At 63.3% G+C, this 922,746-nt stretch carries 798 protein-coding genes and 32 pseudogenes (1 of these 830 cut by a window edge); 439 read left to right on the forward strand and 391 right to left on the reverse strand.

The genetic code is table 11. The annotated features are described in order from the left end of the window. Nucleotides 1–259: 259 nt before the first annotated feature. The 4 genes from OKW43_RS05375 to oxlT form a co-directional block, all read right to left on the reverse strand. Nucleotides 260–691, reverse strand: a complete 432-nt coding sequence (locus OKW43_RS05375; RefSeq protein ID WP_187637509.1) for a PAS domain-containing protein — start codon at nt 689–691, stop codon at nt 260–262. A gap of 100 nt (nt 692–791) precedes the next feature. Continuing rightward, the gene (gene frc, locus OKW43_RS05380; RefSeq protein ID WP_187637510.1) at nt 792–2,042 is read right to left on the reverse strand and encodes a formyl-CoA transferase; all 1,251 of its coding nucleotides are present in this window, start codon (nt 2,040–2,042) and stop codon (nt 792–794) included. A 25-nt stretch (nt 2,043–2,067) separates the two neighbouring features. Beyond that, the gene (gene oxc, locus OKW43_RS05385) at nt 2,068–3,810 is read right to left on the reverse strand and encodes an oxalyl-CoA decarboxylase (RefSeq protein WP_429445696.1); all 1,743 of its coding nucleotides are present in this window, start codon (nt 3,808–3,810) and stop codon (nt 2,068–2,070) included. Between the two features lie 63 nt (nt 3,811–3,873). Beyond that, nucleotides 3,874–5,205, reverse strand: coding sequence for an oxalate/formate MFS antiporter (gene oxlT, locus OKW43_RS05390; RefSeq protein WP_429445698.1), 1,332 nt, complete (start codon nt 5,203–5,205; stop codon nt 3,874–3,876). Between the two features lie 579 nt (nt 5,206–5,784). Here oxlT and OKW43_RS05395 point away from each other — a divergent pair. After that, complete coding sequence (locus OKW43_RS05395; protein WP_429445700.1) at nt 5,785–6,234, forward strand: hypothetical protein; 450 nt, start codon at nt 5,785–5,787, stop codon at nt 6,232–6,234. A gap of 163 nt (nt 6,235–6,397) precedes the next feature. Here the strand turns inward: OKW43_RS05395 and OKW43_RS05400 are convergent, their stop codons facing one another. After that, complete coding sequence (locus OKW43_RS05400) at nt 6,398–6,781, reverse strand: tautomerase family protein (RefSeq protein ID WP_429445702.1); 384 nt, start codon at nt 6,779–6,781, stop codon at nt 6,398–6,400. A gap of 98 nt (nt 6,782–6,879) precedes the next feature. Between OKW43_RS05400 and OKW43_RS05405 the strand changes: the two genes are divergently transcribed. Further along, nucleotides 6,880–7,731, forward strand: coding sequence for a LysR family transcriptional regulator (locus OKW43_RS05405; protein ID WP_429445705.1), 852 nt, complete (start codon nt 6,880–6,882; stop codon nt 7,729–7,731). Between the two features lie 39 nt (nt 7,732–7,770). Here OKW43_RS05405 and OKW43_RS05410 read toward each other — a convergent pair whose 3' ends face one another. Next, nucleotides 7,771–8,457 carry a hypothetical protein gene (locus OKW43_RS05410; RefSeq protein ID WP_429445707.1) on the reverse strand — a complete coding sequence of 229 codons (687 nt, stop codon included), beginning with the start codon at nt 8,455–8,457 and terminating at the stop codon, nt 7,771–7,773. Between the two features lie 112 nt (nt 8,458–8,569). Between OKW43_RS05410 and OKW43_RS05415 the strand changes: the two genes are divergently transcribed. Beyond that, nucleotides 8,570–9,007 carry an MbcA/ParS/Xre antitoxin family protein gene (locus OKW43_RS05415; protein ID WP_187637516.1) on the forward strand — a complete coding sequence of 146 codons (438 nt, stop codon included), beginning with the start codon at nt 8,570–8,572 and terminating at the stop codon, nt 9,005–9,007. Then, nucleotides 9,004–9,705 carry an RES family NAD+ phosphorylase gene (locus tag OKW43_RS05420; RefSeq protein ID WP_429445709.1) on the forward strand — a complete coding sequence of 234 codons (702 nt, stop codon included), beginning with the start codon at nt 9,004–9,006 and terminating at the stop codon, nt 9,703–9,705. The genes OKW43_RS05415 and OKW43_RS05420 overlap by 4 nt, the downstream gene beginning before the upstream one ends. Nucleotides 9,706–9,743: 38 nt before the next feature. On the opposite strand, the gene OKW43_RS05425 is transcribed toward OKW43_RS05420, so the two are convergent. The 4 genes from OKW43_RS05425 to OKW43_RS05440 form a co-directional block, all read right to left on the reverse strand. Next, nucleotides 9,744–10,481, reverse strand: coding sequence for a metallophosphoesterase (locus OKW43_RS05425; RefSeq protein ID WP_187637518.1), 738 nt, complete (start codon nt 10,479–10,481; stop codon nt 9,744–9,746). A 60-nt stretch (nt 10,482–10,541) separates the two neighbouring features. Beyond that, nucleotides 10,542–11,969: a cytochrome c gene (locus tag OKW43_RS05430; RefSeq protein ID WP_429445711.1), complete on the reverse strand. Its 1,428-nt coding sequence runs from the start codon at nt 11,967–11,969 to the stop codon at nt 10,542–10,544. Between the two features lie 20 nt (nt 11,970–11,989). Further along, nucleotides 11,990–13,591 carry a GMC family oxidoreductase gene (locus tag OKW43_RS05435; protein WP_429445713.1) on the reverse strand — a complete coding sequence of 534 codons (1,602 nt, stop codon included), beginning with the start codon at nt 13,589–13,591 and terminating at the stop codon, nt 11,990–11,992. Nucleotides 13,592–13,700: 109 nt separating this feature from the next. Further along, nucleotides 13,701–14,327 carry a sugar dehydrogenase complex small subunit gene (locus tag OKW43_RS05440; protein ID WP_429445715.1) on the reverse strand — a complete coding sequence of 209 codons (627 nt, stop codon included), beginning with the start codon at nt 14,325–14,327 and terminating at the stop codon, nt 13,701–13,703. A 315-nt stretch (nt 14,328–14,642) separates the two neighbouring features. Between OKW43_RS05440 and OKW43_RS05445 the strand changes: the two genes are divergently transcribed. From OKW43_RS05445 to treY, 8 genes are all read left to right on the forward strand, one after another. Beyond that, nucleotides 14,643–15,305 carry a DUF1345 domain-containing protein gene (locus OKW43_RS05445; protein WP_429445717.1) on the forward strand — a complete coding sequence of 221 codons (663 nt, stop codon included), beginning with the start codon at nt 14,643–14,645 and terminating at the stop codon, nt 15,303–15,305. Nucleotides 15,306–15,838: 533 nt separating this feature from the next. Beyond that, on the forward strand, nt 15,839–19,291 hold the full coding sequence (locus OKW43_RS05450; protein WP_429445719.1) for a maltotransferase domain-containing protein: 3,453 nt from the start codon (nt 15,839–15,841) through the stop codon (nt 19,289–19,291). After that, nucleotides 19,288–22,755, forward strand: a complete 3,468-nt coding sequence (gene treS / locus OKW43_RS05455) for a maltose alpha-D-glucosyltransferase (protein WP_429445721.1) — start codon at nt 19,288–19,290, stop codon at nt 22,753–22,755. The genes OKW43_RS05450 and treS overlap by 4 nt, the downstream gene beginning before the upstream one ends. After that, the gene (glgB, locus tag OKW43_RS05460) at nt 22,748–24,958 is read left to right on the forward strand and encodes a 1,4-alpha-glucan branching protein GlgB (protein ID WP_429445723.1); all 2,211 of its coding nucleotides are present in this window, start codon (nt 22,748–22,750) and stop codon (nt 24,956–24,958) included. The genes treS and glgB overlap by 8 nt, the downstream gene beginning before the upstream one ends. Nucleotides 24,959–25,073: 115 nt before the next feature. Next, on the forward strand, nt 25,074–27,287 hold the full coding sequence (glgX, locus tag OKW43_RS05465) for a glycogen debranching protein GlgX (RefSeq protein WP_429445725.1): 2,214 nt from the start codon (nt 25,074–25,076) through the stop codon (nt 27,285–27,287). Between the two features lie 145 nt (nt 27,288–27,432). Beyond that, the gene (treZ, locus tag OKW43_RS05470; RefSeq protein ID WP_187637527.1) at nt 27,433–29,337 is read left to right on the forward strand and encodes a malto-oligosyltrehalose trehalohydrolase; all 1,905 of its coding nucleotides are present in this window, start codon (nt 27,433–27,435) and stop codon (nt 29,335–29,337) included. Continuing rightward, complete coding sequence (gene malQ / locus OKW43_RS05475; protein ID WP_187637528.1) at nt 29,334–31,538, forward strand: 4-alpha-glucanotransferase; 2,205 nt, start codon at nt 29,334–29,336, stop codon at nt 31,536–31,538. Before treZ ends, malQ begins: the two co-directional genes overlap by 4 nt. Next, nucleotides 31,535–34,402, forward strand: coding sequence for a malto-oligosyltrehalose synthase (treY, locus tag OKW43_RS05480; RefSeq protein ID WP_429445728.1), 2,868 nt, complete (start codon nt 31,535–31,537; stop codon nt 34,400–34,402). The genes malQ and treY overlap by 4 nt, the downstream gene beginning before the upstream one ends. 40 nt (nt 34,403–34,442) lie before the next feature. Here the strand turns inward: treY and OKW43_RS05485 are convergent, their stop codons facing one another. Both OKW43_RS05485 and OKW43_RS05490 read right to left on the reverse strand, forming a co-directional pair. After that, nucleotides 34,443–35,786: a hemolysin family protein gene (locus tag OKW43_RS05485; protein WP_429445730.1), complete on the reverse strand. Its 1,344-nt coding sequence runs from the start codon at nt 35,784–35,786 to the stop codon at nt 34,443–34,445. Between the two features lie 91 nt (nt 35,787–35,877). Then, nucleotides 35,878–36,699, reverse strand: a complete 822-nt coding sequence (locus OKW43_RS05490; protein WP_429445732.1) for a sensor histidine kinase — start codon at nt 36,697–36,699, stop codon at nt 35,878–35,880. Between the two features lie 203 nt (nt 36,700–36,902). Here OKW43_RS05490 and OKW43_RS05495 point away from each other — a divergent pair, with 203 nt between their 5' ends. Next, on the forward strand, nt 36,903–37,244 hold the full coding sequence (locus tag OKW43_RS05495) for an FKBP-type peptidyl-prolyl cis-trans isomerase (RefSeq protein ID WP_187637532.1): 342 nt from the start codon (nt 36,903–36,905) through the stop codon (nt 37,242–37,244). Nucleotides 37,245–37,263: 19 nt separating this feature from the next. Continuing rightward, on the forward strand, nt 37,264–38,052 hold the full coding sequence (locus tag OKW43_RS05500) for a helix-turn-helix domain-containing protein (protein WP_429445734.1): 789 nt from the start codon (nt 37,264–37,266) through the stop codon (nt 38,050–38,052). Nucleotides 38,053–38,252: 200 nt separating this feature from the next. Here OKW43_RS05500 and purF read toward each other — a convergent pair whose 3' ends face one another. From purF to OKW43_RS05620, 24 genes are all read right to left on the reverse strand, one after another. Continuing rightward, complete coding sequence (purF, locus tag OKW43_RS05505; protein ID WP_187637534.1) at nt 38,253–39,803, reverse strand: amidophosphoribosyltransferase; 1,551 nt, start codon at nt 39,801–39,803, stop codon at nt 38,253–38,255. A gap of 89 nt (nt 39,804–39,892) precedes the next feature. Then, complete coding sequence (locus OKW43_RS05510; protein WP_187637535.1) at nt 39,893–40,444, reverse strand: CvpA family protein; 552 nt, start codon at nt 40,442–40,444, stop codon at nt 39,893–39,895. A 7-nt stretch (nt 40,445–40,451) separates the two neighbouring features. Then, nucleotides 40,452–41,405 carry an SPOR domain-containing protein gene (locus OKW43_RS05515; protein ID WP_429445737.1) on the reverse strand — a complete coding sequence of 318 codons (954 nt, stop codon included), beginning with the start codon at nt 41,403–41,405 and terminating at the stop codon, nt 40,452–40,454. A gap of 29 nt (nt 41,406–41,434) precedes the next feature. Beyond that, the gene (folC, locus tag OKW43_RS05520) at nt 41,435–42,745 is read right to left on the reverse strand and encodes a bifunctional tetrahydrofolate synthase/dihydrofolate synthase (protein ID WP_429445739.1); all 1,311 of its coding nucleotides are present in this window, start codon (nt 42,743–42,745) and stop codon (nt 41,435–41,437) included. A 320-nt stretch (nt 42,746–43,065) separates the two neighbouring features. Next, nucleotides 43,066–43,938: an acetyl-CoA carboxylase, carboxyltransferase subunit beta gene (gene accD / locus OKW43_RS05525; protein WP_187637538.1), complete on the reverse strand. Its 873-nt coding sequence runs from the start codon at nt 43,936–43,938 to the stop codon at nt 43,066–43,068. A 78-nt stretch (nt 43,939–44,016) separates the two neighbouring features. Beyond that, entirely contained in the window at nt 44,017–44,829 is an 813-nt protein-coding gene (gene trpA / locus OKW43_RS05530; protein WP_429445741.1) for a tryptophan synthase subunit alpha, read from the reverse strand. A gap of 79 nt (nt 44,830–44,908) precedes the next feature. After that, nucleotides 44,909–45,823 (reverse strand): DNA-methyltransferase, encoded by a 915-nt coding sequence (locus OKW43_RS05535; protein ID WP_187637540.1) that lies wholly within the window; start codon nt 45,821–45,823, stop codon nt 44,909–44,911. A gap of 9 nt (nt 45,824–45,832) precedes the next feature. Next, nucleotides 45,833–47,026: a tryptophan synthase subunit beta gene (gene trpB, locus OKW43_RS05540; protein ID WP_187637541.1), complete on the reverse strand. Its 1,194-nt coding sequence runs from the start codon at nt 47,024–47,026 to the stop codon at nt 45,833–45,835. Nucleotides 47,027–47,085: 59 nt separating this feature from the next. After that, nucleotides 47,086–47,796, reverse strand: coding sequence for a phosphoribosylanthranilate isomerase (locus OKW43_RS05545; protein WP_187637542.1), 711 nt, complete (start codon nt 47,794–47,796; stop codon nt 47,086–47,088). Then, entirely contained in the window at nt 47,793–48,605 is an 813-nt protein-coding gene (gene truA / locus OKW43_RS05550) for a tRNA pseudouridine(38-40) synthase TruA (protein ID WP_187637543.1), read from the reverse strand. The genes OKW43_RS05545 and truA overlap by 4 nt, the downstream gene beginning before the upstream one ends. Beyond that, nucleotides 48,602–51,103: a FimV/HubP family polar landmark protein gene (locus OKW43_RS05555; RefSeq protein WP_429445744.1), complete on the reverse strand. Its 2,502-nt coding sequence runs from the start codon at nt 51,101–51,103 to the stop codon at nt 48,602–48,604. The genes truA and OKW43_RS05555 overlap by 4 nt, the downstream gene beginning before the upstream one ends. A 138-nt stretch (nt 51,104–51,241) precedes the next feature. Beyond that, entirely contained in the window at nt 51,242–52,363 is a 1,122-nt protein-coding gene (gene asd / locus OKW43_RS05560; RefSeq protein WP_187637545.1) for an aspartate-semialdehyde dehydrogenase, read from the reverse strand. A gap of 84 nt (nt 52,364–52,447) precedes the next feature. Next, nucleotides 52,448–52,714, reverse strand: coding sequence for a hypothetical protein (locus OKW43_RS05565; RefSeq protein WP_187637558.1), 267 nt, complete (start codon nt 52,712–52,714; stop codon nt 52,448–52,450). Then, nucleotides 52,692–53,759, reverse strand: coding sequence for a 3-isopropylmalate dehydrogenase (leuB, locus tag OKW43_RS05570; RefSeq protein ID WP_187637546.1), 1,068 nt, complete (start codon nt 53,757–53,759; stop codon nt 52,692–52,694). The genes OKW43_RS05565 and leuB overlap by 23 nt, the downstream gene beginning before the upstream one ends. Nucleotides 53,760–53,848: 89 nt before the next feature. Further along, complete coding sequence (leuD, locus tag OKW43_RS05575; RefSeq protein ID WP_187637547.1) at nt 53,849–54,502, reverse strand: 3-isopropylmalate dehydratase small subunit; 654 nt, start codon at nt 54,500–54,502, stop codon at nt 53,849–53,851. An 85-nt stretch (nt 54,503–54,587) separates the two neighbouring features. Beyond that, nucleotides 54,588–54,746, reverse strand: a complete 159-nt coding sequence (locus OKW43_RS05580) for an entericidin A/B family lipoprotein (RefSeq protein WP_187637548.1) — start codon at nt 54,744–54,746, stop codon at nt 54,588–54,590. Between the two features lie 5 nt (nt 54,747–54,751). Continuing rightward, nucleotides 54,752–56,161 (reverse strand): 3-isopropylmalate dehydratase large subunit, encoded by a 1,410-nt coding sequence (leuC, locus tag OKW43_RS05585; protein ID WP_187637549.1) that lies wholly within the window; start codon nt 56,159–56,161, stop codon nt 54,752–54,754. A gap of 324 nt (nt 56,162–56,485) precedes the next feature. After that, nucleotides 56,486–57,787, reverse strand: a complete 1,302-nt coding sequence (gltA, locus tag OKW43_RS05590) for a citrate synthase (RefSeq protein WP_429445748.1) — start codon at nt 57,785–57,787, stop codon at nt 56,486–56,488. Nucleotides 57,788–57,860: 73 nt separating this feature from the next. Beyond that, on the reverse strand, nt 57,861–58,133 hold the full coding sequence (locus OKW43_RS05595; RefSeq protein ID WP_018424116.1) for a succinate dehydrogenase assembly factor 2: 273 nt from the start codon (nt 58,131–58,133) through the stop codon (nt 57,861–57,863). An 84-nt stretch (nt 58,134–58,217) separates the two neighbouring features. Further along, the gene (locus tag OKW43_RS05600) at nt 58,218–58,922 is read right to left on the reverse strand and encodes a succinate dehydrogenase iron-sulfur subunit (RefSeq protein ID WP_184004350.1); all 705 of its coding nucleotides are present in this window, start codon (nt 58,920–58,922) and stop codon (nt 58,218–58,220) included. A 26-nt stretch (nt 58,923–58,948) separates the two neighbouring features. After that, nucleotides 58,949–60,724, reverse strand: coding sequence for a succinate dehydrogenase flavoprotein subunit (gene sdhA, locus OKW43_RS05605; RefSeq protein ID WP_187637551.1), 1,776 nt, complete (start codon nt 60,722–60,724; stop codon nt 58,949–58,951). Nucleotides 60,725–60,728: 4 nt separating this feature from the next. Next, the gene (gene sdhD, locus OKW43_RS05610) at nt 60,729–61,097 is read right to left on the reverse strand and encodes a succinate dehydrogenase, hydrophobic membrane anchor protein (protein ID WP_187637552.1); all 369 of its coding nucleotides are present in this window, start codon (nt 61,095–61,097) and stop codon (nt 60,729–60,731) included. Nucleotides 61,098–61,100: 3 nt separating this feature from the next. After that, nucleotides 61,101–61,517, reverse strand: coding sequence for a succinate dehydrogenase, cytochrome b556 subunit (sdhC, locus tag OKW43_RS05615; protein WP_187637553.1), 417 nt, complete (start codon nt 61,515–61,517; stop codon nt 61,101–61,103). Between the two features lie 157 nt (nt 61,518–61,674). Beyond that, on the reverse strand, nt 61,675–62,475 hold the full coding sequence (locus tag OKW43_RS05620; protein ID WP_187637554.1) for a GntR family transcriptional regulator: 801 nt from the start codon (nt 62,473–62,475) through the stop codon (nt 61,675–61,677). Between the two features lie 540 nt (nt 62,476–63,015). On the opposite strand from OKW43_RS05620, the gene OKW43_RS05625 reads away from it, so the two are divergent. From OKW43_RS05625 to acnA, 6 genes are all read left to right on the forward strand, one after another. Continuing rightward, nucleotides 63,016–63,999, forward strand: a complete 984-nt coding sequence (locus tag OKW43_RS05625; protein WP_187637555.1) for a malate dehydrogenase — start codon at nt 63,016–63,018, stop codon at nt 63,997–63,999. 191 nt (nt 64,000–64,190) lie between these two features. Then, nucleotides 64,191–65,195, forward strand: coding sequence for an HpcH/HpaI aldolase/citrate lyase family protein (locus OKW43_RS05630; protein WP_429445753.1), 1,005 nt, complete (start codon nt 64,191–64,193; stop codon nt 65,193–65,195). 66 nt (nt 65,196–65,261) lie between these two features. Continuing rightward, the gene (gene prpC / locus OKW43_RS05635; protein WP_429445755.1) at nt 65,262–66,449 is read left to right on the forward strand and encodes a bifunctional 2-methylcitrate synthase/citrate synthase; all 1,188 of its coding nucleotides are present in this window, start codon (nt 65,262–65,264) and stop codon (nt 66,447–66,449) included. A gap of 102 nt (nt 66,450–66,551) precedes the next feature. After that, nucleotides 66,552–67,064: a hypothetical protein gene (locus tag OKW43_RS05640; protein WP_187635497.1), complete on the forward strand. Its 513-nt coding sequence runs from the start codon at nt 66,552–66,554 to the stop codon at nt 67,062–67,064. A gap of 24 nt (nt 67,065–67,088) precedes the next feature. Then, nucleotides 67,089–68,540, forward strand: coding sequence for a bifunctional 2-methylcitrate dehydratase/aconitate hydratase (locus OKW43_RS05645; RefSeq protein ID WP_429445757.1), 1,452 nt, complete (start codon nt 67,089–67,091; stop codon nt 68,538–68,540). Between the two features lie 42 nt (nt 68,541–68,582). After that, nucleotides 68,583–71,297: an aconitate hydratase AcnA gene (gene acnA, locus OKW43_RS05650; protein WP_429445759.1), complete on the forward strand. Its 2,715-nt coding sequence runs from the start codon at nt 68,583–68,585 to the stop codon at nt 71,295–71,297. Nucleotides 71,298–71,433: 136 nt separating this feature from the next. On the opposite strand, the gene OKW43_RS05655 is transcribed toward acnA, so the two are convergent. Then, entirely contained in the window at nt 71,434–75,168 is a 3,735-nt protein-coding gene (locus OKW43_RS05655; protein WP_429445761.1) for a DUF748 domain-containing protein, read from the reverse strand. Between the two features lie 214 nt (nt 75,169–75,382). Beyond that, nucleotides 75,383–76,801, reverse strand: a complete 1,419-nt coding sequence (locus OKW43_RS05660) for a DUF1254 domain-containing protein (protein WP_429445763.1) — start codon at nt 76,799–76,801, stop codon at nt 75,383–75,385. A gap of 240 nt (nt 76,802–77,041) precedes the next feature. Here OKW43_RS05660 and OKW43_RS05665 point away from each other — a divergent pair, with 240 nt between their 5' ends. Further along, a complete protein-coding gene (locus OKW43_RS05665) occupies nt 77,042–77,689 on the forward strand; it encodes an FMN-binding negative transcriptional regulator (protein ID WP_429445765.1) in 648 nt (215 codons plus the stop codon). A gap of 95 nt (nt 77,690–77,784) precedes the next feature. Next, nucleotides 77,785–80,445, forward strand: a complete 2,661-nt coding sequence (locus OKW43_RS05670; RefSeq protein WP_429445767.1) for a heavy metal translocating P-type ATPase — start codon at nt 77,785–77,787, stop codon at nt 80,443–80,445. Between the two features lie 48 nt (nt 80,446–80,493). On the opposite strand, the gene OKW43_RS05675 is transcribed toward OKW43_RS05670, so the two are convergent. Next, nucleotides 80,494–81,147, reverse strand: coding sequence for a glutathione S-transferase family protein (locus OKW43_RS05675; protein WP_429447334.1), 654 nt, complete (start codon nt 81,145–81,147; stop codon nt 80,494–80,496). A gap of 237 nt (nt 81,148–81,384) precedes the next feature. On the opposite strand from OKW43_RS05675, the gene OKW43_RS05680 reads away from it, so the two are divergent. Further along, nucleotides 81,385–82,836, forward strand: a complete 1,452-nt coding sequence (locus tag OKW43_RS05680; RefSeq protein ID WP_187635490.1) for a polyhydroxyalkanoate depolymerase — start codon at nt 81,385–81,387, stop codon at nt 82,834–82,836. 28 nt (nt 82,837–82,864) lie between these two features. Here OKW43_RS05680 and OKW43_RS05685 read toward each other — a convergent pair whose 3' ends face one another. From OKW43_RS05685 to OKW43_RS05705, 5 genes are all read right to left on the reverse strand, one after another. Next, on the reverse strand, nt 82,865–83,287 hold the full coding sequence (locus OKW43_RS05685; RefSeq protein WP_187635489.1) for a cupin domain-containing protein: 423 nt from the start codon (nt 83,285–83,287) through the stop codon (nt 82,865–82,867). 109 nt (nt 83,288–83,396) lie between these two features. Next, nucleotides 83,397–84,008, reverse strand: coding sequence for a flavin reductase family protein (locus OKW43_RS05690; RefSeq protein WP_187635488.1), 612 nt, complete (start codon nt 84,006–84,008; stop codon nt 83,397–83,399). Between the two features lie 153 nt (nt 84,009–84,161). Further along, nucleotides 84,162–84,476: a hypothetical protein gene (locus OKW43_RS05695; RefSeq protein ID WP_187635487.1), complete on the reverse strand. Its 315-nt coding sequence runs from the start codon at nt 84,474–84,476 to the stop codon at nt 84,162–84,164. Nucleotides 84,477–84,971: 495 nt separating this feature from the next. Next, a complete protein-coding gene (locus OKW43_RS05700) occupies nt 84,972–85,130 on the reverse strand; it encodes a hypothetical protein (protein WP_162842048.1) in 159 nt (52 codons plus the stop codon). A gap of 161 nt (nt 85,131–85,291) precedes the next feature. Continuing rightward, entirely contained in the window at nt 85,292–86,638 is a 1,347-nt protein-coding gene (locus tag OKW43_RS05705) for a hypothetical protein (protein WP_429445772.1), read from the reverse strand. A 410-nt stretch (nt 86,639–87,048) separates the two neighbouring features. On the opposite strand from OKW43_RS05705, the gene OKW43_RS05710 reads away from it, so the two are divergent. Beyond that, complete coding sequence (locus tag OKW43_RS05710) at nt 87,049–88,191, forward strand: AGE family epimerase/isomerase (RefSeq protein WP_429445774.1); 1,143 nt, start codon at nt 87,049–87,051, stop codon at nt 88,189–88,191. Between the two features lie 290 nt (nt 88,192–88,481). Further along, the gene (locus tag OKW43_RS05715) at nt 88,482–88,685 is read left to right on the forward strand and encodes a cold-shock protein (RefSeq protein WP_018424088.1); all 204 of its coding nucleotides are present in this window, start codon (nt 88,482–88,484) and stop codon (nt 88,683–88,685) included. Between the two features lie 132 nt (nt 88,686–88,817). Here the strand turns inward: OKW43_RS05715 and OKW43_RS05720 are convergent, their stop codons facing one another. After that, entirely contained in the window at nt 88,818–90,440 is a 1,623-nt protein-coding gene (locus tag OKW43_RS05720) for a methyl-accepting chemotaxis protein (RefSeq protein WP_429445777.1), read from the reverse strand. A 283-nt stretch (nt 90,441–90,723) separates the two neighbouring features. On the opposite strand from OKW43_RS05720, the gene OKW43_RS05725 reads away from it, so the two are divergent. Beyond that, on the forward strand, nt 90,724–91,158 hold the full coding sequence (locus OKW43_RS05725) for a PaaI family thioesterase (protein WP_187635483.1): 435 nt from the start codon (nt 90,724–90,726) through the stop codon (nt 91,156–91,158). Between the two features lie 56 nt (nt 91,159–91,214). Here the strand turns inward: OKW43_RS05725 and OKW43_RS05730 are convergent, their stop codons facing one another. The 6 genes from OKW43_RS05730 to OKW43_RS05755 form a co-directional block, all read right to left on the reverse strand. Further along, nucleotides 91,215–91,682: a hypothetical protein gene (locus OKW43_RS05730; protein WP_187635482.1), complete on the reverse strand. Its 468-nt coding sequence runs from the start codon at nt 91,680–91,682 to the stop codon at nt 91,215–91,217. A 23-nt stretch (nt 91,683–91,705) separates the two neighbouring features. Beyond that, nucleotides 91,706–92,506 carry a hypothetical protein gene (locus OKW43_RS05735; RefSeq protein WP_246530120.1) on the reverse strand — a complete coding sequence of 267 codons (801 nt, stop codon included), beginning with the start codon at nt 92,504–92,506 and terminating at the stop codon, nt 91,706–91,708. A 294-nt stretch (nt 92,507–92,800) separates the two neighbouring features. Next, the gene (locus OKW43_RS05740) at nt 92,801–93,649 is read right to left on the reverse strand and encodes an ureidoglycolate lyase (protein WP_187635480.1); all 849 of its coding nucleotides are present in this window, start codon (nt 93,647–93,649) and stop codon (nt 92,801–92,803) included. A gap of 52 nt (nt 93,650–93,701) precedes the next feature. Next, entirely contained in the window at nt 93,702–94,445 is a 744-nt protein-coding gene (locus tag OKW43_RS05745; RefSeq protein WP_187635479.1) for an SDR family oxidoreductase, read from the reverse strand. A 34-nt stretch (nt 94,446–94,479) separates the two neighbouring features. Further along, a complete protein-coding gene (locus tag OKW43_RS05750; RefSeq protein WP_429445781.1) occupies nt 94,480–95,310 on the reverse strand; it encodes an amidohydrolase family protein in 831 nt (276 codons plus the stop codon). A 6-nt stretch (nt 95,311–95,316) separates the two neighbouring features. Next, entirely contained in the window at nt 95,317–96,357 is a 1,041-nt protein-coding gene (locus tag OKW43_RS05755) for an aldo/keto reductase (RefSeq protein WP_429445783.1), read from the reverse strand. A gap of 257 nt (nt 96,358–96,614) precedes the next feature. Here OKW43_RS05755 and OKW43_RS05760 point away from each other — a divergent pair, with 257 nt between their 5' ends. After that, entirely contained in the window at nt 96,615–97,400 is a 786-nt protein-coding gene (locus OKW43_RS05760; RefSeq protein WP_187635476.1) for an IclR family transcriptional regulator, read from the forward strand. A 102-nt stretch (nt 97,401–97,502) separates the two neighbouring features. Further along, on the forward strand, nt 97,503–98,048 hold the full coding sequence (locus OKW43_RS05765; RefSeq protein WP_429445785.1) for a hypothetical protein: 546 nt from the start codon (nt 97,503–97,505) through the stop codon (nt 98,046–98,048). A gap of 42 nt (nt 98,049–98,090) precedes the next feature. On the opposite strand, the gene OKW43_RS05770 is transcribed toward OKW43_RS05765, so the two are convergent. The 7 genes from OKW43_RS05770 to OKW43_RS05800 form a co-directional block, all read right to left on the reverse strand. Then, the gene (locus OKW43_RS05770) at nt 98,091–100,526 is read right to left on the reverse strand and encodes a GNAT family N-acetyltransferase (RefSeq protein ID WP_429445787.1); all 2,436 of its coding nucleotides are present in this window, start codon (nt 100,524–100,526) and stop codon (nt 98,091–98,093) included. 171 nt (nt 100,527–100,697) lie between these two features. Further along, nucleotides 100,698–102,299 (reverse strand): peptide chain release factor 3, encoded by a 1,602-nt coding sequence (locus OKW43_RS05775; RefSeq protein ID WP_429445789.1) that lies wholly within the window; start codon nt 102,297–102,299, stop codon nt 100,698–100,700. Between the two features lie 759 nt (nt 102,300–103,058). Beyond that, on the reverse strand, nt 103,059–103,358 hold the full coding sequence (locus OKW43_RS05780) for an H-NS family nucleoid-associated regulatory protein (protein WP_429445791.1): 300 nt from the start codon (nt 103,356–103,358) through the stop codon (nt 103,059–103,061). Between the two features lie 125 nt (nt 103,359–103,483). After that, complete coding sequence (locus OKW43_RS05785; protein WP_187635471.1) at nt 103,484–104,683, reverse strand: serine hydrolase domain-containing protein; 1,200 nt, start codon at nt 104,681–104,683, stop codon at nt 103,484–103,486. 67 nt (nt 104,684–104,750) lie between these two features. Further along, nucleotides 104,751–104,954, reverse strand: a complete 204-nt coding sequence (locus OKW43_RS05790; RefSeq protein WP_187635470.1) for a hypothetical protein — start codon at nt 104,952–104,954, stop codon at nt 104,751–104,753. 532 nt (nt 104,955–105,486) lie between these two features. After that, a complete protein-coding gene (locus OKW43_RS05795) occupies nt 105,487–105,750 on the reverse strand; it encodes a hypothetical protein (protein ID WP_187635469.1) in 264 nt (87 codons plus the stop codon). A gap of 99 nt (nt 105,751–105,849) precedes the next feature. Continuing rightward, nucleotides 105,850–107,316 carry a sigma-54 interaction domain-containing protein gene (locus tag OKW43_RS05800; protein WP_429445794.1) on the reverse strand — a complete coding sequence of 489 codons (1,467 nt, stop codon included), beginning with the start codon at nt 107,314–107,316 and terminating at the stop codon, nt 105,850–105,852. 325 nt (nt 107,317–107,641) lie between these two features. On the opposite strand from OKW43_RS05800, the gene OKW43_RS05805 reads away from it, so the two are divergent. From OKW43_RS05805 to OKW43_RS05820, 4 genes are all read left to right on the forward strand, one after another. After that, nucleotides 107,642–109,042 carry a GntP family permease gene (locus OKW43_RS05805; protein ID WP_429445796.1) on the forward strand — a complete coding sequence of 467 codons (1,401 nt, stop codon included), beginning with the start codon at nt 107,642–107,644 and terminating at the stop codon, nt 109,040–109,042. Between the two features lie 498 nt (nt 109,043–109,540). Then, nucleotides 109,541–109,792, forward strand: a complete 252-nt coding sequence (locus OKW43_RS05810) for a hypothetical protein (protein ID WP_008921056.1) — start codon at nt 109,541–109,543, stop codon at nt 109,790–109,792. A 420-nt stretch (nt 109,793–110,212) separates the two neighbouring features. Beyond that, nucleotides 110,213–111,205, forward strand: coding sequence for a DedA family protein/thiosulfate sulfurtransferase GlpE (locus OKW43_RS05815; protein WP_187635466.1), 993 nt, complete (start codon nt 110,213–110,215; stop codon nt 111,203–111,205). A 118-nt stretch (nt 111,206–111,323) separates the two neighbouring features. Next, nucleotides 111,324–113,060: an FAD-dependent oxidoreductase gene (locus OKW43_RS05820; RefSeq protein ID WP_429445799.1), complete on the forward strand. Its 1,737-nt coding sequence runs from the start codon at nt 111,324–111,326 to the stop codon at nt 113,058–113,060. 76 nt (nt 113,061–113,136) lie between these two features. Here OKW43_RS05820 and OKW43_RS05825 read toward each other — a convergent pair whose 3' ends face one another. From OKW43_RS05825 to OKW43_RS05835, 3 genes are all read right to left on the reverse strand, one after another. After that, the gene (locus tag OKW43_RS05825; protein ID WP_429445801.1) at nt 113,137–113,394 is read right to left on the reverse strand and encodes a hypothetical protein; all 258 of its coding nucleotides are present in this window, start codon (nt 113,392–113,394) and stop codon (nt 113,137–113,139) included. 93 nt (nt 113,395–113,487) lie between these two features. Beyond that, on the reverse strand, nt 113,488–115,671 hold the full coding sequence (locus OKW43_RS05830) for a hypothetical protein (RefSeq protein WP_429445803.1): 2,184 nt from the start codon (nt 115,669–115,671) through the stop codon (nt 113,488–113,490). Between the two features lie 285 nt (nt 115,672–115,956). After that, entirely contained in the window at nt 115,957–116,859 is a 903-nt protein-coding gene (locus OKW43_RS05835; RefSeq protein WP_429445805.1) for a DMT family transporter, read from the reverse strand. Between the two features lie 249 nt (nt 116,860–117,108). Here OKW43_RS05835 and OKW43_RS05840 point away from each other — a divergent pair, with 249 nt between their 5' ends. Beyond that, nucleotides 117,109–117,984, forward strand: coding sequence for a helix-turn-helix domain-containing protein (locus OKW43_RS05840; protein ID WP_429445807.1), 876 nt, complete (start codon nt 117,109–117,111; stop codon nt 117,982–117,984). Nucleotides 117,985–118,009: 25 nt separating this feature from the next. Here OKW43_RS05840 and OKW43_RS05845 read toward each other — a convergent pair whose 3' ends face one another. From OKW43_RS05845 to OKW43_RS05860, 4 genes are all read right to left on the reverse strand, one after another. Continuing rightward, complete coding sequence (locus OKW43_RS05845; RefSeq protein WP_429445809.1) at nt 118,010–121,042, reverse strand: FAD-binding and (Fe-S)-binding domain-containing protein; 3,033 nt, start codon at nt 121,040–121,042, stop codon at nt 118,010–118,012. Continuing rightward, nucleotides 121,043–121,792, reverse strand: coding sequence for a 2-keto-4-pentenoate hydratase (locus tag OKW43_RS05850; protein ID WP_429445811.1), 750 nt, complete (start codon nt 121,790–121,792; stop codon nt 121,043–121,045). Nucleotides 121,793–121,795: 3 nt separating this feature from the next. Further along, nucleotides 121,796–123,082, reverse strand: coding sequence for an MFS transporter (locus OKW43_RS05855; protein WP_429445813.1), 1,287 nt, complete (start codon nt 123,080–123,082; stop codon nt 121,796–121,798). A gap of 282 nt (nt 123,083–123,364) precedes the next feature. Then, nucleotides 123,365–124,585, reverse strand: a complete 1,221-nt coding sequence (locus OKW43_RS05860) for a pyridoxal-phosphate-dependent aminotransferase family protein (RefSeq protein WP_187635457.1) — start codon at nt 124,583–124,585, stop codon at nt 123,365–123,367. Between the two features lie 169 nt (nt 124,586–124,754). Here OKW43_RS05860 and OKW43_RS05865 point away from each other — a divergent pair, with 169 nt between their 5' ends. Beyond that, on the forward strand, nt 124,755–125,486 hold the full coding sequence (locus OKW43_RS05865) for a GntR family transcriptional regulator (protein ID WP_187635456.1): 732 nt from the start codon (nt 124,755–124,757) through the stop codon (nt 125,484–125,486). Nucleotides 125,487–125,878: 392 nt separating this feature from the next. Here OKW43_RS05865 and OKW43_RS05870 read toward each other — a convergent pair whose 3' ends face one another. From OKW43_RS05870 to OKW43_RS05885, 4 genes are all read right to left on the reverse strand, one after another. Then, a complete protein-coding gene (locus OKW43_RS05870) occupies nt 125,879–127,210 on the reverse strand; it encodes an MFS transporter (RefSeq protein WP_429445816.1) in 1,332 nt (443 codons plus the stop codon). 76 nt (nt 127,211–127,286) lie between these two features. Beyond that, nucleotides 127,287–128,240, reverse strand: a complete 954-nt coding sequence (locus tag OKW43_RS05875; RefSeq protein WP_429445818.1) for a hydroxymethylglutaryl-CoA lyase — start codon at nt 128,238–128,240, stop codon at nt 127,287–127,289. Next, nucleotides 128,237–129,430 carry a CaiB/BaiF CoA transferase family protein gene (locus OKW43_RS05880; RefSeq protein ID WP_429445820.1) on the reverse strand — a complete coding sequence of 398 codons (1,194 nt, stop codon included), beginning with the start codon at nt 129,428–129,430 and terminating at the stop codon, nt 128,237–128,239. Before OKW43_RS05880 ends, OKW43_RS05875 begins: the two co-directional genes overlap by 4 nt. Nucleotides 129,431–129,537: 107 nt before the next feature. Next, nucleotides 129,538–130,524 (reverse strand): LysR family transcriptional regulator, encoded by a 987-nt coding sequence (locus tag OKW43_RS05885; RefSeq protein ID WP_187635452.1) that lies wholly within the window; start codon nt 130,522–130,524, stop codon nt 129,538–129,540. A 216-nt stretch (nt 130,525–130,740) separates the two neighbouring features. Between OKW43_RS05885 and OKW43_RS05890 the strand changes: the two are divergent. The 5 genes and pseudogenes from OKW43_RS05890 to OKW43_RS05910 all read left to right on the forward strand — a co-directional run. Next, nucleotides 130,741–131,409, forward strand: a pseudogene (locus tag OKW43_RS05890) (SDR family oxidoreductase); the annotation flags it as partial. 260 nt (nt 131,410–131,669) lie between these two features. Then, nucleotides 131,670–132,074: a hypothetical protein gene (locus OKW43_RS05895; protein WP_429445822.1), complete on the forward strand. Its 405-nt coding sequence runs from the start codon at nt 131,670–131,672 to the stop codon at nt 132,072–132,074. A gap of 203 nt (nt 132,075–132,277) precedes the next feature. Continuing rightward, entirely contained in the window at nt 132,278–132,658 is a 381-nt protein-coding gene (locus tag OKW43_RS05900) for a BON domain-containing protein (RefSeq protein WP_429445824.1), read from the forward strand. Between the two features lie 667 nt (nt 132,659–133,325). Further along, a complete protein-coding gene (locus tag OKW43_RS05905; protein ID WP_187635447.1) occupies nt 133,326–133,466 on the forward strand; it encodes a hypothetical protein in 141 nt (46 codons plus the stop codon). Nucleotides 133,467–133,512: 46 nt separating this feature from the next. Further along, nucleotides 133,513–135,159: an NRAMP family divalent metal transporter gene (locus tag OKW43_RS05910; RefSeq protein ID WP_429445826.1), complete on the forward strand. Its 1,647-nt coding sequence runs from the start codon at nt 133,513–133,515 to the stop codon at nt 135,157–135,159. Nucleotides 135,160–135,353: 194 nt separating this feature from the next. Here the strand turns inward: OKW43_RS05910 and OKW43_RS05915 are convergent, their stop codons facing one another. Genes OKW43_RS05915 through OKW43_RS05940 form a run of 6 tightly spaced genes read right to left on the reverse strand, consistent with a single transcriptional unit; the run spans nt 135,354 to nt 139,960 of the window. After that, nucleotides 135,354–136,097: an SDR family NAD(P)-dependent oxidoreductase gene (locus OKW43_RS05915; protein WP_429445828.1), complete on the reverse strand. Its 744-nt coding sequence runs from the start codon at nt 136,095–136,097 to the stop codon at nt 135,354–135,356. Between the two features lie 22 nt (nt 136,098–136,119). Continuing rightward, on the reverse strand, nt 136,120–137,262 hold the full coding sequence (locus OKW43_RS05920; protein WP_429445830.1) for an amidase: 1,143 nt from the start codon (nt 137,260–137,262) through the stop codon (nt 136,120–136,122). Next, on the reverse strand, nt 137,259–137,789 hold the full coding sequence (locus OKW43_RS05925; RefSeq protein WP_429445832.1) for a nuclear transport factor 2 family protein: 531 nt from the start codon (nt 137,787–137,789) through the stop codon (nt 137,259–137,261). Before OKW43_RS05925 ends, OKW43_RS05920 begins: the two co-directional genes overlap by 4 nt. Continuing rightward, nucleotides 137,782–138,159 (reverse strand): hypothetical protein, encoded by a 378-nt coding sequence (locus OKW43_RS05930; protein WP_429445834.1) that lies wholly within the window; start codon nt 138,157–138,159, stop codon nt 137,782–137,784. The genes OKW43_RS05925 and OKW43_RS05930 overlap by 8 nt, the downstream gene beginning before the upstream one ends. Before the next feature lie 20 nt (nt 138,160–138,179). After that, nucleotides 138,180–138,680: an aromatic-ring-hydroxylating dioxygenase subunit beta gene (locus tag OKW43_RS05935; RefSeq protein ID WP_187635442.1), complete on the reverse strand. Its 501-nt coding sequence runs from the start codon at nt 138,678–138,680 to the stop codon at nt 138,180–138,182. Next, nucleotides 138,677–139,960: an aromatic ring-hydroxylating oxygenase subunit alpha gene (locus OKW43_RS05940; RefSeq protein ID WP_429445836.1), complete on the reverse strand. Its 1,284-nt coding sequence runs from the start codon at nt 139,958–139,960 to the stop codon at nt 138,677–138,679. Before OKW43_RS05940 ends, OKW43_RS05935 begins: the two co-directional genes overlap by 4 nt. Before the next feature lie 176 nt (nt 139,961–140,136). On the opposite strand from OKW43_RS05940, the gene OKW43_RS05945 reads away from it, so the two are divergent. Continuing rightward, complete coding sequence (locus OKW43_RS05945) at nt 140,137–141,057, forward strand: LysR family transcriptional regulator (protein ID WP_187635440.1); 921 nt, start codon at nt 140,137–140,139, stop codon at nt 141,055–141,057. A 15-nt stretch (nt 141,058–141,072) separates the two neighbouring features. Here the strand turns inward: OKW43_RS05945 and OKW43_RS05950 are convergent, their stop codons facing one another. From OKW43_RS05950 to OKW43_RS06015, 14 genes are all read right to left on the reverse strand, one after another. Further along, a complete protein-coding gene (locus OKW43_RS05950) occupies nt 141,073–142,047 on the reverse strand; it encodes a PDR/VanB family oxidoreductase (RefSeq protein ID WP_187635439.1) in 975 nt (324 codons plus the stop codon). Between the two features lie 120 nt (nt 142,048–142,167). Next, the gene (locus OKW43_RS05955; protein ID WP_429445839.1) at nt 142,168–143,475 is read right to left on the reverse strand and encodes an MFS transporter; all 1,308 of its coding nucleotides are present in this window, start codon (nt 143,473–143,475) and stop codon (nt 142,168–142,170) included. A 68-nt stretch (nt 143,476–143,543) separates the two neighbouring features. Continuing rightward, nucleotides 143,544–144,320, reverse strand: coding sequence for an enoyl-CoA hydratase (locus tag OKW43_RS05960; protein ID WP_187635437.1), 777 nt, complete (start codon nt 144,318–144,320; stop codon nt 143,544–143,546). Beyond that, a complete protein-coding gene (locus OKW43_RS05965) occupies nt 144,317–145,525 on the reverse strand; it encodes a CaiB/BaiF CoA transferase family protein (protein WP_281393987.1) in 1,209 nt (402 codons plus the stop codon). Before OKW43_RS05965 ends, OKW43_RS05960 begins: the two co-directional genes overlap by 4 nt. A gap of 214 nt (nt 145,526–145,739) precedes the next feature. Beyond that, nucleotides 145,740–146,642 carry a LysR family transcriptional regulator gene (locus OKW43_RS05970; RefSeq protein WP_187635436.1) on the reverse strand — a complete coding sequence of 301 codons (903 nt, stop codon included), beginning with the start codon at nt 146,640–146,642 and terminating at the stop codon, nt 145,740–145,742. Between the two features lie 135 nt (nt 146,643–146,777). Next, nucleotides 146,778–148,085, reverse strand: a complete 1,308-nt coding sequence (locus tag OKW43_RS05975) for an MFS transporter (RefSeq protein ID WP_187635435.1) — start codon at nt 148,083–148,085, stop codon at nt 146,778–146,780. 160 nt (nt 148,086–148,245) lie between these two features. Beyond that, the gene (locus tag OKW43_RS05980) at nt 148,246–149,166 is read right to left on the reverse strand and encodes a LysR family transcriptional regulator (protein ID WP_187635434.1); all 921 of its coding nucleotides are present in this window, start codon (nt 149,164–149,166) and stop codon (nt 148,246–148,248) included. A gap of 49 nt (nt 149,167–149,215) precedes the next feature. Next, the gene (locus tag OKW43_RS05985; RefSeq protein ID WP_187635504.1) at nt 149,216–149,929 is read right to left on the reverse strand and encodes an ethyl tert-butyl ether degradation protein EthD; all 714 of its coding nucleotides are present in this window, start codon (nt 149,927–149,929) and stop codon (nt 149,216–149,218) included. 2 nt (nt 149,930–149,931) lie between these two features. After that, complete coding sequence (hpaC, locus tag OKW43_RS05990; protein WP_187635433.1) at nt 149,932–150,453, reverse strand: 4-hydroxyphenylacetate 3-monooxygenase, reductase component; 522 nt, start codon at nt 150,451–150,453, stop codon at nt 149,932–149,934. A gap of 20 nt (nt 150,454–150,473) precedes the next feature. Beyond that, nucleotides 150,474–151,691: an acyl-CoA dehydrogenase family protein gene (locus OKW43_RS05995; RefSeq protein ID WP_187635432.1), complete on the reverse strand. Its 1,218-nt coding sequence runs from the start codon at nt 151,689–151,691 to the stop codon at nt 150,474–150,476. A gap of 35 nt (nt 151,692–151,726) precedes the next feature. Beyond that, nucleotides 151,727–153,067: an MFS transporter gene (locus OKW43_RS06000; RefSeq protein ID WP_187635431.1), complete on the reverse strand. Its 1,341-nt coding sequence runs from the start codon at nt 153,065–153,067 to the stop codon at nt 151,727–151,729. A gap of 487 nt (nt 153,068–153,554) precedes the next feature. Next, entirely contained in the window at nt 153,555–154,073 is a 519-nt protein-coding gene (locus OKW43_RS06005; RefSeq protein ID WP_187635430.1) for a hypothetical protein, read from the reverse strand. A 249-nt stretch (nt 154,074–154,322) separates the two neighbouring features. Then, entirely contained in the window at nt 154,323–154,802 is a 480-nt protein-coding gene (locus OKW43_RS06010; RefSeq protein ID WP_429445844.1) for a DUF1348 family protein, read from the reverse strand. A 13-nt stretch (nt 154,803–154,815) separates the two neighbouring features. Beyond that, nucleotides 154,816–155,481 (reverse strand): TetR/AcrR family transcriptional regulator, encoded by a 666-nt coding sequence (locus OKW43_RS06015; RefSeq protein ID WP_429445846.1) that lies wholly within the window; start codon nt 155,479–155,481, stop codon nt 154,816–154,818. A 122-nt stretch (nt 155,482–155,603) separates the two neighbouring features. Here OKW43_RS06015 and OKW43_RS06020 point away from each other — a divergent pair, with 122 nt between their 5' ends. Beyond that, nucleotides 155,604–156,254, forward strand: a complete 651-nt coding sequence (locus OKW43_RS06020; RefSeq protein ID WP_187635427.1) for a YceI family protein — start codon at nt 155,604–155,606, stop codon at nt 156,252–156,254. A 42-nt stretch (nt 156,255–156,296) separates the two neighbouring features. Here the strand turns inward: OKW43_RS06020 and tdh are convergent, their stop codons facing one another. Next, nucleotides 156,297–157,328 carry an L-threonine 3-dehydrogenase gene (tdh, locus tag OKW43_RS06025; RefSeq protein WP_187635426.1) on the reverse strand — a complete coding sequence of 344 codons (1,032 nt, stop codon included), beginning with the start codon at nt 157,326–157,328 and terminating at the stop codon, nt 156,297–156,299. Between the two features lie 27 nt (nt 157,329–157,355). Next, the gene (locus tag OKW43_RS06030) at nt 157,356–158,561 is read right to left on the reverse strand and encodes a glycine C-acetyltransferase (protein WP_429445849.1); all 1,206 of its coding nucleotides are present in this window, start codon (nt 158,559–158,561) and stop codon (nt 157,356–157,358) included. Nucleotides 158,562–158,698: 137 nt separating this feature from the next. Here OKW43_RS06030 and OKW43_RS06035 point away from each other — a divergent pair, with 137 nt between their 5' ends. The 3 genes from OKW43_RS06035 to OKW43_RS06045 all read left to right on the forward strand — a co-directional run bounded on the left by OKW43_RS06035 (nt 158,699) and on the right by OKW43_RS06045 (nt 161,065). After that, nucleotides 158,699–159,346 (forward strand): helix-turn-helix domain-containing protein, encoded by a 648-nt coding sequence (locus OKW43_RS06035; RefSeq protein ID WP_429445851.1) that lies wholly within the window; start codon nt 158,699–158,701, stop codon nt 159,344–159,346. Nucleotides 159,347–159,468: 122 nt separating this feature from the next. Beyond that, nucleotides 159,469–159,867, forward strand: coding sequence for a DUF2471 family protein (locus OKW43_RS06040; RefSeq protein WP_429445853.1), 399 nt, complete (start codon nt 159,469–159,471; stop codon nt 159,865–159,867). Nucleotides 159,868–159,982: 115 nt separating this feature from the next. Continuing rightward, a complete protein-coding gene (locus OKW43_RS06045) occupies nt 159,983–161,065 on the forward strand; it encodes a tyrosine-type recombinase/integrase (protein ID WP_429445855.1) in 1,083 nt (360 codons plus the stop codon). A 70-nt stretch (nt 161,066–161,135) separates the two neighbouring features. On the opposite strand, the gene OKW43_RS06050 is transcribed toward OKW43_RS06045, so the two are convergent. After that, entirely contained in the window at nt 161,136–162,365 is a 1,230-nt protein-coding gene (locus OKW43_RS06050) for a DNA-binding protein (protein WP_187635421.1), read from the reverse strand. 2,069 nt (nt 162,366–164,434) lie between these two features. Here OKW43_RS06050 and OKW43_RS06055 point away from each other — a divergent pair. Then, on the forward strand, nt 164,435–165,784 hold the full coding sequence (locus OKW43_RS06055) for a replication initiation protein (RefSeq protein WP_187635420.1): 1,350 nt from the start codon (nt 164,435–164,437) through the stop codon (nt 165,782–165,784). A 61-nt stretch (nt 165,785–165,845) separates the two neighbouring features. Here the strand turns inward: OKW43_RS06055 and OKW43_RS06060 are convergent, their stop codons facing one another. From OKW43_RS06060 to OKW43_RS06070, 3 genes are all read right to left on the reverse strand, one after another. Further along, nucleotides 165,846–166,901 (reverse strand): ParB/RepB/Spo0J family partition protein, encoded by a 1,056-nt coding sequence (locus OKW43_RS06060; RefSeq protein WP_187635419.1) that lies wholly within the window; start codon nt 166,899–166,901, stop codon nt 165,846–165,848. A gap of 24 nt (nt 166,902–166,925) precedes the next feature. After that, entirely contained in the window at nt 166,926–167,588 is a 663-nt protein-coding gene (gene parA / locus OKW43_RS06065; RefSeq protein ID WP_187635418.1) for a ParA family partition ATPase, read from the reverse strand. 650 nt (nt 167,589–168,238) lie between these two features. Then, nucleotides 168,239–168,538: a hypothetical protein gene (locus OKW43_RS06070; RefSeq protein ID WP_429445858.1), complete on the reverse strand. Its 300-nt coding sequence runs from the start codon at nt 168,536–168,538 to the stop codon at nt 168,239–168,241. Between OKW43_RS06070 and arsC the strand changes: the two genes are divergently transcribed. Continuing rightward, nucleotides 168,528–168,887, forward strand: coding sequence for an arsenate reductase (glutaredoxin) (arsC, locus tag OKW43_RS06075; RefSeq protein ID WP_429445860.1), 360 nt, complete (start codon nt 168,528–168,530; stop codon nt 168,885–168,887). The two genes, OKW43_RS06070 and arsC, sit on opposite strands and share 11 nt — an antisense overlap. A gap of 52 nt (nt 168,888–168,939) precedes the next feature. On the opposite strand, the pseudogene OKW43_RS06080 reads toward arsC, so the two are convergent. Further along, a pseudogene (locus tag OKW43_RS06080) lies at nt 168,940–169,922 on the reverse strand (sulfonate ABC transporter substrate-binding protein). Nucleotides 169,923–170,217: 295 nt separating this feature from the next. Here OKW43_RS06080 and OKW43_RS06085 point away from each other — a divergent pair. From OKW43_RS06085 to OKW43_RS06110, 6 genes and pseudogenes are all read left to right on the forward strand, one after another. After that, nucleotides 170,218–170,430 (forward strand): annotated as a pseudogene (locus OKW43_RS06085) (gluconate transporter); the annotation flags it as partial. Then, nucleotides 170,429–170,566: a hypothetical protein gene (locus OKW43_RS06090; RefSeq protein WP_429445862.1), complete on the forward strand. Its 138-nt coding sequence runs from the start codon at nt 170,429–170,431 to the stop codon at nt 170,564–170,566. The pseudogene OKW43_RS06085 and the gene OKW43_RS06090, both read left to right, overlap by 2 nt. Nucleotides 170,567–170,639: 73 nt before the next feature. After that, nucleotides 170,640–170,840, forward strand: coding sequence for a hypothetical protein (locus OKW43_RS06095; protein WP_429445864.1), 201 nt, complete (start codon nt 170,640–170,642; stop codon nt 170,838–170,840). A gap of 55 nt (nt 170,841–170,895) precedes the next feature. Further along, nucleotides 170,896–171,144: a hypothetical protein gene (locus OKW43_RS06100; RefSeq protein WP_187635415.1), complete on the forward strand. Its 249-nt coding sequence runs from the start codon at nt 170,896–170,898 to the stop codon at nt 171,142–171,144. After that, nucleotides 171,135–171,341: a hypothetical protein gene (locus OKW43_RS06105; RefSeq protein ID WP_187635414.1), complete on the forward strand. Its 207-nt coding sequence runs from the start codon at nt 171,135–171,137 to the stop codon at nt 171,339–171,341. The genes OKW43_RS06100 and OKW43_RS06105 overlap by 10 nt, the downstream gene beginning before the upstream one ends. Then, nucleotides 171,338–171,649, forward strand: coding sequence for a hypothetical protein (locus OKW43_RS06110; RefSeq protein WP_429445867.1), 312 nt, complete (start codon nt 171,338–171,340; stop codon nt 171,647–171,649). The genes OKW43_RS06105 and OKW43_RS06110 overlap by 4 nt, the downstream gene beginning before the upstream one ends. Before the next feature lie 284 nt (nt 171,650–171,933). Here OKW43_RS06110 and OKW43_RS06115 read toward each other — a convergent pair whose 3' ends face one another. From OKW43_RS06115 to OKW43_RS06125, 3 genes are all read right to left on the reverse strand, one after another. After that, a complete protein-coding gene (locus tag OKW43_RS06115; RefSeq protein ID WP_187635412.1) occupies nt 171,934–172,140 on the reverse strand; it encodes a zf-HC2 domain-containing protein in 207 nt (68 codons plus the stop codon). Further along, a complete protein-coding gene (locus OKW43_RS06120) occupies nt 172,127–172,744 on the reverse strand; it encodes an RNA polymerase factor sigma-70 (protein ID WP_187635411.1) in 618 nt (205 codons plus the stop codon). Before OKW43_RS06120 ends, OKW43_RS06115 begins: the two co-directional genes overlap by 14 nt. Before the next feature lie 586 nt (nt 172,745–173,330). Then, nucleotides 173,331–173,546, reverse strand: coding sequence for a hypothetical protein (locus OKW43_RS06125; RefSeq protein WP_187635410.1), 216 nt, complete (start codon nt 173,544–173,546; stop codon nt 173,331–173,333). A gap of 291 nt (nt 173,547–173,837) precedes the next feature. Here OKW43_RS06125 and OKW43_RS06130 point away from each other — a divergent pair, with 291 nt between their 5' ends. Next, nucleotides 173,838–174,392 (forward strand): NADPH-dependent FMN reductase, encoded by a 555-nt coding sequence (locus OKW43_RS06130; RefSeq protein WP_187635409.1) that lies wholly within the window; start codon nt 173,838–173,840, stop codon nt 174,390–174,392. Nucleotides 174,393–174,576: 184 nt separating this feature from the next. On the opposite strand, the gene OKW43_RS06135 is transcribed toward OKW43_RS06130, so the two are convergent. Both OKW43_RS06135 and OKW43_RS06140 read right to left on the reverse strand, forming a co-directional pair. After that, the gene (locus tag OKW43_RS06135; protein WP_187635408.1) at nt 174,577–175,752 is read right to left on the reverse strand and encodes a hypothetical protein; all 1,176 of its coding nucleotides are present in this window, start codon (nt 175,750–175,752) and stop codon (nt 174,577–174,579) included. Between the two features lie 237 nt (nt 175,753–175,989). Continuing rightward, nucleotides 175,990–178,284 (reverse strand): ATP-binding protein, encoded by a 2,295-nt coding sequence (locus OKW43_RS06140; RefSeq protein ID WP_429445870.1) that lies wholly within the window; start codon nt 178,282–178,284, stop codon nt 175,990–175,992. Between the two features lie 603 nt (nt 178,285–178,887). Here OKW43_RS06140 and OKW43_RS06145 point away from each other — a divergent pair. From OKW43_RS06145 to OKW43_RS06175, 7 genes and pseudogenes are all read left to right on the forward strand, one after another. After that, a complete protein-coding gene (locus OKW43_RS06145; RefSeq protein WP_429445872.1) occupies nt 178,888–179,253 on the forward strand; it encodes a response regulator in 366 nt (121 codons plus the stop codon). After that, nucleotides 179,246–179,869, forward strand: a complete 624-nt coding sequence (locus tag OKW43_RS06150; protein ID WP_187635405.1) for a chemotaxis protein CheC — start codon at nt 179,246–179,248, stop codon at nt 179,867–179,869. Before OKW43_RS06145 ends, OKW43_RS06150 begins: the two co-directional genes overlap by 8 nt. After that, a complete protein-coding gene (locus OKW43_RS06155; RefSeq protein WP_187635404.1) occupies nt 179,866–180,816 on the forward strand; it encodes a sensor domain-containing diguanylate cyclase in 951 nt (316 codons plus the stop codon). The genes OKW43_RS06150 and OKW43_RS06155 overlap by 4 nt, the downstream gene beginning before the upstream one ends. A 231-nt stretch (nt 180,817–181,047) precedes the next feature. Further along, nucleotides 181,048–181,896: a presqualene diphosphate synthase HpnD gene (gene hpnD, locus OKW43_RS06160; protein ID WP_187635403.1), complete on the forward strand. Its 849-nt coding sequence runs from the start codon at nt 181,048–181,050 to the stop codon at nt 181,894–181,896. A gap of 4 nt (nt 181,897–181,900) precedes the next feature. After that, nucleotides 181,901–183,169, forward strand: coding sequence for a hydroxysqualene dehydroxylase HpnE (gene hpnE, locus OKW43_RS06165; RefSeq protein WP_187635402.1), 1,269 nt, complete (start codon nt 181,901–181,903; stop codon nt 183,167–183,169). Next, nucleotides 183,166–185,250 carry a squalene--hopene cyclase gene (shc, locus tag OKW43_RS06170; RefSeq protein ID WP_429445876.1) on the forward strand — a complete coding sequence of 695 codons (2,085 nt, stop codon included), beginning with the start codon at nt 183,166–183,168 and terminating at the stop codon, nt 185,248–185,250. Before hpnE ends, shc begins: the two co-directional genes overlap by 4 nt. 3 nt (nt 185,251–185,253) lie before the next feature. After that, nucleotides 185,254–186,016: pseudogene (locus tag OKW43_RS06175) on the forward strand (phosphorylase). Nucleotides 186,017–186,518: 502 nt separating this feature from the next. Here OKW43_RS06175 and OKW43_RS06180 read toward each other — a convergent pair. Further along, nucleotides 186,519–187,439 carry an MlaA family lipoprotein gene (locus OKW43_RS06180; protein ID WP_429445878.1) on the reverse strand — a complete coding sequence of 307 codons (921 nt, stop codon included), beginning with the start codon at nt 187,437–187,439 and terminating at the stop codon, nt 186,519–186,521. Nucleotides 187,440–187,441: 2 nt separating this feature from the next. Next, the gene (locus tag OKW43_RS06185) at nt 187,442–190,057 is read right to left on the reverse strand and encodes an MMPL family transporter (RefSeq protein WP_429445880.1); all 2,616 of its coding nucleotides are present in this window, start codon (nt 190,055–190,057) and stop codon (nt 187,442–187,444) included. A gap of 211 nt (nt 190,058–190,268) precedes the next feature. Here OKW43_RS06185 and OKW43_RS06190 point away from each other — a divergent pair, with 211 nt between their 5' ends. Then, nucleotides 190,269–190,871 (forward strand): MlaC/ttg2D family ABC transporter substrate-binding protein, encoded by a 603-nt coding sequence (locus OKW43_RS06190; RefSeq protein WP_187635397.1) that lies wholly within the window; start codon nt 190,269–190,271, stop codon nt 190,869–190,871. A gap of 137 nt (nt 190,872–191,008) precedes the next feature. Here the strand turns inward: OKW43_RS06190 and hpnH are convergent, their stop codons facing one another. Continuing rightward, nucleotides 191,009–192,163, reverse strand: a complete 1,155-nt coding sequence (gene hpnH, locus OKW43_RS06195; protein WP_429445882.1) for an adenosyl-hopene transferase HpnH — start codon at nt 192,161–192,163, stop codon at nt 191,009–191,011. A 10-nt stretch (nt 192,164–192,173) separates the two neighbouring features. Further along, nucleotides 192,174–193,118: a 4-hydroxy-3-methylbut-2-enyl diphosphate reductase gene (gene ispH, locus OKW43_RS06200; RefSeq protein ID WP_429445885.1), complete on the reverse strand. Its 945-nt coding sequence runs from the start codon at nt 193,116–193,118 to the stop codon at nt 192,174–192,176. A 607-nt stretch (nt 193,119–193,725) separates the two neighbouring features. Here ispH and OKW43_RS06205 point away from each other — a divergent pair. Then, nucleotides 193,726–194,898, forward strand: coding sequence for a glycosyltransferase (locus OKW43_RS06205; protein ID WP_429445887.1), 1,173 nt, complete (start codon nt 193,726–193,728; stop codon nt 194,896–194,898). Between the two features lie 84 nt (nt 194,899–194,982). On the opposite strand, the gene OKW43_RS06210 is transcribed toward OKW43_RS06205, so the two are convergent. Both OKW43_RS06210 and hpnA read right to left on the reverse strand, forming a co-directional pair. Beyond that, nucleotides 194,983–195,537: a hypothetical protein gene (locus OKW43_RS06210; protein ID WP_429445889.1), complete on the reverse strand. Its 555-nt coding sequence runs from the start codon at nt 195,535–195,537 to the stop codon at nt 194,983–194,985. Nucleotides 195,538–195,636: 99 nt separating this feature from the next. Continuing rightward, nucleotides 195,637–196,647 carry a hopanoid-associated sugar epimerase gene (gene hpnA, locus OKW43_RS06215; protein WP_429445891.1) on the reverse strand — a complete coding sequence of 337 codons (1,011 nt, stop codon included), beginning with the start codon at nt 196,645–196,647 and terminating at the stop codon, nt 195,637–195,639. A 136-nt stretch (nt 196,648–196,783) separates the two neighbouring features. On the opposite strand from hpnA, the gene OKW43_RS06220 reads away from it, so the two are divergent. Next, nucleotides 196,784–197,077: an acylphosphatase gene (locus tag OKW43_RS06220; RefSeq protein WP_187635391.1), complete on the forward strand. Its 294-nt coding sequence runs from the start codon at nt 196,784–196,786 to the stop codon at nt 197,075–197,077. Nucleotides 197,078–197,188: 111 nt separating this feature from the next. Here the strand turns inward: OKW43_RS06220 and egtD are convergent, their stop codons facing one another. Further along, entirely contained in the window at nt 197,189–198,172 is a 984-nt protein-coding gene (gene egtD, locus OKW43_RS06225; RefSeq protein WP_429445893.1) for an L-histidine N(alpha)-methyltransferase, read from the reverse strand. Nucleotides 198,173–198,731: 559 nt separating this feature from the next. Between egtD and rarD the strand changes: the two genes are divergently transcribed. Beyond that, nucleotides 198,732–199,628 (forward strand): EamA family transporter RarD, encoded by an 897-nt coding sequence (rarD, locus tag OKW43_RS06230; protein WP_187635389.1) that lies wholly within the window; start codon nt 198,732–198,734, stop codon nt 199,626–199,628. Between the two features lie 14 nt (nt 199,629–199,642). Here the strand turns inward: rarD and OKW43_RS06235 are convergent, their stop codons facing one another. From OKW43_RS06235 to OKW43_RS06315, 17 genes are all read right to left on the reverse strand, one after another. Continuing rightward, nucleotides 199,643–200,182 (reverse strand): DUF962 domain-containing protein, encoded by a 540-nt coding sequence (locus OKW43_RS06235; RefSeq protein ID WP_429445895.1) that lies wholly within the window; start codon nt 200,180–200,182, stop codon nt 199,643–199,645. Nucleotides 200,183–200,551: 369 nt separating this feature from the next. Continuing rightward, nucleotides 200,552–200,929 (reverse strand): hypothetical protein, encoded by a 378-nt coding sequence (locus tag OKW43_RS06240; RefSeq protein WP_429445897.1) that lies wholly within the window; start codon nt 200,927–200,929, stop codon nt 200,552–200,554. A 125-nt stretch (nt 200,930–201,054) separates the two neighbouring features. Continuing rightward, a complete protein-coding gene (locus OKW43_RS06245; RefSeq protein ID WP_429445899.1) occupies nt 201,055–203,148 on the reverse strand; it encodes a putative bifunctional diguanylate cyclase/phosphodiesterase in 2,094 nt (697 codons plus the stop codon). A gap of 61 nt (nt 203,149–203,209) precedes the next feature. After that, nucleotides 203,210–203,935, reverse strand: coding sequence for a GGDEF domain-containing protein (locus OKW43_RS06250; RefSeq protein WP_429445901.1), 726 nt, complete (start codon nt 203,933–203,935; stop codon nt 203,210–203,212). Between the two features lies 1 nt (nt 203,936). Continuing rightward, nucleotides 203,937–204,332, reverse strand: a complete 396-nt coding sequence (locus OKW43_RS06255) for a DUF1987 domain-containing protein (RefSeq protein WP_429445903.1) — start codon at nt 204,330–204,332, stop codon at nt 203,937–203,939. 18 nt (nt 204,333–204,350) lie between these two features. Further along, on the reverse strand, nt 204,351–204,914 hold the full coding sequence (locus OKW43_RS06260) for a SiaB family protein kinase (RefSeq protein ID WP_429445905.1): 564 nt from the start codon (nt 204,912–204,914) through the stop codon (nt 204,351–204,353). Nucleotides 204,915–204,926: 12 nt separating this feature from the next. Further along, nucleotides 204,927–206,042, reverse strand: a complete 1,116-nt coding sequence (locus tag OKW43_RS06265; protein ID WP_429447337.1) for a SpoIIE family protein phosphatase — start codon at nt 206,040–206,042, stop codon at nt 204,927–204,929. Between the two features lie 310 nt (nt 206,043–206,352). Further along, nucleotides 206,353–206,613, reverse strand: coding sequence for a hypothetical protein (locus OKW43_RS06270; protein WP_187635383.1), 261 nt, complete (start codon nt 206,611–206,613; stop codon nt 206,353–206,355). Then, entirely contained in the window at nt 206,606–207,355 is a 750-nt protein-coding gene (locus OKW43_RS06275; RefSeq protein ID WP_429445908.1) for a DNA/RNA non-specific endonuclease, read from the reverse strand. The genes OKW43_RS06270 and OKW43_RS06275 overlap by 8 nt, the downstream gene beginning before the upstream one ends. A 322-nt stretch (nt 207,356–207,677) precedes the next feature. Then, entirely contained in the window at nt 207,678–208,037 is a 360-nt protein-coding gene (locus tag OKW43_RS06280) for a DUF3564 domain-containing protein (protein ID WP_187635381.1), read from the reverse strand. Between the two features lie 216 nt (nt 208,038–208,253). After that, complete coding sequence (locus OKW43_RS06285; RefSeq protein WP_429445910.1) at nt 208,254–209,966, reverse strand: acid phosphatase; 1,713 nt, start codon at nt 209,964–209,966, stop codon at nt 208,254–208,256. A 303-nt stretch (nt 209,967–210,269) separates the two neighbouring features. Next, nucleotides 210,270–210,731: a GNAT family N-acetyltransferase gene (locus tag OKW43_RS06290; protein ID WP_187635379.1), complete on the reverse strand. Its 462-nt coding sequence runs from the start codon at nt 210,729–210,731 to the stop codon at nt 210,270–210,272. 142 nt (nt 210,732–210,873) lie between these two features. Beyond that, on the reverse strand, nt 210,874–211,077 hold the full coding sequence (locus OKW43_RS06295) for a DUF3562 domain-containing protein (RefSeq protein WP_187635378.1): 204 nt from the start codon (nt 211,075–211,077) through the stop codon (nt 210,874–210,876). 238 nt (nt 211,078–211,315) lie between these two features. Beyond that, entirely contained in the window at nt 211,316–212,614 is a 1,299-nt protein-coding gene (locus tag OKW43_RS06300) for a TAXI family TRAP transporter solute-binding subunit (RefSeq protein WP_429447339.1), read from the reverse strand. Between the two features lie 603 nt (nt 212,615–213,217). Then, nucleotides 213,218–213,580 carry an STY0301 family protein gene (locus OKW43_RS06305; RefSeq protein ID WP_429445913.1) on the reverse strand — a complete coding sequence of 121 codons (363 nt, stop codon included), beginning with the start codon at nt 213,578–213,580 and terminating at the stop codon, nt 213,218–213,220. Then, on the reverse strand, nt 213,549–213,758 hold the full coding sequence (locus OKW43_RS06310) for a BPSL0067 family protein (RefSeq protein WP_187635377.1): 210 nt from the start codon (nt 213,756–213,758) through the stop codon (nt 213,549–213,551). The genes OKW43_RS06305 and OKW43_RS06310 overlap by 32 nt, the downstream gene beginning before the upstream one ends. Nucleotides 213,759–213,981: 223 nt before the next feature. Beyond that, the gene (locus tag OKW43_RS06315; protein ID WP_187635376.1) at nt 213,982–214,908 is read right to left on the reverse strand and encodes a LysR substrate-binding domain-containing protein; all 927 of its coding nucleotides are present in this window, start codon (nt 214,906–214,908) and stop codon (nt 213,982–213,984) included. A gap of 124 nt (nt 214,909–215,032) precedes the next feature. On the opposite strand from OKW43_RS06315, the gene OKW43_RS06320 reads away from it, so the two are divergent. Together OKW43_RS06320 and OKW43_RS06325 are read left to right on the forward strand one after the other, a co-directional pair. Then, nucleotides 215,033–216,127 (forward strand): tartrate dehydrogenase, encoded by a 1,095-nt coding sequence (locus OKW43_RS06320; RefSeq protein WP_429445916.1) that lies wholly within the window; start codon nt 215,033–215,035, stop codon nt 216,125–216,127. 101 nt (nt 216,128–216,228) lie between these two features. Beyond that, nucleotides 216,229–217,539: an MFS transporter gene (locus OKW43_RS06325; protein ID WP_429445918.1), complete on the forward strand. Its 1,311-nt coding sequence runs from the start codon at nt 216,229–216,231 to the stop codon at nt 217,537–217,539. An 81-nt stretch (nt 217,540–217,620) separates the two neighbouring features. Here OKW43_RS06325 and OKW43_RS06330 read toward each other — a convergent pair whose 3' ends face one another. The 3 genes from OKW43_RS06330 to OKW43_RS06340 form a co-directional block, all read right to left on the reverse strand. Next, nucleotides 217,621–218,220, reverse strand: coding sequence for a hypothetical protein (locus OKW43_RS06330; RefSeq protein ID WP_429445919.1), 600 nt, complete (start codon nt 218,218–218,220; stop codon nt 217,621–217,623). 406 nt (nt 218,221–218,626) lie between these two features. Next, on the reverse strand, nt 218,627–219,241 hold the full coding sequence (locus OKW43_RS06335; RefSeq protein WP_429445921.1) for a hypothetical protein: 615 nt from the start codon (nt 219,239–219,241) through the stop codon (nt 218,627–218,629). Nucleotides 219,242–219,248: 7 nt separating this feature from the next. Then, nucleotides 219,249–220,268 (reverse strand): helix-turn-helix transcriptional regulator, encoded by a 1,020-nt coding sequence (locus OKW43_RS06340; protein ID WP_187635371.1) that lies wholly within the window; start codon nt 220,266–220,268, stop codon nt 219,249–219,251. A gap of 223 nt (nt 220,269–220,491) precedes the next feature. Here OKW43_RS06340 and OKW43_RS06345 point away from each other — a divergent pair, with 223 nt between their 5' ends. Then, complete coding sequence (locus OKW43_RS06345; protein ID WP_429445924.1) at nt 220,492–222,759, forward strand: beta-glucosidase; 2,268 nt, start codon at nt 220,492–220,494, stop codon at nt 222,757–222,759. A 68-nt stretch (nt 222,760–222,827) separates the two neighbouring features. On the opposite strand, the gene OKW43_RS06350 is transcribed toward OKW43_RS06345, so the two are convergent. Continuing rightward, nucleotides 222,828–223,232 (reverse strand): DUF3224 domain-containing protein, encoded by a 405-nt coding sequence (locus tag OKW43_RS06350; RefSeq protein WP_429445926.1) that lies wholly within the window; start codon nt 223,230–223,232, stop codon nt 222,828–222,830. Between the two features lie 307 nt (nt 223,233–223,539). Beyond that, nucleotides 223,540–223,779: pseudogene (locus OKW43_RS06355) on the reverse strand (LysR family transcriptional regulator); the annotation flags it as partial. Between OKW43_RS06355 and OKW43_RS06360 the strand changes: the two are divergent. Then, on the forward strand, nt 223,778–224,497 hold the full coding sequence (locus tag OKW43_RS06360) for an SDR family oxidoreductase (RefSeq protein WP_429445928.1): 720 nt from the start codon (nt 223,778–223,780) through the stop codon (nt 224,495–224,497). The pseudogene OKW43_RS06355 and the gene OKW43_RS06360 overlap by 2 nt on opposite strands. 4 nt (nt 224,498–224,501) lie before the next feature. On the opposite strand, the gene OKW43_RS06365 is transcribed toward OKW43_RS06360, so the two are convergent. Together OKW43_RS06365 and OKW43_RS06370 are read right to left on the reverse strand one after the other, a co-directional pair. Beyond that, nucleotides 224,502–225,761: a multidrug effflux MFS transporter gene (locus OKW43_RS06365; protein ID WP_429445930.1), complete on the reverse strand. Its 1,260-nt coding sequence runs from the start codon at nt 225,759–225,761 to the stop codon at nt 224,502–224,504. 201 nt (nt 225,762–225,962) lie between these two features. Then, nucleotides 225,963–226,187, reverse strand: coding sequence for a hypothetical protein (locus tag OKW43_RS06370; protein ID WP_429445932.1), 225 nt, complete (start codon nt 226,185–226,187; stop codon nt 225,963–225,965). Nucleotides 226,188–226,369: 182 nt separating this feature from the next. On the opposite strand from OKW43_RS06370, the gene OKW43_RS06375 reads away from it, so the two are divergent. From OKW43_RS06375 to OKW43_RS06400, 6 genes are all read left to right on the forward strand, one after another. After that, nucleotides 226,370–227,254, forward strand: coding sequence for a LysR family transcriptional regulator (locus OKW43_RS06375; RefSeq protein ID WP_429445934.1), 885 nt, complete (start codon nt 226,370–226,372; stop codon nt 227,252–227,254). A gap of 175 nt (nt 227,255–227,429) precedes the next feature. Beyond that, nucleotides 227,430–228,029, forward strand: coding sequence for a cytochrome b (locus OKW43_RS06380; RefSeq protein WP_429445936.1), 600 nt, complete (start codon nt 227,430–227,432; stop codon nt 228,027–228,029). 50 nt (nt 228,030–228,079) lie between these two features. Beyond that, nucleotides 228,080–229,531, forward strand: a complete 1,452-nt coding sequence (locus tag OKW43_RS06385) for a glycosyltransferase family 2 protein (protein ID WP_187635364.1) — start codon at nt 228,080–228,082, stop codon at nt 229,529–229,531. 214 nt (nt 229,532–229,745) lie between these two features. Beyond that, entirely contained in the window at nt 229,746–230,936 is a 1,191-nt protein-coding gene (locus tag OKW43_RS06390) for a Rieske 2Fe-2S domain-containing protein (protein ID WP_429445938.1), read from the forward strand. Between the two features lie 234 nt (nt 230,937–231,170). Continuing rightward, on the forward strand, nt 231,171–231,296 hold the full coding sequence (locus tag OKW43_RS06395; RefSeq protein ID WP_281393982.1) for a hypothetical protein: 126 nt from the start codon (nt 231,171–231,173) through the stop codon (nt 231,294–231,296). Between the two features lie 69 nt (nt 231,297–231,365). Beyond that, nucleotides 231,366–231,800 (forward strand): rubredoxin, encoded by a 435-nt coding sequence (locus OKW43_RS06400; RefSeq protein WP_429445940.1) that lies wholly within the window; start codon nt 231,366–231,368, stop codon nt 231,798–231,800. 31 nt (nt 231,801–231,831) lie between these two features. Here the strand turns inward: OKW43_RS06400 and OKW43_RS06405 are convergent, their stop codons facing one another. Next, nucleotides 231,832–232,686: an oxidoreductase gene (locus OKW43_RS06405; RefSeq protein WP_429445942.1), complete on the reverse strand. Its 855-nt coding sequence runs from the start codon at nt 232,684–232,686 to the stop codon at nt 231,832–231,834. Nucleotides 232,687–232,922: 236 nt separating this feature from the next. On the opposite strand from OKW43_RS06405, the gene OKW43_RS06410 reads away from it, so the two are divergent. Then, nucleotides 232,923–234,038, forward strand: a complete 1,116-nt coding sequence (locus OKW43_RS06410) for a succinylglutamate desuccinylase/aspartoacylase family protein (protein ID WP_429445944.1) — start codon at nt 232,923–232,925, stop codon at nt 234,036–234,038. 257 nt (nt 234,039–234,295) lie between these two features. Next, nucleotides 234,296–235,213: a dihydrodipicolinate synthase family protein gene (locus OKW43_RS06415; RefSeq protein WP_429445946.1), complete on the forward strand. Its 918-nt coding sequence runs from the start codon at nt 234,296–234,298 to the stop codon at nt 235,211–235,213. Between the two features lie 110 nt (nt 235,214–235,323). On the opposite strand, the gene OKW43_RS06420 is transcribed toward OKW43_RS06415, so the two are convergent. Together OKW43_RS06420 and OKW43_RS06425 are read right to left on the reverse strand one after the other, a co-directional pair. Further along, on the reverse strand, nt 235,324–237,480 hold the full coding sequence (locus OKW43_RS06420) for a phosphocholine-specific phospholipase C (RefSeq protein ID WP_429445948.1): 2,157 nt from the start codon (nt 237,478–237,480) through the stop codon (nt 235,324–235,326). 100 nt (nt 237,481–237,580) lie between these two features. Further along, a complete protein-coding gene (locus tag OKW43_RS06425; RefSeq protein WP_429445950.1) occupies nt 237,581–237,901 on the reverse strand; it encodes a hypothetical protein in 321 nt (106 codons plus the stop codon). Between the two features lie 199 nt (nt 237,902–238,100). Between OKW43_RS06425 and OKW43_RS06430 the strand changes: the two genes are divergently transcribed. The 5 genes from OKW43_RS06430 to OKW43_RS06450 all read left to right on the forward strand — a co-directional run bounded on the left by OKW43_RS06430 (nt 238,101) and on the right by OKW43_RS06450 (nt 246,246). Then, entirely contained in the window at nt 238,101–240,080 is a 1,980-nt protein-coding gene (locus OKW43_RS06430) for an amylo-alpha-1,6-glucosidase (protein WP_429445952.1), read from the forward strand. 51 nt (nt 240,081–240,131) lie between these two features. Further along, the gene (locus tag OKW43_RS06435) at nt 240,132–242,921 is read left to right on the forward strand and encodes an MGH1-like glycoside hydrolase domain-containing protein (RefSeq protein ID WP_429445954.1); all 2,790 of its coding nucleotides are present in this window, start codon (nt 240,132–240,134) and stop codon (nt 242,919–242,921) included. Between the two features lie 121 nt (nt 242,922–243,042). Beyond that, nucleotides 243,043–244,665: a glucose-6-phosphate dehydrogenase gene (gene zwf, locus OKW43_RS06440; protein ID WP_429445957.1), complete on the forward strand. Its 1,623-nt coding sequence runs from the start codon at nt 243,043–243,045 to the stop codon at nt 244,663–244,665. Nucleotides 244,666–244,779: 114 nt separating this feature from the next. Next, nucleotides 244,780–245,580 (forward strand): ROK family protein, encoded by an 801-nt coding sequence (locus tag OKW43_RS06445; RefSeq protein ID WP_429447341.1) that lies wholly within the window; start codon nt 244,780–244,782, stop codon nt 245,578–245,580. Nucleotides 245,581–245,679: 99 nt separating this feature from the next. After that, nucleotides 245,680–246,246: a YbhB/YbcL family Raf kinase inhibitor-like protein gene (locus OKW43_RS06450; protein ID WP_429445959.1), complete on the forward strand. Its 567-nt coding sequence runs from the start codon at nt 245,680–245,682 to the stop codon at nt 246,244–246,246. 47 nt (nt 246,247–246,293) lie between these two features. On the opposite strand, the gene OKW43_RS06455 is transcribed toward OKW43_RS06450, so the two are convergent. Next, nucleotides 246,294–247,289, reverse strand: a complete 996-nt coding sequence (locus OKW43_RS06455; RefSeq protein ID WP_429445961.1) for an aldo/keto reductase — start codon at nt 247,287–247,289, stop codon at nt 246,294–246,296. Between the two features lie 278 nt (nt 247,290–247,567). Between OKW43_RS06455 and OKW43_RS06460 the strand changes: the two genes are divergently transcribed. The 5 genes from OKW43_RS06460 (at nt 247,568) to OKW43_RS06480 (ending at nt 252,416) form a co-directional block, all read left to right on the forward strand. Further along, nucleotides 247,568–249,781, forward strand: coding sequence for a TonB-dependent receptor (locus OKW43_RS06460; protein WP_429445963.1), 2,214 nt, complete (start codon nt 247,568–247,570; stop codon nt 249,779–249,781). Between the two features lie 80 nt (nt 249,782–249,861). Further along, nucleotides 249,862–250,545, forward strand: a complete 684-nt coding sequence (locus tag OKW43_RS06465; RefSeq protein WP_187635351.1) for a Fe2+-dependent dioxygenase — start codon at nt 249,862–249,864, stop codon at nt 250,543–250,545. After that, entirely contained in the window at nt 250,542–251,264 is a 723-nt protein-coding gene (locus OKW43_RS06470) for a PepSY-associated TM helix domain-containing protein (RefSeq protein WP_429445965.1), read from the forward strand. Before OKW43_RS06465 ends, OKW43_RS06470 begins: the two co-directional genes overlap by 4 nt. A gap of 111 nt (nt 251,265–251,375) precedes the next feature. Further along, entirely contained in the window at nt 251,376–252,065 is a 690-nt protein-coding gene (locus tag OKW43_RS06475) for a nitroreductase (protein ID WP_429445967.1), read from the forward strand. A gap of 36 nt (nt 252,066–252,101) precedes the next feature. Then, the gene (locus tag OKW43_RS06480; RefSeq protein ID WP_429445969.1) at nt 252,102–252,416 is read left to right on the forward strand and encodes a high-potential iron-sulfur protein; all 315 of its coding nucleotides are present in this window, start codon (nt 252,102–252,104) and stop codon (nt 252,414–252,416) included. A gap of 28 nt (nt 252,417–252,444) precedes the next feature. On the opposite strand, the gene OKW43_RS06485 is transcribed toward OKW43_RS06480, so the two are convergent. Both OKW43_RS06485 and OKW43_RS06490 read right to left on the reverse strand, forming a co-directional pair. After that, on the reverse strand, nt 252,445–252,795 hold the full coding sequence (locus OKW43_RS06485) for a DOPA 4,5-dioxygenase family protein (protein ID WP_429447343.1): 351 nt from the start codon (nt 252,793–252,795) through the stop codon (nt 252,445–252,447). Between the two features lie 31 nt (nt 252,796–252,826). Continuing rightward, a complete protein-coding gene (locus OKW43_RS06490) occupies nt 252,827–253,330 on the reverse strand; it encodes an N-acetyltransferase family protein (RefSeq protein ID WP_429445971.1) in 504 nt (167 codons plus the stop codon). Between the two features lie 282 nt (nt 253,331–253,612). Between OKW43_RS06490 and OKW43_RS06495 the strand changes: the two genes are divergently transcribed. Beyond that, on the forward strand, nt 253,613–253,885 hold the full coding sequence (locus OKW43_RS06495; RefSeq protein ID WP_429445973.1) for a DUF1488 domain-containing protein: 273 nt from the start codon (nt 253,613–253,615) through the stop codon (nt 253,883–253,885). A 636-nt stretch (nt 253,886–254,521) separates the two neighbouring features. Here OKW43_RS06495 and OKW43_RS06500 read toward each other — a convergent pair. Further along, nucleotides 254,522–256,489: a hypothetical protein gene (locus tag OKW43_RS06500; protein ID WP_429445975.1), complete on the reverse strand. Its 1,968-nt coding sequence runs from the start codon at nt 256,487–256,489 to the stop codon at nt 254,522–254,524. A gap of 314 nt (nt 256,490–256,803) precedes the next feature. On the opposite strand from OKW43_RS06500, the gene OKW43_RS06505 reads away from it, so the two are divergent. The 3 genes from OKW43_RS06505 (at nt 256,804) to OKW43_RS06515 (ending at nt 259,103) form a co-directional block, all read left to right on the forward strand. Further along, nucleotides 256,804–257,157: a YciI family protein gene (locus tag OKW43_RS06505; protein ID WP_429445977.1), complete on the forward strand. Its 354-nt coding sequence runs from the start codon at nt 256,804–256,806 to the stop codon at nt 257,155–257,157. 180 nt (nt 257,158–257,337) lie between these two features. After that, nucleotides 257,338–257,751, forward strand: a complete 414-nt coding sequence (locus OKW43_RS06510) for a YciI family protein (protein WP_187635341.1) — start codon at nt 257,338–257,340, stop codon at nt 257,749–257,751. Between the two features lie 77 nt (nt 257,752–257,828). Next, nucleotides 257,829–259,103, forward strand: coding sequence for an RNA polymerase sigma factor (locus OKW43_RS06515; RefSeq protein WP_429445979.1), 1,275 nt, complete (start codon nt 257,829–257,831; stop codon nt 259,101–259,103). A 60-nt stretch (nt 259,104–259,163) separates the two neighbouring features. Here OKW43_RS06515 and OKW43_RS06520 read toward each other — a convergent pair whose 3' ends face one another. The 7 genes from OKW43_RS06520 to OKW43_RS06550 form a co-directional block, all read right to left on the reverse strand. After that, on the reverse strand, nt 259,164–259,751 hold the full coding sequence (locus OKW43_RS06520) for a DUF4337 domain-containing protein (protein WP_429445981.1): 588 nt from the start codon (nt 259,749–259,751) through the stop codon (nt 259,164–259,166). Nucleotides 259,752–259,874: 123 nt separating this feature from the next. Beyond that, nucleotides 259,875–260,843 (reverse strand): quinone oxidoreductase family protein, encoded by a 969-nt coding sequence (locus OKW43_RS06525; protein WP_429445983.1) that lies wholly within the window; start codon nt 260,841–260,843, stop codon nt 259,875–259,877. A 137-nt stretch (nt 260,844–260,980) separates the two neighbouring features. Then, nucleotides 260,981–264,049, reverse strand: a complete 3,069-nt coding sequence (locus OKW43_RS06530; protein WP_429445985.1) for an efflux RND transporter permease subunit — start codon at nt 264,047–264,049, stop codon at nt 260,981–260,983. A gap of 16 nt (nt 264,050–264,065) precedes the next feature. Then, nucleotides 264,066–265,217 (reverse strand): efflux RND transporter periplasmic adaptor subunit, encoded by a 1,152-nt coding sequence (locus OKW43_RS06535; RefSeq protein WP_187635337.1) that lies wholly within the window; start codon nt 265,215–265,217, stop codon nt 264,066–264,068. 50 nt (nt 265,218–265,267) lie between these two features. Further along, complete coding sequence (locus tag OKW43_RS06540; RefSeq protein WP_187635336.1) at nt 265,268–266,794, reverse strand: efflux transporter outer membrane subunit; 1,527 nt, start codon at nt 266,792–266,794, stop codon at nt 265,268–265,270. A gap of 51 nt (nt 266,795–266,845) precedes the next feature. After that, nucleotides 266,846–267,046 carry a hypothetical protein gene (locus OKW43_RS06545; RefSeq protein WP_187635335.1) on the reverse strand — a complete coding sequence of 67 codons (201 nt, stop codon included), beginning with the start codon at nt 267,044–267,046 and terminating at the stop codon, nt 266,846–266,848. Nucleotides 267,047–267,115: 69 nt separating this feature from the next. Continuing rightward, on the reverse strand, nt 267,116–267,850 hold the full coding sequence (locus OKW43_RS06550; RefSeq protein WP_429445988.1) for a GNAT family N-acetyltransferase: 735 nt from the start codon (nt 267,848–267,850) through the stop codon (nt 267,116–267,118). Between the two features lie 89 nt (nt 267,851–267,939). Between OKW43_RS06550 and OKW43_RS06555 the strand changes: the two genes are divergently transcribed. After that, nucleotides 267,940–269,523: a PLP-dependent aminotransferase family protein gene (locus OKW43_RS06555; RefSeq protein WP_429445990.1), complete on the forward strand. Its 1,584-nt coding sequence runs from the start codon at nt 267,940–267,942 to the stop codon at nt 269,521–269,523. A 193-nt stretch (nt 269,524–269,716) separates the two neighbouring features. After that, nucleotides 269,717–270,049 (forward strand): hypothetical protein, encoded by a 333-nt coding sequence (locus OKW43_RS06560; RefSeq protein ID WP_187634280.1) that lies wholly within the window; start codon nt 269,717–269,719, stop codon nt 270,047–270,049. Between the two features lie 110 nt (nt 270,050–270,159). Here OKW43_RS06560 and OKW43_RS06565 read toward each other — a convergent pair whose 3' ends face one another. Both OKW43_RS06565 and OKW43_RS06570 read right to left on the reverse strand, forming a co-directional pair. Beyond that, nucleotides 270,160–270,657, reverse strand: a complete 498-nt coding sequence (locus tag OKW43_RS06565; RefSeq protein WP_429445993.1) for an N-acetyltransferase family protein — start codon at nt 270,655–270,657, stop codon at nt 270,160–270,162. A 164-nt stretch (nt 270,658–270,821) separates the two neighbouring features. Beyond that, nucleotides 270,822–271,205: a hypothetical protein gene (locus tag OKW43_RS06570; protein WP_429445995.1), complete on the reverse strand. Its 384-nt coding sequence runs from the start codon at nt 271,203–271,205 to the stop codon at nt 270,822–270,824. A 147-nt stretch (nt 271,206–271,352) separates the two neighbouring features. Between OKW43_RS06570 and OKW43_RS06575 the strand changes: the two are divergent. Further along, nucleotides 271,353–271,931: pseudogene (locus OKW43_RS06575) on the forward strand (AraC family transcriptional regulator); the annotation flags it as partial. 241 nt (nt 271,932–272,172) lie between these two features. Next, nucleotides 272,173–273,537 carry an MFS transporter gene (locus OKW43_RS06580; protein ID WP_187634283.1) on the forward strand — a complete coding sequence of 455 codons (1,365 nt, stop codon included), beginning with the start codon at nt 272,173–272,175 and terminating at the stop codon, nt 273,535–273,537. Between the two features lie 48 nt (nt 273,538–273,585). On the opposite strand, the gene OKW43_RS06585 is transcribed toward OKW43_RS06580, so the two are convergent. Together OKW43_RS06585 and OKW43_RS06590 are read right to left on the reverse strand one after the other, a co-directional pair. After that, nucleotides 273,586–274,419: an AraC family transcriptional regulator gene (locus OKW43_RS06585; RefSeq protein WP_429445997.1), complete on the reverse strand. Its 834-nt coding sequence runs from the start codon at nt 274,417–274,419 to the stop codon at nt 273,586–273,588. A 45-nt stretch (nt 274,420–274,464) separates the two neighbouring features. Continuing rightward, a complete protein-coding gene (locus tag OKW43_RS06590; protein ID WP_429445999.1) occupies nt 274,465–275,958 on the reverse strand; it encodes a DHA2 family efflux MFS transporter permease subunit in 1,494 nt (497 codons plus the stop codon). A 316-nt stretch (nt 275,959–276,274) separates the two neighbouring features. On the opposite strand from OKW43_RS06590, the gene OKW43_RS06595 reads away from it, so the two are divergent. The 3 genes from OKW43_RS06595 to OKW43_RS06605 are packed head-to-tail and all read left to right on the forward strand — an operon-like array spanning nt 276,275 to nt 278,866. Next, complete coding sequence (locus OKW43_RS06595; protein WP_429446001.1) at nt 276,275–277,258, forward strand: hypothetical protein; 984 nt, start codon at nt 276,275–276,277, stop codon at nt 277,256–277,258. Between the two features lie 16 nt (nt 277,259–277,274). Further along, a complete protein-coding gene (locus tag OKW43_RS06600) occupies nt 277,275–278,492 on the forward strand; it encodes a DUF6402 family protein (protein ID WP_429446003.1) in 1,218 nt (405 codons plus the stop codon). Nucleotides 278,493–278,524: 32 nt separating this feature from the next. Beyond that, nucleotides 278,525–278,866: a hypothetical protein gene (locus OKW43_RS06605; RefSeq protein WP_429446005.1), complete on the forward strand. Its 342-nt coding sequence runs from the start codon at nt 278,525–278,527 to the stop codon at nt 278,864–278,866. A gap of 88 nt (nt 278,867–278,954) precedes the next feature. Here OKW43_RS06605 and OKW43_RS06610 read toward each other — a convergent pair whose 3' ends face one another. From OKW43_RS06610 to OKW43_RS06660, 11 genes are all read right to left on the reverse strand, one after another. After that, complete coding sequence (locus OKW43_RS06610; protein ID WP_429446007.1) at nt 278,955–280,178, reverse strand: dienelactone hydrolase family protein; 1,224 nt, start codon at nt 280,176–280,178, stop codon at nt 278,955–278,957. Nucleotides 280,179–280,211: 33 nt separating this feature from the next. Continuing rightward, nucleotides 280,212–281,852: an AMP-binding protein gene (locus tag OKW43_RS06615; protein WP_429446009.1), complete on the reverse strand. Its 1,641-nt coding sequence runs from the start codon at nt 281,850–281,852 to the stop codon at nt 280,212–280,214. Nucleotides 281,853–281,898: 46 nt separating this feature from the next. Beyond that, the gene (locus OKW43_RS06620; RefSeq protein ID WP_187634288.1) at nt 281,899–282,294 is read right to left on the reverse strand and encodes a RidA family protein; all 396 of its coding nucleotides are present in this window, start codon (nt 282,292–282,294) and stop codon (nt 281,899–281,901) included. Continuing rightward, nucleotides 282,294–282,731, reverse strand: coding sequence for an acyl-CoA thioesterase (locus tag OKW43_RS06625; RefSeq protein ID WP_187634289.1), 438 nt, complete (start codon nt 282,729–282,731; stop codon nt 282,294–282,296). The genes OKW43_RS06620 and OKW43_RS06625 overlap by 1 nt, the downstream gene beginning before the upstream one ends. Continuing rightward, on the reverse strand, nt 282,728–283,939 hold the full coding sequence (locus OKW43_RS06630; RefSeq protein WP_429446011.1) for an acyl-CoA dehydrogenase family protein: 1,212 nt from the start codon (nt 283,937–283,939) through the stop codon (nt 282,728–282,730). The genes OKW43_RS06625 and OKW43_RS06630 overlap by 4 nt, the downstream gene beginning before the upstream one ends. Before the next feature lies 1 nt (nt 283,940). Further along, nucleotides 283,941–284,792, reverse strand: a complete 852-nt coding sequence (locus OKW43_RS06635; protein WP_429446013.1) for an enoyl-CoA hydratase family protein — start codon at nt 284,790–284,792, stop codon at nt 283,941–283,943. Nucleotides 284,793–284,811: 19 nt separating this feature from the next. Continuing rightward, nucleotides 284,812–285,372, reverse strand: coding sequence for a MarR family winged helix-turn-helix transcriptional regulator (locus OKW43_RS06640; protein ID WP_187634292.1), 561 nt, complete (start codon nt 285,370–285,372; stop codon nt 284,812–284,814). Continuing rightward, nucleotides 285,369–286,136: an SDR family NAD(P)-dependent oxidoreductase gene (locus OKW43_RS06645; RefSeq protein WP_222945558.1), complete on the reverse strand. Its 768-nt coding sequence runs from the start codon at nt 286,134–286,136 to the stop codon at nt 285,369–285,371. The genes OKW43_RS06640 and OKW43_RS06645 overlap by 4 nt, the downstream gene beginning before the upstream one ends. A 2-nt stretch (nt 286,137–286,138) precedes the next feature. Next, nucleotides 286,139–288,523, reverse strand: a complete 2,385-nt coding sequence (locus OKW43_RS06650; protein ID WP_429446016.1) for a bifunctional salicylyl-CoA 5-hydroxylase/oxidoreductase — start codon at nt 288,521–288,523, stop codon at nt 286,139–286,141. A 268-nt stretch (nt 288,524–288,791) separates the two neighbouring features. Beyond that, nucleotides 288,792–289,499, reverse strand: a complete 708-nt coding sequence (gene phoU / locus OKW43_RS06655; RefSeq protein WP_187634294.1) for a phosphate signaling complex protein PhoU — start codon at nt 289,497–289,499, stop codon at nt 288,792–288,794. A 200-nt stretch (nt 289,500–289,699) separates the two neighbouring features. After that, entirely contained in the window at nt 289,700–290,152 is a 453-nt protein-coding gene (locus OKW43_RS06660; protein WP_187634295.1) for a hypothetical protein, read from the reverse strand. A 72-nt stretch (nt 290,153–290,224) separates the two neighbouring features. Between OKW43_RS06660 and OKW43_RS06665 the strand changes: the two genes are divergently transcribed. After that, nucleotides 290,225–290,692: a Fic family protein gene (locus OKW43_RS06665; RefSeq protein WP_429447345.1), complete on the forward strand. Its 468-nt coding sequence runs from the start codon at nt 290,225–290,227 to the stop codon at nt 290,690–290,692. Here the strand turns inward: OKW43_RS06665 and OKW43_RS06670 are convergent. Beyond that, entirely contained in the window at nt 290,657–292,633 is a 1,977-nt protein-coding gene (locus OKW43_RS06670; protein ID WP_429446019.1) for a phosphatase PAP2 family protein, read from the reverse strand. The genes OKW43_RS06665 and OKW43_RS06670 overlap by 36 nt on opposite strands. Nucleotides 292,634–293,278: 645 nt before the next feature. On the opposite strand from OKW43_RS06670, the gene OKW43_RS06675 reads away from it, so the two are divergent. From OKW43_RS06675 to OKW43_RS06685, 3 genes are all read left to right on the forward strand, one after another. Beyond that, complete coding sequence (locus tag OKW43_RS06675; RefSeq protein ID WP_187634296.1) at nt 293,279–293,935, forward strand: peroxiredoxin; 657 nt, start codon at nt 293,279–293,281, stop codon at nt 293,933–293,935. Between the two features lie 56 nt (nt 293,936–293,991). Continuing rightward, a complete protein-coding gene (locus OKW43_RS06680; protein ID WP_187634297.1) occupies nt 293,992–295,059 on the forward strand; it encodes a rhodanese-like domain-containing protein in 1,068 nt (355 codons plus the stop codon). Nucleotides 295,060–295,413: 354 nt separating this feature from the next. Beyond that, a complete protein-coding gene (locus OKW43_RS06685; RefSeq protein ID WP_429447347.1) occupies nt 295,414–296,031 on the forward strand; it encodes a dihydrofolate reductase family protein in 618 nt (205 codons plus the stop codon). A gap of 36 nt (nt 296,032–296,067) precedes the next feature. Here the strand turns inward: OKW43_RS06685 and OKW43_RS06690 are convergent, their stop codons facing one another. Continuing rightward, complete coding sequence (locus OKW43_RS06690) at nt 296,068–297,012, reverse strand: LysR family transcriptional regulator (protein WP_429446021.1); 945 nt, start codon at nt 297,010–297,012, stop codon at nt 296,068–296,070. Nucleotides 297,013–297,134: 122 nt separating this feature from the next. Between OKW43_RS06690 and OKW43_RS06695 the strand changes: the two genes are divergently transcribed. Beyond that, nucleotides 297,135–298,352, forward strand: a complete 1,218-nt coding sequence (locus tag OKW43_RS06695; RefSeq protein ID WP_429446023.1) for an FAD-dependent monooxygenase — start codon at nt 297,135–297,137, stop codon at nt 298,350–298,352. 486 nt (nt 298,353–298,838) lie between these two features. On the opposite strand, the gene OKW43_RS06700 is transcribed toward OKW43_RS06695, so the two are convergent. Further along, nucleotides 298,839–299,168 carry a hypothetical protein gene (locus tag OKW43_RS06700; protein ID WP_187634299.1) on the reverse strand — a complete coding sequence of 110 codons (330 nt, stop codon included), beginning with the start codon at nt 299,166–299,168 and terminating at the stop codon, nt 298,839–298,841. A gap of 394 nt (nt 299,169–299,562) precedes the next feature. Between OKW43_RS06700 and OKW43_RS06705 the strand changes: the two genes are divergently transcribed. The 10 genes from OKW43_RS06705 (at nt 299,563) to dapA (ending at nt 309,183) form a co-directional block, all read left to right on the forward strand. Further along, nucleotides 299,563–300,768: a TIGR03118 family protein gene (locus OKW43_RS06705; protein ID WP_429446025.1), complete on the forward strand. Its 1,206-nt coding sequence runs from the start codon at nt 299,563–299,565 to the stop codon at nt 300,766–300,768. Nucleotides 300,769–300,828: 60 nt separating this feature from the next. Beyond that, nucleotides 300,829–300,975, forward strand: a complete 147-nt coding sequence (locus tag OKW43_RS06710) for a Tn3 family transposase (protein ID WP_429447349.1) — start codon at nt 300,829–300,831, stop codon at nt 300,973–300,975. A gap of 467 nt (nt 300,976–301,442) precedes the next feature. Next, the gene (locus OKW43_RS06715; protein ID WP_429446027.1) at nt 301,443–302,714 is read left to right on the forward strand and encodes a phenylacetate--CoA ligase family protein; all 1,272 of its coding nucleotides are present in this window, start codon (nt 301,443–301,445) and stop codon (nt 302,712–302,714) included. Beyond that, a complete protein-coding gene (locus OKW43_RS06720; RefSeq protein WP_429446029.1) occupies nt 302,696–304,000 on the forward strand; it encodes a phenylacetate--CoA ligase family protein in 1,305 nt (434 codons plus the stop codon). Before OKW43_RS06715 ends, OKW43_RS06720 begins: the two co-directional genes overlap by 19 nt. After that, nucleotides 303,997–304,776, forward strand: coding sequence for an amidohydrolase family protein (locus tag OKW43_RS06725; protein WP_429446032.1), 780 nt, complete (start codon nt 303,997–303,999; stop codon nt 304,774–304,776). The genes OKW43_RS06720 and OKW43_RS06725 overlap by 4 nt, the downstream gene beginning before the upstream one ends. After that, nucleotides 304,763–305,110, forward strand: a complete 348-nt coding sequence (locus OKW43_RS06730; RefSeq protein ID WP_429446035.1) for a cupin domain-containing protein — start codon at nt 304,763–304,765, stop codon at nt 305,108–305,110. The genes OKW43_RS06725 and OKW43_RS06730 overlap by 14 nt, the downstream gene beginning before the upstream one ends. A 39-nt stretch (nt 305,111–305,149) precedes the next feature. Beyond that, nucleotides 305,150–305,980, forward strand: a complete 831-nt coding sequence (locus OKW43_RS06735) for a hypothetical protein (protein ID WP_429446037.1) — start codon at nt 305,150–305,152, stop codon at nt 305,978–305,980. A gap of 31 nt (nt 305,981–306,011) precedes the next feature. Then, nucleotides 306,012–307,001, forward strand: coding sequence for a hypothetical protein (locus tag OKW43_RS06740; protein WP_429446039.1), 990 nt, complete (start codon nt 306,012–306,014; stop codon nt 306,999–307,001). Between the two features lie 14 nt (nt 307,002–307,015). Beyond that, entirely contained in the window at nt 307,016–308,257 is a 1,242-nt protein-coding gene (locus tag OKW43_RS06745; protein ID WP_429446042.1) for an MFS transporter, read from the forward strand. Between the two features lie 41 nt (nt 308,258–308,298). Beyond that, entirely contained in the window at nt 308,299–309,183 is an 885-nt protein-coding gene (dapA, locus tag OKW43_RS06750; protein WP_429446045.1) for a 4-hydroxy-tetrahydrodipicolinate synthase, read from the forward strand. Nucleotides 309,184–310,774: 1,591 nt separating this feature from the next. On the opposite strand, the gene OKW43_RS06755 is transcribed toward dapA, so the two are convergent. Then, on the reverse strand, nt 310,775–312,016 hold the full coding sequence (locus OKW43_RS06755; protein WP_429446048.1) for a cystathionine gamma-synthase family protein: 1,242 nt from the start codon (nt 312,014–312,016) through the stop codon (nt 310,775–310,777). A gap of 241 nt (nt 312,017–312,257) precedes the next feature. Here OKW43_RS06755 and OKW43_RS06760 point away from each other — a divergent pair, with 241 nt between their 5' ends. Further along, nucleotides 312,258–313,910 carry an MFS transporter gene (locus OKW43_RS06760; protein ID WP_429446051.1) on the forward strand — a complete coding sequence of 551 codons (1,653 nt, stop codon included), beginning with the start codon at nt 312,258–312,260 and terminating at the stop codon, nt 313,908–313,910. Between the two features lie 10 nt (nt 313,911–313,920). On the opposite strand, the gene OKW43_RS06765 is transcribed toward OKW43_RS06760, so the two are convergent. The 4 genes from OKW43_RS06765 to OKW43_RS06780 all read right to left on the reverse strand — a co-directional run bounded on the left by OKW43_RS06765 (nt 313,921) and on the right by OKW43_RS06780 (nt 316,472). Then, nucleotides 313,921–314,319, reverse strand: coding sequence for a hypothetical protein (locus OKW43_RS06765; RefSeq protein ID WP_187634303.1), 399 nt, complete (start codon nt 314,317–314,319; stop codon nt 313,921–313,923). A gap of 230 nt (nt 314,320–314,549) precedes the next feature. After that, complete coding sequence (locus OKW43_RS06770) at nt 314,550–314,993, reverse strand: hypothetical protein (RefSeq protein ID WP_429446055.1); 444 nt, start codon at nt 314,991–314,993, stop codon at nt 314,550–314,552. After that, the gene (locus OKW43_RS06775; protein WP_429446058.1) at nt 314,993–315,475 is read right to left on the reverse strand and encodes a galactose oxidase early set domain-containing protein; all 483 of its coding nucleotides are present in this window, start codon (nt 315,473–315,475) and stop codon (nt 314,993–314,995) included. Before OKW43_RS06775 ends, OKW43_RS06770 begins: the two co-directional genes overlap by 1 nt. Before the next feature lie 205 nt (nt 315,476–315,680). Further along, nucleotides 315,681–316,472 (reverse strand): SDR family NAD(P)-dependent oxidoreductase, encoded by a 792-nt coding sequence (locus OKW43_RS06780; RefSeq protein WP_429446061.1) that lies wholly within the window; start codon nt 316,470–316,472, stop codon nt 315,681–315,683. Nucleotides 316,473–316,576: 104 nt separating this feature from the next. Between OKW43_RS06780 and OKW43_RS06785 the strand changes: the two are divergent. After that, nucleotides 316,577–316,945: pseudogene (locus OKW43_RS06785) on the forward strand (LysR substrate-binding domain-containing protein); the annotation flags it as partial. Nucleotides 316,946–317,041: 96 nt separating this feature from the next. On the opposite strand, the gene OKW43_RS06790 reads toward OKW43_RS06785, so the two are convergent. Continuing rightward, entirely contained in the window at nt 317,042–318,037 is a 996-nt protein-coding gene (locus OKW43_RS06790) for an aldo/keto reductase (protein WP_187634306.1), read from the reverse strand. A gap of 193 nt (nt 318,038–318,230) precedes the next feature. Here OKW43_RS06790 and OKW43_RS06795 point away from each other — a divergent pair, with 193 nt between their 5' ends. The 14 genes and pseudogenes from OKW43_RS06795 to OKW43_RS06860 all read left to right on the forward strand — a co-directional run bounded on the left by OKW43_RS06795 (nt 318,231) and on the right by OKW43_RS06860 (nt 333,464). Beyond that, nucleotides 318,231–318,863 (forward strand): isochorismatase family cysteine hydrolase, encoded by a 633-nt coding sequence (locus OKW43_RS06795; protein WP_187634307.1) that lies wholly within the window; start codon nt 318,231–318,233, stop codon nt 318,861–318,863. Nucleotides 318,864–318,966: 103 nt separating this feature from the next. Next, the gene (locus OKW43_RS06800) at nt 318,967–319,464 is read left to right on the forward strand and encodes a hypothetical protein (RefSeq protein ID WP_429446064.1); all 498 of its coding nucleotides are present in this window, start codon (nt 318,967–318,969) and stop codon (nt 319,462–319,464) included. A 62-nt stretch (nt 319,465–319,526) separates the two neighbouring features. Beyond that, a pseudogene (locus OKW43_RS06805) lies at nt 319,527–319,634 on the forward strand (DUF2000 family protein); the annotation flags it as partial. Between the two features lie 618 nt (nt 319,635–320,252). Continuing rightward, nucleotides 320,253–321,644 (forward strand): class I SAM-dependent methyltransferase, encoded by a 1,392-nt coding sequence (locus OKW43_RS06810; RefSeq protein WP_429446067.1) that lies wholly within the window; start codon nt 320,253–320,255, stop codon nt 321,642–321,644. A 22-nt stretch (nt 321,645–321,666) separates the two neighbouring features. Further along, on the forward strand, nt 321,667–323,022 hold the full coding sequence (locus tag OKW43_RS06815; protein ID WP_429446070.1) for a sensor histidine kinase: 1,356 nt from the start codon (nt 321,667–321,669) through the stop codon (nt 323,020–323,022). 8 nt (nt 323,023–323,030) lie between these two features. Beyond that, nucleotides 323,031–324,152, forward strand: coding sequence for a hybrid sensor histidine kinase/response regulator (locus tag OKW43_RS06820; RefSeq protein ID WP_187634312.1), 1,122 nt, complete (start codon nt 323,031–323,033; stop codon nt 324,150–324,152). Continuing rightward, on the forward strand, nt 324,152–325,153 hold the full coding sequence (locus tag OKW43_RS06825; RefSeq protein ID WP_429446074.1) for a response regulator: 1,002 nt from the start codon (nt 324,152–324,154) through the stop codon (nt 325,151–325,153). The genes OKW43_RS06820 and OKW43_RS06825 overlap by 1 nt, the downstream gene beginning before the upstream one ends. Nucleotides 325,154–325,609: 456 nt before the next feature. Beyond that, nucleotides 325,610–327,946, forward strand: a complete 2,337-nt coding sequence (locus OKW43_RS06830; RefSeq protein WP_429446077.1) for an alkaline phosphatase family protein — start codon at nt 325,610–325,612, stop codon at nt 327,944–327,946. A gap of 216 nt (nt 327,947–328,162) precedes the next feature. Beyond that, nucleotides 328,163–329,641 (forward strand): cytochrome-c peroxidase, encoded by a 1,479-nt coding sequence (locus OKW43_RS06835; RefSeq protein ID WP_429446080.1) that lies wholly within the window; start codon nt 328,163–328,165, stop codon nt 329,639–329,641. Between the two features lie 39 nt (nt 329,642–329,680). Next, nucleotides 329,681–330,352, forward strand: a complete 672-nt coding sequence (locus OKW43_RS06840; RefSeq protein ID WP_429446083.1) for a hypothetical protein — start codon at nt 329,681–329,683, stop codon at nt 330,350–330,352. Nucleotides 330,353–331,034: 682 nt separating this feature from the next. Continuing rightward, on the forward strand, nt 331,035–331,436 hold the full coding sequence (locus OKW43_RS06845) for a hypothetical protein (RefSeq protein ID WP_429446086.1): 402 nt from the start codon (nt 331,035–331,037) through the stop codon (nt 331,434–331,436). Nucleotides 331,437–331,900: 464 nt separating this feature from the next. Beyond that, nucleotides 331,901–332,365: a hypothetical protein gene (locus OKW43_RS06850; protein ID WP_429446089.1), complete on the forward strand. Its 465-nt coding sequence runs from the start codon at nt 331,901–331,903 to the stop codon at nt 332,363–332,365. A gap of 39 nt (nt 332,366–332,404) precedes the next feature. Continuing rightward, complete coding sequence (locus OKW43_RS06855; RefSeq protein ID WP_429446092.1) at nt 332,405–332,965, forward strand: lysozyme; 561 nt, start codon at nt 332,405–332,407, stop codon at nt 332,963–332,965. Beyond that, on the forward strand, nt 332,949–333,464 hold the full coding sequence (locus OKW43_RS06860) for a lysozyme inhibitor LprI family protein (RefSeq protein WP_429446095.1): 516 nt from the start codon (nt 332,949–332,951) through the stop codon (nt 333,462–333,464). Before OKW43_RS06855 ends, OKW43_RS06860 begins: the two co-directional genes overlap by 17 nt. A gap of 80 nt (nt 333,465–333,544) precedes the next feature. Here the strand turns inward: OKW43_RS06860 and OKW43_RS06865 are convergent, their stop codons facing one another. Both OKW43_RS06865 and OKW43_RS06870 read right to left on the reverse strand, forming a co-directional pair. Next, the gene (locus OKW43_RS06865; protein WP_429446098.1) at nt 333,545–333,847 is read right to left on the reverse strand and encodes a hypothetical protein; all 303 of its coding nucleotides are present in this window, start codon (nt 333,845–333,847) and stop codon (nt 333,545–333,547) included. Between the two features lie 529 nt (nt 333,848–334,376). Next, nucleotides 334,377–335,057 (reverse strand): helix-turn-helix domain-containing protein, encoded by a 681-nt coding sequence (locus tag OKW43_RS06870; protein WP_429446101.1) that lies wholly within the window; start codon nt 335,055–335,057, stop codon nt 334,377–334,379. Here OKW43_RS06870 and OKW43_RS06875 point away from each other — a divergent pair. After that, nucleotides 335,056–335,226, forward strand: a pseudogene (locus OKW43_RS06875) (IS256 family transposase); the annotation flags it as partial. The gene OKW43_RS06870 and the pseudogene OKW43_RS06875 overlap by 2 nt on opposite strands. A gap of 168 nt (nt 335,227–335,394) precedes the next feature. Here OKW43_RS06875 and OKW43_RS06880 read toward each other — a convergent pair. After that, entirely contained in the window at nt 335,395–336,285 is an 891-nt protein-coding gene (locus OKW43_RS06880; protein ID WP_429446103.1) for a 2OG-Fe(II) oxygenase, read from the reverse strand. 441 nt (nt 336,286–336,726) lie between these two features. On the opposite strand from OKW43_RS06880, the gene OKW43_RS06885 reads away from it, so the two are divergent. From OKW43_RS06885 to OKW43_RS06910, 6 genes are read left to right on the forward strand one after another with little or no spacing between them, the layout of a single operon-like run. After that, on the forward strand, nt 336,727–337,998 hold the full coding sequence (locus OKW43_RS06885) for an efflux RND transporter periplasmic adaptor subunit (protein WP_187634319.1): 1,272 nt from the start codon (nt 336,727–336,729) through the stop codon (nt 337,996–337,998). A gap of 15 nt (nt 337,999–338,013) precedes the next feature. After that, nucleotides 338,014–341,169 (forward strand): efflux RND transporter permease subunit, encoded by a 3,156-nt coding sequence (locus OKW43_RS06890; RefSeq protein ID WP_429446107.1) that lies wholly within the window; start codon nt 338,014–338,016, stop codon nt 341,167–341,169. After that, the gene (locus tag OKW43_RS06895) at nt 341,166–344,486 is read left to right on the forward strand and encodes an efflux RND transporter permease subunit (protein WP_429446109.1); all 3,321 of its coding nucleotides are present in this window, start codon (nt 341,166–341,168) and stop codon (nt 344,484–344,486) included. The genes OKW43_RS06890 and OKW43_RS06895 overlap by 4 nt, the downstream gene beginning before the upstream one ends. Continuing rightward, complete coding sequence (locus OKW43_RS06900) at nt 344,483–346,033, forward strand: efflux transporter outer membrane subunit (protein WP_429446112.1); 1,551 nt, start codon at nt 344,483–344,485, stop codon at nt 346,031–346,033. The genes OKW43_RS06895 and OKW43_RS06900 overlap by 4 nt, the downstream gene beginning before the upstream one ends. 9 nt (nt 346,034–346,042) lie before the next feature. After that, the gene (locus tag OKW43_RS06905) at nt 346,043–346,669 is read left to right on the forward strand and encodes a chromate transporter (RefSeq protein WP_429446115.1); all 627 of its coding nucleotides are present in this window, start codon (nt 346,043–346,045) and stop codon (nt 346,667–346,669) included. Nucleotides 346,670–346,713: 44 nt separating this feature from the next. Next, nucleotides 346,714–347,250, forward strand: a complete 537-nt coding sequence (locus tag OKW43_RS06910; protein WP_187634324.1) for a chromate transporter — start codon at nt 346,714–346,716, stop codon at nt 347,248–347,250. Nucleotides 347,251–347,269: 19 nt separating this feature from the next. On the opposite strand, the gene OKW43_RS06915 is transcribed toward OKW43_RS06910, so the two are convergent. After that, nucleotides 347,270–349,492, reverse strand: a complete 2,223-nt coding sequence (locus tag OKW43_RS06915) for an SLC26A/SulP transporter family protein (protein WP_187634325.1) — start codon at nt 349,490–349,492, stop codon at nt 347,270–347,272. Between the two features lie 268 nt (nt 349,493–349,760). On the opposite strand from OKW43_RS06915, the gene OKW43_RS06920 reads away from it, so the two are divergent. Further along, nucleotides 349,761–353,057 (forward strand): adenylate/guanylate cyclase domain-containing protein, encoded by a 3,297-nt coding sequence (locus tag OKW43_RS06920; RefSeq protein WP_429446119.1) that lies wholly within the window; start codon nt 349,761–349,763, stop codon nt 353,055–353,057. 142 nt (nt 353,058–353,199) lie between these two features. Here the strand turns inward: OKW43_RS06920 and OKW43_RS06925 are convergent, their stop codons facing one another. The 7 genes and pseudogenes from OKW43_RS06925 to OKW43_RS06955 all read right to left on the reverse strand — a co-directional run bounded on the left by OKW43_RS06925 (nt 353,200) and on the right by OKW43_RS06955 (nt 360,321). Continuing rightward, nucleotides 353,200–354,078 carry a DUF707 domain-containing protein gene (locus OKW43_RS06925; protein ID WP_187634327.1) on the reverse strand — a complete coding sequence of 293 codons (879 nt, stop codon included), beginning with the start codon at nt 354,076–354,078 and terminating at the stop codon, nt 353,200–353,202. Between the two features lie 216 nt (nt 354,079–354,294). After that, the gene (gene glf / locus OKW43_RS06930) at nt 354,295–355,392 is read right to left on the reverse strand and encodes a UDP-galactopyranose mutase (protein WP_187634328.1); all 1,098 of its coding nucleotides are present in this window, start codon (nt 355,390–355,392) and stop codon (nt 354,295–354,297) included. Beyond that, the gene (locus tag OKW43_RS06935) at nt 355,382–356,644 is read right to left on the reverse strand and encodes a flippase (protein WP_429446123.1); all 1,263 of its coding nucleotides are present in this window, start codon (nt 356,642–356,644) and stop codon (nt 355,382–355,384) included. Before OKW43_RS06935 ends, glf begins: the two co-directional genes overlap by 11 nt. Nucleotides 356,645–357,189: 545 nt before the next feature. Beyond that, nucleotides 357,190–358,172: pseudogene (locus OKW43_RS06940) on the reverse strand (glycosyltransferase family 2 protein). Nucleotides 358,173–358,553: 381 nt separating this feature from the next. Next, entirely contained in the window at nt 358,554–359,279 is a 726-nt protein-coding gene (locus OKW43_RS06945) for a hypothetical protein (protein ID WP_429446126.1), read from the reverse strand. Between the two features lie 6 nt (nt 359,280–359,285). Continuing rightward, complete coding sequence (locus OKW43_RS06950; protein WP_429446129.1) at nt 359,286–359,753, reverse strand: hypothetical protein; 468 nt, start codon at nt 359,751–359,753, stop codon at nt 359,286–359,288. 70 nt (nt 359,754–359,823) lie between these two features. After that, nucleotides 359,824–360,321, reverse strand: coding sequence for an SCO family protein (locus OKW43_RS06955; RefSeq protein WP_281393960.1), 498 nt, complete (start codon nt 360,319–360,321; stop codon nt 359,824–359,826). Nucleotides 360,322–360,910: 589 nt separating this feature from the next. On the opposite strand from OKW43_RS06955, the gene OKW43_RS06960 reads away from it, so the two are divergent. The 7 genes from OKW43_RS06960 (at nt 360,911) to OKW43_RS06990 (ending at nt 369,246) form a co-directional block, all read left to right on the forward strand. Further along, entirely contained in the window at nt 360,911–362,308 is a 1,398-nt protein-coding gene (locus OKW43_RS06960) for a PLP-dependent aminotransferase family protein (RefSeq protein ID WP_187634332.1), read from the forward strand. Nucleotides 362,309–362,490: 182 nt separating this feature from the next. After that, the gene (eutB, locus tag OKW43_RS06965; RefSeq protein ID WP_187634333.1) at nt 362,491–363,522 is read left to right on the forward strand and encodes a hydroxyectoine utilization dehydratase EutB; all 1,032 of its coding nucleotides are present in this window, start codon (nt 362,491–362,493) and stop codon (nt 363,520–363,522) included. Further along, on the forward strand, nt 363,519–364,523 hold the full coding sequence (locus OKW43_RS06970; protein ID WP_187634334.1) for a cyclodeaminase: 1,005 nt from the start codon (nt 363,519–363,521) through the stop codon (nt 364,521–364,523). The genes eutB and OKW43_RS06970 overlap by 4 nt, the downstream gene beginning before the upstream one ends. Nucleotides 364,524–364,577: 54 nt before the next feature. Beyond that, nucleotides 364,578–365,615 (forward strand): N(2)-acetyl-L-2,4-diaminobutanoate deacetylase DoeB, encoded by a 1,038-nt coding sequence (doeB, locus tag OKW43_RS06975; RefSeq protein WP_187634335.1) that lies wholly within the window; start codon nt 364,578–364,580, stop codon nt 365,613–365,615. A gap of 7 nt (nt 365,616–365,622) precedes the next feature. Further along, a complete protein-coding gene (locus OKW43_RS06980) occupies nt 365,623–366,114 on the forward strand; it encodes an Lrp/AsnC family transcriptional regulator (RefSeq protein WP_429446134.1) in 492 nt (163 codons plus the stop codon). A gap of 166 nt (nt 366,115–366,280) precedes the next feature. Beyond that, nucleotides 366,281–367,813, forward strand: coding sequence for an NAD-dependent succinate-semialdehyde dehydrogenase (locus tag OKW43_RS06985; protein ID WP_429446137.1), 1,533 nt, complete (start codon nt 366,281–366,283; stop codon nt 367,811–367,813). A gap of 35 nt (nt 367,814–367,848) precedes the next feature. Continuing rightward, nucleotides 367,849–369,246, forward strand: a complete 1,398-nt coding sequence (locus OKW43_RS06990) for an aspartate aminotransferase family protein (protein WP_187634338.1) — start codon at nt 367,849–367,851, stop codon at nt 369,244–369,246. Between the two features lie 57 nt (nt 369,247–369,303). Here OKW43_RS06990 and OKW43_RS06995 read toward each other — a convergent pair whose 3' ends face one another. The 6 genes from OKW43_RS06995 to doeA form a co-directional block, all read right to left on the reverse strand. Then, nucleotides 369,304–369,453, reverse strand: coding sequence for a hypothetical protein (locus tag OKW43_RS06995; RefSeq protein ID WP_429446140.1), 150 nt, complete (start codon nt 369,451–369,453; stop codon nt 369,304–369,306). A gap of 88 nt (nt 369,454–369,541) precedes the next feature. Then, the gene (locus OKW43_RS07000; protein ID WP_187634340.1) at nt 369,542–370,060 is read right to left on the reverse strand and encodes a DUF2778 domain-containing protein; all 519 of its coding nucleotides are present in this window, start codon (nt 370,058–370,060) and stop codon (nt 369,542–369,544) included. 12 nt (nt 370,061–370,072) lie between these two features. Then, the gene (locus OKW43_RS07005) at nt 370,073–370,558 is read right to left on the reverse strand and encodes an Hcp family type VI secretion system effector (protein ID WP_429446144.1); all 486 of its coding nucleotides are present in this window, start codon (nt 370,556–370,558) and stop codon (nt 370,073–370,075) included. Nucleotides 370,559–370,806: 248 nt separating this feature from the next. Next, entirely contained in the window at nt 370,807–371,073 is a 267-nt protein-coding gene (locus OKW43_RS07010; RefSeq protein WP_187634342.1) for a hypothetical protein, read from the reverse strand. Between the two features lie 567 nt (nt 371,074–371,640). Continuing rightward, nucleotides 371,641–372,732: an alcohol dehydrogenase family protein gene (locus OKW43_RS07015; protein ID WP_429446147.1), complete on the reverse strand. Its 1,092-nt coding sequence runs from the start codon at nt 372,730–372,732 to the stop codon at nt 371,641–371,643. 65 nt (nt 372,733–372,797) lie between these two features. Continuing rightward, nucleotides 372,798–374,018: an ectoine hydrolase DoeA gene (doeA, locus tag OKW43_RS07020; RefSeq protein WP_187634344.1), complete on the reverse strand. Its 1,221-nt coding sequence runs from the start codon at nt 374,016–374,018 to the stop codon at nt 372,798–372,800. Nucleotides 374,019–374,348: 330 nt separating this feature from the next. Here doeA and ehuA point away from each other — a divergent pair, with 330 nt between their 5' ends. The 6 genes from ehuA to OKW43_RS07050 all read left to right on the forward strand — a co-directional run bounded on the left by ehuA (nt 374,349) and on the right by OKW43_RS07050 (nt 379,905). Continuing rightward, entirely contained in the window at nt 374,349–375,251 is a 903-nt protein-coding gene (ehuA, locus tag OKW43_RS07025) for an ectoine/hydroxyectoine ABC transporter ATP-binding protein EhuA (RefSeq protein WP_281393955.1), read from the forward strand. Between the two features lie 79 nt (nt 375,252–375,330). Beyond that, on the forward strand, nt 375,331–376,173 hold the full coding sequence (ehuB, locus tag OKW43_RS07030) for an ectoine/hydroxyectoine ABC transporter substrate-binding protein EhuB (protein ID WP_429446151.1): 843 nt from the start codon (nt 375,331–375,333) through the stop codon (nt 376,171–376,173). Between the two features lie 74 nt (nt 376,174–376,247). Continuing rightward, nucleotides 376,248–376,907, forward strand: coding sequence for an ectoine/hydroxyectoine ABC transporter permease subunit EhuC (gene ehuC, locus OKW43_RS07035; protein ID WP_429446154.1), 660 nt, complete (start codon nt 376,248–376,250; stop codon nt 376,905–376,907). Nucleotides 376,908–376,911: 4 nt separating this feature from the next. Next, a complete protein-coding gene (gene ehuD, locus OKW43_RS07040) occupies nt 376,912–377,571 on the forward strand; it encodes an ectoine/hydroxyectoine ABC transporter permease subunit EhuD (protein WP_187634347.1) in 660 nt (219 codons plus the stop codon). 3 nt (nt 377,572–377,574) lie between these two features. Beyond that, on the forward strand, nt 377,575–378,348 hold the full coding sequence (eutA, locus tag OKW43_RS07045; protein WP_429446157.1) for an ectoine utilization protein EutA: 774 nt from the start codon (nt 377,575–377,577) through the stop codon (nt 378,346–378,348). A gap of 207 nt (nt 378,349–378,555) precedes the next feature. Next, the gene (locus OKW43_RS07050; RefSeq protein WP_429446160.1) at nt 378,556–379,905 is read left to right on the forward strand and encodes an MFS transporter; all 1,350 of its coding nucleotides are present in this window, start codon (nt 378,556–378,558) and stop codon (nt 379,903–379,905) included. 101 nt (nt 379,906–380,006) lie between these two features. On the opposite strand, the gene OKW43_RS07055 is transcribed toward OKW43_RS07050, so the two are convergent. The 6 genes from OKW43_RS07055 to coxB all read right to left on the reverse strand — a co-directional run bounded on the left by OKW43_RS07055 (nt 380,007) and on the right by coxB (nt 386,602). Continuing rightward, nucleotides 380,007–380,705, reverse strand: coding sequence for a hypothetical protein (locus OKW43_RS07055; RefSeq protein WP_429446163.1), 699 nt, complete (start codon nt 380,703–380,705; stop codon nt 380,007–380,009). Nucleotides 380,706–380,725: 20 nt separating this feature from the next. Next, nucleotides 380,726–381,496, reverse strand: a complete 771-nt coding sequence (locus OKW43_RS07060) for a tetratricopeptide repeat protein (protein WP_429446166.1) — start codon at nt 381,494–381,496, stop codon at nt 380,726–380,728. A gap of 176 nt (nt 381,497–381,672) precedes the next feature. Beyond that, nucleotides 381,673–382,998: a ferredoxin reductase family protein gene (locus OKW43_RS07065; RefSeq protein ID WP_429446168.1), complete on the reverse strand. Its 1,326-nt coding sequence runs from the start codon at nt 382,996–382,998 to the stop codon at nt 381,673–381,675. 51 nt (nt 382,999–383,049) lie between these two features. Beyond that, complete coding sequence (locus tag OKW43_RS07070; RefSeq protein ID WP_429446171.1) at nt 383,050–383,385, reverse strand: hypothetical protein; 336 nt, start codon at nt 383,383–383,385, stop codon at nt 383,050–383,052. Beyond that, the gene (ctaD, locus tag OKW43_RS07075) at nt 383,382–385,919 is read right to left on the reverse strand and encodes a cytochrome c oxidase subunit I (protein ID WP_429446174.1); all 2,538 of its coding nucleotides are present in this window, start codon (nt 385,917–385,919) and stop codon (nt 383,382–383,384) included. The genes OKW43_RS07070 and ctaD overlap by 4 nt, the downstream gene beginning before the upstream one ends. After that, on the reverse strand, nt 385,916–386,602 hold the full coding sequence (coxB, locus tag OKW43_RS07080) for a cytochrome c oxidase subunit II (protein ID WP_429446176.1): 687 nt from the start codon (nt 386,600–386,602) through the stop codon (nt 385,916–385,918). The genes ctaD and coxB overlap by 4 nt, the downstream gene beginning before the upstream one ends. Before the next feature lie 51 nt (nt 386,603–386,653). Between coxB and OKW43_RS07085 the strand changes: the two genes are divergently transcribed. Further along, on the forward strand, nt 386,654–387,166 hold the full coding sequence (locus OKW43_RS07085; protein ID WP_187634355.1) for a DUF2231 domain-containing protein: 513 nt from the start codon (nt 386,654–386,656) through the stop codon (nt 387,164–387,166). On the opposite strand, the gene OKW43_RS07090 is transcribed toward OKW43_RS07085, so the two are convergent. Both OKW43_RS07090 and OKW43_RS07095 read right to left on the reverse strand, forming a co-directional pair. Next, nucleotides 387,130–387,642, reverse strand: a complete 513-nt coding sequence (locus OKW43_RS07090; protein WP_187634356.1) for a CopD family protein — start codon at nt 387,640–387,642, stop codon at nt 387,130–387,132. The genes OKW43_RS07085 and OKW43_RS07090 overlap by 37 nt on opposite strands. Then, complete coding sequence (locus OKW43_RS07095) at nt 387,639–388,364, reverse strand: cytochrome c oxidase assembly protein (RefSeq protein ID WP_429446180.1); 726 nt, start codon at nt 388,362–388,364, stop codon at nt 387,639–387,641. Before OKW43_RS07095 ends, OKW43_RS07090 begins: the two co-directional genes overlap by 4 nt. A 320-nt stretch (nt 388,365–388,684) precedes the next feature. Between OKW43_RS07095 and OKW43_RS07100 the strand changes: the two genes are divergently transcribed. Then, nucleotides 388,685–388,843: a hypothetical protein gene (locus OKW43_RS07100; protein ID WP_429446183.1), complete on the forward strand. Its 159-nt coding sequence runs from the start codon at nt 388,685–388,687 to the stop codon at nt 388,841–388,843. Nucleotides 388,844–388,951: 108 nt separating this feature from the next. Here the strand turns inward: OKW43_RS07100 and yfcF are convergent, their stop codons facing one another. From yfcF to OKW43_RS07115, 3 genes are all read right to left on the reverse strand, one after another. Next, entirely contained in the window at nt 388,952–389,584 is a 633-nt protein-coding gene (gene yfcF, locus OKW43_RS07105; protein ID WP_429447351.1) for a glutathione transferase, read from the reverse strand. 240 nt (nt 389,585–389,824) lie between these two features. Next, complete coding sequence (locus OKW43_RS07110; RefSeq protein ID WP_429446186.1) at nt 389,825–391,021, reverse strand: aminotransferase class V-fold PLP-dependent enzyme; 1,197 nt, start codon at nt 391,019–391,021, stop codon at nt 389,825–389,827. A 320-nt stretch (nt 391,022–391,341) separates the two neighbouring features. Continuing rightward, nucleotides 391,342–392,637, reverse strand: coding sequence for an L-fuconate dehydratase (locus tag OKW43_RS07115; RefSeq protein WP_429446189.1), 1,296 nt, complete (start codon nt 392,635–392,637; stop codon nt 391,342–391,344). Nucleotides 392,638–392,826: 189 nt separating this feature from the next. Here OKW43_RS07115 and OKW43_RS07120 point away from each other — a divergent pair, with 189 nt between their 5' ends. The 9 genes from OKW43_RS07120 (at nt 392,827) to OKW43_RS07160 (ending at nt 402,856) form a co-directional block, all read left to right on the forward strand. Continuing rightward, entirely contained in the window at nt 392,827–393,588 is a 762-nt protein-coding gene (locus tag OKW43_RS07120; protein WP_429446192.1) for a GntR family transcriptional regulator, read from the forward strand. A gap of 91 nt (nt 393,589–393,679) precedes the next feature. Beyond that, complete coding sequence (locus tag OKW43_RS07125; RefSeq protein ID WP_429446195.1) at nt 393,680–395,197, forward strand: sugar ABC transporter ATP-binding protein; 1,518 nt, start codon at nt 393,680–393,682, stop codon at nt 395,195–395,197. 13 nt (nt 395,198–395,210) lie between these two features. Next, complete coding sequence (locus tag OKW43_RS07130) at nt 395,211–396,239, forward strand: ABC transporter permease (RefSeq protein ID WP_187634363.1); 1,029 nt, start codon at nt 395,211–395,213, stop codon at nt 396,237–396,239. A gap of 131 nt (nt 396,240–396,370) precedes the next feature. Next, nucleotides 396,371–397,312, forward strand: a complete 942-nt coding sequence (locus OKW43_RS07135) for an ABC transporter substrate-binding protein (protein WP_187634364.1) — start codon at nt 396,371–396,373, stop codon at nt 397,310–397,312. A 218-nt stretch (nt 397,313–397,530) separates the two neighbouring features. After that, a complete protein-coding gene (locus OKW43_RS07140) occupies nt 397,531–399,480 on the forward strand; it encodes a putative bifunctional diguanylate cyclase/phosphodiesterase (protein WP_429446199.1) in 1,950 nt (649 codons plus the stop codon). A 29-nt stretch (nt 399,481–399,509) separates the two neighbouring features. Beyond that, nucleotides 399,510–399,932, forward strand: a complete 423-nt coding sequence (locus tag OKW43_RS07145; protein WP_187634366.1) for a hypothetical protein — start codon at nt 399,510–399,512, stop codon at nt 399,930–399,932. A gap of 115 nt (nt 399,933–400,047) precedes the next feature. Beyond that, nucleotides 400,048–400,272 carry a hypothetical protein gene (locus OKW43_RS07150; RefSeq protein WP_187634367.1) on the forward strand — a complete coding sequence of 75 codons (225 nt, stop codon included), beginning with the start codon at nt 400,048–400,050 and terminating at the stop codon, nt 400,270–400,272. Nucleotides 400,273–400,505: 233 nt separating this feature from the next. Continuing rightward, complete coding sequence (locus tag OKW43_RS07155; protein WP_187634368.1) at nt 400,506–402,212, forward strand: fibronectin type III domain-containing protein; 1,707 nt, start codon at nt 400,506–400,508, stop codon at nt 402,210–402,212. A gap of 203 nt (nt 402,213–402,415) precedes the next feature. Further along, nucleotides 402,416–402,856: a hypothetical protein gene (locus OKW43_RS07160; protein ID WP_187634369.1), complete on the forward strand. Its 441-nt coding sequence runs from the start codon at nt 402,416–402,418 to the stop codon at nt 402,854–402,856. 91 nt (nt 402,857–402,947) lie between these two features. On the opposite strand, the gene OKW43_RS07165 is transcribed toward OKW43_RS07160, so the two are convergent. Next, nucleotides 402,948–404,099 (reverse strand): peptidyl-alpha-hydroxyglycine alpha-amidating lyase family protein, encoded by a 1,152-nt coding sequence (locus OKW43_RS07165; RefSeq protein ID WP_429446205.1) that lies wholly within the window; start codon nt 404,097–404,099, stop codon nt 402,948–402,950. Between the two features lie 166 nt (nt 404,100–404,265). Between OKW43_RS07165 and OKW43_RS07170 the strand changes: the two genes are divergently transcribed. Continuing rightward, nucleotides 404,266–404,559, forward strand: coding sequence for a DUF1330 domain-containing protein (locus tag OKW43_RS07170; protein WP_187634371.1), 294 nt, complete (start codon nt 404,266–404,268; stop codon nt 404,557–404,559). Between the two features lie 47 nt (nt 404,560–404,606). Here OKW43_RS07170 and OKW43_RS07175 read toward each other — a convergent pair whose 3' ends face one another. From OKW43_RS07175 to OKW43_RS07185, 3 genes are all read right to left on the reverse strand, one after another. Then, a complete protein-coding gene (locus OKW43_RS07175) occupies nt 404,607–405,458 on the reverse strand; it encodes a carbohydrate ABC transporter permease (protein ID WP_187634372.1) in 852 nt (283 codons plus the stop codon). Beyond that, nucleotides 405,455–406,345: a carbohydrate ABC transporter permease gene (locus OKW43_RS07180; RefSeq protein WP_187634373.1), complete on the reverse strand. Its 891-nt coding sequence runs from the start codon at nt 406,343–406,345 to the stop codon at nt 405,455–405,457. Before OKW43_RS07180 ends, OKW43_RS07175 begins: the two co-directional genes overlap by 4 nt. 174 nt (nt 406,346–406,519) lie before the next feature. After that, the gene (locus tag OKW43_RS07185; protein ID WP_187634374.1) at nt 406,520–407,752 is read right to left on the reverse strand and encodes an ABC transporter substrate-binding protein; all 1,233 of its coding nucleotides are present in this window, start codon (nt 407,750–407,752) and stop codon (nt 406,520–406,522) included. A 319-nt stretch (nt 407,753–408,071) separates the two neighbouring features. Here OKW43_RS07185 and OKW43_RS07190 point away from each other — a divergent pair, with 319 nt between their 5' ends. From OKW43_RS07190 to OKW43_RS07200, 3 genes are all read left to right on the forward strand, one after another. Continuing rightward, a complete protein-coding gene (locus OKW43_RS07190; RefSeq protein WP_429446210.1) occupies nt 408,072–408,845 on the forward strand; it encodes an SDR family oxidoreductase in 774 nt (257 codons plus the stop codon). A gap of 64 nt (nt 408,846–408,909) precedes the next feature. Beyond that, on the forward strand, nt 408,910–409,992 hold the full coding sequence (locus OKW43_RS07195; protein WP_187634376.1) for an ABC transporter ATP-binding protein: 1,083 nt from the start codon (nt 408,910–408,912) through the stop codon (nt 409,990–409,992). Nucleotides 409,993–410,087: 95 nt separating this feature from the next. Next, nucleotides 410,088–410,951: a MurR/RpiR family transcriptional regulator gene (locus OKW43_RS07200; RefSeq protein WP_429446213.1), complete on the forward strand. Its 864-nt coding sequence runs from the start codon at nt 410,088–410,090 to the stop codon at nt 410,949–410,951. Between the two features lie 133 nt (nt 410,952–411,084). On the opposite strand, the gene OKW43_RS07205 is transcribed toward OKW43_RS07200, so the two are convergent. The 5 genes from OKW43_RS07205 to OKW43_RS07225 all read right to left on the reverse strand — a co-directional run bounded on the left by OKW43_RS07205 (nt 411,085) and on the right by OKW43_RS07225 (nt 414,467). After that, a complete protein-coding gene (locus OKW43_RS07205) occupies nt 411,085–411,729 on the reverse strand; it encodes a trimeric intracellular cation channel family protein (RefSeq protein WP_187634378.1) in 645 nt (214 codons plus the stop codon). 84 nt (nt 411,730–411,813) lie between these two features. Beyond that, on the reverse strand, nt 411,814–412,269 hold the full coding sequence (locus OKW43_RS07210; protein ID WP_187634379.1) for a MarR family winged helix-turn-helix transcriptional regulator: 456 nt from the start codon (nt 412,267–412,269) through the stop codon (nt 411,814–411,816). A 97-nt stretch (nt 412,270–412,366) separates the two neighbouring features. Beyond that, on the reverse strand, nt 412,367–412,894 hold the full coding sequence (locus OKW43_RS07215; protein ID WP_429446218.1) for an N-acetyltransferase family protein: 528 nt from the start codon (nt 412,892–412,894) through the stop codon (nt 412,367–412,369). Beyond that, nucleotides 412,891–413,478, reverse strand: a complete 588-nt coding sequence (locus OKW43_RS07220; RefSeq protein ID WP_187634381.1) for a helix-turn-helix domain-containing protein — start codon at nt 413,476–413,478, stop codon at nt 412,891–412,893. Before OKW43_RS07220 ends, OKW43_RS07215 begins: the two co-directional genes overlap by 4 nt. A gap of 104 nt (nt 413,479–413,582) precedes the next feature. After that, nucleotides 413,583–414,467: a M23 family metallopeptidase gene (locus OKW43_RS07225; RefSeq protein WP_246530059.1), complete on the reverse strand. Its 885-nt coding sequence runs from the start codon at nt 414,465–414,467 to the stop codon at nt 413,583–413,585. Between OKW43_RS07225 and OKW43_RS07230 the strand changes: the two genes are divergently transcribed. Together OKW43_RS07230 and OKW43_RS07235 are read left to right on the forward strand one after the other, a co-directional pair. After that, the gene (locus tag OKW43_RS07230; RefSeq protein WP_429446222.1) at nt 414,466–414,696 is read left to right on the forward strand and encodes a hypothetical protein; all 231 of its coding nucleotides are present in this window, start codon (nt 414,466–414,468) and stop codon (nt 414,694–414,696) included. The two genes, OKW43_RS07225 and OKW43_RS07230, sit on opposite strands and share 2 nt — an antisense overlap. Before the next feature lie 723 nt (nt 414,697–415,419). Next, nucleotides 415,420–417,636 (forward strand): beta-glucosidase, encoded by a 2,217-nt coding sequence (locus OKW43_RS07235; RefSeq protein ID WP_429446224.1) that lies wholly within the window; start codon nt 415,420–415,422, stop codon nt 417,634–417,636. A 60-nt stretch (nt 417,637–417,696) separates the two neighbouring features. On the opposite strand, the gene OKW43_RS07240 is transcribed toward OKW43_RS07235, so the two are convergent. After that, complete coding sequence (locus tag OKW43_RS07240) at nt 417,697–419,019, reverse strand: amidohydrolase family protein (protein ID WP_429447353.1); 1,323 nt, start codon at nt 419,017–419,019, stop codon at nt 417,697–417,699. 645 nt (nt 419,020–419,664) lie between these two features. On the opposite strand from OKW43_RS07240, the gene OKW43_RS07245 reads away from it, so the two are divergent. Further along, entirely contained in the window at nt 419,665–420,531 is an 867-nt protein-coding gene (locus OKW43_RS07245) for a MipA/OmpV family protein (RefSeq protein ID WP_429446226.1), read from the forward strand. Nucleotides 420,532–420,559: 28 nt separating this feature from the next. On the opposite strand, the gene OKW43_RS07250 is transcribed toward OKW43_RS07245, so the two are convergent. The 3 genes from OKW43_RS07250 to OKW43_RS07260 all read right to left on the reverse strand — a co-directional run bounded on the left by OKW43_RS07250 (nt 420,560) and on the right by OKW43_RS07260 (nt 422,969). Then, nucleotides 420,560–421,099 carry a thioredoxin family protein gene (locus OKW43_RS07250; protein WP_429446228.1) on the reverse strand — a complete coding sequence of 180 codons (540 nt, stop codon included), beginning with the start codon at nt 421,097–421,099 and terminating at the stop codon, nt 420,560–420,562. 1 nt (nt 421,100) lies between these two features. Then, entirely contained in the window at nt 421,101–421,817 is a 717-nt protein-coding gene (locus tag OKW43_RS07255) for a cytochrome c biogenesis CcdA family protein (RefSeq protein ID WP_187634386.1), read from the reverse strand. Nucleotides 421,818–421,997: 180 nt separating this feature from the next. Next, nucleotides 421,998–422,969: a LysR family transcriptional regulator gene (locus tag OKW43_RS07260; RefSeq protein WP_429446230.1), complete on the reverse strand. Its 972-nt coding sequence runs from the start codon at nt 422,967–422,969 to the stop codon at nt 421,998–422,000. Nucleotides 422,970–423,183: 214 nt separating this feature from the next. Between OKW43_RS07260 and OKW43_RS07265 the strand changes: the two genes are divergently transcribed. Both OKW43_RS07265 and OKW43_RS07270 read left to right on the forward strand, forming a co-directional pair. Then, nucleotides 423,184–424,227 carry an alpha/beta fold hydrolase gene (locus tag OKW43_RS07265; protein WP_429446232.1) on the forward strand — a complete coding sequence of 348 codons (1,044 nt, stop codon included), beginning with the start codon at nt 423,184–423,186 and terminating at the stop codon, nt 424,225–424,227. 380 nt (nt 424,228–424,607) lie between these two features. Beyond that, the gene (locus OKW43_RS07270) at nt 424,608–424,955 is read left to right on the forward strand and encodes a DUF4148 domain-containing protein (RefSeq protein ID WP_429446234.1); all 348 of its coding nucleotides are present in this window, start codon (nt 424,608–424,610) and stop codon (nt 424,953–424,955) included. 223 nt (nt 424,956–425,178) lie between these two features. On the opposite strand, the gene OKW43_RS07275 is transcribed toward OKW43_RS07270, so the two are convergent. The 6 genes from OKW43_RS07275 to OKW43_RS07300 form a co-directional block, all read right to left on the reverse strand. Further along, nucleotides 425,179–425,979, reverse strand: a complete 801-nt coding sequence (locus OKW43_RS07275; RefSeq protein WP_429446236.1) for an SDR family oxidoreductase — start codon at nt 425,977–425,979, stop codon at nt 425,179–425,181. 105 nt (nt 425,980–426,084) lie between these two features. Continuing rightward, on the reverse strand, nt 426,085–426,240 hold the full coding sequence (locus tag OKW43_RS07280) for a DUF3309 family protein (RefSeq protein WP_018423731.1): 156 nt from the start codon (nt 426,238–426,240) through the stop codon (nt 426,085–426,087). 227 nt (nt 426,241–426,467) lie between these two features. Then, a complete protein-coding gene (locus OKW43_RS07285) occupies nt 426,468–426,674 on the reverse strand; it encodes a hypothetical protein (RefSeq protein ID WP_187634391.1) in 207 nt (68 codons plus the stop codon). Nucleotides 426,675–427,028: 354 nt separating this feature from the next. Further along, a complete protein-coding gene (locus OKW43_RS07290; RefSeq protein ID WP_187634392.1) occupies nt 427,029–427,247 on the reverse strand; it encodes a hypothetical protein in 219 nt (72 codons plus the stop codon). Between the two features lie 194 nt (nt 427,248–427,441). Next, on the reverse strand, nt 427,442–427,738 hold the full coding sequence (locus OKW43_RS07295; protein ID WP_429446238.1) for a hypothetical protein: 297 nt from the start codon (nt 427,736–427,738) through the stop codon (nt 427,442–427,444). A gap of 88 nt (nt 427,739–427,826) precedes the next feature. Then, complete coding sequence (locus OKW43_RS07300; RefSeq protein WP_187634394.1) at nt 427,827–428,093, reverse strand: hypothetical protein; 267 nt, start codon at nt 428,091–428,093, stop codon at nt 427,827–427,829. A gap of 433 nt (nt 428,094–428,526) precedes the next feature. Between OKW43_RS07300 and OKW43_RS07305 the strand changes: the two genes are divergently transcribed. Further along, nucleotides 428,527–430,593 (forward strand): serine/threonine-protein kinase, encoded by a 2,067-nt coding sequence (locus OKW43_RS07305; RefSeq protein ID WP_429446240.1) that lies wholly within the window; start codon nt 428,527–428,529, stop codon nt 430,591–430,593. A gap of 27 nt (nt 430,594–430,620) precedes the next feature. Here OKW43_RS07305 and OKW43_RS07310 read toward each other — a convergent pair. Next, a pseudogene (locus OKW43_RS07310) lies at nt 430,621–432,619 on the reverse strand (SUMF1/EgtB/PvdO family nonheme iron enzyme). A gap of 306 nt (nt 432,620–432,925) precedes the next feature. On the opposite strand from OKW43_RS07310, the gene OKW43_RS07315 reads away from it, so the two are divergent. From OKW43_RS07315 to OKW43_RS07355, 9 genes are all read left to right on the forward strand, one after another. After that, on the forward strand, nt 432,926–433,429 hold the full coding sequence (locus tag OKW43_RS07315; RefSeq protein WP_429446242.1) for a DUF4399 domain-containing protein: 504 nt from the start codon (nt 432,926–432,928) through the stop codon (nt 433,427–433,429). A gap of 46 nt (nt 433,430–433,475) precedes the next feature. Beyond that, nucleotides 433,476–433,913: a DUF4399 domain-containing protein gene (locus tag OKW43_RS07320; protein WP_187634398.1), complete on the forward strand. Its 438-nt coding sequence runs from the start codon at nt 433,476–433,478 to the stop codon at nt 433,911–433,913. Nucleotides 433,914–434,162: 249 nt separating this feature from the next. Beyond that, nucleotides 434,163–434,450 (forward strand): hypothetical protein, encoded by a 288-nt coding sequence (locus OKW43_RS07325; protein ID WP_429446244.1) that lies wholly within the window; start codon nt 434,163–434,165, stop codon nt 434,448–434,450. 350 nt (nt 434,451–434,800) lie between these two features. Further along, entirely contained in the window at nt 434,801–436,177 is a 1,377-nt protein-coding gene (locus OKW43_RS07330; RefSeq protein WP_429447355.1) for an efflux transporter outer membrane subunit, read from the forward strand. 243 nt (nt 436,178–436,420) lie between these two features. Further along, the gene (locus OKW43_RS07335; RefSeq protein WP_429446247.1) at nt 436,421–439,027 is read left to right on the forward strand and encodes an FHA domain-containing protein; all 2,607 of its coding nucleotides are present in this window, start codon (nt 436,421–436,423) and stop codon (nt 439,025–439,027) included. After that, entirely contained in the window at nt 439,005–440,378 is a 1,374-nt protein-coding gene (locus tag OKW43_RS07340; protein WP_429446249.1) for an HlyD family efflux transporter periplasmic adaptor subunit, read from the forward strand. The genes OKW43_RS07335 and OKW43_RS07340 overlap by 23 nt, the downstream gene beginning before the upstream one ends. A 37-nt stretch (nt 440,379–440,415) precedes the next feature. Then, a complete protein-coding gene (locus OKW43_RS07345) occupies nt 440,416–441,168 on the forward strand; it encodes a peptidylprolyl isomerase (protein WP_187634402.1) in 753 nt (250 codons plus the stop codon). Nucleotides 441,169–441,207: 39 nt separating this feature from the next. Then, the gene (locus OKW43_RS07350) at nt 441,208–444,276 is read left to right on the forward strand and encodes a peptidase domain-containing ABC transporter (RefSeq protein ID WP_429446251.1); all 3,069 of its coding nucleotides are present in this window, start codon (nt 441,208–441,210) and stop codon (nt 444,274–444,276) included. Continuing rightward, on the forward strand, nt 444,273–445,625 hold the full coding sequence (locus tag OKW43_RS07355; RefSeq protein WP_187634404.1) for a sigma-54 interaction domain-containing protein: 1,353 nt from the start codon (nt 444,273–444,275) through the stop codon (nt 445,623–445,625). Before OKW43_RS07350 ends, OKW43_RS07355 begins: the two co-directional genes overlap by 4 nt. Nucleotides 445,626–445,648: 23 nt before the next feature. Here the strand turns inward: OKW43_RS07355 and OKW43_RS07360 are convergent, their stop codons facing one another. Then, complete coding sequence (locus tag OKW43_RS07360; protein ID WP_187634405.1) at nt 445,649–446,419, reverse strand: PP2C family protein-serine/threonine phosphatase; 771 nt, start codon at nt 446,417–446,419, stop codon at nt 445,649–445,651. A gap of 5 nt (nt 446,420–446,424) precedes the next feature. Then, entirely contained in the window at nt 446,425–446,712 is a 288-nt protein-coding gene (locus OKW43_RS07365) for a hypothetical protein (protein WP_187634406.1), read from the reverse strand. 451 nt (nt 446,713–447,163) lie between these two features. On the opposite strand from OKW43_RS07365, the gene OKW43_RS07370 reads away from it, so the two are divergent. Continuing rightward, on the forward strand, nt 447,164–447,685 hold the full coding sequence (locus OKW43_RS07370) for a lecithin retinol acyltransferase family protein (RefSeq protein WP_187634407.1): 522 nt from the start codon (nt 447,164–447,166) through the stop codon (nt 447,683–447,685). Between the two features lie 41 nt (nt 447,686–447,726). Then, nucleotides 447,727–447,978: a hypothetical protein gene (locus OKW43_RS07375; protein WP_187634408.1), complete on the forward strand. Its 252-nt coding sequence runs from the start codon at nt 447,727–447,729 to the stop codon at nt 447,976–447,978. A 4-nt stretch (nt 447,979–447,982) separates the two neighbouring features. On the opposite strand, the gene OKW43_RS07380 is transcribed toward OKW43_RS07375, so the two are convergent. Next, complete coding sequence (locus tag OKW43_RS07380) at nt 447,983–448,861, reverse strand: LysR family transcriptional regulator (RefSeq protein WP_429446255.1); 879 nt, start codon at nt 448,859–448,861, stop codon at nt 447,983–447,985. A 340-nt stretch (nt 448,862–449,201) separates the two neighbouring features. Between OKW43_RS07380 and OKW43_RS07385 the strand changes: the two genes are divergently transcribed. Beyond that, complete coding sequence (locus OKW43_RS07385) at nt 449,202–449,693, forward strand: DUF4126 domain-containing protein (RefSeq protein WP_187634410.1); 492 nt, start codon at nt 449,202–449,204, stop codon at nt 449,691–449,693. 51 nt (nt 449,694–449,744) lie between these two features. On the opposite strand, the pseudogene OKW43_RS07390 reads toward OKW43_RS07385, so the two are convergent. Further along, nucleotides 449,745–450,399: pseudogene (locus tag OKW43_RS07390) on the reverse strand (hypothetical protein). A 316-nt stretch (nt 450,400–450,715) separates the two neighbouring features. Between OKW43_RS07390 and OKW43_RS07395 the strand changes: the two are divergent. Continuing rightward, the gene (locus OKW43_RS07395; RefSeq protein ID WP_187634411.1) at nt 450,716–451,762 is read left to right on the forward strand and encodes a phytoene/squalene synthase family protein; all 1,047 of its coding nucleotides are present in this window, start codon (nt 450,716–450,718) and stop codon (nt 451,760–451,762) included. A gap of 184 nt (nt 451,763–451,946) precedes the next feature. Then, nucleotides 451,947–452,195, forward strand: coding sequence for a hypothetical protein (locus OKW43_RS07400; protein ID WP_187634412.1), 249 nt, complete (start codon nt 451,947–451,949; stop codon nt 452,193–452,195). Nucleotides 452,196–452,476: 281 nt separating this feature from the next. On the opposite strand, the gene OKW43_RS07405 is transcribed toward OKW43_RS07400, so the two are convergent. The 8 genes from OKW43_RS07405 to OKW43_RS07440 form a co-directional block, all read right to left on the reverse strand. Next, nucleotides 452,477–452,791, reverse strand: a complete 315-nt coding sequence (locus tag OKW43_RS07405; RefSeq protein ID WP_429446258.1) for a DUF4148 domain-containing protein — start codon at nt 452,789–452,791, stop codon at nt 452,477–452,479. Between the two features lie 1,051 nt (nt 452,792–453,842). Then, nucleotides 453,843–455,387, reverse strand: coding sequence for an alkaline phosphatase family protein (locus tag OKW43_RS07410; protein WP_429446260.1), 1,545 nt, complete (start codon nt 455,385–455,387; stop codon nt 453,843–453,845). A gap of 150 nt (nt 455,388–455,537) precedes the next feature. Next, on the reverse strand, nt 455,538–456,230 hold the full coding sequence (locus OKW43_RS07415) for a hypothetical protein (RefSeq protein WP_187634415.1): 693 nt from the start codon (nt 456,228–456,230) through the stop codon (nt 455,538–455,540). After that, entirely contained in the window at nt 456,230–456,712 is a 483-nt protein-coding gene (locus OKW43_RS07420) for a glycoside hydrolase family 108 protein (protein ID WP_187634416.1), read from the reverse strand. The genes OKW43_RS07415 and OKW43_RS07420 overlap by 1 nt, the downstream gene beginning before the upstream one ends. Before the next feature lie 54 nt (nt 456,713–456,766). Continuing rightward, on the reverse strand, nt 456,767–458,242 hold the full coding sequence (locus OKW43_RS07425; protein WP_429446263.1) for a tetratricopeptide repeat protein: 1,476 nt from the start codon (nt 458,240–458,242) through the stop codon (nt 456,767–456,769). Between the two features lie 218 nt (nt 458,243–458,460). After that, on the reverse strand, nt 458,461–459,324 hold the full coding sequence (locus OKW43_RS07430) for an ABC transporter permease (protein WP_429446265.1): 864 nt from the start codon (nt 459,322–459,324) through the stop codon (nt 458,461–458,463). A gap of 16 nt (nt 459,325–459,340) precedes the next feature. After that, nucleotides 459,341–460,135 (reverse strand): ABC transporter ATP-binding protein, encoded by a 795-nt coding sequence (locus tag OKW43_RS07435; protein WP_187634419.1) that lies wholly within the window; start codon nt 460,133–460,135, stop codon nt 459,341–459,343. Between the two features lie 43 nt (nt 460,136–460,178). After that, nucleotides 460,179–461,198 (reverse strand): ABC transporter substrate-binding protein, encoded by a 1,020-nt coding sequence (locus OKW43_RS07440; protein WP_187634420.1) that lies wholly within the window; start codon nt 461,196–461,198, stop codon nt 460,179–460,181. Nucleotides 461,199–461,490: 292 nt separating this feature from the next. Between OKW43_RS07440 and OKW43_RS07445 the strand changes: the two genes are divergently transcribed. The 6 genes from OKW43_RS07445 (at nt 461,491) to OKW43_RS07470 (ending at nt 469,446) form a co-directional block, all read left to right on the forward strand. Next, nucleotides 461,491–462,168: a response regulator gene (locus tag OKW43_RS07445; RefSeq protein ID WP_187634421.1), complete on the forward strand. Its 678-nt coding sequence runs from the start codon at nt 461,491–461,493 to the stop codon at nt 462,166–462,168. Nucleotides 462,169–462,170: 2 nt separating this feature from the next. After that, entirely contained in the window at nt 462,171–463,556 is a 1,386-nt protein-coding gene (locus tag OKW43_RS07450; RefSeq protein WP_187634422.1) for a sensor histidine kinase, read from the forward strand. Between the two features lie 124 nt (nt 463,557–463,680). After that, nucleotides 463,681–464,721, forward strand: a complete 1,041-nt coding sequence (locus OKW43_RS07455) for an ABC transporter substrate-binding protein (RefSeq protein ID WP_187634423.1) — start codon at nt 463,681–463,683, stop codon at nt 464,719–464,721. A 50-nt stretch (nt 464,722–464,771) separates the two neighbouring features. Then, nucleotides 464,772–466,154, forward strand: a complete 1,383-nt coding sequence (locus tag OKW43_RS07460; RefSeq protein WP_187634424.1) for a sensor histidine kinase — start codon at nt 464,772–464,774, stop codon at nt 466,152–466,154. 31 nt (nt 466,155–466,185) lie between these two features. Continuing rightward, nucleotides 466,186–466,881, forward strand: coding sequence for a response regulator transcription factor (locus OKW43_RS07465; RefSeq protein ID WP_187634425.1), 696 nt, complete (start codon nt 466,186–466,188; stop codon nt 466,879–466,881). Nucleotides 466,882–467,217: 336 nt separating this feature from the next. Further along, on the forward strand, nt 467,218–469,446 hold the full coding sequence (locus OKW43_RS07470; RefSeq protein WP_187634426.1) for an NADP-dependent isocitrate dehydrogenase: 2,229 nt from the start codon (nt 467,218–467,220) through the stop codon (nt 469,444–469,446). A gap of 175 nt (nt 469,447–469,621) precedes the next feature. Here OKW43_RS07470 and OKW43_RS07475 read toward each other — a convergent pair whose 3' ends face one another. Beyond that, the gene (locus OKW43_RS07475) at nt 469,622–469,849 is read right to left on the reverse strand and encodes a hypothetical protein (RefSeq protein ID WP_187634427.1); all 228 of its coding nucleotides are present in this window, start codon (nt 469,847–469,849) and stop codon (nt 469,622–469,624) included. A gap of 361 nt (nt 469,850–470,210) precedes the next feature. Beyond that, nucleotides 470,211–471,107: a LysR family transcriptional regulator gene (locus OKW43_RS07480; protein ID WP_429446270.1), complete on the reverse strand. Its 897-nt coding sequence runs from the start codon at nt 471,105–471,107 to the stop codon at nt 470,211–470,213. A 98-nt stretch (nt 471,108–471,205) separates the two neighbouring features. On the opposite strand from OKW43_RS07480, the gene OKW43_RS07485 reads away from it, so the two are divergent. From OKW43_RS07485 to OKW43_RS07495, 3 genes are read left to right on the forward strand one after another with little or no spacing between them, the layout of a single operon-like run. Then, the gene (locus OKW43_RS07485) at nt 471,206–472,510 is read left to right on the forward strand and encodes a CitMHS family transporter (protein ID WP_187634429.1); all 1,305 of its coding nucleotides are present in this window, start codon (nt 471,206–471,208) and stop codon (nt 472,508–472,510) included. A 25-nt stretch (nt 472,511–472,535) separates the two neighbouring features. Continuing rightward, entirely contained in the window at nt 472,536–473,894 is a 1,359-nt protein-coding gene (locus OKW43_RS07490; protein WP_187634430.1) for an acyclic terpene utilization AtuA family protein, read from the forward strand. Between the two features lies 1 nt (nt 473,895). Beyond that, nucleotides 473,896–474,201, forward strand: a complete 306-nt coding sequence (locus OKW43_RS07495; protein ID WP_187634431.1) for an AtuA-related protein — start codon at nt 473,896–473,898, stop codon at nt 474,199–474,201. Between the two features lie 57 nt (nt 474,202–474,258). Here OKW43_RS07495 and OKW43_RS07500 read toward each other — a convergent pair whose 3' ends face one another. Beyond that, complete coding sequence (locus OKW43_RS07500; protein ID WP_187634432.1) at nt 474,259–474,969, reverse strand: FadR/GntR family transcriptional regulator; 711 nt, start codon at nt 474,967–474,969, stop codon at nt 474,259–474,261. A gap of 413 nt (nt 474,970–475,382) precedes the next feature. Between OKW43_RS07500 and OKW43_RS07505 the strand changes: the two genes are divergently transcribed. From OKW43_RS07505 to OKW43_RS07520, 4 genes are all read left to right on the forward strand, one after another. Further along, the gene (locus OKW43_RS07505) at nt 475,383–476,714 is read left to right on the forward strand and encodes an MFS transporter (protein ID WP_187634433.1); all 1,332 of its coding nucleotides are present in this window, start codon (nt 475,383–475,385) and stop codon (nt 476,712–476,714) included. A gap of 130 nt (nt 476,715–476,844) precedes the next feature. Continuing rightward, entirely contained in the window at nt 476,845–478,194 is a 1,350-nt protein-coding gene (gudD, locus tag OKW43_RS07510; RefSeq protein WP_429446273.1) for a glucarate dehydratase, read from the forward strand. A gap of 511 nt (nt 478,195–478,705) precedes the next feature. After that, complete coding sequence (locus tag OKW43_RS07515; protein WP_429446275.1) at nt 478,706–480,979, forward strand: beta-glucosidase; 2,274 nt, start codon at nt 478,706–478,708, stop codon at nt 480,977–480,979. A 138-nt stretch (nt 480,980–481,117) separates the two neighbouring features. Beyond that, nucleotides 481,118–481,915 carry a peptidylprolyl isomerase gene (locus OKW43_RS07520; protein WP_429446277.1) on the forward strand — a complete coding sequence of 266 codons (798 nt, stop codon included), beginning with the start codon at nt 481,118–481,120 and terminating at the stop codon, nt 481,913–481,915. Nucleotides 481,916–481,964: 49 nt separating this feature from the next. Here OKW43_RS07520 and OKW43_RS07525 read toward each other — a convergent pair whose 3' ends face one another. Then, nucleotides 481,965–483,473 (reverse strand): MFS transporter, encoded by a 1,509-nt coding sequence (locus OKW43_RS07525; protein ID WP_429447357.1) that lies wholly within the window; start codon nt 483,471–483,473, stop codon nt 481,965–481,967. Between the two features lie 776 nt (nt 483,474–484,249). Here OKW43_RS07525 and OKW43_RS07530 point away from each other — a divergent pair. Next, nucleotides 484,250–484,957, forward strand: coding sequence for a dienelactone hydrolase family protein (locus OKW43_RS07530; protein WP_429446279.1), 708 nt, complete (start codon nt 484,250–484,252; stop codon nt 484,955–484,957). A gap of 205 nt (nt 484,958–485,162) precedes the next feature. Beyond that, on the forward strand, nt 485,163–486,404 hold the full coding sequence (locus OKW43_RS07535) for a Zn-dependent hydrolase (protein WP_429446281.1): 1,242 nt from the start codon (nt 485,163–485,165) through the stop codon (nt 486,402–486,404). Between the two features lie 8 nt (nt 486,405–486,412). Here the strand turns inward: OKW43_RS07535 and OKW43_RS07540 are convergent, their stop codons facing one another. Together OKW43_RS07540 and OKW43_RS07545 are read right to left on the reverse strand one after the other, a co-directional pair. Further along, nucleotides 486,413–486,718: a panthothenate synthetase gene (locus tag OKW43_RS07540; protein ID WP_187614207.1), complete on the reverse strand. Its 306-nt coding sequence runs from the start codon at nt 486,716–486,718 to the stop codon at nt 486,413–486,415. A gap of 134 nt (nt 486,719–486,852) precedes the next feature. Then, nucleotides 486,853–487,476, reverse strand: a complete 624-nt coding sequence (locus OKW43_RS07545; protein WP_429446283.1) for a methylated-DNA--[protein]-cysteine S-methyltransferase — start codon at nt 487,474–487,476, stop codon at nt 486,853–486,855. Between the two features lie 301 nt (nt 487,477–487,777). Between OKW43_RS07545 and OKW43_RS07550 the strand changes: the two genes are divergently transcribed. Both OKW43_RS07550 and OKW43_RS07555 read left to right on the forward strand, forming a co-directional pair. Further along, nucleotides 487,778–489,175: a leucine-rich repeat-containing protein kinase family protein gene (locus OKW43_RS07550; RefSeq protein WP_187634440.1), complete on the forward strand. Its 1,398-nt coding sequence runs from the start codon at nt 487,778–487,780 to the stop codon at nt 489,173–489,175. Further along, nucleotides 489,172–490,152 carry a substrate-binding domain-containing protein gene (locus tag OKW43_RS07555; RefSeq protein ID WP_429446286.1) on the forward strand — a complete coding sequence of 327 codons (981 nt, stop codon included), beginning with the start codon at nt 489,172–489,174 and terminating at the stop codon, nt 490,150–490,152. The genes OKW43_RS07550 and OKW43_RS07555 overlap by 4 nt, the downstream gene beginning before the upstream one ends. Before the next feature lie 67 nt (nt 490,153–490,219). Here OKW43_RS07555 and OKW43_RS07560 read toward each other — a convergent pair whose 3' ends face one another. Then, nucleotides 490,220–491,611, reverse strand: coding sequence for a short-chain fatty acid transporter (locus OKW43_RS07560; RefSeq protein WP_187634442.1), 1,392 nt, complete (start codon nt 491,609–491,611; stop codon nt 490,220–490,222). A 330-nt stretch (nt 491,612–491,941) separates the two neighbouring features. On the opposite strand from OKW43_RS07560, the gene ilvD reads away from it, so the two are divergent. Then, nucleotides 491,942–493,804 (forward strand): dihydroxy-acid dehydratase, encoded by a 1,863-nt coding sequence (gene ilvD / locus OKW43_RS07565; RefSeq protein ID WP_429446288.1) that lies wholly within the window; start codon nt 491,942–491,944, stop codon nt 493,802–493,804. A gap of 440 nt (nt 493,805–494,244) precedes the next feature. Further along, complete coding sequence (locus OKW43_RS07570; protein WP_187634444.1) at nt 494,245–494,706, forward strand: CHRD domain-containing protein; 462 nt, start codon at nt 494,245–494,247, stop codon at nt 494,704–494,706. A gap of 44 nt (nt 494,707–494,750) precedes the next feature. On the opposite strand, the pseudogene OKW43_RS07575 reads toward OKW43_RS07570, so the two are convergent. From OKW43_RS07575 to OKW43_RS07585, 3 genes and pseudogenes are all read right to left on the reverse strand, one after another. After that, nucleotides 494,751–495,443 (reverse strand): annotated as a pseudogene (locus OKW43_RS07575) (cytochrome b/b6 domain-containing protein). 77 nt (nt 495,444–495,520) lie between these two features. Further along, entirely contained in the window at nt 495,521–496,720 is a 1,200-nt protein-coding gene (locus tag OKW43_RS07580; RefSeq protein ID WP_429446291.1) for a diguanylate cyclase domain-containing protein, read from the reverse strand. Nucleotides 496,721–496,891: 171 nt separating this feature from the next. Then, complete coding sequence (locus OKW43_RS07585; protein WP_429446293.1) at nt 496,892–497,482, reverse strand: dimethylsulfonioproprionate lyase family protein; 591 nt, start codon at nt 497,480–497,482, stop codon at nt 496,892–496,894. A 522-nt stretch (nt 497,483–498,004) separates the two neighbouring features. On the opposite strand from OKW43_RS07585, the gene OKW43_RS07590 reads away from it, so the two are divergent. The 8 genes from OKW43_RS07590 (at nt 498,005) to OKW43_RS07625 (ending at nt 507,582) form a co-directional block, all read left to right on the forward strand. After that, nucleotides 498,005–499,294 carry a quaternary amine ABC transporter ATP-binding protein gene (locus tag OKW43_RS07590; RefSeq protein WP_429446295.1) on the forward strand — a complete coding sequence of 430 codons (1,290 nt, stop codon included), beginning with the start codon at nt 498,005–498,007 and terminating at the stop codon, nt 499,292–499,294. Next, nucleotides 499,291–500,172, forward strand: a complete 882-nt coding sequence (locus tag OKW43_RS07595) for an ABC transporter permease (RefSeq protein ID WP_429446297.1) — start codon at nt 499,291–499,293, stop codon at nt 500,170–500,172. Before OKW43_RS07590 ends, OKW43_RS07595 begins: the two co-directional genes overlap by 4 nt. A gap of 78 nt (nt 500,173–500,250) precedes the next feature. Next, a complete protein-coding gene (locus tag OKW43_RS07600) occupies nt 500,251–501,132 on the forward strand; it encodes a glycine betaine ABC transporter substrate-binding protein (protein ID WP_429446300.1) in 882 nt (293 codons plus the stop codon). 101 nt (nt 501,133–501,233) lie between these two features. Then, the gene (gene glyA, locus OKW43_RS07605; RefSeq protein ID WP_429446303.1) at nt 501,234–502,529 is read left to right on the forward strand and encodes a serine hydroxymethyltransferase; all 1,296 of its coding nucleotides are present in this window, start codon (nt 501,234–501,236) and stop codon (nt 502,527–502,529) included. Nucleotides 502,530–502,602: 73 nt separating this feature from the next. Further along, complete coding sequence (locus OKW43_RS07610; RefSeq protein ID WP_429446305.1) at nt 502,603–503,490, forward strand: dihydrodipicolinate synthase family protein; 888 nt, start codon at nt 502,603–502,605, stop codon at nt 503,488–503,490. A gap of 8 nt (nt 503,491–503,498) precedes the next feature. Continuing rightward, nucleotides 503,499–504,830, forward strand: coding sequence for an NAD(P)/FAD-dependent oxidoreductase (locus OKW43_RS07615; RefSeq protein ID WP_429446308.1), 1,332 nt, complete (start codon nt 503,499–503,501; stop codon nt 504,828–504,830). A gap of 17 nt (nt 504,831–504,847) precedes the next feature. Next, complete coding sequence (locus OKW43_RS07620) at nt 504,848–506,341, forward strand: aldehyde dehydrogenase (protein ID WP_429446310.1); 1,494 nt, start codon at nt 504,848–504,850, stop codon at nt 506,339–506,341. A 239-nt stretch (nt 506,342–506,580) separates the two neighbouring features. Then, nucleotides 506,581–507,582 carry a LysR substrate-binding domain-containing protein gene (locus OKW43_RS07625; RefSeq protein ID WP_429447359.1) on the forward strand — a complete coding sequence of 334 codons (1,002 nt, stop codon included), beginning with the start codon at nt 506,581–506,583 and terminating at the stop codon, nt 507,580–507,582. Nucleotides 507,583–507,686: 104 nt separating this feature from the next. On the opposite strand, the gene OKW43_RS07630 is transcribed toward OKW43_RS07625, so the two are convergent. Further along, entirely contained in the window at nt 507,687–508,037 is a 351-nt protein-coding gene (locus OKW43_RS07630) for a helix-turn-helix domain-containing protein (RefSeq protein WP_429446312.1), read from the reverse strand. Between the two features lie 90 nt (nt 508,038–508,127). Between OKW43_RS07630 and OKW43_RS07635 the strand changes: the two are divergent. The 5 genes and pseudogenes from OKW43_RS07635 to OKW43_RS07655 all read left to right on the forward strand — a co-directional run. After that, a pseudogene (locus OKW43_RS07635) lies at nt 508,128–508,352 on the forward strand (DDE-type integrase/transposase/recombinase); the annotation flags it as partial. 58 nt (nt 508,353–508,410) lie between these two features. Beyond that, a complete protein-coding gene (locus tag OKW43_RS07640; protein WP_187636680.1) occupies nt 508,411–509,562 on the forward strand; it encodes an IS110 family transposase in 1,152 nt (383 codons plus the stop codon). A 264-nt stretch (nt 509,563–509,826) separates the two neighbouring features. Then, nucleotides 509,827–510,978, forward strand: a complete 1,152-nt coding sequence (locus tag OKW43_RS07645; protein WP_187639712.1) for an IS110 family transposase — start codon at nt 509,827–509,829, stop codon at nt 510,976–510,978. Nucleotides 510,979–511,758: 780 nt separating this feature from the next. Next, nucleotides 511,759–511,984, forward strand: a pseudogene (locus OKW43_RS07650) (IS6 family transposase); the annotation flags it as partial. 383 nt (nt 511,985–512,367) lie between these two features. Next, on the forward strand, nt 512,368–513,093 hold the full coding sequence (locus OKW43_RS07655; protein WP_429446315.1) for a GlcG/HbpS family heme-binding protein: 726 nt from the start codon (nt 512,368–512,370) through the stop codon (nt 513,091–513,093). 222 nt (nt 513,094–513,315) lie between these two features. Here the strand turns inward: OKW43_RS07655 and OKW43_RS07660 are convergent, their stop codons facing one another. Then, nucleotides 513,316–513,765 (reverse strand): hypothetical protein, encoded by a 450-nt coding sequence (locus OKW43_RS07660; RefSeq protein ID WP_187634454.1) that lies wholly within the window; start codon nt 513,763–513,765, stop codon nt 513,316–513,318. 874 nt (nt 513,766–514,639) lie between these two features. Here OKW43_RS07660 and OKW43_RS07665 point away from each other — a divergent pair. Together OKW43_RS07665 and OKW43_RS07670 are read left to right on the forward strand one after the other, a co-directional pair. Continuing rightward, nucleotides 514,640–515,878 (forward strand): ATP-grasp domain-containing protein, encoded by a 1,239-nt coding sequence (locus tag OKW43_RS07665; protein ID WP_187634456.1) that lies wholly within the window; start codon nt 514,640–514,642, stop codon nt 515,876–515,878. Between the two features lie 29 nt (nt 515,879–515,907). Next, nucleotides 515,908–517,002 (forward strand): phosphoserine transaminase, encoded by a 1,095-nt coding sequence (locus OKW43_RS07670; RefSeq protein ID WP_187634457.1) that lies wholly within the window; start codon nt 515,908–515,910, stop codon nt 517,000–517,002. A gap of 788 nt (nt 517,003–517,790) precedes the next feature. On the opposite strand, the gene OKW43_RS07675 is transcribed toward OKW43_RS07670, so the two are convergent. The 4 genes from OKW43_RS07675 to OKW43_RS07690 are packed head-to-tail and all read right to left on the reverse strand — an operon-like array spanning nt 517,791 to nt 522,474. Beyond that, nucleotides 517,791–520,457, reverse strand: a complete 2,667-nt coding sequence (locus OKW43_RS07675; RefSeq protein WP_429446320.1) for an FtsX-like permease family protein — start codon at nt 520,455–520,457, stop codon at nt 517,791–517,793. Beyond that, entirely contained in the window at nt 520,454–521,149 is a 696-nt protein-coding gene (locus tag OKW43_RS07680) for an ABC transporter ATP-binding protein (RefSeq protein ID WP_187634459.1), read from the reverse strand. The genes OKW43_RS07675 and OKW43_RS07680 overlap by 4 nt, the downstream gene beginning before the upstream one ends. Continuing rightward, a complete protein-coding gene (locus OKW43_RS07685; RefSeq protein WP_187634460.1) occupies nt 521,142–521,807 on the reverse strand; it encodes an ABC transporter ATP-binding protein in 666 nt (221 codons plus the stop codon). The genes OKW43_RS07680 and OKW43_RS07685 overlap by 8 nt, the downstream gene beginning before the upstream one ends. 1 nt (nt 521,808) lies before the next feature. Next, nucleotides 521,809–522,474 (reverse strand): hypothetical protein, encoded by a 666-nt coding sequence (locus OKW43_RS07690; protein WP_429446324.1) that lies wholly within the window; start codon nt 522,472–522,474, stop codon nt 521,809–521,811. A gap of 649 nt (nt 522,475–523,123) precedes the next feature. On the opposite strand from OKW43_RS07690, the gene OKW43_RS07695 reads away from it, so the two are divergent. Next, entirely contained in the window at nt 523,124–523,978 is an 855-nt protein-coding gene (locus tag OKW43_RS07695; RefSeq protein WP_187634461.1) for a PA4780 family RIO1-like protein kinase, read from the forward strand. Between the two features lie 234 nt (nt 523,979–524,212). After that, on the forward strand, nt 524,213–524,524 hold the full coding sequence (locus OKW43_RS07700) for a DUF4148 domain-containing protein (protein WP_187634462.1): 312 nt from the start codon (nt 524,213–524,215) through the stop codon (nt 524,522–524,524). A 154-nt stretch (nt 524,525–524,678) separates the two neighbouring features. On the opposite strand, the gene arsN2 is transcribed toward OKW43_RS07700, so the two are convergent. From arsN2 to OKW43_RS07745, 9 genes and pseudogenes are all read right to left on the reverse strand, one after another. After that, on the reverse strand, nt 524,679–525,116 hold the full coding sequence (arsN2, locus tag OKW43_RS07705; protein ID WP_429446329.1) for an arsenic resistance N-acetyltransferase ArsN2: 438 nt from the start codon (nt 525,114–525,116) through the stop codon (nt 524,679–524,681). Nucleotides 525,117–525,118: 2 nt separating this feature from the next. After that, nucleotides 525,119–525,339 (reverse strand): annotated as a pseudogene (locus OKW43_RS07710) (arsenate reductase (glutaredoxin)); the annotation flags it as partial. A 20-nt stretch (nt 525,340–525,359) separates the two neighbouring features. Continuing rightward, on the reverse strand, nt 525,360–526,430 hold the full coding sequence (gene arsB / locus OKW43_RS07715) for an ACR3 family arsenite efflux transporter (RefSeq protein WP_429446332.1): 1,071 nt from the start codon (nt 526,428–526,430) through the stop codon (nt 525,360–525,362). Between the two features lie 23 nt (nt 526,431–526,453). Beyond that, nucleotides 526,454–526,948, reverse strand: coding sequence for an arsenate reductase ArsC (locus tag OKW43_RS07720; protein WP_429446334.1), 495 nt, complete (start codon nt 526,946–526,948; stop codon nt 526,454–526,456). Between the two features lie 28 nt (nt 526,949–526,976). After that, nucleotides 526,977–527,459, reverse strand: a complete 483-nt coding sequence (locus OKW43_RS07725; RefSeq protein ID WP_429446337.1) for an ArsI/CadI family heavy metal resistance metalloenzyme — start codon at nt 527,457–527,459, stop codon at nt 526,977–526,979. Further along, nucleotides 527,456–527,791 (reverse strand): ArsR/SmtB family transcription factor, encoded by a 336-nt coding sequence (locus OKW43_RS07730; RefSeq protein ID WP_429446342.1) that lies wholly within the window; start codon nt 527,789–527,791, stop codon nt 527,456–527,458. Before OKW43_RS07730 ends, OKW43_RS07725 begins: the two co-directional genes overlap by 4 nt. A 107-nt stretch (nt 527,792–527,898) precedes the next feature. Continuing rightward, entirely contained in the window at nt 527,899–529,197 is a 1,299-nt protein-coding gene (locus tag OKW43_RS07735) for an SUMF1/EgtB/PvdO family nonheme iron enzyme (protein WP_429446344.1), read from the reverse strand. A 125-nt stretch (nt 529,198–529,322) separates the two neighbouring features. Continuing rightward, nucleotides 529,323–529,979 (reverse strand): helix-turn-helix domain-containing protein, encoded by a 657-nt coding sequence (locus OKW43_RS07740; RefSeq protein ID WP_187634469.1) that lies wholly within the window; start codon nt 529,977–529,979, stop codon nt 529,323–529,325. 324 nt (nt 529,980–530,303) lie between these two features. After that, nucleotides 530,304–530,771, reverse strand: coding sequence for a universal stress protein (locus OKW43_RS07745; RefSeq protein ID WP_187634470.1), 468 nt, complete (start codon nt 530,769–530,771; stop codon nt 530,304–530,306). A 57-nt stretch (nt 530,772–530,828) separates the two neighbouring features. Between OKW43_RS07745 and OKW43_RS07750 the strand changes: the two genes are divergently transcribed. Further along, the gene (locus OKW43_RS07750) at nt 530,829–531,029 is read left to right on the forward strand and encodes a hypothetical protein (protein WP_429446347.1); all 201 of its coding nucleotides are present in this window, start codon (nt 530,829–530,831) and stop codon (nt 531,027–531,029) included. Between the two features lie 19 nt (nt 531,030–531,048). Beyond that, on the forward strand, nt 531,049–531,738 hold the full coding sequence (locus tag OKW43_RS07755) for a FadR/GntR family transcriptional regulator (protein WP_187634472.1): 690 nt from the start codon (nt 531,049–531,051) through the stop codon (nt 531,736–531,738). A 54-nt stretch (nt 531,739–531,792) separates the two neighbouring features. On the opposite strand, the gene OKW43_RS07760 is transcribed toward OKW43_RS07755, so the two are convergent. Next, nucleotides 531,793–532,386, reverse strand: coding sequence for an acyl-homoserine-lactone synthase (locus tag OKW43_RS07760; protein WP_429446350.1), 594 nt, complete (start codon nt 532,384–532,386; stop codon nt 531,793–531,795). Nucleotides 532,387–532,540: 154 nt separating this feature from the next. On the opposite strand from OKW43_RS07760, the gene OKW43_RS07765 reads away from it, so the two are divergent. Then, entirely contained in the window at nt 532,541–532,858 is a 318-nt protein-coding gene (locus OKW43_RS07765) for an XRE family transcriptional regulator (RefSeq protein ID WP_187634474.1), read from the forward strand. Here OKW43_RS07765 and OKW43_RS07770 read toward each other — a convergent pair. Further along, nucleotides 532,842–533,546 (reverse strand): helix-turn-helix transcriptional regulator, encoded by a 705-nt coding sequence (locus OKW43_RS07770; RefSeq protein WP_429446352.1) that lies wholly within the window; start codon nt 533,544–533,546, stop codon nt 532,842–532,844. The two genes, OKW43_RS07765 and OKW43_RS07770, sit on opposite strands and share 17 nt — an antisense overlap. Before the next feature lie 550 nt (nt 533,547–534,096). On the opposite strand from OKW43_RS07770, the gene OKW43_RS07775 reads away from it, so the two are divergent. The 7 genes from OKW43_RS07775 (at nt 534,097) to araD (ending at nt 542,325) form a co-directional block, all read left to right on the forward strand. Continuing rightward, nucleotides 534,097–535,122, forward strand: coding sequence for a dihydrodipicolinate synthase family protein (locus tag OKW43_RS07775; RefSeq protein WP_429446354.1), 1,026 nt, complete (start codon nt 534,097–534,099; stop codon nt 535,120–535,122). Then, nucleotides 535,119–536,063 (forward strand): SMP-30/gluconolactonase/LRE family protein, encoded by a 945-nt coding sequence (locus OKW43_RS07780; protein WP_429446356.1) that lies wholly within the window; start codon nt 535,119–535,121, stop codon nt 536,061–536,063. The genes OKW43_RS07775 and OKW43_RS07780 overlap by 4 nt, the downstream gene beginning before the upstream one ends. A 248-nt stretch (nt 536,064–536,311) precedes the next feature. After that, the gene (locus tag OKW43_RS07785; protein WP_187634478.1) at nt 536,312–537,481 is read left to right on the forward strand and encodes an extracellular solute-binding protein; all 1,170 of its coding nucleotides are present in this window, start codon (nt 536,312–536,314) and stop codon (nt 537,479–537,481) included. Between the two features lie 171 nt (nt 537,482–537,652). Next, nucleotides 537,653–538,732 carry an ABC transporter ATP-binding protein gene (locus OKW43_RS07790; RefSeq protein WP_429446359.1) on the forward strand — a complete coding sequence of 360 codons (1,080 nt, stop codon included), beginning with the start codon at nt 537,653–537,655 and terminating at the stop codon, nt 538,730–538,732. Further along, the gene (locus OKW43_RS07795; protein ID WP_187634480.1) at nt 538,729–539,616 is read left to right on the forward strand and encodes an ABC transporter permease; all 888 of its coding nucleotides are present in this window, start codon (nt 538,729–538,731) and stop codon (nt 539,614–539,616) included. The genes OKW43_RS07790 and OKW43_RS07795 overlap by 4 nt, the downstream gene beginning before the upstream one ends. Then, a complete protein-coding gene (locus tag OKW43_RS07800) occupies nt 539,616–540,557 on the forward strand; it encodes an ABC transporter permease (protein WP_187634481.1) in 942 nt (313 codons plus the stop codon). The genes OKW43_RS07795 and OKW43_RS07800 overlap by 1 nt, the downstream gene beginning before the upstream one ends. 31 nt (nt 540,558–540,588) lie before the next feature. Further along, nucleotides 540,589–542,325: an L-arabinonate dehydratase gene (gene araD / locus OKW43_RS07805; RefSeq protein WP_429446362.1), complete on the forward strand. Its 1,737-nt coding sequence runs from the start codon at nt 540,589–540,591 to the stop codon at nt 542,323–542,325. Between the two features lie 79 nt (nt 542,326–542,404). Here the strand turns inward: araD and OKW43_RS07810 are convergent. Together OKW43_RS07810 and OKW43_RS07815 are read right to left on the reverse strand one after the other, a co-directional pair. Beyond that, nucleotides 542,405–542,471, reverse strand: a pseudogene (locus OKW43_RS07810) (short chain dehydrogenase); the annotation flags it as partial. 158 nt (nt 542,472–542,629) lie between these two features. Then, entirely contained in the window at nt 542,630–543,082 is a 453-nt protein-coding gene (locus OKW43_RS07815; protein ID WP_429446365.1) for a DUF3005 domain-containing protein, read from the reverse strand. A 332-nt stretch (nt 543,083–543,414) separates the two neighbouring features. On the opposite strand from OKW43_RS07815, the gene OKW43_RS07820 reads away from it, so the two are divergent. After that, the gene (locus OKW43_RS07820) at nt 543,415–543,648 is read left to right on the forward strand and encodes a hypothetical protein (protein ID WP_013092363.1); all 234 of its coding nucleotides are present in this window, start codon (nt 543,415–543,417) and stop codon (nt 543,646–543,648) included. 167 nt (nt 543,649–543,815) lie between these two features. Continuing rightward, the gene (gene epsC / locus OKW43_RS07825; protein WP_187634517.1) at nt 543,816–544,742 is read left to right on the forward strand and encodes a serine O-acetyltransferase EpsC; all 927 of its coding nucleotides are present in this window, start codon (nt 543,816–543,818) and stop codon (nt 544,740–544,742) included. A gap of 35 nt (nt 544,743–544,777) precedes the next feature. Here the strand turns inward: epsC and OKW43_RS07830 are convergent, their stop codons facing one another. Both OKW43_RS07830 and OKW43_RS07835 read right to left on the reverse strand, forming a co-directional pair. After that, the gene (locus OKW43_RS07830; protein WP_187634484.1) at nt 544,778–545,290 is read right to left on the reverse strand and encodes a metal-dependent hydrolase; all 513 of its coding nucleotides are present in this window, start codon (nt 545,288–545,290) and stop codon (nt 544,778–544,780) included. Between the two features lie 139 nt (nt 545,291–545,429). Then, nucleotides 545,430–545,783: a hypothetical protein gene (locus OKW43_RS07835; RefSeq protein ID WP_187634485.1), complete on the reverse strand. Its 354-nt coding sequence runs from the start codon at nt 545,781–545,783 to the stop codon at nt 545,430–545,432. A gap of 694 nt (nt 545,784–546,477) precedes the next feature. On the opposite strand from OKW43_RS07835, the gene OKW43_RS07840 reads away from it, so the two are divergent. Next, nucleotides 546,478–547,014, forward strand: coding sequence for a hypothetical protein (locus OKW43_RS07840; RefSeq protein WP_187634486.1), 537 nt, complete (start codon nt 546,478–546,480; stop codon nt 547,012–547,014). Nucleotides 547,015–547,020: 6 nt separating this feature from the next. Here the strand turns inward: OKW43_RS07840 and OKW43_RS07845 are convergent, their stop codons facing one another. Both OKW43_RS07845 and OKW43_RS07850 read right to left on the reverse strand, forming a co-directional pair. Then, nucleotides 547,021–547,452, reverse strand: a complete 432-nt coding sequence (locus OKW43_RS07845; RefSeq protein WP_187634487.1) for a hypothetical protein — start codon at nt 547,450–547,452, stop codon at nt 547,021–547,023. 262 nt (nt 547,453–547,714) lie between these two features. Next, nucleotides 547,715–547,894 (reverse strand): hypothetical protein, encoded by a 180-nt coding sequence (locus tag OKW43_RS07850; RefSeq protein WP_429447413.1) that lies wholly within the window; start codon nt 547,892–547,894, stop codon nt 547,715–547,717. Here OKW43_RS07850 and OKW43_RS07855 point away from each other — a divergent pair. Both OKW43_RS07855 and ggt read left to right on the forward strand, forming a co-directional pair. Continuing rightward, nucleotides 547,836–549,239: an MFS transporter gene (locus OKW43_RS07855; protein ID WP_429446369.1), complete on the forward strand. Its 1,404-nt coding sequence runs from the start codon at nt 547,836–547,838 to the stop codon at nt 549,237–549,239. The genes OKW43_RS07850 and OKW43_RS07855 overlap by 59 nt on opposite strands. A gap of 38 nt (nt 549,240–549,277) precedes the next feature. After that, the gene (gene ggt / locus OKW43_RS07860) at nt 549,278–551,023 is read left to right on the forward strand and encodes a gamma-glutamyltransferase (protein WP_429446371.1); all 1,746 of its coding nucleotides are present in this window, start codon (nt 549,278–549,280) and stop codon (nt 551,021–551,023) included. A gap of 49 nt (nt 551,024–551,072) precedes the next feature. Here the strand turns inward: ggt and OKW43_RS07865 are convergent, their stop codons facing one another. After that, entirely contained in the window at nt 551,073–552,122 is a 1,050-nt protein-coding gene (locus OKW43_RS07865) for a S1C family serine protease (protein WP_429446375.1), read from the reverse strand. Between the two features lie 132 nt (nt 552,123–552,254). On the opposite strand from OKW43_RS07865, the gene OKW43_RS07870 reads away from it, so the two are divergent. Both OKW43_RS07870 and ppk2 read left to right on the forward strand, forming a co-directional pair. Continuing rightward, the gene (locus OKW43_RS07870; protein WP_187634490.1) at nt 552,255–552,653 is read left to right on the forward strand and encodes a VOC family protein; all 399 of its coding nucleotides are present in this window, start codon (nt 552,255–552,257) and stop codon (nt 552,651–552,653) included. A 163-nt stretch (nt 552,654–552,816) separates the two neighbouring features. After that, a complete protein-coding gene (ppk2, locus tag OKW43_RS07875) occupies nt 552,817–553,743 on the forward strand; it encodes a polyphosphate kinase 2 (protein ID WP_187634491.1) in 927 nt (308 codons plus the stop codon). Nucleotides 553,744–553,841: 98 nt separating this feature from the next. Here ppk2 and OKW43_RS07880 read toward each other — a convergent pair whose 3' ends face one another. Together OKW43_RS07880 and OKW43_RS07885 are read right to left on the reverse strand one after the other, a co-directional pair. Next, nucleotides 553,842–555,428 (reverse strand): inorganic phosphate transporter, encoded by a 1,587-nt coding sequence (locus OKW43_RS07880; RefSeq protein ID WP_429446377.1) that lies wholly within the window; start codon nt 555,426–555,428, stop codon nt 553,842–553,844. A 238-nt stretch (nt 555,429–555,666) separates the two neighbouring features. Then, nucleotides 555,667–556,260: a short chain dehydrogenase gene (locus OKW43_RS07885; protein ID WP_187634493.1), complete on the reverse strand. Its 594-nt coding sequence runs from the start codon at nt 556,258–556,260 to the stop codon at nt 555,667–555,669. A gap of 225 nt (nt 556,261–556,485) precedes the next feature. On the opposite strand from OKW43_RS07885, the gene OKW43_RS07890 reads away from it, so the two are divergent. Then, nucleotides 556,486–557,331, forward strand: a complete 846-nt coding sequence (locus OKW43_RS07890) for a CHAD domain-containing protein (protein ID WP_429446380.1) — start codon at nt 556,486–556,488, stop codon at nt 557,329–557,331. Between the two features lie 106 nt (nt 557,332–557,437). On the opposite strand, the gene OKW43_RS07895 is transcribed toward OKW43_RS07890, so the two are convergent. From OKW43_RS07895 to OKW43_RS07905, 3 genes are all read right to left on the reverse strand, one after another. Further along, nucleotides 557,438–558,559, reverse strand: a complete 1,122-nt coding sequence (locus tag OKW43_RS07895) for a VTT domain-containing protein (protein WP_429446383.1) — start codon at nt 558,557–558,559, stop codon at nt 557,438–557,440. Nucleotides 558,560–558,811: 252 nt separating this feature from the next. After that, nucleotides 558,812–559,450: a GTP cyclohydrolase I FolE gene (gene folE / locus OKW43_RS07900; protein WP_187634496.1), complete on the reverse strand. Its 639-nt coding sequence runs from the start codon at nt 559,448–559,450 to the stop codon at nt 558,812–558,814. 138 nt (nt 559,451–559,588) lie between these two features. Beyond that, on the reverse strand, nt 559,589–560,518 hold the full coding sequence (locus OKW43_RS07905) for a LysR family transcriptional regulator (RefSeq protein ID WP_187634497.1): 930 nt from the start codon (nt 560,516–560,518) through the stop codon (nt 559,589–559,591). A 409-nt stretch (nt 560,519–560,927) separates the two neighbouring features. Between OKW43_RS07905 and OKW43_RS07910 the strand changes: the two genes are divergently transcribed. The 5 genes from OKW43_RS07910 to pcaC all read left to right on the forward strand — a co-directional run bounded on the left by OKW43_RS07910 (nt 560,928) and on the right by pcaC (nt 565,200). Beyond that, entirely contained in the window at nt 560,928–561,635 is a 708-nt protein-coding gene (locus OKW43_RS07910) for a 3-oxoacid CoA-transferase subunit A (RefSeq protein WP_187634498.1), read from the forward strand. A gap of 13 nt (nt 561,636–561,648) precedes the next feature. Then, a complete protein-coding gene (locus OKW43_RS07915; RefSeq protein ID WP_187634499.1) occupies nt 561,649–562,308 on the forward strand; it encodes a 3-oxoacid CoA-transferase subunit B in 660 nt (219 codons plus the stop codon). Between the two features lie 308 nt (nt 562,309–562,616). Beyond that, nucleotides 562,617–563,996, forward strand: coding sequence for a 3-carboxy-cis,cis-muconate cycloisomerase (locus OKW43_RS07920; protein WP_429446387.1), 1,380 nt, complete (start codon nt 562,617–562,619; stop codon nt 563,994–563,996). A 5-nt stretch (nt 563,997–564,001) separates the two neighbouring features. Continuing rightward, nucleotides 564,002–564,793, forward strand: coding sequence for a 3-oxoadipate enol-lactonase (gene pcaD / locus OKW43_RS07925; protein ID WP_187634501.1), 792 nt, complete (start codon nt 564,002–564,004; stop codon nt 564,791–564,793). Further along, complete coding sequence (gene pcaC, locus OKW43_RS07930; protein ID WP_187634502.1) at nt 564,790–565,200, forward strand: 4-carboxymuconolactone decarboxylase; 411 nt, start codon at nt 564,790–564,792, stop codon at nt 565,198–565,200. The genes pcaD and pcaC overlap by 4 nt, the downstream gene beginning before the upstream one ends. 242 nt (nt 565,201–565,442) lie before the next feature. On the opposite strand, the gene OKW43_RS07935 is transcribed toward pcaC, so the two are convergent. The 5 genes from OKW43_RS07935 to OKW43_RS07955 all read right to left on the reverse strand — a co-directional run bounded on the left by OKW43_RS07935 (nt 565,443) and on the right by OKW43_RS07955 (nt 568,432). Then, the gene (locus OKW43_RS07935) at nt 565,443–566,033 is read right to left on the reverse strand and encodes a hypothetical protein (RefSeq protein ID WP_429446390.1); all 591 of its coding nucleotides are present in this window, start codon (nt 566,031–566,033) and stop codon (nt 565,443–565,445) included. A gap of 17 nt (nt 566,034–566,050) precedes the next feature. Then, on the reverse strand, nt 566,051–566,461 hold the full coding sequence (locus tag OKW43_RS07940) for a hypothetical protein (RefSeq protein ID WP_429446393.1): 411 nt from the start codon (nt 566,459–566,461) through the stop codon (nt 566,051–566,053). Between the two features lie 75 nt (nt 566,462–566,536). After that, entirely contained in the window at nt 566,537–566,914 is a 378-nt protein-coding gene (locus tag OKW43_RS07945; protein WP_187639739.1) for a hypothetical protein, read from the reverse strand. A 2-nt stretch (nt 566,915–566,916) separates the two neighbouring features. Next, nucleotides 566,917–567,282, reverse strand: a complete 366-nt coding sequence (locus OKW43_RS07950) for a tlde1 domain-containing protein (protein WP_429446396.1) — start codon at nt 567,280–567,282, stop codon at nt 566,917–566,919. Between the two features lie 457 nt (nt 567,283–567,739). Beyond that, complete coding sequence (locus OKW43_RS07955; RefSeq protein ID WP_429446399.1) at nt 567,740–568,432, reverse strand: TetR family transcriptional regulator; 693 nt, start codon at nt 568,430–568,432, stop codon at nt 567,740–567,742. Nucleotides 568,433–568,650: 218 nt separating this feature from the next. Here OKW43_RS07955 and OKW43_RS07960 point away from each other — a divergent pair, with 218 nt between their 5' ends. The 11 genes from OKW43_RS07960 to OKW43_RS08010 all read left to right on the forward strand — a co-directional run bounded on the left by OKW43_RS07960 (nt 568,651) and on the right by OKW43_RS08010 (nt 582,791). After that, a complete protein-coding gene (locus tag OKW43_RS07960) occupies nt 568,651–570,249 on the forward strand; it encodes a 6-hydroxynicotinate reductase (protein ID WP_429446401.1) in 1,599 nt (532 codons plus the stop codon). Nucleotides 570,250–570,263: 14 nt separating this feature from the next. Further along, nucleotides 570,264–571,202, forward strand: a complete 939-nt coding sequence (locus OKW43_RS07965; RefSeq protein WP_429446403.1) for a UPF0280 family protein — start codon at nt 570,264–570,266, stop codon at nt 571,200–571,202. Further along, nucleotides 571,178–571,768, forward strand: a complete 591-nt coding sequence (locus OKW43_RS07970; RefSeq protein WP_429446406.1) for an amino acid synthesis family protein — start codon at nt 571,178–571,180, stop codon at nt 571,766–571,768. Before OKW43_RS07965 ends, OKW43_RS07970 begins: the two co-directional genes overlap by 25 nt. 58 nt (nt 571,769–571,826) lie before the next feature. Next, on the forward strand, nt 571,827–572,411 hold the full coding sequence (locus OKW43_RS07975) for an amino acid synthesis family protein (RefSeq protein ID WP_187637261.1): 585 nt from the start codon (nt 571,827–571,829) through the stop codon (nt 572,409–572,411). A 175-nt stretch (nt 572,412–572,586) separates the two neighbouring features. Continuing rightward, nucleotides 572,587–574,539: an ABC transporter permease gene (locus OKW43_RS07980; RefSeq protein ID WP_187637316.1), complete on the forward strand. Its 1,953-nt coding sequence runs from the start codon at nt 572,587–572,589 to the stop codon at nt 574,537–574,539. Further along, nucleotides 574,536–575,345, forward strand: a complete 810-nt coding sequence (locus OKW43_RS07985; RefSeq protein WP_429446409.1) for an ABC transporter ATP-binding protein — start codon at nt 574,536–574,538, stop codon at nt 575,343–575,345. Before OKW43_RS07980 ends, OKW43_RS07985 begins: the two co-directional genes overlap by 4 nt. After that, on the forward strand, nt 575,342–576,055 hold the full coding sequence (locus tag OKW43_RS07990) for an ABC transporter ATP-binding protein (protein ID WP_187637263.1): 714 nt from the start codon (nt 575,342–575,344) through the stop codon (nt 576,053–576,055). The genes OKW43_RS07985 and OKW43_RS07990 overlap by 4 nt, the downstream gene beginning before the upstream one ends. Nucleotides 576,056–576,089: 34 nt before the next feature. After that, nucleotides 576,090–577,289, forward strand: a complete 1,200-nt coding sequence (locus OKW43_RS07995; protein ID WP_429446413.1) for an amidohydrolase family protein — start codon at nt 576,090–576,092, stop codon at nt 577,287–577,289. A 31-nt stretch (nt 577,290–577,320) separates the two neighbouring features. Next, a complete protein-coding gene (locus tag OKW43_RS08000; protein WP_187637317.1) occupies nt 577,321–577,827 on the forward strand; it encodes a (2Fe-2S)-binding protein in 507 nt (168 codons plus the stop codon). Continuing rightward, nucleotides 577,824–581,480, forward strand: a complete 3,657-nt coding sequence (locus tag OKW43_RS08005) for a molybdopterin cofactor-binding domain-containing protein (protein WP_429446416.1) — start codon at nt 577,824–577,826, stop codon at nt 581,478–581,480. The genes OKW43_RS08000 and OKW43_RS08005 overlap by 4 nt, the downstream gene beginning before the upstream one ends. A gap of 102 nt (nt 581,481–581,582) precedes the next feature. Further along, a complete protein-coding gene (locus tag OKW43_RS08010) occupies nt 581,583–582,791 on the forward strand; it encodes an ABC transporter substrate-binding protein (RefSeq protein ID WP_187637266.1) in 1,209 nt (402 codons plus the stop codon). A gap of 44 nt (nt 582,792–582,835) precedes the next feature. Here OKW43_RS08010 and OKW43_RS08015 read toward each other — a convergent pair whose 3' ends face one another. Then, on the reverse strand, nt 582,836–583,087 hold the full coding sequence (locus OKW43_RS08015) for a hypothetical protein (protein WP_187637267.1): 252 nt from the start codon (nt 583,085–583,087) through the stop codon (nt 582,836–582,838). Nucleotides 583,088–583,285: 198 nt separating this feature from the next. On the opposite strand from OKW43_RS08015, the gene OKW43_RS08020 reads away from it, so the two are divergent. Then, a complete protein-coding gene (locus OKW43_RS08020) occupies nt 583,286–583,810 on the forward strand; it encodes a DUF6496 domain-containing protein (protein ID WP_187637268.1) in 525 nt (174 codons plus the stop codon). Nucleotides 583,811–583,835: 25 nt separating this feature from the next. Here the strand turns inward: OKW43_RS08020 and OKW43_RS08025 are convergent, their stop codons facing one another. Further along, nucleotides 583,836–585,164, reverse strand: coding sequence for an aspartate aminotransferase family protein (locus OKW43_RS08025; protein ID WP_429446421.1), 1,329 nt, complete (start codon nt 585,162–585,164; stop codon nt 583,836–583,838). A 183-nt stretch (nt 585,165–585,347) separates the two neighbouring features. On the opposite strand from OKW43_RS08025, the gene OKW43_RS08030 reads away from it, so the two are divergent. Beyond that, a complete protein-coding gene (locus tag OKW43_RS08030) occupies nt 585,348–586,763 on the forward strand; it encodes a PLP-dependent aminotransferase family protein (RefSeq protein WP_429446424.1) in 1,416 nt (471 codons plus the stop codon). Between the two features lie 736 nt (nt 586,764–587,499). Here OKW43_RS08030 and OKW43_RS08035 read toward each other — a convergent pair. After that, nucleotides 587,500–588,933 carry a UbiA family prenyltransferase gene (locus tag OKW43_RS08035; protein WP_429446427.1) on the reverse strand — a complete coding sequence of 478 codons (1,434 nt, stop codon included), beginning with the start codon at nt 588,931–588,933 and terminating at the stop codon, nt 587,500–587,502. Nucleotides 588,934–589,805: 872 nt separating this feature from the next. Here OKW43_RS08035 and OKW43_RS08040 point away from each other — a divergent pair. Genes OKW43_RS08040 through OKW43_RS08050 form a run of 3 tightly spaced genes read left to right on the forward strand, consistent with a single transcriptional unit; the run spans nt 589,806 to nt 592,513 of the window. Further along, a complete protein-coding gene (locus OKW43_RS08040) occupies nt 589,806–590,618 on the forward strand; it encodes a hypothetical protein (RefSeq protein ID WP_429446430.1) in 813 nt (270 codons plus the stop codon). Nucleotides 590,619–590,627: 9 nt separating this feature from the next. Beyond that, entirely contained in the window at nt 590,628–591,650 is a 1,023-nt protein-coding gene (locus tag OKW43_RS08045; protein WP_429445436.1) for an IS30 family transposase, read from the forward strand. 20 nt (nt 591,651–591,670) lie between these two features. Beyond that, nucleotides 591,671–592,513: a hypothetical protein gene (locus OKW43_RS08050; RefSeq protein WP_429446433.1), complete on the forward strand. Its 843-nt coding sequence runs from the start codon at nt 591,671–591,673 to the stop codon at nt 592,511–592,513. Nucleotides 592,514–592,565: 52 nt separating this feature from the next. On the opposite strand, the pseudogene OKW43_RS08055 reads toward OKW43_RS08050, so the two are convergent. Together OKW43_RS08055 and OKW43_RS08060 are read right to left on the reverse strand one after the other, a co-directional pair. Beyond that, a pseudogene (locus OKW43_RS08055) lies at nt 592,566–593,788 on the reverse strand (ISL3 family transposase). A gap of 344 nt (nt 593,789–594,132) precedes the next feature. Then, nucleotides 594,133–595,791 carry a hypothetical protein gene (locus OKW43_RS08060; protein ID WP_429446436.1) on the reverse strand — a complete coding sequence of 553 codons (1,659 nt, stop codon included), beginning with the start codon at nt 595,789–595,791 and terminating at the stop codon, nt 594,133–594,135. A 556-nt stretch (nt 595,792–596,347) separates the two neighbouring features. On the opposite strand from OKW43_RS08060, the pseudogene OKW43_RS08065 reads away from it, so the two are divergent. The 3 genes and pseudogenes from OKW43_RS08065 to OKW43_RS08075 all read left to right on the forward strand — a co-directional run. After that, a pseudogene (locus tag OKW43_RS08065) lies at nt 596,348–596,848 on the forward strand (IS6 family transposase); the annotation flags it as partial. Nucleotides 596,849–596,974: 126 nt separating this feature from the next. Beyond that, entirely contained in the window at nt 596,975–598,105 is a 1,131-nt protein-coding gene (locus OKW43_RS08070) for an IS110 family transposase (RefSeq protein WP_429446439.1), read from the forward strand. 270 nt (nt 598,106–598,375) lie between these two features. Beyond that, nucleotides 598,376–598,588, forward strand: a pseudogene (locus OKW43_RS08075) (DDE-type integrase/transposase/recombinase); the annotation flags it as partial. 223 nt (nt 598,589–598,811) lie between these two features. On the opposite strand, the gene OKW43_RS08080 reads toward OKW43_RS08075, so the two are convergent. After that, complete coding sequence (locus OKW43_RS08080; RefSeq protein ID WP_187637274.1) at nt 598,812–599,435, reverse strand: LysE family translocator; 624 nt, start codon at nt 599,433–599,435, stop codon at nt 598,812–598,814. Between the two features lie 258 nt (nt 599,436–599,693). On the opposite strand from OKW43_RS08080, the gene OKW43_RS08085 reads away from it, so the two are divergent. Beyond that, nucleotides 599,694–600,596 (forward strand): glutamate/aspartate ABC transporter substrate-binding protein, encoded by a 903-nt coding sequence (locus tag OKW43_RS08085; protein ID WP_429446442.1) that lies wholly within the window; start codon nt 599,694–599,696, stop codon nt 600,594–600,596. Between the two features lie 128 nt (nt 600,597–600,724). Continuing rightward, entirely contained in the window at nt 600,725–601,126 is a 402-nt protein-coding gene (locus OKW43_RS08090) for a hypothetical protein (RefSeq protein ID WP_187637276.1), read from the forward strand. A 67-nt stretch (nt 601,127–601,193) separates the two neighbouring features. Here OKW43_RS08090 and OKW43_RS08095 read toward each other — a convergent pair whose 3' ends face one another. From OKW43_RS08095 to OKW43_RS08105, 3 genes are all read right to left on the reverse strand, one after another. Continuing rightward, nucleotides 601,194–602,993, reverse strand: coding sequence for a chloride channel protein (locus OKW43_RS08095; RefSeq protein WP_429446444.1), 1,800 nt, complete (start codon nt 602,991–602,993; stop codon nt 601,194–601,196). Between the two features lie 2 nt (nt 602,994–602,995). Further along, nucleotides 602,996–603,412: a MarR family winged helix-turn-helix transcriptional regulator gene (locus OKW43_RS08100; RefSeq protein ID WP_027195810.1), complete on the reverse strand. Its 417-nt coding sequence runs from the start codon at nt 603,410–603,412 to the stop codon at nt 602,996–602,998. A gap of 117 nt (nt 603,413–603,529) precedes the next feature. Next, nucleotides 603,530–604,696 (reverse strand): HPP family protein, encoded by a 1,167-nt coding sequence (locus OKW43_RS08105; protein WP_429446447.1) that lies wholly within the window; start codon nt 604,694–604,696, stop codon nt 603,530–603,532. Between the two features lie 236 nt (nt 604,697–604,932). Here OKW43_RS08105 and OKW43_RS08110 point away from each other — a divergent pair, with 236 nt between their 5' ends. The 4 genes and pseudogenes from OKW43_RS08110 to OKW43_RS08125 all read left to right on the forward strand — a co-directional run bounded on the left by OKW43_RS08110 (nt 604,933) and on the right by OKW43_RS08125 (nt 607,211). Further along, nucleotides 604,933–605,250 carry a DUF1840 domain-containing protein gene (locus OKW43_RS08110; RefSeq protein ID WP_187637279.1) on the forward strand — a complete coding sequence of 106 codons (318 nt, stop codon included), beginning with the start codon at nt 604,933–604,935 and terminating at the stop codon, nt 605,248–605,250. Between the two features lie 18 nt (nt 605,251–605,268). After that, a complete protein-coding gene (locus tag OKW43_RS08115; protein WP_187637280.1) occupies nt 605,269–605,610 on the forward strand; it encodes a hypothetical protein in 342 nt (113 codons plus the stop codon). 120 nt (nt 605,611–605,730) lie between these two features. Then, nucleotides 605,731–606,514 (forward strand): annotated as a pseudogene (locus tag OKW43_RS08120) (chloride channel protein); the annotation flags it as partial. Between the two features lie 199 nt (nt 606,515–606,713). Then, nucleotides 606,714–607,211, forward strand: a complete 498-nt coding sequence (locus tag OKW43_RS08125; protein ID WP_187637281.1) for a universal stress protein — start codon at nt 606,714–606,716, stop codon at nt 607,209–607,211. Nucleotides 607,212–607,509: 298 nt separating this feature from the next. Here OKW43_RS08125 and OKW43_RS08130 read toward each other — a convergent pair. The 3 genes and pseudogenes from OKW43_RS08130 to OKW43_RS08140 form a co-directional block, all read right to left on the reverse strand. Then, nucleotides 607,510–607,713: pseudogene (locus OKW43_RS08130) on the reverse strand (hypothetical protein); the annotation flags it as partial. Nucleotides 607,714–607,730: 17 nt separating this feature from the next. Continuing rightward, nucleotides 607,731–608,522, reverse strand: a complete 792-nt coding sequence (locus OKW43_RS08135) for a DUF4410 domain-containing protein (RefSeq protein ID WP_429446450.1) — start codon at nt 608,520–608,522, stop codon at nt 607,731–607,733. A 588-nt stretch (nt 608,523–609,110) separates the two neighbouring features. Beyond that, the gene (locus tag OKW43_RS08140; protein ID WP_429446452.1) at nt 609,111–609,506 is read right to left on the reverse strand and encodes a hypothetical protein; all 396 of its coding nucleotides are present in this window, start codon (nt 609,504–609,506) and stop codon (nt 609,111–609,113) included. A gap of 350 nt (nt 609,507–609,856) precedes the next feature. On the opposite strand from OKW43_RS08140, the gene OKW43_RS08145 reads away from it, so the two are divergent. The 3 genes from OKW43_RS08145 to OKW43_RS08155 all read left to right on the forward strand — a co-directional run bounded on the left by OKW43_RS08145 (nt 609,857) and on the right by OKW43_RS08155 (nt 612,571). Beyond that, a complete protein-coding gene (locus tag OKW43_RS08145; protein WP_187637284.1) occupies nt 609,857–610,282 on the forward strand; it encodes a phasin family protein in 426 nt (141 codons plus the stop codon). Nucleotides 610,283–610,808: 526 nt separating this feature from the next. Beyond that, nucleotides 610,809–611,258 carry a DUF2844 domain-containing protein gene (locus tag OKW43_RS08150; RefSeq protein WP_429447363.1) on the forward strand — a complete coding sequence of 150 codons (450 nt, stop codon included), beginning with the start codon at nt 610,809–610,811 and terminating at the stop codon, nt 611,256–611,258. A gap of 11 nt (nt 611,259–611,269) precedes the next feature. After that, nucleotides 611,270–612,571: a DUF3443 domain-containing protein gene (locus tag OKW43_RS08155; RefSeq protein WP_429446454.1), complete on the forward strand. Its 1,302-nt coding sequence runs from the start codon at nt 611,270–611,272 to the stop codon at nt 612,569–612,571. A gap of 78 nt (nt 612,572–612,649) precedes the next feature. Here the strand turns inward: OKW43_RS08155 and OKW43_RS08160 are convergent, their stop codons facing one another. Continuing rightward, on the reverse strand, nt 612,650–613,720 hold the full coding sequence (locus tag OKW43_RS08160) for a zinc-binding metallopeptidase family protein (protein WP_429446456.1): 1,071 nt from the start codon (nt 613,718–613,720) through the stop codon (nt 612,650–612,652). A 290-nt stretch (nt 613,721–614,010) separates the two neighbouring features. Between OKW43_RS08160 and OKW43_RS08165 the strand changes: the two genes are divergently transcribed. From OKW43_RS08165 to OKW43_RS08180, 4 genes are all read left to right on the forward strand, one after another. Further along, nucleotides 614,011–617,499, forward strand: a complete 3,489-nt coding sequence (locus tag OKW43_RS08165; protein WP_429446458.1) for a DUF2126 domain-containing protein — start codon at nt 614,011–614,013, stop codon at nt 617,497–617,499. 68 nt (nt 617,500–617,567) lie between these two features. Beyond that, the gene (locus tag OKW43_RS08170) at nt 617,568–620,171 is read left to right on the forward strand and encodes a circularly permuted type 2 ATP-grasp protein (RefSeq protein ID WP_429446460.1); all 2,604 of its coding nucleotides are present in this window, start codon (nt 617,568–617,570) and stop codon (nt 620,169–620,171) included. Continuing rightward, on the forward strand, nt 620,168–621,058 hold the full coding sequence (locus OKW43_RS08175; RefSeq protein WP_429446462.1) for a transglutaminase family protein: 891 nt from the start codon (nt 620,168–620,170) through the stop codon (nt 621,056–621,058). The genes OKW43_RS08170 and OKW43_RS08175 overlap by 4 nt, the downstream gene beginning before the upstream one ends. Before the next feature lie 77 nt (nt 621,059–621,135). Continuing rightward, nucleotides 621,136–621,378: a hypothetical protein gene (locus OKW43_RS08180; protein ID WP_429446464.1), complete on the forward strand. Its 243-nt coding sequence runs from the start codon at nt 621,136–621,138 to the stop codon at nt 621,376–621,378. Here OKW43_RS08180 and OKW43_RS08185 read toward each other — a convergent pair. Next, on the reverse strand, nt 621,365–622,297 hold the full coding sequence (locus OKW43_RS08185; RefSeq protein ID WP_429446466.1) for a LysR family transcriptional regulator: 933 nt from the start codon (nt 622,295–622,297) through the stop codon (nt 621,365–621,367). The two genes, OKW43_RS08180 and OKW43_RS08185, sit on opposite strands and share 14 nt — an antisense overlap. Before the next feature lie 87 nt (nt 622,298–622,384). Here OKW43_RS08185 and OKW43_RS08190 point away from each other — a divergent pair, with 87 nt between their 5' ends. Then, entirely contained in the window at nt 622,385–622,918 is a 534-nt protein-coding gene (locus OKW43_RS08190; RefSeq protein WP_429446468.1) for a hypothetical protein, read from the forward strand. 272 nt (nt 622,919–623,190) lie between these two features. Then, nucleotides 623,191–624,003, forward strand: a complete 813-nt coding sequence (locus OKW43_RS08195) for a DUF4377 domain-containing protein (protein WP_187637293.1) — start codon at nt 623,191–623,193, stop codon at nt 624,001–624,003. A gap of 56 nt (nt 624,004–624,059) precedes the next feature. On the opposite strand, the gene OKW43_RS08200 is transcribed toward OKW43_RS08195, so the two are convergent. Then, on the reverse strand, nt 624,060–624,350 hold the full coding sequence (locus OKW43_RS08200; RefSeq protein ID WP_429446470.1) for a hypothetical protein: 291 nt from the start codon (nt 624,348–624,350) through the stop codon (nt 624,060–624,062). Nucleotides 624,351–624,460: 110 nt separating this feature from the next. Here OKW43_RS08200 and OKW43_RS08205 point away from each other — a divergent pair, with 110 nt between their 5' ends. Beyond that, nucleotides 624,461–625,426, forward strand: a complete 966-nt coding sequence (locus tag OKW43_RS08205) for a GlxA family transcriptional regulator (protein WP_187637295.1) — start codon at nt 624,461–624,463, stop codon at nt 625,424–625,426. A gap of 13 nt (nt 625,427–625,439) precedes the next feature. Further along, nucleotides 625,440–625,763 (forward strand): annotated as a pseudogene (locus OKW43_RS08210) (tannase/feruloyl esterase family alpha/beta hydrolase); the annotation flags it as partial. Between the two features lie 7 nt (nt 625,764–625,770). Here OKW43_RS08210 and OKW43_RS08215 read toward each other — a convergent pair. The 4 genes from OKW43_RS08215 to OKW43_RS08230 form a co-directional block, all read right to left on the reverse strand. Further along, complete coding sequence (locus OKW43_RS08215) at nt 625,771–626,091, reverse strand: energy transducer TonB (RefSeq protein ID WP_429446473.1); 321 nt, start codon at nt 626,089–626,091, stop codon at nt 625,771–625,773. Nucleotides 626,092–626,506: 415 nt separating this feature from the next. Then, nucleotides 626,507–626,905, reverse strand: coding sequence for an ExbD/TolR family protein (locus OKW43_RS08220; RefSeq protein ID WP_187637296.1), 399 nt, complete (start codon nt 626,903–626,905; stop codon nt 626,507–626,509). Continuing rightward, entirely contained in the window at nt 626,905–627,525 is a 621-nt protein-coding gene (locus OKW43_RS08225; protein WP_187637297.1) for a MotA/TolQ/ExbB proton channel family protein, read from the reverse strand. The genes OKW43_RS08220 and OKW43_RS08225 overlap by 1 nt, the downstream gene beginning before the upstream one ends. 21 nt (nt 627,526–627,546) lie before the next feature. Then, on the reverse strand, nt 627,547–629,892 hold the full coding sequence (locus OKW43_RS08230) for a TonB-dependent receptor (RefSeq protein WP_429446476.1): 2,346 nt from the start codon (nt 629,890–629,892) through the stop codon (nt 627,547–627,549). Nucleotides 629,893–630,144: 252 nt separating this feature from the next. Here OKW43_RS08230 and OKW43_RS08235 point away from each other — a divergent pair, with 252 nt between their 5' ends. From OKW43_RS08235 to OKW43_RS08295, 13 genes are all read left to right on the forward strand, one after another. Further along, the gene (locus tag OKW43_RS08235; RefSeq protein ID WP_187637299.1) at nt 630,145–630,567 is read left to right on the forward strand and encodes a MarR family winged helix-turn-helix transcriptional regulator; all 423 of its coding nucleotides are present in this window, start codon (nt 630,145–630,147) and stop codon (nt 630,565–630,567) included. Between the two features lie 82 nt (nt 630,568–630,649). Next, nucleotides 630,650–631,072: a MarR family winged helix-turn-helix transcriptional regulator gene (locus OKW43_RS08240; protein ID WP_187637300.1), complete on the forward strand. Its 423-nt coding sequence runs from the start codon at nt 630,650–630,652 to the stop codon at nt 631,070–631,072. 81 nt (nt 631,073–631,153) lie between these two features. Continuing rightward, nucleotides 631,154–632,254 carry an HlyD family secretion protein gene (locus OKW43_RS08245; RefSeq protein ID WP_429446478.1) on the forward strand — a complete coding sequence of 367 codons (1,101 nt, stop codon included), beginning with the start codon at nt 631,154–631,156 and terminating at the stop codon, nt 632,252–632,254. Nucleotides 632,255–632,261: 7 nt separating this feature from the next. Continuing rightward, the gene (locus OKW43_RS08250) at nt 632,262–633,833 is read left to right on the forward strand and encodes a DHA2 family efflux MFS transporter permease subunit (protein WP_187637302.1); all 1,572 of its coding nucleotides are present in this window, start codon (nt 632,262–632,264) and stop codon (nt 633,831–633,833) included. Nucleotides 633,834–633,842: 9 nt separating this feature from the next. After that, the gene (locus OKW43_RS08255) at nt 633,843–635,267 is read left to right on the forward strand and encodes an efflux transporter outer membrane subunit (protein ID WP_187637303.1); all 1,425 of its coding nucleotides are present in this window, start codon (nt 633,843–633,845) and stop codon (nt 635,265–635,267) included. Nucleotides 635,268–635,395: 128 nt separating this feature from the next. Next, on the forward strand, nt 635,396–636,331 hold the full coding sequence (panE, locus tag OKW43_RS08260) for a 2-dehydropantoate 2-reductase (RefSeq protein WP_187637304.1): 936 nt from the start codon (nt 635,396–635,398) through the stop codon (nt 636,329–636,331). Between the two features lie 87 nt (nt 636,332–636,418). Continuing rightward, the gene (locus OKW43_RS08265) at nt 636,419–636,718 is read left to right on the forward strand and encodes a hypothetical protein (RefSeq protein WP_187637305.1); all 300 of its coding nucleotides are present in this window, start codon (nt 636,419–636,421) and stop codon (nt 636,716–636,718) included. Between the two features lie 110 nt (nt 636,719–636,828). After that, nucleotides 636,829–638,316, forward strand: a complete 1,488-nt coding sequence (locus OKW43_RS08270) for a PLP-dependent aminotransferase family protein (RefSeq protein WP_187637306.1) — start codon at nt 636,829–636,831, stop codon at nt 638,314–638,316. Between the two features lie 376 nt (nt 638,317–638,692). After that, nucleotides 638,693–639,145 (forward strand): HU family DNA-binding protein, encoded by a 453-nt coding sequence (locus OKW43_RS08275; RefSeq protein WP_187637307.1) that lies wholly within the window; start codon nt 638,693–638,695, stop codon nt 639,143–639,145. Between the two features lie 410 nt (nt 639,146–639,555). Further along, complete coding sequence (locus OKW43_RS08280; RefSeq protein WP_187637308.1) at nt 639,556–640,965, forward strand: circularly permuted type 2 ATP-grasp protein; 1,410 nt, start codon at nt 639,556–639,558, stop codon at nt 640,963–640,965. A gap of 179 nt (nt 640,966–641,144) precedes the next feature. Next, nucleotides 641,145–642,095 carry an alpha-E domain-containing protein gene (locus OKW43_RS08285; protein WP_187637309.1) on the forward strand — a complete coding sequence of 317 codons (951 nt, stop codon included), beginning with the start codon at nt 641,145–641,147 and terminating at the stop codon, nt 642,093–642,095. Between the two features lie 12 nt (nt 642,096–642,107). Continuing rightward, entirely contained in the window at nt 642,108–642,908 is an 801-nt protein-coding gene (locus OKW43_RS08290; protein ID WP_429446482.1) for a transglutaminase family protein, read from the forward strand. Between the two features lie 82 nt (nt 642,909–642,990). After that, a complete protein-coding gene (locus tag OKW43_RS08295; RefSeq protein WP_187637311.1) occupies nt 642,991–643,863 on the forward strand; it encodes a proteasome-type protease in 873 nt (290 codons plus the stop codon). Nucleotides 643,864–644,017: 154 nt separating this feature from the next. On the opposite strand, the gene OKW43_RS08300 is transcribed toward OKW43_RS08295, so the two are convergent. Both OKW43_RS08300 and OKW43_RS08305 read right to left on the reverse strand, forming a co-directional pair. Then, a complete protein-coding gene (locus tag OKW43_RS08300; RefSeq protein WP_429446484.1) occupies nt 644,018–645,208 on the reverse strand; it encodes a porin in 1,191 nt (396 codons plus the stop codon). 339 nt (nt 645,209–645,547) lie between these two features. Beyond that, nucleotides 645,548–646,816 (reverse strand): YihY/virulence factor BrkB family protein, encoded by a 1,269-nt coding sequence (locus OKW43_RS08305; RefSeq protein ID WP_429446486.1) that lies wholly within the window; start codon nt 646,814–646,816, stop codon nt 645,548–645,550. Between the two features lie 155 nt (nt 646,817–646,971). Here OKW43_RS08305 and OKW43_RS08310 point away from each other — a divergent pair, with 155 nt between their 5' ends. Beyond that, nucleotides 646,972–647,511, forward strand: a complete 540-nt coding sequence (locus OKW43_RS08310) for a YbaK/EbsC family protein (RefSeq protein ID WP_429447365.1) — start codon at nt 646,972–646,974, stop codon at nt 647,509–647,511. Between the two features lie 32 nt (nt 647,512–647,543). Here the strand turns inward: OKW43_RS08310 and OKW43_RS08315 are convergent, their stop codons facing one another. From OKW43_RS08315 to OKW43_RS08335, 5 genes and pseudogenes are all read right to left on the reverse strand, one after another. Continuing rightward, nucleotides 647,544–648,134, reverse strand: coding sequence for a BPSL1445 family SYLF domain-containing lipoprotein (locus tag OKW43_RS08315; protein ID WP_429446488.1), 591 nt, complete (start codon nt 648,132–648,134; stop codon nt 647,544–647,546). A gap of 243 nt (nt 648,135–648,377) precedes the next feature. Next, nucleotides 648,378–649,766 (reverse strand): FAD-binding oxidoreductase, encoded by a 1,389-nt coding sequence (locus tag OKW43_RS08320; RefSeq protein WP_429446490.1) that lies wholly within the window; start codon nt 649,764–649,766, stop codon nt 648,378–648,380. Nucleotides 649,767–650,824: 1,058 nt separating this feature from the next. Further along, nucleotides 650,825–652,822, reverse strand: a complete 1,998-nt coding sequence (locus tag OKW43_RS08325; protein ID WP_429446492.1) for a hypothetical protein — start codon at nt 652,820–652,822, stop codon at nt 650,825–650,827. A gap of 180 nt (nt 652,823–653,002) precedes the next feature. Further along, a pseudogene (gene pdeM, locus OKW43_RS08330) lies at nt 653,003–653,664 on the reverse strand (ligase-associated DNA damage response endonuclease PdeM). Continuing rightward, nucleotides 653,661–655,725: pseudogene (locus OKW43_RS08335) on the reverse strand (DEAD/DEAH box helicase). Before OKW43_RS08335 ends, pdeM begins: the two co-directional pseudogenes overlap by 4 nt. A 250-nt stretch (nt 655,726–655,975) precedes the next feature. Between OKW43_RS08335 and OKW43_RS08340 the strand changes: the two are divergent. The 3 genes from OKW43_RS08340 (at nt 655,976) to OKW43_RS08350 (ending at nt 658,244) form a co-directional block, all read left to right on the forward strand. Beyond that, on the forward strand, nt 655,976–656,326 hold the full coding sequence (locus OKW43_RS08340; RefSeq protein ID WP_246530149.1) for an FKBP-type peptidyl-prolyl cis-trans isomerase: 351 nt from the start codon (nt 655,976–655,978) through the stop codon (nt 656,324–656,326). Nucleotides 656,327–656,431: 105 nt separating this feature from the next. Beyond that, nucleotides 656,432–656,893, forward strand: a complete 462-nt coding sequence (locus tag OKW43_RS08345) for a DUF488 family protein (RefSeq protein ID WP_187635838.1) — start codon at nt 656,432–656,434, stop codon at nt 656,891–656,893. A gap of 277 nt (nt 656,894–657,170) precedes the next feature. Continuing rightward, nucleotides 657,171–658,244 carry a DUF6765 family protein gene (locus tag OKW43_RS08350; RefSeq protein WP_187635690.1) on the forward strand — a complete coding sequence of 358 codons (1,074 nt, stop codon included), beginning with the start codon at nt 657,171–657,173 and terminating at the stop codon, nt 658,242–658,244. 64 nt (nt 658,245–658,308) lie between these two features. On the opposite strand, the gene OKW43_RS08355 is transcribed toward OKW43_RS08350, so the two are convergent. Further along, nucleotides 658,309–658,560: a hypothetical protein gene (locus OKW43_RS08355; RefSeq protein WP_187635691.1), complete on the reverse strand. Its 252-nt coding sequence runs from the start codon at nt 658,558–658,560 to the stop codon at nt 658,309–658,311. Nucleotides 658,561–658,971: 411 nt separating this feature from the next. Here OKW43_RS08355 and OKW43_RS08360 point away from each other — a divergent pair, with 411 nt between their 5' ends. From OKW43_RS08360 to cls, 4 genes are all read left to right on the forward strand, one after another. Beyond that, nucleotides 658,972–659,310 (forward strand): hypothetical protein, encoded by a 339-nt coding sequence (locus tag OKW43_RS08360; protein ID WP_429446494.1) that lies wholly within the window; start codon nt 658,972–658,974, stop codon nt 659,308–659,310. Nucleotides 659,311–659,518: 208 nt separating this feature from the next. Beyond that, complete coding sequence (locus tag OKW43_RS08365) at nt 659,519–660,364, forward strand: H-NS histone family protein (protein ID WP_187635692.1); 846 nt, start codon at nt 659,519–659,521, stop codon at nt 660,362–660,364. A 21-nt stretch (nt 660,365–660,385) separates the two neighbouring features. Continuing rightward, nucleotides 660,386–660,892: a hypothetical protein gene (locus OKW43_RS08370; RefSeq protein WP_429446496.1), complete on the forward strand. Its 507-nt coding sequence runs from the start codon at nt 660,386–660,388 to the stop codon at nt 660,890–660,892. Nucleotides 660,893–661,043: 151 nt separating this feature from the next. Then, entirely contained in the window at nt 661,044–662,318 is a 1,275-nt protein-coding gene (cls, locus tag OKW43_RS08375; RefSeq protein WP_429446498.1) for a cardiolipin synthase, read from the forward strand. A gap of 115 nt (nt 662,319–662,433) precedes the next feature. Here the strand turns inward: cls and OKW43_RS08380 are convergent, their stop codons facing one another. The 6 genes from OKW43_RS08380 to OKW43_RS08405 all read right to left on the reverse strand — a co-directional run bounded on the left by OKW43_RS08380 (nt 662,434) and on the right by OKW43_RS08405 (nt 669,120). Then, complete coding sequence (locus tag OKW43_RS08380) at nt 662,434–663,228, reverse strand: MetQ/NlpA family lipoprotein (protein ID WP_429446500.1); 795 nt, start codon at nt 663,226–663,228, stop codon at nt 662,434–662,436. After that, entirely contained in the window at nt 663,225–664,328 is a 1,104-nt protein-coding gene (locus OKW43_RS08385; RefSeq protein WP_429446502.1) for a formylglycine-generating enzyme family protein, read from the reverse strand. Before OKW43_RS08385 ends, OKW43_RS08380 begins: the two co-directional genes overlap by 4 nt. Nucleotides 664,329–664,335: 7 nt before the next feature. Next, nucleotides 664,336–666,318 carry an arylsulfatase gene (locus OKW43_RS08390; RefSeq protein ID WP_429446504.1) on the reverse strand — a complete coding sequence of 661 codons (1,983 nt, stop codon included), beginning with the start codon at nt 666,316–666,318 and terminating at the stop codon, nt 664,336–664,338. Nucleotides 666,319–666,461: 143 nt separating this feature from the next. Beyond that, nucleotides 666,462–667,004: a hypothetical protein gene (locus OKW43_RS08395; protein WP_187635698.1), complete on the reverse strand. Its 543-nt coding sequence runs from the start codon at nt 667,002–667,004 to the stop codon at nt 666,462–666,464. Nucleotides 667,005–667,054: 50 nt separating this feature from the next. Continuing rightward, nucleotides 667,055–667,708, reverse strand: coding sequence for a response regulator (locus OKW43_RS08400; RefSeq protein ID WP_187635699.1), 654 nt, complete (start codon nt 667,706–667,708; stop codon nt 667,055–667,057). Next, a complete protein-coding gene (locus OKW43_RS08405) occupies nt 667,705–669,120 on the reverse strand; it encodes a cache domain-containing protein (protein WP_187635700.1) in 1,416 nt (471 codons plus the stop codon). The genes OKW43_RS08400 and OKW43_RS08405 overlap by 4 nt, the downstream gene beginning before the upstream one ends. A gap of 240 nt (nt 669,121–669,360) precedes the next feature. On the opposite strand from OKW43_RS08405, the gene OKW43_RS08410 reads away from it, so the two are divergent. After that, entirely contained in the window at nt 669,361–669,558 is a 198-nt protein-coding gene (locus OKW43_RS08410) for a DUF3311 domain-containing protein (protein ID WP_027195870.1), read from the forward strand. Continuing rightward, a complete protein-coding gene (mctP, locus tag OKW43_RS08415; protein WP_187635701.1) occupies nt 669,555–671,036 on the forward strand; it encodes a monocarboxylate uptake permease MctP in 1,482 nt (493 codons plus the stop codon). Before OKW43_RS08410 ends, mctP begins: the two co-directional genes overlap by 4 nt. A gap of 82 nt (nt 671,037–671,118) precedes the next feature. Here the strand turns inward: mctP and OKW43_RS08420 are convergent, their stop codons facing one another. Further along, nucleotides 671,119–672,351, reverse strand: a complete 1,233-nt coding sequence (locus OKW43_RS08420; protein WP_429446508.1) for an NAD(P)/FAD-dependent oxidoreductase — start codon at nt 672,349–672,351, stop codon at nt 671,119–671,121. A gap of 253 nt (nt 672,352–672,604) precedes the next feature. Between OKW43_RS08420 and OKW43_RS08425 the strand changes: the two genes are divergently transcribed. From OKW43_RS08425 to OKW43_RS08445, 5 genes are read left to right on the forward strand one after another with little or no spacing between them, the layout of a single operon-like run. Then, nucleotides 672,605–673,471: a DUF3348 domain-containing protein gene (locus OKW43_RS08425; protein ID WP_187635703.1), complete on the forward strand. Its 867-nt coding sequence runs from the start codon at nt 672,605–672,607 to the stop codon at nt 673,469–673,471. A gap of 10 nt (nt 673,472–673,481) precedes the next feature. Further along, nucleotides 673,482–675,839: a DUF802 domain-containing protein gene (locus OKW43_RS08430; RefSeq protein ID WP_187635704.1), complete on the forward strand. Its 2,358-nt coding sequence runs from the start codon at nt 673,482–673,484 to the stop codon at nt 675,837–675,839. After that, nucleotides 675,836–676,489 (forward strand): OmpA family protein, encoded by a 654-nt coding sequence (locus tag OKW43_RS08435; protein WP_187635705.1) that lies wholly within the window; start codon nt 675,836–675,838, stop codon nt 676,487–676,489. Before OKW43_RS08430 ends, OKW43_RS08435 begins: the two co-directional genes overlap by 4 nt. A gap of 22 nt (nt 676,490–676,511) precedes the next feature. After that, nucleotides 676,512–677,144, forward strand: coding sequence for a DUF2894 domain-containing protein (locus tag OKW43_RS08440; RefSeq protein WP_187635840.1), 633 nt, complete (start codon nt 676,512–676,514; stop codon nt 677,142–677,144). Nucleotides 677,145–677,204: 60 nt separating this feature from the next. Further along, a complete protein-coding gene (locus OKW43_RS08445; protein WP_187635706.1) occupies nt 677,205–677,879 on the forward strand; it encodes an HAD family hydrolase in 675 nt (224 codons plus the stop codon). 13 nt (nt 677,880–677,892) lie between these two features. Here OKW43_RS08445 and OKW43_RS08450 read toward each other — a convergent pair whose 3' ends face one another. Then, nucleotides 677,893–678,702, reverse strand: a complete 810-nt coding sequence (locus OKW43_RS08450) for a hypothetical protein (protein ID WP_187635707.1) — start codon at nt 678,700–678,702, stop codon at nt 677,893–677,895. A 592-nt stretch (nt 678,703–679,294) separates the two neighbouring features. Between OKW43_RS08450 and OKW43_RS08455 the strand changes: the two genes are divergently transcribed. Then, nucleotides 679,295–680,257: a response regulator gene (locus OKW43_RS08455; RefSeq protein ID WP_429446512.1), complete on the forward strand. Its 963-nt coding sequence runs from the start codon at nt 679,295–679,297 to the stop codon at nt 680,255–680,257. 41 nt (nt 680,258–680,298) lie between these two features. Here OKW43_RS08455 and OKW43_RS08460 read toward each other — a convergent pair whose 3' ends face one another. After that, on the reverse strand, nt 680,299–681,264 hold the full coding sequence (locus tag OKW43_RS08460; protein ID WP_187635709.1) for an alpha/beta hydrolase: 966 nt from the start codon (nt 681,262–681,264) through the stop codon (nt 680,299–680,301). Next, nucleotides 681,257–681,793: a thioesterase family protein gene (locus OKW43_RS08465; protein ID WP_187635710.1), complete on the reverse strand. Its 537-nt coding sequence runs from the start codon at nt 681,791–681,793 to the stop codon at nt 681,257–681,259. Before OKW43_RS08465 ends, OKW43_RS08460 begins: the two co-directional genes overlap by 8 nt. Before the next feature lie 255 nt (nt 681,794–682,048). On the opposite strand from OKW43_RS08465, the gene OKW43_RS08470 reads away from it, so the two are divergent. After that, entirely contained in the window at nt 682,049–682,393 is a 345-nt protein-coding gene (locus tag OKW43_RS08470; protein ID WP_187635711.1) for a DUF4148 domain-containing protein, read from the forward strand. 86 nt (nt 682,394–682,479) lie between these two features. On the opposite strand, the gene OKW43_RS08475 is transcribed toward OKW43_RS08470, so the two are convergent. The 4 genes from OKW43_RS08475 to phnC form a co-directional block, all read right to left on the reverse strand. After that, nucleotides 682,480–683,316, reverse strand: coding sequence for a DMT family transporter (locus OKW43_RS08475; RefSeq protein ID WP_187635712.1), 837 nt, complete (start codon nt 683,314–683,316; stop codon nt 682,480–682,482). A 155-nt stretch (nt 683,317–683,471) separates the two neighbouring features. Beyond that, on the reverse strand, nt 683,472–684,311 hold the full coding sequence (gene phnE / locus OKW43_RS08480; RefSeq protein WP_187635713.1) for a phosphonate ABC transporter, permease protein PhnE: 840 nt from the start codon (nt 684,309–684,311) through the stop codon (nt 683,472–683,474). Then, nucleotides 684,308–685,285, reverse strand: a complete 978-nt coding sequence (phnD, locus tag OKW43_RS08485) for a phosphonate ABC transporter substrate-binding protein (protein ID WP_187635714.1) — start codon at nt 685,283–685,285, stop codon at nt 684,308–684,310. Before phnD ends, phnE begins: the two co-directional genes overlap by 4 nt. 60 nt (nt 685,286–685,345) lie before the next feature. Beyond that, a complete protein-coding gene (gene phnC, locus OKW43_RS08490; protein ID WP_187635715.1) occupies nt 685,346–686,263 on the reverse strand; it encodes a phosphonate ABC transporter ATP-binding protein in 918 nt (305 codons plus the stop codon). A 197-nt stretch (nt 686,264–686,460) separates the two neighbouring features. On the opposite strand from phnC, the gene OKW43_RS08495 reads away from it, so the two are divergent. From OKW43_RS08495 to OKW43_RS08540, 10 genes are all read left to right on the forward strand, one after another. Then, nucleotides 686,461–686,721, forward strand: a complete 261-nt coding sequence (locus OKW43_RS08495; RefSeq protein ID WP_429446516.1) for a hypothetical protein — start codon at nt 686,461–686,463, stop codon at nt 686,719–686,721. Nucleotides 686,722–686,849: 128 nt separating this feature from the next. Continuing rightward, nucleotides 686,850–687,260 carry a hypothetical protein gene (locus tag OKW43_RS08500; protein ID WP_429446518.1) on the forward strand — a complete coding sequence of 137 codons (411 nt, stop codon included), beginning with the start codon at nt 686,850–686,852 and terminating at the stop codon, nt 687,258–687,260. A 40-nt stretch (nt 687,261–687,300) separates the two neighbouring features. After that, the gene (locus tag OKW43_RS08505) at nt 687,301–688,020 is read left to right on the forward strand and encodes a M35 family metallo-endopeptidase (RefSeq protein WP_429446520.1); all 720 of its coding nucleotides are present in this window, start codon (nt 687,301–687,303) and stop codon (nt 688,018–688,020) included. Further along, nucleotides 688,017–688,547 (forward strand): hypothetical protein, encoded by a 531-nt coding sequence (locus OKW43_RS08510; RefSeq protein WP_429446522.1) that lies wholly within the window; start codon nt 688,017–688,019, stop codon nt 688,545–688,547. Before OKW43_RS08505 ends, OKW43_RS08510 begins: the two co-directional genes overlap by 4 nt. 182 nt (nt 688,548–688,729) lie before the next feature. Beyond that, nucleotides 688,730–689,764, forward strand: a complete 1,035-nt coding sequence (locus OKW43_RS08515) for a M14 family zinc carboxypeptidase (RefSeq protein WP_429446524.1) — start codon at nt 688,730–688,732, stop codon at nt 689,762–689,764. Then, on the forward strand, nt 689,761–690,639 hold the full coding sequence (locus tag OKW43_RS08520; RefSeq protein ID WP_429446526.1) for an alpha/beta fold hydrolase: 879 nt from the start codon (nt 689,761–689,763) through the stop codon (nt 690,637–690,639). Before OKW43_RS08515 ends, OKW43_RS08520 begins: the two co-directional genes overlap by 4 nt. 167 nt (nt 690,640–690,806) lie before the next feature. Continuing rightward, complete coding sequence (locus tag OKW43_RS08525) at nt 690,807–695,645, forward strand: NAD-glutamate dehydrogenase (RefSeq protein ID WP_429446528.1); 4,839 nt, start codon at nt 690,807–690,809, stop codon at nt 695,643–695,645. A 47-nt stretch (nt 695,646–695,692) separates the two neighbouring features. After that, a complete protein-coding gene (locus tag OKW43_RS08530) occupies nt 695,693–696,598 on the forward strand; it encodes a cation diffusion facilitator family transporter (RefSeq protein WP_429447368.1) in 906 nt (301 codons plus the stop codon). 187 nt (nt 696,599–696,785) lie between these two features. Continuing rightward, entirely contained in the window at nt 696,786–698,036 is a 1,251-nt protein-coding gene (locus tag OKW43_RS08535) for a glycosyl hydrolase family 28 protein (RefSeq protein WP_429446530.1), read from the forward strand. Nucleotides 698,037–698,130: 94 nt separating this feature from the next. Beyond that, nucleotides 698,131–699,069 (forward strand): hypothetical protein, encoded by a 939-nt coding sequence (locus OKW43_RS08540; protein ID WP_429446532.1) that lies wholly within the window; start codon nt 698,131–698,133, stop codon nt 699,067–699,069. A 136-nt stretch (nt 699,070–699,205) separates the two neighbouring features. Here OKW43_RS08540 and OKW43_RS08545 read toward each other — a convergent pair whose 3' ends face one another. Continuing rightward, nucleotides 699,206–700,117: a LysR substrate-binding domain-containing protein gene (locus tag OKW43_RS08545; protein ID WP_429446534.1), complete on the reverse strand. Its 912-nt coding sequence runs from the start codon at nt 700,115–700,117 to the stop codon at nt 699,206–699,208. Nucleotides 700,118–700,219: 102 nt separating this feature from the next. On the opposite strand from OKW43_RS08545, the gene OKW43_RS08550 reads away from it, so the two are divergent. The 6 genes and pseudogenes from OKW43_RS08550 to OKW43_RS08575 all read left to right on the forward strand — a co-directional run. Then, on the forward strand, nt 700,220–700,876 hold the full coding sequence (locus tag OKW43_RS08550; RefSeq protein WP_429446536.1) for a TIGR00730 family Rossman fold protein: 657 nt from the start codon (nt 700,220–700,222) through the stop codon (nt 700,874–700,876). Nucleotides 700,877–700,923: 47 nt separating this feature from the next. Continuing rightward, the gene (locus OKW43_RS08555; RefSeq protein ID WP_429446538.1) at nt 700,924–701,625 is read left to right on the forward strand and encodes a hypothetical protein; all 702 of its coding nucleotides are present in this window, start codon (nt 700,924–700,926) and stop codon (nt 701,623–701,625) included. 81 nt (nt 701,626–701,706) lie between these two features. Then, entirely contained in the window at nt 701,707–702,111 is a 405-nt protein-coding gene (locus tag OKW43_RS08560) for an NUDIX hydrolase (RefSeq protein WP_429446540.1), read from the forward strand. A gap of 55 nt (nt 702,112–702,166) precedes the next feature. Then, nucleotides 702,167–703,048: a DUF6024 family protein gene (locus tag OKW43_RS08565; RefSeq protein ID WP_429446542.1), complete on the forward strand. Its 882-nt coding sequence runs from the start codon at nt 702,167–702,169 to the stop codon at nt 703,046–703,048. 293 nt (nt 703,049–703,341) lie between these two features. Next, entirely contained in the window at nt 703,342–703,941 is a 600-nt protein-coding gene (locus OKW43_RS08570; RefSeq protein WP_429446544.1) for a hypothetical protein, read from the forward strand. A gap of 28 nt (nt 703,942–703,969) precedes the next feature. Next, a pseudogene (locus OKW43_RS08575) lies at nt 703,970–704,075 on the forward strand (IS5/IS1182 family transposase); the annotation flags it as partial. 28 nt (nt 704,076–704,103) lie between these two features. On the opposite strand, the gene OKW43_RS08580 reads toward OKW43_RS08575, so the two are convergent. The 3 genes from OKW43_RS08580 to OKW43_RS08590 form a co-directional block, all read right to left on the reverse strand. Further along, nucleotides 704,104–705,084 (reverse strand): aldo/keto reductase, encoded by a 981-nt coding sequence (locus OKW43_RS08580; RefSeq protein WP_187635730.1) that lies wholly within the window; start codon nt 705,082–705,084, stop codon nt 704,104–704,106. A 279-nt stretch (nt 705,085–705,363) separates the two neighbouring features. Then, nucleotides 705,364–705,669 (reverse strand): DUF4148 domain-containing protein, encoded by a 306-nt coding sequence (locus OKW43_RS08585; protein WP_187635731.1) that lies wholly within the window; start codon nt 705,667–705,669, stop codon nt 705,364–705,366. A gap of 209 nt (nt 705,670–705,878) precedes the next feature. Continuing rightward, complete coding sequence (locus tag OKW43_RS08590) at nt 705,879–706,883, reverse strand: LysR family transcriptional regulator (RefSeq protein WP_187635732.1); 1,005 nt, start codon at nt 706,881–706,883, stop codon at nt 705,879–705,881. A 175-nt stretch (nt 706,884–707,058) separates the two neighbouring features. Between OKW43_RS08590 and OKW43_RS08595 the strand changes: the two genes are divergently transcribed. The 4 genes from OKW43_RS08595 to OKW43_RS08610 are packed head-to-tail and all read left to right on the forward strand — an operon-like array spanning nt 707,059 to nt 714,090. Further along, a complete protein-coding gene (locus tag OKW43_RS08595; RefSeq protein WP_187635733.1) occupies nt 707,059–707,925 on the forward strand; it encodes an alpha/beta hydrolase in 867 nt (288 codons plus the stop codon). A gap of 34 nt (nt 707,926–707,959) precedes the next feature. Beyond that, on the forward strand, nt 707,960–709,180 hold the full coding sequence (locus tag OKW43_RS08600; RefSeq protein WP_429446547.1) for an efflux RND transporter periplasmic adaptor subunit: 1,221 nt from the start codon (nt 707,960–707,962) through the stop codon (nt 709,178–709,180). 43 nt (nt 709,181–709,223) lie between these two features. After that, on the forward strand, nt 709,224–712,409 hold the full coding sequence (locus OKW43_RS08605; RefSeq protein WP_429446549.1) for an efflux RND transporter permease subunit: 3,186 nt from the start codon (nt 709,224–709,226) through the stop codon (nt 712,407–712,409). A gap of 13 nt (nt 712,410–712,422) precedes the next feature. Continuing rightward, the gene (locus tag OKW43_RS08610; RefSeq protein WP_429446551.1) at nt 712,423–714,090 is read left to right on the forward strand and encodes an efflux transporter outer membrane subunit; all 1,668 of its coding nucleotides are present in this window, start codon (nt 712,423–712,425) and stop codon (nt 714,088–714,090) included. 239 nt (nt 714,091–714,329) lie between these two features. On the opposite strand, the gene flhC is transcribed toward OKW43_RS08610, so the two are convergent. The 3 genes from flhC to OKW43_RS08625 form a co-directional block, all read right to left on the reverse strand. Next, a complete protein-coding gene (gene flhC / locus OKW43_RS08615) occupies nt 714,330–714,899 on the reverse strand; it encodes a flagellar transcriptional regulator FlhC (protein ID WP_187635738.1) in 570 nt (189 codons plus the stop codon). A 14-nt stretch (nt 714,900–714,913) separates the two neighbouring features. After that, on the reverse strand, nt 714,914–715,234 hold the full coding sequence (flhD, locus tag OKW43_RS08620) for a flagellar transcriptional regulator FlhD (RefSeq protein ID WP_018434215.1): 321 nt from the start codon (nt 715,232–715,234) through the stop codon (nt 714,914–714,916). 595 nt (nt 715,235–715,829) lie between these two features. Next, complete coding sequence (locus OKW43_RS08625; protein ID WP_429446554.1) at nt 715,830–716,678, reverse strand: helix-turn-helix domain-containing protein; 849 nt, start codon at nt 716,676–716,678, stop codon at nt 715,830–715,832. A 213-nt stretch (nt 716,679–716,891) separates the two neighbouring features. On the opposite strand from OKW43_RS08625, the gene OKW43_RS08630 reads away from it, so the two are divergent. From OKW43_RS08630 to OKW43_RS08655, 6 genes are all read left to right on the forward strand, one after another. After that, complete coding sequence (locus tag OKW43_RS08630; RefSeq protein WP_187635762.1) at nt 716,892–717,260, forward strand: nuclear transport factor 2 family protein; 369 nt, start codon at nt 716,892–716,894, stop codon at nt 717,258–717,260. A gap of 22 nt (nt 717,261–717,282) precedes the next feature. After that, nucleotides 717,283–717,564 (forward strand): hypothetical protein, encoded by a 282-nt coding sequence (locus OKW43_RS08635; RefSeq protein WP_429446556.1) that lies wholly within the window; start codon nt 717,283–717,285, stop codon nt 717,562–717,564. A gap of 76 nt (nt 717,565–717,640) precedes the next feature. Next, nucleotides 717,641–718,105, forward strand: a complete 465-nt coding sequence (locus OKW43_RS08640; protein WP_429446558.1) for an RbsD/FucU family protein — start codon at nt 717,641–717,643, stop codon at nt 718,103–718,105. Nucleotides 718,106–718,140: 35 nt separating this feature from the next. Further along, complete coding sequence (locus tag OKW43_RS08645) at nt 718,141–718,548, forward strand: VOC family protein (RefSeq protein ID WP_187635765.1); 408 nt, start codon at nt 718,141–718,143, stop codon at nt 718,546–718,548. A gap of 104 nt (nt 718,549–718,652) precedes the next feature. Then, nucleotides 718,653–719,087, forward strand: coding sequence for a DoxX family protein (locus OKW43_RS08650; RefSeq protein ID WP_187635766.1), 435 nt, complete (start codon nt 718,653–718,655; stop codon nt 719,085–719,087). Nucleotides 719,088–719,168: 81 nt separating this feature from the next. Beyond that, the gene (locus OKW43_RS08655; RefSeq protein WP_187635846.1) at nt 719,169–719,441 is read left to right on the forward strand and encodes a hypothetical protein; all 273 of its coding nucleotides are present in this window, start codon (nt 719,169–719,171) and stop codon (nt 719,439–719,441) included. Nucleotides 719,442–719,463: 22 nt separating this feature from the next. Here OKW43_RS08655 and OKW43_RS08660 read toward each other — a convergent pair whose 3' ends face one another. Both OKW43_RS08660 and OKW43_RS08665 read right to left on the reverse strand, forming a co-directional pair. After that, nucleotides 719,464–720,924: an MFS transporter gene (locus OKW43_RS08660; protein ID WP_429446561.1), complete on the reverse strand. Its 1,461-nt coding sequence runs from the start codon at nt 720,922–720,924 to the stop codon at nt 719,464–719,466. A 150-nt stretch (nt 720,925–721,074) separates the two neighbouring features. Beyond that, on the reverse strand, nt 721,075–722,376 hold the full coding sequence (locus tag OKW43_RS08665) for an MFS transporter (protein WP_429446563.1): 1,302 nt from the start codon (nt 722,374–722,376) through the stop codon (nt 721,075–721,077). Nucleotides 722,377–722,668: 292 nt separating this feature from the next. On the opposite strand from OKW43_RS08665, the gene OKW43_RS08670 reads away from it, so the two are divergent. From OKW43_RS08670 to OKW43_RS08715, 10 genes are all read left to right on the forward strand, one after another. After that, a complete protein-coding gene (locus OKW43_RS08670; protein ID WP_429446565.1) occupies nt 722,669–723,403 on the forward strand; it encodes a response regulator transcription factor in 735 nt (244 codons plus the stop codon). Between the two features lie 252 nt (nt 723,404–723,655). Next, entirely contained in the window at nt 723,656–724,612 is a 957-nt protein-coding gene (locus tag OKW43_RS08675; protein ID WP_429446567.1) for a 4-hydroxyproline epimerase, read from the forward strand. Next, nucleotides 724,609–725,760, forward strand: a complete 1,152-nt coding sequence (locus tag OKW43_RS08680) for an NAD(P)/FAD-dependent oxidoreductase (protein WP_429446569.1) — start codon at nt 724,609–724,611, stop codon at nt 725,758–725,760. Before OKW43_RS08675 ends, OKW43_RS08680 begins: the two co-directional genes overlap by 4 nt. After that, nucleotides 725,753–726,028: a (2Fe-2S)-binding protein gene (locus OKW43_RS08685; RefSeq protein ID WP_429446571.1), complete on the forward strand. Its 276-nt coding sequence runs from the start codon at nt 725,753–725,755 to the stop codon at nt 726,026–726,028. The genes OKW43_RS08680 and OKW43_RS08685 overlap by 8 nt, the downstream gene beginning before the upstream one ends. Then, nucleotides 726,025–727,317, forward strand: a complete 1,293-nt coding sequence (locus OKW43_RS08690; protein WP_429446573.1) for an NAD(P)/FAD-dependent oxidoreductase — start codon at nt 726,025–726,027, stop codon at nt 727,315–727,317. The genes OKW43_RS08685 and OKW43_RS08690 overlap by 4 nt, the downstream gene beginning before the upstream one ends. Nucleotides 727,318–727,460: 143 nt before the next feature. After that, nucleotides 727,461–728,228, forward strand: a complete 768-nt coding sequence (locus OKW43_RS08695) for a helix-turn-helix domain-containing protein (protein ID WP_429446575.1) — start codon at nt 727,461–727,463, stop codon at nt 728,226–728,228. Nucleotides 728,229–728,245: 17 nt separating this feature from the next. Next, nucleotides 728,246–728,575: a hypothetical protein gene (locus OKW43_RS08700; RefSeq protein ID WP_187635774.1), complete on the forward strand. Its 330-nt coding sequence runs from the start codon at nt 728,246–728,248 to the stop codon at nt 728,573–728,575. A 313-nt stretch (nt 728,576–728,888) separates the two neighbouring features. Beyond that, on the forward strand, nt 728,889–729,305 hold the full coding sequence (locus tag OKW43_RS08705; RefSeq protein WP_187635775.1) for a hypothetical protein: 417 nt from the start codon (nt 728,889–728,891) through the stop codon (nt 729,303–729,305). Next, nucleotides 729,305–729,880 (forward strand): lysozyme, encoded by a 576-nt coding sequence (locus tag OKW43_RS08710; protein ID WP_187635776.1) that lies wholly within the window; start codon nt 729,305–729,307, stop codon nt 729,878–729,880. The genes OKW43_RS08705 and OKW43_RS08710 overlap by 1 nt, the downstream gene beginning before the upstream one ends. After that, on the forward strand, nt 729,867–730,277 hold the full coding sequence (locus tag OKW43_RS08715; protein WP_429446578.1) for a hypothetical protein: 411 nt from the start codon (nt 729,867–729,869) through the stop codon (nt 730,275–730,277). The genes OKW43_RS08710 and OKW43_RS08715 overlap by 14 nt, the downstream gene beginning before the upstream one ends. Before the next feature lie 17 nt (nt 730,278–730,294). Here the strand turns inward: OKW43_RS08715 and OKW43_RS08720 are convergent, their stop codons facing one another. From OKW43_RS08720 to OKW43_RS08735, 4 genes are all read right to left on the reverse strand, one after another. Then, nucleotides 730,295–730,579 carry a hypothetical protein gene (locus tag OKW43_RS08720; RefSeq protein WP_429446580.1) on the reverse strand — a complete coding sequence of 95 codons (285 nt, stop codon included), beginning with the start codon at nt 730,577–730,579 and terminating at the stop codon, nt 730,295–730,297. A 334-nt stretch (nt 730,580–730,913) separates the two neighbouring features. Next, on the reverse strand, nt 730,914–731,168 hold the full coding sequence (locus OKW43_RS08725; RefSeq protein WP_187635778.1) for a hypothetical protein: 255 nt from the start codon (nt 731,166–731,168) through the stop codon (nt 730,914–730,916). 153 nt (nt 731,169–731,321) lie between these two features. Next, complete coding sequence (locus tag OKW43_RS08730) at nt 731,322–731,654, reverse strand: hypothetical protein (protein ID WP_187635779.1); 333 nt, start codon at nt 731,652–731,654, stop codon at nt 731,322–731,324. A gap of 232 nt (nt 731,655–731,886) precedes the next feature. After that, a complete protein-coding gene (locus OKW43_RS08735; protein WP_429446582.1) occupies nt 731,887–733,779 on the reverse strand; it encodes a bifunctional sugar phosphate isomerase/epimerase/4-hydroxyphenylpyruvate dioxygenase family protein in 1,893 nt (630 codons plus the stop codon). 317 nt (nt 733,780–734,096) lie between these two features. On the opposite strand from OKW43_RS08735, the gene aroQ reads away from it, so the two are divergent. From aroQ to OKW43_RS08755, 4 genes are all read left to right on the forward strand, one after another. Further along, nucleotides 734,097–734,552 (forward strand): type II 3-dehydroquinate dehydratase, encoded by a 456-nt coding sequence (gene aroQ, locus OKW43_RS08740; protein WP_429446584.1) that lies wholly within the window; start codon nt 734,097–734,099, stop codon nt 734,550–734,552. Next, nucleotides 734,549–735,499, forward strand: coding sequence for a shikimate dehydrogenase (locus tag OKW43_RS08745; RefSeq protein WP_429446586.1), 951 nt, complete (start codon nt 734,549–734,551; stop codon nt 735,497–735,499). The genes aroQ and OKW43_RS08745 overlap by 4 nt, the downstream gene beginning before the upstream one ends. Nucleotides 735,500–735,549: 50 nt before the next feature. Then, nucleotides 735,550–736,917, forward strand: a complete 1,368-nt coding sequence (locus OKW43_RS08750) for an MFS transporter (RefSeq protein ID WP_429446588.1) — start codon at nt 735,550–735,552, stop codon at nt 736,915–736,917. A gap of 281 nt (nt 736,918–737,198) precedes the next feature. Beyond that, entirely contained in the window at nt 737,199–738,791 is a 1,593-nt protein-coding gene (locus tag OKW43_RS08755) for a glycoside hydrolase family 28 protein (protein ID WP_429446590.1), read from the forward strand. Nucleotides 738,792–738,889: 98 nt separating this feature from the next. Here OKW43_RS08755 and OKW43_RS08760 read toward each other — a convergent pair whose 3' ends face one another. The 3 genes from OKW43_RS08760 to OKW43_RS08770 form a co-directional block, all read right to left on the reverse strand. Next, nucleotides 738,890–739,600: a TetR/AcrR family transcriptional regulator gene (locus OKW43_RS08760; RefSeq protein WP_429446592.1), complete on the reverse strand. Its 711-nt coding sequence runs from the start codon at nt 739,598–739,600 to the stop codon at nt 738,890–738,892. A 105-nt stretch (nt 739,601–739,705) separates the two neighbouring features. Continuing rightward, complete coding sequence (locus OKW43_RS08765; RefSeq protein ID WP_429446594.1) at nt 739,706–740,995, reverse strand: NAD(P)/FAD-dependent oxidoreductase; 1,290 nt, start codon at nt 740,993–740,995, stop codon at nt 739,706–739,708. Between the two features lie 109 nt (nt 740,996–741,104). Continuing rightward, on the reverse strand, nt 741,105–742,037 hold the full coding sequence (locus OKW43_RS08770; protein WP_429446596.1) for a dihydrodipicolinate synthase family protein: 933 nt from the start codon (nt 742,035–742,037) through the stop codon (nt 741,105–741,107). Nucleotides 742,038–742,204: 167 nt separating this feature from the next. Between OKW43_RS08770 and OKW43_RS08775 the strand changes: the two genes are divergently transcribed. Together OKW43_RS08775 and OKW43_RS08780 are read left to right on the forward strand one after the other, a co-directional pair. Beyond that, entirely contained in the window at nt 742,205–743,158 is a 954-nt protein-coding gene (locus tag OKW43_RS08775) for a LysR family transcriptional regulator (RefSeq protein ID WP_429446598.1), read from the forward strand. Between the two features lie 308 nt (nt 743,159–743,466). Next, nucleotides 743,467–746,580, forward strand: a complete 3,114-nt coding sequence (locus OKW43_RS08780) for a transglycosylase domain-containing protein (protein WP_429446600.1) — start codon at nt 743,467–743,469, stop codon at nt 746,578–746,580. 42 nt (nt 746,581–746,622) lie between these two features. Here the strand turns inward: OKW43_RS08780 and OKW43_RS08785 are convergent, their stop codons facing one another. The 4 genes from OKW43_RS08785 to OKW43_RS08800 all read right to left on the reverse strand — a co-directional run bounded on the left by OKW43_RS08785 (nt 746,623) and on the right by OKW43_RS08800 (nt 750,825). Further along, the gene (locus tag OKW43_RS08785; protein ID WP_429446602.1) at nt 746,623–747,867 is read right to left on the reverse strand and encodes an ROK family transcriptional regulator; all 1,245 of its coding nucleotides are present in this window, start codon (nt 747,865–747,867) and stop codon (nt 746,623–746,625) included. A 42-nt stretch (nt 747,868–747,909) separates the two neighbouring features. Beyond that, nucleotides 747,910–748,713 (reverse strand): ATP-binding cassette domain-containing protein, encoded by an 804-nt coding sequence (locus tag OKW43_RS08790; RefSeq protein WP_187635791.1) that lies wholly within the window; start codon nt 748,711–748,713, stop codon nt 747,910–747,912. 20 nt (nt 748,714–748,733) lie between these two features. Continuing rightward, on the reverse strand, nt 748,734–749,723 hold the full coding sequence (locus tag OKW43_RS08795; protein ID WP_187635792.1) for an ABC transporter permease: 990 nt from the start codon (nt 749,721–749,723) through the stop codon (nt 748,734–748,736). A gap of 97 nt (nt 749,724–749,820) precedes the next feature. Next, nucleotides 749,821–750,825, reverse strand: a complete 1,005-nt coding sequence (locus OKW43_RS08800) for a sugar ABC transporter substrate-binding protein (protein WP_187635793.1) — start codon at nt 750,823–750,825, stop codon at nt 749,821–749,823. A 450-nt stretch (nt 750,826–751,275) separates the two neighbouring features. Here OKW43_RS08800 and OKW43_RS08805 point away from each other — a divergent pair, with 450 nt between their 5' ends. After that, nucleotides 751,276–752,484 (forward strand): MFS transporter, encoded by a 1,209-nt coding sequence (locus OKW43_RS08805; RefSeq protein WP_187635794.1) that lies wholly within the window; start codon nt 751,276–751,278, stop codon nt 752,482–752,484. A gap of 62 nt (nt 752,485–752,546) precedes the next feature. Here OKW43_RS08805 and OKW43_RS08810 read toward each other — a convergent pair whose 3' ends face one another. Further along, nucleotides 752,547–753,590: a LacI family DNA-binding transcriptional regulator gene (locus OKW43_RS08810; RefSeq protein ID WP_187635795.1), complete on the reverse strand. Its 1,044-nt coding sequence runs from the start codon at nt 753,588–753,590 to the stop codon at nt 752,547–752,549. Nucleotides 753,591–753,782: 192 nt separating this feature from the next. On the opposite strand from OKW43_RS08810, the gene OKW43_RS08815 reads away from it, so the two are divergent. From OKW43_RS08815 to OKW43_RS08860, 10 genes are all read left to right on the forward strand, one after another. Further along, on the forward strand, nt 753,783–754,949 hold the full coding sequence (locus tag OKW43_RS08815; protein ID WP_429446606.1) for an ABC transporter ATP-binding protein: 1,167 nt from the start codon (nt 753,783–753,785) through the stop codon (nt 754,947–754,949). A gap of 20 nt (nt 754,950–754,969) precedes the next feature. Beyond that, nucleotides 754,970–756,949 carry a beta-galactosidase gene (locus tag OKW43_RS08820; RefSeq protein ID WP_429446608.1) on the forward strand — a complete coding sequence of 660 codons (1,980 nt, stop codon included), beginning with the start codon at nt 754,970–754,972 and terminating at the stop codon, nt 756,947–756,949. Nucleotides 756,950–757,034: 85 nt separating this feature from the next. Beyond that, nucleotides 757,035–758,288, forward strand: coding sequence for an ABC transporter substrate-binding protein (locus tag OKW43_RS08825; RefSeq protein WP_429446610.1), 1,254 nt, complete (start codon nt 757,035–757,037; stop codon nt 758,286–758,288). A 52-nt stretch (nt 758,289–758,340) separates the two neighbouring features. After that, nucleotides 758,341–759,315, forward strand: coding sequence for a carbohydrate ABC transporter permease (locus OKW43_RS08830; RefSeq protein WP_429446612.1), 975 nt, complete (start codon nt 758,341–758,343; stop codon nt 759,313–759,315). Between the two features lie 10 nt (nt 759,316–759,325). Then, nucleotides 759,326–760,177: a carbohydrate ABC transporter permease gene (locus OKW43_RS08835; RefSeq protein ID WP_429446614.1), complete on the forward strand. Its 852-nt coding sequence runs from the start codon at nt 759,326–759,328 to the stop codon at nt 760,175–760,177. A gap of 108 nt (nt 760,178–760,285) precedes the next feature. Beyond that, nucleotides 760,286–760,618, forward strand: coding sequence for a DUF2322 family protein (locus tag OKW43_RS08840; RefSeq protein WP_429446616.1), 333 nt, complete (start codon nt 760,286–760,288; stop codon nt 760,616–760,618). Between the two features lie 259 nt (nt 760,619–760,877). Further along, entirely contained in the window at nt 760,878–761,165 is a 288-nt protein-coding gene (locus OKW43_RS08845) for a hypothetical protein (RefSeq protein ID WP_429446618.1), read from the forward strand. A gap of 58 nt (nt 761,166–761,223) precedes the next feature. Beyond that, the gene (locus tag OKW43_RS08850; RefSeq protein ID WP_429446620.1) at nt 761,224–761,367 is read left to right on the forward strand and encodes a hypothetical protein; all 144 of its coding nucleotides are present in this window, start codon (nt 761,224–761,226) and stop codon (nt 761,365–761,367) included. A 96-nt stretch (nt 761,368–761,463) separates the two neighbouring features. Further along, complete coding sequence (locus tag OKW43_RS08855) at nt 761,464–761,691, forward strand: hypothetical protein (RefSeq protein WP_187635804.1); 228 nt, start codon at nt 761,464–761,466, stop codon at nt 761,689–761,691. Between the two features lie 769 nt (nt 761,692–762,460). Beyond that, nucleotides 762,461–763,327, forward strand: a complete 867-nt coding sequence (locus OKW43_RS08860; protein ID WP_429446622.1) for a sterol desaturase family protein — start codon at nt 762,461–762,463, stop codon at nt 763,325–763,327. 6 nt (nt 763,328–763,333) lie between these two features. Here OKW43_RS08860 and OKW43_RS08865 read toward each other — a convergent pair whose 3' ends face one another. The 5 genes from OKW43_RS08865 to OKW43_RS08885 all read right to left on the reverse strand — a co-directional run bounded on the left by OKW43_RS08865 (nt 763,334) and on the right by OKW43_RS08885 (nt 769,839). Next, entirely contained in the window at nt 763,334–764,479 is a 1,146-nt protein-coding gene (locus OKW43_RS08865; protein ID WP_429446624.1) for an MFS transporter, read from the reverse strand. Beyond that, nucleotides 764,476–765,270, reverse strand: a complete 795-nt coding sequence (locus OKW43_RS08870) for a DeoR/GlpR family DNA-binding transcription regulator (protein ID WP_429446626.1) — start codon at nt 765,268–765,270, stop codon at nt 764,476–764,478. The genes OKW43_RS08865 and OKW43_RS08870 overlap by 4 nt, the downstream gene beginning before the upstream one ends. A 126-nt stretch (nt 765,271–765,396) precedes the next feature. Continuing rightward, nucleotides 765,397–766,875: a PepSY-associated TM helix domain-containing protein gene (locus tag OKW43_RS08875; RefSeq protein ID WP_429446628.1), complete on the reverse strand. Its 1,479-nt coding sequence runs from the start codon at nt 766,873–766,875 to the stop codon at nt 765,397–765,399. Between the two features lie 71 nt (nt 766,876–766,946). Then, complete coding sequence (locus tag OKW43_RS08880; RefSeq protein ID WP_429446630.1) at nt 766,947–769,346, reverse strand: TonB-dependent receptor; 2,400 nt, start codon at nt 769,344–769,346, stop codon at nt 766,947–766,949. Between the two features lie 82 nt (nt 769,347–769,428). Further along, nucleotides 769,429–769,839, reverse strand: coding sequence for a DUF2946 domain-containing protein (locus OKW43_RS08885; RefSeq protein ID WP_429446632.1), 411 nt, complete (start codon nt 769,837–769,839; stop codon nt 769,429–769,431). Nucleotides 769,840–770,076: 237 nt separating this feature from the next. Here OKW43_RS08885 and OKW43_RS08890 point away from each other — a divergent pair, with 237 nt between their 5' ends. Beyond that, nucleotides 770,077–772,110 carry a tetratricopeptide repeat protein gene (locus OKW43_RS08890; RefSeq protein WP_429446634.1) on the forward strand — a complete coding sequence of 678 codons (2,034 nt, stop codon included), beginning with the start codon at nt 770,077–770,079 and terminating at the stop codon, nt 772,108–772,110. Here OKW43_RS08890 and OKW43_RS08895 read toward each other — a convergent pair. The 3 genes from OKW43_RS08895 to OKW43_RS08905 all read right to left on the reverse strand — a co-directional run bounded on the left by OKW43_RS08895 (nt 772,105) and on the right by OKW43_RS08905 (nt 774,970). After that, complete coding sequence (locus OKW43_RS08895; RefSeq protein ID WP_187635812.1) at nt 772,105–772,701, reverse strand: molybdopterin-dependent oxidoreductase; 597 nt, start codon at nt 772,699–772,701, stop codon at nt 772,105–772,107. The two genes, OKW43_RS08890 and OKW43_RS08895, sit on opposite strands and share 6 nt — an antisense overlap. A 263-nt stretch (nt 772,702–772,964) precedes the next feature. Further along, complete coding sequence (locus OKW43_RS08900) at nt 772,965–774,272, reverse strand: LysR family transcriptional regulator (protein ID WP_429446636.1); 1,308 nt, start codon at nt 774,270–774,272, stop codon at nt 772,965–772,967. Beyond that, on the reverse strand, nt 774,269–774,970 hold the full coding sequence (locus OKW43_RS08905) for a GntR family transcriptional regulator (RefSeq protein WP_429446638.1): 702 nt from the start codon (nt 774,968–774,970) through the stop codon (nt 774,269–774,271). The genes OKW43_RS08900 and OKW43_RS08905 overlap by 4 nt, the downstream gene beginning before the upstream one ends. 392 nt (nt 774,971–775,362) lie before the next feature. Between OKW43_RS08905 and OKW43_RS08910 the strand changes: the two genes are divergently transcribed. Together OKW43_RS08910 and OKW43_RS08915 are read left to right on the forward strand one after the other, a co-directional pair. Then, the gene (locus OKW43_RS08910; RefSeq protein WP_187635815.1) at nt 775,363–776,208 is read left to right on the forward strand and encodes a gallate dioxygenase; all 846 of its coding nucleotides are present in this window, start codon (nt 775,363–775,365) and stop codon (nt 776,206–776,208) included. Then, complete coding sequence (locus tag OKW43_RS08915; protein ID WP_429446641.1) at nt 776,205–776,564, forward strand: protocatechuate 3,4-dioxygenase; 360 nt, start codon at nt 776,205–776,207, stop codon at nt 776,562–776,564. Before OKW43_RS08910 ends, OKW43_RS08915 begins: the two co-directional genes overlap by 4 nt. Nucleotides 776,565–776,687: 123 nt before the next feature. On the opposite strand, the gene OKW43_RS08920 is transcribed toward OKW43_RS08915, so the two are convergent. The 4 genes from OKW43_RS08920 to OKW43_RS08935 all read right to left on the reverse strand — a co-directional run bounded on the left by OKW43_RS08920 (nt 776,688) and on the right by OKW43_RS08935 (nt 781,161). Further along, a complete protein-coding gene (locus OKW43_RS08920; RefSeq protein WP_429446643.1) occupies nt 776,688–777,323 on the reverse strand; it encodes a PqiC family protein in 636 nt (211 codons plus the stop codon). Further along, a complete protein-coding gene (locus tag OKW43_RS08925; RefSeq protein ID WP_429446645.1) occupies nt 777,320–778,615 on the reverse strand; it encodes an MlaD family protein in 1,296 nt (431 codons plus the stop codon). The genes OKW43_RS08920 and OKW43_RS08925 overlap by 4 nt, the downstream gene beginning before the upstream one ends. Next, complete coding sequence (locus tag OKW43_RS08930) at nt 778,612–779,817, reverse strand: paraquat-inducible protein A (protein WP_187635819.1); 1,206 nt, start codon at nt 779,815–779,817, stop codon at nt 778,612–778,614. The genes OKW43_RS08925 and OKW43_RS08930 overlap by 4 nt, the downstream gene beginning before the upstream one ends. Nucleotides 779,818–780,033: 216 nt before the next feature. Then, a complete protein-coding gene (locus tag OKW43_RS08935; RefSeq protein ID WP_429446647.1) occupies nt 780,034–781,161 on the reverse strand; it encodes an L-dopachrome tautomerase-related protein in 1,128 nt (375 codons plus the stop codon). Nucleotides 781,162–781,563: 402 nt separating this feature from the next. Here OKW43_RS08935 and OKW43_RS08940 point away from each other — a divergent pair, with 402 nt between their 5' ends. Continuing rightward, nucleotides 781,564–782,349, forward strand: a complete 786-nt coding sequence (locus tag OKW43_RS08940; RefSeq protein ID WP_187635822.1) for a hypothetical protein — start codon at nt 781,564–781,566, stop codon at nt 782,347–782,349. Nucleotides 782,350–782,499: 150 nt separating this feature from the next. On the opposite strand, the gene OKW43_RS08945 is transcribed toward OKW43_RS08940, so the two are convergent. Then, entirely contained in the window at nt 782,500–782,886 is a 387-nt protein-coding gene (locus OKW43_RS08945; protein ID WP_187635823.1) for a BON domain-containing protein, read from the reverse strand. Between the two features lie 260 nt (nt 782,887–783,146). On the opposite strand from OKW43_RS08945, the gene OKW43_RS08950 reads away from it, so the two are divergent. After that, nucleotides 783,147–783,467: a pyrimidine/purine nucleoside phosphorylase gene (locus OKW43_RS08950; protein ID WP_187635824.1), complete on the forward strand. Its 321-nt coding sequence runs from the start codon at nt 783,147–783,149 to the stop codon at nt 783,465–783,467. A 687-nt stretch (nt 783,468–784,154) separates the two neighbouring features. Here the strand turns inward: OKW43_RS08950 and OKW43_RS08955 are convergent. Then, nucleotides 784,155–784,802 carry a DsbA family oxidoreductase gene (locus tag OKW43_RS08955; protein WP_429446650.1) on the reverse strand — a complete coding sequence of 216 codons (648 nt, stop codon included), beginning with the start codon at nt 784,800–784,802 and terminating at the stop codon, nt 784,155–784,157. A 207-nt stretch (nt 784,803–785,009) separates the two neighbouring features. On the opposite strand from OKW43_RS08955, the gene OKW43_RS08960 reads away from it, so the two are divergent. The 8 genes and pseudogenes from OKW43_RS08960 to OKW43_RS08995 all read left to right on the forward strand — a co-directional run bounded on the left by OKW43_RS08960 (nt 785,010) and on the right by OKW43_RS08995 (nt 793,676). Then, the gene (locus OKW43_RS08960) at nt 785,010–785,738 is read left to right on the forward strand and encodes a 2OG-Fe(II) oxygenase (protein WP_429446652.1); all 729 of its coding nucleotides are present in this window, start codon (nt 785,010–785,012) and stop codon (nt 785,736–785,738) included. A 104-nt stretch (nt 785,739–785,842) separates the two neighbouring features. After that, nucleotides 785,843–786,747, forward strand: a pseudogene (locus OKW43_RS08965) (LysR family transcriptional regulator). Nucleotides 786,748–786,882: 135 nt separating this feature from the next. After that, nucleotides 786,883–788,838 (forward strand): aconitase family protein, encoded by a 1,956-nt coding sequence (locus tag OKW43_RS08970; RefSeq protein ID WP_429446654.1) that lies wholly within the window; start codon nt 786,883–786,885, stop codon nt 788,836–788,838. A gap of 134 nt (nt 788,839–788,972) precedes the next feature. Beyond that, nucleotides 788,973–789,425: pseudogene (locus OKW43_RS08975) on the forward strand (MFS transporter); the annotation flags it as partial. Nucleotides 789,426–789,472: 47 nt separating this feature from the next. After that, nucleotides 789,473–790,402, forward strand: coding sequence for a recombinase family protein (locus OKW43_RS08980; RefSeq protein ID WP_429446656.1), 930 nt, complete (start codon nt 789,473–789,475; stop codon nt 790,400–790,402). A gap of 594 nt (nt 790,403–790,996) precedes the next feature. Then, on the forward strand, nt 790,997–791,572 hold the full coding sequence (locus OKW43_RS08985; RefSeq protein WP_187635830.1) for a hypothetical protein: 576 nt from the start codon (nt 790,997–790,999) through the stop codon (nt 791,570–791,572). Nucleotides 791,573–791,709: 137 nt separating this feature from the next. After that, on the forward strand, nt 791,710–792,975 hold the full coding sequence (locus OKW43_RS08990) for an IS256 family transposase (protein WP_429444807.1): 1,266 nt from the start codon (nt 791,710–791,712) through the stop codon (nt 792,973–792,975). Nucleotides 792,976–793,094: 119 nt separating this feature from the next. Then, the gene (locus tag OKW43_RS08995) at nt 793,095–793,676 is read left to right on the forward strand and encodes a hypothetical protein (RefSeq protein WP_187635831.1); all 582 of its coding nucleotides are present in this window, start codon (nt 793,095–793,097) and stop codon (nt 793,674–793,676) included. A gap of 1,201 nt (nt 793,677–794,877) precedes the next feature. On the opposite strand, the gene OKW43_RS09000 is transcribed toward OKW43_RS08995, so the two are convergent. Then, nucleotides 794,878–795,144 (reverse strand): hypothetical protein, encoded by a 267-nt coding sequence (locus tag OKW43_RS09000; protein ID WP_027196908.1) that lies wholly within the window; start codon nt 795,142–795,144, stop codon nt 794,878–794,880. Between the two features lie 100 nt (nt 795,145–795,244). Between OKW43_RS09000 and OKW43_RS09005 the strand changes: the two genes are divergently transcribed. From OKW43_RS09005 to OKW43_RS09025, 5 genes and pseudogenes are all read left to right on the forward strand, one after another. Next, nucleotides 795,245–795,625 carry a transposase gene (locus OKW43_RS09005; RefSeq protein WP_376776382.1) on the forward strand — a complete coding sequence of 127 codons (381 nt, stop codon included), beginning with the start codon at nt 795,245–795,247 and terminating at the stop codon, nt 795,623–795,625. Between the two features lie 99 nt (nt 795,626–795,724). After that, nucleotides 795,725–797,746, forward strand: coding sequence for a hypothetical protein (locus OKW43_RS09010; protein WP_429446659.1), 2,022 nt, complete (start codon nt 795,725–795,727; stop codon nt 797,744–797,746). A gap of 228 nt (nt 797,747–797,974) precedes the next feature. Further along, the gene (pqqA, locus tag OKW43_RS09015) at nt 797,975–798,049 is read left to right on the forward strand and encodes a pyrroloquinoline quinone precursor peptide PqqA (RefSeq protein WP_113062024.1); all 75 of its coding nucleotides are present in this window, start codon (nt 797,975–797,977) and stop codon (nt 798,047–798,049) included. Between the two features lie 60 nt (nt 798,050–798,109). Then, a pseudogene (locus tag OKW43_RS09020) lies at nt 798,110–798,187 on the forward strand (IS6 family transposase); the annotation flags it as partial. Between the two features lie 379 nt (nt 798,188–798,566). Further along, nucleotides 798,567–800,165 (forward strand): hypothetical protein, encoded by a 1,599-nt coding sequence (locus OKW43_RS09025; protein ID WP_429446661.1) that lies wholly within the window; start codon nt 798,567–798,569, stop codon nt 800,163–800,165. A gap of 651 nt (nt 800,166–800,816) precedes the next feature. Here OKW43_RS09025 and OKW43_RS09030 read toward each other — a convergent pair. Beyond that, nucleotides 800,817–800,894, reverse strand: coding sequence for a hypothetical protein (locus OKW43_RS09030; RefSeq protein WP_376776384.1), 78 nt, complete (start codon nt 800,892–800,894; stop codon nt 800,817–800,819). 417 nt (nt 800,895–801,311) lie between these two features. Continuing rightward, on the reverse strand, nt 801,312–803,579 hold the full coding sequence (locus tag OKW43_RS09035) for a filamentous hemagglutinin N-terminal domain-containing protein (protein WP_187635835.1): 2,268 nt from the start codon (nt 803,577–803,579) through the stop codon (nt 801,312–801,314). 385 nt (nt 803,580–803,964) lie between these two features. Here OKW43_RS09035 and OKW43_RS09040 point away from each other — a divergent pair. After that, nucleotides 803,965–804,126: pseudogene (locus tag OKW43_RS09040) on the forward strand (MFS transporter); the annotation flags it as partial. Between the two features lie 112 nt (nt 804,127–804,238). Here the strand turns inward: OKW43_RS09040 and OKW43_RS09045 are convergent. From OKW43_RS09045 to OKW43_RS09085, 9 genes are all read right to left on the reverse strand, one after another. After that, complete coding sequence (locus tag OKW43_RS09045; RefSeq protein ID WP_187635836.1) at nt 804,239–804,610, reverse strand: BON domain-containing protein; 372 nt, start codon at nt 804,608–804,610, stop codon at nt 804,239–804,241. 351 nt (nt 804,611–804,961) lie between these two features. Further along, the gene (locus OKW43_RS09050; protein WP_429446664.1) at nt 804,962–807,367 is read right to left on the reverse strand and encodes a DNA polymerase II; all 2,406 of its coding nucleotides are present in this window, start codon (nt 807,365–807,367) and stop codon (nt 804,962–804,964) included. Nucleotides 807,368–807,521: 154 nt separating this feature from the next. Then, nucleotides 807,522–808,532 carry a DUF2891 domain-containing protein gene (locus OKW43_RS09055; protein ID WP_429446666.1) on the reverse strand — a complete coding sequence of 337 codons (1,011 nt, stop codon included), beginning with the start codon at nt 808,530–808,532 and terminating at the stop codon, nt 807,522–807,524. Nucleotides 808,533–808,542: 10 nt separating this feature from the next. After that, entirely contained in the window at nt 808,543–809,496 is a 954-nt protein-coding gene (locus OKW43_RS09060; protein WP_429446668.1) for a DUF979 domain-containing protein, read from the reverse strand. Then, nucleotides 809,493–810,182 carry a DUF969 domain-containing protein gene (locus tag OKW43_RS09065; protein WP_187639446.1) on the reverse strand — a complete coding sequence of 230 codons (690 nt, stop codon included), beginning with the start codon at nt 810,180–810,182 and terminating at the stop codon, nt 809,493–809,495. Before OKW43_RS09065 ends, OKW43_RS09060 begins: the two co-directional genes overlap by 4 nt. A 259-nt stretch (nt 810,183–810,441) precedes the next feature. After that, the gene (locus OKW43_RS09070) at nt 810,442–811,173 is read right to left on the reverse strand and encodes a DUF2278 family protein (RefSeq protein ID WP_429446670.1); all 732 of its coding nucleotides are present in this window, start codon (nt 811,171–811,173) and stop codon (nt 810,442–810,444) included. Between the two features lie 130 nt (nt 811,174–811,303). Next, complete coding sequence (locus OKW43_RS09075) at nt 811,304–811,675, reverse strand: alpha/beta fold hydrolase (RefSeq protein WP_429446672.1); 372 nt, start codon at nt 811,673–811,675, stop codon at nt 811,304–811,306. Nucleotides 811,676–811,713: 38 nt separating this feature from the next. Then, a complete protein-coding gene (locus tag OKW43_RS09080; RefSeq protein WP_187639448.1) occupies nt 811,714–812,157 on the reverse strand; it encodes a hypothetical protein in 444 nt (147 codons plus the stop codon). 65 nt (nt 812,158–812,222) lie between these two features. Continuing rightward, nucleotides 812,223–812,639, reverse strand: coding sequence for a cupin domain-containing protein (locus OKW43_RS09085; RefSeq protein WP_429446675.1), 417 nt, complete (start codon nt 812,637–812,639; stop codon nt 812,223–812,225). Nucleotides 812,640–812,817: 178 nt separating this feature from the next. On the opposite strand from OKW43_RS09085, the gene OKW43_RS09090 reads away from it, so the two are divergent. Then, the gene (locus OKW43_RS09090) at nt 812,818–813,423 is read left to right on the forward strand and encodes a peroxidase-related enzyme (protein ID WP_429446677.1); all 606 of its coding nucleotides are present in this window, start codon (nt 812,818–812,820) and stop codon (nt 813,421–813,423) included. 24 nt (nt 813,424–813,447) lie between these two features. Here OKW43_RS09090 and OKW43_RS09095 read toward each other — a convergent pair. Continuing rightward, nucleotides 813,448–813,598 (reverse strand): annotated as a pseudogene (locus tag OKW43_RS09095) (MFS transporter); the annotation flags it as partial. A gap of 130 nt (nt 813,599–813,728) precedes the next feature. Here OKW43_RS09095 and OKW43_RS09100 point away from each other — a divergent pair. Continuing rightward, nucleotides 813,729–814,445: a DUF899 family protein gene (locus tag OKW43_RS09100; protein WP_429446678.1), complete on the forward strand. Its 717-nt coding sequence runs from the start codon at nt 813,729–813,731 to the stop codon at nt 814,443–814,445. 27 nt (nt 814,446–814,472) lie between these two features. Here the strand turns inward: OKW43_RS09100 and OKW43_RS09105 are convergent, their stop codons facing one another. Beyond that, the gene (locus OKW43_RS09105) at nt 814,473–816,446 is read right to left on the reverse strand and encodes a putative bifunctional diguanylate cyclase/phosphodiesterase (RefSeq protein ID WP_429446680.1); all 1,974 of its coding nucleotides are present in this window, start codon (nt 816,444–816,446) and stop codon (nt 814,473–814,475) included. Nucleotides 816,447–816,696: 250 nt separating this feature from the next. After that, nucleotides 816,697–817,080, reverse strand: a complete 384-nt coding sequence (locus OKW43_RS09110; RefSeq protein ID WP_187637916.1) for a hypothetical protein — start codon at nt 817,078–817,080, stop codon at nt 816,697–816,699. A gap of 351 nt (nt 817,081–817,431) precedes the next feature. Between OKW43_RS09110 and OKW43_RS09115 the strand changes: the two genes are divergently transcribed. Then, complete coding sequence (locus OKW43_RS09115; protein WP_013092091.1) at nt 817,432–817,710, forward strand: HU family DNA-binding protein; 279 nt, start codon at nt 817,432–817,434, stop codon at nt 817,708–817,710. 162 nt (nt 817,711–817,872) lie between these two features. Here the strand turns inward: OKW43_RS09115 and OKW43_RS09120 are convergent, their stop codons facing one another. The 3 genes from OKW43_RS09120 to OKW43_RS09130 form a co-directional block, all read right to left on the reverse strand. Beyond that, a complete protein-coding gene (locus tag OKW43_RS09120) occupies nt 817,873–818,991 on the reverse strand; it encodes a 3-deoxy-7-phosphoheptulonate synthase (RefSeq protein ID WP_281394060.1) in 1,119 nt (372 codons plus the stop codon). 246 nt (nt 818,992–819,237) lie between these two features. Continuing rightward, nucleotides 819,238–820,161 (reverse strand): DUF72 domain-containing protein, encoded by a 924-nt coding sequence (locus OKW43_RS09125; RefSeq protein ID WP_187637917.1) that lies wholly within the window; start codon nt 820,159–820,161, stop codon nt 819,238–819,240. Nucleotides 820,162–820,200: 39 nt separating this feature from the next. Next, entirely contained in the window at nt 820,201–820,983 is a 783-nt protein-coding gene (locus OKW43_RS09130; protein ID WP_187637918.1) for a TetR/AcrR family transcriptional regulator, read from the reverse strand. Here OKW43_RS09130 and OKW43_RS09135 point away from each other — a divergent pair, their 5' ends adjacent. The 5 genes from OKW43_RS09135 to OKW43_RS09155 all read left to right on the forward strand — a co-directional run bounded on the left by OKW43_RS09135 (nt 820,984) and on the right by OKW43_RS09155 (nt 827,007). Continuing rightward, nucleotides 820,984–821,157: a hypothetical protein gene (locus tag OKW43_RS09135; RefSeq protein WP_187637919.1), complete on the forward strand. Its 174-nt coding sequence runs from the start codon at nt 820,984–820,986 to the stop codon at nt 821,155–821,157. It begins immediately after the preceding gene. A gap of 75 nt (nt 821,158–821,232) precedes the next feature. After that, complete coding sequence (locus OKW43_RS09140) at nt 821,233–822,414, forward strand: isovaleryl-CoA dehydrogenase (RefSeq protein WP_187637920.1); 1,182 nt, start codon at nt 821,233–821,235, stop codon at nt 822,412–822,414. 28 nt (nt 822,415–822,442) lie between these two features. Further along, the gene (locus OKW43_RS09145) at nt 822,443–824,050 is read left to right on the forward strand and encodes a carboxyl transferase domain-containing protein (RefSeq protein ID WP_187637921.1); all 1,608 of its coding nucleotides are present in this window, start codon (nt 822,443–822,445) and stop codon (nt 824,048–824,050) included. Nucleotides 824,051–824,099: 49 nt separating this feature from the next. Beyond that, on the forward strand, nt 824,100–824,885 hold the full coding sequence (locus tag OKW43_RS09150) for an enoyl-CoA hydratase/isomerase family protein (protein WP_187637922.1): 786 nt from the start codon (nt 824,100–824,102) through the stop codon (nt 824,883–824,885). Nucleotides 824,886–824,937: 52 nt separating this feature from the next. Next, nucleotides 824,938–827,007 carry an acetyl/propionyl/methylcrotonyl-CoA carboxylase subunit alpha gene (locus OKW43_RS09155; protein WP_429446685.1) on the forward strand — a complete coding sequence of 690 codons (2,070 nt, stop codon included), beginning with the start codon at nt 824,938–824,940 and terminating at the stop codon, nt 827,005–827,007. An 11-nt stretch (nt 827,008–827,018) separates the two neighbouring features. On the opposite strand, the gene OKW43_RS09160 is transcribed toward OKW43_RS09155, so the two are convergent. The 9 genes from OKW43_RS09160 to tssK (OKW43_RS09200) all read right to left on the reverse strand — a co-directional run bounded on the left by OKW43_RS09160 (nt 827,019) and on the right by tssK (OKW43_RS09200) (nt 838,369). Next, entirely contained in the window at nt 827,019–827,810 is a 792-nt protein-coding gene (locus tag OKW43_RS09160) for a phosphate/phosphite/phosphonate ABC transporter substrate-binding protein (RefSeq protein WP_187637924.1), read from the reverse strand. A gap of 19 nt (nt 827,811–827,829) precedes the next feature. Beyond that, a complete protein-coding gene (locus OKW43_RS09165; RefSeq protein ID WP_187637925.1) occupies nt 827,830–828,108 on the reverse strand; it encodes a DUF1488 family protein in 279 nt (92 codons plus the stop codon). 381 nt (nt 828,109–828,489) lie between these two features. Beyond that, nucleotides 828,490–829,782 (reverse strand): cation:proton antiporter, encoded by a 1,293-nt coding sequence (locus tag OKW43_RS09170; RefSeq protein WP_187637926.1) that lies wholly within the window; start codon nt 829,780–829,782, stop codon nt 828,490–828,492. Between the two features lie 818 nt (nt 829,783–830,600). Further along, a complete protein-coding gene (gene tssE / locus OKW43_RS09175) occupies nt 830,601–831,026 on the reverse strand; it encodes a type VI secretion system baseplate subunit TssE (protein WP_187637927.1) in 426 nt (141 codons plus the stop codon). A gap of 14 nt (nt 831,027–831,040) precedes the next feature. Beyond that, nucleotides 831,041–833,752, reverse strand: a complete 2,712-nt coding sequence (tssH, locus tag OKW43_RS09180; RefSeq protein ID WP_429446688.1) for a type VI secretion system ATPase TssH — start codon at nt 833,750–833,752, stop codon at nt 831,041–831,043. A gap of 146 nt (nt 833,753–833,898) precedes the next feature. Continuing rightward, nucleotides 833,899–834,384, reverse strand: a complete 486-nt coding sequence (locus OKW43_RS09185; RefSeq protein WP_429446690.1) for an Hcp family type VI secretion system effector — start codon at nt 834,382–834,384, stop codon at nt 833,899–833,901. A gap of 111 nt (nt 834,385–834,495) precedes the next feature. Next, nucleotides 834,496–836,274, reverse strand: a complete 1,779-nt coding sequence (locus OKW43_RS09190; protein ID WP_429446692.1) for an OmpA family protein — start codon at nt 836,272–836,274, stop codon at nt 834,496–834,498. Nucleotides 836,275–836,288: 14 nt separating this feature from the next. Continuing rightward, nucleotides 836,289–837,020 (reverse strand): DotU family type IV/VI secretion system protein, encoded by a 732-nt coding sequence (locus OKW43_RS09195; RefSeq protein ID WP_429446694.1) that lies wholly within the window; start codon nt 837,018–837,020, stop codon nt 836,289–836,291. Then, nucleotides 837,017–838,369, reverse strand: a complete 1,353-nt coding sequence (tssK, locus tag OKW43_RS09200) for a type VI secretion system baseplate subunit TssK (RefSeq protein ID WP_429446696.1) — start codon at nt 838,367–838,369, stop codon at nt 837,017–837,019. Before tssK (OKW43_RS09200) ends, OKW43_RS09195 begins: the two co-directional genes overlap by 4 nt. 560 nt (nt 838,370–838,929) lie before the next feature. Here tssK (OKW43_RS09200) and tssB (OKW43_RS09205) point away from each other — a divergent pair. The 15 genes from tssB (OKW43_RS09205) (at nt 838,930) to tssJ (ending at nt 858,896) form a co-directional block, all read left to right on the forward strand. After that, entirely contained in the window at nt 838,930–839,442 is a 513-nt protein-coding gene (gene tssB / locus OKW43_RS09205) for a type VI secretion system contractile sheath small subunit (protein ID WP_429446698.1), read from the forward strand. A gap of 73 nt (nt 839,443–839,515) precedes the next feature. Continuing rightward, nucleotides 839,516–841,072, forward strand: a complete 1,557-nt coding sequence (tssC, locus tag OKW43_RS09210; RefSeq protein WP_429446700.1) for a type VI secretion system contractile sheath large subunit — start codon at nt 839,516–839,518, stop codon at nt 841,070–841,072. Nucleotides 841,073–841,171: 99 nt separating this feature from the next. Then, nucleotides 841,172–843,511 (forward strand): type VI secretion system Vgr family protein, encoded by a 2,340-nt coding sequence (locus OKW43_RS09215; RefSeq protein ID WP_429446702.1) that lies wholly within the window; start codon nt 841,172–841,174, stop codon nt 843,509–843,511. Nucleotides 843,512–843,530: 19 nt separating this feature from the next. Beyond that, nucleotides 843,531–845,948, forward strand: a complete 2,418-nt coding sequence (locus tag OKW43_RS09220) for a glycoside hydrolase family 108 protein (protein WP_429446704.1) — start codon at nt 843,531–843,533, stop codon at nt 845,946–845,948. A 3-nt stretch (nt 845,949–845,951) separates the two neighbouring features. Continuing rightward, nucleotides 845,952–846,626: a hypothetical protein gene (locus tag OKW43_RS09225; RefSeq protein WP_429446706.1), complete on the forward strand. Its 675-nt coding sequence runs from the start codon at nt 845,952–845,954 to the stop codon at nt 846,624–846,626. Continuing rightward, nucleotides 846,623–847,273, forward strand: a complete 651-nt coding sequence (locus OKW43_RS09230; protein WP_429446708.1) for a hypothetical protein — start codon at nt 846,623–846,625, stop codon at nt 847,271–847,273. Before OKW43_RS09225 ends, OKW43_RS09230 begins: the two co-directional genes overlap by 4 nt. A 133-nt stretch (nt 847,274–847,406) precedes the next feature. Next, nucleotides 847,407–847,613 (forward strand): hypothetical protein, encoded by a 207-nt coding sequence (locus OKW43_RS09235; RefSeq protein ID WP_429446710.1) that lies wholly within the window; start codon nt 847,407–847,409, stop codon nt 847,611–847,613. Continuing rightward, the gene (locus OKW43_RS09240; RefSeq protein ID WP_429446712.1) at nt 847,607–848,638 is read left to right on the forward strand and encodes a hypothetical protein; all 1,032 of its coding nucleotides are present in this window, start codon (nt 847,607–847,609) and stop codon (nt 848,636–848,638) included. Before OKW43_RS09235 ends, OKW43_RS09240 begins: the two co-directional genes overlap by 7 nt. Nucleotides 848,639–848,660: 22 nt before the next feature. Next, nucleotides 848,661–848,918: a PAAR domain-containing protein gene (locus tag OKW43_RS09245; RefSeq protein ID WP_429446714.1), complete on the forward strand. Its 258-nt coding sequence runs from the start codon at nt 848,661–848,663 to the stop codon at nt 848,916–848,918. Between the two features lie 3 nt (nt 848,919–848,921). Beyond that, on the forward strand, nt 848,922–850,160 hold the full coding sequence (locus OKW43_RS09250; protein ID WP_429446716.1) for a hypothetical protein: 1,239 nt from the start codon (nt 848,922–848,924) through the stop codon (nt 850,158–850,160). Next, nucleotides 850,157–853,786, forward strand: coding sequence for an ImcF-related family protein (locus OKW43_RS09255; protein WP_429446718.1), 3,630 nt, complete (start codon nt 850,157–850,159; stop codon nt 853,784–853,786). Before OKW43_RS09250 ends, OKW43_RS09255 begins: the two co-directional genes overlap by 4 nt. Continuing rightward, the gene (tssA, locus tag OKW43_RS09260; RefSeq protein WP_429446720.1) at nt 853,787–855,373 is read left to right on the forward strand and encodes a type VI secretion system protein TssA; all 1,587 of its coding nucleotides are present in this window, start codon (nt 853,787–853,789) and stop codon (nt 855,371–855,373) included. It begins immediately after the preceding gene. A gap of 15 nt (nt 855,374–855,388) precedes the next feature. After that, a complete protein-coding gene (tssF, locus tag OKW43_RS09265; RefSeq protein ID WP_429446722.1) occupies nt 855,389–857,203 on the forward strand; it encodes a type VI secretion system baseplate subunit TssF in 1,815 nt (604 codons plus the stop codon). Next, nucleotides 857,200–858,351: a type VI secretion system baseplate subunit TssG gene (gene tssG, locus OKW43_RS09270; RefSeq protein WP_429446724.1), complete on the forward strand. Its 1,152-nt coding sequence runs from the start codon at nt 857,200–857,202 to the stop codon at nt 858,349–858,351. The genes tssF (OKW43_RS09265) and tssG (OKW43_RS09270) overlap by 4 nt, the downstream gene beginning before the upstream one ends. Nucleotides 858,352–858,374: 23 nt before the next feature. Beyond that, entirely contained in the window at nt 858,375–858,896 is a 522-nt protein-coding gene (tssJ, locus tag OKW43_RS09275; RefSeq protein ID WP_429446726.1) for a type VI secretion system lipoprotein TssJ, read from the forward strand. A gap of 13 nt (nt 858,897–858,909) precedes the next feature. On the opposite strand, the gene OKW43_RS09280 is transcribed toward tssJ, so the two are convergent. Both OKW43_RS09280 and OKW43_RS09285 read right to left on the reverse strand, forming a co-directional pair. Beyond that, nucleotides 858,910–859,503 (reverse strand): ParB-like protein, encoded by a 594-nt coding sequence (locus OKW43_RS09280; RefSeq protein WP_187637235.1) that lies wholly within the window; start codon nt 859,501–859,503, stop codon nt 858,910–858,912. Between the two features lie 141 nt (nt 859,504–859,644). Further along, the gene (locus OKW43_RS09285) at nt 859,645–861,639 is read right to left on the reverse strand and encodes a protein kinase domain-containing protein (protein ID WP_429446728.1); all 1,995 of its coding nucleotides are present in this window, start codon (nt 861,637–861,639) and stop codon (nt 859,645–859,647) included. A gap of 277 nt (nt 861,640–861,916) precedes the next feature. On the opposite strand from OKW43_RS09285, the gene OKW43_RS09290 reads away from it, so the two are divergent. From OKW43_RS09290 to OKW43_RS09300, 3 genes are read left to right on the forward strand one after another with little or no spacing between them, the layout of a single operon-like run. Then, a complete protein-coding gene (locus OKW43_RS09290; RefSeq protein WP_429446730.1) occupies nt 861,917–864,181 on the forward strand; it encodes a CHAT domain-containing protein in 2,265 nt (754 codons plus the stop codon). Between the two features lie 12 nt (nt 864,182–864,193). Then, on the forward strand, nt 864,194–865,867 hold the full coding sequence (locus OKW43_RS09295; RefSeq protein ID WP_429446732.1) for a ShlB/FhaC/HecB family hemolysin secretion/activation protein: 1,674 nt from the start codon (nt 864,194–864,196) through the stop codon (nt 865,865–865,867). A 47-nt stretch (nt 865,868–865,914) separates the two neighbouring features. After that, nucleotides 865,915–870,426 (forward strand): beta strand repeat-containing protein, encoded by a 4,512-nt coding sequence (locus tag OKW43_RS09300; protein ID WP_429446734.1) that lies wholly within the window; start codon nt 865,915–865,917, stop codon nt 870,424–870,426. Here OKW43_RS09300 and OKW43_RS09305 read toward each other — a convergent pair. The 3 genes from OKW43_RS09305 to OKW43_RS09315 are packed head-to-tail and all read right to left on the reverse strand — an operon-like array spanning nt 870,423 to nt 872,863. Continuing rightward, the gene (locus OKW43_RS09305; RefSeq protein WP_429446736.1) at nt 870,423–871,223 is read right to left on the reverse strand and encodes a glycosyltransferase family 2 protein; all 801 of its coding nucleotides are present in this window, start codon (nt 871,221–871,223) and stop codon (nt 870,423–870,425) included. The two genes, OKW43_RS09300 and OKW43_RS09305, sit on opposite strands and share 4 nt — an antisense overlap. Before the next feature lie 34 nt (nt 871,224–871,257). Continuing rightward, nucleotides 871,258–872,052 carry a PP2C family protein-serine/threonine phosphatase gene (locus tag OKW43_RS09310; protein WP_429446738.1) on the reverse strand — a complete coding sequence of 265 codons (795 nt, stop codon included), beginning with the start codon at nt 872,050–872,052 and terminating at the stop codon, nt 871,258–871,260. 34 nt (nt 872,053–872,086) lie between these two features. Continuing rightward, the gene (locus OKW43_RS09315) at nt 872,087–872,863 is read right to left on the reverse strand and encodes a hypothetical protein (RefSeq protein WP_429446740.1); all 777 of its coding nucleotides are present in this window, start codon (nt 872,861–872,863) and stop codon (nt 872,087–872,089) included. A gap of 640 nt (nt 872,864–873,503) precedes the next feature. Here OKW43_RS09315 and tssA (OKW43_RS09320) point away from each other — a divergent pair. From tssA (OKW43_RS09320) to OKW43_RS09425, 22 genes are all read left to right on the forward strand, one after another. Further along, nucleotides 873,504–874,535 (forward strand): type VI secretion system protein TssA, encoded by a 1,032-nt coding sequence (gene tssA / locus OKW43_RS09320; RefSeq protein WP_429446742.1) that lies wholly within the window; start codon nt 873,504–873,506, stop codon nt 874,533–874,535. Between the two features lie 87 nt (nt 874,536–874,622). Beyond that, nucleotides 874,623–875,129 carry a type VI secretion system contractile sheath small subunit gene (gene tssB / locus OKW43_RS09325; protein WP_222945744.1) on the forward strand — a complete coding sequence of 169 codons (507 nt, stop codon included), beginning with the start codon at nt 874,623–874,625 and terminating at the stop codon, nt 875,127–875,129. 25 nt (nt 875,130–875,154) lie between these two features. Beyond that, nucleotides 875,155–876,651, forward strand: coding sequence for a type VI secretion system contractile sheath large subunit (gene tssC, locus OKW43_RS09330; protein ID WP_187637227.1), 1,497 nt, complete (start codon nt 875,155–875,157; stop codon nt 876,649–876,651). A gap of 45 nt (nt 876,652–876,696) precedes the next feature. Further along, a complete protein-coding gene (locus OKW43_RS09335) occupies nt 876,697–877,185 on the forward strand; it encodes an Hcp family type VI secretion system effector (RefSeq protein WP_187637226.1) in 489 nt (162 codons plus the stop codon). A gap of 95 nt (nt 877,186–877,280) precedes the next feature. Then, nucleotides 877,281–878,117, forward strand: a complete 837-nt coding sequence (locus OKW43_RS09340; protein ID WP_429446745.1) for a type VI secretion system accessory protein TagJ — start codon at nt 877,281–877,283, stop codon at nt 878,115–878,117. Then, complete coding sequence (gene tssE, locus OKW43_RS09345) at nt 878,110–878,622, forward strand: type VI secretion system baseplate subunit TssE (protein ID WP_187637224.1); 513 nt, start codon at nt 878,110–878,112, stop codon at nt 878,620–878,622. Before OKW43_RS09340 ends, tssE (OKW43_RS09345) begins: the two co-directional genes overlap by 8 nt. 4 nt (nt 878,623–878,626) lie before the next feature. Continuing rightward, a complete protein-coding gene (gene tssF, locus OKW43_RS09350) occupies nt 878,627–880,522 on the forward strand; it encodes a type VI secretion system baseplate subunit TssF (protein WP_429446747.1) in 1,896 nt (631 codons plus the stop codon). Further along, complete coding sequence (gene tssG / locus OKW43_RS09355) at nt 880,507–881,586, forward strand: type VI secretion system baseplate subunit TssG (protein WP_429446749.1); 1,080 nt, start codon at nt 880,507–880,509, stop codon at nt 881,584–881,586. Before tssF (OKW43_RS09350) ends, tssG (OKW43_RS09355) begins: the two co-directional genes overlap by 16 nt. Nucleotides 881,587–881,590: 4 nt before the next feature. Next, on the forward strand, nt 881,591–884,371 hold the full coding sequence (gene tssH / locus OKW43_RS09360; RefSeq protein WP_429446751.1) for a type VI secretion system ATPase TssH: 2,781 nt from the start codon (nt 881,591–881,593) through the stop codon (nt 884,369–884,371). Between the two features lie 26 nt (nt 884,372–884,397). Then, nucleotides 884,398–884,787, forward strand: a complete 390-nt coding sequence (locus tag OKW43_RS09365) for a DUF4280 domain-containing protein (protein ID WP_187637220.1) — start codon at nt 884,398–884,400, stop codon at nt 884,785–884,787. A 1-nt stretch (nt 884,788) separates the two neighbouring features. Beyond that, the gene (locus tag OKW43_RS09370; RefSeq protein ID WP_429446753.1) at nt 884,789–886,780 is read left to right on the forward strand and encodes a type VI secretion system Vgr family protein; all 1,992 of its coding nucleotides are present in this window, start codon (nt 884,789–884,791) and stop codon (nt 886,778–886,780) included. Between the two features lie 31 nt (nt 886,781–886,811). Then, a complete protein-coding gene (gene tagH, locus OKW43_RS09375) occupies nt 886,812–888,539 on the forward strand; it encodes a type VI secretion system-associated FHA domain protein TagH (RefSeq protein WP_429446755.1) in 1,728 nt (575 codons plus the stop codon). 20 nt (nt 888,540–888,559) lie between these two features. Continuing rightward, complete coding sequence (tssK, locus tag OKW43_RS09380) at nt 888,560–889,894, forward strand: type VI secretion system baseplate subunit TssK (RefSeq protein ID WP_429446757.1); 1,335 nt, start codon at nt 888,560–888,562, stop codon at nt 889,892–889,894. 22 nt (nt 889,895–889,916) lie between these two features. After that, a complete protein-coding gene (locus OKW43_RS09385; RefSeq protein WP_429446759.1) occupies nt 889,917–891,206 on the forward strand; it encodes a DotU family type VI secretion system protein in 1,290 nt (429 codons plus the stop codon). A 46-nt stretch (nt 891,207–891,252) separates the two neighbouring features. Further along, nucleotides 891,253–894,798, forward strand: coding sequence for a type VI secretion system membrane subunit TssM (gene tssM / locus OKW43_RS09390; RefSeq protein ID WP_429446761.1), 3,546 nt, complete (start codon nt 891,253–891,255; stop codon nt 894,796–894,798). Continuing rightward, nucleotides 894,795–895,496, forward strand: coding sequence for a type VI secretion system-associated protein TagF (tagF, locus tag OKW43_RS09395; RefSeq protein WP_429446763.1), 702 nt, complete (start codon nt 894,795–894,797; stop codon nt 895,494–895,496). Before tssM ends, tagF begins: the two co-directional genes overlap by 4 nt. A gap of 167 nt (nt 895,497–895,663) precedes the next feature. Then, on the forward strand, nt 895,664–896,260 hold the full coding sequence (locus tag OKW43_RS09400; RefSeq protein WP_429446765.1) for an OmpA family protein: 597 nt from the start codon (nt 895,664–895,666) through the stop codon (nt 896,258–896,260). Nucleotides 896,261–896,281: 21 nt separating this feature from the next. Next, a complete protein-coding gene (locus OKW43_RS09405) occupies nt 896,282–897,238 on the forward strand; it encodes a hypothetical protein (protein WP_429446767.1) in 957 nt (318 codons plus the stop codon). Between the two features lie 55 nt (nt 897,239–897,293). Next, nucleotides 897,294–897,845 (forward strand): hypothetical protein, encoded by a 552-nt coding sequence (locus OKW43_RS09410; protein WP_429446769.1) that lies wholly within the window; start codon nt 897,294–897,296, stop codon nt 897,843–897,845. Nucleotides 897,846–897,997: 152 nt separating this feature from the next. Further along, nucleotides 897,998–898,984, forward strand: a complete 987-nt coding sequence (locus tag OKW43_RS09415) for a hypothetical protein (protein ID WP_429446771.1) — start codon at nt 897,998–898,000, stop codon at nt 898,982–898,984. An 86-nt stretch (nt 898,985–899,070) separates the two neighbouring features. Beyond that, nucleotides 899,071–899,949, forward strand: a complete 879-nt coding sequence (locus OKW43_RS09420) for a c-type heme family protein (protein ID WP_187637210.1) — start codon at nt 899,071–899,073, stop codon at nt 899,947–899,949. A gap of 64 nt (nt 899,950–900,013) precedes the next feature. Next, nucleotides 900,014–901,447 (forward strand): serine/threonine-protein kinase, encoded by a 1,434-nt coding sequence (locus tag OKW43_RS09425; protein WP_429446773.1) that lies wholly within the window; start codon nt 900,014–900,016, stop codon nt 901,445–901,447. A 70-nt stretch (nt 901,448–901,517) separates the two neighbouring features. On the opposite strand, the gene OKW43_RS09430 is transcribed toward OKW43_RS09425, so the two are convergent. Next, a complete protein-coding gene (locus OKW43_RS09430; protein ID WP_429446775.1) occupies nt 901,518–902,699 on the reverse strand; it encodes a tannase/feruloyl esterase family alpha/beta hydrolase in 1,182 nt (393 codons plus the stop codon). 258 nt (nt 902,700–902,957) lie between these two features. Here OKW43_RS09430 and OKW43_RS09435 point away from each other — a divergent pair, with 258 nt between their 5' ends. Together OKW43_RS09435 and OKW43_RS09440 are read left to right on the forward strand one after the other, a co-directional pair. Next, complete coding sequence (locus tag OKW43_RS09435) at nt 902,958–903,713, forward strand: hypothetical protein (protein WP_429446777.1); 756 nt, start codon at nt 902,958–902,960, stop codon at nt 903,711–903,713. 151 nt (nt 903,714–903,864) lie between these two features. After that, entirely contained in the window at nt 903,865–904,185 is a 321-nt protein-coding gene (locus tag OKW43_RS09440) for a DUF4148 domain-containing protein (RefSeq protein ID WP_187637208.1), read from the forward strand. A gap of 102 nt (nt 904,186–904,287) precedes the next feature. Here the strand turns inward: OKW43_RS09440 and OKW43_RS09445 are convergent, their stop codons facing one another. From OKW43_RS09445 to OKW43_RS09460, 4 genes are all read right to left on the reverse strand, one after another. Continuing rightward, a complete protein-coding gene (locus OKW43_RS09445) occupies nt 904,288–906,684 on the reverse strand; it encodes a putative bifunctional diguanylate cyclase/phosphodiesterase (RefSeq protein WP_429446779.1) in 2,397 nt (798 codons plus the stop codon). A 150-nt stretch (nt 906,685–906,834) separates the two neighbouring features. Then, a complete protein-coding gene (locus tag OKW43_RS09450) occupies nt 906,835–908,196 on the reverse strand; it encodes a metallophosphoesterase family protein (protein ID WP_187637206.1) in 1,362 nt (453 codons plus the stop codon). A 211-nt stretch (nt 908,197–908,407) separates the two neighbouring features. Further along, nucleotides 908,408–909,700, reverse strand: coding sequence for an NRAMP family divalent metal transporter (locus OKW43_RS09455; protein ID WP_429446782.1), 1,293 nt, complete (start codon nt 909,698–909,700; stop codon nt 908,408–908,410). A 319-nt stretch (nt 909,701–910,019) separates the two neighbouring features. Next, nucleotides 910,020–910,853 (reverse strand): class II glutamine amidotransferase, encoded by an 834-nt coding sequence (locus OKW43_RS09460; RefSeq protein ID WP_429446784.1) that lies wholly within the window; start codon nt 910,851–910,853, stop codon nt 910,020–910,022. Between the two features lie 181 nt (nt 910,854–911,034). Between OKW43_RS09460 and OKW43_RS09465 the strand changes: the two are divergent. Then, nucleotides 911,035–911,792, forward strand: a pseudogene (locus OKW43_RS09465) (molybdopterin-dependent oxidoreductase); the annotation flags it as partial. 102 nt (nt 911,793–911,894) lie between these two features. Further along, nucleotides 911,895–912,566 (forward strand): SagB/ThcOx family dehydrogenase, encoded by a 672-nt coding sequence (locus OKW43_RS09470; protein WP_429446786.1) that lies wholly within the window; start codon nt 911,895–911,897, stop codon nt 912,564–912,566. 34 nt (nt 912,567–912,600) lie between these two features. Here the strand turns inward: OKW43_RS09470 and OKW43_RS09475 are convergent, their stop codons facing one another. Together OKW43_RS09475 and OKW43_RS09480 are read right to left on the reverse strand one after the other, a co-directional pair. After that, nucleotides 912,601–912,885, reverse strand: a complete 285-nt coding sequence (locus OKW43_RS09475; protein WP_429446788.1) for a hypothetical protein — start codon at nt 912,883–912,885, stop codon at nt 912,601–912,603. 25 nt (nt 912,886–912,910) lie between these two features. After that, on the reverse strand, nt 912,911–913,807 hold the full coding sequence (locus OKW43_RS09480; protein ID WP_429446790.1) for a cation diffusion facilitator family transporter: 897 nt from the start codon (nt 913,805–913,807) through the stop codon (nt 912,911–912,913). A gap of 247 nt (nt 913,808–914,054) precedes the next feature. Between OKW43_RS09480 and OKW43_RS09485 the strand changes: the two genes are divergently transcribed. After that, nucleotides 914,055–914,531, forward strand: a complete 477-nt coding sequence (locus OKW43_RS09485; RefSeq protein ID WP_429446792.1) for an SgcJ/EcaC family oxidoreductase — start codon at nt 914,055–914,057, stop codon at nt 914,529–914,531. Nucleotides 914,532–914,545: 14 nt separating this feature from the next. Beyond that, nucleotides 914,546–916,264, forward strand: coding sequence for an alpha/beta-hydrolase family protein (locus OKW43_RS09490; protein ID WP_429446794.1), 1,719 nt, complete (start codon nt 914,546–914,548; stop codon nt 916,262–916,264). 1,115 nt (nt 916,265–917,379) lie between these two features. Here the strand turns inward: OKW43_RS09490 and OKW43_RS09495 are convergent. Next, nucleotides 917,380–917,769: a hypothetical protein gene (locus OKW43_RS09495; RefSeq protein ID WP_429446796.1), complete on the reverse strand. Its 390-nt coding sequence runs from the start codon at nt 917,767–917,769 to the stop codon at nt 917,380–917,382. Next, nucleotides 917,766–918,104 (reverse strand): tlde1 domain-containing protein, encoded by a 339-nt coding sequence (locus OKW43_RS09500; RefSeq protein ID WP_429446798.1) that lies wholly within the window; start codon nt 918,102–918,104, stop codon nt 917,766–917,768. The genes OKW43_RS09495 and OKW43_RS09500 overlap by 4 nt, the downstream gene beginning before the upstream one ends. A 340-nt stretch (nt 918,105–918,444) precedes the next feature. Here OKW43_RS09500 and OKW43_RS09505 point away from each other — a divergent pair, with 340 nt between their 5' ends. The 4 genes from OKW43_RS09505 to OKW43_RS09520 all read left to right on the forward strand — a co-directional run. Continuing rightward, nucleotides 918,445–919,185, forward strand: a complete 741-nt coding sequence (locus OKW43_RS09505) for an ATP-binding cassette domain-containing protein (RefSeq protein WP_429446800.1) — start codon at nt 918,445–918,447, stop codon at nt 919,183–919,185. A 56-nt stretch (nt 919,186–919,241) separates the two neighbouring features. Continuing rightward, the gene (locus OKW43_RS09510) at nt 919,242–920,237 is read left to right on the forward strand and encodes an ABC transporter permease (protein WP_429446802.1); all 996 of its coding nucleotides are present in this window, start codon (nt 919,242–919,244) and stop codon (nt 920,235–920,237) included. A gap of 79 nt (nt 920,238–920,316) precedes the next feature. Next, nucleotides 920,317–921,309, forward strand: coding sequence for a sugar-binding protein (locus tag OKW43_RS09515; RefSeq protein ID WP_429446804.1), 993 nt, complete (start codon nt 920,317–920,319; stop codon nt 921,307–921,309). A gap of 371 nt (nt 921,310–921,680) precedes the next feature. Beyond that, nucleotides 921,681–922,746, forward strand: partial view of a methyl-accepting chemotaxis protein gene (locus OKW43_RS09520; protein WP_429446806.1) — the 5' portion only. 611 nt of this gene lie beyond the right edge of the window; only the first 1,066 of its 1,677 coding nucleotides appear in the window; the start codon lies at nt 921,681–921,683; its stop codon lies beyond the right edge, outside the window.

Raw genomic sequence — 922,746 nt, forward strand, 5'->3', positions numbered from 1 at the left:
CAGATCTACCCCGGCTCCGTTGCGTGCCGCACCTACGACGGCGTTCGTGCTGGCCGCGCGCACTGTGTCAGTGCATGCACGGGACGACCTCGATCTGGTCAGGCAACTATCCAATCCGATTGCGGCCCAGACTTTCTCTATGTCGACCAAGGCTCGCCGCGACATCCTCGACCGTGCTTACGCGCTTGCGCCGCTGGCTGCGGCAACGCCCGTCATCCCACGTAGACGCGGAACGGGAGTTGCTCATTCAGGCGGCGTCTCACGCGCCCTGGGACGCCTCCAGCTCCGCAAGACGTTTGCGTAGCACACGATCCTGCTGGAAGCGGGCGGTTTCGTCGCGGATCACTGCGACGATGCCGGTGAGTTCGTTTTGCTGCGAACGCAGCAACGCGACTGTAAAGGCGATCGACATTGACCGTCCGTCCTTGTGCACAGCGGGGACGCGCAGCACGTCATTGCCGTAACGGGTTTCGCCCGTTGCCATGGTCTTGTGATAGCCATCCCAATGGCGGCCGCGCAAGCGTTCCGGAATGATCAGGTCCAGCGACTTTCCGAGCGCCTCGCTCTGCGTAAATCCGAACATGCGTTCGGCCGCGGGGTTCCAGAAAGTGATGCTGCCGGCGGAATTGGAGATGATGATGGCGTCGCCGATTGCGGTGGCAAGTTGCTGGAAGTCGATGGCAGTTTGCACGGCGTTCCTCCAAAGTGAACGTAGACTTGAATCGGATGCGGCGCCCTCAGGGGTACCGCATTTGCACGTCGGAGCCTGACACTGCGCCTGTGTGACACCGTTAAACTGCTTTGACTTCGCGTAGATTGAAGATTTCCTGCTGGCTGTAGCCAAGGCCCGCCAGCACTTCGTCCGTATGTTCTCCGAGCAGCGGCGACGCGGTGACTTGCGGCTTCATATCCGAGAACTTGATCGGGCTGCCGACGGTCAGATACGAGCCGCGTTTCTTGTGCGGCACTTCGACAATCGTGCCGCTCGCGCGCAACGACGGATCGTTGGCCAGTTCTTTCATAGTCAGCACCGGCGCGCACGGAATGTCGAACCTGCGCAAGATGTCGACCGCTTCGAATTTCGTCTTGTCGGCAAGCCACGCTTCGATCGTCTTGAAGATTTCGAAGATATGGGGCTGACGCGCTTCAGCGGTATTGTAGGCGGGGTCATTGATCCACTCTGGCTTGCCGAGTGCTTTGCAGATCGGCTCCCATGCATGCCCCTGGATCGTGAAGTAGATGTAGGCGTTCGGGTCCGTCTCCCAGCCTTTGCACTTCAGCACCCAGCCCGGTTGACCGCCGCCACCCGCATTGCCGCCGCGTGGCACCACGTCGCTGAATTCGCCGTGCGGATATTGCGGATATTCCTCAAGATAGCCAACTCGCTCAAGCCGCTGCTGGTCACGCAATTTCACCCGGCACAGATTCAGCACGCTGTCCTGCATCGACACCGCGACCTTCTGACCCTTGCCGGTTTTGTCGCGGCCCAGCAGCGCGGTGAGAATGCCGATTGCCAGATGCATGCCGGTGTTGCTGTCGCCGAGCGCAGCGGCGCTAATTGTCGGCGGACCGTCCCAGAAGCCGGTGGTGGACGCCGCGCCGCCTGCGCATTGGGCGACGTTTTCGTAGACTTTCAGGTCATCGTAGTGATGGCCGTCGCTGAAGCCCTTCACCGAGGCGACGATCATCTTCGGATTGAGTTCATTCAGGCGCTCCCACGAAAAGCCCATCCGGTCCAACGCGCCCGGCCCAAAATTTTCGACCAGAACGTCGGACTCGCGGATCAGCTTTTCGAGCACCTCCTTGCCTTCGGCTTTTTTCGTGTCCAGCGTTAGCGACTTCTTATTGCTGTTGAGCATCGTGAAGTACAGCGCGTCGGCATCGGGAATGTCGCGCAGCTGGTTACGCGTCACATCGCCCGAGCCCGGTCTTTCCACCTTGATCACATCGGCGCCGAACCAGGCGAGCAACTGCGTGCACGCGGGACCGGCTTGAACGTGGGTGAAGTCGATGATCTTGATCCCTTCGAGAGGCTTGGTCATTTGGGTATCTCCTGAGTTATCCCGATTACTTTTTCATTGCCGCGCTTTGCGGATTCAGATTGGTCAGTCGGCCGCTTTCGGTTCCGGCCGCTTCGTCGATGACGACATTGATCAAGGTCGGTTTGCCTGATGCGATAGCCTCGAGCAGCGCCTTCGACAGTTCTTCCGGAGTGGTCGCGTTGTAGCCAACACCGCCGAATGCCTCGATCATCCTGTCGTAACGCGCCCCCTTCACGAATACGGTCGGCGCGACGTCCTTGCCGCCCGTCGGGTTCACGTCGGTGCCGCGATACACGCCGTTGTTGTTGAATACGACCGTGCAAACCGGCAGGTCGTAACGGCAGATCGTTTCGAGTTCCATACCGCTGAATCCGAACGCGCTATCGCCTTCGATCGCGACAACCGGTTTGCCTGTCGTTACCGCTGCGCCGATAGCGAAACCCATACCGATACCCATGATTCCCCACGTGCCCGAATCAAAGCGTTTGCGCGGCTCGTACATGTCGATAATGCTGCGCGCGTAGTCGAGCGTATTCGCGCCTTCGTTGACGACGTTGATTTCCGGGCGCGTCTTCAGCACATCGCGAATCGCGCGCAACGCGCTGTGGAAGTTCATCGGCGACGGGTTCTTGTCGAGCGTCGCGGCCATCTTGGCGAGATTCTTGTTTTTGCGCTCGGCGATCGCTCCGATCCACTCGGCGTCCGGTTTGCCCAAGCTCGCGTCGATGCCGGCGCGAAGCGCCGCCACGCACGAGCCGATATCGCCGATCACCGGCGCGGCAATCGCGACGTTGCTGTCGATTTCCGTCGGCGAGATATCGACCTGGATGAATCTCTTCGGCTGCGCTCCCCACGTCTTGCCTTTGCCGTGCGAGAGCAGCCAGTTCAGACGCGCGCCGATCAACACGACCACGTCGGCTTCCTGGAGCACGAACGAGCGCGCCGCTGACGCCGATTGCTCATGTGTATCGGGCAGCAGGCCCTTGGCCATCGACATCGGCAGATACGGAATGCCGCTTTGCTCGACGAAGCCGCGGATCTCGGCGTCAGCCTGCGCGTACGCCGCGCCCTTGCCCAGCAGGATCAACGGACGTTTGGCGCTCTTCAGCACCTCGATCGCACGTTCGACGGATGCCGGCGCCGGCAGCTGACGCGGTGCGGCGTCGACGACTTTCACCAGCGACTGCTGCGCCTTCACGGCGTCCAGCGTTTGCGAAAGCAGTTTGGCCGGTAAATCCAGATACACGCCACCCGGTCGGCCCGACACCGCCGCGCGGATCGCACGCGCTACGCCGATGCCAATATCCTCCGCATGCAGAACGCGATACGCAGCCTTCGCGTAAGGCTTGGCCGCGTTCAACTGATCCATTTCTTCGTAATCGCCTTGCTGTAGATCGACGATTTCGCGTTCGCTCGAGCCGCTGATCAGGATCATCGGGAAACAATTAGTGGTCGCATTGGCGAGGGCGGTCAGGCCGTTGAGAAAGCCCGGCGCCGACACGGTCAGGCAGATGCCCGGCTTTTGCGTGATGTAGCCGGATATGGCTGCCGCGTTGCCGGCGTGCTGCTCATGACGAAAGCCGATGAAACGCATTCCTTCGGCTTGTGCCAGTCGCGCCAGGTCGGTAATGGGGATGCCGACCAGTCCAAAAATGGTATTGATGTCGTTCAGTTTCAGCGCATCGATGACGAGATGGAATCCGTCGGTCGTTTCGGTCGTCCGTTGTTTCAACGTGCCGTCTGTTGTGAGCTGGTCGGCTTCTGCCATGACATGTCTCCTGGTGGTGGAGCGTTGTGTGGTTGGTCGTGAGCGGTGCACTCACGCTGTCGTTTATTCAGATGAGCCGCCTGGCCACTGCTGCAGCCGTGCTTCGGCAATGGCTACGCCTGCTGGCACGCCCGAGTTTTCGATCCAGCGCTTTCTCATGGGTGCAAGGATGAACTTCGCGGATATGGCGGCCGCGATCGATATCACTGCCGCCGAGATGAACACCGTGCTCCAGCCGCCATTCGCCGACAGAAGCGATGCGACCGGCACCAGCATCGAGGCCGTACCCTTCGCCGTGTAAAGCGTCCCCGCATTCGCAGCGGCGTATTTGCTGCCGAACGTGTCCGCGCAGGTCGCGGGGAAGATCGAGAAGATCTCGCCCCAGCAGAGGAAAACGGCGGCCGCGAAGAACATGAATGCATACGGGTTGTGGCCAAACTGCATCAGTCCCAGCAACGCGACGCCTTCGCCGAGGAAGATCATGAACATCGTGTTTTCGCGGCCAATGCGGTCCGACAGAAAACCGCATAAGGGACGGGTGAGTCCGTTGCACAGATTGTCGATCGACAGCGTCATCGTGAGGAGCGGCAGCGTGACGCCGATCAAACTCACAGGCAGCTTGGCAAAGCCGTATTCCTTCGCGATCGGCCCAAGCTGCGCGGTCGCAATGATGCCGCCGGCCGCAACGAACACGAACATCAGATACAGCACCCAGAAGAGCGGCGAGCGGACCATCTCGCCGGACGTGTAGTCGATCCTGCTTGCAACGATACGTTTAGTCGGGATCGCACTGGCGGGCGGCTTTGGCCGTACCAGCATGGTGGCGAGCAGCAGGATGCAGATACCCTGGAAAATGCCGAAGAACATGAACGCGTGCTCGTAGCCCGAACGCTGAATCATGTTGGCAATCGGTATCACTGTGACGGCCGCGCCGGCGCCGAAACCCGCCGCCGTCAAACCGGCTGCGAGACCGCGTTTGTCCGGAAACCATTTGAGCGCCATGCCGACGCAGGTGCCATACACACAGCCTGCGCCGATGCCGGCGATGACTGCTGCCACGTATAGCTCCGCGAGACTGGTCGCATGCGCGTTGATGATCCAGCCGAGCGCTGCGCACAGCGCACCGCCGGTCACAACCGGGCGTGGCCCGAACTTGTCGACGAGCCAGCCTTCGACAGGAACTAGCCAGGTTTCAGTGACGATGAAAATAGTGAATGCCGTCTGGATCGCTGCCTGACCCCAATGGTGGGCGTTATCCATTGGTACGACGAACAGCGTCCACGCATACTGCAGATTCGCGACGAGCCCCATGCACACGATGCCGATAGCGAGTTGCACCCACCGGTGATGCCAGAATCGTGCGCGGCCGCCATCCGATACGTTGGAATGTCCCATGTCTTCGTCTCCTGCATATTCCGTCGCGCTCAAGCGGCGCGTTGGACTTACGTGATCGAATCGCTTCGTCGCCGGTTCGCCTGCGGCAATGAAGCGCCAATGGTCGGCCAGAGGGTATTGCACTAACTTGCACTAACGAAACAACCTTGCTCGTTGAACGCACAACAGTGGAGTGCAAGCTATTGCACGAGCAGCGTGGGTGAGGGGATGCTGCGCGAGAACGGTGATAAACGAAAGTTAAAATGTTTTATCGTTTGCATTAGGTATCCGTAATATATGGGGCGTCCGCGTTGATGCGACACGCGGCTCCCAGCCAACGGAAAGTCTTCCAGGCATTGACTGGCATGTAATTTTTTCGCGTGCAGGCCTATGAAATTGGTTTCGCCCAGCGGGCGGTCGATTTGGAAATTGACCAGATCGGAGAGCACGCGCGACTGGGTTCTCTCGCTGCGCTGGATGTCGTCGGATTCGTGTGATGCGCGGTACGTATTGCACTGCTAGAAGCAGTGTTTTCCATCCGTTCCACGGCGATCACATGTATAAACAAATCGCTATAGATATTGGAGGAAACTTTAACTATTGTTTATTTATGTGGTCTCCTATGCTTTTGCTCAGGCCATTTGCCGGAAGGAGTCGACCATGAACCCCTCTCAATTCCATGTTCGCGACAGCGCGCATGACGCGGAAGTCCGGGCACAACTTTGTGCCTATAACGTCGCTTTCGACGAACTCGGCCTGCGTTTCCGTTGGGATGAGCGCACACTGATGTCGCTGGCCATGATTGAGGGCGAACAGCAGCAGATTGCCTCGTACATCGAAGCGCACCATGCACACCTGCTGAAAGCCTATAGCGCCGAGTTTCTGAGCCGAGCCATTCTCGAAAAGAAAAACGCCCGCTATCCATCGCGCTTACAGACGCGCGTCGAAAGCGCGCCGCATCCGAGCCAAGTAATGCATCAACCACCGATGAGCCGCTGGTCCGAACGCATTTCGTATGGCGTGGAGTTGCCAGCGCTGGCTGGCGTGTAGGCCGCGGTGGTTAGCCGCGTATCTTGAACGGCCGTTATTGGTAGAACTGAAAGGCTGCTCCGGGTCGATCTCAGCCGATCGCCTGTAAGCAACACCCTGCCCCCGTCCGCCCCTCCTCGGCTCGCTTGAGCATAACCATCCCCTGCCGACCGCATACGATTGCTCATGTTGCATACTGAGCAACCCCATTGCCGAACGACCAGTCCTCCTTCCCGACCTCGACGAGGTTGATGAACACATCCTCCGGCCGCACGCCCGGCGACTTCCCGAGTTCATCGACGATGTGCCGGTACAGCGCCTTCTTCTGCTCGACCGAGCGCGTATTGCTGACCGTCAGCTGGATCACGACCAGATCGTCGCCACGCTCGATATTCTGGTACTGCCGGTCGTAGATCATGTTGTCGGGCGCGTGCTCGGTGATCAGCATGAACATGTCGTCCTTCGGCACATTGAAGGTCTCCGCCAGCGAGCGCTGGATACCGGCGGTCAGCGCGTGGCGGTAGCCGGCCGGCTTGCCGGCGCGCAGTGAGATTCGGGTGAGCGGCATGACGAACTCCTCGTTGCGGTGTTGGGTTAAACACAGCTTAGGCGCGCTCGGTCATAATAAACAGATATCTCTGTCTATTTCGTCCATTTTCGTTTGAAATGAAAGTGCTCGATCTGGATGCAGTCCGGGCCTTCGTGCTGGTCGCCGATCTGCGCAGCTTCACGCGCGCCGCGGACGCGCTCGACACCACACAATCGGCCGTCAGCCTGAAGCTAAAGCGCCTGGAGGCGCACCTGGGCAAACAGTTGCTGGAGCGCACGCCGCGCGTCGTGCGTCTGTCCGCCGATGGCCACGCGTTTCTCGGCGCCGCGCGCGAGTTGTTGAACGCGCACGAGCGCGCGCTCGGCGCGCTGTCGGTGGAGCGCCGGCGGCTCGTGCTCGGGCTCAGCGAGCACGTCGCGGGACCGGATCTGCCGCAGCTGCTCGGCCGACTCAACGCGCATGATCCGGGTCTCGTGGTCGAGTTGCATATGGGCACGTCGGCGGCGCTGCTCGCGCAGTTCGACGAACGTCGGCTCGATGCGGCGATCGTCCGCTACGGCGCCGACGAACCGCCGCGCGACGGCGCGCAGACGCTGTTCAGCGAGCCGCTCGGTTGGCTCGCGACGCCGACGTGGCTGCCGCGAGTCGGCGAGCCGCTGGCGCTCGCGCTATTGAGCCCGCCGTGCAACGTGCGTGACGTCGCGCTGCGCACGCTAACGGCGGCGGGGGTCGCATGGCAGGAGGTATTTGTCGGCGGCGGCGTCGCGGCGGTCGGCGCCGCCGTGGCCGCTGGGCTCGCCGTGTCGCCGCTCGCGCGCCGGGTCGCGCCGCGCGGTCTGATCGACGCCGGCGCGCGGCTCGGCCTGCCGGCGCTGCCGGAATCGCGCGTGACGCTGCATTCGCGCGTGCGCGATCCGCGTTCGGCGGAAACGCTGCGGCTGCTGGCAAACGGCCTCGCCGCGGCGTGAAACCCCGACCGCTGCCGCACCACGCCGCGCGGCTCGGCCTCAGTGGATGATCGGCGGCAGCGAACCGCTGCTGGCGGTCGCCGGATTAGGCACGGAGCCCATCGGCGCGATGTCGCCAACGTTTGCGGACGCGTCCGGCGAAGTCTGCACGGCTGGTCTGATCGGATTCGCGCGGGAAACCGCCGGCTTCGCCGCGACCTTGTCCACATGCGGACGCGCGGTGTGAGCCGCCGCGAAACTGGCGCTCACCACCTTGCCTTGAGCCGGCTTCGCGCGCGCCAGTTGCACGCGCGGCGGTGCGTGCTTCGCGGCCTGCGCGGTAACGGTGGCGTGCGAGCGGTTCTGGCCCGAGGCCGCGACTTTCATACCGCCCTTCACGTCGCCCCTCACCTTCCCGCCCGCCGCGAGATGTTTCACGCCGTCGCCATGCACCGCGAGTTTGCCGCTGTGGCCGGCGCCGGCCGGCGCGACATGGGGCGCCGCGCGCCGGCCGCTCGCGCTCAGCTGCGCATGCGCGCCGGCTTTCGTCTTGATGCCGCCCTTGGCGCCCGGCTTCACCTTCACCGCCTCGGTCTTTTTCCGCGCGTGCGCCTGCCTGCTAACGTGTCCGCTCGCGACATGCCCGCTCGCCTCCGGCGGATTCCATACTTCCACGTAACCGGCAGCCAACGCCACTTCCGACACACACCACACGGCCAGCGCCGCTGCTACTGCTCGAACCCGCATTTGCTGCTTCTCCTGATCGACGACTGCCAAAACGAGCCGGGATTATATTCTCTTGCAAAAATCCATTTTTGGACTAATATCAATAAAAAGTACACATAGGGACTTACCCGCAATGGCTCACGCTGCCCGAATTTCCTCGCCCGAAGCGTCCGCGCGACGATCGCTGTCGGAGCCCACGCTCACGCAAATGTCCACGGCGGGTCTGCGTGCGTTCTTCAACATCGCGCATGACTGGGACCTGAACGCCGACGAGCAGATCGTGCTGCTCGGCAAGCCGGGCCGCTCGACGTTCTTCAAGTGGAGGGCGACGCCCGAGACCGCGCGCCTCAGCCGCGACACGCTGGAGCGACTGTCGCTGCTGCTTGGCATCTACAAGGCGCTGCAGATCCTGCTGCCGCAACCGAGCGCCGCCGACACCTGGGTCAAACGCCCCAACAGCGCGCCGCCGTTCGGTGGCCGCCGCGCGCTGGACCGCATGCTGGCGGGCAACATCAGCGACCTCGTGGCCGTGCGTCAGTATCTCGACGCAATGCGGGGCGGATGGGCGTGACACAACCGCAATGGCAGGACCGCTGGACCAGCACCGCGCTCGACTGGTCGCCCGCGTATCGCGTGATTCCGACGCGCTTTCCGGCCATCAATCTGTTCGACCGCGTTGCCTCGCCGGAAGACTTCGATGCGCTGTACGCGCTGGAAGCAATGACCAACGACCGTCTGCGCACCGAAATCGGCGAACTCGACCTGGTGCCGCGCGAGGAGCGCCGTTTCGGTCCCGGCTACGGGCCGATCATGGCCGCGCTTACGCATCTGAATCCGCTTGGCAGCCGCTTTTCCGACGGCACGTATGGCGTGTTCTACTGCGCTCGCTCACGCGCGACGGCGATCGCCGAAACGCGCTATCACACTGGCAAGTTCCTCGAAGCGACCGCCGAACCGCCGATGCGCCAGCAGATGCGTCTTTACACGGTGCTCGCGCAAGGCAGCGTGGTCGACCTGCGTCGCGACCGCGAGTTCGATCCCGCTGTGCTGTCGCCCGACGACTACGTTGCCGGGCAGGCGCTGGGGCGCGCGATGCGCGCGGCGGGCGCACCGGGCATCGTCTATCCGTCGGTGCGCGACAGCGCCGGGGAATGCCTCGCCGCGTTCCGCACGACACTGCTGCGCGACTGCCATCACGCGGCATACCTCGAATACAACTGGAACGGCACGAGCGTGGATATGGTGTTCGAGTTGAATCAGGTCGGGTGAGACAGCAGCGACGAAGCAGCGCGGCGAGCTTCGGCCGCTCACGGCAAGGCCAATGCCGCCGCCCCGTCCGCGCGCGCGGCCTCGACTGAGATCGACCAGCGACGCAGCGCCTGTGGCTGCACGATCGTCAGCGTGCCGCCCGGCCCGAACGCGCCGGTATCGATGAACACCTGCGAGCCGATCTGCGTGATGTCGCGCACCGGCGTATGGCCGCAATAGGTCAGCGACAGCCCGCGCTGCCGCAGCGGATCGCCGTCGCCCACCGCGAGCTCGCGCCCCCACAGCAATTGCTGGCGCGTTTCGTCCGAAAAATTGCCGGCGTCGAGCTCGGCATCCGAGCCGAAAAATTCGGCGTGTAGAACATTGAAGCGCGCCTTGCCGCTACCGATCACGCGCACGAGCGGCAGCATGCGCAGATGCTCGGCGTAGTAGCGCAGACGTTCGTCGGGTACGTCGGCCGCCCACGCGCCGCCGATGGCGTACCACCACTGCCGCCGCACGCGGCCGTCGGCGACCGCGCACAGCGCGTCCTCGTGATTGCCGAGCACCGCGTAGAACCACGGCTTCTCGAGCAGTGTGAGCGCCAGCTCGGACTGCTCGCCGCGATCGACCAGATCGCCGACCGAGAACAGCCGATCGCAGGTCGGATCGAAAGCGATCTGACGCAGCAGGTAACGCAGCGCATCGACGCAGCCGTGCAGATCGCCGACCACGAAATCGCGGCCGGCCTCATTGGCGGCGTGATGCTGAACGAGGTTGGCGGGGGTGGCATTCATCCCCTCATGATAATGCGACCGACGCCCGCGCGTATGCGGGGTGCCTATCGTATCCGCACGCTATTGCAGCGTGCGCAGCTTCGCCACCTGGCCGGTTGTGATCGTCGCTTGCGGATTGCCGAACTGCTTCGTCACGTAGTTCGTGATCGCCGCGATCTGCTCGTCGTCGAGATGGCCGCCGAACCCGGGCATCAGCACGTCCGCATGCGCGGTCGTGCGATTCACGCCGTGCAGGATGACCAACGCAAGATTGTTCGCGTCGTTCGCGCCGACCGTCGAGTTATGGATCAGCGACGGATAGGCGCCCGGCGCGCTCGCGCCAACCCCCTGCCCGGTCCAGCTGTGACAGGTCGCGCAATTGGCGACGAACAGCTGCGCGCCGTTCACGCCGGTGATCTTGGTGCCGCGCATCGCGCTGACGTCGTTGGCGGGACTGCCCCACTGATGACGGGGACGCGCGTCGCCGCCGCTCACGGCCGGCACCGAGCGCAGAAACGCGACGATCGAGCGCAGATCCACCGGCGTCAGATACTGCGTGCTGTTCGCGACCACTTCACCCATCGGCCCGGCCGCGTTCGCGCGGCCCGGCGCCGCACCGGTCGACAGATACGACGCGAATTCATCGTCGCGCCAGTCGCCGACACCGCTCAGCTTGTCCGGCGTGATATTAAACGCATGCCAGCCGGCCTGTACCGCGCCGGAGAAACGCGCACTCGACCTCAGTCCCTGCATGAAATTGCGCGGCGTATGGCACTCCTCGCAATGTGCCAGCCCTTCGACCAGATACGCGCCGCGGTTCCATTCGGCGCTCTGTTTCGGGTCCGGCACGAAGCGCCCTTCGGTGAAATTGAACAGGTTCCAGAACACCATCAGCCAGCGCTGGTTGAACGGGAACTTGAGGTCGTTCGCGGGCGGCGTGTAGTGAATCGGCTTGAGCGTGTTCAGATACGCGCGAATCGCAAGCACGTCCTGATCGGTCACGCGCGTGTAGGCGGTGTACGGGAACGCCGGGTACAGCCGCTCGCCGCTTTTGCCGATGCCTTCGTGCATCGCGCGCATGAAATCGGCTTCGCTCCATTGGCCGATGCCGGTATCGGGATCGGGCGTGATGTTCGGCGTCACGATCGTGCCGAATGGCGTGCTGATCGGCAGGCCTCCCGCGAACGGGCGCGACTTGTCCGCCGTATGGCAGGCCGCGCAATCGGCGGCACGGGTCAGGTATTGGCCGCGCTTGACGAGGTCGCCATCCGCGCTCGGGCCGGCGAGCGTGGCCGGGCCGTCCGACGCTTGCGCGGCGTCGTCGGCGTGCGCCCGGGTGATCGGCATCTCATCGGTCGAACGTGCGTCCGGGCCATGCGCCTCGTGCCATGCGATCGACAGCGCGAACAGCGAAAACGCGGCCGCGAGCGCCTTGCCGCCGAAACCGCGGCGCTGGGTGACGTGCATCTGCGCAGGATCCGACTGCACGCGAGAGGTGTTCTTCATCATTGTGGCTCTCCGGTCAGCGCTCAGATTTCGCGCTTCAGCTTGTCGGCCAGCTTCAGCGACAAGGCGGCGATCGTCAGCGTGCAGTTCACCGACGCGGCGGTCGGCATCACGCCGCTGCTTGCGATGAACAGGTTCAAATGATCGTGCGTGCGGCAGTCCGCATCGACGACCGAACTCGCCGCATCGCTGCCCATGATCGTCGTGCCCATGATGTGATTGTTGGGCGCGAAGCTGTCGTCGAACGAGACCTCGGTGCCGCCGAATAGCGTCGCGATCCGCGCATACAGTTCGTGCGTATTGGCAGCGCTCTTCTTCACGTAGTCGTTGATCGAGTAGTAGATCTCGGGCTGCGCAATGCCGAGCGCGTCCTTGTGATCGGCCGATGGCACGATGCGGTTCTGCGGCTCGGGCAAATGCTCGTGAAAGCTGTTGATGTTCAGCGTGCGCGCCGCGCGGTCGCGAATCTGCCGGTCGAGTTCGGCGCCGGTCAGGCCTTTTTTCAGCAGGTCGGCGGTGACGCCCATCGTCGGCACACCGTTCGACAGATGCAGTTTCTTCGCCGCGTAATCGGAGCGGAACGCGCCGTCGCGGAAGTTGACGATCGAGGTCATCTCCATCGGCCCGCGGCCGGGCCACAGCGGTTCGTTGGCGAGAAACGTGACGCCGGTGCCCGGATGGTCCATCAGGTTGCGGCCCACCTGATCGGAGCTGTTGCCGACGCCGTGCGGGAATTTATCGGAGCTCGACATCAGCATCAGCTTCGGTGTTTCGATGCCGTTCGCCGCGAGCACGAACAGCTTGCCGGTGACGCGTGTGCTATTGCCGTTCGGGTCCTTGTAGTGGACCGCGGTGATGAGCCCTTTGTCGTCCGCTTCGATGCGATACACGACCGCTTCGGCAATCAGTTTCGCCCCGGCCTGCTCGGCCTTCTCCGCGTGGATCACGCCGTTGTACATCGCGGCGATCGGGCAGATCGGCATGCAGTTGTTGTTGCCGCAGCAGGTCGGCCGCGCATCGTACGGACGGCTGTTGCGCGCGACCGGTTCGGGCACGACCTTGAAGCCCTGCGCGTTGAGCACGTCGCTGAAACGCTGATCCATGTACGACAGTGGCAGCTGCTGCATCGGATAGGGCTTCGAGCGCGGCGAACCGAGATCGATCGAATTATCCGGACCGGACACGCCGAGCTGCACTTCGGCGGCCACGTACCATGGCTCGAGCGTTTCGTACGGATAGGGCCAGTCGCGCCCGACGCCATACAGCTTGTGCAACTGGAAGTCCGACGGCAGCAGCCGCCACGCGGCCGCCGCCCAGTGCCAGGTGGTGCCGCCGACGAGCCGCACATATTGTGAGTTGTACGGATAATCGCCCTTCTGGATCAGATAGTCGTTCGCGGGCGCGTACTCGGGATGCGGCGCGTAAGACGTCGACGGATACGGCGTCGCGAAGTCGGATTTGACCGGCGAGTTGCGAAAGTTTTCGACGATCTGCCAGCGCGAAATGCGCGGCCCTGCCTCGAGCAGGATCACCGACGCGCCCGCCAGCGCCAGCTGATGCGCAACCAGACTGCCGGCGACCCCCGAGCCGACCACGACGATATCGGCGGATTGTGTGTTTGCCATCGTTTCTCTCTTAGGAGCCCTGCCTGATGCGGGCTGTGTTCGTGCGACGCTTGCGGGTTCGTTGGGATACTGGCGTTGCCCACGGGCGGGCTCGCGCGGCTCGAGCGGCTCAAGCGGGCGTCGGCTTCTGCGTCCAGAAGAACGGCACGTCGCGGCAATAGGAGGGAATCGTCAGCACGTCTTTCACGGGATCGAACATCAGCGCCTTCTCATACGCGATCACCTGGACGTGCGGCATGTCGTCGACGAGGCCCAGATACCACGCGCGCATGATCGCGCCGACCGTTTTCGCGAGCGCGGGCTGGTCGGTCCGCAGCGCCTCGGTGACCGTATCGGACGGCACACCGCCGTGACCTTGCAGCCACGCGTTCAGCGCGGTGACGTTCTGCGTGAATTGGCTATCGGAGTGCGACAGTGCATCGTAGACACGCTGGCCGAGCACGGCATCGAAACCGCTGCGACCGGTGAGATGTTGCGACAGCGCGAGGAAGGCATCGAGTCCGCCGCTGGCGGGCGGCGTATCGGCGAAGGCGGGTGCGATCCACGACAGCGAACGGCTCGCGCCGGCGAACGCGAGCGCCGCGGCCACCGCGCACGAGCCGAGTACCCAAGCCCTGCGCGAAGCGGAAAACGACGGGGACAAGCCGGTAAAACGCGTGGCACTACGATAGGACTTCGCTCCTTGCCGATGCGTCACGTTGGGGTGTGCATCGTTATCTTCAGGAACATCTGTCATGGGGGCTCCAGATGATGAGTCGTTCTCGACGAGCAGCGCGGCGAGGGCATGATGCCGTTCGCGTGCCGCTTCGTTCGCTGTTCCCCAAACCTGGTCTTACGCCGCTTCAGCGGTCTCGAATCCGTGCGCCCGATTCACGCGCACCGCAAGTGTGGTTGCTGCCGCTTTCTGCCAAATGCCTTTCAACTGAAAGCAGCGCGCAAGGCCGCTGCGAAAGACTATAGCCTGTGACCCACCATTCGACAATCGGTCCGCGTTGCGCGCGTGCAATCCGCGACACTGACTGCGATACACTCTCGTCGTTCATCGAGTCCCATGTCCATCAACTACTTTCCGCAGCTTCTTCGCAATCGGCCCCGCACGGTAATCGGCCTCGTGATCGGGATCGTCGTCGCGTTCCTCGTGCCCAGTCATGCGAGTCCGATGGCACGCACACTGATCGGCTGGGACGCGGCCGTCTGGAGCTACCTGCTGATGATCTGGGTGCACATGGCCTTGGCCGACGAGCATCGCGTGCGCGAATACGCGATACGCGACGACGAAAACGCGGGCGTCGTGCTAGTCGTCATCTGCATCGCGACGATCGCGAGCATCGCCGCGATCGTGGTCGAACTCGCGTCGGCCAAGGGCGCGGGCGGCGCATCGACCTTCTCGCACTACCTGCTGACCGGTCTGACGCTGATCGGCGCATGGTTCCTGATTCCGACGATCTTCACGCTGCACTACGCGCGCCTCTACTACGACACCGACGCGCAAGAAACCGCGTTGAAGTTCCCCGATCACCATTTGCTGCCGAACTACTGGGACTTCCTCTACTACTCGTTCACGATCGCGGTCGCGTCGCAGACCTCCGATGTGGTGCTGCGCTCGCGCGGAATTCGTCGCGCGACACTCGCCCAATCGGTGCTGTCGTTCTACTTCAACGTCGCGGTGCTCGGCTTGTGCGTGAACATCGCGGCCGGGCTGCTGGGTTCGTGACACGGCTGTTGTGCGGCGTTCGAATGAATTTCATCCGAATGCCACGCGCGTGCCACACGGCTGCCATGCGAGCGCTACCCCGGCTTCGCGCGTGCGCTTGAAGCGCATTCGGCGCAGCGCCGGTCCGCCCGTGTAAAACCGGCCCCGCGCCGCCCCGTTTTACATGCCGCGCCACCCGCGTCGTGCGTAACAATGCCCGCTTTATCGCGCGCGCTCCGTGCGCACGCGCACCTTCGCCGCCCGCCGTCTCGCCTTAACCTCGCCTTTTCTCCGCTAGCGCGCTGCCCGGCGGCCGGCCGCGTTGGCACACGGTTTGCTCCTTTCCGCGACGAGTGGCGGTGAGCCCCGCTGGACCGGCGTCTGGCGTCAAAGCACCCGCGACTGGCCAGCGGCATGACGATCTTTGCACTACATTGACCAGTACGTGCTTCCGCTGACGCATCGCGCGGTACCCGGCTCGGGAAGCCCAATGAGCGCTGTGATCGCATGCCGACTGCATCCACACCGCAGCAGGACAACTCTGGAAACGACCGATGGAACCTCCAAACGGGTACGCGCCGCGGATCTACTTTTTTCATTCTCTTCTCGTCGGGCCCCTCGATGCGTGGCCCGCGCAGTTCGCTCACGCGGCCGGGCTCGGCTTCGATCACGCGTTGATCGGCGGCCTGTTCGAGCCGGGCCAGGCCGGCCACGGCCAGGTGGTCGGCAATTACGCGCGGCTGCATCCGGTGTTCGAGGCACAGCATTCGGTGCACGACGCCGTGCGCATCCTCGCCGATGCCGCGCGCCGCAACAACCTGACGTTGCTGGTCGATCTCGTGATAGACCGCGTGGCCGCCGACGGCGTGCTGTACGCAGAGCATTCGGACTGGTTTCACGCGCGCGAGTCCGAGCTCGCGCGGCTCGATCCCCGCCACCTGCATCGCGAAGACAACGTCGTCTACGCGAATTTCGACGACCCCGCGACGAGCGCCTCGCTGACCGTCTGGTGGACCCAGCAACTGCTCGCACTCGCCGAGGCGGGCGTCGGCGGCTTCCGTTTCGATTCGCCGCATCGCGTGCCGGCCGCCGTATGGCGCCACCTCGGCGATGAAGTGCGCGCGAAGCATCCGCACGTGCGCTTTCTCGCGGCAACACCGGGCCTGTCGCGCGAGGATCTGCCCGGTCTCGAAGCAGCCGGCTTCGACAGCACGTTTTCGTCGGTGCGCTGGTGGGATTTCCGTTCGAGCTGGATGGCCGAGGAGCATGCGGCGCTCGCCCGCGTTGGCGCGCCGATCACCTTTCCGGAGGCGCCGCACGGCACGCGCCTCGCCGCCGAGCTGAGCGACGTGCATGATGCGGTGATCGTCGAGCGGGCTTATCGACGCATGCTGTTCACGTCGGTTGCATTGGGCAGCGGCTGGATGATGCCGATGGGCTTCGAATACGGCATCGCCGAACCGATGTCGCAAACGCGCGGCGACGCCGCGCAGTTCGCGCGCGCCGCGCAGTCGCGCCGCTTCGATCTGAGCGCCGCAGTCACCCAGGCCAACGACTTCGCACGCAACACGCTGACGCTGCACGCGAACGGTGAGTTGCGCCCATTGAGCGGACCCGGCGCATCGGCCGCGGTTCTGCTGCGCGCCGACGCGGCCGATCTGCGCGACGCAAGCGAAGCCGTTCTGATCGTCGTGAATCCCGAGCTCGGTGCGCCAGTGCGCGTCGATCCCGCGCGCTTCCTCGCGGGCGTGCCGGGCAGCTTTACACGCTTCGCGCCGCTCGATGCGCGCAGCCGAACCGAACCCGCGGCACTCGCGCCGTTCGCGCTCGCGCCCGGTGCGGTGCGGCTGTTGCGCGCGTTCAAGGAAAAACCGATCTGCCTCGCGCCGCCGATCGACAAGGCGAACAGCAAGCGTAGCGGCCGCAAGACCGTGCTCGACGCGATCGACGCGCCGCGCGTCGCAATCGAGAGCGTGTCGCCGTCGGTGGAAAACGGCCGCTTCGCGGCGAAACGCAGCGTCGGCGAGCGCGCGGAAATTCGCGCGGCGATCTTCGCCGAAGGTCATGACAAGATCGCCGCCGCTGTGCTTTGGCGCGCCGCCGACGAAACCGCGTGGCACGAAGAACTGATGTCGGCCGCGCCGCCGGCCGGGCTCGATTTGTGGAGCGCGCGCATTCCGCTCGAGAGGATCGGCCGCTACGAGTTCACCGTGATCGCGTGGCGCGACGACTTCGCGTCGCTCGTCGAGCACATCCAGAAGAAGCTGAAGGCGAACCAGACCGTCGAGATCGAACTCGACGAAGCCGCGCATCTGTTCGCGCTCGTGCTCGCGGAAGTCGAGACGAGCGAGGGCGCTCAGAAGGAGCCGCTCGAACACATCGTGCGCGACTTCCAGAAGGCCGACGCCGACCAGAAGCTCGCGCTGATTCTCGCGCCCGCCACCGCGAAGGCGATGACCGCCGCGCGCCATCGCCCGTTTCTGAGCCGCGACCCGGTGACCTACAAGATCGACGCGGAACGCACGGCCGCCCATTTCGCGAGCTGGTACGAGATCTTCCCGCGCTCGATGAGCGACGACGAATCGCGCCACGGCACGTTCGCGGACGTGAGCGCGAAGCTGCCGCGCATCCGCGACATGGGCTTCGACGTGCTGTACTTCCCGCCGATCCACCCGATCGGCCTTGCGAACCGCAAGGGCCGCAACAACACGCTGACCACGCAACCGGGCGATGTGGGCAGTCCCTATGCGATCGGCGCGGCCGAAGGCGGCCACACCGGCGTGCATCCGCAGCTCGGCACGCTCGACGATTTCAAGGCGATGCTCGCCGCCGCGCACGCACATGGCCTCGAGATCGCGCTCGACTTCGCGATCCAGTGCTCGCCCGATCACCCGTGGCTGAAGGAGCATCCGACATGGTTCGCGTGGCGCCCCGACGGCACGCTGCGCTACGCCGAGAATCCGCCGAAGAAGTATCAGGACATCGTCAATCCCGACTTCTATGCGCACGACGCAAAGCCCGACCTGTGGCTCGCGTTGCGCGACGTGATCCTGTTCTGGGTCGATGCGGGCGTGCGCATCTTCCGCGTCGACAACCCGCACACGAAGCCGCTGCCGTTCTGGGAATGGATGATCGCCGACGTGCGCGCGCGGCATCCCGACACGATCTTCCTCGCGGAAGCGTTCACGCGCCCGCGCATGATGAACCGGCTCGGCAAGATCGGCTTCTCGCAGTCGTACACGTACTTCACGTGGCGCGAGTCGAAGCGCGATTTCACCGAGTACATGGACGAACTCACCCAGACCGGCGCGCGCGACTTCTACCGGCCGAACTTCTTCGTCAATACGCCGGACATCAACCCGCGCCATCTGCAGTCGCAGGGGCGCACGGGCTTTCTGATCCGCGCGGCGCTGGCCTCAACGCTGGCCGGCCTGTGGGGCGTGTATAGCGGTTTCGAACTGTGCGAGGCCACCGCGCTGCCGAACAGCGAAGAGTATCTGGACTCCGAAAAATATCAGCTGCGCGCGTGGGACTGGCACCGCCCCGGCAACATCGTCGGCGAGATCACCGCACTGAACCGCATCCGTCGCGCGAATCCGGCGCTGCAGACGCATCTCGGTCTCACGTTCCTCACGGCGCACAACGATCGCATCCTGTTCTTCGAAAAAGCGACCGAGTCGCGCGACAACGTGATCGTCGTCGCGATCAATCTCGATCCGTTCAACGAACAGGGCGCGGACATCGAGTTGTCGTGGGACACGTTCCAGCGCTGGCATCTGCACGATCACGCCACGCTGGAAGTGATCGATCAGATGACCGGCGCCCGTTTCGAATGGAACGGACGCTGGCAGCACGTGCGGCTCGGCTCGGGCCAACCGTTCTCGATCTGGCGCATCGCGCCGCTAGGCGGCCTGCCCGCCGATCGTCCGGAGGACACCGACCACGCTCCCGACAGCGCTGATCAAGCAGACGCTGGCAACCCAACCTGGATGGAGGGTGGAACATGAAGCGCGACGATCCAGCCCAAACCGCGCACGAGGCGCAAACGGCCGCGGCCGTCGGCACCGCGGCGAAGGTACGCGCGCGCCGGCGCGGCAAACCCTCGGCTCTCAGCGACGATCCGCTGTGGTACAAGGACGCGATCATCTACCAGGTGCACATCAAGTCGTTCTTCGACGGAAATAACGACGGCGTCGGCGATTTCCCCGGCCTGATGGCCAAGCTCGACTACATCGCCGAGCTCGGCGTCAACGCGATCTGGCTGCTGCCGTTCTATCCGTCGCCACGCCGCGACGACGGCTACGACATCGCCGATTACCGCAACGTGCATCCCGACTACGGTCAGCTCGCGGACGTGCGGCGCTTCATCCACGAAGCGCACGCGCGCGACATCCGCGTGATTACCGAGCTCGTCATCAACCACACGTCGGATCAACACCCGTGGTTCCAGCGCGCGCGGCGCGCGAAGCCCGGCTCGAACTATCGCAACTACTACGTGTGGTCCGATACCGATCAGAAGTACCAGGAAACGCGCATCATCTTCATCGACGCCGAGCCGTCGAACTGGACGCACGATCCGGTCGCGGACGCGTACTACTGGCACCGTTTCTACTCGCACCAGCCCGATCTGAACTTCGACAATCCGGCGGTGATGAAAGAGGTGCTGCAGGTGATGCGCTTCTGGCTCGACATGGGCATCGACGGGCTGCGGCTCGATGCGGTGCCGTACCTCGTCGAGCGTGAGGGCACCAACAACGAGAACCTGCCGGAGACGCACGAGGTCCTGAAGAGGATTCGCGCGACCATCGACGCCGAGTATCCGAACCGGATGCTGCTCGCCGAGGCAAACCAGTGGCCCGAGGACGTGAAGGAGTACTTCGGCAACGAAGACGAATGCCATATGGCGTTCCACTTCCCGCTGATGCCGCGCATCTATATGTCGATCGCGAGCGAGGACCGCTTCCCGATCACCGACATCATGAAGCAGACGCCGGACCTCGCCGAATCGAACCAGTGGGCGATCTTCCTGCGCAATCACGACGAACTGACGCTCGAAATGGTCACCGATTCCGAGCGTGACTATTTGTGGAACACCTATGCGAGCGATCGCCGCGCACGTTTGAATCTCGGCATTCGCCGCCGCCTGGCGCCGCTGATGGAGCGCGACCGCCGGCGCATCGAGTTGATCAACTCGCTGCTGCTGTCGATGCCCGGCACGCCGGTCATCTACTACGGCGACGAACTCGGCATGGGCGATAACATCCACCTCGGCGACCGCGACGGTGTGCGCACGCCGATGCAGTGGTCGTCCGACCGCAACGGTGGCTTCTCGCGCGCCGACCCCGAGCAACTGGTGCTGCCCCCGGTGATGGGTTCGCTGTACGGCTTCGACGCGGTCAACGTCGAAGCGCAGAGCCGCGATCCGCACTCACTGCTGAACTGGACGCGCCGCATGCTGTCGACGCGGCGCGCGAAACAGACTTTCGGACGCGGCACTATCCGCTTTCTGAAGCCGGAAAACCGCAAGATTCTCGCGTATCTGCGCGAGATGCCCGGCGAGGCGCCGATCCTGTGCGTCGCGAATCTGTCGCGCGCGCCGCAGGCGGTCGAGCTCGAGCTGTCAGAATTCAACGGCTTCGTGCCGATCGAGATGACCGCCGATTCGGTGTTCCCCGCGATCGGTCAGCTGACCTATCTGCTGACGTTCCCGCCCTACGGCTTCCTGTGGTTCATGCTGTGCGAAGGCGGCGGGCGTCCGACATGGGCGCAGGCGCATTCCGTGCCGTTGCCCGAGTTCGTCACGATCGTGATCCGCGAAGGACAAACCGGGCCGACACCCGAAAACGTGCGGCTGCTGGAATCCGAGGTGCTGCCGTCGTGGCTGAGCCGGCGCCGCTGGTTCGCGTCGAAAGATCAGAAGATGCATGCGGTGCGGCTCGCCGCACTGACCACGATTCCGAACGGCGGCTTTGCCTTCACTGAAATCGAAGCGGACGTCGGCGACCATACCGAGCGCTACGTTGTGCCGATCGCGATCACATGGGGCGGCGAAACCACCACGCCGCTGTTTCTGCAACTGGCACTTGCACGCGTGCGGCGGGGCCGCAACGTCGGCCATCTTACCGACGCGTTCTCGCTGCCGATCTTCGCGCACAACGTGCTGCGCAAGCTGCGCGAGCGCGCGGTCGTGCCGACCGTGCAAAAGAGCGAGATCAGGTTCCTGCCGACCGAGCGCTTCGCCGAACTCGACGATCTCGGCGAGCGGCCCGAGATTCGCTGGCTCGCGGCCGAACAGAGCAACAGCTCGCTGATCGTCGCCGATGCCGCGGTGTTGAAGCTCGTGCGGCGGCTCGTCGCCGGCGTCCATCCAGAAGCGGAAATCAGCCGCTATCTGACGCAGCTCGGCTATGCGAATACCGCGCCGCTGTATGGCGAAGTGGTGCGCGTCGATCCCGAGGGCGTGCCACATACGCTCGCGATCCTGCAGGGCTTTATCGACAATCAGGGCGATGCGTGGAACTGGTCGCTCGACTATCTGCGCCGCTCGGTCGACGAACTCGCGATCGCGATCGACACCGAAACGCAGACCGCTCCCGATCGCACGAACGAGTCGATCTTGCTGGACGGTTACGGCGAACTCGCGGGCATCATCGGCCGACGGCTCGGCGAATTGCACGTGGCGCTCGCCACGCCGAGCGACGACCCCGCGTTCGCGCCGGAACCGGCCAATGCCAAACAGGTGAAAGCGTGGGTCGACGCGACGCAGAAGATGCTCGCCAGCGCGCTCGATCTGCTCGCGCCGCGCCTCGCGGAAATCAGCGACCCGGACACGAAAGGACTCGTACAAAGCCTGATCGATCGCCGCGCCGCGCTCGTCGAGGCAGTCCAAAAGCTGGTGCCGGGTGACGCGGGCGCGTTGCGCACCCGCATCCATGGCGACTTCCATCTTGGCCAGGTACTAGTCGCGCAAGGCGACGCGTATCTGATCGACTTCGAGGGCGAGCCCGCGCGCTCGCTCGACGAGCGTCGCCAGAAATCGAGCCCATTGCGTGACGTGGCTGGGCTGATGCGCTCGCTGTCGTATGCGAGCGCGGCCGCGCAATCGACCACTGAAAGCGCGCCGCAACAAACGGCGGACCGCAAGCGCGCGCTGTTCGAGCGCTTCCGCGCGCACGCGACCAGCGCGTTCCTCGTCGAGTACCGCGCGGCCGCCGCGCAGTCGCCGACACCGCTCGTCGCGCCCGAAGCCGAAGAGGCGCTGCTCGATCTGTTCCTGATCGAGAAGGCCGCTTACGAGATCCGCTACGAAGCGGCTAACCGGCCGACGTGGCTCGGCTTGCCGGTGCGCGGCCTCGCGGCGCTCACGAGCCGTCTGCTCGGCGACACCGGCGCGCCGCCGCACCACGATCCTTCAACCCAGGCGCCTGGCGCCGCCACGCCGCCTAACCCGGCCGAGGGCGACTATGAGTGAGCATGATCCGGCCGCGGGCCTTCAACCCGTCGATATCGACGCGCTCGTCGAAGCGCGTCACCCCGATCCGTTTTCGCAACTCGGCCTGCATCAGACCGATGGCGGGGCGATCGTGCGCGCGCTGCTGCCGAATGCCGCGCACGTCACCGTGATTTCGCGCGCCGACGGCGCGACGCTCGGCGAGCTCGAGCAGTTGCGGCCTGGCCTGTTCGTGGGACGTGTCACGTCGGCGATGCCGTACCGCTTGCGTATCGACTGGCATGGTGTCGTGCAGGAAGTGGAGGACACCTATTCGTTTGGTCCGGTGCTCGGCGACGAGCCGCTCGAACGTCTGGCGCGCGGCGATCCGTACGCGGTGCTCGAATGTCTCGGCGCGCGGCCGGTCGACGTCGACGGTGTGCCGGGTGTGCGCTTTGCGGTTTGGGCGCCGAATGCGCGGCGCGTGTCGGTGGTCGGCGACTTCAACGCGTGGGACGGCCGCCGTCATCCGATGCGGCTGCGTCACCAGGCGGGCGTCTGGGAGCTGTTCGTGCCGCGCGTCGGCGCGGGCACCCGTTACAAGTACGAGCTGCTGTCGCGCGACGGCCATCCGCTGCCGTTGAAGGCCGACCCGTGCGCGATGCAGACGGAGAAGCCGCCGGGCACCGCGTCGATCGTCGCGCACGTCGACGAGATCGAGCAGTTTCCGTGGAGAGATCACGAGTGGATCCAGACGCGCGCCGACAAGCAGACCGCGCGCACGCCGATCACGATCTACGAAGTGCACGCGGAGTCGTGGCTGCGCATCCCCGAGGAAGGTCAGCGTGGTCTCGACTGGGAAGAACTCGCCGAGCGGCTGATTCCCTACGCGAAGACCATGGGCTTCACGCACATCGAATTTCTGCCGATCGCCGAGCACCCGTTCGGCGGCTCGTGGGGCTATCAGCCGCTCGGGCAGTTCGCGCCGTCCGCGCGCTTCGGCAAGCCCGAGCAGTTCGCGCGCTTCGTCGATCGCGCGCACCAAGCGGGACTCGGCGTGATTCTCGACTGGGTACCCGCGCATTTCCCGAACGACGCGCACGGCCTGATCGATTTCGACGGCACGCCTCTCTATGAGCATGCCGATCCGCGCGAAGGCTATCACCAGGACTGGAACACGATGATCTACAACCTCGGCCGCAACGAGGTCAGCGCGTTCCTGATCGCGTCGGGGCTCGCGTGGCTGAAGCGCTTCCACGTCGATGGCTTGCGCGTGGATGCGGTCGCATCGATGCTGTATCGCGACTATTCGCGCGCGGCCGGCGAGTGGGTGCCGAACATCTACGGCGGCCGCGAGAATCTCGAATCGATCGCGTTCCTGAAGCGCCTGAATCACGAAGTCCGCTACGTGCCGGGCGCGCCCGGCGCGATCACGGTCGCCGAGGAATCGACCGCATGGCCGGGCGTGACCGCGCGCGTCGCGGACGGCGGCCTCGGCTTCGACTTCAAGTGGAACATGGGCTGGATGCACGACACGCTGCACTACATGCACGAAGACCCGGTGTATCGCCGGTACCACCACCACAACATGACGTTCGGCATGGTGTACGCGTATTCCGAGCGCTTCGTGCTGCCGCTCTCGCACGACGAGGTGGTGCACGGCAAGGGCTCGCTGCTCGGCAAGATGCCCGGCGACCGGTGGCAGCGTTTCGCGAATCTGCGCGCGTACTTCGGTTTCATGTGGACGCACCCCGGCAAGAAGCTGCTATTCATGGGCGGCGAATTCGGCCAGATCGCGGAGTTCGACCATGACACGTCGCCGCACTGGCATCTTCTCGACGATCCGAACCACCACGGCGTGCAATTGCTGGTGCGCGATCTGAACCATCTGTATCGCAACGAGCCCGCGCTGCATCTGCTCGACAGCGAACCGGGCGGCTTCGAATGGTTGATCGGCGACGACAGCGGCAACAGCGTGTTCGCCTATCGGCGCACCGACGGCGCGGGCCAGGAGTTCGTCGTGGCGTGCAACATGACGCCGATGCCGCGGCTCGGCTATCGGCTCGGCATGCCGCGCGGCGGACGTTGGGTGGAAGCGCTGAATACCGATGCGGCTGTGTACGGCGGCTCGAACATGGGCAACGGCGGGCTGATTCATACCGATCAGGTATCGAGCCACGGCAGGCCGCATTCCGCGGCGTTGACCCTGCCCCCGCTCGCGACGATCGTATTGCGGGCCGATTGAAGGATCGTGCGGTAACCCGGGCGCGCGGCGCGCAGGCAGGCGCCGCGCGCCCGTTGCATGAAGGCCCAGGCAGATCCGGGCTCTAGCTCGACAAACAGAACAGGAAAGGCAAATCATGTCGCATGCGTTGCCCGAGCGGTTGCTGCCTGGCTCGCCGTATCCGCTCGGCGCGAGCTGGGACGGGCTGGGCGTCAACTTCGCGGTGTTCTCGGCGAACGCACAGAAAATCGAGCTATGCCTGTTCGATTCCACCGGCCGTAAGGAAATCCGCCGCTTCGCCATGCCCGAATGCACCGACGAGATCTGGCACGGCTATCTGCCGAACGCGCATCCGGGCACCGCATACGGCTTTCGCGCGCACGGACCGTATCAGCCGCATTTCGGGCATCGCTTCAATCCGCACAAGCTGCTGCTCGATCCGTATGCACGCAAGCTCGTCGGACAATTTCGCTGGTCCGACGCGCTGTTCGGTTATCGCGTGCATTCGAATCGCGCGGACCTTTCGATCGACCGACGCGATTCCGCGCCCGCGATGCCCAAGTGCGTCGTGATCGACGAGGCGTTCGACTCGTCGCACGACAAGCGTCCTGACGTGCCGTGGGGCGAAACCGTGATCTACGAAACGCACGTGCGCGGCGCGTCGATGCTGCGTGCCGATCTGCGCCAGCACGAGCGCGGCACGTTCGCGGCCCTGGCGGCGCCGGAGTTCATCGAGCATCTACTGAAGCTCGGCGTGACCGCGGTCGAGCTGCTGCCCGTGCACGCGTTCGTGAATGACCGCTTCCTGGTGGAGCGCGGCCTGCGCAACTACTGGGGCTACAACACCGCCGCGTTCTTCGCGCCGGAGCCGACCTATCTGAGCACGCACCGGCTCGACGAACTGCGCATCGCCGTGCGCCAGCTGCACGCGGCCGGCATCGAAGTGATTCTCGACGTGGTCTACAACCACACCTGCGAAAGCAACGAGATGGGGCCGACCATTTCATGGCGCGGCCTCGATAACGCCAGCTACTACCGGCTGATTCCCGGCGACGAGCGTCACCATATCAACGACACGGGCTGTGGCAACACGGTCAATCTGCCGCATCCGCGCGTGATGCAGATGGTGATGGATTCGCTGCGCTACTGGTCGACCGCGTTCAATATCGACGGCTTCCGTTTCGATCTCGGCGTGACGCTCGGGCGCGAAAGCCATGGCTTCGACCCGGGCTCGGGCCTGTTCGACGCGTTGCGCCAGGACCCGGTGCTGTCCCAGCGCAAGCTGATTTCCGAGCCGTGGGACATCGGTCCCGGCGGCTATCAGCTCGGCAATCATCCACCGGGCTTCAGCGAATGGAACGACCGTTTCCGTGACACGGTGCGACGTTTCTGGCGCGGCGACGCCGGCCTGCGGCCCGACCTTGCCGCGCGCCTGACCGGCTCGGCGGATCTGTTCAACCGGCGGCATCGCAAGCCGTGGGCGTCGTTGAACTTCGTCACGTCACATGACGGCTTCACATTGGCCGATGTCACCGCGTACGAGCAAAAACACAACGAGGCCAACCAGGAGGACAACAACGACGGCCACAACGAGAATTGCAGCCGCAACTGGGGCGTCGAAGGCATCACCGACGACCCGGCGATCCTCGCGACCCGCCGTCGCGTGTCGCGCTCGCTGATCGCGACACTGATGATCGCGCTCGGCACGCCGATGCTGCTCGCCGGCGACGAAGCGCTGCGCACGCAGCGCGGCAACAACAATGCGTACTGTCAGGATAACGATATATCGTGGATCGACTGGGATCTCACGGATTCGCCGGAAGGCCAGCGCATGACCGAGTTCGTCGCGCGCGTGATCGCGTTGCGCAAGCGCCATCCGCTGCTGCGCGAAACGCGCTTTTTGTTCGGCGACCGCGAAGTGCTGCCCGGCCTGTTCGACGTCGGCTGGTTCGACGAACACGGTGATCCGCTGACGATCGAAGCGTGGCAGGACCCGGAGGGACGCGCGTTCACGTTGCGTCGCGCGGGTCCGGGCCTGAATGGCGAAACCGAAGTATTGTTACTGATGCTCAACGCTCACGAGGAGCCGCTGCAGTTCGCTCCACCGGCACCGCACCTGGAATGGCATGTGCTGTTAGACACGGCGGTTCCGGAACGCGCGCCGCAGCGGCTCGCAACGGCCGAACTCGAGGTGGCCGCGTACGGCCTCGTGATCCTCGCCGCGCAGCCGACCGGCGAAGCGGATTGGCAAGCCGGCTGGAAAGCTGGCGCGCAGCACGGGCCACGGCTGTTGACCGCGCTGCCGCCCGATCCGGGCACGCAGACACCGGACGGCGATGGTTCGCAATGAACGACGCGCCGCGGCGGCCCAGCTGGAGCGAGGACAACTCACAACGCAGCCGGGGTGGCAAGAATGTTGCGACGCGATGCTTGCCTGCGTCGCGTCGCAACACTCTTGCCATCCCGGCTCGATCGCAGATTCGAATGGTGAAGACATGTCTGAAAGTCCGATTGATCCTCACGCGCATCATCACGCGCATTGCCTGCCGTTCAGCGCGCAGTTGATCGGCGCGACCAGCATCCGACCGCGCACGCGGTTCCGTTTTTGGGCACCGTCGTGCAAAAGCGTGCAGGTGGTCATCGAAAACGGCCACGCGCAAGGCGCGCACGACATGACGCCGACCGGCAACGGCTGGTTCGAGACCACCGTGGAGTGTGGCGCGGGCACGATGTATCGCATCCAGCTCGATAGCGGGCAGCTGGTGCCAGATCCGGCCTCGCGGTTCCAGCCGCAGGACGTGCACGGCCCGAGCGAAGTCATCGATCCGCGCACCTATCATTGGCAATACACGGCCTGGCACGGCCGGCCTTGGGAAGAAACGGTGCTGTACGAACTGCACGTCGGTGCGATGGGCGGCTACGCGGGCGTGCAAAAGCGTTTGCCCCAATTCGCCGCGCTCGGCGTCACCGCCATCGAGCTGATGCCGTTGAATGACTTTTCCGGTCGTCACAACTGGGGCTACGACGGCGTGCTGCCGTACGCGCCCGACTCCGCGTACGGCCGCCCCGAAGAGCTGAAAGCGCTGATCGATGCCGCGCACGGTCTGGGCCTGATGGTATTTCTCGACGTCGTCTACAACCACTTCGGACCGGACGGCAATTATCTGCATACTTATGCGGAGCCGTTTTTCCGCGCAGGCGTGAACACGCCGTGGGGCCCCGCGATCGACTTCGAGCGCAGCGAAGTCAGCGACTTCTTCACCGACAACGCGGTCTACTGGATCAACGAATACCGCTTCGACGGCCTGCGCTTCGATGCGGTGCATGCGATCGACAATCCCGCGTGGCTGCGCGAGCTATCGGACCATATCCGCGCGCGCGTGCAGCATGGCCGCCACGTGCATCTGGTGCTCGAAAACGAGCACAACAGCGCGAGCCTGCTCGACGCGCATTTCGACGCGCAATGGAACGACGACGCGCACAACACGCTGCACGTGCTGCTGACCGGCGAAACGGAAGGCTATTACCACGCGTATGCAAACGAACCGATTCGCCGGCTCGCGCGGGTGTTGTCCGAAGGCTTCGCGTATCAGGGCGAGCCGTCGCCGCTGCACGACGGTGCGCCGCGCGGCGAAGCGAGCGCGCATCTGCCGCCCACGTCGTTTGTGATGTTTCTGCAGAACCACGATCAGGTAGGCAACCGTGCGTTCGGCGAACGTCTGCGCAAGCTGACCTCGGATGATGCGTTGCGCGCCGCGACGGCGTTACTGTTGCTGTCGCCGCAAATTCCGCTGCTGTTCATGGACGAAGAACATGGCTCGACGCAACCGTTCCTGTATTTCACCGATTACACCGGCGATCTCGCCGACGCCGTGCGCGAAGGACGGCGCCGCGAATTCGCGCGCTTCGTCGCGTTCAGCGACGAAAAGCGCCGCGCACAGATTCCCGATCCGAACGACGCCGAGACCTTCACCGCCTCGTCGCCACCCGCGCCCGATGCGACCCCGACCCCGGATCGGCTCGACTGGATGCATTTCTACAAGTCCGCGCTCGCGGTGCGCGCGAAGCTGATTACGCCGCGCCTGAAAGATACGAAGGCGTCCGGCGCGACCGTGCTGTGCGATGCCGGTGGCGGCGATGCGAACGCGCTGATCGCGCGCTGGAAACTCGGCGATGGCGAGACGCTGTCGATCGCGTTGAATCTGGCGCAACAGAGCGTCGCGTTCGACGACATCCCCGCCGGCAAAATCATTTTCGAAACCCCGCCACGTGCGCGCGAGCAAACCGACGCGCGGGTGTTGCCCGCTCATGCGTGCATCGCGTGGCTGACCGGCGACATCAACGAATTCGCGAGCCGCCACGATGCGCGCATCGCGTCGCACGAGGAGCAGCGCGCGTGACGACCCGACGCCCCAACGACAGGCTCGCCGCGCTCGCCACCCGCGCAGGCTTCGAGGTGGAGTGGCAGGACGCGCATCACAATACGCAGCGTGTGCCTGAAAAGACACTTGGCACGCTGCTCGAACGCCTGGGGCTGCCATGCGGCAACGCCACCGAGATCCGCCATAGCGCCGCTGCTTTGGAAGCCGAACTATCGGGCCGCAGGCTACCGCCGCTGATGACCGCGGTGATCGGCCGTGGCATCGCGCTGCCCGCGGCCGCGGTCAAGTCGGACAGCCATTACCGGATCGAGCTGGAGAGCGGCGCTATCATCGATGGCCGCTTCACCGCGCCGAAGGGCGAGGAAGCGCTGCTCGCGCCGATCGACGAAGCGGGCTATCACACGCTGGTGATCAACGATCAGCGCATGACGCTCGCGGTCGCGCCGCCGCGCTGCTACACCGTCGCCGACGCGTGGCGCACGCTGCATGGCGGCGAAGGCGCAGGCGAACCCGAAGCCGCGTCGCCCGCGCCGCCACTGTGGGGCATCGCCGCGCAGCTGTATGGCTTGCGCCGCATCGGTGACGGCGGCATCGGCGATTACACGGCGCTCGCGCAGCTTGCGCGGCACGGCGCGCAGCGCGGCGCGCACGCGCTCGCCGTCAGTCCGACGCACGCGATGTTCAGCGCGCAGCCTGAGCGCTTCAGCCCGTACGCGCCGTCGTCGCGTTTGTGGCTCAACGTCACGCATATCGATCCGACCGCGGTATTCGGCGCCGACGCCTCTGCGTGCGCATCGGCGCAGGCCCGCGACGCATGGTCGAAGTACGAGGAGCTGCCGCTGATCGATTGGCCCCACGCGACACCGCTGAAGCTCGCGGTATTGCGCGCGCTGTACGAGCAGTTCAATGCGAACGAGCGCCCACAGCACTCGCCCCGCGCGCTCGAATTTCACGGCTTCTGCGAACGCGCGGGGCGCGCGCTCGAAGATCACGCGCGCTTCGAAGCCCTGCAGGCCGCGCAGCTCGCGCAAGGCGGCGACGGCCATTGGCGCAACTGGCCCGATGCGTTGCGCGATCCACGCAGCCCCGAAGTCGAGGCGTTCGCCGCCGCGCATCGCGACGAGGTCGACTTCCATCTGTTCCTGCAGTGGCTGGCCTCGCGCGGCCTGTTGCACGCGCAGCACACCGCGCGCGAAGCGGGCATGGCGATCGGCCTGATCGCCGATCTCGCGGTGGGTTGCGACAGCGCCGGCAGTCACGCATGGTCCTATCCGAACGACATGCTGCGGGGCGTGTCGGTCGGCGCGCCGCCCGACCTCTTCAACCAGGCCGGCCAGTCGTGGGGGCTCACGACATTCTCGCCGCGCGCGATGCGCACGCAAGGCTTCGCCGCGTTCATCGACATGCTGCGCGCGGCGTTCGCCCATGCCGGCGGGATTCGCATCGATCACATTCTCGGCTTGCGGCGTTTGTGGCTCGTGCCCGAAGGCGAAAGCGCGCGCAATGGCGCGTATCTGCGCTATCCGCTCGAAGACCTGCTGCGGCTGATCGCGCTCGAATCGTGGCGGCATCGCGCGATCGTGATCGGCGAGGATCTCGGCACCGTGCCGCCCGGTTTTCGCGAGCGGCTCGACGAGCATGGCATCGACGGGATTCGCGTGCTGTGGTTCGAAGGCGCACCCGACGGCAACGGCTTCAAGGCGCCGACCGATTGGGACCGCTACGCGGTCGGCACGACGACCACGCACGATCTGCCGACCATCGCCGGCTGGTGGCGCGGCAGCGACATCATGTGGCGCAACCGCATCGGCCAGACGATGGCGCGCGCCGACGGGCGCGACCCCGAGGAAGCGGCGCTCGAAGAGCGCGCGCAACAGCGCGCCGACTTGTGGCGCGCGTTCCAGCAAGCGGGCGTGGCCGCACCCGACGTCGCGCCGCCGGACGCCGACAACGCGCCGGTCGACGAAGCGCTCGCGTTCGTCGCCGCGACGCCCGGGCCGCTCGTCACGTTCCCGCTCGAAGACTTGCTCGGGCTGGCCGAGCAGCCGAACGTGCCGGGCTCGATCGACGAACATCCGAACTGGCGCCGCCGCATGGCGCAGCCCGTCGACGCGATATTCGACGACCCCGTGTTCACCGACCGCCTGCTGGCCGTCGACGGCGCGCGCCGCGCCGCCGCGCCTTCATCCCACCCTTCCGCGGAGCCTGACACGCCATGACCGTTCCACGCTCCACGCTGCGCCTCCAGTTCCATCGAGGCTTCACGTTCGACGACGCCGCGCAGCACGTCGAATACTTCGCCGCGCTCGGCATCAGCCATCTGTACGCGTCGCCGATCACGACGGCCGAGCCCGGCTCGATGCACGGCTACGACACCGTCGACTACACCCAGGTCAACGACGAATACGGCGGCGAGGCGGGCCTGAAGCGCCTCGGCGACAAGCTGCGCGCGCACGACATGGGGCTCATCGTCGACATCGTGCCGAATCATATGGGCATCGGCGGTTCGAGCAATGCGTGGTGGCTCGACATCCTCGAATGGGGCCGCCACAGCGCGTATGCGCGTCATTTCGACGTCGACTGGCATTCGCCCGATCCCGCGCTGCGCGGCAAGGTGCTGCTGCCGACGCTCGGCGCGTCGTACGGCGAAGAACTGGCGGCCGCCCGCATCGGACTGCATTTCGCGGCCGACAGCGGACGCTTTTATATCGGTTACGGTCCGCACGTGTTCCCGGTCTGCCCGGTCGATTACGCGGCGATCCTGCAAGGCGCCGACCGCGCCGACCTGAGCGCGCTCGCCAATCGCTTTCAGGGACTCACGACACAGCCCGCCGATCAGCCGCGCGCCGCCGAGGCGCGCGACGCGCTGCGCGAGTTCGTCGAGCGCGAGGGCGAGTCGTCGATCGAGTTCGTGCTGGAGACTTACGCGCCCGAAGAGCCGGTCACGCGCGACCGGCTGCATCGGCTGATCGAGCGGCAGCATTTCCGGCTCGCGTGGTGGCGCACCGCCTCCGACGAAGTGAACTGGCGGCGCTTCTTCGACATCTCGACGCTCGCCGCGGTGCGCGTCGAGCGGCCCGAGGTGTTCGAGGCGGTGCATGCGCTGATCTTTCGCCTCTATCGCGAGGGGCTCGTCGACGGCTTGCGGATCGATCACATCGACGGGCTCGCCGAGCCGCGCGAATACTGCCAGCGTTTGCGCCAACGGCTCACCGAGTTGCGCGACACCGCGCCGTACATGGTGGTCGAAAAGATTCTCGGCCGCGGCGAGCCGTTGCGCGACGACTGGCCCGTCGACGGCACGACCGGCTACGACTTCATGAGCGACGTCGGCGCGCTGCTGCACGATCCGGCCGGCGCTGAACCGCTCGCGCACACGTGGGCCGAGCTCACCGGCCGCAGCGCGAACTTCGCCGATGAAGCGCACGCCGCGCGCCGCAAGATTCTGGCGGAAAACCTGTCCGCGGAACTGGACCGCGCGGCGCGCGCACTGCATCGCATCGCACGCGATTCGCTGAGCACGCGCGACTTCACGTACACGACGCTGCGCCGGGTGCTGGTCGAACTGGTCGTGCATTTCCCCGTGTACCGCATGTATCCGCAGGGCGGCCTGCGCAGCGCCGCCGACAACGTCTATTTCGAGCAGGCGCTCGACGGCGCGCGCGCTTCGCTGCCGCGCTCGGACCATGCGGCGCTCGAGCGCGTGAACGCGTGGCTCGGCGGCAGCGCCGAAGATGCGCCGCCCGCGCGGCCCGGCGCGCAGTCGCAGCAGCAGGCGCAAGGCGGTGCGCCGCCGTCGCATGCGGTTTCGTCGCGACGCAGCGCGCAAACGCTGTTTTCGCAGTTGAGCGCTCCGCTCGCCGCCAAGGCGATCGAGGACACCGCGTGCTATCGCTACGGCCGTCTACTGTCGCGCAACGAAGTCGGCTCCGACCCGGCCGAGTTCGCGCTGTCGGTCGAGCAGTTTCACGCGGGCAACCTCGAACGTGCGCAACGTTTTCCGCATGCCATGCTCGCGACGGCCACGCACGATCACAAGCGCGGCGAAGACGTGCGCGCACGGCTCGCGGTGCTCAGCGAGATCGCCGACGAGTGGGGTGCAACGTTGCGTGCATGGTCGACGCTGAACGCGCCGCAGCGTCGTGCGCTGGACGGCACGCCGATCAGCAGCGTGAGTCAGGACAAGAGCGACGCCTGGGCTCCCGGCCCCGCCGCCGAGGCGAGGCTGTATCAGACGCTGGTGGGCTGCTGGCCGCCGACGCTGAGCGTCGACGACGAAGCCGGCGTCAAGGAGCTGGCCGAGCGCGTCGCGCAATGGCAATTGAAGGCGCTGCGCGAGGCGAAGCTGCAAACCAGCTGGCTCACACCCGACGAAGTCTACGAATCCGGCTGCCGGGAGTTCCTGTTCGACATCCTCGCGCCGCAACGGCGCGACGGCTTTCTGAAGGAGCTATCGGCGTTCGTCGAGCGCATCGGGCGCGGGGGCGCGCTCAACAGTCTGCAGCAGACGCTGCTGCGTCTGGCGTCGCCTGGGATCCCCGATCTTTATCAAGGCACCGAGCTGTGGGACTTCAGCCTCGTCGATCCGGACAATCGGCGGCCCGTCGATTTCGCCACACGCGAGGCGTGGCTGCCGCAAACGCAAGCGCCGCCGTCGGAATTTCTCGCGGACTGGCGCAACGGCCGCGTGAAGCTCGCGGTGATCCAGCGGGTGCTGGCGTTGCGCGCACATCTGCCGGAGCTGCTGAGTCAGGGCACGTATCTGCCGCTCACGGTGCGCGGCGCGCATGCGTCGAGTGTGATCGCGTTTGCGCGGCGCCATGGCAATGCGTGGGCCGTGGTGATTGCGAGCCGGTTGGCGGCGGGGTTGCTTGGCCCTGACACCGATCTGCCGCTCGTCGAGCCGGCGCGATGGGCGGATACGGCCATCGAAATGCCGTCCGATCTGTCGGCGCGCGCGCTATTCGACTGGCTGAGCCCAGCCGCGCCGAAAGTCGACGATCATGGCCTGCTGTATCTGCGCGACGCGCTCGCCGCGATGCCGGTCGCGGTGCTGGTGGAGGATGGGGTGCCTCGAAGCTGAGGCGGTCAAAAAGTGTTGAGGCTTCGGGATGGCTCGGGCTTCAACCGCCCTCGTCGTCGAACACCTTCGGATACACGCGCACGAGCACGATGCGCGGCCCTTTCATCTTCTTGACCACAACGTCGAAGTCTTCGAACTCGACGCGCTGCCCTTCGGCCGGCAGATCGTTGAGCGCCTGGATGACGAGACCGCCGACCGATTCGGCCTTGCCTTCGTCGATGTCGATGCCCAGCGCGCGTTCGAGCGACACCACCGGCAAGCTGCCCTTGCCCATCAGCGTGCCGTCGTCCATGCGCGTCCAGTCGGCGTCGCCCTGACGGAACTCGTCGTGGATCTGTCCGACCAGCGCGCCGAGCAGGTTGTCGAGCGTCAGGAAACCGATCGGCTTCGCGTTCTTGCGGCCGACCAGCGCGAAGTGCGGCGCGCCCTTGCGAAAGCGCCGGAACAGTTCGAGCGCCGGCATGTCCGGCTTCACGTACTGCACGGGCCGCACGTAGCGCGACAGGTCATCGAGCGTGCTGCCCGCCTGGCGCGCGAGCAGCAGGTCCTTCAGGTGGATCATGCCGGCCACCCGCTCGCCCGATGCATCCTCGAACAGCGGATAGCGGCTGAAGCGATGGCGCGCGACCACCTGCATGTTGTCGCGCAGCGGCAGATCGCGCCGCAGCCCGACCATTTCATGCGACGGCCGCATCAAATCCGATACGGTCATGCGCGAGAAGTCGAGCGAGTGCGCGATCGTGTTCCATTCGTCCTGGCTGTACGCGCCGGTCGATGAACCGAGTTCGCTCGCGACGCTCGCGCGGCGGCCGCGCAGGATCAGCTTCAGTTCGTCGGTCGAGTAATGCGAATCGTGACCGTGCTCGCCATCGAGCCCCGCGGCCTTCAGCACCATGTTCGCACTGGTGTTGAGCAGCCAGATGGCCGGGTACATGGCCCAATAGAAACCGTACAGCGGCATCGCGGCCCACAGCGAAATCTTCTCCGCTTCGCGGATCGCGAGCGACTTCGGCGCGAGTTCGCCGACCACGATATGCAGGAACGAAATGCAGGAAAACGCGAAGAACAGCGAAATGCCGTGGATCAGGCTCTCGGACTCGACGCCGATCACGGTGAAAAGCGGCCTCAGCAGTTGCGCGAACGCCGGTTCGCCGATCCAGCCGAGCCCGAGCGACGCGAGCGTGATGCCGAGCTGACACGCCGACAGATAGGCGTCGAGCTGCCCGTGGACCTTCGCGAGCAGACGTCCGCGCATGCCATGCTGGGTGGCGAGGCTGTGCACGCGGGTCTGCCGCAGTTTGACCAGACCGAATTCGGCGGCGACGAAAAAGCCGTTGAGGGCAACCAGAAACAATGCACCGATAAGGGCGACAACCTGGATCAAAGCGACGGGCTCCGGCAACAAGAGTTGTCAGTATAGAGGCTGAAAGCTCGATGAAATATCGGTCGCGAGCTAACGCATTCGCTCGCAGCGCCTATTTCGGCGCCGCCGCGCTCAACGGCACGCGCAGCATGAGCGTGGCAGGGGTCGCGGTGACGCTGTCCGCTGCCTTCGCACCGCTTTGCTCGAAGCTGCCGCCATGCGCCTCCGCGACGCGTTTGCACAACGCGAACACCCACGCGATGCGCTTCGCCTCGCGCGGCTCGCAGGCCTGCTTGCGCGCGAACGCTTCGAGCAGGTGCGGCAGCGCGGCGTCGTTCAATGCCGCGTCGTTCGGCTCGTAAGTCACGCTCGCATGCCATGTGCCGTTGTCCACGCGCGTGGCCAGTGCAACCTCGGCGCCACGCGCGCTCGCCTCGGCGGCGAACGTCAGCATCAGCCACAGCGCGGCGGCGAGGCGAGCGCGGTCGCCGTTCAGTTGCTCGGTGGCGAGCTGGGAATCGAGCCGCACCTCGACGCCGCGCGCGCGGGCGAGGCCGGCGCGGACTTCCTCGACGGTTTCGTCCAGCAGCGGATGCAGCGCAAATGGTTCATACGTGAGCGCGAGCGATTTCGTTTCGGCGCGCGTCGCATCGACGATCGTTTCGAGCAGCTTCACCTGCTGCTCGACGCCGCTGCGAATGCCGGTGATCGCACGCTGCGAGTTGGGATCGTTCGCGTCGAGCTTGCGCTCGAGCACGTACGCCCAGCTATGAATTGCATTCAACGGCCCGCGCAGGTCGTGGGACACCAGCGACAGCACATGATCGCGCATGAACAACGCGGTTTCCGCTCGCAGGAACGCGCTGCGTTCGGAGATGACGAAGCCGGCCGACGCCGGCTGGGCGCCAGCAGTCCCGGTGGGTGACGTAGTCACGATCGAGTCCTCTCAGGCAATGCCGGTGATGGAAGCAAGCCTCATTATAGGCATCCCGTCCGGGCCGACCAGTCCGGCCGAACGGCGAGGCGCGCCGCAATCCGCATGCCATACGGCAAAACCGATGACACCGGGCAAGACTCGGCGATCGGCGTCAACGCGCCTACAATGTCGGTTTTAAGTTTTGATCTGAGGAGCAACGCATGTCGACTGTGACGACCGAATCCGGCCTGAAATACGAAGACCTCGTGGAAGGCACCGGCGCCGAAGCCGTGGCCGGTAAGAGCGTGACCGTGCACTACACGGGCTGGCTGACCGACGGCCAGAAGTTCGATTCGAGCAAGGACCGCAATGACCCGTTCGCGTTCGTGCTGGGCGGCGGCATGGTCATCAAGGGCTGGGACGAAGGCGTGCAAGGCATGAAGGTCGGCGGCAAGCGCAAGCTGACCATTCCGCCGCAACTCGGCTACGGCGTGCGCGGCGCGGGCGGCGTGATTCCGCCGAACGCCACGCTCGTGTTCGAAGTCGAACTGCTCGAAGTCTGAGTTACATCCTGCTGTTGTCATGAGCCACACCGCCGTCACCGCCCCTAACGTTTCGCTGCGCTGCTTTGGCGCGATCGAAGCGTCGGACGTACACGACTTCCACCAGGTCGTGCTCGGGCTCGACGGCGCGATGGTGATGGCGGTGGACGGCGTCGCGCAGCAGATCGACGCCGGCTCCGCATGGCTGATACCGGCCGGCGCGCGGCACGATTACGCGGGCGTCGGCGCGAACCGCCAGCTCGTGCTCGATTTGCCGGCGACGTCGCTGGCGGTGCCCGAGCGGCTGTTCGCACGCGCGCGGGCCGTGGCCGTCGATGCATCGCTCGCGCAGCTTGTGCACATGATTGCCGCGCATGCGGCGGACGGCGTGGGCGAAGCGCCTGGCCATGCCTCTGATAACCGCCGCTTCCATTGGGATGCCGCGGCACGCCTAGGCGCCGCACTTGTCGCCGATTCCGGCGCACTTGCCGGTGCGCAAGCCGACGGCGTTCGTCTCGATTTCGCGCGCATCGACCGCTGGCTGCGCGCGCATCTGTCCGAGCCGCTGAAGATTGCCGACCTCGCCGCGCACTGCGGCTTCGGCATGCGGCGCTTTCACCAACTGTTTATCGATGCGTTCGGCGAGACGCCGCATCGCTATTTGCAGCGGCTGCGGCTCGACACGTCGATCACGCTGCTTGCGGACCCGCGTCTTTCGTTGACCGATATCGCGCTCGACATCGGCTTCGGCGACCAGAGCGCTTACACGCACGCATTCACGCGACGTTTTGGGCTGGCGCCCGGGAAGTGGCGCGCGTTACGGCACTGAGGGCGCCGGAGGCTTCTGATCGAAGCGGCCCGGGTTCCGTGGCCACTTCGGTGGCTACATCACGCAGCAACGAAAAAGCCCGCTTTTGCGTCGGCATAAGCGGGCTTCATGTGCGCGGAGGCTGGAACCTGGGCGGACAAGCGTGGCTTTGCGCCCTTCGCTTTAGCTGTTTCGGGTTGCTCGCCGCGCGGTGTGTGCGCTCAACCCACCGACAATTGCAGATGCAGCTGCGAACGCGCCGGGCCGCCACCGTCGATCGCTTCGCTCGCGGCATCGCGATCCGATTGCGACGACGGCGCGAGACGCGCGCTTTCGATGCGGTCGAGGTACTCGGTCGTGATGTCACCGGTCACGTAGTTGCCGTCGAAGCACGACGCCTCGAACTCCTTCAGCGCCGGGTTGATATCGCGCACCGCCTGCTTCAGCGCATCGACGTCCTGATACACGAGGTGATCCGCGCCGATCATGCGCGCGACTTCCTCGTCCGAGCGGCCGTGCGCGACCAGTTCGCCGCGCGTCGGCATATCGATGCCGTAGACGTTCGGGAATTTCACCGGCGGCGCCGCCGACGCGAAAATCACCTTGTTCGCGCCCGCATCGCGCGCCATCTGCACGATTTCATGCGACGTCGTGCCGCGCACGATCGAGTCGTCGACGATCAGCACGTTCTTGCCCTTGAACTCGATGTTCATCGCGTTCAGCTTCTGGCGCACCGACTTCTTGCGCACCGCCTGACCCGGCATGATGAAGGTCCGGCCCACGTAGCGGTTCTTGAAGAAGCCCTCGCGATATTCGACGCCGAGCTTCTTCGCGACCTGCATCGCGGCCGGGCGCGACGAATCGGGAATCGGCATCACCACGTCGATCGCGACATCGGGCAGCTCGCGCCTGATCTTCTCGGCGAGGTAGTCGCCCATGCGCAGACGCACGTTGTAGACCGGCACGCCGTCGAGTACCGAATCCGGACGCGCCAGATACACGAGTTCGAAGATGCAGGGGTTCAGGCTCGTGGTTGTCGCGCACTGCTGCGAATGCAGTTGGCCTTCGGCGTCGATGAAAATCGCCTCGCCCGGCCGCACGTCGCGCACGAATTCGAAACCGATGCCTTCGATCGCCACTGATTCCGACGCCAGCATCCACTCGACGCCCACTGCCGTTTCGTGCTTGCCGAGACACAGCGGACGGATGCCGAACGGGTCGCGGAAACCGAGCAGGCCGTAGCCGGCGATCAACGAAACGATCGCGTACGAGCCGCGCACCCGCCGATGCACGCCCGACACCGCCTTGAACACCGCGGCCGGATCGAGCTGCAGACCCGAACTCGACAGTTGCAGCTCGTGCGCGAGCACGTTGAGCAGCACTTCGGTATCGGAATTGGTGTTCACGTGGCGGCGATCGATGCGGAACATCTCATCTTTCAACTGCTGCCAGTTGGTCAGGTTGCCGTTGTGCGCGAGGATGATGCCGAACGGCGCGTTCACGTAGAACGGCTGCGCTTCTTCTTCGCTGGACGCCGAACCGGCGGTGGGGTAACGGACCTGACCGATGCCCGTCGTGCCAGGCAGGCTGCGCATGTTGCGCGTGCGGAACACGTCGCGCACCATGCCGTTGGCCTTGTGCATGTGGAAATTGCTGCCGTTCGCCGTGGCGATGCCGGCGGCGTCCTGACCGCGATGCTGCAGCAGCAGCAGGCTGTCATAGATCAGCTGGTTGACCGGAGAGTGGGAAACTACGCCTACGATGCCGCACATGGCATGTCCTTCAAAGGTACGAAATTCGTGATGGCGACCGGTGCCTGCGACCGCGCCCGCGCTTTAATGCGACGGGACGCGCTGCGACGTCAAGGCAGCCGGTATGCGCCGGAGTCCTGTTGCGCATTGCTCGGGGCATGCGAATCGTCCACATGGACGTAAGCGGCGAGCGCCTCGGGGAGCAGCGGTTTCATTGCGCGGACGCCCGCAACCGCATACGGACGAAGCAGCGCGTTGCGCCAGAATTCCTCTTTGGGCAGTTCGGTCAAGCCTGCGAGGGCGACCAGAATCAGCACCAGAACGACCCCGCGCACGAGGCCGAACATCAAACCGAGCGAGCGGTCCGCACCGCCCAATCCCGTGACCTGCATAAGGCGGCTAAGCAGCGCGCTCACCACGCTCGTGACCAGCACCACGCCGATCACCACGAGCGAGAAAGCGAGCAGCCACTGCGTCAACGCACCGCCCGGCCACGTGGACGGGATATACGGGACCACGTAGCCCACGAACTCGCAAGCGATCAAAAACGCCGCGACCCAGCCGATCAAACCAAACACTTCCGACAGCAAACCGCGCCAGGCACCTCGCAGCGCCGACAAACCGATCACCGCCATTACAGCGTAGTCGAAGGCAGTGAACATCGCTCGCTTACTGTGCGTTGCCGCTGTTAGACCCCGACACGAGGCCTGCCTCGCGGACCTTTGCGACAGCGGCGGTGGCCGCGGCGCGGTCGGCGAACGGCCCGGCGCGCAGCAATGTCAGCGTCGAACCGTCGGCTTGCTTCCTATGCTCGATATATGTGGGTACGCCCGCCGCTTTCAACTTGGCGGCCCAATTGCGCGCGTTCGCTTCGTTGGCGAAGGCGCCGAGCTGCACCGCGAAACGGTTGCCCGGTGGCGAGGCCGGCGCGCCGGAATTCGCGTTGGCGCTGGTCGCGGCCGTATTCGTGTCGTCGTCGGTCGACGCCGACGGGGTCGCGGCGGCTGGCTTCGTCTGTTTGGTCGAGGCAGCGGGCGCGGTGTTGGCCGCGAGCGACTGGGTTGCCGGCTTCGTGGCGGATTTCGGCGTCGCGGCGCCAAGGGTGCCGTTTGCAGCGGACGGGGTCGTCGCCTGTTTCGCTGCGGTGGATTGAGTGGACTGCGTGGGCTTCGCGGCGGACGCCGAGGCCGCCGCCGTAGTCGCCGGGGTCGTTGCCGGCGCGAGGCTGGACGCTGCGACGCCCGTGCCGGCGGCCGACGGATTGTCCGGCGCGACGTCGGCTTGCAGGTCTTCGTTAGCAGTGGATTTGGCGAGTCTCGGCGCGGGCCGGCTCGGAATGTCGATGGAGATGTCGTCGGTGACAGGCTTGGGGTGCGAATCCAGCACCATCGGCAGGATGATCACCGCCGCGACGACCAGTGCGATCGCGCCGACGAGCCGGCGCCGCGCGCGCTGCTTTTCGGGCAGCGTGGGGTCGAGCAGCATTGCATCTGCATCGACGTTGCGCTCGGTGCGGCGGGTGCGCCGCTCGACGCGCTCACCCCGGGCGGGCCGATTGGAACTGGTGTTTGCGCCACGCCGGCTGGGCGCGTCGTCTTTCTTGCCGAACGAGAAAATTCCCATGAATCGCTTGGTTCGAGCCTGGCGCCCGCTCAGTGTTGCTGCGATTTCCGGTAGGCCATCACGCCCGCTACCGTATAGAAACTGCCGAAAACGACAATTCTATCATTCTCTGACGCACGTTTTAGCGCGTCCTGGAAAGCCTGTGCCGCGGTCGGGTAACGCGTGACGCTGCTGTCGGCGCTGTCTTCCACACCCAGCTCGCGCAAAACGGTTTCCAGCTCTTGCGCGGACGCGGCGCGCGGGGTCGGTAGATCGGTCACGCACCAGTGATCGATCTCGCCTTTCAGATGATTGAGCACGCCGGCGATGTCCTTGTCGCGCATCGCGCCGAACACCGCGTACGTGTATGGGAAAAAGCCCATATTGCCGAGATTCTGCCCGAGCACCGCGGCTGCATGCGGGTTGTGGCCGACGTCGAGCACGACGGACGGCTTGCCCGGCAGCACCTGGAAACGGCCCGGCAGATCCACGTTGGCGATGCCGAGCCGGATGTCCTGCGCCGACACCGGCAGACGATCGCGCAATGCTTCAAGCCCGGCCAGCGCCGCCGACGTGTTGATCAGCTGATTCGCGCCCCGCAGCGACGGATAGGCGAGCGCCGAGCGCCGCAGCGTCGGGCCGACATAGCTCCACTGCTGGCGCTCGCTGCCGGCCTGGCCTTCGTAACGGAAATCGCGGCCGAATAGCCACAATTGCGCGTCGATCTTTTCCGCATGATCGATCAGCGATTGCGGTGGCACGGGGTCCGCACAGATTGCAGGCTTGCCGGGGCGGAAAATGCCGGCTTTTTCAAACGCGATTTTTTCGCGCGTGTCGCCGAGATAGTCGGTGTGATCAATATCGATGCTCGTGATGATCGCGCAATCGGTATCGAGGATATTGACCGCGTCGAGACGGCCGCCGAGGCCGACTTCGAAAATCACCGCGTCGAGGCCGCGCGACGCGAACAGGCTCATGATCGCGAGCGTCGTGAATTCGAAGTAAGTCAGCGTAACCGGTTTCGCGAGGCTCAGGCGCGCGGCTTCGACGGCTTCGAAGTGCGGCAGCAGATCCGCGTCGCTTGCCATTGCGCCGTTGATGCGCGCGCGCTCGTTGAACGACAGCAGATGCGGCGACGTATGGCAGCCGACCGTGTAGCCCGCGCGCAGCAGGATCGCTTCGATAATCGCGCAGGTCGAGCCTTTGCCATTCGTACCGCCGACCGTGATGATCGGGCAGGCGAACGACAGCCGCATCGCATCGTGCACCTGGGAGATGCGGCCCAAACCCATGTCGATGCCGACCGGATGCGCGGATTCAAGGTGCGTGAGCCACGCGTCGAGGGTGGGGAATGTCGTCATCGGGTGAATCTTGAGTGAGTCGCGGTGGTTCGGTTCTGCCGTGCTGCACGTGGTGCCAGCCTGGCAAGCGGTTGCGGTTGCGGACCGTCCGACGGTTGGTCGGCAGCCGTTGCGCGGTTTATGCGCACAAACCCGCACCTTGAGCCGCGCCTGCTTCGGTTTCGACTGCCGCCGCATCGCAGGCGACCGTAATTATCCCGGAAATGACAGCGCGCCGCTTGATTGCTCACGCGGCGCGCTATTTTTTGATTGCTTGTTTGGCCGCCACCGCGCGTTCGACACGGCGGTGAAACAGCGGCAAAGGCGGTGCTGCCCGGCTTTTATGCGACCGCGTCCGCCGGCTGATGGCTCAGCAGTGCCAGCAATTGCGCGATCTCTTCGCGCAGCTTGCGACGATCGACGATCATGTCGATCGCGCCCTTCTGCAGCAGGAACTCGGCGCGCTGGAAGCCTTCCGGCAGCTTCTCGCGCACGGTCTGTTCGATCACGCGCGGACCGGCAAAGCCGATCAGCGCCTTCGGCTCGGCGATCACGACGTCACCGAGGAACGCGAAACTCGCGGACACGCCGCCCATCGTCGGGTCGGTCAGCACCGAGATGAACGGCAGCTTGGCTTCGGCCAGCTTCGTCAGCATCGCGGTGGTCTTCGCCATCTGCATCAGCGACAACAGGCTTTCCTGCATCCGCGCGCCGCCCGATGCGGTAAAGCAGATGAACGGCACTTTCTGTTCGAGCGCGTTCTGCGCGCCGCGCGCGAAACGCTCGCCGACCACCGAACCCATCGAACCGCCCATGAACGAGAACTCGAAGTTCGCGACGACGACCGGCAGCGTGTGAATCGCGCCGCCCATCACGACCATTGCGTCGGTCTCGTCGGTGTCGTCCATCGCCTCTTTCAGGCGCTCGGGATACTTGCGGCTGTCTTTGAACTTCAGCGCGTCGACCGGAACGATTTCCTGGCCGATTTCGTAGCGGCCTTCCGGATCGAGCAGGCCGTCGAGCCGCTCACGCGCGCCGATGCGCATGTGATGGTCGCACTTGGGGCAAACATGCAGATTGGCCTCGACGTCGTTGCGATACAGCACGGCTTCACACGACGGACACTTGATCCACAGGCCTTCCGGAATTCCCTTGCGGTTTTTCGGGTCGGTTTGTTTGATTTTTGGCGGCAGCAGCTTATCGAGCCAGCTCATATTGAATCCTTCTGGGTCAGCAGTCGCGCGAACGGCGGGACGAGCCCGCCGCTCACGTTACCGCGACAAAAATAACTGTTATCGGGCAGTCGCGACGCTATCGAGCGCCTCGCGCACTTCGGCAACGAAACGCGTGAGCGTCTCTGCAGCCGCGTCGGGCGCTGCCTGTTCGAGCAATTGAACGATACGGCTGCCGATCACGACGGCATCGGCCACCTCGCCCACCGCCCGCGCGGTTTGCGCGTCGCGAATGCCGAAACCGACGCCCACCGGCAGGGGGACGCGCGACTTGATCGCCGGGATTTTACTCGCGATGCTGGAAACGTCCAGATTTGCGGCGCCGGTGACCCCTTTCAGCGACACATAGTAGACGTAGCCGCTGGCGATCCTGCCGACTTCGGCGATACGTTCTTCGGTCGAAGTCGGTGCGAGCAGAAAGATCGGATCGATACCGGCAGATTGCATCTGTCCGGCGAAGTCAGCGCATTCCTCAGGCGGATAATCGACGACCAATACGCCATCGACACCGGCTTCCTTCGCGGCTTTAGCGAAGGCCTCGGCGCCCATCCTCTCGATCGGATTCGCATAGCCCATCAGGACGACCGCTGTAGTGTCGTCGGTTTCGCGGAAGCGTTTGACGTCGGCCAGCACATGGCGCAGCGACACGCCTTTCGCGAGCGCGCGCTCGGACGACTGCTGGATCACCGGACCGTCGGCCATCGGGTCCGAAAACGGCACGCCAAGTTCGATCACATCCGCGCCGCCGGCGGCGAGCGCATGCATGAATTCGACCGTACGAGCCGGGTCCGGGTCGCCAGCGGTCATGAACGGAATCAAGCCTTTCTTACCTTGGGCGGACAGCGCGGCAAACGTGTTCTTGATACGGGACATGGAAGTATTCTCGAATTAGGGCTGCTGCGCACTCATCTCAGCGCGCGTTTCAGCGAAATAGCTGCGCTTTTCGCGCTTTTCACTGCATTTCGGTCGACGACTGCACTTTCGGCTTAGCTCGGGTCCGACGCGGCGCAGCAGGCGTAGCGGCGGCGCTGACGCGCTCGCGCGCTATCGCGCAATAGCTCTCGTTGATCTCATAGCCGACGAATTCGCGCTGGTGACGGACGCAAGCGACTGCGGTGGTGCCGCTGCCCATGAACGGGTCGAGCACGCGGCCGCCCTTCGGACAGCTAGACAGCACCATCCGCTCGACGATTTCCAGAGGTTTCTGCGTCGGGTGCGCGACGCGCTCGGAATGTTGCCGATGCAGACGCGAGACCGACCAGACATCCTTCGGATTATAGCCAAGCTCCAACCACTTGCTTCCTTCAAACAACTTACGCGAACGCGCCTTCTTCGTGACTGCATCGTACGGGATGCGGACGGGGTCCAGATCGAAGAAATAGTCCTTCGACACCGCGAAAAAGCCGATGTTATCGTGCACCGACGTGAAGCGGCGCGTGGTGCCGCCCATACTCGGCACGCGCCGGTCCCAGATGATCTCGTTGACCATCGTAAGTTTCGTCTTCAGGAAACTGAAGATTTCCGGCGCGTACTGCCACGTGCAGAAAATATAGAGCGAACCGGTCGGCTTGAGCTTCGGTACAGCGAGCTCAAGCCAACCGCGCGTCCAGACGAGAAATTCCTCGCCGGTGCGCATGTCCGAGTCGTTGCCATAGTCCTTCCCCAGCCCATAAGGCGGATCACAGACGATCAGGTCGATCGACCCGTCGGGAATGTTCGCTATATCGGTCAGAAAATCGCGGTTCAATAGCTGGATATCGGCCGGCACCTGCGCCAGCAGCGGTGCAGATGCCGCGGCCGCCGGTACCTCGGCGGCCGGATTCGCGGTTTCAATCGCCGGCTGCGGCTCGTCGAACTCGTCGCGCATCGTCCCGGCTCAGAACTGAATACCCGATCGCTCGGCGACCGTGTGCATGTCCTTGTCGCCGCGGCCCGACAGGTTGACCAGCAGAATCTTGTCTTTCGACAAGCTCGGCGCGAGCTTCGTAGCGTAAGCGAGCGCGTGGCTCGACTCCAACGCAGGGATAATGCCCTCGATGTGGCAGCAATCGTGGAACGCCTTTAGCGCCTCTTCGTCAGTGATGCCGACATATTGCGCACGATTGCTCTCTTTTAGCCACGCGTGCTCGGGCCCGACACCCGGATAGTCCAGACCTGCCGACACCGAGTGCGTTTCGATGATCTGCCCGTCTTCATCCTGCAATAGATACGTACGGTTGCCGTGCAAGACACCGGGACTACCGCCGATCAGCGATGCCGCGTGACGACCGGTTTCGATGCCGTCGCCGGCGGCTTCCACGCCGATCAACTGCACCGAACTATCTTCGATGTACGGATAAAAGATACCCATCGCATTCGAACCACCGCCGACACATGCAATCACGGCATCCGGCTGGCGACCGGCGAGTTCGGGCATCTGCACGCGGCATTCGTCGCCGATCACACGCTGGAAGTCTCGCACCATCATCGGATACGGATGCGGACCCGCAACCGTGCCGATGATGTAGAAGGTGTTTTCAACGTTGGTGACCCAGTCGCGCATCGCTTCGTTCAGCGCGTCCTTCAGCGTGCGCGAACCCGATTCGACCGGCACGACCGTCGCGCCGAGCAGTTTCATGCGGTACACGTTGGCGGCCTGGCGGCGCACGTCCTCGACGCCCATGTAGACCACGCACTCCATACCGAAGCGCGCACAGATCGTCGCCGTGGCCACGCCGTGCTGACCGGCACCGGTTTCGGCGATCACGCGCGGCTTGCCCATGCGCCTGGCGAGCAACGCCTGGCCGATCACATTGTTGATCTTGTGCGCGCCGGTGTGATTCAAATCTTCACGCTTCAGATAGACCTGCGCGCCACCTAGCAATTCGCTCCAGCGCTTCGCGTGATAAATCGGGGACGGGCGACCGACGAAATACTTCAGTTCGCGCTCGTACTCGGCGATGAATTCCGGGTCTTTCTGAGATTTCTCGTACGCTTCACGCAGCTCGTCGAGCGCGGAAAACAGCGTTTCAGCGACGAAGACGCCGCCAAACTGGCCAAAGTGGCCTCTTTCGTCAGGCAAGTTGTACATGTGATCACTCTTCTCAGGATGGCTCGCGGCTTTCATCGGAAAGTGCCCGCGAGCCTGAATCATTCAGCGTCCGCGGCGCGCACCGCGCGTACGAACGCCGCCATCCGGGCGTGATCCTTCACGCCCCGGGCGCCCGGTACTTCGATGCCGCTCGAGACATCGACCGCGTACGGGCGCACGCAATGGATCGCATCACTGACGTTTTGCGCGTTCAACCCACCACTCAAAACGGCCCGATGCCCGAGCCCTGCTGGAATAAGTGACCAATCGAAAACCTTCCCGCCGCCGCCATAGCCTTCGACATGGGTGTCGAACAGAAGAGCACTGGCTGCCGCATAGTTGAGCGCCGATTTTACCAAATCGGCCGATCGAGTATCCGCCGCTACCCTCAATGCGCGCAACCAAGGCAAACCCGCAACGCCGGCGAGCGTCTCGCATTGCTCCGGCGTCTCGTCGCCGTGGAACTGCAACAGCGTCAGGTTCACGTTGCTCGCGACTTCGTGGACCCATTCCGGCGTCGCGTTGACGAACAGACCGACGACCGACACGAATGGCGGCACGTCGTGCACGAGCTCGACCGCTTGCGCGACGTTCACCGAGCGCGCGCTCGGCGGATAGAACACGAGGCCGATCGCGTCGGCCCCGAGGTCGATCGCGTGGGCGATGTCGGGGGGTCTCGAAAGTCCGCATAACTTGATACGCGTGCGGTGCGGCACGCTTTGCACGGCGGTGGTATCGGCCTGGTTGGCGGGGTTCTCTGCTGCTTTCATGTTTCTGGTTGCTCGGTCCATACGCTGCTCCACGGCACGCTGCCCGTTGCCGAGTCGGGCACGCCGAATTGCTCAGGATAGCCCACTTGCGCGAGATACAAGCCGTCGGGCATGAAGGTCGGCGCCGCGCAATCGCGGCTGCGGCTCGCGAGCACGTCGGCCATCCACGCGGCCGGGCGGCGGCCGCTGCCGATTTCGATCAGACAGCCCATCACATTGCGCACCATGTGATGCAGGAAGGCGTTCGCGCGAAAGCGGAAATGCACGAAGTTACCTTGCCGTTTGACGTCGATCTGGTACAGGTGTTTGAACGGCGTCTTCGACTGGCATTGCGACGAACGAAACGCCGAAAAGTCGTGCTCGCCGATCAGGTGCTTGGCCGCCGAGCGCATCGCGTCGACGTCGAGCGGCGTGTGCACCCAACCGGCGCGCGTCGTGAGCATCGGCGAGCGTACCGGATTTACGTACAGCACGTAGTAATAGGTCCGCTCGAACGCCGAAAACCGCGCGTGAAAATCATCGGGCATCGGCCTGGCCCATTGCACGCCGATCGTCTTCGGCAGGAACGCGTTCGGGCCGCGCACCCAGGAGATGTCGATGCGATCGAGTTCGGTGTCGAAATGCACGACCTGGCCCAAGCCGTGCACACCTCGGTCGGTGCGGCCGGCCACGATCGTCTGCACGGGCGTGCGCGTGAATTCGCGCAGCGCCCGTTCGAGTTCGTCCTGCACCGTGTTGCCGTGCGGCTGCGACTGCCATCCGGCGAACGCCGCACCGTCGTACTGGACGCCTAATGCAATGCGCCTCACGACAGCGGTGCGAGAGTCGAAAGCAACGCGCGGGCTTCGTTGCGCGTGGCTGGATCGTTCGCTTCGATCACTTCGTTGATGAGCGCGCGAGCGCCCGCCAGATCACCGAGCTCGATGTACTCGGAGGCCAACTCCAGCTTGTTGCGCGCGATGCGGCCGAGATCGGCCGCCGTGAAGGCCGGCAACGGCTGGGCTGGGCTCGGCGGCAACTCGAGGTCGAAGTCGAGCTTCAGCGCGCCGAAGCCAGCCGCGCCGAGGCCCGCGACGGCGCCGTGGCCTGCTGTGCCAGCGGCGATCTGGTCGGCAATGTGCGGGGCGTCGTCGTCCGCGCCGTGGACGCCGATGCTCTGCTGCGCGGTCGTGTCGGGCGATGCAACCGGTTGCGTCGACAGCGAGGTGGGACGCTCCGTCTCGCCGGCGGTGGGCGCTTCTATGCGTGGCGGCAGCGGCATGTTCAGGCTACCGAACGCGTCGACGGCGTCGCGCGGAAAATCAGTCGGAGTGGACGGCGCGGGTTGCGCCGGCACGGGGATGTCGCTGAACGGCTGAGCGAACGCCGTGGTGGTGCGCGGTTCGATCTGATGTTGCGTGAAATCGATCACTGGAGGTGGAACGTCTAACGGGGGCTGCGGTTCGGCCGTCGCAATGTGCGGTGCGACCGAGGGCGTTTCTGTCGGGCTTGGGGTCGGGGTTGCGGGGGCGCCTGTCGTTTTATCCGTCGGGCTTTCTGTGGATTCGTCGTCCCATTTCGGACGATGCGCGCCCTCGTCCTCGGTCCCGCCGATGACCGGTTCGAGCGGTCCCAGCGGCAACGCGTCGGCGCCGAGTTCTGCCGCGGCCGCGAGGTTCGCGGCTGTGGCCGCGGAGCGCAGGGTCTCGTCGTGAGCCGGTGCGACTGCCCGTGATTCGGCAGATGGCTCGCTACCGGTGGATAGCGGGATGCTGGCGAGTGGGGCCGTCGGTGCGGCGGGTTCAGGCGTACCTCCTTGCTGTGCCGCCAGTTCCGCAGCCGCGCGCTCGGCTGCGATGCGTTCCGCTGCAGCTTGCTCCGCTGCCGCGTGTTCTGCTGCCGCGTGTTCTGCTGCTGCCTGTTCCGCTCCCGCCTGTTCCGCTGCGGCTTGCTCGGCTGCTGCACGTTCCGCCGCCACGCGTTCCGCCGCAGCGCGCTCCGCTGCCTCTTCTGCCGCTGCCGCGCTTTCTGCCGCTGCCCGCTCGGCTGCCGCGCTTTCCGCAGCCGCACGCTCTGCCGCTGCCGCCGCAGCAGCCTGCCGTGCGACCTCCTGATCTCGCGCATCCGATCCTTCCGTGACCGGATGCCCCGCCACCGCGCTGCCATCGCGCGAATCGGCCTCACGCGCCGATCTCGTCCTTTCGGCATCAACTGCCTCGGCAGCTCGCGCGGCGGCCTCCTTTTCGCGCTTGCGTCGACTCATACGCAGAGCAGCGAGCAGAACGACCAGTGCCGCGCCCACCGCTGCCGCGATGCTCAGCTCGCGCTGAGACATGCCGCCCTCATCCGACGGCGACGTCGCCACATTCGCGTGCTCCGGCACCACGGTGGCGGCCGCCGCGGAGCCTGGCGCTGCCGGCTGCGCAGCGCTCGTCGGCGCGGGGCTCGAAGCGACCGGCGCCCCGCCGATACCGTGCTTCTGCAACTCCATCAGCACGCGATTTTTCAGCGCCAGCAATTGCTGCAGACTCGACACCTTCGGATGCGGCTGCGAAGCCGCCCGCGCGGCTGTGGTCGCCGGTGCAGTCGCGCTCGCCGCCGACGGCGCTTGTCCGGCAGGCGCGCTCGCCGCCGATTGAACCGATCCGGCCCGTTCTTGCGTGCCACTCGTCGCCACCGGCGCCGAGCCCGCCACTGGCGCGGATGAGAGCCCGCCACCCGCCGCCGCGCCGGAGACCGCGGGTGCGGCTGGCGTCGCCGCTGGAGCCGCGGCGCTGGCCGCACTCGCGGTGGCGGCGTTGACCTGTGCGACAGCACTCGCCGTGCTGGCGGCAGCCGCGGCCGGTGCGGCCATCGGCGCGGAAGCGGGCGCCGCCGCCGAGGACTCCGACGCCCCCGCCGCAGCCCCACCCGACGAAGCCGCCAAGGCGCCCGACGCATCGAGCGCCGGCACGATCAACACCGCCCCTACACGCATCCGGCTCGGATCGTGATTCATGAACGCGGCCGGATTCGTGTCGAACAATGCCCGCGTCGCGCGCGCGAGTACCGCCCGGTCATGCGACAGCGTGACAGCGATCGCGACGTCGTTCAGCGACTGCCCTGCGTGTACCGTGTATTGAGTGCCCGCGGCGACAGCCACGACAGCCGAAGCGGCATCCGGCGCGATCGTGGCGCCAGCGGGTGCGGCAACCGCATTACCCGCGCCAACGCCGAGCAGCGCGAGAGCGAAAGCGGCAGCCGCGGTTATCGCCGCCGGGCGGCTCCCGAATCGCACCTTATCGTGACGAATGGACATAGCCCGAAGAGAGGAGCGTCGAAAGTTCATCGGGACTCCTGGCGCGTCAGCGCGCAGCCTTTTTTGCGAGTGGAAAGAGACAAGATGATCGGAGCACAAAATGAAAAAAGCGCCGCGCAAGCGCGACGCTTCTTGAGTTGTCTACGCGTCGTGAGCGCGTAGTTTACTTTACTTGTCGAGGACAATGCGAAGCATACGACGCAGCGGTTCAGCCGCGCCCCAAAGCAGCTGATCGCCGACCGTGAAGGCCGACAGATATTCGCCGCCCATTGCGAGCTTGCGCACGCGGCCGACCGGCACCGTCAGCGTACCGGTGACGACCGCCGGGGACAGATCGCGCATCGACGCTTCGCGTTCGTTCGGCACGACCTTGACCCAGTCGTTGCCCGACGCGAGGATGCTGTTCACTTCGTCGAGCGGCACGTCCTTGTTCAGCTTGATCGTGAGCGCCTGCGAGTGGCAGCGCATAGCGCCGATCCGCACGCACAAACCGTCGACGGGAATCGAGCCCGGCGTGCCCATGGCCGGCTTGCCGAGAATCTTGTTGGTTTCCGCGCCGCCCTTCCACTCTTCCTTCGACATGCCGTTGCCGAGATCCTTGTCGATCCACGGAATCAGCGAACCAGCGAGCGGCACGCCAAAGTGGTCGGTCGGCATGCTATCGCTGTTCATCGCGTTCAGCACGCGGCGGTCGATGTCGAGAATCGCCGACGCCGGATTCGCGAGTTCGTCCTTCACCGCGCCGTGCAGCGTGCCCATTTGCGACAGCAGTTCGCGCATGTTCTGCGCGCCCGCGCCCGATGCGGCCTGATAAGTCATGGCCGTCATCCAGTCGACGAGGTTCTCGCGGAACAGGCCTCCCAACGCCATCAGCATCAGGCTGACCGTGCAGTTGCCGCCGATGAAGTTCTTCTGGCCTTTGACTAGCGCGTTCTTGATCACGTCGAGGTTGACCGGATCGAGGATGATGACCGCGTCGTCCTTCATGCGCAGCGACGATGCCGCGTCGATCCAGTAGCCGTTCCAGCCCGCCGCGCGCAGCTTCGGGAACACTTCGTTCGTGTAGTCACCGCCCTGGCAGGAAATGATCGCGTCGCACTTCTTCAGGTCTTCGATGCTTGTCGCATCTTTGAGCTTGGTCTCGTTTTTGGCGAACGACGGCGCGTTGCCGCCCGCGTTGCTGGTGCTGAAAAACACCGGTTCGATCAAGTCGAAATCGCCTTCCTGCTGCATGCGTTGCATCAGGACGCTGCCGACCATGCCGCGCCAACCTACGAGACCTACGTTCATGACTTCATACCCTTCGAATGGAAACTTCCCCGCATCTTTGCCCGCAGTGACCGCGCGGGGAAGATGGGCGGGCACGACGGACGATCAGCGCTTCGTGATCGTTTTCGGGGTAATGGTTTTGATGGTAATGGCGAACTCGATCACACGGGCCGTTGTGCCGTGCAGTTTGGAAATCGAGGAGATTTGGGGGATCTGAGCCATCACAACAATATACACGAAAACGGAAAACTGGCGGCGTTCTTCGCCGTATGACGCACGAATCGGCCTGTTTTTAAGGCCGATTCGCGTTTTAAATGCCAGTATCGATGACCTGACTACCGCATGCGTTTTACAGCGCGGCCACGACGGCATCGCCCATCGCGGCGGTGCCGACCTGCTTGCAACCCGGCGTGAGAATGTCGCCGGTACGATAGCCTTGCTCGAGCACCTTCTTCACCGCGGTTTCGATGCGATCGGCCTGCTCCGCCTTGTTCAGCGAATAGCGCAGCATCATCGCAGCCGAGAGGATCGTGGCGAGCGGATTCGCCACGCCCTTGCCGGCGATATCCGGAGCGGAACCGTGCGACGGCTCATACAAGCCCTTGTTGTTCTTGTCGAGCGATGCCGACGGCAGCATGCCGATCGAGCCGGTCAACATGGCCGCCTCGTCCGACAGGATATCGCCGAACATGTTGCCGGTCACGATCACGTCGAACGACTTCGGCGCCTTCACGAGCTGCATCGCGGCGTTGTCGACGTACATGTGCGACAGCTCGACGTCCGCGTATTCCTTCGACACGTCGATCATCACGTCCTTCCAGAACTGCGACGTTTCGAGCACGTTCGCTTTGTCGACCGAGGTCAGCTTCTTGCCGCGCTTTTGCGCCGCCTGAAACGCGACGTGCGCGATGCGGCGCACTTCGGGTTCCGAATAGCGCATCGTATCGAAGCCTTCCTTCGCGCCGGCGAACAGGCCGTCCGGCGACGTACGCACGCCGCGCGGCGCGCCGAAGTAGATGTCGCCGTTCAGTTCGCGCACGATCAGGATGTCGAGACCCGAAACGATCTCTTCCTTCAGCGACGACGCGCCCGTCAGTTGCGGGTAGCAGATCGCCGGACGGAAGTTCGCGAAGAGTTCGAGGTGCTTGCGCAGACCGAGAATCGCCTGCTCAGGGCGCAGCGCGCGTTCGAGCTTGTCGTACTTCCAGTCGCCGACCGCGCCGAACAGGATCGCGTCGGCGTCTTTCGCGAGCGCGAGCGTCGAGTCGGGCAGCGGGTGGCCCTTCGCTTCGTAGCCCGCGCCGCCGACCGGCGCTTCTTCGAGTTCGAACTTCTCGCCAAGCACGTTCAAGACCTTGACGGCCTCCTTGACGATTTCGGGACCGATGCCGTCGCCCGGCAACACTGCGATCTTCATGCGAATTCCTTGATGATTTTTGGAGTCTTTCTGGCGCAAACCGACGTGGGCGGCGCGGACTTCAGGCCCCTACGCCGCCACGGGTTCGCTTAACCGACGAGGCGATTGTTCAGCCACGGTTGCTTCGCGAGACGCTCCGCTTCGAACTGGCGGATCTTGTCCGCGTGACGCAGCGTGAGGCCGATGTCGTCGAAACCGTTCAGCAGACAGTACTTTCGGAACCCTGCGACATCGAACGGATATTCGGTGCCGCCGTCGGCCGTGCGCACGACTTGCGCTTCGAGGTCGATCGTCAGCTTGAAGCCGTTGAATGCATACGTTTCGTTGAACAGATGATCGACCTGCTGTTCGGTCAGCACGATCGGCAGCACGCCGTTCTTGAAGCAGTTGTTGTAAAAGATGTCCGCGAAGCTCGGCGCGATCAGCGCGCGAAAGCCGTACTGCTGCAACGCCCAAGGCGCGTGTTCGCGCGAACTGCCGCAGCCGAAATTCTTGCGCGCGAGCAGTACCGAGGCGCCTTGGTAGCGCGACTGGTTCAGTACGAAGTCCGGGTTCAACGGACGCTTCGAGTTGTCCTGCCCCGGCTCGCCGTGGTCGAGATAGCGCCATTCGTCGAACGCGTTCGGACCGAAGCCCGTGCGTTTGATCGATTTCAGGAACTGTTTCGGAATGATCGCGTCGGTGTCGACGTTCTCGCGATCGAGCGGCGCGACGACGCCGGTATGTACGGTGAATTTATCCATGACGTTTGCGCCTGTTCAGGACCGGGCGATGCGACTGGCGGCTGAAAATCCCCGCGCCGCATCGCCGGCAAAAATCAAAAACCGCTTATTTCTCAGCGTGATTGCTGATCGAATTGCCGAGGTGCGACATGTCCTCGCCGAATCCGTGCACCGTGTTGCAGCCGGCAAGACCGAGCAGGAGCCCGGCGAGCGTGCCGAGTGCGAAGCGGCGCAATACAGCGATGCGATTCATGTTCTTCATCATGCGATTTATCCAAGCTTGCGAATATCGACGAAATGCCCTTCGATGGCTGCAGCCGCAGCCATTGCGGGGCTCACCAGGTGCGTGCGGCCACCAGCGCCCTGACGGCCTTCGAAGTTCCGGTTCGACGTGGACGCGCAGCGCTCGCCCGGCTCGAGCCGGTCGGCGTTCATCGCGAGACACATCGAGCAGCCCGGCTCGCGCCATTCGAAACCGGCGTCGGTAAAGACCTTATCGAGACCTTCACGCTCCGCCTGCGCCTTCACGAGACCCGAACCCGGCACGACCATCGCCAGACGGATGTTCGGCGCGACGCGGCGGCCGAGCTTCTTCACGACGTAAGCCGCGGCGCGAATGTCTTCGATGCGCGCGTTGGTGCACGACCCGATGAAGATTTTATCCGGCTTGATCGATTCGATCGGCGCATTCGGCTCGAGCGCCATGTACTTGAGCGCGCGCTCCATCGCGTTGCGCTTGACCGGGTCCTTCTCGCGCTCCGGGTCCGGCACGCGGCCGTCGACCGGCGTGACCATTTCCGGCGACGTGCCCCACGTGACCTGGGGCACGATTTCGGCCGCGTTCAGCTCGACCACGCGGTCGAAATACGCGGCGTCGTCCGACTTGAACTGCTTCCAGTACTCGACCGCGTGATCCCACTCGACGCCTTGCGGCGAGAACGGACGACCCTTCAGGTATTCGACCGTGGTGTCGTCGACGGCGACCATGCCGGCGCGCGCGCCCGCTTCGATCGCCATGTTGCAAACCGTCATACGGCCTTCCATCGACAGCGAACGGATCGTCGAGCCGCCGAATTCGATCGCGTAGCCGGTGCCGCCCGCCGTGCCGATCTTGCCGATGATCGCGAGCACGATGTCCTTCGCGGTACAGCCGCGCGGCAGTTGGCCCTCGACCTTCACGAGCATGTTCTTGCTCTTCTTCTGCAGCAGCGTTTGCGTAGCCAGCACGTGCTCGACTTCCGACGTGCCGATGCCGTGCGCAAGCGCGCCGAACGCGCCGTGCGTGGACGTGTGCGAGTCGCCGCAGACGATCGTCATACCCGGCAGCGTAGCGCCCTGTTCCGGCCCGATGATGTGGACGATGCCCTGACGAAGGTCGTTCATCTTGAACTGCGTGATGCCGTAGGCGTCGCAGTTCGTGTCGAGCGTGTCGACCTGCAGCTTCGACACCGGGTCGGCGATGCCGTGGCTGCGGTCCGTGGTCGGCACGTTGTGGTCGGACACGGCCAGGTTCGCGCTGATGCGCCACACCGGACGCCCGGCCATCTTCAGGCCTTCGAACGCCTGCGGGCTGGTCACTTCATGCAGCAGGTGACGGTCGATGTAGAGAATCGTGGTGCCGTCGTCTTCCGTGTGGACCACGTGCGTGTTCCACAATTTGTCGTAGAGAGTCTGTGCCATGGTATGCGGGGTAGTAATGACTGGACTGCGGGCTGACTGTGTCAATTGATTATGCCACGCGACGCACTGCGATGGGCTGCTCAGACGGCGAAAAAACCGATAAAAAACATGGGGTTGGCTGGTAGTGGCCATACCTGTATCGACGTTACCCGGCAAGCGTGAACCGCAGCGACGTCAATGCGCCGCGTACGCGACCCACAGCGGCCGCAGAAACAAAAACGCCCCACCGGGTAGACCCGTTGAGGCGTTCCATTCGCTCCGATTTCGCGCTCCTGCGCCGCACAAATGCCGCGACGAAGCGCGCCTATCGACGCCGGTCAGCGATTAGCGCTGTGCGATCGGCTTCGCTTCACGCAGCGTATCGCCGATGAACAGCTGACGCGGACGGCCAATCTTCTGTTCGGGATCGGCGATCATTTCGTTCCACTGCGCAATCCAACCGACCGTACGTGCCATCGCGAAGATACACGTGAACATCGACGTCGGAATGCCCAGCGCGCGCTGCACGATACCCGAGTAGAAGTCGACGTTCGGGTACAGCTTGCGCGACACGAAGTATTCGTCTTCGAGCGCGATCTTTTCGAGTTCCATTGCCAGCTTGAACAGCGGGTCGTCGTGCAGACCCAGCTCCTCGAGCACTTCGTAGCAGGTTTCGCGCATCAGCTTCGCGCGCGGGTCGTAGTTCTTGTACACGCGGTGGCCGAAGCCCATCAGCTTCACGCCCGAGTTCTTGTCCTTCACCTGCTTGATGAACTCAGGAATGTTGTCGACGGAGCCGATTTCTTCCAACATGTTCAGCGCGGCTTCGTTCGCACCGCCGTGCGCCGGGCCCCACAGACACGCGATACCCGCTGCGATACACGCGAACGGATTCGCCCCCGACGAGCCGGCGAGACGCACGGTCGACGTCGACGCGTTCTGCTCGTGATCCGCGTGCAGGATCAGGATGCGGTCGAGCGCGCGCACCAGCACGTCGTTGACCGCGTACTCTTCGCACGGGTTCGAGAACATCATGCGCATGAAGTTCGCGCTGTACGACAGATCGTTCTTCGGGTACACGAACGGCTGGCCGATGCTGTACTTGTACGCCATCGCGACCAGCGTGGGCAGCTTCGCGATCATACGGATCGCCGACACTTCGCGGTGATGCGGGTTATTGATGTCGAGCGAGTCGTGATAGAACGCGGACAGCGCGCCGACTGCGGCGACCAGAATCGCCATCGGATGCGCATCGCGACGGAAGCCGCGGAAGAAGAACTGCATCTGCTCGTGCACCATCGTGTGCTTCGTGACGGTGCCGACGAATTCGGCCTTTTGCTTCTCGTTCGGCAACTCGCCGTTCAGCAGCAGGTAGCAGGTTTCGAGGAAGTCGGCGTTTTGCGCGAGGTTGTCGATCGCGTAGCCGCGGTAGAGCAGTTCGCCCTTGTCGCCGTCGATGTAGGTGATCGCCGAATTGCACGCCGCCGTCGACATGAAGCCCGGGTCGTACGTGAATTTGCCGGTCTGGCCGTACAGCTTGCGGATGTCGATGACATCCGGGCCAATCGTGCCCTTGTAAATCGGCATTTCGACGCTCGGCGAATTGTCGCTGAACGATAGCGTGGCTTTAACATCTGACGGGGTCATAGCACATCCTCAATCGAAGTATGGATACAGGGTTTCGATAATTGCACACCTGGGAACAACGGACTGGCGGCGCTCAAGCGTTGCGCAGCAACTCCAGAACCCGGACCACGTCCGGGTCGGCCAGATCGCCTTCTGGTTCCTTGCGCGCGAGCAGCAAGTCCATCAGGTCGTTATCGCTCAGCTCGAGCAGGCGCGTGAGCGCGCCCACGTCGGCATCGCTGAGGTCATGCTCATATCGGCTGAAAAAACGTTCGAAAATCAGGTCGTTTTCCAGCAGGCCCCGACGTGCGCGCCAGCGAAGACGCGCGCGGCGGAGAGGGTCGGACTGATGTGATGTTTCGGTCATGGCGGTACGCTCCGCGCCGCGTCCAGCCGCACTGACCGCCCTCTCGGGGGCAGCGCGCGCCAGCGAGCGCGGGGCTCATTGATACTAGACAGCGCGGCGAACCATCAATTCCTTGATCTTGCCGATTGCCTTGGTCGGGTTCAGGCCCTTCGGGCAAACGTCGACGCAGTTCATGATGGTGTGGCAACGGAACAGACGGTACGGGTCTTCCAGGTTGTCGAGACGCTCGCCGGTTGCCTGGTCGCGGCTGTCCGCGATGAAGCGGTAGGCCTGCAGCAAACCAGCCGGGCCGACGAACTTGTCCGGGTTCCACCAGAAGCTCGGGCACGACGTCGAACAGCTCGCGCACAGGATACATTCGTACAGGCCGTCGAGCTCGTCGCGTTCTTCCGGCGACTGCAGACGTTCCTTTTCGGGCGGCGGCGTGTCGTTGATCAGGTACGGCTTGATCGAGTGATACTGGTTGAAGAACTGCGTGAAGTCGCAGATCAGGTCACGCACGACGGGCAGGCCCGGCAGCGGACGCAGCACGATCTTCTGCGGCAGGTCGTTCAGGTTCGTCAGGCACGCGAGGCCGTTCTTGCCGTTGATGTTCATTGCGTCCGAACCGCACACGCCTTCGCGGCACGAGCGACGGAATGACAAGGTTTCGTCGAGCGCCTTCAACTTGATCAGCGCGTCGAGCAGCATGCGTTCGTGCGAGTCGATTTCGATCTCATACGTTTGCATGCGCGGTGCGGCGTCCTTGTCCGGATCGTAGCGGTAAATTTCAAATGTACGCTTGGCCATTTCTCTGAATTCCTTTGACTTGTGCCTTAGAAGGTACGCGCTTTCGGCGGAACCGATTCGACGGTCAGCGGCTTCATGTGAACCGGCTTGTAGTCGAGGCGATCGCCTTCGCTGAACCACAACGTATGGCGCAGCCAGTTTTCGTCGTCGCGATGTTCGAAGTCGTCTTGCGCGTGCGCGCCACGGCTTTCCTTGCGCGCTTCGGCCGAGACCATCGTGGCGCGCGCCACTTCGATCAGGTTCGCCACTTCAAGCGCTTCGATACGGGCCGTGTTGAAGACCTTCGACTTGTCCTTCAGATGGATGTTGTCGACGCGTGCGGCCACTTCGCGGATGGCTTCGACGCCTTCGGCCAGCAGAGCCGACGTACGGAACACGCCAGCGTGCTTCTGCATCGTGCCGCGGATGTCGTTGGCGACCGACTGCGCGTACTCGCCCGACGACGAATTATCGAGCTTCGCCAGACGCGACAGCGCGAAGTCGGCTGCATCGGCCGGCAGCGGCTTGTGCTCTTTCAGTTCCTTCACGTGCTTGACGATGTGGTTGCCGGCAGCGCGGCCGAACACCACGAGGTCGAGCAGTGAGTTCGTGCCGAGACGGTTCGCACCGTGCACCGATACGCACGAGCATTCGCCCACTGCGTAGAAACCGTTGACGACTTCTTCGGGGCCGCGCGGCGTACCGACGACCTGGCCGTTGATGTTCGTCGGGATACCGCCCATCTGGTAGTGGATGGTCGGCACGACCGGGATCGGCTCCTTGATACAGTCGACGTTCGCGAACTTCAGCGCGATTTCGCGGATCGACGGCAGACGCTTCATGATGGTCTCGGCGCCGATGTGCGACAGGTCGAGCAGCACGTGATCCTTGTTCGGACCCACGCCGCGGCCTTCCTTGATTTCCTGGTCCATCGAACGCGAAACGAAGTCGCGCGGCGCCAGGTCCTTCAGCGTCGGCGCGTAGCGTTCCATGAAGCGCTCGCCGTTCGAGTTACGCAGAATACCGCCTTCGCCGCGCACGCCTTCGGTGATCAGCACGCCCGCGCCGGCTACGCCGGTCGGGTGGAATTGCCAGAATTCCATGTCCTGCAGCGCGATGCCAGAACGGGCCGCCATGCCGAGGCCGTCACCGGTGTTGATGAACGCGTTGGTCGATGCCGCGAAGATCCGGCCCGCGCCGCCCGTGGCGAACAGCGTGGTCTTGCCTTCGAGGATGTAGACGTCGCCGGTTTCCATTTCCAGCGCGGTCACGCCGAGCACGTCGCCGTCGGCGTCGCGGATCAGGTCCAGCGCCATCCATTCGACGAAGAATTGCGTCTTGGCGGCAACGTTCTGCTGGTACAGCGTGTGCAGCAGCGCGTGACCCGTGCGGTCAGCCGCCGCGCAAGCGCGTTGCACCGGCTTTTCGCCGTAGTTCGCGGTGTGGCCGCCGAACGGGCGCTGATAGATCGTGCCGTCGGCGTTACGGTCGAACGGCATGCCGAAGTGTTCGAGTTCGTAGACGGCGTTCGGTGCTTCACGGCACATGAACTCGATTGCGTCCTGGTCGCCGAGCCAGTCGGAGCCCTTGATCGTGTCGTAGAAGTGGTAGTGCCAGTTGTCTTCGCTCATGTTGCCGAGCGAAGCGCCGATGCCGCCCTGGGCAGCGACCGTGTGCGAACGCGTCGGGAACACCTTGGACAGCACGCATACCGACAGACCGGCGCGCGCGAGTTGCAGCGACGCGCGCATCCCCGAGCCGCCCGCGCCGACGATGACCACGTCGAAGCGGCGACGCGGCAGAGAATTCTTGATTGCAACCATGCTTTTATACTCTCCAGAGAATCTGCGCAGCGTAGCCCGCACATGCGAGCAGCCAGAGGATCGTCAGCGCCTGCAGGACGAGACGCGTGCCAACGGGCTTCACGTAATCCATCCAGATGTCGCGCATACCCACCCACGCGTGGTAGAACAGCGAGAGAAGCGTGACGAACGTGGCGAGCTTCATCCACTGCGTCGCGAAGATCGACGCCCAGCCGTCGTACGAGAAGTCGCGCGCGAGGAAGAACCAGGCGAGCAGAATCACGGTGTAGACCGCCATCACGCAGGCGGTGATGCGTTGCGCGAGCCAGTCGCGCAGACCGTAATGCGCGCCGACGACGAGACGCTTGGAACCGATTCGGTTATTGGCTGCCATTTTTTAGAATGCTCCGAACAGTTTTGCGGCGAATGCGATGGTGAGCAGCGACGACACGACGATTACCACGATGGAGGTCGATTTACCCTTCTCTTTCGACACGGCATCATGATTCGTATCCATCACGAGATGACGGACACCGGCGCAGAAGTGGAACAGGAAAGCCCACGCGAGAACGAGCGTGATCAGCTTGACGATGATATTGGAGAGGAAGCCCTTGAAAACTTCGAAGCTCAGTTCGGAAGTCAGGCTCTGATCGAAGAGGAACAGCAGGAACGGAAGAAAGATAAACAACAAGCTACCGCTCACGCGGTGCAGAATCGACACGCGCCCCGCCAGCGGGAGACGGTATGCCGTCAGTATTTGCCCAATACCGATGTTCCGGAATTCCGGCCTCGGTTTTTTTACGGCTTCTGCCATGCTAGACCCCTACTATGTAGTCACACTAATCCGCAATTTTAGCGCCTTTTTATAACGCGCTGCAGCGAAAACCACGCTGGGTCCTTTGCCGCGCGCGCAATGAAAGCGCCTTCCGATAGGCACGCGTGTGGGACGCCGCGCCTCGTTTCAGCCCGATTCAGCTCAGCTCGTTCTGATAGTAATACCCGGTTGTGACATACCAACCTCGCCGGACTTCGACCGGCCGGTCCCCATAGGTATAGGACACGCGCTCGACCGAGAGCAACGGAAACCCCCCCGGCACATGCAGCAATTCCGCCACGGAAGGCTCCGCCGCGACCGCGCGGATTTTCTCCGTCGCGCGAATCATGCGGGTGCCGAATTCCGTCTCGAACATCGCGTAGAGAGGCCCCTGGTACTCCGACAGCCGCTCAAGCGTGAGCCCGCGGAACACCGCGCCGGGCAGCCAGATCTCGTCGAGCACGGTGACTTCGCCGTCGAACTGCAGCAAACGCTTGATCAGCACGACCGGATCGGCGGGCTTCAGATCGAGTTGCCGCGCGATTTCCGCCGACGCGCGCAGCCGTCGGCATTCGAGCAGACGGCTCACGTGCGGATGCTCGGCGCCGTCGTCGGCAAGCAGTCTCAGGAAGCGGAATTGCGCGCGCTCTTCGTTGTGCGTCGCAACGAACGTGCCTTTGCCCTGGCGGCGCACCAGCAGGTTGTCCGCGGCCAGTTCATCGATCGCCTTGCGCACGGTGCCCTGGCTTACCTTGAAACGCGCGGCCAGTTCGACTTCACTAGGAATGATCTCGCCCGGCTTCCATTCGCCGCTTTCGAGGCTCTGCGTAATCAAGCCCTTGATCTGTTGATATAGGGGGCTGAAGGTCGGCGACGCAGCAGGAGAAACAGCGGATACACCTTCGCCCGCGGCCCCTTGGCCATTCGGGTTCGCAGGATTCGCCGGGTTCGAATTCATGCGCGCATTTCATCATAAAGGGCTGGGGCACGTCTAGGGTTTTTCCCGGGATAGATATGTCTTATATAAGACATAAGATACTGTTGACTTTGTCAGTTTCGACTCCTACACTCCTTGTCGAGCAAGGGTTTGCGGGTTTTTGCGGCGGCTGTTTGATGCAACGCCGCAACGCTCCGGCAGCCACTCTGCACCATGCCCTCCCCTACGCAGTTCAGGTTTCGATTCGCCGCCATCCGTTGCAGTCGCGCGCCGTATCCGTGTTGCACCCGCTGGCCAGACGCTTGCCGAAACGCGCTGTTTGCAGGAGCCCGCACCGTGCAGTCGCGGCCCCGGCCGCGGCGTGTGCTTCGGCCATCCGGTCCCGCTCGGCAGTACAGGTTTCCGGCACGGCGGTCTTGCCGAAGCGCGCCGTCCGGTCTCGGCATATTCCGAGCCCGCGCGCGAACAGTGAATTCCGCCGTGTTTCACTACGCTTCGCTGAACGCGCATATAGAATGGCGTTTTCCCTAGCGTCTAACGCATCGTCCTGGAGATTTCTCAATGGCTAAGCCCGCAAAGCGCGTTGCCGTCACTGGCGCCGCAGGTCAAATCGCTTACTCCCTGCTATTCCGCATCGCCAATGGCGACCTGCTCGGCAAGGACCAGCCGGTGATCCTGCAACTGCTCGATCTGCCGCAAGCGCAAGCCGCCGTCAAAGGCGTCGTGATGGAACTGGATGATTGCGCATTCCCGCTGCTGTCGGGCGTCGTGATCACGGACGACCCGAAGGTCGCGTTCAAGGACGCCGACATTGCATTGCTCGTCGGCGCGCGTCCGCGCTCGAAGGGCATGGAGCGCAAAGATCTGCTGTCGGCCAACGCCGAAATCTTCACGGTTCAGGGCAAGGCGCTGAACGACGTCGCCAGCCGCGACGTGAAGGTGCTGGTGGTGGGCAACCCGGCCAACACGAACGCGTACATCGCGATGAAGTCGGCGCCGGATCTGCCGAAGAAGAACTTCACCGCGATGCTGCGTCTGGACCACAACCGCGCACTTTCGCAACTGGCCGCCAAGTCGGGCAAGCCGGTCGCGTCGATCGAAAAGCTCGCAGTGTGGGGCAATCACTCGCCGACCATGTACCCGGACTTCCGCGTCGCAACGGCTGAAGGTCAGGACCTGACCAAGCTGATCAACGACGACGAATGGAACCGCAACACGTTCATCCCGACCGTCGGCAAGCGCGGCGCGGCGATCATCGAAGCGCGCGGCCTGTCGTCGGCGGCATCGGCGGCTAACGCTGCAATCGACCACGTGCGCGACTGGGTGCTGGGCACCAACGGCAAGTGGGTCACGATGGGCATCCCGTCGGACGGCTCGTACGGCATCCCTGAAGACATCATCTACGGCGTGCCCGTGACCTGCGAAAACGGCGAGTACAAGCGCGTCGAAGGTCTGGCAATCGACGCGTTCTCGCGCGAAAAGATGGACGGCACGCTGCAGGAACTGCTGGAAGAGCGCGAAGGCGTTCAGCACCTGCTCGGCTAGGCACCTGATGCGGATGAACCGGAACTCCGAAGCGTCAGCGCGGCGGGTTCCGGTTTTTTTCGTGCGAATGGCTGTGCGATCATCGCCATTCGCGTCTGATTCGACCGTGCTTTGCCGTTGCCCGACCGCACGCTCGCAGAGCACGCCCGAATCCGACATCCCTAATCCTCATCACGCCCCACACGCCGAAGATGCGCGTTCTCACACCCGCCGAAGTGCTGTTTGAGGGCGAAGCGCCGCCCGCTGTGCTGCCTGCCTGCGATCACTACGCGGGCAGTGAAAAGCTGATGCTGAAGTCGCTCGCGTTGCAGCAGCAACTCGGCCCGGTGTTCGATATCACGCTCGATTGCGAAGACGGCGCGCAGGTCGGCCGCGAGGCCGAGCACGCGGAACTGGTCGCATCGCTGCCGGGCAGCGAGCATGACCGCTTCGGCCGCGTCGGCGTGCGCATTCACGACTTCGCTCACGCGCATTGGCGCGACGACGTACGCCTGATCCTGCGCGCCGCAAAGCGAGCACCCGCTTACATCACGCTGCCGAAAATCCGCAACGTCCACGATGCCGCCGAAATGATCGCGTTCATCGAGGCGACGCGGCGCGAGCTCGGCATCGCGCAGCCGGTGCCGGTGCAACTGCTGGTCGAAACCCACGGCGCGCTCACGCGCGTGTTCGAACTAGCCGCGCTGCCGGGCGTCGAGGCGCTGAGCTTCGGCCTGATGGACTTCGTCTCCGCGCACGACGGCGCGATCCCCGATACCGCGATGCGCTCGCCGGGCCAATTCGATCATCCGCTCGTGCGGCGCGCGAAGCTCGAGATTTCGGCGGCCTGTCACGCGTACGGCAAGGTGCCGTCGCACAACGTCAGCACCGAAGTGCGCGACATGCGCGTGGTCGCGAACGACGCGCAGCGTGCCCGCAATGAGTTCGGCTACACGCGCATGTGGAGCATCCACCCCGCGCAGATCGAGGCGATCGTCGCCGCGTTCGCGCCGCGCGACGAAGAAATCGCGACGGCCACCGAAATCCTGCTGGGCGCGCAAACCGCGCATTGGGGCCCGACGCGTCACGGCGACACGCTGCACGATCGGGCGAGCTACCGCTATTACTGGTCGGTGCTGCGCCGCGCGCAAACCACCGGCCGCGCTGTTCCGCAAGAAGCGGCGCCACTTTTTTCGAAAGTGGGCGCTAACGGATAGTCGGCGGCATAAGCGACGCGTTTTTCAAACGGCAGCAATGAGCCGGCACACAGGAGAAGGCGGAAGATGAGCGAGACGACGCAAGCCGCTGGCGCAACAGGCGGCAACGAAACGCAAAGCGGCTTCAAGCCGAAAAAATCCGTCGCGCTGTCCGGCGTGACCGCGGGCAACACCGCGCTGTGCACGGTCGGCAAGACCGGCAACGATCTGCACTATCGCGGCTACGACATTCTCGATATCGCCAGCGCATGCGAATTTGAAGAAGTCGCCTATCTGCTGGTCCACGGCAAGCTGCCGACGCCGGCCGAGCTGAGCGCGTACAAGACGAAGCTGAAGTCGATGCGCGGCCTGCCCGCCAACGTGAAGGCCGCGCTCGAATGGATTCCGGCCGCCGCGCATCCGATGGACGTGATGCGCACCGGCGTATCGGTGCTCGGCACCGTCCTGCCGGAGAAGGACGATCACAACCTGCCCGGCGCGCGCGATATCGCCGACAAGCTGATGGCCTCGCTCGGCTCGATGCTGCTGTACTGGTATCACTACTCGCACAACGGCAAGCGCATCGAGGTCGAAACCGACGACGATTCGATCGGCGGCCACTTCCTGCATCTGCTGCATGGCGTCGCGCCGTCGAAGGCGTGGGTCGACGCGATGCACGTGTCGCTGAACCTGTATGCGGAGCACGAGTTCAACGCGTCGACGTTCACGGGACGCGTGATCGCGGGCACGGGCTCGGACATCTACTCGGCGATCACCGGCGCGATCGGCGCGCTGCGCGGCCCGAAACACGGCGGCGCCAATGAAGCCGCGTTCGAAATCCAGTCGCGCTACCAGACGCCCGACGAAGCCGAAGCGGACATCCGCCGCCGTGTCGGCAACAAGGAAGTCGTGATCGGCTTCGGGCATCCGGTGTACACGATCTCGGACCCGCGCCACAAGGTCATCAAGGAAGTCGCGAAGAACCTGTCGAACAAGGCCGGCAACCTGAAGCTGTTCTCGATCGCCGATCGGCTCGAATCGGTAATGTGGGACGCGAAGAAGATGTTCCCGAACCTCGACTGGTTCAGCGCGGTGTCGTATCACATGATGGGCGTGCCGACCGCGATGTTCACGCCGCTGTTCGTGATCTCGCGCACGGCAGGATGGAGCGCGCACATCATCGAGCAGCGCGTCGACAACAAGATCATCCGGCCGAGCGCGAATTACACCGGACCCGAGAATTTGAAGTACGTGCCGCTAAATAGGAGAAAATAGCGGTCGCTGTGCGCTCCACAGCGCGTGCAGTTCAACCCGCGCGGCCGCCGGACCGGTCGTCCGCGCACTGTTTAACTGATTTCAGATAGAAAGGTTTTCTCCATGAAAAAGCTGATGATCGCCGCCATGATTGGCGCCCTGTCCACGACGATGCTGTCCGTCGCGACTGACGCCGCTGCTGCGGACACGGCCACCACCACGAAGAAGCCGGCCACCAAGGCTGTCGCCAAGCGACCGGAGCCGCGCCGGCTGATCAAGCGCAAGCCGAATCCGGAGAAGGAAGCGAAGCTCGATCCGATCCCGGAAGGCGCCGAAAAGTGGTCGTGCAAGGACGGCCTTGCTTTCGAAATGAAAGGCGACATGAAGCGTGACCAGATCGTCACGGTTCACTGGGCGAACAAGAACTACAGCCTGCCGCGCGAAACGACCACGACGGGCGCCGATCGCTTCCACGACGCGGCAACCGGTATGGACCTCGTCGTGATCCCGACAAAGGCCATGCTGTTCCAGGACAAGGACAGCTCGCGTCTCGCCGACGAGTGCAAGACGGTCGCCATGGAACAGGGCGCGCCGGCTCCAACGCAATCGAACGCGATCAACAAGACCGGCAACTGATTCTCGCCGCCAGGGAAGCCCCCGATGTCCGCCCCGATCTCCAACGTACGACCCGCCCCGGACGCCGTCCTGGTCGATATCGTCGACTACGTGCTGGACTACCGGATCGACAGCGCGCTCGCGCTGGAAACCGCGCGTCATTGCCTGATTGACACGCTCGGTTGCGGACTCGAGGCGCTTACCTACCCAGCCTGCACCAAGCTGATGGGACCGATCGTGGCAGGCACGATCGTCCCCAACGGCGCAAAGGTGCCGGGCACTTCGTTCCAGCTGGACCCGGTTCAGGCCGCCTTCAACATCGGCGCGATGATCCGCTGGCTCGATTTCAACGACACCTGGCTGGCCGCAGAATGGGGTCATCCGTCGGATAACCTCGGCGGCATTCTCGCGACGGCCGACTGGCTCTCGCGCACCGCCGTCGCAGCGGGCAAAGCGCCGCTGACGATGAAAAACGTCCTGATCGCAATGGTCAAGGCGCACGAAATTCAAGGCTGCATCGCGCTCCAGAACTCGTTCAACCAGGTCGGGCTCGATCATGTGCTGCTCGTCAAGCTTGCGTCGACCGCGGTGGTCGGCCAGCTGATCGGCCTCACGCGCGACGAGCTGATCAACGCGGTATCGCAGGCGCTCGTCGATGGGCAGGCGCTGCGCACCTATCGCCATGCGCCGAACACCGGGTCACGCAAATCGTGGGCCGCCGGCGACGCGACCTCGCGCGCCGTGCGCCTCGCGCTGATATCGAAGACCGGCGAGATGGGCTATCCGTCGGTGCTCAGCGCGAAAACGTGGGGCTTCTACGACGTGCTGTTCAACGGCAAGGCGTTCCGGTTCCAGCGTCCGTACGGCTCGTACGTGATGGAAAACGTCCTCTTCAAGATCTCGTTTCCAGCCGAGTTCCATGCGCAAACCGCCGTGGAAGCCGCGCTCGCGCTGCATGCGCAGCTCGCCGCGCAGGGCCGGCGCGTCGACGACATTCGCCGCATCACGATTCGCACGCACGAAGCCGCGATTCGCATCATCGATAAAAAGGGACCCCTGAACAATCCGGCCGACCGTGATCATTGCATCCAGTACATGATCGCGGTGCCGCTGATTTTCGGCCGTCTGACGGCTGCCGATTACGAAGATCGGGTTGCGCAAGATGCGCGTATCGATGCGTTGCGCGCGAAGATGGAATGCGTCGAAGACGCGCAGTTCACGAAGGATTATCACGACCCGGACAAGCGTTCGATCGCCAACGCACTGACGATCGAATTCAACGACGGGTCGAAGTTTGGTGAAGTCGTAGTCGAATACCCGATCGGTCACAAGCGCCGTCGTGAAAACGGTATTCCGTTGCTGGTCGAGAAGTTCAAGACCAACCTCGCGCGGCGCTTTCCGGTTAAGCAGCAACTGGCGATTCTCGACGTATCGCTCGACCAGGCCAAGCTCGAAGCGACGCCGGTCAATGAATACGTTGATCTGTACGTTATCTAGGTTGAGTACTGTAGTTCCGCGATCCAAACCAAGGAAAACACCATGGCCCACAACCTCCACAAAACGCTCAAGGAATTCGACAGCGGTTCCGGCAAAGGCAAGTTCTACTCCCTGCCGCAGCTCGGCAAGGCACTGAACCTCAAGATCGACCGCCTGCCGGTCTCGATCCGAATCGTGCTGGAATCGGTGCTGCGCAACTACGACGGCAAGAAGGTCGGCGAAGAACACATCAAGCAACTCGCGAACTGGAAGCCGACCGCCGCGCGGGTCGACGAAATTCCGTTCGTCGTGTCGCGCGTCGTGCTGCAGGACTTCACCGGCGTGCCGCTGCTCGCCGACATCGCCGCGATGCGCGGCGTCGCGAAGGCCGTCGGCAAAAACCCGAAATCGATCGAGCCGCTCGTGCCGGTCGATCTCGTCGTCGACCACTCGGTACAGGTCGACCACTTCCGCGAGAAGAACGCGCTCGACCTGAACATGAAGCTGGAATTCCAGCGCAACAATGAGCGCTACCAGTTCATGAAGTGGGGCATGCAGGCGTTCGACACGTTTAAGGTCGTGCCGCCGGGCGTCGGCATCGTTCACCAGGTGAACCTCGAATACCTCGCGCGCGGCGTGCACAAGAAGGCCGATGGCGCGGACACCGTGTACTACCCGGATTCGCTGGTCGGCACGGACAGCCACACGACGATGATCAACGGCATCGGCGTGGTCGGCTGGGGCGTGGGCGGGATCGAAGCCGAAGCAGGCATGCTCGGCCAGCCGGTGTACTTCCTGACGCCGGACGTCGTCGGTGTGCACCTGAAGGGCAAGCTGATCGAAGGCGTGACGGCGACCGACCTCGTGCTGACGATCACCGAACTGCTGCGCAAGGAGAAGGTCGTCGGCAAGTTCGTCGAGTTCTTCGGCAAAGGCACGCGCTCGCTGTCGGTGCCGGACCGTGCGACGATCGGCAACATGGCGCCGGAATACGGCGCAACAATGGGCTTCTTCCCGGTCGACGAAAAAACCATCGACTTCTTCCGCGGCACGGGCCGCACGGACGCGGAAATCTCCGCGTTTGAAAACTACTTCAAGGCGCAGCAGCTGTTCGGCATTCCGGGCGAAGGCGACATCGACTACACGAAGGTCGTCACGCTGGATCTCGCCACGGTCGCGCCGTCGCTGGCAGGCCCGAAGCGTCCGCAGGACCGCATCGAGATCGGCCACGTGAAGTCGACCTTCACGGACCTGTTCTCGAAGCCGGTCGCTGAAAACGGCTTTGCGAAGAAGGCCGCCGATCTCGACGCGCAATACACGACCAGCAACGGCGTCGACGTCAAGAACGGCGACGTGCTGATCGCCGCGATCACGTCGTGCACGAACACGTCGAACCCGAGCGTGCTGCTGGCCGCCGGTCTGCTCGCGAAGAAGGCTGTCGAGGCTGGCCTGACGGTCGCTCCGCACATCAAGACTTCGCTCGCTCCGGGCTCGCGCATCGTCACCGAGTACCTGACGAAAACCGACCTGCTGAAGTACCTCGACAAGCTCGGTTTCACGCTGGCCGCTTACGGCTGCACGACCTGTATCGGTAACTCGGGTGACCTGACGCCGGAACTGAACGAAGCGATCACGAAGAACGACATCGTCGCGGCAGCGGTGCTGTCGGGCAACCGTAACTTCGAAGCGCGCATTCACCCGAACATTCGCGCGAACTTCCTCGCGTCGCCGCCGCTCGTCGTCGCGTACGCGATCGCCGGCAACATCACGCGCGACCTGATGACCGAGCCGGTCGGCAAGGGCAAGAGCGGCAAGGACATCTACCTCGGTGACATCTGGCCGACCAGCGAAGAAGTCAACGCGCTGCTGAAGTACGCGCTGGATGCCGACGCGTTCCGCAAGAACTACTCCCAGCTCACGAAGAAGGGCGACCTGTGGAGCAAGATCGAGGGCGAAGTAGGTCAGGTCTACGACTGGCCGAAGTCGACCTACATCGCCGAGCCGCCGTTCTTCGGCAAGGACTTCTCGATGACGCCGGCTTCCAGCATCGCGCCGGTCAAGGGCGCACGCGCACTGGGCATCTTCGGTGACTCGGTCACGACCGACCACATCAGCCCGGCAGGCTCGATCAAGGAAGACTCGCCGGCAGGCCGCTGGCTGAAGGAAAACGGCGTGCAGAAGGCCGACTTCAACAGCTACGGCTCGCGCCGCGGCAACCACGACGTGATGATGCGCGGCACGTTCGCGAACGTGCGCATCAAGAACCTGATGATCCCGGCGAAAGCGGATGGCTCGCGCGTCGAAGGCGGCCTGACGATTCACCAGCCGAGCGGCGAACAGCTGTCGATTTACGACGCGGCAATGAAGTACATCGACGCCGACACGCCGACCATCGTGTTCGCGGGCGAAGAGTACGGCACGGGTTCGTCGCGCGACTGGGCGGCCAAGGGTACGCAACTGCTGGGCGTGAGGGCCGTGGTCGCACGCAGCTTCGAGCGGATCCACCGTTCGAACCTCGTCGGCATGGGCGTTTTGCCGCTGCAGTTCAAGGGCTCCGATAGTGTGCAGTCGCTCGGCATCACCGGCGAAGAAACTTACGACATCGAAGGCCTCGGCGACGACTTCAAGCCGCAACAGGAAGTCACACTCGTGATCCACGGCAAGGACGGCGACAAGCGGGTTCCGGTGCTGCTGCGTATCGACACGCCGATCGAAGTCGACTACTACAAGCACGGCGGGATTCTGCCGTTCGTGCTGCGCTCGCTGCTGGCTGCTTAAGCCCGGAGGCAACGCATACAGCCTGGCCGTTTTGCAGGGGCTGCGTCCTGTGGAGGGCGCAGCCGACTTTGAAGCCCGACCTCAGGTCGGGCTTTTTTTTCGGCTCACGTCACGGCTCGCGCAATGCAATCACCCCTCACTTCAAGCCGAAATCGACCCGCGTCGTCGCACCCTTGTCCTTGATGTCGTCGGCATTCATCTTCGGCGCGACGATAAACACACGGCTGCTGTCGACCTTGCCTTGCAGGTACTGTTGCACGCTCTGCGCGCGTTGCTGCGCGAGTTGCCGCAGGCTCGCGTCGTCGATCGGTGCGTTGGCCGCGAGCGCGCCCTTCATGTCGTCGTCGGGCAGCGTCTTCGTCATGCCGATGAAGTTGCGCGGCTTCTTGAAGTCGGAGGACTTGTAGGCCTTGGTCAGATATTTGTCGTACTCCTGCTGATCGACCGTGACCGTCGACAGATCGACGCTCTCGCCGTTGCCGACCGCGTCCTTGATCTTCTGCCGCTTGACCATCTGATCGACGTACCGCGTGCGCAGCGCCGGCTCATCGACCTTCGGATCGACGCGTCCGATCAAGTCCATGCGGATCGACGGCTTGTCGGCGAGCGCCTTCACGATCGTGTCGAGCTTCTGCTGGTCGGCGTCGGTGAGCGTGGCCGAGCCTGCCTCGAATTCGACGTAGCCGAGTTCCTCGCCATTGCCGCCGAACGCGTGCGCGATCAGCGAGAACGGCGCGGTCACCGCCTTTTCGAGCAGACTGAGCACCGCATGCCAGATCAGCCCGCCGATGCTGAACTCGGGGTTCGACAGCGAGCCCGACACCGGCAGGTTCACGTCGATCTCGCCCCGCGAGTTCTTCAGCAGCGAGATCGCGAAACGCACCGGCAGCTTGGTCGCTGTGTCGTTGTCGACGTGATCGCCGAACGTCAGCTGATCGATGAACAGGTGGTTGTTCGCGTTCAGTTGGTCGTTCTCGAGCTTGTAATGCAGATCGACGTTGAGCTTGCCCTTCGTGATCGGATAGCCGGCGTACTTCGCCGAATACGGCGTCAGGTTCGTCAGCTCGATATCGTGCGCGGTCGCGGTCAGATCGAGCGCCGGTTTCGCGATCAGCGGATTGACGGTGCCGCGGATCGTCAGGGGACCGTTGGCCGCGAGCTTCGCGGCGACGTCGACCGGCGCGGGCGTCGTTGATTCCGTACCGAACGCGCCGATCGTGCCCTGGATGGCGACCAGATTCGCCGTGTAGTTCGGCTTGACGAAGTTGTCGGTGTAGGTGACGCGGCCCTGTTGCAACACCAGTTGCCCGAAGTGCAGCTTGACCGGGCTGTGCGGCGGCGTCGCGGCCTTGGCCGTGGCCATAGGTGTGGCGGCAGCCTTGCCCGGCGTTGCAGCGGATGCCGCGACCGGCGCCGATGCCGCGACTGCTTCCGAGACCGCCGGCGGTGTCAGCGGAATCGGGGGCGTGCCGCCCTCGTGCGCGACCACATCCTTCAGGTTCAGCTTGCCTTGCGGGTCGAGCAGCACACGTCCATAGAACTTCGAGAACGTCACACGGCCCGTGTCGACCACGGTGCCGTGCTCGTCGTAGTCGGCCTTCAGGTTCGACAGCGCGAGCGAGCCCCAGCCCGCGAACGGGGCCGACGTCACCTTATCGATCAAGCGCACGGCGACGAGCGCCATGTCGCCGCGATAGTTCGCTTTCAGCGACTTCGCCTGGGTGACCGCAAGATCGCCGTTGGCATTCAGCAGCGCGCTCGCGAGCGTCGCGTTCAGGTTGCTGCCGAAGTACGGCTCGAACGCGGCCGCGTCGAGCTGGTTTGCGTTGATCTTGACCGCCAGCTTCAACGGCGTCGCGGTCACGTCGCCCTTCACGGCGAGCGTGCCCTTTTTGTTCAACGTCGCTTGCAGGTCGACCGGCAGCGGACGGCTCAGGTCGTCGCTGATCTGCCGCACCTTGAGCTGCACCGGCGTAAAGCTCAGTTTGACCGGTTGCGGCGTGGTGTTGTCGGTGAAATCGGCGGTCGCGTCTTTGAGCGTCAATTCGCCGATCTTGTAGCGCCATGCGGGGCCCTCTTCGTGCGCTTTCTTCGCCGCGTGAATCGCCGTTCGCTCTGTCGCCTGTTGATGCGCCTCCGCGAGCGCGCTCAGATTGATGCTGCCGTCCTTCAGGCGCTGCGCGTCGAGCGCGAGGCCGGTTACGTCGACGCTCGTCACGTCGGCCGTGCGCGCCGCGACGTCGACCTGCTTGACCACCACGTTGCCCTGCGCGAGCGCGACCACCGGCGTCTTATCGCCGCGCGCCGCGAGCTTCACCGCCTGCATGCCCAGTTGCGTGTCCGCGACCGTCAGCGCCATCGGCGACTTCGACCAGTTCGCGTCGATATTCGTCGTCGCGGACAGCGCGCCGTCGAGCACCTGTGCGGACATCGCGGTGTCGAGATACGGCTGCAACGGCGGCAGCTTCAGCGACTTCAGGTCGAGCTTCACGCTCGCCGTCTTCGTCGCGAGGCCGACCGTGCCGTCGGCCGCGAGCGAACCCGCGCCGTCCTTCAGGTTCGTGTTCAGCGTGTAGTGCGCGGGCGTCGACGCGAGCGTCGAGAAATCGGTCAGCGTGACGGCGAGGTTTTGCAGACCGGTTTCGACTGGATGCGACACGGCTTCGTCGTGCACGTTCACCGTGCCGTCGTCGAGTGTGAAACGTTTGATCGCGACGTCGAACGGCGGGACCGCTTTGGCGGCGGCTGTTTTGGCGTTGGCATTCGCATCCGCCGCTTCTTGTGCCGCCGTTTTTTTCGCCGCGGACGCGAACATATGCTCGACGCTCAATACGCCGTCCTTGTCGCGCGCGAGACTCGCGCTCGGCGCGTCGATGCGGATATCGTCGAAGTGATAGACGCTCTTCAACGGTTCGAGCGATGCCGCCGCCACATGCACGGCGCGCGCCGCGAAAAACGGCGCCTTGCCTTGATCCTGCACGTTGACGTCGTTCAGATCGACGGTGCCGGCGACGCGCAGCGACGGCGTGTCGTTCGACATCTCGAAGTTCAGCTTCAGGTCGGTGGACAGCTTGCCCGACTGCACGATCACCGGCAGCTTCGACGGCGCGTAGGACACCAGCTTCGGCACGTCGAGCTCGTCGAAGCGCAGCGACACTTCCGACTCGCGCGACGCCGCGAACGGCTTGGTCCTGCCGTCGATCGCGAGCTGACTGTCGCCGTCGATGCGCGCGCGCAGCAGCGGCTCGACGAAGATATCGGTCTTCGACGGCAGAGTCGCGATGAACGGGATGCCGAGCTTCCATTGATCGATCACGTGGCTCGTGCCGAGCAGGCGGTCGTCGAACCTGATCTGGCCGTTTTCGATGCGAATGTTGGAGACAGCGAACTGTGTCGGCTTGCTGTTCGGTTTTGCCGGCTGATTCGCGAACTTCTCGATCAGGTCGCTGAAATTGAAGTGCTGCGCATCGAGGCGAACGATATGAAGGCGCGGCGAATCGACCTGCACTTCGTCGACAATCGGCGCGCCGCGAAACAGCGAACTCCACGACGGCTTCACGATGAGCCGCGAAATATCGACGAAGTCCCCCGCGCCGCCGCGCTCGCCGATATGCACGTTATCGGCCTCGAAACGCAGTATGTACGGATTGAGCGCGATCCGGTCGATCGACGCGGGCCGGTCGAGCTGCTTGCTCAGTTGCTGGCTCGCGATGTGGCGAATCAGTGGCGGCGCCGCGAAAAAGCCGAGCAGGCCGAACACGACGACGAAGATCAGCAGACCCACGAGAATCCGTCGGGTACGGTGCGACTGCGCGACGGCTCGCACGGTCTGCATGGAGGAGACTAACGATGCTTTATTGAGGCTTGCCATGCTCGATCTGGAGGAATGCGGCGGCAAGCCCGCCGCGAAAAAACAGAAATCCCGCAAGCGGCAGTATAAGTCGTGAATCAATGGTTAGACAGGAATGTCAGGCCCTATCTGACGATTCGTGCTGCTGACCGATTCGCACTTCTGCGATGGAGATTTTCGCGAGCGTTAGATAACGACACCGGACGGCGCGCGGTTTGCCCGCGCGCCGTTCACATCATTGCCGCACGACCGGCGGCGGCTGCCAGCTGCCGTCGGTGGCTTGCGGCTTCGGCGCATACAGGCGCAGCACCAGCTGCATGTCCGCGCGCGGTGCCGGCAGCCAATTGCCGGTCCGGCTGCGCGTCGACGACACGACCACGTCGAGCGAACCATCGCGATTGCGGCGCGCGCCATTGCGATCGCCGACCGCGAGCCGCGCCGGCGCATTCGCGCTCAGCGCGCCATCCTTCGTGTATGCGGTGATCGTCCAGAAGCCGTGCACCGGCGGCAACCGGTTCGCCGCGAAGTGGATCACGTAGCGATTCGCGCCGTTCAGCGTGTTGCCGTCGCTGTCCTGCGTGACGACCGCTCGTACTTCGTCGTCCTTCGTACCGATGCCCAACTGCATGCTGGCCGCGTACGCGCGCAGCCCATAGTCGGGACCATAGTTGCCGACGGCGTCGCCGAACCAGCTCCAGCCGTTCGCGCTCAGCAGATTCGATGGCGGTGTCGCGACGCGATCGCGACCGTCGGCAAGACCGGCCGCGAGCGCATCGGAAGACTTCGGCAGCGTCACTGGATCGCCCGGAATGACGCCGAGGTCGGCGAGGAATTTGAGCGCGTGCGGATCGGCCGGTGCCGGCGGATTGTCGGGCAACTCGTCAGCAAGACGGCCGAAGAAGCCGCTCGCGTCGAGCGCGGCGACCTGCTGCGCCGGCGTGCCGCTCGCGCCCGCGACGCCGCTTGCGTAACCGCGCGTCGGCACCGCCGGCTGCACATCGCCGACGAACACGCTCAACGGCTGCAGACGGATCGCGTGTTGCAGCTTGCGCACCGCGTTCAGATCGCGCGCGCCGTTCGACTGGATGCGCACACTGATCCATGCGTTGCGGGTCGGCACTTCCACGCGCGTCGCGCCCTTCGGCAACTCGCCTTTCCAGCCTGGTGCGACGAACGCGATCGTCTGCGCGCGCAGACCTTTCGCGGCGCTCGTGCCCGTGGCGAACTGCGGCCCGGTCGACCACGCGACGTTGGTCCACATGTCGAGCACGCGCGCATCGACGTAACGGCCATGCGAGTCGGGTAGCGCCAGGATCACCGGCTCGGCGGCAAGGTCAAGCCAGCCGGTCGAGTCGAGCGTGTCGAGGCCAGGCTGCGGCGGGTTGGTCGCGCCGATCGGCGGCAGCGCCTGCGTGTGACGCAGCGTGTTGACAGGCGCCTGGCCCGGCTCGGTGCCGACCGCCGCATCGCGCGCGGCGCTCATCAGCACGAGCGGATAGCCGAAGACGTACGAGTCGGCGACTTCGTCCTTGATCCAGCCGGTGCTTTGTCGCGTCGCGGTGGGGGTCGACGTGCAGCTGGCCAGCAGTGCGAGACCCGCGAGCGATGCGCAGGTTCGTTGAAGTAAAAACAGTTCTCGGCGATTTTTTATCATTCGTTCAGAGTGCGGAACGTGCAGTCCTATGGGAAATGCCGGTGTGCAGCGCCAGGTGCATGCGCGGTTCTCCCGAAACACTGCGCAGCGATTCCGCGGATTGCGATTCCGACAACATCGCGTTGTATCGTATCCTTGCTAACCGGGCAAGCACAAGGCAGGAATTGTGGCTGGCAGCGCGATCCGCCAGCTTGCCGAATCGCCCCCACTGTTTCGTCGTCCTGCATTCGGAGCGCTTCAATGTACACGCCCGCCCATTTCGAAGAGAACCGTCCAGAGGTTCTTCACCGCCTGATCGCCGAGCAGCCGTTCGGCGCGCTGATCACGAACGGCCCCAATGGGCTCGACGCGAATCATGTGCCGTTCGAGGCGCAGGCGGACGCGGCGGATTCGTCACGTCTGGTGCTGCGTGCGCACGTCGCGCGGGCAAACCCGGTCTGGCAGGAAGCCGCGACCCATCCCGAAGCGCTCGTGATCTTCCAGGGGCCGACCGCCTATATTTCGCCGACCTGGTACCCGAGCAAACACGAAACGCACCAGCAGGTGCCGACCTACAACTATATGGTCGTGCATGCGCATGGCAGGATTGTGGTGCACGACGATGAATCGTTCGTGCGCGGCCTCGTCGCGCGACTCACGCGCAAGATGGAAGCCGGCGAGCCGGTGCCCTGGAAGATCGGCGACGCGCCGGCCGACTATATCGCGCAGATGCTCGGCGCGATCGTCGGTATCGAAATCGAGGTGACGCGGCTCGTCGGTAAATGGAAGCTAGGGCAAAACAAGGCGGCGGAAGACCGGCGCGGCGCGGCGCAAACGCTGCTCGCGCGCGACAGCGATCAACAGAAGGCGGTGGGACAGGCAATGCTCGATGCACCGCCGGCGTTTTGACGGCAGCCGCATCATCCGGCCTTGACCTTCCCGTCATGGGAAGGTCAATACTCGATTGACGATGCGGCCCAATGCCGCCACGAGCCTCGCCTGCCATGACCGAACTTGCCAACCCGCAGCACCCCGCCGACGCTGCCGCCTCCTCTTCGCCCACGTGCGTCGTCGAACTCGAGATCGACGGGATGACTTGTGCATCGTGCGCGAGCCGCGTCGAAAAAGCGCTGACCAGGCTGCCGGGAGTGGCGCGCGCGTCGGTGAATCTCGCGACCGAACGCGCCCGCGTCGAAAGCGACGCGACGCTCGGGCCTCAGCAACTGGCCGATGCCGTGCGCAAGGCCGGATACGAAGCGACGCCGATCGCGAAGGCCGATATGGCCGCGCAAACCGCGACGCAAACCGTGACGCAAACCGTGACGCAAGCCGCGACACCCGCCGCCACGCCACGAACCACTGAACTGGCGATCGGCGGCATGACCTGCGCCGCCTGCGCGTTGCGCGTCGAAAAAGCGCTCGCGAAGGTACCTGGCGTCGCGCGCGCGTCGGTCAATCTGGCGACCGAAACCGCCACCGTTCATCCGCAAAACACCGCATCCGCCGATGCCAGCGCGCTGATCGCCGCCGTCAGGAAAGCCGGCTACGAAGCGACGCTAAGCGCGCCGCCCGCTCCTGTCGCCCCTGCCGATGCGGCGGCAGCCACCGCCCCGACCGGCTACGTCGGCGGCATCCTCGACACGACGCACAGCCGCGCCGTCGACCGCAAGCAGACACAAACCCGCCGCGAGCTCGCGAGCGTCGTCGCGTCCGCGCTGCTGACGCTGCCGCTCGTCGCACCGATGTTCGGCGAATGGTTCGGCCTCCACGCGATGCTGCCGCCGTGGCCGCAGTTCGTACTCGCGTCGATCGTGCAGTTCGTGTTCGGCGCGCGCTTCTATCGCGCCGCCTGGCGCGCGGTGCGCGCTGGCGCGGGCAACATGGACCTGCTGGTCGCGCTCGGCACATCGGCGGCGTACGGCATTAGCGTCTACGAACTCGCGATGCATCCGGGCGATACGATGCATCTGTACTTCGAGGCATCGGCGGTCGTGATTACGCTGGTGCGCTTCGGCAAATGGCTCGAGGCGCGCGCGAAGCGCCAGACCACCGACGCGATCCGCGCGCTCAACGCGCTGCGCCCCGAGCGCGCGCGCATCCGCGACGGCGCCGGCGAACGCGAGGTGCCGCTCGCCCAAGTGCGGGTCGGCACCGTCGTGATCGTGCGGCCGGGCGAGCGCGTGCCGGTCGACGGCGCGGTGCTCGAAGGCCGCACGCATATCGACGAAGCGCTGATCACCGGCGAAAGCCTGCCGGTGCCGAAGCAGACCGGCGACGCCGTCACGGCCGGCTCGATCAACGGCGAAGGCGCGCTCGTCGTGACGACCACTGCGATCGGCGCGGAGACGACGCTCGCCCGCATCATCCGGCTCGTCGAAAGCGCGCAGGCCGAGAAGGCGCCGATCCAGCGGCTCGTCGACCGCGTCAGCGAAGTCTTCGTGCCGGCGATTCTCGCGCTCGCCGCAGTGACGCTGATCGGCTGGCTGCTTGCCGGCGCGAGCGGGGAAACCGCGATCCTGAACGCGGTCGCGGTGCTGGTGATCGCCTGCCCGTGCGCGCTCGGACTCGCGACGCCGGCCGCGATCATGGCCGGCACCGGCGTCGCCGCGCGCCACGGCGTGCTGATCAAGGACGCGCAAGCGCTGGAGATCGCGCATCGCGTGTCGATCGTCGCGTTCGACAAGACCGGCACGCTGACACTCGGCCAGCCATCCGTAACGGCGTTCGAGCCGGTCGGCGGCGTGAGCCGCGACGAAGCGCTCGCGCTCGCCGCGGCGGTGCAGCGGCATAGCGATCATCCGCTGGCGCGGGCGGTGGTGCGCGCATACGAAGCTCAACTCGGGCAAACGGCCGGCGCGGACAGTGGCGGGCTCAGCGCCAGCGCCGCTCGCGCTGTCGCCGGCCGGGGCGTCGAAGCCGACGTCGACGGCCGCACGCTCGCGCTCGGCAGCACGCGCTGGCTGCGCGAGCTCGACATCGCGCTGCCGACCGCGCTCACCGACCGCGCGCAGGAACTCGAAACGGCCGGCAACACGGTGTCGTGGCTGATGAAGCGCGCGCCTCACGCCCCCGAAGCGCTCGCGCTGATCGCGTTCGGCGACACGGTGAAGCCGAGCGCGCGCGCGGCCGTCGCGCGGCTCGCGCAGATGGGCATCCGCAGCGTGCTCGTCACCGGCGACAACCGCGGCAGTGCGGCGAGCGTCGCGCGAGCGCTCGGCATCGATGAATACCACGCCGAGGTGCTGCCCGACGACAAGGCCCGCGTGATGCGCGACCTGAAGATGCGCCACGCCGGTATCGTCGCGATGGCGGGCGACGGCATCAACGACGCGCCCGCGCTCGCCGCCGCCGACATCGGCATCGCGATGGCGAGCGGCACCGACGTCGCCATGCACGCCGCCGGCATCACGCTGATGCGCGGCGACCCGGCGCTCGTCGCCGACGCGATCGACATCTCGCGCAGAACCTGGCGCAAGATCCAGCAGAACCTGTTCTGGGCATTCGTGTACAACCTGATCGGCATTCCGCTGGCCGCGTTCGGCTTGCTGAATCCGATGCTCGCGGGCGCGGCGATGGCGTTTTCCAGCGTCAGCGTCGTCACGAATGCGCTGCTGCTGCGGACATGGCGAAACGCGCGCCGCCGAACCGTCGATCAGGTGCGCTGAGCAACGCAAGAAGACCCTTCCTGTTGCGCCCGCTTTCAGCCGCCGCGCTCAGAACTCGACGTCGAGTTCGTCGATCTCCTCCACCTCCTGACGCGCGAGCGCTATCCACTCACGCATCTCGGGCAGCGCCATGATCCGCTCCCCGTATTCGGCGATATCCGGATCGAGTTGCACGTCATAGGTCACGAAACGCGTGACCACCGGCGCGTACATCGCGTCCGCCGCGGTACGCTCGCCGAACAGGAACGGGCCGCCGTACTCCTTCAGGCATTCGCGCCAGATCGTCACGATTCGCTCGATATCGGATTGCGCGCGCGCCCAGACCTTGAAGCCCGGGAAGTGCGCCTTCAGATTCATCGGCAATGCCGAGCGCAACGACGCAAACCCCGAATGCATCTCGCCGCAGATCGAGCGGCAATGCGCACGAGCGCGGACCTCCTGCGGCAACAGCGCCGCTTTCGGCTTCACTTCGTTCAGATATTCGGCGATCGCCAGCGTGTCCCAGACCTTGACGTCGTCGTGCGCGAGGCACGGCACGAGAATCGACGGCGATAGCAGCAGCAGTTCGGCGCGCGTCGCGGGATCGTCGACCGGTACCACGATCTCTTCGAACGGCAAACCGCTGAATTTCGTCAGCAGCCAGCCGCGCAGCGACCACGACGAATAATTCCTGCTGCTGATGGTGAGCGTGGTATTCGCCATACGTGTGTCCTCCTGATCGGGCATCGCGCCGCGCCTGGCCGGTCCATGCACGCCGCCGTGCGTCAGGGCACCAAAGCGCGGCAAGGCCGGCCCGTTTCGCTTACCCATGCAAGGGATATGCCGATGCCCGCACATATGCTGCGAATGCAGTCACACGCGAAGCAACGCGCGCAAGGGCCTGGCGCATCACTTGCTTTTATTCGGGTTCCTTTCTTTCCGGTGCATTCGTGTGAAGTTATGAATCTGTTCGCCTATTCCGGCTATCAGGCCTGTGCCGACATGCTGCTGCCGATGCGGCATGGCGCGTCGCTGGCGAACCGTTCGCTCGATACGTGGTCCGCATTCGCGGATACGCCGCACGGACGCTCGCTGCGCGCGGCCTGCGAACTGCTTATGCTCGGCGCACTCACGCCGAAGCGGCCGCCGTTCGGCATCGACAGCATCGTCACGGAAGGCGAGCCGGTCGCGGTGGTCGAGGAAGTCGTCGCGCGCACGCCGTTCTGCTCGCTGCTGCATTTTCGCAAGGACACCGTGCTTTCGACGCCGCAGCCGCGCGTGCTGATGATCGCGCCGATGTCGGGCCACTTCGCGACGCTGCTGCGCGCGACCGTGCGCACGATGCTGGCCGAGCACGACGTCTACATCACCGACTGGCACAATCCGCGCGACGTACCGCTCGGCGAAGGCCGCTTCGGCTTCGACGAATTCGTGCGCCACGTGATCGACTTCACCGCGCGGATCGGGTCCGGCACGCATCTGCTGGCGGTTTGCCAGCCGACCGTCGCGGCGCTCGCCGCCGTCGCGCTGATGGCCGCCGACGATCATCCGGCGCAGCCGGCCAGCATGACGCTGATGGCCGGCCCGATCGACACGCGGATCAATCCGACGCGCGTCAACGAACTGGCCAAGAGCCGGCCGATCGAGTGGTTCGAGCGCAACCTGATCAGCGCGGTGCCGTTCGGCTTCGCCGGTGCGCAGCGTCGCGTCTATCCGGGCTTCGTGCAACTGGCCGCGTTCATGTCGATGAATCCGGGACGCCACGCCGATTCGTTCGAAACGATGTACTACGAGCGCGGCAAGGGCGATCCGCAGAAAGCCGATACGATTCGTACCTTCTACGAAGAATACTTCGCGACGATGGATCTGACGGCCGACTTCTATCTGGAAACCGTCGCCACGGTGTTCCAGCAGCATGCGCTGCCGTCGCGCACGCTCGAAGTGGAGGGGCATCTGGTGGATCCCTCGAACATACGTCGCACCGCTCTGCTGACCGTTGAGGGTGAAAGGGACGATATCTGCGCGGTCGGTCAGACGCTCGCCGCGCAGGACATGTGCGAGCGCCTGCGGCCGTATCTGAAGACGCATCATGTGCAAACGGGCGTCGGTCACTACGGCGTGTTCAGCGGACGTCGCTGGGAGCAGCACATTTATCCGCGCGTGCGGGCCGTGATTTACGACAACGAACCGCGCGCGGTGATCGTCAGTTCGCGCGCGCGTCCGATCCAGCCGGTGCCAGCGGCGACCGCGGCGGAAGTCACGCCGGCCGCGCCAGTTGCGGCCTCCGTTGTCGAGGTGGAAGTGGAAACTCGCGCAAGCGGGAGCGGGGGCGGAAGCGGCACCGGCAACAGGGGCGCCGCGGCAAAACCGCCCGCGCGGTCCTCGCGCAGACGGCCGCCCACGACGCGCTGAGCGCCCGCCGTCCCATCAAATCGTCGCGTCACGCCCAGGGCGCCGGAGCTGGCACCGCGCACGGCGGGTCGGCGTCGATCGATCTGAAATCGGCCGGCGACACGATCTCCAGGTACTCCATGTCTTCCGAATAGTCGAACAGATAATGGACGATGCCCGGCGCCTGATGCACGCAATCGCCGGCCGCGACGAGCGTCTCCTTGTGGCCGTACATGAAACGAGCCCAGCCCTTCAGCATGATCACAATGTGGAAATCGGCCTCATGACGGTGCCAGCCGGTGCCTTGCTCTGGTGCCTGATTCGCCTTGACGAGTTGCGCGAGCACCTTGCCGCCAGTCGCCTCGGCTATCCCCAGATCACGGTAAAGGAAAAAATCGCGCAGACCGTGACCCACGTACGACGTGTCGTGCGGACGGATATGGCTGAACTGCGTGGCGAATGGCGTGGACATGATCGCGCTCCAGGAAGGTGAGCCGGCATCGCAACCGGCGCGGTGGAGCGCCGGTTGCAAGCATCAAGCAGGCCAGTGGAGCGAATCAGCGAAGCTATTGAGGGCGAGTTCAGGCAGTCGGCCGGATCATTTGGAACATCTCGCCGATCTGCGCATAGTCGGCGCGATAACCCGCGCGCATGATCGGCTGCGCGGCGTGCGTGTCGAACAGGCCGTCCTTCAGATAGGCGTCGTCGATATGCACGCCGACCACCTGACCGAGCGACAGGTAGTTGTCCATCGGCTTGCCGTCGACGTCATGCAGACGCACGATCTGCAGCAGCTTGCATTCGAGCGCGGCCGGCGATTCGGCGACGTGCGGCACCGCGACGTTGCGGCCCGGCGCGGGCGTGAGCCCGGCCAGTGCGAACTCGTCGACGTGCGGCGCGACCGGCGCCGACGAGCGGTTCATCTGCTCGGCGAGCGGCCGGGTGGCGAGATTCCACACGAATTCGCCGGTCGCCTCGATGTTGGCGAGGCTGTCCTTGCGGCCCTCGCTGCAAAAACCGATGATCGGCGGAAAAGTCGCGAACGCGCCGAAAAAGCTGTAGGGCGCCAGATTGAGCGTGCCTTCGGCACTGCGCGACGAAATCCAGCCGATCAGCCGTGGCGCGACGATCGCCTTGAAAGGATCATGCGGCAGGCCGTGACCGGCGGCGGGGTCGTAGAAGTAGTGAGACATGACGTGGCTTGGGGTTCGGTTGGGTTTCGCTTGCGACTCGTGTGTCAATTAGCGCGAAAAGCGGCGGAGAAGCAGGCACTGTACCCAATGCGACGAAGCCGGCCTTCCCGTGAGGGCAGACCGGCTTCGTGGACTCACGCCGTCAGGCGCGCATTAGTAGCGCTGCGGCGGCGGCCGGTGATCGTCGCGATCGTCGCCGCGGTGGTGCGGATCGTAGTCGCGCGGATGATGGCGCATCCACTCGTCGTGCGCCCAGTAGCGGTGGCCGTCCCAGTAACGATCGCCGTGCCAGCCGGTGTTGATCGACACGCCCGCCGGCATCATGCGCGGTTGACCGTGTACGACCGGAGCCGGGCCGTTTTCGATGATCACGCGCTCTTGCGCGAATGCGCTACCGGCCGCGACGAGTGCGCCGCCCGCGAGCAGCGTTGCAATAAGCGAGCGCGATGCGTTGCCAAAAGTTTTCATGATGACCTCCCGTCAAAGTTTTATTCCAGGCCGGCGTCCGGGTTTTGCTGGGGTCACGCGATTTGCTTCGTTCGCTTCGCTTGTGAGCCGAACCAGACGCCGCACGCTTGAGACCAACCTTAGTGGCCGGAGTCGCCTGAAGACGTGAGCACTTGTAAGCGAGGATTTCATACATCGGGACGGATGATGGAGGCCCGGATTCGTTTTCGAGCCTCATTCAACAAGGCTTACGGGGCGACGCCTTCATTTGCTTCGCTGAATCAACGTGAACGCTGGTTACATTCATTTCTGGCCCGAAATATTTCGCAGGGAATCGGACGGACCAGGAGTGCCCAGCGCTGACATGCCCTTCTGATTGCGAAATGGTGCATCGCGATAACAGCGTCCAAAAAAACAAAGCCACGATTCGTATTTCGCGAATAGTGGCTCGGTGGAAAGCGCACCCGAGGTGCGCGCCCGGCGCGTTGTCTCGCGCTCGGGACGGTGCTGCTGGTGTTAGTCCGTCAGCTTGATGCCGAACAGCGTGGCCTGCGCGCGGCGCACCCGCTCGGCTTCACGCGCACGCGCTGCGTACGAATAGTCCGAATCCAGCGGCAGATGGGGCGACGCAAAGAGGTCGCTGACCTTTTGGAACAGTGCAAAGATGTAGCTCATGGCGACTCCCGGTTAGTGACTGCATTGCTAGGGTTTTCCCTTAGTTGTGATTATACGGGTTTCCCCTAGGCAAAAGCTAGTGCAATGCAGCAAATTTTCGTGCGACGGGCCGTCGCCATCTCGTTGAGCAGGCATTTGTTGCGTTGCAACAACGCCCCGATTCAGCGATTGGACGGACGGCCGTGCGGAGCGCGGGCGTGTCTCGCGTGCGTCGGCATCGCGCCGGGCTGTCGGGACGCGGTGGGAGTCGTCGCGGCGGGCGTCGAGGCGGCAGTCGCTGTCGCCGTCGCAACCATCGCCGTGTGCGCGTCGAGCAGACTCACCATCGCCGCCTGCTGGTTCTGCATCATCTGTTCGATGCGGTGTTGCTGAGCCGTCGTCTCGCGAGTGAGGCGCATCAGCAGCAGCGTCTGCGCAATGCCGATCGCCACTGTCGCCAGCAGCGCGCCGACCACGATCGACAGCATCCATTTCATGCGCCGCGAATGATCGGTCGCGGCACGACGTTGATCGGCGATCACGCCGTAGAGCGCATCGACGGTATCGGCGAACGCGGTGGCACGCGCAAGGTCGAGTTCCGGCTCCGAGCGAAGCGCAGCGTCGGCCGCATCGATGCGGCCCGCGTCACGCCACGAAGTGGCAAACCCGGCGTGGTTGTCTGCGGACGCGAACCGGGATGTCGTCAACGGCGCGGTCGTCGAGGGCTTGCCGTCCTGTTTCGCGGTTATAGGCTCTGTCGCGGCCGACGGGGTACGCGTCGCGGGCTCGTCGGTGGACCGGCTCCCGCCACTGCCGTCGGTCGCAGCGGACGTTGCAACCGGAGCCGCGGCCGCGTCGCGCGATGCCGTCGCCGCTTTCGCGAAGGTCGCGGCGAAACGCTGCTGTGGCTTGCCTGTGCCCGCCGTCGCTGCCGACTCCGCTTCAGCCGCCTGGCGCAGCGCGGTCACGCTGCGCGCGACGGTCGCCGCGGCCATCGCCGAACTGAGCGGCGCGGATGGCTCACGCGGCGTCGCCGTGGGTTTGGCGTCGGCGTTAGCTTCCGCGTTCGGCGCGGCATCGTCGGGGGTGCTGTTCACGCCTTCGTTTGTGCGCGCGCCAGCAGCCGCCATCACCGGCTCCCCACCAAACCCGCTCAACTGCTCGTTCACTGGCACCGGCGCATCCAGCTTCGCCGCACGCGGTGCGCGGCGCGCCGCCTTGTCGAGCGACGCGTGTTCTTCCAATGCGCCGACCGCCTGTAGCACCACGTCCGGCAATTCGAAGCCGTGCAGTGTGCCTTGGCGGACGTCGATGTTCATCGCCTCGAGCGTCGCGCGGGTCGGATCGTCAGGAAACAGGTCGAGCGTGCTGTGGTCGCGCGCGACGCTGCTCAGTTGCGCAAGGCGTTGCGCCGAGCGCGCGGCGCGCGCCAGCTTGTTTTCGGTTTCGGTGGAAACGGCACCCTCGCGCTGCTTCTTCGAAGCGACGCGCCGGGGTCTGTACTGCGGGGATGCTACGGAATCTGCCATAGAGAAATGAGCGGTCGTCGCCGGGAACCGGGCGCCGGATGCCGCTCGTCATTGCCATTGGAATATTTGGAGCCAGCATTGTCGCATGGCGCTTCGCCCGCGCCGAAGCCATTCCCCGACGATTTGCGCCCTTTCGAGCCTTTCCCGCGCACTCGCGCTTTTCACGACCTTGCGTCGTCGTCCCGGAACTTCGGCATGCGCGCAGATCGCTCAAGCACCTATCGCGTGATGCGACTGTCGGCCCTCATGGCGTCGACCATTTCGGATGCTTGGCCCAAGGTGCCAGCGCGAGGCGTTTGCTTTATGCTAGGCCGCACACCGTAGCGGCCTCGGCGAGCGGAATCCCGACCCGCAGCCCCTGAACCCTGCCTCGATACATTGCGCACGTTGCGCGCCCGAACCACCCGACCATGCCAAGTACGACCCCTCCCCCTGCTTCGACAACCACCGCCGCGACCGCGCTGCGCGAGCACTTCGCGAACGTGGTGCTGCCGATGTGGCGCGGGCCCGGTTTCAACCCAGCGTTGCAACTGCCCTACGAAGCGCTCGACGCCACAGGAGAACAGCCGCTGCCCGCGCAGCGCTATCGGGCGATGGCTTGCGCGCGACAGTTGTTCACGTATGCGCAAGCGGGCGACATGGAACACGCGCGCGCGCTGTTCGATTCGCTGACGCGTACATTTCGGGACGCCGACCACGGCGGCTGGTTCTACAGCGTCGACGCGCTCGGCGTGCCGCTCGACACGACCAAGGACCTCTACACGCACGCGTTCATCGTGTTCGCGTGCGCGGAATACGCACGGCGCTCCGACAACCCCGACGCGCTGAAGCTCGTGCACAGCACGACCGCGCTGATCCAGTCGAACTTCGCGGCCGACGGCGATCTGTTCAACGCGGCGCTCAACGTCGATTTTTCGAAGGTCACCGGCACGCCGCTGCAGAATCCGCTGATGCACCTGACCGAAGCGTGGCTCGCCGCCAGCGAAGCGACGCGCGACAACCTATTCGGTGCCGCGTTGCGGCGGCTCGCTGGCGCGGTCGCGCGACATTTCGTGCATGCGCCGAGCGGCTGCATCGCCGAATTGCCGATCGGCGCGAGCGGCAATCGTCTGGAGCCGGGACATCAGTTCGAGTGGTATTGGCTGGTCAGGCAGGCGGGCGCGCTGTTCGACGGTACCGGGCTCACCGAAGCGCTGGCGCGCGCCTTCAACTTCGCGCGGCAGCATGGCGTGGACCCGGACAGCGGCGGCGTGTGCGCATCGCTCGACGAAGCTGGCCAGGTCAGCGACGCGACCCAGCGGATCTGGGCGCAGACGGAATACCTGCGCGCGCTCGCGTGTCACGACGATCCGGCGGTGCGTGCGGCGCTGCCGCAACAGATCGCGCGTTTTCAGCAATGCTTTTTGCATGAACACGGCTGGTTCGAATGCAAGACGTCGAGCGGCCACGTCGCGCGCGCCGATATGCCGTCAACCACGCCGTACCACCTGGTCTCCGCCTATGCGGCGCTGCCTTGGCCGCCGAATCGCGCGCAGGAACTTAGCGAAATTTGAGCCAGCGATAGTTGAAGTTGAGCGCTCGATCGTCTCAATAAGAAGCGATACGCATGACGCATCATCGCTGCGCGGTCGCGAGTAAAATCTACATCGCTGGTAAACCCTGCCGCAAAAAAGTTCTCGTCAGACGTTCTTAAAGCGCGAAAAAACATCAAAACCGGGGAATACCCGGATGCAGGTTGATTGGCGTCCGTCATAAAGACGTGATACAACTCTTCCCTCGCGCTCGCTCTTGCACTGAGCAAGTGCGGTCGCGATGCAATACACAACATTTATTTGGATTAAAAATGGCAACAGGTACTGTTAAGTGGTTTAACGATGCAAAGGGCTTTGGCTTCATCACCCCGGACGACGGCGGCGAAGACCTGTTTGCACACTTCTCGGAAATCCAGTCTTCGGGCTTCAAGTCCTTGCAGGAAAACCAGAAAGTGTCGTTCGAAGTCAAGCAAGGCCCGAAGGGCAAGCAGGCCGCAAACATCCAGCCGGTCTAAGTTCCTTCGGGTACTTTGAGACAGACTTGGACGTTACGATAGGCGCCTCTACAGACCCTTGCGTCTAATGCAAAATGGCTCGCTTTACGCGGGCCATTTTCTATTTCTGCGCCGTTTTCAAGCATCGCCGCTTTAGAGCGCGGGCATTCCACTGAATGCGAATTCAGCATGTGCAGGCGACACTACACCGCGCTGTTGCGTGCGCAACACACTTTCAGAAATTTCGAACACGGAAACGGCCTGTTTCAATTGCTCGGTTTGCTGATGCAGCGAAGCCGCCGCAGCAGCAGCCTGCTCGACGAGCGCCGCGTTCTGCTGCGTCATCTCGTCCATCTGCACGACCGCCTGGTTCACCTGCTCGATGCCGGTGCTCTGTTCGAGCGACGACGCGCTGATTTCGGCCATCATCTGCGTGACGCGCGAGATCGACGCCGACACGTGGCTCATCGCTTCGCCAGCACGCTCGACGAGCGTTGAACCGCCTTGAATCTCCGCGACGGATTCGCTAATCAGCGTCTTGATTTCCTTCGCCGACTGCGCGCTGCGTTGCGCAAGGCCGCGCACTTCGCCGGCCACGACCGCGAAGCCTCGGCCCTGCTCGCCCGCGCGCGCGGCCTCGACGGCAGCATTCAGCGCAAGGATGTTGGTCTGGAACGCGATGCCGTCGATCACCGAGATGATCTCGGCGATCTTGTCCGAACTCTGCGCGATGCCGCGCATCTTGTCGACCACCTGGCTGACGACTTCGCTGCCGCGTGACGTCGCGTCGAGCGCGGTCTCGGCGAGCGCATTGGCTTCGCGCGCGTGATCGGCGTTCTGGCGCACGGTCGCCGTGAGTTCTTCCATGCTCGATGCGGTTTGTTCGAGCGATGCCGCCTGGTTTTCGGTGCGCGCCGACAGATCGGCGTTGCCGATCGCGATTTCGTTGGCGCCAAGATGGATCGAGTCGGCCGATTCGCGCACGCTGTTGACGGTGCGAGCGACGCTCGCCTGCATCGCGGCAAGGCCCGAGAACAGGCGGCCGATTTCGTTACTGCCGCGCGCGACGACCGGCTGGTCGAGACGACCTTGCGCGATACGCTCGAAGTGACGGCCCGCCTCCTCGAGCGGCGCCACGACACCACGGCGCAGCGCCGTGTAAACGGCGAGCATGCCGACGACGAGCACGAGCAGAATCGCCGCACTGACGATGCGAAACGCCGCCACGCGCGCATCGATCGAATCGATCGACGCGCGGCTCGCCGCGTCGCCGAATTGCACGAAGTTGCGCACTTCCGCCAGATAAGCGTCCTGAAACGACTGCGTCGGCTGATCGAGAAAAGCCTGGATGTTGTTCGAGTCGAGGTATTGCGCGAGCTCCGCGAGCGCGCCGTGCAGCGCCTTGTAGCGTTCGGCGAGCGCGGTGGCGCGCGCGCTGTTTTCGTCGCTGGTCTTCTGCGCGCTGATGAAGGCCGCGAACGACTGATCGGCAGCGATGAGCTGTTCGCGAGCGTGCTGCACGATGTCCGTGGGCTCGGTGCCGCCGCGCACCATCCGCGTGCCGGCGCGCGACAGGTTGATGCGCGCGTCCATCAGGCGCTGCGTCGTCTGGTTGACCGCGTCGACCTGCTTCAGCGCGATGTTTGATAGATCGCCGACGTCGTCATGCGTGCGCGTCAGCGACCAGAAACCCAGCCCTACGGTGACGAGCTGGAAGCCGCAGAACGCGGCCAGAACACATAGCAGGCCGGATGCGACCTTGATCTTGCTGAACATCGGGGACACCTTGGAACAAAGAATGACGGGGGCTATATCAGGGTTAACGGCAGGCCGATTAACCGCTTGAGGTCAATTCCCGCAAAAAGCGGTCTACGTGCAGGTTTCATCGGCGATCGTCGCGATTTCGGTTGGTTTGCGCAATAATGCGCCGCTCATCGCGAGGAATCACCTTGCGCAGCGCAGCGGCACTTCCTAGAGTGGGTAGGGACCGCATGGCACGCGCCGCGCGGATGCTTAGTTGCACCGATGCACTACACAGACCCTGCACGAAGGAACCACGATGACCGACCTACTCGACCGGGCGCGCGGCGCACTGCACGCCCAGCCGTTCAGCATGCTGCTAGGCGCGGAGTTGATGCACGCCGGCAGCGACGAGCTCACCCTCAGTCTGCCGATTCGCGATGAACTGCGGCAGCAGCATGGCTTCGTGCATGGCGGGGTCATCAGCTACCTCGCCGACAATGCGTTGACGTTCGCGGGCGCGCTGTCGCTTGGTCCGAGAGTCGTGACCAGTGAGTACAAGATCAACTATCTGCGCCCGGCGATGAAGGGCACGCTGATCGCGCGCGCGAGCGTCGTCTATGCGGGCAGGCATCAGGCGACGTGCCAGTGCAGCGTGTTCGTGATGGACGGGAACCGCGAGAAACTGGTGGCGGTTGCGCAGGGGACCGTGAGTCGGATTGGGGAGAATGGGGAGCAGGAGGCGGGGATGTAGGGTGCCGGTAGCGGTGTAGTTTTGATCGTCGTCGCAGTCGCACGCTTTTGCTTCGCTTACGTAACATCGCGCACGTAGGGGTGCATATCGGTGACTACCGCCTCCTTGCAGGTCAGTTGAACATCAAGACCCACGTTCGGCATGAGATCCAGCTTTAACAGGCCGTCAGGCAACTCCGACAACGTCATTTCCATAATCGTCGCCTCTTCGAGCATGGCATTAACGTCAATCTCCGATGTTCGAACGTCCCGAAACTCGAGTACGACTACATAATCCGATCGCCCCGCTGCGGAAGCTGGTCCATAACGGTTGTGAAGCACTTCGAGCTGCACGTCCACGAGTTCGCGGGTGCGCTCGTCCGGCAGGAGATGAGCGTCGACACTTTCGCGGGTTTGCCGCCCTCTGCGCATGGAAAAAGTACTGACGGCCGAATCGTGAAAAGATGGATATCCGCCCAAAACGATCGCCATCGATTCACCGTTTGTTGCCAGGTCCCATCCCCAAGTTTCCTCGGATTTCTGCATCGCTTCCTCGAAATTTTCAGGTGTTATCGACAGTCGATGCGCGACATCGGGAGATGAGCGTTATCTCTCTTTCCGTCGACAAAATTGTGTCCGTGGGGCTCACCGTGACTTCCATGGTATTGAGCGCAAAGATCACCGTCCGCATCAAAATAATCCACATCAAGCCCGTTAGGATTAGTGCGGAATCCTCCAGGCTCATTGCTCGTCATGCGGACACCGCGTGCTGTCAATTCCATCACGTCACCGTCCGCCGGGTCTGGCGCATACACGAACGGCTGGGCGTCACCAAGCGGCATTGCCGATGTTTCGCGCTCGAAATACATGTCCGCACCGCCCTGAGCCGCAATGACAGGCTCCATCTCAGCATCCACCGCCGAAGAGACCTGGACAGACTGAGCGCCGTTTGCAACGTCCGCCAGTTCGTCTCGCTGCGCCGGCCGATTCGTCGCCGCCCCCCTCCGCTGTTTCCGCGCCTCCTCGATATACCTCTGAACCTCTTCCCGCGGCGGCAGGAACAACAGTTTGCCCCGCGCGACCTCCTGATAGACGGCCCTTTTGACCTGCTGGTCGTTCATCTTGTGGACAACGTAGGAACCGCGATGGAGCCACGACAGCATACGTCTCAGGTCGTGCATATCCGGGTTCGAAGCGGCCCACGACTCCGGCTCCGCCCAGCGGAGGAAGTCATCGCGGGCGGCATTGAGAGCGTGCTGCACCTCATCGCTTTCGCCGCTCGTCAATTGCGCGCCCACCCCACGCCACCAGAAAGCCAGACGGAACGCCCACGCATCTTTTAGCGATCTGAAATCCCGACTGAACAGCATCAATACCCCGCCGCTATCACCGCATGCGAGCTGTCGACGTGGACACGCGCAGGGTGACGATCCGCGCGGCTGGATACCGCGAGTTGAGTAACTGGCCAATCAATCGGCCAGATCGATGCAAGGCGCGACCCGATTTGAAAACACGCTCACTGCCTGCCCCACCAAACTACCAAGGAGCGACGGTCGGCAATATGGGCGATGGATGAATCTGATGGCTCAAAATAAAAAAGCCGTTCCCGCATAAAACGGGAACGGCTTCTCAAACCGCGGCTTAACTCGCGAACCGCCCGCGCGTCACTCCGCCGCGTACGTCGTCTGCGTCTGCTCGCCCAGCCCTTCGATACCAAGGCGCACCGTCTGCCCCGGTTTCAGAAACACCGGGTTCGGCTTCACGCCCATGCCCACGCCCGGCGGCGTGCCCGTCGAGATTACGTCGCCCGGCTGCAGGCTCATGCACTGCGACACATACGACACCAGCTTCGCGACACTGAAGATCATCGTCTTCGTGCTGCCGTTCTGGTAGCGATGGCCGTCCACTTCGAGCCACAGGCTCAGGTTCTGCGGATCGGCGACTTCATCGCGCGTGACGACCCACGGGCCGATCGGCCCGAACGTGTCGAAGCCCTTGCCCTTGTCCCACGTGCCGCCGCGCTCGACCTGCCATTCGCGCTCCGACACGTCGTTGATGACGCAGTAGCCGGCCACGTGCTCGAGCGCGTTCGCTTCGTCGACATACTTCGCCGCCTTGCCGATCACGACGCCGAGTTCCACTTCCCAATCGGTCTTCTTCGAACCGCGCGGGATTTCGATGTCGTCGTTCGGGCCGCTGATCGCGCTCGTCCACTTGTTGAAGATGACCGGTTCGGCTGGCACCGGCAGATTCGATTCCGCCGCGTGATCCGCGTAGTTCAGGCCGATGCAGATGAATTTGCCGATCTTGCCGACGCACGGTCCCACGCGTGGATTGCCTTCGACGATCGGCAGCGTTGCCGGATCGAGCGCGCGCAGTTTCGCGAGGCTTTCATCGCTGAGCGCAGCGCCGTCGATATCGCCCACCACCTTCGACAGATCGCGAATCTTGCCTTGCGCGTCGACCAGGCCCGGCTTTTCCTGGCCTTTCGGCCCATAACGAAGCAGTTTCATCGTTGCACTTCCCTTTTCTTTCAGTAGTGTTCGGTTCGTCAATCAATCAGAATCAGTTCGACCAGCCGCCGTCGATCACATGGAGTTGGCCCGTCGTGAACGACGACTCGTCGGACGCGAGATACAGCGCGAGCGCGGCGATCTCCTCCGGCTTGCCGATGCGGCCCATCGGCTGGCGCGCGACGAATGCGGCCTGCACCGCATCGAGCGCCGCGCCCTGCTCCTGAGCCTGCACGGCGATTCGCTGTTCGAGCGACGGCGAAGACACCGTGCCCGGGCAAATCGCGTTACAGCGTACACCGCGCGTGACGAAGTCCGCGGCGACGGCCTTGGTGAGCCCGACCACCGCGGCCTTCGACGCGCCATACGCGAAGCGGTTGGGCACGCCCTTCACGCTCGACGCCGCCGACGACATGTTGATGATCGAGCCGCCGCCCTTCTCCAGCATGGCCGGCAAAAACGCGCGAATCATACGGTACATCGCCTTCGCGTTGAGGTCGAACGCGAAGTCCCAGTCCTCCTCGCTGCATTCGAGGATATTGCCCGCGTGCACGAAGCCCGCGCAGTTGAACAGCACGTCGATCGTGCCGACTTCGGCGGCGAGCGCCTTGATCGCCGCGCCGTCGAGCACGTCGAGCTTGCGCGCCTCGACCGGCTTGCCGGCGAGTCCGTCGATGCGGATATCGGTGGCGATCACGCGCGCGCCTTCGCGCGCGAACAGCTCGGCGGTCGCGAGACCGATACCTTGTCCCGCCGCGGTGATCAGGGCCGTTTTGCCGGCCAGTCTTTGTGTCATCTACGACTCCAGTTGAATGGGCTGCTAACGAAAATCAAAGCCGGTAAAACGCGGCGGCGTTGTCGCCGAACACCGCGTCGCGCTCGGCGTCGCTCAACGACGCGACGAGCGTGGTCGCCACCGAATGCCACAGCAGATAGTCGCCGTTCAGTTCGAGCACGGGCCAATCGCTACCCCACATCAGCCGCGCGGGGCCGAACGAGGTCAGTAGATGCTCGATGTAGGGCCGCAGCGTGTCCTCGGTCCAGCCGGGCGACGCCTCGGTCGCGAGACCCGACAGCTTGCAGTGCACCTGCGGCAATTCGGCGAGCCGCGTGATCGCCTCGCGCCACACCTGAAAGCCCGCGTGACCGTAGCGGATCGGCGGCTTCGCGCCGTGATCGACCACGATGCGCAGCGCCGGAAAACGCTGCGCGAAGATCTCGACGTATTGCACGTGGCGCGCGTAGATCAGCGCATCGAACGCGAGATCGTGCGCGATCAGCGCGTCGATTGCCGGCGCAAGGTCGGGGTTCGCGATCCAGCCGTCGTCGGGCAGGTCCTGCAGCATCGGCCGTACGCCCTTGAACTTCGGCTCGCGCGCGAGCGCCTCGATCATCTCGGGCGCGTTCGGTAGCAGCAGCGGCACCCAGCCGATCACGCCCGCGATCGACGACTCGCGCCGCGCGATGTCGAGCAGGTAGCGGGTTTCATCCAGCGTCGGCGCGGCCTGCACGACCACGGTCCGCTCGATGCCGGCCTGTTCGCGCAACGGCTTCAGATCGTCGGGGCCGAACGGCCGGTAGAGGATTTTCAGCTCCGGCGTCAGCCACTCGTAGTCACCCCGCGCGGGGTCCCAGTAGTGCTGGTGAGCGTCGATCGGCATGGTCGGTCAGTCCTCGGGCGCGGGCGCGCGGGGGTCGAGCAGGCCCGCGTCGCGCAATGCGGACCACAGGGCCGCGGGGATCGGCCGCTCGAACGACGCGACGTTCTCGCGCAATTCGTCGACACTGCGCGCGCCGGTCAGCACGGTGGCCACCGCCGGATGAGCATACGGAAACTGCAACGCGGCGGCGGCGAGCGGCACGTTATGCGCGCGGCACACTGCCTCCAGACGCGCGACGCGCTCGATCACCTCGGGCGGCGCAGCGCCGTAATTGAACTTCAGATCGCCTTCGACGCCGCGCGCCAGAATGCCCGAATTGAACGCGCCGCCGAGCAGGATGCTGACGCCGCGGGCTTCGCAGGCGGGCAGCAAGTCGTCGAGGGTGGTCTGCTCGAGCAGCGTATAACGGCCCGCGAGCAACGCGCAATCGATATCGAACTCGGCCATCGCGTCGAGGATCACCCCGCCTTCGTTGACGCCGAGGCCGACCGCCTTGATCGCGCCGGTCGAGCGCAGGAGCTCCAACGCGCGGAAGCCGCCACCTTCGGTCAGTTGCCGCCAGTAGTGCGGATGCTGGTCGCCGTGCGTGACGCGGCCGATGTCGTGCACGAGAAGAATGTCGATGTCGATGATGCCGAGGCGCTGCTGGCTGTCCTCGAACGAACGCAGAATGCCATCGTGCGTGTAGTCGTAGATCGCTTCGAACGGCAGCGGATTCTGCCAGCCTTCGCGGTCGTCGAGCGGCGACGTGCGCGGCACGAAGCGGCGGCCGACCTTGGTCGACAGCACGTACTCGCCGCGCGGGTAGTGGCGCAGCGCGGTGCCGAGCCGATGCTCGGCCTTCGTGTGGCCGTAATGTGGCGCGGTGTCGAAGTAGCGCACGCCCGCGTCCCAGGCGGCGGCGACGGTCGCGTGGGCATCCTCGTCGGACAGGTCGCGGTACAGGTCGCCGAGTGGCGCCGTGCCGAGCCCCAATCCGCCCACCTGCAACGAGCCGCGGCCGATACGGCGCCGCTGCCCGATCTTCGATTCGATCGATGCCGACATGAGCGTGTCTCCAGATGTGTGGTCTTTTTACCATGCGGCGGCAAGATGCGGCGGATACACTCGCGCACCGCTCAAGCGTGCATTCATTCACTAATGAACGTATTATTCATATTCGAATTTTCCCAAGTCAAGAAGACTACGCGTCGCGGATGCCCGGATTTTCCCTGGACCTGTGCCATCCAGTTCGCGAAATGTCACGCACTCGCCCGCGCGCACCAGATAATGGGAACCCCAAACGGAATTCCCCGACCCCGACGATGGAAGCCGAAGACAAAGACGACGACCGCTACCGCGCCCCCGCTCTGGACAAGGGCCTCGACATTCTCGAGCTGCTGTCCGAGCAGAAGGAGGGCCTGACGCGCGCCGAAATCACGCGACAGCTGGGCCGCAACGCGAGCGAGATGTACCGGATGCTCGAACGTCTGGTCGCGCGGCAATACGTGGTGCGCTCGGCGGCCGGCGACCGCTACTCGCTGGGTCTGAAGCTGTTCGCGCTCGCGCATCGTCATCCGCCGATGAACCGGCTGATCGCCGAAGCGCTGCCGCTGATGCAGCGTTTCGCCGACGCGGCCGAGCAGTCGTGCCACCTCGCCGTCTACGACCGCGGCAACCTGCTGGTGATCGCGCAGGTCGACGGGCCGGGCACATGGGGCATGTCGGTGCGGCTCGGCTCGCGGGTCGGCCTGATCGACACCGGCTCGGGACGCGTGATGCTCGCGTTCCAGAGCGTCGAGCAGCGTCAGCAGATGCTTGCCGAGCACACGAAGGTGAAGGGCGAAGTGACGCTCGATCGCGACGCGCTGGAGGAGGCCTGCGAGCGCATTCGCGCGGCGGGCTTCTGGCAGAAGGACAGCCAGCAGACGTTCGGCGTCACCGACGTGACGTTCCCGATACTCGCGCCGTCAGGACAGGCGATCGCGGTGCTGACCTGCCCGTATCTGCGGCGGATCGACGAATACGTCGCGCCGACGCTCGAAGCGGCCACCACGCTGCTGCGCGACACGGTGCAGGCGCTGTCGATGTTCCACGAGCAGGCCGCATGATCGGCAAGCTACCCAGCGGCGCGCTCGCGCACATGGTTTAGAATGGCGGCCCTTCCAAAACTACGCCGCATGACGGGCTCATGCGCGCGCATCGATTGAGCAATGGCCAAACTTCTGACCGATTCCGAATTCCAGCGTTTTTCCGAACTCCAGCAGAAGCAGTCGAGCTTCACGATCACGGCGGAAGAAGCCGACGAACTACGCGACATCGTCGCTCACGCGCAGAAGCGCCGCGACGACCGCGCCGCCGCGATGCAAAGCATCGAGACCTTCATCCGGCAATTCGACATCACGCCCGACGAGCTGTTTTCGGCCGAGCAGATCGGCGAAGCGGCGCGTACCTATGGCCTGATTCCGGCCGGGCGCAAGGAACGCGTGCTGCCGCCGTCGCTGACGTTCAACGGCAAGCCGTATCAATGGACCACACGTCCGCTGCCCGACGAAATCCGGGTACCGCTGTACGACGCGTTCAAGGGCGGGGAGTCGGTGAAATCGTTCATTTCGACGCTGAAGGACGCGAACCGCTGCGCGGCCACGATCGCGCGGCTCGAGCGCGAAACCGGCGCCACGTATGCGCAGGCATGGCTCGATGAGCTGTCTGTCACGCGCGCGCAGGTGGATGAGGCGGCGCTGAAGTTGGCAGCTTGAGAGGGTGATGCCGTGCGTTGAACGGGCTGCGATGTCAGCCATTCAACGCGGCGGCCGGTTCTGCGCGGAGGACTTCGGGTCCGCCCCCGCCGTTTCGTCGAGCGCCATCCGGAAACCGACCACACCGGGGTCATCGGTCCGCGTGATCGTGAAACCGCTGGCCCTCGCGAGCGCGATCATCGCGGTGTTCTCGCGCAACGCTTCACCGACCAGCCAGTGCGTGTCGCGCGCCCGCGCGTACGCGATGATCCGCTGCATCAGCAACTGGCCGAGGCGCCGCCCCTTCTGGTCCGAGCGCACGGCCACCGCGAATTCGGCCGTCTCGTTGTCGGGATCGGCCACCGCGCGCACCACGCCGAGCGTCTGCGCGACGCCGTCTTCGTTGTCGACTGTTGCGATCAGCGCCATTTCCCGGTCGTAGTCGATCTGCGTCATGCGCGCGAGTTGCGAGTGGTCGAACGCGCCGACCGCGCCGAAAAAGCGCAGGCGCAAATCTTCCGGCGTCATCGCCTGCGCGAAATCGCGATGCGCGTTTTCGTCTTCCGGGCGAATCGGTCGCACCGTCACGCGCATGCCCTGCCAGTCGATCGTTTCCTCGAAGCGCCGCGGATACGGCATGATCGCCAGACGGCTGCGCTGCGCGCCGACACGCAACAGCGGATCGACCACCGTCACGCGATCCCGGTAGACCCTGAGCTTCAACGACAGGCCGACGACCTCGCGCACGTCGCAAACCGCTTGCGACACCGCCGTCAACGCCGCGAGCGTCGGCTCCGGCGCGACCAGCCTCGCATAGTGCGAACGCGTGACGATGTCGCGCGCAAGCATCGGATTGAGCGGCGGCAGGCCATAGACGCGCAACCCGTTGGAAACGCCGTCGACCGGCGGCGCGGTGAAACGGAACACAGGGCCGAAGTTATCGTCATCGTGCAGTTCGATGGCGATGTCGACGATGGCTTTTGCCGCGCCGTCCGCATCGGCTCGCTGCGCGTCGGCGCCCGCCCCTTCGGCACCCTCCACCCGCAGCCCGAAGCGCGCCAGAAACCGCGCCGCCGCGTCCCCGACAAGCTCACTTTCGCCCGCCGCCAACGCTTCGCGAGCCTGCGCCTGGGCGGCATCGATCGCCTCGGGAATCTGCGCGGGCAGGCCCTCTGGCGTTTGCATCAGCAACTCGCGGCCCAGCCGGTAATCGACCAGACGCGCGAACGCGCGCGCGAGCCGCTGCGGCGTCGTGTGCACCGGGATGCCCTGCGCGTGCAGCGCGTCGCGCCTCGCCGCATCGACGCCGCCGAAGAAGCATGCGAGGAGCCCGCGATACGCAAAGCGCTGATGCTCGATCAGTGTCTGCGCGACGTCATCGACCGGCGCGCCATGCGTCGATGCGTGCACCACGAACGCGGTGCCGGTCTCGTGATACTCGCCGAGCAGCTTCAGCGCGGCGCCGAAGTGCTCAGGACGCGCGCCGTCGCCGAGCAGCAGCGGATTGCCGCCGACCGCCTGCGGCAGCGCCTCGCGCAGCGCGTCCGACGCCGCGGCCGGCCACGGCGCGAGCGGGCCGCCGGCGGCGGCGAACGCGTCGCGCGCGAGCGTCGCAAGACCGCTGTCGCTGGTGATCAGCGTCGCGGTGGCGCCCGCCGCCACCCGGCCGACGCCGAGGGTTTCGATTTCGTCGAGCAGATCGTCGAGTGCGTCGACGCGCACGAGGCCCGCGCGCCGGAACGCCGCTGTATAGAGACCGTCGGCGGGGTCGTCGCGCCCGGAGCGCAGCGCGAGCACCGGCTTGTTGCGCGCCGCCGCGCGCGCGGCCGACATGAACTTGCGCGCCGCCCGCACACTGTCGAGTTCCAGCAGGATCGCGCGGGTGCCGGCGTCGCTCGCGAGGTAATCGAGTACGTCGCCGGCATCGACGTCGGCCTCCGCGCCGAGCGCCACCGCGTGCGAAAAACCGAGCCCGCGCGCCCGCGCCCAGCCGAGCACCGCGTTGGTCAGCGCATTCGACTGCGACACCCAGGCGACGCCACCCGCCTTGACCGTGCACGACGGCGCGCCCAGATGCGCGCCGAATGCCGGCGACACCACGCCGAGACTGCCCGGTCCGACGATGCGTAGCAGATGCGGTCGCGCCGCCGACAGCGCGTGCCGCAGCTCGAGCCGGTCTTCATCGCTGCGCACCTCGCCGACGATGATCACGGCGCGCGTGCCCATGCCACCGAGCTTATGGATCAACGAGGGCCACGTCGCGGGCGGCGTGCAGATCACCGCGACGTTAGGCGGCTGCGGCAGATCGCCGACGCCGGAAATCACCGGGTGGACGCCGAGCGTCGCGTGCTTCGGATTGACCGGCCACAGCGGGCCGTCGAAGCCGCCTTCCAGCACACGCGCCCAGACCATCGCGCCGGTGCTGCCCGGCCGCTCGGACGCGCCGATCACGGCGACGGATTTCGGGCGAAACAAGGCGTCGAGGTTGCGAACGGTCACGGGTGCTCCATGCGGTTGGACAGGAATCGGAGCCGGCTTCGCGGCGGGGCAGGTAGTTCCGTCAGCATAGGCGAAGTCGCGTGCTGGCGCGGGACGTTGTCGCGACCGCAAAGCAAAAAGCCGCGTCGAACGACGCGGCTTTTTGCCTTCGGAACCAGCGAACTCGCGGCTTTACATCGCCTTCCTGAACGGCGCGCCGGAGTGCTCGCGCAACTCGTTGAACACGATCTTCGGCCACGCTTTCTGCGCGACTTCGATCTCGGATACATGCGAGGCCAGATAGGTCGGCGCATCGGACGCATCGAGCGCGATCCGCGCCGAGTACGAATCGGTAAAGCGGCGCAGTTCTGACGGATCGTCGCAGGTCACCCAGCGCGACAGGCGGTAACGTGCCGGCGCCATGCGCACGTCGACCTTGTATTCGGTCGACAGACGGTGCGACACCACTTCGAATTGGAGTTGCCCGACCGCGCCGAGAATAATCAGGCCGCCCGCTTCGGGACGGAACACCTGAATCGCGCCTTCCTCGCCGAGCTGCTTCAGCGCTTCGCCGAGCTGCTTCGCGCGCATCGGATCGACCACTTCGACGGTCTGAAAAATTTCCGGCGCGAAGAACGGCAGGCCGACGAACTGTAGCTGTTCGCCTTCGGTCAGCGTATCGCCGAGACTTAGCGTACCGTGATTCGGAATCCCGATGATGTCGCCCGGATACGCCTCGCTCACCGTCTCGCGACGCTGCGACAGGAACGTGACCACGTTGTTCGCGCGGAACGTCTTGTTCGAGCGCGTGACCTTCACGGCCATGCCGCGCTCGAAACGTCCCGAGCACACGCGGATGAACGCGACGCGGTCGCGGTGCGCGAGGTCCATGTTCGCCTGCACCTTGAATACGACGCCGGTGAATTTCGACTCTTCCGGCTGCACGGGACGCTGCACGGTCATGCGCATCGACGGCGGCGGCGCGAGGTCGACCAGCGCGTCGAGAATTTCCTTCACGCCGAAGTTGTTGATCGCCGAGCCGAACAGCACCGGCGACTGCTGGCCGGCGAGGAACTGCTCGCGGTCGAACTCGGGCGTCGCGCCGCTGATCAGGTCGATCTCTTCCTTCGCGCGCACCCAGGCATGGCCGAAACGGCGCTCGCCTTCCTCGTCGCTCAACGCCTGCAGCGTTTCGACCGCGCCGCCAGCGGTATCCTGGCCGGCGCGGAACACGCGCACCTGGTCGCGCTGGACGTCGTAGACGCCCTGGAAAACCTTGCCCATGCCAATCGGCCACGTGAACGGCACCGCCGACACACCGAGATGCTGCTCGATTTCGTCGAGCAGTTCGAGCGGCTCGCGCACTTCGCGGTCGAGCTTGTTGATGAACGTGACGATCGGCGTCTTGCGGCTGCGGCAGACTTCCAGCAGCTTCAGCGTCTGCGCTTCGACGCCGTTCGCGCCGTCGATCACCATCACGGCGGCATCGACCGCGGTCAGCACACGGTAGGTGTCCTCGGAGAAGTCCTCGTGGCCCGGCGTGTCGAGCAGGTTGATCACGCAATCGCCGTACTCGAACTGCATCACCGAGCTCGCGACGGAGATGCCGCGTTGCTTTTCGATTTCCATCCAGTCGGACGTCGCGTAGCGGTTGCTCTTGCGGCCCTTCACGGTACCGGCGATCTGGATCGCGCCCGAGAACAGCAGCAGCTTTTCGGTGAGTGTGGTTTTACCCGCGTCCGGGTGGGAAATGACCGCGAACGTGCGGCGGCGTTTGAGTTCGGAGACTGACATCGGGTCTGGCGGTCACGGAAAGGGGTTCGGGCGGTTCCCGGCGGCCCTGGGCGGCCGGTATGCCGCGCGTGGCGCGGCGGCGTCGAGCGGAGTCGGGCGCGGGCCGGGATCGGCCGGCGCTCGCGCCGCGTCCGACAACGGGTGGCGAACGGGTCACGCCCCAATGTTCGACGATACGGGAATCGCTGGCGCAAAAACGGCGCAAGGTGCGAATGATACACGTCCGGCGCGACGGCCGGGGAAAGGCGGCGCGGCGCCGGATGGGGAACCACGGGGAACGACGGGAGCGCCCGCGCGTCGCGAACGCAGGCGGCCAAAGGTGAGCGTTTTCGGGACTTGCGGTGGCGAATATCGATTCGCGGCCAAAGGTGAGGATCGCGAAGCGCATACGCGCACCTGCTACGACGCCAGCATCACAAACGCGATGCGCGGGAAAACCGCGACAAAGCTTCGCACCGCTACCGACAGGCTCTTGCGCGACGCCTGGAAACGCCCGCCAGCAAAGGCTGGCGCGGGTTTTCACCGAGCCGCGCGCAGCGCCGCGACACGATGGCAATTCGTAGATGCGGCGGTGCGTCGCGCGACAAAGCCTGGCTCACCGAAACATCCCGCGAGGTTCGAATGCTTTGATAAATCCCGCTGTACGCGGTCAGGCATCACGCAAAGGTGAGCGTTTTCGGGACCTTCGCAACGGTGCGGAACGAATCAAACTACGCATCACTTCAGAGAACACGGACGCCTCAGCATCCACGACGAAGCTCAACCTTCGATCAGAAACCGCTCGCGATTCTTCCCGACGAGCCAGGCTGGCGAGCGCCCGCGGCCGCTCCATGTTTCGCCGGTCTTCGGATTGCGGTACTTGGCGACCGACGTCGTTGACGACTTGCGGCGCGGCTTCGACGCGGCGCTCGTGAACCCGAGTTCTTCGGCGGTCAGGTCGTATTCGGCGACCTTCTGCTTGATATCGGCGATAGCTTGCGCGACTTCCTTGTCGCGCGCCGCTGCGACTTCCTTGTGGAGTTTTTCGAGTTGCGCGGTCAGTTGTTTGTAAGAGGCCATGCCGGTGTTTCCCCCTCGGTTGGACGCACTGCGATGAATTGCAATGAATGGTTGGCGCACACTATCAGACGAATAAATCACAGGATAGTGAATCGCGTGCCCGAGTGCATGCGCGGCGGACGCGCTCAATCGTCGATCGCATCGTAGACGCGGCGTTCGAAGTCGATGGCCATCGGAAAGGGGTCGATCGAGCGGCGCTGAATCAGCATCAGGCCGATCATGTTCTCGACCGGATCGGCGAACCAGCTCGTGCCGTACGCGCCGGGCCAGCCGAACGAACCGGGCGAGCGATAGCCGAGCGGCAATTGCTGCGCCGGATCGTCGACGATCGACAGACCGAGGCCGAAGCCCTGCCCCGCCCAGATCACGTGACCGAAGGCGGGCAGGCGGCGCTGGTCGCGGCTCAGGAAATTGCTGCGCATCAGATCGACCGAGCGATGCGACAGCAGCCGCGTGTCGCCGACGCGCCCACGCCCGAGCAGCAGCTGCGCGAATTGCAGATAGTCCTCGGCGGTCGAGACCAACCCGCCGCCGCCGCTCTGAAAGCGCCGCGGATTCGCCCAACGGCTGGCCGCCGCATGATCCTCGACCACGCGACGCCGCGTGCCGGGATCGATGTTGTATGCGGTAGCGAGGCGCGCAAGCTGCGCGTCGGGCACCCAGAACGCGGTGTCGCGCATGCCGAGCGGCTCGAAGATACGCGTGCGGAAAAACTCGCCGAGCGGCATGCCACTCACGCGTTCGATCAGCACGCCGAGCACGTCGGTCGCAACGCCGTAGTGCCAGCGCGAGCCGGGCTGGAACATCAGCGGCAACGCGGCGATGCGCGCCAGCCACGCGCTGTTGTCGCCGCTCGCTTCGAAGCCGTTGAACGCGGCCGCGTAGGCTTCGGCGAGCGGACCCGTAGCCGTGAAGTGATACGCGAAGCCCGCGCGATGCGTGAGCAGATCGAGCACCGTGAGCGGCGCGCGGATCGGATCGCTCCGGTCGAGCGGGCCGGTCGGATCGCGCAGCACGCGCGGCGCCGCAAGCTCGGGCAGCCACGGTGAAATGGGCGTATCGAGAGCGAGGCGGTCTTCCTCGATCAGCATCAGGATCGCGGCACTCGTCACCGGCTTCGTCATCGACGCGATGCGAAACAGCGTGTCGCGCTCCATCGGCAATTGCGCGGCTTCGTCGCGTAGGCCGACCGGTTCGAAGTAGCCGATTTCGCCATGCCGCCATACGAGCGACACCACCCCCGCCACTTCGCCCCGTTCCACGTAGCCCTGCATCTCATTGGTCAACGTCGTGAGCCGGGTCGCGGCAAGTCCCGCTATCTGCATGTTCGTCCTGTGTCGGTACAAGAAAACGGATTTCCTAAGTGCCGATTCCGATTGGTGGACACAGTGATTAGGCTTTCTGCCGTTTTTCCAGTGCGCAAAGCGCGGCATCGAGGCGTTTGACGCGTGTTGCCTGCGCCGGCACAAGAACCGCACCGGAAACGTGCTTGAGGCGGTTTCGCCAGTAAGACAACGGAATACGGTCTTGTACGGAAATATGGGAAATTATTTGCTCGAGATGCTCGATGTCTTTTTCGAGTTGCTGATGATTCATTGCTTTCCCCGAATTCTATTGGATTAGTGTTGGAGCAAGAAAATCGAAAGCATGAAGCCGCGTTGGCCTGCGCGGCCCGAAAATAAAGCCTGCCGGTGGCGGAAAAACCTTCCCGAACCTCTGCTGCGTCGGAAAAACCGGCGGTTTCTCCGCGCCGTTTTAAATCACCAACGGTTTAAAAAGAATACTGCTGTCAAAGTTCACGTTCCGTTAGCTTCCGCACCGACCCGGTTCGACGCCCCGAAGGGTAAAGACAAATTGTCGTCGGGCGAACAGCATAAGCGGTGCGCGGCGACTCAAGGTTGTAAAAATGCCGCGTGCGGACCTACTTAACCCAATTCGCATGCTAATCGCTTATCGACACACATTAGGCGCATGGATTTATGACGGCCATGTGCTAACCGGAATGACGCGAGGTGCTATTCGAGCGGATTGGGAATGGGCGGGGGTTCGCAGAAAAGAAACCAGACGGCGCCGACCGATTATCGGCCAGCCGAGCGCGCCGGCATTGCACCGGCGCGACACCAAGTGCTTACTTCGCGGTCGCGCGGCACGCGTAGATCAGGCTCAATGTGCCGCCCTCACTCGATTGGCGCACGACGTCGAACGCGCCATTGCAACTCGCGGCCGCCTGCTGCGAGCACGAGTCGGAACCCACCGGGCATTGCACCAGCGTGGTCGCGCGGCCGTCCGGCAGGAACAGCGGCGCGCTGCTGCTGCAACCGCCAAGCGCGACAATCGCGCCGACGGCCAGCACAACGCTGGAGCGGCGCGCGAAGAAGGAAAGGCGTTTCATGGAGACCCCGGTCACGTCTTGTTTTTCGATCTCGCGATTGTGCCACGCGGCCCTCGTGCTGCGTCAGTTCGCACGGCACGACCGGTTGGGCACGACGCGTCAAACGTCGATGCCGTGCGCGGCGATCTTCTTGTATAGCGTCGCGCGACCCATGCCGATCTGTTTGGCAGTGTCGATGACGCGGCCGCCGTTCGCGCGCAACGCGTCGCACAGAAAACGCTTTTCGAACGCGGCCATCGCGTCACTCCACGAGGACGGTTTGGCCGCGACGGTAGCGTCCACGCTGGCGTGCGCCAGAGGCGGGGTCTGCGTCGGTGCGAGCGTGCCGCCCTGCCCCGAGCCGATGAAAGGCGCGAGCACGCGCGCATCGATGCGTTCGCTGTCGGACAGCATCACGGCGCGCTCCAATGTGTTGCGCAGCTCGCGCACGTTGCCGGGCCAGCCGTATGCGCACAGCAGGCGCAACGCGTCGTCGTGCAATTCGAAGTGTCTGCCGCCGGGTGCCTGCGCAGCCAGATCCTCAAGCATCGCGTAGGCAAGCGCCTCGATGTCGGACGAACGCTCGCGCAGCGCGGGCGCATGGATCGTCAGCACGTTGAGCCGGTAGAACAGGTCCGCGCGAAAACGCCCGGCCGCGACGAGCGCGGGCAGGTCGGCCGACGTCGCCGCGATGATCCGCACATCCGCGCGCACGATGCGGTTCGAGCCGAGCGGCTCGAACTCCTTGTCCTGCAGCACGCGCAGCAGCTTGCCTTGCAATGACGGCGGCATGTCGCCGATCTCGTCGAGAAACAGCGTGCCGCCGTTCGCGAGCTCGAACTTGCCGACCCGCCCCTTGCGATCCGCGCCGGTGTACGCGCCGGGCGCGGCGCCAAAGAATTCGACTTCGAGCAGCGTGTCGGGAATCGCCGCGACATTCACACTGACGAGCGGCTGATGCGCGCGTGCCGAGCCGCCGTGAATCGCATGCGCGAGCAGCTCCTTGCCGGTGCCGGTTTCGCCGAGCAGCAGCACCGGCGATTCCAGTTGCGCCGCGCGCCGCGCCTGGCGCTTGACTTCGAGCGACGCGGCGCTCGTGCCGACGAAACTGCCGAACGTGTAGCGCGCGCGGCGCGCCTGCGCGAGCGACTGGCGCGTCGCGATCAGTTCCTGCTGCAGCCGCGAGTACTGCGAAAAAAGCGGCGACAGCGCTTTCAGCTCGTCGAACAGCGCGAAGCCGACCGCGCCGATCGTCGCGCCGGCATCGTCCTTCAGCGGCAGACGCGTGACGACGAGCGGTTCGCGATCGGTCTCCATGATGTCGAGCAGGATCGGCCGGCCGGTGTTGACGACCTCGCGCATCAGACTGTTCGGGATCACCGCTTCGCAATCCCGGCCAATCGCCTGCTGCGGGTCCGCAAAGCCGAAGCGCGCCGCATAACGCTTGTTGATCCAGACGACGCGCGCCTGCCCATCGACGATAAACGTGCCTTCGCTGAAGTTTTCGAACGTGCGAAAGAGCGAATCCATTGCCCGACGAAGCACGTCGTCATAGGTGGCGGGCAGGCCCGTCCAGTCGGTCATCATGCTGTCGCTGTCTCCACTTATCGTTGTGTCTGTGCCCGTCTCCACTGGTGGACGAATTTATCTCCAAATGGAGACAGGCGACAGACCTTATCCATCATGACTTACCCTGGTTTGAGGCTATCCCCAGCGGATTAGCGTCCCGTTTTGGAGACGCCCGGGTACAATCCGCCGGCGTTGCCCGGGCCGCGCTGCGCGGCCGCGCCTTGCGCCACGCCGCCTGGCCGGCAAAACGCCCGGCGTGGCATGGAAGCTGCGTTCCGACCGCGCCGCGCCGTCGCTCAATCAGCACGGCAACCCCTTAGAACAACCCGGCTATGGAGACTCAATGTCCTTTCTCATCGTTATCGCCGCGCTGGCGTTTCTGATGTTCGCCGCGTATCGCGGCTACAGCGTGATCCTGTTCGCGCCGATCGCGGCGCTCGCCGCCGTCCTCGCTACCGAGCCCGCCGCCGTCGCGCCCGTCTTCACGAGCATCTTCATGGACAAGATGGTCGGCTTCGTGAAGCTGTACTTCCCGGTGTTTCTGCTCGGCGCCGTGTTCGGCAAGGTAATCGAGCTGTCGGGCTTCTCGGAGGCGATCGTCGCGGCCGCGATCCGCTATATCGGCCGCTCGCGCGCGAATGCGGTGATCGTCGCGGTGTGCGCGCTGCTCACCTACGGCGGCGTGTCGCTGTTCGTCGTCGTGTTCGCGGTCTATCCGTTCGCGGCCGAGCTATATCGCCAGAGCAACATTCCGAAGCGCCTGATGCCCGGCGCGATCGCGCTCGGCGCGTTCTCGTTCACGATGGACTCGCTGCCCGGCACGCCGCAGATCCAGAACATCATCCCGACGACGTTCTTCAAGACCACCTCGTGGGCCGCGCCGACGCTCGGCGTGATCGGCTCGCTGTTCATCCTCGTGGTCGGTCTGTCGTATCTGGAATGGCGCCGCCGCGCCGCGATGGCGACCGGCGAGGGTTACGGCACCGAACTCGTCAACGAGCCGGAGCACGTCGAATCGAAGCACCTGCCGCATCCGCTGCTGGCTGTGGCGCCGCTCGTCGTGGTCGGCGTCGCGAACTTCCTGCTGACGCGCTGGATTCCGACCTGGTACGGTCCGACCTTCACGGTCACGCCTGACACCCTACCGGGTCTGCATGCGCCGGTCGAGACGAGCGTCAAGGCCGTGGTCGCGATCTGGGCCGTGCAGGGCGCGCTGCTGCTCGGCATCGTGATGGTCGTCGTGACGGCGTTCGGTCGCGTCAGCCAGCGCTTCGCGGTCGGCACGAAGGCGGCGGTGGCGGGCGCGCTGCTGGCGTCGCTCAATACTGCGTCGGAATATGGCTTCGGCGGCGTGATCGCGGCGCTGCCGGGCTTTGTCGTCGTCGGCAATGCGCTGAAAAGCATTCCGAATCCGCTGGTCAACGCGGCCGTGTCGGTCAGTACGCTGGCGGGAATCACGGGGTCGGCGTCCGGCGGGATGAGCATCGCGCTCGCCGCGATGTCGGAGATGTTCATCAAGGGTGCGCAAGCCGCGCAGATTCCGCTCGAGGTGCTGCATCGCGTGGTCGCGATGGCGAGCGGCGGCATGGATACGCTGCCGCACAACGGCGCGGTGATCACGCTGCTCGCGGTGACGGGCCTCACGCATCGGCAGTCGTATCGCGACATCTTCGCGGTCACCGTGATCAAGACGCTCGCGGTGTTCTTCGTGATCGCGGTGTATTACGCGACCGGCCTGGTGTGAGCGTCGAACCGGAAAACGGTACTTTGATCTGATAGATCCGCATTACTCCCACCTCGACAGTTCGGCAACGAAGCACGAGGATGGAGTCGTCAGCGCCCACTCGTTGCAAGGGCAGGCTGACCCGAGTAACAACGGCGTTTAACGGCCCGCCCCTATCCGGACGGGCTATTTTTTTGCAAGCGCGGCGACGCGTGCGGCCGCGCGGCGCATGCGCCGCCCAACGTCTCCTAGCCCGTGCTCGCGTCATCCGCATGACAAATCCGGAACGCGCATCGCACTGCAGCGGGGCATGAAAAATGCGTCCGTTGCGACGACGAGTCGCGTTAAACTGATTGCACGCTCCCCAACCGCGCATGCGCTAACGGCGGCGTCATACCCGACTAAAACCCCGGCGAGATAGAGACAGAGGCAGACGCAACACGGCACGACGACGCGGCAGACGGCACGCCATCCGCCCCGTACAATGGTTCCATCACCAACGCGACAAGGACAACTTCGATGCGCATCACCGGGTCCTCCGGGTCAATGGCCCTGCTCACCGAATACGACGACGCAACGGCGCGCGAACTTCGCTCGCTGCGCCTCGAATCGACCGAAGACGGCAAAGGCATCCTGCTGATCGAGGTCGATGAGCGCAAGCCGGGCATCCATCGCGAAGTGCGCTACGAAATCACGCCCGCGGAGCTGATCGCCGCAATCCGCGCGCATGGCGCCGAGTTGCCGGGCGAACAACACAATCATCGTCAGTGAAGCAGGCGCGCGGCGGGTGGGTCCGCCGCGTGACTCGTCAGCCTCTCGCGCCGGTTGCGTCGCACTTCGACGCGTACGCGCGGATTATTCGCATGGGGCGCGCCTGTGCGCGTCGCCGCGCTTCCGTTTGTTCCGCTTGCGCCGCCAATCCACGCCTTCCTACGGGTTTTAGCAAGCGCTTTCGCGCGTCTCACCGGGTTCGCTTACCCCTGCCTTCAGCACGTTGTCACAAGCGCCTGCCACGCTTGCGCGTCGGGGTATGCGGTCACACATGCCGGCCCGATCGCAGCCGCACAACTGGCCGATTCCCGGGCCGATTTCCGGGCCGTTTGCACGTCTCGAAAATACGTCCATAATCCTTGCATTCGCCTGTGGATTCCTTACCGCGCTGCGCCCGCAAGGGCCGCGGATGTTAAACCGATGCTACATGACCTCGTCGCGCAATATGGACCGGCGCTCGTCTTCATCAACGTGCTGGCCGCCGCGCTCGGGCTGCCGGTGCCGGCCATGCCGTCGCTCGTGCTGTTCGGCGCGATGGCCGCGATGCACCCTGGCTCGGTCGGCACGCAATTGCTGCCGGTCCTCGTGCTGTCGATCTTCGCGACACTGATCGGCGACAGCGCGTGGTACGTCGCGGGCCGCATCTACGGCGGCAATACGCTGAAGACGATCTGCCGGTTGTCGCTGTCGCGCGACACCTGCGTGAAAAAGACCGAGCGCTTCTTCGGCCGCTGGGGCGTGCGCGTGCTCGCGGTCGCGAAGTTCGTACCGGGGCTGTCGATCGTGTCGATCCCGATGGCGGGCGCGATGGGCACGCGCTATCGCACCTTCCTCACTTACGACGGCGTCGGCGCCGCGCTGTGGTCCGGCACCGGGCTGATCATCGGCGCGCTGTTCGCGCGGCAGATCGACATGCTGTTCGCGATCGCCGGGCGGCTCGGGCGCACGGCGGCACTCGTCGTCGTCGCGTTGCTGGTGCTGTACGCGGTGTACCGGTGGATCCGGCGCCGTCAGTTGATCGCGAAGCTCGCGTCCGCGCGCATCGAGGTCGACGAACTCGCGAAGCTGTTCGCGGCCGACCGGGCGCCGGTCGTGTTCGACATCCGTTCGCAGGAGAAGCGCAAGCTCGATCCGTTCGTGATACCAGGCGCGCTATTCGCCGACGAGCGGCAACTCGACGACATCGTCGCCACCTACGCGCACGATCAGAAGCTCGTGATCTACTGCTCGTGTCCGAACGAGATTTCCGCGGCATGGATGGCCAAGCAGCTCAACGAAGCCGGCTTCTCCGACGTGCTGCCGCTGCGCGGCGGCATGGAAGCCTGGCGCGACTCGGGCAAGCCGGTCGACTCGCTGCCCGCGATGCCGCCGCCGGAGGTCGCGGTCGACGACATCGCGCCCAAAGCCGTCTAGCTGGAATTGGCGGCGGCACTGTCCGCCTGAAGCGCGCGGCACGGCTCGCCCAGGGGTGCGAGCGCGCATCGCGTTGCCTGCCGTTCAATCGTGCAATGAACACCGAAGGAGCGGTTCAATGCTTTCGACTCAGGACGTTTCGACTCAGACTCAAGAAGTGGAAGGACAGCAGGGAGTCGTCGCCGACGCGCCGTTTTCGTCGCTGTCGACGCGCATGCACCAGATGTTTCCGGAGCTCAGTTGCGCCGAGATCGACCGGCTGCGCCGCTTCGGCGAGATCGGTCACTGGAAGTCCGGCGAGCTGCTGTTCGAGACCGGTCACACCGGCCCCGGCATGTTCGTGCTGCTCGAAGGGCGCGTGAAGGTCTATCAGCGTGACGGCATCGGCCGCGAGCACGTGATCAGCGAGCGCGGCGCTGGGCATTTCCTGGCCGAGGTCGGGCAGTTGTCGGGCAAGCCCTCGCTGGTTAACGGCCTCGCGATCGGCGCCGTCGAAGCGCTGCTGATTCCGCCCGAGCGCCTGCGCGCGCTGATCGTCGCCGAAGCGGAACTCGGCGAGCGCATCATGCGCGCGCTGATTCTGCGGCGCGTGTCGCTGATCGAAAAGGGCGCGGGCGGCCCGATCCTGATCGGCAATAGCAGTGACGCGCGGCTCGTGACGCTGCAAGGCTTCCTGTCGCGCAACGGCCATCCGCATTCCGTGATCGACGAACGCGACGAAGACGCGCTGCGTCTGATCGAGCAGTTCGCCGCGCAGCGCGAGGACCTGCCGCTCGTGATCAGCCCGGACGGCTCGGTGCTGCGTCATCCGAGCATGCCGGAGCTTGCCACTCGCTTAGGTATGCTGCCCGATCTCGACGACGCGTACGTGTACGACGTCGCGATCGTCGGCGCGGGGCCGGCGGGGCTCGCCGCCTCGGTGTACGCGGCCTCCGAAGGCCTGTCGGTGATCGTGCTCGACAGCCGCGCGCCAGGCGGCCAGGCGGGCGCGAGCTCGCGCATCGAAAACTACCTCGGCTTTCCGACCGGCATCTCGGGCCAGGCGCTCGCCGGCCGCGCGTTCGTGCAGGCGCAGAAGTTCGGCGCGCACGTCGCGATTCCGGTCAACGTGAAAGCGCTGCACTGCGGGCAGTCGCCGTATCGGTTGGAGCTGAAATGCGGCGGCCACATCAGCGCGCGGGCGATCGTGATCGCGAGCGGCGCCGTGTACCGGCGCCCGGCGCTCGACGGGCTCGAGCGCTTCGACGGACGCGGTGTCTACTACTGGGCGTCGCCGGTCGAGGCGAAGTTGTGCAAGCGCCAGGAGGTCGTGCTGGTGGGCGGCGGCAATTCGGCGGGCCAGGCGATCGTCTATCTGGCGACGCACGCCGCCAAGGTTCACGTGCTGATTCGCCGCAGCGGCTTCGAGGCGACGATGTCGCGCTATCTGATCGACCGCATCCGCTCGCTGCCGAACGTGTTCGTGCATCCGAATTCGGAAATCGGCCGGCTCGAAGGCGATGAGGACGGGCTCGTGTCGGTCGCCTTGAAAAGGCCGCTGCCCGATGGCGTCGATCGCTTCGCGACGCGGCATCTGTTTCTCTTCACCGGCGCGGACCCGAACACCGAATGGCTGCGCACCTGCGGCGTGCAGCTCGACGCGAAAGGCTTCGTGCTGACCGGCATCAGCGCGGACGGCTCGGCCACGGCGTGCGATCTCGGCACGACGGTCGAAGGCGTCTATGCGATCGGCGATGCGCGCGCCGGGTCGACCAAACGCGTGGCCGCGGCGGTCGGCGAGGGCGCGGCCGTGGTCGCGCAGATTCACCAGTTGCTGGCGCAGACGAGCGGAGAGGCGGTGGCGCTCGGCGCGTGAGCCTCACTGCGGTCTTGAGTGCATCGTCTTCAATGCAACGCGGACCGCGGCTTCAGCGCTCCACCCAGCGCACCGCTCAGCGGTCCAACTTCGCACGCAACTCGCGCGCGGCCTCCAGCAATCCTTCGTAACCCGAACGCGCGTGCTCCGGCAGATCGGGATCGCCGACCAGCGCGCCGAGCGTTTCGATCAGACTGTACACAATGCCTTTCGCCGCGCCCGACGCAATGCCGCCCGACGACATCTGCTGATCGACGTGACTGAGCGCCGCGTCGAGCTGCTCGATCTCGGGACGCTCGTCGGAGGGCGGCTTGGGAGAAACGTCTTGCGTCATGGTCGAACATCGCTCCATTGAATGACCGGTAAAGTTGTTATATACCGATCATGCGCCGCCGTCTATTCGTGTTCGGCGCGACAGCGATCCACGTCAAGGCGTCCAGCGATACATCAGGATCTTCGCGCGCGCGTCGTCTTCGACCAGCACCACGTACTCGCCGTTATCGCGCCGCACCGCGCTGATGCCGAGATACACGTCGACCCAGCCGCTCGTGCCGCCGACGCTCGCTCCGGGCGTCATGTAACCGACCGGCGTGCCGTTGCGCGCGTCGTAGACGTCGATGCGATCGGTGTACAGCTCGGCGACGAAGATGTAGTTGCCCGCCACCGCGACGCCGACCGTAGTGGTCTGCGGATCGCTTTGCGTGTTCCACGGCAGCGGGATCGTGTAGACCTGCGTCGGCGTGCCGGTGCTCCAGTTGTCGTAGCGGGCCAGCACCGGGCCCGCTTCCTTCCAGTGCGTTGAGTCCCACGGAATCGCGCTGGTGAAACCGGACAGATACATCGTGTCGGTCGACGCGACGTAGACGAGCCGCGCGAGCCGCGTAAACGGCGCGGGCATCGCGAACATCTTCGCGCTCGCGTACGTGTAGATCGGATTGCCGGCGGAGTCGAGACCTTGCAGCGGCATTTCGCGCACGCCACTCAAGGGCGTGGCGAGCCACACGTTGCCGGGTTCGTCGACCCACCAGAAGCCATCGCCGACCGTGCTGCCGGTCGACGGATTGCTGCTGATCTCGCTTGCGTCGACGGCGCCATTGCCATTGCTGTCGCGCCACAGCCATTCACCGTATGCCGGTTGCGCGGCGGGCCATGTGCCCGGCAGCGGATTCTGCGCGAGCATTCCCGACGGAATCGCGATCTCACCATGCGCGGCATCGAAGCGATAGACGTTCAGATAGTGCGCGCCCGAATCGAGCGTATAGAGAAAACGCTTACCGTCGAATCTGCGCACCATCGGTTCGCCGCGCACGCCGCGCGGCTCGTGAAACGCGGGGTCATCGGGGTAATCGAAGCGATCGAGCGTGAACGCCGCATATGACCATTCGTGACCGACCGGCTGCCTGTAATCGAGCGTGAAGCGCTTCGAGCCCGTGTAGATCGAAGCGGGCGTGGCCGGATCGAACGCGCCGCTATCAACGAAGGTCAGGCCGTAGAGCCGCCAGTTGAGCACGCGTGTGCCGTACACATAGCTCTCCAGCACCGCGCCTTGCCCGACCGACGCCGAGCCCGGCGCGCGTGGGCCCTCGCCGTTTTGCGCGACGTACAGATTGCCGGCCGCATCGACGCCGATGCCGGTGATGCCGCTGAAGCGCGTATCGCCCGGCACGCCGCGCACCGGGTGGAAGATGCCGTTGCGCGTGCCGATCGACGCACCGGCCTGCATCTGGCCGCCCGCGCCCTTTTTGAACACGAGAATCTGCTGCGAAACGCCGTTGTCGGCGACCAGCAGCTGGCCGGATGGCGTGACCGTGATGTCGGTCGGCACGGTGCTGGCGGGCAGCGCCAATGGACCGGCGAGCGCGGTGCCGTCGGCGCGGTAGTGCTGGATGCTCAGGTTGCCTGTCCCGAACCCGCTGACGATCCACAGCGTCGAGTCGGTGTCGATCGCGATGCGGGCCGGCGACGCGACGCTCCACGAGCGCAGCGGCTGCATCGATTGCGCGTCGTACACGACGATGCGGTTGCCGTAGGTGTCCGCCACGTAAAGTTCGCTGTCGGTCACGGCGAGGCCGCGAATGCTGGCGTCGGTGCCGGTCTTCACGGTTTGCACCGCGACGAAACTGTTCTTCGTCGCGTTCGCGCTATTGCCGATGCCGCCGGAAAACGGCGCGCCGGTCGCGAGATTCGCGAGCGTGCGTCGGGTGATGCCGTACCAGGTCTGATTGGCCGGCGGATAGTCGGCGCCGACCAGCGCATTGCTCTCGTTGCCGATCGACATCGCCGCATACAGGTACGTGTGATTGACAGCCACCGCGTCGCCACCGGCCGCGCCCCAGCCGTGCGTCGAACCGGCGACCGCGAGCTTGCCGCCGGCGCGATAGGCGGCGATTTCGCTGCCGCTTTCGTCCCATGGCGAATTCGTATAAACGGTCCCATCAGCGCCGACGCTAATGGCCTGAATATCCTGCTGCATCCATTTACCGTCGCCAAATCCGAAACTATTACCGATCCACGAGGTGGTGTAATTCAATTGGGATTGCGCGGAGGCATTCGGCGAAACGAGGCTGTGGATTAAAACCACGGCCACGCCAAGGCGGGAGAAAATCTTCACGGCGGTATTCCTTGCTAGGCACGAGGCACGCACGGTAAGGCTGACCGGCGCGCTTCGCCTGTGCACATCGGAGTGGGTCTTTTATCCTCTCATATAAAAAAAGCAAATTAATTGACGAAAAAATGGCTATTGAATGCCGGCCAATTCAAATCATTCCATTTGCATCGAATTACGTTTACAACGATATGGTCCGGTCACGAATCCGGTCAAGACCAGTTCCCGCAAAGACTCACCGGGCAGAGCTTTCCTGCTCCTGTAAATCCTCACCTCGAGCGACACGGCGCATCATGTTCGCGCCGGCCGGCGACGCACGAAAATCCGTCGCATCAGACCGAACGCCACCAGATTGCCAGCCACGACGAGCAGCAGACCGACCACCGCGAGCGCGGACCAACGGTAACCTTCGAACAGCGTCGACGCGGCCAGCGCGACGATCGGAAACAGCACCGTGCAGTAGGCAGCGCGCTCCGGACCCATGCGGCCGACCAGCATCAGATAGGCCGTAAACGCGATCACCGAGCCGAACACCGCGAGATACGCGAGCGCGCCGAGATAGCGCGCCGACGCTTCCAGCGCGAATGAATAGCCGGCGAGCAGACTACCCACCGTCAGGATGGCCGCGCCGATCAGCATCGCCCAACTATTCGTCGCGAACGGATGCAGGCCCATCGACTGCATGCGGCTCGACAGCAGGTTGCCGGCCGAGAAGCACAGCGTGCCGAGAAACGCGACGCCAAGTCCGAGCCACGCGGTGTGATCGCCGAGATGCCCGGCCATCTGCTGCACGAACAGACAGACGATGCCGACGAGCCCGAGCAGCGCGCCCGCAATCGCGCTCGGCTGCAGCGGCCGGCCCATGAATAGTCGCCCGTTGATCGAGTTCAGCAGCGGCGCCGTCGAGAACACCACCGCGACGAGCCCGCTCGGCACGATCTGTTCGGCGTAGTAGAAGCACAGGAAATTCAGGCAGAACAGCGCGAGACCCTGCGCGGCGAGGTAGCGCCACGCGTCGCGCGGCGGCCAGAGCGGCCGGCGCATGATGCGCAGCAGCGCGAACATCAGCAGCGCGGCGATCCAGAAACGCCACGCAATCGATACGGGCGGCGGCACCGCGCCGAGTTGCCATTTGATTGCGATCCAAGTGGTGCCCCAGATCAGCACGGTGACGGCATAAAGGAGGAGATTCATGGTCGGGCCTCAGACTGCAATAACGGGCTGCGATGGCGGACTGCAATGACACGCAGCATGGACGAAAGCCCGACTATGCGACTGCTCCGCCGCCGGCAATTGTCTAAAATTGCGCACTTTTTCCGACCGATGCGCAAGCTGACCGGACGCGCCGTATACTGGCCGCTCAACCCTCACCCTATACCCGGAAAACCTCCGCGCGCCGCCGTGAACCCCAGTCCGTCCGTCCCCGTGATATCCACCGCCGGCATGCCTTTTGGCTTGCAGTCGGTCTGTCACACGCTCGCTAGCGCAAACGCGAATCTGGACCGCTTCGCGTGGCTCGGCGACGGACTCGCGATCGCGCTATGGACGCGCGACACGAAGGAAGCCGAGACCGTCTACGAGCGGCCCGGCCATCACACGCTGTCGTGCTATCTGGACGGCGGTTATCGCACCGAGCGCCAGAAAATGCCGGGCCACTACGGCGCGCCGTCGCGGCTGTGCGCATTGCCCGGCGATCACGAATCGCGCTGGTGGGTGCGCGGCCACATGCACTTCATGCACCTGTACTTCCTGCCCGAGCACTTCACGCGACGCGCGGTGCAGGAGCTCGACCGCGAGCCGCGCGAACTGACGCTCGCCGATCGCACTTATTTCGAGGACCCGCGCATTGCCAGTCTGTGCCAGTCGCTCGTCAACGAAGAGTGGGCAAGTCCCGATGGTCTGCTGCGCACCAACGAGACGGCGCACGAAGTGCTGAGCCTGCTATTGCGCGGACAGGGCGTGCGGCGCGCGAACGTGGCGCTGAAGGGCGGGCTCTCGGCCGCGACGCGGCGCCGCCTGCGCGACTATATCAACAGCCATCTCGCGCAGCCGTTAACGCTCGGTGAGTTGTCGGGCGTCGCGGCGCTGTCGGAGTTTCATCTTGCACGCATGTTTCGCGAGTCGTTTGGGCTGCCGCCCGCCGCCTGGATCGCACGACAACGGCTCGATCACGCGCGCACGCTGCTACGCACGACGACGCTGCCGCTCGCGCAGATCGCCGGGCAATGCGGCTATGCGAACGCGAGTCACTTTAGTCACCGGTTTCGCGAGGCCGTTGGGGTGGCGCCGAGTGCATATCGGCAAGCGATCGGCGTTTGAGTTTCGCGCTTGCGTTAGCGCCGCGTCATTGCAGCGCCATCGCCAGCACGCGCGCGACGTGGATCGCGTCGACACCCGCGCCATCGTGAATCTGGTGGCGGCAGCTGGTGCCGTCGGCGATCATCACCGTGGCGGCATCGAGCTTGCGCACCGCGGGCAGCAACGACAGCTCGGCCATCGCCTGCGAGCTCGCGTAGTGCTCCGCTTCATAGCCGAAGCTGCCGGCCATGCCGCAGCACGATGATTCGACCGTCGATACCTTCAATTCGGGAATCCACTTCAGCACGGTCTGCACCGGCGTGAATGCGTCGAACGCCTTCTGATGGCAGTGGCCGTGCACGAGCGCCTGCCGCATCGGCAGCGGGTTCAATTTGAGCCGCAAACGTCCGGCCTGTTCTTCGCGCACGAGGAATTCCTCGAATAGAAACGCGTGCTGCGCGAGGCGCCGCGCTTCGTCGCCAAAACCGTACTGCAGGAATTCGTCGCGCAACGTCAGCAGGCAGGATGGCTCCAGACCCACCACCGGCACGCCGCGTTCGACAAACGGCCTGAACAGATCGAGCATGCGCCGCGCTTCGTGCTTCGCTTCATCGACGAGACCCGCCGCGAGAAACGTGCGGCCGCAACACACGGGGCGCTCGCCCGGGCGTGCGTTGAAGTGGACCGTGTAGCCCGCCGCTTCGAGTACCTGATGAGCGGCACGCGCGTTGTCGGGTTCCAGGTGATTGTTGAAAGTGTCGACGAACAGCACGACTTCTTTCAGAGTGGCGGCTTGTGTGGCGTTGCGCGCAGACTTCGCGGACACCGCATCGGCCAGAAACGCCTTCTTGAACCGCGGCAAACTCCGCTCCGTCGCGAACCCGACCGAACGCTTGAACCACGCCGACAGCACCGGCACATTGTCCGCGAGCGCCAGCAGTCCCGGCATGCGGCTCGCCGCGCCCGCATAGCGCGGCATGAACGCGACGAGCCTGTCGCGCAACCGCACGCCGTGCGTCTTTGCACGCGCCGCCCGCGCCTCGATCTTGAACTTCGCCATATCGACGCCGGTCGGGCAATCGCGCTTGCAGCCCTTGCACGACACGCACAGGTCGAGCGCTTCCTTCACGTCATCGCTCGCGAGCCCGCGTTCGCCTAGCTGCCCGGAAATCGCGAGCCGCAACGTGTTGGCCCGCCCGCGCGTCAGATGCTGTTCGTCCTTCGTCACGCGATAGCTCGGGCACATCGTGCCCGCGTCGAACTTGCGACAGTGGCCGTTGTTGTTGCACATCTCGACCGCTTTCGCGAGACCGCCGCTCAGATCGTCGCCACTGCCGGGCGCGCTTTCTTCGCCCGTCAGCGGATCGCGCTTCACGTTCCACGTCGACCAGTCGAGCACCGTTTCGATGCGCTGTTCGCGATAGCTCGGCGCAAAGCGGAAATTGCGCGCGTCGTCCATCTTCGGCGGACGCACGATCTTGTCGGGATTGAAGCGATTGTCCGGGTCGAACAGCGTCTTGATTTCGCTGAACGCCTCGTTGAGCCGCGGCCCGTATTGCCACGCGACCCATTCGCCGCGACACAGGCCATCGCCATGCTCGCCGGAATACGCGCCCTTGTACTCGCGCACGAGCGCGGCCGCTTCCTCGGCGATCGCGCGCATCTTCGTGGCGCCGTCGCGGCGCATGTCGAGAATCGGCCGCACGTGCAGCGTGCCGACGCTCGCGTGCGCGTACCACGTGCCTTCGGTGCCGTGGCGATGAAACACGTCGGTCAGACGACTCGTGTAGTCGGCCAGATGTTCGAGCGGCACCGCGCAATCTTCGATAAAGGACACCGGTTTGCCGTCGCCCTTCATGCTCATCATGATGTTGAGCCCGGCCTTGCGTACTTCCCACAGCGCTTTCTGCGCATTCGTGTCCGGCATTTCGACGACCGCGTCGGGCAAGCCCAGTTCGCCCATCAACTCGGTCAGTTGCTTCAGCGACGCGACCTGCGCGTCGCGATCCTCGCCCGCGAACTCGACGAGCAGAATCGCCTGCGGCTCGCCGACCAGCGCTTTCTCGATCACCGGACGAAACGCGGGATTGCTCAACGCCAGGTCGATCATCGTGCGATCGACGAGTTCGACCGCGACCGGCTTCAGCTTGACGATGTGCTGCGTCAGCGCCATCGACTGCCGGAAGGTCGGAAAGTTGACCACGCCAAGCGCCTTGTGCGCGGGCAGCGGCGCGAGCTTCAGCGTGATCTGCCGGCTGAACGCGAGCGTGCCTTCCGAGCCGACCAGCAGATGCGCGAGGTTCGCGCTGCCGTCGTCGGTATAGGCACGCGGATTCTGGCAGTCGAACAGATCGATGTTGTAGCCCGCGACACGGCGCAGCACCTTCGGCACGCGCGCGACGATTTCGTCACGCTCGCGCTGCGCGATCCGCGTGACGCCCGCGACGATCTGCTGCAAGCGCTCGCCTTGCGGCGGCTCGCGCAGCGACGCGAAGCGCGCTTCGCTGCCGTCAGCGAGAATCGCGTCGATCGCGTCGACGTTGTGGACCATGTTGCCGTATTCGATCGAGCGCGAGCCGCACGAATTATTGCCGGCCATGCCGCCGATCGTGCACTGGGCAGCCGTCGATACATCCACCGGAAACCACAGTCCATGCGGCTTCAGCCACGCGTTCAGATGATCTAGCACGACGCCGGGCTCGACCGTCACGGTGCGCGCGCCGGCATCGAACGCGACGATGTTGTTGAGCCACTTGCTGGTATCGACCACGAGCGCTTCGCCGATCGTCTGCCCGCACTGGCTCGTGCCCGCGCCGCGCGCGAGCAGCGGCACTTTCTCGCTGCGGGCGATCTCGAGCGCGATGCGCAGGTCGTCCTGATCGCGCGGCACCACGACGCCGATCGGCGTGATCTGATAGATCGACGCATCAGTCGCGTAGCGGCCCCGGCTGGCGAGATCGAACAGCACGTCGCCGCGCAGCGATTTGCGCAGATGCCGCGCGAGCGGGCTTATCGCGCGCGCGGCGGAGGGAACCAGATGGATCGGCTTGATGAGCAAGCCCGCAGTGGGATTCGTCATTTAGTACAACGCGCAATGAACCGGCGCGAGGCCTTCGATATGCCCGCTCATGGTACCCGCCTCTCGCGGGAAAAACATGCCGGTGTACGAACCCGCGGTGATCACCATCTCCGGCGTCACCTCGATGCCGCGCGCACTCGCATGATTGACGAGCCACGCCAACAGCCGCCGCGGATCGCCGGCAGGATTCGCGGGCGTCGTTTCGACGACATCGCGCCCGTTGAACTCGAAACGCAGCGATGGCGCGACGAACGGAAAATCCTCGCGATACCGCGTGAATTCGCCGACGATCAGCGCGCCGTGGTTTTGCAGGTCCGCGAGCTGCGCGAGCTTGTCGACGGCCGGCCACGCGGCATAGCGGCTCGCGACGATCTCGATGGTCGCGCCGATCGAGCCGATGCCCGCGAGCACTTCGTCTTCGTCGTAAGGCGTCGCGGACGGCTCGAAGCGTCGGCCGAAACGGAACGCGACTTCGAGTTCGACCCCGAGCGGCGCGAAGCCTTCGCGCGACAGACGCGCGCCGTCCGCGCGCAGATCGGTGTCGGGCAATGGCGCACCCTGGATCGGTCCGCTCGCCGATTTCGCGCCGATCTTCCAGCCACCGATTCGCGCGCCGCACGCGCTCAGGATCTCGTGCTGGATTGCGCAGGCTGCGTCGGCATCGGAAGGAAGCTGCTCGGGCGACAACGTATCGAGCGTAGTACGACGGCGACGCGCATCGGCAAGAAGCTGGCTCAGTGATGTGATCATGTTTTACGCGCCCATGCGGGTGGAAACGTGCGCCTTCTCCGACGCGCCGAGTTCGAAGCGGCTCTCCGGCTGCATGCGAAACGCGAGTACGACGCCGACGCCCATCAGCAACATGCTGCCGACGAACGGCAGATCCCAGTTGCCGAAGTAGTCGATCAGAAATCCGCCCATCACCGGCGAAATGATCGCGGCGAGCGCCGAGCCCGTGTTCATCATGCCGCTCGCGGTGCCGGAGAATTCCGGCGCGATGTCCATCGGGATCGCCCACATCGGGCCGATCGTCATCTCGGCGAAGAAGAAGCCCGACGCGAGACAGGCGATCGACAGCGTCAGATCATGCGTGAACATCAGCGGAATCAGCGACAGCAGGCAGAACAGCATGCACACCGACACCATCCAGCTGCGCGCGCGTTTGAGGCTGCCGGTGCGCTTGAAGATCGCATCGGTGACGATGCCGCCGAGCGTGTCGCCGATCACGCCGGCGAAGAACACGACCGACGCGAAGATCGCCGACTTCTGCAATTGCAGATGATTGTTGTGCAGGAAGTACAGCGGAATCCAGCTCAGGAACAGCCACAAGGTCCAGCCGTAGCAGAAGTAGACGATCGTGACCGGCGCCATACGGCGAAACAGCTTGCCCCACGGCAGGCCGGCGATTTTCGGCTTCGGCGCGGGCAGCACGGCAAGTTCTTCAGCCGTGATGCGCGGATGATCTTTCGGGTGCTCGGTGAAGGTGAGTGCCCACATGACAACCCACACCAGACTCAGCGCGCCGCAGATAAAGAACGATGCGCGCCAGCCCCAGGTAGTCATCACGAGCACGATGAGCGCCGGCGCGATCGCATTGCCGACTCGCGACGCCGCATGCGTGATTCCTTGCGCGAAGCCGCGCTTTTCTTTTGCGACCCAGCGCGACATCGCCGATGTTGCAGCCGGGAACGTCGCGCCTTCACCGAAACCGAGCACGAGACGCGCGGCGAGCAACGAGGCGAGTCCGCCCGCGAGGCCGGTGAGCACCGTCGCGAGACCCCAGATCGCGCCACAGAACAGCAGCGTGCGTCTCGCGCCGAAGCGATCGCTGACCCAGCCGCCGATCACCTGAAACAGCAGATACGGATACGCGAAGGCCGAGAACACGAGGCCGACCTGCGTATGCGTGAGATTGAATTCCTTGCCGAAACCCGCGGCCGCGGTGCTGACGTTCACGCGATCGAGGTACGTGATGAAGTACATGATGCAGAGCATCACTAGAACGATACTGGTCGCACTGGTCAAACGAAACCGCTTCATCGTCTCTCTCCATGGCATGTGTCGACGGCGCGTCTGAAGTGGCGCGCTGCATCGTCGCCCGTCGGCGGCGAGGGCCGCTTTGGACGCATTGCATGTTGTTCTGGCCGCGTTCTGTGCGCAGCTCGATGAGGGAAGCGCTCCCTGCTGTTGCGGATTGTTCTTTGTTGCTGACTGTTTGCCTGCCCGAGGCTCGCTGGGGCTCGCTGGCGTCCGATGCGTGTCGCACTGCGGCAAGCAAGCCCTTGCGCGCAGCGCGTCACGCCTACGAACAGCGCCCGACTCTCAGGCCGCCGCCTTCAACCCCGGCGTCTTCGGTGCCTGGCTCAGCCACTCCATCGCGGCCGGCATGCCGCTTTCCTTCACCGGCACGCCAGCAAGCCGCAGACCCATTTCGCAGCCGGCCAGTGTCGCGAGCAGCATCAGATCGTTGCAATCGCCGAGATGGCCGATGCGGAACATGCGGCCCTTCATCTTGCCGAGGCCCGTGCCGAGCGACATGTCGAAGCGTTCGTAGATCAGCTTGCGCACCACGTCGGCATCGACGCCGTCGGGCGTCATCACGCCGGTGAGGACCGGGCTATAGACAGCGGGATCGGCGCACTGGATTTCGAGCCCCCACGCGCGCACCGCGCGGCGCGTCGCTTCGGCGAGCCGCTCGTGGCGCGCGAACACGTTGTCGAGCCCTTCGCCGAGAATCATCTCGATCGCTTCGTGCAGCCCGTACAGCAGGTTCGTGTTCGGCGTGTACGGCCAGTAGCCGGCCTCGTTCATCTCGACGATTTCCGGCCAATCCCAGAAGCTGCGCGGCAGCTTCGCGTGCTGATTCGCGGCCATCGCCTTCGACGAGATCGCGTTGAAACTGATGCCTGGCGGCAGCATCAAGCCCTTTTGCGAACCCGACACGGTCACGTCGACACCCCATTCGTCGTGGCGATAATCAGCGCACGCGAGACCGGAGATCGTATCGACGAGCAGCAGCGCGGGATGGCCGGCGGCGTCGATCGCGCGGCGCACGGCGGCGATGTCGGACGTGACGCCCGTGGAGGTTTCGTTGTGCACGACGCAGACCGCCTTGATCGCATGCTGCGTGTCGGCGCGCAGACGCTCTTCGATCATCTGCGGCTGGACGCCGCGCCGCCAGCCCTCGATGCCTGGCAGCCCCAGGAATTCGGGCTTCAGGCCGAGCTTTTCCGCCATCTTTTTCCACAGCGTCGCGAAGTGGCCGGTCTCGAACATCAGCACGTGATCGCCCGGACTCAGCGTGTTCGACAGCGCCGCTTCCCACGCGCCCGTCCCGGACGCCGGATAGATCACGACCGGCTGTTGCGTCTTGAAGATCTTCTTGATGCCGTCGAGCACCTTGAGACCCAGTTCGCCGAACTCGGGGCCGCGGTGGTCGATGGTCGGATAGCTCATCGCGCGGAGGATGCGATCGGGGACCGGACTCGGCCCCGGAATCTGCAGGAAGTGACGGCCAGCGGGATGGAAATCTAGCTTCAACATCGGGTTCCTCCAATTGAATTTTGCATGCAAAAAACTATATCAGACGAACGGTGACGCCCCAAGTCAAAAATTGGCCAATGAGGCCGGTGTTTACCCTCGTTTGCACAGTGATTAACTAATCGTTAGCGTTCGGATAAAATCCTACATCATGTCAAGCTGAGGTTTTTGTATGCAAAATTCGGATGTCGACGCGGGTTTGACCGCCGCCCCGCTGATGCCGAAGGTCGAACGTCAGCGCCTGCACGACACGGTGGTGGAGCACATCCGCCGCTTTATCGTCGAGGGGGCGCTGGAGCCCGGCAAGAAACTGAACGAGCGCGAGTTGTGCGAAACGCTCGGCATTTCGCGCACGCCGCTGCGCGAGGCGCTGAAGGTGCTGGCTGCCGAAGGTCTGATCGAGATTTCGCCGAACCGGGGCGCGTCAGTATCGAAGATGTCGGAAGCGGAAGTGCGCGAAACGTTCGAATTGATGAGCGGCCTCGAAGCATTTTCCGGCGAACTCGCGGCGGAGCGCATCACCGCGGCCGAACTCGCCGACATCAAGGCGCTGCATTACGCGATGCTCGCGTGCCGCGCGCAGAACGATCTGCCGGGCTACTACAGCCGCAACCAGGCGATCCACGACAAGATCAACGAAGCGGCGAGAAATTCGGCGCTGCGGCAGACGTATGTGTCCGTCAACCGGCGGCTGCAGGCTCTGCGCTTTCGCTCGAACTATCAGACGCCGAAGTGGGACCGCGCGATTCACGATCACGATGAAATGCTGAAGGCGCTCGAGGCTCGCGACGGGAAGAAGCTCAGCGCGATTCTGCGGCAACATCTGCTTGATAAGCGGGATGCGGTTTTGCAGGTGCAGGTGCGGGAAGAGGTGGTGGCTTCGGCGCCTGTATTGAAGGCGTGATGCGGACAACTCCATGCCGAGTTCCGGTCCACGCGCCCCGCCGGCAAGCAAAACTTGTCCACCTAAAATGTTGGCAAGGCTGTGGACAACCTTCGCACAGCGAGCTTAAGTGCTTGAAGCGTGAGAACTATCTGCGCGCGGTTCACGCGTAGGCAGCGAGCGCGCTACGGAGTCCGTGATACTGGCAACCGTGCTTCGCAAGGACGCAGTATCACTCACGACGATCTCAAAGTGCAGTTGTCCACATAATTTGGGAACAAGCTTGTGGACAACCTGAGCACAGGCCCGCCAAGTGATTGATGCGGCAGGCCTATCATTCGCGGATGCACTAGCGGGCAGCGGCGCGGCACATCATGTGATGCAAGCCAACGGCCGCGCCCTTCACCTCGATTTCACTGCGCCGTTTCACGGCTGCGCAGGGAATCCGGCAACCCATACAGCACGATCAGCGCGCACACCACGCTCAGCGCGCCGATCACATACAGCGCTGGCGTCGTGCTGCCGGTCAGATCCATCACGCGTCCCACCATCACCGGGCTCACGATCCCGCCGAGTTGCCCGAGCGTGTTGATCAACGCGATGCCACCCGCGGCGCCCGCGCCCGTCAGCAGCTTTGGCGGCAGCGCCCAGAACGCCGGAATCGACGCGACCACGCCCGCGCCCATCACCGCGAGCGCGACCACCAGCAAGGTGGTCTGCTTGTCGAAGAAGCCCGCGGCGAAGAAGCCGAGCGCCGACATCAACAGCAGCCCGAACACGAACTTGCGCCGCTCGCCGCTCGCGTCAGACAGCCGCCCGACGACCACCATGCAGATCGCGCCGCACACATAAGGCACCGCCGTCAGCAGGCCGACCACGGTGGGATTCTTCGTGCCCGCCACGTGAATCAGATGCGGTGCCCAGAAGTTCAGACCGTACGACGCGATCTGAATCAGGAAGTACACGAGCCCGAGCGTCAGGAAGCCCGGCGTTTTCAGCGCGCCCATCAGCGAATGGCCGGCCTGTGCCGTGCGGCTTTGCTGCGCGATCTGCCCAGCGAGCAAGGTCTTTTCCGCTGGCGACAGCCAGTCCGCATCGTCGATGCGATCCTTCAGCAGCTTCAGCACCAGCAGACCGAGCACGATGCACGGCAAGCCGCCGAGCAGGAACAGCCAGTGCCAACCCGGCATGCCGAGCGCGCCATCCATATGGCCGATCACGAGCCCCGCGAGCGGCGCGCCGACCAGTCCCGAAAACGCCGACGCGAGAAACAGCATCGACGTGATGCGGCCGCGATACGCGGTCGGAAACCACAGCGTCAGGTAGTACAGCACGCCGGGCGCGAAGCCCGCTTCCATTGCGCCGATCACGAAGCGCAGCCCGTAGAACTGCCATTCGTTGTTGACGAATACCATCGCCGCGGTCGCGAGGCCCCAAGAAATCATGATCCGCGCGATCCAGCGTCGCGCGCCGACCTTGTACAGGAACAGGTTGCTTGGCACTTCGAACAGCACGTAGCCAATCACGAACAGACTCGCGCCGAGACCGTACGCCGTATCGGACAACCCCAGATCGCTTTGCAGCTGAAACTTCGCGAAGCTGATATTGATGCGGTCGAAGAACGCGAACAGATAGCAGATCATGATGAGCGGCATCAGCCGCCACGCGACTTTACGGATGATGGCCGCGAGATCGTCCGCGCCATGTTCGCGGGTACTGCCCGCCACTACGCCCAGGTCACTCATGCTTGTCTCCAATGCCGGATTCGGCGGTGCCGTCCGGTCGTTTGATCGGTTAAGGGAGTTGCTTGGTCGGTGCTGTTCAGATCTGCCGAACGTAGTCGGGCACCGGATGCAGGTCGCAATTGCGGCCCGCCTTGGCGAGTTGGCCCGGCATGTCGTGGCCGAGCAATGCAGGCAAACCGCGCGACAGCGCGAGCAGCTTTGGCAGATCGATCCCGGTCGGGATACCCATTTCGTCGCACAGGTTCACGAGGTCTTCGGTGCAGATGTTGCCCGACGCGCCCGGCGCGAACGGGCAGCCGCCGAGGCCGCCGAGCGCCGCGTCGAAGCGGCGCGCGCCGGCCTCATACGCGGCGAGCACGTTGGCGAGGCCGAGGCCACGCGTGTTATGAAAGTGCAGCGTCAGCGCCGCGGCCGGTAGCCGTTCGAGCACGCGGGCGACGAGCCGCGCGACCTGGCGCGGATTCGCCATGCCGGTCGTATCGGCGAGCGTGATGCCCTCGATGCCCATCTCGCGATAGGTATCGACGATGCCGATCACGCGATCTTCGTCGATGCGGCCTTCGAACGGACAGCCGAACGCGGTCGCCACCGTCGCGTTGAGCCGCGCGCCCGCGGCCATTGCGTGACGCACGATGTCGTCGAACGCCGCGAGCGACGACTCGCAGCTCATGCGCATGTTCGCGCGGTTGTGCGTCTGGCTCGCGGACATTACAAGGTTCAGTTCGTCAGCGCGCGCGGACAATGCGCGCTGCGCGCCTTTCAGGTTCGGCACCAGCGCGACGTAGATCACGCGAGCTCGCCGCTCGATCTGCTGGAACACGGCCTCGCCGTCGCGCAACGCCGGAATCGCTTTCGGCGAGACGAACGAGCCCGCTTCGATGCGCGTGAATCCGCACGTGGACAGCGCATTGATCAGCGCGATCTTGTCGGCGGTTTCGACCCACGTGGGCTCGATCTGCAAGCCGTCGCGCGGGGCGACTTCCTGCACGATCAGCGCGTCGAAACCGGATGAGTCGATGGTGGCGCTCATTGCACGGCTCCGCCGCGGCGCAGCCGCTCGATGTCGTCGTTCGCGAATCCAAGCTCGCTGAGCACGCTGACGGTATGCTCGCCGAGCGTCGGTCCTGGCCAGCGCACTTCGCCCGGCGTGTTCGACAGCTTGGGCACGATGCCCGGCATCTTCACCAACGCGCCGCCTGGCAACTGCGTCTGCAGCACCATGTCGCGCGCGTGGTAATGCGGATCGGCGACGATGTCGGCCACCGAATAGATGCGACCGGCCGGCACTTCTGCGCGTTCGAGCGCGGTCAGCACGTCTTCGGTCGCGTGATGCGAGGTCCACGCGGTGATCGCCTGGTCGAGCATCTCGGCCTGCTTCACGCGGCCGTCGTTGTGCGCGAGCGCGGGATCGTCGGCGAGGTCGGGGCGGTCGATCAGATGCATCAGGCGTTTGAAGATCGGATCGCCGTTGCCCGCGATGACGACAAACCCGTCGTCCTCGGTGCGATAGGTGTTCGACGGCGCGATGCCCGGCAGCGCACCGCCGCTGCGCTCGCGCACATGGCCGAGCAGATCGTACTCGGGCACGAGGCTTTCCATCAGATTGAACACGCTCTCGACCAGCGACACGTCGACCACCTGGCCTTCGCCCTGTCCCGTCTTCACGCGCAATAGCGACATCAGCGCGCCGATCACGCCATGCAACGACGCGAGCGAATCGCCGAGACTCACACCGACGCGCGCCGGCGCGCCGTCCACGTCGCCGGTCGTGTAGCGGATGCCGCCCATCGCCTCGCCGATCGCGCCGAAGCCGGGCCGGTCGCGATACGGACCGGACTGGCCATAGCCGGAGATGCGCACCATCGTCAGTTTCGGGTTGAGCGCGTGCAGCACGTCCCAGCCGAGGCCGAGCTTTTCGAGCGCACCGGGGCGCAGGTTTTCGATGACGACGTCGGCATCGGCGGCGAGGCGCCTGACGATCTCGACGCCATCGGCCGATTTCAGATTCACGCAAACGGACCTCTTGTTGCGCGACTGCAGATACCACCACAGCGACGTGCCTTCGTGCAGCTTGCGCCATTTGCGAAGGGGATCGCCAGTTTCGGGCGCTTCGATCTTGATCACGTCGGCGCCGAACTCGGCCATCAGGCGCGCAGCGAACGGCGCGGCGATGAGGGTGCCGATCTCGACGACGCGGATACCCTGCAGGGGTCCACTCATGTTGCTGTCTCCGAACTCGTTTCGTGTTGGGAGACAGCTTAGGAGCGGCGTGGTGGCGGCGTCCAACCGCAATTCGCCAACGACCGTTCGCCAACGGCGAACGCTCATCAGCGGCTACGGGCTCGACGCCGAGGTTGCGTGGTTGCGGGAGCGGGTTCGGTTCGAGCGTGCGCTGCGGCTTCCTGCGCTTCGACCGTGCGCAGATGATCGAACAGCAGTCGGCTCACCGGCGACAATGCATCGACCTCACGCACGACGAGGACGAGGCTGCGCTCGGCCCAGTCATCATCGAGCGGCGTGCCGACGAGACCGAGCGGGCCGCCCATCAGCTGATACACCTTCCGCGGCAGCACGCCGACACCCATGCCCGCCTGCACCATCCGGCAGACCGCATCGAAGCCCGGCACGTGGATGCGCAGCCGCAGCGGCTTGCCGGCCTGGCGCGCGGCGAGGTGCGTGCGCGCGTTGATCGAACTCGCCGAATGCAAGCCGACGTGATCGCCATCGAGCGTTTCGGCGAACGCGATGCTCGTGCGCGCCGCGAGCGGATGATCGTCACGCATCACGACCACGAGCGAATCGCGCCGGTAGTGCTCGACGTGCAGCTCGCGCGTATCCGCGTCGGCGGAACAGATGCCGAGATCGGCGAGGCTTTCGTCGATGGCCTTGACGACGCCGCCGCTCGGCCGCTCCTCGAGGTCGATCTTCACGCGCTCGTGCAACGACTGGAACGCGCGCAGATCTTCGGGCAGAAATTCGACGATCGCCGACAGATTCGCCACCATCCGCACGTAGCCAAGCACGCCGCTCGCATGGCCGGCCAGTTCGATGCCGATGTTCTCGATGTCGCGCAGCACCCGGCGCGCGTGATGCAGCAGCGTCTCGCCGGCAGGCGTCAGCGTCATGCCACGCGCGTTGCGCTGGAATAGCGACGCGCCGACTGCCTGTTCGAGTTCGAGCAGCCGCTTGCTGGCGGCGGACACGGCGATCGCCTCGCGCTCGGCGGCACGCGTGAGCGTGCCCTCTTCGAAGACGGCGAGAAACAGCTGCAACGTGGTGAGGTCGAGCTTGCGGAGAAGGTTTTTGATGACCATGGCGCGGCGACGGAAATTCGGTCAGTGATAATCATCCTCTAGCTGAGGACGCACCGCCAGCACCGTCACGGTTTTTGCTGTCGTCGATTCCGAACAGCGTGGCGATGCCATCGCGGATAGATTGCAACGCAGTATCGCGAGCGTTTTCGTCCGGCCTGAATGCGGCGTGAGAAAATCGTCGACTCTGCAAGCCCACGATCACAAGGTACGACATGCCTCACGGTGCTGGGTCTGTCGCGCTCGCGACATCCCGCGCTGAAGGCGCGCTTTGCCGCGCAGCTCGAAGAGATCGAGCTACCGTTGGCCGACCCCGCGCGCGTCGCGCAATGGATCGCTACCGACGCACTGAGCCACTTCGTACGCGGCGCGCAGACGGTGCTGCTGATCAACAACGCGGGCATGGTGCAGCCGGTTGGGCCCATCGAAGGACAGGACGCGACGAACGTCGCGGACGCGGTGAGCCTGAACGTCGCGACGCCGCTGATGCTCGCGAGCGCCCTTGCCGCCGCGGCCGTCGACGCCACCGACCGGCGCATCGTGCACATATCGAGCGGCGCGGCGCGCAATGCGTATGCGGGCTGGAGCATCTACTGCGCGACGAAGGCCGCGCTCGATCATCACGCGCGCGCCGTCGCGCTCGACGCGAATCGCGCGCTGCGCATCTGCAGCCTCGCACCGGGCGTGGTCGATACAGACATGCAGGCGCAGATTCGCGGCAGCGGCGAAGAGCAATTCCCGATGCGCGCGCGCTTTGACGACCTGAAGCGCAATGGCCAACTGTCGACGCCCGAGCAATGCGCGGCGCAGTTGATCGACTACGCGTTCAGCGATGCGTTCGGGCAGACACCGGTCGCGGACATTCGCGAGATCGCGAAATCGGCCTGAACGGGCTATTGCCGCCGGGTTTTTGCGCTCCCGAAAAGCCTCACCTCAGGCACGGAGCCGTGGCGAATCGGCGTCAAGTGCGGTCGCCATTGCTCCCGAAAAGCCTCACCTTTGCGGAGAAAACGAGGGTCAAGGGCATGTTTCGGTGCGCGCGTTGCTGCTCTCGCGCACCGCTCCCGAAAACACTCACCTTTGATCGAACGCGGCAGGTTCGCTTCGCTGATGCCGGCCGCTTATGCGGCAGATCGCCTGGACATTCAATGACTTACGTTACACAGTTGGCGAACAGTCAACGCGACGGATGCAATGATTCGCGGCTACATGAAGTGCGTCTTGCACGCCAACAAAGCGTGCAGCCGACCGGTTCGGCATCGACGGCTCCCGAATATCCTCACCTATGGCTAACAGGCAAAGATGCGCGCGTTCCCGCGAGGCTCTTGCCCGCGGCTTGTTCCATGCTTGGGCGTGGCCGGTTAGTTGCAAAAGAACCGCCCGCGCGCGGCCCCCGAAAAACCTCACCTTTCGCGCGACGCACCTGTCGCGACGTGGCGAACCTGACGAAAAAGGAACAAAACCTTGAGGATGCGATATCAGTTTCCAAGGAAACCATCCGCGACTTGCCGCACCGTCTGACGACTCCCGAATTTCCTCACCCTCAATTTTGAAGTGCGCGTACAGGTGCACATATTCTCACCTCGGCGGCTCCCGAATCCTCTCACCTATCGGCATCGACGCGTGCGCCGCAGAATATAATCGGAGCCGACGGTCGATTACTCGTCGCGAGGCGGCAGTGCGTTGCGCCGCCTCTTCCCCGCTGGCTTTACGCGGCTCGAACGGCAGTTCCTGACAAACCGGCAAAGGAGGAAGAATGAAAACAAACGGCGCGAGCAGAATCCTCGGCGCAATTGTCGCGGCGGCCATCGCGAGTTGCGCGACCTATGCGAACGCACAGACGGGCGGCATGCCGAACGACGCGTCGATGCAAAACGCGGCGGCCCCCGCGGCTTCGAACCGGAACAACAACCGGACCGACAGCGCGATTGTCCGCGACGTCCGCCGCGCATTCACGCGCACGACGAACCTCAATCCAGCGAACATTCGTGTCGAGGCGCGCCACGGCATCGTGACGCTGTCCGGCACGGTGCCGCAGCAATCGCAAATCGCGCGAGCCGGCAACGCCGCGCGTTCGGTTCGCGGCGTCAGAAGCGTGCATAACCGGCTGACCGTGCGTCGGCGCGCCAGCCAGTGAGCGCGCCGTGGCGGCAACGGTCGGATGGATCGATGCCGCCTGTTCGAGCTTCCTCTATATCGGCCTTGACCCGCACGTCATTCAGACGTGCGCAGTGTTGCGCGTAGCACATCATTTCTGCTCTGCTTAAGAAACAGGTTGACCTCGGCGGAAGGCGACCCCTAGAATTCAAAAATCATCACGAGTGGGGCTCACGCCTTGGACACCTGCAGTAGCCGACTTTCGAACAGATTCGCTGCCTGACCGGCAGGACGTCCGCGCTCTCTTCATCAGCCGCCGTCTTGCCAGCAGGCAGACGGTGCGCGCCGCAGTCTCTTCCCGTGCACCTAAGTAACGTCGTATCCGTATGACAGGAACGTCGCGTTAACGCGCGTCCGTCCGCCGGTACGACGTCGCATCGCGAGCCTCGCGCCCGCGGTCGCGTTTGCGCGCGCGTTGTCAGCAGTCAACGCAGTCAGTTCAACGCGATGCGCGCGAATGCGGTACCCGCTACATACACCGACAAGGAGCCGCCATGCCTGACAGTGACAGTTATCCCATATGCCGCTTCCCTCTTCTATCAACCGAGGAAAGCGAGTAGACCTCTACCGCCGCGCACGGACATACGCGGCCTCCGTGTCTGCTGGCTTTCCATCAGCGTGTCGAAACCGACGCACGGAGCTACCTCATGCAATTCGGCCTCCTTCTTTCGCAGTTCCCGCGCGTGCAGGAATCGCGCGCCCATTACGACGGCCTGCTCGTGCTGCACACTCGCGAACCGCATTCGTTCGTCGCCTTCTGGCGTCGCCTGATGTCGCGCGTGGCGTAGCGTTTCGCGATCCGTCCTTCGACAAATACAACCAGGAGAGAACGACATGTCTACTCCGACGAACATTTCCTCCGCGCGCAGCGCCGTGCTCGATTCGGCACACGTCGGTGATATCAAAGGCGCACTCGGCACCATCGCTCACCATGACACCGCGCCGCGCACGAGCTGGTGGGCGCGCCTGCGCACGCTGCTCGCGATTCTCGGCCCCGGTCTGATCGTGATGGTCGGCGACAACGACGCGGGCGCGTTCGGCACCTACACGCAGGCAGGCCAGAACTACGGCACGACGTTGCTGTGGACCATGCTTTTGCTGGTGCCGGTGCTGTTCGTCAACCAGGAGATGGTGCTGCGGCTCGGCGCAGTGACGGGAGTGGGCCACGCGCGGCTTATTTTCGAGCGCTTCGGCAAGTTCTGGGGCGCGTTCAGCGTCATCGATCTGTTCCTGCTGAACGCGCTGACCATCGTGACGGAATTCATCGGCATCACGTTTGTGCTCGACTTTTTCGGCGTCTCGAAGATCGCGGGCGTGTGCATCGCCGCGGCGCTGACGATGGCCGCCGTCAGCACCGGCGACTTCCGCCGCTTCGAGCGCTTCGCGGTCGCGCTGTGTGTGTTGAGCCTGCTGCTCGTGCCGGTGCTCGTGTCGATTCATCCGCCGGTCGGCCAGATCGCGCGTGACTTCTTCATTCCAAACTGGCCCGCGCATTCGAAGCTGTCCGACGTGATGCTGCTCGTGATCGGCATCGTCGGCACGACGGTTGCACCGTGGCAGTTGTTCTTTCAGCAGAGCTATGTGGTCGACAAGCGCATCACGCCGCGCTTTATGAACTACGAAAAAGCCGACCTATGGATCGGCATCGTGTTCGTGCTGATCGGCGCGGTCGCGATGATCTCGTTCAGCGCGGCGCTGTTCGACGGCCGTCCCGGATTCGGCAACTTCACGGACGCGGGCGGCGTGATCGCCGGTCTCGAGAAATACGCGGGACGCACCTCGGCGGTGCTGTTTGCGATCGCGCTGTTCGACGCGTGCGTGATCGGCGCGGCGGCCGTATCGCTATCGACCGCCTATGCGATCGGCGACGTGTTCAAGATCCGCCATTCGCTGCATCGTAGCGTGTCGGATGCGAAGGGCTTCTACGTCGTGTACTTCGCGATCGTCGCAGCGGCCGCCGCGTTGGTACTGATTCCGGGCAGCCCGCTCGGGCTGCTGACCGAAGCGGTGCAGACGCTCGCGGGCGTGCTGTTACCGAGCGCGACCGTGTTCCTGCTGCTGCTGTGCAACGACCGCGCGGTGCTGGGTCCGTGGGCCAATTCGAAGAAGCTCAACCTGTTTACCGGCGCGGTGATCTGGGTACTCGTGATGCTGTCGATCATCCTGACCGCGTCGGTGATCTATCCGGACATCGCGGCGGAAACGATAATCGAAGTACTTGCGGGCGGCACGTTTCTCGCGGTCGTCGGGTATGTCGCGACCATCGGGATTCGCAAGCTGCAACGCGAGTCCGCGGCCGAGCCGGCGCCCGTCTATGCGAAAGAGGCCCGCAACACATGGCGCATGCCGCCGCTCGACGAACTGCCGCCGCCGCGTCTGACGCTCGCCAAACGCCTGTGGATGGGCGTGCTGCGCGGCTATCTGCTGCTCGCGATCGCGCTCGTGATCGTCAAGGTCGTGCAGGTGGCGTTGCTGAAGTAGTGCGAATGGTGAGGAGTTCCAGGAGGTACGGGCAATGGTGAGGATTTACGGGAGCCATGTTCGCTGCAGCTGCGCGAGCGGATCAACTCGCTCACCTCGCGCGAGAGGGAAGTGCTGCACGGGTCGATCAAGGCCAAGCCGAGCGCCGCACGAGCGGCCGGAATGACACGGCCGCCGCGACCCATGTAGACGCATCAGCGCATGTACAGGCCGCCGTTGACGTCCCAGCACGCGCCATTGGCGAAATAGGCGTCGCCGGAAGCAAGCACCACCGCGACATCGGCGACATACGACGCCGCTCCGAGCTTGCCCACCGGTATCGTTTCGATCACCTTCGCCAGTTCGTCCGCCCTCAGGCTCTCGTGAACGATCGGCAAATCGAGCGGGCCCGGCGAGATCGCGTTGACCGTCACACCGCTCGCGGCGAGATCGCGCGCGAAGACCTTGGTCAGCGCCAGCACACCGCCCTTCGCGGCGGCATAGTGCGCGCCCGTTGCCGAGCCGCCGTTCTGCCCCGCCAGCGACGCGATGTTGACGATGCGGCCCGTGCCGCGCTGCGCGAAGTGCCCGCCGAATACCTGACTGCCGAACAGCACGCTGCGCAGATTCACGTTGACGACCTGATCGAATTGCTCGGCGGTGATGTCCATCACGGGCACGACCTTCGAAGCGCCCGCGTTGTTGACGAGCGCATCCACCGTGCCCCAACGTTCGAGCAGCGCATCGCGCGCCGCTTCGAAGTCCGCCTTGCGCGTAACGTCGAGGTGGATCGCGCAGGCGCTGGAACCGTCGCCGCTCAGTTCATGCGCGAGCGCTTGCGCGGGCTCGATCGCGATATCGGCCAGGGCGACCTTGTAGCCTGCCTCATGAAAACGACGCGCGAGAACTGCGCCAAGTCCGCGCGCGGCGCCCGTCACGAGCGCGATTCTGTTCGACACGTTGCTGACTCCTTGATTGCGTTCAGGCGGATTGCGCGAGGCGCGCCTCGATGTGAGCGGCGAGCGCGCATACCATTTCGTCGTCGTGCTTGCGACCGATGATCTGCAGACCCGCCTTCAGCGTCGAATGTTCGATCGGAACGGGCAGGCTCAATGCCGGATGCCCGCTCAGGTTGAACGGCCGGATCAGCGACGACATGCCGATCACCGACGTGCCGGCGCGCGCCGCTTCGAGCGTGATCGGCAATGAAGGCATCGTCGGTAGCACGAGCACGTCGACGCGATCGAGCGCGCGGTCCACTTCGTCGGTGAACGCGCGCCGCACACGTTCGGCCGCGTCGAGATCGGCGGCGCTCGTGGCCGCGGCTGCGCGCAGGCGCGCCTCGATATCGGCGCCGAGCTTGCCGCTTGCCACCAGATGGCCGAATGCGCGCGATGTCTCCGCGTTGATCACTGCGAGGCCGGCCGTGAATGCGTCCTTCAGCGACGCGAGTTCGATCGTTAGTGTGGCGAGTCCGGCCTTTCCAACGGCGTTGTCGATCGAATTGGCGATGTCTTCGTCGGCATCGACTGACACCACGCCAATGCGTAGCCGTGAAACGTCGCGACGCGCAGCGTCCGCGCGAAACGAAGGATCGATCGCCGTCATCACGCGAATCAGCATGCCCATCTCGCGCGTGAATGGACCGACGCAGTCGAGCGTCGTCACACGCGGCGCCACGCCGTGCCGCGACACGCGGCCGAATGTCGGCTTCAGGCCGATCACGCCGCAACAAGCGGCGGGGCCACGAACCGAGCCGCCTGTGTCGGTGCCGAGCGCGGCGTCCACGAGCTTCTGTCCGACCGCCGAGGCGGACCCGCTGGACGATCCGCCCGGAATGCGTGCCGCGTCCTGCGGATTGAGCGGCGTGCCGGAGAAGTCATTGATGCCGGTCATGCCGAACGCGAGTTCGTGCATGTTGGCTTTGCCAGTGATGCGCCAGCCGGCGTCGAGCAAACGCTGCACGACTTCGGCATGCTCCGATGCAAGCGGGGCGTCGGCGAGCGCGCGACTCGCCGCCGTCGTCGCATAGCCGGCTATGTCGATGCTGTCCTTGATCGCGATCGTCGGCGCATCGGCGCCGTCCGCCGCGCTCAGATTGAATGTCCGCAGAAATGCGCTCATGCCGAAACTCCCTCAACCGGGTTGACTTGCCACGGTGCATCGAAAAGACGCTCGGTACGGAAACGGCGGATCAGCCAAGTCGCGCCCGCGTCGTGAGCGGCGGGCACGAAGTCGACTTCGAGGCGCGCCGCGATCAGTTCGGCTTTCGCATCGACATAACCCGAAGCCTGCAACATGATCCAGCGACCCTTCGCCATGTCGCCGTTCACCTCGATGTGCTCCGCAGTCAGAAAGTGCACGTTGGTCGCGAAGTGCGGCGTAGGCGGCAGATAACGCTGCAGCATCGCGATGATCCGCGCGGGCCCTTCGAGACGCCCGAACTTGTTCGCGTACTGCGGGCCGATGCCTTCCCAGATCGCGTCGTCGGCGAATAGCGCGGCGAGCGCTTCGCCTTCCAGCGCGCGCGCCGGCACATCGCATAACGCCATGTAGCGCGCGATCGCATTGCGCACCGCGTTCTGTGCTTCGAGCGCTTTGACGCGCGCGAGCAGCGCGTCGATAGCCGGATCGGTCATCGCGTCACGCATGATTGGCGAGCACCGGCGGCACCGTCAGCGCACGGCCCACGCGCGCTTCGATCTTGCCGTAGCGCCACAGGTTGTAGTCGCCGACCGGCGTCGTTCGATACAGATTGCACACGGCCACCGCGGTATCGAAGTCGGCGACATCGGCCATGATGTAAAACGTCCACGGCGCGCCATCGGCATTGCCGACGACGAGCCGATCGTCGTCCATCACGCCCAGCACCCGCACGTTTTCCATCGCTTCGATCGCGTTCAGCATCTTGCCGTACGCTTGCCACACTTCGCCGATCTGTTCCCGCGGCAAGTCGAAGAAGTTCTGCGAGACGCCGCAGCAGAACAGCACACGCAAAGGCAGGTTTCGGTCGTCGTTCATGGGAACGTTCCCTGGTTCCGTCACAGCAGGAAGCCGATCGCGCTCAGTGCATCGGTCGAATCGATGAGGCGAATCACTTTCTCGACGAGACGCGGCTCGCCGCTCGCCATGCTGATCTTGTGCGTGAGATTGGCCGCGAAGATCGTCGACGCGCCGCGCTTGTACGCGATGATGATCTGCGACGACTTCACCTCGACCCCATCCGCGCTGTCGCTCGCGAGCGTGAAGCGCGACACCGTGCGCACCGTGCGCGCGGCATCCGACGCGGACGCCGAATAGCCGGACGTCATGCGCTGAACGCGCTTCTGGCGCAGATCCTGATCGTCGTAAGCGTAGTTCAGCGTCGCCGCGTAGTCCGTCGTATTCGGATCGATCGGCACGACGTAGTGGCCGGACGGGTCCCACAGGTCGAGCCACTCGCGGTAATCGCGTCGATCGAGCAATTCGGCTTCGCGCCAGATGAATTCGATCGCGCGTGCAAAGGTCTGGTGGGAAAGAAGTGCGTTCCTGTCGTCCATCATGCCTGCTCCATCATTGAGCGCCATTGCCTGTACGCTTCGCGCATGCCGGTTTCATCGGTTGCGTGGGCGGTTTTCTCGCCGTTCGCGGCGGTCGTTTCTCGATTCAGGCCGCGATTGACGAGGATCGGTACGTCTGGTCCGGCATGCGAGCCGCGCTGCACGCGCTCCCATGCTTCGGCGTCGTCGGGACTGCCGAAGCCGAACGGGCCCTGGAAGTGCTCGTGGATGCGCAGGCGCACCCGATTCGCTTCATCGGGACCGCCGTCCATCGCGAGCGCGACGTGGCGAATCTCCGTTTCCTCGGCGGAAATCGGCCGCAGCACGCGGAAGAACGCCATAGAAAGAGCAAGGTTCGGGAACAGGTTCAGGTTGAAGCCGACGCCCATCAGCGAGCGCACGATGCGGCGCACTGCTTCCGGCGTGTGTTTTTGCGCAAGTTGCGCGGCGAGTTCGCTGAAGCGCTCGGGCAGCGGCGCGCCGTCGTCGCGGTCCAGATCGACGATCTCGGGCATCAGCACCGCGAGACTGTGACCGTTGCCTAGCGAGCGGCAGAACGCCTGATCGCTCGTCATGAAGCTCGTGATCGCGGCGGCGGTCTCGTCGTCGATCGACTTCATCCACGACTTGTGCACGACCGGGAAGTGGTATAGGTCCGTCGTGTTCTCGAGCTGGATCTTCCAGTTGCCCTTGAACTTGAACTTGTGCTCGCCGTTCGCTTTGATCGGATAGCCCGCGCCCTGCTTCATGAACAGATCGATCCACGGCTTCGCGCCGCCGAGGAAGTCTTCGAGCGGTTCGATCGTTTCGTTGAAGCTCGCGAAGATCAGGCCTTGATAAACGCCCACGCGCAGCTTCTTCAGCGGCAGATCGCCCTTCTCGCATACGCCTTCGTAACCGTCGCCGTACGGCAGCGCGCGCAACGTGCCGTCAAGCGCATACGACCAGCTGTGATACGGACACGTGAAGCCCTTCACATTGCCCTTGTGCTCCTCGCACACGGTCGCGCCGCGATGACGGCAGCGGTTTTGCAGCACGTTGACCGCGCCGCTCTTGTCGCGCACGACGATGACCGGCTGCCGGCCCATCGTCGTCGTGATGAAATCGCCGGGCTTCGGCAACTCGCTGTCATGCGCGACCCAGATCCACGTCTTGTAGAAAATGCGCTCGAGTTCGACTTCGAACAGCTCGGGATCGTAGTAGAGCGAAGGGGCGATGCGATCGGCCTCGGCGCGCCTGGCTAAAGCGCGGGTGTCGATGGTTTGATAGGTCGGCGTACTCATCGTGTGCGGGGGACGGTTGCGTGGTTGAAATGAAGATGCACGTCGACGCGTGAAGCCACGTGCCACACATTGGCGCATCCTCTCGTTGACATCAGTCTCGCTTTGCGACGATCATGCGTCAAATCGATTAAAAACAGGTCGCCGGATAAATCCGGCTGATATCACAAGAGCCGGCCATGACTTCTATCGACCACGTCGATCTCAATCTGCTGAGGGTGTTTCAGGCGATCGTCGAGGAGCGCAGCCTGACGAGGGCGGGCGAACGCCTCGCGCTGTCGCAGCCCGCGGTCAGCTACTCGCTCGGCCGTCTGCGCTCGATGTTCGACGACCCACTGTTCATCCGCACGCGTGCGGGCATGCAGCCGACGCCCGTCGCGCTCGAACTCGCGGAGATCGTCGGCCACGCACTCGACACCGTGCGTCAGGCGCTGCGTTACGCGGAACGTTTCGATCCGACGACGAGCACGCGCACGTTTCGTCTGTCGCTATCGGATGCGGGCGAGATGGCGTATCTGCCCGCGCTGTGCGCGGCGCTGCAAAAGTCTGCGCCGCGCGTGAAGCTGGTTGTCGAGCCGTTGCCCGTAGAGGAGATCGAGGAGGCGCTACGTTCGAGCCGGCTCGACTTCGCGATCGGCAATCTGCCGTCGCTGCTGCCGCGCACGCGGCATAGCCTGCTGTTCGAAGAGTCGTATGTGTGCATGACGCGCAAGCGCCGCGACCTGCCGAGCGGTGACACGCTGAAGCTCGAACGGTTTCTCGCCGCTTCGCACATCCAGGTGCGCTCGCTCGAACATAGCCACCATGCGCTCGACGATGCGCTGCGCGCGCAAGGCGTCGGCCGCAATATCGCGTTCGCGTTGCCGCACTTCGTCGCGGTGCCCGGTGTGCTGGCCGCGACGGATCTGTTCGCGACGCTGCCTGAACGGCTCGCGCATATCCTCAATCGCGGCGACGCGTTCCGGATCTACGCACTGCCGGTGCCGCTGCCGAAGGCCGCCGTGACGATGCACTGGCACGAGCACTTCCATGAAGACGAAGGCATTGCGTGGATGCGCGGCCTCATCGCCGAGATCCTCGCCGGCTTCGAGAAGATGTGATTGCGCGTAAGTGAATCAGAGATCGAGCACGAGCACGGGGGTTCGCGAGCGCGACACGCAACAGCAGATCACGCTATTGCTCGCGCGCTCGGCCTTGCTCAGGCAGTGATCGCGATGTTCGGGCTCGCCGCTGATCACATCGACCATGCAGGTGCCGCACACGCCTTCGCCGCACGACGTGTCCACTTCGATGCCGATCGACGCGAGCGCAGCGACGATCGACGTGCTCGCATCGACCCGCACCGTCTGACCGCTACTCGCCAATTGCACGTCGAAGCTTTTGAGCGACGCGTCAGCCGCGGGCGCCGGCGCGGTCTCCGCCTTGAAGCGTTCGAGATGAATCGCGTCCGCGGGCAGGCGTTGCCGGGCACTCGCGACAACGAGATCCATGAACGGCGACGGACCGCACGTGTAGACATGCGCGTTCGCGCCTGCATCGCGCAGACACGCATCGAGCGCGGGTTTTAGCTCGTCGGGCTGCACACCGAAATGCAGCTTCACGTGCCGCGCGAACGGCTCGCGCGTGAGCAGCGTCATGAACGCCGCATGCGCTTCGCTGCGCGCAAAATGGTGCAGCGTGAAGCGCGCCTGCCGCGCGGCGAGCCGATAAGCCATCGACAGCAACGGCGTAATGCCGATGCCCGCGCCCATCAGAATGTGCTCGCCCGCGCCTTCTTCGAGGCGAAAAAGATTGCGCGGCGCGCCGACCGACAACTCGGTGCCGACGCTCACCTCTTCATGAAGCGAACGCGAGCCGCCGCGCGATTGCTCTTCCTTCTTCACCGCGAATATCTGCGAGTCGAGACGTTCCGGGTCGCCGCACAGCGAATATTGCCGCGTGACGCCGGAAGGACTCGTGACGTCGATATGGGCGCCGGGTTCGTAACGCTCGAACGGCAGCCCATCGAGCCGCGAAATGCTGAACGAGCGGACGCCGTGCGCTTCGTCGCGCAACGCGTCGACCCGAACCTTCAGGGATTGCGCCTGCATGATTGCCTTCCGATGTGTTCCTGGGGGGACGATATGCCGAGATTAGCGCCCCGCATCGAATAAGCAAAATAGGTTAAAAAGCTGCGATGACATCAATGCCGTTTATTTTGTTCCGATATGTCAAGCGCCCGACAGCGCATCCCCCTCCTTGCGTTGCGAGCCGCCGGACGGCTGCGCCGCGTCGTTCGAAAACGGCACGTTCGGCCTCATGAAGAAGCTCAGCATGATGCCGAAGATCATGACGCCGATCGACAGCACGAACGTCAGATCCCAGCTGTGCAAGCGATCAGCGACTAACCCGGCGATGACCGGGCTCACGATCGCGGCAGTGAAGCCGGTGCCGCTCATGATGCCGCTGGCCGTGCCCGAGCGGTCGTAGGCGACGTCCATCGGGATCGCCCACATCGGGCCGATGTTCATTTCGTTGAAGAACATCGCCGCGCCAAGGAAGATCAGGGAAATCATCGGATCGTGTAGCAGCACGACGGGAACCAGCGACAGCGCGGTCAGCGCCATGCACACGGCCACGAGATGACTGCGCGCGCGCTTGACGTTGCCGGTCCTGCGCAACAGGCGGTCGCTTACCATGCCGCCCACGAGATCGCCGATCACGCCCGCCACGAACACGCCCGATGTGAACACCACGGCCTTCTTGATGTTCAGGTGGAACGTATGCATGAAGTACAGCGGCATCCAGTCGAGCATCAGCCACAGGATCCAGTTGTAGCAGAAGTACACCGCCGAGATCGGTGCCATCCGTTTATAAAGGCGCATCCACGTGCCACGCGGATCGACCGGACGCGTCGTAGGAGGCGGCAGTTTATCCAGTTCCGCGCGCGTGATGCGCGGGTGATCGACGGGGCGCTCCGTATAGGTCAGATACCAGAGGACCAGCCAGACGGCGCTCATTGCACCGAGCAGATAGAACGATAAGCGCCAGTTGAGGGCGGTCATCAGCGCGACGACCAGCATCGGTGCGATAGCGTTGCCCAACCGCGCGGACGAGTGCGTGATGCCCTGTGCCATGCCGCGCTTGTCACGAGCGATCCACGAGGCCATAGCGCTCGTCGAGGCTGGAAACGTCGCGCCTTCGCCCAGACCGAGCAGCAGCCGCGCCGCGATCAGCGAAGCGAAACCGCCTGCCATGCCGGTCAGCGCGGTCGCCACGGCCCAGATTGCCGCACACGCGAGCAGCGTGCGGCGCGCTCCGAAGCGGTCGCTCACCCATCCGCCGATAAACTGGAAGATGACGTACGGATACGCGAATGCCGAAAAGATGATGCCGAGCTGCGTATTGCTCAGGCCGAGCTCGCTCTTGAACTGCCCGGCTGCCGTACTGATGTTGACGCGATCCACATAGGTGATGAAATACATCAGGCACAGCATCACCAGCACGGTGGTGGTGGCCTTCAGCGACAGGCGTTTCATGTGTCGTCCTCCAGATGTCATTTATTTTTTGGGTGAAGCGCTGCCATTACGCGTGCAGCGCAGGACGCTCAGCCCTTCGGCGCCCCCGAGCCGAATGCCGCGACGGCGTCGCGGAACCGCTGGCTGCCGTACACCGCCTCGATCAGATCCTCGTCTTCGAGGCTTTGGTCGATCACGATGCGCCGCAAGCTCTCCTTGACCGCATGCTGCGTGACGGGCGATAGCGCAACGAGCCGTTCGGCAAGCGCGCATGCCGCGCTGCCGACCTGTTCTTTCGCTGTCACCTCGTACACATAGCCGCACGCGTGCGCTTCGGCGGCGCCGACGAAATCGGAGAGCAGCAGCATCTTCTTCACGCGCGGCACGCCGAATGCCGCGACGAGCCGCGCGAGATTGCGCGACGACAGCGTGTTCGATAACGTCTTCGCGATCGGCGCGCCGAAGCGCGAACCGTCCGCACAGACTCGGAAGTCGCACGCGGTCGCGATAGCGAGTCCGCCGCCCACGGCCCAACCGTCGATCGCGGCGACGGTGGGCACCGGAATGCGCTCGACTGCGCCGATCACCCATTCGACGAGCGCTTCGTACTCGACACCTTGGCTGCCTGCCGTGAAGTCGCGGAAGTAATCGATGTCGGTGCCCGAAATGAAGGACTTGCCGCCCGCGCCGCGCAGAATGATGCAACGCACCGTTTCGTCCGCGCGGCACTGGTCGAACAGTGCCAGCAAGGTCTCGTACATCGGAATCGACATTGCGTTGTGCCGCTCGGGGCGGTCGATCACGATCTGCGCGACCGACTCCGTCAGACGTTCGAGCCTGACTTTCTCACTGGCCGCTTCGCTCATTTCGCGGCCCCGTTGATCTCTGCATAAAGCTCGTCGTTGTGCTCGCCCAGGCGCGGTGGATGGCGTCGCACGCGCTGCGGCGTTCCGAGCATCTTCACCGGAAACCCGATGTTCTTGACCTTGCCCTCAACCGGATGGTCGATCTCCATGCACATGCGGCGATACTGCGCATGTTCGCTGCCGAAGGCTTGCGGATAAGACAGGATCGGTCCGGCGGGAATGCCCGCGGCCAGCATCGTTTCGATCCATTCCTCGCAGTCGCGCTGGCCGAACGACGTCTCGAGCGATTCGATCAGCGCCTCACGGTTTTTCAGGCGCAGCGAAACGGTCTCGAACTCGGGATTCGCGAGCAGATCGGGCCGCTCCAGCAGGTCGCAAAGACGCGACCACAGCTTATGGTTGGTTGCGCCCATCACGAAGTAACCGTCGCGCGCCTTCACGGCCTGATACGGCGCGCTCATCTTGTTGCTGGTGCCGAGCGGCGTCGGCTCGACCCCCGTTCCCCAGTAATCCGACATGTCCCAGATCGAGAAGGCCATCGCCGAATCGAACAGCGAGGCGTCGATGTGTTGCCCCTGCCCGGTCTTCTGCGCGCCGATATAAGCGGAAAGCACGCCGTACACGGCGAACAGCGCGCAGCCGATGTCCGCCACCGGCACGCCGGCCTTCACGGGCTTGCCGCCTTTGTAGCCCGTCACGCTCATGACGCCGGACATGGCCTGCGCCATCAGGTCGAAGCCGGGGCGCTGCGACCACGGGCCGCTCTGTCCGAAGCCCGAGATGCTCGCGTAGACGATCTTCGGGTTGATTTCGCGCATCGTCTCGTAGTCGATCCGCAGCCGCTGAACCACGCCGGGCCGATAGTTCTCGACGATTACGTCGGCGGTCTTGGCCAACTGGTAGAAAAACTCGCGCCCTTCATCGGTCTTCAGGTCCAGCGCGACCGAGCGCTTGTTGCGGTTCATGTTGAGAAAGCCCATGCTGTCCGGGCCTTTCATCTTGAAGCCCATGGCGCCGCGCGTCTGGTCGCCTTCGAGGGGTTCGATCTTGATGACGTCCGCGCCGAGATCGGCGAGCATCATGCAGGCGAACGGGCCGGCCATCACCTGGCTGACGTCGAGCACACGGATGCCCTGCAGCGGCGATGGCCGGTTGTCCGTGTCCGCGTCGTCGCTGGATGGTGTTTGTGCGTGGCTTTGCGTCATGTCGTCTCCTGTTTTTTCGGCCGGGCCGCTGTCGCGCGAAGCGCGAAGCGCAAATCGCGGCCGGCCGTTGCGGCACCTGTTAGCGTGCGTCAACTGTGGCGCACGCGAGGGTGCCACCGCAAGAACGCGACGGTCATACCTGGTTTCGCAAAAGACGAAGGGGGTTTGCCTGGCGGTCGAGCGTGTCGACCGGCGGCACTGTGGCCGTCGCGCGTCAGCGCCCGGCCACGCGCCGTCCGGCGATGAGCGCGGCCTCGATGTGGCGCAGCGTCTGCGCCTGCGCATGTCCTTCCACGCAAGACAACACGTAGCTACGCTGATGCCAGTCGCCCGCGAGTTCGGCGACGCCGAGGCCGTCCTCGGGATGGAAGCTGAGCAGCACGTCGGGCGGCATCAGACCGACGCCGAGCCCATGGCGCACGATGGCGAGCATCGTGTCGAATCCGTTGACCAGATAGTCGCAATCGAAGCGGCGGCCGCGGCTGCGAAACGCGCGTTGCACGGCGGCAAGGATCGCCGAGCCCTTGCCGAGGCTGACGAGCGGGAGCTCGAGCAATGCGTCGAGCGCAACGGGCTGTGGATCAACGGCGAAATGTGCGCGACTATACACGAGCACCAGTTGGTCCTCGCGGTAGCGCATTTGCGGCAGGTCGAGAAAGCCGCTCTTTCTTTCGTAGATGCCGATGTCGATCATCTTGTCGCGCAGCATCTGCTGAACGATGCGGCTGTTCTCCTCGATGACCTTCAGCGAGATGCCCGGATAGGTATTCTGGATTGCGGCGATGTCCGCGGCGAGAAACTCAATGATCACGGCTTTCGGCGCGCCGATGACGATGCGTCCATCGAACCCGCTCACGAGCGCCTGCGCCTCGCTTGCGAGCCGGTCCACCAGTGTGTCGACCTGCTGCAGATAGCCGAGCAACTTGCTGCCGGATTCGGTCACTTCCACACCGTGTGGCACGCGCCTGAAGAGCTTCGTGCCGAGCTGCTCCTCGAGATCCGTCACGCGCCGCGATGCCGCCGCCACGGCGAGCCCCAGCCGGTTGGCCGCCCGCGAGATGCTGCCCTCCTCGACCATCGCGACGATCAGACGAACGGTGGTGGTGTCGACTTTCATGCGCTGACATGCGAACCGCGTCTGGGTGGGAGCGCCATGTTACCGCACTCCGTTAGCTCAGACTGCGCGGTCCGTGGCGAACCATCCGCGCGCGCCCTAATCGTTCGAAGGCTTCCACGACAGGCAGGCGAAGCATCACTGCTGACGCGTTTCGTGCGTGAACTTCAGCGTCACGACAGTGATCAGGCTGAGCACGATCAGGAACACGGCCACGGGCCAGTAGGCCTGATAGTGCGCGAGCAGCGCGGTGGCGATCAGCGGCGACAGGCCGCCCGCGAAGATCGACGCGACTTCGTGACCCAGCGCCACGCCGGAATAACGGACCTCGGTGCTGAACAGTTCGCCGACGAGTGCGGGCAGCGTGCCGATCATCGCCCCGTGGCAGACGGCCGTGCCCAGCACGAGCGCGAGCCAGATCAGCGGCGTGGACTGCGCGTTGAGCAGCCAGAAGAACGGGAACGCCATCACCGCGAGCGACACCGCGCCGATCATATACACCGGCTTGCGCCCGATGCGATCCGACAGTTTGCCCCACGCGAGCATCGCGCCCATTTCGACGACCATCGCGAGCATCACGCCTGTCAGCATCACCGAATTCGAAATGCCGACGAACTTGCCGTACACGAGCGAAAACGCGAGAAAGATATAAGCGCCGCCATTTTCGGCGACCCGCAGACCCATCGCCATCAGGATCTCTTTCGGATGACGCTTGATCGCTTCGAGCACCGGCATGTGCGTGGTCTTGCCGGCTTTTTCCGCATTCTCGAAGTCGCGGCTCTCCGGCAGGTTGTGGCGAATGTACACGCCGAGCGCAAAAATCAGAATGCTCGCGAGAAACGGCAGACGCCATCCCCACGCAATGAACTGATCGTGCGGCAACGCTTGCGCCGCGAGGAACGCGCCCGCCGACAGCACGAAGCCACCGCCCACGCCGAGTTGACTCCACGCCGCGAAATAACCGCGCTTTTCGGGCGGCGCATTTTCGCTGATCATCAGCACGCCGCCGCCCCATTCGCCGCCCGACGCGATGCCTTGCAGCAAGCGCAATCCGGCGAGCGCCGCGGGGGCGGCCAGACCGACGTGCTCATAGGTCGGCAACAGCCCGATGCCGAAGGTCGCAAAGCCCATGATCAGCAGCGTCCAGACGAGCGACGCGCGGCGTCCATAGCGGTCGCCGATATGCCCGAACACGATGCCGCCCAGCGGACGCGCGACGAAGCCGATCGCAAACGCGGCAAACGCCCCGATCGTGCCGATCAACGGGTCCGCGTGCGCGGGAAAGAACAGTTGCCCGAGCACGAGCGCAGCCGCGGTGCCGTACACGAAAAAGTCGTACCACTCCATCGCGTTGCCGGCCACCGACGCAATGATGATTTTCCTGAGTGCGCGATCCGACTCTGCCGTGGCGCGCGCGGCCGCGATCGGGGATTGAACGGAGGACATGTCAGCTCGCTTCTGAATTGAGGGGATTGCGGCCTGTCAAACAGGCTTCGCACGATATGCAGTGTCGAGGCGACAGATAGCCGCGTCAAATTAGCCGAAAAGCAGGGCGGGTATCAGTGCAGCTAATATGCCCGGCGTGGTCGGGCACCTGGGGGCAAGCTCAGCCTGCCGGCTGATGAAACATCGCATGGATGGTCTCGCGCAGCCACGCGATGCCGGGGTCCGCCGCGAACTGCGTGTGCGAATGCACCTGGATTTCGATCGGCGGCAGCGAAAACGGCAGCGGCAGAATCCGGAAAGCCTTGCCGCGGTTGAAGCGCTTCGCGATGCTCTTCGGAAAGATCACGGCAAGATCGGTATTCGTCACGATCTCGGGAGCGACGACGAAATGCGGCAGCCGCAGCACGACATCGCGCTTCAGGTTCAACTCGTCGAGCCATTGCTCTACCATCCGATGCCCGGTCGCATTCGTGCTCGCGTAGACGTAGCGCAGCGCGGTCAGATCTTCGCGGCTCGGCTTGGTCTTGCGCAACGGATGACCCGCGCGCACCACGCACACGTGCTCGTCGACGAACAGCGTCTGGCTCACGCAGCCCGCGTCGAGACCCGGCACGTAGCCGAGCGCGAGATCGATTTCGCCAGCGCGCATCGCCGCGCTGACAGACTCGACCGGCACGTTGGTGACCTCGATGCGGATGCCGCGCGCTTCGCGATCGAGCAGCGCGGCGAGCGGCGGCAAGAAATAGAACTCCGACATGTCCGACATCGACACGCGAAACACGCGCCGAGCGCTCGACGGTTCGAACTTCGCCAGCTGCTGCACGGCTTCGTTGATGATCGCGAACGCTTGCGCGAGCGGCGGATAGAGGCGGTACGCCGCATCGGTGGGGACCATGCCGCTGGGTGTGCGCGCGAACAGCGGGTCTTCGAACAGAGTGCGCAGACGGCGCAGCGCATGACTGACCGCGGGTTGCGTGAGGCCAAGCCGATCGCCGGCCGCCGTCAGACTGCGCAGGTCCCAGATCGCGAGGAAAACGCGCAGAAGATTCAGATCGGCGACGCCGAGATTCAGCTTGTTCATGCGCAGCTCTCGCAAACGAAGGCTTGTCGCTGGCCGCGCGACGCGCTGGTCAGCATGCCGCGAGGTTACCGTAGATGCTGCGCATTGCAAAATGGGGCGTCGCCCCGCTGTACGCCGGCAGCGCGTGGAAGTCGCGGCGCATCGCATCACGCACCGGCGAGCCGAGCGCATCGGTGAGCGCGGTCGCATCGTCGAACACGACCTTGTTGCGTTGCATCGCGCTCGCGTGCGCGAACGGCAAGCCGCTGCGACTGTCGATGCGCGTGTAGATCTCCAGCTCGCGCAGCGCGGGCAATTGCAGCATCAACGGCGGATGATGCGCGAGATAGTGCGTGAGCCATGCGTTGAAGTCTTGCGCGACGCCTTCGTACGCGACCAGATAGGTGCAGCGTTGCGCGCTCGGTTCAACCGACGCAGCATGCGGCGGAGCAAAGGTACGCACGGCCATCAGCTGCTGCGAAAATGTTTGCGCTTTAAGTTCGGCTCGCATCGTCGACTGCAACGCTTGCACGATCGTGCCGTCGGGCTCGAGTGCGGTTTCGAGCGGCGCGAGTTCGTCGAAGTACCATTGCAGCACGCAGGACGGCGCATCCGCCGCCGGCGCGAGACACGCATCGACCTCCCCCGCGATCGGCTCATGCACGATCAGCTTGCGCAGCCCCGCGACCTGCGTGGCGGCCCGCAGCAATGCGGGCGTGTCCGTCAGCGGCTGCCGCATGTCGCACGTGCCGCACGTGGCGGTGAGAAAGAGGCAGACCTGCATCGTCACGCTGCCTCGCAAGCAGCATCCCCGGAACGCGCAAGCCGGTGGAACTGCCTGCCGAAGTAGACGAGGCCGTCGCCGTCATCGTGTGTGGCGATGCGCTCGATCCGCACGAACATCACCGAGTGCGAGCCCACCGTTTTGCTGTCGACGATCCGTCCTTCGAGACTCGCGAGCGCGTCGCCAAGAACGGGAATGCCGAGCGCGCCCGGCTGCCATGCGCACTGATCGAAACGCGCGTCCATCGAGCAACCCGTGATGCCCGCGAACACGCGCGCCAGGTCCTGGCAGTTCGCGCCGACGATGTTGATGCACACGTTCGCGTTTTCGTGCAGCACGTCATGCACATAGCTCGATCGATTGATGCACACCAGCATGGTCGGCGGCGTATCGGTCACCGAACAGACCGCGCTCGCGGTGATGCCGCAGCGCCCGCGCGGACCATCGGTCGTGATGATGTTGACGGCCGCGCCGAGGCGAGCCATCGCGTTGCGGAAGTGCGTGCGCGTTTCGTCGTGCGTCATGGCAGTCGCTCCTTCGTCGCTCAGGGATAGGGTGTGACCGGCGCAATACCGACGAACAGCGCGCCCGACGCGTCGTACGTCCCCTCGCCGAGAAACGCGTGCTGCGTGACGACGATCGAATCGCGCACCATCCGCTGCATACGGCTCTCGCGATAGATCGCACCGATGCCCGCCAGCTTGTACGCCTGCATGACCACCTCGGCGCACGTGTGCGCGGCATGCGTGGCGGAGAGCCGTAGCAGATTGGCTTCGCTGGGCGACACGGGGTCGCCCGCCATGATCGTGCGCCACGACGTTTGCGCCGACTCGAAGAAGAACGCGCGCGCGCTGCGCAGATTCGCTTCGGCCTGCGCGAGGTCCGAGCGATAGTACGCGCGGTCGGCAAGACGCGGCGCGCCGGTCGTCGTTTTAGTCACGCCCGACATGCCGGCCAGCAGGTCGAGCGCCGCGCGCGCGAGCCCGAGGTTGACCGCCGCATGCACTTGCGCCTGATACGCGACAGCGGGGTACCGGTAGAGCGGCTCGTCGATCAGCGGCACACCGCCGCGCACGAAGGTCCACTGTTCGTCGACGAACTTGTTTTTCAAGCGCAGATCGTGGCTACCGGTGCCCTGCATGCCGACCACGTTCCAGTTATCGACGATCTCGACTTCGCTTGCGGGAAATACGGCCGTGAACGGCTTGCCCGCGTTCGCGTCGCCGAGCTTGCCGGGTGCGCCGCCGATACCGACGCCGATCCAGTCCGCGCCCTTGCAGCCGCTCGCGAAGCGCCATTGACCCGACACGAGGTAGCCGCCGGGCGCGCGCTCGGCCGGTTGTAGCGGATACAAGCCGCCCGCGAAAACCTGGTCCGGACCGGACGCGTAGAGACGAGCCTGGGTCTCGACCGGCAGCGACGCAAGGTACGTGTTCGCGGAGCCAAAGGCCGCGACCCATGCGGTCGAACCATCGACGATCGCGATGCGCTCGAGCATCGCCAGAAACTGCGGTGGCGGCAGCGCGTCGCCGCCGAAGCGTTTCGGCGTGCTCGCGCGGAAAATGCCCGCGCGCTTCATCTTCGCGATCATGTCGCGCGGGACGTGTGAAACCGCATCGAACTCGTCGCGGCGACGCTCGACTTCGATGATGAGTTCATCGAGCGACAACGGGCCCGTGTATTCGGGGTAGTCGTCCTGCGTATCGATGATGCGTGCGTCGGCGGTGCAAGCGCGGGCGCGGGCGGTATGAACGGCGTGCATGCGCGTTACCTCCTGATCCAATGATGTGAACGATGTCATTCGGCTTCCTGACACGCTTTGATGCGCATCGCTTTCGGATAGGTCTCCCGGGCGAGCAGTGTGGCGATCACGGTGATCAGGCCGAGCGCGCCGAGATACAGAGCGACCGGCGTCGCGCTGCGATAGTGCATGAGCAGCGCCGTGGCGATCATCGGCGACAGGCCGCCGCCGAGCACCGAGGCGATTTCGCGCCCGATGCCGAGCCCCGAGAAGCGCAGATGCACCGGCAACAGTTCGCTGATGAACGCGGGCTGCGCGCCTTCGAGGATGCCCAGCGTGACGCTGTTCGCCAGCACGAGGGCCGTGATCACTTTCCAGTATTCGCCGGAGCCGAGCAGCGCAAAGTACGGCCCCGCGACCAGCATCGTCGCGATCGCGCCCGCGAGATACACGGGCTTGCGTCCAACCCTGTCGGTCAGGTAGCCGAAGAACAGCGAGAACGGAATCATCAGCAGCATCGAAAGAGTCAGGCCGCCGAGGATCCAGCTCGACTTCACGCCGAGGAACTGGCCATATGCGATCGAGAACGCGAAGAAGATGTACGACGCACCGCCTTCGCCGAAGCGCAGACCGAAGATCGTCAGCACTTCGCGAGGACATTGCCGCAATGCTTCGATCACCGGCATGCGGCTCTCGTGACGCGCTGCCTTCGCTCGAGCGAACGCGGCACTTTCGCCCACCGAGCGGCGCATCCACAAGCCGAGTGCGACGAGAGCGGCGCTGCAGAGGAACGGAATGCGCCAGCCCCAACTCAGGAAATCAGAAGACGACAGGTTCTGCACCACCAGAAACGCGCCGGTCGACAGCACGAAGCCGAGCGCCGCCCCGCACGGGCTCCATGCGGCAAGCGCGCCGCGCTTCGATTGCGGCGCGTTCTCGTGAATGAGCAGGATGCTGCCGCTCCATTCGCCGCCCGCGGCAAGCCCCTGCACGATGCGCAGACACACGAGCAGCGCCGGCGCGGCGAGGCCGATCTGCTGATAGGTAGGCAGCACGCCCATCAACATCGTGGCCGTGCCCATCGCGAACAGCGTCAGCATCGTCACCAGCTTGCGTCCGTAGCGGTCACCGAGATGTCCGCACAGCACACCGCCGATCGGCCGCGCGATGAAGCCGACCGTGAAGCCGCCGAACGCAGCGATGGTGCCGGTGAGCGGATCGCTGCCGACGGGGAAGAACAGCTTGCCGAATACGAGCGCCGCGGCCGTTCCGTACAGAAAGAAGTCATACCATTCGAGGATTTGACCGAGCACGGCGGTCGTGACCGCGCGTCGTACGCCGCCCGCCACGGCGGCGGATCGGCGTGATCCGGGCGGAGCGCTCAGATCGGAATTCATGGCGTCAGAGTTCATGGCTCAGGGAGAACGAAGATTAAGTTCCCGCATGACGATGGCTTGCGCAGCGGGGCGAATCACATCCGGACGACATGACTGCACGATATGAGCGGCGATAAACGCGGTCAAATTCGAGCCAAAAATGGTCGATATGAATGGCGTGCATGGGCGACGCCCGGCTCGCGCGACGCGCCAATGGTGAGGAGTTCCAGGAGGTGGTGCTAGGGTGAGGATTTACGGGAGCGGCGCGCGGGACGAAATGGGGGGCTGGAAACCGAAGCGCGACCGTTGAGGTGAGGACTTCCAGATGGTGAGGATTTCCAGGAGTCGAGCGAATGACGCTGGCACGCAACAGTGAGGAGTTCCAGGAGATCAGCCTCGCATACGAGGCCTCGCGCCCACGACAATCGGTCGATGCTGGCGAAGCGGGAGCCGTCGGCTCCCGAAAAACCTCACCTGAGGGCGATCGCCCTCATTGCTGACAACTCTGTCAGAACTTTACCTTCAGCTGAAAACCGATCGTAAAGGGCAGGTGATCCGATGGGATCGGCGGAATGATGATGAAGTTCGCGCCGACGCGCTTGTAGTCAACCATCACGATCGGCGCGACCACGGGCCCGATCGTGTGATTGCTCCCAAGGCCCCAGTTGCCGTAGTTGTAGCCGGAGATGATCCCGCCGATCGCCGCGATCCGCACGATGCCCCAATGCGCGAACTCCGGCGCCCATATGCCGCCACCGTAGTAGGACGGCCGACGCAGCGAGTTGCGAAAGCCGCCGGCCGTCAGCGCCCACTGGTTGTTCAGCCAGCACTCGACGCCAAGCCCAGGATTGAACTGCTCGAAGTGCGTATCCGGATCGGGATTGATGTGATACGAGCCGAGCATCGCGTCAACCCATACACCGCCGTCACACCAGTTGCCCGCGTGCGCCGCGGAGACCGCCGCGAAGCTTGCGAAAAGCGCCACCGAGGCGCGTCGGATGTTCCTGTTCATCTGCCTGAAGTGCATTTCTTCTCCGTCACCGGTCGAGCGCCGGTGTCATGGTGTTCTGGTGATTCGCGTGCCGCCCGTCGCGCACTGTACCTGAAGCCGCGCGGTCGCTGTTGAGGACTGGCTCGGCCGACCGGGCAGGCGACGGGCCCCCGCAGCCGGAACCGCCACGATAACGGAGAACCTATGGCGACGTGATGAACAAGCGGTGAAGAAGTTCGCGGCGCGCATCGAGCGCGCCGTCGGCGATGAACGTGGCAGCAACGTCTACAGACCGAGATCGGACAGGCTGGGATGATCGTCGGGCCGCCGGCCGAGCGGCCAGCGATACAAGCGGTCGGCTTCACGGATCGGCAGATCGTTGATGCTCGCGTGGCGACGCGCCATCAGACCATGCTCGTTGAACTCCCAGTTCTCGTTGCCGTACGAGCGGAACCAGTTGTTCGAATCGTCGTGCCATTCGTATGCGAAGCGCACCGCGATGCGGTTGTCGGTAAACGCCCACAGCTCCTTGATCAGCCGATAGTCGAGCTCCTTCGCCCACTTGCGGCGCAAAAAGCCGACGATCTGCGCGCGGCCATGCACGAATTCGGCGCGATTGCGCCACACGCTATCCGTCGTATAGGCGAGCGAAACGCGCTCGGGTTCGCGCGTGTTCCATGCGTCTTCCGCGGCGCGCACTTTCTGGATCGCGGTGTCGCACGTAAACGGCGGCAGCGGCGGACGGGTTTCGATCGTATCGGTCATGACGGCTCCTCAGTCAGGTCGTGGTGCGCCGGGATGGCGGCCGTTTGGTGGCGGCGGGTCTCGCTGCCGCATCGAGCAAGGTTTTGCCTACCGTCCGCGCGTCGAGCGCCGCATCGGCTTCGCCGCTCACGAGCGCCACCGCGATCGCGCCGTCGAGCAGCACGAGCCATTGCCGCGCGAGCGGCGCCGCGCGACGCGCATCGATTTGCGCTTCCGCCACAAACGCATCGCATTCGGCGCGCACGAAATCGAGCAGCCGGGCCTTGTGTTTGCGCGCGACGACGCGGATCGGATCGTCGGCGGATTCGATTTCACCGGCCGCGCTCAGAAACGCGCAGCCATGAAAATCCGCCGATGCGAACCAGTCGCGCAGCACGTCGAACATGCCGAGCAGGCGTTTGCGCGCGCTGTTGCCGCGTCGTTGCGTGCCAGCGATAAACCAGTTCATCCAGCGCTCGTCGCGCCGTTCGAGCGCGGCTGCGACCAGCGCGTCTTTCGATTCGAAATGCGTGTAGAAGCTTTTGCGCGCGGTGCCGGACTGCCGCACGATTGCATCGACGCCGGTTGCATGGATGCCGCCGGCGTAAATGAGCGCCTCGGCGGCATCGAGCAGCCGCTCGCGCGCAGTGCCGGGCTGGGCCGGGTCGTTCGGATCGGTCGGGGTGGTCTCGCGTGTCATCGACGAAAGGTAGAACGATCATTCTCCTTCGTCAAGTTTTTCTTCGAGCTTCCGCGCGCTGAATACGCTTGCTGCTATCTTGGTGGGAATCGCTGGTCCACCGCTCAACCGGAATCGCTTCGATGAACCTATCCTCCGTTCGCACCACGTGGATACGCGCGCTGCTCGGCGCAACGCTGTTAAGCGCGATGGCCTGCACGCCGATCCAGGTGCTCACGCATTCGGTCAGTCAGAACGAAGCGCGCGTGCCGCCTGGGCGCTACGAGATCGATCCGGACCATACGAGCATCACGTTCGATATCGATCACTTCAAATACACGCGCTTCACGATGCGTTTCGATCGCAAGCAGGGGCAGCTCGACTGGAACGACGGCGGCCTTGAGCGCAGTACGGCGTCGGTCGTGATCGACGCCGCGAGCATCGACACGAACGTGCCGCTGCTCGACAAGATGGTGAAAGGCGACAGCATGCTCGACGTCGCGCGCTATCCGCAGATCCGCTTCGCGAGCACGCGTTTCGAGCGCACCGGCGAAGCGCGCGGCACGCTGAGCGGCGACCTGACGATCCGCGACGTCACGCAGCCGGTCACGCTCGACGTAACCTTCAACGGCTTTGCGCCCGATCCGCTGACGAAGAAAGACACGCTCGGCTTTTCCGCGGACGGTCATTTCAGCCGCGCGAAGTTCGGTCTCGCTACCTGGTATCCCGCCGTCGGCGACGATGTTCACGTGCGCATCCAGGCCGAGTTCGTGAAAACGCCCGCAGGCGCGTAAGCGCGATGCGGGCGTCGGCACATCGAACTACGCCGTCCTCGCTCAGGCAGCGGTCCAGTCGAGAATCACCTTGCCGCTCTCGCCGGAGAGCATCGTCGCGAAAGCCTGCTGATAATCGTCGACCTTGAAATGGTGCGTGAGGATCGGCGACAGATCGAGCCCGCTTTGCAGCATCGCGACCATCTTGTACCAGGTCTCGAACATCTCGCGCCCATAAATGCCCTTGATTTCAAGGCCTTTAAAAATCACCTGGGTCCAGTCGATCGCGGTTTGCGCGGGCGGAATGCCGAGCAATGCGATCTTGCCGCCGTGGTTCATCGCTTCGAGCATGCCCGTAAACGCGCTCGGCACGCCCGACATTTCAAGGCCGACGTCGAAGCCCTCGGCCATGTGCAGGTCGTGCATCACGTCGCGCAACGATTCGCGCGACACGTTCACGGCGCGCGTCGCGCCCATCCTGCGCGCAAGTTCGAGGCGATAGTCGTTGACGTCGGTGATCACGACGTTGCGCGCGCCGACGTGCTTCGCGATCGCGACCGCCATGATGCCGATCGGCCCCGCGCCGGTAATCAGCACGTCCTCGCCGACGAGGTTGAACGACAGCGCCGTATGCGTCGCGTTGCCGAACGGATCGAAGATCGCGGCGAGGTCGTCGGAGATTTCGGGCGGAATCTTGAACGCGTTGAAGGCCGGAATCACCAGGTATTCGGCGAACGCGCCCTCGCGATTCACGCCGACGCCTACCGTGTTGCGGCACAGATGCCGGCGGCCCGCGCGGCAGTTGCGGCAGAAGCCGCAGGTGATGTGGCCTTCGCCCGACACCCGATCGCCAATCGCAAAGCCGCGCACTTCCTGCCCCATCTCGACGATTTCGCCGACGTATTCATGGCCGACGTGCATCGGCACCGGAATCGTCTTTTGCGCCCAGTCGTCCCACTTCCAGATATGAATGTCGGTGCCGCAAATCGCGGTGCGCTTAATACGGATCATCACGTCGTTGTGACCGACTTCGGGCTTCTTCACGTCGGTCAGTGTGAGGCCCGGTCCGCGTTCGAGTTTTGCCAATGCTTTCATCTGCTTCTCCGTTTCAATCACGCGGGACTATGCCGGGATCACGCCGAGCTCGCGGCCGACCCGCGCGAACGCCTCGACCGCGCGATCGATCTGTTCGGGCGTGTGCGCGGCGCTCATTTGCGTGCGGATGCGCGCTCGGCCGCGCGGCACGACCGGAAACGAAAAACCGATCACGTAGACGCCCTGTTTCAGCAGCGCATCGGCCATCTGTCCCGCGAGTTGCGCGTCGCCGAGCATCACCGGAATGATCGGATGTTCGCCCGGCACGAGCGTGAAGCCGAGCGCGCTCATCGCGCGGCGAAAGTGCGCGCCGTTTTCACGCACGCGCGCGCGCAACTGCGCGCCTTCATCGCTAGCGAGCAATTCCAGTACCTTCAACGACGCCGCGGCAATGCTCGGCGTCAGCGTGTTCGAGAACAGATACGGACGCGAGCGCTGCCGCAACAGCTCGACGATCTCGTTGCGCGCCGCGACGTAGCCGCCCGATGCGCCGCCGAGCGCCTTGCCGAGCGTGCCGGTAATGATGTCGACGCGCGCCATCACTCCGCAATGCTCGGGCGTGCCGCGGCCGTGTTCGCCGATGAAGCCGACCGCATGCGAGTCGTCGACCATCACCAACGCGCCGTACCTGTCGGCCAGATCGCAGATGCCGGCGAGGTTCGCGATGATGCCGTCCATCGAGAACACGCCGTCGGTCGCGATCAGTTTGAAGCGCGCGCCAGCCGCATCGGCTTCCTGCAGACGCGCTTCGAGATCGGCGAGGTCGTTGTTCCTGTAGCGAAAGCGCTTCGCCTTCGACAGCCGCACACCGTCGATGATGCTCGCATGATTGAGCTCGTCGCTGATGATCGCGTCGTTTTCGTCGAGCAGCGTTTCGAACAGTCCGCCGTTCGCGTCGAAGCAGCTCGAGTACAGAATGCAGTCGTCGGTTTGCAGGAACGCGGCGAGCGCCGCTTCGAGTTGCTTGTGCACGGTTTGCGTGCCGCAGATGAAACGCACCGACGCCATGCCGAAGCCGTCGCTGTCGAGGCCTTGCCTGGCGGCTTCGATCAGCCGCGCGTCGTTGGCGAGGCCGAGATAGTTGTTCGCGCAGAAGTTCAGCACATCGCTGCCATCGGCAAGCCGCACGTCGGCCGACTGCGGACTCGCGATCACGCGCTCGCTCTTGTAGAAACCGTCGGCGCGAATCTGTTCGAGGGTACCGCGCAGATGGGCAAGGTATTGGTCACGCATGAACGGCACTCCTGAGGGTCATGGCGCCCGCGTTCGGATGGGCGCGGGAAAAGCGGCCTGTTATAGTCGACTATCAGCTTTATCGGATATTTTCGTTTTTTCGAACTAAAATCCGGTATATCGAACAACTCTAAACGATGGGTCAGGAAATGGCAAGTTCGGGTACACGCCGCACGGCGGCCAAAGCGGTGGTCACCTCCGCTACCGCGGCAGCACCGTTGACCACGGCGAGTCCGGCGCCGCCGCGCGTCGGCGAGCAGATTCAGCGGCTGCGCGCCGAACGGCGCATGACGCTCGACGATCTGTCGCGCGCGGCCGGGGTGTCCAAATCGACGTTGTCGGAAATCGAGCGCGACAAGGCCAATCCGACGATCGCGGTCGCGTGGCGGCTGACCAACGCGCTCGGCGTGAGCCTCGATTCGCTGTTTGCGCCGCCGAAGGCACCTGAAGCAATCGCCGTTTCCGGTCCGCACGATATCCCTACGCTAAGCGGTCATGACGCGAAATACCAGTTACGTGTGTGGGGCCCGATCGAGTTGGCCGGCAAGTTCGAGTGGTACGAGTTGACGCTTCAGCCGGGCGGGGCGCTGGTGTCGAACGCGCACGAGCCCGGCACGCGCGAGCATCTGACCGTGTTGCACGGCTCGATCGAAATCGAGGCGGCCGGCGCGACCAGGCGGCTCAAGGTCGCGGACACCGCGCGCTACGTCGCGGACGAACCGCACGCGATCCGCAACGTCGGCAAGAGCGAAGCGAAAGCGCTGCTGATCGTGATTCACGGCTAGCGCGCCGGCTGATGGGATTTCGGCGCGCTGTGGGTGCGAGCTTCGCCGCGCATAGGCCGTTCGGCCAGGTTGCGCCCGATACTGTATGTTTGTACAGTATCGGGTGTCGATTGGAGCCGAGAATGAACAACCTGAAAGCCGACCCTACCGATCAAACGCTCGCCGCGCTGCGCTACCAGACCGCCGCGCGCGATCTCGAACATATCGTGCGCAGCATCGCCGCGCGGTATATCGTCCAACAGGTGCCGCTCACGTGGCGTCTGCTACATGCCATCGAAGCCGAGGCGCTGGCCGATCTCGGCTTTGCAAGCCGGCACGACGCGCTGATGCTCGGGCTGTTCCAGCGCCCGTCCGATCTGCCGTATCCCGAAACCGATGACGGCGTGGATTTCGGGGCGTCCAATGCGCTGCCGGCCGTTTTCGCGTTTGCCGTCAATGCGTACGAGGAAGCGGCGCGCCGGGCGGCGTTGCCACTGATGGTCGATGCGCCTTTAAAGCGCGCCCGGGCTTGGGGCGGCTGATGACGGCATCACGTGCGGATGGATCGGATTCTGATCCGTTCGTTGAGCTCGGCTTACCAGCGGTCAGCGCCTGCACTACGCGGAACGAGCGGTGCAACTAACAGAAGGAATGCTCATGTCACCACCTCATCTCTCCGACCTCGTTCCACGTCCCGCCCCTGCTATCGATCTGTTCGACCAGCAACGCGAAGACTGGCGTCGCGACCCGCAGGTCGCATTCGATGCGTGGCTCGCGAAGCAGCATTTCCGCCGCTCTTCCGCGTTGGTCTATCAGGCGCAGTGGGGCCAGTTTCTGGACTGGCTTGGCGCGCGGCAACAAAGCCTTACGACGGTCGACACGCCCGCGATCGCCGAATTCGTCGCCAGCCTCGAGATTCGCAGAACGCAACGGATCCGTTATTTACGGCTCATCGAGCGCGTGCTCGATCACGTACGCGAGATCGAATCGGCGTCGACCAACCCGGCTCGTTTCATTGCTCAGGATGGGGAAGCCGCGTGGCGCAATGCGCGCGACAATGAGCCCACCGGTTTTCTCACCCATGCGGAACGCACCGCGTTGATCGCGCGGTTGTTCGCGCCATTGCCGGCGTTATCGACCGCGCAGCGCTGGAGAGAGCGACGCGATCGCGCGTTGATCGCCGTGTTTCTGGGTGGCGGACTGAAGACGGGTGAAGCGGGAGCGCTTACGGTTAGTTGCGCTAGAGAGGGCTCGCCGTGGGTCACGATCGAGTCCGCGAATCCGATGCTGACACGGCGCACGCGGCTCGCGCCGTTCGCCACGGCGATTCTCGACGCCTGGCTCGCCGAACGTCGGCAGACGGAGCTGGCCGGCAATCTGGTATTTCCCGCGTCGCCGTCCGGCCGTCCGATGCACAAGGCGACGATGCTACGTGCGGTGGACGCGCTCGTCGATGCAGCGGGGATTGCGGCATCGCGCCAATCGCGCGCGAGTCCGCAGACCTTGCGCAACACGTTTGCCGCGGATCTTTTCGAGAGCGGAGTGGAAGCCGAACAGGTCGGCCAATGGCTCGGCTTCGTGCAGGCAGTGTCCTCGAACCGGCTATATCGCGCGTGGCAAACGTGGATTGATCAACACGATTCGCCAGCTATAAACGACCCGGATCCGGCGGCTGCGCCATTGGCCGAGCCCCGACGCGACGGGCGTTTGACGAGGAAAACGGAAGCCGGTGAGCGCTGATGAGCCTCACCTTTGAGGTCCCGAATTTCCTCACCTTTGAGGTTTTTTCTGTTCGGTTGGCCGCCTGTCGTTAGCGCATCGTGTCGGCGGTGCGGGACGACGCCGCGGTGGATGCATCGTTTGACAGGAACTGGTTCACAGCCGCGAGCCTCGATTCGCCGAAGCCGGAAGAGTGCTCGCATTCCGGGCACACCAGTTCGAAACGGTGATCGACCTGCGACAGCTCCGGCTCACCTTCCTGACATCTCGGGCAGCGCGCGGGCAGCGTTACGTGGCCATCAGCCGCAGTGCCGATCATCCCCAATTCGTCGCTCGTGAGCCGTCCGTCACTAACCAGCGAGCACAGCAGCACGGCAATGGCCGGATCGATACCCTGCTGGGCACGCAGCGTGGCGACTTCCTTCGTCAGCGCATCGACTTCGTCCGACTGCTCGCGCAACTGCGCGTCGAGCCGGTCCCCGCGCGCCTTGGCGGCGGCAATCTGCTGGATGAACTCGAATTCCTTGCGGCTCGTATCGCGCACGCCGGACTGATAGGTCGCTGCCATGCTGCGTAGCGAATCGAGTTCAACCAGCATGGGCTTGACGCGCCGCTCCGCTTCAGCGACCGCATCCTTGATCTGCTGCGCATAGTGTTCGGTGCTTTGCCGCAATTCGACGTGCAACGCGTCGATCCGATCGCGTAACGCAGCATTGGTGGTCTGTTCGTTTTCGAGCCGTTGCCGCAGCGCATCATTTTCCTGGTCGAGCCGGCGCACGGTTGCCTGCATGCCTTCGAGATGCACGTTGCCGTGCGTCGTTGCGCTCGATAGCTGGGTTTCAAGTGTGCGAACCCGCTCCCAGGCGGCTTCGGCGCGCGCTTCGCTGCGCCTGATGGTGTCGTCGGCCGCATCGCGGCGGGTTTCCGCGTCGCGTACGCGCAGATCGGCGGCGCTGATCTGCGCACGGATCTCTGCACGCTCGACATCGAGCGCCGCTTTGGCTTGCACGAGCGCTTCTTCGAATAGCGCGCCCAACAGTTCCCCGGCGCGATCCTCGAGTGCCTTCGGAATCGCGCCTGCTCCGACTTTAATCCGCGACACGCTACGGATACGTTCCCAGAAATGATCGATGTCTTTCGGGATGTCGCTCGCGCTGCCGGTCTGCGTGAGATCGCGCACGGCCGCCATCGACGGCCGGATGCCGAGATCGAAAAAAAGCCGCTTGCATGCATGCAGCGATAGTTCCTGCCGGCGCACGCCTTGCGCGCGCATGGATTCAAGCTCTTCGCGAATGGCTTGCCGCTCCTGATCCAGATTCATATCTACCTCGATGTGGCTCGAATTGGAGGGATCATAACAATTTACGTAGTATTTGCTACCGATTTATCGGTGGCGCACGGATTGGCGTATACACACGAGCTTTAACCGGCAAATGGCGGCAATAAACGTCCGTGGCCTGGTTCTTTCCGTGAAACAAAACGAAGAATAGCTAATAAGCCATTGTATTAGAAGCGCTTTGCTCGACATGTGGACGATCGCGCACTGTTTCACGCGTGATCAACAATGGCTGCGGGTGTTTAGGACCCGTGTTCACGGGGCTCGCGGGGTGAAAAGGCTTGAGAGTAATAAAAGTAAACACCTTTGAACCCTAGTTAAAAACGTTAACGCTTCGGCAAACCTATGCCTGGCACGGCTTTCGGCCCGACAAGGTGAAGCCTTACGGGAGACTGGGTGAGAGTCTGCGGGAAACTCGAGTGATGGGGTTCGGGGGGCTCGGTGAGCGGGTCCGGGACGGAACGTGAGTGGGTTCAGGAAACGCTGTATACACAGCGTTTGGGCAAAGGTGAGGTTTTGCGGGACTTCAAAGCCGCGAAGCGCACGACAGCGCTCGAAAGTCCTTGCCCGGTATGGCCGGCACCAAGGTGAGCGCTTTCAGGAGGCTCGCGAGCGTGGTTTTTTGGGGGCGTTTTGGTGCGGTTAACTGCTTTGGTGAGCCGCCACGGGAGAAAACGTGAAACGAGGGTGAGATGTTACGGGTGTGTGGGCGAATTTTGCCTTTTTTTTGAGCATTCACAGCGCTGAGGTGAGATTTTACGGGAGCGCACGTGGGTCGCGACGCATCGATTGCATGAAAGAGGGGCCGGCTCGAACCGCTGGCGGCGGGAAAGGTGAGGGGATTCGGGAGGCGGGTAATGGACCGGTTCAGAAAGCTGATTTGGCCGGCGATTCCGTCAAAGGTGAGGCTTTTCGGGAGGCTTAGGACGGTGTTTTTTGCGTTGAGGTGAGGAAATTCGGGACCCAAATGGGAGCTGCGGGCTGGAGATCCCCGCGTGATGGCGAATTGCGAATGCAAGTAAACCTGGCGTCTGATCGCCAAGGTGAGATTTTCCGGGAGATTCGGGCCGAGGAAATAAAAAGTGCTGCGGTGCGAAAAACAGGCTCTAGGTGAGATTTTGCGGGAGTACCCGTCGTTCGAGCGTCGGCCTCGAACGTCGTAACTCCGTGAAATCATTGGAGTTTTTCCTGTATGGCGGCAAAGGTGAGGGTTTTCAGGAGGTCTCTGGACTGATGCGCTTGTGCCTCCTGAAACGCCGAAGGTGAGGACTTTTCAGAAGGTCGCATGAGGAAGTGCGGTACCGGCGCGACATCAGCGCATGTCATGTCGCGCTGCTCCGTGGTGCTACGGTGAGCTTTTTCGGGGGCGCTCGAGTGGTGAGCGCTTGCGTGTGGCTCGATCTCGCCATTGCAGCAGTTGCGGACCAAGTGCGAAGTCTCATTTTCCCGCCGTGCGAATGAGCCTCGGTTGGTAAAAGGAAGACCGATGGTTTGTGCGGGCAGGCTCTTGGCGCTGAGGACTCAATCGTCAGGATAGGCACCTGACGTAATCGCGCGGAGCCACCGACGATGGGGAAACCTGACGTACTGAAGACCGCTGACGAGGCGCTGGGCCGTGCGCCGGACCGTACCGGGAGTCGCGTGAATGGCCGGTTCCCGCTGATGAGACAGCGCGCTCAGTAACCGGGTTTGTCAATACTGCGCAGGCATTCCATCGACGCCAAGCCGCTCGACGAAGTCATCACCCGCCACGCACACCACCCGTCGACACCACATATCGAAAAAATCCGCGAAAATTTTGGAGGTGAGGAGATTCGGGATCGAATGCTCTCCGTTCCCGCATGCAGCGAAACTCGCCGGATTCGCAAACGCCGCGACCGGCAAGGAGAGGCCGATCCTGGCCGCACGCAGCCGAGGTGAGGGTTTTCGGGAACTGCTCGAGGTGAGTTGCGCTCCGTAAACTCGCTTCACCGGCAATGGTGAGGTGGGCGCTATAGACGCGTATCACCACAGCCGGTATGCTCTCGCGAAATCCCCCCTCCTCACCCCGACGCATGGCCACGAAGCGCGCGAAAAAGACCGATGTTGTCAGCCCGAGCTCGGCTGAGCTGCGCAAAGCCGTCGAGGCGATCGCGATCCAGCCCAAGAGCGGCAAGATCACGCTGCTCACGCGCAAGCTTTTTAACGTGCTGCTCGCGGTGGCCCAGCAAGCGGATGAGTCGGGCGACACATATCGAGCGCTGCTGTCCGACATCGTCGCCAATTCCGCGTTCGATTCCAATGACACCGCGCTCGTCAAGGAGCACCTGCGGCGCATGGTGTCGGTGCAGGTCGAGTGGAGCACCGGCACCTCGAGTCAGAAGCCCGGCCGCAAATGGGGTATTTCAACGCTGATCGCGGATGCGGAAATTCTCGAAGATCCGACCACGCGCCGCGTGTGGGTCGAATTTTCGTTTGCGCCGAAGATCAAGAAGAAGCTGCTCGATCCGGTTCAGTATGCGCGGCTGAGTCTGCAGTTCCAAAGCCAGCTGCGCAGTAGCGCGGGCCTTGCGCTCTACGAGATCTGCGTGCGCTACCTGACCAACCCGAGCCATCTGACGATGCGCGAGACCTGGGAATGGTGGCGGCCGATTCTATCGGGCACGCCGGATACCGAAGCCGGCGACGAAGCGAAGCGCGAGTACAAGTATTTCAAGCGCGATTATCTGCGCCCGGCGATTGCCGAGGTCAACGCGGTCACGAACATTTTTGTCGAGCTGATCGAGCATCGCGAGGGTCGGCGCGTTGCCGAGATCCAGTTCCGCGTGACCGAACGGAAGCAGCCGATGCTTGCGCTCGACGAACATCCGAACGTGTTCGACAGCACGCTCGTCGACCGGATGGTGAAGATCGGCATTCCGCTCAAAGAAGCGCAGACGCTTTACGCGGACAGCGAGGAGAACCGGATCCGCGCCGCGCTGCAGATGACCGAGCAGCGCATGCGCAGCACGTCGCTGCCGCCGGTGCGCAGCGCGCCGGCGCTGTTCAAGGATGCGTTGAAGAAAGGCTACGCGCCGCCGGTCGAGGCGCTGCCATCGGGCGGTGGCGCGGGCAAGGCCGCGGCGTCACCGCCCGACGATCTGAAGGCGCGTCTGCTCGGCGAATACTCCGCTTACCGTCGCAAGCAGGCCTACGAGTTATACAACGAGCAGGGCGAGTCGGAGCGCGATATCGCGCGGCAGTCGTTCGAGGAAGAGGAATTGCCGGGGCTCGGCACGCACATGCGTGACGATTGGCGGCGACGCGGGCTCGACTCGAAGATCGTCGAAACGGCGTTCTTCGACTGGCTCGCGCGCAGGACCTGGGGCGAACCGACCGATGGCGATCTGCTCGCCTTTACGCTGAATCAGTCGCGCGCGGCCTGATGGGTCAATAACGGCCTTTAAACTCGAGGCGGTGCGGTGGACGCGCACCGCCCCTCACGTCTTACTTCAGCATCTTCTCGATCTGCCGCAGGATGTCGTCGCGCTTTTCACGCGTGAGGCCTTTCAGGCGCAACTCGAGCCGGTCGTCCCCGTACGACTTCAGATCGCCCACCGACACACCGCCAAGCTTGATTTCCAGACGTTGCGCATAGCGCTGCCGGCCCGCCGGTTTGACGCTTTCCTGCGCGCTCGCTCGACCTTTGACGATGTCGGCGACCTGGCGTGTGCTCAGATCGTCGGAAACGATCCGGTTGATCAGTCGCAGCGTCGCGTCCGCGCCGCGAGCCGTGTGATAGCGGCCCACCTGATACGCCATGTTCGATCCGAAGCGGTCCGGGCGCGCGACCATCTCCTGCATCACGGTTTCCGGAAGCTTGGCGATGGACAGCGCGACTGCGACCGTCGATTCGTCGAGTCCGAGGTGTTCGGCCAGTTCCTTCTGACTCTGGAAATGCCGCTCGTCGAGAAAGCGTCGCCAGACGACCGCGTTGTCGAACACCGTCTGCGAGTCGCGCTGCACGTTGAGGTCGTAACCTAGCTTGTAGCTCTGGATGCCGATCGGCACATCGATGACGATCGCTTTCACCGACTCCTTGTTTGCTTCTTTCAGCGCGCGCACGCGTCGACCGCCGTCACTGACGAAGTAGGTGCCAGGGTTGTCGTAGTCGGGAATGACGTGAATCGCCTGCTGCTGCCCCTGCTTCGCCAGATTGACGGCGAGTTCCGCAATCGACGACTTCACATAGAAGTGCCGTGGATTGAACGGGCTCGGCTTGATGGTTTTGAGCGCCAGTTCGATGACCTGCCCGGGACGATAGCCGTGCTCGAGCCGCCATGCGCGGTAGGCCGCCGATTCGTTGTCTGGATCAGGGATCTCGGCGTCCTGCAGACGCGAGGGCACGATGGCCGGAATCGGACGCCCGGCGATGGCGGGAGCTTTCGACTCGTTTCCGACCAGGCCGTCGATCGCATTCAGACGGTCGAGCGCGGTGCGCTTCTCGCTGCTGGTCGTGTCAGGACGTGCTTGAAAGCCTTTGGCGAACTGGGACGGTTTCATTCAGGGTCCTTTATGCGCATAAATTCACGGGAGCAAGGCGGCGATCTCGTTCGCGCACGCCCGTACTTCGAGCGCAGCGAGCTTCGCGCCGCGGTCGTTCATCTGAAGCACCGTTTGCCCTAACGCCATTGCCTGCTTGTAGGCCTCGCGCGTGGGAATCTGGGTCTTGAGGAGAGGAAAGCCGAGTTCTTCCAAAGCGCGCTTCAGTTCGCGCGTCAGCATCCGTTTCTCTTCGGTCTTGTTGAGCAGGAACACGGCGCGTAGGTCTTCATTCATGACCTGCGCTTGCTGGACCAGCTTGACGAGGCCGATGCTCGACCAGTAATCGGCGGGAGACGACGACGTTGGAATCACCGCGACGCTCGCCGCCAGCAGAACGACGCCGGAGACTTTTTCGGTGATGGAGGGCGGGCAGTCGACGACGATGATGTCGTAATCAGCCACGAACTTCTTGATCTCGCGATGGATCTGGCTGCCTGCTTCGGACAGGTTGACCACCGCGAATGGAATGCCGGTGTCGCCGTCGGACGCAGCGCTGGCCCAGTGAATCAGGGTGTTTTGGCCATCCGCGTCGACGACGAGAACGCGTTTGCCTTTCTCGTGAAATGCGGCGCCGAGATGCATCGCGATGGTGCTCTTCCCGACCCCGCCTTTCTGCTGTGTTACCGCGATGATTTCTGCCGCCAAATTTCACCTCCTCTTTTTAGACGCAAATGGATTTTACCTGGTTGAATTGCTATTTCAAATGATTTAAGTAAGCGAAATTCGGAAATAGGCCATTCGGCAAAGGGTTTATGCGCATAAAGAGGCATCGGAGCCAGGCAGGGGTTCTTGCGTGATAGGCGACGAAGTGTGGACTGAGGTTCAGGCGTGGCTGATCGCTGTCTGGCGGCGGAGAAGGGAGAGAAATGAATGCTCGCGTACTGCGTGCTCAGTTGCCGCCGACTGTCCGTGATTCTCGGCTGACCCGTTGTGAAAAAGGAGCGCGCGCATCTGAGCGACCGAGGCGGTGCCAGACTTTATGCGCATAAAGCTCGGATGGCAAACGGCGCGCAGGGGAGCATTCGCCACGGACTCGCCCAACGCCGCTCTTCACCGGAGTTGGCGGTAACTGGAAGCCGTGTCGCCGACGCTTCACCGGCGCACGTTTTCATGTTGTCGTTTGTATTGCGCCTGCACGAGTGAATCGCAAGCGCCGCTAGATCTCCGGTTGCGAATGTTAGGCGGTTCCCACTCACCTCGAAAGCAGCCCCGATTTATGCGCATAAACCGCCACCCTGCAACGATCGTTCAAACAGCGCGCATGCCGAACAGTCATCAGGTGCGATGTCGTCAGGTCACCCGCTAAAATTGCGCAACCTCCTAACCGTCACAGCTACCTTCAACGCTACCTTCAACGCTACCTTCAACGCTACCTTCAACGCTACCTTCAACGCTACCTTCAACGCTACCTTCAACGCTACCTTCAACGCTACCTTCAACGCTACCTTCAACGCTACCTTCAACGCTACCTTCAACGCTACCTTCAACGCTACCTTCAACGCTACCTTCAACGCTACCTTCAACACGCTACCTTCAACGCTACCTTCAACGCTACCTTCAACGCCACAAGCCCAGAGCCAAGCCATGATCACCATCTATCACAACTCCCGCTGCTCCAAATCGCGCGCGGCTTATGAACTTGTCGCGAACAGCTACAACTCCGCAAACGAAGCGACGGAAATCGTTGAGTATCTGAAGGCGCCGCTCACCGTCGCGGAGCTCAAAAGTCTCAACGCTCAACTTGGCTGCCCCGTCCGCGAAATGATCCGCGACACCGAAGCTGAATATAAGGAGCTGAGTCTTGCCGATCCAGCGTTGACGGACCTCCAGCTCTACGAAGCATTGGCGAAGCATCCGATTCTGTTGCAACGCCCGATCGTCGTCAGGAACGGGCGGGCCGTCATCGGCCGCCCGCCGGAAAATGTCGCAGCGCTTTTCGCCTGACCGCGAGACCACCGAACGGAACGATACGCGCAAGCAGTCTCGACCTGCTTCGCTACGCTTTATCCGACAGCGCGGCATCCTTGGTGACGATCTTCGTCGGAATCAGGTGCAGTTCGGTGAACGTATTCGCGATGCGCTGCTGCTCGGCGAGCACGTTCGCGTCGACGGGCTTGTAGATGTGTGCGTAATGGCGCAAGCCCGATTCGATCACGCTCGCGTCGAGTCCTTGAATCGGCGCGAGTTGTGCGGCGGCCTCACTGTAATGGCTGCGCACCCACTGCCCTTCCTTGCCCACTTCATCGATCACGATCGCCAGGATCTCGCCGTTCTGTTGCGCGAATGGCCGCGCGCTCAGAAAGAACTGGTGGTGACTCACGATACCCTCAGCATCGGCGAGCAGCCGCGCGTTCGTCTGCCGTTTCGCGGCTTCGAGGAATGGATCCAGATCGCCCAGGCATCGACAGCACCGCGCTCGAAGGCCGCGCGCGCATCAGCGGGCGGCAAGTAAACGGGTTGAATCTCGCTGAACTTCACGCCGTTCTTCTGCAGCGCGGCGACGAGAAACCAGTGCACATCCGAGCCCTTGTTCAGCGCAATCTTCTTTCGCTTCAGATCGGCCAATGTCCTGATTGGCGCATCGGGATGCACGAGGATGCCTTCGGCGTGCGGTGTCGGAATTTCATACGCGGTATAGACGAAATTGGCGCCAGCGGCCTGCGCGAACACGGGCGGCGCTTCGCCCACATAGCCGAAGTCAATTGCACCGACGTTTAGCCCTTCCAGCAATTGCGGACCAGCCGGAAACTCGGTCCATTTGACTGCGATGCCGAGTGGAGCCAGCCGTTTTTCGAGCGTGCCGTGCGCCTTCAACAATACGAGGGTGCTCGCGGCTTTCTGGTACCCGATGCAAAGCTCTTTTGCATGTTCATCGGCGGCAAATGCGTCGGCGGAAAAGACAGGCACCGCGGCAGCGGCCAGCGTTGCACCTACGCCGGCAAGAAATGTACGGCGCGTCAGCAGCGGATCGCGGGGCATGAGAATACTCGTTGAAAAAGAATTTGACGAACGCCAAAAGATGGTCCGATTGGCTCAGACAATAATTCGTCTGCCGGCCTGGACGAACCGATAAATTCGCATAAGCAAATCATGCTGGCGTAGCAAAGCATTGCCCAACGCCCGATCTATCCCCTCCCGCCACAATCGACCGGCAAAAAAGCGCCCGCGCGACAACCTGCTCGTGACTGCATCGATCGACTGAAAACGAAGAGAGAAAAACGCTACCGTGCCTTTAACGACAACACTGACACCGTAGGCCGCCCATGACACCCAACTGATCCTGTCGTGCGCGCTTGGACTCGCACTGATCATCATCTTCATCAGCGTGCTGAAGCTCGCGCCGTTCCTCTCGATCCTGGTCGGCACGTTCGCCGCTGGCTTCGCGGCCGGCCTGCCGCTCGAAGCGGTCGCGAGCGCGTTCAGCAAAGGCGGCCGCGCGTTGCTCGGCGATGTCGGCATCATCATTGTGCTGGGCGCGATGCTCGGTGAACGAAAAGAAGGACCTCAAGAGTCGCCTGGTAATCGGCATGAAGCGCGATGGCCGGCGCGAGTACGATAAAGGCGCACTGGAAGAACTCGTCGAGCAGTGCCTGAAGTCGGGCGTGTCGATCGCTGGCAAATGAGGATGATGTTAATCCGAACCAGTTGCGCAAATGGATTGCACAGTACCAGCAGCGACAACAGGCTCGAGCCCTGATGCTTGTCGACGGTGCAGCGATCGACATGGTACCCAGCGGAATGCGAGCGATCGAGTCGTCGCAGTCGGCTTTTGTGCCGGTCGTTTCGACGCCGCCGTCGACATTGCCCACATCGTCCCCACAGTCGACGACGCTCGCGTTGCATGTGTGCCTGTCGAACGACGTCGAGTTCGATCTGTCGAACTGTCGATGCGATTGAACCCGATTGATCCTCGCTCAGTTGAACACGTGATCGGCATGCCTGTCCAACCAGCATGCCGATCAAGGTCGCCATCACGGTCGACAAACTCAATGCGTTTCTCGCGATACGCGAGGAGTACGGTTCGCTTCAACGCGAGCACGAAGAGGTCCGCAGCGCGCTGTGCCTCGTGACCGTGGAACGCGATTTCGCCGAAGAACGGCTCCTGTCTACCGACGCGAACTGTTCGGCGCAAAAAAGCGAGGCGGGCCTCCGGAACAGCCTGGCCTGTTCGACGAAGCCGAATTGCTCGGCATGGGACTGACCTACCTGCGCGCCCAGTGGCCGAAGCTGATCCGCTGCGTTGAGAACGACGACTGGCCCATCGAACAATCCCCGCAAAAGCGCGATTGGCCCGTTCCGCGTCGGGCGCCGCGCGTGGTTGTTCTCGGACAATGTCGACGGGGCCTGATGAGCATCGCTGATCTCGATCGTCACCACACCCACCGGAGGAAAATATGACCGAACCGAAACAGATCAAGGCGTATATCCAGGATGCGTCAGGTCAGTTGCTGCCTCTTACTGCGGATTCACTCATTCTCGAATTCCCGTCCGGCGAATCCTTGGAGGTCGCTTGGGACGCACCGCATCCTGACGACCCCCGCCCAGTTTGCGCGCAAGTATGGGGTGGGCGTCGCGTGCCTGACGTTCAGACAGACGCCGATTTCGATGCAGTGAAACGCCGAACAACTCCGGTCGCGATCTTACCGTCAGCAGGGAACCTTGTGCTGGTTCACCCTTACTCGTTCAGCAAACACGAGCACGATTAGAATTCCCTGTCCGTCGAGCACGGCGCCTCTCAAATGAATGCCCTCTGAGAGACGCCAAGGATGGATCGCATACGCAGGCTTTGCTGGTGTGATCGGTGTTGCAGACGCTCGTACTTTGGAGCGCGTTGACGTGACGACGGCGCGAACAACGGCGTCGCCCTTCTTCGCCTCGTGTTGACGACGCACGCAAGCAGGCAAGCCGCCCGGCGAGCGCTGAACTGCGGCGCGGTAAAGCCGCGAAGCGACCAAGCTTCAACAGCCGTGCGCTCCCCGGCCCCGCCGCCTCACTCGTCGCCGCTCACCGCTCCGTCCACTGCCGCCGCTCCGCCCGCCACATGCGCCGCGACCCGCAGCAGGCGGATCTGTTTGCGATAGTTCCGGCACCCGCTGCAGGTCGGCAGATGCAGCCGGATCGCGACCCATTCGCCAGTCGACAGCGAGCGGTCGAGCGCATCGGATAGCAGCCGTGTGATGTCCTTACACTTCCCCATTCGCGTCCTCGCTGGATAGGCCTTTTTCGCTCAGGCACGTGCGCAGTCGCAGCCGCGCGCGATAGATCAGCACGCTGCAATGATTCGCGTTGATCTGCAGTTCGGCGCAGATTGCCGCGATGTCGAGTTCGAGAAACTCACGCATCATGAACACGCGTCCGATGTGCTCGGGCAGATGCTCGAGGCACATCTCGAACAGCGTCCAGAACTGCTGCTGGCGCAATGCGGTTTCGGGGGTCGGCCACGGACGCGGTTTGGTCTCGCGCGACCAGTGGCCGTTGTCCTTGAAGAGTTCGCGATCGAGCAACGCCTCACCGTCGAGTTCGGCTTCGAGCGCCGACAGATTGACCGTGCGCTGGCGCGCGCGCAGCGTGTCGACGAGCTTGTGGCGCAGGATGCCGAACACCCAGGTCTTATGCTCGGACTGCGCGGCGAAACGCGCGGCCTGAGTCCACGCGGCGGTCAGCGCTTCCTGCACGGCGTCCTCGGCAGCCGCGGCATCGCGTAATTGCAGGCGGGCGAAGCGCACGAGGTCGCGCCGCAATTGCGCCAGATAGATCGGATCGTCGAGCGAGGGGCCCGGTTGCGTCACGGCGAGCCCCATCGATGCGCTGTCGGCCGCGCCATGTGCTGTGCGTGTTGCCCGGAAACGTCGTGATTCATGAGCGGATGGTCGTCCTTGCAGAGGCTGCGGATGCGTGCGCCATTCTGCCTCACGTTCATGCCCAAGCGAATCGGTATTGAACATATGCTCCCTGGCAATCGATAGCCCGAGGAGCTTGGTCGCGCGGCGCCGCCGCTTATGACACCGGAAATTAATTGTTGCGAGAAATGAAATGTCCAGCTTGCGTGCAACAAAGCTTTTGAATCGCTGTACGGACCGCCCGGAGCTTGCGGTCGAGCGCCGATTTGACGCGGTTACGCAATGAGGATTATTTCAATCTACAAAATGATGTCTTCTCGTCTTCGCGGTTTGTGGGAGCGCGGCCGCTCCGGCTTCGGCCTGCAACGGCCCGGCGTCGTACTGCAACGTATTTTTCGGCATCTGATCGGCACGTCGAAACAGGCCGCAACGCAGCACAAGGAAAGAGGGCGCCGGCAACGGCGCCCTTTTCGCGTTCAGCGCGGATGGGAAAGGGCGGCGCAAAGCAGCCCCTTCTATCCACGGCTGGTAGGCAAGCCGCAAACCCCTAACGGCTTGGCGCCTTGCCCCCGCCATCAAGTCCGGCGCCCGTGCGCCAAACCTGCTTGCCTTTCTCCGACAACTCGCCGCAGCCATGCGTGCCATCAGCTTCGACGCCGTCGACGGCCATCTCGCCGCCCGCGGGCTCCTGCGCGCGTTGCTTTACCTTCTTGCGCGCGGCGACGGCTTCGTCGTGTGATTTTCCTGCGTAGTCGAGACTCATGATCCGATCCTCCAGAGTGTCGGTCGTGTCCAATTGCCTCAGATCGGCTTGGCCCGAAGGCATGCTTGATTGACAAGGCAAAAGTCTCACTTATCCACAAGGTTATTCAGCGATTCTGTGGATAACTTTTCGGCTTGCGAGGTTATCCACCGGTGGCGGTGCAAGAACCCTTCCCGATCCGCTATCGCCTCGCCAAATCCGCCAACGCCTGGGCGTTTCGCGCCGCTTTTGCCTATGATGAACAGTTCGTACTCTCTGCGCGTCGAGCGCCTTACCCCGAGGAAGCGAACCATGGCCTATCACATTGCAGTTGTCGTCGGCAGCCTGCGGCGGGACTCGTTCAACCGCCAACTGGCTAAGGCGGTGATTTCCCTCGCTCCATCCGATTTCACCTTCGAATATATCGATATCGGCTCCTTGCCGCTGTACTCCCAGGAATACGACGCCGACTATCCCGAAGCCGGCAAAAAGCTCAAGGAGCGCGTGGAAGCTGCTGACGGCCTGCTGTTCGTGACGCCTGAATACAACCGCTCGATCCCAGGCGTGCTGAAGAACGCGCTCGACTGGGGCTCGCGGCCGTGGGGCACGAATTCGTGGGCCGACAAGCCCGGCGCGGTGATCGGCACTTCGGTCGGCGCGACCGGTACGGCGCTCGCGCAGCAGCATCTGCGCAACGTGCTTGCCTATCTCGACGTCCCAATGATGGGGCAGCCCGAGATCTTCATCAAGCACGATCCGTCGGTGATCAATGAGAAAGGCGAGATCGTCAACGACGGCACGCGCAAGTTCCTGCAAACTTTCATGGATCGCTACGTCGCGTGGGTCAAGCGGCATGGGGCGGTGTAGCTGAGCCTCGCGCGACTGACCGCCCCCTGATCCTCCGTCGAAGCACCGAGGACACGGCGCGCGCCGCGCGACGCGGCCGCGCTCGTTTCGCCCGGCTCGACGCCCGCGGTGCTTGCAACGCTTGCGAGCACCGCCGAGGCCGGCCGGACCGCCGGACCGCCGGACCGCCGGATCGCCGCATCGGCTACACGTGGTGATGCCCGGTCACCCGCTCCCACCCGTGACGCACCGCGAGCTTGAAGCGCTCCCACGTGCTGTCCGACGACGTGGCTTCCCAATGGCGGCGTGCTTCAGGCTCGATCTCTTCCCACGGACGACCGCGGAATTGCGCATCGCGACCGATCTCCGCGCCGTAGCGGTAGGCGGGCACATAGTCTTCGTAGCGCGCGTTCGCGGCCGCGTACTGCTCGTCGTAGTGCGAGCGGAAATCTTCTTCGTACTCCAGATATTCGTTCGGCATCTGAGCGCCGGGACCCGCACCCGGCTGTCCGCCTTCAGGGACGATGTCGGACGGCTGCATCACTGCGCCCGATCCCGGCACGGAGCCGGCGGCGATCGCGCTGCGTCCCGCATCGCCGGCGAGCGGGTGGGCGACGGGTTCGTTGAGCGGATCGCTGATCGGCCGTTCGCTGACCGGTGGCGGCGCGAACGGCTCGGCGCTGGTGCCGATGTCGGCCGGCGGCATGGGGGCCAGCGGATCGGCTCGTGGGGTGGCGCCGGGTTGCATGGTGTCGGCGGTCGTGCCGGTCGCCGAAGTGGCGCCCGTCGCGCCCGCGATTCCAGTCGATTCGGTCATACCCGCCGCACTCGCGGCACCCGCTGCGCCGCTAGTCGAACTCGCGCCCGTGGCCCCGGGTGTCGCCGTGGTATCCCGCATGCCCCGCGTCGCGCCCGCCTCGGTCGTCACGCTCGACGTGCGGGGCGTACCCGGCATCACCGCGCCGATGCCCAGCTCATCGAGCACCGAATGGTCGCGCGAGGTTCCGACCGGCGTGTCCGCTTCGGGCAGGCGGTCGCCGATATCGGTCGCGCCGAGCCGTACCAGCGTATTGCGCGCCAGCTCCGCATGAGACTGGCTCGCCGCGTGGACGCACACGAGCACCGCGCCGCGCCGCATTGCCTCGGCATAGCGCGCGGTGTCCGACTGACGCGGCCCGGTCGAGAACAGACTGGCGAGAAAGCGCTCGATGTTCGCGAGCACGCCCGCGTTGGCGACTTCGCTGGTGGCCGAACCGACGGAGGGTTCGGCGTTCGCCTGCAACTCGACCCTCTCGCGTGCAAAACCGGTTTGCACGAGCGTGTCGCGGGCGGTTTCAGCCTGCAAGTAGGTGTCGAATAAACCAATCACGGTATGTTGCATGGTCGTCTCCCGACATGTTCTGCTGGAACGGGCGGCACCCGAGGCGCCGTCACTTTGCCGTCTTGGGACACGCAACCTTCATGCCCCCACACCGTCGCGCGGCGGAGCCGCGCCCGATGCCCGGCCGCGATGCCCGCCGCGCTACGCATGACGCGGGCTCGCGATGCAAACCGGCGCGGAGTGCGATCGCCGTGCTTTTTACAAGCTTTGGTAAATGACGCCGGGATGACGCAGACGTCAGGTATCGGCCGGATGCGTGGCCGTCGCGGTGCCGGTTTGCACGGCGTCGTGCTGGATCGTGTCGAGCAGCTTCTCGAGCAGTCCGATATCGAACGGCTTGGACAGCACGTGCACGTTCACGTGCCGCGCGCGGTCGAGCTCTTCCGCGTAGCCGGTGACGAGAATGACCGGCAGCTGCGGGTCGAACGTGAGCACCGCTTCGGCCAGATCGATGCCGCTCATGGTGCCGGGCATGTGAATGTCCGACAGCACCAGATCGAACGGCAGCGGTTCGCCGGTGCCCGCGCGAGTCGCGCGAGCGTCGTCCAGCACGCGCAACGCCGTGTCGGCGTTGAACACGCAGGTGACCTGGTGACCCATCATCTGCAGCAGCGCTTCGGTGCCGGCGGCCACTTCTTCGTTGTCCTCGACCAGCAGCACGCGCAGACCCTGCGGCGCGCCGCTTTCGGGCGCGAGCGCTTCGGCCGGCCCAGCCGTCTGCGGCTCGGCCGACGCGCGCGGCAGATAGAGCCGCACCGAGGTGCCTGCTCCGATCGCGCTGTCAATCGCCGCGAGCCCGCCCGAGCCCTCGCAGAACGCGAATACCTGCGGCAGCCCGAGTCCCGTGCCCATGCCTTTGGGCTTGGTCGTGAAAAGCGGCTCGAACGCGCGCGCGAGCACGTCGGGCGCCATGCCGGCGCCGGTGTCTTCGAGCGACAGTTGCACGAACTCGCCGGTCAGCGGAAAGCCGTCCTCGCGGCGGAACACGACGTTGCTCGCGCGCACGGTGAAGCGCCCGCCGTTGGGCATCGCATCGCGCGCATTGACGGCGACGTTGATCAGCGCGAGCTCGAGCTCGGCGACGTCGACGCGCACCGGCCAGGTGTCGACGCCGCGATCGATGACGAGCGACACCTTCGCGCCGAGCGACGCGCGCAGCAGTTCGCGGCACGACGGCAGCCAGCGTTCGAGCGATAGCGTCTCGGTGCGCAGCGGCTGCTTGCGCGCAACGCCGAGCAGCTGCCGCGTCAGCGACTGACCGCTCTTCAACGCGCGCTCCATTGCCGACAGTTCGCGCTCGAGTCCGCCGACGCCGCGCCGTCGCACGATCTGCACGTTGGCCGACAGGATCATCAGCAGGTTATTGAAGTCGTGCGCGACGCTGCCGACCAGCGTGCCGAGCGCTTCCATCTTGCGCGACTGGCGATACGCGGATTCGACCGAGCGGCGCATCGATGCCTCGGCCTGCCAGCGCTGCCACGCGTCCTCTTCGGCGCCGAGGCGGCGCAGCGACAGCCAGATCACGCACCACAGCACGATCGACGGCGTGAACATCGACAGGATCAGCACGCTCAGGTGCGAGTACCAGGCGGCCCAGATCGCCGACGTGCGATAGCCGCACAGCACGTAGACCGGATACGAGCCGACGTGCCGGAACGCCACGATCAGATTGCCGTCGGCGAAGCTCGAGCGCATCCGCACGACGCCGAAGCGCTGCCCCTGCCTGACCGCTTCGGCGAACGGCGAATCGGACGCGATCGCGGTCGGCTCGCGCGGGCCGCGCGGGTAATGCGCGAGCACCGCGCCGTCGGTGCGCACGAGGCTCATGATGATCGGCGTGGCGTCGCTGCTGCCGAGCAGCTCGCGATAGAACGCGTCGAAATAGCTGGGCCGCAGCGCAATCGACACGACGCCCGCGAACGAGCCATTGGGCGCCTGACGCGCGACGCCCATGTGGAACACCTGCTCGCCGCTCACGTGCCCGGTCATCATTTTCGACACGTGTTCGAGCGGGTTGCCGTCGCGGATGCCGATGAAATCGTCGCGCCGGCCGATCGAAATTTCCGGCGATGGATACAGGCGGCTGCTCGCGAGCAGCGCGCCCTCGCGACCGAAGATCGACACCGAGGCCACCTGCGGATAGCCGCCGCCCATCGTGCGCAGCTTGCCGTGAATCGTGTGTTCGCGCGCGCGGATGCCGTCGTCGTCGAGGCCGTCGGTCAGATCGACGATGCGCGAGTTCAGCGTCTCGTTCATGTCGAACACCTTCAACGCGTGTTCTTCGGCGACGCGCACCGTACGCAGCGCCAGATCGGTCGCGTCGGCCTCGCGCGAGCGCAGATCGGCGATTGCCATCGCCGTGACGTAGACCAACGGCAGCACGATCGCCGCGACCAGCAGCGCGATCAGCGTGATGCGGCGCACCTGGAAGTTCTGTTCCGGCACGGCGGGAAACGACGCGTCGTCCCGCTCGCGGGCAGGACGATCCGAAAGGCGGCCCGCACGCGCAGAGTCGACCCGGTTTGATGTCATTGTCGTTGAGGCGAAAAGTCGTTCGAATCTGGCAGCCACGTCTCGGGCCGTTGCCGGCACCATGCCGCCTCCAGAACAAGCATAGACGCAGCGCGGAAAAATTTGCCGTAAAGCGTGGGGGACAGGCGTGTGCCGTGCCGGCAGTGCTTTAAGAGCGGCTTTAAAACAGCGACGAATCGGCAAGCGCAAACGTACACAAAAGTATAAACATAGGAAATTCCCGTCCCGACGATATAATAATTTCTGAAATTAGCCTAGTCTGGAAACAGATCGTTACCGTCAGCGATTCGGGCGAGTTGCTTTTGCGCGGCTTTGCTTCGACAATCCTCACACGATAAAAAGGCCATTGCCGCATCTGTGCGCGGGATCGTCAAAGTCCGCCAAACGCGTCCCGCTGCATTTCGCACCCCTCTCGCCAAAGGCAACTGCAAATTCGACAGGCGCCACTGTACCTGGTCGCGCGTCGGTCGGTGTCACGCCAAGGCGTGCCGCCCTCCCTGTCGGAATGAACGAAGAACGCGAACAACCAGGCGCGGAAAACGCGCAGACGAACGAGCCCATTCCTTTATCCGACCTGCCCAAACCGCCCGACCTGCCGTTGCCATGCTCCCCATTGTGATCGCCGACGATTCGCTGCTCGCCCGCAAGTTGCTCACGAAGGCACTGCCGCCGGACTGGGCCGTCGACGTGTCCTACGCGACGAACGGGCGCGAGGCGCTCTCGCTGTATCGAGAGGGCAAGGCGTCGGTGATGTTTCTCGATCTGACGATGCCGGACATGACCGGCTACCAGGTCCTCGAAGCGTTGCAGCACGAGGACCTCAATACCTTCGTGATCGTCGTTTCAGCCGACGTGCAGCCGCTCGCCCAGGCCCGCGTGCGCGAGCTCGGCGCGATCGCGTTCATCGCCAAACCGGTGACGCCGGAGGCGGTCCTGCCCATCCTCCAGGAGTACGGCTTGTATGTCTGAGCCCGCCTTCACCGAAGACCAGCGCGACGCGCTACAGGAAATCGCCAATCTCGCGATGGGCCGGGCCGCAACGCGGCTCGCGCGGCTGCTCGATTCGTTTATCGAGCTGTCGGTGCCGCGCGTGCGAATGGTCGCGGTGAGCGACGCGGCGCGCACGCTGCGCGAGATGACCCACATCGACGATACAGTCAGCGCGGTGCGCCAGGGCTTTCGTTCCGACATCAAGGGCGAGGTGCTGGTGATCTGCCGCAGCGACAGCATCGCGCAGTTGTGTTCGCTCGTGAGCGACCCGTACGCGCGCTCCAGCTACGAGGCGATCAGCGAGCGCGAACTGATGCTCGACGTCGCGAACCTGCTGTCCGGCGCGTGCGTGTCGTCGATACTCGACCAGCTCGGCCGCACGCCGGTGTTTTCCGCGCCGGGCATGCTCGGCGACACGCTGACGCTCGACGAAGTGTTCCAGCCCGGCATGCTGCAATGGCAGGTGGCGCTGCTCGTCGAAGTAAATTTCGCGCTGGAACATCAGAGTTTTCGCGCGCATCTGGTGATGCTGATGCCCGAAGACTCGATCCGCCACATGAATGAAGCGCTCGATGCGCTGCTGTCAAGCCTATGAATGTCTCCATGGAATCGTTGAGCGAGCTCGTGGTCGAGCGGGTCGGGTTTGGCATCTTCGTGCTCGACCGCGAACTGAACGTGCTGATGTGGAATCGCTTCATGCAGGACCATAGCGGCCTGTCGGCGGAGCAGGTGGTCGGCCGCTCGATCTACCTGAACTTTCCGGAGCTGCCGCACGTGTGGCTGTCGCGCAAGATCGAGAGCGTGTTTCAACTCGGCAGCTTCGCGTTCAGCTCGTGGGAGCAGCGCCCGTACCTGTTCAAGTTCGATCACGACCGGCCGATCACCGGCGGGGTCGACTTCATGCAGCAGGACTGCACGTTCATGCCGCTGATGCGCGGTCGCGAAGTGGTGGCCGTGTGCGTGACGATCTCCGACGTGACGCATGTGAGCATCGTGCAGCGTGAACGCGAGGATGCGGTCGCGAAGCTGCAGGAGTACGCGAATCGCGACGGGCTGACCGACATCGCGAACCGGCGGTTTTTCGAAGCGCGGCTGCGCGACGAGTTCACGCGCTGGCAGCGCTATGGCGGCGACATGTCGATGCTGCTGTTCGATCTCGATCACTTCAAGAAAATCAATGACCAGTTCGGTCACGGCGTCGGCGATACGGTGCTGCGCGTGATGGCGCAGCGCGTCGCCGGCATGGTGCGCGCGCAGGACACGTTCGGGCGCTTCGGCGGCGAGGAATTCGCGCTGCTGTTGCCGTGCACGCCGCTCGACGACGCCATGCTGGTGGCGGAAAAGATCCGGCGCGTGATCGAGGAAACGCCGGTCGAGCTGATCGGCACCAGCGTGCCGGTCACCGCGAGCCTCGGCGGCGCGTCGGCGCGCGACGGCGTGCTCACCTACGACGTGCTGATCAACGAGGCCGACGCGGCGCTGTACAGCGCGAAGCGCCAGGGCCGCAACTGCGCGGTCGCGTTCCGGCTCGCGGGCGCCTGATTCGCTAGCGAGGGCGGCGCGGTCGAACCCGCCGCGCCCGGCGGCCTTCATTCCCGCCCCATTGGCCGGCGAAACTGCGGTCACCGGCAAAGATTGCTATACTTTTCGCCGTTTCCGGCCGCCCAGCCGGATGTTTCGCGCGTGTCCGCGCGCGTGGGCGCACCGCCCTGCGGGTCGGCATAAAAAACCTCTTTGAACGCCTTTCAGCGGGCGCCTCCAGCGGAGATCGTCTTGGCTGTTTCCAATCTTGTCGTGGACGATACTGAAATCGACGCCGCTGCCGCCACATCCGGCAGCTCGTTTTATCTCGCCATGCGCATCCTGCCGCCGGCGCAGCGCGATGCGATGTACCAGGTCTACGCCTTCTGCCGCGCCGTCGACGACATCGCCGACAGCGACCGGCCGCGCGCCGAACGCGCGGCCGGTCTCGAGCAATGGCGCGCCGACATCGACGCGTGCTATGCGGGCAAGCCGCGCGCGTCGCTACGCGCGCTGACGCGGCACATTCACACGTTTCATCTGCAACGCGAGGATTTTCACGCGATGATCGACGGCATGGCGATGGACGCCGCCGCCGACATCTGCGCGCCCGACGACGCCACGCTCGACCTCTATTGCGACCGCGTCGCGAGCGCGGCCGGCCGTCTGTCGGTGAGGATATTCGGGATGCGCGACGAGCCGGGCCGGCTGCTCGCGCATCATCTCGGCCGCGCGCTGCAGCTCACCAACATCCTGCGCGACATCGACGAAGACGCCGACATCAACCGCTGCTATCTGCCGCGCGAGTTGCTCGCGCGCGAAGGCATCGCGGTGACGAGCCCGACGCAGATCGCCGACGATCCGACTCTGCCGCTCGTCTGCGCGACGCTCGCCGAGCGCGCGAAGCAGCACTTCGCCGAGTCCGACGCGATCATGGATCGCGAGCCGCGCGGCCACGTGCGCGCACCGCGCATCATGTCGGGCGTCTATCGCGTGCTGCTCGAGCGCACGCTGGAGCGCGGCTTCGACGTTCCGCGCAGCAAGGTCAGCAAGCCGAAGCTGCGCCTGCTGTGGATCGTCGCGCGCTACGCGCTTTTCTGAGCTGATGCCGAGGCTCGTCCACGTAGTCGGCGCGGGCGTGGCCGGGCTCGCCGCCGCTGTGCAGTTGCAACGGCGCGGCGCGCGGGTCGTGCTGCATGAAGCGCAGCATTACGCGGGCGGCCGCTGCCGTTCATACTATGACGCGAAGCTCGGTGCGACGCTCGACAGCGGCAATCACGTCGTGCTGTCGGCCAATGCGGCGACGCTGAACTACACGCGCGCGATCGGCGCCGCCGGCGAACTGGTCGGCCCCGCGCGGCCCGAGTATCCGTTCGTCGATCTGGCCACGCGTGCGCGCTGGACCGTGCGTCTGTCGCCGGGGCGCTTGCCGTGGTGGATTTTCGATGCACGCGCGCGCGTGCCCAACACGGGCCCGACCGATTACCTGTCGCTCGTGCCGCTGCTGTTCGCGAAGCCGGGCCGCAGCGTCGCGCAGACGATGCGCTGCCACGGACCGCTGTGGGACCGGCTGCTGCGGCCGCTACTGCGTGCGCTACTGAATCTGGAGCCGGGCGATGCGTCGGCCGGGTTGACCGGCGCGCTCGTGCGCGAAACGCTGCTTGCGGGCGGGCTCGCGTGCCGGCCGCTGGTCGCGCGTAACGGTCTTGGCAGCGCGTTCGTCGATCCGGCGCTGCGGCTGTTGCAACATGGCGGCGCGACGATCCGGCTCGGTTCGCGTCTGCGCGACATCACGTTCGCGGCCGACCCGGCCCGTGTGCAGGCGCTGCATTTCGACGATGAGAGCATCGCGCTCGGCGCGAACGAGGCGGTGATTCTCGCGCTGCCGCCCGACGCTGCGGCGTCGCTGGTGCCGGGTCTGCGCGCGCCGACCCGCTTCGCGGCCGCGCTCAACGTGCATTTCGCGGTCGAGCCGCCGTTCGGCCTGCCGCAGATCACCGCGCTGCTGAACGGAACGGCCGAATGGCTGTTTGCGTTCGACGAGCGCCTGTCGGTGACGCTCAATGGCGCCGAGCGGCTCTTCGACACGCCGCACGACGCGCTCGCGGCGACCGTCTGGGCCGAGGTCGCGCAGGCGGTGAATCTGCCGCTCGCGCCGCTGCCGCGGTGGCAGGTCGTGATGGAACCGCGCGCGACGTTTGCCGCGCTGCCCGCGCAGGAGACGCTGCGGCCCGGCACGCGCACTCGCTGGAACAACTTGCTGCTCGCGGGCGACTGGACGGCAACCGGCCTGCCCGCGATGCTCGAAGGCGCGATCCGCTCCGGCCAGAAGGCCGCGGACACGTTTCTGAATCAACCGATGGAACGCCGATGAACGACTTATCTCAAACCCCGCCGCTCGACGCGGTGCTGCCCGAAGCCGCCGATGCGGCGCTGAATCCGGCCGAAGCTGCCGTGGTTGCCAACGCGCCCGCCGTGGCGGACGCATTGGCAACCGCAACGCCGGCGCCTGAGCAAGGCGACGGCGCGAGCGCGCTCGACACATCGATCACGCGCGCGACCGATGCGATCCTGGCCGCGCAGCGTCCCGACGGCCATTGGCTCTACGAACTCGAAGCCGACGCGACGATTCCTGCCGAATACGTGCTGCTGGTTCACTATCTCGGCGAAACGCCGAACCTCGAACTCGAACAGAAGATTGCGCGTTATCTGCGCCGCATCCAGTTGCCGAACGGCGGCTGGCCGCTATTTGCCGACGGCGCGCTCGACGTCAGCGCGAGCGTGAAGGCGTACTTCGCGCTGAAGATGATCGGCGACCCGATCGACGCCGAGCACATGGTGCGCGCGCGCGACGCGATCCTCGCGCACGGCGGCGCGGAACACGTGAACGTGTTCACGCGAATCCTGCTTGCCCTGTTTGGCGTGGTGTCGTGGCGTGCGGTGCCGATGATGCCGGTCGAGATCATGCTGCTGCCGATGTGGTTCCCGTTCCATCTGTCGAAGGTGTCGTATTGGGCGCGTACCGTGATCGTGCCGCTGCTCGTGCTCAACGCGAAGCGGCCGCTCGCGCGCAATCCGCGTAAAGTGCGCATCGACGAACTGTTCCGCGGCGCGCCGGTGAACACCGGCATGAAGGAGCGCGCACCGCATCAGCACGCGGGCTGGTTCGGCTTTTTCCGTTGTGTCGATACGGTGCTGCGCGCGGTCGACGGCCTGTTGCCGAAGGCGAACCGCGAGCGCGCAATCCGCGCGGCTGTCGCGTTCGTCGACGAACGGCTGAACGGCGAGGACGGCCTCGGCGCGATTTTCCCGGCGATGGCCAACTCGGTGATCATGTACGACGTGCTCGGCTATCCGGCCGATCATCCGCATCGCGCGATCGCGCGCAAGTCGCTCGACAAGCTGCTCGTCATCAAGGACGACGAAGCCTATTGCCAGCCGTGTCTGTCGCCGGTGTGGGACACGTCGCTCGCCGCGCACGCGCTGCTCGAAACCGGCGAGGCGCGCGCCGAACAGGCGGCCGAACGCGGGCTCGAGTGGCTGCGGCCGCTGCAGATTCTCGATGTGCGCGGCGACTGGATTTCGCGCCGCGCGAACGTGCGGCCGGGCGGCTGGGCGTTCCAGTACAACAACGCGCATTACCCCGATGTCGATGATACGGCGGTGGTCGCGATGGCGATGCACCGCTCTGCGGCGCTCACGCAATCCGATGTGGATCACGAAGCGATCGCGCGCGCGCGCGAATGGGTGGTCGGCATGCAGAGCAGCGACGGCGGCTGGGGCGCGTTCGAACCGGAAAACACGCAGTACTACCTGAACAACATTCCGTTCTCGGACCACGGCGCGCTGCTCGATCCGCCGACCGCGGACGTGTCGGGCCGCTGTCTGTCGATGCTCGCGCAGATCGGCGAGCTGCCACCAAGCAGCGAGCCGGCGCGGCGCGCGTTTGACTACATGCTGCAGGAGCAGGAGTCGGACGGCAGCTGGTACGGCCGCTGGGGCCTGAACTACATCTACGGCACGTGGACCGCGCTGTGCTCTCTGAACGCGGCCGGTATGCCGCACGACGACCCGCGCATGCGGCGCGCGGTGCAATGGCTCGTGTCGATCCAGAACGAGGACGGCGGCTGGGGCGAGGGCGGCGAGAGCTACAAGCTCGACTATCGCGGCTACGAGCGCGCGCCGAGCACCGCGTCGCAAACCGCGTGGGCGTTGCTCGGGCTGATGGCGGCGGGCGAGGTCGATCACCAGGCGGTAGCGCGCGGTATCGACTATCTGCGGCGTGAGCAGCGCGAGCATGGGTTGTGGGACGAAACGCGCTTTACCGCGACCGGCTTTCCGCGCGTGTTTTATCTGCGCTACCACGGCTATCGCAAGTTCTTCCCGCTGTGGGCGCTCGCGCGCTTCCGTCATCTGAAGCGCAATGGGCTCACGCGCGTCGCGGTTGGGATGTGACGGATGTCTGTGTCGATGATCCCGTCCGTCGGGGCGGGCGATAGCAGCTTGCCGGTGATCGTCGTGGCGGGCATGGCGTTCGAGGCGCGCATTGCGCGTGGCGACGGCAGCGAGCGCGTCGAGGTCGTGTATGCCGCGCGCGCCGATCTGCTCGAGCGCGCGCTGAACGCGGCGGTCGCTCGCGGCGCGGCGGGGATCGTCAGTTGTCGGCACCGCGGGTGGACTCGCGCCGGATTTGGAGCCGGGCGCGCTGATCGTAGCGGATGTGGTGTATGGGCCGTTTGGGCGTATCGATACGGATCGGCAGTGGACCGAGCGGATCGCCGCCGCCGTGACGGCTGAAGGGCTCGCGGGACGTCTGCGCCGCGGCGCGATGGCGGCGGTCGCCGCGCCGTTGATCACCGCTGAAGACAAACGCGCGCTGCACGAATCGACCGGCGCGCTCGCGGTGGACATGGAATCGCATATCGCCGGCGCAACCGCTGCCGCGCACGGTGTGCCGTTCGCCGTGTGTCGCGCGGTCGTCGATCCTGCCTGGCGTACGCTGCCGCCCGCCGCGACGGCGGGCTTGCGCGACGACGGCACCACGGCGCTGGGGCTGATTCTGCGCCAACTGCTGCGGCAACCGTCGCAACTCGGCGCGCTGCTGCGCCTGGCCGCCGATGCGCGCGCCGCGCGGATGACGCTGGTAGAGACGCGACGGGCGCTAGGCAAGGGCGGTGCGCTGCGGACTACAAAATCTACCGTTCCGAATGACAATGAGTAAATTTCTTTTACGCGCTTTTGCGTCACTGGCTCTTGCGTCACTGGCTCTTGCGTTGGCACTCGTGCCGGGTGTCACCACCGCAGCGACTCCGGATACACCAGATGCCGCTGTGAAGGCGTTTCGACTATCGCCATAAACGCTTGCCGGGCGGTGCCGACTACTTCACGCGAGTGCAAGACCTCGATCCGCAAGCATGGCTCAAAACGATGACTTTGCATCCGGCGATCGCGCTTGGCGGAACGGCGGTAATACCAGTGACGTTCGGGTCGACGGAAAAACAGAATCTCGTCGTGTTCGTTGCAAGGAGAACGGAAACTGGCGGATAACCAAGGTAGAAGACACAACCGGTTATCAGGGATTCCACCAGTACGACCCGATGGATTAGTGAATGCGTTTAGCTCGGCGGTTTTGTCGGGCGACAGTTCGGCTGTACTTCCGAGCGCCTGATTGAAGCGCTATGGCATTGCCGGCGCGGCGGCCGGTTCCCCGGCCACCGCAATCGCTATTGCGGGGCCGATGCCGGCTCGGCTGGCACGGCCTTCCCGCCGGACTCACCCGGATCGTTGTAATTCGGCAGCGCGGCCGGCGCGCCCTTGGTCGCGCCGCCCGCTCCCGAGGCCCCATTCGGGCCGACGTCGCCCGGATCAGAGTAGTTCGGCAGGCCGCCCGCGGGCGCGCCGGCCGCGGGCGCGGCAGCCGGGCCCGTATCGCCGTGATCGTCGTAATTCGGCAGTGGCGCAGGGATATTGCTCGTGCCGCGCAGACGCGCGAGACGCTGCTGCGTGTAGGCATCACGGACGAACGAGTATTTGTCGAGCGCGGCCTGCTCCAGAAGGCTGGTCGCGCCGAGCAGATCCGAACGCGTGCTCACGAACTGCAGCACGTACAGCGGATTGCGGGTCGCGGGCTCGATATAGTTCAGCGGATTGAACTTCACATCGACGACGAGCCCCATGCTGTCGCGCACCGTGCTCGGCCCGAACAGCGGCAGCACCAGATACGGACCCGACGGAATGCCCCAATGCCCGAGCGTCAGACCGAAGTCCTGATGATGCTTGGGCAGACCGGCAGGTGTCGCCCAGTCGAGCAGGCCGCCAAGACCAAACACCGAGTTGAACGCGAAGCGCATGATGTCTTCGGTCGCATCGGTGATCTTCAGTTGCAGCAGCGCGTTGGCGGCGTTGGTGAGGTCGCCGAGGTTCGAGAAGAAATTGCTGACGGCCGTGCGCAGCGGCTGCGGCGTCACCTTCTGGTAGCCCTTCGCGACCGGCACGGCGATATAGCGATCGACGCCGTCGTTGAAAGTGAAGATCGCCCGGTTCACCGGCTCGAATGGATCGCCCGGCTTGCGGTCGGGGGCGGTCGCGCAGCCGGAAATGAGACCCGCGGCGGTGATCGCCAGCGCGGTGTTACGCAGCTTCATGCTTATATTCCCTTTTGCTTCGCGCGACGTTGACGCGGCTTGCCCATCAGCACCGGCTGGAAAACCACCGCGCCGATCAGCGTGCAGAACAACGAAAGCGCGAGCAGCTTGCCCATGCTGGACGTGCCCGGATGATGCGACAGCCACAGGCTACCAAACGCGGTGGCCGTTGTGGCAGCGCTGAACAGCACCGCATGCGTGAGGCTCGACTGCAACAGACCGGTCTGGCCGTGGCGCCACGCCATCACGAAGTAGATCTTGAACGCGACGCCGACCCCGAGCATCAACGGCAACGCGATGATGTTCGCGAAGTTCAGCGGCATGCCGAACACCACGCACAACTCAAGCGTGACGAGCGCGGAGACCAGCAGCGGCACCAGCGTGCGCAGCACGTCACCGACACGGCGCAACGCGATCCATAGCAGCACGGCGATCGACAGCAGCGCGTAGACGGCTGCTTGCAGGAACGCCTTGATGATCGTGTCGGCCGAATGCAGGATCGAGATCGGTCCGCCGATCGCGCCCGGTTCCGCCTTCTTAACTGCGTGCGCGAAACGGGCGAGCATCCGGTCGTCGTTCGGATCGACGCCGGGCGGCACCTTCGGCGCGATATCGACGAGCGCGCGACCGCCCTTGCCAATCCACATCGCGGTGATGCCCGGGGGCACGTTCTGCCGGGTGATTTCGGTCGGCTGCAGAAGGTTCTCCAGTTGCTTCAACGCGATGCGCAGCGTGTCGGACATTGCAACTTCGGCGCGCTCGCGCGTGGCGGCGTCGGCGGCGGCGAGCTTCTGCAAGGTCGCGGACAGGTGCTGCGCCTCCGCCGCGCCCGGTCCCGGATGGTCCTCGGCGGCGAGCGACAACTGATTCGCCGCGCGCTTCAATGCGGCGACGCGTACGTTGTCGGTGGCCTGCGGCGCGGGCTGTTGTTGCAGCGCCGGCAGCAGTTGCTGCGCGGCGCTCGCGATCAGCATCATCTTCTGCTGCTGGTCGGCCGGCACGAAGGTGCTCAGCGTGTTGACGCGGCCCACTTCCGGCAGCTTGCGCAGTCGCTCCGCGATAGCGTCGGCGTCGGCAAGCGATGGCGCCAGCGCCTGCACGTTGTTGACCGCGGCTTCGGGCGAATCCTTCAGCGACAGCAACGTCGCCAGCGATTCCGTATGCGGGTCCTTCAGATGCAGCGGGTTGAAGTCGAAACGCAGGTGCGTGAGCAGCGGCGTCGCGCCGAGCACGACCAGCAGCGTGCCGATCAGCACCGGCTTGCGATGACGGTCGAGGAAATCGTCGACGGGCTCGAGCTGCTTGAAACCGGGCGAGGCGACTTCGCCCGGCGGATTGAAAAGCTTCAGCAGCGCCGGCAGCAGCGTCATGTTGGTGAAGTATGCGACGAACATGCCGACGCCCGCGATCTGACCCAGCTCCGACACGCCGCGATACGCGGTCGGCAGGAACGAGAAGAAGCTCAGCGCGACCGCGACGGCCGCCAGAGTGAGCGGCACGCCGATGCTATGCGCGGTGTGCATCAGCGCGGCCGACAGCCGGTCGTCGCGGTTGCGCTCCTCGCGATACTTGACACCGAACTGCACGCCGAAATCGACGCCGAGCCCGACGAACAGCACCATGAACGCGACCGAAATCATGTTGAGCGCGCCGACCATCAACAGGCCGAGTGCGGCCGTGATCGCGAGGCCGACGAACAGCGTGATGAACACCGCCGCGATCATGCGGCCCGAGCGCAGCGCGAGCCACAGAATGATCAGCACGACGATGAAGCTGCCGATGACATTCAGCACTGCGCCGTCCTGGACGGACGCGAACTCCTCGTCGGCGAGCGGCTGCTCGCCGGTCAGGCGAACCGTCGCGCCGTAGCGCGATTCGAGATGCAGCGAAACCGCGGTTGCGCGAATCGCCCTCGATGCGCTCGCGCCCGGCTCCAGCGCATCGTAGTTGACGACCGGCCGCACGACGATGAACGAGCGCGCCGGATCGGTGGTGGCGCCTTTATCGACGAGCGCGCGCCACGAGAACGCAGCGGGCTGGCCGGCCAGCACGCGATCGAGCGTGTTCGCGCTTTGTGAAAGCAGCCGGCTCATGTCGGCGAGTTTGACCTGGCCGAGTTGCAGCGGCAGCAGCAGAGTCGTGGTCAGCGTGCCGGCGAGACCGGTCAGGCTCGGATCATGCGCAAGCGTGTTGACGAGCGGGCGCGACTGCACGAGTTGCGAAGTGGTGGACATCACCTCGTCGGTGGACAGAAACAGCAGGCCGTTGTGTTCGAAGAACGAGCCGCCGGCGGGCTGCGAGACTGACGTGAACTCCGTCGGATCGGCTCTGAGCGCGGCGGTCAGCGCGTTGGCGGCGGCGTCGGCGAACTCGGGCGCGCGCGCCTCGATGACCACCAGCACGCTGTCGCCGCGATCAGGGAAGGCTGCGTCGAGTGCGTTCTGGACAGCCGACCATTGCTTGTTGGTCTCGACGAGACGGCTGATGTCCGTGTTGATCTTGAAGTTATGCGCGACGTATATGCCGCTCAGGACTGCGAGCACGATCGACAGCGCGATGATCCTCAGCGGATGGCGCACCGAGTACGCGACGAGACGGACGATAGATGACTTCAGCATGTAGGCGGACGTGGCCTTATCACGGATGTTGTTTTTGACGAAGGTGCATAAGTATACAGAGCCCGGGCAAGCAAGCCCGACTTCGGTAGCAAGTACGGCTCCCGGCGGCTTGGCCGGGATGGGAACGCAATCCCCGCTATACTGGTCTACCCCTCTTTAGCCGCGGGGCTGTTGCCCGCCGGCGCTACTTCTTTCGAGTCATGACAAGCGTATGAAACGATATCTGACTGCTTTTGTGGCTGCGGCCGTGGTATCTACGGCGGCGTTCGCGCAGAGCGCACCCGACGCCGTGGTAAAAAGTGCGGTCCAGGGCACGGTGACTGCAATGAAGGCTGACCCGCAGGCGCGCGGCGGCGACATGGCGAAGATCACCCAGGTCGTCCAGACGCACTTCCTGCCCGCCACCGACTTCCAGCGCACCACGCGTATCGCGGTCGGCAAGCCGTGGTCGACCGCGACGCCGGAGCAGCAGAAGGAGCTGTACGAGCAGTTTACGCTGCTGCTCACGCGCACCTATGCCGCATCGCTATCGCAACTGCGCGACCAGGACGTGAAGTTCCAGTTTGCGCCGGTAAGCGTGCCCGGCGGCGCCTCCGACGTCGTCGTGCAATCGCACGTGATCAGCAACGGCGGCGACGATGCGATCGACTACCGGCTCACCAAGGGGGCGTCGGGCTGGAAGATCTACGACATCAACATGATGGGCGCCTGGCTGATCCAGGTGTACCAGACGCAGTTCGCCGACCAGATCGCCAAAGGCGGTATCGACGGGCTGATCAAATTCCTGACCGCGCACAATGCGCGCGGTGCGTAAGCGGGGCGACAGAAGTTTTGATCGATAAAGAAAAGCGCGGTGGCCTCGACTGGCCACCGCGCTTTTTTTCATGCTGCTTGCGCTAACAATCAGGCGCGATACAGGGGCGGCGCGCGGCCGCCATCCTGTCGAGCGCTTCAGTGCGCCGCCGTCGCGGTCTCCACCTTCTTGCCCTTGCCGGCGCGCGTGATTTCTTCGAGCTTGATCTCGACGTGACGCGAGAACATGTATTCGGCGGGACGCTGCTTGTCGAGCGGGATGTCCTGCGCGAACGCGCCCGTCGTCTTCGGACCGCGCATGCTGACCTTCAATGCCTTCAGCGGGTGCGCGACCGTGTCCATCACGGCCGTCGCTTCGAATCCGCAGTGGACCATGCAGTCCGCGCACTTTTCGTAGTTGCCGGTGCCGTACTTGTCCCAGTCCGTGGTTTCCATCAGTTCCTTGAAGGTCTTCACGTAGCCTTCGCCGACCAGATAGCACGGCTTTTGCCAGCCGAATACGGTACGCGCCGGGTTGCCCCACGGCGTGCATTCGTAGGTCTGGTTGCCCGCGAGGAAGTCGAGGAACATGGCCGACTGGCTGAACGACCAGTTCTTGCCGTTGTTGCCGCGCTTGAAGATCTCGCGGAACAGTTGCTTGGTCTTGTCGCGGTTCAGGAAGTGCTGCTGATCCGGCGCGCGCTCATACGCATAACCGGGCGACACCGTGATGCCGTCGACGCCCATCGGGCCCAGCGTGTCGAAGAACTTCGCCACGCGTTCCGGCTGCGCGTCGTTGAACAGCGTGCAGTTGATGTTCACGCGGAAGCCGCGGCGCTTCGCTTCGCGGATCGCGGCGACGGCCTTCTCATACACGCCTTCCTGCGACACCGAGTGATCGTGCACTTCCTTGTCGCCGTCGAGGTGAACCGACCACACGAAGTACGGATTCGGCTCGTAGTCGTCCATCTTCTTTTCCATCAACAGCGCGTTCGTGCACAGGTACACGAACTTCTTGCGCGCCATGATGCCCTTGACGATTTGCGGCATTTCCTTGTGCAGCAGCGGCTCGCCACCCGCGATCGACACGACCGGCGCGCCGCATTCGTCGACGGCCTGCAGGCATTCTTCCAGCGACAGACGCTGGTTCAGGATTGGATCCGGATAGTCGATCTTGCCGCAGCCATTGCAGGCGAGATTGCAGCGAAACAGCGGCTCCAGCATCAGGGCGAGCGGATAGCGTTTGTTGCCGGAGAGATGCTGGCGCATGATGTATGCGCCGACGCGGACCTTCTGTAGCAGCGGAATAGACAAGGCGTCCTCCTTAAACTTCGCGTGCAGCGAGTGGTTGCATCAGTTTCGATGGCAACTTGAATTCGACTTTTTCTTCATGGCCCGCCATCGTCGTGACATCGACGGGCCCCAATGCGCGCAGCGCATCGATCACGTTTTCGACCATTTCTTCGGGTGCCGACGCGCCGGCCGTGATGCCGACCGTCCGCACGCTGGCGAACCATTCCGCCTTCACTTCGGAGCCGTCGGCGACGAGGTAGCTCGCCACGCCACTTTCGCTGCCGATTTCGCGCAGCCGGTTCGAGTTCGAGCTGTTGGTCGCGCCGACCACCAGCAGCACGTCGACCTCTTTGCTCAACGCGCGCACTGCCGCCTGGCGGTTCTGCGTCGCATAGCAGATGTCGCGCGTGTCGGGACCGACGATGTCGGTGAAGCGGCGCATCAGCGCGTCGATGATGCCGCGCGTGTCGTCCACCGACAGCGTGGTTTGCGTCACGTAGGCGAGCGGCGTATCTTCCCGCAACTCGAGCTTCGCGACTTCTGCCTCGCTCTGCACGAGCAGCACCTTGCCGGGAATCTGGCCGATCGTGCCTTCAACTTCGGGATGGCCGGCGTGGCCGATCAGGATCAGCGTGCGGCCGGCGGCCACGTACTGACGACCCTGCACGTGCACCTTGGTCACGAGCGGGCAGGTCGCGTCGAGCACGTCGAGGCCGCGCGCTTCGGCATCACGTTCGACGGTTTTCGCCACGCCATGCGCGCTGAATATCGCGACGGCACCTTGCGGCACTTCATCGAGTTCCTCGACGAAACGTGCGCCCTTCTGGCGTAGATTGTCGACCACGTGACGATTGTGGACAATCTCGTGGCGGACATACACGGGCGCGCCGTGTTGCCGTAACGCACGATCGACGATTTCGATTGCGCGGACAACGCCCGCACAAAAGCCGCGGGGCTGAGCAAGGATGACTCGCATAAATTGGCGAACTCCAACTAACGCGGGTTTCGAAGAAGTCGTGACACTGACTTTATCGCCGCGCTCATCTTGATTAGTTGACGTCTTGAGCCCGGCGACGGGCCGGTACAGCAAAACCAAACGCGCATTCTAACGCTATCGGGGCCGCTTTGCTTTTTTGGCGCGGCCCGTGTGTTGGGCGCTTGCTGCAGCCGCTGGGCCTTGCAGAGGACCGCGGCTGCGAGCGTTACAACGATGTAAGGATCCAGCGCGAAAATGCCTCGCAACGCGCCCGGCCACGCCCCACACTGCACCGCCACGGCGGAACCCTTAAACTACCGTTCCTTGCTGCGCGCACGGCGCGCTGTATTACAGAATGGTTTCGAGGCTCGCGCGATGGACGCCGATCAACACGAAAACCTTCCGATCGCGACGGGGTGCTGCCGAAGGTGCTGCGCGCGCCCGTCGATATTATCTACCAGGTCGTGCGAGCGCGCGGGTTCCGATGTATTGCGCGAGCGTGCGGTGCTCGCCCTGTTCGACTGATGCGCGGTGGCGGCGCGCACCTGTCCATGGAACTATCGAGACGCGTCGGCATGGCGGCGCGCACAATCGAGGGTAATGCTTAATGGCGGTGGTCCTGTTCGTTCTTTCGTGTATTTCCCTGCTGATCTGGTGCGTGCTGCTGTTCGCGCGCGGCGGCTTCTGGCGCGCGAGTCCCGCAGCGCCGCTCAATATCGCTGCGCGCGACGCATGGCCGGCCGTCGCGGCCGTCGTGCCGGCACGCAATGAAGTCGACGTGATCGCCGAGGCGGTCACGTCGCTGCTGAAGCAGGACTATGCGGGCGCGTTCCACGTGATCGTCGTCGATGATCACAGCACCGACGGCACCGCCGACGCCGCGCGGGCCGCCGCGTTAAAGCTGCAATGCCCGGAGCGCCTCACCGTGCTGAGTGCGAAGCCGTTGCCGCCTGGCTGGTCCGGCAAGGTGTGGGCGCAATCGCAGGGCATCGAGGCGGTGCGCGCGCTCGATCTGCGCGCCGAATTCCTGCTGCTGACCGATGCCGACATTGGCCATCCTGCGGAGGCGTTGACACAGCTCGTCGCTCGCGCGGACGTCGAAAAGCGCGACCTCGTCTCGCTGATGGTCAGGCTGCGCTGCGATTCGTTCTGGGAAAAGGCGCTGATTCCAGCCTTCGTGTTCTTCTTCGCGAAGCTGTATCCGTTCGCGTGGGTCAACAATCCGCGCAACCGCACCGCGGCCGCGGCGGGCGGCTGCATGCTGGTGCGTCGCGCGGCGCTCGAGGAAGCGGGCGGCATCGATTCGATCCGCGCCGAGCTGATCGACGATTGCAGTCTCGCCGCGCGCATCAAGCATCGCGGCACCGGGCGCCATCCGATCCGGCTCGACGTGGCGGCGAAGAGCGTGTCGCTGCGTCCTTACGATAGTTGGCGCGACATCTGGAACATGATCGCGCGCACCGCGTTCACGCAGCTGCGCTACTCGCCGCTGCTGCTCGCCGGCACGCTTCTCGGCATGGCGATCATCTATCTGTTGCCGCCGATCGCGGCGTTGATCCTCGGGCCGCTCGGCTGGCCGGCCTGGATTGCGTGGGCGGCGATGTGCTGCGCGTATGCGCCGATGCTCGTCTACTACCGGCGCTCGCCGCTGTGGGCGCCGTTTCTGCCGCTCGTGGCGTTGTTCTATGTTGGCGCGACCTTCGCATCGGCGGTGCGTTACTGGCGTGGCAAGGGTGGGCAGTGGAAGGCGCGCGTGCAGGCGCCCGTGCAGGAGCGCTGAAGTCTGGCGATGGCCGATGCCATTGTCGGAGGCAGGCGTAAAAAAAGCGGCTCCTGGCCGCTTTTTTACATCATGCTTCTTTCTTCACGCGTTGGTCAGCATCATGTACATCTGGATCACGATGTCCGGCGAGAACGTGAACGGCACCCAGCCGTGGCCGGTGTGGCGCATCACGAGCAGGCGGTCACCGTTCGACTGCTTCTGCACGGCCATCATCGGATTCTTCGTCGAGACGAATTGCCAACCCGGCGGGATCTCCTGTGGCTGCTCCGGCGTCATCGACGCACGCGCGTTCGACAGCTCCTCGATCAGCCGGCTGATCTGATCCGGGCGCAGCGCGACGGTCTGGTTGCCGATTGTCATCGTGATTTCGTCGCGCGCGGGCCGGTTGATTTCGAGCGTCGGCTGGAGTTGCTGGGCGGCGGGCTCGGCGTTCGTTTCGGGGTTCGCCCCGGTGATCGCTTCGGTGATCGCGGGCTGTTCCGCCGCCGCGTCGTGCTCGGCATGCTCCGCCGCCGCGGGCAATGCCGCCGCGTCAGCGCTTGTCTCGGGAGTGTTCTCGGCCTGCGTGGCCACGACAGCCTGAATGAGCTGATCGACGCCCATTTCCAGCGCGCCGAGCTGTTCGTGAAGATTCATGCGAGGTTTCTCAGGTAGGACCCGCGATTTTACCTGCTGCGCACGAGGTTGGACCCGTCGCCGGCGCGGGACTTGTAACAAAATGCTCATGCCCGCCGCTCAGCGCTTCAGAAACCCCGCCTGCCGGAACCATTCGAGCGCATCGGCGAGACCCTCGCGATAAGGCCGCGCGCGATACCCCAGTTCGCGTTCCGCCTTCGCCGACGTGAAATACATTTTGTTCTTCGACATCTTCAGCCCGTCGACGGTGACGAACGGTTCGCGTCTCGTGAATTTGGCGACCGCTTCCGCGCCCATCGCGAGCGGATACAGAGGCCAGCGCGGCAGACTCAGCGTCGGCGCCTTGCGGCCGGTCAGCGCGGCGATATCGGCGAGCATCTGCTGCAGCGGCAGATTCTCGCCGCCGAGAATATAGCGTTCGCCGATCTTGCCGCGTTCGAGCGCGAGGAAATGGCCGGTGGCGACGTCGTCGACATGCACTAGGTTCAGCCCGGTATCGACGAATGCGGGAATCTTGCCGAGCGCCGCCTCGACGATGATGCGCCCGGTCGGCGTCGGCTTAACGTCGCGCGGGCCGATCGGGGTCGATGGATTGACGATCACCGCGGGCAGACCGTCCTCGGCGATCATGCGCTCGACCGCGCGCTCGGCGAGCACCTTGCTGCGCTTGTAGACGCCGATCGCCTGGTCGGCGCGAAGCGGCGAGGTTTCGTCGGCGGACTGGCCGGAGCTCGTTACCTTCAGCGTTGCGACGCTGCTCGTGTACACGATGCGCTCGACGCCTTCCTTCAACGCCGCGCGCATCGTCGCCTCGGTGCCTTCGAGATTCGCGCGCTCGATCTCGCCAGGGTCGGGCGCCCACAGCCGATAATCGGCGGCCACGTGCAGCAAATAGCGCACGCCGCGCAGCGCGTTGCGCATCGACGCTTCGTCGCGCATGTCGCCGACGACGATTTCCGCATCGAGCGATTCGAGGTTCTTGCGCGGACTGGTAGCGCGCACCAGCACGCGCACTCGAAAGCCTTTGCTCTGCGCGATGCGCGCCACCGACGAGCCGACGAAGCCGGACGCGCCGGTCACGAGCACGAGATCGCGATTGTGTTCGGTCATTCTGTTTCCATTTCCTGCGTGACGGTCGACGGATTGTACGTGGCGCGCGCAAGAGATGGCGTTGTCGACATGCTCGCCGCGACACGACTAGAATGCCCGCTTGAAAGACTGTCAGGCATTAAAAGGAGGTAGCGGCATGGCCCCGGATCTGGATCAGCGGATCGAAACGTATTACGCGCTGGTGCGCGGCACCGTGCAGGGCGTCGGCTTTCGCCAGGCGACGGTGCGCCAGGCGCACGCGCTCGGCATCAAGGGATGGGTCGCGAATCTCGACGACGGTTCGGTCGAGGCGATGTTGCAGGGACCGGCCAACCAGATCGACCGGATGCTGTCTTGGTTGCGTCACGGACCGCCGGCGGCGCGCGTGACCGAGGTGAGCGGCGAAGAGCGCGCGACGGACAAGCGTTACGAGCGCTTCGAGCAGCATTGAGCGAAAGCTGCACGAGAAAAAAAGCGGCGCGCCGTCCAGAGGAGGGCGCGCCGCTTTTTCGTTTGCTGCGTATCTGCTGCTGTCTGCCGCTGTCTGCCGTGTTGTCAGCGCTTAGCGCACCACCAGCAAACTCTCCGCAAATCCCCACTGATCCTCGATCCATTGATGGCTGCATACGAAGCCGGCGCCATCGGCGATCGCGGGCAATTCGTCCGCGCGATACTTGTGGCTGCTTTCGGTCCAGATCGTCTCGCCTTCCTTCAGCGACACCGTCAGCTGCGCGGCGCGCACATGCACCGTGAGATCGCGCTTCGCGCGCAGATGCATCTCGATGCTGCGCGCGTCCGGATTGAAGCGCGCCACGTGCTCGAACTCATCGAGCGGAAAGTCGCCGTCGAGTTCGCGGTTGATGCGCGCGAGCAGGTTCAGATTGAACGACGCGGTCACGCCGATCGCGTCGTCGTACGCGGCGACCAGCACCGGCGTCGGTTTGATCAGATCGGTGCCGAGCAGCAACGCGTCGCCGGGCGCGAGCATGTTGCGTATCTCGCGCAGAAAACGCGTCGCCGCAAGCCTGCCGAAATTGCCGATCGTGCTGCCGAGAAACAGCACGAGCAACCGGTCGCCGGGCGCGCGCTGCCGGCTGACTTCGGCGAGGCCGGCCAGATAGTCGCGCTCATAACCGACGATCGAAATCCGTTCGATGTCGCCGAGCTCGCGCCGGCACAACTGCAACGCACTGCGCGAAATTTCAATCGGGCAGTAGGAAGTAGGGCGTTTTTTACACAGTGCCTCGAGAATGCGCCGCGTTTTGCGGCCGCTGCCGCTGCCGAGTTCGGCGACCGTCACGTCGTGCGGCAAATGCTCGACGATATCGGCCGCGTGGTTCGTGAGCAGCCGTTCCTCGGCGCGCGTAACGCCGTATTCGGGCAATACGGTAATCACTTCAAAAAGTGCGGAGCCGACTTCGTCGTACAGATACTTCGACGGCAGCTCTCGCTGCGGCGTGTGGGTGAGGCCGGCGTACACGTCGGCGGCGAAGGCGCGACGCAGTTCGGAAGGCGAGTTGCTAAGCGATAGGGCTGGCTGGGTCATGCGGGCTCCAGTAGTCACATTCGATGAGCGGGATTGCTGCCGGGCGGTGGCATGCGCGATAAAACGCGGTTCAGGCATGCCGTGGGCGAGATGCGCGGGCGTCGATTCGTGGCGGCCCACAAGACTACGCTCGGAGCTGCATTCGCCGACCCGGCTCGTGGCTATTGCTCGTTTCGTGCCGCCGTGGCTGTCATTGTCGCGAGTGATGCCGCCACAGCGAGCGAAACTACGCAGCAAGATTCGCGCGAGGTGATGACGAACCGGAAATGGCGATTCGCCGGCCGCGGCGCATGAAGTTATGTTCTAGTGCATCGACGCGCGATGCGCACGACTAATTGCAGTCGATTGACGAAGAACCGCAGGCCCATTGGCAAATAACCCGTCTAGAATGCCCGTTTTCCTGCGATTCGCGCCACCGCTTCAGAACAACACCGCAGCGTGCGCCGCCTTGCCCGCGTGTCCGCCTGCTCACGAGACACACCTTCATGACGACAACGAACGCCGCGCGCCTGCGTCGCGCGCCGCAAGCCCACGCGTCGCACCGATCCCGGACCGCGCAATGAACCACCACGACTTCAGGCGCGGGCTTGCGCTGTCGGTCAGTGCGTCGGCGATGTTCGCATTACTGTCCGCTTACGCGACGCTGCTCAAACCGCTGTCGGGGCTCGACATCTTTGCGTGGCGCATCGTGTGGACCGTGCCCGGCGCGCTGCTGCTCGTCGCGGTGCGCAAGCGTCTACCGATTCTGCGCGCGCTCGTTGTCCGCATGATGACGCAGCCGAAGCTCTGCGCCGCGATGGTCGTGGCCGCGGGCTTGCTCGGCACGCAGCTGTGGCTGTTTCTGTGGGCACCGCTGCATGGGCGCATGCTGGAAGTGTCGCTCGGCTATTTCCTGCTGCCGCTCGTGATGGTGCTGGTCGGGCGCTTCCACTATCACGAGCGGCTCGACGCCTTGCAGTGGCTCGCGGTCGCGTGCGCGGCGCTTGGCGTGGCTCACGAGCTGTGGGTGACGGGCGCGTTCTCGTGGCCGACGCTCGTCGTTGCGCTCGGCTATCCGCCTTATCTGATGCTGCGCCGTCGGATCAATCAGGATTCGCTCGCGGTGTTCACGGTCGAAATGGCGTTGATGTTGCCGGTGGCGATCGTGTCCATCGTCAGCGGCGCTTCGCTGCAAGCGATCGCGGGACGTGCGGAAATGTGGTGTCTGCTGTTGCCGGGCCTCGGCGCGTTGAGCACGCTCGCGCTCGCGTCGTATCTGAAGGCGAGCCGTCTGTTGCCGGTCGCGTTGTTCGGCATTCTCGGCTACGTCGAGCCGGTGTTGCTCGTATTCGTGTCGATCACGCTGTTGCGCGAAACGCTGAGCGCCGCGCAACTCGCGACCTATGTGCCGATCTGGATCGCCGTCGCGCTGACCGCGCTGCATAGCGTGCGCTTCGTTCGGCTCGCGTCGAACTAACCTGCGGCGACCGCTCAGCGATGCGCTTCGGTCCGCTGCGGATTGATGCGCGTCGGACCCACTTGCGCGTCTATTGCATCGCGCAACTCGGGGCGCCAGCCGACCTTGAACAGCGCTTCGGCGAGCACGAATAGCGGACCGATCAACAGGCCGATCACGTCGTCGACGAATGCCGGCTTGCGATGTTCGTACGCGACGTGACCGACGAACTGGAACACCCAGCCGACCACGAACAGCCCAATGCCGGTCGCGAGCCACACGAGCGTCGCCTGTGCCGCGATCCACTCGCCGAACCCGACACATAGCGCCGACACGCAGGCCATCGTCACGCCGAGCGGCACGTCGAGCGCCAGGTAGTAGACGGTCGCCGCGACGAACAACAACCACGCTGGCGATAACGTGATCGGGAACACCCCCGCGCCAAACGACGGGCGGCTCAGCAATACCGCGAGCGCGAGCACGATCATCGGAATGCCGACGAAGTGGGTGGCGATATTGCGCCGGTCGCGATGGTAGGCCGCGTATTGCGTCAGTTGTTGCGTCAGCGTTCTCATCAGTGCCGCTCCTGTGTCAAAGTCAGCATAATCGCGGACAGCCGATTTTGAAACCATCGGATAGCCGACAATCAGCGGCGATCGCGCACGAATACCGTCCATGACGGAGCGTTTTTCATCGAATGAACTTGCCGCGCTGAAACTGCGCGATGCGGAGATCGAAATCGTCGATGCGGACAAGCTGCGTGATTACGCTCTGGTCGAGCGCGATTGATTACGTCGGCAGAAAGATACGACGGGGAATGACTTGCCGTATGGAAAAAAGGCGAGTCATAAGACTCGCCCTCCCTGAACGGCACAGTCCGGCTTCGATCAACTTCTATTTGAACAACACCTGCATGGCCGGTGAGCGCCGGAACCGATCACGTGTTATTGCGTTTTGGTCGTGTCGGCTTGTGCGCCGTCGGCTTTCGCCGGGGCAGTGCTGGCCTCTTTCGCGCTCTCCGTTTTAGTCTTCGCGGCGCTCGTTTCGACGGCGTTTTTGCCCGTGGACTTGTGGGCCTTCTTCGTATGGGCGGAAGTCTTTTTCAGGTGCTTTTGCGTAGCGGCTGCGGCAGGCGCTTTCGTCGCGGTCGCGCTGGCGTTCGTCACGCCGGCTTGTGCCGCGGTGCTCGCCTTCAGATTCGCCTGACCGGCGGCCGGCATCTGCGTGGCTTGTGCGGGTTGTGCGGCCGACGGTGCGGCCGTTTGAGCGAATGCGGTCGATACGAGCAGAGCGGAAGCAACAGCGGCGAAAAGCATCTTCATGATGTGACTCCTGGTTGAATCGGTGGATTCGTTTGTCGCGGCTGAATCATTTCAGCGCTGCCGGTTTAACGTTGGGGGGAATACAGGAGTTGACGCTGCGCTGGTGACAAAACGTAAGTAGTGCGTCAGCGCGGATACATGTCGCGCCTCGGAATGCGAGACCCCGGAAAGGCGCGACGCTCAAGGAAGTCCCCGACCGCGGTCTTGCCGAGCATTTGTGCTAAAGCCTCCGGCGAGACCGCTGGGCTAAACAGGAACCCTTGGGCCACTGTGCATCCATGGCGGACCAGAAATTCGCGCTGGACGTCGAGCTCGACCCCTTCGGCCACGACATCGAAGCTCAGCGTTTCAGCAATAGCGATGATGGCAAGCGACAGAGCTTCGAGTTCCTTGTCTCTGCCGATCTCGCAAACGAACGCGCGATCGATCTTGATGCGGTCGACACTAAAGCGTTTCAGATAGCTCAGGCTCGAATAACCGGTGCCGAAGTCGTCGATAGCGATGGACACGCCGAGCTCGCGCAGTTCGCGAAAAGCCCGTTGCGCTTCTTCCGCGTTGCGCATCAACGTGCCCTCGGTAACTTCGAGTTCCAGTAGTTCGGCGGGCCAGTGGGCATCCTCGAGTGCCGAGCGCACTACGCCTGGAAGGTCTGCTCGCTCGACCTGAAGGGGTGAAACATTGACCGATATGCGCACAGGCGGCAGACCTGAGCGTACCCATGCGTTCGCCTGCAGGCACGCGTGCCGCAGTACCCACGTGCCGATGCTCTGGATCAGACCGGTTTCTTCCGCAAGCGGGATGAATACGGCCGGCGAGACCTCACCGAGTTCCTCGTCGTGCCACCGTAAAAGCGCCTCGGCGCCGACGATGCAACCGGATTGCATGTCGATCTGCGGCTGATACGCCAGATACAACTCATTGGCTTTCGCAGCGCGCCGCAGCCGTGTCGTAAGCCGCAACTTCTCTGCCGCGGCCCGGCTCAGTTCCGGTTCGTAGAACTGGTAGCCGTTTCGCCCACGCGATTTCGCCCCGTACAACGCGGCGTCCGCATTTCGTGTCAGCAGATCCGGCTTGGCTCCATCTTGTGGAAAAGTACTGACGCCGATGCTTGCTTCAAGATAGAGCTCATGCTCGCCGATGCTATACGGCTCGCTCATCTCGTGAATGAGCGTGTCCAGCATTTCGGTGAGTTGCGTCGCGTCAGCTCGTTCGGCCACGATGACGAATTCATCACCCCCGTAGCGCGCGACGAAATCCGTCGCCCGCAGCAGACGCTGAAGCCTTCGCGCCACGGCCTTGAGCAGCAAATCGCCAATGCGGTGTCCGAGCGAATCGTTGACGTCCTTGAATCGATCGAGATCGAGGAAAAGGACGGAAACGTTTTGTCCTGTCGCTGCCGCGCGCACTAGCGACGCTGAAAGATGTTCGGCAAGCAGCATCCGGTTCGGCAGATCGGTCAGCGCATCGTATCTGGCTTGATGCTCGAGTCTTTTGAGCGAACGACGAAGGCGCGCTCCAATGCGCCCATTCCAGTGAATCAGCGAAACCAGCAACAAGGCCGCAACGACGCCGCAGCTCAACAGCATGCGCGTAAACCACTTCGCGTCCAGTGAGGATTTGCTGACGACTGAAGCGACCTTGGCGTCGGCCGCAAGTCGTACGTCGACGACCCGCTCCAGGACGCTATAGAAGTAGGCGTCGATTTCCTCGAGTCTGGGGTCGCCCACTGCCACGCTTCCGGGATGTTCCGCAATCTTGCGCGCAAGACCAAAGCTCAGTTCGCTCAGCCTGCCGATCATGTCGTCCAGATCCGACAGCCGCGCTACGCATTCCTGATTCTCGCTGCAACTCTCGCGCGCGTCGCGCGTCAAGGCGAGCAATTCCAGCATCGGAAAGCTGTAGGCGGCGCGGTGGTAGAGCGGCACCGTCGCTATCGAGGTGTAGAGCGTGGCATGCTCATCGAGCATGACGTGCTGGACCTGGTCGAGGTCGTGGCGCAGCCGCCCGGAAGCCTGGATCGTCCGAAGCGAACTGTCCTGGTCGCTGCTCTGGCGAATTGCGAGGAAGGTGCTCGTCGCAATGACAGCGAGAATGGCAAGCACGGCTATGACAGTACCGGCTTTGCGCGTTGCTTCCTGTCCCAAGGCACTTCCCTTTCCGTCAACGCGGCGCGAGCGAAAACCGGCCCGCCCGGATAGTGAATGTTCAGGTGGCTGCATGACTTGCGTTAAGGCGCTCCTGATCTACTCGTAACGGCGCGCTATATGTCTGCTCATCCGCCTATCGATCGGCAAATTCCACGCGGTTGCGCCCGCTTCGCTTGGCGCGGTACAAGGCAGCATCGGCGAGGCCATACGCGGTGTCGAAGCCGGTTCCGACTTCGTTGATGCTGACGCCAAAGCTGGCCGTGATGCGGCGCTCGACCGGTGCAACGACCAGCGAGTCACTGATGGCTTCTCGCATGCGCTCGGCAAGAATGGCGCCACTGGCCGGTTCATGACCGGGCAGCAGCACGGTGAACTCCTCACCGCCCACTCGCCCGATGAAGCCTTGTTCGCCCACGATTCTGCGCAGACAATCGACGACCCCCGAAATGACCGCGTCTCCAGTGGGGTGGCCGTATTCGTCGTTGATCCGTTTGAACTCGTCGATGTCCAGGATGATCATGACCGCGCTGCTGGTGCGCAAGACCTTGCTGGTCCGCTCGATGACCGCACTGCGGTTCAGTACGCCCGTCAACGCGTCGTGCGATGCGCGATACGCCAACTGCTGGGCCAGCGCCTGCATCTCGCGCTCAGCCCGGTCGCTGCGGCCGATCAGGCGCCGTGTTTCGCGCATCAGGCGCTGGAAGTGCTCGATCAGTTCGCCCAACGACTGGCGATACGCCTCGGCATCTGCGTCGATGACCGAATGCATGGCGAGAGCCTTCGCCAGCGCCGAGCTCTCGTTCTGGAATAGATCGGGCGCGCCGCCCGAGGACACTTCGCTGGAAGAGGTCGAACGCACTTTATCGTCCCTGCTGCGTGATGGGACGATCGGTGAACTCGATCGCGCGGAAATCGGACTTCAGTTCTTCGCCGAATTCGGCAATGGTCTCGTCTTCCTCGTCGCGATACCAGTTCATCAACACGCGGGTTCCCGATTCCGCCGCCTGATCCAGCGCGTCGAAGATGTTGAACAGCATTTTCGTGCTCGAGCTATTGAAGTACGTCAGCGCGACGTCGACGGTGATCTCGGCCCCGGCGTTCGCGGCGAGGTACTTGCGCATCTGCTCGATGATCGGCGCGAAAAAAGCGGCTGCGTTTTCAGGGTAGGACTCGCCCCTGATCGACAACGCGTGTTGGTCGAAGCGGAAATCGACTTCAGGCGACGTCGTCGTCGCGGGGATGTGTAGGTTTTCCATTGTCGTGTGCCTTTCTGCTCAGATGATGGCCGTGAGGCAAAACAGCGTGGTGCCGGGTTCGTCGGCACGCGGATGAAAAGCGAATTCAAGGGGCGCGCTCGCATCGCGCGCCATCGTCAGGAAGCCGAGGCCGGCGCCCTTGCTGTCTTTCGGAGCGTCGGTGCGCAATGACACCTTGTACGCCTGCTTGATTTCTTCAACGGACATGTTGCGCAGAGGCTCCAGCCTGCTGCGCAGGCCCTCGACCTCGGCAGTCGCGATGGGATTGACACACAACATCACGTGATGCTCGCCGTGCCTGGAGATGCACACGGCGCCCTCGCGTATCTCGCCCGCCTGCTGGCCGCCAGGCTCCAGAGCATTCGACGAGTAATGAACGATGTTCTGCGCCAGCTCGATAAAGGACGAGAAAATTCTGCGGCGGGTAGGACCGCTGACGCCAGCGACTTCCAGCTGCAGTTTCACGACCTCGCCCATCGCCGCGACAATGTTATGGGAGAAGTAGCCCTTGTGATAGAAGAGCACGTTGCGTCGCTGCGCAAGTTCGAAAAAGGCGCTGTCTTGTTCTGGTAGTTGGGACATTCGGGAAATTCACTAAATGCGGGCGCAGAAAAGCGTGACGTCGTCACGGCGTGGTTGGTTGCCTTGCCATTGCGCGAGCGCGAGCCGGACGCGCTCGCAAATCGTCGCCGGGGTTTCGGCGCGGCTTTCGAGGATCAGGTCGAGCGCACGGCGCCGGCCGAAAGAAATATTGCGGGGGCCGCCGATCTGATCGGCCAGGCCGTCGGTATAGATAAACAGCAGACTACCCGCCGTGACCGGAATCGAGCGCAAGCTCCATGCATAGTCGGCGCGGCTGTCCACATAACCGACGCCCATCCGGTCGGCTGCGATCGTTTCGAACTCCGCGGCGCCGGGCGACAGGATGTGCAGCGCGATCCTCGCGCCGGCAAAATGCAGCACGCTCTCCGCGGCATCGAACCAGAAGAGTGCCGTATCGAGGCCGTCGTTGGATTGGCTTCCTTCAGCGGCGCTGTTCACTTGCCCCAACAAGCCCTTGACGTTTCGATTGATGGCCGCCAGCAGTGCGGCCGGATCGCGTGGCCCGATGTGCTCGAGCGCCTTCGACAGTGACGCTGAAGCAAGCAAGGTCATGAAGGCGCCGGGAACGCCATGTCCGGTGCAATCGGCGACAGCGCCAAACCAGCCGTTCGGAAAGGCCGCGAAATGATAGAAATCGCCGCCGACGACGTCGCGAGGTTCCCAGACCATCGCCGCGTCGCGCAGTTTCGTCGACAGCGTCTCGCTCGAAGCACGCAACATCGCGCGCTGTATCACGCTGGCGTATTCGATGCTCTGCATGATCTGACGGTTCTTCTCCGCCTGCATTTCCGCAACCGCGCTGATAAGCTGCAGACCGCTGCCCAGGCCCGAGAAGCGTCCGTCGCGAGTCACGATGAAACCATCGACCAGCGCCTTTTCTCCAGCTTCGACAGTCCTGAACGTCAGCGCTTCGATGCTCACGTCGGCATCGACGATCAGCGGCTCCTTGTCCATGAACGCGATGCAGCTTTTCTTGTCGTAAAGCTCCCGATGGAACGGCCTGCTCATTTGCGACATGAAAATATCGCGGTTGATCAGGCCGATCGGACGGTGGTCATCGATGACAGCGAGGCTCTGCATGTCGCGGCGCGCCGAGAAGATCTCCATCACCACGGAGTTGGGATCTTCAACGTCGACGGACGGGACTTCCTGGCACAGATCTCCGGCAGTGCGCGGATTCCCCTGTGCGGAAGAACGGCGAAATCTCGAGAACGCTGCATGCATGGCGACGCCAGTCGGTGTATGAAGAACCTCGCACGCTAAGGTTTCTCCATGAACATTCTGTGACAGCGGGAAGTCTATCCGCTCTACTGGCGCGAGATTGGAAAACAGGCGGGCACGCAAAGGTTTGCGTGCCCGAGATCAGTAAAAACTGCGCATCTGCCAGGTTGCGTAAATGCAACGCCGGCGAATCCGATTATTGAAACGGATTCTGCACGACACCCGGTTTCGCATCCGGCTCGTCCTTCACCTTCGCCGGTAAATCCTGCTGCGCCTGCAGACTCGCGACGATTGCGTCAAGCGCTTCCTTCAGCGCGAGCGCCGCCTTCAATCCGCGCTGGTCGCGCGTCAATTCGAGCGTGCCGTTCAGCACGACACGCGTCGTGCCGTTGCTGAGCGTGAGTGCGTCGCCCTGAATATTGAGCACGTCGTCATCGTTCGAATAGGGCTTAAACACCTTTTAGTCCTCCTGGCCGCTGGTCCTTGAGGTTATCCGGAATGCCCGGAAAACGGATGCACGACATCGCTTCGAGTTCGTGAATCGTGCGCATGTCGTAGCGGTTGGTCGCTACATTATCAACCACGACTGCGAATGCCAGTTGACGCGACGGCACATACACGACCTTATACAACTGAGTGGGCACCAACACGCGCGTCGGTCCGATCGTCCGCAATTGCTGGCCGGCGAACAGCGGTCCGGTCACGACGTAAGTGTCGTCGTAGGCGAGCGTGATCTTGCGCACCGCGGTTTCGATGCGTGCCCACAATCGTTGGTTGTTCTGACGGTTTTGCGGCACGATGTTGGCGAGCGAGAACGATTGCGCCATCGCCTCATCGTTCCAGCGATTACCCGCCGGACTCATGTGACCGCGATCGAAGCCGCTGCGTTTGTAGTCGGCGAGTGTCGCGCCTTCGCCGTCAGGCAGACGCGATTCTTCGAAGAACTTGTTGGTGCGCACCCTATCTTTCGCTTCTTCGATGTGCTCGCGCGTCAGATGCTCGGCCGACCACAGCGGACCGTGAGTGATACCCGAATGCAGCACGGCGAAATCGCTATAACAAAGCAGGCGCGTTTTCGGCGCCATCTTCTGATTGGTGAGGACGGGCCATTGCGCATTCGGCGTGAACCCGGTGCAGGAAGGCGCCGCGCTCGCATGAGCGGCGACGGCGAAGAACAGACAGGCAAGCCACTTCTTCATGTGTCGGTGGTTCGATGGACGGGGGGCGCAAGTATAGCGTCGCGGCCCGCATCGAGCGACAGCACAATGCAAATCGAAGAAAGGGAACCTGGAAAGAAGGGAAGGCGGCGTGCGCCGGACAAAAAAATGGGCCGCTTTGCAGCGACCCGAATGCGTGGACTTCCGACTCTACGCACGCAAGCTTAAGAAGGTCTTAAGCGGGGCTATATCGCATGACCTTACGTTCGTTTGCGCACGTACAGATTGACACGTGCGAGCGGTGCTCGCGCAATGAGTCGGAAGTTTCGACCGGAAAGAAAAGCGCGACGAATCGCGACAGAACCTAATTACCGAACACGCTGTTTTCAGCGCAAACTTTTTGACGATCCACTGCCTGCAAGCGCCAGAAGCCGCTCGTCGCCTTGCGTGTTTGCAGCGCCGTCCATGCGGCGGCGCCTTGCGCGGCGCTCACTCGCTCCTTGCGATCGACGTGCAGACCTCGCAATGTACAGAGCGGCGCGTCGGCGCTTGGTGCGCACAGTGTGGTCACGCCGTTCTCGTCGCGCAACTCGCCCCACGGGGGCAGGTCGATCCCTTGATGCGCTTCTCTCGACCACCGATGTTCATCGGTATCGAGCCAGAGCACAGCGTAGTCATGGCTTACGGTGGGATCGGAACCGTTGATCAGGATGGTCAGTCGCATGGCAGTTCCGTTCATAAATTGCGAAGGGCTTTACCAGTCTAGGCCGTGCGGCGCTTTATGCAAGCCAAAGGCATCACGTGCGAATGGAAAAATATTCGTGAAATCGTGTGGCGAGATACAGTGCATGCTCAATGCGCCGCGGCATTCGCGAGATGCATGCTGTAACGACCACATGCACACCGCGAGCCGCGGCAAATCAACGCAGCCGCCAGGCGCTCAAGCAAGATCGAGCGAAGCGGTCAGATCGCCGAGCGGCGCCAGTCCGTTGCTGGCGAATGCCTTGTCGCGCACGACTACGCCATCGAGCGGTGCGAGTCCATGCACACGGTTAATGAAACGCAGAATCGAGTTCGTGTCGTACACCGTGTGATCGACATAGCCCTTCTTCGCGAGCGGCGAGATCACGAGCGCGGGTACGCGCGAACCCGGACCCCAGCGATCGCCGATCGGTGGCGCGACGTGATCCCACCAGCCGCCGTTCTCGTCGACGGTGACGATCACGACCGTGTTCTGCCATTGCGGGCCGCGCTGAATGTGCTCGATCAGCGTCGCGATGTGACGGTCGCCCGAGGCGACGTCCGCGTAGCCCGCGTGCATGTTCAGGTCGCCTTGCGGTTTGTAGAACGTGACGGTCGGCAAACGTCCCGCATCGATGTCGGCGATCAGGCGATTGGTCGACGCGTCATTGCCCATGCCGCCGTCGCGCAGGTAGCGGCGGCGCGCGGCGGTGCCCGGCGCGTAATTGGCGAAGTAGTTGAACGGCTGATGGTGGTACTGAAAGTCGGGCATCGACCCGGTATCACGATGATCGAGCGCGTATTGCCACGCGCCGCTGTACCACGCCCAGTCGATGCCCTTGCCGGTCAGCCGGTCGCCGATCGTCGCGTAATGCTGCGGCGGCATCACGCGCGGGTTCGACAGATCCGCGAAAGCCGGGTCGCCGCCTTCGGCCGGACGGACGCTGCTCGGCTGATACGGCGGCGCCATCGTGTTGACCGCGTAGCCGTCGGCCGTGAAAGCGCCGTCGTTGACGAACTTCGGCGGGCCGTCGAGCGCCGACGCGGGCGAATTGGGGGCGAGCTTCAAACGGGTGCCGGTCGGATCGTCGCCTTCGACGACCGACACCATCTTCCTCGCCGGACTGTTGTGGATGTCCGGATAGAAGGGCGCCTGCGCCGAGATCAGGAAGATGTGGTTCAACCACGAGCCGCCGAAAGCGGCCATGAAGAAGTTGTCGCACAGCGTGTACTGCTGCGCGAGATTCCATAGGCGCAGCGTGTCGGCGGAACTGCGGTAGTGCCCCATCACAAGGCCGCCGGAATCACCCCACGCGGCGAACTGATTGTTGCGCCCCGCGTTGATCTGCATCTGGTTCTGATAGAAGCGATGCACGAGGTCGCGCGTGATCACGCTGGTCGGCAGCGGCGCGCCGTGCGCATCTGCGATGCGGAACGGCCGGTTATGCAGATGATCGAGATCCTTTTCGCCGATCATGTAGCGCTTGCCGTCCACTTCCTGCGCTTGCGGCACGAGCCCGCCCCAGATCGCCGGCAGTCGTGGCAGCGGCGTCTTGCCATCGCGGTCGAACTGGACGTATTGCTCGGCGCTGACCGCGTCGAGCGGATGCTGGACGCCCGGGTAGTTGCCGTAGAGGTTCGCGAAGCTGCGGTTCTCGGCGTAAATCACCACGATGTTCTTCACCTGATCGTGCAGCGCAGCGTCGAGCCGCAAGTCGGCGGCGCTGCGCGGCGGACCGTTGCCCGCAAGTCCCTCGCCCGTTTTGCAGCCGGTCAGCGCGAGGCCGAGGCCGACCGCCGCGAGACCGGTCAGCACGCGCCGGCGTTCGGGGTCGTCGGGAGCGTCGTTGGCGTTATCGATTGAATCGGGGTTGTGCAGTTTCGGCGGCAGGTGAGGATCGTGGTCGGTCATCGGTGAGTTCCGAGGGAGACGTAACGGTCGCATCGGCGCTGCTCGAAGCGGCGCGCGCGACACCGGTTATGGATTCGCCGAGGCCGGCTGGCCTCGCGGTTTTACGGCAGCCGGCGCTTCACACGCCAGCTGTGATGCGTGGCATCGACGGCTAATAGTAGCCATTGCCGCGCGTCGGTCGGATGACATTTTTGCGTCGCATAACGGTCGACGGTCAATTCGAGTTCGTCATGTTTGCGCCGATGGCTACGCCTGGTCGGCCCGGAGCGCGCGGCTGCGAGGGCTTTGACGCAGCGCCGTGCGTTAAAGCGCCTTGCGATAAACCACGAACCCCGATTTGTCCGCGACCTTGTCGTAGAGCTGCATCGCGGTGCGATTCGTCTCGTGCGTCTGCCAGTACACGCGTTGCGCACCGTCGGCTTTTGCCCGCGCATAGACCGCCTCGATCAGCGCACGGCCGACGCCCTTGCCGCGCTCGCTATCGAGCGTGTACAGGTCCTGCAGATAGCAGATCGGTCCGGCCATCGTCGTGTGACGGTGATAGAGGAAATGCACGATGCCATGCAACTGCCCGGCGCGTTCCGCGACGAACGCATGCATCGGCTCGTAGCCATCGAAAAAGCGATTCCACGTGATTTGCGTGATCTCGCGCGGCAACGCGGTCTCGCCCGAGCGGCCATAAAACGCGTTGTAGGCGTCCCATAGCGGCAGCCATGCATCGAAATCGTCACGGTTGACGGCGCGGATCTGCAGCGGGGCGGACATGAGGGCGGCTCCTTTGGAAAGCTGTGGAACCGCCAGCATAGAAAATCTACGGCGCGATTGTTAGCTCCACCACATGCGCGAAGTCTGGAGCCACGGGCGCGTGCAAGATTGCGCTGAGCCGATGCATACCGCATACCGCGAGTCAGTGCTTTCGATGATGCTTGTCGCGCAGTTCGTTGCGAACCTTCTTCGCGGCGAACAGCGGCACGTAGTCGAACACGCGCGCTTCGTTGCGGATTTCGGCGAGCCTATCGGCGTACATGCGGGACACCGTTTCGGCCGGCGTGTCGGTTTCCTCGGCGATGCTTTTGACCACTTCGTCTACATTCGGCTCAGGCTGCGACATGGCTTGCTCCGGGTGGTGCGGCGGGCGGGATGGCGGTACGCGTACGACAGGGCAGAAGTTCATTACAGAATGCGAACCGCGAGCGCGCCAATTGAATCGCCCTATCGCGCGATCCATTTCACAGAGATTTTCTTCTTGCGCTGCGGCGAGCGCCCATACGGCGTAGCCGCGCGGAAAATCAACCGATTCGACGGTGGTGAATACCCGGGCAACGCGCATGGGTAAGCGAGCGCCGTCTCTACCTGTCCACCTTCTGCGCCACATGCGCGATCCGGTCGCGCACCACGCCGATCGCCTGCTTCAGTGCGTAAACATCCTGAAAGTAACGATACGGAATTCGAATCTGGCTCGCGTGCGCGTCGATGCTCTCGATCTCGTCGCTCCATTGCGCGACTTGCGCGCGAGACGGCTGGGCGTTCTTCCACACTTCGTCCTCGAGCGCCTTGATCGCGCGGTACCACACGAAGAGCCGTTTCTTCATCCGCGCTTCGAGCATGCTCGGCAGCGCCTGTGCGACGCCGATCAGCAGCGCGAGGAACGGCACCAGGATCAGCAGCCGTCGTTCGATCAGACTCGCGAGCCAGAACGGCAGGTAGCGATATAGGAACGGCCGGCCCGATCTGAAGTAGCGCACGCTTTCGTCGGAGATCGGGAATTCTTCGGTGTTCAGGTTCGGGAACGTGCCGAGCGGTGTGAAGTAGTCCTCGCCGCCGTGCACCGTGCGCGCCGCGTCGAGCAGCAGATAGACGAGCGCCGGATGCAACGTGTCCTTCGACACGAGCAGCGCCGTCGCCGCGAGCAGCGTGACGTCGCTGCGCGGCATATCGTCGGCGACGCTCGTCGATGCGCGCGGCATTACGATCTTCGACAGCGACGGGAATTTTTGCGCCAGTGCGTCGGCCTGCGCGAAGCTCATCAGCTTCAGGTTGCTGGTGAGCAGCGTATGCTGCATGTCGGCGTCGGGCCGGCCAATGAAGAACGCCGCGTCGACCTGACCGCTTTCGAGCCCCTGGTATGCGGCGTTTGCGTCCATCTGCAGCAGCGTCGAGTTCTGACTCGTGACGCCGCTATAGCCGAGCAGCACCTGCGAGACGTGGAGCAGCCCGCTGCCCGGCACGCCGATCGAGATGCGCTTGCCGCGCAGTTGCGACAGCCGGTCGATCGTCGCGTCGCCGCGATAGAACACCCAGATCGGTTCGTACGACACGGCGGCGATGGTTTGCAGATGGTCCGTGTCTTTCGGATTGGTCGTGCCCGACTGGATGAAGCCGACTTGATACGCGCTGTCCGGGTCTGCCAGCCGCTGATAATTTTCGACCGAGCCCGATGAACTGCGGATGTCGAGCTTGATGCCGTCGCGCTTCAAAAGCCGCGCGTAGCGATCGGCGAAACCGCGATAAATGCCGCCGTCCGCGCCGGAGGTGATGACGATCGTGCGCTGGAACGCGGGCTCGAGCACGAGCGCGAGCATCCAGCCGACCGCGGCGACGAGCACGATCGCGCCGACGATCAGAAGACGCCGCCGCCGGCGCGTCATCGGCGTTCTGTGGCTGCGGTACAGCGCGGGGTCTGGTCTCGGCATCGTTACCCGGTTTGGTCAGGTCCGGCCTTGGTGACTAATGGGATGGAGGCGGTCCCTATTTCCTCGATTTTACGATATCAGGGTTTTTATTCGATAGTGAGTGATGTGCGCATGGTGCACCTTAGTGTGGCACAGCATCGCCATACTTCCGAGCTTCGGTGCATCTTCGTCTGTAATTGGGGCATCGGAGTTTTCGGGCGCATCCGGGGGACCGGAATTGTAAGCGCGCGATCGATCGCAGATTGCACGTGCGCATGCTGAACAACGCAATATTTGATTTGCTGCGTTTGCTCGTCGTCATAGGAAATGAAGGCGGATTCGTGACTCACCAGAAAGCTCTGCAAGTCTGGTAGGCGGAGAACGCTTTTCGTTTGCACAGTAGGTACGTTCGGGAATCTCTGAATGTAGCGCCGATCATGTCGCACGCCATCATATCGTGCTCGTATTTCGCAATGCATTCGGCTTCATGCCCTTCACTCACTCCGCGCGCGCTGCAATGGTCTGCACGAACCGCGGCAGCTATAAGCCGGGTTGCCATTTTTGGTTATCCAAATCCATTTAACGAGAGGTACAGTGAACAGCAAAGGGTCTGCTCGTGGCTTCGCAGGTCCGAGCCCCAACAGCATGAATCACAACGGTGCTGTTAGTGCCGTGGTAGCGGCATACCAGATAGGGGTCAACGCCCGTTAAATCCCACTGGTCAGATGTTTTTCCTGACGCAGGAATAAGGTCTGCCTCGTGCTCTGGAGGGCCATCGAACAGGGATGCGTTATCCAGAACATGATGTTGCCCTTCTGTGGAAAGCACGTTTGGGCATTTGAATCGGACCTGTGTTGGCGACGCGCACGCGGCGCTTGTTGCCAGGAGGCAAACTGCCAGGAAAAGCACCTTATTCGACAACATAATATTGGCTGCCATCATTAACAGGCGAGCCCTTGCCGCGACGGAAATGGATAGTGCGCCGATGCGGAGGTTGTTTGGTATGTCCGTTCCACTGGTCAATCACAGTGATTCCAGCCAGTGTTTGCCCGAGATAAATAGCCGCGTGGCTTTCGTTGATCGGATCATCTGCCTTTTCCGTATCAGCGACATAGCGCATCTTTTCTGCTTCTCCTTTGCCAGTAAAAAGCGACCAGACTCAACGCACACACTAGCGAGCCCAGCCCATCAAAACAAGCAGTACTCGATTTTCAGATAGTGACCATCCGCTGATATGACCGTCCAGATTGCGATTCAGCTTCCCTCCAGCGAGAAACAGCCTTCTACTCAATGTGTCGCAATGTGTCGGGGTAGCTCCACCTCGAGTCAACCGCTGTGCTGCACTACGCCCCCGCTCCCACCTCACCCCCCAATTCCCGCGCAATAAACTCGACGAACGCGCGAATCCGATTCGACATCTGCTGCCGCGGCGAATACACCGCGAAGATATCCGCGTTCGGTGTGTCGTGATCGGGCAGCAACTGGACGAGCGAACCATCCGCGAGATATTGCCGGATGTCCCATTCCGCGCGCATCAGGATGCCGTGTCCTTCGAGCGCCCACTTGACGGCGATCTCGCCGTCGTTGGTGGTCAGCGTGCCTTTGATGCGCACCGCCTCGGTCTTGCGCGCGGCGCCGCGTCCCGACGTCAGCCGCCACACGCCGTACGCTTCGTCGCCTTGACGAATGCCGATGCAATCGTGGCGCGTCAGATCGTGCGCCGTGAGCGGCAGGCCGTGCGCCGCCAGATACGACGGCGCCGCACACAGCAGACGCCGATTCGCCGCAAGCCGGCGCGCGACCACGCGCGTATCGGGCGGCTCGCCGAAGCGGATGCAGACGTCGAAGCTGTCGTCGGTGAGCGGCGGGGGCGTGACCGAAAGCTGCAGTTGAACCGACACCTGCGGATACCGCGCGACGAAGCGCGAGATCGCCGGCCCGATATGGCTGCGCCCGAAGCCGAGCGTCGCGTTCACGCGCAGCAAGCCCTTCGGGGTCTTCTTCGCCGAGCCGAGCAGTTCGGCCAGTTCGTCGATCTCGTCGAGAATTCGCCGCGCGTGTTCTACATATAGCTCGCCTTCGGGCGTAAGCGTCATGCGGCGCGTCGTGCGGTTGACGAGCGCGACGCCCGCGCGCTGCTCCATCTGCGTGAGGCGCTTGCTGACGGCTGCCGCGGTCAGCCCCAGTTCGCGCGCGGCCGCGCTGAGGCTGCCGCTCGCGGCGAGCGTCGAGAAAAAGCTCAGATCCGCTGGCTGGACGGTGTCGTGCATCGTCTGTTCCGCGCCTTCGCATTTGTGAATGCAAGTTAAAGATGCTTTGAGTTTAGCACCGGTTTTTATCCCTGGGATCGCGCTAGAGTGCACGCACGCCATTCACCAAGCACAGGACGGAGACATGAAAAACTATCGCATCGCAACCATCCCCGGCGACGGCATCGGCAAGGAGGTCGTGCCGGCCGGCGCGCAGGTGCTCGACGCGCTCGCGAAGAGCACGCGCGCCTTCACGTTCGAGTTCGAGAACTTCGACTGGGGCGGCGACTACTACCGCCAGCACGGCGTGATGATGCCGGCGAACGGGCTCGACGCGATCCGTGACAAGGACGCGATCCTGTTCGGCTCGGCGGGCGACAAGGACATTCCCGATCACATCACGCTGTGGGGTTTGCGTCTGAAGATCTGTCAGGGCTTCGATCAATACGCGAACGTGCGCCCGACCCGCATCCTGCCCGGCATCGACGCGCCGCTGAAGTACTGCACGCCCGACGATCTGAACTGGGTTATCGTGCGCGAAAATTCGGAGGGTGAATATTCGGGCGTCGGCGGCCGCGTGCATCAGGGCCATCCGATCGAAGCCGCGACCGATGTGTCGATGATGACGCGCGCCGGCGTCGAGCGCATCATGCGCTTCGCGTTCCTGCTCGCGCAATCGCGTCCGCGCAAGCTGTTGACCGTGATCACGAAGAGCAACGCGCAGCGTCACGCGATGGTGATGTGGGACGAGATCGCGCTCGAAATCTCGAAGGAGTTTCCGGACGTCACGTGGGACAAGGAGCTCGTCGACGCGGCGACCGCGCGCATGGTCAATCGTCCCGCGACGCTCGACACGATCGTCGCCACCAATTTGCACGCCGATATTCTCAGCGACCTCGCGGCCGCGCTCGCGGGCAGCCTCGGCATCGCGCCGACCGGCAACATCGACCCGGAGCGCTGCTATCCGTCGATGTTCGAGCCGATCCACGGGTCCGCGTTCGACATCATGGGCAAGGGGCTCGCGAATCCGGTCGGCACGTTCTGGTCGGTCGTGATGCTGCTCGAACACCTCGGCGAATTCGACGCAGCCAGGCGCGTGATGCAGGCCGTCGAATCGGTCACCGCGAACAAGTCGCTTCACACGCGCGACCTCGGCGGCACCGCCACGACCGCGCAGGTGACAGCGGCCGTGTGCGCGTTCATCGAGCAGGCGGCGACGCCCGCGGCGAACGCGGCTTGAGCGTCGGCTTGGCGTGAACTGAACAGGAACCGGGTGGCATCCGGGCGGCAACCGGGCGCAAATCGCGCGCGGCCCACTGCCGCGCGCCGCAGGAGGAGACAATGACTTCAGAACTCGAAAGCCGGGTGTCCCGCAAGCTGATGCTGCGGATCATCCCGTTCGTCATGCTGCTGTACTTCGTGAGCTTTCTCGATCGCGTGAACGTGGGCTTCGCCGCGTTGTCGATGAACAAGGCGATCGGTCTTTCGCCGACCTCGTTCGGCCTCGGCGGCGGGCTCTTTTTTATCGGCTATTTTCTGTTCGAGGTGCCGTCGAACCTGATCCTGCACAAGGTCGGCGCACGGCGCTGGATTGCTCGCGTGATGGTGTCGTGGGGGCTCGTGTCGCTCGCATCCGCGTTCGTCGTCGGGCCGAACAGTTTCTACGCGCTGCGCTTCATTCTCGGCGTCGCGGAAGCGGGCTTCTTTCCAGGCATCATCCTGTATCTGAGCCTGTGGTTTCCGGCGCGTCAGCGCGCGGTCGCGGCGGCGTGGTTCATGGCCGCCGCGCCGATCTCGACCGCGATCGGCTCGCCGATTTCCGGCGCGATCATGAAGCTGCCGCCCATTGCCGGACTTGCCGACTGGCAGATGCTCTACGTGCTCGAAGCCTTGCCTGCGATCGTCCTCGGCTTTTTCGTGCTCAAGTATCTGACCGACAAGCCCGCGCAAGCCGACTGGTTGCAGCCCGAAGAGCGCGACTGGCTGATCGCGAAGCTGAAGCTCGAAGCCGACGCGCGCCACGCGCACGCGGGCCACACGGCCGGCGCGCTCAGCGCGTTGCGCGATCCACGCGTGCTCGCGCTCGCGCTGATCTACTTCGGCACCTCGGCGGGACTTTATACGCTCGGCTTGTGGGCGCCGCTGATCATCCGCCAATACGGTTTCGGCTCTTTCGAAACCGGGCTGCTCGCCGGTGTGCCGAGCGTGCTGGCGGTGATCGCGATGGTGCTATGGGCGAAGCACTCGGATCGCACCGACGAACGGACGTGGCACGTCGTGATTCCGTGCACGCTCGCGTGCGTCGGCTTCGTGTTCGCCGGCAATGCGGCCACTGCATTGATGATCGTGCTTGCGCTCGTCGTCGTGAACGTGGGCATCAGTGCCGCGAAGGCGCCGCTGTGGGCGATGCCGAGCATGTTCCTGTCGGGCGCCGGGGCGGCGGCGGGAATTGCGATGATCAACTCGATCGGCAACCTCGGCGGCTTCGTCGGGCCGTTTGCGATTGGCTGGCTCAAGAGCGTGACGGGCGGCTATACGGCGGGGCTTTACGTGGTCGGCGCGACGTTGGCGCTCTCCGCGGTTGTGACGCTGATGTTGAGCCGGCAGACGAAGCATGCGCTGGTCGCGGTGGGCGAACGGCCGGGGCACTGAGCGCAGCACCGATGAAGCGAGCGCGCCGCCGGTTGAAAAGCCGGCGGCAAGCGCGACTTCATCAGATACGTCAGTACCCCACTACCGGAAGCCGTAGACCAGAACCTTCTTCCCTTCGAACGCCTCCTGCACACCTTGCACGCAATCCATCGGGCAGCTGTAGCCGTCGGGGGCCGACGCGGCCGACGGGATGCTCGCCCGATAGACGACGGATTCGACCTGCGTCCCGTCCGAAGTGACCACGATGTTCAGGTCGGTCACGACGCCGGCTGGCACGGGTCCTCCGGCGGTGTACACAATCGACATGGTGCCGGTGCAATCGGATTTCACCGAATAAGTGCCTTTCTGCGCCGGATTGAAGGTTATCTGCCCACCTTTCGGCACGCCGTTGATGCTCCCGAAATCGGTGCGGGTAAATTTGCCGTTGCCGTCGAATGTCACGAGAGCGACGTCATCGAGGATCGACTGGGTGGCGAACGGATGCAGCACGTTGCTCGAATCCAGCAACCCAAGGATCACGCCGTGACCGATGAACCCAAAAGGTCCTTTTAGCGTTGCGTTCGAGCAAAGACCGCCGCCACGGCCACGGTCACCGTCATCGCCACCGGCCTGCGCGGCGCCACTCAGCGACAGAAGTGCAACGGCTACAGCCGACCAGATTCTCAATTGCCGGGTCTTCATCTTCATCTCCTTGTCAGCGAATCAGGCGCATGAAATCGCGGCGTGCAAAGGGCCTATCGGCAGCCGGATCAGGCGCCTGATTCAATCAAGCGAAAACAGTCGATTTGAAATGGCCGCAGCGATATCTGGTCGCCGTCGTTCGAGGGACCAGGGGGCAGGCCAAAGTGGTGAATGGCGAAACGCTTTCACCAGGCAGTCGTATTTCGCCCGGTGTCGGCGGATACGTGCGGAAGGGATGCACGAAAGTCCGCGCAATGGTGACTTCGTGGGTCAGCTACGCCTGAAAGTCGCATAGCGAAAATCAGTGTAATCGATGCGACTTGCGGCGACCTGATGAATATCGGACAAAAGGAAGGCGCATTCAGATCGCGCGCTGCCAATCGTCGCGCTGTCTTTCGGGAGCCTCTCACCGAACCTTGTGCCCGGAATACGCTCCCACCCGCCGGCGCCGCCCCACGATCAACAAACAAACGCTACTGGCCGCCACGATATTCACCGCCGGATAAAACGCCACCGCCACACTCCATTTCGGCAGCGCAAGAATCGCGAGCGCGTATTTAAAAACACAGAGCGCAAAGTACAAAAGACTCTCACTCCACGGATCACGAATAGTCTTGCGAACCGTCGGCCCCAGGCCGACGAGTTCGATCAGCGTCACAAGACAGATGGACAACGTCGGATCATGAGTGACTATCCAGAGCGGAATAGCGGACAACGCCGCAGCGAGGCAAAGCCAATCAAAAGCGGTCCGCTGACGTTCGCCCCGAAAAACGCTTGCCACCAGAACAAAGAAGCAGGTGGCCGCGATCGCCGCCGTACACCACGCCGAGGGACCCGCACCGGCGACGAACTGTCCCACGGCCGCGATCGCCGTGACGAGCGACCAGATCAACCAGGTAAAAAGATGAGGGCGTACCGTGCCGCGCCAGATCGCAAGTCCATAAGGCAGAAACGCGACCACGGATACGATCGATCCCATGACGCCGAACAGTCGAGTCATGTCCTGATCGATGCTCATCATAGGACGATCACACCCTGCACCGCCCCCGATACCGCGCCGGCGGCGCCCCACATGCACGCGTAAAAAACCGCGTAAACGCCGTCGTCGAGGCAAAGCCGACCCGTTCGCTAATCTCGCTGATCGACATCGGTGTATGCGCGAGCAGCATGCGTGCTTCCTCGATACGCATTTGCGTCAGCACTTCGCTGAAGGTTTTGCGCTCCGCCGCGAGCTTGCGTTGCAACGTCCAGCGCGTCAGCGACAGCCGCTCGCAGACGATCGTCTGCAGGCTCTTCGGTTCGATCGCTTCGGCGTGCTCGCGCAGCACGTCACGCAGACATCGCTCGACCGTCGGAGAGAAGCGGCCCTGCTCGCGAATCCGCTGCAAGATTCCATGGGCGGCATGCATGTGAATCTTCGCGAGCGGCGCGTTGTAAACCTCGAACGCGCGATCCAGCGCCGACGACTGCAACACCATCCGATTGCGAGCCTGATCCAGTTGGACGCGCACACCCAACGCCCCACCGAGCGCCGGGATCGCACCAAGCCGCGCATCGGTGATGCCCGCGTCGCGCACGCGCAGTCGCACGTCATAGAGCTTCGCGACACTCGCAATCAGCGCAAAATTGCCGAGCGCGCTCGTGGCGTTGCGCCCTTCGCCTTCCGTCACGTATTCGAATGCGACTTCGTCGCCATGCTCGTGCATGACGAGCCAGTCGACATTACCGATCAGGTCGCGGTACCCGACGTAATGGCGCAATGCGTCGCGCAGCGTCGGACTATTGCACAGCACGCCCGCCAACTCGGGAAAATACAGCAGACTGTCCAGCACGTCGCCCTCGGGCGCGCCGCGCGTGAGGCGGCCTTCCGCGAGTTGGAGCATGGCGACGTGCTTGTCACCGGGCACTCGCGCATCCGCCGCTGCGATGTCGGCCTCGTCGATGCCGATATCGTGGGCCACTTTCGCGCGATCGAGACCCTCCCGCTCCGCCGCGTCGAGCAATCCTCGATAGATGCGCGCTGATACGGACTTCTGACGCAAATCCACTGTGCCTCCTCCGGTCGAACCCTGTGTGCGGGTTTTCCTGACTCCGTATCGGTCAAGTGCTGCACCCATCGGTCAAGCGCGTTTCCCGTGCATCCCTAGAATTTCTTTCGTCGCATTACCGCAAGCACCAAGCGTAACAGCACGCGTGACGTGCCGGTAGCGCGTCGAGAAAACCTTATGTAAGCAAATCACATTGCCGACAACGGCAAGACGGAGCGAGATGATGACAAGGAAGCTGACGATACCCTTTGCCGCAAGCGCCATCGCTTGCGGTGTCGCGCTGGTACTCGCCGCGTGCGGCAATGGCAGCGGCGTCAGTGCCCCGCCGTTGCCGACCGATCCCGATGCGCGCGCCGATGCGCGTGCCGCCGCGCTGGTCGCGCAATTGACGACCGCCGAAAAGATCCAGCTCGTGCACGGCGTGGGCATCCCCAATGCGGGACTCGGCGGTCCGTATCCGGCCGGCGTCAACGGAGCCGGCTACATTCCCGGCATCGCGCGGCTCGGCATTCCGGGCGTCGCGATGGCCGATTCGGCCTGCGGCGTCAACGTCGTCAACTCGAACGCGACGGCGCTGCCCGCGCCGGTGGCGCTCGCGGCAAGCTGGGACCCCACGCTGGCGAACCAATACGGCGCGCGCATCGCGACCGAGCTGCGCGTGCTCGGTTACGGCGAAGGCCTCGGCGGCGGCGTCAATCTCGCACGCGAACCACGCAACGGTCGCACCTTCGAGTACATGGGCGAAGACCCGGTACTGACCGGCACGCTGAGCGCCGCACGCACGATCGGCACGCAGGCGCAGAACGTCATCGCGACCATCAAGCACTACGCGATGAACGATCAGGAAACGAACCGCATGACCAGCAACTCGGTCGTCGACGAACGCACGATGCACGAAACCGAACTGCTCGCGTTCGAACTCGGCGTCACGCAGGGCATGCCCGGCAACGTGATGTGTTCGTACAATCTCGTGAACGGCGTGTATGCGTGCGAAAACCCGTATCTGCTGACCACCGTGCTGAAGAACGAGTGGGGCTTCAAGGGCGTGGTGCAGTCGGACTGGACCGCCACGCATAGTACGGTCGCCTCGGCCCTGGCCGGCCTCGATGAAGAAGAACCCGGCGATCTCGGCGGCGGTCCGTCGATTCCCGGCTTTACGCTGACGTCGTATTTCAACGCCGCGCTGACGAGCGCGGTCAACGCCGGCAGCGTGCCGATGTCGCGACTCAACGACATGGTCCAGCGCAAGCTGCGCACGATGATCCGCTATGGCGTTTTCGATTCCCCGCCGACCACCGGCGGCAGCGTCGATCAAACCGCGGGCAATGCGCTCGCGTTGCAGGTCGCGCAGCAATCGTCGGTGTTGCTGAAGAACGCGGTGGCGAGCGGCGATTCGCAAGCCGTGCTGCCGTTGAACGCGGCCGGGCTGTCGTCGATCGTGGTGATCGGCGCTCACGCGGATGCGGGCGTGCTGTCGGGCGGCGGCTCGGGCGCGGTGCCGGCAGCCGCGGGCAACGCGGTGTCCGGTTGCGTGTCCTCGTCGCCGCTGTTGAGCACCTGCGCGACGTGGTACAAGTCCGCGCCGCTGGCCGCGATCCGGGCGAAGGCGCCGAACGCGAGCGTGACGTTCGTCGACGGCACCGACGCGACGGCCGCGGCGACCGCCGCCGCGAAAGCGGACGTGGCGATCGTGTTCGCGACGCAATGGGAAAGCGAGGGCACCGATCTGCCGAGCCTGAGCTTGCCGGGCAACACGACCGACAGCAATAACCAGAGCTACGATCAGAACGCGTTGATCACGGCGGTCGCGGCGCAAGCCCGGCGCGTGATCGTCGTGCTCGAGAACGGCAGCCCGGTCCTGATGCCGTGGCTCGCCAACGTGCACGGTGTGCTCGAAGCATGGTATCCAGGCGTGCAGGGCGGCCAGGCGATTGCGGATCTGCTGTTCGGCGACGTGAACCCGTCCGGCAAATTGCCGATCACGTTCCCGGTGCGGGACGCGGATCTTCCGCAGCCGACGATTTCTGCCACCGATACCACCGTCGCTTACAGCGAAGGACTGTTCATGGGTTATCGCTGGTATGACGGCAAGCAGATCGCGCCGCTGTTCCCGTTCGGTTATGGGCTGTCCTACACGAGCTACAGCTACTCGGGCCTCAATGCGCAAGTCGATGCGAGCGGCAACGAGACCGTGACCTTTACCGTCAAGAATACGGGCTCGCGCGCGGGCGCGGAAATCGCCGAGGTTTATGCGGCATTGCCGAGTGGTCTGGGCGAACCGCCGAAGCGTCTGGTCGGCTGGCAAAAGGTCGCGCTGCAGGCGGGGCAGTCGCAGCAGGTCAGCGTATCGATTGCGCCGAAGCTGCTGTCGACGTGGGACGCGACCAACCATGCATGGAAGCTCAACGGTGGCGTCTATCAGATGATCGCGGGGGCTTCTTCGCGCGATCCGAATGCGTTGACGGCATCGGTGACGATAGCGGGGCATTGAGCGCGCCCGTGCTGGACTGGAAAGCATCGCAGCGGGATACGGGGTCCAGCTCCGTATCCCGCTTGCTGTCAATCGCCGGGCAGACGATAAGCGAATTCGTACGAATGCGCGCCGTCGACGATGTCGATCCTGAACTCACCTTGAATGCCGCTCAGCTCGCCGGTGCCCGAATCCGGCACGACGCTCACCTTCAACGTCGCAGCGCCGCGATTCATCACGCCGATATGCTGCAGCACGAACGTGCCCCGCTTGCCCGCCAGCGTACCCGTGACCTGTTCGAGCGCGACATAGCCGGCCGAGCCTTTGACGTTCGTCATCGCGCTCAGCATTTGCCCCTGGGTGGTCGCGGCGAGATCGCCAGAGATCTGCTTGTCGATCGACATGCGGCCGAGCTTCGATTCGGCCTCCGCGTTTTCGAACGGCATCGGTTGAAGGGAGACGATGAAGGTGCCTTTTGCGATGTGATGAGTCATCGGGATTTCCTCCTGGCTTGAACGGGGCGACGGCGCGCGTCGAATCGGTGGATCGCGCGATCAGCTTCACGCCGGGCGCTATGTCGGCGAGGCGCGCCATGATGTCCGGCATCAACAGTAGTTCGAGCGAATCGCTGAGGCCGACGCGAAACACCCGCTGCGCGCGTGCCGGATCGAAGACGGCCGGCTGCGTGAGCGCCTGATGCAGTGATTGCAGGAACGGCTCGATCTGCCGCGCCAGTTCGAGCGCGCGCGGCGTCGGCGTCATGCCTTGCGGCGTGCGCACGAACAGCGCGTCGCCGAAGGTCTCGCGCAGGCGTTTGAGCGCGCCGCTGACGGCCGGCTGCCCAACAAACAGCCGCTGCGCGGCACGCGTGACGCTGCGCTCTTCCAGCAGCGCGCGGAAGCTCAGCAGCAGGTTCAGGTCGAAGCGCCGAAAATCATTTTCAATGATATTGGCCATGACATTAAACGATTTGAATGATGGGCACGCACCGCGCATTCTACTGCCACGGGGTCTCCCGTTCACTCTCAGGAGCAATGACATGGACTGGCAAAATCAGAAGGTCGCGGTGCTGGGTGGCTCGTCGGGTATCGGGCTCGCGACGGTGACACGGCTGGCTGCGGCCGGCGCGAGCGTCGTCGCGGTGGGGCGCGACCGCGCCAAACTGGACGATGCGTTGAGCGGCATCGGTGGACGGGTGACGGGCGAAGCGCTCGATTGCACCGATCGCGCGGCGCTGGAGCGCTTCTTCGGCGGGCTCGGCCCGATCGATCATCTGGTGATGACGCTGTCGGGCGGCGAAGGCGCGGGGCCGTTCGCCGAACTCGATCTGGCAGCGCTGCGGCGCGGCTTCGAGGCCAAGTTCTGGCCGCAGCTCGAAGCGGCGCAGACGGCGCTAGCCACGCTGCGTCGCGACGGCAGCCTGACGTTTCTGACCGCGATTTCGGCGCGCATCGCGAACCCGGGCACGGCGGGTTTGGGCGCGATCAACGGCGCGCTTGAAAGCATGGTCGGCACGCTCGCGCGCGAACTCGCGCCGCTGCGCGTGAACGCGGTGTCGCCGGGTGTGATCGATACGCCGTGGTGGGACAGATTTCCCGCGAGCGTGAAGAGCGAGCTGTTTCGTCAGCAAAGCGAGACGTTACCGGCGCGGCGCGTCGGCCAGGCCGACGATGTCGCGCACGCGCTGCAGTTTCTGCTGGAGAACACGTTTATGACGGGGGCGGTGATCGAGTGTGACGGGGGCTTGCGGCTACTCTGAAGCGTCAGGCGCGGGAAGGCGTCGTCAGGCGGTCGTCGCCCGATACCTGCGCCAGATGGCGCAGCAGCTTCGTCACCATCACGACGACGACGAACGCGATGGCCACGAAGAACAGCGCGAGCGGCGTGAGCACCTGCACCGACACGAAGCCGGCCAGGCCCATCATCGCCGACGACACCAGCAGCAGCGCGCAGCCGAGAATCGCGCTCGTCAGACCCGCGATGTGCGGGAACAGCGAGTTGCCCTTCGCCATCAGCGTCGGATACATCGCGCCGGCGCAGAAGCCCATCACGAGCACGGGCGTCGCGAGCGTCCAGACGCGCAGGCCGACCGTCAGCGCGAGCAGCAGCATCGCAATCGACGCGGCCGCCATCAGCCGCGCACCGAAGCGCAGCCGCTGCTCGGCGCTCGGCAGCCCAGGGCCATGCAGGCGGTTCGATAGACCGCCAAGGAAGTACATCATGCCGATGCCGAGCGCGAGGTAGCCGAAGAAGGTCGGCGGCTTGTGCAGCGTGGTCTGCACCATGAACGGCCCGATGATGTTGAACACGAGCAGGATGCTGTAGCACAGGCCCTGCGCGAGAAAGCAGCTCTGGAACACGGGGCTTGCGAGCACCTTGCGCGCGTTAGCGATCAACGTGCGCGGTTCGAGATGCACGGGCTTCGGCAAGGTCTCGCGATAGCGCCACAGCAGCGCCCACATCACCAGCGAATAGATCAGCAGGAACACGAGGCACGCGCGCCAGCCGAACGCGGTCTGCAGATGCGCGCCGATCACCGGCGCGACGATCGGCGCGAGCCCCCATGCGATTGCCATGTACGTGAACGCATGCAGCAACGCCTGACCCGCGAATGAATCGGTGATGATCGCCTTCGCGAGCAGGTTCGTGCTCGCGATGCCGAAGCCCTGCAGTGCGCGGGCGAGGATGAACGTCTCCAGATTCGGCGCCGCGAGCGACAGCAGGCAGCCGACCGTGTAGACGCTGAGGCCGAACGCGAGCACGCGCTTGCGGCCATAGGCATCGGCGATCGGGCCGAAGATCAGCTGGCCGAACGCGTAGGCGGCCATGTAGCCGGTAACGCTGGTCTGGATCGCTTGCGGCGAGGTGCCGAAGTAGCGCGCCATCGCGGGCAGTGCGGGCACGTAGATGTCGATGGCGAGCTGTCCGGCGGACGCGAACAGGCAGATCAGGAACAGCAGGAAGCGCGGCGAGTTCGGGGCGGAGACGGCGGAAGCGGGCTGGTCGGCGGTAGCGTGACTCATGGGTGCATCGAAAGGGAATACGGGCGGCGCGGGCGTTGGAGCGTTCGAATATCGAACCAAAAGACGCGGATGACCGGGCATTATCGCCGGGTATTGTGCCCGTGGTATGGCAGGAAGTGGGAGTGTCCCTGGCGCGGGTGTGGAATGGCGCGGCCGGCGAGGCGCGGCCGGCGAGCGCGCTAAGCCGCCGCAACCACACACTCATTTCGCGCAGTCCTGGATCGACCGCAGCAACGCACCCTGGTCTGCCGGATCCTGGAAAAACGCGACGAAGCTCGCATGTTCGTCGTTTGCGATGCGGCCGGAGCAGTCCTTGCCTTTGAGCGGGGAGCGAGATGTTGCCCAGATCATCGCCATCACGGCGAAGGCCAGCACGACGCCTGTCAACACGAGCCCGAGCAGTAACGACTTTGCGTCGTCCGACATTGCGTCTAGCCGATGCGAAGCCTCCTGCGACTCGCCACTCGTTGTTGAAGATGAGTTCATGCCGATGGCCCCCGATAGTCCGCGTTGAAAAAACCAGCGCCACCATCTTCCATCTGCGCGTAGGATTGGAAAAGTTGAGTTTACTGACCGCCTGATTCAGATTTTCTGACCATGCCATTCCGATGAGAGAAATCAGTCTCGACCGCCTGCGCACGCTCGTTGTAGTCGCCGACCTCGGCTCTTTCGCCGAGGCGGCTCGCGTTCTGCATCTCGCACCCCCCACGGTCAGTCTGCACATCGCGGATCTCGAGAGCCGCGTCGGTGCGCCTCTTCTGTCGCGCAAACGCGCTCAGGTGCGGGCCTCGCCGATCGGCGAGACGCTGGTGGCGTATGCGCGTCAGTTGCTGGCCGATGCCGAGCAGGCGTTGGAAGACGTGCGGCGACAGCTCGAAGGGCTCGGTGGACGCGTTCGGCTCGGCGCTTCCACCGCCGCCATCGCGAATCTGTTGCCGCAGGCGTTGGAAAGACTGGCCGGGGAGCATCCCGGCATCGATGTGCAAATCGCGGTGCTGACTTCGCAGGAAACGCTGACGCGACTCGCGGAGGAGTCGCTCGACGTGGGTATCGTGGCGCTGCCGCAAGCGCCGATACGCGGGCTATCGATCGAAAAATGGCGCCGCGATCCTGTCGTCGCGTTGATGCCGGCTGAATGGACGTGTCCGGCTCGCATCACGCCGCAATGGATCGCCGCGCATCCGCTGATCCTGAACGACGCTAGCACGCGGCTTTCGCGTTTGACGACGGAATGGTTCAGCGCGGCGGGGCAGCACCCCACGCCGCGCATCCAGCTCAACTACTCGGATGCGATCAGGAGCCTCGTGGCCGCGGGATACGGCGCCGCGCTGCTGCCGCAGGAAGCGAGCCGCGCATCGGCCGACGCACGCATCGTCACACGTCCGCTGCGTCCCGCGCTATGGCGGCAGCTGGGCCTGGCCTGTCGCGCGGGCACGGTGGAGCGCCCGACTCGGTATGTGCTCGATGTATTGCGAAGTTTGCGACTGGGCTAGCGGGCAAGCCTACGTCGCTGCGGCCCTGCGTCTGCTGAAGCCCGAAACAAACAGAAACACGCACGTTAAGCGCTTTGCGGAATAAAACGGCACACTTGGGCGTTAATCCGATACCGGCAGCGCCGATTTTCAAACAGCTTTCGCAGCATTCATCGCCTTCGCGAACGGAACACCCATGAACACCCGAGCGGACTCCCTGACCGATTCGACCGATGCAATGCGCCCGCCGCGCTACACGCGCACCGCGATGACGCTGCACTGGCTGATCGCGTTGCTGATGATCGTCAATGTCGCGTTGGGCCTGTCCGCCGATTCGTTGCCCGACGACTGGGTGCGTCCGGTGATCGACACGCACAAATCGATCGGCATCACGGTGCTCGGGCTCGTGCTGCTGCGCATCCTGTGGCGCCTGTCGCACGAGCCGCCGCCGTTGCCGCGCGAATTTCCGTCGTGGGAAAAGACCGCCGCGCGTCTCGCGCACTTCGCGCTGTATCTGCTGATGATTGCGTTGCCGCTATCCGGCTGGCTGCACGATTCCGCGTGGAAAGACGCGGCCACGCATCCGATGCAGTGGTTCGGTCTATTCCAATGGCCGCGCATCGGCTATGTGATGCACCTCAATCCGACACTGAAAGAGTCGTTGCACGATCGCTTCGGTGCGCTGCATACGTGGCTCGGCTATGCGCTCTATGCGTTGCTGGCGATGCATATCGGCGGCGCGCTCAAGCATGAGTGGCTCGATCGCAAATCGGTGTTGAAGCGCATGACGCCGTGAAGTCGGCTTCATCAACCAGACGCAGCCCCGCCAACCTGAAAACACTTGCCTTGAAGAAAACCCTCGAACAGGCGCTCGCTGTCGCTTCGCCGCGCATCCTGCCGCGTCGCGCGACGCTATCGAGCACGCTGATCCATGCCAGCGTCGTCATGCTATGGGCGCTGCTGTTCGCGCGCGCGTTTTTTCTGCGTGGCGCGCTCGCGTGGTCGACCGGTATCGCGTATGTCGTCTATGACACGTTGCTGCTCGCATTCGTCACGTGGAAATCGTTGCCGCTCACGCGCCGCGCGCCGCCTCTCGAAGCCGACTACGAACAGCGCGAGCTGCCGCGCATGGGTGTCATCGTCGCGTCGCATAACGAGGCGGCCGTGTTGCCGGTCACGCTCGCCGCGCTGCTGAGGCAAACGCACGGCCCGGCGCAGATCGTGATCGCCGACGACGGCTCCGCCGACGCCACCGCCGACCTGCTCACGCAACGCTTCGGCCTCACGCCCGCCGCCGAAGGCGTGCTGAGCGCGCCGAGTTCGCTGCATCCGAACCTGTTCTGGCTGCGCGTGCCGCACGGAGGCAAGGCGCGCGCGCTGAACGCCGCGATCACCGTGATGACGACCGACACCGTCATGACCGTCGACGCCGACACGCTGCTCGACGACGATGCCACCTACGCGATGCGCGCCGCGTTCGCGAGCCAGCCGAAGCTCGTCGCGGCGGCGGGCATTCTCGTGCCGGTCTGCGGCAAGTCGGTGTCGGGCCGCGTGTTTCAGTGGTTCCAGACCTACGAGTACATGCGCAACTTCATCGCGCGTTTCGCGTGGATGCGCGCGGACAGCCTGCTGCTGATTTCGGGCGCGTTCGCGTCGTTCCGGCGCGATGCGCTCGTCGCTGTCGGCGGCTTCGATCCGCAGTGTCTCGTCGAGGACTACGAGCTGATTCACCGGCTGCGTCGCTATTCGGTCGATCACGAACTCGGCTGGGACGTGCGCGTGGTCGGCCAAGCGCATGCGCGCACCGATGCGCCCGACACCCTCGCGAGCTTTCTGCGCCAGCGCCGCCGCTGGTTCGCGGGCTTCCTGCAGACGCAGTACTGGAACCGCGACATGACCGGCAATCGGCGCTACGGCACGCTCGGCATGCTGATGCTGCCGGTCAAGGCGGTCGACACGATGCAGCCGATCTACGGCCTCACCGCATTCGCATTGCTGCTCGGCTTTCTGTTTGGCGGACACGGTGCGATCGTCGTGTCGATCTTCAGCGTGATCGGCCTGAAAACGGCGATCGATGTCGCGTTCTACCTGTGGAGCATCCATCTGTACCGGCGCTGGACCGGCGAGCGCAGTGGCAACAGCCTCGGCATGGCGATGCTCGCGGCCGTTGTCGAGCCGTTCTCGTTCCAGCTCGCACGTCATCTGGGCGCCGCGCTCGGCTGGCTGCACTTCCTGCGCGGCGGCCGCGCGTGGGGCGTGCAACGGCGCTCCGGGCTCGTCGCGGTCGACGAGGATTGAGCAACTCGAAGAGCAGGTCAATGTTTCTGTAGGGTGGGTGTGGTAAAGGTAGCTCGTTCATCCTGATGCGCGCTGCTGCGCAACGTGCGCTGCGACGCATCGCGCATGTCGGCGAAAGTGCCATGCGGCGGCTGCATCAAGTAGACTGGTGAAGATGCCGCACTGCGATGCAGCGCGGCAACCTTCCATCCGCTGGTGCACGGAGGCTTGACCTATGCATGCAGTTCCCCCGCTAGAACAGGACCAGGAAATCGCCGGCGCAACGCTCGCTGCCGCGCCTGCTCAAGCCACTCACGACGCGCCGGTGCGCGATCTGCGCCGCGTCGCCATTCATCCGGATTACTGGTACCCGCTCGCGTGGTCGCATGAAGTGAAGCGCGGCAAGACGCTCGGCGTGACCTTCGCCGGCGATCCGATCGTGCTCGCGCGCACCGAGAGCGGCAAAGTGTTCGCGCTGGAAGATCGCTGCGCGCATCGGCAGGTGCCGCTGCACCAGGGCGTGGTCGACGGCGAATCGATTCGCTGCGGCTATCACGGCTGGACCTACGACTGCTCGGGCAAGTGCATCGATGTGCCGTACCTCGGTCGCGAGCGTCTACCGAACGGCGTGCGCTCGTATCCGTGTCAAGAAGTCGAGGGACTGATCTTCGTGTTTCCGGGCGACGCCGCGCTCGCGGCCGAGCGGCCGCTGCCGGGCTTTCGCTCGGTGTCGGACCCGAAGTACAAGACGCGTCGCTTCGGTCGTCCGGTCAAGTGTCATTATTCGTTCATGCACGAGAACCTGATGGACATGAATCACCAGTTCCTGCATCGGCGCCAGATGGGGAGTATGCGTGCGCGCTCCGTCGGCCGGCGGCGCGGCGAAGGCTGGGTCGAGGTCGACTACACGTTTGCGCGCGTGGAGGGCCAGCAGCCGTTCGGCGAGGCGATGGTGTTCGGCGAGAGGCGCAAGACCGGTGGCTTCAACCACAAAGACGTGATGACGATCCGCACCGAATACCCATATCAGACCCTGCAGATCCGCAACGACGAGCAGACGCTGGTGATGGACCTGTGGATCATTTATGTGCCGCTCGATCGCGAGCAGCGCACCAACCGAACGTTCGGCCTGCTGTCGATCCGCAAGCCCGGCATTCCGGGCGTGATGAACCTCGCATGGCCACTGCTGGTGTGGTTCACCGAACGCATTTTCAAAGAGGATCGTGAGATCGTCGAAGCGGAGCAGCGCGCCCACGATTCGCAGGGAGCCGACTGGAATCACGAGGTGTTTCCGGTCATCAACGATCTGCGCGCGCTGCTGCGCGAGTGCGGCGCGCCCGACCCGGTGGTCGGCGCGGGCACCGGCAATACGGCGGTGATCCGCTTCTGGGATTCGCGTCACGGCGACCCGCTCGCCAAGACCTGAGCGCGCGCGGCGCCGGTGTGCGCGGGTGTGTTTGCCGGCGCCGTGCACCCCATCCCGCCGCGCCTTTCCCGCTCGTCGGGAATCAATCCATCTCCCCACGGTAGACAATGCGCGGCGCGCGAGCGGCGATAATAGCGCCCGGTACTTTAATTGCGCGCGAGTTTGCGCCAATCGACATTCGTCGCGTCCGCACCCGTGTACCATTGCGCTTTTTCCGAACTTCAAGACACGCTTGTGACCACGCAACAAATCCCCACCAACTCCCGTAAATCCCTCACTCTGCTGCAACTGCTTGGCCTCATCGGCGCCGCTGGCCTGATCGCCTCGATCGCGCTGAATCTGCTGGTCCAGGCGCGCTGAAGCAGCGCCCGCGTTGCGCAGGGGCCATATGCCGGCGCGTCGCCGGCTTTCTCGAGATTTTTGATTGCCATGTACAAGAAGGGCGTAGCCGTAGAAATCCAGTTTTCCCCCGAGCGGCTCAACGATGGCGCCGGCGATCCGTACTGGATCGATCTGACCCACGACGAAGCGCAGCGCCTGCTCGACAGACTGCAGGCGCGGCTCGCGGGAACCGGTAGCGGCACGGTCGCACCGCTCGTCGTGAGCCTCGATGCGACGGGGCGCCCGCACGCGGCGGATGCCGCCGCGACCGATACGCTCGTTGCGCCGACGGCTGCGAACATCGCCGCGGCCGACGACTTCAAGCAATGGGTCTGCGTGATATGCGGCTGGGTCTACGACGAAGCCGCCGGCTTGCCGAAAGAAGGCATCGCGCCGGGCACGCGCTGGGCCGATGTACCGGCCGACTGGCGCTGCCCGCTGTGCGATGTGGGCAAGGAAGATTTTGCGCTGGTGGAGTTTTAAGCGGCGGGCCGAGACTGGCCGATAAGCCGCTCTACGCCGTTCCTTCCGGATAATCCGCGCCCTCGGTCTTCGCTCGCCAGGTGTCGAAATCGCCGCGCAGCAAATCGACCTTCCTGTACGCGAGATCGAGCGCAGTCTTGCCGAGCAGCAGACGCAGCGGCGGCGAATCCGACAACGCCGCATCGACGATTGCTTGCGCCGCGCGCACCGGGTCGCCGGCCTGCTTGCCGCTGCGCGCCTCGGTCTGCTTGCGGCGCTCGCCGGCGGTCGACGCATAGTCGTCGATCAACGTTGCCGACTGCTTGATCGACGGACCCGCCCAGTTGGTGCGGAACGGCCCCGGCTCGACGATCAGCACGCCGATGCCGAGCGGTTTCACCTCGAGCGCGAGCGATTCCGACAGCCCTTCGACAGCGTACTTCGTCGCATGGTAGTAGCCGGTCGCGGCGAAACTCGCAATCCCGCCGATCGACGACACGTTGACGATCAAACCGCTGCGCTGCTCACGCATGATCGGCAGCACGGCCTTCGTGATGTCGACGAGGCCGAACACGTTGGTCTCGAACATCGCGCGGACTTCGCTGTCCTCGCCTTCCTCGATCGCGGCCAGATAACCGTAGCCCGCGTTGTTGACGAGCGCGTCGATGCGGCCGAAATGGCGCTTCGCCTGCGCGACCACGGTTTCTATCTGCGCGCGATTGGTCACGTCGAGCGGCAGCACCAGCGCGCGCTCGCCGTGCCCCTCTGCGATGTCCTTCACTTTCGATGCATCGCGCGCGGTGACGACCGCGCGCCAGCCGCGTTCGAGCACGAGCTTCGCGAGCTCGCGGCCGAAGCCGGTGGAACAGCCTGTGATCAGCCAGACGGGATTGTCTCGATTCATCATTTGGAACACTCCTGTTGAGGGTCTTTCACGTGAAGACTGGAAAACAGCGCTAAAAGCGGCGCCCTGATGCGGCGCGGATATGCGGATGCTGCCACGCTCGGCGACCGCCGTGAACGCGCGTAACCAGGCAATCACTAATGCCACGTAAATGTGATCATGATAGGCCGAACGGGACTTCTTTAAAGCGCAGCGGCGACTTACGATGACGCTGTCCTCATCCGCTCGACTTCCCATTCATGAACAGGCAATCGATTCCACTTCTGTCACCAGCAATCGGCACCCACCGCGAACTGATGTCGTTTCATTTCGGCCCGGCCGATAGCGGGCAGAAGATCTATATCCAGGCGTCGCTGCACGCCGACGAAACGCCCGCTATGCTGACCGGGGTGCTGCTGAAGCGGCGTCTGGGGGAGTTCGAGGAAGCCGGCGCGCTGAACGCGCAAATCGTGCTCGTGCCGGTGGCGAATCCGGTCGGTCTCGGTCAATACGTGCTCGGTCAGTTCATCGGCCGCTTCGATCTCGGCAGCGGCAAGAACTTCAACCGGCATTTTGTGCAGTTCGCGAAACTCGTCGCGAATGCGAAAGAGGCCCTCGGCGCCGATGCGAACGAGAACCGCCGCATCGTGCGCGAGCTGCTCGCGGCCGAACTCGCGCAACAACAGCCGCTGACCGAATTCGAGTCGCTGCAACTGGCGCTCCTGAAGCTGTCGTGTGACGCGGACGTCGTGATCGATCTGCATTGCTCGCTCGAAGCGGCGATGCATGTGTACACGAGCGAGGCCGCGTGGGCCGAGTTCGAGCCGTTGTCGCGCTACCTCGGCGCCGAGGCCTCGTTGCTCGCGACGGATTCGGGCGGCGGCGCGTTCGACGAAACCCACAGCCTGCTGTGGTGGACCTTGCAGCAGCAGATGCCGGCGAGCAAGCCGGTGCCGACCGGCTCGATCGCGGTGACGGTCGAATGTCGCGGCCAGCGCGACGTGTCGTACGAAGTCGCGCAGCAGGATGCCGACGCGCTCGTCGACTATCTGGTGTGGCGCGGCGCGATCCGGGGCGAGGCCAGGCCGTTGCCGCCGCTGCTGGCGCCGGCGACGCCGCTCGCGGGCAGCGAGCAGTTCCATGCGCCGGTGAGCGGGATTCTGGTGCACCGCGCGAAGATCGGCGACACGATCCGGGTCGGCCAGCCGCTGTTCGATATCGTCGATCCGCTGACCGACGAGACGACCACGATCGCAAGCCAGACCGAAGGGGTGCTGTATATGCGGCGCGCGATCCGTTTCGTGACCGCCGGCGCGCCGCTCGGCCGCGTGACCGGCACGCGGCCGATCCGAACGGGCGTATTGCTGGGCGCCTGATCGCGTTACCGCTATGCCGGACTCGGCATTCAGGGGTCACTTCGAAGCGTCGTGCGACGGCGCTCACGTGCGCCGCAGCCGCCTTGCCGCGAAGTAGCTGGCACCGAACAACCGGCGATTCGGCGCCCCGCCGATTGTGCGGATTTAATCTCTTTCAGCTACGAAAAAGTCCAAGCCCGCGTCGGGGTAAAGGCCGATACTCGTTGTCATATTCAACGTGTGTCGGCGCGGCCGGCTTTTAGAAGGAGACGGACAAAATGAGCAAGGCTATCCAATGGAGCGGGGTGTTCCCCGCCGTCAGCACCCAGTTCAAGCCGGATTTTTCGCTCGACATCGACGCGACGCACCGCGTGGTCAGCAATCTCGTCAGGGACGGCGTGTCGGGTCTGGTGGTCTGCGGCACGGTCGGCGAAAACACCTCGCTGAGCACGTCGGAAAAGCTGCAGGTGATCGAGGCCGCGCGCGACGCGGCCGGCGGCAAGGTGCCGGTCGTCGCGGGCGTCGCCGAGTTCACGACCGAGTTCGCGCGGCAGACGGTGCGTGAAGCGGCGCGTGTCGGCGTCGACGGCGTGATGGTGATGCCGGCGCTCGTCTATTCCGCCAAGCCGCACGAAACCGCCGCGCATTTCCGCTCGGTCGCAACCAGCACCGACCTGCCGGTGATGATCTACAACAACCCGCCGATCTACAAGAACGACGTGACGCCGGACGTGCTGATCGCACTGCAGGACTGCGAGAACATCGTCTGCTTCAAGGATTCCTCGGGCGACACGCGGCGCTTCATCGATCTGCGCAACGCAGTGGGCGACCGCTTCGTGCTGTTCGCCGGCCTCGACGACGTGGTGGTCGAAAGCATCGCGGTCGGTGCGCAAGGCTGGGTGTCGGGCATGTCGAACGCGTTCCCGAAGGAAGGCGAGACGCTGTTCCGTCTCGCGACGCAGAAGCGCTTCGATGAGGCGCTGTCGCTGTACCGCTGGTTCATGCCGCTGTTGCACCTCGACGCGCGCCCCGACCTGGTTCAATGCATCAAGCTGTGCGAGGAACTGCTCGGCCGCGGCAGCGCCGTCACGCGTCCGCCGCGCCTCGCGCTGCAAGACGACACGCTCGCCGAAGTCAAAGGCATCGTCGCAAAGGCGCTCGCCACGCGTCCGACACTGCCGGACGTCGGTCTTTAAGCAGCGCGCTTCGATACGAGCCCAAAAAACATCGGCATCCTGTCCGACACGTAGCCGGAACAGGATGCCGAATCACACCGCAGTCACGACACCAACCGCAAGCGCCAGGCTCAGCTCGCCGTCAGCACCGGCGCAACCGCCGCCGGATCGCTGATACTCGGCCGGCCGTTCTCGACGTGACCGGCAAAGCGGCGCGAGAAGCTTGCATCGTCGCTGCTCGTCACCGTCAGGTCGTACCAGTGATGGCTCGACGCAAGCACCCAGCCTTCGTCGATACGCGCATGAGTCGGCACGAGCACCGTGCGCGCTCGCGCGCCGTACGCGTTGTCGATCACCGTCAGATGCGCAATGCCACCGCCGCTGTTGGTGGCCTTCAGGAACACGTTGCCATTGGCGACGTCGTATTGAGCGGTCACTTCAGGCTGCGCCGGCTGGTCGTTGTCACGACCGTTGCCATGCCCATTCTGCGTGTTTTGCGTGCTCGCCTGGGTGTTGCCCGCGAACTTGCGCACGAAGCCGTTCGGGCCGAACACGTCGAACGCGTAGACGCCGTTGGTCGTACTCAGGTCGAACGTATCGCTGAGCGACTTGCCCGCTTCGACCGTGTAGCGCCACGGACCGTCGGTGCGGTTCGTCGCGTACACGTAGAAGTGCGCACCCTGGTCGCCGGTGTTGCCGATCGTAATTTCGAACGTGTTATTGCCCGCGTTCGCCGCGCCGTTCACATGCAGTTCGTACGGCAATGCGCGCGCGAAACGGATGCCCGCTTCCTGTGCATCGACAGAAGTCGGCGTCGTCGGCACGGTCGGCTTCGGTTGTGTCTTGCACTGGTTGTCGGCCATGCTCATGTAGTTGCTGGTATCCGGCAGCGGCGGCATCTTCGAATCCGGCGTGCGGAAGTCGAACGCGGTGGTCAGGTCGCCGCACACCGCGCGACGCCACGCCGTGATGTTCGGCTCATGCACGCCGAAGCGGGACTCGATGAATCGGATCACCGAGGTGTGATCGAACACCTGCGAGCACACGAAGCCGCCCTTGGTCCACGGCGACACGATCGTCATCGGCACGCGCGGGCCGAGGCCATACGGATAGCCGTCGGCGGTGTAGCTGCCGCCGCGCTGCGGATTGACGACGTTGTGGATCTCGCCATCGGTCGTCACCGTCGACTTGCCCTGCGCGGACGTCGTCGGCGGTTGCGGCGGCACGAGGTGATCGAAGAAGCCGTCGTTCTCGTCATACATGATGAAGAGCACGGTCTTGCTCCACACCTCGGGGTTCGACGTCAGCGCATCGAGAATCTGCGACGTGTATTCCGCGCCGTACGCGGGCGTGTAGCTCGGATGCTCCGAGTACGCAGCCGGCGGGCACAGCCACGACACCTGCGGCAGCCGGTTCGCGAGGACGTCGGCTTTCAGGTCGTCGATCGTGCGCACGGTTTGCGCGCGCTCGTAGAGCGGCGAACCCGGCTGCGCGTTGATGAAGTTCGTGAAGTTCTGCAGGACGTTGGTGCCGTAGTTGCCGTTCAGCGGATCGACGCCCGACGTGCCCTGCTGATAGATCTGCCACGAGATTCCCGCGGCCTGCAGGCGCTCCGGATACGTGGTCCACGACAGCAGCTGATAGTTCGGCGGACCATCGCCGTCGACCCAGTCGTTGTTGTCGAGCAGCGGGCCGCCCATCGTGCCGGTCGGGTCGACCATGCCGGTCATCAGATAGGCGCGGTTCGGGTGCGTCGGTCCCGGCAGCGAGCAGAAGTACGCATCGCAGATCGTGAATGCGTCGGCGAGCGCGTAGTGGAAAGGGATGTCGCTACGCAGGTGGTAGCCCATCGTCATGTCGGTCTTGTTGGCGGGCCACTGGTCGTAGCGGCCGCCGTCGATCGCATAATGGGTCTTGTACCACGTGTGATCGAGATCGCCGACGCATTGCGCGCTCGTCGTCGCGGTGTTCAGATGGAACGGCAGCACCGGCTTGGTCGGGTCTTCCTTCGACGGCTGGTTCCACACCGGCAGGCCGCTCGGCAGCGGAATCGGGAAGCGGTCGTTGTAGCCGCGCACACCGCGCAGATGGCCGAAGTAGTGGTCGAACGAGCGGTTCTCCTGCATGAACACGACGATGTGCTCGACATCGCGAATCGTGCCCGTGCGCGAAAACGCGGGCACGGCGAGCGCGTTGCGGATCGACTCGGGCAATGCGGTCATCGCGGCGGCGGCGCCCGCGGATGAAGCCACGGTCTGCAGGAAACGGCGACGGCTAGTTGATGTCATCGAATATCACCTTCTGCGTAGGGGAAGAGTAGCGCGGGTGAACGCGCCGTTGGGGTGGTTCGTGGTCGGTTACGCGTTGCTGTGGCTGATCAGTTGCGGGCTAGTGGTTCGCGCTGTCGCCGGGCGCATAGCGCATGACCGGTGCAACCTGTTGGCTGTCGGCCGCGAGATTGGCCTGGATGTTTTGCATGACCGGGTCCGCGGTGCCGGCAGCGCCACTCGCTGCGTTGTCAGCGAATGACGCGGAGGCATTCGGCGTGGCCGCTGCCCCCGTCGCGGCTGCTTGTGCCGCGTCGTTCGGAGCAGCGGCCGTGGTCGTTGCGTTGCTCGCGGAAGGGGAGTCGTCCGCGCCGCAACCGTTCAACGCTATCGTGGCGAACACCAGCAATGCGGCGCTCGCGATGCACGTGGTTTTTCTCATGTCTGCATCCGGTTCGATGAAAGCGGGTGCAGTCTCCATTCCTTTCAAGAAATAATTGTGAAACGTTTGCGCGCGGCATAATTTTCGATAAATCGTCAGTTGATCGAAAGAAAGCTGGAAGTATCGGGAAGGTCAATGTTCATGGCGATGCCATCTGCGCTATGTTTGCTGCTTTATGTTCGCGCATGAGCACGATTCAATGACTCGCATCGAATCACCTATCGACATCTCCGAACTCGAAGACGAATGGCTCGAAGCCGACGGCTTCGGCGGCTTTGCTTCGGGCACGGTCGGCATGCTGCGCACGCGTCGCTACCACGCGCTGTTGCTCGCCGCGACGCGCGCGCCGGGCGGGCGCATGGTGTTCGTCAACGGCATCGAGGCGTGGGTCGAGGTCGGCGGTCAGCGCTTCCCGTTGAGCATGCAACGCTATGGGCCTGACTTGATCTATCCCGATCTGCGCGGACGCGTTGCCAGTTTCGATACCGCGCCGTGGCCGACATGGCGCGTTCAACTCGATGCCCATGCGGCGGTGATCGCCGACGTATTCGTCAGCAAGCCGACGTGCGAAACCGTGTTGCGCTGGCGGCTCGAAGGCGGCGAGCTCGATGCGCCAGTGCTGAAGGTCAGACCGTTGCTGTCGGGCCGCGACTATCATGCGCTGCATCACGAGAATTCGGCTTTCAACTTCGGCGCGCAGGTCAGCGCCGATCAATCGTGCGCGAGCTGGCAACCGTATGGCGGACTGCCGCTCGTGCGGGCGGCGACGAACGGCGCCTACGCGCATGCGCCCGACTGGTATCGCAACTTCTGCTACGTGCGCGAACAGGAGCGCGGCCTTAATTGCAGCGAAGACCTGGCGACGCCCGGCGTGTTCAGCTTCGATCTCGCCGATGGCGAAGCGGTGATGATTCTGAGCGCGTCGAACGCGTCGAGCACGGCAGCAACCGCGAGCACGAGCGACAAAACTCGAACCGCCGCTCGCGCCACCTACCTCGCCCACGCCGAGCAACAACGCCGCGCCGCGCTCGGCTCGCGCCTGCAACGCTCGGCCGACGCCTACGTCGTCACGCGCAACGAAGGCCGCACGATCCTCGCGGGCTTCCCGTGGTTCACCGACTGGGGCCGCGACACCTTCATCGCGATGCGCGGCCTGCTGATCGCATCGAACCGTCTCGACGACGCCGAAGCGATCCTGCTCGAATGGTCGGGCACGCTGTCCGATGGCATGCTGCCGAATCGCTTCCCCGACTACGGCGACGCGCCCGAATACAACTCGGTCGATGCGTCGCTGTGGTTCATCGTCGCCGTTCACGACTATCTGGCGACGCCGCATGCGAGCGCGCCAACCCGCGCGCATCTGCAGCAAGCCGCCGAAACGATCCTGACCGGCTATACCAACGGCACGCGCTTCAATATCGGCGCCTGCGCCGACGACGGCCTGCTGCGCGCCGGCATCCCCGGCGTGCAACTGACGTGGATGGACGCGAAAGTCGGCGACTGGGTCGTCACACCGCGCATCGGCAAACCGGTCGAAGTTCAGGCGCTGTGGATCAACGCGCTGCGGATCGCGTCGGCATGGAACCCGCAGTGGCGGCAGGCTGCGGAGCGCGCGACTGTCGCGTTTCGTCGGCGCTTCGTCGATCCTGTCACGCAGGCGCTGTTCGATAACGTCGACGTCGATGATCAGCCGGGCACGGTAGACCGCTCGATCCGGCCGAACCAGATCTTCGCGATCGGCGGCCTGCCGTTCGCACTGCTCGAAGGCGCGGCGGCGCGCGCGGTGGTGGGCCAGGTCGAGACGCAATTGCTGACGCCGCTCGGCCTGCGCTCGCTCGCGCCATCCGATCCGGCCTATCGCGGCCACTACGGCGGCGTGCCGCTCGAACGCGACGGCGCCTATCATCAGGGCGCCGTGTGGGTGTGGCTGGTCGGCCCGTTCGTCGAAGCGTGGCTGCGGGTCAATGGCGCTAGCGCTGAGAATCTCGCGCAGGCGAGGGCGCGCTTTCTCGCCCCGCTGTACGCGCAGCTCGATCGCGCTGGCCTCGACCACCTCTCTGAGATCGCCGATGGCGACGCGCCGCACGCGGCCGCCGGCACGCCGTTCCAGGCCTGGTCGCTCGGCGAATTGCTGCGCGTCGAAAGTCTGCTTGCCCGCTTCGAGCGCAACGGCGCGTAAACCGCGCTACGATGTGGGTCCCACCGCCAGGCCTGCTGTAAGGACGTTGCCATGCCACCGCTGCGCGCTGCCAATCTGTTTGCCACGATCGAAGGTTCCCGGCTGCATTCGGCCGAATGCGGCCACTGGCAGCGCTGGGGGCCGTATCTGAGCGAACGCCAGTGGGGCACGGTGCGCGAGGACTACAGCGCGAACGGCACCGCCTGGGACTCCTTTCCGCACGACCATGCGCGCAGCCGCGCCTACCGATGGGGCGAAGACGGCATCGCCGGTTTCGGCGATGACCGGCTTAGCTGGTGCGTATCGCTCGCGCTGTGGAATCGCAAGGATCCGATCATCAAGGAGCGCCTGTTCGGCCTGACGAACTCGCAAGGCAATCACGGCGAGGACGTGAAGGAGCTCTACTTCTATCTGGACGGCACACCCACGCATTCCTACATGCGCATGCTGTATAAATACCCGCATACGGCCTATCCATACCAGGACCTGATCGACGAAAACGCGCGCCGCGGCGGCGACATGCCGGAGTACGAAATACTCGATACCGGCGTATTCGACGATCTGCGCTATTTCGACGTGCAGGTCGAATACGCAAAGAACACGCCGGACGACATCGTGATGCGCGTGACGATCGAAAATCGCGCGGACGAGGCGGCGTCGCTCGATGTGCTGCCGCAGATCTGGGCGCGCAACTCGTGGTCGTGGAAGGAGAACAAGGACAAGCCGAAGCTTGTCGCCGGTACCGATCATAACGGCGCGGTGCGTTTGCTTGGCCATCACCATGTGCACGAGCCGATCGTCGTGACCGCGTGGTCGAAGGACGCGCCGCAACTCGCGTGGCTGTTCTGCGAGAACGACACGAACGTGAAGCGGCTGTTTGGCATGGACGGCGCGGGTCCTTTCAAGGACGGCTTCAACGATTACCTCGTGCACGCCGACGCGAACGCGATCCGTCACGACGCGGGCACCAGGGCCGCCGCGCATGCTGCGCTCGAACTCGGGCCGCATGGACGCGCGGTCGTGTATCTGCGCTGGCACCCGCAATCGGCGACCGATGAAGCGCCATTCGATGCCGACCCGTTGATCGCGCGCCGCCTCGCCGAGGCTGACGAATTCTACGGCGCGTTGCAGCACGAGATCACCGACCCGGATGCGCGCCTCGTGCAACGTCAGGCGCTCGCCGGCATGCTGTGGTCGAAGCAGTACTACCAGTACGACGTGCAGCGCTGGCTCGACGGCGACCCGCTGCAGCCGAGCCCGCCCGCCGCGCGCAAGCAGGGCCGCAACAGGGACTGGCGGCAATTGTGCAACGCGGACATCGTATCGATGCCGGACAAGTGGGAGTACCCGTGGTACGCGTCGTGGGACCTCGCTTTTCATGCGGCCGCGTTCGCGCTGATCGATCCGGCGTTCGCCAAGAAGCAGTTGCTGCTGCTCGTGAAGGACCGCTATCAGCACCCGAACGGCCAGTTACCCGCTTACGAATGGGCGTTGAGCGACGCGAACCCGCCCGTGCATGCATGGGCCGCGTGGCGCGTGTACGAGATCGATCGCGCGCTGACCGGCAAGGCGGACCGCGATTTTCTCGAACTCGTATTTCACAAGCTGCTGCTGAATTTCTCGTGGTGGGTGAACCGCAAGGACGCAGACGGCCGCAATATTTTTCAGGGCGGTTTTCTCGGGCTCGACAACATCGGCATCTTCGACCGCTCGTCGCCGCTGCCGACCGGCGGCCACATCGACCAGGCCGACGGCACTGCATGGATGGCCGCGTATGCACTCGACCTGATGCGTATCGCGCTCGAACTCGCCTACGCGAACCATGTGTTCGTCGATATCGGTGTGAAGTTCTTCGAGCACTTCCTGTACATCGCGGAAGCAGTCAGTTGCGACGACGGTTGCGATACGGGCCTGTGGGACAGCGCGGACGAATTCTTCTACGACAAGCTGCGCCTGCCAGACGGCAGCAGCATGCCGATGCGCGTTCGCTCGATCGTCGGACTGATACCGCTGTTCGCCGTGCACGTGCTCGAAGAGCGTCTGCACGGCGGCTTGCCGTGCTTGCGCGAGCGCCTCGTCTGGTTTCTCGAACATCGGCCCGATCTCGCGAAGCTCGTGTCGCGCTGGAACGAGCCCGGCAAGGGCAACGCGCTGCTACTGTCGCTGCTGCGCGGGCATCGGATGAAGGCGTTGTTACGGCGCACGCTCGACGAGAGCGAATTTCTTTCGGATCATGGCGTGCGGGCGTTGTCGCGGTTCCATCGCGATCATCCTTTCGTGTTCCAGCACAACGGCAACAGCTTCTGCGTGAAGTATCTGCCGGCCGAATCCGATACCCGCGTGTTCGGCGGCAATTCGAACTGGCGCGGGCCGGTGTGGATGCCGGTCAACTATCTGCTGATCGAATCGCTGTATGAGTTTCATCGCTATTACGGCGACGATTTTCGTGTCGAGTATCCGACCGGTTCGGGCCAGAAGTTCTCGTTAAGCGAAATCGCCGACGAACTCGCGCGCCGCGCGACCACGCTGTTTCTGAAGGACAGGAACGGCGAGCGGCCGGTGATGGGCGCGTATCCGCTACTGCAGGCGGACCCGCGTTCGCAGGATCTGATCCTGTTCCACGAGTATTTTCATGGCGACAACGGGCGCGGCGTCGGAGCTTCGCATCAGACCGGCTGGAGTGGGCTCGTCGCGTTGTTGTTGCAGCCGCGCGCGATGGCCGCGTCGGGCAACGTGCCGATTCCGGCGGAGGCGGCTGCCGCTGCTGCATCGTCAGCCGCGGTAGCGCCGGCGTCAACGGAAGAACTGGAGCCGTCGCTCGCAGCCACGACGACGAAGTAAGCGCGCCGAGCGCGCTCGCGCGCGAACGCGATTGAACTGTGCGGCCGCACCGGTGGTCTTTCACGTATCGCCACGTTCGCCAAGTTCGTTCTATCGGCTTCCCAAGGTCCAAGTGAATCCCATGTCAACTACACCGAACCCTTCCGCCTCTTCCGATCAACGCAACGCAACGCCCGCGATCAGCTGCAAGCTCAGCGCGAACCGACACGACGACGCGCTATCGTCGCCGGCCGGCAAGAAGCCCGCGCCGCCGTGCACGCTCGTGATCTTCGGCGCGGGCGGCGATCTGACCAAACGTCTGTTGATGCCGGCGCTCTACAACCTCGCGGTCGATGGCCTGCTCGACGACAGCATGAAGATCATCGGCGTCAATCACGGCGAGCGGGAAACGCGCGAATGGTGCGACGACCTGCATACGTCGCTGCAGCAGTTCGCCGCCGACAAGGCCAGCACCTTCCACGCCGGCAAGCTCGACGACAACGCGTGGAACTGGGTCGCGCAGCGCCTCGAATACATGGCGGGCGAATTCGAATCCGACGACACGTTCGCGAAGCTGAAGCAAAAGCTCGATCAGTCGAAAGGCGGCAACGCGATCTTCTACCTCGCGGTAGGCGCACGTTTTTTCGAACCGATCACCGACCGGCTCGGCAAAGCCGGCCTGCTGAAGGAAGGCGACGGCGCGAACGGCGGCTTCCGGCGTCTCGTGATCGAGAAACCGTTCGGCACCGATCTCGGATCGGCGCGCGATCTGAACGCGCACATCCTGTCGTATGCGCAAGAATCGCAGGTGTACCGCATCGATCATTTTCTCGGCAAGGACACCGTGCAGAGCATTCTCGCGGTGCGCTTCGCGAATGCGATGTTCGAGCCGGTCTGGCGGCGCGAGTACATCGACTGCGTGCAGATCACGGCGGCGGAAACGATCGGCGTCGAAGGGCGCGGCAGGTTCTACGAGCAGACCGGCGCGTTTCGCGACATGGTGCCGAACCATCTGTTCCAACTGCTCGGCATCGTGGCGATGGAGCCGCCGAATTCGTTCGACGCCGAAGCCGTGCGCGACAAGAAGGCCGAGCTGTTCGACGCGATCCAGCCGCTGACGCCCGACGACGTCGTATTCGGCCAGTACGAAAAAGGGCCGGCCGGTGTGGGTTACCGCGAGGAGCCCGACGTCGCGCCCGACAGCACGAAGGAAACCTACGCGGCGGCGCGCGTGTTCGTCGAGAACTGGCGCTGGGCCGGCGTGCCGTTCTATCTGCGTACCGGCAAGCGGCTCGCGGTACGCCGCACCGAGATTTCGGTGCAGCTGAAGCCGGTGCCGTTCCGCCTGTTCCGCGATACGCCGGTCGATGCATTGACGCCGAACGTGCTGACGTTGCGCATCGATCCCACGCACGGCTCGAGCTTCGATTTCAACGTGAAGGCGCCAGGGCCGGTGATGCAGATCGGTGCGGTGCAGTCGTCGTTCAACTACGACGACTTTTTCGCCGGGAGCGCCAACGTCGGCTACGAGACGCTGCTGTACGACTGCATGCTCGGCGACGCGACGTTATTCCAGCGCGCCGACAGCATCGAGACGAGCTGGTGCGCGGTCGACGACGTGCTGCATCCCAGGACTGGCGGCGCGATTGCCGTGCGAGGCTATGCGGCCGGCAGCGACGGCCCGGCCGAAGCCGACGCGCTGCTCGCGCGGGACGGCCAAGCGTGGCGGCCATTGCGGCAGAATACGCCCGGCGGCAAGCCGTAGCGCGCGTTTGAACAACACCTTTGAACCAACACGCAGACACGCATCACAACCGCCTCAACACAATCGGGGGACATCGTGGCGACACGCAAGAAGAACGCAGCGAAGCAGAACGCAGTGAAGCAGAACGCGCCGAAAAGCGGCAGCGAGCACATCCTCGCGATCGATGTCGGCGGCACCGGCCTGAAGGCCGCGATCATCGACGCCGATGGGCAGATGAAAACCGGGCGCGCGCGCGTTGCGACGCCGCATCCGTGCACGCCGGATCAGCTGGTGGACGCGCTCGCGCAACTGGCGGCGCCGCTGATCGAACAGGTGAAGCCTGTCTGCATCTCGATCGGTTTTCCGGGTGTCGTGCGCAACAACCGCATTTTGACCGCGCCGCACTTCGGTATCGAGGGCTGGCACGACATTGCGCTCGCGGATTCGCTCGCGCAACGCCTGGGCGGTCTGCCGGTGCGGATGATCAACGACGCCGAGATGCAAGGTTTCGCGGCGATCGAAGGTCACGGCCTCGAATTCGTGCTGACGCTCGGCACCGGCGCGGGCACCGCGATGTTTCGCGATGGCGAGCTGATGCCGCATCTGGAGCTCGCGCATCATCCGGTCAGCAAGAAGGGCGTCGCGTATGACGAATACATCGGCGAGGCCGCGCGCGAGCAGATCGGCAACAAGCGTTGGAACCGGCGTGTCGAGAAGGTGATCGGCATTCTCGATTCGCTGGTCAATTACGACAAGTTGTGGATCGGCGGCGGCAACGCGGCGCGCATCAAGTTCGCGCTGCCGGCGAACGTGGCGACCGTATCGAACGATGCGGGGATCGAGGGCGGCGCCAGGTTGTGGCATCCGCTGTCGGTGCGCGAAACGCGGCAGTATCCAGAGGCGACGCAGAAGACGGGGCGGTTCGAGCCGAAGTGATGGGGCGGGGCGGATGCATGGTCGGCGCTCGATGCGCTTGCGACCGCTGTCACGCTCCTTTCGATGCCCTCGGCTATCTTCCAAACCCGGAGACTCCCAATGACCAGCAACCACCTGACCCTCGTCCGACGTTTGCTCTCCGTCGGCGCGTGCGCGCTGTTCGCTTACGCGAGTGCGCATGCGTATGCGGCCCAGGCCTTCGCGGTATCGTCGCCGGGACTAACCGACGGCGGCACGCTCGACGCGCGTCACGCGGCGAGTGCGAACAACTGCGGCGGCGCCAACGTGTCGCCGGCCCTGCAATGGCATAACGCGCCGGCCGGCACGAAGAGTTTCGCGGTGACGATCTTCGATCCCGACGGCGCGAAAGGCCTCGGCATCGTGCACTGGATCGTGTACGGCATCGCGCCGGGCGCGACCGGACTTGCCGACGGCGAAGCCGCGCCGCCGGGCAGCGTCGCCGGCACGAATCGCACCGGTGGCCCCGGCTATTACGGCCCGTGTCCGCCAGTTGGCGAGGTGCCGCATCACTACGTCGCGCAGGTCTATGCGCTCGACCTGCCGCCCGACGCGCTGCCGGCCGGCTTGACGCGCGACGCGTTCCTCGCCGCGATCAAGGACCACGTGCTCGCCGCGACGAGCACCGTGCTGCGCTACGGACGGTGAAGACGCGCGGCCGAACCCCGGGCCGCGCTCGATCTGCCGGCGCGCGCCTAGCGCGCCGCATCCCCCCAGCGGTACTGCATGCTCGCTTCATCGAGTTGCGTTTTGATCGCGTCATCGAGCGTGAAGTCGGCCGCCGCTAGCGTATCGCTCAACTGTTCGGCGCGGCTCGCGCCAATGATCGCCGACGTGATCAGCGGATTCGCGAGCACCCACGCAATCGACACCTTCGCCAGCGACTCGCCGGTCGGCGCAGCGATCGCCTTCAGCTTCTCGATCGTATCGAACTCGCGCTCGTGCCAATAGCGCTGCTGGTACATCGCGCCAGCCTTGCCGACGCTTTCGGTGAAGCGCCCTTCGGCGGGCGTCGCGTCGAGCCGATGCTTGCCGGTCAGCAGTCCGCCCGCGAGCGGGTTATACGGCATCACGGCTAGTTGCTCCTCGGCGGCCAACGGCAGCAGCTCACGCTCGATCTGACGAAACAGCAAGTTGTAGCGCGGCTGAACCGACACGAAGCGCGCGACGCGCAGCACGTCCGCGCGTCCCAGTGCGCGCGCGAGCCGATACGCGAGAAAGTTCGACACGCCGATATAGCGCGCCTTGCCCGAGCGCACGATCGCATCGAGTGCTTCGAGCGTCTCGTCGAGCGGAGTTTTCGGGTCGTCGGAATGGAGCTGGTACAGGTCGACGTAATCGGTGCTGAGGCGCTGCAAGGACGCTTCGATCGCATCGAGCAGGTGTTTGCGCGACGCGCCCTGGTCCCACGCGGCGGGTCCCATTTTGCCAACTGCCTTGGTCGCGACAATGAAGCGCTCGCGCTTGCCCTTCAGCCAGCGTCCAACGATTTCCTCGGTGTGTCCGGCCAGATTTTCGCCGCCGCCGAGCGGGTAGACGTTCGCGGTATCGATGAAATTGACGCCGGCGTCCGCGGCGGTGTCGAGAATGCGATGCGATACGGCTTCGTCGGTTTGCAGCCCGAAGGTCATGGTGCCCAGGCACAGGCGCGAAACGGTCAGGCCGGTGCGGCCGAATTGGCGATATTGCATAAGGTCGACTCCAGAGGGGAAGGAAAGCGCTGCCGAATTGATGAAACCGCAGTGTTGTAAAAAGGATAAACCGAGTCGCGATTCGGTGTGCCTGACGCACGCCATGATTGCTGACTTCCCACAGTTGTGAAATGATAGCGATTCTCATTTAAACATAGCCAGCCATCCCGTCATCTCCATCTCACGCAACGGAGAGCGGCAGCCAGCCATTTGCGGCTTTGTCATGAATTCGACGTCGGTGATGCGAATTTGACAGTCGCATTTCTGACGGGATTTCCATGCTCAATCACACGCCGCTCGCGACAGCGCTAGCGCTCGCTTTTGCCATTCCTTTTGTGACCCCAGCGCTCGCGCAAAGCGCGCCGCAAAGCGCGTCGCAACCGGCCGCCTCCAGCGCGCCGGCGAACGCAGAGAACAACGCACAAAGCAACGCGGCCGACGCGCCGACGCTGCCGACCATCGGCGTGCAAGCTCAGGCCGTTCGGCAGGACTTCCAGGCCGATCGCGCGAGCGTCGGCGCGAAGACGCCGACCGCGCTGCGCGACATTCCGCAGACCGTCACCGTGATCAATCGCGACCTGCTCGCCTCGCAGGGCGCGACGTCGTTTACGGACGCACTGCGCAACGCGCCTGGCGTGACGATCGGCGCGGCCGAAGGCGGCCAGATCGGCAACAACATCAACCTGCGCGGTTTCACCGCGCAGAACGACATTTATCTGGACGGCTTTCGCGACCGCAACCAGTACTACCGCGACACGTTCGACCTCGAATCGCTCGAAGTGCTGTACGGTCCATCGTCGATGCTGTTCGGCCGCGGCTCGACCGGCGGCGTGATCAGCCAGGTCAGCAAAAAGGCGAACCTGACCGACTCGGCGGAAGTCTCGGGCATGATCGGCACCGACGACCGCTACCGCTCCACCGTCGACGTGAACCACAAGCTGACCGACACCTCGGCGATCCGCCTGAACGCATTCGGCCAGAGCCTCGGCTCGACGCGCGACGTGATGAAGAACAAGGACTTCGGCGTCGCGCCGGAACTGCGCCTGGGCATCGGCACGCCGACCGAGATTACGCTGTCCGCGCTGATCCAGCACAACCACGACATGCCCGACTACGGCATCCAGGCGCTGAACGGCCGTCCGGCGCCCGTGCCGAAGAACACGTTCTATGGTTTGACCAGCGACCGCACGATCCAGGACGTGCAGATCTTCACCGCGGCGATCAAGCACAAGTTCTCCGACGCCCTGACGCTGACGAACCAGACGCAGATCTCGCACTCGACCACCGACGCGCGCGAAACCGCGCCGCAAGCGGTGCTGACCGGGCCGTTGTCGTCCAGCACGGCGTTGACCAACGGCAACTTCACGACGCTGTCGCCGTCGCAGCTGTTCATCAAGCTGCAAAGTCACGACCGCGTGATCCAGAATCACGCGATCTACAACGACACGATGCTCGAATACAAATTCAACACCGGACCGATCAGGCACGACCTGATCGCCGGTGTCGAAGTGGGTCACGACAGCTATACGAACCAGGCGTACACGCGCAACAACCTGCCGATCGTGCCGATGCTCGATCCGCCGATCATGGGCACGCCGTCGAACGTGACGACGACGCTCGGCAACTACGCCGATTCGAGCGCGAACGAAATCGCCGCTTACCTGAACGACACGATTACGCTGACGCCGCACTGGAAGTTGATCGGCGGTGTGCGCTGGGATCGCTTCTCGGCGGGAATCCGCAATACGATTAGCGCGCCGGCTTACGCGAGCCAGACCAACTATTTCACGAGCGTGCGCGCCGGCGTCATCTATCAGCCGACCGACTGGCAGTCGTACTACGTGTCGTACGGCACGTCGTTCAACCCGTCACTCGAAAACCTGACGGTCACGAACCTCACGCAGAACCTCGCGCCGGAATCCACGAAGTCGTATGAAGTCGGCGGCAAGTGGGATCTGTTCGGCGGCAACATGTCGGTGAACTCGGCGATCTTCCGCGAGGAAAAGGACAACGCGCGCACGCAGGTGTCACCGACTGAGTACCAGCTGGCCGGCAACATTCGCGTCGACGGCTTCCAGGCGAGCGTGACGGGGCACATCACCGACAAGTGGCAGATTTTCGGCGGCTATACGTACATGAACGCGACGATCCTGAAAGCGGCCGACGGCACGCAAGGTCACACGCCGGCCAACACGCCGCGCAACACGCTGACCTTCTGGACCACGTATGCGATCACGCCGCACTGGGAAATCGGCGGCGGTCCGATCTATATGTCGCCGCGTTATGCGTCGAACACGAACTACGTGAAGGTGCCGGGCTACACGCGTTGGGATGCGACCGCGGCCTATCACGCGAAGAAGTACGACGTGCGCCTGAACCTGCTGAACCTGACCAACAAGTACTACTACGACGCGTTGATTCCGTCGGACGGCGGACGTTCGGTGCCGGGTATCGGCCGCACGCTGCTCGCGACGTTCAACTACCGCTTTTGATACGCGTTTTTGATGCGCACTGGGCGCATGCGTCCGGCTTGCCGCTGTTGCGAACGGCAAGCCGACGCAAAGGACACATCATGCTGCTGCACATTCCGAAGGTACTGGACGCCGGGCAATTGCGCTTCATGCGCGAGCGGCTCGATCGGGCCGGCGATGCGTGGGTCGATGGCCGCGCGACCGCCGGCTATCAGGGTGCACCCGTCAAGCGCAATCAGCAGATCGCCGAGCACTCGACGCTCGCGCGCGAACTCGGCGATGTGATTCTCGCGGCGATCGAGCGCAATCCACTGTTCATCAGCGCGGTGCTGCCCAATCAGGTCTATCCGCCGCTGTTCAATCGTTACGAGGGCGGCATGCAGTTCGGCAGCCACGTCGACGGCGCGGTGCGCGTGCTGCCGAACGGCGTGAAGCTGCGCACCGACGTGTCGGTGACGCTGTTTGTCAGCGCGCCCGACGAATACGACGGCGGCGAACTCGTGATCGAGGACACCTACGGCGTGCAGCAGGTCAAGCTGCCGGCCGGCGACATGATCGTTTATCCGGCGACGAGTCTGCACCAGGTGACGCCGGTCACGCGCGGCGCGAGGGTGGCGAGCTTCTTCTGGGTGCAGAGCCTCGTGCGCAGCGACACGCATCGCGCGCTGCTGTTCGACATGGACACCGCGATTCAACGGCTCAATGCCACTGATGCCGATGAGACTGCGCGGCGCAGTCTCGTCGGTTGTTATCACAATCTGTTGCGTACCTGGAGTGAAACGTGAGCGTCTTGGACACCCTCGACATTCAACCGCCCGCAGCCGGCGAACATGACGCGCAGGAGGCACGGCGGCTCGATGGCGATGAGCGGAAATCGCGCCGGCAGCGCTCGCGTCGCGCGAGCGTCATCAAGTGGCTGCGCAACGTGCATGGCTGGGTCGGACTGTGGGGCGCGGCGCTCGGTCTGCTGTTCGGCACGACGGGGTTCTTTCTGAACCATCGCGGCGGCCCGCTGCGCGTCTCGACCGGCGAGCCACAGGTGTCGGTGATGCAGGTGCCGCTGCCGCAACCGGCGCCGCAAACGCCACGCGAACTCGCGAAGTGGCTCGAGCAGGAGCTGAAGATCGGGGGCAGTCCGGGGCGCATGCAGAAGGAACCCGAGCATCCGGTGGCGTGGGGCGATCGCAGCGTCGTGCAGCCCGAGCACTGGCAGCTGAACTTCGCGTCGCCGAAGCAAAACACGTCGGTCGAATACTGGGTCGGCAATAACACTGTGACGGTCAAGCGCAGCGCGAATACCTTGCTTGCAATGCTGACGAACATGCACAAGGGTGTGGGCCTAAGCGTCGGTTGGGTGCTGCTGATCGACACCCTCGCGGGCAGTCTGATTCTGCTGTCGCTGACGGGCGTGCTGTTGTGGACCGAGTTGAACAGGCGCAAGACGGTGGGGCTCCTGCTCGTGGTGGGGTCGATCGCGGCGGCGGTCGTGTTGGGGACGATGTAAGGGGCGCAGCGCAACGCTTCGGGCGAATCCGGTGCGCTCGCGGGGAGCCTGTAACCGGTACGCGCTAGAATCATCGCAGACCCACTTCGCTGGCTCTGCCGCCATCCGCCGATGACCTCTCCCGCGAATCCCGTCGACACCGCGCTAACCACGCGGCGCTCGGTGCGCGCCTTTCTGCCGACACCGGTGCAGCGCGCCGACATCGAAGCCATTCTCGAAGCCGCCAGTCACGCGCCGTCGGGCACCAACACGCAGCCGTGGCAGGTGTACGTACTGACGGGCGAATCGCTCGCGCGTCTGTCCCGCGATCTGCTCACAGCCTACGACGATCCGCAGCGCGACGAGCTGTACCAGGAAGAGTACGCGTACTATCCGCGCCAATGGCAGTCGCCGTTTATCGACCGACGCCGCAAGATCGGCTGGGACATGTATGGCCTGCTCGGCATCGACAAGGGCGACAAGGCGCGCATGCACGAACAGCACTCGCGCAACTTCCGTTTCTTCGACGCACCCGTCGGCCTGCTGTTCACGATCGATCGCAGCCTCGAGCGCGGCAGCTGGCTCGATTACGGCATGTTCCTACAGGCGATCATGACGGCCGCGTGCGGACGCGGCCTCGACACCTGTCCACAGGCCGCGTTCATGCAGTTTCATCGACTGATTGCCCAACATCTCGGCTTGCCCGAGAACGAGCAGTTCGTGTGTGGCATGTCGCTCGGCTTCGCCGACCCGAGCGCGCCGGTCAATACGCTGCGCCCCGAGCGCGAACCGGTCGAGCGCTTCACGCGCTTTGTCGATTGAACGCAGCCTTCAGTCCCCACCCAGAGACAAATCACAATGAAAACATCGCGCCGCCATTTCCTGTTGTTGAGCGCGGGCGTCGGCTCGTCGCTCGCGCTGTCTCGCGTCGCGTTTGCCGCGAGCGTTCCCAACGCGCTGAGCGAGAGCGATCCGCAGGCACAGGCGGTCGGCTATACCGAAGATGCGTCGAAGGTCGACAAGGCCAGGTTCCCGAACTTCGCGGCCGGGCAAACGTGTGCGAACTGCTCGCTATTTCAGGGCAAGGCGTCGGATGCGTACGGCGGTTGCACGCTGTTCGGTGCCAAACAGGTCGCGTCGCGCGGCTGGTGCAGCGCGTACGCGAACATGTGAGTACGTCGCCGCATCGTTCGCATCGCTGCTAGAGCAGTGCCTTCAGCACGAGCTCGTGCGAGTGTCCGATCCATACGGCGGCGTCGCGATGATCGCGCAGCGCGTCGCCGGTATTCGGATGCAGAAAGACATCGAGCGCGCCGTGATTGAGCGTGAGCCACCCGACCACCTCGGCGAACTGCGCGTGCGCGAACGCGAGCTGATACGACCACATCGGGTGCGGGCCGACCGGCCGTTCGTGGAAGCGCCCGATCTGAAGCTTGTCGCCCCAATGCGCGTCGATCTGCTCGCGAAACGCCCAGGCGGCGTCGCGGCTCGCCGCGTCGAAATAGATGTGCGCGTGCCAGCTTTCTATCGCTGAAGCGTCGCGAAAGGTCATATCAGAGTTCATCGCCAGGCTCGTTCCCGTATCAGTCTTTATCCGACATTCGTTCTGCTTCGCTTTCCGCCAACGCGCGCGCTGCGAGGCGCATGTGAAACTGTGTCCGATCCTCGCCAACGATCTGGAAGCCGAGACGATCGTACAGCCGCTTGGCGGGATTGCCCTTGAGCACCTGCAAGCTGACCGGCAGTGCGTCGGCAGCGGCCGCGCGCAGGATCGTGCGCAGCGCCTGCTCGCCGATGCCGCGTCCCTGGAGCGCCGGCGCGATCTGCACTTGCACGACGAACCATTCGTCTTCGTTGCGGTGCGCCTTCAGCAGACCCGCGGGCGCGTCATCGATGCAGATCACCTGCGCTGCGTCGTAGCGATGCAGCAGGCGCGCGCGATGGGCGGCGTCGTCGGTCGGCTCGCCGGCGCGCGCCAGGTGTTCGGTCATCGTCGTCTTGCGCAGTTCGAGCAGGAAGGCTTCGTCGTCGGGTTGCGCGGGACGCAAGGTCAACCCGGATCGTTGGGCAGGCAGTTGGGCGGACATGTCGGCAAGGTTGTGGCGCGCGATCGGGCGCACCTCGATGATGCGAAGCGCGAGTAAGAATTGTCGTCGATTGTCGCGCCGGCTGCGCTTTTTTACCACGCGGCTATGCTGCAGTCTTCCCACTTTGCGAGGCAGTAGGAACGGTCGGGTCGGTTGATTGGCGAGGCGTCACATTCCGCGTTGTATGGCATGTGTTTTGCTAGAGCTTGCTTCGCGTTTCGAGGGCGCGGTCGTCAAGCCATCGCCTGCCGGAACAGGGTAATCAACGTTGCGAGGTGGGCTATGACGATGATCGAGGCGGTACCCAGCGTCTCGGCAGATGGACGCGCGGTGATTTTCCAGCTTTCGTCGCAGGGACGAGACCTTGAATGCGCGGTCACGCGCGAGGCGCTCGAAGAGCACTTCTGGCTGCAACGCGGCGCGGGTGAGGCGCGCATTCTGAAGACGTTCGCGGATGGGCGCAAACGTATTACCGCGATTGCCGAACGAAAAATGCTCGCGCGTCCCGGTGAGAAGGTGTTGCTGACAATCGACGATTTCTCCACGCGCGGTTGACTTGCGTGGTGCGGCGCGGGTCGTCGCGCCAAGCTATATCTGTCGAAATCCCGCTGTTACATCGATTCGCCAAATTAACCCGCCAAAGCCCCTCGCTTCGCGCAATTGCATTGGCGCGTGCGGGCCTACACTGTTTTCCATGGAGCGACAAATCACCGAACTCCATCGATGCGATTCCCCTCGTGTCGTGTTTGAACCGTACCGTTGATATGCAGTTCGCAGTTCGCAATAGACGCAGTAAAGCGCGCAATGCATCGAGCAACGAGCGCGAAGTAAAGGGGTAGCGGCCAGATGCACGAAATAACGAGGACCGGCCCACAAGCAGTCGCAATTGAAGTGGTGGTTTGAATCGGCAGCCTGAAGGTTGCTGTCGAGTGGTAGAAATTGCCGGTGCAGTACACGTAAGCAATAGCTTTGCAGGTTAGGTGGTTATAGGTCGGCAGGCATCCACGCGCTTGCTCGATTGTTCCATCCTGTCAGCCCTGTTCCTCGCGGAACAGGGCTTTTTTTCGTCGGAACGAAGCGGGCTTTCTCTTTCTGGCGGCTCCGAGCCGATATGCGGACAGAACAAAAAAACGCCCCACGGGGCGCTTTTCGCATCTAGCGACGCCGACTCGAAACCGCGCGCGGCAAACGCTAATCGTTGTACTGCGTGATATCCAGGGACTCGGTCCCGTCCCTTGCGCCGCTCAACTGAATGAGCCGCGAGCCTCCCGCCGTCAACGCGGGGAACGGGCAGTTCGTGCAGGTTTGCACGCCGGCCGAATTGACGCCCGCCCGCACCGTCGCCTGATATTGCCCACCGGTCGTGTTGTTGGCGGGACCGAGCGCGAACCCGTTCACTTGCTCGACCCCCGCCGACGTCTGCGCGGCGGCCGCGATCCCCGTCGACGAGACCGGATATGCCAGATTCAGGCCGTCGTTCATGAGACCCGACCAGGTGACGCTTAGCGCGTACTGCACATCGGCGAGCGCGGTGCCCGGCGTCAGGAACTGCGCGGTCGCGTCGTTCATCAGCAGCGTCGCCCACGGGATCGAACTGCCCGCCGCCGCATTGAGCGGACTGCCGGGATTGATGACCGACGACTGGCCGAGCTGCGCGCCGTTGATGTCGTAAAACGTGACCGTATAGGTCGAATAGAGCGGCACGCTGCCCGCATCGAGCGATTGCGCCGCATAAAAGCCCGTCGAGGCCGGCGGCGTGAAGCTCGCCGTCGACGACCGCGACTGCCAGGACCAGCGGTACTGCGAAGTATTGCTGCCCGTCGTCGCGGGCGTCACCGGCGGCGCGCTCAATGCGCTATCGGCCAGACCGAGCGAGCTGCTGCCCGATGCGCTGCGCGGCATCAGCCACACGGGTGCGGCAAGACCCGGCCCCGTCACCGACGCCGAATACACGTTCGGGTTCGACGCGGTCGGGATCTTGATGTCGAGCCCGGACTCGTAACGGTTCACGTCGCTCAGTCGCGTATCGAGGTAGGTGCGGCGCTGAATGTGCGACATGATCGCCACCGCGAACGACGACTGATCGCCGATCAGATTCCAGCCGAGCTGCATGCCGTTGGTGAGCGTGACCGGCGTCGCGAGCGGCTGCGCGATGCTATACAGCACAGCGGGCGTGCCGTTCGCGAGCGTGAGCGGCAGTTGCACGAGCGCGAGCTGCTTGCCGTTGCGCGTGAAAAACGCGAGGGTTTTCGGCGAACCGAACACCGCGCCGGTCATCGCTGAGTCGGTCAGGCCGTGCGCGGTCGCGAGATCGGTCGAGCCGCTTTCCTTGAATGCGGTGTCGATCGCGGGCGAGCACGACGTGTTGTTCAGTGCGCCGTTCGCCGCGCAGGCGCTCAGCAGCGGCGCGAGCGGCTCCAGATAGTTCGCGGCGACCGGCGGCGCGGCGAGCACGACGCCCTGCGCGGTCTTGTTGTTCAGCACGATGGTCGTGGTCGGCGCCGCGTTCGACACCAGCGCGCGACCGCCGTTGGCTCCCGTGACGAGCGACACCGAGTCGATCACCGCATCGGCGCCCGTGTGATTCGGCGTGAACGCGGTGCCGATCGGATCGAAGCCGGCCGTCTGGAGCCCATTCTGCTTGAGCAGGTTCGTGAGGATCGTGTCGAGCGTGATCGTCGCGAGCTGGACCGATTGCAGCGTGAGCTTCGCGAGCGTGCTGTTCGAAGTCAGCTCGATCGGATTGCCAGAAGCGGTCAGCATCGCGGCGAGCGCGGTGGTGAGCGTGGTCACGTTGGCGACGGCCGCCGCGGTGCCGGTGGGCAGCCTCGCGACCACGGACGACAGCGGTGCGGAAAGGCCGCCGGCGTCGGTCGCGATGATGAAGAACGGCAAGGTCATGCCCTTCACCGGGATGCTGTACGCGCCCTGCGCATTGGTTGTCGCGGTGGCTTGCGCGCCGGTCGCGTCGATCAGCGTGACGTTCGCGCCGACCAGTGCGCTGCCGGCCGCGACGGTGCCGCTCACCGACGTCGTGGTCGCCGGCGCCGTGCCCGACGAGCCCGTGCCGGAATCGCCGCCGTTGCCGCACCCGCCGAGTTGTAAAAAGACGCAGGCGACGGCGGCTGCGATGCCGGTGCGCACGATCGATCGATGCATGAATTTCCCCGTTGCTCGGATTATTTGAATGGCACCTTCGCGGACCGGCTGCGACGGCTGTTTCAGCGCGGATGTGAAGGGATTCCGGAGAATACTGGAAAGCGGCATCGACGTATCGCGGGCGGCCGGTTGATTCGCGTGGCGCGGCTTGTTACGAGTGTCCGTAGCGGGGCGCCCGGGCGCGTTTGCCGCTGCGATTGCCGCTTGCTAGACTGGCTGCGCCTGCTTGCCGCCTGCCTGCCGCCGAGGCCACACGTGGCGGTCGTCGTTGCCATACCGACTCGCGTACACCACCGAGCCCAATCGGAGACACCATGTCCTACATGCTGCTGATCGTCGAACCCACGGACCAACGCGAGGAGCGCGGCGAAGCCGCGGGCCGCGATCTCTACGACCAGATGGTGCGTTTCGCCGAGGACCTGAAGACGCGCGGCAAGCTGGTCGCGGTCGAGTCGCTGACGTCGCAGAAGGACGCCATCCGCGTGCAGGTCCGCAATGGCCAGTCGAAGCTCGTCGACGGGCCGTTCGCCGAAGCGAAGGAGATGATCGGCGGGTTCTTTCTGTTGAACTGCGACAGCCGCGAAGAGGCTGTGGCGATCGCGCAGTCCTGCCCGGCGGCGGCCTGGTGCACGGTCGAGGTGCGCAAGCTCGGGCCGTGCTTCATCTAGCCACGCGCCACGCCAACGCGCATCCGCTTCGGTGTTTTCCCTGGGATGCCGGAGCCGCCGCGCGTGTCGATCCGACCGTGCATCGCGCGTCGTGTGAGTGAGGGGCGAGCCGTCGTGGCGCCGCCACGCGATTCCGACGAATCCACTCACAACGAACCACTAACAACAAGGAGCAACGACATGCGATTCATGATCATCGTCAAAGCCACGGCCGCGAGCGAAGCCGGCGAGATGCCCGAACCGTCGCTGATCGCCGCGATGGGCGCGTACCACGAAGAGCTCGCGAAGGCCGGCGTGCTGCTCGACGCGACGGGTCTGCAGCCGAGCTCGAAAGGCTGGCGCGTGCGCTATAGCGGCGGCGAACGGGCCGTCATCGACGGGCCGTTCGCGGAGAGCAAGGAGCTGATCGCCGGCTACACGCTGATCCAGGTGCGCTCGCGCGACGAAGCGATGGAGTGGGCGCGGCGCTTCCCGGCGCCGTTCGGTGAGCATGCCGATGGCGAAATCGAAGTGCGGCAGCTGTTCGAAATCGACGACTTCGAGCCGGGGCCGGAAGTCGAGCGCTTTGGCAAGCTCGAAGCAGATCGCCGTTGATTTCATGGCCTACGTCTCGGAACTCGCGTACATGTCCCTGAACCCGCAACCGTCGGCAGCAGGTGAAGGCTAACGCCGTGACGATACAGGCCACCCATCGTGCGATCGACGCTGTCTGGCGGATCGAATCCGCGAAGGTCATCGCTCACGTCGCGCGGATCGTGCGCGACGTCGGGCTCGCCGAGGAACTCGCGCAGGACGCGCTGGTGGCCGCGCTCGAGCATTGGCCGGAGGCGGGCGTGCCCGACAACCCCGGAGCCTGGCTGATGACGACCGCGAAAAACCGCGCGCTCGATCGCCTGCGCCAGGAAGCGCTGCATGCGCGCAAGCGCGAGGAGCTCGGCCACGATCTCGACGCGATCGAAGCGCACGTGGTGCCCGATTTCGTCGATGCGCTCGATGCCGCGCGCGCCGATGACATCGGCGACGATCTGCTGCGTCTGATCTTTACCGCCTGCCATCCGGTGCTGTCGACCGATGCGCGCGTCGCGCTGACGCTGCGCCTGCTCGGCGGCCTCACCACCGACGAAATCGCGCGCGCCTTTCTCGTGCCCGAGCCGACCATCGCGCAGCGGATCGTGCGCGCGAAGCGCACGCTGTCGGCGGCGCGCGTGCCGTTCGAGGTGCCGCAGGCGGACGCGCGTGCGGCGCGGCTCGCGTCGGTGCTGCAAGTGATCTATCTGATTTTCAACGAAGGTTATTCGGCGACCGCCGGCGACGACTGGATGCGCCCTACGCTATGCGAGGAGGCGCTGCGACTCGGGCGCGTGTTGAGCGGTCTCGTGTCCGACGACAGTGAGGTTCACGGCCTGGTCGCGCTGATGGAAATTCAGGCGTCGCGCACGCACGCGCGCACCGATGCGCAGGGGCGCCCGGTGCTGTTGCTCGATCAGGATCGCAGTCGCTGGGACCCGCTGCTGATTCGCCGCGGTCTCGCTGCGTTGAATAACGCGCATGCGCTCGGCGGCGCAAGCGGGCCGTATGCGTTGCAGGCGGCGCTGGCCGCGTGTCATGCGCGGGCACGCCGCGCCGAGGACACCGACTGGGCGCGGATCGTCGCGCTTTACGACGCGTTGGCGCAGGTCGCGCCGTCGCCGGTGGTCGAGTTGAATCGCGCGGTCGCGGTGGGAATGGCGTTCGGACCGGCGGCCGGACTCGAGATCGTCGATGCGCTCGCCGCCGGGTCGGCGCTCGCGAATTATCACTGGCTGCCGAGCGTGCGCGGCGATCTGCTGGTCAAGCTTGGACGCGTCGATGAAGCGCGCGCGGAGTTCGAGCGCGCCGCGGCGATGACGCGCAATACGCGCGAGCGCGAGTTGTTGCTGGAGCGTGCGCGCGGGCTTGCGCATTGAGGCCGGCACGTTGGTGCTGGCACATTGGTGCTCGCGCGCACATCAGCGCCGCCTCCGCGCTCATAGCCCGAAAAACGCCGCGCCCGCGGTCAACACGCCCGCCCCCGCGACGAGGTACGACACATTGCGCAGCCAGTTCTTGCGCGTGAGCAGCGTGATCGCGCACAGCGCAATCGCGACCTGAATCAACAGCGTCGCCTGGGCCCAGCGATGATGGCCGTGCAGCAGCCCTTCGCTGCGCGTGTCGGCGGCGACCACCTGTTTTTCGATCGCTTCGGCGTTCGCGCGGATCGGCTCCTTCTGCTGCTTGTATTTGTCGACGTCGGCGAGGAATTTGGCGTGCGCGTCGCTATTGGGCGCCGACAGCGCCGCGCCGAGTTCGGCGAGGTTTTCCTTCTCGCCCTTCGCCTGATAGTAGTTCCACTGGTTCGACGCTTCGGTCTTCTTGATCGCGGCTTCGTTCTTGTAGAACAGCGCGAGGTTTTCGGCGTTGCCGCTTTGGTACGCGCACAGCGCGCCGATCGTCGCGAGGATCGCGGTCATTACGGCCATGCGGCTCGCGAACGGATCGGCGTCGTGATGCGCGGCGTGGCCGGCGTGTTCGACGGCATGGTCGTGCGGACCGTGTACTTCATATTCTTCAGACATCGGATTCTCCGGGGCAATGCTTTCGTCGTCATAGCCGGGCGGCGCGGCCCCCGGCGGCCTCAATCTTAGCGTGTTGCGTGGGGCCGGAGACCGCGCCTTCAATGCGGTGTGACAGAGGGACGGTTATTGCATGCGAATCACAATGCGTCCGCGTGTGCCGGCGGCGACCGCTTCGTAGGCTTCGCGCGCGCGGGCGAGCGGAAATTCCTGCGCGATCGCCGGGCCGCTCAGCTTGCCGCTATCGAAGCCCTCGACGAGCGCCGTCATCAACGGCGCCGATTGCGCGACGCCGAGCTTGGCACTGTCGACGCCGAGCAATTGCGTCTCATTGTGATAGAAATCGATCAGATCGAACTCGACGCGGCGCTTGCCGGTCCCGCTGATTTCGAGCACGCGTCCGCGCCGCCTCGCGAGACTCAGCGCGGTCTCGAACGCGACGCCGCCGACCGTGTCGTAGACGACTTCGGCACCCGCGCCGCCGGTCAGCTCGCGCACCCGTTCGGCCGCGTGTTCGTCGAACGGCACGTAGGCGTCGATCAGGCGCCCAGCGGGCGAGGCCGGATCGAGCGGCCGGCGGTCGACGGCGATCACGCGCGCGCCCCGTGCTTTCGCGATCTGCACGACCGCCCCGCCGACACCGCCGCCCGCGCCAAGCACGGCAATGGTCTCACCGGCCTGCAAGCTGGCATATTCGACGGCGCCGAGCCACGCGACCACGAAGTTCACGCCGATCGCCGCCGCCTCGGCGTGGTTCAGCGCGACCGGCTTGCGTGCCAGCGCGGCGACCGGAATGCTGAGGTACTCGGCGTGCGTGCCGTCGCGCGTGAAGCCGATGTCGCCGCCGGTGCCCCACACCTCGGCGTCGAGCCATGTGGCCGGCCCGTCCACCACTACGCCGCTGAAGTCGCGCCCCGGCGTGCGCGGCAGCACCGTGTGCTCGAAATGGCCAGACACGTTTTTCACGTCGCTCGGATTGACCGAGGCCGCCATGACCCGCACGACCGCATGGTCCGCATCGGCTCGAGGCATCGGTAGATCGACGTATTCGAGCACGTCGGGGCTGCCAAAGGATTTGAACTGGATCGCTTTCATCGTGCCTGGCTCCGGTTGGTCGTGCGCCGCGTTGCGCGGCGAATGCACCGTAGTCTAAAGGATGCGCGTCACGGCATCAGGACAACGGCTTTCGAATTGCGGACAACGTGCGCGCCGAATGCGCGAACCCACAGCCGCTAGCCCGCCCGACCCGCGTCGCCGGCTTTCGGCGACTGAGCATGCCGCTGATGATCGGTGGCCAGAAACATGTACATCGCCGGCACGACGAACAACGTGAACAGCGTGCCGATCGACATCCCCGTGAAGATCACGAGCCCCATCGCGTTGCGGCCCGCCGCGCCCGCGCCCGCCGCGATCACGAGCGGCACCACGCCGAGCACCATCGCCGCGGTCGTCATCAGGATCGGGCGCAGCCGCACGCCCGCCGCTTCCTCGACCGCTTCACGCTTCGCGCGGCCGGCGCGCTGCAGTTCGTTGGCGAACTGCACGATCAGGATGCCGTGCTTGCTGACGAGCCCCATCAGCGTGACGAGGCCGACCTGGGTGTAGATGTTGAGCGTCGTCAGACCGACGTTGATGAAGATCAGCGCGCCGAACAGCGCCATCGGCACCGAGATCAGGATCACAATCGGATCGCGGAAGCTCTCGAATTGCGCCGCAAGCGCGAGGAACACGATGATCGTCGCGAGCAGCAGCGTGATGACGAAGCCGCCCGACTCCTGCACGAACTGGCGCGACTCTCCCGAGTAATCGGCCGAATAGCCGGCCTGCGCGACCTGCGCGGTCGCCTTGCGCAGAAAGTCGAGCACCTGACCTTGCGACACGCCCGGCACGATCACGCCGGAGATCGTCGCCGAGTTCAACTGCTGGAAGTGGTTGATCGATTCGGGCACCACGCTATGCTGCAGATGCGCGACCGTCGACGCCGGAATCACACTGCCGTCCGGCGTGCGCAGATAGTAGTCGAGCACCTGCTGCGGATTGAGCCGGTCGGTCTGCAACACCTGCGGGATTACCTTGTACGAGCGTCCCGCAATCGAGAAATAGTTGACGTAGCCGCCGCCCAGCGCCGACCCGAGCGCCTGTCCGACGTCGCTCTGCGACAGCCCGAGTGAGGCCACCTTGTCGCGATCGACGACGAGCTTCGCTTCCGGCTTATCGATTTTCAGGTCGGTATCGACGAAGAAGAACATGCCGCTCTCACGCGCTTTTTCGAGCACCGCTTGCGACACCTCGTTAAGGTTTTCGAACGGCTCGGTCGTGCTGATCACGAACTGCACCGGCAAGCCCTGGGAGCCCGGCAGCGGCGGAAACTGGAACGCGGCGACGCGCGCCCCCGCGATCTGGTTCCACTTCTGCTGCAACTCCTGCTGTAGAACGGTCGCGTTCTTGCCGCGCTTATCCCAGGTCTTGAACAGCACGCCGCCGATACCATGGTTGATGGTCGGTGAGCCCGTGAGCTGGAACATCTGCGAGTATTCGGGCAGCCCCTTCGACGCATCGAACACCTGGTCCGCGTAGGTCTGCATCTGTTGGATCGTCGCGTTCGGCGGCCCGATGATCTGCGAGAGCACGATGCCCTGGTCTTCCTGCGGCGCGAGTTCCGACTTCGAGGTCATGAACAGATACACCGTGCCGCACAGCAGCAGCGCGCCCATGATCACGAACACGGGCCAGGTGTCGAGCGTCGCATGCAACAGGCGGCCGTAGCCGCGATGCACGCGCTCGAACTGGCGGTCGACGAAACGCGCGAAGCGCCCCGCGTCCTGCTCGGCGCGGAAAAAGCGCGAGCACATCATCGGCGACAACGTGAGTGCGATCACGCCCGATACCGTCACCGCCCCCGCGAGCGTGAACGCGAACTCGGTGAAGAGCGCGCCCGTCAGCCCGCCCTGGAAGCCGATCGGCGCATACACGGCGATCAACACGACGGTCATCGCGACGATCGGGCCGCCCAGTTCGCGCGCGGCGATCAGCGCGGCGTCGAACGGCGTCTTGCCTTCGTGCTTCATGTGCCGATCGACGTTCTCGACGACGATGATCGCGTCGTCCACGACGAGCCCGATCGCGAGCACCAGCGCGAGCAGCGTGAGCAGATTGATCGAATAGCCGAGCACCTGCATCACGAAGAACGTGCCGATCAGCGACAGCGGCATCGCGATCAGCGGCACGATCACCGCGCGGAAGCTGCCTAGAAACAGGAAGATCACGACGGTCACGATCACGAGCGCTTCGACGAGCGTCTTGATCACTTCCGCGATCGCGGTGTTGACGAAGTCGGTCGCGTCATAAACGATGTCGCCCGTCATGCCGGTCGGAAACTGCTTCTGCAGATCGGGGAACACGGCTTTCACGCGCTTGGCCACATCGAGAATGTTCGCGTCCGGCGCGACCTTGATGCCAATGAACACCGACCGCTTGCCGCTGAACGCGACGTTGAAGTCGTAGCTGTCGGCGCCGAGCACGACGTTCGCGACGTCCTCGAGACGCACGATCGAGCCGTTCTTCTGCTTGACGACGAGCTGCTTGAAGTCGTCGACGGTATGCAGGTCCGTGCCCGCTTCCAGGTCGACGCTGACCATCTGCCCCTTCGTCGTGCCGAGCGTGGCGAGATAGTTGTTGTTGCCGAGCGCGGTGTACACATCGCTCGCGCTTACGCCGTGCGCGGCGAGCCGCGCGGAATCGAGCCACGCGCGCATCGCGAACTGCCGGCCGCCGAGCACTTCGGCGGTCTGCACGCCCTGGATCGAATCGAGCTTCGGCTTGACCACGCGCAGCAGGTAGTCCGTGACGTTGTTGCTCGGCAGCACGTTGCTGTAGAAGCCCATGTACATCGCGTCGGTGGTCTGCCCGGTCTGCACCGTCAGCACCGGCTGCTGCGCCTGCGGCGGCAACTGGTTGCGCACCGAGCCGATCTGCGTGTTGATCTCGGTGAGCGCGCGGTTCGCATCGTAGTTCAGACGCAGCGTCGCGGTGATCGTCGACACGCCCGTGATGCTCGTCGACGACAGGTAGTCGATGCCCTGCGCCTGCGCGATCGCCGCTTCGAGCGGCTGCGTGATGAAGCCGGCGATGGTGTCCGAGTTCGCGCCATAGTAGGCCGTCATGATCGTGACGACCGCGTTCTGGGTCTGCGGATACTGGCTGACCTTCAGCACCGCGAGCGCGCGCAGCCCGAGCACGAGGATCAGCAGGCTCACGACCGAAGCCAGTACCGGCCGGCGGATGAAGGTGTCCGTGAACATGATCGGGCGGCCTCGCTTATTGTTCCTGCGGCGTCGGATTCGGACTGTCCGACGGCTGAACCCGGTTGTCGATGATCAGCGGCGTGCCGTTCTTCAGCTTGATCTGGCCGCTCGTCACGACCCGCGTGCCGTCGTCGATGCCCTTCAGAATCGCCACCTGGTCGCCGCGCGTCGGCCCCGGTGTCACGAACACCTGCTGCGCGACGGGCAGCGTCTTGCCCTGCGCATTGGGCTGCGTGCCGGGCTTCACGACGAACACGGTCGCGCCATACGGGTTGTAGGTGATCGCCGTTTGCGGCAGGGTCAGGTAGCGCTGTTCGGCGCCCGAGTCGATCCTGACGTTCGCGTACATGCCGGGCAGCAGCTTGCGCTCGCGATTGTCGACGCTCGCTTCGATCTGTACGTTGCGCGTCGCGCTATCGACTTTCGGACTCATCGACTGGATCTTGCCGGTGAAGGTTTTCCCGCTGTACGCGTTGGTATCGACGATAACGGTCGCGCCGATCGCGAGTTGGCCGAGCTGCTGTTGCGGCACCGAGAAGTCGGCGTAGATCGGATCGATCGCTTGCAGCGTGACGATCGCATCGCCGGGATTCAGGTATTGCCCCGGATTGATCGTCGTGATGCCGAGGCGCCCCGCGAACGGCGCGCGAATCGTCTTCTTGTCGACGAGCGCCTGCTGTTGCGCGACCTGCGCCTTCTTGCCCTTGAGGTCGGCCGCGTCGGCGTCGAGCTGCGCCTTCGCGATCGCCTTGATGTCGTACTGCGCACGGTCGCGCTCGTAGACCGTCTGCGCGAGTTGGGCCGCGGCCTGCAACGACTGCAGCAGCGCGACGTCGCTGTCGTCGTTGAGTCGCACGAGGATCTGTCCGGCTTTCGCTTCCTGCCCCGACACGAACGCCACCCCGCGCACGAGACCGGCGACTTCGGTCGTCACGTCGACGCCGCGCACCGCGCGCAGGCTGCCGACCGCCGCGAGCTGCGGCTGCCACGACTGATAGTGGACCACCACTGCGGAGACCGTCGCGGGCGGCGTGGTGTTGGCCGCCATGAACTTCGCGAACATGTGCGCGCGGAACAGGTTGAAGCCGATCAGCGCGGCGAGCAGCAGGCCGACGCAGATCAACATGATCACCATCCGCTTCGTCATCCGTTTTCTTTCGGCCATCGTGATGTCCTTGCTCGGCTTGGGGCGAGCTGGGTTGGGTCAGGGCACGGTCAGTGTGGCGTTGCGGCGGTTGCTGTTGCTGCGGGTGACGACGAGTCCGACGCGGCGGCATTCCACCAGCCGCCGCCGAGCGCCTGGAACAGCGCCGCTGTATCGGCGTAACGCGCTGCCTGCGCCTGCGTGAGACTCACGACCGTTTGCTGATACTGGCGTTGCGCGTCCAGCAGCGCGAGGTAGCTCACGCCGCCGACGCGATACTGCCCGCGCGTCAGTTCGAGCGAATCGCTCGCGGCGCGCGACGCGTCGGTCTGCGCCTTGAGACCGGTCGCGTCGTGTTCGAGCGCGCGCAGCGTGTCCGCGACGTTCTGGAACGCAAGCAGCACCGTCTCGCGATATTGCGCGCCGGCCTGCTCGTAGGCGGCTTCGGCCGCGCGCTTCTGCGCGCTCAGCTGGCCACCGTGAAAGACGGGTTGCAGCAGGCCCGCGCCGATGCTCCAGATCGTGCTGCCGGCCCTGAGAACCTGTGCCGGCGTCAACGCCTCGGCGCCGTAGCTCGCGGACAGCGTGATCTGCGGATACATCGCCGCGGTCGCGACGCCGACCTGCGCGCTCGCCTGATGCAGCGTGGCGTCGGCGGCGAGGATGTCGGGGCGCTGGCGCACCAGCGACGACGGCAGGCTCACGGGCAGCGTGTCGGGCAGCGAGAACATGTCGAGCGTGAAGTCGGGCACCGAGCTATCGCCTGGCAGTTTGCCGGCGAGTACCGCGATCTGATGGCGCGCCTGATCGAGTTGCTGATAGAGCGGCGGCAGCGTCGCGCGGGTCTGCGCGAGCAGCGTTTCCTGCGCGAGCACGGCCGCGCGGCTCACGCCGCCAAGTGCGAGCTGCTGGTTCAGCACGTTCAGTTGCTGTTCTTCCTCGGTGGCGATCCGCTCGGTCGCGTCGATCTGCGCGCGCACCGACGCTTGCTTGACGGCCGCCGTTACGAGGTTGGCCGATATCGCGAGATAGGCGGCTTGCAACTGGAAACGCTGATAGTCGATCTGCGCATGCAGCGCTTCGAGTTCGCGCCGCGCGCCGCCGAACACGTCGAGCTTGTACGAGACGTTGACCGACGCGTTGTAGAGATTGAATTCCTCGACGAGGCCGGGCTGGCCGAACGCGATGCCGTTGATTTTTTCGCGGGTGGCGCCAAGTTGCGCGTCGACGCTCGGCAGCAAGGTGCCGCCGGCTTGCGCCAGGAAATTCTCGCGGGCTTGTCGCAACGCGGCCTCTGCCGCGGCCATGTTCGGACTGTTGGCGATGGCCTCGCGGATCAGCGCGTCGAGTGGCTCGCAATGAAACAGCGTCCACCATGCGGCGGGAATATCCTCGGCCGGCGCGAAGCGCTGGGGCAGGCCGGCGGGGCCCGGCGCGGACGCGGTCTGGTCGGGCAGCGGCGTGGCGGTGAAGGTGTTGGTGGCCGGCGCGAGTGGCGAGTGGTAGTCGGGGCCGACCATGCAGCCGGCCAGTGCGGCGCAGGCGCACAGCGCAACGTAGATGCGCCGCCGGACAATACGCTGACTCACGTCGATCATCGATCTACCTTGTCTCGCCAGTGGCGGGTGGACCGGACGAAGATGTTCAGGTCACCCGAACGTTCCTGGAGTTGCCTTGCCGTCGCTGGAATTTACCATGCACGGCGCGAACCGCGCTTGGGCGTCGGCTTCGCTGGCTCGCGAAGGCGGATACGAGATCACGTAGGAGGGCACGCTGTCCAGTTCGCCGATGAATCCGCGGATCGCGGTGACGAGCGCCGACGGCGCCTCGAGCGGAGACAGGTGACCCATGCCGGGCGAAATCTGCAGTCGCGCGCCGGCGGGATTTCATCGGCGGCGCGCTGATTCGATCGTCTGGTTTTACCGGGCCTCGTCCGCCCCTCGCCGCTGCGCGATCAGATCGGCGAGCCGCTCGACCTGCTGCCCTTGCGCATCGAAGTTGTCCGCGTCGAGCCAGCGTTGATAGCACGAGCGCAACGCCGGCCACTCGCTGTCGATGATCGAAAACCACGCTGTGTCGCGATTGCGCTCGCGGTAGACGATCGCCTGCCGGAAGATTCCCTCGAACGTGAATCCATAGCGCAGCGCGGCCATCCGCGACGGCTCGTTCAGCGAATCGCATTTCCACTCGAAACGCCGGTAGCCGAGCTTGTCGAACACTTCGCCGAGCAGCACGAACATCGCTTCGGTCGCGATGCGCGTGCGCTTGAGCCGCGGCGAATACACGACGTGGCCGACTTCGATCACGCCGTTGGCGGGATCGATTCGCATCAGAGCGAGCGTGCCGACTGGCTTGCCGGTCGCGAGGTCGATCACCGCGTAGTGCAGCGGATCTTTCGATGCCGCCATCCGCGTCAGATGCTCGCGATAGGCCGCGAGGCTGTCGAACGGGCCGACCGCGAGATAGGTCCAGTCGCGCCCGTCGGTGGCCGAGCGGTACGCATCGAAGAGGTCGGCCGCGTGGCGCTCGACGTCGACGGGTTCGAGGCGGCAATAACGGCCGGTCAGCGGTTCGCGGCCCGGCGGCTGCGCGCCGTGCCAGCCGGGCACGGGCACGCCGATCGGCTGGCCGTAGACGTTACGTGTGGGTTCCATGTCTGTTCTCCTGTCGATGCAGGAACGATACGGCAAACGTGGTATGTTCAAAAGATCCACGACACCATCATTCGATAGGTCCAGCCACCATGATCGAAATCATCGGACCGCTCGTCCACGCGGACGACGCCGTCGCCGCGCGGCCCGCGCCGCTGCAAAAGCAACTGATCGACCGTCTGCAGCAGGCGATCCTCGCGGGTCGTCTGCCGGCCGGGTCGCTGCTGCCGTCGTCGCGACTGCTCGCCGCCGAGATGGGCGTGTCGCGCAACACGGTCGTGATCGCCTATGAGCATCTCGCCGCCGTCGGCTATGTGATCGCCGATCGCCAGGGTACGCGTGTGAGCCCGCTGTCGAGCCCCGCCGCGCGTGGCGAGCGGGCGGCGGCGTCGAGCGCGCCGGAGGTCGTGTACGCGGCGCGCGTCGAGCAGTTCGCGGCGTCGCACCATCACGCCGACAACGCCTACGCGCTGACACCTGGCACGCCCGCGCTCGACCGTTTCCCGCTTGCCGCATGGCGGCGCGCGCTCGAACGGGCGATGGAGCGCGCATTGCCGCGCGCGCTCGGCTACGGCACGCCGGCCGGCGAGCCCTCGTTGCGCGACGCGATCGCCGCGCATCTGCGGATGGCGCGCGGCGTGCGCTGCGATGGCTCGCAGGTCGTGATCACCGAGGGCGCGCAGGAGGCGCTGAATCTGTGCGTGCGACTGCTGACCAATCCCGGCCATCTCGGATGGATCGAGGACCCCGGCTATCGCGGCGCGAAGGCCGCCTTCACCGCGGGTGACTTGCGCATACTGCCGATTCCCGTCGACGCCGAAGGCATGGCCGTGCCGGCCGACGCGTGGCGCACGCATCCGCCGAAGCTGATCTACACGTCTCCCGCGCATCAATATCCGACGGGCGCGGTCCTTTCGGTGGCGCGGCGGCTTGCGTTGATCGCGCAGGCGCGGAGCTGCGGCGCGTGGCTGATCGAGGACGATTACGACGGCGAAGTGCGCCATACCGGCGAGCCGATCGCGAGCATGCAGGGTCTCGTCGACGAGGCGCCCGTGCTGTACGTCGGCTCGTTCAGCAAGACGATGTTTCCGGCGTTGCGCATCGGCTTCGTCGTGCTGCCTCGCGCGATCGCCGCGCGCGCCGCTGTTGCCCTGCGAGAGATGCTGCGCGGCGGGCACCGGCTGGAGCAGCTGGCGCTCGCGCATTTCATCGAAGGTGGCGAGTTCGGGCGGCATCTCGGGCGGATGCGGCGGCTGTACCGCGAGCGCCAGCAGGCGCTGCGCGACGCGCTGGCCGAGCATTTTCCGGCGGCGACGATTCTCGGCGGCGATTGCGGCATGCATCTGACGCTGCGGCTGCCCGCGTCGCTCGACGATCGCGTGCTCGCGGCGCGGGCGCAGGCGCGGGAGCTCAGCCCGCGCGCGTTGTCGGGGTTCGCGATCGAGGTGTCGGAGGAGACCAACGGGCTCGTGATCGGGTATGGCAATACGGAGGCGGAGCGGTTGGAGCCTGCGGTAAGCGTGCTGGCGGAGTTGGCGCGGCAGATGGACGGCGACGCGCGACCGGCTGCGAAGCGCGCGGCAAAACCCCTCGGAAAATCCGCCGGGAAACCCGCCCCGCGACCCCGCAAAAAGCCCGCCCCGCAACGCCGCCCGCCCGTCACCACGGCAACCTGAGTTTTACGTTTGTCCCCCCGGCCCATGTCGCGCTATCGTGTCGTATGCGTGGCGACTTCGCCGTTCCGACGTGCTGGTTTGCCCGCATGTGCCGTGCTTGTCCGGCCCGCCGCGTTGCAGGCGTTGCGCCGGCGATTGGCACGAACAATGCGTTGTATGGTTATCGATGACGATCTATCCGACCGGAGACGACATGAAGGAAATCGAACCCACCCCGTGGTTTGACCTTGCCATCCATACGCCGGTACGCAAAGGCTGGTACGAGGTGCAGTTGGCGAGCGGGGACACGGCGTTTGCGAAATTTGGCGATGGCGTGTGGACGGAAAAGCCGTTGCTCGTATTCACGCATTGGCGCGGCCTGTCCGCCGATCCGTCGAAAGCCGCCGATGGCGCGGCCGGGTCGGTCGGCGCTGAAGCCACTGCGGCGCAGGGCGTGCGCGCCGCCTGGAACGCGTTCTTCCCGGGACTCGGCGAAGAGCAGCACAAGCCGCTCAATGCGGTGCCAAACGGCAAGGCGCCGCATTGAGGGTTTGTTGAAATTCGCTTGAAGCCTGGTCGGGCGGCGGCTCGTGGGCTTCTTCGCGATGGGCGAAGCGTTCGAGGTGGCGCCGGTTGTGGCCTGCCCGCGGTGAAGGCTTAGGCGTTTCGTTCGGTTTCGCCTTCGGCGAATGCTTTGAGCGCATCGCCCGCGAGACGGTAACGCACCCATTCGCTTTGCGGATTCGCGCCGATCGACTTGTAGAAGCCGATGGCCGGCTCGTTCCAGTCGAGCACGCTCCACTCGAAGCGGCCGCAGCCCGTTTCGCAGGCGATTTGCGCGAGATGGCGCAGCATCTGTTTGCCCGCGCCGCTGCCACGCGATGTGGGCGATACGTACAGGTCTTCCAGATAAAGTCCCTGCTTGCCGAGCCACGTCGAATATGAAAAGAAGTACACGCAAAAACCGACGGGCTCGCCGTTCATTTCGCAGATCAGCGCTTTCGCGGGCGCGCCCGCGGAAAACAGGCTCTTTTCGATGTCTTTGACGCCGGCGACGACTTCGTGCTCGGCTTTCTCGTAGACCGCGAGTTCCGTGACGAAACGCAGGATCAGGGTGGCGTCGGAAGCGGTGGCGGGGCGGATGTGGATGGTCAAGGCTGAGTGCTCGGTGAGTTCGGTGAATCGTAGCCGGCTGGCGGGACGCGCCAGATGCGTCGGCGTTGGAACAGACTCACATCGTAGCAAAGAGCCACAGGCCCCGTGCTTCCCCAGATGGAGCCACGCGCTCTATATTCTTGCGGTTAGCGCGTCGCCCCTCCTCAACCCTCCGGCAACACAGACTTGCTCCGCCGCTTTCTCGGCTTAGGCTCCACCCCCACTCGCGGGTCCCGCTCCAGCACGAGCGCCGTCAACTGTTCGACAGTGTCTTCAAACGCCGGATGCTGCTGCGTCACGTAAAGCCATTTCCGAAGCACCGGGTGAGGCCCCAACGCAGGCAGATCGGCAATCAGAGCAGCATGGCGTTCGTGCGACGTACAGACGAGCAGTCCATTCCATGGCTTATCGCGGTCGGCGGCAACCAGACACAACAGCCCATCGATATACGCAGCGTCGCAACCGAACATCCGCCGACGCACATAAGTCGGATCGCGTTCGAACGCGTCGAAGATCCAGAGGAGCGAATTGCTGATCGAAGAGGGCATCGGCGGAAAGTCAGGAAGCGCGGCGGATGAATGAGTTTACGCAAATTCCGTGGGTTCGGCAGCGAGCCGATCGAAGATCGAGCAAGTCCTGCTAGGTAAGATGTGCCCAACCTCGGCGAGCATATCGGAACTCGCACACTCCAGACCATGCAAGCTTACCCATACGCCACCGCTGCCTACACGATGCGCTTCGAAGCCGTTCTCGCCTATATCGATGCAAACCTCGAGGGCGATCTGTCGGTCGACGCGCTAAGCCGCATCGCAAACTTCTCGATGTTCCATTTTCATCGACAGTTTGTCGCGTATGTCGGCGTGCCCGTCGCACGTTATGTGCAACTGATGCGCTTGCGTCGCGCGGCCCGCCGGCTCGCGTCGCAAGCGTCGTGCTCGGTGCTCGATGTTGCGCTCGACGCCGGCTTCGACAGTCCCGAAGCCTTCAGCCGCGCGTTCAAGCGGGCGTTCGGCGCGGCGCCGAGCGTATTCCGCCGGCATCCGACATGGCAATTCTGGAGTGCGAGTTTTATCGTTCCCTACCTTTCGAGGAAACTGGCCATGCAAGTGCAACTAGTCGATTTTGCTGAAACCCGCGTTGCAGCGCTCGAACATCGGGGTCCGCCTGGACTCCTCAACGAGAGTGTGCGCAAGTTCACCGATTGGCGTATTCAAAGCGGACAATCGCCGGTGGCGTCGAGCAGGACCTTTGGCATTCCGCACGGCAATCCGGACTGCGGGTGGGGTGCGGAATGCGTTTCGTGTCACTGCTGACCGCATCGGTATTCATTGCATTGAAACGATGAATGCCTTGTTGTGTATTCAGTAATAAATGCAATTCCGAAACGCAAATCGGCGTGAAAAACTCAAAGGCGATTTTCGCGGTCTGCACCTCGCTTGATCGCCGGAACCACCGAATACACCAACTGTCGAATGACAGGTATCACGTGTCCATTTCCATTTGGGGAGATTTCAAATGGCTGACGCGCAACCGGGGCCAATGTCCCTCTCCGATGATGAGGCCCGGCGTCAGTTGCGCCGAGCTGTCATCGCCAGCACGATTGGCACCACGATCGAATGGTATGACTTCTTCCTGTACAGCATAGTCACGGGTCTCGTCTTCGCGAAGCTGTACTTTCCGGAATCGGACCCGCTCGTCGGCACACTCCAGGCTTTTCTGATTTACGCGGTCGGCTTTATCGCGCGGCCGGTGGGCGCGGCGATTTTCGGTCATTACGGCGATCGCATCGGGCGTAAAGCCACGTTAATCGTGACGCTATTGCTGATGGGACTTGCGACGTTTGCCGTGGGCTTCGTTCCGACCTATGCGACGATCGGCATCTGGGGGGCAATCTTGCTCACGGTGCTGCGCTTCATTCAGGGCGTGGGCGTGGGCGGCGAGTGGGGCGGCTCGGTGCTGATGTCGATGGAATGGACACGCACGAACAAACATCGCGGTTTCGTCGCGTCCTGGCCGCAGTTCGGCGTACCGGCGGGATTGTGCATTGCGAACCTGGTGGTGCTGGCCACAAGCCAGATCTCCGGCAGCGCATTCATTACGTGGGGCTGGCGGGTGCCGTTTTTCCTCAGTATCGTGCTGGTCGCGATCGGCCTTTATATTCGCTTGAGTATTCTCGAGACGCCGGTCTTCGCGAAGCTCCTCGCTGAGCGCAGGATCGAAAAGGCGCCGATGCGCGAAGTATTGCGCCGGCAGCCGAAAGACATTCTTCTGTCGGCGCTTGCGCGCATGGCCGAACAGGCGCCTTTCTATATTTTCACGGCCTTTATATTCACCTATGGCGTGATGCGGCTGGGCGTCACACGCGACCTGTTGCTCACGGCGGTGCTGGCCGCAGCGGTGCTGGAATTATTTACGATTCCGTTCTTTGGTCACATGTCCGATCTGATCGGGCGGCGACGCATGTACGTGATCGGCGCCGCTGCTGCCGGGCTATTCGGTTTCCTCTACTTCTTCATGCTCGGCACCCGCAACCAGGCATTGATCTTTGTCGCCATCGTGCTTTCGCTGGTGCCGCATGCAATGATGTATGGTCCCCAAGCCGCGCTGATCGCCGAATCGTTCACGGGGCGCTTGCGCTACAGCGGTGCGTCGATGGGCTACCAGTTGGCTTCCGTCATTGCTGGCGGTCCCGCACCGTTGATTGCGACCGCGCTGTACGCTTACTTCCATTCGGGCTTTGCGGTGGCGTGGTACGTGTTCGCGTGCGGGGTGATTAGCGTGGCCGCCGCCATGCGCCTGGGCGATCGCACGAATAAGGACATTTCGCGCGAATACGACGACGCGCATGCGATGCCTGACGACAGGCATGCCACTCCGTGATCGATCAGGCGGATAGCCGGCCACAGCGGCCATCCGCCCAATCAACCATCAGCTCTTCAACGGCAACCAGACTTCGACTCCACCCATCCCCGTCACCGGATCGAACTGCTCGCCATACCGTTCGAAATGCGGTGCATCGGCAGGCACATGCCCTGATGCGGGCAACCACTGATTCCAGATCGTATTCATCGTGCGGCGAATGCCCGAGATGTGCTCGCGATGATTGAACACCGCATAGCGTTGTGCGGCGATGCGTACACGACTCAACTCTGGCGGCAATGCCGAAAAATCGCCGACTTCGACGCCGCACAGGTAGTCGAAGTTGCCCAGTTCATCGGCGTTGTAGTTAACGCCATAGGCCACACTGCCGACCTGTCCCGGCACCTTTCCGTACCAGGCGCCAAAGCGCTGCCACTGCGATGGTATCGCCTTGCTGGTCTCGCACGTATAGCGCTCGGTGAGTCCAGCGACTAAAAACGGCTTGCCGTCTTCGAAGCGCGGCGGTTCCAGATGGGTCAGAAGGGTTTCGTCCATTTTGATCGGCTCCACGATGCTCAGATTGTCGAGATGACCCCGCGCGCGCAGCGCGTCCGGCGTGAGCCCGAACTGCTCGCGAAACGCGCGCGTGAATGCTTCGTGAGAGCCGTACCCGGCATCGATGGCGAGCGCCAGAATGTCGGGCGCGCCGTCGGCGAGACGTTGCGCGGCAACGCTCAAGCGACGCGCGCGCACATAGCGCATCACCGAAAGCCCGGTCGCCGCTTCGAACGCGCGCGCTAGATGAAAGCGCGACACGCATGCGCAGCGGGCGATATCGTCGAGCGTCAAGTCGCCGGCGAAGTGGCTTTCGATAAACCAGAGCGCTTTTCCAACCGGATTCATCTCGGCTCTCATGTCAGCATGAAGCCAGCATAATCAGCGGCGAACTCACGCATTTGATCGCGCTTGCGGTTTTGCAGTCGCGGCGGTGGGCCGAGTCGAATCCGCCGCCTCGCCATCCACGCCCGCAGCACCACCCGCCTGCCCGGGCCTCAAACGCACCCCGCCCACCACGCCGGCCGTCGCCGCAAAAGCCGCCCCAAACAGAAACGCAACGTGATACCCGCTGTTCAGCGCAGCCGCCGCACTCGACGACGCCTGCATCGCCTCGCTACGCGCCGCGGCAAGGCTCGCCAGCACCGCGAGCCCGAGGGCCCCGCCCATCATGAACGACGTGTTGACGATGCCCGACGCGAGGCCCGAATCGGCGGGGTCGACGTCGCTCATTGCGGCCAGCAGCAGCGGGTTGAACGCGATGCCCGCGCCGAAGCCGAGCAGCATCATGCCGGGCAATACGTCGACCACGAAGCTGCCGTCGACGGGCGCGCGCGCGAATAGCGCAAGCCCGCATGCCGCCAGCAGCAGGCCCGCCGCGAGCGGCCGACGCAGCCCGAAGCGCATCACCACACGCGCCGACACGCCCAGCGAAAAGAGTCCCATGATCAGGTTCGCGGGCAGAAACGCAAGCCCCACCTGCAACGGCCGATAGCCGAGCACGCGCTGCAGATACAGCGCCGAAATAAAGAACCACGCGAACATCGCCGCCGCCCACAACACGCCCACTACGTTCGCGGTTGCGACATTGCGCAAACGCAGCAGACCGAGCGGCATCAACGGATGTTCGACTCTCGCCTCGATCGCGAGGAATGCGGCGAGCAGCGCCAGCGCGGCGAACAGCAGGCCGAGTGTCTGCGCTGAAGTCCAGCCCGCGTCGTTGCCGTTGACGACCGCGTAGACCGCCAGCATCAGCGATGCGGTCACGCTGAGCGCGCCGGCCACGTCGAGCCGTTCGCCGTGCGCGTGTCCGCGCGCGGCGGGCAGTAGCGCGACGCACAGCGCGTACACCGCAATGCCGATCGGCAGATTGACCAGAAAGATCCAATGCCAGCTCAGCAGGTTGGTGAGCAGTCCGCCGAGCAGCACGCCGATGCTGCCGCCGCCCGCGCAGACGAAACCATACACGCCCATCGCTTTCGCGCGCTCGCCGGATTCAGCGAACAGATTCATGATCAGCGACAAGGACACCGCGGAGACGATCGCCCCGCCCAGGCCCTGCACGGCACGCGCGGCGACGAGCAGAACTTGCGAATTGGCGAGGCCGCAGGCGAGCGAAGCGAGCGTGAAGAGCGTAATGCCGCAGAGAAACAGCTTGCGGTGTCCGTACAGATCGCCAAGCCGTCCACCGAGCAGCAGACAGCCGCCGAACGTCAGCATGTATGCATTGACGACCCACACGAGTGAGGTTTCGCTAAAGCCGAGATCGGCGGCGATGGACGGCAGGGCGACGTTCACGATGGTCGTGTCGAGCACGATCATCAGCACGCCGAGGCAGAGCACGATCAGTGCGAGCCAACGTTGTTTGCCGTGGAGGGAATGGGTCATGCGGGTGCCCTTTACGCGGATTCTGGCGATTACCGACAATGGGCTTTCGAGTCTAGCACCGGCGCATTTCGCGTCCAACTACGAAATAGTGGTGTGTCGAGGCGGGGGTTTAGTCGGTGCCTCTATACACGAAGAAGCGCCATCGATTTGCATCGCGTCAGGCAAAGAAACGCTTCGAAATCCCAAGTGACGGTGCAAGCCCGAATTCGGCAATTCGATCGCAGAAACAGAAAGCAACCCCCGCTTTTTATTATCGTATGGGACGTTGCAGCGCCGGGGTACGATTCGCGCCAACTTTGTTCCGAGAGCTTGTCAAATGAATAAACGAGTCAGTCTTTCGTTGGTGTCGTTGAGGTTGGCCTCGATGTTGGCGGGTTGCGGTGGCGGCGGAAGTGGCAGTAGGTCCGCTGCCGCTGCGCCAGACAGTTTTGTCGGCGTCCTCAAGGGCACGACGGCGGATTCATGCACGTTTGTGTCGATGGTGCTCAACGACGGTACGTTCTACGACTTCTATAGCGGCGTCCCGACCACGACCTCGGCCACTGCATCGTCCGCCGCCACGACCACCACGACGACGAATCCGGTTGGCGGTGTGATAGTTGGTAAGGGAAGCGGCTCGGGCGGCAGTTTCTCGTCGTCGAGTGTCTACGACTACCAGCTGACGACGACCGGTTTGAGTACCGGCGTAGCGGCCAGCACGCTTTCCGCGAGTTATTCGACTTTCGTGTCGATCTCGGGGACCTTCACCCATAACATCGGCGGCGCGGCGAATACATTTTCGTCGACGTATAACAGCACGTTGTCGACGGCTACCCCTTCGCTGACGACGGTCGCCGGCATCTATTCCGGCACGGCCGGGACGAACGCGGGCGGCACGGAAGGCCTGTCACTGATAATTCTGCCGGCCGGCACGGTGACGGGTGAAAGCGCGAGCGGTTGTTTCTTCTCGGGCACGATCACGACGCATGCGACGAACAACGCATATGGCCTCAGCATCACGTTCGCGCCAACGACGTGTACTTATAGCGGTATCACCATGACTGGAATGGCGTTTTACGATTCCACCGACTCGACAATTTATGGAGCAACGTCAAAGGTCGATCGAACCGCCGGGATTGTTTTTGGTGAAGAAGACGTCGACGTCTTGATCGTCAAGGACCTTTTGAACGAAATGTCCTTGACGGCTCGGCGGTTAGCCCGGAGCCGCTTTTCGGCATTCTCTGATTGCCATCAACTAACTGAGCGTCAAAAATATAAAGAGCGAGAGATAGCTCCAACCCGGAGAATCGCGCATTCATGAATAAGACGATCCAGTTATGAGCGACGAAGAGAAAATTCCCTATTTCAGGGTAAACAAGCTTTTGTGGAGATGGACGCGATACGAAGGGGCGGACGGTTGCACTGTTGTCCGGGAGGGGCAGCTTTCGATGGATAAAGCCCCGCCGCCGCTGCCAAAACAACAGGAACTGAAGATGACATCGATCAGGCTCGCGCCTGAGTTGCCCCGACCGGACCCATTGATCAAATTTGTCGATGACATCGAGAAAATATCCGACGCTTTTTCCCGTTTCAAGTCTTGGCTGAACACGCCGCGCTCGCCGAAAGAACACCAACCCGTACCGGATGCGGGGCGGAAACAAGAACAGATTGTCCCACCGTTCGACATTCAGGAGATTCCTGGCGCCATGCGCAAGGAACTTATGCCAGTGTCGGCAAAGTTAATGGAGCGTTGGTTTGCCGGCGAACTCAACTATGGGCCCACGGATAAAGACGTTGCGGCCGAAATGAATCAGAAAGGGATGCCTTATCCTGCGGATATGTATGACACAACGACGATCAAGCTCGATTGGGTATTGAAGCATCGACGAGCCAAAGACCAATACGACGAGTTGATAAAGACGCAAATTCACACATCACGCGCAAGAGAAGCGCTGAAGGAGATTCTCCTGCCATATGCCGGGAGACCATGTCTTGATGCGACGACCGAGTGCGGGGAAAATCTTTCGACGCTGTTGCACCGGCATTTCCAGTTCCAGTATGTGAAGGTTGGAAGTTCGCTGTCTCAGAAGCTCGGAGAGCTTCTCTATGCTGATTTCCACAATAACGGTGTCCCGGACGATCTGACGGGCGCGTTGGGATCGTTCGACATATACGCGGCCGTTGGATACGCCGACTTTCGCAGGGAAGGCACTACAAGGGTCGCGGAAATCTCTGCTATCTATGTATACATTAAGGATAGTTACGACTTCACCGACAAACATGGCGAAGTGTCGCAATATCTCGGCCACTGGAGCAGAAACGGAGTGATCGTTCTGGCGTACAACGGCGCGATGTCATATCTAAACAAACCGCAATTGTATTTTTCCTATCCCGTTGCGCTAGGGAACCCGAAAGTCAAGGGCAATGTGTACTACCCGATTCACAATAAGGACTTTAGGGAGTGGGCGATAAAGCACCAGCGAGGAGGTGACTTTGTGATCTACTCGGACCGGAGGCTTGTCCGAATCGATCCACCGATCAAGGTGTATTTATGAAACCGAGGCGATTGATCAGATGGTGCGCCGTAATGCTTCCTGTCGGGTTTGCCGTGTTTCTCGTCGTCGCGCACACCGACAGTCGGGATGCGAGCGAATGTATCAAAAGCACATCAAAAAACGGCCGCTACACTGCGGAGCGATGCCTGCTCCAATGGAGAGGTGGCAACAACCCGGACTATATCGGCCAAGTCTACGATGCCACGTCAGGCAAACTGCTGGTACGCAGGACCTTCAGCACAACGGTTCCTGAACTGATTTGGCTGGACGACGATGGCGTTTCATTTTCTCGCGGCGGCGACGACGCGTCGTTCGTGAAGCTGCCACCGTCACTCTATGACCGGATGATGGCCAGACTTTCATCGAGCGGTTAATGAGCTTTCGGTGTTGCATGCCGCCGTCAATACGCGCTGCCAGCGCGAGTCATTCAGATGACACACCGCGACGGCAGCACGCCTTCCCTTAAACCTTCGACTTGTCCCCCATCAACCCATTCGACGGCAACGTCTCATCCAGCAACTTCCTCGCACTTTCAATCCCCGCCACCGGCAAGCCCTCGGGATTGAGCAGCCCCACCTGCACGAGCACCGAAGCCTGATCCCAATAGATGTGTTCGTTATAAAGCTTGTCGCCGCGGAAGCACACCACGGCGAGCATCGGCACCTCGAAGTACTTGCCGGTCGGCGCGACGCCCGGCAGCAGCCAGTCGATCTCGCAGCTATGCGTGCAGCTAAAAATGAATTCATCGACGACGCGGTCAGAGCCGATCGTGCGCGAAATCGGAATCAGCTTCGTGTCGGGCGGATTCGAGTTGACGAAATGATGCGTGTAAAAGCGCTTCAGATTGTCGTGCCCGACACCGCCCGTCATCGTCGGCACGTGATTGACGTAGGGCTCGGCGACCATCGTCGGCATCACCGCGTCGACGTCGCGTGTTGCGAACTCGTGATAGCAATGCGCCTCCCAAAGCGCGTTCAGATCGTAGAGCGGACCGAGCACCTTGCGCAGTAATGCGAGCGTGCGCGAGTACGCCATCATCGCGGCGGGCTTGTCGTACTGCTTGCGCTGCGGCGCGGCGAACGCGTGATCGCAGCCGGGATACACGTATTGCTCGGTTTGCGGCCGCGTGCGCAGTGCGGCGCCAATGCGCTCGCGCGTTTCAGGCGGGCAGTGCGCGTCGTTTTCGGGGAAGTGAAAGACCATCGGGCAGCGGATTGCCGATACTTCATCGAGATGCGCTTCGAGGCCCACGCCGTAATAGCTGACCGCACAATCGACGTCGGTGCGCGCCGCGCTCAGAAACGCGAGCTTGCCGCCGAGGCAGTAGCCCACCACGCCCACCTTGCCGACCTGCTCGGGCAGATCGCGCAATGTGGCGAAGGTGGCGGCGATGTCCTCGACCGCGACATCGGCGTCGAACTGGCCCAGATAGCCGAGCGCCTGTTTCATGTCGGCGTCGCCGTAGCCAAGCGAGATACCGGGCTTGATACGCCAGAACAGATCGGGCACGAGCACGACGTAGCCTTCCTCGGCGTAGCGATCGGCGCTCGCCTTCAACGTGTCGTTGACGCCGAAGATTTCCTGCAGCAGCACGAGCCCCGGGCCCGAGCCCTGCGCGGGGCGCGCGACGTATGCGTTGAAACGGCCGCCATCGTGGGCGACGACTTCGATGAAAGAGCCGGCCATACAGTCTGCCTCCAGTCTCACGAAAGATAGGGGTTATGTCATCGTGCGCAACTCGAAACGTTTGAGCTTGCCGGTTTCGGTACGCGGCAGCGCGCCGACGAACGTGATGACGCGCGGATATTTATACGGCGCCACGTTATTTTTAACGAAATCCTGCAGTTGCGCGACCAGTTTGTCGTCGGCCGTGTAGCCGGGGTTCACCACGACGAAGGCCCGCACGATCTGTCCACGCGTTTCGTCGGGCACGCCGATCACGCCGCATTCGGCCACCGCCTCGTGCTGCATCAGCACGCTTTCCACTTCAGGACCGGAGATGTTGTAGCCGGCCGACACGATCATGTCGTCGGCGCGCGCCTGGTAGAACACGTAGCCGTCCGCGTCGAGATAGACGGAATCGCCCGGCAGGTTCCAGCCGTCGCGCACGAAGCGCAACTGCCGTTCGTCGGCCAGATAGCGGCATCCGGTCGGGCCGCGCACCGCGAGTTTGCCGATCGTGCCGGGTGGCACCGGTTGCATGTTGTCGTCGACGGCTTGCACGACGTAGCCCGGCACCGCGCGGCCGATCGCATTCGGGCGGATCTGCGCGCCTTGCGACGAAATGAAGATGTGGATCAGCTCGGTGCTGCCGATGCCGTCGATCATGTCGATGCCGGTCGCCTCGCGCCATAGACGTCGCGTCGAATCGGGCAGCGCCTCGCCGGCCGACACGGTCTTCTTCAGCGACGTTACGTCATGCTGCGCGACGAGCGGCGCCATCTGCCGATAGAACGTCGGCGCGGTGAACATCACCGTCGCATCAAAACGTTCGACCACGTCGAGCAAGGTTTGCGGCGAAAGCTTTTCGACGAGCACCGTCGACGCACCGACGCGCAGCGGAAAGCACAGCAGCCCACCGAAGCCGAACGTGAACGCGAGCGGCGGCGTGCCGCAGAAGATGTCGCTCGCGGACGGCTTCAGCACATGACGCGGGAACAGATCGCACATCGCGATCACGTCGCGATGGAAATGCATGCAGCCTTTCGGCGCGCCGGTCGTGCCGCTCGTGAACGCGATCAGGCACACGTCGTCGGCGGCGGTGTCGCATGCGGTGAAGTGTTCGGGCTTGTTGACGGCGAGCGTGTCGAGCGAATCGGCGGAGTCGTCGTGAAAGCGGCGCGTCTGCTTCAGCACCGCGCTGTAGCACTCGTCCCGCGGATTCGTGCAGCGCTCGAGTTCCACGGTCAGACGCGCGTCGCAAAGCGCGGCGCTGACTTGCGCTTTGTCGATGATCTGCTTGAGTTCCTTCGCGCGCAGCAGCGGCATGGTCGGCACGACGACGAGCCCGGCCTTCAGCGCCGCGAGCGCCGTAACGGCCATCTGCAAGGTGTTCGGTCCGCGCAGCAGCACGCGGTTGCCGGGCCGCAAGTCCATTTCATCGACGAGCACATGCGCGCTGCGGTTGACCAGCGTGAGCAGTTCGCCGTATGTGGTCGCCTGCGGCTTGCCGTCCACGTCCGACCAGATCGCCGGCCGCTCGCGATGCCCCGTGTCGATGGTCCGTTCGAGCAGTTCGGTCGCGCAGTTCAGCCGCGACGGATAAGCGACGTCCGGATTGTCGAGCAGCAAGACGGGCCATTGATCCTGCGGCGGAAGATTGTCGCGCGCGAAAGTATCGACGTGTGCTGACGGTTCCATCATGGTCTCCGAGGCGTTGCCTATGTGTTCGCTACCTGTACGAGGTTCAGTGCGGAATCACCGCGGTGGCTTCGATCTCGACCTTCGCGCGGTCTTCCATCAGCGCGACGACCTGCACCGCGCTCATCGCGATGTCGTAGTCGCCGATCAGCTCGCGAAAGGCGCGGCCGATGTCCTTCAGCGACGCAAGGTACTCGCGCTTGTCGGTCACGTACCACGTGAGGCGCACCAGGTGTTCGGGCTTGCCGCCCGCTTCGCGCAGCACGGCCAGCAGATTCTTCAACGCTTGCTCGGCTTGCCGCGCGAAGTCGTCGGTGTGGAACTGCGCCTGTTCGTCCCAGCCGATCTGGCCGGCGATGAACACCTGCGTGCCGGTCGCCGCGACGCCGTTCGCGTAGCCGCGCGGTTTGACCCAGCCGGCGGGGAGGAGAGCTTTCTTCATCAGCGGTGCGCCTCGATGGAGGACGATGGGGCGTACGCCGCGAGCGCGCTCGCGATGTCGCCGGGAATAGCGATCGATTTGCCGCTGTCGAACGACATGAACACGAGCACCTGTTTCGAGCGGAAACGCGTTTCGCCGTTGCAATGACCGTGAATCTCGATGCCGATCGAACTGCGGCCGATGGTAGTGACGCACAGCGTGAGCAGGATCGTCTGGCCCATCTGGCTCGGCCGCGAGAACTCGCAGTCGAGCTTGACGATCGGCAGGCCGATGCGGCGCTGCGCGATCATCTGCGCGTAGTCGATGCGCAGGCCCTCGTTGAACCAGTCTTCGACGAGCACGTTGGTCATCACGAGGTACTGCGGAAAGTACACGATGCCTGCGGGATCGCAGTGCGAGAAGCGAATGCGTACGGGCCGCTCGAACGACGTGCTCATTGCGCGTTCCCGTTCGCGGCGGCATGCGCCTTCAACAGATCGCGGCCGACGATCAGCTGTTGCACCTCGGTCGCGCCTTCGTAGATGCGCAGCGCGCGGATCTCGCGGTACAGCATTTCGACCGCGCTGCCGCTTTGCACACCCATGCCGCCGTGGAGCTGCACGGCTGCGTCGATGACCTGCTGCGCGCCCTCGCTCGCGTGCCACTTCGCCATCGCGGCTTCGCGCGTGACGCTTTCGCCCTGGTCGCGCAGCCACGCGGCGCGATAGACCAGCAGCGCACTGCTGTCGATCGTCAGCGCCATCTGCGCGAGCTTCGCTTGCGTCAACTGGAAGTCGCCGAGTGTCTGGCCGAACATCTTGCGCGACGCCGCGCGCGCGAGGCCTTCGGCCATCGCATGGCGGGCAAAGCCGAGCGATGCGGCCGCCACCGACGTGCGGAAGATATCGAGCGTGCGCATTGCGATCCTGAAGCCTTCGCCGGGCGCGCCGAGCATCTGGCTCTTGGGCACGCGCGCGTTCGCGAAGCGCAGGCGCGCGAGCGGATGCGGCGCGATCACGTCGATGCGCTCGGCGATGCCGAGGCCGGGCGTCTGTGCATCCACGATGAACGCGCTGATGCCGCGCGCGCCCGGCGCCTCGCCGGTGCGCGCGAACACCACGTAGAAGTCCGCGATGCCGCCGTTTGAAATCCACGTCTTCTCGCCGTCGAGCACGTAATGGTCGCCCTCTTCGCGCGCGGCGAGCGCCATCGCCGCGACGTCCGAGCCCGCTTGCGGCTCCGACACCGCGAACGCGGCAATCGCCGTACCGCTCGCGACGCGCGGCAGATAACGCGATTTCTGCTCATGCGTGCCGGCGAGCGAGATCGCGCCAGAGCCGAGGCCTTGCATCGCCAGCGCGAAATCGGCGAGCCCCGAATAGCGCGCAAGCGTTTCGCGCAGCAGGCACACGGCGCGCGTGTCGATCGTGTCGCCGTGGCCGCCGTACGCGAGGCCGCCGACGCCGTATTTCAGCCAGCCGGCCTGGCCGAGTTCGCGCACCAGCAGGCGGCAGGTGGCATCGGTGTCGCCATGTTCTTCATGCGTGAGATGCGTGCGGCACCACGCGTCGATGCCTGCCGCGAGTTCGCGATGACGCGGCTCGAAAAACGGCCACGCGAGCGGGCTATGCAAATCGATCGTGGTGTTCTGTTGGTCGGCGCTCAACTCAGTCTCCTTCGAACACGGGACGCGTCTTCGCCGCGAACGCGTTGTACGCGCGCTCGAAATCGCGGGTGCTCATGCAGATTGCCTGTGCCTGCGCTTCGGCTTCGATTGCTTCGTCGATGCTCATGCTCCATTCCTGGTGCAGCATCTTTTTCGTCATGCCGTGCGCGAAGGTCGGGCCAGCCGCGAGATCGGCGGCGAGCTTCTGCGCTGGTTCGAGCAGCGCGGCCGGGTCGCACAGGCGGTTGTAAAAGCCCCATGCATGAGCTTCGTCGCCGCTTGCCGAACGGCCGGTGAACAGCAGCTCGGCGGCGCGTCCCTGGCCGATGATGCGCGGCAGCATCGCGCATGCGCCCATGTCGCAACCGGCGAGGCCGACGCGCGTGAACAGGAACGCGAGTTTGCTGCGCGCGGTGCCGAGGCGCAGGTCGGAAGCCATCGCGAGGATCGCGCCGGCGCCCGCGCAGACGCCGTCGACGGCCGCGATGATCGGCTGCGGGCAATGGCGCATTGCCTTGACGAGCTCGCCGGTCATGCGCGTGAACAGCAACAGCTCGGGCATCGGCAAATCGATCAGCGGCGCGATGATGTCGTGCACGTCGCCGCCCGAGCAGAAGTTCTCGCCCGCGCCGTGCAGCACGACGGCTTTGACGTCGGTCGCATAGGCGAGGTCGCGAAACAGGTCGCGCAGCTCCGCATACGATTCGAAGGTCAGCGGGTTCTTGCGCTCGGGGCGGTTCAGCGTGATCGTCGCGACCTTGTCGGTCACCGACCAGCCGAAATGCTTCGCCTCATAGCCAGCCAGGGTCAGGCGGTTGCCGGCCAACAGTGCGTCGGCATTGGATCGTGTCATGGATTCCTCCAGTGCGAAGTCAGCCTTTCAGGCTGTCGAGCAGATGTTGTTTTAGCTTCCCGAGATCCTGATGCGTGTGCATCTTTTCGTCGAGGCTCAGGCCGCCGAACATTCCGACGACCCATTGCTCATGCGCGACGGCCATCCTGTCGAACGCCTTGCGGCCAGCGGGCGTCAGGCACACGCTGATCGAGCGGCGGTCGTTCGGGTCGGTATCGCGCGCGACGAGCCCTTCTTTTTCGAGCTGATCGGTGATGCCCGTGACGTTGCCCCCTGTCACCATCAAACGGCGCGACAACTCGGTCATCTTCAAACCTTCGGGATGTCGTTCGAGCTGCGCCATCAAATCGAAACGCGGCAACGTGGTGTCGAATTCGGTTCGCAGACGTTTGCGCAGTTCGGCCTGCACGAGATTGGTGGTGGTCAGCATACGCAGCCATAAACGCAGGCCCATGTGGCTGTCCGCACCGGTGCTCATTTCGAGGTCCACGACGTTCTCCGCGGGTTCGGCGATGCCTTTGCGCGACGGTTTAGCATCCGCTGCCGCCGCCGACTTTTTTGCTTGCGTTGATTTGCTCACATCACTTCTCCGCCCGAAATGGAAATGGATTGCCCCGTGATCGCATCCGAGCCGGGGCGGCACAGCCACGACACCGCGCTCGCGACCTGCTCCGGACTCACGAAGCGGCGCTGCGGGTTCGAGCGCAGCAGCGTTTCGCGCGCCTGTTCGTCGGTGCGCGACGTCTTGCTCGTGATCTGCTCGAGCGATGCATGCAGTAACCCGGTTTCGGTATAGCCGGGGCACACCGCATTGACCGTGATGCCGCGCGTCGCGGTTTCGAGCGCGAGCGAGCGCGTGAGACCGATCACGCCGTGCTTCGCGGCGCAATACGCGGCGACGTATGCATAACCGATTTGACCCGCGGTGCTCGCGACATTGACGATGCGGCCATAGTCACGCTCCAGCATGCCGGGCAGTACAGCGCGAGTGCCGAGGAACACGCCGGTCAGATTCACGTCGAGCATGCGTTGCCACAGCGCGATATCGGTGTGCGTGAACGGCGCGGCCTGCGCCTGCCCCGCGTTGTTGATGAGGATATCGACGGCGCCCGCCTGATCGAATGCGCGCGCCACCGACTCTTCTTGCGTGACGTCCACGCCGATACACGCGACCTCGCCCAGCGCCGCGCATTGTTCGCGCTGAGCGTCGAGGCGTTGCAGGTTGCGGCCCATCAGCGTGACGCGCGCGCCGGCGCGCAGCAGCGTCTGCGCGATGGCCGCACCGATGCCGCTGCCGCCGCCGGTGACGACCGCGTGTTGTCCGGCAAGAGGGGTATCTGACATGTTCACACGGTTCCTTCGGCGCGTTGCGCGCGTTGTTGCGCCGTGAGGCCGGCGTTGGCGATGGCCTGCGCGCGCTCACGTTCGAGGTTGCGTTCGAGCTGCATTTTCGCGGCGGTGTAGGTCTTCGGCCAAGCGACGTCGAGATAGCCGATCTTTGCCGCTTCGTTCAAGGTCCACGACGGATTCGCGAGATGCGCACGCGCGATTGCGCACAGATCGGCGCGGCCCGCGGCGATGATGCTGTTCACGTGGTCCGCTTCCGAGATCGCGCCGACCGCAATCGTCGCGATGCCGGCTTCGTTGCGCACGCGATCGGCGAACGGCGTCTGGAACATCCGGCCGAAGACGGGCTTTTCTTCCTTGCTGACCTGGCCCGACGACACGTCGATCATGTCCGCGCCCGCCGCCTTGAACGCTTGTGCGATCTTCACGGCGTCGTCGGGCGTGTTGCCGCCTTCGACCCAGTCGTGCGCGGAAATCCGCACCGAGATCGGCTTGTCTTGCGGCCACACCGCGCGGATCGCGTTGAATACGCGCAGCGGATAACGCAGACGGTTTTCGAGCGAGCCGCCGTATGCGTCGGTGCGGTGATTCGTGAGCGGCGACAGGAAGCTCGACAGCAAATAGCCGTGCGCGCAGTGCAGTTCGAGCCAGTCGAAACCCGCTTCGATCGACATGCGCGTCGCCTCGACGAACTGCTGCTCGATTGCGCGCAGCTCCTCATGCGTGGCTTCGCGCGAATGCTGGCTGATACCGCGCAGATACTGCTGCGGCGACGCCGAAATGAGCGGCCAGTTGCCTTCGTCGAGCGGCTGGTCGATGCCTTCCCACGCGACGCGCGTCGAGCCTTTCGCGCCCGAATGGCCGAGCTGGATGCCGATCTTCGCATCCGATTGCAGGTGCACCAGATCGACGATGCGCTTCCACGCGGCCCGATGCTCGGGCGCATACATACCGGGACATGCCGGCGTGATGCGCGCTTCGGGCGACACACAGGTCATCTCGGTCATCACGAGCGCGGCGCCGCCCATTGCACGCGCGCCGAGATGCATCAGGTGATAATCGCCGGCCACGCCGTCGACCGCCGAGTACTGCGCCATCGGCGACACCATCACGCGATTTTTCAGCGTGACGCCGCGCACCTTGAATGGCGTGAACATCGGCGGAATCGAATGCTTATCCGCTGTGCGCTCGACGCCCGCGCGCTTCGCGAGCCAGTCCTCGAAGCCGGACAGATACTGCGAATCGCGCTCGCGCAGGTTCTCGTGCGAGATGCGCTGCGAGCGCGTGAGCAGCGAGTAGGCGAATTGTTCCGGCTCGAACGACGTATAGCGGTCGACGTGCTCGAACCATTCGGTCGAATTGCGCGCGGCGTTCTGGATGCGCAGCACGTCGACGCTGCGCACTTCGGTGTAGTGCTTCAATGCGGCGGCAAGATCGTTCGGATGCGAACCCGGATGCGCGCTGATGCTGTTCGCGAGTTCGATCGCGTCTTCGAGCGCGAGCTTGGTGCCCGAGCCGATTGAGAAGTGCGCGGTGTGGGCGGCGTCACCCATCAGCACGATCGGCGTTTGCGTGCCGTTCGCGTTCGTACGCCAATGCACCCACTCCCTGTTGACGACGCGCGGAAAACGGATCCATTGCGACGACCCGCGCAGATGCGCCGCGTTCGACATCAGCGGGTTGCCGTCGAGGTACTTCGCGAACAGCTTCTCGCAGAACGCGATGCTGTCCTCCTTGCTCATTTCGTCGAGACCGGCGGCGCGCCATACGCGTTCCGGTGTTTCGACGATGAACGTCGACGTTTGATCGTCGAAGCGGTATGCGTGCGCCTGGAACCAGCCGAATTCGGTTTGCTCGAACGCGAACGTGAATGCGTCGAACAGCTTGTTCGTGCCGAGCCATACGAAGCGGCAGTCGCGCACGTCGATGTCCGGCTGATAGGTGTGCGCGTATTTCTGGCGCACGAGGCTGTTCAGGCCGTCGCTCGCGATGATCAGGTCAGCTTCGTACGTGCTGTCGTCCACGACCTGGGTTTCGAACACGAGTTTCACGCCGAGTTCTTCGCAACGCGCCTGCAGGATATTCAGCAGCCGTTTGCGGCCGATGCCGCAAAAGCCGTGGCCCGACGAACGCACGCTGCGGCCGCGAAAGTGAATCTCGATGTCGTCCCAGTGATTGAACGCGTCGAGAATGGCCTCGGCGCTCGGCGTGTCGGCGGCGCGCAAATTACCGAGCGTCTGGTCGGAGAACACGACGCCCCAGCCGAAGGTGTCGTAGGGGCGGTTGCGCTCGATCACCGTGACTTCATAGCCGGGGTTGCGCTTTCTCATCAACAGACCGAAGTACAAACCGGCCGGACCGCCGCCGATACAGACTATGCGCATGCTGATTCCCCAATAATGGACTCCGCTGTGAGATTAATTTAGGTTTTGATAGTTTAGATGTCAAGTAAATTTCGAAGCGAAGGGTCGCGAGGGGCAGGCGAGTTGGCTTTATATGTCAGAAGAAGTCTTCGATTGAAGAAGATGTAAAGACATATCTAGCGAATGGCTTTATGCGTGCGAGCGCACGCTTCAGGTTCGCGACTCGCGCAGTTGTCAGTCCGTCTTCGCGACCGGTGCGCTCCCGGCTTCGTCCTGCTTTCGCGCTCTGTCATTGACCGAAGGCTTCGCGTTCGAGTTGTTCACGGGAAACGTGGCGCACGTCCTTGCCCTTGACGACGTAGATGATGAATTCCGCTATGTTCGTCGCATGGTCGCCGATGCGTTCGATGGCCTTCGCGATGAAGAGGTAGTCCAGTGCGCTGGAGACGGTTCGCGGGTCATTCATCATGGACGTCACCAATTTCCGTACGACTGCACGAAACTGGTCATCGATAGCGTCGTCGTCGCGGACGATTTGTGCTGCGGCACCGGTGTCGAGGCGCGCAAATGCATCAAGCGCACGGCGGAGGATAGTCATGGCCATCTCACCGGATAATGCGATTTCCGTGATATTGATGGTCGGTGCATTGTGGTCTTCAGCAATTCGTCGGGTCCGCTTCGCGACCTTCCGCGCTTCATCCCCAGCACGCTCGAGGTTCGTGACGGTCTTCGAGATAGCCATCAGCAGACGCAGGTCGCGTGCAGCCGGCTGGTACCGCGCAATAATGTTGACGCACTCTTCATCAACTTCCGCTTCGATGGCATTGAGTCGACGCTCGTCGGCAAAGATTCTGTCGACCAGGTCCAAATCGAGGTGGTTAAGCGCCTGCATCGCATTGACGACTTGCGATTCAACGAAGCCGCCCATCTCGAACACCTTGGACAATACGTGGTTGATGTCAGCGTCGAATCGACTGGAAAGGTGCTCGTCTGGCATCGGAATCCCCTTCAACCGCCCCGGCTATTTGCCTAATCGCCATTCGGTTTCGTGACCGCGGGGTTTCGTGACCGCGGTATCAGTTTAGGGTCGAGTCGTAGGGAACGGTGGTCGAAGCTCCACGGAACATGCAGGAGCATCCAGCGAAGCACAGCGGCGAACCCCGGTCCGCACGGCAATCCGCTCGGACCGTGGTACAGCTATGATTTTGCTGGTCGACCAGTCTTGACGGTTTCGACCGCAGAAACAGCTGCCAGCAGACCCTCGATGGTGGGCGCCGAGTCCAGCAAGAGCAGACCAGCGCGCAGAAGCTCGCCTTTTTTCACCGAGACGCCGGCGTCGAGACACTTCTGTTTCAGTACCGCGATTTTCTCGTAGTCGGACTTCGGCATCGTGAAGCTGTCGCGCACCACCTTCTCTTTCTTCGCGCGTTTCGCTTTCACCTCTGCTGCTGGACTGACTTGCGCGGCCTCAACGGGTTTCGCGCGCTTCTGTTTGTCGGCCTTCGTCGGAGCCGGCTGGGCATCTGGCGCTGCGGCTGCGGCCATACTCTTCTCATCCGCTGGCTTCTCATCGACTTTCGCATGGCCGTTGGCATTCTTCGGGAAGTGAAAGGCCTTCTTGGTCGGCTTCCTCACGCTGGGTTCACTCATGACCATCTCCAGACTGATTAACGGTATAAACAGTATATACCGTTAATTTGCGATTACCAGACTGCATTGGAGATGCGCCCTCGGGCCAGGACCATCAAGTTGTCCGCACAATCACGTCCCGGCAACGCAGCTTTCGTGCCGCCGCCGCCCGACGAGGTGTTGGAGTGCATGAGCAAACTCGAACTGTTTCTGCACGACCAGCCCCAAACGACGCCCGCGTTGGTCAAGGCTGCTCTTTCACATGTTCAGTTCGAGACCATCCACCCGTACCTCGATGGCAATGGCCGACTGGGACGTTTGCTGATCACTTTATTGCTATGCGAGCAGCAGGTACTGCGCGAACCGATGCTGTATCTCAGCCTCTACTTCAAATCCCATCAGCTACAACAGTTACATCGAGATCATGAACCGGGGCACCGAGCTTCCCGGGGCATAAGAGCGCCAATCAACAAAAAGTCCGCGATCTGCCCCGACGGAAGACCACCTGACGACAGCGCAGCCGGATCAAGAATCGATGCGCACCGACACGCCGGTCGATGAATAGATGGGCGTCGCCTTGTGGCCGTCGACCGTGATCGTCGTGAACTGCTTCGTCGTGCCATTGCCGTCGATCAGATCGATGGTGTCGCCGACCTTGGGCGCATAACCGTTCACCAATTTCACGTGTAGCGTGCCGCCGGCGATGGTCAACTGATTGCCAACGCGCAGATGGCCGGCGCCGTTACCGTCGATGTCGAGTTCGAGCGTCGTGCCGGCGAGCTGCGTGTACTTGCCGGCGATGGACACGGGCGAAGACGCAGCAATGGTGACGCCGCCCGCTCCCACATACACGTCGCCCGTGCCGAACGCATTCGGGGAATCGGCCTCGAGCACACCGCCGCTGACCTGGGAACCGCCCGACCAGCTGTTGTTGCCGCCGAGCTTCAACGTACCGCTACCCTGAAGCGTCAACTTCCCAGCACCCGATATATCGTTGCGCCACAGATCCGACGAGTTGAATCCGCCTTGGGACGCATCCATCGAAACGATGACGCTGCCATCGAACGCACCGTATCCGTCCCCGGCTGCGAACATGTTCAGGCGGCCCCAACCTTCCGCATCATCCATGACGGGATAGCCGGAAGGCAGCTCGGTCGTTTTGAGCACCACGCGGCGCTGGGCAGCGCTCAGATACGGAAAGCGCGTCTCCAGTAACACTTCCGCACCCTTCGGCACGACGGGAGGCGCATTGGTGGATTCGATCGGAGCGAAGCCGAACGTCATACGGCGAGTGAAATCAGCTTTGTTCGTTGCATAGTCGGCGAAGCGGTCCGTCGCTGTCGTGCCGGAGTGGGCGAAAGCAGCGAAGGTCGTCGAATTGGTGTTCGTCGATTGCATCAGCGCTGCGTGCGCCTGGCTAAATGCGCCGCTCTTCAACGTGGCGTTGTTCGGATCGGAAAGATTCGCAGCAGTCGCTGCAAGCGCAAACATTCGACCAGAAATGACGTCGAGCGGCGAATGCATACCGGCGAAAATGCGATTTTCGCCAAGTTCGAGGCCGCGGCTTGCCATCTCCTGGAACCGCTCCGGCAGCACGTAGGCCATCGTCATCGCGTCGCGCATGGCCTCCGCCTCGTGACCGCTGATATATCCGCCATCGGTCGAGGGTGTGGTGCTCTCGGCAGGCACCAGAGTCGGATCTACCACGACACTCGTGCTCCAGCGGTATGGCCGCGCGTATTTGTAGAAGCGCTTGGCCGGCTCGGTGGACGCGTTGTTGCCCATGTTGTTGAGCAGGTCGACAACCTGGCCGAAATTGGTGTTGCCGCCACTGCTGCCGACGCCGATGTTGTTGCCGCTGTCGTTGTACAGAACCGTCGTTGCATTCGCCGGAATCGACGTAATCGTCGTGGTCTGCTGCGCCGCCGCGCGCCACGCACCGGTGAGCGGTCCCATGCCATCGGTCACGCTATAACCCTTGCCGCGCCGGTCGTCGTAGTAGGCTGCATCGGCCTGTGCCTGAGTTCGGTTGGTCGTTTCGGTGACCACGAATTGAATGTTTGCAGCATGGACGGCGCTGTTCACGACAGCCCCACCCGGCGTGCCGTCATTCGGTAGTCCAGTCCACGTGGACTGCACGACAGCCGGAAAGGAACCATTGGCGGTGGCGGACACGCCCGCGTCGACAATCTCGGTCAACGGTTGCCAGATGTCGAGGAATCGCGAGACGACACGCACACCCGCATTCGTGGCGAGCGTTGCATATCTCGCATCGCCGCGCTGGTTGGTCGCAATCGTGTCGACGAACGCGGGCACGTCGGGGATTGCTGCGTTGTCGACAAAACGGGGGTCGGCAGGGGGCGCCGGGATCGAGGCCGTCGCCGTCGAAGTATTCGAGGCCGTCGGCGTAGGAGAATCATTGCTACCACCGCACGCGGCGAGTACCGCAACGCTTGCGAGCACCGTGAGTCGCAGCGGGAAAGGAACGCGAAAATGACGCATGACGTGGCTTTGTTGTGGTTGTCAGTGGCGTCGGATTGTGCGGGTCAATTATGACGGCATTGTTGCGAGTTATTGCGCGATATCGGATATTGTGGCGCCTTTCGCAGTAGCGGACGACCGTATCGCGCGAGCTTAAAACCAACCTTTTACCGTCGCCACTCGCCACACGACAAACATGACGAGGCCTACCGACGCAGCGGTCAACAGAATGGGCTCAATGGAGCGCAACAGTTTCTTCATATCGATGTAGGCAAGTGTCGACGGCAGGCTACGCCCGCAACCTTAACAACCGCTTATCCCGTTTTCGAATAGCGGGGCGGACTGGACGACCGAACGGTCTGATCAAATCACGGCCCGGTAAATCTGTGCGCTATCGCACACACGGCGGCGCGTGCAATGTCCATGATTTACCGATAGGCGTCATTCCCTGAAACATGGTCCGGCTGTGGCCCGCCGGGACCGATTTCGACGGGTATCGACATGGGTTGGCGCGTAACGCGCTATATTTGAAGTCTCACTGCGCGATGCGGCGATGCACTGCTTGCCGCGCGAGCAATCCCCGAGATTATCCGGGCCCGTGTTGGACCGTTGCAGACAGGCCTCGCTCGGGTCTTCCGCTTAACCACGACTTCACAGGACGGCAATATGTCACTTCGTATCAATGACGTCGCGCCCAATTTCACCGCGCGCACCACACAAGGCACCATCGATTTCCACGACTGGATCGGCGACCAATATGCGATCCTGTTCTCTCACCCGAAAGACTTCACGCCGGTTTGCACGACCGAACTGGGCTACATGGCGAAGATCGAGCCGGAGTTCACCAAGCGCAACGCGAAGCTGATCGGGTTGTCGGTCGATCCGGTCGAAGACCACGAAAAATGGGTCGCGGACATCGAGGAAACCCAGGGCGCCACAGTTAAGTACCCGATGATCGGCGACACCGATCTCGCGATCGCCAAGCTGTACAACATGCTACCGGCCGACGCGGGCGACACTAGCGAGGGCCGCACCGCCGCGACCAACGCGACCGTGCGCTCGGTTTTCATCATCGATCCCGACAAGAGGATCAAGCTGACCCTGACCTACCCGATGAGCACCGGCCGGAACTTCGACGAAATCCTGCGCGCGCTCGATTCCATCCAGCTCACCGCGAAATACAAGGTCGCCACGCCGGCCAACTGGAAGCAGGGCGAAGACGTGATCATCACGTCGGCTGTCAGCAACGAAGAGGCGCAGCAGACGTTCCCTGGTTTCAAGACCATCAAGCCGTATCTGCGCACCACCAGGCAACCGGGTTGATAGGTGTGGCACGGCGGCCGTTTGCGGCCGCCTCGCCGATTTTCCGAGGGATACCGATGATTTTTCGTCAGCTGTTCGATCCTGTTTCGTCCACCTATACGTACCTGCTCGGCGACAGCGGCGAGGCGGTGCTGATCGACCCCGTCTACGAACAGGTGCCGCGCGATCAGGCGCTGCTGCGCGAACTGGGCCTATGGCTGCGCACGACGCTCGATACCCACGTGCACGCCGACCACGTAACCGGCGCATGGCGCATGCGTTTGCGTTGCGGCAGCGAGATCGCGCTTGCCGCGGTCGTCGAGGCGAAAGGCGTGACGCGACCGCTCGCGCATGGGGATCGGATCGACTTCGGCACGCGTCATCTGAGCGTGCGCGCAACGCCTGGCCATACGAACGGCTGCCTGACCTACGTGCTCGACGATCAGAGCATGGCCTTTACCGGCGATAGCCTGCTGATTCGCGGCTGCGGCCGCACCGATTTCCAGCAAGGCAGTCCGCAGCAGTTATTCGCGTCCGTGCGCGAGCAGATCCTGTCACTGCCGGACGACTGCCTGCTTTATCCCGCACACGATTATCGCGGCATCACGGTGACGAGCGTGAGCGAGGAGCGGCGCTTCAATCCGCGCCTGGGCGGCGATGTCGACGTCGGCGATTTCGCCGGGTATATGAACAACCTGAATTTGCCGCACCCGAAGCAGATGGCGGTCGCGGTGCCCGCAAACATGCGTTGCGGGCAGCCGGAAGGCAGCGCCGCAGTTGCGACCGAAACGCCGGACTGGGCACCGTTGACGCTGCGCTTTAGCGGCGTGTGGGAAATCGAGCCGATGGCGCTGCTCGAGCATGGCGCGGCGCTTCAGATCGTCGATGTGCGCGAGGCGCCGGAGTTCATCGATCGTTTGGGTCATTTGCCCGGCGCGAAGCTGGTGCCGCTGTCGCAATTGACAGGGCGGCTCGATGAACTGGATCGCGAGCGGCCGGTGGTCGCGGTGTGCCGCTCCGGCGTGCGCTCGGCTCAGGCGAGCGTGTTGCTGACGAAGGCCGGGTTCGGCAAGGTGGCGAATCTTGCCGGTGGGATGCTGCGGTGGAGGACGGAGGGGCTACCGGTTGCGTCGGATAGTGTTTGAAGGTCGTCGTCGAGTTCAGGATCGAACCGTGTACGCCGGTCGCATAGGCGAGACCATGTAATGTCAGGCGGCATTCGCTGACACCCATCGGCCATCGAACGACATGCCACGGGCGGCCGGACGTTACGCCGGCTGCTATGTCCGCATCACTGTGTCGGGCGATCTTCCGACCATGCGCTGGCGAGTGGTGCGCGCCTTCACACCTGCGGCGCAGGCACCCGTGGGTCCAATCATTCTGCGCCAATCGAGCCATACTCGCTCGCGCGGCTTTCGCCAGGACGTCGATTGTCGATCCGCACCCGATTCGTTCGTCGTATTGATGAACCGATTGGGTTCATTGACCGGGAGCACATCATGCGCAAGCACATCGTTTCCATGTTCGTCAGCCTGGATGGCGTCACTCAATCCCCCGGGGCGCCCGACGAAGATGCCAGTGGCGATTTTCGCCTGGGCGGCTGGACCGTGCCGTACGCCGACGAAGCGATCGGCGCAAGTGTGCGTGATTTGCTCGCGCAGCCGTTCGAGTTGCTGCTAGGGCGTTGCACGTACGACATATTCGCGTCTTATTGGCCACATGTGCCGGCCGAATCACGCAGCCGCGGCATTGCCGACCGGTTCAATCCGGTCCGCAAGCACGTGGCCACGCATCGATCCGATTCGCTCGATTGGCACAACAGTCATGCGCTGCAGGGCGATCTTGCCGATGCGATACGCGCGCTAAAACTTCAGGACGGTGCCGATCTGGTGACGTTCGGCAGTGGCGACATGGTGCGCCAACTACTGGCGGCGGGCCTCGTGGATGAACTCCGGCTTCTGATTTACCCCGTCATTCTCGGGCGCGGCAAACGTCTGTTCGGCCACGACGCACTAGCGTCCGCCTTCACGCTGGCACACGTGACGAGCACGCCCGGCGGCGTGCTCGTCACCCGCTACACGCGTGACGGCGAGGTGCGAACCGGAGCGTTCGAGTAAGCGCGAAGCTTCGGTTCGGCGTTTTCAAACAGAGTCCTACTTCTTCCTCACGTCCCGCGCTCGCCTGCCACTCGCCGCCGTATCCGCGAACAGATCGATCACGACCTCGCGCAGCCAGCGATTGCCCTCATCCTGGTGGACCCGCTCGTGCCACAACAAGTGGATCGGCGCGGCGGGCAGCGTCATCGGCAGCGCGCTCAGGCTCAGCGAGAACGGCGTGGCCAACTCCAGAGCGAGGCGCTCGGGCACCGTGGCGATCAGATCGGTCCGTTGCAGGATGTAGCCCACGCTCATGAAGTGCGGCACCGTCAGTCGCACCTGACGCCGCACGCCGCGTCGTTTCAGCCACTCGTCCACCTGACCGTGGCCGGTGCCGGCCGACACGACCACCAGATGCTCGGCTTCGCGCCATGCGGAAAGCGTCAGCGGGGCGTCCTCGAGTGGGTGGCCGCGTCTGAACAGACAGACGTAGCGCTGATCGAACAGGCGCCGCTGATAGAAACCCCCCTTCAACTGCGGCAACAGACCGATCGCCAGATCGACGCGGCCGTCGGCCATCTCGTTGCTCAGGTTGACGCTCGTATTGCGGACTGTATTCATGGCGACGCCTGGCGCGACGCGCGACAGTCGTTCGAGCAGTGCCGGCAAAAACACGACTTCGCCGATATCCGTCATACCGATCGTCATCGTTCGCATCGCGCGCAGCGGATCGAAGCCCGTCACCGGATTGAGCGCGACGTGCAAGGTGGCGAGCGCCTGCGAGACCGGCTCCGCGAGACGCTGCGCGAACGGGGTAGGAACCACACCGCCCGGCGCCCGGACGAACAGCGGATCGCCGAGCAGGCGGCGCAGCTTCGCGAGCGCGTTGCTGACGCCTGGCTGGCTCATGTTCATTTGCTCGGCGACGCTCGCCACGCGCCGCTCCTGCATCAGCCGCTGGAACAGCAACAGCAGATTGAGATCGAGATCGTTCAGTTCCATGAATCCGGCATGACCTAGGGTCATTCATTTCAGTGATGAAGGAGATTCATTTCATCTTATTGAGCAATGAAGGTCTAGTGCTGAAAATACCGACACGATAAACCCCATACGGAGACACAATCATGAGTGGAATGGATCTGAGCATCGCGATCGTCGGCGCGGGCATCGGCGGCCTTACGCTGGCGCTCGCGCTACGCGAACATGGCATCGATGCGCAACTCTACGAGCAGACCGACGAGTTGCGCGAGGTGGGCGCGGCAGTCGCACTGTCGGCCAACGCGACGCGTTTTTACGAGCGCATGGGGCTACGCTCGGCGTTTGCGAACGTGTGCGCTGAAGTACCCGGGCTCATCTATCGTGACGGCCGCAGCGGCAGCGTCATTGGCCATCATCGCGGCATGCCCAGCTATCGCGAACAGTTCGGCGGCTCGTACTGGGGCGTTCATCGCGCCGATCTGCAGGCTGTGCTGTCGGAGGCGGTCGGTCTCGGGCACATCCAGCTTAGCCATCGGCTGGTCGATCTCGTGCAGCATCCCGATCGCGTGAGTCTCGCGTTCGACAACGGTCGGCGCATCGACGCCGATCTCGTGATCGGCGCCGACGGCGCACGCTCGATCACGCGACGCTGGATGCTCGGCTACGACGACGTGCTGTATTCCGGTTGCTCGGGCTTTCGTGGCATCGTGCCGGCCGAGCGCATGGAGCTGTTGCCCGATCCGGACACGATCCAGTTCTGGGTCGGACCCGGCGGCCACCTGCTGCACTATCCGATCGGCGACAGGGGCGATCAGAACTTCCTGCTGGTCGAGCGCCATCCGTCGCCGTGGCCGTCGCGCGACTGGGTCATGCCGTCCACCGAAGGCGAGCAACTGCGCCTGTTCAAGGACTGGCATCCGGCCGTCGTGCAGATGATCACGGCGGTGCCGATCAGTCAGCGCTGGGGCCTGTTTCACCGTCCGCCGCTTGGCCGCTGGAGCAAAGGTCGCGTGACGCTGATCGGCGATGCCGCGCATGCGCTCGTGCCGCATCACGGTCAGGGCGCCAACCAGTCGATCGAAGATGCCGTGGTGCTGGCGGCGCAGCTGGCCACGGCGGGCCCTGGCAATTGGCGGGAAGCGCAGGAAGCCTACGAGCGTCTGCGCCGGGGCCGCACGCGCAAGGTGCAGTTCGCGTCGATCAGCACCGCGGACGTGCTGCATCTGCCGGACGGGCCCGCCGCGCAGGAACGCAACGCGCGGCTAGCGGCGCGCGACAGCATGCTGCATCACCTCGACTGGATTCACGATTTCGACGCGCTCGCGCAAGAGCCGAGCGAGCGGCAAGGGGGCACGTGGCTTTGAGCCTCTCCATGAGGCTTCGATAGGGAGGTGTTGGCCGCACGCTGATGCGAGGCACCGCTCTGCAGAACGACGCGCGCGTTAATGCGTCAATCGACGCGGTGCGGGCGGAATCGGGTTAGGCATCCGCAAGAACGAACGAGTATTTTTCACGAGCTGTCTCTCCTTGCAGTCAAACCCGCTTCGAAAGACTGGTTGGCGTGTGGCAGCCGCTAGCGCGACGCGCGTACACGGTCTATATCATCCATCCGCCGGTCCTCGTCGCCGTCGCGTTGACGTCGTGCTGCGATACTTTTCGCCGGAGACCCGGCGCGTCGTTCCCATTGGTGAAATGTCGAATACGACAGCATGGACCTTGTAGATCGGTCGGATCAACTTGCGCCTGCAATCCGGGGAACTGGGCGCCGGTCACAATTACACTGGCGGCCGCGCGATTTGAGCGCTCTATGCTTGCGCTGAGTCGCGGCTGATCGTCATTTTTACTGGCTGTTAATGGCCGGCCGGCGACACCACGCTCGGGGTCGCCAGCGTGTTGTTGGTCTTAGGAGCGGGGCCGTTGTAAGTCGCCGAGTTGCTGTCGTTGCTCGGCAGGCCCGAGTTCGGCGCCTTGGCGCCCATGCCCGCGTCCGAGTTCGTGGTGCTTGGCATGCCGTAGCCGCCCGTCGTCGAACCGTTCATCTGGTTCGACGGGCTAGCCGTGCTGCCAGCAGTGCCAGTCGAACCGCTGCCGCTTTGGCCCCCGGCCGCCTGCGCATATGCGCCGCCCGACATCGCGAGTGCGGCGATGGCCGCGACTAATGTGATGGTTGCCTTGCTCATGATCCGCCCCTCCTTGATTGGACTGGAAGATAGACGCAGACAGTGACCGCCTGCGCTACATGGAGGGCCGCAATCACCGTGCCGCGTGTCCTGATCCTGACAGAAACGACCTGCGTCGCAGTGAGCCGCTTTCGTTCGCGTCTGGCAGATCAAACGCAGTCGCTCGCCTCACGCAGGTCACGTCGTCAATGGCGCGCTTACACTTTTTGGGCCGCGCGTATGGAATAGTCATGCCTCGTGTTCGTTGCGTACCCATTGCTTTTATCCGAACGAGAGCAGCCATTGCCGCCGCACGAAATCTCCCGCGAAATAGGCCCCTCTGCACCGGAATAAACCCCGCATCGTCCTCGTTCACTGACCGTTATGTCTTCTGGGCAGCACAAGGAGTACGGTCATGAAGTCTCTACTCGCTGTATTCGGCGTCGTTGCATGCGGCGCGGCCATCGCGACTCTTACATCATGCGGCGGCGGTGGCTCGAGTTCGAGCAGCGCAAGCCCGCCCCCGCAGTCGTCGTTCACAGCGACGGCCCTCGTATCAGATGGCGCGGTGTCCGCTGCCCACACCGACGCAAATCTGAAAAACCCTTGGGGCGTCGCCTTCAATCCCAAAGGTTTCGCCTGGGTCGCGGACAACGGCACCAATGTCGCGACGCTGTATGACGGCAATGGCGTACCGCAATCGCTGGTCGTCACGATACCCAACGGCAAGAACGGTTCGGCGTCGCCCACGGGCATCGTTTTCAACGGAACACAAAGCTTCCGCGTCACCGAAAACGGCAAGTCTGGCGTCGCTGCATTCATCTTCACGGGCGAAGGCGGCACCATCACCGCGTGGGCGCCCGCTGTCGGGCCGACCAATGCGTTCGTCTTGTACGACGATGGTACGGGTGGCGCCGTCTATAAGGGTCTCGCGCTCGCCGCGATGAACAACGGCAACTTCCTTTACGCGACCGACTTCCATAACAACAAGATCGACGTCTTCGATAGCTCCTTCACCAAGGTGGCGATGCCCGGCGCCTTCACGGACCCGGAAATTCCAGCCGGCTTTGCGCCGTTCGGCATTCAGGCGATCGGTTCGAATCTGTTCGTCACCTACGCGATGCAAGACGCAGCTAAGCACGACAATGTCGCGGGCGCGGGACTCGGCATGGTCGATGTATACGACACCGCGGGCAACCTGAAGCAACGCTTCGCGACAGGCGGTCCGTTGAACGCGCCGTGGGGCATTGCTCAAGCGCCCGGGAACTTCGGCTCGATGAGCGGCGCAATACTGATCGGCAATTTCGGCGACGGCATGATCAACGCGTTCAATGCATCGAACGGCCAGTCGGTGGGGCAGATCAATGGGCCGAACAGCAGTCCGATCGTCGAACACGGCGTGTGGGGCATCGCGTTTGGCAACGATCTCGACAATCAGCCTTCCAACACGCTCTTTTTTGCAGCGGGCCCGAACGACGAAGCCGATGGCGTCTACGGAAGAATCGATCTGAATGCAACGTCGAGCTCAGGCACGGGCACGGGTACAGGCGCGGGCACAGGCGCGGGTACAGGCGCGGGTACAGGCGCGGGCACGGGCGGAGGGATGAGCATGGGTATGTAGCGCCGGGCCTTCCTGGCTCCTGGTCAGACCGGTGTCGGGAATCATATCTTCGTGGCGATCATGCTGTGGAACACCGTCTATCTCGAGCGCACCGACCCCGCGCTGCGAGCGCAGGGCGGCACCGTTGACGACGCCCTGCTCAAGCACGTCGCGCCCGTGCATTGGAACCACATCATCCTGACTGGCGACAGAACAAGCGCGTCGTGAAGGGCGGATTCCGGCCGCTACGCCCCTTTCCTTCGCCCGCCTAACGTACTTTGGCGCCCCTTTCGTCGAACGCCCCCAGCTTGGTGCGAAATACGAAGCGTCCTATCCGGGCAATATCACATTTTCATTTCAGGATAAACCTATCTGGAAGATAGGTTTATGAGATGAAATTATATGCTTAAATTGACCAAAGCTAATGTTAACGGATCTGTGACTCAAGCATTCGGAATAAGTGATCCTTAATAAAATCAATAGACCTCCATGATTTTTTACATAACAAGGATTGCGCATTACCAACTTCGGTACGCAACCAAGTAATATGTCAGGATGAAGAAGAACCGATCAGATAAAAAATAGTGCTATTTAATCAGGATTCGAAAATTTATCAAAACCCATCAAATTGACTAGATTTCATTGAGCACCCGCAAGTGTACCCTGTACACTCGTTATCCCAATCGAGGCATGGAATGCAATCTCAGCAGATTTCAGACACAGTGCTAAATGCATATCGCAAGACCGAGCTTTATGCTGCCAAGTTCAAGAAGATTATTGGTGAAGGAAAGTCATTCACTTTTGAGGATTTACCTTTTACGACAAAAGACGACTTGCAGAGATCCTTTCCCTACGGCGCGTTAGGCGTGTCCCTTGTAGATGTTGTCTCGTACCATGAGTCATCCGGAACGAGCGCCGGCAATCCCGATCGATCGTCGCGGTGCCCGTCCTTCTTTACAAGCAAGGACTGGAATGGTGATCTATCGAAGAGATTTCCAGATTGGATAAAACTAGGAAAGCAGGATTCCGTGCTGGTCTCGCTTCCTTATGCATTCACTTCGTCAGCTCACGCGTTCCATCAAGCTGCGCAAAAGGCAGGCGCTATGGCGATAGCAGTCGATTTGGGTAGTCACTATAGCAGCTTGAGGCGACAACTCGACCTGGCGATGAGACTCCAGCCGACGGTATTGGTTACGTCGAACCCGTTTCTTTTTTCGACGCTCGCGATGAAAATGCGAGTCGACGACACTGCGTTCGAAAAGATTCGTCATATCCAACTTTGCGGTAGCGCAGTCTCCCAGTCGGCAATGCGCAAAACCGCCGGTTTATATGGAGCAGACTCGGTTGCTCAAACTTATGGGATGTCCGAATTTGGCGCGATTACCTTTACGGCAACCTGCGGCGAATCACATGTCTACGACGACAGCTTCTATGTAGAGATCATCAACCCGAAAACTGGTAATCCGCTTGTTGGTGAGCCGGGTGAGATCGTGATTACGACGATCAGCCGGGAGGGTTCACCTCGTATTCGATACAGGACTGGGGACATTGGTCGTCTCGATACGTCAATCTGCGGTTGCGGCTGCCCTTCGCCCCGCTTGAAGGTGAGTGGGCGCTTGAGCCAGTTAGCGTTGCTTGGAGAAAGCCGGCTGCTACCGACGGATGTCGAGCAGATTATTTGCGGGTTTGAAGAGACAACCGGGATGTTCAAACTTGAACTGCTTGACGAGAACGCTCGTAAGGGAATGCTAAGCGTCGATGTCAGGAAAGGCGTGAACAGCGACGATCTACGCTCTAGGATCCAACAGAAATTTGCAATCCTCTTTGATGAATTGACGATAGAACTAAAGGAAGTCGGTGCCACATTTGAGGCAGTCTTTCGACGATCGGAAGGTATCTCGCTCAAGTCGCTGCAAGACTTTGCACGCCCGAACGGCGGAGAGGACGCATGGCTGGTAACCTATTAAATCCGGCGCGAGAGTCGGATTCGCTTAATAGACTGCGTCAGCTTGCTGAAAGCGCGGCGCGCTCTTTTACCTTCTACCGACGCCTTTACGAAGGAATCAACCTTCAGGGAATCAAGTCGTCTATCGAATTGCCGTCAATCAACAGGCAAGCAGTAGTGACAGATGGTTTCTTGCTCCACGACGTATGGCTAAAGCGACCACCCTTCTACTTCGAGACAAGTGGCTCAACGGGCGATGCCTTTCCGGTGCTCCCTGATCTCGGGCGCGATCGGGTGGAAGCTTTTGGGGACTTCATTGATTCGTGGATGAAGCTAAGGAACGACCAGATAAGAGTCGCAATGGTTGCTCTGCCCATGGAGATGAACCCGATGGGGCTCAAGTATGTGCTAGGCCTCCAGCACTTGGGGATATCGGTGATTCCTGCGGGGGTGCGAAACTTCCTTGCGCCACCGAGCAAGGTTGTAGACCTATTAATGCGTCGAGAAGTGCAACTGATAGTTGGCAGGCCACTGGAAATTATCAGATATGCCGAAGCGATTGAGGATGAGGGCGGAAATCCCGCGGGGTTGGCTGTCCGCAAGATCTTCGTCACTGGAGAGATTCTTTCGAGGCGAAAGTGGCAAAGAATTTCGGAACTCTACGGTGGCGCGGAGGTGTACTCGACGTACGGGCTAACCGAACTGGATGGTGGACTCGTTTCCTGTCCTGAAGGAAAATTCCATATTCCGAAGAATTCGCTCGGCATGTACGTTGAGCTCATCGATGACGAATCGCGAACTGTCGTGAGACCGTCTTCCCAAGGCGAAATTGTTCTGACCAATTTGAACCCGCAACCGATGCCGCTGATCCGCTATGAAACCGGCGACCTGGCGGTGCTTCACGAGGAATGTAGTTGTCACCTCGGCACGCCTAGTTTAGAGGTCCTCGGCCGTGTCCTTGATCGGGCTGACGTCGGGGGGAAATGCGTCCTCCCTATTCAGATAGAGGAAGCGGTGCTCGGCGATCGCCGGATCAGCGCCGAACTCATAGCCAACGTGTGGCAAGACAACTTGCACGTCTTTGTTGAGCAGCGTTCCAGTGAGCGTGTCGCTCGAGCAGAAGTGGAAAGTCAGATTTTCGAGCACGCCGGGGTGCACGCGAAGGTCACCGTTTGCGAACGTGGTCATCTCGCAGACAAACTGGGTATCGCGAAAGAAAAAGGTGGCCGCTTCAGATTCGTGGACACCCAGGAAGAGTTCACGAACCTACCTAAAGTCAATTTTGTTGACAGGAGTCTCACCGCATGATTATCGATGCACATGCTCATCTCGGTTCATCGCCCATGAGCAACATAGCGTTTTACCTGAGAAGCATGGAGCGTTCAGGTACCGACATGACGATCGTCGTACCTGGCGACAAGGTGCATGGCGACCGTCTCGCAGATTTCATGCGTGGAGACGAACCACTGATCAGCCTTGAGCCCGCTAATGAGCTTATCCTTGAGGCTGTCACCGCTCGACCCGACAAGTTCTATGGTTTTGTCGAACTGAACCCTGAATTCAACGACGTTGATAGCTTGGTTGAGGAGTATCTGTCGCATCCCAACATTGTCGGATTCAAGTTAAATCCCCTTATTGCTCGACTGTCATACAAGAACCCTGAGGTGCGGAAACTGTTTGCGTTCTGCGCGGACAACGAATTGCCGATATACACCCACCTTCTTATGGTGCCGCAAGCGTCACTGGATGCTTTAGCTGGAATTTATGACAGTTACCGTCCCCCATTGATCATTGGGCACATGGGATTCGCTTCGTCTGATCACGCCGCGGTCGAATTTGCGTCCGAATACGAGCAAGTCTATCTGGAGACGTCCACGGGCGCCTTGCCAGCTATACGGACTGCGCTACGTAAGCTCGGTCCGGAACGATTGCTTTTCGGCAGCGAAGGGCCGTCTCACAGTCAGAACGTTGAGCTTGCCAAGATCAGAGAACTCGATATTTCCGATCTGGAACGTGAAGGCATCATGGGCAGAAATGTCCAAAATCTGATCAGTGCCAAGGAGGCGGCCAGTGGAGGCGCTTAATGACATGCATTTGATTGTCAGAAATGTGCACGGTGAGCCGAAGGCTATCAAGATTTTGTATGAGACCTTGGATTGCATCGCCTTCCGGAACACCATGGACGTGGGTGAGCATCTGAAGGAGGAACGCCACGACGTGGACGAAATAATTTTTCGGGTGGCGGGCACTACTCAGCATCGCGTAGGTACGGACGATTTTATCGTCCGTCCGGGTGACCATGTGAAAATCCCTCGGGGAACGTTGCATTCGTGTGTCGTGGTCGGTAATGCGGCTGTCGATCAGGTGACGGTGCTGGTCCGCGGCGCAATCCCAGGTTCGTTTTTCACAGAGGGATAATCGTACATGGTGGGAAGATATGCGACTAACCACGATTCGTTGGCAGCGATCGTCGACGACATGTTGGTTCATGAGAACCTAGTCGATCGGGTAATAGAAGCTTTTTCGCGCTTTATCAAGCGCGTGGAATTCGATACCGCAAAAAATATCGTTGAAAATAAGCTGTTTTTCGAAGCAGCAGATCTGTGGGAAAAGTTTAGTCAAGGGGTTGGTGCGACTTGCATAGAGCAGGCCGAGATGTTGGAGTCGCTCCTGCGTAATGGAGGCATAGACTGCCAGATTGTCCACGCCGACGTTACCGACGTCAGACAGCAAGCGCTGAAATTTGCCTTCATTAGTTTGGTTCACGTGCCGGTGAACGAGGATCGATGGATGCTGTTGGACCCTGTTAGGAAGACCTACTACGACTGCAACTCTTCCGGTGGAGCGTGGACGGGAAACGGCGAGGTCCAATTCGTCACCTCGGCCGACAACGAGTACACCTTTGACCGGTACGTCCGTGGGGAGGTCGTGTGGCGCGTGCGGGTGGATAGAAATCTACCGCGCGGATTCAGACGTGAACGCCTGAGGCGGCTTGTTGAAGAGTTGAATGGGGTGTCCCCGTACGGATTCATCGCGCCGCTCTTTGCCGAGGAACATCACGAGCGCGCGATCTTTTTCGATCCTTATGCCGAAGAGGTGCTTTTGCGGCAGGGTGCAGAAACGTATAGGTTGGATGTTGCCGACTGGGAGCGCGATAGCAAATGCGCGTGGCTCGGATCTCGCGTGGAAAAAGTCTGGCCTGCGATTAAACAGATGCGTAGCGCCCCACCCCAAGCGTACGCGGATATGCAGACAAAAATGCAAGGCGAGTTTTTTCAGCGGCTTTGAGTGTCAGCAATCTCATACGAGGAGTTGGGCGATGCCACCTGTAGATTTAGTAAAGTACGATCGTGACGTGTTTGACCGACGCTTTATGAATTGTTGGCGTCGGCAGGCGATGGTGGGGCTGAAAGACAGAGACGTTCCAGTTGAATTGTTGTTTTTCAGATCGCTCGTTTCGACTGATCAAATCTTCGAGCAGATGGTCAAGGAGGGAAGACGTCGGTATGAGTTCACGTCTAGGTTCCTGGACAATTCGGACCTTAAGCAATTGGGAGTCAGCCAAGTCATGCTGGAACCCGAGAGGCCGACTGATATCGTCACGATCGCTGAAAGCGCGTGGAGCGTTGACAACGTAGTGCTTCTAGCGGGGGACGTCTTCTACTTGCCCCACTGCCCCGAATTCCGGCAGAAGCATACCGAACACATGGTAACCTTAGTCGGTCGTCGTGACGGCGATTGGAGTATCGTAGATGATGACGCGGACGGCATCTTGTGCGGCTACTCATATCCGGATCGAGTCGTTTTCGATTTCTTTGAAAACTGCACGATGAAGCGGATGAGACAGTTTTCGGTCGGAAAATCTCCAGCAAATGCACGCGGTGACTTCGCGAACACGTTCCTCAGTGTGGTCAGCGATTACACCGACTCGCTTTGGTTCATGAATCAATTCGAAGCATATCTGCAATACCCTTTCTCTTCGCGAATCGAAAAGTCGGAAAGGTTGCGAGATTTTTTTTCTATTTATTCGGGGTCGCGTAACAGCTTCGCTCAGTTCTGCAAGATTTTCCCAGAGCTTGGCCCGTTGGTGAACGTGATGGAAGACATAAGCCGGCAAGCTCACGCCACGCAAAAGCGAATTGCTGGCAAGGGTGGGGATTTCGAGGGCGACGACGCTACCGTCTCATTCGCGTCCGGATTATTCGATGAAATCGCACGCGTTGAGCGATACGTGAAGACGTTCTTGACGGAACTAGCGAGCTTAGACAGTCGCCCGGATCAGCAGGGCGTTCAGCAACAAGTTATATGAAACGTCGAAATTTCATGAAAGGCGTTCTTCAGTCGCCGTACGGCCTTCTCTTGAGGAAGCAGGAATTCTCTGTTTACTTTTTGGCACAGTTAGTTGGGACTGCCTGCGACGGATTGTTCGGGGCACTGGTAGTGTTCAGCGCCATCTCGCACCAAGCTGCGGCGACGGAGATCGGCTTTCTGACGTTTTGTAACGTGTTTCCGCGTGTAGTGATTCGGCCTGTCGCAGGCGTTTTCGCTGATCGTTGGGATAAAAAGAACATCCTGCTTCTCGCTGAGACAGGAAAGGCTATTGTGGTTGTCGCGCTTGCATTTTTCTTGCACCTAGGGCGGGACGGCACAGCGACGCTTGCTGTGGCGAGCTTGCTTATTTCGTCTCTCTTCTCGATCAGCTCTCCTGCTGGCAGGGCGTACGTCGGTGATGTGGTCGAGGCGCAGGACGCCCAGCCCGCAAACGGATTGTTACAAAGTAGCTTTTGGCCCGCCTACTTTATCGGTGCGGGAATTCAATCGGTGTTACTGGCGTACCTTGGCATTCAAGCGGCCTTTTACGTTGTAGGGTGTGCGTTGACCGTGAGTGGGACGTTGCTTACGCTATTGCCAGCGACAGGACGTGTGCCGCAGGGGAAAACATGGAGTTTTGCGTCTGACCTGCTGAATGGCTACCGTTCTCTGGCCGCCGATAAACTGCTCCACGATCGTGTCATCACTTACGCCATTTATACATTTTTCTGGCGAGGCGTGTTACAGGTATGCATACCCGTTGCACTACGTGACAAGTTTCCTTCGCATGCCGATGTGTATGGCGTACTCATGCTGACGAACGGTATCTTGGAGATGCTCATCACTTTATGGATCGGGCGCAGGTTGTCTTCCAACCCGCTAAGGCTCGCCCATCTCAGCGAGGGCATTCTGGGAATTGTTTTTGTTCTCCTTGCGGTTACCTACGTAGTCAGCGCTCCAATAGCAACGTTGTTCGGGATCGTAGCACTGGTCAGCTGGTCCGCCGCTTGCACCGATGTCCCAGTACTGACTGTGATTCAGCGTCAGGTAAGCCGGGAAAACCAGGGGAAAGTCATGAGTCTCTGGTTCTCGGTTGGATCTTTGGGAGGCGCGCTGGGTACACTCAGCGTTGGCGTAGCTATGCCTTATGTCAGAACAGATTTGGCCATGTGTGCGGTTGGTGCAACGCTTCTAACGTTTTGTGTCTGGTCGCAAGTGAAGATTGCCCGATTTTCGGCCCAGGACCCGGCATAGCGGTCGTTATGCGGCATTTTTACAATTAATGAGGTTATCGAATGTTTGACGGATCCGTGGTTGCGCTGGTTACTCCCATGTTTGCTGATGGTTCGATAGACTGGGATTCACTATCAGGACTGGTTGATTTTCATGCCTCGAACGGCACTGCCGGAATCGTAAGTGTCGGAACCACAGGGGAATCGCCGACTCTAGATGTCGATGAGCATCTGCGCGTGATAGAAAGGACAATTAAGGCTGCGAACGGGAGAGTTCCAGTCATCGCGGGGGCTGGAGCAAACTCGACTCGGGAAGCAGTTGTACTCACGGAGGCGGTTGCGGCGCTCGGTTGTCAAGGTATTCTTTCAGTGACTCCTTACTACAACAAACCGACGCAAAGAGGCTTGGTGGAACATTATGTGCAGGTAGCGAATTCAACCGATCTGCCGGTGATCCTTTATAACGTCCCGAGCAGAACTGGTACCGACATGTTGCCCGTAAGCGTTCAAGAAGCGGCCAATCGATGCAAGAATATCGTAGGCATAAAAGAGGCCAGCGGAACGGCGACTGCGAGTCGGACCGTCGAACTGTTGGAACGCTGCGGTAAAACGTTCAACGTGTTCAGCGGTGAAGACAAGTTTGCTTGCGACGCTATTCTGGCAGGTGCTAGGGGCGTTATATCAGTGACGGCAAACATAGCTCCCCGGTTAATGGCTGAGATGTGCAGATATGCGCTTGCTGGAGATCGGGGAGCAGCTCGAGATACGGACCGCTTGCTCGCCGGATTGCACAACCAACTTTTTGTTGAACCGAATCCTATACCGGTCAAGTGGGTTCTGCGTCGAATGGGCCTGATCGATTCGGGAATTAGGTTGCCGATGACGTGGCTATCAGATGAGCACGAACCGTCCCTGGCGTCTGTATTGGATGAGTTGGAAGGGACTTAGCGCCACGGTTTTGCATTGGAGTTGATTTGCCTTGCGTTTTCCATCCACGAACGGTATGGATCCAGATATCGAGTACCTCGTCGTCAGAATCACGCCGCACCTTGATACCAGGTCCGCTGTAGCGACTCGACAACCGGCGCAGACTCCATGCGCCGGACGCTCGCGTAGTAGGGCTCTCCAGTACGCCGGTGAACGCTTGTGCCAGCATGGCGCCAGCGTGGTAGTACTTCAGGATCTGATCGTCGGCCCGCTCGACTTGCCGATCAAGATGACTTCGCCGGTTGCCTACACTGAGACGCCATCATGAATCAGAGAACAAGCGGACTGTCATCCGACGATGGCCTCTTCAGGCTGGCTGGAACCGACTCATCCTGGATATGGGCGTATACGTGTCCGACGCTGCGATGCTCGTGCCGGAGCGCACTGTTGCTAGCGACGCACGAGGGGCGAGAAACGCTCGAAGCGCGAGGCGCGCCCGTCCGGCAGGCATGGATGGCCGAGCACGGACACTATCGCGAGGTGGCCAGGACATGAGCCGATCTCGTCGTCTTTGACCTAGATATCGACACTGCACAAGTGCTGCAGCCGTACGGCAACGAACCACTGGATCTGGCGCAGCATCCCGAGGTCGCCGCCATTGCGGCCCATATCGACGGTGAACTGCTCGATGCCATCGGACGCCTCTGGTATCGCGGCAAGGGCCTGTGCCCGCCCCTGTCGAGACAGCGCTCGGCCCCCACGGAAAGATTGACGGCTGGCAACGCGGAGAGCCACTCGCCTGGCACGAGGTATCCGAGGATGTCAAGCAAGACCGGTACGTGCTCGATGAGCATGTCTACGAAGTCTGGGACTTCCATTGCCCGATTCCCAGTTGCGACTGCGCGGAGGTGAACCTGCACTTCGAGCCGGTCCTTTCCGGGGAAACGTCCTCGCCGGGTCACGTCAATGTCCATCTGGGCGGCTACATCCGGGTCGAGCCTGAGACGATTCGCGACCGCGCGCGTCTCGAACGGCTTTGGGCCGCGTTCTGTCAGCGACATCCACGATACCTTGAGCGTCTCTCGCATCGCGACACGCTCATCAAGACGCTGGGCGAACGTCTCGTGGCGCCCGCCAAGGCTGAGCCGAAGGTGGGCAGAAACGATCAATGCCGATGTGGATCGGGAAAGAAGTACAGTGTTGCGGCTCATGACCAGGTGAACACAGCGAATCCCAGTCGCAGGATGCGTTGCCGCACGTCGTGTGAGGATCGGCGAGCGCTGGCCCGGTGTGGCGGTCTCGCGCGGGCGCGAGCATGTGCAAGACCGATGGGATTGGACGTCGTAACGGCAATCATCCGATGTAGTCACGTGGCCTGGCGCATAGGTGCTCCGTCCAACGTCCAGATGCGATCATCGACTGCTCCAAAGGGCTTCATCCTTACGTCAATCCACCGAAAACCATTGCCACGTAAGGCTCACTCCCTCGGAATGTGGCGCCGAATCGCAAACGTCTCGACTTTAATGGAAATTCGTACCGACTTTACTTCGTTTGACACCGGGCGGTCGAGGCCGGCGCACCGGCCTCGCCCGGACTTTCGAGGGCCCGGAAACTACGCCGCAAACTTCAGCGCTTGCGCGAAGTCCGCAAGCAGGTCGTCGATATCCTCGATGCCCACGGAGAGCCGCAGCATACCGTCGGAGATACCCATCGCCCTGCGCGTTTCCGGCCCGGCTTCGAAAAAGATCGTCGGCGCGACGGGAATGATCAGCGTGCGCGTGTCGCCGAGACCGGTCGCCTTGACGGGCAGCTTCAACGCGTTGACGACTTCGATCATGCGATCCACGTTGAGCAATTCGAACGACAACAGCCAGGATGCGCCCTTGAACAGCGTCTGTGCAACCTCGTATTGTGGGTGGCTCTTCAGGCCAGGATAGAACACGTTGCCGATCGCTTCGTGTCCTTCGAGAAACTGCGCGAGCGCGAGCGCATTGTCGCTGCTTTGCTTCACGCGCAAGGCGAGCGTTTCCGCGCCCATCGCGATCGAGTGCGCCTGCTCGGACGACAATGCCGCGCCCATGTCCCGCAGGCCTTTCTTGCGGATCTGCAGAAGCCCCTGATCCTTCGCCGCCGAACGCCGATAGTCGTCGGCGATATTCGGATATGCGCTCCAGTCGAACAGACCGGTATCCGTCACCGCGCCGCCGAGGGCCGCGCCATGACCCGCGATAGTCTTCGTCAGCGAGTTGATGACGAGGCTCGCGCCGACCGCCTTTGGCTTGAACAATGCGGGCGAGGTAATCGTGTTGTCGACGAAGTACACGATGCCGCGCTCACGGCACACGTCACCGATACCTTGCAGGTCGGGAATCTGCGTGCCCGGATTTGCGATGGTTTCGACGAACACCATGCGCGTATTCGGCCGGATTGCGTTCTTCACGTCGTCGACGTTGCCGGCATCGACGGTCGTGACTTCGACGCCGAGTGCCCGCAACGTGCCGAACAGACTGTTGGTGTTGCCGAACACGTAGCGGCTCGACACGAGATGATCGCCCGCGCGCAGCAGCGTGAGGAACGTCGCGGTGATGCCGGCCATGCCGGTGCTGAAGCAGATGGTGCCGACGCCTTCTTCGAGGCTGGTGATCTTGCGCTCGAGCGCGGCGGTCGTGGGGGTGCCCTGCCGCGCGTAATTGAAGCCGCCCTTCTTGGTGCCCTGGAACACGCCGATCAGGTCCTCGACGCGCTCGAAACCATATTGCACGGACGTATGAACTGGCTGACGCAACGCGCCGTGCTCGGTGCCCGCGATTCTGTCGCCGTGAACGATGCCAGTGGTGAAACCTTGCTTGTCCATTCTTTCTCCGCCTTTTCAGATCGATTGCTTCCGACCGATTATCGCCTGTAACCGTTCGGCGCGCGAAGTCGTTGGCGTCCCGCCCGGCGGCGCGGGCCTCGACTGACGGCCAGCGAGGTTGCCAGCTTGCCGGCGTCCGACTACCTTTGCGTGAGCGCGAGGTGTTTGCCAGCGATGAATACGCCGTCCCGGGGGTTGACTAGCCTCCTTGACCCGAACAGGCTAGACATCATCGCTCATCATGGGAGGCACGGTGGCCAACTCGGATCATCAGGTTAGCAGGCCGAAGACGGCGCGGGTCATCGCCGCGCAGGCGAGCCCGTGCGACGAACTCGTCATCCGCACGCAGTTCGCCGCGATCGACAGCCCGTGCCGGCGCAAGCGGCTCGCGCTCGCCGCGACGATCACGGGTTCGAGCATGGCGTTCATCGATGGCTCCGTCGTCAACGTCGCACTGCCGTCGATTCAGGGCGAACTCGGCGCGAGCGTCGCGGCGATGCAGTGGGTCGTCAATGCGTATCTGCTCTTTCTCGGCTCGCTGGTGCTGATCGGCGGAGCGATGGGCGACAAGCTCGGCCGGCGCACGGTGTTCGTCGCGGGCGTCGCGCTTTTCACGCTGGCGTCGGCCGCTTGCGGGCTTGCACCGAATTCGCTCGCGCTGATCGTCGCGCGCGCGGTTCAGGGCATCGGCGCGGCGTTGCTGGTGCCCAGCAGTCTCGCGATCATCGGCACGGTGTTCGACGACGAAGCGCGCGGACGGGCAATCGGCACCTGGGCGGGCGTCGGCGCGATCACGTCGGCAGTGGGGCCGGTGGCGGGCGGCTGGCTGGTCGATGCATGGTCGTGGCGCGCGATCTTCTTCCTGAACGTCCCGCTCGCGGCGCTAACTATCGCGCTCGCCCTATTGGCGGTGCCCAACAGCCACAAGCCCGATGCGCGTCAACAGCTGGACTGGCCCGGCGCACTGAGCGCGGCGGCGGGACTCGCCGCGCTCACGTTCGGCCTGACCGAGGCATCGGCGCGTGGCTTCGCGCATCCGCTCGTATTTTGTGCGATCGGGGCCGGCGTGCTCGTGCTCGCCGCATTCGTGATCATCGAAGCGCGCAGCCCTAATCCGATGGTGCCGCTCGACGTGTTTCACTCGCGCGACTTCACCGGTGCCAACCTCGTCACACTGTTGCTTTACTTCGGCCTTATTGGCTTGTTCTTCTTCCTGCCTTTCACGCTGATCCGCGCGCATGGCTACACCGCGACCGAAGCGGGCGCGGCGCTGTTGCCGGTGCCCGTCATTATCGGTTTGCTATCGCGCTTCACCGGCGGCTTGACGAGCCGCTTCGGTTCGCGCGCGCTGCTGACCGTTGGCCCGGGCGTCGCCGGAATCGGGTTCATGTTGCTGGCGCTGCCGTTCGTGCGCGGTAGCTATTGGCCGGGATTTTTTCCTGCGCTCGTCGTGCTCGGGCTGGGCATGACGATCACCGTCGCGCCGCTTACCACGACCGTGATGGGCGCGGTGGCGAGCGACCGCACAGGCGTGGCGTCCGGCATCAACAACGCCGTCGCGCGCGTGGCGGGCCTGCTGGCGATTGCGGTGCTCGGTGTCGTATTCGTGTGGTCGCACCACGCGGCGTTATCGGCGCGCCTCGACGAATTGCATGTGCCGCGGGACGCCCGCCCGACTGGGCAACTGCTGGCGCCGGTCGAACAAGCCGGAATGGCAGCGCCCGCCATTCATACGCCGCGCGACAGATCCGTGGCGCGCGCGCAAGCCGATGCCATGACCGACGCGCTACGCGCCGTCGCGCTCGTCTGCGCCGCGTGTGCGTTCGCTGGAGCGGGTATTGCGATGGTCACCATCCAGCCGCTGCAGCGCCCAACGATAGCGCGCCCGCAGTGAGATACGGAACTCAGTGGTGAACCGGCCGCGCCGGTGATTCCATCGGCCGAATCACGGCGGCCGCACGCGCCTGGATTCTTTCCGCGGTCGAAGTCGTCCCAGGTGGATTGGTTGCGCGATCGTACCCGTTCTTTTGTTCATCGATGATGAAGTCTGCGACTCTGATCGCGTCCATCGAGTTGCCGTCCACGTCGGACCACTGACGAGTCGTGCGATTGACTTTGGTCAGTGCGGTGACAGCAAGTAGGACGGCGTCGGTCTCGGTGATCTTGCCTTCAAGATCGTCCGCCAGGTAATCCGCAACACGTCGCGCCGCGTCGATTAGATCGCTGTCGTCGATCAAGTCGGTCAATACCGCGTGAACCACTGCGAGGCAAGCTTTTTTGCGTGCAAGTGCGATGTCTGTCATGAGGCTCTCCAGAGTCGGGGCAACTGGTTGACGAACTCTACCGACGAACGTGTACCGTAATTATCGACGATCCTTGCTACGATACGGGAAACATAACCCGAGATCGCAATAGCGGAGATCGCGACTGGCGCCTCGTTGCATTTTCACGGAGGAAAACGAAATGGCGGCGAGCGCGTCTGTGCCGCGCTTGACATCGCGGGTCAGGGCGACCTACCGGTACGGACGAAGCCCTATTGGGCCATGACGAAGCTCCAAAGCGCCGCGCATTCTGTATCGCTCAACGCGTATTGCGGCATCGCTTTTTTCAGGACGATTCCTGTCGGATCAACGCCGACATTCAAGACGCGGCAGAACGATCTCAGATCGTAACGACTCGGCGGCCCGCCGCGTCGGCGTATATCGCTGAGCAGATACTGGCTCGTCAACGGGGGGCCAAAAGACGCTGCGTTGTCCGCGTGGCCATGGCAATTGATACACCGGACGGCATTGTCATGCAGCATGCGATTGTCATCGCGTAAGTGCGCCGCCAGCGTGTGCTGCCCGCTAAAAATCTCACGTCCCAACTCCATGGATTGCGATGAATCCGCGCCAGGTGCCGCCGGTTTGACAGCAGCCAGAAATACGGCCGCCGTCGCGCATAGTGTAAAGGCGGCCCGATTCAAGGCGCGTGTCATCAGTGGATTTGAATCGTGGTTGAGACGCTCGGTACCCCGTTCGCGTCGACGGCGAATAACATGTAGTAGCCGGGCACCGCGACCCCAGAATCGCCCGGAATCTGCAGCACATACTGGTCTGCGCGGCTCGCGCTAAAGCTTAACGGAATGCGTCGCTGCTCGTTGTTGAGCGAATGGGTTGCCGACGATAGACGCATCAGCGCGAAGGCGCTAACCGCCCGGTCGGTGCTCACAGAGATCGACGAGCCGAGACCTGCGTTCGCGGGCGCCGACAGGATCGTGGGGCGTGATGCGGGTGAACCGTCCGCATTGAGAAGATACGGCGGCGTCAGTATCTCGACGTTCGCGTGGTATCGAAAAGCCAGGCATTGCGACTGACCCATGCGCGACGCCAATCGGAACAAAATGCCGTTGCGCGCACCCGATGAGAAAGGAGTGCAGCTTTTCACTCCGGGTGCGACGCAACTCGCTGGCTTTCTCATCGCAACCTCGCGTCTTATCCCATGCTCCTAAACCATAGCGAGGCTTTCTTTCAGATGGGCTTCGAAGATGTAGCCTGGCGAATAGTCGCGGATGACGCATGCCCGGCAGATGTAAGTAGGCGTGTTGCGAACGCTGTCTCGACGGTGAGCATGTCAGGCGGGATCGCAGTCTTCCAGGAAATCTTTCTGGGGCTATCAATCGAGTCTAGAACGCGCTCTTTATAACGCCCCCGTCGGCCCGCAACGCAGCTCCCGTCGTGGCTGACGAAAGCGGACTGGCGATATAGGCCACGAGCGACGCGATTTCCTGCGGTGAAGCAAATCGCTTGATGAGCGAGGTGGGACGGACCTGCTCGAAGAACTCCGTTTCGAACGCTTCAAACGATTTGCCGTCGGCCTTTGCAAGGGTCTCCACGAATTCACCCACTCCCCGCGATTTCGTCGGCCCCGGCAGCACGCTATTGACTGTAATGCCCGTGCCGGCAACGGCCTCGGCGAGCCCGCGCGAGACCGCCAGCTGCGCGGTTTTCGTCATGCCGTAGTGAATCATTTCGGCTGGAATCTGCACCGCGCTTTCGCTCGAAATGAAAATGATGCGCCCCCAGTCGGCCTGCCTCATCGCAGGCAAAAACAGGCGAGCGAGGCGTACCCCACTCAAGACATTCACGTCGAAGAACCGCTGCCAGTCCGCGTCGGGGATCTCTTCAAACGGCTTGGGCTCGAAGATGCCCAGGTTGTTGACCAGAATTTCCACGTCCGGATAACGTCGCGCGAGCTCTTCTGCTGAAGCGGCCGTACTGAGATCGCCCGCAAATCCCTGCACGTCGCTGCCGGTCTCCGCTTTCAGCTGCGCGACCACGTCATCCACAGATGACTGGGCGCGGCCATTCACGATCACACGAGCGCCCTCCTGCGCCAACCTGCTGGCGATAGCGAGACCGATGCCGGCTGTGCTGCCGCTCACCAGTGCGAGTTTGCCTGTCAGATTCAGGTCCATGAGTGGTTTCCTTTCAATGGATGAAGTAAAAATGGCGTTGCTTCAGCATTTCGGGCCTTGGCCCGTGAAAGCAATATAGGCTTCAGTCCTGATGGCGGAAAGGCACCTATGCGGCCACCGGCGATGACTGGCAACTGATCGACAGTGGCGGCAAGACTCACTCGGTGAAGGTCGACTGTCACATGCATACGAATAACGGCGATACGGCGCGCGCGGCAGCGCTCGCCGGGCAAGGCGTGATCTGGCAACCCACGTTCCTGATCGGCAACGATCTACGTGCCGGCACGCTCGTTCACGTGTTGCCTGAGTATCGCCTGCCTGAGATCGACATACTCGCCATGTATCCGAGCCGTCGACACCTGAGCGCCAGAGTGCGTGTCATGATCGATTTCCTGGTCGATGCGTTCGGCGGGGCGCCCCCATGGGATCGGGATGACGGAAAGTGGACAGGTGTCACGCCTGGGACGCGTTGAAGGCGTCCAGAGCATGGGTCCTACATGTCCGGACCATCAGGTTCAGAAGCGGATGATCCGTCTGCGCGTTGGGGCGTAGACAGCTTGCCCGGCCCTTTACCAGCGCTGGTGGACATGAGGCGCGATATCGCGCTGATAGATTTCCCGGACGCGTTCCATGACCTCGTCTGGCAGCGGCGCGAGGCTCGCGGCCGAGACGTTCGACGCCGCCTGGGCCGCGTTTTTACTGCCCGGGATGATGACAGAGACGGCATCCTCCATGAGGATCCAGCGCAGAGCCAGTTGTGCCATCGAGGCGTCCACGGGTACCAGGCCGCGCAGTTCGTCGACCGCCTTCAACGCGATGTCGTAAGGCACGCCTGAGAACGTTTCACCGACGTCGAACGCCTCGCCGTGCCGATTGAATGCACGATGGTCGTCTGACGCGAAGGTCGAATTCGCGGACAGCTTGCCAGTGAGCATGCCGCTGGCCAGAGGCACGCGCGCGATGACCGCCACGTCTTTCTTTTGCGCCTGGCTGAAGAACAGATCGGCAGGACGTTGACGAAACATGTTGTAGATAATCTGCACCGAAACCACATTCGGGTATTCCATCGCCTTCAACGCTTCTTCCACCTTTTCGACCGACACGCCGTAGTAGCGGATCTTGCCGTCGGCGACGAAGTCGTCCATTGCATCGAACACCTCGGGACGGTAGTAAACCTCCGTCGGCGGGCAATGCAGCTGCACCAGGTCGAGCGTGTCGACGCCCAGGTTCGAGCGACTCCGGTCGATGAAAGCTTCAAGTTCGCGCTTGTTCAGATAGCCGCTGGCCACATGCGGGTCGAGTCGGCGCCCGAGCTTGGTGGCGACGATGGGACGTTCGCCGCCTCGTTGCCGCAGTACGTCGCGGATAATCCGTTCCGAGCGACCGTCGCCGTAGACGTCGGCCGTGTCAATGAACGTGACGCCGCTATCGAGCGCGGCATTCAGCGCGGCCCTGGCGTCATCTTCGGCAACACTGCCCCACGAGCCGCCGATTGCCCATGCCCCAAAACCGATTTCGGACACATTCCAGCCGGTACGACCAAATTTTCTCGTCGAAAGCGTCATTTGGATGCTCATCCTCTTTGTTTGCGGAGTTACGTCGCGGGTGCTTCGTTACCACTGCGGGAGTGCCGGCGACCTTTGTACGTAGTGTAGCAAGTGAGCAGGGCCGCCCGCGCGATGCCGTGAAGTATGATTTCGATGGTATCGAAGCAGCCGCTCACACAACAGGACGTGGAATCCGGATAAAGGTGGCGTAATGACAACCAACGCAGTTTCTGACGACATCGCGAACGACGGGCTCAGCGAAGAGCGCACGAGTGCACGGATTGCCGCAATCGCGCCATCGCAAACCGCGCTTGTGGTCATGCACTACCAGACCGATATTCTCGGACTCTTTCCATCGGTCGCGCCGGCGTTGCTCACCAATACGCGCAGACTATGCGACGCGGCCCGGGCCAAAGGCGTCAGCGTCTATTTCGCCAATCTCCGGTTCAGTCCGGGCTATCCGGAAGTCAGCCCATTGAACAGGAATGGGCAGGGAATCAAACGTCTTGGTCTCTTTGTCGAAGACAGGATCTCGCCAGAGTTGGGCCAGCAGGCGAACGAACCGCTCGTCATCGCGCATCGTGCGAGCGTGTTCTTCGGCACCGATCTGGAGGCGCAACTATCCAGACAAGGTATCGACTCGCTGATTATGGTCGGCATCGCGTCGACCGGAGTCGTACTTTCCTCGGTCGCGTACGCGAGCGATGCGGACTTCCGCCTGTACACGGTCAAGGATTGCTGTTATGACCCTGACCCGGTGGTGCATGAACATCTGTTTTCTACCGCATTCGATTCACGCACGACGGTGCTGTCACTCGCGGACGCGTTACTGCTGCTCGCGTAGACCGATACCGACGATTCGGCGTCGCCGGTCGTATCGGCATATGATTTGCTGACTTATGCAGGAAGAGAAACCAGCAAGGCGACAAACCGTGGCGGCGAAATCAATGGCGATCACCCCGCTCCAGACGTTCGAAAGCGTCGTTATCCGCTTGTACGACGGCGGCGTGTTGTCGCCGGCCGTGCTCGAACGTGTGATCGGCGCGTTCGCGCAAGCGAACGTCGATTGGCGTGACACGGCGGAAGGCCGCTCCGTCGATGGCCGTTCACTGCACGAAATCGTCGCGCTGACGATGCTGCCGGGACAACCTGTCCGATCGGCATCGGCATCGTTCATGACCGTTATCGAACACATCGCGGGCGGCGCGTCGGATACGAGCGAGGAAGCCGCGCAGTCAAAACCCGCGCGACGCAAAAAAGCCGCGCCGCCGGTGGAAGAGAGGGAAGCGGAGTCGGAGCCCGAATCGCAAGAACTGCTTGCGCAATTGTCGGGCGACGCACGATCCAGCAAGCGCCGCCGCGCGACCGAACGGGATCGGCCGGCGAGTCCGCGCGGCTATAACCCGTTCGTCAATGCGCAGCCCCCGCGTTCGAAGAAGCCGTGAGACCGGTCTGCCTTCGTCGACGCGAGACATCGCACGGCCGATAACGGAGCAGGCTAGCAACAGTCTTTCGTGCCGAGGATGCGGCGAATCTCGACCTCGTCGGTCTCGCACTGCACGGACCGAAGAAAGCCGTCGATAAGGTCGTGAAAGGTTTGGCCCTGCACGAATGAGTCAACGAGTGCGCGAGCCGCTCAATAGTCGGCGGTACTCGCGCCACGCCTCAAAAAGTAAAACGTTTGCCGCGCCGGACTTCAATTGGGTTAAAACAAAAAAATGTTATTCGGCGAATGCACGGGGCATCAATTGCCGCATCGCTTCACTTCGTTGCGAGTCTAAAAGCGGTATCGCCTCAAAGCGACGGTCTATCCAACGGGCATAGCCTCGCCAGGCGCAAGTCACGCGTCCCCTCAATAGCGGATCGTGTCGTCATCGTGGCAATGCGATTGCAAGTCTTTGTCGACAAACGAATTGTCGGCGATTACACGCGCGCGCTCGTCAAGTCGCTTCAAATACTTCTTTGCAAAAACAGCCTCTTATAGCACGGACATGCTCGCAACAAAAACCTTGCGTATACATTTCATTGTGAATTTAACCTCAGTCAGAATTGAACCTGTTGATGTTACACTGCATGCCGCTGGAGCCATTCTGGCAAAAGGCTTTGGTGTTTCCAGCTCAACTGTGGTTTGAAACGCGTCCACGACTTGTCGCTGGTGTCGTGCGTGCGGCAGCCATTCACTGGACTTCTCCAACAGCCTGCTGCGTTCCCGGATTCCTCAGGTACTTATACCGTGTACTCTCAAACGCAAATCGACCCGGTGGTCAGCTTCCGCAACTCGCAGCGCGAGCACGTGCGTGGGACGATCATTAACCTCCAGAGAAAGTCTTTGGTCATGGAGGTCTATAACCCCTATTCCATCGTGCAGGTCAGCGAGGTGTTAAGCGAGCTGAGCGTGCGCATGGGCACCAAGAATGCCTATCTCGGCAAGGCGGTGGTAGTGAGTCTGGTGAACACCGGTCTCACCGCGGTGGTCTCTCTGGCGCTGATCGACGAATGGCGAGAGCTTAGCGTTCTGCCCAATGAAGCGAAGTCGGTCGGGCGGGAAGCGGAACTCTTTATTAGCGACTGGGATGCGCGCTTCAATATCCGGCGCGACTATCAGATTGTCGTGAACGAGATGCGCGCATTCCTGTCGGAAGTGTCGCGCTGGGTTGAGCAGGTCGACCTGACCGAGAGCTTGCCGAAGGCCGAAGGAGGCAGGCTGCGCGCGGACCTGTTTTACGAGCTCGCCACGCCGATCATGCTGAAGATCAAGTTCTTCCTCGACCGCCTCGAGGAAGAGGCCGAGCGCGTCGATGCGGAGACCGCACCCGTGCATCGCACGTATGCGCAATCGGCACTGCATCCGTTGCTGCTGCGCGCGCCGTTTGTCTACCGCACGTTCACGAAGCCGCTCGGCTACGCCGGCGACTACGAGATGGTCAACCAGATCCTCAGCGATCCGCAGCAGGGACCCACCACTTACTTCCAGATCGTCAATACCGCGTTCCTGCAGGCTGCCGTCGCGACCGCGCACCGTAACCGGATCGCGCTGCTGATCGATTTCCTGACGCGTCAGGCCGAGGCAGCGCGCGCGGCCGGCAGACCGTTCCGCATTCTCAACGTGGGTTGCGGGCCCGCATTCGAGATCCAGCGCTTCGTGCGCGAATATCCGCATCCGGAGCTACTGTCGTTCGAGCTGGTCGACTTCAGCGATGAGACGCTGGCGTTTACAAAGGACGCGATCGAAAGCTCGGCGAACGCCGCGGGCCATAAAACCTCGGTGCAGATGGTGCATCAGTCGGTGCACGACCTGCTCAAGCGTAAGATTTCAACAGACCCCGCCGCGCGCGAATTCGACGCGGTGTACTGCGCGGGTCTGTTCGACTATCTGTCCGACAAGGTCTGCGCGCGCCTGCTGAGTTACTTCGCCGCTCGCACGCGACCTGGCGGCCAGTTGCTGGTCACCAACGTCCATTCGGCGAATCCGGAGAAGTACGGGATGGAGCATCTGCTCGAGTGGTATCTGATCTATCGGAACGAGAGCGGCATGAGTTCGCTGCTTCCCGCCAACTCCACTGACCAGAAGCTCTACGTCGACGAGACCGGGGTGAATGTGTTCGCGGAAGCCACGATCCTCTGAAACCGTGTCGACATCCCTGTCCATGACTACCAGTCCCCTGCAGAGCGGCTATCAAACCGAGCTGGCCGACTTTCGCGTCACGTTCAGCCGGGGCGGCGCGTGCACCGCCATTGCGCTCGTGCTGCTCGGCGTGGGGCTGGATTACGCGCAGTATCCGCAGTATCAGACGTCTTTCGCGCTCGCGCGCCTGCTCGTGTCGTTGATGATCGGTGGTATCGTGGCCTTGCTCGACACCAGCATGGGGCGCCGCCTTACTCCGTGGCTGACGCTGTCCTGGCTGCTGCTGCCGCAGGCAATGATTTCATGGATGATCTGGCGCACCGATGGGGTTCTGTCGCCCTACTATATGGGCCTGAATCTCGCTATTTTCGCGTCCGGCATCGCGTTGCCATTTGGCTTGTGGCAAAACCTCGTGTTCGGCGTGTTGTCCTGCCTTCTGTATCTGCTGGCGTGTCTGCTGCCCCCGCATGACGGTATGCCGCTCGGCACGATGACGGTCAATGTTCTGCTGCTTCTGTTCGCCGCTGCCGCAAGTGCCGTCTATACGTTCTTCAATGAGCGCGTGCGCTTCATGCTGTTTCGCCTGAAGGCCGAGGTCTCCGCGAAAAACGCGGAAGTCTCCGCGAAGAACGCCGAGCTCGAAGTGATCAATCGCCAGTTGCTCGACATCAAGGGCCAACTGCTGCAGCAGGAAAAAATGGCCGCGATCGGTACGCTCGCGGCGGGCTTGCTACATGAAGTGAATAACCCGGTGAACTTCTGCCTGATGGCGATCGAGGTTGCGCTGGAAGAGCCGATCTCGAAGAAGGAGCCGACGCTGCTGGAATGTCTGGTCGACGCGCGGCAGGGCATGCAGCGAATCCAGCATATCGTGTCGGACCTGAAGACTTTCGCGTATCGCAAGCCCGGCGCCGAGGCGGAGTTGGGCACGCCGTTCCTGTTCGAAAAGGCGCTCGATTCGGCGATCCGGCTGGTCGGGCATGAATTGCGCGGCGTCACCGTGACGCGCGAACTGCCCGTGGATACGCTGGTGCAGGGCGACGAGGCGGCCATCATCGGTGTGCTGATCAACCTGTTGTCGAATGCGGTGCTGGCGATGCGTAAGGCGGCCACGCCCGCGCCGGCGATTCACATCAACGTGAGGTGGACGGAAGATCGCCTGCACGTGACGGTAAAAGACAATGGGCCGGGCATCGCGCCGGAGAATATCGCACGCGTGTTCGAGCCGTTCTTTACCACCCGCGAAGTGGGACAGGGCCTGGGCCTCGGGCTGTCGATCAGTTATGCGGTGATCGAGCGCCACGGTGGTCTGTTGTTTGCTGAAAGCGAACTGGGAAGTTGGGCGGCATTCAGTTTCGATCTGTCGCCCGCACCCTGACAAACACCATGAACGACATCCGACAGACACAGCCCACTCTTCTCTACGTCGATGACGAAGAGTTGGCGTGCAAATATTTCGCGCGCACCGTCGGTGCGGATTACGAGGTCCTGCTCGCGACGAGCAGCGACGAAGCCATCGCTATCCTCGAACAGGACAATGCCCGCATCGCGGTGCTGGTCACGGACTTCCGCATGCCGGGGCGCGACGGCGGCGACCTGCTGCGTCAGGTCGCGCTGGAATATCCGCACATCGTGCGGATTCTGGTCACCGCTTACGCAGACGTCGACATGCTATTGCGGACGGTCAACACCGGCGAGGTGTTCCGCATCCTCGAAAAACCGCTGAAGCCGGCGGCGGTACGCGATACGCTGCAACTGGCATTTGAGCGCTACCACGAACGCGCGATGCAGAATCAGCGTCTGATCGCCATCGACGAAACCCTCGCGTTCATCGCGCACGAACTGAATACGCCGCTCGCGGCGATCGCGTTGAACGCGCACAGCATCGAAGATCGCACCGACGCGGAGCGCGATGCGGAGGGCGAAATTCTCGGCGCCGCGAAATCGATGCGCGAGAGCGCGCAGTACTGCATGGCGGTGGTGTCGTCCTTCTGGCGCTCGGTCCACAACGGGCGCCGGCAGGTGGGGGGCGACGAGGCACGCATCGAGAGCACCGCGCATGGGCTGATCTCGGCGTTGCTCGATACGTATCCATTTACGACCGCGCAGCGCTCGTGGGTGCAGGTCGAGGTCGGCAGCGACTTTGCCGTGCTTACGCAACCGAATTGCGTCGCGCTCGTGCTGTCGTCGCTGTTGTCCAACGCGTTGCGCGCGCTCGCGGATGTGCCGTCGCCGTCGGTGCGCTTTACCGTGACGACGGAACCCCACCCGAGCATCGGCATCTGCGACAACGGGCCGGGGATTCCGCTAGAGATCAAAGACCGCCTGTTGACGGACCCCATTACAACGCACGCGAAATCCGGGGGGAACGGCTTGGGCCTGATTCTATGCAACCGTGTCATGCAGTCCTGTGGCGGCGGACTCAGGATCGAGTCCACGTCGGGCGGAGGCACCACCGTAGTGCTGGATTTCCCCCATCTCAAAGGTCAAACGCACAGGAGTTGTTGATGAACGAAGCAAAAGCCACAGAGGAGTTGGCGCCGGCGATCATCTTCGTCGATGACGAAGCTACCGCCGTAAAGTACTTCCAGCGTGCCATCGGCAGCCTGGCGCCGGTCCTGACTGGCGGCTCGGTGGAAGAGGGCAAGGCGCTGCTCGACGAGCATGGCGACAGGGTGGGAGTGCTGGTGTCCGACCAGCGCATGCCGGGCGAGTTCGGCAACGAGCTGCTGCGCTATGCGAGCGAGCGCTTTCCGCATGTCGTGCGGATTCTGACCACCGCGTATTCGGAGATCGACCAGACCGTCGCGGCCGTCAACCTTGGTCATATCCATCGCTACATCAAGAAGCCGTGGGACATCACGGCGTTGCGCATGGAGCTGAAGCAGGCGCTCGAACTGGCCGAACTGCGCAAGGAGCGCGACACGCTGGTGCGCGAGAAGCTGGGCGTGCTGCAAAAGCAGGTGGTCGCCACGCGCATCGGTCTGGTGCGCACGCTGTCGGCCACGCTGATCGGGCCCGAGCGCTTCCAGCCGGTCGAGACCTATCTTGCCGCTGCGGTACTCGCCGACGTGCCGAGCTCCGAGCCGGACTGGCTGCTGCAGGACTACTCCGATCTGATCGCGGCGGAGAGTGTCCGCAGCGGCGCGTTCGGGCATACGGTGGCGGCGCACCTCGCCGCGCTGCGCAACCGTCACGGCGGCGCAAGCGCAAGCGACGCGCCGACGGCGCTGGCCGGGGCGCTTGCCGAGGCAGGCATCAATGTGCGCCGCGAAGGCGATGGTCTCGTGTGGGACCAGCCGGCCACACTCGCGGAGTTTCTGTCGGAGCCGGCCAACAACGCGGTGTCGAGCGGCCACGCCGCATGGCTGGCGAGCCTTCTGTGGCTCGACGGCAATGACGTTGCCCTGCAGCCGGCACGCGAAGGCAATGCGATCGCGTTCCGGCCGACGCAGCGCGGTAGCGAGTTCGCCGCCGATCGCCTCGCCACGTGGATCGAGCAGTTCTGATTACTCTGCTTCAAGGGCGCGGCAACTGACGCGCCCCTACTTCTATCCGCTTCGCGCCGCAGCTCACCACGGCACGCCGCGCGTCGCCGACACCGGCTCGCGCGAGCCGTCCTGACTCCAGTCGATCCCCCTCCACGCTACATTCGTCGTAGCGATCCCGTTGACGGCAACCCGGCACCACCGGGTCTGTCGACTCCATCCCATCGCAACACCCACACCCTCACGCGACATACGCGCCGGCGACGCGCGTCATACACGCGCAAATAACAAACCGACATTTCAGTTCGATGAAACATGCGCTTTGCTATTCAACGGGACGAGGCGATAGAAAAGTTCAGTCAAAGTTCCATGTCATCAAAAGGGAACATTGCGGCCAGATAATCCTGCTGCGTAAAAAATTACGGATTTGTTTAATAGGGCGGAAAAGTCGTAATCCAAACCAACAGGGTTCCCACAATGTCGGTCAGTCCAACATCACGCACCACTCTGATTCTTACTTCAATCGCGGCAGCCTGCGTCCTCGCAGCCTGCGGCGGCTCCGACCATAACAACACGGCGAGCACCGGCACGACGCAACCGACGACCTATGCGGGCGTCGTGACCGCCGCCAACTTCGTGCCGGGCAACACGTCCGGTAACCCGACGATCAAAGCGGGCTATTACGCCGGCGCGACCGTCTGCCTCGATACGAACGGCAACGGCAAGTGCGATTCGGGTGAAGTAAGCACGACGACCGACAGCAAGGGCCACTTCTCGCTGCAATCGAGCGCGAGCGGTCAGCTGATCGCCGACGTCAGCACGAAGGCAACCAACACCGCAAGCGGCGCGGCTGTCGCGAGCCACGTGATCCTGCGCGCCTCGGCTGCGCAGATCGCCGACCAGGGCGCTGCCAACATCGTGATCAGCCCGATGTCGACGGAAGTGCAGCGTCTCGTCGAAGCGAACGGCACCAGCTACGCGACCGAGAAGGCCAACGTCGCGTCGCGCCTGACGGGTCCGGCACTCGGCGCATCGTCGGTGACGGTCACCGCCGCCGACGCGCTCGGCGACGTGAACAAGCTGTCGGGTGCCGAGCAGCAGGCCGTGCTGTTCGAAGACAACCAGCTCGCGAACCGCTACACGTACGCGACGACCAAGCTCGATCGCGGCGACCTGTATCCGGACAACCTCGCGGTGGCGGGCGGTGATCCGTCGATCGTCGGCGTAACCGGCGTGACCGCATTGACGGCCGTGAAGTCCACGCAGACGCAGGCACCGATCACGTACGCGCAGTCGCAGCAAGCCGCGTTCAACGTCGAAGGCATTCCGCGTTACGACAACGTGTTCGTGATCATGCTCGAGAACCACAGCGTGGGTCCGGTCACGGGCACGCCGGGTATTCTCGGTTCGACGAACGCGCCGTATATCAACACGTTCCTGAGCAGCAACGCGCAGTTCACGACCTACTACTCGACCGGCAACCCGAGCGAGCCGAACTACACGGCACTCGGCGGCGCGGACGACTGGGGTATCGTCGACGACAACTGGTGGGGCTGCGGCGCGGGCACGACCGGCGCCAACGCACCGACCGACGTGGCATTCGCAGGCGGTACCGCTTCGGACGGCCAGCCGCTTGTCGCGACCGGCGCACTGCCGCCGCAAGACACTTCGCACTTGACGGGTCTGACCGGCGCCGCCTGCACGACGGCCGGCTCTGCGGCGAACCACAACGTCTCGGCGCCGAGCCTCTTCTCGCTGCTGTCGCAAGCGGGCATGACGTGGCGTACCTATAGCGAGTCGATGAACCCGGGCCAGGACCCGCGCGCGGACAGTATTGCCGAGCCGACGATTTCGGACACCTACAAGGGTCCGGGCAGCAACGGCACCGCCTTCGCGATGCCGGGCGCGCTGTACAAGACCAAGCACCATCCGGGCATGGCCTATCAGCAGACGCGTAACCTGCCGGAGTTCCACGCCGACAACCGCACGATGTTCGGTACGCAGTACTCGGCCGCCGACCTGGCGAAGTCGCAGGCCTACCCGATCCCGGCGAACTACAACTATGACCAGTTCAGCACCGACCTCGCGACCGGCGACGTGGGTAACGTGAACTTCGTCATGCCCGATCAGTGCGACGACATGCACGGCACCGGCTCCGATCCGTCATGCACGGGCGGCAGCACCGCGATCGTGCAGCGCGGTGATGACTACGTGCGTCAGGTGGTCGCCAAGATCCAGGCTTCGCCGATCTGGACCAACCCGAATCGCAAGGTCGCGATCGTCGTGATGTTCGACGAAGGCGAAGGCAGCTCGACCGCTTGCTGCGGCTGGAATCCGGTTACGTCGAACGTGAACCAGCAACCGCTGTCGTTCGCGAACGGCAAGTACACGCCGACGACGACCGTGCTGTACAACCAGGGCAACCATGGTCACGGCAACTCGGTGTTCGGTGTGGCGACGAACCAGGCGAACCCGAACGTCGTGGATAGCGACGAGTACAGCCACTTCTCGTTCGTTCGCACGCTGCAGGACATGTTCCAGATCGCCGACCCGCAGCAGCCGGGCACGTACCTCGCTCGTGCGAAGTACACGGAGTCGTTCATCGCGGCGAACATCGCGAATCTGCCGGAACTCGCGGGCAGCGCCGATACGCACTTCGACTCGGTCCGTCCGATGAACCACGCGTACATCACGCCGGCGACCTACACGCAGAAGCTCAACACGGTTGACGTGACGAGCACGTCGCTGGCATCGCGTGGCCCTGGCCCCGACGCGACCCAGACCAACGTCTGGTCGCTGAAGTCGGCGAAGTAAGGAGCCAATCCGCATGCGATACGAGCCGGTTCGCCGTCTTGTATCGCGGCCAGATGCGACAAGCGCTTGCTGCCGGCCCACCTGTCGAGTGGTCCGGCAGTTTTCCATTCCGTTCGTCCCATTGCCGTGCGGCCTTAGCGGTACGCGCAGTTAGCCAGGCCCTGCACGAGGCCCAGCCAGGACCGCCCGGCAATCGGATTCACGTACCAGGACATCATGCGAACACCTGCTTTGAGCGTGCTGTGCGCGCTCTCCCTGATATTGACCGCATGCGGCGGCGGTGGCAGCGACGGCGGCGGCTCCAGCCAGACGTCGTCGTCGGGCAGCGGCGGCACGACGAGCGTCGCGCCTCCCGCGACGGTCACGCTGAGCGCCGCGGCGCAGGTCGGCCAGAAGCTGTTCTTCGATCAGAACCTGTCGGGCAACAAGAACATGGCCTGCGCGACCTGCCATAACCCGCAATATGCGTACGGGCCGCCCAACAGCCTCGCCGTGCAGCTCGGCTCCGATCCGTCGCTGGTGGGTCAGCGCGCGGTGCCCTCGCTGCGCTACAAGTCGATGACGCCGCCGTACAACGACGTCGCCGACAACCCCGACGGCATCACGCAGAATGCGCCCGGCGGCGGCTTCATGTGGGACGGACGCGCGACGACGCTTGCCACCCAGGCATCGATGCCGCTGCTTAATCCGCTCGAAATGAACAATGCGTCGGCGGTCGACGTCGTGAAGGCCGTGCAGGGCGCGTCGTATGCGTCGCTGTTTCAACAGGCGTTCGGCTCGGGCGTGTTCGCCAATACCGACACCGCGCTCACCGACATCGGTCTCGCGCTGCAGGCGTTTGAGACCGAAGACCCGAGCTTTGCGCCGTATTCGAGCAAGTTCGACCTGTTCGAATCCAACAAGCTGGGCGGCACGCTGACGGCGGCCGAACTGCGCGGCCTCGAACTCTTCAACGACACCGACAAGGGCGCCGGTTGCGTGGCCTGCCACTACGCGGGCGCGAACTTCAACGGCTCGGTGGGTTTGATGACCGACTTCACGTATCAGGCGATCGGTGTGCCGCGCAACGACACGTCGATACCGGACAATCCCGACCCTATCCCGAGCAATACCAACACCGCGTACTACGACCTGGGCCTGTGCGGTCCGCTGAACACGATCCACACGCCTGGTAGCGCGACGAGCGGCGCGGGTCCGGATTCGTTCACCGGCGTCAACGTGCCCGATCCCTATTGCGGCCGCTTCAAAGTGCCGACGCTGCGCAACGTCGCGACGCGAACCGCGTTCTTCCACAACGGCGTGTTCCATTCGCTCGTGCAGGTGCTCAACTTTTACAACACACGCGATACGAACCCCGAGTACTGGTATCCGAGCAGCGGCGGCGATAGCGGCAACATCGTGCAGAACCCGTCCTTTGCGCTGTTCCCGAGCGCCGCGTCCGGCGCGACGGCTACGCCGTTCAACGATCTGCCCACCGCGTACCAAGGCAACATCGACGAAGAACTGCCGATGGGCCAGGGCCAGACCGATGCGGGCGGCACGACCGCGGCCGACGGCGCGAAGGCGCGGCCGGTTCACTCGACGCCGCAGCTGACGCAGCAGAACATTGCGGATCTGGTCTGTTTCATGAACACGCTGACGGACGGCTATCAACCGCCCGCCACGACGCCGACGAGCGGCGCCTGCGTGAACTGACGACTTTCAATAAAGCAACTCAACCTGAGCAACGACGACATGATGCGACGCTCCACCGCCGCCCGCCTCGCAGGCGGCGCGCTTTCCCTGATGGCCCTGACGCTTTTCGCTGGCTGCCACGACAAGAGCCAGGACGCGAATCAGGCAAACTTCACGGCCACGATCAACGACTACCTGGCCGAGCGCGGCCATCTGTGCCTCGCCAAATACGACTGGCCGATCTACACGACGACTGAAGACCGCGCCAACGGCACGCGCGACGCGGTCCAGATGCCGGTGCTCGAAAAGCTCGGGCTGGTGGTGGGCAAGGACATGCTGGTCGAACGCGTGGATGCGGACGGCAAGAAGATCACCGCGTCGGCGCGGCAGTATCAGCTGACGCCGGAAGGCCAGAAGTACTATCTGCATATCCCGGAAGTGGTCGCGACCGCGACGTCGCGGGTCACGCACCCGGCCGATTTCTGCGCGGCTTCGCTGTCGCTGGATAAGGTGGTCGGCTGGGAACGGCCGATGCAGATGGATGGCAAGACGGTGACGTCGGTGATCTACACGTACAAGATCGACCCGGCGCCGTGGGCGAAGGACCAGGACGCGCAGCGTGTGTTTCCGATGGTCAAGCGCGTGATTGAAGGCGCGGGGACGATGCAGTTGCGGGAGGGGGTGCATCTGACCGATGCGGGTTGGGTGGCTGATGAGGTTTTTCGGCGGTGAGGGTTGGGGTGGGTTAGTGGGCACCCTTTGGCAGGGCGGGGGCTGTTTTTTCGTTGTTCTGGGTGCGTTGGCCTTTCCTTGTTTTGTTATCGGTCTATTGGCGTTGCCCCTGTGCGGGGCGGCACCTACTTTCTTTGCTGCTGCAAAGAAAGTAGGCAAAGAAGACAGCTTTACACCGCCAGCTCTTAAGCGGGTCCCCTGGCTTGGAAGGGGTAGTGGTGCATCTGGAATCCGTGCTCCCGCACATTCGGCGGTAGCGACCAGGCAGTCATTCTTCCGGCGGCGCTGCGCGCGCCGAAACCCCGTTCCGAAGGAAATGACAACACCGTGAGCGGCATTGAAGGTCATACGGGCACGGTGAAGGTCCCGTCAAGCCTTCGCGACAGCGCACAATCCCAATAATCGTCAATGCTGAGGCATCCGTTTATAATCGGGATTCCGTCAAAACATCGACGGATCGGGCTTGGCAGCCTGAAAAATTTGAAGACCGGCACGCCTGCCCCGCAGGCGATGCCTCTGCCTCTGCCTCTGCACGTCTGTTTTCTACGGGCGGGCCTTGGCAGGGAGGCGCTCGCGCCTGCCGGTCGTTGGTCTTCAAGTCCGGTCTGCCAACCCTGTCACTGTGCCCGCTCACCACCTCCCTATGTGTCCGGGCGGTCCTTCACGATAACCAGGACCGCGCATGACCAAACCCACCAGAAAGCAGCCATCTCCCTCCCGTCCCCCTGTAGACGCTCTACAGTATGAACGTCTCGCGCTTGCCGCCTTCCATCTTTGCGACCGGCAGGGGCAGCAACTCCGACATCTGATTGCACTTGCGACCTCGATGTGCAGGAGTCCTGCTGTGACTGTCGAGGAAAGACACGAACACCGCAACCTGCTGGAGCTGATGATCCAGATCGGCGAGAACTACCATGCGACCAACCGCTGCGATCAGGAACTGTTCACGGTGCTTGCGCTCGACGCTAAGGGACTTCCTAACCGCCAACTGACACCGGCGGACGCCGCAGCGATTCTCGCTGACGCTGCGCAGGGCGCGAACGGGAAACTGGCGGCTATGGACGCTTCGTGGACAAAGCACTAACTGGCGCCGATCGCTTTCGGAGAAGGCGGCTCAATGCCGCCTTTATTCGTTGGGCCGCGACAACGGAAAGATGCACCTGAAAATGAGATACCCGAAATCATTGTCAATGTTTGTCAAAACGGGTTTATCTCGAATTAAAGTCGTTGACCGTGTCGCGTTTTAGATGGTTAATTTGTCGGGTGTGTTCTGGAAAAACAGCAGAGGCCAAATGAGACGACAGCAAGAGGAAGGATCCGGAGGCAAGGAAGAGTGCCTGTTTTACCGTATCACCTATTCAGTCTACTCGAACTTCCCGCTAATCCCGTCCGCAGTGGCGCTGAACGCCGGAACCGGCGAATTCTTTCCATCGAATAGGCTTGGTTGTATTCGATCTGAACCATAACGCGGAGGATCACTGCTGATGCTCTTACGCGTTCTCAATGGTCTGATGGTCTGAGAGCGCGAATTAACCTATGGAGGGTCCAATGTACGAAAGGATGCGCTCCGCAAAGGAGATCATTGAAGAAATGAAGGCTCGCTTTGCGGATATGTTCGAAGGATCAGATAGCCGGGAATGTCTTGATTGTCGTATCACGTTCAAGATATACAAAGCGTGGCCTGATATGCCTCAGGCAATGACGATTAACCAAGAATCCGGGGAGCGGATTCCGATTAATGCGATCAGGGCTCTCCCATCCGGTTACGACATGAGGCAGGCTTTAGGACAAGGCGAGGGATGCCGCTGTCGCACTCGACCTGCGGGCCTGTTCGATGAAGAGTTCACGCTTCGCGATGCCAACGGATCGCCACTCGCCGACACGTATTACACGATTGAGTGGCGAGGTTTCCTAACGCGCGGCGTCACTGATTCCATCGGACGTACACAGCGGCACAAGACAGACGGCGCGCAAGCGGTGCGTATCTATTTTGGACACCGCGAGTCTGTCTAACAATTCTCGCATGGAAATAGCTCATACAACGGAGTAAATGTGACTGACCCGCTGCACGAATGCGTAACCAATATTGATCCTAATTCAAATGTCACAGTATATTCTTCGCGCTTGTGTAAGCCGTGGAAATTTTCCGCGCAGGGAACCAAGTTTCTTAAAGGTTGGGAACAGTTCAGCGCAACCATGTATGACAACGACGGCAGTAAAACCGGAAATGCAACGGTTGGATATGGGCACCTTGTTCATCTGGGAAAAATATCCGGCGCCGCATCGGAAAAGCCATTTCAGAAAGGAATAACCGAAGCACAGGCCGAAACACTACTTAAGGAGGATGTCAAGTGGGCGGAAAATGCGATCAATAGAAAAATTCGGCTCCCGCTGTTTCAATTTGAATACGATGCACTCGTGTGCTTTATGTACAACCTTCAGCATCATGGCGACAGTTTGCTCGATTTTGTTAATACTGGTGATTACAACAAGGTAGGTGATAAGATGAGGCAGTACGCCACGGTGAAGGGACACCCGCTTAAGGGGTTACTGCGGCGTCGGCACCGTGAAGCGGAAATGTTTGAGGCGGGGGTCTATGATTCATCGCACTAGTCTAATACTCGCACTCGCACTCGCACTCGCACTCGCACTCGCACTCGCGATCGCTCCGATCATTGCACCCGCTAAGACCGTGTATTCTGGCAAATTCGATTATCACTATTTTAAATCGCCGGATCAGTATTTTTCAGGTCATAGCGCCGCCGATGTAGTGCGTATGTGTGACACCGGGGAGCATGCGAGCAATGACGACTTGGCGCAGTGTTCGCACCGCAAATTCGATCATGCGGCCCGTGCACTGGATAAAATCCTGCGATCGGCGAAATCCAAGATTAGAGGCAATGACAAGTCACTTAAAGCAGAGGACGAACCGTTAGCCCTGCCTTACTTTTTGAAGTCGCAAGACGCTTGGACACAGTACCGCGATAACGAGTGTTACACCGAAACTTATATGATGGGTGAGGCCGCCGAGCGCTACATTTTCTTTTGGGAGTGTATGACAAATATCACGAAAGATAGAGTCAAGGAATTGCAGGAAGTCCTAAGAAACTAGACCATTTCTGCTACGTGTTGCGCCCCGCTTCAGCGGGGGCTCTTCCCCACGAAAAGGCCCGGCGAGCGGGCCTTTCGCGGTTACGCCTGATTCCAGAGAGTGGGCCTCAGGGACGATCCACCATGATGCCACTTGAGCCGTTCTGCTGGGATCTTCTCCAGCAGTTGCAACACCGCTTCGCGGTTGCCGGCTTTATCCGCCTGTTCCATGACGGCGCGGTATTGATCAGACGTCGGCTCGACGCCATCACAGCACCGGTTCACCACCACCGTCAGCGCATCCATCGGCGGGCCGGCATACCGGGCACGCAACGACGACAGCGCGTCAGGCAAGAGTCCCGTCAGTTCGTCGGTCTGCAACACGGCGGCGCTGATTCTCAGCACAGGTTCCATCCACGCGAGCAATTCTGACGAATGCTGCTTTCGCACTTCGAGCGAGCGAAGATTGTCGTAGCAGCGCTTCCTGTTGTTATGGTCGAACGTGGCGGGTGCGAAACGATACGTGAACTCGGTTCGCGTCCATCCGAGGTACGCACATGGGAGACAATTTGCACCAAGCCTCATTTCCCTACCTCCAAAAGGCAAAAAAAACCCGCACACGAAGGTGCGGGGCATTACCACACACGTCGCGGTCCGAGGATGGGACCGCGACGCGTTACAACGCGATGCTATCCATCCAGGGTGGCTGCGGACGTGCGCGGGCGCTGCGCACCGGTCAGCACATTTCTCACTTCCGTTCTGCACCGGTATGTGCAGGAACGAAGCGGTCTTATGCTTGTGCTGGCAACTGAATCTCGCCTTTCCATAAATTTTTCTCCGGCGCTATAGGTGCGCGCGAGGCGCGTTATCGTTACGGGCTGCACGGTGTTCTGTTCGATGCGCAGAAGCGCCGGGCCGTGATGAATTTTCGATTTCAAGACCTCGGGGGGCGCAGCAACTGCACAGGCTTGCAGGAAAGGACAAGCGCCAGTCTCTTTCGTGTCCGCTCGCGCAGCACGGGTAACGCTTCCATGCCCTTGAAGGTCCGGGCTGTACAGCCAAAGGCTTTGGCGCACTGGTCGATAGTCATGTGCCGGTACATTCGCCAGGCGGTAATCGGGGATTTGCCATCGATCAGGTGCGCCGTCACGGCGTGGGGATACTCGGTGTCGTCGGGTGCAAATTGGGCCACATGGACTTTTGGGGCAGGCCCGGACTGGTAGGGTTTGGTGCAGGAGCCAGGTTGCGGGGTCAACTGCCCGGTCGTGCAGTCGTACACGTCCGCGAAGCGCTTCAGTGTCTCGACGCTGGGCACGTTGTAGCCGCGTTCGTGCCAGAGAACCGTGTCGCGGGAGAGGCCCGCGAGTTCAGCCGCCTCAACGGGCGTAAGGTCCCCATAGAGTCTCCACGCCCGCAGGTTGTAGTTGCCTTGCTCGATTAGTCGCGCAACCTCATCGGGAATCGGCTCGACAAATACATGCGGAAAGAATACCTGCTGCTTCGCGGGGAGGCGGGGCGTCAGGGAGGCCGGTTCTTCCTGGCAGGACACCGCAGGAGCGCCTGAGGACCTATCCGTCATTTCATGGGCGAGGCATATCATGAGGTAAAAGATCATGGATATGCCGACGAAGAAGAAACGTACCGTGGCTTCTCAGGCAGCGGCCCGAGGGCCGCTGCCTGCCCTGCCGGAAGGTTTGCTTGACGAGCTGGTCAAGGGACCGATGACACACCCCGAGGTTCGGGACCTGATGCTGGCTTTCAGCAAGGCCGCGATCCAACAAGCAGGCGCAGGTCATCAACCAGCAAGGCGATGAAAGCTAACATCGCCGCGTCCCGTCTACAACCGGTTTGCGCCAAAAACAAAAATGCCGCTCAGCCGCTTAACAGAACGACGTTAGGCAGTTCATAAGCGGGCTCGCGGCAAGGACACACCTGGAATCCGTGTTGACACCTCACCCCTGATCCCGCGCCACAAACCGCCGCGTGCGAATCCACTTGGTCGCCACCCACTTGTCCCCCGCGCGTAGCGGCGTGCTCGCGTGCAGCGAACCCGGATCGCACAGCCCGAAGCGGTTCCCATATTCGAAATAGAGCGCATGCCCGCGCTGCGGCGCGACCGACCAGCCGAGCTGCGAAAACACCGTCTCGCCACCGCCTTCCACATCCTTCAGATACATCAGCAGCGTGCCCATGCGCTGGCCGCTGCGTGCGATCGACTCGCGATTCGCTTCATTGCCAGTGATCAGATAGTCCACATGCGGCGTGGACTCCGCGCCTTCCTCGTAATGCAGCATTTGCAGACCTTCGCCATTCTCGACCGGCGTGCCGGTCAGCAACGCGATGCGCGCTTCGATGCGCGCGATCAGCGGCGTCTCGCCAAGACGGAAAAACATCCCGTGACTGCTGCGATGACCAGCGACCACATTGCGCCCCGTCACCGGGTCGACGACGGTCGAGCGGTCGAGCCGCGGCTGCGCGAGCGCGATTAGCTGCTCGCATTCGTCGCCGCTCAGGAAATTGGCCAGATGCACCGCGGCCGGCCGCTGCAGCCGCGACAGCACGCGCACCCTGCGCTCGCCGAGCTGGATCAGCGGGCCGTCGGGTACACGCAGCGGCTCAGGCTCATAGCTGAGCGGCGCGCCGCCGACTTCGAGCTTGTCGCCGGGCAGCGGCGTGCCATACATAAACGCCGACGACACCGCATCGACCATCGCCGAGGCGAGTTCGGCCGCATTGTTGCGGGCGACCATCTCGTTGACGATCGCTTGCGGCGCGACGCCTCGCGTGAGATTGGCGGCGATCCAGTCGCGGACTTCGGCGGGGAAATTGACGGTGATGGACATCGGCGTGACGTTGTGAAGTGTCGTTGTGGTCGCGGCGCGCGCGACGCTGGCTTGGGATGATAGCGAGCGTTTGTGACGGTTCTGGACGCAGGGCCCGCTTTTCAATCGGCTGTCGTCTGTTACCGCATATTGCGATGTCCCGCCGCGCCCAAAGCTCGACTCCTACGGGTATCCGCCTCGCACGTGCCACCCCGGTCGGTGACCCAACCCTTCCATTGGCCAACATGTTGCACCGCTGTAACTCAAGCCCGGCGCAAGCCGGTTACATTCACGCATGCCCGAATTCGAGCCATCGCCCGTTTCCTTACGTCTTCATAACAACGCGTCCAGAGGACGTCGACTGATGACAACGCGCGCGAACCATGGCACTTTTGCGCAGTCCCGTCAGAGGACAAGCTTCCCACCGAATATCAACACCCCTATCCGTTCCCGGAGAGCAACATGAGCGAAACCGTGTCCCCGCCGCCGAAGCACTCACGACGCGGGCTCACCATCTTCGCGGTTATCGTGCTCGTCCTCGTCGCGCTCGTCGTCGTTCATCTGCTGACGCGCAAGAAGCCGGTGCGCGAGAACGCGGCGATCGTCGTCACGGTGTCGCAGGCAACCCTCGGTTCGATGCCGGTCACGCTGAGCGAGCTCGGCACTGTCACCCCCACCGCAACCGTGACCGTGCTGCCCCAGTTGAGCGGCTATCTGACCGAGGTCGGCTATCACGAAGGCCAGGAGGTGCAGAAAGGCCAGTTCCTCGCGCAGATCGATCCGCGCCAGTATCAGATCAGCAAGCAGCAGGCAGAGGCGACGCTCGCGAAAGACCGCGCGTCGCTCGCGCAGGCGCGCGCCGATCTCGAGCGCTATACGCAGTTGAATGAGCGCAAGTCGATCGCGCAGCAAACCTTCGCGGATCAGCAGTTCCTCGTGCAGCAGGACGAAGCGGCCGTGAAGGCCGACCTCGCCAACATCGCCCAGTTCGACCTCGACCTCGCCTATTGCCGCATCACCGCACCGATCGCGGGCAAGGTCGGCTTGCGGCTCGTCGATCCCGGCAACTACGTAACCGCGTCGTCGTCGACGGGCATCGTCGTCATCACGACCGTGAAGCCGACCACGGTGCAGTTCACGGTGCCGCAGGATTCGCTCGCATCGATCGTTCAGCGTGTGAACAGCGGCGCGAAGCTGCCGGTCACCGCGTCTTCGAGCGACAACTCGCACGAGATCGCGACCGGCACGCTGTACGCGCTCAGCAACCAGATGGCGACCGCGACCGGCACCGTCACCTTGCGCGCGATCTTCGCGAACGACGACGAGGCGCTATTTCCCAACGAGTTCGTCAACGTGAAGCTGCTCGTCGACACGATGCAGAACGCGGTGCTGGTGCCGACCGCCGCGGTGCAGTCCGGCGCGCCGGGCGACTTCGTCTATCTGGTCAATCCGGACAGCACGGTGTCCGTGCACAAGGTCAAGATCGGGCCGAGCGACGGCAGGAACACGGTAATCCTGTCGGGGCTCGCGGCCGGCAACCAGGTCGTGACGGACGGCACCGATCGTCTGAACGACGGCGCGAAGATCCAGCCGGTGCATCCGAAGTCTCCCGCGGCGGCGAGCGGCGCGGCCGCCACCGGCGCGAAGACGCCCGCTGCCGCGTCCGAGGCCGCGCCAGCGTCGGCTGCGGCGGCAACGCCTGCGCCGGCCGCGTCCGAAGCCGCTTCGTCGTAACGGACCGCCGCGCCGATGAATATTTCCCGCCTGTTCATTCTTCGCCCGGTCGCGACGCTGCTGTTGATGATCGCGCTCGTGCTGGTCGGTCTGATCGCGATGCGCGTGCTGCCGGTGTCGTCGCTGCCGAACGTCGACTATCCGACGATTCAGGTGCAGACCTTCTATCCGGGCGCGAGCCCGACCGTGATGGCGACCACCGTGACCGCGCCGCTCGAGGTGCAACTCGGCGAGATTCCGGGCCTGCAACAGATGACCTCGTACAGTTCGGACGGTGCGTCGGTGATCACGCTGCAGTTCGATCTGTCGCTGAACCTCGATATCGCCGAGCAGAATGTGCAGCAGGCGATCAACGCGGCGAACAGCTACCTGCCGTCGGGCCTGCCGGCTCCGCCGACCTATGCGAAGGTCAATCCCGCCGACCAGCCGATCCTGACGCTCGCGATCACGTCGAAGTCGATGTCGCTGACGCAACTCCAAGACGTCGCGAACAATCGTCTCGGCACGAAGATCTCGGAAGTGTCGGGCGTCGGCGTCGTGACGACGAGCGGCGGCAACGTGCCCGCAATCCGCGTCGAGGCCGATCCGCACAAGCTCGCCGCCTACGGCCTGAATATCGACGACCTGCGCACGCTGCTCAGTTACGTGAACGTGAGCCAGCCGAAGGGCAATTTCGACGGCCCCGACCTCGACTACACGATCAACGGCAACGATCAGATCACCGATCCGAAGGACTATCTGGACACGGTGGTCGCCTACCAGAACGGCTCGCCGGTGTTCATGCGCGATGTCGCGCGCGTGAGCCAGGCCGCCCAGGACGTCGAGCGCGGCGCGTGGTACAACGGCTCGCCCGCGATCGTGCTGAACGTGCAGCGCCAGCCGGGCGCGAACGTGATCCAGACGGTCAACCAGATCATGAAGGAGTTGCCGCAACTCGAATCGACGCTGCCGGCCGGCATGAAAGTGACCGTGGTGTCGGACAGCACCGGCGTGATCCGCGCGTCGGTCGCGGACGCCGCGTTCGAGCTGATTCTCGCGATCGTGCTCGTCGTCGCGGTGATCTTCGTGTTTCTGCGCAACGTGCCCGCCACGCTGATTCCGAGCATCTCGGTGCCGGTCTCGCTGATCGGCACGCTCGCGGTGATGTACCAGCTCAACTACTCGATCGACAACCTGTCGCTGATGGCGTTGATCATCGCGACCGGCTTCGTGGTCGACGACTCGATCGTGATGATCGAGAACATCGTGCGCTATCTGGAGGAGGGTATGTCGCCGCTCGAAGCCGCGCTCGAGGGCGCGGGGCAGATCGGCTTCACGATTCTGTCGCTGACCATTTCGCTGATCGCGGTGCTGATTCCGCTGCTGTTCATGGGCGGCGTGATCGGACGCCTGTTCAGCGAGTTCGCGGTGACGCTCTCGGTCACGATCGTGATTTCGGCGGTCGTGTCGCTGACGGTGGTGCCGATGCTGTGCGCGCGGATGCTGCGCGCTCAGGCCGAGCGCCATCCGAGCCGCTTCGAGCGCATCAGCGAGGGCCTGTTCGACAAGACGCTCGCCGCCTACGAGCGCGGCCTGCGGTGGGTGCTCGATCATCAGACGCTGACGCTGATGGTCGCGATCGCCACCGTCGTGCTGACCGGCATCCTGTATATGGTGATTCCCAAGGGTCTGTTTCCGGTGCAGGACGTCGGCGTGATCCAGGGCATCAGCGTCGCCGACAACTCGGTCTCCTATGCCGCGATGGTGCAGCGCCAAAGCGCGCTCGCCGAGGCAGTCCTGAAAGACCCGGACGTGGTGTCGTTGACGTCGTACGTCGGCATCGACGGCACCAACGCGACGCTGAACAACGGCCGCTTCCTGATCAATCTGCGCGAGCGCGACAAGCGCTCCGACACCGCGCAGGAAATCGCGCGACGGCTCGCGCAGGAAGTCGCGCACGTGCCGGGCGTGAAGCTGTTCATGCAGCCCGAGCAGGACCTGACGCTCGACACGACCGTGTCGCCGAACCAGTACAGCTTCGTGCTGCGCGGACCGAGCCAGCAGGCGTTCCAGAAGTACGTGCCGGAACTCGTCGCGCGCCTGAAGCAGATTCCGTCGCTGTCGGACGTGCAGAGCGATCTGAACAGCGACGGCCTCAGCGTGAACGTCGAAGTGAACCGGCAACTGGCCGCGCGCTTCGGCATCACGCCCGCGACGATCGACAACGCGTTGTACGACGCGCTCGGCCAGCGCATCGTGTCGACGATCTTCGAGCAGTCGGCCCAGTACCGCGTGATTCTGGTCGCGAAGCCTGAAACGATGCCGACCGTGCAGTCGATCGGCAATCTGTATCTGCCGAGCCAGACCAGCAGCACCGGTCAGGTGCCGCTCTCCGGCATCGCGAAGATCCAGATCGGGAAGGCGCCGCTCGTGATCAGCCATCTCGCGCAGTTTCCGTCGGTGACGGTGTCGTTCAATCTCGCGAAGGGCGCATCGCTGAGCACCGCGGTCAAGGAGATTCACCAGGCCGAGCAGGCGATCGACCTGCCGCCGTCGATCACGTCGTCGCTGCAAGGCGCGACCGCGGCGTTCGAGGATTCGCTGTCGAGCGAGGTTTATCTGCTGATCGCGGCGCTCGTTGCCGTGTATATCGTGCTAGGCGTGTTGTACGAGAGCTTCATCCATCCGGTCACGATCCTGTCCACGCTGCCGTCGGCCGGCATCGGCGCATTGCTGTCGCTGATGCTCGCGGGCATGGATCTCGACGTGATCGGCATCATCGGCATCGTGCTCTTGATCGGCATCGTCAAGAAGAACGCGATCATGATGGTCGACTTCGCGCTCGATGCCGAACGCAATCACGGCAAGGCGCCGCGCGATGCGATCTTCGAGGCCTCGCTGCTGCGTTTCCGGCCGATCCTGATGACGACGCTCGCCGCGATGCTCGGCGCGCTGCCGATGCTGCTCGGCACCGGCACCGGTTCGGAACTGCGCCGGCCGCTTGGTCTCGCGATCATTGGCGGTCTGACGCTGAGCCAGATGCTGACGCTGTTCACGACGCCGGTGATCTATCTGTTCTTCGACCGCATGGCCGGGCGCGTGAACCGCTGGCGCGCCGCACGCGCTGAGCGCAACGACGGCGACGAGCCGGGCGGGCGCCCGCCGGACGGCGGCGCGGAGGGCACGCGGTGAATATCCCGGCGATCTTCATCCGGCGGCCGGTCGCGACGACGCTGCTCGCAATCGCGATCCTGATCTCCGGCACGCTCGCGTATTTCCGCATGCCGGTCGCGCCGCTGCCGAACATCGCGTTTCCGGTGATCGTCGTGCAGGCGAACATGGCCGGCGCGAGCCCGAACATCATGGCGTCGACGGTCGCCGAGCCGCTGGAGCGGCGGCTCGCGACGATCGCCGACGTCGCGGAGCTGACCTCGATCAGCTACGTCGGCTCGTCGATGATCATCGTCGAGTTCGGCCTGAAGCGCGACATCAACGGCGCCGCGCGCGACGTCGAGGCGGCGATCCAGGCCGCGCGTGCCGATCTGCCCACCACCTTGCGCAGCAATCCGAGCTACCGCCAGTACAACCCGGCCGACGCGCCGATCGTGGTGCTGTCGCTGACATCCGACACGCTGACGAAGGCGCAGCTCTACGACTCCGCCGATTCGGTGATCCAGCAGCAGTTGTCGCAGGTGCAGGGCGTCGGTCAGATCACGCTCGGCGGCGGCGCGTTGCCGAGCGTGCGCGTCGAGTTGCAGCCGGGCAAGCTCAATAGCTACGGCGTCGGCATGGAGGACGTGCGCGCGGCGATCAGCGCGGCCAATGCCGACAGCGCGAAGGGTCACATCGATGTCGGCGATCAGCGCTACGTGGTCACGTCGAACGATCAGATCACGCACGCGGCGCCGTATCGCGATCTGGTGGTCGCGTATCGCGACGGCGCGCCGGTGCAGTTGCGCGACGTCGCCCAGGTGCGCGACTCGAACGAAAACATCCGCAATGCGGGGCTCTTCAACGGCAAGTCGGCGATTCTCGTGATCGTCTATCCGATGCCGGGTAGTAACGTGGTCAGTACCGTGCGGCAGATCCACAACGTGTTGCCGTCGATCCAAGCGACGTTGCCGAGCAGTGTGCATGTGGATGTCGCGATCGACCGTTCGCAGTCGGTCACGTCGTCGGTCAGCGATACCGAGCGCACGCTGTTCATCGCGGTGCTGCTGGTGGTCGGCGTCGTGTTCATCTTCCTGCAGTCGCCGCGCGCGACGCTCGTGCCGGCGGTCGCGTTGCCGCTGTCGATCGTCGGTACCTTCGGGCCGATGTATCTGCTCGGCTATAGCATCGATAATCTGTCGCTGATGGCGCTGACCATCGGCACCGGCTTCGTCGTCGACGATGCGGTCGTCGTGCTCGAAAACGTAGTGCGGTACATGGAGCAGGGGTTGAGTCCGAAAGAGGCCGCGCTGAAGGGCGCGGGCGAAGTCGGCTTCACGGTGATCTCGATGAGCCTGTCGCTGATCGCGGTATTTCTGCCGATCATCCTGTTTCCGGGCATCGTCGGACTGATGTTCCATGAGTTCGCGATCACGCTGTCGATCGCGATCCTGATTTCGCTGGTGATCTCGTTGACGGTCACGCCCGCAATGTGCGCGTACGTGCTGAGCCGCGACAACGCGGGTCATTCGAAAGCGCGTTGGGCGCGGTGGATCGAGCGCCAGTTCGATCGCTTCAAGGGCGTCTACGCGCGTTCGCTGACGGCCGTGCTCGATCATTCGCTGCTGGTGATTGTGCTGCTGTTCGCGCTGCTGGTCGGCAACGTGTTCCTGCTGAAGCTGGTGCCGGCCACCTTCTTCCCCGAGCAGGACACCGGCATCCTGATCGGCCAGATCATCGCCGACCAGAGCATTTCGTTTTCGGCGATGCAGAAGAAGCTCGCGCAGTTGCAGTCGATCGTGCAGAGAGATCCGGCGGTGCAGTCGGTCGCGGGATTTACCGGCGGACGCGCGCTCAATACCGCGAACGTGTTCATCGAGTTGAAGCCGCTGTCGCAGCGGCACGCCACAGCCACCCAGGTCGTGAACCGGCTGCGACCGAAGCTCGACGAGGTGTCGGGCGCCCGGCTCTTTCTGCAGGCGCAGCAGGATCTTCGTATCGGCGGGCGGCAGTCGGCGGCCGAGTACCAGTACACGCTGACGAGCGACGATTCCGCCGCGCTGTTCACGTGGACGCCGAAGCTCGTCGCGGCGTTGTCGAAGGAGCGCGGACGGCTGCTCGACGTGAACTCCGACTTGCAGCAGAACGGCCTGCAGACCTATGTGTCGATCAATCGCGCGACCGCCGCGCGCTACGGCTTCGCGCCGAATCAGATCGACAACGTGCTGTATGACGCGTTCGGCCAGCGCACCGTGTCGACGATCTATAACCCGCTGAACCAGTACTTCGTCGTGATGGAGGTCGCGCCCGAGTACTGGCAGTATCCGCAGACGCTGAACCAGATCTATCTGAGCACGTCCGCGGGCAATCCGAGCGGCACCGCCGCGACGCAGATGCCGCACGGCACGGTGTCGGCGACGAGCTCGACCCGCGCGAGCACCAGCAGTACGTCGTCGAACACGAACTCGCGCAACTCGGACGCGCAGTCGAACGCGACCAACAACAGCATCGCCAACAGCAAGGGCGGCAGCTCGACCGGCAGCGCGGACAGCACGGCCGCCGAAACGATGGTGCCGCTTTCGGTGTTGACGTCGTACAGGAACAGCCATACATCGACGCAGGTGAACCATCAGAGCGGCCTCGTCGCCGCGACGATCTCGTTCAACCTGCCGGCCGGCGGGTCGCTGAGTCAGGCGGGCACGGCGATCAACGACACGATCCGCGAGATCGGCATGCCCGCGAGCATCCACGGTTCGTTCGCGGGCGCGGCGGCGGCCTATTCGCAGTCGATGGGCGTGGTGCCGCTGCTGATTCTCGCGGCGCTCGGCGTCGTCTACATCGTGCTCGGCGTGCTGTACGAAAGCTCGATCCACCCGCTGACGATCCTGTCGACGCTGCCGTCGGCGGGCATCGGCGCGACGCTTGCGCTGCTGATTTTCGGCACGCCGTTCTCGGTGATCGCGATGATCGGCATCATCCTGCTGATCGGTATCGTCAAGAAGAACGGCATCATGATGGTCGACGTCGCGATCCAGTTGCAGCGCCAGCAACAGATGACCGCGCGCGACGCGATCCACACGGCCGCGCTGATCCGTCTGCGGCCGATCATGATGACGACGTTCGCGGCCGTGCTCGGCGCGGTGCCGCTAGCGATCGGCATCGGCCAGGGCGGCTCGCTACGCCAGCCGCTCGGTATCACCGTGATGGGCGGGCTGATCCTGAGCCAGATGTTTACGCTCTACACGACGCCGGTGATTTATCTGTACCTCGACCGCCTGCGTGCACGGCTGGTCAGATGGTCCGCGGGTCTGCGCTGGACCCGCGGCGCGAAGCCGGGACAACCGGATACGAAGGCATGACGATGAAGACTTCCACTGAACCAATGACAGGGCCGCGCTGCGGGTTGCCGAGTGTCGCGACGCTCGCCGTCGCGTTGCTGGCGCTGTTCAACGCCGGCTGCATGGTGGGCCCGGACTATCACCGGCCGCAGGTCAGCGTGCCCGCCACTTTCTCCGAGCTGCCGGGCTGGACCCAGGCCGAGCCGAACGCAACCGGCCCGAAGGGCACGTGGTGGACCGCATTCAACGATCCGTTGATCGACGAACTCGAACCGCTCGTCGCGGTGTCGAACCAGACCGTGCGCGCGGACTACGCGAACTACCAGCAAGCGCTCGCGGAAGTGCGCGCCGCGCACGCGGCGCTGTTTCCGACCATCGGCGCGACCGGTTCGGCGACGCGCGAACGCGCGTCGACAACGACGCTGAACGGCACCGCGGCGCGCATCGCCAACGCTGGTTCGCTGGAAGGCAATGTGAGCTGGGCGCCGGACCTGTGGGGCCAGGTGCGCCGCACGGTCGAGGAAAACGCCGCGAGCGCGCAGTCCACCGAAGCGACGCTTGCGAATGCGACGCTCTCCGAGCAGGTCGCGCTCGCGACCGCGATCATCGAGCTGCGCACCAGCGACGCCAACATCGACCTGCTGCAGGAAACGGTCGTCGCGTATCAGCACTATCTCGACGTCGTCAGCGAGCAGGATCGCGCGGGCACGATTCCGCCGAGCGACGTGATCACCGCGCGCAGCCAGTTGAATACCGCGAAGTCCGATCTGATCGCGCTCGGCGTCGCGCGCGCGCAGAACGCGCACGCGATTGCGGTGCTGGTCGGCAAGAACCCGGAGGAACTGTCGGTCACGCATAGCACCGCGATGCCGGCGCTGCCGTCTGTGCCGGTTGGCGTGCCGTCGACGCTGCTCGAGCGTCGCCCCGACATCGCCGCCGCCGAGCGCAAGATGGCCGCGCAGAATGCGGCGATCGGCGTCGAGGTGGCCGCGTATTACCCGGATATTTCGTTGTCGGCGGTGGCCGGTTTCACGCAGTCGCCACTGTCCGGGCTGCTGAAGGCCGCGAACTACGTGTGGTCGCTCGGCGGCAGCGCGACCGAGACGCTGTTCGACGGTGGTCTGCGCAGCGCCGACGTCGATGCGGCGAAGGCCGCCTACGACGCTACGGTCGCCAACTATCGCGGCACCGTGCTGGGCGCGTTCCAGAACGTCGAGGACGATCTGTCCGGCCTGCGCATTCTCGCCGATCAGGCGGTCGTGCTCGAAACGGCTGTGCGGGACGCGGACCGTGGCGCGGAAATCGCGTTCAACGAATACCAGGCGGGCACCGTCGATTACACGACGGTCGCGACCGCGCAAGCGACGCAGCTGACCACGCGGCAGACCGCGCTGAACGTGCAGGAATCGCGTCTGCTGCATGCGGCGTCGCTGTTCGGCGATCTGGGCGGCGGGTGGTCGACCGAAGACCTGCATGATCCACGGCATCCGGCGGCGGCTGCATCGTCGGCGACGTCTGCCGCTATCATGCCGGGCGCGCGGCAAGCGCGGCACGATCAAAACGACTAGGGACGAGCATTGGCCAAAGGCACCCACGGGCATGACGTCGGCGACCCGGTATCGACACCCGAACACGACGCGCGACGCCACGCACCACCGCCGCGCGACGTGACCTCGCTCGGCCTTTTTCTGATCTTCGCGCGCATCGGTCTGACGAGTTTCGGCGGCGGGTTGAGCGGCTGGTTCATGCGCGAGTTCGTGCACGACCGGCACTGGATCAGCGAAGACGAATATCTCAACGGCCTCGCGTTGTCGCAGGCGCTGCCGGGCGTCAACGTGAAGAATCTGGCGATCTGGATCGGCTACCGGCTGCTCGGCTGGCGCGGCGCTGTCGCGGGGTTCTGCGGCATCATTTTCCCGCCGGCCGTCGTGATCATTCTGCTTGGCGTGTTCTTCTCGGCGATCGCATCGTATCCGCTCACGCATATCGCGCTCGCCGGCGCCGCGGCCGGTGCGATCGGGCTGTCGCTGTCGATGGCGATTACCGCCGCGCGCCGGCTGCCGCGCCGCGTGTTTCCGTATCTGGTGCTGATCGCGACGTTCGCGGCTGCGGCGGTGTTTCGCGTGTCGCTGGTGTGGACCGTGCTGATCGCGGGTGCGTTGAGCGTCGGCTATGAATACGTGCGCGGGGCGCGCCAGCGCTGATCGCCTGGGATCGCCGTTAGTCAAATTCCGGAATAGCTTTCGTCGTGTCTCGAACTCTCATCACTCTGTTTTCCGTTTTCGCGCCGCTATCGATCGTGACCGTCGGCGGCGGCCAGGGGATCATCGCCGAAGTGCAGCGCCAGGTCGTCGATGTCCATCACTGGATGACCCATGCGCAATTCCTCAGCGACTTCGCGATCGCGCGGCTCGCGCCCGGTCCGGGCTCGCTGCTCGCGACACTGATCGGCTATCAGGTCGGTGGCCTCGGCGGCGCGCTCGTCGCGACCGTCGCGCTATTCGGGCCGACCGCGTTTCTGATGTACGGCGTCGTGCACGTGTGGAACCGGCACGAAGGCGCGCGGTGGCTGAACGCGTTGCAGGCGGGTTTGCGACCCGTCGCCGCCGGGCTGATTCTCGCGGCAGTTTATGTGTTGATCAAGGAACTCGAAGGTGGCTGGATGGCGTGGCTGACTGCGGCGGTTGCGACCGTGCTCCTGATGTGGACGCGTATCAATGCGTTGGTGCTGATCGCGGGCGGGGCGGTTGTGTTTGTGCTGGTGCATTTTGCGGGGTTGTTATAGGGCGCGGGGCGGGCAACGCTCACAACGCCGCACGCAGTGCCTCGTCGACGACGGCAAGTCGAGCCGCGATGATCTTGACGAGAAACCGATGAAACTGTTGCGCGGTCGCCGGATCCTGTTGTTCGAGTCGCATCAGAGCGGTTGTCGACAAGCGGCGAACCCGCGTCGGCGTCTCGGCGATCACGTCCGCGCTGCGCTGTTGCAGCGTGTAGACGGCCATTTCACCGACAACCGTCCCCGGGCCGAACGAGCGCAGCCGGACCGAGCGTCCATCGTCGAGCGGAAACGAGACCTCGACACGTCCGTGCTCGATGAAATACAACGCGTCAGCCTGCTCACCGCGAAGAAAGAGCACCTGTCCCGCGAGCAGGTCATGCACTTCGAGGCACGCCAGCAGCGTGCTCAACGCGCTGGCCGTGAAGTGCGGCGCGAGCATCGCGTGAAAGTCGTAGCCGTGTCCTGTCGTACGCGAGTTCGCCGTGAGCAACTGGTCTTCGACCCATTCCAGACCCGCGTCGAGCGAGTCGAACTCATGAATCCGGAGATTGAGGGTCCCGGTCTTCGTGAGCAGGTCGCGCGAGCGCGGCGGCAGCGCGGTCAGCACCAGGTCCGCGTTCTTCGCCGCGCATAGCTGCCTTAGCTTGACGAAGCTGATCGAAACCGACGCGTCCATGCCCTGAGTCGATGCGAAATCGAGCACGACGAAACGGACCGGCACCGGATGGCTCGCGGCGAGCCGCCCACGCAGGCTGTGCAGAATCGAATTGGCCGTGCCGAAGAACAGGAACCCCTGCAGGCACATACCGCAGACCTGCGCACCGAGTTCGCGCAAAGACTGGCTCTCGTCGATGCTGCGCTCCACATTGGACGTCCGTGTGCGCAGATCGAATTCCATGCGTATACAACTGACCCGGCCGTAGAGCAGCGTGAACGTCACACACGCCGCGACGACGCCTACGGCCACGCCGACTACTACGCCGTAGGCGATGATCGTGCCGAGAATGGCAGGCACGAGCAGGTACTCGTACCAGCTGAGCTTCGCATACGCGCCCACGAGCCAATGCACGATCAGGCGCAGGCCCATGAAGAGCTGAAGGCCGACGAGTACCGGCACGGGAAAGAGCGCCACGATACCGGGCGAGGCACCAACTATGACCAGGCAAGCGAGCGCCGCGAACACGCCGGCCACCCGGCTGGTGGCACCGACGCGCGCATTGAGCATCGAGCGATTGAACGACTGGTAGCCGACCATTCCACCCAGCAGCCCGCTCGCGAGATTGGCAAGGCCCGCGGCCCGCATCTCGCGATTGAGATCGACTTCCTCGCCCGTCACCGCGCCGATCGCCGTCGAATTCATCAGGATCGTGACAGCGGAAACCGTCGTGACCAGCAGGCTCTCCGGAAGATGCGCGGCGACGGCGGGCCAGTCGATGCCACCCTGTCTGAGTCGCGCAGCCATGTGCAGCTCCGGCAGCGCGGCAAGGTGCATCGTGACGCGCGGCAGAAGCAGCCCCATCCCACGCGCATCGGCAATCGACAGGCCGGCAATGTGCAGTAGAACGTAGAAAAGCACGATGCCGAAACCCAACGTGAGCGGCAGTGCGGCAATGTGCTGCCAGGCGCGCGTCAGGACCGTGGTCATCACACCCACGACGAGCGCGGGAATCCATGTGAGCCAGTGAACGTGCGCCAGCAACGCCAGCACGTGCCAGTGCAGTGCCTCGCCCGTCATCACGCGGAAGGCCCCGGCCAGCAGCAGATATCCCGTTCCGGCGAGGAATCCGCCAAGCACCGGATACGGGAGGAACTGCAACGAGCGGCTGTGTCTCGACGAGCCGATCGCGTAGAGGATGACGCCCGTCACGAGCGAACAGAGCGCGATCGCGATCAGCACGGTCAGGATGAGGGTCTGGGGGGAACCGCCGTCCGCGCGCACGCTGCTGGCGACCCCCGCGGCGACGCCCGCGAGAAACGCCGCGGCATTGCTGTCAGGGCCGCCGATGTTCCACCGCATCGAGCTCGTCAATGCAATCACGAGCGCGGTGACGACGCAACTGACTAGCGCAGTGGGCACGCCGAGCATCGCGTAGCGGGCGAGGTCGGCGCTGAAGATCATCGTGCCGAGGCTCATGGCGTAGCACAGCATCACGAGCGTCGAGACCGCGCCGGCCGCCACGTCGCCAGGCAGGCCCGCGAAGCGCGAGCGTAGCGGGATGTGGGAGACGGTGTTGCCCGGCTTCACGTGAATTCCCCGAAGAATGCGAGGGCGCGGTGGGACGCGCTGCCCAGTATCCGTCGTGACTCGAAAGGCTGTCAAACACCCTGCGCGCTGCGAGTTGTAGACCTACACTGAGTATTCATCGGCCAGCTTGAATGGCGACCTGGGGCCGATTGCATCGCCGAGTGCTGCGCCCGGGTTTCATCTGACCTATGCGTATCGTGCCGCGCCAGCGCCAAACTGGTGCGGCACAGTCGCGTGTGCCGGCTGGCATCGTATGCAGGCGACGAATATGGACATCGCGCAATGGCTGCAGCGTCTCGGACTCGAGCAGTACGCTCAAGCATTCGCGGCGAACGACATCGACGTATCACTGCTCGCGCAGTTGAGCGATGCTGATCTGAAGGAACTCGGGGTGCAGTCGCTCGGCCATCGCAAGCGCATCCTGGCGGCCGCGGCGGCCGCGCAACCGGTGACGAGCGCATCGGCGCCGCCGCAGACGGCCGCCGCCACCGCTGCGCCTGCTGACGAGCGCAGGCAGGTCACGATCCTGTTTGCCGATCTCTGCGGCTACACGGCGCTGTCGCGCTCGCTCGACCCCGAAGACCTGCGCGCGCTGATCGGCCGCTACACGGCGCTGGTCGACGGCGTCGTCCTCGCCTATGGCGGCACGATCGACAAGCACATCGGCGATGCTGTGATGGCGCTGTTCGGCGCGCCGCGCTCGCATGAGACCGACACGCTGCGCGCGGCCCGGGCGGCGCTGGATATCCACGACGGGCTGACGCAACTCGGCGCGCAGGCCGGGCGGCTTTTGCAGGCACACATCGGCATCGCGAGCGGCGAAGTGGTCGCCGGTGCGCTCGGCCGCGCCGACACCCAGGACTACACGGTGCACGGCGATCCGGTGAACCTCGCCGCGCGGCTGGTGGCCGCCGCACCCGCCGGCGAGACCTGGATCTCCGACGAGTCGGCGCGCCTGCTCGACGATGCCGTCGTGTGCGAGGCGATCGGCGAGCAGTTCTTCAAGGGCATCGACACGCCGGTACGGGCCTGGCGGCTCGTTGCCATCGCGAGCGAACCCGTGACGACGAACCGAAGCCGCTTCGTCGGCCGTGAAGCCGAACTCGAGCAATTTCACGGAATCGTCCACGCATGCATGGCGAGGCGCGCCGGCCATGTTCTCCATCTACGAGGTGAAGCCGGAATCGGCAAGACGCGGCTCGTCGACGAAATGCGCCGCTACGCGCAGACCCAGGGCTTCACGCTGCATAAAAGCCTCGTGCTCGATTTCGGTGTTGGCAAGGGGCAGGACCCGGTGCGCGCGATCGTCGCCAGCCTGCTCGGCCTGCCGGCCAGTGCATCGGCGGACGCCCGGCAAGCCGCCGTCGCGCGTGCCGCGGCCCGTGATGTCGTGAACGAAGAGCAGCTTGTGTTTCTTCAGGATTTCCTCGATCTGCCCAAAAGCGGCGAGTGGCAAGCGCTGTACGACGCAATGGATCACGGTGCGCGCCAGCGTGGCAAGCAGACGCTCGCCGCACGACTGGCCGAGGACGCCTGCGGGCGATCCGCGACGATGATCGTCGTCGAAGATCTGCATTGGGCCGACCGCGAAGCGCTCAGCTATCTTGCGGCTTTCGCGTCGGGCATCGTCGATGGAACGGGCTTACTCGTGACGACTTCGCGTGTGGAAGGCGATCCGATCGATGCAGCCTGGCGCGCACGCTGCCGCGACACCCCGTTTGCCACGATCGACCTCGGGCCGCTCCGCAAGGATGAGGCACTCAACCTCGCAAGCAATTTCATCGACGCAACACAGCGCGTCGCGCTCGCCTGCATCGAGCGGGCGGCAGGCAACCCGCTATTCCTCGAGCAACTGTTGCGCAATGCCGAGGAAGGCAGCAGCGGCAACGTTCCCGCGTCGATCCGAAGCCTCGTGCTCGCGCGGATGGACAGGTTGGCGCCACGTGACCGCCTGGCATTCCAGGCGGCTGCCGTCATCGGTCAGCGTTTCGACCTGGCGTTGTTGCGCCGGCTCATCGACGATCCTGACTACGTCTGCGACGGCCTGCTCGCCAATGCGCTGGTTCTACCCGAGGGCGAGGATTTCCTGTTCGCCCATGCGCTGATCCAGGAGAGCGCATGGGCGACGCTATTGCGGGCGCGCCGGCGCGAGCTTCATCGCTGCGCCGCCGAATGGTTCGCACATAGCGATCCGACGTTGCACGCGCAGCACCTCGACCGGGCGGAGGACGAGCGCGCGCCCGCCGCCTATCTCGCCGCGGCGCTCGCGCAGCGCGCCGCCCATCGTTTCGAGGCGGCGCTGCGGCTGGCCGACCGGGGCCTCGAGATCGCGCAGACGGACACCGACCGCCACGCGCTGAGCTGCGCCATCGGCGAGCTCCAGCGCGATCTGGGCGATATTGCGGGGTCGATCGCCACGTACCGCGCGGCGCTCGCGGCTGCCCCCGACGATGACGCCCGCTGCGACTGCCAGCTCGGGCTCGCGGAAGGGCTCCGGGTGAACGAAGGTCTCGACGAGGCGCTCGCCCTGCTTGCGGACGCGCAGACGATTGCCGAACGCGGCGGCCGGGTGGCCGACCTGGCAAGCCTTCACCACCTGCGCGGCAACATCCTTTTTCCGCTTGGCAAGATCGACGTCTGCTGCGCCGAGCATGAACGAGGTCTGACCTATGCACGGCGCCTTGGGATGCCGGAGGCGCAAGCTCGCGCGCTCGGCGGCCTGGCGGATGCGGCGTACGCACAAGGACGCATGCAAACCGCTTTTTGCCATTTCAGCGAATGCGTGGCGCTCAGCCGCAAGCACGGGCTCGGCCGAATCGAGGTGGCCAATCGTCCGATGCAAGGCTTCAGCAGGATCTATCTCAACGACGCACGGCAGGCACGCGAGGACGCGATTGCTGCGGCACGCGCGGCCGCGTTGATCGGGCAGCCGCGCGCGCAATTGCTGTGCGAGACGCTGGGCGTGTTCGCCTGCCAGGAACTGGGCGATGAGCAGGCCGCTCGCCTGCATCTGGAGCGGGAACTGCGGCTGATCAGACAACTCGGCGCCCGCCGCTTCGAGGCGCAAAATCTGGAGATGCAGGGGCGGCTGTTGCTGGACAGCGGATCCAGAAGCGAAGCGGTAAAGAAACTTCGCGAGGCGATCGCGATCTCGCGCGAGGTCGGCACGCAGTTTTGTGGACCCAAGACTCTGAGCGCGTTGAGCCGCGCAGTAGACGAGAACGTCGAGCGTGCGCGGTTGCTCGATGAAGGCGAAGCGCTGCTGCGGCTCGGCGCGGTCGGCCACAATCATCTGTGGTTTTACCGCGACGCCATCGAAGCGATGCTCGCCGCGGGCGACGCGGCTGGCATGTTGCGTTACGCGAAGGAACTCGAGAACTACACCCAGCGTGAACCGTTGCCTTGGGCCGAGCTTTTTACAGCGCGTGGCCGGGCGCTCGCACACGCGCTGCCGGACCCTGGTGGCGAACGCACGCTGCGCGAACTCGCGCGGGTGCGAATGGCGCTGCACGAGGCCGGTTTTCGGAATTACCTGAGCGCCGTCGATGTTGCGCTGGCGGCTTGAGAGGATGCTCGGCCCTTCACGCTTCTCCCGTGCTTTTTTTTCAGCGAATTGCTCCAGGACAATTTTTGGTTGCAGGTGTGCTTTGGCTAACGGTCAATGCACCGCAGCAGCGATACAGCATTCAACTCAATCACCCGCGTTATCACTTTAAAGGGCTTGAACGTCTATCCGGAGCCCGATAGTATGGCTGCGTTTTGCGCTTGGTATAGTGCAGCCACGGAAGATACTCTTTCAACAACCCCATATAAGCGATGACATTTTTCCGTCGCACAGGATGGCTGCCTTTTACTGCGTGGATGAACAACGTGGGATTGCCGAGTCGACCGCTCGCATATGTCTTGCCTGCATCGCGTGTTCTGCCCCGCCGGACCTTTATCGACGCGCGCATCCCGTATTGCCCGAGCGTCTGATTCAGTTCAGACCATGCCATGCTGTGGTCAGCCGAAGCGACCGGGCGTGTATGGAACACGGCAAAACGGTCAACAATGCCAACCTTCCCCAGTGAAGCGACCTGTTTGGGCCACAGGTAATCCAGACCCCAGCCGGTTTTGGTTCGTTCAAAGCTGTCTTTGATCGCATGCAAAGCATTCGACGAGAAACATGGCACCATCACCTCCACGAAATTGGTTTCGCGAAATTCGAACGCCCTGTTTTGCAACGTCGTTGAGTGACTGAAGTAGCTTCTCTCGTCGAGAGACGGTTGCGCGAGCGCGAAATTCTCTCGGTCCACGTACTCGAAGAACTCGTTCAGCGTTTGAACGTCCGTCAGGATATCGTCGTCCGGGAGCCAGATGTAGCGATATTGCGAGATCGATTGGGCGTTTCGCAACATGAAGTCGTGAAGACCTTCCCACTTCGTTCCTTTGAATCGATGTATGGTTTTAGCAAAGACGTCCGCATAATTTTCGTTGTTCCCGTAGTAACTCAGCATCAAATCAAAGCTCGGAGTCTTTCCGCCGCTGAACCATTGCGGATGCAAGGAGCGGTCTCCACACCTCAGCACGACCAGGTACTTTTTCATCTCTCAATCTCCCTATGCGTTGAGAGCAGACTACGGGACACGGAAAGACAGTCACCGCGAAGAATTGCATTTGACCGACGCCGATCGCGCGAAACCATGAAACAACTACTATGGCGCGCCCATGCGCAGGCGAAGGCAGACACGTTCAACCATATGCTCCGAATTGTTCCAGTCAATCCCAGGCAAGCTCTCGCTTGCCAGCTAGAACTCCCTTATTCACGCTCCCTGGATGAGTCCTTCTGCGGCCTTGAGCGCCGCACCAACGACCTGGTCCATGTTGTAATAGCGATACTGCGCCAGCCTGCCCACAAAAGTGATATCGGCAACTGTCTCAGCAAGCGCGCTGTAGCGCATGAACAATGCCTCGTTTTCCTTGCGTGGAATCGGGTAGTACGGATCGCCTTCGGCTCGCGGATACTCTCTTACAATCGAAGTCCCCGGATGCTGTTGCCCTGTGAGGTGCTTGAACTCCGTAATCCTTGTATATTCATGATCGTTCGGATAATTGATTGTGCCTGTCGGTTGAAAGCGCTCCACGTCGCTCAGATGCTGGTGTTGAAAGTGCAGGCTGCGGTACGGAAGCTTGCCGAAGCGATAGCCGAAATATGCGTCGATCCGTCCTGTGTACACAAGGTGGCCGCATTCGATACTCGCTTTCACCTCGTTATAGTCGGTCGACAGTCGTACGTCGATATCTGGACTGCCAAGCATCTTTTCGAACATCGCGGTGTAGCCTTGCGCCGGCATAAATTGAAAAGTATCGGTGAAGTACCGGTCGTCGTCGTTCGAACGGGTTGGGATTCGCGCAGCGACACCCGCAGACAGTTCAGACAGATCGAGTCCCCATTGCTTGCGCGTGTAGCCACGGAAAAATTTGTCGCATAGATCGCGGCCAACGCTGCCGAGCACGGCGTCCTCGCTGGTGGAGATGGTTTCTCGCGGTTCACGTACCGACTCCAGGAACGCCACGGTGGCCTGCTCGTTCAAATCGAGGCCGTATAACGTGTTGATCGTCGTGCGATTGATCGGTATTGGATAGAGATCCCCGTCTATACAAGCCTTTACGCGATGCTCGTAGAAGCGCCAATCGGTAAAACCCGACAAGTATTCGAATATCCGCTTGCTGTTCGTATGAAAGATATGTGGGCCATACGGATGGATCAGCACGCCGTTCTCATCTTCACGGTCATATGCGTTGCCGCCTATATGATTCCGTTTGTCTATGACGAGCACGCGCTTCCCGCTTGCCGCCAGGCGTTCGGCACAGACTGCGCCAGCAAAGCCGGCGCCTACGATAAGGAAGTCATATTTCATCTCTGTGCATCCTCGTCTGGAAAGCAGGAACTTCGCATTTGATCAGGTAGAGAGCCATTGAGGTCGTGACGACAAATTCGGTGGCGAGGGCAGACATTGCCGCGCCCTGAGCGCCGTAAAGCGATACAAGTGGAAAGAGAAGGGCAAGATTGAAAAAGCCGGAGACGATTAGTATCTCGCTGACTTTCTTCTTCATGCCGAGCGGCAGCATCACCTGAATACCGAATACATTGCTCAGACCGATGAGCAGCGGCATCAGGGACATCCACTTCAGGACGACGACGGCCGGTTCGTACCCGGGGCCCATTGCGATACGAACGATCAACTCGGCGCCGGCCCAAAGCGCGACCGAAGCAAGTAACATGGTCGAGCCCAGCAAGTAAAACAACTTGCGCACCAGCGCAAACGCCTTTGCGGAGTCTTCGGAAAAGAGTGCCCTCACACGCGGGTATATTGCGTTCGAGAGCGGTCCAAGCGGCGCTTGCGCGACGTTCCGAATCTTGTCGGCTACGCCAAAGTAGCCGACAGCGACGTCTCCGGCAAGAAATCCAAGCACGCTATTGGTGGTTGTGTACAGACTGATCGCGGCCGTGGAAATGAACGTGTGCCAGCCTTCACGAAGCGCCTCGATGATGTCGGCCTTGCTCGGCATCATCGCGATAATCATCCCGTTTTTTGCGATCAGGATCGATGCGACGAGTCCGGCAGCAACCATGCTCGTCGAACTGATAAGCGAGGCGATCCACGTGTCGGCCGGCGAGTGCACCAGGAAGAACGTTAGCGGAAGCAGTAGCAACCGCGCGCTCAAGATCGAGATCGTTGTAAACATCATCCGCTCCAGGCCCTGGAAAAGCCACTGTGGAAACAGCACCGTTCCAATAACGAGCGGATAGGTAGCCAGCAAAATCGGCAGCAATTCGCGCAGTCTTGCTACGAAGAAAGCCGCTAACAGCAGGATGGCGAGGTAGACCACAGCGATAAGCGCCTTTGCGCCTTGCGTTGCCCAAAAGATCTTCGATACCGCGTACCGATCATTTTGAACCCGTGCGACGTAGGCAGTCGATGACCAGTTAAAACCGTACTCCGTCAGCAGCACGAGATAGCCAACTATGGCTTGCGCGAAGACGTATGCTCCAAAGTGTCCCGGGCGCAGAACGCGCAACAGGTAGGGAAATGTTGCAAGCGGCAGCAGCATGTTGGCTATTTGCAGAATTGTCAGCGCGACGATGTTCTGTCGGAGTGGATTCGCCATGAGTTAGCCCGTTTTCAATACATCGATTGAGGACCGCCTGGAAACGTGTCTTTCATTCCACCTGGCGAGTGCGCGTAAGGCTTCCGCGGAAGCGGGTGCCCGATCAAGCCGACGCCAGTTAGTCCTGGCGCCCCGGCTTCCCGGCTTCGTCGGCCGAGGAAACCCCCGATAGTGCGTTGCGATTTTCATCCGAGACTACCAACAGTGATGCATCCCGTTCCTGGACAAGCGCGGCCTTAGTCCATCATATATGTCGTATGTGCGTAGTCACCGCCATGAACAAGCGCAGACGCACTCAATTCGATCGACAGCAGTCAATTGGCGTGACCCGACCTGTCATTAATAAGCACTTAAAATAGATTTCAAATTCCCGGGGGCCCCGGTATCAATCAGTTCCGCAGCAGTCGTTGCGCACGCTGCGGCTTCGTGCCCTCAATGCGCAGTACGACTGAGGGTGCAATCCATGTTCCCGGCGCTTGCCGTAGCGTTGTGCGTGCATTTCCAACGCGTTCAGCGTTATGTGCCAGATGGCCGATTCTGCTGAGTCAGCGGCGATTGAAGCGTCTCACGAAGCAATAGAAGATCCATGGATGGATCTTGAGCATGGTCATGACGACGGACAGCTTCGGCCGCCCGTCGGTATACATACCGAGCAGGTCCTTCACGCGCAGTTTCTTCGAAACGCTGTATAGAATTGGGCTCGCGAGGTGGTAGCTCGGCGCGGTGGTGGCCGCTTGAAACGCGATCGTGCGGTATCCGAAGACGTATTTGAGCCGGAAGAAGAGACGCTTGTAGTCGGGAATCGGGAGGGACGCGCGGTACGTTTTTCAACCCCGTCAATGATGACAAAGAGGTCGACGACGTGCGGGTTGAAGCGTCTCGAGATTGCCGATTCGCGGAACATGTATGAGTAAAGCTTGTCCGGAATGAGCCGCACGATTTTCGCGGTGGCGAGCGTCTGCACCGACACGCAAAGGTCCTCGTAGATAAGGCCGCATGGATGCTCGGCTGCGACGAAGATGGACCGGCGCACGAGTTTGTTCCAGCAAAAGGCTTGCAGCTTCAGTTCCATAATTTTCTGGACGGCTTCCACGCCGGTGATGATGCAGTCGCCGGAGTCGATGCGATCGTTGACGACGCCATCGGGGCTGACGTGTTCGGCGGCGAAAATGACGACATCAGCGTCGTACTGGTCGGCTTCGCGCAGCACGGTGCGAATGAGATCGCGATGGACGTGGTCGTCGCTGTCAACGCAGAGCACGTACTCGCCCCGCGCTTCCGATGCAGCGATCTTTCGCGTTTCGGCGAGCCCTTTATTGTCGGTGTTTCTGATCAACTTCCACGGAATGCGATCCTGTTGTGCGAGCAGGCGAGCGGCGATTTCACCTGAGCGATCGGGGCTGCTGTCGTCGACGGCGATGATTTCGAAATCGGTGCAGGTTTGTGACAGCAGGGAATCCAGACAGTCTTCGATATAGTCCTCGACCTTGTAGATCGGCAACAGAACGCTGATTCTCGGTGCGGACATGGACAAGCTCCTGGAAGTTTCGGTTTCACAGGGCAAAACGATGCCCTTTATTCTAATCGCCAGTTTGCTCTGACGAGTCGGCTCGGTGATCTCGAACTGGACCGGTCGTTGGGTCTTCTGCTGCATGACCATTGCCCGGGAGCCGACGTGGTTACGCCAAACCTCAATCTTCGTCGCTATCGTTGTCGTGAAGACCGTAACGACGTTTGTCCCGGCAATCCCAGCGGGGATGACCGGGGAGCCCATGCTGCAGAAGGCAAGGTCAGGATGATGGTCCGGACAGCCTGAAACAGCCACGCACGAACGGGACATTTCATCACGCACGTTGCGGGCGATCAGCCGGAAGGCAGAGTTGGAATATAGTCGTTGTCGCGACGTCATTCAGAGTACTGACCTGAAGCGCTGAAGGTCTGTCGCGTTTGTTTGAGGGTATCGCGATGAATCCATGCCATGTGCCGCCGGTTTGACGGCAACCAGAAATCGGGCCGCCGTCACGCAGAGCGTAAAGGCGGCCCGATTCAAGGCGCGTGTCATCAGTGGATTCGAATCGTGGTTGAGACGCTCGGTACCCCGTTCGCGTCGACGGCGAATAACATGTAGTAACCGGGCACGGCGACTCCAGAATCGCGCGATCGTGCGCGTGTTCGCCGCTCTGCTGCTGATATCGATCAATGTCGCGTTCGACGTCGCGTAGTCGTTTCCGTAGTCAGGCGCACCACCGACCGCGAGGATTTTGCGGACGTCATACATGACCGCGTTGCCGGTCATCGCGTCATTGTCAGCGCCGCGATTTACCGACGCCGATATGCTGCCGGTGCCGGCGGTGCCGATCCACTGCATGGCTCGACTCGGTCCAGCGTGGAAAACCGTGCCGTTGGAATCCGCGAACAACCACATATGGTTGTCCGCACGATATATTCCCTCCGCATCGTCTGTGACGTCAGGGTCGCCCCAGTTGGCAGTGACCGCGGTGTTCTGTCGCCAGCCCGATTTGCTCCAGGTTTCTCCGCTCTTGCCTCCCAGCCCACCGTTCCATGAGCCCCCCAACACAAACACATCACCGTTGCTCAATGTCACGCTGCCTTGATAGGCTCGGGGGATGTTCATCGGTTTCTAGGAGGTCCAGTGTCCTGAGGCGGGGTTAAAAGCACTGACCTTGGCGCTACTCGATCCACCCGTCACCAGGATATCACCGTCGGGAAGATTGGCGATTCCAGGACAAAACATGTCGTGGCCGATATTGGTGACCAATACCTGCGTGCTCGTTTGCGCCACCGGATCGAAGATCGCCGTATAGGTGCCCCCGTTGTTCTCGTGCCTGCTCAAAGTCACTTCGCCGCCGGTAAAATCCAGCGGACTATCAGCCGACCAGACGAGTACCTTTCCATTCGGCAGATTAGCCGCTGCCACCGGCACGAGTGGCAAAGCAATCGGTGCAGACCACTGCGACGGCGGCGTGGTCTGCGCTGTTACATCCCCGCTCGTCGCAATCAACATCGACCCGAGGACGATCAGGGCCAACGTCTTTTTGTCCGTTGCTGACGACTTTGGATAATTTGCTGGAAACAGATTCCGATTCATCGCGACGCCCCCTCTTCCGGGTTACATGACATGGCCGGTGTGATCGGCAACTTTGGTTAGGCAAATCACTTCAAACTCCCAGTACACCGAGAACATCACAAACTTCTTCGACTCGCGGAAGATCAGCGCTGCGCCAGCGCAACAACGCGTCGTGATCGAAGCAATAGACCTGGGTCGAATGATCGGCGACATTGCGTGGCAGCGATGCGCTCCCCGCCAACTCAGTTCGTGTCCGGTCGACGTCATCTGGCGCCAGCGCGACCGCATTCCATCGCGGACCGGCATTGAAACGCACGAGCCATGCGCGCAACGCGGACGGTACATCGCCGAATGGGTCGATTCCAATCGACAGCAAGCGGACGGGATAGCGTGTACGGGCTTGCAGCATCCGCTCCTGAACGGCGCCGAATAGCGTTCCCTGTAGGGGGCAAACCGAACTGCAACCGGTGTAAATCGTCTGCACCGCGGTGATGCCTTCACGCAACAACGCTTCGAGCGTTCGGGTCGTGCCAGTCTGGTCGACTACCGAAACATCCGTGAGGCGGACCGGCGGTCTGACTGGCCCCATGTTTCCATGCTGGGCATGAACTTACGCCGCTACCCCCGCCGCCGCGGCCAAAGCGGTTGCGCGCAATATGTCTCGGCGAGTCCACGCGGTCATGTCACCACCCTCGCAGTGCCGTCCCTGCGCCCGACAATAGTTGATCTGAACGTGTCGATGTATCGAAACGCCAGGCATTGCAACCGACCCATGCGCGACGCCAATCGGAACAAAATGCCGTTGCGCGCACTCGATGAGAAAGGAGTGCAGCTTTTCATTGCGGGTGCGACGCAACTCGCTGGCTCTCTGATCGCAACCTCGCGTCTTATCCCATACTCCTAAACGATAGCGAGGCTTTCTTTCATATGGGCCTCGAAGATTGCGAATAGTCGCGAATGGCAAATGCTCGGGGAGATATAAGTAGGCGTGTTGCGAACGCTGGCTCGACGGTGAGCATGTCAGGCGGGATCGACTCAAATCTTGGCCTACCCGCAATTTTTTCCGCGAATTGCTCTAGGACAATATTTTTCCGCCCCGTTCTGGCCTCACTATGGAGATCGGGCAAGACGACGCGACTCCATCTGGAGCCAGTGTCCGCCACAACGGAGGAGCAGCAGTGATCGAGCAATGGCGCGAGGCCGTGCGCGCGGTGCACGGCGTGGAATCGAAGTACAAGCGGCTGGTCAAGGCGATTGCGGGCGACATCGAAAGCGCGTCGCTACCGCCGGGCGCGCGCCTGCCGCCGCAGCGCGACGTCGCCGCCGACCTCGCGATCAGCGTGCAGACCGTGACCAACGCGTACAAGGAGCTGGAGCGTCAGGGACTGATCCGCTGCGAGGTCGGGCGCGGCAGCTTCGTCGCGGCGCGCGTCACCGAAACGATGTCGAGCTACATGCTCGATACGGCCGAGCGCTCGGTGGTCGACTTTTCGATCGCGCGCATCATTCATACGCCCGAGCACGATGCGATGTGGCGCAAGGTCTGCGCGACGCTGTCGACGCTCGACGATCAACCGTGGATCCGCGCGTTCCGGCCGATCGCTGGCTTCGAGCATCATCGCCAGGCGGGCGTCGCGTGGCTCGCGTCGCTCGGCATGCCGGCTTCGGCCGATACGCTGCTCGTCACCAACGGCGCCGCGCACGGCATCTTTCTCGCGCTCGCTTCGCTGGTGGGGCCGGGCGACACCGTGCTGTGCGAAAGCTTGACGGATCACGGCGTGATAGGTTCGGCCAACGTACTCGGCTTCACGCTAAAGGGCCTCGAAATCGACGAGTACGGCATTCACCCGGAGCACTTCGAGGAGATGTGCGACAGCGAGCGCATCTCGGCGCTCGTCTGCACGCCGACGCTGAACAATCCGACCGTCGCGTTGATGCCCGACTCGCGGCGTCGCGCGATTGCGAAAATCGCCGAACGTTATGGCGTCTACGTGATCGAGGACGACGTGTACGGCCCGTTGCCCGCCAAACATGCCACGCCGATTTCGAGCCTGATTCCCGAGCTTTCGTTTTACTGCACCAGTTTGACGAAGTCGGTGATGGCCGGCTTGCGCATCGGTTATATGACCACGCCGCGCCGGCTCGCGCTGCGCGCCGAAAGCGTGCTGCGCGTCAGCAGCTGGATGGCGACGCCGCCGATGGCCGAGGTTGCGACTCGCTGGATCGTCGATGGCACCGCCGCGCGGCTCGTCGAAATCCAGCGTGAACGGCTCGGTCGGCGTCAGGCGCAATTGCAGCAGACGCTCGGTAAATACGTGCTCGGCTCGCATCCGCAGGCGTTGTCGGCGTGGCTGCGGGTACCCGATCACTGGCGCACCGATCGGCTGGTGCGCGAACTGCGCAACCGCGACATCGCGGTAACGTCGCCCGATCCGTTCCTCGTGCGCGACGCGGATCGGCCCAACGCGGTGCGCGTTTGCGTCGGTGCGGAGGTCAGCGAGGACACCTATAAAGCCGCGCTCGAAACGATGTGCGAAGTGTTCGAGCAATACCCGCAAGTGCACGATTTCAACTGATTGCGCAGGTGCGCGGATTGCGTAACGCGCTGCTCGAAATGAACTAGGACAATAAAAATCCTTTTTTAGAACACTAGACTGGGCTGCATGGAAAGCGATGCGGCCGCGAATGTCTGGTTTGTCTGCGATAGCCGTGCCCGCATCGAATCTCGAATCGACCTCCTTGATGCAGGGCCTCGTGCATGTCCGTTCCACCGTCAGCCGATCTGTCGTTAGCCGACATCTACCGCGCGCGCAGCCGTATCGACGGCCGCGTATGCCGTACGCCGCTCGTCGAATCGCCGAGCCTGTCGGCGCACGCGGGCACGCCGGTCTATCTGAAGCTCGAAACCGTGCAGCCGACCGGCAGCTTCAAGCTGCGCGGCGCGACCAATGCGCTCGCGCAGTTGGCCGAACGGGGTTGCACTCGGGTCGTGACCGCATCGACCGGTAATCATGGCCGCGCGGTCGCACATGCGGCGCGCACGCTCGGTATCGAAGCGACCGTGTGTCTGTCGCGCCTCGTGCCCGCGAACAAGGTCGACGCGGTGCGCGCGCTTGGCGCGCACGTGCGGATTACCGGTCAAAGCCAGGACGAAGCCGAGCACGAAGCCTTGCGGCTCGCGCGTGACGAAGGCTATGCCTACGTGCCGCCATTCGACGATCCGCACGTGATCGCCGGACAGGGCACGATCGGGCTCGAAATCGTCGAGGCCTTGCCCGAGGTGGCGAACATCGTCGTGCCGTTGTCGGGCGGCGGCCTGTTCTCGGGCATCGCGCTCGCGGCGAAAACCACCAATCCCGCGATCGGTTTGACCGGCGTCACAATGGCGCGCGGCGCCGCGATGCATGCGAGTCTCGCCGCCGGTCAGCCGGTGCTGGTCGAGGAACTCGACACACTTGCCGATTCGCTCGGCGGCGGCATCGGACTCGAAAACCGCTACACGTTTGCGCTGACGCGCGATCTGATCGACGAGACCGTGCTGCTCGACGAGGCGTCGATCGCGCGTGGCATCGCGCATGCGTATCGGCAGGAGCGGCTCGTCGTCGAAGGCGCGGCGGCGGTGGGGATTGCCGCCGTGCTCGACCGCGCGCTGCCCGCTGAACGCATCGCGCGCGGGCCGCTCGTGCTCGTCGTGACGGGCGCGAACATCGATATGGATCTGCATCGGCGGATCGTCGGCAATGAAACATCGCAAGCCGCTACGCCATCGAACTCACACACCGCATCATGACCTCGATCACACTCCTTGGCGAAGCCGAGCTTCGCAAACTCGTGCCGCTCGATCTCGCCGCTATCGACCAGATCGAAGCCGCCTTTGTCGCGCTCGCGACCGAAGCGGTCGCGATGCCGCCAATCCTGCGGCTCGATCTGCCCGCGCACAACGGCGAAGTCGACGTGAAGACCGCATGGCTGCCTCGCCTCGACAGCTTCGCGATCAAGGTTAGTCCGGGCTTTTTCGACAATCCGTCACTCGGTTTGCCGAGCCTGAATGGCCTGATGCTGGTTCTGTCGGCGACGACTGGGCTAACCGAAGCGGTGCTGCTGGACAACGGCTATCTGACCGCGATACGCACGGCGGCCGCCGGCGCGGTCGCGGCGCGCTGGCTCGCGAAACCGCTCACGCCGCGAGTCGCGGTGATCGGCGCGGGCGAGCAGGCGCGTCTGCAATTGCGGGCCTTGATGCTGGTGCGCCGCGTCGAACACGTGCGCGTCTGGGCACGCGACGCGGCGAGCGCGCTACGTTTCTGCGCGGAAGTGAACAACACGCTGGGCGTGCGATGCGACGTCGCGGCCAGCGTTCACGATGCGCTCGTCGAAGCTGACGTGGCGATCACGACGACGCCGAGCCGCACGCCGCTGATCGAAGCCGCCGATCTGCATCCGGGCCTCCACATCACGGCGATGGGCTCCGACGCCGAGCACAAGAACGAAATCTCACCAGCCGCGCTGGCGGCGGCGCGCTACGTGTGCGACCGCGCGCAGCAAACGCGGGTGCTCGGCGAACTGCATCACGCGCTCGCCGCGGGCGCGATGCGTGACGATGCGCCCGTCGTCGAATTGGGTCAGGTGATCGCGAAACAGGCCACGGGCCGCGAGAGCGACGCCGACGTGACGATCTGCGATCTGACCGGGACGGGCGCACAGGACACCGCGATTGCCGCGCTCGCATTGCAGCGCGCGCGTGCCGCGAAGGCGGGAACGACATTTGGCAACGACGCGCCGGTGAAATGACGCGCGATGAACGGCAATACGCCGCGACCAGCGGCTCACGAAGGAGGAGCACAGATGCGGGCATCCCCGATTCAACCGACGGTCGATTTCAACGCCGACGGCGAACAGCACGGCTTCCTGAAGCTGCCACATTCACACGACGGCTCCGCATGGGGCGCGGAGATGATCCCCATCACCGTGATCCGCAATGGCGAGGGGCCGACCGCGCTGCTAACAGGCGGCAATCACGGTGATGAATACGAAGGCCCGATTGCGCTGTCGAAGCTCGCCGGCACATTGAAGGCCAACGACGTATGCGGGCGAGTCATCATCGTGCCGTTCATGAACTTCCCGGCGTTTCGCGCGGGCACGCGCACGTCGCCGATCGATCGCGGCAATCTGAATCGCAGCTTTCCGGGCAAGCCGGACGGCACCGTGACCGAGAAGATCGCCGATTATTTTCAGCGTTATCTGCTGCCGCTCGCCGACTATGTGCTCGATCTGCATGCGGGCGGGCGCACGCTCGACTTCGTGCCGTTCGCCGCCATTCACGTTCTGCCCGACGCGACGCAGCAGGCGCGCTGCGAAGCGGCGATGCGCGCATTCGGCGCCCCGTACTCGATGCGGATGCTGGAACTCGATAGCGTCGGTCTCTACGACACGGCCGTCGAAGAAGCGGGCAAGGTGTTCGTGTCGACCGAGCTTGGCGGTGGTGGCACGGCAACCATGCACAGCGTTGCGATTACGGAGCGCGGTGTGCGCGGCTTTCTGCAACATGCGGGAATCATCAGGCAAGACGAAGCAATGGGTCACTCAAGCGCGAGCGCGCCGCGCACGACGACGCTGCTCGATATGCCCGACAGCACCTGCTACACGACGAGCGAGCACGACGGCCTGCTCGAACTGTGCAAGGACCTCGGCGACATGGTCGACAGCGGCGAGGTGATCGCGCGGGTTTACGATGCGAAGCGCACCGGCGCCGCGCCGATCGAATATCGCGCGCGACGCGGCGGCATGCTGGCCGCGCGACATTTTCCCGGGCTCGTGCGGAGCGGCGACACGGTCGCGGTGGTCGCCGACGTGCTCGAACGCGGCATACCGGTAACGGTCTGAGCGCGCGATGAAACTGGACCGCTACGATCTCGCGATTCTTCGCATTCTCGCGCGCGACGGGCGCATCACGAAGTCGCGCCTCGCCGAAGAAATCAATCTGTCGATTTCGCCGGCGTGGGAGCGCGTGAAGCGGCTCGAAGAAGAGGGGGTGATTCGCGGATATCGCGCGGATATCGATTGGGCGCGCGCGTTCAAAGGCAGCCGCGTGGTGGTCGAGGTCACGCTCGCGCGTCATACCGCGCCCGATATGCGGCGCTTCGAAGAGCGCATCGCGGCCGCGCCCGAAGTCGTGCAATGCCTGGCGACGGGCGGCGGCGTGGACTATGTGATGCACGTGCTGTCGCGCGATATCGACCACTATCAGCGCTTCATCGATACGTTGCTCACCGACGAATTGGGCATCGAAAAGTACTTCACCTATATCGTCACGAAGGTGGTCAAAAGCGGAGCCGAAGGCTTGCCCGAATGGGCGGAGCAGTCGATTGGCGACAACGGTTGAGCGGCGCGATAAATGCGGTCGAAGTACGACGACAAGCCCCACCCGAAAAATCGCTAGCCATACGGCCAATTGCAGAAAAAACGCAGTCTTCGACAAGCGACAACAAAAAAAGCCGCAGTGCCTCCGGACCTACAGTGATAGCAGACATCGCACACAGGAGGTCGTCATGTTGCTGGGTCATCCCGTCCTATTCAAATCGCTGTGCTACGTTGATGGACGCTGGGTTCATAGCGCGAGCGCCGCCAGCGTCGCGGTGCAGAATCCCGCGAATCAGGAAGTGCTCGGCCATGTGCCGATGCTCGACGCGGCGCAGATCACCGCCGCGATCGATGCCGCGCAGCGCGCATTCGACACGTGGCGCTGGGTGCCCGTCGCCAAACGCTCGGCGCTGCTGTTGCGCTGGCACGAGCTGATCCTGCGTCATCAGCAGGATCTCGCCGCGATTCTGTCGCTCGAACAGGGCAAGCCGCTTGCCGAAGCGCGCGGCGAAATTGCGTACGGTGCGAGCTTCGTCGAATGGTTCGCGCATGAAGCGCGGCGCCTGAATGGGCGCACGATCCCGACGCATATCGATGGCGCGCATCTCGGCACGATCGTCGAGCCGGTCGGCGTGGCCGCCCTGATTACACCGTGGAATTTCCCCTGCGCGATGCTGACGCGCAAGGCCGCCGCCGCGCTGGCCGCTGGGTGCACGGTGGTCGCGAAGCCCGCGCACGAAACGCCGTTCTCGGCGCTCGCGCTCGCGCAACTCGCTGAGGAAGCAGGCTTTCCGGCGGGCGTGTTCAACGTCGTGCTCGGCGAGCCGCAAATGACGATGCAAACGCTGGTTTCAGATAGCCGCGTGCGCTCGGTCAGCTTCACCGGCTCCACGCGCGTCGGCGCGCTAGTGATGCAGACGGCCGCGCAAGCAGGCATCAAGAAGACCGCGCTCGAACTCGGCGGTAACGCGCCTTTCATCGTGACGGAAGATGCGGACCTCGAGCAGGCCGTGCGCGTCGCGGTCGCGGCGAAGTTTCAGACCTCGGGGCAGGACTGTTGCGCGGCGAACCGGATTTTCGTCGCGCGTCCGCTGTACGAAACGTTCGTCGCGCGATATAGCGATGCCGTGAAGGCGTTGAAGGTGGGCGGCGCATTCGACCCGAACGTGGACGTCGGCCCGCTGATGCACCAGGCGGCGTTCGACACGACCGTGCAGCGCATCGCCGACGCGCGCGAGAAAGGCGCGCGCATCACGGTAGGCGGCGCGGCGCACGAACGCGGCGGCTGGTTCTTCGAGCCGACCGTGATCGCCGACGCGGCGCCCGGCATGCGCATCTACGACGAAGAAAATTTCGCGCCGATCTCGGCGGTCACGCCGTTCGATTCGCTCGACGAAGTGGTCGAGCGCGCGAACGACACCGAGTACGGACTCGCTGCCTACGTGTGCGCGAAAGATCTGAACACCGTGTTTCAACTGATCCGCCGCCTCGACTTCGCGATGGTGTCCATCAACGGCGCGAAGTTCACCGGCGCGCCGATTCCGTTCGGTGGCATCAAGTCGTCGGGGCTTGGACGCGAAGGCGGCGTCGAAGGCTTCGAGCCGTTCGTCGAGACACGTTATTTCTGCCTTGGCCAACTCGGCTTGCCGGTCAGCGACAGCGCCCCCGCTCGTGTCGCGGCACACGCGATGGCGACCGACGCAACGGCCGGAACCTACTGATTCATTCATCCAGACATCACACGAAGGAGCGACCCATGACTCAATTCGATCAACTGCTGAACGCCGACCGCGCCCATTTCATGCATCCGTCGACGCACGCGCACGACCACGCGAGCGGCGCGCTGCCGGGCCGGATCGTGACCGGCGCGAAAGGCATCCGCATCGAGGACCATCAAGGCAAGACTTTCATCGATGCATTTGCCGGACTCTATTGCGTAAACATCGGCTACGGCCGCACCGAAGTGGCCGAAGCGATTTACGAGCAGGCGAAGAAGCTCGCGTATTACCACACGTATGTCGGTCACTCGACCGATACGATCATCGAGTTGTCGTCGCGCATCATCGACTGGTCGCCGCAGGGCATGAAGAAGGTGTACTACGGCATGTCCGGTTCGGATGCGAACGAAACCCAGATCAAGCTCGTCTGGTACTACAACAACGTGAAGGGCCGTCCGAACAAGAAGAAAATCATTTCGCGCGATCGCGGCTATCACGGCTCGGGCATCGTCACCGGTAGTCTGACGGGATTGCCGAGCTTCCATCAGTTCTTCGATCTGCCGATCGAGCGAGTCAAGCATACCGTGTGTCCGCACTGGTATCGTCGCGCGCCGGCCGGCATGAACGAAACGCAGTTCGTCGCGTACTGCGTCGACGAACTCGAAAAGCTGATCGCGCGCGAAGGCGCCGACACGATCGCGGCTTTCATCGGCGAGCCGGTGATGGGCACGGGCGGCATCGTACCGCCGCCGGCCGGTTACTGGCCCGCGATCCAGCAGGTGCTGAAGAAGCACGACATCCTGCTGATCTGCGATGAGGTGGTGTGTGGTTTTGGCCGGCTCGGCTCGAAGATGGGTGCGCAGCACTACGGCATTCAACCCGACCTGATCACCGTCGCGAAGGGTTTGACCAGTGCGTATGCGCCGCTGTCGGGCGTGATCGTCAGCGAAGGGGTATGGGACGTCATCGATAAGGCGTCGCAGGAATCGGGTGCTTTGGGGCATGGCTGGACCTATTCGGGCCATCCGATCTGCGCGGCCGCGGCGCTCGCGAATCTCGAGATTCTCGAACGCGAGAACCTCGCGCAAAATGCGGCGCAAACCGGCGCTTATTTGCTCGAGCAATTGCATGCGGCGTTCGACTCGCATCCGCTCGTCGGCGAAGTGCGCGGCGCGGGCATGCTGGCAGCGCTGGAGTTCATGGCCGACAAGGATCTCCGCACGCCGTTCGATGCGGCGCTGAAGGTCGGGCCGCGTGTGTCGGCTGCCGCGATGCAGCGCGGTCTGATCGCGCGTGCGATGCCGCACGGCGACATTCTCGGCTTTGCGCCGCCGCTGGTGACGTCGCGCAGTGATGTGGATGAAATCGTGAAGCTGACGCGCGAGGCGGTGGATGAGGTGGCGTCGCAGGTGTTTACGCCGGCTGCTTCGCTTTGATGGACTGAGGTGAAAGGGAGCCCCGGCCCGCTGTTATCTTGCGGTCGGGGTTTTCGTTTAGTTCGTGCGGTAGTGTCGCCATAGCCTCATGATCACCACATAGGCGAGTACTGCCACGATCAGTTCGATAGACATCCATACGCCGATATACAGGTTTTCTGGATCGCGGATACCTAGCACCTCCGAAGCGTGTATCCATGCGCGCATCTCGGACTCGGTCCACCCATCGTCGTAGGGGCGGACAAAACGGAATGACAGAAGAAACAGACCTATAAACAGCAGGACCTTAAGCACCCTACGGACAGGTGTTGCCATGCGTGATGACCTCAATTGTTCCGTATGCCTTGATCCCGGAATTTCTGGCCGGAACAGTGGTGGTGTGCAGTAGCGCGGTGCGGATTCTCACGAAATCGATACGGCTCGGCAAGGTGATGCAGCCAAGTGAGAGACCGCGACCGCCAGCCGGATGCAACCTGAAGTTTCCACGCCGCACGCCGTTGATCCATGTGTAATCGTCTATTTTTCCATCGTCGCGATACAGTGCAAACCATTCACTGTGATCGGTCGGGTGGGACGAGTAATGATTGAACTCATCATTTAGCCACGTTTCTACCGCAGAGCGCACGCCGCCAGTAGGGCGCGGGACGATCCAGTACTTGCCTGCGGGAAGCGGACCGTTTCCCAGCACCGCCGTGCAGCCGCCCCGATTGCGGTATTGAGCGTTTCCGGAATATGCGTTGAATGTGCCGACCCCGAAGATTGTCAGTGGTGCCAGCCATTGGTTATCAATAATGAACTTACCGGTAACAGCCATTGTCACTCCCGCTTATCCGCGCTCATTCCATGAATCGGTGTATTTGATATTGCCGTCGAGATAGTGCCACGTGATGCTCTCGTACATCATCGAGACGGATTCGACGTGATTGAGCGCGGATGCCTGATCCAGCTTGGTATTTGCCATGCCGGGATTAATGCAGCAGACCTTCACGCCTTCGAGTAGCATCAGGAAATAGACTTCCTCTTTGCCCGCATCGTTGATGCGATACCACTTGATTTCGGCGGATTGCAGCGTTTGACCCTTCGCCACGGCCTTATAAAGATAAGGCGTCGCAGCATCGAACTCCTTTTCGAACGAGACCGGCGAGTGTGCACGCGCGCCGGTGATCTTGCCATTAGCAGCATCAACCGGCAGATTCACCCCGTGTCCAAAACCGATAATTTCAATGCTTCCCTCGCGATCCTGAACGGTCGATGACCCTTTGATGTTTGCGCCGCCATCATCTTTCAGCCACATATGTGCGGGAATTGGCATTTCTATATTTTCCTTAAATGGTTAAATGAGCGCTGTATGATTGCGACCTCGCTTTTAATGAGATACGCGTTACGCGAACGAATAATTTTTTTACCCGAAAAACCGATGGTTAGCAATACGTAAGCTATGCACTATTAATAATTTGACGTTCTTTCACAAACGGAAGCCAGCAGTGAGAGTGCAATCTGATCGAGCGCAGCGTACAGGCAAAAAAGACCCGCGCGATGCGGGTCGGATGGTGCTGGTCATCATGCACGCGAGTCATTGCGTCGGTAGCGCCGCCATAGCCTCATGATCGCCACATAGGCGAGTACTGCCACGATCAGTTCGATAGTCAGCCACGCCACGAAATACAAATCGCTGGGATCTTCAATACCGAGCCAATCCGAAGCACGCCACCACGCACGTGCTTCGCTTGCTGTCCACTTGTTGGATAGCGGGATATAACGAACGGAAATAAGAAATAACCCGATAAACAGCGCAACCTTGCAAAGTCTACGGACAAGCGTTGCCATAGTTGATGACCTCTAGGCGTTGTTCGGGCGCTTGGTCCGGTAGTGTCGCCATAGCCTCATGATCGTCACATATGCTAAAGCGGCGACGATCAGATCAATCACTGACCAAACCGTGAAATATAAGTCCTGGGGATCACGGACACCGAGCGAGCGTGAAGCGCGCCACCACGTCACGGACTGACTTTCAGGCATCGGCCACGGGTATGTGTGGACATACGGCACAGCGAGACAAAAGAGGCCGATGAAGAGCACCACCTTTAAGAGCCTACGGGCAAGTGTTGCGATACGTGATGACCTCAATTGTTCCATAAGCGTGAAGCCCCGAACTGCGCGGGAATGGTGACGGTATGCAGAAGCGCGTTGCGAATTCTCATAAAATCGCTATAGCCACGCTGCTCCAATGATGCAGGACTGGACGGTGATTCAAGGCAAAGAAAATTGTAAATTGACAACAATTAACGATTGCTAGGCGCGAAAAAAAGCCCGCCTTGAAGGGCGGGCTCGCAGTGTGCCTGGTTCATCGTCGAGGATTGATTGCAGCGGCCGGCGGTTTTATTGCATCGAGCGTTAGCGCGCGACCGAGTCGCCATAATGCCGATCAGGAATCACGACGATATTCCCCACAAAGCGCTTTTCCATGAACCGCGTCTGCGCGTCATGAAACTTCGACAGCGGATAAGTTGCCGCCAGAACTGGCCGGATCGTCCCGTTCTGAATATAGTCGAGCACGCGTTTGAACGCGCCACGCGTGCCCTGCGACGATCCATTCAACTGCAACTGCTTCAGATACATCGTGCGCAGATCGAGCTGCACGACCGGACCTGCAATCGCGCCCGCAGTCGTATATCGCCCCTCGGGCCGCAGTACGTTCAGCACCTTGCCGAATAGCGCCCCGCCAACTAGATCCGCAACGACGTCGACGGGCCGGCCCTCGGTCATCCGTTCTACGTCCGCGACGAAATCGCCGCTGTCGCGCAGCATCACGCCTTGCGCGCCGAGCGCCAGCACCGCCTCTTCCTTGCCTTTGCTGACGACCGCATAAGGAATCGCGCCGCGCGCGCGGCATAGTTGGATGATCGCCGAGCCGACGCCGCCGGACGCGCCGGTAATCAGCACCGTTTCGCCACGCTTGACGGCCGCGCGTTCGATCATCTGCTCGCCAGTGTGATAAGCGCACCAGAACGTGGCGAGTTCGGCGTCGGAATAGGTGGAGTCGACTCGATGCGCGTTTTCTGCGCGCACGGCCGTGTATTCGGCGTAACCGCCGTCGCGGCCGTGGCCGATGTAGTCGATGTCGGCGAGGCTGTCGTCGTCGCGGTTGTAGATCGACGCGTCGACGATCACGCGCTCGCCGATACGCGCGTCGCTGACGCCCCGACCCACCGCGACCACGCGTCCGACGATATCCGCGCCCTGAATGCGCGGAAACGTCAGCGTCGAGCGGCCGCGTCGCCACGTCGACACCGCTTGCGGATCGTCGTCGGTGCCATAGGCGCCCTGGCGGACCCATACGTCGGTATTGTTGAGACCGCATGCGGTGACGTCGATCAGCACCTCGCCAGCCGCGCACGAGGGCACCGGCACGTCGTCGCGATAGACCAGTTTGTCGAGGCCGCCGTGCGCGTTCAGCACGACGGCCTTCATCGTTTTCGGAAGCATGTTTCCCCTCTCGTTGAAACGGGCGTCGTGCTTCGCGAGTTCTCGCGGGCACGACGCCCGCGCGATCACGGTTTAACGAACAGCTTGCGTGGCGTCCTGCAAAAGGTCTCGACGCCGGTCCGCGTAATCAGAATGCTCTCGGTGATTTCGAGGCCCCAGTCGTCGAGCCACAGGCCTGGCATGAAGTGGAACGTCATGCCGGGTTCGAGGACGGTCTTGTCCCCGGGGCGCAGGCTCATCGTGCGCTCGCCCCAATCCGGCGGATAGCTCGCGCCGATCGGATAGCCGCAGCGGCTGTTCTTCTCGATGCCGTATTTATGAAGCACCGCGAAAAATGCATTGGCGATGTCCTCGCAGGTATTGCCGGGTTTCGCCGCGGCGAGCCCTGCCTCGATCCCTTCGACCACCGCACGCTCGCCCTCGATGAAATGCTTCGGCGGCTTGCCGAGGTACACGGTGCGCGACTGCGGGCAGTGATAACGCTTGAAACAGCCGGCGATTTCGAAGAACGTGCCGGCGCCCTTCGCGAACGGCGTGTCGTCCCAGGTCAGATGCGGGGCGGCCGCGTCGGCGCCTGTCGGCAGCAACGGTACGATCGCCGGATAGTCGCCGCCATGACCCTCGATGCCGGTAATGCCTGCCGAGTAGATTTCCGCGACGAGATCATTCTTGCGCATGCCGGGCTCGATTCGCTCGACGATATGCGCGTGCATCTTCTCGACGATGCGCGCGGCCACTCGCATGTACTCGATCTCGCGCGGCGATTTGACCGCGCGTTGCCAGTTGACGAGGCCGGTCGCGTCCTGCCATTTCGCGTCCGGCAGATGCGCGACCAGCGAGCGATACGCGGCGGCGCTGAAATAGTAGTTGTCCATTTCGACGCCGATCTTCGCATGGGCCCAGCCGCGCGCGGCGATCACGTCGCGCGCGAGGTAGTCCATCGGATGTCGCGCGGTGGATTGCACGTAATGATCCGGATAGCCGACGATCTGATCGTGCTGCATGAAGACGGTGCGCTTCGCACCGTTCGCATCCTGACCTCGGCCGAACCAGACCGGCTCGCCATCGAGCGCGAGCAGCACGCACTGATGCACGTAAAACGACCAGCCGTCATAGCCGGTGAGCCAGGCCATGTTGGTCGGGTCCGACACGATCAATAGCTCGATGCCGGCCGCCTGCATGGCCTTGCGCGTCTTCGCGAGACGCGCGGCGTATTCGTCGCGTTCGAACGGCAGGCGCACGACGGGCGCCCCAATTCGCGATTCGTGTTGCGTCGTATCTGGCATCTTCCCCTCTCTCTGAGCGTGATGTCGTTGCGGAAAGTGGCGCCCGGCGCACCTGAATGGGGCGTCCACGGGTATCTCTCGCCGCAGTCTAATGCCGCGAAAAAACGCCGCTGAATGTGCTAGTTCAATGTCCATGATGTTATCGACGCACGCTTCGGATTCGTTGCAATGCACGCTGCGCCGCCCTTGCCCGCGCATAAAAAGAATTGTTCTAGAGCAATCTGGATCGCAAATATGGCTGCGTATTCTGGGTCGCATTACTGGCGTTTGTGGCGCCGCAGCCGCGTTCCATTCACTCAAGTCATGTACGACGAACGGGATCGAATCGATATGAACACCGCGCGAGTTACCGATTTGCTGAGCGCTTCAGGCATCGCCCCGGCGAGTCATTCATCCGGGCGCACGGCCGCGCCCGCGAGCACGCTGGCGCACCGAGACGAAAGCCCGGCGAACAAGCCATTGATCCGGCTCAACCGGATCACGAAACGATATGGCGCCCTGACCGTGCTCGACGAACTGTCGCTCGACGTGATGCCCGGCGAGAAGCTCGCGCTGATCGGTCCGTCGGGATCGGGCAAGACGACGATCCTGCGCATCCTGATGACGCTGGAGACGATCGACGGCGGCCATATCGAAGTGGACGGCGAACAGCTGTTCCATATGCCGCGCGGCGGCCAGATGGTGCCGGCGAACGAACGGCATCTGCAGAAGATGCGCGAGAAGATCGGCATGGTGTTCCAGCACTTCAATCTGTTTCCGCACAAGAGCGTGCTCGACAACGTGACGCTCGCGCCGATGCTGACGAAGGGCGAGAGCCGTGAGTCGGCCGAGAAGCGCGCGCTCGAGCTGCTCGACATGGTCGGCATGGCCGACAAGGCGAAAAGCCGTCCCGCGCAACTGTCGGGCGGGCAGAAGCAGCGCGTGGCGATCGCGCGGGCGCTCGCGCTTGCGCCGCGGATCATGCTGTTCGACGAAGTGACGTCCGCGCTCGACCCCGAACTCGTCGAGGAAGTACTGAACGTGATGCAGCGGCTCGCGCGTGAGACCGATATGACGATGCTGCTCGTCACGCACGAAATGGGCTTCGCGCACGACTTCGCCGACCGCGTGCTGTTCTTCGACCGCGGCAGGATCGTCGAGGAAGGCAAGCCCGAAGACATCTTCACGCATCCGACACACGAGCGGACCCAGAGCTTCCTGCGCAAGATTCTCGCCGCCGGGCATCGAATCTGAGCTGAGTCGGAACATATTGTTTTCCCACGCTGCACATCACTCACTACGCCATACCACTACGCCTTAGGAGCTAAAAATCATGAAGCTAAAGGGGATTCTGATTGCGGGAGGGCTGTCGCTGTTGACACTCGCGAGCCTCGCTTATGCCGCCGACGACAAGCTTACGCAACTGCGCCAGCAAGGTTTCGCGCGCATCGCGATTGCGAACGAACCGCCGTTCACCGCAGTCGGCGCCGACGGCAAGGTGACGGGCGCGGCGCCGGATGTCGCGCGCGCGGTGTTCAAGAAGCTCGGCGTCAACGACGTGGTCGCGTCGGTCTCCGAGTACGGCGCGATGATTCCGGGCCTCGCGGCCGGGCGGCATGACGCGATTGCGGCGGGGCTGTTCATGACGCCGCAGCGTTGCGCGGCCGTCGCCTATTCGCAGCTGGTGCTGTGCGCGGTCGAAGCGTTCGCGGTCAAGAAAGGCAACACGAAGAGCATCAAGACTTACGACGAAATCGCGAAAGATCCAAAGGCGGTGATCGGTGTGGAAGGCGGCACGACCGAGCAGAAGCTCGCGACCGCCGCGAATATTCCGACCGATCGCGTGATCATCGTGCCGGACGGGCAAAGCGGTCTGAAGATGCTGCAAGACGGCCGCATCGACGTATTCGCGTTGCCGCTGCTGTCGATCACCGATCTGCTTTCAAAGGCGAAAGACCCGAACCTCGAATCGATCGCACCCGTGCAGAACACGCCAGTGCAATGCGACGGCGTCGCGTTCCGCAAGCAGGACACCGCGCTGCGCGATGCATTCGACGTCGAGCTGAAGAAGATGAAGGATTCCGGCGAGTTCGCGAAGATCGTCGAACCCTATGGCTTCTCGGCGAAGGCGGCGATGTCGACGAGCCGCGAAAAACTGTGCGCGGCGAAGAACTGAGTCCGCGATAAGACACCATGCGCGCAACGCGGTAGCGCGCGTGGCCCACGACACATTGCGCGCGAGGTGCGTTGATGAACCACTGGTCCGGCTATTTGCAGCTGATTCTGCAGGGGGCGCAGACAACCGTCGAACTGACGCTGATGGGTGCGGTACTCGCGCTCGTGATGGCGTTCGTCGCGGGGCTCGGGCGCCTGTCGCGTTTCTTCGTGGTGCGCGCATTGGCTACGTCGTATATCGAGTTCTTTCGCGGCACCTCGATATTCGTGCAGCTATTTTGGGCGTACTTCGTGTTGCCGATGGCCGGCCTGACGCTGACGCCGCTGCAGGCCGGCGTGCTCGCGCTCGGTTTGAACGTCGGCGCGTACGGTGCCGAAGTGGTGCGCGGCGCGGTCGCCGCGATCGGCCACGAGCAGCGCAGCGCCTGCATCGCGCTGAATCTTTCCCGCTATCAGCGCATGCGGCATGTGATCCTTCCGCAAGCGTTGCCACTGATGCTGCCCACGTTCGGCAACAACGCGATCGAGCTGCTGAAGGGCACGGCCGTGGTGTCGCTGATCTCGCTCGGCGACATGACGTTTCAGGCACAGGTGGTGCGCTCGCAAACCGGCAATACGTTGATCCCGTTCGCGACGATTCTCGCGCTGTACTTCGCCATGGCATGTCTGATCTCGTTTGGTATGCGCAAGCTGGAAAACCGGATGAGCTTCGGTCTCGACCGCATCAGGAGATAGACGTATGGAATGGGACTGGAGCTTCGTGCGCGAGATTCTGCCGATCCTGCTGCAAGGATTGAAGATCACCGTGCTCGCTACGCTGCTCGGCGCGGTCGTGGCGGCCGTGGTCGGCATGGCGATCGCCATTTTGCGGCTGGCGCCGAATCGAGCGGTGTCGCGTGGCACGTCGGCGGTCGCGAGTTTTATTCGCGGCACGCCGCTGCTCGTGCAACTGTATTTCGTGTTCTACGTGCTGCCCGACATCGGCATACGGATGCCGGCGCTCGCGGCCGGCGTGCTCGCGATAGGCGTGCATTACGCGACGTATGCGGCCGAGGTCTATCGCGCCGGCATCGAAAGCATTCCGCGCGGGCAATGGGAAGCCGCGAAGGCCTGCAATCTGAGCCCCGCGCAAACGTGGCAGCACGTGATCCTGCCCGAAGCGGTGCCGCCGATGGTGCCCGCGCTCGCCAATTATCTGATCTCGATGTTCAAGGAAACGCCGTTGCTGTCGGCGATCACGGTCCTCGAATTGATGAATCAGGCGAAGATCATCGCGAATACGGATTATCGCTATCTGGAGCCAATGACGCTCGTCGGCGTGCTGTTCCTGATCATCAGCCTGATCGCGGTGGCCTGTGTGCGACTCCTTGAAAAGCGCTTTCCCGCTCCGGGGCATTGAACGATGCAAACAATCATTCGGCAGTTCGAGCGAGCGCCGCATCTGGTCGAACGCGCTTTCGATAAACGTATCGGCCTCGTGATTCTCGCAACCGATCACACCACCGAGCCGGACTTCGCGGCACTGGTTGCGAACGAGCGTATCGGCATCTACGTGAATCGCGTGCCATATGCGAACCCGGTCACGCCGGACAATCTGCGAGCGATGCAGCCATCGCTGAGCGCAGGCGCGGCGCTGATCCTGCCCGACGAAACGCTCGACGTCGTGATGTATTCGTGCACGTCGGCATCCGTGATGATCGGCGACGCGCAGATCGAGCGCGCGATTCATGCGGCGAAGCCGTCGGCCACGGTCGTTATCCCAACCGCGGCTGCGGTCACCGCACTCAACACGCTGGGCGCGCGGCGGATCAGCGTGCTGACGCCGTACACCGCCGAAACGAGTCGGCCGATGGCCGGGTACTTTGCCGCGCAAGGCTTCGTTATCGATCGCTTCTCATGCCTCGGTCTGACCGATGACCGGGAGATGGCACGGATTTCGCACGACGATATCGTCGCCTTCGCGCGCGACGCGATCGCGCCGGACTCCGATGCGCTGTTTATCTCGTGCACCGCGGTGAGAGCCGCGCCGATCATAGCGCGAATCGAAGCCGCCATCGGCAAACCGGTAGTGAGTAGCAACCTCGCGACCGCATGGATGTGTTTGCGCCTATGCGGCGAGAACGACGCGAGGCCACAGCAGGGTCGTTTGATGACGCTGCCGTTGTCGACGCGCTGAGTGAAGTGCTTCGCGCCGATCGTGTTGTTTTTCCCGAACGCGCACGACGCATCGTAGACGCACGCGTACGGATTACCGCATCGGTTACGGCTTTATGGAAAACCCCGATGCCTGCATCGTCCTAGAACATCGTTGCAGGCGCTGGTCGCCGGTATCTTGAATTCGGGCGACGTTGCCTGTGTCGCACAAAGACATCCTGGAGGAGACATGCATTACGCAGATTCATGGACCGCGCAGACCGCGCAACCGCAGCCGAACAGCTTGCTGCGACGCGCAATCGCCGCGTCGGCACTCGGCAACGCGACAGAATGGTTCGACTACGGAATTTACGCCTATGGCCTGAGCTATATTTCGGCGGCCTTGTTCCCCGGCAGCACCGCGCAGGCGACCTTATTCGCGCTCGCGACCTTCGCCATTTCGTTTCTCGTGCGTCCGCTAGGGGGCCTGTTCTGGGGACCGCTCGGCGATCGCCTCGGCCGCAAACACGTGCTCGCGTTGACGATCATCCTGATGTCGGTGGCAACGCTGCTGGTCGGACTCGTGCCGACTTACGCGAGCATCGGCTGGTGGGCGCCGGCGATACTCGTCGTGCTACGAATGATCCAGGGCTTTTCGACGGGTGGCGAATACGGCGGCGCGGCGACCTTCATGGCCGAATACGCCCCCGACAAGAAGCGCGGCTTTTGCGGCAGCTTCCTCGAATTCGCGACGCTGTCAGGCTTTTCGCTCGGCGCGTTTCTGATGCTCGGTTGCTCCGTCGTGCTCGGCAACACGGCGATGCATTCATGGGGATGGCGTTTGCCGTTTCTGATCGCGGCGCCGCTCGGCCTGATCGGTTTCTATCTGCGCTCGAAGCTCGAAGACACGCCGGTCTTTCGCGAACTCGAACAATCGATGCACAAGGAGCAGCATAGCTGCGTCACGCTGAAGGCACTGCTGCGCGACTATTGGCAACCGCTGATCCAGCTCGGCGGACTCGTGGTTGCGTTGAACGTCGTCAACTACGTGCTGCTCGCCTATATGCCGACTTTCATGCAGAAGCAGCTTGGCATGAGCGACAACATGTCCCTGCTCGTGCCGCTGATCGGCATGCTCGCGATGATGGTGTTTCTGCCGTTCGCCGGCACGTTCTCGGATCGCGTCGGACGCAAGAACGTCTGGTGGTTTTCGCTGATCGGCCTGTTCGTCGCGGCGATTCCGATGTTCCTGCTGATGAAGCTCGGCCTGGCAGGTGCGTTCATCGGCTTTGCGGTGCTCGGGCTGTTGTACGTGCCGCAACTCGCCAGCATCTCGGCGATGTTCCCCGCGATGTTTCCGACCCAGGTCCGTTACGCGGGGATGGCGATTGCGTATAACCTGTCGACGTCGATTTTCGGCGGCACGGCGCCTATGGCGAACCAATGGCTCGTCGCGCATACGGGCAATGCGCTGGTGCCCGCTTATTACATGATGGCCGCGTGCGTCGTTGGTGCGATTGCGTTGATCTTCGTGCCTGAAACGCGCGGGTGTTCGTTGCGCGGGCAGGGCATTCCGGGGAAGCAGGAAGTGGTTCTTTGAAGTAACGTGGCGTGGCCAGCCGCATAGCGATGCGGTTCGGCCACGCGGGTTCGATTGAGCGTCTACCGCGGACGGCTTGCGCCGATGTGCTTCAACGCAATTCAACCGCCGGACAGAACCGTGTCCTCGACTTCGTAGCGCTCATTGCCAACTGAAATCAGATTGATGCCGGCATGCTTGCGCGTCAGCGTGTCGCCGGGCATCGGCCGATCGCTCGCGGACGTCGCTGTGCCCATCACGCGACCGTCGACGCCAAAGAAAATCGCCCGCGTGGCGCCATCGGGCCAGTAGACCACGACCGTAGTCTGTCGATCGCTGTGATGCACGACGCCGAACTTGCACATCGTTTTGGTCTGTCCGTTGCCGCGCTCGCACGGCAACGTGCCGCTCGCGCTGATAGGCGATTCCTTGACGGGCACGTGGCGGGTCTGCGAGCCGGTCTGAGCGCTTTCAGTCGAAATCGAAATCAGCGTCACGCCATCCGCTTCTCCGACCACGCGCGCGTGCCGCTGACGCCCGACGATCGCGCGCACGGCGGCGCTGTCGCGCGAACCCGGACAGCCGACCAGCATTGCCATGTGGTCGAGATAGTTCACGGTCGCCGTCGACTCGCCGAGCCGCCGGCAGGCATCGCCCGAGTGCGGATAGCCGTCGCCGAGAACCACGAAAGTCGCGGGCCATTCGAACGGCTTGTCCGCGCCAGCGGCCTGCACGGAACTCGGGGCGCCACCCGCACCGAAAGCACTCGCCGCAATCGCGGCGCACAGCGCCGAAGCAACAGACCGGGTCGTGCGTCGCATCGATGTTCTCCTCGGCATGCTCAGGTGCGAGTCGCGCCCGCGGCCAACGCGGCCTGCGCGCGCTGCAGCCACTCGCGATTGTGCTCGCGCGCGTGACGCGGCCAATGTTTGGCATCCTGCACGATCTCGGCATAGAGCGCGCCCGCGCGCCGGCGGTCGGTATCTTCCGGTCGCGCGGCGAGCCAGTCGGCGAACAGGCAGCGCGGCGCGACGTCGCTCGCGCAGGTCAGCGCCTGTTCGAATGCCGCGCGAGCGCCCGGCGCGTTCAGCGCGGCCAGTGTGCGCGCGTACAGCAGCGCCGGCTCGCCCTGATTGCGCGCCTGCGGATTGACCGAGAACAGATTCGCTAACGTCGCATCGGCGGCCGTGTAGTCGCCGAGCGCGAACTGCGAGCGTGCGAGACCGAGCAGCAGCGCGGGATCGTTCGCAAATGGGCCGTTCGCCGCGGCCTGGAAATGTTCGAGCGCTTCGCGCGGATTGCCGGCCGCGAGCAAGGCCTCGCCGAGCCGCATCCGATGCTGCACGGTCGGTGCGCGGTCGAAATCCGCGCGCGCTTCACGCAGCGCGCGATTCGGATCGACGAATTGCGTGATCGCCTGCGTGGCCACGCGTGCGCCGCGCGAATGGCGCAGACCCGGCAGATAGATCGCGAACAGGTACACGACGCTGCCGAGCAGCGGAAAAGCAAACAGAATGAATAGCCAATAGATGCCCTGGTTATTGCGCATCGCGTGGACGGCGAAAAAGATCGCAATAAAAACGTGAAGACCGATTCCAAAGAAGTAGGGCATATTGATTCAACCTTCGAGCGTGAGGAAAAGCGCGCCGCGAGCCCGTCACCAGGCTAACCGGGCGCTAATGCAGCGAATCGACCCGCAGATACGCGAAAAGAAGCGACAGCGCCACGACGATCACGCCGGTCGCAACGACGAGACGATTGGCCAATAGTCGACGCATCGCAAGTCTCCTAGACGAAGCTGTAGCGTTCGGAATGGTAGCGCATGCGGGGCACCTTCATTTCGCCGAGCGCCGTTTCGATTGCATCCATCATCGGGTCCGGGCCGCAGATGAAGTACTCGTGGTCGGCGAACCCGGGCGGCAGATGACGCTGGAACATCGCCGCGTCGATGCGCCCGGTCTCGCCGCTCCAGCCTTCGGGCGGGGCCGACAGCACATAGACGATGCGCAGATCGAGCCGCGTTTTCAGCGCATCGAGCTCCTCGCGGAAAGTCAGCGAGTCCCAGGTCTTGCCGCCGTACAGTAGCACCAGCGGACGTTGGTCGCCGCGATCGGCGAGCGTGCGGATCATGCTCATCATCGGCGTAATGCCGATACCGCCCGCGATCAGCACGTGCATGTCAGTCGGATGGCCGATCGTGAACGCGCCATACGGTCCGTCCAGGTACACGCGCTGACCCGCCTCGATCGTCTTCACCGTGCTGGTGAAATCACCGAGATTGCGGATCGTCATTTCGACGCGGCCATTCGCGGCCTCGGCGCTCGACGAGAACGAAAAAGGATGCCCGGTGATCCTGAACGGACTGCCCCACACGTTGAGCCAGCCGAACTGGCCGGGCTTGAAGCGAAAACCAGCGTGGCCGTCGGGCTGCATCACGAGGGTCGTGGTGTCGCCGCGTTCGGCGCGCACGTCCGCGATCCGGTACGGACGCCTGAGCATGAACAGCGGCTTGAACAAACGCACATACAGCAGCAGCGCGATCCAGAATGCTGTCATGCAGACCCACAGTGTGCGCTTGAGCGGATCGGTCAGATAGAAGCTCCAGCCGATCATATGCAGCACGCCGCCGAAGATCGCCACGAGCGCGAGCCCGATATGCGATAGATGCCATAGTTCGTAGGGGATTTTCAGCTGCTTGCGCCACAGCGCGGTGATCACCAGCACGATCACCGCGCCGATCGACAGAAAGGCGAACCACGCACCCCACGGTACGTCGAGTAGCGAGTGGGGCATCGCGACCTTGTCCGAGCGGATCGCGAACAGAATCAGCGGATGCGCGACGACGAGGCTGACCGCGAGCAGCGACACGCGTCGATGGAAATGGTAGATGACGTCCTCGCCCCACGGCTCGGTCACGTGACGAAAGCGCGCGGTAAGGCCGAATTGCAGGCCCATCATCGCGAGGCCGGAGTAGCCGAGCGCCACCGAGAACTCGGTGCCGAAGTTGCGCGCGGGCGGCAGCGTGCCGGCCAGCAGCGCAAACAGCGGCGCGAGAATGAACAACAGATAGATGGCCGACCAGATGACCTTGCGCGCGAGATCCTGAGACTGCATCAGTGCTTCTCCATGCCGGGGGGCGCGGCCCCGCTGGCGCCCAGTCAGCGTTCAGACGCAGGTGGTGAGCAGCAGCGCGGGCCCGAACGTAATCACGGTCGCGGCCAGCGCCGCGATCAGGGTCCAGACGACGACGGTATGCATGAACGAGCTGATGCGCTCGGGCCCGGGGTCGCGCGTCGCGGCGCGATAGCGCCATAGCCAGCCGATCGCGATCAGATGCAGCAGCAGAATGATCGCGAGACTCGCGCGCAGCGGGCCGGTGGGCCACGCGAACGCGCAGCCGATCGCGTGCAGCGCATACAGGATCACGAACGCGAGACACCAGATCGTGAAGCCGACGGCGAGCCACCACAACCGCCGTGGCGAAAGCGGACGCGCATTCATGGTCTGGCTCCCAGCACGGCGACGAGGTTCGGCAGCGCGAGCACGAGTCCAAGCGCGATGATGCCCGTCGCCAGTGTGTAATCGACCCACACGCGGGTGAGGCGCAGATCGGTCAGGCGTCGAGCGGAAACGAAGCCCGCGCCGACGCGCAGCACGTTGCTGATGAGGAACAACAACCCGACGCCCGCGTGAACCGCGATGTACGTGAGCAGCGCAGCAGCCGTCGCGCCGAGCGCATGCTCGCGCGGATTCGGTGTCACGCCGTTGATCAGCATCACGCAGGCGACGAGCGCGACGATCAGCGCGATCGCGCTCAGTCCGATCGTGCCGTGCGGTTTGCGCTCGGCGGCGGCCGCGCGCAACGAGCCACGCGTGGCGGCTGCGGCCACCGCGAGCGCGACGGCCGCGACGAGCGCGAGCAGGCGGCTCGGATGCGGCGTCACGGCGGCCGGCCAGTTCGGCGCGGCAATCCACAGATAGAACGTGCCGAAGATCAGCGAGGTGAACAGCGTGCCGTTCGCGACCAGCGCGCAGATCATCGAAAGCCATGACGGCGAACCGGCCACCTCGGTATGCGGCGGAACGCTGACGCCTCGGCCGACAGGCAACGCGCCATAGTCGCGCGCGTGGCCCGCGCTCTGGCCCGCGAAGATGAAGAGGCCAAACGTGACGAACGCGAACGCGACCGACAGCAGATAGAACTTGAACAGCATCGCGAGCACCGCCGCGGCGGTCACGAGCGCGGTGACGAGCGGCAGATACGTCGAGTTCGGCAGCACGATCAGCTGTTCGGGCTCGCCCGAGGTCATATGCACGCCTAGCGTCTCCTGCCAGCCGTTGCGTGTAAAGCCGAGATAGCCTTCGCCGCGCGCAAGCGAGGTCGCGAGCTGGCCGGGCGGGACTTTTTCGGTTTCGGCGTCCATGTGTGGAATCGACGCGAAAGCATACGGCGCGGGCGGAATCGGCATGGCCCATTCGAGCGTGGTCGACTGCCAGGGATTGCGTCGCACGCGCTGGCCGAAGCGCAGCTGCGCGATGATGTCGATCACGACGAGCGCGAAGCCGATCGTCATCACGAAACTGCCCACCGACGACAGCAGATTGAGCCAGTTCCAGCCTTCGTCGCCGCTATAGGTAAAGACGCGCCGTGGCATGCCGAGCAGGCCGGTCAGGTGCATCATGAAGAACGTCATGTTGAAGCCGATGAACACGAGCCAGAACGCGGGCACGGAAAGTTTATGCACGGCGGTGCGGCCGGTCAGCAGCGGCAGCCAGTAATAGAACGCCGCGAGCATCGGAAACGCGAGCGCGCCGGCCACCACGTAGTGCAGATGCGCGACGACGAAGTAGGTGTCGTGTGCCTGCCAGTCGAACGGCACCATCGCAAGCATCACGCCGGTCAGGCCGCCGCACGTGAACACGAAAAAGAAGCCGAAGATGTACAGCATCGGCACGTCCCAACGCGGGCGGCCGTGCGACAGCGTGGCGAGCCACGCGAAGAACTGGATCGCGGTGGGCACCGCGACGATCGCCGAGCCTGCCGAGAAGAACGCGAGCGCCAGATGTGGAATACCCACCGTAAACATGTGGTGCACCCAGATGCCGAAGCTCAGGAACGCGAGCGCGATGATCGCGACGACGATCGTGCGATAGCCGACGAGCTTGCGTCGCGCGAACACGGGGATCATCGTCGACAGCACGCCGGCCATCGGCAGGAAGATGATGTACACGTCGGGGTGGCCGAACAGCCAGAACAGGTGCTGCCACAGCAGCGGATCGCCGCCGCGCGTCGGATCGAAGAACGGCAGGTTGAATGCGCGCTCCACCTCGAGCAGGATCGAGCCGAGAATCAGCGGCGGAAACGCGACGATCATCATCATCGCGGTGACGAGGATGTACCAAGCGAAGATCGGCATGCGATCCAGCGACATACCCGGCGCGCGCAACTTCAGGATCGACACGACAATTTCCATTGCGAGCGACAGCGCCGAAATCTCGACGAACGTGATGCCGAGCAGCCACACGTCGGCGTTCAACCCGGGCGTGTACACGTTGGAGCTGAGCGGGGTGTACATGAACCAGCCGCCGTCGGGCGCGCTGCGCAGAATCAGCGACACCGTCAGGATCGTGCCGCCGAACAGATAGCACCAGTAGCCGTAAGCGGTCAGGCGCGGAAACGCGAAGTCGCGCGCGCCGAGAAGCTTCGGCGTCAGATAGACCGCGAAGCTTTCCACCATCGGGATCGCGAACAGGAACAGCATCATCGACCCATGCATCGTGAAGACCTGGTTATAGGTCTCCACGTCCATGAAGGCCGCATGCGGTGTGGCGAGCTGCACGCGCGTGAGCATGCCGAGAATCCCGGCGATTGCGAAGAACACGAACGACGTGATCATCATGCGCATGCCGAGCACCGTATGGTTGACCGCGGCGAGCTTCTGCACGCCCGGCCCGGTGGCCCAGATCGCGGCAAGCTGGCGATGCAGCCGCAGCGCGTTGATGCGCTGCGATGGTGGCTCGACGGGCACACTCATTTCTTCACCTCCCCGCTGGCGGCGGCGCTTTTGACTGCGGCCGGAAAATCTTCCCGACGATCGACGATCACGGTGAAGTGCATCCCCGCGTGACCGATGCCGCAAAACTGGTTGCATTGTCCGGCGTACTCGCCGGGCTGATCGGCCTGGATACGCAGCAGATTGTGGTGGCCGGGGACCGCGTCGATCTTGCCCGCGAAGCGCGGAATCCAGAACGCGTGCACGACGTCGAGGCTGGTCACCGCGATGTCGACTGGTGTGCCAGCTGGCAGATGCAGCACGTTTGCGGTTTCGACGTTGCCGAGTTCCGGATAGCGGAAAGTCCAGCGCCATTGCTGCGCGATCGCCTCGATGCGCGCGGGCGCATGTGCGCGCAGCGGCAGCAGCAACTCGCCCGCGTACAGCGCGTAGCAGATCAGCGGAATCAGGATCACCGCGGGCAGCACCAGACCACCGAGCACGACCCAGCGCGCGGGCGACACGCGCGAGCCCCAGCCTGGCCGGAAGACCGTCAACAGAAACAGCACGAGCACCATGGCGAACAGGATCGCCGCGCCCGCCAGCATCACCCACCACAAGCCGGCGATCGATGCGGCGGCCGGGCCCGACGGTTCGAGCGTCGACAGTGGCCCGGTGCAGCCGGACAACGCCGCGAGCGATGCTGCTTGGACCGTCAGACGCAAGCAGCTATGATGGTTTGCACCACCAGGCATTCGACGCGAGGGCACACCACCATGGCAAACAAAGGCAAGTCTGGCACCGAGACGCGAAGCGAAGTGACGCTCGAACTGCTGCGGCTCGACAAGGGCTCGGCGGTGGCGCTCGTCGGCCATCCGATTCACGTGATGATGGTGCATTTCCCGATCGCGTTCGTCGTCGCGACGTTGGGCGTCGACGTGATCTACTGGTGGACGGGCGACCCGTTCTGGATCCGCGCCGGACTGTGGGCTGCCGGCTTCGCGTTCTGGAGCGGCGTTGCCGCAAGCGCGGTCGGCACGGCCGAGCTGCTGCTCGTGCGCGGCATTCGCCTGAAGGAGGCGAGCTGGTCGCATGCGGTCGCCGCGATGACGCTCGTTGCGCTCGCGGGCGCGAACTGGGGCCTGCGGCTTCTGTATCCGGATGAGATCCTGCCGCATGGTCTCGTGCTGTCGGTGCTCAGCTCGGTGATGACGGGCTTCGCCGGGTGGCATGGAGGCAAGCTCGTGTTCGATCATGGCGTGGGGATTCTGGTTTCGCCGAAGGAATGATGCAGCCACCGGCCAAGTGCGCCTGGCTCGAACAGATGCGGGGCCAGCATGTTCGAGTCGATGTGCGGCTTGGCCAGCACGATCCAGATGATCGCGACGATCACGATCAGATAAGCGATGGTTAGCGTGATCGCCGAGGCAGAGCTGAACCGGCCGCCGGGCAGATAAAGATCGTGCAGCAAGAGGCCGGCCAGCACGTGCAGCATCGCCATGATGCCGACGAACACCATCTTCGCGGTGAACCACTCGACGAAGGTGGCCTGCAAAAAAATCAGCACGGTGCCGCTCGCAATCGCGACGAAAGCGGCGGGCGAGGTCAGTTCCACGAACACGAGCCGCGTGATGCGGTGCAGCCGGTCGAGCTCGGTGCCCGCCGCAAGCCCACGGCGTTGCCAGAACAGATACGGCAGCACGATCAGACCGCCCGACCAGATCGAGATCGCGGCCAGATGAATGAACTTCAGAAGGGTCGTCACAGTGCGGGTTCTCCGACGCGCAGGCTCGACCAGACGAGCGAAAGTCCTGCCGCGAGATAGGGGATCATCGCTAGTACCCACATCAACAGTCCGGCGAGTTGCTGGTCGGCGAGCGGGGTGAGGCCCCACGCGGCGGTGGTCGCGAAGTGCACGACGTAGAGCGGCACCGGCGCGAACACGATCAACGCGCCGAGCAGGCCCATATGGCCGATCGTCGCAACGAGCGCCATCAGCGCGGGGCCGGTCGGCTGCAACGGCGAGAAGATGCTGCGCCACATCAGCCACGCACTGCCGAGCAACGTGAACTGCATCAGCCAGTAGCCGGGTACGGTGGACAGTCCCCACGCATAGGGCCCCGGCGCATGCCACAGCCAGAGGATCACCGCATGCGCGGCGACCACCGGCACGAGCGGCGGATGCGCGAGGCGCGGCAGCGGCAACGCGAGGGCGAGCAGGAGGGCGACGGCAGCGATCAGAATGATGTGATGAGCGACGCGCGCGGAGAACAATGCCGACGACAACGCGCACAGCGGTGACACGAACACGACGGCCATCAGCGCGACGGCGACCCATCCCGCCCGCGCATTCGCCGAGCGGCCACTAGCCACGACCCATGCGAGCGCCGCGAGCGCGACGAGCAACGGCGGATCTGTATTCCAGCGCAGCCACAGGCTTGCGGGGACAGCCGCGGGACCACAGTAGGCGACAGGGAAATATGGCATGGCGCGATGTCTTCAACGAGTCCAGGTGCTTCTTGAGTACACGCAACCAAACGCGTGGCAGAAAACACCTTTGAATTGTCGGGACGATTCACGATCCAAACTGATCGCTTCTGTACTCTAGCGCAAATAAACTGTTTAGGGACAGCTATCTGAATGCTGTAAGTTTCTGCGTGACAGAATGTTTGCAATTTGTCAGTCGCGGATTTATCCGGTTGGATAAAGCTGCTGTAATGGCGACGATAAGATTGCAATGGTGCAGCGCAATACTCGAGCGTTTGTTGCCCTGCGTACTATGATGGAAGCATGTACGGAGGCCCGTCATGTTTTATGATCCCATTCGAATTCCTGCAATGATCGAACTGACGTTGCTGGCAATCGTGCTGATTGCTGTCACCATCGTGCGCGTCAAACAGCAAAGGGAGCGGGCGCGAAATCGCGCAATGGCGGAGCAGCGAAAATCGGATAGAACGAGAACGTAATATTCGTGTTTGCCATATTTCTTTAATGCGCCCCGACTGAGATTTTTTGCGGTTCTTTGCCGCTTCTTTCGATGGCTTTTCGGCATGGGGCGGCCACACCCGTTAACTTCAGAGTGGTGGACGTTCCAATTGGACCCACTGTTGCACGCTGGCGCGCTGCCATTGTTGCGTGGCGTATTCATTGAGCTTGTGTGGAACGGAATCGCCATTCAGAACGAGCCGATTGAGCATCAATGCAAGGTCCATGTCCGCGATGCACCATTCACCGAACAGATTTGGCGAATGGGCTGGAAGCAGAGCATCGGCGGCGGCGAAAAGTTTTTGTGCCGCTTCTTGTGCGGTGCTGGAAAGCGGGCCGCGGCGTGATCCGTAGAAAATCACTTCGGTGGAACGCTCCTCGCGGATCGGCAGCAGATCGCTGCGCAACCAGGCCTGCACTTGGCGCGCTCGCGCGCGCAGACGTCGATCCAGCGGATAAACCGGCGTCTGCGGAAAAGCCTCGTCGAGGTACTCGGTAATTGCCGACGATTCCGACAACGCGAAGTCTTCGTATATCAGCGTCGGCACGCGCCGCGTCAATGAGCGGGCCGCATAGTCCGACGCGTGATTCGCTTTGCTCGCGAGATCGACGGTCGAAAGCTCGAACGGCAAGCGCTTCTCGTGAAGCGTGACAAAGACGGACATCGCGTAAGGGCTCGCGAACTGCGCGTCGGTGTAGAGCTGGAAGGGCTGTTGTGGCATAGAGGCTCCGTTTTTGTGCGGTCTTTCACCAGTGCGGATTGGCCATCTCGCAGGCAAGCAGGCAGCCTAGCGCCGACACGGAGCCGACCGCGCCCAGACCAACGCCTACGGCAATGGGGTGTGAGCTGATAAATCGAGGCGGTGCGATGACGCGGAGTTCATGGTCGTGTGCGGCCGATTGAGTTGAAAGAGGCGCTTCTATTCATTTGATTGACGCAATGTTCTCGATGACTCGAGTACTCAACGTATCAACGTCCGTATCCCAGCGAGTAATTTATCAACTTCGGCGTTGGTGGTCAGGTAGCTGACCGACGCGCGGGCGATCTGTGTCAGTCCTCGGCTCGTCATATCGAACGGCGTATAGGCGACGCCATTCGAACCGATCGCGATGCCCTGTGTCGCCAACGCGCGTCGCACTGACATCGCGTCGCGTCCGGCGACGTTGAACGACACCAGCCCGGATCGTTCGACACCCTGGTCGAGTACGGAAACGCCCGGCATCGCGGCCAGTTCCTCGCGCAAAGTTTGCGCGGTCCGATCGATCTGCGCGCGGATGTTGTCGATGCCGATTTCCAGCGCTTCCTCCAATGCATTCGCCAATCCGCAATGCAGCGCAAGCGACGCTTCCGATGATTCCAAACGCGCGGCATCGTCGCGCAGTACAGGGTCGCCATTGGCATCGAGCGGCGCGGAGTGCGTGTCGACGAAGGCCGGCATCAGGTGAGGCAGAAAGTCCTGTCGTACATATAACAATCCGGTGCCGCGCGGTCCGCGCAGCGCCTTGCGGCCCGCGCCCGCCAGCACATCGCAGCCGATCTCGGCGACGTCGACTGGAAGTTGTCCGACGGCCTGCGCCGCATCGATGAAATACGGAATGCCGTGATGGCGTGCTATCCGCCCAATCGCGGCGGCTGGATTGATCAGTCCGCCATTGGCCGGCAGCCACGTGAGCGCAATCAGTCGGACCCGGTCGTCGAGCATCGCTTCGAGCGCGCGAGGATCGACCCTGCCACTGGCATCGGAAGGAATCGTCTCGATCGATGCACCCGCGCGCTGCGCCACCAGACGCATCGTCGCGAGATTGCCGCCCCATTCGTGCCGCGCAACGAGGATGCGTTGTCCTGCGCGCCATGGACCCAATGCCGCGAAAGCTGCACCCCAGCCCGGCGAGTTGCCTGTCGTCAACGCGATCTCGACCGGCTGGGCGTTCAGCAGTCGCGCGGCGAGCGTGCGCGCCCGTTCGGTCTGCTCGCGGGCAGCCGCGCCCGCTTCCATGGGTCCCATTGACGCTTCGCGCAACAGATGCGCGTGAATCGCTTCGAGCGTGGCGGCCGACGGCAGCGACGCGCCGGCATGATTGAAGTGCGTGGTACTGCGAACGCCGGGTGTGCGGGCGCGCATTGCGTCGATGGCGGCGGGCGACAGCGGAGAAGACATTGACGGCTCCGAGGGGATGAATTGAATTCAGGCGTTCGCGACGCGAGCCAGCGGCTCGCGAATGAAGACAGCAGGCCGACACTCAGCGCTTTACATTCGGTGGAGAATGCGCGGACTTCGCTGGTGCCGAGTCGCAGCAGTTCGAAAGCCGCGTGGACTTTCGCATAGTACGCGGCCTTTGTCGGGGAGTTCAATGGCGCGCAGCGAAAGCAGAGAGGGTAAGGGGCGGGTGGCGCGCATCGAATCGAGCGATAACAGCGTGAGTGAAGTTTGCCGTTATACGCCTGAAACGACGCAAATAGAACCCTTACCGTCCAGCTTTATTCCTGCCACGCTTGTCCTTCGGGAAACCAGTACCGGTCCAACGACTCATCCAACATCTCGATGCTATACCCCGCCCTTTGCGGCGGCATGTAGCGCCCGTTGCGAATCACGACGGGATCCACGAAATGCTCGTGCAAATGATCGACATATTCGAGCACGCGATTCTCGAGCGAGGCCGACACGCAGATATAGTCGAATAGCGAAATATGCTGCACATACTCGCACAAACCGACGCCACCCGCATGCGGGCACACGGGCACACCGAACTTCGCGGCCATCAGCAGTACGACGATCACTTCATTGAGTCCGCCGAGCCGGCAACTGTCGATCTGGCAAAAGTCGATGGCTTGCGCTTGCAGCAGTTGCTTGAACATCACCCGATTGTGGCAATGCTCGCCAGTTGCGACGCCAATCGAACCGAGCCGCCGTCGAATCGCCGCATGACCGAGGATGTCGTCGGGACTCGTGGGCTCCTCGATCCACCACGGGTCGAACTCGGCGAGACGGCGCATGTTCGCGATCGCCTCATCGACGTCCCACACCTGGTTCGCGTCCATCATCAGCTTCCGGTTCTCGCCGATCTCTTCGCGCAGAATGCGCGCGCGCCGCACGTCTTCTTCCAGATCGCCGCCGACCTTCTGCTTGAAATGCGTCCATCCCTGCGCGACGCCTTCGCGCGCGAGACGGCGAATCTTGTCGTCGTCGTAACCGAGCCAGCCCGCGGAGGTGGTATAGGCGGGATAGCCGTGCGCGAGCATTTCCTTTTCGCGCTCGCCTTTGGTCCTGGCGTGCCGGTGCAGCATCGCGAGTGCTTCGTGCGGCGTGATCGCATCGGTCACGTAGCGAAAGTCGAGACAGCGCACGAGTTCTTCCGGGCTCATGTCGACCAGCAGCTTCCAGACCGGCTTGCCGACGGATTTCGCCCACAGGTCCCACACCGCGTTGACGACCGCCGCGGTGCCCAGATGAATCGCGCCTTTGTCCGGACCGATCCAGCGTAGTTGGCTATCCGAAGTGAATGCGCGCCAGAAAGCGCCCATATTTGCGGCGATGTCTTCGAGCTTTTTGCCGACGATCAGCGGCGTCAGTGCATTCACGGCCGACACGCAGATTTCGTTGCCGCGACCGATCGTGAACGTGAGGCCGTGGCCGGTGAGATTCGGTGTGTCGGTTTCGAGCGTGACGTAGGTGGCGGAGTAGTCCGGCGCGGCATTCATCGCGTCGGAGCCGTCCAGCGAACGTGAAGTTGGAAACCGGATGTCCCGAACGGACAGCCTGGTGATCGTGGTCATCTGCGCGCCCTCCGGGGCTATGGCTATCGGCTTGTCGTCTGCGGACGCAGACGGATCGCAATCGGCGCACGTCTATATGTGCGCGTTCCTGCCGCCCGTACGGGTAAGCCCGTAGTTCTCAGATACCAGGCATCCCTAGGCATCTCCAGGCATTTGTACGCGTTGACAACACGGCATTCACTTTCTAGCATGCTAGCATGTCTTCTCGAAATCAAGGCCTTCGTGAATTCCTCGACCGAACTTGAGAATGCCGCCGGTGATCCGTATGTCGCACTGCAAAAAGTCGGCGGCGGCGAGCGCGGCAGCCTGACCGACGCGGTCGAGGCGGCGTTGCGAGAAGCGATTGTTACGTTGGCGTTGGAACCCGGCATGATGATCGACAAGATTGCCGTCTGCGAACGAATGGGGGTGTCGCGCTTTCCGGTTTCGTCCGCGTTGGCGAGGCTTGCGCATGCGGGTCTCGTCGAGGTATTGCCGCAGCGCGGCACGCGCGTCAAACCGATTGCGCTCGACGACATCCGCCAGCATCTATTCATCCGCAGCGCGCTGGAAGTCGAGACGGTGCGTGGCGTGGCGCTGATGCGCGACCGGGCGACGCTCGACGCATTGGCCAGCAATCTCGATCAGCAGCGCAGTCTGGCCGGAAGTGGCGAACGTCTGGCGTTTCACGCGCTCGATCTGGCTTTCCATGAAATCCTGCTCGACGCGGTGAAGTTGCCGCGCGTGAAGGAAATCGTCTCGGTATCGCGCAATGCGCTGGATCGCGCGAGGCAATTGCTCTCGAGTCCCGAACGGGTCGTGCATACGCTCGAAGAGCATGAGACCATCTTCAAGGCTCTTTGCGCCGGCGACGGCGATGCGGCCGCGAAAGCGATGCACGATCATCTCGACCAGGTCGTCGCCGAATTGCACCGGTCCGCAAAAGAGCGGCCCGACCTGTTCGCGCCTTGAATGAAAGCTGGCATGAAAGCCGTTGTTCAAGCCGTAAAAAGCTCCACCGCAAAAGCGTTGGTGATATAGGTAGCCGTCGACAGATCAGCACATGAACCCACTCATTTCCGTCAACAAGCTTTGCAAGAGCTTTCCGGGCGTCAGAGCGCTTCATGACATCCGGTTCGAACTCGTGGCCGGCGAAGTCCATGCGCTGATGGGCGAGAATGGCGCGGGCAAGTCGACGCTGATGAAAATTCTCGCCGGCGTCTATACGCGCGATTCCGGCGAAATCATCTTCGACGGCAAACCCGTCGATTTTCAAAGTCCGCGCGACGCGCAGGCGGTCGGCATCGGCATCATTCATCAGGAACTGCAACTGATGAATCATCTGAGCATCGCGCAGAACATCTTTATCGGCCGCGAGCCGCGCAAAGGTCTCGGTCTGTTCCTCGACGAAGACAAACTGAATGCGCAGGCAAGCGAGATCCTCGCCCGCATGCACGTGAAACTCGATCCGCGCACGATGGTCGGCACGTTGACCGTGGCGAGTCAGCAGATGGTCGAGATCGCGAAAGCACTGTCTTTCGATTCGCGCGTGCTGATCATGGACGAGCCCACGTCCGCGCTCAACGATGCCGAGATCGCGGAACTGTTCCGGATCATCCGTCAATTGAAAGAGCGTGGCGTCGGCGTCGTCTATATCTCGCACAAGATGGACGAGTTGAAGCAGATCACCGATCGCGTCACCGTGATGCGCGACGGCGAGTATGTGGCCACCGTGCCGACCGAGGGTACCAGTGTCGAGACGATCATCGGCATGATGGTCGGACGCACGCTGAGCGACTTGATGCCGGTCGAGAGCGCGCCGGTGAAAGGCGAACTCGCGCTCGAAGTGAGAAATCTCGTTGCCGGCCCGCTGGTGCGCGACGTCAGTTTCGAATTGCGCAAGGGCGAAATACTCGGCTTCGCCGGCCTGATGGGAGCGGGCCGCACGGAGGTCGCGCGCGCGGTATTCGGCGCCGATCCGGTCGAATCGGGCGAGATTCTCGTGAAGGGCGCGAAGGCTTCGATTAAAAAGCCCAGTGATGCGGTCAGGCGCGGCATCGGCTACCTGTCCGAAGATCGCAAGCGCTTCGGTCTCGCCACGGGAATGGACGTCGAATCGAACATCGTAATGTCCGATCTCGGCAAGTTCCTGTCATTCAATATGTTCCTGCGCCGCGGGCAGATTCGCAAAAGAGCGCGGCACTTCATCAAGCTGCTTGCAATTCGCACGCCTTCAGCGACTCAGCAGGTGCGGCTCCTGTCCGGCGGCAATCAGCAGAAGATCGTAATTGCGAAATGGCTCGAGCGCGATTGCGACGTGCTGTTCTTCGACGAACCGACGCGCGGCATCGATGTCGGCGCGAAGAGCGAAATCTACAAGCTGCTGCGCTCGCTGGCGGCGCAAGGCAAGGCGATCGTGATGATCTCCTCCGAGCTGCCTGAGGTTCTGCGCATGAGCGACCGCATCGTCGTGATGTGCGAAGGCCGCATTACCGGCGAACTGTCCGCCAGCGAAGCGACGCAGGAGCGCATCATGCATCTCGCGACGCAACGCGAAACCCTGAAAACGGCACAAGCCTGAAGAGGTCTATGACATGACATTGCAAACGGATACAGCGACGCTGGACAACGAAAGACGCACTTCCGGCCTGAAAGCGCGCATTTTCGCGCCGACCGCGGTGCAAAAGATGCTCGCGTTCGCGAGCCTCATCCTGCTGCTGGTGTTCTTCAGCTTCGCGTCGCCGGCATTCATGCAGATGGACAACATCCTTGGTATTTTGCAGGCGACCGCGGTGAACGGCGTGCTGGCGATCGCCGCCACGTTCGTGATCATCACGGGCGGCATCGATCTGTCGGTCGGTACGTTGATGACGTTTACCGCCGTGATTTGCGGGGTGTTTCTCACTTACTGGCATCTGCCGATGTGGATGGGCGTACTCGCGGCACTCGCGACGGGCGCGGTATGCGGCACGGTATCCGGCACGCTGACCGCGAAAATGAAGATCCCGCCATTCATCGCGACGCTCGGCATGATGATGCTGCTCAAAGGGCTTTCGCTCGTCGTATCGGCGGACAAGCCGATCTATTTCACCGATACCGAGAACTTCTACCGTATTTCCCAGGACTCGCTGATCGGCTATTTCCTGCCGGGCGTGCCGATTCCGAATGCGGTACTGATCCTGTTCTTTCTTGCGATCGTCAGTTCTATTACGCTCAATCGCACCGCACTCGGCCGCTATACGTTCGCGCTCGGCAGCAACGAGGAAGCGGTGCGGCTCTCGGGCGTCAATGTCGATCGCTGGAAGATCGCGATTTACGGCGTGGGCGGCTCGATCTGCGGTATCGCGGGTCTGCTGATCGCGTCGCGGCTGAATTCGGCGCAACCGGCGCTCGGTCAGGGCTACGAGCTCGATGCGATCGCGGCGGTCGTGATCGGAGGCACCTCGTTGAGCGGCGGCTCGGGCACGATACTCGGCACCATCATCGGTGCTTTCATCATGAGCGTGCTGACCAACGGACTGCGCATCATGTCGGTCGCGCAGGAGTGGCAGATCGTCGTGACGGGTCTGATCATCATTCTGGCGGTGTATGCGGACATCCTGCGGCGCAGCCGGAGCAGTTGACGCGGGAACAACGAAGCAGCAAATAGGCGGCAAATAAGCAGCAAACCCAGAACCATGAGCGAGAGGGGCGCGCGAAGGCTCCCCCTGAAGCTCGATAGCGGCTTGATAGCCCAACCATTGGAGGAGGCCCCATGTTGAAGAGAAGACTAATCGGTGTCGCGGTCGGTGTCGGTGCGCTCGTCGGCGGAAGTTGTCTCGCGTATGCGGACGAGCCGTATATTCCGCTTATTTCGAAGGGCTTCCAGCACCAGTTCTGGCAGGCCGTCAAATCGGGCGCCGAGCAGTCCGCGAAAGCGAACAACGTCAGGATCACGTTCGAGGGACCGGAAACGGAAGCGATGGTCGACAAGCAGATCGACATGCTGTCGGCCGCGCTCGCGAAGAAACCGCAGGCGCTCGGTATCGCCGCGCTCGACAGCAAGGCGGCCATCCCCTTGCTCAAGCGCGCCCAGAACCAGAAGATTCCGGTGATCGCATTCGACTCGGGCGTCGACAGCGATATTCCTTTGACGACCTGCTCGACGGACAACGTCGCCGCCGCCGCGCTCGCCGCCGACAAGATGGCCGAGCTGATCGGCAATTCTGGCGAAGTCGGCGTGATCGTGCACGATCAGACGAGCCGCACCGGTGTCGATCGCCGCGACGGTTTCTTGAACCAGATGAAGTCGAAGCATCCGAACATCAAGATCGTGTCCGTGCAATACGGCGCCGGCGATCACCTGAAGTCCGCGGAAATCGCCAAGGCAATGATCCAGGCCAATCCGAACCTGAAGGGCATCTTCGGTGCGAACGAAGGTTCCGCGGAAGGCGCGGCGATCGGCGTCAAGGAATCGGGTAAGAAACTCGTGCTGATCGGCTTCGACTCCGGCAAGGAGCAGAAGGAGAACATTATGTCGGGCCTGATGGCCGGCGCGATTACGCAGAATCCGGTCGGTATCGGCAAATGCACGGTCGACTCGGCGGTCAAGGCGCTGCACGGGGAGAAGCTGCCGAAGAAGGTCGACACCGGCTTCTACTGGTACGACAAGACCAATATGAACGATCCGAAGATCGCAGCCGTGCTGTACGACTAGGCAAGGCCGGCAATCGCGACTCGGGAAGCCGAGGCTGCTGGAAATCATCAAAGAGGAAGAGCCGCGCTCTTCCTCTTTTTTATTGCCGTTCCGCAACGGCTGCGGGTCATTTCACGCCATTGCCTGCATTAATCTGATATTTTATGCTTATGTGATCGCTGCACGAGCCGTCCATTCGCATGCCGATTCGGACCCACCCACCGTCGAATGCGCAGGTCATGGCTTTTACCGAACCAAGGTCTCCATTTTTCAGGTGGGTCGTGTCCTCGGCCCAGAACCTGAGTCCGGATAACCGGCAGATTCTGCTTGCCAACCTGTTCACGCGGACCGCATCGATCGTTTTTGCGTCGATTTGCGAAATCAGCGTTTGCGCGACCGCGTATTATCTTTACCCGATTCCGCTGTATGCCGCGTGGGGCATTGCGGTCGTCGCGTTGCTGATCGCGCGGCTCCTGCTGATCTGGCTATGCCGCAAGCGCGCCGCGCAAGGGCTGCCCACCCCGACTTCCGCGTTTATTCTCGCGAGTCTGTTGTGGAGCGCGCTATTCGGCTTCGGCACATTGCTATGCAATATCAGCGCAAGTCCCACGCTATTTCTGCTTGGAAACGTTTGCGCGGTCGGTGTGATCGGCGGATTGGCCGGCCGCAATGCGAGCACGCCGCGGCTCGCGTTATTGCAGATCGTGTTTATTCTCAGCTTTCTGAGTATCGGCGCGGCGATGTCGCCGGGCAACGGCAAGCTCGTGCTGCTATTTCAGGCGCCGTTTTGCGCGGCCGGCTTTTTCACGGTCGCGCTGCGCAGTAATCGCGACACCGTCGCGTTGCTGCTCGCGCGCGAAAACAGTCATCGCCTCGCGCGCCAGGACAGCCTGACCGGTTTGCCGAATCGCGCGCGTATCAGCGAATTGCTGCTCGAACGCAGCGGCGAGCATTCGACGCGGCAGGGCGAGGCGTTCGCGGTGCTGCTGATCGACCTCGATGGTTTCAAGGCGATCAACGACAGTCTCGGCCATGCCGCCGGCGACCAGATTCTTCAGGAAGCGGCGACACGTTTGCGCGATCTGCTGCCGAGCGGCGATCAGGTTGGCCGTCTGTCCGGCGACGAGTTCGTCGCGATTTCGGACGACACCGGGCAGCTTCGCGATGTGCGCGTGCTGGCCGATCGCATCGTCAGAACGCTGGCGCGGCCGTTCGTGTTGAGTGAAGCGCTCGTCCATATCGGCGCGAGCGTCGGCATCGCGCTTTATCCCGAACATGCGAAAACGGGCCCGCAATTGCTGATCTGCGCCGACCGCGCGTTGTATGGCGTCAAGCGAAGCGGCAAAAGCGCGTTCGCGATTTTCGATGCCGAGCAGCACGTGTCCGACGAAAGCCTGAGCCTGTTGCGCAGCGACCTCGAAGGCGCGCTGAAGTCGTTCAACGGTTTGCGCATGGAATATCAGCCGATCGTCGATCTGAATACCGGCGCAGTAGCGGGCCGCGAGGCGCTGATTCGCTGGACCCATCCGACGCGCGGCGAGTTGTCGCCGTCCGCGTTCATTCCCACCGCCGAGCGCACCGGCCTGATCCTCGCATTGGGCGAATGGGTGCTGCTGCAATCGTGCATGGCTGCGGCGGCGTGGCGCGACAAGGTGATCGTCGCGGTCAACGTATCGCCGGTTCAGTTGCGCGAGGAATCGTTTGCATCGACGGTCACGGCAATACTTCGAAAAACGAAGCTTCCGCCGACGCGGCTCAATCTCGAAGTCACGGAAACGGCGCTATTGAACGACGACGAAGTGACTCGCCGCAATATCACCCGGTTGCGCGCATTGGGCATCGGGCTCGCGCTCGACGACTTCGGCACCGGCTTTTCGACGATGTCGACGCTCGTGCGCTTCTCGTTCGACAAACTGAAGATCGACAGCTCGTTCGTCCGCGAGTCCGTGCATGGGCGGGAATCGGCGGCCGTGGTGCGCGGCATCGTCGCGCTTGCGCGCGAAATCGGCATGCCGACCACGGCCGAGGGCATCGAAAACCAGGAGCAGCTCAATTTCGTGCGCGTATGCGGTTGCACGCATGCGCAGGGTTATCTGCTAGGCAAGCCGATGTGCAACGACGAAATCGAGCAGTGCGAAGCGGTGCTCGACGCGCGTGTTGCCGACAAGGCCGCGCCCGCTGACTTTTGATATCCGTTACCGACACGATCGAGGTCGAGATGTCGTCTCCCTGGCAATTCCAGTTGCGTATCACCGCATCGGCGGAACTCGCCGACTCGCTGCGCGCGGACCCGTCGTGCGCCGCGCATCCAGCGCTTCGTGCCGTCCTGCAAGCGCATCACGCCACGCTCAAATGCCAGTTCGATGCATTCGCCGACTATGTCAGCGAAGCCGAAAGAATCGGTACCGAGAATTACCCGCTTTATCAATGGACGCGGCAGACCATCGGGAATCCGGAAAAGAAAGCGAAGTACCTGCAATCGTTCACGCTCTATGTGAACGGCGACGAAGTGTATGGCAAGGAGGTGGCGGATGCCCTCGAGGCCGGCTTGTCAAAGCTGATCGACACGAACGGCATTCTTCGCGTTTCGAGGTACGACACGAATCCCGCGAACAATCCGCAGCCGCCCGCCCGGGTGTGACGCAGCCATTTAAATTTCACTCGGAAAGCTTCATCGTTAAGCGATGTAACATTTGACGACATGCCATAAAGTTCGTGAGAGGATGCAGTTTCATTTATTTTTGTGGGAGTGCGATATGGGACTGCTGGACGAAGTGGGCAAGATTGCCGGTGCGGTTGCCGCCGTGGAAGCTGCGGAGAAAGTCGATCCCGAAGCGGGTCTGTTGACCAAAGGCGTGGCCGCTATCGCCGGGTTCGAGGGTGCCGGCAAGCTGGAATCGCTGGTGGAAAAGAAAGAAGAAGAGAAGCAGGCCGACGCCGACAACGCTCAAGCCGCGGACGATTCAAGCTCGCAGACCTGAACGGACGTCAAACGGATTGCCGGTTGCATGCGCGTGATCGAATCACGCGCGGCACCGGCAATTTGTTTTTGTAAACCTTTCGATATCGAACCTCTCCTTCCGCTGCTCACCCGATGTTTTCATCGGGCTGTCATCGCCGTCCGGCTACGATCGTCCGTCACTTTCCGTCCGCGCTCGCCCCGCGGGGCGTTGTTGTGCGCTGGCATTCTTCCACCTGAACAACAATACCGGACATGTCGAACAGAAAAATCGTCAAGACAACGCCTGCCGATGAACACGGCGCATCGATCGTATCGCGTCGCGGCTTTCTGAAGTTCGCCGGCGTATCGAGTCTCGCGACGGCGGCGGGCGCGCTCGCGTCGACCGCGCGCGGCGCGAATAGCGGCGCACCCGATGGCACGCCCGAACAGATCCATCTGACCTGGGGCAGCGACCCGACGAGCGAAGTCACCGTGTCGTGGTCGTCGCTCGCGCCCGCAGTCAATCCGCAGGTTCGGGTGAGCGGCGTGAACAGCGGGGACCACGCGAAACATACGGTGCACGCGGTGCAAAGCACTTACACCGACGGCATCAACGGCGAGGTCGTATTCAATTATCACGCGCGCGTGCGTGAGCTCAAGGCCGACACGAGCTATCAGTACGAAGTGACGGCCGATAACGACAGCAACGCATCGCAACCCTTCACCGCGAGTTTTCGCACCGCGCCGCGCGGCCGCGCGCCATTTCGCTGGACGAGCTACGGCGATCTCGCGACGCCGAATACGAACTGGGTGCTGTCGTCGCCGCAAAGCCGCTTCGCGGTGGCGGCCGTCGAGCGCTTCCAGCCGCTGTTCCATCTGCTGAACGGTGACCTGTGCTACGCGAATCTGAGCCCGATGCACCAGCCCGAGGTGTGGCGCGACTTCGGCAACAACGCGCAGACGTCGGCGTCGAACCGGCCGTGGATGCCGTGTCCAGGCAATCACGAACTCGAATTCAACAATGGCGAGCAAGGCCTTGCGTCGTATCTGTCGCGCTACGCGCTGCCCGATAATCACACGCGTTTTCCGGGCCGCTGGTACAGCTTCCGCGTCGGCTCGGTGCTGTTCATTTCGCTCGATGCGGACGACGTCGTCTATCAGGATGCCGCCGCTTTCGTCGCCGGGCCGGCATCGCTGACGCCGGTGGCGAGTACCGGCAATCCGCCGATTCCGGCGGGCACGTCGCTGTACGTGCGCGGCTACAGCAATGGCGAGCAAACGCGCTGGCTCGAAAAGGTGCTACAGCATGCGTCGCACGATGACGGCGTGGACTGGATCATCGTGCAGATGCATCAGGACGCGCTCAGTTCGTCGAAGACCGGCAACGGTTCCGACAAGGGCATTCGCGAAGCGTGGCTGCCGCTGTTCGATCGCTATGGTGTGGACCTCGTGCTGTGCGGTCACGATCACGACTACGAGCGCAGCTATCCGGTGCGCGGTTGCAATCACAACAAGGGCAGCGACATCGCGACGGGGCGCCCGGTCGATACGTTGCAGCCCAAGCCGATCATGTCGGCGGTATCGGCGGGTGCATCGACGTTCGATACGAGCCACGGCACGATCCACCTGATTCTCGGCGGCGGCGGCACGAGCGCGCCGCTCGACGTGTACGGCGTCGATACCGGCACAGGCCTGCCGCAGGCGCGCATCTTCACGAAGCCGAATCGCCCGATGCCGTCGACGACCGCGGGCACGTTCGTGCGCGCGAGCGCCGATGCGGTCGAAGACGCGATATGGTCAGCGCAACGCGACACCGGCACCGGCTACGGCATCGCGGTGTTCGATTACGATCCCGGGCAGCCCGGCGGCGACACCACGATCACGATGAACTACTACCATGCGCCGGGCGCGGATCAGACGCCGACACCGGAGTATGAACTGTTCGAGACGATTGGATTGCGGAAGAAGCGGCGCGGGTAGAAAGATAGATTTGATTCACTGATCGGCATTCAAATTCCAGGGGCCGCTCATCACGAGCGGCCCTTGTTTTTCCATGGTCCCTGCAAAAAACAATGCCCCATTCATTTTGTTACACGTCTTACCGCCACGGACTGTCGTGGTTACAAAGCCCTTTCCGAAGCCCCGCTATACTCGGCGCCGTCTCACTAAAACAAAGACCCGATATGTCGAAGAAAATCATCCAGATGGTTGCCGTGGCTGCATTGAGCGCCGCGGCGTCGTTGCCGGCACTCGCCGGTGATATGAACAACATGCTCGGCGGCGCGCTCGGTGGCGTCGCTGGCGCGGCAGTCGGCGGCGCGGTGGGCGGTAGCACCGGCGCGGTGATCGGCGGCGCAGTGGGCGGCGGGGCGGGCGGCGCGGTCACGTCGAATCGCCGCGAACGCACCGGCGCGATCATCGGCGGCGCGCTTGGTGGCGGGGCGGGCACCGCGGCCGGCAACGCGATGGGCGGCCGCACCGGCGGGCTCGTCGGCGCGGCGCTCGGCGGCGGCGCGGGTTCGGCGCTCGGCGGCAACGTCTCGCGCTCGAACTCATATGCCAACGACTACTCCCGCGGCTACCAATCGGGCAAGCACCATCACAAGCATCGTCACTACGACTGAGACGGCTTGACATCGACGGGACCGGTCGGCGAAGAATAAGGGCCGCCCGTCGCGCATCGCGGCGGCCCTACGGCCCACGGCCCTACGACCGTTACGCACGCAGAACCAGTTTCTGAATACGCCAGTTCAGCAACTCCGCAACGAATAAAACGTTCGCCGCAGGACACGCCATCTGGTGAATCCAGCCGAACTGCTTCGGCTGTTTGCCCGCTTTGCCGAGTACGCCGAGCACTTTGCCGTCGAGCGTCATCTTGTAGATCCGGCCCGGAAACGCATCGGCGCTATAGAGCACCTGGTGCGGTCCCGGCGAAATGCAGATCGCCCACGGCGAGCCCGGCGCGAACGTGCCCGCCGCGATGTCCGCTTCGCTCGGCAGGTTGCCGATCGCGGGGCGCGCGTCCGGCGGCACCGGCACGTCGATCGTGAACTGGCGCAGGAACGTGCCCTCGGTATCGAACACCTGGATGCGCCTGTTGCTGCGATCGGCGACGTACACGTGGTCGTTCGCATCGACCGCGATGCTGTGCGGCGTATGAAACTGTCCCGGACCCGTGCCGCGATCACCCCATGACTTCAGCCAGTTGCCGTCGCGATCGACCTTCGCGACGCGCGAATTGATGTAGCCGTCGCTGATATAGGTGTTGCCCGCCTTGTCCCACGCGACGTCGGTCACCTGACGAAAGCGTCCGGGCTCGGACGGCAGCGGCGGATTCGGATGCTTGAGCGGCGCGGTGCCTTCATCGGACGCCTCCTGCTTGCGGCCGAACACCATCGCGACGCGTCCTTCCGGCGTGAACTTGATCACCATGTCGGAGCCTTTGTCGGTGATCCAGATGTTGTCGTGCCGGTCCACCTTCACCGTGTGCGCGAACGACCACGCATACAGGTTGTGGCCGATCTCGCGCACGAACCGTCCGTCGGGTGCGAACTCGAGCAATTGCGCGGCGGCCGCGCCATACGCGGGCCCGCTGGTGTTGCCGCGCGACAGCACGAAGATGTGGCCATGCGAATTGAGCGCGACGCCCGAGCATTCGCCGAAGTACATGTCGTTCGGCAAACGTACGGGATTGGGAATCGAGTCATAAGCTATCGTGGGCACGGTGGGCGTATCGGCCGCGAACGCGGATGGCATCGCGAGTCCGGCGGCACTGCCCGCAAGCAGGCTGATGAAAGTCCGTCGGCTCATCGCCCGGTGGTCGGAACCGCCACAGCAAGCACAAAACGACTCGTATCGCTCGCACATTCGCTGCCTCCTCGAATAGTCCGTCACCTGAAATGTGCACAAGCAATCCTAGTGCACAAAACGTTCAATAGCGAACCACGCGAAGAACGAATCTGCGCCTCTTTGCTACCATGTAAGCCCGCGACTGCTTTGGTCCCGCGTTAGTTAATCAAACAAGGAGATTGGAATGAGCAAAGGTTATTGGGTGTCGTCGTACCGCAAGACGAACGACCCGCAGAAACTGGCCGCGTACGCGCAACTGGCCCCGGCCGCGGTAGCGGCGGCGGGCGGCAAGTTCTTGGTACGCGGTGTGGCGGACGAGGCGCGCGAGCAGGGCCTGAAGGAGCGCACGGTCGTGATCGAATTCCCGACCTACGAGCAGGCCGTGGCCGCTTATGAAAGCGAGGAGTACAAGAAGGCGCTGGCCGCATTGGGCGATGGCGTCGAGCGCGATCTGCGGATCGTGCGCGGCGCCGACTGACGCGCGAGCCGCAAGCGAACACTGCGCGGCACGCGCCGCGCAGCAGCTTACTTCACCGCGCCGAGCGCGAGCCCCTTCACCATATAACGCTGCAACCACGCAAACACGATCGAAACCGGCAACGTCGCGCCCAACGTCGCGGCCATCACCAGATGCCATTCGACCACGTACTTGCCCGCCACCATATCGGTCACCTGCACGGTCAGCGTCTTATTCTCCGGCGAGCGGATCAGCGTATAGACGACCGCGAACTCGTTCCACGCATTGATGAACGTGAAGATCGCGGTCACGACGATCGCCGGCACCGCGAGCGGCAGAAACACCTTGAACACCGCGCGCATGCGGCTGCAGCCTTCGAGCCACGCGGATTCCTCGAGATCCTGCGGCACGGTCTGAAAGTACGACGACAGCATCCACACCGCGAAGGCGATGTTGAACGCGGCATACGACACGATCACGCCGATCCTCGAATCGACCAGGTTGCCGTCGCCCCACGGAATCATCGCGGCGAGCCGGAACAGGCCCACCACCAGCAGAATCGGCGAAAGCATCTGTGTGACGAGCAGGAACTGCCGGTACAGGCCGCGTCCGCGAAACGGGAAGCGCGCGAGCGCGTAAGCGGCGGGCAGGCTCACCGCGAGTGCGAGCGCGGTAGACAGGAAGCTGATGATCGCGCTGTTGCGCAGCGCGACACCGAAGTTGGCCGCGTCCCACATGTCGACGAAATTGCGCCACTGCCATTGCACCGGCAGCCAGCGCGCCGGATAGACGAAGATCTCCGACGCGGGCTTGACCGCGGTGAAGAACATCACCGCGAACGGAAACAGCACGACGACTACGAGCGGCGACAGCGCGAGCCAGCACCACAGCGAGCGTTTTGTCTTCGCGCTCAGACTCATGACTGCACTCCTTCTTTCGCGGGTTGCAGACGCAGATAAGCGATCGAGAACACGAACAGCATCACGAGCATGATCAGCGACACGGCGGCTGCTTCGCCGGGGCGTCCGAGCCGGAAGCCAAGTTCGTACAGATAGGTGACGAGGATGTGCGTGCTGTTGTCGGGGCCGCCTTGCGTCATCACCCAGATGATCGGAAACGAGTTGAACACGTAGATCACGTTCAGCAGGATCGCCATGTTGATGAAGGGGCGCAGCAACGGCATCGTCAATTGACGGAACTGCTGCCAGGCGCTCGCGCCGTCGATACGCGCGGCTTCGTAAATATCGCCCGGCACCGACGACAGGCCGCCGAGAAAGATCGTCACCGTGAACGGAATCGACACCAGAATGCCGACCGCGATTTCGACGGGGAACGCGAACTCGGGCGTCGCCAGCCAATGAATCGGGCCGCCGATCAGGCCGAGCCGCTGCAGCGTGACATTGACCATACCGTAGTCGTCGTTGAAGGCCCAGCGCCAGACGACGGCGGTCATCGTCAGCGAGACCGACCACGGCAGCATCACGATGGTGCGCGCCACGCCACGGCCGTGAAAGTCCTGATTCAGAATCAGCGCGACGGGTACCGAGATCAGCACCGTGCCGCCCACCACGCACACGGTCCAGATGATCGTGCGGCGTACGGAGGCGAGAAACACCGGGTCCTCGAACACGTTGATGAAATTCTGTACACCGGTGAAGTCGCGGATCGCGCCGAAGCGCGATACCTCATGCAGCGATTGCCACACGATGTTGAAAATCGGATAGCTGATGATGAACAGCGCGAGCACGAGGCTCGGCGCAATCAGCAACCAGGGCGCGCGCGCGCGCGGAGAAACGGAACGGCTCATGCGTGCTCGATCGTAAGACGCGCCCGCCTTCAGGCGGCGGGCGCGACGGAATGGGCCGGAGAGTGCATCGTGCCGCGTCGGCTCGATTGCGCAGGTGGCGCGGCGGAGCGCGCGACGTCGTCGTCACGGCGCCGCGCGTTCCCTGTTCGCCTCGCTATTGCCAAAAGCCGCGTATCAGTGGCCGAGCGACTTGTTCGCCTGCGCAGCCGCCGCATTCAACGCGTCAGCCGGTTGCGCCTTGTTCAGGTAGATCGACTGCATCGCGTCGGTCACGGCCTTCGCGGTGTCTTCCCAGCCGGTCACGGTCGGCGCGAAGTGAGCAGTGGGCAGCAACGCGATGAATGCCTTGAGGTCCGGATCGTTGAACGCCGGGTCCGTCGCTTCGGCCTTCGTGGTCGGCAGGAAGCCTTCGGTCGTCGTGAACTCGACGCGCGGTTCCTTCGTGAACAGATAGTCGAGGAACTTCCATGCGGACTTCTTCACCTTCGAGTTCTTGAACATCACGATCGAATCGGTGACCGCGTAAGTGGCGTGCGTCGTGCCCATCGGCACCGGATCGATGCCGTACTTCAGGTTCGGCGCTTCCTTCTTGATCTGCTTCGCGAGGAACGGCGCGGAGATCACCATCGCGACGCGGCCCTGCTTGAACAGGTTCTGCACGTCTTCGCGGCTATAGCCGGTGACGCCCGGTTGCGTGAGACCCTGGTCGATCATCTGCTTGTACATGGTCGCGGCCTTCACGCCTGCCGGCGAATTGAACGCGGCCTTGCCGTCCTTGCCGACCACGTCGCCGCCCATCGTCCACAGCGCGTAGTAATAGTAGACGTCGGTTTCGATTTCCTTGCCTTGCAGACCAAAGCCGGCGACGCCTTGCGCCTTCAGCTTCTTCGATGCGTCCATCACCTCGTTCCAGGTCTTCGGGCCGTTGGGGTAGCCGACTTTCGCGAGCAGATCCTTGTTGTAGTACAGCGCGCGCGCGGAAGCGGCGATCGGCAGCCCGTAGGTCTTGCCGTTGATCTGGCCAGGCGCCAGGAACGGACCGATGAAGCGGGCCTTGAAGTTCGCGTCCATGTAGCCGTCGAGCGGCTCGGCAACGTCGTCCTTCACGAAGTCGAGCAGCCAGCGCGTGCCGACGATCGCGAGGTCGGCGTTGGCGCCGCCGGAGATGTCCGTTTGCAGCTTCTGTTGCAGCGTGTCCCAGTTCACGTCTTCGATCTTGATGGTCGTGCCGGGATTGGCCTTCTCGAAGTTGCGGGCCATTTTCTCGAAGTACGGCGCGGTCGCGTCGCTGTAGTGAGCGACCGTCACGCGGACCGTGTCGGCGTGGGCCGACACGGCGATACCTGCAAACGCGAGCGCCACGGCGACTTTGCCTAGCGCGAGGGAAGCACGGGCATGCAACGACATTTTTCTCTCTCCTGTGGGTGGTTTGCTGCCGTCGCCGGCCGCCTTGGGTAAATTGTTTGAAAAAATCCTACATGACGCAAAATTGCTTGTCACGTAGGGTCTGCGATATTTTTTCCCGGACGGTTTTGTGCATAAGATGCTGTAAAGCATGGGCTATTCTGCATTGTGCGATGGTACGAAAGCCCACTCTTCGGGATAACCCGACAGCCGTTGGTGGTCGCTCATGTAGGAAATTTACAGTGTGGCGCGGGGCGCGAGCCGGGTGGCGGAAGGCGACGGCAAGGCGGTTGAAAGAGCCAGGAGAACGAGCGAGGATCACATGGAACGTGTCGTATTGGTAACGGGCGCATGCGGCGGTATCGGCAGCGTGTTGTGCGAGCGCTTCGTCGAGGCGGGCGACACCGTGCTCGCGCTCGACATCGACGCGGCCGCGCTGCAAGCGCTGAGCGCGCGGCTCGGCGCGGACAAGATCGCGCCGGTCGCGGTCGATCTCGGCGACGCCGCCGCGGTGCAGCAGGCGGTGGCCGTCGCGGTCGCGCAGCGCGGACCGGTCGACGTGCTGGTCGCGAACGCGGGCGCGGCGCTCGGCGCGTCGCTCGCGAGCACCGACGCCGCAAGCTGGCAGCACGACATCCATCTGAATCTGAACGGCACGTATCACACGGTCGAGGCGGTGCGCGCATCGATGATCGAACGACAGCGCGGCGCGCTCGTGCTGATCGGCTCGGTGAACGGGCTCGCCGCGCTCGGCCATCCCGCGTATAGCGCCGCGAAGGCCGGTTTGATCAGCTATACGAAGGCGCTCGCGATCGAACTGGGCCGCTACGGCATTCGCGCGAACATCGTGTGTCCGGGCACGGTGAAGACGCAGGCATGGCAGGCGCGCGTCGACAAGAACCCGCAGGTGTTCGAGGAACTGAAGAAGTGGTATCCGCTGCGCGACTTCGCGACGCCCGACGACATCGCCGACGCGGTGCTGTTTCTCGCGTCGCCGCAAGCGCGCGTGATCACCGGCGTCGCGCTGCCGGTCGATGGCGGCTTGATGGCGGGCAACCGCCTGATGGCGCAGGAGCTGACGCTCGAGTCGTTCTGAGCCGCGCGCGGCGTGCGCGATCCGACACCGGCAATACAACACGCAGCAAGACAATGAGGACAGCATGGCAGCAGTGCAACTGAGCGGCATCTTCAAACGCTATGGCGACACCCAGGTCGTGCACGGCATCGATCTCCACATCGACGACGGCGAGTTCGTCGTGCTGGTCGGTCCGTCGGGCTGCGGCAAGAGCACGCTGATGCGGATGGTCGCCGGGCTCGAGGAAATCAGCGGCGGCGATCTGATGATCGGCGGCACGCGCGCGAATACGCTCGCGCCGCAGCAGCGCAACATCTCGATGGTGTTTCAGAGTTACGCGCTGTATCCGCATCTGTCGGTGTATGAAAACATCGCGTTCGGTCCGAGAATTCGTAGGGAATCCCCGGAGAAATTCAAGCCGCGCATTGATGCGGCCGCGAAGATGCTCAACCTGAGCGGCTATCTTGACCGCTTGCCGCGCGCACTGTCGGGCGGTCAGCGGCAGCGCGTCGCGATGGGCCGCGCGGTCGTGCGCGAGCCGTCGCTGTTCCTGTTCGACGAACCGCTGTCGAATCTCGACGCGAAGCTGCGCGTGCAGATGCGAACCGAGATCAAGGCGCTGCATCAGCGCTTGAAGAACACAGTGATCTACGTCACGCACGATCAGATCGAAGCGATGACGATGGCCGATCGCATCGTCGTAATGAACGCGGGACGTATCGAGCAGATCGGCCGGCCGCTCGAACTCTATGACCGGCCGGCGAATCTGTTCGTCGCGAGCTTCCTCGGCTCACCGTCGATGAATTTCGCCGAGGGCGTGATCGTCAATCGCACGCAGGGTGCGGGCCTCGCGTTGAAGCTCGCGGACGGCAGCGAAGTCGCGCTCGAACGCACGCCCGCGTCGGCCGTGGTCGGCGCGAAGGTCACGCTCGGTGTGCGGCCCGAGCACATCGAGGTCACGACGCAGATCCCGGATGCCGCGCTCGATGTCGAAGTGATCGAGCCGACTGGCGCCGAGACACACCTGTACGGGAAAATCGGCGGCACCACGTGGTGCGTGACCACGCGCGAACGCTCGAAGATCGATCCCGGTCAGCGTGTCGCGCTGCGTCTGCCGGCCGAACACATTCATCTATTCGATACGGAGAGTGGACGCAGGCTGGTCTGAACCGCGCGCGGCCTGAACTCGAATCAGGCCGACCGAAGCCGAAGCAGCTGCGAGCGACGCGGATCCATATGTAAACAGACCCTAAGGAACACCGGGTGTCCGCACCGAACTTGATTCCCCATATCCGCAGCGCACTCGCGAGTCTGCGGCCCGCCGAGCGCAAGGTCGCCGACATGGTGCTCGCCGACGTCGACTTCGCGATGCGCGCGAGCATCACCGAACTCGCGCAGCGCGCCGAAGTGTCCGAGCCTTCCGTCACGCGTTTTTGCCGCGCGATCGGTGCGCACGGTCTGCGCGACTTCAAGATGCAGCTCGCGCAGAGCGTGGCGGGCGGGCTGCCGTATGCATCGACCGCGGTCGCGCGCGACGACCACGTGCAGACCTTGATGGACAAGGTCGGCGAAGCGGCGATCGACGGCATCACGCATGCGCGCGGCGCGCTCGATCCGGCCGTGGTCGAAAGCGCGATTGCGGCGCTTTCCAGCGCCCGGCGCGTGTTTTTCTTCGGCGTGGGTTCAGGCTCGGGGCTCGTCGCGCAGGACGCGGCGTTGCGCTTGTTGCGCATCGACATCGCGGCGGCCGCGTTTACCGACGGTCATTTGCAGCGTCTTTACGCCGGCCTGATGGAGCCCGGCGACGTCGCGTTTGCGATCTCGCATTCGGGGCGCAGCGTCGAGGTGAACGAGAGCATCCAGATCGCGAAGGAGCGCGGCGCGACGACGATCGCGCTGACCAACGTCGGCTCGCGGCTCGCATGGCTCGTCGATATTCCGCTGCTGCTGCGCGTGGCGAGCCCGATCGACCCGAACACGCCGGGCGTGTCGCGGCTCGTGCATCTGTGCATCATGGACGCGCTCGCGATCGGTGTCGCGCTGAAGGCCGGCCCCGAGACGCTGGAGAAGATGCGCCACGCGAAGGCGCGACTCGTGCCGCATCAGCCGGAAGGTGCGGGTGGGTAATCCAGAACCGGCTCGCAGCGTTGCCATTCATCCGCATCGCGCGCTGCAACTGCGACCACCGCCCAACGCCTGCCGACACTGCTGCCCGGCGCGTGTGATTCCGCAAAGCGCGAGCTGAAGCACGAAGCGCCCGTTATGGATTGTCGCGCGTCTCGGCCGTGCGTCGGCCCAGGAAGACCGGCAGCCGCCAGCCGTAGCGTAGCGACGCGAGCCGCACCAGCACGCACGCGAGCGTTGCGAACCACGGCGTCCACCAGTCGGTCCAGCCCGCATACGAAAAGCCCACCTGCACCGCCGCGCCGAACAACGCGGCCGATGCATAGATCTCGCGCTCGAGAATCGCGGGCACGCGCGAGAGCACGATGTCGCGCATCACACCGCCGCCCACCGCACTGACGACCCCGAGCAGAATCGCGAGTTCCGCATTGTGGCCGTACACGAGCGTCTTCTGCGCGCCCGACACCGCGAACAGGCCCAGCCCGATCGCATCGAAGAACAACACCGGCTGACGCAGCCGGCGCACCTGCGGATACGCGAGAATCGTCACCGCCGACGCGGCCAGCGCGGTAGCCAGATATCGCCAGTTCGACAGCCCCGCGGGTGGGATCGCGCCGATGCACACGTCGCGCACGATGCCGCCGCCGCACGCGACCATGAAGGCGATCACGACGATGCCAAACAGGTCGAGCCGTCGCTGACGCGCGGCCACGGCGCCGCTGATCGCGAATACGAAGGTACCGATCAGGTCGAGAATGGTATAGACGGCGTGTGAATTCACTGAGTGGTTTCGTGTTGGTCGAGCCAGCAGGGATTCTTGTTAGCGTGACCGCCAGGAAGAAAGCGGCGGAATGTGGATCGTCGATCAGGATCTCGCTGATCGCGCGCTTGCGCAGTCGCTTTCGAGCAGGCTGTGCGAAAGCTTGTCGAGCAGACGTTCGAGCATCTTGCGTTCGTTCCGGCTGAGTGCCTTCGCGAGCTCGACTTCGAGTTCAGTGCCCACCGCTTCCGACGCCTGCGCGACTTCGAGGCCGTGCGCGGTGGCGCGCAACGCGATGCTGCGGCGGTCCGACGCATGCATGTTGCGCTTGATCAGGCCGCGCGTTTCAAGTTCGGCGAGGACCTTGGAAAGCAGCGTTTTTTCGATCAGCGCGCGCTGCGAAACGGCCTTGGGCGTGATGTCGGGCTCCGCGCATACGAGGCGCAGCACGCGCAGCGCACGCACGTCGAGATCCCAGTGCTCGCGGTAGACCCTGTTCGCGCGGTTGATCAGCAACGCGCTGGTCAGATCGAGCCTGAAAGTCAGGAAGTCCGAGTACAAGAATTTGCTCCGCTGTCGACCGTCATACGCAGTGCAGGCATTATAGGCAAGTAGTTGAAACTTTCAAATACTTGCGCGGATCGGACTGCCTGCCCGGTCAAAGCTGTCTGCAATAGAACGTCGTGGCGCAGAACGCGCCATCGGGCATCAGCGCGTAATTCGGCACGCTCCCGACGCGTTGCCAGCCGGCGCGCTGATAGAGCCGCTCGGCATCGCCGCCGGTCACGGTGTCGAGCACGAGAACCGATTTTTTTTCTTCCCGCGCGATGCGATCGAGCTCGCTCATCAAGGCGTGAGCGACGCCGCGCCGGCGCGCTTTTGTGTGCACGAGCATCTTCGCGACGTCGGCGCGATGCGGCTGATTTTCGGGTTGCGCGGTGATCAACTGCACGGTGCCGATGATGCTGCCGTCCCGATCTTCAGCGATCACCAATGCGCGCTCGCCGCGCGCCACGCCGTCCGCGACGTTGCGCCAGAACCCGAGCGCCGTGTCACGCGAGATCGGCAGCATGAAGCTGACCGACGCCCCACCTTCCACGCAGTCGATGAGCACGTCGGCGAGTGCTTCGACGCAGGCCGCGGCTTCGTTCGCGCCGACGCGCCGTATGGTCACGTCATCGATCATCCGTTGCTCCGTTCATTGACTGGCGATGTGCTCAGCGCGACGAGATAGCGCGCGCGTTTGCGAGTGGGATTGCGGAACACGATCGGGCTATCGAGCCGCATCGCGAGACAGTCGCCTGTCTTGAGCCGCCAACTGGTGTCGCCGACTGTAATTTCCATCGACCCGTCGAGCATCCACACTTGTTGATGAATGTCGGCGGCGCGGGCGCCGGTTTCGTAACTGACGCGTTGTCCCGCAGGGAAGTTGACCTCGACCAACTGGATCGCCGAGCGCGCGGTCGGCGATAGATGACGCCGCGCGTAACCGGAGCTCGGGTCGGTCCACACCGCCTGCCCGTTCGCCCGACTGAGCGGCGACGGCTCGGCGGCCGGTGCGCCATCCTGCTCGAACAGCGACGCGAGCGGCACGTTCAACGCGGTCGCGAGCTTGTCGAGCACGGTCGCGGTGGGGCTGCTCTGCCCGCGCTCGATCAGCGAGATATTCGAGCGGCTGACCTTGCTGCGCTCGGCCAGTGCATCGAGCGACCAGTTTTGCGCGTCGCGCAGCTGTTTGACCCGGCGTGCGATCAGGGTGTTGATGTCCATGTGTTCCAGTTTACGAGACGGTGCTTCCAGCAAACTAGAGGTCGATTCTTTTGTTGTCAATATAGAGGCTGCGCGTGGGCCTCTCGTCTGGCTGGTTTCGCGCGTCAAACTAACGAGCCGTTCCTCTTTGCAGCGGGATTCGATGTGCCTTCGGCATTCAACGCCATCCTGAGCGCCGGCGTATCGACGGGCAACGCCGCGAGTTTTTCGCGCAGGGCGCCCGTCGTGCTGTCGAACGCGACCCGCTGACTTGTCGTGAGCGGCGAAGCGCCGGTTCGGCTTGTCAACGTGAGCGGATCGATCGGTTGATCATGCTCACGCACCTCGAAATGCAGATGGGGTCCCGTGGCCGTGCCGGTACTGCCTACCGCGCCGAGCGGTTGTCCCTCAGTCACCTGCGCGCCGACGCGCAAATCGCGCGCGAAGGCCGACAGATGCGCGTAATGCGTCGTATAGCCTCGCGGATGACTGAGCACGACGATCTTGCCGTAACCGCCTCTGAAGCCAACGAACCGCACGGTTCCCGAGCCGGCCGCGACGACAGACGCCCCCTTCGGGGCTGCAAAGTCCACACCTGTGTGCATTAGATGCTTGCCCTTGACCGGATGGATCCGGTAACCGAATGGCGAACTGACCCGAACGTGATCGACAGGCATCGTAAAGGGCTTGGCGGCAAGCCGCTGTCCGTCGAATGCATAGTAGTCTCCGTCGGTGTGCCCCGGCGCGACAAACCAAACGGCCTGGTAGACGTTACCGCGCGACCTGAGTTCCACCGCAGTCAGACGCTTGCGCTCTGTCGTCGTATCGGCGCGTGCGTATAGAAGCTGGTAGGTGTCGCCCTTCTGCGCGGGGGCGGCGAGGTCGAGCCGATGCGCAAAAATGCGCGAGATTTGCTCCTGTATATCCACCGGCACGCTGGCGCGCACCAGCGTGTCACGCAACGTGCCTTCGATGCGCCCCGCATATGACCCGCTGTCGGCCTCCGGCATGACCATCGGCGCAGCGTCAGCTAGCTCACCCGTTCTGGTTTTGCTGACAGGCCCGTCAACAGCCGGCACGGTCGCTTCCGAGGCCAGGGACGATCGCGTTGCGCTCGATGCTTTCACGCGACTCGCGATTTCCGATTCAGCAATCCAATCCGATGTGCCCAGCAGCGCAACGATGCCGCACAGCAATACGGCACGCGCTGAAGACATAAATCGGCAATTCATCGAATGACCCACTGCGGCGGAAATGGTGCGAGCGCGGCAGCAGGCATGACGTAGATAGGGGGCGCGCATCATTGCGAAACCTCGCAGTCGGAATTAAGGGCTGCAGGCCTGAATGACATGGCTTGGAACAGCAGAAACCCAATAGACAGAGAGGGTTAATCGTTCGCGCTACACAACCCGGTAAGAGGAGCTTTTAGTTTATGGACCATGGCTAGCAACGAATATGGGGAGAATCCGATTTTTGAGATAGGTTCGGCGTAGGCAAGGGTGATCGCGCCCGACACGCCGGCCACCCATCCCGCGCAAGCGAGTGGGTACATGGCATCAGGTATCGCAAGTATCACAAAACCGTCACGCAGTCGTTCGAATGCATCGAGGGGTTGGACGTACATTCTTCCGCATTCACGATAGGAATAAAAAATTCGGCATGAAATTGCCGATCCGTTGTGCGAATTGGATTAATCAACTTTCAATTGGCTTATGTAGGAAAAGACTTACACCTCATTACGCATAAAATTACGTGTATTAGTAAAAGTACTGATGCTGTAGTCAGACTACATTCTTACATTACTCAACACGGAGAGTCGCTACAGCCCATCCAGTTGCGCCGATTCTGCCTTCCAGCAGGCAAACGTTTGCAGTCATCGCTGCACGCCTGTTTTCGCGTCCGCTTTTCACCCATCCGACGCGCTCCGTTGCCCCCAAAAAACACAATTTCGGAGAGACATCCATGCAGAAGAAACTATGGCCGGCCGTCGCGATAGCGGCGGCCGTGAGCGCCGCTGCGCACGCGGAAATCCCCACTCCAGGTCTCGACTTCGCGCCCATGTCGGCGGTGCCGAACGCGTTCGTGTCGGCGGCGGCGCATCGGCGCGCGCAAACGCTCGTCAGCAAGATGACGGTCGACGAAAAGCTGCAGTTCATTCATTCGGAGTACGCGATGTCGGCCGTGCCGGGCGGCGGCGCGGGCTACATTCAGGGCGTGCCGCGTCTCGGCATTCCCGACCTGAACATGGTCGACTCTGCCACGGGTTCGGGCAGCACCATGCAAGCGTCGACGACTTTCCCTGCGACGCTCGCGGTGGCGGCTAGCTGGGACCGGGCGTTGTCGTGGAACTTCGGCAAGCAGATCGCGATCCAGTTGCGTCAGCAGGGCTTCGGCATGGGGCTCGGCGGCGGCACGAATCTCGCGCGTGAGCCGCGCGGTGGCCGGCTCTTCGAGTATCTCGGCGAAGATCCCGTGCTGGCCGGTGAAATGCTCGCGGAGCGCACCGACGGCACACAAAGCCAGAAGGTCATCGCGACGATCAAGCACTACATGGGCAACGAGCAGGAACATAACCGCGGTGGCGGCAACAGCCAGATCGACGAGCGCACGATGCGCGAACTCTATCTGCTGCCGTTTGAAATCGCCGCGCGCCGCGCGCAGCCCGGCAGCGTGATGTGCAGTTACAACGAGGTCAACGGCACTTATGCGTGCGAGAACTCGCACATTCTCAACGACGTACTGAAGAACGACTGGCACTTCCAAGGTCAGGTGCAGTCGGACTGGGGCGCGGCGCATAGCACGGCCCCCGCGATCAACGCCGGTCTCGACGAGGAAGAAGACGTCGGTTCGACCGTCTATCTGACGCCTGCGCTGGTCAAGCAGGCGATCGCGAACGGCTCGGTGTCGACCGCGCGCCTCGACGACATGGTCGAGCGCAAGCTTTACGTGATGATCCGCACTGGTGTGATGGACGATCCGCCGAAGGGTGGCGCGACCATCGACTTCTCGGCCGCGAGAGCGTTCACGCAGTCGGTCGAAGAGCAATCGATGGTATTGCTGAAGAACGCCAGCAATCAGTTGCCGCTCGCAGCCGGTTCGCTGTCGCGTATCGCAGTGATCGGCGGCCACGCCGACGCGGCGGTGCTGACGGGCGGCGGTTCGGGCAACACGCGCGATCCGGTGACGGGCGCATTCGCCGGTTGCGGCGGCTTGACGTTCGGCACGGAGACGGGCTGCAGCTGGTGGACCAATCCGTGGCTGAAATTGAATACGCCGATCGTGTCCGCGATTCAGGCGCTCGCGCCGCAGGCCACGGTGACCTTCGCGGGCAACAGCGATCAGCAGTCGCCGTTTGCCGCCTACACGCAGCAGCAGATCTCCCAGGCGGCGACGCTGGCGGCCAACTCAGACGTCGCGATCGTGGTGGTCACGCAGCCGGCCGGGGAGGACATCGGCGATTTGCCGAGCCTGGGCCTCGCGAATCCGACCAACCAGGACGCGCTCGTCGAAGCGGTCGCGGCGGCCAACCCGCACACGGTCGTCGTCGTCGAAAGCGGCAACCCGGTGTTGATGCCGTGGAAGGATAGCGTGTCGGCGATCGTCGAAGCATGGTATCCGGGCGAAGGCGGCGGCAACGCGATCGCGAACGTGCTGTTCGGCAAGGTCAATCCTTCCGGCAAGCTGCCCGTCACGTTCCCGGTGCACGACCAGGATACGCCGACGTGGGGCACGAATGGCGCGTTTGCGGCGAACCCGGTCTACGCAGAGAAGCTCGATATGGGCTATCGCTGGTACGACTCGCAGAACATCACGCCGATGTTCGAGTTCGGCTATGGCCTGTCGTACACGCACTTCGCGTACTCGGGGCTGTCGGTCCAGCATCTGCCGGGCGGGTTGATCGACGTGTCGTTCAACGTGCGTAACGATGGCCGCGTCGCTGGCGCGGAAGTGCCGCAGGTGTACCTCGGCGTGCCGTATCAGGGCGAACCGCCGCGGCGTCTCGTCGGTTGGGACAAGGTGGGTCTGAATCCCGGCGAATCGCGCCGTGTGCACGTGGTCGTGACGCAGCGCATGCAGAGCGTGTGGGATACGACGAACAACCGTTGGCTCTATGTGCCGGGCAGTTCGGTGTTCGTCGGCGCATCGTCGCGCGACATCCGTCTGCAGGGACACAGCTAAATAGTGTGACAGTGTAGCGAATGCGGGCGCGCGAAGTTGCGCGCCCGCATGTATTGCTGATTATGCTTTCAGCGTGTTCTTGTAGAACTTCCCATCCTTCATCACGATGCGCAGGGTCTGCTCCGGGTTCGCAATCAGGTCGAGATTTTCGAGCGGATTGCCGTCGACGAGAAGCAGGTCGGCGTAGGCACCTTCCTCCAGAACGCCGAGCTTGCGCGGATACGGATTACGGTGGCCGGACAACGCGAGCAGTTGGCCATTGGTGCTCGTTGCCATACCCAATGCTTCGGCTGCGCTATACCACCGCTTCATATGCGTGAGCATCGTTCCTTGCCGCGTGGCGATGACTTGCGAAAAGATCAGGTCCGTGCCGAACGCGACCTTGATGCCATGCTTGCGCGCGAGTTTGAAAACGTTGTCGGTGCCCGCAACCACTGCAAGAAATTTTTCGCGGCTCTGTGGGGCGAGCGGGCCCACGTCGTCTTCACTGACGAACGGCTGCGTGCTCAGCCACGTGCCGTTCTTCGCCATCAACGCCGCACTCTTGTCATCCATCAGATGACCGTGCTCGATGCACGGCACGCCCGCCGCGACGGAGCGTTGAATCGCTTCGGGCGTGTACGCATGCGAGAGGACATAGGTACCCCAGTCGGCCGCTGTTTCGACCGCCGCGCGCAGCTGCTTTTCCGTGAACGTGAGCATGTCGAGCGGACTGCGCGGCGTCGATACGCCACCGGATCCGACCAGCTTGATCTGCGTCGCGCCCTGAATGAACTGCTCGCGCACGCGCAGACGAACTTCGTCTTCGGTGTCGGCGATCGCGGTGCCGCCATCTCGTTCCGTTTGACTGACCTGACTGCTGGTGCGTGGCAGTTCCCATAGCGAACGAAAATCGCCGTGGCCGCCTGTCGTGGTGATCATCGCGCCGGATGGATAGATGCGCGGCCCGGAAATCAGGCCGCTATCGATCGCCTGCTTCAACGCGAACGAAGGGCCGCCCGCATCGCGTATCGTCGTGAAACCGCGCAATAGCGTGCGTTCTGCTTCAGCGCTCGCCGCAAGATGGACGAATGCAATGTCGGATTGAAGGATGACCTGAATTGGCACCGCCGCGAGCAGCGCATGCCAGTGCATGTCGATCATGCCCGGCATCATCACCTTGCCACCGCAATCGACGAGTGTCTTGCCTTCGGTCGAAGCGGGCTGCCCGCGACCCAACTGGCTGATGCTGTTGCCTTCGACAACCACATAGAGGCCATCGCGTAACGTCGACGATTTGCCGTCGAACAAACGGAAGTTCGTGAACAGTACCGGTTTGGCGGGCGGTGCTGGGGGTTGGGTGCTTTGTGCCTGGCTGAGTCCGGGCAGAACCAGACTCAGCATCGATGCCGCGAGACCGGTGACAAAGCCGCGCCGCGACAGGTCGGCACTGATACGGCGGTTTGCATACTGCGCTTGAGTCTTGTCACAAAGACATGAAAACGATGGACTGACCGTCTTATTGCCGATGTACTTTCCTGAAGACATAGCTCACCCATAACGTAGATCACCGTGCATCGAAAGCCGCCGTCTGACTACAGTTCACGATTGGCGACGCGAAAGTCAAGCCAGCACAGAGTATCCCGTGCGACCGGGGATGGCAAATTCGTGTGGCTGAATACAAGCATTAAACTTGCATCTACTAACCGATTACGCCATTGCAGCGCACAATAGAAAAATCTGCTTGCGACGGTCGAAAAGAACGGGCTATGCTCACGTCACTCATTCTGTCAGTGAAGCTCCCGGAATAACGCGCAATACTCAACCCTGCTGGCAATCGAGATGGGCCAAACAAGCGTCCCCGTAAAGCGGAAGCATCGGGTAATACAAGCACGTCTATTTATCACCGCCGTCGTCGCTCGCGGCGAGAATTCTTTTTGCACCGCTGAAAGCGATATTCAACTATTTCACAATTTCACCACTACCCAATAAATATCGAGAGCGCCAAAGTCGTGTTTAGCATTTTTACTTTTCCACGGAGAAACAGAAATGATTGATGTGTCAAAGACACGCATGATCAGGGGATTGGCGGGGTCCGCCTTGTCGCTGTTTGCCGTCGCCGCGATGGCGGACGATACGCTCGGTTTGTCGGAAAGCGTGTTCTCGATCGGCGCGCCGGAAATCACGCAGGCGCCTGCCGCGAACGCGAGCCCGTGGCGCTTTGCGGTCGGCGCGGGGGTCGTGAACATGCCGAAATTTCCGGGCGCGAGTGGCACGAAATGGGAAGTGGTGCCGTCGGTGAGTGTGAATTACGATCGCTTCTTTATCGGCGCGAATCCGGATGCGGCGTCGCTGCTATCGCTCGGCGCGTATTTGTATCGCGACAGTAACTGGCGTGTCGGCGCGGCGGTGACTTACGATTTCATCGAACCGCGCAGCGAGTCCGACGACTTGCGGTTGCACGGACTGGGTGACGTCAAACGCACCGCGCACGCGGAGCTGTTCGGAGTTTATACCTGGGAATTCATCACCGCGCGCGCGAGCGTGCTGACCGATATTGCCGGCAATGACCGCGGCACCGTCGCGACTTTCGATCTGCTTGGCCGCTATCAACCCACTGCGCAACTGACGCTTAGCGCGGGGCCGGGCCTGACGTGGGGAAGCGACAAGTACAACCAGACGTATTTCGGCGTGACGTCCGCGCAGAGCGGGCGCTCCGGATTGCCGACCTACTCGGCCAGTTCCGGTTTGAACCAGTTGCGCTTTTCGATCAATGGGGTGTACCGGATTGCGACGCGCTGGAATGTCGGCGCGAGCATGTCGTTCGCTTGGCTGCGCGGCGATGCGACCGACAGCCCGATCACCGAGAAGACAAGTCAGGTCTCGTACGGCCTTTTCGCCAATTACCTCTTTTAGTGGTCCGCCCGCACCGAAGGCCGAGTCGTCAATTCTTCTGCGCGAGTAGCGCCTGAATCTTCGCCTCGGTCTGCGCATAGTCGCCTTCTCCGAAGTGCGTGTAGACGACATGGCCTTGCTTGTCGATCAGATAGAACGCGGGCCAGTACTGGTTGTTATAGGCATTCCAGGTCGCATACTGGTTGTCCTGCGCAACCGGATAGCTGATGCCGAGCCGTTTGAGCGCGGTCTTGACGTTGCCGGTGTCGCGTTCGAAAGGATATTCGGGCGTATGCACACCGATCACCGTGAGCCCTTGATCCTTGTACTTCTGGTTCCAGCTTTTCACGTAGGGCAGCGTGTTGGCGCAATTGATGCAGCTATAGGTCCAGAAGTCGACGAGTACCACCTTGCCGCGCAATTGCTGCAACTTGAGCGGTTCGCTATTGAGCCATTGCGAAATGCCGGTGAACTCGGGCGCGGTCGGCCCGCTTTGTGGGGACGCGGCGATGGCGGCCGTACTCGTCGAGATCATCGCGCAGGCGGCAAACGCGGTGGACAGTGCGAAGCTTTTCAAGCGGGTAGTCATGTCAAAGTCCTTTGAGTGAAGGGAAAACGGCGGCGAGCCGCGCGTAGAGCAGCACGTCGTATTGCAGATAGATGGCAAGTGCGGTCAGCATCACCAGTACGCCGAATACCTGTTGCAGGCGCTCAGCGTGTCGTGCGACGACGCGTACATGACGCGTCACGTAATGCCCGCCGTAGATGATCGCGAGCATCGGAATCGCCGCTCCGATCGCATACAGCGTGAGCAGCAGTGCCGACCAGCCGAGATCCTGAGCCTTCACGACTAGCACGAGAATCGACGCGAGCACGGGGCCGGCGCAGGGCGTCCATACCGCGCCAAGCGACATGCCGAGCACGAAGCCACCCGCGTTGCCGCTGGCTGGTTGCGTGCCCGGCGCGATGACCGCGCCGATGCGATCGAGCGGCCCCTGCAGTTGCGCGACGAGCCAGTCGTAGGGGCGCGGCCAGATACGCAGAAGTCCGGACAGTGCGAGCAACGCAATGCCGGTATTGCGCAGTACCTGTTGCGCGACATGCACGGTGCTCGACACCGCGCCCAATAGCAGCGCGAAAGACGCGAAAGTCAGAATGAAGCCGGCGACGATGAACAGTGGCCGCGTGCGGCTCGGTTGTTCGACGGACGTGCCGAGCAGGATCGGCATCACCGGCAGCACGCAGGGAGAGGCAATCGTCAGCAGCCCGGCGAGCAGGGCGAGCGGAGTTTCGAGAGTACTGTGCATGGTGGGCGTTCCGTTGGCTGGGATGACCTTATTGGAACGCCCGCACGTATCGGGTTTGTGTCGGCGATCAGCCGTGCTTGCAATGTTGTGTGTCTGCGTACCGCGCAGATACATTGCGACACAAATCGGCTGAGCGGCCGATGCCCGTGGAGGCAGAGGCAGCGCTATCCGAACGCGGGATCAGCGCGCCCTGCGCTTGCGTGCCGCGGTTCCCGTTGCGCGTGCGACTCTGCTTACGCGGGACGTGGAGAACATCGGCATGCGTTCCTCGATCCAGCGCAGCAATTCGAGCGGTCCCGGCGCGAGCGGACGGCCGGTTTTCACGAGCACCCGCGCCTGCGCGCCGGAAAACAGCGGATGCGCGATCGATACCGTCGTCAATTCGCCACTCGCGATTTCGCGGTAGGCAGCGAATTCGCCGATCAGCGTCATAAAGTTGTCGACCGTGACGAAGCGCTTCAATGCACTCAGGGAGTTGGTGGTCAGCGTCGCGGGAATCGACATGTTTTCCGCAAGCTCCGTCATCTTGACGACATGACCGATGCCAAAGGTTGGCGGCATCAGTGCAAGCGGCCATGCACGCAGGTCGTCGAGCGTCGCGGGTCTTTTGCGCTTCGCGAGCGGATGGTCGCTTCTCAACAACAACACGACCGGCTGCGGAGAACTCGCGCGATACTCGAGACGCGTGTGAGGCGGCGGATTGTACGCCAGCCCGATATGCGCACGACTGTCGGCGACTTCTTCCTGGATTGCGTCGACCGCGAGCATATCCAGGCCGACTTCGAGTTCCGGGTATTGGACACAGAATGGCGCGAGCACATCGTCGACCAGCATGTCGACGAAGCCTTCGCTGACCGCTAGCCTGATCTGCCCTCGCTGCAGGCCTTTCAACGCATGCAACTGATCTTCGAGCTTCTCCTGCTGCGAACGGTAGCCGCGCCAGAATTCGAGCAGATGCGTGGCCGCTTCGGTCGGTTTGACTCCGCGCGCCTGCCGCTCGAACAGCACGGCGCCGAGTTCGTCCTCGAGCAGCTTGATCTGCCGCGTAGTCACGGACGGCGACGTATTGATGCTTTCGGCGGCGCCGCGTATGGTGCCGTGAGTGAGCACCTCGTTGAAATAGCGAAGGCGTTGATGATTGATCTCGCGCATGGTATTGGTCGGGTGCGGTTAATGCGTTGCCCAGAAGGCAACGATGTGTGAACTTAGTTGCTCTTGCTGATGACGGATTGCCTTGTCACTATTCGTCTCACCCGATTGGCATCGAAGTCCACTCTGCTTGCACGGTGCTCGCACGCGGCTGCGCGATATCGCGCGAGCGGACCCGATCAATTCCGTATCAAAGCCTGATAAAAGGAGAGTAACCATGTCGGACCAGATCAATAGTCGCCGTCGCCGCTTTCTCGGAACGACGGTCGCGGGCCTCAGCCTGCTCGAATTGGGACTGAGCGGGCTTGCGCATGCGCAATCGGCCGACACGGCCGGTAATGCGAAAGCGGGCGGGCGGATCGCGTCGTTCGAGAACATTCGCTCGATCAATGCGGGCACGCTGAACGTCAGTTACGCGGAAGCGGGTCCGCAGAACGGACCGGTGGTCATTTTGCTGCACGGCTGGCCTTATTCCATCGACAGCTTCGCCGAAGTGACGCCGTTTCTGACGGCGGCCGGTTATCGCGTGATCGTGCCTTATCTGCGCGGCTACGGCGGCACGCGTTTTCTGTCGGCGGATACCCCGCGCAACGGTCAACAGGCGGTGGTCGCGGTCGACATCATCAACCTGATGGACGCACTGAAAATCGACAAGGCCGTGCTCGGCGGCTTCGACTGGGGCGCGCGCACGGTGAACATCATCGCCGCGCTGTGGCCGCAACGCGTGAAGGCGATGGTGTCGGTGAGCGGCTATCTGATCGGCAGCCAGGACGCGAACCGCGCGCCGTTGCCGCCGAAGGCCGAGCTCGCGTGGTGGTATCAGTTCTATTTCGCCACCGAGCGTGGCCGCGCGGGTTATGAGGCGAACCGTCATGACTTCAACAAGCTGATCTGGCATACCGCCTCGCCGAAATGGAATTTCGACGACGCTACGTTCGAGCGCTCCGCCGAATCGTTCAATAACCCGGACCATGTTGCCGTGGTGATTCACAACTACCGCTGGCGTCTGGGGCTCGCGCAGGGCGAGCCGCAATACGACGAACTCGAAAAGCGCCTCGCCACCGGACCGACGATCGCGGTGTCGACCATCACGCTCGAAGGCGACGCGAACGGCGCCGCGCATCCCGAGCCCGCAGCATACGCGAAGAAGTTTACTGGCAAGTATCAGCACCGCAACATCAGCGGCGGTATCGGCCACAACCTGCCGCAGGAAGCGCCGAAAGCCTTTGCGGATGCGATTCTCGACGTCACGCGGCTTTGATCGAGCCGGCGCGCGCCGGCTCCTCTTCTGAACGGAACCCAGTAGTCGAACGTACGGCTGCTGGGGTTTTTTTATGGGCGGGCCATCTGCAACACACCTGCAACCCGTACGACGCGTGCAATGCCGGCCCTGCACGGCATGTCCGAAAGCAGGTTTTGTATCGCAATGTATCGACACCGTACGCAGACAAACAGGCTTGCACAAATGGGGGGTGACAAAAACATTGCAGATACGTTGGCCCGTTCTAATGTCTTCACGCAAGGGTGATTCACAACGTTGCGTGTGAATCAGGCGGGACATGACAGTGTATCTGCGTTGATGACTTCGCGTCCCGCTCAATCCTTTGATCCCCTGATGGTTTTTATACCCGGAGAAGACTGATGAAACTCATTCAATCGCTGATCGTCGCCGCACTCGTTGCCGCTCCCGTCGTTTCGTTCGCGCAATCGCAACCGCAACAGGCGCTCACGCGTGCTGAAGTGCGCGCGGAGCTGGTCCAGTTGGAAAAGGCGGGCTACAACCCGGCCAGCGACAACACGCAATACCCGCAGAACATCGAGGCGGCACAGGCGCGCATCAGCGCGGGCAATGACGCGGCGGCATACGGTGGCATCGCGAACGGCAGTTCGGTTGCGGGCTCGCACGTGCCGATGAAGCATGCGGCGGCGGATCGCGCGAACGACGGCGCCAATATCGTCGGCCTCGGTTCGATCTACGCGCATTCGTGATCGATGCAATCAAGCAGGCCGTCCGCGCGCATCGACGCGCGGACGCGTTTGCCTGTACCGTGCGATATCAATGAAAAATGAGGTACAGGATGATCAGTACGATCAACGGAACACCCAGCAGCCAGCCAAGTAGGTAAGGCATGATGTCGTCTCCTTTCGTATTGAAGTTCGACTACGCAGGAGTTTCAGCAGGCAGCATGCCCGGCTCGAACCGTATCGGGGTCTAGCCATTATTGGAAAAGCCCGGATACAACGTCATTCCACCATCGACGAATAGCGTCGTACCCACCACGTAATCGCTTTCATCGGACGCAAGCCATACCGCCGCCTTGCCGATATCTTCCACCGCGCCGACGCGTCCGTAGGGGATCAACTGCAGCAGCTTGTCGAGTGCTGCTTGTGAATCCCACGCGTCTTCATTGATCCGCGTACGGATTGCGCCCGGAGCGATCGAATTGACGCGAATGCGCTCGGGCGCGACTTCCTGCGCCAGCGATTTCATGAACATCTGAATGCCGCCTTTCGACGCGGCGTAATTGACGTGACCAGCCCACGGAATGACTTCGTGAACCGAACTCATGCAAATGATCTTGCCGAGCGCTTTCGATGCGGTCGTCGGACCGCGTCGGCGGAATTCCTTTACCGCAGCCTGGCAGGTCAGAAACTGGCCCGTCAGATTCGTCGACAGCACGAGCTGCCAATCGTCGAGCGTCATGTCGGCGAATGGGCCGTCCTTCTGCAGTCCTGCATTCGCAACCACGATGTCGACACCACCAAAACGCGCACGACTCATATCGAAGAGGTTTGCGACCTGAGCGGGATCCGACACGTCCGCCTGAATTGCGATCGCCGATCCACCGGCCTTTTCGATTTCGTCAGCGAGTTTTTCACCAGGTTCTGCGTGCGAATGATAATTGAGCACGACCGCCGCGCCAGCATCCGCGAGTGCTTTGGCGACACCATAGCCGATTCCCGAACTCGCGCCGGTAATCAGCGCGACCTGATTGGCCAGCAATTTTTCCATTGCGTGCTCCGGCAACGACGAAATCGCGAAACCGCCGCCCACCAGCGCGCGACATCGCCCGGGTAGACGGCGGCCCGCCTGGGGTTCCAGTCCACTACGCGTGGCCTATATCACGCCGGCAACCAGCAGAACGATCACGACGATCAGTACGATGCCGAGTCCACCGGTCGGACCATAGCCCCACGATCGGCTGTGCGGCCACGCCGGAAAAGCGCCGATCAGCAGCAGAATCAGCACGATGAGAAGAATAGTTCCTAGCATGTTGTGACCTCCGCCTGGTTTCGACACACCTGCTTGACCTACGTTGGCCACAAGGCCGCAGGGATTATCCCTCGGGAGCAAGGCATGTGCCCAAGGCTGATCGTTCGGTCGGATCGCCAGGGCGGCGCGCGCCGCGTGCGGAGATGCAGCAGTCGATTGAAACGGCACCCGGCGCGTGCAAAACGTCGGTAGGGTGCCGTTTTCCAATTGCGGACACATCGCGCGTCCTATAGGTAAGTTCCGCCGATGCGGCCTTCGAAGATCGCGGTGTTGATGTCCCAATCGTCGACGGTACCCGTGCCGCCACCGTTCACCCTGACGACTACCGAGCGGCCGCCGCGCAGCGTCTTCATCTGTTCGACGGTCAGCGTTTTCTCGCCGGGTGGGTCGCCCGCGCCAGGCGGTAGGTCTTTGATGATCACATTGGCTTTCATGGCATTTCTCCTTGACGTGGAAAGGCGGGCACAGTGCGGCGCCCGCTCCGGTTTCTGCAAGGCCTATGCCAATGTGGCGGAGCATGAGCCGAAAATGGAGCGGGGGCCGCAATGCAAAGCCTGGCAAGCATCCGTGCTATAGGCGCGTTGAATCGCAAGGGACACGATCGCGATTGCGAGTCGAAGTGTTCGTGCGCGTCCCACGAGTCGCGTGCGAGTGGTTGGGGCGCAGCGCAGCGCCGCGCATCGAGAAGTCACGCGTGCAACACTCAACGGGAAGCGCAAACAGAAACGGCACGCGCGATGTGCGCGTGCCGTGATGGTGATACGCCTCAGCCGGCGGTGTTAGCAGTGCTAGCGGCGTCGGCGCTTGCGCGGCGAGGCTGCTTCCGCGATACGCAGATGCGCGGCCGGAAAGCCCGGCGGGTACTCGACGACGCGCGTCGCGGCCGGCACCAGCGGCGCGGCGAGACTCGAGCGCGCGCCGACACGGGCGCCGCCGAGGATCGCGGCCATCGCCTCGCGGTCCAGTTCGACGCTTTCGGTCAGATCCTTGATGCACAGCTTCGCCATGACGGCTCCAGAAAAATGCGCCGGCGGCCAGACCCATTCGGGTTCCGGCCGCCGTGCTCGGAATGTGTTCGGTGTGTCGTTCGTTGCACTCAGGTCTCGACGCACTATTAGTATAGGAAATCCGTTCGCGGCGCGCATGGAGGCAATGTTGTCGTGGCAGTGAAGGAAACCCCGTCCCCCGCTGCTGCCTCGGCTTACACGGCGGAATAATTGCCGCCCCACAGCGTGGGGTCGACGTTCAGCTTCAGCGGCACGAAACCCGCGCCGATCACGCCGACGTTGTTGAGCGCTGCGACATCGACGTTTTGCTGCTGAACCAGGTTCTGATTGATTGTGACGTTGACATTGGCGATGCCGGCAAGGCTGCCGAGACCGCCATAGCCGTCCGAGGGCGTGGGCACGTGGCTGCCGGTGCCGCCGGCGATCCCGGACATGGTCCGGCGGTCGAGTTCGCGGGTGCCGGACAGATCGCGAATCATGAGGGATGACATGGCATTTCTCCAAACACGTAAGGAACGCGGATATGAATGGCACGCGGCGAAGCGGCCCGCTACAGCGGGCGGCTCGCCGCGCCACGCATTACGAGTTGTTGCTGTTGCTCGAATTGATATACGGCATGAACGTCGACGTGCTGCCGTCGGAGAACGCAACGTTGTTGCCGTTGGCGTTCTGGAAGTTCAGTTCGTTAGTGATCAGTTGCGTCGTGTCGGTGTTCTTGATTTTGGTCGGCGCATAGACCGGGCTGAAGTTGTAGTAGCTCGGCCCGAAGCCGCCGCGTACGGCGCGCATGGCCTTGCTGTCGAGTTGTTCGGTGACGGACAGGTCTTTGATCATCAGCGTTTTCATGGTGAGTCTCCTGAAGGAAGTGTTCGCAGTGTTGCGAGTGGTTTCGAGCAATCCGTTTGCTCGGACATCACTAACGCACAGGTTGTGCCAGTTTTATTCATGTCTGCTGAGAAAGTCGACGAATCCTTGTCGTATAAGGGATTTGCGGCCGCGTCGGCCACCGTGCCGGCGAACTCGACGTGCGTCGACGCGCTTCGAGCGGTGGCGGAGGCCCGACATCGCGGCGAGCCCTGTTGGATGGCACACGACATTGCGCGAGCCAGCACGCGGCGCGGCGCGCGGCTGATGCCTGTTTTGCCTGGTTTGCGAAAGCGCGGATCGGGAGCTAGTATCGAAACGGCACATGTAACCGGTTACGACAGGTTTTCTATCAACCCGCGTGGCTTCGGTCGCATGCGACACGGTCAAGCGGCAACGGCGGTGCTTCGCACAAATGGCTAGCCTTGCGCGTGTGATTCTCGACTTCCAGAGCGGCGAGCTGTCGCGGGACGAGTTCGTCGCGCAGCTCGACAGCGCGTTGGCGACCGAGCAACTCGGTCCGACGCGGCTGCTGGAGACGCTGTACGCCGCGCATCATCAGGCGCCGTTGCCCGAAGACCTCTATCTGGAAGTGCGGCGGCGCATCGAGCAGCTGCGCGTGTCGAACGTCGCGGCGGGCGGCGAGGAAACTGGCATACAGACCTCGATCGAAGTGCCGTCGCTGCGTTCGTCGAGCGCCGGCAGCGCGGGCAGCGCGGGCAGCGCGAACACGGCCGGAAGCGCCGCGCACGAGACCATCAAAGGCATCGGCGATACGCTGAACAATCGTTTCGTGCTCGAAGAGTGCCTTGGCGTGGGCGGCATGGGCACCGTGTACAAAGCGCTCGATCTGCGCAAGCTCGAAGCGTCGGATCGCAAGCCGTATCTTGCGATCAAGGTGCTGAACGTCCAGTTCCGCGGCAATCCGAATTCGCTGGTGGCGTTGCAGCGCGAGGCGCGCAAGGCGCAGGTACTCGCGCATCGCAACATCATCACCGTGTACGACTTCGACCGCGACGGGCCGATCGTCTATCTGACGATGGAGTACCTGAGCGGCAAACCGCTGAGCCAGCTGCTGCGCACGCCCGGCTATCAGGGCATGCCGGTGCGGGCCGCGTTGCCGATCGTCCGCGGCATGTGCGCGGCGCTCGCGTACGCGCACGAGCGCGGCTTCGTCCATTGCGACTTCAAACCCGCCAACGTGTTTCTGACCACGAATGCCGAAGTGAAAGTGATCGACTTCGGCATCGCGCGCGTATTCCAGCGGCCGGAAGAGGAGAGCGACGCGACGGTGTTCGATCCCGGCAGTCTCGGCGCGTTGACGCCCGCCTATGCGAGCCCGGAGATGATCGAGCATCGCGAGCCGGACCCGCGCGACGATATCTATGCGCTTGGCTGCATCACGTACGAACTGCTGACGGGACATCATCCGTTCGATCGGCTGTCGGCCACGCAGGCGCGCAATGCCGATTTCAAGCCGCAGCGTCCGCCGAATCTCGATGCCCGACAGTGGCGCGCGTTGCGTGCCGCATTGTCGTTCGATCGCGATACGCGGATGCCGAGCGTGGTGCGCTTTATCGCCGAGTTCGACAACGAAGCGCGCGCGGAGAAGTCCGGAACGCTCGCGTGGTTCGGGCTCGCTACGCTGGCCGTCGTGTGCGCGGTCACGGTGGGCGTGTTCGCTGTTCGCTCTGGACCCAACCGGCGGCAAGCCGCGCAAACCGTGGCGGCGGCAACCCAGGGTGATCAGGTCGATCGGGCGGGTGGGGCGTCCGCCGTCGCGCCCGCGCCGAAGCCCGCGTTGACGCTCGCCGCGATCATGCCCACGCTCGCCCAGGTGCCGTGTTCGGCGTTATCGGGTGCGGTGCAGGACCACGCATTGACGGTTCGCGGTTTCCTGTCGCAGCGCTATGGTGCCGCGCATCTGAAGGAGACGTTGGCGGCGCTGCCGGGCGTCGATACGGTTTCGCTCGACGTGCGGCCGCTCGCCGACGATAAATGCGACTTCGTCAAAACGCTCGCGCCGTTTGTGGTGCGCAACTGGCAGGCGGGGCGCGTAGCGTCGCTGCAGATGCGTCCGCCAAGCGGTTTGCTGACCGAGAATGACTCGCTGGTGGTCGACCTGAAAGCGCCCCCGTTCGATTCCTTTGCGACCGTCGACTACTACCAGCTCGACGGCCACGTCGTGCATATGGTGCCCAGTCATCTGTGGCCGGACAATCAGATGCAGCCGAACGGCGGTCCGTACACGATCGGCAGCAATGCTGGCGACTGGCTCGTAGCGAAGCCATTCGGCTCCGAGATGGTGGTACTGGTGATTACGCCGGTACCGCTGTTCGACAAGCTGCGCCCGCAAAGCGAAGCGCGCGACCATTATCTGCGCGCACTCGAAACGCGGCTGAAGCAAATCGGCGGTCAATACGGGCAGGATCGTGTATTGGCGGACTTCGCGCCGATTACGACCAGACCCGCCACGCGATGATCCGTCACAGAGCCCGTCGAAACGCCGTCAGTGCAGATCCTTGACGACGCGAAAACCGTCCTGCGATTGGCGCACGCCGGCGCTGTATTTGAAGCGCGTCGCGCTGAGCATGTAGTCGCCGCCTTCGCGCCATGAGCCGCCGCGAATTACCCGCATCTCGCAGCCGGGCGAGTCCCACGCTTGGCCATCGAGGGGCGCGCCCTGATAGGAGTTGTGCCAGCAGTCGGCGGTCCATTCCCAGACGCCGCCGTTCATGTCGTACAAGCCCAGCGGATTCGCGGCGAACGTGCCGACGTTTTCCGGTCCTTCCTTGTGCCACGGGTCGCCGCAGTCCTTGCAATTGGCGGTGCCCTTGCGCATCTGCTGGGCCCCACCAGTACGCGGTCGTGGTGCCGGCGCGGTCCGCGTATTCCCATTCAGCTTCGGTAGGCAGACGGTACGGTTTGCCGGTCGATTTGGCGAGCCATTTGACGTACTGCTGCGCGTCGTCCCAACTGAGATCGCGCGCGGGTGCGGCCTTGTTGCTGTTGCTCTCCGGCGTCAGCTTCTGGCATGCATTGGCGGCGACGCACGCATTCCATTGCTCGACCGTCACCGGGAATTTGCCGATCGCGAATGGCGCGCCGATGCTCACGTGATGCACAGGCTTTTCCGAGGGGTCGTCGGTATTGCTGCCCATTGCGAACGAGCCGGCGGGTACCGCGACCATGATCGGACAGGTCGCGCAGTCGCGGATCTCACCGGCGGTCGGCGGATGGGCGACGGTCTTTTGCGCGAGTGGCGCTGCGGCGGCCGTGGTCGGCGGCGTTGGCGCTGGCGCTGGCGCGGCCGCGGGGTGCGGCGGGGGCGGGGCGGCCGCGCTGGCTTGCGTCGCGGGGCGAGCGAGCTGGGCAGCCGGCGTGGCGCTCACCGCGGGAGTCGATGCCGCCGAGCGCAATCGATCGATACGCGCATGCGCGAGTGTAGCGAAGCGGCCATTCGGGTAGGACTTCAGGTAAGCGTCGTAATCGGCCGGGTAGTTGCTGTCCTTGATCGACTCCCAGAACGTGATTTCGTATTGTTCGCCGCTTTCTTTGGGCATGATGCCGCGACTACGCAGCGTGACGGCGCGATCGTCTGATGTATTCGACGACGCGATTGCGATTTCGTCACTCGTGGGAATAGAAGAACGCGCGACAGAGAGCCACGGTTGCTGCGTTCCGCGGGTGGCGGCGCGTACTTCGTCGGCGACGTGCCGGAACAGCACGGTCAGCGATTGGGACGATGCGTCGGCGTCATTGAGCGCTTGCAGCAACGCACCGGTATAGACGCCATGCCGTGGACCGTCCGCCGCGAAACCGCCCGGTGAGGTTGCATAAGCAATCACAGTGGCGGCCGGGATCCCCGGCTGCTCGATCGCGACGGCGGCGGGCGTAAATGGATTGTCGAGGCACGTATCGAGAATCACGAGATTGAGCCGGCCAGCGCGAGCGGACTGCATCGCATGCAAAACGGTCTTCAGATCGACGCCGTTATTCAGTAGCGACACCGGCGCGCGGGTATCGGCTCGCGCATCGAGTCTCGCCGCCGGCAACAGCAGCGTTTGCCGGCCTATCTGCATGCCGTGTCCGGCGAAATAGAACAGTGCGATATCGCCTGTTTGCAGACGTCGTTGAAATTCGTCGATGGCCGCGCGCATTTGCGGCGGTGTAGCGTTCGTTCGCGTGATGACTTCAAAACCCCGCGCACGGAGTGCATCGCTGATCGAGTCGGCGTCGCGCGGCGCATTCGCGCGGATCGGGCTAGTCGCGTCGCCGTACTCGCCATTTCCGATCACGAGCGCCACGCGCCGCGAATGGGTATGGTCACGCGACAAAGCAAATGGTGAGAGGAGCAAAGCGGTATCAGCCGGCCGACCCGGATGACTCGTCACCCAAGCCGCGCTCAGCTCGATGCTTTGACGTTGCGTCGCGGCACCAGCACCGTCCCACTGCGCCTGGATTGCCCCAACCACGCACACCAGCAGGAATCGTCGCCACATCTTCATATCCCGTTTGTACCGGACAGTATTCAGGCCATTCGTGCACCAGGTTCGCGCTGCCCACGCTGTTTCTTAACGATAGCACGCGCTTTGCGTCACAACTGTCCGGGAGTCCTTAACGCGTCATACGGTTAACGATCATTGCGTATCTTTTTGGCAAGTGACGTCCTAAGCTGATTCACAAAGTCACGTCCCACGGTCGTTTTAACTAGGTGGCTGTGCGTCGCTTTCAACGCGCGACATGCCGCTCGAACACCCGGAAGGTCATCGATAGCCGGGCCCAGCCATGACTCCTGTTCGGGAGAGTGCGCTATGCGAAGAACCCGTGTTCCCCTTCTTTTGATTAGGCGTCATCTGGCGCAAGCGCATTGCGGCGGATTACGCACGGCGGTATGTGCGACGCTCGTCGCGATCTGCTTCGGTATCGGAACTGGCGGCGTCGCGCGCGCCGAACAGACGCAGTCACCGCCGGGCGCCGAGGAGTACATCATCTGGCCGTCGGATGGCGCGGTGATACACGGCGGCAAGCTGTGGGTGCGCATGGGACTGCGCAATATGGGCGTGTGTCCGAAGGGTGTCGCGTTGCCCAATACCGGCCACCATCATCTGCTGATCGACACGGATTTGCCCGCCCTCGATCAGGAGATTCCGTCGGATCGCCAGCACCTGCATTTCGGCGCGGGCGAAACCGACGCACGCATCGAGTTGCCGCCCGGCAAGCACACGCTGCAGCTGATACTCGGCGACCATCATCATGTGCCGCACGTACCGCCCGTGTACTCGAAAAAGATCACCATCACCGTGCTAAAAGACTAACGCGATCCGTTCGTTCGAACTGGTCGATCCGGAACGGAGAGTCCTGATGAAAAAGATCATTGCGGCCGCCGCGTTCGTCGCAGCGGCACTGGCGGCATGGACCGCACCGCAACGCGCGTTTGCAGCGGAGCCGGCGCCCCCCGGCGCCTACGCGTACATCGGCTATCCGAACGATGGCCAGGTGGTGCCCGCCAATAAGCCCTTTCGCGTATGGTTCGGCCTGCGTTTCATGGGGGTCGCGCCAAAAGGCGTCAAGTACCCGAACACAGGCCACCATCATCTTCTGATCGATACCGACCTGCCGCCGATGGATCAGGAGATACCCTCGGATCGCCACCATCTGCATTTCGGCGCGGGCGAAACGGAAACGATGATTCAATTGCCGCCGGGCAAGCATACGTTGCAGCTGTTGATGGGCGACGACATGCATATGCCGCACAACCCGCCGGTGTATTCGAAGAAGATCACGGTGATCGCGCGCTGACTGTCATCATGCAGCCAACAATGTCGCGCGCGCTGTTGGCTGCCATCCACCATTCACGAGACTCGCTCTGCCGGTTGTTCATGACGGAGCAGCGGGCGCGGTCGTCCAAGCCCTTGCGACAAGGCTTTCGGAACGCGAACGACGACAGCGAGGCACTCCTGGCATAGCCCATGCGTCAGTGGCGCCCGAGCAGACAAGTTGCTCGAACCCGACGCACAACGATGCGCTTCCCCTTCCAGGAGATTTGCCATGAACACGCTGATGATCAAGGACCTGTCCAACACCGAACAACTCGACAGCAAGGCGATGAGCGCCGTGCGCGGCGGCAACGGCTACTACTGCCCGATGTCTCCGTCGTACTTCAGCTACACGCCCGCCTATGCGCCGACCAGCATCAAGAACGTCAGCACGACGCAGATGATCAACACGGAGATCAACATCCAAAGCGCGAACGGCAACAACACCGCGTTCAGCGGGGGTGCGACGACGACGATCGTACCGTGCGTGAACTCGAGCAACTACTCCGCCGTGTCCTGAGCGACGCGGCGCACGCGCGGCCCGAGCGGCCGCGCGTGCGCGCCCTGCAATAGGCTGGCCGCTCAAAAAGACCGCTCATTCGATCGTCCTTTCCACGCATCCTTCGCGTATCCACCGCTCCCCGCATCGACATTTCCGCCGCTTCATGCCGACGCCGCGCGAAAAACGGCCAGGCCTGAAGCCAGGCACTGGCGTGAAACGGGCGGATGCAATTGGAGATCATCGTGTCAGCATTGCCGGAATCATCGCCCGATTCGTCGCGTGATTCGCAGGACCTTCAGCGGGTTTCCGCCGCGATCGGGACGCCACGCCGTATCGGGCGTGTGCTGCGCGGCATCGGCGCGGCGACGATGTGCGCGGTTGCGTTGACAGCGTGCGTCGACGTGAGGATGCCGGCTTATCAACGCCCGGACACGCCGGCCAAGACATCGTGGTCGGATCGCAAGGGCGCGCCGGTATCGGCTGCGGAGACGATCGAGCGCGATTGGTGGAAGGGCTTCCAGGACCAGTATCTGAATACGCTGATCGACAAGGCGATCGACGGCAACTTCGATATCCGGGTGCTGGCCGCGCGTATCGAAGTCGCGCACACGCAGATCAGCGAGACGCAAGCGGGCGCATTGCCGACCGTGGACCTCGGTGCCGGGGCCAATATCCAGAAGTCGACCGGCCAGCCTTTGACGAGGACGTACAACCTCGCGTTGCAGGTGAACTGGGACATCGACATCTGGGGCAAGGTCGAAAAAGGCGTGCAGGCGCAAAAGGCCGAATTCCACGCGAGCGAGGCGGATTGGCGCGCGGGGTATCTCGAACTGGTCGCGAACGTGGCCAGTACTTATTTCCAGATCCTGCAATTCGACGATCAGATCGCACAGCAGCAAAAGACCATCGCCACGAACCAGCAAATCCTGACGATCTACGAAGGCCAGGCGCGCAACGGGCTCGTGCCGCAAACGCAGGTCTTGCGCCAGCAGGCGGAGATCAACCGGCTGACCAACGATCTGTTCGAACAGCGCCGCGCGCGCGCGGTCGCCAACAACGCGCTCTGTACGCTGCTCGGCGTGCCGGCCGGCGAGTTCCAGGTGCCACCGGGTCATTTGCAGGACCGCGTGAAGTTGCCGGGCGTGCCCGAAGGTCTGCCCGCGCAATTGCTGTCGCGCCGCCCCGACGTGGTGGCGGCCGAATTCAGGGTACTCGAGGCCTATGACCTCGTCGGACAGTCGAAGCTCGCCCAATTGCCGACCATCGGCCTCACCGCGCAGGGCGGCACGGCAAGCTACGCGCTCAACCAGTTGCTGAAGTCGTTCACGTTCGGCCTGATGCCGAGTATCGACATTCCGTTGTTCGATCCGGGCGTGCGCGCACATGTGAAGGTGACCGAAGCGCAATCGAAAGTCGCCGCGCAGCAATATCGCGTGGCCGTGATGGGCGCGTTCGAGGAAGTAGAGAATGCGCTCGTCAATCTGAGTGCCCATAAGGCGCAGCACGCGGAATTGCAGCAGCAGGTGGCGCGCCTGCAGATCGTCGCGGACCAGATCCAGTCGCAATTGCGCCTTGGCGTCGTGTCGCAACTCGAAGTTTTCGAAGACGAGCGAACCTTGCTGGAGGCGCAACAGGCGTTGCTGGAAAACCATCAATTGATTCTGTCCGACACGGTAACGCTTTATAAGGCGCTCGGCGGCGGCTGGCCAGGTGTCGACGTAGAAGCGCAAGTGAAAGAGAAGTAACGAAGCATTCAGCTAAACCAGGCGTTGGCGTACCAGGCGGGTATTTCGTCCGCTGACGACTTCCCCGCGGTCTTCTCAACCGGCGATATCCAAATTGACACTCTCGATGCGTGACTTACAATCCTCTAGGGGTCGGCGTTTGCGTGGCGCTCAACAACAACAAACAATGTTGCGCCGTTGTTCTTCGTCCCGTTCGCCCCGCGTCCTCGCCGCGGCAGGTAAACGCTTAGCGATCCAGACATAATGGCCACCGGCGAAGCTCCGATTGCTGAAAGACGCACGACAGTGGACGCTGCCTTCGACGTGGTGTTGTCGCCGGTTGCGTGCGCGCAGCGCGCCGCGCTCGACGCCATTCGCATCGTCGACAACCTGTTCGCGGTCGGCCGCAGCGAAGCGCCATTCAACGAATATTCCGCGCAATGTACCGCCGGCCTGTCGCGCCGGCATGCGCGCGTTTTCATCGAGCATGGCGCGATTTATGTTGCCGATCTGGGCAGCAAGAACGGCACGACGGTCAACGGCATCGCGGTGCGGCAAACTCCCGCGCGTATGCGCGCCGGCGATGAACTCTGCTTTGGCGGTGAGCTGTGCTATCGCGTCGGCATCGAGCCGCGCGTGCGTATCGTCGCGGGTGCAAGCGCTTCGCCCGTCACTCATCTATTACTGGTGCCGCAGCGCGATGAGCTGGGTCTGCAACCGGTCGACGTGTTGGCTTTTCCGTTTCTGATCAGCAAAACGGACGACGTTTTCTCACGCTATAAAAACCGTTACCCGCACCAGGTCAATTACATTTCGCGGCGCCATGCGCATCTGTTTCTGAAGGGCGGTGAGCTCTATGTCGAGGATCTCGGCAGCACCAACGGTACGTTCGTGAATGGACAGCGGATCGGCGAATCGGCGCTTGCACTAGTGGACGGCGATGTGGTTGCATTTGGCGGCGACCACTTCGTCTACAGGGTGTCGCTACAGAACTCCCCTGACGTCGAGCCCACCGTGACCCAGCTTTCTCTTCGTCCCGCTGCCGACAGCGCCGCCGATGCCGACAAGACGACCTTCGTCGGCGCGGCGCATTCGTTTCTCGACATCTTTTGCGTCGATCCGGCGCTGCAACGCGAAGACGAAGTGAACGAAGCGGCGCAACCGGGCTCTGCGCGCGCGAAGCGCGAAGCAATAGTGACGGCAAATGGCGTGCCGGGCGCAAAAGGCGCGCAAGGGGCGCATCCGGCGGACACGAAAGACGGCGCGAACGATAAAAGCGGCAAACGCGCCGCAAAGAGTCGGCAGCGTCGTTGGAAGATGGTCGCCGGCGAACTGCATAAGGCGCTCGCGGACGGCGAGCACACCAATGTGCGGCGCGCCGCGGCATGGGGCGGCGCCGGTGTCGCGATCGTGGTCGCGCTTGGCGTGGGCCTCTATTTGCACGGTTCATCGGAACGCGAGTTGAAGAGCCTGCTCGCAAGCGGTGATTATTCGAGCGCCGTCACGGTCGCGCGCGGCTATCTGGCCACGCATCCGACGGACACGAAAATCCGGGCGCTCGCGAGCGAGGCGATATTGAAAGCGCAATTGCCGGGCTGGCTCGAAGCATTGCAAAAAGCGCAGTTCGACCAGGCCGACGCGCTGCTGAACAACATGAAGGCGTTGAGCGTGAATAACGCCGATATGGCGTCGCTGGTCGGCGAATTGCAATGGGTCGGCGATCTCGAACGCTTCGTCGCGGCGCGCGGCGGCGTCGACGCCCCGATTCGCATGTATGTGGACGAAGCGACGATCAACGATCTGCTGCATCGCTGGGACGACGATGCGACGACTCATCAGCGCGCGCTCGACCGTATTGCGAGCTACGTGCCTGACTTCGCGGAGCCCTATGCGCACACGCTCAGTCATCTGCGCAAGCTCGAAAGCGACGATTCGGTGTACGTCGCCGCGATCGACCGGCTGAATGGCGTGATCCATACCGAACTCGCGCGCGACCAACCCGACGCGTTGCCGCCGGTACTCGACGATTACACGCAGCGTTATCCACGGCTCGCGGGTCTCGATCGCGTGCGTAACGATTTGCGCCAATACACGGCGTTGCTGAATGCCGCACTGAGCCGTCAATGGACGTCGTTGCTCGCGATGATGAAAACGGCGCGCTTCAGTACACCGCCTTTTCAGACGCAATTCCAGCAGCTGGCGGCTAGGCGTTTGCCGGCGGCGGAAATCGTTCAACGTCAGGACGCGGTCGATGCCGCGTGGCAGCGCGGCGACGCGCAGCAGGCGCTGAACGATTTGCAGTCGATGCCGGCGAGCCCGTGGTCCGACGTGATCGCGGCCGAAGCGGCGCACAAGAAGGCGTTGTCCGATCAATACGACGATCTGCGGAAACCGCATGGCGCAAAGGACTACGACCAGCGTCTGCTGTCGTTCTACGCGAGCCTCGATCCGCGGACCGACGCATGGTTCGTGCAGGCGATCCAGAAAGACGTCGCCGCATTGCATGACAAGGCACTCTCGCATGCGCAAGATCTGTTGCTGCGCGCGCAAAGCCTGTGGAAGGAATACCGCGCGAATGGCCCGATCGGCGGCACGCAGCGGCTCGAAGCCGGCATCTCGCCGGGCTTTCGCAACGAGGCGCGGCTGCTTACCGACGCGCAAACGGCGGCGCGGCAGGGCATGCGCATCTATACACAGCTGAAGGCCGACCATCCCGCCGATTTCGATCGCCTGCTCGCGGATATCGAAGCCGAGGCGAGTTTGCAGCGCCGTTCGTTGACGGAGTTGCGCATGGTGCTGGACCCTGGGCTCCTGAAAGCGAAGCTCGCGTTGATTGGAGGCGATCAGAGTGAAACGCGACCCTCACCCTAGACCGTTGTCGGAGGCGCTCGAGGATCATAGCGTCGAAGGCATCGCGATTCTGACGTCGGAGCCGGTGCGGATTGCGCGCGCATTGATCTGGGCGATGGTTGCGCTCGTCGTCTCGGGTTTGCTGTGGTCGTTCGTCGGCCGCGCGGATGTGATCGTCAGTGCGCCTGGCACGTTGTCGCCGGAATCGGAAGTGCGGCGCATCTATACGCCGATCGACGGCGAACTCGCGGATCTATATATCGCCGAGGGACAGCCGGTATCGAAAGGCGACGTGCTCGCGCGCCTGAACGCGCGCGGCGCGATCGAGGCGGCGAGCAATTCGTTACAGGCACAACTCAAACTCGAAGACGCCGAACGCGAATGGAAGCAGTTTCCTGAGAAGAAGGCGTTGATGGAACGTAAGGCCGCGTCGCTGAAGGCGCAACTCGACGTCGAAGAGCGCTTGAACGAGAATCGCGTTTCCGAAGGCACGACGAAACTGGCCGAAGGACAGAAGGCCGAACTCGACGAAGCGCGCAGTTCGCTCGACAACGCACGCCGCACGCGTGAAGCGGCGAATCAGGAGCTCGATCGCTATTCACGGCTGTTCGCGCAGCCGGGCGGCGGTGGCATTGCCGAATTGCAGGTCGAACAGAAACGCACGGCCGCACTCGAGGCGGATAACGCGTATCGTGTCGCGCAATCGAAGCTGGCCGAGCTCGACTTTCGGCTGAGCCATGAATATGCGCAGGCGAACGCACAACTCGCGACGAGCGGCCAGCAAAGCACCGATCTGCAACTGCGATACGATTCGGCGGTGCGCGATATCACCGATGCGGAAGACAAGCTGCGCGTGCAATTGCAAAGCGCGCGCCTCGAAGCCGATGCCGCGGCGCGCGTGCGTTTCGAGAACATCGATAAAGACAATTTTCTGCTGGTTCTCGCGCCGGTTTCGGGCGTGATTACCGACGTCACGTCGACGCAGCGCGGCGACAAGATTCAGGCGAATGCGCCGCTCGGCGGCATTGCGCCAAAAGACGCGCGGCCCGTGCTGAAGATCGAAATCGCCGAACACGACCGCGCCTTTCTGCACGAAGGGCTGCCGGTCAAATTGAAGTTCAACGCGTTTCCTTACCAGCGCTATGGCTTGATCAACGGCACGCTCGCGTATATCTCGCCGGCCACGAAGCCGTCCGCGCAGGACAAGCAGCCGGTCTACGAGGGCCGCGTCACGCTCGACAAGGATTACTACCAGGTCGCCGACACGCGTTATCCACTGCGTTACGGCATGACCGCCAATGCGGAAATCGTCGTGCGCGAGCGGCGCCTGATCGATCTCGGTCTCGATCCGTTCAGACAGGTGGCCGGTTGAGCGCGCGAATCAAACATCCACGAAAGGAGCGGAGAAAATGACCGCGATAGTGCGTATCGATGACGAGGTCGTGGACGTGGACGAGTTCATTCGTCTTCTGAAGCTGACCGGCCAGTTCGAAAGCCTGATCGAGCAGATCGTGCGCGACAAGCTTACCGTCCATGCGGCGAAGAAGCAGGGCGTCGCCGTCAGCGCGGACGAAATCCAGCAGCGCGCCGACCAGTTTCGCCGCGTGCGCGGGCTGCATCGCGCGGCGGACATGAATCATTATCTCGACGCGCTGCGCGTGAGCCTCGACGAATTCGAGGTGTTCATTACCGACGGCCTCTATCAGGAGAAGATGCTCGACGAGATCGGCAACGACGCGGCGATTCGCGATTACTTCGCATTGAATTCACCGAAGTTCGACGCGCTCGAAGTCAGTCACATCGTGCTCGATAGCGAAGGCAAGGCGAAGGAGATGATCTCGTACCTGCACGATGACCCCGACGCCTTCGCCGAGATGGCGCGCGAGCATTCGATTGCCGATACGCGCGAGTCGGGCGGCGTGATCGGCAAGGTGCTGCGTGGGTCGCTGAAGCCCGATATCGAGGCGAAGATCTTCAATGCCGCGGTCGGCGATCTGCTCGGGCCGTTTCCGTCGGCCGACCGTTCGTGTTTCGAGATTTTCGCGGTGACGGCCAAGTATCCGGCCGCGCTCGATGCCGAAGTGGCCACAGAAATCCGCCGATTGCTGCGCGAGAGCTGGCTGATAGCCCGCGCCCAGGAACACGTGATCGAAGCGCGCTAGTACCCGTCTAGCGCCCGATAAAGCGAGGCTCGCCGTTACATGGACGCCCCCCAGACCGCACCATCCGCGCCTTCCACCGCCGAATTTCTCGCTTCGGTGGAGATCCTGTCGCCATTCTCGCGCGACGAAATCGAGCGGCTTGCCGAATACGCGCAGGCAAAGTTCTATTCGTTTGGCGAAACGGTGTGCTCGGCGGGAGAAGTGGCCGACGGTCTCTATGTAATCCGCTCGGGCACGGTGCGTATCTTCACCGAGGAGCACGGCAAGGAAACCAGCATGGGCGTGCGCAAGTCGGGCGAGATCTTTGCCGACATCGCGATGCTGCGCACGTACGTTCACGAAGCGTCGGTACGGGCGTCGGCCAGGACCGAATTGCTGTTCATTCCGCGCGCCGCGATCGAACCCGTGATGGCGGCCAACGCTGCCGCGTTGGCGTTCGTCGCGAGCTATGTCGCGATCAATTCGGCCGGCGGCTTCGTCGCGCAACTGTTCGATCTGCGCGGCAAGCTGAACAAGGCGGAACTCGAGGAATACGTGCGCAGCGTCGGGGCGAAACGGGTGGCTGCCGGCAAGGAGATTCTCAAACAGGACGGCCGCGACGACAGGCGGCTTTATGTGGTGCGGCAAGGCCAGGTGCGCATCGTGCGGCACGATGAGGGCCACGACTATACGCTCGCGACGCTCGGCGAAGGCGAGATCTTCGGCGAGAAGGCGTGCCTGATGCGCCAGGAACAGATGGCATCGGTCGTCGCGAGCACCGACACGCGGCTACTGGTCATTCCCGAGCGCACCGTTCATTTCATTCTCGAACGCAATCCGAAACTGCGAGAAGTGCTCGACGAGCGAATCCGCTATGGCGACCGCGAACTGCAGCGGCAAAAGCGGCTCGAACAGCGGCGCAAGCTGCCGTTGCTGCTCGACTTGCACAGCAAGCCGGAACTGGGCGAGAAGATCATCCGGCGTTTCGCGCTCGTCGAGCAGGCCGAGGAGATGGATTGCGGCGCCGCGTGCCTCGCGATGATCTGCCGCCATTACGGCATTCCGATGACGCTCGGAAAACTGCGCGAACTCGCGAACGTGACGACGCAGGGCGCGACGCTCGACAGCCTCGCGCGCGCGGGCGAGTCGCTCGGCTTCACGACGCGCGGCGTGCAATGCACGTTCGATTCGCTGGCCGGCTTCGATCTGCCGTTCATCGTGCATTGGGAGGGCTATCACTATGTGATCGTGTACGGGCTGTCGAAAGAGTATGTGTGGGTGGCGGACCCGGCACTCGGTTTCAGAAAACTGAGCGTCGAGGACTTCGAACGTGGCTGGAGCGGTACCTGTCTGTTATTTACAGGCGGATCGCAACTGTTGCAGATGTCGGCGGCGCGCTCGCCGTGGATTCGTTTTGTCGGCTATCTGAAGCCGTACCGCAAGATACTCGGCTATCTGTTTCTCGCGACCTTCGTGATCCAGGTGCTCGGCGTGATTCCACCGCTGATCATTCAGAACATTCTCGACGGCGTGATCGTGCATCAGAACGTCAGTCTGCTCCATATGCTGATCGGCGGGCTCATCATCTCCAACGTCTTCACGCAGTTGACGTCAACGATTCGCGCATATCTGGCGAACTTCATGGTCCGCAACATGGACTTCGCGATGATGTCGCAGTTCTTCAAGCATACGTTGTCGCTGCCGTTCTCGTTCTTCGCGAAGCGCAAGACCGGCGATATCTTCGCGCGCTTTCAGGAAAACCAGACGATCCGCGCTTTCCTGACCGAATCCACCGTGACGACCGCGCTGAATCTGTTGATGATCTTCATCTACTTCACGATCATGTTCGTGTACAACGTGAAGATGACGCTGGTGCTGATCGGGTTCGTGATTCCGATCATGGGACTCACGGTGATCGCGACGCCGAAGATCAAGGGCTACGCACGAGAGGTGTTCACGGCGTCGACCGAGGCGAAGTCGTTCCTGATGGAGGCCCTCTCCGGTGTCGAGACCGTCAAGGGCATGGGTATCGAGCGGCCGGTGCGGTTGCGCTGGGAGAAGAAATACGCGAAGGCGCTCGAATTGCAGTATCGCGCGCACGCCTTCAATATTCTGGTCAGCTTTGGCAGTCAATTGCTGAATGCGGCCACGACGATTGCGATTCTGTGGGTCGGCGCGAATCTGGTACTCGCGCGTGAATTGACGATCGGCCAGCTGATCGCGTTCAATGCGTTCATGGGCAGCGTATTGAGTCCGCTGATGGGTCTCGTCGGTTTGTGGAGCATGCTCAACGATGCGGGCGTCGCGATGGAACGGCTCGGCGATGTGCTCGATATCGAGCCCGAACAGAAGCCGCAGGATTTGCCCTCGCGCGTGATGCTGCCGGAACTGCAGGGCGAAATCAGCCTGCAAGGCGTGTATTTCCGCTATGGCGAAGACGATTCCGCTTATGTGCTGGAGAACATCAGCTTCGATATCAAGCCCGGCGAACTGGTCGCGATCGTCGGGCGCAGCGGGTCGGGCAAGACCACGCTGGCGAAGCTGCTGGTCGGTTTTTATCAGCCAAGCGAAGGGAAAATGACGATCGACGGCTATGACTCCGGCGTGATCGACAAGGCTTATTTTCGCGCACAAATCGGCTACGTGATGCAAAGCAATCTGCTGTTCTCGGGCACTATCGCCGAGAACGTCGCGAGCGGCGACGATGCGCCGGAGCGCCGCCGCATCGAGGAAGTCGCGAAGATGGCCGACGCGCACGGCTTCATCAGCAAGATGCCGCTCGGCTATGAGCAGATCGTCGGCGAGCGCGGCATCGGTTTGTCGGGCGGTCAGATCCAGCGGCTGTGCATTGCGCGCGCGTTGTATCACGATCCGCGTCTGCTCGTGTTCGACGAGGCGACATCGGCGCTCGACTCGCAATCGGAAAGCAATATTCTCGGCAATATGCACGACATTCTGAAGGGCCGCACGGCGGTGATCATCGCGCATCGGCTCAGCACGATCATGCGCGCGGACAAGATTCTCGTGCTGTATGAAGGCGCGATCGTCGAACAGGGCCGTCACGAAGAGCTGATCCAGCGCGGCGGCATGTACTACCAGCTCGTGCAGAAACAGTTGAGTGCATCATGATGAAGATACTCGACCAGATTGAAGAGGCGAGCCCCGCGATATCGTACGCGGGACTGATCGAGCGCATCGAGATCCTGCGCTCCACGTTGCGCTGGTCGACGCGGCTCGAACGTGGCGATATCGACAAGCTGCTGAGGCAAGCCACGTCGCTGCGCGACGAAGTCATGCAGCTCTCGCACAAGGAGCGCTTCGTGCAGGCGGCCACGGCCGGCGAGCCGCAGACGAGCGCGGAGCAATCGCGCGGGGTCCGCCGCAAGGCGCTGCTCGAACGCAGCTTTATTTTCGAGGGAACGTTCGGCGACAATCCGCGTTTGCTCGAATCGCTCGAAATCGCGGAAAAAGCCGCGCCAACCGACCTGCCGGTGTTGATCGATGGCGAAAGCGGCACCGGCAAGGAGCTGATGGCGAAAGTGATTCACGCGAATGGCGCGCGTGCGGACAAGCCGTTCATTTCGGTGAACTGCGGCGCGATTCCGGACAATCTGCTCGAATCCGAACTATTCGGGCATCGCAAGGGCGCATTCACCGGCGCGTCGAACGACCGCAAGGGCAAATTCGAAAGCGCGCATACGGGTACGATCTTTCTCGACGAAATCGGCGAGTTGCCGCTCGCGGGCCAGGTCAAGCTGCTGCGTGTGCTCGAGGCGCACGAGATTCAACGCGTCGGCTCCGACGAAACGATCGCGGTCGATACGCGCATCGTCGCGGCGACCAATCGCAATCTGCGCAAGCTCAGCGAGGAAGGCCGGTTTCGCGAGGATCTGTTTTACCGCCTCAGCGTGATTCACGTGACGCTGCCACCGCTGCGCGAACGGCGCGACGAAATTCCGTTGCTGATTGCGTGGTTCGGCGACGAAGCGGCGGGCACGCTGAAACGCCGGCCGGTCAGATTGACGCCGCGTTTGCGAGACTTTCTGTTGAGCTACGCGTATCCGGGCAACATCCGCGAATTGCGCAACGTGATGTATCGCATTTCATGTCTGGCTGGAGAGATGGCCGACGTCGAGCATCTGCCGCTCGATATGCGACCCGCTGCACCGGGTTCAGCGGCGGCTCAGACGGATGGCGGGCTAGCGAGCGGCGAGCAGCCAATCAGTGTCGCGAACCTGATGTCGTTGAGCGACGCGAAGCGGGCCGCGAGCGACGACGCCGAAAAGGCGTTCCTCGAACGCGGACTGCGTGAAGTCAGCGGGACGGTCGCCGAGTTGGCACGGCGCATCGATATGAATCGCTCGCACTTGCAGATGCTGCTGAAAAAGCACGGCCTGCACTCGAAGGATTTCCGCAATCGCAATGCGCCGCCCGCGAAAAACGGCGCGAACGAACGCGACGAGGAAGACGAAGGTTGAGTGAAGCGCCCACCTGAAGACCATCAAGGCGCCGGATTCAGCAAGGTCTTGTCCGCCGCATTGGGGTCCTGCGCTTCGACGACCACCGCGGTAATGTTGTCGCGCCCGCCGCGCGCGAGCGCGAGGTCGACGAGTTCGCAACAGGCGTTTTCACGCTCCGCCGACGTCAGCACATCGGCGATCTCGTCGTCGCTCAGTTCATTGCTGAGACCGTCGCTGCACAACAGGAACACGTCGCCGTCGGCGACTTCGATCGCGTCGTCGTCGAGTTCGAGCAGATCCGTCGCACCGACCGCGCGCGTGATCATGTGCTGCGCGGGATGATGACGTGCCGCTTCGTCGGAGATGACGCCGAGCGAGCGCAACTCTTCGACCTGGCTGTGATCGCGCGTCAGTTGCCGCAACTGTCCCGCGCGGTACAGATAGATGCGGCTGTCGCCGGCCCACAGATAGCCGCAGAAGCGATCGCAGGCAAGCAGCACGACCACGGTGCTGCCGATGCGCTGCACCTGGCGGCGCGCGGCTTCGTCGCGTAATTGGCGATTCGCGGTTTGCAGCCGCGCGCGTACATCGGCGATCAGCGTTCTGAGGCCGTGCGGCGCCGCCAGTTGAGTCAATGCTTCGATCACGGTGCGGCTCGCAAAGTCGCCGACCGCGTGCCCGCCCATCCCATCGGCGACGGCCCAGCGTCCCGCTTCGGGCTCGTCGAGGCAGGCGTCTTCGTTGATTTCGCGCACCCGTCCCACGTCCGAACGCGCGGACGAGGTCCAGCGAAATTGGCTCGCGCAGGTCACAACGGCTACACCATGTCGTTTCTATTGCGTGCGTCCGGAGACACGTTGAGGTTCGCGTTCGCGCCGGTGTTGCGTACGTCGACCGACTGGAACTGGTTGATCATCTGGTTAGCATAGAAGTTGTTGGAGACCTCGTACAGATTGACCACGGGCCCGATGCTGGGGGTTTGCGGCACGAACGGCTGAATCCAGCCATAGATCCACGGCGCGCCGCCGCCACCGCGAATCGCCGCCATTGCTTTGCGATCGAGCGCGAGGTTCAAAGAGAGGTCGTTCAATTTGATGCAGGACATGTCGTTCTCCGGTTGGTCGCGTGCGCAATGCGCGCGGCTGAATGGACTCTGCACCTAATGGCGCAAAGACCATGCCAATCGGGGGCGGATTCCAGCCGAAGCTCGCGGCGCGTTGACTGGCGTGCGTTTGCGCAGCTTCACCTCGCCCGCGGTCAACGCAAGCGGTCGGCTCGCGGCCAACAAGCCCGCGTTCGAACAGGTGTGAGACCCAACACATTCAACGGGGTCCCACGCGCGCTCTATTGATGTGAAAGCACCGCGCGACACGGCTCGCAAATGAGCGTCGCTCGCCAACAGATCAGCGCGTTTTCTGTTGGTCTGGTACTGACATCTTCCTCTTCAGAAACTCGCTGGATTAGCCGCCAACCCTATAAACAGGGGCTTTTCGGCGCATGGCCCGGATGATGCGAAAGCTGACGCAACCATGTTGGAAATGCGAACGAGGCCAGCCATGAACATCCAGATGCCTGATACACGCGACCACGGCCCGCAATCCGCAGCGGCTTGCGACACCGCATCATCGACGATCGATCTGCCGATCGGCTCGCATCTGGTCACGCAACGCAACGGCTATGAGCATCACGGCATCTATGTCGGCAACGGCCGCGTCGTGCATTACTCGGGCTTTGCGGGCTCCGCGCATCGCGGGCCCGTCGAGGAAGTCGAACTGACGCGCTTCGCCGCCGGCCATTCGCTGTCGGTTCGCGCGACGCCGAGCGCGATCTACGCCGGCGCGGAAGCGGTGCGCCGCGCGCGCTCCCGCCTCGGCGAAAACCGCTATCGCCTGCTGACCAACAACTGCGAACACTTCTGCGCGTGGTGCCTGCTCGGCGAAAGCCGCAGCGAACAGGTGCATTGCTGCCTGTGCCATCCGCGCACGGGCGTGCGTGCGCTGCTGTGCCTCGTGAAGGCGTTTGTCGACAGCGGGACGAGGAATCAACACGGCGTGGCGCCACTCGCGCAACTCGCGTGAGCGCAGCGCGTCACGAACCGGACGATTGGAGGAGAAACATCATGGTTGCCGCAGAAAAGAGCTTGCATTGGGCCGTCGACAAATGGCTCGCGCCCACGCCGTCGATGCCCGCGCGCGTCGTGCGGTTCTGCCATCGCGCGTCGCAACAGCAGCGCTATGTGTGCGTGCAGACGTTGAAGCCGGAAGGACTGCTGTCGATTTTCTTCTTCCGCCACGGCGACGGTTCATGGAACGTGTTCCCGCCGCTAGCCGAGCGGCCCGCGATGAGCGGGTATTGCCGCACGGCCGCGTAGAAACTCATGCGCGGCCCGGCGTGGCCGCTTCCTTCGCGATCCACTGACTGAACAGCACCATTGCCGGCGTCATCGGCTTACCCTTCAGGCAGGTCAGCCAGTAACTGCCCGCCTCTACCTCGACGTCGAACGGGCGCACCAGACGCCCGGTCTTGAGTTCCCGTTCGAACATCGACGCAGGCGCGAGCGCGATGCCCGCACCCTGCATCGCCGCCTCCACCATCAGCCGGGAGGAATCGAACACCGGCCCGCGCACCGGCCGCGGAGCGATGCCCGCGGCCGCGAACCAGTTCATCCAGTCGTCCATGCGGTACGAGCGCAGCAGCGTCTCGTCGGCGAGATCGTCGGGCCGCGCGAGGCGCGCGGCGATCTCGGGCGTGCAGAGTAGCGCGAGCGGCGCGTCGAGCAGTCTGGTGGCGAGCGAGCCGGGCCATGTGCCGTCGCCGAAACGGATCGCGAAATCGAGGCCTTCGGTCGCGAGGTCGATGACGTTGTTGTGGGTCAGCAGCCGCAGTTCGACGAACGGATGCGCGTCCCGAAATGATGTCACGCGCGGCATCAGCCAGCCGACCGCGAACGTGCCGACCACACCGACCGTCAGCTCCTCGTGCAAATGGCCGCCGTCGAACTGCCTGAGCGCCGCCTCGATGCGATCGAACGCGTCGGACAGCACGGGGCGCAGCGCGAGCCCTTCGTCGGTCATCGCGAGGCCGCGCGGCAAACGCTTGAACAGCGCCGTGCCGAGCCGCTCCTCCAGCGAACGGACCTGCTGGCTGACCGCGGCCTGAGTCACGTTCAGCTCTTGCGCGGCGCGTGTGAAGCTCAGATGTCGCGCGGACGATTCGAACGCGCGCAGCGCGTTCAGCGGGAGATACGGTCTCATGGTGCAGATAATAGATTTTCTTGTGAGTGGGCTAACTTATCATCCTCGGCCCACTTCGCGGACTCCCCGTGTGTTATCCGTCTGTCGAATTGTGCGACACTAGGGCCACATCGACGGGGGCAACCGCCCTCCCGGCGCCGCGCGACGCGCGCGGCAGCGGGTTGGTGGCAAAGACCTGGCAATCGTGAGCAATCGTGAACGGCCACTGCGGATTGCCTCGATGTAGGTGGTGAGAAGTTGACTGTCCAGATGGAATGCTCGACATGTTCTGCCGACGTTCGTCCTGATAAGCCGTCGGCTTGTGCAACCTTGCATCATTGCCCTCGATCGGGAGTCCGCTATGTCCGTGTATGTTCTGGCCTTGTTCATTGGCGTCGTTGCCGGCCTGCGCGCGATGATCGCCCCCGCCGCCGTCAGTTGGGCCGCGCGTCTGGGATGGCTGCCGCTGCAAGGCACCCCGCTCGCATTCTTCGGCTTCACGGCCACGCCGTATATCTTCACCGTGCTGGCGGTCATCGAACTGGTCACGGATCAATTGCCCGAAACGCCGAGCCGCAAGGTGCCGCTGCAATTCGGCGCGCGCATCGTGCTCGGTGCGCTGAGCGGCGCGGCGATCAGCGGCGCGCATGGCGGCCTCGCGGGAGGCTCGATCGTCGGGGTGCTCGGCGCGGTGGTCGGCGCCGTCGGCGCGGTGATCGGCACGCTCGGCGGCGCGAAAGTGCGCAGCTCGCTTGCCAACATGTTCGGACGCGATGCGCCCGCCGCGTTGATCGAGGACGTGGTCGGGATCGTCGCCGCGGCGTTGATCGTCGTGTCGATGCATGGGTTCTGACACGACCGCAAACACGAACACAAACACGGACACAAGCGCAAACGCGGCCGCTTATTGAACCCGGGCGATTCGGGCGGCCGTCTTGACCGGCGCCGCAGCCGCCGTCGAACTCGCCGCTACGGGCGGGATCAGCTTGCCTTGCACCAGTAGCTGAAGCGTCTTCGCCACCAGCATCGCGATGATCGCATTCGCCGCCAGGAACAGAACCGGTGCCGCGAATTCGATCGGACCCGTCGCGCCACGTTCGACCAGACGCAGTGCCATCGTCGGCAATGCGGCCGCACCGAAGCTGAACGCCCAGTAGCCGGGCACGAACGCCTGCCGGCGAATCCACGGCAGCAAACGCAGTAACAGCAGCGCCTGATAGAGGCCGTAGCCGAGCAGCGCGTAGGTGAACAGATCGGGCGTGCCGGTGGTCAGGCTCATGTACGCGACGCCACCGACGACCGGCGGCGCGAGTTGCACGCCGAGGGTCGGGCGCAGCGCTTCGGGCAGCGGTTCATGCACGGCGGCGCGATGCAGGATCATCGATTCGAGCGCGAGCCACGATGACCCAGACGGCGAGTGCCGCGACCGTCACCACGCTGCCCGCGACGGCTGGCAGATGCCACAGGCGGATTGCCACACGCCACAGGTTGGCAAGCGCCAACGTGCCCACCGCGATCCCCAGGAAGCCAGCGGGAACCGCACCACGATTGCTGTTCATGACGACCTCCGAACGTTGCGACGCGCTCCCGGTGTGTTGGCTTGGCGCGATCGATGGCTTACCGTAAAAGGCCGCGGACAATCGCAGAACGCTGCAAACGCTCGATCAATGGCGCGAGCGTCTCAAGCTGTGTTTTCAGCGGGGAAACGGGCAGGAACGCGGCCGTCGAGCGCCCATGCGCACCCGCATCGCTGGATGTCGCGCAAGAGTCGCGGCAGTGTCCTGTTATCAGCCGCGGCTGGACGTATACAATTCGGCAGCGCCTGATCACCGCGGGCTTTTCCCCGCCTATTTGCCAACCAATCCAACCCAACCCATGCCGGAACCGACCCGGGCCTTCCTTCTCGGCCCGCTCCTGAAAGGCGTTTCACGCTCCTTCTATCTGACGCTGCGCGTGCTGCCCATCGGCATGCGCGATCCGATCGGCCTCGCGTATCTGCTCGCGCGTGCGGCCGATACGATTGCGGACACCTCGCTGATTGCTCCGGGTCAACGCCTCGAATTGCTGCTCGCGCTGCGCGATCAGGTCAATGGTGTGGCCGTCGACAGCGCGCCGTTCCAGCGCATCGCCACGGAACTCGCGGATCAACAGGCACAGTCGGATGAAAAGCTGCTGCTCGAATCGTTGAGCCCCGCACTCGACGCGCTCGCACAACTGAGCGAGTCCGACCGCCACGCGGTGCGCGCGATCGTCACCACACTGACCGAAGGCATGGAATTCGATTTGCGCACGTACCCCGACGAACGCTCCGGCCAGATCGCGGCGCTGCGCGAATACGACGAACTCGATCGCTATACGTATCTGGTCGCGGGGTGCGTCGGCGAGTTCTGGACCACGATGACTTACGCGCACATGCCGGGCACGCTGAAAGAACAGCCCGACACGATGAAGCAGCGTGGCGTGCGTTTCGGCAAGGCATTGCAAATGACCAACGTGCTGCGCGATTGCGGCAAAGACTTGCGCATCGGCCGCTGCTATCTGCCGCAGAGCATGCTCGAGCGCCACGGTCTGAACGCGCGCGATCTGCTGCAATCGGCCAATTCGTTGCGCGCGCGGCCGCTGCTCGCCGAGCTTCTGCGCAAGACCCTCGATCATTTCCGCGCGGCGCTCGACTATACGCTCGCGATTCCGGCGAGCGCGGTGCGCTTGCGGCTCGCCTGCCTGTGGCCGATCCTGATCGGCCTGGACACCTTGCTGCTGCTCGCGGACAACGACGCATGGCTCGATCCGGCGAAAGTGTCGAAGGTGACGCGCCATCGCGTGTATCGGATCATCGCGTCGTCGCTGCTGCTGGTGCCGTCGAATGTGCTCATGCGAAATGCGATCAATAGCCGCATCGCGCGAATCGCGGCGCGGCTGTAGGCGTAAACGCCTACGGTTGCACGCACGGCTACGCGCATCGAATAAAACCGAATCGCTTCAACGCACTACGAATCGCACGCAGCGCCCGCGGTTTGTGCTTGATCATTGAATAGTCAGCAATCGGGAAAGCCCTAGGCCACTGCATTCGCGCTTCGCGTTAGTCTCTTCGAAAAGGAGACGACCCATGCGACAGGCGTTCAATATTGCGTTGGTGCTTTTGCTTGGCTATTTGATGGCGGATCGGGCGTTGATGCGTGCGCAGGCGGGCGAGGTCGGCACGATGACGTGTCACCAGGGCGCGGCGCTCGTCAAATCCGATGCATTGAAAAAGGGCTTTGGTGACGCTGGCGCGAGCGCGCAGAGCGAGAGCTTCCTGTCGAGTTGCCTCGTGACCGGGCGCGGCCAGGTCGGCAATCTGATCGCGCGCGACTGAGCGCCGGCAGCTACAGATTCGTCGCGGCGCACGTGGAGCGCCGCGAAAAAGCGCCCAGACCGTGAAGGTCCGGGCGAAGTCATCGGGAGCCCGATGACGGAGGTAACCACATATGAACTGGCCCGCGCTCGGAGATACCCGAGCTGCGGGCCAGTTCATTTTGAATCGGGGGTGCGCGTCGCAAGGACGCGCCGTTCGGAAGCGCTGGCGGTTCGGGTCGCCGCCGTACGGCTTCGGGCGACACAACTGCTGAGCTTAACGAGCCGCTTGCTGCCTGCCGCTTAATGACCGAAGTAGACCGACTTCGGGCCAACACTCGGAACCGCATGGCTCGATTGCGACGTACCGCTCTCCACACCACCGAAGCCGGTAGCGGCCTGGCCGACGCCGTTTTGCGCGTCGACGCGGGCTTGCGCAGCCTGGATGTCAGCCGGGTAGTGCGGGTCGGCGTGACCAGGTTGATAGCCGGCCTGTTCGAGTTGGACCAGTTCGGCGCGTACCTGAGCGCGAGTCACGGGCTGGTTGGCTTGCGCAAACGCAGCGACCGGAGCGGCGATAGCGACGGCGATGACAACGGCTTGAATTAGCGATTTCATGATACTTACCTCCAGTTCAGGGTTTTTTGTTGCTGCGAACTTGCTTGTTCGTAGTCAGTGATTGCATTGTAGATTGGTGAACTGGACAGAGTAACTGGCGATATAAGTAATGTTTATTGCGATATTTGATATAAAAGCGCGGAACTTTGAGGGTTAACACCGACATCCCTTGCGGGAGCAAGGTGGTCCGCGATTCGCCTCAAATCGACCCGCAGCGGTCAGTCGGAATACCGAACCTCAACGATTCTTCGGAGAGTCAAGTCGCCGTTGGTTGCATGAAGTTCAAGGACGCTACAACTGAAACCCCTCCCTATTCAACCGCCGCCTTGGAAAGATTGAACGATCGAGACAGTCCGCTGAAGCCGCGAAGGTTCTGGGAGGCAATGGGATGCGAACGTTCGCAACCGTGTGGAAGGGCTGCCTTGGTAAGGTCGATTCAAAGTTGCCAAGGCGTTTGGGGGCCGTACTCGGTGCGCATAAACGCACTGCATGACCGGAGGCGCGGCGAACCCGTCCAATCGGGCCTTCCGAGACCAGACCAGCCGTTCGCCTCTGGCAAAGGCGGAAGCCGGCTGCAATCTGTTGCTCAGATTTTCAAAACCTCTCCCGCCCTAACAAGCAAGATAGGCGCTCGCGCTCTTTTACCCATTCGCGTCCCGGCCAGCAGACAATTACAACAACCGGAGTAATTATGCAAAGAAGAATCGACATACCCATCGAGAATGAAGAGTGGCATACAGAGAAGTGATCTCGGGAATTGCCGACACTGACCGGTCCTGTGCGGTCAAACAGCGGTTGGCAACGATCTGGACACTTGACGCGAACGACCGTAGCTGGCCCGTTGTCCGCCGATGAAGCTTGTCACCGGGAAAACAGCCGGCGGCGCTGCGCTGCGGCGGTCCCCACCCGAAATTTTCGGTTTCACCAATACCGTGACGGCCAACCGTGCACTGCGTCAGAGCTATTGAAATAGTCGAAGAAATCCAGAGTCCAGATTTCATGAACGCCGGCATCCAACAACGCTTTGCGCTGCCCGCGGCTTTGCCGAGTGCTATTTCTCCGACACCGGACTGACGGACGAGGCCGTTGCTTCCGCATCGTTTCTGGCGATGCCCGGCGTCGCGCCGCGAACCGATTGCCGCAAGCGTGTGAACGCCTGACTCGTGCGCGCATCGCGCTGGTCGCGTGCGTCGTAGAAGTCTTTGCTGAGCCACTGGCCGACACTCATCATCAGCGAGCCCAGCGCGCTCTTGAAGCGCACCCAAGCGTTGCCGGTGCGCGCCAGTTGCGCGGCCGCCTCGACCGACTCCGCGGCGAGCCGGTCCAGCTCCGCGTGCAGATAGTCGGCGAAATGATGCAGGCCATGCTGATTGCCGTTCGACGATTTGCGCTCCAGCTCGACGTGCTCCGCAATCAGCGATTGATTGGGCACGCGAATAAACGCCGGCGTATCGGTTCGCGCGCCGCCGCCACGGCGAATCGCCACACCGATGTTGGCGGACGCCTCGGTGCGCTTGCCGAGCGGCGGCATTTGCCACTTGTCGCACAGGTGCTTCAGCAAGCTGCAATGATCGAATCGTTCGTTGCACACGCCAGCTTCGCACCACGGCGACACCAGGATCGCGGGAACGCGTACGCCGAGTCGCTTGAAATCGAAGCTTGCAGTGTGCTCGTCGGGTGCGACGGCGTCGGCCGGAGGCGATACGTGATCGTAGAAACCGCCGTGCTCATCGTAGAGAATCACCAATAAGGTGCGCTCCCACAGCGCCTGATTCGAGCGCAGCGCGTTGTAGGTATCCGCGATCAGCTTCTCCGCCTTCATGATGTTATGCGGCGGATGATCGTCGTTCTGCGCTTCGCCGAAGTACTTCGGCTCGATCAGTACGAAGTGCGGAAATCGATCGGCGGGTCCCGCTGCGTCCTCGAAGAACCTGTCGAAAGAGCGGTAATTCGCGAGGTTTTCCGCGCTTCGCTGGTTTTTCAGCAGCAGCGAAGCGGGGAAGTCGTAGAAGTAGACGCTCCATGTTTTGTGCGCGACATTCAGCCGATCGAAGATGGTGTCCTGATCCTGCTCGGTGTACCAGCGCGGGTTGAGCCCGGCGAGTCCCGCGGGCATTTCTATCTCGCCTTTCGACGTACCTGTCAGCGCGAAGAAACGGTTCGGCCACGTCGGCCCCGGCAATGACGAGAACCACCGGTCGCACACGGTGAATTGCGAACCGAGCGTGTGCAGCGCGGGCAGAAAGCCGAGCGGGTAATAGCCCATCACGTCTTGCCGGGCGGCGAGGCTGCTCTTCGGATAGCCGTTCACGAACGAACGCACGAAGCCGCTGTTGTCCGCGGCGATCTGTTCCATCACGGCCTTGTGCTCGTGATTCGGATCGTGCTTCATCTGCCGCTCGCGCGTCTCACGCGGATAGAAGGCGTTGCCTTGACCGTCGGCGTTCAATTTGCCGGCCGCGTTGCGCACGCCGTCCAGCTTGTCGTGCACGGCGTCGAGGCAGCCGAGCATCTGGTCGAAGGAGTGATTCTCCATCAGCAGCAGTACGACGTGTTCGATCGCATCGTTCTGCGCGTTCTGCTCGACGCCACTCATTTTTATTGCTCCACTCGGGACGGGATGGACTTCGCGTTGCAAAGTTAGCGTAAAACGCGCGCTTGCGAAAGAGCCTCGCTTCCAGACGACCCTGCGCGCGACGCTCAGCGTATTTCGTCACGTGCTTGATTCGCTTAACGTAGGATCGACTCAACTGCCGCCCGAGAAGATCGGACCTTGAGCGCCCGGCGCGAACGACGGGAACGTGTCGCCGGACGGCGCTGCCGCCGCCGGTGCGGGCGAACCCGACTGCGACGCCGGTTCGCGCAGCGTCAACGCGCTATCGGCCGTGACCGGCACACTCGGCTTCGCGAGCAGCTCGGTCTTGCGCTTCGAGCCGACCGACGTGCCGAAGTAATAGCCGATGATGCTGATCCACGCGGTTCCCAACGCGCCGACGATCACATTGACGAGATCCTTGTTGGTGCCCGGCAGAGGCTGGAACGCCATCAGCAGCAGAATGCCGAAGAAGCCGGTGGTGACCGCCATCGCGAGTACCTTCGGCACCCAGTCGCGATTGGCAACAGCCATCGCGCGTGCGCTTGCGATGTCGCTCGTGGCGATGCGGGCCATGTCGCTTTCGTGCGCGAGGCTCGACTGCGCCGCCGTCACCATCAACTGCTGCAATTGCAGCGAGTTGGCGTTTTCGGCCTGGCGAATCTTTTCGAGCGCGCCGGGGTCGTTCAACGCGCGTTCCACATAGGTCGGATCACTCGGCGTGCCGAGTGCGTGCGAGATGATCGCGGCGGCAGCGGTCACGCCGAGGCCGACCGGACCACCCACGAGCCCGGCGAGAAGCGGGGCGGTGCTGTTGATGTTCGTCGCTACTTTAGACCAGTCCATCATGCTGCTCCCAGGAGAAGATCGGCTGCCATGCGTTCGGTCCAGCCGCGGCTGAAATTCGGCCACGAATGCAGGTTGCGCAGGTACCGCAGGCGATACGCGGCGAAGCGCATCACGAACTTCATCGGATCGACGTTCTTGACCGCATCGAGCGTGTCGGGGCCGAACTTGCCGTCTTCCCTCGCGCCGGAAGCTTTCTGCATCCACAGCACGACGAGGCCGCCGTTGTAGTTCGCATCGAAAATCTGGAAGGCCACGCGCGGATCGAGTTCGTCGAGATGCAACGGGTCCCAGTACCTGCGCTTGGCGATCTGATGGGCGGTATCGAGCGGCAGGTCTTTCAGCGCGCCGTTATAGCCCTCGCTGCGCGCGACGCGCGCCGTCACGCCCCACATCGTTTCGCCGCCCGGATCGGCCGGATTGAAGCCGTATCCGCCTTCGTTTCCGATCAAGGCTTTGAATGCGTCTTCGAAGCTGTCCATCGATCTGTCTCCTCTTCGGCTGTGCCGACAACTGAAATCGGCAATGCGCGCGGCTCAAGCCGCTTGCATCGCTTGCCCTCCGGCGTCGCGCACCGTATCGAGCGATGCCCGGAGCGGATACGGCGTCATCATTGGATTCGAAACGGGCTCGACGCGCAGGTCGGGCCTCGAGGTCTGCGTGTCGTCTGCGTCCGGCGATGCGCCCGCCGAGCGCGCGAGCTCGCGTTCGTGCGCCGACAGCGTGCTGGCGTCGAGCTGCAATGCCTGCGCGTATTTGCGCGCCGCCTCGGGCAGCGCGCCCTTGTGTTCCAGCGCGCGGCCCCATTCCACAAAGGACGGAGCGAGATCGGGACGCAACGCGACAGCGTGCGAGAGCTTGTCGATCGCATCGTCGTCGTGGCCGGTTTTGACCAGCGCCTCGGCCCAGTCGTGCAGCGTGTCGACGGAGTCGGGCTTCAGGTCGGCGGCCTTGCTGAATGCGTCGAGTGCTTCGCGATCGCGGTTCGCATGCAACAACACATCGCCGAGTAGCCGCAGGTTTTCGGCGGTGCGCGACTTTTCGTTCGCGCCGGCCCGCAGTTCCTTCAGTGCATCGTCGATGCGGTTCTGCTGTTCGAGCGCAATGCCCAGACTCGCGCGCAGCACCGCCGAGTGCTTGTGCTGGGTCAACGCTTCGCGGATCTGCTGCTCGGCTTCTTTCGACCGCCGCTGACTGTTAAGCAACCACGCCTTGCCCGCGAGCGCCCATTCGGCTTGCTCCGAGGCGGGCAGCGCGAGGACTTCGTCATAGATGCCGACGATCTCGCGATAGTCGCAATGCGCGACCGAGCATTTGGTCTTTTGCACCTGCGTGAAAAGATGACTGGCGAGGATGTTCGGTTCGGCGAGGCGCATCGCCATGACCGCAATGTCGCGCACGAACTTCTCGAGGTCGCGCCCTTCGAACGGCACCATGCTCTCGCGGGCGTTGAATGGGCCGCCTTCTATCTGCACGTGCGCAGCGTACGAATCCGCGCTGTTATTCGTCTTCGTAATGCCGACGTGTACGGCGACATCGTTGCGATTGAGGACACCTTTGAGGAAGCGCACGGTCGACGCGTACGACATCTCCTGCCCCGGAATCTGGATGTCCGGTTGCGCATCGTTGCCGGTCATCGTGTCGTGCGGAATCGATTCGGCGTCCTGCCCGATTTCCTTCATCGCCGACATGATCCGCTCGGCGAGAAAGTTCGACGTATAGCCACGTTCGCTGAGCGTTTGCGGGGATGCGACCGGCGGCACCAGCAATTGACGCGTAAACACGCCGCGCACGACGAGGCATAAGAAGCCGATCGTCAGGATGGCGAACACCCAGGGCAATACATACGGCCACAGCCGCTTCGGTCCGCGGCCGATCACACCGGCGGTGTGCAAGCCGAACAGCACGAATCCGCTCGAATGAGGACGATGGCGGCGATTCGCTGCGTTGGCGCGCATGAACGGGCGGCTGTACCCGTTCGTCGATCGGCGTTGACTGTGTACACTCGACATGACCCACCTCGCTTCGAGCCGCGATCGGTAGCCGCCTGTTGGCTTATGGTGCGGGGATTGGAAAGAAAGAAGTGTTGCGCGGCCGCAAACGTATTCGCGCAAAGCGTTTGTCGGCGGGAGACAGAATAAGCGGCTAGCGAATAAAAATGCCGCTCAGTCCGGCAGACTGAGCGGCATTCCTGAAAGAGAACTTTTTTGGCGACCCGCGTCGCCGCGACTCAAACCGAACTCGGTCGCCACTTCAACAATCGATTCTCCACCGAGGTCAGCAGATAGTCGGCGGCCAGGGCCACCACCGCCAGCACGATCATCGCCGCGAACACGCCGCTGGCATTGAACGCGCCCTGCGCGGTGGAGATCAGCAAACCGATGCCCTGCTTCGAGCCGAGAAACTCGCCGACCACCGCGCCGACCAACGCGAAGCCGAAGCTCACGTGCAGGCTCGCGAGAATCCAGCTCAGCGCCGACGGAATCACCACCGAGGTCGTCACCTGACGGCGCGACGCGCCGAGAATCTGCGCATTCGCGATCATGTAGCGATCCGCTTCGCGCACGCCCTGGAACGCGTTGGCGAACACGACGAAGAACACCATCACGACCGCGAGCGCGACTTTCGATGCCATGCCGAGCCCGAGTGCAATCACGAACACCGAGCCGAGCACGACGCGCGGAATCGAGTTGGCGATCTTGATGTAGAGGCTGAATACGTCGGAGAGCAGCTTGTTGCGGCCGAGCACGATGCCGCAGAAGATGCCCCCGATCGAACCGATGATGAAGCCGAGCCCCGTTTCCTCGAGCGTGACCCACACCTGCGTGAGCAGCGGCCCTTGCGACGTACCGTTCACGAACCAGTCGACGATCTGCGCGAAGATATCGGTCGGCATCGAGAAGAAGAACGGGTCGATCCACTTCAGGCGCGCGGACAGTTCCCAGCCGCCGAGCACGACCACGAGCAGGAGAATGCGCAGCGAAATCACCAGAACGTGGCGCTGGCGGATCTTCTTCTGCGCGATTCGCTCGACGTGAGCGAGGGAAGCGGCGTCGATGCCCGAGGGCATCATCTGTTGAGAGGGTGTAGACATGTTTGCCATTCCTTGATTAACCGATCTGCACTTCTTCGCGCAGGTCGTGCCAGATATCGCGCGAAATTTCGATGAAACGTGAGTCGTAGCGGACCTCCGACGTGACACGCGGTCGCGGCAGATCGATTTCGTAGACTTTCTTCAGCGTGGCCGGGCGCGCGGTCAGCACGAACACGCGGTCGGCGAGCGCAATCGCCTCTTCGAGGTCGTGCGTGACGAACACGACCGAGCCGGCGCCGCCCCACAATTGCAGCAACTCGTCCTGCATCAACGTGCGCGTCTGCATGTCGAGCGCCGAGAACGGCTCGTCCATCAGCAGGATTTCCGGCTTGTTGATGAAGGTCTGCGCAAGTGCGACGCGCTTGCGCATGCCGCCGGACAGTTGATGCGGATAGTGATTCCCGAACTTGTCGAGGCCCACGCGGCGCAGCCATTCGTTCGCTTCGTCGTAGGCGGCCGATTTCGAGCGGCCGCGATAGAGCGGACCCGCCGCGACGTTATCGATCACCGAGCGCCACGGAAACACCGCATCGGCCTGGAACACGAAACCGATGCGCGGATCGATGCCGTCCACCGGCGCGCCCATCACGCGCACTTCGCCGGTGGTCGGCTTCAGCAAGCCGGTGATCATGCTGAGCGTGGTGGACTTGCCGCAGCCGGTCGGGCCGACGACCGCGACGAACTCGCCGCGTGCCACCGACATGCTGAAGTCGCGCAGCGCGACCGTGGCCTTGCCGTCCGGGGAAATGAAACGGCACGACACGTTGCGCATTTCGATCGCAGGCGTCTCGCGTGACATAGGTTGATTCATCGGCGGGTGCCTCGTAGTGCTGTGAATATTAAGGAAGCGTTGGTTACTTCGACGCGGTCTTGACCGGCGCCGACACGTAGTCGTTGGTGTAGGTCTTGGCAAGATCGATATGCTTGCCCTTCACCGAAGGATTGAATGCGGAGAGCACCTTGAGCACCGTATCCGGGCCGTCGGCGGGCATCTTGCCGTCCTTCGTGAACATCGGCTGCGACGCCTTCAGCGCGTTCACGTACAGGTCCTTGTTGTTGCCGTAGTAGTCCTTCGGCATCTGCGCGGCGATGTCCTCGGCGCTATGCGTCGCGATGAAGTTCAGCGTCTTCGCGAACGCATGCGACAGCTTGGCGGCCTCGTCCTTGTGCGATTCGGCCCACGCGCGCTGCACGTAGAAGCTCGACGCGGGGTAAGTGCCGCCGAGCGCGGCGCGCGTGCCTTCCACGTTGCGCATGTCGACCAGCACCTTCGCGTCGCCGGTCTTCAGCAGTTGGGAGACGGTCGGCTCGGTGGTCATGCCGGCGTCGATGCGGTTTTGCTTGATGGCGGCGATAAAGCTGTTGTCCGCCCCGACCGGCAACATCGTGTATTGCGTCGACGGCACGCCCGCGCGCTGCGCGAGGTACTGTGTGAGGAAGCTCGTCGACGAACCGAGGCCGGTCACGCCGAGCGTCTTGCCTTTGACGTCGGCCATGCTCTTCAGCGAATCGGCCGCCTTCGTCGAGACCATTTCGACTTCGCCCGGCACCTGGCCGAAGACGACGAGCGCCTGCACTTCCTTGCCCTTGCTCTGCAGATCGATCGTATGATCGTAGAAGCCGACTACGCCTTGCACCGCGCCCGCGAGCAGTTCGTTCTCCGCATCGACACCGGCCGGCTGCGACAGGATCTCGACGTCGAGGCCTTCGTCCTTGAAGTAGCCGAGCTGCTCGGTGAGCTTGGCCGGCAGATAGATGATCTTGGTGGCGCCGCCGACCATGATCGTGATCTTCTCGGCGTGAGCGGCGGCCGAAGCGGCGGCAAGCGCGAACGCAACACCTGATACAGCGGCAATCTGGCGCAAGGTACGCATGAAGCAGTCTCCTTAGGTTGGTCGCCGCGACTGTGGCGCGCGGCGCTTTTCTGGGTCAATGGCACCGATTATAGAAACGCGAAACCTTCTGCCAGCTTTCGGGGTTTGGGGCAAACCATGGGTGTTAACCCGAGAATGCGCCGACCAATGCGCCGACCAATGCCCCGACAGTGCGCCGGAATCGCCGCCGCGCTCGCGGCAGGCGCTGTACATATGCGGCAAACCGCACAGCATGCGCGCAGACTCCTTGTTTTAAGGCACAATCGACGGCCTGACTTTTGCCGTTGCCGCCATGAAGCTGCTGTTGATCGAAGACAACCCCACACTTGCGCACTGGCTCGCGAAGATGCTGGAGCAGGAAGCTTTCGCGCTCGACGCCGTGCAGGACGGCGACGAAGCCGACCGCCTGCTGCGCACCAATCACTACGATGTGATCCTGCTCGACCTGAACCTGCCGAAGCTCTCGGGCAAGAACGTACTGCGCCGGCTGCGTCAGCGTGGCGACGCGACGCCGGTGCTGATCCTCACCGCCAGCGGCTCCATCGACGAGAAGGTGGAACTGCTCGGCGCTGGCGCTGACGACTATCTGGTGAAGCCGTTCGAAGTGCGCGAGCTGATTGCGCGCATCAAGGTGGCGATTCGCCGGCAGTCGCCGTCGAAAGCGAGCGAGGTGGTGTGCGGCGATTTGTCGTTCGACATCGACACGCGCCAGTTCACGCTGAAGGGCGCGCCCCTGAACGTGACGCCGCGCGAGCGTTCGGTGCTCGAAGCGCTGATCCTGCGCCTCGGCAAGACCGTGACGAAGCCCGCGCTCGTCGATGCGATCTTCACGCTCGCCGACGAGCCGAGCGAGGACGCCGTCGAGATCTACATTTCCCGTCTGCGTAAGAAGCTCGACGGCAGCTCGGCCGCGATCGTCACGCTGCGCGGGCTCGGCTATCTGCTGCGCAAGAAGGAAGACGACCAGTAACGATGGCCAATAGCCTGCGCATACGCCTGCTGTGGTGGCTGCTCGTGCCGCTCGCGCTCTATGTGTTCGTGACCGGCAAGACCGAGTACGACAACGCGCGCAGCACCGCGAATCTCGTGCAGGACAATCAGCTGGTCGCGTCGGCGCGGATGATCGCGGGCGAGATCGAATGGAGCGACGGCTTTCTGCGTGTCGATGTGCCGCCCGCCGCGCTGGAGATCTTCGCGTCGCCGTATCGCGACCAGGTGTTTTATGGCGTGCGGGTCGACGATGGACAACTGCTCGCGGGTACGCCTGATTTCCCGCGGCGTCCGCTGTTGGCGCCGGACGTGCCGGACTCGTACTACACGGAGTTGCACGGCCAACAGGTGCGCGCCGTCGACATCGTGCGGCTCATGTACGACAACGGCGCGGCGCGCCCCGTGCGCGTGACGGTCGGCAAGACGGTGCGCTCGCGCGACGCGATGACGCAACAGCTATGGCGGCCACAACTCGTGCGCCAGCTCGAAATGATCGCGCTGGCGGTCGCACTGGTTTGCATCGGGCTCACATTCGAGTTGCGGCCCTTGATGAAGGTGAAAGACGAGGTGGCCGACCGCGATCCGATGCAGCTCGAACCGATTCGCGTCGAGCGTCTGCATACGGAACTGCGGCCCATCGTCGATGCGATCAATCAGTGCATCGCGCGGCTCGGCGTGCAGGTGGCCGCGCAGCGGCGCTTTATTGCCGACGCCGCGCATCAGTTGCGCACGCCGCTCACGCTGCTAGGCACGCAATTGCAGTTCGCGCGGCAGCAGGAAGGCCTCAATCCGGCACTCGACGAGGCGCTTGCCGCGATGCATCGCAGCAATCGCTCGATGGTCGGTCTCACCAACAAGCTGCTGTTGCTCGCGCAGGCCGAGGCCGCCGACTACTCGCAACTGGCGTTGGAAAGCGTCGATCTGGTGCCGCTCGCGATGGAGGTCGTCGAAGATCTCGGGCTGCTCGCGCAGGCGCGTGAAATCGATCTGGGCGCGGAATTGCACGGCGCGGCGCCGGTGCTCGGACATCGCGGCCTGTTGTTGGCACTGGTTGCGAATCTCGCCGAGAACGCGATCCGCTATACGGGCTGCGGTGGTCACGTGACGGTTGCCGTGAGCGCAGATGCCGATGGCGATACGGTTACCGTGAGCGTGACCGACAACGGCCCCGGCATTCCGGCCGAATCGCGCAGCCGCGTGTTCGAGCCGTTTTTTCGGGCGTCGACGGATACCGAGGGCACCGGCCTCGGCCTTGCGATCGTGCGCGAAATCGCGGACGCGCATCACGGCGAGATCGCGCTGAAGTCGGGCGAGGGCGGCAAGGGCGTGCATATCGCCGTGACATTTCCACGCGCGGCACCGAAGTGATCGGGATAAACCCGAGGTTCGTGCAACATACACCGCGCTGAAAGCATCGAGAAGGGTTCGCCCCTTCAGAATCACGGGCAGGCGACCCGCGCGGCGCCCAGACAAGATGACGGAGACACCCGCAATGAAGCTTCCCCTGACGCGTTTCTCGCGCGCGGCGTATGCCGCCGTCGCGGCGTCGCTCGCGTTGGGCGCGCTCGCGCGACTCGCGACGCCTGCGCAAGCCGCCGCGCCAGAGAAACTCGCGATCATGGTGGGCGGCATCAACAAGCTGATTTACCTGCCGGCGCGGCTTGCCGAACAGCTCGGCTATTTCAAGGCGGAAGGGCTCGACGTCGAACTGCTGTCACAGCCGACCGGCATCGACGGCGAAAACGAAATGCTCGCCGGCGCGGTGCAGGGCGTGGTCGGCTTCTACGATCACACGATCGATCTGCAGACTCGCGGCAAGGAAGTGAAGACGATCGTCGTGTTCAGCCAGGTGCCCGGTGAAGTGCAACTGGTCGCGGCGAAATCGGCCGATTCGATCCGCAGCATGGCCGACGTGCGCGGCAAAACGCTCGGCGTAACCGGGCTCGGCTCGTCGACGAGTTTTCTGACGCAATACCTCGCGCAGCGCGCGGGCGTGCCGTCCACGCAATACAGGCTGCTGCCGGTCGGCGCGGACGGCAGTTTCATCGCGGCGATGCGGCAAGGACGCATTCACGCGGGTATGACGACCGAGCCGACCGTCACTCAACTATTGAAAGCGGGCGATGCGAAAGTACTGGTCGACATGCGCAATGTCGACGGCACGCGCGCCGCGCTCGGGGGAATGTATCCGGCGTCGAGCCTCTATGTGCAAAGCACGTGGCTCGACGCGCATCCCGACGAAGCCGCGAAACTCGCGCGTGCATTCGTCAAAACGTTGCGCTACATGCACACCCATAGCGCGGAACAGATCGCCGCGCAGATGCCAAACGAAGACATCGGCAATGACAGGGCGCTGTATATCAGCGCGTTGCAGGCCTCGCTGCCGATGTACACCGTCGACGGCAAGATGCCCGCCGACGGTCCGCAGACGGTGCTCAAGGTACTGTCGAGTTTCAATCCGGCGGTGATCGGGCGGCATATCGACCTGTCGCGCACGTTTACCAATCAGTTCGTCAATGACGTGAAGCCTTGAAAGCGGGCTGACCGCGCGGGTTGCTTCGAGCACAAAAGGATCGGCATATCGTGTTTTCAGGCAGTTTGCGCGGACGCTTGTTATGGTGGTTGCTATTGCCGCTGGCGGCATTCGTATCAATTTCCGTCGTCATCTCATACCGGTTCGCGCAGAACACCGCGGACCTGGTTCAGGACGATGCGCTGCTTTCGTCGATGCGGATCATCGGCGAGGATATCGACTGGGTCAACGGTTCGGTGTCGATCCAGATTCCGCCGGCCGCGCTCGAACTGTTCGAATCGCCGCAACAGGACACTGTGTTCTATCGCGTCGAGGCAAGCGACCATCGTCTGCTTGCGGGCATCCCCGACTTGCCGCTGCCGGCGCACGTGAGCGACAGTCCGACGCTTTATTCCACGCATTTCGCCGATGGCCGCGCGGCGCGCGCGGTCGCCTATGCGCGGCAGCTCTACGATTCGGGACATACCGAGGAAGTGATCGTCGCGGTCGCGAAGACCGAGGGCTCGCGCGATGCGATGGTGTGGCGTCTGCTGCGGCCGCAATTATCAGGCGAAGTCCTGACACTGATACTGGCGATGGTGTTCGTCTACCTGGGCCTGACCTTCGAACTGCTGCCGCTGATGAAGGTAAAGGACGATGTCGCCGATCGCAATGCGTCGCAACTCGAACCGATTCGCGTTGCGCGTCTGCACGTCGAACTGCGGCCTATCGTCGAGGCGATCAACCAGTGCATCGCGCGAATGGGCCAGCAGGCCGCGACGCAGCGACAATTCATCTCGGATGCCGCGCATCAGTTACGCACGCCGCTCGCGTTGCTGGCCGCGCAAATCCAGTTCGCGCGGCAGCGCGATAGCCGCGACGCCCCGCTTGACGAAGCGCTTGCGGGCATGCACAAGAGCAGCCGCAAGCTGACCACGCTGACCAACAAGCTGTTGCTGCTTGCGCAGGCCGAGTCGGCCGCGCCGGTGAACGTGCGCGAGCGGATCGATCTGAGCGGGTTGATCGCGGGCGTGCTCGAAGAACTGATCGCGTTTGCGCAGTCGCGAGAAATCGATTTGGGCGCGGAACTGGAAGACGGCTTGTACGTGACCGGCGACGAAGCGTTGACCGCGGCGCTCGTGACCAATCTGGTCGACAATGCGCTGCGCTATACACAGGCGGGCGGTCGCGTCACGGTGCACACACAGCGGCGCGACGGGATGGCGATCGTGCGCGTGATCGACAACGGACCCGGCATCAGGGCCGATGCACGCGAACGGGTGTTCGAGCGCTTCTATCGCGCGTCGAGCTATGCGGAAGGGACTGGACTCGGGCTGCCGATCGTGCGCGAGATTGCGCATCGCCAGGGCGGCAGCGTGACGCTCGAATCGAATCAAGGCGGCGCAGGCCTCGTCGCGACCGTCGAGATGCGCTTATGGACCGGCGCAATCTGACGTCGCGCGAGTCGCAAAGGAGAAGACAACGATGAAACTGCTGCTCGTGGAAGACGATGCGGACCTCGCGCGCTGGGTGATGAACCTGATGCAGGTCGAGCAATTCGCGATCGACTGGGCGCAAAACGGCGAATGCGCCGAGACGCTGCTCGGTCTGCAATGCTATGACGCGGTGCTGCTCGATCTGCGCCTGCCCGGCATGGGCGGCAAGGAGGTGCTCGCGAGGTTGCGGCGCAAGCGCGACAACGTGCCGGTGCTGATGCTGACGGCGAATGGCTCGACCGACGACAAGGTGGACTGTTTTTCGGCCGGTGCCGACGATTATGTCGTCAAGCCCTTCGATGCGCGCGAACTGGTGGCGCGCATCAAGGCGCTGATTCGCCGTCAGGCCTCGGGAGACAGAGGGCAGTCGATCGAATGCGGCAATCTGCGTTATCTATTCGATTCACGCGAATTCGCTCTGCAAGACGAACGCCTGCCGTTGCGCCGCCGCGAACACGCGATCCTCGAAGCGCTGATGCTGAAGCAGGGCAAGACCGTTTCGAAGGCGACGCTGATGGACAAGATCTTTACGCTCGACGAAGAGCCGAGCGCCGATGCGATCGATATCTATATTCACCGACTGCGCAAGCATCTCGCGACATCGACAGCGAAGATCATGACGCTGCGCGGACTCGGCTACATTCTGCGCGAAGAAGAACCGCGCGAGGCATTTGCGTCTGCCTGACTTGAAAGCGCGATAACAGCGCGGCTCATCAATGCGATCAATTCGCATTTAGCCAAAAATAATACGTCGCAGGTCATCTATAAGATATCTGTCTTAAGACCTGGGTAATCGGCCGCAAACCCTTGCCAGTCGTGGATCACCCCCTTTGCGCAGCGTCTCCCGACCTGTTTGTTTAGTCACATTTCGTGGAAAACGCGCATATACTCTCGGTCGTATCGCAACACGAAGGTCGCGGGATTGCGTCGCGCCGAACTGACGCCGTCGCCGTCGCGGCACGATTTGCGCTGGCTTCGACTGCCAACGCTCTGTCTATCACTTCCTAGCAAAGCATCAATCATGTCCACACCGCCGAAGATCATCTACACCCTGACCGACGAAGCGCCCGCACTGGCGACGTACTCGCTGCTGCCGATCGTCAAGGCGTTCACGCGCTCGTCCGACGTGCTCGTCGAAACGCGTGACATCTCGCTCGCCGGCCGGATCATTGCCGCATTTCCGGACTACCTGAGCGCGGAACAGAAGGCTTCCGACGATCTGGCGGAGCTCGGTGGACTCACCACGCGCCCGGAAGCGAACATCATCAAGCTGCCGAACATCAGCGCGTCGGTGCCGCAACTGAAGGCCGCGATCGCCGAGCTGCGCGACCAGGGCTACAAGCTGCCGTCGTACCCGGATGTCGCGACGACCGACGCCGAGAAGGACGTCAAGGCCCGCTACGACAAGATCAAGGGCAGCGCGGTGAACCCGGTGCTGCGCGAAGGCAACTCGGACCGCCGCGCGCCGCTGTCGGTGAAGAATTACGCACGCAAGCATCCGCACAAGATGGGCGCATGGAGCGCGGACTCGAAGTCGCACGTCGCGCATATGAGCGACGGCGATTTCTACGGCAGCGAAAAGTCGGCGCTGGTCGCTCAAGCCGGTAGCGTGAAGATCGAACTGGCCGCCGCCGACGGTACGACCACGGTCCTGAAGGCAAAGACGCCGGTGCAGGCGGGCGAAATCATCGACGCGTCGGTGCTGGGCAAGAACGCGCTGCGCAGCTTCATCGAAGCGCAGATCGCCGAGGCGAAGGCGAACGGCGTGCTGTTCTCGGTGCACCTGAAGGCCACGATGATGAAGGTCTCGGACCCGATCATCTTCGGTCACGTGGTGTCGGTGTTCTACAAGGACGTGCTCGACAAGCATGCAGACGCGCTGGCCAGGATCGGCTTCAACCCGAACAACGGTATCGGCGATCTGTACGCGCGTCTGAAGGATCTGCCCGCGGAAACGGCCGCGGCGATCGAAGCCGACATCAAGGCGCAATACGAACAGCGTCCGCCGCTCGCAATGGTCAACTCGGACAAGGGCATCACCAGCCTGCACGTGCCGAGCGACGTGATCGTCGACGCATCGATGCCGGCGATGATCCGCGAGTCGGGCAAGATGTGGGGCGCCGATGGCGCGCTGCACGACGCGAAGGCGGTGATTCCGGACCGTTGCTACGCCGGTGTCTACCAGGCGGTGATCGAAGATTGCAAGAAGCACGGCGCGTTCGACCCGGTCACGATGGGCACGGTGCCGAACGTCGGCCTGATGGCGCAAGCCGCCGAAGAATACGGTTCACACGACAAGACGTTCCAGATCCCGGCGAACGGCGTGGTCCGCGTGACCGACGAAGCCGGCGCGGTGCTGCTCGAGCAGCCGGTGGAACAGGGCGATATCTTCCGCATGTGCCAGGCCAAGGACGCGCCGATCCGCGACTGGGTCAAGCTCGCGGTGAACCGCGCCCGCGCTTCCAACACGCCGGCCGTGTTCTGGCTCGACGCGGCGCGCGCGCACGATGCGCAGATCATCAGGAAGGTCGAGCAGTACCTGAAGGATCACGACACCAACGGTCTCGACATCCGCGTGATGACGCTGGTCGAAGCGACGAAGTTCTCGGTCGAGCGCATCCGCGCCGGCAAGGACACGATCTCGGTCACCGGCAATGTGCTGCGCGACTACCTGACCGACCTGTTCCCGATCATGGAACTGGGCACCAGCGCGAAGATGCTGTCGATCGTTCCGCTGATGGCCGGTGGCGGCATGTTCGAAACCGGCGCGGGCGGTTCGGCGCCGAAGCACGTGCAGCAGCTGGTCGAGGAAGGCTTCCTGCGCTGGGATTCGCTCGGCGAATTCCTCGCGCTGGCGGCGTCGCTCGAGCATCTGAGCACCGCGTATCACAATCCGAAGGCGCAGATTCTCGCGAAGACGCTCGATCAGGCGACCGGCAAGTTCCTCGACAACGACAAGTCGCCGGCGCGCAAGGTCGGCGGCATCGACAATCGCGGCAGCCACTTCTACCTCGCGATGTACTGGGCCGAAGCACTGGCCGCGCAAACCGACGATGCGGCGCTGCAGGCGCAGTTCGCGGGCGTCGCGAAGGCAATGGCCGACAACGAGGCGAAGATCGTCGCGGAACTCGGCGCGGCGCAGGGTAAGCCGGTGGATATCGGCGGCTACTACCGCCCGGACGTCGAGCTGACCAGCAAGGCGATGCGCCCGAGCGCGACGCTGAACGCGATCGTCGATTCGGTGGCCTGAAGTCAGGCAGGCGCTGAGGCGGTAATCGCTGCCTCAGAGGCTGCGATGGCCTCGAAAGCCATACCGTAACCACGCATTGCGGCCGCGAGCAGGACCCCAAATACGACAATGGCGCCTTAGGGCGCCATTGTCGTTTCTGCTTTCACTGCTACGTCGCCGTCGCTCATACCCGTCCTTACACGTGAACGATTTCCCAATCGGCGAGCTTCTCCGGAATTTCGAGCGTCGACGTATCGAGCTCGGACAGATGCTCGCAGCTCAGGCCGCGCGCGAGGTCGTCAGCGGCCTGTTGCGCGCTTGAGAATTCTCCGAGTGTTTCGTTGCCGTAGGTGGCTTCCCAGCCGTCCTGACCCGGCAGAATGTAGAACGCTCCCTGCGTCGAACCAAAGCGAAAGCCTTTCATTTTTAGTCTCCCAGTTGCCAATAGAAAATGCCGCGATTCGTGACGGCTTCTTCGCAATCTGTGGGATTTGGGTGGCCCGTGTCGTGAGGCCCTCGAATCCGACTACGTGAAGCGCGTGCTCTTGTGAAAGAGTCTACGTCAGCGAATCGTCGTGCAAGCAGGCGTCAAATCGTTCCTTATATTAAAAATATTCGATTAAAAACAATGCCTTGTGCGTTTCATTTTACGATGTGCAACGGCGCCGGGCATCGTGAAACGCCCGGTTTGTGCTGCGCACCATGGTTTTTTACGACGCGCGGCATCGTTTCGTATCGTGAAAATTAGGGGCCGCGTGCCACGCGCGAAACGGCACTGTGCGGCCCTATGCCGGGCCGAGCCGTTCGATCAGCATCGCGACAAAAGTCTCCGTAACCGCTGGCAGGGTGCGGCCGCGCTTTCTGATCAGCGCGATGCGGCGTGTGAACGCCGGTTCGTCGATCGGTCGCGCGACCAGTTCGGGCTCCGCGCGCATCTCGCGCGCCGACGCCGGCAGGATCGTGATACCGAGCCCGGCGCGTGCCATCGCCACCGCGCTCATCATGTAAGTCGGCTCGCAGGCGATGCGCGGCACGCATTGCGCGTCGGCGAACGCGCTATCGACGACCGCGCGCACGCTCGTACCTTGCGCGGTCAGCACGAGCGGCTCGTTCGCGAGATCGGCGAGCGTGACGGGTCGGCGCCGCCGCGCGAGCGCATGCTGCTTCGGCAACACCGCGACGAGCCGGTCGATGCCCGCATGCAGCACCTCGAGCCCGCTGTCGTTCAACTCGCCGCCGGTGAGCCCGATATCGGCTTCCTCGTTGCGCACCAGCGTGTTGACCATGCTCGCGACGGCATCGCGCACCTCGAAGCCGACGCGCGGCACGGCTTGTCTCAGCGCCTGCACGAGCTCGGGCAGCAGGCTCGCCGCGAAGGTGGGCAAGCACGCGATGCGCACCGTGCCGCTCGCGCCTTCGCCGAGCGCGCGCGCATCGTGCAGCACGTGCTCCATGTCGTGCAGCGATTTCTGCAGCACGGGCAGTAACTCGCGGCCGGTCGGCGTCAGCGCGACGTTGCGGCTGTTGCGATCGAACAGGCGCAGGCCGAGCGTATCCTCCAGCCGGCGAATCTGCACCGTCAACGCCGGCTGCGACAGATGCAGCCGCGCGGCCGCGCGCGTGAAGCTGCCCGTTTGCGCGACCGCGATAAACGCGCGGATGTCCCGCAGATTCAGATCCATGATGATTTGTGATGGCTGCAATCAATTCATTTCAATTGCCTTATTGCTGCTCCGAACTTACGCTCGATGGCACTAAAAAACAACCTGGAGACAAGCTCATGCTGCCAATGCTGGGGCTGGCTACCATCGTCGTGCTGCTCGGCGCGATCCTGTCAAAACGCATGTCGCCGCTCGTCGCGCTGATCATCGTGCCGCTCGCGGCCTCGCTGCTCGGCGGGTTCGGCTTGCAGACGAGCAAGTTCGTCGTCGACGGTTTGAAGAGCCTCGCGCCCGTCGTCTGCATGTTCGTATTCGCGATCCTGTACTTCGGCACGATCACCGACGCCGGCACGCTCGACCCGATCATCGAGCGCATCCTGCGCGCGGTCGGCACGCGGCCGACGCGCATCGTGATGGGCACCACGCTGCTCGCGCTGCTGATCCACCTCGACGGCTCCGGCGCCGTCTGCTTCCTCGTCACGATTCCCGCGATGCTGCCGCTCTACGACCGCCTGAAGATGGACCGGCGTGTGCTCGCCGCCGCGGTATCGATGGCGGCCGGCATCAACTTCCTGCCGTGGACGGGGCCGATGATTCGCGCGTCCGCGTCGCTGCATCTGCCGATTTCGGCGCTGTTCAATCCGCTGATTCCGGTGCAGGCGATCGGCCTCGTGTTCGTGTTTTCGATGGCGTACTGGCTCGGGCGGCGCGAGGAGAAGCGCCTCGGCCTGAGTGCCGCGAGCGGCACGGTGCCGATGCCGCAACGCGAGCTGACGCCGGAAGAACAGGCGCTGCGCCGCCCGCAAAACTTCTGGTTCAACATCGTGTTGACGCTCGTCGTACTCGGCACGATGGTCGTGATGGGCGAGAAGATTCCGCCGGCAATCATGTTCATGGTGGGCCTGTGTGTCGCGTTGATGGTCAACTATCCGAACGTCGACATGCAACGCAAACGGATCGACGCGCATGCGCGCGCCGCGCTGATGATGGCCGGCATCCTGCTCGCCGCCGGCGTGTTCACCGGCGTGATGCAGGGCAGCGGCATGCTGAAGGCGATGGCGCAGGCGGCGGTCGGGTTCGTGCCGCCGGCGATGGCCAGCCATATTCCGATCGTGCTCGGCCTGCTGTCGATGCCGCTCAGCATGCTGTTCGATCCCGATTCGTTTTATTTCGGCGTACTACCGGTGATTGCGGAGGTGGCGGGCCAGCTCGGCGTGCCGGCGGTGCACGTCGGCCAGGCCGCGTTGCTTGGACAGATGACCACCGGCTTTCCGGTCAGCCCGCTCACGCCCGCGACGTTCCTCGTGGTCGGCCTGTGCGGGATCGATCTGGCCGATCATCAGAGATTCACGTTTCCCCTGCTGTTCGGCGCGTCGGTCGTGATGACGATCGCGTGCGTCGTGCTCGGGATCTTTCCACTGTGAGCTTCACTGAACGCACGGGAGCACCATGACTGCCACTGAACCTCAACGCATCGTGCGCATCGGCGCGGGCGCGGGCTATTCGGGCGACCGCATCGAACCCGCGCTCGAACTCGCGGAACACGGCCAGCTCGACTATCTCGTGTTCGAATGCCTCGCGGAGCGCACGATCGCAATCGCGCAGCAGGCGCGCAGCAAGGACCCGCAACTCGGCTACGACCCGCTGCTCGAAGCGCGCATGCGCGCGGTGCTGCCCGTCGCGGCGCGCAACGGCGTGCGTATCGTGTCGAACATGGGCGCGGCCAATCCGCTCGCGGCGGCGCGCAGAACCGCGCAGATCGCGCGCGAGCTGGGTCTCGGCGGCTTGAAGATTGCCGCGGTCACCGGCGACGACGTGCTCGACGTCGTGCGCGCGGGCGACTGCCATTTCGTCGAATCGGGCGAGGCGGTGGCCGCCTACAAAGACCGGCTGATTTCGGCCAACGCGTATCTCGGCGCGAGCGGGATCGTCGAGGCGCTCGCGGCCGGCGCGCAGATCGTATTGACCGGGCGCGTCGCCGATCCGTCGCTGTTCGTTGCGCCGCTGATCCACGAGTTCGGCTGGCGCACGGACGACTGGCCGATGCTCGGCCGGGCAACGGTGATCGGCCATCTGCTCGAGTGCGCGGGGCAGATCACCGGCGGCTATTTCGCGGACCCCGGCTTCAAGGACGTGCCGAATCTCGCGCGGCTGGGGTTTCCGATCGCCGAAGTTGCGCGGGACGGTTCGGTGGTGATCACGAAGCTCGCGCAAAGTGGCGGGCTCGTGACCGAGGCGACCTGCAAGGAACAGTTGCTGTACGAGATCCATGATCCGCGTCGTTATCTGCAGCCCGACGTGGTCGCCGATTTCTCGCAGGTGCGTGTCGAGCAGGAAGCCCCGGACCGCGTGCGTGTCACTGGCGGTAGCGGTGCGGAGCGCACCGCTACGCTGAAAGTGTCGGTTGCGTATTTCGATGGCTATATCGGCGAGGGGCAGATTTCGTACGGCGGGCCGGGCGCGCTCGCGCGGGCGCGGCTCGCGCTCGATATCGTGCGCGAACGGCTGGCGCTGACCGGCGTACAGACGCATGAACTGCGCTTCGATCTGATCGGCTTGAACGCGCTGCACGGCGACACGGTGGCTGTCGGTCATGGCGAGCCGTACGAGGTGCGCGCGCGCGTGGCGGGGCGCACGGCGTCGCTCGCGGAGGCGGTGCGCGTCGGCAACGAGGTCGAGACGCTGTACACGAACGGACCGGCGGGCGGCGGCGGCGTGACGAAGGCGGCGCGCGAGGTGGTCGCGGTGCAGTCGGTGCTGCTGCCGCGCGAGCATGCGACGCCGGCTTTCTCGCTGGTGGAGGCTTGAGATGAAACTACGTGAACTGGCCCACTCGCGCACTGGCGACAAGGGCAATACGCTCAATATCTCGGTGATCTGCTACGACGCGCGGCATTACGAGCGCCTGCGCGATGTGCTGACGCCCGAGCGCGTCAAGACGCATCTGCGCGATGTGGTGTGCGGCGACGTGGTACGTCATGAGTTGCCGGGCATCGCCGCATTCAACTTCGTGCTCGGCGACGCGCTCGGCGGCGGCGTTACGCGTTCGCTCGCGCTCGATGCGCATGGCAAATCGCTGAGCTCGGCGTTGCTGGATCTCGAAGTAGGAGAGTGAGCGGGCGATGCTGGTGGCGTTTCGTATTGCGGGGCAGCCGATCCGCCCCGCATGTCGTCACACGCCAGCCTTCGTCAACTCATGCGCGCGGCGCAGTCGCTCGCGGCTGTTGCTCAGATGCATGCGCATTGCGGCGCGCGCATCGTCGGCGTCCTGACGCTCGATCGCGCGATAGATCATCAGGTGTTCGCCGAGCACGCTACGCAACACCTCGATATGGTCGAGCTCCGCGATCTCGGCCGAACCAAGCCGCGTGCGCGGGCTGACCGAGCGGCCGAGCTGGCTGAGTACGTCGAAGAAATAGCGATTGCCGCTCGCGCGCGCGATCTGCAGATGAAACTCGATGTCGTGCGCGAGCGTGTCGGTGCTGCCGCGCTCCAGTTCCGACTCGAAGCGATCGAGCGCGGTGCGAATCTGCTTGAGGTTCTGCTCGGTGCGCCGCGATGCCGCGAGTGCGGCCGCGGCGGCTTCGACGTCGATCCGGAACTCGATGATCGCCATCACGTCGAGCATGCTCGTGAGGTCGGCGGCGGGTAACTGCATCGGCTTTTCGGCGGTGGGCGCGAGCACGAACGTGCCGATACCGTGACGCGTCTCGACGATCCTCGCCGCCTGCAGACGCGAAATCGCCTCGCGAACCACGGAGCGGCTCACGGATAGCTGCTTCATCATGGCGACTTCGGTGGGGATGCGGTCGCCTGGCCTCAGCGCGCCGCGGCGAATTTCATCGGAAAGGGTGGCCACCACCTTTTCAGTTAGGCTGCTCATTTTTGTGGCTGGTTGACTGATCCTGCAAAGTATCGCACAGGACTGTACTCGATTCTGCCGTGTTCGGCGGCATCGGCGCGGGCTATTTTTGCGTGCCGGCGCGCGGTGGGACGGGGACGCGGCGGACAGTTGCGCAAGCACATCGGCTGCCTTGTGCATCCTGAAAAATACGAGACATCAGACGTCTTATCTATCACCCGATCCAAGCTCGGGCAATAAAGTAGACGGCCGTGAAGCTGCTGCTCTTTCGGCGCGGGCTGGCCAGACATGCCGGGTAAACACCCAACTGGATTTGACGAAAATAACACGGTAGACTGTCGTCAGACAACGTGTCAGGCGTATCGCAGGGTCCTCCGCCTAGCTGCGCCGCGTTGCGTTCCAACAGGCCATGCGGCCGACAGGGGAGACAAATCTTGACATCAGTTTTGACCACCGCGCTCGACCCGCTGGAATCGGCGGTCTCGAAGGTGAAGCGCAACGTGTTACCGCTTTTCCTGATCATGTTCATCGCGAACTACATCGACCGTGTGAACATCGGCTTCGTCAACGCGCACATGAAGACCGATCTCGGCATCGGCGCGGCAGCGTACGGGCTCGGCAGCGGTCTGTTCTTCATCGGCTATGCGCTGTTCGAAGTGCCGTCGAACGTGCTGATGCAGAAGTTCGGCGCGCGCGTGTGGCTCACGCGCATCATGGGCACTTGGGGGCTGGTGGCGGGCTCGATGGCGTTCGTCTGGAACGACACGTCGTTTTACGTGCTGCGGTTCCTGCTCGGCGTTGCTGAGGCGGGCTTCTTTCCCGGCGTCGTCTATTACTTCACCCAGTGGCTGCCGCAAAAAGAGCGCGGTAAGGCGGTGGCGATCTTTCTGTCGGGCTCGGCGCTCGCGTCAGTGCTGTCCGGTCCGATCACCGGCTCGCTGCTGTCGATTCGCGGCCTCGGCCTGCAAGGCTGGCAGTGGATGTTTCTGATCGAAGGCGGGTTCTCGATCGTGCTGTGTGCCGTCAGCTGGATGATGCTGAAGTCGCACATCCGCGACGCGCATTGGCTCACCGCCGAAGAGCAGCGCGTGCTCGAACAGTCGATCGCGGCCGAACAGGCCGCGCGCGAAGCGCAGGGCGGCGCGCATCTGCCGACGTTCAAGCTGCTGAAGGACCCGCAGATCGCGCTGTTCTGCCTGCTGTACTTTGCGATCCAACTGACGATCTACGCGGCCACTTTCTGGCTGCCGACGATCATCCGCAAGATGGGCGGCCTGTCCGACTTCGAGGTCGGCATGTTCAACGCGATTCCGTGGCTGATCTCGATGGTCGCGATGTATGGCTTCGCGCTCGTGTCGGCGAAATGGCGTCATCAGCAGGGTTGGCTCGCGGTCGCGCTCGTCATTGCGGCGGTTGGCCTGTTCGCGTCGACGTCGGGCAACCCGGTGTTCTCGTTCGTCGCAATCTGCTTCTCGGCGATCGGCTTCAAGGCAGCGTCGTCGTTGTTCTGGCCGATCCCGCAGGGCTACCTCGATGCGCGCGTCGCCGCCGGCGTGCTCGCGCTGATCAATTCGCTCGGCAATCTCGGCGGCTTCTTCGCGCCGGCCACCTTCGGCTATCTGCAGCAGCACACGGGCTCGTTCACGGGCGGGCTGTACGGTCTCGGCGTCGCGTCGCTGCTCGCGGCGGCGGCGGGTTTCCTGACGCGCCGCCGGCCCGGCAATCGCGACCCGTTGCCTGATTCGGCGCACGGCAACGCGCATTGACTACACTGACGGCTCGCATGCGGCCGTCGATTTTTCTGGATTCGAGTTTTCATCCGGTCCGCTCGAACGCGCACGCGGCGCGCGGCGGCTTCCGCCGGCCGGCTTACTTCATCACACAGGTGCTTTTCCCATGTCCACGAAACCTACCGAATCGATCGCCACGCCGGTCGTCACCGAACTGCGCGTCGTGCCCGTCGCCGGCCGCGACAGCATGCTGATGAATCTGAGCGGCGCGCATGGTCCGTTCTTCACGCGCAACATCGTGATTCTGCGCGACAGCGCGGGCCATACCGGCGTCGGCGAAGTGCCGGGCGGCGAGAACATCCGCAAGACGATCGATGACGCGCGGCCGTTCGTGGTCGGTCAGTCGATCGGCAATCTGCAGGCGATCCTGAACAAGGTGCGCACGCAGTTCGCCGATCGCGACGCTGGGGGGCGTGGCCTGCAGACCTTCGATCTGCGCACGACGATTCACGCGGTGACCGCGCTCGAAGCGGCGTTGCTCGACCTGCTCGGACAGCATCTCGGCGTGCCGGTCGCGGCACTGCTCGGCGAAGGTCAGCAGCGCGACGAAGTGGAAATGCTGGGCTACCTGTTCTATATCGGCGATCGCAACAAGACCGATCTGCCGTACGCGAACAACGCCGGTGCGTGTGACGACTGGGAGCGCGTGCGCACCGAAGTCGCGTTGACGCCGGAAGCGGTCGTGCGGCTCGCGGAGGCGGCGCAGGCTCGCTACGGCTTCAACGACTTCAAGCTGAAAGGCGGTGTGCTCGCCGGCGACGCGGAAATCGAGGCCGTGACGGCACTCGCCGAGCGCTTCCCCGAAGCGCGCGTGACGCTCGACCCCAATGGCGCGTGGTCGCTCGCGGAAGCGGTACGCCTGTGCCGTGACCAGCACGACGTGCTCGCTTACGCGGAAGATCCGTGCGGCGCCGAGAACGGCTACTCGGGCCGCGAAGTGATGGCCGAGTTCCGTCGCGCGACCGGCCTGCCGACGGCGACCAACATGATCGCGACCGACTGGCGCCAGATGGGTCACGCCATCCAGCTGCAATCGGTCGACATTCCGCTCGCCGATCCGCATTTCTGGACCATGCAGGGCTCCGTGCGGGTCGCGCAGATGTGCAACGACTGGGGCCTCACGTGGGGTTCGCATTCGAACAACCACTTCGACATTTCGCTCGCGATGTTCACGCACGTCGCGGCTGCAGCGCCAGGCAAGATCACCGCGATCGACACGCACTGGATCTGGCAGGACGGTCAATTCCTGACGCAAGATCCGCTGCAGATCGTCGGCGGCAAGGTCAAGGTGCCGCAGAAGCCGGGCCTCGGCGTCGAACTCGATATGGACGCGCTCGAAAAGGCGCACGCGCTGTATCAGCAGCACGGCCTTGGCGCGCGCGATGACGGCGTGGCGATGCAGTATCTAATTCCGAACTGGAAGTTCGATAACAAGCGTCCGTGCCTCGTGCGTTAAAGACGCTTCAACCTGCATGCAGAGCCTGGCGGGCTGCACGAACAGTGCGGTCCGTCAGGCTTTTTTTGTTTGGTTTCAGAACCGCCGCGACTTGGCTCGATACGCGAATTGTGAATTCTAGAAGCTCATCAGACGTCCGTGCATTGCCGTAAGCCACTGTTTTTATTGATTCTACGTAAACCCTAGTCGTCTGATGACGAATTAAACATTACGATGTCTTCACTGGAAAGCAGAGCAGAGCAGGGCGGCAGAAACAGCGGACGGAACGCTGGCAATTAATGAGATAGCAGTCCTTCATATCAGAACGACCGATGCCCATCGCGCATTGGTGCGTATAACAAATCGAGGAAAGACAATGTCTGTGAGATTCATGCAGAGGAGAACGGCCGCCGCCGCAAGTATCGTGTTCATTCTGGCGGCGTGCGGAGGAAGTAATAGTCCCAACCCAACGACAGCGGCTTCTAACCCAGCCTCAAGCCCGACCTCGACGCCGACATCCGCGATGCCTTGGATGAATACGTCACTTTCTCCCGAAGCACGCGCTGCACTGCTCGTTCCTGCAATGGCGCTTGCCGACAAGGAAGAGCAATTGACCGGTTCGAATCCAGGCATCCTGCCTGAGTTGCCGCAGTGCTACGGTGCCCGGCACATTCTTGGGCTCGCGAAATACGCGATTCCGACGCTGCGGATTACGAATGGGCCTGTCGGTATCGGCCAGAATGACTGCGTTTCTCCTTCCGTATCGGGCTTCGCCGCTTATACGGATTCCAGTTCCGCCAAGGCGACCGCCCTTCCGTCAGCCATCGCCATGGCTGCTTCGTTCGATCCTTCCGTAGCGACCCAGTTTGGCAACGTGGTTGGCGTAGAGGGAGGAAATCTGGCTCTGCACGTATTCGAAGCGCCGGGTATGAACCTGGCAAGATTGCCCGTGGGGGGACGCAACTTCGAATACATGGGCGAGGACCCCTATCTCACCGGGACGATGGGGGTCGCCGAAATCCAGGCTGTGCAAGCGCACGGCATGATCGCAATGGCGAAGCACCTGGTGGCGAATGAGCAGGAAACGAACCGCATGACGATTCAGGAGAGTGTGGACGATCAAACGTTGCACGAACTCTATCTGCTGCCGTTCGAGATGGCGGTGAAAGCAGGAAACGTCGGCGCCGTCATGTGTTCGTACAACTCGGTGAACGGCTTTTCGATGTGCGAGCAAAAGCACATCCTGTCCGATGTCCTGCGCGGACAATGGGGCTTCAAAGGCTACGTGCAGTCGGACTTCTTTGCGGCGCATAGCACCGCGCCGACCATGCTGGCGGGCATGGACAACGAGATGCCGCTTCCGCAGAACTGGTCGCTGGCGAACCTGAATGCGGCCTTGGCCTCGGGGCAGATCCAGACCTCCGATATCGACAATGCGCTGCTGCGCCGATATACGCAGATGTTCCGCGCGGGTATCTTCGATCGGCCCATTGCGCAGAGCGCTATCAACGCAACGGCTGACGGTACGGTCGCGAAGCAGATCGGCGAGCAGTCGGCAGTACTGCTGCAGAACAACGGGACCTTGCCGCTGAACAAGACGGTTCGAAACGTACTCGTGGTCGGCAAAACGACGCAGGTCTATGCTCAGCAAGCTGTTGCTGGAGGCAGCTCTGTCGGTCATCCGATGGGTTCGGGAGGCGGCAGCTCCGACGTCGTCGCCTTGTACACCGTTACACCGGTGCAGGGCATCAAGGACACGCTTGCCAATCTCGGCAATACCGGCGTTCAGGTTCATCTGGCGCTCGTCGACGACAACAATTCGACCGGCACGATTGACGGCGCGGCCGCAACCATCGCCGACGTCAAGACGGCAGCCACCGGTGCCGACGCCGTCATCTTCATGGCTGGCTCCATGTCGGAGGAAGGGGCCGACCAGGCGAGCTTCACGGACTCGACGGGCCTGACGCTCGACACCGGCAAATACCTCAATACGCTCGACTGGTATGCGCCCAAGCCGAGTTCGATTACGACCTCGAGTTCCGCCAAAAACAGCAACACGCTCGCGTTGCTCCAGACCATCGTCGCGGCAAACAGCAACACCGTGCTCGTTCTGAAGGACAGTGCCGCCGAAGCGCTCGATCCTTCGATCCTCAGCGGAGGGACATCCGCGGCGAGCGCGATTCTCGAGACCTGGTTCCCTGGCGAGGAAGATGGGCACATCGTCGCGGATCTGCTGTGGGGCGTGGCGAATCCGTCCGGCAAACTGCCGGTGACGTTCCCACAGATCGGCCAGGGTTTTATGGATTCGATCACGCCTTTCCAATACCCTGGCGTGTCGATCAACGGAAGCCCGACGGTGACGTATTCGGAAGGGCTGAATGTCGGTTATCGCTGGTATGACGCGATGGGTAAGAGCCCGGCATTCCCGTTCGGCTTTGGTCTTTCTTACACGACCTTCACGATTAGCAACCCGACCGTTAGTACCGGAGCGAACGGCACATACACGGTTACCGCAGTCGTGAAGAACACGGGTTCCGTGGCGGGCGCCGAAGTTCCACAGGTGTATATCGCGCTGCCGTCCTCTGCGGCAGAGCCGCCCAGGCGTCTGGTGGGGTTCCAGAAGGTGAGCCTGAACGCTGGCGGGACGCAGACGGTGTCGATCTCGATCGATCCAGCCGCGCCGAATCATCCGCTCAGCACATGGAATAAAGATTCGCAGCAGTGGACGATCCCGACCGGTTCCTACTCTGTGTATATCGGGAACTCGTCACGCAGCCTGACTCTTGCGGGAACCATCACCCGATAGAGGCGCGTAGGGCACCAGCGTCTGATCAGGTCCGATTCCTGATCAGACCTGGCGCTACACACAGACCTTTGGCGATCGTTCGCTAAAGTGCTCGAACCAACGTAATCGGTCCGCTTAATGAAAGTACTATCACGACGAATGTTGGCACTTGTGCTCGGTGCAACGCTCTGCCTGGTTACGAGCGCAGCAGAGAAGCCTTTTGTCACGGTAAACGGCAAACCGGTCTCTCAGGCAGACGCCGATTTGTATATCGGACAGGCGCATGCCCAAGGCTTTTCCGATTCGCCTCAATTGACGGACCGTGTCCGGGATGAACTGATTCGCCGCGAAGTTCTCTTCCAGCAAGCGCACAAGGTCGGCTTCGACCGGAACCCGGAAGTCGCGGCACGTGCCGAGGCCGCCCGGCAAAAGATTCTCGTGCAGGCGCAGGCGACGTGGGAGATCGAAATCGTTAGAGCGTACATGCAGGACTTTCTAAAAAAGAACCCACTCAGTGACGCTCAACTGAAGGCGATGTACGACGACATGAAAGCGAAAGGCGGCAGCACCGAATATAAAGTCCGCCATATCCTCGTCAAGGATGAAGGCGAGGCAAAAGACTTCATTGCGAAGCTCAACAAGGGCGCGTCGTTTGGCGAGCTCGCAAAGGAATCGATCGATTCCGACACCAGATACAACGGCGGAGATCTGGGCTGGATAACTTCCAGCAAAGTGGTCAAGCCGTTCGCCGACGCGGTTTCGCATTTGCACAAGGGCGAATACACGCAGACCCCGGTCAAGACCGGATACGGCTTTCATGTTATCGAAGTCGATGACACTCGCCCTTTGCAGGTTCCGTCGTTCGCAGACATGAAGCCGATGCTGTACCAGCAGGCACAAGCGGAACGCGTCGACACAATGGTGAAGAATCTTAGAGCGAAAGCCACCATTCAGTAAGCGGCCGAATCACGTTCGAGTTTTTTATTCGCTCGATTGATCCGGGTGCTCAGCTCTTACGAAACACCACGTGCGAGATCCGCTGCACGAGAAGCGCGGCCGCCAGCGATGCCACCGCGGTCAGCCACACACCGATGTGAATCGACTGCACCAGCGCATCGCGTGCGCTATCGATCAGCGCGAGCGTATCGAGCCCCGATGTCTTCATATCCTTGATCAATTGCGTGCGCGACGCGTCGTCGATCAGGATGCGCAGATCGACGATACGCGGCCGCCATTGCGATGCGGCCGGTTCGCCGAGAACGCTCATCGTGCGCGTGACGACGTTGCGATAGTGATGCTGCACGACGGTCGCGACGATGCTGGTGCCGAGCATGCCGCCGACCATGCGCGTCGATTGCAGGAGCGCGGTCGTGATGCCGAAACGTTCGCGTCCGGCGATCTCCTGGCCGAACACGTTCAGGTTGTTCAGGATGAAGCCGAGGCCGATGCCGACCGCGCCCATCGGCAGCACGATGCGCACGTGCGGCGTATCCGGATTCGCGAACGCCAGCGCGATCGACGCGAACATCAGCAGCCCGAAGCCGATCGTCAGGATGCGCGTCGGCTTCTTCATGTGAATCACGATGCGGGTGTTCAGCAGACTGCCGAGCGCGATGCACGCGGCGATCGGCGTCGCGAGCAGGCCGGCCTGCTGCGGCGATAGACCGAAGCCGCCTTGCAGCAGCAAAGGCGCAAAGAAGATCAGCGAGAACATCACGAAGCCGGACAGCATGCCGAGCGTGAATAGCGTGACGAGCTGCGCGTCCTTGAACAGATCGAGCGGAATGATCGGATGCGTGGCGCGCTTTTCGCACCTGAACAGCGCGACCGCGCCGGCGATCACGCACGCGCCCAACACGAGGTTGCCCACAGTGAGGCCATTTTTCGGCACCGCTTCGATAAACGCCTGCAAGCCGCCGAGCACGCCCGCGACGAGCCCCGCGCCGAGCCAGTCGATCTTCACCTCGCCAACATGCGGCCGCCGGAAATTCGGCAGATGCATCCAGATGAAATAGAGTGCCGCCGCGCCGACCGGCAGGTTGACGAGAAACGTCGAGCGCCAGCCGAGGTGTTCGCTCATCCAGCCGCCGAGCGAGGGGCCGGCCGCGGTACCGATGCCGTAGGCCGCGGCCAGCACCACCTGCCAGCGCACGCGGGTGCGCGCGTCGGGGAACAGATCGGGAATCGACGCGAACGCGGTGCCCACCATCATGCCGCCGCCGACGCCTTGCAGCCCGCGCGCCATCGCGAGAAACAGCATGCTGTTGGCGAGGCCGCACAACACCGACGCGACCGTGAACGTGATCACCGCGGCGATCACGAAGCGCTTGCGGCCGAAGTAGTCGCCGAGCCGCCCGAACACCGGCACGGTGACGACCGAGGCGAGCAGGTACGCGCTCGCGATCCACGCGAAATATTCGAAGCCGTGGAGCTCGGCGACGATCGACGGCAGCGCGGTGCTGACGACGGTCTGGTCGAGCGCGACCAGCATGTTGACGAGCCCGATGCCGAGCATCGCGTAAAGCGCGTGGCGAAACGGCAGGGCGGGGGCGGCGGAACTGGCGGGGGCGGTGGAATTCACGGATCGGGCAGAAAGCGGTTCGGGGGTGGGCGCTGCACGGCGGATCGCGGTCAGGACCACCGCGATTCTAGGCAAGTTGTCTGACTTCTTATGGATTATACGGGGTTTTCCCTGGTCAAAACTATGGGTCGCCCGAAAAACAACGCGTCGCAATACGTCAAGTTTTCAGCCCACGTAACCCACTAATTGGATAAAGAGCGCTTAAATGTATGCGTGAAATTACGCGTCGCGCGGGCATGATTAATCGGTATACGCAATTTTGATGCGGCCGCGAATTGACAAGCTATTGCGTGAATCGGAATTGCAAAAGCGTCATGTATAAAAAAGAAGCCGACACAATGTGTCGGCTTAAAGATTCTGGCGTCCGAGGATGATTGCCAGAACCTGAGAGACATGAAGCCGCAAGGCCGAGTTGCTGCTTGACAGCAGCTTCCAACAGCAAACGACTGGGGACGTGTTTCGCCGATCGTTGATCGATCGGATGTTGATCCAGAAAGCATGGCGGCGAGTATAACGTCGTCAATCGACTTGTGGAACCGAGCGTCGGCGAATTAATTAATGAATTTTTCGTTAATGTTTGTCTCCATATTGTCGGATTCACATAACGCGCAGATTCAGCGAGAGCGCGCTCGCGCTGACACGATTCCGATAGAACAGAAGACGGGGTAGGGGCGCTATGCTAGCGGTTTTGTTCACTCGAGGAGCGACCGATGACCCAACCCGCAGGTTCGATGATCACGTTCAACCGTCCCGACGGCAAGCAGCTACAAGGCTATCTCGCGAAGCCTGAAAAAACCGCAGGCGCGCCCGCGGTCGTCGTGATCCAGGAATGGTGGGGCTTGAACGACCAGATTCGCGGCGTCGCCGACCGCCTCGCGAAAGCCGGCTACTTCGCGCTCGTGCCCGATCTGTATCGCGGCAAGTCGACGGTCGAAGAGGATGAGGCGCACCATCTGATGAGCGGCCTCGATTTCGGCGACGCCGCGACGCAGGATGTGCGCGGCGCGGTCCAGTATCTGCAGCAGCACGCGGCGAAGGTCGGCGTGACCGGCTATTGCATGGGCGGCGCGCTGACGTTACTTGCGCTGTGCAACGTGCCCGAACTGGCGGCCGGCGTCGTCTGGTATGGCTTTCCTCCGCTCGACTATATCGACGCATCGAAGATCAGGATGCCGGTGATGGGCCATTGGGCTCTGCAGGACGAGTTCTTCGCCGCCGAGACGGTCGACGCGCTCGAAAAGAAACTCACGGACGCGAAGGTCGACATCGAGTTTCATCGCTATCTGGCGCGTCATGCGTTCGCGAACGAAGCGGCGGTCGGGCCGGGGCGCATCGCGAAGACGCAATACGATCCGGTCTGGGCGCAACAGGCGTGGGATCGGACGCTGACATTCTTTGGCCGCACGCTGTGGAAATGAGCTGGTGAATGGCGCAAGCGGACGGCTCGTCCGCTCTGACGGTCGACAGCGTGCTGGCGGTGTCGCAACTGTCGCGGAACATCGCGTACGGCTGGGGATTCAATAGCGCGTCGGATTTTCAATCGGGCGTTCAGACGTGCATACGATATGACGCCGGGCGATTTTCGCGCGGCGGCATCGGCAATCAATTCATGGAGATGACAACGTGGTGAAGATCGATCCGGACCGGCTGATGGCCGACCTCAAAAAGCTGCGCGGTTTTGGCGCGACCGGTCCCGGCGTGGTCCGGCTCGCGCTGTCGCCGGTCGATCTGGCGGCGCGCGAATGGCTGGCCGGCCGGATGACGGAGGCGGGACTCGACGCGCGCATCGACGGAGTGGGCACCGTGTTCGGACGCTCGCGCAATAGCGGTCCCGCGCTCGTGATCGGCTCGCATACCGACACGCAGCCGACCGGCGGCTGGCTCGATGGCGCACTGGGTGTGATGTACGGGCTCGAAATCGCCCGCGCGCTAGCGGAGCACGACGCGACGCGGCACCTCGCCGTCGACGTCGCGTCGTGGATCGACGAGGAGGGTACGTTCTCGGGCCTGCTCGGCAGTCGCAGCTTCGTCGGCGAGGCGGTCGACGAATCGATTCGCGGCGCCACGAATCGGCAGGGCGAACGCTTGGCCGACGTACTCGAGGCCGCTGGACTGGCGGGTCGGCCGCGTGCCCGTTTCGAGGCCGGGCGCCAGGTCGCGTATCTGGAGCCGCATATCGAGCAGGGCGGACGACTGGAAGCGATCGGCAAAGCGATCGGCGTCGTCACGACGATCGTCGGGCTGCGCGAATCGCGGCTGCGCTTCACGGGTCAGCGCAACCACGCGGGCACGACGCCAATGTCGATCCGCCGCGACGCCGGCGCGGCGCTGGTCGCGTTCATCGCGCGGATGAACGACGCGTTCGGGCAGCTGGCGGACGCGTATACCGTCTGGACCGTGGGCCGCATCGATCTCGATCCGGGCTCGATGAGCGTCGTGCCCGGCGCGGCCGACATGTACCTGCAATTCCGCGATGCGAACCCGGCACGGCTTCAGGCCATGGAACGCGCGCTCGCGGAACTGGTGCGCGACTTCAACGCGCACGACGCGGTGAGCGTCGAATTGCAGACGCTCGACGAGCCGATCGAACCCGTCAGCATGGACGCCACGCTCGCGGAGCACATCGCGCGAGCCGCCGAAGCACTCGCGCCGGGCCAGTGGCTGCGCATGCCGAGCGGCGCCGCGCACGACGCGCAGGTGATCGCGCGTTGCATGCCGGCCTGCATGATGTTCGTGCCGAGCATCGGCGGCGTGAGTCACGACTTTATCGAGGACACGGCCGACGAGCATATCGTGCTCGGCTGCCAGATCGCGGCGATGGCCGCGGCTTCGATGCTGCTGGAGCTATCGGCTGGGCATTCCTGAGGGCCGCGCTACTTCCACTTGTCGCCGAGCGCGTCGAGCCCGGCTTTCATCAGATCCTCGGGCAGCATCGCGATGCGCAGCTCGCAGTCGGCGTCGAGCGTCAGGAACCACGGTTCGGCAAGCGCGGGGATCGCCGATGCATCGGCGACCTCGACGACCGCCACCGCGCCGCGTTTGCCCTGCTGCTCGGTGAAGTAGATGGCTTCTGGTTTCATGTCATCGAGGATCTTTCTCATCAGGTCGCCGATTCGGCCTTCGCGCACGAGTGTGCTGAACGGTTCGTTCGGTATTTGTATGTTGAGAAGCATGCGCATGTCATTCTCCTGTTCGATACTCCAAAGAGCATCTTAAGGATAGGTGTTGCATGCGCGGCCGATGGTGCTGATCGCGGACGAAGCATCGGCGATTACGGCCGATGGGTGGCGCGCCGTGCCGGGTGTGCGCTGCTTTAGCTACCGAACAGCGAACCCTGCGTTCCCCGGCTCGGCTGACGATGCGCCGGTTTCGCGGGCGCATCGTGCTTGACCGCTTGCGCCGCTCCCCGCTCAGACGCCTGCCTTTGCGCGTGGTCCGCCGCTGCATCGAGCGATGTCTGCCCCGCCTCCAGCGAAAGCAGCAGCATCTTGTTAGCGAGGCCGCCGGCAAATCCAGTCAGATCGCCCGACGCGCCGATCACGCGATGACACGGCGCGACGATCGAGATCGGATTCCGGCCGTTTGCCGCGCCCACCGCGCGCACCGCATTGACGTTGCCGATCTGCTGCGCGATCTCCGAGTAGCTGCGCGTCTGGCCGAACGGAATGGTCAGCAGCGCGCGCCAGACCTGCTTCTGGAACTCGGTGCCCTGAAAGTCGAGCGGCAGATCGAAGGCCTCGCGCGTGCCCGCGAAGTACTCGTGCAATTGCCGCGCGGTCTCGACGAGCACCGCTAGCTCGTTCGCTTCGCTCATCTCGCCGAGTCGCACGCGCTCAGGCTTGTCGTGCTCCCACAGAATCGCGGCGAGGCATTCGCCTTTCGCCACCAGCTTCAATTGACCGACCGGCGAATCGATCAACTTGTATGCATACGTCACTTTCTCAGGCTCCTGACAGGATGGAGGCGCAAGGACTTGCGAGGCCGCGGCGTTTCGACGACCGGACGCGCAAAACTGCATGAAGGCTGCGCCGTTATCCGATAGTGTGTCGCTTGCGTGGCCTGAACGCGCTCCAGATATTGCTGTCTCATTCGCATTCGACATGGCCGCGACGGCCGTGACCCCCGCAACGCTCGCATCACTGTACCGCAGAGAACCCCCAGATGACCTTCGACTCAGTAAAATCGACAGCTTCGGTACGACGCATTGCGGGCGCTACCTGATCTTCTTTCCCACGACTGTGACGACGACTTTAGAACAACTGCGGGCCGGGCAACTGGCGGGTGCGCGCGAACTCAAACTCGCGTGCGGCCTGAGCGAATTTCCGCGCGAGATTTTCGATCTCGCCGATACGCTCGAAGTGCTCGACCTGTCGAACAACGCACTGACGACGCTGCCCGACGATCTGCCGCGTCTGCGCAAACTGCGCATCCTGTTCGCATCCAACAACCCGTTCACCGAGCTGCCCGGCGTGCTCGGCGAATGCGTGCAACTGAGCATGATCGGCTTCAAGTCGAATCGCATCCGCGCGGTGCCGGCGCGTGCGCTGCCGCCGCTGCTGCGTTGGCTGATACTGACCGACAACGACATCGAACGCTTGCCCGCGGAGCTCGGCCGCTGCACGCAACTGCAGAAGCTGATGCTCGCCGGCAACCGGCTGCGCGCGCTGCCCGAGGAGCTGGCCGCCTGCACGCGGCTCGAACTGCTGCGGCTCGCGGCGAATCGTTTCGACGCATTGCCGCGTTGCCTGCTGCGTCTGCCGCGGCTTTCGTGGCTCGCGTATGCGGGCAATCCGTTCAACGCGGCGCTCGAACAGGCGGCACTCGTCGACGCGCCGATCAGCGGCATTCGCTGGGATGCATTGCGGCTCGAACAGCCGTTGGGCGAGGGCGCATCGGGCGTGATCCATCGCGCGACGCTGCACGCTCAAAGCGAGCCTGCGCCGCGTGCGGTCGCCGTCAAGCTGTTCAAGGGCGCGGTGACGAGCGACGGTTTGCCCGACTGCGAAATGGCTGCTTGCATTCGCGGCGGCGAACATGCGAACCTGATCCCGGTACTCGGCAAGGTGATCGCGCATCCGTCGGACTCGCATGGCCTCGTGATGGGATTGATCGATCCGCGCTTCTCCAACCTCGCTGGTCCGCCGAGCCTCGCATCGTGCACGCGCGACGTCTATCGCGACGACGCGCGCTTCGACCTTGCGACGGTGCTCGGCATCGCGAGCGGCATCGCGAACGTCGCGAGTCATCTGCATCGGCGTGGCGTGATGCATGGCGATCTATACGCGCACAATATCCTGCACGGCGGCGCGGGGCGCGCGCTGCTCGGCGACTTCGGCGCGGCGTCGTTTTTTGACGCCGGCGATCGCGAGCTCGGTATCGCGTTGCAGCGGCTCGAAGTGAGAGCGTATGGCTGTCTGCTCGAAGAACTGCTCGAGCGTTGCGCTGCGCCCGGTGGGCTCCACGGACAACCGGACATCGCCGCGCCACTCGCCGCATTGAAGACGCGTTGTCTGAGCGAAGACATCGACAGCCGGCCGCTCTTCGACGAAATCGCCGCCAGCGTCGCGTCGTTCGATCGGCACGTCCGCAACCGGCACGTCCGCAACCGGCACCTCCGCGAAGGAGTCAAGCCATGACGCAGAACATGCGCCGCCGCATGCTGCTCGCGGGCGCGCTGGCCGCGACCGGTCTTACCGGCGTCGCGCTGTTCGGGGACGACGCCCGCGCCGAACTGCTGCCCGGCACGAAGCCGAAGATCGCGCTCGTGCTCAAATCGATGACGGACCCGTTCACGGTCGCGATGGTCGACGCCGCGCGCAATTACCAAGACCACTTCTCGACGCAATTCAGCCTGACGATTCGCGGCACGGCCAAACAGACCGACACCGCCGCGCAGATCCGCATGGTCGACGAGATGATCAGGGCCAGGATGAACGCGATCGTGATCGCGCCGACCGACTCGAGCGCGCTGACCCCGGCGGTCGCCCGAGCGATCAAGGCCGGCATCATCACGATCGCGATCGACAACCCGCTCGACGACGCCGCGCAAGCCGCCGCTGGCATCTCGGTGCCGTTCGTCGGGCCGGACAATCGCAAGGGCGCGAAGCAGGTCGGCGATTATCTGGCGAGGTCGCTGAAGCCCGGCGATCAGGTCGGCATCATCGAAGGCGTCCCGACGAGCAGCAATGCGCAGCAGCGCACGGCCGGCAGCCGCGATGCGATGGATGCCGCGAGCGTGCAGGTCGTCGCGGTCGAGTCGGGTAACTGGGAGTACGGCAAGGCCCGCGACGTGGCCGCGAAAATGCTGGCCGAGCATCCGCAGCTTCGCGCGCTGTTATGCGGCAACGACAACATGGCGATGGGCGCGGTCGACGCGATTCGCGACGCGGGTCGCGGCGGCGGCGTCTATGTCACCGGCTACGACGCGATCGATGCGATCAAGCCGCTACTCGCCGACGGCCGCGTGCTCGCGACGATGAACCAGTTCGCCGGCCGCCAGACCGTGTTCGGCATCGACTTCGCGTTGAAGGCGGTCACCGAGCAGCGCAAGCAGCGCGAGCTGTCGACGGTGATCGAGACGCCGTTGCAACTGGTGACGGCCACGAAACGTTGAGGCGGCGCGCGCGCTATCGGCCCTTTGTTTTGATGGTAGCGAAATCGTTCGACTCAGGTCATCGCAGTTACGGCACGAGCCACAACGCCGCCGCGTAAATCACCAGCGACACCGCGAACGTCACCGCCGTATAGCCCATCACGCGCTGAATCCGGATACCCGCGATCGCGACGATCGGCACGGCCCAGAACGGCTGCAGCATGTTCGAAACGTTCTCGGCCATTGCGACGCCCATTGCGGTGCGCGGCACCGACGCATGCAGGCTGAGCGCCGCGGGCAGCACGAACGGACCCTGTACCGCCCAGTGGCCACCGGCGCTCGGCACCAGCAGCGTGATGATCAGCGAGCTCAGATAGCTCCACAGCGGCAGCGTGACTGGCGACGCGATCGTCACGAACGCCTTCGCGATCATCGATGCGAGACCCGTGCCCTTCATGATGCCCATGATCCCGCCGTACATCGGATATTGCAGCAGCATCGAGCCGGTCTGACGCGCGGCGCGGCGAATCGAATTCGCGTACGCGATCGGCGTGCGTTGCAGCGCGAGACCGATCATCAGGAAGATCAGGATCGTGTTGTTGATGTCGAGATCGAATCCTTCCTTGTGCCACGTCATCGCCAGATAGCCGATGCCGAGCGCGAGCATCAGCAGTGTGCCGAGCATCGACTGTTCGAGGCGCGCCGCGAGCGATGCCTCGCTGCTCGCGCGGGCATGCGGGTCGTCGCTCGGCGCGTCGGCGGCTGCTTCGCCGCTCTGACGAAACGCGACGACGTTCTCCGCCTTCGGATGCATCTTGATGAAGATCGCGGTCATCACGACGACGACCAGCACGGTCGGAATGAACACGAACGGCGCGAAGATGGTTTCGCTGAGCGGCACCACGTGGCCGGTCGCTTTCTCGACGAGATTCAGCGCATTGCCGTGCGATGCCTGTGATAGCGCGATTGAACTCGACAGCCCGCTGTTGCAGATCGACCAGGCCGAATAGCTGCCCGCGACGAGCCATGCGAAATCGACGTCGACGCGTCGCGCGATTTCCCGCGACAGCAACGCGCCGACGATGAGCCCGAGCCCCCAATTGAGCCACGCGGCAACCGCGACGACCGGAAATACGAGCAGCGCGGCACGCGTCGGCGAGTTCGCATGCGACGCGAGCGCGCGCAAACCGCGTTGCACGATCGGCGCTTCCGCGATCGCGTAGCCGGTCGCGAGGATCAGGATCATCTGCAGCGCAAAGCCCAGAATGCCGAACGTGCCGGTGTACCAGGAATCGAGCAGCGTCGGCAGTGTGCCGGTCGGGGCGATCAGCATCGCCAGCACGGCGACGAAGAACGTCAGGCAGATCGACAGTACGAACGGGTCGGGCATGACCTGCTCGAAAACATAAACCAGCCCTTCGACGATGCCGCGCGAAGTGGCCGGTCGGCCGGCGGCGTGAGGGGGAGTGTCTCGCTTCATGTGTGTGACTCTGTGTAGTGCCCGGCCATGTGCTGGGCGCGGAAGGGCGGGTTCGGCGCGCCGGCGCATGTTCTTAGTGTGAACATGGTTTCGTTAAACGAACGCTACATTATTCGGCGTGGGCGCGGGCGGTGTCAAGAAAACGTGAGATCGGCTGAGCGGTCGCGGCAGCGTTTAATACTTTTCCCGACCTAATCGCGCCGAAAAAATATATTGGACGTCTTAGTGGCGTTCTTGCACTATTCGTCCCCAGCGCAGAATCCGCGCTGCGATCCCCACGCCCGCGCGGGCGCTCATCAAAACCGAAAACAGCAATACCTGAGGATACAGATGCCTAACTATCGCTCACGCACTTCGACTCACGGCCGCAACATGGCCGGCGCCCGCGCGCTGTGGCGCGCGACCGGCATGACGGACGACGACTTCGGCAAGCCGATCATCGCGGTCGTGAACTCGTTCACGCAGTTCGTGCCGGGCCATGTGCATCTGCGCGACCTCGGCGCGCTGGTCGCGAAGCAGATCGAAGCGGCCGGCGGCGTGGCGAAGGAATTCAACACGATCGCCGTCGACGACGGCATCGCGATGGGCCACGGCGGCATGCTGTATTCGCTGCCGTCGCGCGAACTGATCGCGGACTCGGTCGAGTACATGGTCAACGCGCACTGCGCGGACGCGATGGTCTGCATCTCGAACTGCGACAAGATCACCCCCGGCATGTTGATGGCCGCGATGCGCCTGAACATTCCGGTCGTGTTCGTGTCGGGCGGTCCGATGGAAGCGGGCAAGGTCAAGTCGCCGAGCGATGGCCAGGTGATCGCGAAGATCGACCTGATCGACGCGATGATCAAGGCCGCCGATCCGAAGATCAGCGACGCCGAAGTGGCCGAAGTCGAACGCAGCGCGTGCCCGACTTGCGGTTCGTGCTCGGGCATGTTCACCGCGAACTCGATGAACTGCCTGACCGAAGCGATCGGCCTCGCACTGCCGGGCAACGGCACGATCGTCGCGACGCACGCATGGCGCAAGGGCCTGTTCGAGCAGGCTGGCCGCCTGGTCGTCGATCTGTGCCGCCGCTACTATCAGGAAGAGGACACCTCGGTCCTGCCGCGCAGCATCGCCACCAAGCAGGCGTTCGAGAACGCAATGACGCTCGATGTCGCGATGGGCGGCTCGACCAACACCGTGCTGCACCTGTTGGCCGCCGCCCAGGAAGCGGGCGTGGATTTCACGATGTCGGACATCGACCGCATCTCGCGCAACGTGCCGTGCCTGTGCAAGGCCGCGCCCATGACCGACAAGTACCACATCGAGGACGTGCACCGCGCGGGTGGCATCATCGGTATTCTCGGCGAGCTCGCGCGTGCCGAGCTGCTCGACCTGTCGTGCGGCAACGTGCATAGCGGCACGCTCGGCAACGCGATCGCGAAGTGGGACATCGCCGGCGACGCGGGTGATGAAGCGCAGAAGTTGTTCCGCGCGGCGCCGGGCGGCATCCCGACCACGGTCGCGTTCAGCCAGGAAGCGACCTTCGCGACGCTCGACACGGACCGCAAGAGCGGCTGTATCCGCAGCAAGGAGAACGCGTATTCGAAGGACGGCGGCCTCGCGGTGCTGTACGGCAATCTCGCGGAAAAGGGCTGCATCGTGAAGACCGCGGGCGTCGACGAATCGCAGTGGCTGTTTTCGGGCCGCGCGCGCGTGTTCGAAAGCCAGGACGACGCGGTCGACGCAATTCTCGGTGACAAGGTCGTGCCGGGCGACGTCGTGGTGATCCGCTACGAAGGTCCGAAGGGCGGTCCGGGCATGCAGGAAATGCTGTACCCGACTTCGTATCTGAAGTCGAAGGGCCTCGGCAAAAGCTGTGCATTGTTTACCGATGGCCGTTTCTCGGGCGGCTCGTCGGGCCTCGTGATCGGCCATGCGTCGCCGGAAGCGGCGGAAGGCGGCACGATCGGGCTGGTCGAAGACGGCGACGTGATCGAGATCGACATCCCGCAGCGCAAGATGCATCTCGCGGTGTCGAACGAAGAGCTCGCACGCCGTCGCGCGGCGATGGAAGCGCGCGGCGACAACGCATGGCAGCCGACGAATCGCGAGCGTGTGGTGTCGCAGGCATTGCAGGCGTATGCGGCGCTCGCGACCTCGGCCGATCGCGGCGCGGTACGCGACATTTCGCAATTGAAGCGCAAGTAAAGCGCGGATCAGCGTGGCGGTCCTATTCGCGGTGACGCGTGTGGGGCCCGCGTGTGCGACCCAATAGAGACCGGTATGCGGGCAACTGCATGCCGGTTTTTTTTTTGCGGCGGCAGCAGCGAATGGACGGTCGATCAGCCGTCTCGTGTCGCCGTGACGTACCGGAAGAATTTTCCGCGCCAGTGCAATCCGAAGGTCAAATTGTCAACCCCCTTCGCGCAACCGTTTCCTTTCGAATCGCTGTCCAACAGATCTTGCGTCGACGTCACGAGGCGTCCCCATGCATAGGCACGAGTTCGACCTTACGCAAACTTCGCTTTACGGGCGGCTTGCGTCTATCCTTGTCTCACGTCTTCGGCTGCCAACAGCGCCGACGAGGTCTTCCGCAGTGTTCAATAATCGCCTGCCCACCAAGGGCAAAACCAACAGGAGAAAACCAGATGTCACGATCGATCTCGCAGCGCGCATTCATGGTGTTCGGTGGTTTGGCCTTAGCGGGTACGCTGACCTTGGCGCAAGCGGCGCCGGTCTCATTCAACGTACCTTTGACGGGCGCCCAACAGGTTCCGCCGGTGCAGACTCCCGGCAGCGGCAGCGCCAAGCTCACGTACGACGCCAGCACGCGGGTCGTCACCTGGAACATCACGTTCAGCGGATTGACGAGTCCGACCACGATGGCGCATTTCCACGGACCCGCTCCGGCCGGTAAAAACGCGGACGTAAAGGTCTGGCTGTCGCAGAAGGGCAAGATGGAGGCGACCAGCCCGATCACCGGTCAGGCCACGCTATCTCCGGACGACGCCAAGATGTTCGAAGCCGGTGACATGTACATCAACGTTCACACCAAGAACAATCCGAACGGCGAGATTCGCGGCCAGGTGATGCCGCCGAAGGGCGACTGAAGCAGGTCCCATAGCGGCGCCACGAACTCAGGTTTGCGGCAAGCTCACAGATAAGCCGCCAGCAGCACCACCACGGCAGCCCCGACGCAGAGTGGAAGCAGCGCCAGCAGCGCTGGCGCCTGCCGAGGCGCGTCGACGGACGCGGGCAGCGGTTTGTGGCCGGTTAGCATCGGACGCAGCAGGTTGTGTCCCTTCGCTACTGCATAGAGGGCAATCACGAGCACGTGCAGCGCCACCGCGGCGAGCAGCACGTACCAGGCAAGCCCGTGCAGTGCCGAGATTGCGTTGGCAAGCCACACGGGCGTCAGTTCGCTCAACGGCCCTTCGTCGGCGATGTCGTTGTTGACGTAGAGCCCGCTCAGCGTCTAAGTCAGCAGCAAGGCGAGCAGCAACAGAACCATCCAGCCGCCGGCCGCATTGTGGCCGACCTGCACGTCCGGCTCGCGACGAAACAGGCGGCGCAAATGACGAAGCGCGGCCGCGGGCGATGCGACGAAACTGCGAAAGCGCGCGGTCTCACTGCCAAAGCAGCCCCACAGCAGCCGGGCAATCACCAGTGCAAGCAGCGTCTCGCCGACCCGCACGTGCCAGTCGATCCAGTTCAGCTTCAGGGTGACATAAGCGGCCGTGACCAGCACCACCACCAGCCAGTGAAACAGCCGCACCGGCGCGTCCCAGACCAGCACTGGGCGGGTGATGGGCTGGGTGGGTCGCGTGACGGGTTCGGGAGCATCCATGTGTCGTGCCTGCGTGCGCGATCGGCTGCGGCGAAATTCGCGTGGTTCCTTCGACCCACGCTCTATCTGCAAGGAGCTTAAATCGGATTTCCACTCGACGCGCAAGTGGCGAAGGGAGGCGCAGCCGTTGGCGTCTGTTCAAGCCGATTACCGCCTAGCGACTTGGCTCGGTATAACGCCTGATCGGCGGCTGAGAGCAGGTCGGTGACGCTAGCCGTTTCGCGACCTGACTCGGCGAGCCCAATGCTGACGGTGGCGCGAATCCGGTCGCCGTCGGCACCATGCGACATCGCGGCAAACCGGTTGGCAATGGTCTCGCCTAGCTCTTTTGCGCGTTGGCTGTCGTAGCCCGGCAGCAGCGCGGCGAATTCTTCACCGCCGATGCGCGCAACGATCGCGTCCGCATCCGTCACGGCTCGAACGGTTTGCGCGAATGACCTCAAAACCTCGTCGCCAGTCTTGTGCCCATGGCGATCGTTGATTCTCTTGAAGTGATCGAGGTCGAAGGCAAGGAGCGTGACAGGTCGCCGGTGTGTGCCGTGCTCGCTGATGACCCGCTCCCCCTCTTCAAAAAACAACTTTCGATTACCGAGGCGAGTCAGGTAATCCGTGCGCGACTCCTGCAAAAGCTCACCATGAATCTCTTCCCTGGTTAGGCGGAGCAGGGTCATCGGCAAAATGACTGAGTACAGCACCCCTTCGTACATCGTGATTTCGCTCGAAACAGCCAGAATGTGCGGCCCCAGGACCGGGACCAGCCATGGCAGCACGAAAGCTCTGGCGGCGTAAAACAGCGCGTGGATGCCCGTCACCGCCACGGCGACGCGTCGGGATTGGACCGCCGGCATTCCATCGCCTCGCATCAGTTCGAGCGATGTCATGGCGGAAGCCAGTGCGATCGGGATGGCGCTCACATAGATCCAGACCGCAGCCTGCCAACGCACGCCCGCGAGCGCCCACGTGAGCCCCATCAGCACGAGCAAGCCGACCGAGCTTGCGAGATACCGCCGGCCGTTAAACATCGCGATACCGTCCAGCACCAGCAGGTAGCCGCCGAGAATCACGAGATTACTGACGGCGGGTCCAGCGGCACCGAGCAGTTGAACCCGAAACGCAGCCGCCGCGCAACCGATTCCAAGGGTCGCATATCCAGCCGCCAGCATTCGCAATTCCTTGCCGCGCTTGGGATGGGACAGGTGTTCCCAATACATCATGGCGGAACTGGCCAATAGAGTTCCGATCACAAGAAGGTAAAGGGTGGCTAGATCGACTTTCATCGCTGACTTCGGAGCGGCCCCTTCACAACGGGGAAAAGGTTGAAGACACAACACCAGGTAACGGCAAATGCCGCGCATCCTTGCGAGATGATAACGGAAGGGGCAGCGCGGGGAGACTCGAAGCCTGGAGATTGCCGACGCAAATCGGCCGATACATTCGGCGTGGCGATTTCAAACCAGCAGACACCATATCGCGAAGAGCGGAGTGGTTCCCGAGCGCATTGCGTGCGGGCTATTTGGTGGGTTGTGGAGGCCTGCGCCGATACCCGGATCGAACCAGTGTCCGTTGCCTTGCCGGAATTCCCCAGCGCTCAGCAGTACATAGGCCTCTTCCGGCGGATGTCGATGATCGGGGTACCGGGTCAGCGGTGCAAGCAAAGAAAAGCCCAGTTGGACGTCGTAGCGGCTTTCCATACCACCGGGGCCGCAAATCATGCCGTGCACGTGCTTTGCGACATAATCATCGCTTCCATTCGATCCTGAAGTTCGAAGTTGCCAACCGATCGAGGCTTCGAGCGACTTGATCGCCCGCGCAGCGGCACCCAGATCAGATGGGTCATCCAGAAGCGGCGCCAACGCGGAGTCGAGAAGGTCGCAAGCAGGGTAACGCTGGCTGTTGCGGCGCCCATCGTCGGACGGCTGCTCGATACGCTCGAATACTTTCACAGCCAGTTGGCGAGCTGCGGCTGGCAGCGCTTGCGCTTGAAACAGTCTTTGGGCAATGCGGATGAAATTAGCGAGATCGTCATGTCGCGTATACATAGACCCTCCAGGAATCCGTTGGTAGCGTTGACGTCGTCAGAGATCAGCGCGGCGCTGCGTCTTCTCCCAGCCATTCAATCAGCTGCGTGATGACCGGTGTAATGGTTCCATACCTGTCCTAATAAACCCTGTCAGGACTTTCCCTTGGCTCGCCGCATTTCGATTAATCCATAAATGCTCGCCAGGCGGGACGCGTCGCGACCCGCAATTGCCCGCGAAGCCCCGTCTGCAGCGGAGCCGCGCGTCGCCCGCGAATTCGCCGAAGCTTGCGTCGCCCGACGCGGCCCTCGCATGCATTACCAAAGGTATGGAAAAGAGCCCAGAAAATGTAGCTGGAGGCCGCAATTTGAATTGATACGCTGCAATCACATCATCAACTGCCGCACAAAAACCGGATTCACCGGAGTATCGAATTCGGAGTCGAGTGAGCGCTGATGCTAGCTGAGCCGCCACGCACGAACTCACGGTCAAGCCGGAGTTTCGCCATCGGCAATTCTTTAACCAGCCAGCCGGGAAGACCGAATGAGCCCAAATCTGACGTTCGCGCCGGAAGACGTGATACCTCCAGGCGCAATCAACACGGCGTCCGTGCCATCGGCGACCCGGCCGGTCGCCATCTCGGGCACGGACATTCTGACGGTGAAAAACCTTTCGAAGATCTTTGGCCCGAAGCCCGAAGTAGCCGAGCAATTGGTCAAGCAGGGCCTCGGACGCGATGAAGTGTTCAAGCGCACGGGCAACATGCTGGCGGTCAACGACGTCAGCCTGAACGTCAGGGCCGGCGAGATTTTCGTCATCATGGGACTGTCGGGTTCCGGTAAATCGACGCTGGTGCGCCTGCTCAACCGCCTGATCGAACCGACGTCGGGCCAGGTCGTTCTCGAAGGCCGCGACATTGCGCCGATGTCCACGCCGGAACTGCGGGAAGTGCGCCGCAAGAAGATGGCGATGGTGTTCCAGTCGTTCGCGCTGCTGCCGAACCGCACGGTGATCGACAACATTTCGTACGGCCTCGAGGTCGCCGGCATGAAGAAGTCAGAGCGCTATGAGATCGCCCGGACCGCGCTCAAGCGTGTGGGTCTCGACTCGTACGAGAAGCTTCTACCCAGCGAACTGTCGGGTGGCATGCAGCAGCGGGTCGGTCTGGCGCGCGCCCTCGCGGTCAATCCCGCGGTGCTCCTGATGGACGAAGCGTTCTCCGCGCTCGATCCGCTGATCCGCTTCGAGATGCAGACCGAACTGCTGCGGCTTCAGAAGGAAGAGCAGCGCACCATCGTCTTCATTTCGCACGATATCGAAGAGGCCATCAAGATCGGCGGGCGTATCGGCATCATGAAGGATGGGAGCCTGATTCAGGTGGGCACGCCGGCCGAACTCATCCAGTCGCCGGCCGACGACTACGTACGGGACTTTTTCCGTCACGTCGATGTTTCGCGCTTTCTGAAAGCCGACAGCCTGCTGACCCCGGTCGAGCGCGGACTGATTTCCGGCGATGTCGGCGCACCGGCTGAGCGTTACCTCGATCAACTGATCGACAGCGGCGCTGAATGTGGCTACGTGTGTGATGAGTCCGGCCGCTACCAGGGCTGCGTCACCCCCGCGTCGCTGCACAGGACGGGAGGCCGACCCCTGCGCGAAGCATTGCTCGAGGATTTGAGCACAGTCTCGCTGGACACCGATCTGCACGAACTCTCGGCGATCGCGTTGAGCCAGCAGCACGACGTAGCGGTGACCGATGCGGCAGGCCAACTCGCGGGCGTCGTGTCGTGCCGAACGATACTCAAGCAGGTCATGGAGCGGAGGGCAGCATGAATTCCTCAGTCATCGGCAAGTTCGCGGAGAACGCCGTCAATTTCCTGTTCAATCATTTCCAGGGCGGCTTCAACGCTTTTTCCGCCGCGCTGGGCGCGGTCGTCAAACTGCTCGAGAACGGCCTTGCGGCCATTCCGTTCGTCGCGATGCTCGTCATCCTCGTGGCGCTCGCATTGTGGCGCCGTGGCATCGCGTTCTCGGTTTTCGTCGGTATCGCGTTGCTGCTGATTCATTACATGGGCCTGTGGCCGCAAACCGTCTCGACCCTCGCGCTTGTCGTTGCCGCGACGGTATTCAGCCTGATCGTCGGCGTTCCGCTGGGTATCTGGGGCGCCCGCAACAAGCGCGTCGAGATGATCCTGCGCTCGCTGCTCGATTTCATGCAGACGATGCCCGCGTTCGTTTATCTGATCCCCGCCGTGATTCTGTTCGGCTTGGGGCGCGTCCCAGCGGTGATCGCAACCGTGGTATTCGCGATGCCGCCTGTCGTGCGACTCACGACGCTGGGCATCCGCCAGGTTCGCGAGGAATTGCTGGAAGCGGGCCGCTCGTTCGGCAGCACTGACGCGCAACTGCTGTGGAAAATCCAGCTGCCGAACGCATTGCCGTCCATCATGGCCGGCGTGAACCAGACGATCATGATGTCGCTGTCGATGGTTGTGATTGCGTCGATGATCGGCGCGGGTGGCCTCGGCGAGTACGTACTGAGCGGCATCCAGCGTCTTGACATCGGCATCGGCTTCGAGGGTGGCCTGGGTGTCGTGCTGCTGGCGATCGTGCTGGATCGGCTGACGGAGACTTTTGGCGTGAAATCGAAGAAGAGGAGACCCGTCACGAAAGTCAGCAAGGCTGGCGCCGCCGAAGCGGCACGCAGTTGAGCACGCGAAGGCCAGCCTGAACGAGGCGTGGCATCCGTGACGGAATGGGTAGTGTCAATATAAATACGGAGTACTGACATGGTTAGCAATGGTCTCAAATCACTGGTGGCGAAGGTGGCGGTATCGACGGTCGTCGCGTTGGGCATCGGCGCCGGGTCTGCCTCGGCTGCCGAGCCGATCAAGCTGGCGATCACCGACTGGGCAGACGTTCTGGCGACGGCCAATGTCGCCAGATACGTGCTCGAAACCAAATTGAATCAGCCGGTCAAGTTCGTCAACGCGGACATCGGCATCCAGTTCCAGGGCGTCGCGCGCGGCGACCTCGACATCATGGTGGGCGGCTGGCTGCCGGTGACGCATGCCGTCTACTACGCAAAGTACAAGAACGATCTGGATGATGTCGGCGTCATCTACACAGGCGGTAGAAACGGCTGGGCCGTGCCCGCATACGTGCCGGAGTCCGAAGTTTCGTCGATTGCGGATCTGAGCAAGCCGGAGGTCAAGAGCAAGCTCGACAGCACGATTCAAGGGATCGGGCCGGGGTCGGGGCTGATGCAGGCATCGGCGAAATCCGTTCAGGCGTACGACCTGACCGGCTACAACCTGCAGTCGTCGAGCGAGGCCGGAATGCTCGCCGCGGTATCACGCGCGTATCAGACAAGGCAGTGGGTGGTTGCGACGGTCTGGAGCCCGCACTGGCTTTGGCAGAAGTGGCAGATGCGCTATCTGAAGGACCCGAAAGGAACGCTGGGCGGCGAGGAGCAGGTCCACGCGTTCGCGTCCAAACAGTTTGCCAGCAAGTTTCCTCGCGCCGATGTGTTCTTCAAGCATTTCAAACTGACCTTGGCTGACATCGAAGCGATCGAACTGGAAGGAAACAGTACGAACGACTATGCCACCGCCGCGAAGAAGTTCGTCGATGCGCACCCGGACAAACTGCAAGCCTGGCTGCAGCAGTAACCGGGAAGTTCGGATCCATGGGGGGCAGAAAGGTCCGCTGCCTCACGCGATTTCATGATTTTGCAGGGGCTGCTTGAGACCATTACTTCCTGGGGTGACTTGTGAGCGAAAACACGTGCTTCTTTTCTGAAACGCTTCAGAGCCGTGATCCGGTCATTGCATCGGAGATCGCGCTCGAATTGCGCCGGCAGCAAACGCAGATCGAATTGATTGCTTCCGAAAATATCGTTTCGGCCGCGGTGATGGAAGCGCAAGGTACGGTGCTGACCAACAAATATGCGGAGGGATATCCGTCGAAGCGCTATTACGGCGGCTGCGAGCACGTCGACCGGATCGAGGCGCTCGCCATCGACCGCGTGAAGGCGCTGTTCGACGCCGAGCATGCGAACGTCCAGCCGCATTCCGGCGCGCAGGCGAACGGCGCTGTGATGCTTGCGCTCGTCAAGCCTGGTGACACGGTCATGGGTATGTCGTTGGACGCGGGCGGCCACCTCACGCACGGCGCGCGTCCCGCACTCTCCGGCAAGTGGTTCAACGCGGTCCAATATGGCGTGAGCCCGCAAACCTGCCGGATCGACTACGACGCGGTCCGCCGGCTGGCGCACGAGCATCGGCCGAAGCTCATCATCGCCGGTTACTCCGCTTATCCGCGGGCGCTCGACTTCGCGGCTTTCCGTGAGATTGCGGACAGCGTTGGAGCCCTGCTGATGGTCGACATGGCGCATATCGCCGGCATCGTCGCGGCCGGGCGCCACGAGAACCCGATCAAGTACGCGGATGTGGTGACGTCGACCACGCACAAGACACTTCGGGGCCCGCGCGGCGGCTTCATCCTCACCAACAACGCCGACATCGCGAAGAAGATCAATTCGGCCGTGTTCCCCGGCTTGCAGGGCGGACCGCTGATGCATGTCATCGCGGGCAAGGCGGTAGCGTTCGGCGAGGCGTTGCGTCCGGAGTTCGCAGGCTACATCGACCGGGTGCTGCGTAACGCCGACGCGCTGGGCAATACGCTGCAATCCGGCGGGCTGTCGCTCGTCACGGGCGGCACCGACAACCATCTGTTGCTCGTCGATCTTCGTTCCAGACGGATCACGGGGACCCAGGCCGAGAAGGCTCTCGAGCGCGCGGGCATCACCTGCAACAAGAACGGCATCCCGTTCGACACCGAAAACCCGACCGTGACCTCCGGCATCCGGCTTGGCACGCCTGCCGGTACGACGCGCGGTTTCGGCGCCGCGCAGTTCGAGCAGATTGGCGAAATGATTCTTGAAGTTCTGGCGGGGCTGGAGCGCGAGTCCGGCGGCGACGATCAGATCGAACGCGCAGTGCGTAGCCGCGTGAGAGACCTGTGCAACCAGTTTCCGATTTACTCGCACGCCGACGCGTTGGCGTAAGCCGGGCGCCCAGGCCGCGAGTGTAGGGAAGACCTGATTATCAGTTTGAAGATCAATGAAGAGAGGAATCGAAATGAGCTTCGAGGGCGTACATACTCCGCTGGTCACTCCGTTCAGCGAAGACGGAGAAATCGACCATGTTTTGCTGGGCAAGCATGCAGCTAACCTCGCTGGCCGCGTTTCAGGGCTCGGGATTGGTGGCACTACGGGCGAATACTACGCGTTGAGCTTCGACGAACGCGTCAAGACGTTCGCCACCGTTGCCGACGCAGCGGGTGGAAAAACGTATCTGACCGCCGGCATCAATGCGACCACGACCAGGGAAGTGATTCGCCTGGGTCTCGAGGCGAAGCGGGCGGGTTTATCGTCGTTGCTGGTTGCCGCACCGTACTACACGCAGCCGACCCAGCAAGAACTGCTGACGCATCTGTTGAAGGTGGACGACGCGCTGGACATGCCGATCATGCTGTACAACTTCCCGGCCCGCACCGGAACGGAAATCAGCGACGGCGTGCTGGCAACGCTGCTCGAGCGTCCGAACTTTGTAGCGATGAAGGAGAGCACCGGCGATATTTCGCATCTGCACCATCTGATCACGCACTTCAAGGACCGGCTGGTGCTGAGCTGCGGGATGGACGACCAGGCACTCGAATTCTTCGCATGGGGCGCGAAGAGCTGGGTTGGCGGCGCATCGAACTTCCTGCCCGAAGCGCACACGGCGCTCTTCGATGCATGCGTGGAGCAGAACGATTTCGTTCTCGGCCGCAAGCTGATGGCGCAATTGCTGCCGGTGCTCGAACTGCTCGAGCGCAGCGGCAAATTCATTCAGTACGTCCGCTACGGTTGCGAACTCGCAGGACTGCCGGTGGGCGTTGCTCGCGCACCGCTCGGCTCGCTGAAGGATCAGGAGCGCGGCGCGTTTGCGCAGCTCGTGAAACCTCTGATTCGCAACGCGCAGTAACAGCAAAAATGGTCTCCAATCTGGAATTCGCGCGGTTTCCGGCGCCAGACGGCGTCAACGGATGGTGGGAGAGTCTGCCGCCCGCGGCGCCGGCCAACAGCGTGTCGTCCGCGCATCGATACGATTGGGTCGTTGTCGGCGGTGGTATCACGGGGCTTTGCGCTGCTCGCCGGCTTGCCGAGCTGGCGCCCGAAGCGTCGATCGCGCTCGTCGAGGCGGACCGTATCGGGCGCACGACGGCCGGACGCAATTCCGGATTCTTCGTCGATTTGCCCCACGATATCAGCAGTGAAACCTATTCCCGCACTGTGAGCGAGGACAAGGCCGACGTGCAGTTTCAGCGGCACGGGATCGATTATGTGCGCTCGATCGTACGCCAGCACGGCATCGACTGTGACTGGCGCGACGAAGGCAAATTCCACGCGTCGGTCAACAAGAAGGGCCTCGATGCGCTCTCACACTTTGCGGATGGATTGACGCGCATCGACGAAGCATTCGAGTGGCTCGATCAACCGGCGATTCGCGCGGTGACGGGAACGGACTTTTTTCAGGGCGCGCTGTTCACGCCGGGCTGCAGCACCGTGCAACCGGCCGCGCTGATGCGCGGTCTGGCGGCCACGCAGCCCGCCAACGTGACGGTTTTCGAGTCGAGCGCGGTGACGCAAATCGATCATCGCGGCGACGAGAAAATCCTGCATTTCGCCGGCGGAAAGATCGTGGCCAAACAGGTGATTCTCTGCACCAACGCCTACGCTGCGACGTTCGGTATCCATCCGAATGGCTTGCTGCCGGTCTACACGTTCGCATCGATGACTCGCGTGATGCATGCCGACGAGGTCGACCGACTGGCCGGGACACGATCGTGGTCGCTGATTCCGGCCGACCCGATGGGCACGACCGTGCGCCGGCTGGCTACGGACCGGATTTGCGTGCGTAATCATTTCGCGTTCCGGCCGGGGCTGCAGGTGTCCCATGCCGATCTCGCGAAGGCGAAAGCGCTGCATCAACGCTCGTTCGACCGGCGATTCCCGATGCTCGAAGGCGTCGAGCTCGAGTACACGTGGGGTGGTCCGCTGTGTCTGTCCGCGAACAACGGCGCGCTGTTCGGCCGTCGCGACGACGGGATCTTCGAAGCAGTAGGTTGCAATGGCCTCGGGCTGAGCAGAGGGTCTTCGTCAGGCAAGCTGATTGCCGAATACGCGCTGGGCCAGAGCAACGAACTGGTGCGCCAGCGGCTGAACCAGCCGCACCCGCGCTCGCTGCCGGTTCGACCGATCGTTGACGTGGCGGTATCTGCGACGATCTGGGCAAAGGAAATGTCGGCGGGGGCCGAACTTTAATCATCCAAGGACACGAGATGACAACGCATCAGCAGTGGAAGCAGAAAGCCGACGAACTGCCGCTCGACGGGCGGGCATTCATCGCCGGAGAGCGGTGTCGGGCGGCGTCGAGCGAGACGTTCGTCACGCTCAATCCCGCATCAGGCAAGGGGCTGGCGGAAGTAGCGAAGTGCGGTGACAAGGATGTGGATCGCGCGGTCGCGGCCGCTCGGGGCGCGTTCGAATCGGGCGTGTGGTCGAAGGCCGCGCCGGCTCACCGCAAGTCGATCCTGCTTCGCCTCGCGCAATTGATCGACGAGCATGCGGACGAGTTGGCGCTCCTCGAGGCACTGGAGGCGGGCAAGCCGATCAGCGAATGCCTCGGGCTGGATATTCCCGAGTCGGCGGCTTGCATCCGCTGGCACGCCGAAGTGACCGATAAGCGCTACGACGCGCTGTCGCCTTCGGGACCCGAGGTCGTCAGCATGATCACGCGCGAACCGATCGGTGTGGTTGCCGCCGTGCTGCCCTGGAATTTCCCCGCACTGATGCTTGCCTGGAAGATCGGACCGGCTTTGTCCGTCGGCAATAGCGTGATCGTGAAGCCCGCGGAACAGACGTCACTGTCGACGTTGCGCATCGCGGATCTCGCTTTCGAGGCTGGCGTGCCCGCGGGCGTGTTCAGCGTCGTGACGGGCTTTGGCGAAGACGCGGGACAGGCGCTGGGTCGCCATCCCGACGTCGACCTCGTCGCGTTCACCGGCTCGACTTCGACGGGCAAGCGCTTTCTGCATTATTCCGCGGACACCAACCTGAAGCGTGTGGTGCTCGAATGCGGCGGGAAGAATCCGCAGGTGATCCTTCCCGATGTGTCGAATCTCGATGCGGTGGCCGAACAGGCCGTTGCCGCCGCCTTCTGGAACATGGGAGAGAACTGCAGCGCTGGCTCGCGGATTCTCGTTCATTCGAGCAAGCGGGCGGAGCTGGTCGAGAAAGTCCAGTCCGTTCTTGCGGGCTGGAAAATGGGTGATCCGCTCGACCCGGACGTGAAGCTCGGCGCGCTGATCGAGGACACGCATTATGAGAAGGTGCTCGCGCACATCGAGAAGGCAAAGGAGCAGGGCGCGCGCGTGATTTGCGGCGGACGTGCCGCGCTGACCGAGACCGGCGGATGGTTCGTCGAGCCCACGATATTCGATCAGGTAAAGCCGGATATGGCCATCGCACGAGAAGAAGTGTTTGGGCCCGTCGTGTGTTTTATCGAATACGATGACGTGGAGGACGCCATCCGGATTGCGAACGACACGTGTTACGGACTGGCAGCTTCTTTGTGGACCGATAACGTGAACAGCGCTCATCAAGTCGCGGCGCGTATTCGTGCAGGTACGGTCACGGTCAACTGCTTTGGCGAGGGAGACCTTTCGACGCCATTCGGCGGCTTCAAGCAATCGGGGTTTGGCGGGCGCGACAAGTCTGTCTATGCGCACGATCAGTATTGCGAGCTGAAGACCACGTGGTTGAAGCTAGGTTGAGTTCGCAGCGGGAAGTGCGCGAACGGGCCGGTGGCGAGCTTTATTCCGCGCGGCACCGTGCCCAACAGGCGGCTTATGGTTCACATCACTTGTCAATAGGCAGGCGGACTTGCAAGCTATTCTGATCCGAATCCCTTCGGGGTCGGTGGCGTGAGCGTCGCTCGCCATTGGCGGCCGGACAGCCCGGGCGAGCGACACGACCATCCGCGATGCAAGCACCCATTCAGAGAGCGCAAGCCATGTTAAAGAAGCAGCCTTTCGCAGACAGACTTCTCGCCCAGATGCCGTCACTGCGGGCACTCAAATGCTTCGTGACGGCGGCGAGATACGAGAGCTTTACTCAGGCGGCGGAGGTCCTCTGCGTGACGCAGGCCGCAATTAGCAGACAAATCAAAGAACTCGAAGATTCGCTCGACGTCGCGCTGTTCGAGCGAACCGGCAGGCACATCGCACTGACCGACGCAGGGCGCATTCTGTACAACGCGTCGTATCTGTCGATCATGAATATCGCCGAAGCGGCGGAGGCGGTGCGTCGCACGGATAGGCACGCGTTAACCGTTTGCGTGTCGCATACGTTTGCGGCGTTATGGTTGTCGTCGCGGCTGCCGGCGTTTCGCGAGCGATTTCCAAGTATCCAGTTGCATGTGATGGTCACCGAGCACTTCATGGAACTGGACGAGCTGATGGAGCCGGACATCATCATCACGAAGAATCCGCCGCGCGAGCCGGAATACGATGTCGAGCCGTTGTTCCATGATGTCGTCTACCCGGTTTGCAGCCCAACATTTTACGAACGGCATTTTCGTGACAAGAAGCTCAAACCGCTCGATCTGCTATCGCAACCCACCTTGAATCTGTCGTTGCTGGGGCGTGCCCAGGTGTGTGAACACGTGGATTGGCGAGTGTGGCGCAACTGGTTCCAGCAAGGCGACGGCACCGACATACTGGCTGACAACAGGCGCCTGGAGAGCAACGACTATCGGCTCCTCGTCGCGCAAGCGGAAGCCGGCGAAGGGACGCTGCTTGGTTGGCACCATCTTGTCCATCTGCAGATCGAACATGGGCGCCTGATGCGGCCCGTTCCGGACGCGCTTGTCTTCAAAGACCGCTATCACTATTTGATTACGCACCGGAACGCACGGCCCCGAACCGAGTATCTGCAGTTTCGGGACTGGCTCAACGAGGAAGCCGGCGGAATGATGCGGGACTGGATCGACACCGGTGTTGCCACCACAGGGTAGCGTAACGGGTCTTGGCATATTGAAACGCGCGGTCAGCGCGCGTGCGAAGGGTGTCGAGGCCATTCTGAAATGTCGTTGAAGTCAGCCCTATCGCAATGGCGGCTTCACTTGCCCCTGGCGGCACGTTCCTGTCCGGGCGTGGCGTCAAAGAGCTTCCGATAACACCGCCCCAGATGCGAGGCGCTGGCAAACCCGCACTGCATCGCAATGTCGAAAATGGACGATGTCGATTCATGCAGGAGCTTTTGCGCCGCCATCAGGCGCACGCCGAGATAGAACTGCGAGGGTCCCATGCCGAAATGCTTGAGCCACATGCGCTCGAACTGGCGAGGCGAAATGCCGACTAGCGAAGCGAGCGTCTGCACGGGGACGGGGCGTTCAATGTTCTGCTCCATCAGCGTGATCGCGTTGACGATGCGCCGATCCTCTATCCCATGGCGCCACTGAATCGCCATCTTCTGGCTCTCCTGTGACGCACGAATACGCGTATGCAGAAACTGGTCGGCGACATCGGCCGCAAGCCGATGGTTATGCGCGCGAGCGATGACGTCCAGCATCAGATCGATCGCGGCCGTGCCGCCGCCAAACGTTTTTTCAAGCGTGTGTTGCGCTCGAACCCGGTGCCACGCAAGATTGTCACCGATCAGTTGCTCAGCTATCCCGCGGCGAACGTCGACGTCCCGGAGTTGGTCAACGTGAAGCATGTGTTCGTCAAGGCTGCGGTCCGTATCAACAACCGGACAGAGAACAGATCCTATGAAGCATCCAGGTCGTCGACTGGCTAACGCCTAAAATCGGCGTACCGAGGTTTGCTCACGGGAGAGCATCATGCGTACAGATCAGGGATACACGCGTACTGCGGAACCGGCGCTGGCGGTGTCACTCGAACTCGCTGCGGCGAAGTGGAAGGTAGCGTTGCACGACGGGCAGCGGGAGCAGCCGGCGGTGTACACCGTAGCGCAACCGCAAGCCCCCGCGCGCCTACAGGCCGTGCTGGAAGTGATCGAACAACAGAAGCTGAAGTGGTCGCTGCCCGCGGGCGTGCACCTTGTCGTGAGTTATGAAGCCGGCCAGGACGCGTTCTGGATCTATCGGGCGCTACGGGCACGCGGTATCGAGTGTCATGTGGTCGATCCAGCGAGCATTCCGGTCGAGCGCCACAAGCGGCGTGCCAAGACTGACCGGCTTGATGCAATCAGGCTGGTGATCAGCCTGCGCGCGTGGCTGCGCGGCGAGCGCGACCGCATGCACGTGGTGCACGTGCCGTCACCGCAGGACGAAGCGTCCCGCCATCTGATGCGCGACCGAGGGGAACTGCAGAAAGAGGTGCTACAGCATCGTGACCGGATGCGCAAACTGCTTGTCACGCTCGGCTGCTGGGATGAGGTTGACCACAAGGCCTTCGCCGCCCGCCTCGCCCGTGACCAGGTGCGGTGTCACGACGGTGCGCCACTGCCGCGCGAGCTGCGGGAGCGGCTGCTGCGCGAGTGCGAACGGCTGGCGCTGGCCGTGCAGCAACTCGCGGCACTCGAGAAAACGCAACACGCTGGCCTGCCCGCACCCGCACGCGAAAGGATCGATCTTCTGACGCAGCTAAATGGCATTGGCCCGGTGGGTGGCTCGCGTCTAGCGCTCGAGCTGTTCTGGCGGGACTTCCATAACCGGCGCGAAGTTGGGGCCTGCGTAGGGCTGGTTCCACAACCCTACGACAGTGGCGAGAGCCAGGTGGACCAGGGGATCAGCAGGCAGGGCAACCGTCGCGTGCGCGCACTGCTGATTGAGATGGCGTGGTGCTGGATCCGTTACCAGCCTGGCAGTGCACTGGCGCAGTGGTTCAACCAGCGCACGCAAGGCACGGGACCGAATCGCCGCGTGCGGCGCATTGCGATCGTCGCAGTAGCACGACGCCTCGCGATCGCGCTGTGGCGCTACTTGAAGGACGGCGTGATACCCGAAGGCGCACAACTGAAGTCAGTCTGAGCCCGAAAGGTATCGCGACAACGCAATCAAGGGTGGAACGATACCTGTCGATCGAGAGTTTGAAGTGAACATGCCCGTGTTGATGGCGGGTTGCTAACGCGACCGATTAAACAGATGGGGCATGCTCCCGGAACAGGTTCCGGCGTAACGCGCATAAAGGATGAGGCTGGCCATACGCCAGCGGATAGATGCTATGAAAGGGACGCGATAACGCGGAGCCCTACAATTCCCACATCGCATCGGTTCGCGTTAAAGGAGGGCATCATGCGAAATTCCGCTTACGCAGCTGGCAGAGAGGAACTCATACTGGCGGTATCACTTGAGCTTGCCACGGCGAGCTGGAAGATAGCGTGCCACGACGGTCGCCGTGACAAACCCGCGGTGCACACCCTCACCGATCCGCAGGCCGGGGCGCGCCTGCAGGCCGCACTGGATCTGATCGAGCGCCAGAAGCAGCAATGGTCGCTGCGCGCCGGCGTGCGCACCGTTGTCTGCTACGAAGCCGGACAGGACGCATTCTGGATCTGTCGTGCACTGCAGGCGCATGGCATTGAATGTTACGTCATCGATGCCGCCAGCATTCCGGTCGTACGCCACAGGCGGCGCGCGAAAACGGACCGGCTGGATGCCATCAAGCTCGTGCTCAACCTGCGCGCGTGGCTGCACGGCGAGCGCGACCGCATGCACGTCGTTCACGTACCCTCAGTACAGGACGAGGCGCTGCGTCACCTGACCCGCGATCGCGCAGAGCTCCAGAAGGAGGTCCTGCAGCACCGCAACCGGATCGGAAAGCTGTTGCGCACGCTCGGCTGCTGGGACGACCTCAAACATGGGTTCGCCAGCCGGCTTGCCCGGGGGGAGGTCAGGTGCTACGACGGTTCCCCACTGTCCCCCGAAATGCACGACCGGCTCCTGCGCGAATGCGAACGGGTCGCCCTCGCCAGGCAGCAGCTCGCTGCCCTGGAGAAGGCGCGTCACCAAGCCCTTCCCGCCACGGTGCGCGAAAGAATCGATCACCTCACACGCCTGAAGGGAGTGGGCCAGATTGGAGCGTCCCGGCTGGTGCTTGAACTCTTCTGGCGGCAGTTCGACAACCGCCGTCAGGTCGGTTCTTGTACCGGTCTCGTTCCGCAGCCGTACGACAGTGGCGACAGTCACACCGATCAGGGCATCAGCAAACAAGGCAACCGTCGCGTACGGTCACTGCTGGTCGAGATGGCCTGGTACTGGCTGCGCTACCAGCCTGGCAGTCCGCTTGCGCAGTGGTTCCGCCATCGCACTGAGGGCACCGGCGCCAACCGCCGCGCGCGACGCATCGCGATCGTCGCGGTGGCACGGCGGCTGGTGATCCTCCTGTGGCGCTACCTCGAGCACGGTGTGATCCCCCAGGGAGTACAGATGAAGCCGTCCACATAGCCAGACACACGTCGATAGCCGCAACCCTCACTAACGGTCATACTGGCTGACCATCAGGGTCATGAAGCGGAAGTACCCGTTCACCACCGTGGTTGTTCATGCAACCGATGCTGATAGATGGGGTACCTCCCCGGAACGCTTTCCGGCGCACTGCGCATACTGCATCAGGCTGGCTCCACGCCAGCGGATAGAAGAAGGTCGGGACGCCATGTCCCACGCGCGCGACAACCGGCTTCACGTTTGCCCAGGCAGTGCCAGGGAGGTGCGCAGAATCGGACGTGTCATGGCAAGCACGGCTACACGAATGCCGCCTGCATGGTGGCAGGCGCAATAACCCACGCGCCCGCCACCCCGTACCAGCGTATCGCGCTTCGCAGCGTCAAGGGGGCCGCTGACGCCAGGCTTCGCCTGCCCTTGACGCTTGCTACGCGCTTTCCTGACAAGGGACCTCGTAAACTTGATGACGTCTCAGGAGGGATCTGTGCAAACCGGGCCTTGACAATTACTTACCCTTCATAGAAGAAGTTGGTGAGACGTTGCTGTCTTACGCGCGCGATAAGCGGCTTCAGGCTAACGACGTTGACCGGACTGTAGCCATGGTTGAAGTTGAGGGCGGTGGGAATCCGCCGGACTATGCCGCGAAAATGCGACTTGTATGGCGGCGAGCGCCATCACTCGCGCTTGCCGCCATACGCCAGCATGTCACCACTTTGCAGCGAGGAGAAAGAGACTTGACCCATCCTTTGTAAGCCAGTTCGCAAATGGCCTTGACAACTTTCTGCTCATAGAAGCCATCAACCCACGCGGGAGCGCGAGCGGTGTATGCGAGGCTTTCGCGACCCAAAGCGCACAGACCTTCCTGTCCAGCTTCGGTCCAATTCGGCAGCATTTCGCACTGAAGCGGCATCTTCTGCGCGCTTCACTCTATCGCAGACAACTCACGGCCCGGTTCGCCGAATGGTGCGAATTTACCAACGTCACCCAAACTCCGTCGAATGCTTTCTGAGTCATAGTGGCCTTATGCATCTCATCGCCGAACTCCCGTAAGTCGACAACGCCTTTCTGACCTGCCCCGTGGCTGACGGGAACTCTGTTTTGGCCAATGACCTTTGAGTAATGGTCTTCACTATTTAAAGGCGTCCAATGGGGCGACATATGTTCGCTGTGGGGGTTCGCCGCCGGCATTCGACGGCGACGAGTTTTGACAATGCATGGAGTGTCGCTTTGAAACGTCTGTTCGTTGTCACCAGCGGTCTTGCGAACTCCGGGGAAACCTTCACACCTTGCCATAAGGGTGTTAGCAGATTTTGTGCATTCGGTATCCTATTGATAGGTCTAATTCCAGCCCGCAATGTGTTTGCTTTGAAATAGATCGTCAGGAGAAACGTCATGCGTAAGATGCTCATCGTCGCTGTCGCAGCCTTCTGCATTGCGTCCTTTTCGCATGAAAGTCGTGCGTCTGGTGATGATGACGTTCCACAAGGACGTTGCAAGTTGCCACAAGGTACGGTCGCATTGGTGGAAAAGCAGTTGAGTACGGTAGTCAATCTGGCCGATGGCAATGGGGGGATCTTCAAGCCCAATCGGATGTGGGCGGCCATTGTCGATCGGGAAGGGCACCTCTGCTCGGTGATCGTGACTGGGGATGCCTGGCCGGGTAGTCGGGCCATCGCAATTGCGAAGGCCTATACTGCGAACGGTTTCAGCAACGATGCACTCGCTCTATCGACGGCAAACCTCTATGCGGCCACCCAGCCGGGCGGGTCTCTGTACGGGCTGAATAATTCGAATCCTTTTGACGCGCGCTTCCTCGAACAGGGCAGCGGCATCGGACACACGCTTGGTGGCATCATTACCTTTGGCGGCGGTGTCGCACTTTATGCGGGTGGGAAAGTCATAGGAGGATTAGGGGTGAGCGGCGATAGCGCCTGCGCCGATCATGCGATCGCGTATCGCATGCGCAAGCTGGCGGGGCTCGGAACTGTACCCGCCGGCGAAGGCCCGAATAACACGGATAACATCATATATTCAACAAGCGGGTCTCTGATCGGCTTTGAGCACCCTCATTGCTTTCCGACCGACCTGAGCGCCGCTGCCATTGAGAACACACATTAGTCAACGTGTTGACCCGCAGCGGTTGGCCATCCCACGCTATGGCTAATTGCAAGGGCATCAGCAACGTATTGACTGGAGATGGAGATATTCAGACCGCGTGTGGCCAACGACTTGCGAAATCACGATTTTTTTGAGGCATGAAATGGTGCAGCGCTGCTGAATGTCCTCAGGTGACTCCAGGGGCCGTCGACCGTCGATGGCCTGTTCGATCGATGCAACTGGTCAGCTTCTCGCCGAGTGGTGTTGACATCTGGCTCGCATCCAGCCGGTGCTGATCGTTTCCGCCGGCTTGCCGCATAGCTCGCACAGCCGACCGCCCATCATCTCCGCCGGTTCGATCACGGCGCGTTGTCGCGCATCAGCGCCCGAAGCACTGAAGCGCAGCGTTCCGGACTTTTCCTTGACCTGCATCACAACCACCTGCGGAGCGCCGTGCTTTGTACAAAGCTGCAGCTTCGCGCACAATACATCGATCAGATCGAACCAGCCGTCTCCGCACTCGAATCCCCACACAGAGAATACCGTTGGCACGGCATCCGGATCGTCGGTGACTGCCGGGGTGACGGCGAATATGAGCGGGTATCTTTCCCGTAAGATGTTTGACGATTCCTCGCGCACCGCTTCTTTCTCCCATGTCAGTATTGCTGCCGCAGCTACAATTTTAGTTGTCACATAGTGTCCGGCTCGGCGAGAACCGGCTATCGAGCGCAACAGGGCGCCAGGTGAGGAGGCCAGAGCGTGATTGCCGCGGAACCTGGAGGATTGCCGGACAGGATCGAGTGCCGTCGTACACAGGTGGTGGAGCGAATCGGTCTGCTCATTGATGAGCGTCGCTGACCGGCCATCTGCGGACGATCGTTCGCGCTCCCGCGCGGACATTTGAATGTCGGCTTCGCCCTAGGTACCGGACTTTGCGTTTCGACGACGCCCAACGTGCCGTCGCCCTTCTCAATTGGTTGGACAGCATGGGAAGTCGCCCGGGAAGCCGCAGATCCACCCGTTTATTCCGGATTGCCGCTAACAGCGGTCAGCCCCGTGAGATTCACACTGCGGGTCGTGAACCATGCTTGAGTTTAAGGACGGAAAACGGTCACCGTTGACCTGTCGTCGCCTCAAAATCCTCTGAATAGGTGGTCAATCGCCCCTCTTTTCCCTCGTTTGGTTCAGCCCCAAGCTCGTATCATGGGCTGCACATTGGGGTTAATGCAGTATGTCGGACACGTTGTGGGTTACAAAATCCTGACGTTTCTATCGAAGGAAAAGATACATGTCAATTGCAAAGCGACGCGCGAGCTCGGCCAGATTGTTCCTCGTAGCCAACACATCGAGTGCTGTCGCGATTCCCGCGGACTGTAAAGCAACGACATCCGGGCCGACGCCAGAAGCATGGTTCGAGGAAGAAGTCGGCTACATCGGCGAAATGCCGGCGTGTACCCGCATCCCGACTGACACCCACCGTCAATGACCTGAGTGAACTTCACGTAAAAGTAATGCCGGCGAGCGCATTCTTTCGCCCCGGGTATCGCTCCACTGAAACGCGCCATTCATGAATACTGTTCGAACTGAATTAACGGGTGATGCCGGCCTGCCATCGATGCATCAGCCACTGGGACTGGCTGCGTTGCTCCGGGCGGCAACGGCTGGGAGCGATCTGACGCCGCTGGGGGAAAGCCTGCTCGAGCACGTAAAGCGCCATGACGACCCGTACGCTCTGCTTGATTTGTCGCTAGTGTTGCAATTGAAATACCAGAAGGCGGCCGCTCTCGCCGTCCAGCAGCAAGCGCTTCAAATGACCAGACATTATCGGTTAAAGAGCGCCCAGACGATCAAGACTCCCTTGAAGGTGCTGGTGCTCAAGGCTCCGGGCGATCTGATGGCGAACACGCCTTTTGAGTGCCTGCTTGAGAACGCCGACCTGCAGATAGAGGTCCTGTATGTCGACGCGCGGCCGCTGGGGAATGCCGAGTTGCCCGAGCACGACGTTATCTTCGTTGCGGCATGCGCGTCGGATGAAACCGTGGGCGTTCTTGCCCAAATCGCGTCGCTGACGAGCGGGACGGGTTGCCGCGTACTAAACCGGTCCGAACACATTGCGAAGACAATGCGTGACACCGCCTATGCTCTGCTGGGCGCTGCCCCCGGTATCTGTATGGCCCACACGGTGCGCCTATCCCGTGAGCGGGTCGACGAAGCGGCTTCGGGAGCGTTGCAGTTGTCCGAGGTACTCGGCGCAAACTATCCGCTCATCATACGGCCGATAGGATCGCACGCCGGACAAGGTCTGGCAAAAGTGTCTGACGCTCAGGAACTCGCGCGCTACATGGCTGAGTCTGACGCCGTGGAATATTACATGGCGCCTTTTATCGACTACAGCAGCGCCGACGGTCTGTTTCGCAAATACCGGATCGTGATGATTGAGGGAACGCCATTCGTGTGCCATATGGGCATCTCGAAGGAATGGATGGTTCACTACCCTTACGCGGAAATGTCGACGCATCCCGACCGGCGAGAGGAAGAATCGCACCTGATGGCGAGCTTTGACACCGATTTTGCTGTGCGTCACCGCGAGGCGTTTCGCAACGTCGCGGAATTGACCGGCCTCGATTACGTAGGATTCGATTGCGCTGAAACGAGCGATGGCCGGCTGCTCATATTCGAGATCGCGACGGGCATGGTTGTGCATGACTTGGACGACCAGAGCATCTTTCCTTATAAGGTTCCGCAAATTCGCCGGGTTGCTGACGCCTTTCATGAAATGCTGCGCCGCGCGGCTGCGAACGCATAGAAAATCCAACGGCTGGCCTCGGAGGCATAGTGAAGTCCAATGCATTGAATTTTTCCGGTGGTCCCGGAGCGCTCCCTGAAACGGTGCTGGAACAGACGCGCATAGCGATTACCGCGTTACCGGAAACCGGCATCTCCGTACTCGGCATGAGCCATCGCTCGGACTGGTTTCGCTCCATACTGGACGAAGCGGAACAGAATCTGCGCGTTCTGCTCGGTATATCCGACGACTACGCCATTACCTTTCAGCAGGGCGGCAGTAGTCTGCAGTTCGCGATGATCCCGATGAATTTTGCCGCGAAAGGATTCGCGCCGCCCGAATATGTGACGTCCGGCTACTGGAGCGGTCGGGCGACCTCGGAGGCGGCCAAGGTGACTGAGAGGAAAGTTGCGTGGGACGGCCACGCGACGGGCTACCGGCAGCTGCCCGCCCTCGATAAACTGGACATCTCCGGCTCTGCCGCCTATCTGCATTACGTGTCGAACGAGACCGTGGAAGGTTTGCAATTTCCGGTTTGGGAAGAGGCGACGCAGGTACCGCTGATTGCGGACATGTCGTCCGATTTTCTGTCGAAGCCCATTCGGCCAGACGCATACTCGATGATTTATGCCCACGCCCAGAAGAACCTAGGTCCGGCTGGGGTAACGGTAGCGGTAATCAAGCGTTCGCTGCTTGAACGGATCCCCGACGGCTTGCCGGCGATCCTCGATTTTCGCACCCACGTCTCGCACGGTTCCAACTACAACACGCCGCCGGTATTCGCGATCTATGTGCTGACGTTGATTACGCGCTGGCTGCGCTTCGATGTTGGCGGTCTGCACGCGATGCAAAGCATCAATGAGAGAAAGGCGCGGCGGCTGTATGACACGCTGGACGCTTTGGAGGGGGTCGTGACCGTCCACGCGGACCGTCGCTGGCGCTCACAAATGAACGTGGCTTTTAAATTCGGTGATTCTCGGCTCGGCGATGCGTTTATCGGGGCGGCTCGTGAACAGGGTATCGTTGGACTAGAGGGGCACCGTTCAATTGGCGGGTTGCGTGCGTCTCTATACAACGCCGTTACAGAGCAAGCCGTGGACATTCTGGCAGACGCACTAACGGAATTCAGTATGCAACGGGCCTGAACAGCAATGCCGGTTCTCACGTTGACGTGCCGTGCGACTCGAAGGAATAAATGACCGCTGCACCCCAAAAAGCTGCCGATTGAGGTGGCGTCTGGTTTAGAGTCCGGAGTGGGTCGCGTGCCGCCGATCGCCGTCAGGCAGAGGGCGGTTGCGCGGACATTTGAACGTCGGGTCCTCCCTGGCAGCAGTAATTCAGCTTCCGGTCATACATGTCGGTCTCGATCGGAGAGATTGGCCGCTGACGAGAAGATTGAACGCTCGTTCACGACCCGCGATCGCCATTCGCGACCTGCACATATACAGGTCGGGCGGTCTCCAGGTGTATTCCTTCGCACCTTGGGGAAACCTGCAACACGTTGCGCCTCGCACTGCGCGGGTTGGTTCGCGAAGATAGACGTCGGCGCGTTCGACACGGCGCCGGCTGACTGGCAGACGCGCTCTTCGCTTTCCACCGGGCGGTAAATGATGCCAGCTCACTTGGCGTGCTTCCGGAATAATGGCGATGCCTACTGCGATCGAGGTCGCGGTCGATGGCTCAACGAACTGCGTCGAAATCGTCTCCAGTTCGCCGTCACTTATCGGGCGTCGTAGAAGCCGCTACGTCTCGGCCGATAATAGAGGAAGTCGTAACGCGGGCGCTGCGAGCGCTTCGGATACCTCTTGCTGAGGCTACCAATTGTTTTGGGGGAGAACGTGCTTTCCCTCTGTCGTGTCAAACGCTACAAGGCAACGCGGATCGAGGCGGCGCCGTGCGGGCGTAAGCCGTCGAGCATGCATGCTCGCTGGTGTCACAGCTCACGCATGCGCTGGACAGCAGACTCGCGCGTCTCGCGAAAAGCCGCGATCACCGCAATCACCACCGACAGCGCCGCCACGCCGGCGAGGAAAGCCAGAAAGACCCAAGGCACGGTGAGGCGCTCGGGCGGAGGATCGAACACACCGGTCAGCAGCTTGACCAGCATCCACGCCAGTGCAAAACCCGTCAGCGTTCCGATGGCCGCCCCGCCCAACAGGAGCACGAGCGCCTCGCTCCACAAGAACGCACCAAGCTGACGCGGCTTGGCACCGAGCGCGGTCAGAATCGCAAACGTGCGCCGCCGATCGAAGAAACCCAGCGCAATGATGAGTCCGGTTGCGCCGGCGACCATCAACGCCGCGGCCCCGAGTTCGAGTTGCGTGAGCCCGCGCAAATCGACGGCTGTCAGGCTCGAATTGATCACGCGCTGCGCCTGCCCGATGTCGGTGATCTTGACTGCCCCAAACGGCGCAACCGTGCCGCGCGCGGCCAAGGCCACCTGCTCAGGCGGCGCCGTTGTCTTCAGCAACACGATTTCCGCCGCGCTCGTGCCGGTTTTCCGCGCGATGTAGTCGGCATTCGCGACGAGGAATGAGTCGCGCGGCGCGGTCGGAAATTCGCGCACGACGCCAACAAAACGAAACGGCACCACGCGATATTGATGGTCGCTTGCGCTCTGAAGGCGAAGGTTGATCTCGTCGCCCGGGTGCAGTTGATAGTCCTTCACGGTCTCTTCGGACACGAGGATGCCGTTCGGATATTGCGCGAGCAAGTTGAGCGACCTTTGCGCATTGCCGCCTTCGAAATAGGCGTCGGCCATGCGCGTCGCTTGTCCGATGTGGCGGGCGTCGATGCCATACAGGTCTTGCAGGTCCGTGCCCACGTAGGCGAAACGGTGCTGCATCTGCTGGGCGGCGCTGACTCCGGGCAATGCAGCAAGTTCGGCGAATCTGGCTGACGCGGGCGCCTGCGAAGTCCCGGTCGCCGTCACGTCTGCGCCGTTCGTGAGTTCCGCGTCCACGCGCGCCTGCGCGTTGTAGGTTGCGTTGAACACGGCCGTGGACGTCGCGAACGCGAACGCCAACGCGATAAGCGCGATGCCCTGCGTCATTCGATTGTGCTGTCGGCTCATCGCCGCGGCGGCCACGCCGGCAAGCGAATGCGCAAGCGGACGAAGCCAGATGGCGAGCGCGCCGCGCCCGCGCCGCAATCCCTCGAGACCGAGCCTGATGGTCAGGAGGCCGCATCCTGCCCAGGTCAGGACGGGCGCGAGAAAGGCGACGTAATCGATCGACGATGACGGCGTGCCTTCGGGAGCCAGCACGACCTGATACCCGGTGCTCCAGGTCCGCCAGAAGATGATGGCCGACAGTGCGAGCAGGACGAGATCGAAGTAGACCCGTTGCCAGAGGCGCGGACACTCGGAACCCGTCAGCCGGCGGGCGCTCGTGACCGGCGTCGTGCTTGCACTGATCCATGCTGCCACGAGAATCGCCGCATTCGCCAGCACGACGCCCGCTATGGCCGCGCAGGCGACCCAGCGCATCGACGAAGCCCCAAAATAGCCAGCGCCGAGAAACAGATGCGACAACAACGCGGCAAGGACCAACCCAACAAGCGTACCGCTGACGCCAACGCACATCGCTTCGACCGCCGCCAGCTTCATGATCTGGGCGCGCGATGCGCCACGGATTCGCAGGAGCGCCTGATCTCGGCGTCGCCGTCCGGAACCTGCCGCAACGACTCCGATCGTCAGGAACGCGCCGAGAAGCGCGCCGGGTGCGCCCAGAAACAGAAACAGCACCTTTGCGTAAAGCGCGTCGCTGCGCACACCGTCGAGCCGCGCGGCAAGGTTGTCGGCAACGAGCGCATTGCCCGCAATGCGCGTCTCGAGGTTCCTTGCAGCGCCCTGCACCTGAGCAAAGGCGGCTTCGGGATCGCCCGGCAAACCGTCATGCGCGAGTCCGACGTGAAGCTGGATGCGCGACCGACGCGATCCGGCTGACGCCTCTGCGCCGAACAGGCGTTGCCACGCGTCCATCGGAAGCAGAAGCACATTGTCCGGAGGCGCTTGCGGCGCTGCGACAGGCGCGACGCCGATCGCCTGAAACATCGCATCGGCGTTCGGCAAATCGACTATGCCGGCAATCCGCACATTGGCCGCAGCCACGCCTGGACCATGAATATTCACCGTATCGCCGATGGTCACATGCAGGTTCGCGGCGGTCTGCTGAGCAATCAGAGCGCCATCCAGATTACCCAGCAGCAGCCGGAACTGAGCCGGAAAGTCCTGGAAGTACGTGCTTTCAAGACCGAGCACTTTGCCCTGTCCGGTCGTCTGTACGGTTTCTCCTGTGGTCGCTTCGAAGCCATCGACATCGGCATAACCGACAGCTTGCTGTTTCGTGACCCGCGCGGCCTTTGCGACGGCTGCTGCCACTTCGTGGACCGAAAGCGCGCCCATCGTCGCCGGTCCTGGTTGCACCTGCCAATCGACGGGCAGGCTCGCGCTCGCACGCTGTGTCATCGAAGCGGTGCTTCGCGCGATGAAAGCGCCAAGCGATGCGACCAGCGCGACCGTCACCGCGACGCCAGCCGCCATGCCCGCGAGCCGGCCCCTGCGTTGCCTGACAAGTCCGATAAGCCAAAGGCCGATCATGGCTGTCCCGATGTCGGCCCGGCTTCGGTGAGCACGCCGCGCTCCATGCGCCAGACTGCGTTCATCCGTGCTGAAACGGCTGGATCATGAGTGGCGATGACGAGCGCCGTCGGCGTGTTGGCGAGATGCGCGATGAGTGCATCGAGCAAGGCCTGGCCGGTGGCCTGATCGAGCTGGCCCGTGGGCTCGTCGGCGAGAATGACGAGCGGTCGTCCGACCGTAGCGCGCGCCATCGCCACGCGCTGCATCTGTCCGCCCGAGAGTTCCTCTGGCAATTTCTGCGCAAGCGCCTCGAGACCGAACCTGGCAAGCGCAGCGGCCACAGCGCGTTCGGCACCGCTCGCGCGGTCGGCGGGATCGGCCGCATCGGCTATCAGGAGCGGCAACGCAACGTTTTCGCTCACCGTCAAAGGCTCCAGCAGGCTCGGCGTCTGGAACACGAGCGAGATCCTTGCGGGCAGCAGCGTCTCGCGCGCACCGAGCGCGGGCCAATCGATCACGCCGCTCGTCGGCGTATCGAGCGCTGCCATCAGGTGCAGCAAGGTCGTCTTGCCACTCCCCGAACGGCCCGCCAGCGCGATCCGGTCTCCTCGATTGAGGACGAAGCTGGCCGCGGCGAGCGCCACGACTTGCCTCTCGCCATGCCGATAGGTGCGGCTGAGCGATCGGGCTTCGATCAGCACGTCACGCATCGTCGAGCCTCCCATCGCGGATGACGAGCACGCGGTCAGCGCGCGCAGCCAGAGCCTCGCTGTGCGTCGCGACTAGCGCCATGTCGCCGTTGCCGTGACATCGCTCGACCAGATGACTCACGATCACGGTTTCGGTTGCGGCATCGACTTCGGCGGTGGGCTCGTCCGCTAGGAGCACCTTATGCTCGGCCGAGAGCGCCACCGCGAGCCCGGCGCGCGCCGCTTCGCCGCCGGACAACTGCGACGGATACGCGCGGCGTCGCGCGGCCAGGTCGGTCACATCAAGCAGTGCGTCGAGTTTGTCGCGATCGTTCTTGCCAGCGAGCGACATCTGCAGCGTCATGTTGCCCTCGACGGTAAGGTGCTCGAACAGGTTGGCCGACTGCATCAGCAAGCCGATGTGGCGCGCCCGTAAGGCCGCACGCACCGCTTCGGGCCGGCGCGACAGGCGTTGGCCCATCACATCGACATGGCCGCCGTCCGGTTCCTCCAGTCCAGCAAGACACGCGAGGAGCGTTGACTTGCCGCTGCCGGAGGGTCCCAGCAACGCGACGAATTCGCCTGCGCACAGTTGCAGTGAGACGCCCCTGAGCGCGGCGGTCTCGTCGTCTCCGCTGTGGTAAAAGCGGTAGAGTTCGAACGCTTCGAGCCGAGGCAAATCAGCGCCATTGGAACGAATTGGCCATGAGGTTCCATTGATCGGCATTGTCGGCTCCAAGCGGTGCGGAGAGCTCGAGCGTAGCAAGTGTGCCGCCGCGATAGATTAAATACCGATGATTCTCAAGACGAAGTTGCTTGTTCGTGACCGGGTTCGGTTCGGAATTCGACGTGTAGGTAATCAGCACGGCTGCCCCGCTGCGCAGCCGGGCGTTTTTGATGGCACCAATCCTGACTGCATGACCGGTCCTGGCGAGTTCGGCGGCTTCGCGCGCAGTAACGGACGATACCGTCGGCGCGCTCGCAGCAGGTGCAACACTGATCTCGACGACGTTGTACTTATCGGCAAAGCGCGTCCCGTCGCGGCGTTCCGTGCGCGCCCAACCTTCGGGCACTTTGAGGGAAAAGCCCGCCGGAGACTGGTAGGTTACGAAGACTTGCGTGTCCGGAATGTCGCCCGGCGGACTCTTTTCGGGCGTGGCAGCCTGCTCGGTTGTCGCCAGGACGTTTGCGGCGGCTTCCAGCGTGCAGGGCGAGGCGGCGAACGCCAGCACAATGGCCGAACTCCGCAGTAAGCGCTGACAGGTCAGATGCGGTATCACGATCCCTCCCTGCTTCACATCCGTGCAGGGCGACTCTTCCTGAAGGAACCACTGGTTCGCATGCACCGAACTACCTATACCATGCTCCGCGAACCTTAGGAAACGCTTAGCTGCTCCCTCCGCGTCCGTTGGACGTGGGGCGAGGTTCGGCTATCTGCGTACGTTCACACAGGCCTGAGAAGCCAAAGCCGCGTGTCGAACCGGTAACTCGATCTATAGCAACTTTCTCTTTGTGATGAAGAGCGTCGCATCGCTTTTCGTGTCGCTGCTCGCAAAACCAGCTGTCGAGACCGCATGCTTGAATGTCCGCGTGTCCGACTCCTGCTCCGCCTGACCGACAAGTGCTGTGCTAGTTGAATGACTGCGGAAGACTTGCCGCCTGACTCCAAAAGATGAATGACCGCTGGACCCGGAGAGCCGCCATTGAGGTGAAACGCGGTCGAGCGTCCGGAGCGGGTCGAGGGCGGTCCGTCGCGGCAAGCGGCGAGCGCCTTGGAGCTGCGCCGGCAATGCATCTGCGCCGGAGATTTGCGCCGCCTCGTCCTCGCCCTCCCTTATAATCCGGCATGACTCCATCCATTTCCCACGCAGCAAGCTTACGAACGGCGCCACTGGGCACTCGGTTCATCGGTTCGTTCATCGCACATACCTCAGCGGGCTATTCGTCATCCACGCACGTGGAGTACACGCCCCGCGAGCCGCACCTGGCGGTCGTATGAAAATGCCCAAACGGCTTGTGCCGCTTCTCGAAGAAGGCCTCATCGACGAAGTTATCGGCCAGTTGATGAGCGGCAAGGAGGCAACAGTCTACGTCGTGCGCAGCGGCAACTCGACGCGTTGTGCAAAGGTCTACAAGGACGCGAAGCAGCGCAGCTTTCGGCAGGCCGCGTCGTATCGGGACGGCCGCAAAGTCAAGAACAGCCGGCAGGCGCGTGCGATGGAAAAAGGGACGCGCTACGGCCGTCAGATGCAGGAAGCGTCATGGCAAAACGCCGAAGTCGACGCGCTGTTCCGGCTCGCCGACGCGGGCGTGCGCGTGCCGCAACCCTATATCTGTACCGATGGCGTGTTGCTGATGGAACTGGTGGTCGACGGGATGGGTGACGTCGCGCCACGCCTGAACGACGTCGATCTGACCGAAGCGCGCGCCCTGGAACTGCACGCGCTGCTGCTCAACCAGGTTGTCCGAATGCTCTGTGCGGGCGTGATTCACGGCGACCTGTCGGAATACAACATCCTGCTGGCAGCGGACGGGCCGGTGATTATTGATCTGCCTCAAGCCGTTGATGCAGCCGGCAACAACGACGCGGCTGCGATGCTCAAGCGTGACGTCGACAACCTGGCCGTGTACTTCGGACGGTTCGCACCGGAAATACTCACCACGAGCTATGGCGCGGAAATCTGGACGCTGTTCGAAGCAGGACGACTGCATGTCGATGTCGAATTGACAGGCCACATCGAAGTTGACACGCGAGTTGTCGACCTCGATGGTGTGCTGCAGGAGATCGAAGCGACACGTCTTGAGGAAGACGCGCGATTGCGGCGACAGCAGGAACTGAGCGCAGGCTAGTAACCGCGTTCGATGTCGCCGGAGATGGCACTGAAGAAGAACTTCGTAGTCTGAAGGGCACATACCGGGCGAGAAGGTTCAGACTTCTGGCATCTACAAGGTGGTGAGAGAAGGCGACGCCGGCTCCGGCTTCGAAGTGACATGCATCGAAGGCGAGCATTTTCCACCCGCACGCAGCGGCAAGCATGCGCACTACGAGTTGGTTCATGGCGCGCGCAGGGAAGGAGACGTACTATGAGAATTCGGCCTGGAACGCAGTCAATACTTCCCGCTCTGGTGATTTTGCTCGCCGGGTGTGTCGCTGGTGGCATGCCGTATACCGGGCCGCACCTCACTCCGACAGAGTGCCGCGACCTGGCGGCGCTCAAGACAAACGCGCCCCCTACGATGGCGCAGCACCAAAGCGAACTCGCTGCCTTGAGGAAAGCGGGCTACGACCCGTCACCGTGGTTTGATGATCCGTATTACCCGGATGATCTACAAGCGGCACAGCGCCTGGTCGACTATTGGTTCCAAACCGAGTGCCAGCACCTTCAACCCGGCTGAGATAGAGAGATCGAGGACCGACCCCGGATATCACCGCGCGGCCACTTGCACTCATTGATCATATTGTGTTCGATAGGCTCGTTTGAATCTATCAACAGACATTGTAAGGGTCGAAGAGCCGATCGTCACGCGCAATGGCGCGCGGTGTGATTGCTCATGCGATGTGCTTCCTCATGCACACGGCGGTAGACGGGCAGAGCCGCATGAATTGTGCCGTTTCGCGTACTTCATCCGGCACGTCGACCCGCTCGACTGCGCTGTAGCCGTGATGTTCGAAAAATTCTCGCGCGCTCGTTGTGAGCAACCACAAGCTGGCATAGGTGCACGCCTTGGCTTCCCGTTCAATAGCCAGGAGCAGAGACGTGCCGAGACCCGTTGCACGCAGATGCAAAGCGACAGCCAGCGATCTGAGCAACGCATCAGCGCCCAAAGGTTCCAGACCGACGCTTCCAACTATCGCTCCTCCTTCGTCGACGGCAACGAGAAACCCCGGTACCAGTACAGTTGTGACGTCCTCAGTCGGCAACGCACACGTTGCCAGCAGGCTTCTGATCCCGACGAGATCGTCATCTTCGGCAGCTCTTATTTTCATGACGGGTTGTCCAGAGGCAGTTCGGCGTAGGGAGTGCCCTTCTTACCCAGCACGTCGCGCACGCCCAGCCTCGACTGGCAGATGAGCTCGACCAGCCTTTCGCGGGACGGCGGACGATTCAGGTATTCGATGACGGTGGGTTTTATGCCCGCGTTGCGGATCGTCGCGATGGTGTTTCGCGAGTTCCGCAGTGCGGGTTGTGATAGATGATGACTTCGTTCATGTGATTGTTTTCCGTGACCTTCAGGCGCACTCGTACCAGTTCTTCGAGCGGTTGACGATGCATACAACAAGCAGCATGACCGGCACCTCGATCAGCACGCCCACGACAGTCGCGAGCGCGGCGCCGGAATTGAAACCGAACAAACCGATTGCAGTGGCGATGGCCAGCTCGAAGAAGTTCGATGCGCCGATCAGGGCAGACGGGCAGGCAATATTGTGCTTTTCGCCGACCGCACGATTAAGCCAGTACGCCAGCGCCGAGTTGAAGAGCACCTGGATCAGGATCGGCACGGCGACCAACACGATCACGAGCGGCTGCTTCAGGATGGCTTCGCCCTGGAAGGCGAACAGCAGCACCAGCGTAGCGAGCAGCGCCGTGATCGACCAGGGACCGATTTTCGCCATTGCTGCCTCATAAGCAGCCTCTCCACTGGCGAGCAGCACCTTGCGCAGGATCTGCGCGAGGATCACCGGAATGATGATGTAGAGCACGACCGACATGAGCAGCGTCGCCCACGGCACCGTAATTGCCGAGATACCGAGCAGCAGGCCGACGAGCGGCGCAAACGCGACCACCATGATGCTGTCGTTGAGTGCGACCTGCGAGAGCGTGAAGAGCGGATCGCCGCCCGTCAGACGGCTCCAGACGAACACCATCGCGGTGCAGGGCGCGGCGGCCAGCAGGATCAGCCCGGCCACATAGCTGTCGAGCTGCACGGCGGGCAGCATCGGCGCGAACAGGTGCTTGATGAAGAGCCACGCGAGGAACGCCATCGTGAACGGCTTGACGAGCCAGTTGACGACGAGCGTGACGCCAATGCCCTTGATGTGCTGACGCACTTCATGCAGCGAGCCGAAATCGACCTTGACCAGCATCGGGATGATCATCACCCAGATCAGCAGCCCGACCGGCAGGTTGACGTGGGCGTACTCCATGCGCCCGATCGCCTGAAAGACGCCAGGCAGCACCTGGCCGAGCAGGATGCCCGCGACAATGCACAGCGCGACCCACACGGTCAGGTATCGCTCGAAGAAGCTGATGGCCGGCTTAGACGCGCTTTTGCGCGCAGCGGCGATGTTGGGGGTATTCATGGGGCAAATCGATGGAAAAGGGTTCAGCTTTGCAGGATGTCGTCGAGTGCCTGCTGAAGCTCGGCATTGCCCAGACGGTCCAGGGGAAGTTCAAGCAGCTGTAGCATGCGATAGCCGATTGCCTGGCGTGTCAGTTCGAACGCCTGACGTTTGCCTTCGTCGCCGCCGGGTGCGTTCGACGGGTCGGCATAGCCCCAGTGCACCTTGACTGGAGCACCGGGCCAGAACGGACACTGCTCGGCAGCCGCGCTGTCGCACGTCGTAATGACGATGCGCATGGGCGGCGCGCCATCCTGCGCGAATTCATCCCAGCTCTTGCTGCGATAGCCTTCGGTATCGATGCCGGCGTTCGTCAGCGCTTCGAGCGCGAACGGATTGATGCGGCCGCTCGGGGTACTGCCAGCGCTGAACGCGCGCACGTCCTTGCCGAGCTTGCGTGCCCAGTGGTTGAGCATCCCTTCAGAGAGCACACTGCGCGCCGAGTTGTGCGTGCACAGGATCAAGACGTTGGTCGTCATACGCTCCTCATTGAATTGCGCGCCGGACTCAGCAACACGACGAAGACCCGACCGGGACACCGACCGATTTGCCCGACGACGGAGCGCAGCACGCTGCGACCTCAGAAGCAGGTGCACTGTTCTGCGCATTGCGTGACTCGCCGAATACCGGAATGTCGTTCAAAGTCTGATACGACTCCCATGCGATGCCCTGCGGATCGACGGTCCAGTACTTGTCCGAGTTCGCATAGCAGCAGGCCGTGCCGATTTGCGCGTCGACCGGTAACGCGGCGCCTTCGAGCCGGCAGTGCATCTCGTCCAGCTCGGCTTCGTTTTCGACCTGAACGCCCAGATGGTCGAGTCCCGGCGTGGCGCCGCGTTGCGAGATCGCGAAATTGACGCGCGGGTCGTCGAGCATCCATTTCGCGTAGTCGCTCTTGACGACGGTCGGTTCGGCCGCAAACAACGCTGAGTAGAAGCGGACGCTCGCATTGAGATCCGTGACGGCGATGTGAATGTGAAAGCGCTTCATGACCGCCTCTCCCTGGAGGGAAAACACGCTGATGCCGGCGAACAGGGGTTGCCGCCACAGCAGTTCTCGGTGAGATAGGCCAGCAGGCCGTTCATCGTTTCGAAGTTTGCGCAGTAGTAGACGAACCGGCCTTCCTGCCGACTGGTGACGAGCTGCGCATGAGACAGTTCCTTCAGGTGGAAGGAAAGGGACGACGGCGCGACATCCAGCAGCGTGGCGATCTGGCCGGCGGGCATGCCTTCGGGGCCGGCCCTCACCAGGGCGCGAAAGACGGCGAGCCGCGACTCGTGCGCGAGTGCCGCTAGAGCGGCGATGGTCTGGTTCGTTTCCATATTTCGATATTAGTCGAAATATGGAGGAGATGACAAGAAAGAATTACCCGCTTGACCTTCCTGACTAATAAAGCGGAAGACGAAGAAAGATCTCAGCTTCCGCTTTATTAGTCACAACCCCGCACACACCGAAACCCCGCGTACACATACTGATAGTGCGGCTGAAACCAGTTGCGAAACTCCGGCCGCAGCATGCACAGCGCGGTACGCGCCGAGCCGCCCTTCAGCACGTAATGCTGGCCATCGAAGAAGTTGGCCGAATAACCGGGATAGAACGGAAACGCTTCGAAGCCCGGCAGCGCTTCGAATAGCGTGGAGGTCCATTCCCAGCCGTTGCCGAACTGACCTTCCGCGCCGAACGCGCTGACGTTGTCCGGATGCGCGTCGACGGGCCGTGGATCCCAACTGCGGAAATCGAAATTCCCCGATGCCGCTTGCGGCGCACCGTGCGCCGCGCGTTGCCATTGCGCCTCCGTCGGCAGCGCTTTGCCGGCCCAGCGTGCATAGGCGCTCGCTTCGGCGTGGCTCACGTAGACCGGCCAGTCGAGCGGCAAGGGCACGTCGTCGAACATCGTGCGCAGCGTCCATGCGGCGCGACCGTCCTGCGCCGTGCGTTGCGACCAGCCGGCGGGATGCTCGATGTGTTCCGCTTCCTTCCACGCCCAGTCCTTCGGCGACCACCACTTCGACTCGCGATAACCGCCGTCTTCGAGGAACTCGAGGAACGCACCGTTCGTGACCATGTATCGATCGATCTCGAACGCGGGCACGTCCACGCCCAATTCGCCGAACTCATTGTCCCAGCCGAAGCGGCCGGCCTCGCGTGGCATGCCGAGCACTGTGGTGCCGGCCGGCACGCTGACCATCGACGACAACGCGTCGCGCCGCTCCGCGCGTGTCACCACCGGCTCGCGCAACGCGGTGTTCTTGTGCGCGAGCGGCAACTGATGGAGCATGTACGCGAGCGTTTCAGCATGCATCAACCGATGCTCGATCGCGACGTTCAGCAACTGCACGGCCGCCTCGTCGCGCGCCGGGTTGCCGGATTCGCCGAGCGCGGCGTCGATTTGCCGTCGCGCGCGCGTCGCATACTCGCGCACGCGGTCGAGCGACGGCCAATCGCCGGGTTGATCCGTGGGAAAGCCGCCGTCTACCGGATCGATGCCGAAGGCGAACAGCTGGTCGAGTTCCGGCGCGAAAGCCGGCAGATCGAACAGACGCTGGTCGAGCAGATTGCGATCGAACGCTTCGAGATGGCCGATGTAGAACACGACGCGGTGACGCTCGCGGATCGGCCGTTCATAGAGGTAGTCGGGTTTGACGATCGCAAACAGGTCGTCGGTGATTTGGCGCGCGTCGAGCAGGCGCTGCACGAGCGGATGATGCGGGACAGGGTCGCGATTCATTGGGCCGGGTCTCCATGCAACACGGTTTCCGTGGGGGGACGATCGGAAAACTGTACCCCCTCGCAGGCGGCGTGCCAAGACGAACGGCACAACCGCTCAGCCGGCCAGCCCGCCAGCCCGCTCGCTCAGACCTGCCGCAACCCTTCGAGATCGACGATGCGAATATGTTTGCCCTGCGTGTCGATCAGGCCGCGCTTTTGAAATCTTGACAGGGTGCGGCTGACGGTTTCAAGCGTCATGCCGAGATAGCTGCCCATGTCTTCGCGGGTCATGCGCAGATTGAATTCCGACCACGAGTAGCCGCGCTGCGCATTGCGCTGTGACACGTCCAGCAGGAAGGCTGCGACGCGTTCGTCGGCGGACAGCGAGCCGAGCACCATCATCTGCGCGGCCTCGCTGACGATCTGCGCGCCCAGCAGCTTGTGCATGCGCTCCTGGATCGAACCGATTTCGCGGCACAGCAGCTTCAGCGCGCTATACGGGACGATGCACACCGTGCTGTCTTCCAGCGCGACGGCGCTGCATGCATGGACGTCCGCGCTGATGCCGTCGAGCCCGAGCGGCTCGCCGGCGAGACGCAACCCGGTGACTTGTTCGCGGCCGTCGCGATGGATCATCACGGTCTTCATCGAACCCGAACGCACCGCGTAGATATTGTCGAAGCGCTCGCCGCTGCGATACAGCGCTTCGCCGCGCGGCACCGAGCGCGCCGAGCAGATCAGCGTTTCGAGCTTCGGCAGTTCCTCCGCCGACAGCCCCTGCGGCATGCAGATCTGACGCATCGAACAGCTCGAGCAGCGCGCGGCGGTGCGTGCGGTTGCGCGTGACGCCACGGCCTCGCGGCTGCCGCGCTCGGCGTTGCCGGCAGAGCGGGTCGAGGAACGGGTAACAGCAGTAGGAGTCAGCATGTTCTGCGCGCGCTTATCGTAGTAGTGAAATTGTCCCACCGGCTATGACACGCAGCTGGCGGCAAAGTGACGCTTGCGCTGCCCGGATGTCCCGAGCGACGGCACGTGCTCTTGCGAACGTGGGAAGGTGAGTCGCCGTGGGTGATGACGACGGCTCGCGTCGATGAGTGGCGCGCCGCCCTGCGCATGATGAAAGAGTCAGGCGGGTTCCTTGTCGGTGCCCGCGGCGGACGGTATCAGCAGAACCGGCAGCGTGGCCTGGCGCACGCAGCGTTCGGCGACGCTGCCGAGAATCAGCCGCTGAAAGCCACGTCGGCCGTGCGTGCCCATCACGAGCAGGTCGGCGTTGAATTCGGCCGCGGCCTGCAGCACGATGTCGGCGACATCGCCGAGCGACGAAGCCTCGGAGACCCCCGGGTCACCTTGCACACCTTGCTCGGCCATTGCTTTCGAAAACTCGGCGCGCAACTCCTGGCCTTCCTCGATCAGACGGTTGCGCAGGATCGACGGGTCGTAGCCGGGCGCCTCGAAATACATCGGCGTATTTTCGACGACATAATATGGCCGCAACACCGCGCCATTCGATTTGGCGAGATCGAGCGCCGCTGCGAACGCCCGGCGCGAGGTATTGCTGCCGTCGACCGCTACAAGGATGCGTGTGTACATATCGGCTCCGCGTCAAAAATGCGTCTGCCACATTGCTAGCCGCGGCAGGGATTATTGATGTCTTATACCAATGAAGCTTCGATGATGGCCGGAAAAGATGCACCGCACCAAGATGTAAATCAAACATTTGCCAAATATTCCGCGCCCGCCGCCAAACTGGCGGGCGCGGCGGCGCGCGCGAGCGGCCTCGTTTGCTTACAACCGCACAACTTTGCTGAAGCCGAAACGGGGTTGGCCTTACAATCAGGCCATATTTGACAAGTTGGCCAGTCCGCTGATGAACGATCGAAAAACCAAGGGCTTACCCGACCAGATCTACGGCGACATTCTCAACCGCATCCTCGAAGGCGAGTACAAGGAAGGCGAGCGATTGCCGACCGAGCACGCGCTGGCCGAGCGTTTCGCCACGTCCCGGCCGACGGTGCGCGAAGCGCTTGCGCGATTGCGAGCCGACGGCATTATTTCGACGCGGCACGGCTCGGGCACGACCGTCGAGCGGCGGCCCGATCCGGATGTGCGCCGCTTCGCGCCGCTGGAGACGCTGTCCGATATTCGCCGCTGCTATGAATTTCGCATCGTGACCGAGGCGGGCGCGGCCGCGCAGGCGGCGCTGAAGGCCGATGCCGACGACATCGCGGCAATCCAGCATGCGTGGGACGAGCTCGAGCGCATCATCGAGGCGCAGGGGATCGGCGCCAAGGACGACTTCCTGTTCCACCAGGCGGTCGCGCGCGCGTCGAAGAATCCATTTTTCATCACGGTGATGTCGTTCATCGAGGAGCAGATCCTGTTCAGCATGAACCTGTCGCGCAACCTGTCGCTCGTCAAAACAGTGGAGCGGCAGCGGCTGGTGCAGGCCGAGCATATGGCGGTGCTCGACGCGATCCGCCGCAAGGACGCGGCTGCCGCGGGTGCCGCGATGCGCGCGCATCTCGAGAACGCGCTGGAACGGATGTTCGGTTCCTGAGCCGCGCGCGGGTCAGCGCATCGCGACTTTCGTGAGGCCGCGCTCCGGCGCCGCTCAAGCCGCGACGGCGACCGGCCCGAACAGCGAGGTCAGTGTCTTGGCGCTCACCGCGACGTCGAGCGCGACGGCCCGCTCGACGCCGATCTGCAGCGGCGGCCCGAGCCGGCTGATGTCGAGGCCGGCTCGGCGCAGCATCCGCTCGATCGGCGTGGTGGTCACCGTGACGTAATGCGTGATGCCCGTGCGCTGCGCGAAGCGCATCACTTCCTGAATTGCACGGATCGTCATATCCGTGAAACCAAACGACTGTTCCTCACCGCCGGTTTCGATCGCCCAGCGGCTCAGCTCCCAGATGTGGCGCCCGACCGGCGCGGCCGCGCCATGCAGCAGTTGCGGGAAGGTGTCTTTCAGCATGTTCGGACCTTCGGTCGGCATCAGGCGCCAGCACCCGCGCAACCGTTGATCTTCGCCCTGAATCAGCATGTAGTACGGCCCGAGCGCGTCGTAGCCGTCTATCTCCATCCCCGCGATGGTCGGAATTTCCCAACCGAGCCGGCCGTGAAAGACCCGGGCTCGCAGGCGGTACATCTCATTGATCAGCTGATTGTCGAATTCCTGCCGGAGTCCAATTCGGATCGTGGTTTGCATGACGCTCTCCTGTACGCGTTGGGGGTGCCAGTTACGCAGGAAAACTTATGCATTCTGAATCTTTGTGCCACCTACCTACCTGGATAGGTGTGGATGCTTATCGGGTATCGCAAAATTCAAACACGTATCGGCCCCCAACCTACAAGGCTCCAAAATGGAATTCCTCGACAATCACTGGCAACCGCAAACCCACCTCCAGGCGCGTCCTTCGGAGGTCTCTTCGGCAGTGGATCGCGTTCTGATCATTGCCTACCGGAAGAAGAAAAAAGAGAGCCAGCGCCGATTCTGGGCTCGCTTCGGCGTCACGCAGTCGCGCGGCAGCCGCTTCGAGTCGGGCGCTGAGATCCCGGCGCCGGTGTCGATCCTGCTTGGCCTGTACTTCACCAAGACCGTGTCGGACGCCGATCTGGGCCGCGCTGAGCGCGTGATGTACAGCCGCGATGCGGCCGCGCTGCTCAACCCGGGTCAATAAGCCCTAGCTGCGCGGCGATCACGGCTGCCGCGCGCCGCGAATTCACGCCGAATTTCGCCCTGATGTTCTTCATGTGGAAGTTCACCACGGCTTCCGAGCAACTCAGAATGTGGGATATCTCCCAGGTGGATTTGCCGCGTGCGGTCCATTTCAGACATTCGCGCTCGCGCGGCGTGAGCTTCGGCATCAGGGTCTGTGCGTGCGAATTCAGATGCTGTTTGCTGGTGTCGATCACCAGGTCACGCAACAGCACGAGGTTCGGCAAGGCGGCGTTCACATGACGCCTGAACCCGTCAGACGGGTTGTCGTCATTGACGAAGCACATCATGCCGGCTTCCTGATTCGGCCCGTGAATCGGCAGCGTCACGCCCGCGCCCAGGCCAAACGAGCGAGCTTCCTCGTACAGGGATTGCTGTGCCGGGGTGGCGAAAATCTCTGGCGTCCAGATCAGCGGTGCGGAGCGTGACAGGCAGTGCGTGACCGTCGGGTCGATATGCACCATGCCTTGCTCGTCATACGCCTGGCGCCATGCCGGCGCGTAAGTGCTGCGCAGGTAAGCGTCCTCGAGACGCATGGTCGGCCGCGGCAGCATTGCGACCAGAATCCTGTCGAAGCCCCACGTTTCGGCGAGGCCCGAAATCGCGCCGAACCATTCCGCCTCGTCGGCGGCGTCCAGTAGCGGTGCCATCTGCTCGATAAAGTGTAGCGACAATTTTTTGGCTCTCTCGGGCTCGCAAACATCTCGTTCGCGGTTATTGGCGGGCTCTGCGGTCCGCTCTTTTGGTCCGCATAATCTATCACTAAAAACGGGGGCGCAATGCACCGGCGCTCTGCGGGGTAAACGATAGCCGCCGCGTGATTGAAATAATCTTTAGCCCGCCCGCGATTCCGGGTGAATAACGCGGCTAATCGGCGCCCCGCGATCGCATTTTAAGGTGTTCGATTGACAGCATTATTTCCGTCACACTCTTTGAATTAATCGCATTTACCCGATTATCTGGGAAAGCGGGTTATTGCTCGCCGCGCGTCCTGCTCGCGCAAAAAGAGGCTGCGGCGCCGATGCCACACGGCGTGCCGGCCGGCTCCATTGTTATACAAAAGGAAATTTGGTGATCTGCGCCGGGCAATTCGACGCCGGCCGCCACGACGGGCTATCGTTACGCGCAAGTTGTTTGACAACATTGTGATGCCGATGCTACCGTGAAACCTCCGCCTTGTACGTTTCCGCGTCGACCATCATGAACGAATCTCCGCTTCGCGACGCCGAGTTCGCCGCGTCGGTCATGGCCGTGCCGCCGCTCGCGCGGCGCGCCGACTACACGCTCGACCCTGCTCAGAATCTCGCGCTGATCCGCTACATCGAAGCGGGCGGCGTGCGCACGCTACTGTATGGCGGCAACGCGAACTTCTATCACGTCGCGCTCAGCGAATACCGCGAGCTGCTGGAGCTGCTCGCCGACGCAGCGGGCCCCGGGACTCGCGTGATTCCGGCGCTCGGTCCCGACTACGGCAAGATGCTCGATCAGGCGCGCATCCTCGCGCAGACGCGTTACCGCACCGCGATGGTGCTGCCGCTCGGCGGCTTTACCACGTTCGAGGGCGTCGAGACCGGCCTCACGCGGATCGCCGACACGGCCGGCATGCCGCTCACGGTGTATCTCAAAAGCGAAAACTACGTCGATGTCGATACGCTCGCGCGGCTCGTCGAGCGCGGTACGTTGAGCGCCGTCAAATATGCGATCCCGCGCGACAATCCCGCTGACGATCCGTATCTGCGCCGGCTGCTGCAACGCGTGCCGGCCACGAAGATCGTGTCGGGCATGGGCGAGCGGCCGGCGCTCGTGCATCTGCGCGAGTTTGGACTCGCCGCCTGGACGACCGGTAGCGGCTGCATCGCGCCGAGCATGGTGATGGCGCTGCTGCGCGCGGTGCAGAGCGGCCAGAGCGGCCAGAGCGGCCAGAGCGGCCAGAGCGGCCAGAGCGGCCAGAGCGCCGGTCGCGCTGACAACAACACCGCCGAACGTCTGTACGATGCGTTCATGCCGCTCGAAACCCTGCGCAACGACATCTCGCTAATCCGCGTGTTGCACGATGCGATCTCGTTCACGGGCCTCGCCGACATGGGGCCGCTGCTGCCGCTGCTCAGTTCGACACCGCGCGAGCATCATGCGAAGATCGCGCAGACCGCAGGCACGCTACTCGCGCTCGAGCGCGAGTTCGCGCGCACCCAATCGAACCGCTCCGACAGGCAGACCACCGCATGACCGACCACAGCCGACGTTATCCAGATCCCTCCATCCGCGTGTTCGATTCGCGCTTCAAGTCGCTGATCCTCGCGTCGGCGTCGGTCGAATGCTTGTATCAGGGCACGCGCTGGTCGGAGGGACCGGTGTGGTTCGGCGATGGACGCTATCTGCTGTGGAGCGACATCCCGAACGACCGCATCCTGCGCTGGGACGAAACGACGGGCGCGGTCAGCACGTTCCGTCAATCGTCGAACAATGCGAACGGCCATACGCGCGATCGCGAAGGGCGTCTCGTCAGTTGCGAGCACCTGACGCGGCGTGTGACGCGCACCGAGTACGACGGCTCGATCACCGTGCTCGCCGATCGCTATCAGGGCAAGCGCTTCAATTCGCCGAACGACGTGGTCGTGAAGTCGGACGGCTCGATCTGGTTCACCGACCCGAGCTTCGGCATCGACGGTTTCTACGAGGGCGAGCAGCAGCAGTCGGAGCTGAAAGCATGCGTGTATCGGATCGACGGCCAGTCGGGTGAGGTGTCGATGGTCATCGACGACGTGCTCGGTCCGAACGGTCTCGCGTTTTCACCGGACGAATCGCTGCTGTACGTCGTCGAGTCGCGCGGCGAGCCGCGCAAGATCCGTGCGTTCGATGTCGAGGCCAATGGCAAAGGCACGACGCTGTCGAACAACCGCGTGCTGATCGATGCGGGTCCGGGCACGCCCGACGGTTTTCGTGTCGACGTGCACGGCAACTTGTGGTGCGGCTGGGGCATGGGCACTGACGAGCTGGACGGCGTGCGCGTGTTCACCGCGCGGGGCGAACCGCTCGGCCATATCGCGCTGCAGGAGCGTTGCGCGAACGTGTGCTTCGGCGGACGGCATCGCAACCGTCTGTTCATGGCGGCAAGTCACGGCTTGTATTCGCTGTTTGTGAATACCCAGGGCGTGCGCGGCGGCTGAGCAGTTGTCCGCTTACCAAACAACCTGTATTGCAACCGTGGCGGGTGCTCGGGTTTGCCCTTAACGCGCGTTGCCAGGCGTTGAACAGCAAGGATTTCACGTAAAACAAGCCGTTTTCGCGCACCACCCGCACGCTCGACTATTTGCTTGACATCGGCTGTTGCGCTTCGCTATGTTCCATTGGTAGAAAGACACCGCCCGCACCGCATCGACCGGTGGGCTTCCATACCAAGAAGCGAGGAGACGCAATGACTGTTTCGCGCAGGTTGTCGTTCAAGCTGGTATCCGTTTGTATCGCCGCGAGCGCGGTGTACTCCGTTGCCGCGCACGCGGCCGATCCGGTCACGATCAATATCGTCGACGTAGCCGGCGATCTTCAACTCACGCAGAAGGGCTTCGAGGCGTTCAAGGCGAAGTATCCGAATCTCGTCGCGAACACCACGTTCACGAACGCGCCCGCGCCGCAATTGCCAGGCAAGATCAAGGCGATGCAGGCCGCGGGCCGCTCGGACATCGACCTCGTGCTGACCGGCACCGACGCGCTCGCGGCGGGCATCGAACAGAACCTGTGGATCAAGCTGCTGCCCGACAACGCGGCGCAGTTCCCGGGTGCGCTCGACAAGTACGCGCCGGGCCCCCGCAAGATGCAGGACCTCGCGCAAGGCTATGGGCTCGTGGTCGCATATATGCCGGCCGGTCCGCTGCTCGAATACAACCCGGCCAAGGTCAGCGATCCGCCGAAGACGCCCGAGCAACTGTTGCAATGGTGCAAGGCCCACCCCGACAAGCTGATCTACGCGCGCCCGGCCAATTCCGGTCCTGGCCGCACGTTCCTGATGGGCTTGCCCTACGTGCTCGGCGACAAGGACCCGCAGGACCCGGTGCATGGCTGGGACAAGACGTGGGCGTTCCTCAAGCAGTTGAACGACTGCATTCCGTACTATCCAGGCGGCACCTCGGCGGTGATGAAGGAACTGGGCGAAGGCACGCGCGACATGACCGTGACCGTGACCGGCTGGGACATCAATCCGCGCGCGCTCGGCATCGTGCCGGCCGAATTCCGCGTACAGCCGTTCGACAACATGACGTGGGTCAACGACGCGCACTACATGGTGGTCCCGAAGGGCGTGCCGAAGGAAAAGCTCGACGTGCTGTACAAGATGATGAACTTTATGCTGGAGCCCGCGCAGCAGGCGCTGACCTACGACGACGGCTACTTCTATCCGGGTCCGGCGATCAAGGGCGTCACCGTCGAGCAGGCGCCCGCGCATAGCCAGGAGGTACTGCAAAAGTATGGCCGGCCCGAATACGCGAAGATGTTGGCCGATCGTCCGCATGCTTTGCCGCTGAACGCAGCGGCGATGGTCGCCGCCTTCAGGAAGTGGGATAGCGACATCGGCGCGCAGAAGACCCGTTAGGCCTTCACCATTGCGACGGAAAACGAGGCGAAACGCAGCGCGGCGTGAGGTCCCGCCGCGCTGCGTGTTTTCAGCGATCACGCGCGCCTCGGCTTGACTGCCTGATGTGCCGCGCCTACCGCAAGCGCGGCACTCGCGACATCCGTCGCCCCACGCGAACCAGGAAACGCCATGAAGCATCACTTTGAGCAGTTGCGGCTCGATTCGGTGAGCCGCAGTTTCACGAACGCGCAAGGCCACGCGATCGCCGCGCTGCAGGGTCTGGATCTGACGATCCGGCGTGGCGAATTCATCGCGCTGCTGGGGCCGTCGGGTTGTGGCAAATCGACGGCGTTGAACTGCATCGCCGGATTGCAGCCGCTCACCGGCGGCGGCATCTGGCTCGACGCGCGGCGCATCGACGTGCTGCCGCCGGAAAAGCGCGGCTTCGGCATGGTGTTCCAGAACTACGCGCTGTTCCCGCACATGAGCGTGCTGGACAACGTCGGCTTCGGGCTCAAGATGCGCGGCGTGGGCAGAAGCGAGATCGCACGCCGTGCACGCGAGGCCCTGCAACTGGTGCAACTGACCGGTCATGAGCATAAGCTGCCCGGCCAATTGTCCGGTGGCCAGCAACAGCGAGTCGCGATCGCGCGTGCGATCGTGATCGAGCCGCCGCTGATCCTGATGGACGAGCCGCTGTCGAATCTCGATACGAAGCTGCGCATCGAAATGCGCGCGGAGATTCGCCGCATCCATACCCAACTCGAACGCGCGACGCTGTACGTGACGCATGATCAGGACGAAGCGCTGTCGATGGCCGATCGCATCGTCGTGATGAGGGAGGGCGTCGTGCAGCAGGTCGCGACGCCGAAGGAGGTCTATACGCGGCCGCGCAATCTGCACGTCGCGCGCTTCATGGGCTATCGCAATGTGGCCGAGTTCACGCTGGAGGGCACGCAAGGCGATGGTGTCGCGGTCAGTGCGGACGGCGTGCGGCTCATCGGCACGCCGATGGCGGGCTTCGACGGCAAACGCGTCAGTGTCGCGCTGCGTCCCGAAGACATGGAGCGCGCCGAGCCCGGCGCCGACAACGCGTTCGATGCGCTGATCGACGCGGTCGAATACGGCGGCCACGATTCGCTGCTGCGCGCGAAGACCGCGTTCGGCGACGTGTGGGCGCGCGTGACCGGCGAATGCGCGGAGGGCGAGCGCATCACGCTGCGCGTGCGGCCGTCGTGCGTGCTCGTCTACGACGCCGAGGCCGCATGAACACGCCGACGCTTGTCCCCCCGCTTAGGTCCCGCGCGCCGCGCGATGCCAAGGCCTGGCTCGTCGCGCCCGCGCTGCTCTTTATCGTCGCGCTGTTCATCTATCCGTTCGCGTATGGTCTCGCGCTGTCGTTCCGGCCGATGAACGGCGGCGGGGTATGGGCCAACTATCTGACGTTCTTCACCGACATGTCGATGTGGCCGACGATCCTCGTCACGCTGAAGCTGTCGGTACCGGCCACGCTGATCAACGTCGGCGTGTCGGTGCCGGTCGCGTTCGCGCTGCGCCGCTACTCGCGTTATCAGAAGATCGTCACGACGCTGCTGGTGATTCCGGTGACGCTCGGCACTGTGCTGATCGCCGACGGCATGCTCACGTACTTCGGTCCGCACGGCTGGTTGCCGCAGGCGTTGCAGGCGCTGCATCTGTACACGCGCGAAGTGCGGCTCACGCACAACTTCACGGGCGTGCTGCTGTCGCTGATCGTGTCGGGCTTTCCGTTCGCGTTTCTGCTGACCCTGTCGTACGTGACCGGCATCGATCCCACGCTCGCGAGCGCGGCCGCGACGCTCGGCGCGAGTCCGTGGCAGCAGTTTCGCCGCATCTATCTGCCGCTGCTCGTGCCGGGGCTCACGATGGCCGCGTGTCTGTCGTTCGTGCAGGCGTTCTCGGTGTTTCCGTCCGCGGTGCTGCTCGGCGCGCCCGCGGGTCCGACGCGCGTGATGTCGATTGCCGCGGCCGAAGCCGCGTTCGAGAGCTACGACTATTCGCTTGCGTCGGCGATCGCGATGGTGATGGGCTTCGTGCAACTGCTGGTGGTCGCCGCGCTGCTCGGCGCGCGTCGCTGGTTCTATCGTGGTCCCGCAACGGGAGGCAAAGGCTGATGACGACCGATCGCCGCGCGACGCAGCCCGACTGGTCCGCGTCAACCTCCGCTTCCGCCGCGCCTCAGCCGGGCGACGGCGCGCGCGAGCCCGCGCAACACGCGCGTCAGCGCGCGAACCTGCCGGGCCGTATCTGGCAGGCGCTGGTGTGGGCCGTGATGGCGTTCTTCCTGATCAACGTCGTGCTGCTGATCGCGACCGTCGCGGTGAATTCGATCGCGACGCGCTGGTTCGGCACCGCGTTGCCGCAAGGCTTCACGCTGCACTGGTATGCGCAGGCGTGGAGCGACTTTCAGCTCGCGAGCGTGCTGTGGGTGACCGTGCAGGTGGTCGGCGCGGTCGTGCTGCTGTCAGTGCTGCTCGGCGTGCCCGCCGCGTATGCGCTCGCGCGCGTGCAATTCACAGGCAAGCGCCTCGCGATGCTGATCTTTCTGCTGCCGTTGATGGTGCCGCCCGTCACCTACGGCATTCCGATGGCGACCGTGATGTACAAGGTCGGACTCGCCGGCACGTTATGGGGCGTGATTCTCGCGAATCTGGTACCGGCGCTGCCGTTCGTGATTCTCGTGATGACGCCGTTCATCGAGCAGATCGATCCGAATCTCGAGGCGGCCGCGCGCATTTTCGGCGCGAACACGTTCCGCTATTTCCGTTATGTGCTGCTGCCGCTGCTCGTGCCGGGTATGCTGGCTGCAGGCCTGCTCGTGCTGGTGCGCACGATCGGCATGTTCGAGCTGACGTTTTTTACGGCCGGTCCGGCGACGCAAACGCTGGTGGTCGCGTTGTATTACGCAGTGTTTTCCACCGGCGTGCGAGCGCCGCAATCGATCGATGCGATGGCGATGATCTATATGGCGATCACGTTGATCTGGGTGCTGATCGCACTACAATTCGTGAGCCCGACGCAGATCGTGTCCCGCGTGAAAGAACAGAGGCGCTGACCCATGGTCGGCGGCAATCGTGGAGTAGACGTTGACGAAGAGAAAGACCCCCGAGGAATTGCGCAGTCATCGCTGGTACGGCGCGAACGATCTGCGTTCGTTCGGCCACCGCTCGCGCACGGCGCAGATGGGCTACGACCGCGACGAATACGCGGGCAAGCCGGTCATCGCGATTCTGAACACGTGGAGCGAGATCAATCCGTGCCATACGCATTTCAAGCAGCGCGTCGAGGAAGTGAAGCGCGGCATCTGGCAGGCTGGCGGCTTCCCGATCGAACTGCCGGTGCAGACGCTGTCCGAGCCGTTCCAGAAGCCCACCACGATGCTGTACCGCAATTTCCTCGCGATGGAAGCCGAGGAGATGCTGCGCTCCTATCCCGCCGATGGAGTGGTGTTGATGGGCGGCTGCGACAAGACCACGCCCGCGTTGCTGATGGGTGCGATCTCGATGGATCTGCCGGCCATCTTTCTGCCCGCCGGACCGATGCTGCGCGGCAACTGGAACGGCGTGACGCTCGGCTCGGGTTCCGATTCATGGCGGTACTGGGCCGAACTGCGAGCGGGCACGCTGACGCCGGATGACTGGCAGGGCGTCGAGGGTGGCATCGCGCGTTCGCCGGGGCACTGCATGACGATGGGCACCGCGTCGACGATGACGAGCGCGGCCGAAGCGCTGGGCTTCACGCTGCCCGGCTTCGCGTCGATTCCCGCGCCCGATTCGCGTCATGCGCAGATGGCCGCGAAAACCGGCATGCGTATCGTCGAGATGGTGTGGGAGGATTTGAAGCCGTCGGACCTGATCACGGCGGCATCGGTCGATAACGCGGTGACGACTTGCGTCGCGCTGTCCGGATCGACCAATTCGGTCGTGCATATGATCGCGCTGGCGCGGCGCGCGGGCATCGAGTTGACGCTCGATCGCTTCGACGAGATCGCGCGCCGTACGCCCGTGCTCGCGAACATCCGGCCGACCGGCGCTTACCTGATGGAGGACTTTTTCTACGCGGGCGGTTTGCGTGGGCTGCTCGCGGAACTGGGCGAACTGATCGACGGCTCGCAGAAAACCGTGAACGGCAGCACGCTCGGCGAGAACCTTGCTGGCGCGCGCATTTTCAACGACGACGTGATTCGCCGCCGCGCGAATCCGGTGCTGCGTGACAGTAGCCTCGCGGTGCTGCGCGGCAATCTCGCGCCCGACGGCGCCGTGATCAAGCCCGGCGCGGCCGAGCCGCATCTGCTCGTGCATACGGGCCGCGCAGTCGTGTTCAACGACTACAACGATATGGCCGCGCGCATCGACGACGACTCGCTCGACATCGACGCAAGCTGCGTGCTCGTGCTGCGGCACGCGGGGCCGGTCGGCGCGGGCATGCCGGAGTGGGGCCAACTGCCGATTCCGCGCAAGCTGCTGCAAAAAGGCGTACGCGACATGGTGCGTATCTCCGATGCGCGGATGAGCGGCACGAGCTATGGCGCGTGCGTGCTGCACGTGGCGCCCGAGGCGTTCGTCGGCGGACCGCTCGCGTTGGTGGAAAGCGGCGATCTGATCGAACTCGATGTGCCGCGCCGCAGGCTGAACGTGCTGGTATCGGATGAAGAACTCGCGCGCCGCAAGGCCGCGTGGGTCAAACCCGCTGCGCGCTTCGAGCGCGGCTATGGCGCCCTGCACCAGGCGCACGTGATGCAGGCCGATCAAGGCTGCGATTTCGACTTCCTGCGGCGCGGCGGCGCGAGTCCCGATGGCTCGGGCGAGCCGGAGATTCACTGACGCTCAGTACCCCACGCGATACACGCGCCCCGTCTGCGCGCCTTCCACGCTGCGCAGATATGCACACCTCGATCACTTAATGACGCGCCTTCAGCTCCGCGCTGACGGCTTGGCCCAGCGTGCCCCGTGGCACCAATGACGACGATTCTTTCTTTTCATCCGCAACTCCGTTAAGCGAACCCACATTAAACAAAGCAAAGCACGCACCAGAATTAAACGGTGCGTGCGACGTCATTGCCTGATTAATCGGAATATGCAAGGTGATTCGAACGCGCGCGTATAAAGGGATGATACGCACGCCCGCCTATTTCACCCGATGTAATTCGATCACGCGCGCGGGCCGCAAATGATTGAGCGCGTAGTGAATGCGGCCACGCTCCTGGCGCTGTCCGACCGGACGCGGGTCGTTGTACTGATGGTCGGCCGAGTAGGCGCCAACCGGCTCGGCCATGCCCTTGTCGATTACCGCGTAGCCCGGCTCGAGCGCAAGCAGCAGATGATTGCCGCCGACCCGGCTGTCGAAACCGGCCATGCCGTCGAGCGACTCGGGCACGCTGTTCTCGAGCGTCGCATTGCTGGTCGTGATCGCGTCGGGCGAGATCGCGCCGTGGCCCGCGAGACGGGCCGCTTCGCGGTTCTTGCCGTCGGTGTCGACCGTGCTGTCGTGCGTACGGTCGTTGTGCACGTCCGTGCTTCGTGGGTCCTTCGGGTCCGGTTTCGTACCGGCGTTTTCCGGTTTGCTAATCGCGCTGTTCATCGTGCATTCTCCTGAGAGGACATGGTCGAAGAAGGGAGCAAAAGCCGTTCCGATTGGCACGGCGCCGCTATGCGCGGGCTTCGCGATGCGTTCTCCGCCATACTTCGATGCGAGTGGCGTTGCCTCGCGATTGAGTGGCGATGAACTCCGCGATTCACTTCGTTTTTTTTAATGGACGCGTATTTTCTACAGAGTATCATCTTACTCCTGCGAGCGATGCGCGGTTAAATTGGCGGCAATACTTCGGCTGTTTCAGCATGGTCGGAAAAAGCGAACAAACAAATGGTCGCGCGACTGAGAAAATGTTACGGGGCTTCAGGGGCGGGTGACTCATGCACTTCGATGCTGCATTCACACATCGCGGCTATCTTCTGAATTGCGAACCGGCGCGCTCGGGCGACGGCTCCTGGCAACCGTATGTGGTGATCTCGCGCTCGAGCGACGGCGAACTGGTCGCCAACCGTTTCTTCCCCACGGAACTGCGCTTCTCCGACGAAGCCGCCGCGATCGCGCACGCGCGCGATTGGGCCGTGCGCTGGATCGACGCGAGCAGTCTGACTATCTGAAATCAGGGAACGGTGCGTGCGTTCCGCCGCAAGCGAACGCGAGTCAAGGCAAGGCGACGCAGTCAATTCGAGCCGACCTCCGCGCTGCCGCGCGGGCGGCGTTAAAACGCGGTAATCTCTGCTGCATCCCCACTTTGAACCGCAAGCGCCGCATGGCGCCGTCCCTTATGCCCAACGTGCCTTCCCACAACTGGGGCCTTGAACAGATCGTCGCCGATCTGCGCGCCTCGCGCGAACAATTGCATCGCACGCGGCATCCGCTCGGCATTCGCGAGTTGCCATCGCGTGAAGCGGTGGTCAATATCGTGGCTGGCCTGCGCGCCGCGATGTTTCCGACGCATTACGGCGCACCCGATCTAACCGACGAGACGGTCGACTACTATGTCGGCCATACGCTCGAAAGCACCTTGCGCCTGCTCGCCGAACAGATTCGCCGCGCGCTGCGCTTTCTGCCCGAGTTCGGCGCGACGCCTGACGCCGAATTGCGGGAGCGCGCGTTCGCGGTGGCGCGCGAGTTCGCGACGCAACTGGCGGGCATCCGCGCGCTGCTCGTCAGCGACATCCAGGCGGCGTTCACCGGCGACCCCGCCGCGCAGCACATCACCGAAATCCTGCTGTGCTATCCGGGCGTGTGGGCGATGACGCATCACCGTCTCGCGCATGCGTTGCACCGGCTCGGCGTACCGCTGCTCGCGCGCTTCATCAACGAGATCGCGCACTCGGCGACCGGCATCGACATTCACCCGGGCGCGACGATCGGGCCGAGCTTCTTCATCGATCATGGCACCGGCGTGGTGATCGGCGAGACCGCGATCATCGGCGAGCGCGTGCGCGTATACCAGGCGGTCACGCTCGGCGCGAAGAGCTTCGCGGCCGACGAGGACGGCACGCTGATCAAGGGCAACGCGCGGCATCCGATCGTCGAGGACGACGTCGTGATCTACGCGGGCGCGACGATCCTCGGACGCGTGACGATCGGGCGCGGTTCGGTGATCGGCGGCAACGTGTGGCTCACGCATAGCGTGCCGCCTGGCAGCAGCGTATCGCAAGGCAAGGTCCGCGAAGGAGAGCGCACCGACAACGGGCGGCAGTGACACACAGCTAGCGGCGGCCGGATGCATCGCCGCGCCTAGCTGATCGGCCAATGGCGCAACCATGGCAACGCATGCATGCTGTGCAGCCACACATGCTCGCCGATCAACCATGCGGCCGCCCACGACGCCGCGACGACGATCAGATCGCAGTGCCCGCTATTCCATAGATTCAACGAATGCCGCCCGGCGATCCACGGCACGCCGAGCGGATTCGGCCAGTCGGCGAGCAGATGCATCAGGCCGCCGCACGCGAAGCCGAACGCGGGCGCGGCGTAGATCGAATGTCCGAGCGTGTGATACGACACCGCGAGCAGCGCGAGCCAGCCGATGCCCCAATGCGTCAACGTGCGATGGGTGATCCACAGCCGCCGCGCGCGCGACCACCATGCGACTTCGAGCCAGTCCGGCGCGGTGCTGCCGGCCACGCCGGCGATGAAGCTGAGCAACACGGCCGGATGAAACGGACCGCCGCCGCTGCGCGCGACGATCGCCGCCGCGATGATGCCGGCTGCGAAACCGGTCGCATGATGCGCTTTGCTGGATGCCATCGAAACTCGCGGCACGCGTGCCGCGCGAAAAACAAAGGGCGGCTATGTTCGCAGATGAGCGGATAAAAAAATAGCCGATGCGCGCGATAAAAATTCGCGCATCAGCCTTGGCACATCGCGTTCACGTGCGGCGTGCCGCTCAGGTCGCGCAGCGCGCGACATCGAAGCGCATCTCCTCTTCGGGTGGATCGTCGGGCGCATCGGCCGGACGCATGACCTTGATGACCGTGCTGCCGTTGAGCGGCGTCAGCGTGACGAAATACGAATTATGCGAATCGGAGCCGACCGCGAGTTCGGTCGCGGCACCGGCGTGCGACGTACGCACGCGCGGCAGACGTTCTTCAAGACAGGCGGCGATGGAGGCAGGCGTGCGTGACGACGAGACATACACGAGCGGCGCGGACGCATCGCGCGCGGGGCCGCCCGACGAACCGCAAGCGGTGAGGGTGGCAGTGAAGGCGACAGCGGTGGCAAGCAGCAGAGGTCTTTTCATGATCAGATCGTCGGCGGTCCCGTTCATGGGAAGGTGAGGCGCGGGCGAAGCGCTGGCGTACAGCGCGATGCTTCGCGACGAAGCCGCTGTGCGGGCGACGCGATTTCGCGGCGTCGCACGGCGGCCGGGGCAGTATACCGAGCATGCGTCGACGTCGTCACTGGCGCGGCCATGCGTTCATTCGATATTTAATTACGCGCTACAGCAATCCATTTTTCAAATTCCGGATTATGTGAATTAATCGCGTAAGTGAAGGTCTGGAAAAGGAAATTATTTTTAAGATGAATGGGTAGATGCGCTGTTAAATCCGATGAAGGCTTTCGGGACCCGTGCAAGGGGACGCGGATGGCGCCGTGTGCGCTGATTCCCTCTGTTTTGCGCAATGCAGTCTTCCAGAGAAAGCCTCAAATCGCGGTGAAATGCCACTTATAATTCCGATAGACCCCTTTGACCAAAGGGAGTCTTTTTCATTTTTACACGCGGCTTTCGGGCCGCGTTTTTTTTATGTGATTTTCGAAGCCGATTTACAGATCGTCGCATACGGGCAAGTCAAACTTTTCGCCCGCTGACCGTGCTTCGCCGTTCCGAACGCGCCTTGTCCGTTCGTCAGAGCGAGCAGGGCGAAGCGGGCAGGGCAGGTAGAATCGCAGGTTCAAAATCTGTTTGTGCGCCCCGCGAAGTGAGTGACCCTGTGATGAACGACATGCCCTTTTCCTCGTCCGACACCCCTGCCGAGTTCTTGACCGACGATTCTTCCGGACCGGAAGACAGCGTGCATGAAGCGCGTCTGTGGCGCGACAACGGCTGGACCGCGCGCATCGTCAAGAACGAAGACGACGAGGGCTGGGCCGTCGAAATGATCAAGGACGGCGAGGCGGAGCCGGCGCTCGTCGGACCGTGGACGATGGGCCGCAACAAGAAGGACCCAAAGCCGCTCGACGTAGCGGCGTTCAACACGCTCGTAAAAACGGCGGCGGAAGTGCTGCGTCGTCACGAGCAGCAGCTGCGCGCGCAGCTGCATAAGGCGGTGCGCGTGACGAGCGCGGACGGCAACGACGAACTCGACATCACTCTCGATATCATTCCCGACGAAGACGAGCCGTACGCACTGTTGAGCGCGCTCGATGTTTTCGGCGAGCAGATCGCGCAAGTACAGGTTGCGCCGACGTTCAAGCTCAGCAACGCGAGCGCCGCGGCGTGGGTGGCGAACGAATTTCGTCGACCGGGATGAACCGGGTTAGCTGCGCTTGCAAAAAATCGCGGTGATCAGCGGCGCGACGTGATGCACGATCGCCGTACTGCCGGCGTTCGCGAGCGCGCTTTTCACGTTGTCGTCGCTGCCGAACACGACGACCCCATACGCGGACTGCGCGACCGGTTCACCGTCGCCGACCCGGAATATCGGGTCGTCCTTTTCGAATCCCACCACCGCGAATACGCGGAAACCGAACGCGGTCAGATGCGCGTCAGGCATCGGCGAGAACGCGTTGATCGAGTTGCTTTCGACGTGCGTCGGCTTCGGGTTGATCAACTGCTGCTGCATCAGATCAGCAATGAACTGGTGGCCGCTCTCATTGCATACCAGTGGCGCGCCGAGCTCCACGGCGAACGAAGACAGCGGCAGCGCGGCGACTGCGGCAAACAGCAGTGGGGCAACAAGACGGTTCATGAGCGTAGGCGGGCGTCCACAATCGATGTCGTGGATTTAGCAACCACCGCGCCATCCCTCGGAGGGCGCGAGCGGTGCCGCACATCGAAAGATTCCGAGTGACTGGCGCAACTGGATTCGCACTGTACAGCGATTCAGCGAGTTGCGCTCTGTGACGGAAACGCGAACGGCATTTCAAGCTGCAAAAAGCCTGCGGTATGAAAGCAAGCTTTCAGAATCCCGTATATTTTGCGCCCTATGAGTTCGCAACCCGGACCTCCAATCAACGTGCCGTCGATGCACGGCGGCGCACGGCAAAATCCGCTCGCGCGACAACATTTGTTGCCGCCGCGATGCCATAATCGACGCTTTCCATTGATGGCTGGCCGCCCGTCGCCATGACAATGCTGCTTGCTCCAGGCGCTTTCATCGTTCCGCTGATCGTCGCGTGCGCGATGTTCATGGAAAACGTGGACGGCACGGTCATCGTGACGTCGCTGCCGGTTCTGGCACGCGACCTCGGTCACGATCCGATCACGCTGAAGCTAGCGGTCACCGCATATGTGATCGGCCTTGGCGTGTTCATCCCGATCTGCGGCAGGGTCGCCGACCGCTTTGGTTCTCGCACCGTGTTCCGCACGGCCATCGGCGTCTTCATGGCGGGCTCGCTGATGTGCGCGGCCTCCACTTCGCTCGGTACCTTCGTGCTCGCGCGCTTCGTGCAGGGCATCGGCGGTGCGCTGATGGTGCCGGTGGGCCGCATCATCATCTTCCGTTCGCTGCCGAAGTCGGAGTTCATTCGCGCGATGAACTATCTGACGGTGCCGGCGTTGCTCGGTCCGGTGGTCGGGCCGCCGCTCGGCGGCTTTATCACAACCTATCTGCACTGGCGTTTGATCTTCGTGATCAACGTGCCGATCGGCCTGCTCGGCATCTGGCTGACCAACAAGTACATCGCCAATACACGCGAGCCGCATCCGGGCCGGCTCGACTGGCTCGGTTTCGTGCTGTCGGCGAGCGGAGCTTCGCTGTTCATGCTCGGGCTCTCGCTGGTCGGCGGCGAACTCGTGTCGACGCGAGAATCGGTCGGCATGTGCGTGACCGGCATCGTGCTGCTGGTGGTTTATGTGCTGTATGCGAGCCGCGTCGCGCTGCCGGTGCTCGACCTGCGTCTGCTCCGTATTCCGAGTTTTCATGCGAGCGTCATCGGCGGTTCGCTGTTCCGTATCGGTCTAGGCGCCGTGCCGTTCCTGTTGCCGCTCGCGTTGCAGGAAGGGCTCGGCATGACCGCATTCAGAGCGGGCGCGATCACGTGCGCGTCCGCGTTCGGCTCGATATTCATGAAGACGATGGCGTCGCGCATTCTCGAGCGCTTCGGCTTTCGTACGGTGCTGATGGTCAACGCCGCGTGCGCGGGTCTCGCGATCGCTGTGTACGGACTGTTCTTTCCCGGTACGCCGCATTGGGTGATCTGGTGCATCGTGCTGGTGGGCGGCTTCTTTCCGTCTCTGCAATTCACGTCGCTCAATACGCTTGCCTATGCGGATATTCCGGGCAGCGACGTCGGTCGCGCGACGAGTGTCGCGAGCGTCATCCAGCAGATGTCGCTCGGCCTCGGCGTGACCATCTCGGGCATCGTGCTGCAGATTTCGCATCAGGTGCAAGGGCATCCGACCATCGTGTTCTCCGATTTCTGGCCGGCGTTTGTCGTCGTCGGTCTATTCTCGTGCCTGTCGATCCCGATTACGCGGCGCCTGCCACGAGACGCGGGTGATGAGATTGCGCGCGGCAGCCGCGGGAGAGCGTAAGCAATGGTACGGATGCAGGCGTCATCGATAAGGAGGACATGAACTTGTTCCGCAACGTCAAAGCTTCAGCCAGCGCTTCGATCAGCGGTTTCGCACTGATCGCGCTCGTCTGCATTTCGACCGCTTTTCTCGAACCGGTGCCTGCCGTCGCGAAAGCGCCCGCGAAGACGCAACCGGTCGTGCTTGCCGATTCGGCGATCGCGGTGCCCGACTCGTACAGCGCCGATGCCGCCGAGCAGATCTTCAACGAGGGCGGCAATGCCGTCGATGCGGCCACCGCGATCGCCTTCACGCTTGCGGTCACGCTCCCGGATGCGGGCAACATCGGCGGCGGCGGGTTCATGACGCTGTATGTCGGCGGCAAGCCGTATTTCCTCGACTATCGCGAGCGCGCGCCGCTCGCCGCGACGAAGAACATGTATCTCGACGACAAGGGCGAGGTCATCAAGGACATGAGCCTGATCGGCTATCGCGCGGTGGGCGTGCCGGGCACCGTCGACGGCATGTGGCAAGCGCAGCGCCGTTTCGGCAAACTGAAGTGGCAGCAGGTGCTCGCGCCGGCTATTCACTATGCGCGCGACGGCTTCGTGGTCGCCCCGCAACTGCAGAAGCTGCGCGACGATGCGGCAAGGGACTTCGCGGGCAAGACCAATTTCGACACCTACTTCGGCAATCTTAAGCAGGGCGTCACCTTCAAACAGCCTGACCTTGCCGCGGTATTGCAGCGCATTTCCGACCAGGGCGCGAAAGATTTCTACACGGGCAAGACCGCGGATCTGATCGCCGCTTCGATGCGCGGCCACGGCCTGATGACGAAGGCCGATCTCGCGCAGTACAAGGCCGTGTGGCGCGAACCGGTGCAGGCGGACTGGAACGGCTATCGCGTGATCACCGCGCCGCCGCCGAGTTCGGGTGGCGTCGGGCTCGTGCAACTGCTGAAGATGAAGGCCGATCTCGCGCCCGACTTCAAGGACGTGCCGCTCAATTCCGCGCAATACGTGCATCTGATCGCGGAGCTCGAAAAGCGCGTGTTCGCGGACCGCGCGCAGTATCTCGGCGACCCGGATTTCTACAAGGTGCCGGTCGCGCAACTGATCGACGACCCGTATCTGGCGAAGCGCGCGGCCGAAATCGATCTGAATGTGCCGTCGGACACACGGAGCATTCAACCGGGACTCGGAACATCGATGCCGGAGAAGGCGCAGACCACGCATTTTTCGGTGGTCGATAAATGGGGCAATGCGGTGTCGAACACGTACACACTGAACGGCGCGTTCGGCTCGGGCGTCGTCGTGGATCGGGCCGGCATCGCGCTGAACGACGAGATGGACGACTTCTCCGCGAAGCCGGGCGCCGCAAACATGTTCGGCGTGGTCGGCAGCGACGCGAACGCGATTGAGCCGAAGAAGCGCCCGTTGTCGTCGATGGCGCCGACGATTTTGACGAAAGACGGCAGGGTCGCGCTCGTGATCGGCACGCCGGGCGGGTCGCGCATCTTCACGTCGATCTTCCAGGTGATCAACAATATCTACGACTACGGCATGCCACTGCCGGATGCGCTCGCCGCGATGCGTTTCCATCACCAGCTATTGCCCCCGAATACGATCTATTCGGAGCCGTACAAGCCGATCGAGGGCGAACTCGCGCAGCAACTCGAGGCGAAGGGCTACAAGCTGGAAAGGCAGGATTTCACCGGTGATGTTCAGGTCATCAGGATCGACGGGGACACGCCGGAGCCGGCGGCCGATCCGCGTGGGCGAGGGACGACGCGGCTGGTTCGGTAGGGTTTCGCGTTGGGCCTCCACGCATGGCTATCCAACGCGACGTCCTCCATCACCCCGCCTGCTCCACCGGCGTCACCGTCAACTCCACCCGCTGCGCGCCGCGCAACACCGTCACGCTGACCGGCCTGTCGATACGTGAAGCGTCGAGCGTGCGTTGCAGACCATCCACATCCTGCACCGGCTGCGCGTCGATCGCGACGATCGTGTCGTCGGTGCGCAAGCCGCCGAGCGCGGCCGGACTGCCTTTGACGATCTCCATCACGTGCACGCCACTTTGCACGCTGAGCCCGAAGTAGCGCTGCACGCGCCGCGGCAGCGGCGCGGTCGTGCCGGCCACGCCGATATACGCGCGTCGCACGCGGCCGTGCGCGAAGATCTGCATGATGACCCACTTCGCGGTATCGATCGCGGTCGCGAAACAGATGGCCTGTGCGCCAGGAATGATCGCGGTATTCACGCCGATCACCTGACCCGCCGAATTGATCAGCGGCCCACCCGAGTTGCCCGGATTCAGAGCCGCGTCGGTCTGGATCACGTCGTAGATCATGCGGCCGGAGTTCGAGCGTAGTGAACGGCCGAGCGCCGAAACGACGCCGGTCGTCACGGTCTGCTGCAGCCCGAGCGGATTGCCGACCGCAATGGCGATCTGCCCGACGCGCAGCTTCGACGATTCGCCGAGTTCGACATGCGGCAGCGGCTCGGGCGAACCGATGCGCAGCACCGCGAGATCGCTGCCGGGATCGTCGCCGACCAGATCGGCGTCGAACTTCGCGCCGTCGGCTAGCGTCACCTGGACATGCGTCGCGCCATGTACGACGTGACTATTGGTCAGCAGGTAGCCGTCGGGCGTGAACAGGAAGCCCGAGCCGGTGCCGCCGCGCGCGCCGCGCCCATGCGCGGACGCTTCGCCGGGCAGCCGGCGTTCGACGGCAATAAACGCGACCGCCTGCTGCACCCGCTCCAGTGCGCCGATCACGGTGCGGGAGTAGGCGTCGAGCAGCGCGTCGTCGTCGAGAGTCAAAAGGTCGGTGGATTGGGGCCCGGGGGCGTCGGATGCGGCGCTCGACAGGTCATCGATGAAGCGTGGGCGGCTTCCCATAACGATGCTCCGGATAGACGGGCTGCGAGATGCGGGGCGCCGCGCTGGTTTTCAAGGCCAAACTGGTGGCGCCCGCGTGTGAGACACTTTCCCACGCGAGCCGTCGCTCGCTCGCGCCACGGAGACCCCTTCATGTCCGCATCGACAGCTTCAGCGCCGCAACCCCCGCGGCCGGATCCCCGCATCGAATCCCTCAGCGCGATCACGCTCGCCACCAGCGACATGCAGCGCGCCGTCGCGTTCTATCAAGCGCTCGGCTTCCCGCTGAAGTTCGGTGGTCCGCGCGAGGCCTTCACGTCATTCGAGTTCGGCGGCTCGTATCTGAACCTGATCGCCGATGCCCGCGCGCCGGTCAACTGGTGGGGGCGCGTGATCCTCTACGTCTCGGACGTCGATGCGATCTACGACAAGGCGCTGGCGGCGGGTCTGCAGCCGTCGTGCGCGCCGTCGGATGCGCCGTGGGGCGAGCGCTATTTCCATATCACCGATCCGGACGGCCACGAACTGAGCTTCGCGCGGCCGCTGCGCTAGCGGCGGACGACCGGACAAAACTCGCTATCATGGGGATTGCCATGCAAGTGCAGCGGCCGCCCGCGCGGTAACACGGGTGACACCTCGCGCTTTGATAATCGAACGCGACCGCGTCGCGCTAGCCGCCGCGCGCCATCCCATTCCAGTTGCGAGGAGAGCCGCAATGAAAGAGCCGGACCCGAGAACCGATACCGAACTGATGGCGGAGCGGCAACGCCGTTTCGAGGAAGACCTGATCGACGCCTATGACGAAGAGCTCGAAATGGAAGTCGATGACCGCATCATCGACGGCCCGACCGGCTTTACGCCCGAGCATCGCGAGGCGCGCAAGCAATACTTCCGCGAACTGTTCCGGCTGCAGGGAGAACTGGTCAAACTGCAGGACTGGATCGTCGCGACCGGGCACCGGCTCGTCGTGATCTTCGAGGGGCGCGACGCGGCCGGCAAGGGCGGCGCGATCAAGCGCATCACGCAGCGGCTGAATCCGCGCGTGTGCCGCGTGGCCGCGTTGCCCGCGCCGAACAATCGCGAGCGCACGCAATGGTATTTCCAACGCTATGTATCGCATCTGCCGGCGGGCGGCGAGATGGTGCTGTTCGATCGCAGCTGGTACAACCGCGCGGGCGTCGAGCGCGTGATGAACTTTTGCACTGACGACGAGTACGAAGAGTTTTTCCGCTCGGTGCCGGAATTCGAAAAGATGCTGGCGCGCAGTGGCGTGCAGATCCTCAAGTACTGGTTTTCGATCACCGACGAAGAGCAGGAAATCCGCTTCCAGAACCGCATTCACGATCCGCTCAAGCAGTGGAAGCTGAGTCCGATGGATCTGGAAAGCCGGCGCCGCTGGGAAGCGTATACGCTGGCAAAGGAAGTGATGCTGCAGCGCTCACATATCCCCGAGGCGCCCTGGTGGGTCGTGCAGGCCGTCGACAAGAAACGCGCGCGCCTGAACTGCATTCGCCATCTTCTGAGCCAGATGCCGTATCACGAGATCGAGCATCCGCATATCGAATTGCCGCCGCGTGTCTATCACGAGGACTATAGCCGCCAGCCAGTGCCTCAGTCAATGATCGTGCCTGAGGTCTATTAAAGAGCGGAGCGTAGGAAATAGCTGGCCAACGAATAAGCGCGGTACGTCTATGAACGTACCGCGCTTTTTTTATACTTCGCTCCGCCCGATCAGCGAACTCAGAATACTGAGCGGAATACCCAGTACAGGCCGCCGGCGAGCGCGATCGACGCGGGCAGCGTCAGCACCCATGCGAGGATCAGGCTGCGCACCGTGGCCCATTGCAGGCCCGAGCCGTTGGCCGCCATCGTGCCGGCCACGCCGGAAGAGAGCACGTGCGTCGTCGACACCGGCAGACCGTAGACGTCGGCGGCACCGATCGTGACCATCGCCACGAGTTCCGCCGCCGCGCCCTGGCCGTACGTCAGATGCTGCTTGCCGATCTTCTCGCCCACGGTAATGACGATGCGCTTCCAGCCGACCATCGTGCCGAGACCCAGCGCGATCGCGACCGCCACCTTGACCCACGGCGGGATGAACTTGGTCGCGTGATCGATCTGCGTTCTGAAGTTGGCGATGACCTTCGCGTCTTCGGGTGAGAACTGCGGCTGATTGGACTTCTGCATCAGACGGATCGCCTCGGACGTGACGTACATGTTGTTGCGCACGTTATCGACGATGCCTTGCGGCACCGCGGCCATCGAGCCCGATTCGCCGACCTGGCGACCGATCTGCTCGGCCAGTTGCTGCAGCGCCGGCAGCGTGGCGGGCGTCAGCTGACGGGAGCGCACGAATGCCTCGACGTCGGCGCGCGGATCCGCGGAGGGCGCCGCGCCCTGCGTGTAACGCGACAGCGTCGCCACGGTTTGATGCGCGACCGCGACGAAGTTCTGTGTTTGCGCCGGCGTGACCGCCTTGTTCAGCGCGTAGGCGGTGGGCACCGTACCGATCAGGATCAGCATGATCAGGCCCATGCCTTTCTGGCCGTCGTTCGAGCCATGCGCGAACGATACGCCCGTGCAGGTCAGAATCAGCAGGCAGCGAATCCAGAACGGCGGCGGCTCCTTGCCCTTCGGCTCGGCATACAGCGCGGGCACGCGCACGACGGCCTTCAGGATCAGCAGCAGCAAGCCTGCGAGCAAAAAGCCCACGATCGGCGAAAACAGCAGCGACTTGCCGACGCCGAGCGCCTGATTCCAGTCGACGCCGCTCGTGCCGTTCGAACCATGCATCATCTGATTCATCAGCCCTACGCCGATGATCGAGCCGATCAGCGTGTGCGAACTCGACGACGGCAGGCCCAAAGACCACGTGCCGAGATTCCAGATGATCGCGGCGATCAGCAGCGCGAACACCATCGCGAAGCCGGCGCGGCTGCCAACCTGGAGGATCAGCTCGACGGGCAGCAGTTGCAGCACCCCGAAGGCGACCGCTCCGGTCGACGTCAGCACGCCGAGAAAATTCCACGCGCCGGACCAAACCACAGCGATATTCGGCGTCAGCGAGTGGGTATAGATTACGGTGGCGACCGCGTTGGCGGTATCGTGAAAGCCGTTGACGAACTCGAAACCGAGCGCGATCAGCAGTGCGACGCCGAGCAACAGATAAGGCAGCACCGAGCTTTCGCGCACAGGCTGCAGATCGTCTATCAGGTGCACGCCGCAGTAAACGACGCCGGCGATGAGCAGGGCGACGAAAATGAACAGGCCGGCATTACGCCCTTTGCTGCTGGTAGCGCCTGGTTGCGGATACGAAAGTTCCGGCATGACGTGAGCCCCAAAAAAGTAGGTCGCAGAGTTTTCGATGCTGCTTTCGTCACGTGTCGCAATGATGACAACTGCGTGACGGCATTGGGGCGCATAAACAAGACGCGGCGCGGCCTATGCTAGGCCGCTCCAGCCGGTCAATACTACGCCGGCTGGCGGTCGGGGGCGGTAGGATGTCCGAAGCGGACTAGACAAGTCGATGACTAAAACGGGGTCGGCGACCGCGCAGCGGTTGCCCTCAGGATGCGCTGATCACTTCGCCGCTCGCGCTGCCGCCGAGGGAGCGTTTATAGGCTTGCGCGACGATCTCGGCCGGTACGCCTTGCGCCGGATCGCGGCCCATCGATTCGAGCGTTTCCGCGACCCATCCCGGACTAACCACATTGACGCGTGACTTGCCGCGCAACTCGAGCGCGGCCGAGCGCGCGAACGCTTCGACACCCGCATTGACGATGCTGACCGCGGCACTGCCTTCCATCGGCTGTTGCGCGAGCACGCCGCTCGTCAACGTGAACGAGCCACCTTGCGAAACATGCCCGGCGCCGCAGCGCACCAGATTGACCTGGCCCATCAGTTTGTTGGCAAGACTAAAAGAAAAGTCTTCGTCGCGAAGCGCCGCGAGCGGCGCGAATTTTGCCGCCCCCGCCGCGCAGATGATCGCGTCGAAGCTGCCGGCTTGCGCATACATCGCTTCGATGCTGCGTTTGTCCGACAGGTCGACGTGCAGTTCGGAGCCCTTGCGGCTCGCTCCGACCACGTCATGCTCGGTGGCGAGCAGCTTCACGATGTGCGAGCCGAGCAGGCCCGTCGCACCGACAACGAGTATTCGCATACATCCTCCTACGGTCTGTTGGTGGCATTTGCCGCGCTGCACATTGCATCGTCAATCCACAGCATTCGCCGCATCACGCGATACGCGGCCCTACGGTCGAGGATAGACGTTGCGGACGCGACGCGCCAACGCGTGACCAGACGGCGGGCTGGGATGCGCCGCGAATCGCCGTTGGGCATCATCTTTGCTGCGCTGGAACCAAGGTCACGTTTCGAGGGAGCGTCGATGAAGCAGGCGAGCGAGACAGTCAACGAGCCGGTAGGCGAAGCACCGGCGCAGCAGGCCTTCAAGTCGTACGCCGCGCCGCTGGTCGATCAGGCGATCGGACTAGCCAAAGGCGTTCACGACGACGCATCCCCCGAAGCGCTGCACAAACTGCGCGTGTCGCTGCGGCGCTTGCGGTCGTTGTGGTGGGCGTTCGCGCCGCTGGTCGACAAGGGCGAAAACACCCGCCAACGCGCGGTCTTCAAGTTTCTCGCCACCGCGGCGGGTAAAACGCGCGACTGGGACATCCTGATCGGGTTGCTCAGGCAAGACGACAGCGGCGCGCAAGCGTTGATGCCGAAGCTCGAGCAGGCGCGCCGCGACACACAGGCGACCAGCCGGGCGACGTTAGTGAATGCCGACGTCAAACATCTGCTGCGCGATGCGTTGGCCACGACTTCCGCGGAACTGCACGCCGCGCACGAATCCGATGTTGCGCTACGCAAATTTGCCGCTCGGCGCATCGGGGCATCGGAGCGGTCGTTGAAAAAGCGCATCAAACGCGCACGCCGTGCGAAACGGTCGAATTACGCAGCCTTTCACGATGTCAGAAAAGGAGGCAAGAAACTGCGCTATCTGTTCGAGTTTTTCGGGCCGGTGCTTCAAGGCGGCCATAAGCGCGCGCTCAAGCGGTTGAAAAAAATTCAGAAGCGCTTCGGCATGCTCAACGATGCCGTCGCCAGCGAAGCGCTGTTGCGCGACAATGCCGCGTCGCTTGCCGACGCGGATCACATCGAGGCCGCGCTGGATTGGCTCGACAGGAAACGCAAACGGCGCTTGCGCGCGGCGTCGCAGCTACTCGGCTGATCGTGCGCGTGCGATCCTTGCTAGCGTCGCGCAAGGGGGCGGCGCTTTGGCGCCAGATGTTCAGATGAGCGCTTTCGCGGCTCATAGTGTCGCGACGCGGCGCGATTCAGACGCGCTCCGCGCTGCGCGGCGCGAAACCGCGCAACGTCACCGCCGCTGATGTTTCGCCCTGCCACGCTGAGCGCGGCTGATCGGCAGCCGAACCGTCCGCCGAACCGTCCGCATAAGCCAGCAAGCCCACCGGAAAGCCGCGCCGCTGCCAGGCATCGAGCCCGCCGCGCAGTGCGCGAATCCGCGTGTAGCCGTTGTTGCGCATATGTAGCGAGACTTCGAGCGCGGTCGCGCTGTCCGGGCAGATGCAATAGATGACCATGTCGTGCGTGCGCAGCGCGCGGTCGATCTGCTCGGGCGAATGCGGATCGAGCGCGAGCGCGTCGGGAATCTGGCGTCGCAGATCGAGCAGCGGCGCGCCGGGCCGCGCATCGAGCACGCGGGACGGCGCCATGCGGCCCATGCGAGCCGAGCGTCGCCAGCGCCACGGCATTCTCGACGCGGCGCTCGTCGGTGAAGCGTGCGTCGGCGCGGCCGGCATCGGCGTGGCTGAGGCCGACGCGGCCCGCACGAACCGGCGCCGTTCGTGATATCGCAGAGACAGCCGGTAGAGCAGATAGACGAGCGCCACCGCAAGAAGCATGTCGGCGAGTGTGCCGCCGCGCTGCTCGACGAACGCGCGCAGCATGTGCAACTCGCGTTCCACCGCCGCCCCGCCGAGCAGCCAGAAGGCCGCCCACGCGATCACGCTGGCGAACTCCCACAGCGCGTAGATGCGGATGTCGACGGCAGTCGTGCCCATTAGCGGCGGCGTGATCAGGCCGAGTCCCGGCACGAACTTCGAAATCGACACGAGCGGCACGCCATAGCGTTCGAACAGCGAGCGCGCCGTTTCGAGCCTTGTATCGACGATGGGCGAAAGGCGGCCAAGCCACGCGAGCAGCTTGCGGCCATACAGCCGGCCGGCCGCGAACCAGGTGCCGTCGCCGATCAAGGCGCCTAGCACTGCCGCGCCGAGGATCGGCCAGAACGACAGCGTGCCCGCGGCGATCGCGGAGCCCGCGAACAGCAGCATCGGCACGGCCGGAATCGGTACGCCGAGTCGCGTCAGCAGGACGTTGACGAACACGATCGCGCTGCCCCAGGTTGAAACCGCCGACAACGGAAACTCGACCAATTGAGGCGCTCCTGTTGCTCCTGTTGCTGCTGTTGGGCCAGCATGCGTGCGCGGCCTTGCGTGGATGTGCGCCTGCGGCGGCGTTCGCCTAAATCTCTAATACGCAACTAACAGCCAACCCCGCGAGCCTACTGCAACGTTGCGGGCGACGTCGAAGAAATCGCGCGCGGGGGCCGCACGCCGGCTTCGCAGTGGCAGGGGCAGGGGCGCATCGCCACGGAACCGCAACCCGCCCCGGCTATATGTACCGCGTCAGCTATTGGGCACTGTCATCACGCCCGGATTCCCGACGATCGACAGAAACTCCCGCCGCGTCGACGGATCGGTGCGGAACGTGCCGAGCATGCGCGACGTGACCATCGTGACGCCCGCCTTATGCACGCCACGCGTCGACATGCACTGATGCGCGGCTTCGAGAATGACGCCGACGCCGGCCGGCTGCAGCACGTCGTTCAGCGTATCGGCGATCTGCACCGTCATCTTTTCCTGGATCTGCAGTCGTTTCGCGAATGCATCGACGAGACGCGCGAGCTTCGAAATGCCGACCACCCGATGATTCGGTAGATACGCGACGTGCGCGCGCCCGATGATCGGCACCATATGGTGCTCGCAATAGCTTTCGAAGCGGATGTCCTTCAGCACGATCAGTTCGTCGTAGCCGTCCACTTCGGAGAAGGTACGCGCGAGGATTTCACGCGGATCGACCTGGTAGCCGGCGAAGAACTCCTCGTAAGCGCGCGTCACGCGTGCCGGCGTGTCGATCAGGCCTTCGCGCTGCGGATCGTCGCCGGCCCAGCGCAGCAGCACGCGCACGGCCGCCTCAGCTTCTTCGCGGCTCGGGCGTTCGGCGGCCGCTCCGGGTTTGGTCTTCTTTGCCTTGCTGCTGGTCATGCGTCGCTCTCCTGGATCGCGCGTCGACGCTGCGCGGCGCGCGCGGGGTCAGTAACTGAGGTCATTGTTCCATGTTTTGCGCCGAAGATGCCGATGCCCCTTTCGCGGCCGGGGCAGTCGCGGGCGTGCTGCGCACGGCTACTTCGGCCATTCGTCCATCGCATCGTTGAATAGCTCGGCGACCACGCCGCGCAGCCAGCTGCCGCGCGGATCGTTATGAAACTTGCGGTGCCAGTGCTGGCGCAGGTCGAAGCGCGGCAGCGGCAGCGGCGGCTCGACGAGCATGATCGACGCATGCTCCGACACGTACGCAAAGCCGATCGCATGCGGCACGGTCGCGAGCAGATCGGTGCGCGCCAGGATGAACGGCAGGCTCATGAAGTGCGGCGTTTCAAGCACCGCGCGTCGCTTGATGCGCTTCTTTTCGAGGTACTGCTCGAGCACTTCCTGGCTGCGTCCCTCGGCGCGCACGACCGCATGCCCGGACGCCACGTATTGTTCGAGCGTGAGCGGCCCCTTCGACAGCGGATGTCCGCTGCGCATCAGGCAGATGAAGCGATGCGTGAAGAGCCGCTGCTGGAAGAAGTTGTTGCCCGCCAGGTCTGGAAAATAACCGACGGCGAGATCGACATCGCCCGATTCGAGCCCGCGTTCCACCTGCGACGGCGACAGCGTGACCGAGCGCAGATTCGCGGACGGCGCGCGCTCGGCGAACATCTGCAAAAGACGCGGCAGAAACACGATCTCGCCGACGTCGGACAGCGCGATCGAGAACGTGTGCGTGCTCGTCGCGGGATCGAAATCCTGTACGTCGAGCATGCCTTTCTCGATGCGCAGCAGCGCGTCGCGCGCGGCGGGCAGGATCGCGAGCGCGCGCGGTGTCGGCTCCATGCCTTTCGATGTGCGCACGAACAGCGGATCGTCGAAGTATTCGCGCAGGCGGCCAAGCGCGGTGCTCACGCGCGGCTGGCTCACGCCGAGCTGCTCGGCGGCGCGGCTCACGTTGCGCGTGTCTTCCATTGCGACCAGATAGGGGATCAGGTTCAGATCCAGTTGTGTGTCGGCCATGCTCGTTATGGGTTGCGGGTCGGGTGGGGCGATGCGGTGTCTATGCCGTATCGCTATAGAGCCTAGTTGAAAAATCGCCCATAAGCATAGTGGGATTTTGCGCGGCCGGCTTTTTCGCGCGCTGCGCGAACGCGACTCAGAGCTTCGCCGCCGCGCGCGGCGACCTATGATGAAGGGGGTTTCCCTGCCTTGACAATCCGCCCACCGGACAACCATAATCGCCGAAGCGTTCGCTAAACGAATCACTGTTCACGCAACGAACAATTTGAGCAGCGAAGCAATCGAAGGCGCCAGCCCGCTCTCCCCGTCGCGAGCCGTCGCCAGCATGCCCGGAGACTGTTTCCGCGCGAGCCTTGCCGGTTACGGCTGTCAGCCCAGCGGCACATAGCGCCCCCAAAGGAAATTCGACATGATCAACAAGATTTTCGAGACACTTCAATCGGCGGTCGCCGATGTCCACGACGGCGCGACCGTCATGATCGGCGGCTTCGGCACGGCCGGCATGCCGTCCGAGCTGATCGACGCGCTGATCGAGCAGGGCTCGCGCGAGCTGACCATCGTCAACAACAACGCAGGTAACGGCGACATCGGCCTCGCGGCGCTGCTGAAGGCCAAGCGCGTGCGCAAGATCATCTGCTCGTTCCCGCGCCAGACCGACTCCTATGTGTTCGACGCGCTCTATCGCGCCGGCGAAATCGAACTCGAACTGGTGCCGCAAGGCAATCTCGCCGAGCGCATCCGCGCGGCGGGCGCGGGCATCGGCGGCTTCTTCACGCCGACCGCGTACGGCACCAGGCTCGCCGAAGGCAAGGAAACGCGCCTGATCGACGGCCGTCACTACGTGCTCGAAGCGCCGCTGCATGCGGACTTCGCGCTGATCAAGGCGTACAAGGGCGACCGCTGGGGCAACCTGATCTATCGCAAGACCGCGCGTAACTTCGGGCCGATCATGGCGAGCGCCGCGAAGACCGCGATCGTGCAGGTGTCGGAAGTGGTGCCGCTCGGCGGCCTCGATCCGGAAGAGATCGTCACGCCCGGCATTTTCGTGCAACGCGTGATCGCGGTGCCGCAAGCGGCGCATGCCCCGACGCCCAATCCTCACGACGCTGCTGCCTGACCCGGAGACCGACATGAAGAAACTGACCCGCGATGAAATGGCCAAGCGCGTTGCCCAGGACATCCCTGAAGGCGCTTACGTGAACCTCGGCATCGGCGTGCCGACGCTGGTGGCGAACCACCTGGCCGCCGACAAGGAAATCTTCCTGCACAGCGAAAACGGTCTGCTCGGCATGGGCCCGGCACCGGCGAAGGGCCAGGAAGACGACGAACTGATCAACGCCGGCAAGCAGCATGTCACGCTGCTGACGGGTGGCGCCTACTTCCATCACGCGGATTCGTTCGCGATGATGCGCGGCGGCCATCTGGACTTCTGCGTGCTCGGCGCGTTCCAGGTGTCGGCGAAGGGCGACCTCGCGAACTGGCACACCGGCGCGCCCGACGCGATTCCGGCGGTCGGCGGCGCGATGGATCTCGCGATCGGCGCGAAGCAGGTCTACGTGATGATGGAGCACCTGACCAAGCACGGCGAAAGCAAGATCGCCGCCGAGTGCTCGTACCCGGTCACCGGTATCGGGTGCGTGGACCGCATCTATACGGACCTCGCGATGATCGACGTCACGCAGGAAGGCCTCGTCGTGCGCGAGATTTTCTCGGACATCGGCTTTGACGAACTGCTGAAGCTGACCGGTGTGCCGATGACCGACGGCACGCAGTCTGCGCGCACGGCCTGATGGTTGATTGAGGCGTCGCCGCGGCGGTCTGCGTTGCGGCCGCGCCGAAGGTCTCCCGTGTGAAGGCGGCATCACGCGAACGGGCCAGCGCCGACGCGGCAGACCCCTCGTCAGCGCTGGCCTGACAACTTCAGCGACGCTCGGGCCGCGTTTGGCGCAAAATACCCCGGCACCTACTGCGGCATAAACGAGGCACAAGCACGGCACAAGCACGGCACTGCGCCGCCGCGTCGCCGCGTCGCCTGCTTCGAGCCGCCGCGCGCCGCGCCGCTACTTCACTTCCGATTCCCTCGAACATCGACGTCACCATGCTCGACTCCAGCGCCCGCCTGACTGGCCTTCTTTGCGGCACGCAGCCGATGAACGACATCTGGGCGCCGCGTGCCACGCTGCAGCGGATGCTCGACGTCGAAGCCGCGCTCGCGCGCGCTTCGGCCGCGCACCATGTCATTCCTGAAACCGCCGTCCCCGCGATCGAAGCCGCCTGCCAGGCCAATCAGCTCGACGCCGACGCGCTCGCACGCGAGGCCGCGCTCGGCGGCAACCTCGCGATTCCGCTCGTCAAGCAACTGACTGCACGCGTCAAAGCCGCCGATGCCGAAGCGGCCAAATACGTGCATTGGGGCGCGACGAGCCAGGACATCATCGACACCGCGACGGTGCTGCAACTGCGCGACACGTTCGACCTGCTCGACAGCGGCCTGCAAGCCACCTGCGACGCGATCGCGAAACTCGCGACCACCCATCGCGCGACGCCGATGATCGGCCGCACGTGGCTGCAACAGGCGCTGCCGATCACGCTCGGTTTGAAGTTCGCGCAATGGCTCGACGCGCTGTTGCGTCATCGCGAGCGGCTCGATGCGTTGCGCGCGCGCGTGCTAGTGCTGCAATTCGGCGGCGCGGCCGGCACGCTCGCGAGTCTGCGTGAGGCGGCGCCGCAGGTCGCGCAGTCGCTCGCCAAGGAACTCGGCCTCGCGGTGCCGACCTTGCCGTGGCATACGCAGCGCGATCGCATCGCCGAAACGGCGTCGCTGTTCGGCATGCTGATCGGCACGCTCGGCAAGATCGCGCGCGATGTTTCGCTGCAGATGCAAACCGAAATCGACGAACTCGCCGAACCTGCCGCGGCCGGCAAGGGCGGTTCATCGACGATGCCGCACAAGCGCAACCCGGTCGGCTGCGCGGCGGTGCTGACGGCGGCGACCCGCGCGCCCGGGCTTGTCGCGACCGTGTTCGCCGGCATGGTGCAGGAGCACGAGCGCGCGCTCGGCGGCTGGCAGGCCGAATGGGACGCGCTGCCGGATCTCGCGCGCCTCGCGGGCGGCGCGCTCGCGAACATCGAACAGATCGCCGCGGGCCTGAACGTCAACGAAGCGGGCCTCGCCGCGAATCTCGACGTCACGCACGGCCTGATCCTCGGCGAAGCGGTGATGCTCGCGCTCGGCGACAGCATCGGCCGGCTCGACGCGCATCATCTGGTCGAGCGCGCGTCGAAGGCGGCGATCCGCGACGGCAAGACGCTGTACGACGTGCTCGCCGCCGACGCGGCCGTCACCGAACATGTTCCGCTCGAGCGACTGAAGCAACTGCTCGATCCCGCTCAATACGTCGGCCAGGCGCACGCATATGTCGACGCCGCGCTGGCGCTTCACACCACGCGCGCGCAGCGCGCCCATTCCAAGGAGTAACCGGCATGCCCTACGCCGCAGTCAACGGCACCGAGCTTCACTATCGCATCGACGGCGATCGTCACGGCCACGCGCCGTGGCTCGTGCTGTCGAATTCGCTCGGCTGCGATATGTCCATGTGGACGCCGCAGGTCGCGGCGTTGTCGAAGCACTTCCGCGTGCTGCGCTACGACACGCGCGGCCACGGTCATTCGGAAGCGCCGAAGGGTCCGTACACGATCGAGCAACTGAGCGGCGACGTGCTCGGCCTGATGGATACGCTGAAGATCGCGCGCGCGAATTTTTGCGGTATCTCGATGGGTGGGCTGACCGGCATCGCGCTCGCCGCGCGTCACGGCGACCGCTTCGAGCGCGTCGTGCTGTCCAACACGGCCGCGCGCATCGGCTCGCCGGAAGTGTGGGTGCCGCGTGCCGCGAAGGCGCGCAGCGAAGGCATGTTCGCGCTCGCCAACGCGGTGCTGCCGCGCTGGTTCACCGCGGACTTCATCGAGCGTGAGCCGGTCGTGCTGGCGATGATCCGCGACGTGTTCGTGCACACCGACAAGGAAGGCTACGCATCGAACTGCGACGCGATCGACGCCGCTGATCTGCGCCCCGAAGCGCCGGGCATCAAGCTGCCGACGCTGGTGATCAGCGGCACGCACGATCTGGCCGCCACGGCCGCGCAAGGCCGCGAACTCGCCCAGGCGATTCCGGGCGCGCGCTACGTCGAACTCGACGCCTCGCATATTTCCAACATCGAAAAGGTCGGCGAGTTCACGAAGACCGTGCTCGACTTCCTGACGGAGCAAAAATGAACGACGAAGATCGTTACGAAGCCGGCATGGGGGTGCGTCGCGCGGTGCTGGGCAACGCGCACGTCGACCGTTCGCTCGCGAACCGCACCGAGCTGACCGAGGAGTTCCAGAACCTGATCACGCGCTATGCGTGGGGCGAGATCTGGACGCGTGAAGGTTTGCCGCGTCATACGCGCAGCCTGCTGACGATCGCGATGATGGTTGCGCTCAATCGCAGCGAAGAACTTGCGCTGCACCTGCGCGCCGCCAAAAACAACGGCGTCACGCGCGAGCAGATTAAGGAAGTGCTGATGCAGACCGCGATTTACTGCGGCGTGCCGGCGGCTAACTCCGCGTTCCACCTGGCCGACAAGCTGTTCCGCGAGGATGATGCGGCGGCCGCGGCCGCGGCGGCGGCGAAGTCGTAAAGACCGGGCGCTGTAGTTTTCCGCTTCATTCAGCAAACGCGCGACGGACGTCTTCGTCGCGCTGAGGCCGTCGACGCGCATGGTGTCGCGCTCATCCTCAAGCGCGACCAACAGCAGTTCAAACTGCACCCGCGCGCCGTCCGCCAGCGAGAATCTGAACGGCACTTCCATCGGCGCGGCGAGCTTGATGTCCCCGAGCGAGGACGGCATCCAGTCGCGCACGGTTTTCAGGGTGGTGGTTTTCAGTTGCGGGTAGGTGGCGCGTGCAATGCCCAGCCGCCAGCTCGTATCCGACCGTGCGGGAGGCAGCCAGACACTTCCGCACCACGCAGCAGGCCGTACCAGACTCGTGCGAAGTCTGGGAGGGCGATGGTTACATGCGGCCCGCAACGCGCTTTCGCGCCGGAAGCGGTATCGGATCGATTGCCCGCCCTGGCGACTATCGCGTCGAAGCCTACAGATAGACCTGAACCCGACGTACAAGCCGCGCGGGCAAGGTGTGTAATGACTGAAGCAGAGCGAGGCAGGGGCTCTACGACGCGCCGCTCGCAGGCAACCACCTTGATCTTATTTCCGTTTCGCTCCTCAAAGGTAATCTGATAGACCCCGCGCCACATTGGTTCGCCGTCCTCATATTTGCCGATCTTCTCGAACGCGAGTCGCACCGCCCTGGTTTTCGTGGCGTCGAAATCCAGCGAGAGGATGTCAGTTTTTCTTAGCGCCATCTGGGCCACATAGGCCGGAAACTCGTCGCCGCATGGCGGGTATGATCCGGGTTCCGCCAGGCATAGTGCGGGAAGGGACAGCAGCAGGACTGCAAGAGCGTGTTTCATAGATTCAAAGGAGGACCTCACTCTATCTGCTTGAACATTCTGTCAGCCTCGACTCTCGACAGTAAATGCTTTGAAACGACAAAAACCTCTACGGCACCCATTGAGCATTCAAATTCGCCAGCGTCGTTCACAGCAATCACCTTGACCTTGTTTCCGTTTTTTTCGTGGAAGGTGATGTGATAAACCTCACGCCACAACTGTTCGCCATCTTCATCTTTTCCTATTTTCTCGGACGCCAGTTGCACGGCTTGGGTTTTCGTATAGTCGATATTGCCAACCATGCCAGCTTTTTTTAGTCTCCCTTCTGCTATGTTGGTCGGCCACCTGTCGCATTGGGGTTCTGGTTTAGGTTGCGCCATGCATAGCGCGGAAAGCGCTATGAGAATGGGTGCAAGAGTGCGTTTCGTGGCGCCCCCTTGATTGTTCATGGCGATGGGGTTCCACGTTTCATGGTCAGTCTCGCGCGCTGACCGGCGATGCTGGAAGAGCGCGCGCGTGAACAGTTACTCTATGTCCTTGAACAGTCTGTCAACTGGCGGTGAATGTCGCGAGACGACAAAAACCTCAACAGCACTCATTGAGCATTCTGACCAGGCGGCTTCACCCACGGTAATAACCTTGAACTCTTTTCCGCCTTTTTCGTGAAACGTAATGTGATAGACCTGGCGCCACAGTTGCTCGCCGTCCTCGTCCTTGCCGATCTTCTCGGATGCCAGTTGAACAGCCCGGGTTTTCGAATGATCGATCTTCGCTGGGTCAGTGAGGCCCTCGTTTGTCAGTGCGACCTCGGCGACGTTGGTGGGGTATCTGTCGCATGGCGGTGACTTCGCCAGGCATAACGCGGGAAGAGACAACAGCATGATGGCAAAAGCGCGTCTCATGGTTACTCTACCTCCAGCCATCTGTCACCACTGTCCCACATCTTTTTGCGTATTCTCTTGTCGATAACGATGCAGCCGTTTGACGCGTTGCCTGGGTCACTGAGGCTATCGCCGTGGATCATGAAGCCGTCACGCCCGCCCAAGCACGTTCTGCAAACAGGGTTAAGCCGCAGTGAATATTTTCCTGTGTGCGTATGGTCAAACGGTGCTGTGATTTCGTACCGGCCAACGGGAATAGGACCTTTGTCGCGCACATATTGCTTGCTGCGCTTATTCTTTCCTTCACCTTTGCCCGAATATCCCTTTTTTTCCATGAGAACGCCGTTGTGATACATCTCGCCGCTGGTCTGTTTGTAAATCCACGCCATTCTTTTTTTTCCTTCATTGGTTGTACGAACCAACGATTACACCAGATCATCTGGTTGCATGCAATCTTCGGGATAAGCGCCGGTGGTTCATCCGCGTCCCTGTATCGGGCCAGCGGAGGCAGCGCCAGCGAAGCCGCGTACTGAACTTAAGCGTATGGGGCATACGGCGAAAAAATGGCCCAGGTTGCGAGTACCACCCTATAGTGTGTGTGACGCCCCCACTGGCCTCCCGCAGTCAAATCCGGGGGGCCGCCGCGACGAACGTTAAAAACGCAGATGTGCAAAAGCCGGACGTTAAGAACGTCGGCGCAGTGAAGCCTCAAGCCACGAAAACCGCAGCAAACGAAAGCCGCAAAACGAAAACGCCCGTTACCGTTGTGGAGGAATGCGCGCCGTTCAGGATTGGTATCGAAGCAATCCGCACGGCATTCGGGAACTTGGCGCGCGCCGATTTTTGTTATGCGGCAGTCGTCGCCACAACGCTCGCCGGCACCCGCACGCACACGGCGCGCAACACCGTCTCCTTGATCACCTCGCGCCAATGCGCGAGTGCTGCCTTGTCCATCATCGGTTCGCCGAGAAACGCGCCGAGCGTGTGCTGATTGGCGTTATAGAAATAGCCGAGCGACGCAATCATCAGATACACGTCGCGTGCGGCGATATCGGCGCGAAACACCTTCTGCGCGCGACCCGCGTCCAATAGCTTCTGCACGACCGAGATCGCGTAACCCGAAATCTCCTTGAGCTTCAGCGATTTTTTCGCATGCTTGCCCTGGTGCAGATTTTCGCTCGACAGCAACGTGACGAACTCCGGGTGATCGAGGTAGTACTGCCAGACGAACTCGACCATCTGTTCGAGGCCGTGCACCGGATCGCGCAGATCGAGATCGAGTTTGCTTTCCGCTTCGTTGAACTGCGTGTAGATCGTTTCCAGCACTTCGATGAACAACTGCTCCTTACTGCCGAAGTAGTAGTAGATCATCCGGTCGTGCGAACGCGCGGCCTTCGAAATACTTTCGATGCGGCCGCTCGCATATCCCTGCTTCGCGAACACCTTGATGGCCGCCTTCAGGATCTTGGCGCGCGTGTCCTGCGCCTGTTTCGCACGGATACCGATGGCGCCCGGCTTGCGGGCGGCGATGGGACTCATGAAGGTCTAGACCCCGCGCGACGGAAAACACGTTGCATAGTCGATTTTGATCGAGTAGATTTCAATCGAGTTTGGTGTAGAAGATACTACATGAACGGTGAGTGGCCGCAACATGAAAATTGGCGGTCCACGCGAAATTGCCCTGAAACCGGGACGATTCGCGCACCGCGCAGCACCGCCAGCCATGTCGCGCCTGTTATGTCGTACGGAACCCCACGATGACAAAACATACGAAGGTCGATTTCGGTGCAGAGCGTGTCGATCGCGATACCGCGTCGACGCCCGGCCCGACCGTGCTCGAAAAGTCGGCGCCGCGCAGCGAGCGCATGGCGGCGGACAAGATCGAATGCAACGCGTGTCCGGTGCTGTGCCAGATCTCGGCAGGGCGCACGGGCGCGTGCGATCGTTATGCGAATGCGGATGGGCGGTTGATACGCGTCGATCCGGTGGTGTTTCTGTCGCGTGCAAACGAGGCCGGCGCCGATGGCGCAACTGCGGCGATCGAATTCGGCGCAACCCCCGGGGCAGACCAAAGCACCGCCGAACCCGCGCTATTCGTCACTGGCGTCGGCGCCTCGTCCACTTATCCCGACTACAAACCCGCGCCGTTCATCGTCGCGTCGAAGCTCGACGACGTCGACATGATCACTGTCGTCACCGAAGGCATCTTCAGCTACTGCAGCTTCAAGGTGAAGATCGACACCGACCGCTTTCTCGGCCCCGAACAGGCGAACGTGCGTTGTGACGGCGAGATCGTCGGTCACGTGAGCACGGCCGAATACGGCTCGCAGATGCTGAGCCTCGGCGGCGTCCATCACCTGACCGGCGGCAGCAAGAAGGAAGGCCGCGTGACCTGCGACACGATGCTCGCGCTCGGCAACAAGGAGCCGGTTGAGCTCAGGATCGACGGCGGCGCGAGTCTCGTGATCCGGGCGGGCGCCGCGCCGATCGTCGACGGTGTCGAAGAGCAACGCATGCGCGTCGGCTGCGGTTCCGCGACGATCGGCATTTTCGCGAAGCAATGGTTCGGCCACGTCGATGAAGTGGTGGTCGTCGACGATCACATCACCGGCGTGCTGACCGAGCATCAGGCGGGCCGCTGCCTCGGCATGACGCGCTCGGGAGTGAAAATACGCGGCCGCAAATCGACGCCCGGCCGCTATTTTCAGGTCGCCAATCCTGGCACCGGTTGGGGCGGCACCGACATTCAGGACCCGCTCGCGATCGTCGAAGGATTCGATCCGTCGATCGCGAAGCCGGGGATGCGTGTGCTGATGGTATCGACGACCGGCGAACACGCGCAATGGTACGAGCTCGACGCGCAGCTCGTGCCGCACGTCGCACCGATGCCCGACGCGGTGCGCCGCACGGTCGAGCGGATCGGCGAGAACTGCGAGCCGTCGCTCGCGACGGTGCTGTTTCTCGGCGGCGCGGGCGGCAGTCTGCGCGCGGGCGCGACCGAGAATCCGGTGCTGCTCACGCGCGCGATCAAGCGCAAGCTCGTCAACGTGACGTGCGGCGGCGCACCCGCTTATGTGTGGCCAGGCGGCGGCATCACCGTGATGGTCGACGTGATGCGCATGCCGGACCGCTCCTTCGGCACGGTGCCGACACCGGCGATCGTCGCGCCGATCGAATTCACGATGACCTACGACAGTTACCGCGATCTCGGCGGCCACGTCGATGCGGTGCGCTCGTTGCAGAGCGTGCTCGCGAGCGGGCCCACGCATACGGAAGGCGCGCCGCTCGCGCGGCGCACGCTGGCGCGCGATCCGGACAATCCGTGGCCGCCTGCAATGCCTGGTTCAGCTTCCTGACTAAACATCACCCGATGACTCCTACTCGCATCCGGCTCGACGAGCAGCGCTTCCATTGGCAGCATGGGCCGATCGACCTGGTCCTCGGGGCCGACGGCGAGCCCGACGCGGTGCGTGCCGCGTACGACGCGTGCTGGGAGCGTTTCAGTGGTGTGTTGGAGGAACTGGTCGGCGAATTGAACGTGCTTCGCCAGCCGGTGCAGGCACTAGCGGCGTTGCATGATTGCCCGCTTCAGGGGCCGGTCGCGCGACGCATGTGGCGGGCGTGCCATCCGCACCGTGCGCGCTTCATCACGCCGATGGCGGCGGTGGCGGGCAGCGTTGCCGACGAACTGATCGCCGTGTTCGCGCGCGACGGCATCGCGCGCGCGTTCGTCAACAACGGTGGCGACATCGCGCTGCACCTCGCCGCCGGGCAGCAGTATCGCGTGGGCGTGTTCGCGGACCTCGCGCAATTTTCGGGCACGCGTTTCGCGCACGACCAGGCGCTCGACGCGCACCTGACGCTTGACGCCCGACAGCCGATCCGGGGCATCGCGACGAGCGGCTGGCGCGGCCGCAGCTTCAGTCTCGGCATCGCCGACAGCGTGACGGTGCTCGCGCGCGATGCCGCGAGCGCCGACTCCGCCGCGACGATGATCGCGAACGCGGTCGATCTCGACCATGCGGGAATCGTGCGGCGTGCGGCATCGTCGCTGAAGGACGATAGCGATCTCGGCGATCTGCGGGTGACCGTCGACGTGCCGAGCCTGCCGCAGCCGCTGATCGATGTCGCGTTGGCGCGCGGCGTCGATGTCGCGGCGCGGCTGCGCGAGCAGGGTCTGATCGAAGGCGCCGCGCTGTTCCTGCAAGGACGGGCTCGGGTGACAGGCATCGCCGATTCACGCGCGCTGTCCACAACGCGCGCTTCACTGACAACGGAGGCTCCGTGTTCGAAATACGCCGCGTGCTGACGCACGTCGAGGACATCTTTCACGAGTTCGGCCCCGCGCCCGCGCAGCCGCTCAGACGCGGCGCGATTGCCGCGGTGATGACGAATCCGTTCGCGGGCCGCTACGAGCCGAACATCGAGCACGCGATGGATGCGCTGAAGCCGCTCGGCTTCGACATGGCGCAGCGGCTGCTGACGGCGATGGCGGTGCCGCATGCGTCGATCGAAAGCTATGGTAAGGGCGCGATCGTCGGCGCGGGCGGCGAGCTCGAGCACGGCGCGCTGTGGCACGTGCCTGGCGGCTACGCGATGCGCGAGCTGCTCGAAAAGCACGGCGTGCCGACCCACGCGATCGTGCCGTCGACGAAGAAAGTCGGTGCGCCGTCCACCGCGCTCGACGTGCCGCTCACGCATGTCAACGCGAGCTACGTGCGCAGCCACTTCGATGCGATCGAAGTGCGCGTGCCAGGCGCGCCCGCCGCCGACGAGATCGTCTATATCCTCGCGATGAGTACGGGGCAGCGCGTGCATGCGCGGGTCGGCGGTCTCGCGAAAGAGGCGATCGTCGGCAAGGACGGCTTGCGCTGAAGCGGCGCGCGGCAACTCTACAGCAAAACGGCAAGGCATCGAAACTCGGAGAGCGGAAATGGCAATCAGGCTTCGCAAGCTGGTCGTGCAGGTCGACGAAACACGCATCGAAATGGGCCAGGCCGTCGAGCCGCCCGCGCGCCGCGCGGTCGCGATCGCGGTGATCGATAATCCGTATGCGGGCCGCTACGAAACGAAGCTCGACGCGCTGATAGAAGCCGGCGAGGAACTCGGCGCGCTACTCGGCAAGCGCTGCGTCGAGGCGTTGGGCATCGCGCCCGGCGAGGCGCAAAGCTACGGCAAGGCGGCGATCGTCGGCGAGGCGGGCGAGCTCGAACATGCGGCCGCGATCCTGCATCCGAAGCTCGGCGCGCCGCTGCGCGCGGCGGTCGAAAAGGGCGCGGCGCTGGTGCCGTCGGCGAACAAGATCGGCACGCTCGGTACCGCGATCGACGTGCCGCTCGGCCACAAGGACGCCGCCTACGTGCGCAGCCATTTCGACGCGATCGAGGCGCGCGTGGCCGACGCGCCGCGCGCGAACGAAATCGTCGTGGCGGTTGCGGTGACCGCGTCGGGCCGGCCGCTGCCGCGCATCGGCGGCCTGCAGGCGAACGAGATCAAGGGCGAAGACGGCCTGCGTTGAGGGTTCGCTTTTTGTCAGACGCTTGTTTGCCTTCGCTTGTTGCGCGGGGTGTTTCGCTGGTAGTGTCCTGCCGTTGACGCGGGCGCGCATGGTGCCGCCCGCGCTGCAACGTCCGCCGATCGGGCCGCTCGCGCAGGTTGCGCGCGCGCTGTTCGGCGAGCTGCCGAGGGTCGCGATGCTTTCGAATCTGCTGGTACAACTGGTCAATGGACTCGCCGACGCATCGACGCTGTTTCTGGTCGCCGCCGGTTTGTCGTTGATCTTCGGCGTGACGCGCATCGTCAACTTTGCGCACGGCTCGTTCTATATGTTCGGCATTTACGTCGCGTATAGCATCGCGAGCCGCTTTGGCCACACCGCGGGCGGCTTCTGGCTGTCGGTGCTGGCCGCCGCGCTCGCGGTCGCGGTGCTCGGCGCGCTCGTCGAAATCGTCGTATTGCGGCGGATCTACCAGGCGCCCGAGCTGTTCCATCTGCTCGCCACTTTTGCGATCGTGCTCATTTTTCGCGACGCCGCGCTATGGGTTTGGGGCCCCGACGATCTGTTCGGCCCGCGCGCGCCGCATCTCGCGGGCGCGGTCGACTTTCTCGGCCATCCGCTGCCCACGTACGACATCGCGCTGATCGTGATCGGTCCGGTCGTCTTGCTGCTGCTGTGGTACGCGTTGACGCGCACCCGCTGGGGCACGCTGGTGCGCGCCGCGACGCAGGATCGCGAGATGCTCGGCGCGCTCGGCATCAATCAGGCGTGGCTGTTTACCGGCGTGTTCTTCGTCGGCGCGTTTCTCGCGGGACTCGGCGGCGCGCTGCAAGGACCGCGCATGTCGGCGAACCTGTCGCTCGATCTGGAGACGATCGGCAATGCGTTCGTGGTCGTCGTGGTCGGCGGCATGGGTTCGATTCCGGGCGCGTTCGTCGCGGCGTTGTTGATCGCCGAGATCAAGGCGCTGTGCATCGGCATCGGGCACGTGACGATCTTCGGCATCGGTTTGTCGCTGAGCCGCTTCACGCTGGTGGCCGAATTCGTCGTGATGGCGGTCGTGCTGGTGGTGCGGCCCTGGGGTCTGCTCGGCCGCGCGAGCGCCGCGGTGCGCGCGATGGGCGCGCCGGAAACGCCATTGCGTCCGGCGGGCAAGCGTCTGAAGGGGCTGGCCGCCTTCGTGTTGCTGGTGCTCGCGCTCGCGCCGCTCGCGGCCAACGCGTTTCCGTACATGCCGGTGCTGCTGGTTGAAATCCTGATCGCGGTGCTGTTCGCGACGAGCCTGCATTTCATCATGGGTCCGGGCGGCCTGCATTCGTTCGGCCATGCCGCGTACTTTGGACTTGGCGCTTACGGCGCGGCGCTGTTTGTCAAAGTGCTGAATCTGCCGATGGAAGCCGCGTTGCTGCTCGGGCCACTGCTAGCGGTGGTGGGCGCGCTCGTGTTCGGCTGGTTCTGCGTGCGCCTGTCCGGTGTCTATCTGGCGATGCTGACGCTCGCATTCGCGCAGATCGTTTGGTCGGTCGTGTTCCAGTGGGACGACGTGACGGGCGGCAGCAACGGCATTCTCGGTCTATGGCCGTCGAACTGGCTGTCGTCGCCGGTCGCGTTCTACTACCTGACGTTAGCGTGCGCGGTGCTCGGCGTGTGGCTGTTGCGCCGCATGCTGTTCTCGCCGCTCGGCTATGCGATGCGCGCGTCGCGCGATTCCGCGTTGCGCGCCGAGGCGATCGGCATCGACGTGAAGCGCGTGCAGTGGGCGTCGTTCGTGATCGCGGCGTTGTTCTGCGGACTCGCCGGATCGCTGTACGCGTTTTCGAAGGGCAATATCTCGCCCGAAGTGATCAGCGTGAGCCGCTCGGTCGATGGCCTCGTGATGGTGCTGCTCGGCGGCTTGCAGACGTTGAGCGGGCCGATCGTCGGCGCGGCTGTGTTCACGTGGCTGCAGGACACGGTCGCGCGACAGACCGACTACTGGCAGGCGCTGCTCGGCCTCGCGATCCTGCTGCTGGTGGTCGCGTTTCCGCAGGGCATCGTCGGCTTCGTTCGCGAGCGTTTCGGCGATGCGAACGGCGATCAGGCCGACAAGACCAACGGGAGCGCCGCGTCGGCTTCGCAACGCAGCGCCGCGGTCAAGGAGGGCCTATGAGCCTGCTGCGCGTAAGCGGTCTGTCGAGATCGTTCGGAGGACTGAAGGCGGTCGACGACGTTTCATTCGAACTCGAAGCCGGTCAACTGCTGGCGCTGCTCGGTCCCAACGGCGCGGGCAAATCGACGTGTTTCAACATGGTCAATGGACAGTTGCAGCCGTCGTCGGGTTCGATTCTGCTCGACGGTCATGAACTCGTCGGCATGCGGCCGCGCGATATCTGGCGGCGCGGCGTCGGCCGCACGTTCCAGATCGCCGCGACGTTCAACTCGATGACGGTGCTCGAAAACGTGCAAATGGCGCTGGTGTCGCGCGAGAAAAAGACCTTCGGCCTATGGAAGCCAGCGGGCTCGCACCATGCCGACGAAGCGTTCGCGCTGCTCGAACAGGTCGGCATGGGGGCGCACGCGAAGCGCGCGTGCGGCGTGCTCGCGTATGGCGACGTGAAGCGTGTCGAACTCGCGATCGCGCTCGCCAACCGGCCGAAGCTGCTGCTGATGGACGAACCGACCGCCGGCATGGCGCCGAAGGAGCGCAACGAATTGATGGCGTTGACCAAACGTCTGGTGACCGAACACGAGATCGGCGTGCTGTTCACCGAACACAGCATGGACGTCGTATTCGCGTACGCCGACCGGATGATCGTGCTCGCGCGCGGCAAGCTGATCGCCGAGGGCGACGCCGACACGATCCGCAACGACGCGCGCGTGCAGGAGGTCTATTTCGGCACCGGCAAGACGTTCCGACCGCACGCGCCGCTGCACGACGCGTCAGGCAGCGCGCGGGATCGTGGAGCATTGCAATGAACGAACCGATGCTGAAAGTCTCCGGCCTCAATGCGTTCTACGGCCGCGCCCACATCCTGTTCGACGTCGGCCTCGAAGTCGGCCGTGGTGAAGTGGTCGCGCTAATGGGCCGCAACGGCGCCGGCAAATCGACGACGATGAAAGCGGTGATGGGACTGCTGCCGCGCCGCCACGGCGAAGTGACGTTTCGCGGCCAGAACATCAGCGCGCTCGCGCCGTACCGGATCGCGCGCATGGGCGTCGGCTTCGTGCCCGAGGATCGCCGTGTGTTCGCGGACCTGACGGTGATGGAGAACCTCGACACCGGCCGCCAGCCGCCGCGCGAAGGCGCGCCGCAATGGACGCCCGACAAGCTGTTCCGCCTGTTTCCGAATCTCGGCGAAATGCCGAAGCGCCCCGGCGGCCAGATGAGCGGCGGCGAGCAGCAGATGCTGACCGTGTCGCGCACGCTGATGGGCAATCCGTATCTGGTACTGCTCGACGAACCGTCCGAAGGCGTCGCGCCGGTGATCGTCGAGCAGATGGCGAACATGATTCTCGAACTGAAGCGCGAAGGGCTATCCATTCTGTTATCCGAACAGAATCTGCACTTCGCCGAGCTAGTCAGCGACCGCGCGTATGTGCTCGAAAAAGGGCAGATCCGTTTCAGCGGCACGATCGGCGAACTCGCACGGAACGAAACAGTGAGGCGCGCTTATCTGAGCGTGTGAATTCATCCGGTAGTCTCGGCGAAAGGAGAGGCAGATGGCGGCAGAGACGTTGACAGGCTTATCGGGCAAGGTCGCGGTAACGAACATCGGGCTGCTGTTGTCGGGCGATATCGACCAGCCGATTCTCGACGCGGACACGCTGGTGATCGACGACGGCGTGATCGTCGCGCTCGGCCGCGAGAAAGACTGCGATCTCGAAGGCGCGCGCACGACGGTCGACTGTAAGGGCACGACGGTCGCGCCGGGCCTGATCGACTCGCACGTGCATCCGGTGTTCGGTGACTGGACGCCACGCCAGAATCAGCTCGGCTGGATCGAGTCGAATCTGAACGGCGGGGTGACCACGATGATCTCGGCCGGCGAAGTGCATTTGCCTGGCCGTCCGAAAGACGTGCTCGGCGTGAAGGCGCTCGCGATCACCGCGCAGCGCTCGTTCGACGGCATGCGCGCGGCCGGCGTCGGCGGCGGCGTCAAGGTGCTGGCGGGCGCGCCGGTGATCGAGAAGGGCATGGTCGAGCAGGACTTTAAGGAGCTGTCCGAAGCCGGTGTGAAGCTGCTTGGCGAAGTCGGCCTCGGCAGCGTGAAGGGCGGCGAGGAAGCGCGCCAGATGGTCGCGTGGGCCCGCAAGTACGGCATCCAGAGCACGATTCACACGGGCGGTCCGTCGATTCCGGGCTCGGGCCTGATCGATCGCGACGTGGTGCTCGCCGCCGATGCCGACGTGATCGGCCACGTCAACGGCGGCCATACCTCGCTGTCGTATCGGCACGTGTGCGATCTGTGCGAGCAGTCGAGCCGCGCGCTCGAAATCGTCCACAACGGCAACGAGCGGATCGCGTTGCTGACCGCGCGCCATGCGATCGAACTGAAATGCCCGCACCGGATCATTCTCGGCACCGATAGCCCGGCCGGCTCGGGCGTGCAACCGCTCGGCATTCTGCGCATGATCGCGCTGATCTCGAGCCTCGCCGACGTCCCCGCCGAAATCGCGTTCTGCTTTGCGACCGGCAATACCGCGCGGCAGCGCAACCTGCGCCAGGGGTTGATCGAGGTGGGCCGTCCCGCCGATCTCGTGTTCATGGACCGCGCGCAGCATACGGCCGCCGACACGCTGCTCGAAAGCGTGCAGCTCGGCGATATTCCGGGTGTGGGCATGGTGATGATCGATGGTCTGATCCGTTGCCGGCGCAGCCGCAATACGCCGCCCGCGACCGAAGTGCCGGTGGTGCTGTGAACGCGCGGCACGACAGGGTGCTCGCATCATGATGAACCGCGCCGCGCAGCTCGTGCTGAGAGTGAACGGCGCGACGCATGTGGTCAATGCGGTGGCGCAGACGCCGTTGCTCTATCTGCTGCGCAACGATCTCGCGCTGAACGGGCCAAAGTTCGGCTGCGGCCTCGGCGAATGCGGAGCCTGCACCGTGCTGCTCGACGGCGTGCCGACGCGCGCCTGCGTGACGACCGCCGAAGTCGCGCTGGGCCGCGAGATCACGACGCTCGAAGGGCTCGGCACGCGCACCGCGTTGCATCCGGTGCAGCAGGCGTTCATCGACGAACAGGCCGCGCAATGCGGCTACTGCCTGAACGGCATGATCATGACCGCGAAGGCGCTGCTCGATCGCGATCCGCATCCGGCCGTCGCGACGATCCAGCGCGAGCTGTCGCGCAATCTGTGCCGCTGCGGCACCCATGTCGAGATCGTGCGCGCGGTGCAGCGCGCGGCGCAATTGCTCGCCGCGCAGACCGACGTGCAGGACGGAGCGCGCGTATGACCGGGCCCGACTTCAGCATCGATCGTCGTGGCGCGCCGCCGTCGCGCAAGCAACTGTACGACGCGCAGAGCGTGCTGATCGTCGCGCGGCCGCCGCAGGCACCGGTCAAGGCCGCGGCTGGCCAGCCGGGTTCGCGTTCGTCGTTCGTGCCGACCGAGGCCGAGCTGTTTCTGGCCGTGCGCGACGATGGCAGCGTGGTCGCGTTCAACGGTCACGTGGACCTTGGCACCGGCATCGGCACCGCGCTCGCGCAGATCGTCGCCGAAGAACTCGATGTGCCGCTGACGCGTGTGTCGATCGTGCTCGGCCATACCGGCGAAGCGCCGAACCAGGGACCGACGATCGCCAGCGTGACGATCCAGATTTCAGCGGTGCCGCTGCGGCAGGCGGCAGCGCAAGCGCGTCAGTATCTGCTCGCGCAAGCGGCCGCGCGCCTCGATATTGACGCGAGCGATCTCGACGTGCAGGACGGCCGCGTGTTTGCGCGCGATGGCGACCCGGCGCAAGGCATTCACTATGGCGAGCTGATCCAGGGCCAGCGTGTCGAACTGCTGCTGTCGAACGATGCACCTTTGAAACCGCCACACTCGTACCGCGTCGTCGGTAAAAGCGCGGCGCGTGTCGACATTCCCGCGAAGGCGACCGGTGAGCTGAGCTTCGTGCACGACGTGCGCGTGCCCGGCATGCTGCATGGACGCGTGGTGCGCCCGCCTTATGCGGGTGTCGCGCAGGGTGAGTTCATCGGGCATAGCCTGTTGGAAGTGAACGAAGCGGCGATTCGCGACTTGCCGGGCATCGTCAAGGTGGTCGTGATTCGCGACTTCGTCGGTATCGTCGCCGAGCGTGAGGAGATCGCGCAGCAAGCGGCTCGGCGGCTCGACGTGCGCTGGAAAACGGTCGACGGCCTGCCGCCGCTCCACACGAGCGAGCAGGTCGAAGCGGCGTTGCGCGCGAATCCGGCGACGCGGCGCGATCTGGTGCTCGACGGCGACGTGGATGCGGCGCTCGCCCAGGACCCGGCCCGCACGCTGGAGCGCACCTATGTTTGGCCGTTCCAGATGCATGCGTCGATCGGCCCGTCGTGCGCGGTCGCGGACTATCGCAACAGGGACGGCGAAGGCGCGACGCTGAAAGTCTGGTCCGGCACACAGAACCCGCATTCGCTGCGCGCGGATCTCGCGTTGCTGCTGGCGCTCGACGAAGCACGCATCGACATCGTGCGGATGGATGCGGCGGGCTGCTATGGACGCAACTGCGCGGACGACGTTGCCGCCGACGCCGCGCTGCTGTCGCGCGCGGTCGGCGCGCCGGTGCGCGTGCAGCTATCGCGCGAGGACGAACATGCGTGGGAACCGAAGGGCGCCGCGCAGTTGATGGACGTACGCGGCGCGCTCACCGCCGAAGGCGAACTCGCCGCCTACGACTTCGCGACGCGCTATCCGTCGAACGACGCGCCCACGCTCGCGCTGCTGCTGACCGGCACGATCCCCGCGCAGCCGCAGGTGTTCGAGATGGGCGACCGCACGGCCGTGCCGCCGTACGACTATCGAAGCATGCGCATCGTCTGCGACGACACGCCGCCGATCGTGCGCGCCGCGTGGCTGCGCGGCGTGTCCGCGTTGCCGAACACGTTCGCACACGAGTCGTTCATCGATGAACTCGCCGAGCAGGCTGGCGTCGATCCGGTCGAATTCCGCCTCGCGCATTTGACCGACCCGCGCGCGATCGACCTCGTCAAGGCGGTCGCGGCGAAAGCCGGGTGGGAACCGCGCGAAGCCGCGTTCAAAACGCGCGGCGCACACGACCAGGACGGCGACATCGCGCGCGGCAGGGGCATTGCGTACGCCCGCTACGTGCACAGCAAATTTCCGGGTTTCGGCGCGGCATGGTCCGCGTGGGTCGCCGATGTCGAAGTCAATCGCAACAGCGGTGAGCTCGCGGTCACTCGCGTGGTGGTCGGCCAGGACACGGGCACGGTGGTCAATCCCGACGGCGTGCGTCATCAGATTCACGGCAACGTGATCCAGACGACGAGCCGCGCGCTGAAGGAGCAGGTCAGTTTCGGCGACAACGCGGTGACGAGCCTGGAGTGGGGCGCGTATCCGATCCTGACGTTCCGCGAAGTGCCCGTGATCGACGTCGTGATGATGCCGCGCCACGGCGAGCCGCCGATGGGCGCGGGCGAATCCGCGTCGCTGCCCGGCGCGGCCGCGATCGCCAACGCGCTGTACGATGCGACCGGCGTACGTTTCCGTCGTCCGCCCTTCACGCCGGAGAAGATTCGCGCCGCGCTCGCCGACGCGCACGCGCAAGACAAGGCGGCGGCGCGCCGCAAAAAGCGCTGGCGGCGCGGCTTGTTCGGCTTGTTGGCCGCAGGCGCGGCGGGCGCGCTCGGCTGGGTCGGCGCGCTGTCGTTCGCAGCGGTTTCCAGCGCGCCGCTGGCGCTGACCACGCCGCCACTCGCGAGCGCGTTCGCGCCGGAACTGGTCGCGCGCGGCAAGCTGCTCGCGTCGCTCGGCAATTGCGCGGTTTGCCACACCGCCCGCAACGGCGTGCCGAACGCCGGCGGCAAGCCGCTCGCGACACCGTTCGGCACCGTCTACAGCACCAACCTGACGCCCGACGGCCAGACCGGGATCGGCCACTGGTCGCTCGAAGCGTTCGTGCGCGCGATGCGGCACGGCATCAGCCGCGACGGTCATCGGCTGTATCCGGCGTTTCCGTACACGTCGTTCCAGAATATCTCCGACGACGATCTGCACGCGCTCTACGCGTACCTGATGTCGCAAACGCCGGTGCGCAACCGGCCGCCGGAAACGAAGCTCGCGTTTCCGTTCGGCGTTCGTCCGCTGATGGCTGCATGGAACGGCCTGTTTCTCGGCCGCACCGCGTTTGCCGCCGACCCCGCGCAAAGCGTCCAATGGAATCGCGGCGCGTATCTGGTGAATGGACTCGGCCATTGCAGCGCCTGCCACACGCCGCGCAACGCGTTCGGCGCCGAGAAGACCGGCGCGGCGTTCATGGGCGGCGGCAGCGCCGAGGGCTGGCAAGCGCCCGCGCTGTCGGCGTTGTCGACTGCGCCGGTGCCGTGGAGCGAGGACGAACTGTTCCGCTATCTGCGCGACGGTCACGCGCCGTTGCACGGCGTCGCGGCCGGGCCGATGGCGCCCGTGATCGGCGATCTCGCGGCGCTGCCCGACAGCGACATCCGCGCGATGGCCGTCTATCTCGCGTCGCTCAATCCGCTGGAGCCGAACGCCGATCCGGCCTCGAGCGCGCGCGACTACGAGCAGGCCAGCACGATGACAGGCGCGCCGGTCACGGCGGGCGCGCGGCTTTTCGACGGCGCGTGCGCCGCGTGCCATCACACCGGCAGCGGGCCGCAACTGTTCGGCGCGCATCCGTCGCTGGCGCTGAATACGAACCTGCATGGCGCGACACCGGACAACCTGATTCGCGTGATTCTCGACGGCATCGGCTCGCCTGCGCGGCCCGAACTCGGTACGATGCCGGCGTACCGCGACAGTTTCAACGACGCCCAGGTCGCCGAACTCGTGTCGTATCTACGCGCGCAGTTCGCGGGCGGCAAGCCGGCATGGCAGGACGTCGCCGCGAACGTGGCCAGAATCCGCGCGGAACCGCGCGAGCAATGAGCCGCCGGCCGTCGTCCAGAGGTGCGCATGTCGGCACGCTTGCAGGTCCGCACGTTCGCACGTCCGACCAAACCAGCAGTCCTTCTGATAACGGAGAAACGCATGACCACGCGCGCAGGATGGATCTCTCGCCTCATGGTGTCGACCGTGTGCTCGTTCGCCGCACTCGGCGCGAGCGCACAGCAGACCATCAAGATCGGTGAGATCAATAGCTACAAGGCCCAGCCCGCCTTTCTCGGGCCTTACAAGCAAGGCTGGAATCTCGCGCTCGAGCAGGTGAACGCGGCGGGCGGCGTGCTCGGCAAGCAGCTCGAAGTGGTTTCGCGCGACGACAACGGCAACCCCGGCGACGCGGTCCGCGTCGCTCAGGAACTGATCGCGCGCGAGCAGGTGCAACTGTTGTTCGGCGGCTTCCTGTCGAACACCGGTCTCGCGCTCGCCGACTTCGCGAAGCAGAAGAAGATCTTCTTCCTCGCCGCCGAACCGCTGACCGACAAGATCGTCTGGGCCGATGGCAATAAATACACGTACCGTCTGCGTCCTTCGACCTACATGCAGGTCGCGATGCTGGTGCCCGAGGCCGCGAAGCTGAAGAAGAAGCGCTGGGCGATCGTGTATCCGAACTACGAGTACGGGCAATCGGCGGTGGCGACGTTCAAGAAGCTGCTGACGGCCGCGCAGCCGGACGTGCAGTTCGTAGTCGAACAGGCGACGCCGCTCGGCAACGTCGACGCCGGCGCCGTAACCCAGGCAATCGCCGATGCGAAGCCCGACGCGATCTTCAACGTGCTGTTCGGCGCCGACCTCGGCAAGTTCGTGCGCGAGGGCAATACGCGCGGGCTCTTCAAGGACCGCGCGGTGGTGTCGCTGCTGACCGGCGAGCCCGACTACCTCGATCCGCTCGGCGCCGAAGCGCCGAGCGGCTGGATCGTGACCGGCTACCCGTGGTATTCGATCGATACGGCCGCGAACAAGCAATTCGTCGACGCGTATCGGGCGAAATATCACGACTATCCGCGGCTGGGCTCGGTGGTCGGCTATTCGGCGCTGATGTCGATCGCGGACGGGATCAAGAAGGCCGGCTCGACGGACCCGGACAAGCTTGCCGCCGCGTTCAAGGGGCTCAACGTGCAGACGCCGTTCGGGCCGATCATGTACCGCGCGCAGGACAATCAGTCGACGATGGGCGCGTATGTCGGCGTGACCGGCGTGAAGGATGGCAAGGGCGTGATGACGTCGTACCGCTATGTGGATGGCGCGAGCGTGCAGCCATCGGATGCCGAGGTGAAGAAGCTGCGGCCGGCTGATTGAGGACGGGGTGCGCGGCGCTGCGTCGTGACTGCCGCGGCCAAAAACTACTCTTCCGCGTCGTGCTCCGAGACGAAGCGCTTCAGATAAGCGAGCACGGCGGCTTCCATCGCGCGATGATCGGCGGTGTTTTTCGAGCCCGCGTTTTCCTCATCGCCGAATAGCGTGGACGGCGCGTTGTGCACATCCACTTCCTGCCCCTCGCGAAACAGGCGAATTTCGTGGACGTCTTCGACGTATTCGGCGATCCAGTGCACGCCCTCGATATGTGCGCCAGCGCGAACGGTAGCTGTCTTCATGGCTGTCTCCCATGCACCGCAGTCGACCCGGGGCAGCGCGTTTAGCGCCGATGCCGGGCTCATCTCCATACCATACGCCGTCCCGCGGACGCGCGCGAGTCCCGCCGCCCAACTGACGCCGAACCGTGACGCGGATGGCCGCTCCGGCACGCTCGTTGCTGAACGATATAACGTCAGATCCACAACCGGAGATCCGTCATGCCAGAGCAGAAAACCTTGAAGCGTGCCGCGGCCGATAAACGCGCCGGTAAGTCAGCGAGTACGCAAGCGGGAGAGTTCGTCAAGGAGCAGGTGGACAAGGTCCGCGCCGGCAAGCACGGCGTGCGCTCGCCGAAGCAGGCGATCGCGATCGGGCTGTCCGAGGCGCGTCGCGCGGGCGTCGACCTGAAGCCGCCGAAGAAGGGGGCGGCGAGCGAGGCGACCCGCAAGAAAGCGCAGAAGGACAGCGCGGCGGGCAAGCATGAAGGCGCCGCGAAGAAGAGCGCGAGCAAGGAGTCGAGCGCGAAGCGCGCGCGTGTGTCGGAGAGCGTGCTCAAACGCGAGAGCAAGGCCGGGGCGTCGTCGGCGGCGATGTCGAAGCAGGCGAAGTCGGCGGCGGCCAAGCGGCCTGCCGCGAGCCGCTCGGCCGCTGCCAAAAAGGCCGCGGCGACGAAGGGCGCGGCTGGACGCTCCGCTGCCGCGAAGAAGGCTGCGCATACGCGGGCGTCACGCTCGCATCACTGACGTTGCGTCGCGCGTTCGGGCCTACTTACCGGACGGTCTCCAGCACCTCACCCACCGTCCGGAAGAGCCGCGCGATCTGCTCTTCGTCGATGATCAGCGGCGGCGAGAACGCGAGGATGTCGCCAGTGAAGCGGATCAGCACGCCCGCCTCGAAGCATTTGACGAACGCCTCGTAAGCGCGCGCGCCCGGCGCGCCGTCGCGCGATTCGAGCTCGATGCCCGCGACAAGGCCGAGGTTGCGCACGTCCTTCACGTGCTTCGCGCCGCGCAGCGCATGCGCGGCGGCTTCAAACCTCGGTGCGAGGCTGGCCGCGCGCTCGAACAACTTGTCGCGGCGGTACAGATCCAGCGTCGCGATGGCGGCCGCCGCCGCGGCCGGATGCGCCGAGTACGTGTAGCCGTGGAACAGCTCGATCGCGCCCTGCGCGCCGCTGCCCACGACCGTGTCGTGGACCGTGCGGCTCGCGGCGACCGCGCCCATCGGAATCGACGCGTTGTTGATCGCCTTCGCCAGCGTAATGAGGTCGGGCGTGACGCCGAAGTATTCGCTCGCGGTCGCCTTGCCGATGCGGCCAAAGCCCGTGATCACCTCGTCGAAGATCAGCAGGATGCCGTGCTTCGTGCAGATCTCGCGCAGTTTCTGCAGATAGCCTTGCGGCGGAATCAGCACGCCGGTCGAGCCGGCCACCGGTTCGACGATCACCGCGGCGATCGTCGAAGCGTCGTGCAGTGCGACGATGCGCTCCAATTCCTCGGCCAGATGCGCGCCCCATGCGGGCTGGCCCTTCGAGAACGCGTTGTGGTCGAGGTTGTGCGTGTGCGGCAGATGATCGACGGCCGGCAACAGCGCCCCCGAAAACGTCTTGCGATTCGGCGCGATGCCGCCGACCGAAATCCCGCCGAAGCCGACGCCGTGATAGCCGCGCTCGCGTCCGATCAGGCGCGTGCGCTGAGCTTCGCCTCGCGCACGATGGTAGGCGAGTGCGATTTTCAGCGCGGTGTCGACCGATTCGGAGCCCGAGTTCGTGAAGAAGATGCGGTCGAGCCCAGCCGGCATCAGTTCGGCGACTTTCGTCGCCGCTTCGAACGCGAGCGGGTGGCCCATCTGGAAGGTCGGCGCGAAGTCGAGCGTCGATAGCTGCTGCGTGATCGCGGCGACGATTTCATCGCGGCTGTGGCCCGCGTTCACGCACCACAGCCCGGCGCAGCCGTCGAGAATCTCGCGCCCGTCGGTGCTTCGGTAGTACATGCCCTTCGCCGATTCCAGCAGGCGCGGCGCTGCCTTGAACTGGCGGTTGGCGGTGAAGGGCATCCAGAAGGACGACAGGTCGTCGATGACGGGGCGCGAAGTCATGGCATCTCCTCGAAGGGGCGCGGTTGGGGCTTTTAGCGTAGCCAAACTGTAGCGTCCGCGGTTTAATGGCGGCATAAACAGTTGACGAAGTGTGGTGCCAACTGTGCTGGCGGATTCGCGCGAACTGTCCCGGTGGGCGGGCCGTCCGGAGTCCGCCTTCTTCCCTGGCTTTTCACCCGGAACATGATCGAACTGGACCTTCAACGCGACCGGCGCGCGGCGCCGACGCTCGTCGAACAGGTCGTGCAAGGCTTCGCGCGCGCGATCGACGCGCAGTCGCTGCGCGCGGGCGCGCTGCTGCCATCGGTGCGGCAGCTTGCGCAAAGCCACGCGCTGAGCACCTTCACGGTGACCGAGGCGTACAACCGGCTCGTGTCGATGGGGCTCGTGGTGGCGCGGCGAGGCTCCGGCTATCGGGTGGCGGCGCGCTCGCCGTCGATACGAGCGGCCGTCGCCGACTGGCAGCCGCCGAGCCTGACCGCCACGTGGCTGCTGTCCGACGTGTTCGCCGATCATTCGGTGCCGATCAAGGCCGGCTGCGGCTGGCTGCCGAGCGAATGGATCAACGAGAGCGGGCTGCAGCATTCACTGCGGGCACTGAGCCGGGTGCCTGCCGCGCGTCTCGGCGACTATGGTCATCCGTATGGCTTCGCGCCGCTGCGCGAGCGCATCGCCGAGCAACTCGACCGGCGCGGGCTGCCCGTCGAACTCGCGAACGTGCTGCTCACGCAGGGCGCGACGCAGGGTCTCGATCTGATCGTGCGCACGTTGCTGCGCGCGGGCGATGCGGTGATCGTCGAGGATCCCGGCTACTGCAACCTGCTGCAGATCCTGAAGCTCGCCGGGCTGGTCGTGCATGGCGTACCGCGCACGCCGGCCGGCGTCGATACGGACGTGCTCGCGACGCTGGTCGCGCGGCACAAGCCGAAGGCGATCTTCGTCAATACCACGCTACAGAATCCGACCGGCTCGAGCTTCGGCATGTCGGCCGCGTTCCGCTTGCTGCAGATCGCCGAGCGCGAACGCATCTGGGTGATCGAGGACGACGTGAGCCGCGAACTCGCGCCGGCCGGCGCGCCGCTCCTCGCCGCGATGGAGGGCCTGCAGCGCGTGCTGTACGTCGGCGGCTTTTCGAAGACGGTGACGCCGGCGTTGCGCTGCGGTTACGTGGTCGCCGAGCAGGCGGTACTGCGTGAACTGGCGCGCACGAAGATGGCGGTGGGGCTGACGTCGTCGGAAACGATCGAGCGGATCGTCGACAAGGTGCTGGTGGAAGGGCGTTACGCGCGCCATGTCGAGACGGTCAACGAGCGGCTGAAGCTCGCGCACGCGGCGCTCGAAGAACGGCTCGACGCACTCGGGCTCGAAGCGTTTCACCGGCCGCGCGCGGGGCTCTTCATGCTGGTGCGTCTGCCGATCGAAGCGGAGCGCGCCGCCGAGGTCGCGACCGCCGCGCTCGCGCACGGCATCTGGCTCGCGCCGGGCTCCTACTTCCGTCCCGACGACGCGCCGAGCGCGTGGTTCCGCTTCAACGCGCCGTATTCGACCGACGACGCGTTGTGGCGCTTCATCGAGCGAGTCGGGCAGGGGACGTGGTAGACGTGTAGCGACACAATAAAGTCCGTACTTTCCTGAGCGGCCCTTCCTCAAACAATTAACTTTGTACCTTTGGTTATATCGCGAACTGGAAATGCGCGCTGAGCCTTCACTGACAACGGTCAGCCGAGTGGTGCGCGGGCATCCGCCCGGTGATCGCCGAAAGCTTCGAGCGCATCTATCGACGGAACTGCCACAATCTCGGCATATTCACCTCGACGGACTTCGGTCTAATCGATCGCATCCGGCGAGACGAGGACATTCCGCTCGAGGAGTTCACGCGCGGGGAAGATGTACTTACGGCGGAACTGATTCGACGCGGCGGACCGTTCCGGCTTACCGAGGCAAGACGAGCGGGCTGGCGGGCTCGACTGACGGCGGCGGGGCAACGCCCGATGACCTATGCTGAGAAAATCATCGCGAGAGCGAGCGGCTGCGCCGAGGTGACATCAGGACAAAGCGTTTTTGCGCGCACAGCCTGGCGCTATGCGCACGAATACGCGTCGCCGACGTCGATCAGTTTCCTGCGCCGAGAGTGCGGTGACAGGATCGAACTGCACGACCCCGGCAGAATCGTCCGGCCCGAGTCAGGTATGGCTCGCCAGTCCCTCCACCGTCGCGGCGAGTGCAATCGCCGGCAGGATCATGAGTTTCGAGCAATTGCGTGCGACGACTCACTGCAGCTGGGTTCATACAAGAGGCGATCGGTCGATGCAACGGATAAAGAGCTAGCGTTTGATCAAATCGCAAAAAGGACTGCGGCTACGCAAAGCATCATGATGACCAGGCTAGAACGGTTCCTGAACGCATACACGATCGGGTCGTCATGCATCTGCCCTCGGAAAGCTACCATCCAGACGCGGCTGATCCAGTACAGCACGAGAACAAAGAAGATCCAAAGCCTGTGGGGATGACGATACAACCCCGTGACGGCGGCAGAATTCATGTAGAGCGCAAGAACGAGCACCGCGACATAGCCCGCTGCGGGTCCAAACGAGCGCACGATGCTCATGTCCGCCGTGAGATAACCTCGGCCAGACGTGGAGTCCGTGCCCTGCCGCTGCATTTTGTCGAGTTCGGTATAGCGCTTCACCAACGCCAGACTGAGGAATATCATCACCGAGAACATGATTAGCCAGTCTGACGGCACGACATCGACCGCAGCGCCCCCAGCCACGATGCGGGTGGTATAGAGCGCAGCGAGCGTGAAGACATCTACCAGCATCACCCGCTTCAGGTGGAAGGAATAAGCGAGTGTCATCGCGACGTAACACGCTAGCACGAGCTGAAACGACGGCGGCAGGAAAACCGCGAGGCTCGCCGACGCCAGCAACAGGACGAACAACATGCCAATTCCGCTAACAAGCGGCAACTCGCCTGAGGCAAACGGACGTTTGCACTTGCGACTATGGCGCCTGTCCGCGTCGAGGTCGAGCATGTCATTCAATATATATACCGAAGACGCACAGAAGCAGAACGAAAGAAATGCGATCCCGGCAACCTTCAGTGCGTCGAAATTCGTGAAGCGATGCGACGCAAGAAGCGGCACGAAGATCAACAGGTTTTTCACCCACTGATAGACGCGCATTTCCCGTACGGCCAGCCTGAAGAGAGACCGTTTGTTATCGAAGATGACCGTGGTTTGATTCACCTTCCGCGCGGCCGCCTGGATGCTCTTTCCTCCAACGACGATCGCCGTGCGCGCCTGCTTCCACACCGGCAGATCGGCTCGCGCGTTTCCGCAATAGTCGAATCCTTGTACGCCAAACTCCGCCGTCAAAGCCGCCGCCTTGTTCGTGCCTGACAGATTGATCGACTCGTTGCTCGCCATCACGCCTTTGAATAATCCGAGGTGAGATGCGATCTCTTCGGCAAACCGTTGATTGCCTGCAGTGCAGAGATAAAGGTCGCGGCCGGCCGCGCTCTCTTTCTTCAGGAAGTCGATCAGGCGTCCGTTGTACGGCAGCAGTGACACGTCGATTGCGGCCCGCGCGGCTATCTGCGCTTTGAAATATCCCTTTCCACGCAGCAACCATTCCAAACAATAGAGCAGATAGAGCGGATTTCGCCTGACGAGAGCGAGGAACGACTCGATCAGAAGATCGCTGTGCGTCAGTGTCCCGTCCAGATCAACGCAAAGTGGAATGGCAGCCATGGTGACCTCGATGGACATAAATCGTCATCAACCTTCCAGACTTTAAGCAATGCAAAAGTCGCATTGACCGGCTGGATCAGCACGCGAGCGCAACGGGCCGCTGCCGCGACTCATTTCTGCGTCGTCGCCTCGGTCGGGCGCTCAACTTTCATGGCGTTGTCAAGGAGTCTGGCGAGCGCAATCGCCGGCTCTGCCAGCCACGAACATCTACTGATGCCAGTGAATTTCTGTACTTGAGAAGCGCAACTCCACGTGGAACGCGCCTTACCGCAGTGAAGGGTGGGCGCACGTTCCCTGCATGAAGATCGTGATCGTCATTCACTCGACCCTTGTCTGACCGCATCGACCTGTCGATAGGGTTAGCACGACAGATTCGTGGGCGGACAATGAAGCCAATCGCTGGCTATCGCTTATTCGCTGCGTTGCAGCGAACCGTTGGCGTCTGAAGCGAGCATAGACCTGCCGGGTCTGACCGTTGTGACAGCGGCTTGGAGTGTGGTGATATTGGCCGATAACGTCGAACACTCTCCGCGTCTGGGTCCACGCCTCGACTTTCCAAGCACCACCCATCGAGCTGCGCAATTTGTGCGGCGCTCCGACAGCAGAAAAGTGCCTCGGCGGTCCGCGCAATGCGAGCTTGCCCAGCGCCACACAGATGCCCATAATCGGCACTGTTCGATTCGCTGTCGTTCCTCTTCTACTTCGTTCATCCCAACCCCGGCGTTGCGTTGTGTCGTCGTGGGCATGCTTCGACGGTCAGAGTGATGACCTTGGTAGCGTGCGGGCATGCGTCGACCGACGAGGGTCTCCATCAACCGGAGAAGGCCCGTATGTCCACGATGACGAATCAAGCCATTCAGCGTGTGAGCTCCACGCGGAGATCGATGAGGATGCAAGCCGCCCTCGAGCGTGTGAACTGGACGCAGTTGTGCGACCAGATCCTCATCTTCGTATTCGGCTCGTCGCTATATGCAGCGATCCTCTACAACCTCGACATCAATAGCGGCGTGCTGGCAGGAATCTGGGCGTTCGCCATCGTTGTAGCCGTCGTCATCTATGGCTATGTTTCTCGTTCCGAATGGCGCACCACGATCGTTACGATATTATTCATCGCGGTGGTGTTGTTTGCGTTTGGATTCCTGCGAGAATTCAGTTTCGACGGCTTGAACTATCACGTCGCGACACCGCTATCGATAGACCACACCCTAAACGGCGTTGCCGATACCGACGCACTGGGCGGAAGCTTCTGGGCCGCACACTACCCCAAAGCATTTGAGTATTTTGCATACACGGCCAAGGTTCTGACTTCACGGTTCAACAGTGGAAAGTCATTTACGCTATTGCTCAGTGTCCCTGCCTGCGTTGCTCTGATGGGTTTGCTCCAGTCAGCGGGAATATCTGCCAGAGCTTCACTGATCGCTTCGGTTGCCAGCGTTTACAACCCGGTAGCGCTCGGCCAGGTGACGAGTTTTTATGTCGACGCTGCGCATTACTACTGCTGGGCCATCTTTTCTGTCAATTTGCTTTTCGCGCTCAAGCGTAGGCCTTATTCCGGAGTTCAACTAGGTATCGCACTCGTGCTTCTGATCGGCTCGAAGCTGACAGGACCCGCCTTTGCCGCCATCTCGATTGCTGTTTTCTTCACGGCGGAGTTTATTGGCGGGGCGCGATCAAATTTGAAGTGCAACACCTTGCTCGTGTAAGGTGTGCCAATGCAAAAAAGAAGTTACCAACAACTGCAGCCTGAAGAACGCATGACGATTGCAAGCATGAAGCAGCAGGGTTCGAGCGTTCAGGTCATCGCCCGAACACTCGGGCGCGCGGCGTCAACCGTGAGCCGCGAGCTGACCAGGAACACGTGTTCTGCCGTGGGCTATGCGTCTGCACCAGCGCAGGCGCTCAGCACGAGCCGACGCGAGGCTGCGCGCCCGTGTCCCAAGCTGCACCCTCAAAGCGTGTCGTGGCGCGTGGTACTCACCCTGCTGGAATGGAAGTGGTCGCCCCAGCAGATCTCAGGTACCCTCAAGCGCATGTGGCCCAACGATCCGACCCAGCATGTCTCGCACGAGACCATCTACACCGCCATCTATGCCCAGCCACGCGGCGAGCTGCGCCGCCAGCTTATCGCCTGTCTGCGCCACGGCCACAGCACGCGTATGTCACGCAAGCGGGGCACTGACCGGCGCGGCCAGATCCCCGACATGGTGAGCATCCATGTGCGCCCGCCTGAGGTCGATGACCGGGTGATGCCAGGCCATTGGGAAGGCGACTTTATCAAGGGTGCCGGCAACCAGTCTTCCGTCGGCGTGCTGGTTGAGCGCACCAGTCGCCTGGTGCTGCTGGCGAAGATGGACGACGCCACCGCCGCCTCGGCCCTGGCCGGCTTCACTGCGAAGCTGAATTCGATCGCTGCGCCCCTGCGCCAGAGCTTCACTTACGACCAGGGCAAGGAAATGACCCGCCATCAGGAGCTCAGCGCCGCCACCGGCGTGCGCGTGTACTTCTGCGATCCGCACAGCCCCTGGCAACGCGGCACCTGTGAGAACACCAACGGGCTGCTGCGTCAGTACTTGCCAAAAGGCACCGACCTCTCGATCTACAGCCAGGACGAACTCGATGCCATCGCCGACAGCCTCAACAGCCGACCGCGTGCTACGCATGCATTTCATTCGCCATTCGAGGTGTTCGAACGTATGCTCGCAACCGCTTCCATAACTTCAGCTTCCGTTCATTAACCCGCTGTTGCGCTTCACCTTTGAAACCGCCCGGCGAAAAGAGACGCTTTCTGACTCAGAACCGGAAAGTTATCGGAGAGTTGGTCATCTGGTCTTTTGTCGCTGTCGCAGTGATCGGCTATTCGCCGTACGTGCAGAACATGGTTGCTGGCAAACACATTTTCTACCCCGTGCTGGGCAGCGACAAGGTCGATATCATCGGTGGAAAAGTGTCAGCACACTTTCTTGCAATGAATCCTTTGCAGAGGGTTTTCTTATCGTATTTCTCGCTGCCGCTGGATTGTAGGCCGTGCGAGAACGCGGAGCCTACCTTTGTACCGTCATACGCCCACTTGCGCGACGCGTTTATCGCGCTGCATACGGCTGCTGCGCGTTTCGGCGCGTTCGGACCCTTCTTCGGGGTTATGTTTATCGCGTGCATCGCTTCTTTCTTCTGGAGAAGGAGAGGCGGCGGTGATATTGCGAAAATGTTTCTTTTCGCAACGTTAGCGAGCGTTCTGCTACATCCGCAATCGTGGTGGGCCCGCTACGTCCCGATGTTTTATATGGTCCCATTTCTGGTCATTGCGGGGTTTTCATCCAATCGGAAACTATTCCATGTAGTAGTCGCCTTCGCCGTCGCGAACTCGGTCCTCGCTGCGGCAAGCGTTACGGGCTATATCCTGCTGAAGGAGACGCACTACAAAAACGAGGTGGCTGCAGTGCGCACGATATGCGGTCAAGAACCAATATTGCTAGCATCTTCGGAGATGAATTGGGAAGCGGATTTGCGCGACGACAGTCTCGTTGTTGCGGCGGGAAAGCATCCAGCCAATTCAGGTTGTCTCGTGAACTTCGACGAGATGATGGTCATGAAGAAATAGGCGTCTAGCGCGTAATCTTTGGCTCTTTTAAGAGTGGAGTGGGTAATGCGGCTCACGAGGCATGCTGATTGATGGCCGAGAAGTCGAGCTTGCCGGCGATTAGGAACAACACGGTTCGCATGGTTTTGAAGCTGGCATATCCCCGCGCCTTGCGCTTGGCCGCTTGAAACAGGCCGTTGATCGCTTCAATGAAGCCATTGGTCTGGCGCGTCTGGGCCCACGCGACGATGCCGTCGAAATGACGAAGAATCATGCGTGCGACGTCCTTCATGGGTTCGACCTTGGAACGCATGACGCCGGTGCACCAGCGACGCAACATCTTGGAGACGACGTGGATCTGCTTGCGATCGAGAATCTCGCGCAACTGCTCGCGGTACATCCAGGCACGGGCGGTGCGGTTGGTGGTGTACTGGCTGATCAGCGCCTCGAGATCGGTCAGTTGCACGAGGTTCAGCTTGTCAGCATCCTTGAGCAACGACCAGCGCATGCCCTTCAGTGCGGGATCGGTCTTCTGCTGCTCGCGGCGCACGCCGTCGAGGGCTTTGGACGCGTGCGCAACCACATGAAACTTGTCGAACGTCACGCGTGCGTCGGGCAGATGCTCGTCCACGCCCTTGATGAAGGCGGGCGACATGTCGATGCTGACCGACTGGATCTGTGCAGGCGTTGCGTTGTGTTCCTCCAGGTGCCTGGCAAAGCGTTCGACGACGCCGGCATCCTTGCCTGGCGTGACGAAGACCACGCGCCGCTGATCCATGTCGGCGACCAGCGAGACATAGTCGTGGCCCCGTCGGCACGAGGTTTCGTCAATGGCCACGGCGCTCACGTCGGACAGGTCAGTCGCGGCCACGGCCAGATCGACATACGGTCGCAAATGGCCTTCACGCGATGCCACGACAGGTTCACCAGGCGGGCCACTGCCGCAAATGTCATCTCCCGGCACAGCGTCAGCACGAGCGCTTCAAACAGCAGCGTAAAGCCATCCAGCTTGCCCATCCAGTCAGGCTGTGCGAGCCGCACCGAGCCGTCCGGCAAGCGCACACGCGGCACGCGCACCTCCAGATAACAGTCGAACTGGAAGAAATTCAGATGGCGCAACCGTTTGATAACCGTGTCGTGCACTGGGTGTTCGCCAGGCACCCCGGGGTAGGCAAACCGACTGCCCGCGACAAAGTCCACGGCAATAGTCAGTTCCGTGCCGAAATCGACACCTTGCACATACCACGGCGCCTTGATTCCAAGGGCGGCTTCAAACAGCTGAGTTTGGTTCGTCATAGTTCGCTTGGTCTTGCAGGGCTGGTTGCCGCATTCTGCCGCAACCAGCCCTGCACCAGCTTATTTGCACCACGCGCGTCAAGCGGTCGCTTCGCCGGGCTTGCGCCCGCGCTTGACCCGGCAGTCCACCCACTCGAGATTCGAAAGAAGCTTCTCTCCTTACTGCGGACAGAACCGATCTGCGAACTGGCAAACAGCGGGGCGTCGTACAGCCTTGCTCCTTCGCCCGGCCAGACCGACTGGCCCATTGCACACATCGAATAACATGGGTTCGGTCAGGGTCGGCCGGCCACGGCAGGACGTGCCTCATCGCGACGAAAAGCCCCTGCTTGTGCGAACCGGAATCAAAATGAGCAGGCAACGTAGCGGCCAGGCTGGAACTTCGCCAGCAAAAGAGACCGCATTGAAGGATCAAGTGTCCCTCGCTGGTCGACTTGTAGACCATGCGGGAAGGAACGGAAGCTGAATCCGACAGGAAACGACCTGTCGACAAATCGCTCCAAGTCTTGTCTATTCCTGAACGGTGTGAAATCGAAAACGCAGGACTGCGTCCGTGCATTCTCGATCTTTTTCTTCAGGTTAGAGACGGTATCGGGTACCGAATAGGGCGCCGCCTCGACCCAGATAATCGACGCGCGTTTCGGATAATAAAGCTGATCAAACCCGTCCATGGTTGGGCCGACATCCGGGACACGTAACGAGACGATTACGTCCGCATTTGTGCCCGAATTGCGATAGCGCTCAAGTGCATCGGCAGGCGAGACGTATCGATGATGGACAATGTTTCCTGCCAACGTCGTAATAAATTCCGCCTGCGCAGTAAGCAGGCAAAAGGCCCCATAAATAATGACGGGTATCGCCGGATAATAGTTCGTTCTTGTACGGGTAACCAGCCCGACAAGCGCAGCGATCACAAAAACTAGACCGTAGCTCACAGTGCGCGGCGAATAGATATCGTATTGAGTCAAGGTGCGCAGATAGAACGCGAGCAAAAGGTAGCCTGCGCCACTTAGCGCCAGCAGGCGGCAAGGCTGTGCATCGACGCGTGCCCGGCTCCCCGACGCAGAAGCCCACCCTCGAGTTCGCTTCAAACCCCATAGCAATATCAGCAGCAACGCCCCCGTGATAATAAACTCTTTCCCGACCTGACGGATGAACCTAAACAACAGAAAAACGAAGGTTTCTGCCGCTGGGATACGCGGCATACCGGTAGGAAAACCCGTCGCGACCACATTGAATTTTTGATACCCGAGGAAAAAGATTGCGGCGGCCACGAATGCAGGCAATGCTCTAATGGCCGTCGTTCTGCCGTACGAGATCCATGCCGCAGCGAAAATTACCACGGAAAACGGCGCAAAGAAATATCTCGACGAACATCCGACAATGAGCGTGCACGCTAGCAATACCGCGTACCAGCGTGATGAACCGTTGTGCGCAATTCTGGAGATTGCATAGATAGACGCGCAAAATGCAAGCAAAAATAGATTTTCAGACAATGTGTACTGGTAAAGCTCGATGGTGAACGGATTGACGACGATTAGAACCGGAACCAGCACATTCCTGAAGGTCTTCATCAGGAAGAAAAAGCCGACGAACAGCAGGATAAGGTTAGTGACCTTGCTGCTTACGATCAAGGCGCCTAACTCGGTCGAAGGCGCAGTCAAGGCAATCACCAGCGGATAGCCACAAGGAAATGTTGCAAAGTAGGCGCCCTGCACCGAACAGCCCTGCCCATCTCTGATCGATTGAGCAAGATGCAGGTAATACCAGGAGTCGGGGGTCAGGTAACCAAACGTGCTCGCCCAACCGGCACTGATGCCCAACACCAGGAAAATCGCGGCAGCATAAGCCCACTTCGTCGAATACCAGCGTATGGCGACGGAATCCGTACCCGGTGGTAGCCGATCCTGAGTCCGGTACTCCGGACTGGAGGAACTCGCGCTCTGGCTGTATTGCGGCTGTAGTAAGTCAGCAAGCCGCTCAAGATAACTGACTATTCGCATCCCTATAGTTCCTCCAATGCCGCTCCCGTCGATTCAACCCCTATGCGGCCGCGCCGGTCCGCGGCGCACACGTTGCCGTGGCGAGAGCATCGACACGACCGACGTAACTGGAGCATAGGCAGATTGATCCGATTGTGTCGCTTGTCCACCAAATGGGGAGGCCTGCGTCGCGATCTTTTGAACGCGCACACTCGCCGGAACTCACCGAGCAGCCAGCCGAGGACAACACCGCGTCGAACGGCGCGAACGCCATTGGAAGACCGAAGGACAATCTTGTGCTCGAAGCACCGTCTTCTGTCGCAACGCAGATACGGCGGGGTTACATTGCAAACAAACCATCGCGCCTTTGCAAACGCGTTCAATGTTGCAATGAAGCAGCATAGAACCGTCGAGGACAATGCGCGCGGAACGGGCCGGAAACCACGCGGTAATGTCCGATATCGTTGACACTCGAGTGTTCGGCAGGCAGTCAGATGCGCGTGCACGTCAACAGGTTCTGTTGCAGTAAGGCCGGTCCGCTATGATGGGCGGAACGACACGAACGACTGAAAGCTCGATGAAGACGATGAATCCGGCGGTGGCCCGAGTGCTCAAACGCCTGCATTATCCGCTCGACGTGATTCTGACCTGCGTGCGCTGGTACGTGGCCTATCCGCTGAGCCTACGCCACCTTGAAGACACGATGGCTGAGCGCGGCGTTTCGGTCGATCATTCGACTGTGCACCGCTGGGCCATCAAGCTGTTGCCGGTGCTGGAGAAAGCGTTTCGCCGCCTCAAACGGCCGGTGGGTAAGAGCTGGCGGATGGACGAAACGTACATCCGCGTCAAGGGGGAATGGCGGTATCTTTACCGGGCCGTCGACAAGGACGGCAACACCATTGACTTTCTGCTACGCGCCCATCGGGACAAGACTGCGGCCCGGCGTTACTTTGAGAAATCGAGCGCCCAGAACGGTATACCCGAAACGGTAATCATCGACAAAAGCGGCGCCAATCTCGCCGCGCTCGAAGCGATCAATGCCGATCGTGAAGCGCCCATCAGGATCCGCCAGTCCAAGGCAGTATGACTTTCCGTGAGGCAGGGGCTGGCCAGCCGTGACGAATCAGACGCGGGTTAGCATTGCTGCCAGAGCCGCACGGTGTGGACAGCGCCACACCCGGCGATTTCCGGCACGGAGGCCAGCATGGAAAGCGATAGCACGGTGTACGTCGGTCTGGATGTTCACAAGGATTCGATCACGGTCGCCTACGCGATCGGCATGGGCGAGGTGGAACTGCTTGGCAAGATCGGTACGACGAAGGCAGATATCGACCGCCTGTGCAGGCGCCTGCAGTCAAAAGGGCGACACGTACGCATCGTCTACGAAGCGGGTCCGTGTGGTTATGGGCTTTACCGGCAGCTCGTCCAGAAGGGATTCGACTGCATCGTGTGTGCACCATCGCTGATTCCGAAGAAGCCCGGCGAGCGCGTGAAGACGGATCGGCGCGATGCGATCAAACTGGTGCGAGCGCTGCGCGCCGGTGACCTGTCAGCGGTCTATGTCCCGGGCGTCGAGGATGAGGCATTCCGGGATCTGGCGCGGGCATGGGCCGGTGCCAGAGACGATCTGAAGCAGGCGCGGCAGCGGCTGAAGTCGTTCCTGCTCTCGCATGGCGTGCACTATACCGGGAACGCGAACTGGGGCGCCGCCCATCGGCGCTGGCTCAGCGCATATTCATTCGGGCACCCGTGGCGGCAACTGGCGTTTGACGAACACCGGCGCACGATCGAGGACCGACTCGCGCAGTGTGATCGCCTCGAAGCAGCGCTACGCGAGGCAGTCGTCAACTGGCGGTTTTATCCAGCCCTGCTGGGACTGCAGGCGATGCGGGGCGTGCAGTTCGTCACGGCCGTCGGGATACTGTCGGAACTGGGCGACCTGTCACGCTTCGAACATCCACGTCAACTGATGGCATGGCTGGGGGTGACGCCGTCGGAACATTCCTCGGGCGACAAGCGACGTCGGGGTAGCATCACCAAGACCGGCAACAGCTACGCCAGAAAGCTGCTGGTCGAGGCGGCCTGGAGCTACCGGCATCCTGCGCGCGTGAGCCGCGACATCCAGCGTCGGCACGAAGGTATTCCGAAGGCCATTATCGATCGCGCCTGGGACGCGCAGGTCCGGTTGTGCCGGCGATACCGGAAGCTGGCAGTGCGCGGCAAACACGTCAATATCGCGACGGTCGCCGTCGCCCGTGAACTAGCGGGCTTCATCTGGGACATCAGCCGCCTGGCGATGTCGCTTGCCACGTCACGCAGCGCACAGACCGCGTAAGCCGCCCGCCACTCAACGCAAGACAACAAGTGGAGGAGTTTCCTGAAGGCGGCGTAGCCCGGCACTCGAGTAACCCGCGAAGATATTTCGCAACGGGCATCACCAATTTGCGGCCCAAGACAGCGGCAGGCTCATGAGGCGGACCTCTGTAATGCGGTAGCCAATCCGCGGATATCAGTGTGATCCACCGTCGACCTTACTGCTACGCCGCCCTCAGGGAATTCTCGCGCCTATGAAAAAGCGAAAAATCAACATCGCGATTGACATGGAAAGTCATATCAATATCTGAACAACATCGTCGAGCAGGATCATCGGGCGATCAAACGACGAACGCGGCCCATGCTGGGGTTCAAGAACTTTCGCTGTGCCCGGATCCTTCTGGCCGGCATTGAGATTATGCACATGATCGCCAAAGGACAGATGAAATGTGCTCGCGGAGCCCATCCGTCCGCCGCTGATCAATTCTACGAGCTCGCAATATAAGCAGTACTTCGCATATCGATCTCGCTCGCTCTTCGATCCTTACTGCGACGAAGCCCAAACTTGTGTTTTGAAATTCGGGCCACCTTGACCATCGCGAAGTCAAATGTGCAAACTTAAGGCATCTTGGTCGAGAACCGCGTTGCAGCTTAACCCTTATGAACACAGGATTTTAGGTACGAACTTTATTGCATGCGTACAAGACGCGGCGGCGCGCGTCGAAAGCTCAGTTGCCGTGCCCAAGCAGCTTCAGCGCGATCGGATACAGCGATGCCACGAGCAGCAGCGCCATCGCGATGTTGAAGACGCGCAGCCGCTTCGGGTTCGACAGCACCTCGCGCATCGCGGTGCCGAAACCAGCCCACACGCAGATGCACGGAAAGCCGATCACATAGAACACTGCGGCCATCGCAACCGCGTTCATACCGAAGCTGTTGCTCAGATGAATCGTCGTCGCGGCGGTCAGCACCATCATCCACGCCTTCGGATTGACCCACTGAAACGCGATCGCCTCATGAAAGCGCATCGGGCGACGCTCGCCGCTCCTGAGCTTCAACTCACCGGACGTGCCGATCTTCCATGCCAGATACAGCAGATAAGCGACGCTGACGACTTCGAGCACCGTATACAGCACGGGGAAATGCACGAACGCCTCACCGAGGCCGATACCGACCGACAACATCAACAGCACCACTCCGACGCTGATGCCGGACAGATGCGGCAGCGTACGGCGAAAGCCGAAATTGACGCCCGACGCGAGCAGCATCGTATTGTTCGGCCCCGGCGTGATCGAGGTGACGAGCGCGAACAGAATGCTGGCGGGCAGCGCGCTGAGAGTGACGAAAGACATGGGGGGCTCCGGTGTCGCCAACAGAAAACGGTGAGGCTCATTCTATCGATAGGGCCCGGTACAGTACCTGTACGGTTTAGAGAATGGTGTCCGGTACGGATCGATGACGACTGGTTGGCCGGAAAGCGCCGACACACGGCAATTCAACACTCGGTAGTTAACATATGTTGCAATTAATTTTTTAATGGCAACATATGTAGACGGCTGGCGCAGCAGCCCGCCATCTATCAGGAACCTGCCGCACGATTGGAGATACCTATGAAAGTGATGAATTGGTCCACTGTTGCCGTGCTCGTGGCGGTAACGTTGGCGAGTCCGGGCGCGTTCGCGCAGGACGCGACGTCTACGCTCGCGAAGATCCAGCAAAGCGGTGTGATCGCGATTGGCCATCGCGAGACGTCGGTGCCGTTCTCGTACGTCGACGCGAACAACGAGGTGGTCGGCTTTTCGCAGGACCTGTGCAACAAGGTCATCGATGCGGTCAAGGTGAAAACGAAGCGTCCGGACCTCAAGGTGCGCTTCATCCCCGTCACCTCGCAGAATCGCATTCCGCTCGTACAGAACGGCACGGTCGATCTCGAATGTGGCGTGACGACCAATCTCGCCGCGCGCCAGAGCCAAGTGACGTTCGGCGACACGTTCTTCGTCGCGACGACGCGTCTTTTGACGCGCAAGGACTCGGGCATCAAGGACTTTCCGGACCTCGCGGGCAAGACGGTCGTGACGAATCAGGGCACGACGTCCGAGCGCATCCTGCGCAAGATGAACGAGGACAAGAAGATGAACATGCAGATCATCAGCGCGAAGGACTACGGCGAAGGGCGCCTGACGCTCGAAAGCGGCCGTGCCGTCGCGTACATGATGGATGACGTGTTGCTTGCCGGCACGCGCACGCTGACCGCGAAGCCGTCGGACTGGATCATCACCGGCACGCCGCAATCGTCGGAAGCGTATGGCTTCATGTTGCGACGCGACGATCCCGAGTTCAGAAAGCTCGTCGACGACACGCTCGAACAGGTGATGAAAGGACCGGAAATCCACACGATGTACGACCGATGGTTCATCAAGCCGGTGCCGCCGAAAAACATCAGCTTCGATTTTCCGATGAGCGATTCGCTGAAACAGCTTTACGCGCAGCCGAATGACAAGGCGCTTGAATAACGGCTTTTTCCGCTATTGCGCGTAGGCGTTGGTATTTGTTTGGCGGTCCTTTGCTGTTTCCTCTATACCAGGTAGAGACGGCGCGTTTCGGTTGAGTGCGTCGCCTTTGGCGGGAATGGAGGTGCAAAGTGACGAAGCCGATGGAAACTTCGCGGTGCGGACGGATTTTCGTCAGTGGAATGCTTCGTGCTGCGCTGGCACTAGCGAGCGGCGTATGCATGGTGTCCGCGCACGCCGACGCGCAAATGCGCGCGATCACGATCGTATCGGGCACCTATGGCGAGAATTGCGGCGCACCGCGCGGCAATCTGACTCGCGAACTCGCGCGTCATTGCAACGGACGGGCGACTTGCGAGTACCCGCTGCCCGGCCTGCACAAAGGCGGCACGACGCTGGCATGCCCACGCGACTTCCACGCCGAATGGCATTGTGACGACGCCGACGTTCACAGCGCCGCGTTGGGCCCCGGCGCGAAATCGGGCGATACGCTGGTGCTCGGTTGCACGGAGTCGCGTGGCGCGGGCAAATAGCGCCGTGCGCAAATGAAAAGGCCGAGGCCCCAACGGGCCTCGGCCTTTGGTGTTTACCGCGGCCTTTTTAGCTGGTTTTACGAACCGCCGCGAAGCGCCGCTTGCCCAGCGACGGCCCGATACGACGGAAACGCTCCCGCTTGTGCTCCTCTTCGAAGTGAGCCAGCGACGGCTTGACGAGATCGCTGCGCGACACGATGCCGAGCAGACGCATGCTGTTGCCATCGGCGACCACCGGCAGGCGTTCGAGACCCAGCACCGCGAGCCGCGTCGCCACGAGCCGACAGGTTTCGGATGACAAAGCAAAAGCGGTGTTGTGCTGCGCGAACACGTCGGCGAGCGTCATCGCGCGCTTGCGCTGCGCGTCCTCGGCGCAGAAGCGTTCGAGCAACATGCGGTCGGCCACGCCGATCACCGCGCCGGCGCGCACCACCGGATACGCGCGGCGCAGCTGGGTCGCGCCGAACAGCGTCCGCAGCGTTTCGCCGACCGTCGTGGCGGCATCGACCGATTCGACCGAGGCGGTCATCACTTCGTCGACATAGTGGCGCTCGAGCGGATCGACGCCGTACTCGCGATAGATGTGATAACCGCGTCGCGCGATTTTCTCGGTCATGATCGAGCGCCGCATCACGACCGTGGAGAAGCCGTGCGCGATCAGCGTTGCCGTCAACAGGGGCAGCAGCGCGTTGGCGTCGTGCGTGAGGCCGAACGCGAACACGATGGCCGTCAGCGGCGCGCCGAGCGTGGCGCCGAGCGTCGCGGCCATGCAGACGAGCGGCCACAGCGCCGGCTCGCTGCCCGGCAGCCAGCGCGCGAGCACCGTGCCGAGTCCGGCGCCGAGCATCAGCAGCGGCGCGAGCACGCCGCCCGACGTGCCAGAGCCGAGCGCGAAGACCCACATCACCGCCTTCACGGCTAGCAGCAAAAGAGCGACCTGCACCGCGATATGCTGATGCAGCAGATCGCCGATCACGTCGTAACCGACGCCGAGCGCACGCGGTTCGAGCCAGCCGCCAATCCCGATGACGATGCCGCCGAGCGCGGGCCACCACATCCAGTGGACCGGCAGCTTGCCGAACAGGTCTTCCACTTTGTACAGCGCGGCGGACAGCCCCGAGGCCAGCACGCCCGACAACACGCCCGCGACCGCGCATGACAGCAGCGACCATCCATCGGGAGCGGCGGTCTGCAGCGCAAACAGCGGACCTGTCCCGAAGAAAATCGCCCGGGCGAAGCCGGCGACCGCGCAGGCCACCGCGACCGGCAGGAAGCTGCGCGGGCGCCATTCGAACAGCAACAGCTCGACCGCGAGCAGGACGGCCGCGACCGGGGTGCCGAACACCGCGGTCATGCCGGCCGCGGCGCCGGCCACGAGCAGCGTCTTGCGTTCCGCCGACGTGACCTTCACACACTGAGCGATCAGCGAGCCGAGCGCGCCGCCGGTCATGATGATCGGGCCTTCGGCGCCGAACGGCCCGCCGCTGCCGATCACGATGCCCGACGACAACGGCTTGAGCACCGCCACTTTCGGCGACATCTTGCTCTTGCCGAACAGGATCGCTTCAATCGCCTCGGGAATGCCGTGGCCACGAATTTTTTCGGAGCCGAAGCGCGCCATCAGGCCGACGATCAAACCGCCGACCACCGGCACGCCGATCACCCACAGGCCGAGCGTGTTGGTGGCGGGCGAGCGGTCGACGAACGACAGCGTGCCGAAGAAAAACAGATTGGTGAAGAGGCGAATCAGGTTCAGCAGAACAAAAGCGGCAATCGTGCTGACGAAGCCAATGCACGCGGCGAGCGCGAAAATGCCGGGCAGCCGGGCATTCGCCGCGAAGTCGCGTTTGTGGGAATCCATGCTCATGGTTAGTCGAGGTCGATCTGTGGAATCTGGAAGGAGCCTTCGAGCGATCTCAATTCGGCGCGATGCAATTCCGCAAGCCGCTCGAGTACCCGTTCTCCCGCTTTTTCAATGTGTACTTCAACCTGGCGGCGATCGATCTCGCTGACCTGGCGGCGCACCAGATTCAGTGCCTCGCAGCGCGATACCAGTGCGACGACGCCGTGATGCTGCGCCTGCAGACGCTCCGCGAGTTCGCCGACGGTTGCCCAGTCGCGCTCCGGATAGCCCTTGATATGCAGCAACAACAGGTATTGCAATGGCGTGATGCCCTCGTTCTGCGCCGCTTGCTCGGAGAAGCGCTCGAAGCGCCGCATCTGGTAGCGAAACTGCGACAGCTGCTCGAAATCCCTCTTAAGGAGCTTGCGAGTCCGTACTTTCATGGCATATCCGCCGATGTGAAGAAAACCCAAAATGTATCATTTCATGATGTATTTGTGCGAATTGCGGCCGTCGCGGCGGCATCGCGCGGCGGGTCTCCTCGGTCTTTCAATTGAAAATCAGGCCGCCTGGTGAGCCCGGGTGGCGGTTTGTCGATACAGGCCGGAGATCAGATCCACCTGCGTGATCATGCCGACCACGCGCCCCGCGCGATCGAGCACCGGTATGTGGTGATGGCCGAAGTTCGCGAACATCGGCACCAGTTCGGTGATCGGCGCGGTTGCGGCGACGGTGCAGACGTCGGTGGTCATCACGCTGCCGACGTCCGACGTGCGAAGCGCATCGCCGCGCAGCCAGCCGTCGAAGTAGTTCAGGATCGGACCGAGCGAGCCGAAGCTTCTTCTGTCGACGAAATCGGCGCGCGTGACGATGCCGAGCAGTTTCCGCGCCGCATCGACGACCGGCAGCGCCTTCACGTTGTGGCGCCTGAACAACTGCCATGCGGCGGCGGCGCGCGTGCCAGCGGAGACCGACACGACGTGGCGCGACATCACGTCTTCGCAGCGCAGTTCGTTGAAGCTGCGCGAGAAGGCCTGAAGCTGCGTTTCGCGCAGCAGCGAATAGAGGTCGTCGGTGTCGATGTCGAGCATTTCGTCACGGCGTCCGAGCACGGCTTTGACGTCGTCGCGCGTGAAGCCGACGCGCGCGGCTTCGTCGGCGGCCTGGCTCGGCGTCGCGCGGTCCTGGCGGCCCGCATGCGGGTATCGGTGGCCCGTCGCCGCATGGTAGACGAGCGCCGCGAACAGCAGCGCGGCCGACTGAATCGCGATCGGTTCGAGCACGAAGCGGTAGCCGAGCGCATGAACGACCGGGCCGCCCAGCACCGCGGTCAACGCGACCGCGCCCGATGGCGGGTGCACGCAGCGCAGCGCGAACATGCCGGAGATCGACAGCGCCACCGCGAGGGCGGCCGCGAGCGTCGGATCGCCGATCAGCATCGCGCAGGTCACGCCGACCGTCGCCGACACCAGGTTGCCGCCGATGATCGACCACGGCTGCGCGAGCGGGCTCGCGGGCACCGCGAACAACAGCACGGCGGAGGCGCCCATCGGCGCGACGAGCAGCGGAATGTTCGCGGCCGGCCCGAGCAGCAGGTACATCAGACCGCCAGTAAACGAAATACCGAGCAGCGCGCCGACGCAGGAACGCGCACGCTCGTGCCATTTCACGGTGACCGGGGCGGGGAGAAAGCTGGCTAGCCAGCCAAATGCAAGGGAGCGGGACAAGATAGGAGCGGAAAGTAGTCGATGATGCGGGTCCGAACATTACCGGGGAAACCCTGGCAACGCGAATACAGTCTGGTCATGATTATATTTCAATATGATATAAAAACGCATCCAGCGAGCCGGGCACCGGATCGACGTGTGTCCGTGCTTTTTTATCACGTCGTGATATAAAATGATCGACAGGGGTTGAGCGGATTGGTTGGCCCGTTGCCTGATATCTCGATGAGGGAGCCATCATGATGATTACATTTCAATCGACGGCGTCGCCGGATGTCGTCATGCTCAGGGATCTCGCGCAATATCTGCTCGGCCTGGTCGGCAAGCGGCTTGGCGAGCGCGGCGTCATCAGCCATGACGAGCTGCCCCGCGCGATCGATCGGCTCGAAGCCGCCATCACCGAAGATGCGGCCGCGGAAACGACGCTCGAAGCATTGCATCGCTCGACGAGCAATCAACGCGAGTCGCGCAACCGGTTGTCGCAGCGCGCGTGGCCGTTTCTCGACATGATGCGTGCGGCGCGCGAGTCGGATGCGGACATTATCTGGGGGCTGTAGTTCGTCGAAGGAGTCGCGATGAAACGACCTACATCGCGTCGACAATTCGCAATCCTGCTGATGTCGGTTTGCGCCGTTCCGCTGGCCTATGCGTTCTCGCCCGCGCTGGAGACCGGCCGATACCAGCAGCCGATGCGCGGCTCATGCCGCGCGTCGTGCGATGCCGGCGTGCGAAGCAGGGTGATCGGCGTGTATGGCGGCACCGTTGTCGATCAGTTGTCCAATGGAGCGGTGGTGCTCGTGAAATGGCCGAACGGTTCGCCGCACGAGGCATGGACCGCTCGGCCGCATGGTTATGGATTGCCCGTCGATCCCGCGGCAAACGCCGCTCATGTTTTCTTTCTGTGGCCGCAGTCGTAGCGCGGCGTTGCTGGCCGCCGCGCCGCGCAACGGCGTGCGCTCGGGTACGGCTGATGCATGCTCGATGCTGCCACGACGGCACACGAATCCCCCATCTTTATTCGACCATCAGGAGCGGCAGTGCAGACGCATGCGCCAAAAGGCGACTTCGCCACCGATACCCGGCTTCTGCGAATCACGGTGATTGCCGCCGTGGTCGGCCTGTTCAGCACGTTCGTCGCGGACTTCCTGCTGCACCTGATCAGCTTCTTCACTAACCTGTTCTTCTTTCAGACGCTGTCGACAGCGGGGCGCTCGCCCGCCAGTCATACGTTGGGGCTGTGGGTGATCGTGGTGCCGGTCGTCGGCGGTCTGATCGTCGGGCTGTTGGCGCGCTTCGGTTCGGAGCAGATTCGCGGGCACGGCATTCCCGAAGCGATCGAGGCGATTCTGTTCGGCAAGAGCACCATGTCGCCGAAGGTGGCCGTGCTGAAGCCGCTGGCGTCGGCGATCGCGATCGGCAGCGGCGGACCGTTCGGCGCCGAAGGGCTGATCATCATGACGGGGGGGCGCGCTCGGTTCGTTGATCGCGCAGTTCTTCCATCTGTCGAGCGGCGAACGCAAGACGCTGCTGGTGGCGGGCGCGGTCGCTGGCATGACCGCGGTGTTCGGCACGCCCGTCGCCGCCGTGTTGCTCGCGGTCGAACTGCTGCTATTCGAATTGCGGCCGCGCAGTTTGCTGCCCGCTGCGGTTTCGTGCGCGGTGGCGGGCTTTTCGCGGCCGCTATTGCTGGGCAGCGGCCCGCTATTTCCATTGCAGACCTTGCCGCTCGGCACGCTCGGGCTCGCGTCGTGCGCGCTCGCGGGGCTGATCGCCGGCGCGCTGTCGTGGGGATTGTCGACGTTGCTCTGCAAGGTCGAGGACGAGGAACGCGAGCGGGAACGATTCCGGCGCATTTCGCTATTTCAAGGCAGGAGTTCGGTGTCGGCCGAACCTCGTGAATAGTGCCTTGTTTATGGCGTCTCTGTAGGTGTTTGCATGCATGAGCGTCGCGCGGTATATGTCACGAATAGACATATAATTAAATGACGATGTGCCGCGCGCGCCGCGCAAGGAGGTTCTCATGTCGAGCTTCAAGCGCATTCTTCTCTGTTACGACGGAACCCGCGAAGGACAACACGCGTTGAAGGACGGGGCGGCTCTCGCGCAAGACCTGAAGGCGGAAGTGCACCTGCTTTCCGTGCTCAACAATACGGCGTGGATGCAGGGGGCGGACATCACGTCCGCGGTGCCAGTCGATTTCATCAACCAATCCGCCAAAGCGCTGCTCGACGAGGGCTTGCAGAAACTCGCCGCACGCGGAATTCGCGCGACAGGTCATCTCGCGATCGGCGAACCGCTCGATGAGATTCCGTTTTTCGCCAACGATCTGAAGGCCGATCTGGTCGTGGTCGGCCATCGTCGCAGTCACGGACTCGCGCGCTGGTGGGGCGGCCGCCACGACGGACTGCTGCTCGATCGCGTGACGTGCAGCGTGCTGGTGACGATGGGCGCGGCAGCCGATACGCCGGCCGCGGTCGCGGGCACAGGCGAGACCACGCGGTCCGCCGAACATTCATGAGCGTTGGGTTGGGTTGTTTGTGTTGGGTAGCGTTGGCACGGAGGCACAGCGGCTGAAGAAAAAACCCCAAGGCGAGCCGCCGGTCGAATGACCCGACGCGGCGCACGCCGTTCAGCTCGCGCGTAAAACAGAAACGCTGCCAGGCTCAGAAAGCCCGGCAGCGTTTTTGTATGCGAGTCGCCCGGCACAGGCGACCGACATCACGTCAGACCATCAGAAGTCGGTGCTGACCGACAGCAGGAACGTACGCGGCGCACCCTGGGTCAGGTACGTCGTCGCACCGTAGGCCGATACGGCCGGTGGTCATGCTGAACGGCATGTCGATGTCGCGCTGCTTGCCGAGCACGCCGTAGTCGGCGCCGCGTGCGACCTGGCCGCCCGCGTAAGTCGGCGACAGATCGCCGGGCAGCTCTTCGAAGGCGGCCGCCTAGACCTTGATGGCGGGTAGCGTGTCGTCGGCGGCGGGGGCGGTGTCGGTCGATTGGGCGAACGCGCTGGCCGCGGCGCCGCCGCCTCCGCTCAGCTCTTCTGCGCGGTCTGCATCCAGCCGGCTTCGACGCCGAACTGCGCGATCTCTTTCGCGACCGCATCGCCGAGGCGCTTTGCATCGTTTGACACGCCCGCGCGCTTCGTTTCGCTCACGCCGTGCAGGCCCGCGCCGGCCGCGGCTGCAGTCGCGACGGTGCCGGCCGCCGCGCCGACGCCGGCGGTTTCGACCATGCCCGGCATCTTGCCGCTGTCCGCGTTGGCCATGAAGCTTTGCACGACACGCGGCGCACCGACTGCAGGCTGGTACACGATGCGTACCGAGCTGCTCACCTCGCTCTTGCCCGCGCCGAGGCCGATCAGCGTGCGACGGCGTCGATTGCCGGCGTCGATCGTCTCGAAGCTGCCTTGCACGAGCAGCACGTTCTGGCCGGCGGGCACCGGCGCGTCGGTGCGCACCGCGTGCAGACCCATCGCCTGCAACTGATGGACGATTTCGTCGGCGACCTGCTCGCGCACCTGGGCGGCATCGGCAACCTGCTTCTGCGCGCCCGACGAACCCGACATCTGCGTCTTCAGTTTCTGCAGCACGCCGCCGTTGTCGAGCTTGACCTGCTGCGGATCGGCATCGAACGTATAGACGTAGATCGTGTCCGGATGCATCGTCGATTGCGCGCCTGCGTCGGCCGTCGCGGACGCGCTCGTCGCGCTCAGATTGGTGACGCTGGCGCCGGCGCAGCCGCTCAGAAGCGCGCTACCGCAGACGAGTGCGATGCAGGTGAAACGGGCGGCGTTCTTTTTGATGAAGTTCACTGAAGTCAACATGATGATCCTGTCGTCGGCACGCGGTGCCAGTCTGTTCGAGTCCATCGCCGATGATCGGGCAACCGTGGGATCGTCGATCATCGGCGAGGGGATTCGCACGTGAAGCCTTTCGATCTCATGCGTCTGTGATTCGTCACGCACCGGCAGCGAACGAAGTATGGGCGAGTGCCCCGCCGAACTCCATTCAACAATTATTTCGAGTGATGTCACGGCGAAATGAACGCGCGAAACGCGGCTGCGCGCGGCGGCATACGCGGTGAAGCGCGACGCGAAACGGCGGGGGAGCGCGTCGAAGGAGGGGCGTGGAAGTCGAGCCGCCGATCAGTTCAAAGCGAGCTTGACGATGCAGCACAGCACGAACACGAGCAGGGCGGCGGCAATGGCCATGTCCAGCGGATAGCGCATTCCTTCACCCTGTCCTTGCGTTGTGGAGCTCCTATCGTAATCACCTGACGGAAGATGGAAAGCGCCAGTGAAGCGCCAATGTGGGACAGCCCACGAAGTCCCCGAGCGCCGCGCGGGGTGGGGCTGGGGGAGCGCTTCCAGCGATCGTCGCGCGGCGCTGCGTTCGCAATCCGCGACGAAAACTTATTGCGCCGGCGACGGACCCGGTGGCGTGCCATGCGGCGCCTTGTTCGCCGCCGCGAGATCTTCGGCGAGACTCGTGCGCAGCGTCGCGATCGCCTGCTCGGGATTGACGGGCTTGAGCTGCTCGCGCGCCAGCGAGTCGTACACGTAGTGACGCAGCATCGGGTCCTGGGTCTTGTTCAGCACGTCGTGGTAGACCGCGACGATCTCGCCTTCATTGCCGTTCAGCGCATACAGACGGCGCAGCTGTTCGAGATCGTTGACCACGGCGAAGGCTGGGCTCGGATGACCCATCATCGGACCATGCCCCGGCGGCATGCCGTCGTCCGCGAGCGCGGTCGTCGCGATGATGCCAATAACCGCGGCCACGGCCGCGCTGAGGAATGCTTTTCTCATGATGTCGCCTCCATCGAAAACAGCGCCGGCGCCACGATGGACCGGCTCCTCGCAACGATAGTCGACACGCTGATCCGCCGGGTTACGAAAACCATGCAATAACTTTCCGAGCCTTTCGATGCGCGCGGCACGGCGCCTGAAGAGACGCACCGACCGCTTGCCCTTCGCGCCAGGGTGAGCCCGCTGGCGCAACGCAGCCGGATAGCGCATGATGGCTGCGATGTGCCGTGCGACCCCAAAACCACCTCGCCGTGGCCGCACGCGCGGCACACGCCGCCGCCCGCATCGGCGTCGCGCCTGGTGCGGGCGGCGCAGAGGCGATGAGTTTTCAACCGCAAGGAGGATTTCGCATGGACCGACCTGATGCAGCCAATCCGTTTGGCGATTTCACCAAAATGCTGGAGCAGTTCAAGCTCCCCGGCTTCGACGTGCCCGCCATCATGGAAGCGCGCCGCAAGGACATGGAGGCGCTGGTTCAGGCGAATCAGACAGCATTCCAGGGGATGCAGTCGCTCGCGCAGAAACAGGCCGACATGCTGCGCACCACGCTGGGCGAGCTACAGTCGCTGACGACGCAACTCACGGCGGCCGGCACCGCGCCGTCGAGCAAAACCGCGGAGCTGATCCAGCAGAGCCTGCACAAATCGCTCGCCGACATGCAGCAACTCGCGCAAGCCGCGTATCAGACGCAGGCAGAGTCGTATGCGGTAATCGCGAAACGCGTCGAAGAAAACGTGCAGGAATTGAAGTCGATGCTTGAGCAGCAGAAGAAGTAACGCGCGCTGCAACTTCCGAACGATCGAAACCGCGGAGGGCCACCATAGCCCTTCGCGGTTTTTTTTGGCCTTCGCGATTTGCGTTGCAAGTCGAACGTAGTCGGACGAATAGGCACCCGCTCACGCGTTATTCAGCAGACGCTTACATGAGCGAAAAAACGCAGCCCCCTATTCGCAGCTTTTACGCGGGACGGCCGCAATTTCAACCGGCTGTTCGTTCCAAATGTCATACGGAACCGGAAGAGGCGTCAAAGCATTGTCGCTAAAAGGCTTTGTCCGCGCCGATCAAACGGAATCGAACCGCGGCTTGGCTCGCAAAGCTTTGAATCGCGCCGCAAACGATTGGCGCGCGCCATTGCGCTGACTAAAGTTTCGTCCCGCCTTTCCGTAGACGCATTCACGCAGCCCAACCGGCGTGAAGGCAATCCGGCTTAGCCGGTTAGGTGTGCGCCCCCCTGTTTCGCGTTTGTGATCGGCTTCATCCAGGTCGCGGGCGTTTCACCTCGAAGGAAATCTCTTGAAATCGATGCTGATTACCCGCATTGCCTGCGCAATGCTCGGGGCATGCTGCGCGTTGCCGTTCGCCGCGCACGCGACGCTCGGCCAGAACGCCGCCACCGTCGACGGCGATCAGGCGCGCCTGCACGCGGTCGCTCGCGCGGCTAGCGCACAAGGCGCGTATGCGGTGCATACGCTCACGCTGCCGTCCGGCACCCAGGTGCGCGAGTACGTGGCAGCCAATGGCATCGTGTTCGGTATCGCATGGGATGGCCCGACGCTGCCCGATCTGAAGGCGATGCTCGGCGCGTCCTTCGACGCCTACGTCACCGCCAGCACGACGCGGCGCGGCGTGCCGCTCGCGGTCTCGAACAGCGATCTCGTGGTGTTCTCGAGCGGCCATCTGCGCGCGTTTACCAGCTATGCGTATCTACCGCGGGCGGTGCCGGCGGGTGTCGACGTCAGCGTCATTCAATAGCGGAGCGAATCATGCGATCCAGGTCTTCGTGGATGACTGTGCTGGGCGCGGCGCCCATCATGCTGTTGACTCTGCTGCTGAGCGCGTGCGGCGGCGGGGGCGGCGGGGGCGATGGTGCGAGCACCACGGCCAATTCGAGCACGTCCAGCAACTCGACCAGCTCGACCGGCTCGTCGGGTTCGACCGTGACCAACACGTCGCCGTCGCCGCAGGTGCTGGCCGCCAACGCGGTGCGCGTGACGGTCGACTCCGGCATCAGCAACGTGCCGAACATGCCGTTCGTCAGCATCACGATCTGCGCACCCGGCACCAGCAATTGCCAGACGATCGATCACGTGCTCGTCGATACCGGCTCGTGGGGCGTGCGCGTGTTCGCGTCGCAACTGCCCGCGTCGATGAGCCTGCCGCAGCAGAAGGACGGCGCGGGCAACCTCGTCGCCGAATGCATGCAGTTCTTCGACGGCTACACGTGGGGCGCGGTGAAGCTCGCCGATGTGCAGCTCGCCGGCGAGAAAGCCGCGTCGCTGCCGATCCAGGTGATCGACCCGAACTACGCGTCGCTGCCGGGCGATTGCGCGGCCGTCGGCGCGGCGCGCAACACCCCGGCCAGTTTGCAGGCGAACGGCATTCTCGGCATCGGCGTGTTCAAGCACGACTGCGGCGCGAACTGCGCGCAGCAGGCGATCCCCGCGACCTACTACGGGTGCAGCGGCACCAACTGCACGTCGATTCCGCTCGCGCAGACGTACCAGGTCGCCAATCCGGTGCCGTACTTCGCGACCGACAACAACGGCTCCATACTCAGTCTGCCGACCGTGTCGGGCGGCGCGCCATCGGTGTCGGGGCAGCTCGTGTTCGGCATCGGCACGCAGAGCAACAATGCGCTCGGCGGGGCGCAGGTGATCGGCGTGAGTCCATCGAGCGGCACGTTCACGACGGTGCAGAACGGCACCGCGTACACGCGCAGCATTCTCGACAGCGGCTCGACGGGACTCTTCTTCCAGACCACCTTGATGCCGGCTTGCGCGAGCCCGAACAGCGCGTATTACTGCCCGGGTTCGACGCAGCAGTTCGGCGCGATGATCGAAGGCGTGAATGGTACGACGAGCGCGGTGACGTTCGATGTCGGCAACGCGATGTCGATCGCGCAGACTTATGGCGGCGACTCGGCATTGCCGCTGCTCGCCGGACCGGCATTCGTCACCTCGACGGTGTTCGACTGGGGGCTGCCGTTCTTCTACGGCCGCAACGTATATGCGGCGATCGAGCAGCAGTCGACGCCGGGTGGGAAGGGGCCGTATGTGGCCTACTGAGGTCGCGTGGCTTGTCGCTCGCGGCTCGATGACGAGCGTGATGAATGCCCGCTGCCGGTTGGTCCGGCGGCGGCGTTTTTATGTGCTCCTGTCACCCGCCGCTGCGATCACGCGATGCACGAAGCGCAGCTTGTCGACCACCGGCGCGGCGAGCGCAAACGGATAGCCGTCGGGCATGCCGAGACTGCGGTTCAGACTGTTCAGCGCATAGGTGAGCGGAAACCAGCGCTTCATCAGATTGCCGAAGCTCGCATCCTCGATTGGCGTGCGGTCGGTCAGCGTCGGTTCGCTCGGATCGTCGGGCAGCAGCGCGAGTCCGTACGACGTCGCCGTATCGAGCACATCGACGATCAGCAGATAGTGCGCCCACGTCTCCGCCCAGTCTTCCCACGGATGCATCGTCGCGTAGGCGCTGATGTGCGACGCCTGCCAGCCGGCCGGCGCGCCGTCACGGTAGTACGCGTTCAGCGCCTGGCCGTAGTCGGCCTGCCCGTCGCCGAACAGCTCGCGAAACGGTTCGAGCCAGCGTGGTTCGTTTTCGATCAGCTGGCTGAAGAAATAGTGGCCGATCTCGTGGCGGAAGTGGCCGAGCAGCGTACGGTACGGTTCGCCCATCGCGGTGCGCACTTTCTCGCGATGCGCGTCGTCGGCCTCGGCGATGTTCAGCGTGATCAGCCCGTTGTCGTGACCGGTCATCACACGGTCGCAGTCGCCGCCGTCGGCGAGGAATTCGAACGCGAGGCCGTGCTCGGGGTCAGCGTCGCGCGCCTGCACGTCGAGGCCAAGCTCGCCCAGCGTGTACAGTAAACGCCGCTTCGCGACCTCGAGCCGGTACCAGTAGAGCCGGTTTTCGGGTTCGCTCAGATTGGGAATCGTGCGGGTCAGTTGGCACGCGCGGCACAGCGTATCGGGCGAATCGGCGGGGATCATCCAGTTGCAGACGTTTTCGACCGCGTAGTTGTGACATTGCCGGAACAGCACGCCTGTCGCGTCAGGATGCAGGCTGCGCCAGCGGCCGCCGCCGGCGTAGTCGAACGCGCTGATTTCTCGCAGTTCGGGTAGATAGCCAAGCAGCGACTCGCAGCGCTCGCAGCGGACGTTCTCGTAGAACACGAGGTGCGCGCAGCGATGGCAGTGGAAGGTTTTCATCGAGCGGGCCTCGTGATGCGTGCGATGTCGTGTGCGGTGGTGAGCGAAAGCCATCGCAATCTTCATGCCGCGATTGCCAGACGTCACCGGTTTAACGCACAGTATGGTCATGATCGTGCATCGGTGCTGCGCCGCTTTGGTGCACGGTCTGCCGCGGGCCGGCGGTAAGACAAGAGGTACGCAAAACGCCCACGCAATTCAGCCAACACCGGGCGGTTAACGCGAGTTTGTCCAGCAACGGCATAGAGCTTGCTTTTTTGGCGGCTGCCCTTTTCGTCGAGGAGTCCGGAGTGTCCATACGCGTCGCGTTGCATCACGTTACTCATTACCGCTATGACAGGCTCGTTACGCTGTCGCCCCAGGTCGTGCGGCTACGGCCCGCGCCGCATTGTCGGACGCCGATCCTGTCTTACTCGATGCGCGTCGAGCCCGCGAAGCACTTCATCAACTGGCAGCAGGACGCGTTCGCCAACTACCAGGCGCGGCTCGTGTTTCCCGAGCAGACGCGTGAGTTCAAGGTGAGCGTCGATCTGGTCGCCGAAATGGCCGTCTACAACCCGTTCGACTTCTTTCTGGAATCGTCGGCCGAGCAGTTTCCGTTCGACTACGCGCCGGAGCTCGCGGCCGAGCTCGCGCCCTACAGCGTGAAGCGGCCAATGACGCCGCGCTTCGCCGCATTCGTCGCGAGCATCGACCGCACGCCGGCCGCCACCGCGGACTTTCTCGTCGCGCTGAACCAGCGGCTGCAACACGAGATCCGCTACCTGATCCGGATGGAGCCGGGCGTGCAAACGCCCGAGGAGACGCTCACCAACGCATCGGGCTCGTGCCGCGATTCGGGCTGGCTGCTCGTCGAGACGTTGCGGCAGCTCGGTTTCGCGGCGCGCTTCGTGTCGGGCTATCTGCTGCAGCTCGCACCCGACGTCAGATCGATCGACGGCCCAAGCGGCACCGAAGTCGACTTCACCGACCTGCATGCGTGGTGCGAGGTCTATCTGCCCGGCGCTGGCTGGATCGGGCTCGACCCGACCTCGGGGCTGCTCGCGGGCGAAGGGCACATACCGGTCGCCTGCACACCGGAGCCGGGCAGCGCGGCGCCCATCGCGGGCGCGGTCGACGAATGCGAGGTGGAGTTCGGACACACGATGTCCATCGAACGCGTGCTGGAGTCGCCGCGCGTCACGAAGCCGTACAGCGAAGCCGCGTGGCACGGCGTGCTGCAAATGGGCGCGCGGGTCGACCACGAACTCGCCGACATGGACGTGCGACTGACGATGGGCGGAGAGCCGACCTTCGTGTCGGTGCGTGATCGCGATGCCGCCGAATGGAACACCGATGCGCTTGGACCCACCAAGCGGGGCTACGCGGTCGCGTTGATGGACCGGCTGCGCGAACGTTACGGCGCGAACGGCTTCCTGCATATCGGCCAGGGCAAGTGGTATCCGGGCGAGCAACTGCCGCGCTGGGCGATGTCGCTGTACTGGCGCGCCGACGGCGAGCCGTGCTGGCACAACCCCGCGCTGTTCGCCGACGAACGCGAGCCGGGCCGCTATACGGCCGGCGACGCGCAACGCTTCATCGCGCATCTGGCCGCGAAGCTGTCGCTCGACACGGACTGCATCCAGCCCGGCTACGAGGACACCTTGTACTACCTGTGGCGCGAGCGTCGCCTGCCGGTCAACGTCGATCCGTTCGACGCGCGCCTTGACGACGAGCTCGAACGCGTGCGGCTGCGCCGCGTATTCGACGCGGGGCTCGCAAGCCCGTCCGGCTACGTGCTGCCGATCGGCCGCGAGCGCGCCGCGCCGGGCCTCGCGCCGACGTGGATCACGGGCCGCTGGTTCTTCCGCGACGACCGCATGTACCTGATTCCCGGCGATTCGCCGATGGGCTACCGGCTGCCGCTCGATGCGCTGCCGTGGGTGTCGAAGACCGACTACCCGCATCAGCACGCGCACGACCCGTTCGCGCCGCCGCAGCCGCTGCGCACGGCCGCGCAGTTGCGCGTGCAATACGAAGAAGGCGGCCCTTACAGCCGGCAGGACACCGACGAAGCGGCGAGCGCCCGGCAGGCAGCGGCGCTGTCGCTGTCGGCGGCGGATCTGCTGAGCGGCACGCCGCACGGCGGCGTGCTCGCGTATGCGCCGCCGCGCCATGACGAATCGCTGCCGGCGCATGGCGAATCGTCGAAGGACACGCTCCGTACCGCGATCTGCATCGAGGCACGTGACCCGAAACGCGCGGCGGGCCCGAAAGCCGAAGCCGATTCGTTCGGGAGCGGCTGCACGCTGCTGCACGTGTTCATGCCGCCGCTGACCGATCTGGACGATTATCTCGACCTGCTCGCCGCGGTCGAAGCGACGGCCGACGCGCTGAAGATGCAGATCGTGCTCGAAGGCTATCCGCCGCCGCGCGACCCGCGCCTGAAAGTGCTGCAGGTCACACCGGACCCCGGCGTGATCGAAGTCAACATTCACCCGGCCGCGAACTGGGACGAGCTCGTCGATCACACCGAGTACCTGTATCAGTCGGCCGCGCACAGCTATCTGAGCAGTGAGAAGTTCATGCTCGACGGGCGCCACACCGGCACCGGCGGCGGCAATCACTTCGTGCTCGGCGGTGCGACGCCGGCCGACAGCCCGTTCCTGCGCCGGCCCGATCTGCTGGCGAGCCTGATCGCCTACTGGCACAACCATCCATCGCTGTCGTATCTGTTCTCCGGGCTGTTCATCGGGCCGACGAGCCAGGCGCCGCGTATCGACGAAGCGCGCAATGATCAGGTCTATGAACTCGAAATCGCGTTCGCCGAATTGCAACGGCAGGTCGATCTGCTCGGCGGCCGCGACAGCGACAACCTGCCGCCGTGGATGATCGACCGCGCGCTGCGCAACATTCTGATCGACGTGACCGGCAACACGCATCGCGCCGAATTCTGCATCGACAAGCTCTATTCACCCGACGGACCGACCGGCCGCCTCGGCCTGCTGGAGCTGCGCGGCTTCGAGATGCCGCCGCACGCGCGCATGAGTCTGGTGCAGCAACTGCTGCTGCGCGCACTGGTCGCGCGATTCTGGCGCACGCCATACACGCAGCGCCTGACGCGCTGGGGCACCGAGCTGCACGACCGCTTCCTGCTCGGCACCTTCGTGAAGATGGATTTCGACGACGTGCTCGCCGAGCTCGGCGAAGCGGGCTTCGCATTCGATAGCGCGTGGTTCGCGCCGCACTTCGAATTCCGCTTTCCGCTCGTCGGCGAGATGACGTTGAGCGGCATCGACCTGACGATCCGCAACGCGCTCGAACCGTGGCACGTAATGGGCGAGGAGGGCGCCTCCGGCGGCACGGTGCGCTATGTCGATTCGTCGGTCGAGCGGCTAGAGGTGCGCGCGCTGGGCTTGAACGGCAATCGTCACGTACTGAGCGTCAACGGCGTGCCGGTGCCGCTGCAGCCGACCGGCCGCGTCAGCGAGTGCGTCGCCGGCGTGCGCTTTCGCGCGTGGTCGCAGCCGTCGTCGCTTCATCCGACGATCGGCGCCCACGCGCCGCTGACGTTCGACCTCGTCGACACCTGGAGTGGCCGCTCGCTCGGCGGATGCCAGTATCATGTCGCTCATCCGGGCGGGCGCACCTATCAGACTTTCCCGGTCAACGCCTACGAGGCGGAAAGCCGGCGCCGCTCGCGTTTCTTCGCGTCCGGTCATACGCCCGGGCCGCTCGCCGTGGGCGGAGCGCAGCGCAGCCTCGAGTTTCCGTTCACACTCGATCTGCGCCACAGTTGAAAAACACGCATCACCGACACCACACGACCTTGGCCTTTCAATCGACTTTGCCCTTCGAAGCGTCCGCCATGCCGGCGGACGCTTCGTCCCTGTTGCGCTTGCTGCCGGGTCATGACGGACATTGGGACGAGCTGCGCGACGCGTCGGGCGCGTTGCGCGAGCCATGGCGGCAGTTCTTCGCGCTGCTCGACGAAGGCGGCGTGGCACGGCTCGCGGACCATCATGCGTCGATCGCGCAGCAGATCCGCGACAACGACATCAGCTACAACGTCTACGCGGACAACGGCAAGGCGCGGCCGTGGGCGCTCGACCTGCTGCCGTTCCTGATCAGCGAGGCCGAGTGGGCGCACCTCGAGCGCGGCGTCGCGCAGCGCGCGCATCTGCTCAACGCGATCGTTGCCGACATCTATGGACCGCGGACGCTGCTCGAACAGGGGCAACTGCCGCCCGCGCTGGTGTTCGGCCATCCGGGCTATCTGCGCTCGGTGAAGGGCTTCACGCCGCCCGGCGGTCAATATCTGCAGGTCGTCGCGCTCGATCTCGCGCGCACGCCGGGGGGCGAGTGGAGCGTGATCGCGCATCGCACCGAGGCGCCGTCCGGGCTCGGCTACGCGCTCGAAAACCGCCTGATCGTGTCGACGCTGCTCGCCGAGCCGTTCCGCTCGCTGCGCGTGAGCCGGCTCGCGCCGCTCTATTCGCAACTGATCGCGACGCTCGTGCAGGCCGCGCAAGCGACGCTGCGCAACGAGCCAAGCGCTGATGCATCGCCGCATATCGCGCTGCTGACGCCGGGGCCATACAGCGAAACCTATTTCGAGCACGTGTTTCTCGCGCGCTATCTCGGTGTCACGCTGGTCGAAGGCAAGGACCTGACCGTGCGTGGCGACCGGCTCTATCTGAAGACCCTGGCTGGGCTCGAACGCGTGCACGTCGTGCTGCGCCGTCTCGACGACGCGTTCTGCGACCCGGTCGAGTTGCGCGCCGATTCGACGATCGGCGTGCCGGGGCTATTGCAGGTGATGCGCGCGGGCAATGTGATCGTGTCGAACGTGCCGGGTTCGGGTTTCGCCGAATCGCCGGCGTTGCACGGTTTCATGCCGGGCATCGCCGAAGCGTTGCTGGGCGAAGCGCTGCTGCTGCCCGGCGTGCCGACCTGGTGGTGCGGCGAACAGGCCGCGCGCGAGCACGCGTTCACGCATCTCGACGACGCGTTGATCGTGCCGACATGGCCGCTCGCGGGACGCGACGCGCCGCCCGGCATCGAGCGGGGCAGGCAGCCGCTCGCGGCATGGCGCGAGCGCGTCGACGCGTTGCCCGACGCGTTCACGATCCAGCAGGAGCAGCGCTTTTCGTGCACGCCGCGTTATGAGGCGGGCACGATCGGCGGGCGGCCGTCGGTGCTGCGCGTCTATGCGATCGCCGACGTCAACGGCGGCTGGCACGTGATGCCGGGCGGTTTCACGCGCATGGCCGCCGAGCGTCAGACCACGGTATCGATGCAGCACGGCGGCAGCAGCGTCGATACCTGGGTGCTGTCGAGCCAGCCAAGCTCGACGTTCACGCTGCTGCCTTCGCCGATGCAGCCCGCCGACCTCACGCGCAAGCATCGCACGGTATCGAGCCGTGCCGCGGAGAACCTGTTCTGGGCGGGCCGCTACGGCGAGCGCGCGGAAAACAACGTGCGGCTGCTGCGGCTGATTCTCGGCTCGCTCGAAGGCAACGACGCCGACGCGATGTTCGCGACGCTGGTCGAACTCGCGACCTGGTGCGGCCTCGTGCAGCCAGGCGACCTCTCGTCGCCGCACGGGCCGGCATCGCCGCAGACGTTCGAGCGCGCGCTCATCGCGAATCTCGGCGACAGCGCGGGCAGTGTCAGCATCAGCCAGAACCTCGATTGCCAGGCCCGCGCGAACGGCGAGGTGCGGGGGCGTTTGTCGAATGATCATTGGCGCATGATCCTCGCGGCGCGCAACGACTTTCAGGACGCGTTGCAGGTCTTGCTGCCAGCCGTGGGCGCGGGCGTGGGCGAGGGCAACGGCGGCGCGGCTGCCGCTAGCGGCGGCAGTGCGTTCGATCGCTACGACCGCGTGACGCTCGCGAATGCGCTCGAGCATCTGTCGGTGCAGCTATCGGCGATCAGCGGCGCGCAGGGCGACCGCATGACACGCGATGAAGCGTGGCGGCTGCTATTTGTCGGGCGTCATATCGAACGCGTCGCGACAATGGCCGCATTCATGCGCGGCGTCGCCGCGAACGGCCAGCTCGCGACGCCCGCCGGCTTCGATCTGCTGCTGCAAATGTTCGACAGCACGCTCACGTATCGCTCGTTGTATCCGGGGCGGTTCGAGGTCCCCGCGCTGGTCGATCTGCTCGTGATCGAACCGCACAATCCACGCGGCATTTATGGCGTGTACGAGCGGCTGCGCAACAAGCTCGACGAGATCGCCATCGCGGCGGGCAGCCTGCGGCATCGGCCGTTCGCGGAGCTGCTGCCGGGCGTCGAGTTGCTGCCGTCGCTCGAAGCGCTGTGCGAGCTCGACGAACACGGATCGTATGGCAAGCTGATTGCGCTGTGCGATCAGATCGGCGGTTTCGCCAACGCGGCCGCGCATGAGATCAGCGCGCGCTATTTCAGTCACGCGACAACGGTCGCTTCGCAGGTGTGGGTATGAAGCACACACCGACGGTGTTGTCCGTTTCGCATCGCACTACCTACCATTATTCGACGTACGTCGAAACCGCGCAGCATCTGGCGACCATCCGGCCGCTCGCGTGTTCGTGGCAGCGTGTGATCTCGCGAAGCGAGCGGATCGAGCCGGAGCCGTCGTACCGGCACAGCCGCATCGACGCGTTCGGCAACGACGTGCTGTACTTCGCGCTCGATACCCCGCACGAACGTCTGCAACTCATCAGCGAAACCACGGTCGCGCTGACGCCGCGCTGGACCGACCTCGACGCCGAGGCCACCCCGGCCTGGGAGACGGTGGCCGAGGCGCTGCGGTTTCACATGGGCGGCGCGTTCCGTCCAGAGGCGGAGTACTGTTTCGCATCGCCGAATATCGCGCTGCGGCCGTCGCTGCGCGCGTATGCGTTGCCGAGCTTCACGCCCGGCCGCCCGCTCGTCGCGGGCGCGATCGATCTGATGCATCGCATTCACGAGGACTTCGTGTACAAGCCGTCGGCGACGCTGTTCGATACGCCGGCCGAACGCGCGTTTGAACTGAAGAGCGGCGTGTGTCAGGATTTCGCGCAGGTGATGATCGGCTGTTTGCGCTCGCTAGGTTTGCCCGCGCGCTACGTCAGCGGCTATCTGCGCAACGATCCGCCGCCGGGCCAGCCGCGCCTGATCGGCGCGGATGCATCGCATGCGTGGGTGTCGGTGCATTGTCCCGCCAGCGGCTGGATCGATCTCGATCCGACCAATGACATGCTTGCCGATCTCGATCATGTGACGCTCGCGATTGGGCGCGATTACAGCGATGTATCGTTGCTGCGTGGGACGATTCTTGGTGGCGGCGCGCATCGGATGGAAGTGGGGGTGACGGTGCTGGAGTTGTGATAGCCGGCGCGGTTCGTTGCCGGTATTCGACTGAGTTCGGCCATAATGGAGAAAACGCCGCCGGAGTTCACCCGTTCATGAAGTCCCTTTGCTTCGCAGCAGTTTTCGTCGTTTTCGCTGCCGGCTGCACGACGACTCCGGCGAAGAATCAGCCGGCGGTCGAGACGAACGCCTACATGCTGCACGCTCCTGACGGCGCACCACCCGCCGGCGCCGCTTCAAGACCACCGAGACTCACCGTCGGCACCAGCTATTCCGACACGCAACTGATTCTGCCGTGGTTTCTCAACGACATCATCAACTTCGTCAACTATCGCTAGGCAACGGGCGCGCCGTGCGGCTCTTCACATGATCGATGAACGCACGCAGCTTCGGCATGACCTGCCGGCGGCTCGGATAGTACAGAAACACGCCCGGCATCACCGGTGCGTACGCATCCAGAGCGCGCAGCAACTTTCCCGTTCGCAACCCCTCGGCGGCCATCGGCTCAGGTAACTGGGCAAGGCCGATGCCTTCGACCGCCGCGCCCAGCATGCCCGGAAAATCGCTGGCAATGAATGGACCGGAGACGGCGATCTCGACCGGCTGGCCGTTGTCGTTGAACGACCACAACGCGAGCGCGCCGCTGGAGCGCCGCCAGCGCAGGCAGGCATGCGCGCGCAGATCGTTCAGATTCTCGGGGCTGCCGCGCGCCGTGAAATAGCCAGGACTCCCCACCACGATCAGGCGGAATGGCGGCGTCAATGGCACCGCGATCATGTCGGCGGCAATGAACTGACCCAACCGGATGCCGGCGTCGAAGCCTTCCGCCGCGAGATCGATCAGCTCCTTGCTGGCCGCGACTTCCACCTCGACCTCGGGATTGGCCTTGCAGAACGACGCGATCAGCGGCTCCAGCAGGATCGGCACGACCGCGCGCGGCACCGAAAGTCGTAACAGGCCGGACGGTCGCTCGCCCAGTCCGCGCGCCACCTCGCTGGCGGCGACGAGTTCCTCGAAAGCCGGCTTGGCGCGAGCCAGAAAGCGCTCGCCGGCTTCGGTCAAGCCGACGCTGCGCGTGGTGCGGATGAACAGCGTTGCGCCGATGCGCGCTTCGAGCACGCGCACCGCCTGACTGACCGCCGACGGCGTCACGCCGAGTGCCGCCGCGGCCCCGCGAAAACTGCGATGCTCGGCCACGCTGAGGAAGACCTCGACGCCGTCGAGCGCGCCCTGCCTGACTGTGAAGTTCTGCTTCATAGCCTGTCAACATTGTGAGGAATAGTCGCTCGCGCGAGACGATGGTACACCTATCACCTGCGCATCCAACCTTCGACAGGAGGCACCATGTCATCGCAGATTCTCTTCCAGTTGCATCTCGTTCTGGGCTACGTTGCCTGGCTGTTGTGCTTCGGCACCTACGTCTGGCCGAAGCTCAGGTCAATGACCGCGTTCGACGCGCAACGCGCGATCGCCACCTTGCATAGCTTCCGCTTCTTCGGGCTCGCCTTCCTGCTGCCTGGCGTCGTCAGTGCGCAGTTGCCCGCGAGCTTCGCCGTGTTCGCTGCCTATGGGGATTTCGCCACCGGCGTGCTGGCGATGCTGGCGTTGCTGACGGCCCGGATACGTCCGCTTTTCTGGTCGCTCGTGGTCGCTTTCAACGTGGTCGGCACGGTCGATCTGATCCTCGACTACTACCACGCGACAGCGGCCGATCTGCCCGCGCATTCGGGCGAACTGGGCGCCCTGTACGCGATCCCGATCATCTATGTGCCGGTGCTGGCGATCACGCATGTTGCCGCTTTCTATCTGATGCTGCGTCCCCGGTTCAAACGGCTTCGCGCCGTTGCTGCCGTGAGCCATGACATTTCCAACGTGTAGCCCGCATCACGATCCGCAGTTCGGCGACCTAACGAACAACCCGATCAGGCATCGAGCGGCGACTTCGGCCATCCACCTGCGTTATGCTGTCGGTCGTCGAGTCGATGCTCGCGGCCTGAACGACGCAGGTGCGCAAACCCGGCGTAATGCGGCCGGGCGGTGCGCTTCACTGGCTTTTCCGGCTTTCGCGCATGCGACTGATTCTCGCGCCCCTTTGCCTGGCGGCGCGAGCAAACGCCCGGAACAACCACTGAACTCACCGAGGTGCCGACGTGAAATTCCGCCTCTTTTTGTTGCCGCTCGTTCTCGCCGCTTGCGCGCAGACACCCGAAGTGACAGCGCCGGCGCCGTCGGCGGCCACGACCGTCGCGAACCCGGCGTCGCAGACCGGTACCGAGCTGCTGACCCGGTACCACTGGCAACTTAGCAACGCGATCGACAGCAACGGCAACCGCATCGATGCGCTGTTCGCCCGCCCGGACAGGCCAGTGCAACTGGACTTCAGTCCGTACCGGATCACCGTCGTCAATAGCTGCAACAGCATGGGAGCAGGTTACACGGTGAGGAAAGGACATCTGCAGATCGGCCCGATGGTCAGCACGATGATGGCCTGCCACGATGCCGCGCTTGCCGCACTCGACGATGCGGTCTCGCAGCGTGTGCGTGGCAGCGTCAACGTGAACCTGCTCGCACGTGACAACGCGCCGAGCCTGCAACTTGTCACCGATAACGGCAATACGCTGAGCTTCACCGGCTTGCCCACGGCCGAAACGCGTTATGGCGGCCCCGGTCAGATAGCGTTCCTCGAAGTAGCGCCGCAGTCGGTGCCGTGCAACCATCCGTCGACGCCGGACGCGCAATGTCTGCTCGTGCGCGAGCGCTTCTTCGACGAGCAGGGCCTGGCGAGCGGCACGCCCGGTCCCTGGCAGCCGTTGAATCAGAGTATCGAAGGCTATACGCACACGCCGGGCATCCGTAACGTGGTGCGCGTGAAGCGTTTTACGATCACAAACCCGCCTGCCGGTGGGGCGTCGGTCGCTTATGTACTGGACCTCGTCGTTGAATCGGAGAAGGTGGGGCAGTGATGCTTTTCGGCGTGCCGCCGGCCACGCCGACGGCACGTCTGATCCCGCCAGCAACCTCATCCCTTCTGGATCAGCCGCGCGAGCGGCGCGAGCGGTCCCACCGGCAGGTACTCGTACTTGATCAGTCCGTCAGCCACGAGTGGCAACGCGTCGAGTATTGCCTTTGCCTCGTCCTCCGATTCGACGTTCATCAGGAAGATCGGCCCGGCCCTGTCGCGGAACCAGAACTGCTCGACCTTGCCGTCGAGATAAAGCTGGAGTGTGGCCGGCACCTCGTGCGGCATGTGCTGCTGAAGCTTGTCGGGGGTGAGGGTCGGTTGCGCGGATGCGATGGCGAAAACTTTCATGAGTGACCTCCTTGATCGACGTTCGTTGCGATTTGCAACTGGGTTCACTGTAGCCCTGCACCGGGAAAACCTGTATCGTCGCAAATGACAACTTTAGGGTCATTTACGCCATGCGCATCGCCGTGCTCGCGTTGCAGGGGCTGTTCGACACCGGCCTCACCGTCATGCTCGACGCGTTCTCGCTCGCCAACCGGTTCGCCGCCGCGAAGATGGGCGGGCGGCCGCACTTCGAACTGTCGATCGTCGGCGTGCGCAAGAAGGTCCGCTCGGCGCAGGGGCTGGCCATACCCGTGCAAGCGATCACCGCGGACCTGAAGCCGGACTGGGTGATCATTCCCGCGCTCAGTACCGGCACACCGGAGCAACTGCTGCCGGCTCTCGAACGGCCGGACGTGCGCGACGCCGCAGCGCAACTGCTGGCATGGCACGCCCAGGGCGCGCTGCTCGCCGCGTCGTGCATCGGCACGTTCCTCGTCGCGGAAACCGGACTCCTCGATCATCGCGAAGCGACGACGACCTGGTGGCTGGGTCCATTGTTCCGGCAACGCTATCCGGCGGTGTCGCTCGACGAGTCGCGCATGCTGGTGCCATCGGACGTCGGGGTGACGGCGGGCGCAGCGATGGGGCACCTCGATCTCGCGCTGTGGCTGATCCGCCGCGCGAGCCCCGAACTGGCCGCGCTCGTGTCGCGCTACTTGCTCGCCGATCTGCGCTCATCGCAGGCGCCGTACATCATCCCCAATCACCTCGCTCAGGCTGATCCACTGATTCAGCGTTTCGAGCGATGGGCGCGCGATCATCTGAAGGAAGGGTTCTCGCTGCAACATGCGGCGGCCGCGCTGGCGACGAGCGCGCGTACGCTGCAGCGCCGTTGCCAGGACGTACTCGGCAAATCGCCGTTGGCCTACTTTCAGGACCTGCGAGTCGAGCACGCGCAGTCGCTGCTGCATGGCAGCGGCCTCGGTATCGACGCGATCGCGGCCGAGGTCGGTTATGTCGACGGCGCCACGTTGCGGACGCTGTTGCGCCGACGGCTTGGCAAAGGCGTGCGCGGTCTGCGTGCGGATCTGCGTTGAAGGCGATTGCAAAGTCGTCAGCACGCGCTCGACCGAGCAGTACTATCAGCGACTGCAAGCGACAATGGGCGCGTCCGCCGTGGCGAACTTCGTGCGCTTCTACGAGATTCCCGGCTATGGCCATGCGGTCAGCACCGTGTTCAACGCCTCGTGGGATTCGCTGACGACGCTCGAAAACTGGGTCGAAAAAGGCGTGGCGCCGCCCGCGCAGATCGTCGCCGATACGGCGGGCGTGCCCGGACGCACGCGGCCGCTGTGTCAGTATCCGACGTTTCCGCGCTATAACGGCTCGGGCGACGTGAACGTCGCGGCGAATTTCACCTGCGCAAGCCAGTAAGCGCTGCTCAACTGACGTTGAAATGCACGCGGATGTCCCGCGTGCTGTCGACGGGCTGGCCATCGCGCAGCGCTGGAAAAAAGCGCCAGCGCCGCAACGTGTCGAGCAGCAGCTGATTGAGACGGGGGTTCGGCGTCGCGTGAATGAGCTCGACATTGACCGAGCCATCGGCGTGGATCGTGAAGCGCGCTGTCGCGATCGTCTGATAGGCCTGCTCGCGCAAGTCGTCGGGCAGTGTCGGTAGCGGTTGCGAAATGGAACGGGCGGCGGTGTTGGACGTTGCAGCGCCGCTCGGCGCAGCGGCGTGCTCCTCGGATGGTTGCGGCAAACCGGTGGCGGCCGGTTGTTCCGCCCGTTCATCTTGCGACGGGCGTTGAGCCGGACTCGCAACCGGTGCAGGCGGCGCTGCGGCGGCAGGCGTCGTTAGTGTTTGTGGCCTGGTCGGCGCAGGCGGCACCGCGCGATGCGCCGATGTGCGCGGTGGCGTCCGCGCGTGCGGGGGCGCCTGTTCCGGTGGAACCGCAGCCCGAGATTCCGGTGCACGAGACGCAGGCGACGCAGGTTCGTCGAGTACGACCACGCGCATATCCAGTGGGGCTGGCGTTGTGGCCGGCGGGTTCGACTTCAGCAATCCGGACGACAGCGCAATCAGCACCGACAGCCAGATTCCGAGCGCAATCAGACAAGCGATTGAGGTTCCCAACGTCCCCACACCGTGGCCCTCGACCAACTCGCGGCAATCTTTACTCACGATGCACGGCGATCAGAAAGTGTTCGGCGCCCGCGCGTCGTGCGGCGAGCATTGCCTGCACGACCGCGCCGTGACCCGCGTGATCGTCGGCTGCGATGACGACGTTGCCGTCTGCGCGCAGCAGACGCTTCACTTCGGGCTCGATCTGATCCGCGCGAACGACGTGGCGATTGACCGAAACCTCGCCGTTGTCGTTCACCGATATCGTCAGCGGCTCGCTCGTGCTGATCGGCTGCGCGCGTCCCGAAGGCAGGTTGATTCGCACCGCGTCGAGACGCTGCATCGCCAGCGAGGCGAGCATGAAGGTCGCGAGCAGAAAGAACATCACGTCGATCATCGGAATGATTTCGATGCGGCCGCGCCGCGAGGCGCGCGAGCGTTTGAGTTTCATCAGCGCTGTCCTTGCGCCTCGTGTTGCAGGCGCAGCGCGCTGAGTCGCGCGTTGGCGAACAGTTCGAGTTCATCCATCAGACGCTCGAGCCGCCGTGAAAAATAGTTGAACGCGAACAGCGCAAACACCGCGACGATCAGTCCGATCGCGGTCGCCACCAGCGACTGCGCCACGCCGCCCGTGACACCGCCCGGATCGACGAGGCCATTGCCGCCGAACAGCTGGAACGATTTCATCATTCCGACGATCGTGCCGAGCAAGCCGAGCAGCGGCGCCGCCGTGACGATCGTTTCGAGTAGCCACAGCCCGCGGCCCATGTCGCGCTCGATCTGCGACGCGATCGATTGCGCCGACGCCTCGCGCAGCCACAGCGGCGAGTCCGATTCGGGCAACCACGGCGTGGCCATGCGCCGGAACGCGTGGTGCGGGGCGAGATTGTCCAGACGGTCGTCATCGGCTGACGTAGGTTGCAAAAGGCGCGCCGGTGCGCGTGAGAAGCGGGCGAACACATACGCTCGCTCGATGATGATGGTCAACGCGAGCACGCCGAGCACGCTGAGCGGATACATGATCCATCCGCCTGTGCGCATCGCCGCGATAAAGCCTGTCCATTCCTGCATGATGATTCTCCCTGCCGTCGATCAGAAGTACTTGGTCACGCCCGCATAGACCGCGAAATGCGGACCGTACTGCGGTGCGCCGACGCCGATGCCCGAGCCGTCGCGCAACTGGTACACGCGGTTGAATGCGTTGATCACCACCAGACGCGCGTCCCACTTGCCGATCATCGGCTCGTTGAAGTGCTGGATCGCGCCGAGGTTGAACTGCGCATAGACGGGCAGGCGATCGGTGTTCGCAAAGCCGCTGCGCAGGCCGGAGCCGACGATTCCGTCGAACGTGAAGGTGGTTTGGTGGAAGTCGTATGCCGCGCCGAACGATGCGGTCACGCGCTGGTCGTGATCGAGGGACACCCAGTTGTTCGAGATGAACGCCAGTTCGTCCGCACCGAAATTGAACTGCGCGGAGTTGATGTTCTTGCCTTGCGCGCGGCTATACGCGAGGTTCAGATACCCGGAGAGATTGTCCTGTTTGTAGTTGGCGGTGAATTCGACGCCATACGTTCTGCCGTACTGGTAGTTGAACGGCACGTAGATCAGAGCGGAACCGAACTGTCCTTCGTCGAGCAGGTCGGTCGATTTCTTGTAGTACGCGTCGAGTCCGAGCGTGACGGCAGGGCCGAGTTTCTGCGTGATGCCGAGATCGAAATAGTGGCTGCGTTCCGGCTTCACGGGATCGTTCTGCGTTACCGAACTCTGATTCGTCGTGCCGTCGAACTTCGATATCGTCGAGCCGGACACGAGTTCGAACGGCGGCGGCGTGAAGTAGCGCGCGTAGCCGGCATGCAGCGTTGTCGACGGCGTGAGCGTGTAGACGAGACCGATGCGCGGGCTCAACTGGCTCGCGCTCGTGTACTCGTCCATGCGGTCGTAGCGCAAGCCATAGTTCAGCGTGAGCCGGTCGGTCAGCTTCCATTCGTCCTGGGCGTACAGGCTGTACAGATAGCCGGTCTTGCTGCTGCTGTCCTGGATGTTGAAGGGCACGTCGGAGAGCTGGTTGCCGTCCGCGTCGGCGGGGAACACAGACACGTTATTGTCGAATATCGCGTGTTCCTGCTGGAAGAAGACGCCCGCGCGAACCGTGTGACTGTCGTTGATGCGCCAGGTCGTATCGACCTGCACGCCGTTGGCCGTGTTGCTATGGAAGTCCTCCGATGCTACGCCGTTGAACATCAGGTCGCCGATCGGATCGGGGTTGAACTTCGTGCGCGTATAGCGCGTAAAGAAGGCGACCTGGTAATCGAGCGCGCCGCCGTTGGTCCCTTGAAGCGCGAGCGCCGCGAAATTGTTCAGCTCCGATTGCGTTTCGTTCAGTTGCGACGAATCGAATGTGCTGCGGCCGTTGAGCGCGAAGTTCGGCGTGAGCCCCGGCGTGTTCGGAATCTCGAACTGGTTGCTGGTCGCGCCGAACAACAGACTCACGCGCGTGAGCGGATTGATCAGATACGACAGATAGCCGAACGCATTGCCCTCGCGCGTGTGATCGTGAATCGCATTGGCGCTCGCCGTCGGATTCTCGATGCCGAGATTGTTCATGCCGAGCGAGCCGCTCAGGTAGTAGCTGAACGGTCCCTCGCTGCCGAACACGTCGGCACTTGTTTTGACGGTTTGATGGCTGCCGCCGAATACGTCGATCGAGCCGCCGCTGCCCATGTCGCCCGATTTGGTGCGGATGTCGACGATACCGGCCGTGCGGTAGCCGTACTGCGCGGGCAGGGCGCCCGTGAGCAGGTTCAATTGATCGATGATGCGCGTGTCAAACGACTGGCCGAAGCCGCTGATCGGCTCCGGAATGATGATGCCGTTGATCCGGTATTGCAGATTGGCGTGCTCACCGCGCACGTGCAGCTGGCCGTACGAGTCGTTGGCGACGCCGGGCGCTTGCAGCAGCACCTGATTGAGCGGCGTGTTCGCGCCTGCCGGCATCGTGTCGATATCCGCCTGCGTGAAGCGATAGACGCTGCTGCCCGTTTCGGGCAGCAAGCCGTTGCGGGCAGCGTTCAGGCGTTGCGCGTTGACCTGCACGTCGAGCGTGTCGCTCTTTTGCAGTTGCACGCTAACGTTCGCCGGGGCGCCGGACTGGGCGGTCGCGATACTGCTGCCGCTTGCAAAACCAGCCGCGGTGACGACGACCGCATACGTGCCGGGCGCCACGCCGTCGATCGAGAAGTGGCCCGACGTGTCCGTGTTCGACGCGCCGATGGAGGCGCCGCTCGCGTCCTGTACCTCCACTTTCGCGTGAGCGACGGGTTGGCCCGCGGGATCGGAGACCGTGCCCGTCAATATGGCGTTGCTTGGCGCGCCCCATGCGTTCGAGATGGCGGTACAGAACACGATCGCCGCCTGGGCGGTCAGTGTGCGGTTTTTCATTATTGTTGCTCGCTCTATGGACGATGCGTTGATGAACAAAAGCGTTCGGCAAAAGCTCGCCCACCTCGCCCCTGGCCGGCAGGGGAAGGACAGGCGAACTGAAAGTTGACGGTTCGGGCTGCGATCACGCCGGAACCGGGGCGTCGGCTTGAGCCAAATGTTATAACATAACATTTTCTGCTGGCAAGTCACAAACGCCGCCCAACCGCAAAAAACTTGACAGCGTGCATATGCACACATAGAGTTGGTTTTATGAACCGCCCTATCTCTTACGACGAATGCAACTGTTTCGCGCTGCGCCAGGCGGCGCGGTACGTCACGCAGATCTACGAGCGCCATCTCGGCAGCGTCGGGTTGACGGCTGCGCAGTTCACGATCCTCGCGAAGCTGGCGCGCACGCCTAACCTGCCGATGGCGGAGCTCGCGGACGCCATGGTCATGGAGCGCACCACGCTGGTCCGCGCGATGAAGCCGTTGCAGCGCGACGGCCTCGTGCTGGCTGAAGCGGCGGACCACGACAACCGCACGCTGCTGTTCAGTCTGACGGAACAGGGCGAAACCATGTTCGATCAGGCCTCCGTCGCGTGGCGCGCCGCGCAGGAAGAATTCGAAAAGAAGTTCGGTCGCGGACGCGCGAAGACGCTGCGCGCAGAGCTTTTCAGCATCACGGACTAGATCGGCAGAGGAACCCGCTTCGGCGGGTTCTATAACGTCATTTTGTGTGCATATGCACTGACAAGCAAAGGAAGTGCAGCGAATGGAAGCGCTTTTCGACGACGACTGTTTTGCGATCCGCCAGGCCGCACGCCACGTATCGCAGATCTACGACCGGCATCTGTCGAATGTCGGGCTGACCATCACGCAGTTTTCGCTGCTGGGGCGTCTGAATCGCACCGGTCCGATGACGATGAAGCAGATCGCCGAAGCCATGCGCATGCAGCGCACCACGCTGGTCCGTACGATCCAGCCGCTGCGGCGCGACGGCCTCGTGTCGAGCGAGGCGATGGGCGCAGATGCGCGCGCGCTGCTGATTTTGCTGACCGCCGCGGGCGAACAACGGCTAGACGCGGGCCGCGCGCACTGGTACGCCGCGCAGGCCGAATTCGAACACCGCTTCGGCGAGGCGCGCGCGGCCGCGCTACGCACCGAGCTATTTGCGATCACCAGAGATTCCCTTTGACGTCATCGCCGAAGGTAGCGGAGGCCGGCGCACTGCGCCGTTTTTTTCAACGTGAAGAGTGCATACGCACATATCGATATCATGTCCACAACTCCCTCGACCGTCGCGCCCCCGAGCGCCACACAACCCGCCAGAGCGGCGCGGCGTATCCCGTGGATGCTGCTCGCGATCCTGTCCGTTGTCGTCGTGCTGGCGCTCGCCACGTCGTACTGGTTCTTCGTCGGCCGGCTGGTCGAGACGACCGATGATGCCTACGTCGGCGGCGACGTTACGGTGATGGCGCCGAAGGTCAACGGCTTCGTCACCGACGTGCTGGTGCACGACAACGAGTTCGTGCATGCCAACCAGGTACTCGTGCGTCTGGACGCTCGTGATTACGACGCGCGCCTCGCGCAGGCCAACGCGGAAGTGGAGAGCGCGCGGGCGGCGGTCACCGAGCTCGAAGCGAAGAAATCGCTGCAACTCGCGACGATCAACGAGCAGGCCGCCGAGGTCCGCGCGTCGGGCGCCGAGCTGACGCGCAGCGCGGCCGACCAGACGCGCTACCGCGAGCTCGTGAAAGACGACGCGGTATCGAACCAGGTCGTCGAGAAAGCCGACGCCGATCTGACCAAAGCGCGCGCCGCGGTCGATCGCAGCAGCGCGGCGCTGCTCGCGGCGCAACGGCAGATCGCGGTACTCGACGCGCAGATCGGCGACGCGAAGGCGCGCATCGCGACCGCGCAAGCCGCGCAGCGCGTGGCCGCGCTGAACGTCGAGTACACGACGATTCGCTCGCCGATCGACGGCTATGTCGGCAATCGCACCGCGCGCGTCGGGCTGCTCGCGAACACCGGCGTGTCGCTGCTGACCGTGGTGCCCGCGAGCGGTCTGTGGATCGATGCGAACTTCAAGGAAGACCAGCTGCGCAAGATGCGCGCGGGCGACAGCGTGGAGGTCCAGCTCGACGCGTCGAGCACTTCGCTGCGCGGCGTGGTCGAAAGCCTTGCGCCGGCGACCGGTGCGACCTTCAGCGTATTGCCCGCGGAAAACGCGACCGGCAACTTCACGAAGATCGTGCAGCGCGTCCCGGTGCGCGTGCGCCTCGACGTGCCCAAGGACATGCAACGCGTGTTGCGTCCCGGCCTGTCCGCGACAGTGAAAGTGCACGTCGATGCGGGCCATCCGGCCGCGCAGGGATGAACCGATCATGACTGACGCTCTCGACAACCCCGCCGACCAGCCGACCCGCACCAAGGTTTTCGCATTTGCGCTGATGTGCTTGGGCTTTTTCATGGCGACGCTCGATATCCAGATCGTCGCGTCGTCGCTGCGCGATATCGGTGGCGGGCTGTCCGCGAGCCAGGATGAACTCTCGTGGGTGCAGACCTCATATCTGATCGCGGAGATCATCGTGATTCCGATGTCGGGGTGGCTCACGCGCGTGTTCTCGACACGGTGGCTCTTCACGTTCTCGGCGTTCGGATTCACCGTGACCAGCATGCTGTGCGGGCTCGCCTGGGACATCAACTCGATGATCCTGTTTCGCGGTCTGCAAGGCGCGCTCGGCGCCGCGATGATTCCGACCGTGTTCACGACCGCGTTCGTGCTGTTTCCCGGCAAGCAGCGCCTGATCGCATCGACGACGATCGGCGCGCTGGCGTCGCTTGCGCCGACGATCGGACCGGTGATCGGCGGCTGGATTACGTCGCAATGGTCATGGCACTGGCTGTTCTACCTGAACCTGGTGCCGGGCGTCGCCGTCACGCTGTTGGTGCCGAAATACGTGCATATCGACACGGTCGATCTGTCGCTGCTGAAAAAGGGCGACTACTTCGGCATCGTGCTGATGTCGGGTTTTCTCGGCTGCCTCGAATACGTGCTGGAAGAAGGGCCGCGCAAGAACTGGTTCGGCGACGACGTGATCGTGCTGTGCGCGTGGGTTGCGGCGATCTGCGGGTTTCTGTTCCTCGTGCATGCGTTCACCGCGAAGGAACCGATCGTCGACCTGCGCGCGCTGGCGTTGCGCAACTTCGGTATCGGCAGTCTGTTGTCGTTCATCACCGGAATCGGGATCTTCTGCACCGTGTTTCTGACACCGGTGTTTCTCGCCCGCGTGCGCGGCTTCGATTCGCTGCAGATCGGTCTGGCGTTGCTGTCCGTCGGCTGTTTCCAGTTGCTCGCGCTCGCCGCGTACTCGGCGCTCGCGCGCTTCGTCGACATGCGCATGCTGATGGTGTTCGGACTCGTGCTGTTTGGCGTCGGCTGCTATCTGTACGTGCCGTTGACGAACCAGTGGGGCTGGCAGCAGTTGCTGATTCCGCAAGCGCTGCGCGGCATTGGACAGCAGTTCTGTATTCCGCCGATCGTCACGATGGCGCTCGGCGCGTTGCCGCCGTCGCGGCTGCGCTCCGCGAGCGGCTTGTTCAATCTGATGCGCAATCTCGGCGGTGCGATCGGCATCGCGGTCAGCAGCACGATGTTGAACGACCGCCTGAACCTGCATTACGAACGGCTCGACGAACATCTGAACGCGGGCCGTCCGGTCGTCGAATCGATCCTGCGGAAACAGGCCGATTATCTGTCGGCAATCGGCGGGGATGTATTGAACGCTGCGAATGCGGGGCTGGCCGAATTGCACGCGGCATTGATGCGCGAAGCGCTGGTGCTCGCGTTCTCCGACGCCTTTCTGGCGGTTTCGCTGTGCTTCGTGGTCGGTCTGCTGAGCGTGCTGTTCTCGCGCCCGTTCGGCAACACCGCACCGCCACCCGATGCCCACTAGGACTCCAACATGAATCGGATCGTGATGAACTTGATGGCGAGCGCGGCATTCCTGACGCTCGCGGCCTGCGCGGTGCAACCGGCCACGCACGCGGATTTGCCGCATACGGTGCAGACGCTCGCGCCGGCCGCGTGGAGCGTCGCCGCGCCGCAGGACAGCGTGAACACCGACGCATGGTGGGCGCAATTCGGCGACCCGGTCATGCATCGACTGATCGAATCGGTGTTGATCGGCAACCTCGACGTGCAGGCCGCGGCCGAGCGCGTGAAGCAGGCGCAGGACCTGGTGACGCAAGATCGCGCGGCGCTCGTGCCGGAGCTCAATGCGAACGCGGGCGCGTCCATCGAGCGGCGCAACACGCCGCCGCCGCTCGGCTATGTGCGGCAGGCCGGTTTCGGCCTGGCCGCGAGCTGGACGCCGGACGTGTTCGGCGGCGAACGTCTCGCGGTGCTCGTGTCGCAGGCGCAGGTGTCGGGTAGCGTCGCGGCGCTGAACCAGTTGCGGCTCGCGCTCGCCGCGAACACGGCGGCCGCGTATATCGATCTGCGCTGGGCGCAGGCACAGTTGCAGATCCTCGACGACAACGAGCAGATTCGCAGCCGCGCGCTGAAGCTCACGCAGGAGCGTCTGCATTACGGACTGTCGACGCAGCTCGACGTCGCCCGCGCGCAGAACCAGTTGCAGGACTTGCAGGCACAGATTCCGCGCATGCAATCGACGGTGCAGCATCAACTGAGTCTGATCGCCGTGTATTCGGGGCGTACGCCGGAAAGCCTCGATACGCTGCTGCTTGCCGACGCGCGCGAGATTCCGGTGCCGGCGCAAAGCGCGCCGCAGGTGTTGCCGTCCGATGCGTTGCTGCATCGGCCCGACGTGCGCACCGCTTATGCGCTCGTCGAACAGCGCGCGGCGGAAGTGGGGGTCTCGAAAGCGCAGCGCTATCCACAGTTCAAGATCAATCTGACGAATGGGCTGCTTGCGTCGTCGTACCTCGGCTTGCCGACGCTGACCGATAACCTGTTCAGCGCCGCGTTGAACGCGACGAGCCCGATCTTCAACGCCGGGCGCATCACCGCGAACATCGACGCGAGCGAGAGCCGCATGCGCGAATCGCAGCTCGCTTTGCAGCAGGCGATGTTGCAAGCGCTGAAGGAGGTGGAGGACAACCGCAGCGATCTGGTCAGCGGCGCGGTGCAGGTGCAGCGTTTGGGTGGTGCGCTCGATGCGTCGAATCATGCGCTGCGTCTGTCGACCGAGTTATACAAAGGCGGTGCGTCGAGCTTCCTCGATGTGCTCGCCGCGCAGGAAGCGTATCTGCGCGACTCGGAGTCGCTGAATCAGGCCCGGCGCGAACACGCGCTTTCGGCGATCGCGCTGTACCGTTCGCTGGGTGGTGGGTGGGAGCAGGGGGACACGGTGGCGGCCGGGCAGTGAAGCCTCCCCGGAACCGATCCTCGATCTTTGCTACATTCGTGCACAAGAACCCCACACGCGGCACCATCGGGATGCGTGCACCAGCGACACGCATGATCGGCAAATCGAAACCTTTCAAGAGGCTCAAGATGCGAATTCTGGTAGTAGGAGCGGGCGCGGTAGGCGGCTATTTCGGCGGACGTCTGGCGGCGGCGGGGCAGGACGTGACCTTCCTCGTACGCGCCGGCCGCGCGGAAAAGCTACGGCAGGACGGCCTCGTCATCGACAGCCCGCGCGGCGATCTCAGGTTGCGCGACGTGAAGACGATACTCGCCGGTGTCGCCGCCGAGCCGTTCGACGTCGTGCTTCTCAGCTGCAAAGCCTACAGTCTCGACGACGCGATCGATTCGTTCACGCCATTCGTCGGCGAGCAGACGCTGATCCTGCCGATGCTCAACGGCATGCGCCATATCGAGGTGCTGAGCGCACGTTTTGGCAAAGAGCGCGTGCTCGGCGGCCAGTGCGTGATCGCCGCGACGCTCAATGCCGAGCAGCACGTCGTGCATCTGAACGACATGCATGCGATCACGTTCGGCGAACTGGTGGGCGGCACGTCAGAGCGCACCCAGGCGATTGCCGATGCGATGTCCGGCGCTAGCTTCGATGTCGCGGTCAGCGACAACATCCTGCTGCGCATGTGGGAAAAGTGGGTGTTCCTCGCCACATTGGCCGCGAGTACGTGCTTGATGCGCGGTTCGGTCGGCGATATTCTGACTGCGCCCGACGGCAAGCGCGCAATCGAAAATCTGCTCGGCGAATGCCGCGCGGTGGCCGAGCACAACGGCTTCACGATGGCCGCGGACTTCGACGCGCGCGCCACCCAGGTGCTGCTGACGCCGTCGCCGCTGACCGCGTCGATGCTGCGCGACGTCGAAAACCGCTCGCACACCGAGGCGGATCATATTCTCGGCGACCTGATCTCGCGCGGTGGCGACGCGCAGAAGAGCGAGCATGACCTGTCGCTGCTGCGCATCGCCTATAGTCATCTGAAGACGTACGAAGCGCGCCAGACCCGCACTTCGTGACGGCTCGCCGGCGCCGGCGCGAACGCGGGGCGGTGGATGGAACGCCGCGCGCGAGCGTCGCCGCAACCAGACGATCGGAGGTCAAGCATGCCGATACCCACTGGATCGGTGCCCGCGCTCAGCGCCGCTTCCGCGACCGTGTTCTCGATCGGCATCGTGTTTCTCGGCTACTGGGGCATGTACGAGCCGACCGCGTGGCACAAAGCCGACGTCGTGGTCTTTGTGTTCGCGCTGGCCGGCTTCGCGTGCCTCGGCCTCGTGCCGTGGATGGCGACGAGTCCCGTCGAGCCGGAGAACAGCGACTCACGCGTGCGCATCGCGCGGCATCTGTTTCTCGCGGGCGTGAGCGCGATCTGGCTCGCGGTGGCGGTTTCCGTCGTCTTCTGACGCCCGCCGAAGCCGCGCGCCGGCGACTCCGGCATCTTCCTGAACGACACCGCAATCCGGTTCCAGCCGCTGATCGCAACGTTTCGTGGTGATTCGAGGTAACCACCTGAATGGACATTCACATTGCGGTCGAAGGCCATCACGATCTGTCGGGACAGATTTATCGGCAGTTGCGCGCGGGCATTCTCGGAGGGCGCCTTGCTGGCGGTACGCGTCTGCCGTCCTCGCGCGATCTCGCGACGCAGCTCGGCGTGTCGCGCAAGACCACGCTCGACGTATTCGAGCGGCTCCTGTCCGAAGGCTATCTGACCGCCCGCGCCGGTTCGGGCACCTTCGTCGCCGACGGGCTCGAACGGCTACCTGCCGAGCGCTCCGCGCACGCGCGCGCGGCAGACCACTCGCGCGAGCGGGCTGCCGCGCAAGCGAAGGCCGCGGCGCGTGCGCAGCCGCTGTGGCAGCAGATGCCCGACAGCCTGCCGTTGCCGCGGCCGTCGGTGCCGTCGCCGCTCGACTTCGTCGGCGGCGCGACCGACAAGACGCTGTTTCCGTTCGACGTCTGGCGCCGCTGCGTGAATCACGCGCTACGCGGCCAGGCGCGCAGCCCCGGCACCTATCGCGACGCCGCCGGCGAGCAGCAGCTGCGGCTCGCGATCATGCGCTACCTCGCCTTCAACCGCGCAGTGGCGAGCAACTGGGAAGACGTGATCGTCACGCAGGGCGCGCAGCACGCACTCGATCTGATGGCGCGCGTCACGCTGGGGCCCGGCGAAGTCGCGGCCATCGAAGACCCCGGCTACCCACCCGCGCATGCATGCTTCACGGTGACGGGGGCGCGCGTGGTGCCGGTGCCGGTCGATCGCGAAGGTCTGATCGTCGGCCAGCTGCCGGACAAGGCGCGGCTCGTCTACGTGACGCCTTCGCATCAGTTTCCGCTCGGTATGCCGATGAGCCTGGAGCGTCGTGTCGAACTGCTCGAATGGGCGGAAAAGCGCGGCGCGGTCATCATCGAGGACGACTACGACTGCGAGTACCGTTTCGAAGGCCGGCCGATGGAGCCGCTGAAGAGTCTCGATCGCGCCGGCCTCGTCGCCTACGTCGGCACGTTTTCGAAGACGATCTTCCCTGAGCTGCGGATCGGCTACCTGGTGCCGCCGGCGTCGTTGCACGGCCCGCTGTTGAAGGCGCGGCAGATCGCCGATTGTCACGGCTGCACGCTGACCCAAACGGCGCTCGCCTCGTTCATGCTCAATGGCGACTTCGCACGCCATCTGCGGCGCATGCACAAGGCTTACGCGGCGCGCCGCGCGATGCTGCTCGAGCATCTGCAAGGCGCTCTCGCGCGCTGGTTCGAACCGATCGTGCCGACCGCCGGCATCCATCTGGCGGCGCGGCTGAAGGGACCGTTGGCGTCGCGCGGCGAAGAGGCGCTCGTCGCCGCCGCGCGTGAAGCGTCGATCGGCCTCTATGGACTCGCGCCATTTCACCATCGCGTGACCCCGCAGCCTGGACTGATCTTCGGCTATGGCAGCATCGCGGCCGAACATATCGACGCGGCGCTGACGACGCTCGCCGGCATCCTGCCGCGCATCGCACGCTGAAACGAAGCTCGCCGCGAGCGAGGCGTAGGCATCGTCGAAGCGTGGGGGCGTGGGTTGCTTGACGCGTCAAACGAAGAAAATGCCCTGATTCAAGGGGCGAAAACATCAGGTCGCCCCGCGGCAAGTGCCTCGAAATCGCAGCCGAAACGAACTGTAACGCGCGTTACTCCTCCATATCGAAGACCTCGCCGCGCACGTTTTAGCCGCTAAAACAGGTACTAAAACGTGTTGCACTGTCGGCGCCGCGCAAAAAACTTCATCGCAATACATAAAAGAGTCGCGCAAATCGCTTTAGCGCTTGTAGAATCCGGCGTTGAAGCGTGCATATACGGTGTGCGCTTCGAGCAATTCACTGACCACAACAGGTAGGAGAAACATGCCGACTTCCGCAAAAAAGGTGGCCAAGAAGGCTGCTGCCCCGGTACCGACCAAGAAGGTTGCTGCAAAGAAAGTTCCTGCGAAGAAAGCCGTCGCAGCCAAGAAGGTCGCCGTGAAGGCGTCTGGCGCACCGTCGCCGATCAAGGACACCTTCACGAAGGCCTCGTTGGCCGCTCACATCGCTGAACGTGCTGCAGTGGAACCGAAGACCGCCAAGGCTGTGCTGGCCGCGCTCGAAGACACGATCCTCGGCACGGTGCATAAGAAGGGCGCTGGCGAATTCACGCTGTCGGGTCTGCTGAAGATTGTCGTGCAGGCTGTGCCGGCGAAGAAGAAGCGCTTCGGCAAAGACCCGTTCACGGGTGAAGAGCGCTGGTTCCCGGCCAAGCCGGCAAGTGTGCGTATCAAGGCACGCCCGCTGAAGAAGCTGAAGGACGCAGCCGCTGCTTGAGCGCGTTGCTCGCATAATCCAGGCGTCGGCATGGCGCTGTTATGTTTAACCATGCCTGACGTTTGAGTGCTTGAATTAGCGCCTGCTCGCAGGTCATCGAAGGCCCCGTGGAGGAAAATCCACGGGGCCTTTTTTATGCGCACGCTTCGTATGCTCGCCGAATCCATTGGCGAAATCGCTATCGCGCCGCTCATAGTGTGCTCCCTGATGGCGCGCGCGCACCTGACTGGCGCATCATGAGCCACGACAGTACGATCAACACAATCCGATGTCCCGCGGATGCGCCGTTAGCGTGCACGTCAGCGCGCTCTACCACGACACATTCAATGGCATAGCGCTTGCTTGATCGAAGCTCGAATACCGAATGCGCAGCGCATTCGCCTTCTATTTGAAACAAGACTGAGGCTGAGATGCGATGCTATGACGAGATGCGCCATCACGACGATGGCGTACGGCCGCATTACGCGCGTTTTGAGCGCTGGTTGGACAGACAGGGCGATGAAGCGATCGTACGCAAGCGCGCGGAAGCGGACCTGCTGTTCCGGCGCGTCGGCATCACCTTCGCGGTGAACGGCGACCTGTCCGGCACCGAGCGGCTGATTCCCTTCGATCTGATTCCGCGCATCATTCCGCGCGGCGAATGGCAGACGCTCGAAGCGGGTTTGCGGCAGCGTGTGCAGGCACTCAATCTGTTTATCCACGACGTCTATCACGATCGCAACATCGTGCGCGCGGGTATCGTGCCGGCCGAGCAGGTCTATACCAATGCGCAGTATCGTCCGGAGATGCAGGGTGTCGACGTGCCGCTCGGTGTTTACGCGCATATCGCGGGCGTCGACGTGGTGCGCGCCGGTGACGAAGGCGAGTTCTACGTACTCGAAGACAATCTGCGTGTGCCGTCGGGCGTGTCGTACATGCTCGAAAACAGAAAGATGATGATGCGGCTCTTCCCCGAGCTGTTCGTGCAGAACCGCATCGCGCCGGTCGCGCATTATCCCGACCTGCTGCTCGATACGCTGCGTTCGGTCGCGCCCGCGGGCGTCGACGATCCGGTCGTCGTCGTGCTGACGCCGGGCATGTACAACTCCGCGTATTTCGAGCATACGTTCCTCGCGCAGCAGATGGGCGTCGAGCTCGTCGAGGGCAAGGACCTGTTCGTCGACGATAACTACGTGTTCATGCGCACCACGCAGGGACCGAAGCGCGTCGACGTGATCTACCGGCGCGTCGACGACGACTTTCTCGATCCGCTCGCGTTTCGCGCCGACTCCGCGCTCGGCGTACCGGGTTTGCTGACCGCGTATCGCGCCGGCCGCGTCGCACTCGCGAACGCGATGGGCACCGGCATTGCGGACGACAAATCGATCTATCCGTACGTGCCCGACATGATCGCGTTTTATCTCGGCGAAAAGCCGATTCTGAACAACGTGCCGACCTATCAGTGCCGCAAGCCCGAGGACCTTGCCTATACGCTCGCGCATCTGCCGGAACTGGTGGTCAAGGAAGTGCACGGCGCGGGCGGCTACGGGATGCTCGTCGGCCCCGCGTCGACCAAGGCCGAAGTCGAGGCCTTCCGCGAGCGGCTGATCGCGCGGCCGGCTGGTTATATCGCGCAGCCCACGCTGGCGTTATCCGCGTGTCCGACCTTCGTCGAATCGGGCGTCGCGCCGCGGCACATCGACCTGCGGCCGTTCGTGCTGTCGGGCAAAACCACCACGTTGGTCGCGGGCGGCCTCACGCGCGTCGCGTTGCAGGAGGGCTCGCTGGTCGTCAATTCATCGCAGGGAGGCGGGACCAAGGATACCTGGATGGTCGACTGACGCGGTTGCCGCCGCGCCCGCACCTCGCTGGCAAGCGAGCAGAGCAGGGCGCGACACCAGCAACCCGATGCGCTGCAAGCGGCACGCAATGCGCCGCTGGCGCTTAACGGATAACCAGCGCGGACTTTCGTCGCTGACGAAGGCCTCGCGCGTTCAGATCACAGACATGGAACGCCGTCATGCTTAGCCGAACCGCCGATCATCTCTTCTGGATGGCCCGCTACATGGAGCGCGCGGAGAACACCGCCCGCATGCTCGACATCAACCTGAAGGCCCAGTTGCTGCCGCAGACGCCCGAACAGGAGGCCCGCGCGCAGCGCTCGGTGCTGCGCATCTCCGAGCTCGAAAGCGCGTTCGCGCAGCGCTACGACGAACCGACGCACGATCACGTGCTCGACTTCATGGTGGCCGACGCGAGCAATCCGTCGAGCATTCATTCATGCCTGCAGGCGGCGCGTGAAAACGCCCGCGCGGTGCGCGGCACGCTGACGACCGAGTGGTGGGAAACCATCAACGACACATGGCTCGAATTCAACGAGCGGCTCGCGAGCGGCCAAGCCGCGAGCAATCCGGGCTCGTTGTTCGAGTGGGTCAAGTTCCGTTCGCATCTGTCGCGCGGCGTGACGATCGGCACCGCGCTGCAGGACGACGCGTTCCTGTTCACGCAGCTAGGCACGTATCTGGAGCGTGCCGACAACACCGCGCGGATTCTCGATGTGCGTTTTGCGAACGTCGAGCCGAATTCGCGCGACGCCGCGCGCCAGCTCGAGGACTTCTATTACTGGACCTCCATCCTGAGTTCGGTGTCGGCGCTCGAGATCTATCGCAAGGTGTATCGCGACGTCGTGACGCCCGCGCGCGTCGTCGAGCTGATGATCCTCAATCAGCAGATGCCGCGCTCGCTGCTCGCCTCGCTCGACGGCGTGTGCACCAATCTTGCGATGCTGCGTACGCCCGGCTCGAATCAGTGCGAGCGCTTCGCCGGCAAGCTGCGCGCCGAACTGCTGTATGCCGACATCCGGCAGATTTTCGAAACTGGGTTGCACGCCTATCTGACGCAGTTCCTCGCTCGCGTGTTCGAGCTGGGCAACCTGGTGGCGCGCACTTATCTGATGCTGCCAGTGGCCTGACGGAGTTTTCTCATGTACCTGACGATCCGCCACGACACCTCCTATCGCTACGAAGCGACGGTTCACTATTCGATCCAGCAGTTGCGCCTGACGCCCACGAGTGGCGCCGGGCAGACCGTGCGGCGCTGGAGCATCGACGCGCCGGGCAAGCTCGACGCGACGCTCGACGCATACGGCAACGTGCTGCATACGCTTGTCATCAACAAGCCGCACGACGAGATTCATCTGCGCGTGACGGGCGAGGTGGACACGATGCCGCTGATCGACGGCGTGCTGCGCGATCCGCCCGGCCCGATCCCGCTCGAGCATTTCACCTGCGCGACGCGCCTGACCGAAGTCGACGGCGCGATCCGCGAACTGGCCGAGTCGGTGCCGAATCTGGCGAACCCGGCATGCCTGATCGCGCTGTCCGAGCAGATCGTGCAGCGCGTGCAATACCGGCCCGGCGTGACTCTGGTCACGAGCACGGCCGCCGAGGCGCTCGCGCTCGGCAACGGCGTGTGCCAGGACCATGCGCATCTGATGCTCGCGTGCTGCCGCGCGCGCGGCGTGCCAGCGCGCTACGTGAGCGGCTATATCGAACCCGGCGACGTGCCGCATGGCGCGAGTCATGCGTGGGTCGATGTGTGGCTCGAAGGCACAGGCTGGATTTCGATCGACGTGACGCACGCCGGGTTTGCCAGCGAGATCTACTGCCGGCTCGCGGTCGCGCGCGACTATGAGGCGGCGGCGCCGGTGCGCGGACGGCGCATCGGCGGGCTCGAAGAGGAGCTCGACGTAGCGGTGACGGTCAGCACGCAAACGTCGCAGTAGCAGCGTGGCGGGGAACACGGATAAAAGGCGCCAGTGCGCCGCATTACAATAGCTCCGTTCTCTTGCCTTCCGCGGAATCCTTATGACTTACTGCGTAGCGATGGCCGTCGACGACGGCCTCGTCTTTCTGTCCGACACGCGCACCAACGCGGGCGTCGATCACATCAGTACCGCGCGCAAGATGTCGGTGTTCGAGCAACCCGGTGAACGCCTGCTGGTGCTGCTTGGCGCCGGCAATCTGTCGATCACGCAGGCGGTGCTGCACGAGCTTTCCGAGCCCGCCGATGCCAGCGAGCCCACGCTGTGGAGCGTGCCGACGATGGCCGACGCCGCGCGCGTAATCGGCAGCGCGGTGCGCCGCGTGCATGAGCGCGAGGCCGACGCGCTGCAGAAGTTCGGCGTCGACTTCAACTGCAGCTTCATTCTCGGCGGCCAGATCGCCGGCAACCGGATGCGCCTCTTCATGATCTACGCGGCGGGCAATTTCATCGAGGCGTCGGCCGTGAATCCGTATTTCCAGATCGGCGAGGCGAAGTATGGCAAGCCGATCATCGACCGGGTGCTGACGCCGTCCACGCCGCTCGACGAAGCCGCGAAGTCCGCGCTGATCTCGATGGACTCGACGCTGCGCTCGAACCTGTCGGTGGGCTTGCCGCTCGATCTGCTCGTGTACGAGAAGGATGCGCTGCGCGTCACGCGGTTCGTGTCGATCGATCGCGACAATGCGTACTTCGACATGATTCACCGCACGTGGGGCGAGCGTCTGCGCCAGGTGTTCGGCGAGATTCCCGACCCGGACTGGCAGCAGTCGGTGGATGCGCCGTCGCTGCAGCCGGAGCGGGCGCTGGTGCTATATCGCGCGCCGGTAGGCGCCGATGGCGTCGAGCATGAGCACGACGTGTGGCCCGCGCAGATACTCGCGCAGGCCGACAAGGACAAGGCGCAGCGGCGCTAGCTGCGTTGGGTTCGCAGCGCGCGTCAGGCTCGCCCGGGCCCGTACCAAAACCTCAGGACGAAAAAAAACCAGCCATCGGCATCGCCTCTGGCTGGTTTCTGGTCTCTGGCTACGCAGCGCGTCAGCTGTGTAGCAGGTCCGATTCGAAGTCCGATTAGAACTTGTGACGGATACCGAGGCTGACCATGACCTGGTTGCTGGTGCTCGACTGGTTGCCATACGAACCGATCGAAGCCGTAGCCGATACGAGGCCACCACCGGCGCCCGGCACACGCTGTTCGCCGCTTGCATGCTGCCATGCGCCGACCGCGTAGAAGTCCGTGCGCTTCGAGAGCGAGTAATCCCCGCCCAGCGACACCTGGTTATACGTTGCGGACGCGTCGCCGTGACCCTTCGTGTAGGCATAGCCAACACCCACCAGCGCTGCCGGCGTGAGCTGGTAGCCCAAATACGCGCGACCCACTTCGTACTTCTGCGTCGTCGCGAAGCCCGAATTCGCATCCGGCTTGTACTGCACGTTGCTGTACGACAGGTTACCCGTCCACGGGCCCGTCACATACTGAACCGCGACCGAAGCGATGCCGATCGACCTAGACGCAGCATAAGCCGCGTTGATGCCAGCGAAGGTCGGGAAATTCGAATCGAAGTTGGCGCCCGATGCCGTACCTGCCCAGCCGCCAGCAGCCGTACGCGTAGCCAGCGAGCTCGCGTTGCTTGCGTGCAGGTAGCCTGCAGCGACGCTGAACGGACCCGTTGCATACGTTGCCGCGCCCGACCACGTCTGGCCCGAACCCGTCGCGCCTGCGACGCCGCCCAGACCGTACAGACCTTCGAACTGGAAGCCCGACCAGACCGGTGACACGTACTTGACTGCGTTGTTCACGCGGAAGCTGTTGTCGTTGTTGTCGAGATCACCCGGCGTAGTGAACGTGCTGCCGAAGTAGTTGTCGGCCGTCAGCGGCTGGATCATGTCGACCAGCGGGTCGTACTGACGACCAGCCGTCAGCGTACCCCAGGAGTCGCCCGTCAGACCGACGTAAGCCTGACGACCGAACATCAGGCCGCCCTGACCGAGCTTGCCGGTGTTGACGTCAAAGCCGTTTTCCAACTGGAAAATCGCCTTCAGGCCGCCGCCGAGGTCTTCCGTGCCCTTCAGGCCGAAACGGTTGCCTTGCAGGTTGCCGGCAAACAGTTGTACGAGGCTGCCGCCGTGCGGCGTAGCGTTGTTCACGTACTGGATCGATTCATCGATTACGCCATACAGCGTCACGCTGCTTTGCGCGTGAGCGATACCGGCGACGCCGAAGAGCGCCAGCGAGAGGGTAGACAGTGTGATTCGTTTCATCCATTTCTCCACGCAAATGATTGTTCGTTGTTGCGGAAAGCAGAATAGCTCACCGGCTCCGCGGCATAGAAACGGAAAAAAAAGAGTGTCGCCAAAAACTGACAATCAATGCAAACCCTTGTATTTAAAGCCATCAATAATTATTTCAATTTGCGCAATATTTATTGGTCTAGTGCGCATTATTGTTGATTTGTTGATAGTGACGGGGAATGAACACACCATAAAAAACGCGGACGAAATGACTAGACAGGCTGGACAGAAGGGTCGCGTTGTGTCCAGGCGCAACCACGTGTATTCCTAATAGTATCGACGCGGGGAGCGCGGTGTGTGGCGGCCCTTTCAGCGCCTGTCGGCGCCCCAGCGCGCCACAGCCGCGGCGGCGAGCCCCGCGGCGGCCGCGAGCAGCACCGAGGTCCACGGGTTGCGCCGCACGTAGCGGTCGGCGGCCGTCGCCTGGCGGCGCGCTTCGACGAGGGCCGACGCCGCGAGACGGGTGGCTTGCGCTTCGGCATCGAGCACCTTGCGGGTGACGTCCACCGCGGTCTGATGCGCGGAGCGCTTTTGCGCCGCCGCGCTGATTCCCGCCGGCAGCGTCGTGGCCGCCCGGCAGGCAACGCCCGCAGCCGTAACAGCAGACGGCGCGGCGTTCGCCGCGACCGTCGATGCCGCCAGCACCGACGCGAGCTTCGCGCGACTGCCCGGCGGTGCGTCGCCCTGCATGCCCCAGCCGCCACGCGGATCGTGCAGGCGGCCGCGCGCCGCCGAGAACTCCGCGCCGAGCAGCAGCACCACAGCCGAGAAATACAGCCACATCAACAGCACCGCGAGCGAGCCGGCCGCGCCGAACGCGCTGGCCATTCCCGCGTGCGCCAGATAGAGCGCGAACAGTTTCTTGCCGGCCGTAAACAGCACGGCCGCGACGACGCCACCCACCAGCGCATCGCGCCACCGCACCCGCGCATCGGGCAGGAACTTGAGCAGTCCGGCGAACGCGAACATTAGTACGAGCAGCCCGACGCCGAGTTGCAGCAGATTGCCGATCACGACATACGGCGAGTCACCCCATAGCCAGTTGCCGATAAAGACGATGACCGTATCGAGCACCAGCGACACGATCAGCAAAAACGCGACGCCCAGCACGAGCCCGAACGAAATCAGCCGCACCCGCACCAGCGCGAGCACGCTGGACGTACGCGGCCCGCTGTAGGGCCACACTATATTGAGCGCGCTGTTCAGCGACGAGAACGTCGCCGACGCGCCGATCGCCAGCAGCGAAAACGAAATGATCGTCGCGATGCCGCCTTTGGCGCCCGCGTGGTGCGCGTTCTCGACGATCGTTTGCACGCCGGCCGCGGCCTGGTCGCCGATCAGGCCGTTGATGTGGCCGAACAGTTCGCCGCGCGCGGCCGCCGGGCCGAAGAACCAGCCGGCCACCGCGATCACCATCACGAGCGTCGGCGCGAGCGAGAACGCCGCATAGAACGCGATGCTCGCGGCCATCGCCGGACAGCGGTTGTCCGTGAACTGCCGCAGTGCGCCCATCGCCCAATTGGCCTGATGACGCGCGGCCTGCTGGAGGTGCTCGCGAGAAAGGGTGTCGATGTCCATGATCGTGTCTGAATCGTGACGGCGCCTTCACGATGTCTGCCTGGTTGCCTTCCGCAAAGCTCGTGCCCGTCACTATACAAGTTAAGCGGCGCGTTTCGCGGCCGCCCGCGCATACCGCTAGAATGCAGCGGGTCACTGTCACCTTTCCGCTCATCATGCATTCGCACGAACTCATACAGCAACTGGACGTCATCGAGCGCGGCCAGTGGAGCGCGCATCTGCCCGCGCATGTCATCGAACCATTGCCGGCGCACGGCATCACGGTGTTCGCCGTCACCGACGACGCCTCCGACACCGCCGCATTCAGCGAGCGTTACGGCTTCGGCCTCGAAGACTGCGCGAACACGATCGTGATCCGCTACAAGAAAGAGGGTGGCGAGCACTACGCGGCGGTGGTGTCGCTCGGCTCGCGGCGGCTCGACATCAACGGCGCGGTGAAGGCCGCGCTCGGCGCGCAGCGGCTGTCATTCGCGAAGCGCGACGCGGCGGTCGAGCATAGCCAGATGGAGTTCGGCGGCATCACCGCATTCGGTCTGCCGGCCGACTGGCGCATCCTCGTCGACGCCGCGGTGATGGAGCGCGCGCAGGTCGTGATGGGCGCGGGCGTGCGGGCGGCCAAGCTGCTGCTCGCGCCCGATGTGCTGCGGCAATGGCCGCGCTGCGAAGTGGCGGCGCTGACGCTGCCGGCGCAGTGATACCCGCAACCCCGCAACTGGGAAAGCCCCGCTCAGATGATCAGCCGCGACACCTTCGTGCCTTCGAGCGACACGCCGGCCATCAGTCCGCCGTTGGTCAGCACGAAAGCCTGCACCGGGCTCGTCGCGGTCGACGAATCGACCGCGCCGTTCGCGCCGACCTTCAGCACGGCGACGGTCGCGTCCGCGCCGACTGCCCAGCCCTGGCTGTGCATGAATTCGTCGAGCGCTTCCTGCGTCATGAACAGAAACACGAGCGCCTTCGACTGCGCGCCGATCTGCAATCCAAACGAGCCCGCGGCGGTGCTGTAGTAGCCGACCGTGCGGCCGCCGACGCGCAACGCCCCTTCCCCATACTGTGCGCCGATCCAGAAACCGGCCGAGATCACCGACGGAAACACCAGCACGCCGCGCGCTTTCGCAACCAGTTCGCGGGAACCGTCGACGTTTTCGTAGAGACGCGCGAGTGTCGAGTCGACGCCGGCGTTGATCGTGTCGCGCTTGCCGGCATTGGCCGACGGTGATGCGTTCGAGGACGGCGAAGTCGTCGTGCAACCGGTGAGGCTCAAGCCTGCGACGGCCAATGCAGCGCTGCCGGTCATGATGAATTGTCGTCTGCGCATGACGGTTTTCCTTTGCGTTTCTCACGCGTGTTGTACGTTATGAAAGAGTGCGGCGCATCGCCCGCTTTGCTTTGTTCTCATTTGCACGCGGGAGGTTCCGTGCGCGCGGTTATCGCAACCAGGCCGGCGTGCCGCGACGCGCGCATGACGGGGGTCCGTGGCGGGAGCAGCAGGTAACGTGCCCAACGGCCGCGCCGCCTTGCGCGGGGCGGCGCGGCCGTGTCAGTGGGGCGCTTTTCGCCGCTACACCGTCGGGCGAATGTTCTGGTTATGGCGGAACAGATTGCGCGGATCGTAGTTGTTCTTCACGGCGACGAGCCGTTCATAGTTGGGACCATAGGCATCGGCGATACGGCCGCCTTCTTCCTGCGTCATGAAGTTGACGTACACGCTGCCTAGCGCAAAGGGGCGCGACGCGTCGAAAAAGTCGCGCGCCCATGCGACGCAGCGCGCGTCGTCGCGCGCATCGTCCCAGCGGCCGTGCACGTTCATCGCGTATTGCGTCTCGCGAGCCGGGTAGGCGGTCGCGTCGACCGCCACGCGCTGCGTTTGCGCGCCGATCAGCCCGAAGAAAATTTCGCATTGCGCGGACGGCAGTGTGTCGATCGCGCGGATCAGCGCGTCGATCAGACCATCGTCGATGGTGGCTAGGTTGTGCGACTTCCAGTAATTGCGCGCGCCCGGCGTGAGCAGCGGATCGAAGGCCTGCTGCCACACTTCGTAGGGCATCGGACCAAGATGTTCGCCGAGCGGCTTGCCGTAGCCACGCACGGCTTCCACCGCCGCTGGGCCATTTTCGACCGGGCCGTTGTAGCACATCGCGAACACGAGCACCGGTTTGCCGTGCACGTCGGGCGGCAGGAACGGCAGCGGCGGCGCAAGCCGCGCGACCGCCCACACGGCCAGTTCGTCGGGCATCGCGGGCGTGGCATTGCGGTATTGGATCAGCGCGTCCCTGGCGTCGGCGAACGGCAACACGACCAGGCCGCCGTAGACGATCGGCCCGACCGCATGCAGCGCGAACTCGAATAGCGTGACGACGCCGAAATTGCCGCCGCCGCCGCGGATCGCCCAGAACAGATCGTCGTTTTCGGTGGCGCTCGCATGGCGCAACGCGCCGTCCGCGGTGACGATATCGGCCGCGACGAGGTTGTCGATCGTCATGCCGTAGCGGCGGCTCAGCCAGCCGAAGCCGGCGCCGAGCGTCAGACCCGCGACGCCGGTCGTCGAGTTGATGCCGAGCGGCGTCGCGAGTCCGAAGGCCTGCGCTTCGTGATCGAGATCGTGCAGCGTTGCGCCAGGCTCGACGTACGCGCGCTGCGCGTCGGGATCGATGCGCACCGATTTCATCGCGGAAAGATCGAGCACGAGCCCGTCGTCGCACAGCGCGCTGCCGCCGATGTTGTGGCCGCCGCCGCGCATTGCGAGCGGCAGGCCGTTGTCACGCGCGAAGGCGACGCCGCGGCGCACGTCGGCGACGCCCGCGCAGCGCAGGATCATCGCGGGAGAACGGTCGATCATCGCGTTCCAGATGCTGCGTGCCGTGTCGAAACCCGGCGTGTCGGGCAGCAGAAGCTGGCCGCGCAAGCCGGATTTGAATTCGTCGACCGCGCTGCTGGAGATAGTAACCATGATGTACCTCGTCGGACAGGGAAAGGCGCTCGCAGGACACACTCAGCAGACCAAACTAGACGCGGGCGGTGAATGAAAGCGGATTGAGAGGTTCGGCTGCGTGCAGTAAACGGGGCGGCGCGTCGAAGTCAAACACAGGTTTACCCGCGTCTGTGGGCAATCCCGCGCGGTGGCTCGCGGCACAGGCTTTTGGCGGGCACGGCAGCGACGATGCGCGGGCGTATCCGCCGAAGATGGTGGAAATGCTTCGGAAAAAGCGCGCGTGCTGATGTGTTGGTTATCTGACGCGCTGGTGGTTGTGCCGCGACACTTTGCGCCTGCCGTGGGGTCGGGCTCGCCTGCGCCTGACGCACGCGAGCGACGACTGTGCGAGGTAGCGCACATCGCGGCAGCAATTTCCCGATACATCGGCGCTGCGCAACGATGCGCAATGTTCCGCGCGTGCGTTTCGGTGATTTTCTTTGAGTTGTCTATCGGATTGCTCTCATTCGGCTTTTCCATTTCCGTTTTTATGTGCGAATGGCCACATGAATAAAAAACTCCCGGTGTGTAAATAGCCTTAATTCGTCCTATAAAATCACGGCTGCTTAATCGTTCTGTCGATTCGATTACACCGAGAGCGATAGTTTTCACTACCTGTATGAAGCATATGTATTAGCGGATTTGGCAGGCTCTTAGTCGATTAACGCCGCCTGGCAGGCCGTGTCGGCGATATCGCATTGGGTGGCCTAGCGCACGGTCGCGCGATTGCGCTGCGAATAACTTGAAGATCCATCAAACCTCGCTGTGCCGCTCTGACGATGATGTGCGCGCACGGTCAGCCAATCCTCTCGAATCACGTCAAATCGGACCGGGGATTTTCCGCGAGAGAAGCGTTTAGTGCGGGGCATTTTAATTCGCATAAAGCGAAGCTGCACAGAGGCTTTGAATTTTTCGTTTTCCTGGTGAGTGGAGATTCGCTCGCTAATTGGACCGGTCGCTCTGGGGAAATAATCAGGAGATTTGAAATGAAAAAGCAAAACGGGGACGCGTGGATATTAGGAACGCGACGGGCGGCTTTAGCAGTCGCGGTGAGTCTTTATGCGGCGATGGCGGGTGCGCAGACGAATTCGGGGAGCACCGCCGCGCCGGAAACGAATCGCGGAGTGATGGTGCTCGCCGATGTGGGCGCGTTCGGCGAATGTCCGTCGGGCGGTGGGCCGGGCTGCACGTCGCAGGGAGGCGGGCGGCTCGGGTCGGGTGGCTTCGGCGTCGCGGCGGCGGGGCTCGGCTCGACGTCGACCACTGGATCGCCAGCGGGCAACGGGACGTCGTCGACGGGCGCGGGCGCGAGCAGCAGTGGCGGAAATAGCTCGGCTAATGCCGGCCCGGGCGGGGTGGGCTCGGGAAATACCGGCGGCAACAACGGCAATGGCGGTTCCGGCGGCAACGGTAATGGCGGCGGTGGTAGCGGTGGCGGTGGTAGCGGTGGCGGTGGTAGCGGTGGCGGTGGTGGCGGTGACGGATCGGGGAATGGCGGTACTGGCAGTGATAGCGGCGGGGATGGTGGGGACGGTGGACATGGGCATGGACATGGCCATGGCCATGGGCACGGCGGTGATGGTGACGGTGACGGCGGTCATGGCCACGGCGGTGATGGTGACGGCGACGGCGGTCATGGTCATGGCCACGGCGGTGATGGTGACGGCGACGGCGGTCATGGTCATGGCCACGGCGGTGATGGTGACGGCGATGGCGGTCATGGTCATGGCCACGGCGGTGATGGTGACGGCGACGGCGGTCATGGTCATGGCCACGGTGGTGATGGTGACGGCGATGGCGGTCATGGTCATGGCCACGGCGGTGATGGTGACGGCGATGGCGGTCATGGTCATGGCCACGGCGGTGATGGTGACGGCGATGGCGGTCATGGTCATGGCCACGGCGGTGATGGTGACGGCGATGGCGGTCATGGTCACGGCGCCAGCGGTCACGGCGATGGCAGTCATGGGGACGGTGGTCACGGTGATGGCAGCGGCCACGGCGATGGCGGTCACGGTGACGGCGGCCACGGCGATGGCGGTCACGGCGCCAGCGGTCATGGCGATGGCGGCCACGGTGACGGCGGTCATGGTGACGGTGGTCACGGTGACGGCGGTCATGGTGACGGTGGTCGCGGTGACGGCGGCCATGGCGATGGCGGTCACGGCGCCAGCGGTCATGGCGATGGCGGCCACGGCGATAGCGGTCATGGGGACGGTGGTCACGGTGATGGCAGCGGCCACGGCGATGGCGGCCACGGCGATGGCGGTCATGGGGACGGTGGTCACGGTGATGGCAGCGGCCACGGCGATGGCGGTCATGGGGACGGTGGTCACGGTGATGGCAGCGGCCACGGCGATGGCGGTCACGGTGACGGCGGCCATGGCGATGGCGGTCACGGCGCCAGCGGTCATGGCGATGGCGGCCACGGTGACGGCGGTCATGGTGACGGTGGTCACGGTGACGGCAGCCATGGCGATGGCGGCCATGGCGATGGCGGCCACGGTGACGGTGGTCATGGTGACGGTGGCCGCGGTGACGGTGGCCGCGGTGACGGCGGCCATGGCGATGGCAGTCACGGCGCCAACGGTCATGGCGATGGCGGCCATGGCGATGGTGGTCACGGTGACGGCGGCCATGGCGATGGCGGTCACGGCGCCAGCGGTCATGGCGACGGTGGCCACGGTGACGGCAGCCATGGCGATGGCGGTCACGGCGCCAGCGGTCATGGCGACGGTGGCCACGGTGACGGCGGCCATGGCGATGGCGGTCATGGCGCCAGCGGTCATGGCGACGGCGGCCACGGTGACGGCGGTCATGGCGACGGTGGCCATGGCGATGGCGGTCATGGCGCCAGCGGTCATGGCGATGGCGGCCACGGTGACGGCGCTCATGGCGATGGCGGTCGAGGCAGCGACGGCGGCCAAGGCAGCGGCGGCCCGGGCAACGGAGGCCGCGGAGGCTTCGGCGGCCACGGAGGCTTCGGCGGCCACGGTGGCGGCTACGGTGGCGGTGGCTCCGGCAACGGCGGCCACGGCGGTGGCAACCACTAACTGTTGGCAGGAGTCCCGCGCGATCCGCGGGGCTCCCTCCGGACGCGGGGGGCCGCGGTATCGTCCGGCCTCCACACCGAACCTGATCAAGCGCCGCAGACGATCGGTAGCAAAACAAGCACACCCAACCAGACAACAAAGTGGACGGCCCCCACCGTCCACTCAACTCCTCAACTCGATCACCTGCTCCTGCACCACCAGAAAAATCCTCTCCCCAGAACGCGCCCCGTCTCACGCGCCCCTCCGGTAAAACTCCCGAACGCCGGCAGCACCCCACGATCGATCCCAAAGCGAAAACACGGCACGCGCGCCGAATCCGTCCGCGTCGCAATCCGGTAGACCGGATGCACATGCCCCGCGAGCACATAAGCGTGATCGACCGAATGCGGGTGATGGCACAGCGCCCACGCCCCGATATGCCACGGCTCGCGCACCGACTCGACTTCCAACGTGTGCGGCAACGCACCCGCATGCCGATCGTGATTGCTTTCGACGAGCACCACGCGCATCGACGCATGCCGCACGCGCCACGCATGCAACGCATCGAGCGTGAGCGTCGACAGCGACTCGCGCGCGTGCAGCAGATCGCCGAGAAACACCAACGTCGCCGGCTGGAACTCGTCGATCAGACGATCGATCCGAAGCAGATTCTCCGCGGTCGAACCAACCGGCACCGGGATGCCGCGCGCGCGAAACACCGCGTCCTTGCCGAAATGCGCATCGGCGATAAAAAGAGCACGCAACACCGGAACGAAACACGCGTGCAAGCTCGACAGCACGAGAGCTTGCCCGCCGACGTCGATCGCAAGCGAAGTCGGCTTCATCGTCGCGCCGCCTTTTCGAGTTCGGCGAGCAGTCGCTCGACGCGATCCGCGAGCTTCTCGGTGCTGACTTTTTCGCGCAGGCGTCCGACGATCAACGGAAACGCGAACGGCGTCGGCTTCTTCGGCTGCGTGAGCACGACGCGGCTCGCGTTCATTCGTTCGTGCGCAATACGAATGCGCCGTACGTCGAGTTCCTGCAGCAGTACTTCGGTATCGGCCTGACCGAGCAGAAGATTGCCGCGATCGTGCTGACGAAAGATCTCGTAGAAAAGCCCGCTCGACGCCTGCAATTGCCGCGCGCATTTCTGCTGCCCAGGATGCGCCAGGAAGACGAGTCCCGACACCCGCGCAATCTCGCGAAAACGTCGCAAAGAGAGCTCGGACGAATTGAGGCTCGCGAGAATGTCGTGATCGAGCTCTTCAGGTGAAAGCAGGCCATTCTGTAATTGCGCATCCCAATCGAATGGCGCGTCGGCCAGTTTGGAGGACAGCGGCATGCGGCTGCCAGCCCATTGCGGCATTGCGCCTCGGGATGAGCGCGCACGCCGCACCCACGCCGTCATGTCCTGCACGCGAATCAGTTCGAGCGCGCGGCCGCCGAACGTAAACACCTCGCCGGGCTTGAGCCGCGAAATGAACGATTCCTCGATCGCACCAATGCGTCCGCCCGATAGATACGCAACGTTCAACGTGCCGTTCGCGACGATCGTGCCGATGTTGTTGCGATGCCGGCGCGCCAGATCGTTGCGCGGGACGCGGTACAGTCCGTCGCTGTCGCGCGCGACGCGATGGTAGTCGGGATACGCGCGCAGCGTCGCGCCCCCACCTTCGACGAATCCCAGCGCCCAGTCGAACTCCTGCTGCGTCAGATCGCGATATGCATAGGTCTGCAGAGTTTCATCGTGCAGCTCGCGCGCGTCGAAGCCACCGCCGATCGCCACGGTGACCAGATGCTGCACCAGCACGTCGAGCGGCTTTTGCGGCGTATCGCGGCTCTCGATCTGCCGTTTGTCGACGGCATCACGCGCGGCCGCCGCTTCGATCAATTCGAGCGCATGCGTCGGCACGATCGTCACGCGCGACGGCAAACCAGGCGCATGTCCCGAGCGACCCGCGCGTTGGATCAAACGCGCGACGCCTTTCGGCGAGCCGATCTGGAACACGCGTTCCACCGGCAGAAAATCGACGCCGAGATCGAGACTCGACGTACACACGACAACCTTTAGCAAGCCGTTCTTCAACCCCCGTTCGACCCACTCGCGTACCTACCTCGGTCGCGAACGACAGATTGCCGAGCGTTGCCGACAGCCCCCACACCTGCAAGCCGGGCCGCCAATGCGTGAGACGCGCGAGCGCGAGTTGCGTCTGCGTGCCGCGTTTGTTGCCGAGCAGTTCATGCCATTCGTCGACGATCACGAGCCGCACCTGAGCCAGTACTTCGCGCGCATCGGCGCGCGTCAGGATCAGCGTCAGACTCTCGGGCGTCGTGACGAGTGCGGACGGCATGCGCCGGTTCTGTCGCTCGCGTTCGGCGGCCGACGTATCGCCGGTCCGCAGACCGACGCTCCACGGTACGGCGAGTTCGGCTGCGGAGCTTTGCAACGCGCGCGCGGTGTCGGCCGCGAGCGCGCGCATCGGCGTGATCCAAAGTACGGTCAGCGGTTCGGGATGCTGGCGCGGCGTTGACGATGCACTCGCGAACGCGGCGAGCGCGCCGAACCACACGGCCCAGGTTTTGCCGGCGCCGGTGCTTGCGTGCAGCACGCCACTCGCGCCGGCGGCGATGTTGCGCCACACTTCGCGTTGAAACTCGAACGGTTGCCAACGGCGCGCGGCGAACCATGCGTCGAGTTTGTCCGCGAACGGGCGGCGCGCGTCGTCGGGTGAGTACGAGGGAAACGGTAGCGGCTCGAAAGCGGGTTCGCGCGCATCGAGCCGCGCCCGTTGCGCCCGGCTGCGCGGAATCCGGCGCGGCCTCGGCGCGCGAACGCGCTCGTCGTCGGCCGCTGGCGCGACGGTGGAGTCGTGGGCGGGGTCGTCGGAGTGGGCCGGCTCGGTCATCGAAAGCGCTTTCGTCAACGGGTGTGGCGGATTCGCGTGCCGGCGACTTGCGCCGGATGTTGATGTGGACCGCGCGGTCGCGCGGCGGTTCAGCGACGTTCCCGATATGCGCGCAACGCCCTGGATCGGCAATGCCTCGGAGCCTCGGCCGACATCCGATCCGTTACAATCGATCGGACCACACCACTGGAGATTGGCTTTGAAATCACTCGTTGCTTTGCTGGCCGCAGCCGTTCTGTCCTCGACGGCGATGGCTGCCGCGCCGACCACGGAGACGCTGCCGTCCGGCGTCATCGTCCAACATCTGACGCAAGGCACGGGCCCGCAACCGTCCGCGACGGACGTGGTAAAGGTCAACTATCGCGGCACGCTGCCCAACGGCACCGAATTCGATAGTTCGGCCAAGCACGGCGGCCCGGCCACGTTCCCGCTCAATCGCGTGATTCCGTGCTGGACGCAAGGCGTGCAGAAGATGAAAGTTGGGGGCAAGGCGCGACTCACGTGCCCGGCGGCGACCGCATACGGCGATCGCGGCGTCGGCCCGATTCCGCCGAATACCGATCTGACCTTCGAAGTCGAACTGGTCGACATCGTCAAGTAAAAGCGCGCGAGCTGCGTTAAAGATGCTCTGAGACCCGAGCCTCGCTGCGCCAATCGCAGCGAGGCTCTTTTTATGGGCGCCGAATGGCCCGCGAGGGGATTCACCATGAAACGTGACAAAAGTGAGGTGCCGGTCGCGAGCATTGGCTTTACCGGCAAGAGCGCCCAGAAGTTCTTCGGTTTGTTGAAGGACGCCCATGTGCGCACGGTGCTCGACGTCCGCCTCAACAACACGTCGCAACTCGCTGGCTTTGCGAAAAAACAGGATTTGCCTTACTTTCTCGACCAGTTGTGCAATGCGGCGTACGTGGAAATACCGGAACTGGCTCCCGAGCCGGAACTGCTCAAACGCTACCAGGGCAAGCAATTGAGCTGGGAGAACTTTCGCGAAGAATATTTCGACCTCATCGCGCGCCGCCGCGTGGAAAGCAATCTGGATATCGCGCTATTCGAATCGGGGTGCCTGCTGTGCAGTGAACATTTACCACATCATTGTCACCGGCTGTTCGCGCTCGAGTATCTGAACCAGCACTGGAATAGTCGTCTGTCCGTTACCCATTTGACCTGAGCGGCGCCGATCAGGCCGGGTTAAGTTTTTTGCGCCTGATTGACCGGCGGCTTGCCGTGCCGACGGGTCGCATCTCACCGGCGCCGGCTGGGTTTCCTTCAGTAGCCCGAATAGTCGCGTGGCGCGAAACGTGCAAAAGCGCGCCCGGAACGCAGGTTTTTTCAAGGCGCGAGACGCTCGCTCGTCTACTATCTACTCACGCGCAGCTCCCTGTATCCGTCTCGCCCTATCGCCGGCCACGAACCGGCCGTGATTATGCGCGCCAGGAGCACTTGCCATGAACATCGACTTTCATTACGGCGTGGTCTACATTGCCGCGCGCGTCGGCGGCATGACGGCCGGCGATGCGCAAACCGTCGCGCATGCCTGCCAATACGTCGACGACGCTACGACGAGCGGAATACTGCGGTTCAAAGGCGGCGAGACTTTCGAGCGATTCGCGACCGCGCACAAGTTATTCGATTACGCCAATGCCGAAAACGACCTGAATCGGCTCGTGTGGACGCCGTTCCATTTTCTGCCGGCTGGCGTTGGAGAAAGTCTGGAGGAAAAGGCGATTTGCCGGCCCGATAGCGAAGTCGCGCGTGAAGTCGTGCGGCGCGCGATCCGACAGCGCGACTCGGGAACCGCGTTGCACCGGCTCGGCGTGACGCTTCATACGTATGTCGATACCTGGGCGCACCAGGGATTCGCGGGCATCGAAAGCCCGTGGAATCGCGTGCATCTTCTCGAAGCGCAGGATTGCACGCGCAAGGGCTGGCTCGCGAGCCTCGAACTGGCGGTCGCGCATCTGATCGAGCATGTCGAGCAGGACGTTCTGACGATCGCGTTGCCGGTCGGCCACGGCGCCGCACTCCATTATCCCGACCAGGCGTGGGCACGGTGGCATTACATCGACGGCCACAATCACTTCATCTCGCGACATAATTTGCCGGATTTCGTGCAGGCGGCGGATATGAGTTGTCGTGTCGTGCGAGCTTATCTGGCCGGACGTGAAGATTTCGAAAGCCAGCCCGGCATGCCGGACGACGCAAAAGACGCGCTGACCCGACTGCTCGATACGAACCGCGAACTCGACGACAACCTGCGTCTGAGAACCGTTTGCGAATGGGTGAATGCCGGCCGTATTCCGGGCTTGAAAGAACCCGTGCCCGGCTATATCGCCAAAGGACACGGTTCGTGGAAGTACCAGGCCACCGGTTTGTTGTGCGATGACGACACCGGGGACAGACCGGAGTGGACGACCGCCTTCGAGAAGAGCGACTACCGCCTCTTTCACGACGCGGTCAAACAGCACCGTTTCGTGACCACTCAGGAGATCTTGCCCGCGCGCGGATTGCGGATTGCCTGAGTGCCGCGAACACGGTTTCAAAACCCCCGTGCGAACGTTTGCGGCGACGCCCGCCTTTGCCCAGTTACTGCATTCTGGCTTGCTGATGCGGCGCAGCCTGAGCCGCCGCCTGCTGTTCTTCGGCGTGCTTTTTGGCCATATGCCGTCCGACGATACAGCCGCCGACCGCGCCGACCACCGCATGATGTCCCGCATAGTGCCCGGCGACGCCGCCCACTACGGCTCCTTTCATGCAACCGGCCGCGTTAGCGGTGCCGGCCATTGCCAAAGAGACTGCCATTGCCCCGAGGGCGGTCCTGATAAAGCCAGCTTTCATTGTAAGTACCATCGTGTTTGAGTGGATCCAAAATAGGGTGGCCTGGCGTCTTTTTCAATAGCCGCCGCGTGCATGGCGGCTGACAAACGATTCTCTATTGGCTATACCTCCACCGCCGGCACGAACAGGAAGTGTAAATGGACGGGGCTGGTGCAGGCGCAACAGGCGTTGCAAGATCGGTAACGGCACGTTACGGAAGCGGCGGCGGTGTGTTGCCAAGCATCGTCAGTGGTGTTTCGCACACGCTTGAATCTGTTCGCTATAGCCGACCGCGAAAAATGACCGTTTTTGAAATAAAAAATGGACCACGCTCCTTTGAATATTCAAATGCTTGCCTATAGTAGAAGCGACTAATGCCAGAAAGCGCGGCTGCGCCCTTGTGCCGCCGATGCGGATGACGGGGAAACACAAATGACACGATCGAATGCAGCGATCTATCAGACCAGGACGTGCACGCCGGAGTCGTTGCGCACGCTCGCGAGCTTTCTCGAATTGGCGCTCGACGAGGGAAAAAGCGTGGTCGTCATGCGGATCGGCAAGCAGGCGCGCAGCGTTTATGTCGGGAATCCGTCCGGTGCATTGGAGGATTTAACGGATTCCGGTGTCGTCGACGCTTTCCAGGCAGATGAAATGCTGGTACTGACCCGTCTGGGCCTGAACCGGATAACGGCGGACGGACAACACTACCGCTTTATGCGGAGTGTGAGGTACATTGCCGATCGCCAGGTCGTCGTTTTTACACCTATCTGAGTGGTGGAACCGAAATGAAAAAGAAGAATCACGAAGGAAGGGAAAGGAAGAAAGCTTCGACGACCCGGTAGAAAACCTGACAGCTTTGTCATTTGAACGCCGGATCAGCGGTCCTATCGATGTATTGAAGCTCAGGATAGGTCAATAGACTGCCTTTCTTCCGCTATTCATGGCATAGTTCGACGATTACCACATAAGGAGCAGTCAAATGCCTTCGTTAGAGCAAATCCAAGCAAAGCTTAAGAAGCTCCAGGCGCAAGCCGACGTTCTCATTGCCAAAAAAGCACAAGCCGCGGTCGACCAGATTCGCCAGTTGATGCTCAAGCACGGTCTCACGACTGCCGATATCGAAGCACAGGCAAAGGCACGACGCGCCACGCTGAATGGCAATGCCGGTACGGGTCGGGGAAGGCCCGCAGGCGCGAGCAAAGCCGCCGGGTCGGCAACGCCGCCGAAGTACCGCGACGATAAAACCGGCGCAACCTGGACAGGTCACGGCCGCGCGCCTGGCTGGATCGCCGGTGCGAAGGACCGCACGGTGTTCCTGATCGACGCTGCGAGCGAAAGCAAATCCGCGGCTGCGCCCGCCGCGAAGCTCGGGAAAGGTCAGCCGAAAGGCGCACAGCCGCCGAAGTACCTGGATCCGAAAAGCGGCGCGACATGGAGCGGCCGCGGTCCGGCGCCGGCATGGCTCGCGTCCGTCAAGGACCGCAGCAAATTCCTGATCGATGGCGCGACGGCGGCCGCCGCTCCGAAAGCGGCGAAAGCGGCGGCAAAGAGCGGTCAGGCGAAAGCGACCGCGAGTGCGGTAGGCAAGAAGAGCGCGGCGAAAAAAGCCGTGGCGAAAAAAGCGACTCGCAAGACGGCCGCGAAAAAGACCGCAGCCAGAAGCGCGACCCCGGCAAGCCGGAAAGCCGCGGTGAAGAAAACCACCGGCCGCAAAAGCGCTGTGAAGACGGCAAGAAAAGCACCGATGCGCAAAGCTGCTTCAAAGAGCACGGCCGCGCCCGTCGCTGGAACTCTCCAAACGTCAGAGGCGCAACAAAGCGCGTAATTGCCGCGGAGTCGTGAGTAGATGGTTATCACCTACGATGCATCCCAGCAGGAAGACAAGGTCTTCCTGCTGGACTCCGCTCCTCATCCGGCAGCCGATGCCGCCGAACCATTCATCGTCGCGAGCGATCGCCGCGTGATCCTCACTTATCCGATCGCGGAGTCGGACTTTGAACGGTTCGGGCCATTCGATCCCGACGACGATCCTTTTTGCGCGGTGTTGTTTGCCGACGCCGTCTTTCATCGTCTCGGGCCGCCGGGCGATGTCGATCTGGCCATTCATCCGCTCGCGGCGCAAGGTCTGAGCGGCTACGCGGTGCATGAAGTCGTCAATTCGTCGCTGTGCGCGGAGATTGCCACCGTGACGACAGACTCCCTCGCCGTTGGTCCTGAAGCACCGGCGCGGCGGCATTTCGTCATTACGTTTCAGGCCTCGATGTTCGAATGCGTGGCGTCGGACTATACGATCATCGGCGTATTCGGCGCGGCCGAAATAGCAAGTCGCGAGGCATTTGCATTGGTCAGATAACGCGTTTGAAGCGGGAAGCAAGGCGCGGTCCCGATCCGGGCACGCGCCGTGCATGACGTTGCGATAGTGAAAGCCAGGCACGAGTCCGGCACTCTCCCGTCGAACGCGGAACGCGCACGCCGTGTTCCGCCGCTTGCCATCGAGGCCACGGATGCTGACTATTGCTGTTACCGCGTTCGTCACGCTCGTGATCGTTCTCGCGATCGCCAATCTGTCGAGCGGCGAGAAGAAAATAGCACACAGGATCGAGCGGCTCTATAAGAGCGAAGATCCGCAATTTCTTCGCTCGATGGGTCTATTGCTCGGGCCGCCCGTGGTGCCGGGTAATCGCTTTGAGATGCTGCTCAACGGCGACCAGATCTTTCCGTCGATGCTCGAAGGCATTCGCTCGGCGCGCGAAACCATCACATTTGAAACGTTCATTTACTGGTCTGGCGAGATCGGCGAACAGATTGCGCGCGCGCTGGCCGATAAGGCGCGTGAAGGGGTCGCCGTGCATGTACTGCTCGACTGGGTCGGTTCATCGAAAATGGATCGACGCTATCTGCAACTGCTGCGCGAGGCCGGCGCCGAAGTGGTCAAGTATCACAAGCCGCACTGGACCGGACTCGGTCGTATGAACGATCGTACGCACCGCAAGCTATTGGTGATCGACGGCCGGATCGGCTTTACAGGCGGCGTCGGCATTGCGCCGGAGTGGACGGGCAATGCACAGGACGAAAAGCATTGGCGCGATACGCATTTTCGCGTGACGGGTCCCGTGGTCGGCCATATGCAGGCCGTGTTCATGGACAACTGGATCAAGACGACCGGCAGCGTATTGCACGGCCCCAGGTATTTTCCGCACGTCGACGTCGAGCCGAAAGGACCAGGCGAGGGTCTCGCGCATATGTTCAGCAGTTCGCCGTCGGGCGGCAGCGACGACATGCAGTTGATGTATCTGATGGCCATCACCGCCGCCACGCGCACTTTGCAGCTGGCGAGCGCGTACTTCGTGCCCGACAAGCTCACCATCAATGCGATCATCGAAGCCGCGAAACGCGGTGTCAAAGTACGGATCGTCACGCCGGGCAAACGCATCGACACGCACACGGTGCGCGAGGCCTCGCGTGCGTGCTGGGGCGATCTATTGAAAGCGGGCGTCGAGATCTACGAGTACCAGCCGACCATGTTCCATTGCAAAATGCTGGTAGTCGACGAATACCTGGTGTCGGTCGGCTCGACGAATTTCGATAGCCGCTCGTTCAAGCTGAACGACGAAGCGAACCTGAACATTTACGACCGCGATTTCGCCAGGCAGCAGACCGCCGCGTTCGCCGACGACATCGCGAAATCGAAGCGCATCACGCTCGACGCATGGACGGGGCGTTCACTCAGCGAGAAGCTCATTGAAACGGTTGTGCGGCTGCTGGACCCCCAGCTTTGAAAACGCTTCGATGTCGGGGCGCGTGGCCCGCTTGCCGGTGTCGTGTCCAACGGCAGCCGCATCGATGAGGCGCGCTTTCGGGTGCTGGTACGCATCGGCAAAACCGCGCAGTTGTTCACCACGGCCGGCGCACCGAATCCTGATAACGCATCAGAATGAAATGAGCGACGGCGTCCGAATGATAGGCGGCGACCAGTTGCGCGACCCATGCGCGCTGGCGATCGCTGTCGCGCACGCTCAGTACGTTTGCGTACGGCGAGCGCGCGTCTTCGAGACTGAGACCATCGCGAGCGGGGCGGAGACCCGAGCGCGCCGCCGTGTCGCTGTCGATCACCGCGAACGCGACGCTGTTCAACGTGTCGTACAGACGCGCGCGCGGCACCTGGCGAATCTTCAGATGCAGGCGGTTGCTCGTGATGTCGGCGAGTGTCGCGCGCAGGCCCGCGCTGTCGCGGAACGTCAGCAGCGTTTCGTTTTGCAGCAGGATCAGCGCGCGTGCCGTTCCGGCGGGGTCGTCGGGAATCGCGATCGTCGCGCCACGTTGCAATTGCACGAGGTTCGTCAGCTTGCGCGAATACAGAGCGACCGGAAATGTGACTGTCGTGGCCACGCTCGTCAGTGCATAGTCGTGCAGTTTGCGCTGCGCGTCGAGGGCCGCTTCGTCTTCGACGCTCGCGACGTCGATCTGCTTCGCGGCGAGCGCGGCATCGATCCGCGACGGTTGATCGAACACCACGACATCGAGCGCGAGGCCCTCGCTCGCGGCGACGCGGCGCACTTCGGTCATGATCTCCGCTTGAGCGCCCGAACTCACGCCGACTCTGATCGTCTGCGAGGCGGCGTGCGAAGGTTCAGGCAGCAAAGCGGGCAATATCGCGACCGCAAGCGCGGCGATGGCATATCGCTTCATGATGCATCCCTCCGCACCGTGCGAAAGCCGATATGTGAAGCCGGCAAATCGGCTTCCTGCTGCTCGCGCGACGCCGCGCGATACCTGACGCAGTAGTCGCGCGAGCACAGGAACGAGCCGCCCTTGATGACCATCGGCTTGTCGTGGCGTCGGTTGAGCGGCGCCACGGCCGCGGTATCGCCGTTCGTATGCGACTGGTGCGGTCCGGTGTACACGTCCTTGGTCCACTCCCACGCATTGCCGATCATGTCGTAAAGCCTGAAGTCGTTCGCCGGATAGCAGCCGACCGGCGACAGGCCGACGTGACCATCCTCGCCGGTGTCGAGCACCGGAAACACGCCCTGCCAGTAGTTCGCGCCCGGTTTGCCGTGCGCGTCGCGCGGCGCGGTGTCGAGATCCGCGCCTTGATGGCCGGCTTTGCCCGCGTATTCCCATTCGGCTTCGGTCGGCAGGTCGCGGCCGAGCCAGTGTGCGTACGCGAGCGCATCGGCCTGCGTGACCATCGTCACCGGTTGATTCATCCGGCCGTCGAGATTGCTGCCGGGGCCGCTCGGATGATTCCACGCGGCGCCTTTGACCCAGCTCCACCACGCGAGATCGCGCGCGTTCATCTCTTCGCGCGTCGGCGTGTGAAAAACGACCGCGCCGCCCTGGCGCTCCGCATCGCTGACGTGGCCGGTCGCGCGCACGAACGCGGCGAACTGCGCATTCGTGACGTCGGTCTGGTCGATCCAGAAACCGGCAACGTGCGTGTTGCCGTCGCCGGCCGGGCGCTCGTCTTCGTAGCCGAGCTTGCTGCCGAACACGAAGTCGCCGCCATGCAGATGCACCATGCCGGCCCGCGGGTCGTCGCGCCAACGCGCGGGCAAGCCCGAGTAACGCCCGCATTGCTGTTCGGAGCCGAGCGCGGCGAGTGCCCGCGAGCGGTTCAGGTTGTCGAACGCATTGGACGGGCCACCGCCGAATACCGCCGCGCTGGCCGCGCCGATGGATGGCGCGGCAAACACGGCGGCAAATGCGGCGGCAAACGCCACCGCCGCGATCGCGGCGTATGCGCCGTACAGCGCGACGCCGCCTTTGAGCTTGAATGAAAACGCCATCGTGTGCTCAGTAGTAACCGCGCGGACGCAACGGTTCGACGCCGCCGACGCTCGTCATATAGTCGTTCCATTGCTGCACGAGCCCATCGATGATCGACGGGTTCTGCGCCGACACGTCCTGCGTTTCGCCGCGATCGGCGCTGATGTCGTACAGCTGCCAATGACCGTCGACGGGGCCGAGCGGCGGTTCGGTCCACAGGGCTTTCCAGCGGCCGTCGGCGCTGCGCAGATAGCCGCGGCCGTAGGCTTCGTCGCCGAACGACGCGCTGTGTACCGGCGTCGTGCTCTGATCTTCGAGCAGCGGCAACAGCGATTGTCCGGTGATCGGATACACATAGCGGTTGTTGTAGACCACCTTGCCCTTGTTCTGATCGACGCCGGTCAGCGTGTTGATCAACGCGGGCGCGGGCGTGGTCGGCACCGCAATTTGCGCGACCGCGAGGAACGTCGCGGTGTTGTCCGTCACGTGCGTGAATTCGCGCAGCGTCGGCTTCTGCGAAGTCTGACCCGGCAGATGCACGATCAACGGTGTCGATACACCGCCTTCGCCCGAATAACCCTTGGTCAGGCGGAACGGCGTCGCGCTGACTTCGGCCCAACGCAAACCGTATTGCAGACGTTGCGCGTTTTGCTGACCGTTGTCGGTGCCGAGTTTCGAGTAGGCGGGATCGGTCGCGTTCGCGGTGTCCGTGGCGGTCGGGTCCGCACCGGAATCGATCGGCCAGCCTTCGGCGCCGTTATCCGACTGGAACATGATGAACGTGTTGTCGTATTCGCCGATGTCCTTCAGATGCTGGATCAGCAGGCCGATGTTGTGATCGAGGTTCTCGACCATGCCCGCGTAGATTTCCATGTAACGCGCCTGCGCCTTCTTCTCGGCCGGCGACAGGCTGTCCCACTTCTTGTTCACATGGCCGGGGCCGTAATCGGCGTAGCCCTGTGCGGCGTTGTGCACGGCGCTCACGTATTTCGCGCTCGCGGTGCCGTTGTTCGCCGTGGCCGGGCTCGCGGCCAGCGTCTCCGATGCGCCACCGTACGGCACGAAGTCCTGCGCAATGATGCCTAGCGCTTTCTGTCGGGCGATACGCGCATCGCGGATCGCATTGTAGCCAGCATCGTATTTGCCGACGTAGTTGTGCAAATAAGGATCGGGCACCTGCAGCGGCCAGTGCGGTGACGTATAGGCCGCGTACGCGAAGAACGGCTTGCCGTCGCCCTTGTTCGAATCGATGTACGAGATCAGGCGCTGCGTGTAGAAGTCGGTCGAATAGAACACGGCCGGGCTGCCGCCCACGCCGCCGGGCTGTCCCGGCTGGCCCGGCTGCACGTACTTGCCGTCTTCGGTGTAGTTCTGCGAGCCGGCCGGTTCGTGCGCGAAGTGATTGGTCGCGGCGCCGCCGAGCAACGCGTAGCTGTGCTCGAAGCCCCATTGGTCCGGCGTCTGCCCGCTGCCCGTCGCGCTGCCGACGATGCCCGAGCCGATGTGCCACTTGCCGGCCATGTATGTGTGATAGCCGCCGTCCTTCAGCAATTGCGCAACCGATAGCGCGCGATCGTTCAGATAGCCTTCGTAACCTGGCAATCCCTTGCGTTCGTCCGTCGGCACGCCCATCGTGCCCTCGCCGACCAGATGATGATCGGTGCCCGAGATCAGCATCGAACGCGTGATCGCGCAGACGGTGCCGGTGTGGTGATTGGTCAGGATGCGGCCGCTTTGCACGAGCGCATCGAGGTTGGGCGTGTTGATTTCGCCGCCGAACGCGTGAATGTCGGAGTAGCCGAGGTCGTCGGCCATGATGTAAAGGATGTTAGGCCGCTTCTGCGCGATGACTGGCGTGGACGCGGGCACGGCGCTCGACGCGGCGGACGCGGCCGGCAGATTGCCGTCGCCGCACGAGGCGAGCGTGACGAGGCTCGCGACCGCGGCGCCGATCAGGCGGAGACGAAATGAAGGGCGATGTTGGGTAAGGCGAAATCGAACGGTTGTCATTGTTATTGCGGACCGTAAGGTGGGGCCGCTGATGTTAGCAATGACGCCGCAAAGGCCAAAAGAACGATTTCTGGGTTGCTATCGACGTTTGTCGATATAGCCGGCAGTAGACGGCAGTGGCGCAAACATCGCCATTTGCCGCGCTAATTGCCCGGATCGAGCACCGGCTTGTCCGGGTCCGCTTGCGTGCGGTACGGCAGTCGCGCGGCATGCGGATCGGTGATCGTGTTGTCGATCACGCGCTCGACGTCCGCTGTTTTCGCGAGTTCGGTGAGGAAGGTCTTCTTGTCGAAGCCGGGCGCGACGCAACCTTCGACATAAATAAAGCGGCGTTGCAGCGTGAGCCATAGTGTCGACTGCTCGCGCCAGTGCGTCGCGACGTTCAGATTCGCAAGACGCCGTTGCACACTGTCCGCGATTTCCGCGTCGTACAGATACGCGTTCGGCAAACGGCAGCGGCCTTCGATCCAACAGCTATTGCCGCGTTCGATCCGGTAATGGCTATCGTCGAGCCATTCCTTTTCGGTTTCGAATGGGCCGAGCGGCGTCGGGCAGTCGGCGATGGCTTTGGAGATCTGCAGGAATGGATCGTGGCCGCGATTGACGCGCGCGGGTTCGCTATAAACGCGAGCCGTGGCCACGCAAAGTATCAGGCTGGCGAGACTCAGTTCGAACCCGCGTTTCATGCTGTAGTCGCTCCAGGTGTGGACCGCCCATTATCGCGCGGACGCGAACCTCAACGCTTGGTGCGTCGATTCTCGACCGCGAACTTGATCAACTCGGCCTGTCCTTCGATATCGAGTTTGCGCTTCAGATTCAGCCGATGCGTCTCGACGGTCCGCACCGACAGATCGTTGCGCTGCGCGATCTGCTTGCTCGACAGACCTTCGGCGAGCGCGTCGAGAATGTCGCGCTCGCGCGGCGTCAAACGTTCGACCGGCGATTGCGTCGCCGACGCCTGGATCAGCCGCGCGCTCAGCTCCGCGCTGAAGAACGTCTTGCCGTCGAGCACCGCGCCGATGGCCTGAATGATTTCAAGCGCCGGCGAATCCTTCAGCACGTAGCCGCTCGCGCCGGCGCGCACGGCCTGTGTCACGTATTCGAGGTTGTCGTGCATCGACAGCATCAGCACGCGAATCGCCGGAAAACGCTCGTGAAAAAGGCCGGCCAACGCAATGCCGTTGATGCCGCTTTTCATGCCGACATCCATCAGCGCCAGATGCGGCGACTGTCGTTCGGCCAGTGCGAGCGCTTGCTGCGCGTCGCCCGCTTCGCCGACCACTTCGAAATGGCGGACCGCTTCGAGGCGTGCACGCAGACCATCGCGCACGAGCGGATGATCGTCGACGAGCAGCAGACGCGCGATGGGAGAAGAGGGCGTGTCGTTCATGAAGAGAGTTCCTGCAGGGGCGGCACCGTCGCGTGAATCGTCGGCAGCGGCACGCGCGCGGCGACGACGGTATGGCCAGGCTGCGAGTTCAACGACAGCGTGCCGCCGAGTGCTTCGAGCCGTTCGCGCATGTTGCGCAGACCGACACCTCCGCGTCCGCCGACGAATGCGCCGGTTACGTCGAAGCCGCGGCCGTTGTCGGCGATCGTCAGCGTGACCGCGTCGCGCGAAACCTCGAGCGCGAGCGCGGCGCTCGACGCCTGCGCATGCCGCACGATGTTCGTCAGCGCTTCCTGGGCGATGCGAAACAGCACGGTGTTGACCACGTCGGGCAAGGTGGCCGCATGCGTGTGCGAAATCTGCGTAAAGCCGATCGCGATGCCGGACTCGTCGCCGAGTTCGCGCGTCAACTGTTCGAGCGCGGCCGCGACGCCGAGATCGTCGAGCATCGACGGACGCAGCGCATGAGAAATCCGCCGGACTTCGCGCAGCGTATCGCCGAGCCGCGTGAGTCCGGTGGACAACGCGGCCTCGGCGGCGGGTACGCGCGCGTCGCCACGTTCGAGCCGCGCGAGCGCCGATTCGAGCAGCAGCTTCACGGACACCATCATCTGGCTGATGCCGTCGTGCAATTCCCGCGACAGGCGCGCGCGCTCGTTTTCCTGCGACTCGACGACCTGCTGCGCGAGCCGCTTCAGCTTCGCGTCGGCGCTGCGATATTCGGTCACGTTCAGCACGAGCGCGCATAGCGCAATGACCGCGAGGCCGGCCACGGCGATTGCGTCGATCCACTTCATCGTGCGATCGATATTGGCCGCGGCCTCGGCGTCGATATGCGCGAGGGCCGCGTCGACGTCGTCGAGATAGATCCCGGTGCCGAGCATCCAGCCCCAGCGCTCGAGCGGCACCACGTAGCCGAGTTTCGACTCGACCTTGCCGGTCGACGGCCGATGCCACAGATAGCGCACGTAGCCGCCGCCGCGAGCGGCCGCGGCGAGCAGTTGCTGGATCGTCGGCGCGCCTTGGCTATCGCGCAACGACCACAGATCGCGGCCGACCAGATCGGGCTCGCGCGGATGCATCAGCGAGCGGCCGTGCATGTCGTAGACGAAGAAGTAGCCGTCCTCGCCGAAATCCATTTTTTCGAGCACCGCGAGCGCGCGCGTGCGCAGCAGCGCGTCGTCGCGCGCGTTGTCGCCGCCGGCTTCGTAGAGCGGCGCGATCGCAGTGGTCGCGAGTTCGACGTAGTGCTTGAGCTCGATCTCCTTGCTCGCCATGTACGCGGCCTGGGTGCTCGCGTGCTGTCGCTCGGCGAGCGCCGTCGCTTCGCGGCGCACGCCGGTCTCGATGCTCGCAATTGCCACCAGAAAGGGCACGATCGCAAGCAGCACAATCTTCGCTTTGAGCTTCATCGTTGAAAAAACCCGGTCAACGGGCTACGTATTATCACGTAGACGGCTTACGTAGTTGCGCGCTTGTGAGGAAGCGCGCGAAGGCGAATACTACATGCCCGTCGCATCCCGCGCTGCGCGAGGCCTGGCCGGCGCGTGTGCGGCGTTCCCCGATTTCCCGCCTGACCTCAGGCAACCGGGCAGCCGCGCGCCGGGCCACGAGCCATCGCGCGTGCTGTCGATAATACTCAGGAGACGTTCGTGGAGACCTCCCCCTCGGCCGGCCGTTCATGGCTCTGGCTCATTTTGCTGATCCCCTATGTCGCGCTGCTGTGGCTGCCGTTCTATAACGACACGCATCCGCCGCTCGCGGGCTTCCCGTTCTTCTACTGGTATCAGTTTCTGTGGGTGCCGTTGACCTCGCTGCTGATTTACATCGTGTATCGAGGTCTCAAATGAGCGATCTTAATCCTGTGAACCCGGTTGCGATGACGGTCTTCATCGCGTTCTTCGTGCTCGTCACGGTGATCGGTTTTTTTGCCGCGCGCTGGAAACGCGGCGACCTGACGCAGTTGCACGAGTGGGGTCTCGGCGGCCGGCAGTTCGGCACGGTCATTTCGTGGTTCCTCGTCGGCGGCGATTTCTACACCGCCTATACGGTGATCGCGGTGCCCGCGCTCGTCTATTCGGTGGGCGCGTATGGCTTCTTCGCGTTGCCGTACACGATCATCGTTTATCCGTTCGTGTTCGCGGTGATGCCGAAGCTGTGGAAGGTCGCGCACGCCAAGAACCACATCACCGCGGCCGACTACGTGCACGGCGAGTACGGCGGCAAGTGGTTCCCGGCGGCCATCGCGCTGACCGGCATCGTCGCGACGATGCCGTATATCGCGCTGCAACTCGTCGGCATGCAGGTCGTGATCAAGGGGCTCGGCGTCAGTGGCGAATTGCCGTTGATCGTCGCATTCGTGATCCTCGCGCTCTATACGTATGCGAGCGGCCTGCGCGCGCCGGCGATGATCGCGTTCGTCAAGGACATCATGATCTATATCGTCGTGATCGCGGCGATATGGCTGATTCCGGTGAAGCTCGGCGGCTATGGGCACGTGTTCGCCCTGGCCGATGCGCACTTCCAGGCGAAGGGCGGCGCGACCGGCATCCTGCTGAAGCCGAATCAGTACACCGCGTTCGCATCGCTCGCGCTGGGCTCGGCGCTCGCCGCGTTCATGTATCCGCATACGATGACGGCGGTGCTGTCGTCGGCGTCGGCAAAGACGGTGCGCAAGAACGCGATCTTCCTGCCCGCCTACACGGTGCTGCTCGGCCTGATCGCGTTGCTCGGCTATATGGCGATCGCCGCGGGCGTGAACGTGAAATCGGCAAGCGACGTGGTGCCGACCCTGTTCGGCACGCTGTTCCCGTCGTGGTTCGTCGGCTTCGCGGCCGCCGCGATTGCGATCAGCGCGCTCGTGCCGGCCGCGATCATGTCGATCGGCGCGGCGAATCTGTTCACGCGTAATCTGTGGCGTCCGCTGGTGTCGCCGAACATCTCACCCGCAGCCGAGGCGGCCAATGCCAAGATCGTCTCGCTGGTCGTCAAGTTCGGTGCGCTGCTGTTCATCGTGTTCCTGCCGACGCAGTACGCGATCGATCTGCAGTTACTCGGCGGCGTGTGGATTCTGCAGATTTTCCCTGCCATCGTGTTCACGCTGTACACGCGCCGTCTGAACACGCCGGGTCTGTTCCTCGGCTGGCTCGTCGGTATCGTGCTCGGCACGGGCCTCGCGATTTCGCAAGGGCTCAAGCCGGTGTATGGGCTGCATTTCGGCCACGAGAACTACCCGCTGTATATCGGCCTGATCGCGCTGGTCGCGAATATCGTCGTGAGCTTCGCGGTGTCGTCAGTGTCGCCGCGACGGGCTGCCGTTACGGCCTGATCGACCTTCGTCCGGCTCGATGAGGAACGCCGCGGGGCTGTCGGCCCGCGGCGTTTTTTATTGCGGTCTGGGTCCAGAAGAACTAGAACCGCTCGACCCGAAACGGCCGCGGATCGACCAGCGTTTGCTCGCCGGTCATCATTTCGGCGATCAGCCGTCCCGTCACCGGTCCGAGCGTCAAACCATGATGCGCATGGCCGAATGCGAACCACAGTCCCTGATGTTTATGCGCGGGCCCGATGATCGGCATCATGTCCGGCGTGCACGGACGGCGTCCCATCCACGGTTCGGCGTCCAGACGTTCGCCGAGTGGAAACAGGGTGCGCGCGATCGGCTCGACCGCATCGAGCTGTACCGGCGTCCTGGCCGCCTCGGCTCGCGCGATTTCGGCGCCCGTGGTCAAACGGATGCCACGCGCCATCGGCGCGAGCACATAGCCGTGCTCGACGTCGAGAATCGGATGATTGAGCCGTGCGCTGCGGCGCGGCGCGTAGTGCATGTGATAGCCGCGCTTGACCGCGAGCGGCAGCCGATACCCGAGCCGCGTGCTCGCGCGATCCGACCATGGTCCGAGCGCGATCACCGCCGACGCGGCCGTGATCGCCCCGTCCCGCGTCTCGACTTGCCAGCCTTCGCGCAGCGTATCGGCATCGCCGATGAAGAACCGTCCGCCGAGCGCTTCGAAGTACCGCGCGTAGGCGGTGACGAGCGCGTTGGGATCGCTGACCGAATCGGATTGCGGATAGTGCAGCCCACCTTGCAGGCGCTTGTCGAGATCGGGTTCGAGCTGTTGCAGCCGCGGTGGGTCGAGCGTTTCGAACTCGACACCGTACTCGCGATGCCATTGCTCGGCGAGCAGGGTTTCGGCGTCGCGCGCGGCGGCGTGGCGAAACACCTTGATCCAGCCGATCGGCCGCAGCAACTCGCTCGCACCGGCGTCCGCGGCAAGCGCGCGATGTTCGCTGACGCAATGCTCGATCAGCGTCGCGTACGATTTCGCGATTTCCGCGTGCTTCGCCGGATGCGAATTGCGCCAGTAGCGCCACAAAAACGGCGCGACCTGGAGTATCGCGTCGGCGTGATAGCGCACGTCGGGCGACTGGTTGCGAGCGTAGCGCAGCAGGGTGCCGAGCCCGCGCGGAAACGCGTACGGATAGACGCCTTCGCGCTGGATCAACCCGGCGTTGCCGAACGACGTCTCGTTGCCCGGCTGCTTGCGGTCGATCAGCGCAACGGCGCGCCCGCGTTTCTGCAGATGGACGGCGACGCACACCCCGACAATGCCGGCGCCGAGCACCACGGTATCGAATTTCATGCTGCCTGCCCGCCTTGCGTGTGTTCTATGCGGTGTCGACGCCGCGCCGTTTTCCAGTGGGCGGCGAGGCGCCCGTTTTCATCATATACAGGGATTGGCCCGCTTCGCTATTGGCAAAAAACCACGCTCGGGAAAACGCGCGAATGCCAGCTTCGATCCGGCGAAACCCTGTCTTTCGACGCTCGATCGAGCGGGGGACTTCGGACTCGCTGGCGTCAGCGTGTAAACTGCTGACTTTTTTGCGTCCGGTGGTATGTTGCAAGCCCCTCAACGCAGCGCCCTCAGCGGGCCCGCGCTCGTTCGCTTACTGGCCCGTCTCGCCGAGGCCGACGTCGCCGAATCGCAGCAATCGCTGGCGGATCGGCTGAGCCAGTGGCTCGGTTGGACCGACGCGATCGCGTTGTCGTCGGCGCTGGACGGCAAGCCGCCGGTCGTCGCCGGTGGCGCGCGCGCGTTCGGCCGCACGGAAGAGGACGAGTGCACGCGCGTGCGCCGCTCGCTGGTGAGCGCCATCGCCAGCGATGGCCTGCTCGCCGGCTCCCGCCGACGTGGACTGGCGCCGTCGTCCGCCCGCATGTCCGCTCCGCGCGCGGCCGTGGACACGCAGGCCGACTACGCGGTATTTCGGCACCGCTATCTCACGCTTCAGCAGTCGATGGAAACGGCGATCGGCGCGTTGCGCGGCCGCCTGCGCGCATTGCTGGCGACGCAAGCGCCGGCGCTCGCGCGGCTCGCGGTCGTCGATGCGGTGATGGAGCGTGCGCTAGGCGAGCGCGAGCGGACTTTGCTCGGCGCGGTGCCCGGGTTGCTCGGCGGGCATTTCGAGCGCTTGCGAGAGGGTGACCAACGGCGGGTGGCGGACGCGCAGGCTGAAGTTGCCGCCGACGCCGGTGCCACGCGGCAGCAGTCGGCCGAAGTCGAAGCCGGCGCTCGCGCCATTCAACCACCGCCAGCCTCGGCTCACGCCAACGCCGCCGCGCCCGCCGGCCATGCCGCGCCGCTCGCGTCCGACGCGTGGCTCGACACCTTCCGCAAGGACATGCAGAGCGTTCTGCTGGCCGAGCTGGAGGTTCGTTTTCAACCGGTCGAAGGGCTGCTCGCGGCTCTTCGCGCCTGCTAACTGGGACCCCATGTCCAGATATCGTATCGATCTCGTCGTATTTCTCGCGGGGCTCGCCGCGGCGTGCTGGATCGCCGTCGGTTACGCCGTGTCCAACCCGCTCGCGTTCGCCGTCACGCTGCTGATCGGCGTCTTCTACGTGCTGGGCGCGCTCGAATTGCGCCGCTATAGCCAGGCGAGCGCCACGCTGACAGGCGCGCTCGCCGCGCTGTCCGGACCGCCGCCAAGCCTCGCCGCGTTTCTCGAACCCGTGCATCCGAGCCTGCGCAATAGCGTGCGGCTGCGCGTCGAAGGCGAGCGCGTCGCGTTGCCAGGCCCCGCGCTGGCGCCGTATCTGGTCGGCCTGCTGGTGCTGCTCGGCATGCTCGGCACGCTGCTCGGCATGGTGATGACGCTGCGCGGCACCGGCCTTGCGTTGGAAAGCGCGAGCGATCTGCAAGCGATCCGCGCGTCGCTGGCCGCGCCGGTCAAGGGGCTGGGATTCGCATTCGGTACGTCGATCGCGGGTGTCGCGACGTCGGCGATGCTCGGGTTGCTGTCCGCGCTGTGCCGCCGCGAGCGACTCGAAGCGGCGCAACAGCTCGACGTGAAGATCGCGACGACGTTGCGCGTCTATTCGCAGAGCCATCAGCGCGAGGAAAGCCTCCGGCTGCTGCAGCGGCAGGCCGAAGCGACGCCGCTGCTGGTCGAACGTCTGCAGACGATGATGAGCGCGCTCGAACAGCAGAGCGCCGTGTCGAACCAGCGGCAGATCGCGAGCCTCGACGCGTTTTACGGCCGCACCGAAGCCGCTTATCTGCGCCTGGCCGGTGTAATCGAGCAGTCGCTGAAGGACAGCGTGGCCGGCAGCGCGCAGGCCGCGGGCAACGCTCTACAGCCGGTCGTCGAAGCAACGATGGCCGGCCTCTCGCGCGAAGCCGCCGCGTTGCACGACGCGGTGACGCAAGCCGTGCAGCGCCAGCTCGACGGCATGTCGAGCGGCTTCGCGGCGACCAGTGCGAACGTCGCCGAGATTTGCAGCCACGCGCTCGCCGGACATCGGCACGCGAGCGACGAGTTGGCCGCGCAGCAGCGCGCTTCGGTCGAACGCGTCGCCGAAGCGTTCGAACAGCGCTCGGCCGCGTTGCTCGACGCCGTGTCCGCGCGGCTCCAGGCGACCGCGAGCGGCATGTCGCAGGCCTGGGGCGACGCGTTGGCACAGCAGCAAAGCGCGGGCGACAAGCTCGCCGCCAACAACGAACAGGCGTTGGCGCGCGCCGCCGCGACGTTAGAGCAGCATGCCGCGGCGTTGCTGAGCGCGGTCGGTAGCTCGCATGCGAACTTGCAGACGGAACTGACCGCGCGCGATGAGCAGCGTTTGGCCGCATGGGCCGAGGCGCTCGACGCGATAGGCGCGAAGCTGAGCGAACAATGGCAGCAGACGGGTGCGCGAGCCGCCGGCCATCAGCAGCAAATCTGCGACGCGCTGGCGCAAACCGCACGCGATATTTCTGAGCAGACGCACACGCATGCCAGCGCGACGATCGCCGAAATCGATCGACTGGTGCATGCAGCGGCTGAAGCACCGAAGGCGGCGGCAAATCTGCAAGCCGAACTCGCCGCGCGCGACGAACAGCGCTTCGCCGCGTGGACCGACGCGCTCGGTGCGATGACCGCGAAGCTCAGCGAACAATGGCAGCAAACAGGCTCGCAAACCGCGACCCGACAGCAGCAAATCTGCGACGCGCTGGCGCAAACCGCGTGCGATATCTCCGCGCAGACGCAAACGCATGCCAGTGCGACGATCGCCGAGATCGAGCGCCTCGTGCTGGCGGCGTCGGAAGCGCCGAAGGCCGCTGCCGAAGTCGTCGCGGAGCTGCGCCAAAAGCTCTCCGATAGCATGGTCCGCGACACCGCGATGCTGGAGGAGCGCAGCCGTCTGCTCTCCACGCTGGAGACGCTGCTCGACGCGGTCAATCATGCGTCGACCGAACAGCGCACGGCTGTCGATGCGCTGGTCTGGACGTCGGCGGATCTGCTCGAACGCGTCGGCAATCGCTTCACCGAGCACCTCGAGCATGAGACCGGCAAGCTCGGCACGGTCGCCGCGCAGGTCACCGGCAGCGCGGTCGAGATCGCGAGCCTCGGCGAAGCGTTCGGCGCGGCCGTTGGCATGTTCGGCGAAGCGAACGACAAGCTCGTCGCGCATCTCGAACGCATCGAAGCGGCGCTCGATAAATCGCTTGCGCGCAGCGACGAACAGCTCGCCTACTACGTCGCGCAGGCGCGTGACGTGGTTGACCTCAGCGTGATGTCGCAGAAGCAGATCGTCGAAAATCTGCAGTTGCTGGCCGCGCAGCGCGCGACCGCCGGAGCCGACGCGGTATGAGCGAGGACATCGACGGCGGTGTGGAAACGGCTGCGCCGATCTGGGCCGCGTTCGGCGATCTGATGTCGGTGCTGCTCGGCGCTTTCGTGCTGATTCTGGTGAGCGTGATCGGCGTGCAGCTCGAACTGTCGAGCAAGCTCGAACAGGAGGTCAAGCAGCGCCAGGCCGAAACGCAGCGCCGCAAGACGCTCGAACAGGCGCTCGCAGGACCGCTCGCGGCGGGGCGCGTGACGCTCGTCAATGGCCGCATCGGCATTAGCGGCAATGTGCTGTTCGCGCTGAATTCCGCGCAGCTGCAGCCCGACGGCCGCGCGCTGCTGAAGAGTCTCGCCGGGCCGCTGTCCGCGTATCTGCGCGCGAGCGACCAGATCCTGATGGTCAGCGGCTTCACCGACGATCAACGCCTGCGCGAAGGCAACCGACGCTTCGCCGATAACTGGGAGCTGTCGGCGCAACGCGCATTGACGGTCACGCGCACGCTGATCGACGAGGGCGTGCCAGCGTCGTCGGTGTTCGCGGCGGCGTTCGGCTCCGGGCAGCCGGTCAGTTCGAATGCCGACGAACCGGGTCGCGCGAAAAACCGCCGCGTCGAAATCGCGCCGGTGCCGCGGCCGTCGAGCGCGGCGGTAGCGGAGAAGTCCGGTGCCTGATGACGCGCTCGACGGCAGCGTGATCACCGACGACGCGATCCACGCGACTCGCGCGACGCTCGATGCATGGCGCGCGAACGGCGCGGATCGGCTCGATCCGCTGCGCTTTCATCTGCTCGACGCGTTTGCACAGCGCGCGACGCGGCACAGCGGCGAGTCGCGGCGAGCGCTCGAGCAACGATTGTCAGAACTGCTGGCCGAATATGCGGCCGAGGTCGAGCGTGCGGCTGCGGACGAGAGCGCGTCGCAAGCCACCTCCGGTGAAGCCAACGAAGCCGACGACGCCACGCTCGCGGCGCTGATCGAACACCTCGGCCGCCACCACGCGCTCGCGGATGCACCGCACGCCGCGACCTATCCCGAACTTCCCGGGGTCGACTACTTCCGCGAAGTCTGGTCGAAAGTCCGCAGCGAAAAGCAGCTGCGCCAGTCGCTCGCGCAGGTGCCCGGCAACGCGGGGCCGCTCAATTCGAGCAGCCTCGTGCATCGCGCGTTGTCGTTGATGCGCGAGCTGTCACCGGGGTATCTGAAGCAGTTTCTGTCGTATGTCGATACGCTGTCGTGGCTCGAGCAGATGAACGGCGGCGCGCCGCTCGACAAGGAGGCGCCGCGCGCGGCGACGGCAGGCAAGGGCGCTCGCAGGAAGGCCCGCTAACCCGCGATGATTCATCGACCCATGGCATAGTGACTGAACCCATCATCACTGGAGGCCGGCATGCGTATTCAGACATCCTTTCTTTTCGATCTCGACGGCACGCTCGTCGACAGCGTCTATCAGCACGTGCTGGCATGGAAAGAGGCGCTCGACAGCGAGGGGATTGCGCTGTCCGTCTGGCGAATCCATCGCAAGATCGGCATGAGCGGTGGGCTGTTCACCGACCAGTTGCTGCGTGAGACCCACGGCGAGATCAGCGTCGAACGCGCCGAACGACTGCGGCACGCGCATGCGGCCGCCTATCAGCGCATGCGCGCGCAGGTGTGTCCGCTGCCGGGCGCGCGCGAACTGCTCGGCGCGCTGACGCAGGCCGGTACGCCGTGGGCCGTCGCGACGAGCGGGCGGATGGAAACCGCCGCGCTGAATCTGGCGGCGCTCGGCGTCGATCCGGCGAAGTCGGTTGTCGTCACGCGCGACGACGTCAAATATGCGAAGCCCGATCCCGACCTCTTCCTCGCCGCGGCCGCGCGGCTCGGCGTGCCGATCGAGCACACGGTCGTGGTGGGCGACAGCATCTGGGACATGCTCGCCGCGCGCCGCTGCCGCGCGCTCGGCGTCGGCCTGCTGTCGGGTGGCTATGGCACCGAGGAACTGGAGCGCGCGGGAGCGTTGCGTGTCTACGACGATCCGGCCGATCTGCTCGGGCATCTCGACGAAGTGGCGTCGCGGCCGTGAAGCAGGGCGCCGATCAGTGCTTGATTATCGGCGGCTCCGCCGCGGGCTGCGTCGGCGTCACTTTCGACGATTCACGGACGAGTTCATCGGTCATCGCGGACCCGACCGGATTCGTGCCGCGTCCGGTGCCAGGCCTGGGCCCAGCGCCGGCGCCAGTGTCATTTCCCGATGACATCGGCACGGTGATGCCCGAAGGCATCGGCAGCGACGGGTCCGGTTTTGCCGATTCCTTGACCAGTTGGTCCGTCAGCATTGCGGCGACGGGGTTGGCGCCATTCGGGTGCGTGTCGTCGCGCCGGCGGGCCTGGGTCTGGTCGAGGCGCGGTCCGTACTGCGGCCTCGGTTGGGCTTTTTGCTCTGCGTACGACTGCGGTTTCGAGCGCGCACGCGCGGCTGTGGCCGGATTGACCGCCGACGGCGCCGCGTTATCGATGCGGCCGCTGGAGGTCTGGGTCGAATCGGGCGTGACGCTCGGCGCGGGAGCGGGTGCCTGAGTGGCTGCCTGAGCGGGCGCCTGAGCGGGCACGGGCGCCGGAGCGGCCGACTCCGTCTGCGGAAGCGCCGATTGCGGCGCGATCACAGCGTTGTTCGCGATGTCCGAGCGCGGCGCGGGTGGGCTGACCGGTTGCGCCGGCATCACACTGGCGCCAGCGGCACGCGACGTGCCGGTCTGCGGTTGCGATTCGACCGCGCCGGTGACGCTGCGGGTCACCGCGCCGGTCACGGCCGGCGCCTGATCGTCCCTGGGGTAAAGCAGATAACCGGCGACGCCCGCATCGACCACGAGCAGCCCGACTATCATCATCTTGCCGGTATTCGTCATATCTAAGCAACTACCAATAGCAACTGCGATTGCCTGATGATAAACGACGTCTCCCATCGACGCTTCTCGCCGGCATTGCGCGACGCTTCGCGATGGGTGATGTCCGAATGAACCTGGCACCATGACAGCATACGCCTGCGGTTATCGCGACTCGCCTTCACGATGGAAAACGACGTTTTTCCAGGCGCCGCGATTCTCTTTTTGACTCAATGATGTTCGCCGCATTCACGCGACGGGTGCCTGCGGCAATGCGATTTAAGTGGTGCCGCCAATGCGCGGAGCCTGTACTATACGACCATTGCGGACGACCGGCAGCCACGGTTCGATTATCCGGCGTGAATAAGTGACTTGCAGCGACTGGCTCACAACGCACATGCCGGCGGCCCGCCAAACGGCGCCAACGAGACGCGCGAGCAGCGTCGATAGCGTCGACGGCGGGCGGTGACCGGAAGTAGCGACAAGAACCCATTGATCATGCGGACCGCGGGCGGGACCTCGCCCGGCATTCCTTGGGCAGTCGCGTTGCGAGACGCCAAGACCGACTGGTCGGTCCGGGGCGTTCGCAGCGGCGGCGTGGGAAACACGTGAAGATATGAACAACTTTATTCGACCTCCCGTTTTTTATCCGTCCACCGTGGTTTTCGTCGACGACAACGACAGCTACCTCGACGCGCTGCGCCGGTTCTTTCCGGGCACCTACACGAACCTGTTTTTCACGCGTCCGCAAGCAGCGCTCAACTATATCCGCCAGCATGCCCGCGAGAATTCGCTCGAGTTCGCGGCGGCCTCGGCGTGTCTGAGCGAGCCGGGCGTCGAGCGCTTCGTCGAGACGTCGGCGGAGCGCGACATCGTCGCGCGGCCGTCGCGCTTCGAGGAAGTGGCGGCGGTCGTCGTCGACTACGACATGCCGGGCATCGGTGGCGTCGAATTCCTGTCGTCGATCTCGCATCTGCGTTGCGCGAAGGTGTTGCTCACCGGCGTCGCCGACGAAACCGTCGCGGTGAAGGCGTTCAACGCCGGCATCGTCGATCTGTACTTGCGCAAGACCGACCCGGATTCGGCCAATCGCCTCACACATTTCCTGAAGGACGCGAAGATTCGCCATTGCGCGGAGTCGGGCTGGCTCGCGCTCGGCGAAAACGGCATGACCTACTGCGATCCGCGCACGCGCAAGGTGATTGACGAAGTGGTGGCTGCACAGGGCATCGTCGAGTATTACTGGCGGCCCGAGCAGAACGTGATCCTGATGTTCGACGCCGCGGGCAATCCGAGCGTGTTCGTCGCGTGGGCCGAGAACGACTGGATCTCGCAGGGCGAAATCGTCGCCGACGAGGCTGGCCCGTCCGACCTGCTGCGCCAGCTCGCCACGCGCGAGGTGATGCCGCTGTTCTGGCCGGACCTCGCGTATCGCTCCGGCATGAAGTTCCAGTCGCTGACGCCGCAAAGCATCCCCGGCTGGGACGACGCGTTCTTCGGCTGGACCCGCATCGAGCCGGTCGAGGTCGGTCTCGATCTCGTCACGTTTGCGCACTGGCGCGTCGACCGTAATCGCTGAGCGGCGATAACGGACCGGGCGCGGCGGTTCGTGTCGCCGCGCTAATGGCGTGCGTGTTCGCGGAGAAACTCGCATACAGCCCGGTGCATGGCCTGCACGCCGGGGCTCGTTTCAAGCGCGCGCCAGCATCCATGCACGAGCCCCGTGCCGATCAGTAGCCGGGCGTCTCCACCGGCCGCGCGAATCTGTTCGACGAACGCGCGCGCGTCGTCGCGTAGCGGGTCGTGCTCGGCGCCGATGGCAAGCATCGGCGGCAGCCCGTCGAAGCGGGTTGCGGCGAGCGGGATCGTCCACGCGGGGCCAGGCGTTGGGTTGCCTTCTTCACCTTTTCCCCAGTAAGCGTCGCGAAACTTATGCACGTCCGCGAGCGTCAGCATCGGCGCATCGGACTCGGTGTCGCGCGCGGGCAACTGCGGCTCGGTGCCGAGCATCGGATAGACGAGCACGATGCCGCGCACCGCGCTCTCGCCATCGTCGCGCAAGCGCAGCGCGACGCTTGCCGCCAGGGTGCCGCCGGCGCTATCGCCCGCGAGTTGCAATGCAGCGTGCTCGGGCAGGTCGAACGGCAGGCGGTGGTTCAATGCGGCCCGTGTGATCTCGAGACAGTCCTCGTGCGCGGCCGGCGCGCGATGCTCAGGCGCGAGCCGGTAGTCGACCGCGATCACGTCGAGGCCAGTGTCGGCGGCGAGACGCGCGGTCACCATCTGATGACTGTTCAGCGAGCCGAGCACGAAGCCGCCGCCATGAAAATACAGCACCGTGCCGCGGATCGTGCCATTTTCGCGTGCCTTCACTGGATGCCGGTAGAGCCGCAGCGGGACCGGGTGGCCCGCGCCGGTGCGAAAGCTCGCGTCCTGGGCGACGAGGTCGCTGGGCAGCGGCGGTGTCAGCATTGCGGCGTAGCGGTCGTATAGCTCGCGCTGATCGCGCGGCGTCGCCGCCGCGTGATGCGACGGATAGAGCGCACTGGCTCGTTCGATAAAAGCGGCGATTTCCGGCTCAAGCATGGCCACTTCGTTCGGGTCGTGTTTCCAGTTGCGCTGTGCGCGGCAAAGCGATCACACGTCCCGCGAAACGCGCCGGCGGCCATGCCGCATGGGCTTGCGCGAGTTCGTGCACGCGCGCATTGACGTCCGGATCGAAAGCGACGCCGCGCGGTCCGCTGGTATCGACGTGTAGCAGCATCTGCTCGCCCGCGGCGACGGGGCCGGTGCGTTGGTTTTGCGTCGTGTCCAGCGAAAACATTTCGAGGTACACATGAATACGTTTCGCGTCGTAGCCGAGCACGCGCATGTCGACACGCACCTGCGTGCCCTGTTTGATTTCATGCAGATAGTTGAGATGCGCTTCGAGCGTGTAGATCGACCGATGCCGCTCTTTGCGCACCGCATCGGGCAGGCCGATCAGATCGATCAGCGCGTCGGTCGCGAGACTGAAGATCAGCATATAGAACGCGTCGCGCAAGTGGCCGTTGTAATCGACCCATTCGGCGCGCACGCTGTCGCGGTAAGACGGCAGAACAACGGGATGCGACATGGGCGTCAATCTCCTCGATCGAATGCGATGGCTGCGGCGCATCGTTTGGGGTTATCAGTGTAGTGCATCGCGATGAGCCTGCGCCGGAACCCGGTGGGCCTCGAATTGTGGTCGTTATAGGAACAGTGAATTCATGGTTCAGGGCTTACTACGCGGCCTGAACGACTTCTAAACTGCCCTAACCGCTGCGTATGGCCGACGCTCACACGAGGCTTCGCGGCAATCGCATGAAGCTATCTCTGGAGATTGGAAATCATGAAGTCCATCAGGTCGCTGATCGAGGCAGGGGTTATCGCCGCTGTCATTGCCGCGCCGCTCGTGGCGTTTGCGCAGTCGAATCAGGCCAATGAGCCGATCTCGCGCGCGCAGGTGCGCGCCGAACTGAGCCAGCTCGAAAAGGCCGGTTACGATCCGTCCAACGCGAACGCGAGCGATTATCCGGCCAATATCCAGGCGGCCGAAGCAAAGGCCGCGGCGCGAAACCAGGTCGCGCGGAATAGCGGCTACGGGATGCCCGCGAATGGATCGTCGCAGCGCAGTGGTCACACCGATTCCGCGCCGAGTTCGTATTCTGTGCCGGTGGTGAATTACACGCGTTGACTATTGCTCACGTATTCGATGCCGATCGAAATGATGCCGCACAGCGTGTCGCCGCCGCATGCTTCAGCGCTCGTCGCTGCGCGCCATCAAATCCGTATCAGCACCGCCCCCAGCGTCACCAGTGCGCACGCCACGATGCGTCGCGTGGTGAGCTTCTCGCCCATGAAGATCCAGCCGATCAACACCGCGAAGATCGAACTCAACTCGCGCAACGCGGAGACCATCGCGATCGGCAGATAGCGATACGCCTCGATGATCAGGCAATACGCGCCGAGCGCGAGCACGCCCGACGCGATGCCCTTCACCACCAGCGCGCGGCCGATGAAGAGCCCCTTTGCGCCGCCGCGCCAGTGCCACGCAAGCATGAACTGCGGGATGTTCCAGATCAGATAGACCCACATGATGTAGCTAAGGCCATTGCCCGCGACGCGCGCGCCGACGCCGTCGACGACCGAGTAGGTCGCGATGAAAAGACCCGTCAGCAACGCGAACGGCACGCTCTCGCCGGAAAAGCGCATGCCGCGTCGAAAGGCGAGTGAGACGATGCCGCACGACACGAGCGCGACGCCCAGCGCGGCGAGCGGTTCAAGCACCTCTGCTGCGAACACGAGCGCGCCGACGAACACGAGCATCGGCGAAAGACCGCGCGCGATCGGATAGATCTGGCTGAAATCGCCGCTTCTGTACGCGCGAATCAGCGCGAGCAGATAGCCCCATTCGAGCACCGCCGACGCGACGATATACGGCCACGCGGCCGGCGCCGGTAGCGGCAGCACCAGCACGCCGATCGCGCTGACCACGAGGTACGGCATCGCCATCATGCCGAGCAGCCAGACCCGGTCTTCGGACAGATGCAAGAACGCGTTCCAGGTCGCGTGAAGCAGCGCGGAGAACAGCACCAGCAGGACGACAAAGGTTTCCATCGACAACCGGATCGGACGAACAGGGCAGGGGAAGACCGCAAGGCGGTCGCAAGCCCGTGATTATTCCAGCAGAACGCCGGAATGGCGGAGAGGATGACTAAAGCGAAGGGGTTTTATGTGGAGGAAAGCGGCGTTGTGGGGCGCGCGCGCCGTCCTCAGATCACCCGCTCACGCAACCATGCGGAGCCGAGATCGATCATCGTTACGACGACGATCACCATGATCATCACCGCGGCCGTCTGCGCATAGTTGAACGAGCGGATCGCCTCGTACAGCACCACGCCGATCCCGCCCGCGCCGACCATGCCGACCACCATCGCCGAGCGCACGTTCGATTCGAAGCGATACAACGCGTAGGAGATCCACAGCGGCAGCACTTGCGGCAGCACCGCATAGACGATTTCATCGAGGCGTGTCGCGCCGGTCGCGCGCACGCCTTCGGCCGGGCGCGGATCGATCGCCTCAACCGCTTCGGCGAACAGCTTCGCGAGCACGCCCGTCGTATGCACCCACAACGCGAGCACGCCGGCGAACGGACCGAGCCCGACCGCGACGATGAACAGCATCGCGAAGACCATTTCATTGATCGCGCGGCACGCGTCCATCAGGCGGCGCACCGGTTGCACGACCCACCGCGGCGCGAGATTGTGCGCGGACATCAGGCCGAACGGCACCGCGCAGACGAGCGACAGCGCGGTGCCCCAGATTGCGACCGCCAAGGTCACGTACATTTCGTGCGCGTAGCTGCGCCACTCGGTGAAGTCGGGCGGGAAGAAGTCCGCCGCGAACTGGCCCATGTTGGCCGAGTCGCTGAGCAGGTCGAGCGGACGCATGTCGGCGCCGTGCCACGCGCCGCCGAGCACGGCGAGTACCGCGATCCAGCCGAGCAGCGACCACCAGCCGCGCTTGCCGGCACGGTCTTTCGCTTGCGCCGCCTGTGCGGCGGCCGCTTCGCTCGAGCGCGCCGGCGACGCGATCGGATCGGCCGTGTTCATTGCTTCGATTGTGCGTTGCTGAGCGCGCTCAGCTTCGCGTCGAGCGCGGCCAACTGCGTCTTGCGATCGCTATCGGACAGATGTGTATCGCTCTCGATCTTCTGCTTCTGCTGGAACAGCACGATCTCGCGAATCGGCAGCAGCTGCTGATCCGACGATGCCTCGAAGCCGATGTACTCGGTGATGCCGGCCATCACCGCTTTTTCGTGCGGATCGGTCTTCGCGTAGTTCAGGAAGAACTTGCGCAGCTTGTCCTTCGTCGCTTGCGGCAGATCCTTGCGCCAGACGAGCGGGTCCGACGGAATCAGCGGCGAGGTCCACAGCACGCGCACCTGCGCAAACTTGTCCGGGTGCTCGCGCTTCAGCGTTTGCATCATCATGCTGTTGTTGGTTGCGATGTCGATCTTGTTGTTGACGACCGCGAGCAGATTCGCTTCGTGGCTCGACGGCAGCACGCTCTTGAACGACGTATTGACCGGCGCGTTGTGCTTCGCGAACAGATAGTAGCCCGGCACCAGCGTGCCCGACGTCGAGTTCGGATCGCCAAAGCCGAGCGTGACGTCCTTCGTGTTCCTGAACACGTCGTCGAGCGTCTTGAAGCGGCTGTTCACATTGGTGATCAGCAACGAGTAGTAGCCGCTATCGCCGTTCGCGTGCTGCGCTTTCGCAAACACTTCGCCATCCGAACGGTCGACGGCTTCGATCGCCGACGCGTTGCCGAAATAGCCGACCTGCACCTTGTTGAAGCGCATGCCTTCGATGATGCCGGCGTAATCGGTCGCGAAGAAAGCCTTCACGTTCAGGCCGGTCTGTTTCTTCATGTCGTCGATCAGCGGTTCCCAGCGTTGCTTGAGCACCGCCGACGAATCGGTCGAGATGATGCCGAGGTTGATGTCCTCGGCATGGGCCGCGGCGACACAGGCGAAAGCGGCAGCGCCGGCCGCGAGCGTGATCAGGGAGCGCAAGAGTTTCATCGGTTGAGATCCGGTTGGGTGGACGGAAGAAATCAGGAGCGCGCGACAGCGCGGGCGGGTTTAGTTCGACGGCGCGGCGTTGAGCGCGTACGCGTAGCGCGCGGCGGCGGGGCCTGGGTCCGTGCGCGCCGGCGCGGCGGCGAGAGCGGCGACGTCAGGCGCGTCGGGTGTTTCGTCGGCGTCGTGCGTCGCGTCGTCGAGCAGTTCGCGCGCATCGTCGCCGTAGAGTTTTTTCAGCAGCGCCGACGTCAGTGCATTGGAGGGACCGTCGTAGACCACCTTGCCGCGACGTAGCGCGACGGTGCGCGGGCAGTACTGCATCGCGATGTCGACCTGGTGCAGCGACACCAGCACCGTGATCCGGTGCTCGACGTTCAGCGCCTGAAGCATGCCCATCACGCGGCGCGACGATTCGGGATCGAGCGAGGCGATCGGCTCGTCGGCGAGCACGATTTGCGCACGCTGCACGAGCGCCCGTGCGAGCGCGGCGCGTTGCTGCTGACCGCCCGACAGGTTCGCGGCGCGCTCGCGCGCATGTTCACCGATACCGACCTCGTGCAGCGCGGCCAGCGACAGCGCGCGTTCCGCGTGCGGGAACCGGCCGCTCAGACGCCGCCACCACGGCAGGCGCGCGAGCGCGCCGATCAGCACGTTGGTTTCGACCGACAGCCGGTTCACCAGATTGAACTGCTGGAACACGAAGCCGATGTCGCGGCGAATGCTGCGCACCTCGCGCACGATGCGGCCGTTCTGCTGGATCGGCCGGCCGAGAATCTCGATTCGCGACGGCTGCGCGTCCGACGCGATAAAGCCCGCGATATGCCGCAGCAACGTCGATTTTCCCGAGCCCGACGCGCCGATCAGCGCGACCATTTCACCGGGCGCGACGCGCAGATCGATTTCGTCGAGCGCTTTGCGGCCGTTACCGAACGTCTTGCTCAAACGTTCGATTCGAATAGCTTCACGGATCGCTTCCATCTGTATTCCCTCTTGCATCCGGTCACTGCCGGCAGGTGTGGGCTCATTCTAGGAAGTGACTGTGACGGTTGAGTGAAGGCATCGCAACGTCTAGACGACTACATCTCTGTTTGCGACTTGGCAAAACAAAGTCAGTGGGGAGTCAGCGCGAACTCAGTGATGCGAACGGACAGTGACATACGCATGACAGGATTAGCGTGCAAACGTACGACGCGACCACTCGCAGCGATCAGGAACTGTTCACCGGGTTTGCGCTTGACGCCAAGGGGCTTCCCAACCGCCGGCTGACACGGACGGACGCGGCAGCGCTTCTCGCTGACGCTGCGCAAGGCGCGAACGACAAACTGACGGCCCATGAACGCTCCCTCAACGAAGCACTGACCGGCGTCGATCCCAGTCGGCAAAGGCGGCTCAATGCCGTTTTTTTGTTGAGCCGCGATACCGGAAAGATGCGCTGAAAATGCGTTGCCGAGAACCATTGTAAATATTTGTCAAAACGCTTTAATCTCAAATTAAAAGTGTTGACCGTAACTTCATTTAGATGATTAATTCGTCCGGTGTTTTCTGGAAAATCAGAGGAGGTCAAATGGGACAACAGAAACAGGATGGTGTCGTGGGTAACGAAGAATGCCAGCTTTGCCGTATCACCTATTCAATCTACTCAAACTTCCCGCCAATGCCGTCCGCAATGGCGCTGAACGCCGAAACCGGCGAATGGTTTCCGTTCGATAGGCTGAAGTCGTATTCAACCGGTTACGAGATGGCCGAAGCGCTGGGTTACGCATGGGCGTGCGATTGTCGCGGACGCGCTTTCAAACGGTTCAATGAGCAGTTCGAGATAAGAGACTCCACTGGCAAGCGACAGGCGGGGGTGCGTTACCGGATACGCGTCGGTTCGAAGGTTCTTGCGAAAGGTGTCACGGATGCCCAGGGGCGCACCCAGCGTCTTTCGACAGATAACGCAAAGCAGGTTTCTATCGAAGTTGCCGGGTCATAGGGGCGGAGAGCAGGTAAGTCTTTTTGTTAGGGAAAAACAGATGACAAATGAATTTTTGAACAAAAATAGCCACTACTTCAAGACCGACGAGAATGAAGAATGGACCGAGGTCGGCACAGCCATTACCAATACAACTCCCGGGTCAATATCCAATGTCGTAATCAATACGACGCCTATCTGTCCAAACATGAGCAACAAGGAATTCCGAAAGGAGGTCATGCGTGCCCGCGATATCGGTGTCGAGTTGGTCAAGCGACGCATTGAGGGCCTGGCACGTTGGGACGCGAAAGAGCAGGACCGTGTAAAAACCTTCTTCGCTCGCGCCGATGAATCTACGAGAAGGGTACTCAGTGATGGTTTGCCCCGATTGCTCACCGCAATGCAGGAACTGCTGCCGGAAAAAATCGTGCGATACGACAGCGAAACAAACAGAAAACTCTCGTGTGCGGTAAAGCAAGATTCGGGGAAAAATCATGCCGCGGTGTGCAAACCTGATTCGGAAAAGCGGGTCATCGCAATCTATTCGGCGTTTTGCAGCAGTCCGTTTGGTAAATTGTGGAACGCGTGCAAAATAAAAACAATAATCCACGAATGTCCACACTTCACGGACACGTTTGATTCGCGAGATGAGATCTATCTCGATACCGAATCCGGGGCGCGAATATGGGCGGAGAATCATCGAGAAGAGGCGATTAGAAACGCAGATAGCATAACCGGATATATAGCAACTTTCGATAAAGACGTCGAGGACAAGAAATGAACTTTCAGTACCGCACGCTTGTCGCTGTACTTAGCTTATGCGCTGGCCTTTGCAGACCAGCTTTCGCAGAGCAATCAATTGACGCCGTGGCGAAGCATAGGCCATCCAGCACTGGATGTCGCTTCGTGGAGCATGTGCAACTGCAATTGCCGTTCAACTCCACTGCGCTCTCGAAGGATAACCGGCTGTCAATCGAAAAGGCTGTGAGAGAGGCACAGAAATGGCGAGATGTGAGGATTCAGGCAATCGTAATCGCTGGCGCATATATCGGCGAACGCGATCTGGATATCTTGCAGGATCGCCGTGGCGAGGTGGTAAAAGGATATCTGAGGAAACTTGGAATCCCGAGTGCAGACATATATGTAGAGCCTAAAACTCTGACCGATGTGTTTGCGCAAAAACTTCCCGATGGTAGCACTCGCGTTAATCAAATCGAAATCGAATTAAGTCCGATTTGCAAGGGTAGCTGCGAATGGATGTGCGACGATCCAAGGCTATGGCCACCGATCACGCCTACCTACCGGTAAACAAACGAACTGGGCCCCGCTTCGGCGAGGACATTCAAAGACAGGTCACGCGGGCAAACGGCACCACTACGCCACCTAACGCTGCACCCGCGCAACTGTCACAGCAGACGGATATATTAGGGGCGGTGCGGCGCGCCGCGGTTCCGGACTCCGTCCCCCTCCAACGTTCCGATTGACGTTCCATGCCGGCTATAAGCTTCCTACCCGACAGCTTCGAAGAATACGAAGATCTCAAGTCGATACTTGACCAGGGCAGCGCGAGCTTCGAAATCCGCGCTATCTGCGAGACCGAGGTGCGCGGCCGGCGCTTTTCCGTCTACACCGCGAGCATCGGTTCATCCGATTCGCTCGCGCCCGCTATTGGTTTTATCGGCGGCATTCACGGGCTCGAGCGAATCGGCTCGCAACTCGTGCTCGACTATATGCGCGCGCTGCTCGCGCGGCTCGAATGGGACGAATTGCTGGTGCGGCAATTGCAATCCATCAGGATATATTTCTGCCCCATTGTCAATCCCGGCGGCATGTGGGCATCGACGCGCGCCAATCCGCACGGCGTCGATCTGATGCGCAACGCGCCGCAGAACGCCGACGCACGCGTGCCGCTGCTGGCGGGCGGCCAGCGCGTCGGCGCGTGGCTGCCCTGGTATCGCGGCCGCGCGGGCGAGCCGATGGAACCGGAGGCGGCCGCGCTACTGCAGGTGGTCGAAACGCAACTCGCCGCACGGCCGCTGAGCATCGCGCTCGATTGCCATTCCGGCTACGGCTGGAGCGACAGCATCTGGTTTCCGTACGCGCGAACCCGCCGGCACATGCCGCATCTGCCTGAAATGTACGTGTTGAAGAGCATGTTCGAGCACGCGCATCCGCATCACGGCTACACGTTCGAGCCGCAGAGCCACCAGTATCTGCTGCACGGCGATCTGTGGGACTGTGCGTACGACCGCACGCCGGAGCCGAACATCTTCCTGCCGATGACGCTCGAACTCGGCTCGTGGCTGTGGATCAAGAAGAACCCGCGCCAGTTGTTTTCGCGCCAGGGCATGTTCAATCCGGTCATGGAGCATCGCACCGCGCGCGTGCTGCGGCGCCATGCGAACCTGTTCGACTTCCTCGCGCGCGCGGCGTTTTCGGCGCAGCGCTGGCTGCCGCAAGGCAACCGTCGCGAGCAGTTGCTGCAAAGCGCGCTCGATCACTGGTACAGGTCGGATAGCGTATGAGCACGTGGATCCTGTTGCGCGGACTCACGCGCGAAACGCGTCATTGGGGGCGCTTACCGGCTGCGCTGCGCGAAACCTTGGGGCCGATCCCGGGCGATAGCTTGCGCGATGCGACGTCAACCTCGACCTCAGCCGCAACCAGCACGACCGGCGTGCGTTTGGTGCTGCTCGATCTGCCTGGCAACGGTGAATACGCGCGGCGGCGCGCGCCCGCGAGCGTCGCGGGCATGGTTGCATTCGTGCGGCAGGCGGCGCTCGAAACGGGCGTGCCGGGCCCGTACAACGTGCTCGCGATGTCGCTCGGCGGCATGGTCGCGACCGACTGGGCACAGCGTCATCCCGGCGAAATCGAACGGCTCGTGTTGATCAATACGAGCATGCGGCCATTCAGCCGCATGCACGAACGGCTGCGTCCATCGTCGTGGCCGGCCCTGCTCGGCGTGGCCGCCCATTGGGGCGATGCGGCCGATGCCGAGAGCGGCATCCATCGCCTCACATGCAATAACGTTGACACTTTGGGCGCGGATCTCGCGGCGTGGACCGCGATCCGCCGCAGCGCGCCGGTGAGCCGCGCGAATGCGCTGCGGCAATTGTGGGCGGCCGCGCGCTTTAGCGCGATAGCTGCCGCGCCGCGCTGCGCGCTGCTGATTCTGTCTTCGCGGGCCGACGGGCTCGTCAACCCGGTCTGTTCGGCCAGGCTCGCGGCGGCGTGGGGTGCGCCGCATCGCGAGCATCCTTGGGCGGGTCACGATCTTCCGCACGACGATCCGGCGTGGACCGCTGCGCAGATTCGCGCGTGGCTCACGCTGCGCGCCGAGGATGGAGGTGCGCCGGTGCCCGCGCCAGCACGGGCGCCCGCAAAGCCCGCGCATTGAGCCGCGCACGGCATTGCCGCGCCGCAGCGACTCGACGACCTGTCAGGCGGGTATTACCTGACTGCGCGAATCGGCCGTATCGCGCACAGCAGGCGCATAATTCCAAGTCAGACGTTGCCTGCGAATCACGCGATACTCACCATTGCCGCCAGCCAGGGGAGTCGATCATGCAAGCAAAGAACGAAGAAGCCGTCACGCACCTGCTGAACGATGTCGTCGAATTTGCGCGGGGGCGGTTGCCCGAGCCGACCTTCAATATCGTCGAACCCTTCCTGCGTCACTACTACGATTTCGTCGACGCGGGCGATCTGCAAAGCCGCTCGATCGCCGATCTGTACGGCGCGGCGCTCGCTCACTGGCAGACCGCGCAGCGCTTCGTGCCGGGCGAACAGCGGCTGCGGGTCTATAACCCGATCCTCGAACAGCACGGCTGGCATTCCGATCACACGGTGATCGAGATCGTCAACGACGACATGCCGTTCCTCGTCGATTCGGTCTCGATGACGGTCAACCGGCATCGGCTCGCACTGCATTCGGTCGTGCATCCGGTGTTTCGCATCTGGCGCGCGCCGGACGGCAGCATCGCGCGCGTCAGCCAGGGCGCGGAAGATGCCGGCGATACGCGCTCGCATCTGACCTCGTGCATCCATTTCGAGGTCGATCGTTGTGGCGATGCCGCAAAACTCGACGCCTTGCGCGACGACATCGCGCGCATGCTCGGCGACGTCCGCGCGGCGGTCGAAGACTGGCCGAAGATCGTTGAACGCGCGAAGCAGACGATTCAGGACCTGAAGGTGCGCGAGACCGGTCCCGAGGGCGTCGAGGCCCGCGCGTTCGTCGAATGGATGGTCGCCGATCATTTCACGTTCCTCGGCCAGCGTGATTACGAACTGGTGCAGCAGGACGGCGGCTACGGCTTGCGGGCGATCGCGGGCTCCGGTCTCGGTATTCTGCGCGATGCGCTGCGGCCCGTCGGCGCGCCGGAAGTCACCACGCTGCCGCCGGCGGCCGCGGAGATCGTCTCCGGGTCGTCGCCGATCTTTCTGACCAAGGCCAATTCGCGTGCCACCGTGCACCGGCCCGGCTATCTCGACTATGTCGGTATCAAGCTGACCGGGGCGGATGGCAAGGTGACGGGCGAACGGCGCTTCATCGGCCTGTATACGTCGACTGCTTATTTCGTCTCGGCCGCGGAGATTCCGATCGTACGTCGTAAATGCGCGAATATCGTGAGACGCGCCGCATTCCTGCCAAAGGGTCATCTGGCGAAATCGCTTGTGACGGTGCTCGAAACCTATCCGCGCGACGAATTGTTCCAGGCCGACGAGGACCAGCTTTACGACACCACGCTCGGCGTGCTGCGCTTGCAGGAGCATCAACGCACTCGGCTGTTCGTGCGGCGCGATCGTTTCGATCGCTTCGTGTCGTGCCTCGTATTCGTGTCGCGCGACAAGTACAACACCGATCTGCGGCAACGCATCGCGAACCTGCTCGCCGATGCGTTCAACGGCGAGAACGTCGAATTCACGCCGCTGCTGTCGGAGTCGACGCTCGCGCGGATTCATTTCGTCGTCCATGCCAAAGCGGGCGGCATGCCGAATGTCGACACGCGCGAGCTCGAAGCGCGCCTCGTGCAGGTCGCGCGACGCTGGCAGGACGATCTGGCCGACGCGTTGCTCGACGCGTACGGTGAAGAGCAAGGCAACCGTTTGTTGCAGCATTACAGCGATTCGTTTCCGGCCGGCTATCGCGACGACTATCCGGCGCGCACGGCGGTGCGCGATATCGAACTGATCGAGCGCGTACAGGGCACCGAGCGGCTCGCGATGAACCTTTACCGGCCGATCGAATCGGGACTGCGCGCGTTCCGCTTCAAGGTGTATCGCGCGGGCTTGCCGATCGCGCTGTCGCGCAGCTTGCCGATGCTCGAACATCTCGGCGTGCGTGTCGACGAAGAGCGGCCCTATCTGATCGAAGCGCCGGGCGCGACGCCCGCGTGGATCCACGACTTCGGCCTCGAACTCGCGGACGATACCGAGTTCGACATCGAGCGGGTGAAAGATCTGTTCGAACAGGCGTTCGAGCAGGTGTGGACCGGCACGATAGAAAGCGACGACTTCAACCGCCTCGTGCTGCGCGCACAGTTGAATGCGCGCGAGGTGACGATTCTGCGTGCGTACGCGAAGTACTTGCGGCAGGTCGGTTCGACCTTCAGCGACGCGTATATCGAACGCGCGGTGACCGGCAACCCGGCGATTGCGCGCATGCTCGTCGCGCTGTTCATTACGCGCTTCGATCCGGCGCTCGGCGACGTGCGCGAGGCCCGCGTGAACAGTTGTCTCCAGTCGATCGACAGCGCGCTCGACCAGGTGCCGAATCTCGACGAAGACCGCATCCTGCGGCAGTTCCTCGGCGTGATCAAGGCGACCAAGCGGACCAATTACTACCGCTATGACGCCACGGGGCAGCCGAAACCCTACCTGTCGTTCAAGTTCGATCCCGCCCAGGTGCCCGGCTTGCCCGAGCCGAAACCGATGTTCGAGATCTGGGTCTACTCGCCACGCGTCGAGGGCGTGCATCTGCGTGGCGGGCGCGTCGCGCGCGGCGGCTTGCGCTGGTCGGATCGGCGCGAGGATTTCCGCACGGAAGTGCTCGGCCTGATGAAGGCGCAGATGGTGAAGAACGTCGTGATCGTGCCCGTCGGCTCGAAGGGCGGCTTCGTCGTCAAGAATCCGCCGCCGCAGAGCGAGCGCGATGCGTGGATGCGCGAGGGCGTCGCATGCTATCAGACGTTCCTGCGCGGACTGCTCGACGTGACCGACAATCTTGCGGGCACCGACGTCGTGCCACCGCCTGACGTGGTGCGACACGATCCCGACGACCCGTATCTGGTCGTGGCCGCCGACAAGGGCACGGCCACCTTCTCCGACTACGCGAATGCGATCTCGCAGGAATACGGCTTCTGGCTCGACGACGCGTTCGCGTCGGGCGGCTCGGTCGGCTACGACCACAAGAAGATGGGCATCACCGCGCGCGGCGCATGGGAGTCGGTCAAGCGACACTTCCGCGAAATGGGCGTCGACACGCAGAGCGAGGACTTCACGGTGGTCGGTGTCGGCGACATGTCGGGCGACGTGTTCGGCAACGGCATGCTGTTGTCGCCGCATATCAAGCTGCTCGCCGCGTTCGATCACCGGCATATCTTTCTCGATCCGAATCCCGATCCCGCCGCGAGCATGGCGGAGCGCGCGCGCCTCTTCATGCTCGACCGCTCCAGCTGGGCCGATTACGATCCGTCGCTGATCTCGGCGGGCGGCGGCGTGTTCCCGCGCAGCGCGAAGACGATTCCGCTGTCGACGGCGGTGCAAGCGGTGCTCGGCATCAGCGCCGCGGCGCTGTCGCCGGCCGAGCTGATGCGCGTGATTTTGCAGGCACCCGTCGATCTGCTTTATAACGGCGGCATCGGCACCTACGTGAAGGCGAGCCGTGAAACGAACCAGCAGGCGGGCGATCGCGCGAACGACGCGATCCGCGTGAACGGCGCGGATCTGCGTTGCAAGGTCGTGGCCGAGGGCGGCAATCTCGGCTTGACGCAACTCGGGCGCATCGAGTTCGCGCAGCGCGGCGGCCGCATCAATACCGATGCGATCGATAATTCGGCCGGTGTCGATTGCTCGGATCACGAGGTCAACATCAAGATTTTGCTGGGCCTCGTTGTCACCGACGGCGAGATGACGGAGAAGCAGCGCAATGCGTTGCTAGCCGAGATGACCGATGAAGTCGGTCTGCTCGTGCTGACGGATAACTACTATCAGACGCAGGCTTTGTCGATCGCCGGCCGTTTTGGCGTGGAGCTGCTCGATGCCGAAGCACGCCTGATGCGCTATCTGGAGAAGGCCGGGCGGCTCAATCGCGTGATCGAATTTCTGCCCACCGACGAAGACCTCGCCGAGCGCGCCGCCGCGAAGCAGGGCCTGACGACACCGGAGCGCGCGGTACTGCTCGCGTACAGCAAGATGTGGCTCTATGACGCGCTGCTCGAATCGCCGATGCCGGAAGACCCGCTCGTCAGCGACATGTTGATCGAGTACTTTCCGAAACCTCTGCGGCAGCGTTTCCGCGAACCGATGCAGCGCCATCCGCTACGCCGCGAAATCCTCGCGACGCATCTGACCAACGCGCTCGTGAATCGCGTCGGCTGCGAGTTCGTGCATCGGCTGATGGAGGAGACCGATGCACGGCCCGGCGACATCGTGCGCGCGTGCATCATGGCGCGCGACGTGTTTGATCTCGATCAGATCTGGCGCAGCATCGACGCGCTCGACAACCGCGTCGCCGACGACATGCAGGCGCGCATGTTCGCGGAGGTCGCACGGCTCGTCGAACGTTCGGCGCTGTGGTTCCTGCGGCATCTGCAAACGGGCGCGGCCGGCGACGACGTGACCGGCCTGCTCGCGCGCTGTCGCGATGCCGCGCAGCGTCTCGCGCCGCAATGGCCGGCTCTGTTGCCAGGCGCGGATCTCGAAGCGTTGTCGGAGCGGCAAAGAGTGTTCGTCGATGCGGGTGTCGATAGCGATCTCGCGGTGCGGATCGCGAGCGGCGAGGTGTCCGCCGCGCTACTCGATATCGCCGAAGTCGCGTCGACGTGCGGGCGCAATCTCGAACAGGTCGCGGGCGTCTACTTCGCTCTCGGCACGCTGCTGAACTACGGCTGGATCAGCGAGCGCGCCGCCTCATTGCCGGCGCCGACGCATTGGGACATGCTCGCGCGGGCATCGGCGCTCGCCGAACTCGCAAGGCTCAAGCGCGCGCTGACCACGAGCGCATTGGCCGGCGCGACCGATGCATCGACGCCCGATTCGCTCGTGCAAACCTGGCGCGAGAAACGCGCAGCGCAACTCGAGCGCTATACGCGTTTGCTGACCGATCTGCGTGCGACGGGCGGCGCGAGCCTTTCCGTGCTGCTGGTCGTCGTGCGGGAGATGGCGGCGCTCGAAAGGGCGTGAGCCGCGTGAATGCGGTAAAAGACGATCTGGAAATTGGCGGCGCGACGATGAAAGAAGAATCACCGAAAGCCATTTTCTACGCACTCGCCGCCAACCTCGGCATCGCCGTCTGCAAGTTCGCCGCGGCGGCATTCACCGGCTCCGGCTCGATGTTCGCCGAGGCGATTCACTCCACCGCCGACTGCGGCAATCAACTGCTGCTGCTTTTCGGATTGCGCGAAGCGCGCAAGCCGGTGAGTCCTTTGCACCCGATGGGCAGTGGCCGCGAAATCAACTTCTATTCGCTGCTGGTTGCGTTGCTGCTGTTTTTCGTCGGCGGAGCGTTCTCGGTGTATGAAGGCGTGCATCGATTGATTGCGCGCGAGTCGTTGCAGTATGCGTTCGTCGCGTTGGCGGTGCTCGGTGTGTCGGTGGTGCTCGAATCGCTATCGTTGTGGGGTGCGGTCAAGGAGATTCGCAAGACGCATCCGGATAAAAATCTATGGCGCTGGTTTCGCGAGACGCGCGAATCGGATCTGCTGGTCGTGGCCGGTGAAGATGTCGCGGCGCTATTCGGTCTCGCGATCGCCTTCGTAGCGGTGCTATCGACGATGGTGACCGGCGACCCCGTGTATGACGCGCTCGGCTCGGTGGGGGTCGGTCTTCTGCTGATGACGATCGCGTGGCTAATCGCGCGTGAAGTGAAGTCGATGATCGTCGGCGAATCCGCGAGCCCGGAAGTGCGTAGCGCCATCGACGCGCATCTGCGCGCGCGTCCCGAGATTCGCGGCATCATCAACATGATCACGCTGCAGTGGGGGCGCCACGTGGTGGTGGCGGTGCAGGCGGAAATGATCGACTACGCGAGCGGCCGCGCGATGGTCGATGCGATCAACGTCATCGAGGCCGATCTGCAGGCCAAGTTTCCTCAGGTGCGCTGGGTATTTTTCGAACCGGATGTGCCGCGTAATTAAAGACATCTTCCATTCATAACGGGCACGCGCTCACGTCGCCCTGATCGACATCTCCTTGCTTGACAGGCCTGAATCCGGAACCTATATTCGTCGGGGCATTGGTCATACGACTTAACATTAGTCAGGCCACTTGCCCAAATTCCCGCTCAAGCTCCCATAAAAATCGTGCGTCACATCGGAGAGTTCGATGAAAAAAATCAGTCGCGCCTTTTCTTCCGTCGTCCTTACGTGTTCCTGTCTGGTTGCTTTTACCGCTCACGCGCAAACGTTGGCGACCGGCGATAGCCGGACGGTGACGCAGCCAGGTTATCCCACCGTTTGCACCACGCTTACCGCGCAGTTCACGAGTTCGCAACGCGCAGCGCCGCCGACCACCGACGACACGAGCCGTCTGCAAGCGGCGTTGAACGGCTGCGCGGGCACGGGCGGCAGTGTGGTGCTGGCCTCTTCAGGATCGAATAACGCGTTCTATACCGGCAGTCTGACGATCAGCGGCGCGGGCATCGTGGTCAACTCGGGCGTCACGTTGTATGGCAACGATAGCTACTCGGGCAATGCGAACCTGCTGTCGTTCTCGGGCACCAATGCATCGCTGATGGGGCCGGGCACCGTCGACGGTCGCGGCGACATCATCAGCGGCACACCGCGGCTCGTGCAGGCGAGCAATATCACGAACTTCATCGTCTATAACGTGACGCTGTCTCAGGCGGCCCATCCGAATCTCTACGTCGAAGGCGGCAGCGGCTTCACCGCGTGGAACGTGTCGATTCGCACGCCGGCCACGCGTAAGAACGCCGACGGTATCGACATCGACAGCCTGACCAATGCGACGGTGACCAACTCGGATATCGAAGCCGGCGACGATGGTGTCGCGGTCAAGACCAACTCGGGCAACATCTCGAACGTCACGGTGTCGAACACGAGGCTGCATGGCACGCATGGATTGTCGGTCGGCGGCATCGCGAAGAACACGGTGTCGAACATACTGTTCGAGAACAACTATGTGTATGGCAACGATCTGAGCGGCACGGCCTCGACCGACGCGAACGCGATCAACGTGAAGGCCGATCCGTGTTCGTTGACGGTGCAGCAGGTCAGCTACGTCAATACCTGCATCACCAACGCAAAGCATCTGATCGTGATGGACACGAACTACAGCAGTTGTAGTAGCGGTGGCAGCCCGACGTTGTCGAACATCATCGTGAACGGCGCGTACTCGACGGCGTCGCTGTCGGGAGCCTATACGAAGATCGATGGACGCAGCTCGAGCTATCCGGTGACAGCGTATCTGGCCAACGTCAGCCTCGATGCGACCGCGCAAAGCGGCGACCAGTACGCGACCGTCGGTCTATATAACTCGAACGTCACGCCGTCCGGCACTGGCGTCACCACGTCGAATTTCACGCTGAGCGGCAGCGTACCGAGCTGCTCGTTCTGACGGCGGCGCAGTGTAGCGGCTAGCGGTGCGGAGAGGCGCATCATCATCGGCCTTTCCGTATCGTTCTATCAAGCGATCGTCGTCAAGGATCAGCATGCCGGAAAAATGGCTGGGACCTCTTTGTGTGATCTGCGCGGCGGCGCTGGGCCTGTCGACCGGCGTGCTGTACTTGCGGCACACGGCGCCAGCAGCGCAGGTTGCGACGAGCGTCGTCGCGGATAGCGAAAGCAACGCGGCCGCGGCAGCCTCGGTGCACGGACCCGCGGCCGACACCGATGACTCGTTGCGCATCTGGCCCGGCGATTCGAGCCTCGCCAATGGCCTGGCGATGACGGACAGTCATCATCTGATCATCAACGACACGTTGCGCGAGCTGATCGACTTCTTTCTTCTCGAACAGGCGGACGACGACCGCGCGGATCAACTGAAGCTGTATCTGAGAACCCGGCTCCGTTCTCCGGCTTCGGAGGAAGCGGTGCAGATAGTCGAGCCTTACGTGGCCTATATGAAAGCGCACGACGAAATGCTCGCCGCACAGAACCTGAATGCGCAGAGCCTGAATGCATCGAACGTCGACATTAACCGGATCTCGACGTGGCGTCAGCAGCGTGACCAGTTGCGGCAACGGATGCTAGGCGGCCAGGTCGAGCAGGTCTGGTATCAGAACGACGATTCGCAATTGACGCAGGCAATCGACGAATGGCGGCAACGCGCGGCTGATCAGGAAGGGGTAGCCGCGTCCGCGCAGCAACCGCGTTATCCGGTTCCACATTGGCAAAACAGCCGCGACGAAGAACTGCACATCCAATACCTGCTTGGGCTATTGCAAAAAGCGGTGACGAGTTTCAGCGAACGGAGCCACGAAGGACAGCATTGGGCCGAGCGGTATTCGAGCTATCAGAACGACGCTCAAAAGATTACTCACGATGCGAGTCTCGACGCCGCGCAGCGCGACGCGCAGCTTCAGGCGTTGCGGGTCAAGCTATTTCCGACGCAAGGCGAACAGCAGCGCGCGCATGAACTGGGACCGTGAGTGTGGCGGGTAAAAGCAGGCGGGAGGAGGTGAAACGACATGCGAGAAGAGCGGGGGTGAAGGTCACGCACCTCAGCGGGTCTTCGAGCCGAAGCGCATACCGGGTTTCGACTTTGTTAGCCGTTGCGTCCCTGCTTTAAACTCCAGGCGGAAGATCCTTACGGCATTCTTCGAGTAACCAACTGCGAAAGCTCGCAATATCGTCTTCCTGCGAGTGGGACGCACGCACGTAAAGATAGGTAGACCGCTCCACACTCACAAACCCCACGGGTGCAATGAGCCGGCCATCGGCGAGATCGCGCCGGACCAATAACTCCGGAGCGATCGCGAGTCCCACCCCGCTTCTTGCCGCTTCGATGGTCAGTGACAAGCTGTCTAATACCTGAGCGCAACACGAATCGACCGCCACTCCGACAGTTCGGCTCCACTCGCTCCATGCATTCATGCGTGACCTTGCGTGCAGCAGGCGCATCCCGCCGATGTCGCGCGGCGACCTGGGCACGTTCGGCCAGTTGGGCGCGCAGACCGGCCCTATCATATCTGTCGTCAGGCAGGTCGCCGTGATGGCCGACGACGGAAATCGATCGGTGACTATCAAGGCATCGACTTCCCGCCTCAGCAATGCTGCAACATCGCCTCGCGCCTGAAAATTCACTATGACCTCCGGCACGCGTCTTGAGAACTCCTCAATTCTGGGAAGAAGCCAGTGAGCGAGAAAGCTGACGGAACAGCCAACCGTGAGCTTGCGCTCTGGCCTCTGATCACGAATACCAACGCATTCGTCTTCGAGCAGCGCAAGTGCGGCCGAGCATGCACTCTTCAGTCGCTCGCCGTCTTTGGTCAGTCGAACTCCACCGCTATGGCGAACGAAAATATCCTTTCCAAACCAGGTTTCGAGCGCACGGATCTGATGACTGATCGCACTATGCGTTATGCATAAATCACTTGCCGCTTGAGTGAAGCTCTCGTAATTGGCTACGGCTTCGAAGCCTTGAAGGGCCCTGAGAGGAGGCAAGATGCGCATGATTAAGGGTAGAAATAAATTCACACCGATTGTGCAACTATTTCGCTACTCCGTCCAGTTGCCAGCCGATAGACTGTCGATCTGAGTCGTTACGAAGTCCTATCTTTCTCACAAATAAGCAAGTCCATGCATGCAACCATCTTGCGAGAGCTTGAGAGTATCGAACAGCTTTCGGATCGCGTCGGCACCGCGGTAAGCATATTCGGCAGCGCGCGCATCAAACCTGGCCACGAAATATTCAGACTCACTCATCAAATTGCTTCCGGATTGTCGAGTGAGGGCTATACCGTAATTTCAGGTGGAGGCCCCGGCATTATGCGGGCTGCCAACGAAGGTGCGCGTACGGGAAAAACATGCACTATCGGATTCAATGTCGTGCTTCCTTTCGAGTCGGCCGATTTTCAGTTTCAAGATATCTCCCTTGTATTCGAAAATTTCTTCACTCGAAAAATCGCCTTCTGCAAGCATTCTCGCGCATTTATTGCGATGCCGGGTGGGATGGGCACACTCGATGAGCTATTTGAAATTTTGACACTAAAGCAAACAAGGAAACTTAAGCCCGTGCCAGTCGTGTTGGTCGGTTCGCAATTCTGGGGAGGACTTATCGATTGGATGAGAACAAATCTGGAATCGGCTGGCCTGATCAGCGCAGGGGAACTCGATGAAATCAGGATTTTTGACGATGTGGACAGCGTCGTCAATTACTTGAAACTACGTGTCCCGATTCCGGATACGTCAATCACACCACTCAGTCTCGTCCGGACCGGTCACGCGACAGTCTGATGGCAATCGTATCAACGCCTCACCGCACTTTAAAAGGAAGGAACGCGATGCGTAATACGTTTTCAACACAACTGGTTATGTTTACAGGCGGACGGGATAGCACTCTCGCAGCTTGTCACCTGATGTTGCAGGGTATCCCCGTGCGACTCTACTCGGCGAATAGTGGCTGCTCACTGCATCGCGGCATACTTGCCCACCGCGTCGATGAACTGCGGCGTCGCTTTGGGGATCTGGTGGTTGATCACACTGTGGAAGACATCAGCGGAGCGTTTCGCGCCATTGCCATCGAGAACATCGAGTCAGACATTATCAAATACCAAAAGAATCTTGTTCTGCTCGGTGAAAAGCTGGCTATTCACGCCCATATTGCGGATTTTTGCCGCCGAATCGGCGTTGAGATCATCAATGACGGGATCACCAACTATCAAAACGAATCTCCTGAACAGCGCCTCGTTGCGAAGGAATTTTTCGTCGACATGATGAAGAAGTTCGGCATCGTATACCGATCACCGATTTATAAGTTCGCCCAGTCAGCGGACGACGTAAAGTACAAGCTACTGCAGCTGGGAATATCAACCAAATCACTTGAGGGCATCAGCATCTTCGGCGATAGCTTCACTACGCCGTCGGACGAAGTCATTCTTGCCTATCTTCAGGAGAAGTTGCCGCTGGCTCTGAACATCGTTGACTTTTTGTCAGGCGGTGAACTGCGGTCTTTCCAGCCGGAACTTCTTGAGCAAGTGGCATAACATGTCGCTCGCCGGCAATGACTGTATCAAGGCGGCGTAGCCAATTGCCGGCAAAGCTATCCTATCGTTCGAAAGCCCAATATGAATAGCGCCAAAATCGTCAAATGCGCCGCGGCTATCATTCGCGAGAAGTCGCTGCTCCTGACTCGAAAGCAGGGAACGGATACCTTCATCTCTCCTGGCGGAAAACCACTGTCCGGCGAATCCTGTTTGGACTGCCTTTGTCGTGAAATTCGCGAAGAGCTCAATATCGAAGTCAGCAAGCAAAGCTATCTCGGCCAATTCAGCGGCACCTCGACATTTGAAGACTTGCCGATCGAAATGAACGTATATCTGGTTGAGATCGAAGGGGAACCGCGAGCCGGAATGGAAATCGATGAGTTCATGTGGTATCGCAGCGACCATGCAAGGCAGGATTTAAAGATTGGCTCTATCTTCCGCGATTCGATCATTCCTCTACTGACAAGTAAAAGGCTGATCGTCTGACTCTCTATCAAAGACGCACTGCCACAAGCACCGCACCCGCTTCCTGGACTCAGATATGGACAGCGCCTCAATCGCACCAATTCTTCATCCTGATCCGACCGTAAATGTGTTCCGTCACACAAAGCAGCTTCGTGACGAATTGCGCGTCCACCTGGCGGAAATCTATCACTTGCAGGCGTTCTCCGTACACCTTGTGCCTTCCGTCCGCTACGGCCTACTGGCACTCAAGCAATGGATCGAGTTGACTGGGAGACGAGTCGGTCTGCGAGCTGGCTCGCACTACGCGCCTATAGCACAGTTGTTCCGCGAGCCGATATCCTGGAAGCATAACGCGTGCGACGCCTGGATCACAACGCACGTAGCACCGTACGTTGGCACAGTGTCTCGATTGTATCGGTCAGGGTCGCCGCTGGAGATCGTAGATGCCTCGCATAGCTTTGCGACCAACCTGCACGCAGTTTTGCTTGAAACCGCCAATGTGTTTGTCGCTCCCTTGCACAAGCATGCGGGGCTCACGGTCGGTCTCGCCTTGATCGCCGTCCGCCGCGATCTCGCGATGATACCGGAACATGACTTGCTGGACGAACTCGAGAGGGCCACGGCTTCGCAAGCCCCCTTGATCGAAGCTCTGAACAATCTGGAACGCTCAGGCGCATGCTCGTTCAATAAGGCGACGCCTGGAAATGTGCAAGCGAGGCTTGTCGATGCTTCAATTGTCTGTGTTTCCGACCTCGACTTTCCGCTGCCGTTCGCGTGTTTTCGCCATCGGGCCTTTCCGCGTCTGAGCAAAGCCGCACTGCACGAAGCAGGGGCGACTTACTTTGCGGAATTCGATGTACTCAGGATCGCAAAATGGGCGCGCGGAACCATTGACGACGATCCTGTCGAGTTTACCGCCGACATCCATGCCACTCTCGTTCGACTCACCCGACAATGAAGTCAAGCAAACTATATGGAACCAGCCTCGGAATCGCTGGTGGCGTGCTGCTTAGCACCGACGCGCTCCTCATCAGGCTCATGCACCTCGAAGACGCGTGGGAGATCGTTGTCATGCGCGGCCTCCTGATGTGGACCGCCTTCGTGATGATCTACTACCTGGTGCCGCGTTGGCGGCCTTGGATCGGCAAACCGTGGGTGACACGCCAGAATGTATGGCCGACCTTCTTCTTTGCGATTGCGTCAACGACATTCGTCAATGCGATTGCGCACGGGGAAGTCGCGTCCGTACTCGTGATCATCTCATCGACGCCGTTCCTTTCCGCGCTTCTTGGTCGCGCCTTCTTTTCGGAACCTATCGATCGTGCGATGTTGGCCACCGCGACACTTGCCATGAGCGGGGTCGCGTTGGTGATCGACGTCGGGCCAAGAGGCGGCGCATTCGCTGCAAATTGCTTTGCTCTTGCCACTGCGGTGTCAATGGCACTAGCATTCCTGTGTTCATCTCGTGTGGAAGGCGGTAGTGTTGGTCTACCTTCGCTTGGCGCGCTTGTCGCATCGTTGCTGGTGATCGTCAGTCAGCCTGCGCTCGCAAGCAAAATTCCGGTTTTGCTGATTTCCGAGCGCGCAATCTGGATGTTGTTCGAGGGCGCATTCGTCATGCCGTTATCGCTCGGCTTGCTCACGCTCAGCGCGCGCTTCATTCCACCAGCCAATACGGGGCTGTTCTTGCTCCTCGAAACGGCACTCGCGCCGCTATGGATCTGGATTGCATTCAACGAAAGACCCGCCCTTCAAGTCGTCGCGGGCGGTGCCGTGACAGTGAGCGCGGTGTTGATTCATGTCGTGCAGGTGAGGCAGCGCTCGTATCTGCGTGTGGCAGGCGATTGCTAGGCTTCGTTCACATTCGCTGAAGTGTTAGCCTGCTTACCGGGCTGCATCTGGCAGTGGATGCAGTCCGCAGGCCGTTATCACTGATCGTGACGGAAGGTCACGTCCACGATATCTCGTTTGCGAAGGAGCTTGTTGACGCTCCGCGACAAGCCTGTCATTTGCCTATTTGAACCCCGTCACCGCATGCGGCACATACAGTTCTTCGAGCCGGTGAATTTCTTCATCACTGAGCTTTAAGGAAAGCGCCGCGACCGCGTCGTCGAGATGATGCAGTTTGGTAGCGCCGACAATCGGCGCGGTAATCGGCTTCTTCTGCAGCACCCATGCCAGCGCGACCTGCGCGCGCGGCACGCCGCGCTCCTTCGCGATGTCGCTGACCCGCTCGACGACGCGCCGATCCGCTTCCTGCGTGTGCGCGTACAGCGTGCGGCCGAATTCGTCGGTTTCCGAGCGCGCGCTCTCGGTGTCCCAGTCGCGCGTCAAACGTCCGCGTGCAAGCGGACTCCACGGAATTACGCCGATGCCCTCGCTTTCGCACAGCGGCAGCATTTCGCGCTCTTCTTCGCGGTACAGCAGATTCACGTAGTTCTGCATCGTCACGAAGCGCGTCCAGCCATTGCGCTCGGCCACTTGCAGCGCCTTGGCAAACTGCCATGCGTACATCGACGACGCGCCGAGATAGCGCGCCTTGCCGGCTTTCACGACATCGTGCAGCGCTTCCATCGTTTCCTCGATCGGCGTGCCGTAGTCCCAGCGGTGGATCTGATACAGGTCGACATAGTCGGTGCCGAGACGTCGCAGGCTATGATCGATCTCCGCCATGATCGCCTTGCGCGACAGACCTGCGCCGTTCGGCCCCGCATGCATGCGGCTATTCACCTTGGTGGCGAGCACGATCTCGTCGCGCTTCGCAAAGTCCTTCAGCGCACGGCCGACGATTTCCTCGCTGGTGCCGTCCGAATAGACGTTGGCGGTGTCGAAGAAGTTGATGCCGTGATCGAGTGCCTGCTTGATGAAAGGCCGTGCGGCTTCGTCGTCGAGCGACCACGGGTGCGTGCCGCGCGACGGCACGCCATAACTCATACAGCCAAGACAAAGACGCGATACATCGAGGCCGGTACGGCCGAGTTTCACATAGTCCATCGTCGTGCTCCGGTAGTGAAGCGCACAAACCCGCTGCGAGGAAAAGATTTTCGATTATAGGGAAACGACGCCAAGCGCGTCGTCACGGGCCGCACCCGCTTTCGATCGCTCCAATGACAATGCGCCCGCGAAGCCACTTCGCGGGCGCATGACGGCGAATGCCGTGAACGACTGCTAACGCTCAATGCTGCACCGGACGATACGGTGTCCACACGGGCGTGTCCGTACTCCAGTGATCGAGTTCCGATGGTGTCATGATGTGCTCCTTCTCTCAACTCGTTACCGGCCGTTCGCAACCCGTGTCACTTCGCCGTTCGTCCCTTCCTGCAACGCGATGCGCGCGGCTTGCGTCTGGCCGATCAGGCCTTTGTCCGGATACGAGGTGCGGTTCAGTGAGGGTAGCGAGCCGTCGCGATACGCGGCGACCAGTTCCGCCTTGACCTCGGCGCGTGTCTTCGCGCTTGCAGTCGGCGCCGGTTGCGTGTCATACGTTCCCGCGCGGCCGATACCGCCGCCGCCTTGCGCCAATGCCGGGGCACTGACGAGCAGTGAAAGAACGAGGCCAGCCAACAGATTGCGCTTCATGATTCACTCCTGTCGATTCATTGGCAGCGCGGTGGCGCTGCGACAGGATGAAATGTAGACGTCGACGTAGTGCGGATAAATCGCGGTTTTGCGAAATGAATTGTCGCGATTCAGGAACAATCGCGGGAAGGGCTGCAGCAGAGGTGCGATTGCACAGTTGCCGCGGCATTGGCGCCGCGGCTGGAATTCACTGTTTCACTTACCGGACTTCATGCGAGCCATTCGGTCATCACCGGCGTGTCGAGTGCCGGCGCGGACTCGCGCTGCTCGAACGTGCGCTTGGTGCAGGTGGCGTCGAGACTGCCGCGTCCGCTCAGCAATGGGCAACGATCAAACAGCTCCGCGATCCAGTCTACGAAAACACGGACTTTTGGCGACAGATGACGACTGTGCGGATAGACTGCCGAAATCGGCATCGGCAAGGGTTTCCATTCCGGAAGTACTTCGACGAGCTGACCCGAGCGCAGATGCGGCAGCACCATGAAGAGCGCCGGCTGAATCAGGCCGAAGCCTTCGAGTCCGCAGGTCACGTAGGCATCCGCGTCGTTGACCGACACGATGCTCTTCATCTTCACTTCCACTTCGTCGCCGTTCACCAGGAACGCCCAATCGAGCGTGCGTCCCGTGCGGCTCGAGAAGTAGTTGACGGCTTTGTGATTGTCGAGATCTTCGAGCGAAGCGGGCACGCCCGCACGCTTGATGTAGTCGGGCGACGCGCAGGTCACGCCCTCGAACAGACCGATGCGGCGCGCGACCAGCGACGAATCCTGCAGCGCGCCGACCCGCACCACGCAATCGACGCCCTCCTGCAACAGATCGACGGGCCGGTCGGTCAGGCCCAGTTGCAGATCGATGTCCGGATAGCGCGTGTGGAATTCGCACAGCGACGGAATCACGAGCAGGCGGCCAATCGAACCCGGCATGTCGATGCGTAGCTTGCCGTGCGGCTTCTTGTTGCCGCTCTGGAAACTCGCCTCGGTCTCTTCGACGTCCGCGAGGATGCGCACGCAGCGCTCGTAGTACGCGGCGCCATCGGGCGTTAGCGACAGACGCCGGGTGGTCCGGTGCATCAGCCGCGTGCCGAGAAACGCTTCGAGGTTCTGAATGATCGTAGTAACCGATGCACGCGGCAGATCGAGCGTTTCCGCTGCGCGGGTAAAGCTGTTGGTGTCGACGACACGCGTGAACACTTGCATGGCCTGAAGCCGGTCCATTGCAAACCTCCAGAAGGGGCAGGTGCGCAGGCGGGAATGGAGTCCGCGAAAACAATCGCAACGGGATTGTTCAAAGGCACCGAATTGTGTTGCCGGATTATAGGCATTTATTTGCGAGTCTGCCGAAGCCACAATTCGCACCATTGAAGTTCTATGCGCATTTGCGCGGCTCGACATGGATGCATTTAAATCGCCGCACCCGCCTTTTTCCACCGGCGTTGCCGCCGAAGACACAGGCGCTGAGGCCAATGACGCAACGCTTGAAGTCACCGACGTGGGTATCGATGGGCACGCTCAGCCCATTACATTGCGCCTGTATCGGCTGACGAAAAAAACCGCATTGCCGGTGCTGCTTTATTTTCACGGCGGCGGTTTTACGAAGGGTTCGATCGAGTGCGCGGACTTCGCCGCGCGATATTTCGCGGAACACTTACCGGCGCTGGTCGTGTCGGTCGGCTATTCGCTCGCGCCGCGGTTTCCGTTTCCAGCCGCGCCGGAAGACGCGCATCGCGCGGCGCTGTGGGTGCAAACGCGGGCGCGCGCGTTTGGAGGCAATAGCAGAAAGATCGGCGTGGCGGGCCACGACGCGGGCGGCCAACTCGCCAATTGTCTCGCGTTCATCGCGCGGGATCGTGGCGACGTGCAGATCAGCGCGCAGGCGCTGTTCGGCCCGATGCTCGATCCGAGCCTGACGCGGCTCGGCGACGAGCGGCGGCTCGGTTCGGACATCACCGCGCGCGAGTGCGCCGCGTGTTATCGCGCGTATCTGCCGCAAGCGTCGCAGCGCATGCATCCGTACGCGGCGCCGCTCGAATCGTCGCGGCTCGCCGGCTTGCCGGCCACGCTGATCGCGACCGCGCAGAACGACGTGCTGCACGTCGAAGCCGAGAAGTATGCAAGCAATCTGATCGACGCGGGCGTGCAGACCCAGGTGGTGCGCTTTCCGAGCGTGTCGCACGCGGCGCTCGCCGATCATCCGCCCGCTTTGCAGGAAGCGGTGCGTTTTTTCCAGTGGCGCTTCGACGCGCGCGCTCATCGATAAACAGAAATTCAATCAACGATACCGGGAGCTACACATGACTATCCTTCCTCTTTCCCGCCGCCGCGTGGCATTAGCCGCCGTGGTCGTCGTCGTGCTTGCCGGGCTTGGCACGTTCGGCGCGATTCGTGTCGATGCGAGCTCGCCGGCCGCGCCGACCATCGTGCCGGAAGTGGACGTGGCGACCGTCGTGCAGAAGACGATCACCGACTGGCAGTCCTATTCGGGCCGTCTCGAAGCCGTCCAGAAAGTGGACGTGCGTTCGCAGGTGCCGGGCACGATCGTGTCGGTCAACTTCAAGGACGGCGCGCTCGTGAAGCAGGGCGACACGCTGTTCGTGATCGATCCGCGTCCGTACGCGGCCGAAGTCGATCGCGCGGAAGCGCAGCTCGCGGCCGCGCAGGCACGCACCGGCTACACGCAAAGCGACTGGGAACGCGCGCAACGGCTGATCGTCGACAACGCGATCGCCAAACGCGACTACGACGAGAAGCAGAACGCCGCGCGCGAGGCGAGCGCGAACCTGAAGGCCGCGCAAGCCGCGCTGGAAACCGCGCGCATCAATCTCGGCTACACGAAGATCGTCGCGCCGGTGTCGGGCCGCGTGTCGCGCGCGGAGATCACGGTCGGCAACGTCGTGTCGGCTGGCGCGAGTGCAACGCCGCTGACGACACTGGTATCGGTGTCGCCGATCTACGCGTCGTTCGACGCGGACGAGCAGACGTACCTGCAATACCTGAGCCGCGCGAAGGACGGCGCCAAGGTGCCGGTCGAACTCGGTCTCGCCGATGAATCCGGCTACTCGCGCAGCGGCACGATCGAGTCGGTCGACAACCGGCTCGACACGTCGTCGGGCACGATTCGCGTGCGCGCGAAGTTCGACAACGCGGACGGTGCACTGATTCCGGGCCTCTACGCGCGCGTCAAGGTGGGCGGCAGCTCACCGCATCCGGCGCTATTGATCGACGACGCCGCGGTCGGCACCGACCAGGACAAGAAGTTCGTGCTGGTCGTCGATCAGGGCAACCACGTCGTTTATCGCGGGATCACGACGGGTTCGATGCAAGGCAGTCTGCGCGTCGTCAAGGACGGCTTGAAGCCGGGCGACCGCATCGTCGTCAACGGCGTCCAGCGCGTGCGTCCCGGCGACGCGGTGCGCGCGCACATGGTGCCGATGACGACCGACGACGACCCGAACAGCGCAGCGCTCGCGCAATCGCGTGCCAAGGCGGACGCCGGCGCGAAGGGCAATTCGTGAGCCGCATGTTCCAACGCGCATGCTCCAACGTTAAGAGCTTCCAATGAACATATCCAAATTCTTCATCGATCGCCCGATCTTTGCCGGCGTGCTATCGGTATTGATCCTGCTCGGGGGCATCATCTCGCTGTTCAAGCTGCCCATTTCCGAGTACCCGGAAGTCGTGCCGCCTTCGGTGGTGGTGCACGCGCAGTATCCGGGCGCGAATCCGAAGGTCATCGCCGAGGCGGTCGCCGCGCCGCTCGAAGAACAGATCAACGGTGTCGAGAACATGTTGTACATGCAGTCGCAGGCGAATAGCGACGGCAATCTGACGCTGACGGTCACGTTCAAGCTCGGCACCAATCCCGACCTCGCCACGCAGCTCGTGCAGAACCGCGTCAATCAGGCGCTGCCGCGTCTGCCGGAAGACGTGCAGCGGCTCGGCGTGACGACGATCAAGAGTTCGCCGACGCTGACGATGGTCGTGCACCTGATCTCGCCGAACGATCGCTACGACATGACGTATCTGCGCAATTACGCGCTGCTCAACGTGAAGGATCGGCTCGCGCGAATTCAGGGCGTCGGCGAAGTGCAGCTATGGGGCTCGGGCGACTACGCGATGCGTATCTGGCTCGATCCGCAGAAAGTCGCGCAGCGCGGTCTCACGGCGACTGAAGTCGTCAACGCGATCCGCGAGCAGAACATCCAGGTCGCGGCCGGTGTGATCGGTGCGTCGCCGTCGGTGCCGGGCACGCAGCTGCAGTTGTCGGTGAATGCGCGCGGCCGTTTGAAGACCGAGGGCGAATTCGGCGACATCGTCGTGAAGACCGCGCCCGACGGCGGCGTGACCTATCTGCGCGATATCGCGCGCATCGAGCTCGCGGCGTCGGAATATGGTCTGCGTTCGCTGCTCGACAATAAGCCCGCGGTTGCGCTTGCGATCAATCAGGCGCCGGGTGCGAACTCGCTCGCGATTTCCGAGCAGGTGCGCGCGGCGATGAAGGAACTCGCCGAAGACATGCCGGCCGGCGTCGAATACCGGATCGTCTATGACCCGACGCAGTTCGTGCGGTCGAGTATCGAGGCGGTGATCCATACGCTGCTCGAAGCGATCGCGCTGGTCGTGATCGTCGTGATCGTGTTCCTGCAGACGTGGCGCGCGTCGATCATTCCGTTGATCGCGGTGCCGGTGTCGATCGTCGGTACGTTCTCGCTGCTGCTTGCGTTCGGCTTTTCGATCAACGCGTTGTCGTTGTTCGGCATGGTGCTCGCGATCGGGATCGTGGTCGACGATGCGATCGTCGTGGTGGAGAACGTCGAGCGCAACATCGAAAGCGGGCTCAGTGCGCGCGATGCGACCTACAAGGCGATGCGCGAAGTGAGCGGGCCGATCATCGCGATTGCGCTGACGCTCGTCGCCGTGTTCGTGCCGCTTGCGTTCATGACGGGTCTCACGGGCCAGTTCTACAAGCAGTTCGCGATGACCATCGCGATCTCGACGGTGATCTCGGCGTTCAATTCGCTGACCCTGTCGCCGGCGTTGTCCGCGCTGCTGCTGCGCAGCCACGGCGAGAAGGAAGACTGGCTGACGCGTGTGATGAATCGTGTGCTCGGCGGCTTCTTCAAGCGTTTCAACAAGGTCTTTCATCGTGGTTCGGAAGCCTATGGCCGCGGCGTGACCGGCGTGCTGCGTCGCAAGGGCGCGATGCTCGCGGTGTACGCGATCCTCGTCGGTGCGACCGTGTTGGTGGCGCGGGTCGTGCCGGGCGGCTTCGTGCCCGCGCAGGACAAGGAATATCTGATCGCGTTCGCGCAGTTGCCGAACGGTGCGTCGCTCGATCGCACGGAGAAGGTGATCCGCGATATGAGCGCGATCGCGCTGAAGCAGCCGGGCGTCGAAAGCGCGGTGGCGTTCCCGGGTTTGTCGGTGAATGGCTTTACGAATAGTTCGAGCGCGGGCATCGTGTTCGTCACGCTGAAGCCGTTCAAGGAGCGCGGCAGCAAGAAGCTGTCGGCAGGCGCGATCGCCGGTGCGTTGAACCAGCAGTACGGCGCGATCAAGGACTCGTTCGTCGCAGTGTTCCCGCCGCCGCCGGTGCTCGGGCTCGGCACGCTCGGCGGCTTCAAGATGCAACTCGAAGATCACGGCGCACTCGGTTACGCGGAACTCAACAAGGCTGCCGAAGCATTCGTGAAGCGCGCGGCGCAAACGCCCGAACTTGGGCCGACCTTCTCCAGCTATCAGATCAACGTGCCGCAACTGAACGTCGATCTCGATCGCGTGAAGGCGAAGCAGCTCGGCGTGCCGGTCACGGACGTATTCGACACGATGCAGATCTATCTGGGCTCGCTGTACGTGAACGACTTCAACCGCTTCGGCCGTGTGTATCAGGTACGCGTGCAGGCGGATGCGCCGTTCCGTCAACGCGCCGACGACATCCTGCAACTGAAGACGCGCAACGCGGCGGGCGACATGGTGCCGTTGTCGTCGCTCGTCACGGTGACGCCGACGTACGGGCCGGAGATGGTGGTGCGCTACAACGGCTACACGGCGGCCGACATCAACGGCGGCCCGGCGCTAGGCTTTTCGTCGGGGCAGGCGCAAGCCGCGGCCGAACGCGTCGCTGCCGAGGTGCTGCCGCGCGGCGTGAAGCTCGAATGGACCGACCTCACGTATCAGCAGATCCTCGCCGGCAACGCGGGCATGTGGGTGTTCCCGATCAGCGTGCTGCTGGTGTTCCTCGTGCTTGCTGCGCTGTACGAAAGCCTGACGCTGCCGCTCGCGGTGATCCTGATCGTGCCGATGAGCGTGCTGTCCGCGCTGACCGGCGTGTGGCTCACCGGTGGCGACAACAACATCTTCACGCAGATCGGTTTGATGGTGCTGGTGGGCTTGTCGGCGAAGAACGCGATCCTGATCGTCGAGTTTGCGCGTGAACTCGAACACGATGGACGCAGCCCGCTCCAGGCGGCAATCGAGGCGAGCCGTCTGCGTTTGCGGCCGATTCTGATGACGTCGATCGCATTCATCATGGGCGTGGTGCCGCTGGTGTTGTCGAGCGGTGCGGGCTCGGAGATGCGTCACGCGATGGGCATCGCCGTGTTCTTCGGCATGCTCGGCGTCACGCTGTTCGGCCTGATGCTGACGCCTGTGTTCTATGTGGTGCTGCGTTCGCTCGCGGGCGGGACGATTCACGTCGCGCAGAAAGATTCGCCGCGCTATGGCGCGCCCGTTACGGACGCCTGAGGAGAAAACAACAATGAAACGCTTTGAATCTCGCTTTGTATCTTTGCGCGGATGGGGCCGCGCGGCCGCGAGCGGGTTGCTGATCGCGCTGCTGGCCGCTTGCTCGGTCGAGCCGACGTACCAGCGTCCCGACGTCGATACGCCGGCGGCGTTCAAGGAAGCGCCCGCGGTGGCGACGTCGGCTGCGGCGTCGTCGGGAGTGGCGGCTGGTTCGGCCGCGTCGGCACAAAACACCGGCACATGGAAGCCGGCCCAGCCCGCCGACGACGCGCTGCGTGGCGAATGGTGGAAGGTGTTCGGCGACCCTCAGCTCGACGCGCTCGAAGAACAGGCCGCCGCGGCGAATCAGGACCTGAAGGCCGCGGCCGCGCGCGTGCAGCAGGCACGCGCGGTTACGCAGGCGGCGAAGTCCGACTGGTTCCCGAAGTTCGACGCGGGCTTCGGCCCGACGCGCGAGCGTGCGTCGGCGGCGTCGCAATTCCAGCCGGACAGTGCGGGCGGCACGACGGGCACGATCTGGCGCGCGCAGGTCGGCGCGTCGTATGAAGCGGATCTGTTCGGGCGGGTCAGCTCGAACGTGAACGCGTCGCGCTCGGACGAGCAGCAGAGTGAAGCGCTGTTCCGTTCAGTGCAGTTGTCGTTGCAGGCCGATGTCGCGCAGAACTACTTCCAGTTGCGCGAGCTCGACACGGACCAGGACCTGTATCGCCGCACCGTCGCGTTGCGCGAGGACACGCTGAAGCTCGTCCAGCGGCGCTTCAGGGAAGGCGATATCAGCGAGCTGGATCTGTCGCGCTCGCGTAACGAGCTCGCGAGCGCGCGTGCCGATGCGGTCGGCGTGGCGCGGCAACGGGCCGCCTCGGAGCATAGCCTCGCGATTCTGCTCGGCAAGCCGCCCGCGGACTTCTCGTTTGCGGAAGAACCGCTCGCGCCGGTGGCGGTGCGCGTGCCGCCGGGTTTGCCGTCGGCGCTGCTCGAACGCAGACCGGACATCGCGGCAGCCGAACGCGCGATGCAGGCAGCGAATGCGCGCGTCGGGCTCGCGAAGTCGGCGTTCTTCCCGAAGCTCGACATCACCGGCGCGTTCGGCTTTGAATCGGCGACGCTCGGCGATCTGTTCATGTGGTCGAGCCGCGCGTTCATCCTCGGTCCGCTCGCGGGTACCGCGCTGACGGTGCCGATCTTCGATGGCGGCCGTCGTAAGGCCAATCTCGCGCAGGCCCGTTCGAAGTACGACGAGGACGTCGCGCAATATCGCCAGCAGGTGCTCGTGGCGTTCCGTGAAGTCGAGGACAATCTCGCCGATCTGCGCTTGCTCGACGATCAGATGCACGAGCAGAACGACGCGGTCGATGCCTCGCAGCGCGCCGCGCATCTGTCGCGCACGCAGTACACGGAGGGCGCGGTCAGTTACCTCGACGTGATCGATGGCGAGCGGCAGGTGCTGCAGTCGCAATTACAGGCGAGCCATCTGGCCGGTACTCAGGCGGTCGCGACCGTGAATCTGATTCGCGCGCTCGGCGGCGGTTGGGGCGATGTGGCGGCGGGCGGGACGGCAGTGGGGGCGGCTTCGACGCCAGCCGATGCGTCTGGCTCCGCGGCGGCTTCGCTGGCTGCGGCTTCCAACACCACGGCTGGGACCGCATCCGTTCCCGCGCAACAGCAGGTGGCCAGGCGCTGAGGTTCAAACCGTGTTAGCCAGCGCCTGATCAACCACGTCACCCACGCCGGGCCGCGCGCAAGCGCCGTCCGGCGTTTTTTCGTGCAAATCCTTTTTCGCGCTTGGCATTCGGCACGCTGGTTTGCGGCTTTGCGCGGCGCGAAGGCGAAAAAAAACCGCGCAGTTCAATCACTGCGCGGAATCATCTGAGCTTCGGTTTGAATCGGGCTGCCGCGTCTCGCGTCGGGAGAATCGGTCGATCAGGCGGCCTGCGCGACCTGCGCTGCGCCGAGCGCTTGCTGGCGGGCGGCAGCCGCCTTCTTCGTCTTGCCGGCGCGCGACGGCGGCTGGCACGCGCCGCATACGACGTTGTGCTGCAGGTCGTGCTTGTGCGCGACGAACTTGCCGGTACAGCGGCAGCATTTGGTCAGCTGCAGGATGTCCGCGTCGAAGAAACGCACGAGCGTCCACGCGCGCGTCAGATCCAGTACGGCTTCGGTTTCGCTGTGCCGACAGTGTTCGAGATACAGCCGATAGCCCTTGGTCAGCGCATCCAGATGCGAGCAACGCGCCTCGTTCTTCAGGAACAGATACGTGTTGTAGAACAGCGACGCGTGAATGTTCGCGAGCCACGTCATGTACCAGTCCGCCGAGAACGGCAGCATGCCTTTGGGCGGCGATACGCCCTTGACCTCGCGATACAGGCGAATCATACGGTCGCGCGACAACGTCAGCTCGCTCTCGAGCACCTGCATGCGGGCGCCGAGCTCGATCAGCGCGATCGCGCGAAATACTTCCTGTGCATCTTCGGTCAGGCTTCGCTTGAGCATTGCAGTCACCTCGATCAGGCAAATTGCTCGGCGGGCTGGCCTGCAAGCAGGATCGCCGTGTGGGTCGGTGCAACGGCGGCGTGCTTCGTCGTTTGCGTCAACGCCGACAACATCGCATGGTCGTTGAAGCGGAAGAAGCACAAAAGCTGGTCGGAAGAGGCCAGCTTGACGATCTGCGCGAGCGACAGCCCGGCAAGCAAGTCGGCCAGTTCCGACGACAGTCCCAGCCGGAACATTCCGACCGGTTTGTCCTCGCGCAACATGCGTTGCGCGAGCATGATGTAAGACAAGTTGATCTCGCGGATTGAATCCAGCGTCTCGCTGCTACGGTCCATTTTTTCTGTTTCCGAAGCCCCGAATTACTATGTCGGCTTTGCGCCGTTATGTCTTTTCTGCCTCGCCGGAAACGTTGCCTCCGGCTACGTGTTGCGATCTGCGACAGACAGCGAACATTTGATACAAGACGTTACATTTCGTAACAGCTCGGACGAATTGTATGAAGCGTAAAACCAGAAAGCAATCCCTTGTCGAAAAAATATCTCAAAAAAATGCATCAATTTTCGGTAAGTTTTTCACGCCATTGTAACGAATGATGCGAGGTGGATTTTCAGCCTTTCGAGACTCCCTTCTAATCCATGAAAACCCTTGCTGGGTGGGAATCTCGCGCAACGGTTCGAGCGCCGGGCCACCCTGTCAGGCAATCGGCAAATTGGCTCGAAATCAGAAAGGGAATAGAAAGCGATGGAATTGGCGGTAATAAATACTCGCACTGGACGGCGCGTGAGGGGCAGATCGAGGTTGTAACGCGGTGATGCACCCCCGGTTACAAACTCTGCAAGGCGGAGCCGGAAATTTGTAACGACGCAGTAAGGATCAGTAGCCGGTCTGGCGAATCGCTCGGTGAGTCGGGCGGACGGGGCGCGCGGGCGGCTAGCCGCGCTGATGTTCGGCAAACTCGCGCAGTGCCGCGGCGGTTTGCTGATCCGCCGGAAAGAACGCCTCGATAGCGAGTTCCGACAGGGTAACGTCCACCGGCGTGCCGAAGACTGTGGTGGTGCTGAAAAACGACAGCACGCCAAGCGGCGTGCGCAGCCGCAATGGCACGGCGATCTGGTTGAGAGCCGCATCGTCCGGCGTGGTGGCGTCGGCATCCGGCGGCGCGGGATAGGCGGCCAGTTCGTCGCGCAGTGCGCTCAGCGTGTCGTCGCCGCTGACGTCGATCTGCCGTTGCAGCCGGGCCAGCACATGCTCGCGCCACGCATGCCAGTTGACGATCGACGCCGCAATGCCTTGCGGATGCAGGCTCAGGCGCAGCGCGTTGACCGGCGGCTTCAGCAGTTCGGGACTCGCGCCGCTCAACAACGGCGCAATCGCATTGTTGGTCGCGACGATGGTCCAGTGCCGGTCGATCGCGAGTGCCGGGTAGGGCTCGTGTCCGTTGAGCACCAACTCGACGGCTTCACGCGCGGCGGCGAGCTGCGGGTCGGAGAGCGGGCGTTCGCGAAACAGCGGCGCGTAACCGGCCGCGACGAGCAGCGCATTGCGCGCGCGCAACGGCACGTCGAGGCGCTCGGCCAGATGCATGACCATTTCCCGGCTCGGCAGCGCGCGCCCTGATTCGACGAAGCTCAGATGGCGCGTCGAAATGTCGGCCTCCGTGGCGAGCAGCAACTGACTCATGCGCCGCCGCTGCCGCCATTCGCGAAGCAGATCGCCGACCGCGCGGGTGGCAGTCGGCGCGGATGACGGAGCCGTTTGTGCGATAGAGAGTGTGTTCATGCCACCGATCATAGTCGAAGCGCGCAAGCAATCGATTACCTGACAGGTAATGCTCCGCCAAATTTCAATGCGTGCAAGCGGCGCTGCATCCGCTTGATTACCTCCCACGTAATCGACGCAATGCACGCGAGCAGCCAATCTTCATTCCGAGCCCGCCGCATGCGATGCGTATGCCGCGCGAAGTGCTCAGTCCTGCCAATCAAGGAGTTTCAGATGAATGCGCATACCGATTTGATCGACCGTTATTTCGATAGCTGGAACGAGACCGATGGCGCGCGCCGTCGCGAGTTGATCGCGGCAACGTGGAGCGCCGATGCCGACTATCGCGACCCGCTGCTGGCCTGTACCGGCCACGATGGCATCGACGCGATGATCCGCGCGGTGCATGAGCGTTTTCCGCATCACACGTTTCGCCGTACGACCGACGTCGACGGCTTCGCGAATCGCCTGCGGTTCTCGTGGACACTGACGACGCCCGCGGGTGAGGCGATCGTAAAGGGCTCGGACTTCGGTGTGGTGGACGAACATGGGCGCTTGCAAGCGGTCACCGGTTTCCTCGACGAAGCCCCCGGCGGCGCCTAAGGCGCTTTACACGGAGACGATCATGCACGAGCCCGCCGCTGCGAAGCCTGCACACATCCATCTCGGGTTCCTGCGCGTCGCGGCCGCGCTCGACGCGTTATCGAGCGCGATCGCCGGTTTTGCACTGCTCGGCGGCGCGCGGGCGTTCATGTTCATCGCACTGCTCGGCTGGCGCGAGCCGGTGCTCGGTGGCGCGGGGCTCGTGCTGCTCGCGGTGGTCGGATGGCTGCGCTGGCAGTGTGGTGCAAGCGCAGCGCCGCAACCCGCGAGATGTGCTTGCTACAATCGATCGTCGTGCGGATGATCGTGTGACACGCATCATCTTGCGCAAAGCACACGACCCACCCCCGCGGCAAGTTCCCAACCGACCAGGAAACCCTGTGCTGAAAAATCTGGACCCGCTACTGAATGCCGATATCCTGCACGCACTGCGCTCGATGGGCCACGGCGACGAGCTCGTGATCTGCGACGCCAACTTCCCGGCCGACGCGGTCGCGCGCGATACCGTGCTCGGTAAGCCGCTGCGTCTCGACGGTGTCAGTTCGCCGCGTGCGATCCGCGCGGTGCTGTCGGTACTGCCGCTCGACACCTTCATCGAGCATCCCGCGTCGCGCATGGAAGTGGTTGGCGAGCCGCATTCGATTCCCGCCGTGCAGCGCGAGGCGCAAGCCGAGGTCAATGCGGCGGAGGGGCGCGAGGTGCCCTTCGTGTCGATCGAGCGATTCGCGTTTTACGAGCGTGCGCGCGAGGCGTACTGCGTGATCGCGACTGGCGAGGAGCGCGGCTACGGTTGCTTCGTGTTCACGAAAGGCGTGCTGCTCGCGCCGGACGCGCCACGCGCATAGTCGTTTCAACCTTTTTCGATTCGTCACGACAAACCATGAGCTTCCAGCTAGACAGTCTCGACCACCTGGTTCTGAACGTCGCCGACGTCGAAGTCAGCGCGGCGTGGTACGCACGGATGCTCGGCATGCGACGCACCGAGTTCGCGTCGCGCACCGGCACGCGCGTGGCGATGACCTACGGCAATCAGAAGATCAACCTGCGTCCCGCGTCGGCTGATACCGTCGCATGGTTCACTTCGCGCGAGGCGGTGCCGGGTACGGCGGACCTGTGCTTCGTGACCACCGCGAGCCCCGACGACGTCAAGGCGCACTGGCTCGCGCAACACGTCGCGATCGAGGCGGGACCGGTGGAGCGCGACGGCGCGCGCGGCAAGATGACGTCGGTGTATTGCCGCGATCCGGACGGCAACCTGATCGAGGTCGCCACGTATCCGCCCGCCTGAGCGAGCTTGGAAATCGCCGTCATTGCACATATGCTCAGGGGCGAGGCAGGGAACTGAGGCCGTCCGTTCGGGTCAGCAGCTTATTCAATTACAGGAGTCCCCCAATGTCGCGTCCCGTCGATTTCGGCATTATTTTCATCGCCCGTCTTGCGCTTTCGGTATTGTTCCTGTGGAGCGGGGTGATGAAGCTGCTGGGCTATGCGGGCTTCGTCGGCTACCTGCATTCGAAGGGCGTACCGTTCGTACAGATCGCCGCGCCGATCGCAACCGCGGTCGAAGTGCTCGGCGGCCTGCTGCTCGTGGTCGGCTTCAAGGTACGGCCGCTCGCGCTGATCATGGCCGTGTATACGGTCGCGACGGCGGTGCTCGGCCACGACTTCTGGAATATCACCGACCCGGCCTTGCAACACGACATGGTGATCCATTTCTGGAAAAACATCGGCATCGCGGGCGGTTTTCTGCTGCTATTCGTGACGGGCGCGGGGCGTCTGAGCATCGACGGCGCGCGCGCGCCGCGCGGCGGCCTCAGCGGGTTGTGAGGCGCGAGCGCGCGCACTCCACGCGGCCCGTATCCTGCTACGCAGCAGGGGTCCAATCCGTGGCAATCAAGGGAGTAGATGATGATTCAGAACTTCGAGCAAATGATCGGCGGCAAGCTCACGCAATTGTGCGCGAGTCTCGGCGAAGGGCCGACGCCGCATCGCGTGATCATCAGCCTCGCGGATTCCGCGAAGACGCTGGTGATTCTGGATGCGTCCGGATTCATCGGCGAGCTGAAGGCCGAGATCGAGGACCCGCAGAAACTGGTCGCCGATGCGATCGCCAAGGTGCGCAACGAAGGCCTGATCGAGCGCGCAATCGATACCGGCATCATTCAGGAGGCGTCGCTGTAGGCAAGCGCGTTACGCACACCGCTTACTGACTCGCGGCGCTCGCCCCGCGCGCAGAGGTTGCCGCGGCGTGCGGCTCCGGATGCACGAAACACGCGAGCACGAGGCCCAGCACCAGCAAGCCCACCGAGATAGCCGTCGCCGCCTGCATCCCCTGCACGATCTGCGTCGCGGCCGCGCCGCCCGCGAGTGCGCCGAACGCCGCCACGCCCACCGCGCCACCGGCCTGGCGCGCCGTGTTCAATACCGCCGACGCCGTGCCCGCGCGCCGCGCTTCGGTCGATGCGAGCACTGCCGTGGTCATCGCCGGCACCGCGAGTCCCATGCCCGACGGAATCAGCAAAAACGGCAGCAACAGGCCAATCAGCGGCGTACCGGCGTCGACGAGATGCAGCAGGCCGTAGCCGAGACCTGCCGTGATCGCCCCGAGGATCATCGGCACACGCACGCCGAAGCGGCCGATCACCCAGCCGCTCGCGACGTTCGAGATCAGGAAGCCGCCTGTCAGCGGCAGGAACGCGAGGCCCGCCTGCAACGGCGTGTAGCCGCGTACGCGCTGCAGGTAAAGGCTCAGCACGAACACCATGCCGTAATACGTCAGGTTCACGCAGATGCCGAACAGCACGGCGGCGCTGAACGTGCGCGTGCCGAACAGCGACAGCGGCAGCATCGGACGCGCGACGCGCGCTTCGACGAACACGAACGCACCCGCCGCCAGCAGCGCCAGCGCGAAGCCGCTCGCCACGAGCGGATGCGCGAGCCCGAGCGGCCGCCATTCGATCACCGCGGCGACGAACGCGGTCAGCGCGACGATCGCGAGGCACTGGCCGCCGAGATCGATGCCTCGCGGCTGCGCGTCAGTGTTGCCGCGAGCGGCGGCCGACGCGCCGCGCTGCGCGGTTTGCGCACGCGGGACCCACAGCAGCGTCGCCAGCAGGCCGGCCGCGCAAATCGGCAGATTGACGAGAAAGATGCTGCGCCAGCCGAACGCGGCGATCAGCAGACCGCCGGCCACCGGCCCGGCCGCAATCGAAATCGCGCCGGACGCAGTCCACAGGCCGACCGCGCGGGCCCGGAGCTTGGGTTCGTGGCCGAACGACTGATTAAGCAGCGCGAGCGAGTTCGGCAGCATCGCGGCCGCGCCGATGCCTTGCACCGCGCGCGCGGCGATCAACATCGGGGCGTCGAGCGCGAGCCCGCAGGCCAGCGACGCGAGCGCGAACAGCACGATCCCGCACGCGTACATGCGCCGCGCGCCGAAGCGGTCGCCGAGCGCGCCGGCGGACAGCATCAGCACCGCGAACGCGAGCGTGTACGCATCGACGACCCATTGCAGGCCCGCGACGTTCGCGTGCAAGTCAGCGCCGATTCGTGGCAGCGCGATGTTGACGATGGTCACATCGAGTTGCGTGACTACGAAGCCGACGCTGACGCTCGCGAGAACGCGGCCGAGCACGGGCGAAAAGGAGGGGGTGGAAGAGTTCATGACTGCATCGTAAGCCCGATGCAGCGCACCACGTTTCGGCGTGGCGTGAAGTATGGATGTCGCTTTGCGAGCGATCGCGCGTAAAAAAGTGCGCCGTCGCCGAGGGCTTCGTCGACGCGCTAGCTGTGAGTCAACGCGAGATCCGCCCGATCAGCGCGCCGGCGGCGCATCCTTGATGAACAGCGTGGTCAGCGCGCCAAGCACGCAGATCGCCGCGACATACAGCGGCGCGGCCAGCTGGTTCGACTTCATCATCAGCGACACGGCGATCGGCGTCAGACCGCCGAACACCGCATACGCGACGTTGTACGAGAACGAGATGCCCGAGAAGCGCACCATCGGCGGGAAGCCGCGAACCATCACGAGCGGAATCGCGCCGATTACGCCGACGAAAAGCCCGGCCAGTGCATACAGCGGCACGAGCAGGGACGTATCGACGGCCAACTGGCGGAACATCACATAGTACGTAAGCGCAAGCGCAAGCCCGCCGACGAAAATCGTGCGACCCGCGCCAATGCGTCCGGCGATCGAACCCGCCATCACGCAGCCGATGGTCAGACACAGCGTCGCGACACAGTTCGCGAGCAGCGCGGTGGCCGGCTCGATGTGGAATTGCTTTTGCAGCAGCGTCGGCGTCATCAGGATCACGACGACGATTGCCGCCGACAGCATCCACGTGAGCAGCATCGACACGACGACCGCGCGGCCGTGATCGCGCAGCACGGCCTTCAGCGGCACTTCGGCGGCGATCGCCTCGCGCTGCTTGAGCTCGGCGAACACCGGCGTCTCGTGCAGCCAGCGGCGCAGATAAACCGAGAACATGCCGAACACGCCACCGATGAGGAACGGAACACGCCACGCATACGCGGAAATATCAGCCGGCGTGAAATGGCGATTGACCGCCGACGCGATCAGCGAGCCGAGCAGAATGCCCGCCGTGAGGCCGGCCGTCAGCGTGCCGCACGCATAGCCGACGTGCCGCCCGGGCACATGCTCGGACACGAACACCCAGGCGCCCGGGACTTCGCCGCCGACCGCCGCGCCCTGCATCACGCGAAACAGGAGCAGCAGCACCGGCGCGAGTACGCCGATGCTCGCGTAGGTGGGCATCAGGCCCATCAGCAGCGTCGGCACCGACATCAGCAGCACGCTCAGCGTGAACATGCGCTTGCGGCCGAACAGGTCGCCGAAGTGCGCCATGATGATGCCGCCGAGCGGCCGCGCCAGATAACCGGCCGCGAAAATGCCGAAGGTCTGCACCTGACGCAGCCAGTCCGGCATCGCCACCGGGAAGAACAACTGGCCGATCGCCGGCGCGAAGAAAACGAAGATGATGAAGTCGTAGAACTCGAGCGCTCCGCCGAGCGCGGCGAGACCGAGTGTCTTGTAATCGCTGTGCCCAAGCGGGCGTGGGGTGACAGCCTGCGCTCCACCCAGATTTGTCGCTTGCATTGCTTTGTCGTTCGATGAATTGGGAGCCACGCGGCAGACGCGTGGACATACGGCGGTGGTCGGGCGAGAAGTGTGGCAGGCGCTGGGTAGAGCACGGGACACGGGCGCGCCGTTCGGATAAGGCGGGCGCGCTGACGACAGAAGCCGGCGCGGATTTTACAGGATGAAAGCGGGAGCCTTGCGGAAGCGCTCAGTTGGGCGACGAAAGCGGCTGAAATTAAGAATGCTCCGACGGGAGGGACCGGATGCGCCCCCGAGAATGACCTGCGTGTCCTTGTCGAGAGTTCATCCCATGCGCGTTGCTGTCCTTCAGCGTGACCCGGTCGTGCGCCAGTCGATTGAAACAATTCTGGTGAGAGCCGGCCATTTCTGCGCGACCCATGAAAACGCCCTCGCCATGTCGAGGACGCTGGCGCACTCCACGATGGATCTGCTGGTGCTCGACTGGCAGGATACGCGGCCAGCCGGCGCGGACCTGTTGCGCTCGGTGCGCCGCGTGGCGGGTGAGCGCGTGCCGATCATGGTCGTTTCGAGCGACGGGTCGGAACAAAGCATGGTGCGCGCGCTCGCCGGAGATGCCGACGATTACCTCGCGTTGCCACTGCGGCACGCCGAGTTCCGCGCGCGTGTCGCGGCACTGCTGCGGCGCGCGTATCCGGAGCGCTGCAGCGCCGCGAGCTGTTTCGAGATTGGTCCCTATCGCTTCGACACGATCCGCCGGGCGGTCACGCTGCGCGGTGAGCGGGTACGGCTGTCGCCCACGCAGTACCGGATCGCGGCGCTGCTGTTTTCCAACCTCGATCGCGTGATGTCGCGCGATCATATTTACGCGACGGTGTGGGGCCGCGAACTGCACGAATTCACGCGGACGATCGACAGTCATGTGTCGCGGCTGCGTCTGCTGCTCGCGCTCGAGCCGCATAATGGTGTCCGGCTGCAGCCCGTGTATAAGACCGGCTACCGGTTACTGTGGCTCGGCGAACCGGTGTCCGGGGGTGAAGATTTGCAGTCGGCGCGGACGGCATGAGGTCGCGGCGTTCAGGTATATGCTGAAATCCGCGTTGTAGCCCGTCGTGCCCGCCAGCGCTGTTCATTATCCTCGTGTTCAGGTATCGGTTGGCCCGGTTGCCGTGTTCGGAGATGATTGCCGGCGCACGCACCGAACAGCAGCACGTTTCGCGCGCCCCGCGCGCGGCGGGTCCCGCACCGCCCGGCTATGCGAAAATCGTCACAATCCGCGCGCACGCGCACCAAGACCCACCGCCCCGCGATTCCTACCATGGGCGACATGAAAACCCTCAACATTATCGACTCGCACACCGGCGGTGAGCCCACCCGCCTCGTGGTGTCGGGTGGCCCGGACCTGGGCGGCGGCACGCTCGCGCAACGGCTCGACGTTTTCCGCACGCGCTTCGACGACTGGCGCGCCGGCATCGTCACCGAACCGCGAGGCTCGGACGTGGTGGTCGGCGCGCTGCTCTGCGAACCCGACGATCCGACCTGCGCGGCCGGTGTGATCTTCTTCAATAACGTCGGCTATCTCGGCATGTGCGGGCACGGCACGATCGGGCTCGTCGTGTCGCTCGCGCACATGGGGCGGATCGGGCCCGGACGTCACCGCATCGAAACGCCGGTCGGCGTGGTCGAGGCGACGCTGAACGAAGATGGCGGCGTCGCGGTGCGCAACGTACCCGCGTATCGCTACCGCAAGGCGGTGCCGGTCGATGTACCGGGCTACGGCGTGCTGACCGGCGACATCGGCTGGGGCGGCAACTGGTTTTTCCTCGTCGCCGAGCATGGGCACGAGCTCGAAGCCGCGAACATCGCGAGCCTGAGCGCGTTCAGCTCGGCGATTCGCGACGCGCTGATCGCACAGAACATCACCGGCGCCAACGGCGCGCTGATCGACCATATCGAGCTGTTCGGACCGGGTTCGCGCGACGGCCTCGACAGCCGCAGCTTCGTGCTGTGTCCCGGCAATGCGTACGACCGCTCGCCGTGTGGCACCGGCACCAGCGCGAAGGTCGCGTGTCTCGCGGCCGACGGTAAGCTCGCCGAGGGAGCGGTGTGGCGCCAGCAGAGCATCATCGGCAGCGTGTTCGAGGCCAGTTATCGCGCGGCGGGCGATGGTATCCATGTGATTCCGACTATCACCGGTCACGCGCACATCATGGCCGAGGGCCGTCTGTGTTTCGACGAGCGCGATCCGTTCGCGTGGGGTATTCGTACCGCATGAGCCCGGACGCGCTGATCATCGGAGCGGGCATCGTCGGTGCCGCTTGCGCGGCGGAACTGGCCGCGCTCGGCATGCGCGTCGCCGTGCTCGACGCGCAGCGCATCGGCGGCGGCGCGACGGCGGCCGGCATGGGCCATATCGTCGTGATGAACGACTCGCCCGCCGAATTCGCGCTTAGCCGCTATTCCCGCGAGCTGTGGCTCGCGCTCGCGCCGCAGCTGCGCGAGCGCGACGGGTTCGCGCGCTGCGGCACGCTATGGGTCGCCGCCGACGACGAGGAATGGCAAGCCGCGCGCGCAATGCAAGTGGCGTTTGCGGCGCAAGGCGTCGCCGCGCAACTGCTCGACGCGACCGAACTGCGCGCCTGCGAACCGGCGCTTGCACCATCGATGGCGGGCGGCTTGCGCATCGAACACGACAGCATCGTGTACGCGCCGACTGTTGCCGAATGGCTACTGATGCAGTCGCCGCAGGCGGCGAATATCAACGTGCGGCTCGGTGCGCCGGTCGCATCGATCGATGCGGAGGGCGTCACGCTGGCGAGCGGCGAGCGCATCAGCGCGGCGCGCGTGGTCGTCGCGAACGGCCTCGGGGCAGCGCAGTTGCTGCCGTCGCTGCCACTGCAGCCGAAGAAGGGCCACCTGCTGATCACCGACCGCTACCCGGGGCTCATCCGTCATCAGTTGCTCGAACTTGGCTACATCAAGAGCGCGCATCACGCGACCGGCACGTCGGTCGCGTTCAATGCGCAGCCGCGTCCGACCGGGCAACTGCTGATCGGCTCGTCGCGCCAGTTCGAAACGATCGATCCCACCGTCGAGATGCCGGTGCTCGCGCAGATGCTGCAACGCGCCGCGCGATATCTGCCGGCGTTGCCGACGCTCAGCGGCATCCGCGCGTGGACGGGGTTTCGTGCCGCGTCGCCGGACGGCCTGCCGCTGATCGGACCGGCCGGCGAATTTGCGTCCGACGTTACACGTGGTTCAGCGTCCGGCGTGTGGCTCGCGGTCGGTCACGAAGGGCTCGGCGTGACGACCTCGCTCGCGACCGCGAAACTGCTCGCGGCGCAGATCGCGGGCCACGCCGCGCCGATTCCATTTGAACCGTATCTGCCGGTCCGTTTTGCAGAACAGGTGGCTCATGACTGACACTGACACGGCGCGCATCCGTTTGACGGTCGACGGCCGCAGCGTCGAAGTGACATCCGGCACGACCGTGGCCGCGGCGCTCGCGATCGCGGGGGTGAGCGGCTCGCGGCTGTCGGTCGAAGGCGAACCGCGCGAGGCATTGTGCGGGATGGGCGTATGCCAGGAGTGCCGCGTCACGATCGACGGCCGTGCGCACGTGCTCGCGTGCCAGACGCTGTGCCGCGACGGCCAGCGCGTGCAGACACGAAACGGGACAGTACACGCATGACTCAGCACTTCGACATCGTCGTGATCGGCGGCGGTCCGGCTGGGCTCCATGCCGCGCGGGCGGCGGCGCAGGCGGGCGCGACGGTTGCGCAGATCGACGACAATCCACGCGCTGGCGGTCAGATCTGGCGCCAGGGGCCTGCCTATCCGCCGCAAGCGCCGCTGCGTGCGTTGCTCGCGGTGTTGCAATCGCAGCAAAACTTCACTGACTGGCCATCGACCCGTGTGATCGCGCCGCTCGGCGCGCAAGGCTTGCTGCTCGAATCCGCCGAACACGGCGGCGTGTCGATCACCTATGACAGGCTGATTCTTGCGACCGGCGCGCGCGAGCGTCTTTTGCCATTCCCCGGCTGGACCCTGCCAGGCGTGACCGGCGCGGGCGCGTTGCAGGCGCTGATCAAAGGCGGCATGCCGGTGCGCGGCGAACGGATCGTGATCGCCGGCAGCGGCCCGCTGCTGATGGCCGCGCTCGCCACCGCCCGAGAAGCCGGCGCGCGCGTGATCGCGGTCGTCGAGCAGGCGTCGGCGGCCGATGTCGCGCGTTTCGGCGTGTCGTTGCTGCGCGAGCCTGCGAAGCTGCGTCAGGCGCTCAGTCTCACGCGCGGCTTCGGCGGACTGCGCTACTGGACCGGTAGCATCGTGCGCGAAGCGCGCGGCGCGCAGCGCGTGCAACAGGTGACGATCCGGCGCGGGGAGCGCAATGTGACGCTCGATTGCGACCGCGTCGCGTGCGGCTACGGACTGCTGCCGAACGTCACGCTTGCGCAGGCGCTCGGCTGCGCGATCAACGACGCGGGCGAGATCGTCGTCGACGATCAGCAGCGCACGTCGCTCGAGCGCGTTTATGCGGCGGGCGAGTGCACGGGCGTCGGCGGCGCGGAGCTTGCGTGCGCGGAAGGGGAAATCGCTGGTCTCGTCGCGAGCGGCGCGGCCGCTGCGCTACCCGCCGCGCTGCGGGCGCTCGTTTCGCAACGCGCGCGCTGGCGGGGCTTTGGCGCGCGCGTCGCGGCGTCGTTTGCATTGGGCGAGGCCGCACGCATGCCGCCCGCCGATGCAACGCTGCTGTGTCGCTGCGAGGATGTGAGCGTCGGCGAGGTGCGCCGCTGCGCCGACTGGCGCGACGCGAAACTGCAGACGCGCTGCGGTATGGGGCCTTGCCAGGGACGCATCTGCGGCGCGGCCGCGAACCTATACTTCGGCTGGCCGGCCGCCGCGCCGCATCCACCGTTCAGCCCGGCGCAAATCGGTACGCTGATGAGCGCCGCCGAACCGCCGACAGCGGCGCCATGACGGCTCCGCGCTTACCCGCGGCAGATATTGGCGGGCGCCGCGCGGCTCTATAATCGATCGAGGCTGCCCGGCCGCATTGGCGCAGCGATCCCGCGGACGCAATCCGACGCATTCAACCAGGCACGCACCAACGGAACCGCACGATGAACACGCTGGCTCATCCGCTCGAACCGGAAGATACGACGCTGTCCGGCATGCTGTCGCATTTCAGGTTGCTCGAGCCGGTATTCGACGCGATGCCGGACGTCGTATTCTTCGTGAAGGACGCCGACGCGCGTTATGCGCTCGTCAACCGCACGCTCGCTTCGCGTTGCGGCTTCAAGGAAAAAGCGGCGCTGCTCGGCAAGACCGCGGAAGACGTGTTTCCGCACCGCTTTGGGCGCATCTATACCGCGCAGGACAAGGCGATCATCGGCATCGGCAACCAGATGCTGGATCAGCTCGAATTGCATCTGTATCCGGGCCGTCAACCGGGCTGGTGCCTGACCTGCAAACAACCGTTGCGCGATGCCGCCGGCAAGGTGGTCGGCCTCGCCGGCATCTCCCGCGATCTGAAAGCCGACGAAAGCAGCCATCCGGCCTACAGCCGGCTTGCCGCGGTCGTGCAGTCGATTCAGCAGAATTACGTGCAGCCGCTGAACCTGAAGCAGCTGTCGGCGATGGCGGACATGTCGGTCGCGCAGCTGGAGCGCTACTTTCATAAGGTGTTTCATCTGACGCCGCGCCAGGTGCTGTTGAAAACGCGACTCGACGCGGCGACCGCGCTGCTGGTTTCGCACGACAAGGTCACCGATGTCGCCGCGCGTTGCGGCTACACCGATCACAGCGCGTTCACGCGTCAGTTCAAGGCGACCGTCGGCGTTACGCCGACCGAATACCGGATGTTGCTGCACGGTACGCTGCGCAACTGAGCGGCATCGCGCGTGTCATGGCTGGTCGCGCGCATCACTACTACGTGTACGTCGTCGCGCTCGACGACAAGGTGTGGAACGAGGCGCGCTTTCGTCGCGCGAATCCCGATTACCGTTTTGACAAGCCGTGCGTGTACGTCGGCATGACGGGGCTCGACCCGGACTTGCGTTTCGATCGGCACAAAGCCGGCATTCAGGCGAATCGCTTCGTGCGCGACTATGGCTTGCGTCTGATGCCCGAACTGTATGAAGTGTTCAACCCGATGCCTTATCGCGGCGCGCAGGATATGGAGGTGGAGCTGGCGATCGGGTTGCGCGAAGCGGGGTATGGGGTTTGGCAGGCTTGAGTGGCTTGAGCAATCTAGCTCACGTCCCCCTATAGATGCTCTCTGATATAAACGACTTGCGCTTGCCGTCTTCCACCTTTGGGAGCGGCAAAGTCAGCAACTTCGACACCTGATTACTCTTGCGACTTCGACGTTAAAGAGTCCTGCCGTCACCATCGAGGAAGGACACGACCAGCGGAACCTGCTGGAACTCATGATCCAGATCGGCGAGGACTATCAGCAAAACGGTTTTATCTCGAATTAAAGTCGTTGACCGTGACCCGTTTAAATGGTTTATTCGATGGGCGTTCTCCGGAAAATCAGAAGAGGTCTAATGGAACAACATAAACAGGACGGTGCCGAGGGTAAGGAAGAATGCCTGCTTTGCCGTATCACTTATTCAGTCTACTCAAATTTCCCGCCAATGCCGTCCGCAATGGCGCTGAACGCGGAAACCGGCGAATGGTTTCCGTTCGATAGGCTGAAGTCGTATCCAACCGGTTACCGGATGGCCGAAGCCCTGGGCACCGCATGGGCGTGCGATTGTCGCGAACGCCCGCGGAATTGTTTCGACCAGCGGTTCACGCTAACGGATACAGGAGGTAACGCGCTCCCTGATACGTATTACACTGCCCGACTTCCATCGGGCGCACTTGTTCACGGCATTACCGATTTGCAGGGGCGCACCAAGCGCTACCAGACAGAGGGCGCGCGATCCATTCACCTTTTTATTGGTCACAGGGAGGCGTAATGTCTGATGCACTGGGAGCAGCACTAACAGACACAAATCCGAATTCACTTGTAATTCTTCAGTCGGACAGGATCGGCAAGCCATGGCATGTTAGCCCGGACGGGTTGTCTTTTACTGCTGTATGGGAGTCAGGGGCATTAAATGGCGTGTACAGAGGTCATCAGGTAACAGAGGGGTTCATCTTGAAGGCCTATCGGGACAATGTTGGAATTCCTACTGTCGGATGTGGGCATCGCATTGTCCCTGCCGACCGCATCGAGGTTGGGCAGGTAATCAGCCTGGAACGCGCGCGTGCGTTCAGACGGCGGAACGTTACCGAGGTAGAAAGACGTCTAAATGCTGGCGTGAAGGTTCCGTTGTTTCAGTTCGAATACGATGCGCTTGTGAGTATCGTATATAACTGTGGCTCCGGGGACGGCGCCAGCGAAATTATTAGAAAAGTTAATACAGGTCATTATGACGATATGCATGGTTTCATACTGACGTATCGGGTGGGAACAAATCGGGGCGTTAAGAATCGTCGGATTGCCGAAGCCCGTTTATTTGTCTCAGGAGTCTACGATGCATCGCATTAGGAATTGGGTACTTATTCTGATCTCAGGCGTGTTATTTTTTAGTCTTGCGGTCGCTAAGTCGAACCCCGATTGCCTACAGCATTTGGGGGGCGGTTACGGTGACGCTGTATGCTATTCCGAGTTACAGAAAGACCTGATGGCCCAGAACAAAATTATCTATAACGAGTTGCGTGCGACCATGCCGAACGGCAACGTGCATGCGAAATTGCTGGACCAGTACATGGCAACGCAAGATGCATCCGTGAGGTACTGCGAATTGCCACGTAACGCCGGCGCAAAGTGGGAAACGGAGCACGATGGATCGATGTTTCCAGCTTTGCAACAGGAGTGCATCTACAATCTTCGCAAAGCACAAAATCAGTTTTTAAAGGATTTGCTTGATATGGCAAATTGGTAGAGTGTGAAATCCGGGATTCAGGCGAATCGCTTCGTGCGCGACCCGATGACGCTTACCGGCGCCACGATCGCGGCAGCGACGATAAATGCTGAAACGATCAGCACAAAGTTGCTCCAAGCTTCGACGTAAGCATCGGGCATCCAATCGGGATATAAATAACGTAATAGCCACCGAACGAAATCGGCGAACCATAACGGTATCTCGAACGATAATCGTTGGGTACCCCATGCGAGAGCAGTGCCCAATGCGAGCCAGATCCCGAGCGCATTGACGCACCGTCGAAAAAAACGGGCGTGCGTCATCGCACCTGTACTCGCCCATCAGCTCGCATATCACTTCCTGGAATTGGCAGCGTTGGCGGGAACTGACGGCAGCTTACAGTCATTGCTCTTTGCTCCAAAAGTCCCTGAGGTGGCGGAGCGATGACTATTGCCTGTATGTCTGTGCCGCACAATCGGAGCGTTCTTAAAGGTGCCTCGGATAATCTACGAAACTGTTTGCAGAAGCGCGGCCGTCTGAAGCACCGCCAAAAAACATTGGCCACGCTCGAATGCCTGCGCCTCAACCGAAAAGAAAAGGCCGCATCAACGCAAAGCGTTGACGCGGCCTCAGATGACCGAGTCGCGATTGAAGTCGTTACTTCACCCCAAGCCCCCGCAACACCGCATTACCCTCGGACGTCAGACGAATATGCGACGTGCCGGCATCGTTCGAAACGGTCTCGACGAGACCCGCTTCGTAAAGCTGCGGAATTTCGGGTTTTGCGGATGCATCGATCGGCGCGTGCAGCAACAGCAGCAGCGTCGCGAGTTCATGATGGCTCAGGAGACGGCGCAGGATAGTGGGCCGTCTGGCCGGTGTTTCGTTGGTATTCGGTTCGGGCTGGTTCATGGAGCGCACCTTGTGCGGGGACGTGTCCGGGGATCATGCGGACGAAGTCTTAAACGATTCTTAAGACTCCATTGTCCTGTAACACCGTGACATGAACGTTTCAATGGATCAGATTCCGGCGCCCGGAACTTCGCCTGTATGCGCCACAAAGCCTTATGGCGCGCAGGTTTTGCCTGCCGATTCGATCCACAGGTTGCTTACATGACGCTTGCCCGCATAGAAACGGTAAGTTGTCGCGCCGTTGTCGCTGCGTACCTTGACGATGTTCGAGTCGCCGAAGTCGAGCATCTGACCTTGCGGGATCCCGGTCGACTTGAAGGCGGCGTTGTGATGATTGGCCATTTGCGTCAGACAGGCGACCACGTCGTCGACGGAACGCTGGGTCGCCGTGTCCGTGACGGGCTCGCCGGAATCGGGGTCCTTCTGGAAATACGCGCACGCGCTGAGCAGTAGCGAAAGGGACAGGACTGCAGCGAACTTCTTCATATGTCTCCTGGCGTTGATTCGGCTTAGGGCCCATGCGCCGCATTGCACCGCATTGCGGCGCGCATGATGCAAGGCAAACGCGCGGGCTGGACCGCATAACAGGCGTCATTATATCGAGACGGCGAACCTGCCTCGATCGGAGACGCAGATCGCGTGCCTGAAAAGACGAAGTCAGTATCGACGCGGCGACTTCCAGTGAAGGCGCCGCCGTCGTGCCTCCGGCGCCTCGCCGTTACTTGCGCCGCTGCGCCTGCGCCGCGAGCCGCACCGCCGCATTGGCCGCGCCATAGCCGTCATAGCCGCCGCGCCGCTCGACGATCTCGAGGAAGAAGCGCTGGTCAAGTTGCTCGGTATAAGCGTGGAAAAACTCGCCGCCGCGTTCGTCGCGGTCGTACAGGATATGGTTCGCGCGCATCGCTTCGAGCAGCGTGTCGGACAGCGCGTAGCGGGCGGCGAGGTCGTCGTAGTAATTGCGCGGAATGCGCAGGAGCGGCACGCCATCGGCGACGAACTCAGGGATCGCGCTGAAGATGTCGCCGGTGCTGAAGGCGACGTGGTTCAGGCCCGAGCCGTGGTACGTATGCAGCGCCTCGGCGACCGCCGTATGGCGGTCCACCGACGCGTTCAGCGCGATCCGCACCGAGCCGTCGGGGCTGCGCAGCGCGCGGCTGCGCACGAGGCCGTAAGGATCGGGCACAAGCACACCCGGCTCGGCCAGGAAGCCGAGCGCCGTGCGCAGAAAGAGCACCCACGTATCGAGCGCATTCGCCGGCACCGACAGGCACACGTGATCGATGCGCTCGAGCGGTCCGACCTCGCTCGGCCCGTTGACGTCGGTGAGCACGAAATCGGCTTCGAATAGCGTGGGTTGATCCGGTGTTTCGTCGACGAAATAGTCGAGGCTGCCGTCCGGTGCCTGCACGGCCGGCAACACGCGCTCGTTCGGCCCGATCTGGCCGGAGAACGGCGCGTAGCCGAAGCCGGCCGCGCGCTCGAATGCCTGGCTCGCGTCATCGACACGAAACGCCGATGCGCACAGCGACAAACCGTGCTGCTGGAAAAACGCGTTCGCGAATGAATCGGGCTCGGCGTTCAGCACGATCGATGCCGCGCCGTGCCGATACAGCGTCACGTCCTTCGAGCGATGCTGGCCGGCCTGGCGAAAGCGCAGCTTGCCGAGCCAGTCGGCGAGCTGCGTGCGCGTCGTGTGATCGACCGCGAATTCGAGGAACTGATAGCCGACGTGCGCGGGCGCCGCGGGCGAGCGGTACAGGTCGCTCGTCGTCTTCTGCGGCTGCTGTTGCTCTTCCAGCAGCGCGCGGGTTTGCTCTTCCAGGAACAGCAGCGAGCGATGGCCATCCGCGGCCGTGCTCGTGGTGGGGGCGGCCCGAAAGCCATCGTTGAAGATTTCCAGCGAAAGCGGACCCTTGTAGCCAGCTTTGACGACCTGCGCGGTGAAGTTCGCCAGATCGAAGTCGCCCTGGCCGGGGAAGCAGCGGTAGTGGCGGCTCCACTCGAGCACGTCCATCGCGAGCTTCGGCGCGTCCGCGATCTGCACGAACGCGATGCGCTCGCCCGGAATGTCGGCGATAGCGTCCGGCGTGTCGTTCAGCGATAGCGTATGAAAGCTGTCGAGCACGAGCCCGAGGCTCGGATGGTTGACTGCATCGACAAGCTTCCACGCGTGGCGGTAGGTCTTCACGTGCGTGCCCCACGCCAGCGCCTCATAACCGGCGATCACGCCGGCCGCCTCGGCCGCGCGGGCCAGCGCGCCGAGCTGGTCGATCATCAGCGAGTCGTCGCAGATGGTGTCCGGCGACACGTTGCTGCACACGAGGATGCGGTCCGTGCCGAGCTCGTGCATCACGTCGAACTTGCGCTTTGCGCGGTCGAGATTGCGCTGGAGCCGCTCGGGACTGACGCCGTCGAAATCGCGAAACGGCTGGAACAGCATGATCTTCAGGCCGAGGTCGTCGGCGATGCGGCGCACGTCGGCGGGCGAGCCGTCGAAGTACAGCAAATCGTTCTCGAAGATTTCGACACCTTCGAAGCCCGCCGCGCGGATCGCGCTCAGCTTCTCGACGAGGGTGCCGCTAATCGACACGGTGGCAATCGAACGTTGCATGAACGGCTCCTGCGGAAACAGACAAACGAGGGAAAAGGAACAGGCAAACCACTGCGGCGCGCCTGCGGGCGCTGCCTGCCGGACTTGCTGCGATGCGCAAAATGAGCCACTTCGTTACGCACCGCAGCAAGACGCAGGCCGGAATCCCCCACGCTAGTCGGGAGTTTCGACAGTCTATACAAACTAACTAGATGGTACAAATTCGTAGAAACCCCGAATGACGGCGACGGCCGATGCGCGCACACTTCGCCATGCGTCGACGAACCGCCGCGGGTGCCGCGGTTCGAGTCGCGCCTTATTCTGCGGGAGTCGTTGTCATGAGCTTTGCCTCCGTACTGGTCCTGAACGGACCGAACCTCAACCTGCTCGGCACGCGCGAGCCGGCCATCTATGGCGCGGAAACGCTCGACGACGTCGCGAAGCTGTGCCGCGACGCGGGCGAGCGCCTCGACCTCGCGGTCGACTTTTGTCAGTCCAACGCCGAGCATCAGCTGATCGACTGGCTGCACGCGGCACGCACCAAGGTCGACGGCGTCGTAATCAATCCGGCCGCGTACACGCATACGTCGGTCGCGATCGCCGACGCGCTGACCGCGATCGAGAAGCCCGTCATCGAGGTGCATATCTCGAACGTGCATCGGCGCGAAGCGTTCCGGCATCACTCGTACGTGTCGGCTGTCGCGGACGCGATCATCATCGGCTGCGGCACGCAGGGCTATGTGCTCGCGCTGGAACGGATGGCGACGATTCTTAAGAATAGGGCGGCGAAATGAACACTCAAGCGAACACTCAAGCGAACCCGCGGGGAAATACCAGGAGCGACGCGCAAATTGCCGCGGTGGCCAATGCGCAGGCCTGCTTGCGGGCGACGCCCCACTCCTTTCTGGTCGGCCTGATCGGCTCCGGCATTAGCGGTTCGCTCACGCCCGCGATGCACGAGGAAGAGGGCAGCAAGCTCGGTCTGCACTATGTGTATCGACGTATCGATCTCGATGCGCTACAGCTCGATACCGCTGCGCTGCCGGAACTGCTGACGGCAGCCGAACGGATGGGCTACAACGGCCTGAACATCACGTATCCGTGCAAGCAGGCGGTGATCCCGCTGCTCGACGAACTGTCCGACGACGCCCGCGCGCTCGGCGCGGTCAACACCGTGCTGTTCCAGCACGGCAAGCGCATCGGTCACAACACCGACTGGTCCGGCTTCGCGCGCGCATTCCAGCGCGGCCTGCCTGACGTGTCGCTGGAGCGCGTCGTGCAACTCGGCGCCGGCGGCGCGGGCGCGGCGGTCGCGCACGCGGCGCTGAACCTTGGCGCGCTATCGCTGACGCTGTTCGACGTCGATGCCGCGCGTGCGCGGTCGCTGGCCGACGAGTTGCAGGCGCGTTTCCCTAAAGCCAAGGTCAGCGCGGGCACGTCGCTCGAACAGTCGCTCGCGGCCGCGCAAGGGCTGATTCACGCGACGCCGACCGGCATGGCCAAAATGCCAGGCCTGCCGCTGCCGGCCGAATTGCTGCACCGCGACCTGTGGGTTGCCGACATCGTTTATTTCCCGATCCGCACGGCGCTATTGCAGGCGGCCGAGGCGCTCGGCTGCCGCACGCTGAGCGGCGGCGGCATGGCGGTCTACCAGGCGGTCGATGCCATGCGCATTTTCACGGGCCTCGAGCCGGACGCCGAGCGCGTCTACGCCCACTTTCAATCGCTGTTGCAACGCTAACCGGCCGCGTAAAGACCGGCACCCAAGCTGATCGAGGAGACAAGCACGACATGCCGCAACCATTCCAATCCAGTTCCGCGGGCTCACCCGCGCAGAACAGGACGGCGAGCCCCGCGCGCCGTTCGAAAGCCCGTTATCAGATCCTCGCGCTGCTCGCGGTCGGCACGATGATCAACTATCTCGACCGCACCGTGCTCGGCATCGCGGCACCGCAGTTGACCAAGGAACTCGGCATCAACGCCGCGCTGATGGGCCTGCTGTTCTCGGTGTTTTCGTGGAGCTACGTGGCCTCGCAGATTCCGGGCGGCCTGTTTCTCGACCGGTTCGGCAGCAAGCTCACGTACTTCCTGTCGATGACGTTCTGGTCGCTGTGCACGCTCGCGCAGGGACTCGTGCAGGGCATCGGCGGCCTGTTCGCTTTCCGTCTGGGGCTGGGCGTTTCCGAGGCGCCGTGCTTTCCGACCAATAGCCGCGTGGTCGCCACCTGGTTCCCGCAAAGCGAACGCGCGATGGCGACCGGCACCTACACGGTCGGCGAATATATCGGTCTCGCGTTTTTCAGCCCGTTTCTGTTCATGCTGATGGGCGCGTTCGGCTGGCGCTCGCTGTTCCTCGTGGTCGGCGGCGTCGGTATCGCGTTTGGCGTGGTGTGGTGGCTGCTGTATCGCGAGCCGCGCGATCATCCGTCGGCGAATCAGGAAGAGCTCGACTATATCGAGGCAGGCGGCGGTCTTACGCATCGCAACAAGGATGTCGCGGCTACGGTCGATTCAGCCGCGTCGAAGAAGCCTGGCTTCGAATGGCGCACGATTGGTCGGCTGCTCAAGCATCGTCAGCTGACCGGCATCTGCCTCGGCCAGTTCGCGGGCAATTCGACGCTGGTGTTCTTCCTCACGTGGTTCCCGACGTATCTCGCCACCGAGCGTCATATGGCGTGGCTGAAGATCGGCTTCTTCGCGATCATGCCGTTCATTGCGGCGTCGATCGGCGTGATGTTCGGCGGCGTGTTGTCCGACTGGCTGCTGCGTCGTGGCAAATCGCCGAACGTCGCGCGCAAGCTGCCGATCATCGCGGGTCTGCTGCTCGCGTCGACGATCATTCTGGCCAACTATGTCGAGAGCAACGTCGTGGTGATCGCGATTCTGTCGGTGGCGTTCTTCGCGCAGGGGATGGCCGCGCTCGGCTGGACGCTCGTGTCGGATATCGCGCCCGAGGGCTTGCTTGGCGTGACCGGCGGCATCTTCAACTTCGCCGCGAATCTGGCCGGTATCGTGACGCCGCTCGTGGTGGGCCTGGTCGTCGCGGCCACCGGTTCGTTCGTGGGTGCGCTGGTATTTATCGGCGTCGTCGCGTTGATCGGTGCGCTGTCGTACATCTTCATCGTCGGCGATATCAAGCGGATCGTACTGGAGGATTAAGTCTTCCTGCTGAGCCTTGGTTTCATCTGACGGTCGCTGTTCCATTCGAATCCCCGGTTGTCGTCGCAGTGCGGCGGCAACCGGGGATTTTTTGCGTTTGGTGACCGGGTCGTCGCATCCCACGTTATACGATGTCTTATCGCATCTGCGCGACCCAGAAAGACTTTCTGGAGCGCAGGGTAAACCATCTTGTATGACATCCCATCAATGAAGAGAATGCCTACAACATAAATTCCGAGTCGTATCTTCAAACCGTGGGAGGGGACATGAGGACGGGATGGTTGGCGATTGCACTGGCATGCATGACGGTGGCGGGCTGCGGCGGTGGTGGGATATCGAACAGTGATTCGGACGCGACGGCCGCGCCCGCGACGCCTGCGTCTTCACCGAGCGTCAAGACGACGTTCAGCGTCGCGGAGTTCGGCGCAAAAGGCGACGGTTCGACGGACGACACCGCCGCGATCCAGAAAGCACTGAATGCCGCGAGCGCCGCGAAGGGGACGGTCGTATTTCCGCAGGGCACGTTCATGACCGGCGCGCTGTTCGTCGGTTCGAACACGACCTTGCAGATCGATGAAGGCGTGACGCTGAAGGCCATCCAGGCGCAGAGCTGGTGGAATATCGAAACCATCGCGTCCGGCGCAACGAACGGTTTCTATCCCGATGGTCTTTCGCTGTACCCGCAGGTGCCGACCCGCGTGCAGGGCATCGAGATGAACTGGGCATCCGCGATCATCAACGTTCGCGACGCCGACAACGTGACGATCACCGGCAAGGGAGTGATCGACGGCAACGGGCAATCGTGGTGGTCGCACTATTACGCCGATGGCACGACGTTCCATTCGTCGCTGGGTGTCACATGGGCGCTGAACTGGGACGAGCAGCGGCCGCGCGGTATCGAAACGTACAAGTCGACGAACGTCACGATCAAGGACGTGACCGTGCAGAATTCGCCGTTCTGGACCATCCACCTGTGCTACTCGGACCAACTGCATCTCGACGGCGTCCACGTCTACAACTTCCCGACGGCAGCGACCGGCATCATGCCGAGTACCGACGGCATCGACATGGACTCGTCGACGAACATTCTGGTCGAGAACGCGGACATTGTCGCGAACGACGATGGCTTCGTGATCAAGTCGGGCCGTGACGGCGACGGGCTGCGCGTGAACAAGCCGACAGCGAACGTCGTGATCCGCAACTCGACGGTGCGCGCCGGCGCGACTGCGTTTACGATCGGCAGCGAAACGTCGGGCGGCGCGAACAATATCGAGGTGTCGAACATTCAGGTCTCGCCGCTGACCGCGCAGATCAACAGCAACGTCGGCTACAAGACGGGCGGGCCGGCTGTCTACAGCGTGTTCGTGTTCAAATCCGCGCCGACGCGCGGCGGCGTGATGGAAAACGTCTATATCCACGACATCAACGTCGACGACGCGTACTACTTCATGCAAGGCAACGAAAACTGGCCGGCCGGCGGCACAGTGCCGGCCACGTTCGGCACGACGTATGTGGAACCGCCGTACTGGCCGTCGATTCTCGTGATGCCGGCCAACGCGTCGGACGGCTATCCGATCTTCCGCAACTTCAGGTTCGAGAACATCACGATGAAGCACGTCGAGAGCGCGGTGTTCGGCGTCGCGGGTTATACGATCGCGGGTGAAGCGGAAAAGGGCCGGTTTATCAATTTCACGTTCAATAACGTGAACATCACGGCCGTCAAATCGTCGGGCACCTCCGTGGGCGCCGGTTCGATCGCCAATGCGGGCAACTGGACCTTTACCAACAGCACGATCAAGAACGCCGCGGGGGCAAACCTCGTGCCGACGTTGGCGACCACGTCGACGGGCGTCACCGGTTTGCCGGGACAGTAAATTGTTGAACGCGCTTCGTTTCTCGAAGCGATAAAAAAAACGGGATGTGGCTTTCACCGCATCCCGTTTCCTTTTCAGTCGGGCGCTACGCAACCGCCTCAATCGTCCTTCTTCACGAACCGCAAGATCGCATCGACGATCATCGCCCGATGCCGCGCCCGCAGCCGCGGATGTGACGGATCGCGCCCAAACGCGGTGCCGAAGGTATGCCGGTTGCCCACGCGATGAAAGCACAGCGAACTGATCATCAGATGCAGATCGATCGGATCGATGTCGCTGCGGAACTGGCCGGCCGCGATGCCGCGCGCGAGCAGATCCTCGATCGTGTGAATCACGGTGACGTTGCGGCCTTTGAACGTCTTCACCTGCTCGACGTACTTCGCGCCATGAATATTTTCGATCGTCACGAGGCGCACGAAGTCGCGCTGGCGATCGTGGTAGTCGAACGTGAATTCGACCAGCGCGCGCATGCCCTCGATCGGATCGAGTTCGCTGACGTGCAGATCCTGTTCGAGCGCGCGAATGTCTCCATAGACCTTTTCCAGCACCGCCTGATACAACCCTTCCTTGCTGCCGAAGTAGTAGTACAGCATGCGCTTGGTGGTGTTCGTGCGTTCCGCGATCGCATCGACGCGTGCGCCCGTCAGTCCCATCGCGGAGAATTCCTGCGTCGCGACGTCGAGGATATTGCGCTTCGTCTGCTCGGGATCGTATTTGCGGCGGGCGTCGACACGTCGGCCTTCGGCGCGCGGCGCGTTGGACACGACGCCGTTGGTATCAGGCTCGGCGGCCTTGCTTCCCTTTTTCATTGTGATTTCGAGCGGCAGTGACGGCGCATTCTAGCATGGCGAAATGGGCCTCTGGCGCGGGTCTCGGGCATCGGCGGAGGCATTTCGACGGAGCTTGCGTGACGCTTACGCGACCGGGCGTGTGGGACGGCGGCGCGCGGCGAGCGCGTCGCGTGTTTGCATCGCGGTGTACGTGAGCTGCGCGGCGGCCAGACCGAGCGCGCCGTACGTGCGCGTGAGGCCGAAGGTCGCGAACGCGTCGGGTAGCGGGCGTTCACCGGCGATGGCCGCGGCCAGCAGTTCGCCCGACACAGTAGTCGGGGCCATGCCGTGTCCGCCGAAACCGATCGCGTACCAGACGCCATCCGGGCTGCGGCCGATCTGCGGCATCTTGTGCCGCGCATAGCTCATCAGGCCGCCCCATGCATGCTCGATGCGCACGTCGCGTAGCTGCGGATAGACCTTCAGCAGATCTTGTCGCAGCAGTCGCGCGATAGCTTCGGGCTCGCGGTCGCGCACCGAGATGCGGCCGCCCCACAGGATGCGCGTGTCGGGCAGCGGGCGGTAGTAGTCGAACGCGAAGCGGGTGTCGTAGATCGCGGCGCGCGTCGCAAGCGCGTCGTGCAAGCGTTCGCCGAGCGGCTCGGTCGCCATCACGTAGGTGGCGATCGGCAGCACCGCGCGCTCGACGCGCGCGTACACGTTGCGCGCATAGCCGCCGCCCGCCATCACGACGTGGCGCGCATCGAGCGCACCTTGCGGCGTCCCGACGACGAAGCCCGCGCCGTCGCGCCGCAAGCTCACGACCGGCGAGCGCTCGTGGATCGTCACGCCCGCTTGCGCGGCCGCCGCGGCGACGCCGACAACGTACTTGAGCGGATGAAAATGGAACGCGTTGCGCTCGAAAAGGCCGCCGTGATAGCGACTCGTTTTCAGTTGCGCGGCGAGTTCGCCGGCAGCGATCGGTTCCCAGTCGATGCCGAACGAATCGCGCATCAGACGCCGTTGCGCTTCGAGACGCGCGGGTTCGTCGAACCAGTTCGCGAGGATCACGCCGGCATCGGTCGCGTCGCAATCGATCCGGTAGCGCGCAATGCGTTTGCGCATCAGCTCGACCGCGTCGGTGGTCAACGCGTAGAGTTCGCGCGCGCGAGTCGGACCGAGCGTCTTCAGCAGGTCGGCGCAATCGAGGCTGTAGCCGCCGAACACGAAGCCGCCGTTGCGTCCCGATGCGCCGAAGCCGACCTGCTGCGCTTCGAGCACGACGACGTCTTCGACGCCGCGCTCCGCGAGTCCCAACGCGGTGGACAGTCCCGCGAGTCCGCCGCCGATGATGCAGACGTGCGCGCTGCGTCGGCCGGAGAGCGGCGCGTAAGCGGACGAACGGGTGACGGTGGCTTCGTAGAAACTTTGCATGGGGCGCGGGCGTATATATACAGACCCTAGCGTAGCGGCAATCGTACGCCGCCGTCCAGCCCGCGTCAGTCCGCCCGTCGGCAGGCGCCCCGCTGCGCTTCAATGTGCATTATCGACCCCAGCGCAACACGAGCGGGTCCAGCCGACGCGCGATCTTCAACAGCCCTTCGCGCGTCGCCGGGTGCATCTGCGGCAGTGGATGACGCACCGCGTCCGAACGGATCACGCCGCCTTCCTTCATCAGCACCTTGCACGATGCGAGGCCGCCCTGGCGATTCTCGTAGTTGATCAGCGGCAACCACTGCTGATAGTGCGCGGCGGCGGCTTCGATAGCGCCGGCCGCGTAGGTATCGACGATCAGGCGGATGCCGTCGGCGTACCCGCCGCCCGTCATCGAGCCGGTCGCGCCCGCATCGAGATCGGCCATCAGCGTGATCGCTTCCTCGCCGTCCCACGGACCGACGATCGCGTCGCCGCCCAGTTCGATCAGCTCGCGCAGCTTGTTAGCGGCCTGCGGCGTTTCAATCTTGAAGTACGACACGTTGTCGATCTCGCGCGCCATGCGGGCAAGGAACGGCGCGCACAACGGCGTGCCGCTGACCGGCGCATCCTGGATCATGATCGGAATCTGGATGGCATCGGACACCGTACGATAGAACTCGTAGATGCCGCGCTCGCCGATGCGGATCGTCGCGCCGTGATACGGCGGCATGACCATCACCATCGCGGCGCCCGCGGCCTGCGCGGCGCGGCTGCGCTCCGCGCACTGGTACGAGCTGAAATGCGTGGTCGTGACGATCACCGGCACGCGGCCCGCGACGTGTTCGAGCGCGACATGGATCAGTGTGTTGCGCTCGTCGTCGGACAGCGCGAACTGCTCGGCGAAGTTCGCGAGAACGCACAGGCCGTTCGAGCCGGCGTCGATCATGAAATCGAGGCAGCGCTTCTGGCCTTCGAGGTCGAGGCGGCCCGCGTCGTCGAAGATGGTCGGCACGACGGGGAAGACGCCGCGCAGGGCGGGGGAATGTGACGGTTGGCTCATGGCGATGTGGTCCGTGCTGGAATGGAAGGGTTGCGCGTGGGCTCGCGAACGAGCGAATGAGCGGCGCAATTCGATGCTTGTCTCCGTTGCTGACTATACGGCGCGAGGCCTCGCGGGTATATTGAATTGTTTCCATATCGTGATCGCTTTTGCGACTCACCCGACCGATGAAAGACACGCTCAACGTCCTGCTGTCGAAGCTGCGCATGAAGCAGCTGCATCTGCTGATCGCGCTCGACGATCACAAATCGCTGCACAAAGCGGCCGGCGTGATGGCCATGACGCAATCGGCGGCGAGCAAGGCGCTGCAGGAGCTCGAATCGATGCTCGACGCGCCGCTTTTCGAACGCTCGAAAAGCGGCATGATCCCCAACCAGCTCGGCCATTGCGTGATTCGCTATGCGCGCGTCGTGACGACGGATCTCACCGCGCTCTGCCAGGACGTCGCCGAAATACGCTCCGGGCGCGGCGGGCGGCTCGCGCTCGGTGCGATCATGGGCGCCATTCCCGATTGCGTGGTGCCCGCGCTGAATCAATTGCATGTGGCGCAACCTGATCTGTCGATCGAGGTGGTCGAGGACACCAGCGCGCGGATGCTCGCGCAACTCGACGACGGCCGGCTCGATCTGGTGGTGGGCCGCGCGGCGGTCGCGGCCGACCCGTCGAAGTATCAGTATCGTCCGCTCGGCGACGAGCCGTTGGCGGTGGTGGTCGGTTATCAGCATTCGCCGTTGCCGCGCCGCGAGATGACGCTGCACGATCTCGCCGGGCATCGCTGGGTCATGTATCCGTCGCACATGCCGCTGCACGCGCTGCTCGAACGCGAGTTGGATCTCGCCGGCCTCGACATGCCCGACAATCCGATTTCGACGGCGTCCACTTTCGTGACCGTCGCCATGCTGCAAAGCAGCGCCGAGCTAGTTTCGCTGCTGCCGAGCGCGATTGCGGGGCCGTTCGTGCGGCACAAGATGCTGCGCATCGTGCCGGTCAGGCTCAAATCGCCATCGCAGACTTTCGGCATCGTCACGCGCAAGGGCGGCGTGCTGTCGCCGCCGGCGGAACGGTTGATCGCGCTGCTGCGCGCGCAGACACAACGAGCACAACCGAAAGCGCGAACTTAGGCGCGGCCCGAACGGTTGTCGAGCCGTCCGCGCGGTTGCCGGTAAGAAACCCAGCAAAAAAGCGACTAGATTCCGGCAGTGCCCGCCAGAAACGGCAAAACCGCCCGAAAAGGCGGCTCCGTCTTCCTCTGAAAAGACCTTCAATATCTCATGCCAGTTCGCGTTTTGTCATCCGCCGCCGGCAGGTGTTGTAGTTGCGACACTGACGGAGAAATTGCAACCAGTGACGGTTTCACGATCCGAGCTACACTGATTTAAATGAAGTGAGCCAGGCGCCACGCCCTGGCCATCGCTCGGGGAGAGCAGCCATGAATCGGCCACCGCTTCGGTTTCCGCTCCGCGCGACCGGCACCGCGCCCGTCCGGAATTGGCGTTGGTTCAACTGGGGGCTGGCCGTTTTCTTGCTGCTCGCGGCGGCGCTGGTCGCGCGTCTCGTGCAGATCGAGATCGAGACCTCGCGGCTGCAGGCGCGATACCTTTCCGAGCTGACACGCGACGTCGGTTTTTCCATCGCCGAGGGGCCCAGCCATTCCATCCGCTTTCCGCAAGCCGACAAGGGGCCGTACGACGCGCGCCTCGGCTACGCGCTATTGCCGGACATCCAGCAGCGTCTGTTGCAACATGGCTTCGAAATCAGCTCGCAGGCGCGCGATTCCGAACGCATGCTGTCGCTAGCCGATGACGGCCTGTTCCCGCCTTACGACGAAAAAGACACGGCGGGCCTGCAATTGTTCGACGGCACCGGCGCGCCGCTCTACAGCGTGCAGTTTCCAGGCCGCGTGTACGACAGCTTCGACGCCATTCCGCCGCTGGTCGTGAACTCGCTACTGTTCATCGAGGACCGCTATCTGCTCGATCCGACTCAACCGAACCGCAATCCGGCGATCGACTGGGGGCGCTTCAGCCGCGCGCTCGTCGACCAGGGCGTGCGCGTTTTCGATCGTCATCAACAGACGCCTGGCGGCAGCACGCTCGCGACGCAGATCGAGAAATTCCGTCACTCGGCGGGCGGCCGCACCGCGACGCCGGCCGAAAAGCTGCGGCAAATCGCGTCCGCGTCGGTGCGCGCTTATCTGAACGGACCGCAAACGCTGCCCGCGCGCGAACAGATCGTGGTCCATTATCTGAACTCGGTGCCGCTTGCCGCGCAGCCTGGCGTCGGCGAAATCAACGGTATCGGCGATGGCCTCGCCGCCTGGTATGGGCGCGATTTCCGCGAGACCAACCGGCTGCTGAAAGCGCCGTCCACCGACGCGAATCTGCCCGACCAGGGCCTGGCGTTTCGCGAAGTGCTGTCGCTGATGATCGCGCAGCGCGCGCCCTCGTATTTCCTGCAGCGCGGCTATCCCGAACTCGAACGGCTGACCGACAGCTATTTGCGACTGCTCTCGAGTGGCGGTGTGATCACCGCGCAGTTGCGCGATGCGGCGTTGGCGGCGCACGTCGATCTGCACCGCGCGTCGCGCAGCACACCGGATATCGGCTCGTTCGTGTCGCGCAAGGCGGTCACGTCGATGCGCTCGCATCTGCTCGCCGCGCTCGGCGTGCGCAGCTTCTATGAACTGGACCGCCTCGATGCGCAGGCGACGGGCACGCTGGACAATGACGTGCAACAAGCCGTTGCCGAGCGCCTCGCCGCCGCCGCGACCAAAGACGGCGCGAAGGCCGCGGGTCTCGTCGGCTATGAAATGTTGCGCGCGTCCGACGATCCGTCGCATATCGCCTATAGCTTCACGCTGTTCGAGCGGCACGGCGACGCGAACTTCGTGCGTGTGCAGACCGACAGCGTGAACCAGCCGTTCGACATCAATTCGGGTGCGCGCCTCAATCTCGGCTCGACCGCGAAACTACGCACCGTCATCACGTATCTGCAGATCGTCACCGAATTGCACACCCGTTACGCGTCGCTGAGCACGGCCGAGCTGAAGGCGATCACACCCGATCCGAACGATCGGCTGACGCACTGGGCGATCGACTATCTGCTGCACACCCGCGATCATTCTCTGCAGCCTATGCTCGACGCGGCCGTCGAGCGTAAATACTCGGCGAGCCCGGGCGAGACGTTCTTTACCGGCGGCGGCGCGCAGACCTTCGCGAACTTCGAGTCCGACGACAACAGCCGCATCCTGACCGTGCATCGTGCGTTCCAGCATTCGGTGAACCTCGTGTTCGTGCGGCTGATGCGCGATATCGTGCACTATGAAATGGTGCAGACCACCGGGCCGTCGTCGCAATGGCTCGGCGATCCGGCGACCCGCAAGATGTACTTGACGCGCTTCGCCGATCAGGAAAGCCGCGTGTACATGAAGCGTTTCTACACCAAATACCACGGCAAGACGCCTGACCAGCAGATCACGCTGTTGCTGCTTGGCGTGCGCAAGTCGCCGCCGAAAGTGGCGACCGCGTTGCGCAGCGTCGCGCCGGATCAATCGAATGCGTGGTTCAACAAGATGATGTACGCGGCGCTGAAGAACACGCCGGCGGCTTCGATGCTCGACGACGAAGACCTCGCGAATCTCTACGACAAGTACGGCATCAATCGCTTCAATCTGAACGACCGCGGCTATATTTCGAGCGTGCATCCGCTCGAACTGTGGACGCTGAACTATCTGCGCTCGCATCCCGACGCGACGCTCGCGCAAGCCGAAAGCGCGAGCCAGGACGTGCGCCTGTCCACCTACTCGTGGCTCTTCAAGACACGCTATCACGTGACGCAGGATCACCGCATCAAGCGCATGGTCGAACTGCGCGCGTACGACGCGATCGGCAAATCGTGGCAGGCGCTCGGTTATCCGTTCGCGTCGCTGACGCCGTCGTATGCGGCGGCGATCGGCGCGTCGGGAGATCGTCCGGCGGCGCTCGCGGAACTGATCGGCGTGATCGCGAACGACGGCAACAAGGTGCCGACCGAAACGCTGACGCAAATCGACTTCGCGAAAGACACGCCGTACGAAACGCATTTCAGGCGCGCGGTGGTCGCGCCGCAGCAGCAGGTGTCGCCGGAGATCGCCGGCGAAGTGCAGATGCTGTTGCGCGACGTCGTGACGGGCGGTACCGCGAGGCGTCTTGCGCAAGGCATGACGTTCCCGAACGGCGAAACGCTCACCGTCTACGGCAAGACCGGCACCGGCGATCAGCGCTTGAACGTGTACGCGAAGGGCGCGCGGCTCATCGAGTCACGCAAGGTGAATCGCTGCGCGACCTTTGTGTTCGCGCTCGGCAACCGCTTCTACGGCACGCTGACCGCCTGGGTGCATGAGCCGTATGCCGCGCGCTACGACTTCACAAGTGCGCTGGCTGTGCAGTTGCTGAAGTCGATGGCACCGGCGTTGCAGCCGTTGCTCGATAAGCCGGTCGAGAAAACGGTGACGGCGCCGCAGGCGGAATCGACGCCGCCCGCGACGAAGCTTGCCTCGAAGTGAGTCGATTCATTTCGTCATGCGAGGCAAAAGCGGGATCGTGACTCACCGCTCGTCATAACCCGCCTCCGACGCCGCCGGCTTCAGAAACAGTTCATGCACCGGCGCGAAATGCGCATACAGCGGCAGAATTGCCCCACCCATCGCGCGGGCATCGGCGCCGATCGCGCCTTCGAGCAATTGCGGCCGCACCATGCCTTCCCATTCGAAACGATCGAGCACGCGCTCGGTGCGGCGAATGATCTCGCGCAGCAGTACCCGGTCGAACTCGCCGTCGATCACGACCGCTTCGAGATCGAGCAACGCGGCCGCATTGGTTAGCGCGTTCGCGATCGCCGGGCACGCGCCGTCGAGCCATTGCTCGGTATGCCGCCATAACTCGGGCGATAGCGCGCGATGATCGTGCGCCGCGGCGGCTGGCGCGCCCGCGTCGCTGAACAGTTGTTCGAGCACGAAGCCCGATGCCGCGTGCAGCAACTGCCGCGCGGGTTTGCGTGCGCCGCCGTCGCGCAGCGGGATCGAACCGACCGCACCCGCGTTGTCGTGCGGGCCCCCATGCAGACGGCCGTCGATCACCAGACCTCCGCCGATGAACGTGCCGACGAACAGATACAGGAAGTTGTGGATGCCGCGGCCCTGGCCCATCACGAGCTCGGCCGCGCACGCGGCCGTGGTGTCTTTCGCGAACTCGACGGGTAGGCCGGTCATCGTCGCGATGCGCGCGCGCAGATCGATGTCGTTCCAGGCGTCGAGCGCGTCGGGCGGCGCGCCGAGAAAATCGCGCCAGCCACCGAGCCACAACGGCGCCGCGACACCGACGCCGACCACCTTGCCCGCCTTCGCGCCGAGCGTCTGGTTCACGCGCGCGAGTTTGTTTTCGAGCGCGGGGAACAGCGCGCGCGGATCGGGATACGCATACTCGAATACGTCGCGGCATACGATGCGCCCGGCGAAGTCCATCGCGAGCACGTCGAGACTGCGGCGTCCGACCTTGACGCCGATCGTGTAGGCGCCGTCCCCGCGCAACGCGATCGGCACCGACGGCTGGCCGATGCGGCCGCGCACGCGCGCCAGTTTTTCGAGCAGGCCGTCGACGATCAGCCGGTCGACGATCATCGACACCGTCTGCATCGAAAGACGCGTGAGGCGGCCGACCTCGGCCTTCGGCAGTGGTCCATGCAGGCGGATCGTTTGCAGCACGATGCGCTCGTTGAATTGCCGCATGCCGACCTGATTCGAACCGACCGTGCGTTTGACCGGCGAACGCCTGCTGGTGCTGGGGGTGTCCATTGTCGTGTACCGGCCTCGTGGCTCAGCGGATTGAGCGGCGCGTCATGCGATCGCCTTCACGTCGGCTGTCTTCGCGCCGGTCATGATCGCGACCGCTTCCGACATGTGCACATCCTTCGTATTGACGAGCGCCGCGCGCCGGCCGAGCCGCTGGATATGGATGCGGTCCGCGATCTCGAACACGTGCGGCATGTTGTGGCTGATCAGAATTACCGGCAGGCCACGATCGCGCACGCGCCGGATCAGTTCGAGCACCATGTTGCCTTCCTTCACGCCGAGCGCGGCGGTGGGCTCGTCCAGAATCACCACGTGGCGCGCGAATGCCGCGCTGCGTGCAACGGCGACGCCCTGGCGCTGGCCGCCGGACAACGTTTCGACCGCCTGGCGCATCGAGCGGATGCCGATTTGCAGATCCTTCATGGCCGCGGTCGCTTCGTCGAGCATGCGGCGCTTGTCGATCATCTTGAACAGCGAGCCGCGCCAGCCGGGCTTCAGCAATTCGCGGGCGAGAAACAGGTTTTCGGCGATGCTCATCGCCGGCGCGACGGCGAGTTCCTGGTACACGGTCTCGATGCCTTGTGCGCGGGCGTCGAGCGGACTGCGGAACTTGACCGGTTTGCCGTCGAGCAGAATCTCGCCTTCGTCGGGCACCGTCGCGCCCGAAAGCGCCTTGATCAGCGACGATTTGCCCGCGCCGTTGTCGCCGATCACCGCGAGGATCTCGCCGGGCAGCACTTCGAAATCGCAACCGTCGAGCGCGGTCACGTTGCCGTAACGTTTGACGAGCCCGCGTGCCTGCAGAACCGGCATCGCAGCGGACGTGGAAGAGGAGGTGGAGGTCAACATGACAAGGCTCCTGTGCGGGATCAACGGCCGCGGTGCGAGAGTTTATCGGCGGCGACCGCGAGAATCACGAGGATGCCGGTGATCAATACCTGGTACACCGAGGAAACACCGATCAGCGTCAGGCCGTTACGGAATACGCCGACAATCAGCGCTCCAAGCAAGGTGCCGACGATCGAGCCGCGTCCACCGAACAGACTCGTGCCGCCGAGCACGACCGCGGTGATGCTGTCGAGGTTCTCGGTTTGCCCGGCCTGCGGATCGCCGACACCGGTGCGCGCTACCGACAGCAGCGCGGCGATGCCGTAGATCGCGCCGGCAAGCGTGTAGACGGACAGCAGAATCCGCTGCGACGACAGGCCCATCAGTCGCGCGGCCTCGGCGTTGTTGCCGAGCGCGTACAGATGCCGGCCGGGCACCGTGTCGCGCAGCACGAACCACGTGGCCAGATACATCAGCAGCGTCAGCACGGTGCCGTACGTGACTTCCGCCGGTCCGAGCCTGAACGTGCTGCCGAGGAACATGATCGCATCGGGCAGGTTCGACACGCTTTCCGCGTTCGAGTAGATCTGCGTGAGCGCAAACGCGATGTTCAGCGTACCCAGCGTGACGATGAACGCCGGCAACTTGATGCGCGTGATCAACAGACCGTTCAGTAAGCCGAACAAGGTGCTGGCGCCGATGCCGCACAGAATCGCGAGGATCGGCGGCACGCCGAGCACGACCGCGAACTTCGTCATGATGATCGAGCCAAAGGCCATTACCATGCCGCAGGACAGATCGATGCCACCGGTCAGCACGATCAGCGTCTGGCCGATCGCGATGACCGCGACGACCATCGTCTGTTGCAGGATCAGCGACAGGTTCTGGAACGATAGAAAGCGGCTGCTCTGCGAGATAAAGAATGCGCAGGCCAGTACCAGCGCGATCAGTGGTCCGATTTCGGAAAGCGACGGCAGGTGCTCGGTGAAAGACTGGCGCGGGCGGCCGGCGGGCGCGGAGGGAGTCGACATGATGGCAATCCTCGATACATGAGCGTGACACGAGGGTCACGCGGCAATTCAGATGGCGGCCCGGTACGACGCGCAACGGGCCGCTGTGCAATGCGTGTTACTTGTTGCCCCAGCAGTTGTCGAGGCCGAACTTCGTGTCTTTGCTGTCGATGCTGGACATCGGCTTGTCGGTGATCAGCGTGACGCCGGTGTCCTGATAGCCGGACACTTTCTTGCCGGTTTTCGCGTAGTCGACGCCGGCGGTGACGCCGAGCGCGGCCATCCTCAGCGGATACTGCTGGGAGGTCGCCGCGATCGCGCCGGCCTTCACGTTGCGTACGCCTTCGCAACCGCCGTCGATCGACACGATCATCACGCCCTTGTCCTTGCCCGCTGCCTTCAGCGCGCGATACGCGCCGGCCGCGGCCGGTTCGTTGATCGTGTAGACCACGTTGATGTCGGGCGCTTTCTGCAGGCAGTTTTCCATCGCCGTCTGGCCTTTCGCCTGATCGCCGCGCGTGTCCTGGCTGCAGACGATCGACGGATCGCCTTGCTTGACGCCGAAGCCTTCCAGGAAGCCGTTGTGACGCAGCACGCCGACCGACACGCCCGGCGCGAGATCGAGCGTCGCGATCTTCGCGGGCTTGCCGTTCAGCGCGGCCTTCGCGTATTTGCCGATCAGCACGCCAGCCTTGAAGTTGTCGGTGGCGAACAGGGCATCGGTGGCGTCCTGCGGATCGGTCGGCGTATCGAGCGCGACGACCATCACGCCGGCCGCGCGCGCCTTCTTGATGCTGGGCACGATCGCTCTGGTGTCGCTCGGCGTGATCAGGATCGCTTTCGCACCGGCCGTCATCATGTTTTCGATCGCGGTGACCTGACTGGCGTTGTCGCCGTCGAACTTGCCGGCGGCCGTGATCAGCTTCGCGCCGTCTTTCGACGCGGCCGCGTCCGCGCCCTGGCGCATCTTGACGAAGAACGGGTTCGTATCGGTCTTCGTGATCAGGCCGATGACGGGCTGGTCGGCGGCCTGGCTCGCGCTCGCGCACCACAGCGCCGCTGCCGCGGCGCACATCGATACGATTGTCCTGGCGACAGGACGCCTGCGGGAATTCAGATTCATGAGACGCTCCTCCGGTTATTGGCAACGACTTTTGGTACTGCAGATGGACCGAAGCCGCGAAGCCGTGGGCTCCACGTTCGGCGATGACGCTTCGACGCAATGTTCGTTCGAAGGGAATCGCCTAAATCACTTTGGTTGATTTAGTACAGCAGGTGCGCGACCGGTCGTCAAGGCAATGTGAACGCGGAAATTTGCCGCGCTGGCGACACCGTGCAGGCTGACAGCCTTGTATGGCAAGGCTTTGACGCCGTCTTGCGGTGCGCAATGGTGCGCCTCGGCTTCGGGAAAATCCCTGGCTCGATTGAAAGCTATTTGAATGCTTAGTAGTGGCTTTCCACGCAATTTGCGGCGCGTCCCGCGTTTTTTCGCTGACCGCTGAGTGCCGACGAGACGGCGCGGCGGAACAGCACTTGCTCGCATCGACAGAACGTCAACCTGTCGGAGAGACCGATGCATTTGCCCTGGTCGCAGCGACGGCTCGGCGCCCGCGCATCACTGATCGCCGCCGCCGCTGTGCTCGGCGTGCTGTACGCGGGCAGCACGATGGTCACGCCGCTTTATCCGCTCTACCAACGCCGCTTCGGCTTGTCCGAGCTGACGATCACGCTCGTGTACGCGACTTACGTGATCGGCAATCTCGGCGCGTTGTTTCTATTCGGTCGCGTGTCCGATCAAGCCGGGCGCCGATCGGTCAGCCTGGTCGTGCTCGCAGCGGCGATCGCGAGCACGCTGTGCTTCCTGTTCGCGACGCATGCGGCGTGGCTGTTCATCGCTCGTGCCGTGAGCGGTCTCGCGATCGGTGTCGGTGCGGCCACGGCGACTGCGTGGATCGCGGAATTGCACGCCGGCGCCGACAAGGCGCCCGCTAGCCGCCTTGCCGCGGCGGTCAATCTGGCTGGGCTCGCAGTGGGGTCGCTGCTGACCGGTCTGCTCGCGCAATTCGCGCCCTGGCCGTTGCGCACGGGGTTCGCCGTTTATCTGATGACGCTTGTGGCGACCGTGGTTTTGGCGGCGCTCGCGTGCGAAACGGTGCAGGCGCGCGCCCGGTCGTTTGCACAGGTGTCGTTCGCGCCTCGCATCGGCGTGCCCGCGCAATTGCGCATCGCATTCGTCGTGCCTGCTGTCACCGCATTCGCGACGTTCGCACTGCTCGGTTTTTTCGCGGCGCTGTTGCCCAATCTGATCGCGAACAGTATGCATCTGCACAGCCCCGCGCTGAGTGGGGCGCTCGTCGCCGAACTGTTCGCCGCGAGCGCGATCACGGTGATCGTCACATCGAAACTCGCCGCCCGCACCGCGATGTTCGCCGGACTGTGGCTGCTGCCACCGAGCCTCGCGTTGCTGCTGTCGGCGCAGGTCGTCGCGTCGATCATCGTGCTGATCGCGGCGACGGCGCTGTGTGGAATCGCCGCGGCGCTCGGGTTTCGCGGCAGTTTGCAGGAGATCAACCGGCTCGCGCCCGCGGACCAACGTGCCGAAATGCTATCGGCGTATCTGCTCTGCTGTTACACCGGCAACTCGCTGCCGGCGGTCGGCATTGCGCTGCTGTCGACCCGGGTCGGACATTTGTGGGCGAACGTCGCGTTCGCGGTGGTTTCCGCGGTATTGGCCGTCATTGCGTTGGCGGTCGGGGCGCGCGAGCCTCGTCACGCGAGTTGACGCACCGCAAGCTGACCGAACCCCGTCGATTGCAACGTCAGGTCGCGGTGGTGACAGCCACCTCAACGCGAACGCGGCGCGGCGGTCGATGCGCGAACGATCAATTTCGGCTCGGACGAAATCCGCATCGGCACGCGCGCCGGCACGCCTGTCGCGGCGCGTCCCGCCTGTCCGTACGACGTCTCGATCAACTCGCGCAGCAGTTCCACCGCAAGTCCGGCGACCTCGACCGTCGGCACGGCCACCGTCGTCAGAGCGGGGCGCGACTCGCGCGCGAGCTGGATGTCGGTGATGCCGATTACGGACAGATCGTGCGGCACCTGCAGGCCCAGATCCGCGGCCGCGTGCATCGCGCCGAGCGCGGGCAGGTCGTTGGTCGCGAAGATCGCACTCAGTTGCGGATCGGCTTCGAGCAGCGCGCGCGTCGCGAGGTAGCCGCCGTGGATCGTGTCGAGCGCGTGCCGCACGCGATTCTTCGTCACGCCGGCCGCGCGCAACGCGTCGACGAAACCTTCGTAGCGCGCCGCATGAATGCCCGACGCCTTGCTGCCGACGATCGCACCAACGCGCCGATGGCCGAGTTCGAGCAGGTGCTCGCCGGCGAGCCTGCCGGCAAGCCGGAAGTCGACCGCGACGCACGGCAGCCCGGGCGGCTCGGTGGGCCGTTCCCACATGCACAGGACGACCGGCGTGCCGCGCGCTTCGGTCTTGTGCAGATCGGCTAAATCGAGGTTCGCGTTCGTCACGAGCACGCCTTCGGACAAGGTGCCGGCGATCTGGTCGAGGTACGCGCGGCCGGTCAGCGGATCTTCGTTGGTATTGCAGATGATCACGAAGTGGCCGCTCGCGCGCGCGGCACGTTCGACCGCGAGCGCGAACTCCGGATAGAACGGATTCGCGATGCTCGACACCATCAGCGCAAGCGTCGGCGCGCGGCCCTCGGCGAGCGCGCGCGCTGCGAGATGCGGGCGGTAGCCGAGCGCCGCGACCGCGTCGAGCACGCGTTGCCGGGTCGTTTCGCCGACCCGGCCGCGATTGCGCAGCACGTTGGACACCGTGGCCGGCGTGACGCCGGCATGACGCGCAACTTCGCTGAGTGTGGGCATGATGTTGTCAATATCTGGGATGGCTGTCCGACATTTGCATCACGGCGCGAGGCGCGGCAACATCTGTCGTCACCAACATACAAAACGATATCGGAGACAGACCCAACGATCGCCTTGCGATCGATTTTTCGGTCTTGCTGATTAAGCGCTTAATCTCCGACTTCGCGCCGATTAAATCACGGAGTCGATGCAATGGCGAGCATTTCGTTACGAGGCGTGCAGAAGGCGTATGGCGACGGTGCGCCGGTGATTCGCAACGTCGATCTGGACATCGGCGAAAACGAGTTCTGCGTGTTTCTCGGCCCGTCGGGCTGCGGCAAGTCCACGCTGCTACGCATGATCGCCGGGCTCGAGGATGTGACCGACGGCGACCTGTCGATCGGCGGGCGCATCGTCAACGACGTGCCGGCCGCGCAGCGCGGCGTCGCGATGGTGTTCCAGAGCTACGCGCTGTTTCCGCACATGAGCGTGTTCGAGAACATGGCGTTCGGCCTGAAACTCGCGAAGACCCCGAAGGATGAGATCGAGCGCAAGGTGCGCGAAGCCGCGCGCATCCTGCAACTCGAGGCACTGCTCGAGCGCAAGCCGAAGGCGCTGTCGGGCGGGCAGCGGCAGCGCGTCGCGATCGGCCGCGCGATCGTTCGCGAGCCTGGCGTGTTTCTGTTCGACGAACCGCTGTCCAATCTCGATGCAACCTTGCGTGGGCAAACGCGCGTCGAAATCGCGCGCCTGCATAAGCAGTTTGCGAAGGCGAGCGTGGTCTATGTGACGCACGATCAGATCGAAGCGATGACGCTTGCCGACAAGATCGTGCTGCTGCATTCGGGCAAGGACACCGAGCGCTACGGCAGCATCGCGCAGATCGGCGCGCCGCTCGAGCTGTATCACCGGCCCAGCAGCCGCTTCGTGGCCGGCTTTATCGGCTCGCCGCGAATGAATTTCCTGCCGGGCAAGGTGACGTCACTCGATGCGCAAGGCGTGCTCGTCACGCTCGATCACACGGGCGAGAACGTGCGCGTTCCGGTGAGCAGCGCGGGCTTGCAGCCAGCGCAGCCGGTCACGTTCGGCGTGCGTCCCGAGCATCTCGAGTTCGTCGATGCATCGGCAGACGCACACGCGGCGACCCCGCAAGACGGCGTGCTCGCGCGCACCGTGTCGCTGGTCGAGCAGCTGGGCGAACACAGCTACGTCCACCTCGATCAGCCGGGCGGCGCCGTGCTGATCGCCAAGGCGCCCGGCAACACGCGCCTGGTTGCTGGCGATCGCGCGAGCCTGCGCGTGTCGCGCACGGCCTGTCATCTGTTCACCGAGGACGGCTTCGCGGCCGCGTCGCTCGAATCCGTCGAACACTACGCTTGAAGAACATTGGGGACATAGGGATGCGTATCGGAGTCTGTTATTACCCGGAGCACTGGCCCGAGTCGATGTGGGAAGACGACGCGCGGCGGATGAAAGCGCTCGGCATCGAGCAGGTGCGAATTGCGGAATTCGCGTGGAGCCGGATTGAGCCGACGCCCGGCGAATACGATTGGGGCTGGCTCGATCGCGCCGTCGACGTGCTCGGCGCGGCTGGCCTGAAGGTCGTCATGTGCACGCCGACCGCGACGCCGCCGAAGTGGCTGATCGATCGTCATCCGGAGATCCTGCCGGTCGGCGCCGATGGACGCCCGCGCGCGTTCGGCTCACGGCGTCATTACGATTTCTCGTCGCCCGCGTATTTCGAGGCGTCGCGTCGTATTTGCACGGCGGTGGCCGAGCGTTACGGCAAGCATCCGACGGTCGCGTACTGGCAGACCGATAACGAATTCGGCTGTCATCACACCGTCGTCAGCTATTCGCCGGCCGCGGTCGCGCGCTTTCGCGAGTGGCTGAAGGCGCGTTATCGCACGATTCAGGCGTTGAACGACGCGTGGGGCACGGTGTTCTGGAGCATGGAGTACCGCGGCTTCGAAGAAATCGACGCGCCTGTCGGCACCGTGACCGAGGCGCATCCGTCGCATCGGCTCGACTACCGGCGCTTCGCATCCGACGAAGTGGCGCGCTACAACCGCATGCAGGTCGAGATCATTCGCGCACATTCGCCAGGGCGGCCCGTCGCGCACAACTTCATGCAGCTCTTCACCGAGTTCGATCACTACAAGGTCGCGGCCGATCTCGACGTCGCGACGTGGGACAGCTATCCGCTCGGCGCGCTCGAAGAGCAGTGGTTCGCGCCAGACATCAAGGCGCGCTGGTTGCGCAGTGGTCATCCGGATTTCGCGTCGTTCAGTCACGACGTGTATCGCGGCATGTCGAAGCTGCCGTTCTGGGTGATGGAGCAGCAGCCGGGACCGGTGAACTGGGCGCAGTGGAACCCGGCGCCGCTGCCGGGCATGGTGCGGCTGTGGAGCTGGGAAGCGTTCGCCCACGGCGCGGGCTGCGTGTCGTATTTCCGCTGGCGTCAGGCGCCGTTCGCGCAGGAGCAGATGCACGCGGGGCTCAATACGCCCGACAACCGGCTCGACGTCGGCGGCAATGAAGCATCGCGGGTGGCGGCGGAAATTCACATGGTCCTCGCCGCGAATGCCGATGCCAATGCGTCGATCCGCTCGAAAGTCGCGCTCGTCTACGACTATGAAGCGAAGTGGTTGTTCGAGATTCATCCGCAGGGCGCGGACTTTCACTATCCGCGGTTCGCATTCGAGTACTACTCGGCTTTGCGCGCGCTCGGACTCGACGTCGACGTCGTGCCGGCCGATGCATCGTTCGATGGCTATCGTCTTGTCGTCGTGCCGCCACTGCCGGTCGTGCCTGACGATTTCGCCGAACGTCTCGCGCGCTCGGGCGCCCAAGTCGTGCTCGGTCCACGCACCGGTTCGAAGACCCGCGAGCTGCGGATTCCGGCGAATCTGCCGCCTGGCGCGTTGACGTCGGTGCTGCCGCTGCGCGTGTGGCGCGTCGAATCGATGCGGCCGAACGTGACCGAGGCGGTGGTGCTCGGACAGAAGGGCGGTACGGCCGATGGCTTCGCGCGACACTGGCGCGATTTCATCGACAGCGATGCATCGTCTTCATTCGACGTGCGCGCGCGTTTCGCGGACGATCATCCGGCGTACGTGCGAAGCGGCGCGTATCACTACTTCGCGAGCCTGTTCGACGACGCGTTGACCGTGCGCCTGTTCGCGCGGATCGCGCAGGAAGCGGGCCTCGAAACGCAGGCGCTCGGCGACAGCGTGCGCATCAGCCGTCGCGGCGCACTGACGTACGTGTTCAACTACGGCGATCAAGCCCACGCGCTCGACCACGTTGCCGACGACGCATTCGTGATAGGTTCGCGCGAGGTGGCGCCGCAAGGTGTAGCGGTGTACCGCTCGCAATAGAAGTCTGGCCGTAGCAATCCCACGCAGTCATTCGACCCACAAGCGACAACGACGTAAAAATCATCAAACAAAGGAGACAGTCAGAATGAAATTGAAACCACGCAAGGTTCTGCTGGCGCTCGCGCTGGCTGCGGTTGCCGCGGGCACCTCCGTCGTCAGCACCGCGCAGGCGAGCACGCTCGCATTGAACATCGCCTACAAGGGTGCGAGCCAGCGCGCGGTGTGGCAGCAGGTGGTCGATGAGTTCAAGAAAGCGCATCCCGGGATCGACATGAAGGTGTCGTTCATCGACGAGGAAGCCTATAAGGTTCAGTTGCCGGGTTGGCTTTCCACTGTCGCGCCCGATATCGTCAACTGGCACGACGGCGAACGGATGGCGTATTACGCGCAGCGCGGCCTGTTCGAGGATCTGACCGGCGACTGGAAGAAAAACGGCTGGAACGACATGTATGCGTCGACGAAGGAAGCATCGTCGTACAAGGGCAAGCAGTATGCCGCGCCAACCGTGTACTACTCGTGGGGAATGTTCTATCGCAAGGACCTGTTCGACAAGGCCGGCATCAAGGGCGAGCCGAAAACATGGGACGAGTTTCTCGACGCCGCGAAAAAGCTGAAGGCCGCCGGCATTACGCCGATTGCGGTGGCGGGCCGCGATGCGTGGACGCTTGCCGGCTGGTTCGACTATCTCGATCTGCGCCTGAACGGCAACGCGTTTCATCAGAAGCTGATGGCCGGCGAGATTCCGTACACCGATCCGCGCGTGAAGAAGGTCTATACGACGTGGAAGCAACTGATCGACGACGGCTACTTCATCAATAATTCACTGTCCTACGATCTCGACGCGGTGCAGCCGTTCCTGTTCCAGGGCAAGGCCGCCATGATGTTGATGGGTACGTTCGTCGCGGCGGGTTTCCCCGATAACGTGAAGCCGCAGATGGGATACTTCCAGTTCCCGATCATCGACGCCAAGGTGCCGACCGCCGAGGATGGGCCGGTCGAATCGCTGCATATTCCGTCGAAGGCGAAGAACAAGTCCGATGCGCACACGTTCCTTGCTTTCGTCGAGACGCCCGAGATCGGCGCGCAACTCGCGAAGGGACTCGGCTCGTTGTCCGCGAACAGCAAGTCGCCGGAGCCTGAAGATCCGATTTCGAAGATCGGCTTCCAGATTCTGTCGAATACGAAGGGCGGCATCGCGCAGTTCTATGATCGCGACATGACGAAGGAAATGGCAGACGAAGGGATGAAGGGGATGCAGCAGTTCGTCTCCGATCCGTCGAAACTCGACGACATCCTCGCGCAGCTCGAGCAGACGCGTCAGCGTATCTACAAGAAGTGAGCGGTGGCGGCCGCAGGGCCGCTGTTCGATGCATCGGATCGGGAGATTGATCGTGTCGCATTCCGTCAGCCGTCATAGCGTCGACGGTCCTGTTGAATCCGGCGCGCCGGGCTTGCCGGCGTCGGGCGGTGCGCTGGGCGGTGCGTCCGTCGCATCGCGCCGGCGCGGGCCGACGCCGACCGCGCGGCGGCAGCGCCGCGCCGCGTTCCTGTTTCTCGCGCCGGCCTGCTTCATGGTGGCCGTGTACGTGGTGTGGCCGATCCTCTCGACGATCCGCCTGAGCTTCTTCAACTGGGATGGGATGACCGAACCGACCTTCGTCGGCCTCGCGAACTACATCGAGTTGGTCCATACGCAGACGTTCTATACGGCGCTGAAGAACAACCTGATCTGGCTCGTGCTGTTCCTGCTCGCACCGCCAATGGGGCTCGCCGTTGCGCTGTATCTGAACCAGGCGGTGGCGGGTATCCGTATCGTCAAGTCGCTGTTTTTCGCGCCGTTCGTGTTGTCGGGCGTCGTGGTCGGGCTGATTTTTTCGTGGTTCTACGATCCAACCTTCGGCCTGCTCGCGATGATGCTCGGCCACGGCGTGCCGGTGCTCGGGGACCCGCGCTATGCGACGTTCGGCATCGTGTTCGCGGCGCTGTGGCCGCAAACCGCGTACTGCATGATTCTGTATCTGACCGGCTTGACCACGCTGAACGCCGAACAGATCGAAGCTGCGCGAATGGAAGGCGCGCAGGGGTGGTCGATGCTATGGCATGTGATTCTGCCGCAGTTGCGGCCCACGACGTTCATGGCGATCGTCGTGACGATCATCGGCGCGCTGCGCAGTTTCGACCTGATTTCGGTGATGACGGGCGGCGGTCCGTTCGAAAGCTCGACGGTGCTCGCCTATTTCATGTACGACCAGGCGATCAAGTACTACCGCATCGGCTATTCGGCGGCGATCGCGGTGGTGCTGTTCGGCATCATGCTCGTGTACATCGTCTACCACCTGCGGCGGATGCTGCGCGCCGAGCAATAAGGAGCCGCTGATGTTTCCGATTCCGATCGACAAATGGAAGCTGGCCACACGCCGCGCATACAAACTGACGTTGCCGATCGCACTCGTGATCTGGCTGCTGCCGATGATCGCGGTGCTGGTCACGTCCGTGCGTTCGACCGAAGAACTGAGCGAGGGCAACTACTGGGGATGGCCGAAGCACTTCGCGATGTTCGACAACTATCGCGAGGCACTGACGACGTCGCCGATGCTGCATTACTTCTGGAATAGCGTGCTGATTACGTTGCCTTCGGTAGTGGGCTCGATCGCACTCGCGGCGATGGCGGGCTTCGCATTGGCGATCTATCGCTTTCGCGGCAATTCGACGTTGTTCGCGACGTTCGTCGCGGGCAACTTCGTACCGGTTCAGGTGCTGATGATTCCGGTGCGCGATCTGTCGTTGCAACTCGGGCTGTTCAACACCGTCAGCGCGCTGATTCTGTTTCATGTGTCGTTCCAGACCGGCTTTTGCGCGCTGTTTCTGCGCAACTTCATCAAGCAGTTGCCGTTCGAACTGGTGGAGGCGGCGCGCATCGAAGGGGCGAACGAGTGGACCGTGTTCTTCAGGATCGTGCTGCCGCTGATTCGTCCCGCGCTCGCGGCGTTGGCGATCCTCGTGTTCACGTTCGTGTGGAATGACTATTTCTGGGCGTTATGTCTGACGCAAGGCGATGACGCCGCGCCGATCACCGTTGGCGTGGCCGCGCTGAAAGGACAGTGGACGACCGCGTGGAATCTCGTTTCGGCGGGCTCGATTCTGGCGGCGCTGCCGTCGGTCGCGATGTTCTTTGCGATGCAGAAGCATTTTGTCGCGGGCCTGACATTTGGCGCGACGAAGGGGTGAGGGGGCCTTCGGTCAACTGTTGCCGATCGACCCATTGTGACCCGCTCGATGTCTATCGGATAAGATACGGCCCGTCATGCATTATTTAGAACGGAAGGAGTGGTTTCAGTGATCGAACCGAGCAACGTTTTCAAGGAAAATCTCGCCAGAATGCCGGCGATCGACGGCATCGCCCGCATCGATCTGGTCAATGGCAGCGGCGCCGTGGTCGCTAGCATCGAGAACAAGCCGGGCAAGCAGGGCTCGCTCGCGGTGTACAACCAGCTGCGCCGCGCGTTCGGCACGCTCGATGCAAAGGCGGCCGACTACGGCCTCGCGCTGTTCGCCGAGCACACGGCCGACGCGCGCAACCGCCCGGGCGCGCATCCGAACGTCGACCACCTGCTGGCGATTGCCGCTGGCGGCGAGGCATTGCGCATCGACGTCGTTCCGGCAGCTTAAGGCCGCTCAAAGTCGTTTTCCGCTTTTTCCGCATCCCCAAGGTGGACGTTTTCCCCCGCTGCCGCGAACCAACGCCGCCCCCGGCGACTGGATTCGCGGCGCGCCAGCGGTGATTGCTCGGTAAAAACCCCTTGTTTTTCTCGAAGCTCCCGGATTGGCTTCACATTCGGCTTCTGTTCGCCGAATTGAAACGTGCGGGGGCGGCGCACACTGAATTCATCCCGTCGCGTATATCGCGATTTTCCGTCAGGAGCCCCGCATGTCTTCCCGTCACAACAAGCCCCGCCGGCTCGACGCCGACCTGCCGGAACTCGCCACCTCGGAATGGGATCAGCCGACGCCGGGTCCAGACGACGCGATGCGCGAACTGCAACGCGGTTCCGAAGCCATCCTGCGTCTCGCCACCCAGGCGCACGCGGCCGTCGCTCGCAGCGACGAAGCGGGCGCGCAAGCCGCGCGCCAATCGCTCGAGACGCAGCTGACGTTCACCACCGCCCTGATCGACGAACTGCTGTTCGGTGCGCCTGAGCGCTCCACGCTGCATTGACTGCCCACGCGGCAGCATCACCGTACTAACCCGTAGTTCCGACGTTCCGGAAGCTGACATGAGCGTTTTGACCGTAATTCTCTGCATCTGGGCGATGGTCGCGGTTTGCGCGATTCTGTTGATCCGTGGCGCGACTCCGCGCGTCGAGCGTGAGGCGAAACAGCCGCGTGCGCGTCCGTCGCGCTATTCGATCGCTGAGTAACCCGCACTGCCAACGACGCGGAACCAACGGGGTAACATGAGGAGCGCCGGCGCCACCGCCGGCCGCCATCGACGATGTTCCCCCGGAGGTTCTCGTATGGACGCCCATTCGATTCTCGGCATGTTGCATGCCGAAGAGGCTTTGCTGGTCTCTATCGTGCGGTCGCTGCCTGACGATATCAGGCGCAGAATCGCCAACGACTTTCACGAGCAGGCGCAACTCGCCGAAAGCTCGCATCTGAATCCCACCACGAACCGCGAAACGAGCGACGCGTTCAAGGCCCACGTGCGGCGCCTGTCCAACATGCTTGCTTCGTTGTCTTAGCTTGCCGCCGAGGAATTTCGGCAGTTCGAGTCGCGCGTCGTGCAATTGACCGCGCTGCTATGAGCCGTTTGCCGTCTCAGTTTTGCGACACGCCAGTCCGCAGGACGCAGGCACTGTTTCGTCGCATGACGCGCCGGCGGTTCCGCCGGTACGCGTCGCAAAACTTGCTCTGTCAATGCGCGTTCGGGTTTTCCCGCGCGCGTCGAACGACGTGTGCGAAGCCAGCAAGAAGGCGTCGGGGCATCCGCGCGGCGTCTCACTTCCGATGCATCGCGTGCGATCAGGCCCGCGGCGAAGTGCATCGGCACAGATCCGTCCATGTGTGGCAAGGCTTTGACCCAGCATGGCATAACCGTTGCTGTAAGGAAGGCACAAGAACTACAAATGTTGCAGCCGGGATTTCATGCAGGGAATAAATACCGACGGCAGCAAAAGTCTTCGTGATTCGCGCTCGGGGAGCTTGGCGCGACTTGCGAGGTGCGGCGGGGCCAACACTAAACGGATGTCGACAAACAACGACGACGCGAGCGGACGACGCGCAGCATCGACCGCTCGCTCGCGATCGTGACAGCGTGAAGCGATGACCCCGCTTTTTTTCCGTGCTTGCGGGCGAATCCGAAGTCGCGGTGGACCCCGCCAAAGGGCGCTTGCGCGCCGACCGGCGCACTGCGAAGATCATGCTAACGCTCCTGTCGTATCCGGCGCGGCGCGTCTGCTGTTTGCCACAGACAGCCCGACACGGTCCGCATCGGCGGCACCAGGGAATTCCATGTTAGCGTCGAGCCCATTTCCCGTATTGCTGCACCACGCGAGCCTGTGGCTGCAAGGCTATGCGCTCGCGCTGGTCATGATGGGCCTCGGCGCATTGCTCGAGCGTCGCTGGCCGGCCGCGTTGCTGCAATCGCGCGCGGGCCAGCGTCTGAACATGGCGTACGCGGGCCTGTATCTGGCGTTGGTGGAAGCCACCAAGCCGCTGACGGCGGCCGCGAGCGTCGCGATCGTGAATGCGCTCGGCGGCGGGATGGTGGTGCTGGTGTCGCGCGGGTGGGGCGCGCTCGCTTCGTTCGTGATCGTGCTGCTGACGATCGATTTCCTCGAATACGCGTTTCATCGCTTGCAACACACGTGGCCCATCCTGTGGAAGCTGCATTCGCTGCACCATAGCGCGGTGGATTTCAACGTGACGATCACGTTGCGGCATCATTGGATTGAGGTGCTGCTCAAGGGCTGCCTGCTTTATCCGCTCGTCGGCGTACTGTTCAAGGTCGAGCCGTGGATCGTCGGTGCGACGTCGATCGTGTTCATGTCCGGCAACTACTTCGAGCATCTGAATCTGCGCGTGGACCTCGGCCGCTACGTCACGTGGATCAACAATCCGCAGTATCACCGTCTGCATCACTCGATTCGCGCCGAGCATTTCAATCACAACTTCGCGCAGCTATTGCCGATGTGGGATCACGTATTCGGCACGCGCTGGGTGCCTGCGAAGCACGAATGGCCCGCCACCGGTCTCGACGACCGCAAGCAACCTCACTCATTGCTAGGCGCGTTCAGCTGGCCATTGGGGCAGCACGCGGGACGCGATGCGTTACCCGCTCGCAAGCCGGTTGCCGTGTTCGACAAGGAAGCGAAATAGCGCTGGCTACGCGGGTTGTGCGCCACGCACCGCCTTGCCGCCCAACAGCGACACGATCAGCGTGGCCATCACGAGCACGCACAACGCCGCACGCAAGCCGAGCACGCCAGCGCCGAAACCGATCAGCGGCGGCCCGACCAGAAAGCCCGCATAGCCGAACGTGGCCGCCATCGACACGCCGATCGCGGGCGTTGCGCTCGAGCGACCCGCCGCGCTAAAAATCACCGGAACGATATTCGCGAGGCCGATACCGACCATCGCGAAGCCGACGCACGCGGTCAGCACGGTCGGCAGGCTCAGCACGAGCGCGAGTCCGGCGAGCGCGATCAGTCCGCCGAGCGCGACGACCTTGCTCGAACCGAAGCGTCGCACCGACGCATCGCCGGCGATCCGGCAGGCAGCCATCGAAAACGCGAACGCGGAGTAGCCGATCGCAGCGACGCTCGCTTCCTGATTCAAGGCGGAGCGCAAGTAGACCGCGCTCCAGTCGGCCACCGCGCCTTCGACGAGCATGCACATGAACGCAAGAAGCGCGAGTTTCATCACGCTGCTGTCGGGCCATGCGAAGCCGCTCGACGCGGCGGCCGCGCGCGGGCCGATATCGCGCAACGCGAACGACGCAGCGAAAACGATCAGGGCTGCAATGAACAGATCGGGCGCGAGCAGTCCGCCCACGACGCCGATGCCGGCTTTCTGCAGCAGCGCGCCGCTCGCCGCGCCAAGCAGGCCGCCCGCGCTCCACGCGGCATGAAACGACGACATGATCGGTGCGCGCCAGCGGGTTTCGATCGCGCTCGCATGTCCGTTCATCGACACGTCGAGCGCGCCGTTCGACGCGCCGAGCGCAAGCAGCACCACGCACAGCGTCAGCATGCCGGGCGCGACTGCCGGCAACGGCAGCGCGATGGCGAACGTCGCGCCGAGCAGCGCGGTGGCGCGGCCGCTGCCGACGCGCGGCGCGAGCTGTCCCGCGAGCGGCATCGCAACGATGGCGCCGAGCGCGAAGCAGAACAGCGCGATGCCTAGCGAGGTGTCGCTGAGCGCCAGGCTTTCCTTGATACGCGGCACCTCGACCGCCCATGCACCGATGCCGAGACCGTTGGCGAGAAAGACGGCGAGCGTCGCGATGCGTTCCCTGGCGAGTGAGTTCATGGGCGTGCCACCATCACGTTATCGCAGACGGCCCGCAGGCTCGCGACACGAGCGCCCGGCACGTCCGCTTCGACGAACAGATGATCGACCGACGACACCGGCGCTACCGCGAACGGCGCCGCGGTGATCAACTTTTCCGAGGTCAGCGCGATGGCGATCTGGCCGCTCGCTTTGACCATCGCGCGTTTCAGTTCGGCATCCTCTGCGTCGAACGCGGCCACGCCTTCGTCGGGATCGAATGCGCAGGCGCCGAGAAAACAGAGGTCCGCGCGGATCTGCTGGATCTGCAGCAGCGCGGTCGCGCCGAGCGCGCCCGCCGCGCCGCCCGCGATGCGGCCGCCGACCAGGATCACGTCGAATCCCGGGCGGTTCAGCAGGCGCGCGCAGGCCTCGGGCGAATTGGTGACGACGGTCAAGCCGGCGTTGTCGGGTAGCGCAGCCGCGATCGCGACGTTGGTCGAGCCGGCGTCGAGCAGCACGATCTGCTTCGGACGAACGATCGATACGGCCGCCGTGGCAAGGCGTGCCTTGCGGTCGATGGCTTCGTGCATGCGCAGTGCCGCGGGTTTGTCGGCGGGCGACATCAGCAGCGCCCCGCCGTACACGCGTTTGCAGTGGCCTTGGTCCGCGAGATCGCGCAGATGGCGGCGCACCGTGTGCTCGGAGGTCTGCAGCTCGGCGGCAAGCTCGGCCGCGAGCACGCGACCATGCGTGCGCAAACGCTGCAGAATCAGCGCTTCGCGCTGCTCGGGCAGTAGCCCGTTGATCGCTTCTTCCCGGGTTCGCTGCATGGGGCTCGTCTCCGTTCTCGCATAAATCGATCATAAACGAGCAAAATGTATCGTAAACGATCAGGCGACGCAAGCGACGCGGTACGGCTCGTCCTGATCTCAGGCGACGTCGTTCAGTTTCGGTCGTTATCCGCGGGCGAAAGCCAGCCGGTCGAGCAGCCATACCGCGACGAGCGTCGCGCCCATCAGCGGGAACAAGATGCCGAGCAGCACGAGGCCGGTTTTCCAGCCGCGCATCGGCGGCGCGCCGCGCTCGCGCGACGGTGCGCCGAGCGAGCGTTGCGGCCGACGTTTCCACCACATCACGAAGCCGGTCACGGCAAGCGCGGCGAGGCCGAGCGAAATGGCCGCGCACAGTATCTGGTTCGCGACGCCGAAGAAGCGACCCATATGCAACGACGTACCGTACGACACGGCCTTCGCGATCGCGCCGTAATCGCCGTAGCGAATGTCCCGCAGGATCGCGCCGCTGTATTGGTCGACGTACAGCGTGCGTTCATGTTGCGGATTCGCAGGGAAATAGGAAAGCGTGTAGACGCCGGTTGCCGAGTTCGGCAACACGATGCTGTAGCCGTTCGTGAGGTCGAGCGACGCGGCGAGCGCGACGATATGGCCGAGCGACAGCGGCCGTGCCGCAGCGGTGGCCACGGAAGACGGCACACGCGCGTTGCCCGCGGCCCACGGCTTCAGCGGCAACGGCAGGTCGTCCATGACCATGCCGGGCATCGAGTCCATGTCGGCGTGCATGGCATGCGCGACCGTCGCGCTCGCATGGTCGGCGTGGTCCGCTTGCGCTCCCGGCACGCTGGAGCGCAACGGCAAACCGCCCCACGCGCCCGGCGGCGCGCCAAGCTTCGCCGCGGTCGCGAACGCCTTGAACTGCTTGCCCCACGAGCCGGTCCACGGCAGGCCCGTCAATACGAATGCAAGTGCGCCGAGCGCGAGCCAGATACCGATCACTGCGTGAAGGTTTTTCCACAGCGGACGTCCTCTCAGCGCCAAGCGCGGCAGCAGCACGGCGGGCGCGGTCGTTTTGCCGCGCGGCCACCATAGTGCGATGCCGGTGCCGATCATCACGAGGGTCCAGCATCCGGCCAGTTCCATCAGCAGTTCGCCGGGCTTGCCGAGCAGCAACTTGCGATGGAGCATGCGATCCACCTGCATCAAGCGACGCTCGACGCTCAGCGTGCCCAGCACATCGCCGTTGTACGGATTCAGATAGACGCTCTGCTGCGTGCGGTCCGCGAGACGAAACACGAATTCGGCGCTGCGTTGCGGATCGCGGTTGATCACTGCGGTCGTCGCGACCGAGTCGGGCGGCATCGCCGCGCGCGCTTTCGCGAGCAACGCGTTGTCGGGCAGCTTCGGCTCTGCTTGCGGTGCGACGACCATTTGCTGTCGATAAAGCAGCGGCTCGAGCTGCGGCTGAAAGCAGTACAGCGTGCCGGTGATCGCAAGCACGAGTAGAAATGGCATCACGAAGAGGCCCGCGTAAAAATGCCAGCGCCACAGTGTTCGATAGCCTCGATGTACCGGGCCGCTCGTCGCGGCAACTGTTGTACTGTTTTGCGGGCGCGCGCGTTCGGCGGTTTGAGTCGTGGACATGAAATCCTCGTGGGGCAAATGGGGCGATGCGTTTGTGTGCGACAAGCGGTTCGCGGCGCGTTGCGCCGCGCTCAGATACGCAGCTTCGCTTCGACATAAAACGTGCGGCCGGGATACGGGTGGTAGACGAAGTAGCGCGCATCGAACAGGTTGTCGACGCCGATGCCGATTTCGCTGAGCTTCGTCGGCTTGAACGTGAACTTCGCGTCGGCGACCGTATAGGTGCTGGTGCCGCCGAACACGTTGGGATTCGTGTCGGTATTCGTCAGCGTGTTGTACTGGCGACCCGAGTAACGTGCGGCAAGCGTCAGCGCGGCGCGCGCGTCGAAGTGCCAGGTCGCGGCGAGCGTCGCGCGCCACAGCGGAATGCGGTAAAAGTACTTGCCGACCGATGCCGGATTCTGCGCGTTCTCGAGGATCTTCGACTGCGTGTAGGCGACGCTCGCCAGCAGATCGAGGTTGTGCACGAACACGTCCTCGCCCGAATAGCTCGTTTCGACGCCGCGCGAGCGGACCTTGCCGATGTTCTGGAAGTTCGTCACGTTCGGAATCACGGTGGTGTCGGTCTGACTGAAGATCGTGTTCTTCACGTCGTCCTGAAACAGCGACAGGCGGAACACGCCATTCCAGTGCGCCCATTCGGCGCTCAGCTGTTTCGACAGATCGTCTTCGGGCTGCAGATGCGGATTGTTGTTGACGATCGCGGAGCCATTGATTTTCCCCTGGAACAGTTCGCTGGCTGTCGGGAAGCGATAAGCGCGACCGATCGATGCGCGTAAAGTCAGATCGTCGCTGACATCGAACGATAACGACGCCTTCGGCGAAAAACGACGCTGACTGGCATTGCCGTAGGCGATGGTCGTGCCCGGCAGCGACTGCGCGCCATCGTAGGCTTGCCAGTCTTCATAGCGCACGCCGTAGACGAGCTTCCAGCGCGGCACCAAGCGCCACACGTCCTGTGCATACAGGGCCTGCGTCTGCGTCTTGCCGGTGAACGCGTTGGCGAACGAGGTCGTGTCGCCGTCACGCCAGTCCAGCGTGTTGTAGGTCTGGCTGTCGACGAAGTAGTTGTCGTAGTGGTAGCCGAAGCTCAGTGTGTGATTGCGTGGTCCTGCCTGGTTGATCGCGGGCGTATAGGTCCCGCGCAGGTCCAGCGTTTTCCAACCGGTGCCGTCGCCGAACAGCACGGTGCCGGGGCCATTGCCGGGGCCGCCGGCATTCGCGGTGCGTGCGACGCTATTGCCGATGTCGTAATACGATGCGATCGCCTCGCCGTTCCAGCCGGTCGCGTTGCGCGTTTTCAGCGATACGCCGTAGAGCCAGTTCTCGCTGTGCCCGAGACCCGGCGCAAACGCGGCCGCCGGAATTGTGTAGTGATCACCGTTGATCGACACGTTGCCGCTATACACGGCGTTGCCGTCCGCGTCGCGCAGGAACGTCGATGTTTCGCTGCTGTATGTCTGATGCCAGTAGCCGAGCGTGAAGCCGGCCTGCAGTGTCGGCGTGAAGTCATACTGCATCTTCAGCTTGAACTGGTCCTGCACCGTGTGCTCGATGCCTTCGCCGTTCACGCCGAGCACGGCCGTCGGCGTATCGGTCTGGTTGCGGTAGAAATAGGCGCCGGTGACGGGCTTGTCGCCGGCCTTTGCGGGAGTGGTCGATTGCGCGAGCGTCGCGAATTGCAGCGGCTGACTCGTGTTCTCGAGATGATTGACGCCGAGCCGATAAGAGAACTTGCCGATCCTGTCGCCGATCGACGCGCTCGCTTCGCTTCCGTTGAAACTCCGGTTCACGCCGAACAGGCTGAAGTGCTGCGTGAATGCATTGATGTCGGCGTTCGCTTCGAACTGCTTCGGCATGCGCGTGCTGATCAGCACGGTCGCGCCCAGCGAATTGCCCGGATACAGCGCGGAAAACGGCCCGTAGATTACGTCGACCTGCTGGATTTCGTCGGGATTCACCATCGACCAGCGCGGCGGAAACGAATAGCTATTGCCGAGCAGGTTGCTCAGCAGCAAGCCGTCCGCATAGACGAGGCCGCGCGCGCTCTGCGTATTGCTCGTGCCGCGTACCGCGATGATCGAATTCAGGTCGCCGATAAAGCGCTTGCGCACCGCCAGGTTCGGCATGTACTTGAGCACGTCCTCGCTGTTGACGACGTTCCAGCTCGCGAACTGATCGCGCGTGACGGTTTCGACGGAGGCGGGGAGATTCGGGTCGACGGCACGCGGTGCGGCGCTCGTGCTTGCGCTCGCATTGACGCTGACGGCGGGCAGCATTGCTTCGGCGTTTGCGTCGGCGGCTTGCGCGGATGTTGCGACGAAAGCAGGCACGAAAGCCGGCACGAAAGCTGGCACGAAAGCTGGCACCAGCGCGGGCCAACGAATGGGACGACGAATCGAGCGATGAGCGCAATCGACAGCGTCACGACGGACGCAAGAAGACAGCCTTCGCAGCGCGAAGTTGAACATGAGCGTTTCCTCGATGCATTGAACAGGCGATCGCAGGCCTCGTCGACATCAGCGACGAATCCGCGATCAGGACCGGCAGCGATCAGGAAACGACAGGTGGGGCGCGTGGACGTCCCGACGGGAACGCGCCAAGCGGCGTGAAGCGGGTGGACAGCGTGGGCGGCGCGGTGCCGGCCAGCGGCAGCGCGGCCGTGGGGTCGACGACGGCAAGCGTCGGCATCGCGACGTGATGTTCGAGCAGATGACAGTAGCCGCACGCGCCGAATGCATCGTCGTGGCTCAGATGCACGGGCGCGGGGCTGGTTTGAGCGACGACGCTCGTATCGCTCGTATCGCTCGCGCCGGCCGGATGCAGGGCCGAACACAGCGCGGCAACCGGCTCGTGGGCGCGGGCCGATTCGAGCAACTGACTCACGAGCGGCGCGAACACGACGAGCCACATGGCGACGAGGCCAAGCCATGCGGTCAGGTGGTTGTGCGAGCGTCGAGTCATGATCGTCGAAGAAAAGGCGGGGGCGATTCTAGCATCACCGCGCGATCCTTTCATTCGTCATGACGGCTATAGCGGCGGATTAGACGGTAAAAATGCGCTTATTTCGAGGCGCTGACGCACAGGCGAGTCGCTTATGCTGTGAAATCGCGCGAGGTGCGCGTATCGGAACAACAGCGCAACCGCGCAACGGCGGCGCACCCGCTGCACAACCACGCCGCTGAAACATCGCCACGACACATGACACTCATGCAGACGCCTGCTTGTTCGATTGCCGACATCAACCAGCGGGCCGTGTCGTTATGTTCGGCCGGGCAGTTCGCCGACGCATTGCCGCTCGTCGCGCCGCTGCTCGAAGATTGCACGTTGCCGACCGATCAGCGCGCCGATGCGTTGAACATCGCCGGCACGTGCTCGTTCGCGCTGCTTCAGTGGACCGACGCGGAGAACTATTGGCGGCAGTGCCTGTATCTGAAGCCCGACTACGCGGACGTCTACGCGAGCCTCGGCTCGCTGTTCAGAACGCTCGGCCGCCTGTCGGCCGCGAAATCGACCTATCGGCAACTGGTGTCGCTGCGCCCGCTCGACGCGAACGCGCATCACCAGCTCGGCAACGTGCTGTACGGGCTCGGCTACCGCGCCGAAGCGGAGGCGGCGTATCGGCAGACGGTGACGATTTGCCCCGACCACGCCGAAGCGCACAACGACCACGGCAGCGTGCTGATGGAACTCGGGCGTCTCGCGGAAGCGGACGCCGCATTTCGCGAGGCGCTGACGCTGAAGCCGCAGTATCCGGAAGCACTCAATAACCTCGGCGGTGTGCTGAAGGCGACCCAGCGTCTCGCGGAAGCGGAGCTGGCTTGCCGGCTCGCGCTGGCTATCCGGTCCGAGTACCCGGAAGCGCATCTCAATCTTGGCGCGGTGCTAGTCGATCTCGATCGGGTGAGCGAAGCCGAAGCCGCGTACCGCGAAGCGCTCGTGCATCGAGCGGATTACGCCGAGGCGCATTACAACCTCGGCGTGGCACTGTTCAGGCAGGAGCGTTTCGAGGAAGCCGGGCAGGCTTACCGCGACGCGATTCGCTGTCAGCCTGCGCTTGCCCATGCGCACAACAATCTCGGTTGCGTGCTGCGCGTGCTCGAACGCTTTCCGGAAGCGCTCGACGCGTTCCGGCAAGCGCTCGCGGTGTCGCCGCAACTCGCCGAGGCGCACTCCAACATTGCCAACGCGCTGACGCAACTCGGGCGCTTTGCCGAAGCAGAAAGCGCGTATCGGAAGGCGATTGCTTTAAAACCCGATTATGGCGAGGCGCGTTTCAGCCTCGCCGTGTTGCTGCTCGGCCTCGGCCGCTTCGAGGAGGGCTGGCCCCTCTATGAATGCCGCTATGAGCAGCCGCATTTCATTCATCGAAAGACGAAGACGATGCTCACTTGTCCGCAATGGTCGGGCGAGCCACTCGCGGGCAAGTCCGTGCTGCTGTGGCAGGAAGACGGCCTCGGCGACATGCTGCAATTCAGCCGCTATGTTCCTTTATTGAAGGCATTGGGGGCTGCGCATATCGCGTTTGCGTGCGTGCCGGCATTGCATCGGCTGATCGCGAACGCGGACGGTGTCGATGCGATGCTCGACCACGACGGCGCGCTCGCGCGTGTCGCGACCTACGATTGCTGGACCAGTCTGCTGAGCGTGCCGCTGTATTTACGTACGACGCTGGAGACGATTCCGCGCCCCGTGCGATTGAGCGCCGATGCGGCGCTCGTCGAACGCTGGCGGCCCGCGCTCGATGCGCTGCCGCCCGGCCACAGAGTCGGCCTGGTCTGGAAGGGCAACGCCAGGCATCATAACGACGCGAATCGCTCGATTCCGTCGCTCGCCACGCTCGCGCCGCTGTGGAGCGTGCCGGGTCTGAACTTCGTGAGCTTGCAGAAGGGGCAGGGCGAGGACGAAGCGCGCAATCCGCCAGTCACGCAGCCACTGCTCGACCTCGGCGCGAGCGTGACGGACTTCGCGGACAGCGCGGCGATCGTCGCACAACTCGACCTGGTGATCTGCGTCGATACGTCGATCGCGCATCTGGCCGCGTCGCTCGGTAAGCTGTGCTGGGTGATGCTGCCCGAAAGAGATGTCGATTGGCGCTGGATGCACGAGCGCGACGATTCGCCGTGGTACCCGCATACGCTGCGTCTGTTCCGGCGTGGGCCGGGCGAGGATTGGTCGAACTCGGTCGAGCGCGTGCGGCAGGCCTGCGTCGAGCGCTTCGGTGGCGCGCTATGACGCCTCTGTGATCTGCATGTGATACAGGCCCCACGGCGACAATTCGAAGCGGTCCTTCAGCGGCTTGCCCGCGAGTTCGGGAATTCGGTCCGCGTCGTAGATCGCCCATAACGGCCCTACGCTACCGAGCGCCAGTGGCTTGCCGTCCATTTGCGTCGCGACGATGAAGCGATACGCGCGCACCGTATCGAGCGTCGTCATCACCGCGTAGCCGTCGACCGCGTGCATGACGATTTGTGTGTTGCCCGCGTCGGGCGCACCGGCATGTGCGAGCACGTCGCTGAGCAGCGGTCCGCTAAAAGTATGCAGACGCGAATCGTATTCAGTCGTCGGATGGATCATCACGGTCTTCATGCTGGCGAGCAACGGCAGATCGACGCCATAAGCTTGCGAAAACTTCACCTGATGTTTCGCCAGCAGTTGATCGAAAGCCGGATCGAGCGCGCCGCGATTGCTGTGCTTGATCGCGCCGGAGATCGTCAGGATCACGGGAGAGGGCGCGCATTGCGCGTGCTCGCGCTTCGCGCCGAATGCCGGCGCGGTTGCCGCGCCCAGCACCGCGGCGCTCGTCAGGAACTGGCGTTTGTTCATTACACTTGCTCCGGGTGTCGTTGAGGCGCGTCCTGGCGAGGCTCGCGCGCCCTCTATTGTCGGAGCATTGTCGTGACAGCGGATATCGCCATGCGTTATTTGCGCGTCATTCGCTATGCTATTTCCGCATGCGGTTCGCGCCGCAGCTGGCACGGTTCCTTGCGTGGCGATCCAATCGTTCGACTGGCGCGCGTTTTTCGACAACCTGCCGGACCCCGGCAGCGATAGTTGAGCAAACTGAGCGCTTGAAGCGCTCGAAGCGCTCAGCTCGCGCGGATACTGACCGTGCGCGTCACATCGACGACCGACAGCCGGATTGCGTCGATCAACGCGCGCGCGGCCGGCGACGGCGTGCCTGCCGCGCGCATCGTGAGGCCGATGTCGCGCCTCGTGTTGTGCAGCGGTACGTCGAGCACCACCAGTTGGCCGGACTGAATCTCGTGGTGCAACTGCTGCGCCGACAAGGCCGCCGCCATGTCGGTACCGAGCAGCAGACCGCGAATCACCGCGAGGTCGGCGGTCTCGACCGTCGGCAGCGGCGGTTTGACCTTCATCCGCCTGAATTGCGTTTCGAACAGCGCACGCGCCGGCGCGTTGATGCGCGGCAGAATCCATTGCGCGTCGCGCAGTCCCATGATGGTCAGATCGCGCGTGTGGGTCAGCGGATGATCGCGGCGCACCAGCACCACCATGTCTTCCGACATCAGTCGCTCGTTTCTCAGGCCGCTCGTCGCGTCGTTATCGCGCAGCGCGCCGAGAATGAAGTCGATGTCGCCCGCGCGCAGACCGGCCACGAGCGTCTCGTACGCGCTTTCGTCGGTGACCACGCGCACGCCCGGATTCTCGGAGGTCATCCGCGCGATCGCCTTCGGCAGGATCAGCGTGCGTCCGAGCGGCAACGCGCCGACCGTCACCGAGCCCTGAATCTTGCCGTGCAATGCGGCGATATCGTCGGGTACGTGTCGCAGCTCGTTCAGCGCGCGGCGTACGTGCAGCAGAAACGTTTCGCCCTCGGCGGTCAGCAGAATGCCGCGCGGGCTGCGATGGAACAGACTCAGTCCCGAGCCGCTTTCGAGCACGCGGATCGCCGTGCTCACCGCGGGCTGACTGATGCCGAAGGTTTTCGCCGCGCTCGGCATATGCCGATGCCGCGCGAGCGCCACGAAGAGTTGCAGCCGCCGCGTGTTGAGCAGATACGCCGGCAATGCGCCTTCCGCGACGGGCCGGCGGCGCGTCTGTCGCGCGGCGCACCATTGCGTGAGTTCTTCGAGTTCGGCGAAGATCCGCTCGCAGCGATGCAGCACCGCGCGGCCGACCGGGGTCGGCAGCATGCCCGAAGGACCGCGATCGAACAGCGGTACGCCGAGCGCTGACTCGAGTTCCTGCACGGAACGCGTGACCGCCGACTGCGCGCGAAACAGCGCGGCCGCCGCGCGCGTGGCGCTGCCCATCTCGGCGACGAGCCGGAAAGCGCGCAACTGCGCGAGATTGAGCAGGTCCTTGCCGCTGACCGACAGCGGCGCTTTGGCGACCGCCTGGCTGGTTGCGGCGCAAAGCGTGTCGTTGCTCATGCCGCGCCCGCGATCAGATGCAACGACGGCAGCGACAGATTCAGACTCTCCTTCGAGATATGCGTGCGCTCCTTCATCAACGCATCGACGCGCGCGCCTTCGCCTTTTTTCAGCGCGTCGACGATCGCATGATGCTGACGATGCGCGTATATCAGCATCATCAATTGACGATCGCGCGCGGATTCGTCGAATGCGATCGTGAACGGCGACACGAACGGCACCTTGTCGTTGAGACTGAGCGCGGCTGTGACCGCCTGGTTCTGCGCCGCTTCGACGATCAGCGCGTGAAAGCGGCCGTTCATCTGCGCGTAGCGCACGTCGTCGCCCGGCTGCAGATGCTTTTGCTCGAAGATCTCGTCGCCTTCACGCAGGCATTCGTCGAGCGCGGCGGCTAGCGCGGGGCTCATGCCGTTCTCGGCGACCGAGCGCGCGGCGAGTCCTTCGAGCACGCCGCGCACGTCGATCGCGTTGAGGACGTCACGCACGCTGAAGCGGCGCACGACGTAACCGCGCGAGCCCGAGCGATCGAGCAGGCCTTCCGAAGACAGCACGCTCAACGCATAACGGAGCGGCGTGCGCGACACGCCGAGCATTTGCGCAAGCTGCGCTTCGACGAGCCGCTGACCGGGCGACAGTTCGCCCGACAGGATCTTCTCGCGTAAGGTCTGCACAATCGCTTGCTGGGTCGTCTCGTTCATCGTTTTGTCGCTCTTCGGAAGCACCGCAGTATAGCCACGCGTGCAGCACCGCTCCAAGCCTTAAAACAGTGCGTTGCGAGTTGTTTTCCCGGCCATCTGTTTTATTTATCGCGTGCTGAGTTGCGGGAGCGCGGCGGAAGGCTTGCCGCACGTGCGTTGGGATACCGAGGAAGCCCTGCGCGGCGTGGGTCGCGGCGCGGCTCACCCGCTCGACGAGCGCCCGGATACCGGGTTTTCACCCATCAACCCGGTGCCGCTCGCGGTATACCCGCACTTCCGGAATCGCTGCACAATTTCTATGTTTGTATCCCAAGACGGTCGCGTTGGCTAGCGCATTGAACCCGGCGACCTATCCAATTGGCATCAGCACGAAGTGACGGAAGAGAACGAAAATGGCAAGGATCATTGGTGGTATCGGCACGTCTCATGTACCCACGATCGGGTTGGCGTACGACAAGGGCAAGCAGGACGAACCGGCATGGGCGCCCCTTTTCAAAGGCTACGAACCGGTGGCGCAGTGGCTGGCCGGGCAGAAGCCCGACGTGATGGTGATGTTCTACAACGACCACGCGAACAGCTTCTTCTTCGACTGCTATCCGACCTTCGCGCTCGGCGTGTCGGCCAACCACGAATTCGCCGATGAAGGCGCGGGCAAGCGTCCGCTGCCGGACATCGCCGGTCATCCGGATCTCGCGATCCATATCGCCGAGCAACTGGTCGCCGACGAATTCGATCTGACCGTCTTCCAGGACCGCGCGCTCGATCACGGCGTCAATTCGCCGCTGTCGCTGATGTTGCCGCATCAGGGCGGCTGGCCGGTGTCGCTGGTGCCGCTCGAAGTCAACGTGCTGCAGTATCCGCTGCCGACCGCGAATCGCTGCTACCGGCTCGGCCAGGCGCTGCGTCGCGCGATCGAATCGTTCGAGCAGGATCTGAAGGTCGTGGTGGTCGGCACGGGCGGGCTGTCGCATCAGGTGCATGGCGAGCGCAGTGGTTTCAACAACACCGAATGGGACATGGAGTTCCTCGACCTGATCGTCAACGATCCGGAGCGTCTTGCCGCGATGAAGCACGTCGACTACGTGCGCCTCGGCGGCGCCGAAAGCGTCGAGACGATCATGTGGCTCGCGATGCGCGGCGCGCTGGGCCGGAAGGTCCGCGAACTGCATCGCAACTACTATCTCGCGACCAGCACTGCGATGGCCGTGACGATCTACGAAGAAGAGGTGGCGTATTGAATCCGCAACTGGTTGGCGTCGAAGAACTGACCGGCACCTATCCTTTCGATATCCGCCAGAGCATGAAGGCGATGCGCCTGAACCGCTTTTTCTGGCAGATGCGCGAAGCGTCGGCGCGCGCACTGTGGCTCGAAAACCGCACGGCCTCTTACGATGCGGCCTGCCTGACGCCGGAAGAACGCGCGCTGGTCGACAACACGGACTGGCTTGGCCTGATCCGTTATGGGGTGTCTTTCTTCGTGCTCGAGAAGTTCGCACGCGTGGTGAAGATCACGAATCTCGGCATGTACGCGAGTATGCGCGGCGAAACGCTCGAAGCGTTTCTGAAGACCCGCCAGGTGTCCGACGCTGTTTAAAGGCCGGGCGTCGAAGGCGCGCATCCACGCAGCACGGTCCGCTGGGCAATCCATTTGAAGTTCGGCGGTAGCGTTGACTTTCCGACGCGCCGTTCGGGTTGTTCGGAAACTCGATGCGTTCGGTCAGCGCGCGCCAACGGAAGCCGCGATCCGGTCGGCCAACTCGCCGAGAACGTCGCTCAACGCGGCGGCTTGCGCGGGCGCATCGTGTCCGTTGATCGCGGTGTTGAGCGTCACCTGCTGCCGCTGCGTCGCCTGGTCCGAATGCCCGGCCAACAGGGTCCACTCGGCCTGCAGCGTCAGCGTGCCGCTCGCGTCGGCCGTGGCGTTCAGCACGGTGACGACCAGCCTGCGCGTGCCGGGCGGCGCGGGTGCATCCGGAACTACGAACGACCCGGCAGGCAGGCGCATGAGCAAGTCCTGGGCAAGCGTTCTGCGCATCATCTCAGCGAGCGGAGCGCCCCACCGGTCGCTCTCGTCGATCGTCAGGCGGTTCGGCGCAGCCAGCGTGACGACTTCGAGCCGATCGAGCACCGCGGGAATGTGCACGGCGGTCAGTTGAATCGGTGTCATCGGCGCCATGGCTGCGGGCGCGTCGGCGGGCATCGGGTTCAACGTCACATAGCGTGTCGGGATGCTGTGTCCGCATCCGGCGAGCGTCATCGCCGCGACGGATGCGACCAGCGCCGCCGTCCCGGCGCGCGTCGCGATCGACGCGGCGACGGCGCGTCTGACGGAAAACGTGACCTTCGTGATCATTGAGCCTCCTGCTGCCGGCCACGAACCAGCGCCTCGGGATGGCGGTCGAGATAGTCGGCCAGCGCCCGAATCGAGCGCGCGGTGTCGGTCAGTTCCTGCAACGCGGCAGGCAGGTCGTTCTGGCTCGACGCGTCGCCGCCGAGCGTTCGGTTCGCCGCGGCAACCGTGCGATCGGCCGCGTTCGCGGTCTCGTGCAGTTGCGTGACGAGCGGACCGATCTGCGGCGACACCTGCTGCAACGTGCGATCGATCTGCGCGACGGAGCGGTCGATGTGCGTCAGGCTGTCCTTGATCTGCGGCGACGAACTGAGCGTGTTGATACGCGCGGCGATACTGCGAACCTGTTCGCCGGTTTGCCTGATCGGAAGATCGTCGATTTTCTGGATCACCTCGTTGGCCTTGGCCATCGTCGTGTCGAGATTCGCGGGCGCGACGCTGGGAATCACCGGCAGGCCGTCCTCGCTGGCGAGCGTCGCGGCCGGCGCGCCCGCCACGAAGTCGAGGTTGATCTTGTCGGCGCCGACGACCGGCGGATCTTGCGACAAGCGCGCGCGCAATCCTGTGGCGACGAGGCGGGTGAGCATGCTGTCGACGAGCGGGCGCCAGTTGCCGTTGGCCGGCGGCGGCGCGCCGACGATGCCGAGCTGCGACGGATTCAGCGCGATCTGCACCGGAGTGCTCAGCGCGCCCGTGCGCGCGTCGTAGTTCAGGCGCACGCTAGTGACGGTGCCCACGTCGAAACCGCGCAATTGCACATCGGCACCATTCTTCAGTTCGCCGACGGCGCCGTCGAATCGCACCAGATAAGTGACGACCGGGCCGTGTCCCGGCGCGAGCGCCGGGCGGCGATCGACGCCGTCGAAATGCGACGCCGGTTCGCCGGCCCCCGGCTCCATCACGATCTCGGGGCCGGACAGCACGCCCTTGATCGACGCTGGATCGCTGAGGTCCACGTGCGCGCCGCGCAGGAAAAACTTCGTCTCGCTGCGCAGATACTTTTTTTCGGCGCGATCTATCTTGAGCTCGGCCTGCACATGCTGGCCATCGGGCGCGAGCGTAAGGTCCGATACGGCGCCGACCTTCACGCCGCGCAGCGTGACGATCGTGTCGCCGGCCCTCATGCCGTACGCGTTGTCGAACGTTACGGTGACAGTCTCGCCCTGATGCATCAACGCGCGAACACCGAGCCATCCGGCCATCGCGAAGGCCGCGATCGGCACCGCCCAGATCCAGCCGGGCCACGGGCTGCGGCGCACCTGAGCCTGCGAGCGACGGGGACGGGTGCCGCTCATCGCTTGCTCCGCCCTTGGACGTCCCACATCAGGCGCGGATCGAACGCGTGCGAAGCGGCCATGGTCAGCAACACGACCAGCGCGAACGCGGTTGCGCCGATGGCGGGTCGGGCCGACGCGATGCTGTCGAACTGGATCAGCGGCACGAACGCCGCGATCGTGAACACGTCGACGAACGACCATCGACCGAGCTCGTGGATCAGGCGATACAGATGCGTCTTGACCCGCAGATGCCGACGCGAATGGCGCCGAACGGAGACGACGAACCATGCCATGCCCAGAATCTTCGCCACCGGAATGACGATGCTCGTACAGATGATCAGAATGCCGAGCGGCCACAGGCCCACATGAAACAGCTGGTAGACGCCGTCGATGATCCGGTGCGACTGGGTCTGCCCGAATTGCATCGAACTGGTCATCGGAAAGACGTTGGCCGGGATCGTCAGCACCAGCGCGGCGAGCGACAGCGCAGACGCGCGCACGACGGCGTCGATTTTGCGAGCGCGCAACATCAATCCGCAGCGAGGGCAGGGACGCCCCTCCTGCGACATCGGCACGACCAGATCGCAGACCGTGCAGCACAACGACGCTTCGTGTTCCGGCAACGGGTTGTCCGCCGCGATCGCGCGCCACACGGTTCTTCGATCGAGCGAGGCGCGCGTGAGCATCGACAGCAGTGCCGCGGCGATGAAGCAGTAGCCGCCAGGGCCGATCGTGCCGGTCAGATTCTGCGTCACCCGCGCGTAACCGACGAAGCAGCCGACCAGGTAGACATCGGGCATGGCCCAGATATCGAGCGAGGTGGTCCAGCGAAATAGCGCGCCGATTCTCCTCGTACGCCAGCCGAGCCGTAGCGCGACGAGGACGACCACGAGGCCGCCAAAACGGATGAATGGCAGCACGATACCGAACGTGCCGAGCAGCAGCGCAAGAATGAACCAGCCGCCGTTCCACATTTCGACGATGCCCGACGACAGCAGTGACGAGCGCTCGGCGCCGAGCATGTGGACGTACATCAGTGGCGCGAGGTTGGCGGGAAACAGCAGTACGAAGGTCGACGTCGCGCAGGCGAGCGCCGCGCCCTGACTTCGACCGTTACGCCGCTCGAGCGGAAAGTGACAGGTGCGGCAACGCGCGTAGGAATGTGCGGCGAGCGGCGGGATGTCTTCCAGCGCGCCACATTCGGGGCAGCCGATCGTCATGCGACGTTCTCCATCGGCTGTCCGTTTTCAGGCGGGCAGTGTGTTGCGAAAGAGGCTTCGCCGATCATCCCCTCGACCCCCCAGCGCCGTTTGACGCGTGAATGCACGGCAGGCGCGCTGGCACGCGCCAGTTTCTTGTCCTCCATTAGCAAGGCGCGTTCCCGGGACGACATCGGCACGCCGGGAGACCGCGCGAATGCGCGTTCAGCCGCCTGTTCAAGCGCCCGTTGACGAAGTGGGCTCGGCAATGACCAGCAACCTGGAAGGCAGCGCGTCGGGATGGCCCGGCTTGAACCAGTTCATCTCGGGAATGCGTGAATCGGTCAGGTATATCGTGCCGTCCGGCCCCTCCGCGAACGTATCCGGCCATCGCAAGCCGGGCTCGTGCAGCAGTGTCGTCAATGTCGTGCCGTCCCACACCTTCACCGCGTGCTCTTCCACCGCGGTAATCAGCAGGCGTCCCGCCCGGTCGATATGCAGCCCGTCGGCGGGGCGATGCTCGAGCACTTTCTCGACGCGGCTGCCGACTTCGTCGGCCGCGAGCGCGGTATCGTGAAGCGCTTCGGTCGGCACGCGGTAAAGCGTTTTGCCCTTCATGGCCTGCCAGTACAGATACAGTCCATCCCGGGTCAGCGCGATGCCGTCGGCCGAAAATTCAACGCCGCGTCCATCGGGACGCCGCAACGGTGCGCCGGCTGCATGGACGGTGACGCCCGGATCGATTTGCGTCGATGGATGCCCGTCGAGCACGCGGCGCGCATGCCCGGTGCCGAGGTCGACCATCACGATCGCGCCGCGCGTACCGGAGTCCGTGATGTAGGCGAAACGTCCGTCGGGACTGACGCGCACATCGTTCAGGTAACTGCCCTGAGGCGCGATCTCGAGCGTGAACGCCATGCAGCCGACGACGCTATCCGTCGCAAGATCGATGCGGACCAGTTTAGGGGCGCCCGGTACGACGAACCCCTGGGCCGGCGCGCCAGGGTCGAGGACCCACAGGTTGTTTTGCGAATCGCACGACATCGCCTGCACGCAGACCCAGCGATCCCGCGGGTCCAACTCGTCGCGCCTGGCATTGCGCCAGCCATTCCATCGATCGTCGGGATAGGGACGGACGTCGCCATCGGGCGTGAGTACGCCGACGGAGATCGGCGCGTCTTCCGTCCAGCGCGGGAAGTTGACGAAAATCCGTCCGTCCGGGGCGACGGCGACGCCGGTCACCTGATGCCCGAACGACGCAATCTCGCGCAGATGTGGCCGCGAGCCCTCGTCACCGGCGCTCGATGCAGGCGCGGCGGTCAGCGGAACCCGGTCCGCGGCGCGTGGCATGGCGGTATCTTTCATGGGCTGTCTCCGACACAGAATTGAAATGTCCTTATTCAGCATAGCGAATGCCGCGTGCAAAGATAAAGCGGATCGTCATCCGCGAATTTTTCGGAAGGTATTCGAGGTGATTGCGAACCGCCCTTTATGCAAATTGTTTGACTTTCGCGCGAGCAGAGAACGGCTGGTTGCGCCGCCGTACCGACCGGCCCAATTCGGCAACTTTGACTCTCAGGGTTTCTCCCGCCTCGCATTGGACGCGCAGTGTCACTCGTGCGCTACAGCGCTCATTTGCAAAGAAAAAATAATGCCGACGTCAAAGGAATGTGCTAAAAAATAGCAATTGCACGCGCACAAGAAATAGCCACGCGTGCAAGTAAAAAATTCGACTTTCAATACTCTTAGTCGGCCGCGAGGTGGATCATGAGAACAAGGACGCTTTGGGGGCTCGGGGTGACGACGGTCGCTTCGGCGCTAACGCTGCAGTGTTATCCAGCGTGGGCCGACGGACCCGAAGCGGCGTATGCGTCCGACGACGAGGTGCCGGCCGGCTCGCTCAGTCCGAACGAGTACATGGTCAATGCGGATGGCATGAAGGAAGATCCGAATGCGAAGATGTCGGACGTGGCCCGCGCGTATCGCAATGGCTATGTCAATCGCGGCAAACAGGATCAGGCCGATTACCAGGCAATGATCGACGCGCACAATCACGGTCAGCGGCGACCCGCCAAGACCGATGTCGCGCGGGTCGACGTGCCGCCGCTGCCATCAGGCGTCCCCGAAGACGATAACTCGAAGTACACGAGCATTCCGCCGCAACCTCGGAAGCCGCAGCCGGCCCAGTACGCGCAACGTCAGGTGCCGCAACCGCCGCCGCAACAGCAATATCAGCAGGTGTACCAGCAGCCGCAATACGCGCCGCCGCCCATGCAGTACCAGCAGGCGCCGGCCTACGCGCAGATGCAACCGGTCTATGCCGACAACCAGCCGGTGTACGTACGGCAGGACTATCCTCAGCCGCCCGTGCCGCCCGTGCAATACGTGCCGATTTATCCGCAGCAGTACGATGAAATGTCGCCGGTCGTGGAAACGGTGGTTCAACCCGCCGCGCCTGTCACTTATCAGGTTTATCGTCCGCCGGTCTACTGGGCGCAGCCGCGCGTGTATGCGTATCGCGCACCGGTCTACAGCTATCGTATGTGGCGTTGAGGTATGACGCGTGTCGTGGCGGCTTTCCGCAAGAATGGAGCGCCGCGGCGCCGCGGCGACTACTCGCGCGCATCGATTGAATGCTCAATAGAAAGTACTCAGCCCGGCGCATTCGTGTCGGGCTGAGTACTTTCTATTATTCGCGTGGCGCTAATGACCGCTGGCACCTCTCGTGCGCACATTCAGACGGTTATTCACCTGTCTGACTCCGCGCACCGATCTGGCGACACTGCCGGCGCGCTGCACCTGAGCGCGCTGCGGCACCCAACCGGTCAGCGTCACGATGCCGTGGCGCGTCTGCACGTGAATCGCCGTTGAATGCAGGTTCGGTGTGCGTGCGAGCGCGCGCCGCACGTCGCGCGCGAGTTCGCTATCGGGTCTGTTGCGAGCCGTCGACGCCGCGATGGATTGGCTTGGCGCGGATGCATCGTTCGGCATCGCGCCATTGGTTTGCGCATTCGCACAGGTCGCTGTGCCGATTGCAATCACTGCTGCGGCAATCGCGCCGATTATGGTGCGCGCGCTGTCTTTTCTCACATGTCCTCCTGTACCGCCTGGGTTGAACCACGCGCGAGTCTTTCCATTAGCGCGTGATGCCGCGCATGCGATCGAGGCCGAGTGGATGTCGATGTGGTTCTGCCAGACTTTACCGTATTGGCGCCATCAATCGCCTGTATGATGGCGGGCTCGCGCCCGGACCAGAGCCCCGTGCGGGCGGCCTGCGCGGATCGCGCGCCGTCTGCCGCGCCCACCGGGCCGCAACGCATCCATTTACGATTAGCCAGAGGAAGACCGCGATGACGGCTGCAACGCAATTCGACCAGGTTTCTGTTGTCAAACGAGCCAACGTGTACTTCGATGGCAAGTGCGTGTCGCACACCGTGCTGTTCGCCGACGGCACGCGCAAGACGCTCGGCGTGATCCTGCCCGGCACGCTGAACTTCGGCACCGACGCGCCGGAACTGATGGAAGTGCAGGCGGGCACATGCCGCATCCGCCTCGACGGCAGCGACGAGTGGAAGACCTATGGCGCGGGCGAATCGTTTTCGGTGCCGGGCAAGAGCCGCTTCGATATCGATGTGGTTGAAACGCTGGACTACGTTTGCAGCTATCTGTAAGCGGTTTTTAACGCGCGTGCGATGGGATAACGCCTGTTGCACGCGTCGGGATGGTTTGGGGAATTTTGGTTGGCCTTTTCTTGATTTGTTATCGGTCTATTTGCGTTGCCCCTGTGCGGGGCGGCACTCACTTTCTTTGCTGCTGCAAAGAAAGTAAGCAAAGAAGACAGCTAAAACCGCAAACTCCTAAGTGGGTCCCTTGGCTTGGAGGGGGTAGTGGTGCATCTGGAATCTGTGCTCCCGCACATTCGGCGCTAGTGACAAAGCCGTCATCCTTCCCACTCCGCACTGCGTACGTCGCGGACGGGTCTGCCAGGGAAACCAACGGTTTTGCCCGCGCAGCAGGGGCCGTCGACTACGCCTCGGCGATGCGCCGAAACAACCGGTGGTTTTGGAACGGGGTTTCGGCGCGCGCAGCGCCGCCGGAAGAATGACTGCCTTGTCAGTAGCGCCAAATGTGCGGGAGCACAGATTCCAGATGCACCACTACCCCCTCCAAGCCAGGGGACCCGCTTAAGAGTTTGCGGTTTGAGCTGTCTTCTTTGCTTACTTTCTTTGCAGCAGCAAAGAAAGTGAGTGCCGCCCCGCACAGGGGCAACGCGAATAGACCGATAACAATTCAAGAAAAGGCCAACGCCTCAAAAACAGAGAAAAAAGAAGGGTAAAAACCATACAATTGGCAGGACCTTACGCCATCTCTTTCGCCACAATCTCCTCGATCACCTGCACGAATTGCTCGACCGGCTGGCCACCGGTCACCAGATAGCGACGGTTGAAAATGATCGACGGCACCGATTGAATGCCCATTTCCTGATTGTTCTTTTCCGCTTCGCGCACTTCGCCGGCATACGCGCCGCTCGTCAGCACGTCACGTGCTTCGCTGGCGTCGAGTCCGACCGACTCCGCCGCTTCGACCAGCACGTCATGATTTCCCGGATTCTTGCCGTCGGCGTGATACGCGCGCAATAGCGCGAGCTTCAGCGGCAACTGTTGGCCCTTCAGGCCGGCCCAATGCAGCAGGCGATGCGCGTCGAACGTGCTGTAGGTGCGTGTGCGCGGTCCGAAATCGAAGCCGACGCTCGCGCCGCGTTCACGGATCATCGCCTGCGTTTCGGCGATTTGCGCGGCCGTGCGGCCGTATTTCTTGCCGAGATACTCGACGATGTCTTCGCCGTCCGGTCCCATCTGTGGATTCAGTTCGAACGGATGCACGACGATACGCGCGTCGATCTTGTCCTGAAGCCGCGCGAGCGCGAGCTGCAGCGACGACAAGCCGATCGCGCACCACGGGCAGGCGATGTCCGAAACGAAATCGATGGTGAGCTGCTGTTTCATGGTTGTCCCTGGCGAAATGAACTGCGATGCAGCCTAAAAAATGCGGCCGTCACAATACCAACAGCGTAGCGTGAATCGTTCGCCCGCGCAGCGCGGCCGAATTCGACCGCAAGACCCGGAGTGTTTTCCCGCCACCACACTCGTACACTAATCTCATCGAGCCACTTTCACGGCGCGGGCAACGAGCCCGGCCGCCCCCGATCGACGATGAACGCAATCGCTCCGACCCAAACGATCCACCAACGCGTCGACGCACTCGACTGGCCGCGGATCGAACACGATCTCGATCAGTACGGTTGCGCGCCCGTGCCGCAACTGTTGACGTCGCGCGAATGCGACGCGCTGAGCGCGCTCTATGCACGCGACTCGCTGTATCGCAGCCGCATCGTGATGGCGCGCCATGGCTTCGGCCGCGGCGAATACAAGTACTTTGCGTATCCGCTGCCGCCGCTCGTCGGCGGCTTGCGCGGCGCACTGTATCCGCGCCTCGCGCCGATCGCGAACCGCTGGAACTTGGCGATGGGCATCGACGTGCGCTATCCGCCGAAGCACGCGGACTTCATTCGACGCTGCCACGACGCCGGCCAGGTGCGTCCGACGCCGCTGATCCTGCAATACGGCGAGGGCGATTACAACTGTCTGCATCAGGACCTGTACGGCGAACACGTGTTCCCGCTGCAGGTTGCGGTGCTGCTGTCGGAGCCGGGGCGCGACTTCACCGGCGGCGAGTTCGTGATGACCGAGCAGCGTCCGCGCATGCAGTCGCGCGCTGAAGTCGTGCCGCTCGCGAAGGGCGACGCGGTCGTGTTCACCGTGAACAGCCGGCCCGTGCAGGGCACGCGCGGACCGTATCGCGTGAATCTGCGGCATGGTGTGAGCCGCCTGCGCTCGGGGCATCGGCATACGATCGGCATCATCTTTCATGATGCGTTGTGAGGACCGCGGTCGGGGCAATGGCGCAACCCTGGCCGCCGTGAGACGATAACGGCCACGATTGCGGCGAGCCGCCGCCATTGTCGTCAGACCCGTCGCTTCGTCCCATGGAAAACCTGCTCAAGAAACTCGACCTCACTTCGCTGCGCCTGTTCGTCGCCGTATGCCAGGAGCGCAATATCGCGCGCGCGGCCGAGCGCGAGTTCATCGCGTCGTCGGCGGTGAGCCGGCGCATTGCCGAGCTCGAGGCGCTGATCGGCCTGCCGGTGATTCAGCGGCAGTCGCGCGGCATAACCGTGACGCCGGTCGGCGAAACCGTGCTGCGCTACGCGCTCGCGATCATCGGCAATATCGAGCAGATGAGCGCGGAGCTGTCGCGCTTTTCGGCGGGCGTCAAAGGGCGCGTGCGGGTGGTCGCGAATCTGTCGTCGATCGTGCAGTTTCTGCCTGAAGACGTGGCCGCGTTCGGCCGCGCGTTTCCGGATGTATCGATCGAACTCGAAGAAGAAAACAGCGCGGACGTGCTGCGTATCGTCGACGAACACGGCGCGGACTTCGGCATCTGCAATCCGGTCGCGGGCAGCGAGGCGTTCGAGCAGTTGCCGTACCGGCAGGACCGGCTCGCGGTGCTGGTGCCGGGCGGGCATCGGCTCGCCAGCGCGGCGCGCGTAGGTTTCGACGATCTGCTGCACGACAGCTTCGTCGGCCTGCGCAGCGAAAGCGCGCGCTCACGCGTCTGCTCGCCCAGCAGGCCGCGAGCGCGGGCCGGCAGCTCGACGTGCGAATGCGCGTGAGCAGTCTCGATACGCTGTGCCGGATGGTGCATGCGGGGCTCGGCATCGCGATCGTGCCCGAGCCGGTCGGACTGATGTACGTGAACACGCTCGACGTGCGGCTGCTGCCGCTTGCCGACCCGTGGGCGGAGCGCCATCTGATCATCATCTTCAAGGCACGCGAGCAGTTGAGCGCGAGCGCGGCCGCGCTGGTGTCGTTCCTCGGCAATCAGCCTTAGACGGTCGCACATACACACGGACGTCGCACCGCCGCGCAACCTCGAGCATTCGCGAAACGAGACGGCAGCGTTGTCACACCGGCACTTCGGCATCGGCCTTGCGCGCCGTATAGTGAGCGCAAGGAGAATGCAGTGATGAGCGATACGATTCGTTTGGACGGCCGCGTGCTGTACCTGTCGCAGGACCCGGCCGTGATCGATGCGCAACTGGCCGGCGAAAATTTCACGCGCGAGACGGCGGGGCCGTTGCGCGACAACGTGTCGACGGACGAGATCACGCCCGTCACCGTGATGCTCACCTACGACGAGCGTCTCGGCCAGTACCCGTACGTCGGCTTCAAGGCCGGCGAGCGTTTGCCGATCGGCCGCAATGCGGTGAAGGACGGCGGCTTTCGCGTGACTGTGGCGGGCAAGCGCTACGGCAAGGGCTCGTCGCGTGAATCGAGCCCGCTCGCGGAGTTGTCGGCGGGCATCCGGCTTATCGTTGCGGAGAGCTTCGAGCGTATCTATCAGCAAAACTGCGACAACATCGGCATTCTGACCACGACGGATTTTTCCGTGCTCGATCGACTGCTCGCAGGCGAAGCGGTGCCGATCGACGAATTCCTGAAGGGTCGCGACGCGCTCACGCAGCAGATCATCCGCAGCGGCGGGCTGCTCGCGTATAGCCGCTTCGCGGATTGGCCCGCGCCGGGCGAGCGCGCGAGCGATGCCGCAAACGACGCATCGGGCGCCGAGCCGAAAACGCTGGTCGAGAAAATCATCGACCGTCATCTGCGTCCGGGCACTGCAAGCGCGCAGCGCGGCGACGGCGTGTTCATCGCCGCCGACTGGCGCTTCAGCCACGACTATTTCACCGGCATGTGCGCGCATCTGATGCATCGCGCGTTCGGCATGCCCGCGCCGCTGCATGCGCCGGATCACATCATCGCGTTTCAGGACCATCTGGTGCTCGCGCCGCAGAGCATCCCGCACGTGCGCGACGGTCTGCTGCCCGGCGTCGCGAATCTGATGGCGGGTCACGCGTCGTTTTCGCGCGACTACCCGGTGCGCTCGCACGGCGCGCTCGATGGCGTGCCCGGCTCTGAGGGCATCTGTCATGCGTTGATGGCCGAGCAATACGCGCTGCCGGGGCAGGTCGCGTGCGGCACCGATTCGCACACGCCGCATGCGGGCGCGCTCGGCTGCCTCGCGTTCGGCGCGGGCGCGACCGACATCGCCAATAGCTGGGTCACGGGCTACGTGCGCTGCAAGGTGCCGCAGACGCTGCGCATCGAGATCGACGGCAAGTTGCGCGATGGCGTGACCGCGAAGGACGTCGTGCTGCATCTGTTGCGGATGGACGCAATCCGCTCGGGCGGCGCGATCGGCCTCGTGTTCGAATACGGCGGCGCGGCGGTGCGTGCGATGTCGATCGATGAACGCGCGACGCTGACCAACATGGTCGCGGAACTCGGCGGCTTCACCGGCATCGTCGAGCCGGACGAGCGCACGGTCGCGTTCCTGAAGGAGCGGCGCGGCGTCGATTTCGTGCTGGAAAGCTGGATGAAAAGCGACGCGGGCGCGACCTATCGCGACACGATCCATCTCGATGCGAACGCGATCGAACCGATGCTCGCGCGTCCGGGCGACCCCGGCAACGGCGTGCCGGCGCCTCAGCTTGACCAGGACGTCGCGATCGATATCGCGTATGGCGGCTCGTGCACGGCGGGCAAGCGCGAGGACTTCGATTTCTATCACGAGGTGCTGCGTTGGGGCGTCGAGCACGGGCTGCGTGTGCCAGAGCGCACGCGTCTGTTCCTGCAGTTCGGCACGATGGCGGTGCGCGCGTATTGCGAGGAGCAGGGCTATCTGCCGGTGTTCGAGCGCGCGGGCGTGACGCTCGTGATGCCCGGCTGCGGCTCGTGCGCGAACTGCGGGCCGGGACAATCGGCCAACGCCAGCGACGTGACGATCAGCGCGATCAATCGGAATTTCCCCGGCCGTTCGGGGCCGGGCGACGTGTGGCTCGCGAGTCCCTACACGGTTGCGGCGAGCGCGCTGGCCGGAAAAATCACCACGTTCGAGCAATTGCAGCGCGTGCACGGCTAGAATGCAGGCCGGATTCCGGCTGAGGCATCGTGGTGCGTGCGACGCGCGACAGTACGCAAGGCCGGCATCGAACCGGCCGCGGCGAGCGATCAGCGTTGCCGTAAAAGCAGTCGCAACAGAAGGAGACAGGCAATATGGCATCCCCCGATCACGCGGGGTCCGTCGCGCGCAGCGGCGGCAACACGGCGCATTTCACCGAGGTGGCCAGCAGCACCGCCAGCAGCACCGCCGACCAGGCGTCGGGTCACGCATCGCTCGACGCCGGCAGTATTTCGGCGCGCCTCGACCGGTTGCCCGCCACGCGCTCGATCTGGAAGCTCGTGGCGCTGCTGAGCCTCGGCTTCTTCTTCGAACTTTACGACCTGCTGTACTCCGGCTACATCGCGCCGGGCCTCGTGAAAAGCGGCATGCTGAGCGCGACCACGCATGGCCTGTTCGGCTCGACGGGCGTCGCGAGTTTCATCGCCGCGCTGTTCAGCGGCCTGTTTATCGGCACGATCGCGTGCGGTTTCCTCGCGGATCGCTTCGGCCGGCGCGCGGTGTTCACCTATTCGCTGCTTTGGTACACCGCGGCAAAGCTCGCGGTTATTGAATATATACTTAGGATTCCACCCGTTTTTTTGGTCGAATCCAGATGGCACCCGTACGTCAATCAGCGCGCAAACTCGCGCCTTCCCATCCCCCTGGCAGAGTCTACAGCTACACGCGGTTCAGTTCGCTGAAGCAGGCAGCCGGCACGAGCGCCGAGCGTCAGGCAGAGTACGCCGCGAAGTGGGCGGCCTCGCATAGCCTCGAGCTGGACGAGTCGCTCACGATGCGCGACGAAGGCCTGAGCGCCTACCACCAGAAGCACATCAAGAAGGGCGCTCTCGGCGCGTTCCTCAAAGCCGTTGAGGGAGGCCGCATCCCTTGGGGCTCGGTTCTGATCGTCGAAAACTTCGACCGCCTTTCGCGCGCGAGCGCGCTGGATGCTCAGGCGCAGCTTGCCAGCATCGTCAATGCCGGGATTACGGTCGTCACCGCGACCGACAATCGCGAGTACAACGCAGACAGCCTGCGCGCCGACCCGATGAGCCTCATCTATAGCGTACTGTCGATGATTCGCGCGCACGAAGAAAGCGACCGCAAAAGCCAGCTTGTCGGGGACGCGTTCCGCAAGCGTGCCGAGCAGTGGATCGAAGGCAAGTTTCGCGGGCTGGTCGGTAGTCCCACGCAAGCCCCTTCGTGGGTGCGCTACATCGATAACCCGGACAAGCTCGCACGGTTCGAATTGATCCCGGAGAAAGCGGCAGCATGGCGGCGCGCGATAGAACTCTACCGGGCCGGATATGGCGGGCTCGGTACGGCGCAGCGGCTCGAAGAAGAAGGCCTGTCGGTCAGCGAGCGTTACCCGGTCGCCGCGATCAATCGCACTATCACTTCCCGCGCGCTGGTAGGCGACAAGGTGTTCACTACCGGTGGGCACCCAATCGGCCATGAAGGGACATTGGGGAATGTCTGGATGTGGACGCTCGAACGTCTCCTTCGCATTCGACAGCAGACACGACGTCGACGCATACGCTGAGGAGCGGTCGTAATGTGCCATCCGTAACCGACCGGCAGCCGCACGTCCGCGACGCCGATGTGCCGCCGTAGACGGGCGTCTGGGGAATTGGGCTGCCACTGCCGCTACCACGCGAAGGCGCAATAGAAGGGCAGGCCCGCAAGCAGGCGTGGGAAAGGCATGGACAACCGTAACGGACAGTCCGATGCTGGATCGCATTGCCGCATAATCAGCGATCCTTATGTCAAGCGTTTGGCCTGCGCCAATTAGAAAATCGACAATACCCTGCCGAATATTCGCCGCCTCAAAGAGGCCACAAACGGCCTTGTCTTAGCTCGACTCAGCATCTATCTTTAACTATTCGATTAATCTCTTTGCTCGTCCGTCAGACCGCCGCACAGAAAGGTAGCGCCTTTCGACGGCGGCAGGAGCGAGGCATCGCATCGATCGCACCGGAAGCGGCGACCGCATTTCCCGTACCACTCTGCTCGCTGGCCCGCCCCGGATGAGCTTCGCGTCAATCAATGGCACGTGGAACCTCCCTTCCTTCGAGAACCCGAAGACCGCGGGTGCCAGGGGCCGTCTGACCACGTCACCGACAAAAGGAGATATCAAATGCGCAAATCGCTTGTGGCTGCTTTGCTCTGTTTGAGCGTAACGTCACTCTCTTACGGTGGCGATGGCGACCGCTCCGACGGCCGGGAAAATGGCGAACGTGGAGAGCATCGCGTCCTGAAGGTCTTCGACGCTCAAGGAAAGAGTGTCGGGCCACTGGTCTCGGTCTCGAGCCCTCCCCGGACGGCCGGCGTCGTTCTCAACATTAACGGAGCCACCATTCTGGTACCGATTCAGCGGGCGTCCAACAGCGGTGGTCAGATTTCTGCCTCCCAGTATGAATGGGCTGGCGACTTCAACCCTGCTAAATATCCAACTTCGGACTGCAGTGGGGTTCCTGTTATTGATGACATATTCGCGAAATTGAGACCCTCCTCAGTCGTTAGACAGGGTGCTGACGCGACGGTATACGTGGCACCCGACACTTACTCAATGGACGTCACCTTGAGGTCGTCATTGGTTAACGGCGATTGCGTTTCATCTTCGCCCTTTCCCTTTAATGTACCAGGCTGGCAGGCGGAAAGCACCTACTCGCTCACGCAGAACAATCCGGAGCCGCTGACAATTCATTATTGATCGCTGTTGATAAAATTTGGAGCTAAAGTCGGAAGTGGTGTACGGGGGAGTTGAGGCGGGAGATTGTAGGCGGTGGAGGTTTCAGCTGAGAATCTGATTGTCGAAGTCGGAAACCAGCAAACAACAAACCATCCACCATGAACAAGTTTACGGAAAAAGAAGTCGTTGGTCTATCGGGAGCCGGTCTGGGTCTGGACGAACTGGTGCGGCACGGAGCCCGGCAGGTGATCCAGCAGGCGATCGAAGCCGAGCTCGCGGCGCTGCTGGAGCGGTTCGAGAACGTCAAGACCTTGCACGGCCAGCGCGCCGTGGTGCGCAACGGCTATCTGCCTGAGCGCGAAGTGTTGACGGCGGCTGGGCCAATTGCCGTGAAGGTCCCGAAGGTTCGCGATCGATCAGGATCTGGTGTGAAGTTCAATTCGTCGATTGTGCCGCCGTATGTGAGGAAGTCGCCACGCGTGAGTGCTGCGCTGCCGTGGCTGTATCTGAAAGGCATCTCGACAGGCGACATGAGCGAGGCTCTGAGCGTCCTGCTAGGCGAAGATGCCAAGGGTCTGTCGGCCAATGTGGTGAGCCGCCTGAAGGCGCAGTGGGCCGACGAACATGCCAGCTGGAGCCAACGTGATCTGTCGAAATCGCACTACGTGTATTGGTGGGTCGACGGGATCCACACGGGGCTGCGAAGCGAGAATTCGGACGGCCAGTGCCTGCTGGTGATCATCGGCGTGAGGCCGGATGGGCGCAAGGAGCGCGTGGCGATCGGCGATGGGTACCGGGAGTCAAAGGCGTCCTGGCAGGAACTGCTGCTCGACCTGAAATCGAGAGGCCTGCAGGCTGGTCCGCTGCTGGCGATCGGCGACGGCGCGATGGGCTTCTGGGCCGCGCTGGAAGAAGTGTTTCCTGCGACGCGAGGCCAGCGCTGCTGGTTCCATAAGATGGGCAACGTGCTCAATGCGCTGCCGAAGTCGCAGCAAGGCAAAGCCAAAGCAGACCTGCAGGCGATCTGGATGGCCGCGACGCGCGCTGACGCATACGCCGCCTTCGATCGTTTCGTGACGGTCTACGCGGCGAAGTATCCGAAAGCCACCGAAACGTTGAAGAAGGACCGGGAAAGCCTGTTGGCCTTTTACGATTACCCGGCGGAACACTGGCAGCATCTGCGCACGACAAATGCGATCGAGTCGACGTTCGCGACCGTGCGCCACCGCACCACGCGTACGCGCAACTGCGTGTCGCGAGCGACCTTCCTGGGCCTGGCATTCAAGCTGATCGAGGAAGCCGAGAAAACCTGGCGCCGTATCAACGGCCCTGCACAGATCAAGCTGCTGCTGGAGGGCATTGCCTTCAAGGACGGCGAACAGGTGAAAGACGATCAACGGGTTCAGCAGAAACTCGCCGCCTGAAAGCGCCTGCCTTCAAGTTGCCCATACACCACTCTTGACGTTAGCTCTAAAATTTGTGTCGGCAAGACTGCAAGTTCCCCGGGGCCGTCTGATCGCGTCGCCGATATAGGAGATGTGAAATGCTCAAATCGCTTGTGGCTGGTTTGCTCGCTTTAAGTGTAACGTCACTGTCATACGGTCACGATGGCAGCCGCGCCGATGGCCGGGAAACGGGCGAACGAGGTGACCATCGTGCCCTGAAGGTCTTCGACGCTCAAGGAAAGAGTGTCGGGCCACTGGTCGCCGCGGGCTCGGCGGCAGGCGTCGTTCTCGATGTTAACGGAGCCACCATTCTTGTACCGATTCGACGGGTATCCGACAGCGGTAGCCAGATTACTGCGTCCCAATATAAGTGGTCGGGCAAATTCTCCGATGACATCAGTTTTTATTCGAGTACTGACTGCAGTGGGCCCCCGTTAATCATTGGCGATATAACGGAGACATTGAGGCCCTCAGTAGTCGTTAGACAGGGTGTTGACGCAACGGTGTACATCGCGCCCGACACCTACTCAGCGGATATCACTGCCCTGACGTATCGGGCAGGGTCCCCGGCCCAATGCTACCCCAGGGTGCCCCCCTCCATCAGTGATAAAGGTTGGATTCCCGAAAGCGCCTACTCGCTCACGCAGAATTACCCTGAGCCGCTGACAATTCATGATTGAGCGCCCGTTCATAAAGCGCCTTGTGTCAGCTTGACTCAGCACCTATCGCTAACCATCTGGCACAGCCACTCTTTCGACTCGTACATCGGACTGGCGCGCCGGAAGGTAGCACTACTCGACGGCGGCAAGGAGCACGGACCTTAGGGCCGCCTACCCCGTCACCGCCAAGGGAGATTTCAAATGCGCAAATCGCTTGTGGCTGTTTTGCTCGCTTCGGGTATAACGTCATTGTCGTACGGAGGTGATGGCAACCGCTCCGACGGCCCGGAAGCCGGCAAACAAGGGGAACATCGCGTCCTGAAGGTCTTCGACGCAACAGGAAAGAATGTCGGGCCAGTGGTCACACTCGGTTTTTTCCCGGGCGTCGTTCTGCATGTTAGCGGAGCGACCATTCTTGTACCGATTTCGCGGCCGTTTGACAGCGGGGGCCAGTATCCTGCATCCCAGTATCAATGGGGGTGGTTGGCATCATCCCTTGGATATCCGACTACGGACTGCAGTGGCCCTCCGGTCGTTCCTGCGGGCGGCGATGCATCGGACATATTAAGGCCTTCGATAGTCGTGAGAGAGGGTGCTGACGCGACGGCGTACGTGGCGCCCGATACCCACACAACGGATGTCACTCTTCGGTCGTACGTAGCACACGGCAAGTGCGCGCCTGACACCAGTCGTCCCGACCGACTCCACATGGTAAAAGGCTGGTATGCCGAAAGCACCTACTCGCTCACGCAGAACTACCCGGAGCCGCTGACAATTCATTATTGAGCGACCCATTGTTTCGTCCAAGCGGCCAGCCTGGGGCGCTCCCTTTGGTCCCCATCAAGATGTCGCGGAGCACTTCCTAATAGCGCGAGGTTCTCGTGAAGAACGCGTAATCATGCGAATCCCGAACGCACAACTGACACGGCCGCCGGGAATGCCCGGGTTTGCTGCGCGGGTAGTCAACCACGCGAATGTCTGTTGTACATTGGAAGCGGCATTTGTCGTCTCGATGAGACGACGGGCCGAAGTGGGTCGGGATTTGCCTTTTGCATGAGAGCTGCGCAGGAGGAAACCCCCGCGTTCATTCATCGGGCGCTGGTCGGCCAGAAGTGGACTCTGCCCGTTCGAATCAACCTGCCAGGAAGCGGACGCCCTGTCAGCGGCCACTACACTGGAGCGTCGCGGCGCTTCGGCGACACCGCTTGCGCCAGACCCGCTGCTACTGCTGCTGCAGGGCGATGACGCCGTCGACGGTCCACACATTGCCCAGATGAAACTGCCGTCCCGGTCCCTGAGGCGCGGGGTGCACGCCGTGCCCTTGAAGCAACTGCCACTTACCCCACCCGGAGGCGGTCTGGTCCTCAGAGAGACCTAACTGAAGCACGAACCGCAGCGTCTGGTTGACGTTCATCATGTAGTTCGGGTTCAGCCTGCCAGGCGCATAGATCAGCACCGACTGGAAAAATTCGCCTGGCTGCGGCGCCACTTCACGCCGCCTGAAAGCGACCAGTTCGCACCATGGCGCTGACCGTGCGCCTGGTCCGTCACGCAGTCACGTCGTATCCACCGGCAAAGTGCGCGTCGTGATGACCAATTTACTCGACAGCGCACGCTATCCGGCCTGCCAGTTTGGCGATCTCTACCATCAGCGCTGGCGAATAGAAGAAGCGTACAAGCGTCTCAAGCACCGCTTGAACCTCGAGCATGTTTCGGGACTATCACAACGGGCGGTGGTACAAGATCTCGCCGCCAAAGTGCTGTGCGACAACCTTGCAGCCAGTGACCACGGACGCAAGCGCGTGGCGCGCCTGATGCGCCTTGCCGGTCTGTGCGGCGTAAGGCGGCGGCGCTGGCCCGCACCACGCGGCAGCACCCGGGTGCGCGGCGCGCGCCCGAACCGGTGCGCCGGCAATTCAGCGCCGAAGCACCCAACGTACGGTGGATGGCGGACGCCACCTATGTCCTGACTGGCGCAGGATTGCTTACGAAATAAGTTTAATCAAACGCGAAGATTTTCGCGTCCAGCGAACTGCTACATAACTCCTTGGAAAGAAGGCAGGACTGTCATGAAAAACGCGAAGCTTAATCCTAACAACGAAGGATCCGGCGCAATTTCGGCGAGGCATTTTTCGTTCCTATCCTATCTGTTCGCCGCCGTCTTTTTAGGTGCCTGGATGTCCGTCGCGTCCGGGCAGTCAGTTGGACAGCCTTTATCTCCAGAAGTCACCGACTTAGCTCCTGCCGCGACGGCATCTCCGATCAATACGTTGGCGGCCACGTCCGCGAACGTGTTGACCTATCATGGCGACACGAATCGTACTGGTTGGAATTCGAGCGAGACGACCCTTACCCCTTCCAACGTCAGAGCCGGTTCGTTCGGCGTCGCGCATGCAATCAAGCTCGGCGACCCAGTGAACGACTGGGTCGACGCGCAGCCATTGGTTGTTTCAGCGTTGAGCGTAAACGGGACAACGCAGGATGTCGTATACGTCGCCACCGAAGCCAACAACATTTACGCCTACTCGGCTTCCACCGGCAAGCTGCTCCTCCAACGGAACCTCGGGACTCCGGTACCGCGATCGAGGCTTCCCGGCGGCTGTGGCAACAACGGCCCCACCGTGGGAATCAACTCCACGCCGGTGATCGATCTGGGCACCCACACGCTATATGTGGTCTCGTTCAAGCTGGTAAGCGGCACGCCGAGCTATTGGCTCCACGCTCTTGACATCACCACCTTGGCTGACAAAGCGGGTTCTCCGACCTCGGTCTCGGCTTCGCATACCCTGACGAACGGCACGACCCACCATTTCGCCGCACAGTTCAGCCGCCAGCGTGCCGGTCTTCTTCTGGCGAACGGAAACGTCTACGCCGCTTTCGGCAGCTTTTGCGACATACGCGCCGATGAGTCGAGAGGCTGGTTGTTGGGATGGAAGGCGAGCACGCTGTCACCGCTGCCTGCGAATCAGTTGATGGACAAGCTGTCGACTTCACCCAACACCTTTTTTCTGTCATCCATCTGGATGTCCGGGTATGGCATTGCCGCAGGTCCGTCGGGGGTGCTGTACGCTGTCACCGGGAACTCAGACCCGTCTGGTACGACCTACGCTCCTCCAAACAACATCCAGGAAAGCGTGGTGAGGCTCTCTGCCGACTTGACCACCTTGCAGGACTATTTCACCCCTTCAGGTACTAATGGTGTCGCATCGCTAGATTCGAGGGACGACGATTTCGGTGCCGGTGGGGCCATGGTTATACCGGACATCCCTGGACAATCGGCTTCTACGCTCGTTGCCGGCGGAAAGCGCGGCCGTCTGTACCTCATCGACCGGGCCGCGATGGGTCACAACGACTCCGGCAGAGCGCGTTCCATCGCCGATTTCGGTTCCTGCTGGTGCGGCCCATCGTATTTTATGGGATCGGACGGCGTCCGCCGCGTTGTCAGCAGCGGCGGCAGAAGCATCAAACTATGGAAGGTTCCGGCAACGGCGACGCTGCAACTGGAAAAATCGTTTTCTAGCATCCAATCCGGCCAGGATGGTGGCTTTTTCACGACGATTTCATCGAACGGCACAACATCCGGGTCCGCGATCATCTGGGCCGTCGGTCGCCCCACCTCCACTACTGCGCCGGCCAACGTGACGCTATACGCCTTCGACGCCTCAGGTGGCACAACACCGATCTTCTCGTCCGTCGCCGGCTCCTGGCCTCACGGCGCCAACGCCAACATCGTGCCCACTGTCGCCAACGGCAAGGTCTTTGTGGCCAGCTTCGCAGCCCTGAACATCTTCGCTCCGGGCGGGACGCTCGCTCCGGTCGTAGTCCCGCCCCCGGCTACTCCGCCAGGACCTCTGCCCAGCCAAATCTACGGAATTGTCACTTCGGTAGGCACGTTGCAAATAACCATCCAACCTCAGACTGGAGCCCCTGTGCTCGTTGACACTTCGGCTGCCGAGCAGGCTCACCTGAGCGTTCCGCTCGTGGTCGGAAAGGCCGTCCACGTCTTCGGCCCATTCAGCAGTGGAGCGTGGCACGCGGAAACAATTCTTCGTGCCAAGGACGACCCTGAATCTTGGGTGCCCACGAACTGACGCCTTTGCCAATTCCAGTTTGTGCCGAAACCGATTGGCGCTAATGGAAGAACTGCTGCAATCGGTTTCAATCTGAACGAGGCAAAGACTGGTGGTCACCATTTACATAAGGGCTAGCCCTAGCTTCGCATGTGATGCCGGCTGCTGTCGACACCGGGCATGAAATTTCGCCGGGCCGCCGGCGCAACGCTGTTCCAACCGCTGTTTCAACCGAAGGAGAAAGCACGTATGCAATGGACGACTCCGAGCTACACCGACGTACGCCTCGGTTTTGAAATCGTGATGTATGTCGCTACGCGTTAAGCCCGCAACCGGGCCGCACGCCGCGGCCCCTTGCGGTTTCGGTTTGTGTTTGACCTCTGCTTCGAAAAGACATTTCGCAAGCACAAGCGCCCGGTGGGCAGGAGTTGGCGCATGGATGAAAGTTATATCAAGGTCAAAAGCCCGGGTTGAGTCGTAATCGCTGTCGGCCTCAACCCGCTCGATAAAACTGAATCCGCCGACGTGTGCTCAAAGATTTGGCGAAAATCCCAGATTGATATTGTCTCGCCGCGTGGCTATAACACTCGAGCATCCCGTCCCAGCACCACTCATCGTTGCCCGGCACAGATAAACGATGGGCTTCTCCAATCCTTCTTTTCATTGAAGGACCTGCTCTCCGCGTGGCAAGAAACCGCATTTTGGCCGTGGTGTGGTTGCCTGTCGTCGAGGACATTAACTCGTTTTCCTACGGAGAGATTCACCGAATCGGCCAGGTGTTGATGGTGTTCATTATCTGGTGAAATCGAATCAACGTCGTTCTAATGATTAGGAAAACACAATGGATATCGAAATTGATGGAGTGCTTAAGGCGGCGAAGGTCAAGGCGTCTGCTTGCGCCATTGTATGTGTGCTCGGCTGGTCTACGTTAGGCCACGCGGCAACGTGGACAAAGCTGACGAATGCTGCACCCAGTGGAGTGGGGACCATGGTGCTGTTGACGGACGGCACAGTCATGGTGCAGGGAAATCCTTACGACACCTGGTTGCGCCTGAGCCCCTCCGCTACCGGAAGCTATGTGGACGGCACTTGGTCCGCTTTGGCGCCGATGAGCAAGGCGCGTCTGTATTTTGCGTTGAATGTGTTACCGAGCGGCAAGGTCTGGGTTCTTGGCGGCGAATATAGCGGCACCCCACTCCAGCAGAACATAACGAACACGGGCGAGTTGTACGATCCGCTGGCCAATACGTGGGCTCCCGTAACGGACTTTCCGGAGCAGTACTTTGGAGATGATCCTTCGATGTTGCTACCGAACGGGAAAATCCTCGCCGGGTCGATTTTCACAAACCAAACCTACCTTTACGATATCGCATCGAATTCGTGGTCGTTTGGGGGATCCAAGGTTTATCCAGATCGCAGCGACGAGGAGACCTGGGTCAAGATGGTCCGCGGTAAAGTACTTACCTACGACCTTTTCGAAAGCGTCGCGCAGAATGGTCAATATGCCGAGACCTACGATCCCACCACGCATACGTGGTCGAGCATCAGTCCGAGCGACGGCTCTGCACGCGGGACCATTCCAGCCCTGAGCAGCGCCGCAATCGGATACGAGCTTGGCCCGTTCCTGAAAATTCGTGGCAATGGAGTTCAGGGGCAGATCTTTGGTATCGGTGCGACCGGGCATACCGCTCTGTACTCACCCTCGACCAACACGTGGGCACCCGGCCCGGATGTCTTTGGTTCGCTTGCCGGCAAATCGGTTCTTTTTGGTTCTGACGATGCACCCGGCGCGGTGATACCGAGCGGCCATGTCGTCTTTGCTGCGGACGCCGGGCCCACAAGCGGTTTGTTCAGTCCTCCGACGCAACTGTTTGATTACGACCCAGTCGCAAATTCGATTACGCCTCTGTCGCCGAGCATTCCTGATTCTAACCTTGGCAGCATTGCGGCATTTATCACAAGGCTGCTGGTGTTGCCGAACGGCCAGGTACTCTTCTCTGACTCGTCGCGCCAACTCTGGGTATACAGCCCGGATGGCGCTCCACAGCGATCATGGGTGCCCGTTTTTTCGAACGTCAAGTACAGCGGCGCAGGGGTTTTCACGTTGCACGGCGTCCGCATGAATGGCCAATCCGCGGGATCAAGCTACGGCGACGATGTTGAATCGGATGAAAACTACCCCATCGTTCGCCTCCAGGACGCGGCGGGCCACGTGTATTACGGAAGGACCACGAATTGGGCCAAGACAGGCGTCGGTCAGGGTGCGAACGAGGAGACGGTCGATTTCACTCTGAAGACAGGCATGGTACCCGGAAACTATTCGATTATCGTGAGCGGCGCGGGAATCTCATCCACGCCGCGGTGCGTCACGATCACGAGCGATCAGATCAAGGGAGTCGGTGGGGCATCAAACGCCGCCATTACGTGCCACGGTAACTGAGGGTTACACCCGAATCCGGGACGCCTGCGGCCTTCGCCCGCTGACCGCAGGCCGCTCCGGGCACGCGAGCTCGCCGATAATGCCGGATTGGGCAGCAGGTTGCCGACCAACCTTGGGCGAGCCGCCAAAAGTGACGTCTCCTGGGGCATAGTAATGACCGCTCCAGAACAAAAGCCGTCCACTACACGTCAGTGGGTCGACCGACGGCTCAGGGTCGCGTCAGTCCGCTCTTCAAATTCATCGCCGGAAAGCGGCCAGTGGAATTCCGCTTCCCGGAAGCGGCCAGTCGGCACTGCCTACTCCTGCGACCCACTGCGGACGTTGAACCTGCACAACCTTGACGGCAGTTTTCGAGGTGCAACGGCCATTCGATCGGTCACAGCGGAGAGCGGATGCTGGGCGAAAACTGACGCACGCCTCGCTTGCTCGCCGGTTAGCTCCGTCACTCCATGTGATCAGAGCTTCTCTGCGCGTGAGAGACAGTCACAGCTTGCACTTACTAACACGGCGCAGCCCGGGGGCGGATGTCAGCCGGGCGTCTTGGTCGGCCGACTGCTCACGTCGCAGTTTGGGAGTTAGCGTTCCGGGCGAGCTCACCATCCTCGATGCATAGGCCAGCACGCCATTGCCGTCGTGATTGGTCTGCGCATGCTAGCGCTGCGCATCGTAGATCGCGAGCTTCGTCTGGGTGACGGCCAGTTCGTTGCCGCTGGGGCGCCGCAAGCGCATTTCATCGGCGACCGGGTGCGTGTCGAAGTGCGATCCCCGACCAGCACCACCGCCCTCGACGATCTCGCGTGAGGTGTGTCCTTCGCCCTGCGAAGGTCGTCGTTGCAGGGTTCGTGGACGGCCCCCCAGTCGCTTTGGTCGGCATCGTCGTGACCGGGAAGACCCTCGCGTCTGAACTCGCGGCGCCTTTCAGGGCGATTTCTCGCAAGGCCATAAACGATCGCGACCGTGCTGGAGCGGCTCGCATTGCAATTAGCCTAGCCGTTTTCATTGCGCATGCAGCTTGCCGGTGTCGCTTCCCAGCGCACTGATCCATCTCCTGTGGCACGAACGGGTCAAGCAGGATGGGGGCAATCGCTGGCTTGTCCCGGCACCCAGCGGGCGATCACTAGCAGCGGCTAGGGGGTCATGGGTCGGTTAATGGCCCGGTTGCCAGCGCAGGACCGGGTGAGTCGCGCCGACCGGCATGACCCACGCGCCGGTCGGCCCAAAGTCCCAGCCGACGAAGCTGGCCGGATCGCTCATCTGCGCGGTGGTCAAGCCGTTCGAAGCCGGCAGATTGCCGCCGCTTTTTGCTTGTCCCGTCGTTTCGGTATTCCAGTAGACGTCGCTGCCGAGTCCTGTGCAGTATTCGCAGACCCCACCCACTGTCACAAGGTTGAACGCGGAGACGTTGCCTGACGCGAACGACTCTGTGATCGTCCCGGTGCTGCTGTTGACGAGGCCGCCGGACGAGCCGCGTGACTCGTTAGCGGCAACGTTGCCTGTCGCGTAGGACTGAGTGATAGTGCCTAGATTGCTATAGACGAGGCCGCCGCCGCCGGAGTCGGCCGTGACGTTGGCGCTGCTGCCGGAGCGCGCGATCGTTCCATAGTTGGTGCCGACGAGACCACCAAGCGTCGCGCCGGCGGTATTGCTTGCCGGCGCGATGTAACCCGAGGTGAACGTATTGATGATCAGGCCGTGATTGCTCATGGCGAGAATGCCGTCGGACCTGTAAGACGGCGCATAGGTGCCCGACTGTGCGTTCAGGACGTTCACGTCCCTGACCGCGCCGTTCGCGGCAATATCGCTAAACACAGCGTCCGTGTCGGGCCTGATGTTGGACACGTTGTGCCACATGCCGTCAAATTGACCGGTGAACGACAGCTTGCTGGCGAATCCGAGCGTCTTGAACGCGTAGCCGTCCGCGTCAATGTCGCGGCCCAGTGCATAGTTGCCGCTCATATCGCTCTCGATGTTCTGCAGATCCTGCGCCGTATTGACGATCTTGTAGCCGGTGGTCTGCGTGAGCAGCCCGCTATATTCTGGCGCGGCCCACGCACCGTTCGCGAGCATGGTGCCTGGCGTGAAGCTGCCGGTCATGTCATAGAACGCGCTCACCGTGCCAGTGCTTTGCGACCAGTCGATCATGCCGTTATTCGTGACGCTGCCGCCGTTGTTCACGCCGGCCGCGTCCGCGCGAAGCGTCAGCGCGCCGCCGCCCTGGTTGCTGAAGGTGACGCCCGGGCCGACCGATACGCTATGCGCCGCGTTCAGCGCGAGCGATGCGCCGCCTGTCCACTGAACGCTTTGATCCGCGTTGATGTCGCCGCTCCGGCCTGCCGCACCGGTGGTCGTCATTGAGATCGACGTACCGTCGTTCATGCTGCGCGCGAATGAGCGTCCCGCGCCGTTATCGAACGTGTAGGCGGGCAGCGTGACGTTCCATTGACCCGCGACGACCTTCGCGAAGTCCCCCCAGAACGTGAAGAGCCCCGTGTCCATATCGACCGTGCCGCCTTTGCCGTCCGCGTTCTTCGCGGCGATGTTGCCGGCGAGAATCACCTGTCCAAGGGGGCCCGTGACGAGCCACACATGCCCGTCGCGCACGGCGGTGCCGGTCGCACGCAGGACGTCGGCGTTGCCAGCGAGAGCATAGATGTTGCCGTCAACGGCTTGCAGGCTGACCTGCGCCGCTTCGACCGCGCCCGTGTTGACGATCGCGCCGCTGCTCGCTGTCTGCACGAACATCTGCTGCGAGCTGGAGGAGTCCTGCAACAGCACCTTGTTACCGACACCGATTTCGGCCGTGCCATTCGGCGCGCTGACGTTGCCGTAGTTGTCCACTTCCTTCGCGGCTATCAGCAGTACGTCGCCGTTCGTCGACCCGATATTGCCGAGATTGACTACGCGATGATCCGACTGGCCGGAAAACGTCAGCGCGCAGCCGTTCATGAACGACGCGTTGTCGGTGTCGAGCGTGGAGGCGACGAAACGGCCGCCCGTCGTGACGACACCTTGCGGCCCGATCAGCACGCCTTGCGGATTGATCAGGTAGACGCTGCCCGTTGCGTTGAGCTTGCCGAGCAGCATCGACGGCGTGCCGCCTGTCACGCGGTTCAGCGTCGCGCCGTCGCCGTTGTTGAAGATGACCGTGTTGCCCTGGCCGATAGAGAAGCGATTCCAGTCGATCACGCCGCGCGTCGAGCCCGGTTGCGTGATCACAAGATCGTTGCCCTGGCCGGCCATCGTGCCCGCGCCGGCGACGTAACGGCCGCCTTGTGGAAGGAGGCCCGCCGCGAGCGCCACGGGTGTCAGGGACAGTCCAGTCAGCGAAATGCCGATGGCCAGCAGGGAGCCTGCGTTTGAATGTTGCCGACGCTGTGCGCGTCGCACATTCCGAGGTAGGTTCTGTCGTGACATACCCTCTCCCGCGTCCACGCGAAATGGCTGCCGACGACCCGCAGAGTCGAGCGCAAATACGTTGGTCGCAGCGTCTGAAGAATAGCTCCTGGCCCCGCGCATGCACATGCCGATATCTCTGCGTTTTGCGCCTTGTTGTGTGTGCAGTTGGGGCCGCTTGTTGTGTGGCGGCATCTCCTAATGTGTCTAGGAAATCAATGTGAAAGCGCTACATGACGCGACTTGGTCTTCGCAGTCGCCCTCGACTGGACCTGTGGACAGCCGATAGCGATAGACAACAGCGGTATCCGTGTCCAAAGGCCAAGGACCGGTTGCAATGCGGAGCAGACGTTTGAACGCCCGTCCAACGGGAGGGGCGAACGACGCTTGATGGCCGGGTTGAGGCAGTGCCACCGGCACGGCCTTTCTGATCGCGGCCGTGTTGCGCTACTTCGGGACGACCGGCGTGTTCGTGTTCATCGCGGGCGCGATGCTGATCGTGATGCTGTCGATTGGCTTGATGGGGCCGAAGACGAAAGGGCTCGAACTCGAGAAGATTTCTTCATAGCGACGGCCGGCCTTCGAGCCGGCGCGTCGCCATATGCCGCATTGGCATATGCGATCAATGGAATGCTCGGTCAGGGTGTCGAGCTTCCCGCAAACTGTGATCCGGGACCGCTTCAGGTCCCGACAGGACGGATCGACAGCGCGTTCTTGACCGAAACTACGCCAGGTACCCCTTTCGCCACCTCGGTTGCCCGGTCGCTTTGTGCCTGAAGCGGTACGCTGCCCTGCAGCGTGACAGCGCCATCGCGGGCGCGAACTGTGATATTGGCCGTCGAGATGTTCCTGTCTTTCACCAGCGCATTTCGAACCTGACGCTGTAGCGCCCGGTTCGCTGCTTTCATCGACTTGTAATGCGATCGGGCTTCGGGCGTCGTGGTCGGGGCAGACGCAGGGGCGTTGGCGTTGCTCGCCTGCGCATAGGCGTGAATCGAACCCGAAATCAGAAGGGCGGTACCGACCAGTCTGACGGCGTGGATTGCTTTCATGCATCTTCTCCTGTCGTTGCAGATCGTTGGGCTACAGATTCAGGGATATCACACACGCCCCCACAATGTTTCTGAGGCGGATCAAATGGCACTATAGGACAATAAAGGGTTTGGTCAAGCAACAATGCAAATCGGGCAATTGGACGGACAACCGACCATATTAGAGTATTTCAGATTACAATGGTGCTCTAATTCCGTTAATAGCATTGCAAATCAATACTACCGATTAGTTTTTTTCCGCCTTTTAACCTTCGCCATGCACAAAACGCCGTCTGATAAAGACGCTGTGGCACCGTCCGTGGTGAAGTAGGCAATTCGTCGATAGTGGCAGCCGCGCGTTGGCCGCCACGATCAGAACAACTGCTTCTGCCCCGACGTCAGCGTCGTGAAATCGTCGCGCAGCAAAGGCAGAATCGCGTCGGCCACCGGCTGCAATTGCCGCGTCAAATAATGCTCGTAGTCGATCGCCGAGCGCAGCGTTTCGAGCGGCTCGGGGCCGGCCACCGTCATCACGTAGCTGATCCAGCCGCCGTTCTGATATTGCAGCGGACGTCCCTGCTGGCGATTGAACTCATCGGCGACGCGTGCCGCGCGCACATGCGGTGGCACGTTGCGCTCGTAAGCGTCGATCGGTCTGCGCAACCGCTTGCGATAGACCAGCTGATCGTCGAGCCGGCCCGCGAGCGTATCGCGCACATAGTCGCGCACGTAATCCTGATACGGCTGCTGCTTGAAAATGCGCCGATACAGTTCCTGCTGAAACTGCTGCGCAAGCGGCGTCCAATCCGTGCGCACGGTTTCGAGCCCTTTGTAGACCACGTCCTCGCGGCCGTCCGGCAATACCGTAAGGCCTGCGTAGCGTTTCTTGCTGCCTTCCTCGGCACCCCGTACCGTCGGCATGAAAAAGCGCCGGTAGTGCCGCTCGAATTGCAGTTCCAACGCACTGTCGATATCGAAGCGCGCCTGCAGCTTCTGCCGCCATGCAGCGTTGATCTGTTCGACGAGCGCGCGGCCGATGCGCGCGGCGTCTTCCTCGTCATGCGCGTGCTTGAGCCAGACGAAGGTCGAGTCGGTGTCGCCGTAAATCACTTCGTAGCCTTGCGCCTCGATCAGCTCGCGCGTCGTGTGCATGATCTCGTGGCCGCGCATCGTGATCGACGACGCGAGTCGCGGATCGAAGAAGCGGCAGCCGGTCGAGCCGAGCACGCCATAGAACGCGTTCATGATGATCTTCAGCGCCTGCGACAGCGGCTTGTTGTGCTCGCGCTTGGCCGCTTCCCGTGCCTGCCACACCTGAGCGACGATCGACGGCAAGCAGTGACGCGTGCGCGAAAAACGTGCGCCGACGAAGCCGGGCACCGAGTGTGCGTCGTCGGGATGCAGCATGCCTTCGACGAGACCGAGCGGGTCGATCAGAAACGTGCGGATGATCGACGGATACAGGCTCTTGTAGTCGAGCACGAGCACCGAGTCGTAGAGGCCGGGCCGCGAATCCATCACGAAGCCGCCGGGGCTCGCGGCGCCGGCCACGTCGCCGAGATTCGGCGCGACATAGCCCTGCCGATGCATGCGCGGCATGTACAGATGCGTGAACGCCGCGACCGAGCCGCCGCTGCGATCGGCGGGCAGGCCGGTCACGGTCGCGCGTTCGAGTAGGAACGGCAGCAGTTCGGTCTTCGCGAAGATGCGCGTGACGAGCTCGCAGTCTTTCAGGTTATAGCGCGCGAGCGCGGGCTTGTCTTCGTCGAAGCGGCGCTGGATTTCGTCCATGCGCTGGTAGGGATTGTCGATCGCCTTGCCAACGCCCAGCACCGAGCGTGACACGTATTCGAGGCTGAACGACGGAAAGCTCCACGTCGCCGAACGCAATGCCTCGATGCCGTCGATGACCCAACGACCCGCGACGCCCGCAAAGAAGTGATTGCGCGTGACGCCGTGTTCGCGCCATTCCATCACCGCGCCGCCGCGGCCGATGCGCAGCGGCACGCGATACTGCTCGGCATGCTGTTGCAGAACCTTCAGATCGAACTGCACGAGGTTCCAGCCGATGATCGCATCGGGATCGTGCCGCTCCATCCACTCGATCAGCTTCTCGAGTAGCTGCGCGCGGGTTGCGCAGTATTCGAGCTTGAAGTCGAGGGCGCCTGCGTCGGTCAGGTTGCCATTGGGCGGCCCGAGCATATACACCTGGCGCTCGCCGCAGCCTTCGAGCGCGATCGAATACAGCTCGGCGTGCGCGCTCGTTTCGATGTCGAGCGACACGAGCTTCAACGGCGGACGATATTGGTTGGCCGGTTTGAGTTCGGCATCGAGCCACGGGCCGTCGAGCCCCGGGCCGTCGCGCCCCGGGCCATTCTGCCGCGGCTCGCCGCTGAACCACACCGGCGCGGTGATGAAGCGCTCCATCATGTAGCGCTCGGGCGGCTGGATATCGGCTTCGTAGACATCGACACCGCCTTCCCTAAGGCGCTTCTCGAAGCCCTTCAATTGCCGGTATTGCGCACAGTAAAGTCCGCTGACCGGCCGATGCTGGAAGTCGCGCAATTCGAGCGGCCGCAGATTGAGCGGCGCGTCGCGGCGCAGGATCGTTTCGGCGCGCTCGCGCTGTTCGGCCGGAATGAAGGCGACGGACGGCTGAGGGCGCAGACGGATGTGGCGCGGCCCGCTGTCCGTGGCCAGCCAGAACTCGATTTCCGTGCCGGCGGGCGTGTCCCGCCAATGTCGGGTCAAAATGAAACCCTGCTCGAACTCAGTCAAACTTCCACCTTTAAAGCGGCGCAATCGCCTTGCGCGATTTTACCGCCGCAGGCAGGGACTGTTGAACGGGCAATGAAAAGGCGCTTCGTACTGAAGCGCACCAAACAGCACGGCTTCATCTCTTCAAAGCCGGTTCAGTTCGTTCCCGGTTCGCTCAAGCTTCGAGCGCCAACGTCGCGAACGTGGCGAGCCAGTGCTCGCCCATGTAGTCGCCGGCCACGTGCGGCAATGCGCTGTGCAGATGAAGCTCGGCCGCATCGAACAGCACGGTGCGACGCACATCGCCAGCGGGCAGCGCGCGCGCGAGCGCACGCTGGCACCAGGCGCGGCTCAGATTGAGGCCGTCGAGATGCGCGATCTTGCCGTCGCTGCGATCGGTGACGGTGACGGGCTCGAACAGCGTCGCCGGCTTTTTCGCGCCGAGGTCCGGCAGAAAGCGTCCGAACCAGTCGGCGAACTGCGCGGACGGCAACACGCGCCGCATCAACTCGGCTTCCATCAGCGACGGCGAAAGAAACTCATCGCCGGCCGGCTCCCACGCCTGACAGGCGACGTCGTCCAGATACCAGCGCTCGGCGGTGCTGACGATCAGCCCCTCGAGCGATTCGCGCGAGGTTTGCCGGGCGAAATCGAGCGTCAACGCAAGCGCGAACGCCATGTTGAAGTGGGTGCCGACGCGCAGCGGGTAGGTCGCTTTCGGCAGGAACTCCTCGAAGCGGTCGACGAACGCCTCGATGAGCGGCGCGAACGTCTTCGCCCAGCGCGCGGCCTCCGAGATTTTCAGCGACTGCAACTGCGCGCCGAGCGCAAGCAGCCATGCCCAGCCATACGGTCGCTCGAAGCCGCGGTTGTGCGGCAGAGTCAGATACGCGAGTTCGCCGGCGACGTTCGCCTCGGTGAAATGCTGATCGACCACCGCGACGATGCGCGTGGCCTCGGGCAGATCGGGGAAGCGGTCGAGTAGATGCAGGATCAGCCAGTAGCCGTGCACGCACGAATGCCAGTCGTAGCTGCCGTAGAAGATCGGATGCAAGGCGCGCGGACCCTGTACGTCCTGCGGCCCGTCGAGCGAGTGCGTAAGCTTGTTCGGGTATTCGCGCGTGAGGTGGGCGAGCGCGACATTGGCGAATTTCGACGCGAATTCGCGGGTGAGCTGGGTGATCATCGGCGGCTCCTCAGAAGCGGAATACGAACACGTACAACAGTATGGTGTTGACGATCAGCAATAGTAAAGCGGTCGGCCACTGCGCCTTGATCACGCCGTTCTGGTCCTTCAGTTCGAGCAGCGCGGCGGGGACGATGTTGAAGTTCGCGGCCATCGGCGTCATCAACGTGCCGCAGAAACCGGACAGCATGCCGATCGCGCCGAGAATCGCGGGGTTGCCGTTGAACTGATGCACGATCAGCGGCAGGCCGATACCGGCCGTCATCACCGGAAACGCGGCAAACGCGTTGCCCATGATCATCGTAAAGATGGCCATGCCGAACGTGTAGGCCGTGACGACCGCGAACGCGGAATCGACCGGTATCCACGTTTTCACGAGGTCCGACACGACGTGACCGACGCCCGCGACCGCGAACAGCGCGCCGAGCGCGGCGAGCATCTGCGGGAGGATCGCGGCCCAGCCGACGGTATCCATCGTGTGGCGGGCGTCCTTCAAAGCATGCACGGGCGAGTCGCGCAGCATCAGAAGCGCCGCGCCGAACGCGACCAGGGTGCCGAGCACGAGCGAAATCAGCGTGACGTTCTTTGTTTCGACGAAGGGCGCGTACTTGAGTGTCAGCGTACCGACCAGCGTGATCACCGGAATCAGCAGCGCCGGAATGAACAGCCTGTTGCCGAAGCGTTGCGCGTTCGCTTCGCGGCGCGCGGCGGCCGCTTCGCCGTTGCTGTCGTTGCGGCCCTTGCCGAGCTTGCCGGAGCCCGCGATCAACGCGAGCGCGATGGCGAGGCAGCCCGTCACGAAGTGCGGCAGTTCTGCGCCGAACAGGAACGTGAGCGCATAGATGCCCCAGAACATAAAGTTGACGACGCGCCGCGGGTTCGTGCGGTCCCGCAGATTGAACAGCGCGAACGCGGCGAACATCAGCCCCGCGAGCACGTAGAGAGATTCGAGCCTGATCGTCATTGCGCCGCACTCCGTTTGAATGCGCTCATCTGGTGCGACAGATTGCGGTCGAGCAGGATCAGGCGGATCACGTGAATGACGAGCGCGGCGATCGCGGTCGGAATCGCCCATACCGACACGTGCAACGGTTCGACCACGACGCCGTTCTGTTCGAGAAAGCCCTTGATGAGCAGGATCGACTGGATCGCGATGAAGATGTCCTCGCCGAAGAACACGGCGATGTTGTCGACCGCCGATGCGTTCGCGCGAATCTGCTGACGCACCGCATCGGGCAAATCGCCGTGGCGGTTCGCGGCGGCCGCTTCGGCCATCGGCGCGATCAGCGGGCGCACCATCTGCGCATGGCCGCCGAGCGACGTGAGACCGAGCGCGGCCGTGATCTGGCGAATCACGAAGTAGAGCATCAGCACGCGGCCGGTGGTGGCGGCGTGCAGGCGCGAGATCAGATGCCGCGCCTGTTCCTTCAGACCGTTGCGTTCGAGCAGCGCGATCACCGGCAGTGTCAGCCAGATCAGGCCCATGTAGCGGTTATCCGCGAATGCCTTGCCGAAGGCGCTGACAATCTCCACCGTTTGCAAGCCACCGGCGATACCGGTCGCGACGCCCGCGATCGTCACCACCAGCAGCGCGTTGAAGCGCAATGCGAAGCCGAGCACCACGATCGGCACGCCAATCAAAACTCCCATCCGGATCTCCTTGTTTCGTTCCCGCGACGCATGGCGACGGAATCTAACATGAGACTTTATTGATAAATAGTCGATAAAATATATTTATAGGGTAAACGCCGAGATGCTCGGTATCGCGATGGCCACCGTGCTGGTCGCGCTGGCCGTGGTGCACCGGCATATTCCGCGTCGAGGCGCCGCGACCACGCGCTGATGTTTCAGCCACACTCCGTTCGAGTGTGGCTGAATTCAATTAGCCAAACACAGACAGGCGGCGCTATCAACCACCCCGAATGTAATCCGGCAACGCCACGGCGTTCGCGGTCGGATCGCCGGCCGCATTGGTCGGCAGATACTGCGTCTGAAACGCGGTGAACATCGCGGCGAATCCATCGGCGCGCTGCACGATCACCGCGCCGTCCTGGAACGCGCCGTTTTCGTTGTAATGCGGGCCGCGCGGATTGCCCTGATTCATGTGGGTCTCGTGAAGACCGTCCTTCTTCGGCAGAAACAGGAAGCCGAACCCATAGACCACGATGCCCGCTGTCGTCGGTGTCCAGAAATCACGGTTATGCAATTGACCGCTGCCGTTGTCGTAAGGCAGGCTTTGCGACGGCTGCGTTTCGTCGATGGTCAGAATTTCGTCGATGATGTCGTTGACGTCGGCGCGATTGCCGTTTTGATCCTCGTAGGGAATCGGCCGCATCCGGTGAATGTCGAGCAGGCTGCTGTCCTGGAAGTAATCGAGCCGCGGAAAGCCGCTGGTGTAGAGGCCGAGATTCAGTGGCTGAAGTTTGGCGGTTAGCGGATCGGCGAAGTTCAGATCGGCATAGAAGTACACGTCGTTGTTACCGCTTGCGCCCGGTTGCGTCGACGCCGAATTGACGACGATGTTGAATGGCGTATCGTCGTTGCCGGTAACCGTAATCACATAGTGTGGACTGCCGATGTATGAATCTTTAAAAGGCGCCGCGCGCAGCAGTTTTCCCTTGAACATGCAGTATTCGTTCATGACGGAAGGACCTTCTCAAAGTTGACGAACGGAAAGCGATTCGCGTTCAAGCATACGGTGCTGCTCGTCGATAAACAACCGGGTCGGCTGTCACACGGTTGCAATGTTGATGCGGACGATGGCCGCAGGATCAGCGAGCCGTTCCGAACCCGGCCGCCCACCGGGCCCATTGGACCAGCACGTCGGTCACATCGTCCGGCCGCTCCATCGTGCACATATGACCGCTTCGTTCGATCACGCGAAGCGCCGAGCCGCGAATCAGCGCGTGCATCTCCTGATGACGCGCGAGCGGACTCCATTGGTCGTCGCGGCCGCATACGATCATCGTCGGACACGCGATGCCGCGAAGCAGCGCCGTCGCACCGGGACGATCGAGCAACGCGCGGATCTGCGCCGCGAATTTGTCCGGCGTGCTTCGCTCGATCATGTCGAGCACCGCCTCGTAGACCGCGGAACCGTGGCGATCGGCGTTGACCATGCCGGGCGCCCACTCGTTGCCCATTGCGCGCATGCCTTTGGCGCGCGCGAGTTCGAGCAGTCTCAGTCGCTGCTCGCGCTCGCTTTCGCCGTGTCGATCGAGGACATGGACCGTGCCATCGCCGAGCGCGGGGCATCGGCGCGATGATCGGACTGGATACGAATGTGCTGGTTCGCTACTTCGCCCAGGACGACGGCGTGCAGTCGAAGAAGGCGACGGCGCTGCCTGATCGAGCGGTCGGGGTATGTGGCCGAGTGCGAGTACACAGCTACTTTCGACGTGACGGCTTCGAAGGTCGCAGGGATGCAGTTGATCAAGTAATCACGGCGCGAGCCGATAAGCGGAAAACGGAAAAAAGAGGAGCTGTTCTCGGGCTTGCCAGTGCTAAAGCTGGGGAGTTTGTCGATCAAAATATCTTGGACAATCTTCACTGCCACGACTGCGATCACACGTTTTATGAATGAGGTCGGAAAACAGGGCAATGGCGAAAGCTGAAAAGCGGCCATTGACGATAGATTGCGCGAACTGCCGTCGCTCGCCTGAAGGCCTCGCGCGTCGAAGGCCGGTCGCCTCACGCGTCCTCGGACGGGTCGTATGGCACGACCCGCTCATGTTCGTCCGCATGGTTGCGCGCGACGATCGCGCGTGCCGCGACGTTCGCGTCGAGATTGAACGGCTGATGCGGCACGCCCGGCGGAATGAACAGGAAGTCGCCAGCCTCGGTAATGACCGATTCGCGGAAGCCCGGGCCATAGCGCGTCTCGATCTTGCCTTCGAGCATATAGATCGCGGTCTCGTAGTCGGCGTGATAGTGCGGCTCCGCATGGCCGCCGGGCGGGACCACGACCATGTACATCGACAGGCCGGTGGCGCCCGCGGTGCCCGCCGAAATACCGACGAAATAGGGCAGCCGCTGGGTCGTCGCCATTTCCCGGTCCGGGCGCACCTTGATGACCCGGGCCCGCGCGTCGTGCGTAACGTTTGACATGATCGCTCCTTGGGTCGCCGCCGTGCCGGGCGGCTTCACGCCTGCCGAACTGAAAGTCTAGACGATACGGGCGACAATATCGGACGTGATCGAGTGGGCGTGATGCAGCGCGGGCGGCCGCGAAAACGCGTTGCTACAATGATCGGCATACCCTCGACAACGATCACGGAGACAGCGCATGGCCACGCTCGAGCCCATCAGCCGCTACCCGGTGCCCGAACCGGGCGAGTGGCCCGAAGACATCAGCGCTCGCATTCTCGAAGTGCAGCAGAAAGCGGGTTTCGTGCCGAACGTGTTTCTGACGCTCGCGCATCGGCCCGACGAATTCCGCGCGTTCTTCGCTTATCACGATGCGTTGATGCTGAAAGAGGGCGGTCTCACGAAAGGCGAGCGCGAGATGATCGTGGTCGCGACCAGCGCGATCAACGATTGTCTTTACTGCGTGGTCGCGCACGGCGCGATTCTGCGCATCTACGAAAAAGCGCCGCTGATCGCCGACCAGGTCGCGGTCAATCATCGCCAGGCCGACATCAGCGAGCGCCAGAAAGCGATGCTCGATTTCGCGCTGAAGGTGTGCCGCGCCTCGGGCACGGTCGACGAAGAAGATTTCCAGACACTGCGCGCTCACGGCTTTACCGACGAAGACATCTGGGACATCGCGGCCATCACCGCGTTTTTCGGACTGTCGAACCGGATGGCGAACGTGATCTCGATGCGTCCGAACGACGAGTTCTATCTGATGGGGCGTGTGCCGAAAGCGGCGGCCGATACGCCCACGAAGTAGCCGCAACGGGAATGGCTTCGGAATTCCGAGCCACGCGCCGAGAAACGAGCCGATCTGGTGGCTCAGAAAGCACAGGCCGAACAGGCTGCCGAGGTGACGCGTGCCGAACAGCTTGGGCCACGAGCCCGCTCGTCAGCGGTACGGTGCCGAGCCACGTGAGGCCCATCACGGCGGCACACAATTCACCCCCAGGCCTGTCGATCTTCCGTGGCCTCATTCGTCGTCGCTACAGGAGGGACGGCAAGCGCAGGCGCTAGCCCGTCTTCCGTCCGTTTTTCTGACGATTTCTGACAAGGAGATGGCTGATGAACGACGCAAACACCACCTCGACGCACACGCTGAAACCCGCCCGCGAACTGGCCGACCTGCCGTCGCGCTTTCCCGGCGAGAGCGCCGAATATCGACGCGCGCGCAACGCGTTGCTCGCCGAGGAAATCGAGCTGCGCCGCCAGATCGAGCGCGTCGCCGCGCAGCGTCGCGCGCTGCCGCCGGGCGGCATCGTGCCCGAGGATTATCGCTTCGACGGCGAAACCGGCCCGGCCACGCTGTCGCAGATGTTCGGCGCGCACGACACGCTCGTGACCTACAACTGGATGTTCGGTCCGCAGCGCGCGCGGCCCTGCCCGATGTGCACGTCGCTGCTGAGTGCGTGGGACGGCGAAATGCCCGATATCCTGCAGTGCGTCGCGTTCGCGGTGATCGGCCGCTCGCCGATCGACAGGCTCGTCGCGTTCAAGGAGGAACGCGGCTGGCGGCATCTGCGGCTCTATTCGTCGGGCGGCAACACGTTCAATCGCGATTACGCGGCCGAAGATCCCGCCGGCGACGACCTTCCCGCGCTCAACGTATTCACGCGCGCGGGCGGCGTCGTGCGGCACTTCTGGGCCGAGGAGATGGGGCCGTCGACGGCGGACCCCGGTCAGGATCCGCGCGGCGCGCCCGATCCGATGCCGCTATGGACGATCCTCGATATGACGCCGGGCGGTCGCGGCAGCGACTGGTATCCGAAGCTCGCGTATTGAACGGCGCGGCGGTGGAGCGCTCGAGCGCTACGAATGCGTCTCCGCCGCCTGGCTCTGTGCGAGCGCGGCCCACAGAAACGTGCCGATCGCGCTCGCGCGCATCGGCAGGCTGAACAGATAGCCTTGCACCGCGCGCGCGCCGAGCGCCTTCACGACCTCGGCCTGCAACTGCGTTTCGAGTCCTTCCACCACGCATTCGAGCCCGAGGTTGCGGCACAGGTCGATCACGGATTTGATGATCTTCTTCGATGCGCTGTTGGTATCGACGTCGGTTACGAAGCTGCGATCGATCTTGATCGCATCGAATGGCAGCCGATGCACGTAGCTGAGGCTCGAATAGCCGGTGCCGAAATCGTCGAGCGACATCCGGCAGCCGGCCTGTTTCAGCATCGTCATCGCGCTGTGCGCCTGCTCGAAATCGCGCGTCAACGCGGTTTCGGTGATCTCGAACGTCACGCGATGCGGCGACACGCCGCTCGCCGCGACGATGTCGATCAGCCGGCGCGCGCGCGCCGACGTCGAGATGTCGATCGCGGACAGGTTGAACGACAGATACAGATCGGCCGGCCAGTGCGCGACTTCGGCGAGCGCCTGGCGCAGCAGCACGTCGGTGATGCGGAGGATCAGCTCGGTACGCTCGGCGATCCGAATGAATTCCTCCGGCCTGACCAGGCCGAGCCGCCCGTTGTGCCAGCGGCCGAGCGCTTCGAGTCCGATCGGCCGGCGCGTGAGCAGATCGTAGATCGGCTGGAACTCGAGGAATAGCTCCGTTTCGAGGTCCGCATGGCGCAGCTCCTGCGTGACGAGGCTCAGACGCCGCATCTGCGTTTCGTGTTCGGTCGAGAAAATCACCGGCATGCCGCGGCGGTTTTCCTTGCCGACGTAGAGCGCGGCGTCGGCGCGCTCGAACACCTGCGCGACAGTCGAGCCCGCTCCGGGAAACGCGGCCCAGCCGATCGTGCCCGACAGCTCCGCGACGTTGTCGGCGACATGGTACGGCTGACTGAGCGCGTCGCAAATGCGCTGCCCCAACTCGACCAGCGCTTCGTTCGACAGCTTGTGACGCACGATCGCCCCGAATTCATCGCCGCCCAGACGCGCGAACATCAGGCCCGTTTCGCCGATCGACAGCAGCCGCGTGCCGACTTCCTGCAGCACGAAATCGCCGCTCGCGTGACCGTAGATGTCGTTGACCTGTTTGAAGCCGTCCAGATCGATGAGCCCGACGTTGAAGCCGCCGCCGGTTTCGAGCGCTTGCTCCGAGATCGCGCGCAGCGACGAGAAGAAACTGCGCCGGTTCGGCAGGCCGGTCAGACTGTCGAGATTCGCGAGCCGGTAGTTGTCGTCGCTGAGCCGTTGGGTGTTTTCCTGGCTCGCCCGCAGTTGGCGTTGCGCGTGCACCGCGTCCGCGAACGTGCGCCAGTAAAGCTGGATGACCACCGCGAGGGCGACGCCGACCAGCGTCATGTCGACGGCCATCGCGAGGAACACCGGCGAGCCGCTGGATACCAGCAACCCGGAGAAGCTTAGGATCACGATGCAGAGCAGCAGTAGCGCGGGCTTGCGCAGATGGATCAGGCAGAACATGCTGCCGACCAGCGTCGTCGCCATATAGAACGCGACCTGTGCCTGCTGGTACGCGGTGCCGTACGGAAACAGCAGCAGCGACCAGCCGCTGAACGCGACGCCGAACAGGCCGACCAGCCACGTCGCGCCGCGCAACTCGCTGACCGCCTGCGCGTCCGTCATCGCACGGTTGCGCCTGCGCCACCAGCGCGCGCAGCGAAACAGGCACAGCACGCCGAGCGCCCCGGGTATGTACATGGACAGCCAGGCCGGCGCGCTGCTCAGATGCGTCGCCGCGACCGCCGCCGTGTTGACGAGCAGGATGAAATAGAGCAGCGGTACCTGGCGGCTGAATGCATGCAACTGCGCACGCACGAGCTCCCGGTCGCCCTCGACGACCGATAGCATCTTTTTCAATCTCGCTAGCGAAACCATTGCCATCCCTTTAACGTTTGCGCGCTAAACGCAGCTATTTATAACGGCGTGATGCCGATTAACTTGAGCGCTCTGATGGGGCGAGGGAGCATCGAAGATAAAGGTTTGCGAATCGGTTTGCGAATCCGACCGCGCTGACCGATCAGAGGCGGTAAGTACTAGCTGGTGGCGTGCGTTCGAAGCGCCGGAACCCGGCGTGTGGTCGGATGCCGATGCGCAGACGCCGGCGAACAGCAGCGCTGGCACCCGCTCAAAGCACGGGGCACGACAGCACCCGCTGCGGCCGCATGACGGTGCCGGGCTGGCCGGCCGGCGCGGGCGTGCCCCGCGGCGCGGACGCGACGAGCCGCACCGCGTCGGCGCCCGCATTCGCGAGCACGTATTTTTCCGCGCTGTTGTCCGGCTGCCAGTACGCTCGAAACACGTCGCCGTCGGTGAACACGAGCAGCTTGCCGTGCACCGTTTTTTCGCCGCCGACGAAGTCGACCGGTTCGCCGTCGCGAAACGAAAAGCTCCGCGCGGCGCTGGAGTTCACCGCGCCGACGAGGGTCGCACATGCGTTGTCGTCGGCCGCGGCGGCCGCCGACGAGAGCGCGGCAAGCAGCGCGCATGTTGCAAAGTGGCGAATTCTCACTCTTTTATGTCTTGCCGAAAGTTAACTTGTGAGGTGCGATGCAAATACCGCGTCCATGCTTCGCGAAACGGGCTATCGTCATTGGCAAGGCGGCGCGGGCTGGCGGCCCTGCGCGCTAAAGCACTGAAATTGCAACGGATTGTGATGCCCGGCGAACCCTCGCCAAGCGGCGCGCGCGCATAAGCCCGCGTTTCTTATGGCAGTTTGGGGCGGAAAAACGTCAGATCGGCGCCCCTGCCTTGATACAAGCCTTACACCGGGGGTTTGCGCGAAGGTGCGCCTATGCGTTAGTGTGTCGGTCCCGGCGCCACAGAGTGGCGCCGGTTCCATGATTACCATACGGGAAGTGCTATGAACAAACAGGAACTGATTGATGCAGTCGCCGCAGCGACGGGCGAAAGCAAAGCGGCAACCGGCCAGACCATCGACGCGATCGTCGAGGCAGTGACCAAGGCCGTGGTGAGCGGCGATACGGTGCAACTGGTCGGTTTCGGTTCGTTCTCGACCGGCGCGCGCGCCGCACGCGTGGGCCGCAATCCGTCGACGGGCGAAGAGATCCAGATCGCCGCGGCCAAGACGGTGAAGTTCACCGCGGGCAAGGCGTTCAAGGAAGCCGTCAACGCGTCGTAAGCAACGCGCTTCACGCCGGAGCATTCGCGGTGCGCTCCGCAGCCCTGCTGTGAGGCGCGCGCGTGAGTGATGCGTCGGGCGTGAGGATCACGCGCTGCCCAACCCGGCCAGGCGGTCCGCCCGGCGGCTGGCGTGGCGCGTGTGCCTGGCTCTTTGGCGCTGTCAGCCCGCGCGACGCTTGCGGGTTGCCTCGGCGAGCGTGGCGAGCACCGGTTCGGTCTGCGCCCAGCTCACGCAGGCATCGGTGATCGACACGCCGTAACGCAACGGCACCCCGGCCTTCAGATCCTGACGGCCTTCCTCCAGGTGACTTTCAAGCATCACGCCGATGATGCGGCGCTCGCGCTCCGACAGTTGCCGCGCGATATCCTCCGCGACCTCGATTTGCCGCAAGTGCGACTTGTTCGAGTTCGCATGCGAGCAGTCGATCATCACCTGCTCGCGCAGACCCGCTGAACTCAGCGCTTCACAGGTCGCCTGCACCGACGCGCTGTCGTAGTTCGGCCCTTTCTTGCCGCCGCGCAGGATCACGTGCGCGTCGTCATTGCCGCGCGTCTCGAAGATTGCGGCCATACCCATCTTGGTCATGCCCATGAACGCGTGGCTCGCGCCCGCCGCGACGATCGCGTCGGCGGCGATCTGCACGCCGCCGTCGGTGCCGTTCTTGAAACCGATCGGGCAGCTCAGTCCGGACGCGAGCTGACGATGACTCTGGCTCTCGGTCGTGCGCGCGCCGATCGCACCCCACGCGATCAGATCGGCGATGTATTGCGGGCTCAGCAGGTCGAGAAACTCGGTCGCGGTGGGCAGGCCCAGACCGTTGATGTCGATCAGCAACTGCCGCGCGAGACGCAGCCCCTCGTTGATGCGGAAGCTGCCGTCCAGACGCGGATCGTTGATATAGCCTTTCCAGCCCACCGTCGTGCGCGGCTTCTCAAAGTACACGCGCATCACGATCAGCAGATCGTCCCGGTAGTGATCGGCGGCGGCCTTCAGCTTGCGCGCATATTCGATCGCCTGGTCGTGGTCGTGAATCGAACAGGGCCCGACGATCAGAACGAGCCGGTCGTCGCGGCCGTGCAGAATGTCGGCGATTTCGACGCGGGTCTTCTCGACCAGCGCCTGCACCGCGGGCGGCACCGGCAGTTGGTCCTGCAGCAGCGCGGGCGAAATCAGCGGACGGACTGCGCCGATGCGCACGTCGTCGATGCGCGTGGTGTCCTGGGTGGCGTCGGCCGAGCCGACTTCCTGATCGTGCAACGGGTTGTCGAGGGCGCTCAAGATGTTTCTCCGCAATCGGTGATGAGGCGGTCTTGCCGCCTGATTATGCGAGCGCCGCCGCGAAGAGGGCGTGCGGGCGCTGCGTGGGTTTGACGTGGACCGTGCGGTTTGGGTTGCTCCGGGCCTCGGGCGAGGCTTGACGCAAGGTCTTGCGTGGGTTCGATGCGAGGCCGACGCGACCGCGCACGGATGCGCTGGCGCGATTATGACACCGGCGCCGGCCTGCCGGCAGGCAGCGCGGGGTATTCAGAGCTTCTGGATCAACGCCATCGCGGCGGCCGGGTTGCGCTCCTTGAAGCCGCTGATTACATACAGATAGACGTCGCGCGTGGCGGCTTTCACGGGCGGCTCCGCGCAGGTCTCGAGATCGTCCGGCGTGATGCCCGCGGCGAGCTGGCGCGCGCGTTGCGCCCACGCGTCGAGCGCCTTCGTCGAGTAGCCCTTGGCTTGCCTGTCGCTCGTGCCCATGATGCGCGCGTAGACGAACGGCGCGGTGAGGTCGGCGATCTGCGGATACTCGCTGTCGGCCGCCAGCACGACGGCCACCTTGTACTTGCGCGCGAGCGCGATGAATTCCGCTGTCCTGAACGAGTCGTGACGAACCTCGACCGCATGCCGCAGCGTCTGTCCTTCGATGCTCGCGGGCAGCAGCTTCAGAAAGGCCTCGAAATCGTCGGCGTCGAATTTTTTGGTCGGCGCGAACTGCCAGTTGATGGGCCCGAGCTTCTGCTTGAGTAGCAGCACGCCGCTTGCGAAGAAGCGCTCAATCGTGTCGCCCGCTTCGGCTAGCACCTTGCGGTTGGTCGCGTAACGCGGCGCTTTCAGCGAGAACACGAAATCGTCGGGCGTTTCCTGATACCACTTCTGGTAACTGGCCGGCTTCTGCGAACCATAGAACGTGCCGTTGATTTCAATCGACGTCAGATGCCGGCTCGCATATTCGAGTTCGCGGCTTTGCGTGAGGTTGTCTGGATAAAACGGCCCGCGCCACGGCGCGTAGGTCCAGCCGCCGATACCGATGCGAATGCGTGCGGCGGACGTGGATTGAGACGGGGGCCTGGCTGAGGTCTTGGTCGGCGCTTTCTTCGCGGTTTCCGGTTTGTCGCCGAGTTCCTCGCCTGACTTCGCGGTTCGTTGGTCGCTTTGCTTCGCGCTTTTCGCTGCGGGCACTTGGGCTCTCCTTCGGGCTGCGGCGGGAAAGCTCGTAGATTAGCCGCTTTTGTCGCGGCGCGCGGTGCTTGCCGGGCCGGTGGCCTCGGCGTTGGCTTCGCTGGCCGCGGCGCTGGCCTCATCGTAACGACGGCTTGCCTCCGCGACTTCCACGCGAAAGCGCTGCAACGCGCCGAGCGCGATGCCGGCCGGCGTCAGCGCGGCCCATAGCACATCGATCAGCTGATCGGCGGTGGCTTCGATATCGATCTGCCGGTTCGCCAGCGTCGCGTCCCACAGCACGTGTTCCATCGGTCCGAACACCATCGAGCGCAACAGGCGCAGCGGCATGTCGGCGCGAATCGCGCCGCTTTGCTGGCCTTGCGCAAGCACGCGCATCAACGGTGCGGTGTAGCGGCGCTGCAGTTCGGTCAGCGCTTCACTCAGTTCGTGATGCCGCGCGCGGCCTTCGGACAGCACGAGCGCGCACAGGTCGGTGCCGTTCACGAGCATCAGCCGTAGATGCATGCGCACGATGAACGCGAACTGCTGGCGTACGTTGCCGTCGCGCGGCAGGCCCGCTTCGATCGCGTCGATGATCTCGTCGTACCAATCGCCGATGACACGGGCGCACAGCTCGCGCTTGCCGCGAAAGTAGCTGAACACCGTCGCCTCGGAAACGCCCAGGCGCTGCGCGATTTCCGCGGTCGTCGCGCGTTCGTAGCCCTTTTCGGAGAACACGTCGCGGCCCGCCTGAAGGATCTCCTTCACGCGCTGCTGCGACTTGGGCCCGGCCGGCTGGCGACGCGAGACAGGTAATCCGGCCTTCTCGGCAGCCGTCATATGAGTCAGATTCAGATTTTGATGCGGATTGAGGTTAAGCCGGCGTTCGAACACGCCACCTGCGTGCCCGATAAACGCGATCGTAGCACCGAATCCGGCCGGCTGGCGCGCGCTCGCGAGATTTCTGAGTATAGCTCAAAAATATCTATTGACGCATACGTCAATCTGGCGTGAAATGCGCGTTGACATGTTTTCGCGCGCCGCTTCGCGTTCCATGAGCGGCCGCCCACGAACTCAGGAGACACCGCAATGCCCAATCTGCCCGGTTTGCAATTCCCGCTCGGCGAAGAGATCGAGATGCTGCGCGACACCATTGCGTCGTTCGCCGCCAAAGAAATCGCGCCGCGCGCGGGAGAAATCGATCGCACCGATCAGTTTCCGATGGACCTGTGGCGTAAGTTCGGCGATCTCGGCGTGCTCGGCATGACGGTCTCCGAGGAATACGGCGGCGCGGACATGGGCTATACCGCGCACATGGTCGCGATGGAGGAAATCTCGCGCGCGTCGGCATCGGTTGGCCTGTCGTATGGCGCGCATTCGAACCTGTGCGTGAACCAGATTCATCGCAACGGCACCGATGCGCAGAAGCGCAAATATCTGCCCACGCTGGTGTCGGGCGAGCACGTCGGCGCGCTGGCGATGAGCGAGCCGAACGCGGGCTCGGACGTGGTCAGCATGAAGCTGCGCGCCGTCAGAAAGGGCGATCGCTACGTGCTGAACGGCACCAAGATGTGGATCACCAACGGCCCCGATTGCGACACGCTGGTCGTCTATGCGAAGACCGATCCCGAAGCGAATTCGCGCGGCATTACCGCGTTCATCGTCGAGAAAGGCATGAAGGGATTCTCGGTCGCGCAGAAGCTCGACAAGCTCGGCATGCGCGGCTCGCACACCGGCGAACTCGTGTTCCAGGACGTCGAAGTGCCGGAGGAAAATATCCTTGGGGCATTGAACGGCGGCGTCAACGTGCTGATGAGCGGTCTCGACTACGAGCGCGCGGTGCTCGCGGGCGGCCCGACCGGCATCATGGTCGCGGTGATGGACGCGGTCGTGCCGTACATCCACGACCGCAAGCAGTTCGGCCAGTCGATCGGCGAATTCCAGCTGATTCAGGGCAAGGTCGCCGATCTGTACACGACGTTGCAGGCGTGCCGCGCGTATCTGTACGCGGTGGGCCGTCAGCTCGACACGCTCGGTAGCGACCACGTTCGCCAGGTCCGCAAGGACTGCGCGGGCGTGATTCTGTACACGGCCGAAAAGGCGACCTGGATGGCCGGCGAGGCGATCCAGATTCTCGGCGGCAATGGCTATATCAACGAGTATCCGGTCGGGCGCCTATGGCGCGATGCGAAGCTCTATGAAATCGGCGCGGGCACGAGCGAGATTCGTCGCATGCTGATCGGCCGGGAGCTGTTTGCCGAAACGCTGTGATCGCGAGCAAGGATGAGGAGACACAGCGATGCCGATCATCGAATCAAAACTGAACCCGCGCTCGGATGACTTTCGCGCGAACGCGGCGGCGCTCGAAGCGCTCGTCGCCGATCTGCGCGCGAAGATCGAGCAGCTCGCGCAGGGCGGCGGCCAGACCGCGCGCGACAAGCACACGAGCCGCGGCAAATTGCTGCCGCGCGAGCGCATCGCGCAACTGCTCGATCCGGGCACGCCGTTTCTCGAACTGTCGCAACTCGCCGCGTACGGCATGTATAACGACGACGCGCCGGGCGCCGGCGTGATTACGGGCATCGGCCGCATCGCGGGACAGGAGTGCGTGATCGTCTGCAACGACGCGACCGTGAAGGGTGGCACCTACTATCCGGTCACCGTGAAGAAGCACGTGCGCGCGCAGGAAATCGCCAGCGAAAACCGTTTGCCGTGTGTGTACCTCGTCGACTCGGGCGGCGCGAATCTGCCGAATCAGGACGACGTGTTTCCCGATCGCGATCACTTCGGCCGCATCTTCTACAACCAGGCGAATCTGTCGGCCGCGGACATTCCGCAGATCGCGGTCGTGATGGGGTCGTGCACCGCGGGCGGCGCGTATGTGCCGGCGATGAGCGACGAGTCGATCATCGTCAAGAACCAGGGGACGATTTTTCTCGGCGGCCCGCCCCTCGTCAAAGCCGCGACCGGTGAAGTGGTCAGCGCCGAAGATCTCGGCGGCGGCGACGTGCATACGCGTCTGTCGGGCGTCGTCGACCATCTCGCGCAGAACGATGCGCATGCGCTCGGGATCGCGCGCAGCATCGTCGGTCATCTGAATCGCGTGAAGCCCACGCCGCTCGTATTGCAGGAGCCGAAGCCGCCGCGCTACGACACCCAGAGCATCTACGGCGTGATTCCGGTCGACACGCGCAAGCCGTTCGATATCCGCGAGGTGATCGCGCGCATCGTCGACGATTCCGCGTTCGACGAATTCAAGGCGCGCTACGGCACCACGCTCGTGACCGGTTTCGCGCATATCTGGGGGCATCCGGTCGGCGTCGTCGCGAACAACGGCATTCTGTTTTCGGAGTCGGCGCTGAAGGGTACGCACTTCATCGAGCTGTGCTGCCAGCGCAAGATCCCGCTCGTGTTTCTGCAGAACATCACCGGCTTCATGGTCGGCCGCAAGTACGAGAATGAAGGCATCGCGAGGAACGGCGCGAAGATGGTCACCGCGGTCGCGACCGCGAAGGTGCCGAAGTTCACGGTGATCATCGGCGGCTCGTTCGGCGCGGGCAACTATGGCATGTGCGGCCGCGCGTATTCGCCGCGCTTCCTGTGGATGTGGCCGAACGCGCGCATCTCGGTGATGGGTGGCGAGCAGGCCGCGTCGGTGCTCGCCACCGTCAAGCGCGACGGCATCGAAGCGAAGGGCGGCAGTTGGAGCGTGGAGCAAGAAGAGGCGTTCAAACAGCCGATTCGCGAGCAATACGAGCATCAGGGCCATCCGTACTACGCGAGCGCGCGACTGTGGGACGACGGCGTGATCGACCCCGCGCAAACCCGCGACGTGCTCGGGCTCGGCCTGTCGGCGGCGATGAACGCGCCGATCGAAGACACGCGCTTCGGCGTGTTCAGAATGTGATGGCCCACGGCGCCGCGAGGCGACCGCGTATGGAAAGGGAGTGCTACGCATGCAATACGAAACGCTGAAGGTCGAGTTTGCCGGCCAGATCGCGACGGTCACGCTCAATCGTCCGGATGTGCGCAACGCGTTCAACGAAACGATGATTGCCGAACTGACCGCCGCGTTCACCGCGCTCGATACGCGCGACGACGTGCGCGCGGTCGTGCTTGCCGCGAACGGCAAGGTGTTCTGCGCGGGCGCCGACCTGAACTGGATGAAAAAAATGGCCGGCTACTCGGACGACGAGAACCGCGCCGATGCGATGCGGCTCGCTGGCATGCTGTCGGCGGTGTATCGCTGCAACAAGCCGGTGATCGCGCGCGTGAACGGCGACGCATACGCGGGCGGCATGGGCCTGATTGCGGCATGCGACATCGTCGTCGCGGTCGACAGCGCGCACTTCTGCCTGTCCGAAGCGCGGCTCGGGCTGATCCCCGCAACGATCGCGCCGTACGTGATTCGCGCGCTCGGCGAGCAGGCGTCGCGGCGCTACTTCGTCACCGCCGAGGCGTTCGACTGCGCGAGCGCGTCGCGGCTGGGACTGGTCAGCGAAGCGGTGAGCGCGGAGCAGCTCGATGCGACGGTCGCGCAGCTCGCGCAGACGCTGTGCGCGAACGGCCCGCAAGCGGTGCGCGCTTGCAAGCGGCTCGTGCAGGACATCGCGGGCCGCGAGTTGAGCGACGCGCTGATCGAGGACACGGCCGCACGCATTGCGAAAACGCGGGCCGGCGCCGAGGGCCGCGAAGGCGTCGCGTCGTTCCTCGAAAAACGCCCGCCGGGCTGGCGCAACTGAGATGCCCCGCTGACAACCATCGCCCCGCACCGCCTATTTCATCGAGACACTCATGTTCAACAAGATCCTGATCGCCAACCGGGGTGAGATTGCGTGCCGCGTCGCGGCGACCTGCAAGCGGCTCGGCATCGCGAGCGTGGCCGTCTATTCCGACGCCGACGCCAACGCGAAACACGTCTCCGCCTGCGACGAAGCGGTGCATATCGGCGGCTCGACGGCGGCGCAAAGCTATCTGCGCATCGAGCGCATCATCGAAGCCGCGCGCGCGGCCGGCGCGCAGGCCGTGCATCCGGGCTACGGCTTTCTTTCGGAAAACGAAGACTTCGCGCATGCGTGCGACGCAGCCGGCATCGTTTTTATCGGACCGCCGGTCGAAGCGATTGCCGCGATGGGTTCCAAGGCCGCCGCGAAAGCGCTGATGCACGCGGCCGCGGTGCCGCTCGTGCCCGGCTATCACGGCGACGACCAGGACCCGCCGCTGTTGCAGCGCGAAGCGGACGCGATCGGTTATCCGGTGCTGCTGAAGGCGAGCGCGGGCGGCGGCGGCAAGGGCATGCGGGTGGTCGAGCGCAGCTCGGACTTCGCGGCCGCGCTGCTGTCGTGCAAGCGCGAGGCGGCGAGCAGCTTCGGCAACGATCGCGTGCTGATCGAGAAGTATCTGACGCGGCCGCGTCACGTCGAAGTCCAGGTGTTCGCCGATCGGCACGGCGGCGCGGTCTATCTGTTCGATCGCGACTGCTCGGTGCAGCGGCGTCATCAGAAAGTGCTGGAGGAAGCGCCGGCGCCGGGGCTTTCGGCCGAGGTCAAGCGCGCGATGGGTGAAGCGGCCGTGGCGGCCGCGCGCGCCGTCAACTATGTCGGCGCGGGTACGGTCGAGTTCATCATGACGCCGGCCGGCGAGTTCTATTTCATGGAGATGAACACGCGGCTGCAGGTCGAGCATCCGGTCACCGAGATGGTGACGGGGCAGGACCTCGTCGAATGGCAACTGCGCGTTGCCGCGGGCGACGCGCTGCCGCTCACGCAGCAGCAGTTGAAGCTCGACGGCCATGCGATCGAGGCGCGCATCTACGCCGAGCATCCGGCGCGCGGCTTCCTGCCGTCCACCGGCACGCTCAAGCATCTGCGCATGCCGGAAGGCGTCGAGTTCGCGATTGACGCGGCCGGACTCGGCGAGCCGGGACGCAAGGCGCCGGTGCGTATCGACAGCGGCGTGCGCGAAGGCGACACGATCACGCCGTTCTACGATCCGATGATCGCCAAGCTGATCGTGCACGGCGCGACGCGCGACGAGGCGTTGGCGCGCCTCGCGCGTGCGCTGCATGCCTGCGAGGTCGTCGGGCCGCATACGAACGTCGAGTTTCTGCGGCGCATCGTCGCGAGCGAACCGTTCGCGAGCGGCGATCTCGACACGGGTTTGATCGAACGCCATCACGACGCGCTGTTCGCGCCGGCACGCAAGCCGTTCAAGGAAGCGCTCGCGCTCGCATGCGCCGCATTGCTGACGCGCGAGGGCGGCACCGCGCACGGCGCGTCGCCGTGGGACGCGCTGTCGCACTGGCGGCTCAATAGCGGTTACACGCAAACGCTCGGCTGGCGCGTGATCGACGACGGCGCGAACGACGATCGAGACGACGCGTTCACGGTCGTCTTCGCGCGAAACGGTGCCGCGCACGCGCTCGTTCAAACGCTTGAACACGACGGCGTGCGCGAGGACTTCACATGGTCGCTCGGCGCGGGCGCGCACGAATTCGGCGCGACGATCGGCGACGCGCGGGTGACGGGGCGAGTGTTCGTCGACGGCGACAGGTTCCACGTGTTCTGCCACGGCGAGACGCTTGCATTCGAATGGCAGAACCTGCTCGCGCATGCCGCGGATGCCGAGCATGGCGAAGGCCGTCTGACCGCGCCGATGCCGGGTAAGGTGATCGCGGTGCTGGTCGAGCCGGGCGCGGTGGTCGACAAAGGCGCGCCGCTGATCGTGATGGAAGCGATGAAGATGGAGCATACGATCGGCGCGCCGGCGGCCGGCACGGTCGCCGAGGTGCTGTATGCGGTCGGTGATCAGGTCGCCGACGGCGCGCAGCTGCTGGTGCTGGACGTGCAGCAGGCGGGCCAATAAGCGGCAATCGATCAGCCGAGCCGCGCGTAGCCGGCCGCGCGCGCTTCGCTTTCGAGTTCGCCGATGCGCGCGTAGTCGGTCAGCGGCAGCGTCGAAAAACCCGTCAAACGCAGGCGTTTCGCCCGTTCGGGGCGGACGGTCAGCGTCTCGTTCAGCGCGTCGCGCAACGCGGCGATCGTGGCTGGCGGCACATTGGCCGCGGCGATCAGCGGCAAGCCCGGTGAGGCGGCGGTCATGCCGATCGCGCGCACGCGCCGCGCCAGTTCCGGCAGCACGTCGCAAACGAAGGCGAAGGTCACGCAGTCGATCGCGGCGACGTCCGCGCGATTGTCGGCGACCGCGTGCAGCGAGCCCAGATGCGAGCCCGTGCGCAGCACCGTGGCGAAGAACATGCCGGCGCGCGCGAGCGGCGCGACCGCGTGGCGAAACGCGTTCATGCCGCTGTTCGAATCGTCCTGGTTGTAGGCGGCGCGCGCGCCGCGGCACGACGCGAGTGAGTCGAAGCGCGCGTCGGCGCGCGTGATCAGGATGCTCGAGTAATGCGCGCCGTCGCAGCCGGGCGCATCGAAGCAGGGAGTCGCGATCAATTGCACCTGTGCGTGCAGCCCGTGCATCAGCGGATAACCGCAGGTCTGCGAGATCAACAGGTTCGGGCGCCGCCAGAAGCCGTGCAGTTCCTCGTCCGGATCGACGATGCGGCACGCGGGCCTGATCCGGCGCAGCACGTCGTCGAGCCACTCGCGCCATTCGAGGTCGAGCGCGGGCGTCACGTTGTACATCGGCAGGGCGGCGATCCAACTCATGAAGGCGTTTCTCGCACGCCTAATGTCTGACCAATTTGAAGTCGTCGAGACCAAGCCGCACCGGCTCGCTCGGCGTGAACTGCCATCGCTGCGCCGCTACAGAGAGGATCTCGTCCAGCGCATCCTCGAACGCGACCAGCAGGTCCTGCTTGCGACGGCTCACAGCGCCGCAGAACTCGACCAGCGCGTCGGCGCTGACTTCAAAAATCTGCGCGCGATCGTCGCAGCACACGCGGAACGCGACCGTCCCGCATTCCGTCACACAGGGCCGGAACCCTTCATCGACATAGACCGACATGGCGAACTCCTTCGGACGCCTGAATCGACAGGATGACAAACCGCGCCTGCCAGGTATGTGGGAGAACCGGCATTGACGGCCAAATGCCCGGCGCCGCGGCAGTCGCGACGATCCGGAAACCGGCGGAAAGTAAGCCAGAAACTGGCGACGGACTCCCAGGCCCGAGCCAGGGCCGCGGCGCGAACCGTGGCCGGCACTGCTCAGAAAACGCTTAAATCGGGCGCTCCAATCCGGCGTCGAAATCGACGCGCGAACTGCTCGCGCCCGTCTCGGACTATTTTTACGATTTTCCACCAACCTCGCGGCCGATGCATGGCCCCATGTCCGGTCAGTTTGCGTTCTCGATACAACTGCCGAGCGGCGCAGGTATCCACTTTACGATTAGCGCGCGTTTCTTGCAGACGATGAATCCGGCGACGCAGGCGGGGTTGCGTGAGCATTCGAGAAATTGAGCCGGCGGATCAGTGGACCCAAGGTCGTCGCCTGAATCAGCAGGCTGAATACGACGACCAGATACGTGACGCCGATGAACGTGTCACGTCCGTGAAACTCCGGTAGCGACAGCGCGAGCGCGATCGAAATGCCGCCGCGCAGCCCGCCCCACGTCAGCACGACGGCCGAATGCGGATTGAGACGCCGGAACTTCTGCAGCGTGAGCAACGGAATCGCGACGCTGACGCCGCGCGCGAGCAGCACGACCGGAATCGCGGCGAGCCCGAGCCACACGATCTCGACCCGTAGCGACAGCGCAATGATCTCGAGCCCGATCAGCCCGAACAGCACCAGATTGAGCAACTCGTCGAGCAGGTCCCAGAAGTTGAACAGATGCTCACGCGTCTTCTCCGACATCGACGTCGACGCGCCGTGGTTGCCGATAACGAGCCCCATGATCACGACCGCGAGAGGCGCCGACACGTGCAGCGCTTCGGCGAGACTATAGCCGCCGGTCGCGAGCGCGAGTGTGATCAGAATCTCGACCGGATAGCTGTCGATGCCTCGCAGCAGCAGCGACGCGCCGAAGCCGAGCGCCGCGCCGAGCACGAGCGCGCCGGCGACTTCGCGCAGCAGATCGAATGCGATCGCGCCCGCGGAAAACTCGTGCGCGCCCGTCGCGAGCCCGATTAGCGCGACGAACGCGACGACGGCCGTGCCGTCGTTGAACAGCGACTCGCCGGTGATCTTGGTTTCGAGGCTTTCGGGCGCCGCCGCGCGCTTGAGCACGCTCAGCACCGCGATCGGATCGGTCGGCGAGATCAGCGCGCCGAACACGAGACACCACAGCAGGCTGACCGGCTGGCCGAGCCAGAGTGCCGCGTAGTAAAACCCGAAGCCGACCACCGCGATGGAAATCAACACGCCGATCGTCGCGAGCATCAGCACTGCGCGCCGCTGCGTGCGCATCTTCGACAGATCGACATGCAGCGCGCCGGCGAACAGCAGCAGGCTTAGCAGGCCGTGAAACACGATGTCGGCAAAATCGATCTGCACGACGATCTTGCGCGCGGCGATCGCCATCGCCGGGTAGTAGAAGCCGAGCGCCGAAATACCGACACTGACGACGAGTCCGACCGCGGTGATGCCGAGCGTGTCGGGCAATCTGATGAACCGATAATTGATGATGCCGAATAGCGCGACGATGGCGAACAGCGCGCCGGCAATCTGGAAGACGCTCATCGTGCACGCTCCCCCGCTTCGGGGCCGCGCGAACGCGTCATCACGGTAGCACCGGGGTAACTCGCGCGACAAGGCATAAAACAGGCAGGCAGAGAAAGCCGCCGCGATTGCGACATTGAACCAGCGAGATATTTCACCAGCAATTCCTTATTCAAGCTCTTTCAATCTGACAAGCGATCTGCATTCTGTAAAGACACGATCGTTGCCACTGGCGATAGAGCGACGTACCGGTACGGACGCTTCATTCAAACGCGACAGACGATGCGATCAGACGCAGCGCACTTTTTATCGGACCATGAGCGGATGACAGCGAACCAGGTGGGACTCGGCTCGCCAGACGTTCGCCACGATGGGCAATGGCAGTGCTCGGACTAATGAAGCACCCGACGAGTTCCGGTCTTTATTTCGAGACATAGGTTTTTTTATTTCAAGATATGAGTTGCTCGATTTAATCCGAATTAGCGCTTATGAATTCGTCATCCGTCTTGCATTGCGATGACTGTGCATCGCATAAAGCCTGACGCGTAATTGTCCTCAAATTGCTTCTTTGCGCATGACGCTGGGGATTGATGTACAAAAGCGTGACCTGGGCCCTGACCTGGGCCCATCTTTTTTTAGATTTGACCGCCGGCTAACGGGGCAGCAAAGAAAGAAGCCTCGAACGCGGGGCGCGATCGAGGCTGCTGAAGGACAGACTCAATGCCTGTCTGGGAAGGTCGATCGGACCCGTAATCGACCGTCTCCACTATAGCGAGTTATCCACCGAGCAAGTGTGAACAAATGTCGCATCATATTGACGCGCACGCGCGTTGCGCTGATTACCCGCGCCCCTGCATCCGGCGTCTTAGATGCAGTCGCCCCGGCGGCTCGAAATACGTGCCGAAGCGCACGAGCCCGGCCTTCTTCAAATGACACGTCATTTCGAAGCTGACCAGCACGCCGGGGTCGTCGTCCTCGAAGATGTCGATGTCGATCGCGCGAATCCGGGGTTCATATTTCAGCAGCGTCGCCTCCATCTGCTGCTTCAGCGCGTGCGCCGACGAAGGCAATGCCTTGTAGATGTTCGTCATGTCCGGCAGGCCATAGTCGGGCAGGTGCTTCAATGCGCCCGCGCGCGCGTTCAGAATGCGCTGCACGTTCCGCTGCACGCTCAGGCATTCGAGCGTGCGGTCGTCATAGGCGTCGAGCGGCTCACCGCCAATCTGGCCGAGCAGCATGTCGTAGAGGGACGGTCCTGCCGGCATCGTGTGGCGCTCCGTCAGGCGATCGCCGCGTGTTCAGCGACGGCTGCTTCGCGATCGATGAAATCGATCGTCAGATTGCCTTCTGGCGAACTGCTCAGCAGGATTTTTGCGGGCGCGATTCCGCTCGCCATGCGCGCGAGCAGTTCGCGCGACACCGTCGGCAGAATGCGCTGATTGAGAAACGCATCGACGTTGCGCGCGCCCGATTCGCGCGCGAGACATAACTCGGCCATCGCAGCGATCAGCGATTCATCGCAGCTCAGTTCGACGCGATGCTGGCGGTGCAGACGCTGCGCGACTTTGGCGAGCTTCAGGCGCACGATCGAACCCAGCGCGCTTGCATCGAGCGGGCGGTACACGAGCGTCTGAAAGCGCGCGAGCAGCGCCGGTTGAAAGTGGCCGACGAGCTGCGGACGAATCGCCTCGAACAGTTCGTTCTGCGAGACGCCGGGATTTTCCGCGGTCGTTTCGTCGATCTGCGCGCTGCCGAGATTGGACGTCATCAGGATTACGCAGTTGCGAAAGTCGATCTCGCGCCCCTCGCCGTCGCGCATCATGCCGCGATCGAACACCTGATAGAACATGTCCAGCACGTCGCGATGCGCCTTTTCGACTTCGTCGAGCAGCACGACGCTGTACGGACGCTGCCGCACCGCTTCGGTCAGAATGCCGCCGCGTCCATAGCCGATGTAGCCGGGCGGCGAGCCCTTCAACTGCGAGACCGTGTGCGATTCCTGGTACTCGGACATATTGATCGTCGTGAGCGCGGCCTCGCCGCCGAACAGCAGGTCGGCGAGCGCGAGCGCCGTTTCGGTTTTGCCGACACCCGACGGACCGGCGAGCAGAAACACGCCAAGCGGCGCATCTTCATTCTTCAGCCCCGCCTTTGCGGTGCGCAGGCTCTCGGACAAGGCGGCGAGCGCGTCATCCTGAGCGACGACGCGCGCCGCGAGCTGCGTTTCCAGTGTCAGCAGGCTCTGCAGTTCGTTTTCGACGAGGCTGCCGACCGGCACGCCGGTCCACTCGGCAACGACGCGTGCGATCGCCTGGGCGTCGACGTCGGCGAAGATCAGCGGGGCCTTGCCCTGTGCAATCGCGAGCGCGTCACGTGCGTGAGCGAATGCGCTGGCGTCGCGCGAGGCGGTGTCGCTGTCGCGTCGGCGGTGCAGCGTTTGGACGAGCTCGAGTTCCTGTTCGTAACGTGTTTGCAACTGCGCGAGTTCGGTCGTCGCGTTCGCGAGCGCCGCGTCCAGCGCGTCGCCGCGTGCTTCGCTATTGTCGATGCCGGCGCGTTGGTCGTCTGCGAGCGTTGCGTGTTCGAGCGCGAGCGCGGCGAGCGCGGCACGCGCGCGTTGGAGTTCGGCCGGCGGTGCTTCGAGGCCCATGCGCACCCGCGCGGCGGCCGTGTCGATCAGATCGACCGCCTTGTCCGGCAACTGCCGCGCCGGGATATAGCGACGCGACAGCCTGACCGCGGCGACCAGCGCTTCGTCGCGAATGTGCACCCGATGGTATCCGGCGTAGCGGCTCTTCAGCCCACGCAGCATCAAACAGGCCGTGTCGTCGTCGGGTTCGTCGACCTTGATCATCTGGAAGCGGCGTTCCAGTGCGGCGTCACGCTCGAAGAATTCCTTGTACTCGGACCACGTGGTCGCCGCGATCGTGCGCAATTCGCCGCGCGCGAGCGCGGGCTTCAGCAGGTTCGCGGCGTCGGCGCCGCCCGCCGCGTTGCCGGCGCCGATCAGCGTGTGCGCTTCGTCGATGAAGAGCAGGATCGGCACGGGCGAAGCCTGCACCTCGTCGATCACGTTCTTCAGGCGTTGCTCGAATTCGCCTTTGACGCCCGCGCCGGCTTGCAGCAGGCCGAGATCGAGCGTGAGGATGCGCACGTCGCGGATCACGTTCGGCACGCTGCCTTCGGCGACGCGCAGCGCGAGCCCTTCGACGAGCGCGGTCTTGCCGACCCCCGGTTCGCCGACGAGGATCGGATTGTTCTTGCGGCGGCGCGCGAGCACGTCGACCATCTGCTGGATCTCGCGATCGCGCCCGAACACCGGATCGATGTCGCCGCGGCGCGCCTTGTCGGTCAGGTCGATCGCGAAGCGGGCGAGGGCGTCGGCGCTGGCAGGCATGATCTCTTTTGCGCGAGAAACGCCGTTCGCGCCGATTGCGCTTATGGAACGTTGCGGCGCTTCGGATTCTGGTTCCTCGGTTTCGCTTTCGATTTCACTTTCGCACGACCGATGCGCAATTCGCGGCAGCAGACGCTCGATCTGTGCGCTGCTGACGGCAAGCAGCGGCCACGCGTTCTGCGCGCGCAGCACATGCGGCGCATCGACGATGGCCTGCAGCAGATTGCCGGAGCGGATTCGCGCATCGTCGCGCTCCGACGACACGTGAAGCCAGGCATCGCCAAGCATCGCCGCCAACTGCGGCGACAGCGCGGGCTTGCCCCGCAGGTTGCGCGGCAGGTGATCGATTGCGTGGAGCAGCGCATCCCATACCGCGTCGATATCGATCGTGTAATGCCGCAGGATTGCGGGGATGTCGCCGCCGCCTGCTTCGATCAGCTTCAGTAACCAGTGCTCGACCGTGATCTCGTCGGCCAGCCGCGTCTGGCAAAGACTCGCGGCCGCTTCGAGCGCCTGCGCGGAGTGCGGGTTGAGTCGGCGCAGCAGATGAGTGGTGTCCCACAGGGCGTTCCTTCGGTCGTCGCGCAAAGTCATGTCGGCAGTTCGGTCACGGAGGGAAGCGGCAAGCGCGCTGTGCACTCGCCGATGAAAAAGGACCAGCCCGCCACGCAGACTGGTAAAGACGCGTCAACGCACGTCACGAGACCGGCGCTGCGCCGGTCCCACTTATCACATGCCGATCAGGAACGCTCGTTCCAGGTGTCCTTGTGGATGATGTTGCCGTCCTTGTACGACCACGTGATCGTCTCGTAGCGCAGTTCGACGTCTTCCATGTGGTTGTGCTTCTCGTAGTCGGGGTTCTTGATGTCGAACATTTTCGGCTTGACCGCGACGATCTTCACGTTGTCCAGCTTCGTGTTGAAGTACTCCTTTTCCTTGCCGGCGTCGTCGATCTTGTACCACTTGATCTCGACCGACTTCAGCGTCTGACCGCTCGTGACCGCCTTGTACAGATACGGCGTCGATGCATCGGTTTCCTTCGTCAGCGTGATCGGTTTGTGCACGCGGGTGCCGGTCAGCTTGCCGGTGTTGCCGTCGGTCGGGATATGCACGCCGTGATCGAACGCGACGAGCTCGACGCTGCCTTCGCGGCCTTGCACCGTCACCGAACCCTTGATATCGGCGCCGCCGTCGTCCTTGAGCCACATATAGGCCGGAATTGCCATGCTTTCTACTCCTTGATTTTTCTACTGCTGCGACAACCGCCCGGAGCAGCCCCCGGGCATCTGGATCCCGAAGCGCGATGCTTCGGGGGCGAAACACTGCGTTTTTTCGACTTATTGGTTTGAAGGAGCGTCCGGCACGAGCGTGATTTCGACTCGCCGGTTCTTCGCGCGTCCGTCGTCGGTAGCGTTGCTCGCGATCGGCCGCGTATCGCCATAGCCCTGAATCGCAAACTGCGTCGCCGCGAGGCCCGACGCGTCGATCAGCCAGTCGCGCACGGCTTCCGCGCGTGCCGTGGACAGCTTCAGATTGCTCTGCGGATTGCCGACGTCGTCGGTGTGCCCGGCGACCAGAATTCGCTTGTCTGGATTCGCCCTGATCATTTCGAGCGCAGCGACCATCGTGCGCGTCGAGCCGGGCTTCAACTGAGCGCGGCCGCTGTCGAACAGCGACATGCTGTCGAGCGTGACGACCGCCGGCGGCGGGGCAGGCGGCACGTACGATGCGATCGCGGTGTCGAGCGCGGGTAGCAGTTGCGCACCGCGATACATGCCGAGCGACAGTCGCAGCGGCACTCCGATGCGCGTGTAACGGTCGAGCTGATCGCGATCGGCGACGAGCGCTTGCAGCGCGTCGCGTTTGGCGTTGTCGTGCGCGGCCGGAATCGCCGAATAGCGGCCGAGGTCGGTGCCGATGCGCTCCAGCAGCGCTTCGTTGTTTCTCGCGGCGGACCACGACGCGACGGCGGCCGCGCAGGCGAGCAACGCGAGCGCGTGCGCGCAGGCAGTGCGGCGCGGCGACATCCAGTAGCGCCGCGGTGTTGCTTCGATCAGCGGTTGGGGTAGCGGCCACGGCAGCGGAGATGCGCCGACGGCGGCGCGGCTCACACAGGTTTGCATCTGCACGTCGCGTTCCCACGGATCGGCCGAACCGGTCGCCGAACCGGTCGCCGAACCGCTTGAACCGCTTGAACCGCTTGCTGGACCACAATCGATCCAACCCGCGCCGAACAACGCCCACGGCGTGGCAGGCTGCTGCGGGTCGGTCAATGTGCCGATCACGACACGCTGCGTCCAGCCGACGAGCGACGCGAGCGCGGCCGCGCGCGCGGCACCCGTGGTAGGCGTGATAGCCGTGGTACTGCCCGCGTCGCCAGGCACGCGCTGAGGCTCGGCTTCGGCCGCGCGGACCACGCGTTCGAAACGCTCGGCGTCGACGATCCGCGTCGCCGACGACACCCCGTACCACGCGGGCACCGACAGACCGAGCGGGCTCGTGGTCAGCCGCTGATAGACCGCGACATAGCCCGGCAGCCGCGTGCCGAGCGTGCGAGCGGCATCCGCGACGCAATGGCGCACGACATGCAGCTGCTGCGTGAGCATGTCGGCGCCGACATGCAGCGCGGGCGCCACCGACAACACGACGCCATCGGGCGCACGCCCGTCGCGCCACTGTCTGACCGCGACCGCGAGGCGCGGCAGCTCCTGCGGATGATCGACTCGCAACCAGATCGCGCCGTCGCCGACGTGCGCGAAGCGCTCCTCGTCGTTGCGATCGAAGAGCGCCGGCAGACCGTCGCCGGTGACGAGCACGAGCGGCATGCGGGTGCGCAGCCTCGGCGGAATGCCGGCGGTCGAGGCGCCGAGCGCGGCCAAGACCTGCGCGCTCTGTTCGCCCGCGCGGGACAGCCAGAGCGTGCGCCATACGACGAGTACGCCAACGAGCAAGCCGACGACCGCCGTCAGCGCCCATGCGATGCCGCGTCCACCCGGCAGCACGAACCAGATCACCGCGAGCGTCAGCACGGCCGCGAACACGAGCATCGCGCACAACGGGTAACCAAGCCTCTCGTACGCGCGCTCGGGCGTGCGCGTCGGCGTTGCGGAGAGCATGCGCAGATCGGACTTCACGGCTGCGTGAGCTTCGCGTGCACGAGTTGCGCTAGCTGGGTATCGAGCACGGCCGACCAGACCAGCCAGACGATGGCGGCGAGCACGCATGCGAGCCCTGCCGTCGCCCACGGCGAGAGCCGGTAGAACCAGTCCGACAAGCGGCGGCCGGGGCGATCGGCGATGAAGGTGCGTGCGGGCGCAGGGCGAAGTTTTTCCAGCTGCGCATGCAGCGCTGTCGTCAATGCCGTGCGTTTCGCTTCGCCATCGCGCGCGAAACGGCCGATGAAGCCGAGGCTCAGGATCGTCGCGTAGCATTCGAGCAAGTCGATGTGCGGCGACGCTTCACGCATGCGCGCTTCGAGCCGTTCGAACACGCGCTCGCCCGCGTCGTGCAGTTTGAACAACTCGACTTGCAGCGGTTTCAGTTCCCACCCAGCGCGGCTTTCAGGTGGCAGATGGCGCAGCGCGACTTCATCGAGCAGCCCGCATTGCGCGAGTAGCGCTTCGCGCCGTACGTCGTCGGGATAGCCGCGCCGCTCGAGTGCATTCGAGAAGTTGGCGATCAGCAGGGCGCAACGATTGCGGAAGTCGATTGCGTGACCCGCGTGGCCGCCGGGCGTGAGCGTCGTGACGAGCAGCGCGGTGTCGCGCAGCAGGTCGCGAATGCCTTCGCGCGACGCGCGCGTCGCGCCCGGCGCGCTGTCGAGCGGCGCCGCTTCGTTGGGTCTTCGGGGCAGGGCGTTCATGAGCGCAGTACCGCGTAAAGTTCGAGCGATGCGTCGGGCACCGATGCCGGCAGATAGATCTGGCAAGCGCGCGCGCCAAGCATCTTCGCGTGCGCGGCGTTCGCTGGATCGAGCGCGAAGTACTGGTTGTCGAGGCGCACCGGAATCGCGGCCGGCACGCGCGCTACCGCCTTGAGCGGAATGCCGAGCAGCGCCGAATTGATGATGTGCTCGACGTCGTCGGGCGCGCCGATCTTGCACAGGCGCGGGAACTGCTCTGCAAGCTCGAACGCCGACATCGGCGCGTTGACCGATAGATACCAGTCGGCCGCGCCTGCGACGATGCGCTCGTCGAGGAACTGACCCGCCCACGTGGTCGCGCTCTTGCGCGTGAGGCCGACCGACACGACGCGCGACGGAATGATTGCGTCGAGCAGTTCGCGGATCGTGGCCTCGAGCTTCGCAAATACCTCGTCGGCGCGCGCGTGGTCGTAGGCGGGAATGTCGGTGAGTTGCACGCGCGTCGAGAACGTGATCAACGCGCTGACCAGTTGCGCGAGGGTCGTGTAGAGCTGCTCCGGCGAGCGGCGCGGATGCGCCGCGTAGAGCCGCAACTGCGGCCACGCCGCGTGAATGCAGTGCAAAAGCCAGAACAGCTGCACGTCGGCGACGCCATATTCGGCGACCTGTTCGAGCCGTTCGCTACGACGCGCGCCGAGCGCGACGCTCTTCGCCTGCAGGATATCGGCGAGGCGATTGATGCGCTCGACATGCAGCGGGTGACTGCCGAGCGTCAGGCACGGCGGCACGAAACGGTGATCGACCTGGAACTGGCCGCTCGTGCTGCGCGTGAGCCGCGCGATGGCGCAGACCGTGTCGTCGGCATGCGATTCGAAATCGAACAGCAGACGCAGCGCGTGACGCTCGGACGCGATCTCGGTTTCGCTGCCGCCGTTCAGATCCACGACCTTGACGAATTCGCGATACGCGCGGCGTGGACGCGCAAGCGACGTTTCATCGAACCGGCAGTTGTCGCCGTTCGCATCGGGCAACGCGAGCGCCGCGAACACGACGACGCTTTGCCGATCGGCGGGCACGCCTTGCGCCAGATCGCGCGCGGCGGGCAGAGCGTCGGTGAGCGTCGTGTCGACCGGCGTTCCGTCTGAAAAGCGCAGCTTGAGCCGTGTGAGCTTCAGACGGCCGGTTGCCAACGCCTCTTCGTCGATCTCGACGCCGAGTGTGCCCCACGGCTGCGCGAGCGCGGACGTGGCGAGCTGCTGCAGGGCGAAGCCGGCCCATCGTTCTTGCTGCTGGAAGTGCTGCTGCGTGAGGATGAGGCCCTCATGCCACAGCGGTTTGTCGATCCGCATAGGTATTTTGGTCTGATGCCTGTTGCTGATTTAATCTGGATTACCCGGGATTCCGGATTCTATATGTCGTATTCGCCGATCGTATACCCATATTTCGACTGGCGTTGAAAATATGACAAAAATTGACAAATTCAAATTTGAGATGCAGTTGAGATTTTATTCTGAGAAAGGGAAATTCAATTTGAGATTGTGTCAAATAAATGCGCGGCGAATTAACGAGATATGATAAACGTTAAATTCCGTTAATTCCTCGGTTCCGGCTCTGGGTGGCGCGGCGGCTAGAATCTGCAAAAACACAATTGAGTTAACCATTGTTCACATTGTTTGATTCCCTGTCTCGGTCAATATGCTTTGACGCCATGCTGAAAAACCTGCTTTAATACCGTCTGAATTTAAACGAGGCGCACGATCGAAGTCGTGCAATGGGGTATCGTCGTCGTAATTCCCATTGCGAGTCGCGCATATCTCTTTAAGCGCGCGGACATGCGCGAATGGAGTCACCGCATCGTCATGGGCGAGATCTGCGGGTTGTGTCGAATCTGATTACACGAGGAGTATGAATGGACAGCTTTCAGCGCGAAATTCCGAAGAGTCGCGTCTCGATCACGTTGGACCTGCACACGGGCGGCGCGCAGAAGAAGGTCGAGCTGCCTCTCAAGCTGCTGGTCGCCGGCGATTTCAGTGCGGGCCGCGAGCAGGCGCCACTGGCGGAGCGCAAAAAGGTCAACATCGACAAAAACAATTTCGACGCGGTGCTCGCCGACTACGCGCCCGACCTGAAGATCGCGGCCGAGAACACGCTCGCCGACGACGGTTCGGAGCTACCGGTCAGGCTCGCGTTCCGGTCGATGAAAGACTTCGAGCCGGAGCAGGTGGCGCGTCAGATTCCCGAATTGCAGGCGCTGCTGGCGATGCGCAATCTGCTGCGCGATCTGAAGTCCAATCTGCTCGACAACAGTACGTTCCGCCGCGAGTTCGAAAAGGTCCTGAAGGACAGGCGCCTGTCGGACAAACTGCGTGGCGAACTCGCGCAGATCGCGACGGCCGCGACCCAGCCGGAAGGCCATGCCTGAGCGGGGACGGGCGAAGCAAGCCGTCACCGCCTTGCGCAAACACATTGCTGCAACAACGCAGACAGGAAGACAAATGGAACAGAACGAATCCCGTCAGGGCGCGACCGAGACCGTTGTGCTCGACGCCGCGCAGGACATGTCCTTCGCCGGCGACAGCGTCTATGCGTCGCTGTGCAACAAGATCAACCTGAAGCCCGTATCGGAGGCGCGTCCGCTCGAGGCATTCCGCGATAACGACATGCTGTCCGAGGCGTCGGCCGACGAGCGCATCGCGCGTGGCATCGGCGCGTTTCTCGAGCTGGTCGCGCAATCGAGCCAGCCGGTTGAGCGACTTGACAAGTCGCTGCTCGATTTTCATATCGGCCAGCTCGATCGGCAGATCAGCCGCCAGCTCGACGCGGTGCTGCATACGCCCGAGTTTCAGGCGCTCGAGGGCCGCTGGCGTGGTTTGAAGATGGTGGTGTCGCGCACGGATTTTCGCAAGAACGCGCGTATCGAAGTGCTGGACGTGTCGAAGGATGCGCTGCAACGCGACTTCGAAGACACGCCGGAGCTGATCCAGAGCGGCCTGTATCGCCTCACGTATATCGAGGAGTACGACACACCGGGCGGCCAGCCGATCAGCGCATTGATCAGCGACTTCGAGTTCGCCAATTCGCCGCAGGACGTGGCACTGCTGCGCAACATCTCGAAGGTCGCGGCGGCTGCGCACATGCCGTTCATCGGTGCGGTCGGCGCGGCATTCTTCGGCAAGAAGTCGATGGAAGAAGTCGCGGCGATCCAGGATATCGGCAACTACTTCGATCGCGCCGAGTACATCAAGTGGAAAAGCTTCCGCGATACGGACGACGCACGTTACGTGGGTCTCACGATGCCGCGCGTGCTCGGCCGACTGCCGTATGGCAAGGACACGACGCCGGTGCGCGCGTTCAACTACGAGGAAGCGGTGAAGGGCCCGGACCATGACCGGTACCTGTGGGCCAACGCGTCGTTCGCGTTCGCCGCCAACATGACGCGCAGCTTCGTGAACAACGGCTGGTGCGTACAGATCCGCGGCCCGCAGGCGGGCGGCAAGGTCGAAGATCTGCCCGTGCACCTGTACGACCTCGGCACGGGCGCGCAGCCGAAGATCCCGACCGAAGTGCTGATTCCGGAAACGCGCGAGTTCGAGTTCGCGAATCTCGGCTTCATTCCGCTGTCGTTCTACAAGAACCACGACTTCGCGTGCTTCTTCTCGGCGAATTCTGCACAGAAACCGGCGCTGTATGAGACCAAGGAAGCGACGGCCAATAGCCGTATCAATGCGCGGCTGCCGTACATCTTCCTGCTGTCGCGTATCGCGCACTACCTGAAGCTGATTCAGCGCGAAAACATCGGGACGACCAAGGATCGACGTCTGCTGGAGATCGAGCTCAACAACTGGATCAAGGGTCTCGTCACCGAGATGAAAGATCCGGGCGACGAGCTGCAGGCATCGCACCCGCTGCGTGAAGCGAAGGTGACCGTCGAAGACATCGACGACAACCCGGGCTTCTTCCGCATCAAGCTCTTCATCATTCCGCACTTCCAGGTCGAGGGGATGGACATCGGGCTGTCGCTGGTGTCGCAAATGCCCAAGGCGAAGAGCTGATCAGGTGTTTTCTGATTGAGTCTTCGCACGAGCTGCCGGGGCAACCGTTAGCAGTTGCCTCGGCAGCGCTCTGATATTGGCGTAGTCGAGAGGAATTCAATGTTGATGGTATTGCCGTTGCAGGCTTATGAATTGAAGCTGGCGCCGCACCCGGCGCCGTTCTCGATCCTGAAGTTCACGGGCGTAGATCGCATCAGTGAGCTGTATGGCTATGAGATCGAATTCACAAGCCCGATAGCGGGAATTCCGATGGATCAGGTGCTCGGGCGCCCGGGGCGGTTCACGATCGAGCCGGGCGACCCCGATATCGGTTATCTGCGCAAGATGTTCGGCGAGAACGCCGAAAAGTTCAGCACCAGACCGCCCGCGCATACGATTCACGGCATCGTGACGAAGTTCGACGAGTTCGAGACATCGGCCGATCAAACGCGCTACAAGGTCGTGTTGGAGCCGAAACTCGCCGATCTCGATCGCGGCGTGACGAGCCGGCTGTTTCAGAAGCAATCGGTCGAGGAGATCATTACCGATACATTGCGGCACTACGGATATCGCAGCGGAGTCGACTTCGTGTTCCAGCTGCGTGGACAGTACAAGCGGCATGAGTACATCACGCAGTATCACGAGACGACATTCAGGTTTATCCAGAGGCTCTGCGCGCAGGAAGGAATGTGGTTCCGGTGGGAGCAGAAGAAGGATCGCGCAGTGATCGTGTTCGGCGACGATCTCGATGCATACGCGCGCAAGCAGCGTAGGGTGCCCTACCGGCGTAATGCAGGAATGGAGAGTGCCGGTGCGGAGGCAATCACGGCGCTCGAGAAAAGGATGCAGCGCGTGCCGGAGGCCGTGCGCCTGCACGACTATAACCATCGCCAGGCGGGAGTTTCGTTGCTCGTGGAAGAGAACACCGCGCGCGACGACAGCACCACGAACGCGGTCGATTACCAATGGGGCGAGCATTACGAAACGCCCGACGAAGGTCAGCGTATTGCCCGGTTGCGGCATGAGGCGCATCTGGCCAGTCAGATTGCGTTTGTCGGCACGGGCAATCCGTTCTGGCTCGAAGCGGGCGAGGTCATGTCGATCGATCCGAATCCGGCCGATGCGAAGCACGGGATTTTCGTGACTTCAGTGAAGTCGCAGGGCGCGCGGGATCAGGCGTATCAGGTGACGTTCGAGGGGATACCGTCGGATCGTGTGTGGCGGACTTCGATGGAGTCGGTCCCGCGGCCTGCTATCGATGGGATTTTGCCCGCGCGGGTCACGTCGCCGGGGAATTATAAGTACGCGTATCTGACCGAGCAGGGCTGGTATGTGATCGTGCTGCCGTTTGACCTCGATGAGTGGAGTCCGGGCGGGACCAGCCGGCCGGTGCGGTTTGCGAAGCCGTATAGCGGGGATGACTATGGGCATCACTTTCCGCTGATCGATGGGGCGGAAGTGGCGATCGTGTTCACGGCTGGGGACCCGGATCGGCCTGTGATCATCGGGGCGACGCATGACAGCTTGCACCCGGATCTGGTTAATAACCTCAACAATACGCGCAATATCGTTCGCACCGCCGCTCGGAATGAGATGCGGATGGAGGATAAGGAAGGGGGTGAGCATATCCATCTCGCCACGCCGTTTCAGAGTAGTGAGCTCAATCTGGGGCATATGGTCGATGGCGATCGCCAGGACCGCGGACACGGCGCCGAATTGCGAACCGATGGGGCTGCGGCTTTTCGCGGCGCGAAGGGCGTGCTCGTCACCGCCGAAGAACAACCGGGCGCCGCGGGCCAGCAACTCGCCATGCAGGATGCCGACAAGACGCTCGAGCAGGCCGAACAGGTCCTGCGTGTGCTGAATGACTCGGCGAACGCTGCGAAGGCGCTGCAGGCTGACATCGATCAACAGCGCCTGCTGATCCAGCAAAAGCTCAAGGGTCTGCAGAAGCCGGTAATTTTGGCGACAGCTCCGGAAGGTGTCGGCCTCGCGAGCGGTGCACAGATGCAATTTGCGGCCCGCAACCAGATGTTCGTTACCGCAGGCGACGGTCTCGACATCGGCGTCATGAAGCGTATCGCGGTCGCCGCTGGCGAGGCGATTTCGTTTTTTGCGGCGCGGCTTGGAATCCGGATCTTCGCCGCGAAGGGCAAGGTCCAGGTGCAGGCGCAATCCGACACGATGGAACTGATGTCCATGCAGAACATGACAGCCAGTTCATCGGATGGCGAAGTCATCATCACTGGCCGCAAGGGCGTCACGATCGGCGACGGGTCCGGTGCCTACATCAAGCTCTCGGGCGGCAAGATCATTCTCGGCAGTCCGGCCGGAGAAATCGAGCTCAAGGGCAACCTGAAAGTCGACGGCGCGGACGGTAGCAGTTTCAAATTTCCCACCTGGTCCAGGGCGTCGCCCAACGACGTGAAGGACGCAACGAACTTCGGATTTTCTGAGTAAACACAGCCTAAGCACAGCCATGACGAGTCACCCTGCACCGAAGAATCCGCAAGCGCCCACGCCGGCCCCGGCCGGGCTGAAGCCGTTGCCGTTCGCCTTTCCGTTCCTGCGAAAGGGACGGGGCAAGTCCGGGGCTTCCGCGCAATTCACCGGTGAGCACGAGATCTACCGCCTGCTGGCCGAACGCGAGCCATCAGGCGCGTATCTCGTGAGTCGCAAGGGGATGTGGCACGGTGGCATCCACGTCACGGAGGCGGGCGCCGGGCAGTCGCTGGATCTCGACGCGGGACTGCGCTGCATCGCCGATGGCGTGCTGATTGCGTTTCGCGCCAATAAGACCTATCCGCTTAGCGAGATTGCTGCGGCCGGTGGCGGGACACCGGTTCAGGCGCCGTATAGCACGGGCTTCGCGCTGGTGCGGCACACGATGGAGTTCCCGCAGGGCACGAAGCTGACGTTCTACAGCCTGTACATGCACCTGATGTCCTGGGAGGACTATGCGAGCTTCCCGAAGCGTGACAAGCCGTCGTACTGGCCACGGCAATGGAAGGTCACCCCGCACGCGCAGGACAAGCCCTCGCCGGGCCGCAACGGGCAGGTGGCCGATCCGTCGCAGCAGGGGTTGCGGGTTCGCAAAAGCCATCCGCACGGCGAAATCATCGGCATTCTGCCGCAGGGGGCGAGTGTCAGCATCGGCAAGAAGGAGGGAGGCTGGGGCCAGGTGACGGCGCTGGACGGAGCATCGCTGTATCCACCGGAAGCCGGCGGATACGTCGAGCCGTCCCGTGCCATCGGCGGCTGGATTTGTCTGGGCCAGGAAAACGGCGGCCCGGTGGTCGAGGAGGTCATCCCGGACTCGATGTTCGACCATGTGGTTGTGACCGCGAATCAGAACGGAGGCGGTATCCAGATCAAGGCAGGCGACCTGATTGGTCACCTCGGCCGCTATGACTCGCTGAACCAGGGCACGTCGGGAACGCGGATGGCGCACATCGAGGTGTTCTGCGACGACTGCATCCAGCCGTTCCTCGAACAGGGCCGCGCATGGGTGAACCAGCACGGTCCGCACAAGGAGGACTGGGCGGCAGTGGGCCTGCCATCCGGGCCGACGATCCTGCGGATCGCACCGGGCACGGTGCTGTGTCAACGTACTGAGGACAACAGGTTTGTCCCTGGCGCTGACCCGCAGTCGAGAAAGACGGACACCGTTCAGGTGTACTCGCTCGCCGAACTGGCGCGCGATTCGAATCGACGGGTCCCCGAGCCGGATCCGCATCCCGATCCGGGTTGGCCGGTGAGCTGGTGGCATGTCGACGGCGTGAATGCACTGGGTCAACCAATCGACGGCTGGGTGTGCGACTTCAATCACCCGGGCGGCCGGGTGACGCCGGAATTCGCGCAGAAGTGGATCGACTTCGAGTGCCTGACGGATGCCCATGATCCGGCGCATACGATTTTTGCGACCACCCGGAAGTGGGTGGATTATGCGAGCGGCGCCAATGTTGCCGACCCCGCTTCGCGTTCGAACCTCAGTCCGTTGATGCTCAAGGTGTATGACACCCTGTTCAGGAAAGGCGATGGGAAGCAGGCAGCTGATGAACTATGCACGCTGTCACAGACCGAGCGTGGCGGGTATCCGTGGCTGATGAAGGCGGCGTCGAGGCTGATCGTCAGGCACGAGAGCGAGTGGGCGAACCCGGCAAAATGGAAGCAGCTGATTGCCGAGTTGGAGAAGCAGACGGGGCCCAGGCCGCAGCACGGGGAAGAGCAGAAGCGGATCGGGAAGCTCGCGTGGTGGGATGAAGTGAAGGCAGCAGTCCCGGGTTTCCCCGGGCCGGAGGTTTTTCATATTCATCCGGTTGGATTGGTGGCGAATTTCGCTAGAAATTGTGATTGCGCAGCGAGATTTAAGTTGATATCGGCCATTATTCTTCGGCACGAAGGCGGTTATGTGAATAGCCCAAGCGATAAAGGAGGTGCAACCAATCATGGTATCGCATGGAATACGTGGCAGTCTTACGCGAAAGAGGATCTCGGTGTCGAGCCAACTCTAGAAAATTTAAAGAATCTGGCAAACGGTCAGGCAGAAAAAATTTATCTAAAACGATATTGGGAACCAAAAGGGTTTTGCAAATTCGCCGATATGCGCGTAGCTCTGATGGTTTACGACTGGACGATTACGTCCGGGGGTGCTGCCAAACGGATACAGAACATGCTTAATAATAAGCACGGCGCTGGCATCAAAGCCGATGGCGCCATGGGTGAGGGTACTGTGGATGCGATAAATAAGATCAACGATCAAGGTGCGTTGCTTAACGAAATCGCAGAACTTCGACGGCAATACTATACGGATATCACGGTGAGAAACCCTTCTCAGATAGTTTTCTTGAAGGGATGGCTTAATCGTGTTGATGATTGCCTCAATGTGAGGATTTGAATGATGAGCGGAGCAAAATTCTTTAAAGCATTATTTTGTCTGGTCGTCTTTATTTCTGGTGCCGCGTTCTCTGCCGAGCCTTCTTTTTTTAATGGGAAATGGGAAAAAATTGAGAAAATCGGCGCCTCGGAGAAACCATATTCGGTTATAGATCTGTCCCTGACTGAAGATGACGCAGGCACATTAAAGGGATCGTATTGTTTTGCCACTGAATATGGCGATAAAATTGACTGCAGTCCGGATGGTGACATTAATATAACTGGTCGCGTGACGAAGAATAATCCGAAGCGCGCTATCGTAAATTTCAACACATTTTTTGAAGCGAGAAATGGCGTTGCCGAGCTCGTAGTCAATGACGATGGCTCGATTGTATGGAACGTGGTTACTCAACCTCAAGGTGGATATTTTTTCGGTCCGAACCACGCTGTCTTAGGAAAAATTACGTCTGAAGCACATAGTCATACCGGAGGCAAACTGGTCGTCACAGATAGAGCCTACTTATATGATGAGCCTTCGCATTTAGGTCGCCATAAGACATATTTGATAAAGGGTGATTATGTAAAGCTGATTGATGTCTCGGCAGACCTGAGATTTTGGCAGATAGAATTCTTAAAAAAAGATGGAAAGACAATTAAGAAGTGGATCGGTTGCGGCGATATAGATTTTTGTGCGAAATGAAGATGTGTGCGGCATATAAACAAACTTTGTTCGTATTAATGGTGACATGGTCAGCCATTGCGTATGCCAAAGACACGGCTGGCTCCGTTCAACTCTTGGGCAATTGTGACGAGCAAAATGAATGCGTGGTCAATTTGAATGCTTCGGGTTCGCAATGGGAAAAGCTGTGCGATTCGCCTGATTTTTCAGTACTCTGGACCAAAAGGGGCGAGCGGTATCTGGTTCAATGTAGAAGCAGAAGCACGTCGGAAGAAAACGTAGTGTGGATCATTGATGTAAAAACTGGATTTTTTGGAAAATTGTACTTCGGTCGATTCTTTAAAAAGAGCATTCTTGAAGCGGGGCCTAATATGAAAATTGAGGACAAATTCCAGTCGCGAGGTCTTTGTAGTGCTGCCGAGATTTTAAGGGTCAAGGCGAGCAATTTCGTGTTGCTCGATAAGAAATCGACGAACAATTCCGAAAATCCCTATTGCTATGATCCCATCTATCTGACACTTCAGGGTGGTCGCCTCACTATCGGGACCAACAACGGTCCTTTCAAAATTGGCGATACCGACCATGCAGTGCATGCGGTACTGAACCGAGACAAAGCACGTCTGAGCCATCTTTTGGATACTGTCCGCAGGTGGCATCCGGAACCATAAAACATTGATGGATGACAATGTCCACGCATGAGTCAGCGCGGCACCCGCAAGGTACGTTCAGATAACCTGGAAAAATAACTATCGGGCGATCGGGGAGAAGATCGGGATCGATCTCGTTCATGCACCTGATCGCATGCTCGAACCTGAAATCGTTGCGTGGGCGACCGTATACGGGATGGAAATGGGTATATTCACCGGCAAGAAACTGTCGGATTATGTCAGTGCTGATGGGCAGGATTACTTCAACGCTAGAAGGATTATTAATGGCCTTGATCAAGTCGACACAATTGCTTCTTTTGCAGATCGATTCAAGTCGATACTTGAGGCTGTGAAATGTTGAAATTTAAAGTATGCATGTTTATCGTCGTTGCTCTGCCAATAGATGCCTGCGCTGAAATTTTGAAGTTCGTTTCTGCGCGGGACGGTCACATATACGAGGCGTGGATAACTTCGACTAAGCACGCCAATTCTGTTTCTTTCTACCGAGATGACAGGCTACTTGGCACGTACGATAACCTTATTGTGAATGAGTCATCGCTATCATCCAGTTTAGTGCCTGTCATCATTGGAGCTGGAATTGCGCTAAAAATAGAATCGGATGGGTCGCGAAACAAATACCAAATTCTCGCGCCAATAGAGTTTGTTGGCGGAAATTTGTATGTCGAATGTTTGTACAAGAATCTCTATGGCGCCGTCGAAGACACCCGATCGGTTGGTGCAATTTGTCAAAGGCAAGAACTGCATCAATTTGATGTCTCTGCCTCCATTAATGCCGCCAACCTGAATCTTTATGCCGCGAACCAAAATTGGCTAAAGAGCTTGCCGCCCGGATCCTGCTCGAGCGCTGTGGGTATTGAGGTTGGCTCGTACAGGATTGCTAGATGTACCCCTGAAGGGGCGTCGGAGACAAGCAAACAGAAGATTAACGCGCTTGACCAAAAGAATAGACTACTCGTCTCGACCACAGGGTATGAACTGATTCCATTGGAAGGTAGCTCTGAGTTCTTTTTGGTGGCAAATATGAAAAATGACGCAGTGTTGTTTAAGGGTGACTTTTCGTGTTATGCGATCGGATCAAACGTGTCTGATACCGATGTCGGCACTGCTAGGATCGGCGCCAGTCTTGGCATTAACTATGCCATTGGAAAGACTGGAAAATGCCTAAAATGCAATTATAGCTATGCCTCGAAAAATCGGGAGATTTCATTAAGAGGAAATGTGGCGGGCGAAATTTACTACCTCTTGGAGATGGGTGCCGACCGAATCTCTAGTGGAGCATTTATGCTAAATCCAATTAGAAATGGAATCCAAGGAGTTTGGGTTGGAGTTCCACCAAAGGGACCATTCGTAGTTTACGGAAGATAATGAACAAGAGAGAAAACGCCAAATGAAAAACCTCGCATACGAAGGCGACGCAACGAGCCACGGCGGCAAGATCCTGACCGGCTCGGATCGCATCAAGGTAAAGGGACGCCGAGTGGCACGTATCGGCGACAAGGTCTCATGTCCGATCCACGGCGACAACCAAATCGTCGAAGGCAGCGACAGGATGAAGGATGGCACCACGCCGCTATCGCGCGACGGCGATCACACGCAGTGTGGGGCGGTACTCATTGCCTCGTCCGGCGGAGCGCAGGTCCGGTAAGCAATGCCTGTCGATTTCAATCGCGTGCCGCCGCGGGTGGACGTGCCGCCCCCACCTCGGGTCTCGATGATCGTCTGGACGGTCCTGCTGGCGCTCGTCATGGCAGCGGGCGCAGCGCTGACGCTCATGCTCTGGCCAACGAGCAGCCTAGCCAACACGCTGTGGTTCTGGTTCTGTGTCGCTGGTTATCCCTTTCTCGCCTGGGCATTTTTACTGTTCGCGTGGCTTGGATACGGTTACGTTCGTCGCAATCAAGCGATTGCGACGAACCGCGTCAGCGATGAAGCAGAGCAAGCGTGCCATGCACTAGCGAGCAGACCGCTGGCGATACTGGGCCATGCCTGGTGTTTCGCCACGGACGATTCGGAAAACTCGCTCGAAGGCGTACTGACGCGGGCTGAGCTGACGAAACTGCGACCGAGCGCCGCGATCGCGGATACGGAGGTCAATGCGCGATGGCTCGACATCCCCGATGTGCGTTTGCAGCCGGGTAACGAACTCACCGAACATGCCCGCCATCATGCCGTATGTTCATGGCTGCTCGAACGATTGATCGACCGCCTCGTGCCGCAGCTCAGGGTTCTTCCACCGCGAACGAAGCTCCAGGTCGAGCTTTATCATCAATCCAGGCTGAAATCGGAGGCAGTCGAAATCCGCATACGGGGATTGATTGCTGAACGGGTGCCTGCGTTGAAGTTGGGCATGGCGTCGGGCGAACATTCGGCCTCCTTCTTCCGGACGGACGCGTGGCTTGACAATCGCGACATCAACATGGCTCATCTGCTGGTCGCTATTGAGCTTCGCGATGCAATCAGTGCGGTCCTGTCCGACGGGGTTGCGGAGGCGGGCGTCGCTCTGCTCGTTGGGCACCCGCGTCTTGTGTCACCGGCCAATTCCAGTAGGGTGCTGCTGCATCGTCCTGCGAAAGCCACGCTTGATGCTGCCGCCCCGACGCTCGAGCTGGCCGCCCGTTGGGGGCAATCCTCGCGCGACCGTCTGCGCACGGTGTGGGCGCATGGCTTGACCGGTGACAGTGTGAGTGCGGTTCGGCAAGCCGCCTCGTTGGCGGACGAGACGCAATGGAACGCGCTCGAGACGTCCGTGGGTGACTGTTCGGGAGCGGGGTCCTGGTTGGCCGCCGCACTTGCCGCAGAAAGTGTCCGGACAACGGGCGACCCACAAATGGTGCTATGTGGCGAAGGTAAAGAACTGATCGCCCTCATGTGCAGAAAGCAGATATGAACGACAACAAGAATGAATACAAGACTCGACCGGCCGGCCTTTTCATTGGCATCGCGGCCGCTATCGTCTTCCTTGCGCTTGCTATCGCGGTATGGGTGGTGGGTCCTCGTCACGGATGGTCCCGCGATACGCGGATCATCATCGAGCTTTCCCTGGTTTCGGTCTTGCTGGTGGTAATTCTGCTGGTCAAGTACTTCGAAGCGGTGCTGCTTTGGATCGCGTCGTTGAGAGCTTTCTGCTGGTTTGCTCGATACGATGCCGGAAGGCGTGCGGCCTCTGTTGACCACGAGGATCAAGACCAACCGCCGGGACAAGCCGACCGGGCAACTGCGCTTCGCAATGCCCTGCGTGGTCGCCACGGTTGGCGCTGGCGCTATCGCGAACGATGGGTGCTCGTTGCCGGCGACGTACCGCTGGTGAAGCGCCTGGCGCCGGGACTCGTCGACGCGGGCTATCTGATCACCGGTGACACGGTCCTGCTGTACGCCCGGCAAACCCGCGATACGCTCGAGACCGAATGGCTCGACCAGATCCGTCGCCTTCGCCGCCGTCGCCCGGTCGACGCGATTGTGGCGGTGACACGAAACCGCGGTTTGGCCACCGCGCCATTCGGCACCGATGAACTCGCCCAGCGGCTCGCACGCCATTCCCGCGCGCTGCGCTGGGCCGCGCCCGCGTATCTGCTCGATGTCACCGATTTCGGCAGCGAAACATCGAGTCCCGACGAGGTAATCGGCTTCACGTGGTCCAACGTGCGCGTAACCGCGGACGAAATCGACGCGTCGCTGCAAGACCTCACCTACAACCTGGCGGATGCCGGCGTCGTGCGGATGACGAAGGATGCAGACGACCGTTATCCCGCCGAGCTGTCGCAGCATATCTCCAGCCTTCGGAGTGCGCTGTCGGGTCTGGTGCTGCAAACCGCCCATTCGCGTGTCTGGCGGCATGCGGTCCATGGCCTTCTTTTCGCACCGCTGTTCAAGGAACGGGAGCTGGCGCCGCCGGCGCCCGACGACGCGAAAGACGACGAGCCGCCGATCGGCCCGCAACATCGAACGATCCCCCAAGGGGACTTTCTTCGGGGCGTCTGGCAGACCGTCGCCGGGCACAGCCGCAAGATCCCCGGCCGCCGTGTCGGCTTCACGCTGTCGACGACAGCCGCATGGATCACGACGGGTCTGGTTGGCTGCTGGATCGGAGGCACGATGCTGTCGGGCTTCGTCAACCGCACCACGATCCGGAACGCGGCCGATACCGTCGCGCAGCTATCCACCGTCCAGGATCGCACGCAGGCCTTGCCAACCCTCGATGGGCTCGACCGGCAGATCGATACGCTGGAAATCCATCAGCGCGATGGTGCGCCGTGGCAAGCGCGGTTCGGCCTGAACCGTGACGGCGCACTGCTCGATGCGCTGTGGCCGGGCTACGTCAGTGCCGCGAGTCGCATCCTCGTTGCCCCGATCCGCCAGAAACTCGAGGAGCGTCTGCGCCAGCTTGCCTCCCTGTCGGATGCCGAGATCGCCAGTGGTGGCAATGCGCAGGTGCAGGCCGCCTACGACACACTGAAGGCTTACCTGATGCTCGCGAGGCCCGAACGCGGGGTCGCCGCCTTCCTGACCCCGCAACTGGTCGCGACTGCCGCGCCCGCCCGTCCCGCGAACTCGCCCCTGTCGTCTGGCACCTGGGAAGACCTGCGCCAGCACACGATCGCCTTCTTTGCGGACCACCTGGGCCGGCGCAGGCTGCCCGCCGTGTCGCCAGATCCCGGGCTCGTTGCCTCGACGCGCCAGACAGTCATCAGCGTGCGCGGCATCCAGAACTCCACTGACGCGGTCTACCAGCAGATCCTCGACGACGCGAAGGCCAAATATCCGCCCGTCTCGCTCGCGACGCTGCTTGGCGACACGACCAGCCGGGGTCTCTTCTACACGACGGCGACCGTGCCGGGCGTGTTCGCGCGTGCCGCGTGGGACGAGCGCATCTCGAAAGCAATCGACGACGCCAGCGAGCAGCAGAACGTCGCCGGCGACTGGGTGCTGCGCCCCGAAGGAAGTCCCCTTGGGGGACGCCCCGAAGGAAGTCCCCTCGGGGGGTCCGACGTCAAGGCGACCCAGACTGCGCCGTCGACGCTCAAGGCCCAGCTTCGCCAGCGCTACTTCGACGATTACGCGCGTGCATGGGCGCTGTTTCTCAACAGCCTGCGCTGGCAGAGTGCGCCGACACTGTCGGCTACGGCTGACCAGTTGACGCTGCTGGGTGACCCACAACGCTCGCCGCTTGTCGCGCTGATGAACGCGGTTGTCTACCAGGCAGGCGCGGGCGCGAACGCGCAGTCGCTCGCCGACAATCTGATCAGCAAGGCGCAACAACTCGTCGGTGGCGATGAGAAGGACCCGTCGAAGCAGACCCAGCCGCAGTTCGCGCCGCTTGCCACAGCTTTCGGCCCGATCCTGCGCCTGACGGGCAGTGACCTGGTGTCCGGTGCGCCAGCGAACAGCAAGGCGGCCGCGCAGTTCGCCTCGACCGGGGATCTGAGTCTCGCGCGATACCTCGAGCGGGTCACGGCCATGCGGCTGAAGGCCTCGCAGATCGTTTCCGGCGCCGATCCGGACGCGATGGCGCGCCTCGCCGCACAGTCGGTCCTGCAAGGCAAAACGTCCGACATGGGCGAAAGCCGCGACTACGCGAGCCGCCTGGCCGCGAGCCTGGGCGAGCAGTGGTCCGGGTTCGGTGAACTGTTCCGGGCGCCGTTCGACCAGACCTGGCAGGTCGTGGTGCAGCCAGCCGCATCGAGCCTCAACGAAATCTGGCGCACCGCGATCATCGCGGACTGGAACAGGACATTCGGCGGCCGCTATCCGTTCGCGGATTCCGACAACGATGCGTCGCTGCCCGAAATGGCGCGCTTCATGCGGCCCGACAACGGCGTAATCGCGCAGTTCGTGATCACGCAACTGGCGGGTGTGGTCGAGCGTCAGGGCGATCGCTGGGTCGCCGCGCAGGGCGCAAGCCACGGCGCGTTGACGCTCGATCCCGCGTTCCTCGACGGACTAAACAGAATGACGCGCGCATCGACGGTGCTGTTTCCATCGGGCGACGCGCACGTGCGCTACGAGTTGCGCGCGGTGCCGACGCCCGGCGTCACCGACATGCGCTTCGTGCTGTCGGGCCGCGAACTGCATTACTTCAATCAGAAGGAGGAGTGGACGCCTTTCCTGTGGCCCGGCGACTCGCTCGAAAACCTGTCGCATATCGAATGGCAGACCGAGCACGGCGGCCTGCGTTCTGCGCTCGACGCCCAGGGCCGCTTCGGCCTGATCCGGCTGCTCGAACGCGCGCAGGTGTCGCAGCAGGACGGCGCGCGTTACCTGTTGTCGTTGCAGCCCGATCAGAGCGAGGGCATTGCGCTGCGCGTGCAGCTGCGCGGTGAGGCGGGCTCAGGGCCGCTCGAAGTGCTCGCGCTGCGTCATTTCAAGCTGCCCGCGCGCATCTTCGTGACTGGCGCGGCAAAAGGCACACCGAAGCTATCCGAGGCCAATCCTCCGCCGTTGCCGCCGGCGGCGCTTGCCGCGGCGAACCGTGCCGCGGTGTCGCTGCCCAAAGGTTCGCTGCCGGAGGTCGAATAAATGCTGTCGAGTTTGTTGAAGACGCTGTTCCCGTCGCGTGACGACGAACAACGCGTGCGCGCGCGTGTCGATGCGTGGAGCGCATGGCTGCAACCGCTGCCGGGCGAACAGGGCTGCGGTCGCGACCCGGGCTACGAAGACCTGTTCTTCGAGTTGCGCGACGAAACGCAGAAGCTCTCCGGTATCGACGACGGTCTGATCGTCCGCTCGTGCGAGCAGTTGCTGAAGGAGACCGGCAAGGATCTGCGTCTGGCCGGTTACTACGCGTTCGCACGTCTGCGCATGGACGGCCCCGTCGGCTTCGCGGATGGTCTCGAACTCGCGGCATCGCTTGTCGAGCGTTTCGGCGAGAACGTGCTGCCTGCGCGTGCCGAAGCGAAGAAGGGCGCGCTCGACATGCTAGCCACCGCGCGCATCATCGAGCTGCTCGATAGTCGCGGCGAGTTCGCGCCGGCCGATCTTGAACGCGCGATTGCCGCGCTCGATCTGCTCGTCACGGGCACGGCCGCGTGGGCCGACGCGGCGCGGCCGAATCTCGGCGCGCTCATCGCGCGCTTCGAGCGGAACGACGCGTCGGTGCCCGGTAATGAGCCCGATACGGCAACGTCATCCGCGTCGGCCAGCGCGGTCTTTAGCAGTAGTTCAAACGTATCGATCGCTTCGACGCGTGATCTGCTCGATCAGACCCGCTCGATGGCGCTGTGGCTTCGCGATCAGGAGAGCGGCTATCTATCGTCGGTGCGGCTGGTGCGCACCGTTCGCTGGGACACGCTTCACGAAGTGCCGCCCGCCGATGCGGCGTCGCGCACCCGCCTGATGCCGCCGCGTGGCGAGCTGCGTCAGCAGATGAAGCGGCTCGTGCTGCAAAAGCAGTGGCATGAGCTGCTCGAACGCGTCGAGGGCGCGTTCATGGAGGGTGTCAATCACCTGTGGTTCGATCTGCAGTATTTCCAGCACGTCGCACTTGATCACGTCGGCGCTCCCTATGGCGGATGGCGCGAACAGTTGCGCGCGGATTTCGCGCTGTTCCTCGAACGCTTGCCCGGTATCGAACGTCTCGCGTTCAACGACGGCACGCCGTTCGCCGACGACGCGACACTCGAATGGATCGCGCGTCACGCGGTCGTGCGCAATCTCGACGCGGGCGACAGCATCGCGCCGCTGCCGGTATCGGCCGGCAACGACGATGAGGCGACCGGCGACTGGCCCGAGATCGAAGCGCAGGCGCGCGACCTCGCGGGGCAGCACGGTATCGAGGCTGCGTTCACATGGCTCGAAACGTTGCCGGGTCTGCGCACCGATCGTCATCGCTACCTGCAACGTCTGGTGATGGCGCGCCTCGCCGATCACGCAGGTCGCGCGGACACGGCGCTCGCGCTACTCGCCGAACTTGACGCGAGCGCTCGCTCGCTGCCGCTCACCCGCTGGGAGCCCGCGCTCGTCTTCGAGGTCAAGCAGCAACTGCTGCGCGCGCTGAAGGCGCTGAGCAATCGTAAGGATGCCGATAAATCCGCGCTGGCTCGCCGCGTCGGCGAACTGCAGGCGGAACTGACCGTGCTGGACCCGGCACGCGCGCTGACCCTCTGATAACCCTATCCAAGCATGGAAAACAACGACCCCATCCTGCGCTACTACGAAGCCGAAATGCGCTATCTGCGCGAGTCCGGCAAGGAATTCGCGAAGGCGCATCCCGACCGCGCGCGCATGCTCAACCTCGATCGGGTCGGCGATCGAGATCCCTACGTCGAGCGGCTGCACGAAGGTTTCGCGTTTCTGACCGGACGTCTGCAGCAAAAGCTCGACGACGAATTGCCGGAGCTGACCGAAGGCCTCGTGAGTCTGCTGTGGCCGCACTATCTGCGGATGATTCCGTCGCTGTCGATCGTCGAACTGTTGCCGCTCGCGGAGAAGCTGCAGCGAACCGAGCTCGTGCCGGCCGGCGTGCCAGTACGCTCCGCGCCGATCGCGGTGCCGAACGCGGCGGGTGCCGAGAGCGCGACGCCCAAGACCGTGCAGTGTTTGTACCGGACCACGCAACCGGTCACGCTGCAGCCGCTGTCGATCACGCACGCGGGCCCGGCCGTGCGCCAGGACGGCCGCTCGATCATCCGGCTCGGCTTCGAGCTCGATCAGTCCGCGCGTCGCAAGGAAACCGATCTGTCGCGGCTGCGGTTGTATCTGAGTGCCGATCTGCCGACCGCATTCGCGATGCATCTGGCGCTCACGCGCGAGGTCGACACGATCCTCTGGCGCGTTCCGGAAGTGCGCGACGGCGAAGCACTGCCGCTCGCCAACGTGGCGATCGAGCCCGCTGGCTTCTCGGCCGACGAGAGATTGTGGCCGAAGGCCGACGCGGCGTTTTCCGGGTATCAGTTGCTGCTCGAATACTTCACGTTTCGCGAGAAATTCCTCTTCGTCGACCTGTGCAGGCTCGACATCACGAAGCTGCCGGAGACGTCGACCCGCTTCGAACTCGAGATCGTGCTGAAGCACGCGTATCCGTCCGATCAGCGTTTCAGCGCGGAAAACCTGCGACTCTTCTGCACGCCGGTCATCAACCTGTTCGAACTCGATGCCGAGCCGATCGCGATCGACCATCACGAGACGGAATACCGCGTGTTGCCGGCCGGCCATCAAGGCGAGCACGTCGAGACCTATTCCGTCGATGCAATCGAGGCGTTCGACCACGACACCGCCGAACGATACGAATACGTGCCGTTCGCGACGTTCCGGCATCGCGGCGGCATGCTGCGCCACGAAGCGCCGGAGCGGTATTTCCATGCACGCGTACGCCCCGGCGTATCAGGCCTGCACGAGACGTGGGTTGTTCTCGGCGGCCATGCGTGGGAAACCATGGACACACTGCCCGAGGAAAGCCTGTCGCTGCGCGTAACCGGCACGAACGGCATGCTGCCGCGCAAGGGGCTGCGCGAAGCCAGCATCGCCGAACTGGCGACGAGCACGCCGAACGTCATCGGCGTGAAGAATCTCGTCGCGCCGACCCTGCCGCTCTATCCGCCGACCGGCGACCGCTTCCAGTGGCGCGTGCTGTCGCATCTCGCACCGAACTTCCTGTCGATGATGAGCGCGGAAGTGCTGCGCGGCGCGCTCGCGCTCTACGACTGGACCCGCGACGAACTGAACCGCCGGCGCCTCGCGGGCATTCTGTGGGTGTCGCAGGAATTGCTCGAGGAGGTGTCGGGCGGCTCGGTTGAGCGTGGCGTGCACATCGAGGTGACACTCGATTCGCACGCGTTCGCGGGCGACGGTGACGTGATGCTGTTCGGCGAGTTGCTGCAACGCTTTTTCGCGTTGTACGCGGAGATCAATCTGTTCACGAAGCTGTCGATCGTCAGCCTGCCGTCGCAGACCCGCACGGTCTGGCCGCGCAGCAAGGCGCAACGGGCTGCGCTATGAGCGCGCACGCTAACGCTTTCGAAGCGCGCAACGACCCGCCGAATCTGGAGCCGCTGGTCGCGGCGCTGCTGGTGCGCGCGCCGCGGATGAACTTCATGCAGTTGTGCCGACTGCTCGAGTTGCGGGTGCCGCGGCAGCCAGGCTTCGGCACGCGCGATACACCGGGGCATGAACCGGTGCGCTTCCGGCCGCGCGCGCGCACCGGCTTTCCGGCGGGCGAGATCGCCGCAGTCGAATTCGATGATGATCTGGAGTCCCTGGTCAATGCCGCGGCGCCGACCGTGCGCACGACGTTCATGGGTCTTTACGGCGTCGACGCGGCGATGCCGTCGCACCTGATCGACGAGATCGTGCTGCGCGAGGAAGGGCACGAAGTGGTCGAGGCTTTTCTCGATCAGTTCAACCATCGTTTCGTCACGCTGCTGTATCGGGCGTGGAAGAAGTACCGCTATCCGGAGAGCTTTCGCGCGGGCGGCAGCGACGCGCATTCGCGCAATCTGTTGTGCCTTGCCGGCTTTGGCTGGGGCGACAAGCCGCAGCCCGCCGGTTTGCCCGATTCGCGGATGCTCGCACTGCTCGGTCTGCTGATCCAGCGCACGCGCACGCCTGAAGGGCTCGCGGGCGTGATCGCGCTCGCGGTGCCCGGCGCGGACGTGCGCGTCGATGAGTTCTATCCCGCGCTCGCGCGTGCCGGCGAGCCGCAGCCGCTGATGTCGTCGGCCGCTCGTGTTGGCGCGGCGAGCGACGGCGCGCGCCGCGGCCTCGGCGGCGGCTATGTGCTCGGCAAGCGGCTTGCGTATCGCAGTCGCGCGGTGCGCGTGACGTTGCGGCCGTCCGATGCCGCCCAGGCGCACGATCTGTTGCCGGGTGCGCGGCTGCATCGCGAGTTGATGGCGTTCGTGCAGCTATATGTCGGGCTGAAGGCCGACGTGCATCTGCGTATGGCCATGTCGTCGCGCCTCGCGCCGTTGCCGGCGATCAACGCGCCTGGGCCGGTCGCTGCCGGATCGGCCGGACCCGCGCCGCGTCTCGGCTGGACGACCGTGCTGCCTGCCGTGAACGAACGCCTGATCAACGTCGCGCTCGGGGTCTATCAAGCGTTTCCGCAGCCCGCGGCCAATCCGTACCTGACTCATCGCGCGCAATGAACGACGCGCCGAAAGGACCATTCATGAACCTTCGTTTTACTGTTTCCGCCGTTGTGTCCGTCGCGCTGCTGTCGGCATGCGGCGCATGGCAATCCGTGTCGGACGCGTCGTCGAGCGCGTACCACTCTGTGTTCTTCAAGCAGGTCAAGGTGCTCGACGTCGACCTGTCGGCGCGCGAAGCGCTGAACCCCGACGACGCGGGCCGCGCGACATCGGTTGCGGTGCGCGTGTATCAGCTTAAGGACCGCAAGATGTTCGACGGCGCGTCGTACGACGATCTGCTGAAAAACGACCGCACGGTGCTCGCGCAGGATTTGCAGGCGAGCATGGCATCAGTGCTGAATCCGGGCGCGTCGGCGAGCCTGTCGCAGCCGATGTGGGCCGATACCAAATATGTGGCGGTCGTCGCGTTCTATCGCAATCCCGGTAGCGGAGATGGCTGGAAGCAAGTGATCGGGAAGAACAAGCTCGATGCGGACAAGCCGTTGAAGATCTCGTTGTTGGATCAGTTTCTCGTGACGGCGGACAGTGTGGCCCATGATTGAAGGGGCCGCCGACTCAATCCGTGCGACCGAGATAGCCTGGCAGTCCCAATGCCGAGTCGCTCTTTGCCAGCTTCAAGGCCTCTTTGAGCAACGCGGTGAACTTTTCGTCGCTATCGGGTCGCGGTAACGTCGCGCGAAAGAACTCGGTCCAGCGGAATTCTTCCAGCGGGACATTGGTTTTTTCGTAGCCGCCGGCATCGCGGACCGCTGCCGCGAGGCTTCGGTATTCGTCGTCTTTTATTTCCCATATGTGCTCCGCCAAGTCGGAGAACGGCCGGCGCATGCCTTGAAAGTCGTATGGATACGTCCAGCGTTCGTTTTCCATGCTGAGCCAGAACGACGCCCACGTGTACGACGAAAGATCCCGCACCAGCACGACCGGAACCGAGCGGACGCCAACCTGCCACAGCGCTGCCGCCACATGGTGATGATCGATCGCGAACGGTATGCCGCCGGGTCCGCAGACGACCGGTATCGGCTTTTCGGCGATGGCCATCTCCAGCTCATGGCCGCTCATTGACCTGTATTGGCGGGCCTTTTCGCGGACCTCCCGCGCGCCGTGGCTCAATTGCGTGGGACGGAGTTTTTCGATTTGCCGCGTGTCCATGTCGGTCTCCTTGTCTGGATGCGATCACGCGGCTTCCGCAAATTTCATGCCCCGCGTGAACTGGACATCGCCAACCGGCGAACGCAACCGGCGCCCATCCTCCGTCAGACGTCTCCCGCGCATCGTCCACACACAGCCGCGCTAGCCAGGCGGCTTGACGGCATCGATGGTAAATGTGGCGGCGCCGAAGTCGCCGGCGCAATTCGCTGTGCCTGGCGGGCAACGCGGCTTGCCCGCGAACGGCGAATAGCGCGGGCCGCGACGCGCGGCCGCTTGCTGCTGGGCATCAGCAGGGAATGACTGGAACGGCGCGGCGGCCTTCAGTCCACCGTCGGAAAAATCGCGTGGCGTCGTCGATATCAGCGTCAGGAAGTGGTTGGGGCCAGGCGGGTTGCCCGCCAGCATCGGCCAGCTGGCACGCGGCAACGACAGCGTCTGGCCGGCGGCGATCCGGTTGTTGCGATCGAGTCCATTCGGAAACAGCATCAGGTATTGACCGTCCGGATCGACCATGAACACGTAGACGTAGCCTGCGCGGTTGCTGTCGAGTTTGAACTGCAGATGATCCTTGCCGATCGTCGCGGTCATGCTGCGCGGTGTGGCGGTGACTTGGATCGACGGATCGGCCAGCGTCACGATTCGCTCGAGTTCGCTGGCGGGCGTGTAGGCGGCGAGGGTGTCGGCTGAGGTGGTAGGCGTGGAGGGCGTTGCAGCCGTGGCAGGCGGGGCGGGAGCAACCGGGGCAACGGGCGCAACGGCGGCAGGGCTTTGAGCGGCATGACCAGGCGTCGGCGCAGCCGTGTCGGCCGGCTTCGGCGACGCCGCGCTGCGGGCGTCCGTGCCTGCCGTGACAGTCGGACTCGCGGCCGGTGGCGCGCGCATGGCCAGCCACGTGCCGAGCGCCGCGAGCGCCACCACGCAAACGGCACCTGCTGCGATCATGCCTGTGCGTTTCCGTTGACTGCCGGGTCCGGCCGGAACGGCCGCTGACTCAGGCGGATTGCGCTTCGCCTCGACTGCCGCTGGCATCGCTGACGCCATCGCCGAAGCCGTTCGCGGCGCACTGGTAACCGCCGTCTCGACGCAAGCGCGGGGCATCTGTTCGCCCGCCTGTCCCGCGTCATGGGGCGCATCGATGGCAATGCCCAGTTCGTTCGCCAGCGCCTGAACGTTTTGCGGGCGCTGCTCGGGGCGCACCGCGAGCGCATGGTCGATCGCACGCAGGAACCGCTCGCTATAGCGGCCGGCCGCCGCCGTGGCGAGCGGCACATACGTGTCGCTCATCAGTCTGCCGACCGACGGCGGCGGTGTCTTGCCCTGAATCGCGAAATAGACGACCGCTGCGAGTGCGTACACATCGGTCCACGGCCCCTGTTTCAAGGCCGCCTCTTCGGCATATTGTTCGATTGGCGCATAACCGGGCTTCAGAATCACCGTCAACGCCTGGGTCATGTCGCCGATCACGCGCCGCGCCGCGCCGAAGTCCAGCAGCACGGGGCGGCCGCTGCCCTTGAGCAGCAGGATGTTGTCCGGCGCGATGTCGCGGTGGTAGCACTGTGCCGCATGCAACACCGCCAACGCTTCGAGCAGCGGCGTGAGCAGCGCGCGCAGCCATGCTTCATCGGGGGGGGCGCTCATGTGGCGCAAGCCGTCGCGCAGCGTGATGCCCTCGTAATATGGCATCACCATATACGCCGTACCGTTGGCCTCCCAGAACCGGTACACCTTGACGAGCGAATGATGATCGAAGCGGGCGAGCAGCCGCGCTTCGTTGATGAAGCTTTTCAGGCCGGCGCGAAAGGTATCTTCATGACGTTCCGAGCGGACCGACACTTCGGCCGCGCCGACGCGCGAAGCCAGCGCAGCGGGAATGTATTCCTTCAGCGCGACGTGACGTCCTAGCTGGGTGTCGTAGGCGAGATAGACGATGCCGAAGCCGCCTTCGCCAATCAGATCGACGATCTCGAACTCGCCGAGTCGTGTGCCGGCGGGGAGCGCATGTTGCGCGTTCGAACCCTGCGCGGCGGGGCGGGTGACGACGGTACGATCGGCGTGCGCCGCTTCGGCGGGGTTTTGCTGGCCGTCCGGTCCGGACGGTCGCTGCACGATCACGGTTTTGTCGTCGGGGCTGCTCATCGGCTTTGGCTCCCTGGATGGTACGACGGCAGAGCCCGGCACACGCGAGCGCCACCCTCACGCGCACGCGCGTCCGTCTTTAAGACGATCAGGCGGGCCAATTTTTGAAAACAGGCGGGCGTGCGCGCCTGAGCGGTGGTCTCTCGTTCATCCGCCGGGTTTCAAAATCGGTAGGCCGGATTCGTCTATACGGTGTTAGTCAACCGCTGCGTGCAGCTTGCGGGTTGTGCGCATTCCGTCGCAGCCGCTTCCTTTTGCCTGATTGCAGGAAGTCAAAGTGAACGAGCGCCAAGGCTTATCGAGCGGGATGGCACACAGCGTCGTGCAACGCCATTCGCGGCGCGCTGTCCTTGCATGGCCACGGCGCATCGATACCGCGTGGATCACAGGCGCGCTCGTCATTGGCTCGATGTTGTTGGGCGGAGCGGATGGTGTGCTGGCCGCCGGCGCGTCCGCTGCCGCGGCGCGGCCCGCCAGCGCGCCGGCACTTGCCCCCGAGTCGTTCGGCTTCCGTCAGGCCGAAGAACGCGAACGCGACGCCGAAACGATCAACACGTTGACGTCCGAAGGACGTCTGCTGCTGTCGCGCGACCGCGTCAAACTTCCCGCCTACGACTATTGCAGCATGGCCGTCGCGGCCGCCGAGCGCGGCGACTTCCGCGACAGCGTCGATGCCGCGGCGCGCGCGCTGGTGGTGGCCGGGCAGACCAGCAACGCGGATCTGGCGGCCCTGTCCAAACGCGACCTCGCAATCGCGTACAGCTATGCAGGCGACCTCGACAACGCCGAACGCTACGCCCGCGAAGCCCTGGCGTCGACGCCCAAGGCGCCCGAGCAGGTCTACGCACCGGCCAACAAGGTGCTCGGCGATGTCGCGTTGCGCCGGGGCAAACCGCAACAGGCGCTGGCCGCCTACGAAGATGCGCTCACGACCGCCTCGCCGCGTTACAAGCCGCTGGTGCTGATGTCGGTCGTCAACGCGCAACTCGCCAACGGCGATACGGGTGGCGCGCGCCAAAGCTTCGATGCACTCGGCGCACCGGCCACCGCGGAGCTTGCGCCCGCCTACCAGCGCATCGAGGGCAATCTGCTGCTGGCCGAAGGCAAGCCCGCGGACGCCCGACGCGCGTTCGAAACGTTGTTGAGCGAAAGCGGCAATTCCAGCGACGCCAACTATGACCGCCTATGGGCTCACGAAGGAATCGGCCGCGCCGACCTCGCACTCGGTGACAAGCCGCATGCGCGCGAAGCTTACCTGCTGGCGATCGACGAGTCCGAGAAAATCCGCGCGCGCTTTCGCAGCGACGAGTTCAAGACGGCGCTGTTCGGCGACACGCAAACGGTATTCGAAGAAGCGATCAAGCTGACGGTCGAAACCGGCGACTACGAGAGCGCCTGGCAGCTGTCCGAACGCAGCCGTGCGCGTGCGCTGCTCGACGTGGTGCGCAACCGCGTCGACGCCGGCGTCGACGACCGTCAATTGAACGGGCAGGTGCCGAGCCTTGCCGCGACGCGCAGCGCGCTCCGGCCCAACGAAGCGATCGTCGAGTTTCACAGCCTGCCCAGCGAGCTGATCGTCTGGGTGGTGCGCAACGACGGTCTCACCGGCCACACGTTGCCGATTGCGCGCGCGGACATGGACGCCGCCGTGACCGACCTGCGCAACGCGATCGTGCGCCGGCGAGCGGCCGCGCTGACCTACGGCGACAAGCTCGACGCGTTGCTGATCGCGCCGCTCGGCTTGCGCGCGAACGAGCGGCTGATCATCGTGTCGCACGGCGCGCTGCACTACCTGCCGTTTCAGGCACTGCACGATGCCGACGGCTTTCTGATCGAACGCCATGCGATTGCGCTCGAACCATCGGCGAGTGTCGCGATACAACTCGCGCAACGCCAGCAGAAGATCGCGAGCGATCTGGTCGCGTTCGGCAATCCGAGCATCACGCCCGCCTATGCGCTGCCGGGCGCCGAGGCGGAAGTGCAAGGCATCGCGCCGCTGTTCGCGCGCAACGAGGTGTTTCTGCATAGCGATGCCACGCGTCTGAGCTTTCGCGACAACGCGCCCGCCGGACGCGTGTTGCACGTGGCGACGCACGCCCAGGCCGACACGATCGATCCGTTGCATTCGAGCATCCTGCTCGCGCCCGCGACGCAGCCGGCCGACGGCCCGGACTCGCTGCTGGCGAAAGACATCTACAACCTCAAGCTCAACAACGTCTCGCTCGTCACGCTGTCGGCCTGTGAAACCGGGCTTGGCCGGATCGCGCGCGGCGACGAAATTCTCGGCTTCACGCGGGCGTTCTTCTATGCCGGCGCCACCAGCCTGATCGTGTCGATGTGGCCGGTCGCGGATGAATCGAGCGCGCTGACGATGCGCACCTTCTACGCGCAGCTCGCGCAAGGCCATGACGCGATCGACGCGATGCGCACCGCGCAACTGGCGGTGCTGCACACGCCGCGTTTCGCGCATCCGTTCTTCTGGGCGCCATTCGATCTGATGGGTGGCTGGCGTTTGACCATCGCGCGTCAGCAACAGGAATAAACACCTACACCGATGAACAGACTCCGACTGATCGCCGCGGCGGTGTCCTGCGGTAGTGCGCTCGCGTGGGGCCAGACGCTGCCGAACGCGGGCAGCATCCTGAACCAGACGGCGCCGCGTGAGACCCGTCCGGCACCGCCGAGCGGCAATCAGGCGTTGCCCGCCGTGCCGCCGCCGGCCGCGCCCGTGGCGACGCCCGGTCCGGCCTTCCTGCTGAAGAGCATCACGCTCAAGGGCAACGACACGATTTCCGGCGACGCGCTGCTTGCGCCCGTTCAGGACAAGCTCGGCAAGGAAACGAGTTTTGCCGGGCTCGAAGCGATTGCCGCGCGCATCACGCAGGTCTATCGCGATCACGGCTACCTGCTCGCGCAGGTGGTGATCCCGCCGCAGGATGTCACGTCCGGCAACGTCGAGTTGAGCGTGCTCGAAGGGCGCGTCGGCCATGTACGGCTCGACATCGCGGCCGGCACGCCGATCCGCGAAGACCTGCTGCGCGAGCGCGTCGCGCAGATTCCGACCGGCAAGCCGCTGCGGCAACACGAACTCGAACGGACCATGCTGCTGCTGTCCGATCTGCCGGGTATTCAGGTGTCGTCAGCCATCGAAGCGGGCGACGAGCCGGGCACGGTCGATCTGACCATCAACGTCGCGCCGGCCAAACGCTGGACCTTTGCGCTCGACGTCGACAACTACGGCACGCAGTCGAGCGGCACATGGCGGCTCGGTGCGCTCGCTCGCCTGAATTCGCCGTTCATGATCGGCGACAACCTGGACTTGCGGCTGCTCGGCAGCGAACGCGGCGACACCCTCTACGGGCGCGTCGGCTATGAAGCGCCGATCAATGCGCAAGGCACGCGCGTGGGGGTCGCGGTATCGCGGCTCAACTATGTGCTCGGCCGGGAATTCGCGTCGCTCGACGCGCAGGGCGAAGCGACCGTGGTGGACTTCACGCTCACGCATCCGCTCGTGCGCACACGCAACCAGAGCCTGTTGGGGCGCGTCAATTTCGAGTACCGCGACCTGATCGACAACGTCGGCATCGTCGATCAACACAATCCCAGATCACTCGTGGAGGGCAGCATCGGGCTGAGCTACGAAAGCCGCGACGCGCTGTTCGGCGGCGGTTTCAACAGCGCGGATGTCGAGCTGTTGATCGGCAGTCTGCATTTTCGCAACGCCGAGGCCGAGGCGCTCGATGCTTCGCCGCTCGGTCGCGACACGCAAGGCAACGAACTGCGCGCCACCTTCTTCGCCAACCGCCTGAACGCGGTCACCGAGCGGCTCAGCGTGTTCGCCGGCGTGTCCGGCCAGTGGGCCGCGACCACGCTCGACAGTTCGTCGCGCTTTCTGCTCGGCGGCCCGCGCGCGGTGCGCGCTTATTCGCCGTCCGAGGCACTGGTCGACGAGGGTTTCGTCGCCACGGTGGAAGGGCGCTTTGCCATCGATGCGCGGGCGACCGTGTTCACCTTCTTCGACTTCGGTACGGGCTGGTACAACGCCACGCCGCGTCCGGGCCAGGGGTCGAACGTGATCACGCGCAGCGGCGTGGGTCTGGGCGCGTTCTGGGCTGCACCGGGCGGCATTTCGCTGCAGGGTACGGTCGCATGGCGCACGACCGGGCCCGATACGACCGGCAACGACAAGCTGCCGCGCTTTTACGTGCAACTGACCAAGACGTTCTAGCAGGCAACCGCAACGACAAGCAGCAGGAATCTGTGCCGAGGTGTGCGATGAACAAGCCATGCAAGATGCGACCGGGGCCTGCGAGCACGATCGCCGGCGCGGTCGCCGCGTTGTTCGCGGCATCGTATCTGCCGCTCGCGCTCGCGAATCCGACCGGTGCCCAGGTGGTGGCCGGCACGGTCAGCATCAACTCGCCGGGCGCGGGGCGGCTGAACATCACGCAGGGCTCGTCCAACGCGATCGTCAACTGGAACACGTTTTCGATCGGCGGCAGCGAAGCGGTCAGGATCTCCCAGCCGTCGGCTTCGTCCGCGCTGCTCAACCGCGTGGTGGGCAACGACCCCAGCGTGATCGCCGGACGCTTGCAGGCCAACGGCAAGGTGTTTCTCGTCAATCCGGCCGGAGTGATCTTTGCGCCGGGGTCCTCGGTGAACGTGGGTTCGATGATCGCCTCGACGCTCAATCTCTCCAATGCCGACTTCCTCGCCGGCAACTTCCACTTCGTGGGCGCATCGGCGGCGGCGCTCAGCAATGCCGGTTCGCTGACGGCGGCCGCGGGCGGCACCATCGCATTGCTCGGCGGCTCCGTCAGCAATCGCGGCACGGTCAGCGCGAAACTCGGCACCGTCGCGCTGGGCGCGGGCAACGACATCACCGTCGACTTCGCCGGCGACGGTTTGACCACGCTGAAGATCAACGCGGGAGCGGCGCACGCGCTGATCGGCAATACCGGCGTGCTCGCCGCCGACGGCGGCAGCGTGGTCATGAGCGCCCAGACGGCCGACGCGCTGGCCGGCACGGTCATCAACCAGCAAGGCATCGTGCGCGCGCAAAGCCTGAGCGAGCACGACGGGCACATTCTGCTCGACGGCGGCGCCCACGGCGTGACGCAGGTGAGCGGTACGCTCGACGCAAGCGGCGGCGCGGGGCAAAGCGGCGGCAGGATCGATGTGACCGGCTACGACGTGGCGCTGCTGGCCGGAGCCTACGTCGATGCGAGCGGCGCCGCGGGCGGCGGTATCGTGCACTTCGGCGGCGGCCCGGCGGGCGCGGACCCCTCGGTGCGCAATGCCAATGCGATCTGGATGTCGCCGAGCGCCGGCATCCATGCGGATGCGCTCGCCGCCGGCAATGGCGGCAACGTGGTGGCTTACAGCGAAACGGCCAGCCGCATTTACGGCACATTGACGGCGAAGGGTGGACCGCAGGGCGGCAACGGCGGCTTGATCGAGACGTCCGGCCACTCGCTCGACACGACCGGCATGACCATCGACGCATCGGCGGCGAAGGGTCGGGGCGGCAGGTGGCTGCTCGATCCGTTCGAGGTCGACATCGTGACGCAGATACCGGATGTCTCCGCGGCGCCAGTCCAAACGCAAACCGCAACCGATTCCAACACGATGACGTTCGGGCCGATCACCGGCACTTCGTTCATCCTGAACACGGCGCTCACCGGTCCGCTGGGCCTCGGCACGTCGGTGACGGTCGTGACCGGGACCGATCCGAACAACGGCGCGGGCGACATCGTCGTCGACGCGCCGCTCAACGTCACGACCGTCGCGCAAGGCGCCACGCTGAAGCTCAGCGCGTCCGGATCGGTGCTGGTCAACAACAACATCACGTCGAGCGCGGGGCCGCTCAGCCTCGTATTCGATGCGAACGTGGGCGGCTCGAGCCCGCTCAGTCTGGTCTCGTTGCAGGGCGTCACGGTGAACACCAACGGCGGCAGTGTGACGTTGGGAAGCGGCGGCGCGAGCCCGGTGCTGATCCAGAGGTCGAGCATCGACACGGCGGGCGGCGATCTGACGGCCACCGGCACGTTCCCGATCAATGGTGTGGCGATTGGCTACCTGGTCACGTCGTCGTCGGGCATCTTCATCAACGCGTCGAATATTTCCACGGAGCGCGGCGCGTTCTCGCTGACGGGCGTCGCGCTGGGCCCGAACGCCAACGGCGTAGCGATCAGCGGGACCAGCGCGCTGGCGACGACGAGCGGCGCGCTGGGCATCACCGGCACGGCCACCGCCGGCGGCGGAGGCAACGACGGCGTATCCGTGGTCGGCGACAGCGTGATTCAAACCGGCAGCGGCGCGCTCGCCATCGATGGCAGCGGCAGTTCGAATCTCGAGGATCAGGGCATCGGCGTGCTGCTGTCCGGCAGTTCCGCCAACACGACGAGCGGCACGCTGAGCGTGAATGGCCGTGCCGTTGGCGGCGCCGGGATCGGCGTATTCCTGAGCGGCGCCGCCACGGTGGGCGAGGGTCCCGCGCTGCAACCCGGGCTCGGCAGTTCGGGCGGTGCGATCACGCTCGCCGGTAGCGTGTCGCAAAGCGCGCAAGGGGGCTTTGGCGTCGAGATCCAGAACACCACGATCGCCAACACGACCGGCTCGATCGGCGTGACAGGAAATGTCACCGGGGGCACCTTCGCGCACGGCGTCTATTTTTACGGCACGACGTTGAGCACCGGCAGCGGCGACATTTCCGCGGCGGGCAGCGTGGCGTCGAATATGAACGTCAGTATCGGGCTCGACATGCACGGATCGTCGGTCCAGTCGACGAGTGGCAACATCAAGTTCAGCGGACAAAGCGTGGGACCCGCGGTCAACGGCGACTCGGTGATCGGGCTGATGTTCGAGAACACGCTATGCGGGGAATGCATCCAGACCGCGCCCGTCTCGGTGAGGACCGGAACGGGCACGGTGAGTCTGTTCGGCAGCGGCACCGGTCCCTTCGTCCAGGGTGTGCTGATCGCCGACGGCACGACGATCACGTCGACCAGCGGTGGCACGATCGATATTCGGGGCGCGGTGAGCGGGCCCGCCGGCAGCAGTCCGAACCTGCAAAGCGACTATGGCGTGCTGATCGCCAACGGCACGATCAGCGCGACGGGGTCGCCCGCCACCACCATCGGCATCGCCGGTTCGACCACGACGTCCGATCCGGGCGTCGCGATCGGCGCGGCGGTGCCCGCGACCGAGCAGAGCGAGTTCGGGCTGACGAATGCGACCTTCAGTGTCGCGGGCAACAACGTGACGATCTCGACCGCGAATCCCGGTTCGATCGTGTTGCGCGCATTCAACGACGGCACGGCGAGCAGCCTCGCCATCACGCAAGCGGCGCTGTCGTCGCCGGGCGGCGTGCTGTCGATCATGCCGGCGTCGGTGGACCCGGCGAGCTTCGCGATTACCGCCCAGAACGCGACGCCGATCACGCTGCTCGGCACGGGCGGCGGCCTCGGCATCGACGCCCCGACTTTCTCGACCTTCGCGTCGATTCCCAGCATCGTGCTCGGTTCCAGCACGCAGACCGGGCTCATCACCGTCGGCGGGCAGTGCGCATCGGGCGGCTCGCCCTGCGTGCCGACGCGTCCGGGCTTCGCGAACAATCTGACGCTGTCCAACCCGGGCGCGGGCAGTCAAGGGATCGCGCTGACGTACGGCGTCTCGACCCCAGGCCAGACCTTGATGCTGCTTTCGGCCGGTCCCGTCACGGACCCTGGCGGCATCCAGAGCGCCGGGCTGATCCTCGCCGGCCCCGGTTCCTTCACGCTGACCGATCCGCAAAACGATGTCGCCGTGCTAGCGATGGCCAATGCGGGGACCGTCACCTTCTCGAACTCGCATGGCTTCGTGATCGGTCCGCTGACGAGCCGGACGTTCGACTCCGCCGCGAGCCAGTCGAGCCCGGTGTCCGTGACGAACTCCACGCTAAGCGGCAGCCTCGTCGCGACCGCTGCGACCGGCAATATCGGGCTGGGCGCGAGCACGCCGTCCGCGACGGCTCCGAATACGAATCTGAGCGCGGGCGGCTCAATCGATCTGGTGATGGAGAACGGTGTTTTCGTCGATGCCGGGTCCGGCACGCTCAGCGCCGGCAACGCATGGCGAATCTGGGGCAGCACCTGGAGGACCGAGACACGCGGCAGCGTGCAGCCGAACACCGCGCAGCCCAATTTCTACGGCTGCCTGTTCGGCTCGGGCTGTAGTTGGGGCGGCACGGTGCCTAGCGCCGGCAATCATTTCGTCTATGTCGCGCGGCCGACGGTCACGGTCACCGCGGACGGCGCGACGCGCTACGTCGGCGCGCCGAACCCGGCGTTCACCTACACGACCAGCGGCCTGATCAACGGCGATACCGCCGCCGGCACGTTGAGCGGCTCGGAGACGACCACGGCCAGTCTGATTTCACCGGCGGGCGGCTATCCGATCATCCCGAACTTCACGTCTAGCGTGGGCTATATCGTCAAGGACGTGCCAGGCACGCTGATGGTGGTCCCGTTTGCGGGCACGATTGCGAACCCGCAGGGCCCGATCCCCAATCCGGTCGCCCAAAGCGGTCTGCAGACGTTTTTCAGCAGCCAGCAGCAGACGTTCGTCTACGAAAACAATCTGCAGGGCACCAACATCTGTATTGGCTCGAACCAGCCGCTCTTCAGCACGACGCCGCCGGGCGAGAATCAGGACCTCCTCGCGGTCGAATGGAAGCGGGTGCGTTCGCAGCCGAATCTGAACAGCTGCATGCTGATCAACGCGCAGCACGGCTGCGGCGACTTCTAGCGGGGGCGAGGGGAAGCGGGCGGGACGGCCGGCGCGGCGCCGTCGGGCGAATGCAGCGCGCGCAGTTGCGCGATGGCGGCCTCGGCGCCCGCGACGAACTGTTGCGCGAGCCGCCATGCTTCGACGACCTCTTCATGGACGGGCTGCTCCATGCCGAGGTGAATCCTGAAGAATCTTTCCGCGTGGATGGCCGGGTGGTAATGCTGGCGCACCCGCTTCGCGTCGATCAGTCGCCGGTTGCCGAACAACCTGCTCAAGGCCCACGAAAACGCGCCGTCTTCGCCGCCGACGCGACGAAAGAACGCGTCGATCGGAAACCCGCCCAGCGCGCGGTAGACCGCGCGCCGGATCACCAGACTACTCGGCACGGTGTTGCTCAGGATCGCCGCGTATTTTTCGAAATCGGGATGCTCGACGATCGCCCGCGGAAAGCCGGCATACTCGACATCGAGCCGCACCGATGCCTCACCCGGGCAGCGCTGCAGATAGACACTCGCCGCAGCCAGCGCGCCGGGCAGGTACTCGTCGTCGGCGTCGATGAAACCGAGCAGGTCCTCGGTGGCGTGCATCGCGGCCCAATTGCGCGCGGCGGCGACGCCACCGTTCACGTGCATGCGCAGCACTTGCACGCGCGCGTCGAGGCGGCCGTAACGCTCGGCGACTTCGATCGAAGCATCGGTCGAGCCATCGTCGACGACGATGATTTGCGCGGCCTCAGGCTGGATCAGGCAGCTTTCCACTGCGCGCCCAAGCGTTGCCGCCATCTGCAGACAGGGAATGATGATCGAGATCGGCATGATGCAAGACCCGTTCTGATGCTGATCGGCGGCGTTACGCCGGTGCCGGGCCCGGCATCAATCGTGTCGCCTGCGCATCGTCACCGACCCACACCGCGAGCGCCGTAAAGTTATCGTGATGCGCGCTGGCGCTCGCACGCACCTGTTGCGCGAGCGCATCGAGCCAGGCGCCAGGTGTCGCGGCATGGGCCAACGCGTCGGCGATGCCGGCGTCGTCGGCGTACTCCCACAGGCCGTCCGTGCAGATCAGCAAAGCGTCGCCGTCACGTAGCGCGAAGGTGCCGTCCACCCACGCGATCGGCAGCGGCTCGCGGGTGCCCAGCGCCGCATACAGCACGTTGCGGCGCGGGTGATGGCGCATCTGCTCCTCGGCGAGCAGGTGCGCGTCGACCATCTGCTGAACCATGCTGTGGTCGCGTGTGCGCGCGCTGATTTCACCGTGGCGGAAACAGTACAGGCGGGTGTCGCCGCAATGGGCCCACGCGGCCGTCGCGCATTCGCGATCGATGGCGAGCACCACGGCAGTCGAGCGCATGTCTTTTTCGTTGCCCTTGCCGCGCGACTGTTCTTCGACGATGTTCTGATTGGCATGCGCGAGCGCGCTGCACAGCCGTTCGCCCGTCGGCGGCAATTCGGCAACGGTCAGGTAGCGCAAATCCGCCAGCACGGAATCGACGACGAGGCGCGAGGCGGTGTCGCCGCCGCCATGTCCGCCGGCGCCGTCGGCGACCACGCAATAGTAGAGCCGTTCGCTCGACCAGTCGCCGAACGAATCTTCATTGCGCGGGCGGCCGCCCCGGTCGGTCAGGCTTGCGGTGACAAGTTGCACCGTTGACCCCTCATAGGCTCGTGGTCTGTCGAGCTCATTCCTGTGCGTGCGACTGCGCGGACAGAATGCCCAGAACCAGCAGGATGACGATGCGATTGCCCGGCGCGATGTCGATGCCGAGGCCCTGCTCGATCCATTGACCGATTTCGGTGCGGGCGAAGTCGGCGGGTATCGAGCCTTTTTTCAGCGTGACGCCGAGCTTGCGCGCCCGGTAGTGATACGACGCGATGCCGTAGCGCGCGGCGACCTGCGACAGACCGCCTTTCTCGTTCGACAGCCAGCCGAGACTGCCGGCGAGCAGCATGCGGTTGGCGTCGCCGAGCGAGTCGATGAAGTGCGACGCGGATTCGCGTACTTCGGCTTCGTGCAAACCGTATTGCAGCAGGACCGAGCCGATCGGATCGGGGTCAAAGGCCGTTTGCCGGTCGATCTCGAGCATCACGCCGTCGTCATCGAGCGACACGTTGCGCTGATGGCTCGCGCTGCGCAGACAGTCGATCAGATAGCGGCGAAAGTAGGCGCAAACGGCGTGGCTGGTCGAAGGCGCGCTGTGTAGCGGGAAGGTGGGCAATGCAGTCGGTGCGGCATCGAGACGGAACACCTTGAAATAGAGGAACTGTGAGATGAGTTCCTCCTTGTCCTCGCCCAGCGCCTGCAGTTCCGACGGATGGTAGCCGGTCAGCGCGTGGCGCACGATCGTATAGATCGACTCCATCTCGTCGTGGCTCAGGCAGGTGCGGCGTTGCCACAGGTCGGGCAGTGCGCTTTCTGCAGCGTGGTCGGCCATTGCCGCGCTCTGGATATCTGCCACTTTTCGCCCCGAGGTGGTGAGCCCCGCCTGCTGGGGGCAGAGCCCGGCTTCAAACAACGCGTGCAATACCGCCAATTGCGCCGTGCAACCGGCGCAATGATTGGAAAACAAACTTAGTCTATTGGCCCGTTTTATTTATTACAAGACAAACCTTAATATGTTATTCACCGCTTCGGAGGGGTGTCGTACCGCTATCGGGACTAACCCTTAAACGCAACGTAGGCATTTACCGGGAGTCCGCGAGGTTCGCATTTTTTTAAAATCGAGCGCCTGATTCGTTTACATAGATGTGGGCCGATCCCGCCAATCGACTGTCCTGAAAGGATATGGTGCCGGAATGAAGGGTTAAACGTTTTATGCGTTTACGGAGTTAAATGCTATTACATATACCGTTTCGCTTAATTACTCAAAATTCGTTTCTATTGATTCCGGCTTTGATTTTCCGGGCTGCGTGCTATTCTCATATCGGGTTGCCGCCGAGAAAGTACAACGCTTGCTAAAAACATCGCAATAGCTGGCACAGACAATCTAATCAGAGTTAACACGTATTTCCGGAAACGCTGATTGCTGGCCGGCAAGGGCTACCCGTACCGCTCACTTACGGTGCGTCGAGACTACTCATCCGAGACCGATACCAGACATGGCCACGCTTCTCGCGGGCGAAATGCTTGCCGACCTATCAGCTGCCAGTCCGTGCGGGGACGACCTCGAGTACGACCCTGACTTCCTTGCGCTCGAGCAGGTCGTCCACGGCAAGCCGGAGGTGCAGTTCGGCGAAACCATGGTCGCCGCCACGCCGCCTGACTGGAAAGTAGCCGAAGCGTTATCGCTCGATCTGCTCGCGAAGGGCCGCGACTTGCGCGTCGCGGTGCACCTCGCGCGCGCGCTGCTGAATCGCCAGCGTTTCCCAGGATTCGCCGAGGGCCTCGCGCTCGTCGAAGGGCTGCTCGAACAGCGCTGGGACCACGTTTATCCGCAGCTCGATCCCGACGACGACAACGATCCGACCGCCCGCGTCAACGCGCTCGCCGCACTCGTCGAACCGTCCGGCATGCTGGTGGACGTGCGCGACGCACCGCTCGCATCGTCGCGCGCGCACGGTGTTGTCAGTTTGCGCGACATCGAATATGCGACCGGCGAAGTGCCCCTGGCAAAAGGCGTCGAGGCGCCGTCGCTGAGCTCGATCGACGCGGTGATCGCCGACGCCCATGAAGACGCCAGCGCCGCGCACGCGGCCTTGCTCGCGGCGCAGCATTGCGCGATGCGCATCGAGACGGTACTGACCGAGCGCGTCGGCGCGGCGCGTTCCATCGACCTGTCGCCGCTCACTAGGCTGCTGCGGCGCGCAGCCGACTTTCTCGGCGAACGTCTGGACGTCCCGGCCGGAGCGCCGGACGCCTTCTCAAACGGCGACGCGGCCACGGGCGAACGCGCCGGCGCGGCAGCGGCGGCCGCGCCTGGGTCGGGCGACATCACGGACCGTCAGGACGTGATCCGCATGATCGACAAAATCTGCGCGTACTACGAGCATCACGAACCCTCCAGCCCGGTGCCGCTGCTGCTGCAGCGCGCGCGCCGTCTGGTCGACAAGAATTTCATGGAAATTCTGCAGGACCTCGCGCCCGAAGGCGTGCGCCAGGCCAGGCAGGCCGGCGGTATCGAAAACGAGTAAACAGTCAGGCGGGGATGGGCTTTTTCGGTTCTAGCAACGCCAGTCATGCGCCACGCTGCTCGCGGCCGTGCGGCGTCAACCAGGGGAATGGTCGTGGCCAAGGAAAGCAGCCAGAAGTTCATCGCGCGCAATCGAGCGCCGCGGGTTCAGATCGAGTACGACGTCGAAGTCTACGGTTCCGAGAAAAAGGTCAATCTGCCCTTCGTCATGGGCGTGCTGGCCGATCTCTCCGGCCAGCCGGCGGACCCGCTTGCGCCGGTGGCGGATCGAAAGTTTCTCGAGATCGACGTCGACAATTTCGACGAGCGTCTGAAGTCGATGAAGCCACGCGTCGCCGTGCAGGTGCCGAACCTGTTGACCGGTCAAGGTAACCTCGCGGTCGACATGACCTTCGAGAGCATGGACGATTTTTCGCCCGCGGCGGTCGCGCGCAAGGTGGACGCGTTGTCGAAGCTGCTGGAGGCGCGCGGCCAGTTGCAGAACCTGCTGACCTATATGGACGGCAAGACCGGCGCCGAGGACCTGATCGCGAAACTGCTCAACGATCCTGCGTTGCTGCAGTCGTTGGCGTCCGCACCGAAGCCGCAGCAATGAGCGTGATTTACAGGGGAGTCTGACCATGGCTGAACCTAGCACCCAAGGGCAAGCGCAACCCGGCGAAGCGGGGCTTGAAACGAGCGATTTCGCGAATCTGCTGCAAAAGGAATTCAAGCCGAAGAGCGAGAAGGCGAAGGAAGCCGTCGAGACGGCGGTGCGCACGCTCGCCGAACAGGCGCTGCGCGATACCAACCTGATCTCGGGCGATGTGCTCGCGACGATCGAATCGCTGATCGCGCAGATCGACGAGAAGCTGACCGCGCAGATCAATCAGATCATCCACTCGGAAGAGTTCCAGAAAGTCGAGAGCGCGTGGCGCGGCTTGCACTATCTGGTCAACAACACCGAGACGGACGAGACGTTGAAGATCCGCGTGATGAACGTGTCGAAGGGCGATCTGTACAAGACGCTGAAGAAGTACAAGGGCACCGCGTGGGATCAAAGCCCGATCTTCAAGAAGCTCTACGAAGAGGAATACGGCCAGTTCGGCGGCGAGCCGTATGGCGCGCTGGTGGCCGATTATTACTTCGACAACAGCGGGCCCGACGTCGATCTGCTGACGCAGATATCCAAGATCTCGGCCGCCGCGCATGCGCCGTTCATCGCGGGCGCCGATCCCGCTGTCATGCTGATGGATTCATGGCAGGAGCTGGCCAATCCGCGCGACCTGACGAAAATCTTCCAGACTCCTGATCATGCCGCGTGGCGCTCGCTGCGTGAATCGGAGGATGCGCGCTACGTCGGTCTCGCGATGCCGCGCTTTCTCGCGCGCGCGCCGTATGGCGCCAAGACCAATCCGGTCGAGGAATTCGATTTCGAGGAAGACACGGCCGGCGCGGACAGCGGCAAATACGCATGGGCCAATGCCGCCTATGCGATGGCGACCAATATCAACCGCTCGTTCAAGATGTACGGCTGGTGTTCGCGGATTCGCGGCATCGAGTCGGGAGGCGCCGTCGAAAATCTGCCGGTGCACGCGTTCCCCACCGACGACGGCGGCATCGACATGAAATGCCCGACCGAAATCGCCATCAGCGACCGCCGCGAAGCCGAACTCGCGAAGAACGGCTTCATGCCGCTCGTGCATAAAAAGAACTCCGATTTCGCCGCCTTCATCGGCGCGCAGTCGCTGCACAAGCCCGCCGAGTTCGAAGACCCGGATGCCACCGCGAATGCGAACCTGGCGGCCCGTCTGCCTTACCTGTTCGCCTGCAGCCGCTTCGCTCACTACCTGAAGTGCATCGTGCGCGACAAGGTCGGCAGTTTCAAGGAGAGGGACGACATGCAGCGCTGGCTGCAGAACTGGATCCTTCAGTACGTCGACGGCGATCCGGCGCACTCGACGGAAGAGTCCAAGGCACGACGCCCGCTCGCGGCCGCCGAGGTGGTCGTCGAGGAAGTCGAAGGCAATCCCGGTTATTACACGTCGAAGTTTTTCCTGCGTCCGCATTACCAGTTGGAAGGCCTGACCGTATCGCTACGGTTGGTTTCGAAGCTTCCGTCCGCCAAGGCGGCATGACGGAAATCCCTATTTAGTCTCGAATTGCTTTGAGCGGAGAAGAAGATGGCCATCGACATGTTCATGAAGCTGGGCGATATCAAGGGCGAGTCGCAGGACAAGACCCACAAGGAAGAAATCGAAGTGCTCGCGTGGAGCTGGGGCATGAGCCAGAGCGGCACGATGCACATGGGCACGGGCGGCGGCGCCGGCAAGGTGTCGGTGCAGGACCTGTCATTTACCAAATACAGCGACAAGGCGAGTCCGCCGATCATGGCGGCATGCACCAAAGGCACGCACATCGACACGGCGTTGCTGACGGTGCGCAAGGCAGGTGGCGACAATCCGCTCGAGTACTACAAGATCACGTTGAACGGCGTGCTGGTCAGCTCGTATTCGACAGGCGGCTCGGGCGGCGAAGAACGCTTCACGGAGAACGTCACGCTCAACTTCGAAAAATTCCATATCGAGTACCAGCCGCAAAACGCGAAGGGCGAGAAGGAAGGCGGGGTGGTCGAAGTGAAATGGAACATCCCCGCCAACGCGACGACCTGATCGGCTGAGCGCGAAGGGCGAGTGCACCGCGGCGGCCGCGCCGTCGCGGGGCGGCGGCGGGTGGGACGACTTGAGCCAGACCGGAGCGAACCGGCATGAACGCAGAAGAATGCTTGCGCGAAGGCGATCTCGACGGATGTCTGCGCGAATTGCAAAACCAGGTTCGCAAGGATCCGTCGAAGGCCGCCTATCGCGTCTTTCTATTCCAGTTGCTCGCGGTGATGGGCGCCTGGGATCGCGCGCTGACGCAACTGAACGTCGTCGGCGAACTCGACGCGGCCGCGTTGCCGATGGTGCAAACCTATCGCGAAGCGTTGCAATGCGAGGCGCTGCGCGAAGCGGTTTTCAAAGGCGAGCGCGCGCCGCTGATCTTCGGCGAGCCGACCGGCTGGCTCGCGTTGCTGGTCGAGGCATTGCGGCTCGATGCCGCGGGCGATAGCGGCGCGGCCGTGGCCGCGCGCGCGCAGGCGCTCGACGAGGCGCCCGCCACCGCCGGCGCATTGAACGGCGAACCGTTCACATGGCTCGCCGACGCCGACAACCGGCTCGGTCCGACCCTCGAAGCCGTGCTCAACGGCCGCTATTACTGGATTCCTTTTGCGCGCATCAAACGCATCGAAATCGAGCCGCCGTCCGACCTGCGCGACCGGGTCTGGATGCCGGCCGTCTTCACGTGGGCCAACGACGGCCAGGCCGCCGGTCTGATTCCCGCCCGCTATCCGGGCACGCTCGCCGAAACCAGCCGCGCGCTGTGGCTGGCGCGCCTGACCGAATGGATCGGTGACGATCCCGCGCTCGCGCGGCCGGTGGGACAGCGCATGTTCGCCTCCGACTCGAACGACTACGCGCTCTTCGACGTGCGAACCATCGAACTGATGAGCGGCGACGCGCCTCCCGAACAGGACGGCGCGGCCGTGCCGGATCATGGCTGAGCTGACCGCCCGTGATCGGCTGCAACCGTCGCTGCTCGACCGCCTGACCGATCTCGAACCGGAGGTGAAAGTCGAAGCGCGCGAACGCCGCGTTCTGTCGATGCGCGCGCTGCGCGACAGCGTGCAGCGCGACCTCGGCTGGTTGCTGAACGCGAACGGCCTCGCGTCGGTGCAGGATCTGAGCGGCTATCCGTATGTCGCGACTTCCGTGATCAATTTCGGCTTGCCGGACATTGCCGGCAAGACCGCCTCCGGCATCGATCCGTTGCGGCTCGAGCGACTGGTGCGCGATGCGATCTGGGCGTTCGAGCCGCGCATCCTGCGCGATACCGTGCGGGTCAGCTCGATGCAAGTCGAAGAGACGACCGGGCGCCACAACACGGTGTCGTTTCTCGTGGAAGGCGATCTGTGGGCGCAGCCGTATCCGGAGCGGCTCTACTTCAGGACCGAACTCGATCTGGAAGTCGGCGAAATCCGGGTGATCGACCAGGGCGGACCACGCTGAAGCCATGAATCCGGACCTGATCAAATACTACAGCCAGGAACTGCAGCACCTTCGGGAGATGGGCGGCGAGTTCGCGCGCGAATTTCCGAAGATCGCCGGCCGCCTCGGACTGGAAAACCTCGAATGCGCGGACCCGTACGTGGAGCGTCTGCTCGAAGGCTTCAGTTTCCTCGCGGCCCGCGTGCAACTGAAGATCGACGACGAGTTTCCGCGCTTCACCCAGCACCTCGCGGAACTGGTGTACCCGCATTACCTCGCGCCCACGCCGTCGATGGCCGTGGTGCAGATCCAGCCCGACCTGAGCAGCTCGAATCTCGCGGACGGCGTGCGCATTCCACGCGGCAGCGCGCTGCGCAGCGTGCTCGACAAGAACGGCTCGACGCGCTGCGAATACCGCAGCGCGCACGAACTGACGCTTTGGCCGCTCGAAATCACGGAAGCGCGGTTTTTTACGCACGCGGGCTCGCTCGGTGGCATCGACAGCGCGCTGCCGGCGAGCATGGCGGCCGGCGCGGGTGTCAAGGCCGGCCTCAGACTGCGCCTGCGTGCCACCGGCGGTCTGAAAATCAACCAGCTGAAACTCGACCGGCTGACGCTGTATCTGCGCGGCACGGACGGGATGCCGACGCGCATTCACGAGCGTTTGCTGGCTTCGGTGAGCGGCATCCTCGTGATGCCGGCCAAACGTCCTGCGGCCTGGCATGTGCAGTTGCCGGCGAACGCGCTGCGCCCGCTCGGCTTTGCCGACGATCAGGCATTGCTGCCGGTCAGCCGGCAGTCGTTCCAGGGCTACCGGTTGTTGCAGGAGTATTTCGCCTTTCCGCAGCGCTTCATGTTTCTGGCCATCGACGGCTTGCAGGCGGCATTGCGTCGCTGCGCGGACACTGACATCGAAGTCATCGTGCTGCTCAAACGCGGTGATCCGCTGCTCGAACAATCGCTCGACGCGAATAATTTCGCGCTGCATTGCACGCCCGCTATCAATCTGTTCTCGCGGCGTACCGATCGCATCGCGCTGTCGGACGAACAGTTCGAATATCACGTGGTGGCCGATCGCACCCGACCGATGGACTTCGAGATCTATCAGATCGAGAGTGCGACCGGCTATAGCGCGGGCGCCGGCGGCGAGCAGCGCTTCGAGCCGTTCTATCACGCGCGCGATCTCGGCGCCACCTATCGCGCCGGCGCGTACTACCAGGTGCGCCGAGAAAAACGTCTGCCGTCGGCGCGTCAGCATGAACGCGGCCCCCGCACCAGCTACCTCGGCAGCGAGATGTTCATCGCGCTGGTGGACGCGAGCAATGCGCCGTTTCGCGCCGACCTGCGGCAACTCGGCTTGCAGGTGCTGTGCACGAACCGCGACTTGCCATTGACCATGCCCGTCGGCGTCGGCCCCGCCGATTTCACGCTCGATGTCGAAGCGCCGGTGCAGAGCGTGCGCTGCGTGAGCGGCCCGAGCCCGCCGCTGCCATCGTATGCGCACGGAGCCGTGGCGTGGCGGCTGCTGAGCCACCTGTCGCTGAACTATTCGTCGCTGCTCGATAACGACGCGCAGGAGGGCGCCCGCGCGCTGCGCGATCTGCTGAGCCTCTACTGTCCCGCCGACGAGATCGCGAGTCAGCGGCTGATCGAGGGCGTGCGCTCGATCGATTCGCGCTCGGTGACACGACGCTTGCCGTGCGCCGGTCCGATCGTATTCGGCCGTGGTCTCGAAGTGACGCTGACACTCGACGAAGCCGCGTTCGAAGGCGCCGGCGCGTTTCTGCTCGGCGCCGTGCTCGCGCATTATTTCGCGCAATACGTATCGATCAACTCGTTCACCGAGACCGTCGTGAAGACGCTTTCGCGCGGCGAGATCATGCGCTGGCCAGCGAGGGTCGGACAATGCCGGACGCTCTGACACTGTTGCGCCAGCTCGAAGACGACGCGCACCGCTTCGACTTCTTCCAGGTCGTGCGGCTGCTGGAGAACGCATATCCGGACAAGCCGCGCGTCGGCGAGTCGATGCAGCCGCGCGACGATGCGATCCGTTTCGTGCAGGAACCCGAACTGGTGTTTCATCCGACGACGCTCGGTGCCTTCACGCCGGCCGGCGAAGATCACGCCGCACGCCTGGCGGTCAAGTTCTTCGGTCTGCTCGGGCCGCACGGACCGCTGCCGACCCATCTGACGGAGTACGCGCGCGACCGCGCTCGCAATGCGAACGATCCGACCTTCGCGCGTTTTCTCGATGTCTTTCACCACCGGATGGTGTCGCTGTACTACCGCGCGTGGGCCAATGCGCAACCGGCGGTGAGCCTCGACCGCCCGGGGCGCGACCGGTTTTCCTTTTATGTCGGCAGCGTGTTCGGGCTGGGTGAGCCGACGCTGCGCGAGCGCGATGCGGTGCCCGATTTCGCCAAACTGCACTTCGCGGGTTTGCTGGGCGGGCCGACCCGTCCTGCTGCTGGCTTGAAACTCGTGCTGGCGCGCTTTTTCAACCTGCCGGTCGACATCGAACAGTGGGTCGGCCATTGGATGACGCTGCCCGCGAATTCGTTGTTGCGCTTGGGCGCACCGGACGGTTCGGCCGCGCTCGGCGTGTCGACGCTGCTCGGCGCGCGCGTCTGGGATTGCCAGCATAAATTCCGCATCGTCATCGGACCGTTGAGCCGCGCTGATTACGAGCGCTTCCTGCCGGGCGGCGAGAGTCTGAAGCGCCTCATCGACTGGGTGCGCAATTACGCGCGCGACGGGCTCGATTGGGATCTGCGGCTGGTGCTGAAGCAGCAGGACGTGCCACGCCTGAGGCTCGGGCGCCACACGCGACTCGGCTACACCACGTGGACGCTCGGCCACCCGGCGCGCGGCGATCAGCGCCAACTGGTGTTGCGGCCGATCGGTCCGGATGGCCGTTCACGGATTGCCGTGGCGGCCCGCGAGGCGTGCGCGGCGGCGCCGCCATCGACATCATCGAGGGAATAGAAAAATGGCCGAGATCAAACGGGCAGCGTTGTTCGGCAAGCTGAACAAGCTCGGATTCCGCGCAATCGAGAGCGCGAATGTGTTTTGCAAGTTGCGCGGCAATCCTTATATCGAACTGTCGCACTGGTTCCACCAGATCCTGCAATTGCAGGACTCCGACCTGCACCGCATCATCAAACACTACGGGCTCGAGCCTTCCGCGTTGGCGCGCGATCTGACCGAAGCGCTCGACCGTCTGCCGCGCGGTTCGAGTTCGGTGACCGACATCTCGTCGCAAGTCGAGGAGGCGGTCGAACGTGGCTGGGTGTTCGGCTCGCTGATGTTCGGCGAGTCGCAGGTGCGCACCGGTCATCTGGTGGTCGGGCTGTTGAAGACGCCGTCGCTGCGCAACGGGCTCTACGGCATCTCGCGTCAGTTCGAGCGCATCAAGCTCGATTCGCTCGTCGACGAGTTCCACAGCTTGCTGCGCGAGTCGCCGGAAGCGGCCATGAGCGCGAGCGATGGTTTTCGGGCGGCCGGTGCGCAGCGCGAAGGCGGCGATGCGGACGGCGCGGGCGGTCCGGTGCCGGCCGCAGCGCTGGGCAAGCAGGAAGCGCTGCGGCGCTTCACCACCGATCTGACCGAACAGGCGCGCAACGGCAAGCTCGATCCGATCGTCGGGCGCGATGAGGAAATTCGTCAAGTGGTCGACATCCTGATGCGCCGCCGCCAGAACAATCCGATCCTGACCGGCGAGGCGGGCGTCGGCAAAACCGCGGTGGTGGAAGGTTTCGCGCAGCGCATCGCGGCGGGCGACGTGCCGCCGTCGCTGCGCGACGTGCAGTTGCGCACGCTCGACGTTGGTCTGCTGCAGGCCGGCGCGAGCATGAAGGGCGAGTTCGAGAACCGCTTGCGGCAGGTGATCGAGGAAGTGCAGGCGTCGGAAAAGCCGATCATCCTGTTCATCGACGAAGCGCACACGCTGGTCGGCGCGGGCGGGGCGGCCGGCACCGGCGACGCGGCGAATCTGCTGAAGCCGGCGCTCGCGCGCGGCACGCTGCGCACGGTGGCCGCGACCACGTGGGCCGAATACAAGAAACACATCGAGAAAGACCCGGCGCTGACGCGGCGCTTCCAGGTCGTGCAGGTCAGCGAGCCGGACGAGACCCGCGCGATCCTGATGATGCGCGGCGTCACCTCGACGATGGAGCAGCACCACAAGGTGCAGGTGCTCGACGAAGCGCTCGAAGCGGCGGTACGGCTGTCGCATCGCTACATTCCGGCGCGCCAGTTGCCCGACAAGGCGGTCAGCCTGCTCGACACCGCCTGCGCGCGCGTCGCGGTCAGCCAGCATGCGACGCCCGCATCGGTCGACGACTCGCGCAAGCGGATCGCGGCGCTCGAAACCGAGCTGGCGATCATCGGCCGTGAAAGCGCAGTGGGCCTCGATACCGACGAACGTCGCGCCACGGCCGCGGAAAAGCTCGCCGCCGAACACGCGCGCCTCGCCACGCTGGAAGTCCGCTGGCAGACGGAAAAAGAACTGGTGACGCGGATTCTCGCGCTGCGCGCGCAACTGCGCGGCGAGACCGGCAAGGTGGAAGGCGCCGCGCAAGCGAACGGAGCGAACCAAGCGGTGAATCAAGCCGTGAACGAAACCGCGAACGGCAGAGCCGCAACCGGCACGATCGGGAACGCCGCCAGCGACACTGCGACGCGCGATGCGCGGCTCGCCGAACTGCGCGACCTGCAGGCGCAGCTCGCGCAGCATCAAGGCGAAGACCCCTTGATCCTGCCGACCGTCGATCAGCAGGCGGTCGCCTCTGTCGTGCAGGACTGGACCGGCATACCGGTGGGCCGGATGGTCCGCAACGAAATCGAAAACGTGCTGAAGCTCGCGGAGAACCTGAACCGGCGCATCATCGGCCAGGCGCATGCGACGGAGATGATCGCGCGGCGCATTCAGACCTCGCGCGCCGGTCTCGACAATCCGAACAAGCCGATCGGCGTGTTCATGCTCGCCGGCACCTCGGGGGTCGGTAAGACCGAGACCGCACTGGCGCTCGCCGAGGTGCTGTATGGCGGCGAGCAGAACGTCATCACGATCAACATGAGCGAGTATCAGGAAGCGCATACCGTGTCGTCGCTGAAGGGCGCACCGCCCGGCTACGTCGGCTACGGCGAGGGCGGGGTGCTGACCGAAGCGGTGCGCCGCCGTCCGTACAGTGTGGTGCTGCTCGACGAAGTCGAGAAAGCTCATCCCGACGTTCACGAGCTGTTCTTCCAGGTGTTCGACAAGGGCTGGATGGAAGACGGCGAGGGCCGCGTGATCGACTTCAAGAACACGCTGATCCTGTTGACCACCAATGTCGGCACCGATCTGATCACGAGCCTGTGCAAGGACCCGGAGCTGATGCCGGAGCCGGAGGGTATTGCGAAAGCGCTGCGCGAGCCGTTGCTGAAGGTGTTTCCGCCGGCCTTGCTGGGGCGCGTCGTGGTCATTCCGTACTTTCCGCTCTCCGACGAGATGCTCGGCGCGATCATCCGGCTGCAGCTAGGGCGGATCGAGAAACGCATCCGCGTGTCGCACAAGATTCCGTTCAGCTATGACGACGACGTCGTGAAGCTGATCGGCAGCCGCTGCACCGAACTCGAAAGCGGCGGCCGCATGATCGACGCGATCCTGACCAACACGCTGTTGCCGCGCATCAGCACCGAGTTTCTGACCCGCATGATGAATGGAAGCCGGGTCACGAAAGTGCAGATAGGGGCGCGCGACGGTGAATTTCTCTATACGTTCGATTGATCGATCCGACCGGAGGATGCCCTCATATGCCGCAACAAGTCAGCATGGGCGCGACGCTGCAATGTTCGTTCGGCGCGGCGCCTTCGACGCTCGTGGTCCTGCCGGTCAACCGGGTGATGGGAGAAGGGCCGCCCGCGGCCAACATCATGGATCACATTCCGCTCGTCAACATCATGCCGTTCGGCGTGTGCAGCTCGCCCGCCAATCCGACCGTCGCCGCCGCGACCGCGGCGGCGTTGGGCGTGCTCACGCCGATGCCGTGCATTCCGGCCACCATGACGCCGTGGACGCCGGGCGCGCCGAGCGTGCTGCTCGGCAACCAGCCGTCGCTCGACAACGTGTCGACCTGCATGTGCAACTGGGGTGGCGTGGTCACGATCGTCAATCCGGCGACAGTCAAGACAATGATTCCGTGACATGACCACGCAAAACCCGAACCGACACGTCACCGTCAGTTGCGCGCCTGCCGGCGAGGATCTGCTGTTCCTGCATCTGGGGGGCAGCGAGGAGTTGGGGCGCCTGAGCGAATGGCGGCTCGATCTGCTGAGCAAGCGCAACGATCTGCAACCCGGCGCTCTGCTCGGGCACGACATCTCGGTCGCAGTATCGTTGCCGGGCGACGGTGAGCGGCAATTCAACGGCATCGTCACGGCGTTCCGGATCGTCGCGCCGGGCGACAGCACCCACAACCGCATGGCGCGCTACGAAGCGGTCGTGCGTCCGCGGCTGTGGCTGCTCACGCGCTCGTCGCACAGCCGCTTTTTCCATGAAAAGAGCGTGCTCGATATCGTGACCGGCGTGCTGCAGGACTACAACATCGACGTCAGCAATAAATGTCAGGCGACCTATCCGGCGCTGCAGCACTGCGCGCAATACCGGGAGACCGATTTCGCTTTCATCAGCCGCCTGATGGAGCATGAGGGCATCTACTACTACTTCGAGCACAGGGCGGGCAAGCATACGCTGGTGTTGACCGATTCGAGCGACGTGCACGCACCGATCGAGCACTATGCGTCGATCTCGTACGATGGGTGGTACGAGCCGTCGACCGAGAAGGAATGTGTCTATGCGTGGAGTTCCGGCGCGCAATTGCAGACCGGCAAGTACGAAGTCAACGACTACGATTTCGAAAAACCCACGTTGAGCAACCAGCAAGGCCTGCTGTCTCGCGCGACGCGGCCGACAGTCTACGATCCGCCGGTGTACGCGATGCAGGAGCATCTGAGCGGCCACGTGCAGTCCAGCGATGGCGATCGCTATGCGAAGGTCGGTATCGAGATCCGGCAGGCGCGCAACGACAGCATTTCGGGCCGCTCGAGCGCGCGCGGCATCTGGCCGGGCGGCCAGTTCAAGCTCGAGAATCACGCCTGCGATGCGCAGAACCACGACTATCTGGTAGTCAGCGCCGTGTACGAAGTCAATTCGGATGTCTATGTATCGACGCTGCGCCATGATCCCTCGCCGCCGTTCTTCGACTGCGCGTTCACCGCGCTGCGCAAGGAAAACCACTTCCGCTCGGAGCGGCTGACTCCACAGCCGGTCGCGGCGGGCCCGCAGACTGCGATGGTGGTCGGCCCGGACGGCGAAGAAATCCTTACCGATAAATATGGCCGCATCAAGGTGCAGTTTCATTGGGAACAGTTCGCCCCGCCGGCCGATGCGGACACGCGCATGAAGCGGTGCTGGGTGCGCGTGTCGCAGAGCTGGGCCGGCAAACGCTGGGGCACGTTCTTCGTGCCGCGGATCGGCCAGGAGGTGGTCGTCGAATTCGTCGAGGGCGATCCGAACCGGCCGCTCGTGACCGGGTGCGTGTACAACGCGAACACGATGCCGCCGTACGAGCTGCCGGCGAACCAGATGTTCTCGACGCTGAAGAGCAATTCGACCAAAGGCGGCGGTGGCTTCAACGAAATGCGTTTCGACGACGACAAAGGCGCCGAGCAATTGTTCTTCCACGCCGAGAAGGACCACGAGACCTGGGTCAAGAACGACATGCTGAGCAATGTCGGCAACGACCGGCATCTGAAAGTGACCGGCAACGAGTTCGTAGCGATCACCGGCGCACGCCACGACGCCGTGACGGGCGACCAGAACGCCCAGGTCGACGGCAACGCATCGCTGAAAGTCGGGCAGAAGCTGCAGGAAAAAGTCGGGATGGACTATGCGATCGACGCCGGCATGAACATCCATATCAAGGCGGGCATGAACATCGTGATCGAAGCGGGCGCGAGTATTACGCTGAAGGCAGGCGGCGCCTTTGTGGTGGTCGGCCCGGTCAGCGTGGCGGTGTCGGGCACACCGATCCTGCTCAATTCCGGCGGCTCGGCGGGCTCCGGCAGCGGCTCGTCGCCGAGCGCGCCGAGTGCGCCCAAAGACGCCGACGACGGCACCAAAAAAATTAAATCGTGAGTGATGCACCTGACCGCTCGTGGGGAGCCAAGTGAACTATCCGATTCTTTCGCTGCGGGTTGCGCGATTCAACGACGAGACGCTGGCCGAGCCGATCGCGATCGCGTTCGGCCCCGCCGGAGGCACGATCGGCCGGGCCAACGACTGCACGCTGGTGCTGCCCGATCAACAGCGTGCGATCTCACGCGTTCATGCGCGCGTCGAGTTCCGCGACGGCGACTATCTGCTGTGCGATCTGGGCAGCAATCCGAGCGTTCTGAATCAGCGCGCGCTGGGCGGCACGCGCGAGGCGCGACTCGCGGACGGCGACCGGCTTCTGATCGGTCCGTATCTGCTCGAAGTGTCGATCGGCGAGCAGGCGGCAGGCGTGCGCGGTCTGACAGGCGGCCATGATCCGCTGAGTGCCGCGCAAGTGCTCAGTGGACCGTTGCCGGCCGATTCGCAAGGCGACGTGTTGCAACTCGGCGCGCTCGATCCGCTCGGGCAGCCCGGCTTCGGCGAATCGCAGCGGATCTCGTCGCGTCCGGGCTTTGCGGGCTCCGAGAGCGATCATGTGTCGCCGGAATTGCAGGCGTTCGCGGCGCCGCAAGTGCCTCGGCCCGATCCCGGCAGGCCGGCCGCGCCTGCGGGGGGCATTCCGGCGGACTACGATCCACTCGCGGATGCGCTGGCGCAGTGGGAAACGCCGGCGCAGGGTGGCGGGTCGCCGGCCGCACCGCATCCAGCGCATGAATTGCCGGGATGGCCCACTGCGCCCGCGCCTCTGGGTGGCCCGACCGGCTTGCCCCCGGGATTGCTCGATGCCGGCGCGGCAGGGTCGGCCGCGACACCGTTCGATGATCTGTTCGGCACGCCTTCGACGCAGTTTGCGCCATCGACCCCTTCGGCGGCTCCGGTGGTGCCGGTAGTCGTCCCGGTAGTCGCGCCGCAGGCCGCCACCGCGCGGGTCGCCATGCCTGCCGCGGCGCCGGAGCCTTCACCTTCGCCGGCTGCGCAACCGGCGTTGCAGCCTGATCCACAGCAGGTTCAGCACCCGGCTGCGTCCGCAGGCCGGATCAGCTCACCGCCCGCCGCGCCAGCGCCGAGCGCGCAGACGGCCCCGGTTCGCCACGACGCGGCCGCCTCCGCGAGCCCGAACCCCGCCACGCTGCAGGCGCTGCTCGAAGGTCTCGGCCTCGACCCGTCGCGCGCGCCGAACCTGCCCGAGCCTGAGTTCGCGCGCCTGATCGGCACGATGCTGCGCGAAGCGCTGCGCGGCACGATGGGCGTGCTGCGCGCACGCTCGATGACCAAACGCGAAGCCCGTCTCGACACGACGATGATCGTCGCGCGCGACAACAACCCGCTCAAATTTTTCCCGGACGTCGACAGCGCGCTGGCGCAGATGCTGACCGGCCGCTCAGCCGGTTATCTGCCACCCGACGAGGCGCTCAGGCGCGCGTTCGACGATATCGAGGCGCACGAGCTTGCGGTCCTCGCCGGCATGCGTGCCGCGCTCGCGCACGTGCTCGGACGCTTCGATCCCGCGTCGATCGAAGCGCAGCTGAAAGACCCCGGCGCGCTCGAAAAAGTGCTGTCCAACCGCAAGGCGAAGTTGTGGGATCTGTTCGTCGCAGTGCAGGGCGCCGTCGCGCGCGAAGCCGACGACGACTTCCAGAAGCTCTTCGGTCAGGCGTTCAATGACGCCTACGAGGCGCAGATCGACGAACTGAGCGCGGCCCGCGCGCGTCAGCCGAAGCATCCCGCCGATCCCACCTAGATACTTTTGAACGAGACAACATGTCCTGGAATAGCAAAGTCATCTGGTCGGAGGGGATGTTTCTTCAGCCCCAGCACTTGCAGCAGCACGATCGTTATCTGCAGCGGCAACTGGAGACGCGCGCGGCCGGTCTGCGTCCGTACAGTTGGGGCTTTACCGCGCTGGAGATCGACGAGTCGCTGCTCAAGCTCGGCAAGCTCGCGCTGCTGTCGTGCTCCGGCGTGATGCCGGACGGCACGCCCTTCGATCTGCCCGCCGACGATGACTTGCCCGAGCCGCTGGAGATTCCCGAAGGCACCCGCAACATGCTGGTCCAATTGGCGTTGCCGGTGCGCAGACCGGGCGTCGCCGAGACCGGCAACGACGCCAGCGAGGAGAACTTCGCGCGACACCGCATCGCTGAATTCGACGTCAGCGACAGCAACGATCCCAATGCCGGCGCGGCACTGCTGCAGATCGGCAAACTGCGGGTGCGCCTCGCACTCGCCCCTGAAGTGGCGAATGCCTACACGACGCTTGGCGTCGCGCGCGTGCTCGAACGGCTGCCCGACAACCGCGTCGTGCTCGAAAACGACTACAGCCCCCCGTGTCTCGACTATCGGGTCGCGCGCCGTCTCGCGGCGTTCGTCGACGACCTCGTGGGCCTTCTGCATCAACGCGGTGAAGCGCTGGCCGGACGCCTTGCGCAGCCCGGCGTGACGGGCGTCGCCGAAGTGGCCGATTTCCTGTTGCTGCAACTGATCAATCGTCACGAGCCGCTGGCCGCGCATCTGTCGACGACCACCGGTCTGCATCCCGAAGCGCTGTACCAGGCGGCGGTGCAGTTGGCCGGCGAGCTGGCGACCTTCAGCCAGGCATCGAAGCGGCCGCCGGCGTATCCGGTGTATCGCCATGAGTGGTTGCGCGAAACCTTCGCACCGGTGATCGACGACATTCGCGCGTCGCTGAGCATGGTGATGGACCCGCACGCGGTGGCGATCCCGCTCGAAGAGCGCAAGTTCGGCTTGCGCGTGGCGATCGTGCCGGACAAGACGCTGTTTGCCGGCGCGACCTTCGTGCTCGCGGTGCGCGCGCAGATGCCGGCCGAGCACATCCTGACCGGCTTCGCGCCGCAGGTGAAGATCGGACCGATCGAACGCATTCGTGATCTCGTCAATCTGCAGTTGCCCGGCGTCGGCCTGCGCGCGTTACCCGTGGCGCCCCGGCAACTGCCGTTCCATGCGGGCTTTACCTACTTCGAACTCGATCGCGGCAACGAACTGTGGAAGCAGTTCTCGAATTCCGCCGGCATGGCGTTGCATGTCGCCGGTGACTTTCCCGGGCTGACGATGGAGTTCTGGGCAATTCGCCGCTGATGCTTGATTGAGGATGCTGATCGTGAGTCCTGACGAACTGCGTGGCCCCGCCGACGATCCCGGCGCGACGATTCTGATTCCGACGCCGGGCGGCGCGCGGGCGGCGTTCACGGCGGCCGCGACGACGCCCGCGCCGATGCTGCCCGCGGGCGGCGGACTGAATCCGCTGTTGCGCGCGGCCAACCCGCTGATCGAACTGGCACTGCCGTTGCGCCAGTTGCCGACCCATCCGAACGTGGAGGACCTGCGCAGCCAACTGATGCAAATGGTGCGCAACTTCGAGACGCAAGGCCGCGCCAACGGCATCGATGACGAGAAGCTGGGTGCCGCGCGCTACTGCCTGTGCACCTTCCTCGACGAAGCGATCGCCAGCACGCCGTGGGGCGCGGGCTTGTGGGGCAGCCGCAGCCTGCTGGTGACGTTCCACAACGAGGCTTCCGGTGGCGAGCGCTTTTTCCTGATCCTGCAGCGTCTCGCGCAGAACCCCGCGGGCAATATCGACGTGCTCGAATTGATCTACGTGATTCTCGGCCTGGGTTTCGAAGGACGTTACCGTCTGATCGACGGTGGCCGCACGCAGCTCGACACGATCCGCGAACGCCTCGAACAGATGATTCGCGGCCAGCGCGGCGCGGCCGAACGCGATCTGTCGCCGCACTGGCTGCCCGTCAAGGTCGAGCGCAAGCCGTTGTTGCAGCTGGTGCCGTTGTGGGTGGCGGCCGCAATCGCCTGCCTCGTGCTGGTGATCGTCCATCTGGTGTTGAGCTTCCGGCTCAACGACATGTCCGACCGCGTGTTCGAAGCGCTGCACGCGATCCGGGTCGCGCCGGCTCCCGTGCTTGCGTCGAAGCTGGCGGCGGCGCCCAAACCTGCGCCGAAGCTATCGCAGTTCCTCGCGCCTGAAATTGCCCAAGGCCTCGTGCGTGTCTCGGAGTTGCCCGACCGGACCGTCGTCACGATCAATGGCGACGGCCTGTTCGGGTCGGGCAGCGCCGATCTGGCCGCGGGTTTCGTGCCGCTCATCCAGCGTATCGGCGACGCGTTGAAGGAAGTGCCGGGCAACGTGGTGGTCGCGGGTCACACGGACAGCCAGCGAGTCCTGTCCGCGCGCTTCCCGTCGAACTGGCATCTGTCGCAGGCGCGCGCCGAAGCGGTGCGCGACATGCTCGCGTCGCGGGCCGGCAACCCAACCCGCTTCAGCGCCGAAGGGCGCGGCGACGCCGAGCCGATCGCGCCGAACGACACCGCCGCGAATCGTGCGCGCAACCGCCGTGTCGATATCACGGTGCTGGCGCCGGGAGCGGCATCGTGAAGGCCTCGCTGACGAGTCCGTCGCGGGCGGCGCAGGGGAGCCGGGTATGAAGATCTTTGGCTGGCTCAGACGAGCCATCGTGCTGTCGTTGCTCGGCGTGCTCGCGCTGTCGCTGATCGTGTGGGTCGAGGGGCCGCTCGTCGCGTACGCGGGTCATGAGCCGCTCGAAAGCAACAGCAGCCGCTGGGCCGTGATCATCGTGTTGCTGCTGGTGTGGGCGCTGTACTGGATCGGGCGCTGGATCGCAGTGCGCGTCGCCAACATCAAATTCACCCGCGTGGTGGCGGAGGGACCGGCCGAGCCGGCGCCCGGCAAGAAGGAATCCGAAGCCGACATCGCCGCGTTGAAGCAGCGTTTCGAAGCCGCGATGGCGACCTTGCGCAAGGCGCGGGTCAAGGGCCGTTTCGGCAGTCAGTATGTGTACCAGTTGCCGTGGTACATGTTCGTCGGCGCGCCCGGCACGGGCAAGACCACGGCGCTGCTGAACTCCGGGCTCAAGTTTCCGCTCGCCGACCGGCTCGGCAAGCAGTCGATCGGCGGCGTGGGCGGCACGCGCAATTGCGACTGGTGGTTCACCGACGATGCGGTGCTGCTCGATACCGCGGGCCGCTTCACCACCCAGGATAGTTTCGCCGAAGCCGATCAGGCCGCGTGGGCCGGCTTCCTGCAGCTGCTGCGCAAGTATCGTCCGCGCCGGCCGCTGAATGGCGTGATCGTGGCCTTGTCGACGCGCGACCTGCTGCAACTGTCCGACACGCAACGCGCGCAGCAGGCGCAAGCGGTGCGCGAACGGCTCAAGGAACTGTACGGCCAGCTCGGCATGCGTTTTCCGGTCTACGTGATCGTGACCAAGTGCGACCTGCTCGCGGGTTTCGCCGAATTCTTCGACGATCTCGGCCGCGACGAGCGCGAACAGGTCTGGGGCATGACGTTCCCCTTCACCGGGCAAGGCTCGCCGGACGACGCACTGGCCGCATTTCCCGCCGAATTCGACGCGCTGGAAAAGCAATTGCAAGCCCGCGTGCTGAACCGCATGCAGCGCGAGACCGATGTGCGCCGGCGTGCGCTCGTCTATGGATTTCCGCAGCAGTTCGCGGGTCTGCAGGCCGTGCTGAAAGGCTTCCTCGACGAAACCTTCAGTACCTCGCGCTTCGAGCAATCCGCGTTGCTGCGTGGGGTGTATTTCACGAGCGGCACCCAGGAAGGCCGGCCGATCGATCGCGTGATGAGCGCGGTGGCCTCGGCGCTCGGCTTCCAGCAACAGGTCGTGTTGCCCGATCCGGCGAGCGGGCGCGCGTACTTCATCACGCGGCTGCTGCGCGGCGTGATCTTCGAGGAAGCCGGACTCGCGGGCGTGAACCAGAAGCTGGAGCGGCGCCGCGCGTGGTTCCAGCGCGCCGCGCTGGCGGCGATCGGCGTCGTCGCGGTGCTGGCGCTGGTGCTGTTCTTCGTCAGCTATCAACGCAATCGCGCTTACGTCGCCGCTGTCCAACAGCACGTCACTGAGTTGCAGAAGCTCGCGCAGACCAGCCAGCCCAGCGACGATCCGCTCGCGCTGCTGCCGCTGCTCAATGCCGCGCGCGATCTTCCCGGCGGTTACGCGGACCGCGACAGGAGCGTGCCGTGGCTGTCGCGCCTCGGCCTCGATCAGGGCGACAAGCTCGGCCTCGAAGCGCAGACCAGTTACCGGCGGCTGTTGCGGCAGACCCTGTTGCCGCTGGTGGTGAGCCGCATGGAAGAAGAATTGCGCCGCGGTGACGCGAACAATCCGGACTTCCAGTACGAAGTCTTGCGCGCGTATCTGATGCTGGGCGATTCGCTGCACTACGACGCCGACTCGGTACGCTTGTGGGCCGATGTCGATTGGCGCCGCGGGCCGTTGCGCGATGCGAGCGACGATCAGCGCAACGATCTCGACGGCCATCTCGCCGCGCTGTTCCAGCCCGCGCGCTTCGATGCGTCGCTGCCGCTGGACAAGGATCTGATCGCGCAGGCGCGCGCGACGCTCGCCAGAATGCCGCTGACGCAGCGCCTGTTCAACCGCGTCAAACGCGATCTCGAACAGAGCCGACTGCCGGAGTTCAGCGTCGCCAACGCGGCGGGGCGCAATGCCGCGCTGGTGCTCGTGCGCAAGAGCGGCGCGCCGTTGACGCGCGGTGTTTCAGGCGCGTACACGCGGGCCGGCTATCAGAAGTTCGGGCAGTTGCGCGACGCGGCGGTCATCGATATCGCGAAGGACGATTGGGTGCTCGGCCGACAGGAATCCGTGGCGACGCCGGCCGCTGTTGAGGATCTGAAGGCGGGCATCACACGCCTTTACTACGACGAGTACATCCGCCAGTGGGACGCGTTGCTCAACGATATCGACGTAGCGCCGTTCGACGGCGTGGAGCAGGGTGCGCGCGTGGCCAACGTGCTTGCCGCGACCGACTCGCCGCTGCGCTCGCTGATGCTGGCCGCGGCGCAGGAAACCACGCTGGGCGGCGCGAAAACGGGCGCCTCGCTGACGGAGCAGGGAGTTGCCGCGTTGACCAACAAGCTCGATGCGGCCAAAAAGCGCCTCGAGAGCGCGCTCGGCAATCAGCCCGAAGACGCGGCGCCGCCCGCGCCGGCCGAACTCAATCCGGTCGATGCGCATTTCCAGGCGCTGCATGAACTCGCCGGCAAACCGGGCACGCCGGGCCCGGTTCCGCTGGACACGCAACTCGCCGCGCTGAAGGACGCGGCGACCTATCTCGAGGCCGCGGACTCGGCGCGCCGTCAGGGCTTGCCGCCGCCGCCCGGCGATGTGTTGAACAAGCTCAAGCTGGCGGCCCAAGGCTCGCCGCCGCCGCTGGCGTCGGTGGCGACCAACGTCGCGAGTGGGGCGGGGTCGCTGATGGTGGGCGGAGAGCGGGCGCGCCTGAACGCGTTGTGGCAGGCGAACGTGGCGCAGCTGTGCCGGCAGGCGCTCGATGGTCGCTATCCGCTCGTGCGCGGGTCCACGCGTGACGTCGCGCCCGACGACTTCGGCAGGCTGCTGAGCCCGGGCGGTTTGATCGACGACTTCTTCCAGAAGAACCTGGCAACGCTGGTCGACATGTCGGGAGCGCAATGGAAATGGCGCAGCGGCGTCGATACGCTCGGCATCCCGGTCGACGTGCTCGGGCAGTTCCAGCGCGCGGCGCAGATCCGCGACGCGTTTTTCCGGGGCGGTGGCCGCGATGTGTCGGTGCGCTTCACGGTGAAGCCGCTGACCATCGATCCATCGATTACCCAGTTCACGCTCGACATCGATGGCCAGCAAATGGTGGTCAAACCCGACGCGCCGCAATCGATGGTGTTCCAGTGGCCGAGCGGCAAGGGCACCGGCCAGGCGCACGTCGAGTTCACGCCGGCGGGCAGTGCTCCGGCGGCGCGCGCCGATGGACCGTGGGCACTGCTGCATCTGATGGACGACGCGCATCTGCAATCTACCGCGCAACCTGACCGCTTCCGCCTGAGCTTCGACTCGGATGGCCGGCGCGCGGAATTCGAACTGGCGGCCAGCAGCATCGTGAATCCGTTTCGTCGCGCGATGCTCGAGCAGTTCCGCTGTCCCGATCGGCTATGAGCGGCGAGCCTGCGCAGCAGCCGACACCGGGGCCCGGCTTCTTCGGCAAGGTGCGCACGCATGGCGACTTCGTCGCGCGGCGCCTGCCGGCTGAGTTCGTCACGCGTTGGGATCAGAGCTTGCAGGAAGGCATGTTGCTGGCGCGGCAGCGCTTTGGCGCGCAGTGGCTCGCACTGTATCTGAGTGCCCCTGTGTGGTGTTTCGCGTTGGGCGCGGGCCTGTACGGCCGAAGCGCGTGGGCGGGCGTTCTGACGCCGGGCGTGGACCGCGTGGGGCGCTATTTTCCGTTCACGATCGCCGAGGCGATCGACGGCGCCGAACTTGAGCGGCGACTGGCCGATGCGCAGGCATGGTACGACCGGTTGATCGCGCTGGCATTGTCAACGCTGACGCCTGAATTCGCACTCGATGCATTCGACGCGGCGTTGCGAGCGGAGAGCCTGTTCGACGGCACTCGCGCATCGATGCCGTGGCGGCTTGCGATCCGTGACGCAGCCGACGGCGGATTCGCCGCCTTGCTCAAACAGACTGCCGCGATGGGACACGCTATCTGGTGGAGCGACGGATCGCCGGCCGTGCCGGCTTCAGTGAGGATTTCCGCGCGTGCGACGACCGGTTTGCAGCTCGCGAGTCTGCTCGACGTCGGCATGGAAGAATGGGATTCGGTGATCGACCTGAGTTCGAACGCGGGTGCATAGCAACGTCATCACCGGCGCGTTGCGTTGGACGACGGTTTCAAATTGACTTCCCATCATTCGTCTTTAAAGGATGAGGCTGTCATACGCCGGTTCCCGCCGGTGTTCGCCGACGGTCCGTGACGGGCGCTGGCGGCCTCACCGCCTATCCATTCCGCGGAGATCGCCTTATGTCGCGCCTGACCCATTCGTGTTCCGGACGGCGCTCGGCAGGCACTGTTCTGTCCGCCGCGCTGTGCCTCTTCGCCTTGCTGTGCACGGCCACGCGCGCAGCCGAGCCGGTCCTGAACGAGAAGGACATCAACGAGCAGTCGGTGACGCGCGCGCTCGAGCCCGACGAGTCGGGCGACAACGTCGTGACGCGCGGCTTCGTGCTGTCGAACCAGCCGCCGTCCGCCGCGCCGCGCCCCGCGCCCGCGAGAAAACCGGCCGCGCAAATCCTCATCACGTTCGCCACCAATTCGGCGACGCTCACCGACAGCGCGAAGGCCGCGCTCGACAAGGTCGCCGGTGCATTGCAGTCGGAGAAACTCGCGGCGTACCGGTTTCGCGTCGAAGGGCACGCCGATCCTCGCGGTTCGCCCGATCTCAACATGAAGCTCTCCGAAGACCGTGCTGCCGCGGTGGTCGAATATCTGACGCAGAAGGCTGGCATTGCATCCGAGCGGCTGTCGTCGCTCGGCAAAGGTTCTTCCGATCCGTTGAACAAGCGCAATCCGACGGCGCCCGAGAACCGTCGGGTGACGATCGTCACGGTCACGGATTAGGCGCTTTCCAGGTTGCCGCCGATGACACGTTATCGTGGGTATGGCGACGTGACGACGGGCGCGGCGCTGCTGTTCGCATGCGTGACCACGATCGCGGTCGCGGCGGGTCCACAGGCGTCGAACCACGCCGCCGATGGAGCGGGCGCGGGTCCCGTGCCCGTGGCCGTCGATGACGACACCGTTGACCACACCGCGGCGGTGCGCTTGCCGCTTGCGCAGCTCGCCGCCGCATTGGCACCCGACGCGCGCCTGCAACTGTTCACCATAACGGACCAGCCCGGCCTCCATGTGATGCAGGCAGCCAGCCTCGCGCAACAGGGCGCGATGTTTGCGCGCGTGGTGGCATTGCTCGAACGGCGCGATATGCCGCGCGACCGCGTGGTGTCGGCGGCGGCCATCGCGGCTTACGCGCGGCGCTTCGGCACCGATCCGGCCGGGCTGACGGCGGGCAACAACTTCAGCACGGAGGAGCTGACGCATTTTTTCGAAGTCGCGCGCGAGCAGGGTGTGGTGCTGAACCAGGGCGAGCGCACGTTGCAGACGATTCTCGTGCGATGGCGCTTGATTCGCCAGCAGCAGGGCATCTGGAAAGCGGCAAGCGCACACGATTTTCTGATCACCATTCCCGGGCTGAGTCGCGCACCGGGCGGCGAGACGATCGACGCGACGCTCAGGGCCGCGATCCTCAGTCACGAATTGGGCCATTGGCAGTACTTCTCGGACGGCGCATACGCCCACGCGTGCCGCGCGTTCTGGTGGCAGGTCTTGAGCTATGACGAACGCGCGGAGTTGACCCGGCAACTGGAGGACCTCGGCTACGACCCGAGCGACCGGATCGTGATCGATGAGATGCAGGCCTATCTGCTGCATACGCCTGCGCCCTATATGCCGATCATCGACACGCCGGGTCCTGGCGGGATCGATGTCGGCAAGGTGCGGCGGCGCTTGCAGGAAGCGCTCGCGCGAGCGGGCCGATAGAACGGAACGAGCGAGCCGCGCGAGCAGCGCGCGAACCACGCCTTCGAGGTGACGCATGACGGACTACGCTGAACTCAACCGCATTTTGCCGCGCCTATCGCAGGCTCGCGCGGCCGCCGCGTTGAGCAATGAGGTCGCCCCGCTGCTGGTCGATCTGTGGGCTGACGACTATCGGCGGCGCGTCGCAACGTGCGAGTTGCTCGAAACGTCCGTCGGCCAGTTTTCATATCTGTTCGATAGGACGACCGAGCGCCTGGTCGCCGCGTGGGGAATCAGTCAGGGAAAGAGTACGGTGCCGCGCAAGGAAATCGCGCCGCGGATGCGGGGACATCCGCTTGCCAACAGCGGAATCTACCACCGCGGCCATGCCATTCCTCACACGCTCGGCGGCTCGACCGATATCAACCTCGTGCCGCAGTTGGGCAAGATCAATTCGGGACCATTCCGGGCGTTGGAACGACTCGCGGTCAGTCACGCGGGAGCGCTTTACTTCACCTACTGGTTGTACGGGCCAGGCGATAGTCAGGTGCCGGTCGGCGTGGAGCAAGGACTGCTGGTGCCGGGGGCAACTGCGTGCACGTTCAAGCTGGCGACGTTTGCGAATTGACGCATGCGCGGCTTGTTCAAAACGCGAGCGGGACTGGCGGTTTATTCGGCGCGAATGGATGTTGTGTGCTGCCCATCGTGGGTCAACCCCTCGACGAATCGGACCGTCTACGATAAACAGTACCGCAGACACCGACGTAACGGACCCCGATGATGCGACCCGAACGCCGTTTCCTCGCCATGCTGGCGTCAGCCTTCCCGCGCGTACGCGCAGGCGGCGCGTTGGCGCTGTTTGCGTGCGCGTTGCCGTTTGCCCATGCGGACGTCGTCATCGCGTACGCCGATAGTCCCGTGTCGGTGATTCGAGGCGCGTCACTGTATCGGACGGGGGAGGGCGCCAGGCTGCGCGACGACGACATCATCGAAACCGACGCCGGCAAGTCCGCCCAGCTCGAAGACGGTGCGGGCACGCTGATCGCGCTCGGGCCGCAAACGCAAGTCCTGCTCAAAACGCCGTCGGCGCCGCAGAACGTCGCGGCGGGACCGGTGCGAATCACGATGCTGAGCGGCTGGCTCAAGGCCGGCTGCAACCTGAGCGCCGCCGCACCAGCGCCGTTGTCGATCGAGCTTCACGGGCTTGACATCAAACCTTCAGGCACGGGTCCGTGGTCGGTCGTCGCATTGGCCACTACCGGGCGCGCTGGAATTTTCGCGGAGTCCGGCGATGACGCGATCGTCGTCGTTCGCGCCGCAGCCCAGGCGCCCAGGCAGACCTTGCATGCGGGCCAGTACCTCGAGCGACATGCGGACGAGCCGCCGCGCGCGCAAGCCAGGCCGTCAACGGAGTTCATCGGCACGCTGCCGCCTGGCTTCCGGGACGCTCTGGTCGCGGTAGCGGGACGGCTCGCGAGCAGGCACGATCTGCCTGCGCCACTGCGCGCCGTCGATTACGCCGACGTCTCCGACTGGCTCACGAGCAGCGTCAGCGAGCGCGGCAGCTTCGTCAAACGATTTGTTCCGCGCCTGAAAACTCCTGCCTTCCGTGCGCAGGTCGACGCCCATCTGGACGTTTTGCCGGAGTGGCGCCCGATTTTGCATCCACCGCCGCCGCGCCCGGCGAGCGAGCCACACAAAAGGCCCGAGCAAGCGCCGCCGGCGGTGCGTCCCGAATCCGTCCCTAGCTGGCTATACCGGCACTAACCTACGCCGGACGACGTCGACGCGCCTTGACGTACCATGCACCACCAGGCGTTGACGCCCTTGCACACCATTCGCGTGGAGCAGCCATGAACCTGTCGTTGACCTTGAAGTTCAATCTCGCCTTCCTCGTCGTGTTCGCCGCGGGATTCGCCGCGACGAGTGTCGTGGCCGACCGGGTGTTGCAGGAAAACGCAGTGCAGACGACCGTGCGCGACGCGAGCCTGATGATCGAAGCCGCCACCGCCGTGCTCGACTACACGTCCGATCAGGTGACGCCGCTGCTTGCCACGCAGATCAAATACGCGTTCGTGCCGCAGTCGGTCCCCGCGTATTCCGCGATCGAGAGCCTGCTCGCGATCCAGAAAAAGTTTCCGGGCTTCTCATACAAGAACGCGATGCTCGATCCGACGAACCCGCGCGACCGCGCCACGGACTGGGAGACCGACGTGATCCGGCGCCTGCATGACCACCCTGAATTACCGGAGCTGATTGGCGAACGCGCGACGCCGTCGGGCCCCAGCCTCTACATCGCGCGGCCGACCCGCATCGACTCGGCCACCTGCCTCGAATGCCACAGCACACCCAGCGCGGCGCCGCGCACGATGATCGACAAGTACGGGCCGGCGAACGGCTTCAACTGGCCTCTGCATGAAACGATCGGCGCGCAGGTCGTGTCCGTGCCGATGTCGCTGCCGCTGGGACAGGCGCACAGCGTCTGGCGCACGTTCATGCTGTCGTTCGCCGCGGTGTTCGGATGCGTGCTGATCGCGCTGAACCTGATGGTGCATTTCCTCGTGACGAAGCGGCTCAAGGCTTTGTCGCGCGCCGCCGACGAAGTCAGCCTCGGCAAGCTCGACACGGCATCGTTTTCGACGCGCGGCGGCGACGAAATCGCCTCGCTCGCCGTGTCGTTCAACCGCATGAAAACGAGTCTCGTCGAAGCGTTGCGGATGCTGGGAGCGTAAGCTGGCGTGGTCGGCCAGGCTCCCCTCGATCGGAACCCGAATGAGCAGAATGAGCAAACAAGCAATGCCTACGCAGATTGGCAAGTACCGCATCGACCGCGTGCTCGGCACCGGAGCAATGGGTGTCGTCTATCTCGCGTTCGACCCGCACCTGGAAAGACCGGTGGCGCTGAAAACCGTGCGTCGCGAACTGCTCGCCAGCGAGGACAGTAGCGGCGACATGCTGGCGCGTTTTCGCAACGAGGCGCGCGCGGCCGGCCGGCTTGCGCATCCGAACATCGTCACGGTCCACGATTTCGGCGAAGACGACAGCAGGGCCTACATCGTGATGGAGTACGTCGCCGGACATGGCCTCGATACCTTGCTGGTGCCCGGCCACCCGCTGCCGCTGTCCGACGCGTTCCACTGGCTGGCGCAACTGCTCGCCGCGCTCGCGTATGCGCATGAGGCCGGCGTCGTGCATCGCGACATCAAGCCTGCGAATCTGCTCGTCACCGCGGCAGGGCTTCTCAAGGTCGCCGATTTCGGCGTCGCGCGCATCGGCTCGTCCGCAACCTCGTCCGGTTGGATGATCGGCACGCCAAGCTACATGTCGCCCGAGCAGTTCGAGGGCGAATCGGTCGATGCCCGCGCGGACCTGTTCTCGGCCGGCGTCATGCTGTACCGTATGCTGACTGGCCGCCAGCCGTTCGCCGGCTCGCCGGCTACCATCAGGCGGCAGATCCTGAAAGATGCGCCGACCCGGCCATCGGCAATCGTCGCCGCTTTGCCACCGGCGATCGACGCGATGCTTGCCAGGGCGCTCGCGAGGCGGCCAGAAGACCGCTTCGGGTCCGCTGCGGAATGGCTCGCGAGTTTGAGATCGCTGGTCATCTCACCGGCGCCGGCCGACGATGACCTGACTATCGTGACGCCGTCCGCTTATTGGTCCGCGTCCTCACCAGCGCATGCGACGGGCGGCGCCAGCAACTCGCCTATGCCTTCGGCGCCGCAGAGTTGGCCGCCTGACATACTCGCGCGCATCGAACGCCAACTCGCGACACACATGGGCCCGCTCGCGAGCCTTCTGGTGCGACGCGCGGCCATGCAGGCGAACGACCTGCCAGCGCTCGGCGCGCAACTGATGGCGGTGTTGCCGGATTCGGCGCGCAGCCAATTCGAGCAGGACTTCGCACGGCTGACGGCGGGCGTGCCCGATGGGTCGATGTCGACGTCGTCATCGACGGGCCCGCGGGTCGCGACGGCTGCGGTAAAGGTATCGTCCGTATCGCCGGCGACCGCCGCAGGCATGCTACCGGCCGGTGCGATCGATCAGGCCAGCATCGATGCCGTCGCCGTTAAGCTGGCCGTCTATCTGGGCCCGATCGCGAAGATGATCGCCAGTCGCGAGGCGCGGCGTGCGGTGAATTTCGACGAGTTCCTTCAGCGGGTCGAAGACTGCATCGCCGACGCCGCGCAGCGCCGCCGGTTTCGGCACGATGTCGATTCATCCGCTTAGCGTCACCAATCGAACGCCGGGTACGTCAAAGCGCCGGTGGAGAGGCCGGCTAGCCTCTCCATCACCGGTTTCACTGCACGCAGGTAAACGACGCCGCGCTATTCACATCGCCGGCGCCGTTGTAGCTGGGCCATGCCGGATACTGGCACAGCGGGCGCGTGCGTCCCGGCACGCCCTCGGTGTCGGTGACCACCTGATGCGCCGGCGGCGTGCCGTGCTCGACCCAGTTTTCCAGCGTCGTCAGCGAGTCCCACGACGCATTGAACTCGGTGCCGACCGCGTGCTGCAGCCCCGGAATCTCATAGAAGCGCGCGAACGATGCGACCGCGCCAAAGCCCATCGTCACCAGCATGCGCTGATAGTAGATCTCGGTTGCCCGCGTGCTGACGGTCTGATCGACGGTGCCGTGCGCCATCAGCAACTTGCCGCCGCGCTGTTTGAAGGGCGTCAGATTCGCGTCGGTCGCGTCGAGCCCCGACAGCATGCTGACGCGCCCGGACCATCGACCGGCAACCGCGGGGTTGTACGTCAGCGAGTCGAAGTTCGGGTTGTCCATTACCGTGTAGCGGACGAAGTCGTCGGCGATCTGGCCGTCGAACATCGCGGTGCTTTGCAGCGGATACGACGGCTGCGTCGTGCCGAGCGCGAGCGTCGTGACGATGCCTTCGAGCGGTGAACTGCTGCCCACCCCGAGATCGGCGCCATACACGTTATAGCCGGGATACAGCGTTTCGCCGCTTTCGAGCGGGTACGCAAACACGAGTGGCGTGTTCATCGTGTTCAGCGCCGCGATCTGCCGGTCCGACAGGCACGTGTCGCCGCGCGCGATACCGCCGGCGCAACGCAATGGCTTGCCGTCGACGCTGGCCGTCGCCGGGTCGAACGTCGCATTGCACGCCTGCACGTTGCTGATGAGCCCGTCGACGACGCCGTCGAGCCCGTCGCAAGCCTGCATCACCGCGTTGAGCAGCAGCGCGCGCTGCGCGGTGTCGAGGTATGCGCCCGGCGCCGCGAAGCCTTCGGTCACGCGCAATTGCTGAAGGCTCAGCGTCGTAAAGTCGTACGCGGGATTGAACGCGATAATGCCGTCCCACTCCCGCGGCCAGCGCTGCGCGACGGTCAGCGCCTCGCGCCCGCCTGTCGAGCCGCCCGCGAAATACGCCTTGTACGGATGCTTGCCGTAATGCGCGTCGATGATCACGAGCGACGCATCGGCCTGTCGATGTAGTTCCGATCGGTCAAAATCAACCAATCAATCATAGTCGCTAACTCACGCAACACGCGCCGAATCGTCATCGCGGGCACGCCTGAGTGTCGTACTCGCTCGACACTGCGAAGCCACGTAAATCGAATCGGGAATAACCACCGCAGCCCCGCGGTCTTGCAGGTAAGACTGACGGCAAATGGGTGATCAAATGAACATCGTCGATATGGTCCGCGCATCGGAACAGGTCGTCATCGAAGCCGCGATTGCCCGACACGTGGCGCACGTCACCAGCGGGACGTTCGCATGACGTTGCGGATACAAGCCGCGCTGCGCCGGATGCAACTCGGCTCCGGCGTGGTGTTGCTGGTCTATCTCTTTCTCCATCTGCTCAATCACGCACTCGGAATCTGGTCGCTCGAACTTGCCGGACGTGGTCTCGTTATAGCGCTGCGGCTCTGGCGCAGCGCGCCTGGAACGATCGCGTTGTACGGGGCGGCCGCGCTGCATTTCGCGCTGGCGATGCGAACGATCTATGCGCGCCGTCACTGGGCGTTGCCTCCGGTGGAGTGGGTGCGTCTGTGGGCAGGACTCAGCCTGCCGCTGCTGCTGATCCGTCATGCGGTGACGACCCGGCTCGCGTCCTCGCTGTATGGCTTCGAACCGGACTACGAGCGCGTCGTGATCCAGTTGCTAACGACAGGTACGCAAGGTTTGCAGCTTGCGCTGCTCGCGCCCGGATGGATACACGGATGCCTCGGATTATGGTTTCGCTTGCGTCACATGCGCTGGGCGCTTCGCATGAAGCCTGTGCTGTTCACTTCGGTCATCATGCTGCCATTGCTGTCCGCGGTGGGCTTTGTCCGTATGATGCGAACCGTCGAAGCGAAGCGGGCGATCCTCGCGGCTCCCGATCCAAAACTGATTGCGCATCAGCTCACGCTGAATGCCTGGCGTCACGATCTCGTGGCCTTATATCTGGCTCTAATCGTCGGCGCGTTCGTCGCGGGTCAATTGCGCAACGGGGTCGAGCGGCGAAGATTGCGTGGGAGTTCTATTTAGGCATCCGGAAGTATCCGGCTTATCTCAGTGCTCCTTGACGCGAAGCCCGGGAATATCCAACGAGAAAACTCCGTCTACCGGATGTGCATCACGTAACTCTCACAATATATACGGATGCGCGAATACGTCCTCATGTAAAAAGGAGTGCAACATGAAATCGGAATCGTTGAATCAATCCGCGGTCTCCCCGCTAGTGAGCTTCGCGATCGCTGGTGCGATGTTGATGGCGAACTCGGCGGGCCTGTATGCGCAAACTCTGTCCGAGCCCGAACCTCATCAAGTCACCCGCGCGGAAGTCATGCACGAACTCGAGGAGCTGGAAGCGGCCGGATATAACCCGTCGCTCGGCGACGATGGTTCATATCCCGCCGATATTCTAGCTGCCGAAGCGAAGGTCGCTGCCATTCATCGAGCCGAAAGAGACGCGGCGATGAGTGCGGGACAGAGCGCGCAACCGGTGCGCACGCATTGACGGCGAAGGCGGGAACTGGAACGGAACCGGTCTGGGTGCGTCGTCGTACGCAGATCGAGGCCGGCAATCGCCGGCTGCGCCCGGTCGTCGCGGATCTGTTTATCAGTCGGAGCAGGAGCTGGTTGCTCCCGCTGCGAACGCGGGCGCGAAGCTTTCGCAGTGAACCAGATTCCCTGCATTCGTCGGCTTCGTCAAAAAGTACCCTTGCACGTAGTCGCAGCCCGCGTCGCGCAGCGCATGCAACTGTTGATTCGTTTCGACACCTTCAGCCGTCACTTCAATGCCTAGTTCGTGCGACATCTGAATGATGCCGCGGACGATCGACGTGGCCGCCGCGTCGCGGCCCAACCTTGCCGTGAATGAAAGATCGATCTTGACGATGTCCGGCGAGAAATCGGCCAGATAACGCAGGCTCGAATACCCCGTTCCGAAGTCGTCGATGGCGATCCGCACGCCAACGCGCTTGAGCGCCATCAGCGTTGCTTGCGCGAGCGTCGGGTTTTCCATCAGCGCGCTTTCGGTCAGTTCGATTTGAAGGCAGCGCGGCGGCACCCGGTGTTTTCGCAGCGCCTGGTCGACGATCGCGACAAGCGCGTCATCCCGGAGCTGACGTGCGGACACGTTCACCGACATCGAAAGCTCTTTGCTGCCGGCGGCCTGCCAGACGGCCAGTTGAGCGAGGGCCGCGTCCACGACCCACGCCCCGACTTCGACGATGAAGCCGCTTTCTTCCAATATCGGGATGAAGCTGCCAGGAGCCACTAACCCTCGCGCCGGATGATTCCATCGAACGAGGGCTTCGACGCCTTTCACCGCCAGCGATGCCGGTTCATGAATGCCCTGGAAATGGAGGACGAATTGGTTCGACGCGAGCGCCGTCGGCAGATTACGCTCCAGTTCGAAATCTCCGAGCACATCGCTGGACGCTTCGTCGGCGAACCGGAAGCCGTTGCGGCCACCTTTTTTCGCCGCATACATCGCGATATCCGCGCTCGTGAGCAGCGCGTCGTGCTCGCGGCCGTGTTCAGGAAAGATCGATATGCCGATCGACGCCGTCACGAATGGCGCGGCGTGGTCTTTTCGAACGTCGCTCGAAAACAGGTTCAGAAGCGACTGCGCCAAGGTTGCCAACGAGACCTTGTCGCTGTCGCCCTTGACGATGACCGCGAACTCGTCTCCGCCGAGGCGCGCTACACAGGCATCCGGCGGAAGTGCGCCCTGAATGACCCTGGCGATGTCCTGCAACAGACGGTCAGCGGCCGTATGGCCTAGCGTATCGTTGAGGACCTTGAACCGGTCGAGGTCGACGAACATCAGAGCGAAGGCGACGTTCTGCCTGCACAGCGTCTTCATGTGGCGGATCAGCGCGCTGCGGTTAGCCAAACCTGTCAGCCCATCGGTGTGGGCCAAATGTTCAAGCGCCGCGAGGCGTTCCTGTTCCAGCGTGATGTCCTCGCTGACACCGACGATGCGCACCACGTTTGCGGAGCTATCGCACACGGGATAGGCCGTGCTTCTGATCCAGCGCACGCAACCGTCAGGCCGGCGGATGCGATATTCGCAGCGACCTTCCGCGACTTCCGTCGCGATGCGGCGCATCTCGGCGAGCAAAGGCTCGAGGTCCTCAGGCACCACGAGTTCGAGCCACGCGGAAGGCCTGTTGCCGAGCTCTTCAGGCGTCAGGCCGAACACGCTCTCGACACCTGCGCTGACATGATGACAGCGTTCAAAATGCGAGCTATACGAATAGAACACGAGCCGCACATGCAACTCCATCTCATGCATCAGCTCATCGCGTTCGCGCAGTGTTTTCAACAGCTCGGACTGCTGGGTAACATCCTCTGAAGCACAAAGCAGCGCGGCTACCGCACCGTCGTCGCCTGTCACCGGCGTGAGGGTGGAGTACCACCATTTGATCCGCCCCTTCGTCGTCGCGCAGCTTCCGGTGAAAGATGCGCTCTTGCCGGAAAGGGCGCCCGCCAAAGCCTGCTCCGCCGCTGTGCGGTCCTCGCCGGTCCAGAAATCGAGCCAGTCGGCGCCGGCGAGCTGCTCCGGTGACTCCGCCTCCATCAACATGGCGCCATGCTCCGACACCCGCAGCATTTTTCCGTCCGTGGCGAGCACCTTCAGGCAGTCGCGATTCGCATGCAGAAGGCCGCCCGCTAGTGCGGTGGCCGCGCTCTGCTGGGCGTAATCAAACGCGAGTTTTCGACGAACCACCGCGAGGCCGGCGACGCCTGCCACCATCGACAATACGAGACGTACGGTCATCTCCGCTTCGCTGACTGCATGGTGCACGACAGCACCGATGCCAACGCCGGCGGAAATGGCAATCAGCACACTCGTTACCGGTATGGTCCTGCGTTGACCGAAGCGCGACAGGAAATACGAAAGAAACTGCTGGTTGCGGGCTGACCAGCCATTGGCGTGTGCGTCGTTATCGACCTGGGACTCAAGCGGATTGGGTTTTTTAGGGCACGGTGCCGCTTTGGGTCTCACGCTGTTCTCCGACTAGCTGGTTGAGCGACAGCCCCGACCGCTAGCTGCCGCCCCATCTTTACTATTACGGTACGAATCCTCGAATCTTTAACGCGTGGAGCCAGCAGGGAATCGCGGAGCGCTTCGGATGGGTGTCGGATTGTGCGCTCATCAGCCTTTGTTGGGCTTGACCTGCGCGAACTGACGAATGCTGTCCGCCAGAGCGGGCACGCCGAAGTCGCGAGCGACGTAGTGAGCCACCTGCCGGGTGGCCAGATCGATGGTCACGTGATCGTCGGGCGCTTTGGTGTTGGGTCCGTCAACGGCGGGATGGTATTCGATACGCAACTGTCTGGCGTTGGCGACCAGCCGTAAATAGCCGAAGTTGCGGTCGTCGTAGTTTTCGAGGACGACGGCATCCGTGTCTTTCGATGCAGCCTGCATCAGTTGCGGCGCGCGAAGGGGCGGCTGTCCGTTGGTGGTGAGTCGTTGCACCGCATGACCGCCGTTCCCACAAACGATGTAAGGAATGTGGGTGCCGTCGGAACGGGTTCGCGTGAAGCGCTGATAGTTGTGCGCGTGTCCCGCGAGGTCCGCATGTGGCCATATGCCGACCTCGTTGCAGACGGCATCGATCTGCTGTTGCATGTCGACGCTCCAGCCGTGACGGCCGCGCGCCACATAAGGGGGATGGTGATGCGCGAAAAGCAGGGCGCCTCGATAGTTCTCTTTCTTGACCCGCAATAACGCCGCTTTCAGAAACTTCAACTGGCTGTTGCCGATGTGACTGTCCGCGATCACACCGGGATCCTCGAGCGTATTGCTGTACAACGCAATGATGCGCACGAACGGCGCCTCGAACGTAAAGAAAACGCCTGGCTGGATTTGTGCCGTGCGTGAAAGGTGGCCGGCATCGGGAGAGACCTGGAAGCAGTCGGAGCAGAAGTTCCTGAGAAACGCCTGCAGGCTTTTCTCATGCTTCAACGGCGAAACCATGCCGTCGTGGTTGCCGGCAGCGGCGAGAATCGGCGCATGATAGTCGCGATACGGCTCATAGAACTGATCGTAGTAGTACTGCGCTTCGCCAAAACTGTAGACGATGTCGCCCAGCAGAAAGTTGAATTGCGGCACCTCGGCGGGATCCGCTTCGTCGAAGTCGCTGACCATCTTGTCCGATACTTCATTCTGTGTTGCCGGACCTTTGGTGCTGCCACAATCGCCGGTGGCGTGGAAGACGATCTGTCCGCTCGCGGTGATGCCGTCGAGCAGCGTCTGGTTGTTGTCGACCACCTCCGCGAACGTCAGCCGGGGCTCGGTGCCGCCGCGCGGCGCGGGAAACGGCAGCGCCTTCAGCTTGTGCTCGCGGTTCAGTTCGTCGATGACCTTGTAGGCTGCGGTATCGGATGCGTGCCTGACCACGAAAGTTTGCGGGTCCGGCGTGGGCTGCGGCTGCGAGAAAACGGGCGCGGCGAGAATCCTGCCGCTGTGGTTGCCGCTTGCGGCTGTCGAGTCGTCTGAACGCTTCTTCGGCATGTCCGATCCTCCTTGATCGTCGAACGGGTGCGGCCACGCGGTTGTCGGCAAATCGTCAGCATGTGACGGTGCCGTCTCTGGCCGGATGCACCGTTGAGACGAGCGTGGAGCGAGGAAGTTCAGATCCGGTTGCCGCTCGGCGACCCGTTGGCGCGAATTGCGTAGCACCGCTGTTCCGTGCGAAAGCCGGGTTCGCCGTGGCACGCGTTCGTCACGACGGCACGAACACGCCCACTGCCGCCAGCGCCATGGCGAGCGTTGCCAGCCATCCTCCCCAGGCCAATACGCCCTTGACGGCGAACTGTCCCATGATCCGCCGGCTGCGGGCCATCGACATCATGATGACCATGATCGGCACCGCGGCAAGGCCGTTGATCACCGCGCTCCAGTACAGCGCGCGGATCGGGTCGAAATGCATGAAGGTGATGGCCACACCGCCCGGGATGGCCAGTGCGATCACCGCATAGAACTGCCGCGCCAGGTTCAGATGCAACGCGAGGCTGCTGCGCCAGCGAAAGCTGCCCGCGGCGGCGTAGGCGGCCGAGCCGGCGAGGACCGGCAGCGCGAGCAGGCCGGTTGCGACGATGCCGAGCGCAAACAGCATGTAAGCGAAACGCCCGGCAAAAGGCTCGAGCGCGCGCGCGGCATCGGCCGAGGTTTTCACGTCGATGTGATGCAGATGCAGCGTAGCCGCCGCCGTCAACATGATGAAGAATGCAACGAAGTTGGACACCCCCATGCCAACCCACGTATCGAAACGGATCCTTCGCAACTGCGCGGGCGCCTGGTGCGGTACGCGGCGCAACGGCGCCTGTTCTGGTGCCGAGCGCATTTCCTCGACTTCCTGCGACGCCTGCCAGAAGAACAGGTACGGACTGATCGTCGTGCCCAGCACCGCGACGACCATGGTCAGATAGTCCGACGTGAGGGAGACGCGCGGCAAGACGATGGCGCGTGCAACTTCACCCCAGGAGATCGGAACGATGAATGCGACCGCGACGTACGCAAGCAGCGACAGGGCGGTCCACTTCAGAATGCGCGCATAAGTGTCGTAGGGGACAAAAATCTGCAGAACGACGGAGAAGACACCGAGGCCGACCACATAAACGTGCTGCGGCCCCGGCAGCAGCAATCCGGCTACGGCGCCCATTGCCGACAAGTCAGCGGCGATATTGATGATGTTTGCCACGACGAGCAGCGCGACCGCGCCGTACAGCAGCCATGGCGGGTAGTGCGCGCGCATGTTCGACGCGAGGCCCTTGCCGGTCACCCGGCCAATCTGTGCGCTCACCAGCTGTATCGCGGTCATCAACGGATACGTGATCAGGACCACCCACAGAAGGTTGAATCCGAACTGCGCGCCGGCCTGCGAATACGTGCCGATTCCCGACGGATCGTCATCCGCGGCGCCTGTGACGAGGCCAGGGCCTAGCCGCTTGATCCAGGATCGCTCGATGCGGTCGCGAACCTCCGATTCGGGCTCGATCAATTTTTCGTCGTTCATGTATGTCACCTCGCGGCAACATCAAGCAAATCGCAGGCCCGGGCGTTCGTGCCAGCGTCGCGCGGCTTTGGGAGGCGGGCATAGGAATCGGCTGCACATCTTGGACGCGCTCGACGAGCGCACCGGCGAAGATGCGCAAGGCGCCTCCGCTGAAATGCGCGGAAATGCGGGTTCCTAAACGGGAGTAACGAACTTTGGGCCGCGCCGGCGGACACCGTCACGCATGGTGAAGAGGCTTCGTCCGCAACTGGATCTCGTCGATCGCGTAAGGCAAGTCTTCGAGCACGATTGGCTTGGCGCGGCTCAGTCCAGGCGCGGCTCAGTCCAGTCGCGGCTTGAACGCATATTGCCCAATCTCGCCGCCGTGCGCGACCACCGCCGTGCTCTCGGGAATTTCCTCCCAAAAGCCCGGCAAGTCCGCGAGCGGCTCGGACAACACGAGGAACGCATTCTCGCCGGCCGTCTTGATGCGCTCGTCGTCGGGATACAACTCGCGCAGATGACGGAACGACGTGCTGTGAAACAGCGAGCGCGACTGTCCTTCGCTCGAATAGCGGACCGCGATGATCTGCTCGCCGTCGGTCGCGCACACAGTCATGTTCAGCGGTTCATCCACGCCATTCCGGCGGCCGGTGGCTTCGACGAATCCGACCATCCGTTCGAGCGCGGTCACGGGTGCGAACTCCAGCCCGAAGGTCAGTGCGAGAAAAAACAGCACCTCGGAATCGGTCGAGCCTTCGATGGACGGGAACAGATCAGGGTCGATCTTCACCATCAGGTCGCGGCGCACCGTCGGATAGTTGCGCACCAGGCCGTTGTGCGCGAACAGCCAGCGGCCGTGGCGGAACGGATGACAGTTGGTTTCCTGCGACGGCGTGTCGGTCGCCGCGCGCACGTGCGCGACGAACAGCGGCGAGTGGATCGCCCGCGCGGCCTCGCGGAGATTGCGGTCGTTCCACGCGGGCTGGATGCAGCGGTAGCGAAACGGAATGTCAGTGGGATGTCCGTACCAGCCGATCCCGAAACCGTCGCCATTGGTGGTGGTGGCGCCGAGCCGAGAATGCATGCTCTGATCGATCAGTGAATGCCGGGCGTTGAACAGCACGGTTTCGAGCTGAAGCGGATTGCCGGTATAAGCGAGCCAGCGGCACATGATTGCTCTCCTGTCGGTTGCGCGTGACAAGCCTACACCACCCGCGGGCGGCGATCGTAGGACCAAAGTCCGATTGAGGCAGACACCGTACCTGTCACTATCAAAGTCGGCGTTGAGGTGCTTCCGTGCCGGGCATCGAGGCGAGCTTGCACCGGCCTAATCTGATAGAGGCAGGACGCGTATGAGCCACTTTCTGGACTTCACGGCCTCCCATCCCCAGTTTTCGGATGGTCATGGCGCTGTCACAGACGAAGACCGGCAATGGGAGGATGCTTACCGCCAGCGCTGGCAGCACGACAAGATAATTCGCTCCACTCATGGAGTGAATTGCACGGAGTCCTGCTCATGGAAGATCTCTCAAGAAACCCAATGGAAAAGGCGGCATCGTCACGTGGGAAACGCAGCAGACGGACTATCCGCGCACCCGGCCCGACATGCCCAATCACCAGCCGCGTGGATGCTCGCGAGGCGCATCCTATTCGTGGTACCTCTATAGCGCGAACCGCCTGAAATACCCACTCGTGCGCAGTGCGCTCGTCAAGCTCTGGCGCGAGCGTCGCGCTTCGCTGGACCCGGTGCAAGCGTGGCAATCGATCGTCACGGACGAGGCGGCGCGGCTATCAGAGCCGCCGGGGCCTTGGCGGCTTCATTCGCTCCACATGGGACGAAGTCAACGAAATCGTCGCGGCCGCCAACGTTTATACGGTCAAACATCACGGACCCGACCGGGTGATCGGCTTTTCGCCGATCCTGGCGATGTCGATGGTCTCGTATGCGGCGGGTTCGCGTTATCTTTCGCTGATCGGCGGCGTTTGCCTGAGCTTCTACGACTGGTATTGCGACCTGCCGCCTGCCTCGCCGCAGACCTGGGGCGAGCAGACCGACGTGCCCGAATCGGCGGACTGGTACAACTCCACGTTCATCATGATGTGGGGGTCGGCTCCGCGGAAGTCGTTGGCGGCGCACTTGCGCCGCGCTGGGACCGCCGCGCGCAAGTTGGCCGCAAACGCGCAGCACTGAGATTCGCGCATGGAGGTGCCGATGAAACGCCGTGAACTGCTGGTTGCGCTGGCCGCGGGCGCGCTTGCCGAAAGTTCTGCCAGCCTGGCGCAGGGTAGCCAGGCGCAATACACCAATGAGATTACGCTGCCCAAGGCGAACGTCACAGGCACGGTCTCCCTCGAGGAAGCCATCGAGCGGCGCAGGTCCGTGCGCCGCTTCGCGCCAAAGCCGCTGCCTGTCGAGGCCATCGGCCAGTTGCTGTGGGCCGGGCAGGGCATTACCAGCCCGGACGGCAAGCGCGCGGCGCCATCGGCCGGCGCTTTATACGCGCTTGAACTTTACGTGGTGACGGCGACCGAGGTGATGCACTACCTGCCTCAAGGCCACCGGGCCGAGACGCGAGCCACGTCGGACCTGCGCCCCGGGCTGAGATCCGTTGCGGTCGACCAGGCGTCTGTCGAGGCCGCTCCGGCCGTGCTCGTGGTGGCCGCCGAGCCGAGCCGGCTGTCGCAGAGGTATGGCGCGAGAGCCAATCTGTATGCCGATCTCGAGGTCGGGCATGCGACCCAGAACATGCTGCTCCAGGCCGTCACTCTGGGGCTCGTCGCCGTGACCGTGGGCGCCGTCGACGGGGCGCCGGCAGCGCGCAAGCTCGGCCTGCCGCACGGCCAGACCGTCGTCTATCTGATCCCGGTCGGCTTTGCGGCCTGAGTGGTTGCTGAGATTCGTCAAGCCTTGGCGTGGTCTACGGCTTGCGGCCTCGGACCTCGGGCGGTAGAGCGCCACGCGTTGGATCGTGCTCAATTTGCCGAACGACGGGTAGTAATGTATCGACACAGTCCAGCGCGTCCGATAGCCGCCCCAGCACGATGAGCGAGCGGGCCTTTTCGAGGCGACCGTGAAACACAGCGTCGCGCGGTCCGGCCACTTCGACCTGGTCGACGAGCTGTCCGATTTCGGCCTTGATGCGCACACAGTCGCTGGGACATTGGGGGCCGATCCAGTTGCGTATTGCCCGGATCAACACCATACAATCGTCGTATTCGCACCGCAAACTATCCATTATCACTGTCAGCCATATTGCGCCTGGCCTGATCGGGCAGACGCTTCGTTGTCCGCTCCATTAGGGGGCAAAGCACCCGATCGCCCCTGCGTACTATGGATAAAGCAAGCGGTGCGCCACGACTCGCCTGCGCCCGGCGAACACGCAGCAAAGTGATTTGCAATTCTGACGGCCACGCGTGCATCTCTTCGCGTATGCGCTGGTGCGCCGATTCACCCACGAGAAGCGATTTGATCTCGCTCATCGAAAACAGAGCCGAGGCCATCAGCACCAGGCCGACGCCGATACTGCCGAGCGCATCGTAAAGCGGATTTCCGGTGAGGACGGTGATACCGATCGCGATCACGGAGACGAGCACTCCCGCTACCGCGGCGAGATCTTCGCTGACCGACAGCATCACGGACGGCTTGCCGCTTTCCTTGAACCAGTTCAACAGCCCCTTGGCGCGATGCCGCGGCTCGATCGTGCGAATGGAAGCTCTCAGAGCGAGTGCCTCGAGCACGCCGGACACGCACAATACGCCGATCGCTAGCAGAGGTCGTTCAAGCCGCGAGTGATGCATGGCTCGAAAACCGCCGATCACGATCGACGCAACGCCTCCGAAGATGAACAGTTGCATCGCCACCAGCATTCCATAGAAATAGATCTCGCGACCGAAGCCGAGTGGATGTTGCTCGTCGGGCGTGGCGCGCGCCGCACGATGACCGACGAGCAGGACAAGCTGGTTCAGGCAGTCCGCGCTGGAGTGGACGGCCTCAGCGAATGCCGACCCCGAGTTGGTATAGAAAGCGACGGCGAACTTGCAGACGGCGACAGCGATATTCGAAGCGAGAGCGTAATAGACCGCGCGTGGCGCAGACGATGTGTGCCGCCCGGACCCGGCCCCCATGACCTTCTCTCCTGTTTCACGGCGAAAGCGGGCGATTGCCGACCTTGGAGAATCAACAGCAAGAAGCAGACCTTCAGACGCCGGTCGATTGCAACCAGTGCGCGAGGATCGAATCGCGCGTTAGCGTTGAAGGCGTGAGTTCGCCGGGCACGGACCTCGCGTCGAGGTCGGGACAATGCGCTTGCCAGGCAGCGTGTTTCCGGATATTCACTGATGTGTTTGCAACGCTTAGGCAAGGGCTGCTGAAATGAAACCTACCACTGCCGGGCATCAATCGAACCGGCCCGCTTTGAGTGCGGACAAATCCAACCTGCGGGAAGCAACCGACGCGGTCGCGCGCTTCGTCGAGGAACTCCAGGCCGGCTGGGACCACCATGACGCTGACCTGTCGAACCGCCACTTCGCCGCGGACATCGTATGGGGTAGCCCGTTCGGTGCGTCTGTTGATGGCTACGCGGAGCTGCATCCCATCCATGCCCGTTTGAAGCGATCCGCAAGGGGCGGCAATGCTTCCCGCTTTGAAATCGTCAGTGTCCGCGCGCCGGCTCCCGGCGTGGCCGTCGCACAGGTCCGGCGCGTAGCGCTCGGCTCGGACGGACAAACGATAGAACCGTCCCACGACCTTACGGCGTCGTTCTCCGAGATGGCACTTTACGTACTGATACGCCGGGGCGGCGTCTGGTGGGTCGTGGCAGGGCAGAACACACCCATTCGACCTGCCTGATAGCGCGAGCACGCATGCGGAATTCCCACAAGCCTGTAGCCGCCGGGCTCCCAGCCGCACTCGGGACGCCGACAATCAGCGGCTCGTTGCTCGCGCTGGTGTTCTGGTGGCAGTCGCTGACGCCAACGCTGATTCCAAGGTCGTGGGGAACGCAAACCGTGATCGGTGCGATCTGTGCGGCCACCGGCTATGGGATCGGCGCATTGGCCGGCTGTGGGGTGCATCGGCTGCTGGAGCGGTCCGGGCGTTTGCCCGGCAGCGAGACGCGCCGGCGTAGCTGGATCGTTCTGGCGGCCGCCTGGCTCATTGCGCTATTCATCGGCTCGAAGCTATGGCTTGGCTGGCAGAACGAGCAACGCGGTCTCATGGGGATGGCGTCCATCGACTGGTTGGACGGCGCGCTGATGAGCGTGTTGTCGCCGTTCGCCGCCGTGCTGCTCGTGGTCGTCGGGCGGGTCATGGCGCGCGGGGTCGCCGCGGTGAAGCGGGTCATTCAGGGCCGCGTGGCGTCGATCGTGTCGGTGCCGGCAACAGCACTGCTCGTCATCGTGATTGGCATCGCGCTCGGCCGGGGAGTCGCGCTTCCCGCCCTCGCCGCGGCCGCCAACTTCGTCCACGGGCGGGCGAACGAGGACACGACTGAGGGAATCGCGGCGCCGGAGTCGTCAGCGGTGTCCGGCAGCAGCGGATCGTTCGTCGCATGGGACAGCTTGGGACGCATGGGGCGCGACTTCGCGGCAACAGCCACAAGCAGCAAGCAGCTCGCGATGTTCCACGGAACGGATGCGAGGCTCGTTGATCCGGTGAGGGTTTACGTAGGGGTGCGTTCCGCGGACTCCATCGAGCAGCGCGCGCAGCTCGCGGTCCGCGAACTGGAGCGCGCGGGCGGATTCGACCGGAAACTGCTGGTCGTGTGGGTGCCCACCGGCACGGGCTGGATAGTCCCCAAAGCCGCGACGTCCGTCGAGCAACTGCACCGTGGCGACACGGCGATCGTGGCGATCCAATACTCTTTCCTGCCCAGCCGGCTCGCCATCTTCATGGACGCTGGACTCGCTAACGAGGCGGGTATCACCCTCTTCAACGCCGTTCGCGCCCGGTGGTCAAAGCTGCCGCCGCAACGGCGGCCAAAGCTTGTCCTGTTCGGCAAGAGCCTCGGCGCCGCGGGGGTGGAGGCGCCTTTCGTAGGGACCGACGCATCTGCGTCAGTGGCCAACATGGTGGCCCGCACGGATGGCGTGCTGATCGCCGGCGCCAAACAAAGCAACCCTATTCATGCGCAACTCACTCGCGAGCGCGATCGCGGCTCGCCGTTCTGGCAGCCGATCTTCAATGGGGGGCGCGTCGTACGGTTCTTGAACCGCGATCCCAATCAAATGAAATTGGACGCCAACTGGCCGGCCCCGCGAATCGTGTACCTTCAGCATCCGGCCGATCCGGCCGTGTTCTGGAATGCCAGGGCGTTCTGGTGGCCGCCAGAATGGATGGCTCGGCCCCGCGGCTTCGACGTGCCCGACGCCATGCATTGGTTTCCCATCGTCTCCGGCGTGCAGGCGGTGGCCGATCTGATTTTCCAGCTCGGCGTGCCGCCGGGTTTTGGTCACAACTACTCGTCGTTGGACTACGTCAGGGGGTGGGCCAGCGTGATGCCTGCCGACGGTTGGACGGACGCCGACACCAATCGACTGGCCCGCTTCATCGACCAGACCGCTGGCGACGAATCAGAACCGTGAGCGAACCGAACGCGACCAGAGCAGCACAAGACACGCAGCACGCGTCATCGCAAACGTCGAAGCGATGGCTGTCGCCACGTGACTATCGAGCCTTGCCCAGCGGGCGACGAAAGCGCTTGAACGTATGACCCATTGAGCATTCCGACCAGGCTGACCGGTCGGAAAGCACTGGATGCAAAAAAAGGCCCACGGAGGAAGTGGGCCTGGGGATACATCAGTTCTCAGGGGCAGTTCGTACATGGGGCCGTCGTGAGCGCGTGGCCTGCAGCCCGCGCGACGCGGGTCCGTGTCTGAACTGGCACGGCTCACTCGATCTGCCTGTACCGAGTGTCCCCGCGGACGAGCTGCAACTGTTTCGAAACGATAAGAAACTGTTCGTCACTAATCGTACACTCAGGTTCGCCTATCTTGTACACAGCAACCACCTTGATCTTATTTCCGTTTCGCTCCTCAAAGGTAATCTGATAGACCCCGCGCCACATTGGTTCGCCATCCTCATATTTGCCAATCTTCTCGGACGCGAGTCGCGCCGCCCTGGTTTTCGTGGCGTCGAAATCCAACGAGAGGATGTCAGTTTTTCTTAGCGCCATCTGGGCCACTAGGCCGGAAACTCGTCGCCGCATGGCGGATATGGTCCGGGTTCCGCCAAACATAGCGCGGGAAGGGATAGCAGCAGGACTGCAAAAGCGTGTTTCATGGATTCAAGGGACCTCACTCTATCTGCTTGAACATTCTGTCGTTCTCGATTCTTGACAGCAAATGCTTCGAAACGACAAAGACCTCTACGGCACTCATCGAGCATTCAAATTCTCCAGCGTCGTTCACAGCAATCACCTTGACCTTGTCTCCGTTTTTTTCGTGGAAGGTAATGTGATAGACCTCACGCCACAACTGTTCGCCATCCTAATCTTTTCCAATTTTCTCGGACGCCAGTTGCACAGCCTGGGTTTTCGTATAGTCGATACTGCCAAGCATGCCTGCGCTTTTTAGGCTGTTTTCGGCGATGTTGGTCGGCCACCTGTCGCATGGCGGGTTAGGTCTGCTTTGCGCCAGGCATAGCGCGGGAAGGGATAGCAGCGGGACTGCAAGAGCGTGTTTCATGAATTCAAAGGACCTCACTCTATCTGCTTGAACACTCTGTCGGTGTCGCGTGATGGCAAATGACCCGAAACAATAAAGACGTCAACCCCACCTATCGAGCATTCAAATTCGCCTGCTCCTTCGTTCACAGCAATCACCTTGACCTTGTTTCCGTTTTTTTCGTGGAAGGTGATGTGATAGACCTCACGCCACATTTGTTCGCCATCCTCATATTTTCCTATTTTTTCGGACGCCAGTTGCACGGCTTCGGTTTTCGTATAGTCGATCCTTCCAAGGATGCCAGCGCTTTTTAGTCTTCCTTCTGCGATGTTGGTCGGCCACCTGTCGCATGGCGGGTTCGGTCTGCCTTGCGCCAGGCATAACGCGGGAAGGGATAGCAGCAGGACTGCAAGAGCGTGTTTCATGGATGTTCCACCCTAAGCATTCTGTCGCCACTGTTCAAGATTTGCTCCCGGAATGGCAAGCGCAGAACGATACACACATTTGACGCGTTGCCGGGTTCTCTCATGCTGTCGCCGTGGATCATGAAGCCGTCGCGCCCGCCCAGGCCCGTTCCCGCAACGGGGTTGAGCCGCATCGAATACCGTCCAGTTTTGGGGTGCGGAAACGGTGCCGTAATTTCATACCGGCGAACGGGGATCGGTCCTTTGTCGCGAATGTACTGGCTACTGTGTCTGTCCTTGTGCTCGCCCTTACCGGAATATCCGGTATCTGTGATGTATTCGTCGTCGTGGTACAACTTGTGACTTTCATGCCTGTAAATCCACACCATTGTTTTTTCTCATTTGTTGTACGAACAAACGATTACACCAAATCATCTGGCTGCATGCAATTTTCAGGATAAGCGCCGGTACCGCAGACGACGAATCGGAGCCGTGATCGAGCCGAAGGCGAACAGAGCAGCACAAGACGCGCGGAATGGCGTCATCGCAAAGTTCGAAGCGATGGCTGTCGCCACGTGACTATCGAACCTTGCTAAAAGCCCCGACGTGCACTAAAAAACAGCTACTTACTTCGCATGTCCGATGGCGGCCCGGCCAATGCAATGGGCGTCTTCACCCCAACGAGCGCGACAGTCCATGAGTCTCCTTGAACTCAGAGGCGTTTCTCGACATTTCGGCGCGATTCAAGCCCTGACCGACGTGACGCTCAGTCTGGAGCCGGGCCAGGTGGTCGGGCTCATGGGCGATAACGGTGCCGGGAAATCGACCCTGGTGAAAGTCGTCGCTGGCAACTTTCCGCCTTCGCACGGCGAGATGCTGATAGATGGAAAGCCCGTGCATTTCAATAAGCCGGTCGATGCCCGCGCGCGCGGCATCGAGGTCGTCTATCAGGATCTCGCACTTTGCGACAACCTGACGGCAGCCGCCAATGTCTTCCTCGGCCGCGAACCGCGGATCGGGTTCGGGCCGATCCGCGTGCTCGATCACGCGACCATGTATCGGCGCGCCGGTGAACTGTTCAAGGCCCTCAAGTCCGAAACGCGCCCGCGCGACCTCGTCCGGCAAATGTCCGGGGGACAGCGGCAGGCCGTGGCCATCGCTCGCACGCGCCTGTCGGAAGCGCGGCTCGTCCTGATGGACGAGCCGACCGCCTCGATCAGTGTGCGCCAGGTCGCCGAGGTGCTCGATCTGATCAAACGCCTGTCCGAACACGGTATTGCGGTCATCCTGATCAGCCACCGCATGCCTGACGTATTCGCCGTCGCTCACCGCGTGGTTGTCATGCGGCGCGGGCGCAAGGTCGCCGACAAGAACACCGAACAGTCCTCCCCGGAAGAAGTGACCGGTCTCATCACGGGAGCCATCGCCGCCGCGTGAACTTGCCTCGCACGGGAGACCCACCATTGAACGACGCGCCGCGAAGGCCCCCTCCAATGCCGCCATTGCTCGATGATCCTCAGTCCGCGAGGACGCATACCCGCTGGTCGGGGCTGCTCGCGAGCCAGGTGTTCTGGGTCGTGCTGGCAACGATCATCGCCTGCGTCGCGCTGTCTTTTGCGACCTCGACCTTCGCGACCTCCGAGAATCTGTTCAACGTCACGCGAAACTTCGCCTTCGTCGCCATCGTCGCGCTCGGCATGATGGCGGTGATCGTCACGGGCGGCATCGACATTTCGGTCGGCTCGACGATCGGCATCAGCGGCATCGTGCTTTCGGTCGTCATGAACGCGGGCTACCCGATCTGGGCCGGTATCGGCATGGGGCTCCTGACCGCCGGGCTCGTCGGCCTCGTCAACGGCGTGCTGATCGCGTATCTCGGCATGCAGCCTTTCGTCGTGACGCTCGCCATGCTCAGCGTCGGCCGCAGCCTCGCGCTCGTGATTTCCCGCAGCCGGACCATTTTCGAGTTCGGCCCCGACGGGAGCAAGCTCCTTGCTCTCGGCGGCGGCGCGACGCTCGGCGTCGCCAATCCAGTCTGGTTCCTGATCCTGCTCGGGCTGCTGTTCTGGTTCGCGTTCGGCTGGACCCGCTGGGGCCGCTACGTCTTCGCGATCGGCGGCAACCGCCATGCGGCGAATCTGACCGGCGTGCCTGTGCGCCGCATCGTCTGCTCCGTCTATGTGCTCTGCGGGCTCATGGCGGGGGTCGCGGCGATCCTCGAAGTCGGCTGGCTAGGCGCGGTGACGACAGGCCTCGGCACCGGCGACGAGCTGCGCGTGATCGCTGCCACCGTGGTCGGCGGGACCAATCTGGCCGGCGGGGTCGGCAGCGCCTTCGGAACGATCGTCGGCGCGGCGCTCATCGAAGTGATCCGCAACAGCCTGATCCTGCTCGGCGTCGACGCGTTCTGGCAGGGGACCGTCGTCGGCAGCTTCATCATCGTCGCGGTGCTTTTCAACCGGCTCGGCGGCGAGCGGCAAGGAGATTGAAACGTCTTCGGATGCGCCGGCCGCTTCGCGGCAGGGCAGATATGGGCGCCGGGAAGCCGGTGCCGAACAGGAGGGAACGATGAAGAAACTGTGGATGTGGATTGCCGTGGCCGGGGGCCTCGCGATGCTGGCGTCTCCGGGCTTCGCGGCCGACAAGACCCTCGCGCTGGTGGTGAAGGGTCTCGACAACCCGTACTTCGATCTCATGCATCAAGGATGCGAACGGGCCAACAAGGAACTCAGCAAGCAAGGCTATAACTGCTACTACACCGGCCCCGCGACCGCCGCGGATGAGAGCGCGCAAGTACAGATCATCGACGACCTGCTGACCAAGGGCGTCGCGAGCATGGCGATCTCGCCCGCGAACGCGCCGGCCGTGGCGGAGGTATTGCGCCGCCGCGGCGGATCGGTCCCGGTCATCACCGCGGATGCCGATTTGCTGCCCAAGGATGCCTCGCTGCGCAAGAGCTATGTCGGCACCGACAACTACGAACTGGGCGCCAAGCTCGGCGAGCAGTTGAAGATGCTGATGCCGAAGGGCGGCAATGTCTGCCTCGTGATGGGCAATCCGGCGGCGGAGAACATCAACCAGCGAGCCCAGGGCGCGCGCGACGTGCTGTCCGGCAAGAAAGGCATCGCGAAGCTTGCCGGCGAGAACGGCTGGCATGAGATCAGTGGCTGTCCGCTCTACGTGAACGACGACGCCGCCAAGGCGAACCAGATGATGCAGGACACGCTGACCGCCAACCCTACCGGTCTCGACGCCTTTCTGTTCGCGGGTGGTTGGCCACTCTTTGCGCCGCAGGCTTTTTCGCAGGTTGTCGCGCCGATCATGGACAAGATCAAGAACGGCAAGTTCGTGATCGTCTCGGCGGATACGCTCGGGCCCGAACTGCAAGCGCTCAAGGACCGCAAGGTGAATGTGCTCGTCGGCCAGCGGCCCGAGGAAATGGGCTACCGTGCCGCGATGGTCATGCGTGACCTCGCGCAAGGGAAGTCGGTGCCGCCGGTCATTCACACCGGACTCGACGTCTGCACGTGGAAGAACGCCGACACCTGCCTGAAGCATTAAAGCCCTGGGCGACCCACGTTATGACGATGACGTGGGAACCGCATTTTAAAAATCCCTTTCGCGAATATCACGGTTTCTTTACAAAACCTGTGCAATTCGCGTGATCTTCCATATTCGCCGATTTTATTTTGTCTAATAAATACGCGGTTTAACAATAATTAATCCCGATAGAACAATTCAATGTTTCGCCAACGTTTGCGCATTGGACGCAGGGGTTAACCAAGGCTGCAGTTCGTCAGCTTCGCCGCCGTAAACGCTTATGCAGGGTGCATCAGTTTGCAGGGGGCGCGGGCGCATACCGTTGTGTGACTCGGACATCACGCGCGATTGCCCGCATTTGCGTGTCTCGCCGTTGAAAATGGAAGCGAAAGATGATTCTGAATAAACTGTCTGTGAAGGCAAAGCTCACGGTGGCTTTCGGGGCATTGGCCTTTATCGTGCTGATCGTCTCGGGACTATCGCTGTGGGAGCTGAACGACGCGAACGACCGTTTTTCCGGCTATATCAGTGGTATCGACGCGCGAGCCAAAGCGGCTGAAGCTGTTCGCAATGCTGTTGATGATCGCGCCATGGCGGTGCGCAATCTGGTGCTGGTTACCACTGCTGCCGACGTTGAGCTTGAAAAGGCTGCTGTCGAGGAAAGCGAACGCAAGGTCGAGACCCGACTGGAAAAGTTTAACGCGATGGTGGCTGGCGCTTCCGACATGAGCGACAAGGCACGGAGTCTCGCGGCCGAACTTCCGCGAATCGAAGCGCTTTACCGTCCCGTGGCGCTGGAAATTGACAAGCTGGCCGTCAACAATCAACGCGACGCAGCGATTGCGGAGATCGACACCCGATGCAGGCCATTGCTTTCGGCCTTCATCAAGGCGTCCAACGAATATCAGGGCTTTACCCGTGAACGTGCGGCACGGATGGTCCAACAATCAACGGATCAATTTGCGAGCCAACGGAACCTGCTGATTGCGATCTGTGTGGCCGCGGTCGCGATGGCGGTCGTGGCTGGCGTCGTCATCACGCGGGACCTGCTGCGCGCGCTGGGCGCCGAGCCGGCGGCACTGGGCGAAGTGACTCAGCGCGTGGCCGGCGGCGATTTGAGTCCGGTGCCGGGGGCGAAGAATGCGCGGGCCGGAAGTGTGCTTGCCTCGATGGGCGAGATGCAGGCCAGCCTCGTTCGCCTGATCGGTCAGGTCCGTACTTCCGCCGACAGCATCGCCACCGGTTCAAGCCAGATCGCGTCGGGCAATGTGGATCTTTCGTCGCGCACGGAACAGCAGGCCGCATCGCTGCAGGAAACCGCCGCAAGCATGGAAGAGCTGACCGCTACCGTGAAGCAGAACGCCGAGAACGCACAGCAGGCGAGCTCGCTGTCGGCCAACGCATCCGAAGTAGCGGGGCGAGGCAATCAGGTCGTTGGCAAAGTGGTCGACACGATGG

This window comes from Paraburkholderia sp. WC7.3g (assembly GCF_050436345.1).
In the GTDB taxonomy this organism is placed as follows: Bacteria; Pseudomonadota; Gammaproteobacteria; order Burkholderiales; family Burkholderiaceae; genus Paraburkholderia; species Paraburkholderia podalyriae.

Excerpts from the sequence above, each read along its gene's own strand:
- frc (WP_187637510.1), bottom strand. The coding sequence starts at position 2,042 with ATGACCAAGCCTCTCGAAGGGATCAAGATCATCGACTTCACCCACGTT.
- oxc (WP_429445696.1), bottom strand. The coding sequence starts at position 3,810 with ATGGCAGAAGCCGACCAGCTCACAACAGACGGCACGTTGAAACAACGG.
- oxlT (WP_429445698.1), bottom strand. The coding sequence starts at position 5,205 with ATGGGACATTCCAACGTATCGGATGGCGGCCGCGCACGATTCTGGCAT.
- OKW43_RS05400 (WP_429445702.1), bottom strand. The coding sequence starts at position 6,781 with ATGCCGCTCACCCGAATCTCACTGCGCGCCGGCAAGCCGGCCGGCTAC.
- OKW43_RS05405 (WP_429445705.1), top strand. The coding sequence starts at position 6,880 with ATGAAAGTGCTCGATCTGGATGCAGTCCGGGCCTTCGTGCTGGTCGCC.
- OKW43_RS05410 (WP_429445707.1), bottom strand. The coding sequence starts at position 8,457 with ATGCGGGTTCGAGCAGTAGCAGCGGCGCTGGCCGTGTGGTGTGTGTCG.
- OKW43_RS05415 (WP_187637516.1), top strand. The coding sequence starts at position 8,570 with ATGGCTCACGCTGCCCGAATTTCCTCGCCCGAAGCGTCCGCGCGACGA.
- OKW43_RS05425 (WP_187637518.1), bottom strand. The coding sequence starts at position 10,481 with ATGAATGCCACCCCCGCCAACCTCGTTCAGCATCACGCCGCCAATGAG.
- OKW43_RS05430 (WP_429445711.1), bottom strand. The coding sequence starts at position 11,969 with ATGATGAAGAACACCTCTCGCGTGCAGTCGGATCCTGCGCAGATGCAC.
- OKW43_RS05435 (WP_429445713.1), bottom strand. The coding sequence starts at position 13,591 with ATGGCAAACACACAATCCGCCGATATCGTCGTGGTCGGCTCGGGGGTC.
- OKW43_RS05440 (WP_429445715.1), bottom strand. The coding sequence starts at position 14,327 with ATGACAGATGTTCCTGAAGATAACGATGCACACCCCAACGTGACGCAT.
- OKW43_RS05445 (WP_429445717.1), top strand. The coding sequence starts at position 14,643 with ATGTCCATCAACTACTTTCCGCAGCTTCTTCGCAATCGGCCCCGCACG.
- OKW43_RS05450 (WP_429445719.1), top strand. The coding sequence starts at position 15,839 with ATGGAACCTCCAAACGGGTACGCGCCGCGGATCTACTTTTTTCATTCT.
- treS (WP_429445721.1), top strand. The coding sequence starts at position 19,288 with ATGAAGCGCGACGATCCAGCCCAAACCGCGCACGAGGCGCAAACGGCC.
- glgB (WP_429445723.1), top strand. The coding sequence starts at position 22,748 with ATGAGTGAGCATGATCCGGCCGCGGGCCTTCAACCCGTCGATATCGAC.
- glgX (WP_429445725.1), top strand. The coding sequence starts at position 25,074 with ATGTCGCATGCGTTGCCCGAGCGGTTGCTGCCTGGCTCGCCGTATCCG.
- treZ (WP_187637527.1), top strand. The coding sequence starts at position 27,433 with ATGTCTGAAAGTCCGATTGATCCTCACGCGCATCATCACGCGCATTGC.
- treY (WP_429445728.1), top strand. The coding sequence starts at position 31,535 with ATGACCGTTCCACGCTCCACGCTGCGCCTCCAGTTCCATCGAGGCTTC.
- OKW43_RS05495 (WP_187637532.1), top strand. The coding sequence starts at position 36,903 with ATGTCGACTGTGACGACCGAATCCGGCCTGAAATACGAAGACCTCGTG.
- OKW43_RS05500 (WP_429445734.1), top strand. The coding sequence starts at position 37,264 with ATGAGCCACACCGCCGTCACCGCCCCTAACGTTTCGCTGCGCTGCTTT.
- purF (WP_187637534.1), bottom strand. The coding sequence starts at position 39,803 with ATGTGCGGCATCGTAGGCGTAGTTTCCCACTCTCCGGTCAACCAGCTG.
- OKW43_RS05510 (WP_187637535.1), bottom strand. The coding sequence starts at position 40,444 with ATGTTCACTGCCTTCGACTACGCTGTAATGGCGGTGATCGGTTTGTCG.
- OKW43_RS05515 (WP_429445737.1), bottom strand. The coding sequence starts at position 41,405 with ATGGGAATTTTCTCGTTCGGCAAGAAAGACGACGCGCCCAGCCGGCGT.
- folC (WP_429445739.1), bottom strand. The coding sequence starts at position 42,745 with ATGACGACATTCCCCACCCTCGACGCGTGGCTCACGCACCTTGAATCC.
- accD (WP_187637538.1), bottom strand. The coding sequence starts at position 43,938 with ATGAGCTGGCTCGATAAGCTGCTGCCGCCAAAAATCAAACAAACCGAC.
- trpA (WP_429445741.1), bottom strand. The coding sequence starts at position 44,829 with ATGTCCCGTATCAAGAACACGTTTGCCGCGCTGTCCGCCCAAGGTAAG.
- OKW43_RS05535 (WP_187637540.1), bottom strand. The coding sequence starts at position 45,823 with ATGCGCGACGAGTTCGACGAGCCGCAGCCGGCGATTGAAACCGCGAAT.
- trpB (WP_187637541.1), bottom strand. The coding sequence starts at position 47,026 with ATGTACAACTTGCCTGACGAAAGAGGCCACTTTGGCCAGTTTGGCGGC.
- OKW43_RS05545 (WP_187637542.1), bottom strand. The coding sequence starts at position 47,796 with ATGAAAGCAGCAGAGAACCCCGCCAACCAGGCCGATACCACCGCCGTG.
- OKW43_RS05555 (WP_429445744.1), bottom strand. The coding sequence starts at position 51,103 with ATGAACTTTCGACGCTCCTCTCTTCGGGCTATGTCCATTCGTCACGAT.
- asd (WP_187637545.1), bottom strand. The coding sequence starts at position 52,363 with ATGAACGTAGGTCTCGTAGGTTGGCGCGGCATGGTCGGCAGCGTCCTG.
- OKW43_RS05565 (WP_187637558.1), bottom strand. The coding sequence starts at position 52,714 with ATGCCGTCGTGGCCGCGCTGTAAAACGCATGCGGTAGTCAGGTCATCG.
- leuB (WP_187637546.1), bottom strand. The coding sequence starts at position 53,759 with ATGAAGATCGCAGTGTTGCCGGGCGACGGCATCGGTCCCGAAATCGTC.
- leuD (WP_187637547.1), bottom strand. The coding sequence starts at position 54,502 with ATGGATAAATTCACCGTACATACCGGCGTCGTCGCGCCGCTCGATCGC.
- OKW43_RS05580 (WP_187637548.1), bottom strand. The coding sequence starts at position 54,746 with ATGATGAAGAACATGAATCGCATCGCTGTATTGCGCCGCTTCGCACTC.
- leuC (WP_187637549.1), bottom strand. The coding sequence starts at position 56,161 with ATGGCACAGACTCTCTACGACAAATTGTGGAACACGCACGTGGTCCAC.
- gltA (WP_429445748.1), bottom strand. The coding sequence starts at position 57,787 with ATGACCCCGTCAGATGTTAAAGCCACGCTATCGTTCAGCGACAATTCG.
- OKW43_RS05595 (WP_018424116.1), bottom strand. The coding sequence starts at position 58,133 with ATGACCGAAACATCACATCAGTCCGACCCTCTCCGCCGCGCGCGTCTT.
- OKW43_RS05600 (WP_184004350.1), bottom strand. The coding sequence starts at position 58,922 with ATGGCCAAGCGTACATTTGAAATTTACCGCTACGATCCGGACAAGGAC.
- sdhA (WP_187637551.1), bottom strand. The coding sequence starts at position 60,724 with ATGGTTGCAATCAAGAATTCTCTGCCGCGTCGCCGCTTCGACGTGGTC.
- sdhD (WP_187637552.1), bottom strand. The coding sequence starts at position 61,097 with ATGGCAGCCAATAACCGAATCGGTTCCAAGCGTCTCGTCGTCGGCGCG.
- sdhC (WP_187637553.1), bottom strand. The coding sequence starts at position 61,517 with ATGGCAGAAGCCGTAAAAAAACCGAGGCCGGAATTCCGGAACATCGGT.
- OKW43_RS05620 (WP_187637554.1), bottom strand. The coding sequence starts at position 62,475 with ATGAATTCGAACCCGGCGAATCCTGCGAACCCGAATGGCCAAGGGGCC.
- OKW43_RS05625 (WP_187637555.1), top strand. The coding sequence starts at position 63,016 with ATGGCTAAGCCCGCAAAGCGCGTTGCCGTCACTGGCGCCGCAGGTCAA.
- OKW43_RS05630 (WP_429445753.1), top strand. The coding sequence starts at position 64,191 with ATGCGCGTTCTCACACCCGCCGAAGTGCTGTTTGAGGGCGAAGCGCCG.
- prpC (WP_429445755.1), top strand. The coding sequence starts at position 65,262 with ATGAGCGAGACGACGCAAGCCGCTGGCGCAACAGGCGGCAACGAAACG.
- OKW43_RS05640 (WP_187635497.1), top strand. The coding sequence starts at position 66,552 with ATGAAAAAGCTGATGATCGCCGCCATGATTGGCGCCCTGTCCACGACG.
- OKW43_RS05645 (WP_429445757.1), top strand. The coding sequence starts at position 67,089 with ATGTCCGCCCCGATCTCCAACGTACGACCCGCCCCGGACGCCGTCCTG.
- acnA (WP_429445759.1), top strand. The coding sequence starts at position 68,583 with ATGGCCCACAACCTCCACAAAACGCTCAAGGAATTCGACAGCGGTTCC.
- OKW43_RS05655 (WP_429445761.1), bottom strand. The coding sequence starts at position 75,168 with ATGGCAAGCCTCAATAAAGCATCGTTAGTCTCCTCCATGCAGACCGTG.
- OKW43_RS05660 (WP_429445763.1), bottom strand. The coding sequence starts at position 76,801 with ATGATAAAAAATCGCCGAGAACTGTTTTTACTTCAACGAACCTGCGCA.
- OKW43_RS05665 (WP_429445765.1), top strand. The coding sequence starts at position 77,042 with ATGTACACGCCCGCCCATTTCGAAGAGAACCGTCCAGAGGTTCTTCAC.
- OKW43_RS05670 (WP_429445767.1), top strand. The coding sequence starts at position 77,785 with ATGACCGAACTTGCCAACCCGCAGCACCCCGCCGACGCTGCCGCCTCC.
- OKW43_RS05675 (WP_429447334.1), bottom strand. The coding sequence starts at position 81,147 with ATGGCGAATACCACGCTCACCATCAGCAGCAGGAATTATTCGTCGTGG.
- OKW43_RS05680 (WP_187635490.1), top strand. The coding sequence starts at position 81,385 with ATGAATCTGTTCGCCTATTCCGGCTATCAGGCCTGTGCCGACATGCTG.
- OKW43_RS05685 (WP_187635489.1), bottom strand. The coding sequence starts at position 83,287 with ATGTCCACGCCATTCGCCACGCAGTTCAGCCATATCCGTCCGCACGAC.
- OKW43_RS05690 (WP_187635488.1), bottom strand. The coding sequence starts at position 84,008 with ATGTCTCACTACTTCTACGACCCCGCCGCCGGTCACGGCCTGCCGCAT.
- OKW43_RS05695 (WP_187635487.1), bottom strand. The coding sequence starts at position 84,476 with ATGAAAACTTTTGGCAACGCATCGCGCTCGCTTATTGCAACGCTGCTC.
- OKW43_RS05700 (WP_162842048.1), bottom strand. The coding sequence starts at position 85,130 with ATGAGCTACATCTTTGCACTGTTCCAAAAGGTCAGCGACCTCTTTGCG.
- OKW43_RS05705 (WP_429445772.1), bottom strand. The coding sequence starts at position 86,638 with ATGGCAGATTCCGTAGCATCCCCGCAGTACAGACCCCGGCGCGTCGCT.
- OKW43_RS05710 (WP_429445774.1), top strand. The coding sequence starts at position 87,049 with ATGCCAAGTACGACCCCTCCCCCTGCTTCGACAACCACCGCCGCGACC.
- OKW43_RS05715 (WP_018424088.1), top strand. The coding sequence starts at position 88,482 with ATGGCAACAGGTACTGTTAAGTGGTTTAACGATGCAAAGGGCTTTGGC.
- OKW43_RS05720 (WP_429445777.1), bottom strand. The coding sequence starts at position 90,440 with ATGTTCAGCAAGATCAAGGTCGCATCCGGCCTGCTATGTGTTCTGGCC.
- OKW43_RS05725 (WP_187635483.1), top strand. The coding sequence starts at position 90,724 with ATGACCGACCTACTCGACCGGGCGCGCGGCGCACTGCACGCCCAGCCG.
- OKW43_RS05730 (WP_187635482.1), bottom strand. The coding sequence starts at position 91,682 with ATGCAGAAATCCGAGGAAACTTGGGGATGGGACCTGGCAACAAACGGT.
- OKW43_RS05735 (WP_246530120.1), bottom strand. The coding sequence starts at position 92,506 with ATGCTGTTCAGTCGGGATTTCAGATCGCTAAAAGATGCGTGGGCGTTC.
- OKW43_RS05740 (WP_187635480.1), bottom strand. The coding sequence starts at position 93,649 with ATGAAACTGCTTCGTTATGGGCCGAAAGGCCAGGAAAAGCCGGGCCTG.
- OKW43_RS05745 (WP_187635479.1), bottom strand. The coding sequence starts at position 94,445 with ATGACACAAAGACTGGCCGGCAAAACGGCCCTGATCACCGCGGCGGGA.
- OKW43_RS05750 (WP_429445781.1), bottom strand. The coding sequence starts at position 95,310 with ATGCCGATCGACGCTCACCAGCACTACTGGGACCCCGCGCGGGGTGAC.
- OKW43_RS05755 (WP_429445783.1), bottom strand. The coding sequence starts at position 96,357 with ATGTCGGCATCGATCGAATCGAAGATCGGGCAGCGGCGCCGTATCGGC.
- OKW43_RS05760 (WP_187635476.1), top strand. The coding sequence starts at position 96,615 with ATGGAAGCCGAAGACAAAGACGACGACCGCTACCGCGCCCCCGCTCTG.
- OKW43_RS05765 (WP_429445785.1), top strand. The coding sequence starts at position 97,503 with ATGGCCAAACTTCTGACCGATTCCGAATTCCAGCGTTTTTCCGAACTC.
- OKW43_RS05775 (WP_429445789.1), bottom strand. The coding sequence starts at position 102,299 with ATGTCAGTCTCCGAACTCAAACGCCGCCGCACGTTCGCGGTCATTTCC.
- OKW43_RS05780 (WP_429445791.1), bottom strand. The coding sequence starts at position 103,358 with ATGGCCTCTTACAAACAACTGACCGCGCAACTCGAAAAACTCCACAAG.
- OKW43_RS05785 (WP_187635471.1), bottom strand. The coding sequence starts at position 104,683 with ATGCAGATAGCGGGACTTGCCGCGACCCGGCTCACGACGTTGACCAAT.
- OKW43_RS05790 (WP_187635470.1), bottom strand. The coding sequence starts at position 104,954 with ATGAATCATCAGCAACTCGAAAAAGACATCGAGCATCTCGAGCAAATA.
- OKW43_RS05795 (WP_187635469.1), bottom strand. The coding sequence starts at position 105,750 with ATGAAACGCCTTTCCTTCTTCGCGCGCCGCTCCAGCGTTGTGCTGGCC.
- OKW43_RS05800 (WP_429445794.1), bottom strand. The coding sequence starts at position 107,316 with ATGATGACCGACTGGACGGGCCTGCCCGCCACCTATGACGACGTGCTT.
- OKW43_RS05805 (WP_429445796.1), top strand. The coding sequence starts at position 107,642 with ATGTCCTTTCTCATCGTTATCGCCGCGCTGGCGTTTCTGATGTTCGCC.
- OKW43_RS05810 (WP_008921056.1), top strand. The coding sequence starts at position 109,541 with ATGCGCATCACCGGGTCCTCCGGGTCAATGGCCCTGCTCACCGAATAC.
- OKW43_RS05815 (WP_187635466.1), top strand. The coding sequence starts at position 110,213 with ATGCTACATGACCTCGTCGCGCAATATGGACCGGCGCTCGTCTTCATC.
- OKW43_RS05820 (WP_429445799.1), top strand. The coding sequence starts at position 111,324 with ATGCTTTCGACTCAGGACGTTTCGACTCAGACTCAAGAAGTGGAAGGA.
- OKW43_RS05825 (WP_429445801.1), bottom strand. The coding sequence starts at position 113,394 with ATGACGCAAGACGTTTCTCCCAAGCCGCCCTCCGACGAGCGTCCCGAG.
- OKW43_RS05835 (WP_429445805.1), bottom strand. The coding sequence starts at position 116,859 with ATGAATCTCCTCCTTTATGCCGTCACCGTGCTGATCTGGGGCACCACT.
- OKW43_RS05840 (WP_429445807.1), top strand. The coding sequence starts at position 117,109 with ATGCCTTTTGGCTTGCAGTCGGTCTGTCACACGCTCGCTAGCGCAAAC.
- OKW43_RS05845 (WP_429445809.1), bottom strand. The coding sequence starts at position 121,042 with ATGACGAATCCCACTGCGGGCTTGCTCATCAAGCCGATCCATCTGGTT.
- OKW43_RS05850 (WP_429445811.1), bottom strand. The coding sequence starts at position 121,792 with ATGATCACATCACTGAGCCAGCTTCTTGCCGATGCGCGTCGCCGTCGT.
- OKW43_RS05855 (WP_429445813.1), bottom strand. The coding sequence starts at position 123,082 with ATGAAGCGGTTTCGTTTGACCAGTGCGACCAGTATCGTTCTAGTGATG.
- OKW43_RS05860 (WP_187635457.1), bottom strand. The coding sequence starts at position 124,585 with ATGTTGAAGCTAGATTTCCATCCCGCTGGCCGTCACTTCCTGCAGATT.
- OKW43_RS05865 (WP_187635456.1), top strand. The coding sequence starts at position 124,755 with ATGCAAAATTCGGATGTCGACGCGGGTTTGACCGCCGCCCCGCTGATG.
- OKW43_RS05870 (WP_429445816.1), bottom strand. The coding sequence starts at position 127,210 with ATGAGTGACCTGGGCGTAGTGGCGGGCAGTACCCGCGAACATGGCGCG.
- OKW43_RS05875 (WP_429445818.1), bottom strand. The coding sequence starts at position 128,240 with ATGAGCGCCACCATCGACTCATCCGGTTTCGACGCGCTGATCGTGCAG.
- OKW43_RS05880 (WP_429445820.1), bottom strand. The coding sequence starts at position 129,430 with ATGAGTGGACCCCTGCAGGGTATCCGCGTCGTCGAGATCGGCACCCTC.
- OKW43_RS05885 (WP_187635452.1), bottom strand. The coding sequence starts at position 130,524 with ATGGTCATCAAAAACCTTCTCCGCAAGCTCGACCTCACCACGTTGCAG.
- OKW43_RS05895 (WP_429445822.1), top strand. The coding sequence starts at position 131,670 with ATGACTTACGTTACACAGTTGGCGAACAGTCAACGCGACGGATGCAAT.
- OKW43_RS05900 (WP_429445824.1), top strand. The coding sequence starts at position 132,278 with ATGAAAACAAACGGCGCGAGCAGAATCCTCGGCGCAATTGTCGCGGCG.
- OKW43_RS05905 (WP_187635447.1), top strand. The coding sequence starts at position 133,326 with ATGCAATTCGGCCTCCTTCTTTCGCAGTTCCCGCGCGTGCAGGAATCG.
- OKW43_RS05910 (WP_429445826.1), top strand. The coding sequence starts at position 133,513 with ATGTCTACTCCGACGAACATTTCCTCCGCGCGCAGCGCCGTGCTCGAT.
- OKW43_RS05920 (WP_429445830.1), bottom strand. The coding sequence starts at position 137,262 with ATGAGCGCATTTCTGCGGACATTCAATCTGAGCGCGGCGGACGGCGCC.
- OKW43_RS05925 (WP_429445832.1), bottom strand. The coding sequence starts at position 137,789 with ATGCGTGACGCGATGACCGATCCGGCTATCGACGCGCTGCTCGCGCGC.
- OKW43_RS05930 (WP_429445834.1), bottom strand. The coding sequence starts at position 138,159 with ATGAACGACGACCGAAACCTGCCTTTGCGTGTGCTGTTCTGCTGCGGC.
- OKW43_RS05935 (WP_187635442.1), bottom strand. The coding sequence starts at position 138,680 with ATGATGGACGACAGGAACGCACTTCTTTCCCACCAGACCTTTGCACGC.
- OKW43_RS05940 (WP_429445836.1), bottom strand. The coding sequence starts at position 139,960 with ATGAGTACGCCGACCTATCAAACCATCGACACCCGCGCTTTAGCCAGG.
- OKW43_RS05945 (WP_187635440.1), top strand. The coding sequence starts at position 140,137 with ATGACTTCTATCGACCACGTCGATCTCAATCTGCTGAGGGTGTTTCAG.
- OKW43_RS05950 (WP_187635439.1), bottom strand. The coding sequence starts at position 142,047 with ATGCAGGCGCAATCCCTGAAGGTTCGGGTCGACGCGTTGCGCGACGAA.
- OKW43_RS05955 (WP_429445839.1), bottom strand. The coding sequence starts at position 143,475 with ATGAAACGCCTGTCGCTGAAGGCCACCACCACCGTGCTGGTGATGCTG.
- OKW43_RS05960 (WP_187635437.1), bottom strand. The coding sequence starts at position 144,320 with ATGAGCGAAGCGGCCAGTGAGAAAGTCAGGCTCGAACGTCTGACGGAG.
- OKW43_RS05965 (WP_281393987.1), bottom strand. The coding sequence starts at position 145,525 with ATGACGCAAAGCCACGCACAAACACCATCCAGCGACGACGCGGACACG.
- OKW43_RS05970 (WP_187635436.1), bottom strand. The coding sequence starts at position 146,642 with ATGAAAGTCGACACCACCACCGTTCGTCTGATCGTCGCGATGGTCGAG.
- OKW43_RS05975 (WP_187635435.1), bottom strand. The coding sequence starts at position 148,085 with ATGTCCTCCGTTCAATCCCCGATCGCGGCCGCGCGCGCCACGGCAGAG.
- OKW43_RS05980 (WP_187635434.1), bottom strand. The coding sequence starts at position 149,166 with ATGAACAAGCTGAATCTCGGCGTCGCCGATCTGAATCTTCTGCGCGTT.
- OKW43_RS05985 (WP_187635504.1), bottom strand. The coding sequence starts at position 149,929 with ATGCAGGTCTGCCTCTTTCTCACCGCCACGTGCGGCACGTGCGACATG.
- hpaC (WP_187635433.1), bottom strand. The coding sequence starts at position 150,453 with ATGACGCACGACGAAACGCGCACGCACTTCCGCAACGCGATGGCTCGC.
- OKW43_RS05995 (WP_187635432.1), bottom strand. The coding sequence starts at position 151,691 with ATGCACGCCGTTCATACCGCCCGCGCCCGCGCTTGCACCGCCGACGCA.
- OKW43_RS06000 (WP_187635431.1), bottom strand. The coding sequence starts at position 153,067 with ATGAATTCCGATCTGAGCGCTCCGCCCGGATCACGCCGATCCGCCGCC.
- OKW43_RS06005 (WP_187635430.1), bottom strand. The coding sequence starts at position 154,073 with ATGCACTTCAGGCAGATGAACAGGAACATCCGACGCGCCTCGGTGGCG.
- OKW43_RS06010 (WP_429445844.1), bottom strand. The coding sequence starts at position 154,802 with ATGACCGATACGATCGAAACCCGTCCGCCGCTGCCGCCGTTTACGTGC.
- OKW43_RS06015 (WP_429445846.1), bottom strand. The coding sequence starts at position 155,481 with ATGACACGCGAGACCACCCCGACCGATCCGAACGACCCGGCCCAGCCC.
- OKW43_RS06020 (WP_187635427.1), top strand. The coding sequence starts at position 155,604 with ATGAACCTATCCTCCGTTCGCACCACGTGGATACGCGCGCTGCTCGGC.
- tdh (WP_187635426.1), bottom strand. The coding sequence starts at position 157,328 with ATGAAAGCATTGGCAAAACTCGAACGCGGACCGGGCCTCACACTGACC.
- OKW43_RS06030 (WP_429445849.1), bottom strand. The coding sequence starts at position 158,561 with ATGCGTGACCAATACCTTGCCCATCTGCGCGGTACCCTCGAACAGATT.
- OKW43_RS06035 (WP_429445851.1), top strand. The coding sequence starts at position 158,699 with ATGGGTCAGGAAATGGCAAGTTCGGGTACACGCCGCACGGCGGCCAAA.
- OKW43_RS06040 (WP_429445853.1), top strand. The coding sequence starts at position 159,469 with ATGAACAACCTGAAAGCCGACCCTACCGATCAAACGCTCGCCGCGCTG.
- OKW43_RS06045 (WP_429445855.1), top strand. The coding sequence starts at position 159,983 with ATGTCACCACCTCATCTCTCCGACCTCGTTCCACGTCCCGCCCCTGCT.
- OKW43_RS06050 (WP_187635421.1), bottom strand. The coding sequence starts at position 162,365 with ATGAATCTGGATCAGGAGCGGCAAGCCATTCGCGAAGAGCTTGAATCC.
- OKW43_RS06055 (WP_187635420.1), top strand. The coding sequence starts at position 164,435 with ATGGCCACGAAGCGCGCGAAAAAGACCGATGTTGTCAGCCCGAGCTCG.
- OKW43_RS06060 (WP_187635419.1), bottom strand. The coding sequence starts at position 166,901 with ATGAAACCGTCCCAGTTCGCCAAAGGCTTTCAAGCACGTCCTGACACG.
- arsC (WP_429445860.1), top strand. The coding sequence starts at position 168,528 with ATGATCACCATCTATCACAACTCCCGCTGCTCCAAATCGCGCGCGGCT.
- OKW43_RS06070 (WP_429445858.1), bottom strand. The coding sequence starts at position 168,538 with ATGGTGATCATGGCTTGGCTCTGGGCTTGTGGCGTTGAAGGTAGCGTT.
- OKW43_RS06095 (WP_429445864.1), top strand. The coding sequence starts at position 170,640 with ATGCTTGTCGACGGTGCAGCGATCGACATGGTACCCAGCGGAATGCGA.
- OKW43_RS06100 (WP_187635415.1), top strand. The coding sequence starts at position 170,896 with ATGCCGATCAAGGTCGCCATCACGGTCGACAAACTCAATGCGTTTCTC.
- OKW43_RS06105 (WP_187635414.1), top strand. The coding sequence starts at position 171,135 with ATGGGACTGACCTACCTGCGCGCCCAGTGGCCGAAGCTGATCCGCTGC.
- OKW43_RS06110 (WP_429445867.1), top strand. The coding sequence starts at position 171,338 with ATGACCGAACCGAAACAGATCAAGGCGTATATCCAGGATGCGTCAGGT.
- OKW43_RS06115 (WP_187635412.1), bottom strand. The coding sequence starts at position 172,140 with ATGGGGAAGTGTAAGGACATCACACGGCTGCTATCCGATGCGCTCGAC.
- OKW43_RS06120 (WP_187635411.1), bottom strand. The coding sequence starts at position 172,744 with ATGGGGCTCGCCGTGACGCAACCGGGCCCCTCGCTCGACGATCCGATC.
- OKW43_RS06125 (WP_187635410.1), bottom strand. The coding sequence starts at position 173,546 with ATGAGTCTCGACTACGCAGGAAAATCACACGACGAAGCCGTCGCCGCG.
- OKW43_RS06130 (WP_187635409.1), top strand. The coding sequence starts at position 173,838 with ATGGCCTATCACATTGCAGTTGTCGTCGGCAGCCTGCGGCGGGACTCG.
- OKW43_RS06135 (WP_187635408.1), bottom strand. The coding sequence starts at position 175,752 with ATGCAACATACCGTGATTGGTTTATTCGACACCTACTTGCAGGCTGAA.
- OKW43_RS06140 (WP_429445870.1), bottom strand. The coding sequence starts at position 178,284 with ATGACATCAAACCGGGTCGACTCTGCGCGTGCGGGCCGCCTTTCGGAT.
- OKW43_RS06145 (WP_429445872.1), top strand. The coding sequence starts at position 178,888 with ATGCTCCCCATTGTGATCGCCGACGATTCGCTGCTCGCCCGCAAGTTG.
- OKW43_RS06150 (WP_187635405.1), top strand. The coding sequence starts at position 179,246 with ATGTCTGAGCCCGCCTTCACCGAAGACCAGCGCGACGCGCTACAGGAA.
- OKW43_RS06155 (WP_187635404.1), top strand. The coding sequence starts at position 179,866 with ATGAATGTCTCCATGGAATCGTTGAGCGAGCTCGTGGTCGAGCGGGTC.
- hpnE (WP_187635402.1), top strand. The coding sequence starts at position 181,901 with ATGCCGAGGCTCGTCCACGTAGTCGGCGCGGGCGTGGCCGGGCTCGCC.
- shc (WP_429445876.1), top strand. The coding sequence starts at position 183,166 with ATGAACGACTTATCTCAAACCCCGCCGCTCGACGCGGTGCTGCCCGAA.
- OKW43_RS06180 (WP_429445878.1), bottom strand. The coding sequence starts at position 187,439 with ATGAAGCTGCGTAACACCGCGCTGGCGATCACCGCCGCGGGTCTCATT.
- OKW43_RS06185 (WP_429445880.1), bottom strand. The coding sequence starts at position 190,057 with ATGCTGAAGTCATCTATCGTCCGTCTCGTCGCGTACTCGGTGCGCCAT.
- OKW43_RS06190 (WP_187635397.1), top strand. The coding sequence starts at position 190,269 with ATGAAACGATATCTGACTGCTTTTGTGGCTGCGGCCGTGGTATCTACG.
- ispH (WP_429445885.1), bottom strand. The coding sequence starts at position 193,118 with ATGCGAGTCATCCTTGCTCAGCCCCGCGGCTTTTGTGCGGGCGTTGTC.
- OKW43_RS06205 (WP_429445887.1), top strand. The coding sequence starts at position 193,726 with ATGGCGGTGGTCCTGTTCGTTCTTTCGTGTATTTCCCTGCTGATCTGG.
- OKW43_RS06210 (WP_429445889.1), bottom strand. The coding sequence starts at position 195,537 with ATGAATCTTCACGAACAGCTCGGCGCGCTGGAAATGGGCGTCGATCAG.
- hpnA (WP_429445891.1), bottom strand. The coding sequence starts at position 196,647 with ATGACCGAACACAATCGCGATCTCGTGCTCGTGACCGGCGCGTCCGGC.
- OKW43_RS06220 (WP_187635391.1), top strand. The coding sequence starts at position 196,784 with ATGGCCCCGGATCTGGATCAGCGGATCGAAACGTATTACGCGCTGGTG.
- egtD (WP_429445893.1), bottom strand. The coding sequence starts at position 198,172 with ATGACCCAGCCAGCCCTATCGCTTAGCAACTCGCCTTCCGAACTGCGT.
- rarD (WP_187635389.1), top strand. The coding sequence starts at position 198,732 with ATGAACCACCACGACTTCAGGCGCGGGCTTGCGCTGTCGGTCAGTGCG.
- OKW43_RS06235 (WP_429445895.1), bottom strand. The coding sequence starts at position 200,182 with ATGAGAACGCTGACGCAACAACTGACGCAATACGCGGCCTACCATCGC.
- OKW43_RS06240 (WP_429445897.1), bottom strand. The coding sequence starts at position 200,929 with ATGAAGATGCTTTTCGCCGCTGTTGCTTCCGCTCTGCTCGTATCGACC.
- OKW43_RS06245 (WP_429445899.1), bottom strand. The coding sequence starts at position 203,148 with ATGCAGCCACCTGAACATTCACTATCCGGGCGGGCCGGTTTTCGCTCG.
- OKW43_RS06255 (WP_429445903.1), bottom strand. The coding sequence starts at position 204,332 with ATGGAAAACCTACACATCCCCGCGACGACGACGTCGCCTGAAGTCGAT.
- OKW43_RS06260 (WP_429445905.1), bottom strand. The coding sequence starts at position 204,914 with ATGTCCCAACTACCAGAACAAGACAGCGCCTTTTTCGAACTTGCGCAG.
- OKW43_RS06265 (WP_429447337.1), bottom strand. The coding sequence starts at position 206,042 with ATGGAGATCTTCTCGGCGCGCCGCGACATGCAGAGCCTCGCTGTCATC.
- OKW43_RS06275 (WP_429445908.1), bottom strand. The coding sequence starts at position 207,355 with ATGAAGAAGTGGCTTGCCTGTCTGTTCTTCGCCGTCGCCGCTCATGCG.
- OKW43_RS06280 (WP_187635381.1), bottom strand. The coding sequence starts at position 208,037 with ATGCGACTGACCATCCTGATCAACGGTTCCGATCCCACCGTAAGCCAT.
- OKW43_RS06285 (WP_429445910.1), bottom strand. The coding sequence starts at position 209,966 with ATGACCGACCACGATCCTCACCTGCCGCCGAAACTGCACAACCCCGAT.
- OKW43_RS06290 (WP_187635379.1), bottom strand. The coding sequence starts at position 210,731 with ATGTCCGCCCCGCTGCAGATCCGCGCCGTCAACCGTGACGATTTCGAT.
- OKW43_RS06295 (WP_187635378.1), bottom strand. The coding sequence starts at position 211,077 with ATGTCGCAGCCTGAGCCGAATGTAGACGAAGTGGTCAAAAGCATCGCC.
- OKW43_RS06300 (WP_429447339.1), bottom strand. The coding sequence starts at position 212,614 with ATGACGCGCCGGCGGCGGCGTCTTCTGATCGTCGGCGCGATCGTGCTC.
- OKW43_RS06305 (WP_429445913.1), bottom strand. The coding sequence starts at position 213,580 with ATGATGGCAGCCAATATTATGTTGTCGAATAAGGTGCTTTTCCTGGCA.
- OKW43_RS06310 (WP_187635377.1), bottom strand. The coding sequence starts at position 213,758 with ATGCGCTATGTCGCTGATACGGAAAAGGCAGATGATCCGATCAACGAA.
- OKW43_RS06315 (WP_187635376.1), bottom strand. The coding sequence starts at position 214,908 with ATGCACGACACCGTCCAGCCAGCGGATCTGAGCTTTTTCTCGACGCTC.
- OKW43_RS06320 (WP_429445916.1), top strand. The coding sequence starts at position 215,033 with ATGAAAAACTATCGCATCGCAACCATCCCCGGCGACGGCATCGGCAAG.
- OKW43_RS06325 (WP_429445918.1), top strand. The coding sequence starts at position 216,229 with ATGACTTCAGAACTCGAAAGCCGGGTGTCCCGCAAGCTGATGCTGCGG.
- OKW43_RS06330 (WP_429445919.1), bottom strand. The coding sequence starts at position 218,220 with ATGAAGACCCGGCAATTGAGAATCTGGTCGGCTGTAGCCGTTGCACTT.
- OKW43_RS06335 (WP_429445921.1), bottom strand. The coding sequence starts at position 219,241 with ATGATGAGCATCGATCAGGACATGACTCGACTGTTCGGCGTCATGGGA.
- OKW43_RS06345 (WP_429445924.1), top strand. The coding sequence starts at position 220,492 with ATGACAAGGAAGCTGACGATACCCTTTGCCGCAAGCGCCATCGCTTGC.
- OKW43_RS06350 (WP_429445926.1), bottom strand. The coding sequence starts at position 223,232 with ATGACTCATCACATCGCAAAAGGCACCTTCATCGTCTCCCTTCAACCG.
- OKW43_RS06360 (WP_429445928.1), top strand. The coding sequence starts at position 223,778 with ATGGACTGGCAAAATCAGAAGGTCGCGGTGCTGGGTGGCTCGTCGGGT.
- OKW43_RS06365 (WP_429445930.1), bottom strand. The coding sequence starts at position 225,761 with ATGAGTCACGCTACCGCCGACCAGCCCGCTTCCGCCGTCTCCGCCCCG.
- OKW43_RS06370 (WP_429445932.1), bottom strand. The coding sequence starts at position 226,187 with ATGTCGGACGACGCAAAGTCGTTACTGCTCGGGCTCGTGTTGACAGGC.
- OKW43_RS06375 (WP_429445934.1), top strand. The coding sequence starts at position 226,370 with ATGAGAGAAATCAGTCTCGACCGCCTGCGCACGCTCGTTGTAGTCGCC.
- OKW43_RS06380 (WP_429445936.1), top strand. The coding sequence starts at position 227,430 with ATGAACACCCGAGCGGACTCCCTGACCGATTCGACCGATGCAATGCGC.
- OKW43_RS06390 (WP_429445938.1), top strand. The coding sequence starts at position 229,746 with ATGCATGCAGTTCCCCCGCTAGAACAGGACCAGGAAATCGCCGGCGCA.
- OKW43_RS06400 (WP_429445940.1), top strand. The coding sequence starts at position 231,366 with ATGTACAAGAAGGGCGTAGCCGTAGAAATCCAGTTTTCCCCCGAGCGG.
- OKW43_RS06405 (WP_429445942.1), bottom strand. The coding sequence starts at position 232,686 with ATGATGAATCGAGACAATCCCGTCTGGCTGATCACAGGCTGTTCCACC.
- OKW43_RS06410 (WP_429445944.1), top strand. The coding sequence starts at position 232,923 with ATGAACAGGCAATCGATTCCACTTCTGTCACCAGCAATCGGCACCCAC.
- OKW43_RS06415 (WP_429445946.1), top strand. The coding sequence starts at position 234,296 with ATGAGCAAGGCTATCCAATGGAGCGGGGTGTTCCCCGCCGTCAGCACC.
- OKW43_RS06420 (WP_429445948.1), bottom strand. The coding sequence starts at position 237,480 with ATGACATCAACTAGCCGTCGCCGTTTCCTGCAGACCGTGGCTTCATCC.
- OKW43_RS06425 (WP_429445950.1), bottom strand. The coding sequence starts at position 237,901 with ATGAGAAAAACCACGTGCATCGCGAGCGCCGCATTGCTGGTGTTCGCC.
- OKW43_RS06430 (WP_429445952.1), top strand. The coding sequence starts at position 238,101 with ATGACTCGCATCGAATCACCTATCGACATCTCCGAACTCGAAGACGAA.
- OKW43_RS06435 (WP_429445954.1), top strand. The coding sequence starts at position 240,132 with ATGCCACCGCTGCGCGCTGCCAATCTGTTTGCCACGATCGAAGGTTCC.
- zwf (WP_429445957.1), top strand. The coding sequence starts at position 243,043 with ATGTCAACTACACCGAACCCTTCCGCCTCTTCCGATCAACGCAACGCA.
- OKW43_RS06450 (WP_429445959.1), top strand. The coding sequence starts at position 245,680 with ATGACCAGCAACCACCTGACCCTCGTCCGACGTTTGCTCTCCGTCGGC.
- OKW43_RS06455 (WP_429445961.1), bottom strand. The coding sequence starts at position 247,289 with ATGCAATATCGCCAATTCGGCCGCACCGGCCTGACCGTTTCGCGCCTG.
- OKW43_RS06460 (WP_429445963.1), top strand. The coding sequence starts at position 247,568 with ATGCTCAATCACACGCCGCTCGCGACAGCGCTAGCGCTCGCTTTTGCC.
- OKW43_RS06465 (WP_187635351.1), top strand. The coding sequence starts at position 249,862 with ATGCTGCTGCACATTCCGAAGGTACTGGACGCCGGGCAATTGCGCTTC.
- OKW43_RS06475 (WP_429445967.1), top strand. The coding sequence starts at position 251,376 with ATGACCTCTCCCGCGAATCCCGTCGACACCGCGCTAACCACGCGGCGC.
- OKW43_RS06480 (WP_429445969.1), top strand. The coding sequence starts at position 252,102 with ATGAAAACATCGCGCCGCCATTTCCTGTTGTTGAGCGCGGGCGTCGGC.
- OKW43_RS06485 (WP_429447343.1), bottom strand. The coding sequence starts at position 252,795 with ATGACCTTTCGCGACGCTTCAGCGATAGAAAGCTGGCACGCGCACATC.
- OKW43_RS06490 (WP_429445971.1), bottom strand. The coding sequence starts at position 253,330 with ATGTCCGCCCAACTGCCTGCCCAACGATCCGGGTTGACCTTGCGTCCC.
- OKW43_RS06495 (WP_429445973.1), top strand. The coding sequence starts at position 253,613 with ATGACGATGATCGAGGCGGTACCCAGCGTCTCGGCAGATGGACGCGCG.
- OKW43_RS06500 (WP_429445975.1), bottom strand. The coding sequence starts at position 256,489 with ATGCATCGATCGATCGTGCGCACCGGCATCGCAGCCGCCGTCGCCTGC.
- OKW43_RS06505 (WP_429445977.1), top strand. The coding sequence starts at position 256,804 with ATGTCCTACATGCTGCTGATCGTCGAACCCACGGACCAACGCGAGGAG.
- OKW43_RS06510 (WP_187635341.1), top strand. The coding sequence starts at position 257,338 with ATGCGATTCATGATCATCGTCAAAGCCACGGCCGCGAGCGAAGCCGGC.
- OKW43_RS06520 (WP_429445981.1), bottom strand. The coding sequence starts at position 259,751 with ATGTCTGAAGAATATGAAGTACACGGTCCGCACGACCATGCCGTCGAA.
- OKW43_RS06525 (WP_429445983.1), bottom strand. The coding sequence starts at position 260,843 with ATGAAAGCGATCCAGTTCAAATCCTTTGGCAGCCCCGACGTGCTCGAA.
- OKW43_RS06530 (WP_429445985.1), bottom strand. The coding sequence starts at position 264,049 with ATGTTCACGGACACCTTCATCCGCCGGCCGGTACTGGCTTCGGTCGTG.
- OKW43_RS06535 (WP_187635337.1), bottom strand. The coding sequence starts at position 265,217 with ATGGCCGAAAGAAAACGGATGACGAAGCGGATGGTGATCATGTTGATC.
- OKW43_RS06540 (WP_187635336.1), bottom strand. The coding sequence starts at position 266,794 with ATGATCGACGTGAGTCAGCGTATTGTCCGGCGGCGCATCTACGTTGCG.
- OKW43_RS06545 (WP_187635335.1), bottom strand. The coding sequence starts at position 267,046 with ATGGGTCACCTGTCTCCGCTCGAGGCGCCGTCGGCGCTCGTCACCGCG.
- OKW43_RS06550 (WP_429445988.1), bottom strand. The coding sequence starts at position 267,850 with ATGGAACCCACACGTAACGTCTACGGCCAGCCGATCGGCGTGCCCGTG.
- OKW43_RS06555 (WP_429445990.1), top strand. The coding sequence starts at position 267,940 with ATGATCGAAATCATCGGACCGCTCGTCCACGCGGACGACGCCGTCGCC.
- OKW43_RS06560 (WP_187634280.1), top strand. The coding sequence starts at position 269,717 with ATGAAGGAAATCGAACCCACCCCGTGGTTTGACCTTGCCATCCATACG.
- OKW43_RS06570 (WP_429445995.1), bottom strand. The coding sequence starts at position 271,205 with ATGCCCTCTTCGATCAGCAATTCGCTCCTCTGGATCTTCGACGCGTTC.
- OKW43_RS06580 (WP_187634283.1), top strand. The coding sequence starts at position 272,173 with ATGGCTGACGCGCAACCGGGGCCAATGTCCCTCTCCGATGATGAGGCC.
- OKW43_RS06585 (WP_429445997.1), bottom strand. The coding sequence starts at position 274,419 with ATGAATCCGGTTGGAAAAGCGCTCTGGTTTATCGAAAGCCACTTCGCC.
- OKW43_RS06590 (WP_429445999.1), bottom strand. The coding sequence starts at position 275,958 with ATGACCCATTCCCTCCACGGCAAACAACGTTGGCTCGCACTGATCGTG.
- OKW43_RS06595 (WP_429446001.1), top strand. The coding sequence starts at position 276,275 with ATGAATAAACGAGTCAGTCTTTCGTTGGTGTCGTTGAGGTTGGCCTCG.
- OKW43_RS06600 (WP_429446003.1), top strand. The coding sequence starts at position 277,275 with ATGAGCGACGAAGAGAAAATTCCCTATTTCAGGGTAAACAAGCTTTTG.
- OKW43_RS06605 (WP_429446005.1), top strand. The coding sequence starts at position 278,525 with ATGCTTCCTGTCGGGTTTGCCGTGTTTCTCGTCGTCGCGCACACCGAC.
- OKW43_RS06610 (WP_429446007.1), bottom strand. The coding sequence starts at position 280,178 with ATGGCCGGCTCTTTCATCGAAGTCGTCGCCCACGATGGCGGCCGTTTC.
- OKW43_RS06615 (WP_429446009.1), bottom strand. The coding sequence starts at position 281,852 with ATGGAACCGTCAGCACACGTCGATACTTTCGCGCGCGACAATCTTCCG.
- OKW43_RS06620 (WP_187634288.1), bottom strand. The coding sequence starts at position 282,294 with ATGAAGAAAGCTCTCCTCCCCGCCGGCTGGGTCAAACCGCGCGGCTAC.
- OKW43_RS06625 (WP_187634289.1), bottom strand. The coding sequence starts at position 282,731 with ATGAGCACGTCGTTCGAGCGGCCCGTACGCATTCGCTTCTCGCACTGC.
- OKW43_RS06635 (WP_429446013.1), bottom strand. The coding sequence starts at position 284,792 with ATGACACGATCCAATGCCGACGCACTGTTGGCCGGCAACCGCCTGACC.
- OKW43_RS06645 (WP_222945558.1), bottom strand. The coding sequence starts at position 286,136 with ATGTCAGATACCCCTCTTGCCGGACAACACGCGGTCGTCACCGGCGGC.
- OKW43_RS06650 (WP_429446016.1), bottom strand. The coding sequence starts at position 288,523 with ATGCGCATAGTCTGTATCGGCGGCGGTCCGGCCGGTTTGTACTTCGGT.
- phoU (WP_187634294.1), bottom strand. The coding sequence starts at position 289,499 with ATGCCAGACGAGCACCTTTCCAGTCGATTCGACGCTGACATCAACCAC.
- OKW43_RS06660 (WP_187634295.1), bottom strand. The coding sequence starts at position 290,152 with ATGAGTGAACCCAGCGTGAGGAAGCCGACCAAGAAGGCCTTTCACTTC.
- OKW43_RS06665 (WP_429447345.1), top strand. The coding sequence starts at position 290,225 with ATGCGCCCTCGGGCCAGGACCATCAAGTTGTCCGCACAATCACGTCCC.
- OKW43_RS06670 (WP_429446019.1), bottom strand. The coding sequence starts at position 292,633 with ATGCGTCATTTTCGCGTTCCTTTCCCGCTGCGACTCACGGTGCTCGCA.
- OKW43_RS06675 (WP_187634296.1), top strand. The coding sequence starts at position 293,279 with ATGTCACTTCGTATCAATGACGTCGCGCCCAATTTCACCGCGCGCACC.
- OKW43_RS06680 (WP_187634297.1), top strand. The coding sequence starts at position 293,992 with ATGATTTTTCGTCAGCTGTTCGATCCTGTTTCGTCCACCTATACGTAC.
- OKW43_RS06685 (WP_429447347.1), top strand. The coding sequence starts at position 295,414 with ATGCGCAAGCACATCGTTTCCATGTTCGTCAGCCTGGATGGCGTCACT.
- OKW43_RS06690 (WP_429446021.1), bottom strand. The coding sequence starts at position 297,012 with ATGGAACTGAACGATCTCGATCTCAATCTGCTGTTGCTGTTCCAGCGG.
- OKW43_RS06695 (WP_429446023.1), top strand. The coding sequence starts at position 297,135 with ATGAGTGGAATGGATCTGAGCATCGCGATCGTCGGCGCGGGCATCGGC.
- OKW43_RS06700 (WP_187634299.1), bottom strand. The coding sequence starts at position 299,168 with ATGAGCAAGGCAACCATCACATTAGTCGCGGCCATCGCCGCACTCGCG.
- OKW43_RS06705 (WP_429446025.1), top strand. The coding sequence starts at position 299,563 with ATGAAGTCTCTACTCGCTGTATTCGGCGTCGTTGCATGCGGCGCGGCC.
- OKW43_RS06710 (WP_429447349.1), top strand. The coding sequence starts at position 300,829 with ATGCTGTGGAACACCGTCTATCTCGAGCGCACCGACCCCGCGCTGCGA.
- OKW43_RS06715 (WP_429446027.1), top strand. The coding sequence starts at position 301,443 with ATGCAATCTCAGCAGATTTCAGACACAGTGCTAAATGCATATCGCAAG.
- OKW43_RS06720 (WP_429446029.1), top strand. The coding sequence starts at position 302,696 with ATGGCTGGTAACCTATTAAATCCGGCGCGAGAGTCGGATTCGCTTAAT.
- OKW43_RS06725 (WP_429446032.1), top strand. The coding sequence starts at position 303,997 with ATGATTATCGATGCACATGCTCATCTCGGTTCATCGCCCATGAGCAAC.
- OKW43_RS06740 (WP_429446039.1), top strand. The coding sequence starts at position 306,012 with ATGCCACCTGTAGATTTAGTAAAGTACGATCGTGACGTGTTTGACCGA.
- OKW43_RS06745 (WP_429446042.1), top strand. The coding sequence starts at position 307,016 with ATGAAAGGCGTTCTTCAGTCGCCGTACGGCCTTCTCTTGAGGAAGCAG.
- dapA (WP_429446045.1), top strand. The coding sequence starts at position 308,299 with ATGTTTGACGGATCCGTGGTTGCGCTGGTTACTCCCATGTTTGCTGAT.
- OKW43_RS06755 (WP_429446048.1), bottom strand. The coding sequence starts at position 312,016 with ATGGACAAGCAAGGTTTCACCACTGGCATCGTTCACGGCGACAGAATC.
- OKW43_RS06760 (WP_429446051.1), top strand. The coding sequence starts at position 312,258 with ATGGGAGGCACGGTGGCCAACTCGGATCATCAGGTTAGCAGGCCGAAG.
- OKW43_RS06765 (WP_187634303.1), bottom strand. The coding sequence starts at position 314,319 with ATGACAGACATCGCACTTGCACGCAAAAAAGCTTGCCTCGCAGTGGTT.
- OKW43_RS06770 (WP_429446055.1), bottom strand. The coding sequence starts at position 314,993 with ATGACACGCGCCTTGAATCGGGCCGCCTTTACACTATGCGCGACGGCG.
- OKW43_RS06775 (WP_429446058.1), bottom strand. The coding sequence starts at position 315,475 with ATGAGAAAGCCAGCGAGTTGCGTCGCACCCGGAGTGAAAAGCTGCACT.
- OKW43_RS06780 (WP_429446061.1), bottom strand. The coding sequence starts at position 316,472 with ATGGACCTGAATCTGACAGGCAAACTCGCACTGGTGAGCGGCAGCACA.
- OKW43_RS06790 (WP_187634306.1), bottom strand. The coding sequence starts at position 318,037 with ATGACGCTTTCGACGAGAAAATTTGGTCGTACCGGCTGGAATGTGTCC.
- OKW43_RS06795 (WP_187634307.1), top strand. The coding sequence starts at position 318,231 with ATGACAACCAACGCAGTTTCTGACGACATCGCGAACGACGGGCTCAGC.
- OKW43_RS06800 (WP_429446064.1), top strand. The coding sequence starts at position 318,967 with ATGGCGATCACCCCGCTCCAGACGTTCGAAAGCGTCGTTATCCGCTTG.
- OKW43_RS06815 (WP_429446070.1), top strand. The coding sequence starts at position 321,667 with ATGACTACCAGTCCCCTGCAGAGCGGCTATCAAACCGAGCTGGCCGAC.
- OKW43_RS06820 (WP_187634312.1), top strand. The coding sequence starts at position 323,031 with ATGAACGACATCCGACAGACACAGCCCACTCTTCTCTACGTCGATGAC.
- OKW43_RS06825 (WP_429446074.1), top strand. The coding sequence starts at position 324,152 with ATGAACGAAGCAAAAGCCACAGAGGAGTTGGCGCCGGCGATCATCTTC.
- OKW43_RS06830 (WP_429446077.1), top strand. The coding sequence starts at position 325,610 with ATGTCGGTCAGTCCAACATCACGCACCACTCTGATTCTTACTTCAATC.
- OKW43_RS06835 (WP_429446080.1), top strand. The coding sequence starts at position 328,163 with ATGCGAACACCTGCTTTGAGCGTGCTGTGCGCGCTCTCCCTGATATTG.
- OKW43_RS06840 (WP_429446083.1), top strand. The coding sequence starts at position 329,681 with ATGATGCGACGCTCCACCGCCGCCCGCCTCGCAGGCGGCGCGCTTTCC.
- OKW43_RS06845 (WP_429446086.1), top strand. The coding sequence starts at position 331,035 with ATGACCAAACCCACCAGAAAGCAGCCATCTCCCTCCCGTCCCCCTGTA.
- OKW43_RS06850 (WP_429446089.1), top strand. The coding sequence starts at position 331,901 with ATGTACGAAAGGATGCGCTCCGCAAAGGAGATCATTGAAGAAATGAAG.
- OKW43_RS06860 (WP_429446095.1), top strand. The coding sequence starts at position 332,949 with ATGATTCATCGCACTAGTCTAATACTCGCACTCGCACTCGCACTCGCA.
- OKW43_RS06870 (WP_429446101.1), bottom strand. The coding sequence starts at position 335,057 with ATGATCTTTTACCTCATGATATGCCTCGCCCATGAAATGACGGATAGG.
- OKW43_RS06880 (WP_429446103.1), bottom strand. The coding sequence starts at position 336,285 with ATGTCCATCACCGTCAATTTCCCCGCCGAAGTCCGCGACTGGATCGCC.
- OKW43_RS06885 (WP_187634319.1), top strand. The coding sequence starts at position 336,727 with ATGAGCGAAACCGTGTCCCCGCCGCCGAAGCACTCACGACGCGGGCTC.
- OKW43_RS06890 (WP_429446107.1), top strand. The coding sequence starts at position 338,014 with ATGAATATTTCCCGCCTGTTCATTCTTCGCCCGGTCGCGACGCTGCTG.
- OKW43_RS06900 (WP_429446112.1), top strand. The coding sequence starts at position 344,483 with ATGACGATGAAGACTTCCACTGAACCAATGACAGGGCCGCGCTGCGGG.
- OKW43_RS06920 (WP_429446119.1), top strand. The coding sequence starts at position 349,761 with ATGGACATCGCGCAATGGCTGCAGCGTCTCGGACTCGAGCAGTACGCT.
- OKW43_RS06925 (WP_187634327.1), bottom strand. The coding sequence starts at position 354,078 with ATGAAAAAGTACCTGGTCGTGCTGAGGTGTGGAGACCGCTCCTTGCAT.
- glf (WP_187634328.1), bottom strand. The coding sequence starts at position 355,392 with ATGAAATATGACTTCCTTATCGTAGGCGCCGGCTTTGCTGGCGCAGTC.
- OKW43_RS06935 (WP_429446123.1), bottom strand. The coding sequence starts at position 356,644 with ATGGCGAATCCACTCCGACAGAACATCGTCGCGCTGACAATTCTGCAA.
- OKW43_RS06945 (WP_429446126.1), bottom strand. The coding sequence starts at position 359,279 with ATGAACATCCCCCGAGCCTATCAAGGCAGCGTGACATTGAGCAACGGT.
- OKW43_RS06950 (WP_429446129.1), bottom strand. The coding sequence starts at position 359,753 with ATGAATCGGAATCTGTTTCCAGCAAATTATCCAAAGTCGTCAGCAACG.
- OKW43_RS06955 (WP_281393960.1), bottom strand. The coding sequence starts at position 360,321 with ATGGGGCCAGTCAGACCGCCGGTCCGCCTCACGGATGTTTCGGTAGTC.
- eutB (WP_187634333.1), top strand. The coding sequence starts at position 362,491 with ATGTCCGTTCCACCGTCAGCCGATCTGTCGTTAGCCGACATCTACCGC.
- OKW43_RS06970 (WP_187634334.1), top strand. The coding sequence starts at position 363,519 with ATGACCTCGATCACACTCCTTGGCGAAGCCGAGCTTCGCAAACTCGTG.
- doeB (WP_187634335.1), top strand. The coding sequence starts at position 364,578 with ATGCGGGCATCCCCGATTCAACCGACGGTCGATTTCAACGCCGACGGC.
- OKW43_RS06980 (WP_429446134.1), top strand. The coding sequence starts at position 365,623 with ATGAAACTGGACCGCTACGATCTCGCGATTCTTCGCATTCTCGCGCGC.
- OKW43_RS06985 (WP_429446137.1), top strand. The coding sequence starts at position 366,281 with ATGTTGCTGGGTCATCCCGTCCTATTCAAATCGCTGTGCTACGTTGAT.
- OKW43_RS06990 (WP_187634338.1), top strand. The coding sequence starts at position 367,849 with ATGACTCAATTCGATCAACTGCTGAACGCCGACCGCGCCCATTTCATG.
- OKW43_RS06995 (WP_429446140.1), bottom strand. The coding sequence starts at position 369,453 with ATGCGCGCATGGATACACGCTTCGGAGGTGCTAGGTATCCGCGATCCA.
- OKW43_RS07000 (WP_187634340.1), bottom strand. The coding sequence starts at position 370,060 with ATGGCTGTTACCGGTAAGTTCATTATTGATAACCAATGGCTGGCACCA.
- OKW43_RS07005 (WP_429446144.1), bottom strand. The coding sequence starts at position 370,558 with ATGCCAATTCCCGCACATATGTGGCTGAAAGATGATGGCGGCGCAAAC.
- OKW43_RS07010 (WP_187634342.1), bottom strand. The coding sequence starts at position 371,073 with ATGGCAACGCTTGTCCGTAGACTTTGCAAGGTTGCGCTGTTTATCGGG.
- OKW43_RS07015 (WP_429446147.1), bottom strand. The coding sequence starts at position 372,732 with ATGCTTCCGAAAACGATGAAGGCCGTCGTGCTGAACGCGCACGGCGGC.
- doeA (WP_187634344.1), bottom strand. The coding sequence starts at position 374,018 with ATGCCAGATACGACGCAACACGAATCGCGAATTGGGGCGCCCGTCGTG.
- ehuA (WP_281393955.1), top strand. The coding sequence starts at position 374,349 with ATGAACACCGCGCGAGTTACCGATTTGCTGAGCGCTTCAGGCATCGCC.
- ehuB (WP_429446151.1), top strand. The coding sequence starts at position 375,331 with ATGAAGCTAAAGGGGATTCTGATTGCGGGAGGGCTGTCGCTGTTGACA.
- ehuC (WP_429446154.1), top strand. The coding sequence starts at position 376,248 with ATGAACCACTGGTCCGGCTATTTGCAGCTGATTCTGCAGGGGGCGCAG.
- ehuD (WP_187634347.1), top strand. The coding sequence starts at position 376,912 with ATGGAATGGGACTGGAGCTTCGTGCGCGAGATTCTGCCGATCCTGCTG.
- eutA (WP_429446157.1), top strand. The coding sequence starts at position 377,575 with ATGCAAACAATCATTCGGCAGTTCGAGCGAGCGCCGCATCTGGTCGAA.
- OKW43_RS07050 (WP_429446160.1), top strand. The coding sequence starts at position 378,556 with ATGCATTACGCAGATTCATGGACCGCGCAGACCGCGCAACCGCAGCCG.
- OKW43_RS07055 (WP_429446163.1), bottom strand. The coding sequence starts at position 380,705 with ATGCGACGCACGACCCGGTCTGTTGCTTCGGCGCTGTGCGCCGCGATT.
- OKW43_RS07060 (WP_429446166.1), bottom strand. The coding sequence starts at position 381,496 with ATGCCCTACTTCTTTGGAATCGGTCTTCACGTTTTTATTGCGATCTTT.
- OKW43_RS07065 (WP_429446168.1), bottom strand. The coding sequence starts at position 382,998 with ATGCAGTCTCAGGATCTCGCGCGCAAGGTCATCTGGTCGGCCATCTAT.
- OKW43_RS07070 (WP_429446171.1), bottom strand. The coding sequence starts at position 383,385 with ATGAATGCGCGTCCGCTTTCGCCACGGCGGTTGTGGTGGCTCGCCGTC.
- ctaD (WP_429446174.1), bottom strand. The coding sequence starts at position 385,919 with ATGAGTGTGCCCGTCGAGCCACCATCGCAGCGCATCAACGCGCTGCGG.
- OKW43_RS07085 (WP_187634355.1), top strand. The coding sequence starts at position 386,654 with ATGGCAAACAAAGGCAAGTCTGGCACCGAGACGCGAAGCGAAGTGACG.
- OKW43_RS07095 (WP_429446180.1), bottom strand. The coding sequence starts at position 388,364 with ATGCCATATTTCCCTGTCGCCTACTGTGGTCCCGCGGCTGTCCCCGCA.
- OKW43_RS07100 (WP_429446183.1), top strand. The coding sequence starts at position 388,685 with ATGTTTTATGATCCCATTCGAATTCCTGCAATGATCGAACTGACGTTG.
- yfcF (WP_429447351.1), bottom strand. The coding sequence starts at position 389,584 with ATGCCACAACAGCCCTTCCAGCTCTACACCGACGCGCAGTTCGCGAGC.
- OKW43_RS07110 (WP_429446186.1), bottom strand. The coding sequence starts at position 391,021 with ATGTCTTCTCCGCTGTCGCCCGCCGCCATCGACGCAATGCGCGCCCGC.
- OKW43_RS07115 (WP_429446189.1), bottom strand. The coding sequence starts at position 392,637 with ATGACCACGATCACCAGGCTGTCCGTTCGGGACATCCGGTTTCCAACT.
- OKW43_RS07120 (WP_429446192.1), top strand. The coding sequence starts at position 392,827 with ATGCTAGCATGTCTTCTCGAAATCAAGGCCTTCGTGAATTCCTCGACC.
- OKW43_RS07125 (WP_429446195.1), top strand. The coding sequence starts at position 393,680 with ATGAACCCACTCATTTCCGTCAACAAGCTTTGCAAGAGCTTTCCGGGC.
- OKW43_RS07130 (WP_187634363.1), top strand. The coding sequence starts at position 395,211 with ATGACATTGCAAACGGATACAGCGACGCTGGACAACGAAAGACGCACT.
- OKW43_RS07135 (WP_187634364.1), top strand. The coding sequence starts at position 396,371 with ATGTTGAAGAGAAGACTAATCGGTGTCGCGGTCGGTGTCGGTGCGCTC.
- OKW43_RS07140 (WP_429446199.1), top strand. The coding sequence starts at position 397,531 with ATGGCTTTTACCGAACCAAGGTCTCCATTTTTCAGGTGGGTCGTGTCC.
- OKW43_RS07145 (WP_187634366.1), top strand. The coding sequence starts at position 399,510 with ATGTCGTCTCCCTGGCAATTCCAGTTGCGTATCACCGCATCGGCGGAA.
- OKW43_RS07150 (WP_187634367.1), top strand. The coding sequence starts at position 400,048 with ATGGGACTGCTGGACGAAGTGGGCAAGATTGCCGGTGCGGTTGCCGCC.
- OKW43_RS07155 (WP_187634368.1), top strand. The coding sequence starts at position 400,506 with ATGTCGAACAGAAAAATCGTCAAGACAACGCCTGCCGATGAACACGGC.
- OKW43_RS07160 (WP_187634369.1), top strand. The coding sequence starts at position 402,416 with ATGTCGAAGAAAATCATCCAGATGGTTGCCGTGGCTGCATTGAGCGCC.
- OKW43_RS07165 (WP_429446205.1), bottom strand. The coding sequence starts at position 404,099 with ATGTGCGAGCGATACGAGTCGTTTTGTGCTTGCTGTGGCGGTTCCGAC.
- OKW43_RS07170 (WP_187634371.1), top strand. The coding sequence starts at position 404,266 with ATGAGCAAAGGTTATTGGGTGTCGTCGTACCGCAAGACGAACGACCCG.
- OKW43_RS07175 (WP_187634372.1), bottom strand. The coding sequence starts at position 405,458 with ATGAGTCTGAGCGCGAAGACAAAACGCTCGCTGTGGTGCTGGCTCGCG.
- OKW43_RS07180 (WP_187634373.1), bottom strand. The coding sequence starts at position 406,345 with ATGAGCCGTTCCGTTTCTCCGCGCGCGCGCGCGCCCTGGTTGCTGATT.
- OKW43_RS07185 (WP_187634374.1), bottom strand. The coding sequence starts at position 407,752 with ATGTCGTTGCATGCCCGTGCTTCCCTCGCGCTAGGCAAAGTCGCCGTG.
- OKW43_RS07190 (WP_429446210.1), top strand. The coding sequence starts at position 408,072 with ATGGAACGTGTCGTATTGGTAACGGGCGCATGCGGCGGTATCGGCAGC.
- OKW43_RS07195 (WP_187634376.1), top strand. The coding sequence starts at position 408,910 with ATGGCAGCAGTGCAACTGAGCGGCATCTTCAAACGCTATGGCGACACC.
- OKW43_RS07215 (WP_429446218.1), bottom strand. The coding sequence starts at position 412,894 with ATGATCGATGACGTGACCATACGGCGCGTCGGCGCGAACGAAGCCGCG.
- OKW43_RS07220 (WP_187634381.1), bottom strand. The coding sequence starts at position 413,478 with ATGGACATCAACACCCTGATCGCACGCCGGGTCAAACAGCTGCGCGAC.
- OKW43_RS07230 (WP_429446222.1), top strand. The coding sequence starts at position 414,466 with ATGACCATCGGCGCAGCGTCAGCTAGCTCACCCGTTCTGGTTTTGCTG.
- OKW43_RS07225 (WP_246530059.1), bottom strand. The coding sequence starts at position 414,467 with ATGCCGGAGGCCGACAGCGGGTCATATGCGGGGCGCATCGAAGGCACG.
- OKW43_RS07235 (WP_429446224.1), top strand. The coding sequence starts at position 415,420 with ATGCAGAAGAAACTATGGCCGGCCGTCGCGATAGCGGCGGCCGTGAGC.
- OKW43_RS07240 (WP_429447353.1), bottom strand. The coding sequence starts at position 419,019 with ATGCTGAGTCTGGTTCTGCCCGGACTCAGCCAGGCACAAAGCACCCAA.
- OKW43_RS07245 (WP_429446226.1), top strand. The coding sequence starts at position 419,665 with ATGATTGATGTGTCAAAGACACGCATGATCAGGGGATTGGCGGGGTCC.
- OKW43_RS07250 (WP_429446228.1), bottom strand. The coding sequence starts at position 421,099 with ATGACTACCCGCTTGAAAAGCTTCGCACTGTCCACCGCGTTTGCCGCC.
- OKW43_RS07255 (WP_187634386.1), bottom strand. The coding sequence starts at position 421,817 with ATGCACAGTACTCTCGAAACTCCGCTCGCCCTGCTCGCCGGGCTGCTG.
- OKW43_RS07260 (WP_429446230.1), bottom strand. The coding sequence starts at position 422,969 with ATGCGCGAGATCAATCATCAACGCCTTCGCTATTTCAACGAGGTGCTC.
- OKW43_RS07265 (WP_429446232.1), top strand. The coding sequence starts at position 423,184 with ATGTCGGACCAGATCAATAGTCGCCGTCGCCGCTTTCTCGGAACGACG.
- OKW43_RS07270 (WP_429446234.1), top strand. The coding sequence starts at position 424,608 with ATGAAACTCATTCAATCGCTGATCGTCGCCGCACTCGTTGCCGCTCCC.
- OKW43_RS07275 (WP_429446236.1), bottom strand. The coding sequence starts at position 425,979 with ATGGAAAAATTGCTGGCCAATCAGGTCGCGCTGATTACCGGCGCGAGT.
- OKW43_RS07280 (WP_018423731.1), bottom strand. The coding sequence starts at position 426,240 with ATGCTAGGAACTATTCTTCTCATCGTGCTGATTCTGCTGCTGATCGGC.
- OKW43_RS07285 (WP_187634391.1), bottom strand. The coding sequence starts at position 426,674 with ATGAAAGCCAATGTGATCATCAAAGACCTACCGCCTGGCGCGGGCGAC.
- OKW43_RS07290 (WP_187634392.1), bottom strand. The coding sequence starts at position 427,247 with ATGGCGAAGCTGTGCATCAAGGATCTGACCGAAAGCGTCGAACTGGAC.
- OKW43_RS07295 (WP_429446238.1), bottom strand. The coding sequence starts at position 427,738 with ATGTCATCCCTCATGATTCGCGATCTGTCCGGCACCCGCGAACTCGAC.
- OKW43_RS07300 (WP_187634394.1), bottom strand. The coding sequence starts at position 428,093 with ATGAAAACGCTGATGATCAAAGACCTGTCCGTCACCGAACAACTCGAC.
- OKW43_RS07305 (WP_429446240.1), top strand. The coding sequence starts at position 428,527 with ATGGCTAGCCTTGCGCGTGTGATTCTCGACTTCCAGAGCGGCGAGCTG.
- OKW43_RS07315 (WP_429446242.1), top strand. The coding sequence starts at position 432,926 with ATGCGAAGAACCCGTGTTCCCCTTCTTTTGATTAGGCGTCATCTGGCG.
- OKW43_RS07320 (WP_187634398.1), top strand. The coding sequence starts at position 433,476 with ATGAAAAAGATCATTGCGGCCGCCGCGTTCGTCGCAGCGGCACTGGCG.
- OKW43_RS07325 (WP_429446244.1), top strand. The coding sequence starts at position 434,163 with ATGAACACGCTGATGATCAAGGACCTGTCCAACACCGAACAACTCGAC.
- OKW43_RS07330 (WP_429447355.1), top strand. The coding sequence starts at position 434,801 with ATGTGCGCGGTTGCGTTGACAGCGTGCGTCGACGTGAGGATGCCGGCT.
- OKW43_RS07335 (WP_429446247.1), top strand. The coding sequence starts at position 436,421 with ATGGCCACCGGCGAAGCTCCGATTGCTGAAAGACGCACGACAGTGGAC.
- OKW43_RS07345 (WP_187634402.1), top strand. The coding sequence starts at position 440,416 with ATGACCGCGATAGTGCGTATCGATGACGAGGTCGTGGACGTGGACGAG.
- OKW43_RS07350 (WP_429446251.1), top strand. The coding sequence starts at position 441,208 with ATGGACGCCCCCCAGACCGCACCATCCGCGCCTTCCACCGCCGAATTT.
- OKW43_RS07355 (WP_187634404.1), top strand. The coding sequence starts at position 444,273 with ATGATGAAGATACTCGACCAGATTGAAGAGGCGAGCCCCGCGATATCG.
- OKW43_RS07365 (WP_187634406.1), bottom strand. The coding sequence starts at position 446,712 with ATGTCCTGCATCAAATTGAACGACCTCTCTTTGAACCTCGCGCTCGAT.
- OKW43_RS07370 (WP_187634407.1), top strand. The coding sequence starts at position 447,164 with ATGAACATCCAGATGCCTGATACACGCGACCACGGCCCGCAATCCGCA.
- OKW43_RS07375 (WP_187634408.1), top strand. The coding sequence starts at position 447,727 with ATGGTTGCCGCAGAAAAGAGCTTGCATTGGGCCGTCGACAAATGGCTC.
- OKW43_RS07380 (WP_429446255.1), bottom strand. The coding sequence starts at position 448,861 with ATGAGACCGTATCTCCCGCTGAACGCGCTGCGCGCGTTCGAATCGTCC.
- OKW43_RS07385 (WP_187634410.1), top strand. The coding sequence starts at position 449,202 with ATGTCCGTGTATGTTCTGGCCTTGTTCATTGGCGTCGTTGCCGGCCTG.
- OKW43_RS07395 (WP_187634411.1), top strand. The coding sequence starts at position 450,716 with ATGCCGGAACCGACCCGGGCCTTCCTTCTCGGCCCGCTCCTGAAAGGC.
- OKW43_RS07400 (WP_187634412.1), top strand. The coding sequence starts at position 451,947 with ATGCGACAGGCGTTCAATATTGCGTTGGTGCTTTTGCTTGGCTATTTG.
- OKW43_RS07405 (WP_429446258.1), bottom strand. The coding sequence starts at position 452,791 with ATGAAATCGCTAATTCAAGCCGTTGTCATCGCCGTCGCTATCGCCGCT.
- OKW43_RS07410 (WP_429446260.1), bottom strand. The coding sequence starts at position 455,387 with ATGAGTGGCGTCGAGCAGAACGCGCAGAACGATGCGATCGAACACGTC.
- OKW43_RS07415 (WP_187634415.1), bottom strand. The coding sequence starts at position 456,230 with ATGGACTGGTCTAAAGTAGCGACGAACATCAACAGCACCGCCCCGCTT.
- OKW43_RS07420 (WP_187634416.1), bottom strand. The coding sequence starts at position 456,712 with ATGGACAGCTTCGAAGACGCATTCAAAGCCTTGATCGGAAACGAAGGC.
- OKW43_RS07425 (WP_429446263.1), bottom strand. The coding sequence starts at position 458,242 with ATGTCGAGTGTACACAGTCAACGCCGATCGACGAACGGGTACAGCCGC.
- OKW43_RS07430 (WP_429446265.1), bottom strand. The coding sequence starts at position 459,324 with ATGTCTACACCCTCTCAACAGATGATGCCCTCGGGCATCGACGCCGCT.
- OKW43_RS07435 (WP_187634419.1), bottom strand. The coding sequence starts at position 460,135 with ATGAATCAACCTATGTCACGCGAGACGCCTGCGATCGAAATGCGCAAC.
- OKW43_RS07440 (WP_187634420.1), bottom strand. The coding sequence starts at position 461,198 with ATGCGTACCTTGCGCCAGATTGCCGCTGTATCAGGTGTTGCGTTCGCG.
- OKW43_RS07445 (WP_187634421.1), top strand. The coding sequence starts at position 461,491 with ATGAAGCTGCTGTTGATCGAAGACAACCCCACACTTGCGCACTGGCTC.
- OKW43_RS07450 (WP_187634422.1), top strand. The coding sequence starts at position 462,171 with ATGGCCAATAGCCTGCGCATACGCCTGCTGTGGTGGCTGCTCGTGCCG.
- OKW43_RS07455 (WP_187634423.1), top strand. The coding sequence starts at position 463,681 with ATGAAGCTTCCCCTGACGCGTTTCTCGCGCGCGGCGTATGCCGCCGTC.
- OKW43_RS07465 (WP_187634425.1), top strand. The coding sequence starts at position 466,186 with ATGAAACTGCTGCTCGTGGAAGACGATGCGGACCTCGCGCGCTGGGTG.
- OKW43_RS07470 (WP_187634426.1), top strand. The coding sequence starts at position 467,218 with ATGTCCACACCGCCGAAGATCATCTACACCCTGACCGACGAAGCGCCC.
- OKW43_RS07475 (WP_187634427.1), bottom strand. The coding sequence starts at position 469,849 with ATGAAAGGCTTTCGCTTTGGTTCGACGCAGGGAGCGTTCTACATTCTG.
- OKW43_RS07480 (WP_429446270.1), bottom strand. The coding sequence starts at position 471,107 with ATGGATCTGAATCTGCGGGACATCCGCGCGTTTATCGCGGTCGCGCAA.
- OKW43_RS07485 (WP_187634429.1), top strand. The coding sequence starts at position 471,206 with ATGCTGCCAATGCTGGGGCTGGCTACCATCGTCGTGCTGCTCGGCGCG.
- OKW43_RS07490 (WP_187634430.1), top strand. The coding sequence starts at position 472,536 with ATGACTGCCACTGAACCTCAACGCATCGTGCGCATCGGCGCGGGCGCG.
- OKW43_RS07495 (WP_187634431.1), top strand. The coding sequence starts at position 473,896 with ATGAAACTACGTGAACTGGCCCACTCGCGCACTGGCGACAAGGGCAAT.
- OKW43_RS07500 (WP_187634432.1), bottom strand. The coding sequence starts at position 474,969 with ATGAGCAGCCTAACTGAAAAGGTGGTGGCCACCCTTTCCGATGAAATT.
- gudD (WP_429446273.1), top strand. The coding sequence starts at position 476,845 with ATGTCCACGAAACCTACCGAATCGATCGCCACGCCGGTCGTCACCGAA.
- OKW43_RS07515 (WP_429446275.1), top strand. The coding sequence starts at position 478,706 with ATGAATACGTCACTTTCTCCCGAAGCACGCGCTGCACTGCTCGTTCCT.
- OKW43_RS07520 (WP_429446277.1), top strand. The coding sequence starts at position 481,118 with ATGTTGGCACTTGTGCTCGGTGCAACGCTCTGCCTGGTTACGAGCGCA.
- OKW43_RS07525 (WP_429447357.1), bottom strand. The coding sequence starts at position 483,473 with ATGCTCGGCATCGGGCTCGTCAACATGCTGGTCGCGCTCGACCAGACC.
- OKW43_RS07530 (WP_429446279.1), top strand. The coding sequence starts at position 484,250 with ATGACCCAACCCGCAGGTTCGATGATCACGTTCAACCGTCCCGACGGC.
- OKW43_RS07540 (WP_187614207.1), bottom strand. The coding sequence starts at position 486,718 with ATGCGCATGCTTCTCAACATACAAATACCGAACGAACCGTTCAGCACA.
- OKW43_RS07555 (WP_429446286.1), top strand. The coding sequence starts at position 489,172 with ATGACGCAGAACATGCGCCGCCGCATGCTGCTCGCGGGCGCGCTGGCC.
- OKW43_RS07560 (WP_187634442.1), bottom strand. The coding sequence starts at position 491,611 with ATGAAGCGAGACACTCCCCCTCACGCCGCCGGCCGACCGGCCACTTCG.
- ilvD (WP_429446288.1), top strand. The coding sequence starts at position 491,942 with ATGCCTAACTATCGCTCACGCACTTCGACTCACGGCCGCAACATGGCC.
- OKW43_RS07570 (WP_187634444.1), top strand. The coding sequence starts at position 494,245 with ATGTCACGATCGATCTCGCAGCGCGCATTCATGGTGTTCGGTGGTTTG.
- OKW43_RS07580 (WP_429446291.1), bottom strand. The coding sequence starts at position 496,720 with ATGAAAGTCGATCTAGCCACCCTTTACCTTCTTGTGATCGGAACTCTA.
- OKW43_RS07585 (WP_429446293.1), bottom strand. The coding sequence starts at position 497,482 with ATGTATACGCGACATGACGATCTCGCTAATTTCATCCGCATTGCCCAA.
- OKW43_RS07590 (WP_429446295.1), top strand. The coding sequence starts at position 498,005 with ATGAGCCCAAATCTGACGTTCGCGCCGGAAGACGTGATACCTCCAGGC.
- OKW43_RS07595 (WP_429446297.1), top strand. The coding sequence starts at position 499,291 with ATGAATTCCTCAGTCATCGGCAAGTTCGCGGAGAACGCCGTCAATTTC.
- OKW43_RS07600 (WP_429446300.1), top strand. The coding sequence starts at position 500,251 with ATGGTTAGCAATGGTCTCAAATCACTGGTGGCGAAGGTGGCGGTATCG.
- OKW43_RS07610 (WP_429446305.1), top strand. The coding sequence starts at position 502,603 with ATGAGCTTCGAGGGCGTACATACTCCGCTGGTCACTCCGTTCAGCGAA.
- OKW43_RS07615 (WP_429446308.1), top strand. The coding sequence starts at position 503,499 with ATGGTCTCCAATCTGGAATTCGCGCGGTTTCCGGCGCCAGACGGCGTC.
- OKW43_RS07620 (WP_429446310.1), top strand. The coding sequence starts at position 504,848 with ATGACAACGCATCAGCAGTGGAAGCAGAAAGCCGACGAACTGCCGCTC.
- OKW43_RS07625 (WP_429447359.1), top strand. The coding sequence starts at position 506,581 with ATGTTAAAGAAGCAGCCTTTCGCAGACAGACTTCTCGCCCAGATGCCG.
- OKW43_RS07630 (WP_429446312.1), bottom strand. The coding sequence starts at position 508,037 with ATGGCGATTCAGTGGCGCCATGGGATAGAGGATCGGCGCATCGTCAAC.
- OKW43_RS07640 (WP_187636680.1), top strand. The coding sequence starts at position 508,411 with ATGCGTACAGATCAGGGATACACGCGTACTGCGGAACCGGCGCTGGCG.
- OKW43_RS07645 (WP_187639712.1), top strand. The coding sequence starts at position 509,827 with ATGCGAAATTCCGCTTACGCAGCTGGCAGAGAGGAACTCATACTGGCG.
- OKW43_RS07655 (WP_429446315.1), top strand. The coding sequence starts at position 512,368 with ATGCGTAAGATGCTCATCGTCGCTGTCGCAGCCTTCTGCATTGCGTCC.
- OKW43_RS07665 (WP_187634456.1), top strand. The coding sequence starts at position 514,640 with ATGAATACTGTTCGAACTGAATTAACGGGTGATGCCGGCCTGCCATCG.
- OKW43_RS07675 (WP_429446320.1), bottom strand. The coding sequence starts at position 520,457 with ATGATCGGCCTTTGGCTTATCGGACTTGTCAGGCAACGCAGGGGCCGG.
- OKW43_RS07680 (WP_187634459.1), bottom strand. The coding sequence starts at position 521,149 with ATGCGTGACGTGCTGATCGAAGCCCGATCGCTCAGCCGCACCTATCGG.
- OKW43_RS07695 (WP_187634461.1), top strand. The coding sequence starts at position 523,124 with ATGAAAATGCCCAAACGGCTTGTGCCGCTTCTCGAAGAAGGCCTCATC.
- OKW43_RS07700 (WP_187634462.1), top strand. The coding sequence starts at position 524,213 with ATGAGAATTCGGCCTGGAACGCAGTCAATACTTCCCGCTCTGGTGATT.
- arsN2 (WP_429446329.1), bottom strand. The coding sequence starts at position 525,116 with ATGAAAATAAGAGCTGCCGAAGATGACGATCTCGTCGGGATCAGAAGC.
- arsB (WP_429446332.1), bottom strand. The coding sequence starts at position 526,430 with ATGAATACCCCCAACATCGCCGCTGCGCGCAAAAGCGCGTCTAAGCCG.
- OKW43_RS07720 (WP_429446334.1), bottom strand. The coding sequence starts at position 526,948 with ATGACGACCAACGTCTTGATCCTGTGCACGCACAACTCGGCGCGCAGT.
- OKW43_RS07725 (WP_429446337.1), bottom strand. The coding sequence starts at position 527,459 with ATGAAGCGCTTTCACATTCACATCGCCGTCACGGATCTCAATGCGAGC.
- OKW43_RS07730 (WP_429446342.1), bottom strand. The coding sequence starts at position 527,791 with ATGGAAACGAACCAGACCATCGCCGCTCTAGCGGCACTCGCGCACGAG.
- OKW43_RS07735 (WP_429446344.1), bottom strand. The coding sequence starts at position 529,197 with ATGAATCGCGACCCTGTCCCGCATCATCCGCTCGTGCAGCGCCTGCTC.
- OKW43_RS07740 (WP_187634469.1), bottom strand. The coding sequence starts at position 529,979 with ATGCGTCAGATCTGCATGCCGCAGGGGCTGTCGGCGGAGGAACTGCCG.
- OKW43_RS07745 (WP_187634470.1), bottom strand. The coding sequence starts at position 530,771 with ATGTACACACGCATCCTTGTAGCGGTCGACGGCAGCAATACCTCGCGC.
- OKW43_RS07750 (WP_429446347.1), top strand. The coding sequence starts at position 530,829 with ATGTCTTATACCAATGAAGCTTCGATGATGGCCGGAAAAGATGCACCG.
- OKW43_RS07755 (WP_187634472.1), top strand. The coding sequence starts at position 531,049 with ATGAACGATCGAAAAACCAAGGGCTTACCCGACCAGATCTACGGCGAC.
- OKW43_RS07760 (WP_429446350.1), bottom strand. The coding sequence starts at position 532,386 with ATGCAAACCACGATCCGAATTGGACTCCGGCAGGAATTCGACAATCAG.
- OKW43_RS07765 (WP_187634474.1), top strand. The coding sequence starts at position 532,541 with ATGGAATTCCTCGACAATCACTGGCAACCGCAAACCCACCTCCAGGCG.
- OKW43_RS07770 (WP_429446352.1), bottom strand. The coding sequence starts at position 533,546 with ATGGCACCGCTACTGGACGCCGCCGACGAGGCGGAATGGTTCGGCGCG.
- OKW43_RS07775 (WP_429446354.1), top strand. The coding sequence starts at position 534,097 with ATGAACGAATCTCCGCTTCGCGACGCCGAGTTCGCCGCGTCGGTCATG.
- OKW43_RS07780 (WP_429446356.1), top strand. The coding sequence starts at position 535,119 with ATGACCGACCACAGCCGACGTTATCCAGATCCCTCCATCCGCGTGTTC.
- OKW43_RS07785 (WP_187634478.1), top strand. The coding sequence starts at position 536,312 with ATGACTGTTTCGCGCAGGTTGTCGTTCAAGCTGGTATCCGTTTGTATC.
- OKW43_RS07790 (WP_429446359.1), top strand. The coding sequence starts at position 537,653 with ATGAAGCATCACTTTGAGCAGTTGCGGCTCGATTCGGTGAGCCGCAGT.
- OKW43_RS07795 (WP_187634480.1), top strand. The coding sequence starts at position 538,729 with ATGAACACGCCGACGCTTGTCCCCCCGCTTAGGTCCCGCGCGCCGCGC.
- OKW43_RS07800 (WP_187634481.1), top strand. The coding sequence starts at position 539,616 with ATGACGACCGATCGCCGCGCGACGCAGCCCGACTGGTCCGCGTCAACC.
- OKW43_RS07815 (WP_429446365.1), bottom strand. The coding sequence starts at position 543,082 with ATGAACAGCGCGATTAGCAAACCGGAAAACGCCGGTACGAAACCGGAC.
- OKW43_RS07820 (WP_013092363.1), top strand. The coding sequence starts at position 543,415 with ATGCACTTCGATGCTGCATTCACACATCGCGGCTATCTTCTGAATTGC.
- epsC (WP_187634517.1), top strand. The coding sequence starts at position 543,816 with ATGCCCAACGTGCCTTCCCACAACTGGGGCCTTGAACAGATCGTCGCC.
- OKW43_RS07830 (WP_187634484.1), bottom strand. The coding sequence starts at position 545,290 with ATGGCATCCAGCAAAGCGCATCATGCGACCGGTTTCGCAGCCGGCATC.
- OKW43_RS07835 (WP_187634485.1), bottom strand. The coding sequence starts at position 545,783 with ATGAAAAGACCTCTGCTGCTTGCCACCGCTGTCGCCTTCACTGCCACC.
- OKW43_RS07840 (WP_187634486.1), top strand. The coding sequence starts at position 546,478 with ATGAACGACATGCCCTTTTCCTCGTCCGACACCCCTGCCGAGTTCTTG.
- OKW43_RS07845 (WP_187634487.1), bottom strand. The coding sequence starts at position 547,452 with ATGAACCGTCTTGTTGCCCCACTGCTGTTTGCCGCAGTCGCCGCGCTG.
- OKW43_RS07855 (WP_429446369.1), top strand. The coding sequence starts at position 547,836 with ATGCTGCTTGCTCCAGGCGCTTTCATCGTTCCGCTGATCGTCGCGTGC.
- OKW43_RS07850 (WP_429447413.1), bottom strand. The coding sequence starts at position 547,894 with ATGAACATCGCGCACGCGACGATCAGCGGAACGATGAAAGCGCCTGGA.
- ggt (WP_429446371.1), top strand. The coding sequence starts at position 549,278 with ATGAACTTGTTCCGCAACGTCAAAGCTTCAGCCAGCGCTTCGATCAGC.
- OKW43_RS07865 (WP_429446375.1), bottom strand. The coding sequence starts at position 552,122 with ATGGGAAGCCGCCCACGCTTCATCGATGACCTGTCGAGCGCCGCATCC.
- OKW43_RS07870 (WP_187634490.1), top strand. The coding sequence starts at position 552,255 with ATGTCCGCATCGACAGCTTCAGCGCCGCAACCCCCGCGGCCGGATCCC.
- ppk2 (WP_187634491.1), top strand. The coding sequence starts at position 552,817 with ATGAAAGAGCCGGACCCGAGAACCGATACCGAACTGATGGCGGAGCGG.
- OKW43_RS07880 (WP_429446377.1), bottom strand. The coding sequence starts at position 555,428 with ATGCCGGAACTTTCGTATCCGCAACCAGGCGCTACCAGCAGCAAAGGG.
- OKW43_RS07885 (WP_187634493.1), bottom strand. The coding sequence starts at position 556,260 with ATGCGAATACTCGTTGTCGGTGCGACGGGCCTGCTCGGCTCGCACATC.
- OKW43_RS07890 (WP_429446380.1), top strand. The coding sequence starts at position 556,486 with ATGAAGCAGGCGAGCGAGACAGTCAACGAGCCGGTAGGCGAAGCACCG.
- folE (WP_187634496.1), bottom strand. The coding sequence starts at position 559,450 with ATGACCAGCAGCAAGGCAAAGAAGACCAAACCCGGAGCGGCCGCCGAA.
- OKW43_RS07905 (WP_187634497.1), bottom strand. The coding sequence starts at position 560,518 with ATGGCCGACACACAACTGGATCTGAACCTGATCCCCTATCTGGTCGCA.
- OKW43_RS07910 (WP_187634498.1), top strand. The coding sequence starts at position 560,928 with ATGATCAACAAGATTTTCGAGACACTTCAATCGGCGGTCGCCGATGTC.
- OKW43_RS07915 (WP_187634499.1), top strand. The coding sequence starts at position 561,649 with ATGAAGAAACTGACCCGCGATGAAATGGCCAAGCGCGTTGCCCAGGAC.
- OKW43_RS07920 (WP_429446387.1), top strand. The coding sequence starts at position 562,617 with ATGCTCGACTCCAGCGCCCGCCTGACTGGCCTTCTTTGCGGCACGCAG.
- pcaD (WP_187634501.1), top strand. The coding sequence starts at position 564,002 with ATGCCCTACGCCGCAGTCAACGGCACCGAGCTTCACTATCGCATCGAC.
- pcaC (WP_187634502.1), top strand. The coding sequence starts at position 564,790 with ATGAACGACGAAGATCGTTACGAAGCCGGCATGGGGGTGCGTCGCGCG.
- OKW43_RS07935 (WP_429446390.1), bottom strand. The coding sequence starts at position 566,033 with ATGAAACACGCTCTTGCAGTCCTGCTGCTGTCCCTTCCCGCACTATGC.
- OKW43_RS07940 (WP_429446393.1), bottom strand. The coding sequence starts at position 566,461 with ATGAACAATCAAGGGGGCGCCACGAAACGCACTCTTGCACCCATTCTC.
- OKW43_RS07945 (WP_187639739.1), bottom strand. The coding sequence starts at position 566,914 with ATGAGACGCGCTTTTGCCATCATGCTGTTGTCTCTTCCCGCGTTATGC.
- OKW43_RS07950 (WP_429446396.1), bottom strand. The coding sequence starts at position 567,282 with ATGGCGTGGATTTACAAACAGACCAGCGGCGAGATGTATCACAACGGC.
- OKW43_RS07955 (WP_429446399.1), bottom strand. The coding sequence starts at position 568,432 with ATGAGTCCCATCGCCGCCCGCAAGCCGGGCGCCATCGGTATCCGTGCG.
- OKW43_RS07960 (WP_429446401.1), top strand. The coding sequence starts at position 568,651 with ATGACAAAACATACGAAGGTCGATTTCGGTGCAGAGCGTGTCGATCGC.
- OKW43_RS07965 (WP_429446403.1), top strand. The coding sequence starts at position 570,264 with ATGACTCCTACTCGCATCCGGCTCGACGAGCAGCGCTTCCATTGGCAG.
- OKW43_RS07975 (WP_187637261.1), top strand. The coding sequence starts at position 571,827 with ATGGCAATCAGGCTTCGCAAGCTGGTCGTGCAGGTCGACGAAACACGC.
- OKW43_RS07980 (WP_187637316.1), top strand. The coding sequence starts at position 572,587 with ATGCTTTCGAATCTGCTGGTACAACTGGTCAATGGACTCGCCGACGCA.
- OKW43_RS07985 (WP_429446409.1), top strand. The coding sequence starts at position 574,536 with ATGAGCCTGCTGCGCGTAAGCGGTCTGTCGAGATCGTTCGGAGGACTG.
- OKW43_RS07990 (WP_187637263.1), top strand. The coding sequence starts at position 575,342 with ATGAACGAACCGATGCTGAAAGTCTCCGGCCTCAATGCGTTCTACGGC.
- OKW43_RS07995 (WP_429446413.1), top strand. The coding sequence starts at position 576,090 with ATGGCGGCAGAGACGTTGACAGGCTTATCGGGCAAGGTCGCGGTAACG.
- OKW43_RS08000 (WP_187637317.1), top strand. The coding sequence starts at position 577,321 with ATGAACCGCGCCGCGCAGCTCGTGCTGAGAGTGAACGGCGCGACGCAT.
- OKW43_RS08005 (WP_429446416.1), top strand. The coding sequence starts at position 577,824 with ATGACCGGGCCCGACTTCAGCATCGATCGTCGTGGCGCGCCGCCGTCG.
- OKW43_RS08010 (WP_187637266.1), top strand. The coding sequence starts at position 581,583 with ATGACCACGCGCGCAGGATGGATCTCTCGCCTCATGGTGTCGACCGTG.
- OKW43_RS08015 (WP_187637267.1), bottom strand. The coding sequence starts at position 583,087 with ATGAAGACAGCTACCGTTCGCGCTGGCGCACATATCGAGGGCGTGCAC.
- OKW43_RS08020 (WP_187637268.1), top strand. The coding sequence starts at position 583,286 with ATGCCAGAGCAGAAAACCTTGAAGCGTGCCGCGGCCGATAAACGCGCC.
- OKW43_RS08025 (WP_429446421.1), bottom strand. The coding sequence starts at position 585,164 with ATGACTTCGCGCCCCGTCATCGACGACCTGTCGTCCTTCTGGATGCCC.
- OKW43_RS08030 (WP_429446424.1), top strand. The coding sequence starts at position 585,348 with ATGATCGAACTGGACCTTCAACGCGACCGGCGCGCGGCGCCGACGCTC.
- OKW43_RS08035 (WP_429446427.1), bottom strand. The coding sequence starts at position 588,933 with ATGTCCATCGAGGTCACCATGGCTGCCATTCCACTTTGCGTTGATCTG.
- OKW43_RS08040 (WP_429446430.1), top strand. The coding sequence starts at position 589,806 with ATGCAAGCCGCCCTCGAGCGTGTGAACTGGACGCAGTTGTGCGACCAG.
- OKW43_RS08045 (WP_429445436.1), top strand. The coding sequence starts at position 590,628 with ATGCAAAAAAGAAGTTACCAACAACTGCAGCCTGAAGAACGCATGACG.
- OKW43_RS08060 (WP_429446436.1), bottom strand. The coding sequence starts at position 595,791 with ATGCGAATAGTCAGTTATCTTGAGCGGCTTGCTGACTTACTACAGCCG.
- OKW43_RS08070 (WP_429446439.1), top strand. The coding sequence starts at position 596,975 with ATGGAAAGCGATAGCACGGTGTACGTCGGTCTGGATGTTCACAAGGAT.
- OKW43_RS08080 (WP_187637274.1), bottom strand. The coding sequence starts at position 599,435 with ATGTCTTTCGTCACTCTCAGCGCGCTGCCCGCCAGCATTCTGTTCGCG.
- OKW43_RS08085 (WP_429446442.1), top strand. The coding sequence starts at position 599,694 with ATGAAAGTGATGAATTGGTCCACTGTTGCCGTGCTCGTGGCGGTAACG.
- OKW43_RS08095 (WP_429446444.1), bottom strand. The coding sequence starts at position 602,993 with ATGAGCATGGATTCCCACAAACGCGACTTCGCGGCGAATGCCCGGCTG.
- OKW43_RS08100 (WP_027195810.1), bottom strand. The coding sequence starts at position 603,412 with ATGAAAGTACGGACTCGCAAGCTCCTTAAGAGGGATTTCGAGCAGCTG.
- OKW43_RS08110 (WP_187637279.1), top strand. The coding sequence starts at position 604,933 with ATGATGATTACATTTCAATCGACGGCGTCGCCGGATGTCGTCATGCTC.
- OKW43_RS08115 (WP_187637280.1), top strand. The coding sequence starts at position 605,269 with ATGAAACGACCTACATCGCGTCGACAATTCGCAATCCTGCTGATGTCG.
- OKW43_RS08125 (WP_187637281.1), top strand. The coding sequence starts at position 606,714 with ATGTCGAGCTTCAAGCGCATTCTTCTCTGTTACGACGGAACCCGCGAA.
- OKW43_RS08135 (WP_429446450.1), bottom strand. The coding sequence starts at position 608,522 with ATGTTGACTTCAGTGAACTTCATCAAAAAGAACGCCGCCCGTTTCACC.
- OKW43_RS08140 (WP_429446452.1), bottom strand. The coding sequence starts at position 609,506 with ATGAGAAAAGCATTCCTCAGCGCGGCCGTGGCCGCGGTTATTGGCATC.
- OKW43_RS08145 (WP_187637284.1), top strand. The coding sequence starts at position 609,857 with ATGGACCGACCTGATGCAGCCAATCCGTTTGGCGATTTCACCAAAATG.
- OKW43_RS08150 (WP_429447363.1), top strand. The coding sequence starts at position 610,809 with ATGCTGATTACCCGCATTGCCTGCGCAATGCTCGGGGCATGCTGCGCG.
- OKW43_RS08155 (WP_429446454.1), top strand. The coding sequence starts at position 611,270 with ATGCGATCCAGGTCTTCGTGGATGACTGTGCTGGGCGCGGCGCCCATC.
- OKW43_RS08160 (WP_429446456.1), bottom strand. The coding sequence starts at position 613,720 with ATGAAAACCTTCCACTGCCATCGCTGCGCGCACCTCGTGTTCTACGAG.
- OKW43_RS08170 (WP_429446460.1), top strand. The coding sequence starts at position 617,568 with ATGCCGGCGGACGCTTCGTCCCTGTTGCGCTTGCTGCCGGGTCATGAC.
- OKW43_RS08175 (WP_429446462.1), top strand. The coding sequence starts at position 620,168 with ATGAAGCACACACCGACGGTGTTGTCCGTTTCGCATCGCACTACCTAC.
- OKW43_RS08180 (WP_429446464.1), top strand. The coding sequence starts at position 621,136 with ATGAAGTCCCTTTGCTTCGCAGCAGTTTTCGTCGTTTTCGCTGCCGGC.
- OKW43_RS08185 (WP_429446466.1), bottom strand. The coding sequence starts at position 622,297 with ATGAAGCAGAACTTCACAGTCAGGCAGGGCGCGCTCGACGGCGTCGAG.
- OKW43_RS08190 (WP_429446468.1), top strand. The coding sequence starts at position 622,385 with ATGTCATCGCAGATTCTCTTCCAGTTGCATCTCGTTCTGGGCTACGTT.
- OKW43_RS08200 (WP_429446470.1), bottom strand. The coding sequence starts at position 624,350 with ATGAAAGTTTTCGCCATCGCATCCGCGCAACCGACCCTCACCCCCGAC.
- OKW43_RS08205 (WP_187637295.1), top strand. The coding sequence starts at position 624,461 with ATGCGCATCGCCGTGCTCGCGTTGCAGGGGCTGTTCGACACCGGCCTC.
- OKW43_RS08220 (WP_187637296.1), bottom strand. The coding sequence starts at position 626,905 with ATGAAACTCAAACGCTCGCGCGCCTCGCGGCGCGGCCGCATCGAAATC.
- OKW43_RS08225 (WP_187637297.1), bottom strand. The coding sequence starts at position 627,525 with ATGCAGGAATGGACAGGCTTTATCGCGGCGATGCGCACAGGCGGATGG.
- OKW43_RS08230 (WP_429446476.1), bottom strand. The coding sequence starts at position 629,892 with ATGAAAAACCGCACACTGACCGCCCAGGCGGCGATCGTGTTCTGTACC.
- OKW43_RS08235 (WP_187637299.1), top strand. The coding sequence starts at position 630,145 with ATGAACCGCCCTATCTCTTACGACGAATGCAACTGTTTCGCGCTGCGC.
- OKW43_RS08240 (WP_187637300.1), top strand. The coding sequence starts at position 630,650 with ATGGAAGCGCTTTTCGACGACGACTGTTTTGCGATCCGCCAGGCCGCA.
- OKW43_RS08245 (WP_429446478.1), top strand. The coding sequence starts at position 631,154 with ATGTCCACAACTCCCTCGACCGTCGCGCCCCCGAGCGCCACACAACCC.
- OKW43_RS08250 (WP_187637302.1), top strand. The coding sequence starts at position 632,262 with ATGACTGACGCTCTCGACAACCCCGCCGACCAGCCGACCCGCACCAAG.
- OKW43_RS08255 (WP_187637303.1), top strand. The coding sequence starts at position 633,843 with ATGAATCGGATCGTGATGAACTTGATGGCGAGCGCGGCATTCCTGACG.
- panE (WP_187637304.1), top strand. The coding sequence starts at position 635,396 with ATGCGAATTCTGGTAGTAGGAGCGGGCGCGGTAGGCGGCTATTTCGGC.
- OKW43_RS08265 (WP_187637305.1), top strand. The coding sequence starts at position 636,419 with ATGCCGATACCCACTGGATCGGTGCCCGCGCTCAGCGCCGCTTCCGCG.
- OKW43_RS08270 (WP_187637306.1), top strand. The coding sequence starts at position 636,829 with ATGGACATTCACATTGCGGTCGAAGGCCATCACGATCTGTCGGGACAG.
- OKW43_RS08275 (WP_187637307.1), top strand. The coding sequence starts at position 638,693 with ATGCCGACTTCCGCAAAAAAGGTGGCCAAGAAGGCTGCTGCCCCGGTA.
- OKW43_RS08280 (WP_187637308.1), top strand. The coding sequence starts at position 639,556 with ATGCGATGCTATGACGAGATGCGCCATCACGACGATGGCGTACGGCCG.
- OKW43_RS08285 (WP_187637309.1), top strand. The coding sequence starts at position 641,145 with ATGCTTAGCCGAACCGCCGATCATCTCTTCTGGATGGCCCGCTACATG.
- OKW43_RS08290 (WP_429446482.1), top strand. The coding sequence starts at position 642,108 with ATGTACCTGACGATCCGCCACGACACCTCCTATCGCTACGAAGCGACG.
- OKW43_RS08295 (WP_187637311.1), top strand. The coding sequence starts at position 642,991 with ATGACTTACTGCGTAGCGATGGCCGTCGACGACGGCCTCGTCTTTCTG.
- OKW43_RS08300 (WP_429446484.1), bottom strand. The coding sequence starts at position 645,208 with ATGAAACGAATCACACTGTCTACCCTCTCGCTGGCGCTCTTCGGCGTC.
- OKW43_RS08305 (WP_429446486.1), bottom strand. The coding sequence starts at position 646,816 with ATGGACATCGACACCCTTTCTCGCGAGCACCTCCAGCAGGCCGCGCGT.
- OKW43_RS08310 (WP_429447365.1), top strand. The coding sequence starts at position 646,972 with ATGCATTCGCACGAACTCATACAGCAACTGGACGTCATCGAGCGCGGC.
- OKW43_RS08315 (WP_429446488.1), bottom strand. The coding sequence starts at position 648,134 with ATGCGCAGACGACAATTCATCATGACCGGCAGCGCTGCATTGGCCGTC.
- OKW43_RS08320 (WP_429446490.1), bottom strand. The coding sequence starts at position 649,766 with ATGGTTACTATCTCCAGCAGCGCGGTCGACGAATTCAAATCCGGCTTG.
- OKW43_RS08340 (WP_246530149.1), top strand. The coding sequence starts at position 655,976 with ATGGCTGCCGCGCCGACCACGGAGACGCTGCCGTCCGGCGTCATCGTC.
- OKW43_RS08345 (WP_187635838.1), top strand. The coding sequence starts at position 656,432 with ATGAAACGTGACAAAAGTGAGGTGCCGGTCGCGAGCATTGGCTTTACC.
- OKW43_RS08350 (WP_187635690.1), top strand. The coding sequence starts at position 657,171 with ATGAACATCGACTTTCATTACGGCGTGGTCTACATTGCCGCGCGCGTC.
- OKW43_RS08355 (WP_187635691.1), bottom strand. The coding sequence starts at position 658,560 with ATGAAAGCTGGCTTTATCAGGACCGCCCTCGGGGCAATGGCAGTCTCT.
- OKW43_RS08360 (WP_429446494.1), top strand. The coding sequence starts at position 658,972 with ATGACACGATCGAATGCAGCGATCTATCAGACCAGGACGTGCACGCCG.
- OKW43_RS08365 (WP_187635692.1), top strand. The coding sequence starts at position 659,519 with ATGCCTTCGTTAGAGCAAATCCAAGCAAAGCTTAAGAAGCTCCAGGCG.
- OKW43_RS08370 (WP_429446496.1), top strand. The coding sequence starts at position 660,386 with ATGGTTATCACCTACGATGCATCCCAGCAGGAAGACAAGGTCTTCCTG.
- cls (WP_429446498.1), top strand. The coding sequence starts at position 661,044 with ATGCTGACTATTGCTGTTACCGCGTTCGTCACGCTCGTGATCGTTCTC.
- OKW43_RS08380 (WP_429446500.1), bottom strand. The coding sequence starts at position 663,228 with ATGAAGCGATATGCCATCGCCGCGCTTGCGGTCGCGATATTGCCCGCT.
- OKW43_RS08385 (WP_429446502.1), bottom strand. The coding sequence starts at position 664,328 with ATGGCGTTTTCATTCAAGCTCAAAGGCGGCGTCGCGCTGTACGGCGCA.
- OKW43_RS08390 (WP_429446504.1), bottom strand. The coding sequence starts at position 666,318 with ATGACAACCGTTCGATTTCGCCTTACCCAACATCGCCCTTCATTTCGT.
- OKW43_RS08395 (WP_187635698.1), bottom strand. The coding sequence starts at position 667,004 with ATGAAACGCGGGTTCGAACTGAGTCTCGCCAGCCTGATACTTTGCGTG.
- OKW43_RS08400 (WP_187635699.1), bottom strand. The coding sequence starts at position 667,708 with ATGAACGACACGCCCTCTTCTCCCATCGCGCGTCTGCTGCTCGTCGAC.
- OKW43_RS08405 (WP_187635700.1), bottom strand. The coding sequence starts at position 669,120 with ATGAAGCTCAAAGCGAAGATTGTGCTGCTTGCGATCGTGCCCTTTCTG.
- mctP (WP_187635701.1), top strand. The coding sequence starts at position 669,555 with ATGAGCGATCTTAATCCTGTGAACCCGGTTGCGATGACGGTCTTCATC.
- OKW43_RS08420 (WP_429446508.1), bottom strand. The coding sequence starts at position 672,351 with ATGAAATTCGATACCGTGGTGCTCGGCGCCGGCATTGTCGGGGTGTGC.
- OKW43_RS08425 (WP_187635703.1), top strand. The coding sequence starts at position 672,605 with ATGTTGCAAGCCCCTCAACGCAGCGCCCTCAGCGGGCCCGCGCTCGTT.
- OKW43_RS08430 (WP_187635704.1), top strand. The coding sequence starts at position 673,482 with ATGTCCAGATATCGTATCGATCTCGTCGTATTTCTCGCGGGGCTCGCC.
- OKW43_RS08435 (WP_187635705.1), top strand. The coding sequence starts at position 675,836 with ATGAGCGAGGACATCGACGGCGGTGTGGAAACGGCTGCGCCGATCTGG.
- OKW43_RS08445 (WP_187635706.1), top strand. The coding sequence starts at position 677,205 with ATGCGTATTCAGACATCCTTTCTTTTCGATCTCGACGGCACGCTCGTC.
- OKW43_RS08450 (WP_187635707.1), bottom strand. The coding sequence starts at position 678,702 with ATGACGAATACCGGCAAGATGATGATAGTCGGGCTGCTCGTGGTCGAT.
- OKW43_RS08455 (WP_429446512.1), top strand. The coding sequence starts at position 679,295 with ATGAACAACTTTATTCGACCTCCCGTTTTTTATCCGTCCACCGTGGTT.
- OKW43_RS08460 (WP_187635709.1), bottom strand. The coding sequence starts at position 681,264 with ATGCTTGAGCCGGAAATCGCCGCTTTTATCGAACGAGCCAGTGCGCTC.
- OKW43_RS08465 (WP_187635710.1), bottom strand. The coding sequence starts at position 681,793 with ATGTCGCATCCCGTTGTTCTGCCGTCTTACCGCGACAGCGTGCGCGCC.
- OKW43_RS08470 (WP_187635711.1), top strand. The coding sequence starts at position 682,049 with ATGAAGTCCATCAGGTCGCTGATCGAGGCAGGGGTTATCGCCGCTGTC.
- OKW43_RS08475 (WP_187635712.1), bottom strand. The coding sequence starts at position 683,316 with ATGGAAACCTTTGTCGTCCTGCTGGTGCTGTTCTCCGCGCTGCTTCAC.
- phnE (WP_187635713.1), bottom strand. The coding sequence starts at position 684,311 with ATGAACACGGCCGATCCGATCGCGTCGCCGGCGCGCTCGAGCGAAGCG.
- phnD (WP_187635714.1), bottom strand. The coding sequence starts at position 685,285 with ATGAAACTCTTGCGCTCCCTGATCACGCTCGCGGCCGGCGCTGCCGCT.
- phnC (WP_187635715.1), bottom strand. The coding sequence starts at position 686,263 with ATGGAAGCGATCCGTGAAGCTATTCGAATCGAACGTTTGAGCAAGACG.
- OKW43_RS08500 (WP_429446518.1), top strand. The coding sequence starts at position 686,850 with ATGGGACAACAGAAACAGGATGGTGTCGTGGGTAACGAAGAATGCCAG.
- OKW43_RS08505 (WP_429446520.1), top strand. The coding sequence starts at position 687,301 with ATGACAAATGAATTTTTGAACAAAAATAGCCACTACTTCAAGACCGAC.
- OKW43_RS08510 (WP_429446522.1), top strand. The coding sequence starts at position 688,017 with ATGAACTTTCAGTACCGCACGCTTGTCGCTGTACTTAGCTTATGCGCT.
- OKW43_RS08515 (WP_429446524.1), top strand. The coding sequence starts at position 688,730 with ATGCCGGCTATAAGCTTCCTACCCGACAGCTTCGAAGAATACGAAGAT.
- OKW43_RS08520 (WP_429446526.1), top strand. The coding sequence starts at position 689,761 with ATGAGCACGTGGATCCTGTTGCGCGGACTCACGCGCGAAACGCGTCAT.
- OKW43_RS08525 (WP_429446528.1), top strand. The coding sequence starts at position 690,807 with ATGCAAGCAAAGAACGAAGAAGCCGTCACGCACCTGCTGAACGATGTC.
- OKW43_RS08530 (WP_429447368.1), top strand. The coding sequence starts at position 695,693 with ATGAAAGAAGAATCACCGAAAGCCATTTTCTACGCACTCGCCGCCAAC.
- OKW43_RS08535 (WP_429446530.1), top strand. The coding sequence starts at position 696,786 with ATGAAAAAAATCAGTCGCGCCTTTTCTTCCGTCGTCCTTACGTGTTCC.
- OKW43_RS08540 (WP_429446532.1), top strand. The coding sequence starts at position 698,131 with ATGCCGGAAAAATGGCTGGGACCTCTTTGTGTGATCTGCGCGGCGGCG.
- OKW43_RS08550 (WP_429446536.1), top strand. The coding sequence starts at position 700,220 with ATGCATGCAACCATCTTGCGAGAGCTTGAGAGTATCGAACAGCTTTCG.
- OKW43_RS08555 (WP_429446538.1), top strand. The coding sequence starts at position 700,924 with ATGCGTAATACGTTTTCAACACAACTGGTTATGTTTACAGGCGGACGG.
- OKW43_RS08560 (WP_429446540.1), top strand. The coding sequence starts at position 701,707 with ATGAATAGCGCCAAAATCGTCAAATGCGCCGCGGCTATCATTCGCGAG.
- OKW43_RS08565 (WP_429446542.1), top strand. The coding sequence starts at position 702,167 with ATGGACAGCGCCTCAATCGCACCAATTCTTCATCCTGATCCGACCGTA.
- OKW43_RS08580 (WP_187635730.1), bottom strand. The coding sequence starts at position 705,084 with ATGGACTATGTGAAACTCGGCCGTACCGGCCTCGATGTATCGCGTCTT.
- OKW43_RS08585 (WP_187635731.1), bottom strand. The coding sequence starts at position 705,669 with ATGAAGCGCAATCTGTTGGCTGGCCTCGTTCTTTCACTGCTCGTCAGT.
- OKW43_RS08590 (WP_187635732.1), bottom strand. The coding sequence starts at position 706,883 with ATGGACCGGCTTCAGGCCATGCAAGTGTTCACGCGTGTCGTCGACACC.
- OKW43_RS08595 (WP_187635733.1), top strand. The coding sequence starts at position 707,059 with ATGGATGCATTTAAATCGCCGCACCCGCCTTTTTCCACCGGCGTTGCC.
- OKW43_RS08600 (WP_429446547.1), top strand. The coding sequence starts at position 707,960 with ATGACTATCCTTCCTCTTTCCCGCCGCCGCGTGGCATTAGCCGCCGTG.
- OKW43_RS08605 (WP_429446549.1), top strand. The coding sequence starts at position 709,224 with ATGAACATATCCAAATTCTTCATCGATCGCCCGATCTTTGCCGGCGTG.
- OKW43_RS08610 (WP_429446551.1), top strand. The coding sequence starts at position 712,423 with ATGAAACGCTTTGAATCTCGCTTTGTATCTTTGCGCGGATGGGGCCGC.
- flhC (WP_187635738.1), bottom strand. The coding sequence starts at position 714,899 with ATGCTCAAGCGAAGCCTGACCGAAGATGCACAGGAAGTATTTCGCGCG.
- flhD (WP_018434215.1), bottom strand. The coding sequence starts at position 715,234 with ATGGACCGTAGCAGCGAGACGCTGGATTCAATCCGCGAGATCAACTTG.
- OKW43_RS08625 (WP_429446554.1), bottom strand. The coding sequence starts at position 716,678 with ATGAACACACTCTCTATCGCACAAACGGCTCCGTCATCCGCGCCGACT.
- OKW43_RS08630 (WP_187635762.1), top strand. The coding sequence starts at position 716,892 with ATGAATGCGCATACCGATTTGATCGACCGTTATTTCGATAGCTGGAAC.
- OKW43_RS08635 (WP_429446556.1), top strand. The coding sequence starts at position 717,283 with ATGCACGAGCCCGCCGCTGCGAAGCCTGCACACATCCATCTCGGGTTC.
- OKW43_RS08645 (WP_187635765.1), top strand. The coding sequence starts at position 718,141 with ATGAGCTTCCAGCTAGACAGTCTCGACCACCTGGTTCTGAACGTCGCC.
- OKW43_RS08650 (WP_187635766.1), top strand. The coding sequence starts at position 718,653 with ATGTCGCGTCCCGTCGATTTCGGCATTATTTTCATCGCCCGTCTTGCG.
- OKW43_RS08655 (WP_187635846.1), top strand. The coding sequence starts at position 719,169 with ATGATTCAGAACTTCGAGCAAATGATCGGCGGCAAGCTCACGCAATTG.
- OKW43_RS08660 (WP_429446561.1), bottom strand. The coding sequence starts at position 720,924 with ATGAACTCTTCCACCCCCTCCTTTTCGCCCGTGCTCGGCCGCGTTCTC.
- OKW43_RS08665 (WP_429446563.1), bottom strand. The coding sequence starts at position 722,376 with ATGCAAGCGACAAATCTGGGTGGAGCGCAGGCTGTCACCCCACGCCCG.
- OKW43_RS08670 (WP_429446565.1), top strand. The coding sequence starts at position 722,669 with ATGCGCGTTGCTGTCCTTCAGCGTGACCCGGTCGTGCGCCAGTCGATT.
- OKW43_RS08675 (WP_429446567.1), top strand. The coding sequence starts at position 723,656 with ATGGGCGACATGAAAACCCTCAACATTATCGACTCGCACACCGGCGGT.
- OKW43_RS08680 (WP_429446569.1), top strand. The coding sequence starts at position 724,609 with ATGAGCCCGGACGCGCTGATCATCGGAGCGGGCATCGTCGGTGCCGCT.
- OKW43_RS08685 (WP_429446571.1), top strand. The coding sequence starts at position 725,753 with ATGACTGACACTGACACGGCGCGCATCCGTTTGACGGTCGACGGCCGC.
- OKW43_RS08690 (WP_429446573.1), top strand. The coding sequence starts at position 726,025 with ATGACTCAGCACTTCGACATCGTCGTGATCGGCGGCGGTCCGGCTGGG.
- OKW43_RS08695 (WP_429446575.1), top strand. The coding sequence starts at position 727,461 with ATGAACACGCTGGCTCATCCGCTCGAACCGGAAGATACGACGCTGTCC.
- OKW43_RS08700 (WP_187635774.1), top strand. The coding sequence starts at position 728,246 with ATGGCTGGTCGCGCGCATCACTACTACGTGTACGTCGTCGCGCTCGAC.
- OKW43_RS08705 (WP_187635775.1), top strand. The coding sequence starts at position 728,889 with ATGGAACAACATAAACAGGACGGTGCCGAGGGTAAGGAAGAATGCCTG.
- OKW43_RS08710 (WP_187635776.1), top strand. The coding sequence starts at position 729,305 with ATGTCTGATGCACTGGGAGCAGCACTAACAGACACAAATCCGAATTCA.
- OKW43_RS08715 (WP_429446578.1), top strand. The coding sequence starts at position 729,867 with ATGCATCGCATTAGGAATTGGGTACTTATTCTGATCTCAGGCGTGTTA.
- OKW43_RS08720 (WP_429446580.1), bottom strand. The coding sequence starts at position 730,579 with ATGACGCACGCCCGTTTTTTTCGACGGTGCGTCAATGCGCTCGGGATC.
- OKW43_RS08725 (WP_187635778.1), bottom strand. The coding sequence starts at position 731,168 with ATGAACCAGCCCGAACCGAATACCAACGAAACACCGGCCAGACGGCCC.
- OKW43_RS08730 (WP_187635779.1), bottom strand. The coding sequence starts at position 731,654 with ATGAAGAAGTTCGCTGCAGTCCTGTCCCTTTCGCTACTGCTCAGCGCG.
- OKW43_RS08735 (WP_429446582.1), bottom strand. The coding sequence starts at position 733,779 with ATGCAACGTTCGATTGCCACCGTGTCGATTAGCGGCACCCTCGTCGAG.
- aroQ (WP_429446584.1), top strand. The coding sequence starts at position 734,097 with ATGAGCTTTGCCTCCGTACTGGTCCTGAACGGACCGAACCTCAACCTG.
- OKW43_RS08745 (WP_429446586.1), top strand. The coding sequence starts at position 734,549 with ATGAACACTCAAGCGAACACTCAAGCGAACCCGCGGGGAAATACCAGG.
- OKW43_RS08750 (WP_429446588.1), top strand. The coding sequence starts at position 735,550 with ATGCCGCAACCATTCCAATCCAGTTCCGCGGGCTCACCCGCGCAGAAC.
- OKW43_RS08760 (WP_429446592.1), bottom strand. The coding sequence starts at position 739,600 with ATGAAAAAGGGAAGCAAGGCCGCCGAGCCTGATACCAACGGCGTCGTG.
- OKW43_RS08765 (WP_429446594.1), bottom strand. The coding sequence starts at position 740,995 with ATGCAAAGTTTCTACGAAGCCACCGTCACCCGTTCGTCCGCTTACGCG.
- OKW43_RS08770 (WP_429446596.1), bottom strand. The coding sequence starts at position 742,037 with ATGAGCCAACCGTCACATTCCCCCGCCCTGCGCGGCGTCTTCCCCGTC.
- OKW43_RS08775 (WP_429446598.1), top strand. The coding sequence starts at position 742,205 with ATGAAAGACACGCTCAACGTCCTGCTGTCGAAGCTGCGCATGAAGCAG.
- OKW43_RS08780 (WP_429446600.1), top strand. The coding sequence starts at position 743,467 with ATGAATCGGCCACCGCTTCGGTTTCCGCTCCGCGCGACCGGCACCGCG.
- OKW43_RS08785 (WP_429446602.1), bottom strand. The coding sequence starts at position 747,867 with ATGGACACCCCCAGCACCAGCAGGCGTTCGCCGGTCAAACGCACGGTC.
- OKW43_RS08790 (WP_187635791.1), bottom strand. The coding sequence starts at position 748,713 with ATGTTGACCTCCACCTCCTCTTCCACGTCCGCTGCGATGCCGGTTCTG.
- OKW43_RS08795 (WP_187635792.1), bottom strand. The coding sequence starts at position 749,723 with ATGTCGACTCCCTCCGCGCCCGCCGGCCGCCCGCGCCAGTCTTTCACC.
- OKW43_RS08800 (WP_187635793.1), bottom strand. The coding sequence starts at position 750,825 with ATGAATCTGAATTCCCGCAGGCGTCCTGTCGCCAGGACAATCGTATCG.
- OKW43_RS08805 (WP_187635794.1), top strand. The coding sequence starts at position 751,276 with ATGCATTTGCCCTGGTCGCAGCGACGGCTCGGCGCCCGCGCATCACTG.
- OKW43_RS08810 (WP_187635795.1), bottom strand. The coding sequence starts at position 753,590 with ATGCCCACACTCAGCGAAGTTGCGCGTCATGCCGGCGTCACGCCGGCC.
- OKW43_RS08815 (WP_429446606.1), top strand. The coding sequence starts at position 753,783 with ATGGCGAGCATTTCGTTACGAGGCGTGCAGAAGGCGTATGGCGACGGT.
- OKW43_RS08820 (WP_429446608.1), top strand. The coding sequence starts at position 754,970 with ATGCGTATCGGAGTCTGTTATTACCCGGAGCACTGGCCCGAGTCGATG.
- OKW43_RS08825 (WP_429446610.1), top strand. The coding sequence starts at position 757,035 with ATGAAATTGAAACCACGCAAGGTTCTGCTGGCGCTCGCGCTGGCTGCG.
- OKW43_RS08835 (WP_429446614.1), top strand. The coding sequence starts at position 759,326 with ATGTTTCCGATTCCGATCGACAAATGGAAGCTGGCCACACGCCGCGCA.
- OKW43_RS08845 (WP_429446618.1), top strand. The coding sequence starts at position 760,878 with ATGTCTTCCCGTCACAACAAGCCCCGCCGGCTCGACGCCGACCTGCCG.
- OKW43_RS08850 (WP_429446620.1), top strand. The coding sequence starts at position 761,224 with ATGAGCGTTTTGACCGTAATTCTCTGCATCTGGGCGATGGTCGCGGTT.
- OKW43_RS08855 (WP_187635804.1), top strand. The coding sequence starts at position 761,464 with ATGGACGCCCATTCGATTCTCGGCATGTTGCATGCCGAAGAGGCTTTG.
- OKW43_RS08860 (WP_429446622.1), top strand. The coding sequence starts at position 762,461 with ATGTTAGCGTCGAGCCCATTTCCCGTATTGCTGCACCACGCGAGCCTG.
- OKW43_RS08865 (WP_429446624.1), bottom strand. The coding sequence starts at position 764,479 with ATGAACTCACTCGCCAGGGAACGCATCGCGACGCTCGCCGTCTTTCTC.
- OKW43_RS08870 (WP_429446626.1), bottom strand. The coding sequence starts at position 765,270 with ATGCAGCGAACCCGGGAAGAAGCGATCAACGGGCTACTGCCCGAGCAG.
- OKW43_RS08875 (WP_429446628.1), bottom strand. The coding sequence starts at position 766,875 with ATGTCCACGACTCAAACCGCCGAACGCGCGCGCCCGCAAAACAGTACA.
- OKW43_RS08880 (WP_429446630.1), bottom strand. The coding sequence starts at position 769,346 with ATGTTCAACTTCGCGCTGCGAAGGCTGTCTTCTTGCGTCCGTCGTGAC.
- OKW43_RS08885 (WP_429446632.1), bottom strand. The coding sequence starts at position 769,839 with ATGACTCGACGCTCGCACAACCACCTGACCGCATGGCTTGGCCTCGTC.
- OKW43_RS08890 (WP_429446634.1), top strand. The coding sequence starts at position 770,077 with ATGACACTCATGCAGACGCCTGCTTGTTCGATTGCCGACATCAACCAG.
- OKW43_RS08895 (WP_187635812.1), bottom strand. The coding sequence starts at position 772,701 with ATGAACAAACGCCAGTTCCTGACGAGCGCCGCGGTGCTGGGCGCGGCA.
- OKW43_RS08900 (WP_429446636.1), bottom strand. The coding sequence starts at position 774,272 with ATGAGCAACGACACGCTTTGCGCCGCAACCAGCCAGGCGGTCGCCAAA.
- OKW43_RS08905 (WP_429446638.1), bottom strand. The coding sequence starts at position 774,970 with ATGAACGAGACGACCCAGCAAGCGATTGTGCAGACCTTACGCGAGAAG.
- OKW43_RS08910 (WP_187635815.1), top strand. The coding sequence starts at position 775,363 with ATGGCAAGGATCATTGGTGGTATCGGCACGTCTCATGTACCCACGATC.
- OKW43_RS08920 (WP_429446643.1), bottom strand. The coding sequence starts at position 777,323 with ATGATCACGAAGGTCACGTTTTCCGTCAGACGCGCCGTCGCCGCGTCG.
- OKW43_RS08925 (WP_429446645.1), bottom strand. The coding sequence starts at position 778,615 with ATGAGCGGCACCCGTCCCCGTCGCTCGCAGGCTCAGGTGCGCCGCAGC.
- OKW43_RS08930 (WP_187635819.1), bottom strand. The coding sequence starts at position 779,817 with ATGACGATCGGCTGCCCCGAATGTGGCGCGCTGGAAGACATCCCGCCG.
- OKW43_RS08935 (WP_429446647.1), bottom strand. The coding sequence starts at position 781,161 with ATGAAAGATACCGCCATGCCACGCGCCGCGGACCGGGTTCCGCTGACC.
- OKW43_RS08940 (WP_187635822.1), top strand. The coding sequence starts at position 781,564 with ATGAGAACAAGGACGCTTTGGGGGCTCGGGGTGACGACGGTCGCTTCG.
- OKW43_RS08950 (WP_187635824.1), top strand. The coding sequence starts at position 783,147 with ATGACGGCTGCAACGCAATTCGACCAGGTTTCTGTTGTCAAACGAGCC.
- OKW43_RS08955 (WP_429446650.1), bottom strand. The coding sequence starts at position 784,802 with ATGAAACAGCAGCTCACCATCGATTTCGTTTCGGACATCGCCTGCCCG.
- OKW43_RS08960 (WP_429446652.1), top strand. The coding sequence starts at position 785,010 with ATGAACGCAATCGCTCCGACCCAAACGATCCACCAACGCGTCGACGCA.
- OKW43_RS08970 (WP_429446654.1), top strand. The coding sequence starts at position 786,883 with ATGAGCGATACGATTCGTTTGGACGGCCGCGTGCTGTACCTGTCGCAG.
- OKW43_RS08980 (WP_429446656.1), top strand. The coding sequence starts at position 789,473 with ATGGCACCCGTACGTCAATCAGCGCGCAAACTCGCGCCTTCCCATCCC.
- OKW43_RS08985 (WP_187635830.1), top strand. The coding sequence starts at position 790,997 with ATGCGCAAATCGCTTGTGGCTGCTTTGCTCTGTTTGAGCGTAACGTCA.
- OKW43_RS08990 (WP_429444807.1), top strand. The coding sequence starts at position 791,710 with ATGAACAAGTTTACGGAAAAAGAAGTCGTTGGTCTATCGGGAGCCGGT.
- OKW43_RS08995 (WP_187635831.1), top strand. The coding sequence starts at position 793,095 with ATGCTCAAATCGCTTGTGGCTGGTTTGCTCGCTTTAAGTGTAACGTCA.
- OKW43_RS09005 (WP_376776382.1), top strand. The coding sequence starts at position 795,245 with ATGACCAATTTACTCGACAGCGCACGCTATCCGGCCTGCCAGTTTGGC.
- OKW43_RS09010 (WP_429446659.1), top strand. The coding sequence starts at position 795,725 with ATGAAAAACGCGAAGCTTAATCCTAACAACGAAGGATCCGGCGCAATT.
- OKW43_RS09025 (WP_429446661.1), top strand. The coding sequence starts at position 798,567 with ATGGATATCGAAATTGATGGAGTGCTTAAGGCGGCGAAGGTCAAGGCG.
- OKW43_RS09030 (WP_376776384.1), bottom strand. The coding sequence starts at position 800,894 with ATGCGCTTGCGGCGCCCCAGCGGCAACGAACTGGCCGTCACCCAGACG.
- OKW43_RS09035 (WP_187635835.1), bottom strand. The coding sequence starts at position 803,579 with ATGTCACGACAGAACCTACCTCGGAATGTGCGACGCGCACAGCGTCGG.
- OKW43_RS09045 (WP_187635836.1), bottom strand. The coding sequence starts at position 804,610 with ATGAAAGCAATCCACGCCGTCAGACTGGTCGGTACCGCCCTTCTGATT.
- OKW43_RS09055 (WP_429446666.1), bottom strand. The coding sequence starts at position 808,532 with ATGATCACCCAGCTCACCCGCGAATTCGCGTCGAAATTCGCCAATGTC.
- OKW43_RS09060 (WP_429446668.1), bottom strand. The coding sequence starts at position 809,496 with ATGACGATCAGGCTCGAATCTCTCTACGTGCTCGCGGGGCTGATGTTC.
- OKW43_RS09065 (WP_187639446.1), bottom strand. The coding sequence starts at position 810,182 with ATGGGAGTTTTGATTGGCGTGCCGATCGTGGTGCTCGGCTTCGCATTG.
- OKW43_RS09070 (WP_429446670.1), bottom strand. The coding sequence starts at position 811,173 with ATGAACGAATACTGCATGTTCAAGGGAAAACTGCTGCGCGCGGCGCCT.
- OKW43_RS09075 (WP_429446672.1), bottom strand. The coding sequence starts at position 811,675 with ATGGGCAACGAGTGGGCGCCCGGCATGGTCAACGCCGATCGCCACGGT.
- OKW43_RS09080 (WP_187639448.1), bottom strand. The coding sequence starts at position 812,157 with ATGGCCGCTTTTCAGCTTTCGCCATTGCCCTGTTTTCCGACCTCATTC.
- OKW43_RS09085 (WP_429446675.1), bottom strand. The coding sequence starts at position 812,639 with ATGTCAAACGTTACGCACGACGCGCGGGCCCGGGTCATCAAGGTGCGC.
- OKW43_RS09090 (WP_429446677.1), top strand. The coding sequence starts at position 812,818 with ATGGCCACGCTCGAGCCCATCAGCCGCTACCCGGTGCCCGAACCGGGC.
- OKW43_RS09100 (WP_429446678.1), top strand. The coding sequence starts at position 813,729 with ATGAACGACGCAAACACCACCTCGACGCACACGCTGAAACCCGCCCGC.
- OKW43_RS09105 (WP_429446680.1), bottom strand. The coding sequence starts at position 816,446 with ATGGTTTCGCTAGCGAGATTGAAAAAGATGCTATCGGTCGTCGAGGGC.
- OKW43_RS09115 (WP_013092091.1), top strand. The coding sequence starts at position 817,432 with ATGAACAAACAGGAACTGATTGATGCAGTCGCCGCAGCGACGGGCGAA.
- OKW43_RS09130 (WP_187637918.1), bottom strand. The coding sequence starts at position 820,983 with ATGACGGCTGCCGAGAAGGCCGGATTACCTGTCTCGCGTCGCCAGCCG.
- OKW43_RS09135 (WP_187637919.1), top strand. The coding sequence starts at position 820,984 with ATGAGTCAGATTCAGATTTTGATGCGGATTGAGGTTAAGCCGGCGTTC.
- OKW43_RS09140 (WP_187637920.1), top strand. The coding sequence starts at position 821,233 with ATGCCCAATCTGCCCGGTTTGCAATTCCCGCTCGGCGAAGAGATCGAG.
- OKW43_RS09145 (WP_187637921.1), top strand. The coding sequence starts at position 822,443 with ATGCCGATCATCGAATCAAAACTGAACCCGCGCTCGGATGACTTTCGC.
- OKW43_RS09150 (WP_187637922.1), top strand. The coding sequence starts at position 824,100 with ATGCAATACGAAACGCTGAAGGTCGAGTTTGCCGGCCAGATCGCGACG.
- OKW43_RS09155 (WP_429446685.1), top strand. The coding sequence starts at position 824,938 with ATGTTCAACAAGATCCTGATCGCCAACCGGGGTGAGATTGCGTGCCGC.
- OKW43_RS09160 (WP_187637924.1), bottom strand. The coding sequence starts at position 827,810 with ATGAGTTGGATCGCCGCCCTGCCGATGTACAACGTGACGCCCGCGCTC.
- OKW43_RS09165 (WP_187637925.1), bottom strand. The coding sequence starts at position 828,108 with ATGTCGGTCTATGTCGATGAAGGGTTCCGGCCCTGTGTGACGGAATGC.
- OKW43_RS09170 (WP_187637926.1), bottom strand. The coding sequence starts at position 829,782 with ATGAGCGTCTTCCAGATTGCCGGCGCGCTGTTCGCCATCGTCGCGCTA.
- tssE (WP_187637927.1), bottom strand. The coding sequence starts at position 831,026 with ATGCCGGCAGGACCGTCCCTCTACGACATGCTGCTCGGCCAGATTGGC.
- tssH (WP_429446688.1), bottom strand. The coding sequence starts at position 833,752 with ATGACTTTGCGCGACGACCGAAGGAACGCCCTGTGGGACACCACTCAT.
- OKW43_RS09185 (WP_429446690.1), bottom strand. The coding sequence starts at position 834,384 with ATGGCAATTCCGGCCTATATGTGGCTCAAGGACGACGGCGGCGCCGAT.
- OKW43_RS09190 (WP_429446692.1), bottom strand. The coding sequence starts at position 836,274 with ATGCTCTCCGCAACGCCGACGCGCACGCCCGAGCGCGCGTACGAGAGG.
- OKW43_RS09195 (WP_429446694.1), bottom strand. The coding sequence starts at position 837,020 with ATGAACGCCCTGCCCCGAAGACCCAACGAAGCGGCGCCGCTCGACAGC.
- tssK (WP_429446696.1), bottom strand. The coding sequence starts at position 838,369 with ATGCGGATCGACAAACCGCTGTGGCATGAGGGCCTCATCCTCACGCAG.
- tssB (WP_429446698.1), top strand. The coding sequence starts at position 838,930 with ATGGACAGCTTTCAGCGCGAAATTCCGAAGAGTCGCGTCTCGATCACG.
- tssC (WP_429446700.1), top strand. The coding sequence starts at position 839,516 with ATGGAACAGAACGAATCCCGTCAGGGCGCGACCGAGACCGTTGTGCTC.
- OKW43_RS09215 (WP_429446702.1), top strand. The coding sequence starts at position 841,172 with ATGTTGATGGTATTGCCGTTGCAGGCTTATGAATTGAAGCTGGCGCCG.
- OKW43_RS09220 (WP_429446704.1), top strand. The coding sequence starts at position 843,531 with ATGACGAGTCACCCTGCACCGAAGAATCCGCAAGCGCCCACGCCGGCC.
- OKW43_RS09225 (WP_429446706.1), top strand. The coding sequence starts at position 845,952 with ATGAGCGGAGCAAAATTCTTTAAAGCATTATTTTGTCTGGTCGTCTTT.
- OKW43_RS09230 (WP_429446708.1), top strand. The coding sequence starts at position 846,623 with ATGAAGATGTGTGCGGCATATAAACAAACTTTGTTCGTATTAATGGTG.
- OKW43_RS09235 (WP_429446710.1), top strand. The coding sequence starts at position 847,407 with ATGCTCGAACCTGAAATCGTTGCGTGGGCGACCGTATACGGGATGGAA.
- OKW43_RS09240 (WP_429446712.1), top strand. The coding sequence starts at position 847,607 with ATGTTGAAATTTAAAGTATGCATGTTTATCGTCGTTGCTCTGCCAATA.
- OKW43_RS09245 (WP_429446714.1), top strand. The coding sequence starts at position 848,661 with ATGAAAAACCTCGCATACGAAGGCGACGCAACGAGCCACGGCGGCAAG.
- OKW43_RS09250 (WP_429446716.1), top strand. The coding sequence starts at position 848,922 with ATGCCTGTCGATTTCAATCGCGTGCCGCCGCGGGTGGACGTGCCGCCC.
- OKW43_RS09255 (WP_429446718.1), top strand. The coding sequence starts at position 850,157 with ATGAACGACAACAAGAATGAATACAAGACTCGACCGGCCGGCCTTTTC.
- tssA (WP_429446720.1), top strand. The coding sequence starts at position 853,787 with ATGCTGTCGAGTTTGTTGAAGACGCTGTTCCCGTCGCGTGACGACGAA.
- tssF (WP_429446722.1), top strand. The coding sequence starts at position 855,389 with ATGGAAAACAACGACCCCATCCTGCGCTACTACGAAGCCGAAATGCGC.
- tssG (WP_429446724.1), top strand. The coding sequence starts at position 857,200 with ATGAGCGCGCACGCTAACGCTTTCGAAGCGCGCAACGACCCGCCGAAT.
- tssJ (WP_429446726.1), top strand. The coding sequence starts at position 858,375 with ATGAACCTTCGTTTTACTGTTTCCGCCGTTGTGTCCGTCGCGCTGCTG.
- OKW43_RS09280 (WP_187637235.1), bottom strand. The coding sequence starts at position 859,503 with ATGGACACGCGGCAAATCGAAAAACTCCGTCCCACGCAATTGAGCCAC.
- OKW43_RS09285 (WP_429446728.1), bottom strand. The coding sequence starts at position 861,639 with ATGAGCAGCCCCGACGACAAAACCGTGATCGTGCAGCGACCGTCCGGA.
- OKW43_RS09295 (WP_429446732.1), top strand. The coding sequence starts at position 864,194 with ATGAACAGACTCCGACTGATCGCCGCGGCGGTGTCCTGCGGTAGTGCG.
- OKW43_RS09300 (WP_429446734.1), top strand. The coding sequence starts at position 865,915 with ATGAACAAGCCATGCAAGATGCGACCGGGGCCTGCGAGCACGATCGCC.
- OKW43_RS09305 (WP_429446736.1), bottom strand. The coding sequence starts at position 871,223 with ATGCCGATCTCGATCATCATTCCCTGTCTGCAGATGGCGGCAACGCTT.
- tssA (WP_429446742.1), top strand. The coding sequence starts at position 873,504 with ATGGCCACGCTTCTCGCGGGCGAAATGCTTGCCGACCTATCAGCTGCC.
- tssB (WP_222945744.1), top strand. The coding sequence starts at position 874,623 with ATGGTCGTGGCCAAGGAAAGCAGCCAGAAGTTCATCGCGCGCAATCGA.
- tssC (WP_187637227.1), top strand. The coding sequence starts at position 875,155 with ATGGCTGAACCTAGCACCCAAGGGCAAGCGCAACCCGGCGAAGCGGGG.
- OKW43_RS09335 (WP_187637226.1), top strand. The coding sequence starts at position 876,697 with ATGGCCATCGACATGTTCATGAAGCTGGGCGATATCAAGGGCGAGTCG.
- OKW43_RS09340 (WP_429446745.1), top strand. The coding sequence starts at position 877,281 with ATGAACGCAGAAGAATGCTTGCGCGAAGGCGATCTCGACGGATGTCTG.
- tssE (WP_187637224.1), top strand. The coding sequence starts at position 878,110 with ATGGCTGAGCTGACCGCCCGTGATCGGCTGCAACCGTCGCTGCTCGAC.
- tssF (WP_429446747.1), top strand. The coding sequence starts at position 878,627 with ATGAATCCGGACCTGATCAAATACTACAGCCAGGAACTGCAGCACCTT.
- tssG (WP_429446749.1), top strand. The coding sequence starts at position 880,507 with ATGCCGGACGCTCTGACACTGTTGCGCCAGCTCGAAGACGACGCGCAC.
- tssH (WP_429446751.1), top strand. The coding sequence starts at position 881,591 with ATGGCCGAGATCAAACGGGCAGCGTTGTTCGGCAAGCTGAACAAGCTC.
- OKW43_RS09365 (WP_187637220.1), top strand. The coding sequence starts at position 884,398 with ATGCCGCAACAAGTCAGCATGGGCGCGACGCTGCAATGTTCGTTCGGC.
- OKW43_RS09370 (WP_429446753.1), top strand. The coding sequence starts at position 884,789 with ATGACCACGCAAAACCCGAACCGACACGTCACCGTCAGTTGCGCGCCT.
- tssK (WP_429446757.1), top strand. The coding sequence starts at position 888,560 with ATGTCCTGGAATAGCAAAGTCATCTGGTCGGAGGGGATGTTTCTTCAG.
- tssM (WP_429446761.1), top strand. The coding sequence starts at position 891,253 with ATGAAGATCTTTGGCTGGCTCAGACGAGCCATCGTGCTGTCGTTGCTC.
- tagF (WP_429446763.1), top strand. The coding sequence starts at position 894,795 with ATGAGCGGCGAGCCTGCGCAGCAGCCGACACCGGGGCCCGGCTTCTTC.
- OKW43_RS09400 (WP_429446765.1), top strand. The coding sequence starts at position 895,664 with ATGTCGCGCCTGACCCATTCGTGTTCCGGACGGCGCTCGGCAGGCACT.
- OKW43_RS09405 (WP_429446767.1), top strand. The coding sequence starts at position 896,282 with ATGACACGTTATCGTGGGTATGGCGACGTGACGACGGGCGCGGCGCTG.
- OKW43_RS09410 (WP_429446769.1), top strand. The coding sequence starts at position 897,294 with ATGACGGACTACGCTGAACTCAACCGCATTTTGCCGCGCCTATCGCAG.
- OKW43_RS09415 (WP_429446771.1), top strand. The coding sequence starts at position 897,998 with ATGCGACCCGAACGCCGTTTCCTCGCCATGCTGGCGTCAGCCTTCCCG.
- OKW43_RS09420 (WP_187637210.1), top strand. The coding sequence starts at position 899,071 with ATGAACCTGTCGTTGACCTTGAAGTTCAATCTCGCCTTCCTCGTCGTG.
- OKW43_RS09425 (WP_429446773.1), top strand. The coding sequence starts at position 900,014 with ATGCCTACGCAGATTGGCAAGTACCGCATCGACCGCGTGCTCGGCACC.
- OKW43_RS09435 (WP_429446777.1), top strand. The coding sequence starts at position 902,958 with ATGACGTTGCGGATACAAGCCGCGCTGCGCCGGATGCAACTCGGCTCC.
- OKW43_RS09440 (WP_187637208.1), top strand. The coding sequence starts at position 903,865 with ATGAAATCGGAATCGTTGAATCAATCCGCGGTCTCCCCGCTAGTGAGC.
- OKW43_RS09450 (WP_187637206.1), bottom strand. The coding sequence starts at position 908,196 with ATGCCGAAGAAGCGTTCAGACGACTCGACAGCCGCAAGCGGCAACCAC.
- OKW43_RS09455 (WP_429446782.1), bottom strand. The coding sequence starts at position 909,700 with ATGAACGACGAAAAATTGATCGAGCCCGAATCGGAGGTTCGCGACCGC.
- OKW43_RS09460 (WP_429446784.1), bottom strand. The coding sequence starts at position 910,853 with ATGTGCCGCTGGCTCGCTTATACCGGCAATCCGCTTCAGCTCGAAACC.
- OKW43_RS09470 (WP_429446786.1), top strand. The coding sequence starts at position 911,895 with ATGAAACGCCGTGAACTGCTGGTTGCGCTGGCCGCGGGCGCGCTTGCC.
- OKW43_RS09475 (WP_429446788.1), bottom strand. The coding sequence starts at position 912,885 with ATGGTGTTGATCCGGGCAATACGCAACTGGATCGGCCCCCAATGTCCC.
- OKW43_RS09480 (WP_429446790.1), bottom strand. The coding sequence starts at position 913,807 with ATGGGGGCCGGGTCCGGGCGGCACACATCGTCTGCGCCACGCGCGGTC.
- OKW43_RS09485 (WP_429446792.1), top strand. The coding sequence starts at position 914,055 with ATGAAACCTACCACTGCCGGGCATCAATCGAACCGGCCCGCTTTGAGT.
- OKW43_RS09490 (WP_429446794.1), top strand. The coding sequence starts at position 914,546 with ATGCGGAATTCCCACAAGCCTGTAGCCGCCGGGCTCCCAGCCGCACTC.
- OKW43_RS09495 (WP_429446796.1), bottom strand. The coding sequence starts at position 917,769 with ATGAAACACGCTCTTGCAGTCCTGCTGCTATCCCTTCCCGCGTTATGC.
- OKW43_RS09505 (WP_429446800.1), top strand. The coding sequence starts at position 918,445 with ATGAGTCTCCTTGAACTCAGAGGCGTTTCTCGACATTTCGGCGCGATT.
- OKW43_RS09510 (WP_429446802.1), top strand. The coding sequence starts at position 919,242 with ATGCCGCCATTGCTCGATGATCCTCAGTCCGCGAGGACGCATACCCGC.
- OKW43_RS09515 (WP_429446804.1), top strand. The coding sequence starts at position 920,317 with ATGAAGAAACTGTGGATGTGGATTGCCGTGGCCGGGGGCCTCGCGATG.